Source organism: Parvibaculum lavamentivorans DS-1 (assembly GCF_000017565.1).
Lineage (GTDB): Bacteria > Pseudomonadota > Alphaproteobacteria > Parvibaculales > Parvibaculaceae > Parvibaculum > Parvibaculum lavamentivorans.
In genome coordinates this window covers 622,770-1,528,043 of sequence record NC_009719.1, presented here as the reverse complement: position 1 = coordinate 1,528,043, position 905,274 = coordinate 622,770, and the positions used below count along the sequence as shown (strand labels likewise).

Sequence of the window (905,274 nt, the reverse complement as noted above, 5' to 3'; positions counted from 1 at the left end):
CCGGGGGGATGGGGTTGGCCCGGCTCCCCCAATCTATCCCGGTGGGGCTGGGGGGCTGATGAAACCGGAACGTCGCAAGGAACCGGGCCAGTGAGGCAACGATGCAAAGATGGAGGTCCAGTGTGGCTGGCGAAGGGCTGAAAAAAGGCAATATTGTGGTTTTAGAAAAAAGCTCGATCTCTTCGAAAATGGCGGAAAGACTGGAGATCGTAACAATCTGATGACGCTGGCAGGCACCCTGTGCCATGCTTTCCGTGAGGGCCGGAGTGTGCCGGCTCATATAGAAGGGAGATCGCCGCCGCATGTCCGACAGCGCCGATTACGGTTCCCGCGCCGGTGAGGCTCCCTCCCGCCTCAGCCTCGTTCCCACGGACCGAAAGACCGATACGGCGGCGCAGAAGCGGCAGCGGGAGCCGGAGGTCTTTTTCAATCGCAGCGAACTCGACGCCATTCTCTCCGTCTACGGTCAAAAAGTGGCCGATGGCGAGTGGCGCGACTATGCGATGGGCGGCTTCAAGGATGTCGCGGTTTTCTCGGTATTCAGGCGGACCAGCGAGATGCCGCTTTACCGCATCGAAAAACGGCCGAAGCTCGCGCGCAAGCAGGGCGCCTACAGCATCGTCGCGGCGACGGGGCTGGTGCTGAAGCGCGGCCATGAGTTGCGGCAGGTGCTGAAGATTTTCGAGAAGCGCGCGCTACGGCTCATCGACGCCTGACAGCGAAAAGCCCCGGTGTTTCCACCGGGGCTTTGTTTTCTGGCTTGCCGCAGCCCGTCAGCTGCGCTGGCTGCCCATGAACTGCAGCAGGAACATGAACATGTTGATGAAGTCGAGATAGAGCGAGAGAGCGCCCATCACGGCTTTCTTGCCTGCGGCGGCGACGCTGTCGCCTTCGTAGTACATGCCCTTGATGCGCTGCGTGTCATAGGCGGTGAGGCCCGCGAAGATCAGCACGCCGAGCACCGAGATCGCGAATTGCAGCGCCGAGCTCGCGAGGAAAATGTTCACAACCATCGCGATGATGATGCCGATCAGACCCATGAACAGGAACGAACCCATCCCGGTCAGATCGCGTTTTGTCGTGTAGCCGTAAAGGCTTAGAGAACCGAACGCCGCCGCCGTCACGAAGAAGGTCGTGGTGATGCTCTCGCCCGTGAAGACGAGGAAAATGCTCGAAAGCGAAAGGCCCATCACACCCGCGAAAGCCCAGAAGAGAAGCTGGGTGGCGCTGAGGCTGAGGCGCTGGATGCCGAAGCTGAGCACCATGACGAAAGCGAGCGGCGCCAGCATCACGACCCATTTGAGAGGGCTCGCGTACAGCGTTTCGCCGAGGGATGTGAGGACCGGACCGCCTGCGGTTTCCTGCACGGCGGCCGTATAGGCGAAGTAGGCGACAAGCCCGGTGAGAGCGAGCGCACCCGCCATGTAGTTGTAAACACGGAGCATATAGCTCCGAAGGCCTTCGTCGACCGCCATATTGGCGCGCGCGCCGAGGCGGGACTGATGAAGCCGTTCCTGTTCGTAGTTCGCCATAAATCTGCACCCTCCTGAGTGTGCTTGCACGTATATTGGCCGATGCCTGTGCAATTTCAAGCAAAACCGGACCGGTCACAAATCGTTGAAAAGCCCCGACTGTCATCGAACTGTCACGAAACCGTCACACGGCGCGAAGCCCCTCCCCCGAAAAGAAATAATCCCCGCTTTTCAGTCCGCCCGCAGGACCGAGGCCGAGGGCACGGAGAGCGCCCGCCAGGTGCCGAGGAGCCCCAGCGCGACGGTGACGAGGGTCGCCCCGAGAACCGTGAGGGCGACGGTGCCCGGAAGGAAGCGCCAGGGCATCTCCATGACCATGGTGACGACCACGTAAGCGGCACTTGTCCCCGCCAGGCCCGCGATGAGGGCGGTGGCAAAACCAAGCGCCGCATATTCGCGGACATAGATGCCGAGTATGCGGCCGCGCGTGGCGCCGAGGACCTTGAGGATGACGGCATCGCGGACGCGCGAGCGGAAGCCTGCCGCCATGGCGCCGGCAAGGACGAGAATGCCGGCGGCGAGCGTGACGCCGCCTGTCGCGCGGACGGCCATGGCGAAATTCTCGAGAAGCGAGTTCACCGCCTCCAGCGCCTCGCGGACGCGGACGGAGGTGATGCTTGGAAACTGCGCCGTGACCTCGCGCTCCAGCGCCTCTTCGGCGGCGGGCCCGCCTTCCATGTCGACGGTGGCGAGCACGGTATGGGGCGCCGAGGACAACATGCCCGGCGAGAAGACGAGAACGAAATTGATACCGAGGCTCGACCAGTCGATCTCGCGCGTATTGGCGAGCGTCGCGGATATTTCGCGGCCGAGCACATTGACGGTGATCGTGTCGCCGATATCGACGCCGAAGCCCTGCGCCAGTTCCTCGCTGAAGGAGACGAGCGGCGGGCCCGCATAATCCTCCGCCCACCACGAGCCGCGCACCAGCTTCGACCCGTCAGGCATTTCGGCGGCATAGGTGAGGCCGCGATCGCCGCGCAGCGCCCATTGCGCTTCCGAGGCGACGGTAAGCTGTTCCGAGGGCACGCCGTTCACCGCGGCGATCCGCCCACGAAGCATCGGCACGCGGTTGAAAGCCGTGACGCCTTCCGTGCCTGTCACCAGCGCCTCAAGCCCGTCGACCTGATCCGGCTGGATGTCGACAAAGAAGAAGGCGGGCGCGCGGTCCGGCAGCTCGCCGGAAATTTCGCCGGTGAGATTGCCGTTGATGAGGGAGATGGTGACGAGAAGCGTGAGGCCGAGACCGAGCGACAGCACGACGGCTGGCGTCGGCGCGCCGGGGCGGTGGATATTGGCCAGCGCGAGACGAAGCTCCGCCGAACGCACCCGCGGGCTGCGCGCCGCCAGCGCCATGATGCCGTTCGCCGCGCCCCAGAGAAGTATGAAGACGCCCGCGGCGGCGGCAACGAAATAAAGCGCGAAGAGACGTTCTTCCGCGAGCGCGACCGCGAGCCCGGCAAGCGCCAGAAGCGCGCCCGCCGTCGCCGCGACATAGAAGGGATGCGGGAAGCGGCGCGCCGGCGCGATGAGATCGCGGAAGAGGCTGGTGGCCGGCACTTCGCGCGCACGCGCCAGCGGCCAGATCGCAAAGGCAAGCGCGGTCAGCACGCCATAGGCGGCGGCAAGCAGCAGCGGCCCCCAGTAAAGCCCGAGATCGGCGGGAATGGGGATCATGTCGCCCGCCACCGCCTCGACGATGAAGGGCGCCGCACCGCCAATGACAAGACCGATGAGAATGCCGACAGCGGCAAGCGCCATCACCTGCATGAGATAGAGGCGGAAGATGAGCGGCCCCGGCGCGCCGAGACATTTGAAGGTGGCAATGACGGTGCGCTTGCCGTCGAGATAGGACTTCACCGCATTGGCGACGCCGACGCCGCCGACGACAAGCGCGGTGAGACCGACAAGCGAAAGAAAAAGCGCCACGCGCTCGACGAAGCGGCGCACGCCGGGCGCGCTGTCGCTGCGGTCCTGCACGCGCCAGCCGGCATCCGGGAACCGCTCATTGAGCGTTTCGACCCAGGCGGCGATATCGGCGGGGCTGCGCGCGTTATCCGGCAGGCGCACACGGTAATGATAATTGACGAGGCTGCCCGGCTGCACGAGGCCGGTGGAGGGAAGGGCTTCCTCCGCGATCATCGCGCGGGGGCCGAGCGCGAAACCATCCGACACGCGGTCCGGCTCGCGCGCAATCGCGGCGCGAAGCTCGAACTCGGCATCGCCGATGCGCACGAGATCTCCGGGCTCGACATTGAGCCGCGTCAGGAGGTTCGGTTCGACGATGAGACCGGGGCGGCCGTCGCGGATCGCGAGCGCGTCCGCGACCGGCATTTCCGGCGACAATTCCATCTCGCCGTAAAGGGGATAGACGCCGTCGACGGCCTTCAACTCGACCAGCGTCTGGCTGCGTGCGGCTGCTTCATCGGCGCTGCGCGCCATCGCCCGCATTTCGGCGGAAACGGAAACGCGGTTTCCCTCTTCGATGAAGGCGCGCTCTTCCGGCGTTGCGTGACGATGCATCAGGCGGATCGAGATATCGCCGCCGAGAATCTCCTGGCCGCCTTCGGCGAGACCGCGCGTCAGCGCCGCCGAGACCGAGCCGACGCCCGCAATGGCTGCGACGCCAAGCGCGAGACAGGCGATGAAAACGCGAAAGCCCTTGAGCCCGCCACGCAGCTCACGCCGGGCGAGACGCGCGGCCAGCGCGAATGAGGCTTCACCGGATTTCATGCGCATGCCGCCCATATCGCCTCGCCGTCCCCTGTCCTGCCACTGTCATTGCCGGGCTTGACCCGGCAATCCAGAAGGCGCGGCAGCGCCGTCTCTCTTCGCGAGGATTCGGTGCTTGCCACAGAAGATGCTTTTTCGAAGCGAGACGCCGCCTTGCGGCGGCTTCTGGACCCCCGGGTCAAGCCCGGGGGTGACAAGTGTGGGTAGTAAGGCACGCGCATTCCAATTTTGCCTGCAAACAAACCATCGACCATCACGCCGCCGCTCCCGCTTCAATGCTTTCGACCAGTCCGTCGCGCAGGCGGATGACGCGGTCGCAGCGGGCGGCGAGTTCTTCGTCATGGGTGATGAGGACGAGCGTCGTTCCCTTGCGCGTATGAAGATCGAACATGAGTTCGATGATCTCGTGTCCCGTCGCCTGATCGAGATTGCCGGTCGGCTCGTCCGCCAGAAGGATTTCCGGATCGCCCGCGACCGCGCGCGCCAGCGCCACGCGCTGCTGTTCGCCGCCCGACAATTGACCCGGATAATGTGTGAGCCTGTGGCCGAGGCCGACAAGGCGAAGCTCTTCCTCCGCGCGCGCGAAAGCATCCTGCCGGCCCGCGAACTCAAGCGGGATCGCGACATTCTCGAGCGCCGTCATGGTGGGGATGAGGTGGAAGGACTGGAAGACGATGCCTATATGATTGCGGCGGAAGCGCGCCAGCGCATCCTCGCCAAGGCCTGTGAGATCTTCCCCTGCCGCGACGATGCGGCCCTCGCTTGGACGCTCGAGCCCCGCAAGCACCATGAGAAGGGTGGATTTGCCGGAGCCGGACGGCCCGACGAGACCGGCGGCTTCGCCCGCGCCGATGGCGAGGTCGATGCCGCGGAGGATGTTGACCGGCCCGGCCGCGCTCGGCAGGGTGAGCTTGACGCTGGCAAGTTCGATTATGTTTTGAGGCAAAACGCTCGGGCCTTCGCGAAATGGGGCTGAACGGAAAGAGGCAGGTATATTATGCGATATGGCCTTCCGGCCCCCTTTTGCAAGCTCTTCGCGAGCCTGGCCTTTGTGCTGGTGCTTGTCTCCGCGCCCGTTGCGCAGGCCTCGGAGAAGGCGCCCATCACCATCGTTGCGCTGGGCGATAGCCTGACAGCAGGCTATCTGCTGGGTCCGGACGAAGGTTTTGCCGAAAGGCTGGACCGGGCGCTGAAGGAAGCCGGTCACGAGAATGTGAATGTATCGAACGCAGGCGTTTCCGGCGACACGACATCGGGCGGCCTTGCGCGGCTCGACTGGGCGGTGGGCCCGGAGGCGGATGCGGTGATCGTCGAACTGGGCGCGAACGACGCGCTGCGCGGGCTCGACCCCGCCCTTGCGCGCGACAACCTTGCCGAGATCGTGGCGCGGCTGAAGGAACGCGGCCTGCCCATCCTGCTTGCCGGCATGCTGGCGCCGCCCAATCTCGGCAGCGACTATGGCGCCGAGTTCAACCCGATCTATCCCGAGCTTGCGGAGAAGGAAGACCTGATCCTCTATCCCTTCTTTCTCGACGGCGTGGCCGGCGACCGCAGGCTCAACCTCAGCGACGGCATCCACCCGACGGCGGAAGGCATCGAGATCATCGTGGAGCGGATCATGCCGAAAGTGGAAGAGCTGATCGCGCGGGTGGAGGAGGAGCGGCGCGCGGGGGAGTGAGGGAAGAGCGAGCTTCGATTCAAACCGCTTGTGGCGCTTCCTCTTTTCTCTTTTCGTCATGACCCGGCTTGTCCGGGTCATCCACGTCTTGGCGGCACACACGGAAGAAAGACGTGGATGGCCCGAATAAATCGGGCCATGACGGGTTCTGGTTAAACCGGCGCCACATTGGCTATAAAGCCGGGACGCAATTCGAAAACGGGGGACACTTCATGGAATATCGCGAACTCGGCCGCACCGGCGTCAAGGTGAGCTCGATCTGCCTTGGCACCATGACATGGGGCCAGCAGAACACGGAGGCAGAAGGCCATGAGCAGATGGATTATGCGCTTGGCCAGGGCGTGAATTTTTTCGATACGTCGGAAATGTATGCCGTGCCGCCGAAGCCGGAGACGCAAGGGGCAACCGAGAAGATCATCGGCAGCTGGTTCAAGGCGCGCAAGAACCGCGACAAGGTGATCCTCGCGACGAAAGTGGCGGGGCGGAGCCCGATGAACTGGCTGCGCGATGACGGTGCTGGCACCGAGCAGAGCCCGGCGCAGATCCGCGAGGCGGTGGAGAAGAGCCTGAGACGTCTGCAGACGGATTATATCGATCTTTACCAGCTTCACTGGCCGGACCGGCCGATCAATCTTTTCGGCGGGCTCGGCTACAAGCATATCGAGGGCGCAAGCCACCCTATCGGCGAAATTCTCGAAACGCTGCAGGAGATCGTGAAATCCGGCAAGGTGCGCTTCATCGGCCTTTCGAACGAAACGCCCTGGGGCACCATGACCTTTCTGCATCATGCGAAGACCAAGGGCCTGCCGCGCGTGCAGTCGATCCAGAATGCCTACAACCTGCTGAACCGCACCTTCGAGCTCGGCGGATCGGAAATCGCGCATCGCGACGGCGTCGGCCTTCTCGCCTATTCGCCGCTGGCGCAGGGCTATCTCACCGGCAAATACCAGAATGGCGCGCTGCCCGAAGGATCGCGGAAAGCCCTGTTCAACCGGCTGCAACGCTATGAATCGCCGATGACCGACAAGGCGATAGAGGGCTATCTCGCCGTGGCGAAGAAGCACGGGCTCGACCCCTCGCAGATGGCGAACCAGTTTGCGACGACACGGCCTTTCGTGACCTCGAACATCATCGGCGCGACGACGATGGAGCAATTGAGGCTCGCGGTGACGAGCGTCGATGTGAAGTGGACGGAAGAGCTGGAGAAGGACATCGAGGCGGTGCATCTCTCGCAGCCGAACCCGGCGCCTTGAACGGCGGCTGAGCTGCCGCTGCACGATGATCGTTCTCTTCACCTCCCCCTTGCGGGGAGGTCGGAAAATCCGAAGGATTTTACGGGTGGGGGCAGGAGCCTCGCAGGAACCTCAGGCGCTGCTCTTTTCTTTTTCCCCGCGCCCCCCACCCGAGAAATCCGCGCCGCGAATTTCTCGACCTCCCCGCAAGGGGGAGGTAAGAAGAAACGAGACTTCAGTCCAACAGCGGCCACCTGCGAACGACAACATGATCCGCCTGTTCACAGCACTGGAAATTCCTGACGAGGCGGCGGAGAAGCTCATGCGGCTGCAGCAGGGGCTTGACGGTGCGCGCTGGATCGAGCGGCCGGATTTTCACATCACGCTGCGTTTCATGGGCGATGTGCCGGAGAATGTCGCCGCCGATATTGACGAGGCGCTGGCGGAGATTCCGATGGAGCCTTTCGAGGTGGAGCTGGAAGGCGTCGGCGAATTCGGCGGCAAGCGGCCGCATACGCTCTGGGCGGGCGTGAAAATGTCGGAGCCTCTGCGCGTGCTGCAGGGGCGGCACGAAAGCGCGATGCGGCGCGTGGGCCTCAAGCCCGAAACGCGGAACTACACGCCGCATGTCACCATCGCGCGGCTGTCGCATGTGAGCACCGACGAAGCCTATCGCTTCATCGAGGCGAACAACCTCTTCGCCGCGCCCCGCTTCGAGGTGGAGCAGTTCACTCTCTTCTCCGCGAAGGCGAGCACGGGCGGCGGGCCTTACGTCGTCAAGACGCGCTATCCGGATTTCGGCTGGGTGGAGGAAGAGTAGCGGCTGGTATTGCAACGGCTGTGTGCTCTCTCCCCACCCTCCCCTTGGGGGAGGGTCGAAATATGCGAGCGGCAGCGAAGCAGATTTCGGGGCGGGGTCGCGGCACTGCTGCAATGAACGCGAGCGATTTTATTCTCGGAGAGTCAGCGCCCCCGCCCCAAACGGCTTGCAGCCGTTTGACCCTCCCCCCAGGGGAGGGTGGCAGGAAGAGTTCGGCTTACTCCAGTCCCGCCGCTTCCTCTATCGCGTGCATGTCGTCGTCGGAGAGGCCCATATGGTGGCCGATCTCGTGGATCAGCACATGCGCGATGAGGCCTTCGAGGGGCTCGTCATATTCCGCCCAGTAATCGAGCATGGGGCGGCGATAGAGAAAGACCATGTCCGGCATATGCGCCGGCTCCATCACCGAGCGGTCGACATGGGAGATGCCCTGATAGAGGCCGAGGAGATCGAACGGGCTTTCGAGCTCCATTTCGGCGGCGACTTCATCATCCGGGAAATCCTCGACGCGGATGATGAGCCCTTCGCAGCGCGCGCGGAAGGCTTCCGGCAGGCGCTGGAAAGCCTCGTCCGCCAATCGTTCGAAATCCGCCAGCGAGGGCGCGCGTACGCCGTTCCAGTCCATTTTTTCCTCATGTCTCTTGCGCGCAGACCATAAGCGCGCGAGGCTCGGGCCGCAAATTCATGGAGGCGACGATGAGCGGAAAACTGACCGGTAAAGCACGCGAAAAGGCGCTGGCGGGACTGAAGGGCTGGAGCAAGGTGAAGGGCCGCGACGCCATCGAGAAGACATTCAAGTTCAAGGATTTCAACGAGGCCTTCGGCTTCATGACGCGCGTGGCGCTGGTGGCCGAAAAGATGGACCATCATCCCGAGTGGGCGAATGTCTATAACCGCCTCGATGTCGTGCTGACGACGCATGACGCGGACGGGCTGAGCGACAAGGATGTGACACTCGCGACGCTGATGGACAAATGGGCGGGCAAGGCCGGGAAGACCACGAAGAAATAAGGAAAAAATAGAGCCAAACAAAAAGCCCCGGTGTTTCCACCGGGGCTTCGTTTTTTCCAAATTATTGGAAAAGGGCTTAGCGCGGCGCCATGCGGATCGCGCCGTCGAGGCGGACGGTTTCGCCGTTGAAGTAGCCGTTGCGGATCATTTCGCAGGCGAGCGAGGCGTACTCGTCCGGGTTGCCGAGGCGGGACGGGTAAGGCACCTGGGCGCCGAGCGCCTGGCGAACCTTTTCCGGCGCACCGGCAAGGAGCGGCGTGTCGAAGATGCCGGGCAGGATCGTGTTGACGCGGATGCCTTCGCGGCTGAGATCGCGCGCGATGGGAAGCGTCATGCCGACGACGCCGGCCTTGGAAGCGGAGTAGGCGGCCTGGCCGATCTGGCCGTCCTGCGCGGCGACGGAGCCGGTGTTCACGATCGCGCCGCGATCGCCATCCTCGAGCGGATCGAGCGTCAGCATGCCGGCCGCCGACTTCGCGATGCAGCGGAAGGTGCCGACAAGGTTGATCTGGATGATGAGGTTGAACTTGTCGAGCGGGAAGTGTTCCGGCTTGCCGGTTTCCTTGTTGCGCGACGCGGTCTTGACCGCATTGCCGGTGCCGGCGCAGTTCACGAGGATGCGCTCCTGGCCGATGGCGGCGCGGACCTTCTCGAAGCCCGCATCGACGCTCGCTTCGTCGGTGACGTTCACTTTCGCGAAGACGCCGCCGAGTTCCTTCGCCAGCGCCTCGCCCTTGTCTTCCTGGAGATCGAAAATGCCGATCTTCACGCCCTGCTTGGCGAGCGCGCGCGCCGTCGCCGCGCCGAGGCCGGAGGCGCCGCCGGTGATGATGGCGCTGATGCTGCTGTCGAGTTTCATGCGGTTCGTCCCTTCTCTGCATGGATCCTTGCACGCGGATCCAGCGTTTTCTGCGGATGCGGGACGCCTTCGGGGCCCCGATTGGCGCCGATTTAACAAATTCGGACGGCAAAGCGCGAGCCAAAAATCATTGGCGGACAGGCTATTTGCGTGAGCCGGGGATTTACGTAACGTCCGCCTCGCCTTGCAACAGGGCCGCAAGAGCCCCATCTTGCTTGCGGGATCGACAGGGCGGGCAACGAAGGACGGAACCAGGGCCGATGTCCTCTTCTCACGGAAATCCGGGTGCGGAAAGCGCGGAAACCGAGCTTCGGGACCCGAAATATCAATTGCCCGCCGTGATGGCGCGCAACGAGGAAACCGTGCGCGAGGGCTTCTGGAAGAAGATGACACGCGTCGCCGGAAAAATTCCCTTCGCGGAGGAAGCGGCCGCCGCCTGGTATTGCGCGCGCGACCCCGAAACGCCGACACGCGTGAAGGCGACGCTGCTGGCGGCGCTCGCCTATTTCGTCATGCCTGTCGACCTCATCCCCGATTTCGTCGCCGTGTTCGGCTTCACGGACGATGCGACCGTGCTGATGGCGGCGCTGGGGCTCGTCTCCAGCCACATGAAGCCGCGCCACCGGAAAGCCGCCCGCCAGGCGCTCGGACTGCCGCCCGCCGAAGAAGAGAAGAACTGACGCTGTCCTTCCACGGAGAGCATCATGAAAAGCTTTGCGAGCGACGTCGCCTTCACGCCGACGGTGAAGGCACTGCAGGAAAAGCGCGGCAGCCGCAGCCATTATGAGGACAGGGATTTCCGCGACAGCATCGACGCGGATATCGCTGCCTTCATCGCCGAGCGCAACTCCTTCTATCTTGCGACGGCGAATGCGGAAGGCCAGCCCTATATCCAGCATCGCGGCGGGCCGAAGGGCTTCCTGCGGGTGCTCGACGAGAAGACGCTCGCCTTTGCCGACTACACCGGCAACCACCAGTACATCACCAGCGGCAACCTCGCCGACAATGACCGCGCCTATATTTTCCTGATGGACTACGCGACGCGGGCGCGCGTGAAAATCTGGGGACACGCCTCGGTGAGCGACGACAAGGCGGTGATTGCATCGCTGATGCCCGAGGGCTACCGGGCCCGGCCGCTGCAGGCGATCATCTTCCGCGTCACCGCGCTCCACACCAATTGCGCGAGCCACATCCCGCAGAAATTCGACGCGGAGGACGTCCAGGGCGCGCTTGCGCATCTACAGGCGAAAGTCGACGCCCTGGAAGCCGAACTGGCCGCCTACAAGGCCCAGACGCCCGACGCGTTGGAGCGGTAGCCGAGCGAGGTATAGGCGGCATCGACCAGCGCCTGGCCGCGATCATTGAGCAGGATGCCGGAGCCCATGCGGTTCATGTTGTAGCCGAAGCTCATGGCGCAGGCGGGATCGGCAAAGCCGAGCGAGCCGCCCATGCCGACATGGCCGAAAGCGGCCTCGCCCATGATGCAGCTTGAATTCGGCTCGTTCGGCAGATCGCGGTTGTCCATCGACTTCATGAAACCGAGCGCGAAACGCGACGGGATGAGGAGCGTCGCGTCTTCATGCGTCGCCATTGCGACACGGCCCATGCGGGCGAGCGCGTCCTTGCCGACAAGCTTGCCGCCGCCATTGGCGAGCGGTGCATACATGCCCGCGAGGCCGCGGCCATTCGTGATGCCGTTCGCCGAGCCGATCTCCGCCTCATGGCATTCGCGCGAATTGAAATTCGCATTGCCGCCATTGAGCAGGAAGAGATGCGCCGGGCTCGAAGGATCGGTCATCAGCGCCTGCGTGAATTTCGAATTCGCCGCCGCCGGGTCCGGCTCAGCGAAAATCATCGGCGCGACGCGCGGTTCGATCTCTTCCGGCAGTCCGATCCAGAAATCGAGGCCGAGCGGCTTTGCGATTTCATCGGCGAAGAAGCGGCCGAGGCGCTTGCCCGAAGCGCGGTGAACGAGCTCTCCGACCGTCCAGGCGAAGGTAACGCCGTGATAGCCGTTGCGGACGCCCGGCTTCCAGAAGGGCTCTTCATCCTCGAGCAGTTTCAGCATGTAGTTGTAGTCGTAATAGGCGCCGTCTTTCAGCTTGGTGCGGAGATGCGGCTGACCGGCCGAATGATCGAGCATCATCGAGACGGTGGTATCTTCCTTGCCGTTCTTCGCATATTCCGGCCAGTAATCGCCGACCTTCGCGCCGAGATCGAGCTTGCCCTTGTCGGCCAGCATATGCGCGCAGATGGCGGTCGCACCCTTGGTGCAGGAAAAGACGATGGAGACGGTGTCCTTGTCCCAGGCCTCGCCTTCCGGCGCCTTCTTGCCGCCCCATATGTCGACAATTGTTTTGCCTTCGAGCGTGATCGCGACATTGGCGCCGACTTCGCCGCGCGTTTCGCAATTCTCGATGAAGGCATCGACCACGGGCTTGAACTTCGCGTCGTAGGTGCCCTCGACCTTGCCGGCTTTTGTGTCTCTCGAAAGCGTCTCCGCCATCTGCCGTCTCCCCTTTGCTTTTATTCAGACTTTTATGAAACGTAACATGGCGAAGGCGAACGGTGCCTGCAAATCATGCCTTACCGGCTCGACCGCAAGCCGCCATAGCCCGCTTCGATCAGCGCCGGCTTGATCGCCTCCGCGAGAACCCTGTAGCCCTGCTCATTGAGCGTGAGCCCGTCCCAGCGATACAGGTCGTCGCGAATATTGCCTTTGGCATCAAGCATCTTCGCCGTCACGTCGAGAAAATACATGCCGCGCTGGCCGGCGACGTAATCCGCGATCAGCGCATTGGCGCGCTGCGCGCCGTACCAGCGCTCGTCGCGCGCGGGCGAGGGACGCAGCGAAATGAAATAGATCGGCGCGTCCTCGCCCTCGGCGCGGAGCGAAAGAACTAGCGTGCGGAAATCGTCGAGAACATCTTCCGGCCGCCGCCCGCGCACATCGGCGAGGTCCGCATCGCCCGCCATGATGAGAATGGCGCGCGGCCGGTAGGGCAGAATGATGCGTGAGCGATAGTGATTGATATGCGGGATCTGCGCACCGCCGAAGCCGCGCTGGATGACGGGCACGGGCGCCATGTCTTCCTGCAGCGACGGCCAGAGCCTGAGATCGCGGCCGCCGACAAAGAGCACGGCATCGGAAGGCGGCGGATTGGAAACGTCGCGCCGCTCGAAGGCGGCGATTTCGCCTTCCCAGTATTTCGGATCGCCCGATGCGAGCAGCACATAGATGAGGAAGCCGAAAAGCACCAGAACGGCAAAGCCGAACATCGCGCCCAGCGCCACCAGCCCGCGCCTCATTTATGCGACCCGGAAAAAAAAGATGTCATCCCGGGATTTATTCCCGGGACCCATTGGCCTCTCGATTTGCGGAAGCGTGGATTGGGTCCCGGCAACGAGTGCCGGGATGACATCTTTGGGTTTGGCAAGGCGCTGAACCTCTCCTTGAGCATCGCAACCTGTCTTCGCGTTTACCGCGACGGCACGATGACGATCTTGCCTTTGACCTTGCGGGCAGCCATATCGTTCAGCGCCTGCGCGGCTTCCTCGAATTTGTAAGTGCGCGAGACATGCGGGCGCAGCTTGCCCGCCTTGAACCATGACATCAGCTCCTTCAGGTTTTCCTGATGGCGCTTCGGCTCGCGGCCGGTGAAGGCGCCCCAGAAAACGCCGACGATCTGGCAACCCTTCAGGAGCGCAAGATTGAGCGGGATTTTCGGGATCGGGCCGGCGGCGAAGCCGACCACGAGGAAGCGGCCTTCCCAGTTGGTGGCACGGAGCGCCGGTTCCGAATAGTCGCCGCCGACCGGATCGTAGACGACATCGGCACCATTGCCGCCCGTCAGTTCCTTGATCTTGTCGGTGAGCGCCTTCTGCGCATCCTTGTCGAGCGCGCCTGTCGGATAGAGGAGCGTCTCGTCCGCGCCATGCTCTTTGCAGACGGCGAGCTTTTCTTCCGAGGAGGCGGCCGCGATGACGCGGGCCCCCATCGCCTTGCCGAGCTCGACGGCGGCGAGGCCGACGCCGCCCGCGGCACCGAGCACGAGCAGCGTCTCGCCCGGCTTCAGGTTCGCCCGGTCCTTCAGCGCGTGATGCGATGTGCCATAGGTCATGAGGAAGGCGGACGCCGTCACGTAATCCATTTCGTCGGGGATCGGCGTGACGCGGGCCTGGTCGAGCGCGATCTCTTCCGCGAAGCCGCCCCAGCCGCACGAGCCGATGACGCGGTCGCCGACCTTCACCTTGTCGACACCCTCGCCGACCTTGACCACGATGCCCGACACCTCGCCACCCGGCGAGAAGGGCAGCGGCGGCTTGAACTGGTATTTGTTCTCGATGATGAGGACGTCGGGGAAATTGACCGCTGCGGCATGAACCTCAAGCAGCACTTCGCCCTTCTTTGGCTCGGGCGTCGGCACCTCTTCGATGACGAGGCTCTCGGGGGGCCCGTATTCCTTGCACAGAACAGCTTTCATGATCCTTCTCCCTCATTTGCCGTTATTCGGAAATATCGCTGCCTCTCCCTTAGCACGAGCGCCTGTGTATTCGCCAGATTGACGCAGGTCCGCGCGCTTCTGCCTTGGTTCCGCCACATGAATCGGGGATTTTCCCCGGGAATCCCGCCTGGCCCGCTGGCCGGAAAATGCGGCGCTTTTCCGTGCCGCATCTGGAAATCGCCCTCCGGGACGGTTAAGGTCAGCCGCAGATTCCCCGAGGGTCAGTCCCCCGAACAGCCCTATCCGGAGCATACGAGTTGGAGATCATGCCGAGACGCCCGCTTCACGCCAAAGCCCTCACAACCGCCATTGCCGCGCTGGCCCTTACATTCGGGATTGCCGGCCTTGCCGCGACCGCGAGCGCGCAGGACGCCCCCAAATTGCTCGGCAAATATGACGACTGGTCGGCCTATAGCTACGGCTCGGGCGACCAGCGCATGTGCTATGCGATGTCGACGCCGACAAAGATGCTGCCGGCGGGTGCCAACCGGGGCGATGTCTACTTCATGGTGACGCACCGCCCGGCGCGGAACACCAAGAACGAAATCAGCATGCGCGTCGGCTATGCCTTCAAATCGACCAGCCGGCCCTTTGCGACCATCGGCAATGACCGCTTCCAGATGTTCAATGGCGTGAAGGAAGGCGGCGAGCACCAGTATTGGGCCTGGCTCGAGAACCCCTCGGAAGAGGGCAAGATGGTGCAGGCGCTGAAGGCCGGCAGCTCAATGGAGATCAAAGGCACCTCGGCCCGCGACACGCTGACCACCGACACCTATTCGCTGAGGGGCTCCAGCGCCGCCTTGAAGAAGATCGACGACACCTGCAAATAGGCGTCAAGACCTCCAAAAACCGCCGAAATCCTGCCGATTGGCGAGGATCGCGCACTATATGATATGAGAAGCGGGCTTTGAGCCGCCTTGCCGCAGGGCAAGGGCGGCGAAAGCCGTTTGAGCGACCCGAACGAGACCGGACCATGGCGAGCATCGACATTGCGCATGAGAGGAAGACAGCCGCGACAGCGGGCGCTTCCGCGCGGCCGCATCTTGCCGGGCTGACACGCCCGCTGCTCATGGACGCGCTGAAGGCGTTCGGCCTGCCGGACAACCAGCTTCGCATGCGCGCCGGGCAGATCTGGAACGGGCTTTACAATCGCGGCTTCACCGATTTCGAGCGCATGACGACGCTGTCGAAGGAACTGCGCGGCAAGCTGGCGGACGCCTTCGACATTTCGCGGCTCGAAATCGTGACCGAACAGAAATCTGTGGACGGCACGCGGAAATGGCTGCTGCGGCTGCCGAGCGGCATTCCCGGTGTGCCGGGCCCGGAAGTCGAGACGGTCTATATTCCGGAAGAAGGACGCGGCACGCTTTGCGTCTCCTCGCAGGTCGGCTGCACGCTCACCTGCACCTTCTGCCACACCGGCACGCAGAAGCTGGTGCGCAATCTCACCGCCGGAGAAATCGTCGGGCAGATACTCCTTGCGCGCGACGCGCTGGGCGAATGGCCGGATGGCGGGCGCAATTCCGAAGACCGCCTCATCACCAATATCGTGATGATGGGCATGGGGGAGCCGCTCTACAATTTCGAGAATGTGCGCGACGCGCTGGAAGTCGTTTCCGACGGCGAGGGATTGTCGCTGTCGAAGCGGCGCATCACGCTGTCGACATCGGGTGTTGTGCCGATGATCGAACGCGCGGGCGAGGAAATCGGCTGCATGCTCGCGATCTCGCTTCACGCCGTGGACGACGAGACGCGCAACAGACTGGTGCCGCTCAACAAGAAATATCCGATTGCCGAATTGCTGGAAGCCTGCCGGAATTATCCCGGCGTCTCCAACGCGCGGCGCATCACATTCGAGTATGTGATGCTGAAAGGCGTGAACGATTCGCTGGAAGACGCGAAGGCGCTGGTGCGGCTGTTGAAGCACATTCCGGCGAAGATCAACCTGATCCCCTTCAATCCCTGGCCGGGCTCGCCTTACGAATGTTCCGACTGGGAACAGATCGAGAAATTCGCCGACGTCGTCAATCGCGCCGGCTATGCAAGCCCTGTGCGCACGCCGCGCGGCCGCGACATCATGGCGGCCTGCGGACAATTGAAAAGCGAGACGGTGAAGGCGCGCGCGAGCGAGCGGTTCAAGGGCGAGAAGGCGGCGGCGCAACCGATCGCCTGATGGCGCGTTTCCATCCGCACATCGGGAGAACCCATAAATGAAAGCCGCCATCTATCGCTGGAAGGTCGCGCCCGGAGACGAGGAATACTTCGCGCGGCGCTGGCACGAAATCACCGACGACATCATGCGCGATCATGGCGGCGGCGGCTCGCGGCTGCACCGCGCGGAAAATGGCGACTTCGTCGCCTATGCGCGCTGGCCCTCGAAAGAGGCACGCGACAAGGCCTTCGCCGATTATTCGAAGGACCCGAGCCGCACCATTCCGCAGCGCGAGGGCAAGGCCGAACTCGTCGAGGAAATCTGGCTCGACATCACGGACGATTTGCTGATCCCGGAAGCGGACCTGCCGGATAGGTTTCGCTGATCTATCGCTTCGCCCAGGCGAAGGCTTCTTCCATCCGGTCGTTGCCCCAGAAGAGTTCATCGCCGACGATGAAGGACGGCGCGCCGAAAATGCCCTTGGCGACCGCTTCCTCGTTCTGCGCGCGCAGCTTGTCCTTCGCGGCCTGCTCGTTTGCGGCTTCGACGAGCGAGGCCGCGTCGAGATCGAGGGAGGTGAGGATCGCACTCAGCACCGCCCGGTCGGAAATGTCTTTTCCCTCGGCGAAATTCGCGAGATAGACGCGGCGCGAGAATTCCGGCATCCAGTCCTCATCCGTGCCGAGAACGGCGAGCCGCGCGGCGCGGAGCCCGTTCTGCGGAAAGATCGCCGGCTTTTCGAGCGTGAGCCCTTCCGCCTCGCAGATGCGCGCCATGTCGCGCCACATGTAGCGGCCCTTGGCGGGATAGATGTTGAAGGGGCTGTCGTTCCAGCCCTGCGCGCCGAAAATCGGCCCGAGCAGGAAGGGCCGCCAGACGAGCTCGACCCCGGCCGCCCCGGCCTCGCGCGCGGCGCGCATCGCCGCCGGATAGGAATAGGTGCTCGCGAACTCGTACCAGAACTCGACTTTCATGGGACATCCCCTGCCATTATGCGGCTCGCAGGATGCCGCAAGCGGGCGAGGCTGGCGAGAGCCATTCAAACCCTTTCCACGCAAGCTCTTTTGCAGCTTTTCCGCCGCCGGGGGAGCCACCCTTGCCGCCTTGGCCGAATTCCCTATTATGCGCCGCGAAATCCACCCGGAAGGTGAAACGATGAGCGGCGCGACAAAAGACGTGAAGAAGGTGGTTCTGGCCTATTCGGGCGGGCTCGACACCTCGGTCATCCTGAAATGGCTGCAGGAAACCTATGGCTGCGAGGTGGTGACCTTCACCGCCGATCTGGGCCAGGGCGAGGAGCTGGAGCCGGCGCGCAAGAAGGCCGAGATGCTCGGCGTGAAGGAAATCTACATCGAGGATCTGCGCGAGGAATTCGTGCGCGACTTCGTCTTCCCGATGTTTCGCGCCAATGCCGTCTATGAAGGCGTCTACCTGCTCGGCACATCTATCGCCCGGCCGCTGATCGCCAAGCGCCAGATCGAGATCGCGAGGCAGACCGGCGCCGACGCGGTCTGCCACGGCTCGACCGGCAAGGGCAACGACCAGGTCCGCTTCGAACTCGGCTATGCGGCGCTGAACCCGGAAATCAAGATCATCGCGCCCTGGCGCGAATGGGACCTGACCTCGCGCACGAAGCTCATCGAATTCGCCGAGAAGCACCAGATCCCGATCGCCAAGGACAAGCGCGGCGAGGCGCCCTTCTCGGTCGACGCGAACCTGCTGCACATATCGGCCGAAGGCAAAGTGCTGGAAGACCCGGCAGACGAAGCGCCGGAATATGTCTATAGCCGCAGCGTGCGGCCCGAGGATGCGCCCGACACGCCGACCTATGTCGAGGTCGGCTTCGAGAAGGGCGACGCGGTTTCCATCGACGGCGTGAAGATGAGCCCGGCGACGCTGCTGACGAAGCTCAACGAGCTGGGCGGCGCAAACGGCATCGGCCGCCTCGACCTCGTGGAGAACCGCTTCGTCGGCATGAAATCGCGCGGCGTCTACGAGACGCCGGGCGGCACCGTGCTGCTCGTCGCGCACCGCGCCATGGAGAGCATCACGCTGGACCGCGGCGCCGCGCATCTGAAGGACGAGCTGATGCCGCGCTATGCGGAGCTCATCTATAACGGCTTCTGGTGGAGCCCGGAGCGCGAAATGCTGCAGGCGCTGATCGACAAGAGCCAGGAAATGGTGACAGGCAGCGTGCGCCTCAAGCTCTACAAGGGCATGGCAACCGTTGTCGGCCGCTCCTCGCCTTATTCGCTTTACTCAATGGCGCATGTGACTTTCGAGGAAGATGCCGGCGCCTACGACCAGAAGGACGCGGCAGGCTTCATCCGCCTCAATGCGCTCCGCCTCCGTCTTCTCGCGGCCCGCAACAACAGGACCAAAAAGTAAATGCGTATCGACGCCATTCCGATCGGCAAGAACCCGCCCGACGACATCAACGTGATCGTCGAGGTGCCGCATGGCGGCCATCCGGTAAAATACGAACTCGACAAGGAATCCGGCACGCTCTTCGTCGACCGCTTCATGCATACGGCGATGCAGTATCCCTGCAATTACGGCTTCGTGCCGCACACGCTGTCCGACGATGGCGACCCGGTGGACGTGCTGGTCGTGAGCCGCATTCCGGTGGTGCCCGGCGCCGTCATCCGCTCGCGCCCCATCGGCGTGCTGATGATGCATGATGAGGCGGGACAGGACGAAAAAATTCTCGCCGTGCCGGTCGAGAAGCTCAATCCCTATTACAAGAACGTCCAGAACTACACGGACATGCCGGACATCCTGATCAAACGCATCAGCCACTTCTTCGAGCACTACAAGGATCTCGAAGACGGCAAATGGGTGAAGATCGACGGCTGGAAAGACGCGGATGTTGCGCGCGAACTGATCCTGAAGGCGATCGAGGCGGGGAAGAAGGCTTAAGCCGCCCTCACGGCCGCCGCCAGGGCTCTTCCGCGCCGAGCACGTGACCGGCGATTTCCTGCACCAGCTGTTCGCCGCTATCGGCATTGGCAAGGACGACGACACCTACGCGGCGCGTGGGGTCGATCACCATGAGGCCTTGCGAACCGATATAGGAACTGTTCTGCCAGAGAGTGAGGCCATCCTGGTTTTCACGCGTACCGAAGCCGAGGCCCCAGCCTGAAATCGCGCCCGGCCTTCTCTTTATCTCGATCCGCTCCTCGATCATCCTGTCACGCCATTCTTCGCCGACAATGGCACCATCGAGAAAGCCGGAGATAAAGAGGCCGAGATCGTGCGCGCTGGAGCGGAGCGACAGGGCGGCATTGAAATCGTCGCCGTCGCGCGCGGGTGCCGGAACCTGCCAGGGCATGAAGAACAGGCTGACGGCGAAGACCAGACCGAGAATGAAGGGGCTGACAGGCAGGCGGCGGCCGAGGCCGCGCGAGACGATGCCGTCATGCCGGCCCTGCTCGAAGATGAAGCGCAGATAATGAAGCGCCGCCGCAGCGCCCGCGACCGCGGCAAGCCATGCAACAAAATAGCCGGCACAGAAAAGCAGCGTCCAGCCACCGCGAAACAGATAAAGCGACAGGCAGGGGACAAGAAGCGCAAGAAAAGCCGCCGGCAAAAGATCCAGCGGCTCCAGCTTCAGCCGGCGAAGCCAGAGCCTTGCGACAACCAGAGTGACGAGCCCGAGCACCAGAAAGGTGACGAGCATCGGCACGGCGAAGGCGGCAATCGGCACCCAGAGCGCGTGATGGCCGCGCGCGACAGAACCGACGATTTCCTCGGGCACGACATAACCCGAAGACGACATGCCGAGCGGCCGGAAAATGCGGACGCGCATTAGCCGGTCGAAGGGAAGCCCCTCCACTTGCGCCATGACATGCGCCAGATACATGAAGCCGACGCCGGAATAGGCGAAACGCTCCCCCGGCTCCGACCCGACGGAGCGCGAACCGAGGCGCACAAGATCGTTCAGGCCCGAGGTGTGGTTGAGGACATGGCGAAGCGTGATCTTGCCGCGCGCATCCTCATCGCGGAGCCATTGCGTCTTGAGCGAGCGGGCAAGCGGCACATCGAGAAAAAGCTTCTGCTCGCGCGCGAGCAGCATCGCGCCATAGGCTTCGACCGGCAGACCGAGCGCGCCGACCTCGAACAGCGTGTTCTCGCTGACGGGCTGGTCGCCATCGATATCGGCGACGCCATAGCCTTTTTCAAAGACGATCCTGCCATCCTCGACGACGGCCAGCGCGAGACCCGGCACGTCGAGTTCCTTCATCCTCCTGGCGATGAAATAATCGAGCGCCTCGATCATTTCGCCCCGAGGCCATTCCACCATGCCCGTTTCGACATCGCTTTGCTGCGCCCGTGCGGTGTGCGGCGCGAGCCACACGCCCAGCAAAAGAAGAAGACCCAGCATGAAACCCGATTGACGCAATGGCATCCCCTTGCCTAAGGATAGAACACCACGCCAACAGGAGCGTTGATGTCTGTGTCCGGAGAAAAGCGCGGCCGCTGAGAGGGAATGACCCTTTCGGCCGGGCCGTTTGAAAAGGCGAAGCCTCGCCTGCGCAGCGCGCTTGCCTGCGTGGGCCCTGGCTTTCGCCTCGCCTTGGCTTTTCTCCAGGACTCTATCCATGAATATCTCGAAGTTCGAGCAGCGGACGCTTCATGCGCTCGCGCGCGGCGGCCTCATTCGCGTCGAAAAGGACGACAAGGGAAAAATTCACACCGCAACCTGCGTGACGCGCGAGGGCTGGCTGCTGGCCGATTGCACGGTGGCGACTTTCCGCCGGCTGCGCAAACGCCGCCTGATCGCGTCCAAGGACGGCAGCCCCTATCGCATCACGCGCGAAGGGCTTCACGCCGTGCGGGCACAACTCGACAACAGGTGACGAAGCGGCGGCGAGGCGCATCTACAGCATGTCCTCGCCGTCGATCGGCATGCGCGGGATCTGGAAGTTGAGACGGAGCGCATCTATCCGCTTCACCATTTCCGCGTCCAGCGGCCCGCGCGCTTCGGCATCGAGAATGGCGGTGAGTTCCGCGCGGTTCTTGACGCCGAGCACCAGCGTATCGACGCCGGGCATGGCGAGCGCATAGCGATGCGCGACGATGGCAGGGTCTTCGCCAAGCTCGCGGCAAAGCGCACGAAAGGGCGCGGCCTTCGCGTAATCTTTCGCTTCCGGATCGCCGGGCGGCAGCTCCCGGTCGATGGCGGCAGTGAGCGCCCCCGCCTGCACGGCACGAATGCCCATGACGCCGACATCATTGTTCTTCGCGGTGCGGATGATGTTGCGCGGCTCGGCAGGCTCTTCGTAACGGCGCATGCCGCCGGGCGAATCGAGAAGGTTCGTCACCGCCTGCACGGCATCGGGCTTCGGCTCACTGCGGAGCACATCCATGATGCTGCGCGGCAGGCCGGTGCCTGTGATGCCCCAGGCGCCGATGAGCCCCCTCGCCTTCAGCTTCTCGAAGACCGGAACGACTTCGTCCATGAAAGCGGAGACAGGCACCGCACCATAAGCGGCATAGTCCCTGTCCCGCTCATACTCATAATCGTCCGGGCAGATATTGGAATGGAGGAAGAAGATGTCTGCCTGTTCGCGCTTCATCGTTTCGAGGCTGCGCAGGAGCGACTTTTCAAGCCGGCTTTCGATATCGCCGACATGCCGTCCGCCCACCATGCATTTCGCGGTGACACGGACGCCTTCAGGCCAGCCGCCGCCAAAAGCCTCGCCCGCGACGCTCTCCGCCTCGCCGCGTCCATAGAGCGGCGCGAGATCGATAAGCGTGATGCCGCGTTCGACGGCCAGCCGAAGCGTGGCGATGGCTTCTTCCCGCGTCGTCTCGCCCCAGACGCGGCCGAGCCCGCCGCCACCCAATGTCAGCGCGCTTACCGGCCAGAGATTTCCAAGTTTGCGCGTTTCCATGAGACCTCAAAAATCCTGCGGCAAGGCAATGCCGTTCTGACGGCAGGCGGCGATGACCGTGTTACGAAGCAGGCAGGCCACCGTCATCAGGCCGACGCCGCCCGGCACCGGCGTGATCGCGCCCGCGACTTCCGCCGCCTCGTCGAAAAGGACGTCACCCACAAGGCGCGTCTTGCCCTCGCCTTTTTCCGGCGCGGGCACGCGGTTGATACCGACATCGATGACCACGGCGCCGGGCTTCACCCAGTCGCCCCGCACCATGCCGGGGCGGCCGACCGCGGCGACGAGAATATCCGCCTGCCGCGCAATCGACGGCAGGTCGCGCGAGCGGCTATGCGCGATGGTGACGGTGCAGTTTTCCTTCAGCAGCAATTGCGCGACAGGTTTGCCGACAAGGTTGGAGCGGCCGATGATGACGGCATGCTTGCCGGAGAGATCGCCGCCTGCGCGCTTCGCCATGATGACGCAGCCTTCGGGCGTCGCCGGCACCATGGCGGGAAGACCGCTGGCGAGACGGCCGGCATTGAGCGGATGAAGACCGTCGGCGTCCTTCACCGGATCGATCGCATCGATCACCGCCTGCTGGCTGATGTGATTGGGGACGGGAAACTGCACGAGGAAACCGTGAACGGCGGGATCGGCATTGAGCTCGCGCACCTTGGCGAGAACGTCCGCCTCGCTTGTTTCGGCGGGCAGCTTGAATTCGAAGGAGTTCATGCCCGCTTCCGTGGTCGCGATGCCCTTGTTGCGGACATAGACCTCGCTTGCGGGATCGTTGCCGACGAGAACGACGGCGAGGCCGGGCGTGAGGCTATGGTCTTTTTTCAGGCGTGCGACTTCGACGGCGACGCGGGCGCGCAGCTCCGTCGCGATGATCTTGCCGTCGATGATGGTTGCAGTCATGCGGGCACCTCGGTGTCTGGAAAGGGTGCCCAGGCGAGCGGCGCGATTGCCTCGCGCTCCACGGTGGTTGGCTCCACCCCTTCTCGCCAGTCACGCAAGGCAGCGGCACTATAGTAAAGACCGGCGCGCAAAGACAAGGCCGCGATCCGGTTCATCCTGGCGTCTTTTCGAGATGGGCGAGCCAGTCCCCGAGATCGGCCATCAGCCGCTCCGTGTCGCCCGAGATCGTGACCGATTTTGTGCGGCCGGCCTCGCCCGATGCGACGGCGAACGCGGAACGGGGAAGACGGAGCGCCCTGGCCAGGAGCTTCAGCACCGCATCGTTCGCCTTGCCCTTTTCGGCCACCGCCGAGACGCGGACACGCAGGAAAGGCTCACCCGAGGCATCCGCCGCCAGCCCGTCGATCCTGTCCGCGCCGCCCCGCGGGGTGACGCGCAGGCGGAGCGAGACCCCGCCGGAAACGGGCCGCAGCGGCAAGGAAGGCCTCAGTAGCGGCTGAGACCGAGCCACATGGGCACGTCATAGGTGAGGAGGTTCTGGATGAAGAAAAGCAGCAAAAGCAGGATCACCGGCGAAATGTCGATGCCGCCCAGATTGGGCAGCACGTTGCGGATCGGCCGGAGCACCGGCTCCGTCAGGCGGTTGATCGTATCGACCACCAGATAGACGAAGCGGTTATGCGTATTGATGACGTTGAAGGCGATCAGCCAGCTCAGCACCACGCCGATGATGATGACCCAGATATAGATCGAGATCAGGGAGACGATGAGGTTCAGAAGGGCAATCATGGGGGCTCGCCGGTTGCTGGTTTTGTGACTGGGCGGCTGATGTCCGGACCCGGACCATCCAGATGTAACCGGGCGGGGGGCCGGGTTCAAGGACGGGTTTCCGCCTTACCGCCGGGGCCCGACGCTTCTCTTGACACCTTGGCCGCCGCCGCCTAATAAGCGGCCTCCGGCGCGTTTCACGCGCAGGGCTCCGGGGCCGTAGCTCAGTTGGGAGAGCGCCTCGTTCGCAATGAGGAGGTCAGCGGTTCGATCCCGCTCGGCTCCACCATTTCCGGAGCAAAATCCCCCCGAAACTACCGGTCCGGCGCCTCAGGCTTTCGCAGCCTCCGACGCTTGCTCAGGCGGCAGCCAATGATCGATGAAGCGCGACAGCCACTGGCGGAGCGTTCCGTCATGCTGGTAGCGGGCCATGCGGTGCATATGGTCCGGCTGGGCGCCCGGCAGGTCGAGCCGCTCCCGGGCATAGGTGAGCCAGGCATTCATCATCAGCGAGGTGAGCTCGGGGTGAAACTGGATGCCATAGGCCTTGTCGCCGTAGCGCATGGCCTGGACCGGGAAATCATCGCCCTCCGCGAGCTGGACCGCGCCTGACGGCAGGTCAAAGCCCTCGCGGTGCCACTGATAGACATATTGCGGGTCTTCAAAGAGGTGTCCGCCTTCCGCCGTCGGTCGGATCGGATAATAGCCGACCTCGACCCGGGCATCCTCGCGGCCATAGACGCGGGCGCCGAGATGGCGGGCCATGAGCTGCGCCCCGAGACAGATGCCGAGATAAGGCTTCCCTTCCTTCAGGGGGACGCCGATCCACTCCGTTTCGGCCTTGATGAAGGGGAGGTCGTCATTGGCGCTCATCGGCCCGCCAAAGATCACCGCCGCGTCGTGACCGGCCATGGTGGCGGGGAGAGGGTCTCCCAGCGACGGGCGGCGAATATCGAGCTCGCAGCCCCGGCGGCGAAGCTCCTGCGCCACCCTTCCGGGATTGGATCGCTCCTGATGGAGCACGATGAGAACGCGGCGGGTCATGGCTGCTGACCAATCTGGGGCCTGCCCGGTTCCCGCGCAAGGGCCGGGGCGGCGGAAAGGCCAGCCTGCCATGAAAGCCCTTACATGGCGCTAATGCCGCCGTCGATCTTGATCTCGGAACCGGTGATGAATTTCGATTCGTCGGATGCCAGATAAAGGACGCAATAGGCCACGTCATCCGGATCGCCGACGACGCCGAGCGGCACCTGCTTGGCGAGCTTGCGGACGAGTTCCTCCTTCGACATGCCACGCGCCATGCCGTCAAGGATGGGGGTATCGATGAAGGTCGGATGGATCGAGTTCGAGCGGATGCGGTAGCCGCGCTTGGCGCAATGAAGGGCGACGGATTTCGACAGCAGCCAGACGCCCGCCTTGGCGGCGTTGTAGGCGGCCATGTTGTGGCCGGCGATCAAGCCCGCAATCGAGGACGTGTTGATGATCGAGCCGGGCGCATGCGGCACCATGTAGGGGATTGCATATTTGCAGCCGAGAAAAACGGAATCGACATCGACCGCCTGGACCTTCTTGAAGGTCTCGAAATCGGTGTCCTCGACCGTCGTGCCGCCGCCGATGCCGGCATTGTTGAAGAGGACATTGATGCCGCCCATCGCCTTGTTCGCTTCGGCAAGCGCATCCTTCCAGTGGTCTTCGCGTGTGACATCGAGACCGGCGGCGAAGGCCATGCCCGGATAATTCGCATTGATTTCATCGGCGACGGCTTGCGCGCCTTTTTCGTTGATGTCGGCGAGCGTCACCTTGGCGCCTTCGCGCGCGAGCATGATAGCGGAAGCCTTGCCGAGGCCCTGCGCGCCGCCCGTGACGAACGCCATCTTGCCTTCTACGCGGCCTTTTCTTTCCTTGGTCATCCCAGTCCCTCGTTTTGCAGTGTGAAATATCGCGGCGTCAGAGCATCGCCGTATTGGTCGGCACGCCGAGCAGCAGGCGGCCTGTGAGTTCGTAGGTCGCGTCCGATACCATCATGTGCTGTGTGGCGACATGCACATCGCGGAACTGCCGCTGCAGCGGCGAGCCGCGATAGACCGAGCTGCCGCCGGCGAGCGTGTACATGAGATCGACCGCGCGGGCAGCGGACTGGACAGCATGGGTCGTCGCAAGCCGGATGTCGCGGCGGTGGGCGACGGTGATTTCGCCCTCCTTCACGGCGGCATCCCATGCGGCATCGATCGCTTCCATCAGGAAAGCACGGGCCGAGCGCGTCAGCGCCTCCGCCTGCGACACATCGAGCTGCGCCTTGGCACGGAGAGCCAGCGGTTTCGATGAACCTTGCGGCGTCTTGCCACCCGCAAGATCGACCAGCGTATCTATCGAACCGCGCGCGAGACCGAGCGAGACGGCAGCGATGCCGATGCCGAGCAGACCGAATGTGGGAAAGCAGTAAAGCGGGCGTGGCAGCGGCTTGTCGCTGATGAGGCTGACGGCGCGAGCGGCGGGAACGAAGAGATCCTTCACCTCGAAATCTGTGCTGCCCGTGCCGCAGAGACCCGATACGTCCCAAGTGTCGTGAAGCGTGACATCCGCCGCATCGAACATCATCATGCGGTTTTGCGGTATGCCTTCCGCCGCCATCTCGGGCTTGCCGTCGTCGCCGAGGATCATGGCGCCGCCGGAGATGTAGGAAGCGTTGCGCGAGCCGGAGCCCCATTGCCAGCGGCCGTTGACGCGGTATCCCTCGACACCCTTCTCCACCGCACGTACGGCCTTGCCGCGCGGCGCGAAGACGCCCGCCGTAATCGTCAATGGATCGCCAAAGACGCGTTGCGCCTCTTCCGGCTGGAGAAAACCCGCGACAAGCCCCGACGTCGCGCCGATGAAAACGCACCACGCAGCCGAACCATCGGCGCGGGCGAGCCTCTCTACGACCTTCACGAGATCGCCCGGATGCGCCTCATGGCCGCCATAGGCTTCCGGCACGCAGAGGCGATAAAGCCCCGCTTCCGCGAAACGCTGTGCAATATCCTGCGGCAGGAAACGGTTCTTCTCGATTTCGGCGGCCCGAGCTGCGATTTCTTCCGCGAAGCCCTCTGCCGCCGCGACGAGATCCTTGTCCGGCTTGCGTCCGGTTGTCACGACACTCATTTCCGGTTCTCCCGTTACTGTCCGAGCTTCAGCCTGTTCGCGATATTGTTTTTCTGCATGTTGGACGAGCCTCCGACGATGGGGAGGCTCACCGCATCACGCACATAGCGTTCCATGTCCATCTGGTCGGAGAGGCCATAGGCGCCGGTGACACGCATGCACATCTGCGTGACTTCCGCCGCACCTTCGCAGCAGAAGAGCTTGGCCATCGATGTCTCGACGGAACAGGGACGGCCGCGATCGGCCAGCCAGGCGGCGCTGTAGAGCATGAGACGCATGGCGCGGACGTGCGTCTGCGCCTCCGCAAGCGTGTGACGGATCGCCTGATGACCGGCGATGGCGCGGCCGAACTGCGTACGCTCCTCGGCGTATCGCCACGCATCCGCGAGCGCGGCCTCGGAAAGACCGAGCGCACAGGCGGAAAGTTCAAGTTTCTCGACTTCAAGCGCACGGCCCGCAAGCTGGCTCCAGCCCTTGTTCCACATCGCTTGGCCGCCGAGAATATTGCTCACGGGCACGCGCACATCGTCGAAACTCACATCCTTCGTTTCCACGCCGCGAATGCCGAGATGGCCGAGCGGCGTGATGGAGATGCCGGGAAGCGTCGGCGGGACGAGAACGATGCTGAGATTCTTGTATTTGTCTTCCTTCGGGCCGGTCCGCAGCAGACAGAAGATGTAGTCGGCGATATGAGCGCCGGTGCACCAGCGCTTTGTGCCGTTGATGACGAGTTCGTCGCCCTCGCGCCGCGCGGTCGTTTCGACGGTGGCGAGATCGCCGCCGACATTCGGCTCGGAAAGGCCATAGGCGAAGAGGAGATTGCCGGAAGCGACTTTCGGCAATAATTCCTGCTTCTGTTCTTCCGACACGCTCTCGCCAAGGTTCATTCCCGCATAGCAGACCGCCATGATGTAGGGGCAGGCGACGGCGACGGAGCGTTTCGCGATTTCCTCGATGACCGCCATGGTCGCGTAAATATCGACGCCGGCACCGCCATAGCGCTCGTCGACGGTGAGGCCCATCATGCCCATAGCGCCGAGCTTTTTCATCACATCGGCCGGATAGATATTGCCGCGATCCCACTCCCGCGCCTTCTCGCGCGGCATTTCCGCTTCGGCGAAACGCCGTGTTGCGTCGCGCAACATCCGGACATGTTCCGGTTCATCGAAATTGAGCGGTGCGTCCTCCATGATCGCGTCCATTTGCGTCATCGCCCCGTGAAAGCGGGTGCGCGTTTTTCAAGGAAAGCATTGACCGCTTCCTTGTGGTCCTCGGTCGTGAAGGTGAGCATCTCATAGCCGATCGACGTATCGAGGATCGTATGCGCGAGCTGCTTCAGGCCGACATTGACGGAGACCTTGCTGTATTTGATCGCCTGAATGGCGCCACCCGCGAGCTTCGCCGCGAAGGCATCGACGCGCGCATCGAGCTCGTCATCGGGCACGACATGATTGATAAGACCGATGCGCTCGGCTTCCCTGGCTGGCACCGCATCGCCTGTCATCAGATATTCCTTGGCGCGCGCATAGCCGACAAGCTGCGGCCAGATGATGGCGCCGCCATCGCCCGCGACAATGCCTGCACGGACATGGGGATCGGCGAAGCGGGCGCTTTCGCCAGCGAAAATAACGTCGCACATGAGCGCGATGGTAGCACCGAGGCCGACAGCCGGCCCGCGAACCTTCGCAATAATGGGTTTCTCGAGGTCAAGCAGCGAGAAGACGATGCGCTTTGCTTCCGCCGCATCCGGACCCTTCTCGCCCGCCTCAAAGCTTCGCTTCATCCAGTTGAGGTCGCCACCGGCAGAGAAGGCCGCACCCTCGCCCGTGAGCACGATGATGTCGGAGTCCTTGTCGTCAGCTGCATCCAGGAAGATGCTGGAGAGCTCCCGATGCATATCGCCGTCGACGGCATTCATCAGTTTCGGGTTGCTGAGGGCGAGCGTCAACACGCGTCCCTGGCGGCTCGCTTTAATGCGCGCGTAGCGGCCGAAATCGATGGCTTCTCCCATTATCCCTCGTCTCCCTCATGCAGGCTTGTGAACACGCCTTTGAGGTGATTGTGACCCGGGCGAGGGAGAATGAAAAGCATGGCGTGAGCGATGCGCATGAACGAAAAGGGAGGGATGAAAAGAGAAAGCCCCGGCCGATGGCCAGGGCTTTCCTGTCTAACTTGACGTCTGTGGTTGAAGATCAGCTGTCGCTGTCCACCTGCACGGTGATTTTCGCACCGACGGCTTCGCGGGCTTTCTCCATATCATCCGGCATCAGCTTCGCACCGGGCTCGCCGAAAACGACGATCTGCCCTTCGGGACCATCGGCAACCGCCGCATAACCAAGACGATCGGCCCGCGTCACTTCCACGAAGGACTGGCCATTATTGTCGCTGTAGCCGACATAGCCCTGCAAACCGGCGAGAACAACCTTGCCGCTGCCGAGCTGCACGCCGCCGGCAATCGACTTGTCCGTGCCGGTATCGACCTTCTGCCATGTCTGGCCCTTGTCGTTCGAGCGGAACGCGTTGCCGCGCATGCCGAAGACCATCACCGAGCCATCATTCATTCCGAAGCCGCCCCAGAACGAACCTTCATATTGTGTCTGGATGCGGTTGAACGTGCGGCCCTGATCGGTCGAGTGATAGACGACGCCGAACTCGGCGGCGATGAAGAGGTCGCCATCCTTGTCCGCGAACAGCTTGTTCAAATGATAGTCGTCGAGCAGGCCTTCACCGAGTGTCCGCTCTTCCCATGTCTCGCCGCCATCATTCGTTTCGACGATGAAAGAGAAGGCGCCGAGCGCGAAGCCACGATTCTCGTCTTCGAAATAGACGGCCATGAAGGCCATTTCGGATTCGGTGTCGTTGTAAACCAGGTCCCAGTTTTCGCCACCATCCGTCGTGCGAATAACGGTAGCGTCGTGGCCGACGGCAAAGCCCAGCTTTTCGTTGATGAAGGTGACGCCGGTAAGCGTCGCCTGGGTGGGGACTTTTTCGGCCTGGTGCCACGTCGCTCCGCGATCTTCGGAGAGGACGACATGTCCGAACTCACCGACCGCGACAAGGCGCTCGCCGGCATAGGTTGCGTCGAGCAGCAGCGATTCCGCCGCGAGCGACGAAGGTACCGCGTACTCGGTCTCGGATGCGGCGGCATCTTCCTGCGCGGCGGCCGGCATCAGGCCGGCGGTGCCGAAAGCCAGCGCCACAGCGCAGGCTATGAACGCCGCACGCAGGCGCGGCGTCCCACTCGAGACAATCTTGGAAAAAGACGATGACATTACCTGGGCTCCTGAACTCGGACGTTTCCCGGTCGCCGCAGCCAAGCCTGTACCCGTGGATGTTGGATCATCCGGTACCGCGAGGGCGGCGAGCCTCCTGTTTTTGATATTTTCTTATAGCGACTTTTCGCTCTTATACCGCATTTTTTGCGGCCCGTCTTGAACTCTCGGCATGCCCCTGGGGGGCCGCCAACGGCAGGGTTAAGATGCGCCGGACAGCAGAAGGCCGGGTCCCGGTTTCCCGAGGCCCGGCCCATGCCGTTTTGTAGATTTTTAGCGGACGCCGAGCTGACGGATCGAGTTCGGCGTGTAGCGGTTCTTGTCCAGCTCGTCGGCGAAGTAGTTCACCGGCGGCTCTTCGTTCTGCAGCGCGAGCGCCAGATAGCGGCCTGCCTGCAGATCGTAGACGATTTCGCCCGCGGAACCGCAGAGCGGCACGTTGTAGCGCTGGATCTGGTGCATTTCCTGAACGCGCCAGAGCTGGCCACGGCCGTCATAGAGTTCCACACTGGACATCTGCCAGGCATCTTCCTCGTTGTGATAGACGCGACGCGAGTAGACGTGACGGGTATTGGGACGGAGCGTCGCTTCGAATTCCCAGACGCGGCGGGCTTCGTAGCGCACCTTGTCCTGGTTCAGGTGAAGCGGCTGCAGGTAGTCCTTGTAGGACGAGGCTTCGCCGTCATAGGCGTTGGCCGAGACGAGGCGCGTGTTCTTGCCGAGCACGGTCCAGTCATAGCGGTCAGGCGCGCCATTGTAGCCGTCGAAGGCGTCCGACGTGGACAGACCGTCCGAGTTCGTGCCGGGATTGTCGTAAGCGATATTCGGCGCACGACGGACGCGACGCGTACCGGGGCTGTACTGCCAGGCCTGGCGCGCCTGCACTTGGGCGTTCAGGGCCTCGTACACCAGGATCACGTTACCCGCGGCGCGAGCCGGGGCAATGGTGTTGGCGATGTAGTAGAGCGAGATGTTGTTCAGATCTTCGGCGCGCGAGGCGGAGGGATCCGACCACTGCAGGATGGCTTCGTCCTGCACGATCTGCAGTGTGTAGTCGCCGCCGCGCGTCACAGGCGCCGCCGCGAACTGACGCACGACCTTGAAGGCGCGATAGCGCAGCGTGTGGTTCCAGATCATCTCGAGCGCGTTGTTCGGGATCGGGAACGGCGTGCCGAAAATGGCTTCGCTGACACCGGCACCGCCGCCGACGAGTTCGCCGACGCGCGCGTTGTTCTTCGTGGCTTCGTAGTACTTGTCCGGGAACGCGCAGGTGCGGCGCGTCTCGTAGACGTTCATCTTGTACGAAGGATAGGCCTTGAGCAGCGCCGCATAGCCCGGCGTGATCAGGTTTTCGTACTGGCCCATGTTCTGGCCGGTAACGGTGTATTTGATCGCGTCGCTGGCGAACGGATTGGCCAGCTTGTCGCCCGGCTTGTAGCTGACACCGCTCGGCACGGTGGCAAGGCCGCCGGTCCATGCAGGAATGTCCCCCTCGCCGCCTTTTTCCGACCCCATCGGAGTCAGATCCTGGCCCAGACGATTTACCTGGGCGTCCGGAACCTTGGCGAGCGCGCCGGTTGCGAAGACGCTGATCGCAAGGGCGGACACCAATAAGGTTGTCCTTTTCATATACGTTCCCTCCACTGGATTTCTTATAGGGCTTTCGATGTCAGCATTTCGCGGTTGTAGCTTTGTCGCTGTGCACCGAGGCCGGTTTCCCCGCCTTACTCGAACGGGATGATAGCAAATCGCCCAAGGGGCGCAAATCGCGGCTTGTGTGATTGTGTGTCTTCCGGGTCGCTTTTCAGCCCGTTTTGGCGGCGTTTTCGCCCTGGTTTCATTAAATATTTTTAATGTGGATCGCGGCGGCCGCGGCGGCGGTGCGGCGGCAGGTAATCCGTCTACGGATGATTCAGTCCGCCGGCGCCGGCGTGGGTGCCGTCTGCCGCGGTGCAACATGGCAGGGTGCGCCGCTCTCCCGCCTTCGTCATTGCCGAGCTTGACGTTTGCCCGCCACCCCGCCCCACGCTCGTCTTTGCCGGACTTGATCCGGCACTTGTTGCGCTCTCGTTTGCCCGGACCTGAACCAAAATTCGGTGTCATCCCGGGAGTGTTGCATCAGCTTTGCCGCCCTTCACCACACTCGTCCCCCCGGTCTTTCCCTCAGTCTTGATCCCACCCACAAGTGTCATCCCGGCACTTGTTGCCGGGACCCACTCGCCTATCGGTTCAGTTTGCCGGTGAGATCGTCCCATTCGGGATTGTCGCGCTCGATCTGGCGAACCTTCCAGACGCGCGGCCACTCCTTCATCGTCTTCTCGCGCTGGATCGCATATCGGATGTCGTCGAAGGCTTCCATATAGACCAGCCGATGAACGCGGTACTTCTTTGTGAACTTCGAGCCGATGCCCTCGCGATGCTCGAAGACGCGGCGCGCGATGTCGTTGGTGACGCCAATGTAAAGTGTCCCGTGCTTGCGGCTGGCGAGGATGTAAACGAAATAGCTCACTGGTCCGCCGAGAGGTGGATTGGGTCCCGGCAACAAGTGCCGGGATGACACCGTATATTGGTTTCAGGCTCGGACAAACGAAACCTCAACACCGCCCCGCGCAAAGAAAAAGCCCGGCGATCGAAACCGCCGGGCTCTGTTTTTTACTCACACGATCCGAAGATCAGAACGCGTAGGAGACCGTCGCCGTCACGAAGTCCTTGTCGGAAGCGAAGTTCCTGAACTCGTTACCAAAACTGTTGGTGTACTGGATATTGGCACGCCAAGTATTCTGTAGGTTGGCGTTGAGCCCGATGCTGATCGTCTTCTTGCCTTCGACGAAACCGGGGCCGACCGGACCGGCCGACACGCCATTCACATCATGTGCCCACTGAATGGAGGGCGTGAGCGTCCAGGCCGTTCCGAAAGCATTGTTGTAATCCGCGGTGGCCGCGAGGCGGTAACCCCAGGAACTGGACGTCGCGTAAGCCAGTTTGCAATCCGGAACCGCGGGGTCGAACGCGGCCGCGCCGCAAGCCGCATCGCCGAGGATCAACGCGGTGGCCAGATCGGGGTGCGTATTCGCCGACCGCGGAGCGGCCAGCCTGTTGGTGCTGTCCGAGAGATCGGGAAGATACTGGAAGCCGACATTCGCGTTCAGGATCATCAAGTCCGAACCGATCAGGGACGGAAGGGCCGCCGACGGGTTGAGCGTGCTGATTGTCGCCAGCTGACCCGTTATGACGTCGAACTCGTCATAGCCCCGGATCGCGTCGCCCGGCGCATAGGCGAATCCGGCGTTCTGGCTTCCCTGGCTGAGACAGCCGGCCGGCGATCCCGCGAATTCACAGGCACCGATGGCATCCAGTTCGGCGGAATTGATTTCCACATCGCTGAGTGAAAACGGCATGTCGGGCGTAAACGCCACTTCGCCGGAAAAGGCCGACCCGCCGAAAAGCGGAATCGAGGTATTGAAGCTGGCACCGAAGGTTTGAACGTCTTCGGGATACTGCATCAGGTAATTCTTTGTCATCGCCGTGGCGCCCACGCCCGCCTCCAGGGCCGTCGTCCCGTCGGGAGCAATTACAGTTCCCGCGCAACCCAAAAGGGTCGCTGCCCCGAAGGCACCGCAAAAGGACGCTATGTCAGGAGCCGGTGCGCCGAGAATGCTTGCCGTCGCGGCGCCGAAATCGCCAAGCGAAAACGTGCCGATCGGCACAACCAGGCTCTGCTGCGTGAAATACAGACCGAGATCGGTGCCCGCTCCGAGGTTTTCGGCGTAATGCTTGATCGCCACGCCGAAGGTGCCCGTATCGTCGCCCTCCTCGGACGCACGACGGGGAATCTGGACTTGACCCGGATATTCGTCGCCGAGCATGACGTATGCACCGCCCTCGCAGGCGGAGTCGGAGGTGCTGAAGAAGGTGCCGCAGGCGTCCAGTTCCGTTTTCTGCCACCCGAACTGCCAGAAAGCTTCGACCGTTACGCTGCCCGGCAGCCCGATGGACGCGAACACGGAAGGCGTAGGCATCAGCGCCTCCTTCAGTTCCGAACCGGGCGTGCGAATGGCCGTCACGTCGATCGGCAGAAAGGAATTGATACCACCCTGAATGAAGAGGCTTTCACCCCAGTTCACAACCTGCTTGCCGACACGGACATTCAAGGGCATGCCCGAAACGTCGAAATTCCCGTATACGAAAGCATCGAGAAGGTCGAAGCTTCTTCCGCCGAAATCCCGCGCCTGGTCGCCGCGCGCCGGGTCGGTGATGGGACGGCTGCCGAACCGGTTGTTCCTTGTACCGAGTTCTTCATTCACCCAGTAATCGTAGAACGCCTTGGTGCGGACGAATGCGCCGTAATTCCTCCACTGGAGATCGAAGTCGGTCGTGATCTTGACGCTTGTGGTGTACGGATCCCACTGATCGGTATTGACGTTGCCGTCATCGTCATTGATGCCCATTCCGGCGCCGTTTCCGGCAGAACAGCCTCCGTTCGGCTTCGCAACGTGGGTACAATCCTGTTTGGAGGTCCGGAACCCGGCGCCGACCGAAACCAGATTGTCGATCTGGAGATTGGCTTCCCCGAACTTGAATTCGACGGCATGAGCCGCGCCGGCGGCAAACAGCATCGCTGCGCCAGCCACACTGCCCAAAAACAATTTTTGAACGGTTCTTATTTTCACGGAGCGATCCTCCTCGATCCTCGATGGCTTCACTAACTTGCGGCCTGATCGGGAGGTAAGTCGGATAGCGGTTTTTGGACTGTCCCCCCGGTCAGTCAGCATCCCTCAACGGCTAGCGGACATTTATTGCCGGTTTGAGTCAAGACCGGTGGACGGCGTTGCCGCGCATGTAGGCAACATTGCCCGGCGCTATGGCATTTATGACACAGCGGTAATGTATATCAGCCCAGCCGCGTTAATTTGTTGCGGCGCAAACTGATTATATGCACTGCAGCAAATCAACACGAATCACATTGGCGGAAAAATCAATGCGCGCCGTGACCGGCCGCCTGAACGGGGGCCGTGACATGAACTTCACCGGCCTTCTCGAAGGTAAGCGTCATCGAAACCGACATTCCTTCGCGAAGCGGCTCTTTCAGCCGGATCAGCATGATGTGGAGCCCGCCGGGTGCGAATTTCACCGTCTCGCCCGCCTTCACCGGCAGCTCGGAAAGCTTGCGCATCTTCATCACCATGCCGTCCATCGTCATGGTGTGCATTTCCACTGTTTCGGCGGCATCGGAGCGCACGGCGACAAGTATATCATCTTCATTGCCGGAATTTTCGATAGTGAAATAAGCGGCGCCGCTCGCGGTGACACTCGCCCTCGCCCAAGGATCGCTGACCCGGATGCCGCCGGGAACCTCATCCGCATGGAGGGCCGCAAGAAACGGGGTTTGCAGCACGAGGGCCAGAAGGAAGAGACGAATGACGGCGAACATGGCTTTGACCCTTCACGGCTTGGAAATAATGGCTGCCGGATCCTATCGCGAACCGCCGGTGAGCGCAGCCCGTTCCGCCCCCGATTGGCGGGACATTCCGCCGCGGCGGCTCAGCCCCGCTCGCGCCCCGCATGGCGCCAGCGCGAAACGATCGCCTCGAGGCCCGCGCGGTCGAGGTTCGGCCGGCTCCATGAATGCGAGAAGCCGCTGTTGAGGTTGCGCGGGATACCCTTATCCGCGATATCCGCGAAACGGATCCGCATGGGCATGCCCACCCCCTGCCCCAGAACGATTGCCTCCCGGTCGCCAAGCAGGGGCAGGAAATCCAGAAGATCGAGAGCACCATCATGCGTATTCGCGCGCATCACCTGCTGATCGCGCTCCGTCGATAGCCGCATGGCGATCACGGTGCTGCACTGGGAGAGGATCGTTGTATCGAGTTCCGAAGGGCGCTGCGTGACGAGCGCGAGGGAGAGCCCGTATTTGCGCCCCTCCTTGGCAATGCGCGAAAGCGCGTGGCGTGTCGGCTCGAAACCTTCCCCGGCAGCCGCTGGCGCGTAGCGATGCGCCTCCTCGCAAACGAGAAGCATCGGCAATCCGCCCTTGCTCCAGACCGCAAGGTCAAAGGCAAGACGCGAGATGACGGAAATCACGACGTCGAGAATTTCCGGCGGTACAGTCGAAAGGTCGATGACGGTAATCGGACGGCCATCATTCGGCACACGGAACAAACGGCCGAGAATGTCGGCCATCGTATCCTGTACGGTCAGGCTGCCGAACATGAAGCTGTAGCGCTGGTCGCTCGCGAGCGTTTCGATGCGGCTCTTCAGGCGGCGATAGGGCAGCGTCTTCTGCGTCCGCTCAAGCTTGCCGAGCTGCTCATCGATAAAGGCAAGAACGTCGGACAAGCGGAACGGCGTCGGCGCATCCACCGTCACACCACTCCCATCGCCGGGGCGGCGCGCAAGCTGCCGGTTGCTCGACGCATCGGAATAACGGCGCTTCGCGGCGACGACGGCATCACTAAGAATTTCGACCTCTGCCTCATGATAGGCATCGCCGCTTGTGAGCGCCGCCGACAGCTCCTGAAAATTGAGAAGCCAGAACGGCAGATGAAGATTGCCGGGGTTTATCAACTCCGCGCGCGCACCGAAGGCTGTGGGATATTCATTATGCACGTCGAGCACGACGATATGGGCGTGATTGTGATCATCGAGCACACGCTGCAGGATCGCCGTCAACGCACAGGATTTACCGCAGCCGGTGGTGCCGACAACGATGAAATGCTTCGCCAGAAGATCGTCGATGATAAAGCGCGCGGGCACCGCCGCATCCTGAAATAGCGTACCAACCTCGATCGTCGCCACGTTCGGCTGCGTATAGACGCGCGTCAGGTCATGCCTGTCCGCGAGAAGCACCGGATCGCCAAGCGTCGGCAGATGCGCCACGCCACGGCGGAACGTCAGGCGGTCATCGCGCGGATCGGAAACGACTTCGCCGGCGAGATTGATTTCGATCAGGCGCAGATCCTCGATCCCGTTGCCGCTGGTTGGCGCGGGAGAACTGACGGCAGACACCAGCCCCACGACAGTCGACGCCGCAGTCGGCACCTTGACGAGCTGGCCGATCTCGACGCGCGTTTGCTGAGTTCCCGCAGCCGTCGTCTCGTGTTCGAGTACCGCGATAGCCTGCGATCCGGACACCGACACAATATGCGCGATCCGCTTCGGAGGCGCCGCCGGAAGGCCGCGGCGCTCTATGAAGGGCGGTGCTTCGGGCTCGACGGCGGAAGAGTGCGCCGGGGTGGGAACGGGTTTGGTCATAGGCCCTGATCCTGAACATGCTGCGGCCGCGCCGGCGCGGCTGGGGGCAAGGTGAAGAACACGGTCGTGCCCTTGCCTGGTTCACTGAAAATCTGAAATTCGCCTCCATGAAGGGTCGTAAGCGCCGCCGCTATCGGCAGTCCGAGGCCGGTGCCTTCATGGCCGCGCGCGTAGCTTGCCTGCACCTGACCGAACGGGGTCAGCGCATGAGAAATTTGCTCTTTCGTCATGCCGATACCGGTATCCGCGACCGCGATGGTGACACCACCATCCGGCGTCTGCGTGGCAACCAGCACGATGCGTCCGCCTTCACCGGTAAACTTGTGCGCGTTGGACAGGAGGTTGATGAGCACCTGCTTGATCCGGCGCGCATCGACCGGCACCTCCGGCAGCGACGGGTCGGCCTTGATCTCGAGCACCTGCTTCTTCTCTCGGATGCGAGGTTCGATCAGCACAATGCAGGCATCCACAAGTTCGCGCACGTCATAAGGCTCGGTAGCGAGCGAAAACGTGCCGCTCTCGATTTTCGCAATATCGAGAATGTCGGAGATGATATTGAGGAGGTGGCGGCCGGCGCCTGCAATATGCGTCGCATATTCGCCGGTCTTTTCAGAAGGTTTGCCGCTTGCCGCAATGTGCTGGATGAATTCCGAAAAACCGATAATGGCGTTGAGCGGCGTCCGCAGCTCGTGGCTCATATTCGCAAGGAATTCGGATTTGGTCCGGCTTGCCATGTCGGCTTCGATCTTGGCCGAGCGCAAGGCAACCTCCGACCTCTGGCGAGACATGAGTTCGCCGAGGTTGGTCGAGTAGCCTGCCAGAAGAGATTTCCGGCGGCCCCTGCTGGCTTTGTGACCGAACATGAGAGTGGCATCGCCCGCTAATAGTGTCTTGCGGGAGCATAGGCCGCCGTTCGTTGCGACCGGGTAAACGGCTCGTTAGGGAAACCAGGGGTTTTCCCCGGGGGGAAGCGCGGTGAGTGTTTCAACGTGAGACATTCTTGGGCCCCATGAAGACGGTCGACTTCAGCCTGCAGGCACCTCATGCTTCCCATCGCGAAATCAAAGGCCCGCAAAGACGGGACAAGGGGAGGAAATCATGGAGAAGGGGATATTCGATGACCTGCTGGTCATCGATTGCGCGAGCTTCATTGCCGGGCCTCTACCGGCGCGAGAAAACCGGCAAGGGCGGCGTGGTATCGACTTCGCTTCTCGCCAACGGGCTTTGGTCGAACAGTGTCTGGATGCAGGCGGTTCTTTGCGATGCGGATTTTTCCGTGAGGCTGCGGCGCGGTCAGCGCGGCGCATTGACGGAGCTCTACAAATGCCGCGACGGACGCTGGTTCATGCTTGCCTTGCTGAACTACGCGCGCGAATGGCCGCTGCTCGCGCACTGTATCGGCCGTTCCGAATGGCTGGACGATCCGCGATTCGCAACGCCGGAGGCGCGCAAGGCGAATGGGGCGGAGCTTGTAAAATTGCTGGAAGATATATTCGTCACCGCCGACTGGCAGCATTGGCGAGAATGCTTCGTGAGCGCCGGCATTACCTTCGGTCCGATCGCACAGCCAAGCGATCATCTCGAATGCAGCCAGGTGGCAGCCAACGGACTATTGCCCGAAATTGCCGGCACCAATGGCCTGCGCACAGTCGGCAGCCCCATCTCCATCAAGGGTGAGAAGAAAACCGCGCCGCGCCCGGCGCCGGGCATCGGCGAGCACACACGCAGCATCCTGGCGAGCTGCGGTTTCAGCGAAGAGGAAATCCGCGGCATGATCGCAAGCGGCGCCGCCGCGGGGTAGAACCTGTCAGCCGAGCGCGGTCTCGTTCGTCTCACCGGTGCGGATGCGGATGACCTGCTCCAGCGGCTGCACGAATATCTTGCCGTCGCCGATCTTGCCGGTATTGGCCACCCGCTCGATCTCGCGGACCGCCTTTTCGGCAAGCGCGGCACTCACGGCGACGTCGATACGGACTTTCGGCACTTCGGCGACATTGTATTCGGCGCCCCGATAAATCTCCGTCTGGCCCCGCTGCCGGCCGAAGCCCGAAACCTGCGTAACGGTGATGCCCTCAATGCCGAGCGCGATCAATGCATCGCGCAGCTCCTCGTATTTATGGGGCCGGATAATCGCGGTGATCATGCGCATCGGAAAACTCTTTTCATATTCGAGGCCGTGAAGGACGAGGCGCCGGATGGCTTCCGAACGGGAGGGCAGATCCGCCTGCTCCCGGCGCCAACGATCCACCACATTGTTGAACTCGACCGATGCGACGAGTTGGATTCGCTGATCAAGTTTTTCCATATTCAACCTCGCACACACGACACTCGCCGACGGTCAAGGGCGGCAATTATGCCGAAAAACGCCGGAAAGCTTGAGAATTAGCCCTTTGTAACAGTCAGCTCTTCGCCTGTCCGAAAAATGTTAAGTTACTTATATTGACAAACTCACACATATTACTCATATTGCCTTCAAGACATCAGCGACACAGGAGGCATCCATGACCGATCTCAGCTACAGGGGCGTGGCCCATCACGGCGAAAAGAATGCGGCGAAGAGCCAGGACACCACTCTCAATTACCGCGGCACGCGCTACAACTCCGCGCTTTCCCTCAAGGAAAAGCCGCGCGCCAGCCGCGCAGACTTGCGCTACCGGGGCATTCCGCAGCACGGCTGACGGAAAACTGCCGCTCCTGTCACCGTCTGAGGGTTGCCTTCCCCAAACGAGAACTCAGCGCGCAGGTCCCGGTAAGCAAGAAGGCCGCCCCTTTGTATGAGGGGGCGGCCTTTTCCTTTGAACGTCAGATCACCCGGAAATTCTTGAACTGCCAGGGGTCTTCTTCATCGACATCCTCACTGAACAGCAGGCCGCGATCGAGCAGCGGTGTCCAGTCGCTATAGACGCCCGTCATCGTCCCGAGATAGGGCCGCGCAATTTCCAGAACCCGCTCGAAATCCATTTCTTCCGGTTCCGTCACCCAGCGATCCGGATTCTCGATCGCCCAGATCATGCCTGAGAGCACGGCGACCGTGACCTGAAGGCTCGTCGCATTGTTATGCGGCGCAAGGCGCCGTGCCTCTTCGATTGTGAGTTGCGAACCGTACCAATAAGCGCCCTTGGCATGACCCATCAGCAGAACGCCAAGCTCGTCCATTCCCTCGCTGATTTCATCCATCATTAGCCGCTTTGTTTTCTGTATCTGCCAGTTCTTTCCGGCAAGTTCGTGCAGAGAAAGGACCGCAGCATTGCAGGGATGATAGGCGTAGTGAACGGTGGGCCGGCATTTCACGGCCTCCCCCTCCCTCACCGTCAGATAGTCGGCAAGCGAAATCGATTCGTTATGCGTGATAAGCCAGCCATGATAGGGCCCTTCATTCGGCGTCCAGCTGCGCACGCGCGTGGAAGCGCCGGGACGGGCGAGAAAAATCGCACAGCGCGAGCCGGCGCTGTGCCCATGCCCATCCGCCGGAAAATGCCGTTCATGCGTGCCCCAGCCAAGCTCCGCCGGCTGGCTGCCTTCGCCGACAAACCCATCGACCGACCATGTATTGACGAACTCTCCCGCCGCTTTCGGTATCGGCGAAACCTGCGTATCCCGTTCGGCGATATGAATGACCTTGATGCCGAGACGCAGGGACAGTTGTGCCCATTCCTCGCGGCTTTCAGGCTTTCCCGCCTCGACGCCGGTGTCCTTCGCGATATTGAGCAAGGCCTGCTTCACGAAATGCGAGACAAGACCGGGATTGGCGCCATGTGTGAAAATGGCGGTCGGCCCATCGCTGTATTTGTCCCGAAGCGCCAGTGCGGTTTCGCGAAGCGCGTAATTGGACCGCTGTGAAGGCGAGCGGGAGGGGTCGGTATATTGTCCGCTCCAGGGTTCGATGCAGGTGTCGAGATAAAGCGCACCCTTCGACCGGCAGAACTCCGCCAGCGCAACACTCGACACATCGACCGAGAGATTGATGAGGAAGTCGCCTTCCGAAATCAGCGGATCCAGGGTCGAGAGATAATTTCCCTTGCGGAGCGGCGAAACCGTGAACCGGACACCATACTCTTCCGCCTCGGCACGCCCCGTCTCATCCGCCGTCACGATCGAAATCTGACCGGGCTTCACATCGATATGACGCAACAGAAGCGGCAGGACGCCCTGGCCGATGCTGCCGAAACCGACCATGACGATACGGCCGCCGAAGCTCGTATATTTAAGGTCGAAAGACGCGTCGCTCATCGGTCATGGCCTCGTTGTCGGAAAAGCAGGCGCGCAGGATGGCCCCGTGGACCGGCACAAATCTAGGGCGATATGTCGGAAATGCGAAGGCAGTGCGGGAAAAATGGTGCCGCTTGGGTGACTCGAACACCCGACCCCCTCATTACGAATGAGGTGCTCTACCAACTGAGCTAAAGCGGCGCCGGACCGAGGTAAAACCCGGTCTGCAAGGGCCCTCAGATACCCCGCCCCGCCGCCTTTGGCAACAGGGAGAAAGGAAGGACCGGCGAAACTGTCTTCTATTCCTCCGCCATGACCCCGGCCGCCGCCATTCCGCCGGCGGACGGGGAGGTTTCGGCAAGCGCCCGGCCAAGGAAATCCCGAACCACGGCGGCGCTTTCCTCCGGTACTTCCTCCATTGGCACATGACCGACATTCTCGAAGATCGCGAGCTCCGCCTGCGGTATGCGCGCCTTGAATTCATGCGCGGCGGAGACGGGAATGAGACCATCCTTGTCGCCCCAAAGGACAAGTGTCGGCATTTCGATCCCGCCGAGGCGGGCTGCGAAGGCCTCCTCGTCCCGCCCCGCATAACTGGCGAACCGAATGCGCGTCGCGTCGCGATTGCCTTCATGCAGCGACAGGTCGAAATAGCGCGCCACCATCTCGTCCGTCACCTTTGACTGATCGACGAAGACCTTGCGCACGCCTTCTTCCACCAGCGAGCGTGGCAGCACATATCGCATGACATTGCTGATGACCGGCATGCGCGCAATGCGGAAGGCGAGCGGCACCTCGTCATCGTTGCGCGGCACGGGAACACCCGCCGCGTCGACCAGAATGAGCGCCGAGACCTGGGCGGGATGTTCGAGCGCGTAAAGCGCGGCCACGCCGCCACCCATCGAATTGCCCGCGATCGCAAAACGATCGATCCCGAGTATCTCCGTCAGCTCATGGACGCTCTGCGTCATTCCCTCGCGGGAATAATCGTCCCCGGGGATGCGGCCGGTCAGGCCATGCCCGGGCAGATCCATGCTGACGATACGATAGGTGTCGCCGAGTGAGGCGACCCAGGGCTCCCATGTATGCAGCGATGCATTCGAACCATGAACGAGCAGGAGCGCCGGCCCTTCACGATTGCCTTCGTCGCGAACATGCATGCTGCCGCCGCCGGGAAGCGTGACGAATTGCGACGCGCCTGTCGCATATTTGCCAGCCAGCTCCTCGCGCGAGATATCGAACCGCAGGACCGAAATGACGATCACCGCCAGCGCCAACACGACAAGCGTGAGCGTGCCCGCAAAAAGCCGCTTTACCATTTCCGTTCCCCCTCATGGGCATCATCGGCCAATTCATCAGGACCGGGATCGTCCGGCAGCGGCGGCTGAAAGGCAAGCACCTCACCCGCAGCGGTTGATTTATGCTCTTCGCGCGCGGCTATCGACCGCTCGGCGCTTTGCACTGGAGCGGGCTCAGGCGTGGACTTTGCGGGGGCGGGTTCGACGGCGGCCGTTTCCCGGCCAAGCATGGGCAGGGGCGCGGACCATTCCAGTGCGTCGAACTCGCCCGTGACCGGATTGACCGGCGACCAGCGCGGCGAACGATAGCCGGTGCCGGTCCATTGCGGATCTGCCGGCGCGTGAAGCGCGCGGGTCAGCCAGCTCCGCGATGCTCCGCGGTCGCCAAACTCGCCTTCCTCGATCTCCGCCATAAGCTCGCATATGCACTGCGTCGGCACTTCTTTCGCCTCCGCGCCCGTATAGGGCACCAGCGCCTCACGCGCCGCCGCCCAGTCACGGGCACCGATGGCCCCCCGCGCAACAAGTATCCTGCTTTCGATATGGTCGACATTGCGCGACGCAAGCACGCGGGCGCGCGTGGCGCGGTCATAACCGCTTTCGCCTTCGATCATGTCGAGCCAGACATCGGCAAGGTCGGGATGAGGCGCATCGCTCCAGGCATCCTCGATGAGTTTCATACCCTTTCGCGCCCGGCCGGTCTCACCGCACAGCCGCGCGGCAAGAGCGACCGCCGGCGGAAATTTCGGCTCGAGCGATACAGCCTCAAGCGAAAGCTTTGTCGCTTTCTCCAGTGCCGAAGTCCGGCCCTCGCCCACTTGCCCATATGCAGCCTCGGCAGCCGTCATCGCCCGCGCGGTCAGCAGCACCGCACGACGGCGGCGAGCTTCGTCGCGCGGGATAAGTTTTGCCGAGACGACGCGGTCGAGCGTCTCCAGCGCCGCATCCCAGTCTTCCTCGGCTGCTTCGATTTCGAACACCGCCTGGGCAGCCCATGGCGTCTGCGGCCTCAGATTGAAGGCGCGGCGCGCATGAGCAAGCGCCCCGTCGCGGTCGCCTGCGCGACGGGCCTGAATGAAGAGCCCGCGCAGACCGAGAAATTCCGTTTCCGGCGCGGCGAGCATTTGTTCGAAATAGGCCGTCGCCGCCGCCTCATTGCCTTCAAGCTGCGCCGCTTGTGCGGCGAGCAGCAATGTCAGCGGCGGTGCGTCCAACAGCTTGTGCGCCTGCGCCGCATAACGCTTTGCATCTGCCGCATCGCCGGCGGCAACCGCCACCATGCCGCGTGAGAGCGCAAGAAAACCCTTCTGTTGCCGGCGCTTTTCGAGATAGGCGGAAACGCTCGCCGGTGTCTCGATGAAGCTGACGATGATCCGGTAGGCAAGCAGCACCAGGAAAGCGGCCAGCGCCATCACGCCGACCCCCACCACGAAGCTGGTGCGGATCTCATAGCCGCGCCAATGCATGATGAGGTCGCCGGGATTGTCGGCGAGCCAGATCGCGATGCCGCTCAACACCGCAACGATGAGGAATATGTACAACGCGCGCAACATACCGGCTTCAGCCTTTCGTCTGGGCGAGTTGTCCTGCGACACGTGCGCTGAGATCGCGCACAAGCGCGTCGGCCTGCAACCGGGCCTCGGCATCGGCGATCCATGGCGCGGCGGCTTCGGCGGCAGCTCCCTGCAGCTGCTTTGCTTCGGCAACGGCGCCTGCAAGATCGTTCACCTTGAGACGCTCTTCCATTCGCGCAACGACCGCTTCCGTCGTGTCGCCCGATATCTCGCCCGTCCGGCGGACCGTCACGAGCGATTTCGCGTTGGAGACAAAGCGCGACCAGACACCGTCCTCGCCCGCGCGCCGTTCGGCTTCGAAAATATTTTGCGAGAGAGATGAAAAACGCGCCTCAAGCGCGGCCCGCGTGGGAACGCCCTCCGCCGCCGCCGGCGCCAGCTCCTGCAGCGCCGGTTCTTCCGGGAGAAAAGCCGCGACCGCGTTCAACTCGGCAAGAAAGGGCCCGGGCGTTTCGGCGGCACGTGCGAGATTGGCGAGCGCCAGGCCAAGCGCGGCGCGCGCGGCGGCGTCCGGATCGTCTTTCTTTTCTTCGAGCGCGACGACACGCGTCTCCATTTCCTCGATCTTCGGCGCCAGCGAAGCAAGACGGAGGTCGAGCGCCCTCACCAGCGCGTCGAGACTGCCGATCTGCTCCGCGATGCCGGCGGGCGGCAGCGCGGCCGACATCTCGTCAAGACGCTCCTGCATGCTGCGCGCCGTCGTTCGTGTGTCGTTGAGGGCATTCTTCAATTGCTGCGTTTCGGCGGCGAGGGCTTCCAGCCGTTCCGTGATCGCGGCGGCGCTTTCGGGTGTCTCCGCGGCGGCAGCCGCCCCCTGCTCAACCTTGTCGAGCCGGCCGGTCAGTTCGTCGAGCCGTTCCGTCAGCGAGGAGACGCTGTCTCCGGTACCGCTCTCCAGCGTCTCGAGGCGCGCATCGAAATCGCTTCGCACGACGCCGTCCTGATCGTTCGACAAGATGCCGCTCGCCCAAACGCCCGCAAGCACCACGAGCGCACCGCCAAGCCCTGCTGCGCCAGCCACCAGAATCCCGGCTGCCGCGGACGGCCCGGGCGCATCCGTTCCTTGCGGCATCTCTCCGGCACCGGGGTTCGGGGCTTGCTCCTCGCGGACCTCCTCGGCGGTCGCGTCGATGGTGCGGGGCTCCTTGCGGCGCCTGCCCTTGCGTTCGCTTTTCTCGGCTTCGGGCTTCAGATATTCGCCTTCTGTACCGGTTTCGGCGCCGCTCTGCGCTGTATCTCCGCCTGTCGGCTTGCCAGCATCCTTGTCGTTCGCATCACTCATCGGGAGGCCTTTTCGGGGGTATTCGGCTTCGGAGGGTCACTATAGAGGCTTGAACGCTCAGGGTCAGGGCGAAGTTCAGCGATAAATCAGGCGGAAATGAGCGCAAGCAATGCCGGCTGCTCGGGCCTGGCCGCAATCTTCACACCGCCAAAGGGCAGTTCCCGCAATTCATCGGCGACCGCTCGCGAGAGACAATAGGCCGTGACGCCCGTGAGACAGTCCTTCAGACCCGCCGCCATCACCAGCGACGTGAAAGCCCGTGCCGTTCGGGGAGAATAGAAAAGAACGCCCTCGAGCGTGTGGTCTTCCAGCGCGCGCCGCGCCGTCTCCGGCAACTGTTGCGCCAGCTCCGCCTCGTAAAACACCGCCCGTTCGACCGTGAAACCATGGGCGCCAAGCGCCGAACCCAGATCGCCCGCGACCACGCTGCCCGCGATGTGGAGAAGCGGTCCGGCCTCCGGCTTCAGCTCCGCCACCGCGAGAGCGGCCAGCGCCTCGACATCTCCTCCAGCGGCCTTAACCGAGACAAACCCTTCCCGCCGGAGCGCCGCGGCACTTGAGGGGCCGACAGCCAGGACCGGCAGGCTTTTGAGCTCTCGTGCGATTTCCCGGCGGCCAAGCGCGCGGGCGCCATTTGCCGATGTGACAAGAAGCGCCTGCCAGTCTCCCGCCGGCAGGGTTGCATCGTCGAAAAAGCGGATCGTGAGAAGAGGCGCTTGCACCGCTTCATGGCCGAGCGCCGCCAGAGTTTCGGCAAGCGCTTCGCTGTCGGCTTCCGGTCTGGTGACGAGAAGCTTCACTTGCGTCAGACCGTGTCGAAGAAATGGGGGCCCGCCCTGCCCTTGAGCTCCTCACCCGCATCCTGGCCGAGCAAAACCGCGTCCGCGGCCAGGCCTTCTCGCTCGGTCTCATGGATTTCGGCACCATCCGGCGTCAGGATCATGGTGCGCAGACGCATATGATCGCCGGAGATCTCGGCAAGGGCGGCAATCGGCGTGCGGCAGGAACCATCGAGCACAGCGAGGAAAGCACGCTCCGCCGCGACGCGAAGCCCGGTCTCTGTGTGGTGCAGCTTTTCAAGCAGGTGGGCCGCCTCGTCGTCGGCGGCGCGGCGCTCAATGCCGATAGCGCCCTGGGCAACGGCGGGGAGCAGCTCTTCCGGCGAGAGGGGCGCCGTGACGCATTCAAGCAGGTCCATGCGTGTGAGGCCGGCCATGGCAAGAAGCGTCGCATCGGCAACGCCGTCGGCAAGCTTCTTCAGCCGCGTATCCACATTGCCGCGAAAAGGAACCACGGTGACATCCGGCCGCCGCGCACGCACCTGGGCCGCGCGCCGGAGCGAAGAGGTGCCGACGACCGCCCCTTGCGGAAGGCTCATCAGCGAGTTGGCCTTGGACGACAGGAATGCATCGCGCGGATCGGCCCGTTCCAGCAGGCAATCGATCACCAAACCTTCCGGCAACAGCGTCGGCATGTCCTTCATCGAATGGACCGCGACATCGATCCTTGCATCCGCGAGCTGCTCCTCGATCTCCTCCGTAAAGAGGCCCTTGCCGCCGATCTCCGAGAGCGCCCGGTCCTGGACCCGATCGCCCGCCGTCGAAATCACGACGATCTCCGTCACTTCCTCCACAGGAGCGTGAAGAGCAAGCGCAATCCGGCGGGCGACTTCGTTCGCCTGGATGAGCGCCAATCTGGAGCCTCTTGTGCCGATGCGGTAGCGCCGTTGCATGCGGGGTCTCTAAGGTTGTATGCCAGCAGGGAAATTTGGCGAATCCGGTAACCGTCCCGCCAAGGCTTCTTATAGCCCGTTGGCCGCCTCTGACGAGAGGGGCTCCCGGCTTTTTTGAGTGTTTCGCGTGAACCGACCCCTTACGATTCTCGGGATAGAGACAAGCTGCGACGAGACGGCAGCGGCCGTGGTGCGCCGTCCGGCCGATGGCGGGACCGGCGAAATACTCTCCAATATCGTCTTTTCGCAGATCGAGGCGCATGCGCCTTTCGGCGGTGTTGTGCCGGAAATCGCGGCCCGCGCCCATGTCGAGCATTTGGATGGGTTGATTTCCCGCGCCCTCAAGGAGGCCCGTCTCGATTGGGACGACCTCGACGGGATTGCCGCCACGGCGGGGCCCGGCCTTATCGGCGGCGTGATCGTCGGGCTGATGACGGCGAAGGGCATCGCCGCCGCGCGGGGCCTGCCGCTGATCGCGGTCAATCATCTTGAAGGTCACGCCCTGACGGCGCGGATGACGGATGCGCTGCCTTTTCCCTATCTGCTGCTGCTCGTTTCCGGCGGCCACAGCCAACTTCTCGTGGTGGAAGGCGTTGGCCGCTACCGCCGTCTCGGCACAACGATTGACGATGCGGTGGGCGAAGCCTTCGACAAGGTCGCGAAACTGCTCGGGCTTGGCTATCCCGGAGGACCGGCGCTGGAGCGGGCGGCGCTTGAGGGCGATGCTTCCCGCTTCGCCCTGCCTCGGCCTCTCATCAACCGGCCGGGCTGCGACTTTTCCTTTTCCGGCTTGAAGACCGCCGTAAGGCAGCTCGCGGAAGGCCTGGGCAGACCGGACGACAAGGACAAGGCGGACATTGCGGCATCGTTTCAATGCGCGGTCGCGGACGTACTTGCGAGCCGCACCGAAAATGCGATGGCGGTAGCGAACGAGATGATCCGCCCTGGCCATCGCCGCCTCGTAGTGGCCGGCGGCGTTGCCGCGAACATGATGCTGCGGGAGCGGCTGACAGTCTCGGCTCACGCGTTCGGCTATGAATTTGTTGTACCGCCCCTGAAACTCTGCACGGATAATGGCGCGATGATTGCCTGGGCGGGCGCCGAAAGGCTGGCGCTCGGGCTGACCGATCCGATCGGCACGGGGCCCCGGGCCCGCTGGCCGCTCGATGCCGACGCGACGCCCGCTCGCGGAGCCGGCGTGAAAGCCTGAAAGGAACATGATGAGCCTGCAGCTATTCCTTCTCAATCCGTTGATCCGCTGGCAGGTGAAGCGCCGCTTCCGCAAGAACCCGGACGTTCAATTGCTGCGGCCCATCATGGAGCAGATGGAACCGCGCATGGCGAAATTGCCGGCGGACATCGCGCTAGAGGAGCTCAATCTGGGCGGCGTGCCAGCCGAGAGGCTTTCAGCGCCCGGCAGCCGCGACGATGCGGCATTTCTCTATATTCATGGCGGAGGCTTCGTTGCCGGCTCCCCGCGCACGCATCGCCCGCTCACCCGGCGGCTGGCAACGGATATCGGCGTGCCGGTCTATGCGGTTGATTACCGGCTTGCGCCGGAACATTGCTTCCCGGCCGGCCTTGACGATTGCGTGGCCGCATATCGCGCGCTTCTGGAACGGGGCATTGCCGCCAGATCCATCCTGGCGGGCGGGGATTCCGCGGGCGGAAACCTGACACTGGCGCTGGCGCTGCGTCTCAAAGCCGAGGGTCTGCCGCTTCCTGCCGCGCTGATCTGCCTCTCGCCAGCCACCGACATGACCGGAAGCGGCGCTTCCCGCCACAGCAATGCCGAAGCGGACGCGATGTTTGTGCCTGAGATGATGGACAGCCTGATGCCGGTTTACTGCCCAGGAGTCGAGGAGAGGGATCCATACGTCTCCCCGCTTTTCGGCGATCTCGCCGGTTTCCCGCCGACCCTTTTCCAGGTCGGCGACCGCGAAATGCTGCGGGACGATTCGGTGCGGATGGCGGATGCGATCAAGGCGGCGGGCGGCGAAGCCACGCTCGAAATCTGGCCGAAAGTCTGGCATGTCTGGCAGCTCAATGCCGACATGCTGCCGGAAGCGCGGGAAGCGATCACGCATATCGTGCGCTTCGCCCGCCAGCATCTCGATTGATCTTATCTCCCCATTCAAAAAAGAACCCCGCCGCGAGGGGGATGCGGCGGGGTCAAAGGCCCTCCGGGGAGGGCTCGGGGAACACCGGATCCCGCTTGAGGGGGAGGGAGAGATCCGGCGGAGGAGAACGTCGAACGGAAGCCTTGGCTCAGACGAGGCGCGCGACGCCCGAGGTCTGCACGATCAGAACGAATGTGTAGGCCACGAGCAGCGCCGCAGCGGCTTTGGCAAAGACGCGTTCGGCGATGCGGTTCAAATTCCGGTTCTGCGTCATATCGATCATCCTTCGTCTCGGGCGGCTGCGCCGCTATCGGTCAATAATCGGTAACCTGTCGCTCAGGCCGCGTATTGCGCGGCGATCTGGGTCAGGAAGGCCAGCGTGTAGCCGGCAATGGCGAGGGTGATGACGCGGTTCGTCAGCTTGCTGTTGAGGTAGGTCATGGCTCGTCTCCGTGAGGCTGGTTCAGCGAGAATTTTCCGGTTGCCCGCTGACAGGCTGGATTTAGGAGAGGCCTGAACAAAAAACAATGAACAAAATCAAAAATATTCAATCATCAGAATTTATGTTGCTGCAACGCAACACAAATTACCCTTTCGGCCGCCATTCACCTTTTAAAACAAGGCGTTAAAAGGACATTGCGCCGCGCCAAGACTATTAGCGCAGCGCAATGAAAATAGAGGCTTGTGGATAAGTTTGGAACGATTCAAGCGGTGATGAGGCGCTTTTCCGGATCGCAACATGCGGCGCCGGACTGCAAGCCGGCGACGATGAGCTGGTAGACGCCTTCGAGTTCGCGCTCGAGTTTGACGAGCGGCAGGCGCGTGAAAAGCTGCGGATAGCTGAACTTGAGAGTGGCCGCCTGGATCATCTCGGCCGCGAAATCCGGATCGGTGACCTGGAATTCGCCGGAGAGATTGCCGAGTTCGATGATGCGGCAAAGCACTTCGCGCTCGCGCTTCAGACCTTCATTGTGAAATTCCGGCCGCTCGGCGGTGACGATCTGCGCCATCTCGACGATCTTGGGATCGTCCTCGAGCTTGTGGAAGGTCTCCCGGAGATCCATGAAAAGGAAATCATGCAGCCGCTCCGCGGCGGTGCGCCCCGGCGTGGTGAGAATGCGCGACAGGTCTTCCGCCGTCTGCATCGACGCTTCGCGGCAGATCGCCTCCGCTATGTCGAGCTTGCCCGCGAAATAACGGTAGAGATTGCCGGGCGACATATCGCAATCGACGGCGAGTTCGGCCATCGTTGTTTTCGTGTAGCCGTAATGCATGAAGCGCCGTTTGGCGGCGGCAATGATTTTCTGGTGCGTATCGTCTGGAGCGGTCATACAGATGATTGTAGAGCGGTCGAGTAAATATTCAACGAAACGTTCAATCATTAGCGCCCGCAACACACAAGCGCGAAACGGAGAGGCTGTTGACGCTGGCATATAGGAAAATAGCGGTGGTGGGCGCCGGCGCGTGGGGAACGGCACTGGCGCAGGTGGCGGCGAGCGCGGGACGAGAGGTGGTGCTGTGGGCACGCGAGGACGAACTGGTCCAAAACGTGAACACGGCGCATGAGAACTCTCTTTTCCTGCCCGGCATCGCCCTTCACAAATCGATCCGAGCGACGGGCGACCTCGCCGAGGCGGCCGAGGCGGATGCGCTGCTGATGGTGACGCCGGCGCAGCATATGCGCGGCGTGCTGGAGCAACTGGCGCCCCGGATCGCGGAAGGAAAGCCGGTCGTGCTCTGCGCCAAGGGCGTCGAACAATCGACCCATCTTCTGCTCACGGAGGTTCTCGCGGAAGCGGCGCCACAGGCGGCCGCCGCCGTCCTCTCCGGCCCGAGCTTCGCCGCCGAAGTGGCGCGCGGCCTGCCGACGGCGGTGACGCTTGCCTGCGAGGATGAAACGGTCGCCGAGGCGCTGACCCATGCGATCGGCATCACGACATTCAGGCCATATTATTCCTCCGACCTGATCGGCGCGGAACTTGGCGGCGCGGTGAAGAACGTGCTCGCGATTGCCTGCGGCATCGTGGAAGGAAAGAAGTTCGGCGACAGCGCCCGCGCCGCGCTGACGACGCGCGGCTTTGCCGAACTGACGCGGCTCGGCCTTGCAATGGGCGCGCGCACCGAAACGCTGATGGGCCTTTCGGGTCTCGGCGATCTCATCCTCACCTGCAATTCCCCGAAATCGCGCAACATGTCGCTCGGCATGGCGCTCGGCGAAGGAAAGACGCTTGAAGAAGTGATGGGCGCGCGCAACTCGGTAAGCGAGGGCGTGCATTCCGCGACCGCCGTCGTGGCGCTGGCACGCAAACATGGTATCGAAATGCCGATCGCCGAAGCGGTGGCGAGGATCGTGACCGGCGCCGCGAAAGTGGACGATGCCGTCGCCGCCCTTCTCTCGCGGCCCTTCCGCAGCGAAACCTGAAACAGAAACGGAAACCGGAAATGCTCTTCTGCCTTATCTGCACCGACAAGCCGAACGCCCTCGAACTCAGGCTCGCGAACCGCGACGCGCATCTGAAATACTGGGGCGAAGCGGGTTGCGTGAAAATCGGCGGGCCCTTCACCAATGACGATGCGAGCGTGATGAACGGCTCGATGCTGGTGATCGACGTGGCCGACCGCGCCACCGCCGAGAAACTTGTCGAGAACGATCCCTACAACAAGGCAGGGCTCTTCGCGCAGACGGAAGTTCGCGCGTGGAAATGGCTTCTCGGACCGAAGGAATAGGCGCGATGGCTTATTGGCTTTTCAAGTCCGAACCGTCGACATGGTCGTGGGACGACCAGAAGAAAAAGGGCGCCAAGGGCGAACCCTGGAACGGCGTTCGCAACTACCAGGCGAACAACAACATGAAGGCGATGAAGAAGGGCGATCTCGGCTTCTTTTATCATTCGGTGGATGAGAAGAGCATTGTCGGCATCGTTCGCGTGATCGGCGAGCACCGGCCCGACCCGACAGACGAGAAGGGAAAGTTCGGTCTTGTCGTGATCGAAGCTGTCGAGGACATGCCGAAACCCGTTACGCTTGACGATGTGAAGAAGGAGCCGGCACTTCACGACATGGTGCTGGCGAATAATTCGCGCCTCTCCGTCCAGCCCGTGCGAGACGAGGAATGGAAGCTCGTCTGCAAGATGGGCGGCCTGAAGAAAGCGCCGTGACGCGACCGGCCCCCGGCACACCGCTTTGCCGCCTCGACGATCTGGACACGCCGGGCACGAAGGGACTGACCTTCGGGCAGGGCGCTGGCCGCTTCGAGATGTTCCTTGTACGGACGGATGACGCCCTGCGCGCCTATGTCAATGAATGCCCGCATGCGAACCAGCCGCTCGACAGCCGGCCCGGCCGCTTCCTCACCCAGGACGAGAAGAGCCTGATCTGCGGCGGCCACGCGGCGCTTTTCCGCATCGAGGACGGGCTCTGTACGAACGGCCCTTGCGCCGGAAAAAGCCTTCAACCCGTGCCCGTCGAGGTCGTCGATGGCGTGGTGAGAATGGCCGCAAAGTGAAGCCATATCGGGGACAAGGGCGGCGACTGTCATCGAACCGTCAACGAACCGTCACAATCGGAATGTGAGCGCTTTGGAGGGACGAGCGCGGAGCGAAATGCGGTACACACATCGTCACGCCGCCCGCCGCGAAATGATCTATCCCCGGCCATTATCCCCCGATGGGGAAATCTCCGGGGCCGCACTTGTCCCCGCTGTGGCAAGGAAGACGCGAAAGAAATCCCCGCTGTGGCGGGCAAGAGACGGGCGGGGAAATCTTTCCATGTTTCGTCATGACCCGGCTTGTCCGGGCCATGACGATGAAGGAAAGGCGCAAGCGGCCTCTGGATTGCTTCGTCGGGCTTCGCCCTCCTCGCAATGACGCCGCTGGCACTGGATATTGGACCCGGCCGACTCGCATCGCGGGATGTATGTTTTAAACACCATATAGGGTGTATACAGATTAATTAAGGAGATGCCTCATGGCGAACCGGCACGAAACGCAATCGACCATCGCGGGATGGGGCGAGGAAACATTCGGCCCCGTCAGCAATCCCGTTGCGCTCGCAAGGCGGGCAAGCATCGAGATGGACGAACTCATCGAGGCGCTGGAGAAGGGCGACACCGAAGAAGCCGCGCGCGAGACTGCCGATGTTCTCATTCTTCTCAACCGCCTCGGCACGACGCTCGGCTTCGATCTTCTGGAAGCTGTCGATGCGAAGATGAAGGTGAACCGCGCGCGCCACTGGGTTCCGGCCGGCGACGGAACGGGCAGGCATCGGGACTAGAGCGCCCGCACCTTCTCCCTCAACCACGGCTCCAGTTTCTCGAACCGGAATTCACCGCGCTCGAAAAGGCCGATCATGAAATCGTAGGCGGCGACGGGGTCTTCCTCGAAGAGATATCCGTTGAGCCGCAGGAAGACGTCCGCGACGGCAAAAGCAATGCGCTTGTTGCCGTCGATGAAGGGATGATTGATGGCGAGGCTTTCGAGCAGCGCCGCCGCTTCCGCGATCACGTCTTCGTAGTAGCCCGTTTGCGGACGAAAGAGCGCGGACTCAACCGCTCCCATGTCACGCACGCCATGCGCGCCGCCATAGAGATCGATCAGTTCCTCGTGAATTACGAGAACCTCCGTCAGCGTCAGATAATCGGGCATCGGCGCGCGCTATTTCGCGAGGCGCTTGTAGAGTTCCGCGTTGCGACGAACGCTATCCCGGAAATGGGACATGACTTCGGCGCGCGGGCTTTCGCCAGACTTCCGCTTGAGGTAGTCGCGGAAGGCATCCTCGACCACGGCCTGAAACTGCCGCCCTTCCGCCTTGGCAAGCTCACGCATCTGCTCAAGCAGTTCGGCATCGGCCTGGCTGGCGAATTTCTGGCGAATGGTCATGAGGCAGTTCCTTTCCGAAGCGTCTTGATGTATCAAGAAATAGCTTGATTTGTCAAGAGAATGCCCTCAAGCCCCTTACGCCGCCTCGAATTTCCGGAAATCCTCGATCAGGCCGGCGACCGAGAGGGCGATCAGCTTCTCGCCGTCCTTCGGATCGGCCAGCGAGGGATCGGAGCCGATGCGGCCGTCGGGGAAGGCGGCGCGGTAGCTATCGGCATCCGTGTAGCGGCCCCAGGGCGCGACCTTCGGCGACATCTCAACATGCTTGATCGCCTGGGGTTGGAGAAAATAAGTGACGGCGACTTCGGATGGCGTCGCATGGGCGCCATGCGACGAGCCGTAGCGCTCCTTGCAGAAATCCATGACGGGTTTGAAATCCCACCAGTTCACGCGGCGGCAGCGGACCGGTCCCCGATTGGAGGCATCCTGGGCGAGCGAGGCGTCTGCATAGATTTCGGCGAAGGCCGCCTCGATGGTCGAGACATTGCCGCCATGGCCGTTGAAGAAGTAGATGCGCTCGAAACCGTGCCGCGCGAGCGACGACACCCAGTCATGCAAGGCGGCGATCATGGTGGAAGGGCGGAGCGTCAGCGTGCCGGGGAAACCGAGATGATGCTGCGCGATGCCGACATTGAAGGTGGGGCCGACGAGAAAGTCCGCCTCCGCGCCGGCGCGTGTCGCGATCGCCTCAGGACAGATCGCGTCCGTGCCGATGAGCCCATTTGGCCCGTGCTGCTCCGTCGAGCCGATGGGAATGACGATCCCCTTCGATCTTTTCAGATAAGCCTCGACTTCGGGCCAGCTCGAATGATGCAGCAGCATGGGGGGATCATAGGGGAGACGGGGGAGAATGTGGAATCGGGGGAGATTCGAGGGCCGCGGCAAACCACATCTATTTTGAGCAAGGGCGTCTGCGAAAGGAGTGGCTTACGAAAGGAAGCGGTCTCCCGCACCCTTTCTCCATTCGGAACCCGAGGGAGAACCCCATGACCGTCTATGCGCTGGCGCAGTTCACCATTCACGACCGGGCGCGGTATGAGGCCTATGCGGCGCGTTTCGCCGAGACGATGAAAGGGCGGAAGGGGCGGTTGCTGGCGGCTGAGGAGAACCCGGAAGTGGTGGAAGGGACATGGAAGGGGACGAAACTCGTGCTGATCGAATTCCCTGACGAGGCTTCCTTCCGCGACTGGTCGGAAAGTGCGGAGTACCGCGCGATCTCGGCCGACCGCGAGGCGGCGACGGAGGGCTCGGTGCTGCTGGTGAGGGGATTGGGGTAGCGGGACGCGTCCACTCCCTTACCCTGCTTTGCCACACCCATAGATGTCATCCCGGCGAAGGCCGGGACCCAATCCACGCCGAGTTTTATTTCGCGGAAGAGGGCGGAGTGCTGCGTTGATGCTGCGCGTAGCCGCGCTTGCTGGGGGAACCAATGGGTCCCGGCCTTCGCCGGGATGACACTTCTGGTTTGGGCGATCGCACGGGCATCTGGAACCAAGGAGCATAACGGTTTGCATCGCCTTGCCCGCCCCGGCGCGCTAGACTTCCCCCATGCTCATCCGCCCCGCACGCAGAAACGAGTGGCAGAGGGTCGCCGACGTCTTCATCGCCGCGCGGGCGGGGATGGAGTATCTGCCGCGGCGTCACAGCGACGAAGAGACAAGGGCTTTCATCCGCGGCACGGTGGAAACGGGAAGCGTGTGGGTGGCGGAAGGCGGCGGCTGCGTGGCGGGGTTTGCGGCGCTGGAGCAGACGCGCGACGGCGCATGGCTTCACCATCTCTATGTCCATCCGCGCGAACATAACGCAGGGGCAGGCTCCCTTCTGCTGGCGCGGGTGAAACTTGAACTGCCTGCGGGCTTTTCCCTCTGGACGTTTCAGGCCAATCTCGGCGCCCGGCGCTTCTATGAGCGCCACGGCTGCAGGGAAGTGCGCCGCACCGACGGCGACAACGAAGAAAACCTGCCCGACATATTGTATGAGTGGCGCCCGTAAAGAGGCGCGAGAGACGGCAAGCGGGGAAAGTGCGTTGAGCGAACAGAAGAACAAGCAACTCGAAACCGAGAACAAGGGCCCGCTCAAGGGCGTGCGCATCGTCGATCTCACCGCCGTCGTCTTCGGCGCCTATGCGACGCAGATCCTGGGCGACATGGGCGCCGACGTCATCAAGGTCGAAGCGCCCTCGCCGACCGGCGGCGGCGGACAAGGCGGCGACATCATGCGCTGGCCGGGCCACCTGCCGGAAGGCGCGGCGGCGGACCTCGGCCCGATCTTCATGACCATCAACCGCAACAAACGCTCGGTGCTGCTCGACCTCGGCAAGGCGGAAGGCCGCGAGGCGCTGCTGAAGATCGTCGCGACGGCGGACGTACTCACATCCAACATCCGCTATGCGGCGATGAAGAAGCTGGGCTTGTCGTATGAAGATGTGAAGGCGGTGAAGCCCGACATTATTTTCGTGCATGCGGCGGGCTATGGCTCGGACGGGCCTTATGCCGGATTGCCGGCCTATGACGATCTCATTCAGGCGGGCTCCGGCGCGGCGGACCTTCTCGGCCGCATGGATGGCGACCCGAAGCCGCGCTATATCCCGACCATCATGGCGGACAAGGTGTCCGGATTGTTCATGGTGCAGGCGGTGACGGCGGCGCTCTTCCACAAGGAGCGGACCGGCGAGGGACAATTCGTCGAAGTGCCGATGCTCGAAGCCGTCACCTCCTTCGTGCTTGCCGAACATTTCTACGATCACGTCTATGACCCGCCGACCGGGCAATGGACCTATGGCCGCATCACCAACCCGGACCGCCGCCCCTATCGCACCAAGGACGGGCATATCGGCCTCCTTCCTTATTCCGACAAGCAGTGGGAACAGTTTTTCGAACTGGCGGGGCGGCTCGACGATTACAAGAGCGATCCGCGCTTCAACAATTACAAGGCGCGCACGATCCATATCCGCGACCTCTATGCGATGATCGAGGAGACGACGGAGACGAAGACGACGGAGGAATGGCTGGCGCTCTTGAAGCCTTTGTCGATCCCTGCCGTGAAGATGAACCGGCTGGACGATCTGCAGGACGATCCGCATCTGAAGGCCGTCGATTTCTTCGCCCGCTACGACCATCCGCATGCCGGACCCTATTTCGCGCTGAAGCCGCCGGTGCGCTTCATGGCCTCGCCGTCGAGCATCCGCAGGCATCCGCCGCGCCTCGGCGAGCAGACGGCGGAAGTGCTGCGCGAAGCGGGCATGAGCGAGGCGGAGATCGCGCGGCTCGCGGGCGACGCGGAGAAGGTGTGAGTTCTGTCGCTCTTTTTCCACCCTCCCCCTGTGGGAGGGTCGAAATTTTCGAGCGTCAGCGAGATAAATTTCGGGGCGGGGTCATCGCCCTGACAGACAAACTCGCCGGCGACTGTATTCGTATCTTCTTCGGCGACCCCGCCCCAAACTGCCTTCGGCAGTTTGACTGCCCTTCGCGGAGCTCAGGGCGTTCGGTGCTCGAAAAGGTCCACCGGACCTTTTCGTTTGCTCCGCAAACCGCCCCTCACCCCACAAGGGGAGGGTGGAAGAGAATAAGCGAGGATGAGGCATGCCCCTGACCTATCGCGAGTTCAACAGCTTCTGCGGCTCGCTGCCCGCCACCACTTATGTCGTGCAATGGGGCGGCGCGCATGTCTGGAAGGTGGGCGGCAAAGTCTTCGCGATCGGCGGCTGGGAACGCGGCCATCATCCCGGCATCACCTTCAAGGTCTCCGAGATCGGCTGGGAAATCCTGCGCGAGGCCGAAGGCTGCCGCCCGGCGCCTTATCTCGCCTCGCGCGGCATGAAGTGGATCCAGAGCTACGACACGGGCCTCGGCAAACGGGAGCTGAAACAATATCTGAAAGCCTCGCATGACCTGGTCGCGGCGGGACTGAGCAGGAAGAAGCGCGCGGAGCTTGGGCTCTGAGCGAAGCGGAGATCACGGCGCTGACGGAACGCGGGACGGCGAAGGCGGGACAGGTATCAGACGCGCCAGGAGGCCGGCAGGCGGGCGCCGAACTCCGCCTGGCAGAAATCATAGACCGGCGCGAATTTCTCGCGCGCCAGCGACGCCATTTCGGGCGCGATGGTGGCGGGCTTCGCCGCCGCATTGACCCTGACGTCATAGGCGCCGGGGAGGAATCTCAACCCCAGAAAATCGCAGAGCCGGGTAATTTCCGCATCGTTGAAAAGATCTTCGTAGAAGCCGATGAAGAGCTGCCGCTCGTCCAGGACCGAGCGGATGGTGGCGACGGTGTCGTGATAATAGGAATTTCTGAGATAGGTGTCGTCGTCCAGGAGCCGCAGGAACAGCGCCTGTTCGCTTTCGCCCTTGAGCCTGCCGGCACGCCAATCCATGCGCAGATGGGAAAAATATCTGTCGACGGGATCGCGCAGAAGAAGGACGAGCTTCATGTTTTCGAAGCGGCGGCCGAGATCCTCGAAGGCGGCGCGCGGCAGCAGCGAATATTCAGGCGTTATCTCGCCAAAATGCGTAGCGCCGGCGGGCACGTATTTTTCGAAATAGGCGAAATAGGCTTCATTGCTGTCCGCCATCGCGAGGCGCGCCCTGATATGCTCCAGCCTTTCGCGGCGGCGCGCGCTCGGCCAGATCTGCTGGCGAAACAGGATGCGCTCTTTCCGCTTGAAATATTTCTCGATCGGCGCGCGGCGGCCGGGCAGATATTTCGCCTCCAGATAATGCATTTCCTTCAGCGGCGAGAGAAAGACCTCCGGCCTCGGATTGAGATAGGACTGCAGCCAGGTCGTTCCCGCCTTCTGCGCGCCGACCCCCAGAACGAATGTCTTGCCGTCAAGTGCGCTCATGCCGCGACATGTCTCCGCGCTGAAAATGCATCGATGGGCGCAACCTATCGCGACTTCCACGCGGCGAGAAGCGGAAAGCGCCGTGATGGTGCGATCCTTGCCGCGCCCCGGACTTGGCGGGCATAATGCCGCCAACCAGAAACCGCGTCTTCAAGGGAGGCCTCCATGTCCGATGAAATTTTTCCCGTTCCCGCCGAATGGAAGAAGCGCGCCATCGTGGATGCGGAGAAATACCGCCACATGTATGAGGCAAGCATCAACGACCCGGAAAGCTTCTGGCGGCGCGAGGGACTGCGCATCGACTGGATGAAGCCCTATACGAAGATCAAGGACACGAGCTTCGACCCGCATAATGTCTCGATCAAATGGTTCGAGGACGGGACGCTCAACGCAAGCGTGAACTGCATCGACCGGCACCTCGAACGCCGCGCCGGCCAGGTGGCGATCATCTGGGAAGGCGACGATCCCTCCATCGACCGGAAGATCACCTATCGCGAGCTTCACGACGAGGTCTGCCGCTTCGCCAATGTGCTTAAAGCACGCGGCGTGAAGAAGGGCGACCGCGTCACGATCTACATGCCGATGATCCCGGAAGCGGCCTATGCGATGCTCGCCTGCGCGCGGATCGGCGCGGTGCATTCGGTGGTCTTTGGCGGCTTCTCGCCGGACAGCCTGGCGGGGCGCATTGTGGACTGCGCTTCCAGCTGCGTCATCACGGCGGATGAAGGCGTGCGCGGCGGAAGGAAAATTCCGCTGAAAGCCAATACCGACGAGGCGCTGAAGAAATGCCCCGGCGTCAAAAGCGTGATCGTCGTGAAGCATACCGGCGGCGCCGTCGCCATGGAGAAAGGACGCGACGTCTGGTACGCAGAAGAAGCGGCGAAGGTTTCCGCCACCTGCGCGCCGGAAGAGATGAACGCGGAAGACCCGCTTTTTATTCTGTATACGTCCGGTTCGACCGGAAAGCCAAAAGGCGTGCTGCACACGACCGGCGGCTACATGGTCTATGCGTCGATGACGCATCAATATGTCTTCGACTATCACGACGGCGACATTTACTGGTGCACGGCGGATGTCGGCTGGGTGACGGGCCACAGCTACATCCTCTACGGGCCGCTGGCGAACGGCGCGACGACGCTGATGTTCGAGGGCGTGCCGAACTATCCCGACGCCTCGCGCTGCTGGCAGGTGATCGACAAGCATGAAGTGAATATTTTCTACACCGCGCCGACCGCCCTTCGTGCATTGATGCGCGAAGGCGAGGAGCCGGTGAAGAAGACGAGCCGCAAATCGCTGCGGCTCCTCGGCTCCGTCGGCGAACCGATCAACCCGGAAGCCTGGCTCTGGTATCACCGCGTGGTGGGCGACGGGCGCTGCCCGATCGTCGATACATGGTGGCAGACGGAAACCGGCGGCATATTGATCTCGCCGCTGCCCGGCGCCATCGCGACGAAGCCGGGCTCGGCAACGAAGCCTTTCTTCGGCGTGCAGCCGGTGATCGTGGACGCGGAAGGAAACGTGCAGGAAGGCGCGACGACCGGCAATCTCTGCATCGACGATAGCTGGCCCGGCCAGATGCGCACCGTCTATGGCGATCATCAGCGCTTCGTCGAAACCTATTTCATCCAGTATCCCGGCCGCTACTTCACCGGCGATGGCTGCCGCCGCGACGAGGACGGCTATTACTGGATCACCGGCCGCGTCGACGACGTGCTGAACGTCTCGGGCCATCGCATGGGAACGGCGGAAGTCGAAAGCGCGCTGGTCGCGCATCCGAAAGTCGCGGAAGCCGCCGTGGTCGGCTATCCGCACGACATCAAGGGCCAGGGCATCTATGCCTATGTGACGCTGATCGCGGGCGAGGCGGCGACGGAAGAGTTGCGGAAGGAACTGGTGACCTGGGTGCGGAAAGAGATCGGCCCGATCGCCTCGCCGGACCTCATCCAGTTCGCGCCCGGCCTGCCGAAAACGCGCTCCGGCAAGATCATGCGCCGCATCTTGCGCAAGATCGCCGAGGACGACTTCTCCAATCTCGGCGACACCTCGACACTGGCCGACCCCTCCGTCGTCACCGACCTCGTGGACAACCGGCAGAACAAGGCGGGGTAGGCACGGCAAGGCTCCAATGGAACCCGAAGCTCCCTGCCGGGTTTTTATGACAGACGGTTTTGAATGACGACAGGGAGAAGACAATGCGCGGCATTTTGCTTTGGGCTATCGGCGTTCCAATTCCGATCATTATCCTGATCTATCTTCTCTTCTAGTTCGCGCTCTCTTCGGGCGGCGGTGCGAGCGGCAGCGCGGCGAGGCGGCACCAGCCCGCCCGCGCGCCGCCATCATAGACACGCGCATGGCCCTTCGCGATGAGGGCGGCGGCGACGTCGCCATGAAATGCGCTTTCGATCCGCGCCAGCACGCGGCCGCCATATTTGTCGGTCTCGATGTCGCTGAGACGGACCCGCCCTTGCGTCAGCGACGCCAACGCATCGCGCGCCGCCCGCGCCCTCGCCTTCTCTTCCTCGCATTTGCCCCTGAGCTCCGGCGTGTCGATACCGGCAAGCCGGACATGCGTCTCGACCGTCTGGCCGAGCCAGATGCGGGCGCGCACGACGAGCGAATCCCCGTCGATCACGCGCACCACCTCCGCCTCGACCGGACCGGCAAGGCGCTCGGCGGCAAAGGCGGCGGATGAGGGAAAGGCCGCCGACAGGGCAAAAAGGGAGGCGAGATACGCACGCATGATAAAACCGAAATGGAGGTATTTAATCCGTTTATGGATTATATTCCTATATCCTCGGCCGGGCAATATGAGAATAGCGGTGACTGATCCGAACAGGACCAGTCCTCACCGGCACATCCCCCACCGCGTCATTTCGAAGTGGAAGTGATTGCCGTGGAGGGCGTTGTATTCAGGGCCGAGGACGGTGGAGAAGAGGCCGCAGGCGCCGTCATGGACCTCCGTGAGGAAGCGGCCTTCGGGACTGTCCTTGCCCCAGTCGCGCTCGACCGAGACGCTTTTGCCGTTTGCGAGATCGAAGCCCGCTATGTCGATGGCATTGGCGGCGGCATGGCCGCTGCGGCGGCCCGACACGGCATTGTTCACATTGCGGCAGGCATAGGTGCCGAAATGGCGGACGCGCGTCACCTCCGAACCGAAATGGGCTTCGGCTGCCTTCGCCACGACATGACGCTCCCACATGAGAAGCGCCGCCGTGGCCGGGCAGGTGAGGCGGATGCCACCCCCATAAGAGATCTGCGATTGCTGGAGATAGAGGCCCTGCGGCATGCCGCAGCCTTCCGACGGGGAGGAAATGCTGTCGCGCCGCGCCTTGGCGCCCGACGCCCGGACGACCGACATGCAGATGTCGTATTCGCCCTCGAGGCCCTTGAGCTTGAGCGGCGTGACGATGTTCGGCTCCTCGCGCAGGTCCGGCGGCACGAAGGGATTATAGGCATCGGGAAAATAGATGAAGGCGAACCAGCCGGCGGCGACGAGGCCGCCGACGAAAAGGACGAAGCGGAGAGCGATACCGGCGACGGCGAGCAGGCGGCGGGCGCGGGGCGAAAATCTCTCGTTCAAATGTCTTCCTCGGCCGATGCCCCCCGGGGCCCGCTTCAGAAATCGCTCGTGATGCCCTTCACTTCCCAATCGCCATAGCGCGTGGGCTCATTGCCGCCGCGCCCGGCGATCTCGCGCGGCCGCGCCGGCGCGGCATCGGCCGCCTTGCGGCGCTCTTCCGCCTCCGCAAGCGCGCGGCGGGCAGCGGGCGTCAGCTCTTTTTCAGGCGCGGGAGGCGACGGATTCCCGCCCTCTTCACCGTTTATCATGGGACATCCTGTCCTTATTGAACCCCGTTCCTCTAGAATACATATAAGGCAGGCGCAAATATGTTCCACTTCAGACGCCGCAAAGCGAATAAGAGGTAGCTCGAAAAACCATGAACACCGTCAAAACCGGAATGCTGCTCGCCGCCATGACCGCGCTTTTCATGGGCCTCGGCTTTCTGATCGGCGGTCCCAAGGGCGCCATGATCGCTTTTTTCATCGCCGCCGCGATGAACCTTTTCGCCTACTGGAATTCCGACAAGATGGTGCTGCGCATGTACAAGGCGCGGCAGGTGGACGAGACGACGGCGCCGAACTATGTCGGCATCGTGCGGCAGCTCGCGCAGAATGCCGGCATTCCGATGCCCGCCACCTACATCATCGACAATCCGCAGCCGAACGCCTTTGCCACCGGCCGCGACCCTGAACACGCCGCCGTCGCGGCGACCACCGGCCTCATCAAGATGCTGACGCCGGAGGAACTGGCCGGCGTGATGGCGCATGAGCTTTCGCATATCAAGAACCGCGACACGCTCATCATGACCGTGACGGCGACGATTGCCGGCGCCATTTCCATGCTGGCGAATTTCGCGCTTTTCTTCGGCGGCAACCGCAACAATGCGGGCGGGCTTATCGGCACGCTGGCGCTTGCGATCCTTGCGCCGATGGCAGCCGCCCTGGTGCAGATGGCGATCAGCCGCACGCGCGAATATTCGGCCGATGCGGGCGGCGCGGAAATTTCGGGCAATCCGCTCTGGCTTGCCTCGGCCTTGCAGCGGATCGACGAAGCGGCGCGGCGCGCGCCCAATGAGGCGGCGGAAGCAAACCCCGCCACCGCGCATATGTTCATCATCAATCCGCTGAACGGACGCGGCCGCGACAATCTTTTCTCCACCCACCCCGCGACCGGCAACCGGATCGACGCCCTGCGCCGCATCGCAGAGACGATGGGCAGCCGCTCACGTCCCTGGGGCTGAGAAAGCGGGGCCCTTTCCCGGCGCGCGCGCCTGTGCTCTAAACCGAGCATGAACCGCGCAGACGAAACCGGCCTTGCCGCCCGCCAGGGCGCCGCCTCCATTCTCACAGCCGTGCTGAAAGAGCGCCGCGCCTTCGACGATGCCTTCATCGCCGAAGCCGCAAGCGGGCATCTGCGGAATGCCGAGCCCCGCGACCGCGCCTTTGCCCGCGCCATCACCGCGACGGCGCTCCGCCGCCTCGGCACCATCGACCACATTCTCTCGCTTCTGATCGACAAGGAACTGCCGAAGCGCGCGGGCGCCACCGAGAACATTCTCCGCGCCGGGCTGGCCGAAATCCTGTTTCTGCGCGTCGCCGCCCATGCGGCGGTCGGCATGAACGTGGAGGCGGCGTCGCGCGACGAGAATGCGCGCCACTTCAAGGCACTGGTGAACGCGGTGCTGCGCCGCGCCACGCGCGAAGGCGACGCCATTCTCGATAATCTCGATACGGAACGTCTCGACACGCCGGACTGGCTTTGGCAAAGCTGGAGCGCGGCCTATGGCGAGGAGACCGCGCGCGCGATCGTACGGATGCATTATGCCGACCCGCCGCTCGACATCAGCGTGAAGCGCGCCGAAGAGCGGATGACAATCGCCGAGGCGCTGGGCGCGACGGTCCTGCCGAGCGGTACGCTTCGCCTCGAGGATGCCGGACGCATCGAGGACCTGCCGGGCTTTGACGACGGCGCATGGTGGGTGCAGGACGCCGCCGCCGCGCTGCCCGCGAAGCTGCTCGGCGATGTGACCGGCCGCGAAGTGCTCGACCTCTGCGCGGCACCGGGCGGCAAGACGGCGGAGCTTGCGGCGGCGGGCGCGCATGTGACGGCGCTCGACCGCTCGCGCCCGCGCCTCGACCGGCTGGAACAGAACCTTTCCCGGCTCGGGCTTGAGGCGAAAACCGTGGTGGCGGACGCAACCGCCTACGCGCCGGGACGCACATGGGACCTCATCCTGCTCGACGCGCCCTGCAGCTCCACCGGAACGGCGCGGCGCCACCCCGATGTGCCGCATCTGAAATCGCCCGCCGACCGCGACAAGCTGGCGGCCTTGCAGGCAAGACTGCTCGCCCATGCGGCAACGCTGCTCGCGCCGGGCGGCACGCTCGTCTATTGCACTTGTTCGCTGGAGCCTGAGGAAGGTGTGCGCCAGGTTGAAGCGTTTCTCGCCGCGCATCCGGCTTTCCGCCGCCAGCCTGTCGGAGTGGAGGACGTTGCCGGACTGGGTGAGATCGTCACGGGTGAGGGCGATTTGCGCACGCTGCCCTGCCACCTCGCCGCGCTGGGCGGGCTGGACGGGTTTTATGCCGCGAGGCTGACACGCGCATCCTGATTTTTCATAACCATTGACGGCAATAGCGCGGGAATGCAGGCTGCTGCCTCCACCCGAACAACCACATCATAGAGATCATGAACCCCGAAATTTGCATTGTCTGCGACGGCGAGATTTTCGAGCCGGCCGGCACTCACAGCGGCTATTCGCTTTTTCATTGCCTGCAATGCGGACTGCGTTTCACCCACCCGATACCCGGCGCAGCCGAGATCGCGGCGATCTACACGGAGTACGGCACCAACCGGAGCTACGCGGCCAAGGCGGAACGCAAGATCCGGCGTTCGATGAAACGCATTCGCCGCTACATGAACCGGGGCCCGGGCAAACGCTTCCTCGATGTCGGCTGCAATGTCGGCACGGCGGTGGAGGCGGCGCGGCGGCTTGGGCTCGACGCCCATGGTATCGATATCGGCGACCAGAGCATTGAGATCGCAAGGGAGATGTTTCCCGGCGGACATTTCCACGCGGGGCCGATAGAGAGCCTGCCCCCGGAATGGGGCCAGTTCGATTTCGTTTATTCAGCGGAGGTGATCGAGCATCTGCCGGACGCGAATGCCTATTTCAATGCACTCAGCCTACGGATCAAACCGGGCGGGCTTCTCTTCCTGACGACTCCGGATGCCGGGCACTGGCGCGTACCGTCGGAATTCACCAAGTGGGACCAGGTGTTCCCTCCACACCACCTCCTCTATTTCACAAAAGACGCGATGCGCCGCTTTCTCGATCGCCACGGCCTTGAGGTGGTCAAGTTCGAATGGAAATTGAAGCCCGGTCTGCACGCGATTGCCCGCAGACGGTAACGCTTACCTGCCGGCGCGGCAGACAAGCGCGGAGAGTTCCATCCGCTTACTGCGCTTACCGTGCTAGGTGAGATCGTCACATGTGAATTCCACCTGTGTATTCCGACGCCGCGCCGCGCGGACTGGATGGCTTTTCCCCCGAGCCCCGTGTCGTAAATTGACGTAGCAATTATCGCTGTGCATTCTGCACTCATCGGACAACCGACGAGCCGCCGGGTTGTCCAATGGGGGGAGGAATGGCCGGCACAAGCAACGCCATGATTGCGCCTGCATCCTGCATCGTCTGCGGGACACACGACTTTGCGCCGCTCGGCACCAAGGGCAGATACAATCTTTTTCGCTGCCGCGCCTGCAGACTGGCCTTTGTGCATCCGATGCCCTGCACCTCGGAAATAGCCGCGATCTACGAAAAATATACATTGCACGACAGCTATGAACGCCGCGCGCGCCGCAAGATCATCCGCTCCACGCGGCGTCTGCGCCGATATATGCACCTGTCCCCCGGCAACCGCTTTCTCGACATGGGCTGCAGCATCGGCACCGGCGTCGAAGCGGCAAAGCGCCTCGGTTTCGAGGCGCATGGCATCGACATCGACGAGGACAGCGTCGGCACAGCGCGAAGATTGTTCCCGGACGGACGATATCACGCGGGCACGATCGACAGCCTGCCGGCGGAATGGGGACAATTCGATTTTCTGTTTTCGGTGGAAGTGATCGAGCACCTGCCCGACCCGCATGCCTATTTCGAGGCGCTGGCGCCGCGCGCGCGAAGCGGAGCATTGCTCTATCTGACGACGCCGGACGCAGGCCATTGGCGCGTGCCGAAAGATTTTCCCAGCTGGCACCATGTTTGCCCGCCGCAGCATCTTCTGTTCTTCAACAAGCACGCCATAGGACGGTTTCTCGACCGGCACGGCTTCGATGTCGTGAAGTTCGAATGGAACCTGAAGCCGGGAATGAAGCTTCTCGCGAGAAAACGCTGAGCGAAGCTAGGCCGCTGCGATGCGGGGCGCCTCGGCTTCCGCTATGAAAAAATAATCCGCCGAACCCGCGAAGCCCTCGACCGGCACCATCTTGTAGCCATCGCGCTCACGCACGCGAAAGATTCGGTAGCCGAGAGGCGCGAGGAGATCGAATATCTCACCCGGCGAAGCCCCGACCCGCGTCAGCGTATGCTCCATCACCTCAAGCAGCAGAATGGGCCGGAAGCGGCCAATCGTTCCGAGCGCGCCGCGCAGGAAATTGACCTCCCAGCCCTCGATGTCGACCTTGATGAAGTCGACCTTTTCGAGACCCTCCCGGGCAACGAAATCGTCGAGGGTGATGAGGCCGATCTGCTGGGCAATGGCGACCGGCCGCGTTTCCGCGCCGATATGCGCATTGCCAAAGCCGACCGTACCGCTCTTCTTCATCGGTAGATTGAGCACCTCGCTGCCTTTCTTGTCCGAGAGACCGAAAGGCACCACGCGCACATTGCGGAAACCGCGCCAGCGCAGCACGGGCCGCAGGATCGACAGCGCATAGGCACTCGGCTCGAACGCATAGACAGCGCCCTGCGGCACCAGGCGGCCGAAGAGCTTCGCGAACTGGCCCGAATGCGCCCCGACATCGATGACGACGCCATCCGCCGGCAGTAAGTTGGCGATCTGAACGCCGAATTCGCGGTGATACTGGTAAAAGAAAGCCTTGAAGAAATGGGCAAACCAAGTGAGCCGCTGACGCCCGTTCAGGCGCAAACGCTCCGTCTCGACGGAAGAATTCATGTCCCCACCGGACCGTTGACGGTCCGGACCCCCTCGTTCTTGCACCCCGGGAATCTAGCTGTTAAGCACTGATTCCAGAAGCCCCGATTGCAGGATACAGGCGGGGCCCGGACAAGTCACACCACAAGAGTGTCCAGCCATGAGCGGCATCAAGATCGCACCGTCGATTCTGGCATCGGACTTCGCCCGTCTGGGCGAGGAGGTGCGCGCCATCACGGAAGCGGGCGCCGACTATATCCATGTCGATGTGATGGACGGGCATTTCGTGCCGAACATCACCATCGGCCCCGATGTGGTGAAGGCGATCCGGCCGCATTCCGACAAGGTCTTCGACGTCCATCTGATGATCTCGCCGGTCGACCTCTATATCGACGCCTTCGCGAAGGCGGGCGCGGACATCATCACCTTTCACCCGGAAGCGGGACCCCACCCCCACCGCACCATCCAGGCGATCAAGGCGGCGGGCTGCAAGGCCGGGCTGTCGCTCAATCCGGGCACGCCGCTCGAGCTGCTCTGGCCGCTTCTCGGCGATCTCGACCTCGTGCTCGTCATGTCGGTAAACCCCGGCTTCGGCGGGCAGAGCTTCATCGAAAGCCAGCTTGCCCGTATCGAGATCATCCGTAAACGGATCGACGAGAGCGGACGCGCCGTCGAACTCGAGGTCGATGGCGGCATCAATCTCGACACGGCGCCGCGCGCCATCGCGGCGGGCGCCGATGTGCTCGTTGCCGGCACGGCGACATTCAAGGGCGGACCATCCGCCTATGCAAAGAACATTGCGGCGCTGCGCGGCGGCGCCTGATACCGGGCGGCAAACCACGTGACAGAAGGGCCGTCTTCCATGATCGAGACGCGGACCGGACGGGATGGAAGAGGAGCGGGGCCGCGCACGCGCCCGGCCCCGGGCAACCGCGCCATCGACCTTGCGGGCGCCGCCCTTATCCGCACCCGCGACGCCGCCCTCGCCCGCATCTTCAGCACCTGGGCCTATGGCCAGACGCTGCACGGGCAGATGCCCGACCACATGGTGCTTTATCCGCCGGAACTGCGGCCGGGCCGCGCCTCCGCCGCCGACGCCTTGTTTCAGGGCCGCTGGTTCCTGCCGGGCGGACAAGTGCGCGCGCCGGGCGGCTCCTCGCCCTTTGCCGCCGATCCGCCGAGCGAGAGATGGGCGGAGGAACTGCACGGCTTTTCCTGGCTGCGCCATTTCACCACCGCGCATGAAGCGAACAATGGCGACGCCGCACGCCAATATGCGCAGAAGCTCGTCGCCGACTGGATCGCGACCGAGGGCAACTGGCATCCCGTCGCGTGGCGGCCGCAGGTCATCGGAAGGCGGCTCATCTCATGGGTCGCGAACGGCGCGCTCATCATCGACGGCACCGAACTGGTCTATCGCTCGACGCTCCTGCGCAACATGGCGCGGCAGGCACGCCACCTCGCCCGCGTCGCCGCCATTGCCCCGGCGGGCGAACCGCGCATCACGGCCGCGATGGGTCTTGCCTTTTCCGGCCTCTGCCTGTCGGAAGGCCACAAGCGGCTGACAAAAGGCGTGCAGCTTCTCTGCCGCGAACTCGACCGGCAGATCCTCGCCGATGGCGGGCATGTGAGCCGCAACCCTTCGGCGCAGCTTTCGATCCTTCTCGATCTGCTGTCGCTGCGCGATGCGCTGACCGCGCGCAACATCGAGGTGCCGAAGCCGGTGCGCGACGCCATCGACCGGATGACGCCGATGCTGCGCTTCTTCCGCCATGGCGACGGCAGGCTGGCACTCTTCAACGGCTCGACCGAGGGGCCGGAAGGCGCGGTCGATGCCGCGCTCGACCGCGACGACACGAAGGGGAAACCCTTCGGCTTCGCGCCGCATTCCGGCTATCAGCGCCTCGCCGCGGGAAACGTGAACCTGATCGCCGATACCGGCACCGCGCCGCCCGGCGCCTATAGCCACGAGGCACATGCAGGCTGCCTTTCATTCGAGATGAGCGTCGGCCGCAACCGCATGATCGTGAATTGCGGCGCGACGAAAGTGCTCGGGCCCGACTGGGAGGCGGCGAGCCGCGCCACCGCCGCGCATTCGACTCTGGTGCTGAACGACACCTCCTCGGCGCGGATGCTGAAAGGGAAAATCTCACGCACCCTGCTCGGCCCCCGCGTGATGGAGGGCCCGGTCGAGGTCGAAAGCCGCCGCAACGAGAACGAGGCGGGTGTCTGGCTCGATACCGGCCATGACGGCTATGCGGGGCTTTTCGGCCTTATCCATCGCCGCCGCCTGTTTCTCTCGGCGACCGGCGAGGATCTGCGCGGCGAGGACATGCTGGAAACGGCCCAGGCGCGCCGCCGCCCGAAGCCCTGGAACCCGCTCTACTGGCACAAGGTGCCGGAAGACCCGGACTTCGCCATCCGCTTCCACATCCACCCCGATGCGCGCGTTTCGCTCGCCCATGACCGCAGCAATGTGCTGGTGCTGCTGCCGAACGGCGATGGCTGGCAATTCCGCGCCCGCTCCGGCGGCGGCGAATGCGAAATCGACATCGAGGAAAGCGTCTATCTCGGCTCCGGCGACACGACGCGCCGCGCCGAGCAGATCGTCGTGACGGGCCGCGTCTTCCGCGGCGAGGCGCGCGTCAACTGGGCCTGGCGGCGGCTTTCGACCCGCAATGCCGGGCACCCGAAACGCGAGGACGCGGAAGTGCCCGAACTGCCGGAGCTGGAATTTCCGGCGGGGGAGTGACGTCTAGCCCTTCTTCTCGGGCTTCAGCACCATCTGGCTCTGCGTGACGACGGCGCAGAGGCGGCCGTCGTTTCTGGTGATTTTCGTCTGCCAGACCATCAGCCTTCCGCCCTTGTGGAAGGCCTCGCAGGTGGCGATGGCGGTGTCGCCGAGCGGCACAGGGGCGAGGAAATTGGTCTTGCTCTCGACGGTCGTGGTGGAGGCGCCTTCGGGGAGGTTGAGGACGGTCGCAACCGCCCCCACCGTATCGGCGAAGGACATGATGGCGCCGCCATGCAGGATGTCCGGGATGGTGCAAAGCTCCTTGCGGACGGCGAGCCTCGCCACCACAAGCTCCGGTTTTGCCTCGACAATTTCGATCCCGAGAAGGTTGGCGAAGGGGAGATAGGAGATGTCCATGGGCTTGCTCTTTCCGGCAGGTTGATGAGGATGGGTGAGCCTAGCGGCCCGCCGCCGGTATTTCGATGACCTCTGAGGTAATGGAGGGGGAGCCAATTCATCGACGCCAGCTTGGCGCTTGCCGCCATTTCGTGCTATCGCCCGGCCCATCCCTCCCCTGCCCGCCAGACCGGAACCCGCGCCCCATGACCTCCTCCAAATCCCACCCCGAAGCCGCCGATATCCAGCGCGTCCGCCGCGCCCTCCTCTCCGTCTCCGACAAGACCGGGCTGATCGACTTTGCCCGCGCGCTGCACGGGGCGGGCGTTGAGCTGATCTCGACCGGCGGCACGGCGAAGGCGATCAAGGACGCGGCGCTGCCGGTGAAGGACGTGGCGGACCTGACGGGCTTTCCCGAGATGATGGACGGGCGCGTGAAGACGCTGCACCCGAAGGTACATGGCGGGTTGCTGGCGGTGCGCGACGACGCGGAGCACGCCGCCGCGATGAAGGAACACGGGATCGCGGGCATCGACCTTCTCTGCGTCAATCTCTATCCCTTCGAGGCGACGGTAGCGAAGGGTGCGGCTTACGACGAATGCGTCGAGAATATCGACATTGGCGGCCCGGCCATGATCCGCGCGGCGGCGAAGAACCATGCCTATGTCGGCGTGATCGTGGACGGCGCGGACTATGCCGCCGTGATCGAGGAAATCACCGGCAAGGGCGGCACCTCGCTCGTGCTCAGGAAACGCCTCGCGCAGAAGGCCTATGCGCGGACGGCGGCTTACGACGCGGCGATCTCCAACTGGTTCGCGAATGCCATCGGCGAGACGGCACCCGACTACCGCGCCTTTGGCGGCTCGCTGAAACAGACGCTCCGCTATGGCGAGAACCCGCATCAGGTGGCGAGCTTCTATGTGACGGGCGAGAACCGCCCCGGCGTGTCGAATGCCGAACAGTTGCAGGGCAAGGAGCTTTCCTACAACAACATCAACGACACGGATGCGGCCTTCGAACTGGTCGGCGAATTCGACCCCAAGCTCGCGCCCGCCATCGCGATCATCAAGCACGCGAACCCTTGCGGCGTCGCGACCGGTGCGACGCTGGCCGACGCCTACCGCAAGGCCCTGGCCTGCGACCCTGTTTCGGCCTTTGGCGGCATCATCGCCGCGAACCGGCCGCTTGACGGCGAGACGGCGGAAGAAATCGCGCGCATCTTCACCGAAGTGATCATCGCGCCGGAAGCGGACGAGGACGCACGCCGCATCATCGGCGCGAAGAAGAACCTCCGCCTGCTGATTACCCACGGACTGCCCGACCCCGCCACAGCCGGCCTCTTCTACAAATCGGTCGCGGGCGGGCTGCTCGTCCAGTCGCGCGACAATGGCCGCGTCGACACGCTCGACCTCAAGGTGGTGACGAAGCGCGCGCCGACGGCGCAGGAAATGGAAGACCTCAAATTCGCCTTCCGCGTCTGCAAGCATGTGAAGTCGAACGCGATCATCTATGTGAAGAATGGCGCCACCGTCGGCATCGGCGCGGGCCAGATGAGCCGCGTGGACTCAGCGCGCATCGCGGCACGCAAGGCGCAGGATGCGGCGGAGGCGGCCGGCGAAAAGACGCCCGCCACCATTGGCTCCGTCGTCGCGTCCGACGCCTTCTTCCCCTTCGCCGACGGACTTCTTTCGGCGGCGGAAGCAGGCGCGACGGCTGTCATTCAGCCGGGCGGCTCGGTGCGCGACGACGAGGTGATCGCGGCGGCGGACGAAAAGGGCCTCGCCATGGTGATGACGGGGATGCGCCACTTCCGCCACTGAGCAAGATCAGATCTTCACGATCTCCACCGCGACGCGGCCATGCAGCGCCGTGAAGGCGATGTAGCGGTATTCGACGCCATGCTCGGCGACGAATTCCTGCCACGCCCGAAACTCGTGTTTCTGCCAGTTCGGGTAGTTGAAATACTCGTCGAACTTGATGATCGTGCCGGGGCGGAGCCTGTCCTTCATCAGCGCGAGCACGTCGCGCGTCGATGAATAGATGTCGCAATCCATGTGGAGAAAGCCGACCGGATCGGGATGGGCGGCTTTCCAGACCGGGATCGTGTCGCTGAACCAGCCTTTGTGAAGCTCGACATTCTTCGGGACTTTCGGAAGCGTGCCGCCCCGGTCGAAGGTGCCGGCGGCTTCGGTGTGGCCCGACCAGTCTTCCGGCAGTCCTTCGAAACTGTCGAAGCCGTGAACCGTGCCTTTATGGACGGAGGCGATTTCGGCGATCGAGCCGCCATCGGCGACGCCGAATTCCAGCACCGCGCCCTCCGGCGCATGTTTCACGCAGTATTTCAGCATCTTGGCCGCATCTTCGAAGATGATCGCATCCGCCATATGCGCTTCCGCATAATCCGCCGATTGCGAGCGCGCGCGCATCTGCAATTCATAGAGAATATTGCGGGCGAAATATTTGTAATAGAAGCGGCGGATGAGCCGTTCCGACAGCGACTTTTTGGCCATGTAGCGATATCCCCCGAAAACGGCGCGGCAAGAAGCGATGGATAGCCTTCAGCCCGCGAAAGGGCAACCGGCTCAGTGAACCACGGCGGCCGAACGTTCTTCCTTCACCATGAAAAGACCGGCAAGGCCTATCAATATCAGCGGCACCACGACCATCAATCCATAACGCTGGTTCTGTGTCGCCTCGGTAACGATGCCGATGAGAAGCGGCGCGATCCAGGCCGTCGCCTTTCCGACCAGTGCGAAGAGGCCGAAGAACTCCGTCATCATTTCCCTCGGCGCGATGCGCGCCATCATGGTGCGGCTCGAAGCGATGACCGGGCCGACCATCATGCCGAAAAGGCCGACGGTGAGCAGGAAAAGCTGCTGCGGCAGCGTGGTGAAGGTGCCTGCATCGGCGGCGACCGGGATTTCGATCACATAGAAAATCCGGTCCCTGTCGAAGGAAAGAAGGATGAGGAAGGTGACGATGACACCGACAAGGGCGCGGATCAGCGTCTTCTTCGAGCCGATCTTGAGATCGACCCATCCGCCCACGAAAGCGCCGAAGGCCGCGAAGAGCGTGACCCAGATGCCGTAGACCGCCATCTCCATCGCGCCCCAGCCAAAAAGCGACGCCGCGAGAATGCCGCCAAAGACGAAGATCGCCGTCATGCCGTCATAAAAGAGCATGCGGGCAGCGAGATAGATGCCGACATTGCGGAAATGCTTTACGGATTTCAGCGTCTGCCAGAGACGGAAGAGACCTTCCTTCGCGGCCTGACGGCGGCTGAGGCCGCGCGTCTTCTGGTCCGGCACGAGAAAGAGCAACGGCAGCATGAAGATGAGGAACCAGAGGCCGGAGATCGGCCCGACGATACGGTCCGTCTCATGCGCTTCCTTCGAGAGGCCGAAAAGCGGCTCGTCCGGAATGAATGGCGCGCTGACCTCGCCCGGCAATTGCAGGAAGAGCAGCACGAGAACGAGCGCGACGATGGCCGCGAGCTGGCCGACGCCGATGCCGATGCCGGAGAGCAGACCGATGCGCCGGTCGGAGGCGATGGTCGGCAGCATGGCATTCGCGAAGATGATGGTGAGCTCCATGCCGATCGCCGCGACGACGAGCGCGATGGCAACGGGAAGCAGCGGCTGGCCCGGCACCGCGAACCAGAGACCGAAACAGCCGGCGGCGCAGAAGAGCGTGGAGAAGACGATCCACGGTTTGCGCGGTCCCGCCGCATCCGCCATGGCGCCGAGAAGCGGGCTCATCAGCGCGATGGAAATGCCGGCCGCCGCCTGCACATAGCCCCAATAGGCCTGGCCCTGAATGGGGTTCTCCGCCAGCACCTGCGTGAAGAAAGGCGGAAACAGAAAGATGGTGATGAGCGAGAAATAGGTCTGGTTCGCCCATTCGTAGAGCACCCACGCACCTTGAGCCCAGTTCGACGCCGGCTCCCCGTCCTGCGTGTCGTGCGGCGCCTGAAGTCCGGGCACAATGCCTTCGACGATGGGGCTCAATCGATTGCCTCCGCGCGTTCTTCCTTCACGAACATCATACCGGCAAATCCGATGCCGAGCAGCACGAGAATGGAGGCGAAGCCGAGACGCTGGCTCTGGAAATAATGCGTCGCCACACCGACGAGCAGCGGACCGAGAAAGGCCGTCGCCGTGCCGGAAAGCGCATAGATGCCGAAGAATTCCGACATCTTGGAGACGGGCGCGATGCGCGCGAGCATGGTGCGGCTGTTCGCATAGGCCGCCGTGATGCAGATCGCGATGATGAGGACGACGATCAGATACATGAGTTCAGGCAGTGTGCGGAAGAACGGCAGATCCCAGATCGGCGGCGCGGTGGCGGGATCGTAGGGGAGGAAGAAGAACATTTCCGTCGGCGTCATCGAGATCGCGAACACGAGCCCGATACAGGTGCCGCCGATCGAGACGAGGATGGCGCGCTTTGAACCGAACCTGTCATCGAGCCAGCCGCCGAAAAAGCCGCCCGCGACCGCGAAGACCGACAGCACGATGCCGTAGATCGTGAGCGTCAGCACATCCCAGCCGAAGACGCCCGCCGCATAGACGCCGCCGAAGACGAGCACCGCCGTCTTGCCGTCATTGTAGAACATGCGCGCGCCGAGATAGATCGCGATGTTGCGGTAGTGGCGGAGCTTCTTCACCGTGCCGACGACGGAGCCGATGCCGCGGCGGATGGCGGTGCCGACCGGCACGCCCTCGCCCTTCACATCCGGCGTCCAGAGAAGAAGCGGCAGCGAGAAGAGAAGCATCCAGACGGCGACGATGGGGCCGGCGACGCGGCTGTTTTCATGCGCCGCCGTGTCGATGCCGAAAAGTGGGCTGTCGGGGATGAAGCCCCACGGCACCATGCCCGGCAGCATGAAGGCCCAGAGCATGAAACAGAGAATGAGCAGCGCGCCCGCATTGCCGAGCGCAAGGCCGAGGCCTGAGAGAAAGCCGATCCGCTCATGCGGTGCGACGGCGGGCAGCATCGAATTGTGGAAGACGGCGGAGAATTCGAAGGCGACCGCAATCAGCACGATGAGCGCGGCGATGGTGAGGATGGAAAGTCCCTCGCCGCCGGGCAGCGCCCACCAGAGCATGAAGATCGCCGGCACCATGACCGCGATGAAGAAGGCGATCCAGGGCTTGCGCTTGCCGCCCGTATCCGCGATGGCGCCGAGCACCGGCCCGAGACAGGCGATGAAGAAACCGGCGATGCCGTTGATGTTGCCCCAGATGGCCTGGCCGCGAACCGGATCGCCGACGACGGTGCTCGAGAAATAGGGGGCGAAAATATAGATGGTGATGAGGATGACGTATGGATTGCGGGCCCATTCGAAGATTGCCCAGCTCCACTGGCCGAGCCCGTTTGCCGCATGATCGCCGGTGGCGGAGAGAAGTTGCGCGCTCGCCTGACCCGGCACCTGCACGCGAACCGGCTCGTCACCGGCAGTCTTGTCGACGGCACCCACCATGAAAACTCTCCCCCGCAGCACTCATACGCCCTCTTGAATCGGGGCTGGCGCAGTGGAGCATGAACCGCCGTATCAGGGAAGTATCGGCGCCCTCACGCCGCGATGCCGCAGCACTTCTTGTATTTCTTTCCCGAACCGCAGGAGCAGGGATCGTTGCGGCCGATCTTTTCGACCTGGCGGGGACGCACGCCCATGATGCCGTCGACATACCACCAGCGGCCGTCCTGGCGCTTGAAGGTCGCCGTTTCGTGATGCACACGGTCGGCGCCGTCCTGCCGGTAATGGGCGACGAATTCGACGACGCCCTTGTCTTCGCCCGGACCGCCGCCTTCGGTGTGGCGAACCTCGAGGCCGGTCCATTCGCTGGCGGCGGCCCATTCGGCGGCGCCCTTGCGGTCGAAATCGTCCCGCGTGCCGGGCAGCAGCGTTTCCTCGAGATAGCCGATATTGCCGGTGGCGAAGGCCGAATAGCGCGAGCGCATCAGCGCCTCGGGCAAGGGCGGCAGTTTTGCGCCAGTGAGATAGGGCTCGCAGCAGCTCGCAAAGGCGAGGCCGGAATTGCAGGGACAGGCGGCGGTACCTGAAATCATGAAAACACCTCTCTCATCCCCGGACGGTCACAAAGAAAAAGCCGCCTCTCGGGCGGCTTCGAAAATTGGAGCGGGCGAAGGGATTCGAACCCTCGACCCCAACCTTGGCAAGGTTGTGCTCTACCCCTGAGCTACACCCGCATCCGATGACGGCAGCCGGAGCCCCGTCCTTATGAGGGCCGTGTTATGACCCATCGCCCGGCCCTTTGCAAGGGGGAGATGCGGCGGGAAATGCGAGGGATTTCGCCCGGGCCGGGCTTGCCGGGCGGGCCTCTCCCATGCGAGGAAAGCCGCCATGTCCGACACCCCCTCCTCACCGCCCTTCCATACCGGCGAAGCCTTCCTCGCCTGGCTCGACCGGGCGGGGATCGGCCATCAAACGCGCCATCATGCGCCTCTCCACACCGTGGAGGAGGCCGAGGCCCACCGGGCCTCATGGCCGGACGCCGAGCGCGAAGGCGCCTTCTGCAAGAACCTCTTCCTGAAGGACAAGAAGGGCCGGCTTTTCCTGATCGTGACGTTGGAGGCGCACGAATTGAAGCTCAACCGGCTGTCGAAGCCTGTCGGCGGGGCGCGGCTCTCTTTCGGCAATGCGGACCTCCTCTGGGAGATGCTGGGCGTACGCCCCGGCTCCGTGACGCCTTTCGCGCTGGTGAACGACCGCGAGGGCAAGGTGACGGTGGTGCTCGACGCGCCGATGCTGGAGCATGAGCGGCTGCACTACCATCCGCTGGAAAACACCGCGACGACGGCGATTTCCCGCGAGGACTTCATAAAATTCCTGGCGCTGACCGGCCACGAGCCGCTGATCATCGACCTCGTGGCGGCGGCGGAGGGAGACTAGCGCCGGCCGAGCCGCGACAGCCAGAACACCAGCACCGGCATCAGCAGCAATTCGGCCGCCAGTGAGCCGATAATCTCGTTCTCGAAGACAACGTCCATTTCTGGTGCCGAAAACCGCGCCAGACCGCCGATGAAGATCGCCGCGAAAATAACCGTCAAGGCCTGCCGGTATTTCACCGGATCGGTGACGGCAAAGAGCATGAAGAGGCCAAAGCCCACGAAAAGCCCGCCGAAAAAGCGGATGTGATTGTCGATCAGCAGATATTGGGCCTCATCCGTCACCGCGAGGAAAGGCCGCTCGCCGAGCCAGCTCATGGTCGGAATGCCGCCCAGAGCGACGTTGAGGCCGAGAAAAATCACCAGCGCGCCCGAAAGCGCGAGTACGACCCTGAAAATACCTGCAGACATCGGCGTCCCCCCTGATATTGCCCATGAAGCTCTTATGTGTGGAGCCGCCGGGCGCTTTGCCAGCCGCATCACAAAGATTTTGCCGATTTCTTGCGCGGGCCGGGCGGGCCGGGCTAAACCATTGCTTCCAAAGGAAGCCGCTCCATCTTTATCGGAGCGGCACAGATAAAAGGCCCGGACTGGCATGGAACCGATTATCGGAAACGACGCCGCCCTCGGCGCGGACGACCTCATCGTCGATACGACGACGCAGACCTTTGCGCGCGACGTGATCGAAGCCTCGCGCGATGTGCCCGTTATCGTCGATTTCTGGGCGCCCTGGTGCGGCCCCTGCAAGCAGCTCACCCCCGTGCTGGAAAACGCGGTGCGGGCGGCGCGGGGCGCGGTGAAGCTCGTGAAGATGAACATCGACGACCACCCGGCGGTCGCGCAGCAACTCCGCATCCAGTCGATCCCGGCGGTCTATGCCTTCAGGAACGGCCAGCCGGTGGACGGCTTCATGGGCGCGCTGCCCGAAAGCCAGATCAAGGCTTTCATCGCGCGGCTTGCGGGCGATGTCGGACCCTCGCCTGCCGAGGAACTGATCGAGATCGGCCGCGAAGCGCGCGAGGCGGGCGACCTGTCGCAGGCCGCGCAGGCTTTCGCGCAGGCCGCGCAGGAAGAGCCGGGCAACCCTGCCGCCGTCGCGGGGCTCGCGCGTTGCTACATCGAGGCGGGCGATCTCGACCGCGCGAAGCAGACGCTGGCGCTCGTTCGCCCCGACGCCCGCAACGACCCGGAAATTGCCGCCGCCGAAGCAGCACTTTCGCTGGCGGAGAAGGCGGGCGACCTCGGCGATGTCGGCGAATTGCAGGCGAAGGTCGAGGCCAATCCGAAAGACCACCAGGCACGCTTCGACCTCGCGCTCGCACTCAATGCGCGCGGCGACAAGGAAGGCGCGCTCGACCAGCTTCTCATCAGCATCGAATATGACCGCAACTGGAACGACCAGGCAGCCCGCAAGCAACTCGTCGAGTTTTTCGACGCTTACGGCCCCAAGGACGAAGCGACGCTGAGCGGCAGGCGCCGGCTGTCGTCGATCCTGTTCAGTTGACCGAAAGAGAATTATGACGCTCACGGAGCAATATAGCGACACTGCCGACCTGCCGGGGGTGCTCCCCGTTTTTCCGCTGGCGGGCGCCATATTGCTGCCGCGCGGACAGCTGCCGCTCAATATTTTCGAGGATCGCTACCTGAAGATGGTGGACGACGCCATTCGCGGCGACCGCATCATCGGCATGGTGCAGCCGGACGGCGACGAGGCGATTGCCGCCTCGCAGATAGAGGGCAAGAAGCCGCCGCTCTGCGCGATTGGTTGCGCGGGCCGCATCACCTCCTTCGCGGAGACGGGCGACGGGCGCATTGTCATCACGCTGACGGGCATTGCGCGTTTCCGCATCACGGGCGAGCTGCCCGCCATGACGCCCTACCGGCAATGCGAAGTGAGCTGGGATGAATTCGCCGACGATCTCACGGCGGGTCACGACCAGGACAAGGTGAGCCGCGAACGCCTGCTGGAAATCCTGAAGGAATATCTCGACACGCATGGCCTGCAGGCCGACTGGCGCGCGATCCGTCTTTCCTCGAACGAAACGCTGGTGAACTCGCTCTGCACGATCAGCCCTTATGGGCCGCGCGAGAAACAGGCGCTGCTTGAGGCGAAAACACTCGAGGACCGCAACCAGATGCTGATCGCGCTGACCGAGAAGGCGCTGCGCGAACTCACCCCCGGCGATGCGACCGTGCAATAAGGAAGACCGAACTCATGAGCGAAACACAAGACACGGCCCGCGCACCGAAAATGGAAGTGGACCCGAAGCTTCTCGAAATCCTCGTCTGCCCGGTGACGAAGACCACGCTGCGTTACGACCGCGAGCGGCAGGAACTGATCTCCGAAAAGGCCCGCCTCGCCTTTCCGATCCGCGACGGCATTCCGATCATGCTGACGGACGAGGCACGCTCGCTCGACGATGAGTGACGCGGGCGCCGCGCCCTGGCCGACCGGCATCAAGCTGAAAAAGGCCGAGCGCATTCTCGAAATCGCATTCGATGACGGCGTGAGCTTCGCGCTGCCCGCCGAATTGCTGCGCGTGGAAAGCCCTTCCGCCGAGGTGCAGGGGCATGGCGGCGCGCAGAAGAAGACCGTGCCCGGCAAGGCCAATGTCGCCATCGTGACGCTCGAGCCTGTCGGCAATTACGCGGTGAGGATCGTCTTCGACGATGGCCACGACACCGGCCTCTATACTTGGGAGACGCTCTACCGGCTGGGCCGGGACAGCGAGAAAATCTGGACAGACTACATCACGGCGCTGGAGCGGCAGGGGCTGAGCCGGGACTAAACCGTCTCGTCCTTCAGGAGGCGCGGCAGATCGCCGACGACGCCGCCGGCATGGCGCATGAAGAAGCGCCGGGCGGGGCCGATCTGCTGGACGATGCCGAGTCCCAGATCCCGCGCAAGGCGGACCGGGCCGATATCGTTCGAGAAGAGGCGGTTGAGCCCGTCCATCAGCAGGGAGAGCGCCACATTGTCGAAACGGCGCCAGCGCTGGTAACGCTCCAGCACGTCGAGGGCGCCGATATCGAGGCCGAGCCGCGCCGCATCGACCACGACTTCCGCCGCCGCCGCAACATCGCGAAGCCCGAGATTGAGCCCCTGCCCCGCAATCGGATGAATGCCATGCGCCGCATCGCCGATAAGCGCGAGGCGCGGGCGCACATAATCGCGCGCGAGCTGCAGCGTCAGCGGATAGGACCAGCGCGGACCCGTGGGCGCGCAAGCGCCGAGATAGTCGCCGAAGCGGGCACGCATCTCATCCGCGAAGGCTTCATCGCCAAGGGCGAGGATCGCTTTCGCATCCGCCGTCTTCTCCGTCCAGACAAGCGAGGAACGGTTGCCGACCATGGGCAGGATCGCGAAAGGGCCGCCGGGCAGGAAATATTCCTGCGCCACACCCTCATGCGGCAATTCATGCTCGACGGTGCAGACAATGCCGGTCTGGCCGTAATCCCAGCCGACCGTCCTGATGCCCGCCGCTTCGCGCGTCGGCGAGTTGCGGCCATCGGCGGCGAAGCAGAGACGCGCGGTTACCTCTTCGCCATTGTCGAGCGTGGCGGTGACGCGCGCGCCATATTCGACATGTTTCACGAAGCGCGGCGCGATGAGGCGAATGAGCGGCTCCGCTTCGACCGCTTTCTGCATCGCGATCCGGACATGCCGGTTCTCGATCAGATTGCCGAGCGGCTCGGCGCCGATTTCCTTGTGATCGAAATGGAGGAAGAGCGGCGAGGCACCTTCGCGCACCCGCCCATCCGACACCATGATGTCGTTGATCGGCTGCATCTGACCCTCGAGATGAGCGGTGACACCGAGGCTGTCCAGCATCCGGCAGGAGGCAAGCGCGATGGCCGAGACGCGGCCGTCGAATGCCGCATCCGTGACGGTCGCGGGATCGAGCGCATCGATGACCGTGACCGAAAGCCCGCCCTGCGCGCAGGCGAGGGCAAGCGGCAGGCCGGAAAGGCCCCCGCCGACAATCAGCACATCGCTATCCGGTGCATTGCTCATGAAAGGGAAGATCGGTCGTAAGCCCGCCCAAGGCAAGCGCCGGATGGACGCAGGCGCGCCCTATGCCTAGTCTTCGGCGAAATAAGGAGCGGCAAATGGATTTCGGCAACATGACGGCGCGGGCGCTGGGCGACCTTTTTGAGCGGGGGGAGGCCGATCCGCGCGACGCGACGGAAGATTTTCTCGCCCGCGCGGCGGCGGCGGACCCGGACCATCGCATCTATGTGCGCCTGCTTGAGAAACGCGCCCGGGCCGAGGCGGCCGCGGCGGCGGACCGGGCGAAGCGGGGCCTGCGCCGCCACGCGCTGGACGGTGTGCCGCTTTCATGGAAGGACCTCTTCGACACTGCGGGCGCGGCGACGGCGGCAGGCTCACTGCCGCTGAAAGACCGGGTGCCTGCGCGCGATGCCGAAGTGCTGGCGCGAGCGACCCGGGCGGGCGCCGTCTGCCTCGGCAAGACGACGATGACCGAGATCGCCTTTTCAGGCCTCGGCATCAACCCGAAATTCGGCACGCCGGCCAATGCATGCGACGAGAAGATCGAGCGCGTGCCGGGTGGCTCGTCGGCGGGTGCCGCGGTTTCGGTCGCGCGGGATCTGGCGGCGGGCGCCATCGGCACCGACACTGGCGGCTCGGTGCGCATTCCCGCCGCGTGGAACGGGCTGGTCGGGCTGAAAACGACAAGCGGATCTCTGCCCCTCACCGGCACCGTGCCGCTATCGCCGACATTCGACACGGTAGGGCCGCTCGCAAAGGACGTGGAAGACGCCGCGGCGATGTTCGCCTTGCTTGAAGGGAAACAGGCGCGCGCCATCGAGCCCTTCGATCTCTCCCGCGCGGTTTTCATGCTTCCGGGTGGCATTGGCTGGTCGGAACTGGAAGAGGGCGTCGCCGCCGCGCTTGAAGGTGCGATCCGCCGCCTCGTTCATGCCGGCGCCAGAATAGTCGAACATCCGCTCCCCGAGCTCGACGAGGTGCACAGGCTTGCCTGGGACCCGAAAGGGAGCCGTCTCGTCGCCGATGCCTATGCGCAATGGGGCGAGATGCTCCAAGCCAACGCGAACGACATTTATCAGCCCGTCCGCGACCGCGTGATGGCGGGCGAAAGGCTGATGGCAGGCGACATCATCCGGGCGGATATGGAGCGCGCCGATATTCGCGCGCGCTACCTCGCGGCGACGGCGGGTGCCGATGCAGTGCTGATGCCGACAGTGGCGATTTCACCGCCGCCGATCGCGGCATTGATCGATGGCGGCGAGGCCTATGGCAAGGCGAACCGCATGGCGCTCCGCAACACGACGATGGGAAACCAGCTCGGGCTTTGCGCGATGACGCTTCCTGCCGGCTATGACGGGCAAGGACTGCCGGTTGGTCTGATGCTACAGGCTGCTCCGTTCACGGAGGAAAAGCTGCTCCGTGTCGGTCGTGCCGTGGAAAAGGCTCTGCACTAGAAAAGAAAAGCCCCGGAAATTTCGTTCCGGGGCTTTCTCGATCAAGGCAGCGGATCAGTTCGTCGGCTGTTGCCGCGCCCGGTCCTCAAGCGCCCGCTTCTGCACATAGGAGAGGATCGCATCGACATCCTCTTCCGACAGATGGTCGGCGAAGCTCGCCATTCCATTATCGGAGAGAATACCGCCGCGCACGATATCCTGAATGTGTTCGCGCGTGCTTTCGCCCATGCGGCGCAGATCGGGCGTGACACCCGGCGACACGGCAAGTGCGCCGTGGCAGAGCATGCAGTAGGTCGAATAACCAATCTCGCCCTGACGCACGGTTTCTTCGGAGGCGGTGAGCGGCGGCCATTCCGGGATCGACTGGTCGAGCATCGCAAGCTTCGGGAGCACACCGCCGCCGCCGAGCTTGAACGTGAGCAGGCGGCCCTGATTGCCGTATTTCGCTGCCGCCGATGTGCGCGCATCGCCGGAGACGATGTTGACGCCGCCCCAGCCTGCGAGCACCGCGATGTATTGTTCGCCATCGACCAGATAGGTGACGGGCGGCGCGACGATGCCGGTCTGGATATGCTGCGCCCAGACCTGTTCGCCCGTATCGGCCTTGTAGGCATAGAGATAGCCGTCCGCCGTGCCCTGGAAGACGAGATTGCCCGCCGTCGCCAGCACGCCGCCATTGAGCGGCGCCGGATACTCGGCCTGCCATTCGACTTCGCCTGTCGCCGGATTCCAGGCCTTGAGATAGCCCTTCTCCATCGGCAGTTCCGGCAGCGCGTTGATCGCGTCGATATAGTCGGTCCAGTCGATGCCGGTGTTCCACCAGTTCTCTTTCGGCGTGAACTTCTTCTCGGTCTTCCACTGTTCGCTGAGCGAATAGATGCCGGCAATGTCCTGCGTCGGGATATAGACGAGGCCGGTGCCGGGATGGAAAGCCATGGGGTGCCAGTTATGCGCGCCATTCGCGGAAGGCAGCACGAAGGCCGTGCGGTCGCCATACTCGCCCTCTCCGGTTTCCACCGGACGGCCCGTCTCCAGATCGACATGGCTCGCCCAGGTGACGGTCGAGAACGGGTTCGCCGAGATGAGCTTGCCGGTTTCCCGGTCGAGCACATAGAAGAAGCCGTTTTTCGGCGCCTGCATGATGACCTTGCGGGGCTCGCCGCCGATTTCGATGTCGGCAAGCATCAGGGGCTGTGTCGCCGTGTAGTCCCAATTGTCGCCGGGCGTCGTCTGGTAGTACCACTTCATACGGCCGGTCTTCGCGTCGAGCGCCAGGATCGACGAGATATAGAGATTGTCGCCGCCTCCGGGCGAGCGGATCTCGCGCGTCCAGGGCGAGCCATTGCCGGTGCCGACGAAGAGCGTTCCGGTTTCAGGTTCGTAGACCATGGAATCCCATGCGGTGCCGCCGCCGCCGACCTTCCACCATTCGCCGCCCTTCCATGTCGGAACGGCTGCTTCCAGTTCGGGATGTTCGAGCGGCAGCGAGGGATCGCCCGGCACCGTATAGAAGCGCCAGCGCTCTTCGCCCGTCTCGGTGTCGTAGGCGGTGATGTAGCCGCGCACGCCATATTCGCCGCCGCCATTGCCGATGACGACCATGTCGTCGAAGACGCGCGGCGCGCCGGTGATGGTGTAGGGAGCGCCGGGGATTGTGTTCACTTCCCAGACGACCGAACCGTCCTTCGCGTCGAGCGCGAAAAGACGACCATCGAAACTCGCCACATAGACCCGGCCCTTCCAGACCGCCACGCCGCGATTGACCACGTCGCAACAGCCATAGCGGCCCCATTCGCCGGGTACTTCCGGATCGAAGCGCCAGAGCTCTTCGCCCGATTTCGCATCGACCGCGATTGTGATGCCCCAGATGAGCGACATGTACATGGTGCCGTCGACGACGATCGGCGTCGCCTCGAGGCCGCGCGCCGTGTCGGTGTCGAGAGCCCAGGCGAGCGAGAGCTGGCCGATATTTTCAGGCGTGATCTGGTCGAGCGGCGAGAAACGCTGCTCATCATAGGTGCGGCCATGGGCGAGCCAGTTGCCGGGCTCCTTGTCCGCATTGATGATGCGCTCCGCATCGACCCCGACGGCGCCTTCGATCCTGTCGGCCTCGATGGGCGCCGAAGCTGCGGGCGCTTCGACCGCCGGCGGCGCTTCCGCCACCTGCTCATCCTCGCCACCGCCCACGAATTGCCAGCCGATAAATCCGGCCAGTACCAGCCCCGCCGCTGCATTAACCGCAACGGGCCACATTTTCCCTAGATCCGCCATGGCCTCCCCATCCCCTCATAAGGCGCTCAAGCCGCGCTTTTCTGTTTTGCGGAGCTTTGCTCCGGCTTTTTCAAACATTAGCCGAAGCCCCGAAGGCGGGAAACCCACCCCATACCTCGGCCATCCGCAAATTAGCCCGCCCTCGCTCCATGACTCACACGGGGCATACAGCCTATATTTTGGGCAAAGTTTGAAAACTGCTCATGGAATTGGCGAAAATAGTCGTGTTTGCCGCCGGGATTGGCAGTCTCTGCCCGGATTTTCCCGCAATTTCAGCGAGATAGCGCCGACGGCCCTGCGCGGCACGCTTTTTGAGATGCAACCGCCCAAGCGCCGGGGCGATGCCCGCCGGGGAGACGGACACACGGCGCATCATGGAGAGAAACGGATGACCGACAACTTCAGATTCAAGGCGCTTGTCCGCAGTGGCGCTGCGGGACTTGCGGCCTCCTTTGCGTTGCTTGCAACAGCAGGCAGCGCCTTTGCGCAGGAAGAAGCGCCAACGCTCAATTCCGGCGACACGGCATGGATGCTCACGGCCACCGCGCTGGTGCTGCTGATGACCATACCGGGCCTCGCCTTGTTCTATGGCGGCATGGTCCGCAAGAAGAACGTCGTCGCCATGACGGCGCAGAATTTCGCCATCGCGGCCTTGATGTCCGTGATCTGGATGGTGATCGGCTACTCGCTGGCCTTCCAGGATGGCGGCTCGATGAATGCCTATATCGGCGGCCTCGACCGGCTCTTCCTGAGCGGCATGGGCGTCGACGAGATTTCGGGCACGATCCCCGAAAGCGTCTTCATGACCTTCCAGATGACTTTCGCGATCATCACCCCCGCCCTCATCACCGGCGCCTTCGCCGACCGTATGAAGTTTTCCAGCATGCTGGTCTTCATGGCGCTCTGGCTCGTCTTCATCTACGCGCCGATCTGCCATTGGGTATGGGGCGGCGGCTTCCTCAGCGAAGACGGCGTGCTCGACTTTGCCGGCGGCACCGTGGTGCACATCAATGCCGGTGTCGCGGGCCTCGTCGCCTGCCTCGTGCTCGGCCCGCGCAAGGGCTTCGGCACCGAGAACATGGCTCCGCACAATGTTGTCCTCACCATGGTCGGCGCTTCGCTGCTCTGGGTCGGCTGGTTCGGCTTCAACGCTGGTTCGGAACTCGCAGCCGATGGCCGCGCCGGCATGGCGATGGCGGTCACGCAGATCGCGACGGCCGCCGCCGCGCTCTCCTGGATGTTCATCGAATGGATCGTCCACCGGAAGCCCACGCTGCTCGGTCTTGCCACCGGCGCCGTGGCGGGCCTCGTTGCGATCACCCCCGCTTCGGGCTTCGTCGATCCTTCCGGCGCGCTCTGGATCGGTCTCGCCGCGGGCATCATCTGCTTCATTGCCTCGACAAGCGTAAAGAAGGCGATCGGCTATGACGATGCGCTCGACGTGTTCGGCGTGCATGCCATCGGCGGCATTGTCGGCGCCGTCCTGACAGGCGTGTTCGCGTCTGCCGCGATCACCGGCGCCGACGCGCCGCTCGGCGGCCTTGAGGGCAACTGGGCGCAGGTCGGCATCCAGATTAAGGGCATCGTCGCAACAATCGTCTATTGCGGCCTCGGCACCTTCGTTCTGCTGATGGTGACAAAGCTCTTCTTCGGCCTGCGCGTCACGCCGCAGGAGGAAGTCGAAGGCCTCGACATCAGCCAGCATGGCGAAGTGATCCAGTAGGCTCTTCCATACTCAAAGCCAAAGGGCGCTCTTCGGAGCGCCCTTTTTGTTTACCCGTTCACCGTGCGGCCAGGGTCGCTCCGTGGACTGACCGATCGCGAGGCGGCTGCACAGAAATTGTGCATAGCAAAGCCCGGCAGCGGGCAACCGCTCCGCCGAAGCATTCACACGCACACAACATCTGCTGGAAACGCCGGTAAAACCGCGCTGTTCCGCCACTTCCGGGGCTTCTTTCGCGCGGCACGGTTCTTGATTGTAAGCTGACGCCTGCGCCCGGACGATTGCTTCTTCGCGGATGAAGAAGCGCCGGAACCGGGCGAACAACACGTCGGCGGGGCGAGGCCTATCCGGCGGCAGAAAAGAGGAAACTCAAATGAAGCTCGTTATGGCGATCATCAAGCCATTCAAGCTGGACGAAGTCCGTGAAGCGTTGACCGCAATCGGCGTCCAGGGCCTGACCGTTACCGAAGTGAAGGGCTACGGCCGTCAGAAGGGTCAGACCGAAATCTATCGCGGCGCGGAATACGCGGTGAACTTCCTGCCAAAGCTCAAGATTGAAGTAGTCGTTGCGACCGACCAGACCGACGCCGTGGTGTCCGCGATCAGCGGCGCCGCAAAGACGGGCCAGATCGGCGACGGCAAGATTTTTGTAATTTCCGTCGAGCAGGTGCTGCGTATCCGCACCGGCGAAACGGACGCGGAAGCTCTTTGATCCCTACACGGATCAAGAACCTTCTGTGAAATGGGGAAGGCAACCCTCTAACGAGAGAGGAACGATGACCAACACTGGAAGATATATACGGTTGGCGGGGATGGCGGGACTCGCCACACTGGCCTTGGCGGCTCCTGCATTCGCGCAGGAAGTCGAAGAAGTGGCCGAAGAGGCCTTTACTCTGAGCGCACCGGAAACAGCATATATTTTCAATACATTGCTGTTTCTGATCGGCGGCTTCCTCGTTATGTGGATGGCCGCGGGATTCGCGATGCTGGAAGCCGGCCTCGTTCGTTCCAAGAACGTTGCCATGCAATGCACGAAGAACATTTCGATTTTCTCCGTTGCGACGATCCTCTACTACCTCGTCGGCTACAACCTCATGTATAGCGGCGTTGACGGCGGCTACTTCGGCAGCATCGCGCTCTGGGGCGTCGATGATTCCGGTGGCGTCGCAAGCGACGGAACGGGTTATGCGGCAGCGTCCGACTGGTTCTTCCAGGTCGTGTTCGTTGCCACCGCCGCATCGATCGTGTCGGGCACCCTGGCCGAGCGCATCAAGCTCTGGCCGTTCCTCCTCTTCACCGTGTTCCTGACGGGCTTCATCTATCCGATCCAGGGCTCCTGGCAGTGGGGCGGCGGCTGGCTCAGCGAACTCGGCTTCTCCGATTTCGCCGGTTCGACCATCGTGCACTCCACGGGCGGCTGGGCCGCGCTGATGGGTGCGCTGGTTCTCGGCCCGCGCATTGGCAAGTATGTCAAGGGCGGTGGCGTGAGCCCGATGCCCGGCTCCTCGATGCCGCTTGCAACGCTCGGCACCTTCATCCTGTGGCTCGGCTGGTTCGGCTTCAACGGCGCCTCCCAGCTCGCCATCGGCACGGTTGCCGACGCACAGGCTGTCTCGACCGTCTTCATCAACACGAACATGGCTGCCGCTGGCGGTGTGGTCGCGGCGATGGTCCTGACGCAGCTCCTCTACAAGAAGGTCGACATCACCATGGCGCTGAACGGCGCTCTGGCCGGTCTCGTCTCGATCACAGCTGAGCCGCTTGCTCCGACCCTCGGTTGGGCCCTCGGTATCGGTGCGATCGGTGGCGTGATCGTCGTCCTCACCGTTCCGCTTCTCGACAAGCTCCACATCGACGACGTGGTGGGCGCGATCCCCGTCCATCTCTTCTGCGGCATCTGGGGCACGATGGCGGTTCCGCTGACCAATGGAGACACGAACTTCGCCGCACAGGCGACGGGCGTCATCTCCATCGGCATCTTCGTAGCCGTGACGAGCCTCGTGCTCTGGCTCGCGCTGCGCTTCACGATCGGCATCCGCTGCTCGGAAGAGGAAGAGATGATGGGACTCGACAAGGCCGAGATCGGTGTCGAGGCCTATCCGGAGTTCACGGTTCGCTAACGGCCGTCTCTCCAGGGCGGAGGTTCCTGTTCCCTCGGGGCCTCCGCCCCTCCCACAGCCGCCATCTCCTTGCCACCACTTCGGAGATGGCGGTGATACTGGAGCCCGGAGATTTATCTCCGGGCTCTTTTTTTATCGGCCGCGGATCTCGCCATGCCCGCGTCATTGCATAAAAAATGGGCCTACTGCCTCAATATGGCGGTCAATAGATAGGCAGCGAGTTTCGCGCCAAAATGCCCCTTCGTGAACATTCTTCCATAAGTCATTGATCTGCCATGCCTCGTACATGGGCACGCTCGTGGCATGCCTCTTGATTGGGCAGTACGCTGAAGAATAAGGCCGTCCCTGCGCCAAAGCGGAGAAGGCGGCCACGTCCGATGCCGGCAAGAACTCAAAAATCCGGCACGGGCGACCCCGGTGGCAACGAAAGGGAGATCCCCGATGGATCCGATTGAAAGCGCGGGCGCTGGATTGAGCGCCGGCGGAGACGTGTTTTTTATTCTCATGGGCGCCATTCTTGTCTTCGCCATGCATTCCGGCTTCGCTTTTCTCGAAGTCGGCACCGTGCGTCACAAGAACCAGGTCAATGCGCTTGTAAAAATTCTCGCCGATTTCGCTATCTCGACGATTGCCTATTTCTTCGTCGGCTATGCGGTGGCCTATGGCGTCGATTTCCTCGTCAGCGCCGCCGAACTGAACGGAGCGACCGAAGGCTCGGAATACGGGCCACAAGGCCTTTCGCTGGTGAAGTTCTTCTTCCTCCTCACCTTTGCCGCCGCGATCCCTGCAATCATTTCCGGCGGCATTGCCGAGCGCGCCCGTTTCTGGCCGCAGGCAATGGCGACCGCCATCATTGTCGGCCTCGTCTATCCCTTCTTCGAAGGGCTGGTCTGGAATGACAATTTAGGCATGCAGGACATGCTGGAGGAGACATTCGGCGCTCCTTTCCATGATTTCGCGGGCTCGATCGTCGTTCACGCAGTCGGCGGCTGGCTGGCATTCGGCGCGGTCCTCATGCTCGGCCGCCGCAATGGCCGCTATACGAAAGAAGGCAAGCTTGTCGGCTTTCCCCCCTCCTCGATCCCGTGGCTCGCGCTCGGATCCTGGCTTCTCTGCATGGGCTGGTTCGGTTTCAATGTGATGTCCGCCCAATCGCTCGAAAGCGTTTCGGGCCTTGTCGCGCTGAATTCGCTTCTCGCCATGGCGGGCGGCATCATCGCTTCACTCGTCGTCGGGCGGAACGATCCAGGCTTCATACACAATGGCGCCCTGGCCGGCCTCGTGGCCGTTTGCGCGGGCTCCGACCTCATGCACCCTCTCGGCTCCCTGGTCGTTGGCGCCGTCGCGGGCGCCCTTTTTGTGGTGATGTTCGAAGCCTGCCAGCGCCGCTTCAAGATCGACGACGTGCTGGGCGTCTGGCCGCTTCATGGTCTTTGCGGCCTCTGGGGCGGCATTGCGGCAGGCATCTTCGGCCTGACCGAGCTAGGTGGTCTTGGCGGGGTGAGCTTCCTCAGCCAGCTCGTCGGCTCATTCGCCGGCGTCGTCTATGCCGGCATCGCCGGTTTTGCCGTCTATGGCCTCCTGAAGGCCGTTGTGGGCATCCGGCTGAGCGCCGAGGAAGAGCACCGGGGCGCCGACCTCTCGATCCATCAGATCGGCGCCAACCCGGAGACCGAAGTCTCCCCGGGCCGGTAATAATCAGCCGGAGCGGTCGCGCGGGCCGCTCCGGTTAACGTCCGGTTAAATATTTGCTTCCAATTGTGTGGATAAGGCGCGGGAATTCCACAGCTTTTTCCACTGGCCAAGGCGGGCCGGCCTACTGGACCGCCTGCCCGCTCACAGCTAAGATCGCGCCGCAATTGGAATTAACCCTGATGTTCCCCACAACCCCTTGTGGCGGACCTGCAAAGACCGCGCAAAATCATGACGGCAAGCGCCGCTCTATCCCGCTTTGATGGACTGCCCGGCAGCCCCTTTCCGCGCCTGAACGCGCTGATCGAGGGAATTGAGCCCGGCCGCCCGCCGCTGGTCATGTCTCTCGGCGAACCGCAACACGCGTTTCCTTCCTTCGTGACGGAAGAAATTTCGCGGAATGCCGCGCTTTTCGGGAAATACCCCCCCATCATCGGCACGGCGGCATTTCGCGATGCCGCCGCCGGCTGGCTCGGCCGCCGTTATGGCCTCGAAGCGGCGATCGGAAAGGGGCGCGCGCTCGACCCCAACGAGCAGGTCCTGCCTGTGAACGGTACCAGGGAGGCATTGTTCAGCATCGCCCAGATCGCCACGCCGCCGGAGAAGGCGGGCAGGCAACCGGCAATCCTGATGCCGAACCCGTTTTACCAGTGTTATGCCGCTGCCGCGCTCGCGGCCGGTGCGGAGCCCGTCTATGTCGACGCGACCCGGGAAACGGGCTTCATGCCCGATTTCGCGGCGCTGCCGGAAGAGCTGCTGGCGCGCACCGCGATGATCTATTTTTGCAGCCCCGCCAATCCGCAGGGTTCGGTGGCAAGCCTCGACTATCTGAAGCGCCTGATCCTGCTCGCAAGGCGATACGCCATCACACTCGCGATCGACGAGTGCTACGCCGATATCTATGACCGGGAGCCGCCGGCGGGCGCGCTGCAGGCGGCGATGGCGCTTGCGGAGGAGACAGGCGGCGGCGGCGACCCTTTCGCCAACATCATCGTTTTTCACTCGCTATCCAAACGCTCGAGCCTGCCGGGGCTGCGCTCGGGCTTCTGCGCTGGCGAGCGGGCGCTGATGCAGCGCTTTCGCAATTTCCGGAATATTGCCTGCCCGCAAGTGCCCCTGCCGCTGATGGCGGCTTCCGCCGCCTGCTGGAACGATGATGCACACGCCAGCGCCAACCGCGACCTCTACCGCGCCAAAATCGACGCTGCCGAGCGCGTCTTCGGCAACCGTTTCGGCTTCTATCGCCCGGCCGGTGGCTTCTTTCTCTGGCTCGATGTCGGCGACGGCGAAAAGGCGGCACGCGAGCTATGGGCGAAGGCCGGCGTGAAAGTGTTGCCGGGAGCCTATCTATCGCGCGAAGATTCACCCTACGGACCCGGCGGCAATCCCGGCGCAGCCTATATCCGTGTGGCATTGGTCGACGGACAGGCGGAAACGGAAGAAGCCCTCGCCCGCATGGCGGAGGTTCTGTGATCGGTACGTCGGCGAAGCGAAGCCGCGCCGCAGGCGGAAAGCCCGTGCGCAAACCGCGCGGCACGAAATCGGGAGCCTCTTCCCGAAAGCAGGAGGGCCCGCAGGCCCATCGGAGGATGCAGCGCGTGAGGAGTTGGCTCGTCAATCCGCTTGCCTATCTGCCACCGGCAGTGAACGCCTTCGTCGTGCGGCGCGTCGTGGAGGCAGCTGGCATTGTGCTGGTCGGGCTGGCGAGCTTCGGACTTCTCGCCGTGCTGAGCTGGTCGATCGACGATCCGAGCCTCAACAACGCCACCACACGCCCTCCCGGCAACTGGATGGGCCTTCCCGGCGCTTATGTCGCGGATGTGCTGCTGCAAACACTTGGTATTGCCTGCCTTCTGCTGCTGTTGCCGCCTCTTGTCTGGGGCATCCGCGCTTTTTCGCACCGGCTGTCGAGCTATATCGTGCTCCGCGTGGCTGCCTGGCTCGCGGCGACGCTGGCAGCGGCGACATTTTTCGGTGCGCTGCCCCGCTTTGCTTTCTGGCCGCTGGCGCTTGGTCTTGGCGGCGTGCTGGGCGATGCGCTATCGGCGCTCGGGCTCAGCATCTTCGCACCATTGACCGGCGAGGGCTTCGCTTACACGCTGACGGCGCTCATCGCCGCGCCTGCGGCTTTTTTCCTGGTTCTCTATGCGACCGATACGTCCATCGCCGATCTTCGGATGGCGGCCGAACATCTGCGCAACTGGCGCGCGGCGGACGAAGAGGAGGAAGAAGACCGGCTTTATACCGGCGCGGCGCGCGCACGCCGCCGCGGCGCACCCGCCGACGAGCCCGCCCGGCCCCACAGGCCCGACGTGGAGCCGAGCCGCCTTCGCATCGCGATGTGGGAAGTCGGCGACCGGCTGAGCGATGTGCGCGACCGGCTCCTCCGGCGCGGCGACTACGCACCATTGACCGCCGAGGAAATCGAGGCTGCCCGCCAAGGCAGGCTCGGCGAATTCGGACGGCGCGGCGAAGAAAGCGCGAGCGAACGCCGCGCGCGCCGCCGGGAAGCAAGAGCCGCCCTCACCGCTGAAGAGCGGATCGAACCGACACTGGCCGAAAAGCCGGCACCACGCGTGAGCCGCGGTACCACGAAGCCGGTACGGCCCTCGAACCGCGCGGCACGCGAAGCCCAGCCGAAATTGCCCTTCGAACAGACGGGCGATTATCAGTTGCCCCCCCTCAACTTGCTGACCAAGCCGAAACCTTCGGCCATGCCCGCGAAGCTCACCGACGATGCCTTGCAGCAGAACGCGCGGCTGCTCGAATCCGTACTCGACGATTTCGGCATTCGCGGCGAGATCATTTCGGTGAGCCCGGGACCTGTAGTCACGCTCTATGAACTCGAACCGGCGCCCGGCATCAAGTCTTCGCGCGTGATTTCACTCGCCGACGACATTGCCCGTTCGATGAGCGCCGTGTCGACGCGCGTCGCGGTCGTGCCCGGCCGCAACGCCATCGGCATTGAGCTTCCCAATGCGCGGCGCGAGACGGTTTATCTGCGCGAACTTCTGGAAACGCAGGAATATGAAAATTCGAGCTCGAAGCTGACGCTGGCGCTCGGCAAGAACATCAACGGCGAGCCGGTGCTCGCCGATCTCACGCGCATGCCTCATCTTCTGATCGCGGGCACCACCGGCTCCGGCAAGTCGGTTGGTATCAACACCATGATCCTGTCGTTGCTCTACCGGATGTCGCCGGACCAGTGCAAGCTCATCATGATCGATCCGAAGATGCTGGAGCTCAGCGTCTATGACGGCATTCCTCATCTTCTCGCTCCTGTCGTCACCGAACCGAAAAAGGCCGTGGTGGCGCTCAAATGGGTCGTGAAGGAAATGGAAGACCGCTACCGCAAGATGTCGAAAGTCGGTGTGCGGAACATCGACGGATACAATACGCGCGTATCGGAAGCGAATGCGCGCGGCGAAGTGCTGGTGCGAACGGTGCAGACCGGTTTCGACAAGGAAACGGGAGAGGCGATCTACGAGGAAGAGGAAATGGACCTCTCGCCCATGCCCTTCATCGTCGTCATCGTCGATGAAATGGCCGACCTTATGATGGTGGCCGGCAAGGAGATCGAGGCCGCCGTTCAGCGCCTGGCACAGATGGCGCGCGCTGCCGGCATTCACATCGTGACCGCGACGCAGCGCCCCTCGGTCGACGTCATCACCGGCACCATCAAGGCGAATTTCCCGACCCGCATCTCTTTCCAGGTAACGTCCAAGATCGACAGCCGCACCATTCTCGGCGAGCAGGGCGCCGAACAACTGCTGGGCCAAGGCGACATGCTCTACATGGCCGGCGGCGGCCGCATCCGCCGCGTGCACGGGCCCTTCGTCTCGGACGAGGAAGTGGAGAAGGTGGTGAACTTCCTGAAGCGGCAAGGCGTGCCGGAATATCTCGAAGCGATTACCGCGGAGGAAGAAGAAGGCGGCGACCCATTCGCGTTCGACGGCGGCGCAGGCTCCGGTGACGATCTTTACGACAAGGCGGTCGCCATCGTCGCCCGCGACAAGCGCGCCTCGACGAGCTATATCCAGCGGCGCCTGCAGATCGGCTATAACCGAGCCGCCCGCCTGATCGAGCTTATGGAAGAACAAGGCGTTGTGAGCCCGCCAAACCATCAGGGAAAGCGCGAGGTTCTGGTAGGCGACCACTAGAATCCCCGGTTTCCATTTACCCGTTGCTAACCGAACGCCGTCAAAAGGCCCTGCCGGGCTCCACATTTTGCCACAAAAGGCCGCCATGATTTCCGTCATGAGAGACTTCCAGCAAAACCAGAAATACCGGCAGCTGGCACTATTGGCTGCGGCGGCGATCGGCCTCGCCTTGCTCTTTGGGACTTTTCTCACGGCAAGCGGAAGAGCCAACGCCCAGCCGATCGTAACTTCGCAGACATCGGACACCGGCGCGTCAGAAGCGCAGCGCAGTGCGGAAGATGAAAAGGCGCTTGAACAGGCAAGCGCCTATCTCGGCGCACTCGAAAACCTTCAGGGCAATTTTCTGCAGGTTGGCCCGGACGGTTCGGTTGCGGAGGGCAAATTCTATCTTCGCCGGCCGGGCCGCCTTCGCTTCGAATATGAGCCGCCGGAAAACCTGCTTGTGGTGGCGGACGGTACCTGGGTCGCGGTGAAGGACAGCTCCGCACCCGCGCAGCGCTATCCCATGGCGTCCACGCCGCTCAATCTTCTGCTCGGGAAAAACGTCGATCTGACCGAGAGCGCCCGTGTGCTCAACGTCGAAACACAGCCGGGCGCGCTTCTCATCACGCTTGCCGACCGCAGCGGCGAGGCCCCGGGCAAGATCACGCTTATTTTCGACCAGCCTGCGCTGCAGCTGCGCCAGTGGGTAGTGACCGACGCTCAAGGTCTGCAGACCACCGTAGCCCTGCGCAATGTCCAACAGGGCATTCGCGCCGACAATGCGCTGTTCGTCTTGCGCGACGACCAGCGGCCGGAGATCGGCGGCAGGCGCTGATCCGGCTGCCATAAGTGGCCATTCGCGTCTATTATTCTCAACAGAAGTCTTTTTTGGATGCCGCCGCGCCGCCTGCCGCCTTGACCGGTTATGGGGGCGGCATGGTACTTGTGAAGCTGCATGACACGAAAATCACATCGGCGCCCGATTGTTGGTATCCCCTGCGACGTCAAAATGCTGGGGCCGCACCCCTTTCATGCTGTGGGCGAGAAATACCTCGCCGCCGTTGATGGATGCGCCGATTGTCAGCCGATCCTCCTGCCGGTACCGCGAGAGCCCTTCAAGGAGGCGGCGGACCAGCTCGACGAGATTTTCGCCCTTTGCGACGGCATATTTCTTACCGGTTCCCACTCGAACGTCCATCCCGAGAATTATGGCGGCACGCCCCCGCGCGAGGGTGTGCTCCTCGACCGTCAGCGGGACGCGCTGACGCTGACGCTCATCCGGCACTGCGTCGAACGTGGGGTGCCGCTTTTCGCCGTCTGCCGTGGCTTTCAGGAAATGAACGTCGCCTTCGGCGGCACGCTCCATCAGCACATCCATGAGGAGCCGTCGGAAGCCGGCTTTGCGCCCCGCTTCGATCACCGGGAAAACAAGGATGATCCGCTCGATGTCCAGTATGGGCCCGCGCATGATGTGTTCCTGGAGGCGGGCGGCACTTTCGAAAATCTGCTGGGCACACGGACGATTGAGGTAAACTCCCTGCACGGGCAGGGCGTGGCGCGTCTCGCCGATGCACTGGTGGCGGAAGGCCGCGCCGCCGATGGTACGGTGGAGGCGATGCGGGTGCGTGAGGCGAAGAGTTTCGCTCTCGCTGTGCAATGGCATCCCGAGTGGAAATATTGGGAAAACCCGGTATCGCAGAAGCTGTTCCGGGCTTTTGGAGACGCGGTTCGCGAAGCAGCGGCCGGGAACGCGGAAACGGAAAGAGTGGTGTCCCATGGCGATGGGCAGCGAAGAGAACGAGACGAAAGAGACGGTCAACAACGAGGAAGACCTGATCAAATGGCTTAGGGACCGCCGCATAACCGAAGTGGAATGCATGGTGTCGGATATGGCCGGCATCGCGCGCGGCAAGATTATCCCGACGCGAAAATTCATCGCTGGACTCAGCGATCGCTCGCTGAAACTTCCAGAATCCATCTTCGGTCAGACAGTGACCGGCGACTATGTCGACAGCGATTTTCTCGGCGACATTGAACCGGACATCATTCTCGATCCGGATCCCACCACTGTCCGCGTCGTTCCCTGGTACGACGAACCCACCGCCCAGATCATCTGCGATGCGAATTATCGCGACGGCAAGCCTGTGCCGATTGCACCGCGCAACGTGCTGAAGCGGGTGCTCGCACTTTTTGAGGAGAAGGGCTGGGCACCGGTCGTAGCGCCGGAGATCGAATTTTATCTGGCTGCCAAGAACATTGACCCAGATTACCCGCTCGAGCCACCCGTGGGCGCGAACGGCCGCCAGGAAACCGCGCGGCAGTCCTATGGTATCGACGCTGTGAACGAGTTCGATCCCATCTTCGAGGACATGTACGATTTCTGCGAAGCACAGGATCTCGATATAGATACGCTCATCCACGAATCCGGCGCAGCGCAGGTCGAAATCAATTTCGATCACGGTGCACCGCTCGACATTGCGGATCAGGCATTTCTTTTCAAGCGCACGATGCGGCAGGCGGCCCTCCGCCACGGCATCTATGCCACCTTTATGGCCAAGCCCTATGAGGGCGAACCCGGCAGCGCCATGCACATCCATCAGTCGATCGTAAGCAGCGGCACGGGCGACAACCTCTTCGCGACGAAGCAGGGCAAGGATACAAAGCTTTTCCTCTCCTATATCGCCGGCCTCCAGAAGTATTTGCCTGATGCCATGGCTCTGATCGCACCCAATGTGAACTCGTACCGCCGGATCGTCCGCGACCATGCGGCGCCCATCAACACTCATTGGGGCCATGAGAACCGCACAGTTGGCCTTCGCGTTCCGGAAGCAAAACGGCAGGGCCGCCGGATCGAAAACCGCGTGCCGGGCGCGGATGCGAACCCCTATCTCGCCATCGCGACCTCGCTCGCCTGCGGCTATATCGGCATGGTGAACGATCTGAAGCCGACGAAGGAGATGACCGGCAACGCCTATGACAGCAAGCGCTACGCGCTGCCACGCCACCTGCTCGATGCGCTGGGCAACTTACGGACAGCGACAGAGCTGAAGGAAGTGCTCGGCGCCGATTTCGTCACGCTCTACATGGACGTCAAACTGACCGAACACGAAGCCTATCAGCAGGTGATTTCGGCCTGGGAGCGCGAACATCTGCTGTTGAATGTGTGAGGCGGAGAGGCTGGCCTGGAACCGGCCTCTCACCTATACTTTCTCCATGACCAGCGACGCTTTCACACCGGCCGCCCGGATGCGTCTCGCCAAGCGCGAGCTGCTGATCCTTTGCGCGCGGATCGGTTACAATCCGTAGATCCGCTCCCCGCGAGCCATTACTCGCACTTTCCGCACTCTTTTCAGCAATCGGAACCGGAGCAAAAAACCGTGTCGCAAAACACCGCACTTTCAAATCAGACCAAACGCTGGCAGGAGATGGACGCTGCCCATCACCTCCATCCTTTCACCACACACAAGGATCTCGCCACCAAGGGTGCGCGCGTCATTACCCATGCCGAGGGCGTTTATCTTTATGACAGTGAAGGCAAGCGCATGCTTGACGGCATGGCGGGCCTCTGGTGCGTGCAGGTCGGCTACGGCCGCGAGGAACTGGCGCAGGCCGGCTACAAGGCGCTCAAGGAGCTTTCCTACTACAACAACTTCTTCCAGACGACGAACCAATATGCGGCGGAACTTTCCGACAAGCTGGCGGAAGTCTGCCCGAAAGGGATCGACCGTTTCTTCTTTGCAAATTCAGGCTCCGAAGGAAACGACAGCGCGGTGAAGATCATCCGTTACTACTGGAACCTGATGGGCAAACCGGACAAGAAGACAATCATTGCCCGCAAGAAGTCCTATCACGGCGTAACACTGGCGGCTGCATCTCTCTCCGGCCTGACACATCTTCATCCGCAGGCGGACCTTCCGCTGCCGGGTTTCGTTCATGTCGAATGTCCGGACTGGTTCGCCGAGGGCGGCGACATGACGCCTGAAGAATACGGACTGAAAGCCGCACATAGCCTGGAAGAGAAAATTCTCGAGCTCGGCGCCGATAATGTCGCGGCCTTCGTGGCGGAGCCCGTGCAGGGCGCAGGCGGGCTTATCATTCCGCCAAAGGGTTACTGGGAAGAGATCCAGCGCATCTGCCGCAAATACGACGTGCTGCTCCATATCGACGAGGTGATCTGCGGTTTCGGACGCACCGGCCAGTGGTTCGGTTCCGACACGTTCGGCATCGAGCCCGACATGATCAACATGGCGAAAGGTCTCTCATCCGGCTACCAGCCGCTTGCCGCGGTCGGACTGGGCAAGCGCGTCGGCGACGTTATTTTCAATTCCGACGAAGAATGGTCGCATGGCTTCACCTATTCCGGCCATCCAGTCGCCTGCGCCGTCGCCCTTGCAAACCTCGAAGTAATCCAGAAGGAAAAGCTGGTCGAGAAGGCCGGGGGCGCGACAGGAGCCTACTTTCAGAAAAAGCTCGCCGAACTCGCCGATCATCCCCTTGTGGGAGAAACCCGCGGCGTCGGTCTTCTGGGAGCGATCGAGCTTGTGAAGGACCGTAAGACCCGTGCCAAGTTCGACAGCGCGACAGATGCCGGCACCCGCTGCCGCAATCATTGCTTCTCCAACGGTCTGGTCATGCGGGCTATCGGCGACACAATGGTACTGAGCCCGCCTTTGACGATCACCGAGAGCGAGATGGACAATCTCTTCGGCCTTGCCCGTCACTGCCTCGACCTGACGGCCAGCGAGATCGGGGTGGTTTGAAAGAGGAAATTTTGTCTGGCGGGTTGACGTAGTTTTGCCTCAACTTGATGAACTGCTTAAAAAAAGGCACTCAATCACCTGTATCGATTGGCCCTTTTGTAGCTAGGGCGCGCGGTCGTACACAGTTTTTTGAGCAAACAAACCATATTGAACGGCGGCGATACCGGACCTATCTAGTTGGTCATGAGGGTGGGACATTGAGCTGCCCGGGCGACCTGCCCCCCGCTCGTCCGATGCAGCGTCCACACCCTTTCGGCGCCGGTTTTTCCCCTCCCGGTGCCACGCGCTAGTCGCGCGGTTGCGCCCCGCCTCCCCCCGGCGGGGCGCAACTTTTTCTGCCACAAGATTTCCGGTCGAAATTTTTGCACCTGCGGGCTGAACGACTAAGCTCGCAATCTCACGAATCGCCCGATGACCGCGAGCACCATGTCCCGAAATTTCGATCAAGACGGCAGTGAATATTCGTCCATCTCCGATGCGGATCTGACCGCTCTGGAGGCGGAAATACCGGTCCTTGCGGGGTTGCGAAGCTTTGCCGAGGAAGCGGCCAACATGCCGTGGTTTTCAAAACTGGGCCGCCCGCTGGACCGGGAGGTGCGTGCTCTCGCGCGCTCCTATCTTGACGGGCTCGGCTTTCCGGACGCAGAGCCCGCGCGCCTGCGCGACTGGATAGAAGCGGCCGACGCTGCCATGTCTCTCGACATTGATCCCGCCCACTGGGAAGCGGAAGAGGGTCTGCGTGCAAGCCTCATCGGCGACGCGCTCGAAATACTGAGCGAAGATGCCATGAACATCGCAATGACCCATGTGTCGTCGCTTCTCGCAGATCAGATCGGCATTGCCGTACGCAATGCGGCGGACTTCTGGGAGGTAGAAGACGAGGAACTGCTGAATGCCGCCGCAGGGGCCGCGCTGCAAACCGCACATGGGGCCGCACTCACGCTGATCGTCGGCACGGAAGACGACCATCCTTTCCGTCGCAAGTTTGCGCTCTTTACCCGGGGCCGCTGGCCGGTCGGTGTCGCCGGTTTAACGCTCAACATATTCTGACCCGCCTTATTCGGCACATCCAGCAAGAAACGGACAGAAACGTGGATATCAAGATCGCGACGTGGAATATCAACTCCGTCCGCCTGAGGATCAATCTTGTCGAGCGCCTGATCGCCGAGGAAAGCCCTGATGTGCTGTGCCTGCAGGAAATCAAGTGCATCAACGATGCCTTTCCCCTGAAGGCATTGAAGGCTGCGGGATATGAACACATCGCGGTGCATGGACAGAAGGGATATCATGGTGTCGCGACGCTGAGCCGCATCCCCTTCAAGAAGGTCGACAGCATGAATTTCTGCGAGAAAGGCGATTGCCGCCATCTCGCAACCGACCTCGACATGCCGGGTGGTATGCGGGTCCATAACTTCTATGTGCCGGCCGGCGGCGACGAGCCGGACCCGGAGATCAACCCGAAATTCGCTCACAAGCTGGCATTCGTGCGGGAAATGACGAGGCTCTATGATGGGCACCGCACGAAATCACAAAACCGGATGGTACTGGTCGGCGACCTGAATATTGCGCCGCTTGAACACGACGTCTGGTCGCACAAGCAGCTTCTCAAGGTTGTGAGCCATACGCCCGTGGAAGTCGCGCTTATGAACGAACTGATAGCCTCCCACGACTGGGTGGACGTGATGCGCCGTTTTGTGCCCGATAACGAGAAGCTTTATTCCTGGTGGAGCTACCGCGCGAAGGACTGGCTGGCTGCCGATCGCGGGCGCCGCCTCGACCACATATGGGTGACACCGGCACTTGCCGACACGCCGGTATCTATGACTGTACGCAAGGACGCGAGGGGGTGGGAGCGGGCGTCGGACCATGCGCCGGTAGTCGCGACGCTGAGGCTCTAGCTGGGGGCCAGCCTTCTGGGGGGAAGGACCTCGCCGCCACCCGCTCCTGGGGTTCCTACCGATCAGTCCGTGGTCTTCCGGGATTCGGGGGAATTGGCCGGCGACCATCTCGTTAGGGTAGATGCCCAATATTAGGGTATTGACCCTATTCGCGCAAGGGAGCAGGTTCCGCTATTGAGAGAGCCTTCGGCGCGGAAACGCTACGGCAAGGACCAAGACAAGAACAGAAAGTCGCATGGCAACACCAAAGACCGCAGCGCCCAAAACCAGAGACAGGATACTTGCCACGAGCCTGAAGCTCTTTAATGAGAACGGCTACGACGCCGTGACCACGGCCCGTATCTCCGACGAGGTGGGCATATCGGAAGGCAACCTCTGGTATCACTTCCGCACCAAACGCGACCTCGTGCGCGCCCATCAGCTGGCGCTCTTCATCCTTATCGACAAGCGGCTTTCCATCCAGTCGACGCCCACGACGGTGCTGGACAGCTACGCGCAGTTCAACCGGATGGTGTTCGAGGAGGTCTGGACCTACCAGTATCTCTACCGCGACCAGGCGGAATATGGCCGAACCTCACCGGAACTTGAGGACAGGGTGCATCGCATCTACGACACCACAACGACAATGCTGATCCGTTTTTTCCGCCACATGATTGACGTGGGTCACCTGGATATGCCCGACGACGAGTTGGCGCCGCTCGCGGACAACACCTGGATGGTGATTCGCTATTGGCCCAGCTTTCTGCGCGAAACGCGCCGCGTCGTGAAGCTGGACAAGGCGGCGCTCAATGCCGGCATCCGCCACCATTTCGCGCTCTTCGAAACGCACTTGTCGCCAAAGGCGCGCGCCTATTTCGAAAAGACGGCTTACGCCTGAGGCGCTTCTTCCTGCGGGGCGGGCTTTTTTTTCAGTGTGACAAATGTTGCTGTGGAACTGCCGGTCGCGAGAAGCTTCCCATCCTCGTCGACCAGTTCACCCTCTATGAAGCCGACAGACTTGCCGCGCTTTATGACATGGCCCGTGCCGATGATGCGGCCCGGCCGCGCGGCATTGAGCATCGAGACTTTCAGCTCGAGCGTCGGCGAAATCTGCCCCCATTCGAGATCGAGGCCGACGGCGAGGCTCATAACATCATCGAGCATGGCCGCCACCATGCCGCCCTGGATGCCGCCCCACATGTTGCAGAGCTCGGCACTTGCATTGAATGCCACCTTGACGCGGCGTTTCTCGCGGTCTGCCTCGAGGATCTCCAACCCAAGATAACGGCTTGCAGGGGCCATACGCTTGAACACCGCCTGGATATTCGGCGGCCACTCGCCTTTTGCTTCCGTCCGACTTTCACTCATCTCGCACCCTGCTCTTTTTTACGCCGCGGTCTGCCTTGGAAAACCGGCTCGCCAATACCCGAAGCTCTTCGCTTACCACATCGAGCCTGTCCGCAACACGCGCCGCAACCGATCCCGCCATTTCCGGAAATTCACCAAGAAGACGCTGAAACATATCGCGGCCAATCCGAAGCGTGGAGAGCGAAGTCACCGCGCGGACGCTCGTCCTCCTCAGTTCCGGCCCAAAAAGCGCCGTTTCGCCGATGAGGTCTCCGCTGTCGAGCCGAAGTGCATTTCGCCCCTCACCATCGTCATGCACAAGCATGACGGCCTCTCCCTCGATAATGAGATATGCGCAATCGGCTTCATCTCCGGCGTCGAAAACCCTGGCACCCGGCGCATAGTCCCGGCGCTCGCAGGTGAATGCGACGACCTCCAGACGCACGGTATCGAGACCGGCAAAAAGGTCGAGACGCTGCAACAGGGCGACGGCTGGTTCAAGGCTCATGGACAGAGATTAACCGAAGGAAAGGGCCCTGTCTTCGGTCCATGGTTTGCGCCCTGCCCTGCGGAACGATATGAACAATCCTAACAATCAACCTGCGGAGTCCGGTCAATGTCTTCCCCTTCCCCTCCACCATCCTGGGACTGGCCGAATCCGTTCATCCATGAAGTTCGCGTCGAGCCACATCACATCGATGATTTTCAGCACACGAACAATGTGGTCTATCTGACATGGATGGCGAAGACGGCTTGGGAGCACTCCAAAGTCTTGGGCCTCGATTTCCCAAGCTATGCGCGGCTCAATCGAGGCATGGTCGTCCGGCGGCATGAGCTTGAGTATCTTGCAGCGAGCCACGAGGGACAGCGCGTGCTGATCGGCACCTGGATCACAGCAAATGACGGGAAGCTGAGATTACGTCGTCGTTTTCAGATGATAAACGGCGATACGAACGAAACCTTGCTGCGCGGCCTGACTGACTTCGTCTGCATCAATATCGAGACGGGGCGTGCGACACGCATGCCGCAAGAGTTTGTCGACACCTACCGGCTGACGGCGGATGTCGCTGCGGACCGTCGCGGCTGACTAAGGAACGAGCCTGTAACCGCCCGCTTCCGTTACCAGAATTTCGGCATTTGACGGGTCTTTCTCGATCTTCTGACGAAGCCGGTAAATATGCGTCTCGAGCGTATGGGTCGTGACGCCTGAATTATATCCCCACACCTCCGCCAGCAATACGTCGCGGCCGACCACTTTCGTACCCGCGCGATAAAGATATTTCAGGATGGAGGTTTCTTTCTCTGTGAGCCTGACCTTCTTCTCTTGCGCATCCACCAACACCTTGGCGCTCGGCCTGAAAGAATAGGGTCCCACCTTGAACACCGCGTCTTCGCTCTGCTCGTGGCTTCTCAGATGGGCCCGGATGCGGGCGAGGAGGACGCCGAAACGAAAAGGCTTCGTGACATAATCATTTGCCCCGGCATCGAGCCCCCTTATCGCATCGGAATCCGTATCCGCGCCGGTGAGCATGATGATCGGTACCTTCACCCCTGCCTTCCGCATCAAACGGCAGGCTTCGCGCCCATCCATGTCCGGCAAACCGACATCGAGAAGCACGAGGTCGACATGAGCGGTCCGCGCATGCTCCAGACCTTGAGCTGCTGTCGCAACGCTGGCGCAGGAAAACTCCTCGTGAAGCTGCAGCTGTTCAACCAGCGAGCCTCGCAATACGTCCTCATCGTCCACGAGAAGAATTTTCTTCACAGCACTCATATGACCATCAAAGCGAATAGCCGAACCGCTCGACATGCGGTTGGAGAACGGGAAGGACCGGCCGCATCTGCGCCTCGTAACGCCGCCAGCGCTCGGTGGAACTCGAATAGATCGGCTGCGTCACTTGCGAATATGACGGCGTCCTGATGGTACCGCGGGCGAGCGCATGCGCTGCCGGATCATTGACGGCGCTGTCCCACGGAAGATCGAGAAAGTTCAGCGCCGGCTCAACTTCGCCGCGCAGGTCGGCAACGAGGTTTTCATAGCGCACTTCATGCACATTGAGCGAAAGCGTCTTCCGGTATGTTTCCCACAGATTCATGACGCTGTCATAAAGCGCCGCGGAGCCATCAAGCGTCAGAAAATTCAACATCGACGCATTCGGAACAAAGTCCTGCATGAAGCAGGAAAGCACACAATCAGCAGGATGCCGGAGCGCGAAGATGATTTTCGCCTCGGGGAAAACCCGTGCTATCAAGCCGCTATGCACCAGATCGAGCGGCATCTTGTCGACGATCATCTTCCCTTCAAGGTCTGCGCCTTCCTTGCGGAGCGCATCCCAGTAAACCTTCCTGGCATTTGCTCTTTCCGTCTCCGACATTCCGGCAAGAGAGTGGGGATAGCCTGCGATCGATTTTTTTACCTTGCCTAGAAAAGGCAGCTCTTCGAAAACCTGGACGGCGGGATGAGCGTCGAGGATTTGATCCAGCAGCGTGGTGCCGGAGCGCGGGAACCCCACGAGGAATACCGGCACTGCGGCATGTCCGGGCTCCAGGCCTATCTCGGGCAAAGCCGTCCAGCTTTCGACGAACTGCCCGCTGAAAAGATCGTTCAGCAGGTTCACCTCGTCGATGAATTTCCGCTGATCGACTCGTTTGAGTTCCGGAAGCTCTTTCGTGCGGCTATTCATTTTCGTGAAATAGCCAAAGGCGCTTTCCACGTCGCTTTGTTCATCGCAGAGCTGCGCAAGTTCGGAGTAAATCAGTCGTGCCTCCGAAGCCGACGCATTGGAGAAATCTATTTCCTCAAGACGCCGCCGCAATTCCGTCAGAAGCTCCGCATCATTCTTGCGTTGCCGGCGCCGCGCTTTCGACCATGTACGAAGAGCCGCACCATTCTTGGGATTATCGGTCAGCGCAAGCTCGGACCATTCGACAGCCTTATCCAACTCGCCGATACGCTCATGCGTCGTCGCAATGATCGCCTTGAGCTGCGCAGGCACTTCATCGAGCTTGTCGAGCGCGCGTTGGCAATATGTGAGGACATCGCGAAACCGTCCCGCATCCGTCGCCGCAGAGGCAGCCCGCATATAGGGCCCCGGCTCATCCGGCGAAACTTCCATCAGCCTTTCGAAATCGGCAATGGCTTCCGCATATTGCGAGGTTTCTTGATAGAGCTGGCCTCTGTTGAGAAAAATATCCGCATAAGCGGGATTGAGAGCCTCCGCCCTGCGATAGGAGATGAGCGCCTCCTCGACCTTTCCCTGATCCCGCTGCGCATTCCCGAGATTGACCCAGACATTCACATGGCGCGGCATGAGTGCTGCCGCCGATGCAATGAGCTTCTCCGCATTCTCCGCATCGCCCTTCGCCAACGCCACGAGACCGAGCAGATGAAGCGCATCGGGATTTTTCGGTTCCGCCTTGAGGATAGCCACGGCGGCCGCGCCGGCATGCTCCACGCGCCCCGCCGCGAGATGGGAGCCGCCAAGTTGAAGAGCTCGGAGAATATCCTCTTGCGTCACACGCGGCTGCACCGGAGCTGATCCGGGGCGAAAGCCGCCCCCCGCCGAACCCGGCAGGCCGACCGTAGGCCGGGCAGCACTGGCCGAGGCTGGCAGCCCTACCGTGGGCTTGAACGCTGCGGAGGGCCGGAAACCGGGAGTGCCAGGCCCTTTGGGAGGAGAGTTCTTGGTCATCTGTCATATCCGAATAGTCGGTGGCGTTCGCCCGAGCGGGCGGAGTGTGCCATAGCCGTGCTCTCCGACCAACGCATGAAGTTTCGCCGGAAGTTTCAGAAAAGCGCTCCGAGCGATTACTTCCCCATGGCGGGGATCACCCGGCAAATTTTTCCTGGGCAGGCATCCTGTTCAATTCAAATCCGCCGAAAACCGCTGGATTTTTCCTGGCCCGATGCTTGCTCTTGTCAGGCAATGACTGAAGCCCTCGCAGCAGCACATACATTACAGTTCAAGTCCGGCAAGCAAAACATGGCTTCTGCGGCCTTTGCCGAACTGCGCGCGGCGCGTGCCGAGGGACGAAAGCCGGAAGAGGGAACGCTCCGCTTCGGCGACCTGATCGATACGCTGAACCCGCTACAGCACATTCCCGTCATCTCCGAATTATACAGAAGCGTCACCGGCGACAGTATCAGCCCTCAGGCGCGGGTGGCCGGCGGCACGCTTTATGGCGGTCCTGTCGGCTTGATGGCTTCCATCGCCAGCCTCGCAATCGGCGGCAATGGCGAAGATGGGATGGGCGACCGCATCCTCGCCGGCCTGACGCAGCCGGAGGATGGTCGGTCCACTCCCGCTCAGGCCGAGGAAAGGGTGGCGGCGAAAGTCGCCGCGGAAACAGAGACGGCAGAGATCGGCCGTCAGGCCAATCCCGTCGTCGCTCCGCCTGCGCAGCCGGTTTCAGTCGCGCGCGAGGCTGCCCCCATGCCCCGATTGAGCCCGGAAGCCTTTCAGGCGCTGATCGGCTCTTTCGCCGACCCGGAAACCATGCAGGCTGCAAACAGCGATCTTGCCGCCGCTCTTGACCCGGCGCTTGACGAGGACGGAACCGTCAAATCCTCTATGGGCGACCTGACAGGGGCCATGCAACAGGCGCTCGATAAATACGAGGCGATGAAGTCCGCAAGCGCCACAGCGGGCCGATAAGTTGCCGCTGGCGAAAACGCCTCCTCAATCCTAATCTGCCGCCATCATGATCTCTTCAGCCGATACTTCGACAGGCGGCCCCGCCATTATTCTCGTGACAGCCGCAGCAGATGAAACCGCCGGCATCCTGCAGTTCGGTGCATACCGGTTTCCCTGCGCGCTGGGACGCTCCGGCATCGTGGCAACAAAACGGGAGGGAGACGGCGGCACGCCCACGGGATGTTTTCCCCTTCGCGAACTTCGCTATCGGCAAGACCGGCTTGCGCCGCCGGCAACTGCGTTGCCTCTCATGCCGATATGCCCGGATGACGGCTGGTGCGATGCATCGGGCGACCCCGCCTATAACCGGCCCGTCCGCCTGCCCTATCCGGCCAGCGCCGAAGCAATGTGGCGGACCGACCGCCTGTATGATCTCGTTGTGCCGCTCGGCTACAATGACGACCCCGTCATCCCGGAAGAGGGCAGCGCGATCTTCTTTCATGTGGCAAATGAGAAGGATGGCATTTTGCAGCCAACGGAAGGCTGCGTGGCGCTTCGGCCGGACGACATGCTCGCCGTGCTCGCACATTGCGGGCCCGGCACTTCGATGCGGATCGAGCTGCGCTAGCCGCGCGTGCCGAACAACGCGCTGCCGACGCGGACATGCGTGGCGCCGAGCCGTATGGCCGTTTCAAAATCCGCACTCATGCCCATCGAAAGCTTGGAGAGACCATTTCGCCGTGCAATTTTTTCAAGCAGCGCGAAATGCAGCGCCGGTTCTTCCGTGACGGGAGGAATGCACATCAACCCCTCGATCTCCAGCTTCCAGTCGTTACGGCATCGCTCGAGAAATCGATCCACATCACCCGGCGGTACCCCGGCCTTCTGTGGCTCTTCGCCCGTATTGACCTGCAAGAACAATCGGGGAAGCCTCTTCCCGGCGTCCCGTGCCTTCACCAGCGCTTCGGCCAGCTTCGCCCGGTCAAGCGTATGGAGGACGTCAAAAAGATCGAGTGCGTCATTGAGCTTGTTGCTCTGAAGCGGCCCGATGAGATGTAACTCTATGCCGCTGTAGCGCTCGCGAAGGTGTGGCCACTTGCCCGCCGCTTCCTGAACGCGATTTTCGCCGAAGCACCGCTGCCCGGCATCGAGCAGAGGCGCGATGGCATCCGCCTCGAATGTCTTCGATACCGCTATCAAACTGATCTCTTCCGCCCGGCGGCCGGCATCGCGCGCTGCGGCGGAAATGCGCGCGCGTATGGCCTCAAGGCGAGAGGCAGGCGATACTGTGGCAGGATCGGTATTGGTGCTGGTCATTGGCATCATGTATGTCGCCGCGCTGAAGCAGCGCAAGGTAAAGTCCGGGGAAAGCCGTTGCAAGGCAGTCGAAAAGACCTGGTGCGGGCGGCGCGGCGTCTGTCGCCGGATGCAGACGCGATCACCTTGATCGGCATGACCGATCCTGAGCGCCTGTCCGATCCGCTCGCCGCATTGGCGGCCTTGCCGCGCGGCAGCGCCTTGATCTGGCGGACCTATGACGAGCCGCCCGCTGCCGGAATGCTGCGCCGTCTCGCCGCTCATGCGCGCGCGCGGAAATGCCTGCTGCTTCTGGCCGGGCACCCGCGTACCGCGCGCCGCCTCGGGACGCATGGCCTGCATCTTCCGGAAAGAGCGCTCTCCCGGCGTTTCGAGAACGGATATTTGTTATCGCGCCGCGACTTGCCGCCGTCATTTGTCGTCACCGCCGCCTGTCATTCGGAGAGGGCAATAGTGGCGGCAGCACGAGCGGGCGTGGACGCCGTCCTCATCTCACCGGTTTTCGCGACAGCCAGTCATCCGGGCGGGCAACCTCTCGGTGTCATGCGTTTCGCGCATCTGGCGCGCCTCGCGCGCTCGTTCGGGATGGAGCCCTATGCGCTGGGCGGCATCGCGACGGCAGACAGCATAAGACGCCTTTCGGGCAGCACCGCCGCCGGCGTTGCAGGTATCAGCCTGCTGATGCCTTGACCGGCGCGCCCGTCGGAACGGCATCCCGGTAGTCGTCGGGAATATATCCGAACCGCTCCATCTGCTCGTGATGATCGGCAATGATCCGCCGCACCTGATCAGGCGTCAGCTTCTCGCGCCACTGATCCCGCTTGCCTTCACGGAAGAAGGATTTCGAGACCTTCGGCCGTTCCTTGAAGCCTTCTCGCTCTTCTTGAGCCTTCAGCACCTTGAAGGAAGAAAACTTGATGGCGCGCTCGAGCCGTTCGCTTGAGGGCTTGAGTCCCAGAAAACTGGCGACTGTCTTGAAGCTCTTGCGCGGCTTGTCGAGCATGTCTTCGTATCGCATCACCAAAAGTCCAGGGCGCGGGGTTCGTGTCCATGTTCGCACATTTGTGGACCAAGAGCCGTAATGCTCGGGTACATGAGCGTCGGAGGGATCTGATTGGGCTCCTTCATTCGCAAGAGATACTATCGCCTGATCGAGCGGTATCCCGAAATGCGGTACCATCGAGAGAACGACATCAAGCGGGTTCCTGACGATGTAAATCGCACCGGCGGTCACGTCCATATTGTGAAGCGGCACATTATTGTATTCGCCGAGATAATCATGTGTCTTGACGAAGACGGAGTCCGGAAACACCGTCATGAAATCTCTTTGCACGGCCATTCGGTAGCGCGCGATTTCCTCGCTGCTCAACTCGACTGAAGGTGTTGATGTATAGCGTTGATACCACTTGGACGCCGACGCACCGAGGCAAAAATCGTCGATCTCGTTCAGACTCACCGGCTGCTGACCGTTCCTGAACAAATTGTGCAGGAAGCTGCGCATCCATGTGTTGCCAGATTTTGGATAAGAGGCAAGCCATATCAGCGCACCCATCTCACGACCTTTCAGTCAAGCTTCAGTGACCAATTCGATACTTAGAAAACCTGCTTCCCAAAAAAAGAGAGCGGGCGCAAGGCCCGCTCTCCGACAAATGATCGTCTCAGGAAACGATCTGATCGTGAAAGGATCAGAAAGAAACCGACAGCACCAGACCTGCCGACTTGGATTCCTGCTCGGCGCCGGGGCCGAAGAAGCCAGTTGCGTCGGTGTCGCTCATCTGCAGATCGAGGCCGATATCGACGCCCGAACCGAGGTTATAACCGCCGCCAGCTTGCCAAGTCTTGATGTCGGCGCCACCGATGCCCGAAGTGATTTCGTCTTCGAGATAGGCAACACCCACTGTCCACGGGCCCGTCGCATAGGAAAGACCCACGGTCCAGACTTCTTCTTCTACGCCGAAGGCGCCGGGGAGCGGCGTTGAAACGCCGAAAACACCCAGATCTTCAGACTGATACCAAGCGCCGCCCAGCGTAAAGCCGGCCAGGCCGAGATTGGCGCCAAAACCGATTTCTTCCGGATCGCTTGCACCGCCAGCAGGGGCGTCGCCCGTCACGTAGAAGCCGTCAACACCGAAATCAACCGAACCAAAGGAGCCGGCATAGTTGAGGGCCACTTCGAAAACATCTTCGATTGAAGTGTTGTTCGGGACAAGGCCGAGACCATTCGGGTTCGGTCCGTTGAACGTCGTTTCCGGCGTATAGGAAAGGCCGAGCTGGAAGCCGGCGAAACGCGGCGTGAAATAGGTCACCTTGTTCGCATCGGCAGCCATCAGCGAGAACGTCGAATGACGCAGACCGAAACCATAGTAGGAAGTCAGGCCGTTCAGGATGTTCGGGCTGTCGACGCCGTTGCCGGGAACGAACCACGGCGAGGTGTAGTGCATCTTGAAGGCAGAACCGTCAGTGCCGCCGATTTCGAAACGACCGAAGCCGCCTTCGAGATAGGCGAAGAGTTCGCGGAAGACGGCGTCATTGTTGTTGTAGTTCGTGTTCCAGTCGTCGCCCAGCGACAGCGTCGCGAGGACACCGGCGACCATGCCGTTGTCGAGCGTGCCTTCGGCCTTGATGTCGATGTTGCGCGCGACGAGCTTGACGGCGGTGTCGTTGAAACCAACGCCAAATACATCATCCGCGTCGATGGCGTAGAAGCCGGCCGTGACCGTGCCGCCGACCGTTACGGTCAGCGGATCGCTCGCGAGCGCCGGACCGGCGATCAGGCCAGCCGAGACGAGAGCAGTCGTCCCAAGAAGAATCTTTTTCATGTGTTCCTCGCAGTATCAGCTGTTAGCTGTTCCATTTGCACGTGCCGCCGGAAAGCAAATCCCCCCGTGGCTGCGTCCATCGCCGGGAACCAAAGCTGCCCCCCGAGCGCGTAACCCGATTAATCCGTTGATAACCGCTTTGGGTCAAGCAAACCTGTCTCCATGACAGAGGAATGTCAGCGCATGTTGCGGAAAGGGCACAAACAGCCGAAGGGCGATTAACGGCGGTTCGGTGGGCACCATGAATGAGAAACCTCCCCCTCGCTTCGGATCAATGGCGAAGCGGACTCTTTGCGTTATCCCGTTCGTCAGGGCTATGCGGATGTGGCTTCCGACCCGGTTCAACCATGTGCCTTGGCGGCAACAGTGGGGCTTCCGGTACCGTTTCTTGGCCTCCCGCGAGCTGATAGCGGGAGAGGAAGGCCTGGGCGTGTAATTCGTCGAAGGAGCTTATGCGTCATTGCGGGAGAAGGGGTTCTCTCGGTATAAAGGCGCGCCCGTCAATTCGAGGCGGGTTTGGCTGAATTCACTTGCTCTCCGCGGACGGGACGTGAGACCCGGCGGATAGAGGGGCGCAACGCGAGAGGCTTGCCTTAAATTGATGACCTATCACGCACTGACACGCGCGCAGCACGCCGCCGCGGCGCTTCTCCTTGCCGCCACGCTCGGACTGACAGCCTGCGGCCCCTCGGAATCCAGCTATCCCGGCCGTCCGACCGGCCAGGGCCCCAATAATCCGACCGGGGAACAGCAGCGCGAATCGATTTTCGGCGAGGACGGCCTGACGCTTTTCGGCGGCGGTGGCGACACCGACCAGAGCGGCGGCGCCGGCATCGGCGTCAACAGCTTCCTGTGGCGCGCCTCGCTCGACACAATCTCCTTCATGCCGCTGGCCTCGGCCGATCCCTTCGGCGGCGTCCTGATCACCGACTGGTACCAGGACCCGAAAGCACCGGGCGAACGCTTCAAGGTGACGGTCTATATTCTCGACCGGCGCCTGCGCGCGGACGGTGTGAAAGTCGCGGTCTTCCGCCAGAACCGGACCGGCAATGAATGGGTCGACACGTCGGTGAGCCCCGACACGGCCATCCAGATCGAAAACGCCATTCTGGTCCGCGCCCGCCAGCTCCGCATCAACACGATCGAGGCCCAGGAAACAAAATAAGGCGAACCGCCGGAACGGAAGCCGGAAGCGCGGCATCGCGGGAAGCCGCGCCCGCTTCCGCTATCGCCCGGTTCGCTTGAGAGGCTACCCAGACAACCATGTCCACAAGATACAACGCCCGCGCCGCCGAGCCGAAATGGCAGAAAATCTGGGAAGAGCGCGGCGACTTCCTGATGCGCGACGACGCGGACGGCAAACCCAAATATTATGTTCTTGAAATGTTCCCCTATCCGTCGGGGCGCATCCACATGGGCCATGTCCGCAACTACACGATGGGCGACGTCATCGCGCGCTACAAGAAGGCGCGCGGCTTCAACGTGCTGCACCCGATGGGCTGGGACGCCTTCGGCATGCCGGCCGAAAACGCGGCCATGGAAAAGAACGTCCACCCGAAAGGCTGGACCTACGACAATATCGCCGCGATGCGCGAACAGTTGAAGGCGATCGGCCTCGCCATCGACTGGAGCCGCGAATTCGCAACCTGCGACCCCGAATATTACGGTCACGAGCAGGCGCTTTTCCTCGACATGCTGGAAGCGGGCCTCGTCTCCCGCAAGAAGAGCATGGTGAACTGGGACCCGGTCGACAACACTGTGCTTGCGAACGAGCAGGTGATCGACGGTCGCGGCTGGCGTTCCGGCGCGCTCGTAGAACGGCGCGAACTGACGCAGTGGTTCCTCAAGATTTCCGACTTCGCCGACGAGCTTCTCGAAGGTCTCGACACGCTCGACCGCTGGCCGGAAAAGGTCCGGCTGATGCAGAAGAACTGGATCGGCCGCTCGGAAGGCGCGCGCGTCTTCTTCGAACTCGAAAACGCCCCTGACGGCAACACCAAACTCGAAATCTTCACGACGCGGCCCGACACGCTTTACGGCGCGAGCTTCTGCGCACTCTCGCCTCACCATCCGCTGACGCAATCGCTCGCAAAGGACAATCCCGCGCTCACGGACTTCATCCGCGAATGCGACCGCATCGGCACGTCGGAAGAAGCCATCGAGACTGCCGACAAGATGGGCTTCGACACAGGCCTCAAGGCGCGCCATCCCTTCATCGAGGGAAAGACGCTGCCGGTCTATGTCGCGAATTTCGTGCTGATGGATTACGGCACCGGCGCCATCTTCGCCTGTCCTGCGCATGACCAGCGCGACCTCGACTTCGCGCGCAAATACAATTTGCCGGTGATCCCGGTCGTCGCGCCGAAGGACAAGCAAGGCGCGGAACTTGACGCTTTCGCCTCCGGCCTCGCGGAGACCGGCACCGACGCCTATACCGGCGACGGCGTCGCCATCAATTCGGATTTCCTGAACGGGCTCGACGTGCAGAGCGCGAAACGCGCCGCCATCGACAGGCTCGAAGCAAAGGGCATCGGTGAAGGCACTGTGAACTACCGGCTGCGCGACTGGGGCATTTCGCGCCAGCGCTATTGGGGCTGCCCCATTCCCGTCATTCATTGCGCGTCCTGCGGCACGCTGCCCGTACCGCGCGATCAATTGCCGGTGGTGCTGCCTGACGACGTGAATTTCAGCGAGCCCGGTAACCCGCTCGACCGGCACCCGTCATGGAAGCATGTCGACTGCCCGAAATGCGGCAAACCCGCCTCGCGCGAGACCGACACTTTCGATACCTTTGTCGACAGCTCCTGGTATTTCGTGCGCTTCACCGCGCCGGACGCGCCGACGCCAACCGACAAGGCGCTGGCCGATCACTGGCTTCCGGTCGACCAGTATATCGGCGGCATCGAACACGCGATCCTGCATCTCCTCTATTCACGCTTCTTCACACGCGCGATGAAGGCGACGGGACATGTATCGCTGGACGAGCCTTTCGCGGGCCTCTTCACGCAAGGCATGGTGAACCACGAAACCTATCGCGACGCGGAAGGCCGCTGGGTGCCGCCGGCCGAGGTCGACATCGAAACGGTGAGCGGCAAGCGCGTTGCGAAACGCATCGCCGACGGTGAGCCTGTCATCATCGGCTCCGTCGAGAAGATGTCGAAGTCGAAGAAGAACACGGTCGACCCCGAAGACATCATTGCGAAATACGGCGCCGATACCGCGCGCTGGTTCATGCTCTCCGACAGCCCGCCCGAACGCGACGTGCAATGGACCGACCAGGGCGCGGAGGGTGCATGGCGCTTCACGCAGCGCCTCTGGCGGATGGTGACGGAGAGACAGGAAGACCTCGCGCCGACCGGGACACCGATGCCTACCGCTTTCTCCGAAGACGAACTGACGCTTCGCCGCGCCGCCCATCAGGCGCTCGCGGCCGCGACCGAAGACTTCGAGAACCTGCGTTTCAACCGCGCCGTCGCGCGGGTCTACGAACTGGCGAACGCGGTTTCCGGCTTCACACCCGGAACGCCCGAAGGCGCCTTCGCGAAGCGCGAGGCGCTGGAAATCCTGGTCCAGATCGTCGGCCCCATGATGCCGCATATCGCGGAAGAGTGCTGGGAGGCGCTTGGCCATGGAGAACCGCTGACCGCCGCCGAATGGCCGGTTGCCGACAAGGCGCTTCTCGTGGAAGACTCCGTTACGATTGCCGTGCAGGTGAACGGCAAGCGCCGCGACGAGCTGACCATCGCCCGGGACGCGGACAGGGAAACGGTGGAGCGCGCCGCGCTCGCACTGGAAAAGGTGGGGAAAGCGATCGATGGAAAACCAGTCCGCAAGGTCATCGTCGTGCCGGGCAAGATCGTCAACATCGTTGTTTGACGGATCGCGCGTGCGGCTCGGGGCGCTTCTGCTTGCCCTGCCCTTCATGTCGCTGCCGCTTGGCGGCTGCGGCTTCACGCCGCTTTACGCCGAAAGCCAGTCGGTCGCGGTCGCATCGGATCTCTCGATGCTCGATGTCGCGGCGCCGGAGAACACGTTTGGACGCGAACTGAAATACGGTCTGCTCGACCGCCTTTCGAGCTCCGGCAACCCGCCCGCCAATCCCGCCTATCGTGTCATTCTGTCTCCGAGGTCCTATGAGCAGAACGTTGCCGTGGAACAGGATGCCGAGGTCACGCGAAAGACGCTGGTGGTGGTCGTGAATTTCCGGCTTGTCGATACCGAGACGAACAAGACGGTTTTGAGATCGGTCTCGCGCTCGCGCTCATCCTATAACCGCGTCTCGTCGGAATTCGCGAACATCACCGCCGCCCGGGCGACCGAGAGCCAGCTTGCCGAAGTGATCGCGCAGGACATCAAGCTGCAGCTCAGCATTTATTTCGACCGCCAGGCGCGCGCCGGCGGGTGACGGCAAGCCGGTGAAGATCAGCCCGAGAGAAGCGGACCGTTTTGCCACAAAGCCGGACCCGAAGGTCGTGGCCGTTCTGGCCTATGGCCCGGACGCGGGATTGGTCCGTGAACGGATCAAGATGCTGGCCCGGACCGTGGTGGACGATCTCGCCGACCCTTTCCGCGTCGCCGAGCTTTCCGATACCGACCTGAAGCAGGACCCGGCACGGCTTTCAGACGAGGCGGCCGCAATCGCCATGCTCGGCGGCAGGCGCGTCGTGCGCGTGCGCGGCGCGGCCGACGCGACGGCGAAGATCTTCGAGAGTTTTCTGGAAAACCCGGCAGGCGACGCGCTGGTGCTGGTGGAGGCGGGCGAGCTTGGGCCGCGCTCGTCGCTGCGCCTCCTGTTCGAGGGCGCCGCGAACGCAGCCGCCATTGCCTGTTATGCGGATGATGCCGGCGTGCTGGAAAACGTCATCCGCACGCGGCTTGCAAACGAAGGACTGGTGCCGGAACCCGCGGCGCTTGAATATTTGCGCGATCATCTCGGTTCGGATCGCGGCGTGACGCAGAACGAACTCGAGAAACTCATTCTCTATGCGGGCCCCGGCAAGCAGGGCGAGAAGCGCGCCGTGACGCTGGACGATGCGCGCGCAAGCGTCGGCGACAATGCGGGAACGAGCCTCGACGATGTCATCGACGCGGCAATGGGCGGCGATCTCGACGGGCTCGACGTGGCGCTCGCCCGCGCCCGCGCGGCGGAGACAAATGCCATCGCGATCCTCAACGCGCTGTCGCGCCACCTCATGCAGCTCCATCTCGCGACGGCGCGCATCGAGACGGGGAGCGATGTCGAGGGCGCGATCCGAAGCTTCCGGCCGCCGGTTCACTTCAGCCGTAAAAACGCCGTACAAAGACAAATGAAATTATGGAACCGGAAGCGCCTCGACCGGGCCCTCGCCCTCGCCCTCGAAGCGGAGGGCCAGTGCAAATCGAGCGGCCAGCCGGACGTCGCGATCTGCGGCCAGACGCTGCTCCGGATTGCGCAAGGGGCGCGTGCGGCGAGGCGCTGATGAGGTAGCCTGATACCTCAAAATGCCCGACTGTCACCGAACTGTCATGAAACCGTCATGAGGTGTTTCACGGACATGCGCCCTGCCCTCACGCGGCCTGCTCGTGCGGCCAAGCCACACCCCCGTGCAGTTCTGCAACGACACTCCGGCCACAGCGGGGATTTCTTTTGTCACAGCGCGGCGATGCGGATGGGTGACAGGGGGGATAAGAGGGGAACGTAATTTATCCCCGCTTTCTTACTTCCACCCTCCCCCTGCGGGAGGGTCGAAATTTGCGCAGCGAATTTCGGGGAGGGGTAAGAGGGAGAAAGCGGCGCATAACCGGAAATCCTCCCTTTGCCGAAAACGGAGACCCCCTCCCCAAACGGCTTGCAGCCGTTTGACCCTCCCGCAGGGGGAGGGTGGAGAAAGAAAGCATAAACTATCCGTACCCGGATTAATTCTCCGCTGCCGCCCTGCCCTCAGTTCATTTTCTGGGCGGTGCGGCCGGCGAGGCGGCGGCAGATTTCGTCGAGCTGTTCGAGGGTCTTGTAGGCGATCTTCACCTCGCCGCCCTTGTCGCCCGAGAACGAGATTTCGACATTGAGGCCGAGCTGGTCGGAGATGTTCTTTTCCAGCGCCAGCGTGTCGGCATCCTTCTCGGCCTTGGGCAATGCCTTCGGCTTGGTGGAGGAGGAGGCGCCCGCTTCCGGCTTGCGGGTGAGGGCTTCGGCTTCGCGCGCCGACAGGCCCTTGGCGACGATCTCGCGGGCGAAGCTTTCGGCATCGGCATGGCCGATCAGCGGACGGGCCTGGCCGGCGGAGAGCTTGCCTTCCTCGATCAGCGAGCGGACGCCCTGCGGCAGGGCGAGCAGGCGAAGCGTGTTGGCGACATGGGAACGGCTCTTGCCGATCATCTTGGAGAGCTGTTCCTGCGTGTAATGGAACTGCTGCATCAGGCGCTCGTAACCGGCGGCCTCTTCGACGGCATTGAGATCGGCGCGCTGCACATTTTCGATGATCGCGATTTCGAGCGACTCGGCGTCGGTCAGTTCCTTGACGATCACCGGCACCTGATGGAGCTGCGCTGCCTGCGCGGCGCGCCAGCGGCGCTCGCCCGCCACGATCTCGAAACTGTTTTCGCCGAGCGGCCGGACGACGATCGGCTGCAGGATGCCCTTCTCGCGAATTGAGTTCGCAAGGTCTTCGAGATCCTCCGGCCGGAACGTATGGCGCGGCTGGAACGGATTGGCGCGCAGGAATTCGATCGGCACTTCGCGCACACCGCGCGGCGCCTGCGCCTCGCGATCGCCGAGGGAGAAAGCCGTGTCATCGCCGATCAGCGCCGCCAGACCTCGGCCGAGCCGGCTCGGAGTTTCCTCTACCATTGCCATGACTTCCTTTTTCCTTGTCTCTTCCTTGCCGCTTCCGGCCCCGGATGCCCTGCCCCCGCCAGGCAGCCGGTAGGGCCATCCATCAAGGCCCTACTTTCCGGTATCAATATGAAAGCCGCGGATTTTACTTGACGCACTTGCCATAATCACTACCGGGTATGGCCATAATCCCGAATCATTTCAATCCGTTAACGGACGTTCTTAACCTGTCTTTCGCCGCCTCGCCGAACCGGGCTCAGGCCGCGTTCCGTTTCAGCGCCCGTTCCCGCTGGATCATCTCGGCGGCGAGCTTCATATAGGCCTTGCTGCCCGCGCAGCGATGATCATAGACCAGCGCCGGCTTGCCATAGGACGGCGCTTCCGAAATACGCACATTGCGCGGGATCACCGTCCGGTAGACCTTGTCGCCGAGATAGCCGCGCACATCGGATGCGACCTGATCGGAAAGCTTGTTGCGCTGGTCGAACATGGTGAGCACGATCCCCTGAATTTCCAGGCGCGGATTGAGGCTCGTCTTGACGCGCTCCACCGTGCGCAGCAACTGGCTCAAACCTTCCAGCGCGAAGAACTCGCATTGCAGCGGTACCAGGATCGCATCCGCCGCCGTCATCGCATTGATGGTGAGGAGGTTGAGCGAGGGCGGGCAATCAATCAGCAGATAGGAATAAGGCCGGGGGGTCATTTGCGTTTCGGCTTCGCTCGTCTCGCGCGCCTTGCCATTGCGCGGCATACGGGCCAGCGCATCGCGCAGCCGGTGCGAGCGGCGCGGCACCGAGGCAAGCTCCAGCTCGGCGCCGAGCAGATCCATCGTGGACGGAACAATATCGAGACCGGGGACTTTTGTCGGCACGACCGCATCCTCGATCAGCGCGGAGCCGATCAGCACGTCATAAGCGGAGACCTTGCGCTCGTGACGGCCGATGCCGAGACCCGTGCTGGCATTGCCCTGCGGATCGAGATCGACGATCAGCACACGCTCGCCGACAGCGGCCAGCGCCGTGCCGAGATTGATGGCGGTGGTTGTTTTGCCGACGCCGCCTTTCTGATTGGCGACGACGAGAATTCGCGGACGATCCGTGGACGGAGCAAGTAGTCCCGAGGTAGTGCTGGCGGGGCGCGGCGTCTCATTGCCTGTCGCCGCTGTCAGCGCCTTGCCGATGGGGTCATTATCGGCGGTGGGGTTGTCCATCTGGTCCATGCAGGCCTCGCACCTTCAGCACGGAACCCTCGGGGTCCGACTGGCTGGGGGAAAATTCTGCATCGAATATCCAACTTTCCCGGGCCAAGGTCAATTCGTCCTGCAGCCCCTGCCCCTTCAAAAACAGCCCGATCGTCTCCGGCCCGAACAAGGGGGCCGCCCAGCCGAACAACCGGTCAAGCGGCGCCAGGGCCCGGGCGGAGACCACATCGCCGGCTTCCGCGCCCTGGGCGAAGGCTTCGATCCGGACGGTATGGACCGTGGCGGGCGCTCCCGTGACACGGGCCACCTCGCGCATGAAGACGCATTTCCGCTGGTCGCTCTCCACCAGATGCATCTGGAAACCCGGCCGCTCCCGCAGCAGAATGGCGATCACAAGGCCGGGAAAGCCGCCGCCGCTGCCGAGGTCGATCCAGCGCCGGGCGCTTTCAGGGACGAGGCATACAAGCTGGGCGGAATCGAGCATATGGCGCCGCCAAAGCTCGGGCAGCGAGCCGTTCGAGACCAGATTTATGGATTTCTGCCACTTGCGGAGCAGCGCCTCATAGGAGAGGAGCCGGTCCAGTGTTTCACGTGAAACATTCGTCAGGGCGGAAAAGGATTCCGAATCAACGACTTGGGGGCCACCGGACACTATATGTTGGGTCATACCAGCTATAGGGCCTCAAGCACTGCGCTTTTGTTTCACGTGAATCATTAGGGTCGTGAGGGCTGCCGGTGTAACCCCATCCACCCTCGCCGCCTGCCCTAGCGTGGCCGGCCGAGCCTTGGCGAGCTTCTGCCGGACCTCATGGGAAAGGCCGAGCACCGAGGCATAATCGATCTCAGCCGGTAGCCGCAAACCCTCATCCCTCCGGAACGCCTTGATGTCGGCGTCCTGCCGGTCGAGATAACCGGCATATTGGGCCTCGATACCCATCTGCTCGGCGATATGAGGCTCAAGGGCGGCGAGTTCCGGCCAGACGCCCGCCAATACCCCGGCATCGATATCCGGGTAGGCAAGCAAATCCATGGCCGTGCGGGCCACCCCATCCTGATTGACCTTGAGACCGCGCCTGGCGAGCTCCGTCGGGCTGAGCCTCAGACCATCGCAAAGTACCCGCGCGGCCTCCAGCGCCCTCGCCTTGGCCTCATAGGCCATGACCCGCCTCTCCCCCACCACGCCCGCGCCGATGCCCGCCGCAGTCAACCGCTGGTCGGCATTGTCGGCCCGGAGCGTCAGCCGGTATTCGGCTCGCGAGGTGAACATGCGATAGGGCTCGCTGACGCCGCGCGTGATGAGATCATCCACCATCACACCCATATAGGCCTGCGCCCTGTCGAGGATAAAGGGCTCGGCGCCCCGCTCCGCCAGGGCCGCGTTAAGCCCTGCGATCAGCCCCTGTGCGGCGGCTTCCTCGTAACCCGTGGTGCCGTTGATCTGGCCCGCCAGGTAAAGACCGCCCAGCCGCTTCGTCTCCAAAGTCGGGCGCAGCTCGCGCGGGTCGATATAGTCATACTCGATGGCATAACCGGCGCGGCGCATGACGACATTCTCGAGACCGGGAATGGTCTTGAGGAAGGCAAGCTGCACCTCTTCCGGCAGCGCCGTCGAAATCCCGTTCGGATAGATCGTGTCGTCGTCCAGCCCTTCCGGCTCAAGAAAGATCTGGTGACTGTCGCGCTCCCTGAACCGGACCACCTTGTCCTCGATGGAGGGGCAATAGCGCGGACCGACGCCTTCGATCTGGCCGGAATAGACCGGCGAGACATGAAGATTGTCCTCGATGATCCGGTGACCTTCCGCCGTGGTGCGGGTGATGTGGCAGGGCACCTGCGGCGTCGTGATTTCCGTGGTGAGGAAGGAGAAGGGCACCGGCGGGTCGTCGCCCGGCTGAACCTCCAGCGAGGACCAATCGATACTGTCGCCCGCGAGGCGCGGCGGCGTCCCGGTCTTCAAGCGTCCGAGCTGGAAGCCGAGACCGTAGAGCCGGTCGGACAGGCCGAGCGCAGGGGCTTCCCCCACCCGGCCCGCCGGGATGCGCTGTGTGCCAAGATGAATCACTCCGCGCAGGAAAGTGCCGGTGGTGAGGACCACGCGGCGGGCGCGGAACTGGCGGCCATCTTCCGCGATCACACCGGCGACATGGCCGTCCTCGACGATGAGATCGGAGACGCCGCCCTCAATCACTTCGAGATTGCGGTGGTTGAGGATCGCCTCCTGCATGGCGGCACGATAGAGCTTGCGGTCGGCCTGGGCGCGGGGGCCGCGAACGGCAGGACCCTTGCGCCGGTTGAGCAGGCGGAACTGGATGCCGGCCTGATCGGCGACCCGGCCCATCAGCCCGTCCAGCGCATCGACCTCCCGCACCAGATGACCCTTGCCGAGACCGCCAATGGCCGGGTTGCAGGACATCTCGCCGATGGTCGCCAGCTTGTGCGTGATGAGCGCGGTGCGCGCACCGGCCCGCGCCGCAGCCGAGGCCGCCTCGCAGCCCGCATGGCCGCCACCGATCACGATCACATCGAAGTCGCGCGTCATTGAAAAACCGACTGAAAGAAAAGTGCCTGCGCCCGTAGCAACGGATTCGCGTCAGGTGTTGGGAGAGCAATAGTCGCTGACAGGCTCCACGTCAAAAACTTTGGCGCAATTCTACTTAAGTGTGGATGAGCGCCAGAATGTATTGTTTTAGAAAGGTTTGGGCCATAGCGTTGTCTCTCCGCTTACGGAGGGGCCCATGGACGCCGTCCGGTTCGAACGCCTGAAGGCGCGAGTTGCGAGAGAACTGACGCCCGAGCAGTGCGTCGAGCTCGGGGAGGTGGTCCAGGCCGCCGCCGCATCGCGGCTGGCCGATGTCGCGCTTGCGCGCCGTTCGGCGGCCGTGAGCAGCCGACGCGGATGTCCGCATTGCGGTCATGACGACATCGTGAAACACGGCCGCGATCGCGGAGGCAGGCAGCGATTTCGCTGCCGCCGGAGCGGCTCATCCGGCTGCGGCCAAACCTTCAACGCCCTCACCGGCACCGCCTTCACCCGTATGCGCAAGCCGGAGAAGTGGGCTGCCTACGCCCGCATGATGGCCACCGGCTTCAAGTCGGTCGACGACGTGAAGACGAGCGGGCTTGGCATCTCGCGGCTGACCGCCTGGCGCTGGCGTCATCGCCTCTTGCGCGCCCAGGCGCTGCGGCAGGCCGAACGGGTGGGAGGCGTCATCGAGGCCGATGAAACCTACTTTTTGAGTTCCTACAAGGGACACCGGGGCTGGCAGAACGGGAATCCGCCGGAGAACCGCCCGCCGCGCTACCGCGGAGGCCCGGCCATCAACAGGGGACTCTCCAGCGAGCAAATCCCCGTGCTCACGGCGCTCGACAACGCCGGCGGCATCATCGAGGAAGTGCTGCCAAACCGCGCCGCCATCGCTCCCGCGCTTCAGGGGCGTATCGCGCCGGGCTCCGTTCTCTGCTCCGACGGGCACAAGGCCTATGTCAGCGCAGCGGTGAAAGCGGGCTCGGAACATCGCCGCATCATGACCCCGAAGAAGACGCAGGCAACGAAGGCCGTTGGCGGAAAACCTCGCCGCCCCGGACGGCTCGGGCTCGGTCATGTGAATGCCCATCACGAGCGCACGAAGACCTTCGTCAACCGGCAGGTGCGCGGCGTCTCGACCCGGCATCTTCCGTTCTATCTCGGCTGGCTTCGGGCGCTCCGGAGGCCCGACTTCTCGCCGGAGGCCCTCATCGATGAGGCGTTATCCACACTTAAGTAGAATTGCGCCAAAACTTTATCCACAATCGCGAATGAAGATTCCACCCGCTTGAGGATTCTCGTGCAAGCCATTGAAGGGGAATCGGATTCTTCGCACTCCTCATGTTTCACGTGAAACAGGGGGCCTATTTCCCGATGCAGAAGTCGCGGAAGATGACGTCGAGCAGGTCCTCGACATCGACGCGGCCGGTGATGCGGCCAAGGGCGCGGGCGGCGAGGCGGAGGTCTTCGGCGACGAGCTCGGCGTCGCGCCCCGCCTTGAGCGCGGCCTCGGCGCGGGCAAGCGAAGCGGCGCAATCGGCAAGGCCCTCGCGGTGGCGGGCCCGCGTGATGACGGGATGTTCGCGGGCCTCATAGGCCGAGCCGACACGCGCCGCCAAGGCTGCTTCCAGCGCGTCGATCCCCTGCCCCGTCAGCGCCGAAATACCGATGACGCCATCGGGCACCTCGGCGCCGAGATCGACCTTGTTGAGGACGCGGAGATCATCCGGCCGGGCGAGCGCAAAGCCATTGCCGATGCCGCTGACGCCGGGCGCGACCATGACGATGCGCAGATCCGCCGCCTCGGCCCGGGCCAGCGCGCGGCGCACGCCTTCCTGCTCGATGGCGCCCGCCGCCTCGCGCAGCCCCGCCGTGTCGGCCAGCGTTACCGGCACGCCGCCGATATCGAGCCGGACTTCGAGCACGTCGCGCGTCGTGCCCGCCTCGTCCGAGACGATGGCGGCCTCGCGGCCCGCAAGCCGGTTGAGGAGGCTCGACTTGCCCGCATTGGGCGGTCCGACGATCGCCACCTCGACACCGTCGCGCAACTGCTCGCCGCGGCGGCCGTCGTCGAGATGGGCGGCTATTTCGGTTTCGAGCGCCTCAATGTCGGGGCCGAGCTTTGCAATCAGATCGCCCGGCACTTCCTCGTCGGGAAAGTCGATTTCCGCTTCGGCGTAAGCCAGCGCCCGCATGAGCCGCGCGCGCCAGGCTTCGTAAAGCTGGCCGAGCGCCCCTTCCATCTGGCGGAGTGCCTGGGCGCGCTGTGCTTCCGTCTCGGCGTCGATGAGATCGGCGAGACCCTCGACCTCGGTGAGATCGAGCTTGCCGTTCTCGAAGGCACGGCGTGTGAACTCGCCGGGTTGGGCGGCGCGGAGACCGGGGAGCTGACCGAGCGCGCGGAGCATCGCGGCGATAACGGCGCGGCCGCCATGAATGTGAAGCTCGACCACATCCTCGCCGGTGAAGCTGGCAGGCGCGGGGAAGAAAATCGCGAGGCCGCGATCGAGCGCGGCATGCGTTTCGGGATCGCGGAAGCGGCAAAGCATGGCCTCGCGCGGCGCGCCCGCTTTCCTCCCCGTCAGCGCGCGCAATGCCGCACGCGCATGCGGCCCCGACAGGCGCAGCACGGCAATGCCGGCGCGCCCCGCTGCCGTCGACAGGGCGTAAATCGTTTCCAAACCGAATCAATCCGTTGTTTGTGCGCCTAGGACTCTTTCTTCCCGGCGTCTTTCTTCGCGGCCGGTTTCTTGCCGCCACCCATCGCCGTCTGCGCCATGCCCCAGAGAAGGTTCTGGAACTGCTCGAGCCCCTGCGCGCCGACCGGCATGATCGCCTTCACGATCTGTTCGGGGTCGATATAGGACATGTTCGACGCCATGCGCTTTTCAAGCTCGGCGATGAGCCGCTGCTGCATCGGTTCGAGATCCGGCAAGCCCATCAGCCGCCGCGCTTCGACCGGCGTCAATTCGACATCGATTGTGACTTTCATTGCCCTATCTCTTTCTCGACGGGGCCGATGGATTGCCCCACATTGCCGCAACAAATCCGCTAACACATCATTGATCCAAGTGAACCGTCCGAAAGCCTCCATGTCACGAAATTTCCTCGACGCCGAAACCAGCCCCTATCTGCTCCAGCATGCGGACAATCCCGTTCACTGGCGGCCCTGGGGCGAAGCGGCGCTCGACGCCGCGAAGAAGGAGAAGAAGCCGATCCTCCTCTCGGTCGGCTATGCCGCCTGTCACTGGTGCCATGTGATGGCGCATGAAAGCTTCGAGGATGAAAGCGTCGCGGCGGTGATGAACGAGCATTTCGTGAACATCAAGGTCGACCGCGAGGAGCGGCCCGACATCGATGCGATCTACATGTCGGCGCTGCATCTGCTGGGACAGCAGGGCGGCTGGCCGCTGACCATGTTTCTGACGCCGGAGGGCGAGCCCTTCTGGGGCGGCACCTATTTTCCGAAGGAGCCGAATTACGGACGGCCCGGCTTCGTGCAGGTGCTGGAGGAAGTGGCGCGCATTTTTCGCGAGGAGCCGGCCAAGGTCTACAAGAACCGCACCGCGCTGGTGAAGGCGCTGGAAGAACAATCGGCGACGGCGCGGCCGGGCGAGCCGACGCCGCAAGTGCCGATCGTGGTGGCGGAGAAGCTCCGCGAGATCATGGACCCGGTTCATGGCGGCATTCGCGGCGCGCCGAAATTTCCGCAAGTGCCACTGCTGACGCTGCTCTGGCGCGCGCATCTTCGGACGGGGCGCGAAGATCTTGCCGCGCCGGTCAGCCGGGCTCTCGACCATATGTCGGAAGGCGGCATCTACGATCATCTGGGCGGCGGCTATGCACGCTATTCGGTGGACGAGTTCTGGCTCGCGCCGCATTTCGAAAAGATGCTCTACGACAATGCGCTGCTGATCGACCTGCTGACGCTTGTCTGGCAGGAGACGCGGAAGCCCCTTTACGAGCGCCGCATCCGCGAGACGGTTGAATGGCTGGCGCGCGAGATGGTGACGGAAGGCGGCGGCTTCGCGGCCTCGCTCGATGCCGACAGCGAGGGCGTCGAGGGGAAGTTTTATGTCTGGTCCGAAGCGGAGATCGACAATCTGCTGACGCCCGGCGAGGCCGAGCTTTTCAAGCAGGTCTACAATGTCAGCGGCGAAGGCAATTGGGAGGAGACCAATATCCTCAACCGCCTCGCCCGCGCCGACGCGCCCTTCACGGCTGAAGAGGAAGCAGCCCTTGAGCCGCTGAAGGCGCGGCTTTTCCTCGAACGCGACCTCCGCGTTCATCCGGGTTTCGACGACAAGGTGCTGGCCGACTGGAACGGGCTGATGATCGCGGCGCTCGCCCGTGCCGGCGCCGCTTTCGGCGAGGCGGGCTGGACCGAGATGGCGGCCGCCGCCTTCCGCTTCGTGATGACCGAAATGAGGAAGGACGGGCGGCTCCATCATGCCTGGCGCGCGGGGAAGCTCCAGCACATCGCCATGGCCGACGACCTCGCCAACATGGCGGACGCGGCGCTCGCGCTTTACGAGGCGACGGGCGAGGCGGAATATCTGCAAGCGGCGGAAAGCCTCGCCGCCGAACTCGGCGCCCATTACCGCGACGAGACGAATGGCGGCTATTTCTTTACAGCCGACGATGCGCCCGCGCTGATCGTCCGTAGACGGACGGTTGCCGACGATGCGACCCCGGCCGCCAACGGCACCATGCCCGGCGTGCTGGCGCGCCTCGCGCTGATGACGGGGAAGCAGGATTATCTCGCCCGCGCGGACGAGCTGATCCGCGCCTTTGCCGGCGAGCTGCAGCAGAACATCTTTCCGCTGGGGAGCTACATCGCGAGCCTCGACACGCGGCTGAAGCCGGTCCAGATCGTGCTGATCGGCTCGAAGGCGGAAACGGCGGAACTGGCGCGTGCCGCCTTCGGCACCTCCCTCCCCGCCCGCGTGCTGATGCGGGTGGCGGATGGCAGCGCATTGCCGGAAGGACATCCGGCGCATGGCAAGACGGCCCTCGACGGCAAACCGACGGCGTACGTCTGCGCGGGAGAGACCTGTTCGCTGCCGGTGACGGAAGCGGCGGCGCTTGAGGCGGAGCTGAGGCGCGCGCGCCTATCCGCCTGAACCATCTCAAAGCCTGGCAGCGTTCTTCTTTGCCTGCTCGAGAATTTCGGGAGTGAATGGCAGCGGCTCGGCGGGCTCGTGGTCCGGCGGCGCGAGGTCGAGGCCCCACCAGCCGACATCGCGCCAGGCGCCGAACTTGAAACCGACCTCGGGGTAGACGCCGATCGGCCTGAAGCCCTGAGCCTCGTGCAGTCCGACACTGGCCGCGTTGGGGAGCGTGATCCCGCCATAGGCACGGTGATAGCCCTGCAGCCGCAATGCCGCGAAGAGCACGGCATAAAGCGCGCTGCCGATGCCCTTCCGGTGCGCGCCGCTGTCGAGATAGATGGCCGCATCGACCGACCAGCGATAGGCGGCGCGCTCCCGGTGCGGGCCGGCATAGGCATAGCCAGTCACGCTGCCCCCGGACTCGTGAACGAGCCAGGGCAGGACAGGCTGGTTTTTCCCGATCCGCGCCGCCATCTGCGCCTCGTCCGGCGGCACGGTCTCGAAGGAGATCGCCGTGTCGAGGACATAGGGCGCATAGATGGCTGCGATCGCGGCCGCATCATCGGGCGTCGCGGCGCGAATCCTGTCGAGTGCTGTTGCTTTCCCGGTCATGAGACTCTCCATCGGCAACTCACGATACATCCATTCTCAGCGCACCGCCTTGCCGCGGCCTCGGGGCGTCAGCATTTCCGGCGGCTTCGGCGCTTCGGGCGGACCGAGCCCCGCCTCTTCGCGGATCCAGTTCCGGAACGCCTGCACTTTCGGCTTCTTCAACCCGTCCTTCGGATAGACCAGCCAATAGCCTTCCTCGTCCGGCATCTCGATGTCGAAGAGGCGAATGAGGCGGCCTTCGGCGAGGTCGGCCATGGCGAGCGTGTCATTGGCGAGCGCGACACCCTGCCCGCCCGCCGCCGCCTGCAGCGCCAGGCTCGCCTCGATGAAGAGAGGGCCGCGCAGCGCCCAGCGCGGATGCTTGACGCCCGCCGCTTCGAGCCATTGCTGCCAGTGCTCCATCGTCTCCTCATGGAGGAGCGGATAGGATTTGAGGTCCTCGGGCTTGCGGATCGGTTTTTTCGGATCGAGAAGCGCCGGGCTGCAGACGGGATAGACCGTCGCCTCGAAGAGCTTTTCCGAGACCACGTCCGGCCAGCCGCCAAGCCCGTAGCGGACGCCGATATCGACATCCTCGCGGCTGAAATCGACAAGCTCCGAGGAAGGCAGCAATCGAAGCTCGATCTCAGGGTTCGCGCGGTTGAACTTGCCGAGCCGGAGCACCAGCCAGCGCGCCGCGAAGGAGGGCTCGACCGAAACGGTGAGCGCGGCCGTATCCTTCGCGCCCGCCTGCGACCAGCCTTCCGCGATCTGGTCGAAAGCGGCTGCCAGCACCGGGTAGAGCCGCTCGCCCCGCTCGGTGAGTTCGACCGCCCTGCCCGTCCTGTGAAAAAGACCGGCGCCGAGTTCCTCCTCCAGCGCCCTGATCTGGTGGCTCACCGCCGCATGGGTGACGCTGAGTTCGGCCGCGGCGCGCGAGAAACTGCCATGCCTGGCCGCCGCCTCGAAGGCGCGCAAGGCTTTCAGCGATGGCAGGCGGCGAATAGCCATATGTTAGTTTTTCTAACTTCTGCGGTGCAAAAAGATCGTTTGATAAAGCGGCCCGAAACCCGCATATCACCCTCACGGACCAACTCTCTGCGCCCATTCATACCGAAAACGGGCCAAACAGGAAAGCGGGCGCGTCCAGACCGGAACCGGAAATCGCTTTTGCCGGACGCGCTATCAGGTGAATAAAATGAACATCCTTGCCACTTATGCCACGAGCTACGTCAATGCGTTCGACGTTGCCCTGTCCGCACGCAGCGAACAGACGGTGGGCAAGCGCAGCGAAGCCGCCGCCAATGACCGCGGCTTCCGCAAGCTCTTCTCCTTCGGCGCGCGCAACGAAGCCGCGAAAGCCGCCTGAGGAATATCCGGCGGGGCGGTCGAAAACACCGCCCCTCCCCCTCTTCCCCACAGTTTCGCCTATCCTCCCTCGCATCATCGGATGAGGATCGTTAGAGTCCCGCTCTGACTTTCCCCCGACGATACGAGGAGATGCGACGTGAGTGGCGAGACGATAAATATCAAAGGCGCGGACGGTTCTTTCTCGGGCTATCTCGCAAGGCCCGAAGGTGCCGGCAAGGCGCCCGGCATCGTGGTCATCCAGGAAATTTTCGGCGTCAACAAGGTGATGCGCGACCTCTGCGACTGGCTCGCCGGGGAAGGCTATGTCGCGCTCTGCCCGGACCTCTTCTGGCGCATCGAGCCCGGCATCGACATCACCGACCAGACCGAAGCCGAATGGAAAAAGGCCTTCGACCTCTTCGGCAAGTTCGATGTCGACAAGGGCGTGGGCGACATCGCCGCGACCATCAAGACGCTGCGCCCGATGACCTCCGGCAAGGTCGGCGCCGTCGGCTATTGCCTCGGCGGCCAGCTCGCCTATCTCACCGCCTGCCACACCGATGCCGACGCCTCTGTCGGCTATTACGGCGTCAACATCCAGAACCGCCTTGCCGACGCGAAGGGCATCAAGGCGCCGCTGATGCTGCACATCGCCGGCAAGGACGAATTCGTGCCGAAGGAAGCGCAGGAAGAAGTGGTGAAGGGGCTGCACGACAATCCCCTCGTCACCATCCACCGCTACCCGGACATGGACCACGCCTTCGCCCGTCCCGGCGGCGCCCATTACGACAAGGCGAATGCCGACGAGGCGAACGACCGGACGCTGAAACTCTTCGCGCGGCATCTGGGGTAGGATCGCCGACTCTCTTCCCACCCTCCCCCTGCGGGAGGGTCGAAATTCATGGCGCGCGAGCGGCGTGAATTTCGGGGAGGGGTCGCCGCATGCACGGCAAAGAACAACAGGAGTGGTGATTTCGCGGTCAGCGAGACACCCCTCCCCAAACGGTCTTCGACCGTTTGACCCTCCCACAGGGGGAGGGTGGAAAAAACAGTGTGAGGGTTTGGATTGTCGCTCGATCTCTATCTCGGCTTCATTGCCGCGACGCTGATCCTCTGCGTGATGCCGGGGCCGGTGGTGACCTATCTCGTCGCCTGCGGCATCCGCCAGGGACCGCGCGCCGCCTTGATGGCGCTGGCGGGAACGACGACGGCACTTCTCGTTCACATGGCGCTGGTGCTGGCGGGGCTCGCGCCGCTGCTCGCAGCACTCGGGCCCTGGGCGGATCTGCTGAAGCTTGTCGGCGCGGCCTATCTCGTCTGGCTCGGCATCGCCGCCTGGCGCGCGCCTTACGAGGACCCGGACCTGCCCGCCGAAGCACGGCGCGGCCATGCAAGCCTTGCAACGCTTTACCGGCGCGGCTTTCTCATTTCCGTCAGCAATCCGAAATCGCTCGCCTTCTACGCGGCGTTCTTTCCGCAATTCGTCAGCGCCGATGCCCCGGCGGGCCCGCAGCTCATCATCCTCGCCGTGACCTTCATTACCGTCGGCACGCTCTCGGATGGCAGCTTCGCGCTCGCGGCCGGCAAGCTCGCGCCTTACCTAAAAGGCGAACGCGCACAGATGCTGCGCAACAGGATCACCGGCTCCGTATTGTTTGCGGCAGGCATCGGCCTTGCCCTTACACGGCGCTGAAAAAACAGGGAGAGAAAAATGACGCGCATAAAAGCCATCCGTATCGACAGGAACGGCGGCCCGGAGACCATGTCGCTTAAGGAGGTCGATCTCGGCGCGCCGAAGCCCGGCGAGGTGACGGTGCGGGCGAAGGCGATCGGCGTCAATTTCATCGACACCTATCACCGCTCGGGCCTCTACCCGGTAGGGCTTCCCTCCGGCCTCGGCATGGAAGCGGCGGGCGTGGTCGAAGCGGTCGGCGAGGGCGTGACGCAATTCGCGAAGGGCGACCGCGTCGCCTATGCCTCCGGGCCCGTCGGGGCTTACGCCGAAGCGCATAATGTAGCGGCGGCGAGCGCGGCGAAAATTCCGGACGGCGTCAGCGACGAGGAAGCGGCCTCGATGATGCTGAAGGGTCTGACCGCGCAATTCCTGCTGCGCCAGACCTTCAAGGTCGAGAAGGGCCAGACGATCCTCTGGCATGCGGCAGCGGGCGGCGTCGGCCTCATCGCCTGCCAATGGGCGAAACATCTCGGCGCCACCGTGATCGGCACCACGAGTTCCGACGAAAAGGCGGCGATCGCGCGGGCCAATGGCTGCGATCATGTGATCGACTACACGAAGGAAGATGTCGCCGAGCGGGTGAAGGAAATCACCGGCGGCAAGAAAGTGCCGGTCGTCTATGACGGAGTCGGCAAGGCGACCTTCATCGGCTCGCTCGACAGTCTTGCGCCGCTCGGACTTCTCGTCTCCTTCGGCAATGCATCCGGCCCGGTGACGGATGTGAACCTCGGCATTCTCGCGCAGAAGGGCTCGCTCTATGTGACGCGGCCGACCATGTTTCACTACGCCGCGAAATCGTCGACGGCGTTCCAGGAGATGGCCGACGACCTTTTCGCGGTGGTGAAATCGGGCGCGGTGAAGATCGGCGTCAACCAGCGCTACTCGCTCGCCGAAGCCGCCCGCGCGCATCTCGACCTCGAGGGACGGAAGACGACCGGCGCCAGCGTGCTGATCCCGTGATCAGGGGTTCCTGTCTTTGCGGCGCGGTACGCTTCGCGGCGAAGCGCGGCAGCGGAATTGTCGTCTGTCACTGTTCGATGTGCCGCAAGGCGGCGGGGGGTGCCTTCGGCGCCTTCTTCGTCGCGTTGCGCGATGAAGTGACATGGGAGGGCGCGGAGCATTTGAGCACCTATCGCTCATCGCCCACCCTCGAACGCGCCTTCTGCAGGCAGTGCGGCACGGCAATGACCGGCGCGAACCTCACCGAACCGGACGAAACGATCATCCTTGCGGCGAACGCATTGGCGGATGATGCGCCTCTGCGTGTCATTGCCGTCGAGCACGCCGCCTCAAAAGCGACATGGGCGGGCGATATCGATGAGGCGCCGCATTTCGACGGTCCTTATCCTGGATGGGAAAAACTGAAGCCATGAAAATCCTCCCCCTCGCGCTTCTCTTCGCCCTCGCCTTCGCGGCCGACGCCATGGCGGAACCCTGGAGCGAACGCGAGGTGACGGTGGATGGCGGGCTCGCGCCGCTTCATGGCACGCTGACGCTTCCCGAAGGCGACGGGCCCGTTGACGCGGCGCTGATCCTGCCGGGCTCCGGCCCCACCGACCGCAACGGCAATTTTCCCGAAGGCAACAACAACAGCCTTCGCCTGCTTGCCCGCAGCCTTGGCGACGCCGGCATCGCCTCGCTCCGCATCGACAAGCGCGGCGTCGGCGCGAGCGCGCAGGCCGCACCGAAGGAGGAAGATCTTCGCGCCGAAACCTATGTCGATGACGCGGTGCAATGGCTTGAATTTCTCGACAAGGAACCGCGTATCCGGCGTCTTTATCTGATCGGCCATAGCGAAGGCGCGCTGCTGGCGACGCTCGCCGCGCAGAAAAAACCGGTTGCCGGGCTGGTGCTGATCGCCGCCATCGGACGACCGGCGCCGGATGTCCTCCGCGAACAGGTCGCCACCGGCAATATGGAACCGCAATTGCGGCAGGCCTCCGACACCATTCTCGCCAAGCTCGAACGCGGCGAGACGCATGAAGAAGTGCCGGGCCAGCTCGACGCGCTGTACCGGCCAAGCGTGCAGCCCTATCTGATCTCCTGGTTCAAATACGATCCCGCCGCCGAACTCGCGAAACTGTCGATGCCGGTGCTCCTGATCCGCGGCACGCATGATCTGCAGGTGCGCCAGGCCGATGCCGACGCGCTTGCCGCCGCAAGGCCGGATGCGACGCTCCTCGCCATCGAGGAGATGAACCATGTGCTGAAGATCGCGCCGGCCGACCGCGCGGAGAATATCCGCTTCTATTCCGATCCCGGCGCGCCGCTCGCGCCCGGCCTTGCCGATGCCATAACGGATTTCATCTCGAAGATGACGGCGCCCTAGAGACCGAGCCTGGCCGCATAAGCCGGAATGCGATGCCCGGTATCGAAGAAAAGCGCGCGTCGCCGGCTTCCATATCAGACGCCGAGGCCGAGCGAGGCGGGAGGAACGCCCGATCCCGTATCGATGAAGACGGCGCGGCGCAGTGTCAGGATGCGGTCGAGCACGACATCGACGGCCCACTCGCTGACCAGCTCGCAGGGGATGACCGTACCGATGACGCGCGCCTTGCCATCCGCGTCGGGCGCGATCGGCAGCGTCATGAATTCGCACGGATAGGACATGCCGCGCCTGTCATAGACATCGCGGATCATCAGCAAGCCGCAGGGCTGCGCATGAAGCGCCTGCAGCCGTGCGCGGTCGGTGGCGACCTGCGCGTGTTCGGGTCCGAATATATTATGGCCGGTGAGGTCGAAGCCGCTGCCCTCGACAAGGGCGCTGCCATAGATGCGGAAGACGAGACGCTTCTCGTCCTCCCAGCTCAGATAGCGGATATAGGGAAGAAGCTCGACCAGCGCGCGCAGATCGACATCGGCGACGGAGGGCATCGGCTTGTCGCCGCGCGCCTCGAGCCACCAAGCATAGATTTCACGGCCTGCATTGGAAAGGGCAATGCCGCCGATTTCGGCGGGAACGTGATCGCTCGGATTTTTGAGCCGGGCCTTGACCCGCCCGGCGGCATCGCCCTGCAAAAGCGGCTTCACCCAGGCCGACCGGCCCTCCGCGATCTCGCTTGCGCGCTCGTCCATGCCCCACCCCACTGAACACTCTGCCCCGCATCCCGCAAGCGGCACGGAGCCGATGCACGGAATGCGGGTAGAGAGTAGCAGATTTCAGGCGGCTTGTTTTCAGGTATTCATCGAGTCGAAGAATTCGCCGTTGCTCTTCGTCTGCTTGAGCTTGTCGAGAAGGAATTCGACCGCGTCGACGGTGCCCATCGGGTTGAGGATGCGGCGGAGCACATACATTTTCGAGAGCGTGCCCTTGTCGACCAGCAGCTCTTCCTTGCGGGTGCCGGATTTGAGGATGTCCATCGCCGGGAAGACGCGCTTGTCGGCGATCTTGCGGTCGAGGACGATTTCCGAGTTACCGGTGCCCTTGAATTCTTCGAAGATGACTTCGTCCATGCGGCTGCCGGTATCGATGAGCGCGGTCGCGATGATGGTGAGCGAGCCGCCTTCCTCGATATTGCGCGCGGCGCCGAAGAAACGCTTGGGGCGCTGCAGCGCGTTCGCGTCGACACCGCCGGTCAGCACCTTGCCGGAGGACGGGACGACCGTGTTGTAGGCGCGGCCGAGACGCGTGATCGAGTCGAGCAGGATAACGACGTCGCGTCCGTGTTCGACGAGGCGCTTTGCCTTCTCGATCACCATTTCGGCGACCTGGACGTGGCGCGTCGCCGGCTCGTCGAAGGTGGACGAGATGACCTCGCCCTTCACCGAACGCTGCATGTCGGTCACTTCTTCCGGCCGCTCGTCGATCAGCAGCACGATCAGATAGCATTCCGGGTGGTTGGTCGTGATCGAATGCGCGATGTTCTGGAGGAGAACGGTCTTGCCCGTGCGCGGCGGCGCGACGATCAGCCCGCGCTGGCCCTTGCCGAGCGGCGCGACGATGTCGATGAGCCGCGAGGAGCGGTCCTTCAGCGTCGGATCGGCGACTTCCATCTCGAGCTTCTCGTCGGGATAGAGCGGCGTCAGATTGTCGAAATGGACCTTGTGGCGGGCCTTGTCGGGGCTCTCGAAATTGACCGTCGAGACCTTGAGGAGCGCGAAATACCGCTCGCCATCCTTCGGGCTCCTGATCTCGCCTTCGACCGTGTCGCCGGTACGGAGCGAGAAGCGGCGGATCTGCGAGGGCGAGACGTAAATATCGTCGGGACCCGGCAGGTAGTTGGCTTCGGGAGAGCGCAGGAAGCCGAAGCCGTCCGGCAGCACCTCGACCACGCCTTCGCCGATGATGTCGATATTCTGTTCCGCATACTGCTTCAGGATCGCGAACATCATGTCCTGCGTCCTGAGCGTCGAGGCGTTCTCGACCTCGAGTTCCTCGGCAATCGCCAGAAGTTCGGTCGGCGATTTTGCCTTGAGGTCCTGCAGCTTGATCTGCGTCGTCATTGCCTGTCTTGGTCTTTCTTTGGGGGTTTCCGCCCGGGGCGCTTCTGGAAATGATGCGGCGCTGTCTCTGAGGGGAGGAAATCTTTGGGAGGGATAGGGGTAGAAGGCCGATATGTGAAATCTGTTGGGAAAGCGGGCCTAACGCTTCTTTCCTGCCATCGCACGATCCGGGCTCGGCCCTTCTGCGGGCAATTGCCTTGTGCGCGGTCTTGTCTTGCCGCTGTCACGCCTTGAAAGGCGCTCTCTACGGCCGGGAAAGAACAAGGAAGGCCGCCGGAAGAAACCCGGCTTCAAAACCGATATAAAGCGGTCCGGTTCCAATTTCAACGGAAATTGGCGTTGGCCCCTCAGAACGGTTTCGCGACCGCCAGCAGCACGATGAAGATGACGAGGAGCGGCGGGCCCTCATTGACGATCCGGTAGAAGCGGGCATCCCGCTGGTTCCCGTCGCGCTCGAACTCTTTCCGCCAGCGCGAAAAAAAGCCGTGAAGCGCCGACATGACGAGGATCAGCGCCAGTTTCACATGCATCCAGCCATCGGAGAGAAGGCCCGGATTGAGCACCAGCATCAGGATGCCGAAGAGGAAAGTGGCGATCATGGCCGGGTTGACGATGCCCCGCAGAAGCCGCCTTTCCATGATCTTGAAGGTCTCGGACTTGTCCGAACCCGGCGCCGCCTCGGCGTGATAGACGAAAAGCCGGGGCAGATAGGCCATGCCGGCCATCCAGAAGATCACCGAAATGATGTGAAGCGCCTTGATCCAGACATAGTAGCCGGCCAGAAAATCGAGCATTGCGGGTCCCCTGCTTCCTTAACCAGCCATCTTCAGGCCCGCCCGGGCGGTGCAGACATGGCCGGCGGCCTCTTCCGGGCAGAGGATGGTATCGCTCGCCTGCGCCGCGCGGACAAGCCCGGCCAGCGCCTCGATGAAATGCGGCTCGGTGCCGAGCGCCGGCACCCGGAAATAGCGCGGTACGCCGCTCTCTTTGGCGAGGTGTCCATATTCCTTGTCGAGCTCGACCAGCGTTTCGGAATGTTCCGAGACGAAGGCGATGGGAACGACGATGAGCGATTTGCCCTCGCTGCCCGCCCGGATGATTTCCTTGTCGGTGGCCGGGCCGATCCATTCGAGGGGCCCCACCCGGCTTTGGTAGCAGGTGACCCAGTCGAGACCTTCAATGCCGAGCGCCGCGGCCAGGGCGGCGCAGCTCTGCTCGACCTGGGCTTGATAGGGATCGCCCGCCTCGATCACCTTTTTCGGCAGGCCGTGAGCGGAGAAGAGGATGCGGATGCCGTCCGTCCCGCCTGCCTTGGCAATCACGTCGCGAAGCAGCGCCACATGCGCGGCGATGAAGCCGGGCGCGAGCGGATAGCAGCAGACGGTCTTCACCGGCGCTGAAAGCCCCGCCTTCGCCGCCGCCCGCTCCCAGTCCCTGAAGGAGGATTCGGTCGTCGTGGTCGAGTATTGCGGGTAGAGCGGCAGGAGGATGATCTCATCGGCGCCCCATGCCTTGATGGCGGCGGCCGCTTCATCCGCAAAGGGATGCCAGTAGCGCATGGCGATGAAACTGCGGAACTCGGATTCGCCACCGGCCAAGGCGGCCTCGAGCGCCTGCCCCTGATCGCGTGTCAGCGGAACGATCGGCGAACCGCCGCCAAGCGCCGCATAGATTTCCTTCGCCACCGGCGCACGGCGCTTCGAGACAAGCTTCGCGATCAGCCAGCGAAAAGGCTGCGGCACACGAATGATGGCGGGATCGATGAAGAGATTAAAGAGAAAGGGCTCGACCGCCTCTGGCTTGTCCGGTCCGCCGAGATTGAAGAGCACGACCGCGACCTTCCGGGTCATGCGCGCCATTCCTTCACCAGCGTCACCAGTTCCGCCACATGTTCGGGCGGCGTTTGCGGCACGATGCCATGGCCGAGATTGAAGATGAAGGGACCCTGGCCGAGCGTTTCGAGGATGTGGAGCGCCTGGCGGCGCATCTCCGCCCCGCCCGCAACCAGCAGCAGCGGATCGAGATTGCCCTGCACGCAGCCAAGCGGCTGCAGATGTTCCCGGGCCCAAAGAGCCGAAACGCCGGTATCGAGGCTGAGACCGTTGACGCCCGTCTCGCGGAAATAGCGCGCGGCCATGCCGCCTGCCCCGCGCGGAAAGGCGATGACCGGAATATCGGGAAACCGCTCCTTCAGAGTCTCCCGGATCCGCTTCATCGGCTGGAGCGCGAAACGCTCGAAGGAAAGTTCCGGCAGGCTGCCCGCCCAGGTATCGAAGACCTGCAGCACCTCGGCGCCCGCTTCCACCTGCGCCGAGAGATGCTCGACGGTCGCATCCGTCAGAAGATCGATCAGTTTCTGAAACTCGTCGGGGGCGCGGTAGGCCCATGCCTTGGCGGCGCCTTGATCCGGCGAGCCGCGCCCGCCGACGACATAGGTCGCGACCGTCCATGGCGCGCCGGCAAAACCGATCAGCGTTGTTTCCGGGGGAAGACTCCGCCTGAGCCGCTTCACCACCTCATAGACGGGCTGGAGATGCTCCCTCACGGCTTCGACAGGCTTCAGCGCCGCGAGCCCCGCCACATTCGTGATCGCCTCCAGCACCGGCCCCTCGCCTTCCTTGAAGGCAACCTTCTGGCCGAGCGCATCCGGCACCACGAGAATATCCGAAAACAGGATCGACGCATCGAAGCCGTAACGCCTGATCGGCTGCAGCGTCACTTCCTCCGCGAAGTCCGGCGTATAGCAGAGATCGAGAAAGCTGCCGGCCTCGGCGCGCACCTTCCGGTACTCCGGCAGATAGCGTCCCGCCTGGCGCATCAGCCAGATCGGTACACCCTCCGTCGCCTCGCCCTTCAATGCCCTGAGGAGCTTCTTCCCGGCTGCCTCTTTTCCGGGAGCCATTTTATCGCTCAACCGTTCAATCTCCCGACCGTCTTTCCTGTCCTTCTATCTCAATAGAAGAATCTTATCTGTAGTGGATAGTGAAGGATGGCTGTGAAAGGCGGGGATCAAACCGCGCCGCCATCTTGTCCACAATTCAGTGCCGCCCGCCCGCATCGCCGCCGGCACCCGCTTTCTATGCCACAGCCTGTTGATGATTTCAGCCTGTCAGACTGACGCGGTGTCTACGCAGGCACTTGGCATGTGGATTGTCGGTTCCGTCGAAAATGTTAACTGCGGGGACAACTGCCCATGGCCACGCCGACCCGCCGGTCATACCCGCTTTCCGCAAGCATATCGCGGCTTTTCTCCACCGGGGCACTGAACGGGGGAGCGAAAACGAAGCACGGGTATGACCGGGTAGGGCTTGGCGCAAAACCGCCGCTTACGCCCGTTAATCACAGCTTTCCACAAGCAAAGGCACATCATGCGAAGATGCTGTTATGCCCTGCGGTTTCACGGCGAAAAAGAATTGGCGTGCTCACGGCAGCCCCGATACCTTTGCGGCGCGGCGCAAGGACCGCCCGCGAAACGACAGGCCTCATGAACACCAAGCGCGTCTTTCATCTTCATCTCGTATCGGATGCGACCGGCGAAACGCTGAACATGGTCGCGCGCGCGGCCTGCGCGCAATATGAGGATGCGCGGCCGATCGAGCATGTCTATGCGCTGGTGCGCGGACCGAAGCAGCTTGAGCGCGTGCTGGGGGAAATCGAAAATGCGCCTGGCATCGTGATGTTCACGATGGTGAATGACGAGCTGCGCTCACGGCTGGAAAAACGCTGCGCCGAATTGCAGACGCCCTGCATTTCCGTGCTCGACCCGGCCATGCTGGCGCTCGGCAAATATCTCGGCAAGGAATCCTCCCACAAGCCGGGCTCGCAGCACATCATGGATGCGGAATATTTCGACCGCATCGCCGCGCTCAACTACACGATGGCGCATGATGACGGACAATCGGGCGGCGATCTCGACGATGCCGACATCATTCTGCTCGGCGTCAGCCGCACCTCGAAGACGCCGACCTGCATCTATCTCGCGAACCGGGGCATCAAGGCGGCGAACATCCCGATCGTGCCGAACGCGCCGCTGCCGCCCGATCTTGAAACGGCGCAGAAGCCGCTGATTGTCGGCCTGACGACAAGCCCCGATCGCCTGGTGCAAATCCGCAAGAACCGCCTTCTTTCGCTGCACGAGAATACCGACACCGATTATGTCGCGCCCGACGTCGTCGCCGATGAAATAGCCTTCGCGCGCAAGCTCTTCGCGCGGAACGGCTGGCCGGTGATCGACGTCACCCGCCGCTCCATCGAGGAGACGGCGGCGGCGGTCCTCAACCTCTATAATGAGCGCCAGCGCGCGGTCTGAAAGCGATATGTCACGTCCTCCCTTCATTCTCGCCTCCGCCAGCGCCGTCCGCGCCGAACTTCTCTCTGGCGCCGGTATTTCATTCGAGGCGAAGGATTCGCGCGTCGATGAAGATGCGCTGAAGGAAAGATTCGCCGGCAGCAATTCCGATGACGATACGGACGCCCTGGCACTCGAACTCGCCAGCGCGAAGGCGCTCGCGGTTGCCGCAGCGAATGGCGATGCGCTGGTGCTCGGCGCCGATCAGATCCTCTCCTGCAACGGCAGGAGATATGACAAGCCGAAATCCATGGCGGAAGCGCGCGCCAATCTAAGCGCCTTTCGCGGTCATCCGCATATTCTCCATAGCGGCCTTGCCCTCGCGGCAAAGGGAGAAGTGGTCTGGCGTCACAATGCGCGCGCCACACTGACCATGCGCGATTTCTCCGACGCTTTTCTCGACGCCTATCTCGCGGAGGCCGGCGAGAAGGTGATGAAGAGTGTGGGCTGCTACCAGCTCGAAGGGCCGGGCGTGCAGCTCTTCGAGAAGATCGACGGCGACTATTTCACCATTCTGGGATTGCCGCTGCTGCCGCTGCTCGATGAGCTGCGCAAACGCGGGCTGGTGACGGCATGAAAAAGGTCTGCGTCATCGGCTGGCCTGTCGAGCATTCGCGCTCGCCGCTGATCCATAATTACTGGATCGGGCTCCACGGTATCGAGGGCGCGGTCTATGAACGGCTCGCGGTGCCGCCGGATGCAGCGGCGGAGACGATCCGCAATCTTGGCGGCCTCGGTTTCATCGGCGCCAATGTGACCGTGCCGCACAAGGAGACGGCCTTTGCCGCGCTTGCCCGGCATGATGCCATCGCCAAGCGGCTGAAGGCGGTCAACACAATCGTCACGACGCCGGCGGGGCTTGAGGGACGCAACACCGATGGCTATGGCTTCATCGCCAATCTGAAAGACCGCGCGCCCGGCTGGGACGCGAAGGCGGGACCGGCCGTTCTTCTCGGCGCGGGCGGCGCCGCGCGCGCGATTGCTGCCGCGCTCGAGGATGAAGGCGCGCCGGAAATCAGGATTATCAACCGCACGCCATCCCGCGCCGAGGCGTTGGCCCGCGATCTCGGACTTCGGAACGCGCTTGTCTTCGCGGATGGTGAGGCGAAGACGGCGCTCGACGGCGCCGCGCTTCTGGTCAACACGACGACGCTCGGCATGAAGGGCGAAAGCGATGTCGATCTCGATATCTCGCCGCTTCCCGCCCCGGCCCTCGTCACCGACATTGTCTATACGCCGCTCGAAACCCGATTGCTGCGCCGCGCCCGCGAGGCAGGCTACAAGACCGTCGACGGGCTCGGCATGTTGCTGCATCAGGCGGTGCCGGGCTTCGAGGCCTGGTTCGGTGTGCGGCCGCAGGTGACGCCGGAACTCCGCGCGCTGGTGCTCGCCGACATGGGAATGAAATAAGGGAACCCGCGATGCTTCTTATCGGTCTTACCGGCTCGATCGGCATGGGAAAATCCGAAACCGCGAAAATGTTCCGCGAGCTCGGCGTTCCCGTCTATGACGCGGATGCCGCCGTCCACAAGCTCTACGAAAAGGGCGGCAAGGCGGTGGAACCGCTGCGCGCCGCCTTTCCTTCCGCCATTGTCGATGGTGCCGTCGATCGCAAGCTGTTGTCGCGCGCGGTGCTCGGACTTCCCGACGAGATGAAGAAGCTCGAAGCGATCGTCCATCCGTTGGTCGGCGAAGCGCAGATGGAATTCCTGCGCGAGAACATGGCGGCGGGAAAAGCGATGGCGGTGCTCGATATTCCACTCCTCTATGAAACGGGCGGCGAAACGCGCGTCGATGTTGTGGTTGTGGTGTCGGCACCTTACGATATTCAGAAGACGCGGGTGCTGGCGCGGCCCGACATGGATGAAGCGAAATTCGCCGCCATCCATGCCAAACAGGTTCCCGACGCAGAAAAGCGCAAGCGCGCCGATTTCATCGTCGAAAGCGACAAGGGCCTCGATCATGCCCGCGCGCAGGTGGCCGCCATCGTCGATGCGCTGAAGAACCGCGAAGGCAAGGTGCTGGCGGCGCGCCTGGCAAAAAGCTGAGAGGAAAAACCGGACCGATGGAACAGAGACTGAGCCTCATTACTCTCGGCGTCGCCGATCTCGCGCGGGCGCAGGGGTTTTACGAGACGCTCGGCTGGCGCGCGCTGCCGCAAAGCAACGCCTCCGTTGTCTTTTTCCAGTGCGGCGGCATTGTCTTCGCCCTTTTCGGACGGGCGGACCTTGCCGGGGACGCGAACCTCGCGCCCCATGGCGAGGGCTTTTCCGGCATCGCGCTGGCGCATAATGTCAGAGAGAAAGAACAAGTCGACGCTGTGCTCGCCGAGGCGGAAGCAGCAGGCGGCAAGATCATGAAGCGCGGCCAGGACGCTTTCTGGGGCGGCTATACGGGTTACTTCTCCGACCTCGATGGCCATGTCTGGGAAGTGGCGTGGAATCCGAAGGGCATCATCGGCGCGGACGGTTCGTTCCGTTTCCAGGTGGAGTGAGGGGCGGCGAAGGCATATGCGCGAAATCGTGCTCGATACGGAAACGACCGGCATCAGTCCGAATGACGGCCACAGGCTGGTCGAAATCGGCTGCCTCGAACTTTTCAATCACGTGGTGACGGGAAAATATTTCCACGCCTATATCGATCCCGAACGCGACATGCCGGAAGGCGCGTTCCGCATTCACGGATTGTCGTCGGACTTCCTGCGCGGCAAACCGAAATTCGCGGAAGTGGCGGATGACTTCCTCGCCTTTATCGGCGAGGACCCGCTGGTCATCCACAATGCCGCCTTCGACATGGGCTTCATCAATGCGGAGCTGAAGCGGATCGGCCGTCCCGCCCTGCCCGTCTCACGCGCGACCGACACGCTCGACATCGCGCGGCGCAAATTTCCCGGCGCTCAGAACAGCCTCGACGCGCTCTGCCGCCGCTTCGGCGTCGACAATTCGGGCCGCACCAAGCATGGCGCGCTGCTCGACAGCGAGCTGCTGGCGGAAGTCTATCTGGAATTGATGGGCGGCCGTCAGCCGGGCCTCGTGTTGCAGGCCGATTATGCAGGCATGAAGGGCGAGCGGGTGACACGCGCGCCGCGCGACATCGCCCTGCCACCGCGCCTCACCGAGGCGGAAAAGGCGGCGCATGACGCCTTCGTCGCGACACTGGGCGGCGAACCGCTCTGGACGGCGGCGAAGGCGGACTAACAAGTCAGTTCGGTTTGGCCGCTGCTGCCGCATCGGGCGCCTGCTGGTGGCGCTGATTGTAGAGCCCGACGAAATCGATCGGATCGATCATCAGCGGCGGGAAACCGCCATCCCGCGTCGTATCGGCGAGAATGCGCCGGGCGAACGGGAAAATCTGGCGCGGGCATTCGATGACAAGCACCGCCTCGAGATCCTGCTCCGGCACATTGACGACGCGAAAGAGCCCCGCATAGTCGAGCTCGACAAGGAACATCGCCTTGTCTTTCACCGTCGCCTCGGCGCCGATCTTGAGCGCGACCTCGAAATCGGTGGCGCTCATGCGCTTCACGCCGACATCGACGCGGACATTGATGCTTGGCTGTTCGTCGGCGGGCCCGAGAGATTGCGGCGCGTTGGGGTTCTCGAAGGAGAGGTCTTTCACATATTGGGTAAGGACACGAAGCTGCGGCGCCTCGCCGTTCTGCGCGCCGCCATTGCCGCTCTCGCCATTATTCGTGCCCTGATCCGACATTCCCGCCTCGCCGCCTTCTGATTGACCGAAGGCTGCTGGCTATCATGGAACGCGGGCATGAACAAGAAAGAGCAGATCCGCAGGCGCTTCTAGTGCCGCCATGGTGAATCGGACGGACGGGAAGGCCTGTCACTCTCCTCGCCGATCTCTTCCGCTTCGCCTTCGATGACCGGCCCGCCGCCCTGTGGCGGTTTTGGCCCGGACCCGCCGGACATGCCGCCGGCCCGGAACTGGAAGCTGACGCCTTGGGAGAGGCGTGCTGCGGCATAGCGGCCGGCCGCGCGCCGGAAGGGCGGTATCAGCAGGACGACGCCGACACAATCGGTGAAAAGCCCGGGCGTCACCATGAGCAGCGCCGCAATGAAAAGAAAGACGCCATCCAGCATCTCGGCCACCGGCGGCTCGCCCCGCCGCATCGCGGCTTCTGCCCGCCGCCAGGTCTGAAGCCCCTGCACGCGCAGGAGCGAGGCGCCGAGAAGCGCCGTTCCAAGCACGATGGCAATGGTGGCCGGGACGCCGATAAGACCGCCCACCTGGATGAAAATCGCAATTTCGATGACCGGAATGGCGACGAATATGATGAAGAGGAGAATACCCACGGGTTCCCTTGCAGGACGAAAAAAGCGGCATGACGCCGCGGCAGACCTCTTGCCGCTATTAAAGCCACGGAGACAGCACATAAAATAGGCCGCGCGGCGGCAAAGGCGAGCGCCGGGTCTGGTAGCAAAACGCCGCCCGATGCCCTAGGTTATTGCCGAGAGCATAAACGACAGTAGCGGCAAGCACGCCGCCCGTCACCCCGGATGCCGATATGGTGCCGGGTTTGCCGCTGTTCAGGCGGCCGGGCGTCCGGTTTGAAGGGTTCCTCGAGCGTATGGACGACGGTTTGAATCTTCTGAACATCATTCTGCTCGCGATCGCGGTCGGCGTGTTTCTGAAACTCAGAAGCGTGCTCGGCCGGCGGACGGGGCATGAGCGGCCTCCTTACGATCCCTATTCAGAGAATCCGGCGCCCGGAAACGACAAGGTGGTGACCTTGCCAAAGCGCGGCCGTACCGACGCACCCGCGAGCGGCGCGCGCGACCGCGTGATCGACGCGGCGGGCGATCCCTTCGCCAATGCGGGCGCACGCTTCCGTTGGCGCGGCGTCACCGAGGAAGGATCGCCGCTTGCCGGCGCGCTCGACGCGATTGCCGATGCCGACCGCACCTTCGACACGGAGTCATTCCTTTCCGGAGCGCGGATGGCCTATGAGATGATCGTGACGGCCTTTGCCGCGGGCGACCGGGCGACGTTGAAGCCGTTGCTCAGCGACGATGTCTATGCAAGTTTCGAAGGCGCGATCTCGGCACGCGAGAAGGCCGGGCTGCAGATCGACCAGAGCTTCATCGGCATCGACAAGGCGGCGATCACGGGCGGCTCACTCGACGGTACGCGCGCGCGCCTCACCGTTTCCTTCCGCAGCGAATTGACATCCAGCACCAAGAACAGCGACGGCGTGGTGGTCGAGGGCGATCCCGTCACCGTGCGCGAGATCACCGATGTCTGGACCTTCGAGCGCGACCTGCGAAACCGCGATCCGAACTGGAAGCTGGTCGCGACCGGCGCAGCGGCCTGACGGGCGGTGGCAATGCGGCGTGGCGCCTCTGCCCTCGCTCTTCTTGGCGGGCTTGTTCTTTTTTTCTGCGTATCGGGAACGCCTGACATGAGCGCGCAGGCGAACCCCGTTTCGTCGCCCACGCGAATTTCCTTCTCGCAGCTCGATGGCTGGGGAAAGGACGATCAATCGGCGGCGCTCGATGCCTTTCGCCGATCCTGCGCACGCATCCTGAAACTTTCGCCTTCCGCACCGCTCGACGTGAAGGGCGGCGACCCGCTTTATGGCAAGGCGGGTGACTGGCAGCCGGCATGCCGCGCGGCGACAGGCTCCGTCGGCCCGGGCGCCGGCAATGCGCGCGGCTTCTTCCAGCACTGGTTCGTGCCGGTGAAATTTCCCTCCGAACGCGGCCTTTTCACCGGCTACTACGAACCGGAAATGCGCGGCTCGCTGACGCGAGGCGGGGTCTACCAGACGCCCGTGCTGGCGCCGCCGCCAGGCTTCTCGATGGTCGCCGGAGGCGGCAATTTTCCGACCCGCGCCGAGATCGAGGACGGCGCTCTCGATACCGACAAGCTGGCGCTGCTCTGGCTCGAAAGTCCCATCGACGCTTTCTTCCTGCATGTGCAGGGCTCGGGCCGCGTGCGCCTGCCGAATGACGAGATCGTGCGGCTCAGCTTCGCGGCGAAGACAGGACATGACTACACATCGATCGGAAAGCTGCTCGTCGAACGGGGCGAGATGAAGCTGGAACAAGTGTCGATGCAGACGATCCGCGCCTGGATGGAGAAGCATCCCGCCGAAGGCCGCGCCCTGATGCGGCAGAACAAATCCTATATATTCTTCCGTATACTGCGCGATGTGGACGAGACGCTGGGGCCGCCCGGCGCCGAGCAGGTGAACCTGACGCCGGGACGGAGCCTTGCCGTCGACCGCTCGCATCATCCGCTCGGCACGCTGCTCTGGCTCACGACGACGCATCCGACGGTGGACGGCCAAGGTCTCGTGCCGATGGCCCGCCTCATGGTCGCGCAGGATACCGGCTCCGCGATCAAGGGCCGCCAGCGCGGCGACATCTTTTTCGGTTCCGGACGGGACCCGGGCGAGATCGCCGGCCGCATGAAGGCGGAAGGCGAATTCATCGCGCTGGTGCCCAAAGAGATTGCGCCTTAAGAAGAAGACGGATGAAACGGCGGTGAGCGCGATGGCCGACGAGACCGACAAGAAGGCGCCGCGCCGCAAATCCCGTAGCCGCAGTCTGAGCGATGAGGAGCGGAAGCTCTGGCGTGCGGTCGTGAAGGATGCAAAGCCGCTTGCCCGGAAGCGGAGCATCCATGCCGCCGAAGCGGCGCTGCCGGCGGAAATGCTCTCAAGCGCCGCCACCCCGCCCGCGCCGCAGCCAAAGCGCATGCCGGCATCCGTCGTGCCCCCTCCCTCGCCTGCCCCGCGCCGCGCCCCCGAACCGCCGCCGCTGACCGGCCTTGAGCGGCGGACCAGCCAGCGCCTCGCGCGCGGCCAGATGGAAGTCGAAGCGACACTCGACCTGCATGGCCACAGCCAGGCGGAAGCACATGGCGCGCTGCTCGGCTTTCTTTCGCGGGTGAGAGCGCGCGGGCTGCGTTGCGTTCTCGTCATCACCGGCAAGGGCGCCTCGCCCTATGCCCGCCACACGCTTCACGGCGCGGAATTCTACGAAGTGCCGGAGCGGCAGGGTGTGCTCAGAAGCGCGGTGCCGCGCTGGCTGAACGAGGCCGATTTCCGGGCCCATGTATCGGGCTTTCAGCCCGCGCACCCGAAACATGGCGGCGGCGGCGCTTTCTATATCTGGCTGCGCAAGAAAAGATGACACCCTTCGGCCGCCGCATCAGGGAGCTGCGCCGGGACCGCGGCGTCACCATGAAGGACATGGCGGCGGCGCTGCGCGTGACACCCGCCTATCTCTCGGCGCTGGAGCATGGCAAGCGCGGGCGGCCGAGCTGGCGGCTGGTGCAGGCGATCATCGGCTATTTCAACGTGATCTGGGACGAAGCGGAAGAACTGGAGCGGCTCGCCCGCATTTCCCATCCCCGCATCGTCATCGACACAGCAGGGCTTGCCCCGCAGGCAACGGAGCTTGCGAACCGGCTGGCCGAGGAGATCGCCCATATGGCACCGGCGGAAATCGCCAGCCTTCTTGCGCTTTTGGAGGCGCGGGAACGCCGCGACAAGGGCCGGACGAAAAAATGATTCGCTGCCGGTGAAGCCACCTTCCAATGGGGACTCGCGTCCGGCGAAGGGCGGTTTTGAGGGATTCGCCACGGGAGAGGGCCAGCACCTGCCGAGGATTCGCCTGCGGATTCTTTTCACTCGCCATGGACGCGGGGACCGCCAGCGGCTTCAATGAAGCCCTCTTTCCTTGCCGTCACGGCACAGAAGCAATCATGAGCGACAGCAAGAAGACCAAAGAGAAGAGCGATGCGAATTTCGCGCGCCGGGTGGACTGGAACCTGTTTCAGCTCTTCCACGAGATCGTGCGTGCGGGCGGCATCGGCGTGGCGGCGCGGCGGCTCAACCGGCAGCAGCCAAGCGTCAGCGCCGGGTTGAAGCGGCTGGAGGATCATCTCGGCACGGCGCTTCTGCGGCGCACCGCGCAGGGCGTCGAGTTGCTGCCGGCGGGGCGCGCGCTGTTCGACCTTTGCGAAACCATGATGGGCGCGGTCCGCGCCGCGCCCCATGAGGTGGAAACGGCGGCGGGACTGGTCGAGGGTGCAATCAACATCCGCATGATGTCGTCGGTCGTCTCGCCGGAATTCGACGCGGCACTGGCCGCGCTCCACCGCCATCATCCCGGTGTCGGCATTCATATAGATGTGGCGCCCTGGCGCGAGGTAATCGCGGCGCTGAAATCGGGCGAGGCGGAAGTCGGCATCGCCGTCGATAGCGCGCCCGATCCCGCGCTTCGCTACCAGCCGCTCATCAAGGAAGTGCAGCAGCTCTATTGCCACAAGACGCATGCGCTTTACGGCATGAGCGTGCCGCAGCCTTCCGATCTCGCCGACCAGGCCTTTGTCATGACGGGCGAGGACGAGCCGGAAGACCTGGCGAGTTTCCGCCGCCGCTATGGGCTTGGCCGGCGGACCGGCGGCTTCGCCGAGAACCTGCATGAGGCAAAGCGGCTGATCGAGCTGGGCGTCGGGATCGGCTTCCTGCCGACTTGCGTGGCGGAAACGCTGGACAATCAGGGCGCGCTCTGGCCACTGCTGCCTGAAGACGTATTGCCGACCTATCAGGTCTATCTCGTCACCCGCGACGAGCCTGCCCGCAACACGCCCACCGAGCTGTTCCTCGCGGAAATTACGAGCAGGCTAAGGGAGCGGCCAGCGGAGTCATAGATTACATCTATGAGTGTCATCTGAATTTCCTCTCTAGATGAATGACCTGCCGCAGCGCAGCATGAGGCATTCATAGACGGATTGCCCCATGTCGATCGCTGAACCGCTCTCGAAGACCCCTCTCCCCGAACCCTCCCTCGACACTTTGCCGGGCCTGTGGAGCCGCTCGCTGATCGCCTGGCCGGATGGCCGCCGCGATACGACGACCTGGGTGAACTGGTTTCAGGGACCGGGGCTTTATCTCGACCTTCGCCAGCCGGAAGGCCGGCCGGATTTCTCGAACACCGCCTCCCTCGCAGAGCTCACGCCGGAGGGCATGGACTGGCTGGCGCGGCAGGAAGGCTTCGCGGGCGAACTCGTTCACGAGGATGGCTGGTTCGAATGGCGCCGCGATATCGATTTCCAGCCGCAGGCCGTCTATTCGGATATGGGAAAGCTCTGGATCGAGGGCGAGACCATGATCGAGGAAGGGAAGGACATTCCCTATATCGAGCATTGGCACCGCGAGCCGATCGGCACGACACCCTGCTGGGGTGCGAAACTGCGTGACCGCGACACCGGCCAGAAGGGCGCCATCGTCCGGATGGGCAGTCTTTTCATGTTCGCCCGCGAGCGGCTCTACGACGTGCCGGGCGGGATGTCGCTTCTCGATTGTCTGGCGGGGGCGGAGGACATCGCGGCGGCGCAAAGCTTTCTCGATTGCGAAATTTCGCAAGGTGCGGTGACGAGCGCCGGCTGGATCCTGCAACGCTCGAGCCTGCCCTTCCGTGAGGGAAAACCGCTCTCTCCGATTCTCGGAGGCCAGACACTGCAAACCGCCGATACCGACCGCGATGGAAAACCGGCAGCCCGCTTCTGGGAAATCACCGATCTGCGCGGTACGCCCGCGCTCGACTTTTTGCCGAACGGAGTTCAGTCATGAGTGAGATCGAGACCAAGGGCACCGCCTTTACGCATATTCCCGTCATCGATATTGCGCCGCTCTTTTCAGATGACGAGGCGGCGAAGCGGAAAGTCGCCGCCGAAATGGCCGAGGCCGCGAGCAATGTCGGCTTTCTCTATGTGAAGGGACACGGCATTCCGGCAGAGATGATCGCGACGCTCGAAGCGCGTGCGGCCGAGTTCTTCGCGCTGCCGCTCGACCGGAAGATGGAACGCTATATCGGCAAGTCGCGCGCCCATCGCGGTTATGTGCCGACCGGCGAGGAAGGTTTCTACGACGGCGCCGATCCGAAAAAGACCGACAAGAAGGAAGCCTTCGACCTTTCCGTCGAACTCCCGGAAGACGATCCCGATCACGTCATCGGCTACCGGATGCTGGGGCCGAACCAGTGGCCGGCCGAACTGCCGCAGATGAGCCGCGACGTCTATGCCTATTACGAAGCGGCGATGGCGCTTGGCCACACCATCTTCAGGGGCTTCGCGCTGGCACTCGGGCTTGACGAAAACTATTTTGAAGCCCTGCTGACGAAGCCGCCGTCGCAATTGCGTCTCGTGCATTATCCGGCCGATCCCGCCCGCGTCGCCGATTGGGGTATCAGCGCCCACACCGACTACGAATGCTTCACGATCCTTCATGTGACGGCGCCGGGCCTTGAAGTCATGAACGCCGAAGGACGCTGGATCGACGCGCCGCCCGTGAAAGACGCCTTCGTCATCAATATCGGCGACATGCTGGAAGCCTTGACCAATGGCCGTTTCATCGCGACACCGCACCGCGTCCGCAACGTGCCGGATGAACGCTATTCCTTTCCGCTCTTCTGCGCGCTCGACTACGACACGGTGATCGAGCCACTGCCGCAATTCACCGACGGCGATGCACGCTATCCAAGCTATGTCGCGGGCGGCCACCTCGTCACGCAGACCATGCGGACATTTTCCTACCTGAAGAAGCTCGTCGCTTCGGGCGCGCTTGCGCTTCCCGAAAGCGAAAACCATGCGACGGCCTTTGGCCGCAAGGAACGCGAACCGGCGTGAAGACCGGAGGCGCGTCAGAGGGGACGACCGGAAGAAAAGGTTCAATCGCGACAGGCAGTGAAAGGAAATCTCATGCTGCACCTATCGATCTTCCGGAAAACGGTCATGGCGGTTCTCGCCATGCTTGTTCTTTCTCTCTCTCTCACGGGACAAGCCGCGGCGCAGGAGAAAAAATCCTTCAAGTTGGCCTGGTCTCTCTACACCGGCTACATGCCATGGGCCTATGCCGAGCATGCCGGCATCGTCGACAAATGGGCGGACAAATACGGCATCGAGATCGAGGTCGTACAGATCAACGATTATATCGAGTCCATCAACCAGTATACCGCCGGTGCTTACGATGCCGTCGCGAACACGGTCATGGATTCACTGACCATTCCCGCTGCCGGCGGCGTCGATACCACCGCGATCATCCTTGGCGACTATACCAACGGCAATGACGCGATCTTCATCAAGGGTGAAGGCAAGACGCTGGCCGACATCAAGGGCAAGACGGTGCATCTCGTGCAGTATTCCGTTTCGCACTACATGCTGTCGCTTGCGCTCGCGAAGGCAGGCCTGACCGAAAGCGACATCAAGACGGCGAATATCGCGGATGCGGATTTCGTCGCCGCCTTCTCGACGCCCGAAGTCGAGGTCGTGGTTGCGTGGAACCCGGCAACGAGCCAGATGAACCAGATGCCCGGCATCACCTCGGTCTTCAATTCATCCGAAGTGCCGGGCGAAGTTCAGGACATCGTTGTTGTCAATACGGATGTGCTGAAGGCGAACCCGGATTTCGGCAAGGCGCTCGCCGGCATCTGGTTCGAGACGCTGGCGATCATGAAAAAAGACGATGCCGAGGGCATCGCCGCCCGCACCTATATGGCGCAAGCCTCCGGCACCGACCTCGCCGATTTCGAAAGCCAGATCGCGACGACGTATTTCTACGATGCGGCGGAAGGCGTCGAGGATTTTTCAGGCCCGAAGATGGCGGCCAGTGTCGAAAGCGTCGCCGGCTTCGCCTTCGCGCAAGGCCTGCTCGGACCGGACGCAAAGGATGCCGGTCACATCGGCATCGAGCTTGCGGACGGTACGGTCTTCGGCGACGAGAGCAATGTGAAGCTCCGCATCGATACGAGCTACATGGAGATGGCGTCCAAGGGCGAGATCTAGAAGCGGCATCCCCGCCCGGCCCAGCCGGGCGGGGAGACGCCTAGAGAATGAATTTCGACAGGTCGGTGTTCTTCGACAGGTCGCCGAGATGCTTGCGCACATAGGCGCCGTCGATCGTTACCGTCTCGCCCGCCTTGTCGGTGGCGGCGAAGCTCACCTCGTCGAGAACGCGTTCCATCACCGTATGGAGCCGGCGCGCGCCGATATTCTCGACCGTCGAATTGACGGAGGTGGCAATGTCTGCAATGGCGTCGATCCCGTCATCGGTGAAATCCAGCGTCACGTTTTCCGTGTTCAGAAGCGCGACATATTGCTTGATGAGGCTCGCTTCCGGTTCGGTGAGCACACGGCGCATGTCGTCCTTGCTGAGCGCCTGCAATTCGACGCGGATCGGAAGACGGCCCTGCAGTTCCGGCAACAGATCGGAGGGCTTGGCAATGTGAAACGCGCCTGACGCTATGAAGAGAATGTGATCGGTCTTCACCGCGCCATGCTTGGTCGCGACCGTCGTTCCTTCGATCAGCGGCAGCAGGTCGCGCTGCACGCCTTCGCGGCTGACATCGCCGCCCTGCCGCTCCGCGCGGGCGCAGATCTTGTCAATCTCGTCGAGAAAGACGATGCCATTGTTCTCGACCGAACGGATCGCTTCCTGGGTGAGCTGCTCCTGGTCGAGGAGCTTGTCGCTTTCTTCCGCAACCAGCACGTCATAGCTGTCGCGCACGGCCATGCGCCGCGTCTTCGTTCGGCCGCCAAAGGCCTTGCCCATGATGTCGCTGAGATTGATCATCCCCATCTGCGAACCCGGCATGCCGGGAATGTCGAAGGTCGGCATGCCGCCGCCGCTATCTGCCACCTCGACCTCGATTTCCTTTTCGTCCAGCTCGCCGTCGCGAAGCTTGCGGCGGAAGCTCTCGCGCGTTGCCTCGCTCGCATTGGCGCCGACCAGCGCATCGAGAACGCGGCCTTCGGCGGCGACATGCGCCTTCGCCTGCACATCCTTGCGTTTGCGTTCGCGCGTCATGGCGAGGGCGATTTCCACGAGGTCGCGGATGATTTGTTCCACGTCGCGGCCGACATAGCCGACCTCGGTGAACTTCGTCGCCTCGACTTTCAGGAAGGGCGCTTCGGCAAGCTTCGCGAGGCGGCGTGAAATTTCCGTCTTGCCGACGCCGGTCGGTCCGATCATCAGGATGTTCTTCGGCAGAACTTCGTCGCGCAAGGCATCCGGCAGCTGCTGGCGCCGCCAGCGGTTGCGGAGCGCAATGGCGACGGCGCGCTTGGCGTCGCGCTGTCCGACGATATAGCGATCGAGTTCGGAAACGATCTCACGCGGGGAAAAACTGGTCATGATGGCAGGGGCAACTCCAAAGACGGCACGAAACGAAAGGGCTGGGACTAGGCGTCGAGGCTTTCGACAGTGAGGTTGTTATTGGTGTAGACGCAGATGCTGGCTGCGATGCCCATGGCCTTGCGGGCGATCTCCTCGGCGCTGAGGTCCATGTCGATCAGGGCCCGAGCCGCGGCAAGGGCGTAATTGCCGCCGGAGCCGATACCCACCACGCCGCTTTCGGGCTCCAGTACATCGCCATTGCCGGTAAGGACGAGGGTCGCCTCCTTGTCCGCGACGATCATCAGCGCCTCGAGGCGGCGGAGGAAACGGTCGGTCCGCCAGTCCTTGGCGAGCTCGACGCAGGCGCGGGTGAGCTGCCCGGGATATTGCTCGATCTTCGCCTCGAGCCGCTCGAAGAGGGTCATGGCATCGGCGGTCGCGCCGGCAAAACCCGCGATCACGTCGCCCTTGCCGAGCGGGCGGACCTTGCGGGCATTCCCCTTCATGATCGTGTCGCCCATCGATACCTGGCCATCTCCCGCGATCACGACCTTGCCCCCCTTGCGCACGGTCAGGATCGTTGTGCCGTGCCAGTTGATGGGGTCGTTCGTCATGGAGAATTCCTGCAATGGGAGGGTGAGTTGGCTACCATGTGGCGGCTTCGCGCCACCGGGTCAACCCCGTGGCATCTTGCCTTTGAGAATGATAGTCTTTCTCAAACACGAACTCTTTGCTGGGGGAAGCCGAATGTCCGTTGAACTGAAAACCGAAGACGCACTCCGCACTGTCTATCCGGATCCCGGCCAGACGAGAGGCAAGGTGCTCCCGGCGCTCGAAGAGCATGCGCGGACCTTTATCGGCCTTTCGCCCTTTCTGTGCATCGGCACCTCGCGCCCGGACGGACTGGCCGATGTCTCCCCGCGCGGCGGCGAACAGGGCTTCGTTCATGTGCTGGATGACACGCATCTCGCCATGCCGGACCGGCCCGGCAACAATCTGATCGATACGCTTTCAAACATCGCGCAGTCGCCCTCCGTCGGCCTGCTCTTCTTCGTGCCGGGCTTCGAGGAAATGCTGCGGGTGAACGGCGTGGCGAAAACGACGCTGGACCCGGAGATGATGGAACGCTTCGCGGTGGACGGGAAAAAGCCTCGCTCCGTCATGATTATCGAGGTGCGGGAGGTCTTCTTCCATTGCACTAAGGCGCTGAAACGCTCCGGCCTGTGGGACTCCTCAAAACATGTCCCGCGCGAGAAAATGCCGAGCTTCGGCCAGATCATTCGCGACCAGCTGAAGCTGCTCATCCCTGCGAAGATCATCGATATGGGCCTTAACCAGGATGCGAAGAAGAATCTCTACTGAGGAAAGGCTGGCGGCGAACGTCCCATATCTTGTGGGGTCGGATTTGGGCAAATACCAGCAAAGAAAAAGCCGACAATTTGAATCAATGACTTAGGACTTGCTTCGGATCGTGATTAGGAGCTACTTAAAGTAGTGGATGAGAAGTGCTCTAATATATTGGTTAACGCCCCGTAAGCATTTGTCATTCAATCTGAATCGGTACTTCAAGTAATCAGGCTGGCCTGGCGCCTGCACGCCTGCTAAAAGCGGCCGCGACCAAGCCCGCCCCCGAACCGGAAGCCGGACCTATGCAGACCGATAGCGATACCCGCATCGCCACCGTCGAGCGCAAGACCAAGGAGACCAACGTCTTTGTCTCGCTCGATCTCGACGGTAATGGCGAATATGACGTCGATACCGGGATCGGCTTTCTCGATCACATGCTGGAGCAGCTCTCCCGTCATTCGCTGATCGACCTGAAGGTGCGCGCGCAGGGCGACCTCCACATCGATTTCCACCACACGACCGAGGATACGGGCATCGTCATCGGCGAAGCCGTACGCAAGGCGCTGGGCGACTTCAAGGGCATCCGCCGCTATGCGACGGCCATCATCCCGATGGACGAAACCTGCACCCGCGTCTCGATCGACGTATCGCAGCGCCCCTATCTCATCTGGAAGGTTGGCTTCACAAAGCCGAAGCTCGGCGACATGGACACGGAACTCTTCAAGGAGTGGTTCCAGGCATTTGCGCAGAATGCGGGCATCACGCTGCATATTGAAAACATGTATGGCGACAACAACCATCACATCGTCGAAAGCTGCTTCAAGGGCCTTGCCCGGGCGCTGCGCGATGCGATCGAGATCGACCCGCGCGCGGCGAACCGCATTCCCTCGACCAAGGGCGTGCTGGGAAACTGATTTTCGGGTTCCGGCCTCCCGCGCGGCTGGCCTTTTTGCACCGTCTGTCATAGATAGAGGCCGAACGTCAGGCGTTACGCCCTGACGCGCGGAACCGGTTCCATGCGTATTTACACGGTCCACGAGCTTCAAGGCGCGCCGCTCGACGGCGCAGGGCTGGTGCTGGTCAAGGAGGGCTTCTCCTTTCCGGCCTTCCTGTTCTCATGGGCATGGCTTCTCTGGCAGCGGCTCTGGATCGCTTTCGGCTTCTGGCTCCTTCTGGTCGCCGCCACCTCCTTCATCGTGGAAAGGCTGCTCGGAGCCGAGGCGGCGACAGTCTGCTCGCTCGCCCTGCAACTCCTGCTCGGCTTCGAGGCGAACGATATCCGCCGCTGGACGCTTGAGCGGAAGGGCTATCGCCTCACCGGCATTGTCGGCGGCAGCTCTCTCGAGGAGGCGGAACGGAACTTCTTCGCGAGATGGGACGGCCCGCTGGAGGTTGTGCCTGCGGCGCCATCCGAGCCGGGCCCGGTCTGGCCCCGTCGCGCGCCTCCCGCCGAGACATCGGGCAGCGAACGAATTTTCGGCCTCTTCCCGAAAGCGGGAGGCTGAGCTCATGAAGGTTGCGATTATCGATTATGGTTCGGGCAATCTCCGCTCTGCCGCCAAGGCGTTCGAACGGGCGGCGCGCGACGCCGGCCTGTCCGCCGATGTCATGGTGACGAGCGACCCGGATGCGGTGCGCGGCGCCGACCGCGTGGTGCTGCCGGGCGTCGGCGCCTTCGGCGATTGTGCTGCCGGCCTGCGCGCCGTGCCGGGCATGGCGCATGCGCTGACCGAAGCGGTGCGAAAGGAAGGAAAGCCCTTTTTCGGCATCTGTGTCGGCATGCAATTGATGGCGACGCGCGGCCTCGAACATGGTGTCCATGAGGGGCTCGGCTGGATCGAGGGCGATGTTGTGGAAATGACGCCCGCCGATCCCAACCTCAAAATTCCGCATATGGGTTGGAACACGCTGGCACAGGAACGTCCCCATCCGCTGCTCGACGGTGTCGAAACCGGCGACAAGGGCCTCCATGCCTATTTCGTCCACTCTTATTTTTTCGATGCGGCATCCCCCGATGACATCGTCGCCAACACCGATTACGGCGGCCGCGTTACCGCGATGATCGCGCGCGACAACATGGCGGGCACGCAGTTCCACCCGGAAAAAAGCCAGACCCTCGGTCTTACGCTGATCGGCAATTTCCTGAAGTGGCGTCCCTGAAAGAAAATAGATGATCCTCTTTCCCGCAATCGATTTGAAAGACGGCCAATGCGTCCGTCTCGTACATGGGCTGATGGACCAGGCGACCGTCTTCAATGACGATCCAGCGGCGCAAGCGCGCGCCTTCGAGGAAGCAGGCTTCGAATACATCCATCTTGTCGACCTGAACGGTGCCTTCGAAGGAAAGCCGGTGAACGCCGCCGCCGTCGAAAGCATTCTTGCCGCGATCTCGATCCCCGCCCAGCTCGGCGGCGGCATCCGCGACCTCGCCACCATCGAGATGTGGCTCGAAAAGGGCGTCCGCCGCGTCATCATCGGCACGGCGGCGGTGAAGAACCCCGCTCTGGTGATCGAGGCGTGCCGCAAATTTCCGGGCCGCATCGCCGTCGGCCTCGACGCCAAGGGCGGCCGCGTTGCGACCGAGGGCTGGGCGGATGTCTCCGACCTCACCGTTCTCGACATGGCCGGCCGCTTCGAGGACGCGGGCGTCGCCGCCATCATCTATACCGATATCGACCGCGACGGCGCGCTTCAGGGCCTCAATATCGAGGCAACGGTGTCACTTGCCGACGCCATCTCCATTCCCGTGATCGCGTCGGGTGGGCTTTCATCAATCGAAGATCTGAAAAAGCTCATCGCGGCCAATTGTTCGGGGATAGAAGGCGCGATCTCCGGCCGGGCGCTTTATGACGGCAGGCTCGATCCTTCGGAAGCACTGAAGCTCCTGCGAGGTGTTGCGTGACCTTGAAGGCTCGCCTCATTCCCTGTCTCGACGTGAAGGATGGCCGCGTCGTCAAAGGCGTGAACTTTGTCGATCTGCGCGACGCGGGAGATCCTGTCGAAGCCGCGCGCGCCTATGACGCGGCGGGTGCGGACGAACTCTGTTTCCTCGACATCACGGCGAGCCACGAAGAACGCGCGATCATCTTCGATGTCGTCCGCCGCACGGCGGAGCAGTGCTTCATGCCGCTTACCGTCGGCGGCGGCGTTCGCACCATCGAGGATGTGCGCCAGCTTCTGCTTGCCGGTGCCGACAAGGTCTCGATCATGACGGCCGCCGTCTTCAACCCCGATTTCGTGAAGGCGGCTGCGGAAAAATTCGGCAATCAATGCATCGTGGTCGCCATCGATGCAAAGCAGACCGGCCCCGGCAAATGGGAAATCTTCACCCATGGCGGGCGCAAGCCGACCGGCATCGACGCGGTTGAATATGCCGTTAAGGTCTGCGAGCTGGGCGCGGGCGAAATCCTGCTCACCTCAATGGATCGGGACGGCGCGAAATCCGGCTTCGACATTGCCCTGACCCGCGCGGTGGCCGATGCCGTTCCCGTGCCCGTTATCGCCTCGGGCGGCGTCGGCACGCTCGACCATCTCGTCGAAGGCATTCGCGACGGCCATGCGAGCGCTGTCCTCGCGGCCTCGATTTTCCATTTTGGCGAGTTCACGATCGGCGAAGCCAAGGCGCATATGGCGGAAGCAGGTCTTCCCATCCGCCTCTGAACATCAACCTATAGTGCCAATTTGGTTCTTCGGCACTGCACCTACGGACGAAGCGTCGCAGGAAGCGTTTCTGGCGCAAGCGCAGATTGCGCATTGTCCAATCACTCGGCAGAATGCGGCTGCTTGGGTCCGGCTTTCCCTTCCCCCCGCAAGTGGCGCGAGCGGCGCATTTATGTCCGAACGTGAAATCGAACTGAAGCTTCTTTGCGAGCCCGTCGAGCTTGACCGGATCAGGCAGGCGCCATCATTGCTCAAGCTGAAGCAGGGCCGCGCAACGGGCAAGCATCTCCACTCCGTCTATTTTGATACGAAAAGCCTCGCGCTGGGCGATCACGGTTTTGCGTTGCGCTTGCGCCGCGCCGGTGCGGCCTGTGTGCAGACCTTGAAAACGGAATCCGGCGCCTCAGGCGGCGCTACAGGCGCCCTTGCGAGGGATACGGGCGAGTATGAAGTGCGTCTTCCACGCGGTGCGGAAAAGCCCGATCTCAACAAATTGCCGCAAGCGCTCAAGGCGCGCATCCAGAAGCTTGCGAACGGCGACGCGATCGGCGCGCGCCTCGTCAGCGATATTCGCCGCACCATCCACAATCTCCAGACCGAAAATGGCGATCTGATCGAGATGGCGTTCGACCTCGGCGCCCTGCAGGCGAATGGCGGCGAAGCGCAGGTCAGCGAGATCGAACTGGAACTGAAGGCAGGCAGTCCCGCAAGTCTCTACCGGATCGCGCTCGACCTGAACGAAGTTGCCGATCTGCGCGTCGGCACGAAAAGCAAATCCGAACGCGGCTTTGCATTGTTGCGTCCACGCGCGCCCGTCGCCGTGAAAGCCGAGCCGCTGCTGCTCGATCACAATGCGCCGCTTGAAGATGCCTATGGAGCGGTGCTCCGCCATTGCCTCGTGCACATGACGGCCAACGAAGCCGCCGCCGTCGATGCGCGGCTGCCCGAAGGATTGCACCAGATGCGCGTCGCGCTTCGCCGCGCACGCTCGGCCTTCGAAATTTTCCGCCCCGTCATCGGCGGCGCGCAGGCGGACAAGCTCGCGGCGGAAGCCAAATGGCTTGCGAACGAACTTGGGCCCGCCCGTGATTTCGACGTCTTCGTTACCGAGATTGTTGCGCCGGTGACGCCGCGCGGCGCAGGCTTCAAAAAACTGCAGGCGCTGGCCGAAGAAAAACGGGCCGAGAAATGGGAACGTGCACTTACCGCGTTGCGCTCGCGCCGTTATACGCGCTTCCTGCTTGAATACGGCCTTTTCCTTGCCGAGCAGGATTGGCGCTTGAAACGCAAGGCGCCGGCCTTGGCGCGGATCTTCGCGGCAGAAGCTCTCGACAAGCGCCTCGCCAAGGTTGCAAAGCGCGGTCGCGACTTCGAGAAGCTTGAAGGCGAGGCGCGTCACGACCTGCGCAAACAGTTGAAGAAGCTTCGTTATGGACTGCATTTTTTCTCCTCGCTCTACGATGCTGGCGAGGTGAAGCCTTATCTGAAGCATCTCGGCGAAATGCAGGATGTGTTTGGCGGGCTGAACGACGTCGCGACCGCTCATCTGATCCTCGACGATATGCCGGGCGAAGGTGCGGTGGGGGAAGCGGCCGCTCGCGTGATCGCCTGGCACGGCGAGCGGGCGGAGAAAGCCTGGAAGGGGGCGATCCGTCTCTGGAAGCGCTTCAATGCCGTCGACCCTTTCTGGCGCGTCTGAAGGCCCTTCAAGGCGTCCGGCACCGCAGAAGCCCATGATTTTCCTGCTTATTTCAGGAATTTCGATGTGCATTAAGAAAATCTGAAAAGTTACGCCAATAGCATGTGCCGCGCGGGTGCATGGCTTTTCATCCCCGCTTTTTGCGTGAAAGTTTGAGTATCGATGTCCGAGCGTTTCAAAGCTGCCGCCAAGACGAACGGCGAGGGTTCTGCCGCGTCCGCCCGCAAGGGTGGTGCCGATGATCATGCGATCGTCGGACGCCGTATCAGCCAGGAAGCGCTGAAGCGTCTGAGCGAGCTCCACACGCGCTATCTCAAGGGCATCCCGAACGGCTGGTGCGCGGTGATGAAGGAGTGCGATCTGTCGGGTCTCGATTTTCGCAACCTCAACTTCTCGCATGGTCATTTCATCGGCTGCGACTTCACAGGCTGCGACCTTGAAGACGCGCATTTTTCGGGCGCCAATCTTTTCAGCGCAAATTTCGACCATGCGAATCTCACACGCACCAATTTCTCGCGCGCGGATTTGCGGGGCGCGAATTTCGAAGATGCCGAAATGGCGGATGCACAGCTCGATGGTGCCGACCTGCGGCGTGGCGCGGTGATAAGGCGCGGCGCCTCGGCACCTGTTGGCCGCGAGAATTCGAGCTTTCGCGGTGCACGGATGTACGGCACCAACATGGCCGAATGCAAACTTCTCGACGCCGATTTCGAAGGGGCCTCTATCTCCGGCGCTAGCCTGCAAGGTGCCGATCTGCGGGGTGCGAACTTTGCGGGTGCCGAGCTCAAGGGCGTCGAATTGTCGGGGGCTAATCTCGCCGATGCGGATTTCCGCCGCGCCGTCATGGACGAGGCGACAATCGCGCGCGGCGACATGATGCGGGCGACCAGGCCGAGGCCGGCGCCCAATCCCGAACGCATGGAAAAAATACTGGCGCTTCATCTCGAGTGGATCCAGACCGGCCAGCAAAAAGGCCAGCGCGCCGATTTCACCCGGATGGATCTCTCGCGAAAGGATTTCTCCAGGGCCGTGCTTGCCGGGGCCCATTTCCGTGAGGCCATCCTCGCCGATGCAAATTTCGAAAAGGCGATCCTTGCCGCCGCCGATTTCAGCAATGCGATCCTGTTTCGCGCCAACCTCGCCGGGGCCGATCTCCGGGGCGCCGATCTCAGGGGTGCCGATCTGAAGAATGCCCGGCAGGATGACACCAAGAAGGGCGAGCTGGACGGCACCAGCCTGGCCACCAGGCTCTGAGAACGTTCCCCGCCCCCGCGCTGGCCTACCGCCCCCAAATCTGCTACGGAAGGCCGCCCGAGCCGGACTTCTTCTGGAGCCGGCCCGGTCCCGTCAACCGTCCGGGAGCGCCAGATGGCCGCCGACGCAAGCCAGCTCGATCGACTGTTCGAGGTGATCGCCGCCCGCAAGGGCGCGGACGCCGGCTCTTCCTATACCGCGAAGCTGCTCGCGAAAGGCGTGCCGGCCTGCGCCCAGAAACTGGGTGAAGAAGCGGTCGAAACGGTGATTGCGGCGGTTTCCGGCGATGGCGGCGGCGTGGTCTCCGAAAGCGCCGATCTTCTTTATCACTGGCTGGTGCTCATGGCGGCGTCGAATACCGACCCGGCAGATGTTTACGCCGAGCTTGAACGCCGCGAGGGCCGCTCCGGCCTCACGGAAAAAGCAGCGCGTGGTGAACGGTAATGGGTGACGATGCGCTGACCGCCGATAGCGGCAGGGACGAAACGCAGTCTCTCTCGCCATTCCGCTATTTTACGGCCGCCGAGTGGGGCCGTCTCCGCCAGGACACGCCCCTGCCCCTTTCGCAAGGCGAACTGGAAGAACTGAAAGGTTTCGGCGAGCGGATCTCTCTGGACGAGGTTTCGGAAATTTATCTTCCGCTCTCCCGCCTTCTCAACCTCTATGTGGGCGAGACACAGGAACTTTACCGCGTCACCTCCGACTTTCTCGGCCGCGAGCAGGACAAGGTTCCCTACATTATCGGTGTCGCCGGCTCCGTTGCCGTCGGCAAATCGACCACGGCGCGTATCCTGCGCACGCTGCTCGCGCGCTGGCCGAACCATCCGAAGGTCGATCTCATCACCACCGACGGCTTTCTCTATCCGAACAAGGTGCTCGAAGAGCGCGGGCTGATGCAGCGCAAGGGCTTTCCCGAAAGTTTCGACATCAAGCGCCTGCTGCGTTTCCTGTCGGACGTGAAAGCAGGGTCGCGTCACGTCGAGGCGCCGGTCTATTCCCACTTCACCTACGACATCCTGCCCGGCGAGACGATACCGGTCGACTATCCGGATATTCTTGTCGTGGAAGGGCTCAACGTGCTGCAGCCCTGGAAGCCGGCGGATGGCGACGAACCGCAGCCCTTCGTATCGGATTTCTTCGATTTCTCGATTTATCTCGACGCGGACGAAGCCTCGATCCGGCGCTGGTATATCGAGCGCTTCCTCAGCCTGCGCCGCACATCCTTCAAGGACCCCGCCGCCTATTTCCACCGCTACTCCAAACTGACCGAAGAAGAAGCGGTGGAAACGGCAGACGCGATCTGGACATCGATCAATCTTGCAAACCTTCGCAAGAACATCCTGCCGACGCGCCAGCGCGCCGACCTGATCCTCCGCAAGGGCGACGATCACCGCATCCGGGACGTGCTGCTCAGAAAGCTCTGATCAGGCGAGGCCCTTTTCCTTCGCAAGCTTCGCGAGCGAGACCTGCGGACGCGGGCCGTAATGCGAAATGATTTCCGCCGCCGCCATGGCGCCGAGACGGCCGCATTCGACAGGGCTTTTCCCGCGCGTGAGGCCATAGAGGAAACCGGCGGCGAAGAGATCGCCCGCGCCCGTCGTATCGACGACTTTTGAAACTTTCTCCGCGTCCACGACATGCACTTCGCCATCGGCGACGATGACGGCGCCCGCTTCCGAACGTGTCAGCGCGGCGAACTTGCAATCGGCGCGCACTTTCTGAAGCGCTTCGTCGAAGACATCGGTTTCGTAGAGCGAAAGGATTTCGGCTTCATTGGCGAAAAGAATATCCACTTCATCCTTCGCCAGCCGCCGGAATTCGTCCCGGTAGCGGCCGACGCAGAAACTGTCGGAGAGCGTCAGCGAGACCAGGCGTCCCGCGTCATGGGCAATCTTCGCGGCCTTCAGGAAAGCGTCCTTCGCGCCGGGCTCATCCCAGAGATAGCCTTCCATATAGGTGACGGCTGCGGCGCGGATCGTGTCCGCATCGATGTCATCCGGCTGCAGCTTCTGCGCCGCGCCGAGAAACGTGCTCATGCTTCGCTGCGCGTCCGGCGTTACGATGATGAGGCAGCGCCCGGTCGGAACGCCGCTCGTCGCCTGCGAGGCGGGGAAGACGACGCCGAGCGACTTGATGTCGTGGACGAAGACTTCGCCAAGCTGATCGTTCTTCACCTTGCCGAAAAATGCACCTTTACCGCCGAGCGAGGCAAGCCCTGCGATGGTATTGGCGCAGGAACCGCCCGACATCTCGATCGAGCTCGCCATCCTGGCATAGAGCTCATCGGCGCGTGCCGCGTCGATCAGCGTCATTCCGCCTTTTTCGATGCCGTTTGCAATCAGGAATTTATCGTCCGCATTCGCGATCACATCGACCAGTGCGTTGCCGATGCCCACTCGATTATTGATTGGCAGCATAACGCCTTGAAATATCGTCATTAAAAATATTTCTTACGGCGATATACCGTCAGCTATCCCGGCAAAATGGCTGGCTTTTGAAATTATTGGATTTTTCCGGGATGCCCCGAAAAACCGTACTTTCGGGATCTATCGTCAAGCGAGGAACGCAGGAAACAATCCGACTCGATCCATGCATTCCGCCGATTTCACGATGTAGCTCTATCATCAAAGCGGCTAATTGTCACGCGAGGCCGGAGCGCAAATGGCTCGCGCATCGTCACCAAGTCAGTCGTTTTTCGCGCTGATAGCTTTCCAGCCCCATGTGCTTCGCTTCTTGTCGAAATTGATAACGGCTAGGCCTTCCACCCGATCGCCATCGACGACCCTGGATTCTGCAACGATATCCGGCGGAATAAAGATGCCAGCGGAAGTGAAGCCGAGGCCATTACGGACTTCGACATCGTCGTTGAAAGGCTTCAGCACATCCGTTCCAGGCGATCGGGTGGTAGAGGAAACCGACAGCGTCCGAGTGCGCGCACCTTTCCGGCTATGATAGCGGGTCGCCCGAACCGCGACAGCCTGTCCTATCGTTGCTGAACCGGTAAAGTCGGCCAATGGAAACGTGCCGTCGATTCCCTTAGCCACCACAAAATGGAGGAGCGACTTGGCCCGGTTGATGTGATCGATCACGCCGCATAGTTCCGGCACAACGTCATCGCTGGCGCCGTTCCGTGGCTGAATCCGATGCACCATCGCCTTCCATGGTTCGGCGGTCGACACCTCCATCTGCACCCTGATCGGAGCGCCCGACCGGCAGCCCCGCACGTCCGGGTGCCCCGCAGAGACGCTGATTTCTAAAGGCAGCGGGCTGGCCTTAACGAATATCCGCCGGCGTGTCCGATCCTTCTGCCCTTCCTGCCCCTCGATCACGAATTCGTCGCCGACTAATGCATCGGTCCAAGGGAGATGGGCGAAGAGCAACTCCTCGGCGCGCGACTTGAAGCGATCGTAGAACGAACGGCCCGGGGTAGATGGTGCCGCGGCAAGGAACCAGGCGCTTTCCGCCATCCGCTGGGCGTCGATGGGAATGCGGGTGCCCTCGCGACGTCTATGTTCGATCACCCGTTCCACTTCGGCTCTCGCCTCACCGGGATGATCGGCGGCGACCAGGGCCGCGAACTTGAGACGCAGCTTGCTGACGAACGTATCGTCCTCCGAGCAAGTCAGCGCCTTCGCATAGCACGAAAGGCGCATAACCGGCTCCACCTCGAGGTCGCCGATCAACTCCCAGGTCCAATATTCGCCTGCCTTGCTGCGGGCGAACTCAGTCGCGAGCAGTCGAGCCTCATCTAGCCGTTCGAGGCCGCGCAGCAACTTTACCATGTTCAACTTCAGCCAGACGTTCTCAGGGAACAGCTCCAGCCCGCGCTCAAGGTAGGGCAGGATATAGTTCATCTCCGCTGGAGATCCGCCCTTCACAGCTTCCTTGGATGCGCGTTGCAGCACCGTTTCCGCAAGCGGGGGGAAGGTCTTGCCGTCGTCGAGTCGGGACTCCTCGAAGTCCTCGCGCCGGAACGAATCCAGACCCCACAAGCGTGCGAATGCGGCGAGGCGGAGATGGTCGCCATGGGACAACCGGACCGCCTGCTGCATCATGCAGCTATGTAATAGACCGGACTCCGAGATGCCGAGCTTGAGATAGGTGTTGAGGTGCCGCTTGACGGTATCGATGGCGCTCGGCGCCAAATCCTGCCCCCCAGCCGCTCGGAAGATCGCCTGGGTGGCCCGGTAGAGCTCCCAGCCGAAAGCAGTCTTGTCGTCCTTGGTCAGACCGCCTTTCGCCATGAGTGCCGCAAACGCGCCAACGGCCATGTCGTGCTGGCCATCCTTGCCGAGCTTTCGGGCTGCCATGACGGCACGACGATCATCGTCGACCAATGCCAGCGCCCGCTCTCGGTGTTCGGCGAGAAGCTCATTTCCACTAGGGACCTCAAACTTCGTCAGCAGGCGCAGATAGCCATGCAGCGATGCCTGATCCCGGTCGGCGGCATGCCGCTTCACGAGATCGATCAGACACCAGCCGTAGGCGCCGACCTCCCATTCGTTCGCCTCCGGCGCCGCAACCAGTTCCGTGGCGAGTTTGAACGCTTCATCGAGTTGGCCGCCCTTGCGCAAGGCCGTGACCTGCTGCCCCGGCTTCACGGGATGACCTGCGCGGTGAGTATCTCAAGCACCTCGGGCAACAACGTACCCGCTGGGACGCCCTGCCTTCCCCCGACGTTGATCGGCATGCATTTCGTGAACCGATCTCGTCCGTCGTAGAAGACATCGACGACGGCAGCATCACCGCCACGCGAGAAGGTGTAGCGCTGGCTCCACGCCTGTTCCTTCAATCCCACAATGTGGATTTGGCGTTCCCTGAGAAGAGGCAACAGGCGGTCGTGGAACTGTGCAAGGAAAGGGCGGCTTGGCGATTGCAGGCCCGACGAGCCACCCGTGCCGGCGACTGGCAGTGCCGAGCCAATGGACTGACCGACCAACGGCCGAAGAAGCTCGCCTAGCTGCTCGCTGAAAGCGCCTGCGGGAGGAACAGCCACCGCTGTAACCTTGAACTTGCCATTGTAACTGATGTTAGCGCGGGCGGTGTCGAGGTCACGACGCAGGTAGAAGGCTTCCTGGTACTGGTGATGCGCGACATCGTCGATCTCGATGCCCGTCTCCCCGAGAAGGTCCCGCACGCGCGCCAGAACACCGAGGCGGAATGCCTCCTGGGGCGATATGATTGAGGCGGTGCCTCCCGCCTGCGCAGCTGCCGAGAGCTGCCCATCCGTCGATGTCGTCGATACCTCCGAAGGCGACCACCAGTCAGGTCCGGCGACCTTCAACCTGACTTCGGGCGGGTCGATCATATACAGCTTCCCGCTTGAGCGGGTCATGGCCGTATAGAGCCAACGGAAATACTCGGCCGATCTCGGATTCTGGCCAGACGGGCAATTCACGAACACATGCCCCCATTCGCCACCCTGCGCCTTGTGGCAAGTCACCGCGTAGCCGAACTTTACGCGGAGCGCGTTAAAGTACGGGTCCTGGCGTATGATCTGGCTGAGGCGTTCTCGGTCGTGGCCGCGCTTCAAATCAGGGTGACGCTTGAGGAAGTCCACATAGAGCGCGCGCTGCTGCGCAGCGTCGAGCCCGGCCCCGCTATCGTGAAGATGATCGTCGAGGATTTTCGCGGTCAGAACGGTCTCGGCGCCATCTGGCGACGAAACGGTTATCTGGATGTCGCGGAACACTAACGACACCTCGATGACGTCGACTGCCCCGGTCTCCTCGTTACGGTATCGGAGATTGACGGACCGCCGCTCCACCATGGTTTCCGCATCGACGACATCGACAAACTCACCGTTAGCCAGGAAGCTGCCGTTCACAACGGCGTTGGCGGTGACGATCAGCCGATCACCGGCCGCCACGAAGTCACGTCCGGGGAAAAGTGCATCCCGGATCGCCCGGTTGTAACTGGCCGCTTCGCTGTTAGACCGCGTAATGACAATCGGAATGTTCGCTTCGCCGGTAGAGCGTGCCGCCATATATAACGGGAGAACCTCGTCGGCGCGGAGACGCAGGACATCTTCGTCGAATTCGAAGCTGAGGCTACCAAATGTGCCCTTTGAAAGGCTATCGCGAAGCGGCATGACGTTACGGATAATCCCGCTATCCGCCTTCTGCCGCAGTACTTCCTTCAACTCGTATTCGGCCGCATCCAACCCGAGGTGCTTGTGGAGGTACTCCGTATCAAGCGCTGGGGAGACGGACATCCCCACCGGGGGAAGCTGAGCGGGATCGCCTACGAGGATAATCTTCCGGTCGGTCTCGCCATGCTTGAATCCGACATAGCTAATCAGGTCGTGCAACAGGTATCCGGTTCCCGATCGGAAGAACTCGCTCTCCGAATAGACGTCCGAAAGAAGCGACGCCTCGTCCACGATATAGACCGTATTGGCCTGATCTTGGTTGGCCGCGATCTCCGCATAGAACTTGAACGTCTCCGACCCAACCTCCTGATCCCCCTTCGTATATTCCTTCAGGTCGCTGAAGTTGTAGATTTGGCTATGCACCGTCCGCGCGTCGCGCCCGGTCTTCTCCGAGATAATCTTCGCCGCCCGCCCGGTCGGTGCTGCGAGGCGGAAAGCGCGACCCTGTGCCGAAAGATATTCGGTGATGCCCTTGGCGAGGAAGGTCTTGCCGGTGCCCGCATAGCCCTTGAGCAGGAATACATGCTGCGTCGGACTGGAGAGGAATGTGGAAAGCGCGTCGAGGCAGGCGGCTTGGTCGCTCGACAGACTTTCCGTAAAGGCCTCGTGAAGTGTGATGCTGGTCCGAAGTTGGCGCACCCTCGGATCGACTTCCGCCATCGCGCGGGAGACCTGCTCCCGTATGCGCCGGACGCGCTCCTCGGGAAACTTGAGTATGTTCGATGACTTACCCGGGACCGTCGGCTGCCGCTCGGCAGAAACGTCCTGCGTTTCCACCATGGATGGAACCGAGAGGGGATTGGCGTTCTGCCTCGCTGGAGTCAGCCATTCGATGTCGGGACGCATGAAGCGGCAGAACCAGCACGAAAGAGACCAAGCATCTTCCAAAAGAGCTTCAGCTTGTGCCGGCGTAACCTTCCCGTTGTGTGCGGCATTGTTGCCGACCTTCCGGATAGCGTGAAATTTGGAAAGGAGACGGGCGTCGAGCAGGTCTGCATTCTCCAACAGGACCAACCTGTCGAAATGCGAATGCGCCGGGTCGTACTGAAGTCCCAGTTGCCCAAACAGTTTGACGACCATCGTCTCGGTAAGCCCACGCAGCCGGATGGCCACGAGGTCCGGCTCATGCGGTCCAGCCTGTTCCGCCTTTCTCCCGAGATCATGGAGATCTGGCCAGAACCGCTGAAGGAAATTGAAGCTGTCGGAGTGATCTCCGATCATTTCGCTGCACTCCGAACTACAACGCTCGCCGGAATGTCAGACATACCCATTACCGTCACTACACGCCCCCTCATCGTCGTTTCTTAACTGGCCGCGTTGTTGGCTCGCGCGGCCATCTCGGCGCATCGCGCCATGAGCGCCTCGAACGGTTCTGCGTCATCGAAGAGCAGCCCATCCTCGACCATGCGGATATAGTCGTCCTTCAGCGCTTTCGCGCCATCGCCGACCGGCACAAGCTGCAAGCCGCCGTTGACGGCCATTGCATAGTCGATCGGCGAGCGATCAGCGGCTTTCTCCGCAAAGAACATCGACTTATGACGAACGACCGCGTTCGCCAGTTCGCGATCCGCGAAGGCAGCGTCCGCAAGACCGGCTTCATCGAGCCGGGCGACATCATGCCAGTGCCGGGCGAAGCGGTCCCCACGCAGCCGGTCCTGGTGGCAGAAGACATGGATGGCGGTCGCCTTCTCCCAGAACGTCCGCTCGGCGTGCATGACGCGCGGACGTGCTGTCGGAAATATCAGGCCATCGATCAGGCCGGACGCATCGCAGGCAACATCGCGCAAGCTGGCCGGCTCGCCCGTCGACCGCGCACCGAACTCCAGCATGACACTTGGGGCGACATAGCCCGATCCGGTTGCGGTCGGTTCGTAGTCGATAAAGAGCCGATCACCTTCGACGCGGATCGCCGCAGCCAAACCTTCCGTTGCCAGGGCGTCGGAGATCACCGGCTGCACGACAGCGCCAACCCATTCCGGTAGCCGGCGACGAACCTCGCTGGACCAGCGCTTTTCCTCGCTTCGCGTTTTCGGCAGGCCCTCGCCATTGTCCCCGACCAGGTCGGGCGCGATGGCCCGAATGTCGTAGGTCATATCCACATCCTCCGAAAACCGATGGATGACCTGATAGGCTTTCGACAGCGATGTGCCGCCCTTGAACACCAGATGCTCACCAAGCGGCGCCGTGTAGAGCGTGCTCAACGCCCACACCACCCAGACGTCCTTTTCGAGCAGATGCGCGGGCCGCCCCGAACGATCCGCCGCGACGCCAAGGGCGTCGCGGCGATCCTGAGCCGAGAGGAGCAGGAAGGTTTCAGCCATAGGCCGCCTTCCCGACACTCTGCGCCAACCATGTCGGAAGCTGCGGCGCGGCCGCCACCAATTCGCCAAAGGCGCCGGGCGGCAGCTTTCGCTTCAATGTCCTGAGCGCAGTTTCGGCTTTCTCCGGGCCGAGCCAAGCCAAGGCCCGGACGGCCTCTCCCGCCGGCCGGTTGGCCAGAGCCAGTTGCCAGCGCGGGGCATGGCGCAATTCCACGACCTGCTTGCCGAGATTCATCTTCCGGCTGCGCCCGGAGGTCAGATAGACCGAGCGAACCGGCACCTGCGTCGTCAGGCCAAGGGCGTTTGCGGCCGCCGCACCGTTCGAGACGATGGTCTCGCCACGCTGGCTGGCAAGGGCTTCCACAGCCTGTTCCACCGACGGCGCGCGCGTCCCGAATCGACTGGCGACGGGGCGGAGATAGACACCGCGCCCAGCCCGGATGAGTTGTTCGCGCTCGGCCAGACGCGACAAGGCCTGGTCCACTGCGGCGCGATTGCCGAGATGGAGCAGCCCCTTAGCGGACACAGAAGCGCCCTCGGGCAAACCCGTCATATGCGACAGAATCTGTTCGGTCAGCCGTGTCATCGTCTTTCTCCTGTCAGGAACATACGCAGTTTTCTGACAGTTTTCAAGGAAACACATCCGGGACGGAAAGCTGGGACAAGGGGGAAAGCCTTCCCCTGCGGTCGAGCCAAAGGGTCTCGCCCGACCCCTTCTGCGGGGAGATCCCCGCAACGCCCCCCTAGAGTGAGAGTGCGGACGGGTTTCCCGTGACGGGTCGAGGGCTGGAGAAGAGGTCTCCGGCGCCCGTCGCGGAGAACCGCGATGTTCAGAAAAAACCACAGCGCCCGCGCCGGCTCAGGCCGGGCGAGCCTCTATGACGACATCACCGACAAGATCATCGCCGAGCTTGAGGCGGGCCGTGCTCCCTGGGTCCAGCCATGGGGATCGGCCGCGGCCAAGGCGCCGCTCGCCATGCCCCGCAACGCTGCGACCGGACGGCACTATTCCGGCATCAATGTGCTCATCCTCTGGGGGGCGGTGATCCAGCACGGCTTCCCTGGCCAGAGTTGGCTCACCTTCCGCCAGGCGCTGTCGCTGGGCAGCAATGTCCGCAAGGGTGAGCATGGCACGACCGTCGTCTATGCCGACCGCTTCACGCCGGAGGACGAGAAGCGTCGCGCCCGCGAGACCGGCGAAGACGCCGCCGCGATTCCGTTCCTCAAGCGCTTCACCGTCTTCAACGCCGCGCAATGCGACGGCCTGCCGGACAACATCGCCGCCATCGCTCCACCGCCGCCGCCTGGCCTCATCGAGCCGCGCGTCGAGGCTCTGATCGAAGCGACGGGCATCGATTTCCGCATCGGCGGCGATCGCGCCTTCTATGTGTCGGCGCACGACTATGTGCAGGTGCCGCCGCCGCAAGCCTATTTCGAGCCGATCAACTGGCACCGCACGGCCCTGCACGAACTCGGGCACGCCAGCGGCCATGCCTCCCGGCTCGGCCGCGATCTGACCGGCGGTTTCGGCACGAAGAAATACGCCTTCGAGGAGTTGGTGGCCGAAATCAACGCCGCCTTCTGCTGCGCGTCTCTCGGCATCGCGCCGACCGTCCGCCATGCCGACTATATCGGCGCCTGGCTGGAGGTGCTGCGCGAGGACAATCGCGCCATCGTCCGCGCCGCCTCCCAGGCGAGCAAGGCGGCCGATTGGCTGCTCGGCTTCCTGCCCGACGCCGATCTCGGCCCGGACGACACCATGGCCGGCGACGAACGGCAGGCGGCGTGATCGAATATGAATACCGGAAAGGCGGGAAAGCAGGTCTCCGGCTTCACGCCTTTCCGCTTCTGCGGCGCGGCCCTTCTTAGAGTGAGAGGGCGGCGCTTCGCTTCGTGACGGGTTGGAGGTCGAGAGAGAGTCTCCTGGCCGCCCGTCGCGGAGTAACGAACATGGCGACTGCCATCCAGAAGATCACCCTGTCGTCGGCGCGCGACATCCCCTTCAACAAGCTGGCGCTGAGCCAGTCCAACGTCCGACGCGTCAAGGCCGGGGTCTCGATCGAGGAAATGGCCGAGTCCATCGGCCGGCGCGGCCTCATCCAGAGCCTCCATGTCCGCCCGGTCCTTGATGGTGATGGCGCGGAGACCGGCATGTTCGAGGTGCCGGCCGGCGGCCGCCGCTATCGCGCACTCGAACTGCTCGTGAAGCAGAAGCGTTTGGCCAAGACGGCGACGGTGCCCTGCGTCATCGGCGACGCCAACAGCGACATCCTCGTCGACGAAGTGTCGCTAGTCGAGAACATGGAACGCGCACCACTCCATCCACTCGACCAGTTCCGCGCCTTTCAGGCCATGCGCGACAAGGGCATGACCGAGGAGGCCATCGCCGCCGCCTTCTTCGTCAACGTCACCGTGGTGAAGCAGCGCCTGCGTCTCACCTCCGTTTCGCCGACCCTGCTCGAAACCTATGCCGATGACGGCATGACGCTCGAACAGCTCATGGCCTTCACCGTCAGCCCCGACCATGCCCGTCAGGAGCAGGTCTGGGACGCGATCAAGGATAGCTGGCAGAAGGAGCCCTACCAGATCCGGCGGATGCTGACCGAGACCGCGGTTCGCGCCTCGGACAAGCGGGCCAATTTCGTCGGTGTCGATGCCTACGAGGCCGCAGGCGGCATCGTACTGCGCGATCTCTTCCAGTCCGACGACGGCGGTTGGCTGCAAGACCCCGTCCTGCTCGACCGTATGGTGGCGGAGAAGCTGAAAGCCACCGCCGATCAGATCGCCGAGGAAGGCTGGAAGTGGATCGAGGTCGCGGTGAGCTTCCCCTATGGCCACGACCACGGCCTGCGTGAACTCGCCGGCGTTGCGGTCGATCTGACCGACGAGGAGCGTGCGACCCGCGAAGCGCTGCGCGAGGAATATGACCGGATCGAAGCGGAATATTCCGAGGCCGACGAGCTGCCCGACGCGATCGATCAACGTCTCGGCGAGATCGAGCAGGCCCTGGAGGCCTTCGAGAACCGCCCCGTCAGCTACGATCAGGCCGACATCGCAATCGCCGGCGCCTTCGTCAGCCTCGACGCCGACGGTTCGCTGTCGATCGACCGCGGTTATGTCCGCGCCAAGGATGAGCCCCAGGCCGAGCCCGATGGCGAGGCGTCCGGGGGCGACCAGCCCGATACGCCGGCCGTCCAACGCGCGGTCATCACCATCGGTGGCCAGCCCGCCGAGCCCGAGGACGATGAGGAAGACGGCATCAAGCCGTTGCCCGAGCGTCTCGTGATCGAGTTGACCGCCCATCGCACCCTGGCGCTGCGCAACGCGCTGGCGGAACATCCGCACGTCGCCATGACCATGTTGCTGCACAAGCTTCTGAGCGACACCTTCATCCACACCAACCCGTCCGGTTGCCTCGAGGCCAATGTCCGCCACATCTTCTTCTCGGCCCAGTCCGAGGAATTGAAGGACAGCCCATCGGCGCAGGCGGTCAACGATCGCCACGAACGCTGGGGGGATCACATCCCCGCTGACAATGAGGCGCTCTGGGACTGGCTGACCGATCTCGATGACGGCACGCGCCTGGAACTTCTGGCGCTTTGCGTCAGCTACGGCGTCAATGCGCTATTCGAGCGTCCGAACCCCTATTCCGGCTCGGGCGTCAGCCAGCATGGCCTCGATATGCGTCTGGCGCAGGCCGACCGGCTCGCACGGGCTACGGGCATGGACATGGTGGCCGCAGGCTGGAAGCCCACTGTCGGCAATTATCTCGGCCGCGTGACCAAGCCCCGCATTCTCGAAGCCGTGCGTGAAGGTGCCGGAGAGCGGGCCGCGCAGCTCATCGACCACATGAAGAAGGGCGACATGGCCAAGGAAGCCGAGCGCCTTCTGGCCGACAGCGGCTGGCTGCCCGAGCCGCTGCGCCTCGCGTCCATCGATGGCGATCAGTCTGGTCCCGACGATCAGGCCGATAACGGCGAAGACACCGCCTTGCCGGACTTCCTCACCGAGGACGGCGAGGACGAAGACACCGACGAGGATGAAGTCCAGCACGCCGTCGCCGCCGAATAGCGCGGATCGCGCGGGTCGGCGCCGTTCGTCCCGCGCATCTCACCCCGATCTTCCACACTGCCCGGTCCCACGCTCGACAGCCTGCGCGGCTGTACGCGCGGGCCGGGCAGTCTCGTTTCAGGAGCCTGTCATGGCCGACTATTTCACCCATTTCTCGTGCCTGCTCGATGTCGGCACGCCCGAGAACGCCGCCCGCGCGCTCGACCTCTACAACCGCCTCTCCGAGGCCGGCGCATCGGAAGAACCACCTTCCGAGGGCTTCCTCCTGTCGATCCAGCCCGAGCATGGTGGCACGCAGCTCTGGATGCACGACGACGTCACTGGCGATCCCGAGCGCCTGATCCAGTTCGTGAAGCGCTGCGCCACAGAGTTCGGCCTGAGCGGCCGATGGGGGTTCCAATATGCCAACACCTGCTCGAAGCCCCGGCTCGACGGCTTCGGCGGCGGCGCGCATGTCCTCGATCTCGCCACCGGGGAGACCGTGGACTGGATCTATACCGATGGCTGGCTCGACCAGACCCTCTCCGACGAGGGAGGCCCGCTATGAGCATTCCATCCCATGCCCAGAGCAATTTTCAGACGCTGCTGCGCGCTGCCGGTGACGGCAACCTTGCGCTCATGGAATGCCTCGATGCCGTGACCGGCGATCCGCGTTACGTCATCTGCGCGGTGGGACGAAACGATGGTGATTTCGTCTTCACGCCCTTCGGCCACCTCGCCGACGGCAATCCCTATGACGCCTACCTACCGCCCGACCCCGGCGATCCTGGCGGCTTCATTCATCGGGGCACGCCCGGAGAGGCGTCATGATGGACATCGACGCCATCTTCGCCGCCGATCACGAGCGGCCGCCAGCCGAGCGGTCTCTCCCCTGGCTGGAAACCAGAGACGGGATCACCGTCATCGTGGAGCCCAAGCCCCATTGGGCCAGCGACATGCGGGCCTTCCGGGCCGAAGCTCGCGAATATTGCGCCTATGCCGATTGGACTGCGAACGGCGCGCGCGCTCGGTTCTTCGGGCACATCGACACCAGCGGCGATGACCTAGTCCGCAAGGCGCGCAGGCTCGTCGCCCGCGAGATCACCGACGGACACTGGGCCTGACCTCTCAAAGCGCCTCTGCCGCTCGGCCGAGGCGCTTTTTTCATGTCGGCAGCGACGTGTTGGAGAGTGAGAGGGCCGCCGGGACGGGTTTGAGTCCGTGCGGTCGAGAGAGAGCGCCGTCCGGGCTTCCCGTTCCCGCTCTCCCGAGGTTCTGATCCATGAACATCATGTCCCCCGTAGCCGGTCCGGCTGCGCCCGTTGCCCGCGCGTCCGCCATCATCGCCGCCGCCCATCAGCTTCTCACCCTGCTCGAACGCGGCCAGCGGATGGACAACGCCGATCTCCGCATCGCCATGGAAACGGCCTTCGAGGCTTCCGACACGAGCGGCGCTTGGGACTGGAAGACGGCCTACGAAGCCTGTGAAGGCGCGACCGTCCTGTTCCTGCGCAAATACGGACGTGCGCTTTTCCGTAAAGCCGGCACTCCGGCTGCACGGCTTTCCGCTTTGTCGAAAATCACCGGCCTTCTGCCGACGCACACCCGTCGCTCCGAGGAAGCCCAGGCGCTTCAGCAATTCTCGACGCCGGTCCCGCTCGGCCTCGCCGCTATCGCGGCCGCCGCGATCACAACGCACGACATTGTGCTGGAGCCGTCGGCAGGCACGGGTCTTCTCGCCATCCTCGCCGAGATCAGCGGCGGCTCGCTGCTTCTCAACGAACTGGCGGAAACCCGCGCCGATCTACTTGGCCAGCTCTTTCCCGCCCTTGCCGTCACGCGATGCGACGCCGCCCAGATCGACGACCACCTTCCGGCGTGCGCCGTCCCTTCCGTCATCGTGATGAACCCGCCCTTCTCGGTGATGGAGCACGTCTCCGGCCGGGTCGCCGACGCCGCTGCGCGTCATGTTGCTTCGGCCCTGGCGCGGCTTGCCGATGGTGGGCGTCTGGTGACGATCACCGGCGCAAACTTCGGCCCCGAGCAACCGGCCTGGCGCGACACCTTCGCCCGGCTTCAGGTGCGTGGCCGCGTCGTCTTCACCGCGGCGATCCACGGCTCGGTCTATGCCAAGCATGGCACGAGCATCGAAACGCGGCTGACCGTCATCGACAAGCTGCCGGCCGAAGACCCGGCCACGTTCCCTGCGTCCGCTGGCGTTGCGCCCGACGTCGCCACGCTGCTCGCATGGATCGAAGCGCGGATTCCACCGCGCCTGCCGGTCGCACTGCCCGACATCGCGCCGCCCGTGTCGGGTTCGGCACCCCGCACCGTGCGGGGTTATCTCGCGCGCACCGCCACAGAGCGTCCGGCCGCACGCTCCACCATGGATCCGCAGGGCGTTGAACTCGCCTACGACACGATGGACTGGACGCCGCCGGAAGGCGCCCACCTCACGGATGCGATCTATGAAGAATACGGATTGCAGTCGATCCGTATTGCCAGTTCTCAGGCGCACCCCACCAAGCTCGTGCAGTCGGCGGCCATGGCGAGCGTTGCACCGCCCAAGCCCGCCTATCGGCCGATGCTGCCCGCGAACATCACCGATCTCCTGTCGGACGCCCAGCTCGAAACCGTCATCTATGCCGGCGAAGCCCATTCGGACTTCCTCACCGGCTCCTGGACCGTCGATGCGACCTGCGATCTCGTGCAGGCGGCCAAGCCCGATGCCGAAAACGCCGTGCGCTTCCGGCGCGGCTTTATGCTCGGCGACGGCACCGGAGCCGGCAAAGGCCGTCAATCTGCCGGCATCATCCTCGACAACTGGCTGCGCGGTCGCCGCAAGGCGGTCTGGATCTCCAAATCCGACAAGCTGATCGAGGACGCGCAGCGCGATTGGTCAGCGCTCGGCATGGAGCGCCTGCTGGTCACGCCGCTGTCGCGCTTCGCGCAAGGGCGGCCGATCACGCTGTCGGAAGGCGTCCTGTTTGCAACCTATGCCACGCTACGGTCCGACGACCGTGGTGAGAAGGTTTCCCGCGTCCGGCAGATCGTCGAATGGTTGGGCTCCGATTTCGATGGAGTGATCATTTTCGACGAGAGCCACGCCATGGCCAATGCCGCAGGCGGCAAGGGAGAACGCGGCGACGTTTCCGCCTCACAGCAGGGACGCGCGGGCCTTCGGCTTCAGCACGCCCTGGCCAACGCGCGCGTCGTCTATGTGTCGGCTACCGGCGCGACCACCGTCCACAATCTCGCCTATGCCCAGCGGCTCGGCCTGTGGGGCGGTGAGGATTTCCCCTTCGCCACCCGCGCCGAATTTGTCGAGGCGATCGAGGACGGCGGTGTCGCGGCCATGGAAGTGCTCGCCCGCGATCTGCGTGCACTGGGCCTCTATACCGCCCGATCGCTCTCCTACGATGGCGTCGAATACGAGCTGATCGAGCACGACCTGACCGACGAGCAGCGGCGTATCTACGATGCCTACGCCAGCGCCTTCGCCGTCATCCACAATCATCTCGACGCCGCGATGCAGGCGGCCAACATCACCGGCAACCCAGATAGCGGGGGAGCCACACTGAACCGCCAGGCCAAGTCCGCCGCCCGCTCGGCCTTCGAGTCCGCCAAGCAGCGTTTCTTCGGCCATCTGCTCACGTCGATGAAAACGCCCACGCTGATCCGGTCCATCGAACGCGACCTGGATGATGGCCACGCCGCTGTCGTCCAGATCGTCTCGACCGGCGAAGCGCTGATGGAGCGCCGGCTGGCGGAAGTCCCGACCAAGGAATGGAACGATATTCGTGTCGACATCACACCCCGCGAATATGTTCTGGACTATCTGGCCCATTCCTTTCCGGTCCAACTCTACGAGCCGTTCACGGATGGCGAGGGCAATCTGTCCTCGCGCCCGGTCTATCGCGATGGCCACCCCGTCGAGAGCCGCGAAGCTGTCGCGCGCCGGGACGAGCTGATCGAACGTCTTGCGTCTTTACCACCCGTTCCGGGGGCGCTCGACCAGATCGTACAGCGCTTCGGCACAGATATGGTCTCCGAGGTGACGGGCCGCTCCCGGCGCATCGTCCGCAAGGGGGAACGCTTCGCCGTCGAAAACCGCGCGCCATCCGCCAACCTTGCCGAGACGGCCGCGTTCATGGACGATCTGAAGCGCGTTCTCGTGTTCAGCGACGCCGGCGGCACCGGCCGCAGCTATCACGCAGAACTGTCGGCGAAGAACCGGCGTCTGCGCGTGCATTATCTGCTCGAACCCGGATGGAAGGCCGACGCCGCCATCCAGGGTCTGGGCCGCACCAATCGCACCAACCAGGCGCAGCCGCCGCTGTTCCGCCCGATCGCCACGAACGTCAAAGCCGAGAAACGCTTCCTGTCCACGATCGCGCGCCGGCTCGATACGCTGGGCGCGATCACGCGCGGTCAGCGCCAGACCGGCGGCCAAGGCCTGTTCCGGCCCGAGGACAATCTGGAATCGAGCTACGCCCGCGATGCGCTGCGGCAGCTCTATCTCCTGATCGTGCGCGGCAAGGTCGAGGGTTGCTCGCTGGGTCGCTTCGAGTCCGCGACCGGCCTGAAATTGACCGATGACAACGGCATCAAGGACGAGTTGCCGCCGATCACCACGTTCCTCAACCGCCTGCTGGCGCTGACCATCGAGCTTCAGGGCATCCTCTTCACCGCCTTCGAGCAATTGCTCGACGCCAAGGTGGCCGGAGCCATCGCCAGCGGCGTTTATGATGTCGGGCTGGAAACGCTGACGGCGGAGAGTTTCGTCGTCGCTGAGCGCACGACCATCTACACCCATCCGGCAACGGGCGCACAGACGCGGCTGCTCACGATCACCGAGCGCCGCCGAAACCAGCCAACCACGCTCGATACGGCGCTCGACTGGCTCGACGATCCGCATGCCCGGCTGCTCATCAACGCGCGGTCGGGACGCGCTGCTGTCCAGGTGCCGGCGCCGTCCATCATGCTCGACGACGGCGAGATCGAACGTCGCGTCCGCCTGATCCGGCCGATGGAACAGCACCACGCAAGCCTCGCCATGATGGAAGACAGCTATTGGCAGGAAGCCGCTCGCGACAGCTTTGCAGCGGTCTGGCAACGGGAAGTCGCCGAAGTGCCGGCCTATACCGATGGCGCCATCCACATGGTCAGCGGTTTGCTCCTGCCGGTGTGGAAGCGCCTGCCGAACGAGTCGACGCGCGTCTATCGGCTCCAGACCGACGATGGCGAACGCATCATCGGGCGGCGGGTTTCGTCCGCCTGGGCCCTGAATGCCGCCTCGACGGGAACGGCCAACCTCAGCAGCGATGATGCCTATGCCGCTCTGGTGGATGGTCGCACCATCCTCGACCTGGCCAGCGGACTCCAGCTTCGCCGCGCGCGCGTCATGGGCGCGAACCGGATCGAACTGTCCGGCTTCACCGACACCATGCGGGATCGCCTGCGCGCCTATGGCCTCTTCAGCGAGATCATCTCGTGGAAGCTGCGCTTCTTCGTCCCGGTCGATGCCTCTGGTCCCGCCATCATCGGCAAGCTGCTCGCCACCTATCCGGTCGAGCGGATCAGCGAGCGTGAGGCAGCGTGATGGCTCGGCAGGACGCTTCGGAATTGGAACACCGCCTCGGCCGACAGGCCGAGGCGGTGTGCCGTCACTATCTCTCCAACGGCGACCGGCAGGGCAACTACTGGCAGGTTGGCGATGCTCGCAATGCCGCAGGTCGCTCCATGTTCGTGCGCCTGCGCGACACCCCGAAGGGACCAGCGGGCAAATGGACCGACGCCGCCACCGGCGAACATGGCGACCTTCTCGACATCATCCGGGAATCGCTCGGCCTCATCGACTTCGCAGACGTTGCTCAAGAGGCGCGTACCTTCCTCAGCCTGCCGCATCCCGAACCCGAGCCGGCATCACGCCGTGGACTGGCGCCAGCGCCATCGGGGTCGCCCGAGGCGGCACGCCGTCTCATCGCCATGACGCTGCCGATCACCGGGACCATTGTGCAGACCTACCTGCGCAGACGCGGCATTGCGCTTTTGCACGGAACCGGAAACCTGCGCTTCCACCCCCGCTGCTACTACAAGCCCGACGATGGCCCGACCGAGACCTGGCCCGCCATGATCGCCGCCGTCACCGACCTCGCTGGCAAGATCACCGGCGCGCACCGCACCTGGCTCGCGCCGGACGGCTCCGACAAAGCCCCCATCGACATACCGCGCAAGGCGATGGGCGATCTCCTCGGCAATGCCGTCCGCATCGGTGTGCCCGGCAGCGTGATGGCGGCAGGCGAAGGTATCGAGACCATGCTGTCGCTCCGGCAGGTCCTGCCCGATATGGCGATGGCGCCGGCGCTTTCGGCAGCACATCTGGCCGCCATCCTGTTCCCGGCGACTTTGCGGCGGCTCTATATCGTCCGAGACGACGATCCGGCCGGTGACGGCGCGCGGGACATGCTGATCGAACGGGCGAACGCCGAGGGAATCGAGGCCATCCCATTGTCGCCGGCATTCGGGGACTTCAACGAGGATCTCCGGCGGCTCGGGATCGATGCGCTTCGGGCAGGCGTTCGCGTGCAGCTCGCTCCAGACGACGTCGCACGCTTCATGAACCTGGCCGCTTAGCCGGAAAGGATTGGGGAGCGGCGTACAGCCGCCATGCCCGCAACGATGCGCCAGTGACGGCAAAAGGACCGCGCCTCGGCCTTCGAGAGGGCGATCGGCCATCAGCCGGGCCGGACAAGGCAATGGCTGCGGCCGACGATTTTCCGGCGGCGCATGTCCACCCCACGCGGCAGGCCGCGCGGGGACCCCGAACCGGCGCCTTTCCATCGCGAAACAAAATCGCCGGCCTTCGCCATCCTCCGCTGACGCTTCGGCCCTTCGGCTCACGCTCAGGGTGCAGGTCCGTCCCGCCCGACGGCTTCGTCGCCATGAAGGCCGCGACGGTCGCGGTCCTTGCCGACGGAGCATCCCATGAGCGAACACGACGACTACGAACCACACCACGAGTCATCCCCGACCGACCATCTTATCCAGGACTTGCAGCTCCATGGCTACCGTCCCTCCGAAGACGAGTTGGACCAGCGCCCGCCACCGGAAGACCGCATCATCGAAGGCACCGTCGCCGATATCTTCGACGCCCTGGTCGCCACGATCACCGACACCAGCCTCGACTTCGATCTCCCCGATCTCCTCTGGTCCACCGTCAATATGTTCCACCGCGCCGTGGACCGCATCGAACAGAAGCTCGACGACAACGAGCAGGCGCAAAGGCAGCTTCAGCGCGAACAGGATGGCTCCGAGGTGAAGTCCCTCCAGCTCGAGCGCCTCATAGACATCGGCATGAACCTGATCGACCGCCGCGACGGCATGGAAACCTTCCGCGAAGCCGCCGCTGGCCGCTACCTCGTCGCCACCGGCTCACCCTGGTCGCAACGCACCGGATCACGGGTCAACCATCGCCACCTCACCGCGTCGCTGATCGACAGCCGGGATTTCCTCGCCGCCAGGAGGCGTGCGGATACCGATGTACTCGTACCCGCCGGCCCGAAGATCGCCTTCTCGGGCGGCGACACCGCCGACCACAAGCAGATCTGGGCCAAGCTCGATCAGATCCATACCAAGCACCCCGACATGGTGCTGCTGCATGGCGGCTCGCCGAAAGGCGCCGAAAAGATCGCTTCCCGCTGGGCCGACAGCCGCAAGGTGCCGCAGGTCGCCTTCAAGCCGGACTGGACGAAGCACGCCAAGGCCGCACCGTTCAAACGCAATGACCAGATGCTCAGCATCGTGCCGATCGGGGTCGTGATCTTCCCCGGCACGGGCATTCAGGACAACCTGGCCGACAAGGCCCGCAAGATGGGCATCCCGGTCTATCGGTTCGGCTCGGGCGGCGCGTAAGCGCCGCCGGGACCCGCCGCCTTGAAAAATGATAGCAATTTTTGTATTATGCTATCACCGCCATCAAACTTGCAGGAGGCGCTATCATGCCCGCAGTTACGATCAGGAATCTGTCCGACGCGACGCATCGCGCCCTCAAGGTGCGGGCGGCGCAGCACGGCCGCAGCGCCGAAGCGGAAATGCGCGACATCCTCGAAATGGCTGTCCGCCCCGATACGCGCCTCCGGCTCGGCACGGCGCTCGCGGAACGCAGCCGCCGCCTCGGCTTGACCAATGAGGATGTCGAGGCCCTCGACCAGGCTCGTGACAAGGCGCCCGCCAAGCCGATGAGCTTCGAATGATCCTCCTCGACACCAATGTCGTATCGGAGGCGATGAAGCCCGCTCCCGACGAGGCCGTGCGCGCATGGCTCGACGAGCAGGCGGCGGAAACACTCTTTCTCTCCAGCGTCACCATCGCCGAACTGATGTTCGGCATCGGCGCGCTCCCCGACGGCAAGCGCAAGGAGCGTCTCACCGAAGCCCTGGATGGGGTGATGGAACTGTTCGCAGACCGCGTCCTCCCGTTCGATGTCGATGCTGCGCGCCGCTATGCGGATCTCGCCGTCAAAGCCCGAGCGGCCGGGAAAGGCTTCCCTACTCCCGACGGCTACATCGCGGCGATTGCAGCCGCCAAGGGGTTTGCCGTCGCCACGCGCGACAGCAGCGCATTCGAGGCCGCGAATGTCACGGTGATCGATCCCTGGAAGGCCGGGCGCTGACATCCGGCCACCGGCAGCGCAGGAGAGGTCAGCCGAGCCGGCGGCAACAGTTCTCGCGGCATGCAGACAATCCGGTCTCCTGATCGGACGACCACCCCCGCTTCAAGACGCTGATCCTTGGGTTCAGCCGATGGCCTGACGCCATCAACCCGTAAAGGGTCGGACTACGCATAGCGTGCCGCCGCTCCGGCTTCGCCTACGCGGTGATTGCGGCCACCGGCCGAACTCTTCGGGCGCCTGTCAGCGGGGGATGGACCTCCGCTCAAACAGGAGCCAGGTCGATGTCCTTCCAAACCGCTCACGCCTTCGCCTTCAGCCTCGCTACCACCCTGATGGCGGCCATCGTCATCTATCGCGCCGGAGACGGCACGCTCTCCGTCACCCCGGCCTCGGAATATGATGGCGATGAAAACGCCATCGTCGGCGAAATCGACCCCTTCGCCTCATGAGGCGAACCGGGTCGCGCCGTCGGCGGACGCTTCACGCTTCTGCTCCCCCCGCGGCTCGAATTCTGCTAATCTCGCATGTGCGCCGTGGTGGTGGTGGAGGCGCGTCCGTCTGACATTTGACGAAAGACACCACCATGATCTTCATCGGCATTTTCCTCAGCATCGCCGCCATCGGCTTCCTCTGCTGGCTCCTCTTCACGCTTGCGGTGTTCGCTCTTCCGTTCTTCGCGGGCGTGACTGCCGGCACATGGGCCTATGGCACCGGCGCGGGCTGGCTCGGCGCGATTGTCGTCGGCTTTGTCGCCGCCGGCCTGACCTTCGGCTTCGGCCAATTCCTGCTCGCCACCGTCCGTCCGACCTGGGCACGGCTGCTCATCGCAGCGGCCTTCGTCGCCCCGGCCGTCGTCGCCGGTTTCCATGCCACCCATGGCATCGTGAAACACACCATGCCATCGGAGACATGGCAGACCGTGTTCTCGGTCATCGGAGCGATCGCGGTCGGCATCGTCGCCTTCGCGCGCATCACCGGGATGGCGGCCTCCGGCCCATCTGCCGGGCATGTGTCCCACGCCTAAACCCGCAGCGCCCATCGCGGCGGGATCCAGAAGCACATGCCTTTGTCCCCCACGCCATCTGGTCGCCCAATGGGGAAGCGGCATCGCGAAGCATCGGCTGCGCCCACCTGTCACGGAACGATGGAGCGCGTCGGGGCGGTAACGACATCGGGGCCGGCAGACCCTCAGCGTCGAGGCGTTCCGTCAGAGCTGGCGGAATGGCGAAATGCGCAGCGCAGGCCTGTTCGAGGGAGGTTTACGCCTGTGATCGCCGGTCGGACTTCCCGGGCCAATGCGAAGGTCGCCGCCGTCTCCGCCGTCGATCCGTCCAGCCGCCGCTCCAAAACGGCCTCTTCAATGGCCTGATCTGGCCGAAGGACGGCTTTGCCTCGAGCGCCTAAGCCACAACGGCTGGTCCCGACTTTCTTCCCCTGCCGGCTGCGCCGTCATTCCTCGCGAAACAACAAAGTCGCGCCTGCGCCATCCTCCGCTTTGCTACGGTCGCAAGCGATGTGTCGTCGCTCGCCTCCGTCCGGTCGATCGCCATCGAGGCCGCAATGGTGCGGGCTCGAAACGGAAAACGGAGACTTACAATGGCGACCATCGGCACCTTCAAGAAGACCGGCTCGAACGAATTCGGCGGCGAAATCGTCACCCTCAGCGTCCAGGCCAAAGGCGTGCGCATCGTCCCCGACCTGCGCGCCAGTGGCGAGAACGCCCCCAGCCACCGGGTCCTGGTCGGCCGCGCCGAGATCGGCGCCGCCTGGTCCAAACGCTCCAACGAGGGCCGCGACTATCTGGGCCTCAAGCTCGACGATCCGAGCTTCAACGCTCCGATCTACGCCAACCTCTTCGATGACGAGGACGGCGAAGGTTACTCGCTGATCTGGTCCCGCCCCAACGGCCGCCGCGCAGACTGAGGCGGCGTCACGAGGCCCCGGCCGAAAGGTCGGGGCCGCCTTCCTGCTCAAATCGCACCGAAACGCAGATGCGTGTTCCAAATAGTCGGGTCACACCGAAGGCGCGCTCTTCCAGCTTTACTGCAAAAGCCAGCCCGCAGACCCTTCGCTTCACTGACGACAACGCCTCGATTGCCCGAATCAGCAAATCGGCGCCAGCACAACACGGCCCTTCGGCAACCTCTTTGAGCTGGCAGAAAAGGGCCAATACGACTAAAATAGCCGTAGTTCTGGAACGCGCGCCGGTTGCGATGGGAGGTGATCATGCATGATCACCGCCCGACAATCACGGGCCGCACGCGCGTTGCTGGGTTGGACACAGGAGACGCTCGCTGACAAGGCCCGCCTATCGCTGACCGCGCTCAAGCGCCTCGAATCCGAAAGCGGGCTCGATGTGTACGAGACGACGCGCGATCAGGCACGCAGGGCCTTGGAAGCTGCCGGAATCGTCTTCCTGTCGACCGACCGAGGGCAAGGAGTGCTGCTGGTCGATGATCGCGGAAACAAGCAGAACCGATCTACAGGCTTACGCTGACCTGTGGGCAGCCAGGCTCCTCATCATTCGCACTGCCTCTATTTCGGATCAAACTTGGACAATAGACGGGCACCGAATATTCGCCGAGTCTGCACCATGACCGCACCATTCCAGGACCTCGCGCCATCGGGGCAAGATCTCACCGATTACGACATTTCGCATGCCAAACTATACATGCGCTTGCTGGATGCGGCCGCTGACGGCGCGCATTGGGAGGAAGCCGTGCGGGTGCTGTTCGACCTCGATCCCGCCCGTGAACCCGAACGCTGCCGACGCATCCATGACAGCCATCTCGAACGCGCCCGCTGGATGACCCACACCGGCTATCGGCATCTCCTGCGACCGGCTCACCGCTGAGAGGCTTGCGAACCTGCGTGATGCCCTTTCGACATCACGCAATGCCCTCCTCCGGGCTTCCAACACCCTCATCGCGCCCCGAAAAATCACACGCTCGACTTACGCGCACCACGCGGGAGAGTTGATGCGATGAGGCCCGATACATCGAACTGGCGAGACGACCGCAGCTACGATTTCTTCGATACCCTGCCGATCGAAGGTCTCGCCTGGGAGTGTCTTCGCAGATACCGCCCTTATCAGGACGATTACGCCAGTCTGGTCGATGCTGGCGCCGAGACTCAGCCGCTGCCTGACGACAGGCAGCGGCGCTGGGGGTTGCGATTTCCCCGCAAGACCAGGTCGTTCTGCCCTACAGCAACAGGTGGTGTGGTCGCCGCAGAGCGATCCCGCCGTCCTCTTTCTGACAGCGCGGCCGAACTTTCTGCCGTCCAGCTCAAACAGCCTCGCCGACAGGTTCGCTGCGGGACGTGATGGCCCTGAAGGAGCCTATGCTGGTCTTCCGGAGCACGACCTCCAGCTACTCTTCCTACCCGGCATATCCGCACACGACCAGCTTGCAGCGGTCGTCCCCATCGATGACGACATCCTCGATCGCATTGATGCGCTGACACGCCTCGCGCGCGCCTGGCTCCAACGTCCGCCGTTGCGCGACACGCGCATGACCGCCGAGCAGCGCCGCCGCTTTCGCCTCAAACTTCGTGCTGCTGACGGCCGCATGAACGGCGCGACCTATCGCGACATCGCCATCGCAATCTATGGCGCGGCGCGCATCGATACCGACCCTTGGAAGACCTCGCCGCTACGGGATGCCGTGATCGCCCTCGCCGAAGCCGGATTGGCCCTCATCGATGGCGGCTATCTACACCTGCTTCGGCATCGTCGGCGCACCTAGCCTGCTCCAACAAGAGGGGTGGGGAATTTAGCCATCCCAAGTCCCCCATCCATCCCGCCGGAGGTTCTCCGCCACCGTTGTCGCTGACAGCCGCTGATCGCCAGCGGCCCCCAGCACCCCCACGGAGGCCCGCCCAATGCGACCCGATACCGCCGCGCTCCCGCCACGCTACCTGCGGACCAAGGAAGCCGCTGAATTTCTCAGCCTGTCCGCGCGCACCCTGGAAAAGCATCGCACCTACGGCACTGGTCCGGCCTATCACAAACTCGGCGGGCGCGTCGTCTATTCGGTCGACGATCTGGAGACCTGGGCCGAGCGCGGCGCCGTGACCTCGACGTCCGATCCGCGCGGCTCCGTGCTTCCCGCAAAGCGCCAGACGCTACCGACCGGCCAGATCGCCGGCCGATACGCACGCTGATCGTGGCTGGTCCCTTTCATGGTGGTGCGTCGTCGTGACCCTTCGGAGCGTGGGCAGCTCGACCTGTTTCGCGCGCTTCCCGGCGACTTCGCGCCACGAGACGCGCAGGATCTCATGGCCTATCCCTTCTTCTCCCTCTCGAAATCGCACCGCATAGCGCCGATCGACTTTTCGGCCGGCGGTGTCTCCATCCGGGTAGAGGCCGTTCCCGATCATGGCATGGCCACGATCTGGGACGCCGACATCCTGATCTGGGCCGCCAGCCAGATCGTCGAGGCCCGCGACGCGGGCCTGCGCACCTCGCGTCTGATGGCGGCGACACCCTATGAGATCCTCACCTATGTCGGGCGCGGCACATCCATGCGCGACTATCAGCGCCTCAAGGCCGCGCTCGACCGGCTGCAATCGACCACCATCTCGACGTCGATCCGCCAGCCCGCCGAAGGCCGCCGTCACCGCTTCTCGTGGATAAACGAGTGGCAGGAGCGCACGGATCACCAAGGACGACCCGATGGCATCGAGCTGATCGTCCCCGACTGGTTCTACAAGGCCGTCCTCGATGACGCGCTCATCCTCACCATCGATCCGGCCTATTTCGATCTCACCGGCGGCCTCGATCGCTGGCTCTACCGCATCGTGCGCAAACACGGAGGCCGTCAGCGCGGCGGCTGGCGTTTCGACCTACGCCACCTCCACCTCAAATCCGGCAGCCTGTCGCCGTTCAAGCGCTTCGCCTTCGAACTGCGCGACATCGTGCGACGCCAACCACTGCCCGGCTACCTCCTGTCGCTCGAAGTGGAAATCGGCGGGCGCACGCTGCTGGCTTTCGAGCCACTAGCCGCCTGTGGAAAACCTGTGGACGGCCTCGTGCTATCGGGAACCCGACCTATCGTGCCATCGGGAACCCGAGGCTCGTGCCATCGGGAACCCAAGCCGGCCTTAACGTCTGGAAATCGTGGGCGGATTCGCGCCCTTAACTTAGAGTCTAACCAAGAATCTAACTTTGAAGAGCGCGCGCGCGATGTGGAAAACCTCATCCGCACCGCCGCAGCGAGCCTCCGCGCCGCCGGCAAATCACCGCGCAAGGGTGCTCCAGCCGCTCAGACGGGCCGGAAAGAGAGCGAACCGGCTTCCCCCGATCAGCTTCCGCTCCTCGATCGGCCTGGAGGTGCGCGATGATCGTCGCGTTCCTCAACCAGAAAGGCGGTGTCGGCAAGACGACGCTGGCGCTCAACCTCGCGGGCGAACTCGCTGGGCGCGGTCAGCGCGTCACCCTGATCGATGCGGACCCACAGGGATCGGCCCTCGACTGGTCTGAGCAGCGCAGCCATGAGGGCCTGCCGCGCCGGTTCGGCGTCGTCGGCCTGGCGCGCGACACGCTCCACCGCGAAGCGCCGGCGCTGGCCCGCGATGTCGACCACGTCGTCATCGACGGCCCGCCGCGTGTCGCAGCGCTCATGCGCTCGGCGCTGCTCGCCGCCGACCTCGTGCTGATCCCGGTGCAGCCGTCGCCGCTCGACGGCTGGGCATCGGCCGAGATGCTGGCGCTGCTCCGCGAAGCCCGCGTCTATCGCCCGGAACTGGTCGCCCGCTTCGTGCTCAATCGTTGCGGTGCGCGCACCATCCTGGCCCGCGAGACAGCCGAGACCCTGGCCGATCACGATCCACCGTTGCTCGCCACCACCATCGGCCAACGTATCGCCTTCGCCGCCGCCGCGCAGACCGGCCGCCTGGTCGCCGAACTCGCCGATGCGACATCGGCCGCGCGCGAGATCGCGGCCTTCGCCGATGAACTCCTGCGTCTGCGGATCGACGGGGGCGCACAATGAACGAACGATCCCCCCGTCGCGGCTTCGCCGCACGCCCCTCCGATCCCGACCAATGGATCAAGGCTGCGGACAACGCACCACGCGCCGCTGACGTCGCTGCGTTCACCGCCAGGCTCACCATCGATGTGACGCCCGAACTGCGCGGCCGGATCAAGATCGCCGCCTTCGGGCGCGGCGTCACCGTCGCCGACATGCTGCGCGAGCTGCTCGCGCGTGAATTCCCCTCGACACCAGGAGACACCACATGACCGGCACTGCGGCTCCCCGCATGCGCGGCGGCCCTCTGCCGTCAGCGCTCCCCCATGACACCATTACCCACGTCGAACTGACGTGGGTCGAGAAGAAGATCGAATACTGGATCAGGTTCGGCCGTGAGGCGCATGAACAGATCCTCGACCGCCGCCGGCGTGTCGTCTCCTTCCGTCCGAACACCGTATTCGCGTTCGTGCGATGGGCGGCCAACGACTTCGGCACGATTATCTCGCGCATCGACATCGTACGCGCAGTCGAGCCCGGAGAGCCCTACCAGACGCTGCCTTTCGTCCGGCCGGGCGGTGAAATCCTGCTCAGGATCGACGGATGGCCAAAGGTCGAAGACGTGCTGCGCCACGTCGATGCAATTGAAGCGGTCGGCATCGAGGCGGACGCCGTTTCGCCGGAACACTGGCGTCACGTCCACAACCGGATGGCGGCTGGACATCAGCCGCGCACCTATACGCTCGACCAGCATCGCGCCGTCCTCCTGCGCCGGAGGACGTGGTCGTGACGCGCGCCGGTCTCTTCCTCGTCATGGCTCTCGCGACCACGGGGATCAGCTATCCGGCGCTCACCCCGTTGCCGATCAAGCTCCTGTGGAACGCATCGGCGAGCGCCCCCATCGGCTTCTACACGATCGACGTCGATGGCCCGTTCGACGTCACCGATCTCGTTGCGGTCGATGCGCCCGAGCCGCTCGCGACCTTCATGGCCGAACGCGGCTATCTTCCCAAAGGCGTCCCACTGCTGAAGCGCATTCTCGGCGTTTCCGGGCAGACCGTTTGCCGCTCGAACCTCTCCGTCACGATCGACGGCGTCGACATGGGCGATGCGCTACCGCGTGATCGCGCCGCGCGCGACCTCCCGGTCTGGCAGGGCTGCCGCCGTATCCCGACCGGCGCAGTCTTCCTCATGAACTGGCAGGTCCGCGACAGCCTGGACGGTCGCTATTTCGGCCTGACCTCCACTGACCAGATCATCGGCCGCGCCGTCCCCCTGTGGACAGACGAGGACGGAACGGGCCGCTTCGAATGGCGCGCACCGACGCGATGAACACCTCGCCATCGGCGGGGGCGGCGCCCACCGATGGCTTTCCCAACGCCGCCGCAAAGGAAGTCATCATGCCTCAGATTGGTCAATTCACGCGCCAGGACACGGGCTTCGCCGGCAAGCTGGAGACGTTCACGCTCTTCCGCGATGTCGTCATCGTGCCGGCAGAGCCCTCCGATGCCGAGAATGCGCCGGATTACCGCGTTCACGCCAGCGACGATGGCAAAGCCGAAGCCGGTCCGGAAATCGGCGCGGGCTGGAAACGCACCGGCGAGCGCGCGGGCGAATACGTTGCCGTACTGATCGACGACCCTGCGCTGCCGCAGCCGATCCGCGCCAATCTGTTCTGCGACGATGACGCCGGGAACGCCTGGTCGCTGCACTGGTCGCGCCCGCGCGACCGCGCCGGGAAGGACTGACCGATGTCCGGTCCACGTCCAGCGATAAGCCATCGGGATGCGGGCGGGCGGCATCACGCCGTCCGGCGCATGGCCTTCCTTCTCCTTTCCGGCCTGGCCCTCGCAGCGGGCGCAACGGACGCCGCTCTTGCCCAGTCCGTGTCGGCTGCGCGCACGGTCGCTGGCGATCCACACGCCGCCTTCGTCACCGAAGCCTCGCAGCGCTTCGGCATTCCCGAACACTGGATCGTCGCCGTCAAACGCGCCGAAAGCGCCGGCGATGTGCGCGCCATATCGTCGGCCGGCGCGCTCGGGTTGATGCAGGTCATGCCCGATACCTGGGCCGCGCTTCGCGTTCGCTATGGGCTCGGGCGTGCCCCCTACGACCCGCGCGACAACATCCTCGCAGGCGCTGCCTACCTGCGTGAAATGTTCGACCGCTATCGCACGATCCCCGCAATGCTCGGCGCCTACAATGCGGGGCCTGGCCGCTACGACGAATACGTCCAGACCGGCCGCGCCCTGCCCGCCGAAACGCGGGCCTACATCGCGCTGCTGGCTCCGCAGCTAGGCGCACCATCGCCGTCGAGCGCGCCACCGGTTGCGCCGCCACCGCCGCCGGATTGGCGGGAAGCGCCGCTCTTCGTCGTGCGTTCCGCCGACGATCGTTCGGCGACATCGCCATCGGAAAACGCGCGGTCAAACGACAGCCGCTCCTCCGTCGCGGCGCGCACTCCCGATACCGCCGAAGACTCGAACGCCCCGATCGTGGTCGCTCGCTCTGACGGGGGGACGCCCCGATGAACTGCGGAAGTATCCTTCGCACTCTGTCGCATTCCGGCGTGACATGGAGGGCACAAGGGGGAGAGGCAGGCACAACAACCGCACGATGGCAGGATAAAAGGCCGCACATTGCGCGGCGGTCGGGCGGTTGTTTTTGCAAGAGGTTTTGGCGCGCTCCGCACATTGCCGTGCTCATCGGCAATGTGCGCCTGACGCCCAATTGCCTGTATCAGCGCGATTTTTCGCACATTGCGGCCTTGCGTCATGGCCGATGACCACGAGTTTCGTGTTCGGCCTGGGCGCATCCGGTCAACCCGTGCGCAGTCGGCTCGGCCCTTCATCGCGCAGGCGCTGGCCGCCGCGAAGAAGGCGGGCGGCGGCGTCTCGCGCTCCGGGCGCGTCGTTGCCGCCAATCGCTCGCGCTTCGGCCGAGGCCAGCGCGCCAGCATCCAAGCGAACCGCCTCATCACAGCGCGCACGCGCGGCGCTGTCATCAAGGCCCGCGTCGTGCGGCGCTCCGGCCGCACCGCGCCGCTCGGCACGCATCTCGATTATCTCCGCCGCGACGGCGTGACCCGTGATGGAGAAAAGGCCCGACTGTTCGGGCCGGGAACGGAGGAAGCTGATGGCCGCGCCTTCTCCGGGCGATGCGAAGATGATCGCCATCATTTCCGCTTCATCGTCTCACCGGACGACGCCGTGGAGATGTCGGACCTCAAGTCCTTCACCCGCGATCTTGTCGGCCAGATGGAAAGGGATCTGGACACGCGGCTCGATTGGGTTGCGGTCGATCACTGGAACACCGAGCATCCTCACGTCCATCTAATCGTGCGCGGCGTCCGCGACGACGGCCAGGACCTCGTGATCTCGCGCGACTACATCAAGGAGGGCATGCGCGATCGCGCGCGTGACCTCATCACACAAGAGCTTGGCCCGCGCACGGATCTCGATATTCGCCGCACGCTCGAACGCCAGATCGAGGCGGAGCGCTGGACGCAACTCGATCGGCAGCTTGTCCGCGACGCGGGAAAGACCGGCGTCATCGATGTCGCCCCGCAGGTCGGTCGCCAGCCCGACGCCTACGCCGTCGAGAAGGTCGGCCGCCTGCGCAAACTCGCAGCCCTCGGCCTCGCCAGTGAAGTCGGACCTGGCCAGTGGATGATCGACGATCAGGCTGAGGTGACGCTGCGCCAGCTCGGCGAACGCGGCGACATCATCAAGCGCATGCACCGCGCGCTCACCGAACGCGGTATAGACCGCGGCTCGGGCAACTACGTCCTGGCAGGGGAAAGCCTCGATGTGCCGGTCATCGGCCGTCTGGTCGAGCGCGGCCTCGATGACGAGCTGAAGGGAACGGCCTACGCCGTGGTCGACGGCGTCGATGGTCGGACCCACCACATCCGCTTGCCGCATCTCGATGCGGCGGGGGACAGCGCGCCGGGCTCGATCGTCGAGCTGCGCACCTTCGAAGATGCTCGCGGCGAACGCCGCGTCGCGCTCGCCGTCCGCTCCGATCTCGATCTCAAGCATCAGGTGAACGCCTCGGGCGCGACCTGGCTCGACCGGCAATCCATCGCCCGCGAACCCCTCGCCATGTCGGAGGGCGGCTTCGGCGCCGAGGTGCGGCAGGCGATGCGACAACGGGCGGAGCATCTGGTCCACGAAGGTCTCGCCGAGCAGCAAGGCCGCCGCGTCATCTTCAGCCGCAACCTGATCGAGACGCTTCGGCGCCGTGAGGTCGACGCCGTTGCCGACCGGCTCGCGAAGGAGACAGGCCAGCCGTTCAAAGCGGCCGGCAATGGCGAATATGTCGCCGGCACCTATCGCCAGCGCATGACGCTCGCATCCGGCCGCTTCGCGATGATCGATAACGGCCTCGGCTTCCAGCTCGTGCCTTGGTCGCCGTCCCTCGAAAGCCAGCTCGGCAAACACGTCTCCGGGGTCGCCCGCGGAGACGGCGGTGTCGACTGGAGCTTCGGCCGCAAGCGGGGGCTCGGCCTCTAATCACCTAAGAAGAAAGGACCGCAGCAATGTCCGCGACCAAAATCCTGTGGGGCCAGATCGCCGTCGTCTTCCTCATCGTGCTGCTCACCACCTGGGCGGCGACGCAATATGTCGCATGGAGCCTCGGCTTTCAGGCGCAGCTCGGCACGCCCTGGTTTTCCCTGTTCGGCCTACCGATCTACTATCCGCCAGCGTTCTTCTGGTGGTGGTATTTCTACGACGCCTACGCGCCGGAGGTCTTCGCCAAGGGCGGGATGATCTCGGCGTCGGGCGGCTTCATCGCCATAGCCGTCGCCATCGGCATGTCGGTCTGGCGCGCCCGCGAAGCAAAAAGCGCGGCGACCTACGGCTCCGCCCGCTGGGCGGGAAAGGACGAAGTGAAAGCCGCGGGCCTGCTCAGTCCCGACGGTGTCGTGCTCGGCCGCTATGATCGCGACTATCTCCGTCATGACGGCCCCGAGCATGTGCTTTGCTTCGCCCCGACCCGATCGGGCAAGGGCGTCGGCCTGGTCGTGCCGTCCCTGTTGACCTGGCCGGGCTCGGCCATCGTCCACGACATCAAAGGGGAAAACTGGCAGCTCACCGCCGGTTTCCGCGCCCGGCATGGCCGCGTTCTGCTGTTCGACCCGACCAACCCCAAATCGTCGGCCTACAATCCGCTGCTCGAGGTGCGCCGCGGCGAATGGGAAGTCCGCGACGTTCAGAACATCGCTGACATCCTGGTCGATCCCGAAGGCTCGCTCGAAAAGCGGAACCATTGGGAGAAGACCAGTCATGCCCTGCTGGTCGGCGCCATCCTGCATGTCCTCTACGCCGAAGACGACAAGACATTGGCCGGCGTCGCCGCCTTCCTGTCCGATCCGAAGCGCCCGATCGAGTCGACGCTTGCCGCGATGATGAAGACCAGCCACCTCGGCGAAGCCGGGCCGCATCTCGTCATCGCCAGCGCCGCACGCGAGCTGCTCAACAAATCGGACAACGAACGCTCGGGCGTGCTCTCCACCGCCATGTCGTTTCTCGGCCTCTACCGCGATCCTGTCGTCGCCGAGGTGACGCGGCGCTGCGACTGGCGGATCAGCGACATGGTGGGCGGCAAGCTCCCGACCACACTCTACCTTGTCGTGCCGCCGTCCGACATCAACCGCACCAAGCCGCTGATACGCCTGATCCTCAATCAGGTCGGTCGCCGTCTCACCGAGGATCTGCAAGCAAAGGTCGGGCGGCATCGCCTGCTGCTCATGCTCGACGAGTTTCCCGCCCTCGGCCGCCTCGATTTCTTCGAGTCCGCGCTGGCTTTCATGGCGGGCTACGGCCTCAAGAGCTTTCTGATCGCGCAATCGCTGAACCAGATCGAGAAGGCTTACGGCCCGAACAATTCGATCCTCGACAACTGCCATGTGCGCGTTTCCTTTGCGACGAACGACGAAAGGACCGCGAAGCGGGTCAGCGACGCGCTCGGAACCGCGACCGAGATGAAGGCGATGAAGAATTACGCCGGGCATCGGCTCTCGCCCTGGCTCGGCCATTTGATGGTGTCGCGCTCGGAGACCGCGCGTCAGCTCCTGACACCAGGCGAAATCATGCAGCTCCCGCCGACCGACGAGATCGTCATGGTCGCCGGGACGCCGCCGATCCGGGCGAAGAAGGCGCGCTACTATGAAGATGCCCGCTTCAAGGAACGCATCATGTCACCGCCGGGGCTGGCGCGGCCTGCTGAAGGTCGGCCCGACGATTGGAGCAAGCTGCCGATCCCCGCGCGCCCGGACATGACCGAAAACGCTGCGCCAACGACGAGCGGTGACAACGAAGAGGATTCCACCGAGTCCGAACGTCGGCATCAGCCCGAACTCAACCGGGTGAACCCCATCGAAAAGAAGGCGCCGATCGACAATGAGTTTGAGATCGATTTGCCTGACGACACAGAGGACGCCGCCGCGCGCAACCAGCGGCTGACCCGCGTCATGCGCGGCGTTGCCCGCCAGGTCTCGCTCGATCCCAATGACGGCATGGAGCTGTAGCACCATGACCGGACGCAAGAAGAAGGTGCCGATTTCCGTATATCTCGACCCCGACATCATGGCGACACTATCGGACTATGCAGGCCGACGCGAACAACCGCTCTCCCTGATCGCAGAGGCCGCCATCGCGTCCTTCCTGTCGCCGGACGACGCTGAGCGGCGTGAAGCCGTGGTCGCCAAACGCCTCGATCAGATCGATCGCCGTCTCAACCGCATGGAGCGCGACATCGGGATCTCCGTCGAGACCATGGCCGTATTCATCCGGTTCTGGCTCAACACGACGCCGGCGCTGCCCGAGCCCGCAGCCCAGGCAGCGCGCGCCATGGTCGGGAAGCGCTACGAGGCGTTCATCGCGGCCCTTGGACGGCGCTTGGCCCAGGGACCGAAACTTCGGCAGGAGATCGTTGAAGATGTCGGCGAGTCGCCGTCCAGCCCGACAGAGAGCGATCCATAGGCTTCGGCGCGCGTGGATCAATAGCATCGCCCAACCGCCGTTCTCCTGTATTTGCACGCCACGCTACTACGACGACCGATACTTGTTGAATCAGCCTGATTCACGGCTCTTTTAATCACCCCGATCCGGGGACCCTCTTTTCCAGCCCCGTCAGGAAGCGGGGCAGGAATGACCAATATCAGCCAGAAGCCGGAGGCGTTCGCGCGCGGTGCGCGCATGCTTCGCACCGCGCTCGGCTCGACCATCACCCATTTTCTCGAAGACCCGGCCGTGGTCGAAATCATGCTGAACCCGGACGGCCGTCTCTGGGTAGATCGCCTCTCCGAAGGGCTGGCCGATACGGGTGAGACGCTGTCGCCTGCCGATGGCGAGCGCATCGTGCGGCTGGTCGCTCACCATGTCGGCGTCGAGGTGCATCCGCGCAGCCCGCGAGTCTCCGCCGAGCTTCCTGAGACGGGAGAGCGGTTCGAGGGCTTGCTGCCGCCCGTTGTCGCCGCACCGGCCTTCGCCATCCGCAAGCCCGCCGTAGCGATCTTCACGCTCGACGATTATGTGGCCGCCGGAATCATGTTCGCCGACCAGGCGGCGACGCTACGCGCAGCCGTGATGGCGCGCGCCAATATCCTTGTCGCAGGCGGCACTTCCACCGGCAAAACCACGCTGACCAATGCGCTTCTGGCCGAGGTCGCCAAGACGGCGGATCGCGTCGTCATCATCGAGGATACCCGCGAGCTTCAGTGCGCCGCGCCCAATCTTGTCGCCATGCGGACCAAGGATGGAGTGGCCACGCTCTCGGAGCTGGTTCGCTCTTCGCTACGCCTGCGCCCCGATCGCATTCCCATCGGCGAGGTGCGCGGCTCTGAAGCTCTCGATCTCCTGAAAGCATGGGGAACCGGCCACCCCGGCGGCATCGGCACGATCCACGCCGGGAGCGGCATCGGCGCGCTGCGCCGCCTTGAACAACTCATCCAGGAGGCCGTCGTCACGGTCCCGCGCGCCCTGATCGCCGAGACCATCGATCTTGTTGCCGTCCTCTCCGGCCGCGGCTCCGCGCGCCGGCTCGCCGAACTCGCCCGCGTCGATGGGCTCGGTCCGGACGGCGACTACGCCATCACCCCCGCAACCCTTGACCGTACAGGAGCGCCATCATGATCCGCACCACCATGCGCGTTCGCCGCTATGCCGCGACGGCCGCCGCCTTCATCTACATCAATCTCGTCCTCGTTCCCGCCGCCCATGCCTCCGGCTCGTCCATGCCGTGGGAAGCACCGCTCCAGAAAATTCTCGAATCCATCGAAGGGCCGGTCGCCAAGATCGTCGCCGTCATCATCATCATCGCCACCGGCCTGGCGCTGGCGTTCGGTGACACGTCCGGCGGCTTCCGGAAGCTGATCCAGATCGTCTTCGGTCTCAGCATCGCGTTTGCGGCGTCGAGCTTCTTCCTGTCGTTCTTCTCATTCGGCGGCGGGGCGCTCATCTGATGGCGGCGGCGTTCGAACAACTCGACGCGGTGCCGGGTTTCACCGTCCCGGTTCACCGGGCGCTGACCGAGCACATTCTGCTCGGCGGCGCACCGCGCGCACTCGCCATCCTGAACGGCACGCTGGCCGGAGCCGTGGGCCTTGGCCTGCGCCTCTGGCTCGTCGGTCTGCTGATCTGGGCCATTGGCCATATCGCAGCCGTATGGGCTGCAAAGCGCGATCCCCTCTTCGTCGAGGTCGGTCGCCGTCACCTGCGCATCCCCGCTCATCTGTCCGTCTGAGGAAGCGCATCGCCATGATGAATCTTGCCGAATATCGCCGCACCGCAACCCGCCTCGCTGACTATCTGCCCTGGGCCGCGCTCGTCGCCGAGGGCGTCGTGCTCAACAAGGACGGCAGCTTTCAGCGCACGGCGCGGTTCCGCGGCCCTGATCTGGACTCCGCGGTCGCCGCCGAACTGGTCGCCGTCGCCGGGCGGCTCAACAACGCATTCCGTCGTCTCGGATCGGGTTGGGCCATCTTCGTCGAGGCGCAGCGGCACGAGGCGTCGATCTATCCAGCGGACCTGTTTCCCGACGCCGCCGCAGCGCTTCTCGATGCCGAGCGCAAAGCCGATTTCGAGGAGGCCGGCGCGCATTACGTCTCCGGCTACTATCTCACCATCACCTATCTGCCGCCGGCCGAGGATGCCGCGCGCACCGAAGCCTGGCTCTATGAGGGCCGCGAACGTGCTGGCATCGATCCGAAGGAAATCCTGAACACCTTTGTCGACCGCACCGATCGCGTGCTGGCGCTGCTCGACGGCTTCATGCCGGAATGCCAGTGGCTCGATAGCAGCGAGACGCTGACATATCTCCATTCGACCGTCTCGACCAAACGGCACCGCGTCCGTGTGCCCGAAACGCCGGTCTATCTCGACGCGCTGCTCGCCGACCAACCGCTCACCGGCGGCCTGGAGCCGCGTCTCGGAACCGCGCATCTGCGCGTTCTCACCATTGTCGGTTTCCCGACCGCGACCACGCCCGGCATCCTCGACGATCTCAATCGGCTCGCCTTTCCCTATCGCTGGTCGACGCGCGCCATCCTGCTCGACAAGACCGACGCGACCAAGCTGCTGACCAAAATCCGCCGCCAATGGTTCGCGAAGCGCAAAAGCATCGCCGCGATCCTGAAAGAGGTGCTGACCAACGAGGCGTCCGCGCTGGTCGATACCGACGCCTCGAACAAGGCGGCGGACGCCGATCTCGCCCTCCAGGAACTCGGCGCTGACTACGCCGGCCAATCCTATGTCACCGCGACGATCGCGGTATGGGACAACGATCCCCGAGTTGCCGACGAGAAGCTTCGCCTCGCCGAGAAAGTCATCCAGGGCCGCGACTTCACGGCCATGACTGAAACGATCAATGCCGTCGATGCCTGGCTGGGCTCATTGCCGGGGCATGTTTACGCCAACGTGCGCCAGCCCCCGATTTCGACGCTGAATCTCGCCCACATGATCCCGCTCTCGGCGGTGTGGGCGGGGCCGGAACGGGACGAGCATTTGGGTAGCTCCCCCTTGCTGTTCGGCAAGACCGAAGGCTCGACCCCGTTCCGGTTTTCTCTCCATGTCGGCGACGTCGGTCACACGCTCGTCGTCGGCCCGACCGGCGCCGGCAAATCGGTGCTCCTCGCCATCATGGCCTTGCAGTTCCGGCGCTATGCCGGTGCCCAGGTCTTCGCCTTCGACTTCGGCGGTTCGATCCGCACCGCCGCGCTCGCCATGGGCGGTGATTGGCACGATCTCGGCGGCGATCTCACCGAGGGCGTGGACTCCTCGGTCTCGCTGCAACCGCTCGCGCGCATTCACGACACGCCCGAACGCGCCTGGGCGGCCGACTGGATCGTCGCCATCCTGATCCGCGAGGGCATCGCAATCACCCCCGAGGTGAAGGAGCACCTCTGGTCGGCGCTGACCTCGCTGGCGTCGGCGCCGGTCGAGGAACGCACGATCACCGGCCTCACGGTGTTGCTCCAATCGAACGACCTGAAGCAGGCTCTGCGACCGTATTGCGTGGGCGGCCCCTATGGGCGGCTACTCGACGCCGAGGCCGAACATCTCGGCTCGGCATCGGTGCAGGCGTTCGAGATCGAGGGACTGGTCGGGACTGGCGCGGCACCCGCCGTCCTCGCCTATCTCTTCCATCGCATCGGCGACCGTCTCGACGGCTCGCCGACGCTGCTCATCATCGACGAGGGCTGGCTCGCACTCGATGACGATGCCTTCTCCGGGCAATTGCGCGAATGGCTGAAGACGCTGCGCAAGAAAAACGCCAGCGTCATCTTCGCCACGCAGTCGCTGTCCGACATCGACAACAGCAACATCGCCCCGGCCATCATCGAGAGCTGCCCGACAAGGCTGCTCCTGCCGAACGAACGCGCGATCGAGCCGCAGATCACGGAGATCTATCGGCGCTTCGGTCTCAACGACCGCCAGATCGAAATCCTCGCGCGGGCCACGCCCAAGCGCGACTATTACTGCCAGTCGCGGCGCGGCAATCGCCTGTTCGAGCTGGGCCTCTCCGAAGTCGGTCTCGCGCTCGCCGCCACCTCCTCCAAGACCGACCAGTCCGAGATCGCGCGCACCGTCGCCGAGCATGGCCGCGAGGGCTTTCTCGCCGCCTGGCTGCGCCTGCGCGGCGCCGAGTGGGCCGCAGACCTCATCCCTGACCTCACGAACCTCACCCCCCAGCAGTCCGAGAAGGAGTAATGACCATGAATACGCTTCGTTCACGCCCGCGCGCGATGTCGCTCGCGGCCTTCATCCTGGCGATACCGCTCGCCGCATCGCCGGTGCTGACCGCGCCAGCGCACGCGCAATTCGGCTTCGGCGGTATCGTCTATGACCCTACCAACTACGCCCAGAACGTCCTGACGGCGGCGCGGTCCCTCGAGCAGATCAACAACCAGATCCGCTCGCTTCAAAACGAGGCGCAGAGCCTCATCAACCAAGCCAAGAATCTGGCGAACCTGCCGTACTCGGCGCTCCAGCAGATTCAACAGAACGTCCAACGCACCCAGCAGCTCCTCGGCCAGGCGGAGAACATCTCTTTCGACGTCCAGAACGTCGATCGGATGTTCCAGCAGCAATATGGCAGCGTCTCACTGTCGTCGTCGGACGCCAAGCTCATCACCGACGCTCGCTCGCGCTGGCAGAACACCGTCGGCGGCTTGCAGGACGCCATGCGCATTCAGGCCGGTGTCGTCGGCAATATCGACAGCAATCGCACGCAGATGTCGAACCTCGTCAGCCAGAGTCAAGGCGCGCAGGGTGCGTTGCAGGCGACACAGGCCGGCAATCAGCTTCTCGCGCTGCAATCGCAGCAGCTCTCCGACCTGATCGCGCTGATCTCCGCCAACGGCCGGGCCACGGCGCTGACTGACGCGGAGCGCGCGGCGGCGGCTGATCAGGGCCGGGAGCAGCGCCGCCGCTTCCTCACGCCGGGCGCGGGCTATCAGCCCGGCAACGCGCAGATGTTCGGCAACGGCAACTGAGGTCGCGGCCATGGACGGCAAGATGCTGGCCCGGCTGGGCGCCATCGTTTTCGTATCGTTCGCCATCACGGCGACGGCGATCGAGATGACCCGGAAGGACGCGGCCCCTGAAATGGAGCGCGTCCACGCTGTCGAACCCAAGCGCGATGCGCTCCGCGAAGGGCAGCGCCGGTGCCAGCAGCTTGGCCAGGCAGCGGCGAGCGATACCGACTGCATGCGCATCTGGGCCGAGAGCCGCGATCGCTTCCTCGGCCGCCCCCCGGCGCCTGCCGTCCCGACAACAGAAGGACGGTGAACCATGGGCGGCGCAGGTGTCATCGACAATTTCCTCGGGGTCTTCACCTCCTACATCAACAGCGGGTTCGGACTGCTCGGCGGCGAGGTCGCGTTCATCGCCACAACGCTGATCGTCATCGATGTGACGCTTGCCGCCCTGTTCTGGAGCTGGGGCGCGGAAGACGACATCATCGCCCGGCTGGTGAAAAAGACGCTCTTCGTCGGCGTCTTCGCCTATCTCATCGGCAACTGGAACAACCTCGCCAAGATCGTCTTCGACTCGTTCGCGGGCCTCGGCCTCAAGGCTTCCGGCACCAGCTTCACCGCGCAGGATCTGATGCGACCCGGCAAGGTCGCGCAGACCGGGCTCGACGCCGCGCGCCCCTTGCTCGAATCCATCTCCGACCTGATGGGCTGGATCGCGTTCTTCGAGAACTTCATCCAGATCGCCTGCCTGCTGTTCGCCTGGGCGCTGGTGCTGCTCGCCTTCTTCATCCTCGCGATCCAGCTCTTCGTTACCCTGATCGAATTCAAGTTGACGACGCTGGCGGGCTTCGTCCTCATCCCGTTCGGCCTGTTCGGCAAGACCGCCTTCATGGCCGAGCGCGTGCTGGGCAATGTCGTCTCATCCGGCATCAAGGTGCTGGTGCTCGCCGTCATCATCGGCATCGGCTCAACGCTGTTCAGCCAGTTTACGGCCGGCTTCGGCGGCGCAACGCCCACAATCGACGACGCCATGGCGATTGTTCTTGCCGCGCTATCGCTGCTCGGGCTCGGCATCTTCGGCCCCGGCATTGCTGCCGGTCTGGTCAGCGGCGGACCACAACTCGGCGCCGGTGCGGCGGTTGGCACCGGGCTTGCCGTCGGCGGTGCCGCGCTCGCAGCTGGTGGCGCGGCAGGCCTTGCCATAAAGGGAGGAGCGGCTGCGATGTCCGGCGGTGCTGCTGCCGTGCGGGGCGGTGCGGCAGCGGCAGGCGGAGCCGCCGCGGCCTACAGTGTCGGCTCGCTCGGCCAGTCCGGCGCAGCCGGTGTCGCCTCTGGTCTTGGCGGTGTCGCCCGCGCGGCCGGAGCAGCCGCCGTGTCGCCCCTGAGACGCGCGACGGCGCGCGTCGCCGAAGGCGTCAAGTCCAGCTTCTCCGAAGGTGCGAAGGCAGGCTTCGGCGCAACGGGCGGTTCCTCGACCATGAGCACGATACCCGGCTCAGGCTCCGCAGGCGAAGCCGCCGCCGCAGCGCCCGGCGACGGTCCGCCCGACTGGGCCAAGCGCATGAAGCGCCATCAGTCCCTCAGCCACGGAGCCACCCTCGCAGCGCACGCCGTCAAATCCGGCGACAGCCATGGCGGCGGCTCTTCCGTCAATCTCTCCGAAAGTAACCGCTCATGAGCCTCTTCAAACGACCCGCCGCCCACTATGGGAAATCGCCCGAACCCGAAACACCCTATCAGCGCGCCGCGCAGGTCTGGGACGATCGCATGGGTTCGGCCCGCGTCCAGGCCAGGAACTGGCGCATCATGGCATTCGGCTCACTTTTCCTGTCGGCCGGCTTCGCCGCCGCGCTGGTCTGGCAGTCGGCGCGCGGCACCGTCGTTCCCTGGGTGGTGCAGGTCGATCGGCTCGGTCAGGCGCAGTCCGTAGCACCGGCGTCGGCCGACTACCGGCCGACCGATCCGCAGGTGGCCTGGCATCTTGCCCGCTTCATCGAGCAAGTCAGAAGCATCCCGGCCGATCCGATCATCGTGCGCCAGAACTGGCTGCGCGCCTATGACTGGACCACGGATCGCGGCGCCGGCGCGCTCAACGACTATGCCCGCACCAACGATCCCTTCACCAAGGTCGGCAAACAGCAGATCGCCGTCGAGGTTTCGAGCGTCATCCGCGCATCGGCGGATTCCTTCCGCGTGGCCTGGACCGAGAAACGGTACGAGAATGGCCAGCTCGCGGGCACGGAGCGATGGACCGCGATCCTCACCATCGTCATCCAGACGCCGCGCGACGCCGACCGGCTGCGCGCCAATCCGCTCGGCATCTACATCAACGCTATCAACTGGTCGCGGGAGATGTCCCAATGAGCACATCTCTGCGCATGTCCGGCTCTCCGGCTTTCCGTAAATCCGCTTTGGCGATGATGCTGCTCTCGGCAACGATGCTGGCGGGCTGCGCAACCTTCAAACCACCCACCATCAGCTACGACAATGACGTGCCGCCGCTCCCAGCCGTGCCGACGCCGGTCACGGAACAGCCGCCGCGTCCGCTGCACACGCCTCCCGCCTGGACGGTCGCGCATGGTGGAACCACCGCGAATACACCGAGCGGCCGCGTGGAAAACGCCAATGCTGCGGCGCGTGTCGAACCGCGACGCGAGGGCTATTATAACGCCATCCAGATCTATCCCTGGAGCGAAGGCGCGCTTTACCAAGTCTATGCCGCGCCCGGCCAGATCACCAACATCGCGCTCGAACCGGGCGAAAGTCTGACCGGCGCAGGTCCAATCGCCGCCGGTGACACCGCCCGCTGGATCATCGGTGACACCGAAAGCGGTTCCAGCCTCTCGCGCCGCGTCCACATCCTCGTCAAACCGACCCGCCCCGACATCACCACGAACCTGGTCATCACGACCGACCGCCGCATCTACATGCTCGAGCTGAGGGCGGAGGCGAAACCCTATATGCCGGCCGTTGCCTGGGCTTATCCCGCGCTACCGGCATCGCAACGTGGAACGGTCTCGGCGACGCCTATCATTCCCGCTGCCGGCGCACGTCACTACCGCTACGGCCTCACCGGCGACACGCCGCCCTGGCGGCCGGTCGCCGTCTATGACGACGGCAGGCGTGTGTATGTCGAATTTCCACGCGGCATCGTTCAAGGCGAAATGCCGCCGATCTTCGTCCTCGGCACCGATGGCGAGCCGCAGCTCGTCAACAGCCGCATCCACCAGAACATCCTGATCGTGGACCGCATCTTCGGCGCCGCCGAACTGCGCCTCGGCAGCGGCAAGCAGCAGCAGACCGTCAGGATCGTGCGAACCGATGGGAAACCTGCATCATGAGCGACATTGACCACGACAACGCCGAACGGCTGGACCAATCAACGCCCGCCGTCGATGCATCATCGTCCATGCGCCTGCGGGCAGAACCTCCGCGCGTCACCCGGCTGTCGCGCAAAGTGCTCGCCGGCGTCGCTGCGGTTGCACTCGTCAGCATCGGCGGCTCTCTCATCTACGCGCTCCAGACCCGCGATCCCGGCAAGAGCGCCGACGAACTCTATTCAACCGACAACCGCACCACGGCCGACGGCCTGGCCGGCCTGCCACGCGATTACACCGGCCCGGTCCTCGGCCCGGCGCTGCCTGGAGACCTCGGCCGCCCGATCGTCAGCGCGCAAAATCAGGGGCATCCTGTCGTGCCGCCCGCCATGGCGGCGCCGGGGCCTGATCCCGAGGAGCAACGTCGCCTAGCCGAATTGGAGGCCGCCCGCACCAGCCGCGTGTTTTTCCAGGCCGGTCCGGCCGCAACGTCGGCGACCGCCGGCACGAATGTCCCGGGATTTCCCAGCGTGGGAACCGGCACACAACCTGGTGCCGAGACCGCTCAAGATCGACAACTCGCGTTCCTCAATGCTCCCGTCGACCGCCGTACCATTGCGGCCGACCGCATCATGGCACCAGCATCGCCCTATGTTCTCCAGGCGGGCGCGGTCATCTCCGCCGCCCTCATCACCGGCATCCGCTCCGATCTGCCTGGACAAATCACCGCGCAGGTGACGGAGAACATCTACGATAGTCCGACGGGGCGCATCCTCGTCATCCCACAGGGCACGCGGATCATCGGCCAGTACGACAATAGCGTCCAATACGGGCAGAGCCGCGTGCTTCTCGTCTGGAACAGGCTCATTCTCCCGAACGGCCGGTCCATTGTGCTCGAACGACAACCCGGAGCCGATACCCAGGGCTATGCCGGTCTGGAAGACGGCGTCGATTACCATTGGTGGGATCTCGCCAAAGCGGCGGGGCTCTCGACGCTCCTGTCAGTCGGGTCCGAGCTTGCCATCGATGATCAGGACCGGCTCCTGCGCGCCATCCGCAATGGGGGCCAGGACACGATCAATGATGCCGGTCAGCAGATCGTTCGGCGCCAGCTCAACGTCGCGCCGACACTGACGATCCGGCCCGGCTTCCCTGTCCGCGTGATCGTCACCCGCGATCTCGTCCTCGAACCTTACGGAGGCTGACATGACGAAATTGAAGCTCGGCCCGATCACCGAGGAAAAGCCGGTGAAGGCGACGCTGGAACTGCCCGCATCGCTTCACCGGGATCTCGCGGCATATGCCGAGCTGCTGGGAAGGCAGACCGGCCAGCCTGTGCGCGATCCCGTGAAGCTGATCGTACCGATGCTGGAGCGCTTCATCGCCACCGATCGCGGGTTCGCCAAGGCCCGACGCGCGAAGCCCGCGGGCGATGCCAGTTCATAAATCCACGCCCTGACGACGCGCCATCGTCTTCGCCATGCTGACAAAGCGCCTGAGCGCCGGATTGTCGTTCTTTGGCGACCACACGCCGTTGAAGGGAAGGACCTCACCGATGATCGGCCGATAGCAGATGCCCGGCACATGGGCCGCTGTCGTCGCCTCGCTCGTGACCGTTAGCCCGCTGCCGATCGCGACGAGCGTCAACAGATTGTCGCGCCCAACAAACTGCGCCTGAATCTTCGGGTGATGGCCGAGATCGGCGACCCGCTGAACCAGATAGTCATGGACTTCCTGGCCCGGCGGCACATCGCTGACGATGAAGGTCTCGTGCGCCAGATCATGCCACTTCACCTCCTCCTTGCGGGCAAGGGCGTGTGCTTCCGGCAGCACCACAAAAACACGTTCCGACCAGAGGTAGGTGGTCTCGCATCGGGGCCACTCCAACGTCCCCGTCAGAAAGGCGATGTCCAACCGGAACTGCCGGATCGCGGCGACATGCTCTGCGGGATTGCCATCGGCAACCTCGACATGCACGCCAGGGTGCTCTGCCGCGAAGGTCCGGAGAAGATCTTGCAGGAACCCCGATGCCAGGGACGAGAAGATGCCGACGCGCAATTGACCTTCCGTGCCGCGCCCCACCGCGTCCACGATCTCCGCGCCTTCATTGATGTATCGAAGAACCTTTTGGGCTTTCGACAAAAGCCGCTGTCCGGCAACGGTCAGACATACACCGCCGCTGTGACGGTGAAACAGTGCCGAGCCGAGCCCGTCTTCCAGGTCGCGAATCCGGCGACTGATGGTGGACTCCTGGACGCCCAGCGCGGCGCCCGCCTTGCGGAAGCTCCCATGCTCGGAAGCCGCAACGAAATAACGCAGATGTCGAAAGTTCATACTCCCACCTGGACAATTTCCGGGCAGCCCGGCTTCGCCTCGGGTACACGAAGGCGGACTGGTCCTGATCAGCCATAGGCTGTCACCCAGGGCATGATGAGCGTATCCGGCGCCTCCATGCGCCATTACGCTCGCCTGAGCGGATCAACCGCTATTGGCGATGACGAAAACCATCATCTTATCGCCTTTCTAGCTTGCCGATTCTTGCCAACTTATGCCAGTGTAACACAAAATAACTACCAACAAGCCGGCAATCCCATGATCGAGCAGTCCGATGAAATCCTCACCATCGAGGAAGTCGCCACCTACCTGAAAGCAGGTCGGCGCACGGTCTATCGCCTTGCGGCCAATGGCCAGCTTCCGGCGTTCAAGCTAGGCGGTGTGTGGCGCTTCCGCCGCGCCGAGCTGGAACGATGGATCGCCGCACGCATCGGTGAGCAGGATGAAAAGCCCAAGCCGGACGAGGGGAGGCAATGACCCATGCGTTCGCACTATCGGCAGAGGTGGCCAAGCTCCCTGCGCTTGAACGGCTCATCGAGGAAATCAACGATCTCCAGAGCAAGCTGATCCTGCTCGTCGGCAGCAGCGGCAAAACGCGCCTTCTGCGCGCTTTGGCGCGCCGGTTGAACGCCAAGCCTCTCAATGTCGGCGTGACGCTCGGACGTCGCTTAGCGGTCACGCCCGTCTCTGATCGCGGTTTCTCGACGAACGAACTGCTCCGCGAAATCACTGATGGCGTGAGCGGTGACGCTCCGCTGCTGCTCGACAACCTCGAAGTGCTCTTTGAGCCTAGTCTGAAGGTCAATCCACTCAACGTCATCAAACTGCTGGCGCACTCACGTCCGGTCATCGCGGTATGGCCAGGTGAAATACACAACGATCGGCTGATTTACACCGGCATGGGACATCCCGAGCACCGCGACTACAGCCGCGACGGCGTCGTCGTCTTTGAAACGGCGCAACGTCAATAAGGGGACTCGAAGGTCAGGAATATGAAGTACAAAGATCTTATTCAATTCGAGCAAATCGAGTCGGTCGTTCAACTGCTCGACGCCGACCGTCCCAACGAAGCCAAGAAGCTCGTCTCGACGTTTGTCATCTCCGATGACATGGCCGAGCGCATTGCCAAGCTCATGGTGCCGCAGCTCGGCTTCGACGAATCTGTCGATCACAAGGGTGTGCTCATCGTCGGCAACTACGGCACCGGTAAATCGCACCTGATGTCGGTGCTATCGCTGGTGGCCGAAGACGCCGCCTATGCGCCGATGATCCGACACCCCAAAGTGGTGGATGCGGTCGCGTCCATCGCGGGGCGCTTCAAGGTGCTGCGCATCGAGGTCGGCGGTCTTGAAATGCCGTTGCGCCAGATCATCACCCAGCAGATCGAACGATTCCTCAAGAAACTCGGCGTCGATTTCACGTTCCCAAGCGCTGATCAGGAACTGAACAACAAGGACTCCTTCGAGGAGATGATGGCTGCGTTCGGCGAGAAGTTCCCGGATCAGGGGCTTTTGCTCGTAGTGGACGAGTTCCTCGAATATCTGCAATCGCGTCGCGATCACGAACTGGTGCTCGACCTAGCCATCCTGCGTCAGATCGGCGAAGTCGCCAAGCATTTGAAATTCCGCTTCGTTGCGGGTGTGCAGGAAGCCATCTTCGATAGCGGAAGGTTCCAGCACGTGGCCGACAGCATACGCCGCGTCAATGAACGCTTCACGCAAATCCTGATCGACCGCCAGGACGTGAGCTTCGTCGTATCCGCGCGTCTGCTCAAGAAGTCTGCCGACCAGCAGAATAAAATTCGCGAATATCTGAAGCCATTCGCCAAGTTCTACGGATCGATGAACGAGCGTATGGACGAGTATGTCCGGCTATTTCCGGTCCACCCAGACTATCTCAAGACCTTCGAGCAGATTCACTTCACCGAAAAACGTGGCGCACTCAAGACCATCGAAGCCGCAATGCAGGCCATTCTCGATCAGGATGTACCAACTGATCGGCCACAACTCATCGCCTACGAAAGCTTCTGGAATACGGTCAAGAGCAACCAGGTGCTGCGCGCCGATCCCAACATCAAGGAGGTCTTGCGCGTCTCTGAAGTGCTGGAATCTCGCATCCAGCAGGCATTCACGCGGCCGACCTACAAACCGATGGCGCTGCGCGTCGTCAACGGCCTGGCTGTGCATCGCCTGACCACCGGCGGCGACATCCACATCCCGATTGGTCCTACCGCCGCAGAGCTTCGCGATTCCCTGTGCCTGTTCCAACCTGGTGTCGGGGATATGCCCGGCGAACCGGCCGAGAACCTGCTGTCGATGGTTCAGACCGTGATGCGCGAGGTGCTGAAGACCGTCAACGGCCAGTTCATCTCCAAGGCCGCCGACACCGAGCAGTATTACCTCGATCTCAAAAAAGACGTCGACTACGACGCCCAGATCGATAAGCGCGCCGAAGCATTGTCAGACGACGCTCTGGACCGCGCCTACTATAGCGCCGTCAAGACGTTGATGGAGTGCAGCGACGATCTTCGCTACCCCGGCTTCCAGATCTGGCAATACCAGATCGAATGGCAGGAACACCGCGTCGAACGCCTGGGCTATTTGTTCTTCGGAGGCCCAAACGACCGTCCCACCGCGCAGCCCGAGCGTGATTTCTACATCTACTTCATTCAGCCCTTCGACAAGGGACAGCGCACCTACTCGCAGCAGCCGGATGAAGTGTTCTTTCGCTTGAAAGCGCTTGACGAGGGCTACAGGCGCCATCTGTCCCAATACGCTGCCTCGCTCGACCTGGGCTCCACTGCCAGTGGCGGTGCGAAGGCGGTCTATCAGTCCAAGGCGCAGGACGCCCTGCGCGCCATGAGCAAGTGGCTGCAAGAAAAGCAGCTGACCGCGTTTGAAGTCACCTATCAGGGCAAGGCCAAGACGCTGCAAGACTGGGCCAAAGGTGTCTCACTGCGCGACCGCGCGCGCCTGGGGCCTGAGGAGAGGATCAACTTCCGCGACATTGTGAACATCGTCTCGGGCCTGGTTTTGTCCCAGCACTTCGCCGACATCGCGCCCGAATATCCCAAGTTCCCGGTGCTCGTCACCGAGGCTAACCGCAAATCCCTGATTGCCAGTACGCTGCGCGCGCTGGCGGGCGGCACGCGCACCAAGGACGCTACCGCGGTCCTCGATGCCTTGGAAATGCTCGACGGCGAACGTATCGACCCGGCGAGCTCCCGCTACGCTCAGGAAGTGTTGAACCGTCTCAAGGCCAAGGGCCATGGGCAGGTGCTCAACCGCAACGAACTCGTCGCCGGTGCGACCGATGTGGAGTATTTCTCCCCGGCCAAGCACCGGCTTGAGCCCGATCTGCTGGTCGTTGTGCTGGGCGCACTGGCCTATTCCGGCGACATCGTGCTCGCGATCACCGGCGACAAGATCGACTCCGGCAAGCTCTCCTTGCTGGCAGAACGCTCGCTCGATGAACTCAAGCAGTTCAAGCACATCGAGGCGCCCAAGGAAATCAACCTCGCGGTGCTGCGTGCGCTGTTCGAGTTGCTCGATCTGCCATCTGGCCTGGCCCAGAAGGCCAGCCAAGGCGACACCGAACCGGTCATCGCATTGCAGGAAAAGATCAGCGCCCTGGTGCCGCGTGTGCTCAGGGCGGGCTCCGATCTCCAGCAGGGCAAGCTCGCCTTCTGGGGCCAGAACCTGCTGCGCGAGGAAGAAGCCAAGGATTGGTACGCGCGGCTGGATGCGCTCAAGAAATTTACAGAATCCCTGTCTCCCTACAACACCGTCGGCAAGCTCAAAAACCTGCGCACCACGCAGGAAGACATCGACATCCAGAAGAAAAATCTGGACGTGCTCGCCGGCGTCGAGCGTTTGTTGGAACTGATCGGAGAATTGGGGGGCGCCGCATCCTATCTGTCGCAGGCGGAGATGATCTTGCAGCCCGGCCACGACTGGGTGAAGCAGGCCGAAGCCGCGCGCAAAGCCCTGTTCGATAAGCTGGCGGAGGATCGCACAGCGGAACGCGCCGCCGCCATCCTCGGCGAAGGCCGTCAGACTCTCGCCGGGCTCAAGAAGGATTACGTCACCGCCTATATCGCCAGCCACAGCAAAGCGCGGCTCGGCGTCGCCGAAGAGAAGACACGCAATGCACTGCGCCGCGACGACCGCTTGTTATCGTTGCGCGTGCTGGCAGGCGTCTCGCTGATGCCCACCAGTCAGCTCACCGGCTTCGAGGACGCGCTCAACGGCCTGAAAAGCTGCTCCGCGCTGGACGAGCCGACGCTGCTCAGAACGCCGGTATGCCCCCACTGCCAGTTCCGGCCATCCGCCGAACAACTGGAACTGCTGCCTGCCGCCAGTCGCCTGAACAAGCTGGACGACGATCTGGACCAGTTGCAGGCCAACTGGCAGCAGACATTGCTGGAGAATCTGGAAGACCCGTTCACGCAGGACAGCCTGGGCCTGCTGCCGGCCGCATCGAAGGCTCTGATCGATGCCTTCCTCGCCGCGCGCAAGCTGCCGGAGCCTGTCACCACCGATTTCGCCAACGCCGTGCAGGAAGCACTGTCCGGGCTGGAGAAGATCACGGTCAAAGCAGACGAACTGCGTCAAGCCCTGCTGCAAGGAGGCTCGCCCGCCACGCCGGATGAACTGCGCAAGCGGTTCGACGCGCTCATCAGCGAGCGGGGCAAGGGCAAGGACGCAACCAAACTCCGGTTCGTGATCGAGTGACGCCATGACCAGAGACGACCTCGTCGCCGCGCTCCAATCCATCGAATGGAACGACATCGAATTCAAGGAAGCAGCCTGGGCTGTGCCCAAGGACGCGCTTTCGACTGTCAGCGCCTTCGCCAACACGGAAGGCGGGCACCTGGTGTTCGGCGTCAAGCAGGCCAACGGCACATTTACCGTCACCGGCGTGACCGATGCTGATAAAATACAAAACGACTTTCTGGGCCAAGTTCGAGATTCAAACAAAGTCAGCGTATTTTTGCCCATAGGCGGCACGGTTCACGACTTGGCCGAAGGCACAGTTCTGGCCTTTTATATCCCCGAAGCCGAGCGGCATCAGAAACCGGTCTATCTCGACGGCAATCCGAAAAAAGCTCACATTCGTCGTGGTGGGCGCGATGACACCTGCACAGGCGATGAGTTGCTGCGCTTCATTCGTGATGCGTCGAATATCCGCTACGACGCCGAAACGCTCGATGTGGATATTGGCCGGTGTTTCGACGAAGCCTCTGTGCGTTGGTATCGTGCGCGCTTTGCCGCCAGCAACCCCGGCAAAGACACCGCTGCTGACGACATCACATTCCTGCGGAACTGGGGCTTTCTGGTCGAGCAAGGCGGCGTGCTGCGCCCTAGCCGCGCCGCCATTCTGGTGCTGGGCAGCGGTGAATATGTCCGGCAGGTACTGCCGCGCATGGTCACGGACGTACAACTCTACCGCAATGCCAGCACTGAATATGATTCCACCGTCCGCTGGGCCGACCGCCTCTCGGTGGAGGACAACCTTATCAAGGCTTGGCAGGCCATTGTGGAGTTCTACTACCGCCACAGCGAGCGCCCCTTTGCCGTCGACGCGACCACCATGCGGCGTGACGACGACCCGCCCGACTACATCTCCTTCCGCGAAGCCGCGATCAATCTGCTGATCCATCAGGATTTCGGCGACACCACCCGTGTGCCGGTCATCCGCTTCTTCCGTGACCAGACCGAGTTCTTCAATCCTGGCGACGCCTTTGCCTCACGCGAGCAACTGCTCGATCCGGGCGATAAGGAGGTTCGCAACCCCAGCATCGTCAGCGCCTTCCGCCGCATCGGGCTGTCCGATCAGGGCGGCACCGGCGTGCGCGCCATCTTCGACGGCTGGCGCAAACTGGGCTACCTGCCGCCTGAGATCGAGAACCGCAGGGCCGAAAAAAGCTTCCGCCTGCGCTTGTGCAAGGTAAAGCTCATTACTGAAGCTCAGCTTCTTGCGCAGGCAAGCCTTGGCGCACACCTGTCCGAGCACGAGGCGGCGGTGTTTGCCTTCCTGCTGCGCAGCGGCCAGGTCGATGTAGCGGACATCAAGGCGCTGACTGGTCTTACTGGCGCGCAGGCGCTGGATCTGGCGCAGCGCCTGACTGTGCAAGTGCTGACGGAACCGCTCGGCGAGGCGGCCCACACATGGCGGCTGGTCCCTCACTTGCGCACCCGCTTCGCCGCCGAAACGGCTGAAGATACCACGGATCAACCGACTGGCGCGGAAACGGTGGTGGCAGGCGCTACCGATCAAGTCACCGAACAAGTTGCACAGGAACAGCCCGGACTTGATCGGTCACTTGATCGGTTGACGGAGGTGCAGTGGCATATCGTCGGCTACGCCGATGTCCCGCGCTCGCTGGCCGAACTGATGGCTCACGCCGGCTATCGCCAACGACCGCACTTCGTTGCCACGCATATGGAGCCGCTCCTAGCCGGCGGCGTACTGCGCCCAACTATCCCGGACAAGCCGCGCTCGTCGCGGCAACGCTACGTGCTCACAGAAGCGGGCATCCAACTCAAGCTGCTGCACGAACAGGTCGCGGCCAAGCCGGACGAAGAAAATGGATATTGAAACCTCCGGGGCGATCAGGCTGTTTTTCCCCAACCCGTCGTTGACCCTCGTCTATTTTGAAGCGCTGGCCAATGCGCTGGATGCGGGCGCGACCGACGTGTCGATCGATATCGACGTTCAAGCTTTCGACAAGCCAGACACGTTGAAAATTACCGTTTCGGACAACGGCGATGGCTTCACCGACGAGAATTTTGAGCGGTTCCGGAAACTGCTGCGGCCAAGAGATAAATTCCACAAGGGCATCGGCCGCCTCGTCTTCCTCAACTATTTCGCTCGTGTGGATGTTGATAGCGCTCGCGAAAAATGGCGGAGAACCTTCACCTTCAAGGACGGCTTCGACGGCAATGCGCCGCTGCAGGCCGTTGCAGATCAACAGGAAGCGAAAACTTCGCTGATTTTCAGCGGCTTCGCCAAAGAGCGTGTTAAGTCATACGACGACCTGAAGCCGGATGCACTTAAGCCGCTTCTGATTGAGCAATTTCTGCCAACGCTTGACGCGCGCAAGCGCGAAGGCAAGGCATTCAAGATCTCTATAAATCTGACGACTAACGAAAGTAACGCGCAAAAGGAGTTCTTCCCTCAGGCAGCCGAAATAACACCGGCTGATTTGCCGGCAATGACCAAGATTACCATCCAGGATGATACACTTGATGCCATCTCGACCATTGACATGCACTATCATATTGCCCCCGTATCGGGGAAAGGAAGTTCCCTCGTCGCCTTCAGCATCGACGGCCGAACGATACCGGCAAACCTGATTCCCCCTTCGTCGTTTCCGCCGGGCTATCTCTGCGTCTTTCTCTTCGAGTCCGAACTCTTCCACTCGAATGCGGACAGCTCCCGGCAAAGGCTTGTTCTGCCCGAGGGAACGCCCGAGGCTCATCTTTTTCGCGTTCTGCGCCGCGAACTGGGCAAGGTTTTGGCGGAGAATATCCCGCAGATCACCGAGCGGAATGAAAAAACCAAAGAAACATTTGAAGAGCAATTCCCGCATTTGCTCGGATTTTTTGAGGCCGACACCGTTGGCCTGATCGACCGGGACGATGCGCTGTCGATCGCGCAACAGCGATTTTTCAAAGAACAGAAGGCAATACTTCAGTCCGAAAAACTGAGCGACGCCTCATATGAAAAATCATTGGAGATGTCTTCCCGAACGCTGACCGAATATATCCTGTATCGGGATAAAATCATTCGGCGAATGAAGGAGATGACGGGCGGAAACGCGGAATCCGAAATACACAATCTGATCGTTCCCCGCTTCAAGGAGTATTCGCAAAGCTCCATGCCGTCGGAAGTTTACCAGAACAATGCCTGGTTGCTCGATGACAAGTTCATGGTTTTCAGGACCATTCTGAGCGAGAAGAGCATGGATGCCGTCATCAATGCCATACGCTTGGATGACGAAATCGTAGGAGACACAGGCCGGCCGGATATTGCGATGATCTTCTCGGCAGACCCCAACGACACGACGCCGGTCGATGTCGTTGTAGTTGAGATCAAAAAGAAGACGGATGACGAGAAAGACAATTCCTACGCTGTAAATCAGCTTCTGGACCGCGCCGGCAAGCTCGTTGCGCATTGTCCGAACATTCAGCGCGTTTGGTACTACGCGATTATGAACGTCAACGACACAATGGCCTTTCGCTTAAGGCAACTTAAGTGGACGCCCTTTTTCTCGAAGGGCAGGGTTTATTATCAGGAATTCGAGACGCCACATCCTGATGGCCGCGTCATCCCGACACCGACCTTCGTGGTCTCTTTCGATGCGATCATCGCTGATGCCGAAGGCAGGAACCACACCTTCCTCGAAATCCTGCGGGAAGGCATGAAAAAATACGCTGACGAAAATGGTGACAGCAAATCGTCTGGCGACGAATAAAGAAAAGATGGGCTGATATGAACGACCTACTGCAAAATCATCACAGCGGAACAAGTGGCCCGGTCGAATGCCTCGGCCAGACATTTGCCAGCGACGATGCGCGGCGCGCGCACTTCCTAACGCTGCTGGCCGAGAAGCTGCAAGACCCGACCTTCCGCAAGCAGGAGGGGTTTCCGAAGGGATCGGACGCGGCCATCCTCGCCATGTCCGACCCGCCATACTACACCGCTTGCCCGAACCCGTGGCTGGCGGAGTTCGTAGCGCATTACGGCAAGCCCTACGACCCGGCGGTGAAATACAGCCGCGAGCCGCTGGCGATCGACGTGAGCGTTGGCAAGACCGATGCCATCTATAAAGCGCACAGCTACCACACCAAGGTGCCGCACCTGGCCATCGTGCCGTCGATCCTGCACTACACCCAGCCGGGCGATGTGGTGCTGGACGGTTTTGCCGGTTCGGGCATGACCGGCGTGGCCGCGCAATGGTGCGGCACGGCCCCGGCCAGTTACCGGCACGACTTGGAGCTGACGTGGAAGAAGGAAGGCCGCACTGCCCCCAAATGGGGCGCTCGCCGCGCCGTGCTGAACGATCTTTCGCCTGCCGCTACTTTCATCGCCACCAACAACAATCAACCATTTGATGTCATTGGCTTTGCAAAAGCAGCGGAGACGTTGCTGCATGACGCAGAACGCGAAATCGGCTGGATGTATAAGACAAAGCACACAGACGGCACAGAAGCTCATATTGCATATGTCGTCTGGAGCGAAGTCTTCATCTGCCGATCCTGCTCGGGAGAGACCGTATTCTTCAATGCAGCTTACGATCCAGTAGCAAACAAGGTCCGGGATAAAGTGACATGTTCTCATTGTGGGGCTGAATCCTCCAAAGAGAACATGGATTTGAAATTCGAGTCTTTTATGGATGCGCCGCATAATCGGGTAGATAAACGGCCGGAACGTGTTCCGGTCTTAATCAAGTATTCTATCGGACGATCTTCGTTCACCAAAACTCCAGATCAGAATGATCTGGCAATTCTTGACAAGATCTACAAGCTCAGCATCCCTCAAAATCTGCCGACCGTTGAGCTGCCCGATTGTCAGATGACGCGCGTTGGGCGAATGCGGACGACAAATACGGGCAGCATTCACCATATGTATTTGCCTAGGGCCGGTTACGCTTTGTCCTATCTCTGGGAAAAAGCGAATAACTTGACCGACGGACGTTTGCGTAACGAAATCAAATATTGGCTAGACAGTCAGTTCACCAATTTGTCTATACTTAATAGATACAGGCCAGAAGTTTCCTTCCCATACAATCCTCTCTCTGGTGTTTTTTACGTCCCCTCCTTAATTTCGGAGGCCGATCCATTCACGGCATATAAAAACAAAATAAAGAGATTGACCTCAGCGTTTTCCGTGAGCCGTGCACAGGAAAATATGAGCATGACCTCGTGCGGGAGCACAACGAAATTGCCTCTCAATAACGAGAGCATTGACTATATTTTTACGGACCCACCGTTTGGAGAGAATATCTACTACGCCGACTTAAATATCCTTGTCGAATCTTGGCATCGCGTTCTTACTGATGCGAGCCCCGAGGCGATTGTTGATCGAGTGAGAGAAAAGGGAATCCCTGAGTATCAACATCTCATGCGCGCGTGCTTTTCCGAATACCACCGTGTACTGAAGCCTGGCCGTTGGATGACGGTTGTTTTCTCAAACAGTCGCGCGTCGGTATGGAACGCTATTCAAGTAGCATTACAGCAGGTTGGATTTGTGGTTGCAGAGGTGACCGCCCTCGACAAAGTGCAGGGTAGTTTTCAGCAGGTCACTTCGCCAAATGTCGTGAAGCAGGACTTGGTGATTTCCGCCTACAAGCCCAATGGCGGGCTGGAAGATCGTTTCGTGAAGAGCGGTGCGACGGTAGATTCAGCGTGGGATTTTGTGCAGACCCATCTGCGGCATCTCTCCGTCACGAAGGTTAAAGACGCCGAGCTGGAGTTCATCGTCGAGCGCGACCCGCGCCGCATCTACGACCGGCTGGTGGCCTGGTTCGTGCGCCATGACGCGCCCGTGCCGCTGTCCAGCGACGAGTTTCTTTCCGGCCTTCGCAACCGCTTCCCCGAACGCGACGGCATGGTCTTCCTGCCGGAGCAAGTGACGGAGTACGACAAGAAGCGTGCACAGACCGCGCAGGCGCCGCAGATGGAACTGTTCGTCTCCGACGAGCGCAGCGCTATCGACTGGGTGGCGGACTTCCTGAGAGCCCGGCCGTCCACCTATCAGGACATCCACCCGGAGTTCATCAGGCAACTGGGCGCCGGTTGGAAAAAGCACGAAACTCGACCGGAACTCTCGGCGCTTCTGGAAGCCAACTTCCTGCGCTTCGACGGCGCGGGCGAGGTACCGAGCCAGATTCACCGCTATCTCTCGACCAACTACCACGACCTGCGCGGCCTGGAGAAAATCGATCCGCGCCTCAACGCCCGCGCGCAGGACCGCTGGTATGTGCCCGATCCGAACAAGGCGCAGGACCTGGAGAAGAAGCGCGAAAAGGCGCTGCTCAAGGAGTTCGAGACCTACAAGGCGTTCACCGGCCGCAAGATCAAGGAATCGCGGCTGGAAGTGCTGCGGGCAGGTTTTAACGCGGCGTGGGCGGTAAAGGATTACGCCACCATCCTCGGCATCGCCCACAAGCTGCCGGAAGCAACCCTGCAAGAGGATGAGCGGCTGCTCACCCTCTATGACATGGCGCTGACGCGCACCGAAGACGGGGCGTAATCCGTGACGGGGGGCGGCTTCGACATCGGCGATTGGTGCTGGCACACGCGGCAGGCTACGCCTTGCCGCGTGGTCGAGCGACTGGCGCTATGGGGTGAAGCGGCCTACCGTGTGTGGCTGCCCTCGAAAGACGCCGTGCTCCGCGCACGGGCGACGGAACTGGCGGTGCTTTCCAGCGTGCGGCCCACGGTGGGGCAGATTCTGCACGCCACGGCGGCGGCAAAATTGCAGGACGCGCTCGAAGACAACCTCCTGCTGGCGCCCATCCAATCCAGCGTCATTCCGTTGCCTCACCAGCTCTACGCGCTGAACCGTGCCGTCGGGCAGGACCGCATCCGCTACCTGCTCGCCGACGAAGTGGGTCTGGGCAAGACCATCGAGGCGGGCCTAGTGCTGCGCGAACTGAAACTGCGCGGTCGCGTCAAGCGCATCCTGGTGGTCGCACCCAAAGGCTTGGTGCGGCAATGGCAGGCGGAAATGCGCCAGCATTTCGGCGAGCCGCTCCACTTCGTAGATCCTTCATCGCTTGCGGCCTTGCGGCAATGGCGCGGGGACAGCGCGGAAGACAATGCGTGGCGGATGCACGACCAGGTAATCTGCGCGCTGGATTCGGTGAAGCCGCTGGAATCGCGGCGTGGCTGGAGCCTGGACCAGATCCAGACCTACAACCGCGAACGCTTCGAGGATCTCGTGTCGGCGGCCTGGGATCTGGTCATCATCGACGAAGCACACCGCATGGGCGGCAGCACCGAACAGGTGGCGCGCTACAAGCTGGGCGCAGCGCTGGCGGAAGCCTCGCCCTATTTGTTGCTGCTGTCGGCCACGCCGCACCAGGGCAAGACCGACCAGTTCATGCGCCTCATGCAGTTGCTGGACCGGGACGCCTTCCCCGATGAAGGCAGCGTCAGCCACGAGCGCGTGCAGCCCTTTGTGATCCGCACCGAAAAGCGCGCTGCGATCAATGCCGAAGGCCAGCCGCTGTTCCGACCCCGGCTCACGCGCTTGCACGCGGTCGCCTGGCAGGCTCGGCACGCGGCGCAGCAGCAGTTGTACGAAGCCGTCACCGACTATGTGCGCCATGGCTACAACCAGGCTCTGGCGGCCAAGCAGCGCCATGTCGGCTTTCTGATGATCCTGATGCAGCGACTGGTGACATCCAGCACCGCCGCAATCCGCGCCACGCTGGAAAAGCGCCAGGCGGTGCTGGACACGCCGCAGACCCAAGCGCGCCTGTTCGACACGCTCAGCCCGGACGAATGGGCCGATCTCGACGGCGAAGCGCAGGTAGACCTGGCGCTGCAAGCCAATGGTCTGGAGCTGGAGAAGTCGGAGGTTGAGACGCTACTGGCGCTGGCGCGCTCCACCGAGGCCGCCGGGACGGACGCCAAGGCCGAAAGCCTGCTGGAGCTGATCTACAAGCTGCAACAGGAAGAAGGCGACCCGGCGCTGAAGGTGCTGGTGTTCACCGAGTTTGTGCCCACGCAGGCCATGCTGGCGGACTATCTGGAAAGCCGGGGCTTCACGGTCGCCACGCTCAACGGCGGCATGGACATGGAAGCCCGCACCCGGACTTTGCAGACTTTCGCAGGGGACGCTCGCGTGCTGATTTCCACCGACGCGGGCGGCGAAGGTCTGAACCTTCAATTCTGCCACGTCATCGTCAATTTCGACATGCCGTGGAACCCGATGCGCATTGAGCAGCGCATCGGCCGCGTGGATCGTATCGGTCAGAAGCATGTCGTGCGGGCGTTGAATTTCGTGCTGGAAGACACGGTGGAACACCGTGTCCGGCAGGTACTGGAGGAGAAGCTCGCCGTCATCGCCGAGGAGTTCGGCGTGGACAAGGCCGCGGACGTCATGGACTCGGCGGAAGTGGAGCCGGTGTTCGATGAACTGTTCGTGCAGAGCCTCCAGCATCCCGAAGCCATCGAGCGCGAATGCGACAGCGTGGTCTCCCAGTTGCGGACCACGCTGGCGGAATCGAACCGGAACAGCGATCTGCTGGCCGTGCCGCACGATCTCGATGCGGACCAGGCCCGCAAGTGGCGTGACCACCCGGCTCAATTCTGGCTGGAACGCGCCGTCGTCAACGGGCTGGCAGTACGCGGCGGATCGGCGACCCAAGATGGCAGCCTCTGGCACGTGCGCTGGGCTGATGGTGCCGAGACGCCACAGGCCTGCTTCGACGCTCGCGCGGCAGGCGAAAACCCGGCGGCTGAATGGCTGACGATGGAAGATCCGCGCGCGCGGGCGATCATCGGCGACGTGCCGCGCTTCGTTGCGGGCCAGCCTCTGCCGGTGATCCGGGTGACGGGCCTGCCCGACTCGGTCAACGGTATCTGGTCGCTGTGGGAGATCGGGCTGGCGGCGCCGGGTGCGAACCGCAAGCGCTTCCTGCCAGTCTTCATAAATGACGAAGGCCGCCCCTTTGTGCCTACCGCCAAGCGGGTTTGGGATTTGCTGCTGACGGAAACCGTATCCGTGCAGTCGGTGGCGGACGCGGAGGCTTCGGTGGGCTGGTTCAAGGCATCGTTCGCGGTGGCCGGCGCGCAGGGTGAAGCCCTGTTCGCGGCGCTGGCGGACGAACATCGCGCCCGTATCAAGGAAGAGCGAGATCGCGCCACCTACGCCTTCGACGTTCGCAATCAGGCCATTGGACGCATCGGTCTACCGGCCGTGCGCCAGTTCCGCCGCCGCCGTCTGCAATCCGAGCACGAGGCACGTCTGGCCGCGCTGGACGATATGCAATCCAGCGTGCCGGAGCTGAATGCCGTGGCGATGGTGCGGATTGACGCCGCAGCCGGCAAAACCAGCGAGCGTGCGTCATGAGCCAATGGCATCAGCGCATTCTTGGCTCTTTCACGGCCGATCTTTCCCGGCTGTGGGTGGCCTGCGATCCAGACGGCGTGCTGCTGGACGAGAAGCTGCTGGCCGAACTGCGCGCCCGTGGCTTCGAGGTGATGGGATACGACGATCCGTTCGGATTCCGCGCGGAGTACGAGGAACGGTATCGCGCAGCGTGGGATGGCAACGAGCAGCCGCCATCTCCGGCGCTAATCGTACATCTGCGGCACGACAACGCGAACGATCTGCCGTGGGACATCGTGCATAACGCCCGCCCTGCGGTACGGCTCAATCTTGCCGAATTGTTCCCCAAGCTGGCCTATAGCGCGGTCCGGCAGGTGGAACCGGAACGATTGGAAATCCTGTTCGACGCCCATCAGACCGAGTTGCAGTCGGCGCGCGGTGAAAGCGAGTCGAAGGACTTCATTCTCGAACACGTCTATCAGTTGACGCCGCGATCTATCCGCGCGCCCGTGGACTTCTGGCGCGAAGTGCTGCGACTGCACTTTGCCGGTCGCGCTTTGCCGGAGCCGTTCGCCGAGCATGTGGCGGCCATCCTGCGCGGCAGAGGTTTACTCGTCGGCCACGCGGTTGCGGAGTGGCTGTCATCCAGGAGCGCGCTTCTGCGCGTGGTGCAGGACGCCTGGTATCTCTATCTGGAAAAGCTGAAACTGGAAGGCAGGCGTATGTCCGACCCCGATCCGCCGCCCTTTGGCGTAGGCGAGATCGGCACAGCGATTGAGATTCCCTTCGATCACACCGACGTGCGCACCATCGTAGACTCGTTGTTCCTCGACGGTAGCTTGCATCCGCTGGCGGTATCCGACGTTCCCACCGCCGTGCCTGGCTGGATCAAAGCAGGCATCGTCGAGGATGTTTGGTCGCAATTCGCGCTGGCGGAAAAAGGCATCGAGGCGCTTGCCACAGCGGTGCCGGAAGCGGACGCCCCGCACAAGTTCTGGGGCGACTTCGCAAGACGCTATGGCGAGATGCTGAGCCGGGTTCATGAATTGCCCGGCAAGGATGCCGGTGAAAGGATGGTCGCGATCCGGGAGCGCTTCAAGGCGATCCAGGCGCTGACCGACGAACGGTTGCAGGCGTGGATTGCCGCCGGCCACTACGCCGACCTGATCCTGCAACCGACGATCAAAGGCCCGGTGATGGTGCATCACGTTCCGCGTTTCCTGCGGCAGCGCCGTAGTGCGGGCGAAGCCAAGGTGGCGCTGCTAGTGTTCGACGGGTTGGCCTTCGATCAATGGGTACAGATCAGGGAACACCTGATCGCCAACCAGCAGCCTTTGGCATTCGACGAGAGCACGGCTTTCGCGTGGTTGCCCACGGTGACGTCGGTATCCCGTCAGGCGCTGTTCTCGGGCCTCCGGCCACGCGAGTTTGACGATTCGATAGACCACACCAACAAGGAAGAAGCCTTGTGGAAGGCGTTTTGGCAAAACGAAGGCGGTATTGCGTCCAGCGAGGTGATATACCAGCGCGCACTGCATCAGGTCGAGCAACTGGACGCCCTGGAAGCCGACATTGCGAGCCGCAAGCCCAAAGTCTTGGGGCTGGTAATCGATGAGGTGGATGAACGGCTACACAAAGAGCGCTCCAAGGAAGATGTAGCGCTGTGGATCGGGCGCTGGCTCGGCTCCGGTTTTGTCGAGCGCCTGTTTTCTTTCCTGCTGAGCGAAGGTTTCAGCATCTACGTCACCGCGGATCACGGCAATGTCGATGCTGTCGGCATAGGCCGGCCCAATCAGGGAGTGATCGCGGAAACACGTGGCGAGCGGGTGCGGGTTTATCGTAGCGATCCGTTGCGCGCCGAGTCCGCGATGGCCTACCCGGGCACGGTCGCCTTGGACATCGCCGGGTTGCCAGCGAACTTCAAACCTCTCTTCGCTGGCGGGCGCACTGCCTTCGTTCCGAACGGTGATCAGGTGGTCGTCCACGGCGGCGTGTCGGTCGAGGAACTGGTCGTCCCCTTCGTGAGGGTCTCAGATGTGAATGGAGCTGGGTGAGTTTTGAATGATGACGTTGGCTCCACGAATAGGCTTTGATCGGTTCATCGCCCTCGAATGGGCAACGACCGCGCTGAAAGTTCGCGCCGGTACAGCCAAGCTCGAAGATCTGGAGTCATTGCTGGATGCCGCCGGTTTGGGGGCCGCCGCGCGAACGAAGACACGCACGGTGTTGAAACGCCTGTGGCTGGACCCGCGCGTTGAGTTGGTGGACTTTGCGGATCGCGGTGCGGCGATCTTCAAGGCGCACCCGGATGTGCCCGTCACAGCAATGCACTGGGGCATGGCCGTTGCCACCTATCCCTTCTTCGGCAAGGTTGCCGAACTGATCGGGCGCTTGTCCGCCCTCCAGGGTGATTGCGCGTCAGCCGAAATCCATCGGCGCATGAGCGAAGCCTACGGGGAGCGCGAAGGCACCTACCGAATGACCAATATGGTCATCCAAAGTCAGGCCGGCTGGGGTGCCGTGGAGCGGATTGAAAAGGGCAAACGTGTCCTCCGTCTTGCCCCCGCCGTTGTGGAGAACGACGAACTTACGGTATGGCTGATCGAAGCGGCCGTGCGGAATGCGGGCAGGCCGTTGGCAATTCCAAGTCTGCAATCACTACCCGTGCTTTTCCCGTTCAGCCTGACACGTCCGTTGGCCTACCTCGTGTCCAACAACGACTACATGGCTGTCAGAAGTGATGGGCCGAACAGTCAATATGTCGCCTTGCCCGACAGGATTTGAGGACAGGTCGTTCCAAAATCAGCATGTATCGGTCGTGCTGCGCCTCCGTTTGTCCGATTTGCACGCCACAACACGCCGCAGTTCTACGCCCATCAATTCGAGCTTTTATCAGCGCCATCTATCGCCTTCATTCATCCAAGCAGAACTGATGAAGGATTTTCAGATGGCGCAGCCAGCCCGAGCAATCGCGAAACGTACGATCCGACGGCATGAACTTCGGGAAATCGTACCTCTCGCCGACACAACGATCTATGACATGGAACAGCGCGGCGAATTTCCTCAGCGCTTCTACCTCACCTCCCGCTGCGTGGTTTGGGATCTTGGAGAGGTCGAAGCCTGGCTCGATGACCGGCGCCGGGCTTCACGAGCCAAGGCCGTGAAGCGTGCACCTGTTCCCGACGTACAGCTCCGCAAGACGCGGCCTGTCAGGCATCAAACTCGGGCGTAAGCAGGTCCATCCTCGGCGGATAAAGGGTCGGCGTGTATTTCTGACCAGCGACCCACGCATCCACCAGATTGGACCATTCCTGCATCATATGCCGGCGCTGGTGTTCATATTCGGCCTTGTTGTAGATGCCCCGCGAGGACCGTCCATCCTCATGCGCCAGACACTTCTCGATCCAGTCGCTGTTGAAGCCCACCTCATTCAGCAAGGTTGAGCCGGTTCGCCGGAGATCATGGATCGTAAATGCCTCCAGCGGCAAGCCTTCCTTCTTGGCGCGCTCCACCACGGCCACCGTGATCCGGTTGAACGTCGCCCGCGACATCGGGGCGTCGGCGTCGTAACGTGACGGCAGAACGTATTTCGAGTTTCCCGCGCAGGTTTTGAGAGCGATGAAAATGTCGAGCATCTGCTGCGAGAGATAGACGTTGTGAGCCTTCGAGCGCTTCATCCGCTCCTTCGGGATCGACCAAACCGCGTTCTCGAAATCGACTTCGTCCCACACGGCATCCTGTAATTCGCTCTTTCGCACCATCGATAGCAGGAACAGTTTCATTCCGAGGCGTATCGTCGGCAAAGTCGCGACATGCTCGAGCTGGGTGAGCATGATGCGTATTTCCGAGGGGGATAGCGATCGATCCTTCGGCACGAAGGTTGCGATCGAGGATGGGCCAACCTCGTCGGCTGGGTTGGAAACCTTCTCGCCGTGCAAGATCGCGAAGGCAAAGATCAGCTTCACGATGTCCCGGACATGGACCGCCGTCGCCGGTGCGCCTCTCGCCTTCACCTTCTCGCACATCGCTCGCAGGTCCTCAGGCAGAATCTCGTGCAGGAGCCGGTTCCGGAATGTCGGCAGAATATCGCGCTCGAAGATGGTGCGGCGCATGGCGCGGGTGCTATCGGCCATTCGCGCGTCTTGCAGCCAGCGCTCGCCAAATTCGCCGAAACTCTTGGCTTCCTTGATCCGGCGCTTCTCGCGTCGCTTTTCGAACGCAGGCGAGACGCCGTCCTGAATCATCAGTTTGGCCTCGATCAGCTTCTCGCGGGCGCGCGCAAGCGAAACGCCCGTTGGGCCGTACCTGCCAATAATCACCGTTTCCCGGCGCCCGTTCAAACGGTAGTCGAAGCGGAAGGTCAACGCGCCGGTCGGTGAGACCAACACGTACATCCCGTCACGGTCCGTCACTTTGTACATTTTATCGCGTGGTCTCAAAGCCTTAATGGCAGCGTCCGTGAGCATTCTTCCCTCCGAAACAGGATCGAAAGCGGAGAAAGCCACTGAAAAGTACGTCAGCCGTTTTTGGCCCATCATTTGGAAATTTTTATCTGAATTCCCAATGTGTTATGGCCAAAAAAAGTCCGTCAGCGGCTCTCATGCCCCTGACGGTACTTTCAAAAGATCAATTGAGCAAGTTTGTGAGGACCGCCAAAAAGTCCGTCACCTGTGACGCTTACCCGGCGATAGACGCCGAAACATGTAGAAGAGTTTTTCGTTTTATATCATATACTTAACGGAAATCATGGCGTAGCATTGGATACCCTCGGATGGGCCTGAATCATTCCCACTCGATCGTCCCCGGCGGTTTCGACGTTACGTCGTAAACTACGCGGTTGATGCCTCGGACCTCGTTGATGATGCGCGTGGAAACCTGGCCAAGAAACTCGTGACTAAACGGATAGTAGTCCGCCGTCATGCCGTCGGTCGATGTCACGGCGCGGAGTGCGCAGACGTAGTCATAGGTCCGGCCATCGCCCATCACCCCTACGGTGCGCACGGGCAGCAGCACGGCGAAGGCCTGCCAGATTTCGTCGTAGAGACCGGCCGAACGGATTTCTTCGAGATAGACGGTGTCGGCCTTGCGAAGAATTTCGAGTTTCTCGCGCGTAATCTCGCCAGGAATGCGGATGGCAAGACCTGGCCCGGGAAACGGGTGGCGGCCGACGAAATCGGGCGGCAGGCCGAGTTCGCGACCAAGTTCGCGCACTTCATCCTTGAAGAGTTCGCGCAGCGGTTCCACGAGCTTCATGTTCATGCGTTCGGGCAGACCGCCGACATTGTGGTGACTCTTGATCGTCACCGAGGGGCCGCCGGTGAAGGAGACACTTTCGATCACGTCCGGGTAGAGCGTGCCCTGCGCAAGGAAATCCGCGCCGCCAATATTCCGGGCCTCTTCTTCGAAGACGTCGATGAAGGTGGCACCGATGATCTTGCGCTTCTTCTCCGGATCGCTGACGCCTTCGAGCTTGCCGAGGAACAGGTCGCTCGCATCGCGATGGACAAGCGGGATGTTGTAGTGGTTACGGAAGAGGCTTACGACCTGCTCGGCTTCGCCAGCACGCATCATGCCCGTGTCGACGAAGACGCATTGAAGCTGATCGCCAATTGCTTCATGAAGCAGCACGGCGACGACGGATGAATCAACACCGCCGGAGAGGCCGCAGATTACCCGCCCCTTGCCGACCTGCGCGCGCACCTTGGCGATTTCCGTTTCGCGGAATGCGGCCATGGTCCAGTCGCCGGAGCAGCCGGCAATCTTGTGCGTGAAATTCCAGAGCATGTCGCGGCCACGCGGCGTATGCATCACTTCCGGGTGGAATTGAACGCCATAGAAGCGTCTTGTCTCGTCGGCTATGGCGGCAAAGGGAGCGCCGCGACTGATGGCGACGACCTTGAAGCCTTCCGGGAGCGCGACGACGCGGTCGCCGTGGCTCATCCAGACCGGCTCCGTGTCGCCGACCTTCATCAGCCCCTCGAACAGCGCGCACTCCTCCACGATCTCGATGGAAGCGCGGCCGAATTCCTGATGGTCCGAGCCCTCAACCTTGCCGCCGAGTTCGACACACATCGTCTGCTCGCCATAGCAAATGCCGAGAACGGGAACACCGAGCTCGAATACACGCAGGGAGGCGCGAGGTCCCGTCTCCACCGTGACGCTGGCCGGACCACCGGACAAAATGATCGCTTTCGGCTCGAAGGTGTCGAGCATCTCATCCGCCTTGTTGAAGGGGACGATCTCGCAATAGACACCACTTTCGCGAACGCGCCGCGCAATGAGCTGTGTTACCTGACTTCCAAAATCGACGATAAGAATGCGGTCTTCGGTCATGGCCCGTCTACGGATTTGAGGAGGGTACATCGGATGGGGACGTTGTCCCGGCGCTGAGAGCGCTGGAAAGTTTCTGCGTTTGCGTACAAGCAGGACAGATGACCTGCAGCTTGCGTAGCGCCCCTACCGCCGCAGCTCGATTGCCTTCGGAAATATCGAGCAATGCAAGCTTGCTTAGGGCATCGGGCGCGACCGGATCTATCTCCAGAGCGAGGCGATAGTATTTGCGCGCGAGTTTCGCGTTGCCACGCGCCTCATGGACGTTGCCGAGTTCCGTGATGGCGCGGGTATTGGCAGGGTTCACCACCATCGCCTCCTCAAGAAGACGTTGGGCATCAAGCAAACGCCCTGTGGCCGCGGCTTCGACTCCTCGGGACGCAAGGTTGAGGGAGGCGCGCTCCGAACGTGCATCCACGGCATATGCGTCCAAGGGCACGCACAGCAGTGCGACGGCGAGCAGCCATGCAGGCAGACACGCCAAGCGGAAAAAACCTTGAGGGAAAACGGCCGTCATACGTCCAGGCCCGTGGAGGGGGTGACCTTCGATAGACCATTCCAGCCCGTAACCGTCAAGCCCGATAAGGCGGTGCGTCATGAGCGCGCCTCCCGCCGCAGAATGGCGACAAAAAAACCGTCCGTTCCGGTGGAGGCAGGCGTGAGACGAAGCCAGTTGCCGTGCGGTGCGGGCGGGAGCGGCACATGCTCGGGCCAGTTGGACGCCCATGGCTGGGGCGTAAATGCCGGATGGACGGCGAGAAAAGCTTCGACCTGGGTTTCGTTTTCCGAGGGAAGCAGGGAGCAGGTCACATAGACCAGCCTGCCGCCGGGACGGACTAGGCGGGCACCACGCGTCAACACCTCGGCCTGTGCCGCCCGGTACCCCATGAGCATTTCGGGGCTCAAGCTCCAGCGTGCGCCGGGGCTGCGACGCCACGCGCCGGTGCCGCTGCAGGGCGCATCGACAAGGACGCAATCCGCGTGTGAGGCAAGGCCGGCGAGGTCTTTGTCCGCCATATCCGGCGTGAAAGGGCCGAGCACGCGGGTCTGAAGATTGCGTATGCCGGCGCGGCGAACGCGAGGGGTGAGGCCGGAGAGGCGGCGGGCGTCCGTATCGCAGGCGTAAATCTGACCGTGATTTTTCATCATGGCCGCGAGCGCCAGCGACTTGCCGCCACCGCCAGCACAAAGATCAACCACTTGTTCGCCCGGCGCCGCACCGGCGAGCAGGCAGGCGAGCTGCGAGCCTTCGTCCTGAATCTCGACAATGCCATCACGGAAGGTGGCAAGGCCGAGGACATTGCCCCGCGAGGTGAGCCTGAGCCCCCATGGCGACCAAGGGGTGGCCTCGGCGGAAAGGCCTTCGCCGGTGAGAGCCGCCAGCGCCTTCTCCCGCTTCATTTTCAGCGTGTTGACCCGAAGATCAGTGGGCGCTCGCTCCATAAAAGCGGCCATCTCCCGCTCGAGCCCGTTACCAAAGGCTGCTTCAAATTCGGGATGGAGCCATTCGGGGTAGTTAAATCTGGTCCAGGGGGGAGCACTCTCTCCGGGTAATACCGCCATGGACAGCGCGGTCTGTTCTTCCGGGCTCAGAGGTTCCGGAGCGTGGCGCGCGCCATCGGCCAAAGCCGCGACCTCGTCAACGCCTTGTTCCGCGCCGAGAGTGAGGGCAGCGAAGGCGAGAAGGCGCGCATCATCGCTACCGACGGCAGCGGTCAATTCAGCTCGGCGGCGCAAAACCGTGAAGACAAGATCGCTTACTGCCGCGCGGTCTTTGGACCCTGCATAGCGATTGGAGCGCGCCCATGTGTCGAAGACACGGTCGGCAGGGCGGCCGCTCTTGAAGATGTCACTGAGAACGCTTATCGCGGATTGCAGACGTGCGCCGGGCGTCATGATACGAGACCCGGTCCGGGGGCCGCGGTCAGCTTGCACCGCCGGGATAGTTGGGGGCTTCGCGGGTGATCGTCACATCATGGACATGGCTTTCGCGAAGACTCGCCGAGGAGATGCGAACGAACTCGGTATTCTTCTGGAAATCCTTCACGGTCGCGTTACCGGTATAGCCCATGGCGGCACGGAGGCCGCCTACCAACTGGTGGATGATCGCGGCAACCGGCCCCTTGTAAGGTACTTGCCCTTCAATGCCTTCCGGGACGAGCTTCAGCGAATCCTTCACGTCCTGCTGGAAATACCGGTCTGCGGAGCCGACCGCCATCGCACCGACCGAGCCCATGCCGCGATAGGCCTTGTAGCTACGGCCCTGGAACAGGAAAACTTCTCCGGGGCTTTCTTCGGTGCCCGCAAAGAGCGAGCCGAGCATGGCGCAATCAGCACCGGCCGCTATTGCCTTTGCAAGATCGCCCGAAAATTTGATGCCGCCATCGGCGATGACGGGGGTGCCGGATTTCTGGGCCGCTTCCGCCACATCCATAATGGCGGTGAGCTGGGGTACGCCAACACCGGCAACGATACGCGTGGTGCAGATCGACCCGGGGCCGATGCCGACCTTGATTGCATCGGCGCCTGCGTCGATGAGGGCCTTTGCGGCGTCGGCAGTGGCGACATTCCCCGCGATCACCTGGGTATTGTTCGACAGCTTCTTGATGCGGAGAACGGCCTCGGAGACGCGGTTTGAATGTCCATGCGCGGTATCGACCACTATGACGTCGGCACCGGCTGCGATGAGCGCTTCGGAACGGGCGAAACCTTCGTCGCCAACCGTCGTTGCCGCGGCGACGCGCAGGCGGCCCTGTTCATCTTTCGCTGCATTGGGATGCAGCTGCGCCTTTTCGATATCCTTGACGGTGATAAGACCGACGCAGTGATAGGCTTCATCCACCACCAGCAGTTTTTCGATGCGGTGCTTGTGGAGAAGCCGTTTGGCGTCATCCTGGCTGACTCCGTCCTCCACAGTGACGAGGTTTTCCTTCGTCATCAGATTGCGGACGGGCTCAAGCATATTGGTGGCGAAACGCACGTCGCGATTTGTAAGAATGCCCGCGAGCTTTCCCGACTGCTCGACCACTGGAATACCGGTGATGCCGTGGTGCTCCATCAGGGCGAAGGCATCCGCGAGGGTTGCATCCGGCTCGATGGTGACAGGGTTCACCACCATGCCACTTTCGAACTTCTTCACCTGACGCACATGCTCGGCCTGCACGTCCGCATCCATGTTGCGGTGGAGAACGCCGATGCCCCCGGCCTGCGCCATGGCAATGGCAAGGCGGGCCTCGGTGACCGTGTCCATGGCGGCGGAGATGATGGGGATGCCGAGGCTGATCGTCCTCGTCAGGCGAGTGCGGGTATCGGCTTGGCTGGGCAGGACCGTGGAAGCGGCAGGCAGCAGTAGAACGTCATCGAACGTCAAGGCTTCACGGATCATACTGCCAACCTCCTGGGCCCGGAACGCTGAGCCACTTTATCGTGTGTTGGCGCTGGCTTTTAACACCTATATCGGGGAAAGCAAAGATACATATCGCGCTGCACCCAAACATTCACTCCGCATCATCGAGAGGGCTTTCACTACGCCCCTTAAAGCCTTGGGCCAAAACGTACATCTCCGCCGAATCGGCCCGGCTGGCCTTGGGCTTCACATGGCGGACAGTTTTAAAGTGCTGCTTGAGGAGCACCAAAAGCTCATTCTCCGTTCCACCCCGCAACACCTTGGCGAGAAAGGTGCCTCCCGGGGCCAGGACTTCTGTTGCGAAGTGGGCGGCGATTTCGCACAGCGACATGATCCGCATATGGTCGGTCTGCTTGTGGCCCGTTGTCGGCGCTGCCATGTCGGAGAGGACGACGTCCGCCTCGCCCGCCAGAAGCTCCTTTACCTGGTCATCCGCCCCTTCGGAGAGGAAGTCGAGTTGAAGGATCGTGGCGCCAGGAACCGGGTCCATCTCCAGATAGTCGAGCCCTATGACGCGGCCATGCCGTCCTTCGGCGCCCGCATCGCCGCCTTCCGCCTTTACCCGTGCTACCGCGACCTGGCACCAGCCACCCGGCGCACAGCCAAGATCGACCACTCGGCCGCCGGGCTTCAGGAAGCGGTATTTGTCGTCTATCTCGGCAAGTTTGAAGGCAGCACGGGAGCGATACCCCTCGCGCTTCGCGGCGTGGACATAGGGATCATTCAGCTGCCGCTGCAGCCAGCGGGTAGAGGAGTTGCTGCGTTTGCGCGCCGTTTTCACGCGCACCTTCAGGGCCCGGGCGCCGCCCGTGCCTCCCTTGCCGCTTTTGCCGCCGGTTTTTCCGCTGTTGGTCATGTTCTTCCAATTCACTTAGCGGAGAGCTGCCGGGCCGATGGCAGGCTGGGCTTTGCGCTTTTGCGGCGCCGTCTTCTGCGGCGGCGGCGCCGTGCCGTGTCCGCATCCATCAGCGACATCAGAATGCCTTCGCGAAGGCCCCTGTCTGCGACGCGCAGCCTGTCGGCCGGCCAGGCACGTGCAATCGCCTCAAAGATCGCACATCCAGCGAGCACAAGATCTGCCCGCTCCTGCCCTACGCAAGGATGCGCCGCGCGGCGATCATAATCCATATCGAGCAGCGAACGTGTGACGCGCTGGACATCCAGCGGCGATATCCATATGCCATCGACCTGAGTACGGTCATAGCGGTTCAGTCCAAGATGGACGCCTGCTATCGTCATGACCGTGCCGGATGTGCCGAGAAGATGAAAACCTCTCTCGCTGCCCGACCCCCAGCCGGAAGCTGCTTTTACACGATCAAGAAACGGCTGCAGCCTCTCCGCAACCTCATCGACCATCCGATCATAGACCGCGTTCGGCACCTCGACCCCGCCATGCCGCTCCGCGAGCGTAACAACCCCGCACGGCAGGGAAACCCAGTCGCCTATGGAAGCGCCCGAGGTGTATTTGCCCTTCCTGCCGTTGCTTTCCTCGGTCCCCTCCATCTGGACCCAGATGAGCTCGGTGGACCCCCCGCCTATATCGAAAACGAGAGCCGAGGAGCAAGTCCGGTCAAGCAGCGGCGCACAACCGGCCACGGCGAGGCGGGCCTCATCTTCCGTTGAAACGACCTCGAGCGAGAGGCCTGTCTCTTTCTTGACCCGGTCTATAAAGGCGGCGCCGTTGGACGCCGTGCGGCAAGCGGCGGTGGCGATCGTACGCGCCCGGACCACGCCGCGCCGGGCCATTTTGTCCGCACAGATCTTCAACGCATCGATGGCGCGCAACATGGCGGCATCGCCAAGCGCACCGGTATGCGCAAGACCTTCGCCCAGGCGAACGATGCGGGAGTAGGCGTCCACCACCTTGAAGCCGTCGGGAGAGCGGCGCGCGATCAGGAGGCGGCAATTATTAGTGCCAAGATCGAGCGCGGCATAGAGCGGGTCTGACGAGATGGCGGAATCGGCCGATGTAGAAGACCGTGCCGGCCTCGTGGCTGGCGGCTCGCTCTCGACCTGGGGGGGAGACTGAAGTTTCGACTGCCCCCTGCCCCGGCGTCCGCGCCTGCGACGGCGCTTCGGCTTGTCACCGCCATCGAGCGGAAGCTCGCGCGACTGAGCCACTTCCGGGGCGCCGGAAGACTTGGTCGTGGCGGAAAGGGGACTCTGCAGCCCCTCCGGAGCGGTGTCAGCCCCGCCAGGGCCGGTCACACCGCCGTCACCTTTATGGTGCACGTTTTTTAGACCCGGGCAGCGCAGGAGACTACGTATGCAGACCGCGCTTCCAACCGGATTCCCTATATTTCAGTTGGGATTAGTGTAGCAGCCTCAGCCGTGGGGTAAAGGACGAGGGATCCCGCCCCAAAGCACGCCCAAAGTGTTGACGAACGGGGGGCCTACGACTAGTTTCGCGCGCGCAACCAAATGCGTCGCAGCCCGCAGGAAACTCGTGGAAAACCGGGCCGACTCGGCGCTTGTTGGGGGATCGTCTAATGGTAGGACTGCAGACTCTGACTCTGCCTATCTAGGTTCGAATCCTAGTCCCCCAGCCACTCTTTTTCCGGCCATATAAGGCAAACGCACCTGCCGGGAGCCGTTTCCGGTCCCCGGCGGTGTGGTATCAAGCTTTACCTGCCCCGGAAATGCGTCAGCCGACGTTCAACTCGAGACCCGGCAAGTCGCCTTTGGCGCGCCATTCTTCGAGGATTTTAATAAAGGCGACGGAGCCGCCACCGTAAAATCCATTTCGGATAGCGAGCTCAGAGGGTTTGCCCTCGTTGTTGTAGTAGCCGGGCGTGCATTCTTCGAGAAAGCGCCTGTTGAAGACGGACGCCTTGATGATCGCTTCCACCCATTCCTTTTCCGCGTCCTCGGTCACTTCAACGACGCGGGCCTGGCGGTCGATGCATTCCTTCACAATGTAGGATAGATGCTTCGACTGCTCATTGAGCATGTGCGGGTAGTTGGCGGTGAAGCCCGCCTGCGAGTTGCTGACGATGAAGCAGTTCGGGAAGCCACGGCTGTGCATCCCATGCAGGGTCGAGATGCCATCCTTCCACTTTTCGCTGAGCGACACCCCATCACGGCCGTAGATTTCGAAACCTGCGCGCCGCGTGTAGCTCGTGCCGACCTCAAAGCCGGTCGCATAGATCAGACAATCGACTTCAAATTCCTGCCCATTCGCGACAATCGAATGCTCTGTGATGCGCTCAACGCCCCTGCCCTGCGTATCGATCAGGTGTACATTTGGCCGGTTGAACGTGTCGAGATATTCATCGTGGAAGCAGGGACGCTTACAGAACTGATTGTACCAGGGCTTCAGCGCCTCAGCCTTTGACGAATCTTTCACCACCGTTTCCACGCGCTTGCGGATCGATTCCATTTTCTGGAAGTCAGCAAGTTGAACAATCTCACCCATCTCGGCCGGGGAACGTCCCGCAGCTCCCTTGCGCGCCATGACCAGCAGGTTACCGATGATGTCGGTCCAGCCGTCGTTGACAAGGTCCTCCTCTTGATACCCGCCGGAGACAAGCGTGTTGAAGTTGTCCATCCGGTGTTGCTGCCAGCCAGGCTGCAGCTTCTGTACCCATTCAGGATCGGTCGGACGGTTGTTTCTGACGTCGATAGATGAGGGCGTACGCTGGAAGACGAACAGTTCTTTCGCCCGGGCGCCGAGATGCGGCACGCATTGCACGGCCGTTGCGCCCGTTCCGATGATGGCGACACGCTTGTCCTTCAGACGGTCGAGCCCGCCATTGCAATCACCGCCTGTGTAGCCGTAATCCCAACGGCTCGTGTGGAAAGAATGCCCTTGGAAGGTTTCAACGCCGGGAATGCCGGGGAGCTTTGGGCGATGCAGCGGACCGCTGGCCGTTACCACGAAGCGGGCGCGGATCGCGTCGCCGCGGTTGGTGCGGACAATCCAGCGCGCGGCGGCATCGTTCCAGTGTAGTTCCGTCGCTTCGGTCTGAAAAAGCGCATCGCGATAGAGGTCGAAATGTTCGCCGATGGCGCGGCTGTGGGCGAGAATTTCCGCCGCCTTGGAATATTTCTCGACCGGGATGTAGCCGATTTCTTCGAGAAGCGGGAGATAGATATAGGATTCTATATCGCACGCCGCGCCCGGATAGCGGTTCCAGTACCATGTCCCGCCGAAGTCTCCGCCCTTTTCGATAATGCGAACCTTGTCGACGCCAGCCTCGCGCAAGCGAGCGCCGGCCAGCAGTCCGCCGAAGCCTCCGCCAACCATCACCACGTCGACCTCATCGGAGAGCGCTGCGCGAGCATAGCCCGGTTCGACATAAGGATCTTCGAGGTAGTGCGCGAACTGGCCTTTAATCTCCACATACTGCTCGTTGGCATCCGCGCGCAGACGCTTGTCGCGCTCGGCACGATACTTCGCCTTCAGGGCTGCCGGGTCGAAACCAAGTTCCGCCTTTTCGCTACTCGATTTCCCGTTCATCAGGGCCTCCTCCTGTGATCCCGTGTTTACTCACTCCGCCTTCTTGTGAGCGGATAAGGCGGTTTCGGTACCGCCTGATCTAAAACGATAACGCTGATTTACTATCCGTCAAAGCCTGTGTTGCCGCGGAGTTTTTGACGCAGGGGCGGCTTGGCAATGCCCGCAATGGTTAGGCCGGAATCGAACGGGCTCCATCCTGGCAATGCCACGATGGAGCCCGCAACGCGATCCTTGATCGAGAACCTAGCCGTAGCGATAAGGCGCGCCGGCTTTCTTCATTGTATCCGCGTACTTCTTGAGGATTTCGACGACCTTGGCATTGCGCGGGCTCTTCTGCGCAACCTCGTCCCAGAATTTAAGCGCCTCATTTTCAATCTGCGCCCATTCCGCCTCTGGGATGGTGGTGAGCTCGAGCTTGCCGCCTGTTGTGCGGTAATGCGCCTCGCCCCACCAATACCAATGCTGGCGATAGTAGTGCGAGCTGTCCATGCAGAGCTTGAACAGTGTCTTCAAATGTTCGGGCAGTGCTTCCCACTTTTCCGTATTGGCGATGTAGGAGCCGGCCCATGCGCCGGAGATGTTGTTCGTCAGATAGTATTTCGTGATGTCTGCCCAGCCAACTGTATAGGTTTCGGTCGCGCCGCACCAAGCGACACCGTCGATCTCGTTGGTCTGGATAGCAACTTCGATATCTTCCCAAGGCAGCGTGACCGGAACGACGCCGAAACGCTCCAGAAACTTGCCACCGGTCGGGAATGTAAAGACGCGCAGGCCCTTAAGGTCGGCGACAGACCGGATGGGCTTGGTGGTGACGAAGTTGCAAGGATCCCAGGAGCCTGTGCTGAGCCAGGTTACGCCTTCCACCTCTGCATAGGCCTCTTCCCAGATCTCACGCAGGCCATACCATTCCCAGAGAACAGGAACGTCGAGGCTGTAGCGCGAGGCGAAGGGGAAGTAGGCACCGAACACCGAGACATCGACCGGTGCGGCCATGCTGTCATCGTCACTCTGCGCGGCGTCGATGGTGCCATTCTGCACGGCTCGGAAAAGTTCGCCCTGCGGCACAAGCTGATCGGCCGTGTAGAGTTCGATCACCATTTCGCCATTTGCGGCTTTGTTGAATTCATCGATCGACGGCTTGATGACATGCTCTGCAAGAGAGGCGCCGGCATATGTCTGAAGGCGCCATTTTATCGGTGCCTGCGCACGAACGATATTGGGGGTTGCCAGCGCTCCCGCGCCAACGGCGGCGACGCCTGCCTTTTTCAAAAAATCGCGTTTGTTTATCTTCGGGTGGTCCGTCATATGGAAGGGCTCCTTCTCTGGATGTTTTGGGTCGTATCCAGCCCCAGCCAGACCCGGCCCTTTCGCACGAAGAAAATCCGCTTACTGTTTAAACTCAAATTCCGGGCTGGATTATCGTCCGGAGTACATTTCGGGCAGCCACAAAGCGATCTGCGGAAACACCATTATGATCGCTATCGTGACCAGCATTATGCCAACAAACGGTACGATTGACCGATAGATATCGACAAGCGTTATCTCCGGGGGCGCCATGGCCCGCATGAGGAAAAGATTGTAGCCGAATGGCGGGGTGATATAGGCGACCTGGCAGGTAATCACGTAGAGGACGCCGAACCAGATGGGGCTGAAGCCCATGCTGAGCACCAAGGGGATGTAGAGCGGCGCCACAATGACCAGCATGGCCGTGTCGTCCAAGAACATCCCCAGGATGACAAACGAGACCAGCATCATGATGAGAATTTCCCAGGGCGTGAGATCCCAGGTTTCCAGCATCAACACCCGAATGGCATTCTTTGCACCAAGGCCGTCATAGACAGCGCCAAAGCAGAGCGCGGCAAGAATAATGAACATGAACATGCACGTGATGCTCAATGTCTGACGCATCGTGTCATCCAGCACGCGCCATGTAAGCCGCCGCTTTATGAGAGCAGCAAGAGTGGCCCCCGTCGCCCCGACAGCGGAGCTCTCGACCAGACTTGTAATGCCGGTCAGAAAAAGTCCCATCATGGTAGCGAAAATAACGAAAGGAGCGATGCCTGCACGCAGCAGACGAAACTTTTCCGCCCACGTAATGAGATCGCGTTCTTCTTTTGGCAGCGGCGGACCAAGCTCCGGGTTTCTTCTGCACCGGACATAGATATAGAGCGCGAAAAGAGAAGCCATGAGGAGCCCGGGCAACACGCCCGCGAGCCACAGCTGGAGCACCGGCTGACGCGCAATCATCGCATAGAGGACGAGCACGACGCTTGGCGGAATGAGAATGCCAAGAGAGCTCCCTGCCTGAATAACGCCCGTTACCATCACCTTGTCGTAACCGCGCTTTAGAAGCTCAGGCAATGCGACGCTCGCTCCGATGGCCATTCCCGCAACGCTCAGGCCGTTCATGGCCGAGATCACGACCATGAGACCGACCGTGCCGAGGGCGAGACCGCCTCTGACCGGCCCCATCCAAACATGGAACATGCGGTACAAGTCATTTGCGATGCCCGACTCTGCGAGCATGTAGCCCATGTAGATAAACAGCGGCAGAGTCAGCAACGGATACCAGTTGAGGACCTGGAAGCTGGCATTAAACGGCATCTCCACCGCGCCGTCGCCCCAGAGCAACAGGGCGGCCGCGGCAGCGACAAAGCCGATGGCGCCAAAGACACGCTGGCCCGTGAGCAACATCACCATCAACGAGGAAAACATGAGCAGCGTGATGAGTTCGTAGCTCATGCGATTTCCTCACCTCGGACGCGGGCGAGATCTCTGAAGAAAATAGCTATGGCCTGAAGCAGCATCAGCGCAATGCCTACCGTCATGATGCTCTTGATCGGCCAAAGCAAGGGCGCCCAGGATGTATAGTTCACCTGCTGATATGTGACCGCATACGCGGTACTGGAAATGCCGCCATAGAGCAGAACGCACAGGTAGAAAATCAGAAAGAAGGCGGTGATCGTGTCGGTGAATGCCATTTTCCGTGGCGAGAGACGGCCATAGAGCAGGTCCATCCGCACATGCGAATTGATCTGGAGGGAGTAACCACCGCCGAGCAAGTAATAGGCAGCCAGGAGAAACTGCCCCATCTCCATCGCCCAGCTGATGGGCATGTTGAACATGGTTCGGGAGATGGAGGCGTAAAGCAGGATGCCAATCATCACAAAGATCAGATACATGACGATCCGACCGACTACTCGATTTATGGCGTCCACATAGCGTATGTATGTTCTAGCGGCTTTGGGCAATTTCTCGCTTCCATTCAGATGAGAAATCGAGCGGCGGCGGAACGCGTTGAGGGGCGACCGTGCCAATTACAAAGGCTGCACGGATTAAAGCGGCAAGGCAACTGTCGACGTGGGATCAGATCGCGAACATAAAACGATCTTCAGATTTCAGTGACTTGTTAGACGCGCTTAATGACGTGCGAAGAGGCAGCATGATACATCATGAGGCATGGACGGCGGGGAGAGGCACTTGGAGACGCGCTTTCGGAGCGCAATGCTATAATCGGGAGACGCGCGCGAATGTCAGCTCACCGATTGCACCTGCAAGCATCTGAGCGAGGAATCCTGCCGCCGAGCGGGCGCCAGCAATAGGCGTGATATCGTAGGCCATTCCCATGGCCGCTAATGCAACCCCTACGGCTGCAGCCCCCGCCACTCCGTATATCAATGTGCGCTGAATACCGGCGAAGCGAAATACCAGCGCCGCCGCGGCCATAGCCACAATCAGGCCGAGCCCGATGATCGCGCCGTAAAGCGGGCCCATGCCGCCTATGTCGTGAAGTGTCATGGAGATACGGTCAGAGAGGGGGACCGAAACGCCGATATCCGCCAGCCGCCCCAGAACGAACTGGGTGTGCGCAATCGAGCCGAGGACAGTTGCCACGACCACGGCCAGAACAAAGGCCAGCACTATCTTGCCGAATTGCATCCCCCGCCCCCGCTTCTTTCGGTTGTCTTCTCGCTGTATGATTGCACAGAATACCAGCGGATGGGACGGGGAAACAACCAATGACAAATCCGGCACGGGCGATGACTACAATCGCGGTTACTCTTCTGGCTGCGCTGTGGGCCGCAGGCTCCGCTCCAGTTCACGCACAGGAAGCCGCCGGATCGTATGAAATCGTGCCGATTGCGGAGGGGCTCGATCACCCATGGAGCCTTACATTCATGCCGGATGGTTCCATCCTGGTCGTGGAGCTGTCCGGTAATGTCCGGATCATTCGGGGGGGCGTGCTCTCCCCGGATTCGGTTGCTGGCATCCCGGATGTTTACTTCGAAAGCCAGGGCGGACTTTTCGACCTGCTGCTCGACCCCGAATTCTCCACGAATGGTTTCGTTTACCTCTCCTATGCGCATGGTACGCCCGGCGAGAACAGAACGCGCGTAGCAAGGGCACGCTTTGACGGGGCATCGCTCAGCGACGTCGAGGTTATATTCGACGCTGAACCGGCGAAGAACACACCCGTGCATTACGGCGGTCGTATGCTCTTTCTTCCGGATGGAACGCTGCTCGTGACGGTGGGCGATGGATTCGATTACCGGGAGGACGCGCAGAGACTCGATGTCGATTTCGGCAAGGTCGTCCGAATCAACCGAGACGGCAGCGTGCCGGAAGACAATCCTTTCATCGGCCGCGAAGGGGCTAAGCCGGAGATTTGGACGCTGGGGCATCGCAACGCGCAAGGTATCGTCTACGACAACCTCTCGGGAAGGGTCTATCTCCACGAGCACGGGCCGCAGGGCGGCGATGAGATCAACATCATCGAACCTGGCAAGAATTACGGCTGGCCCGTCATCACTTATGGCCTCGATTATTCGGGTGCGCGCATTTCGCCCTATACGGAATATGAAGGAATGGAACAGCCGCTTCTTCACTGGACGCCCTCGATCGCGCCAGCGGGGTTTACGCTTTATCGTGGCAGCGTGTTTCCCGAATGGGATGGCGACCTGTTTGCCGGTGCGCTTGCGGCCAAGCATCTTCGGCGTGTCGACATGGAGAATGGACAGCCTGTCGGCCAGGAAGAGCTATTCGGCGAGCTCGGCCAGCGCATTCGCGAGGTGCGCACGGGACCGGACGGATATCTCTATCTCGTGACCGACGGCGAAAACGGCAGCGTATTGCGCGTCGCACCCAAAGAATAATCACATGCCCAGACGGCGAAGCGCGCTCGTCGTCAGATAGCGGTCGAAGGCAGACTGGTCATTGACCATCATGGTGTGACCACCCTTGATCCGTTGCACCTGCTCCAGCCGCGTTATCCTGTTGGTCTGGATGTTGTGGGCGTGAACATGCGTCCATGACCAATAGGGATGGGCACCATCCATGACGACAGAGGCGCCGTTCTTGTAGAGCGAAAAAGCGCCATCGAATGACCGGAACACTTCTCCCTTACGATCGAAAGAAACCATCACGAAGGGCAGCATCGTCCGCGCATCGAACCAGACATGCTTCTTGCCGACCGGGGCCCGCGCGAACTTCACCGGCTCAGCCTCGACGACGAGTGCTTCCGGGACCAGTTGAACCTTGGTATCCCAGAAGCTCACGCCGCCGGGGCCGCCATGCGTTGCATGTTCCCAGTTTGGATGGCCGGCCGCCCAACCATCGGATAGCGCGGCAAGCGCGGGGCCTTGATGTACAAGCCGATAGTTACCCCAGGTTAGGAGCGGATCCCCCGCCGCCCAGGCATCGGATAGATACATGGTCGAACCCGCGATGAGCGGCTCGAAACGCTGATTGGCGGGAAAACGGCGGATGCGCTTGAATGCGGGAAGATAGCCGTAAAGCTCGGGGAACTCGTTCTGGTCGTATGGCCATATGTTCAGGAACGATGTGCCCTTGTCCTCATTAGGCGACGTGAAGGCGACGGATTGAAAGCGCAGCTTGTCGCGAAATTCAGGCCAATAAGGTTTGGGGTCGACCACCAGACGGCCGACCGGCGCAAGTTCGGCCCAAACGGATTCATATGTGTAGTCGACCGTACCTCCTGGTGCGAGGTCATATTCCCTGGTCGCATATACGGAGATATCGTGCCGTCCCCAACTGAGCGTGAGGCCAGCGAAGATTTCCAATGCGCTCCGGGGATCGGGGAAAGGATTGCCGCCGATCCATGGTTCTCCATCCGCGGTGACCACGTTACCCGTCGCATCGAACCGAGCCTTGCCCTTGTTGCGCAATGTGGCTTCGATATATTCCCACGGGCTGAGCTGCATTAGATCGGTTGTCGCAGCGACCACCTCCAGGACTCGTCCCATTTCCTTGATCTGACGATAGCGTATCGGATCAAGCAGCTCTTTCACGAGATCGACATTGCCGGCGTCGATACGGCCGCCGGTGGAGATTGCACCCTTTGTGTAGGCTTCGATGGAAAGAAGCTCGTCCGGATAGGCGCGCGACGCATCACCATGAGCTTCGAGCGTTTTCCAGAGCGGCGCCGTGACACCCAAGCCGACTATGCCCGCAGCAAGACGGTGCAAAAAGACGCGCCGCGAATAGTCATGCGTATAGCGCCGAATATGCATCACCTTCTCCGCCTATTTGTGCTGCCTGCCATGTCGCCGACAGCACCCGTCCGGATTGACGGCGCGCTTTTGGGGGATGACCGTCTGGTGCCCAATGTTGAAATGGCTTGACGGTCCGCGCCGGCACTCCGGACGGAGCCTTGTCGACCGGGTCTTTAGAACTGATAGGTAATGCGGAATGTCAGCTCGTCGGCCCAGTCAATCGTGTCCACGATGTCATCATTGCCACCGTCGCTCATGGTGATGTTGGCAAAGACCTCGGCAGTCCATTGTTCGTTAGGCTTCCACTTGAGGCCGGGCTGGACCAAGGCGCCGCCCCTCACGTCGTAAAGAACCGAGAAGTCAGCCCTCCAGATGAGATTCGGAAAAGGCTGCTGCAGCGCGAAGGCAACGGCATTGAAGGAATTTTCGCCTTCAGGCAAACCACTGGTGCGGGCTCCCGTCGCACCCATGCCGCTCAAGTGACGGCCGAACATGTCGCTTTCCGATTTATAGAGATACTGCAGCACCATGAAAGTCGCGGGGAATTCCTGCGAGAAACGGTGGTACTTCTCGAAGACCAGCGACGCGACATACTCGTCTTCTTCGATGAAAGACTGACTGAGATCGGGGCTCGTGAAAATCTTGTCGGGCGTGTAGGTGAATTCGCTCCTGATCACGAGCTGGTCGAAGAAGGATTCGGGTCCGGCATTCACGACGTAGTTTGCGCCGAGACCGAAGATGTTTTCGCGGTGATAGGTGCGCGCTATATGGCCACGAAGCGGGCTGAGCTGGAAAAACAGATCGAGTTCGGAAGCGGCAAGCGTCTGGTTCGGTACAGCGGCAGCCCCTAGAAGAGCGGTGGCAGGGAATTCATTGATCGCCGTGTTGAATCCAGTGAAGCCATTCAGGCGCGCCATGCCGGCATAGGTAAACCATTCCTGTGCGGAATAGACGCCGGTATTGCTTACTTCGAATGGAGTTTGCGCAAGTACGGCGCCGCTGCCCACGAGGCCTGGAATGTCGCGGTTGACGCCAGAAGCTGTCCAGCTGAAGACGCCGTCAGGGTTGCGTCTATTGACAGCGATTGCCTGCAGGGCGACGCCTCCGACTTGGGCTTGTACGCGGCCGCCGACGTTCATCGCACCTTCCGCGTCGTCAAATCCCTCTTGCTGGTGGACCGTGAACTGAGAGGGAATAACGTTGTAGGGCGTGTCGGCATTGGCGAGAATCGACGGGTTGAAGAGCTGCGTAAATGCTTCGACCTCGATGTCGTTCGTCACACGATAGGAACCGCGAATACCGGGCGCAGCGACACGCTCATCGGCAAACTCTTCGGCGACGAGATCGAGCAATAGGTGCCGCCGGAGATCGAGACCGTTAGGAACGTCGAGAACACGGAAGAAAAGGGATTCGCCCCACGCAATCTGCTGGTTGCCGAGCCGGAGCCAGAGCGGTCCCTCGGAATAGTCGAGATAGAGAGCCGGCAAGTCGACCATGTAGTTCCTGCCATTGGCTTCCAGGAAGGTTCCTCGCCCCCCGCTCCAGAGCGGTGTCTCGAAGAACTCCGGATCTCCCTCATTGTCGAAGATGTCCGGCTGAAAATATCCACGCAGCCGGGCGAAGCCGTTCCAGTTCTCATTGAAGTTCGCCTGGAAATCGACCTCGAGGCGCGTCGCCATCAAATTGAATGTGTTGTCCCCGCGCTCTATCGGCCTCGTCGTTGTCGTGACGCCACCGCCCAACAAGGTCGAGTCCTGCGTAACAGCCACGCCGTTATAGATATTACCGCGCTGGTTATACGGATTCTCTTCATCCGTGAGCTTGATTGCCGGCTCTTGTCTGATGAAGCCCTGAACATTGAAGTCAGCAGCGCGGGCGCCTGCCGTAAACGCCACGGTGAGCGCCACGCCTGCCAGAAGTCCCCCTGCGGCCTCGATAAGTTTACGAGACATTTTCTCCCCTCCCTTGGATAACCCGAAACGGGTTGGAACCAACCTCAAGCCGCGACGCGGCTCATTCATCCACCTCAAGAATTCGTCCGCGATGACCGACGAGCACGGGCTTGTCTCTAGATGCTGAGGACGCAACCGCCTGATACCAGCCCGTTTCGATGTCGCTTCGCGTCACGGATTTCCAGTTGCGGCCGCCATCATTACTTGCGTATCCGCCGCGTATGCCGACGGCGAATGCGCGGGCGCCCGATTGCCAAACGCCGAGCAAGGGCGTTCCGGAAAGGCGGCCGCTCTCGCGCCAGCTCGCTCCGCCATCTGCGGTTGCAAGGACAAGCCCTTCCTGCCCCACCGCAAGGCCGAGCCCCTTCTGGTCGATTGAAAAATCGAAAATCGAGGCTTCGCCTCTATGCGCCACCGTCCACGAGGCGCCATCATCCAATGAACGAAGGATCAAGCCGAACTCGCCGGCGACGGTAATGACGCCGTTCTGTATTTGAACCGCATACAGATGAGGCTCAACGTAATCATTGAGAATCGGCATCCAATCGATGGTCGCAGCCGACCATGTCGCACCATTGTCATGTGATACGAGGATCGTGCCGAAGCCTCCCACAACAACAACAAGCCCATTGTGACCAAGCGCGATCGAGAAAAGGCGCGCATCCGTGCCGCTTTCAAGCGGCGACCAGGAGTCCCCATCGAGCCGAAAGATTTGCCCGGACTGCCCGACGGCAAAGCGCTTGCCGCCTTCGGCAATCACTCCAAGCAAGGCAAGGCTGGTATCTGGCCGCACATAATGCGCCCAACTCAAACCACCATCCTCGCTGGCGAGTACCGTTCCGCCACCGCCGACGGCAATACCAAATGAATTGTCGAATGAGATGTCGAACAGCGCGTCATGCGCCGTACCACGATAACGTAGAGACAGGTCGCCCGTTGCAGCATCCGCCACGAGAACAGGCAGAAACAATAGAGCGGCGACTACGACGACAAATCTTTTCAACATGCTCTCCCTCAAAGACACCGGGGCGCCGACCTCCTGCCGGCGCCCGCATTGCCTCTGTTCCTAGGTGCCGAACCGGCGGATAGCCTGTGCCGTCAGATACTTGTCGTAGATGCTCGGCCCGATATTGTACTCGGGGCCAAAACCACCGGTGATCTGCTTCGCCTGCACGAAGCGGCTCATGCGGTTGGTCTGCACGTCATGACTGTGAACATGCGTCCACGACCAGAGCGGGTGCGCTCCGTCCATGTATGCGGCGTCACCGTCCTTGTACTGGCTGAAGGCAGGTTCGAAGGACTTCCATATTTCGCCGCGACGGTCGTAAGTCAGATAGGACACGAACATCATGTTGCGGACGTCGATGTAGACGCGCTTCTTGCTGACCGGCGCACGCGGATAACCGATGGGCTCGGCTTCAACGACGAGAACTTCAGGAACAAGCTCCTTGTAGTCCTCGAAGAAGGTCTGCCCTTGTGGGCCACCGTGAACCTCGCGCTCCCAATTGGGATTCGTCTTGCCGGACCAATTGCCCGAGACGGCGCCAAGATGCGGCTTCGTGCCGATCACCTTGTAGTTGCCCCAAGTGAGCATCGGATCTCCCGCTGCCCATGCGTCGGACAAGAAAATTGTGATGCCGGGCACCAGCGGTTCGAAACGCTGATTGGTCGGGAAATTACGGACGCGTTTGAATGCCGGCAGGTATCCGAGAAGTTCCGGAAATTTCCGCTGGTCATAATGCCAGGTGTTGAGGAAGGCCGTGCCCTTGGCATCTGTCGGCGAGGTAAACCAAACCGCCTGATAGCGGAGCTTGTCCTCAGCACCCGCCTGATAAGGCGAGGGCTTGTTTACAAGGCCGACCGTGTTCTGCTCCGCCCAGATGAAGTCATACTGGTAGGAGAGCGTTCCATTTGGTGAAATATCCCAGTCGCGAACGCCGTAGACGGATTCATCGTGGCGGCCCCAGGACATGGTGAGGTTTGCAAAGGCCTCCTCGCCCGTCTGTGCATTCGGGAAGGGGTTGCCACCGATCCAGGGCTTTCCGTCGTCGGTGACGACATTTCCATTCGCGTCGAATTTCGCACGACCCGCGTTGCGGAGGGTCGCCTCCAGATATTCGTGAGGAAAGAGCTTCGTTACATCGGTCGTGGTTTCGACGATGTTGATGCGCCGCCCCATCTCTTTCACCTGACGATAGGCAATCGGGTCAAGCAGATCCTTCACCACCTCGACATTGTCGGCCGTGATGACATCGCCCGGCTTGACCTGCCCTTTGGTATAGAGCTCGATCGAGAGGAGCTCGTCCGGATAGACCTTGTCTATCGTGCCCGAGCGCGCAATCTCCGGCCAAAGCGGTGCGAGCACACCGGCAGCCGCCACTCCCTTCAGCGACTTTTCAAGAAAAGCACGCCGAGAGAACCCACTGTCGTATTTCCGAATTCGCATTTCCTTCCTCCTCCCAGTAGGACAGGAACCCGCCCGGTTCATGACCGGAGCGGGACCACCTCAACCAGTTCGTTTGCCGGGTGTTTCACCATCTCAGCAGCTTTTGTGCGGAGACTTTCGTCAGAGTGTTCGGCCGCAAGGGCTTCGAGATCGATGCCCTCGCTCACCATCAATTCCTTGGATTCGATAAAGCGGGGCCGGATCAGCCAGACGAGCAGCGGCACCACAATGAGCGCAATGATCATGTTGATAAGCATGACCATGACGAGCAGCAGGCCCATGTCGGCCAGAAACTTCAACGCCGACAGGAAGTACCAGGGCAAAATGCCGATGAGCACGATAGTGGCGGTGAAGAAGATCGCCTTTCCGGTCGTCGTCACCGAAGCGAGGATCGCAGGCCCCATATCCTTGCGCTGCTGGTATTCCTCGTAGATGCGACTGAGCAGATAGATGCCGTAATCGATGCCGACGCCAACGCCGATTGCCGCAATCGGCAATGTATTGACGTCCAGGCCGATGCCCATTTCCGTCATCACGGCGCCGAGCAGCAGGTTCGACAGGTTGACGGGAATAAGAAGCAGGATGCCGGCGACTATGGACCGGTAGGCATAGCTGCAGGTGATCAGGATTACAGCATTCAGCAACCCCAGAATGATCCACTGATAATGGTCGACCGTGTCGTTGATCGATTGCTGCAAGGCAATGGTGCCGCTGCCGAGCCTGATACGGAAATCCTCGTGCTCCGTGCCAACTATTTCGAGCGCAGCGCGCGCCTGGCGCAGTGCTTCATCGACCGTTTCCTGCTTGTTGTCCTTGTACCAGAGGGACACCGTGCCATTTCGCTGTTCGAAATCCGCAACATGCAAGAATGCTTTCGGTCCAGTGCCAACCATGAGCGCACCTGCAGCAGCGCTCACAGCTGCGTCGTCATGATCAAGTGGCGCCCATTTTGGATTACCGCCGCTGAACAAGCGGTTTGCTTCCGGTAGGTAGTCGGTGAACGAAAGAGACGCTTCCGGCGGGTTCGGCTGGCTTTCGAGAAGGTGTTGCAGCCGCTGCATTGTAAGAGCCGTTTCCGCCTTGCGGACGACCCTCTCCATACTGTCCTGCGACTTGGACTCGAAAATGATCTCCAGCGTGTTCAGGCCCGGGAAATGACGATTGATATTTGAAACCGCGACGTTGAACTCGGAATCGTCCCAAAGGAGATTGCTGCCCTCGACAGGATTTCCAACTTTGAGTTCCATTACTTTCACGACGCTGAAAACGGCCAGCGCTATGAGCGCCGCCGCCGTGAATGTAGATGTCCTTCCGATCGACAGGCGGCCAATCAAGCTCAGCAACAGCTTGATGCCGCTGTAGCGGCCATCCTTTTCGTTTCCGCCTACCATGCGCTCGACATTTCGCGGCTTGGGCAGCAGCAGCATCAGAAGCGGCGACAGGAAGACATTCGTCGGGATGAGAATAAAGGCCCAAAATCCGCAGAAGAGCGCGAAGCGTTCCATCGCCGGGATAGGCGCGACGGCAATGATGAACAGCCCCATTGCGTCCGTGGCGATGCCCAACATGCCGGGCGTCATCATGACGCTGAGCGATATCTCGGCTGCGCGGCGTCGGTCCTTAACGTAGTGCAGGATTTCGTAATAGCGTTCAACGAACTGCACGCAATGACTGAATGACCGCGCGACCAGCAGCAGCGGGACGACCATGATGAGCGGCTCGACAGGCAACCCAAGCCAGCCGACAAAGCCGAAGCCCCAGATAGCTGCGATGATGCTTGTTACCAAGGGCGCAACGACACCTACGACATTTCGCATGTAGAAGATGAGTGCAACCAGCAGGGCAATGCCTGTGATGCCGAAAATACCGAGCATCTGCAGTTCATAGAAATAGACCCAGCCCGTCAGAACCGGCTGCCCGGCCATATAGACGTCGTGCTTGTCGTCCCGGGCGTCGTTCACGAGCTTGTCGAGATATTCGAAGGTCTCGCCGTAATCGAGCAGGCGCTCGATGAACGTCGCCGTGACAAGCGTTGCCGTTTCGTCCTCGGACACCATGAATGTGCGGACGTTCGGCGACTTCAGCAGGCGGTTGCGAAACTCCGCGATTTCGGCGGGCGTTCGCGGCGCGTGATCCTCCATCAGGGGGCGCGAGTCGATGCCGTTCGGTGTCGCTTCGGCATAGCGCGCCTTTTCGGTCGCCACCGAAAGTATCTGGTCGTGATCGACGGCGGGCGTCAGATCGATGTCGCGTGTGAGATCCCAGACCTTCTGCAGTGTTTCGGCGTTGTAGATATCGCCGTCCTTCCGCTTGATCATGACGGTGACGGTGAGCGGATTGCCGAAGTTCGGATGATCCTTGTAGGTCTGGACGAAGGGATGGTTGCTTGGCAGCAGGTCGCTGAAAATGGTGCGCAGTTCGACGTTCGGCAACTGAACGGCGAAGAACCCCGTGATCGCCGTCAGAATGAGCAGCGAAAGCCAGCGATAGGTCATCGCGGCCCGGGCAATGCGAGAACTCAGCCTATCCACTCGGTACTCCCCCTCACCGGCTCGCGGCACGGAAGCGAGCAACGCAATGCTTGCCGCCTCGAATTTGTGCCGGGAAACCTCTGTCGTATCCCTCGCCCCTCCAGCCCTTTTTCCCGCTGCATTCGCGATTCCGGGCCGTTTCAACAATGGTGGTTGAGCCTGCGCCACCGCGCCCCGCCCTAAAGGATGGCGATGTGCAACACGTGAAAAGAAGCAAACAAATCAAAGCCTTGAACGACTGTCTGCCGGCTCTTCACGACGGCGTCCGCACCCCTCCGTTTTCCACCTGATGCGAACCTTGGGCGAGGAGGGCAAGGCCCGGAACTACACGAACGGGGTGCACGGAGTTCTCTTTCGGGCCGCAGAGGAAGGGGTGTTGGGCCGCCCGATGGGGTGGGGTTGAAGTCCGTTGCGCTTACTAGGGTTTCGCCAACAAACAATGCGCCAGGCGCGGAAACGGGGGATAAAAATGGCCAATATGGGAGACCTGCTCTGGTCGCCGTCCGAGGGGATGGTGGCCGATGCAAATGTCACCGCCTTCATCGCCTGGCTTAATGCGCGCGGCCATTCCTTTGGCGGCTATGAGGATTTGCGGCGATGGTCCGTGGCCGATATTGCGGCGTTCTGGGAGGCGGTCTGGCAGTTCTTCGGGGTCACGTCGTCGACGCCTTACGAATGCGTGCTGCGCGATGAAAAGATGCCGGGGGCGGAATGGTTTCCGGGGGCGCGGGTGAACTACATCCGGACGCTCCTGTCCAAGGGGAGCGGGAACAAAACCGCGATCCATGCGGCCGGCGAGGAAGGAAAAGCGCGGAAAATCAGCTGGGACGAGCTGAAAACGCAGGTCTTCAAGGTGGCAACGGCGTTGCGCGAGCTCGGTATCGGACCCGGCGACCGCGTGGTTTCCTATATGCCGAACGTGCCGGAAGCGGCGGTTGCGTTCTTCGCGACGGCGAGCATCGGCGCGGTGTGGTCGAGCTGTTCGCCGGATTTCGGGGCGGCGAGCGTGATCGACCGCTTCAGCCAGATCGCTCCGAAACTCCTTTTTGCTACAGACAGTTACCGGTATGGCGGCAAGAATTTCGACCGGCGGGCGGAGGTGCGCGCGATGGTCGACGCCCTGCCCTCGCTGCAGCATGTGGTGCATGTGGCGGGCGCCGATCCGGACTATGGCAGCGAGCCCCTGACGGCCGAAGCGATTGCCTGGGGGAAGCTGATTTCGAGACCGGCGGTGAGCGAAACAAGGTTCGTTTTCGAGGACACGCGCTTCGACCATCCCTTGTGGATCGTCTATTCATCGGGGACGACGGGACTGCCGAAACCGTTTGTCCACGGACATGGCGGTGTGCTTCTGGAAGCACTGAAATTCACGCATTTTCACCTGAATCTGAAGCCGGACTCGTGCATGTTCTACTTCACGACGACGGGCTGGGTGATGTGGAATATCCTCCTGTCAGGGCTTGTCGCGGGGTCTGCGGTGGTGCTTTACGACGGCAATCCGATGACGCCGAAGCCGGACCGGTTGTGGGAACTGGCGGCGGAGACGGGCATGACGCTTTTTGGGGCGAGCCCGACTTTTCTCAATGGACAGATGAAGTTAGGTATCGTTCCCAACAAGATTTACGACCTCGAGCGGATGAAGAGCATCCTGCTTGGCGGCTCGCCGGTGATGCCGGAACACATGGAATGGTGCTTCGAAAACCTGCATCCCGACATGTGGGTGACGTCGCAAAGCGGCGGTACGGATGTCGCTTCCGCCTTTGTGGGCGGGGTGCCGACGCTGCCGGTTCATGCAGGAGAAATCCAGGCGCGGTGCCTCGGCGTCGACGTCCATGCCTTTGACGATAAAGGGGAATCCGTCATCGGGGAGGTTGGCGAGCTGGTGGTCAGCAAACCGATGCCGTCGATGCCGCTGTTCTTCTGGAACGACGAGGGCGGGCACCGTTATCATGATTCCTATTTCGATACGTATACGGATCATTGGCGGCATGGCGACTACTTCAAGGTCAATGAACGGGGCGGCTGTTTCATTCTCGGTCGCTCGGATTCGACGCTGAACCGCTATGGCGTAAGGATCGGCACGGCGGAAATTTACCGGACAATAGAAGGACTTGAGGAGATCGAGGACTCGATCATCGTCAATCTCGACCTGCCCGGCGGAAACTTTTTCATGCCGCTTTTCGTGGTGCTGAAGGACGGCGTGGCGCTCAGCGATGCGGTAAGGGAAAAGATCAACAAATCGCTGCGGGAAAAGTACTCTCCGCGCCATGTGCCTGATCGCATTTATGAAATCGACGCGGTGCCCTATACGCTGACGGGCAAGAAAATGGAGGTGCCGGTGCGCAAGATATTGCTCGGTGTGCCGGTGGACAAGGCGGCGAGCCGCGACGCCATGGCAAACCCTTCTGCCATCGACTATTTTCGCGATTTCGCGGCGACGCAGACCGAGTATTCGACGGCCGCGGACTGACGACTGTCATCGAACTGTCACAGAACCGTCATGAAGTGTTTTTCGGGCCAGGCGGCGGGCGCTGCGGGGGACTTGTACCCGCCGCGGCGGGCGGCAGTTATCCCCGGTTCCGACCGGAAATGACATGGGGACAAGTTCTGACTGGACGCGCAGCACACGCCGCGAGACAGAATCTTCTGCTTTTATTATCCCCGGTGAAAAAAGGCTGCCTCGTAACGCGACGAGGCAGCCGAAGTGTGACGGGCGCACGGAGGGTGCGTGCCCGCGGAGGTCGTCTTTGCGGGTTGATTGTTCCGTATACGGCGGAGATGAGGAATTACACGGATGGGGTGTGAGGGGTGCGCAGATGGAGACGCTCATCATTCTGCGACTTACCCCTCCCCGAAAAATTCCATGAATTTTTCGACCCTCCCTCAGGGGGATGGTGGGAAGAGTTTTTGCCGACGCCGCTTCGCGGCTTCTTGATTGCCGGGTCAAGCCCGGCAATGACGAATAAAGTGAGAGAAAAAAGGCTGCCTCATGAAACCATGAGGCAGCCAAGTCTTCCGGGAGGAGGAGGGATCGCTCCCGAGGATCTTCAGGCAGCCTGACCGCTCAATTGCTTGAGCCTCGCGAGTGCGGTCTCCGGGACCGTGTCCGCCGGCACTTCCATGAATAGCGGATTGTCGCCTGAGGGCGGGTTCGGCGCCCCCTCCAAAAAGACGGCTGGCAGAATTAAACCGGAACCGGCATCGCCCTGCCCCTCGCCTTCGCGGTAGACGCGATCGAAGCCGGGTGCGTCGCCGCCCTCACCCTTCAGGACGAGAATTGAGGGCACTTCGTAGTGGCGGGCGACATTGGTGAGAGGTTCGAAGAAGTCGAGCGCGCGCGGGTCCGTCTCCGTGAAGCGGAAGACGGAGAGCTCGGCGCGGAAGAGCGCGCGGAGGAGATCGGCGAGCGAGAGGGAGAGATCGTCCAGCGTGTCCTCGTCGATATCGCCCGGCTCCAGGAAGAGCGATGCGAGGGCGCCGGGACCGGGAAGCGCGAGGGCGACGGGACGGGAGCCCAATGCGCCTACCGAGGTTTCCATGCCGCGCTTCACATGGGCGCGGAAGCGCGGATCGGCGAGCAGGTTTTCGATGGCGTTTGCATCCAGCGAGGTGCGGTCGATACCTTCGAGACTGCACCAGGCGAGGATGGCCTGCGTCACGTCCACATCGGCAATGGCAAGCGAGAGAAGTTGCGACAATTCGCGGAGGAAGAGGCCGAGCTCATCGGGCGCCGCCCAAGGATCGTCGCCGCCGCGCAGGACGCGGCGGCCGAAGGCATAGCCGTCGATCCAGAGCGGCGGCAGGACAGGCACCGGCTCAGGCCTTCTTGCGAAGCGAGGCGACTTCGGCTTCGAGCTTGTCGATCTTCACCTGCAGCGGATGGGCCATGACGACAGGCGGGTTCACCTGCGCGGCCGGATGCAGCTTGTCCGGCGAGCCGGCATGGACCATCGACTTGTCGTCCCAGCAGCCGAAATAGGGAACCTTGCCGGAGGGCTTGTCCTTGACCCACTCGTTGCAGAAGGCATCGAAGGGCTTGCTCTTCGCGATGCGCTCGCGCCGCGCCGCGTTGCGGGCTTCTTCGGTTGCCTTTTCATCAATGTGCAGCGTCTCCTTGTCGTAGACGACGCGGTAGATGCGCCAGGCGATGTCGGCGGAGATCAAGCCTTCGTCGATGTCGCGGATCACATCGGCGGGCGCGCGCTCCAGAGGATCGCCGAAGCCGCCGCCCGTCCCTTGCGCGATCATGTAGAGCTCACCCCGCTGTGCCAGCGTGTAGCCGAGCGACATGGGATGGGTCGAATATTTCGCATCCGGGAAGGGGCGCTCGTTCAGCAGTTCTTCTATCGAATAGCGGAAGGAGCCGGGATCGTTTTTCAGGATCTCGAAGACATTGACGCCGCTGACACGGGCGAGCGGATAAGTCGGGCAGCCATAGCCGCCGAAGAGGCCCGGCACGTTCGGGAACTTGGCGCCCATCGCCGTCAGCATGAAGCCGAAGGCGTCGCTGTCGCGCATGGCGAGGATCATCTGATAGCCCATGCCGCCGCGCTGGCGGCCGAAGCCCTGATTGTCCTTCATCATCTTCTTGGAGACGATCTGGATGAAGGGCATTTCCTCCTCGATGAATTCCTGCTCACCGAGATCGGACATGGTGGCGAATATGGGCGAAACACCATGTTCGCCATCGCGGTCCGCCAGCGCGCCGCCGCCCATGCCGTTGATGTCGGCGCAGACATTGCCGACCATTTCGCCATGCTGCGTCAGCCCGCCGAAGAGGAAGGTGTTGATCATGTTGAACCAGGGCGCGAGCACCTTGGTGTATTTATTCGGATTGGAATAGAGGAGCTTCATGGCGCAGACCTGGCCGGCGCTCCACGCGGTGAAGACCGACATCATGGACTGCGCGCTCGGCGTGCCAAAGCCGGGCTTCAGGATCGACGGATTGTCGAAGATGAAGTTGACGGGGGCGAGCACGCCCTGATTGCGCGGGATGTCCGGCCAGATGAAGGTGAGGAAGAGCTGCGCGAGCATACCCTTCACGGTCACATCGAGGCTGTTGTTGGCGCGGTTGGTGAACTCCGGGCTTGAGCCGCGATAATCGAAGGTGAGTTCGTCGCCCTTTTTCGTCAGTTCAAGGTTGATCTTGATCTGCACGTTTTCGCGGAGCGTGCCGTCGGTCCACCATGAATGACGGGTGGTGCCGTCCGGCCATTCGAGAAGGCGGCGGCGGACTTCGGCGTCGGTATCTTCCAGATTCATACGGAGCGCGGCGACGACGGCTTCGACACCATATTCGGCGATCGCTTCATGGATGCGCGTTTCGATGCGGCGGCAGACATACATCTTCACTTTCATGTCCGCATATTGGAGCTTCGGCTCGCGCACGGAATTCTGAAGGAAGGTGACGAGGTCGCGTTTCAGCGTGTAATTCTCGGCGACCTTGAAGGGCGACATTTTCAACCCCTCGTCCCAGATCTGCTCGGCGAGCGAGGGCATACCGCCCGGCTCGATGGCGCCGTTCTCGCCTTCATGCACGGTGGCGCCGGCCCAGGCGACGATCTTGCCTTCATGGAAGACGGGCATCATCATGGATTGGTCGGTGTTGTGCGCCTGACCGTAGCGGGCATCGTTGACGATGAAGACGTCGCCTTCGTTGACGCCGACGGTCGCTTCCTTCGTCCAGTACTTGTTGACGAATTTGATCGGGTACTGCACGAGGTTGCAGAAGATGACGACGCCGCCGGAGCTGGCCAGCGAGAGGTCGCCCGATGCCGTGTAGACGGCGGAGACGCAATCGCCCCACTTCGCGCCCGGCGCGGCGCCCATGTTTTCCAGCATCTCGTAGCTCTCGTTGACGCCGGCGAGAAGACGCTCACGGACGATTTCGAGGCGAACGGGATCATTCTCCTTCGCGATGCAGGCGTCCTCGAAATCCGTACGGGCTTCGAGGCCGTGATTGTTCATGATTTCGCTGTCGGGCGAGAGATAGAGGCTCGTCTCGCTCAGGAAGTTTTCGACGGCGGATGAGGCCGCGCCGATGTCCATGTCGTCACCCATTTTGGTTCCTCCAGAGCGGTTGTGGCCGCGTATATTTTCTACTGTTCGTCATGGCCCGCTTCATGCGGGCCATCCACGTCTTTGCACCACGCTCCCAAAGGAAGACGTGGATGGCCCGGACAAGCCGGGCCATGACGGCTTTGAGTTATCGCGTTTGCGCGAGCGGTGTTCGCTGCCCGCGTTCATTGGCGCGAGGCTAATGGGCCCCGGCTTGCGCCGGGGTGACACTTCTATTTTTGGCCGCTCATTGCTTCGCGCTGCCGCCGGCATTTGTCACACCTTCACGAAAAGGGCGGCGCCATAGCGGCCGATGCGGAGGCGCCAGCCGGGCTCGACGAGGTAGGTTGTCGAGGGGGAGATGACGATGGCGGGGGCTTCGATGACGGCGCCGAAGGAGAGATCGGCGAGATCGTAGAAGGCCGTAGTGAGTGGCGCGGACTGGCCGACGAATTGGCAATCGCGCGAGGAGGACGGCGCGGGCGCGGCGGCGAGGTCCGCTTCTTCCGGCAGGACGCCCTTGAACTTCAAGGTCGACATGCTGGAATAAGTCGCGACGCGAAGCGTGTTGACGCGGATGCCGGCTTCGGGCGCCTGACTGCCTTCGCCGTAGCGGCGGCCGTAATCCTTCGAGAAGGTGGTGAGGACTTCCATCAAATCGTCCGCGGATTCGAGCCTGTTCTTCGCGGAGACGACAGCGGTCTGCGCGAGCTGGTTGCCATAGCGCATGTCGAGTTCGAGCCGATGGCGGATCGCATCCGCCGGGACGCCCTGACGGAGCAGGTCTTCGCGGCCTTTTGCTTCCAGCTCCTCGACCAGGGCATTGAAGCGCGGGAAATCGTCGAAGAGGGCGCGCGTATTGGAATCGTAGAGCGAGAGATAAAGCGAACGCTCGTGGAAATGGAGCTGGTCCATATTGCCCGCGCCGATGGCCGAAAAAATGGCGCTGAAGGGCGGGACCATGACGCGGGTGACGCCGAGGACATTGGCGATGCCGCAGGCATGAAGCGCGCCGTTGCCGCCATAGGCGAGCAGCGTGAAATGGCGGGGCTCATAACCGCGCACACGCAATTCCTGCGCGATGCCATTCGCCATGTCGTTATCGACTTTTTCGCGGATGAGTTTCGCGGCCTCGACGGCATCGACGCTCATCGGCTCGCCGACTTCCTTTTCGAGGGCGCGGAGAGCGCGGCGCTCGTTCAGCGGGATGGTGCCGCCGGCATAGCGATCCGCGAGGAGGTAGCCGAGGACGAGATCTGAATCCGTGACTGTCGGGTTGCGGCCGCCGCGATTGTAGCAGGCGGGGCCGGGATCGGAACCGGCGCTTTCCGGGCCGACGACGACGGTGCGGCGGAGGCGATCATAACGCGCGACGGAGCCGCCGCCGGCGCCGAGCGTGACGAGATGGACCATCGGGATGTTGACGAGCCAGCGGCCGATGACGGGATTGAAATCGTAGAACTTCACCCCGCCCTTCACGACGAGGCCGATGTCGAAGGAGGTGCCGCCCATATCCGTGCAGACGACATTGCCGAGATCGGTTTCGGCGGCGAGATGCTCCGAGGCGTTGATGCCGGCGACGGGGCCGGAATGGATGGTCTGTAGCGCGTCGGTCGAATTCAACTGCGCCATGCCGCCGGAATTATGGATGACGAGCATGGGCTTCTGGTAGCCATTGTCGCGGAGATTGAGCTCCAGCGTCGAGAGGCCGTGATACATCGCATTGTGCAGGAAGGCGTCGATGATGGCCGACGAGGTGCGCGCGTATTCGCCCTTACGGCCGCCGACCTGATGCGATAGGATGATGGGCGCGGAGCCGAGGAGATGTTCGGGGAATTCATCGCGGATGATTTCCTCGATCAGCAATTCATGTTCCGGCTGCACGACGGCGTTGACGAGCGAGACAACGAAGGCCTGTACGCCATTGTCCACCAGCTCGCGGACGCGGGCGCGCACATCCTCGGCATCGACCGGCATCAGGATTTCGCCCGTTTCGGCGACGCGCTCGCGGATGCCGACGATCATCTGCACGGGGACGAGAGGCTCGGGGCGCTGCGCCATGGGCAGGTCGCGGCGGAGACGGTCCGGCAGGCCCTCGCCATAGCCGCGGCCGCGGCTCAGGGGCACCATGGCTTCGAAGCCCGCCGTGACGAGAAGACCGACGCGGGGGCCGCGCCGCTCGATCAGCGCGTTGGTGCCGAGCGTCGTCGCATAGCGGACGCTGTCGACTTCGCGCATGACTTCTTCCAGCGAGAGGCCAAGCTGCTCATAGGCGATCTTCAGCGAGGCGTTGAAACCGAGCGCGAGGTTCTGATGCGTGGTGAGCGCCTTTGCCTCGACATAGGCATCGTCCCAGACGAGCGAGCAATCCGTGAATGTTCCGCCGATGTCGACCGATACGCGACGCATGGTGCGATCCTTGTTCTTGTTCAGTGCGAATGCGAATGGGGAGGCGCGACGAAATCCGGCCCGAGGACGGGCGCGGCGAGCGGCTCGCGCTTTGCCCATTGCGCCTTCAGCGCGTCGATATCGAGCTCGATGTCATGCGCGGGGGGATGGCCCGGCGGCAGGTATTCGACTTCGGCGAGGCGACCGCAGGAGGGGCAGCAATATTCGAGGATGCGGCACCAGTCACCATCGGGCGCGAAGGTGAATTCGTAGCGCGCGGGATCGAGGATGGGCGCGTGGATTTCTTCCGGCGCGCGGTCGCGGACCAGGAGACCCTTCTTGTAGTTTTCGCGGGCGGAGCCGAGATCGTGGCCGCAGGCGGCGCATTCCCAGCGCTCCTTGCCGAGATCGATGGTGAGCGCGGCGGTGATGAAGACTTTCATTTTTCTGTTCCTCAGCGCTTCAGGAAAAGGTCGCCATTGCCACTGACGACGAAGCGCCAGCCCTGCCGGACATGCGTGGTGAAGAAGGCTTCCTCGACGAGGCAGGGGCCGTCATGCCAATCGCCGGGGAGGAGTTCCTCGAGGCGGAAGAGCGGCAGGTCGGACGTTCCCTTGCGGATGCCGGAGGGTGTTGCCTTTCGCGTCTCGCTGCTTTCGGTGCCGCCCAGCGCGATCTTGTCGATGGGTTTGGTGACGCGCAGTTCGAGCCAGGTTTCGATGTTGGCGCGGTCGAGCTGGCCGTTCAGTTTGGCGCGGGTGTAGCCGCTGCCGTTCTTCGTCAGCACCGCATAATCGAGGCGGCATTCTTCGAGGTCGAAGCCTTCGGCGAGCATGCCGCGGCGGGCTTGCTCCGCGAGATCGGCCTTGGCGCGGGCGATCGCGCCGTCGCTGTCGCGGACGAGTTCGGCCATATAGCTGTGTTCGATGTCGGAGAAGGCGATGCCGTAGGCGGAGAAGACGGCAGCGAATTTCGGGATGAGGACGGTCTTGAGGCCGGCCATTTCGGCGACACCGCAGGCGGACATGGGCCCCGCGCCGCCAAAGGCGAGGAGCGTGGCGTCCGGGTTTTCGCCCGCCCAGGATTTCAGCGTGGCGGCGATCTTGCCGTGATAGGCGGCGGCCATGGCTTCGGCGGCGTCGGCGAGCGGCAGGCCCAGCGGGTCGCCGACATGGGCCATGATGGCGCGGGCGGCGCGCTCGCGGTCGAGCACCATGCGTCCGCCGAAATAGGAGTGCGGGTCGAGGATGCCGAGGGCGAGGAAGGCATCGGTCATGGTGGCGCTGGTGCCGCCGCGCGCGAAGCAGGCGGGGCCGGGGGCCGAGCCGACGCTTTCGGGGCCGACGAGGATCTCGCCGCCTTCGGCGCGGATGATGGAGCCGCCGCCGGCGCCGATGCTTTCGACAGCGGAGAGCGGGATGGAAACCGGCGCGCCCTCGATGTGGCCGGCATCGGCGACGGCGACTGTGGCGTCGTCGAAGACGGCGATGTCGGTGGTCGTGCCGCCGATGTCGATGGAGACGGCGGCGGGGATGCCGTAATGCTTCAGGAGCACTTCGCCGCCGACGACACCGCCTTGGGGGCCGGAGGAATAGGTCTTGATCGCGACCGTTTTCGCGACGCGGGTGGAGTTGCCGTCGTTGCGGAAGATGAGGAGAGGCTTCCTCGCGCGGTGCTCGCGGAGCTTGTTCTCGGCGTTGTAGAGGAAGGTTTCCATCGCGGGATGGAGGAAGGCGTTGACGACGCTCGTCCAGACACGCTGCTCGACCGTGCCGATGCGCGTCAACTCGGTGGAGAAGAGGAGCGGCACGGCGCCGAGAAGGTGGCGCGGGAAGGCGCGGTAGAGCGCGCGCTTGGCGGCCTTCTCATGCGCGACGGCCTCGGCGCCGGAGAAGGCGATGACGATGCGGCTTGCGCCGGAGGAGACGAGCTTCGAGACGGCCATCACGAGTTCGGATGTGGCGGAGGACGCGGCGGCGGGCGAGACGACGCGGATGCAGTCGCCAACGAAAGCCTCGAAGAGCGCGGGCGCGGCATTCATGGCGCCCGAAAGGAGCGCGTCGTCATCCGTCAACAGGCCGATGCGCGGGCCCTTGCGCTGCACGATGGCGTTGGTGCCCTGCGTGGTCGAATAGCGGATGTAGTCGATGGCGCCGACAAGTTTCGGCAGGTCGACCTCGCCGCTGATTTTTTCGGAGAGTGCTTCGAGACATTTGACGAAGCATTCCGTCAGATCATGCGGCGTGGTGATGGTCTTGGCGTGGATGGTGGACATGCCATCCGTGGCGCAGACATCCGTCAGCGTGCCGCCATTGTCGATGCTTACAAGAAGCCCCACCGCGATATCCTCCCCACTCGTCTTTTCGGCACACAGCGTTGCCGTTTATGAGGAAGAAAGTACCGGCGGCGGATACCCCTCGCCCCACCCGAAAGGATGGAATTTCGGGGGTGAAATCAGTCGATGAGACCGAAGTGGCGGGCGACGGAAACGGCCTGCATGCGATTGCCGATCTGCAGCTTCTCGAAGATGTTGCGGAGGTGCCATTTCACCGTGTTGGTGGAGAGAGAAAGGCGATCTGCGAGGGCCTTGTTGGAGAAGCCGTTGGAGACGAGGCGCAGAATTTCGCGTTCGCGATCGGTGAGTTCCTCGAGGAGGTGCGGCGAGATATCGTCGTTTTCGTCATGCCCTGCATCGGGCATGAGCGCGGGCGCGAATTCGCCGGCTTCGCTGAGCAGGCGGTCGAGATAGGCGGAGACGCTGTCCTTTTGCGGCAGGTCCGGGAACTTCGGCAGGGCGGCGCGCGCTTCATGCAGAAGGCGGAGGGCCTGCGGGCCTTCATCGAGAATGAGACGAATGAACTGATCCGGCGCGCCGACCTGCAAGGCCTCGATCAAGGCGCGGCGGGCGGAATTCACCTGGCCTTCGACATTGAGCGAGATGGCGAGCAGGAGATTGAGCTTGAGGAAGCGGCGCATGCGGCGCTGCGAGCGCGCCTTGCGGGCGGCGGGCTGGAGCAGCGCGCGGGCATCGGCATGACGGCCGGCGAGGATGAGCAGGCGGGCTTCGGTGATCGTCTGCGCTTCGGTCTCACCCGCGAAATAGACGAGATCGTCTTCGCCGTCGTTTTCGCCCTGCCCCATGCTTGCGAAGCGCGTGCGCGCCTTGTCGAGATCGCCGGCCAGCGTCGCCTGGCGGACGAGCTCGGCCTTGGCGTAGATGACGAGGCGGCGAAGGTTGTAGCGGTGTCCGAGATACATCATCCGGTCGAGGACTTCCTCGGCCTCGCGCTCCTCGCCCCTCAGCATGGCGACGCGAGCCATTGTGAGGAAGGCGAGTGCCAGCGGTTCGACAATCGCCTGTTGTTCGAGGAGAAGGAGATGATCGTGGAGAAGCATTTCGGCTTCCGCGATGCAGTTTTTCTCGTAAAGCGTTTCGGCGAGACAAGCAGCGATGACGGAGCCGGCGGTGACGCTGGCGGTGGCGCCTTCGTCATTATGTATTTGTGCCTGCTTCAGGCTTTTCAGCGCCTCTTCATTGCGGCCCTGCGTCGAGAGGACATTGGCGTAGATCCATTCACAGTATGAGAGGCCGAAAAGATTATGCGCCTCGTCGTGAAGGGCGCGGGCCTGCGCCAGGGCTTCGCGCGCTTCCTCGAACTTGCTGTTCAGGTAAAGCCAATAGGCGCGGGCATTGAGCGCGACGGCATATTCGAGGCCGGGGGCATCGGCAAGATGGTCCAGCGCCAGTTGCGCCGTGCGGCCGATCTCCACCACCTGATCCTGCGCGGCGGTGGTGAAGATGCGCGTGTAATGGTGGACGCCCCAGGCCTCTTTCGACGCATTCTCGCGTTCCAGCGCGGCACGGCGGAGAGCGATAATTCGATTTGCCTTGATGAATTCGCGGCGGAAGCCATAAGCGACGATGGCGGCGTTGAGGATGTGTTCGTAGTTCTGGATGACATCGGGGGAGAGGCGGTCCGTGTAGCGGACAATGAGATCGAGCCGCTCCTCGTTGACGAGGCGGCCGATGATCGCGTTCAGGAGTGCTGCGGCAGCTTCCTGATCCGTTGCCTCGATATAGTGAAGGATCGCTTCCTCGGAAAAGCCGTGGGCGGCATACCACTCGGCGATCTTCCGATGGCGCGCGAGAATTTCGGCCTCCGAGAGTTCGCGGCGGAGGCGGGTCAGCAGCACCTGGCGGAAGACGGTGTGAAACCGGAACCAGCGATGATCCATATCGACGGGTGTGAGGAAGAGACCGAGATGTTCTATCTCGCCGAGACTGCCCTCGCCGTCCGGCCGGCCGGAAATCGACTCGAGAAGTTCCGGGCAAATGCGTTCCGGCATGCAGGCATCGAGAAGCGCACGCTGAATGTCACCCGACAGATTTTCAAAGACGTCGGTTGCAAGGAAGTCGATCAGGTCCGGCGTGACGCCGGAAATGGGAAGCGGCTTTGCCCTGCCCGTGCGGCCACGCATGGAAAGACGAATGCATTGAAGGGCGGCGGGCCAGCCATCCGTCGCCACCTGATATTTATCCAGTTCTTCCTCAGAGATGTCCCGGAACTCGCGGAAGAATTCAGTGGTTTCGTTGGCGCGGAAACGCAAGCCCTCGACATTGACGACAACCGCCTGTTCGCGAAGCTGGAGGCGCGGCAGATTTATGGCGGGAATGACGCGCGTGCCGATGCAGAGCTGCACGTTCTGCGGGAGAACGCGGACGAGCTGCGCGATGACGGCTTCCATGCCCGAATGAGCGGCTTGCTCGAAATTGTCGACGACGACAACGATGCCGACATCGGTGCCGCGGACAACGCGAAGGAAATCCTGAATTGAAGCTGACGAGTTGTCCGGGAGGGCAGCTGACGGGCTTTCCTCCTCGATGGCGCCTGCCACCGCCTCGCAGACAAGACGCAGAAAACGGGACGGGTCTGCGTAATGCGCTTCCAGGTGCAGCCATGCGACCCGGCTTCCCTGCGCCTCGCGCCATGCACAATATTGACGGAGGAGCGTGGTCTTGCCGAAGCCGGCGGGCGCCTGCACGACGATGAGACGGACGCCGGTGTGATTTTTCAACCGGTCGAGCTGATGCTTGCGCAAAACGAGATTGTTTGCGCCCGCGGCCGCGCCGCGCCCGAGCTTGTTCGTCGCGGGAAGCAGCGACAGGTTTCCGTCACGCGCGGCCGCGCGAGACGGTTTCGGTTCCAATGCCCCGGCCATTGGCACCCTCCTCCTCCAAGGATGGCGGAAGCCTCGCGGTTTCCGCGCGCCCGCTTCAATGCGGGCTTATTGTCTTCCTTCTTCCGCTCAGGCGCTTTCTTTTCCTATGCGCACCATGAGCTTTCCGTTGTTGCCTCCCGTGTAGAGAAGGCCGAGCGCGTCTCGCGCATTCTTCAGACCGTCGACAATATGCAGACGGTATTTGAGTTTGCCTGTGCGCATCCATTCGACGAGCTTCGCGTTGTATTCCGCGAAATGCTCCGCGTAGTCGAGAATGACGAAGCCCTGAATGGTGAGGCGCTTCATGATGACATTGCGAAACATGTAGGGGCCCGGCACGGGCTCCGACGAATTGTAGGTGGAGATGAGGCCGCAGATGACGACGCGGCCGCCATCGTTCATCAGTGTGAGACCCGCATCGAGCTGCTCGCCGCCGACATTTTCAAAATGAACGTCGATACCGTTCGGCGCTTCGCGCTTCAGCGCATCCAGCACATTTTCCTTGCGGTAGTCGATGGCGGCGTCGAAGCCGAGTTCATCGGTGAGCCAGCGGCATTTGTCTTCGGAGCCCGCGACGCCGACTACGCGGCAGCCATGCAGCTTCGCAATCTGACCGACCAGCGCGCCGACCGCGCCGGCCGCCGCGGTGACGACGACCGTGTCGCCCGGTTTCGGCTTGCCGATTTCGAGGAGGCCGACATAGGCGGTAGGGCCGGCGACAGAGAGAATGCCGAAGGCATCCGCGAGGGGGACGCCCTCAGGCTTCGGGAAGGGAACGTAGCCGACGCCATCGGTGACGAAATAATCGGACCAGGTGCCCAGGCCGGTGACGAGGGAGCCTTGCGGGAAGGCCGGATTGCGGCTTTCGGCCACCTCGCCCAGCACGAAGCCGAGCATGCGGGAGCCGAGCGGCAGCGGGTCCATATAGGTATCCCAATCGCTCATCCAGACGCGGTTTGTTGCATCCAGCGACATATAGAGGGTGCGGACGAGAAGCTCCCCCTGCTTCAGCGCGGGGATGGGATCTTCGCGCAGGACCAGCGTATCCGCCTCGATTACATCCTTGGGCCGTTTGTTGAAATACCAGTGATGGGCGCTAGCCGACACCTGTGCCTCCCCCCGTTTCTGGCCTGGCTGCGCGCGATTTTCACTGCGAAACCAGGCACTTATCGTTTTCAGCACGCTATCCTCCCCAGACGGCGCTTGTTTCGAGGGATGCTGGGGCAGATTTACCCCTCCATACCCACCCGAAAGGGTGGGTAGGCAAGAATGGCATATTTCAGGGGTTTGGGAGAGCGGCAGAACAATGCCGCTCAAGGCATGTTCGGCGCCACTTTCAGCGTCAGCCGGAGCTGGGCCGTTTCCACCATGACACCCGGCGGGAAAGGCGCGAAAGGCTGGCTTCGCTGGAGGGCTTCGGTCGCGGCGCGGTCCAGCGAGGGCACGCCGGTGGAGGAGACGACCACGGCCTGCCGAATGACGCCCGAGCGGTGGACCACAAGGTCAAAGACGATGACGCCGGTCCTGCCGGCGGCCTCCCTCGGATAGACGACATTCGCGACGATGCGCTTTCCCATCGCATTCAGATAGGCATCGCCACCGCCGCCACCGCGCGTGGCCTGTTTTGCGGCGGCGGTGGCCTGCGGATTGCCGGCTCGCACATCGTAGCCAGGCTCGATGGTGCGGGCCCAGCCGGGAATATCCTCGGCGGCCTGTTCCTCGCGCGGCTCGACCGTCGTTTCATCCGGCTGCAGGTCCGGTTCCGTGGCGGCGGGATCGGCGGGCTCCTCCTCGACGGGATCTCCCGGCGGCTCGTCGCTGTCGCCGCCGGAGCGGGTGAAGGTTCTCTGCGCGGAGGGCACTTCCGGCGCCGGTTCCGGCTGCGGCTCAGGTTGGGGCTCCGGCTGGGGCTCTTCCTGCCGAGGCTCCTGCACCAGTTCAACCGAGATCGCCTCCGGCTCCTCGAAGGGCGGCGCGACGGCCGGCGACTGGAGGAGGAAGGGGAGCAGCAGCAGAAGATTGAGGAAAAGGGCAATGGCGAGCGCGATGGCGAACTCGCTCCACGTCTTCGGGCGGGGCGGCGGCGGCGGCGCGACATGGAAGGTCGGCCGGGGCGGCGCCTCCGGGCTTGTGCTCACTATGCCAACAACCATCTTCAGGCCCGGATCCACGCCTTTTCTGCCCGCCGCGCCGCATATCTACCACGAATATGGGGATGAATTCCGGCGAGCATAACCCGGTTGACCGGCGATGACACGGAGGGCCGAGGCGATCACTGAAAGGTTACGGGCAATTCACGGCTCGATGCGGGTGCCTGCCCTGCCCGCTATGAGCGCAGCCGCCTCGGCGAGGCTGCCGATGAAGGCGGGACGGCCTGTCGCCTCCACGAAACCGCGGACGGCTTCGACCTTCGGGCGCATGGAGCCGGAGGCGAAGGAAGCAGGATCGAGATCGCGGGCGGCGATGGATTTGAGAAGGCGCTGACCGGGCTTGCCCCAATTCTCGTAGAGACCATCCACGTCCGTCAGGATCACGAGACAGTCGGCGGCGAGCTCAACAGCGAGCAGGCGGGCGGCGAGGTCCTTGTCGATGACGGCCTCTATGCCTTCAGGCGCGCCAGCGGGGCCGGGACGGACGGGAATGCCGCCGCCGCCAGCGCAGATTACAACGCAGCCACTCTCGACCAGCCTGCGGATGGAGGCGAGTTCGACGATGCGCTGGGGTGCGGGCGATGCGACGACACGGCGCCACGACTTGCCATCCGGCGCGACGGACCAGCCACGCTCGGCGGCGAGCGCCTTCGCCGTCTCCTCATCATAGACCGGGCCGATGGGTTTCGACGGTGCAGCGAAGGCAGGATCGCCGGGATCGACGAGGGTTTGCGTGAGAACCGCCACGATCTCCTTGTCCGGGAGGAAGCGGCGCATCGCCTCTTCTATCACGAAGCCGATCATGCCCTGCGACTCCGCGCCCAGCACATCGAGCGGATATGCCGGCGCGTCCTTGTAGGCGTCCGCCTCGAGCGCGAGAAGGCCGACCTGCGGACCGTTACCATGGACGAGGACCATTTCATGCTCGCGGGCAATGACGGCGAGCGGGGCGGCTGCATCGGCCATGTTACGGCGCTGATTTGCAATGGCCAGCATTTCGCCGCGCTTCAGGAGAGCGTTTCCGCCGATAGCAACGAGGACGCGCATCCGCTCAGCCCTTCATGCTGCGAGGCGCGGGCTGCTGCTGAGTGATGCAATGGATGTTGCCGCCCCCCAACAGGATTTCCCGAGCAGGCACGGCGACGACCTTGCGGCCGGGCAATAGCGCGGCAATCTTGTCGATGGCGGCGCCGTCATGCGGGTCGCCGAAGACGGGCACGGCGACGACGCCGTTGGCGATGTAGAAATTGACATAGGAGGCAGCGAGACGGGCGCCGGGAAGACGGGGTTGCGTACCTTCCACCGCATCGACGCCGCCGCTTTCCTCTTCCGTGATGTAGAGGGGACCCGGCTGGTGGAGCTTGTGAATTTCCAAGCGGCGCCCGCGCGCGTCGGTGGCGGCGGAGAGGCGCTCGAAGGCGTCGTGCGAAACGTCGTATTGCGGGTCGGCCTTGTCGTCGGTCCATGTGAGGGCGACGACGCCGGGACGCACGAAGCAGCAGAGATTGTCCACGTGGCCGTTTGTTTCGTCCTCGACGACACCGAGGCCGAGCCAGACGATTTTCTCAAGATTGAGATAATCGGTGAGGACGGCTTCGATCTCCGCTCGGGAGAGGCCGGGGTTGCGGTTGGGATTGAGAAGGCATTCCTCCGTCGTAAGGAGCGTGCCTTCGCCGTCGACATGGATGGAGCCGCCTTCGAGGATGATGGGCGCGCGGTAGCGGTCCACGCGCTCGATTTCGGCCATTTTGGACGCGACGAGATCGTCCTGATCCCAGGGAAAATAGAGGCCGCCGTCGAGACCGCCCCAGGCGTTGAATATCCAGTCTATGGCGCGGACGCCGCCTTTGCCGTCGACAACGAAGGTGGCGCCGCAATCGCGCATCCATGAATCGTCGTTCGAGATTTCGACGACGCGGATTTGGGGCGGCAGCATCGCACGCGCGTTGGCGAACTGGCGCGGCGAGGCGCCGACCGTGACCGGCTCGCCGCCGGAAATCGCTTCCGCGACGGCGACGAAGGCGTGCTGGGCGGGCTTCGCACCCAGCCGCCAGTTGTCCGGTCGCTCCGGCCAGAGCATCCATGTGCCGGCATGGGGCTCGAACTCGGCGGGCATGCGGAAGCCATCCGCCTTCGGTGTCGTCTCAAGCAACCGAACCATTCGCTTCTCTCCTTCGATACCGTCAGCCTGCAGACGCGGTGACGCGCTTTGCCCGCATGATCATGAGTTCACCGACGATGACCGTTGCCGCGACGCCGATGATGATGGAGGCGGCATATGTCATGTCGAACTCCCCGGGAGTGTAGATGAAGAAGACAATGGCCTGAACGATGAACGCGATGCACAACAAAGCGAAAACGAGGGCCCCGCCCTTTCCGCCGGGCACCCGATAGGGGCGCGGCCGGTGCGCATCGATGCGGCGAAGCTGCAGGAAGGTCAGGAACATGATGAGATAAGGAAGCAGGAAGACGATGGAGGAGAATGCGAAGAGCGTCCAGAAGAGGTCTTCCGCGTCGGCGGCGAGGAGACCGTAGACGACGATGACAACCGAGGTCACAACGCCCGTCACGATGGCAGCGTTGGAAGGCGTTTTATGCTCAGGGTGAAGGCGCGCGAACATCGCCGGCAGGTTGCCGTCGAGAGCGGCCTCGGCGGCCGAGCGGTTGGCACCCATGGTCCATGTGACCATGTTGGCAAGGAAGGTGTAGAGCGCCATGATACCGAGCACGACGACGAATATGCCACCCCCTTCGCCGAGCAACACGCGGAGCGTATCGACGATGCCGCTGACGAGGTTGATCTCGTCGAGCGGGAGAGCGATCAGGATGCCGATGGTGGCGAAGAGATAGAAGGCGGCGATGAGAATACCCGATACGGCGATCGTCACGGGCACGTCGCGGGCGGGGTTTTTCATCTCGGCGCTGGCGCCGGACATCAGCTCAAAGCCCATGAAGTTGTAGACGATGACCGGCAGGAAGGCGAGCGAGGCACCCCAGCTCGGCGCCATGCTGGAGAATGTCAGCTCGTTGGCGACACCGTGATTTGCGGCGTAGAGAAAACCGCCAATGCCGATGACCAGCATGATCGCGGCCTTGAAGACGGCGCCGATATTGGGCACCCATTTGCCGACGTCGAGACGGACGACGTTGATCCAGACGGTGAGCCAGGTGAGCGCAATGGCGATGGCGATCTGCGTCCACAGACCGAGGTCCGGCATGAAGAGGGCGGCGAAGATGCCGGCGAAGAGAATGAAGACCGAGGGCTGCCAGAGCGCGACGTTGATCCACCAGAGCCAGGCTGTACGTCCGCCCCAACGCGGCCCGAAAGCGCGGCGCACCCAGGCATAGATGCCACCCTGGTCCGGATAGGTGCTGCCGAGTTCGGCGGTGATGAGGCCATAGGGCAAGAAGAAGAAGATCATCGTGAATATCCACCAGAAGACAGCTTGCGGGCCGATGGCCGCGGAAGCCGCTAACTGGTCGATAACGAGAATGGCGCAGACAGTGAACAGCGTGAGGTCAAGGCTGCGCATGACCTTCTTGTAGCCACGCGAATTGGCGGCAGATCGATCGGTCATTATTTTTTCTCCCGATAAAGTTGAATTTTTCTACGCGTGGCAAACACCGCTTCACTCCCGGAAAGGTCAGAGAAAATCCGTCAGGAAATCCTCGACCAATCCCTTGTGGCGCGCGAGCAGAGCTTCGGAGGGGCGCTTCAGGCGGGGATAGACGAACCAGACAAGCAACGCCTTCTCGGTGTGCAGCCGGTTTTCGGATTGATCGAGGATGATGGATTGCGTGCCGTCCATGACTTCGTCGGTTGCCTCGACGCCGCGCGAGGCAGGAAGACAGTGCATGAAGCGCGCGGTGGCCGGCGCTTTTGCCATCAATGCCCCATTGACCTGGAATTTCGGCATAAAGGCGGCGCTGCGCTCGGGTATCTCGCTTTCCTGACCGACCCACCACCAGAGATCGGTATAGATGAAATCGGCTTCGGCGACAGCGGCGGCAGGGTCTTCGGTGAAGGAAATTTTCGCGCCCGACTCCGCGCAAGCGTCGCGCACCATGGCACGGTGCGCTTCGGATATCTGATACTTCGCGGGCGCCGCCTGGGTGAAGGAAATCCCCAAGCGGGCGCAGATGAACATGAGCGAAATGCAGACATTTGTCGCGTCGCCGACGAAGGCGAGATTGAAGTCTTCGAGTTTCTTACCTTTCGGCGCATGTTCCGTCATGGTGAAGACGTCGCAGACGACCTGTGTCGGATGATTGAAATCGGTCAGACCGTTGAGGACGGGAACAGTCGCGTATTTCGCGAGATCGAGGACCGTCTGGTGCTTCAGCGTGCGCGCCTCGATGGCGTCGACCATGCGGGAGACCACGCGAGCGGTATCCGCGATCGACTCGCGGGCGCCGAGATGAATTTCGCCGGGACGGAGATAGAGCGCGTGGCCGCCGAGCTTGGTCATGGCGACTTCGAAGGAGACGCGGGTGCGAGTGGACGGTTCCTCGAAAATCATCCCCAGAGAGGCGCCGCTCAACAGTTTCGGACAGGCGCCATCCTTGTCGGCCCGCTTCAGCAGTGCCGTCAGCTCCATCATGCGGAGCAACTCCTCCTTCGAGAAGTCAAGGATTTGAACGAAATGATGCAACATCCGGCGTGTCCCCTCTTTACGGAAATGCAGACGCAGCCGAGTATGTACGGGGAGCCGAAGCCGGGAATTGATCTGCCGCAATGCGGAGTTGAAAATTCGCGGAATCCGGCGATTTTCAGCTGCTAAATCGACGCATGACGGGCGATAGACGCAATTTGTAACGATCCCGGCAAGCAGCCGGGCCAGGCCCGCCGGTTTTGTCAGGAGTAAAAGCATGACGCATATGACGGTCGCCGCCACGCAGATGGCCTGTGGCCATGACCGCGACGAGAATATTGCGCGGGCGGAGACGCTGGTAAGGGCGGCGGCGGAAAAGGGCGCACAGGTGATCCTGCTGCAGGAGCTCTTCGAGACACCTTATTTCTGCAAGGATACGGAGCCGGACCTGATGCATCTGGCGACGCCCATTGCCGACAACCCTGCGGTGCATCATTTCCGGGCCCTCGCCGCGCACTACAAAGCGGTCATTCCGGTGTCGATCTACGAGCGCGCCAACAATGCGCAGTATAATTCACTGGTGATGATCGACAGCGGCGAGATCCTCGGTGTCTACCGGAAATCGCATATCCCGGACGGGCCGGGCTATCGCGAGAAATATTACTTCAGTCCCGGCGATACCGGCTTTTACGTCTGGAACACACGCCATGGCCGCATCGGGGCGGCGATCTGCTGGGATCAATGGTTTCCGGAGACGGCGCGCATCCTGGCGCTGAAGGGCGCGGACGTGATCCTCTACCCCACCGCTATCGGCTCCGAACCGCATGACGAGACGATTCATTCGCGCGACCACTGGCAAAGGACGATGCAGGGACATTCGGCGGCAAACCTCACGCCCGTAGTCGCATCGAACCGCGTCGGGCGGGAGGAAGGCCGCAGCTGCGCCATCACGTTTTACGGCTCGTCCTTCATCACGGATGCATCCGGTGCCAAGGTGGCGGAGGCGGACGAGCGCGAAGAGGCCGTGCTGACGGCGACTTTCGACGTGGAGCAGAATCGGCGGCAGCGCGTCAACTGGGGCGTATTCCGCGACAGACGACCGGAACTTTACACGGATATCCTGACGCTGGACGGGACGCAGCGGCGCTAGCCCGCGAGGGAGATGTCCGCGATGATGGGGAGGTGGTCGGAAATCGGCGCGGCGCCTTCATCCGTCCAGCTTTTCACGATGGCAGCGGCGCCACCGCAATAAATCCGGTCCAGACGAAGAAACGGCCAGGCCGAGGGGAAGGTCTGCTCCATCGTGCGCGAGGGCAGAACCGCCCTGAGGCGGCGGCGGACCCAGCCGAAAGAAAACCAGTCGTTGAAGTCGCCCATCATGATGCAGGGCAATTTTTCCTCGCGGGCAAGATCCACAAGCATCGAGGATTGCAGGCGGCGCTCCCAGATGCTGAGGCCCAGATGCGTGGTGACGAGGCGAAGGGGCCCCCAGGGCGTTTCGATATTTGCGGAGATGGCGCAGCGCGGCTCACGCGAACGAAACGACAAATCGCAGACGCGTGTGCCGGAAAGCGGGAAGCGGCTGATGACGGCATGGCCGTAGTGACCATCCGGGGCGGAGATCGTGCGGCCTTCGGCGGCGTGCTCGCCGAGGGCTTCCTTGAGGATCGACAGCGGCGCGCCGCCATCGAGCCGGCCGCGGGAATCCACCTCCTGAAAGGCGACGATATCCGGATCGTGGCGCTCCACGAGGCGGACGATGCGCGCGAGATCGAAACGGCCGTCGCGGCCGACGCCGCCGTGAATGTTCCAGCTCAGAACGCGAAGAAAGTCTCTCCTCACCTCGAACTCCGCCTTTTCGAGATGAGGCGCTGGAGGCCGAGCGCAAGGGCGATCCATGCCGCGAGCGAGCCGAGGATGATCGCGATATCGAGCAGCGATGGGTCCTGGAGGATCGTGAAGACGCGATCACCAAGGACGGACAGGACCAGGATGCCGGGCGCGAGGCCGAGCAAGGTCCCGACCATGTAGTCGATAATCGGCACGCGCAGAGCCCCCGCCACGAGATTGACCAGCATGAAAGGTGCGACCGGCACGAGGCGTATCGTCATGATGGTGACGACGCCGCGCTTGCCGATGCCGCGGCCGATGCGATTGATGCGGGGGCCGATGAGATTTCGCAGCATGTCGGCACCGAGCGAACGGCCGGCCAGGTATGTGGCGGCGGCGCTTGCGAGGGAGCCTATGCCCGCATAGAGGAGGCCCGGCCAGAGACCGAAGGTCGCGGCCGTGGCGACGATGAGCACGGTGACGGGAAAGGCGATGAAGCCGGTCAACACATATATGGCGACGACAATGACGGGCGCGAAGGAACCAGCGGCGACTCCATCGAAGGAAGAGCGCAGCGTCTGCGGATCGGCGTAATCGGAGAGCGGCGTGTAGCGCCAGAGAAGCACCAGAGCGCCGACAAAGAGAAGGGCGGCAGTCGCTTTCGCCATGGCGGAGAGGCCGCCGCTCTTGTCCGCTTCGCCTGCGAAATCGACGATATCGGCGAAATATTCGCCCGCGCCTATGGGCTGAACCGGGTCAGCCACTGCTTCTATGGCACTGGCCGTTTCACCGGACAGGTCGGTTGCGTCTTCTACCGGATTGAGGCGGCGCGTCTTGCTGCCGCAATTGTCCATGGCGGTGAAAAGAGAGTCTGACTCGCGGAGCGTGGCGACGATGCGCGCGGGGTCGGCACCGCAATGCTCGCCAAGCAGGCGGCCAAGCGCCGCCAAGACGGCTTCGCGGCCATCGCCGCTGTCGGCCTCCACCGCGAGGTCGCATTCGGAATCCATGCCCATCGAGCGATGGCAGAGATTGGCGGAGCCGACACGGAGAATGGCGTCGTCGACGATCATCACCTTGGAATGGACCATGATGGGGACCGCCTCGTCGCCTTCGCCTATAGTGGGATGAAGCAGGCGGACGCGATCCGCGACACCGGCCTCACGCAGGATTTCCATGAAGCGGATGCGTCCCATCAGCATGGTGCGATGCTCCAGCCATGTGTGATGGGTTTCCGGCACGACGAGGAGCGCCTCGAGCGAGGGAAGCTGCCGGAGACGGGCGGCGAGACGGCGGGCGAAATCCGTGCAGGTCAGGAACTGGTTCTCGATATAGATCCAGCGTTGCGCAGCGGCGACCATATCGCCGAAGAGTGCCTGCACTTCACGGACTTCCGGGCGGCCGGAATAAGGAGGTTCGGTGCGGGCGATGCCGACGGAAACATCGCGGAAATGCGAGTCGATGGAGCGGGGCCAGGGGTCGCCGCCGGTGCGCGGGGGATCGAGCTTCTCGGCGGCGGCATGTTCCCAGCGGCGGCGCGCAAGATCGCCCAGTGCCGCGGCTGCGGGCCCATCGACCATCATCTGCACATCGTGGAAGGGGCGATAGGGTTCGTTCGCCGGATCGACGCGGCCGGCATTTCGTGGATCGTGGGCGGAGGTGTCCCAGCGGCGGACCGTGATGTCGAGGCCGCCGCAGAAGGCAAGCTTGTCATCGATCGCGACTATCTTCTGGTGATGCGAGGCGCCGATCGGCACGCGATCGTCGAGGCAGAGGTCGATATTGCCGGGCGTGCTCCAGCGGAAGGCGACGACGGGGAGAAGCTCGCGCTCCATCGCATAAAGGACGGAATAGTCCCAAAGGAGAATCTTTATGGAGAGGTCCGGCTTTTCCTTCGCCAGCGCCTTCAGAAATTCCCCTAAGGTCTCGGGAAGACCATCATCCGCCTTGCCGCTTTCACCCACAAGGCGGGTGCGACTGTCGATATCCCAGCCGACGATGATGAGCGAATGTTCGGCATTGCGCATCGCATGGCGGACGGCGCTATAGTAAGCCGCGCCATCCACAAGGAGGTGCGCCCGCGCGGCTTTCTCCACGCGCCAGACATTGCGCGCGGCCTGAAGCACGGCACTCTTTTCCCGCCCTCCCGCGTCTTCCGTCGCAGGGAAGCCCTGAACCGACATGCGTGATTTTCTCCAGGAATGAGGGTTCTCGCGGGGAAAACGCATCAGACGGGAAAAAGTCTCACCTTTCCGGCGAAAATTCCGGTCAGAGCTTCAAGCCGGTGGGGCCTTCAAAGGAGGCGAGATCGAAATAGTCGCTGAAACGCCAGATCTTGCCATCTCGCAGTTCGAAGACGCCATTCACCGGCAGGTCGACGCTCCTGCCGTCATGAAGGCGGAAATGATCGACACGTTCGGCGAAGACGAGGTTTGGTTCAGCGCAGATGCGGATGATTTCGAGATCGGCATATGCGAAGGCCGCGAGGAAATCCTCGAAGATCTTGCGGATACCGGCGATGCCCTTGATCGGCGCGACCGGAACATTGTGATAGACGGCATCGGGCGCGAAGCAATCCATGATGCCGGGGATGTCGCGCTTCTGCCAGGCGCCGAGAAAATCGGCGACCAGCTTTTTCGAGGCTTCAGCCGTCATCATCGTGGTGGTGTTCATTTTATTTTCCCTCTCTCGTGATTTTTATTGGGCGACATAGCCGCCATCGACGGCGAGCGCGTGGCCGGTGACAAAACTGGCGGCGGGCGAGGCCAGCCAGATGGCGGCCTCTGCGGCCTCCGACGGCACGCCAAGACGGCCCATGGGTTTCAGCGCGAGAAGTGCCTCGCGGAAGCCGGGCATGTCGTCTGCAAGACGATCGACCATCGCGGTTTCGATCATGCCGGGGCAAAGCGCGTTAACGCGGATGCCGGACTTCGCGACGTCTATGGCTACCGATTTCACGAGGCCGACGACGCCGTGCTTGCTGGCGACATAGGCCGCCAGACCACCGGCACCGACGAGACCGGCGACGGAGGCAGTGGCAACGATGGCGCCCTGCCCTTGCGCGATCATGCCGGGCAGGACGGCGGCCATGGTACGCCAGGCGCCGACGACATTCGTGTCCATGACGCGGAGGAATTCTTCTTCCGATGGCTCCCATGGAGTGGCGAGGCGGCCCTCCACGCCTGCATTGGCGAAGGCGACATGGGGACTTGAGCCGAATTCGGATTTTGCGCGGGCGACGAGCGCGTCGAGATCGGATTTGCGGCGGACATCGGTGCGGAGGAAGAAGGCCTTTGCGCCTTTTGAGCGGAGGGAGACTGCAACCTCCTCGCCCGCCTCCGCTATGTCGCCGAGAGCGAGGGAGGCACCTTCGCGCGCGGCCGCCTCCGCAATGGCGCGGCCGATGCCTGCCGAGGCGCCGGTGACGAGGATGATTTTTCCGTCGAACGCTGCGGCCATCAGCCCTGCCCTCCGGCACTGCGGATGAAGCCGTAGTAGTTGTTGGAGGGCGCGGCGCCCGCCGCCACATATTCAGCCTTCACCCTGGACAGGGCGTCGGTTCGCCATGCCGCATCGGGGCCTGCGAGATCTTCGAGGCCATAGAGGCGCGAACCATTGCCGGCGAAGATGGCGCTTTTCACTTCCCCGTCTGCCGCGCCGAGCGCCGCGAAGTTGTGCGCCTTGCGCATGTCTTCGGGGATTTCGATGCGGCGCATGGCTTCGATCTGCCATTGCGGCGAGCCATACCAGACGCTGTCGGTTCCCCAGATGACGTGATCGGCGCCCATGCCGCGGATGATGACGCCCATCAAGGCGGCGGCGAGGCGCGGATGGGTGACGGCGCAACTGCCGAAGGTGGTGCCGAGTTCGGCATAGACATTCGTGACGCCGTATTTCTCCGGGATGTCGGCGAGATCGCTTACCCAGTCGATGCGCCCGGTCCGTTCAAACTGCGCGAGGAGCGGATCCGGCGATGTCATGAGCGGGCGGAAGCCGGAGTGGTAGATGATGAAGTTCAGCTCCGGCCAGTCGCGCGCGGCGGGGCCGACATCGTCCACCATGGCGTGACGCCAATGGGTGATGACATTTTCGTAGTCTTCCGGCAGGAGACCTTTGTGGATGCAGACATTGCGGATGCCTGCTTTCACCATTCGCTCATAGGCCGGATACATCAGCTTCTCGTCATCGAGCCGCCACGGATATTGCGAATTGTCGAAGGGATCGCCGAGCGTGTAGCCCTTCCAGCTGTCGGGCTTCAGGACCTCGATGGCGCGGTCTATCTCATCCAGCCAGCCGGGCTGGCCGGGCGCGATGACCGTGTGGGACAACATGCGGCGCGAGCCCGATGCCTTGTTGACGAAATTGCGCGCGTCGGCGAGGCCGTCATTGTTCATGATGACGTTCGGCCCGTGATCGGCGGGCGCGGCGCTGATGAGGCCAATTTTCGTGTCGCTGTCGAAATAGACTTCCTTCATGAAGTTATCGAACTTGAAATTGTCGAAAGTGATCTTGTCGAGGTCTGCGTTCCACTGCTTCGCGTAGTTGCCGAGATGGAGAATGCCGTCCCAGGCGTAGTCGTCGCGAATGAAATGGAGCTGCATGTCGACGATATATTGATCGGCGAAACGGGCGGCGCGCTCGGCGGCGGCGGCGGGATCGAGCGTTTCGGCATGAGCGACGGAGAAGACGTCGCCGCCGAAGACCTTGTTCATGACCATGAAGGAGGCGGCGAGGCCTGCGCCCGAACGCAGGAAGGCGCGGCGATCCATGCCGAGCCTACCGCCCTGTTCATCGGCGGCAGCAAGAATGCCGCTTTCCACGCGGGCCTGATCCGGCGTCTGCGGCATCGGCATGTATTCGCCGTTCGAGACGATACGCGTCGGGATCGGTGTGCCGGTCGCGTCTTCTTCAGCGGGAGAGACGCGCCGCCTCTGCCTGTCTGTGAGCCACATGGAAATTCCCTCCGGTTCAGTTTTCTTTTTTCAGTGCGCGCGGGCGAAGAGGCTATGCGCGAGGACGCGGGTTGCCAGCCCGGGCGAGAGCAGAGAAGCCGGCGGGCGAAGCAGATGCATGACTTCGAGAAAGCTTTTCGCAGCCCGGCGATCGCTCCATGAGAGCTCGTGGACCTGTTCGAGATACCAGTTGGCGAGCCTCGTCCAGAGTGGCGGATGAGGGGCGACAAGCGGATCGCGGTATTCCTCTGTCGTGGAGATAAGCCAGCAGCGATTGGCAAATTTTGCGTATTCGCGCTGGAAGACGGGGCCGAAGCCAGCAAGGCCCGAATTGCCGTGCTTCGCGCGGCGCTCGAGGCAATCGTCGAGGATGCGCGCGGCTGTGGCGCCTTGCGTCATGCCCTGGGCGTAGATCGGGTTAAACGAACAAGCGGCGTCGCCGATAACAACCAAGCCATCCGGCATGGTGGCAAGGCGGTCATAGTGGCGGCGGAGATTGCCCGGGAAGCGGTGGAGGCCGGCCTGCGTGAGCGGTTCGGCATCGCGGATCGCCTCGTAGATGTCCGGGACGGAAAGGCCGCGTGCGAATTCGAGGAAGCCCTCGTCATCGGCGGGCGGTTGATCGCCGCGCCAGCCAACCAGCGTGACGAGCCAGCGATCGCCCTCTACCGGGATGATGACGCCGATACGGGCATCCGGGTAGCGCGGGTGAACGATGAGGGATTGCCAGTCGCGCGCGCCGCGCGGCATCCGATAGGCGCGAGTGGCGTAGCCGACATCGACGGGCAGTTCCGATATCTCGACAGTGCCGAAGCCGAGGGCGGCGAGGCGCTGTGGCGTTTTCGAGTTGCGGCCCGACGCGTCGACGACGAGATCGGCTGCGATTTCCTCGCCATCCTTCAGCCGGACGCCTGTGACGGAACCGGGCGCCGTGGTGAAGGTGTCGATTTCGGCGCGGTCGCGGATGGTGACGTTGCCGAGTGACTCGACGCGGCGGCGGATCGCCCATTCGAGGAAGCCCTTGCTCTGGCAATGCATGGTGATGCCGCTTTGAAAGCGCGCTTTCCAGCCGCCCGCATAAAACCAGCGGGTGTCGCCCGCCATATCGACGCGGCGGCCGCCGGCGGCAACAAGCTCATCCGTCAGGCCAGGGAAATAATGGCTGATGATTTCCTCACCGCAGCGAAGCAGGAGATGGACATGGCGCGACTGGGGCACGCCCTTGCGCCATTCGGGCTCCTCGGGAAGCGTGTCGCGCTCCAGCACCATGACATGTGCGAAGTGACGAGCGAGCGCCGCCGCCGCGATGAGGCCGGTGGTGCTGGCGCCGATGACAATGGCGCGGCGGGGGGCTGTGCTGCTCTTGCTCGCCACTCGATTTCCTCCAGGTTGATGGCGCGGAGGATCGGCCGGGGCGGCTTCGGGCGGTATTACACGGATGAGGGGGCGGGTGGCCTCTTTAGAGGGAAAAGGCCGGAATTCCGCCGGTTTCCAGCTACTCGATGAGCTGCTGGCGGAGCGAAATGGCAACCGCATGGGCGCGATCGGAGGCGCCCAGTTTTTCATAGAGGCTTTTCAAATGTGCCTTCACCGTATCCTCGGTGATGGAAAGCGTCTGGGCGATCATCTTGTTGCTCTGGCCATCGGCGAGGCATTCAAGCACCTGCAATTCGCGCGAAGTGAGCGTGGCCTTCTGGCCGGAAGTGCGGGCGTCCTGCGCAAGGCGGCGGAGCAGCGGTTTCGTCACCTCGGCCTGCAAATAACCCCCGCCCGCATGTACGGCGCGGACGGCACGAAGCAGGTCTTCCTTCGAGGCGCTTTTCAGCACATAGCCGCTCGCGCCCGCGTTCGTGGTCTCCCAGACATAGGCAGGATTGTCATACATGGTGAAAATGATGATGCCTGTTTTCGGCGCGGCGCGGAGGATTTCGCCTATCGCGGCGAGACCCGTCATGCCCGGCATCTTGAGGTCGAGGATGGCGACATCCGGCTTCAGGTTTGCTATTTCGCCAATGCCGGAACGCGCATCGCCGCTCTGCCCGATGACGGAAATATCTTCCTCCGCCTCCAGCATTTCGACAACCGCCTGGCGCAGGACATGATGATCGTCGATCAGGTAGGTGTAAATTTTTCTCACGACACGCCCCCTCCCGGCACCGTCACGACAAGGATGGCACCCTGCCCCGGCACGCTGCGAACTTCAAGCGTGCCGCCGAGCGCCTCCGCACGCTCGCGCATTGTGAGAAGGCCGAAATGACCGGGACGGACAAGGGCTGGATCGAAGCCTTCGCCATCATCCGAAACCGTGAGGCGCGCGGCGCCTTGCCCGGCCGGCTGGAAAGAAACGGAAACGTGGCGGGCGCGCGCATGCTTCCGGATGTTCAGTAGTGCCTCCTGAAGAATACGAAAGAGCATTGCGTCGGTGGCGGAGCGCCAGCTGCGCAGACCGGGCGCGATGTCGAGCGAAATGGAGAATGAGGAAGATTCTCCTTGCGCCGCAATGAACTCTTCAACGGCGACGCAGAAACCGAGATCATCCAGCACAGTCGGGTGAAGTTCGTTCATCAAGGCGCTCACATCCGTCGACAGGCTATCGACGGCGGCGCTTATCTCGCTGTCATTGGTGCGGTCCGCCCCCTGCCGAAGCGCGAAGAGATGGCCGCTCATACGATCGTGCAGATCGCCCGCTATGAGGCGGCGTTCGTCTTCCTGCGTGCGGATGAGGCGCTGCAGAAGCGCGCGGGCGCGGTCTCGCGCGAAGCTCAAGGCACGGGCACGATCGAGCGCGAGGTCGAGATTTTCCTGTGCCCAGCGCGCGAGAAGGACGCCGAGAGCAGCGGAAAAAGACAGATGGAAGATCGCGATAACGAGGGACGAGAGTTCGGGAGAGGCTCCCGGTGCGACGAGATAGAGGAAGACGGTGAGGCCGCTGTTCAGAACGAGGAGGCCGAGCGTTTCGCGCCAGCCAAAGCGGAAGGCGGCGGCAAGCAGCGTGAAATAGTAGAACGGAAAGAAGGGAGAAGCAGGGCCGCCGGTGACGATGCACATAAGCGTAACGAGGACAGGGTCACCCACCGTGGTGATGCGCGCGCTTGAAAGGATCGAGCCAGCGCCGGCAATGCGCCAATGGGCAAAGGCGGTGTAAGCGAGGCCGCCCGCGTAAACGATCCATGCCCAGCCCGCATCCGTGGCCGCACCACCGCTCCAGAGGATGAAGGCCCAGCCGGCGATACCGAGCCAGCGCAGCCAGACGATTTCGCGCTCAGCCTTTTGCAAATGACCGAGGGAGACCTGCTCAAGCACTGTGTCTGCGGGCTTTTCGCCCGATGCAAGATCGGCGGACATGGCGCAAGTGAGCAATGAACGGGGGAAACCGTCAAGCGGAAGAGCGGATCAGGGCGCGAGGACCGTTCGGAAACCGAGATGCGTGGTGGCGAGGTCGGCTTCTTGCGGCTGGCGCGCGCCGGGCCTGTATCTCAGGCAATAATTCGGCGCGCAGAGCCAGGAACCACCCTTGATGACGCGTGCGCCGGGGACGGTTTCATACTCATCGACCGTCCATTCCCAGAGATTGCCTATCATATCGTAGAGGCCGAGCGCGTTCGGCTCGAAACAACCGACGGGTGCAATGCCGACGAAGCCGTCCTCCGTGTTGTTGGCGACGGGGAAGAGGCCTTGCCAGGTGTTTGCCTCGCGCGGCTGCGCACGGGGCGGCGGCGCGTCCGCTTTCGCTTCGCGGGCGGCCCACTCCCATTGTGCTTCCGTCGGGAGCACCCTTCCCTTCCACGCCGCGTAAGCCTGCGCATCTTCATAGGCGATAGCGGTGACGGGAAAATGGTCGCGTTCCTCTATCGACGTGTCGGGACCGCCGGGGTGGCGCCAATTCGCGCCGGGAATGTATTGCCACCATTGCGAGATGTCGCCGGTGCCGCTCACATCATTCGGCATGACGAAGACGACGGCGCCGGGCTTTTGCATCTCGGGCGGGAGGCCGGGGTGACGAGCGGTGTCGACCGGACGCTCGGCCACCGTGACATAGCCCGTGGCGGCAACGAATTCGGCAAACTCGGCATTGGTGACCTCCGTACGGTCCATCCAAAAGGCTTCGACCGAGACCTCGCGCAGCGGCCCCTCTTCCGGGTAGAGCGTATCGCCCATCATGAAAGTGCCGCCTTCGACGCGGACCATGCCCGGGTGCGGCGTTTCACCGGCGATGGGCGAAAGGCATTGCGACGGCTCCGTCGAAGAAAGCCGTGCCGCTTCCCGGCCGCCACGCAGCCACACGAACGCCGCCGCCAGAACGGCGGCGGCGGCGAGGATAAACAGGGCGGCCAGGAGCCAGCGCTTCATCGCATCCTTCTCAATTTGCCCAGAAGACGAATTCATCTTCCGGCCCGCGCGGCGCACCGCCGAGAGGACGGTCTATCATGATCGGCGCTTCGATGAGCGCCGGCCAGACCGGCGCCGATTGTTCGCCGTCAACTTTTGCGAGCATTTCCATCATCTCGGAGAGCTTTTCCGGTTCGGCGTCCGCCAGATTTTTCTGCTCCGTGGGATCGGCAGCGAGATTGAAGAGCCACTTCTTCTCCGGGCGTTCGGACGTCTGGAGTTTCCAGCCTTCGGAAAGCAGAACCTTGTAATGTCCCGACCGCCAGAAAAGCGTGCGCGAAGGATCGGTGTTGCCCGTCACCTGTGCCGTCAAATCAACGCCATCGATGACGCGATCCGCCGGCGGTGTCGCACCTGCTGCCGCAGCGACGGTGCTGAAGATATCGACATGGGCGACCGGATATTCATAGACGGTGCCGGGTGCTATGCGTGCAGGCCACTTCATGAAGAAGGGAACGTGGATGCCGCCCTCGAAGAAGGAGGCCTTCCAACCGCGATAAGGCTTGTTCAGATCCGGCAGGCCGACATAACCCGCGCCGCCATTGTCGCTGGTAAAAATGATGATCGTGTTTTCTTCGAGACCATTGTCGCGAAGGGCTTGCTTGATCTTGCCGACGCCACGGTCGAGCGCGACGACCATCGCGGCATAGACGCGCTCGGTGTGATTTTCGATATGGGCCAGCGCGTCATAATCCGATTTCAGCGCCTGAAGCGGCGTATGCGGCGCGTTGTAGGCAACATACATGAAGAAAGGGCGATTGCGATTTGCCCCGATCGCCTTGACGGCCTCATTGGTGAGATAGTCCGTCATGTATTCGGAAGGCTCGAACCTGTCACCGCCGTTGAACTGGACCGCGAAAGGCAGATTGGCCCAGAGAAAGCGGTCGATTGGATCGAAATCCTGGATCGAGTTCACGACGTCTGGACTGTTGCGCGGCAGGAACATCGAGGCGCCGGGAATGAACCCGAGAAATTCGTCGAAGCCGCGCTTCTCGGGACGAGATGTATCCGTGCCGCCGAGATGCCACTTGCCGAGCATGACATTGTGATAGCCCTGCTGCTTCAGCATTTCCGCGATGGTGATTTCGCTGGTGGGCAAGCTCATGGCATCGACTTCGGGAACGTCTTTCTCTCGCTCGGTAAAGTATTGCGCGCCGGCATCCTTGTTGAAGGTGGCGATGCCTTTCTGGAAAGCCTTGGGCGCAGGCGTGAACTCGAAGCCGAAGCGCGTGGCATAGCGGCCTGTCATGATCGCAGCACGGGAGGGTGCGCAGGTGGCATTTCCAGAATAACCGTTAGCGAACAAGACACCTTCATGGGCAATGCTGTCGATATGGGGTGTACGGACGGTGCCGCCGCCCATGCCGCCGCCTGCGAAGCTCAAATCGTTGAAGCCGAGGTCGTCCACGAGGATGAAGACGACGTTTGGCGCCCGCTCGGTGGGGGATGCCGTGGCTTCGGCAGGGCCCTGCTCCCAAGTGACTTCCCGGTTGGGCTGCACCGGATCGCGCAATTCCATCAGGAGGCCCGGAATGTAGATCCAGTAGCGGCTGAGCAGCACCGCGCCGACAACGAGCATGACGACGAGCGCGGCGAGAATACTCGCCCCGCGCTTTCCGATTTTCATGGCGCCTCACCCTCCCCGGGGATTTAATGACTTTCATTAATATAGAGAAATGCTTGTTGCCGTGCAAGCGGCAAGCGGGGAGACAACTCGGAACTAAAAAGGGCTCAAACGGCGGGGCGGACGCTTTTGCCGGTGCCGCGGAAACGGCGCTCGCCCTTGAACGAGCTACTTGCGAAAGGGCGCTTGGCGGGCTCCTTGTCCAGGAAATCGCGGATCAGGGGCATGACCTCATCCGGCCGCGAGACCAGGAAGAGATGGCCGCCCGAGACTATTTCCAGGCGCGCATTGGGAATGCAATGGGCGAGAATGCGCGCGTTGACCACCGGCACGATCTGATCGTTCTTGCCGGCGAGGACCAGCGTCGGCTGCTTGATGAAAGGCAGGAAAGGGAGGCTCGTCCAGCCCAACCCCGCCAGCAGCTGATAAAAATAGCCCCGCATGGACGGCGCACGCAGGCGCTTTGAATGATCCGCGCCATCGCCCTCATCGCCATAGAGGGTTTCGAAGTGCTTCATCATGTAGTCGGAGTCCATGTAGCGGCGCGGATGCGCCAGCTTCATCAACGCCTTCGGCTTGCCCGGCACCATGAACATGCCTGCCGATGTGGCGGCGAGCACAAGGTGGCGCACCCGCTTGCTGAACTGGAAGGCGAATTGCTGGGCCATCGCGCCGCCCCAGGAAACGCCGAGAACATCGACCTCGTCGTAACCTAACTCGTCGAGAACGCCGGCCGCCATGCGTGCGAATTGCCACGGACGATAAGGGAAAGCAGCGGCGGGCGAACCACCAACGCCCGGCGCATCGAGCGCGATGATATCCCTATCCGACAATTCATCCGCAAGCGGAGCAATGAGTTCGATATTCGCCCCGATGCCGTTGAAAAACAACAACGGGGTCTGAGCGCCAGTGCCCTCCCAAACCGCAGTACGGAGAAGATGCGAACCCACTCTGATTTCGCGGTATCGGGGTTGTCTTTCACTCATTCCGTGCACTCTTCATTGCACCCTTTTGCGCGGGTGGATTCGACTCACTACATATTCAGCCTAATACATAAGTGCCCGGGGCTGCATCCAAAGGCTTGTATTTGCGATTTCCGAGCTTTTTCGATGCGGGCTGCATCTCGCCGGAACGCTCTCCAAGCCATTTTGCCCAGCGTTCCCACCAGGAACCGTTAACTTCCGAAGCGCCAGCGGCCCATTCATCCGCAGTGGACGGAAGCTTGTCATTAACGAAGTATTTGGCCTTGGGGTTCCCCGGAGGGTTGAGAATTGCTTGGATGTGACCGCTGTTCGACAGTACGAATTCCTTGTTTCCACCGAGCATCTGCGTCGTTCTGTAGCAGGCTTTCCACGGCGTGATGTGATCCGTCACGCCACCAACGATAAACGCATCAATCTCGACCTTTCCGAGATCGATAGGCTCGCCCAGAATTTGTTCCTTACCCGGATTCGCAAAAGGCTGAGTTTCGTAGAGCGACAGATAGTCCGAGTGCAGAGCGGCGGTGAGATTGGTGGAATCATTATTCCAGAACAGAACATCGAAGGCTGGCGGCTTCTGGCCGTGCAGATAATTGTTCACGACATAGTTCCAGATGAGATCGTTCGGCCTCAACCACGCGAAAACGCGTGAGAGATCCGAGCCAGCAAGAACACCTTTCTTGGCCGATCGCTTTCGCGCCATCTCGATACCCCGTTTGGTGACCAGAACACCGACATCGCTGTCCTCCATTCGAGGGTCGAGCACGCAGACCCAGAAGGTGACGGAATTGACGCGCTTGTCGCCCTTTGCGGCGAGGTAGCTCAGAAGCGTTGCGGTTGTTATGCCGCCGGAACAGCCACCCGAGATATTGACCTTGTCGGAACTCGTGATCGCGCAGACGACGCCAATGACGTCGACCAGAGCGGCCACATATTCAGCAAGGCCCCAATCGCGATGCTCAGGCCCAGGATTACGCCAGCTCACCACGAAGACCTGGAAACCCTGGGTGGTGAGGTAGCGCGACATGCTCTTTTCGGGCGTGAGATCGAGCACATAGTACTTGTTGATCTGAGGCGGCACGAAGAGAAGCGGCATCGCGTGCACTTGGCCGGATTGCGGCGTGTATTGCAGCAGCTCCAGCATCTCGGTGCGATAGACGACGGCCCCTTCCGTGGTCGCTATATTTTCGCCGACCTTGAACGGGGACTTGTCGACCTGGCTCGGCATACCATGATTGTTGCGCAGATCGTCGATCGCGTTGCGGAAGCCCTGCACCAGCGAGCTTCCCCCCGTATCGAGCGCAAGCTTCACAGCGGAGGGATTGCCAACGAAAGTGTTGGTGGGCGCAACGGCGTCGATCATGATGTCCGCGACGAGCATGGCGCGGCCATGTTCGACGGGATCGAGATCGAGCGACTTGATGAAGCCGTGCACTTCAGTCTGGAAGGCGAGCCACCCCTGCATGAGGCGGCGATAGACGGGGCTCTTCTGCCAGGCGCTGTCGATGAAACGGCGGTCCTTCGGTTGGGGCGCGAACTTCGCTCCGCCGCCGACGATGTCGACGACATTGCGGCCGAATGAGCCGATATGCTGCATGAAGGTGAAGGGCTGGCGCGCAGCGCCACCCACGATCGACCCTATGGCAGAGAGCACATCCTCACGGCTGATGCCGACAATGGGACTGAGGACATTCGGCGTTTCGGCTGCTTCTTCGCCAAGGCCCGGAACAATATCTTCGCGACGCTTCGCCATGCGCGCCCTCCCCCTCTTGTTTTGACTGCGTCCGGCCTTCCCCTCCCGGAAGGCTGCCGCCCGGACGCGCCTTGTCTTTCACAGACGCAACAGGGGGATATGATGCGCCGGGAGGGGGGACGTCACAAGGGGTTCATTCGAGGCTTTTTCGGCTGAAAACCGGCTCCCGCTTCAGCCGCGGCGCGCGCCGATGTCGAGTTGACCGGCCAAGCCGGCCTCGCGGTGGATCATGATCGCCTGATATTCGGGAGATGAGATCATTGCCTGAAAGGCGGCGCGAGAAGGATACTCTATGAGGGCCACCCGGTCCCACAATTCCTCGCATTCGCCGACCAGAATACCATCCACGACGCCGAACCAGATGAACTTCCCGCCGAGCGCGGAGATGAGCTTCGCCACCTCCATGCCATAGCGCATATAGGCCTCCTCGCCTGAAAGCTCTGCGTCGCGGCCATCCGGATAGGCGGCATGCTCGCGGAATTTCAGGAGATTGACCAGAACGGCGGGACCATCATCCTCGGTGCCTGCACGGGCGAAAAAGGCTTCCTGCTGGCCGGGGGCCGGGCGTATTGCATTTTCGACTTTCATCGTATCGTTCCTCATTCGGCCCATGGAGATTGACGGATTATCCCGGCGCTCATTATATTGGCATTTAACGTGTCATTTTATCGGCGGATGTTCGAGCCGGTCAAGTGGACGCAAAACAATGAGCCAGGCGGATCTCGCATCAAGATTTCGTGACGCGAGAAAAACCGCCGGACAGCGGGGAGAGGACGCGACATCATGCGCCTGTTCGGCACGCAGAGGAGAGGCACATGAACACGCAGATCAGGGAATTCATCGTGAACCGCAACGACCTGGCGCAGTCCAAATGGGTAGAGCGCGAGGCGGAGGTCGAGGACGGTCAGATTTTGGCGGAGATCGAGAAGTTCGCCTTCACCGCCAACAACATCACCTATGCCGTCGCCGGCGACATGCTGAACTACTGGTCGTTCTTTCCCGCGGAAGGCGGCTGGGGGAAAATTCCGGTTTGGGGTTTCGCCAATGTGGTTCAGTCGAAGAACAAGGACGTCGCCGTGGGGGAAAGGCTCTATGGCTATTTTCCGATGGCCACGCATCTCGTTATGCAGCCGGAGAAAGTGACGCCGGGCAGCTTCCTCGATCTCTACAAATCGCGTCGCGAACTGCACCCCGTCTATAACAGCTATACGCGGAGCAATGCGCAGACGGTGCCACATGACGACCTGCAGCCGATACTGCGGCCGCTCTACACGACGTCGTTCCTGATCGACGACTGGCTTGCCGATAACGGATTCTTCGGAGCAAAGCAGGCGCTTGTGCTGAGCGCGTCGTCGAAGACGGGGCTCGGCCTGGCCTTCGGCCTGCACAGGCGCCGGCCCGACGCGCCGAAAACAATCGGCATCACCTCGCGCGGCAATATCGGCTTCGTGAACGGGCTCGGCTTCTACGACCGGACCATCGCCTATGACGATATCGCATCCCTCGATGCGAGCATGCCGACGCTTGTGGTCGATTTCGCGGGCAATGGCGAGGTATTGGCTGCCGTTCACAACCATTTCGGCGACAAGCTTGTGGAGAGCACGCAGGTAGGGCTTTCGCACTGGGACGCGGGGCGGCCGCCAAGCGGATTGCCGGGAGCAACGCCGCGCTTCTTCTTTGCGCCGGACCAGGTGCGCAAGCGCACGAACGACTGGGGCAAGGAAGGTTTCGACACGAAGCTCGACGAAAGCTGGAACGCCTTTGCCGAGCACGCGGATAAATGGCTGACCGTCGAACATGGCAAAGGCGAAGAGGCAATCGCGCACATCTATGCGGAGATGAGAGCGGGACGCATCAACCCGGCTGAAGGACATATTCTGACGTTCTGACAACCAGAAAATATCAAGGGCGGTAGCGACCATGACACTGACGACACCACTTATTCTAAGCGGCGCGCCGGGCTCTCCCTATACGCGCAAGATGATCTCGGTGCTTCGCTACCGTCACATCCCCTACCGATTCCTGCTTTCGGGACATTCCCTGCCCGAGAACCTGCCGAAGCCTAAAGTCGCGCTGCTGCCGACATTTTTCCTGAGCGAGGATGGCGGCCCCTATGAAGCGGCGGTCGACTCCACGCCGCTGATCCGGCGTTTCGAAAAGGCATTTAACGGGCGGCATGTCGTGCCCGCCGACCCGGTGATCGAATTCATCGACTACCTGCTCGAAGATTATGCGGACGAATGGCTGACCAAGGCGATGTTCCATTATCGCTGGCACTACAAAGCGGACATCGAGCGGGCGGCGGCCATTCTGCCGCGGTGGCGAGGCATCACCGCTCCGGAAGACGAAGCCTTGAAGATGGGGGAGCTCTTTGCACAACGGCAGATCTCGCGGCTTTATGTGGTGGGCTCAAACGACACGACGGCGCCTGTCATTGAGTCCAGCTTTCTGCGGTATCTCGACGCCTTGAAGGCGCATCTTGAACAACAGCCGTTCCTGATGGGACAGCGGCCCGGCGGCAGCGACTTCGGCGCCTTCGGCCAATTGACCCAATTGACGCATTTCGATCCGACACCGATGGAGGAAACGCTGAAGCGGGCGCCGCGTGTTTTTGCGTGGGTCGACATTGTGGAGGATCTGTCTGGCCTGGAGCCGACAGAAGACGACTGGATGAAGCGAGGCTCCATACCGGACACCATTCGGGGACTGCTTGCTGAAGTCGGCCGTGTGTACGTGCCGGCGCTCCTCGCCAATGCGGAAGCTCTGATAGCGGGGGCGGAGAAGGTCGAAACGGAGATCGACGGCAAGCCCTGGGTCCAGCAGCCCTTTCCTTATCAGGGAAAGTGCCTGCAATGGCTGAGGGAGAAACATGCCGCTCTTGAGCCCATCGACCGAAAGGCGTTGGACGATGTCTTGTCTGGAACGGGATGCGAGAAGCTCTTCCGAAACTGAGTGAAATCAGCCCTTGCCTGGTTTTCCCTCGACAAGGCTCGAGGTCACGTGCTCGACGACGCGTCGGGCCTGGGCGGGAGACAGCTCCTGGTCCGAGCGGAGACGGCGCCAGAATTCAAAACTGAAGACTGCGTCCAAGGCGTCGAGCAGCATCTTGTCCTTGCGGATGCCGGCGGGGAGCGCGGACCGCATTGCCTTGCGCAACATCTCATTCATGCGCAACCGATCTTCATGCAGGAAGGGCGAACGGTGCAGGTGCACATCCGCCGCCGTCCGAAACGGCATGATCCGCTCGAACAATTTGGCGCGCCGGTCGATCATTTCCGACACGATTTCCGCAGTGGACCCCGAAGGCTGAGGAAGGTTCACCATCGGCATAATTTCAAGAAGCATCGCCTCCGCAATTTCGCGATAGAGGCTTTCCATATCGTCGAAGTGGCGGAAAACGCTGCGAAGTCCAACATCCGCCCGCGCGGCGACCTCCTCGGCCCGCGGCGCGACCGAGCCTTCGCGAATCAGTTCACGCATAGCCTCGACAATGCGGCGGCGGCTGACTTCGCTGCGCAAGCGGCGGCCATCCTGTTTTTGCTTTCCCGGGGGCGGGGTCATCTTGTCCTTCTGGTCAATAAGTGATGTCGGTCTTGGACAGTTCAACTTCAGGCCGAGTAAATGGTTTCGCCACGCTTCAGCGTTTCGAGGATATGAAGATCGCGGAGATCCGATACGTCCATGGTCTCCGGATCCTGCTCCACGATAACAAGATCGGCGAGTTTGCCGATCTCGATAGAGCCTTTGATATCGTCTTCAAAATGCTGATACGCGGCGTCGAGGGTGATGCCACGCAGCGCATCATGCACGCCGATGCGCTGATCTTCACCCAAAACCTGTCCGCTGCGTGTGCGCCGGTTCGTCGCGGACCAGAGCAGCATCCGGCAATCGGATGGGACCACAGGAGAATCGTTGTGAAGCGTGTATCGCATACCGCGATCCACTGTGGAGCGCACGGGACTGATGCGCGAGGCGCGCTCACTACCGAGAACAGAATCCCGGTGCCAATCGCCCCAATAGAACGTATGGGAGACAAAGTACGAAGGCATGACGCCGAGCCGCTGCATCATGTCGAGCTGGTCTTCACGCAGCGTCTGTGCGTGGATCACAGTTGAGCGTCTGTCAGCGGGGCCGTACTTCGCCGTAGCTTTCTCGATGGCGCCAATGAACTGATCTGCCGCAGCATCGCCGTTGCAATGCGCATAGACCTGCCAGCCGCGCGCGAAAGCGTCATCAACCAGCTTCGCCGCAGTTTCGTCGTCGACGATGTGGTAGCCGCGATAATCGGCATCGAAGCCGGGTGGCACCACCTCATAAGGCTTGGTCAGCCACGCCGTCTTTGCCTGCGGGGAGCCGTCGAGCATCAACTTGATGCCGCCGATCTTGAAACCGTTATAGTCTTCCTTCAGCGCGATATTGCCTTTCGCCAGATCTTCGATATGGGTGAAGAAGGGATAGGCGACGATATCTATCTTCAAACGGTCGCGTTCGGCGGCGAGCGTCAGCAGGTCGAAATCGGGGCGGCGCGTTGCACCATCCTGGGCGGTGGTAATCCCCCAGGCGGCATATTGCTCCTGTACGCGATCCAGAAGATCGAGAAGTTCTTCCTTCGATGCTTGAGGCAGGCGCGGCATGGCAAGGGTGATGGCACCCTCCTCGAGAATGCCATTCGGTTCATTCGTGCCCGGCCAACGGCGTATGACGCCGCCGGGAGGGTTCGGCGTATCGGCCGTGATGCCAAGGAGCGACAGCGCGTATGAATTTACCACAGCGACATGGAGAGAGGCATGGTAGGCGAGGATCGGCTGCTCCGTCGAAACTTCATCGAGGTCGGCGCAGGTAATGGCGCGCTTTTCGACAAGGAGAGAGTCGTCGTAGTTCGCACCGAGAAGCCAGCCGCCTCGGCCGCCGCCGGTCTTTTCGCGGTATTTGGCCAACTCGCTTTTGATGTCGGCGATGGAGCGGATGGGACCTGCCGGTTCCGGTGCGAGGTTCTGGAAGCCCATGAGCAATGCCGTCATGGAGACATGGCCGTGGCAGTCGATGAAGCCCGGCAACATGGTCTTGCCCGCTAGATCAACGATGTTTGCGCCAATGCCGGCACGTGCCTTAACCTCGGCTTCGCTGCCGACGGCGACGATACGGCCACCTGTGACGGCAACCGCTTCCGCGAGTGGCTGTGCGCGATTCATGGTCCTTATCGTGCCGCCGCGATAGATAGTCGCGCCAGAGAGACCGGCGCGGATGCGGCGTGTTTCACCAGAAGCGATATGCGGGGCAGCGAAGGCAAGCGCGGCAACACCGGCGGCGGAAGCGTCGGCGCGAGAACCAGTGACCGCAGCCAGTGCGGCAGCGGTGAGCGCCGCGCCCGCGCCGAAGAACCCCCTGCGGCTGAGACCTGGCTGGGGAAGCCTGTAGGCATCCCAGATGTAAGGCGAACAGCAAGGACAACCGCTGCGATGGGATTTTGGATGATCGTACGACATCTGAATTCTTCTCTGTTTCAACGGCCGGTAAAATTCGGCGAACGTTTTTCAAGAAAGGCCGTCACTGCCTCGCGATGGTCTTCGCTCGTCGCCGTCAGCGCGAACTGGTCGGCATCCATGTAGGTGGAAACGGCATTGAGCGCGGTCGCGGCCTGCGTGATACCGCGCTTCGCCATGCGAACGGAAACGGGCGGCAGCGCGGCTACCTTGTCCGCCCAGCGCCGGGCGGCGGCCAGTGCCTCGCCGTCAGCGCAGACTTCGTCGGCGAGGCCCCATGCTTCCGCCTGTTCCGCCGTGACGCGTTCGCCGAAGATCGTAAGCTGTTTGGCGCGGGAGGGGCCAATGAGGTTCACGAGGCGGGGCTGAGTGTGCCAGCTCATGTTCATGCCGAGCGGAATTTCCGGAAGCCTGAAATGTGCGCCTCGCGCAACAATCCTGAAGTCGCAGGCGGCGGCAAGCGCGACGCCACCGCCGATGCAGAAACTCTCGATGGCAGCGATCGTCACCTGGTCGACCGCCTCCCATGCATCGCACATGTCAGGGCCCGCGCGCAGCATCTCGCGGCGTTCGAGCAGAGAGACCGTTGCGCGCTTGGCCATTTCCGGGTCGGTCAGGTCAGCGCCGCCGGTAAAGGCGCGGCCACCTGCCAGCACAATGGCACTGGTCGTGACGTCATCACGGAGCAGGCGGGCCGTGGCACCGAGGTCCCGCAGAAGCTGAACTGACAGCGCATTGACGCGGTCGCCCCTGTCAAAACGGACGACTGCTACGCGGCCCTGCCGTTCGATGGTGATGAAATCGCCGACTTTTTCGACATTCGACATGAACGCCCCCTTTTTGGCCGTTGCAACCTCTGAGGATCGCTTGAGCCAATGATGGCGTCTGACGGGCGAGCTGCCTAGCGCTTTCATAGGTGGACGGGCAAGGAAACGGGCGGCACGAAGACGCACCGCCCGCAAGGCCAAGGGAGATCAGCTCGTCAGCTGTTGACGGTCTTCCAAGCGCCGTCCGGCTGACGGCAGGCGGTGCCATAGGCCTGCTCGGTCCGGCCACCAATCGTGACGATCGTCTGATATTCGCGGCAATACTGGCCCTCATACGGCTCGTAAGTACGCATGGGCGTTACCTCATAGCCATAGCCATAGCCATTGCCCGGATCTGTCCAGTAGACGGATTGGTTGGAGGGAACATATTCCAGCACGTCGCCGACACAGGCCTGATTGTTCGCATCGATTGCATGGCCGAGGACGCCGCCAAGCACCGCGCCAATGACCGCACCGCCAACCAGCGGACCGGCGCCCCTGCCCTGCTCGGCGCCAATAACGCCGCCAAGTACGGCGCCAATAACCGCACCGACCTTGTCGCTGTTGCAAGCCGAGCGGCGATAGCCATAGCCACCATAATTATCGTCATAGCCATAGACGGAATCGTAATAGCCGTAAGGCGCATCGTAGTAGCCCGGCATGGGTTCGATATAGACCGGCTGCGGGATCGTCACGACGTGATAAGAGTTGCGGTATATGACCACAGGACCACGATGGCTCGGACGATGCCCTTTTGCATAGTGGTGGCCATACCAGGGGCGGTCCTTGTAGACAGGCCGATAGGTCTGACGATGGTTCACTTGTTTGTAATGTGAGCCGCGATCCGGCGGGGCCTGATAACGCTGCCGGTCACGTTCATTCTGGTGGACGTGTTGCCGCTGGCGCTGCTGCTCCGCCCGTTGGCGCTGCCGCTGCTGGTGCTCCGCTTGCTGACGTTGGCGCTGCTGTTGCTCGGCTTGTTGACGTTGGCGCTGCTGTTGCTCGGCTTGTTGACGTTGGCGCTGCTGTTGCTCCGCCTGTTGGCGCTGACGCTGGTGTTGCTCGGCTTGCTGACGCTGGCGCTGTTGCTGCTCCGCCTGCTGGCGCTGACGCTGATGTTGCTCGGCTTGCTGACGCTGGCGCTGTTGCTGCTCCGCCTGCTGACGCTGCCGCTGCTGATGCTCGGCTTGCTGACGCTGGCGCTGTTGCTGCTCCGCCTGCTGGCGTTGCCGCTGCTGTTGGTCGGCTTGCTGACGCTGGTGCGGCTGTCGATCGGCGTCCCGGTGCTGAGGCTGAACTCGCCTTTCCTGCGTCTGCCGCTCTCTATGCTCGCGTTGCGGTTCTCTTCCCCAGCGGGCGTCCCGTCCATTATCGCCCGGGGCAGCGAAAGCCGTTGCGCTCGTTCCAAGACACAAGGCAATCGCCGTCGCGACGCCAGTGAGTTTCGTTATATGCCCATGCCGCACCATAAGGTGTCTCCATTCGCTAGACGGAAATCAGATTCCGCCGACGAAGGTCAGCCTCACACCCAGCACCTGAACGGCATCTGAACCATCTGTTAATGAGTAAGGCGCAAATGAGGCGGCCCCCACGGTTGAAATAACCGGTCTTTTCCCCTCAAATCCAAGCGCCAAAGGGGCGAGCAATCAGATGGGAACGGATGTGACACCAAGACTCTCGATGAAATCGGCTTTTGAAACCTTTCTCACAGCTGCCTGCGACCGCCTCGGCTACAGCGCCTCCATAAAGTCCCTGCTCTCTCTCGCCGCCCTCGAAATCAAGGTCGAAATTCCGATCGTGCGGGACAATGGAGAGCTCGCTATTTTCAGTGGCTACCGGGTGCAACACCAAAGCGCACGCGGCCCCTGCAAGGGGGGACTGCGTTATCACCCAGAGGTCGATATCGAGGAGGTGCGTGGGCTGGCGTCCCTTATGACGATGAAAACTGCGCTGGTGAACATTCCTCTTGGTGGCGGCAAGGGCGGTATCGACTGCGACCCGCACAAGCTTTCCCTGCGCGAACTTGAAACGCTGACACGAAAATTCGTGAAGCGCATTCATCGGGAGATCGGGCCGAACAGCGACATTATGGCGCCGGATGTGGGCACAGATGCGCGAGTGATGGGATGGATTCATAGCGAATATTCCGCGATCTACGGTCATTCGCCTGCAGCCGTAACCGGAAAACCGCTGGCACTTGGCGGATCCGTCGGCCGCGAGAAAGCAACCGGTCACGGCATAGGGATCGTCATAAAGGAATATTCCGCGCGTTACGGCACGCCGCTGAAAGGCGCGACCGTCGCCATTCAAGGTTTCGGGAATGTTGGTCTTCATGCGGCTCGCGCGGTGACCGAACTTGGAATGAAGGTCGTCGCAGTATCCGACTCTCGAAGCGCTGTGTACCGGAAAGGGGGCGTCGACATCGATGCCCTTGCCAAGCGAAAGAAGGAGCGCGGTCTTCTCTGCGAAACGAATGATCACGATGCGCTCGATCCAGCCCACTTGCTTGAAACGGAATGCGACTATCTCATTCCCGCCGCGCTGGGCAATGTCATTACGGCCGAAAACGCGCCCCATATCGCGGCGCCGGTGATCGTTGAAGGTGCAAACGGACCCGTCACCGGCGAGGCGGATCGGCTGCTCAAGGAACGTGGCATTGCCATCGTGCCCGACATTCTCGCCAGCGCGGGCGGTGTCATTGTCAGCTACTTCGAATGGGTTCAAAACCTGCAGCGGGAGGTCTGGTCGCTCGAACAAGTCGATGCTCAACTTGCCAATATTTTGGGCAAAGCGGCACGCGACGTATTCGACCATGCCGGGGAGAACAGCCTGGATTTTCGCTCGGCTGCTTTCGACATCGCCGTCAGCCGGGTAAAGGAGGCGCTGGATGCCACCGGGTTTTAGCCGCTGCGGCCAGCAATTTCAGAGCCATATTCTCCTGACATAAGATTTGTGTAACGGTCGGCGTGCTAACCTCGTTGTCGTCTCTCCCCCCAATATCCAGCTGGATTTCTCCCCCAAGATGAACGACCCCAACTTCCTGCACGCGATCATTCTCGGCATTGTCGAGGGCGTATCCGAGTTTCTGCCGATTTCATCGACGGGGCACCTCATCATCGTCGGAGAGCTTCTCGGCTTTTCAAGTGTCCCCGGAAAGGTTTTTGAGGTCGTTATCCAGCTTGGCGCCATTCTCGCAATTTGCGTACTCTATAGTGGCCGCTTGACGCGCGTGCTGCGCGATGCACCGAGGGATGCCGGCGCTCGCAATTTCATTGGTGCTATTTTCGTCGCTCTCATTCCGGCAGGACTTCTCGGCGTCCTCTATCACGACTTCATACTCGAAGTGCTGTTCACGCCCTATGTCGTATGTGCGGCTCTGATTACCGGCGGAATTGCCATTGTGGTGGTCGAACGGCTCCATCTCGAGCCTCGTATTACGTCCGTCGAAGCCTTTTCCATGAGGACGGCATTGAAGATCGGTCTGTTTCAGTGCATAGCGCTGGTCCCCGGCGTATCGAGGTCAGGAGCGACTATTCTAGGCGCGCTTCTTGTGGGTGTTGAAAGGAAGACGGCGGCTGAGTTCTCGTTCTTTCTTGCCATCCCTGTGATGCTGGGAGCTTCCGTGGTGAGCCTGCGGGATACATGGCAACTGATCAGCATGGATGATCTGCACCTCATCGCGGCGGGCTTCATCGCCGCCTTCATATCCGCGCTACTGGTTGTGAAGTGGCTCGTCAGCTTCGTGAGCAGCCACGGTTTCACCGTGTTTGGCTGGTACCGGATTCTTTTCGGCAGCCTGCTACTGATTTATTTTTCCTTAAGCAGTTGAACCGTTTGCAATCGTATCTTACCCGGCGAACGGCGCAGTCCTGCGGAAAAAATCGCAGCTAATCCGCACTTAACCAAGCATTATAGGTTTAAACGCTAGCCTGAACGCTCTACGCCCAAAGTAGTTCTTCGGACGTTCGGTTACACATGGCGGAAGTGAAATATCTGGCCGAAGGTTCGAGCGGGCCTGAGCGGCATGGGAGCGGAGCGCGCACTGCACGGCACGATTCCGTCGATCATGTATCGGCCGAGCTATCGACCGATTATGCACTCGATCCGATAACCTTGCGGTTTCGCCAGGCGGATGTCGAGCATCGGTACAATGTTCAGAATTACGAGCGTCATATCGGGTTGACGCGTCTTTCGATTGCGCTCGGCGCCGTGATTTTCGCGCTGTACGCTGTTTTCGATCCCTACATCATTCCGGAAGTCGCCACCGAGGCGTGGGCAATCCGCATTGGAATTGCCTGTCCGTTATTGCTCGCCATCGTCGCCATTTCCTATCTGCCCGGCTTTTCGTACCGGCATCAGGCCTTGTTGTCGCTGGCAATGGCCATTCCTGCTCTTGCCGTCGTTGCCATGATTGCGATCGCGGCCGCGCCGGGCAATTACCTCTACTACGCCGGCGTTCTCATCATTCTCAGCTATGTGAACTGCCTCTGGCGGCTACGCTACTACTACTCGATCCTGATGTCGGTTCTGGCGTGTGCCGCATATGAATATGCGGTTCTGTTCGTCAATCCCATTCCGACAAACATGCTTATCAACAATAACGTCTTTCTGATTTTCGGCGTGGGTGTCAGCATGTTTGTGAACTACGTGCAGGAGTATCATCTGCGCCGGAGCTTCATCGACAATGAGAAGCTGCGCTCTGAACAACGGCGTTCGGAGCGGCTCCTGAGCCGTTCGGAAGCCGCCAACCGTGCCAAGAACGACTTCCTCGCCATCATGAGCCATGAGTTGCGCACGCCACTCAACGCCATCATCGGCTTTTCCGAAATCATCTCGAACCAGATGTTCGGACCTGTCGGACAGCCTAAATATGTCGATTATGCAGCTGACATCCGGTCGAGCGGTGCCCATCTTCTGAGTATCATCAACGACATCCTCGATATCTCGAAGGCCGAAGCGGGAAAGCTGCAACTGGAAGAAGAGCCGATCGACCCGGTCGAAGCGCTGAACAGCACAATGCGCATGTTCCGCCAACGGGCATCCGAGCTGGGTGTCGAGCTCAGCTTCCGCGTGCGCGACGATATCCCGTGGATCATTGCCGACCCACGTCTGTTCAATCAGGTCGCGATCAACTTGACCTCAAATGCTCTGAAATTCACGCCCGAGAATGGCGAGGTGTCGGTGGAGCTTGGCTTGAATCCCGCCGGAGATATGGTGCTCGCCGTGAGGGACACCGGCATCGGCATCAAGGCAGCGGATACGACACGCATTTTCGAACCATTCGTCCAGGTCGAAGATGCGATGTCCCGGACGCAACAAGGCACCGGCCTCGGACTACCGCTCGTTCGCAAGATCATGAACCTGCATGGCGGTTCGATAGAACTCGAAAGCGTCGTGGACGAAGGCACAATAGCACGCGCCACCTTCCCGAGAAGCCGGTTCGTCGCGGCACAGCCCAACGATATTCAGTGGCAAGCGGGCTAGGCCCGCGTCACGCCGGCTTGTCCACCACCATCAGATAGATGCATTGCGTTGCATCGACCTCGACGGTCACGCTTTCCACATTGAGCCCTTCGACCAGCGCCCGCATATCTTCTTCGGTGCGATAGATAAGGCTCCAATCCGTCACGAATTCCAGCGGCCACTCACAGCTTTCCCGTCCCTTTTTCACATTGGCGAGGATCAGCTTACCGCCGGGCTTTACCTGTGCGTAGAGGTCATGCGTGAGTGCACGTGCCCGGCGCGCCGACAGATAGTCGTAAAGGCCGAGGCTGTAGATCACGTCTTGGGGCGGCAATGCCTGGAAGAGAGCTCCAGCTTTCAGAAGCTGCGCAAATGAGGCCTGAAGACACTGCACTTTCGCGCGGCCCGCATGGCGTATCACCTCCGGGTAAGCATGCTCATAGGCATGGGTCAAGGCGCGATCATCCTGATCGATCAAGGTGAAATTAACCGGGCGCGGCAGGTGGTCGATCTTCAGATAATCGTAGACCTCATAGGCCGATCCACAGCCGAGATTGGCGATATTCAGAGGCGTATCGCCAGGCTGCTCGGCAACGCGCGCGGCGATGAGCTTTTGCGTCATGCGAAGGCGTGTGCCGACGCAGGCCCCTGTTTCGATACCGATACGGTGGAGGAGCTTTTCGTAAGGCGTATTGCCGACGCGCTGCCACTCATAAACGTAGTTCATGATCTGATAATCGCCGGGATAGCCGAGTGGCTTTTCATAGCAGCGCTTCATGACGGCACCCGGCATGAAGTCCGGCGTAAGCACGCGCTCGGCATATCGCTTGTGCCGCGCGAGGATTGCCGGATTGCTCCAGACGGGAGCCAGAATATCGTTTCCGCGATACCAGAGCTCTTTCCATTGCGGAACGATACGATCTTCGCAGGCGATCAGCGCTTCCAGCAGAAGTTTTTCGCGTTCGGCGCCGGTTGCCGTGAGCCGGGCTTCGTAATTTTCAAGGACGGATTTGTATGACCGGAAGGTGTTCACGATCTCGGTGCAGAGCTGCAGAAACTCGGGCAATATGCCCTCGGACGTAGCGAAGGCGGGATCCGCGAGCGCATTGGCGAGCACCAGATTGTCGTGGGTGCTTACGATGTTCGGAATGTCCAGGTAGCCGGAAGTGAACTCCACTCCTACGACGGCCCGAAGCCCTTGCGTCTCGACACGCCTTACACGCCCAGCCCCGCCGAAAAGCCGCGCGTTCCCGACACGGAACTCCAGCGGAATCTCCGAGCCGATCCGCTCATCCCAGCCTTCCAGACGGGAACTCTGGACCGCAATCCCGGTCATGCTCAGGTTTTTGAGCGATGTCTGCTCATTTTCAATGAAAACCGCCGGAATCTCTTCACGGAAGAGCTGTTCCGGCCGGAATCGTTCGGCCCGATAAAACATTCGGCGCCCCTGAGCGCCTGTCAGCTGCTCGTAGGTTCGGATCACTGGCCCCACCCCATTTTACGCACACAACACACAGCCCTAAAGAATCATATGCTTTAACGAATTACAAACACTAACAATTAGTTAACGGGCGATTTTACAAAGATTCCACAACCGTGAATCTATGATAGACGACGCGCAGCCTTCCTTGCCCGGCTGTTTTCCATAATCCTCATCACCGGTGGAAGCATCAACCAGTCGATGAAGAGGTTGGACAAGATGACAAGAGCCGTCATCGCACCGAGCGAACGGTTCACCTCAAAGCCCGAAAATACCAGTGTGCCAAAGCCGACAGCCAGGGAAGCGGTGATGACCAGCATGGCGATGCCCACCGTGGCGAAGACGTGATTAATGGACTCTTCCGGTGAAAGTCCGTCTTTCCGCGCGCGCTGATACATCAACAGAAAATAGATCGTGTCATCCACCACCAGACCGATTGTCATGGCGGTGACGACCGAGGCCGCGAGCCCTATGTCCTGATACAAGAGCCCCCAGAGACCGAAGCCGACAAGCGACGGCAACATGTTCAGCAGGATGCTCAGCGCGCCATAAACAGTACTGCGAAGCGCCACGCCGACGACCACCGCAATCAGCACGACGGATACGAGCGTCGCCAGCATCATGGAGCGGATATTTACCCCGGAGAGATTGGCGAAGAGAACGTTGAGGCCAATGCCCCGTGTTTGCATTTCCGGAGGCGCATTCTCTTTCAGCCATGACGTCGCTCCGTCGTTGAACTCGCGGATCTGCGTTGACGTCATATGGCGCAGGATAACCGTAACCCGGCTCGACGACCGGCTTACGTTAACCTGATCGTTTAGCGACATGCCAAAGGGAAGCGACAGCTCGTAGAGCAGGAAATACTGCGCGATGGTTTCCCTGTCCTCCGGAACCGCCTCGACAGGCTCGCGCCCCGCATTCATCGCCTCATGCACGCGGGCAGTAACGTCGGAGATGGCGGCCACGCTGACGACGCCGGGCTGCTCCCGCAGCCAGGCCTCGAACGCCGCAAGCCGCGCCTGATATGCCGGCTCGAAGACGCCGCCTTCCGTTCCCGCCCCGACGTCGAACTCAACGATGTTGAGGCCAGTCAGCCGTTCCTCGGCAAAATCGGAGTCCTGCCGATATTCGAAACGCTGATCGAAATATCGTGCAAAATCGTCGTCGAGCCGAATGTTGCCCAACCACACCGCGCAGGCGAGGACGATCATGCTGCAAAGAAAAAACAGCTGCTTGTAGTAGCGGTTCACGAAGTGACCGAGCAGGATCATTACCCGCTCGGAGCGCTGCACCGCCGGACGAAGCGGCATCAGCGAAAGAATGGCGGGCAGCCAGGTAAAGGTGAAGAGATACGCGAACAGGATGCCGACAACCACTATGTTACCCTGCTCGCGCAGTGGCGGCGCATCGGCAAGGTTCATCGCAAGGAAGCCGATCATCGTGGTCGCATTGGTAAGCGTTACCGGCCAGAGATTGATCGAGATCGCCTCTGCAATCGCTTCATTGCGCGACAGACCTCTACCAAGAGCGCCCATGGCTGTCGTCACGATACGGACGGCTGCCGCCATATTTACGGTCATGATGATGACAGGACAGGCGACTGTCGCCGTGTTGATCTCGTAGCCGTACCAGCCAGCGGCACCCATCGCGGCGGCACTTGATAGTCCGAGCAGCGATAGAATGCCTATGCTCGGAAGCACCGCGCGCACGAAGGCAAACATCACAAGCGAAGTTACCAGGAGGCTGATGGGGATGAGCACCATCACGTCGTTCATGGCCGCTTCGGAAAAGGTGCCCATCAGCATAACGTTGCCGGTCAGCTTCACCTCTATACCGGGATAATCCGCTTCGAAATCTTTCGCGAGAGCGCGAGCAGCCGCAATGATTTCGCGCACCTCGGCTGACGCTTCGCCCGGCAGGTTGAAATTGACGACGATGCCAGCCGCCTTTCCGTCTTCCGCCATCAGGCGATTGCGGATCAGCGGGTCATCAATCGCTATGCGGCCGATTTCCTGCGCTTCGGCAAGGCTCACATTGGCGGGGTCCGGCACCAGGTCGGCGACGGAGAAACTGTCCGCATCCGACTGGACATGGGGGAAATTTGTAAGCCCGTCGACGCGGGTCGAATGGGGCAGTCGCCATGCGCGCGCAACAAGATCGCCCATGGCGGCGAGCGTGTCAGGCTCCGCTATATCGCGACCTCCGGCCCAGACGACCATGAGCAAATCGTTGTTCTGGCCGTATTTGGCTTCAAAGCCACGCAAGGTCGCGATGTCCTGCCCCGCCGGGTTGAAGAAAACCCGCGTGTCATAGGACAGCTTGAACTGAAAGACGCCGAGGGCCGCCGCAATGCAGACCGCCAGACACAATGCAATGGTCGTGCGGGGAAACCGCAAGGCCGGATTTTTTGACTTACGCATGAAACAGCGCCGCCCCACCCCTATAAATTCGATCCAGCGCGGAGGTAACTTGCGGGATTCCGGTCCGAAATGAAAGCGCGTTTACCGCCCCTTAACCATATGTTTGACGCTCGGAAACCATGAATTAACGCGGGTCATGCCATTAAGGATGTTGGAGTGCTATTCGCGCTGAAGCCCGAAGCACGTTTATGGCGATAGAGGCGAAGTCGCTGCGCTGGAGCGCCGCTTCGTCTGGGGACCAACGGTACCGGACATGAGCAAATCGACGCTCGTCAATCTGGCAACAGTCGGCAGCGATGAACTGCAGGCGATGCCTGTTGCCGTTTTCACCGCGGGTCTCGAACAGATGTCGGCGGAGGCCATCGTCCGTTTCCGCCGTATGCGGAAGCTTAGCGCCCCCCACCGCTCCGCCCTTGAAAAATATCTCGTGGAAAATCCCAGCAAGCGTCCAGGCGGCGCAGCGGGAGCGGACTCTACCGGCGGCCGGGGCGGAAAAGGCGGAGCCGAGGAGGAGAAGGAAGCGCAGAAAAAGAAGCGCGGAGGTGAAGCCGGGTTTGGCATGGAGTTGCTGCTGCGCGTGATTGCCTGGTGGGAAGGCATGGATACCGACGACGTCGCGCGCGCGAAAGGCATCAAGCGCCGCAAGAGGAAAAAGCCCGCGCCCGCGCCACAGCAGAAAGTATCCCCCGCCGCGGCGGCCCGGCCCGCTCCTGAAGAAGAGACGCCTCCCCTTGGCCGCGTGGAGCTGATCCAGAAACTCTGGGGCGAGGGTTTCAGTCTTCCCGGGGGCGCCTCGTTTGCTCTGCGTGTGGCAGCGCCGATCACTCTTTCTTCGAGCGGGCGGTATCTCGATCTGACGCCTGGCCTGGGCGGCGGCATGCGCGCCATTGCGAAGGCCTCGGGAGCGACCATTCTCGGCATTGAGGCGGATGGCGAACTTGCCGCCGCCGCCCAGCTTCTATCGGAACAGGCGGGAATGGGGACGGTGGCGCCAGTGCGAGCGGTCGGTCCGGACGGTCTCGGGCCGGAGGATTTCGAACCCGCCGGAGGCTATGCAGCCATCTTCATGCGCGAAGCGATGTTTGCCGTCGAAGACAAGGAACGGATGCTGGATGAACTGCAACGCGCACTAAGCGATGAAGGATCTCTTGTTCTTACCGACTTTGTTCTTGCCGATGGCATCGGCATCGAAACGGAAGAAGACGAGACGATCTCCGCGTGGCGCGCTGCGGAAGGCCATGTGGCACATCCATGGACGCAAGCCGAGTATCGCGCTGCGCTGGGCGCATCAGGTTACAAATTGGAAAGAATGTCCGATCTGACCTCAGTCTATCTGCCACTTATTCAGACCGGTTGGCGGCAGCTACACGATTGCCTGCAAAACGCCAAACTTCCGCCGGAAAGCGCCACCACGTTGATGCATGAAGGTAGCGTCTGGCTTGCACGGAGCCGGGCCCTGGAACCGGGACCGCTTCGACTCGTTCATATACATGCGGTTCGTGCGCCGCTGCCGAACGGAGACGAGCACACAATCGACGAGGCCGAGTTGGCCGATGGTTGAAATTGACAAGGAAGCGGCCCGCCGCAAGGCAAGGTCGGTAGATTGGCAAATGCCGGAAACAGCGAACCAGAAGATAAGACACATCGAGCCTATACTCGACGCGTCGGGCACGCTGAGGCGCCATGTTCTCAGTGAAATGGAAGCGGCCCGGGCGAACAGCCCTGCAAAGACCACGCTCAAGAGCGTGATCGGCAACAAAGGCTGACGCCTCGCTATTCCACTTCCGAACTGTTTTCCTGCTCGGAGCGGTTTTCTCCCGCGGTGCGCTGTGCATGATGACGGTACCGGGCGATCGCTACCGGGATGGAAACAAGATAGAGCGCACATAGCGCCGTGAACGCAATCCACGGATAGCTCAGGATGACGGCGGCGCTCAGGCCGACAAGCAGCAGGATGGGCAGCACCATGTCTCGGCGGATACGCAGCCCCATGCGCTTGCCCGAGAAAGTGGGCAACTGGCTTACCATGAGGAAAGCTATCGCGAACACGTGAATGGCGATCAGAAGCGGCACTTCCTTCAGCCAGGTTACGCCGATAAAAGACAGATAGAGCGGCAACATCACGAGACCGGCTGCGGCGGGCGCGGGAACGCCGACAAAGAAATTTCCGGCCCACACAGGTTTGTCCGGATCTTCAAGGGCAACGTTGAAGCGCGCGAGGCGGAGCGCACAGCAAACCGCAAAACCGAGAACGGCTATCCAGCCGATACCGCCGATTTCTCCCAAAGACCAGAGATAGAGCACGACGACCGGTGCGACCCCGAAATTCACGAAGTCGGTAAGCGAGTCGAGTTCGGCTCCGAAGCGCGTCGAACCTTGCAACATGCGGGCGATGCGTCCATCCAGCGCATCGAAGACCGAGGCAATGATGATCGCGACGACCGCGGCCTCGAAACGCCCCTCTATTGCAAAGCGAATGGCGGTCAGGCCAGCGCAAAGGGCAAGGATGGTCAAGGCGTTCGGAATGATGGTCCGCACAGGCAATTTCGAAAAATGGCGGGCCCGGCGCGACTTCGCATTGTCGCGCGGCCGGTAACCCGGACCGGGTCGCGGTTCAAACGGCGGAATAGGACCGGCCATCTTCCTCAGCCTTTCATGTAGCTCGCAGGCAAGAGCCTGCGAAGCCATTACACTTGCGGCAAGACGGATATCGAATCCGCCAGCACGGTTTCACCGGCAATCGCCGTCTGCCCGACGGCGACGAGCGGTATGGCGCCGACCGGCAGATAGACATCGAGGCGGCTACCAAAACGAATGATGCCGAAGCGCTCACCCGCCGCGAGGTCATGCCCCTCTCTCACGTCGCAAACGATACGCCGGGCGACAAGCCCCGCGATCTGGACAACCACGATCTGCTCGCCATCGGCCCGCTCGATCAGAAGCGAGTTCCGTTCATTCGCATCGCTGGCCTTATCGAGGTCGGCATTCAGAAACAGGCCCGGTCGGTAGGCGACCCGCTTCACCGTCCCGGCGACAGGCGCGCGGTTCACATGACAGTTGAACACGTTCATGAAGATACTAACGCGCGTGCGGACCATATCGCCCAATCCCAGTTCTTCGGGCGGCGAGGCTTCCGTGATGAGGTTCACGATGCCGTCGGCCGGGCTGACCACCAGGCCTTCGCGCGTGGGGGTAACGCGGTCCGGATCGCGGAAAAAATAAAGGCACCAGAGCGTCAGAATGACGCCGATCCAGCCCAGGGGATTCCAGATCAGGAAAAGGACGATGGTGACCGCGGCGAAGATAATCGCGAAGCGGTGCCCTTCCCTGTGAATAGGCGTCAAAATCGAAGTAAGGCTGTCCATATCGGCTTTCTCGGTTTCATTCGTCGGAGATCGAAGCGCAGAAAGGATTGTAACCCGCCAGGCGGCCGGGGTTAAGCATAACCGGGATCTGCCGTCAGCGGCTCAAGTTCGGCGGCTTTCCCGGGTGCGGTTTCATCATCGGCCGGGCCGGCTTCCTGTATCGTCTCCTCGCCGGCGGCCTCGGCCTCGCGCTGGCGGTTCCACATGGCGGCATAGGCACCGCCGAGCGCCAGCAGGGCATCGTGCCGCCCCCGCTCAATGACCCGCCCTTGCTCGAGAACGAGTATCTCATCGGCGTCCACCACCGTCGAAAGGCGGTGGGCGATAATGAGCGTCGTGCGGTTTTGAGAGATGCCTTTCAGCGCCGCCTGAATTTCCTTTTCAGTATGGGTATCGAGTGCGGAAGTCGCTTCGTCGAGCAGCAGGACGGGCGGGTTCTTCAAAATGGTTCGCGCAATCGCCACGCGTTGTTTCTCGCCGCCGGAGAGCTTCAAGCCGCGCTCGCCAACGCGTGTCTCGTAGCCCCTGGGGAGACGCTCGATGAAGGGACCGATCCGCGCGAGTTCAGCGGCTTTCTCCACCTCCGCGTCGGTCGCACCGGGGCGGCCGTAGCGGATGTTATAGCGGATTGTGTCGTTGAAGAGGACGGTATCCTGCGGGACCATGCCGATGGCGGCACGCAGGGAATCCTGCGTGATCATGCGGATATCCTGCCCGTCGATCCGTACGCTGCCTCCCGAGATGTCGTAGAAGCGGAAGAGAATGCGAGCGATGGTCGACTTGCCGGCGCCGGACGGCCCGACGATCGCGAGTGTGCGGCCGGCAGGCACGCGGAAAGAGACGTCGTCCAGGATGCGGCGGTCCGGATCGTAGAAGAAGGTGACATTCTCGAAGACCAGTTCGCCGCCCTCGACCTTCAGCGGGGGCGCGCCGGGCGCGTCCTCGATCTCGGCCGGTATCTGCAGCAGATCGAACATCGTTTCCATATCGATCAAGGCCTGACGGATTTCACGGTAGACCGTGCCGAGAAGATTGAGCGGCTGATAGAGCTGGATCAGGTAGGCATTGATCATCACGAAGGAGCCGATGGTGAGGACGCCTTCCGCAATCCCCTGTGCCGCCATCAGCATGAGAATCGTCAGACCGCCGCTGAAGATCAGCGTCTGGCCTGTGTTCAGAAGCGACAGCGAGGTGGCGGTCTTGATGGCCGCGCGCTCATAGCCCGTCATCGAATGATCGAAGCGCCTTGTCTCGTGCTCTTCATTGCCGAAATATTTCACGGTTTCATAGTTGAGCAGGCTGTCGACCGCCTTGGTATTCGCCTCGGTATCGAGATCGTTCATTTCGCGCCGGAAACGCGTCCGCCACTCCGTTACCGCGAAAGTGAACGCGATGTAGAGAAGGACCGTCACGCCGGTGACGGCGGCGTAGCGAATGTCGAAGGCATAGGCGAGGATGACGCAGACAAGGCCGAGCTCGATGATCGTCGGAAAGATGTTGAACAGCGAGAAACGCAGCAGGAAATCGACACCCTTGGTGCCGCGTTCGATGACGCGCGAAAGACCGCCGGTCCGCCGTTCCAGGTGGAAACGGAGCGAGAGGGCGTGAAGATGGCGGAAGGTTTCGACAGCGAGTTCGCGGACTGCGTTCTGGCCGACCTTCGCAAAGACGGCATCGCGCAACTGCGCCAGCGCCACCATCAAAATACGGCCTACGCCATAGGCGACGATCAGCATGACGGGCACGAGAACGGCGGCGGCGGCAACCGTTTCCGGCGACAGGCGGTCAACCGCTTCCTTGTAGATGAAAGGCACATAGACGGTGATGCCCTTGGCCGCGACGAGGGCAAGCACGGCAATGACGACGCGCGCGCGCAAATCCGTTCGCCCTTCCGGCCACAGCCGGGGCAACATGGTGGCGAGCGTCCGCCAGTGATTGCGGCGCCGCGGGGGCAGCCCGCCGGTCACCGGATCGGGGCCGCCGCGCGAGGCAATTTTCATTCGTCGTGGCATGAAACGCAGGGTCTCCGGTTTCGCGATTCCGCACAAGGTGCCGATAAGGCAACGCCCCATCCGGCAGCCCGGACGGGGCGTCATTTCCTTACCTTAGATAAGCTCTATCGGCCCGGGGACAATGCGGTCTTTGGGGCTTTAGTGGCTCAAACCGGGAGTTTCGAGGACCTGACCGGGATAGATGAGGTTCGGATCGCGGATCTGGCTCCGGTTGGCCTCGTAGATGACCGTGTAGCTGAAGCCGGAGCCGTAGAGATTGTGGGCGATCGTCCAGAGATTGTTGCCCGGCTGAATGACGACCTTGCCATCGCGGAGGGCGGCGAGGACGGCGGCGGGTTCGCCGCGTTCGAAGGGCACCTCGACGCGGCCGACGACGCGGCCTTCCCCGTCGAGCTGGTCGACGCGGAGCGCATATTGCCCGGGGGCTATTTCGTTTTCGGGACGGATTTCCCAGCGGCCTGAGGCATCGGCGCTGGTTTCACCGACGAGCTCGCCGCCGAGATAGATGCGGACCCCGGCGCCGGCGTCGGCGCGACCGGAAATGATGACGTTGCCTTTTTCGTCGTAGTCCACGGTTTCGAGGACGAGGCTGCCGGCATCGGCGGGAACGCCCGGCCCCTGCAGGACGGTGCTTGCCTTGCCGGGCTCGCTGCGGACGACAAGGGCGGGTTTGCTCGTGTCTTCGGGGACGTTGACGGTGACGACCTGGAGGCTGTCCTTCACGCTGCCATCCGGATTGTTGGCGGTGAGGCGAAGCTCGATAGTGCCCGGTTTCAAAGGCTCTTCGAGGAGCGCGACCCATTCGCCGCGCTCATCCGCCGTGACCTCGGCGACGGTTTCGCCGTTCGCTTTCAACTCGACGCGGGCGCCCGGAAGCGAGCGGCCGGCGGCGAGCGCCGAGCCGTCGCGCTGGACGCGGACGATGTCGAAAGTCGGGATCGCGGGATCGGCTGCTTCTTCGGCCTCGCCTTCATCCGTGGAAGTGTCTGATTGCGTTGCTATTTCGGCGGGTGCGGGCTCCGTGCCGCCACGGAAAAAGAACCAGTAGCCGCCGACGAGAATAATGAGCGCGACCACAAAAGCGCCAACAATCGCCCCGATTTTCATCTCACGTATCCTTCCCCTGCCTCCGTCCCGAAACGGGACAGAGCACGACCAAGCCCTAGCCTATCGCGTAGCTTGCAATTACGGCACCAATGTGAAACTTCGCTGTTCGTACAGCGAGCGGAAAATTTGAAAATGAAACTCTCAAGTCTTTGTGTTTATTGCGGTTCCAGCACCGGAAAGGAACCCGCCTTCATGGAGGCGGGAGACCGGTTCGGACACATCATGGCGCAGTCGAAGGTGAAGCTGGTCTATGGCGGCGGCGGCATCGGGGTGATGGGCGCGGTGGCGCGGGCGGTGCTGGCCGGAGGCGGCCAAGTCACGGGAATCATTCCGAAATTCCTGACGGAAGTGGAAGTCGAATTCAAGGAAGTGACGGAATTGATCGTCACCGAGAGCATGCATGCGCGAAAGCAGCTGATGTTCGAGCGCAGCCAGGGCTTCGTGGCGCTGCCGGGCGGCATCGGCACGGTCGAGGAAACGATCGAGATGCTGACCTGGGCACAGCTCGGGCGGCACAGCTATCCCATTGTGATCGCGAACATAAACGGCTTCTGGGACCCGCTGATCGAACTGCTCGACCACATCATAAAAGCAGGTTTCGCACGCTCCGACATCCGCCGCATCTACTCGGTGGTGGACCGGGTGGAGGACATCATTCCGAGGGTCGAAGCGTCGCTATAAAGGGCGACCGTCACCGAACTGCAATCAAACCGTCACAATCCGTTTTCGCAATTTCTTATCCCCGGTTTTCGAGACCGGCGAGACGCCTCAACTCGCGCTCGCGACGCCACGTATCGGCGCTGAATATCCCCAGGCCGATCCAGATGAGGGCGAAGGTGGCGACCTGGGCGGGGATAAGTGGCTCGCCATAGAGGAAAACGGCGACGAAGAACTGCGTCGTCGGCGCGAGATATTGCATCAGGCCCAATGTGGCGAGGCGGATGCGCTGGGCGCCGAAGGTGAAGAGGAGGAGCGGCACGGCGGTCATCGGACCCGTCAGTACAAGGAACATCCATATGTGCCAGCCGCCATTGCCGAAGCTCGTGCCACCATGGCCGGAGAGCCACCAGAGATAGGCGAGCGCGAGCGGCAGGAGCACGGCGACCTCGACGAAGAGACCTTCGAGCGGCCCTGCCCGCGCGACTTTCCGCAGATAGCCATAGGCCGCGAATGTGATCGCGAGGTAGAGCGAAATCCAGGGCAGCGTGCCGAGCGCGACGGTGAAATAGAGAACGCCGATAAAGGCGAGCGCGACGGCGAAGATTTGCGGCCGCGACAGGCGCTCGCCGAGAAAGGCGACGCCGAGCAGCACGCTCATCAGCGGATTGATGTAATAGCCGAGGCTCGTTTCGAGGATGCGCTGCTCGTTGATCGAATAGATGAAGACGAACCAGTTGGAGCCGATGAGGAACGCGGTGCCGGCAAGCGTGAGCATGGTGCGGCGGTCGCGCAGGAGCACGATCAGTTCCGGGCCGCGCCGCAGAAGAAGAATGATGGCGAGGACGAGGACGACGCTCCACACCGAGCGATGCGCCAGAACCTCGAAGGGCGGCACCTCGACAAGCTGCTTGTAGAAAATGACGGAAACGCCCCAGAGCAGATAGCCGAGCCCCGCCGCCGCGGCGCCGAGGGCGGCTTCGCTGTGGGGAGAGGGTCTGGCTGCGGGTGTCTGCTGCATGATGCAGGTTCCCGTTCTTGAGGTGCCGGAAGGGCGGGCCAGAGCTATAGACCTGTTCGCGGAATTTTGGGAGGCGGGATTTGACCCGCTGCGCTCAATCTCTGGCCGTTTCCGGACGCGTGTTTCGCGGCGCCAGGCGGCGGTACTGCAGGAAGCAAGGCTCAGGGTGACCGGTACCGGACATCAAAGCTCCTCCAAACTCAGACGCAACACAGATTTCCGTTTTGATAATGAAATCGGCACATCATCCTGTGGATGCAGATCGTGGATCAAAGGAAGGTCGGGTTCTAGAGGCAATGAACACCCGGGGTGTTCCGATTTCTAGCAAGGGTCAATGAACACCAACATCGAAAATCAATTGCCGGAGCCCGATGCTTCCGTTGCGCTACATAGGGTAACCGTCTGATGCGTATACTCGGTGCTATTGCAGCCATCCTTGTCCTATCCGTTTTGGCTTTTGTGACTTGGTACAAGCTGACATTTCCAAGCTATACTTTTCACTACCGGCTCACCGTCCAGGTGGAAGTTGACGGGGCAATAAAGGAAGCCTCGGGTGTTATCGGGGTTTGTTGGGAAGACACGCCGGATTTGCCGGATGTACCGACTTTTCAGTTGCGCCCGTTCGGCCAAGCGTTGCTGGTGGACCTCGGAGGCCACGGTGTTCTGTTCGTGCCTCTCGGTGCAAATACAAACTATGAAGGGCTTGACCTGTCGCAGCTTCCTTTCGGTAGAGAACTCCCGCGTTCTCGCGACGTGATCGAGCGTGCTCTCAAGCTCAAAGGGCGATCGCAAGTCGGGCTGTACAATCTTCCCCAGTTCATCTGGCAGCCGCAGCTCAACGATCCGAGTTCGGCCGTGGTTGTAACGGCCGAACAATTTCCAGAAGTTATCTCACCGAATGTCCGTCTCGTTGGAGTCTGGACCGAAATCACCGACGAACCGGTTTCGACCGGTCTGGAGAATGAGGTGTCGTGGATCGGGGAGATGTACGAGCAGAGAAGAAAGCTCGTAACGGGTAACTCCCAAGATCGCCGGTTCCGCTGGAGCATTTACGCCTTGAGGAGAGACGCTCCATGAATAGCGATGCCCTATTGGCTCAGCGGATCATTTGATGAATTCAAAGTGGTTCTCGAGCCCGCAATGACAGAAGTCCGCCCGCACTTCATGGAGCGGGATCGCCCTGCCGCGTGTTTTCCTTGCGCCATGTGGCCGGGGGCGAGCCGAAGCTGCGTTTGAAGGCACGGTTGAAGGCTGCTTCGGATTCGTAGCCGGCGTCGAAGGCGATGCGGGCGACGGAGTCCGGCGTGTCGGAGAGGCGGCGGGCGGCGAGTTGCATGCGCCATTTGCCGAGATAGCGCATGGGCGGGTCGCCGACGAGGGCGGTGAAGCGGGAGGCGAAGGCGGAGCGCGAGAGGCCGACCTCGGCGGCGAGGGCATCCGTCGTCCAGGGACGGTCGAGCCGTCCGTGAAGGAGCGCGAGCGCACGGCCGATGACGGGATCGCGCAGGCCGGCGAGCCAGCCCTTCTCCCCTTCCGGGAGCGAGGCGACATGGCGATGCACCGCTTCCTCGAAAAGAAGTTCGGCAAGGCGGCCGAGCACCACGGCCGAGCGGTCGCCGCCGCCCGCGAGCGCGACGGAGGCGAAGCGGAAGGTGCTTTCGATCCATTGGCCGGTGTGATCTTCCGGGACGTCGAGACGGAGCACGGGCGGGAGGAAGGACAGAAGCGTGTCGCCCGGCGTTTCGTTGCCGAGAAAGCCGCAGACGATGCGCGTCCGCGCGCCACCGCCGCCATGGACGATGCGGGCGAGGCCGCCGTCCGGCGCAGGCAGGACGAGATCGTGGGAATGCGCGGCCGCGATGCCTGGACCGCTTGCCAGAATATGCGGATGGTTTTGCGGGAGGAGCAGGATCTCGCCGCGTCCGGCCTTCAGGTCCGGCTGCCCGTCGAGCTGGAGCAGAAGCTCGCCCTCCTCGACATAATGGTAGGCGATGAGGTTTCGCGGCACATAGCCGAAAGGAGCGCAATCCTCCGGCTCCACGCGCGACACGATGGACCAGGGCGCCGTGAACTCGGCTTCGAGAAAAATACCGCCCGTGAGACGCATCGAGCGAAGAACATCCGATAACGGGTCCATCTGCCCCACCCCAGTGAAATTCGGCGGATCGGTCAAACGATACGGCGTCTCACATATTACCGCCGGGACCGGCCGCGCGTAGATTCCGCCCGAACGCGAAAGAAGCCGCCGGCCGGAACGGACGGGGCGCGATTTCGCACGCCCCCCATATCCGAAGGATTTTATCATGACCAAATACAGAAATCGCCTGCCGCAGACGCAAGGCGGATTGTTTCTCAGCGATGGCGGAATCGAAACCACGCTGATTTTCGAGGATGGATTCGAACTCCCTTATTTCGCCGCCTTCCACCTGCTGCAGGATCAGGCGGGTACGGAGGGTTTGCGCGCCTATTTCCGCCGCCATGCGAAGATTGCGGTGGATGCGCGCACCGGCTTCATTCTCGAAAGCCCGACCTGGCGCGCGAGCCCGGACTGGGGCCAGAAGCTCGGCTATACGCTGGAGGCGCTGGATGCGGCGAACCGCGTGGCGCTGAGGCTGATGCATGAGCTGCGCGCCGAATTCGAGACGCCCTCCTCTCCCATGGTCATCAGCGGCTGTGTGGGCCCGCGCGGCGACGGCTATATCGCCGGCGAGGCGATGAGCCCGGAGGAAGCGGAGGCCTATCACGCGCGGCAAATCCGTCTTTATGCGGAGGAAGGCGCGGATATGGCGACGGCTATCACCATGACGAATGTCAACGAGGCCGTGGGCGTCACGCGCGCGGCGAAGGCGGCGGGGCTGCCTGTTGCAATCTCCTTCACGGTGGAGACGGACGGGACGCTGCCGGCCGGCGACCGGCTGGGCGACGCCATTGCGGCCGTGGACGCGGCGACGGGACGCACCCCCGCCTATTACATGATCAACTGTGCGCACCCGGACCATTTCGACGCCGTGCTGAAAGGCGAATGGGTGAAGCGGATCGGCGGCATTCGCGCCAATGCGTCGCGGTGCAGCCATGCGGAACTCAACGAGGCGGAGGAACTGGACTTCGGCAACCCGCAAGAGCTTGGCCAGCAGTATCGCGATTTGCGGGCGCGGTTTCCGCAGATCAATGTGATGGGCGGATGCTGCGGCACGGACCACCGGCATATCGAGGCGATTTCTTCGGCTTGTCTCGAGACGGCGTAGCAGAGGATTTCTGGATCGGCCATGGGGTGCCCTGTATCCTCTCACCAGGAGGTACATCCATGGCCGATTCATTCCTTCTGCTGCTGACGCTGCCGGCCGCGCTGGGGAGCGGCATTGTGGCGGGGATTTTTTACGGGTTTTCGAGTTTCATCATGAGGGCACTCGGGAAGCTCGCGCCGCATGAGGGGATTGCGGCGATGCAATCCATCAATGTGGTGGTGATCAATCCGGCATTCTTCGCGGCGTTTTTCGGGACGGCGGTGTTGTCGCTGGTGCTGGGCGGCTTTGCGTTTTTCGGCAGCGAGGTTGCGGGGGCGGCGCTGCTTGTGGCAGGCGCCCTGCTCTATCTCGTGGGCTGCATCGGCGTGACCATGGTTTTCAACGTGCCGCTGAACAACAGGCTGGCGCGGGTGAAGCCGGAGAGTGCCGAGGGGGCGGAAGTTTGGCGGCATTATCTCGTTACGTGGACGCGGTGGAGCAGTGTGCGGACGGCGGCTTCGGCGGTGGCGGCGGTGTTTTTTATTGTGGCGATGGTTTGAGCGTCAGCATCGCCGTGGTTTGACGCAAGGCCCATGGGCCCCGGCTTTCGCCGGGGTGACACTTCTATTTTGGGCTCGCGCATGTCTTTCGTTTTGCGCTCACACATCCTGGGTCAGGCGCCCGCCTTTTCCTTGCGGGTATGCGTGGCGGGGACGGGGGCGTTGTCGCGGAGGAGTTTGTAGGTGATCGAATCCGTGAGCGCCTGGAAGGAGGCGTCGACGATGTTGGGCGAGACGCCGACCGTGAACCAGCGTTCTCCCGCGCGGTCCATGCTTTCGATCATGACGCGGGTGACGGCTTCGGTGCCGCTGGTGAGGATACGGACCTTGAAGTCGGCGAGGCTCAGATCCTCGATATAGGGCGAGTATTTGCCAAGGTCCTTTCTCAGCGCCTGGTCGAGCGCATTGACGGGGCCGTTACCCTCGCCCACCGAGATGAATTTCTCGCCATCGACCACGACTTTCACGGTTGCTTCCGAGACGGTGACGAGATCGCCTATCGCGTTGTAGCGGCGCTCGACGAGGACGCGGAAGGATTCGACGTCGAAGAATTCCGGCACGGTGCCGAGGATGCGGCGGGCGAGAAGCTCGAAGGAGGCTTCGGCGCCGTCATAGGAATAGCCAAGGAACTCGCGCTCCTTCACCTCGTCCAGCAGGCGGGAGATGCGGCGGTCCTGCGGGTCCACGGCGATGCCCGCTTCTTCGAGGCGGGCGAGGATGTTCGATTTTCCGGCCTGATCGGAGACGGCGATCCGGCGCTTGTTGCCGACGCTTTCGGGCGGCACATGCTCATAGGTCGTCGGGTCCTTCAGGATCGCGGAGACGTGGATGCCCGCTTTCGACGCGAAGGCGCTTTCGCCGACATAAGGGGCGTAGCGGTTCGGCGCGCGGTTCAGGATTTCGTCGAGCGTGCGCGAGACATGGACGAGGCTTTTCAGGCGCTCATGGGTGACGCCGATTTCGAAACGATCCGCATAGAGAGGTTTGAGCAGCAGCGTCGGGACGATCGAGACGATGTTGGCGTTGCCGCACCGCTCGCCCAGCCCGTTCAACGTGCCTTGCACCTGGCGGACGCCGGCGCGGATGGCGGCCAGCGAATTCGCGACGGCGTTTTCCGTGTCGTTGTGGGCATGGATGCCGAGTTTTTCGCCTGGGACGCCCGAGGCGATGACCTCGCCGACGATGCGCTCCACTTCATCCGGGAGCGTGCCACCATTGGTGTCGCAGAGGACCGCCCAGCGGGCGCCGTTATCGAGCGCGGCGTGGACGCAGGCGAGCGCGTAGTCCCGGTTGAGCTTGTAGCCGTCGAAGAAATGTTCGCAGTCGATCATCGGCTCGCGGCCGCGGGCGGCGACGGCCTTCACGCTTTCGGCGATGCCTTCGAGGTTTTCCTCTTCCGAGATGCCGAGCGCGACGGCGACCTGGAAGGAGGAGCTTTTGGCGACGAGGCAGACGGCATCCGTGTCGGCGTCGAGCGTGGCGGCGAGGCCGGGATCGTTGGAGGCGCTGCGGCCGGCGCGCTTGGTCATGCCGAAGGCGGTGAATTTCGCGTGGGCGAGTTTCGGCCGGTCGCCGAAGAAGGCGGTGTCGGTCGGGTTCGCGCCCGGATAGCCGCCCTCGATGTAGTCGATGCCGAGCTCGTCCAGCAGGGTGGCGATGAGGCGCTTGTCCTCGACGCTGAAATCGACACCGGTCGTCTGCGCGCCGTCGCGCAGCGTGGTGTCGAAGAGGTAGAGGCGTTCTTTATTCTGGGCTTTTATGGACTTGCTCATGGTTCCGTTCCGCATCGAGGGACGCATATACGCCCGCAAAAGGTGACTTCCGCCACCGGCCGGTCCGTTCTTCCCACAATGATTTGCAAGCGTGCTTGTACGGCGGCGGCGGAGCTGTGTCAGCCGCTAATAATGAGACCCGTGATGATCGAGAGAGCCTGGCTCATGCCGGGTTTCCCTTGTCTCGCCGTTAAAACACCCAACCCGATCAACGGGTTAGCCCGCCAAGCCGGGCAGAGGCCCGCTCGCGTCCGATGAGAGGTAGCAGGTTTTTCAGCTCCGGTCCATGCGTGAGACCTGTGAGGGCGAGGCGGAGGGGCATGAAGAGGGCCTTGCCCTTGGCGCCTGTCGCCTGTTTCACGGCATCGGTCCAGAGGGCCCAGGTGCTCTCATCCCAGGGCTCGGGCGGGAGAGCGGCGGCGGCGGCGGCGGCGAAGTCCGGGTTTTCGATGACGGGTTCGACCGGGCCCTCGACCACGCGGGCCCAATCGGCGGCATCGGAGAAGAGGATGAGGTTCGGCTTTATCGCCTCCCAGAAGGCCTCGCCGAGATCGCAGCCCAGCGCCGCGAGGCGGGGCTTCGCCTCTTCATAGGACATGAGGTGGAGGCAGGCGGTGTTGACCTTGGCGAGGTCCGCCGGATCGAAGCGGATGTCGGCGCGGCCGAGGCGCGAAATGTCGAAGCGGGCGGCAAGCTCGTCGAGCGAGAGGCAGGGCTCGACCGCATCCGGCGTGCCGAGGCGGGCGAGGAGAGAGTTCAGCGCCATCGGCTCGAAGCCGGCGTCGCGGAGCGCCCGGAGAGAGAAGCGGGCGGCATCGTCGCGCTTGGAGAGCGGTTTCCCCTCCGGGCCATTCAGCAGCGAGTAATGCGCATAGACCGGCGGCTCGGCGCCGAGGGCGCGGATGATCTGGATCTGCACGCCGGTGTTGGTGATGTGGTCGGAGCCACGGATGACATGGGTGACGGCGAAGTCGATGTCGTCGACGACGCTGGGCAGGGTGTAGAGGAAGCGGCCATCCTCGCGGATGAGCACGGGATCGGACAGCGAGGCGCCGTCGACCTCGACGGCGCCTTGCACGAGATCGTCGAAAGCGGTGTGGACGCGGTCGAGCCGGAAGCGCCAATGGGGCTTGCGGCCTTCGGCTTCGAGCTTCGCGCGGTCTTCATCGGTGAGGGCGAGGGCGGCGCGGTCATAGACCGGCGGCAGGCCGCGCGCCATCTGGCGCTTGCGCTTGCGGTCGAGCTCAGCGGCGGTTTCGTAGGCGGGGTAGAGGCGGCCATCGGCTTTCAGCTTTGCGGCGGCGGCTTCGTAAGCGGCGAGGCGGTCCGACTGGCGGGCGAAGAGGTCGTGGCGCAAGCCAAGCCAGGTGAGATCTTCCTCGATGCCCGCGGCGAATTCCACTGTCGAGCGTTCGTCGTCGGTGTCGTCCATGCGGAGCATGAACTTGCCCGAATTCTTCCGTGCAAAGAGGAAGTTGAACAGCGCGGCACGGGCATTGCCGACATGGAGGCTGCCGGTGGGCGACGGCGCGAAGCGGACGACCGGGGCGCCGCTCACAGGTCCTGGTCCCGGAAGCCGTTGACGATGGGGTAGCGGCGGTCGCGGCCGAAATTTCGCTTCGTTACCTTGACGCCGGGGGCGGCCTGGCGGCGTTTGTATTCGGAGATGTAGAGGAGGTGTTCGATGCGCTTCACGAGGTCGCGATCATGGCCGCGCGCGACGATGTCGGTGACGCTCATTTCCTCCTCGATGAGGCAATGGAGGATATCGTCCATGACTTCGTAGGGGGGCAATGAATCCTCGTCCTTCTGGTCGGGGCGCAATTCGGCGGATGGAGGACGCGTGATGATGCGTTCGGGGATCACCCTGCCCTCCGGGCCGAGGCAGCCCTTGGGCATATGGGTGTTGCGCCAGTTGGACAATTTGAAGACGCGGGACTTGTAGAGATCCTTGATCGGATTGAAGCCGCCATTCATGTCGCCATAGATGGTGGCATAGCCGGCGGAGACTTCGGACTTGTTGCCGGTGGTCAGCAGCATGGAGCCGAACTTGTTCGATATTGCCATGAGGACGACGCCGCGCGTGCGCGACTGGAGGTTTTCCTCGGTCACGCCGGACTGCGTGCCCTCGAACATTTTTTCGAGCGCGGAGGTGAAGCCGGCGACGGGCTCCTCTATCGGCACGACATCGTAGCGGACGCCGAGGAGCTTCGCGCAGGCTTCGGCATCGGTGAGGCTTTCGGACGAGGTGTAGCGATAGGGCAGCATGACGCAGTGGACCTTGTCCGCGCCGAGCGCATCGACCGCTATGGCGGCGACGAGCGCCGAGTCGATGCCGCCCGAGAGGCCGAGGACGACGCCGGGGAAGCGGTTTTTCTTCACATAGTCGCGCAGGCCCTGAACGACGGCGAGATAGAGCGATTCATCGCCCTCCTCCACCAGCGCCTTTTCGCCGGGCGCGCAGACCCAGCCCTTTTCACCGCGCGTCCAATCGGTGCAGGTGATTTTTTCTTCCCAGGCGGGCATCTGGAGCGCGAGGGAGAAATCCGCATTGAGCACGAAGGAGCCGCCGTCGAAGACGAGTTCGTCCTGGCCGCCGAGCTGGTTCACATAGGCGAGCGGCAGGCCGCTTTCGCGGATGCGCGAGAGAGCGAGCTGCAGGCGGGCATCGGGCTTGTTGAATTCGTAAGGCGAGCCGTTGGGGACGAGGAGGAGTTCGGCGCCGGATTCCTCCAGGCATTCGACGACATCCGGGTACCAAATGTCCTCGCAGATGGGCGCGCCGATGCGGACGCCGCGAATGCTGAAGGGGCCGGGCATCGGGCCGGAGGCGAAGACACGGGGCTCGTCGAAGACGGAATAATTCGGCAGGTGAACCTTGTAGCGGCGGCCCTTGATCTCGCCGCGATCCAGATGGAGGACGGCATTGTAGAGCTTGCCCTCCTCGGCCCAGGGTGCGCCGATCAGGACGGCGGGGCCGCCATCCGCCGTCTGGCGGGCGAGATCTTCCACGGCTGCCTTCGCGACGCGCTGGAAGGCGGGCTTCAAGACGAGGTCTTCCGGCGGGTAGCCGGTGAGGAAAAGCTCGGTAAAGACAATGAGCTCCGCGCCCGCGACGGAGGCGGCGCGGCGGGCCTCGACAGCCTTCTGAAGATTGCCCGCTATGTCACCGACGACGGGGTTCAACTGGGCAAGGGCGATGCGGAGCTTGTCTGTCATGGGGAACGCGGAGGCACCTTGGGCAAGGGAAAGAAGGGAGTCGTATATATAGAGCGCCAGTCTCGCGGTTTTAGCTGTTGAGGGCCGCAGTCACAATAGTTCAGGGATGAACCTCCATTGCGGGGTGCGCCGGGGCGCATGGGGAGCTAGGCTCCCCTTCAAATATCAATCCGGGAGGAGAAACCGCCATGACCGTCAACCGACAGATCCTGCTCACCGAGAACCCGAGCGGCAAACTGGCCGAGAGCCACTTCAAGCTTTCCGAGGGAACGGTGCCGACGCCGAAGGACGGCGAATTGCTGGTCAGGACCCGGCTCATCTCGCTCGACGCGGCGAACCGCGCCTGGATGCAGGGCGCGACCTACCGGGCGGCCGTGGACGCCGGCACGGTGATGGCGGGCGGCTCTGTCTCGGAAGTGATGGAAGCGAAGGCGCCGGGCTTTGCCAAGGGCGACCTCGTGTTCGCCGATACGGGCTGGCAGGACTATGCCGCCGTGCCGGCGAAGGGCGCGCAGAAGCTGCCGAAGATGGAGCCGCTATCGCATCTTCTCAGCGTCTATGGCATTGCCGGACTGACCGCCTATTTCGGGCTGCTGGAAGTGGGCAAGCCGAAGGCGGGGGACACGGTGGTCGTATCGGCGGCGGCGGGATCTGTCGGCACGATTGTCGGGCAGATCGCGAAGATCAAGGGATGCACCGTCATCGGCATCGCGGGCGGGGCCGCGAAGTGCAAGATGCTGACCGATGAACTCGGCTTCGATGCGGCCATCGACTACAAGGCGGAGCCTGTGGGCAAGGCGCTCCGCAAGGCGGCGCCGAAGGGCATCGACGTCTATTTCGACAATGTGGGCGGCGATATTCTGGAGGCGGTGCTGTTCGGCATGAACAATTTCGGCCGGATCGCCTGTTGCGGAGCGGTGTCGCAATATGACGGTGCAGCCCCCGCGCATGGTCCGCGCGGCATTCCCGGCCTCGTGGTGGTGAAGCGGCTCACCATGCAGGGTTTCATCGTGATGGACTATGCGGACCGGCATGACGCGGCGCTGAACGAGCTTCAGGGCTGGGTGAATTCGGGCAAGATCAAGGTCAAGGAAGACATCATGACCGGCCTCGAAAACACGCCGAAGGCGCTGGTCGGGCTTCTGGCCGGGGATAATGTCGGAAAACGGATGATAAAGGTCGATTAGGCCGGGTTCCCCGCGATATAGCGCGACGGAATGACGTCTGTTCTTCGTTATTAACCGCGAAGGCACATGAACAGGCGGAACCCGATGGGCTACGAGAACGAGACGATGACAGGCGGCACGGCGGGGGCAAAGCCCCTGCCCCGCCGCGCACTGGACAGCTGGCGCGGACTATCCGCCCCCTTGCGGTGGGGCAGCCTCGGCATTGCCGTCTTCATCATCGTGTGGTTCGGCTATGGGCTCCTTTTCGGCGGCGAGAACATCACCTATCGCACGCAGACGGTAACGCGGGGCGATATCGAACTGACGGTGACGGCGCTCGGCTCGTTGCAGCCGAAGGAATATGTCGATGTCGGCGCGCAGGTTTCCGGTCAGCTCGATATCGTGCATGTGGAAGTCGGCGACCAGGTGAAGAAGGGCGACCTGCTCGCCGAGATCGACGCGCGGGTCTATGCCGCTGAAGTGGCCGGTGCGCGGGCGCGGCTGAGCGACCTGCAATCGCAGCTTGCCGGCGCGGAAGCGGAACTCGTGCTGGCGCGGCGGCAGTTCGGACGCAACAGCGACCTTGCCAAGATCGACGCGGTGAGCCGCGACGACCTCGACACGAGCGAAACACTGGTGCAGACGATAGCGGCCAGGATCGGCTCGCTGAAGGCGCAGATCGAGCAGCAGAAATCGAGCGTGGACGCGGGCGAGACGAGCCTAGGCTATACGAAAATATTTGCACCCATCGACGGCACCGTGACCTCGCAGACGGCGCTGCAGGGCCAGACGCTGAATGCGAACCAGACGGCGCCCGTCGTCATGCAGATTGCCAATCTCGACACCATGACCGTGGAAGCGCAGGTGGCGGAGGCCGATGTCGGCAAGCTCAAGGCGGGGATGCCGGTTTATTTCACGACGCTTGGCACGCCGGACCGGCGCTGGGCATCGACCGTCCGCCAGATATTGCCGACGCCGGAGATCGTCAACGAGGTGGTGCTTTATACCGTGCTTGTCGACATAGAGAACGAGGGCGGCGTGTTGATGAAGGACATGACGGCGCAGGTTTTCTTCGTGCTCGACGAGGCGCGCGACGTGCTGACGGTGCCGGTGGCGGCGGTGACGGAAAGCCGGGGCGGGAAGAAGATCGTGACCGTGAAGACGGATAGTGGCCCGCGTCCGCGCGAAGTCGAGACGGGGCTCGCGAACCGGATCAACACCGAAATAAAGAGCGGCCTTGAAGAAGGCGACACCGTGGTGACGGGAACCGTGGCGGCGGGCGCGGCAGCGAGCGGCGGCAGCGGCGGCCGGCGCCGCGTCGGCTTCTTCTGAGGAGGCCGCCATGCACTCCCCCCATCAGGCAAGCGCGACGCCGCTGATCGAACTGCGGAACGTCACCAAGGTCTACCAGACCGGCGAGACGGAAGTGCGGGCGCTGGACGGCGTGTCGCTGACGCTCCGGCGTGGAGAGTTCGTGGCCATCATGGGGCAATCCGGCTCCGGCAAATCGACGCTGATGAATATTCTCGGCTGCCTCGACCGGCCGAGCGGCGGCAGCTACCGCGTGGCGGGAACGGATGTCGCCGGGCTGACGCCGGACGACCTTGCATCGCTTCGCCGCGACACATTCGGCTTCGTGTTCCAGCGCTACAACCTGCTCACCACGATGACGGCGGCGGAGAATGTCGAGCTGCCGGCGATCTATGCCGGGGCGACGCGGAGCGAACGCTTCGAGCGTGCCAAGGCGCTGCTGACAAGGCTCGGCATGGGCGACCGCGCGGCACACCGGCCTTCGGAACTTTCGGGCGGACAGCAGCAGCGCGTCTCCATTGCGCGGGCGCTGATGAACGGCGCCGACGTCATTCTCGCGGACGAGCCGACCGGCGCGCTCGACACGCAGAGCGGAGCCGATGTGCTGAGCGTGCTGAAAGAACTGAACGCGGAAGGAAGGACGATCATTCTCATCACGCATGACCCGGCGGTGGCCGAACATGCGGACCGCGTCATCCAGATCAGCGACGGGCACATTGTTTCCGATAGCGGGCCGAAGCCGCGGGCGGGCGCCAGCGCGAACGAAGACGCACCGCTCGGCAGCGGGGCGCAGGTGATACAGGCGGAAATCGCCGAGGCCGTGAAGATGGCGTTCCGCTCTCTGCGCGTGAACATCTTCCGCACGGCGCTGACGCTGCTTGGCGTCGTCATCGGCGTGGCGGCGGTCGTCGTCATGCTTGCCATCGGCGATGGCAGCAAGGCGAACATCATGAGCGCCATGCAGAGCATGGGCACCAACCTGCTGCTGGTGCGGCCGGGGGCACCGGGCATCCGCTCCAGCGGCGACATTGCCACGCTCATTCCGGCGGATGCGGAAGCGATTGCCGAGACGGTGCCGAACGTGACGGCGGCCATTCCCGAACGCAGCAGCTCGTCGACCGTGCGCTTCGGCAATATCGACTATCGCACCGAGATCAACGGCACCTGGCCGGAGATGACGGTGGTGCGCGATTGGGCGGTGGGCGAAGGCGGGTTTTTCAGCGAGACCGACCTCAACGGCTATGCGCCGGTGATCGTTCTCGGCGCGACCGTCGTCAACGCGCTCTTCCCGGATGGCGACAGCCCCATCGGCGAATATGTGCTGGTAGGCAACATTCCCTTCGAGGTTGTCGGCGTGATGGAGAGCAAGGGCGCGGCCTCGTTCGGGCGCGACCAGGACGATGTCGCCTTTGTGCCCATCACCACCGGTTTCATGCGGCTCTTCGGGCAGCAATATGCGAATTCGATTTCGGTGAAGGTTGCGGATGCGGCGCGCATCGACGAGACGGAAGAGGCGATCCGCACGCTGCTGCTGGCGCGGCACCGGACGGAAGACTTCCAGATCCGCAACACGGCGTCGATGCTGGAGACGATGGAGGACATGTCCAACACGATGACAATATTGCTCGGCTCGGTGGCGGCGATCTCGCTGCTTGTGGGCGGCATCGGCGTGATGAACATCATGCTTGTCAGCGTGACGGAGCGGACGCGGGAAATCGGCATAAGAATGGCGACGGGCGCGCGGATGAACAACATTCTCATTCAGTTCAATACGGAGGCGCTGGTCGTTTGCGGCGTCGGCGGGCTGATCGGCGTGTTGCTCGGCATCGGCACGGCGCTGATGCTGAGCGGAGCGGGCATGAACATCGCGATCAATGCGATGCCGTCGATACTGGCTTTCACCTGCGCATTTTTTACCGGCCTCGTGTTCGGCTATCTGCCGGCGCGGAAGGCGGCGAGGCTCGACCCTGTGGTCGCGCTGGCTTCGGAATGAGGTTCTTCATGCCAAATCAACTCAGCGCCCCCGCCCGGAAAAATTCAGGGAGAATAGTGCCTGTTGCGCTGGCGCTGATGCTGGGGGCTTGTTCGATGGTGCCGGATTATGCGCGGCCGGAGACGGGGACGCCGGATGCGTGGAGCGGACCGCGCGTGGCGGGAATGGATGTGGCCGCCGATACGCAATGGTGGAATTCGTTCGGCGACCCGGAGCTGACGCTGCTGATGCAGGTGGCGCTGGCGAACAATCTCGACATCGAACAGGCGCTGGCCCGCGTGGAGCAGGCGCGCGGCGCGGCACGCGCGGCGGGCTCTTCGCTGCTGCCGCAGGTTTCCGGCAGCGGCAGCGCCTCGTCGCGCTCCGTCGATGGCGGCTCGATGAGCGACAGTTCGCAGATCGGGCTTTCGGCGAGCTATGCGCTCGACATATGGGGCCGCTACAGGGCGCAGGCGCAGTCGGCGGATCTTTCGCTGGTGGCGAGCGAGTTCGACGGATATTCGGCGGCGCTGATCGTTCAAAGCCAGGTGGCGACGACCTATTTCACGATACTGGCGCTGAAGGACCGGATTGCGATTGCCGAGGAATCGCTGGCGGCGGCGCGGGATACGCTGCGGATCGTCGAGGCGCGCTACAATGCGGGTAGCATTTCGGGGCTCGACCTGGCGCAGCAACGGAACGCCGTGGCGACGATCGAGGCAAGCCTGCCCTCGCTTCGCGCGCAGGAAGCGGCCAACGAGAATGCGCTCGCAATCCTGCTTGCGCGCGTGCCCGGGCGCTTCGCGGTGGAGGGGGAGACGCTCGACAAGATCGCCCTGCCCGCCATTGCCGCGGGCCAGCCATCGGAACTTCTGGAGCGGCGGCCGGACATTCGCAGCGCGGAGGCGAGGCTGCTGGCGGCGAATGCGAATATCGGCGCGGCACGGGCGGCCTTCTTTCCAAGCCTCGATCTTTCGGCATCCGTGACGCGGAGCTTTGCCGGCGGCGTGGCTGAAACGGCGAGCGCACTCGGCGCATCGCTTCTGGCGCCGATCTTTTCCGGCGGATCGCTGGAGGGCAACCTGCAATCGGCCGAAGGGCGGCAGGTGGAACTGGCGGCAAACTACAAGCAGACCGTTCTCACCTCCTTTGCGGAAGTGGAGAATGCACTGGTCAATGCCGATGCCAATGCGCTGCGGGAAGCCTCTCTTGCCGTGGCGGCCGACGAGGCGCGCCGGGCCTATGATCTGGCGCAGGCGCGCTATCGCTCCGGCGCGAGCGACCTGCTCTCCGTGCTCGATGCGCAGCGAAGCTGGCTATCGGCGCGGGACAGCGCGGCGCAAGCGCGGCTCAACCGCTACAGCTCGGCGGTGGACCTTTTCGTGGCGCTGGGCGGCGGCTGGCGGAGCTGACGGTTCACATCCTCACAACCTGTTGTTCAAAGCCGGGCGCGGTCGCGCTTTCGCCGCTGGGCAAAGGCCGCTAGGCTCCCCTCCACGAGAAATTCATTCAGAAACGTGGAGGAAGCGATGTCGAACCTGAGTTCGAAGGAAATCCGGCTGAAGGCGCGGCCCGTGGGCATGCCCAAAGACAGCGATTTCGAAGTGGCGAGCGCCGATGTGTTGCAGCCCGGCGACGGCGAAGTGCTGGTGCGCAACATATGGATGTCGGTGGACCCCTATATGCGCGGGCGCATGATGGACCGCGAAAGCTATGTGCCGCCGTTCCAGATCGGCAAGCCGCTTGAGGGCGGCGCCATCGGCCAGGTCGTCGAGTCGAAGAGCGACAAGCTGAAGGTGGGCACCTATGTGAACCACATGTGGGGCTGGCGCGAATATGCGACGGGCCCGGCGGCGGGCTTTACGCCGGTCGACCCATCGCTCGGACCCATCGAGGCGTTTCTCGGCACGCTCGGCATGCCGGGCATGACGGCATGGGCGGGGCTCTTCAAGGTGGCGAATTTGAAGGATGGCGAGACGGTGTTCGTTTCGGCGGCATCGGGCGCCGTGGGCTCCGTTGTCTGCCAGCTTGCCAAGGCGCATGGCTGCTATGTGGTCGGCTCGGCGGGATCGGACGAGAAGTGCAAGTGGCTCGAAGAGGTCGCGGGCATCGACAAGGCGATCAACTACAAGACCTGCGGCGACCTGACAAAGGCGGTGGCGGATGCATTCCCGAAAGGCATCGACGTCTATTTCGAGAATGTGGGCGGCAAGCACCTCGAAGCCGCGATCAACGCGATGCGGCCCAACGGACGGGCGGCGCTGTGCGGCATGATCGAGCAGTATAACGACACCGAGCCGCGGCCCGGCCCGACGAACCTCATCCAGATCGTCGGCAAGAGCCTGCGCCTGCAGGGCTTCATCGTTTCCAACTATTTCCAGCACATGGGCGAGTTCTTCGCCGAGATGGGCCCGCTGATCCAGAGCGGCAAGATGAAATGGGAAGAGACTGTGGAAGAAGGCATCGAGAATGCGCCGAAGGCTTTTCTCAATCTCTTCAAGGGCGCGAATTTCGGCAAGATGCTGGTGAAGATCGGGCCGGACAAGGCGGTCTGAGCGTTCTTTTCAGCGACGGCATGGTGGCCCGGGTTCACAGCCCGGGCCATAATGATTCAAACGGGAGGAAGAATCATGCCGACAAAAGCGAAACGCTGGGTGCTGGCTTCGCGGCCGGAGGGGAAACCGACGGCGGAGAATTTCCGGCTGGACGATATGACGCTGCCGGATATCGGCGAGCATGAAATTCTCATCCGCACGGAGTTCCATTCGGTCGATCCCGGCATGCGCGGGCGGCTTTCGGGCGACAGCTACACGGCGGCGCTGCCGGTGGGCGAGACCATCGACAGCGCGATGGTGGGCGTGGTCGAGGCGTCGAACAATGAGAAGTTCAAGGTGGGCGACCGGGTGACGGGCGGTTTCGGCTGGGTGACGCATGCGGTGTCGAACGGGCGCGGCGTGCAGGTGCTGGCGCCGGAGATGTTCCACGGGGCGTTGCGGCCGACGGCGGCAATCGGCGTGCTCGGCATTCCGGGGCTGACCTCCTATTTCGGGTTGCTGGAACTCGGGCAGCCGAAGGAAGGCGACACGGTGCTGATTTCATCGGCTGCCGGGCCCGTGGGCGCGACGGCCGGGCAGATCGCGAAGATGAAGGGCTGCAGGGTCGTCGGCATCGCGGGCTCGAAGGAGAAATGCGACTATGTGAAGGGGCTCGGCTTCGACGCCTGCTTCTCCTATCGCGGGGCGGATTTGCGCGCGGCGATCAAGGAACACTGCCCGGACGGCGTCGACATCTATTTCGACAATGTCGGCGCGGAGATGCTGGATGCCGCGATTCTCAACATGAAGGAGCATGGGCGCATCGTCGTTTCGGGCCAGGTGAGCGAATATAACCGGGCGGAGGACGAACTCGTCGGCATTCGCAATGTGACGCGCTTCATCACGCACCGGCTGCGGATGGAGGGGCTGGTGGTGTTCGACTATTTCAAGCGGTTCCGCGAGGCACAAGCCGAGATGGCCGGATGGATCCACGAGGGGAAGCTTCAGTATACGGAAGACGTTTCCGAAGGGATCGAAGGGTCGGCGGCGGCGTTTATCGGGCTGTTCGAGGGGGAGAATCTCGGACGAAGGCTGATCGAGGTAAGCTAAGAAAAAGGCCCGGTATCTCCACCGGGCCTTTTCATTTGGTCCGTGTGCGCTTCTTACCAGGCGCCGAGGGCGGCGACGGGTTCGGCGCGCAGGGCTTCCAGGCGCTCCTTCTTCAGGCCTTCCGCGATGAGGAAGGCGAGTTCCAGCGACTGGCTGGCGTTGAGGCGCGGGTCGCAATGCGTGTGGTAGCGGTCGCCGAGTTGCGTTTCCGAAATCGCCTGCGCGCCGCCGATGCATTCGGTGACGTTCTGGCCGGTCATTTCGAAATGGACGCCGCCGGCATGGGTGCCTTCGGCGCGGTGCACGGCCATGAAGGCCTGTACTTCGGCGAGGATGCGGTCCACGGGCCGCGTCTTGTAGCCGGACGACGCCTTGATGGTGTTGCCGTGCATCGGGTCGCAGGACCAGACCACCTTCTTGCCCTCGCGCTCGATGGCGCGGATGAGCTGCGGCAGGTGCTTCTCGACATTCTCGGCGCCGAAGCGGCAGATGAGCGTCAAGCGGCCCGGCTCGTTCTTCGGATTGAGAATGTCGGTGAGACGCACAAGCTCCTCGGGATCGAGGGAGGGGCCGCATTTCATGCCGATCGGGTTCTTGATGCCACGCATGTATTCGACATGGCCGTGATCGGGCTGGCGCGTGCGGTCGCCGATCCAGAGCATGTGGGCGGAGGTGTCGTACCAATCGCCCGTCGTGCTGTCGATGCGCGTCATCGCCTGTTCGTAGCCGAGCAGCAGGGCCTCGTGGCTGGTGTAGAAATCCGTCGTGTGAAGCTGGGGCTGCGTGGCGCTGTCGATGCCACAGGCGCGCATGAAATCGAGCGCTTCCGTGATGCGGTTCGCCAGTTCCTCGTAGCGCGCACCTTCGGCGCTGTCGGAGACGAAGCCCAGATTCCAGCGATGCACGAAATCGAGATCGGCATAGCCGCCATTCGCGAAGGCGCGAATGAGATTCAGCGTCGAGGCCGATTGCGAATAGGCGCGGAGCAGCCTTTCGGGATCGGGCACGCGCGATTTCTCGTCGAACTCGATACCGTTGATGTTGTCGCCGAGATAGGACGGCAGCGTCACGTCGCCGATGGTTTCGGTGGCGGACGAACGCGGCTTCGCGAACTGGCCGGCGATGCGGCCGACCTTCACGACCGGCGAGGCGGCGGCGAAGGTGAGCACAACCGCCATCTGCAGCAGCACGCGGAAGGTGTCGCGGATATTGTCGGCGGAGAATTCGGCGAAGCTTTCGGCGCAATCACCGCCCTGGAGGAGGAATGCACGGCCCTCGCAGACCTCGGCGAGGTCGGCCTTCAGCTTGCGGGCCTCACCTGCAAAAACGAGCGGCGGATAGGAGCGCAGGCGCGCTTCCACGGCGGCCAGAGCCGCTTCATCCGGGTAGCTCGGGAGATGCTTCGCGGGTTTGGCGCGCCAGCTCTCCGGTTTCCAGGTATCAGCCATCGTCTTCTCTCCGAAACGCAAGAAAGCGCGCGGGCTTCGGGGCTGATGCCCGGCGGCGCCGCACGCTCCTCATATGGAAGGCGGAGTTATAGTCCACAAGGGCTCTAAAGGGAAGACTAAGCCCTTGATCCGGCTGAAGGACGTGGAAAAGCGGTTAATCCGCCGCCTTGACCACCGGGGCCTGCCATCTCTCCTTCATCGTCACCAGTTCTTCCGCCGCGGTGGGGTGGACGGCGATCGTGGCGTCGAACTGGGCCTTGGTGGCGCCCATGGTGACGGCGATGCCGATGGCCTGAATGAGCTCGCCGGAGGCCGGACCCATCAGGTGGACGCCGAGCATTTTGTCCGACTTCGCATCCACGACGAGCTTCATGAAGGTCTTTTCCTGCGAGCCCGAAAGCGTGTTCTTCAGGCCGCGAAAGCCGGTCTTGTAGATGTCGACTTCATCATATTGTTCGCGGGCCTGCGCCTCTGTGAGGCCGACGGTGCCCATTTCCGGCTGGGAGAAGATGGCCGTCGGGATGATCGAGTGATCGACCTTCACATCCTTGCCGCCATAGACCGTGTCGGCGAAGGCGTGGCCTTCGCGGATGGCGACGGGGGTGAGGTTGGCGCGGTCCGTGACGTCGCCGACGGCATAGATGTTGTCGACGCAGGTCTTCGAATAGTCATCGACGATGACCTCACCCGCCATGCCGAGCTGCACACCCGCCTCTTCCAGACCGAGATTTTTCGTGTTCGGGTTTCGGCCCGTTGCATACATGACGGCGCCTGCTTTCAACTCGTCGCCATTAACGAGCTTCACATGAAGTTCGCCGTCTTTCTTTTCGATGGCGGCTATGTCGCTATTCATGCGGAGATCCACGCCCTTCTTCACCATCTCCTCCTGGAGAAGCTCGCGCAGGTCGTTGTCGAAACCGCGCATGAAGAGGGAGCCGCGATAGAGCTGCTGCGTCTTGACGCCCAGGCCGTTGAAGATACCGGCGAACTCGACCGCGATATAGCCGCCGCCGACGACGATGATGCTTTCGGGCAATTCCTCCAGGTGGAATGCCTCGTTGGAGGTGATGGCGTGCTCGATGCCCGGAATGTCCGGCAGGAAGGGGGAGGCGCCGACAGCGATGAGGATTTTATCCGCCGTGACGTCGCGGTTCTCGCCGACGAGGTGCAGGGTATGCGCGTCTTTCAGCGTGGCGCGGCTATTGATGATCTCGACGCCGGCCTTTTCGAGATTGCGGATATAGATGCCGTTCAGGCGATCGATTTCCTTGTCCTTGTTGGCGACCAGCGTCTTCCAGTCGAACGAGGTTTCGCCGACTGTCCAGCCGAAGCCTTTCGCGTCCTCGAAATCTTCAGAGAAGTGGCTTGCATAGACGAAGAGCTTTTTCGGGACGCAGCCGCGAATGACGCAGGTGCCGCCGACGCGATATTCCTCCGCGACCGCGACCTTCGCGCCGTAGTTGGCCGCGATGCGCGCCGCACGCACGCCGCCGGAGCCCGCGCCGATGACGAAGAGGTCGTAGTCGTATTTGGCCATACTTCCGGCTCCGCTTTTCTTATTACGCTTCGATGATATCGGTACCCTTGTCCGTTCCGACAATGGCCATAGCGGCGATACCGATAAACAAACCATTATCGACGACGCCCGGAATGCGGTTCAGCGCCGCGGAGAGGCCGTCCGGGTCCGGGATGGAGCCGAAGGCACAGTCATAGATGAAGTTTTCGCTGTCGGTGAAGAAGGGCTCGCCATATTCGTCGGCGCGGCGGGACATCTTGCCGGTGCATCCATGGGCGCTCGCGACTTCCGCAATCTTGCGGGCCGTCACGGCGCTGCCGAAGGGGATGACCTCGACGGGGAGCGGGAATGAGCCAAGTGTCTTCACGAGCTTCGATGCATCCGCAATGACGATCATGCGGTCGGACGCCGTGGCGACGATCTTCTCGCGCAGCAATGCGCCGCCGCCGCCCTTGATGAGGCGGAGCTTGCCATCGAGCTCGTCGGCGCCATCGACCGTAATATCGAGATGCGGCGTATCGTCGAGATTGGTGAGGGGGATACCGAGGCTGGCGGCGAGTTTGGCCGTGCGCTCCGAGGTTGGCACGCCGACAATATCGAGACCCGCCTTCACCTTTTCGCCCAGCGCGCGGACGAAATGTTCCGCCGTGGAGCCGGTTCCCATGCCCAGTTTCATGCCGGGTTTCACGAACTCAAGCGCGCGGACAGCCGCCGCTTTCTTCTGATCGTCAGCATTCATGCTTCAGAGCCCCGCCATTGCGACATATTTCACTTCGAGGAATTCTTCCATTCCCCATGGACCACCCTCGCGGCCGACGCCCGATTCCTTGAAGCCGCCGAAGGGCGCGAGCTCCGTGGAAATCAATCCTGCATTGACGCCGACGAGGCCGCATTCCAGCGCCTCCGCGACGCGCCAGACGCGGCCGATATCACGCGTATAGAAATAAGAAGCAAGGCCGAAGGGCGTGTCGTTCGCCATTTCGATGGCTTCTTCTTCCGTATCGAAGCGGAAGACGGGCGCGAGGGGCCCGAAGGTTTCTTCCTGCGCGGCCTTCATGCCGCGTTTCATGCCGGCAATGACTGTCGGCTCGAAGAAGGTGCCACCCTTCGCGTGGCGCTTGCCGCCGGTGAGAATTTTCGCACCGCCGGCGACGGCATCCGCGACATGCTCCTCGACTTTCTCGACGGCGGCCATTTCGATCAGAGGTCCTTGCGCGACACCTTCCTCGAAGCCGGAGCCGACTTTCAGCGTCGCCACTTTTTCGGCGAGCTTGCGAACGAATTCATCATAGACGCCCGCCTGGACGAGGAAACGGTTTGTGCAGATGCAGGTCTGGCCGGTGTTGCGGTATTTGGAGGCGACGGCACCTTCGACCGCGGCGTCGATATCCGCATCGTCGAAGACGAGGAAGGGTGCGTTGCCACCGAGTTCGAGCGAAATCTTCTTCACCGTCGACGCCGACTGGCGCATCAGATCCTTGCCGATCTCGGTGGAGCCGGTGAAGGTGACCTTGCGAACCAGCGCGCTTGATGTCAGCTCGCCTCCGATCTCGCCCGCCTTGCCGGTGACGATGCTGAGGAGACCGGCGGGAAGCCCTGCCCGCTCCGCAAGCTCGGCGAGGGCGAAGGCGGAGAGCGGCGTCATGGTGGCTGGCTTTACGACCATCGCGCAGCCAGAGGCGAGAGCGGGGGCCGCTTTCCGCGTGATCATGGCGGCCGGAAAATTCCATGGCGTGATGGCGGCGCAGACGCCGACGGGTTGTTTCAGCACGACGATACGGCGATCGGATGCAGGCGCGGGAACGATGGAGCCGTAAACGCGCTTGGCCTCTTCGGCATAGAACTCGATGAAGGCGGCGGCATAGGCGATTTCGCCTTTCGCCTCGGCGAGCGGCTTGCCCTGCTCCGCCGTGAGGATGGCCGCAAGATCGTCCTGGTTCTGCATCATCAGGTCGAACCAGCGGCGAAGGATTACCGAACGGTCTTTCGCCGGGCGGGCGGCCCAGGCCTTTTGCGCGGTATTGGCAGACTCTATCGCAGCCCTGGTTTCGGCGGCACCGAGGGATGGCACCTGCGCTATGACATCACCTGTCGCCGGATCCTGCACATCTATCTGCCTTGCATCCTCCCCTACCCATTTGCCGCCGATGTAGCAGCGGGTCTTCAGCAATGTCTTGTCCTTGAGGCGCGAAGCGAGCGTCATGGGGGAAATCCTTGGAATGTGGGAGCGCGGCGGGCTTTCTTGCGTTTCAGTGCCTGCACGCGTCATATAGGCTTCAGGGCGGACATGACTATATCCTTGTTAGCATCCCCGGGCGGGTGGCGGAAAGCCCGCAGACAAGACGGAAACGCATGAAGGCGAACGAGCTCTTTTCCGATACCTATGTGGAGGCGCGGGCGCAGTTTCTGGCTGCGGCGGAGGCGGCCGGCGGCCGGCTGCGGCACTATGAAAACCAGCATGCCAAGGGGCCCGGCGAAACCAGACTTTTCACCGATACCGCATGGTTCGGACCGGCAAATGCGGAGACGGTGCTGCTGAATACATGCGGGACGCATGGCGCCGAGGGATATGGCGGCTCGGCGGTGCAGACGGCGTGGATCCGGGAGGGCGGCCCTGCTTCGCTGCCGCAGGGCGTTGCGGTGCTGCTGGTGCATGCGGTGAACCCTTTCGGCTTTGCCTGGGGCCTCAGGGGCACGGAAAACAACGTCGATGTGAACCGCAATTTTCTCGACCATACAAAGCCGCACCCAGAGAATCCGCTTTACGGCGAGCTTCATCCCCTTCTCTGCCCCACCACGCTGGACGACGATGCCGTGCAGAAGATGCTGACAGGCGGCGCACGCTTCATCGAGCGTCACGGACAATGGGCGCTGGAAGATGCGATAAGCCGCGGCCAATATACGCATCCGGACGGCTATCATTTCGGCGGGACGGCGCCTGAGTGGTCGAACCTCACCATGCGGGAAATCGTGGCGCGCGAACTGCCGCGCACGCATCGCGTGGGATTTATCGACTGGCATTCGGGGCCTGCGGGCGACGGAGAACTGATCTATCTCTGTTTCTCCGATCCGAAGGGACCGGGTTTCGCGCGAGCCTCGCACTGGTGGGGTCGCGAGGCGCTCGATCCAAAAACAGTCGATGCCATGTGGGGTTCCAAGCGGCCGACGCGGCGGGGCATCATGTTCTGGGGCATTGAGGAAATGCTTGCCGGGCAGGCGCATTTCAGCGGCGCTGTCGTGGAGTTTCGTTCGGCACAGGTGAAAACCAATGCGGCGAAAGCCATGCGCGTGCCGATGCTCGAGCGCTGGCTGCGCTTTGTCGGCGGCTTCGACGCGCCGGAAGCGCCGGGCTATTTCGAGGAGATCCGCGACGACTATGCGCCGCGCCGGAAATCCTGGCAGGAAAATGTGCTGATGAACGGGCTCGCCTGCTACGACCGCACCATTGCCGGCCTCGGCGACTGGGCGCGCGAAGGGCTGAAAGCAGCCGACTGAGACAGCTCAATCCAGCACGAAATCGTAACGGACTTCCGTGATTTTCGGGTAGCGAGCGAAGCCGACGGGACGACGCGCGACGAGGCGGCCACCCATGCGCTCGTAAAAGGCGCGGGCGCGGGCGTTATCCTCAAGTGCCCAGAGAAACGCCTCGCGGCGGCCGAGGCAGGTTATTTCATCGAAGAGACGAAAAAGAAGTTCGGCACCGAGCCCCATGCCCTGATCGGCACGGCGGGTGTAGAGCGTCGTCACCTCCGCACCGTCGATATGGCCGACGCCGACCGGCTCTCCCGACTGCTCCGCGATCCAGGCGATGCCGTTGCGCAGGCTGTGACGCCACTTGGCGGTTTCCCTGTCGGCATTCAACCCGTCGAGAAGCGGCTGAGGCAGAATGCCGGGATAGGCCTCGCGCCAGCAGGCGACGATGAGCCGGCCGAGCTTCTGCTCGTCCCGCCCGGGCACCGCCATCCGCGTCTGATACCGAGTGAGAACCGACATGAAGAGAGTATGGCCGACAAGCGGCCCTCTTCCGAAGAAGAAAATGGACCTTTCGTTGCCGGCGGCACGGTTCTACGCAGAGCTGCTAACGAAGGAACCATAATCATGAGCGCCAGCGGATTTCCGGCCGTACCGATCGAGAACAGTGCCGTGCGGCTCGAACCGCTGGCGGAAGCGCACCGAGAGGCGCTTGCCGCGGCGGCGGGCGCGGCCGAGATATGGCGCTATATGCCCTATGACGGCGCCGGCGACGGCTTCCACCGCTGGTTCGACTGGTCGCTCTCGCTTAACGAGCAACAAAGCGAGACCATATGGGCGGTGAGAAACCTGGCGGATGGGGCGATTGTCGGCTCGACCCGCTATCTCAACATTGCGGCGAAGGATCTGCGCGCCGAGATCGGCGGCACGTGGTACGCGCCTGCCGTCTGGGGCGGCCGCGTAAACCCCGCCTGCAAGCTGATGCTGCTCGGCCATGGCTTCGAAGAGCTGGGCCTCAACCGCATCGAATTCAAAACCGATGCGAGAAACCTGCGCTCGCAGGCGGCAATCGCGAAGCTCGGCGCGCTCCGGGAAGGTATTTTCCGCCGCCACATGGTGCTGCCAGACGGACATATCCGCGATTCGGTTTATTTCTCGATCATCCGGGAGGAATGGCCGGGCGTGAAGGCGCGTCTCGAGGAGAGGCTTGCCAGCGCATAAGCGGCCGTGCGAGACAGACGCGGGTTCATTTTGCCGGTACCGCCATGTCACCACGCCCTGTCCTGCTTTTCGATCTCGACGGTACGCTCGCCGATACGGCGGCGGATCTCTGCGAGACAATGAATGTCGTCCTGGAGATGCATGGCCGGGGCCGCGTGCCGGAAGCACGGGTGCGGCATCTTGTGGGCGGCGGCGCACGGCTGCTGCTGGACCGGGGCTTCCGCGAGACGGGAGACCCTGCAAGCGAGGAAGAACTCGACCGGAGCTTCGAGGAATTCATCGCCTATTACGGCAAGCACATCGCCGACCACACGAAGCTCTGGCCGGGGGTACGCGATGTGCTCGACAGGCTGGAGGCGCGCGGCGCACTGATGGCCGTCTGCACCAACAAGGTGGAGCATCTGTCGCGGAGCCTTCTGGAGATGCTCGCCATCGACCATTATTTCCCGGTCGTGATCGGCGGCGATACGCTGGCGGTGAAGAAGCCGGACCCGGAACATCTGTTCGAGGCGATCCGGCTGCTCGGCGGCGACAGGGCGCATGCGCTGATGGTAGGCGACAGCGAGACGGATATCGACGCGGCGAAGAACGCCGGGCTGCCTTCGATCTGTGTCAGCTTCGGCTATACGCGCATACCCGTGCCCGAACTCGGCGCGGATGCGGTGATCGATCATTTCGATCAGTTCGATGCGGCGCTGGCGAAGCTGATGCCGGCGCATTTCGGCTAGAGAATTTTCAGCACCTTGTCGCCGTCGACCAGTTCGATATCGGCATATTCGCAGATGCCCTCATGGCGCTGGAAAACGCTGACCGCAATCAGCCAGATCTTCACGATGCGCTGCGGGGGCACGCCGACGGCTTTCATGTAGTCGGCCTTGAGCGGCTGCTCCTCGTGAAGCCAGCGACCGAGATGGGCTGGGTTCGACCGCAGCACCCAATGCGTCTCGACCTGATCCCAATATGGCAGCGGGCAACGAAAAATCGTTCCTTCCGCAAGCGAGGAGGACCACATGTAGGTGAGGTCCTGACCGTTCTCGAACTCGACGGCGATCGACAGATAGTCATGCGTGGGTTGAATATCCTCAGGCAGATCACAAGGAAGCCTGTCCGCCTTCCAGCGCCAGCGCAGCCTTGTATTCTCCGTCAACGGAAAATCCGCCGGGAACTGGAGAATGCCGACATCCCCCGCCGTGTGGCAACATATGCTGTGCGTATCGCCGGATTTTTTCTCGCGGAAGATTTCGCCATTGCCGAGACGCCAGAGGTAGCGCCAACCGGCCGGTGCCGGCACCGGATTGCGCAGGCTTTCCAGAGCGCGCGCCACTAGCCCTTCGTAATCGCCTGCGCGCGACATTGCCTCGAGACCTGAAAGCGCGGGGCCTTTCCAGACAATTACGCAAACGCCGATAGCGCCGGCCACACCGCCGCGGGGGAAGGCGGGGTCGAAACGCCCCTGCTCGTCCAGCCATTCGCCTGGCGGCTTTGCAACAATATGAAGAGGGCCGCCCTCCTCCATCCGGACGGTCGAGGCATTGGACGGGGTTTTCGCGATGGCACCCGCCTCACCCGCGCGGAGCCAGACGCCGATGCGCGCGCCGAAGCCGAGATCAAGCACACGGGATGCCCAGAAGCCGCCTGCCGCGAGAACCGTCACCTCATCGCCCGGCGCGACCTCGATGCCGGCAGCAAGCCAGCTGCCTTCCGGCGTGAGGGAGAGCACGCGCGCCTCCCGGACCGAGGCGGCAACCACCGGATCCGCCAGGAGAGACGCCATGCCGCGCTCGAAAGGCGCACCCGCGGCGGGACCTATACCGCGCGGCCTGAAGGACCGGCCAAGCGAGCGAAGGGTCAGGCGACCCAGCGTGATCAATGTCCTGAAACCGGCTTTTTCCGCCATGCTCGCCCCTCCCCTTCCTCCCGGCCTGCCGCCGCGTTTGCCGGACAGCATACCGCATGAAGAGGGGCGCAAAAGCAGGCCGACTACGGCTTGACTTGGCGAGGGCGCAAAGCCTATAGACGGGCACCTCGGACGGACGGTTAGCTCAGTTGGTAGAGCACTGTGTTCACATCGCAGGGGTCACTGGTTCGAGTCCAGTACCGTCCACCACTGAATTCAGAAGAAAATTCAATGGGTTAGATCTTCGGCGCTCGCAGGTTGCCGTTCGCCGCAACTCTCGTCAGGCGCTTCTCAAAACCCCCTATGCGCAAACGTGTGGCGGCAGAAGCATGAGGCGTTTCATGCTTCCGCCTGTCAGGGTGTCGCGCGTCTGTCACGTCAGCCTAGCTCTTCACAAAAGCCAGCAGGTCGGGATTAAGAGTTTCGGCCTGCGTGGTCAGCATGCCATGCGAAAAGCCGGGGTAAATCTTGAGCGTTCCGTTTTGTACCAGCTTGACGCTGAGAAGGCTGGCGTCCTTGTACGGAACGATCTGATCGTCGTCACCATGCGTAACGAGCACCGGCACCGAGATTGCTTTCAGATCTTCGGTCTGGTCGGTCTCTGAGAAGGCCTTGATGCCGTCATAGTGCGCCTTGGCGCTGCCGTTCATGCCTTGCCGCCACCAATTGCCGATCACACCCTGCGATGCCTTCACGCCTTCGCGATTAAAGCCGTAGAAGGGACCGGACGCGACGTCGAGGTAGAACTGCGCCCGGTTGGCCACCAGTGCAGCACGAAAGCCGTCGAAAACCTCTATCGGTGTCCCACCCGGATTGGCCTCCGTCTTGACCATTAGCGGCGGAACGGCGCTGACCAGCACTGCCTTCGCAACGCGGCCCGCCGGCTGGCCGAACTTCGCCACATAACGGGCGACTTCGCCGCCGCCGGTCGAGTGTCCGATATGAACGACATTCTTCAGATCGAGGTGCTCGACGACGGCGAAAGCATCGGCGGCGTAGTGGTCCATATCGTGGCCTTCGGAGACCTGACTCGAACGCCCGTGACCGCGCCGATCATGAGCAACCACGCGATAGCCATTCTGGACGAAAAAGAGCATCTGTGCGTCCCAGTCGTCGGACGAGAGCGGCCAGCCATGATGAAACATGATTGGCTGCGCATCCTTCGGCCCCCAGTCCTTATAGAAAATATCGACGCCATCCCTGGTGGTTACGTAGCTAGTCATCGGTACATCTCCTGTGAGATTCTGGGTCAATGGCGAGGCCGAGGCGAAGCCCGGGACGGAAGAAATGATGGAAGCCGCTCCTCCCGCTGCGGCCAGCACCAACAGCTGGCGGCGCGAAAGGGCATTCGCGTCCAGCGACGCTGCCCTGGAAAGATCAGGCATCAGGGTTGTTTCTGCGTCTTCTCTCATGAACCGCTCCCCATCTATCGAACGGTGAGCAAGCTAGAAGGCCCCGGGTCACATGTATATTGTACGCTCGTCGGCTTTGTTCATCCGAAGGTATGAGGACTATCGGGGGCCCAACAGATCGGCGAGCCGACGGGCGATCACGTCGCTGTCGGGGGGTTTTTCGAGATAATCCCGGGCGCCGGCAGCCATAACGCGATCCCGTACCGCTTCGCTTGGGAAGGCGGTCATGAAGATGATCGGGAAGGACCGGCCGCTGGAGCTCAGAACAGCCTGCAACCGATCGCCCGTCATATGCGGCATCTGGATGTCCGCTATCATGCAGTCGGGCTCCGGCGATTGCTTGTCGTCGAGGAACTCGCGCGCCGAGGTATAAGCGCGGACCTGGTAGCCGAGCGACCTGACGAGGCTGGTCAGGGATGTGCGGACGCCGCCGTCGTCGTCGACGATCGCGACTGTCGGAATTTTTAACATTATTAACGGTCCTTCGTGCGGTCTGGCACGAAAACAAAGCAGTGCGTTGCCATGATCTCGGTATGGCGGATTGCGGCCCGCCTTGGAATTATACAGAGGTTTGCCCGATGTGCCTCAAGGGCGGGGAAGACCCAGCAGCTCTGCCTGCCGGACGAGATCCGCCAGGGACTTGGCGGCCATCTTGCGCATGACATTTCCACGATGAATCTTCACCGTGATCTCGCTGAGGCCCATCATGCCCGCGACCTGCTTGTTCATCACCGTTGATGCCGGGCAGACGTATATCGAGTACGAGGCAGCCTTCGGTGCCCGGCAGGTCGGCCGCCAGCAACTCCGCGGGCGACGCGAACAACCGTGTCGCGAGCCCCATCGAGCGGAAGAGGCTGTCCAGGGCCTGGCGGACGGGCTGTTCGTCATCGACGACCGCGACGAACGGTCCTTCCGGAGCCGGAGGCACGCTCCTTGCGGAATTTCGGATCATGGCTTCATCTCCTGCTGCATGACGGGAATGGAGAAGCGGAAGGCCGTGCCTTCGTGCAAGACGCTCTCGACCGAGAGGGTGGCGCCATATGTTTCTGCCGTGGTGCGACAGATCGCGAGCCCCATGCCCATGCCGTCCGGTTTTGTTGTGAAGAAGGGTTCGAACAGACGCTCCAGATGTTCCGGAGCGATACCGGGACCGTTGTCCCTGACGAGGACTTCGACCGCCGCCGTTCCGTTCCGCCTCGCATCGACCGCGAGACGGCGGGGCAGCGTCCGGTCGGCCATCGCCTGAGCCGCGTTCACCATCAGATTGACCAGCACCTGCTGGAACTGGACCCGGTCGCCTCGAATCTTCGGAATATCCGGCTCGATGGCCAAGGTGAGGGTAACCTCTGCGCGGGCGAGATCATGTCGGACCAGTGCGGCTGCGTCCTCGACGAGAGATAGGACGTCGATATCCGCGGGACGCGACGGGGCCTTCCTGAGAAACTCCCGGACCCGCTTGACGATCTCACCGGCGCGGCGGCCCTCGGCAACCACCTGCCCGATTGCCATTTCGACTTCCGTCAAATCGGGCGGATCGCGGCGCAGCCACCGCAGGCCGGCTTCGCCGTTGGTGACGACCGCCATCAATGGCTGGTTGACCTCATGTGCGATGGACGCGGTCAGCTCGCCAAGGGTCGCCACGCGTGTGGCATGGGCCAATTCGGCCCGCGCCAGATTAAGCGAATCCTGGGCCTGGTTGCGCTCCGTGACGTCGGTGTGGGTCTCCAGTACGCGGACCATGCGGCCGCGACTGTCGTACTCCGCTGCCCACCGGCTTTCGAGGACGAGCCATGCCCCGGTTCTTGTGCGGTGTTCAAGCGTCCCCTCCCACCGGCCGCTCCCGATCACGCATGTCTCGATGGCATCGCGGTTTTCGGGATATCGCGTCTGGAGCAACTCATCGGCGGAGCGGCCGACCGCCTCGGAGGCCGCCCAGCCATAAGTGGCTTCCGCGGCGTGGTTCCAGAACGTGACGAGACCGGACGGATCTCGCGCGAACATCATGTCGTGCGACAAGTTGAGCAGGCGCGCCTGCGACGACAGCGCACGGGTGGCGGCGAGATTCTGAAGCGTAAGCAGCGTCGCGATGGCGATGGCGCCGATGCTGACACCGGCCCGCAGCGTAGCGGGCCCCAGCGTACCGAGATCGTGGGACAGAAGATAAGCCGCGATGGTCAGTGCAATGCTGAGACTGGCGGCGGCGACGATTTCCTCGACACGTTGCACCCGAGATGCGGTGAGGATAACGAGAACATAGAGAACAGCAACCGCGCCAGCGATAGGTGACAAGTCGACCAGAAAGATGAAAACCGCCATCGCGACGGCGGCAAGGCGGTAGAGCGTGTTCGTCATGAGTGCACCCGTGCCGGGGCGCACAATAACAGACGCAACATCATCGGCCGGCTGCTTTGCGGTTTGCGGGCTGCTCGAAGACATTTCGGCCTGCCACCCCGCCGACCATCGAGGCCGGCCCCTGTTGAAACTTGCCCATCACTTGCCTCGTGCATTAGTGCCTCCCTCCGGCCTGGTCGTTTCGGCTGGCATTGTGGGCACGGGGCGGTGCCAGAAAAGCATACATTGGTATGAGGCCGCGCGCGGCTCTGGAAGCAGCGAAAAATTGTCGGCTCGTCGAAGAACGGGGGCAGGTTGATGGCGAGATACGTTCCAGGTTTACCGCCGAAAATTCTTTAAAATCAGCGTGATAGGACCTATCAGGCACAGACTGCGAAAGGGAGCCCGCGTACAAATCGCGGCAATAACGTTAATTGGTCATGAAAGTCTGGTCCTCTAAACTGTCAGCAATTCCAGCCCGCACCTTGCATGCGGGGGCGGCGATCCGGGCGGTGACGGGCATATGAAGGAAAAGGAACTCAGGCTCGCTCTGGTGTGCTACGGCGGCGTCTCTCTTGCCGTCTATATGCACGGGGTGACGAAGGAAATTCTGAAGCTCGTCCGGGCGTCACGTGTCTATCACCACGACCTCGCCCGCTCGCACCAGGCTTCCGCCACCTATCTCGACGTGGATCACGACGACCGGGAGACGGATACCGAAGAACTCTATTTCGAGTTAATCCAGGCGATCGGCCAGTCACTCGAGCTGCGCGTCTTCGTCGACACGATCGCGGGCGCTTCGGCCGGTGGGATCAACGGCGTATTGCTGGCGCGCGCGCTGGCGCACGACCTGCCGATGGATTCGCACCGAAAAATGTGGCTGGAGCAGGCGGATATCGTGGCGCTGATGGACGAGAAGCACCTCGCCGGAAAGTGGGACAAGCTTTTCATGAAGCCCATTTTCTGGGGGCTGACCGACAAATGGCTTTCGCGCTATGCGCCCGACATCGAGATGCGTCAAAAGCTGCAACTCTTTACGCGCTCGCGATGGTTTCAACCGCCCTTTTCCGGCGCGATCATGAGCGGAATGCTGCTCGATGCCTGCCTCTCCATGGGCGAGGCAGCACCGGCAAATGCGTCACTGCTGCCGACAGGACATCGGCTCGACCTCATCGTCTCAGTGACCGATTTTCACGGCTACAGCCAACATATCCCCCTGCATGATCCCGTTTCAATCCGGGAGCGGGAGCACAGGCATATCCTGAAATTTTCCTACTTCCAGCACCCGAGCGGCGCCATCGACAGCGATTTCGATCGCGAGCATGTACCAGGCCTCGTTTTTGCCGCGCGGGCGACATCGTCATTTCCCGGTGCTTTTCCACCGGCGCGAATAGGAGAGATCGAGAAGGTTCTCAATGACCGCGAACTGGAGTGGTCCACGCGCGAGGAATTTCTGCACGAGAACTTCAAGCCGTTGATCGCGGCAGGCTCCGACCCCGTGAAAGCCTCTTTCATCGATGGCAGCGTTCTCAACAACAAACCTTTCGCCGAGGCCATCACGGCCATTCGCGGGCGGCCCGCTTACCGGGAAGTGGACAGGCGCGTGGTCTATATCGACCCTGATCCGAAGGGCGGTCGCCTGGAAGCTGGCGGTGCAGCACCCGGATTTTTCCATACGATACGCGGTGCGCTCTCCGATATTCCCCGAAACCAGCCGGTGCGCGATGAGCTGGAAGCTCTGCACGATTTTTCAGAGCGCGTGAGGCGCTACCGGCAAATCGTATCCGCAACGCGGCCTCATGTTCGCCAGCGGATCGCACGCCTTTTCGACGGAAAGGCGCTGACAGACCCGACGCCCGAGCTTCTGGCCTCGCTCAGGAACAGTGCCAACGCGCAGGCGGCGCTCGAGGCGGGATATGCGTATGACGCATACATTCAGCTCAAGGTTTCCTCGGTGCTAGACCAGATCACCGGGATCATCGCCGATCTGAGCGAGGCGGTGCATCACCCCAGCGACCGGCTTGCCCTTTCGCGCGCAGTGGAAGCGTGGGCGAAAGAGCGCGAGATTTTTCCTGTGCACTGGTTTACCCACGCGACGCAGGGCATGGAGCCCAGCAAGGAAGACTCCTGGGTGCGCTTCCTGCGCGAGTTCGATGTCGGCTTCCGCGTGAGGCGGCTGCGCTTCGTGGTTCGGCGTCTCAACGAACTCTATGAAGGGATCGGGGCAGGCGAGAACATTTATTACAATCCCGATGCCCTCGACGATTTCAAGGCACAGCTTTACAGAAGCCTCGAACGGCTGCAGTCAGAAACCAGGACGCGGCTGCGCTCGACTGAAACAACGCTTCTGTGCAAGGCGATCTATGATGACGGCGTGGCCGAACCCCACGAAATCGATGGCTTCACGGCGCATGTCGCACCGAGGCTGAACCTTGTCGGCCTCGACCGCGAAGTGGATGAGGCCTTTACGCAGCTCGCCCAGATGCCGCTTCCGGCGGAAGTTCGCGTCGAACTGCTGCAAGCATATGTCGGGTTTCCATTTTTCGATGTGCTGACGCTGCCGCTCAACAAATGGCAGGATCTCGACGATGTGGACACGGTGCAGGTGGACCGCATCAGCCCGGAAGACGCCAAGGCGATCCGCGAGGGCGGCGCACCGGCGACACTGATGGGCCGCGACCTCGGCTACTTCGCCGCCTTTTTCAGCCGCCGCGCCAGAGAGAATGATTATCTATGGGGGCGGCTTCACGCTGCAGACAGGCTGGTCGACATCGTGGCGAGCAGCGCACCCGGGGCCGTGGCGAAATCGGGCATCGACCTGGCGCAATTGAAGGCGAAGCTTTTCCGTTCAATCATAAAGGCGGAACGGCCGCACCTCGCCAATGTGCCCGAGCTCATGGCCGATCTCGAAAGGGAGATCAAAATCCGGTTTGGCGACGAGAAGGCCGACGAAGAAGCGGCGATCTTCCAGAACGCATAAGCTCATCCGCTCACCAGGCGTCCGGATGCAGCCCGCAAGGTTCTATATCGTCAAGGCCCGAGGGCAGAGCTGTCTGCGTACTTCCGATCCAAGCAGCAATGTCCTGCCATACGATTTCGCGTTGCAGGTCGCGCAGCAGCATGTGATAGCCGTCAGGGTAGCACGCTACGTCAACGTCCGTGCCAGCGCGCCTCATGGCGGCAAGTGCTTCACCGACTGGCGGCGCAGGCACGATCTCATCTTTAGCGCCATAGAGAAGAAGCACCGGTACATCCAGATGAGCCGCGGCCGCATAGGCGCTATCCATGAGATCGACGAGCCCATAGATCGTATCGATACGCGTCGCCTTGATGACCAACGGGTCACGCCCAAGGGCACGAAGCATCTCGACATTGTCCGAAGGCATTATCTGGAGCCCGCGCCCCGTTACCTTATACGACGGCACGACACGCGCGGACGCCCAGAGCACGACCTTGTAAAAATCATTCATTGAACGCCAGCCCCAGACTGCCGGGGCCGACAAGATGAGCCCATCCACTTCGGGCGGGTCCGGAAGCGTCATCGTTCGCATTGCTACGGCGCCGCCCATGCTGGTGCCGAGCAGATAGACGGGGAGGTCCGGGTAACGGCTGCGCACCAGCTTCACCGCACTTGCGGCGTCTTCCGCCATGCGCGTATCGCCCGCCCAGAGCCCCTGCCCCGGCGCGCGGCCGAAACCCCGCTGATCGATCGCGTAGACTGAAATGCCCTGGGCCGCGAGCCAAGGCCCCGGGCCCGGATCCGAAAACGAATTTGAATAATCGTTGAAGCCATGAAGGGCGACGACGACCGCGCGCGGCTCCTGCGCCTGAAAGACGAGCAGTGGAAGCGTTGCACCATCGGCCATGACAGCAGTGGTGGAGGCCGCCACAACTTCGAGCCTTGGGTCAAAGACGGGTTCGCCGACTGCCATAAGCCTCGGTGCGCAGGCCGCGGTGCAAAAGACGGCGACGAAAAGACCGGCGAGGAAGCGCATTCCACGCCTCATACCGGGCTTCCAACGCATCGTCTTACTTCACTTTTCAGCACCGGCAGCAGCTCCGTTTCAAACCATGGATGCTTCTTGATCCATGCATTGTTGCGCCACGAAGGATGCGGCAAAGGCAAATGCCGGGGAAGGTATTCCCTCCATGCGGCGACTGTCGCTGTAAGGCTTTCCTTTCGCGCCTTTCCCAGATGCCAGGCTTGCGCATACTGGCCGACGAGCAATGTCAGTTCCAATTGTGGCATCAATTCGAAAAGATCGCGCCGCCAGTGATCCGCGCATTCGCGGCGCGGCGGCAGGTCGCCGCCTTTCGCGTCCAGCCCTGGAAAGCAGAAGCCCATCGGTATAATGGCAATGCGCGAGATGTCGTAGAATTCCTCCGGGGTGACACCCATCCAATCGCGCAGACGATCTCCACTCGGGTCGGTGAAAGGTGTGCCGGAAGCATGGACGCGGGTGCCCGGTGCCTGACCCACGATGCAAAGCCGCGCGGTGGACGACACGCGCAGCACCGGACGCGGCTCGTGGGGCAGCATCCTGCCCCTTGGGCTCTCGATGCACAGGCGGCATGCACGGATATTGGCGGAGAGGGTCTCGAGTTTCGTCATGTCCTTATTGTGCCGCGAGCGCGGCACGAGGCAAGTCAGACAAGCATGGGCATGGATATGAGCAGGATTGCCGTACCATGTGTCAGCGTTGCCGCCCAGATGCCATAACGCAGACGGACGAAGCCACAGGCAATACCTTCGATCGCCGTGAAAGCCAGAATGGGCCAACCCCCATTCGTGACGGTGATGGCCAGATAGGAGTGGCAAGCCGCAAATACGAGGCCGCTCAGCAACGCCGCGCGGACGGGCGTCACGATCTGTTCCAGACGGCCCTGCAGATAGCCACGGAAGAGGACTTCCTCCAGCAAGTTGCCGCCATAGGCGAGGATCACGAGGCCGAGTATGAAACCCGGCGTGAAGTCCCACAGCATGGGCGAGAGGCCGGAGAGGGAGGCAGCGCCGATACCGATGGCGAGGCCGGCACCCAATCCGACCATTCCGCCCTCGATGAGCGTGCCCTTCCGCCAGACGAGAAGTGGGCGCATGTCACGCTCCACCGAGACGAGGAAAATGACGCCGAGGACCGACATAACACCAAGCGTGGCGAGTACCATCGGTTCGTTGAAGAACGAAATTCGAAGGCCTTCAAAGCTCCAGAGGCCCGCCGGCGTCATCGCATCGCGAATGAGGATGAAGATCGCGATATAGAGCGCAGTCCGGAGGCCTGCAGCGGCGCGAGGGAGGAGCGCGAGACAAAGTGCGAAAGCAAGAAGCCCTGGCGCCATGCGCATGTTGTAGGCCCAGAGAATATCAATTCCGTCGAGCATCGCGCGTCTTCCTCATTCGTGCCGTAACGTTGACAGACGAAAAGCTCGCCCGCCAAGATGATGGAAAGAATAGGGAAGGAATGCGGGTCGCCCTACTCGCGTTTGACGGAGGAAAGCAGTGGCTTCGGGATCAACGAAAAAGCGTGTCAGAAAGCCGGTTCAGCGCCGCTCCGAAGCGACTGTCGATACGATCCTCGAGGCGGCTGCTCAGATTTTCCGGACGCACGGAGCGACGGGAGCAACAACGAACCGGATTGCGGAGCGCGCGGGCGTTTCCATCGGATCGCTCTATCAGTATTTTCCAAACAAGGAGTCGTTACTTGTTGCATTGATGGAGCGGCATATAGGCTCGTCGCTCGCCCTGTTGGGCGATGTCCTTCAGGCAAAGGAGGGCGCCACGCCGAAGGAATGCGTTCACGCCGCAGTCAATTGCGTTCTCGATATCCACATGGAAGATCCGGAACTTCACCGCGTTATTTTCGAGGAAGCTCCGAGACCGCCTCATGTTTACAAAAAATTTGAGGAAGGCGAGCGGCTGATGCGCGGCGCGCTGGAGAGAATGCTCGGTACTTTTCCGCGCTCGACATGCCGCGATCCGAAGCGCAGCGCCTATATGTCGCTGGCGATGGTCGAGAGCATGGTGCATCGCTATGTGACCGCGCGGGACAAGCCAATGCTCCCTCAGGCCTTCGCCGCACATCTGACGGAAGTGGTGATGCGCGAGATGGCGCTCAGCTCACCGCCTTCAGCAGGTTCCGCGCGATAATGACCTGCTGAACCTGGCTGGTTCCTTCGTAGATACGGAAAATGCGAACATCACGGTAGAAGCGTTCGATACCGTAGTCGGCAACATAGCCCGCACCACCATGCACCTGCACGGCACGATCGGCGATGCGGCCGACGGCTTCGGAGCAGAAGAGTTTACAGCAGGAACTTTCGGTCGCGACATCCTCGCCCGCGTCGCGGCGGCGGGCAGCATCCAGCACCATGCAGCGGCCGGCATAGGCTTCCATCTTCGAATCCGCAAGCATGGCCTGCACGAGCTGGAGATTGCCAATGGGCGCACCGAACTGCTTGCGCTCCGCGGCATACTTGACCGAATCCTCGACGAGGCGGTCGGCAACGCCAATACAAACGGCCGAGATGTGAAGCCGGCCGCGCTCCAGCACCTGCATGGCGGTCACAAACCCCCTACCCTCCGTGTCGCCGAGCAGGCAATCAGCGGGAATGCGCGCGTCCTCGAAGATCACATCGCAGATATGCGCGCCCTGCTGACCCATTTTCTTTTCGGGCTTGCCGACATGAATTCCGGGAATGTCGCGAGGTACGATGAAGGCAGAGACGCCCTTTGCGCCCGGGGTTTTCGGGTCGGTGCGGGCGAGCAACGTGAAGGCATGAGCCTTGTTCGCATTCGTGATGTAGCGCTTGGTGCCGTTGACTATGTAGTGGTCGCCGTCGCGGATGGCGGTGGCTTTCAGGGAGGCAGCATCGGAGCCTGCCTCCGGCTCCGTCAGGGCGAAACTGACGATGACTTCGCCGCTGGCGATCTTCGGCAGCCAGTATTCCTTTTGGTCCTGACGGCCATGCATGACAATGCCCTGGCTGCCGATACCGACATTGGTGCCGATAACGGAACGGAACGCGGGTGAGGTTCGTCCCAGCTCGAACATGAGGAGGCATTCCTCCTCCATGGTGAGGCCGAGGCCGCCATATTCGACCGGCACGGAAATACCGAAAAGGCCGAGTTCCTTCATCTCCTCGACGATCTCGTCCGGCACCTTGTCGGATTCCGAGACCTTATCCTCGATCGGACGCAGGCGCTCATCGACAAAGCGGCGGACGGAAGAGATGAGTTGTTCGCGTGTTTCAGCGTCGAGGGCCATTTGGTTTCCCGCGTTAAAGTTTCTGGGTCGCGGGAATTTAGGCCAAGCACCAGCACGGGTCAAAAGCGCCGAAAGCGGCGGGCTATTTGCCGGGTAGCGGGCGGGAAACGACGGCACCTAAAATGCGGTCCGTGCAAGAACCGTCAAGCGAGAGCGGCAGGTAGACGGCTTCCACCTCGACGGGACCCTTGGCGACGTATTCCATCGTGCCGCAGACGGCATAAGGGCGCTTTTCCCCCGCGACGAACTTGTAGAAAGCGAAGAGCACCTCATTGAACCGGCCCGTGTGGGACGGGGAATCGAGCACGCGACGGCCACGGAAGTTCGCGCCGTGGGCGTTGACCACTTCACCGCCGAGAAGGCGATAGGTCAGATCGAAGGGCTGCCAATTGACCTGCACCATGAGCAGGTTAGGCATGTACCGGGCGAACCGGACGGGGTCGATTTCGTCGGGGCGCGGCATCGAGCGGCCTTCGCGGATCTCGTTCCAATAGGCCAGCATGTCGCGGCACAGCGGCTCACGCAGCTCCTTGAGACGCCTGAAGGCGATGCCATGGGCATCGGCTTCCGCCATCACATCCGCGCTATCCGGTGTTCGGTAACCTGCTGCGATCTGCATAGTTCGCCTGCCCTGACCTCGCGGCCTGAAGGCCGCTGCCCGATTAGAGAGTGCTCCGATTCCGCTAAGGGAACGTGAATCCGATCTGTACAATTTTATGCAATCAAATTGCCTCCGTCGAATAACAGGCCGCGCCCATAATGTGGCTTATTGCGCCGGATTTATCCGCGAGCGGGAGGTATACGGATTCGAAAGCGCAGAATGCACGATCAATGAAGTTCATTGTGCCGCGTGCCGCCATCGGCTTCCGGCGGCGGTACACCCGGCTGTAGAAATCATGCATGGAAGCACCGTAGCCAGGCTTCAGATCATCTAGAGAGCGCACCTCCACGCCAGTGAAATTCAGACCGTGCGCTTCGACGTTTTCGTCGCCTACGAGGCTGTAGGTGAAGGCCAGCGGGCCCTGGGTCACACGAATCATGAAGATGCGTGGCAAGAGCGCCGGAAAACGCCATGGCTTTATATCGTCCCGGGTGGGCATCTCTCGCCGCCCCCGCACTGCTTCCCAATGGGCCAGAGCCTCCCGTAGCGGTTGCTCCGACAGGTCCTCCAGAGGTACCAGTTCAGCGCTTTCCTCAACGCTATCTCGCCATACAAGAGCATCCATTCCCATCACCCACGCAAGTTGCAGCGCCAGCAGTCTGAAGCAGCAAGGTAACGAAGAGCTTAAATCAGGCTTTCGAGCAGGCAGACTTTGGAACCGCGTGGCTTCCTGCTAGAAATCGCGCCATTGGGTATTTTGCGATATGGGGCGCCATGAATACGAGCTTGAGCAGCAGACTTGCCGGCTATGAAACCTGGAATGGACACGATCCCTTCGAGGATCACGCCGGACCCTTCTTCTTTCGCCGGCATGAAGACGGAAGCATCACCTGTGCCTTCGAAGCGACGCCAACGCATTGCAATGGCGGCGGCTTCCTGCATGGCGGCATGCTTATGACATTCGCGGACTATTCGCTTTTTGCCATCGGAAAGGACGTGCTGGACGGACCATGCGTGACCGTTTCGCTGACGGGCGAGTTCACGGCAGCGGCCGGAGCCGGCGAGTTCGTCGAATCCCGCGGGGAAGTCGTCCGCAACACCGGCAGTATGGTGTTCCTGCGAGGTCAGGTTTTTACGGGGCATGGCGCGGATGAGCGCATCCTCCTGAATTTTTCGGGCATCGTTAAGCGCGTGAAGAAGAGACCGCTCGAAAAGTAGTCGCCGGACCCACATATCCCTCACAGGGAAAATGCAGCACGAGGAAGGTCCGGCCATGGTCACACTGAGCGTTCTCGACCAATCACCGATCCGCAAGGGCGGCACGGCAGCAGAAGCCGTCGCCAATACAATCGATCTGGCGCGGCATGCGGAGCGGCTTGGCTACAGCCGCTACTGGCTGGCTGAACACCACAACACCTCGTCCTTTGCGGGATCGGCGCCGGAAGTTCTGATTGGTTCGGTGGCAGGCGCGACGCGCAGCATTCGGGTGGGTTCGGGCGGCGTGATGTTGCCGCATTACAGCCCGCTGAAAGTGGCTGAATGTTTCCGTATGCTGGAAACGCTCTATCCGGGGCGTATCGACCTCGGCGTCGGGCGCGCGCCAGGCGGCGACATGCGCACCTCGCGTGCGCTGCAGCCGGGCCCTCAGGCCTATGATGTCGGCGTCTTCCCGCAGCAAGTCGAGCTCCTCATCCAGTTTCTCGAAGACGCGCAAGGGCTGGCCGGAGAGGAAGGCGGCTTTCCGGGCGATCATCCCTATACGGGGCTCCATGCGACGCCGCGGGGGCCCGGCATGCCGGACCTGTGGATGCTTGGTTCCGGCGGAGATGGCGCAATCATCGCCGCGCAGTTCGGCATGGCTTATTGTTTTGCACATTTCATCAATCAGGATGCCGGCACGCAGCCGCTGGAACTTTACCGGCGCAATTTTCGGGCCTCCCGCTCTCTCTCCAGCCCCCGCGGCTCACTTGCTGTTTCAGTGACGGTGGCGGAAACCGAGGAAGAAGCGAAGCGGATTTCCGCCTCCCGCAACCTCTGGGTGATGCATCTTCTGCAGAACCGGGCCGCGGCATTTCCTTCCATCGAAGAAGCACTTGATTATCCCTACACGGATGAGGACAAGGTAATGTTACGGGCGATCGAGAAGCGCGGCATTACCGGCACACCGGAACAAGTGCGCGGAAAGTTGCTAGCCATGGGCGAGGCTTTCGGCGTGGATGATTTCGTCATTCTCACCATCACCTACGACCAGAAAGACAGGGTGCGCTCCTACGAACTTCTGGCCGAAGCGATGGGCGCGATCCCTTCCTGATCTGTTGCGGCAATGGCCTGGCCGGATTGCCCCGAGCATAGGGGCTGGGCGGCGATTTCCGCCAGCAACGTCCGGTCATTCGCCTCCGCTCGTGACATATAATGGCTGAAGTGCTGGGTGGAGAAGATGCTCAGCAGAAGGACGGTGACGACCGCTACCGCCCTGCCTGGCCGGATCGGCGGAATCCGTCGGTGGACGGCGAGCGCGCCCAAAGCAGCCATTGCACAACACAGCATGACTTCACCTCCGGCATTAGGCCGAGTGACAGCAAGAGGCGCCGGCGCCCTCATATTCGTCGTGCAGCCGCACCCAACTCATGATGCCATCCTCGTTTCGGCCCTTCGACACCATGTCGAGATAGCCGAATGTGGCGTTGGCCATTTCCGAGCCACGCGCATAGGTCGAATAGGTATGATAGATGCAGCCCGCTTCATCCTTCGCAAAGACGCTCAAGCCGTGCAAGTCTTCCATCTGATAGGTCAGTGGTGCGTAATTATAGACGGCGCTGCCATTTGCGAGCTCTTCCGGAGTAAATGACACGCCGAAATCATAATTGAAGCTGTTGCCGATGGAGGAGACCCACTCGAAACGCCGGCCCATGCGCTTCTTTATCGACGCAATCTGTTCCGGTGCGGCGCGAGAGACTGCGGCGAAGGCAAGGTCGGCATTCTCGAAATGCATCCGGGCGGAGTCCACATGGTCGGCACCCAAAGAGCAACCCGGGCAAATGTGATCCGAGCCGGGAGTCAGCATGAAATGCTGGACAAGCAGCTGGCTTCGCCCTCCGAACAGGTCGGAGAGAGAGACTTTTCCCGTCGGTCCGTCGAATGTGTAGTCCTTCTCAAGCTTGACCCAGGGCAGGTTACGGCGGAGGGCTGCAACTCGATCCCGCGCCCTCGTCACTTCCTTTTCCTGCAACAGAAGCGCCCTGCGCGCCTCGAGCCATTCTTCGCGAGAAGCAACCTTCGGAGCGGTCATTTCACATCTCCTATTTCGTACGGGTGGGGTTGAGATCGACCAGTGTCTTGAAGCCGCCATACATCATGCGTTTTGGATCGAAGGGCATGGCGTTCGGCCCCTCGGACAAGCGCGGGTCCGCCATCACCTTCTTGTTCACCTTGTCGCGATGTGCGCGTGACTTGTAGGTGATCCAGGAGAAGAGAACAGTCTCGCCAGGCTTCAGCTTCATGGCCTTCGGAAAGCTGAGCATGCCGGGAATATTCAGATCGTCGCCAGCGCATTCCTTGAAATCGAGCGCCCCGTGCTCCATCCAAACCTTGCCTGCCTTGCGGGCCATGCGCTTGTAGGCGTCGAGATTCTTCTTCGGAACAGGCAATACGAAGCCATCTACATAAGCCATTGCTGTCTCCTATTTTTTTCTGCCAGGTTTGCGCTTGGGCGGTTCCTTCCGGCGTTTCTTTTTTTCGTTGTCGACTTCCGCATCGAGGAATGCCGCCAGCCGGTCCAGATTGTCGGACCAGAAGCGCCGGTAGCGGTTCAGCCACTCCATCGCTTCCCTCATGGGTTCGGCATTCAGCGAGCAGGAAACGGTTCGCCCTACCTTGCGCTTTTCAACCAGCCCCGCGTCGCTCAGCACATCAAGATGCTTCATTACCGCCGGAAGCGACATCGCAAATGGGCGAGCGAGCTCGCTGACGGACACGCTCTCCTCGCCCTCGAGCCGGGCGAGCAAGGCGCGGCGCGTCGGATCGGCAAGGGCTGCAAATGTGCGGTCGAGAATGGGCTCTTGATACTTAACCATATGGTAAAGTGTGAAGACAGACCGGCCCGTTGTCAAGCTTAGTCAGTCGGCCATCATGCGGCGCAAGGCGGTATGGCGGGCAATGCGCCGCTCGAGAGCGGCGCGAAGCCTCGCCTGGCGCTCCCGGGTGATCGGGTAGCGCAGGATAATCACGATGGAAATGAGCCAGAGCACCAGCGGAACCATGCAATACATGGCGAGCAAGGCGAAGAGCGCTTCGGGCGAATTCTCGCGCGACTGTGCGCTGAAGCCTGCCCAGGCAAGGATCGGCAGCGCGAGGCCGACGCCTACAGCCTCAAATATTTTTCGAACCATGCCGAGAAAAGCAAACATGAAAGCGGCGCGTGGCTCGCCGCTCTTGATCGTGTCCAGATCGACAACGTCCGCCATAATCGAAGGGCCGAGGATAGGCGAAGCGCCAAGCGCGAGGCCCTGAACCACCGTGATGAAGAGGAGGCACCATATGACAGCTTCAGGCGCAACCGGCTTCACCAGATAGATGACGGCGGGAACGAGCGCGAAAACGAACATGGAGACAATTCCGGCGGACGCGATCGCCTTGTGCTTGCCCACGCGGCCTCCGAACCAGACCCAGAAGGGAGAACCGACAACGCCGGCGACGAAGAGCACGAAGATGAGAACGGTGCCTGCCTGTCCAATTTCCGCAACGTGGTCATAGAAGAAGATCACGACGCCGACATTGATCGAGCCTGCGAGCGCACCAAAGATCGAACTCAGCAGAATGATACGGAACGGACCGTTCTTCATGGCAACGCGGAGACCACGACGGAACGGAATGGTCTTGGTCTCATGGATATGGGGCTCCGGCACGGACGTAAAGACGATCAGCGCACAAATCGGCAGCATGATCGCCGTGAGCCAGCCCAGCACGCCGACGGCCGAACGGCTGGCCGCGCCCTCTTCCGCCGGAGAGCCGCTCCAATATGCGCCGATGATGGGCGCCGTAATTGCAATCAGGAGACCGGCCAGCAAAAACATTTCGCGGCTGCCCGTGATGCGGTTTCGCTCACGGTAATCGCCCGAGAGTTCTGCACCCCAGGCACCATAGGGAATCGTGATCAGCGTGTAGCCGAGATAGATCGCGGAAATCCAGATCAGGAGGTAGAGGTTTGAGACTTCGCCCGGCGGCACGAAGAGCATCAGCGCGGAGACAACCATGACGGGAACGCCAACGAGGATCCAGGGCCGCCTGCGCCCGAAACGCGTACGCGTGCGGTCGGAAAGGCGGCCGATCAGCGGATCCGTCACGACATCGGAGATACGCGCCAGCATGAGAATGAAGCCGACGGCGGCGAGATCGAGGCCGAGCGTGCTCGAATAAAAAGGTGGAAGGTAGACGGCAACGGGCAGACCGATGACCGCGAGCGGCACAATGAGCTGACCATAGGCGACAAGCTGCCATGTCGTCAGGCGCGCTTCGCCCTTTTCCTCCGTCATCGTGCCACTCCTCCCAAAGCGCAACTGATAAATCGGCCTTACTATCTCCGTCCCCGGGCCCAATGTCCAGCCGCCGCATTCTCTCCCTTTTCGGTTCAGCCTGCATTCAGGTTCAGAACGCGATTATCGCATCAACCGATGGGTCGAGAGTTCATCGGTGAGTTTCCAGCCGGGACTTTATTCGGGTGCGGATGGGAACGTATTGGCGGCGTCCATTCCGTACCCCGTGGACGCCGCCTTTATTTTTTACGCTGCGGCACTGGGCCTTTGTGAGACCCGCGCGTGCCAGGCCCGCAGGTTGGGCGCATCTTCCGGCATTTTCAGCCCTGCGAAATCCGCGAAATCGACCGTGCAGAGCGCGGTGATGTCTGCGGCGGAGAAATAGTCTCCGGCGAGAAATTCGCGCCCTGCAAGCTCGCGGTCGAGCCAACGGAAAGCGGCAGCGGTAGCTTCGCGATTGGACTCACCGAATTCGTTGAACTGTTTCACGACCTTCGCCGTGTAGGGGTGGGCGTGACGCCAGAAATTGCCGATCGGGCCCATCAGCGCAAATTCGACGCGACGGAGCCACATATCGACCTGCGCCCGTTCCAGAGCGTTACGGCCAAAGAGAGGCTTCTCCGGGTGCGTCTCTTCCAGATAGCGGCAGATGGAGACGCTTTCGGAAATGGTCGTGCCGTCATCCAGTTCAAGTACCGGCGTCTGGCCGAGCGAATTCTTTGCCCGGAAGGCATCCGATTTATGCTCCCGCTTGGCCAGGGCAACTTCCTCCAGCGGCAGGTCGATGCCTTTCTCGGCGGCGAATATGCGAACGCGGCGCGGATTGGGCGCAGGCATGGCAGAGTTGTAGAGCTTCACCTTGTTTCCTCCGGTTGTTATTCAGGTAATGAGGCCGATCACCGCGCCCGTCATGGAGGTTGCGAGAGTGCCGGAGATGAGGGCACGCGGCGCGAGCTCGACGATCTCGGAGCGTCGCGACGGGGCCATGGCGGTGAGGCCGCCGATCATGATGCCGACGCTGGCCGGATTGGCGAAGCCACAGAGCGCGTAGACCATGATGAGGCGCGAGCGCTCGCTCAAGCCCGCGCCGGCCTCTCCCGCGAGTGCGATATAGGCGAGAAGTTCATTCAGGACCGTTTTGATGCCCATGATCTGGCCGGCGGCAGGCGCCTCTGACCATGGCACACCCATAAGCCAGACAAGCGGCGCGAAAACCCAACCGAAGAGACGCTGCAGTGTGAGCGGGGCATCGCCGGCATCAGGCAGCAGCGCGAGCAGAATATTGAGAAGCGCGACGAAGGCGACCATCACCAGAAGCATGGCAATTATGTTGAGCAGCAGATGGAGGCCTTCGAAGGTACCCCGCGTGAGGGCATCCATGCTGTTTTCATAGTCGACCACGGGCACATCGTCACCGACGCCGGTGGGTGTGCGTCCCGTCTCTTCCGGCACCATCAGGCGGGCAATCAGCAGGGCGGCGGGGAGCGAGATGAGCGAGGCCGTGACGATCTGGCCGAGCGATCCGGGCACCACGGGCGCGATGATGCTGGCATAGAGGAAGAGAACGGTGCCAGCGACGGTGGCAAGGCCGACCGTCATGACGGCAAAGAGCTCTGAACGGGAGAGGCGCTCCAGATAGGGCTTTATGAGGAGCGGCGCTTCCACCATCCCGACAAAGACATTGGCAGCGGAGGCAAGACCGACCGCGCCGCCGATGCCCATGGTCTTGCGCAGCAGGACCGCGAAGCCTCGCGTGAGGACCGGCAGGACCCGCCAGTACCAGAGGAGCGCCGAGAGCGCCGACATGAAGAGGACCAGCGGCAAGGCCTGAAAGGCAAGAACGAAGCTGTTTTGCGGATAGACTATTTCGAAGGGCGCGGCGCCGCCGCCGATATAGCCGAAGACGAAGCCGGTGCCCGCGGAGGTCGCCGCCATCAAGGCCTCGACGACACTGTTGAGGCCGACCAGCGCGTCGCGCGCCAAGGGCAGCTTGAGCAGGACCAGCGCCACCCCGATCTGGAGCGCGAGAGCGATGGCGGCATCCACCGCCAGAGAGCGGCGGGAGGCCCGGCGGTTCTCGCTCAGCGCCCAGGCGAGGACGATTATGGCCGCGAGCCCGAGGGCGCTCTGAAGAGACAAAAGGGTCATAAAAGGGAGCTTTCCGGCAGAGATTCGCGGCTTTCGGCGGGTGCCGACATCATAGGGGCCGGGCCGCCGAGTGCAATGGAACCGCCCGGCAGGGCTTCCCTTGACCCTCGCACGGCTCTCATGCACAAAGTCCCCGCAAGTTTCCCATGGGCCACGCCCCTACGCCCCAAAAGCGGACGTTCCGGCGGCCCCCGCCCTACCTGTTCAACTGGAGAAAAGACCCATGAGCATTCGTTTTGACGGCAAGGTCGCCATCGTGACGGGCGCCGGTGGCGGCCTTGGCCGTTCCCATGCGCTGGAACTCGCGCGGCGCGGCGCCAAGGTTGTCGTGAACGACCTCGGCGGCGACCGGACCGGCGCCGGCGGCTCTTCCGATGCGGCCAACAAGGTGGTCGAGGAAATCAAGGCGCTGGGCGGCGAGGCGATCGCCAATGGTTCGTCGGTGACCGACGATCAGGGCGTCGAGAACATGGTCAAGCAGACCATGGACAAGTTCGGCCGCATCGACATTCTCATCAACAATGCCGGCATTCTTCGCGACAAGTCGTTTTCGAAGATGACGATGGAAGACTTCCAGCTCGTGGTCGACGTGCATCTGATGGGCACCGTAAAGCCGACCAAGGCAGTGTGGGAAATCATGAAGAGCCAGAACTACGGCCGCATCATGGTGACAGCCTCCTCCACCGGCCTCTACGGCAATTTCGGCCAGACGAACTACGGCGCGGCGAAGCTTGCCGTTGTCGGCTTCATCAATACGCTGAAGCTTGAAGGCCAGAAGAACAACATTCACTGCAACGCGCTGGCGCCTGTCGCCTATACGCGGATGACCTCCGACCTGATGCCGCCGGAAGCCGAGCAGATGCTGACGCCGGAAAGCGTTTCGCCGGGCGTCATGTTCCTCGTTTCGGAAGACGCACCGACCGGCATGATCCTTTGTGCAGGCGCCGGCGTGTTCGCCGCCGCGCGCATGGAAGAGGCTGAAGGCATTTTCCTCGGGCGCGAAGACCTCACAGCCGAGAAGGTTGCCGAGAATTGGGGAAAGATTTCCGACTTCTCGAACGCTGCGCCTTTCTTCATGGGCGGCGAGCAGACGGGCAAGTTCTTCAAGCTGGCGACGGGCGGCAAGTAAGCCTTTCCGACAGACGGGATGCAAAGGGGAACCTTCCGGGTTCCCCTTTTTCTTTGGCGGCGCCTATAGTGCTGCGATGCTGAACCGGGCCTCCCTTGCTCTTGCGGCGCTTTTTCTTTCGGTTTGGGGCTTTCCTTCGGGTGCCGCAGCCGCGCCGTCATGCGCGATCGACCGGCCGGTGATGTTTGGCGGGCTCGACTGGGATTCCAACGCCTTCCACACCGAACTCGCGCGCCTCATCATCGAGCGCGGCTATGGCTGCGAAACGGATGTGCTGCCGGGCTCGACGCTGCCGCTGGTGACGGGGCTCGGACAAGGCGACATCGACGTGCTGATGGAAATCTGGCGCGACAATGTGACTGAGCCGTGGAACGAGGCGCTGGAAGCCGGGACCGTGGTTTCGCTCGGCACGAATTTTCCGGATGCGGTGCAGGGCTGGTACGTGCCGCGCTATGTGATCGAAGGGGATGCGGCGCGCGGCATCGAGCCGATGGCGCCGGATCTCCGGTCCGTCTCCGACCTCAAGCAGCATGCCGCTCTCTTTCGTGACCCGGAGCAGCCGGGCAAGGGGCGCTTCTACAATTGCATTCTCGGCTGGAGCTGCGAGGAGCAGAGCACACGCAAGCTTGAGGGGTATGGGCTCGACCGCTTCTACACGAACTTCAGGCCCGGAACCGGGGCGGCGCTTGCGGCTGCCATCGCATCCGCCTATGAGCGCGGCGAGCCGGTCGTCGCCTATTACTGGGGACCGACATGGGTTCTCGGCACGTACGATCTCGTGAAGCTCGAAGAGCCCCCATATTCGGAAGAGGCCTGGAACGCCTTCAACGCCGACCCGAAGCGGAACCCGCCCGTCGCCTTTCCAACCGTCGAGGTCATCATCGGCGCCAATGCCCGTTTCGCGGAGAGGGCTCCCGAGATCACGGCCTTCCTGCGCGCATATGAGACGACGGGGCAGATGACGAGCGAGGCGCTCGCCTATATGCAGGCGAACAGCGAGGCGTCGGCGCGGGACGCGGCGTTGCACTTCATCGAGACACGGCCGGACATCTGGCGGCAATGGGTGACGCCCGAGATTGCGGCGCGGGTGACCGGCGAACGGGAAGCGGAAGCGAGGAGCTTTCCCGTTGCTCTCGAATTTCCCGTCGAGGCCTGGGTCAATCGCGCGATGAAGAACTTCGTTGCCGATTACGGCAACGCTTTCCATGCGGCGAGCGGCTGGCTGCTCGCGCTTATCGTGGCGCTGGAGGCCGGGCTCGGTGCCCTGCCCTGGTGGCTCATCATTCTCGCGGTGGCCGGCGCAGCCTGGCATGCCTCGCGCCATTTTGCGTTGCCCGTCATACTGGCGGGATTGCTGTTTCTGATCGGCACTCTCGGTCTCTGGGACCTCGCGATCCAGACTTTGGCCCTGATGCTCGTGTCGGTCTTCTTCGCTGTGCTGATCGGGCTGCCTTCGGGGATTGCGATCGCCGCCAGCGATATTGCTCGACGGATCGTTCTGCCGGTGCTCGACGCGATGCAGACGCTACCAAGCTTCGTCTATCTCATTCCGGCGCTGATGCTGTTCGGGCTCGGCAAGGTGCCTGCGCTCTTTGCAACCGTCATCTATGCAACGCCGCCGCTAATCCGCCTGGTCGATCTGGGTTTGCGGACCGTGGACCGGCAACTGGTGGAAATGGCGGCTGATCTGGGCGCAGACAAGTGGCGGCAGCTCATCGACATCAAATTGCCGCTGGCGCTGCCGAGCATCATGGCGGGCGTCAACCAGACGACGATGATGGCGCTTTCCATGGTCGTCATCGCGTCGATGATCGGGGCGCGCGGGCTCGGCGAGGAAGTGCTGCTCGGCATCCAGCGGCTCGATATCGGGCGCGGGCTGGCGGCGGGCATCGCGATCGTCGCTCTCGCCATCGTGTTCGACCGGATCACGCAGGCTTATGGGCGCGTGAACCGCAAAGACGCGCCGCCGGGGCGCTAGCTCAGGAGGCGAAAACGGGGACGGAATTTCTTCCGCCCCCGATTTCCGGGATATTCATGTCGCGGCGCTCAAAGCCCGAGCACGGCCTTTGCCATGATGTTGCGCTGGACCTCGTTGGAGCCGGCATAGATCGATGCCTTGCGCAGCGAGAAATAATAGGGCGCGACAGTGAAGGCGTTTTTCGGGCCGATGTCCGGCTCGTTGGTCTCGATCATGCCATCCTCGACGAAGGGGATGGTGTAGTGACCGAGCACCTCGACTGCGAGCTGCGACACGGCCTGCTGGATTTCGGTGCCGCGGCACTTCAACAGCGAGGATTCAGGGCCGACATTGCCGCCGGTCGAGAGCGCCGAGAAGATACGCAGTTCCGTGAACTCCATCGCGATGATCTGCGACTCGAGATCGGCGACGCGGGCCTTGAACTCCGGATCGTCGGCCAGCACGCCGCCGTCGACCATCGTCTCCTTCGCCATCTTCCGGGCCTTGTTGAGGCCGCGATAGAGGCCGGCGGAATAAGGATTGCCGCGTTCGAATTCGAGTAGGTACTTGGCGTAGGTCCAGCCCTTGTTCTCTTCGCCGATGCGATTTTCAATCGGCACCTTCACGTCGGTGAAGAAGACCTGGTTCACTTCCTGGTGGGGGCCCGGCGTGCCGTCGAGCAGCACCAGCGGCTCCACCTTCACGCCCGGCGTCTTCATGTCGATCAGAAGGAAGGAAATACCTTCCTGGGGCTTCCCTTCTTTCGAAGTGCGGACGAGGCAGAAAATCCAGTCCGCCCACTGCGCCACCGAGGTCCAAATCTTGGAACCGTTGACGAGGTAGTGGTCGCCCTTGTTCTCGGCCTTGGTCTGCAGCGAGGCGAGGTCGGAACCGGCGCCCGGCTCCGAATAGCCCTGGCACCAGAGGACGTTGGTTTCGAGAATGTCCGGCAGGAAGCGCTTCTTCTGTTCGGGCGTACCGAACTTCATGATAACGGGGGCCACCATGGTCGGGCCGAAGGGAATGGTGTGCGGCACACCGGCGCGGCCCATCTCCACGTCGAAGATGTACTTCTGCGAGGCGGTGAAGCCCGGACCGCCATATTCCGTCGGCCAGTTGGGCGCGAGCCAGCCCTTCTTCGCCAGCGCCTTCTGCCACTTCACATGGTTTTCCTTGTCCATGTAGCCGTGCTTCGAGCGTGCGTGCTTCGCGCGCATCTCGGGCGTGTAGCTCTCTTCGATGAACTGACGAACTTCCTGACGGAAGGCTTCGTCTTCCTTGCTGAATGCGAGATCCATGATGCGCTTTCCCGGTTAGCCGTTCATTCGACCTTGTCGAGGAAGAGAAGGGTCGGCGCGCCGCCAAGAACCGCACCGAGGGCGGGGCCGGCCGCGCGGAAATATTCCGTTTTGCCATGCGCGTCGAGGTCGGCCTGCGAAGCATACTGCTCCATCACGACGAAAGTGGACGGCTCGGACTTCGACTTGAAGAAATCGTACTGGAGGCAGCCCTTCTCGTTCGCCTTCACCTTCGAGCGCAGCTCGCCGAAGACCTTCTCGAATTCGGCTTCCTTGCCGGCCTGCACTTTCAGGGTCGCTACTACGCCGATGACACTCATGTTTCCGCTCCCGTTTGCTGGGCCCCTGGCCCTATTTCTGTTGGCGGGGACTTTAGGGGCAAAGTTCCCCCGCTTCAATGCACAGGCCGCCGCACCCTGTACGCCGTTTGCGGCGGCCCTGTTCAGTTTCGAACGGTGATCAGGCGCCCTTGTAGGAAGGGGGCCTTTTTTCGAAGAAGGCGTCCAAAGCTTCCTTATGATCGCTGGTGTGATGCGCGAGCGCCTGCATGGAGGCCGAAAGCTCCATCACATTATCGAATGACGTCAGCATGCCCTGACGGAGGAGCTGCTTCGTCATGCGAAGGACGTCCGGCGGCTGGTTACAGATCTTCGCCGCGATCTCGTTTGCCCGCTCCATCAGCTGGCCGGCGGGAACCACTTCGGAGACGAGGCCCCAGTCCTTTGCCGTCGCTGCGTCCACCGTGTCTCCCGTATAGAGAAGCTCCGAGGCGCGAGCCATGCCGATAATGCGCGGCAGCAGCCAGGCGCCGCCGTCGCCGGGGATGAGGCCGATCTTGAGGAAGGTGGCGCCGAAGATGGCGCTGTCGGCGGCAATGCGCGTATCGGCGAGGCAGGCGACATCATTGCCGAGACCGATGGCGGGACCGTTCACGGCCGCGATCACCGGGACCTCAATGCCCCAAACGGATTTCACGATGCGATGGATGCCGTTCCTGTAGCGCTCGCGGATATGGACGCCGGGACCGCCGAAACCATCTCCGCCCTCACGCATGGCTTTCACATTGCCACCGGCCGAGAAGGCCTTGCCCGCGCCGGTGAGAATCACGCAGCGCACATCCCGGTCGGCATTGATCCGCGCGGCAGCGTTCGAGAAGTTTTCCGCATCCTCGGGCGCGCCCAGCGGATTGCGGCTCTCGGGCCGGTTGATCGTCAGGGTGACGACCGGGCCGGCTTTTTCAAAAATCAGGGGATCACTCATAAGGTCGAAGCCTCTCTGCTGTGCATTTGCCCTCTGGGGGGCAGATTATTTTCGTGGGCCGGAAAGGCCGCCTCTTCCTCCAAAGAATCTCTTGGGGAAAGGCCAGATTATGCGGTCTTAACCATCTCTCGGAAAACCTTATTAAGACTTTTCGAGGAGGCTCACACAAAGCGAATCCGTTCTGTCCATTGGGAGGAGGAACGGATCATTCCGCGGGCCGGAAGGGCAGTTTATGACGATCAGCGAGTTGCGACAGAGGCGGGATACGCCCGGGCGCATGAGCGCGGACAAGCAGCCGGAGCACAAGCAGCCGGCTCATCAGCTGCGCACGCTCCAGAGCCGGCTGGCGCGGACCCTGCCTTGGCGCGGGAACGGCGAGCCACTCGCGGCGCAGATCCGGCTTGAGCAGCTGCGCATGTTCGTCGACAGCCAAAAATTGCCGGTGCCTTATGCCTTTCCGGCGCTGATGATCCTCTATGCCGCCTGTTTCTATCAATCCATCGCCTGGTACTGGCTGGTGGTCCCTGTCGTGATGCTCTTCGGCGCGAATTGGCTGAACCGCCGGGTTATCGCCAAATTTCTGGTGGCCGCTCCTGAAGGAAACGATATCGCGATCTGGGAGCGGCGCTTCCTGACGGTCGCTCTCTGTTTTTCTATCTCGATTGCTTCGACCGTCTTTTTCTTCTGGGTGCCGGGCGACCCTGTTCAGCAAGCGTTCGTGCTGACGGCACTTCTCGTCACGCTGGCACCCACCGCGCTCATTACCTCCTGCTACAAGCCGGCTTTCTACGCCAGGGTGCTGCCGGTGGTGCTGGCGGCGGGCCTGCGCCTCGTTTCCTATGGAGACGTGCAGCATCTGTCGCTGGCGGCCGTTCTTCTCATCTTCACGGCGCTGCTCGCGCAGCTCACATCCCGCCTGAACGGCATCATACTGCATTCGATAACGCTGCGTGAGGACAAGAACGGGCTGATCGAGCAGCTGTTCAAGGCGAAACGCGAGTCGGACGCGGCGCGCGCCCGCGCCGAAGAGGCGAACCGCGCGAAATCCCATTTCCTCGCCAATATGAGCCATGAGCTCCGCACACCCCTGAATGCGATCATCGGCTTTTCGGAAGTGATGGCGTCCGAGATTTTCGGTAAGCATGGCGTTCCGACCTACAAGGAATATGCGAACGACATCAACCGCTCGGGGCAGCACCTGCTCGGGCTCATCAACGACGTGCTCGACCTGTCGCGCATCGAGGCGGGACGCTTCCAGATTACCGAGGAAGAGGTCGACATCGCTCACCTGGCGGAAGACTGCCGCCGCATTCTGGAAATCCGCGCACAGGCGCAACGCGTTTCGATCACCGAGGATTTCGCGGACGGCCTGCCGATCGTTTACGGCGACGCGAGGGCGCTCCGCCAGACCTGGATCAACCTGTTGACCAATGCGATCAAGTTTTCGCCGCCCGATTCCGAGGTCAAGATGTTCGCGCGCATGGAGGCTTCGGGTGAGATGCGCTTCGGTGTACACGATAACGGGCCGGGCATTGCGGAATCCGAAATCGACAAGGTGCTGCATGCTTTTACCCAAGGCGCCTCCGGCCTCGCCCAGCCGGGCAAGGGCTCGGGCCTCGGCCTTTCCATCGTCAAGGGCCTGCTCGCGGTGCATGGCGGACGTTTCGAACTGAAAAGCCAGCTCGGCGCGGGCACGCAGGCGGAATGCACGCTTCCGCCGCAGCGCCTTCGCAACGTGACCGCTGTTCCGCGCCGCGCCTGAACCTAGTCTGGAGGCAGAGCCCAGAAGCGGGGACAAGCGAGACAAATCGCAAAGAAAAAGGCCGCTCCGGAGAGCGGCCTTGATCGTTTCAACCGTGAACCGCTTATGCGGCTTCGGAGTAGCGCTTCAGCTGGTAATCGACGTTGCCGAACTGCGTGTCGATCATCGTCAGGCGCTTGAAGTAGTGGCCGACATTGAGTTCGTCGGTCATGCCCATGCCGCCATGAAGCTGCACGGCCTGCTGGCCGACGAAGCGGCCGGCCTTGCCGATCTGCACCTTGGCGCCGGCAGCAGCCTTGGTGCGCTCGGCATCGCCTTCGCCGAGCTTGAGGTTGACCATGTAGGTCATGGAGACGGACTGCTCATAGGCCATGAACATGTCGACCATGCGGTGCTGGAGCACCTGGAACTTGCCGATGGGTACGCCGAACTGCTTGCGCGTCTTGCAATATTCGACGGTGGCGGTGTTCAGTTCCTTCATGCAGCCGGTCGCTTCCGCGGAGAGAGCGGCGATCGCCTCGTCGGTGATCTTCTCGATGAGCGGCAGACCCTTGCCTTCCGTGCCGATCAGCGCATCCGCACCGACCTTCACGTTTTCGAAGGTGATTTCCGAGGCGCGGCGGCCATCGACCGTCGGGTAGTCACGGGTGGAAACGCCCGCCGCCGACTTGTCGACGATGAAGACGGAAATGCCGTCGCGGTCGCGCTGGGCGCCGGAGGTGCGCGCGGTCACGATCAGCTTCTGCGCCCAGGGTGCGCCGAGGACCACGGCCTTGTAGCCGTTGATCGTGTAGCCCGAGCCGTCCTTCTTCGCGGTCGTCGTCAGGTCCGCGAGGTTGTAGCGGCCCTGCGGTTCGGCATAGGCGAAGGCCCAGACCGTTTCGCCGCCGATGATGCCGGGGATCAACGCTTCCTGCTGTTCCTTGGAGCCGCCTTCACGCAGGAAGCCGCCGGCGATGACGACCGTTTCGAGATAGGGCTCGACCACGAGGTGGCGGCCGAACTCTTCCATGATGATCATGTTTTCGATGGCGCCGCCGCCAAGACCGCCCAGCTCTTCCGAGAAAGGCGCGGCGAGGAGGCCGAGCTCGGCGAACTGCGCCCACATCTCGGGACGCCAGCCCTCGGCCGTCTTCACGACCTTGCGGCGCGTATCGAAATCATATTTGTCGGCGAGCAGGCTCTGCACGGTATTGCGGAGCAGCGTCTGCTCTTCGGTGAACGAAAAATCCATCTCTGACCTTCCCCTTGGTGTTTCTGCGGCGCGGCGGCTTAGAGGCCGAGCACCATTTTTGCGATGATGTTGTGCTGGATCTCGTTCGACCCGCCATAGATCGACGTCTTGCGCATGTTGAAATAGTCCTGCGAGACGCCCGGCGCGTAATCCGGACCGGGCAGGAATTCGTTGCCCGTGACTTCCATGCGCGGTGCCTGGACGAAAGCGTAGTTGCCGACGGCTTCCATTGTCAGCTCGGTGATGCGCTGCTGGATTTCCGTGCCCTTGATCTTGAGGATCGAGGCTTCCGGGCCGGGGCCGCGGCCCTTGCTTTCGGCAGCCAGCGTGCGCAGCTCGGTGACTTCGAGGGCCGAAAGATCGATCTCGAGTTCAGCGACCTTGCGGGCGAATTCATCCGTCTTCATGAGCGGCTCGCCATCGACCAGTTCCGCATCGGCAATCTTCTTCAAACGTTCGATGGCCTTTTTGGAGCGGGCGACGCCGGCAATGCCGGAGCGTTCGTTGCCGAGCAGGAACTTCGCATAGGTCCAGCCCTTGTTCTCCTCGCCGATCAGGTTTTCGACCGGCACCTTCACGTCTTCGAGGAAGACCTCGTTCACTTCATGCGAGCCGTCCATGGTGATGATGGGGCGCACGGTGATGCCGGGGGTCTTCATGTCGATCAGCAGGAAGGAGATGCCTTCCTGGGCCTTGGCGTTCGGATCGGTGCGGACGAGGCAGAACATCCAGTCGGCGAACTGGGCGAGCGTCGTCCAGGTCTTGCCGCCATTGACGATGTAGTGATCGCCCTCGCGGACGGCCCTGGTGCGAAGGCTGGCGAGGTCGGAACCGGAGCCCGGCTCCGAATAGCCCTGACACCACCAATCGTCGGCGGAGAGGATGCCGGGCAGGAAGCGCTTCTTCTGCTCTTCATTGCCGAAGGTGTAGATGACGGGGCCGACCATCGAGAGGCCGAAGGGCAGCAGCGGCGATGTTTCGGCGCGCGCGTTCTCTTCGTTCCAGATGTAGCGCTGGGTGATCGTCCAGCCGGTGCCGCCATACTCAACCGGCCAATGCGGCACGACCCATCCCTTCTTGTAGAGGATGCGGTGCCACTTGAGGATATCTTCCTTCGACATCTCGCCGCGCGTGCGGCGGCCGCCTTTGAGTTCCTGCGGGTAATTGTTCGCGATGAACTCGCGAACCTCGTCGCGGAAGGCAAGTTCTTCCGGTGAGAAGCTCATATCCATGGGTCGACCTCCGTAAGGGCGGCGCGCGGAAAGTCGTTGCCTGCCGCGCTTCACGCCGTTTTCTGCTGTGCCGGGTCCGGTGCCGCCCATGCGAGGGGTGACCTCGCCGTTCCCGCGTGCCGGGCCTTATTTTGGCGGTGATAATAGTCGCAAAGGACCCTGTTGCAAGCGTGCCGGTTCCTAAGGGGCGAACGGGGCGCTGTTCGGTTTTGAACGGAGAAATAGTGGGGAATCCGTTGCCCCAACCGGTAATCCCGGCAGGTTTCCATTGACGCCGATCCGGCGAATTGAAACCAATATACCCGCCGATACGCCGCATCTGGGGGGGCGGAGCGGGTTTTCGGGGGAGGAACGTCAATGCGCGAGTTTCTGAACGACCTGCTTTCGACGCTTGTCTTTGTAGCTCTCTACCTGACGCTCGGGGATATCTATATTGCGACAGGCTGCGCCATCGCGGCGGGCATCGCACAGGTCGTCTATTTCAGGCTGACCCAGCGCCCGGTTGACGCCATGCTCTGGATGAGTCTGGGCCTCGTCATCGTGTTCGGTAGTGCCACCCTCTACCTCGACGATCCCCGCTTCATGATGGTGAAGCCGAGCATCATTCATTTCGCCATTGCCGCCGTCATGCTCCGGCCGGGCTGGATCGGACGCTACCTGCCCCCGATTGCCAAGGAAAACCTGTCACAGCGGATGATCAGCGGATGGGGCTATGGGTGGTCCGTGCTGATGATCGTGCTTGGCATTTCCAATATTGCGGTCGCCCTGACCGCTTCGCCCGAAGTCTGGGGCTTTTTCGCCAGCGTGGTGCTGGTGGGAGCCAAGCTTGCCATGTTCGGCATTCAATATGTGATCTTCCGGCAAGCGGTGATCCGCCGCCTGGAGGCCAACAGCAGCGTAGCGGCAAGCTGACCGTCAGAGCATATCCCGCGTAGCCATGCCCCGATGCGTGGCAATGGCGGATTTCACGAGACCTATTGCCAGCGCGGCGCCCGCGCCTTCTTCGAGGGCTATTCCGGTGTTCAGGAGCGGCGCCTTGCCGAGAGCGGTGAGGAGACGTTCGTGGGCCGGATCGCCGGAGGTGTGGGCGGCCATGCAGTGATCGAGCGCGGAAGGCGCCATCCGGTGGAGGACGGAAGCCGCCGCGCAGGCGACGAAGCCATCGAGCAGGACGGGGATGCGCTGGTAGCGGGCGGCGAGGATGGCGCCGGCAATGGCGGCGAATTCGCGGCCGCCGACGCGGCGGAGTGCTTCGAGCGGGTCGGCCAGGTGGCCCTCATGCTGCGCGAGGGCGGCGGCGACCGCCTCCCTGCCCCAGCCATCCGCCCAGTCTTCAGGATTGCCGCCGAGGAGCGCGCAGGCGAGCGCCGCCGCGACCATGCGGTTGCCCGCGCCCGCCGCGCCGACGCAGAGGAGGTCCGCACCGCCCGCTATCGCCTCCATGCCGAAGGCCATGGTGGCGGCGCAGGCCGCTTCGGAGAGGGCCGCATCCTCCCGGATGTCGGGCGTGGGAATATCCAGGGCGAGGTCGAAGACCTTGAGGCCCGCATCCGCCTGCAGGGCGATCTGGTTCACGGCGCCGCCGCCGGCCGCATAAAGCTCGACGAGCTTATGGGTGGCGCCGTCGGGCGCGGCATCCGGCGCGTGCTTCGCGAGGTCGTGGGTGGCGGCGAAGATGGCGATGAGGGGGCGGGTTACGGCCGGTTTCGGGAGGGCCTGCCAGGCGGCCATCCATTCCGCGATTTCGGCGAGGCGGCCGAGCGAGCCTGAAGGCGCGGCGAGCGCGGCCGTGCGGGCAGCGGCTTCGGAGCCGGCGCGCTCATCCGCTTGCGGCAGGCCCGCCAGCAGGTTGCGGATGTCGTCGAAAGGCAGGCCGGTGGCGGCGCGGGTCATTGACGTCTCCGGCATGACGTGGGATTCGAGGTGCCCCGCTCTATACTCCGTTGAGCCACAGCCGAGAACCCGGAAAAACAGGGCAATCGGGCGAGCCGATTGCCCTTGTCATGTTTGCCCTCAAACGCCGGGCGCGCCCATCCGGGCGCTTGGCTTACGCGCCATAAGGCGCGGCGGGCAGTCGCCCTTGCCGTTTTCGGCCAGCCGAAAAAGGTTGTCTTCGCTCTGTATTGAAAGGTTTCCATGAGTTACTCAAAGCCGATCAAGAGCCCCTGCCTCAGCGTTTGCGCCGTCGATGGACGCGCGAATGTCTGCACGGGCTGCGGACGGCGGCTGAAGGAGATTGCCGGCTGGAGCGCGATGAGCGACGGGGAACGCGACGCGGTGCTGCGCGAACTCCCTGCCCGCATCGAGGCGCTGGGCGAGAAGGCGCAGGCGCCGGAAGAGGCGCTGGCGAAGATCAAGGCCGCGCTGGGGGCCTGACGCCGCTCAGACCTTCTTCAGAAACTCGGTCTTGAGGACGAGGCCCTTCACCTTATCGGCGTTGCATTCGATCAGACCCGGATCGCCGGTCAGGCGGATGTTCTTGACCACGGTGCCGCGCTTCAGGGTGACGGATGTGCCCTTCACTTTCAGGTCCTTGATGACCTGAACGGAATCGCCGTCGGCGAGCTTGTTGCCGTTGCTGTCTTTTACGTCTGTCATGTTTTCCGGCCTGCGGGGGAGCGAAGCATCCTCTGTAGAGACCGGATGCCGGCGGCGCAACCGCGCTCATCGTCACAGGCCCGGGTGCGGGCAAGCACAAACAGCCCCGCGAGGCGATGCCTCCGGAGTTTTGCTTTCGTCTGCGGCCTTCAGGAAAAGAAGGTTGCGCGGAGCAGCGGCGACGCCGCCTTTGTTTGTTTATATTGGCGGGATGCGTCCTCCTCCGACGCTCCGCGCACGGCGATTCTTGAACCTGCCACCCATAACCCAACGGTGCTCCGGCTTTTATCGGCCGGCCGCTTGCGGATCGTAGTGTCCGCTCCACAATCAGATCCTCCCGGGATGCACGGTACGTTACTCCGCACACCGCAGGACGCCGCTCCCTCTCCACGCTACCGGCCGTCCGGACGCGCCCTTCGCGGAGCGAGATCAATTCAATATGGGGACGGAAAAATGGGTGGGGACAAGTTTATTTTCGCGAGGCTCTTGTTCTTCGGCGTCATGACCCGGACAAGCCGGGCCATGACGTTTTTGGCTAGAGCTTGGGGCCGGACTTCGACGTCAGCCCGCGTCCTCGATGCCGCGGACGCCGAGAGGATCGCGCTTCAGGATGCGGCCTTCGAGGGCGCCGAGCCAGTCGAGGCCTTCGCGGAGCTTCACCACATCGCCGATGACGATGATGGCGGGGGCCTTGAAGCCGGTGCGCGCGACATCTTCCGCCGCTGTGCCGAGCGTTGTCTCGAGGACGGTCTGATCCTTCAGCGTGGCGTTGCGGACGAGAGCTACAGGCTCATCCGCGCGGCGGCCGTTTTCGATCAGCAGGGCCGAGATCGCGCCGAGATGGGAGAGCGCCATATAGAGGACGATGACGGGCGAGCCTTTCGCGATGGACGGCCAGTCGAGATTTTCCGGCACCGCGCCGCCCGCCATGTGGCCGGTGACGAAGGTGACGGCGTGGTTCACATCACGATGCGTGACCGGGATGCCGGCATAGCCGAGGCCGCCGATGCCCGCCGTGACGCCGGGGACGAGGCGGAAGGGAATGCCCGCATCGACCAGCGCCAGCGCCTCTTCGCCGCCGCGGCCGAAGACGAAGGGATCGCCGCCCTTCAAACGCAGCACGCGCTTGCCGGAACGGGCAAGCTCCACAAGCTTCGCGGAAATGTCGCGCTGCTTCGGGCTCGGCTTGCCGCCGCGCTTGCCGGAATATTCGAGCTTTGCGCGGGGGTTCGCAAATTGAAGGACCGTCTCGTCCACCAGCGCGTCATAGACCACGACATCGGCCTGGCGGAGCGCATTGAGCGCGTGCAGGGTCAAGAGGCCGGGATCGCCCGGACCGGCGCCGACGAGCCAGACCCAGCCGGGCTCGAAAACGGGCAGCGCGAGACGCGACGCGGCGTCGCCCGCGATTTCCGGCATGGGCGCGGGGTTGTGGCTCCCCAGCGATATGACCTTCTTGTCCGTCACCGATTTTTCACTATTTCTGAAAGTGAATTGTTATTCAGCGCAAGCTTACCATGTAAATAAGGCGCCGTCGCTCCCCTGCCAAGCGGAGTTACGAATTTATCACTCCAGCGGGATAGACTTCTTATATGAGGCAGAACAACTGGACCTGGGCGGCGCTCCTTCTTCTCGGATTTGTCGCATTGCTGGCCTTTCTGGCAAACCGCTTTCCAGGCGCGCTGGACGGCGAGGATGCGCGGATGCGGCTGGTGCATGCCGTGCTGCTGCTGGCGCTGGTGGGCGGCAGCCTGGTGCTGGGCTGGCGCGAACGGGCGGGCCTGGCGCTGAAGCAGGCGCTGATATGGATCGCCATCGGCCTCGCCCTTGTTATCGGCTATTCCTACAGCGACGTCTTTCAGGAAACCGGCGGGCGCCTGCGATCTGCGCTGGTGCCCTCCTCTCCCGTCATCGTGGAGCCGGGGACGGCCTATATCTCGCGGGATCTGACCGGACATTTTCATGCCGACGCGCTGGTGGAGGGAACCCATGTGCGCTTTCTCGTGGACACCGGCGCGAGCGACGTGGCCTTGAGCGCGGCGGACGCACAGCGGATCGGCATCGACCTTTCGACGCTGAATTATACCGTGCCCTACAGGACGGCAAACGGCGTGATCCATGCCGCAAGGGTGAAGCTCGACGAGGTGAAGGTGGGCGACATCGCGCTTCGCGACGTGACGGCCTCGATCTCGCGCGAGGGGCTCGATACGTCGCTGCTCGGCATGAGCTTTCTCGGCAGACTTTCCGCAGTGGAGGTTCGCGGCGAGCGGCTGGTGCTGCGGGAATAGAGCCGCCATTCTGCCGCCTCATTCTCCGGTTCAATAGCGGGGAGATATTCGACGGATTTCCGCTATAACCGCCGTATGCATTTCCCTGGAGAGACCATGCCGCTGAAGCCCCGCGCCGACCTGAAGCCCAACACGCTCGAATTCGAGAACCTGCCCCTCGTTTCCCCTAACGGGTTTCGCGAATATGACGCGCGGTGGCTGTTCGAGAAGGAAATCAATCTCGTCGGCGTGCAGGCGCTGGGGCTGGGGCTCGGCACGCTGATCCAGGAGATGGGCGTGGCGCCGCGCATTACGGTCGGACATGATTTCCGCTCCTATTCCGCGTCGATCAAGCAGGCACTCATCATCGGGCTGATGAATGCCGGCTGCGAGGTGCATGATATCGGGCTCGCGCTTTCGCCCGTCGCCTATTTCTCGCAATTCGCGCTCGATGTGCCCTGCGTCGCCATGGTGACAGCGAGCCACAACGAGAATGGCTGGACCGGCGTGAAGATGGGCGCGCAGCGGCCACTCACCTTCGGACCCGACGAGATGACGCGGCTGAAGGAGATCGTGCTTTCGGGCGGCGGCAAGGAGCGCGACGGCGGGCGCTATATCCGCGTCGAAGACATGCGGGAACGCTATATCGCCGACCTCACGGACCGGCCGAAGATCAAACGGAAGCTGCGCGTTGTGGCGGCCTGCGGCAACGGCACGGCGGGCGCCTTTGCGCCGAAGGTTCTCGAAGGCATAGGCGTCGAGGTGATCCCGCTCGATTGCGAGCTGGACTATACCTTCCCGCGATATAATCCGAACCCGGAAGACATGGAGATGCTCCATGCGCTGCGCGACAAGGTGCTGGAGACGGGTGCCGATGTGGGCCTCGGTTTCGACGGCGATGGCGACCGCTGCGGCGTGGTGGACGATACGGGCGAGGAAATCTTCGCCGACAAGGTGGGCGTGATGCTCGCGCGCGATCTTTCCTCGCGGCATGCGAATGCGCAGTTCGTGGTCGATGTGAAATCGACGGGGCTCTTCCTCACCGACCCTGTATTGATCGCCAACGGTGCGAAGACGGATTACTGGAAGACGGGACACTCCTATATCAAGCGGCGCGCGCATGAGCTGAATGCTCTCGTCGGCTTCGAGAAGTCGGGCCACTACTTCTTCAATCCGCCGATCGGGCGCGGCTATGATGACGGGCTCGTCTCGGCCATTGCGATTTGCGACATGCTGGACCGGAACCCGGCGAAGAAGATGTCCGAGCTGCGCGAGGACCTGCCGAAGACATGGGGCTCGCCCACCATGTCGCCCTACTGCCCCGACGAGAAAAAATATGAAGTCGTCGAGCGGATGGTGAAGCTCTTTTCCGGCATGGCCGACAAGGGCGAAAAACTTCTCGGCCAGAAAATCCGCGATGTCGTGACGGTGAACGGCGTGCGCGTGACGACGGAAGACGGGACGTGGGGACTTGTCCGCGCATCGTCGAACAAGCCGGGGCTTGTGGTCGTGGTGGAAAGCCCGGCGTCGGAAGCGAACATGCGGGCCATGTTCGCCGAGATCGACGGACATCTTTCCGCGCAGCCGGAAGTGGGCGAGTACGACCAGAAGATCTAGCCGCATCGCATCGACCGGAGATCATCGCCGCTCACAATGAGGTTCAGGCCTCTGCGTGATTTGAACAGGGGCCGCACTTGCCCTTGCCTGCCCTCCCGGTCACTCTCGTCCGAACGATAAAAGCCGGAGGCTCAGGGCAATGGGCGAGACATCAAGCGACGAACTGATCGACGCCGTCGATGCGCTGCTGCCCGCGCTGTTGCAGGCGATGGAGGCGGTGGCGTTTATCGGGCGGCATCTGCATCCGCCGCTGATCGGAAATCTGGTCGAGCAGATGGAGCCCGTCGCGGCGCGGCTGGCGGAAGCACGGGTGGCATTTGATGCGGCGGCATGGCCGGAGCATCTCACCGCCTTTGCCGAACATGTGCGCGAGGCGGCGGACGAGACGGAGAGGACATTCGCCGGGCTGCGGGCGGCGGGGGACGATCCTTCGGCGGCGGGCGACACGATCTTCGGCACCTACCGGGCGATGCGGCACGGGCCGCGCGCGATGGAGGCGCTTTACCCGGTGAGCGCGATGCTGCCGCCGGTGAGCCGGTTCTTTCTCGAAGGCAGTGCGCGAGACGATGACGCGCTGATCGCCGCACTCGCGGAAGGCGCGGGGCGCGAGGGGACAGGCGTACATCATTTCGGCAATGAGAAGGGACAACGCGGCGGCTTCTCGCTTTATGTGCCGGAGACATATGACGCCGCCCGTGCGCATCCGCTCATCGTTGCATGTCATGGCGGGAGCGGACATGGGCGCGGCTTTCTCTGGACCTGGCTTGCTGAAGCCCGCTCGCGCGGGGCGATCCTCATCAGCCCGACATCGCTCGACACGACATGGTCTCTCATGGAGCCGGATCAGGACCGCGCCTCGCTGGCGCGGATGATGGCGCATGTGGGCGAGCGGTGGCATGTGGATGCGGGCCGCATCCTGCTCACCGGCATGAGCGATGGCGGCACTTTCACCTATCTCGCGGGGCTGGCGGGCGGGCTCTTCACGCATCTCGCGCCGGTATCTGCCGCGTGGCATCCGATGCTGCTGACGATGGCGGCGCCGACGCGGCTTTCGCGCCTCCCCGTCTACATCACGCATGGCGCGCTCGACTGGATGTTCGCCGCCGACATGGCGCGGCTCGCCTATTCCGAACTTTCGGCGGCGGGCGCCGACGTCACCTACCAGGAGATCGCCGACCTGTCGCACACTTATCCGCGCGAGGAGAATGCGCGGATCATGGACTGGTTTCTCTCCTAGAGCGGTTTCGCTTTTCTCCGAATCGCGAAACCGCTCCAGGTCTTCAGGTTTGTCGCGTTTCCGACGGCGAACCGGCTTCCACTTCGCCTGGAAACGCTTCTGATCAGCCGAACAGGCGCCAGAACATCTGCAGCGAGGTGAGCGCGAGGAAGAACGCGAAGGCACGGATGAGCGCCTTGGGACTGATCGCATGCGCGAGCGCGGCGCCCCAGGGCGCGGCGAGAACGGAAAGCGGCGCGATGAGCGCCATGCCGATCAGGTTCACATAGCCGAGGCTGAATGGCGGCAGGAGCGGATCGTTCCAGCCCGCCCAGACGAAACCGACGACGGCAGGGACCGCGATCAGCACGCCGAGACCGGACGAGGTGGCCACGGCCTCGCGCGGATTTTTGCCGTAGAGCGTCATGAAGCTGACCGCGAAGGTTCCGCCGCCGATGCCCATCAGCGCGGAGAGAACGCCGATGACACCGGCGACGGAATATTGCGCGGGCTTGCCCGGCAGCTCAGTGCCGAGGCGCCAGCTTTCCTTGCCGAAGGCGAGATTGGCGGCGACGACGAGCGCGATGGTCGCGAAGACGGCCGTCAGCACATCGCCGCTGACATAGGCCGCGATCAGCGTGCCGCAGCCGACGCCGACGAGAATGGGCAGCGCCCAGTTCTTCAGCATGTCCCAATCGACCGCGCCTTTTTTCGCATGCGCGCGAACGGAGCGGATGGAGGTGAGGATGATGGTGCCGAGCGATGTGCCGACGGCGAGATGCATGCGCACCGCCTCGTCGATACCGAGCAGCGTGAACACCTGATAAAGAACGGGCACAATGACGATGCCGCCACCAACGCCGAGAAGACCGGCAAGGACGCCGGCGATTATGCCCGTTGCGAGCAGGCCCCCGGCGAAGGGGGCGAGTTCCATCAGCGTCATCGCTTCGATATTCATGACTCGTTACTTTCGATTGACCCGGCGAAGGGAACGACCGCCGGTGCCGCCCGCTAGCGCGCCACGGCGAGAGGAAGAGCAGTTTCATCCGGATCGCGCACCAGCGCCATCGCCTCGCGGATCACCTCCGCGCCCGCACCGGGACGCGGCGCATTTTCGGAGATATGGCGGCGGAAGGCGCGGGCGCCGGGGCAACCCTGGAAGAGACCCAGTATATGCCGTGTCATCGCATGGAGATGTGTTCCATGCGCCATTTCTTCTTGTACATAAAGCACGAATCCCTCCAGCACCTCATGACGGCTCGGCACATCGTGACCGTCGCCATAGAAGCGGCGGTCGGCCTCGGCGAGAATATAGGGGTGCTGATAGGCGGCGCGGCCGAGCATTACGCCATCGACATGGGCGAGATGCGCTTCGGCTTCGTCGAGCGTTGCGATGCCGCCATTGATGATGATTTCCATATCCGGCATCGCCTGCTTGAGGCGGTAGACCAGCGGATAGTCGAGGGGCGGCACGTCGCGGTTTTCCTTCGGCGATAGACCTTCGAGCCAGGCCTTGCGCGCATGGACGATGAGGGTTTCGCAGCCAGCGCCACGGACGGCCTTCGCCATGGCGGGCAGCGCCTCTTCCGGCTCCTGCTCATCGACGCCGATGCGGCACTTCACCGTGACCGGAACGGAGACCGCGTTTTTCATCGCTTCGACGCAGCGCGCGACCAGGTCCGGCTCGCGCATGAGACAGGCGCCGAAACGGCCAGACTGCACACGGTCGGACGGGCAGCCGACATTGAGGTTGATTTCGTCATAGCCGAAATCAGCCGCGATGCGGGCGCTCTCCGCGAGGTCCGCCGGCTCCGAGCCGCCGAGCTGTACCGCGACCGGATGTTCGGAGAGGTCGAACTTGAGCAAGCGCTCACGAGGCCCATGCAGTATGGCGCCGGTCGTCACCATCTCCGTATATAGAAGTGAGCGGCGCGTGATGAGGCGCAGGAAGTACCGGTCATGCCGGTCCGTCCAGTCCATCATAGGGGCGATCGCGATCTTTTTTACTCGTGTTTTCAACGACTTATGCTATCCTCTCAGGGACTTAAACGTGAACGTGTGCGCTGCGTGTGCACTCAAAAACGCCCAAATTTTCTCTGTTTGTACCTCTCTGTGCACACATAGTGCACATGAAATGACCCGGGATCGATGGCGACCGTCAAAAAGCTTCCCTCCGGCAACTGGCGTGTGCAGGTCCGGCGCAAGGGACGATATATCGCCGAGACCTTCCGCCGACACAAGGAGGCGGAGGCATGGGCCCTCGATATGGAACGCCGCATCGACCAGGGCGAAGTTCCCAGTTCCCGCACGCGAAAAAAACCGACCACATTCGGCGATCTGATCGACCTGCATCTCGCCGCGCTTCAGGAGGTTGGCCGGTCCCCTCGCCGCTCCAAGGCGTTCACGCTGGATGCGCTCAAGGCGAAGCTCGGCAAGGTTCGAATGGCCGACCTCAATCGCGAGCGCCTGATCCGCTTCGGCAAGGAGCGGCTCAAGGAAGGCGCCGGTCCCGTAACCGTCGGCATGGACCTGTCATATATAAAGACCATCATCACGCATGCGGCGGCGGTTCACGGGATCGCCGTCTCGCCCGAAGCGGTCGACCTTGCCCGTACCGCGCTCAAACATCTTGGTGTCGTTGGCCGTAGCCGGTCGCGCGACCGGCGGCCGACAGCAGACGAACTCAAGCGCCTGATTGCGTATTTCGACGCAAACCCTCGCCAGCTCATACCGCTTGCGCGGATTATTCGCTTCGCCGTCGCGACGGCGATGCGGCAGGACGAAATTTGCCGAATCCGTTGGGGCGACATCGACGCAGACACGAGAACCGTCCTCATCCGTGACCGGAAGGATCCCCGCGAGACGGATGGAAACGATCAGAAGGTGCCACTTCTCGCCGCCACGGGCTTCGATGCATGGGCCATTCTTCGGGAGCAAAAAACAGCAGTCGCAAAAGGCGATCGCATCTTCCCGTACAATGCACGCTCGGTTGGCACTGCGTTCCGGCGCGCCTGTCGCGACCTGAAGATAGAGAACCTGCACTTCCACGATTTGCGCCATGAAGGCGCAAGCCGCCTCTTCGAAGCTGGCTTTACCATCGAGCAGGTCGCACTGGTCACGGGGCATCGCGACTGGAAGATGCTGAAGCGCTATACCAACTTGCGGCCCGAACATCTCCACCGCTTCGACACGCCGCGTGCGCCTGCCGCTCCCGGGCCGACCGGAGAACGGAGTCCGTGGGCGGCACTAGCGACGATGGAAGCTGCCTCAAAGAGCACAAATGAGGGGTAGGTTTCAATCGCAGGCTAGATTACGTTGGAGACTATGCCACGTGCGGCCGTTGTTGTCGGCCGCCAGACAGGCAACATAGATGCGCATCTCTCCTTTGTTCCGCATCTTTTGTTTCCCTCCTCTTGGGTCACGGTTTGGCGAAACCCTAAGCCCGCGCGAGGGATCGAAGCCGAACGGCCGAGACCGCCGCAAGGCGGGTTCGGTTCACGAGAGCCCGGCCCAAGGGCGCGCCAGCCACGCGTCGCGACAACCGCGGTTATTTGATCTGATATGCCAATCGCCGTTGAACAAAGGCCGGCCTAGAGCCTTCGAGGATTCGAACGATAACCTCGTTGGTCCTAGGATTCTCAATAGCCCCGGTCTCATACGAAAATTCGTAGTTCGCATGCTTCTTCAGGGTCACATAGAGAATCTGCTCTGCGTCCGCGCCAATCGCCAGGTTGGGATTGTGTGTGACGAGGATCACTTGCCGCGCCTTCTTCGCTTCGCGTATGCACGAGGCCAGCACCAAAAAGATGCTCTCGTTGTCCAGATTGTCCTCCGGCTGATCGATTATCAGCGGAGTCTTCTCCTTGTCGAGGTGCAAATAGAAAACCAGTAGCAATAAACCCTTCTCGCCGGGAGACAGCTGATTTAGATTCTTGTTTCCGAGCCGCAGCTCGTATCTCGCGTCAAAATATTCAAACGAGAAGAGATAGTCGTACAGTTCCTTTATGTCCTTTACCTGCGGCTCGACAGGGGCGCTCCTGATTTCCTGAATTAGATTTTCAGCAAACGCAAACACGCTATCGAAGTCGTCCCACGCCACATCGGCGGCCATGCTCTGAAATTTTGCACTGCCGTCTTCTGATCCGCGAAATTCGCCGCGTACTTTCTGGTTGATGTGCCCCAAGAAATCTTCTTCCAGAGAGTGGCTAGGAACGAAAGACGCGTCGATGGTCACGGCAAACTCAGAGGAGCTGACGATTGCCAGGCGCTCTTCAACGCTTGCCTTGAGAGCTTCATAAAACTGCCTGACTTTCTTCTTGCTCTCGAATACAGACTTGACAATTTTCTTCCGCTCTTCGCGCTTCTGCGTGAGCTGCGCGGGCAGCGCCGTGTCGATATGGGCTATTCTTTTCTCAAGAGCACGGATAGTGCCAGGCTTCGGGTCTTCCTCATCGCCAAGGATATCCCGTTCTTTTTCATCAATTTCCTTATTTGCCTGCAAGAAGCTCTGATACCGCCGTTGCGGCGCAGACAGGGTTTCCCGAAGCGTCTGAATCTTGCTCGCTACAAACGTGTATGCGCCGCGCAGGTCAGGTACGCTCGCAATCTTCTTGAGGTCGATATCATCGGAAAACTCGGTGACGGTCGCAATCTCAAGGGACGCTATCTCTGCGCTAACAGTTCCGATTTTCTCGTTTACTGTCGAGAGGTCGGTTTGGTGGGTGACAATCTCCTCGACATTCAGCCCCAGCTCATCGCATTTGACTTTCAGCGCTTCTTTTTCAACACGCACCCGATCGCCCAGGGAAAGAACCGACTCTTTGAGGGATGTGAGCTTATGAAGCGTTTCCTTCAGATTTGAGAGCCTCTCGACCGAGATTTTTCCGCGCTCGCTCAAATCGCTGAGAAGAGCACTTGTCTCAGCGATCTGAGAGGCAACCTTCTGCTGCTCCTCCGATTCACTTGGAGGTTCGGCAACCGGTTGGGGACGCGAGGCATTGAGAACCCGGCGCTCTTCATTCTTCGCGTTGAGCTGCTGCTCAAGGGCCTTTTTGAAAGCGGGATCAGCTTGCTTTTCGAGTGATACGATCTCGATATTCAGCTCGCGAAGCCGTGTTTTGAAAGCGCTGATATCGCTCTTGCTTTGAGCGGTTTTGAGGTCTTGGAGCTCATCGAAGTTCGACGTTCCCATACGATCGGCTTCATCGACATGGGAGAAAACGACTTCTTCGATTTCCTTGCGGAGTGCCTTGACCTCAATCTCATTGGTGAGGCTCTCAAAGTAATTCTGGGGTAGATATTTCACATACTCGGGCTTGGAGCGATCAACGGAATCGCTGAGTACTTTCTTGGTAGGCGCGCCGCCGCTTTGCCACTGCACCGTCGCCTCAAAGTTCTCTGCATATCCCGGACGACGAAACTTCCGGTTTCGCGGATCGTCAGTGAGAAATGAAAAATGCGTGTCCTGCCGAGACTCCCCCAGCAGTCCAAGAATGTCCGCTATCGCACTCTTTCCGCTGCCCTTATTCCCGACGATTGCAGTCAGCTCAGGATTGAATGGAATAACGACATTCTTGAACCACTTGCCGTTTCGCTCGTCGTAGCCTTGCTTCTGATTCACCCTCAGTTCCGCGATAAAGCGCGTGCCCTCCCGGTCCTGTCGGACCAAAACCGGCGGCCTTTCGCCGATGTATATCCGGCCGGCCGGTTCAAAGAGAGTCTGGCGCAACCCGCTAAAGGTAGGGTCGGCCTTGATCCAGGTAGGCTCGAAATTGGGTTCATCGCCTGAAAGACGTTTCAGGTCGTCCGGCGAATGCACATCGCTTCCCGAGAAAACCGGCTTGGGTTTCGACACAGCGCCGCCTTCATACCGCTCCTTACTGAGAAACCATTCGACATTCTTTGCACTGCCAAAGAACGCGTGGCTGGCCTTATCAAGTTCATCAGATATTGACCGGCTACGCGGTGACTTTGTGTCTACGCTTTTGAGGCCGTCGTTGTTGGCAGCCGTCACAATAATATAGGGCTGATCGTCGCCAAACGTTTCCCGCAGTGCTTCCGCAAGCGTTACAATGCTGACGGTTGCAGAGACGTAATCCTGTTCGGTCAACTCAGAGCAACGGACGGTCGCTCCTGTTCTGCTGGTCTTATGTGTTTTCAAAACCGAGAAGAGGACTTCCAGCTTTTCTTTGGGGCACTTGGAGAGGTCGTTGTCAAATATGACGTGCGTATGGACGTTTTTTCCGGTCTTACTAATTGTTTCAGTAAGCCTGAATTCGACGTTGGGAAAGAACACTTTTGTGCCGTCCGGATAGGCAGCGTGGTATTTCTCGACGAGCAAGAAATAGTTGTCATACGAAAAATAGTCGGTGATCCCGAAAACCTGTACATCCGATTGTTCGAGTGCCTCAAGGTAGGCGCTCCACACGGCATCGGTAGGCTCACCAAAACCGCTAGAAAGCTTCGTTCCGGGCGTGTGCAGATGAAGATCCCAACGCGTCCATATAGAACCTTCTTTTCTATGTTTTTCACTCATCAGGCTCTAATTCCTCATAAATTCATTCGATAAAAGGCATGCTAAAATAAGTACTCAGACACGCCGATGCCCAGCGCATTAACCGCAAGTCTGGCACATTCAATCCGGGTACAGAACTTATTTTTGACTTCCGTTTGAACCTTGCAAGGCACAAACCGTAAACTCGGCGACAGCCGCGTATGGAACGCTCCCATGCCTGTTGCTTCCGGGCCAATTCATAAAGCCTGAAGCAACAATCAACCTCAAAAGGTAGATCGCGAAAAAAGTCTCTTGAAGGGAATCAATAGAGTCCAAGGCGCAATAGCAGTGATGCTCTTGCAGCGACCTGGCTAGATCGGGCTGGCGTCCCAATCTTCACGGGAATGGCGCACCCGCAATATCAGCACGTCGTCGTTTTCTTCGATCAGGTAAATGATGATGTGAACGCCGAGCGGATGACAGCGGACGGGCGGCGTGATTTCCAGGCGCTCTCTGGCGGCTCTTGGATTCGCCGAAAGAAAGTCAAACGCCTGCTCAAGCCGTGCATGATAGGTCTCAGCCTGAGCAGCGCCGAACAGCACTACACCTTGCTGATATACCGTGATGATGTCTTCTTCTGCCTTGCGGGCGAGTCTATATACCATCGCCCGCCACTATGAACGCGTCGCACGTTGCCGTGCTTCGTTCAGAATATCGTCCATAGATTTGTCGCTGACACCGCTTTCAAGCGCTTGCGTCACCAGCACCTGCATATGAGAAATCTTGTCCTGCCGCTCCTGATCGCGGCGGATCAGGTCGCGAACATAGTCGCTCGCATTGCTGTAGCGTCCGGTCTCAGCCTGCGCTTCAACCCAATCCTTCATAGGGTCGGGGAGTGATACATTCATTGTAGCCATGACAGACCTCCTACTAACAATATCATGGCATAAATTGGCAAAGTTTGTCAATTTGTAAATAGATGGCATTGATCTAGATAGTGCAAACCGGAGACGCTAACTCTCCGAATCTGCCAGTAGCCTTTCCAGCGCAGCAATATTCCGAGCCTTCTCAACTCGGCCTTGGACGCTCTTAAAAACGGGATCTTTCCGGCTCGCTTTTTGGAAATTTTCCTTGGTCCGCTTGTCCACGAAGGTGATGTCGGCATAGGGCGCTAGGCATCCCAGATACCTGTCGGTCAATTCGCTGCCTTTACGCTCGGCTGTATCTTGCCGATACGTTCTCAATCCTTCCTGAACGACACAACTCGGCGTGCGCTCCATGGCGCATCGCGCCCTGAGGTCGGCCAGCGGTAGGCCGAGTACCCCCGCAGCTACTTCGAGCTGGCGGCAAAACGTTGCCAAAGCCTCCAAGTCACGCATGGTGGCATCCGGAGGCAGGGCGTCTGGGTCAACCCCGAACAATTGGGCAATTTGATCGACCAAATCTACAGCGCTGTGCTCATCAAGCTGCGCACCTTTCTCAAGCACATCCTGAAAGAAGGACGATGTATGTGCGCGGATATCGCCCATCCGCTTGTCTCCGCGCTCATTGATTTCGCCGACCAGCTTTGTTCGCATCGCATCTAGTACGCGCACGGAGTCGCCGGAGTTTCTTTTCTGTCCAGCCCGAAAGGTACTGAGCTTGACATCGCTCATGTCGAACACATCGGCATGCTGGGTCGCGATAATTTCTCTGTGTCGTTGCGCCCGATAAATCGCTAGTGCGCGCAACTCATCTAGGAAAGGCAAGCAGCCGCCTATGGCGTCCCGCCCGCTGCCGAACAAAAACATTTTCTCTTTAGCGGCATCCCGAACTTGAAGAAGAGACATAGTGGGGGAGCGCAATTGCGCTTCAGCCTCTGCAACCAGAATGTCAAGCACACCACCCAGCCCCAGCGCTCCGCCATGATCGCGAATCCACACAACATGACTAAGGCTTGCAAGAAACTTGATTCTGGCGTCCACCAATGCGTCATCGGCATGCTGAATCAACTCATCAAAGTGGTGGATAGACAGCAGCAGGACATAGCCTTGCTCTAGAAGTCTGGCTTCAAACTTCCTTGTACGGGCTTGCGTCTTTTGAGACCGGCGAAAACCCGCAAGCTCGGAGAAATGACTCGTATCGAGAACCAGCAGGCGCAAAGGCTGGCCCAAAGAACCTGTCTGACCATTATCTTCCCGCTTTCCCGCGTCAGCCTTCACGCTATTCGTCCTCGACGCCCCATGCCGACATGACTTCCTTCAACGGGAAGGGCTTTGGCTTACTCCAATCCGCGAACGGCGCAGCAGTTGTGCTCCATGGTTGCTGCGCCGGAATCTTGACCTGCACACGAGCGGGTACATGTACTGCACTCCCGAAGACTATCGCCTCGCCTGACCCAAGTACGGTTACCTGGTCGAGCAACCGCTGCGCCTGCCGGGGAAGAATGCGCTTGAGGTGATCGATATCATCGGGATTTTGCAGACGATGAGAGAAAAAATTCGCACATTGACTGATTATCGTCGGGCTAATTTCGCTAGGACGCTGGCTCGCAACGACCAAGGACAAACCGAATTTTCGCCCTTCTTTCGCTACACGTTCGAAAGCTTTTCTCGAAAGAACTTGCCCTCTGTCTTCGCCCTGGCGCGACGGGCGGGCATAATTGTGAGCCTCTTCCAGAACAAGAAGCCAAGGATTGCTGTATCTGCTGCCCGCCGGGAGTTTCTCCCTTGCCTCCAGAAGCACTCTGCCGACTACGGCGCAGATAAAAGGCAAGACCTCGTGGGACATCATCGAGAGGTCCAGAACTGTGACCTTAGATGCTCCGGCTTCAAAGCCTAGACTCCTGAACCAGTCTGCGGCTGACTTAATTCCAAGCTGGTCGTAATTGATCAGCGAGGACCACCGACGGTCCGCAAGGCGCGCCTTGAGCCTCATGCGAAGTGTCGTCAGATGCTGTTCGATCTGAGGAGCTTCCTCCTGCGAAGCAGCAGCGGCGAGTGTCGCTGTGTTACCTAGCACTCCGGCTGAAAAGTAGATCGGTGTATCGCCGCTGTGAACCTTTGCTTCTCCGGCATTCTCCGCAGGACGAGCTTCTTCGATCCGAGGAGATAGCGCACGAAGAGCGTTATCTATCACAACCGGGTTGGTCACTGGTGCTCCATAGAAGTTGACATACTCACCCGACTGCTGACGAGCAAGATACTCCCTCATAGCACCATCTAGTTCGGACTTATCAATTCCAGAACCTTCAAGAAAACTGCTAATAGCGAGATATCGATCCCGGGCTATATTCTTAGAAAGACCGCTGAGAGGGTACATCAACTGGATTGCGGCAAGTGCCTCCCCTAAAAAATCGGACTCGGTGCGCCCTCCCTCTGGAGTCCGCCCTTTTAAAAAAGCCCACCATGCTTTCAGTACCGGCTGCTGCGTTTGTTCGGACGCGCTAAGCCATTCGCATGCTTCTTCTGAATTCATGAGCCAGATCGGAACGGACCATTCCTTCCCGTTCACATAAATCCGGTTAGGTTCGCGCGCATAGCCACTTTCCTTTTCAGAAAGAAAGGCGTTGGCATACTCACCGTTGATATCAAGAATGAAGATATGAGGGTCAATTCCCTTTACCGACATTACCTTCTCATTGTCGATAATCCCGCGTAATAGACTAGCAACCGTGTATGACTTACCCGATCCGGTATTGCCGACGATTGCCAGCGGCCTGGAGAACAGGTCGTTAAAAGAGGCTTTGACCTTGTTGTTCTCGTCGCCAGTCTGGTGTCCAACCTCCAGCGCATAGTCAAAGTCACTATCCCCCCAGTCTTGAGGACGATTCCGCGCTGGCGGATCGCCAAATATGCTGTGGAGAAGCTCAGGGCTTGCAACTTCAGCCGGGGTGTCGAGTGTCGGTAGAACCGTAATGCCGGTATCGAATTTCCACTTCTTCGTCGACGTGGGCCCCACAGTCCCCAGCAACTGAATCGAGGCAATTCTTCGCGGCTTGATCAGTTCAAGGGAAAGCTCTTCATCTTGCGTGGGGTCATAGGTCTCTCGCGCCTCCAGATCAGACAGGCTGCCTATCGCGTGCACGCCCGCCCCCAAATCGAAAGTCAAAAATGAGTTGATGGCAACGGCACGGTGCGCACCGTCGAGCGTAGCGCGCGTCGAAGACTTCGTTTCCGGCGAAAGTTCCACCTTGAGGCGAAAGCCACTTACAGACACGACATGCCCAATGACCCGTGTCTGCTCCATCATGCCCCCGACTTCTGATCGTCGGACTCTTGCTTCTTCAGTTGACCTTCGAAAGTCCGCAGCCGCTTGTAGTCCTCCAACCATTTAACATCGGGCATCACATTTCGGGCAAAGTCGGAAAACGTAGCCACCTGATACGAGCACTTGCCTCCCCCGGCCAACCGTTCGGTTAGCACAAAGGCACGCTGTCCCAGACTCTGGTACTTACGAATTTTGGAGATGATGACCGATTCCGGATTTGGCTCAACAACCAGCATCACCAAGGACGGGTTCATCAGAGCCGTCTCGATAATTCGCGTCACGTGATCGTCTCCGAACCCATAGCCCAGAACTATAAAGAAGGTCTGGGGTTGGTTCAGTCGAACATGGAATAGACGAAACAGATGCGCATATGGCATGTCGAGCGTATGCGTAAACTTCTGGCTGGTTGGCAAAATGCCCAATGGCGCAAGAGAAGAAAACTCCGGCTGCGCCAGCAGCTTTGCCTTTCCCGCTGTATCCGCTCCACGATACGCCCGCGCAAAGCTCAGATCGCGATGCCGCGCTCGAACGTCACCGGTGTCATCGACTTCCCAGTGAATAGAACCGTGCAGTTTGTAGAACTGGAGAAATTTGTCGAAGCGCCGAACCCTGCCTTCAGCGACATCACCGGGATAATAGACATCGAGCCCATAGACGGCAGGATCAAACCGCGCACTGGCTCTACCGGTGAAGCCATCGAAATACTGTATTCCCAGTTCCTCCATAGCCTGCTCGAAGAGAGTATCGTAGTTGAGCGTAAAGAGATGCGTCCGCCCCAGTGTCGCATCTCGTGCCACCAGCTTTGCAAGGAACGGGATATGACCGGAGGAGACCGTGGTCGAACCGGCAGATGCAGATAACTCCGTCCGATCCAGTTCGAGGGCGCATTCGGCAAAAATGGCCCGCTGCAAAAGCGCTGTCAGTTTATCTGCTGCTTTGGTGGGTAGGTCGCTGTCATCCTTCCAGCGAACAGATTTGATAGGAGACTTTTCGTCCGAAGTCAGATGCGAGACGTTGAAGACATAGCTAAGCCAGTCCTCGAATCCCCCTCCGCCAAAATCGTTCTTCTTCTTCCAGTCTATGACCGCTTTTGCTTCGGCGGCGAGCTCGCATTTCTCAACCGCATCCAGTACAAGGCATTCGAGATTGTTGTCCGCTGGTCCGGACATGATCCTTCCGCCTGCGCCGACCGAAGTGCCGGCTGCTGTGAGAACGACGACGTTCTCCATCCGCAGCCAATCCGCCAACAACGCCTGAATCCGGCGCGTTCCCTCTTCAACGTTCTTTCCAGCAAGAAGGTCATCCGGTTCGCCCGCGGATGCAGGTGAAATGAGACTGTACGGGCAAGCGTCATCCATCACGCCGCTGCCTCCTCACCACCAACGACGTCAGCCATCTTGATGCGCTCGCGCGCCCAACGCTTGGCGATGGAAAGGCTTTGCTTGTAATCGTCTGCCGCCATTGAGAGGGACTCTGGCGAGGTTGCCGCATCCAGATCGTCGCTGGACCAATCGTCAGCCTCACGCTTGCTTATCGCGTAACAGGTGGCTTTTCCGACACGGAAGGCCATCGAGCGCCGAGAAGCCTGTAGCGCGGCATTTCGTACAAGCTCCGGCTCACCCTCGGCGGCCAATTCAGCAGCAAGTTCGGCGGCCATCCGCTCTGCGACCGGATAAAGGCCATTGATGAAGAGCGTTTGCGCTTCCTTGTAATAGCGCCCAGCACGGCCCTTTATGTTTTTGGAATCGATTTCTTCGGGATCGATCAGCATCTCAATCTGGGGAACACGCTCAAGCGCTTGCGAAGCCTTGGCAAGCTTTGCCCCTTCGGGGGCTTTCCTGATTTTCTTGTTTGTTGCACGCCTTGATGCTCGTGACCGCTGTTCCCCGTCGAGTAGCTCGATATCGTCCAAGGACAAATCCGCTTCGAATGAGGTGGGAACAGACTGGTCTTGTCCTTCGCTTTCCGGTCTTACCGGGAAAGCGCTGGTGGACCTGGATTGAGTTAGCGTCGCAGTCGGAACTTTGAACTCGTCCAGGAGATCTTGAAGGTCGCGCTGGAGATCATCGAGATTCTCGTCCGAACCCGGCGATTCCGCCTTCACGACCTCCTTCACCCAATCCGGCATAAGCTCGCGCACGAAGAGCGAGAAGTCGTCCGCAGTCGCGGGAGAGCGATCCTCCGGCCAAACTACGCCATCGCGATACTGGTTCGGCAAAACCATATCGCTGGGAAGACTGATCTCGACAGTCAGAACTTTAGAGCCGAAGGGAATGCCGAAGTTGGGTGCAACCGCAGACCATCCTTTTTTGGTCTTGAAATCGTATCTCTCCCCTTTGTGGATCAACGCGCAAAATGTTGTCGATGCCGTGGCTGGGTTCGCCCGAGCGCTCAGCGTATGGCTTGAGTTCTCGTGCTTCGGGTCGTGAATGTAGTGAACACGGATTCCGCTGTCAGGGTCTTCAACCCATTCGTGGTTGGGCAGCTTGTCCATAACGGCGCTCAGCGGTTTCAGCGTTCTACTGCGGCCCGTCTCGTCTTTGCCGCCGCCTTTCGTCATTGAGACGTCGATCAGCACCTCGACGCCGGGAGAGAACTCCGCAAAGCGTCGGAAGATTGTCGTGGCGATGTAGCTGCGATCCACCGACTTAACCTTTGCCAAGGGGCTCGGCAACGGTGTCGTGATCCTCACTCTCACCGTAGAGCACCACCTCGGTCCAGTCATAGCTGGCGTCGTGCCCTTCTGCTTCGACGACATCGGTAACGTCATAGACTGTATCGGACTTCCCTCCGGGCAATTCGACGGCATAGCGGACATATGTCTCCTCTTCGTCGTCGTAGCCAATGATGATTTCGTGGACCTCCCCGTCCTTGCAGGACCGGTATCTTATCCCATGGCTCGACATCGTCAGACCCGAGACCTTCGCCCCGATCCCGAAATTCCCATCAAGGGCCATATCTTTGTTGATGGAGGAAGAAAGGTCTGTCGCCAGCTTGAGTTCAGCAGCGCTCATACCGATACCGGTATTCCAGAACGCCAGCTTTCGAACGCCGCCTATATCGACCGGATAGATTTTGATCTTCCGATTACCGGACGCGGCAAGCGCCGCATTCTCATCGGCATTCTTGAAAAACTCGCGCACCAGCGTGCCGGTCGGCGCTTGCTGAATGAGCCGGTTTACCAGGAACTTTCTGTCGCGAATGCTGAGCGGTTCGGCTTTCATGCCGTCTCCCTTTAGCTCTACAGTTTAAATTTATCAGAAGAGCCGCCCACGGACGGCTCAAATTTCCGCTCTGTTTCGCTAACCGCGTCCCTCAGAGCCTTGATGATTTTCTTCACATCAGCGTCGCTGTACTCGTAAGCACGGCGATTGGAGAGGTTGCCGAGCTTACGGATGGCCTCCAGAGCCAACTGGGTTCTGCTCTCGGCAAGCCGAACAAACTTCTCACGCTTTTCACCGTTCTTGGACATTTCCGCCTCACTCAACTCCGCATCTGCATGCTTCACATATAAAAATTCGCATAAAAGGAGTCAATAACTTTCCGAATTTCTTCAAAATATGCGGATATTTTTTGCAAATGAGACATGAAATTCGAAGAGATTTCACCTCATGGATGAGAGCTATTGCAGTGGAAACGAGACGGAAATCGGCTGATATCGCTACCCAAAAAGGCAAACAGGCGCTGCGCTCCAGCACGCATCATGCTGGCCTGCGATCCAACTGCGGCAAAGTTGGTCTGGGGTGTCGGGGGCACGAAGGCCCTGCCGACCGGTGGTGCAGCGGCCGAACGTCTGCGAGTGGATCGAAGCGGCGATACGCCTTCGCTGGCGCGGACCGGCTCAATGCCGGGCAAAGCGCCAATCCGGCCCTTGGCATTTCCAATGCCTAGGGCTCGGCGCGGGGGAATCAAACGGGGCATGCGTAATGCCCTTTTGCAAGGCGTTGATGGTGATTACCAACAAAACACCTTGCGGAACACGCAATCAGACTTTTTCTAGAAGGAAGCCTCAGATTTGCCCCACCGATGACGGGTCACCTGATACTCAGAGGATCTGAATTGAACCGCGCTGATGACATGCACTCGTAGAGACTGAAGATCGACACCGAGTGTCTCTTCGCGGTCGTCATAGTCACCAAAATCATGATTGCCGATATCAGATAGCTGGGGTGACAGGAAATCGAAAGGGTCGTCCGATTCTTTCGATTTCGATGCCTCCTCGTTTGAGGGGATATCTTCGGTAACCCAGTACTCGGGCTCCGGCCCATCTTCATACATGCCGAAAGTCCTGGCGCTGAACTCTGTTCCATCCGGAAACTCAAGCTCCCTGCATCTGGCTGCCTTGTGAAACAGAACGATGTTTAGGCCCGCGCCATCAACTTGCACTGACGGGTACAGAATACCGTCAAGCGGCACTCTTCCTTCTGTTGCCAAGAAATCTGCGACCGCCTGCGTTGCCAGATACTCAGCGTCTTGATCGTCTGGCATTACCGGTCGAGCGATCCGGGTGGTCAACTTACGCAAGAACATCATTCGTCCAAGTCGGTAGGCATACTCAGGATCAAATATACTGCCGGATTCGTGAATCTCTTCCAGCGCAGTCAGGTCCAGTAGCCTTATTGGACGGAGTAACTCGAACTGCGCAATAGCAACTTGGCTTCCCACGGGAGGTCTGACTTCGGCAAGTGCTGTATCGACAGAAGTAGCCCCATAGAATACGGAGATCCCCTTCGCATTCATCCGGCCCGCGCTTGCAAAATGCGATGGCGGTGCGCCCAGCTCCCTATCTGGCCTGATCATCGCTCCCTCGAGCTTACCGTCCGACTGGAAGACACGAGCTCGATACAGATGTGTGCGTTCAGTGTCCGGACGCACGTCCCGCATCGGAGCACGTAACCACGGGCAGCACGCTCGGGCAACTTTCGGGATTCCAGAACACGTTTGCCCCGCGAGCATCTATGCGAGGAGACTCAAATTGAAGTAGTCCCCAAGATTTCGCTCCGTCCGAATCAGCGTTGTGACTCATAAACCGCGCAGATGTATCGGTGGTGATTTTGGGGAGAGAGTTGGACAAATCTGCAGCTTTCCTGAAAGCCGTGTTACGTCTTAGAAACTCCCAAGCAAAGCCATGAGCCGACAAAGTTGCAAGCCACTCGTATTGCTCAGGATATTGCCAATTCATCGCGGTCCCCTGCCACGAATATCCCCGCACGTGGAGTTTCCGGTGCAATGAGCGCCATGCCCATCCTTCCATTCCATCTCGTAGAGGCTTCAGCGTTTTCAGACCCGAGACCGCTGTGGTCGACCTCAGAATCATGGAGGCGAGATAAAAAACCGGAACGCTCCCTATCTCCCGAGGGCGTATTGCGGCCACCGTGGTTTCTCACCAATGCCCGCGGCTGAGGTGCTCTAGTCTTCCGATGGCCCGCGCGCGCGGGGCTCTTCTGCATCGATCTTGCTTATACCGCCCTCTCCCAGCACCTCGTCGTTGTGCTGTCCCAGCCGGGGAGGCATGCCGACCGGCGGTCGCTCACCATCAAACAGCACCGGTACGCCTGGCATGAGCAGGTCACCCAGCGCCGGGTCATGCAACTCCGAAAAGAAGTCGACCGCGTCGAGATGCGGATCTTCAATCAGGTCATCGAGCGATAGCACCGGCGCGGCGGGAACGCCGATCCGTTCGCACGCCGCGAGCCAATGGCCGGTGCTGTACTGCGCGATCAAACCGGCAGCGAGTTCATAAAGTTCGTCAATATTGGTCGTTCGGGCCGACATCGTGACAAAACGCGGATCAGCCGCATGCTCTGCCGCCCCAGCTTCCACGAAGAAAGCATGCCAATGCGCATCAGTGTATGGCAGCATGCAAATAAACCCGTCGCTTGTGCGATAAGGGCGGCGATGACGTGAGAGGACGCGCGGATAGCCCATATTGCCATGCGGGGGCACAAACTGCCGACCGTAAAGATGTTCGAGCAAGTTGAAGCCGACCATGCACTCAAACATTGGCACTTCGACGATCGCACCACGTCCGCTTGTAGCGCGCCCGGTGAGTGCAGCAAGGATCGCCATCGCCGCAACCAAACCGGTTGTCTTGTCGGCGGTGATCGTCGGAAAATACTGAGGCTCGCCCGTTTGCCGCCGCATCAGGTCGGCGCAGCCCGACAGGCCCTGAATAATGTCGTCATAGGCTGGACGCCCGCCATATGGCCCCGCCTCACCAAACCCATGTAGCCCCGCGTAGACCAGTCGCGGATTCCGCTCGATCAGTTTTTCCGGTTCCAGTCCCAACCTCTCCAACTTCTGGGGCCGGATGTTGTGCATGAAGACGTCGGCGCTATTGATCAGGCGTTCGAGTGTTTCGCGGGCTTCAGGCTCCTTCAGGTCGAGTACGACGCTTCGCTTGTTGCGGTTGGCGCTGAGGAACATGGTTGCCATTCCAGCCTCGGTCGAAGGTCCCGTCTGACGTGTCGAGTCACCGTCTGGCGCCTCGATCTTGATCACGTCGGCGCCGAAATCCCCCAACCATTGGCTCGCGAGGGGGCCCATCGCGACCGTCGTGAGATCTATGACCCTAATGCCTTGGAGCGGTAGCATCGGGGCTATTCCACCGCTTCCGGACGTCCCGCGATCATCCGCCGCGAGGTATAACGCAGTACCGGCTTATCAAGCTGATTGAAGATGGTGATCGCCGAGTCGACGACCGCGCGATTGCCTCGGGATGTCGGGCGCACGCCGGTAAACTCGATAGTTGCGTAGATTGTATCGCCGACATGGACCGGCGCTATTGCCTCCTGCGTGCAGCCGAGCATCGCGATGCCGGTTCCGCGGATGAGGGACTGGACGATAAAGCCTTCGATGATCGAATAGGTCAGCGCGCCGGGCACAGGACGTCCGCCCATTGGCCCGACAATCGTCGCATCGAGAAAGCCGCTATCGATCATGCCGGTAAGTGTCACGAAGCTGACAAGATCGGTCTCCGTTATCGTGCGCGTATATGTGCGGAGCGTCGTACCGATGTGCATGTCATGCCAGAACAGGCCCCGCCCGATTTGCGCCTCGCTGTGTCCTTTTGATGATGGTTCGAATGGCATTTAAGGGATCCTAAAGCGCTGCAATCACCGTTTTGAGTTCGGTGAAGCTTTCAATGCCGTCGACTCCATTTTCGCGCCCCCAGCCCGATTGCTTGAAACCGCCGAACGGGAGATTCGGCCCCGCAATCGACCCACTGTTGATTGTGACGGTTCCTGCACGTATCTTCCTGGCAAGCTTGTAAGCAGCGGAAATGTCGCGTGTCCATATGCTGGCGGAAAGGCCGTAAATCGTATCATTGGCCAGCGCTGCCAGTTCATCAAGGTCGTCAACCGCAGTTGCGACCAATACCGGACCGAAGATCTCCTCCTGGGCTACGCGCATCCGCGGTTTCACGTCGCCAATGATCGTTGGCGCGACAAAATAGCCCTGGGCTCCGAAGACAGTGCCGCCGGCAATCACGTTCGCGCCTTCGGCACGCGCGCTATCGATATAGTCGAGAACCCGCTCGCGCTGCTTTTCGGAGACCAAAGGACCCATGGTCGTCGCGGGATCGAGCCCCGGCCCTAGTTTGAATTGGGCTGCAAACTTCACCAATCCGTCGACCACTTCGTCGTATTTCTTTCGCGCGACGTAGAGACGCGACCCGGCAACGCATATCTGTCCACTGTTGTGGAAGATCGAGTTTCCGGCACCTGCAATAGCGCGGTCCATGTCTGCATCGGGAAAGATGATTGTCGGGGACTTGCCGCCCAATTCAAGCGTCAGGCGCTTGAGGTTGCCGCGGGCCGCGCCGATCAGCGATTTCCCGATGGCTGTAGATCCTGTGAAGGATATTTTGTCGACTTCGTCGTGTTCAGCCAGCGCCGCACCGGCCACAGATCCGATCCCGGTGACGATGTTGACCACGCCTGGTGGGACATCTGCCTCGAGGATTACTTCGCCAAGACGAAGCGCCGTCAACGAGGTTTGTTCGGCAGGCTTCAAAACGATCGTGCAACCTGCGGCAAGCGCCGGGCCCAGCTTCGAGACCGCCGACATCAAGGGGAAGTTCCAAGGGGTGATCAAGCCAACGACGCCGACGGGCTCGCGAAGCGTCATCGCCAGGAATTCACCGGGCATATCGACGGCGCGCGTTTCTCCGGCGATTTTTGTGCACCAGCCTGCCCAATAACGAAGGGCTGCGACCGAAGCCGGGACGTCTACCCACTTTGACATCGTGATCGGCTTGCCGTTGTCGAGCGTTTCGAGTTCCGAGAACTCCTCTTTCCGCGCCTCGATGAGGTCGGCAATGCGCCAAAGCATCCTGGCGCGATTGCCCGGCGTCATGGCGACCCAGGGGCCAGCTTCAAATGCCCGCCTGGCCGCACCGACCGCCCGATCGATGTCCTGTTCATTGCCCGCCGGAATTTTAGCGATAAGGCTCCCATCCGCAGGATTGACGACGTCGAGCGTGTCTCCGCTTTGCGAGTCGCTCCAACCACCGTCAATCAGCAATTGAAATGGCCGGCTGAGAGTTTTTCGCGTTGGCTCAGTCAGTTCGATCGATACAGACATTCAAACTCCCCAATCTATTTCGCAAGCATCATGTCGGCGGCCCTCTCGCCGATCATGATCGCCGGCGCGTTGGTATGGCCACCAATCAGGGTCGGCATGACCGACGCATCTGCAATCCGAAGACCATCGATCCCGCGGACCTTGAGTTGGGGGTCGACGACGGCGTCGTCCCCTACCCCCATCTTGCAGGTGCAGGCGGGATGCTGAGTGATGGAGACGTTCTGGCGGATGAAGGCATCCAACGCTGCGTCCGTTTCGAGCGCCGCTCCGGGAAAAGCTTCTGCGCCGACATATTCTGAGAGTGGCGCCTGCCGCACAAAATCACGCGTCCAACGCAACGCATGACGAAGCAAGCGAAGGTCGTTCGGATCCTGGAGGAGATTGAGTTGAATGCGCGGTGGGGCCAAGGGGTCGGCTGACCTCAATCGAACCGAACCCCGGCTTCCTGGGCGGAGGACGACATTGAGTGAGGTGAGCATGTCCGGCTGTGGCTTGCGCCAACCGGGAAACCAGACATGCGCCGCCAAGTTCGTCGACATGAAAACATTTTCCAGATCCGGTCGCTCCAGATCAGGGCGCGATTTGTAATATGCGATGCTATTCAATGGCGCACCTGATGGAGCCCCGCGCCCGGTCAACATCCAGTTCATGACAGAAAATGCCAGCCGGTCGGCACGCAGCTGCCGGCTGAAGCGGAACGGCTTCCTGGCGGAGAACCCCATCGGGACCAATGGGTGCTCCTGGAGACCGGTTCCGACACCCGGAAGATCGACGACGTTTTCTATCCCGACATCGCGCAAATGGTCCGCCGGGCCAATGCCCGACAGCATCAAAAGCTGTGGCGATGCGTATGCGCCGCCAGACAGCACGATTTCCTGAGTGGCGCTGGCTGTAACGGTCTTCCCATTTTTCAAATATTCAACGCCGGTCGCGCGACCTTTCTCGATTACAACGCGCGTGACGTGAGCACCCGTGACGACTTTCAAATTCCGGCGTTTTCTCACGGGATCGAGAAACGCGGTCGACGCGCTGGCGCGGCGCCCGCGACAGGTCGTCTTGTCGGGAAGAGCGAACCCTTCTGGATCGCCTGCCTCGAAGTCGTCTAACACACGGTAGTCGAGAGCCTGAGCCGCCTTCATTATGGCCCGGGCAACTGGTTCGTTGCTTGTGGAGCGCTCCACGCTCAGTGGGCCGCTTCCGCCGTGTGACGGCCCTTCACCGCGCCAATTGCGTTCCGACTTTTTGAAAAACGGCAGGACCTCGTCGAAAGACCAGCCTTGTGCTCCCATCTGCATCCACTGATCGTAGTCTTTCGGGTGGCCGCGTGAGTACATCAGCCCGTTGACCGAAGACGAGCCGCCAAGAACTTTCCCGCGCGGCGTCTGCACGATGCGCTCGGATGCAAAGGGTTCCGGGTCGGTGCTGTACCCCCAGTCAAACTCACTGTCTTTGAGCAACGTAAATACCATTGGCATCTTCAGAAGAAGATTGCCGTCGGGACCTCCCGATTCGAGCAGAAGGACAGTGTTTTCGCTGTGTTCGCTCAATCGTGCGGCGACGACACACCCGGCCGATCCGCCGCCAACGACAATATAGTGATAGGTTACAGGCACGGTTTGTGGCCTCTCTTCCCCACTTTTCCATCGCCCCACTGAATTCGGTAACGGCCTGCACCAAGGAACCGGTTTGCACACTCTCCCTCTCGAATGAGGGAGGTTATGGTATTTTTTTTCATCGCAAATCCGTTCCCAACATGGTCGGCGGGTTCGTGGAGCAAGGAACAGTAGAGGGGCGGAAGCAGCCGAAGAAATTCCAATGTAGCGGGAGGAATGCCCAGCGGGCATAACTCACGCTCTTTCCACCATCACGGTGGCATTGGAAACCTCCCGAGCTTGAGGCGGGCCGTGCAGAAAGAAGCCAGCAATGGCATCTCGCCAAGCCCATTCCTTTTAGGCATGGCACGCGCAATTTTATCCAATCTCAATGCCCCCGGCCTTTTGCTAGTGTCGCCGCAGCGCCACGCCCAACGATGTCCGATTTTCCTTGGCCAAGTGTCGGCCTTCGGAGGCGAACACCAACTTGGAGAACATCCGTGAATGTGACAGACGGCAGTACCTCACCAGTGCCGCTGGGCGATCTCCTCGCCCGCCATTCCGAAAAGGACCCGGCGCGGCCAGCGGTGACATACAATGAAATGACGACGAGCTACGCCGAGCTTGATGCGCGCGCCAATCGCAGAGCCCGCCAGCTGGAGACGATGGGCGTATGCGAGGGTGATGTGGTGACCCTTGCCGTACCAAACAGTCTCGAGTTCTACGAGATCGTGTTTGCGGTCTGGAAGTTGGGCGCAACGCCAAACATTGTGTCTTCGAGATTACCGGTGGCTGAGTTGCGGGCGATCGTCGAAATCGCCGGACCACGACTGATCATCGGCGAGGAGAGTGCGCGGGTAGATGGCTGGAATTTTCTCGCCACCGGCACGAAACCCGGCACTGATCTGTCCCCGGATCCCCTCCCGACAAAAGTAGCTTCGCGCTGGAAAATGCATACGAGTGGAGGATCAACCGGTCGCCCGAAGCTGATCGTGGACAAGCAGTCCGGGTTGTATGACCCTGGAAAGGCTCGTTCCATTCAGCTGGCCGGCGAGACGATGCTCAACCCCGGACCGCTGTACCACAACGCCCCGTTTGTCGGGTCTTTTCAAAGCCTGTTTGCCGGAAATCATGTCGTTGAAATGGGACGATTTGACCCCCTGCGCGCGCTTGAGCTGATCGAGCGCCACAAAATAAACGTCGTGAGCTTCGTGCCTACAATGATGAACAGGATATGGCGACTGCCCGCGGAGCAGCGCGGATCCTTCGATCTCTCGAGCCTTCGGCTCGTAATCCACTTGGCCTCCATATGCCCAGCGTGGCTCAAGCAGGCCTGGATCGACTGGCTTGGCCCCGATCGGATATTCGAAATTTACGGTGGAAGCGAGCTTTTTGGCGGCACGGCCATCACCGGACGTGAGTGGCTCTCCCACAAGGGATCGGTCGGCAAGGTTCGACCTGGAGCGCAGATGCGTATACTGGATGAACAGGGCAAAGAGTGCGCGCCCGGCGAAATTGGCGAGATTTACTTTTTGCCGGATACGGGCCCGAATTCGACGTATGAATATATAGGTGCGCAGGCAAAGACGATGGACGGTTGGCAGACTTACGGCGACCTTGGTCATGTGGATGAGGAGGGCTACCTCTACATCGCCGACCGAAGAACCGATATGATCGTGTCTGGCGGTGCCAACATCTTTCCAGCCGAGGTCGAGGCCGCACTCGACCAACACCCGAACGTGTTGTCCTCAATCGTGATCGGCCTGCCCGACGCTGATCTGGGGCAGCGCGTACATGCTATCGTCCAGATGGGCGAGAACGCTGACGAGCGCAGTGACGCAGACGTCATGCGCGAGTTCCTGTCCGACAAGCTGGTGCGGTACAAGATACCGCGCACCTTCGAATTCACCAGCGAGAACCTGCGTGACGATGCCGGCAAGGCCCGCCGGTCGCAATTGCGGGAGGAACGAATTGCCAGCGCATCATGACCGTGCGCGGAGGCACGCTGACGAAGCGGAAGCGCGAAAAAAGGTGCAAAGATTCCACGTTAATGTGTGGCAGTCTTTCCGAATGCGAAGGACTGCATGATTGATCGACGTCTCGTTTATGTTGTTTCCACTGCACGGTACGGGTCCTTCACCGCCGCTGCGGATCGCGTAGGTGTGACTCAATCAGCGATTACCAAGAGTGTGGCGGACCTGGAGCGGGAGCTCGGCTATTCGATCTTCAATCGAACCGCGCGTGGCGTCCTCTTGACCGAAGAAGGGCGCTCTTTCGTTGAACGAGCATCACGTCTGCTGGACGAAGCGCAAGACCTGCTGCAAGGCGCATCGACAGGATCGGATCCCTATGCTGGTGTGCTCAGAATCGGCGTCTGTCCTTCTTCGCTCGAATGGTTGCTTGTGGAACCGTTGTCGACGTTGATATCACGACATCCAAACATCCGACTGCATATTAGCGGGGGCACTTACGACGGAATCGTGCAACAGCTGCGCGTCGGCGCGATCGATGTGGCTCTCGGATATGAAGCAGCCTTTCAGGAGCATCCCGACTTTCGGCGAGAGCCGATGGCGCCTCTGCAAACCATTTTCTTTGCGCGGAAGGGACATCCTATTCTCGACTGCGATGAGGTGACGAAAGCAGAGATCGCCAAATACGATCTGGTCGTACCCTCAGGCTGGTCACCTTACAACTTTGTCTGGCGCCAAATTTACGAAGATTCGGGCGTCGATTTTCCTGACCGACCACACATTGTCGATTATTTCCCGATCGTCACGAAACTGGTGCGTAATTCCGATGCCATCAGCATTGCCGCGATCCACTATACGCGTACCAGTGTTTTCAAAAGACATTTCGAGCGCGTGCCCGATCTTGACCTGCTGACACCGTCACCGCTCTGTTGCGCAACGCGGCTCCGCTGGAATCCGCGCCCAGCGGTTCGCGCTTTTATCAAGGCCTGCCGCGAACGCCTGCCCTCATCAGAAACAATCCCCCGCACCTAGCTGCTCGAACTCGGATTGAGACAATCCACCGACGCTGAATGTGTCCCAGATCCCCATACACTATTCCTGCTTATATACTACCTGGTATGTTCCTGAACTCGACGTCACGGTCCACACGGATATCGAGCGGTAGTCCCAGAACACGCTCGGCGAGAATGTTCTTCAATATTTCGTCGGTTCCACCCGCTATCCGCATCGCCGAGCCCCAGAAGAAATTGCGCTGGAACCCCCCGATCAGCGATGCTGCATCCATGTTCGCGACAATTCCGTACTGATCGAGCCGGTCGAGTGCTTCCGTCGCAAGTTCCTGCATCTGGCGAGCAGCGATGATCTTCCCGATCGAAGCCTCAGGTCCCGGTGTCTCCCCGCGGCTCAACGCAGTCTGAGTTCGCCGTCGCGTGAGCTGCAACCCTTGGGCGGCGACGTACCAGTCAGTGAATTTCTCACGGAACCCGCCGTCCTTGAGCGCCGAGCCTTTTCCTTCAACGCCAGGCAGGCTCCCGATAAGCTCCATCAACGCCTGCCAACTTGGTCCCGAACCGGTGCCGACCGACAACCGCTCATGCATCAACGTGATGAGTGCAACATTCCAGCCTTTGCCGACCTCTCCGATCCGCTGGCTGTCTTTCAAACGCACGTCGGAGAAATAAACCTCGTTGAAGCCGCTTCCGCCGTCCGCCTGACGGATGGGCCTGACCTCGATGCCCGGGGCTTTCATGTCGACCCAAAACATTGTGAGACCCTTATGCTTTGGCACTTCAGGATCGGTGCGTGCAATCAACAGCCCGAAATCGGCGATATGCGCACCAGACGTCCAGACCTTCTGACCATTGATGATCCAGTCTTCGGATCCCTCGTCCGTCTGCACCGCGCGCGTGCGGCTGGCGGCAAGATCGGAGCCTGCCGACGGTTCGGAAAAGAGCTGGCACCATATCTCCTCGCCCCGCATCGCCGGTTTGGCAAATCGTATCTTATCTGCTTCGTTTCCGGCGATCATGATCGTAGGCACGCACATATCGAGGCCAAGCCGGAAGATAGCGGTCGCAACGTCCAGCTTACTCTCTTCCTCGTGGAAAATGATGCTCTCGGCCGGAGTTCTGCCGGCGCCACCCCATTCTCTCGGCCAAGTGAGGCAGGCATAGCCGGCATCGGCCTTCTTTGCCTGCCATGCTTTTTCCTCCACTATGAACTTGCTGTCCTCATGGCCGTGTGAAGTCCTGGTCCGAGACAACGGCGCATTGGCCGCCAACCATCGGCGCACATCCGAGCGAAATTCCGCTTCCTTCGGGCTGTCGTTGAAGTCCATAGTTTATCTCCGGATCATGCAGCGTTATGGCGCTCGAGCGAGCGCATCAACCGCTCGCGCCAGAAAGGCAGGCCACCAAGCGCGAGCCCGAGCTGGCGAGACCGCCGAAGATGGAGATGACAATCCATCTCCCAAGTGAAACCTATGCCGCCGTGGGTATGCAGGTGTTCCTTGGCTGCGAAATCATATGCCTGAGTGCAAGCAATCCGCGCTGCCGAAGCCGCCTCCGGCAATTCCGCAGCATCGGTGTTGAGCGCCCAAGCACCGTAGTAAGCGCTCGACCGGGCTATCTCGTTCTTGATGTACATATCTGCGAGCTTGTGTTTGATCGCCTGATAGCTGCCAATCGCCCGCCCGAAAGCGTACCGCTCCATCGCATAGCTCCTGGCAGCTTCGAGGCAACGGTCCGCGCCTCCGAGCTGCTCGAAAGCAAACAGCGCTGCCGCTCGATCGAGAATAGCCGCGAGCAGCGTGGCCCCCTCTCCTGCCGCACCAAGCCGTTCGCACGGCGTGTCCTTGAACTGCATGCGCGCCGCGCTGCGGGTGGGGTCGAGCGTTCGGATCGTTTCCCGCGTGATCCCTTCGCCATCCAGGTGCACAATGAAGAGGCCGGGACCTGCCTCGTCCTGAGCCGCCACGATAGCGTAGGTCGCGATATCTCCGTCCGTAACGGGGACCTTGGTGCCGCTGATCTTTCCGGTAACGACGCGAGTATCCATCGCTTCAGGCATGATCGGCCCTTCGCGCTCGTTGGTAGCGAGGCAACCGATGACATCCCCGCTCGCTACACTCGGCAGCAAGGCTTCCCGCTGGGCGTCATTGCCGAAGGTGAGGATCGCTTCGGCGAAGATATATACTGTCGACGCAAAAGGGATCGGCGCAATGACGCGGCCAAGCTCTTCTGCAATTGCACAAAGCTCGATACGGCCAAGGCCTACACCGCCCCACCTTTCGGGTATCGCCGCACCGGTCCACCCCATCTCCGCCACCCTATGCCACAACTCGCGATCGAAAGACGTGCGGTCGTCGTCGAGGATGCGGCGGGTGGTAGCGATCGGACAACGTACCTGGAGGAACTTGCGTGCTTCCTGCTTCAGGTACTTTTGGTCGTCGGAATAATCGAAGTTCATGCTCGATTTCTCCTGATGCCGTCATACGATCGAAATCAGGCGGATGTTCCCGGACCGACGGGTGGGCGGAATATCCATTGAAACGACAGCACTTCTGGGTCTTCAACCAGAATGCCCGTTCGGACTGGCGGGTCGAATGCATTCTCTTGCGCCTGTATTCCCCCCATGAATGGCACACGAAGCTGAATCTCCACCTCAGCACCCAACTCGCTGAAACCGTCCCAATGCCAATGCCAAATTGCCCTGAAAGCGGGTGACGCTTCGCCATGAATGTCGGGAATGGATGGCGCGATTATCTCCCGCCTCACCTCGCGCAGTCCTCTGTAAGGTCGTCGCCAAAGAAGAAGCAGGGGACGGACCGCGTAAGCCTCCGGCCATGCTCGTACTATTCTTGATAGAGGAGCGTTGAGTTGGCGAATGACTTTCTGAAATCCAGTGCTCAAGCATCGCCGATGCCCATCGGCGAACTGCTGGCTTATCATGCGGCCAGGCACTCGGCGCGACCGGCGGTAACATTCAATGGCGTGACCACGAGTTATGCGGAGCTTGACGCGCGCTCCAATCGCAAGGCGCGCCAGCTCGCAGAACGAGGCGTGGGGGCAGGCGATATCGTGACCATGTCCGTGCCGAACAGTCTTGAGTTTTACGAGACTGTGTTTGCGGTCTGGAAGTTGGGCGCCGTACCAAATCTTGTTTCTTCGAAATTGCCGGCCACCGAGTTGCAGGCGATCATCGAACTCGCCAAGCCGCGCCTTGTGATCAGCGAAGAAAGTGCGCGGGTCGAAGGGTGGAATTTTATCGCTGTGGGCATGACTCCAAGCACCGACCTGTCCGCCGATCCGCTTCCGACGAAAATCTCACCTATCTGGAAAATTGGAACAAGCGGCGGATCTACCGGGCGACCAAAACTGATCGTGGACAGGCAAAAGAGCGTCTTTGATCCGAACAAGGCTCCTATGGATCAGAAGCTCGGCGACACGATGCTCAACCCGGGCCCCCTCTACCACAACACGCCGTTTCTGACGTCTACCCAATGCCTTTTCTCCGGTGGGCATGTCGTCGAAATGGGACGGTTCGATCCTTTGCGCGCGCTCGAACTGATCGAACGCTACAAGGTCAACTGGATGAGCCTCGTTCCGACAATGATGAGCCGGATCTGGCGTCTGCCTACCGAGCAACGCGAAGCCTTCGATCTGTCGAGCGTTCGAAGCGTATGGCATATGGCCTCGGTCTGTCCGGTGTGGCTGAAGCAGGCATGGATCGATTGGCTTGGACCAGATCGGATCTTCGAAGTCTATGGCGGTACCGAATTGATGGGCTTCACCATGATCACCGGGCGAGAGTGGCTCTCGCACAAGGGTTCGGTTGGCAAGACCCCCCCTGGCTATCACATGCGCATATTGGACGAAAAGGGCAACGTGTGCGCCCCGGGCGAGGTCGGCGAGATATACTTCCTGCCGCCGAACGGTCCGAATTCGACATATGAGTATATCGGAGCGCAGGTCAAAGCGGTGGATGGTTGGCAGACCTACGGCGACCTTGGTCATGTGGACGAGGAAGGCTACCTCTATATTGCCGACCGTCGGACCGACATGATCGTCTCCGGCGGCGCCAACATCTTTCCAGCCGAGGTGGAAGCTGCTGTAGACCAGCACCCCGATGTGCAGTCCTCTATCGTTATAGGCCTACCCGATGCCGACCTGGGACAGCGCGCACATGCCATCGTGCAGTTGGCGGAAGGTGCTTCCGAAATCATTGATGACGATACTCTGCGGGCGTTTCTGTCCGGGAGGCTGGCGCGATACAAGATCCCTCGCACCTTCGAGTTCACCAGCGAGAACTTGCGTGACGATGCGGGCAAGGCACGCCGATCACAACTGAGGGAAGATCGGGTGACAGATGCCTCGTAGTCCCATCGAAATCCCCAGCTATCTACAGGGTTTGAAATCAGACGGCGTTTCGATGCGTCCGTGTGCCTGATCCGCCCACGCACCCACGCATCGCTGCAAAATTCCATTCCTTTCACACAAACGGTCAACGGAGAGTCAAAGCATGACCGAATATCAGAATATCCTTGTCGATGAACCCATCGAAAAAGTCCGGCGCATCACTCTCAATCGCCCGCAAAAGCGCAATGCCTTGAGCAACGCTTTGCGAAGCGAATTGTTTGCTGCGCTTGAGGCCACCGATCGGGACGACGGCATTTCCGTCGTGATCCTTCGTGGAGCCGGACCTTGCTTCTCTGCAGGCTACGATCTCGCTTCGGATACCCGGCAAGACCAGCCCTTCTACACGGCAGGGGGCCTCGGCAACTGGCCGCGGCATGTCGTTGAAGGTGGTTTTCGGATTTGGGACCTGGCAAAGCCGGTCATCGCCCAGGTCCATGGGCACTGCCTGGCGGGTGGCTCCGAACTCGCTGCCTCTTGCGATCTAGTCTATGTGGCCGAGGACGCAAAGATCGGTTATCCGGCGGTACGATCGATCAGTCCCCCGGACAACCAGTTTTATCCGTGGGTGATGGGTATGCGCAGGGCTATGGAGCTCATGCTTACGGGCGATGCAATGTCAGGATCGGAAGCCGCCGCCTATGGCTTCGCCAATAGGTCCTTTCCGGCTGACATGTTGGAAGCCGGCGTGCTGGATATGGCCGCCCGCGTCGCAAAAATCCCCTCCGACCTTCAGCAGATCAACAAGCGCTCAGTCCATCGGCAGATGGAAGCCATGGGAATGCGCCAAGGGATACGGGCCGGGACGGAGATGCAAGCATTGGCGATGGCGACGGAGACGACAAAGGCTTTCATCGCGCAAGTCCAAGGTCAGGGCCTGAATACTGCGCTGACGAACAGGGACTCGACGTTTGGCGATGGCAGAACGGCTGCAACGCCTACCAAGTAGGTGGCGTGCTGTCGATGATCGCTACCGACGGGTCTGCTGCGGCATCGTAGCGATCCGTCGGAAGCTGTCTTGCTTCCTATGCCAGCCAGTCTTTGCTGCTGCAACTACGACAGTTCGTCTAGACTCACTACGCGCCACTGCACCAAAGTGAATGGCGCCGCGACGTCATTGTGGTGTTCAAAAACGGCTTCGACCTCGACGCCAATTTCTACCGTTTGATGAGGGTCCCCAAGCAGGTTGCCTAGCATGCGGATCCCGCCAGCATGGGGCAGTTCGACGATGACGATGATGTAGGGACCTGCGTCCTTTAATGCTGGATGTATTGGGTGCCAGACGCGGGTCCAGCTGTAGATTACTCCCTTGGGCTCCACCTCGACCCATTCCAGCTCAAAGGATTGGGTGTCGTGAGTAATCCACTGAGGTGGCCATTGGTACACACCGGTCGCTGGATTGCATTGTACCTTCAGTGTTTCGTCTCGCGTGCCCTGCCAGTATGGCGCGTACAGAGCCGCCGGCTCGACCATTGGAATCGGTAACCCCGCGGGAAGATAATAGTTCGTATTCGGAGCGAGGTCTTGGGCCTGCTCGGTTGACGCCGCCGGCGGGCCTTCGGGGACAGAATAGTTCGACATCAGAGCGTGGCCTCCGAACCGTAGAGGATGGTGCTGACCGGCGGAGACATCGGACCGCCGACAGCGAGTGAAACATTGACGTCGGGAACCTGGCTCGTTGACTGGCCCCTGATCTGTCGGACCGCCTCGATCTGCAACCCGAGACCGTGCATGTAGCATTCCGCCAAGTTGCCCCCACTGGTATTCAGGGGCAGTTTGCCCGCAGGCGCGGTCAGGTTTTCAAGCTTCAGGAAGTCCGTAGCCTGTTCCGCTTCGAAGAAGCCGTGCTCCACAAGAGACATCAATACGCCGCCTGTAAAATTCTCATAACACTGAACGACGTCGACATCCTGCGGCCCCACGCGTGCCATCGCATAAAGTCGCCTGGCCGCCTGCTTGAAATGCGAGCTGGCGCAATCGGGCGCCGCAAAGGTGGAAGTTGGCGAACTCGGCACGCGGTAAGACGAGCCAATGGCCGCGCCGAGTACAAAGGCCGGAGTCTGTTTGAGGTCGCGGGCCCGTTCGGCTGAGACGAGGATGATGGCAGCAGCGCCGTCATTCTCCATGCAGCAGTCATAAAGGTGGAACGGCTCGGCGATCCAGCGGGATGCGTCGTACTTCTCTTCCGTCAGCGGGCGTCCGTACATCACGGCGCGTGGATTGGCTTGAGCATGATGGTAGGAAGCCATGGCAATGGCCCGAAGTGCTTCCTGTTCTACATTGTGTTCATGCATGAAACGCATGACTTTTGGAGCAAAAAACTGCGCCGGTGCCATCTGACCATAAGGGAGGGCAAGCGCATATTCAGCGGGAACGGCCGCTATCTGTGGAGCCTGGCCAAAGCGGCCGAATTGCCCTTGGGCGAGGGCCCGGTGAACGATCACGCAATCGGCAAGTCCTCCGACAATTGCCGCTGACGCATTTGCCAGCGCGCCAGCTACGCCGGCGCCACCGCCGCCCCATTGCATATTTGAGAAGCGCAACTCATGGATTCCCAGCGCTGTCGCAAGGGCCATCGGGTCGTTTCGATCGTCACTGAAGGAAGCAAAGCCGTCGATATCGCGTGGGTCGATTCCAGCGTCGGCGCAGGCAGCGAGGATCGCCTTCAGGCACATGACGAACTCTGGTTCCGGCGACTGGCCGTGACGGTAATAGGCCGTCTCGCCCACACCGGCGACTACCACCTTGCCCCGCAGACTGCGATCGCTCATATCTTCATTTCTCCCCGAGGTCAGGCGCCAACTCAAACGCCCGCCCTTCCTCAAGCCACACCAGTCGCTCTTCTTTCAAACGGGATCGACGAACCTTTCCGGCGTCGTCCCTCAGCGGTGCAACACTCAGTTCGTAGGATGCCGGATGCTTGTATTTGGACAGCTTCTCGCCAACATGCGCGACGATAGATGCCAGGTCGAGTTGTCGACCTTCGTGCAACTGGATGATGGCATGAACCCGCTCACCCAGATCTCCGCCCGGTAAACCAATCACGGCCGAGGATGAAACGAGCGGATGCTCGTCCAGCACGGCCTCGACCTCGGCTGGATATATGTTCGCGCCTCCCCGCAGAATTAGATCGGATCTACGATCCGCCAGGAAAAGATAGCCGTCCTCATCGATATGCCCGAGATCGCCGATCGAGTAGCCGCCCGATGCATCCTTTTTTGATTCCGCTCCGATGTATCGGAACTTGCCGCTCGCGGCAGCAGGGAAGTGAACTTCACCGATCTCACCAATTTCTGCTTCCGTACCATCCTCTCGAAGGATGCGTAAGGTTCCAGGAGCGGGCTTGCCGACCGAGCCAGGTTTAGCGAGCCATTCGCGGCCGGTAATGGCGCAGCCTCCGGCTTCGGTTCCACCATAAGCCTCGAAAATCCTGTCGGGACCGAGCCAATCTATCCATGCGCGCTTGATCCATTGCGGACAAGGCGCCCCCATGTGCCAGACGGTTTTGATCGAGGAAATATCGTAGGATGTGCGGATGCTTTCCGGCAGCGCCCATATCCGCTGCATCATCGTCGGCACGACCGCCATGAACTCGATCCGGTGCCGCTCGATCAGTCGCAGGCATTCCTCGGCATCGAAGCGGCTCATGCCGACGACGTGCGAACCTGTCATCAGGCCGAAGCTGGTAAAAAGGAACGGCATGTTGTGGTAGAGCGGTCCGGGGTTGAGCATCGCCCCATCGGTTGGGAGTCCAACGCCAGCATAGGGTGGAGCGGCGGGGTCGATGAACGCCGGCATGCTATCGAGGATAATCTTGGGCCGGCCGCTGGAGCCGCCGCTCGTAACCGCTTTCCAATGTGCGGCGCCGGCGTCTTCCACGGGGGCATCGCTGAACTGGTCCAAGGCGGCGCCGCGAGCAATCCGAGCCCCATTAAAAGCGGCCGATATGTCGCCAATCACCGCCGCCGGCCGCGCAAGCGCGAGAATGTCGCTAGCTTCACGGCCGGGAAGCTTGGACGGCAGGATGCATGGTGTCGCGCCCGCCTTCCAGACAGCCACCACGGCTTCGTGGAACTCGCTGCCATTCGGCAGCATGACTGCGACAAGGTTGTCTTGCTTGACACCCAGCGAGGCGAGCAGGCGAGCTCGCTGGTTTGAGCGTTTGTCGAGTTCGCTCCAGGTCAACGCACCGTCAGGATAGGTGACGGCGGGTGCGGAACCTTTTCGCCGGGCATGCGCCTGAATGATTGACGATATCGAAAGCTTGGACATTTCTACCGGGCCACGTAAACCGCTTGGGGCACCATATATTCAAGTAGGCCCTCCATACCGTTCTCGACACCAAAGCCGCTCTGCTTATGTCCGCCGAAGGGAGTATCGGCGCGCAGATTGAGCATTTGATTCACCCAGACCGTTCCCGTTTCCAGGCGCCGTGCAATCTCAATGGCCTTGTCCGTATCTGCAGACCACACCTGCCCGCCGAGGCCATATTCGCTGGCGTTGGCTCGATCAATCACATCGTCGATGTCGGAGAATTTCAGCATCGGCAAGATTGGGCCGAACGCCTCCTCCTGCACAACGCGGGAATCTTCCGGTGGGTTGTCTACGATGGTGACAGGGACAAAATATCCATCGCTTTCGGGAATAGCTGCGCCGTGGATCAGAGTCAGTCGGTTGGCTTTTGCGTCTTCCAACAATGCAACTACACGATCGTACTGACGCTTGTTCTGGATCGGCCCCAGCACTGTACCCTGCTCGGCACCGTCGCCCACCTTGGTTGTACGGGCAATAGCGACCAGTCGATCCCGCAGCCCGTCATATATGTCTTCGTGCACGTAGAGCCGCTTGGTTGCTACGCATATCTGGGACGTGTTTAGGAAAGCACCGAGAAATATGTTCTGGGCCACAGCATCCAGATCCACGTCGGGAAGTACAATTGCAGCGTCGTTGCCACCCAATTCCAGCGTCACGCGCTTCAGATCCCTGGCTGCGCTTTCCATCACCCGCTTGCCCGTGGCGGTTGAGCCAGTGAAGCTGATCTTGGCGAAGCCGGGGTGGCGGGTCATCATCGGACCAAGCTCATCGCCGCCGCTGATTACGTTGAACACACCGGCGGGAAAAACGTCGGCAAAAAGCTCACCGATCTTCAGAGTGCATAGCGGGGTGAAGGGACTGGGCTTCAGTACCATGGTATTGCCTGCAACCAGCGCAGGAGCGACCTTCCACATGGCGAGGTTGACCGGAAAATTCCACGGCGCAAGGGCACAGATCACGCCGAGCGGCACATAGCGGGTTTCGATGAATTGCTTGTCGCTGTCTTCGGACACGTGCACGGGTGGGGTCATCTCGGCAACCGCCGTCATCCACATTCCCGCGCCCACAATCTCCCGCTTTGCCAGCTCTACGGGCCGACCTTGCTCGCGCGTGAAAAGGCGGGCCATTTCATCGGCATGGGCAACCAGCAGGTCGCCGGCCTTCGCCACCATGGCCTGACGCTCCGCAATCGGCGTGCGCCGCCAGTTTTTGAAGGCGCTGCCGGCGGCGGCCACCGCCGCATCCAGCTGTGCTTTCGAACAGTCGGGAGCGAAAGCGAAGGGCTTGCCAGTCGCGGGATTGACCACATCGATCGTCGCTTCACTCGCCACAGCCGTACCGTCGATGGTCATCACATAGTCATCGTGGAAATTCATGATTCCCGTTTCCTCCGCTTCCGATCCTCATGGACGCGCGTCTGCGGGCGCCGCCAATTTTTTGCCTAGTTTCAGGCCATGGGCACCCAATTACCGCGTGGAATACGCTGAATCTGGTGTCAGTTGGCGATCCCGTCCAATTCCTAGTTCAGCACCGCCATGACAAAAGGGCATGCCGAGTCGGAAAGAAAAGGCGCGGCTTTGAGGCCGCGCCTTTCAGGTGTTGAGGGATGCTGACTTGAGCAAGCCGTGGGGGCAGAGGGAGCTCCCGGCTCGGGCTGCTTGTCGGCTTCTTGTTGAAAGCCCGGAGATTGCTCGATAAGAACTGGCTCCGGGGTCGAGGATCAAAAAGCGTAGGACACACTCATCGAGATGAAGTCGCGGTCCTGCATAACGTTCTGGAAGCGATTGCCGAATGAGTTCGTGTAGCGAACTTCTGCACGCCATACATTCCGCAATTCGCCCGTCACACCAACAGAAACGATTTTCCGATCATTGATAAACCCCGGCCCGATCGTGCCCGCCGAAGTGGCAAGATCATGCTGCCACTGAATGTTCGGAGATAGCTTCCAGGGCGTTCCAAAGGCGTTGTTGTAATCTACCGCTCCAATCAGCCGGTAGCCATGCGAGAACGTATCGGCGTGTACAAGCTGTTGGTTCGGGTTCAAAAGTCCTTGGACGAATGGATTGGGGTGTGAGATGTCTGAACCGCGCCCGCCGCTCAACACCGATAGCCTGTCGTCACTGATGCTGGGCAGGTACTGAAAGCCCCAATTGGCAATGAAGATCGCGAGATCGGCCCCGAAAAACTCTGGAATTGCACTTGAGGGATTCAAGGTCGTGATCGTCGAAAACTGGCCGTTGATCACGTCTTCGCGGAAATAGCCCCTCGAGAAAGCGCCCGGCGTCTGATCGTAAGGAAGTACTGCAACCGGGAGGCCGATGTTGTTCACCCAGCGCCCTGCGAGCAATTCGCCAGCACTGATTTGCATCGGCATGTTCCAGGAATAGAGCACTTCGCCAGCAAGTGCCGTACCTGCAACCGTGGTGGCGAAACTCGTACCCACGAGTTTGATATCCTCGGGATAGGCTGCCCGGTAATTCTGCAGCGGGAGGCCGCAGGTCGGGGCAGGAAAGCAGAGAGCGCCGTCGATAGAGGCAGGAGCGCCATTGGTAAATTCGACATAGGGCAATTTTGAGTGATAGTTCACATAGTACAAGGCAAGCTCGGTACCCTGGTTGAGCCAGTCCGCCCAGTGTCCGAGCTTGACGCCGTACTGTCCTTGCTTGTCAGGTGTGTCGCCGGCCGCGATTGGGATCGTGCCCGCGTTAATGGGGCTAGGCGTATCATTACCAATGTTTAGATAAGCCCCACCAGGTCCCAGGATGTCCGTGCCGGAAAAAAAGGTACCAACAGGATCGAGCTCCGTCTGGCGCCAGTTGAAGGCGTAAAATGCCTCGAAGCTCAAATCGGCGGGAAGCTGAACGTTTACGTAAACGCTTTCTTCGGGCAATAGCGCTTCCTTCAGCTCAGCACCCGGCGTGCGGATGGCGGCGACATCGATGGAATTGAACTGGTTGATGCCTCCCTGGATCGCAAGGCTCTCACCCCAATTGATGACCTGCTTTCCGACCCGCATGGAGGTCGGCATGTTTCCGACATCGAAATCCGCGAAGACAAAAGCGTCGAGAACGTCGAATCCCCGTCCAGCCCTGCGTGAGTCGTCGCCCCGTAGCGCGTCGCTTGTCGGACGGCGTCCATAAGCAGTGCTGCTCTCCCCCGCACGATCGTAGATTATGTGATCATAATAAGCTTTGAAGCGTGTGAAGGCGCCGAAATTTTCCCAGCGCAGTTCGAAGTCCGAAACGATCTTCACCGATGCGTTGGTGATGTCCCACTGCTCGAAATTGATGTTTCCATCATCGGTGTTGGCGCTGGCGTTGTTTCCAGTTCCATCCAAGCACCCGCCCGAGGCCACACGGATATACATGCAGCCTTGCTTCGACGCTCGGACCGTGATTCCGGTCGACGCAATCGAGTCAATCGATAATGTAGCGTCGCCGAATTTGTATTCCACCGCAGAAGCCGGTGCCACCGAAAGTGCGATGGCGATAACTGCCGTGGTCAGAGCCACTATGCCTGATGCGCCCCGGCGACGGCCCTTCTTCACCTCTTTCCCGATACTCACTTTCTTATCCCTCCTCGATTGTGCGTCTCTTGAACCAGCTTCGCTTCCACAACTACTCGTCTGGCATACGCCGGAGACGGCTTTTGTTGACTACGGCTGAACATGAAAAGGGAACTGCCAGCAAGACTCCGACAGCGCTTTGCAAATCAGACGGTCGGGCACCCATGAAGGTCCACATTCGAAGTAGGACGCACAAAGATTGTATTGCCCCGGCTCGCCAAGATGCTCTCCCCCCTGGTCCCCTGATTGCCCCTCCAAAGCAATCAAACCCGACGTGCCGCATGCACAGTTTCATTTCGAGTCGCGCACGCGGTCGCAGGCTTTCTCAGGCCAATCTAGGCAGCAGCTGGCTACCTAAAACAAATTCCTAGTTCGGCGTCGCCATAACAAAAAGGCATGCCGTGCGAGGAGATTTCGGCGATCTGGATGTTCGATGACTTGGTTCACCGTATGAGGCGGCGTCGACATGCCCCACAAATTGCACCAATCGCAATCACGTCAGTCAGGGAGGTTGGCCGGGAGAGGAATAGCTTGGGAAGAAAGGGAATTGGTTCCCCCGCCTTGATGTGGCTAAACCCCTCCACTAAAGGCCGCCCATCCATAGCGCATTGGCGGCGCGAATTCACATGGAGACGCCGTCATGGACTTAATCATCAAGGGTGGCGAGATAGTCGACGGCACCGGCGCACCGAAATTCCGCGGCGATGTGGGCGTGAAGGATGGCAAGATCGTTGCCGTCGGAAAGGTCGAAGGCACCGCCAAATGTACGGTCGACGCCGAGGGCGCCGTCGTCACGCCCGGCTTCGTCGATATCCACACACATTATGATGGCCAGGTCTCGTGGGATGCGATGCTCGCACCGTCTTCGATCAACGGCGTCACCTCTACCGCCATGGGCAATTGCGGCGTCGGCTTCGCCCCCGCGCGGGCCGACAAACATGATTTCCTGATTCGCCTGCTGGAAGGCGTGGAGGACATCCCCGGCACCGCGCTTCATGAGGGCCTCACCTGGGACTGGGAAAGCTTCCCCGACTATCTTGACGCCATCTCGCGCCGAGCCTACGCCATCGACATCGGCGCGCATGTGCCCCACGCACCGCTCCGCACCTATGTAATGGGGGATCGCGGCGGCGACCATACCGCCACGCCGACCGCCGACGAGATCGAGCGTATGCGACAGCTGACCTATGAAGCACTTCAGGCTGGCGCGCTAGGTTTCTCCACCACGCGCACGATGTTTCATCGCACGAAGGACGGCCAAAATGTCGGCACCCTGACAGCATCGGAAGATGAACTTCTCGGTATCACTCGCGCACTTGATCAAGCCGGGAGAGGCGTGATCCAGCTTATCTCCGATGCCTATCTCACCAACGACGATGAATTTGCGGCGCGCGAGCTCTCCCTCATCCGCTCGCTCGCCGCGCAAACAGGTCGCAAGCTTTCCTTCACCGTTCAACAGAACGACGACGCGCCTGACCGTTGGCGTCAGATCTTTCAAGAGATTGTTGGGATGCGTGCCGCCGGCCTGGACGTCAGCGCACAGGTCGCACCACGCCCGATCGGAGCCATCCTCTCTTTCTCCACGTCCATGACCCCTTACATTGCGTGCCCAACCTACATCAAGCTCTCTGCAACGCTCCGAGGCGAGTCGCTTGTCGCGGAGCTCAATAAGCCCGAGGTGAAGGCCCAGATCCTTTCCGAGCACGCTAGAGTCGTGAACCTTACCGGCAACGCCGGAGCAATCACAAAGGGCTACATGCGAATGTTCCGCATGAACGACCCTGTCGATTACGAGCCGAGCGCCGAGAGCTCGCTCCAGGCCGAGGCTGATCGCCTCGGTCGCAACGTTGACGACTATGTGTACGATACGTTTCTGGAAGATGACGGCCAGCGGCTCATCTACCTGCCATTCAACAATTATTCCTACGGTAATCTCGACGATGTGTACGGTATGATGACGGGGCCGCACGCGCTCTACGGGATCTCCGATGGTGGCGCGCATTGCGGCTTCATTTGCGATGCTTCCTTCCCGACGACAACCATCGGGCTTTGGTCGAAAGGCTCGAAGTCGGGCTACCAGATACCGCTTGAGGCGCTGGTGCATGGCTATACCCAGCGCAATGCCCGCCATGTCGGCTGGCACGACCGCGGCGCGATAAAGGTCGGCCAGCTCGCCGATCTCAACGTTATCGATCTAGGCAAACTCTCGCTCAGCCCGCCGGAGATAGTGCGGGACCTGCCCGCCGGCGGAACGCGCCTGCTGCAGACCGCAAAGGGTTATCGCCAGACGATCAAGTCGGGCGTCGTGACTTTCGAGGATGGCAAATGGACCGGCGAAACTCCCGGGAAGCTCGTACGCGGCGAACAGTTCGCATAAACGAGCGTTCCGGGCGGCATACCAATACTTCCGGATTTGTTCGGGTCACGCTTCGCGCGGCATAGCGTCGAGCAGAGCCTTTGTGCGTGCCTCGATCCTGCCGATCACCTCGCGATGAGTATGAACGTAGAGGCGGTTTTTGTAGATTGCTTCGCGAACCATGTCGCCGACCGCATCGGGCGACATGCCGTTCGCAAGGTAGGTCTTCATGGCCTCCGTCTTCGAGAGCTGTTCCGCGGATATCGGCTCTGAGATTGCCGCGCGGGAAGCCAGTGCGCGTTCAATGATGCCGGTCGCCACCGGCCCTGGACACAGTACGGTCACACCTATCCCCTGAGATTCAAGTTCCAAGCCAAGCGCCTCGCTCATCCCGACGACCGCGTATTTGGCTGTCGTGTATAGCGTACTCCCCTCCCGAACGGGCGGAACAAGTCCTGCGCCTGAAGCCGTATTGACGATATGACCGCCGCCCCCACGCTCAATGATCCGGGGCAGGAAGGTCTGCACGCCATTGATTACGCCACCTAGATTGATCCCAATGCCCCAATCCCAAAGCTCATAGGTGAGCCTGCTCGCGCGGGTGCCCCCAGAAACACCCGCGTTGTTGATCAGGATTGATACGGGTCCGAGCTTCGCCTCAGCCTCATCCGCAACGCGCGCGTAACCATCCCGGTCGCGCACGTCCAGTACCGCGGTGAAGACATCCGTTATTGCACACAACTCCATCTCCGCGCGCGCGAGTGCGGCCGCATCGAGATCGACAAGAGCAAGCCTGGCACCTGCTTGCGCAAGCGACCGGGCTATACCTAGTCCAATGCCGTTGGCTCCTCCGGTGATGAATGCTGTGCGATCGGCGATATCAGTCATATGATTTCCATTGGGCAACTGACCGTCAGCTAGTCAGGCATGGCGTCGAGAAGAGCTTTGGTCCGGACCTGGATCAGTTTCGCCGCGCTGCGATCGGTGTGAACGTAGAGCGCATTATCGCGAACCGCCTTGAGTACCATCTCACCCACATCATCGATACTGACGCCTTGATTCAGATATTCAATCGCTTCAGCTATACGTTCGGCGCCCTGCCGTCTCTCTTCATCTGCCAACGGCGTTCCGGTCGTCGGAGCAGCGGCTGCCGATCGTTGGATGATGTCGGTCGCGACTGGACCAGGACACAGCACGCTGACACCAACGCCAGCGGCCGCTAGATCGAGGTTGAGAGCCTCCGACATCCCGACCACACCGAACTTGGCGGTCGTGTACAGCACCCCCGATGTGGTCGCGACAAGCCCCGCGCCCGAAGCCGTATTCACGATATGCCCACCCTCGCCCCGTTCAATCATTCTCGGAAGAAACGTCTGAATACCGTTGATGACGCCGTTGAGGTTGACGCCGATGTACCAGTCCCACGACTCGTAGGTGAGTTTACCGGCTGAAGTACCGCCGGCCACGCCGGCATTATTGAACAGCAGCGACACCGGTCCCAATGAGCGTTCAACCGCCTCTGCTGTCGATGCGTAGGCATCGCGATCGCGGACATCCAGCTGATAGGTCTCGACCGGCGTCATGCCCCGCAACTCCGCCTTAGCGCGCGCGAGTGCGGCAGCATCCACATCTGCCAACGCCAATTTGGCACCTGCACGCGCGAAACTTCGGGCGATGCCCAGTCCAATGCCGTTTGCGCCGCCCGTGATGAATGCGGTGCGCCCCTGCACGTCCGTCATTTAATCCCTCCTGTTCTCAGGGCTCGCGACATCGCATCGGCACAATTGCGGTAGGAGTATCGTGTTCGCGTGTTGCGATTCCCGGAACGCCGTGACAAAGCGCGCTGGCTCCGATTGGCGCATCTCAAACGCTCTTGCGCGCAGCCAATTCGGCAACGATCCCCGCATGGCGCCGCTTGTTGATGCGGTAGAGCAGCACCAACGCGATGCCACCTAACGATAGTAATGCCGCCCCTGGCCCGTGAGCAACCGCCAGCCACGTCACCGTTTCTTCGGAAACAGCGGCTGCGGCGTCGTGCTCAGAGATATCTCGTGGAAAATCGACAACTTGCAGTACCACGCCCGCAATCAAGACACCTATTCCTGTCGCCGTCTTAGTGGCAAACGACCAACCTGCGAAATAGAGGCCTTCGCGCCGTGTGCCGAACTCATATTCGTGTTCGTCCGCAGCGTCGGGGATGATCGATACAAATCCAATAATCGACAACGCCATCGCCACTCCCGCTAGAAACGCCACGACAGCGAGGACACCAAGCAGTGCGCCCCCGGTCAGCGGTAGCAGTCCGAGCATCTTGAAGGGCGCTGGCAATGCGTGGCAGGCCACCATGCCGATCATGCTGGACATAAGCATCGTTCGCTTTTCAATGCGTTTCAAAATCAGTCCGGCGATCGGAGCTCCAAGCACTAATCCAAGCACAGAGGCCATCCCTATCCCCTGGATTTGCGTGGGGTTCAATTGCCAGAAGAAGGTTATAACGTGCAGCCCCAGCGCCTGATACATCCCCGCTTCAATGTTGAACAGCAAGGCTGCGGCAAACAGGATGCGAAAGGTCCGATGGCGGAATACCTCGCTCATTTCACCGAAGAGCCGGAGATGGATCGCTTGGGTTGAGGCCACGACCTCATGTTCCAACTCCCGCGCCGCAAGTGCCTGTCGGATGGAGACAAGCGCGCCTGCCAACAGTATTGCGCTCAGTGTCAACGTTAGCGGCAGGTATGCTGCGCGGTTCGACACGCCGCCTGGCCCGGCAAAAAATACACCGTAGCCGAGCACGATCACGGCCACAGTGCCCATGATGCCGATGCCCCAACGCCATGCCGCAACCGATGAGCGCTCATCATAATCGTCAGTGAGCTCAGCGCCGAGGGCCAGATAGGGTACGGTAAATACTGACAGCGCGATGCGCAAAGACACCGACAACAGCATGAGCCACAGGAATAGTTCGGTTTGCGAGAGCCCTGATGGGAGCGCAAAAATTAGATTAAACGTAAGAAGGATCGGCGCCAATGAGACGACCATGAATGGAACCCGCCGGCCGAAGCGCGAGCGCCAACCGTCGGAAAGAGATCCGATCACTGGGTTTACAACCGCATCGATCACTACTCCAGCACCGATCGCAAGACCTGCGAGCCCGCCCGGCAATCCACAAACGGCCGTCGCATAGAAAAGCACGAAAATGTTGAGCGTGCTTTCGATGATTAGTTCGACAAGTTGTCCCGCACCATAGCTGCTTTTGCGTCCGATCGGCAGGCGGCTGGGGCGCCGGGAATGCGCGGCGAAACTGGTTTCCGGGCCAGACTCGATTAAACCACGCGGAAGCTCCTCTCCAGTCCCACTCAGTTGCATGCTGTTGCCTTGCTCTCGAATGCTTGAGAGTGGTCATCGCCAACGTTAAGAAACGGAGACGGCGCCATCCTTGTTACGAACTCCCCGGTAGTACGCGGATGCCGACCGCGTCGAAGGCCAGAAGCTCTAACCTGCAGATGCAGTTTCACGCGCAGCTAGCGCCTTATTGATGGTCGCGCGCATCGCAGGGGGCATGCTATCGATGTCGATCGGAATCCCATTGGTGAGCATCGCCTGCATATGCCCGATCTGGTGAAGATGAAAAGCAAAGTCCACCGTTGCCTTGCGCCCCATTTGGTCCTGCGCGAAGTTCATTGCTTGCTTCACTAGCTTCATGGTGAAGGGATTCCGGGCGGCGATGGTCTCGGCCAGCTCGAGCGTTCGCGCCGTCAACTGCCCGCGCGGGACGACATGGTTGACCATGCCCCGCCGTTCAGCTTCCTGCGCAGTCATCCAACCGCCGGTCATCAACCATTCCTTCGCCTGACGGACGCTCATCTCGTAGGGATGCTGCCAGAACTCCACGCCAGGAATGCCCATCTCCGCTGCGGTGGCGTCACGAAAGCGCGCTTCCTCCGAGCAGACGATGAGATCACACATCCAGGTCAGTATGATTCCGCCCGAGATCACGGACCCCTGGATTTCCGCGATTACCGGCTTCGGCGCATTGCGCCAGCGTTCGGTGATCTCAAGATAGATTTCCCTCTCGCGACCGTAGGGACCATCCCAGCCCTTGCCACCGTAGTCGCTCCAAAGCCCGGTGACCTGCTCTAGCGAGGGGTTGCGCGGTCCCTCTCCACTGACGTCATGGCCTGAGTTCCAATGATCGCCGGAGGCGGCGAGGATAATCACATTGATCTGTTCGTCGTGACAGGCTCGCTTGAACGCGTCGTCCAGTTCGTACGTCATTGTGATGCCCTGCGCGTTGCGCCGACTGGGCCGGTTCATCACGATCCGCGCCACCTTGGGAGCCGGCATTTCATAGATCACCTGCTCGTATTCGACGCCTTCCGCAGCCATTCCTGCCTCTCCCGCTTTTCACACGCTTCGACGCGCATATCGAAAAAACATACCTCGATTGGTATGGGAGACCTTTCAGCAGCCCAGCCACTGCGTCAAATTCCAACAGAGAACTATGTATGAACTGAGGGAATGTCCGAACCCGCGCGGTGAGCCGGCAGAGTTACCGCTGGATGGAATGACAGACAGCGTTCGCCGCGCTACTGCTGTGCCCCAAGGTTTTTCCGTTTGGCAGGCGCGCCTTCGTTGGTCGCTGTGTGAAGGCTTTAGACAGCCGTGCACTTTCACTTTGCCTATGCACACGCAGAGCACACGGTCCCTTCCAAGTCATTGAGGTAAAAGCCAACTCGCTCAAATCCATCATGAGCGCCACAGCTATACAATTAGCCAAGCCCTTAATTTTCCTTATCTTTTTATTTCGGTCCGTCCAATTTCTCTTTGGACAGACTGGTGAATTTCATACGCAGATTACAGACGTGCGCCACCTTTTCTACGATTTTTGTCGGCACGAGACGTCGCTTTGCAGGCGATTTTGCCTTGCGAGTGCACACGCAGCGCACGACAACTTGAATACAGAAACCGCCCACTGGCAGGGCAGCTGAAACCGTGGCGTGGTCCCTGAAGAGCCCCCCTCTCCCGCTCTCTCATCAATCCGGTGCGCGCAGCCTGTAGCCAATCCCGGTTTCGGTCAGGATATATTCCGGCCGTTCGGGATCGGGTTCGATCTTTTGTCTGAGTTGGCGGACATAGACCCTCAGATATTGGGCGTCAGTCAGTTCGTCCCACAACTCGCCGAGCAAAAATCTGTGCGTCAACACCTTGCCCGCGTGCTGAACGAGAACGCGTAGCAGGTCGTATTCCTTGGGAGACAGCTTCACCTCGTTATCGTTCACTTTGACGATGCGTCGCACGAGGTCGACGGCAAGCGCGTCGACATGAAAGACCGGTCGCTCGCCCTGCATCTGAAGCCGGTGGCGAAGCGCCGCCCTCATTCGTGCAAGCAATTCATCCATGCCGAAAGGCTTCGTCACATAGTCGTCGGCGCCGAGGTCGAGTGCCTCGACTTTGCCGGTCTCGTCGCCACGGCTGGACAGGACGACAATCGGAACGCTCTCGTTGCGGCTTCGGATCGTCCGCAGCAGGTCAAGCCCCTGAATGTCCGGCAGCCCGAGATCGAGGATGATCAAATCCGGATTCTGCGCAAGCATGTCCAGAGCCGTCCTGCCGTTCGGCGCCTCCTGAATTTCATAGCCATGCGCACTCAGGCCCATGCGCAACAGTTTGCGGATCGGCGGTTCGTCGTCGATGACGAGTACGCGATGGGAGGCGGGGCTCATGCGGCGGTATCCAGTTCTGTCGAGTTCACCGGAACCGGCAGCCTGATCGTGAATACGGCTCCGGACCGGTCGATCCGGTTCGCTGCCGCGATCGTTCCGTGCAGAGCTTCGACGAAGCCGCGCGAGATCGCCAGTCCGAGCCCGGTGCCGGCCCTGACCCGGTCGCCCTTCTGGGCGCGAAAGAACTTGTCGAAGATATGTTCCAGATCATCGGACGGAATGCCATCGCCTTCGTCCAGAACCTGCAAGCAGACGGAGCCGCCGTCGCGCCAGCCCTGGATGCGGATCGTCGTGTCCGCCGGTGCGTATTTCGCCGCATTGTCCAGGAGATTGAACAGAACCTGTTCGAACAGAACGGCGTCGAGTTCGAGCATCGGCAGGCCGGGCGCCAGTTCCAGTTCGACGCGGTGCTGCGCCAGAATCCTGCCTGCGCGCCGAAGCGCGCTTCCGACGATCTCACCGAGATCGTGCAGGGCGGTATTCGGAGCGATGGCGCCAGACTCCAGCCGCGTCATGTCGAGAAGATTGGCGATAAACCGGTTGAGCCGTTCCGACTCGTCGACGATCGTTCCGAGGAGATCGGCCCTCTCCGCACCGCTGAGCCTGCCCGACAGATCCCGCAAGGCGCCGGCGGAGCCGAGAATGGCGGCCAGCGGCGTCTTGAGGTCGTGCGAAATCGACGTCAGCAGCGCCGAACGCAAGCGTTCGGTTTCGGCGGCGCGCTCCACCCGGTCCATATCCTCCACAAGGTGTACCCGCTCGATCGCCAGAGCCCCCTGATCGACCAGGGCATCAAGCAACCGGCGCTCGTCGGGGCTGAAAAGTGGGCCCGGCTTGTCACTGTCGATGCCGACGACGCCTATGGCGCCGCGCCCGGTGCGCATGGGCAGGAAGAGGCGCCTGGCGCCCGGAAGCGTGTCCGAGCCGCGACCCGCCGAATGATTGGTCTGCCATGCCCATTTGGCGGCCGCGAGATCGGCTTCGTCCAGCATGTCTTCCGGCGGATAGCCCGCCTTCAACACGAGGGAACCGTTCTCCGGAAGCAGCAATACGACCCGGACCTTCAGCATCAACGCTGTCTGGTAGGCCATAACCCAAAGCACGTCGTCGAGCGTGCCGACACCGGCCAGTTTCCGGCTGAATGCGTGGAGAGACTCGGTCGTCCGTGCCCGCTCCATCGCCGAGAGCGCCTGAATGCGCGCGCGCGGCAACGTTCGAGACGATGATGGCGACGATCGTGAAGAACAGGACGGCGACGATATTCGTCGGATTGGCGATAATGAACGTGTAATGAGGATCCGTGAAAAAGAAATTGAAACAGAGCGCCGAAACAATGCTGGCGTAGAGAGACGGCCACAGGCCGAAGCGTACGGCGATGCCGACAATCCCGGTGAGGAAGACGAGGCCGATATTCTCGACGCCGATCAACGGCCATAGCAACGCCCCCAGAGCGACGGCCAGGAAGATCACCGATGTCGCCGTGACATAGGGCTTGGGATCGAAAGTCTGAAGCCTTTCCGCCGGCTTCACTGTCTTCTTCGGGATCGGGTTCGCTGCAAGCTCCTCGCCCGCGATGACATGCACGCTTATGTTGCCGGCTCGGCCCACAAGATCATGCACGACCGAACCGTGCAGAATTTCGAACCAGCGCGCGCGAGTGGATTTCCCGATGACGATGTGCGTGATGTTGTTGGCCTGGCTGAAGGCAATCACATCGTCGGCGATGCGCCGCTCGCCGCCGGGGACCGTTACGGGTTCACCGCCAAGGGCCTCGGCCAGCCGGAGCGTATCGGCAATCCTATCGCGCTCCTCCTCGCTCAATTGCAGGCTTCGCCCCGTTTCGACATAGAGCGCCGTCCAGGGTGCGCGCAACCGGTCGGCCAGACGCTTGGTGTAGCGCACGAGACCCGCCGAGCGAGGGTCTTCGCTGATGCAGATGAGAACGCGCTCGCCGGCGGCCCACGGCCCGGAGATCGCCTGAGCCTGCATCTGCGTGAGCAACTGCTCGTCCACGCGCTCCGCCGTCCGACGCAGCGCGAGTTCGCGGAGCGCCGTCAGCTTGGCCGGCGCGAAAAAATTCTCCAGCGCGCGCTCGGCCTGCTGCGGAATATAGACCTTTCCTTCCCTGAGCCGTGCAATCAGGTCCTCGGGCGTGAGGTCGACCAGTTCCACGGAGTCGGCCCGGTCGAACACGGAATCGGGAACCGTTTCGCGCACGCGAACCCGCGTGATCTGGGCGACGACGTCGATCAGGCTTTCGATGTGCTGGATGTTGACCGTGGTGTAGACGTCGATGCCGGCGCTCAGAAGTTCCTCGACATCGAGATACCGCTTCGGGTGGCGGCTGCCTGGCGCATTGGTATGGGCAAGCTCGTCGACAAGCGCGATCTGCGGCCGACGCGCGAGGACGGCGTCGATATCCATTTCCTCAAGCCGCTGCCCTTTGTAGTCGACCTGCTTGCGCGGCATGATCTCGAGGCCGTTCAAGAGCGCCTGGGTCTCCTTCCGCCCATGCGTCTCCACGACAGCCACGGCGACGTCGTATCCATCCTTCTTTCGCGCGCGCGCCGTTTCCAGCATCGCATATGTCTTGCCGACGCCAGGCGCGGCGCCGACATAAATCCGGAGCTTGCCCCGCCGGCTTTCCTCCTGCCGGGCCGCTTCAAGCAAGGCCTCGGGCGACGGACGCTTGTCGATGTCACGCCGATCTTCCGCCATCAGCCGTCCGAACCTCTCAGCGCCAACCCCTTGTGCATTCCGTGTGGCCGTCCTCGCCTTTGCTCATCCCGCTGTCTCGACCCGATCGAGCGCGAGGTTGAGTTCTAGCACATTCACCAGCCGGTCCGGCGCCAGGAAGGCGCCCGGCGCGAAGGCATGTTCGTGGATCAGGGCTTCGACGCCTGCCTGCGGCAAGCCCCGGGCCTGCGCGACACGCGCCGCCTGATAGAGTGCCCCCCGCTCGGAGATATGCGGATCGAGCCCCGCGCCCGAAGCTGCCGCGAGTTCGGCCGGCAAGGGGTTTTCCGCGGTAGCGCCATAGCGCGCGACCGTCTCGCGCGCCCGGTCCGCAATATCCGTGCTCGTCGGCGACTTGTTGCTGCCGCCCGCGCCGGCGCCATTGTAGTCCACGGCGGAGGGACGGGGCCAGAAGTAGCGCGGCTCGGTGAAGTTCTGCGCGACCTGACTGCTGCCAATCACCTTTCCGTCCGCGGCGGCGATCAGCGATCCTTGCGCGCTGCCGGGCATCAGAACCTGGCCGACGGCCCAGACCGCCGCGGAATATCCGGCGACGCAAATCAGCATGGTGGCCGCGACGAGGCGGATGCTGGCAATGAAGGATTCCATCTGTCTGTTCTCCGGCCTGTTCTAGTTCATGTACATTAGATGCTCGGCGATCGGCCCCAGCGTGGCTGCGGGGAAGAAGGTCAGAGCGCCGACAACGAGGATCGTGGCGAGCAGCATGCCGCCAAAGGTGCCGTCTTCGACGCCAAGCGTGCCGACCGATTCCGCATTGCGCCGTTTCGCCATCAGCGAGCCGACGATTGCCAATGGCAGGATGATCGGTATGAACCGCGCGAGCAGCATGATGATGCCGGTAGCGATGTTCCAGGGCGCGGTGTTGTCGCCAAGCCCTTCGAAGCCCGATCCGTTGTTGGCGCTCGCGGAGCTGAACTCATAAAGGATCTCGCTGAAGCCGTGCGGGCCCGTATTGTTGAGAGTCTCAAAGCCCCACGGCGTTGCGGCAAAAATGGCGGTGCCACCCAGAATGAAGAGCCCGTGGGCAACCAGCGCGAGGATCGCGAACTTGACCTCGCGCGCCTCCACCCGCCAGCCCAGATATTCAGGGGTACGGCCGACCATCATACCGGCGATGAACACACCGACGATGATGTAGAGGAACATGTTGATCATGCCGACGCCGACGCCACCGAAAGTCGCGTTCAGCCACATGCCGATCATCGGCATCAGTCCCGTCATGGGGTTCAGGCTGTCATGCATGGCACCGACGGAGCCATTGCTGGTGGAGGTGGTGAGTACCGACCAAAGCGGACCGCCGGTTGCGCCGAACCGCAGCTCCTTGCCTTCGAGATTGCCGACCTCCTGTTCGATCGGCAGTCCGGCAAAGGCCTGTGTCGGTGCTGCTTCGAACCAGACCGCACCGGTGATCTTCACGAGAAGCAACGTCAGCATGACGGTGAAGACGATGGCGGCGTGACGGGTGCGTCCGACGATACGGCCGAACATCCACACGCAGGCCATCGGGATGAGGATGATGGCGATCATCTCGATCGCGTTGGTCCAGAAGGTGGGGTTTTCGAGCGGATGCGTGCTGTTCGGTCCGAAGAAGCCGCCACCATTCGTTCCCAGCTGCTTGATCGCGACAAAGGCGGCGACGGGACCGCGCGCTATGGTCTGCTGAATACCTTCCAGCGTTGTCGCCACAACCGCCCCGTCGAATGTCATCGGCAGTCCGCCAATGACCAGCACGCAAGCGAACACGAAGGCGAGCGGTAGCAGGACGAGGAACGACGCGCGCTGCAGGTCGACGAAGAAATTCCCCATCTCGCGGCCGGCCAGCCCGCGCGCGAGTGCCGCCAGCGCCGCGATGCCGGTAGCCGCCGAGACGAACTGAAGCCACATCAGCGCGCCGAGTTGCGACAGGTAGCTCAACGACACTTCACCGGAATAGTGCTGCAAGTTCGTGTTCGAGGTGAACGAAGCCGCCGTGTTGAAGATCAGGCTTCCCTCGATCGCTTCCTTGCCGTCCGGGTTGAGCGGCAGATATTGCTGCAGCGCCAGGATGGCGAAGCTCACTACGAACATGATCGCATTGAAGACGAGCATGGCGGTCAGGTATCTTTTCCAGTCCTGTGACTGACGGGCGACCCCGCCGCCGATGGTTTGAAACATGTGGGTGAACCGGTCCGCGGAGCGGCTGGCCGAGGCGGCCGGGTCCATGGCCCACTTCATGTAGCGGCCGAGCGGCCAGGACAGGAGGGCCGTACCACCGACAATGAACACGACAAAAATGATGGCAGAGGAAAGCATCGGATATAACTCCAGTATCCTGAGGGTCAGGCTCGATCGACGGCGAAGATCATCGCCAGCAGAAGACCGAAAACGGCAAGTCCGAGAATGAAATAGATCGGCACCATGACGGCAGTCCTTTCCGGTCAGACGAGATGCAGGGTGGTCACGATCATGTCGATGAGCTTGATTCCGGCGAAGGGTACGATCAGCCCGCCAAGGCCGTAGATCAGCAGGTTGCGGCGCAACAGCGGGCCGGCGCCGATGGCGCGGTAGGCGACGCCCTTCAATGCCAGCGGAATGAGCCCGATGATGACGACGGCGTTGAAAATGATGGCCGACAGGATCGCACTTTGCGGGCTGGCGAGATTCATGACATTGAGCGCGCCGAGCTGCGGGTAGAAGGCAAGGAACATCGCCGGGATGATCGCGAAATATTTCGCGACGTCATTGGCAATCGAGAAAGTGGTGAGCGAGCCACGGGTCATCAGCAACTGCTTGCCGATCTCGACGATCTCGATCAGCTTGGTCGGATTGGAATCGAGGTCGACCATGTTGCCGGCCTCGCGGGCGGCCTGCGTGCCCGTGTTCATCGCCACCCCGACATCGGCTTGGGCGAGAGCCGGCGCATCGTTGGTGCCGTCGCCGCACATGGCGACGAGCTTGCCCTTGGCCTGTTCTTCCCGGATGAGCTTCAGCTTGTCTTCGGGCGTTGCTTCGGCGAGGAAGTCGTCGACGCCGGCTTCGGCCGCGATCGCCGCCGCCGTCATCGGGTTGTCGCCGGTGATCATGATGGTCCGGATACCCATGCGCCGAAGCTCGGCGAAGCGCTCGCGGATGCCGCCCTTCACAATGTCCTTGAGGTGGACGATGCCGAGAAGGCGCCCATCTCTGGCGACAGCCAGCGGCGTGCCGCCCGATTTTGCGACTGCCTCGGCAATCGCGTTGATCTCATGCACCGCGTCGGCGGCGAGCGCGGGCTGCTGCGGGCGAACGATGCCGGCTGGATTTGCTGTGGTGGGCGATGCATTGAGGTGGTTGAGGATTGCATCGACCGCGCCCTTACGGGTCCAGGAGCCGTCGACTTCGACCCCGCTCATGCGGCTCTGCGCGGTGAAAGGGAAGAAGTTGGCTTTGAGTTCCGCCAGATTGCGACCACGAATGCCGTACGTCTCCTTGGCGAGCACGACGATGGAGCGACCTTCCGGTGTCTCGTCAGCAAGCGAGGCGAGCTGCGCCGCATCGGCAAGTTCCCGCTCGCTGACCCCGCGCAACGGCCTGAATTCCGTCGCCTGCCGATTGCCGAGCGTGATGGTGCCGGTCTTGTCGAGGAGAAGCGTATCGACGTCGCCCGCTGCCTCAACCGCGCGGCCGGACATGGCGAGCACGTTGAACCGGACGAGACGGTCCATGCCCGCGATGCCGATGGCGGACAGCAAGGCGCCGATGGTGGTCGGGATGAGCGTCACGAACAACGCAACCACGACCACGACCGGTACGGAGCCGCCGGCATAGGTAACGAAGGCCGGAATGGTCGCCGTGGCGATGACGAAGATGATGGTCATGCCGGCAAGCAGGACGTTGAGTGCAACTTCGTTCGGCGTCTTGTGCCGCTGCGCGCCCTCGACCAGGGCGATCATGCGATCGAGAAAGGACGACCCCTTCGCCGAGGTGATCCGCACCACGATCCGGTCCGAGATGACCGTGGTGCCACCCGTGACGGCCGACCGGTCGCCGCCGGATTCGCGAATGACGGGAGCGGATTCACCCGTGATCGCCGCTTCGTTGACCGAGGCCATTCCGTCGATCACCTCGCCGTCGCCGGGAATGATGTCACCCGCCTCGACCAGCACCAGATCGCCCGGCTGAAGCAGGTCGGCCGGGAGGCTTTCGTGCAATTCGCGGTTGTCCGGCTGGAGCAGGCGCTTTGCCGTCGTTTCCGTCCTTGTCTGCCTGAGCGTGTCGGCCTGCGCCTTGCCGCGGCCTTCCGCCACGGCCTCGGCAAAGTTCGCGAACAGCACCGTAAACCAGAGCCAGAGGATGATTTGGAAGGTGAAGCCCAGATCCGCTCCGCCAGCGACCAGGTCGCGCAGAAAGAGGACAGTCGTCAGTACCGTGACGACCTCGACCACGAACATGACGGGGTTCTTCACGAGCGTCCGAGGGTCCAGCTTCCGGAAAGCCAAGCCGATCGCGGGGCCTATGATCTTCAAATCGGCAAGCGCCGAAACCGGCATCCTCTTGCGCATGGTCGACGTTTCCATCGGCATAACTCCGTGAAATCAGTTCAAGGATGCGGTTCTAGAAGCGCTCGGGCCGCATGAGCACGTAGAAAAGGTAGAGCAGCAGGCCCGCGGTCACGATGCCGGCAAGCGTGTAGTCGAAAGCCATGAGGTTTTCCTTCCCGGTGACAAGCTCAGCCCACGGAAGACAGACGTAACGCGCGCGGCATTGATGCTAATCGAGCATCCGAGCGGTGCCCCGTCCTTCAGGCGTCAATTACATGCCATGCGGTGGGATAGGATTTCGAGGCGGGAGCGGGCGCGACGTTATAGGAATTCCATAAAGACGCGGTGCGTCATTCACATCATCCGCAGGGGATTACTTATTTTCGGGTCCTGAAGCGGGGATAAAGACGACGACTGTCATCGAAACGTCACTTTAACGTCACAAACTGCTTCGGTGCGTTTTGCGAGGTACTTGTCCCCGCCTCGGTGAGCGCTTCGCCGAGCGGATTTGCGTGCGCATGGAAGTGCCGGTCGAGCACATCCGGCGTCTAGCGCTCTTGCGGGGCGCGCTCCTTCAGCATCTGCATCAAGTCGCGCTTCAGGAGATTGGCATCGACCCTGTATTCGCTCGCCGCTTCATCGATCGTCATGAACGGCGCAATCGGACAAGCCGGACAGTTCATTTTGTAGTTCAGAAAGACCCGCACCGTTTCAGGCCACCGGCGCAGCCATTCGCCGACCGTCACGGTCGAAAGATCGATCTCCGGCATCCCGTTCCTCCTCCGGTATTCGTTGTGAAGGAAGCCTAGCGGCAGAACGCCGCGCGTCATTTGCGCAAGCGCAATTCGCGCTTAATTCTGTTCCGCGATTTCCACGAGCCGATGGGGATGGCGGATGACGAGATGGCTCGACCGGCGCGACTCGATCACGCCTTCATGGTCCCAGGCCGACAGTGTGCGGCTGACCGTGTGCAGCGTCGTCGCCGTCATTTCGGCCAGGTCCTGACGGGACAGCGGAAAAGGGATTTCGATGCCGTCCTCAATGCGACGCCCTGTCTGGTTTGCCAGCCGCAGAAGGGTGGCCGCGATCCGCTGTTCGACGCGCTGAGTGGCGACCTCCTGCAGACGGCGCTGCAACTCCTCGATCCGTCCGCCGACAACGCCGATCGCGTTGCGCGCGATGACAGGGTGAAGGTCCATCAATTCGCCGAAGCGCAGGGCGCTCCAGCTCAGCGCGAGGCTGTCTTCCAGCGCCACCGGCGTTGCGGGAAAGGGCATGCGGCGGAGCACGGCGACAGTGCCGATCATGTCGCCCGCGCCCATATGCCGCAACACGATGTTCTGTCCGTCGGGCGTGACCTGGTCGAGCCTGATGTGCCCCCAGCCCAGCACATAACAATGCGTGGCCTCGTCGCCCTGCTCGAAGAGGTTTTCTCCTTTCGCGACAGTCTGTTCGCGCGCCGCCTCCGCCACGGTGGCGAGGGCGTCCCTGTCCAGCCCGTCGAAAAGGGGGACGGCGCGGATGATCCCGACGCGGCTGGCTGTGTCCATCTTCTTTTCATCTCTTCCCGTGTGAACCGCCGAGACGAATTCGCCGGCAATTGCTTCAGCGCAAATCGGCGCCACCGTCATGACCCTATCTTCAGGACACCAACATCGATCACGCGCGTCAAGGAGACCGCAAAATGAGCCCCTTCAGAAAAGCACTCATCGGCACCGCAAGCAGCATCGCGCTGCTCGCCAGCCTCTCCATCGGCGCCGTTGCCGCCGATCCGGCAGCGGACACCGAGGCCGGGGCGGCCCTCACCTCCATCGCTCTCGACCCCACGACCGTTCCGGCTCCCATCGCCCGCGACCATGCGGCGACGATCAAGCTGGAACTGCAAACCATCGAACGCGAGGCGGAACTCGCGGACGGCACCACCTTCCGCTTCTGGACCTTCAACGGCACGGTGCCCGGCCCCTTCGTGCGGGCACGCGTGGGCGACACAATCGACGTCGCCTTCAGCAATGCCGAAGACAGCACCATGTTCCACTCCGTCGACTTTCACGCGGTGACGGGACCCGGCGGCGGCGCGGTGGCGACGCAGACGGCGCCCGGCGAGCATAGCGGCTTCAGTTTCAAGGCGCTGAACCCCGGCATCTATGTCTATCACTGCGCCACGCCGATGGTGGCCGATCACATCCAGGCCGGCATGTACGGGCTGATCCTGGTCGAGCCGGAAGGCGGCCTGCCGCCTGTCGACCGCGAACTCTATGTCATGCAGGGCGAGGTCTATACCGAGCTTGCCTATGGCGAGAAGGGCGAAGCCTTCACCGATTACGACAAGCTGCTCGACGAGAAGCCGGAATATTACGTCTTCAACGGCGCGGTCGGCGCGCTGGCCGGCGACAACGCGATCAAGGCGAAGACCGGCGAAACGGTCCGCATCTATTTCGGCGTCGGCGGTCCGAACAAGACCTCCAGCTTCCACGTCATCGGCGAGATCATGGACAAGGTCTACACGCATGGCTCGCTGACGAGCCCCGCCTCTCTCGATGTGCAGACGGTAACGGTCGCCCCCGGCGGCGCGACGGTGGCCGAGGTCACCTTCGACGTGCCGGGCCGTTACCTCCTCGTCGATCATGCACTCTCCCGGCTGGAACGCGGCCTTGTCGCCATGATCGAAGTCGAAGGGCCCGCCGATACCGCGATCTTCAATACGGGCGACGCCGAACTCAGCATGGCTGGTCACTGACAGCGCCGCTCACCGGGGGGCTCGCGGACGGGCAGACAGCCTGTCCGCGAGACTCCGCTCAGACAAGGAACATGAAAATGAAAATCGAACCGAAAGTCCTCGCCCTCGCCGCCGCCCTGCTCGGCCTCGCATCCGGTGCCACTCCGGTGTTCGCGGCGGAACATGAGGTCCGGATGCTCAATCGCGGCGAGGCCGGCGCAATGGTCTTCGAGCCTGCCTGGCTGGAAGTCGCGCCCGGCGACACGGTGACCTTCGTGCCGACGGATCGCAGCCACAATGCGGAGAGCATCGCCGCCATGCTCCCGTCCGGCGCCGCGCCCTTCAAGGGCAAGATGAACGAGGCCGTCACGGTGACGTTCAGCGAGGAAGGCGTCTATGGCTACAAGTGCCTGCCGCATTATGCCATGGGCATGGTGGGCATCGTGGTGGTGGGCGATGCAGCCGTCAATCTCGATGCAGCAGCCGAGGTGAAGCATCCCGGCAAGGCGCGCGCGGTCATGGCGGAACTGCTGGAGAAAGCAGCGCCCTGACCGCCCGGATCAGAACAGGAAGCTGCCATGGCCGCCCAGCACCGCGCCCGCAATCGTCAGGAGACTGAGCGTCAGCAGGACGCGGTGAAAGCGGAGCACCAGCGCGAAGGTGCTCTCCGCATCGCGGGCGGCGCGGCGGCGAAACCAGTCGTGAAGGAAAAGCGGCTCGGCGACGAAGAGGACGAAGGTGAAGAGCGCCCATACAAGCAGCATCGCATGCATCCACCAGAAGGCGGGATCCCCGAAGCGGTCCCATGCCTCGAGCCGCCAGGTCATGTAGAAGCCGCTGAGGCCTGCCAGCGTGACGGCGATTTTCGCCTGAAAGGCAAAGCGGCCTTCGATTTCCTCGAACAACGCCGCGCGGCGTTGCGGTTCGGAGAAACGTGCGACGGCTGGTAGGATCACGAGGGTGACGAGCGTCACGCCGCCGATCCAGTGAACCAACGCGAGAACATGGAGAGCACGGGCAATGGCAATATCGTCCAAGGGATGTCTCCGCGGCATGAAATCGTCCGCCAGAATAGGACGCGCAACCCTCGCGCGCACGCGCTGATATGCCGGTGCCGCGTTATGCCTCGGCCGATGCCTGGCCGCTTCTCTCGGCGGGCTTCCGGCCCTTCTTCCTTGCGGCCGGCCTCTGGGCCGCCTTCGCCATGGTGCTGTGGATCCTGATGCTGCGCGGCACCGTCGACCTGCCGACGGCATTTTCGCCCGTCGTCTGGCATTTCCACGAATTACTGTTCGGTTTCGTCACGGCGGCGATTGCGGGCTTTCTGCTCACGGCCATACCGAACTGGACCGGCCGTCTGCCGCTGCAGGGCTGGCCGCTCGGCGGCCTCGTGCTGCTCTGGATCGCAGGGCGCGCGGCCATCGCCTTCTCGGCCGTTCTCGGGCCGGGCCTTGCCGCGGCTGTCGATCTCTCCTTTCTCATCGTCTTCGCCGCCGTGGTCGCGCGCGAGATTCTTGCCGGGCGCAACTGGCGCAACCTTCCGGTGCTCGCCGCACTTGCCGTGCTCATTGCCGCCAATGCGATGATCCATGCGGGGGCCTTCGGGCATTACGAATGGGAGGATGCGGGCAAGCGTCTCGCCATCGCCGTCGTGGTCATGCTGATCACGCTGATCGGCGGCCGCATCATTCCGAGCTTCACGGCGAACTGGCTTCGCCGCCGCAAGGCCGACGAGATGCCGGCGCCTTTCGACCGTTTCGATCTTGCGGCGATGCTGATCGGTCTCGCGGCGCTGCTGATATGGGTGGCGAGCGGACTGAACGCGGTCTCCGGTGCGGGACTGCTTATCGCCTCGGGCGCCCATGCGCTGCGGCTCGCACGCTGGCGGGGCGCGGCGACGCGGGAGGAACCGCTGCTCTGGATCCTTCATATCGGCTATGCCTGGCTGCCGCTGGGACTTGCCCTGCTCGGCCTCGCCGCCTGGCGGCCGGAGCTTGCCACCATCGCCATCCATGCGCTGACGGTCGGCGCCATGGGCACGATGATCCTCGCCGTGATGACGCGGGCGAGCCTCGGCCACAGCAAGCGCGAGCTCACCGCCGGGCGCGGCACGCTGATCTGCTATCTTCTGGTGCTGGTGGCGGCGCTTGCGCGTCTCGCCGCGCCTTTTGCGGACGGCTCCTATGCCGCCGCGCTCGATCTTGCGGGCGGCGCCTGGATCGCGGCCTTCCTTCTCTTCGCCGCGCTCTACCTGCCGCTCTATATCCGTCGCTGAGGCTAGAGGCTGCTGAAGATGCCAGCCGGGTCATGCGCCAGCGCCACCGAGACGATATAGAGGAAGACCGCGAGCGCCGCCGCGAAGGCGCCGATCCGCTGGCCCCTCGTCCGCCCGAAGCGGAAGGCCATCATGCCGAGCGCGATATAGACCACGAGCAACACGACCTTCACGGTCAGCCAGTGATCGATGAAGGGATATTGCTGTACGATCGTCATCAGCATCAGCGCGGCGGTGAGCAGCACCGTGTCGATCGTGTAGGAGAGGAGACGGACCGGCGCCGCCATGGCGAGGCGCTCCCCCGTTCCGCCAGCGCCCGCAAAGAGCGCAAGCCCGCGCATGGCGAAGAGCGAACCGCTCGCGATCACGCTCCAGATATGGACGAGCCGGATCTCGGCATAGAACTCGATCATGCCGCGCTCCGGCCCGCCATTCCTGTTTTTCTCTGCCTCACTCCGCGCCGCCGGCCGGTTCCGCCTTCACCTTCGTGCGCGGCGTTTCCGGCACGGCTTCCTGGCCTTCCGGCTTCGGGAAGAGCCAGAGCCCCGCCACGAAGACCGCAAGCGCCAGCGCGCCGATCGAGAAGATCGTGTCGCCCGGCACCCGCATCCACACGAGCAGGTCCACCAGCGGCTGCTGCATGAACTCGGCCGAACGGGCATAGGCATAGCCATGCTCGAGCGAAGCGAAGAGCTGCAGCACGCCGAGCGGCAGAAGCGTGAGCAGCGCCATCAGCGCGAGGCCGATATTGAGGCACCAGAAGCTCGTCTTGAGCAGTCCCTCATGCCAGGCGAGATTGGGCTTCATGCCGCGCAGGCAGAACAGCACCAGGCCGATGCCGAGCATGCCATAGACGCCGAACAGCGCCGTGTGGCCATGCAGCGGCGTGAGATTGAGGCCTTGCATATAGTAAAGCGACAGCGGCGGGTTGATGAGGAAACCGAAGAGCCCGGCGCCGACGAGATTCCAGAACGAGACGGCAAGGAAGAACATCACCGGCCAGCGATAGCGCCGCATCCACGACGTCGCGCCGCTGAGCCGCCAGGTGTGGTAGGCCTCGAAGCCGATATAGGCGAGCGGCACCACTTCGAGCGCGGAAAAGCTGGCGCCGAGAGCCAGTACCGGCGTCGGCGAACCCGCGAAGTAGAGATGATGCAGCGTGCCGAGCACGCCTCCCGCCATGAAGACGATGGTCGCGAAGAGCACGGCGACCGTCGCGGTGCCGACCTGCAGCAGGCCGAGACGCGTGAACAGGAAGGCGATGACTGCCGTCGCGAAGACCTCGAAGAAGCCCTCGACCCAGAGATGCACCAGCCACCAGCGCCAGTATTCCACCATGGAGAGATGCGTGTGCTCGCCCCACATCAACGCCGCGGCGAAGAAGAGCCCGATGGCGACGGTGGAGAGGAAGAGCAGGCCGACGATCGAGCGCGATTCCGATTTCTGCATCAGCGTCGGCCAGAGCGCGCGCCCGACCAGCACCAGCCAGAGCATCAGACCGATGAACAGGAACCACTGCCAGAAGCGGCCCATATCGGCATATTCCCAGCCCTGATGACCGAACCAGAAATTGTTGTCGAGTCCCAGAATCTGCATCACCGCGAACCACTGGCCGGCAAAGGAGCCGACCACGATCACGAGCAGGCAGACCCACAGCACGTTGACGCCGAGCCGCTGGAAAGGCGGCTCGTAGCCGGAGATTGCCGGTCCGATATAGAGTCCGGTGCCGAGCCAGGCGACCGCGATCCACAGCACCGCAAGCTGCGTGTGCCATGTTCGTGTAATCGAATAGGGCAGTATCTCCGCCATCTCGTAGCCGTAAACGAGCTGGCCCTCGATCTGGTAATGCGCCGTCATCGCGCCGAGCAGGATCTGCACGAGGAAAAGCGCGAGCAGCACCCAGAAATATTTGGCCGTCGCCAGCATGGACGGCGTCGCCTTGAGGCTCCGCATCGGATCGAATTCCGGCATCCGGTAGCTCTCGTCGCGCTCATGCGTGACGGCATAGTGCCACCCGAGCAGCGCGATACCGGCGAGCAGGAAGAGCACGCTGAAGGCCGACCAGAGGAAGGTGCTGGGCGGCGGCCGGTTGTCCACGAGCGGCTCGCTCGGCCAGTTGTTGGTATAGGTGATGGTGTCGTTCGGCCGGTGCGTCACGGTCGCCCATGAGGTCCACCAGAAGAAGGCCGAGAGCACGCGCCGGTGTTCCGCATCCGGCACGGTGCCGTTTTTCATCGCATAGGCTTCGCGAAGTTCGGCCGTCGCCGGATCGTCGCCGAACAGGCTCTCGTAATGGCTGGACACTTCGCGGATCGCCGCCGCCCGCTCCGGGCTCAGCGTGATCGTGCGTGTTTCGGGATCGAAGGTGTTCGCTCTTACCTGACCGCGCAGCCGTCCCTGCAGCGCGGATTTCTGTTCCTCGTTCAGCGAGGCGAAATCATCGGCACCGAAATCCGCCCTTGCCCAGGCATCGAGCATCGCGGTCAGTTCGCGGTGCAGCCAGTCCGCGCTCCAGTCGGGCGCGACATAGCCGCCATGGCCCCAGATCGAGCCGAGTTGCATGCCGCCCATCGATTGCCAGACCTGCCGCCCTTTTTCGATCTCGGCGCGCGAATAGATCAGGCTGCCGTCCGACGCCACCACATTGTCCGGCATGGGCGGCGATTTCTCGTAGATCTGCGTACCGCTCCACAGGAGTACGCTGAACGACACCACAAGCAGGACCCCGAGCAGGGTCCAGAGTCTCTTCGTACTGCTCATGGCCGGCATCTCCTTTTGTTGTGGATCGGCCGTAAACCGGAGAGCGGAACGACATGGGCCCCGCACCCCCAGCTAATGCCGGTTCGTGCCGTTCAATTCGGATTGTCGTTGCTCTACACATCGGCAGGTACGCGGCGGCCTTGCACCGCCACCGGAGATGTGTCGTGGATTCCTGTCACGAGTGCAGGCCACCAGTTCCCTCCGCCCGGACTTTTCATCCGTGGTCTGGACGCTTTATGCGCCTCCCGTCGATGTTACCCATACAGGTGACGATTCGCCAACATATAAGATGCATGTTTGATGCATCTTATATGACAGCCCTTCCTCGCCTTCCACGCCGCGCACACAAGCCCTCCCGATCCTTCGCGGGCCGTCTTACATTTCGCTCACACGACTCTCTCAAGCATCTCCGCGGCCCGCGGAGCTTTGCCGGATTCAGAACAATCATCTTGAGACAGAGATTCGCAATGAAGGTGTCCAAACTGCCGCAGAAGACCCACAAGCCCTGAACATCTTCGTGCTTTCCGCGTGTGCCGTTTGAGGACGGGAATAAGAACGTCTTCGGAGAATTGGATCGAGATCTCACAACTGGAATAGTTGGGGCTACTTCGTGGTCAGACAGACTTTTTCATCTACAACTGCACACGCTGAGCACACGGCGGCGCCTAAGCTGTTGAGATAAAAGGCAACTCGTTCAAATCCATCATGGGGGCGATGGAGATTTTATTTGTCAGTGTATTCAACAGTTTACACGGCCATGGGAAGTGTCAGGAGACCCAGTTTACGCTGTTGTACCCCCCGATGCCCGTGCTGTGCACATAAAAATCCGGATCGGCCGGACCAAGCGTGACTGCCGCCGGCAATGCCATGCCGATTTTCGCGCTCCACGGTGAGCATCTCGATAATCGGTGGAGCGCCGGAAGGCGGCGGACCTCATGATAACGAGATCATGCATCGACGGTCTGTGACCCGATGTCAGCGTTCCTGCAGGGCACGTTCCTTGAGCTTCAGAACTGGCTTCAGGAGATAGCCGAGGATCGTGCGGTCGCCCGTGATGACGCTGACCTGCGAGATCATGCCCGGAATGATGGGAAGTTCCGCCTGACGGTCTTCGAGCGCGGCGTGGTCGACACTGACCGTGACGGGGAAGTAATGAGCACCCTCCTGGGTCATCTGCGTATCGGCGCCGACGCGCTCGACGCGGCCGGGCAACGCGCCATAGACGGAGAAGTCATAGGCGGTGATGCGCACCTTCGCTTCCTGACCGGCATGGATGAAGGCGATGTCGGCTGGTGCCATGCGGGCCTCGATGAAGAGTGTGTCGTCGAGGGGCACGATTTCCATGATGGTACCGCCGGGTTCTATGACGGCGCCCGATGTGAGCGTCGCGACGCGCTTCACGATGCCATTGGCGGGCGCGCGCACGTCGCGGCGGCCGACACGGTCGCGATGGGCAATGAGGCGCTGCGACAGGGCGGCGACTTCGGCATTGGCGCGGCCAAGTTGTTCACGGGCCTCACTGACGAAGGTGGAGCGGCGCTCGGCGATACGCGAGGCAAGCTCCTGCAGTTCGATCTCGGCGGCCCTGATGTCGCCGCGCGCCTTCGACAGTGCTTCGTCGGTTTCAGCGAGCATGCGTTCGAGCTTCAGTTTCTCGACGACGGACATGAGCCCGTCACGGACCTGACGCGAAACGAGACTGTGCTCCGCGGCGAGCGAGCGCCGCTTGTCTTCGAGATGGCCGATCCGCTCCGTCGCTTCCATGATGGTTTCGCGGGCCTGTTCCTCCTGACGCTCGAAAACGGCGACGGCATCGGTAAGGCCTGACATACGGCTTTCATAGAGTGAGGTTTCGGCGGCGATAAGGGCGGCGCTTTCCTCGGCGTCGAGCAGATCCACCGGGAAGGCGAGCGGCGCGCCGGACGCTTCCGCTGAAAGACGCGCGGCGGAGGCCTGCATGGCGCGGAAGGTACTCAGATCCTCGCGGTAGGAGGAGAGAGCGCCTGTATTGTCGATCTGAGCGACGACATCGCCTTCCGAGACGCGATCGCCTTCGCGGACCAGTACCTTGCGAAGAATGCCGCCTTCGAGGTTCTGCACGACCTGAATGTGGCTCGAGGGAACGACCGCGCCCTCGCCGCTCGCGGTGACGTCGATATGGGCGAAGGCGGACCAGAGAAGCAGAAAGAAGAAGAGCCCGGCGACGACGCCGAGCAGCGTGAGCACGGCCTGTTTCGGCCCGCGTACGGGATCGAGGATCGCGGGGGCGGCATTCATGAGGAGGCGGGTGCTCATTCCTTTACTCCTCCGGTAACGAGGTTGAGCGCGCTGCGCGGCTCCTTGCCGGTGAGGGCGGCGAGGACCTTGTCGCGCGGGCCGTCCATCGCGACGCGGCCACGATCCAGCACGACGACGCGCGAGACAAGCGGCAGGAGCGCGGGCTTGTGCGTGACAATGACAGTGGTGAGGCCGGCCCGCTCACGGGCGAGACCGGCGATGACGCGCTGTTCGGTCGTGTTGTCCATGGCCGAAGTCGGCTCATCGAGCAGCAGCACGGGCGGGCGGGCGGCGATGGCGCGGGCGAGCGAGACAGCCTGCCGCTCACCGCCCGAGAGCCGCGCCCCACCCTCGCCCACCTGCGTCTGCAGACCGAGCACGGAACGAGAGAGAAGCTCGTCAAGCCCGGCGGCGCGGATGACCTCCAGCAGACGTTCGTCACCGAGGCCCGGATGGGCGGCGAGGATGTTGTCGCGAATGGTGCCGTGAAAGAGGACGGCTTCCTGACCGGCATAGCCGACGGCCGTGCGGAGCGCGGCGGGGTGTATCTGGCGAACGTCCACGCCATCGAGGAGGACGTGACCGGCATCCGGCGCGTTCAAGTTGAGCGCGAGGCGGAGCGCGGTGCTCTTGCCGGAGCCGACACGGCCGAGAATGGCGACGCTGGTGCCTGCCGCGATGTCGATGCTTATGCCGTCCAATGCGGTGACGGGCGGCACGTCCTCTCCCGGCGAGGGATAAGAGAAACGCACGTCGCGAAAAGAGAGAGCGCCCTTCGCCGCGACCTTCTGGATCTGGCCGGGTGTTTCCTCGACGGGGGCTTGCATGAACTTGTCGAGACCGCCGACCGCTAGTTTCGTCTGCTGCCAGCGCGCCATCAGGTTCGCGATCTGGGCGAAAGGCGAAATGGCGCGGCCGGAGAGAATGACGGCGGCGATGAGCGCGCCCGAGGTGATGTTGCCCGCGCCAACCAGCACCGCGCCGACGACGACCGTAAATATGGTGACGAAGCTCGCGACACCCGCCGTTATCGAGCCCGACAGGCTCGACCATTGCCGCGAGACGATGGCGGTCTCGCCGGTCTGCGCGATCAGGGCTTCCCAGTGGCGGCGCGCCCAGCTTTGCGCATTGATGGCCTTGATGGTGTCGATACCGGCCATGGTTTCGTGAAGGAAGGCGGATTTGTGCGCGGCTTCGCGATGTGCGCGGGCGACGGCGCGGCCTATCGGCTTTTGCAGCAGGAAGCCGGTGGCGACGATGAGAGCGATACCCGCCACGGGCACGAGGACGATCCAGCCGCCGACCCACCAGATGATGGCGAGGAAGAGGAAGACGAAGGGGACGTCGCCGAGACCTACCAGCGTGGCGGAAGTGAAGAAGTCGCGCACGGTCTCGAATTCGCGGACCGTATTGGCGAGCGTGCCCGCGCTTTGCGGACGCGCGGTGCCGCGAAGGGCGAGGAGCTGGCGGAACAGGCGCGCGCCGACTGTCACGTCGAAGCGGCGGCCCGCGACATCGACGAGATAGCCGCGGATCACGCGCATCGCAATGTCCGTCAGGATGACGACCGAAATGCCGATGGCGAGCACAACGAGGCTCGACATGGCATTGTTCGGGATCACGCGGTCATAGACCGCCATGGTGAAGAGCGAGATCGCGATGGCGGCGAGATTGACGAAGAGACCGGCGAGAATGGCGAAGCCGTAGAGCCGCCGGTTTGCGAGGAGCGTTCCCTTGAACCAGTCCTTCTCCGGTTCGACATCAAGGAGAAGGCTGCGCTGGTCGAAATAGAAGGCGGGGCGGAGCTGCCAGACGGCGGCGTCCGCATCCAGTTCATGATCGGGGAGCCAGAAAGCCTCGCCATCGCCCTGAGACGCCATGAAGCCGGAGCCCCGACGGACGAGAAGCGCGACCGCGCCGTCAACCACCGAGACGGCGAGCGCGGGCATCTGTGTGCGCGAAAGCTGCTGGGCGGGAACGCCCGCTTCGGCCGCGAGGATTTCCGCGCGGGACGAGACCTCGGCAACATAAGGCGAAGCAAGACGCCCGCCCTTGAGCGGCAGACCCGCGAGCAGCGCATCCCTTTCCGCACTCTTGCCGAAATAGCGCAGCGCCGCCTCGAGCGCGGGAAGGTAGTCCACCTCCCCTGTCTCCAGTCTCCTGTCCTGTGTTGCGCCCGTCATGAGGTTTCCTCAGACGACCGCTGACAGGGTGCCGGTCTCGCTTGCCGGATCCTGCGCATAGAGTTGGGAAGTGCCGCTATCAAAGTAGGCAAAGTAGCCGCCTTCTTCGCCCTGGCCTCCCGCGCCGCCTGTATCGCCGCCCGGCAGGCCCGAAATCTCACCCGACATGTCAAGCAAGCTTGATGCGTCAAACGTAGAGCCCATGGACATCATGAAGACTTCGTCGCGCCCGGCCACCTCAATCGAAACGGTCGCGGAGCTGCCGCCGGCGAGCGTGTAGGTAAAGCTGTCGGTTGCAGTTTGGCCGTCGGCAAGTGCCTGGATGGAAGCTGCCGCCGTCGGATCGTAGACGATCTCTCCGGTGCCCGCGTCGTAGGTCAGACTTGCGCCCATCGTGCTTGTGGCGGAAACGGAAGAAATGCTCGCACGATCGCCGTCATTCTGCAGGAGGATGCTTCCGGCAAAGGTATAGGCCGCATCCTCATTCACGTCGTCGGCGTAGCTATGGCCGTAGCCGCCAATTTCCGCCATTGCACTGGCGGAGAAGTAAGTGTCGTAGTAGAGGGAATCGTTCCATTGGGCCGAGGAATTCCGGATCAGATAGTCCTCGTCCGCACCAATCCCGTCCGTGACGCTCGGCTGACCGGGCGCCCAGTTGCTATAGGCCCCGGCGACCGCGCTTCCGGAAGAGTCGCCAGACCAGAACGCGGTTCCTGCTTCGGGACCGGTTTGCCACATCCAGTTGCCCTCGGTGGCAACATCGGTAGCGCCCAACCACAGACGGCCGGAATGGATCGTCGTGACGAAGGCATTTTCCTCCGCACTCGTGATCGTGAGAAGATAGCTTTCTCCAGGCAGCGCGGCAGCGGCGCTGCTCTGAGCATCCGCCCAGTAGTTCTCCCCACCAACCAGAGAGTAGGCGTGGCCGTTGCCTTCGAAGACGGTCCATCCGTCGGGCACGGAGCCGATCGTATCGTCCGAGGCCAGAACCGGCGGAACGGTCTGGACGGTGATATCGAGTGCGGCAGAGGCCACGCTTTCGTTCGCCGCGCCATCGACGGCCGTCACGGTGAAGCTGTGCTCGCCATCGGGAAGAGCCTCTGTCACGAAGAGCCAGGTTTCGCCAGTCATCGGCACGGTGCCGAGCAGCACACCGTTGTCGTAGACATTGACGAAGGTCGCCGCCGGACGCGTTCCCGAAAGGGTGATCGTGTTGTCGTCGGTAATGCCGTCACCAACAGTGCCGGTGTCGCTGCCCCAGCTGTCGATGGTGGGCGCGGCCGGAGCCGTGGTATCCACCCAGACAATCTGCGTGTTGGAGAAAGCACTGAGGTTGCCCGCGTCGTCGACCGCACGCGCGGTGATTGAATGATACCCCTCGGGCAGCACGGAAGTGGTGACCGTCCAGTTGCCGCTGCCATCCGCTGTGGTGGTGCCGATCTCGCTGCCTGCGAGATAAACGCGGATGGTCTCGCCTGCGCCCGCCGTACCGGTGAGAGCCGGTGTGGTGTCGGAGGTCTGGTTGTTGGCAATGCCGGTATCGTCAGTGAAGCCGGTGATGACCGGCGCGGCGGGAGCAATATTGTCGAGTTCAATAATGTTCGTGACCGTGCCGGACTCATTGCCAGCGCGGTCGACCGCATAGGCCTCGACCGTGATCTCGCCGCTCTGGAGGCCGGAGATGTTGGCACCGCTGAGAATCCAGGAAGTGCCGTTGACGGTAGCCGTGCCGGTGACCGTGCCTCCGAGTTCATCCGTGAAAGTTATGTGGACGGTATGTCCGCCTATCGAAGTGCCGGAGACGTTGAAATAGTTGTCTTCCGATCCATTCACAACATTGTCAGAGGCTATCGGCGTCGTGATCGTGATCGCCGGGGGCGCGGTGTCGACGACCACATACATGGCGCCGGTCTGGGCGCTCTGATTGCCAGCCTCGTCTTCCGCACGCACCGTCACACTGTGATAGCCGTCGGCAAGCGTTCCGGTCGTGAAGGACCAGGCGCCATTGGCATCGGCGACCGTGGTGCCGACCGAACCGCCATTGATGAACACACGCACCGTCGTACCCACTTCCGCGGTGCCGGTGATAGTGGGCGTGGTGTCGGTCGTCTGCTTGTCGGTGGTGGAAAAGCCTGTGTCGTCGGAGATAGCGGTGATAACGGGTACGGGGGGTGCTGTGTCGTCGATCGTGACCGTAAGGATGCCGGACTCGGCCGATTCATTGCCCGCGTAGTCGTAGCCGATGGCGGTAAACTCGTGTGCGCCCTCGGACAGGGATTCGGTGTAGAAAATCCAGGAGGTGCCATTGACGGTCACCTCACCGACTTCAACGCCGTTATCGTAAATGACGACAGTGCGCGTTCCGGCCTCCGCCGTGCCGGTGACGGAGATGAAGTTGTTGGTCGTGACGCCGTCACCCTGCGTGCCGGAATCGGGAGAGAAGCCGGTGATGACCGGGGCCGCAGGCGCGACCGTATCGATGCCTATGGTGATCGAGTTGGACGGCGCGCTCATGTTGCCCGCGGCATCGACGGCGCGGGCTTCATAGGCAGCATAGCCGTCGGCGATCGGGCCGGTCGTCACCGACCAGTCGCCATTGCCATCCGCCTCCGTCGTCGCGATGAGCCCGCCGCCACGGAAGATGTTGATTGTGACATTCGCGTCGGCTGTGCCTGCGAATGTGAGCGTATTGTCCGAAGTCAGGTTGTCAGAGGACGAGTAGCCGATGTCGTCGGAAAAACCGGCGATGAAGGGGGCGGCCGGTGCGACGGTGTCGACGGTGACGGAGAACGCTGCCGAGTGGCCGCTCGGACCGTAGCCGCCGGGCGCGGTGGCTACGGCGGTGAAATCATGATCGCCTTCCGCAAGCGTGCCCGTCAGAAAGTGCCAATTGCCGGCGCCGTCAGCCGTGACGGTGCCGAGCGAGACGCCGCCGTCGAAGATCTCCACCGAGGCGCCGTTCACGGTCGTTCCATAGAGATCAAGTGTATTGTCTCTTGTAATGCCGTCTCCGGTCACGCCGGTGTCGTTCGAATAGAGCGTGATGGCGGGTGTGGCGGTCGCGGGCACCGGACCGCTGGAGATGGTGAGGTCGAGGGCGGCGGATTCATCGCTCACATTGCCAGCATCGTCGCTGACGCGCGCTGTGAAGCTGTAGCTCGCTTCTGCGAGTTCCTCCGTGGTGAAGGACCAGTTGCCCGACCCGTCCGCCGTCACCGTACCGAGCGAAATGCCGCCTTCGAAGATCTCGACCGTACTGTTGGCAGCGGCCGTGCCCGAAAGTGTCGGCGTCGTATCCGAGGTAGTGCCGTCGCCCATGGGGAGGGTGTCGTCACTGAAGCCCGTGATGACAGGCGCGGCAGGCGGGGTCGTGTCGATGATGACAAGCTGCGTGCCGCTATAGTTGCTTTCGCGACCTGCGGCGTCCGTTGCCTTGACGGTAAAGACATGAACGCCCTCACCAAGTTCGGGCGTTGTGTAGGACCAGTTGCCGCCACCATCCACGACGGCCGTGCCGAGCACGGTGGAGCCATCGCGGATGGTGACGGTTGTGCCCGCTTCGGCCGTGCCGGAAAGCGTCGGTGTCGTGTCGGAGGTGCGGAAATCTCCCGGCGTGCCGGTGTCGTCGCTTATCGAGGCGATGACGGGGACGGGGGGCGGCGTGAGATCGACGGTGAACTCCACCTCGTTGCTCTCACCGCTTTCATTGCCGGCAAAGTCGCGTGCTGCGGCTGTAAATGTGTGCGTACCTTCGAGGAGCGCCGAGGCAAGGAAGGTCCATGAGCCGCCGTTCACCGAGGCGGTGCCGATCTGTTCGCCATCCCGGTAGACGACAATAGTGTTCGTGCCCGGCTCGGCGGTGCCCGATAGATAGGTCCAGTTGAAAGAACTGATGCCGTCATCGGTGGCGGCACCATTATCATTGGTAAAGCCGGTGATGGCGGGCGCGGCAGGCGCTACCGTATCGATGTTGATAGCGTAGTTAGCGGACTGGATGCTCTGATTACCCGCCGCGTCCACCGCGCGGGCATAGAAATAATGGAAACCGTCAGCAACCACGCCGGTCGCCGCCGACCAGTCACCGTTCTCATCGGCCACGCCGGTCGCAACGATGGTCTGGCCGAGATAGACATTCACAGTCTCGCCCGCTCCGGCGGTTCCGGTGAAGAGCAACGTGTTGTCGGAGGTCTGGTAATCCGGATTGCCGGTATCGTCACTATAGCCGGTGATGACAGGGGCGTCCGGGCGCGTCGCGTCGATGGTGACTTCGAACGCCGCGGTCTCGGCGCTGTAGTTGCCTGCGCCGTCTCGCGCGGCGGCGGTGAAGCTGTGGCCGCCGTCCACCAATGTTGCCGTGGTGAAAGACCATGTGCCGCCACCGGTAACCTGCGCCGTGCCAAGCTCGACGCCGCCGTCATAGATGACGATTGTAGACCCTGCGGCACCCGTACCGCTCAGCGTGAGCGTCGTGTCGTTGGTGAGACTGTCGCCCTGGAGGCCACTGTCGCTGGAGAAGGAAACAATCGCCGGGGTTGCGGGCGCTGTGGTGTCGATATTGAGGTAAAGGGCGTTCGACCAGCCGCTGGCATTGCCCGCTGCATCGAAGGCGCGCGCATCATAGGTCGCATAACCTTCGGGCAATTCGCCCGTGGTGATTGTCCAGTTGCCGTCGCCGTCCGCCGTGGCCGATCCGACGACGCTGCCGCCGCGGAATAGCTGGACGGTGGCGTCCGCTTCCGCCGTGCCGGTGAAGGTGAGGGTTGTGTCGGAGGTCGAACCCGTCTGCGTTCCCGTGTCGTCCGAAAAGCCGGAGATGACAGGCGCCGCGGGCACTTCGTTGTCGAGCAGGATTTCGTGCGTGGCCGTATCGGACTGGTTGCCCGCCTGATCGACCGCATAGGCTTCGATGGTGATAGCGCCGTTATCGAGAGCGGAAATATCCGCGCCCGTCAGCGTCCATGAACCATTGCCGGCAACCGAGGCGGTCCCTGAAGCCGTTGCGCCGGAGCCGTCGCGGAAAGTGACGAAGATCTGCTGGCCGCCCGGCGCCGAACCGGAGACGGTGAGCGAACCGTCAGTCAAGGCGCCGACGATGTTGTCGCCGTCGACCGGATCGGAGATCGTGACCAGGGGAGCCGTGGTGTCGACCGTCACGGTGAACTGCTCCGAGTGAGTGCTCACGCTGCTTGAGGGAGCTGTCGCACGTGCACGGAAGATGTGGCTTCCATCCGCCAGTTCCGCTGTCGTGAAGGACCAGTTGCCGGAGCCGTCCGCGATCGTGGTGCCGAGCGAGACACCGCCGCGGAAGACTTCAACAGTGGCGTTCGCGGCGCTTGTACCCTCGATGGTGAGCGTCGCGTCGTTTGTGAGACTATCGCCTTGCGTGCCGCTGTCGCCGGAGAAGCCGGTGATGAGCGGCGCTGGCGTGACAGGGATCGAGACCGTCACGTCAAGGCTGTCGCTCATGGGCGAAACGTTGCCCGCGACGTCGACCGCACGAGCCGTGAAGATGTATTCGCCCTGACTGAGCGTTCCGGTATCGTAGCTCCAGTCGCCGTTTCCATCGGCGGTCACGGTGCCGAGGAACGAGCCCTGGTTGAAGATGCTGATCGTGGCGTTTTCTTCCGACGTGCCGATGATCGTCAGGGTCGTATCGGCGGTCACGCCGTCGCCGACGCCGCCGGTATCGTCCGAGAAGCCGGTTATGACGGGTGCATCGGGATTTTCGGTGTCGATTATGACGGTCAGCGGATCCGTCTGATCGCTTTCGTTGCCGACATAATCTCGCGCGGCGGCAGTGAAGCTGTGGTCACCATCCGCCAGATCGCCGGTGTGGAAGGTCCACGCGCCGGCATTCACGACGACCGTTCCGATTTCGACGCCGTTGTCGTAAATGACGATCCGCATGGCGCCGGCGGGCGCGGTTCCCGTCAGAGTCAGGTTTCCATCCGCCGTGATACCGTCGTCCGGGACGCCCGTGTCGAGCGAATAGCTGTCAAGCGTGGGCGCATCAGGGGCGATGGTGTCGATGTTGATGGCGATCCCGCTCGACACGCCGCTCGCATTGCCGACGTCATCCACAGCGCGTGCGTAGAAAGTCGAAGTACCATCTGCAAGTGCCTCTGTCGTTGCCGTCCAGTTGCCGTCGCCATCGGCGATGCCTGTAGCCACGACCGTCATGCCGACATAAACGTTGACGGTGGCGCCCGCTTCCGCCGTGCCGGTGAAGGTCAGCGTGTTGTCGGCGGTCTGATTGTCGCCGTCGAAGCCGGTATCGTCGGAAAAATCGACGATGACCGGAGCGGCGGGGCCGGTATTGTCGAGCGTTACGGTGGCTGTCGTCGTGCCGGACTGGTTGCCCGCCTGATCGACAGAATAGACTTCGACCGCAATGTTGCCATTCTGGAGGCCGGAGATGTCGACACCAGACAGCGTCCAGTTGCCGCCGCCCGTGACGAGGGCGTAGCCGCCATCCACGGTAGCGCCGCTTTCATCGCGAAAGGTGACATAGACACGCTGCGCGCCCGAAGCTGTGCCGGACACCGAAACCGATCCGTCCTCGGCGGCGTTGACGACGTTGTCGGTCGCGATCGGCGTCGTGATGAGGACGGCATGCGCCGTGGTGTCGATGGTGAGGCCGAGGCTGGCGGAGGGGCTGAGATTGCCGGCTGCGTCTACCGTCCGCACGGTGAGACTGTGACCGCCTTCCACGAGTTCCGGTGTCGTGAAGCTCCAGTTGCCGTCGCCGTCGACCTCGGCGGTGCCGAGCAAGACCGCTCCGTCGCGGATCTGGACGGTGGCGCCGGCTTCCGCCGTGCCCGTGAGCGTTGGCGTGGTGTCGTTGGTGCGGGCGTCACCCGCCGCGCCGCTATCGTCGGTAAAGCCGGTGATGACGGGCGCCGCCGGTGCTGCCGTGTCGTGCCCGATTGTCTCCGTCACCGTGCCTGAGTTGTTGCCCGCCTGATCGACCGCATAGGCTTCTACCGTTATATCGCCATCGGCAAGGGCGGAGATGTCCACGCCCGGCAGCGTCCAGTTGCCCCCGACGACGATGGCCTCTCCTGTGGCGGTGGCGCCATCCTCGTCAGTGAAGGTCACATAGACGCGCTGGCCGCCCGGCGCCGTGCCGGAAAGCGAGACGGAGTTGTCTTCACTTGCATTGACAATACCGTCACCCGAAATCGGCATCGTGATCGTCAGCCCGGGAGGCACGGTGTCCACGGTGACGATGTAGCTACTGGAACTCGTGCTCCTGTTGCCTGCCTCATCGACGGCGACCACGCTGAAATAGTGAGAGCCATCGGCGAGCTCTTCGGTGGTGAAGCTCCATGCGCCCGCGCCATCGGCGATAACAGTGCCGAGCGACGTGACGCCGATGAAAATCTCGACTGTCACACCTGCCGTCGCGGTGCCGGTCAATGTAACCGTGTTGTCGGAAGTCCGGCCGTCGCCCTGGTTGCCGGTGTCCTCCGAGAAGCCGGTGATGAGGGGACTCGCGGGCGCCACGCTGTCATGCGCGATGGCGACCTCGACTGTATCCGACCTGTTGCCTGCCTGATCTTCCGCATAAACCTCAAGGACAATCGCGCCTTCGTCGAGACCGGAAATATCGGCGTTCAGGGTCCAGCTTCCGGCGCCGTCAACGAGCGCGGATCCCGTCGCCGTAGCGCCGCTGCCGTCGGTAAAGGTGAGGTAGACGCGCTGACCGCCCGCCGAAGTGCCGGAGATGACAAAGTACCCGTCCTCGGCGGCATTGACGATTCCGTCGCCGGCAATCGGCGTCGTTACAGTGACCGTGGGGGCGGTCGTGTCGATGCTGAGATTGAGCGGTGCGGAAACCGCGCCCTTGTTACCCGCCTCGTCGGTAGTGCGCGCCGTCAGCGTGTGGGTGCCCTCCGCGAGCGTGCCGGTTGTGAAAGTCCAGTTGCCCGCGCCATCGGCGATGGCGGTGCCGAGCGAGGTCTGTCCGTCGAAAATTTCGACGGTAGTTCCAGCTTCCGCCGTACCTGTGAGCGTCGGCGTCGTGTCATAGGTGAGGTTGTCGCCGGGAAAGCCCGTATTATCGGTGAAGCCGGTGATGACGGGCGCCGTCGGCAAACCGCTGTCGAAAATGACGGTTTCGGTCGTCGTGCCGGATTGGTTGCCCGCGCGGTCGACGGCATAGGCTTCAATTGAAACCTCGCCGTTCTGCAGACCGGAGATATCCGCGTCCGAAAGCGTCCAGTTGCCCAGGCCGTCAACAAAGGCGCTGCCCGTGACGGTTGTGCCCCCGGCGTCGCGGAAGGTGACGAAGACCTGCTGCCCCCCCGCCGCTGTGCCCGAGACGGATAACGAACCGCCTTCAGACGCATTGACGAGGCCGTCGCCCGAAACCGGCGTCGCGATTGAAATGGCGGGCGGCGTTACATCCACCACGACGTCAAAATTTTCGGAGCGTTCGCCAATATTTCCTGCGGCATCGGTTGCGGTTGCCGTGAACTGGTGCCCACCTTCGGAAAGCTCGGCGGTATCGAAACTCCAGTTGCCGACGCCATCGGCGATGGCGGTGCCGAGTACGTGCGGACCGTCGAAGATGGTAACGGTGGTGCCCGCATCCGCCGTACCCGTCAGGGTGAGCGTCGTATCGGAGGTGACGCCATCATCCGCGATGCCGGTGTCTCCGGAGAAGCCCGCAATGACGGGAGCCGATGGGCCGGACGTGTCTATTTCAACGGAGAAGGCCGCAGAAACGTTACCCGTGTTGCCGGCGGCGTCCGTCGCGATTGCAGTGAATTCATGCTGGCCTTCGCCAAGTTCGCCGGTTGCAAAGCTCCACGCACCCGCACCATCGGCGAGCGCGGTGCCAAGTTCCGTATCGCCATCGAAGATGATGATAGCGGCGCCGGCTTCCGCCGTACCTGTCAGGGTGAGAATGGTATCGGAGGTAATGCTGTCGCCTTGCGTTCCAGTATCGTCCGAGAAGCCGGAGATGACCGGCGCGCCGGGTGCTTCGGTATCGACTTCCACGGTAAAGACGGCTGAAGCGCCGCCGGTGTTTCCGGCAAGGTCCGTCGCGGATGCGGTAAAGTCATGCTCGCCGTCTTCGAGTTCGCCGGTTGTGAAACTCCACAAGCCCACCCCATCGGCAATTGCTGTGCCGAGCGATACTGCGCCATCGAAAATTTCGATCGTCGCGCCCGCTTCGGCGGTGCCCGTCAATGTGAGCGTGGTGTCGGAGGTGATGCTGTCGCCGATTGTGCCGGTATCGGCGGCATAACCGGAGATCACCGGCGCTCCGGGCGCCACGGTGTCGACCGTCACCGTCAGAGGCGCGGAGATTTGCCCGGTGCCGCCCGCGTTGGTGGCCGTCGCTGTAAATTCATGGGTGCCATCGCCGAGCGCGGCGGTATCGAAAGTCCAGGTGCCGCCGGGATCCGCGGTTACCGTGCCGAGTTCCGTGTCCCCGTCGAAAAGCGTGACGGTCGCGCCTGCTTCGGCGGTGCCCGATAAAGTGAGCGTGGTGTCGGATGTGACGCCATCGCCGGGCAAGCCGGTATCGTGCGACCAGGACGATATGACCGGCGCAGCAGGCGCTGTCATGGTGCCGCTATCGTTCGAGCTATCGAGAGGCGGCGGAAGGTCGTCACTCCCTTCCCGCAGACCTTGTCCGTATATGCCGGGACCGGACTCCGCGTTCCGCGAGCCTGCATCAGGTGTGTCGAGCCAACCGAAGAGACGGAGAAACGCCCCCGGCAAGGGGCCAACGATCCCGCTTTCGGCGATGGCGGCCGTCTCCGCGAAGAAGTCCGCGCCGAGGCCGGCAATTCTTATGGCTCCGTCCGGGCTCGTGAGGACGAGTTCGCCGCCCTCGACCCGCAGATCGTCCACGCCTTCAAGCGACACGATTTCCACGGTCATGCCGCCCGGCACGGTGAAATTCGAACCTGCCTCGATCGTCACGAGTTCCGATACGCCGTCGGGACCAGTCAGTTGCAGGACGATCTTCATGACTCAATACTCCACTTGAAACAGTGCGAATGCCGGAGAGGCAAACCGAAGTGGGGGGCGCGGCGGAACGGGTTATTCACCTTCCGCCGGAGGCGAGAGCGCCGAGCTCACCCATGGCGGCAACGACGCCATAGGCAGAGCGCAACTTTGCGAAACGTGCTTCGAGTTCGGTGCGAGTGGCCGCACGTTCCTCGTTGAGCACGAAGAACAGATCGAGAAGGTCGCGCTGACCGCCGACGAACTGCGCATCGTAGACGCGGACGAGTTCGCTCGCCGCCACCTGTCGGCGGACAAGGACGGTGTGCGTATCCTTGCTGGAGCGATAGTTTTCAAGCGCCTCGAGGACACCGAGGCGCACTTCGCGGGCGACATCGTGGATGCGGATGGCGGCGGCCTGTTCGCGATAGTTTGCGGCGCTGACATCGTAAAAGTCGCGACCACCGGTCGCGAAGCGATAGGTAAGGCGCAGGCCGACATAATAGTCGTCGTCCGGGCCGGAGACGCCTTCGATGTTGCGGCCGTTGCGCGCCTTGACCTCGGCATCGAGCTGCGGGAAGAGGTCGGCGCGAGCTGCGGCACGCGTACCGTCCGCTGCCTCAGCGCGGGCGCGGGCGGCGGCGAGCGCGGGATGCGCGGCCGTCGCCTCGGCAATAGCGGCGTCCGCCGTCAGGGTTATGACCTCGAGCGGCTCCGACGGCTGTTCGAGCGCGACCGGCTCCTCGCCGATCAGTTCGCGGTAGCGGGTCTCAGCAAGCGCCAGTTCGCGCTCGGCATTGAGAACGAGATAGCGGGCCTCTTCCGTCTGGCTGCTGCCGACCACGGTGAGCGAGCGCAGGCCCGGATCGGCCTCGGCGCGGCGCTCAATACGGCTTGCGATGCTTCGTGCGCGCTCCTCATGGCTTTTCAGGAGCGCGAGACGTTCGCGAAGCTCCAGAACGCCGAGAAAAGCATAGGCGGCGTCCAGCGCAACATCATTGAGCTTTACCTGTGCGGTCAGTTCTTCCGCCTGCGCATCCGACTTGGCGGCAAAGACGCGGGAGGGCGTGCCAAGACCATCGAAAATCGGCTGGGTGAGCGTCAGGGAATATTCTTCCGCCGTCATCGTGCGTTCAAAGGTCGGCCGATCTGTCTTTTCCCGCCGTACGGAGCCGTCGAGCGATATCGTGGGGAAGTAGCCGGAGCGCGCAGCGCCAACCTCCCGCTCCGCCGCTTCGGCTTCGAATTGCGCTGCCTGCGCGCCCGGATGGTCGCGCATCGCGCGCGACATGGCATCCTCGATCGTCAGCGCATCGGCCCCGGAAACTTCGACCAACAGGACGGCAATCAACGCAGCCGCCGCCAAACGGGAGGACCCCGCGCTCCGCCCGAGAGGGCAGCAATCGCCCTTGTTCTTAGCCATCCGACCCCCCAAAAGCCGCAACCCGATCCAATTGGGGTGTATCCAAATGGGAATTGAACCAAAAAACAATGAGTTTTACTTAAAATACTTAATATAACGCCGTTTATTTATCTGATGAATTTCGATATATTCGGATAATGCTCAACATTCATTTTATTAATACTTAGAATTCATGTAAGTGATAAATCCATTTACGATGACCCGATGTAAAAGTGAAACGACAGCCGGTTCATGGAGGACGCGATTCATATAAAGTGCGGCCTCCGAAGCCATCCGACGAACGACCGAGGTGAAGCTGCGTGAATATCCGCGAACTGGATCTGAACCTGTTGCTCGTGTTCAACGCGATCTATACGGAACGAAGCATCAGCAAGGCCGCCGTGAAGCTCGGCATAACGCAACCCGCCGTTAGCAATGCCCTGCGCCGGTTGCGTAACTTCACGGGCGACACGCTATTTTACAAATCCGGCTCCGGCGTCGCCCCCACGCGGGCGGCGGCAACGCTTGCCATTCCCATCGGTCATGCGCTCGACACAGTGGAGAGAGGCCTCTCCTCGGTGCGCAGCTTCGATCCCGCTACCTCCCGGCGCACATTTCGCATCGGCGTGAACGACATTATCCACGACGCTCTCGTGCCCGCTCTCGTCGGCTATACAAGACGGGAAGCGCCAAACCTCATCCTAGAGTTCGTGCAGCAGGTCGGCGACCGTGCCCTTGAAATGCTGAAGGGCGGCGAAATCGACATGGCGCTGCTCCCTAACTTTGCAATCGACGACAGCCTCGTTTCCACAAAGGTGTGGGACGATTCCTTCGCCATTATCGTTGCGCGGAATCATCCGATCGCCAAAAGCAACAGGCTGACGGTCGACGACATCCGGGAGTTGCGCTTTGTTGTCACCACCCATGTACAGAGACTGCGCACCTTCATCGACAGTGCCTTCAGGGCAAATGGGATGGAACGCGTCACGGCCTGCGCGGTCGCCGATACGCACAATATTTATCCCCTCGTCGCCGTTTCCGATCTGGCCGCCTGTGTGGGCCGCTTCCACGCCGACCGCTACAACACGGATGGGAGCCTGGTGATGTTCGATCTGCCGTTCGAACTGCCGAAAATACAGGGACGCATCGCCTGGGCGAAAGAAGCCGATGAAGACGAGGGACATCGCTGGGTGCGTGAGCGCGTTCTTGAAATCCTGCACAGCGCCTTCAAGCTGCACGGAGCCAGAGAGCCATCAAGCGCCCTGTAGTTGCGGCATTCGGGCATCATAGAGAATCAAAGGCGCGGCCGCTGAGATCAAGGATGATCCTGCGGTAGAGCGCGACGGCGCCTGTTCCTCTCCGTTCTTCAGCCAACACTCAATCGATATACTGCTCGTTGCCCACGAAGCCGATGCTGGTTACGCCGATGCGCTGAGCGGCCGCGAGGACTTTCGCCACGTGATCGTATTCGACCATGCGGTTTGGCCGCAGATGGATTTCCGGCTGGGGTACTGCTTCCGCCACGCCTGCGAACTTCGCTTCCAGAGCCGTGATGTCCGACAGCTCCTCTCCGTTCCAGCTCACAAGACCATATTCATCGACACCAAGCTGGACCACCGTCGGCTCCTCCTGCTTCTCAAGCGTTACCGCTTGAGGCATGTCGAGTTTGATCGCATGGGTCTGCAGCGGAATGGTGATGATGAGCATGACGAGCAAAACCAGGAGCACATCGATCAACGGCGTGGTGTTGATCTCCATCATAGGCTCGTCTTCGTCGCCTCCACTTCCGACATTCATCGCCATTACGCTATCTCCTCAATTACCCTGAACCGGCTCGGTGATGAAGCCGACTTTCTGCACGCCCGCCCTCTGAATATCGAGGATGAGCCTTCCCACCGCTTCGAAACGAACGGAAAGATCGCCCCGCACCTGGATCTCGGGTTGCGGTTCCGCATTCGCGACTTCGATCAGCCGCTCCAGCATTTCATCCCGGCTTCCGACCGGCATGGCGTCCCAATAGTATTTTCCGTCCTTGTCGACCGCGAGAGTGATGTTCTCGGGCCGGGTCTGGTTGACCTCGCTGCTTGCCTTCGGCAATTCCACGGGTACCGTCTGGATCGCCACCGGGATGGTAATCAGGAAGATGATGAGCAGCACGAGCATCACGTCGACAAGCGGCGTGGTATTGATCGCGGACATCACCTCGTCTTCGTCGCCTTCGGTCGAAACATTCATCGCCATGTGAGCACCCGTCCTTTCAGAGCCCGCGTCAGGCGACCTTGCCAGAGAGAATGCGGAGATGGACTTCCGTCGCGAAACGGCGGGCATGCGAGACGACGCCCTTGTTGCGGCGGGTGAGCAGATTGTAACCGAGCACAGCAGGCACGGCGACGGCGAGACCGATGGCCGTCATGATAAGGGCTTCACCAACCGGGCCCGCCACCTTGTCGATAGAGGCCTGCCCCGAGACGCCGATCGCAACCAGCGCGTGGTAGATGCCCCAGACCGTGCCGAAGAGACCGACAAACGGGGCGGTGGAGCCGACCGTCGCAAGGAAAGCGAGACCGCCCTGTAGCTTCGCCGCCAGCGTGTCCACCGCGCGGTTGAGTGCAGCCGTCGACCACTCGGAAAGCGTAACCTCGCTGCTCAACCCCTTGTTGAACTGGGCAACGGCCTCTTCACCGTCTTCCGCAATCGCGCGATAGGAGTTGCGCTTCGGCAGCGCTTCGATGCCCGCCCGCAGCGTATCCGTTGGCGCGAAGAGCTTGATCACCCGGTTGAACTGATCAAACAGGCGGCGCTGCTCGAAGAGTTTGGTGATGAGCACGTACCAGGAGCCCATCGACATGATGGCGAGGATGAGAAGCGTTGCCTTGGAGACAAAGTCTCCCTGCTCCCACAGCGCGCTCAGACCATAAGGATTGGTCTCTGCGGCTGTTGGCCCAGGGGATGTTTCCTCTGTTGTATCCGACGGCGCACTCTCCCCGTCTGCAGTTTCTACCTCGGCATTATCCGCCGCGTCTTCCGCCGGTGCTTCATCCGCGAGAGGTGCCGCTTGCTGTTGCTGTGCCTCAACAGGCGTGCCGACGAATGTCAGTCCTGCCGAGAGAACGAAAGCGAGCGCGAAGGCCCCAAAAAGGCGGCTGATCTGAATGGTCCGGGTCTTCATTACTTGGTCCTCTGTACTGACTTGTCTCATTCAAGGTTTTTTGTGTCTCGGGCGTTACCGGTTTTCGCCGCTAGCCGTCGGTCAGCTTGAAGTTCACGGCGAACTTCATCCAATGCCCCACCGGCGCTCCGTCTTTCGTCGCCGGCAGGAAGCGCCAGGTACGCCGCGCATGAACCAGCGCAACCTTGTCGAGGCGCTCGAAGCCGCTCGACTTGTCGATCTTCCCGTCGGTCACGCGGCCGTCTTCCGAAACGTAGAGAAGAAGGATCACGCGGCCTTCCTCGCCCATGCGCCGCGAGGCGGGCGGATAAGGCGGCTGCGTGTTGCCGTGGCTCGGATCGGCGCGAGGCAATATAGGCCTCTGCTCTGCAACGACCGGCTGCGGCTCCGGCTTCGCCGGCTGCACCTGCTGGATGGTTTTCTGCGGGGTGAGCGGCGGGGCCTTCTTCACCACCGGCGGCGGCACATATGCCTCGGGGGGCTTCACGATTTCGGGGGGCGGAGGCGCGGGCGGCGCTTCTTTCGGTGCTTCTGCGATCAACGCGACCTGAAGGGGCTCCTGGACAGCCTCCACGACGTCGCGCGCGAGGCCACTCAGCAGTGCCCACAACAAAAGAAGATGCAGGCCGATGACCGCCGCAAGCCCGACAACGCGGCTCGACGACGGATGTCCTTCACGAAAATCAAGCGTACTCATTATCCAGTCACTTCCAGGCAGTCATTTCGCAAGTCACGTCGGGACCTTCAATGCATGCCTTCAGGTTTGCTCATGCATAAAAGATGCCGATCTCTTCTCCTTCAGACCTCGGCGTTTCCACCGCCGAGCCCGAAAAATCTGCCGCGGAAATAGACAAGCGGCGCCGGGTCGCCTTCGACAGTTGCATTTCGAACGAGACCCACGAGGATCTCGTGGTCACCGCCTGAGAAGCAGTCCTCGAGATCGCATTCAATCGTGGCGCCCGCCCCTGCAAGGACTGGCGCGCCATTCTGTCCGTAGCTGTAGTCGATGCCGTCGAACTTTGCCGCGCCTGCAGCTGTCGCAAAGCAGGCCGCGATGTCGTTCTGCCCATCCGAGAGAATGTTCACGGCGAAAATGCCGGCGCGCTTGATCTGCGCCAGCGTTTCGCTCTTGCGCGCCAGCGAGACAAGAATGAGCGGCGGCGAGAGAGACAGCGCGGAGACGGCGCTGACGGTTGTGCCAACGGGGACGCCGCCCAATACCGTTGTGACGACGGTTACCCCGGTGACGAAGGTTCCGAGCGCTTTTCGGTAGGTCGCGGGATCAACCGATCCTTGTTCTTGTTTTGAAGTCTGGCTCATACTCACTGTCTCACTGTTCTTGCCATCGCTTCAGAATGGATTGTCGCCATAGACCGGCTTGTAAGCGGCCTTGCTCGCTTCTTCCGGCGCGCGGCCGCAGATCGAGAGCGCAGTCAGGGCATAGATCAATGCGCTCTTCGCCATGTCCCCGGGGGTTGGCCGCCAACGGGGCATGCCCGTGGTCACAGCCGGAATGCGATGCATATTGAAGACGTTCTGGTCGCGCCACATGCTCGAATAGACGGGGTTGGCACGCTGCAGCTTCTCGCCGAGCGTGAACTCCGTCGCGTCCGCAACGGCGGCGACGAGCGGCGCGACATCCTGCGCGTCTGCTTCGAAGCCGTGGCGCACGACCATGGGTTCGATGTCGAAGCCTTCGATATCGAACTGCCGCATGAGCGCCGCGAGTTCGTGCTGCACATCCGCTGCCTTCTGACGCGGCGTCAGTCCTGCTTCAAGATAGATCGAGACGACCTCCGTTCCCGTTCCGAAGGAATAAGGGATACCGGCCTTGATGGAATCGATCTGCGTCTTGGGGACCGAAATCCCGCCTGCGCTTTCATAACGATGGCGGTCGGGATAGGTCATGCCCCAATCATGGAGCGCCTCGATGATCGGGCCGAGGCGATAGATCGGATTAGGGTGCTGGAGGGGATCCCCGGGATAATCGAGAATGGGCGTGAATACGCCCTGTCCAAAAATGCGAATACGGAAAACGGCGTAGCCGCAGCCAATCCAGGTGAGGCCGAAATCGCAGCCTTCCGCGGCGATGGCATAGTCCGGCGCAACGCCACCATGATGGAAAAGATAGTGCGCGCCGATATCCTTGCCGAGATAGTCGATGCCCTTCCTGTCCTCGATAGGTTCAGGCCCGATCTCGCCGGGACAAGCCGTGAGATAGAGTTTCCCCGCAAGCGGAATACCCGCCTTGCGCAACGCTTTTGCCGCGATCATGAAGCAACTCATGGGGCCGCGGTCGTTTGCAATCGGGTAGCCGAACAGCTTGCCGTCTTCAAGCCAGCATTCCAGCCATTCACGGTTCGCGAGCGTTTCGGGACGATATTTGGCGTTGTCCAGATCCGGCTCATAGGTCGGGCTCTCGGTATCGAGATGCGCCGTGAATAGAAGGTTCGCGCCTTCGGCGCTCCCTCCATATTCGCCTATGACGTTCTGACGTTCCGGCGTGGCACCGGCTGTGCGCGGGTTGAACCCCTCGCGCTGCATCCAGTCGAAGACATATTGACTAGCGGCCGCTTCGCTTCGCGATGGGCTCGGAATATTGCCGAGCTCAAGCGCAAGCCTGCAGAGTTCGTCTTCGTCGATGGCGGCGGCAATCGCGGCTCGTTCCTCGTCCGTCACTCGATAGGGCGCTTTTGCGTCGATCTTGAGGAGGTCAGCCATGAGCCTTGCTCCATGCGGCTTCGATTTCCGCTGTGCTGCGCAAGATGGCGCAGTTGAGTTCGAGTATGGCAATGGCGGCGCGATGAATATCTTCGCCATAAGCGGCGCAGGCATCGTCAGCGATAATGACGTGGTAGTCGCGATGGAATGCGTCGGACACCGTATTGCCGATGCAGCATTCAGTCGTGAGGCCGCAGACAACGAGCGTATCGACGCCCTTCTCTTCGAGAACCCTGGAAAAGGACGTCGCGTGGAAGGCGCTGTATTTCGGCTTCATCACTACGACGTCGCCCGGTTGGGGCTGGGGTCCGTAGAAGGCCGCACCCGATGTACCCGCACGACAGACATTGCTTTCGGCTTCGGGATCGCCATCGCGGCGGCGCATTCGTTCTGTCCAGACGGGTGAATCCGTTTCGGCGCTGGTTTCGAGGCCGATGAAGATCACCGGCACAGCCGCCTCACGCGCGGCGGCGATGAGCCTTTCCGCATTCGCGATGGCTTCCGGCACGCTGCTCATATCGACGCCGAAGCTCGCCATAAGGCCATCGGGCGCCGCGAAGTCGGCCTGAATGTCGATGATGCAAAGCGCCGTTCGCTTCGGACCGATCCAATCCGCGAGCCCATCCAGACCGGTAGTGACCGGGTCGTTGTTCATCACCGCGTTCATGCGAAATGCGCCTTGAGGCCGGGCAACACTTCCTTGCCGAAGATCGTCAGCCCTTTCACATAGTCGGGATAGATCGTCATGATGCCGTCAAGTTCGCAGCCCTCAATCTGCTCCTTGAGCTTCTCGAGGCATGTTGCGGGCGTGCCGGCGACCGTGTGCGTCATGAAGGTTTCCTTTGCCTTCTCCCCCATCACGCTGGAGCTCCCATCGGCCTCCATGCCGTAGCTGCGCATCATGCCCTGCACGGCGCCCCAATCGAGGCCCTGCTTGTAGTAGCTGACCGTCTCGGCCGCTTCCTCGTCGGTCTCACCGAAGACGATCGTGCTCATGGCAAAGACGCGGATAGTCGTGTCGTACTCAGCGGCAACGCGGCGTGCGAGCCGGCTGATGCGGAGGGTGTCTTCGGCGGTCTTGCCCCCGATGAAACAAGCATCCGTGTTCTGAACGGTAAAACGCAAGCCGCGTTCGGATTGCCCCGCGCAAATAAGATAAGGGCGCGGGCTCGACATGGGTTTCGGTTCGGAGACGCAATCCTTGAATTTAAAAAATTCACCGTCGTGGTCGACGTGGTCCTTTTCCCACATTGTCCTCACGAGTTTCGTCCATTCCTCGGCATAGCGGTAGCGGCCGTCATGGTCGAGATCGGCCGGCCAGGCGCCCATCTGGTCGAACTCGTCCTTGAAGGCACCGGACACGATGTTGAGACCGGCGCGTCCGCCGGAGATATGGTCAAGCGTCGTGATCATCTTTGCGACCACGGCGGGGTTTTGAAGCAGCGTGTGAACGGTTGCAATGATGCGCGCGTTTTTGGTCGCTTCGGCGATCCCCGCCATCATGGTTATGGATTCGAGCGAGGTCCCCCAATGCTCGGTGTCACCACCGAAGCCGCGCCACTTCATCATCGACATGATGAAATCGAGACCGATTTCGTCGGCAATCATCGCCGCTTCCCGATTCTGTTTGTAGGAAGCATCGAGCGGCGGTGTGTTCTTCGAGATGATCCAACCGCCATTGGCGATGGGCAGGAAGACGCCGAATTCTTTCTTGTCGTTCGAAGAAGACATTCTTTTCTTGACCTCGTATTACGCCGGTAAACCAATATTTCCTGCTGCGTCAGGCGCGGACCTCGACGGGTTCGCCCTCGGCCGCGCTTTCCATGTCGCCGGCATGGGCGAGCGCGGCAGCGATCATCACTGCTTCCTCCTCCCGCTCCAGTTCTTCGGAGCTGCGCACCGGCGGCCGCATGAAGAAGACGGCGATCATCACGACCAGCGGCACGAGCGCATACAGAAAGAAGGCCCAGACAAAAGTGCCTGTGACATCGCGGAGGTAACCGCCGAGGAAGGGTCCGAAGGAGGCAAGCGTCGCCGCGACATTCATGAAGGAGAAGAGTTCGAGATAGGCGTTGCGGCCGAAGTAATTCATCAGCAACACGCTCGTTGCGAGAAAGGTCGTGCCGTAGCCGATCCCGATGCCGACCGCGTAGACCATGAGAGCGAGCCATGTCGTCCCGATGCCGAGACCGATCATGCCCACGACCAGGAGCGCCAGCGAGACGATCAACAGGAGTTTGGGATCGACATACTCGCCAATGAAGCCGCTGACAGCGCGGGAGGCTGCATTGAGAAAGGACTCGAAGCTGAGGAGCCCGCCCGCAACCGCCATACCGATACCGATTTCGGTCAGATGGCCTACCGAAAGGCTGTTGACCGTGATCCCGCAGAGCAGGAATGCCACGTATCCTGCCGCAATAATGTAGAACTGCGGCGTGCGCAGCGCCTGCATTGCGGTCCATTTCTGTCGCGTGACATAGACGCCGGAGGCGGACTCATCCACCGCAGCATTCGCAATCACGTCTGCACGACGGTCCTCTGCCTCGCCTTCTCGCAGGAAGGCGGCGGTAATGACTCCGGAAACGGCCATTAAAATGGCGACGATCATCCAGTGCATGCGCCACTCGTCCCAGACACCGACAGCGGCGAAGTAGATCAGCGGACCGGCTATACCGCCGACGCCGCCTATCGTGAAATAGATGCCGAAAGCCATCGACTGCTTTTTGAAGCAGCGGGCGATCATATAAGTGCCGGGAACAGTCGCGACGAAGGAGAAGCCCGTGCCCGCAAGCAACATCGCGATGAAGTATGTCGGGACATCCTGGACGATGTAGAGAAGCAGGAAGCCCGCTACGAGAATAACCGTGCCGAAGAGAACCGTCGCGCGCACGCCGAACTTGCGGATCATATAGGCGGGCGGATAACTCGACAGTCCGCAGGAGACACCGAGAAGCGTGAAACCGAGACCGGCAGCGGTCCAGTCCCAGCCAAGTTCACTTACCATATCGGGGAGCACAACCCCCAACGAAGTAAAGGTGCCGGCCGTCACGAGAAAGAACATGACGCTGAAGGACAGCAAGACGAACCACGGATACACAACTTCTTTCGTGTCGTTCATCTGCTGGCCTCCAGACATCATCTATTCGGGTTACAGGGTCGAAGCTTCGATACTCAGAAGCGGTAGGTCGCCGTCACACGCCATTCGCGTCCCTTGCCGGGCAACACGGCGACGTCGCCGTAGAGGTCCTGAAGGGGCGTGAAATATTCCTCGTCGAAAACGTTGTCGACGTTGAGCGCTATGCGCCAGCTCTTGAGATCGGCATAGGCTGAGGCCTGGACGAGGAAGTAGTCCGGATACCTCACAGGATCGGAGGCAAGGCCCGCTGTCTCGGAGACGTAACGCACGCCCCAGGTGGTGCCGGCATGTCCCCAGCCATACTGATCGGTGGTGTAGGTACCGAAGAGGCTCAGCACTTTTTCGGGGATGCGACGGTCCTCGATCTCCCCGGCGTAGTAGCTGTCGCCGGTGATGGCCGCGATGCCGCTGAAGGAGTATCCCACGAGGCCAGCACCATAATAATCGGCCGGGTTGTAGCCGAAGGTCGCCGGCGTGAAGTAGTAGAAGGCGTCGTAGCTGCCGAGAAACTTCGTCTTCTGGACGTTGCCCGCGAAGGTGAAGCTGAGATTCTCGGTCGCCAGATAACGCAACTCAAGCTCGACGCCCTGGCCTTCCGTTTCGTCGACACCGCCACCGACATTGTCGAGCACAGTGCGATGCTGGCGGTAGGCCGCCAGTGCGCCGGTGAGGACGCCATCGAAGGCTTCGAGCTTGATACCCGCTTCAACGAGATCGCCATCGGAAAGCCAATCACCATTGGCAACGGTGGTCGGCGAGACGTCGCCTGCCTGGCCGAACTCAATGGCCGTTGTTTCCGCATAGGTGATGTAGGGCCGGATGCCATACGGCCCCTTATAGAGAGCCATGGCGCTGTAGGTGAAGGCGCTGTCTGTGTCGGATTGCGGACCAGGGGTGCAGAAGCAGAGCGAGCCCGTGTCTTCGGAGTCGACGCTGTACCAGTCGTAACGGCCGGTGAGCGTGACGAGGAGCTTGTCGGCCACGTCGAAGTCGGCCATGGCGAAGAGGCCGGTATCGTGCCAGGTGGACTTGTTGTTGTAGTCCCAGGTGTAGCCGGAGCCCGGCAAGAAGGGCGAACCGAGGGTGTCGGTCGGCGTGGGCCCGTTTGCGATGTCGCGCCTGTCGAGCGCGATACCGCCATAGTTGAAGGACTCTTTCTTCTGGGCGTCATAATAACGATGGCTGACGCCGACGTTGAAGGCAGCGGTGAGAGGCGAGTCCGGCACCTTGACGTCGAAGTTGTAGCTGACACGACCTTCAACCGTGTAGGAATCGTAGTCGGCCGGGAAGCCATAGCTTACGAAGCGTTCGTTATCGAGCGAGTCGTAGAAGGCCTGAATCTTCAGCTCGGAGCCATCGTCAAACGCCTTGATCAGATCGCCATAGAGCGTGAGCGTCGTGGTATCCGAAAAGTCGAACGGACTGGTGTAGACGTCGCGGCTGCTGAGTTTGGTGGTTCCCACGCCGGTGTCGAGCTGACGATAAACGAGCGGAACATCGCAGCCGCCGAAACATTCCGGCGCGTGGGTAAGACCGCCGGGTGGCAGCTCCCCCCGGTCGATATAGCCGTTGCCATTGGCGTCAATGAGCCCGGAGTTCGTGCCCGTGATGTAGGTGCCATTGTCGATCAGATCCTGTGTGACGCGGTTCCAGCCCGGCGTCTGCACATAGCCTTCGGATTGGTAGTACATGGCACCGCCGCCATAGGTCCAACCGTTCATGGTTTCGAACTGCGCGGTGGTCTGCAGGAGCTGATGCTCGGGCTTGATTCCCCGATAATAGCTTTCCGAGTCCTCGATCTCACCGTAAACGAAGACACCGCCGGCGGTGTTGCCGAAATTCAGCGGGATGCCCGTTTCAAAGCTGCCGTTCTTCTTGTCGTACGAGCCGAGCGTGCCTGTAACCTGGCCCGACACATCGGTCATGTAACCAGCCTCTTCGCTGATCTTCGCCGTCTTGGGTTCCAGATTAAGAAGACCGCCTACCTTGCCAGGGCCGAAGTTCGCCGTGGGTGGCCCGCGAAGAATGTCGATGCGGGAGGTGGCCCCGAGCGGCGTCTGATAGGTGCCCCGGTTTTCGATACGCTTGAAGCCGTGGAAATAGGTTTCCGCAAGAAGACCGCGCACGTTGAGCGCGCCTTCAACGCCGTAGAAGGAGGAGGTGAAGGTGCCGGGTGACACCGCGGCGAGGTCGTCAACCGTCGTGACGCCGTAGGTGCTCAGCGTTTCCTCGCTGACGAAGGTCGCCGATCTCGGCGTTTCCAGCAGCGGCTTTTTCATGCCGAACAGCAGATCGCTTGGCTGCTGCTCCAGTAGACCCGCCTTGTCACGCTCGGAGACGACAGTCATCTCCTTGACCTGAGCGGAAGTTTCAGCCGGCGACGGCTCTATCACCGGGACGTCGTCATCCACCACTTCCTGCGCATGCGTGCCCACAGGCACGATCAGCGCGGCAACCATGACAACCAAGGCCAGGCGCGAGGTGGTATCGAGGTAATGTTGCTTGCTCATACGTAACGCCCCCAATCGCAATACAAAGAAAGAGCAGTTCCTTCGCAGATGCGGTATTGAAAGCAAGCTATGTGCCAGAATTATATCTATATGATTTTATTCATCTTTTTTTAATTTTCACTCAAAAATTCGTGGCGATGTGACAAAATATCAGAATGCATTGCAGCAGAAAAACATGCGTCTGCTTGCGTTCGCGGCAGGTCCGTTGCGACGGGGAAATTTGGTCAAGTATCCGTTCGTCTTTGGCGCGCCCGGTCAAATTAAAGCCGCCTCCGACGGCTGACCTGCCGGCAAACGGCGTTTCAGGGCGCTTCCGTGCATGCGGAAAGCTGCACGGGCACGGGTCGCCCGCCTCTTTGTCATGTCCGGAAAACGGGCAAAAGGCGCAGCCGAACCTACATTGGAGGTGCTCCGGCGCCGGTATCCGCGACATTGCTGAAATCTTGGTCACATGGCTCCACGCTGCGGGCAGATACCAAAAGCACCCAACTCATAGGGCGCGTGCATGCAAGACCTCCACCAGAATGAGGCCGTAGGGTCCGCCAACAATTTGTATTGAATGGCGTGGTGATGACGACCGATTTTGAATTGCGCACCCGGCCGCTGATGCCGGGCTTCGGCGTCGAAATCTTCGACGTTGACTTGAAGACCGCCGGCAGCGATGCGCGCCAGAAAGTCGTCGATCTGTTTCATGCGAACGGTGCGATCCTTCTGCGTAGACAGGACATGGATCCCGACGACCTCATGTCTTTCATCGGCCTGTTCGGCGAGGCGGAAGATCACACCCAGACGCAGTTTACCCTGCCCGGCTACAGCAAAATCTTTCTGCTCTCGAACAAGATCGTCGACGGCAAGCCTATCGGTGCGCATAACGACGGCGTCGGATGGCATACCGACTATTCCTACAAGGAAGAGCCGGTCATGTGCACGATGCTCTATGCCGTCGAGGTGCCGGATGAAGGCAGCGACACGCTCCTCGCCGACCTTTGCGCCGCTTACGATTCACTCCCGCGAGAGCGGCAGGCGCAACTCGATGGGCTCGTGCTTCATCACAGCTATCAGCACCTGATGTCAACGCGGCAGTTCGGGCGCATGGAGCTCAGCGAAGAGATGAAGGCGGCCAATCCGGACGTGTTTCACCCGCTTGTCCGCACGCATCCGGCGGACGGCCGCAAGGCATTGTGGGTCAGCACCGGAACGGTGAAAGGTATCGTCGGCATGCCGGACGATGAGGCCCAGGCGCTCATCGACGAGCTCGTCGAGTTCGTCACCAGCGAGCCCTTCGTTCATCGGCACAAATGGCATGTCGGCGACATACTGATGTGGGACAATCGTTGCACGCTGCACACCGGTACCGTGTTCGACGACACGAAATACATTCGGTTGATGCATCGCCTTTGGGTCAAGGGCGACAAGCCTTTCTGAGGCCATTTCTCAGCAACAATGGAGGTCGCGGCCATGCCGGAAGAATCCCGGAAATGGTGGATCACGGGTGTGAGCAGCGGCCTGGGACAGGCGATTGCCACCGCAGCGCTGGCGCGGGGGGACATGGTTGCCGGCACGGTACGCCGAAAAGCGGACCTCGAAGTCTTCGAAGCGCTGGCACCCGGCCGCGCCCTCGGTTTCCTCCTCGACGTGACGGACAGCGCCGCTGTTCGCAAAACGGCCGCCATCATCGAAGAACGCACGGGCGGTATCGACATCCTCGTCAACAATGCGGGATATGGCCTTATCGGTGCCATCGAGGAAGCGAGCGTAGAGGAAATCCGCGCGCAGTTCGACGTCAATGTCTTTGGCGCCGTCGGCGTCATCCAGGCCGCCCTACCCTTTATGCGCAAGCGAAGAGCCGGACACATTCTCAATGTGACATCCGTAAGCGGTCTCGCGCCGTGGATGGGGACGGGAATTTATGGCGCAACCAAATACGCACTCGAATGTATCGGTCAGACCCTTGCAGAAGAGGTCCGTCCGCTCGGCATCAAGGTCACGAATGTCGCGCCCGGCGGCTTGCGGACGGACTTTGCAACGCGCTCGCTGGCGGTTTGCAAAACGGAAATCGCGGATTATGAGCCAACCGCTCATCTCGCCCGCAACATTCTCTCGAGCCATGGTGGCAACGAGGGAGGCGACCCTGTAAAGGCTGCGCTCGCAGTGCTCAAGGTTGTCGATGCGGAAGAGCCTCCGCTCCATCTCCTGCTCGGCGCCGATGCGCTCCACTATGTCGGGCGAAAGCTCGGCGCCTTTCATGCGGAGATCGCGGACTGGGCGCCCGTTACGCTGTCGATCGGCTACGACGAAAACTAGGAAGATGCCGCGCCGTCAGGCCGGGCGCTGCGTCTCGGCAACGGTCACGCGATAGCCGGACCGCACCTGCGGGAAATAATCCCACACCGCGAGATGCCAGGTGCAGCGATTGTCCCAGAAAGCCACCGATTTCGGCTTCCAGCGAAAACGCACATGGAAGTTCGGATTGGCGCAGTGCTTGTAGAGCATTTCCAGAACGCCATCGCTTTCCGCCTTGCCTAAGCCGACAATTTCAGTCGTGTAGGACGGATTGACGAAGATACCCTTGCGTCCCGTTACCGGATGGGTGCGCACCACCGGATGCGTGTTGCAGGGAAAGCGCTTGTTCGGATCGTTCACGATGGGCCGATAGACATGCTCTCCATCGTGCACTGCATAGAGACCGTCTAGATAGGTCTGCATGCCGGGCGACAATGCCTCGTAGGCCGCATACATGCTCGCGAACATCGTATCGCCGCCCACCTCCGGCACGACCGGCAGGTAGAGAATGCTACCCATCGGCGGAATTTCATTGCAGGTCAGGTCGGAGTGCCAGTTTTCGCCGGCCACGAACTTCGATTTCTCGTCGGCATGAATTGCAACGATTTCCGGATGATCGGCAAGACCCGCAACGCCACTGTGGATCGCAAGCTCGCCGAACGCCCGCCCCAGTTCCTTGTGACGCACATGGTCCAGTTCCTGGTCGCGAAAGAAGATGACCTGATGTTGCATCAGCGCCGTATGCACCTCGTCGATGACCTTATTGGAGAGCGGTTCGGAAAGATCGATACCTTCGATTTCCGCACCGATCCGTGCCGTCATCGGCTTTACCGTCAAGACTTCATAATCCATCGCCTTGGCCCTGCACTGAACTTGCCATCACACGAACGCGATACTCACGCCCACTAAAAAGCTAAACAAAAGCCGTGCCAAAGGCTTGTCCGAGAGCGCCCAAGCACTTGACCGGCCTCTGCTTCACATGCCGAAAGCATAGGTCTTGAGATCAAAGGCTTCGCTTTCGCGCACCTGTCGAAGGGCCTTTGCATATTCGATGAGCATGGCCAGGCTGAAATCGCAGCGGCCCTTGATCGCTTCTTCAGCTTCCGCGTCCATCGCCGGTGTGCCGTTGAGCATTCCTTTTACGCCGCGAATGATGACGTGGTCCGGGATCCAGCAGATTCGGTTGTTCTTGAAGCCCGTCACCCGCAACTCCACAACGGGGTATGTGCCGCCGGAACTCGCAGAAATGCCAACGATAAGGCCCGGTTTATGCGCCAGCTCGCTCGTACAGAGCAGCAACATGTTCTTCAATGCGGGCGGGACCATGCCGTGCCACTCGGGCACGACCACGACGAATCCGTCGCAAAAGGAAAGCTCATCGGAAATCGGTTTCCACGCGTCGTTGAGGGGCGAGGACGCGCCGGAAAAGGCGGATTCATCCCAGAAGGGGAGCGGCGCGAGGCCGAGATCGATTGGATCTCCCGCAACCACATTGCGTTCCTTCAACCGGCCCGCCAGATAGGTTGCAACCTTGAGCGACTGGGAGTTCGGCCGCTGACTCCCCGAGATGACGCTTATTTTCATGAGGTCCTTCACTGTGAGGTGCATTGCGCCACTTCGGCTTCCGCGCAGTGGAAAGGTTAGGCGTGACGGCGGTCGCGGTCTTGTTCCCCGGCGCGCGATTGCTTTTCCCCCGCCCTTCATATCCTGAAGGAAGGCTTCGAATGCTGCTTTTGAAGGCGATTGCGCGCCGGTTTTCTAGGCAGTCGGGGGCTTCTTCCGGCCCATGGACAATAGTTTGGACGCACAGCCGCAAGAGCGGGATCGCGCACTTCCTTAGTATCGCCATCAGATAGTCAGAGGCCCGGAATTTGCGTCTGCCCTTTTCGGGCCCGGCGTACGAGCGGAGTTTTTCCATGTCCAGCAAGATTCTCACCGATGCGTTCTTCGATGGGTTCAGCAGTTCTCTCGGAGATGTCACCGAAGCGGAAACGCTGCCACCCGCCTGCTATACGGACGAGGAATTCTTCGAATTCGAGAAGGAAGCCCTTTTCAATCGCGAATGGCTCTGCGTGGGTCGCGTGGACTGGGTGAAGAACCCGGGTGACTATTTCACCGCCACGCATATCGGCGAGCCCCTTATCGTTTCGCGCACGCGCGAGGGCGAGTTGAAAGCCATGTCGGCCGTCTGCCAGCACCGTGCCATGCTCGTGGCAGAGGGGCGCGGCAACACCAAGGCTTTCGTCTGTCCCTATCACCACTGGACCTATGGCCTCGACGGCCGCCTTGTCGGCGCGCCCGCCATGAGCAAGACCTGCGACTTCGACCGCAACGATGTGGGCCTACCCGAGATCAAGACGGAAGTCTGGGAGGGTTTTGTCTTCGTCAATTTCGATGAGGATGCGCCGCCGCTCACACCGCGCCTCAAGACGGTGAGCGAGGCACTCGCGAATTACGACCTTCCGAATGCCGAAGGCGCTGTTCCGGACGAGCCCCAGAGCTATCCATGGAACTGGAAGGTCATGATGGAGAACAACAATGACGGGTATCATGCCACCCGTCTTCACAAGGGTCCGCTCCATGACTTCATTCCGAGCGAGCTTGCGACCTTCCCGGAGATGCCGGAGGGAAGTGCCGGCTATCTGCGCTTCAACGGCACGCTTCATCCCGATGCCGCATTCAACCCGCTGCAGAAGGCCGTCCTACCCGTCTTCCCGAAGCTGACTGCCGAGGAGCGCCACCGGGCGATGTTCGCGAATATTCCCCCGACACTCTCTCTGGTCGTCACATCCGACATGGTGATCTATCTCATCCTGCATGCGGAATCGGCCGGACGGCATTCCATGACCATTGGCTGGCTTGTTGCGCCGGGCGCCATGTCCGAACCGCTCTTCCAGGAACGCCTCGATATGAACATGCGCAGCGCCATGGAAATCACCGAGCAGGATCTCCATGTAGACAGACTGGTGCAGATCGGCCTCAAATCCCGCTTTTCCGTCCGCGGCCGATATTCTTGGCAGGAGCGCGCGCAGAGCGATCTCAACCATTGGCTTGTCTCGCGCTACCGGCAGGAATGGCAGCGCCGCAAGGCATTCGCGTGACGGGTAGCGGAACGGGATCGGATCAGATGCAGACGAACAAAATCAGGCCGCAGCCCGCAATCTTTTTCGGGCATGGCAGTCCCGGAAACGTGATGGAGGACAACTTCATCACCCGCACCTGGGAGAATCTCGGGCGCGAATTCGGCAAGCCCAAGGGTATCATCTGCATTTCCGCGCATTGGTATACGCGCGGCGTTCGCGTGACGGCGGGCGCCCATCCCGGCACGATCCATGACTTCGGCGGCTTCCCGAAGGCGATGTATGACATGCGTTACCCCGCCCCCGGCAGCCCTGCCCTCGCCGCCGCCATCCGCGAGAGGCTCGCGCCGCTCGATGTCGAGCTCGACGAGGAGCGCGGCTTCGACCACGGCTCGTGGTGCGTGCTCGCGAAGGTCTTTCCGGAGGCCGATGTGCCGCTCGTGCAGGTCGGCATGGATGCTTCGCTCTCGCCCTCCCGGCATTTCGAAATCGGCAAGGCGCTTGGCGCATTCCGCGACGAGGGCTACCTCCTCATGGGTAGCGGCAATATCGTGCATAACCTGCCGGAGATGGACTGGCAGATGCGCGACGGCAGCTATGAATGGGCAGGCCGTTTCGGCGACTATATTCGCGGCAGCATTGCGAGCGACACGCCTGCAAATTTGATCGACTACACGTCTCAAAACCGCGACGCGCTGCTTTCCGTTCCACATCCCGACCACTACCTGCCGCTTCTCTACGTCATGGGCGCGCGGCGCGAAAACGATCCTGTGCGGTTCGAAACCCCGATCGTGGAATACGGCTCTCTCGACATGACAACTGTCGTTGTCGGCGGCTGACGCCTCTGCTTTTCGCCCCATCAAGAGGCAGGTTGCCCAGGCACTCTGCCTCGCCGCCGGGCAATACGGGCTGCGGAGACGCGTCCGGCAACATCTTCTGCGCTCCAAAGCAAGACCGTTTCCGTCCCAGACCCGAAACTGGTGCCATCCGCTCACCGGCGGGCATCTGTATCAAGGCACGAGGAGTTTTCATGGCGTATTCTGTGATCCCGGGATCGAAGGCGGCTTCCCACGCCCATCCCACAGCCCTCCATCTCCTCAGGGCCACGCCGGAGACCTGCCACTGGGGTTATTTCGATCCGTCCCTCGCCCCCGTTCTCACGGTCAATAGCGGCGATCTCGTCCAGGTCGAGGCCGTCACGCATCATGCGGGCGATGCGCCGGACCTGATGATGGACGAGGCGGTGCGCCACATCTACGACACCATCCCCGAGAGCGACCGCAATCCCGGCGTTCACCTGATGACCGGCCCGATCTACGTCAAGGATGCAAAGCCGGGCGACATGCTGGAGGTGCGCTACCTTCGCATGGTCCCGCGTTTCGATTATGGCTCGAACCTCGCCGCGAACTGGGGCCATCTCTACAAGGAATTCGGCGAGAAGGAGCGCGTGACCATCTACAGGCTCGACCGCTCGACGAATCTTGCGGAAGCGCACTACGCCTATGATTACCCCGGCCTCTACGATACGCCGGGCAAGATCACCAGCTGCCCGGAATGCGACCGGCAGACGGCGCTGAACGGCGTACGCGTGCCGGTGCGCCCGCATCTCGGCACGGCGGGCGTCGCACCCGATGTGCCCGGCCGCGTCAGCACTATCCCGCCGGGCGCGCATGGCGGCAACATCGACAATTGGCGCATCGGCGCGGGTGCGACGATGTTCTATCCCGTCGCAGTGGATGGCGGCCTCTTTTCGGTCGGCGATCCACATATCTCGCAAGGCGACGGCGAGATCAGCGGCACGGCCATAGAAGCCTCGCTCGACGTTCTCTTCCAGATCGTGCTCCGCAAGGATTTCGAGTTTCCCTCGCCGCTTCTCGAAACGCCGAACTACTGGATCGTCCATGGCTTCGACGAGGATCTGAACGTCGCCATGCGCAACGCCTCGCTCGACATGCTGAAATTCCTTCATGACGAGCGCGATCTCAGCAAGGACGACGCCTATTCGCTGATGAGCGTTTCCGCGGACTTTACGGTTACCCAGGTGGTGGATGGAAGGCAGGGCGTGCATGTGCGGATGCCGCGCAGCATCTTTGCGCCGGGCCGTAAATAGCTGCAAATCCACTGTTTCCCTGAGGCATGCTTTTTGCGATGCAACATGCATACAAGGCAGCCGACGGGCCGAGTGCAACGATTTCCGGAGAGTTGGACCAGACGGACCCTTCGAGCTGCACATATTTACGGCAGGTTGCGGACTGATTTTTCGGCAGCCTGCGCCTGTTGCGTTGTTGGAGTGTGTGCGGACGCATGGATGCATGGAGATTTTCAACTGAGGCTTATCCGAAACAGGATCGCTACGAAGCCTGGCAGGAGGCGCTCGAACGCCTCGCCCTCAAGCCTACAGGCCATGAGACCGAGGATGGTGCCTATGGGCTGATGTCGGCGGTCGTATCGCAGTCCGGCATCAGCTTCACGCGGCTTATCTCCACACCACAGAGCATCAGCGCCATTCAGGAACTCAACAAGGCCGCCGGCAAGGATGGCGTCTGGGTTGCCTCGCTCCTTGAAGGCCATATCACCTTCCATGACGGCGGCAACGATCTGAAGGCAACGGCCGGCGACATCGTTTATGGAGCGGTCGGTTCGCGTACCACCTTCACGCTCGAAACTTTCTGCCGCGTCGTCATCATCTATATTCCCCGCTCGGCCTTCCGTCCGCGCCTGATGGCGCCGCTGCCGACCAAGGTGATCCATCTTTCCGGCCGTGCGGGCATCGGGCATGTCCTGGCGGGCTTTCTTGCGTCGGTCGCGGAGGCGCTTGAAGACCTGAGCGTCGATCAGCTGCGCCCCATCGAACTCGCCTTGCCGGAATTTCTTATGGCGGGAATCTTCCGTCAGGCCGATACGCGCGCCCTCGGCGGGGCGGCAGGCGTGCGCGCGGCGCTCCTCCATCGCATTTGCCAGACCATCGAATCTCAGCTCGGCGACCCGGAGCTTTCTCTCGCCAATATCGCGGAGGCGCACGGCATCTCACCGCGCTATGTGCAGAAGCTTTTCGAATCCGTCGGCCAAAGCTTTATTCGCTATATCCGCTATCGCCGTCTGGAGCGTTGCCGCTACGATCTCGAAAGTCCGATCCATGGACAGCTTTCGATTTCCGATATCTGCTTTCGCTGGGGCTTCAACGACGCAGCGCATTTCAGCCGCGCGTTCCGCGACCAGTATGGCGTCTCGCCACGCGAGTACCGCAGGGCCGCGCCCGGCAACCAGCAGCAGGGACACCCCTGGGTCACGACGCGCGGACGCCCGAACGAGCGCATCGGCGCGCCCCGCGAGGAGCGCGCCGCATCCGGCGGCGGCGCCGCCGCCGACGAACTCGTGCTCGAGGCACCGCTCATCGAAACCGAAATACCGTCCATTCCCGTTCCCCTCTCCGAGGACGGCGCACGGCATCACTACATTCCGGTCACGGCAAAAACCGTCCACTGGGGTTACTTCAGCCGCTTCCTGCCGCCCGTTCTCGAAATGCGTTCAGGCGATTTCGTCACCATCGAAACACTGACGCAACACGCCTATGACGATTACGAGCGCATGATCGAAAACGATCCCGGCGCGGAAAGCGTCTTCCATTGGACAAGCGAGGGGAAGAATGTCGACCGGCGCGGCGCGGGGCCGATGGATGCTTCCACCTATGGCCGCGGTCCCGGCGAAGGCTTCGGCGTTCACATTTGCACGGGCCCCATCGCCATTCAGGATGCGGCGCCCGGGGATATCGTCGAACTGCGCATTCTCGACATCCACCCCCGGCCGAGCGCGAGCGAACGTTTCGAAGGCCGCTATTTCGGCAGCAACGCCGCAGCATGGTGGGGCTTTCACTACAGCGAACTCCTCACGTCCCCGACACGCGAAGTCATCACGATCTACGAGATCGAGAAGAAGGACGAGGGCGATATCGCACGCGCCGTTTACAACTACCGCTGGACGCCGCAGACCGACCCCTTCGGCATCGTGCATGAGACGATCGACTATCCGGGCGTGCCCGTCGACCATACGACCATCGAGAAAAATTTCGATGTCCTGAAGAATATCGAGATTCCGCTGCGTGCCCATTTCGGCGTCGTCGCTCTCGCGCCCGATCATTGGGGTATCGTCGATTCCGTGCCGCCCGCCTATTTCGGCGGCAATATCGACAATTGGCGGCTCGGTGCGGGGGCGCGCATCTTTCTGCCGGTCTCCGTGCCCGGGGGCCTTCTCTCCGTGGGCGACCCTCATGCCTCGCAGGGCGATTCCGAGCTATGCGGCACGGCAATCGAATGTTCGCTTACCGGTGTCTTCCAGGTTGTCCTGCACAAAAAGAGCGACCATGCGGGCAAGCTGCTCGATCTCGACTATCCGTTGATCGAGACGGAAGAAGAATGGGTTATCACAGGCTTCGCCCATCCGAACTACCTGAAGGAACTCGGCAAGAACGCGCAGAGCGAAGTTTACAAGCAGGCTTCCGTGGACATGGCGATGCGCGATGCCTTCCGGAAGACGCGCCGTTTTCTCATGACCACCAAGGGCCTCACCGAAGACGAGGCAATCTCGCTCATCTCCGTCGCTGTCGATTTCGGCATCACCCAGGTCGTGGACGGCAATTGGGGCGTTCACGCCACCATTCGGAAATCGATGTTCATCGACTGAAGTCCGCGCCAAGCAGTGCGAGCGTCCGAGCATCCAGATTGGCTCCCCTCACCTCGCAAGCCTTCGCCGCGACGCGCGCGGCGAAGGTCATGGCATCCGGGAAGGCCGCTCCGGCCATCTTCGCGAAGAGGAAGCCCGCGTGAAACGCATCGCCCGCGCCGGTCGTATCTATGGCGTTGCAGGGAAACGCGGGAACCCGGTGCGTCGTCCCGCCCGCCACCGCGCCGAATGCCCCTTCCTCGCCGAGGGTAACGACATGCGCCGTGCCGCCGAGAGCTGCAAGCGCCCGGAGCATGTCGTCGGGTCTGTCGGACCCCGCCAGCTCCATCGCCACCGCTCCGGGCACGATGGCCGTATCGGCCAGCGACAGCAGTTCCCGCGTGCCCTCCGTCAATGTTTCGGCATCGGTCAGCGTCGGCACGCCGCGCCGCGCTGCCTCGGCGGCAATCGCAATCGAGGCATCTTCCTCGTGCCCGTCGAAATAGACGCTCGACGTCACGGCCCAGAGCTTCTCCGCGATGCGCCCCGTGAAGCGGGGAAAGCTGTCCGGGGCGGTCTCGACGATGCTTCGCTCGCCTGTCTTTGCGTCCACCATGATGTAGGCGCAGGGGTTCGCCATGCCGGCGGCGGTTTCGACGGCGGCGCAATCGATGCCGCGCTCCTGCAGAAAAGCAAGAACCCGCTCCGCTCCTGCATCGCCCCCGACGACACCCGCATAGGAAACCGCACAGCCGAGCCCTGCCAGCGTCACCGCCGCGTTCACGCATTGGCCCCCGACAAGCACAGCAGGATCGCTTGTGCGCTGCTTGCTGTCCGGCCGCAGGCGCGCGAGCTCGACATTGAAGACGAGATCGAGGCTGTTGCGCCCGACGCACAGAACCCTGCCCTTCATGCGGCGTCTCCCAATAAATGCAAATCGTCACGATCCTAGACCGCAAGGATCCACAGTTCTGCGGCAAAGCCGCTCAATAATTTGTAGGAGACAAGGAAATTCAAGTTTCCGTGCGCGCACTGGCCTGAATTGTCTCGTTACGCCGCGCAGAATGGATGCTCCGCTATCCGTTGCCTTGGGGATTTGATGATGAGTTTTCGACCGACACGCCGCGATGCTCTGAAGGGATTTGCCGCTACCGGCGGTGTCGCCGTCATGGGCACGTCCGGCTGCTCCGAAGAGCCGGAGGTCATCGCGGAATTCCACCATGGCGTTGCGAGCGGCGACCCGGAAGCGACCGCCGTCATCATCTGGACCCGCGTCACCGCTCCGGGCGAGGCGAGCGTTCTCTGGCAAGTGGCAAAGGACGAGGCATTTGCCGAGATCGTGAGCAAGGGCGAGGCCTCCGCGAAGGCCTCCAGCGACTATACGGTGAAGATCGATGTGCGCGGCCTTGAGCCCGGCCAAGGTTATTTCTACCGCTTTCTCTCGGGCAGGGCTGTCTCTCCGGTCGGCCGCACCCGCACTCTCGCCGCAAAGGATGCAACGACGCTCCGTCTCGGTGTCGTCTCCTGCTCGCATTACGGCTTCGGCTTCTACAACGTCTATCGCGAACTCGCGAAGGAGCAGGACCTCGACGCCATCGTCCACCTTGGCGACTACATCTACGAATACGGACCTGATGGTTATGGCGGACCCGAGGCAAAGGAGATTGGCCGCGAGCAGGAGCCACCGCACGAGATCGTGACACTCGACGATTACCGCATGCGTTTTTCCCAGTATCGCCGCGATGCCGACCTTCAGGCCGCGCATGCGGCCGCGCCTTTCATCACCATTTGGGACGACCATGAAACGGCGAATAATTCATGGTCGGGCGGCGCCCAGAACCATCAGCCGGACACCGAAGGCAAGTGGGAGACAAGGCGGGATGCGGCGCTCCGCGCCTATTTCGAATGGATGCCCATGCGCGACCCGAAACCGGGAGAAGCTTTCCATCGTCTCCATCGGACCTACGAGATGGGGACGCTTGCGACACTCCATCTCATTGAGACGAGACTCACCGCCCGCAGCGGCGAGGTGAGCTATGAAGACGACATGGTCTATTTCGAGACCGCCTATGATGTTTCGGACCCGCAAGCGCCGCTCGTCCTGAACGCCGAAGATGCCGCCTTGCTTCCGGCAGGCCGGGCCGAACGCCTGAAAACACCTTGGCGTGAAAGCGACGGCGCCGCGATCACAGATTACAAGCAAGTCCGCGAATGGGCCGATACCGGCCTGCCGGACGGATACGTCTACAAGCCCGACCTCGCGCGCTTTCGCGAGGAAGTTCTGGGAGATCCCGCCCGCGAACTGCTCGGTGAGGCACAATTGGGATGGCTCGCGGGCGAGTTGAAGGCATCGCGCGCGAATGAGGTGCCGTGGCAGATCCTCGGCAACCAGGTCATCATGGCGCGCATGGATGCGCCGGACTTCACGGTGGCCTTCCCACCCGAGGTGATCGAGCCCGCGATACGGGACAACCCCTATACCCGTCAATGGGTGGAGCGCACGAAGCTCCGCCTGCCCATCAATCCCGGCGTATGGGACGGCTATCCTGCCTCGCGTCAGCGCCTGTATGAAACGGTGCGCGAAGCGGAAGCAAGTCTCGTCGTGCTGACGGGCGACTCGCATCAGTTCTGGGCGAACGATCTTCGCGAGACGCCGGGCGGCAGGCGCATCGGCGTCGAATTCGGTACCAGCAGCGTCAGTTCAAAGGGCGGTTACGACTATCTCGCCGCCGACCCGCGCGCCTATGACATCACCGAGGAGACGCTGCTGCGCGATGTGCCCGAGATCGTCTATTGCGAGACGCGTCACAGGGGTTTCATCCTGCTCGAAATTACCGCAGAAGCTGTCGAGGCGGATTACAGGGCCGTTTCGACCGTTCGCTCCCGCGACTACACATCGTCGAGCCTCAAGCGGCTTCGCGTCACCCGCGAAGGGCCGGGCGAGCTTTCGGATCTCGTCCCGGTTTGAGGCCCAGCCTATTCGCGGGTGTAATGCCCGGGGATTTCCGGGTTCTCGCCGCCCTTCCGCCACAGCACGATTTCGTTGCCCCAGGGATCGCGGAAGGCATGGTTCAATCCGTTGAACTCCTTCCAGTAGTGGTCGCGCCAGAGGATTTCCGCGCCGCGCTTTTCGGCATCATCGAGGATCCGCTCCACGCTGTCGTCGGCGCTCACGAGAATCCAGAGCCGCGGCTTGCGCCCCATGCCCGCCACAAAGCGCGGCTCGACGCCATCCGCTTCCGGATGCGGTCGCGCATTCGCCGCGTTGTGAATACCGATATGGAAATTGCCGATCTGGCTTTCGCTGCCGTCGGGGTTCAGCGCATTGCCGCCGGGGACCATGCGATGGAAGACGCCATAGGGACGCGGATCGTTCTCCCAGCCAAAGACATCCGCGTAGAAGGCTGCACAGGCGGCGGGATCGTCGGAAGTGAGGTCGACGAAGATCAGGGTATTAGGATAGGACAAACGAGGCTCCCATTGCTGGATACAACACGGTCCGAGCCTCGCCTGGGCGCCGCTTCGCGTCTTGTCCCGAGGCGCCTCATTGCTGGATAAATGAGTCCATATCAGCCGACGAGCGCGTATTCCGCGAAGTCGGGATGGCGCATTTCCCACCAATATCTGGCGGTAAAGCTCGACCAGTTGTTGGTGACCTTGCCTTCTGCGGTCTTGTACCAGCTTGAGCAGCCCGCCGCCCAGACGGTCTTCTGCATGTCCCGCTGGAGCGTCCGGTTGAAGCTTTCCATGGCTTCCTTGCGAACATCCAGGTAGCGGAGCCTGCTGTTCTGCAGGGCGCCTGCAAGCTGGGCGATGTAGTTCGCCTGGCATTCGATCATGAAGATGATCGAATTATGCCCGAGGTTCGTGTTCGGGCCGTAAAGCATGAAAAAATTGGGAAAACCCGCCACGGCGACACCGCGATGGGCTTCGGCGCCTTCCGCCCAGGCGTCGTTCAGATCGACATTGCCGCGGCCGACGACTTTCATCGGGGCGAGGAAATCCGTCGATTCAAAGCCGGTGGCGAAGATGATGGCGTCGACGGGATGGGCGACGCCATCTTCCGTCACGATGGCATCGGCGGCGATGCGCGAAATATGGCTCGTTTCCACATGCACGTTGTCGCGGGCGAGCGCCGGATACCAGTCATTCGTCAGGAGGATGCGCTTGCAGCCGGCGGGATAGTCCGGTGTCAGCTTCTTGCGGAGGGCGGGATCCTTGATGTGGCTTTCCATTTCCTTCAGGGAGGCTCGCTCGAAGAGCTTGCCGAACCAGCTGCCCTGCACGAAGGCGAGGTAGTTCCGCTCCAGCGTGAGATAGGTGAGGTATCGCTGGAGCTTCACCAGCCACGGAAAAGCGCGGAAAAGCGCCTTTTCCCGCTCGGTATAAGGCCGGTCGGGTTTGGGCACACACCAGTTGGGCGTGCGCCGGAAAATGGTGAGGCGGCCGACTTGCGGCGCGATCTCCGGTACGAACTGGATGGCGCTGGCGCCATTGCCGATGACGCCGACACGCTTGCCCGCAAGGTCCGCGTCGTGGTTCCAGCGCGCGGAGTGGAAGGCTACGCCCTTGAAATCATTGAGGCCTTCGATCTTCGGCATGGCCGGACGGTTGAGCTGGCCGACGCCGGAAATCAGCACATTGGCCTCGAACTCCTCGCCGCTGGCGGCGCGCAGGCGCCAGAGCGCAGCAGCCTCGTCGAAGCGGGCCTCGGTGATTTCGGTGTTGAAGCGGATGCGCGGAAGCAGATCGTATTTGCGGGCAACGCCTTCAAAATATTCGACAATTTCCGGCTGAGGCGCGAACTTCCGGCTCCAGTCCGGCTTCGGCTCGAAGGAGAAGGAATAGAGCATGGAGGGCACATCGCAGCCCGAACCCGGATAGGTGTTGTCCCGCCAGGTGCCGCCGACACTGGCGGCCTTTTCGAAGATCGTGAAATCGCCGATGCCCGCTTCCCGGAGCTTGATCGCCATGCAGAGGCCGGCCGCACCCGCACCGAGAATGGCGACGGCGAGGGGGCGCTTTTTGACCTCCGTGCCTTCCACCAGCGACCTGATCGAGTCTCCCACGCGCCTTCTCCCTGCCTGATTTTCGGGGTGATTTTTGCTTGTTTTTCAAGCGCTTGGCAATGAGAGATGCCGCCGGCCCTTTCAATAAAAATCCCCTGCCTCGCGAAGAGGCAGGGGACGGTGGGGAAGGCCGAACTTCCGAAGAGACGCCTAGAAGCGGTAGCCGACACCGACGCCGACGATCCAGGGATCGATGTCGACATCGGCCGTGATGGCGCCGCCATTCATCGACACGTCGGTGCTGAGGAAAAGCTTCTTCACGTCGACGTTCGCATACCAGTTGTCGTTGAGCGCGTAGTCGGCACCAACCTGTAGCGCATAGCCGAAAGCATTGTCGTAATCGATGCTCGTGACCGGACTGCCGGCTGCGACGTCCTCGTTGTAGAAGATCGTGTAGTTGAGGCCCGCGCCTACATAGGGGCTGAAACGCTCCTTCGGCATGAAGTGGTACTGCAGCGTAAGTGTCGGCGGCAGAAGGCTTACTTCGCCGAGATCGATACCCGCATTGTGGGACACGTCATGCTTGGTCGTCGCCGCGATGAGCTCGAGCGCGATGCTGTCGGTGACGAAGTAGGTGAAGTCGACTTCCGGGACTACGTCGTTGTCGATGCTCACGTTTCCGCCGATGGTCGTCGATGCGTCCTCATCGGGTATGACCGCGATGGCGCGGGCGCGGACCATGAAATCGCCCGCCGACTTGCCTGTGAATTCGGCGTGTGCCGGTGTGACCGAGAAGCCCGCCACCAGCGCAATTGCCGCCACCCCTGCCCTGTAGTTCTTCATCTCTCATTCTCCGTTTCGCTGCGCCGACACGGCGCATCCGCCCCCACTTTCCTCCAATAACCACAAAAATAATCTGGTCATTTGGTCGCACCGGCTGCGCGGAATGTCGCATTCCGTACAAACACTTAGAGGGAAAGGAGGAAGGCGCTAACTGCCCGAGCCGGCCTCGAGAATATGCATATAGGTGCGGACCTGCTGGACGAAATGGACCGCCTGCCCGCCCCGCGCGCGGCCATGTTTCAGACCATCCGTGTACGCAGCATTGTTGAGGAGAGGCAAAACACGGCGGAGATCCGCCCAATTATCGCGATCGCGGCCGAGACGCGTGGCCAGGGCACGGGCGTCGTAGACATGGCCGAGGCCGAGATTCCAAGCGGCGAGCGCGAACCAGGTGCGGTCCGGCTCCTGGACGCTTGGGGGAAGTTTCCTTTTGATATCAGCGAGATAGCGCGTGCCTGCGGCAATGCTCTCGGCCGGGTCGAGACGGTTTTCGACGCCGAGATGCTCCGCTGTCTGACGAGTGAGCATCATGAAACCGCGCACGCCGGTGGGGCTTATGGCATCCGGGTTCCAATGCGATTCCTGATAGGCGATGGCCGCAAGTAGTTGCCAGGAAAGCTTATTTTCGCGCGCGGCGCGCCGGATCAGCTTTTCGTAATCGGGCAGCCGCTCCTCGACAGCGCGATTGAAGGCGCGCAGATCGACATAATCGAAAAGCGGCAGAAAACCTGAAAAACGGCGCTGGAGCGCGGCGACCGCGCCCGACTTTTTAGCTCCCGCGAACCAGGCGCGGAGGTGGTCCTTCAGGTCTTCCGAGCCCGGCGCGAGAAACCAGGCGACGGGCATTTCTCCAGTCAAATCAAAGGCTTGAACGAGTTCCGGGTGGTAGGGATTGTTGACCTTGAAGATGAGACTGTCCGCCGCGACGCAATCGAAATCGCCTGCGGCGGCGCGCGCCAGCAACTCCTCCGTAGACTGATTTAATTCCGTGACGGAGACGGTTTCGATCTTGCCGACGGCGATGGCCAGCGCCTCGGCGGCGGGCGTACCGCGCGAGGCGACGAGGCGCAAGTCCTTGATCCCACTTGGCTTTTTCGGCAACGCCACATCGCGGCGGCAGGCGAGAAGCTGGCGCACCGTCTCATATTCCGGGCCGATGGCGAATGCCGCCTTGCGCGCCTCCGTGACGGCGAGGCCGGCGGCGGCGAGGTGGCCCTTGCGGGCGGCGAGCGCCTCCATAAGCCCTTGTTCCGTATCGTAAATCCGGTATTCGACCTCGACCCCAAGCGACTTTCCGAGGCGCTGCATCATCTCGTATTCGAAGCCGGTGAGGCCATCCGCGCCTTCATACCAGGTGGTGGGCGCAAGCCGCGTCAGCACCACGAGCTTGCCGGAATCCCTAATGGCTTCAATGCCTTGCGGGACCGGCGGGCGATAGACATAGAGATAGATGAAGTGGTTTGCGCCGAAAAGGACGAGGAGGAGCGGCACGATCCACGGAATGCGGCTGCGGGTGGCGGGCAGCCGCATGCGGGCGCGAAGCGCCGCTCCGGCACGCCGCAGCCAAGCCATTGTTCCGTCTATATTTTTCCGCAAGGGGCCCCGCAGGCATGATCGCTTTTGCCGGGCGATCCTAGCACGAGAGCCGCGCCCCCGGCAGCGGCGGGCGGAGGGCGCATCGCGGGCGACTGTCACAATTCAGGATGGCGGATTTCCGCGGTTTTTCGGCGGGCGGGGATGACTGTCATCGAACTGTTATCGAACCGTCATAAAGACGGCTTTCAATCATCTGTGTACGGATTATTGCGATGTTGTCCCCGGTTTTGGCAGGGTGGACAAAGGAGAGACTTTTCCGTGTGGCTCCCCCCTCACCCTTCCCTCTCCCCCCGAAGGAGAGGGAAAAAACTTGTCCCCGGTTTTGGCGGGATGCCAACCTAGCCACCGGGGCGGCGCAACGGGATGAGTGCGATGGACGATCCTTACGAGACGCTTGGTGTGGCGCGGACGGCGAGCGAGGCGGAGATCAAGTCGGCCTTCAAGAAGCTCGCGCGGAAGCTTCACCCCGACCTGCACCCCGGCGACAAGGCGGCCGAGGCGCAGTTCAAATCGGTGTCGGCGGCCTATGACCTCCTCAAGGACAGCGAGAAGCGGCGGCGCTTCGACGCGGGCGAGATCGACGCGGGCGGCGCGGAGCGGCCGCAGGAACGCTACTACCGCGACTTCGCCGATGCGGGCTTTGCCGGCGGGCCGGGCGCGCACGCGGCGGGCGACGGCTTTGCGAGCAACGAGGACCTCAACGACTTCTTCGCGCGCGCCTTCGGCGAGGGCGGCGCTTTCGGCGGCGCGCGGCGGCGCGGCGCCGAGTTCAAGGCGCGGGGACAGGATGTGAGCTATACGCTGCCCGTTTCCTTTCTCGACGCGGCGAAGGGCGCTGTCCGTACACTGACGATGCCGGACGGCAAGACGCTGAACGTGACCATTCCCGAAGGCGCGGAGGACCGGCAGATGCTCAGGCTGAAGGGCCAGGGCATGCCCGGCTTCGGCGGCGGGCCGGCGGGCGACGCCTATGTGGAACTGCATGTGACGCCGCACGCCTTTTTCCGCCGCAAGGACGACAATATCCATGTCGAGATCCCCGTGACGCTGAAAGAGGCGGTGCTCGGCGCGCGCATCGAGGTGCCGACGATCGCGGGGCCCGTCGCCATGACGATCCCGAAGGGATCGAACACGGGTAAGGTTTTGCGGCTGCGCGACAAGGGCGTGAAAAACCGGAAGAGCGGCGTGCGCGGACACCAGATGGTGACGCTGAAAGTCGTTCTGCCCGAGGGCGAGGAACCGGCGCTGGCCGAATTTCTCGAAAGCTGGGAACCGCGCACGCAGCAGGACCCGCGCAAGGAGATGCTGCCATGACCGGGATCGAGGAACTGGTGGAAGGGATCGAGGCGCTGCAGCGGCGCGACCTCGAGGCATGGATCGCCGAAGAGCTTGTGGCGCCGCGCGAGGAAGCGGGCGCGCTCGTCTTTTCGGAGATGGACTGCGCGCGGGTGCGGCTTATCTGCACGCTCCGCTACGAGCTCGAGATCGAGGCGGGGGCGCTTCCCGTCATCCTGTCGCTGCTCGACCAGCTTTACGACACGCGGCAACAGCTCATGGCGCTGACGGCGGCCGTGGCACGGCAGGACGAGGCTGTGCGGGAGGCTGTGATCGAGGCGATGAGGGAGTGAGGGACAAAAATCAGATATTCAATTTCTGTCGGAATGACTACTTCTCCGGTCTGCATTTCTCGATCATTGTTGTTACTAAAGGTTATGAAATCTCTGCTCAGCAAGAGGCTCGTTAGTCTATGGGAGAAGCGAAGCGTCAGAAACAGATTGAAGAGGACGCGAGAGCATATTCTCGGCCGATCAGGTTTCTTCGATCTTCCGGATTCGGAGAATGTATCTGCCGTAATCTTTTCGAATGCAGGAACCATTGCGAAGTTTGACCGGATGGGGGTTACTGCAGGCTTCGGTGCAGATGGATATAGCTACTTCCGTGTAGGCTTTCGATACAACCCCGATCCAAACGCGGTCATGGGCGAAGCATTCCGTGTTGACGTTCGGGAGGAGTCGTATGAAGAGTACTGGACGCAGGAAATCCAGGTCTTTCATAACCCGAACGCCAAGCATCCATTGCCGTTCGAGGCGCTTCTTGGTGCCACACACCACCGCTTCGAGAACGGACACCTCGAGTCTTTAACGCCGACGGGCGCGGTGCTGAGTTCATTCACGCTCCTGCTGGAGCACGTCGGCGATGATCAGGGTGTTCAGAGTTAGAACGACCTATGAGGTTAGACGGCCACCAGCTCGGCGAGCTTAGCCGCGACGTCAGCCATTGGCATTTCTGCAGTGTCCAGGCCGTTTCGCGAGGCGAGCATTGGGCTTACTTCGCGGAGAGCTTCGTACGTTGTGTTATGCACGATGGGAACGAGTTGGTCACGCGCTAGAAGTACTGAAAGCTCCTTGTCAGCTACACCTGCTGCGGGAAGACGCTTCAGCAGCGCCGGGGTCACCAGCACAATCCCTACCCGGGACTTCGCCAAGCCCTTGTCGATAGCGCGGAGGAATGGTTCGCCGAGGCCAATGTCATTCTCGCTGAACCAGACCGAGACATCGCGTGACACGAGCAGATCATACAACTCCTTGGCAACGCCCTGCCGGTCATCCCACGCGTGGCACAGAAATATGTGCCGAAGATCGGGCAGGGACGCTCGCTTCTCGACGGTCTCGCGGATTGGCGTGAGCGCCCTTACTTCCTCGGTCGTGTAAAACTGAGACGAAACGGCGCTCGACCAGCGCGGTTTGGTGGTGCGAGGGGAACTGCTACCGCCACCGCGGCTTCGACCGCCGCCACTGCTCCCTGACGAGAAGTAGGATGGAGTAGAGTAGGACGGGGTAGAGGATTGGCGCGAGTACCCGTAGCTGCTGTAGCCTCGGCCATAGCGGCTACCACATGCTGGGCAATCCGCAGCAGCGGCCGCTGAGCGATGACCTCTCACTGGTGCTGTGCATCTAGCCATGCAATTGAGGATACGCGATTCTCTTGGGTTCCTCTAGCGCGTCGCATTAGGTCAGAAGCGGCCCCGGCCTGCCCCTCTTCGCCGCGTGGCAGTTTGTTGTCGGGCGGATGAAGCGCCGGGCTTGCGGGATGCGCTCCGGATCGCGGTTTCCGAATTGTTTCGCTTTGCTCGCAATGACGGTGTTGGGGGCGGGGGGTCACTGTACGCTGGTGTTTACTGCCCTTCGCTTGCGCTCCGGGCGTTCGAAGCTTGCAAAGGTCCACTGGACCTTTGCATTTGCTGGCGCAAACCGCTTCTCACCCCCCTCACCCTTCCCGCCTTCGGCGGGCCCCTTCCCTCTCCCCGAGGGGAGAGGGAGATAGGGCGGTGCGTTCTGGACTTCGGGTGGGGCCTACCCCTCCCCAAAATTCGCAAAGCGAATTTTGACCCTCCCACATGGGGAGGGTGGGAAGAAGCACCCGCTTGACTCCGGGCGCGACTCGTAACATATAAAGTTACATGAAACGGAACAGCCAATTGTCGGGCGTGTTGCATGTGTTGCTGCATATGGATGCCCATGACGCGCCGATGACTTCCGAGGTGCTTGCGGGGGCGATGCAGACGAATCCGGTGGTCATCCGGCGGATCATGGCGGGGCTTCGGGAGGCGGGGTATGTGCGCTCGGAGAAGGGGCATGGGGGTGGCTGGTCGATCGCCTGCGACCTGAAGGCGGTGACGCTGCGCGACATTCATGAGGCGCTGGGCGGCCCTTCCCTGCTTGCCATCGGCAACCGGACCGAGGCGCCGGGCTGCCTGGTCGAGCAGGCGGTGAATGCGGCGCTGACGCAGGCATTCGACGAGGCGGAGGCGCTGCTGCTCAAGCGGCTGGGCGGGGTGACGCTGGCGGCGCTGGCCAGGGATTTCAAGAAGCGCCTCGCCGCGCGGGGCGGGCCACACGAAATGGAGAAAGCCCATGCAGGCTGAGATGACGAGACAGATGATCGCGAATTTCAACGATCCCGCCGCCGTTGCTCAGTATACGGAGGGTCCGGTGCGCTTTGTGCCCGGCTATACGGAGCTTCACCGGATGACGGCGATCCTGCTTGGCGAGCGGGCGCCCGCGAATGCGCGCGTGCTTGTGCTCGGCGCGGGGGGCGGGATGGAGCTGAAGGCGCTGGCGGAGGCGCATGTCCGCTGGACCTTCGAGGGCGTGGACCCGGCGGGCGAGATGCTGAAGCTTGCGGAGCGGACGCTTGGGAGCCTCGCGCCGCGCGTGGAACTCCGCGAGGGCTATATCGAGGATGCGAGCGAGGGACCGTTCGATGCGGCGGCCTGCCTGCTGACGCTGCATTTTCTCGACCGGGGGACACGCGTGCGGACGGCGGCGGAAATCCGGCGGCGGCTCAAGCCCGGCGCGCCTTTCGTGGCCGCGCATTCGAGCTTTCCGCAGGATGAAGCGTCGCGGCCGCAATGGCTCTCGCGCTATGCGGCCTATGCTGTGGCGGCCGGCGCGGACCCGGAGATGGCCGAGAAGGCGCGCGCGGGCGTGGCGGCGCATCTCGACCTGCTGACGCCGGAAGAGGACGAGGCGGTGCTGCGCGAGGCGGGGTTTTCCGATGTCGCGATGTTCTATGCGGCGTTCACGTGGCGCGGCTGGGTTGCTTATGCGTGAGGGGGAGAGAAGGTTTGATGGCGCTTTGCGCCGAAGAAGCTTGATCCGCGCCTGAATTAAAAACTCAGTGTCATCCCGGCGCAGGCCGGGACCCATTGGTTCCCTCAGCAAGCGCGGCTACGCGTGACCTCGATTGCGGACAAGACTGTTTTCCTTCAGCTTCCCCCACACTCGGCATTGCGAGTGGGTCCCGGCTTTCGCCGGGATGACAACTATTTTTTGGCTGTTTATTTGAACAAACGGCTCACGCAATCGCGCGGAGGCCGACGCGGACGGGTTCGGGATCGACGCCCATTTCGCGTTCGAGGGCGGCGTGTTCGCTTTTCCAGACCTTCATCGCGGCGCGGAGCACCTTGCGGCCCTTGGGGGTGAGCGCGAGCTTGCGGCCGCGCCTGTCCTCCGGGTCTATGGCGACGGAAACGAGGCCATCGCGTTCGAGCGGCTTCAGGTTTGCCGTCAGCGTCGAGCGGTCCATCGCGAGGAACTTCGCGACCGGGCCCATCGAATGCGGCGAGGGTCTGTTCAGCACATTGAGGAGCGAGAACTGGCCGCTGGTGATCCCATGCGGGCGAAGCACCTCGTCGAAGCGGCGGGCGAGCGCGCGGGCGGCGCGCTGCGCATGCAGGCAGAGGCAGTTGTCGCGGATATGGGCGGTGGTTTCGTATGTGTCTTTTTCGATCATGGCTGTCAGCTACATGATTTTTCGATTGATATCAAACTTCCTCCATTCTATTGATATCAAACCAATTGGCAAGACGGGGAAAGGAGCCTTTCATGAGCGCGGCTATAGAAACCGAAGCGCCGAGGACAGCACGCACCGTTTCCCGCGCGGAATGGGAAGAGGCGATGCAGGCGCATCTCGCCAAGGAAAAGAAGCTGATGCGGCTTCAGGACGAACTTGCCGCCGAGCGGCGGCTCCTGCCGCGCGTCGAGGTGACGAAGGATTATTCGTTCGATACGGCGGACGGAAAGGCGACCTTGGCCGATCTCTTTGCCGGCAAGAGCCAATTGTTCATCAAGCATTTCATGCTGAGCCCCGGCCAGACGACGCAATGCGTCGGCTGTTCGCTGGAGGTCGATCATGTGGGAGGACTTATCGAGCATCTCGCCGCGAACGACATTGCCTATACCGTGGTCGCGCGGGCGCCGCTTGCCGAGATCGAGGCGATGAAGAAGCGGATGGGCTGGACCTTTCCCTGGGTGTCGTCGTTCCATTCCGACTTCGGCTACGATTTCGGCGTGTCGTTCCGGCCGGAGGATGTCGAGGCTGGGCGGGCCATGACGCGCGGCGGGATGGCGGTGCCGCCGGGAATGCTCGACATGTCGGGCAATGACGTTTTCGAGAAGGACGAGAGCGGCCGCATCTATCACACCTATACGGTGTCGGGGCGCGGCGGCGAGAATTTCCTCGGCATCTACAGATATATCGACGTGACGCCGAAAGGCCGGCAGGAGCCCCATTACGGCTCGCTTGCCGACTGGGCGCGGCCGCGCCCCCTTTACGGCGAAGGCGGGACGGTGGAAGCGAACGGGCGCTATCACAAGGGCGGCTGCGGCTGCGCCGTCCACGGATGAATTCGACAGAGACGGATACAAGGAGAGAATGATGCGGACGTTGAGTGTGTTGAAGTGGGTGCCGCCTTTCGCGCGCGGCTCCGTGAAGGAGTTCCGCGTGCGCTGGGCGCTGGAGGAAGCGGGACTTCCTTACGAGGAGCGCGTGCTGACGCCGGCGGACCAGGACGCGGCGGACTACCGCGCGTTGCAGCCTTTCGGGCAGGTGCCGGTGCTGGAGGAAGACGGGTTCGAGCTGTTCGAGAGCGGCGCCATCGTGCTTCGCATCGCGGAGAAGAGCGAGGTGCTGCTGCCACGCGACGAGCGCACCCGCGCGAAGGCGATACAATGGATGTTCGCGGCGCAGACATCGGTGCAGCCGTCGATCGACCAGGTGACGGCGCTCGACTTCTTCTACCCCGAGGAAGAATGGGCGAAGCTGCGCCGCCCGGGTGCGGAGGATTTCCTGAAGCGGCGGCTCGGACAGCTGGCCGGACGGCTGGAAGGCCGCGAATGGCTGGAGGACCGCTTCACGGCGGGCGACCTGATGATGGCGACGGTGTTGCGCGATTTGCGCCACCGGGATTTCCTGTCCGGGTTTCCGGCGCTTGCGGGATATGTGAAACGCTGCGAGGCGCGGCCGGCTTTCCAGCGGGCGCTCGCGGACCACATGGCGCTCTACGCGGAAGCGGCGAAGGCCGAAGCGGCGGAGTGAGGGAATGACGATTAAAGAAAAAGGCCGGATTGATGATCCGGCCTTTTTATTCTGTGGGTGGGGCGCCCCCTCACCCTTCCCGCCTTCGGCGGGCCCCTTCCCTCTCCCCGAGGGGAGAGGGTGAGATTTCTTATTTCCCCTTCGGGGCCTGATTGAACGGCAGGTCCTTGTCGACGCGGACGTCCTGCGGCATGCCGAGGACACGTTCGGCGACGATATTGCGGAGGATTTCGTCCGTGCCGCCGGCGATGCGGTAGCCGGCCGCGCCGATCCACTGCTCCGTATAGGCGCCCTCTTCCGGCGAGATCTTGCGGTCGCGGATGACGCCGCCCATGTCCTGCAGGTCCATGCCGAAGGAGCCGAGGTCCTGCATCTTCTTCGCCGCGACGATCTTGGAGATCGACGATTCCGGTCCGGGGGTTTCGCCCTTCGACAAGGCCGTCAGTGTACGGAACCTTGTGAACTTCAGGCCCTGCGCCTGAACATACCAGTCAGCGATGCGCTCGCGGACGCCGCCGTGGCGGATGGCGGGTTCGCCGGCAATGTCGGTTTCACGAGCGAGAGAGATCAGTTCGTCCGTGTCGGCATTGCCCTGGCTGCCGCCGACGGCGAGGCGCTCATTCATGAGCGTCGTCAGGGCGACCTTCCAACCGTCGCCGACCTTGCCGAGACGCTGGCTGTCCTTGACGCGGAGATTGGTGAAGAAGACTTCGTTGAATTCGGCGCCGCCCGACATCTGCTTAATCGGACGCACTTCGACGGCGGGGTCCTTCATGTCGATCCAGAACATGGTGAGGCCCTTGTGCTTCGGCACGTTCGGATCGGTGCGGACGAGGAGGATGCCGTAGTCGCAGAAATGGGCACCGGAGGTCCAGACCTTCTGGCCGTTGATGACCCAGTCGTCGCCATCCTTCTCGGCCTTGGTGCGCAGGCCCGCGACGTCGGAGCCGCCGGCGGGCTCGGAGAAGAGCTGGCACCAGATTTCATCGCCGCGCACGGCGGGACGCACGAAACGCTCTTTCGCCTCGTCCGGGCCCCATGTCATGACGGTGGGGATGCACATGCCGAGGCCGATGGCGAAGATGCCGCCGGGGACGGCGTATTTCGATTCTTCCTGGCTGTAGATGACGTTGTTGATCGTGGTGCCGCCACCGCCGCCCCACTCCTTCGGCCAGGTGATGCAGGCATAGCCGGCATCGGCCTTCTTCGCCTGCCAGGCCTTGGACTGGGCGAGCAGTTCCTGCAGGTCCTTCGGCGGGGCGATGTCCTTCGCGTTTTCCTTGCGGGTGGCGTTTTTATCGAGCCATTCGCGGACTTGCGCGCGGTAGGCGGCTTCTTCCGGTGTGTCGTTGAAATCCATTTTGGTTCTCCCGAATTTGTTTTGGGCGCTGCTACCCCTCCCCAAACCGCCTTTGGCGGTTTGACCCTCCCACAGGGGGAGGGTGGAAGAGGAGCGCGCGTCGATGCTTTTCGTTACGCCGCGTTCTTGGCTTCGAGGCGCGAGACGAGTTTTTCTTTCCACTGGATGGGGGCGCCGACGGCGAGGGCCAGCAGTTTGGCGCGGCGGTAGTGGAACTGGCAGTCGGACTCCCATGTGTAGCCGATGCCGCCATGCGTCTGGACGTTTTCCTGGGCGGCGAAGACATAGGCGTCGGAACCGGCGATGCGCGAGGCGGCGGCGGCTTCCGGCAGTTCGGCGCCTTCGTCGTTCAGCATCATGGCGCCGAAATAGGAATTGGATTTCGCCAGTTCCTTTTTCACATAGATGTCGGCGAGCTTGTGCTTGATCGCCTGGTAGGAGCCGATCTGGCGGCCGAAGGCGTAACGCTCAAGCGAATAGTCGCGTGCCATTTCGAGCGCGGCTTCGGAACCGCCGACCTGTTCAAAGGCGAAGAGAACGGCCGCGCCGTCGAGGATGCGCGAGAGCTGCGACCAGCCTTCGCCTTGCTTGTCGCCGAGAATTTCGGCGGGGGCATCCTTGAAGGTGAGCGTGACGTGCTGGCGCGAGGGGTCGATGGTGCGGACGGGCTCGGAGGAGACGCCGCCGGCCTTCAGGTCCACGATGGCGAGCGAGACGGCCTGCTCACCGGCACCACCAGTGTTGACCGCGACGATGGCGACATGGGCCGCGCCGCCATCGGCGACGGGCTGCTTCACGCCGCTGACCTTGCCGCCCGCGAACTTCACCGCGATGTTGCGCGGATGCGCGGCATGGGTGCCTTCGGAGAGAGCGAGCGCGCCGATGGCTTCACCCGAGGCGAGCTTCGGCAGCCAGGTCTCTTTCTGCTTCTGCGTGCCGAAGAGGCGGAGCGCCTCCGCGGCGAGATAGATGGAGGAGGAGAAAGGAACGGGCGCGGCGGAACGGCCGAGCTCTTCCGCGATCACGCAGAGTTCAAGCGCACCGAGGCCAAGACCGCCGAATTCCTCCGGGATGGCCGTGCCGGTGAGGCCCATCTCGACGAGGCCTTTCCAGACTTCGGCGGCATAGGGCTCTTCCTTTTCAAGCACGCGGCGCGTGACCGTCATGGGGCACTTGTCGGCGAGAAACTTCCGGACGGATTCCTTCAGAAGTTTCTGGTCGTCGGAAAAATCGAAATTCATGGCGTCTCCTCATTATCATTGCCTCGCACGCGGGCGCGCCCACGGCGGCTGTTTGGGCGCATTCTCACTGCAAAGGAGGCTTGTGAAAAGGGCGCAGATTTTACGTTGCGTCCGCTTGGGATGACGCGGCGGGCTGGCGCCGAATCCCGGCTGCGAGGTGAAGTTCCGGGCTGAATTACGAGGCAGCCGGGCTTTTGGATCGCCGCATTCGCCGGAAGACGAGAACGGCAAGAACAATGATGACGGCCCAGCCGGCGAGCAGCGTGAGACCGATGGCCGGAAGCATGCTGTCGATCTGTCTCACATCCACCTGCCCGGCATGCCAATAGACCCATTCGCCGCCGAGCGCCGCGGCGAGGCCCGGATTGCCGGTAGCGAGCACGAGGATGCCGTCTCCCGTTGCCGGGTCGATACGAGCGGTGGTTTCGATGGCGGGGAAGTTCATGCCTTCATGGCCGATGATGAAGCCGCCGCCGGGTGCTTCCGCATAGAGCATGACGCCGAGGCCCCAGATCGGCAGGCCGAATTGCGAGGCATGGGGTGCGCGCATATCGGCGGCAAGACCGGGCGGGAGAGCGGGATCGCCCGCGCCCTCCATTTGCGCTTCGAGGAAGCGGGCGAGATCGGCGGCACTCGCATGGAGCGAGGCGGCGGATGGCGCGGCGAAGTTGCGATAGGCGCAGGGCGCGCCCTCAACATCGAAACAGGGGGCGAGGCCCGCGGCTTCCGCCGCCGCCAGATCGAATGTCGCATGGGACATGCCGAGCGGATCGAAGACCACGCGCTTCATATAGTCAGCGAAGGGCTCGCCCGAGATTTCCTCGATGAGAAGTTCCAGCAGCGCATAGCCGCCGCCCGAATACTGCCACGCGGTGCCGGGCTCCCGGCCGACGCGCGTCCGCCCATCGGCGCCGGACATGGGATCGGCGGCTTCCGTCAACGATGCCTCGAGCGTCTGCACGGGCGTGCCCTTCTCGAAGCCCATATAGCCGAGGCCGTCCGTCAGGCCGGCCGTGTGGGAGAGGAGGCGCCGCGCGGTGACGCCATCCGCGTCATATTCCGTTTCGGGAAGCTGCCAGCGGGTGAGATAGCGCGACACGGGCGCATCGAGATCGAGCCGCCCTTGCTCCGCGAGTTTCAGCACGCCGAGCGCCGTCGCCCATTTGCTGAGGGAGGCGAGCTGGAAAAGCGTGACGCGGGTGACGGGCGCGCCGGCGGAAACATAATGCTCGCCGAAGACCTTGCCCTTTTCGATCAGCACCAGGGCAACGGCGCCCTGCCCCGTCGCGTCCAGCGCGGCAGCCGATGTCGAGAAGAAAGATGCCACATCCTCGCGCGGGCCCGGATCGGCGTGCCACCAGCCCTGGCGGGCGCCGGTGAAGACGAGGATGGCCCAGAGAGCCAGGGCGAGCAGGACGGCGAGAATTAGAAGGGATAATTTGCGCATTGATTATGCTAAGCCGAGAAGTGGCCGACATTCAAGCATCGGCGCGGCTGGCGCTTTCTTCCTGCGGCGTATTCCGCTCCACGGCTTCGAGGTTTTCCTTGATGCGGCGGAGCATGGCGACGAGGGTTTCGTATTCTTCCGCCGTGAAGCCCTTGAGGGCGTCGCCGAACATGCCGAAGGCGGCGTCCCACAATTCGTCGTGAAAGCCGTCGATGGCATCGGTGAGATAGACGCGGCGGACGCGGCGGTCTGCCGGGTCCGGGCGGCGCGTGATGAGGCCCAGTTCCTCCATCCGGTCCAGCAGGCGGCCGAGCGGCGCCTTTTCCATCATCACAAGATCGGCCAGCTCCGTCTGGGTGACGCCATCCTGCTGGCGCAATTCCGCGAAAACCCGGGATTGCGGCATGGTGATGCCGGTGCCCGAGGCGCGCAGGCGGTTTTCCCAGGCGCGCTTGAAGAGCCGGAACACATCGCGGTGAAGCCAGCCGAATTCCCTGTCGGGAACGGCTTTCCTGTTTTTGCCCGCCATCAGGGCCGGTCCTCCCACAGAATCCATCTTCTCTATCGTAACCAAGGATACTATAACTGTGTATACCTTCTGCCGCCAGTCTGGCGGTATGGATTATGTGGGGCATCGATATGTATTTCCGAACCATGCGCCTGCCCGCCCGCGCGGCCGGGCTTTTCATCGCGGGTGCGCTGCTGCTGCCGCTGGCGGGCTGCGGCGAGGAGGAGCAGGCCGAGACCGCGGCGGAAGAAGCGATCGGTGTTTTCGCCAGCATGGTGACACGGCAGGAACTGGCGGAGCCTGTGACCGGCACGGGCACCATCGCCGCGCACAAGACGACGGTGCTGGGGCCGCGCGTCGACGGCATCATCGAGGAGATCATGGTGCGCGTCGGCGACCGCGTGACGGCGGGGCAGCCGCTTTTCCGCACGCGCGACGCCGAATGGAAGCTGAAGGTCGCGGAACTAGAAAATCATGTGCGGCTGGCGAGCGCCGAAGCGCAGAACGCGCAGAAGGGTTTCGCGCGCGCTGAGGAACTGCACGGCAAGGGCTTCGTCTCGAACGGCAAGCTGGACGATGCGCGCGCGGCGCGCGACGCGGCGAATGCGCGGCTCGGCATGGCGAAGGCGCAGCTCGCGACGGCGCAACAGATGCTCGAGGACTGCGTGGTGACGGCGCCCTTCAATGGCGTCATCACCAAGCGCGACGTGGACGAAGGCAAGTTCATGGCGACGCGAATGGGCGGCATGGGCGGCGACGGCGGCGGCGTGCTGCAGATCATGAAGATCGACATCGTGGCGGCGATCGTGAATGTGCCGGAAATCTATCTGTCGAAATTCAAGGTGGGCAGCAAGGGGAAGGTTTTCCTCGACGGCATCGACAAGAGCTACGACTCCTATGTCGCCATCCTCAACGACCGGATCGACCCGGTGACGCGCTCGGTGGAAGTGCGGCTGCCGATCCTCAACAAGGATTATGAAGTGAAGCCCGGCCTGTTTGCGCGGGCGGAAATCTATCCCGAGGCGCGCGAGGTGCTGGCGCTCGACCGCGCGGCGCTGCTGGGCAGCGAAGCCAAGCGGCATGTCTTCGTGGCGGAGAACGGACGGGCGAAACGCATCGACGTGACGGCGCGCCAGATCGATGCGACACGCGTCGAAGTGCTGTCGGGGCTGAAGGAAGGCGACAAGGCGCTTTCGGGCCCGAACGCGGCGCTGCTGATCGACGGCATGGCGGTGCGGATCGAGGGGTCTGACGAGCAGGCGCTTGCCAGCGATGCGGCCGCACAGCCGAACGTGAAATAGAGAGCGGACGGAGAGAGAGCATGTGGATTTCCGACATCTCGATCCGCCGCCCGGTTTTCGCGGTGATGATCATCGCGGCGCTGGTCGTGCTCGGCTGGATATCGCTCGGGCGCGTGGGCGTCGATCTCTTTCCCAAGGTGGAGTTTCCGGTTGTCGCGGTGACGACGGTGCTGGAAGGCGCCTCGCCCGAGGCGATCGAAAGCGACGTGACGGACGCGATCGAGGAGCAGGTCAACACGATCTCGGGCATCGAGACGCTTTCCTCGACGAGCGCGGAGGGGCTCTCCCAGGTCGTCATCCAGTACGACCTCAACGAGAATGTCGACGTGAAGGCGCAGGATGTGCGCGACAAGGTTTCGCTGGCGCGGCCGAACATTCCGCAGGATGCCGAACAATCCATCGTGCAGAAGGTGGACCCGGACGCACAGGCCATCATGTCGATCATGATTGCCGGCGACCTGCCGATCCGCGATCTCACGCAATTCGCCGACAAGGTGGTGAAGGAGCGGCTGCAGCGCATATCGGGCGTCGGCTCCATCGAGCTTGTCGGCGGACGCGACCGCGAGGTGCGCATCTGGCTCGACGCGGTGAAGATGCGCGCCTATGGCGTGGCGGCGGAAGACGTGACCTCGGCGCTGCGCCGCGAACATGCGGAAATTCCGGGCGGACGGCTGGAGACGCCGGGCGGCATGTCGGAATTTTCGGTGAAGACCAAGGGCGAGGTCACGAGCGTTGCCGATTTCCGCAATATTCTCGTCGCCTTCCGGCAGGACGGCGCACCGACGACCATCGGCGACATCGCACGGGTGGAAGACGGGATGGAGGACGAACGCTCCTATGCGGAACTCAACGGCAAGCGCGGCGTGTCGCTCGACCTGCGCAAGCAATCCGGCCGCAACACGGTGGAAGTGGCGCGCGCGGTGCGCGAGGAGCTGAAGGAAATCGAGAAGCTGGCGCCTGCCGGCATCGAGATGAAGACGGCGCGAGACACGGCGGTCTTCATCGAGGGATCGGCGGATGACGTGTTCTTCGACATCCAGCTCGGTATTGTGCTGGTGGTGCTTGTCACCCTCGCCTTCCTGCTTTCGATGCGCGCGACGCTGATCGTCGCCGTCGCCATGCCGACATCGCTCGTCGCGACGTTCTTTGCTTTCTATGTGGCGGATTTCACCATCAACATGATGACGCTGATGGCGCTGTCGCTTGCCGTCGGACTGCTGGTGGACGATGCCATCGTGGTGCTGGAAAGCATCTACCGGAAGCTCGAGGAAGGATTGCCGCCGATGCAGGCGGCATCGGAAGGCACCAAGGAAGTGGGGCTTGCGGTGCTGGCCGCCACCTTCTCGATCTGCGCGGTGTTTGTGCCTATCGCGTTCATGGACGGCGTTGTCGGACGGTTCTTCTTTCAATACGGGCTTGCAATCACCTTTTCGGTGCTGGTGTCGCTTCTCGTGTCGCTGACGCTGACGCCGATGCTGTCGTCGCGGATGCTGAAGCATGGCGAGACGGACCCGGCGAACTACAACCGCGTGGCGCGCTTTTTCGACGATGGCTATAACCGGCTCGATCGCTTTTACGGGCGGGTGCTGGAATGGGCGCTTGGCGCGCGGTGGATGGTGATGGTCGGCGCGGCGCTCACCATCGTTTTCGCAGTGGTGGTGGCGCGGTCGCTGCCGATGGCTTTCGACTCGCGAGCGGACCGGGCGGAATTTCTCGCGACCGTCGAACTGCCGTTCGGCGCGGGGCTGGAAGAGACGCGGGCCGTATCCTCGCGCGTCGCTCATGCGATTTCCGGCGTGCGGCATGTGCATACGGTGTTCTTCACCATCGCTTCCGACCCGCAGAAGAGCGTCAACAAGGCGTTCTTCTATGTCGGACTGACGGCGAAGGCGGAACGCGACGAGAGCTTCATTCCGATCATGGACGCGGCGCGCGTGGCGATGCTCAAGGCGGCGCCGGAGGCAAAGCATATTTCGCTTTCCGACGTGCCGTGGATTTCCGGCGGCGGCTTTTCCGACTATGCGATGCAATATGTGGTGCAGGGGCCGGACCTTGCGGTGTTGGAGGCGAAGGCCAATGAAGTGGTGGCGCGGATGCGCACAAGCCCGCTCTTCGCCGACGCCAAGACGAGCTACGATTCCGGCAAGCCCGAAGTGCAGGTGCATGTGGACCGGCGACGAGCGGCGGACCTCGGCGTGCCTGTGCGCTCGCTCGCGGAAACGATGCGCGCGATGGTGGGCGGCGTGAAGGCAGGGACGTTCGAGGAATTCGGCCAGCGATACGATGTGCGCGTGCGGCTGGAGGATGGGCAGCGCGACGACATATCGAAGCTCACCATGATCCAGGTGCGCTCGGCAAACGGCAACCTGATCGACATTGCCAATGTGGCGCGCTTCGACGTGGCGGCAGGGCCGGCGCAGATCGAGCGGCAGAACCGGGCCCGGCGCATCGCCATAGTCGCGAACAACCCGGAAGGCGCGGCGCTTGGCCCGGCTTCCGAAGAGATCGAGACCTATCTCGAAGATCTGAAACTTCCGCCCGGCTATTCATGGAGCGCGGAGGGCCGCTCGAAGCGGATGAAGGAGACGGGCGCGGCCATCGGCTTTGCGTTCCTGCTGGCGCTGATCGCGCTCTACATGATCCTGGCGAGCCAGTTCAACAGTTTCGCGCAACCGGCGATCATCATGCTGTCGGCGCCGCTTTCCTTTGCGGGGGCGTTCGTGGCGCTGAAAATATCCGGGCAGGAGATGACGATGTTCAGCCAGATCGCGCTTTTGGCGCTGATGGGGCTGGTGATGAAGAACGGCATTCTGCTGGTCGACTACACGAACCATCTGCGCGAAGCGGGCGCGGGGCCGCGCGAGGCGGCACTGAAGGCGGGGCCAGTGCGGCTCCGGCCCGTGCTGATGACGCAGATCGCAACCGTCTTCGGGCTGATCCCGGTGGCGATGTCGAACAGCCAGGGCGCGGAGTTCCGCAACGCCATGGGCATTCTCGTGATCGGCGGGCTCATTTCCTCGACGGTGCTGACGCTCGTCGTCGTGCCGGTCGCCTATACGCTGATGGAGGATGCGCGGGGGAAGGTGGCAGGGATCGGCGGGTCATTCCGGCGGCTCGAGCGACGGTTCGGCATCGGCAAGGCGCCGGGGGCGCCGGCGGAATAAAGAGGGCTTCCCTCCCTCCCCCTGAGGGAGGGCCGAAATTTGCGAAGCGAATTTCGGGGAGGGGTCGCGGCCTTACAAAAAATGAAAGTCCGTTCTTCGTGGCAGATCCCTTACCCCTCCCCAAACCGCTTGCAGCGGTTTGACCCTCCCTCAGGGGAGGGTGGGAAGGAGAGCCGGGGTGGAATTGGACTGAATGTCTTAATCCAACGCTAACCGGCGCTGGGCGATACTGAGAGGAGGATTTCTCTTTTCGGCTGGCCGGAGGTTCATCGTCAGATGGCGAAAGCGCAGTTCCATAAAAACCAGCGGGTCTATGTGCGGCCCGTGGGCACCTGGGCGGTGATCGAGCGGATCGTTCCGCAATGGGTGAAGGATATGGATGAGCCGTTGCGCATCCATTACGACGTGGGGCTTGGCCGGGACTTCGCGGCGAAGGAACTCGAAACCGAGGAAGTGTCGGCCCTTTCCCATCTCGATCCCGAGATGGAGGAATGGCATGTCGTGCGCGTGCCGAACAAGTGGCGCTCGGCGGATGAATGCGCGGGCCATCCCGTGCCCGGCACGCATCCCGTGGTCGTGACCGGGAGCCATGAAGGCGGCGGCTGGCGCGTGCCCGGCGTCGAATATGACATGACGCCGGACCGCGTGGAACTGCAGGCGAAGGTGATCGCGGCGGCGCCGAAGATGATGGTGCTGCTGCAGCGCGTTGCCGATTATGCGCGGACGAATGGCGAGAACCTGCCCGACGAGCTGATGAATGTGGCGGGCGATGCCGACATGCTGCTGACCGGCATCATGGGGCCGCAGGCTTAAGGCTCATTCCAAACCAGATCGTGCCCGAGGGCTTTGACGCGCGCTCGAGCTCGCGGAAGCCATAGGCGCGGTAGAAGGCCTGACCGCGCTCATTGACGGCGGCGACGCCGAGATGGACGCCGGACGAGCCGAGCGCGGCCATGCGCGGGAGCCAGCTATCCATCAATGCACGGCCAAGGCCCCTGCCCTGCAGGCGGGGCAGCAGATTGATATGCAGATGCGAGGGATGGGCGGCGACGATCCGATCCGGCGTCTTGTGAGGATGATGGATCAGGTAGCGGTAGGTCTCGTCCGGGCTCCAGCGCGTGGCGGGCGGCGACGGCTTCGGATAGAGCCCTCGCAGTTTCGGCCACCAGTTTTTCTCCTGCTCATCGGCGAAAGCGTGCGTATCGACGGCGCCGACGATATAGCCGCCGACGCCCTCCGCATCCTCGACCACCAGCGCGCATTCGGGCGCGAGGACGGCATAGGGCGCGGCATAGACATGGCCGATCAACCGCGGGTCTTCATGCAGGGCGGTGGCATCCGTGCCGCCGGCGCCGGTCTTCAGGGCGATGTCGTAGAGGGCGTCGAGATCGGCGGGGCGGACAGGACGGATTTCGGGCATCTATCTTTTCTTCTTTCTTTGCGGCTCCCCCTCACCCTTCCCACCTTCGGTGGGCCCCTTCCCTCTCTCCTGGGGGAGAGGGTGAGAAGGCTTGCGGTAACGCCGTAATTCCGCCATTCCGGTTGCCGATGCTAGAGTGAGATCGCGAACCTTCCCACCCCTGTTTTCCGAGTATTCCCGCATGAGAACCGAAGAGCCCCGCCCCATCCGGCTGAAGGACTATACGCCGCCCGCTTTCGCGATCGACGAGGTGAACCTCGATATCGAACTCGATCCCAAGGCGACGAAAGTTCATTCGCGGCTGTCGATGCGGCGGATGGGCGACGGGCCGCTCAGGCTCGACGGGGAGAAGCTGAAGCTCCTTGAAGTGCGGATCGACGGGGAGAAGCTCGGCGCCAACCGCTACAGCGTGGATGGCGAGCACCTGACGATTTTCGAGGTGCCGGAGGGCGACTTCACGCTGGAGACGGTGACGAGCTGCGCGCCGGTGGAGAACACGGCGCTGACGGGGCTTTATCTTTCGAGCGACATCTACTGCACGCAATGCGAGGCGGAGGGCTTTCGCCGCATTACCTATTATCTCGACCGGCCGGACGTTATGTCTGTATTCCGTACGCGGATCGTAGCGGACGAAAAGAAGGTGCCGGTGCTGCTGTCGAACGGGAACCCGGTGGCGAGCGGCAAGCTGAAGGGCGGCAAGCACTTCGTCGAGTGGCACGACCCTTTCCGCAAACCCGCCTATCTCTTTGCGCTGGTGGCGGGCGATCTCGCCCATGTCGAAGACAAGTTCACCACCATGTCGGGCCGTGAGGTGACGCTCAGGATTTTCGTCGAGAAGGGCAATGAGGACCGCTGCGACTACGCTATGGGCGCGCTGAAGCGGGCGATGAAATGGGACGAGGAAGCCTTCGGGCGCGAATACGACCTCGACATTTTCATGATCGTCGCGGTGAGCGCCTTCAACATGGGGGCGATGGAGAACAAGGGGCTCAACGTCTTCAACGACAAATACATCCTGGCGCTGCCCGACACGGCGACGGATGCCGACTATGCGGCTATCGAGGCGATCATCGCGCATGAATATTTCCACAACTGGACCGGCAACCGCATCACCTGCCGCGACTGGTTTCAGCTTTGTCTGAAGGAGGGCCTCACCGTCTTCCGCGATCAGGAATTCACGGGCGACATGCGCTCGCGGCCGGTGAAACGGATTTCGGATGTGCGGCTCTTGCGCGCGCACCAGTTTCCGGAAGATGGCGGGCCGCTCGCCCATCCCGTGAGACCCGACAGCTATATCGAGATCAACAATTTCTACACGGCGACCGTCTACGAGAAGGGCGCCGAGCTCTGCCGCATGATCCACACCATGGTGGGGCCGAAACGCTTCCGCAAAGGCATGGACCTCTATTTCGAGCGGCATGACGGCGAGGCGGCGACGGTGGAGAATTTCCTCGACGCGCTGTCGGACGGGGCGAAGATCGACCTCACGCAGTTCAAGCGCTGGTATTCGCAATCCGGCACGCCGGAAGTTCTGGCCTCCGGGCGCTACGACGCGGCGCGGAAGACCTACACGCTGAAGATGAGCCAGGTGTGTGCGCCGACGCCGGGGCAACCGATGAAGGAGCCCTATCACATTCCGGTCGCCGTCGGCCTTGTGGGCGCGAACGGGCGGGACATGAAACTGCAGCTCGACGGCGAGGAGAAGCCGGGCGCGACGACGCGCGTGCTGCATCTGACCGAACGGGAAGGCACATGGCGCTTTCGCAATGTGACGGAAAAGCCGGTGCCTTCGCTGCTGCGCGGCTTTACGGCGCCGGTGAAGCTCAACGCACATCTGAAGGAACGCGACCTCGTTTTTCTGATGCGGCATGACAGCGACAGCTTCAACCGATGGGAAGCGGCGCAACGCTATGCAACGGGGCTGCTGCTCTCGATGGTGGAAGCACGGGCAAGCGGCGGCACGGCGCGCAAGGGGACGGGCTTCGGCGAGATGATCCGCGACCTGCTGACCGCGAAAAAGATCGACCCGGATTTCGTGGCGCAGATCATCGCATTGCCGAGCGAGCAGACGCTGGCGCAGATGATCGGCCGGGATGTCGATGTGGACGCCATTCATGGCGCACGCGAGGAACTGCGCGCCTCCATCGCGGCGCAGACGAAGGACGAACTGCTTTCGGCCTATGAGAGGATGAAAGTGGACGGCCCCTATCGCCCCGAGGCGGAGGATGCGGGACGGCGGGCGCTGAGGAATGTCTGCCTCTCCTATCTCGCGGTGGCGCCGGGCAAAGACGGCGCGGCGCTGGCGGCGGCGCAGTTCCGCGAGGCGGACAACATGACGGATTCCATCGCCGCGCTGACGGTGCTGGCAAATATCGAGGGGCCCGAGCGGATTGCGGCGCTCGATGCCTTTTACAAGCGGTGGCAGAAGAACCATCTGGTGATGGACAAGTGGCTGGCGATACAGGCGACCTCTGCCCTGCCCGGCACGCTGGACGAGGTGAAGCGGCTGACGCAGCACCCGGCCTTCACGATGAAGAACCCGAACAAGGTAAGGGCGCTCATCACCAGTTTCGCCTCGATGAACCAGCTTCATTTCCACGACGCCAAGGGGGCGGGCTATGCCTTTGTCGCCGACAAGGTGCTGGAACTCGACAAGCTCAACCCGCAGGTGGCGGCGCGGCTGACCGGCGCCTTCAGAAGCTGGCGGCAATTCGGCCCGAAGCGCCGGAAGCTGATGGTGAAGGAGCTGAAGCGGATTGCTGGGACGGAAGGGTTGTCGCGCGATGTCTATGAGATCGCGACGAAGACGCTGGCTTGAGTTGCCGGTGCCCCGCAAATTTGACGGCGGGGGAAGCGGCAAGGTCCAGCCCCCGCCCCGAAAAATTCTTCGCGTTCCGCTCGAATTTTGTCGACCCGCCCCCCAGGGGCGGGTGAAGAGGGAGAGTGCGTCTCCCATAGCGGGACAGTGGGCTGGCGGGCGTTAACGCGGAATTAACGGTGATTCGGCAGGAGTCGGGTGAGTCCCGTTTGCATCTATTAACGAAAAGTTAACGGCAGCTATAGACAGCAGGACTCGCAGCACGAATCATCACTTGAAGCACGGTGATTCGTGGCCCGATTTACGGCAGGACGCGCGATACCGGATGCTAGAGTAGTCATGAGTGGCCAGCGCCGGACGGATGAACGCATGAGCGACGCGACGACGACACGGCAGGAAACGATGAAGTGGCAGGAAGCGACCGCGCGGCGGCACCGGTCGCTGCCCGCCGGGCTTTTGCCCCGCCTCGTGCTCGGCCTTTCGGGCGTTGCGCTCTTCGCTCTCAATGTGGCGCTCTATTCGGAGGAAGGCGGCTCGCGCACGCTGCTTTTTTCCTCGCTGCTTTCGGGCGGCTATCTCGCGCTTGCCTATATGCTGGTCAGGCTTCGGGAGTCGAAGCTCGAGGCGGAAGCGGCGCTGGTGGAGAACCAGCATCGTTTCGACATGGCGTTTGCGGGCGCGCGCTGCGGCATCTGGGACTGGGATCTCGGCGAGAACCGCATCTACTGGTCGTCGGCCATGTTCGACATGGTGGGGCTGAAGCAGCCTTCCAAGCGGCTGTCGCCGAACGAAATCAAGGCGATGGCGCATCCGGACGATGCCGGCGCCATAGACGAAATCGCCAATGCGGCGTCGCGCCCCTCGCGCTCCTACGACACGGCTTTCCGCCTGCGCCATGCGGATGGAAGCTGGGTGTGGATGCATGCCAAGGGACAGGTCTGGGGCGGCGGGCGCGCGGCGGGCGAAAGGCTCGTCGGCATCACCATCGACATTACCGACCAGAAGATCGCCGAAGAGCGCGTGCACGAAGCGAATGAGCGGCTGCGCGACGCCATCGAAAGCGTGGGCGAAGCCTTTGTGCTGTGGGACGCGGAGGGCAGGCTCGCGACAGCGAACAGCAAGTTCGGCGAGTTCCTCAATCTCGGCGAGGACTACATGCATCCCGGCGCACCGCGCGGCGAGATGATGCAGCGCGCGGGTGTGGGCGACGCCTGGCCGGTGTCGCAGGATGGCGGTGAAGCGGGAGCGGGCGTCCATGAAATCCGGCTGCCGACGGGGCGCTGGCTGCAGATCAGCGAGCGGCGGACGAAGAGCGGCGGGCATGTGAATGTCGGCACCGACATCACGGCCATCAAGGAACAGGAAGCGGCGCTGACCGACAACAAGGTGGCGCTGGAAAAGACGGTGCGCGACCTCGAAACCTCGCGGCGGAAGCTGCAGGAACAGGCGCGGCAGCTTGTGGACCTTGCGGAGAAATACGCCTCCGAGAAGACGCGCGCGGAAGCGGCGAACCGCTCGAAATCGGAATTCCTGGCGAATATGAGCCATGAGCTGCGGACGCCGCTGAACGCCATTATCGGCTTTTCGGAAATCATGGAGTCCGGGCTTTTCGGCGAACTCGGATCGCCGAAATACAAGGAATATGCGGGCGACATCCATGCGAGCGGGACGCATCTCCTCGAACTCATCAACGACATTCTCGACATGTCGAAGATCGAGGCCGGGCGGATGACGCTTGAGACGCAGCCGCTGGAACTTTCCGAAGTGGTGGAGGAATCGCTGCGGCTGGTTTCCGGCCGCGCCGAGGTGGCGAAGGTGCATATCGCCAACGAGATGGGGCCGCTGCCGACCGTCGACGCCGACAAGCGCGCGGTGAAGCAGGTGCTGCTGAACCTGCTCTCAAATGCCGTGAAATTCACGCCGGCGGGCGGCTCTATCCATCTGCGCGGCGAGACGAGCGGACGCTTCGTCACGATCTCGGTCGAGGACACCGGCATCGGCATTCCGGCCAGCGCGCTGCCGAAGATCGGGCGGCCGTTCGAGCAGGTGGAAAGCCAGCATTCCAAATCGCACAAGGGAACCGGGCTTGGCCTGGCGCTGTCGCGCTCGCTCGTGGAGCTTCACGGCGGCGCGCTCGTTCTCGAGAGCACGGAAGGCGTGGGCACAAAGGTCAGCTTTACGCTGCCGCTGACAGCGGAAGCCTGAAGCGTCTCCTATTCGAGGCAGGTTGTTGCGGCCCGCCCCAGCGTCAATTTTCAAAGATACCAGTCGTACTCCAGCGGTGAAATCGCGCGCTGGAATTTGTCGTATTCGAGCATCTTGGTTTCGGCGTAGACGTCGACATAGAGGTCGCCGAAATATTCACGCATCACATCCGAGTTGCGAAACCGCTTCAGGGCGCTTGGCAGGTAGAAGGGAATGGCTTCGTCCATGATTTCGCAGGCATTGCCTTCGGCGGGCTCGCCGGGGTCAATCTCGTTGACGATGCCGTAGTGGATGCCGGCGAGGATGGCGGCGAGCACCAGATAGGGATTGGCATCGGCGCCGGAGACGCGATGCTCGACGCGGCGCGATTCCGGCGAGCCATTGGGCACGCGAAAGGCGACCGAGCGGTTGTTGTAGCCCCAGGTGCGGTTGACCGGCACGAAGAGGTTCGGTCCGAAGCGGCGATATGAATTGAGGTTCGGCGCGAAGAGGGCCATTGCATCTGGCAGGGTTGCCTGCAAGCCGCCGATGGCATGGCGCAGGCGGTCGGAGCCGTCATCCGTGCCGTCGTCGAAAATGTTGCGCCCGTTCTCGTCTTCGACGGAACAATGGACATGAAGGCCGTTGCCCGTCTGATCGACAAAGGGCTTGGCCATGAAGCTCGCGAGGAAATTATGCTTGCGGGCGATGGCGCCAATCAGATGCCGCAGCATGATCGCATGATCTCCGGCCCGGACGACATCATTCTCATGCTTGAGGTTGATCTCGTACTGGCCGGGAGCGAACTCCGCCGTGGCGCCGGAAGCCGGTACACCCTGAGCGGCGGCGGCTTCGTCGATCTCCTTCAGGAGACCCATGAAGCCGTCGAGCTCGGTGATGCCATAGACCTCGTTCGCGGTTTCGCGCAAGCCAGTCGCCGGATTGATCGGCGCCTGCGGCCGGCCCTTGCGGTCGAGGTCCTTGTCGAGGATGTAGAATTCGAATTCGCAAGCGGCTATGGGGCGGAGGCCGATATCGGCGAGCTTCTTGACGACCGCCGAGAGCACATTGCGCGGCTCGAGCATGAGCGGCGTGCCGTCGTCGTTTTCCATCGTCATCAGGACTTGCGCCTGCTTCATGGACGCCCATGGAACGGGAACAATGGAGCCGGAGACGGGATGCGACTGGAGATCCGGATCGCCATCCGAGAAGCCCATGCCGAGGATGTCTTCGTTGACGCCGGTGACATCGAAGAAATAGAGCGACTGCGGCATCTGCACGCCGTCGGTGAAAACCTTCTCTGCCTCCTCGGACGGGAAGCGCTTGCCCCGCACCGTGCCGCACATGTCCACGAAGATCGTGTCGAGATAGTCGATTTCGCCATTCTCGGCGAGGAAGGCGTTGAACTCGCCCAAGGTTGCACGGCCGTGACGGCCCGGTCTTTCCCGATCGCTCATGATATCCCGTTTGCCGGATCCCACACATTTCCCCACAGCGAAGCTCGCGCTCCGCCGCACCAGAAAATGCACCTATAGGTCTGTGAGACGATAGTAACCGAGAGCAGCACGAAGATACCAGCGCCGCAGCGAAGGAAACGGAATGCGGGCCGGAGGTCCGCGAAAAGGCGCGGGAATACTTGAGAAATCGGCATTTCCAGCGATGAGCCGCGCAACCATGCGGCCGCTCCAGGGCGCGGCGGAAACACCATCTCCATGATAGCCGAGGGCGAAATGGACGCTCTCATCATCCGGCAGATGGCCTATCGAGGGCGTGAGGCGGCGGGCCATGCAGACGAAGCCGCGCCAATAATGCGTAACCGGAACATGAGCCCAGCCGGGAAAGACCTCGCGGAGGCGACGCTCCATGAAGCTCCGCATATGGGCGCCGTCTTCCGGCTTGCCTGTGAGATCGCCGCGCGCGCCGAAGAGGAAACGGCGATCCGGCAGCAGGCGATAATAGAAAAGATGGCGACGGGTATTGGCACAGGGGGTTTCGGTCTGCCAGCTCTGCGCGGCAAGTTCATCCGCCGTCAGCGGGCGGGTGACGATTATGTTGGACATGACGGGGATGAGATCACGCGCGATGGGATGAAGCCGGTCGCGCGTGAAGCCGTTGGTGGCGATGACGACGCGGCGGGCGCGGATGATGCCGGAGGAAGTCACGAGGCGGTGCAAGGCCCCTTCCCTCTCCCATGCCCGCACTTCCGAATGTCCGTGAAGCCTGGCGCCGGCGCGGGCAGCTGCTTCGGCAAGGCCGCGCGCAAAGCGAAGCGGGTGGAGACCGAAGCCGACGGGATTGTGCAGAGCGCCGAATTGTTCGGCGGAATCGTAATGGGCTTCGGCAACCTCCTCGCGCGGGAGAAGGCGCGCGGCGATACCGAATGTGCCATTGAGAAGATCGCGTTCATGCGCGAGTTCGGCGAAACGGGACCGCGCGTGCGCAACGTGGAGAGTTCCCTCGCCTTGCGGCTGGATTTCGATGTTTTCATCGCGGGCGAGAGTGCGGACAAGCTCGACGGCTTCGACCTGCGAGGCGATGAAGCGCTTTGCCTCCACCTCGCCGTAGCGTGCGATCAATTGATCGAGCGAGAGGCCGGTGGGCGGAAGCGTGCAGAAGCCGCCATTGCGGCCCGATGCGCCCCAGCCGAGAGGACCAGCTTCGAGAACACGCACATCGGCGGAAAAATCGCGGGCGAGATGATAGGCGGCGGAAAGGCCGGTATAGCCGCCGCCGATGATGGCGACGTCGCAGATTTCATCGCCATTGGGGCCGAGGTCGACGAGAGAGCCAAGAGGTGGCGCATCTTCCTCCCAGAAGCTCGCGACGGGCACCGCAGGGTCGTACATGCCCGAATGATACCAGGTCAATTTCCTGTCCCGTGCTTCTAGTCCGCAGGCGGAGCGCCGAGCCGGTCTGCGCCATCGCGGAAGCGGAACTTCATATGGCGCCTGTTTTCGGATTCGCGCATTGCCTCCGCGACACGGCGGCGCTGTTCCGGTGTCAACTGCGCGAAGCCCGCCATCATGGCGTTTTGCCCTATTGCCGTCATCTCGCGCATGGCGGCGTCCATATCGTCGAAAGCGGCGCGGACGGTGGCTTCATCATAAGGCTCGGCCGCGAGGGCCTCTGAAAGGCGCGACTTCGCATCGCGCATGGAACGCAAATGCGGACGGATGGCGGGGAAATGGCCGATCATGACCTTGCGGATCGCCGCACGATCTCCCTCCGGCAGATCCCTGAAGCTCTCGTGGAAAAGGCCGTGCATGGAGCCGCGCGGGCCGCCGCGATCCGGCGGCCCCATGATGAGGGGCACCGAAATGAGACCGAGAAGAAAGAGATTGACCGCCAGCGAGACGAGAAGAGCGGGCCCGAGCCAGCGGCGCCGCTTTTCGGGAGTGGGCGTATTCATGTCGCTCATTGCATCCAATCCTCCGGCCACACCGTATCGGCGAGAGCAAGCGAGATGAATTCATCGCCCGCCGCCGTGGTGTCGAGAGTAGCCGCTACGGCGGTGTTTGACGTGGTGGGCAGCGAAATATCCGTGACGGAACCAAGCATGATGCCGAGCATGATCGAAGCTGCCAGCGTGCCGGCCGGAAGGGCGGGTGAGCCATAGGGCCAGACCGCATCCACGAGACTACGCAGGAAGCCCCGGGCCGGCGCGGGCGCGGGCGCCTGGGGAAGGGCACGGGGGCGCGCGGCCATGAGGCGCGCGACCAGGGCTTCCGAGGGCGCCTCGGCAGGGGCCATATCGAGCAGCGTGTCGAAGCGGGAGGCGGCGGCGAGCAGCGCACGGGCCTCTGCGGAGGCGGCGAGCAGACCCTCCACGGCGGCACGCTCATCGGCGGGCCAGCGCGACGGGGAGGCGCCATAGGCATCGAGGATGCCTGCCAGCCGCTCCAGTGTGATTTCTTTTTGCATCATCTTCGATCCATCTGAATGAGCGTTTTCAGGTGCTCATGTCCTTTGAACGCAGCAACTCGCCTTTTTCCGTCGCCAGACTGCCACGTAATTGCCGTCTTGCGCGGGAGAGAAGGGATTCCACGGCCTCGACCGTTATCCCGAGGATTTCCGCGGCCTCTATATTGGTGAGGCCCTGATAGTGCGAGAGGACGATGGCGGCCCGCTGACGCTCCGGCAGGGCCTGAAGAGCGGCCTCGACGCGCTCCGCGAGTTCGCTCTGCTCGAGACGGCGATCGGGACCGGGCTCTTCGCTGGCGGGCTCCGGGATGGCGTCGATATCCTCGGTACCGCCGCGATTCTTCCGCAGGCGGTCGAGGCAGAGATTGGTGGCGACGCGGTGGAGCCAGGTGCTGAATTGCGCCCTGCCCGGCTCCCACTTGCCGGCATTGGTCCAGACGCGGAGGAACACCTCTTGCGCCACATCCTCCGCATCGGCCTGGCTGCCGAGCATCCTGCGGCCGAGGGCGGTGATGCGCGGCAAGTGCCGGTTCATAAGCTCGCGGCATGCCGCCTCATCGCCCAAGGCAACGGCGGCTACCAGTTCATCATCCGACGGCTCGTCCAACCAGCTGCATCCCCTTGTGCCGGCGGCTGGCACCGGACTTTGTATCCTGACCGGTCGCACGAAAGGGCGCCGGCTCATGCCGGCACCCTTCGCGCTCCGAAGCATTGCCTTCAGCCTACTCGGCTTTGGGCTTTTCCGCACCCTTGCCGGGCTTGCCATGCCGGAGTTCGCCCTTCTCGACCTTGCCGTCGCTGTTGGCGTCCATCTTCTCGAACATCCTGTCCGCAGCCGCCATCGCTTCAGCTTTTGTGATCTGGCCATCGCCATCCGCGTCGAGACGACCGAAAAAGTCACCACGCTTGCCTTCACGCTTTTCGCTGTAAACGTGCTTGCGATCCTTGCCGGCTGCCTTCATTTCCTCAAGCGTAAGGGCGCCATCGCCATCCTTGTCGGCGGAACCAAACCAGCTTTCGAGGCGGGTGGCGTGACGTTCGCTCGAGCCTTCCTTGCCACGTTCGGTCATGCGCTTCTCAGCGGCGGCCTTCAATTCGTCGAGCGTCACCTTGCCGTCGCCATCGGCATCCGCCGCGGCGAAGCGCTCTTCGGGATTCGCGTGACGCTTCTTCATAACGTCACGGAACTTTTCCTCCGCCGCATCGGCCTCGGCCTTGGTGACGACACCGTCACCATCGGCATCCATCGCGTTGAAGCGCTTCTCGGCGGCGGCGCGGGCCTCGGCCTGTGAAATGTCGCCGCTCTTGTCGGTGTCTACCGTTTCAAACATTCGGGCCGCATGGCCGCCCTTGCCGGGTTCGGCATGTGACATCGCCGGAATGGCGACAGCCAGAGCCAAAGCGGAGGCCGCGCCGAGCAGACCGAGTTTCATTTTGCCAAGTTTCAGCATCTCAATTCCTTTTCCCAGGTTGTTCCGTACCCCGGAGGTGTTCGAGCACCCGGCCGGTCCATTTGCTGCATTTATGGGCGGGGGGAGCCAATGCAGAGGACCGTCCGAGCACCCGTTACATCATCTAACGGGGTGCCGGAGATATTCCGTCGCGGGAGAAGGAAAGTTTTTCAGGGCTGCAGGAGGGCCGGAAGAGAAAGGCGGCGCGGGCGGTTCCATGCGGGTTCCGTCAGAACGCGGGCGGGAAGCATTATTTCGTTCACTGACAGGCCTTCGCGAAATTCCGCGCGAACGGTGAGATCCGGCGCGGCGAGCGCGGCGACGTCGATGGTTGCAAGCGCGATGTTGGCGGCGAGCGCCGGCGAGAAGCCGATGCTGGTGGCCGTGCCGACCTGTCGGGCGTTTGCGTGAATGGCAGCGAAACGCACGGGCTCCAGCCCATCGACGACAAGCGGCACAAGCCGGCGTTGCGACTCCACCAGCACGAGACGGCGGAGCGCCTCGCGGCCATTGAACAGCGGCTTCTCGAAGTCGATCAAGGGTTCGGGCCAGAGGTCGAATGGCGTACGCGCATCGGCGCTGTCAATGGCGGCGAAGGCGGAGAGATAGTCCTTGCCCGCACGGGGAAAGCCCGCCTCGAGCCGCGCCAGCTCGCGCAGGGCGAAGCCCGCAGGAACAAGCCCTCGCGCGGCCGAATGCTCCAGAAGGTGGCGCCATGCATGAGGCGCGTCGTCGGGATCTATCCAGATTTCGTATCCGAGATCGCCATTGGCGCCCGTGCGGCTCAGATAGGCCGGCATGCCGGCAATTTCCGTCCAGCGCGAAGCGGAGGGAAGGATATCCGCTATGTCCACGACACCCGCCTCGGCAAGAATGGCGGCGGCGAGCGGCCCCTGAAGGGAGATGGCGGCGAGCGACGCGCTGACATCCTCGATACGAACGCGGAAACCGGCCGCGCTGTCCAGCAGCCACGCAAGATGGGTTTCTTCCGTGACCAGACGATATTCATCTTCATCGAGGCGGAAGAGCATGCCGTCTCCGAGAACGAAGCCACTACCTTCGCAGAGGACGACATGAAGCGCGCGGTCGATCTCCAGCCTGTCGAGGCTTCGGGTGACGAGACGATCAAGATATGGCCGGGCGTCGCGGCCGGCGATGCGGTATTTCACCAGAGGCGAAATATCCATCATGGCGGCGCCGCCACGGAGGGCACGGTATTCGTCGCCGAGGTCGGTGAGGATGGCCGGTGTCGTATAGCCATTCCATGTCGTCCAGCGGTTCGTGCGGCTTTCGGCGGCGACGGCAAGATGCAGCGGCGTAGTGAGAACGGTGCGTGCGAAAGGCGGTTCTTCGCGCGTGTCTTCAAAGAGGGCGGGATCGATTACCGCCTGCTCGTCATGCGGATCGATTTCAGGCCCAGGCGCCACCGCCTCGCTGTCATCCTCCGGCGGAAGAAGAGTATCCGGGGTCATGCGGGCTCCTCCTCATTTCGCTGCCGGGTCTTTCCGGCGGGCATTTCCTCGATGATCGTTTCAACGGCAAGGAGACCCGGCAGGCCCGTGACGCCACCTCCCGGATGGCTGCCCGCGCCACAAAGATAAAGGCCGGGCACGGATGTGCCGTAGCGCCCGAAGGATGCAGCGGGACGGAAGCCGAAAAGACGATCGAGGCGGATGTCGCCCTGATGCCAGTCGCCGCCGGCAAGGCCATATTTATTTTCGATGTCAGGCGGCGTGAGGATTTCGCCGGCGACCATGATGTCTCCGATACCTGGTGCATAATGCTCGAGCGCGCGAACCACGCGCTGCACAAAGACTTCGCGGCGTGACTGCCAGCCTTGTTCGATTTCATATGGCGTGTAGTGGACGAGAATGGAAACTACATGATGCCCCTGGGGTGCGAGTGTGGCATCGGCGATGCTTGGCACGATGATTTCCATGACCGGATCGGACGCAAAGCCGCCCTGGCGGAAGACGGCACTTGCATGATCGAGCTCTTCGAGCGAGGGCGAAACGATCAGCCGCGCGCCATACAATTCCGGCGCAAGACCTGTGAACTCCGGGCGTCCTTCTAGCGCGAGATTGACCTTTGCCACGGCGCCCCTCGGCACGGGGGAGCGGAGCTGCGTGACGGGACCCGTTTCAAGTCGAGGCGCCCCCAGCAAATCCAGCATGGTGGCGCGCGGACCGGCGGAGGAGACGACGAGCGGCGCGCGAATGGCGGAGCCGTCTTCCAATTCGACTCCCGCGACCGCGCCGTCCTCGATAATGATGCGGGCTACGCGCGCGCCGACACGAATTTCACCGCGCTGGGCGGAGACGGCGGCGGCGAGCGCATCGACGACGGCACCCATGCCACCGACGGGCAGACGCGCGCCCTGCCCCTGCATTCGCATAGCCTCGCGGCAGATCGCACGGAACGCGGTGCCCGGAGCATAAGGCCCCTCGCCGCCACCGAGCGTGGCATCGAAGGCGAGCACGCCTTTCAGAAGCGGCGACTCGAAATCGGCATCGAGAAGATCGCCAATGCTTTCGGGCAGCATGCGCATCAGGCGGCGCATGGTTCTGCCGCCACTCAGTTCGGCACGCCAGACGATGCGGCGAAGCAGCCGCTGCAACGCCTCGGCATCACCGGATTTCGGTGGCCGCTCGGCGAAGAGCGGCGCGAGAAGCGCGGCAAAGGCCTGTAGACGGGCGAGATAGGCGCGATAAGCGGCAGCGTCTTTCGGCAGGCGCGCGGAGAAGGCGGCGAACTCCTTGCGGCTGCGCGGCAGGAGGAGATGCCTTCCATCGCGGTCGAGGGCGATGGTGGGCACATCTCGCGCCGCATAGCGCAGGCCATGTCTGCCGAGTTTCAACTCGCGTTCGATGCGGCGCGGAAATGCTTCGAGCAGGTGGGCCACGGAGGATGCGTGATAGCCGGGCGAGATTTCACCGGTTGTGGCGGCGCCGCCGAGATGATCTCGCGCTTCGACCACCAGCACGCGCCGGTGGGCGCGGCCAAGATATGCCGCGGCAACGAGGCCGTTGTGGCCACCGCCGATCACGATCGCATCGTATTTTTTGCCTCCCCATGCCATGGCTCAACGCCCTCCTTTCCGCCGCTCAAGAAGATGAGCGGCGGCGTTGGCGCCGGCACCCCCCGGGACGAGGGGCCCCGGATGCGCACTTGGCGAGCAAAGATAGAAATTCCCGAGCGGTGTTTCCGCGCTGCCCATACCGGGGAATGGGCGATTCATGAACATCTGATCGAGTGTCGTTTCGCCATAAGCGATGTCGCCGCCGGTGAGGCCGATTTCGCCTTCCAGATCGTTCGGGAGCAGGACCTCGCGGGCCAGGACGAGCTTTTCAATGCCGGGGCTTACTTCGGCAAGGCGCGCAATGACGAGATCGCCTAGTGCATCACGGCGCTCACCGCTCCACGCGCCTTCGTGGAGCGCATCGGGCACGAATTGGACCAGCGCGGAGAGCACCTGCTTGCCGGCGGGCGCAAGCGTCGCGTCATGCAAGGAGGGGATTAACACCTCGACCAGCGGATCGCGCGGCGGAATCCGGTGACGCCAGTCGGAAAAGGTGCGCTCCATCTGCGGAATGTAGCCCGCAAGACGGAAGCCGCCTGCAAGGGAGGGGCAGCCATGCGGCAGCGAAGGGAAATCCGGCAAGCCATCCAGCGCGAGATTGACCTTCGCGGTGACGCCCTTCATGCGGACGCGGCCGACGCGCTCCACCAGACCTTCGGGCAGGTCCCTCCACTGGAAGAGGCTGAGGAAGCTGCGCTTCACATCGAGGCTCGAAAGAATGGCACCCGCGCCGATTTCCTCGCCATTGGCGAGGACGACGCCACGCACCTTCCGGTCTTTCATCAGAATGTCGGTTACCTCCGCCTCCATGCGGACCTGCCCGCCATGGGCGGCGATGACGGCGAGCAGCGCACCTGTAAGCGCGGCGGGGCCGCCATAGGGCAGCAGCGTTTCCGGCGCGCCTCCCATAGCATCGCCCGTTTCCGCGAGCCAGGGGACGACAAGGCGAAAGGCGCCTGTCGGCGTGGACGGGCCGAGCGTGCCGCGCATGAGGGCGGCGGAAGCGAGATGCGCCTTCACGACGGGCGACTCGAAATATGAATCGAGAAACTCCGAAAGGGGAAGCGTCGAGAAGCGGACCATATCCGCAAGGTCTTCCGGGGCGATAGCGGCGATACGGTCGGCGAGATCGAGACGTGCGCGAAGGCCGGCGAAGAAGCCTTTCACGGGTGCGCGAACAGGACCGCCAAGGAGAGGGGCAAGCCCGCGTGCCGCCCGCAACATATCCCGCCGGTACCGCGTCCAGGCGTCGGCGTCGCGGCGCGAGAAGCGCGCGATTTCACGGCGATGGACAACGCCATCGCGATAAGCTGCATGGTAAGCGCCATCTGGGAAGAAGGAGACGCCGCCCTCGGCGCGGACGAAGCGGAGCCCGTGGCGCGGCAGGTCGAGACCGGCGACGATGCGGGCGGGCAAGCCGCCGCTGCCGAGCGTGTAACGCGGCACGCGGAACCCAGGCACGATTTCATATTCGGCGGAGAGCCCCCCTGCGGCGGCAGCGCGATCGAGCACCAGCACATCAAGGCCGCCCCGCGCCAGACTGGCGGCGGCAACAAGCCCGTTGAGCCCTGCTCCGATGACGATCGCATCGTGACGCACCATGCGCCTTACTCCACACACATCCAGATCGCGGCATGACTGCCGGAAATGGGACTTACCCGCAAGAAGCGTATCGAATTGACACGCATCGCGCGCGAGGCACTCGCAGACCGCGCCGGAACGGCGGGCGAGTTAACCAAGAATGTCCGGGCATTGCCTCACTTTGCGCGCGTTCCGGCCGATGACGGTTAACGCGCCGGCATCCCGGCCGACATGGGAGAGGTGCAATTTTTCAGCCAGCGGAAGCTGTCAGGATTCTTTCAAAGGCCTCAAGGACACGGCGCTGACTCTCGATCAATTCGGCTTCGAGGATCGGAAAATCGGGCGCGTCGCCCGCGCGGGCAAGCAGCGACTTGAGCCCAGGCGACGCCTCTGCCGGGTCGAAGACGCCTTCGACGCAGATACGTATGACCTGTGTCAGGTTGTGGTTGAGTTCGACGGCGCGGATGAGCATGTCGGCCATCTCCGCAGGCAAGAGGCCGGCGGCGGCAATGCGCTTGAGCGAGGTGCTGGTGTGCTTTGCGAGGATTTCCGGGTGTTCGTGCCCGTGGATCAACTGGAGATATTGGCAGATGAATTCGATATCGACGAGCCCGCCACGCACATGCTTCATCTCCCACGGGTCCTTGCTGACCCGTTCCTTCGCAATGCGGGCGCGCATGTCCGCGACATCCGCGGCGATTTTCGCCGGGTCTCGCGGCCGTCGCAGCGTTGCGCCGATTGCCTTTTCTATCCGCTCGCGGAGCTCGTCCGGCCCGTAAATAACGCGGGCGCGTGTGAGGGCCATGTGCTCCCACGTCCATGCCTCGCTTTCCTGATAGGCGACAAAGCTTTCAAACGCTGTAGCGATAGGCCCGGCATTGCCGGAAGGACGCAAGCGCATGTCTACTTCATAAAGCTTTCCTTCGGCGGTGGGCGCCGTCAGCGCGTTGATGAGCTGTTGGCAGACACGGGCATAATATTGCGAAGCGGAAACGGAACGCTCTCCATCCGACGCCGCGTCGTTATCCTCTAGGTCGTAGATCATGATGAGATCGAGATCGGAGGAGGCGCTCATTTCCTCACTCCCGAGCTTGCCCATGGCGACAACCGCGAAACGGCCGCCCGGCACATGGCCGTGCTTCTCGGCCACTTTCCGTTCTGCCACGGGCGCGAGCGCGGCGACCAGTTCCGAGGCGAGTGTGGCGTAGGCGGGGCCGGCCTCCTCCGCATCGGCACTGCTGGTCAACACACGGACACCGAGCCGGAAGCGATGTTCGCGCGCCCAGACGCGCGCAAAATCCAGCATGTCCTGATAGTCGGCGGCATGCACCAGCGCGGCAGCGAGGCTTTCATGGAGTTCGTCGCGACCGGGAAGAATTTTGAAGAAGTCCGGATCGACCACAGCTTCGAGGACACGCGGGTTCTGGCTCAGATAATTCGCGAGGCGCGGTGCGGTGCCACAGATGCCGGCCAGCAGATCGAGCAAACTCGGATTGGAATAGAGCATCGAAAAGAGCTGCACGCCCGCAGGCAGGCCTGTCAGGAACTTGTCGAAGCGATCGAACGCCGTATCCGGATTGGAGGTGCGCGACAATGCGCGCAACAAGGCGGGCATGAGACTGGTAAGAAGTTCGCGCGAGCGCGTGGCACGCGTGGCGGGAAAGCGGCCGGTATGCCAGGCACGAATTGCCTCCGACATTTCGGATGCCCGGTGGAAACCGAGCCCGCGCAAGGTTTCCAGTGTGTCGGGGTCATCCTCCGTGCCTGTGAAAACGAGACTGCCCCTCTCCTCGCTCAGGGGCGGCGCGGTTTCAAAGAGTTTTGCATAGTGATCGCGCACGCATTCGAGGCGGCGGACGAGTGCGGCGGCGAATTCGGCACGGTCCTTGAAGCCCATGAAGCACGCGACGTGATCCAGCCCTTCATCACTTGAGGGCAGCGAATGCGTCTGTTCGTCGTCAATCATCTGGAGGCGATGTTCGAGCGTGCGGAGGAAACGGTAAGCCTCTTTCAATTCGGCGGCAGCCTCAGGCGCGATCCACTGCTTGTCGGCCAGTTCATCCAGCATTGCGCAGGTTTGCTTGCCGCGAAGATCATGGTCGCGGCCGCCGGCGATCAATTGCTGGGTCTGGACGAAGAACTCGATCTCGCGAATGCCACCGCGCCCGAGCTTGATGTTGTGACCGGCAACGGCGACGGCACCATGGCCGCCGACCGCATGGATCTGGCGTTTCATCGAATGGATGTCGTCGATGGCAGCGAAGTCGAGGTTTTTCCGCCAGATATAGGGCGTCAGCATTTTCAGGAAGCGCGTGCCTGCTGCCATATCGCCGGCGACAGCGCGGGCCTTGATGAACGCAGCGCGCTCCCAATTCTGGCCGCGACTTTCGTAATAGCTTTCGGCGGCAGGGAGCGACACGGCGACCGGCGTGCCTCCCGGGTCCGGGCGAAGGCGCAGATCGGTGCGGAAGACATAGCCTTCGGCGGTGCGCTCCTGCAGCAGCTTCACGAGATCCTTGGTGAGGCGGACGAAGAAATCGCTGTCGTCGAGCCCCTGCTTCAGCGGCAGCTGGCCTGGCTCGTAAAAGACGACGAGATCAATGTCGCTGGAATAGTTCAGCTCGCCCGCGCCGTATTTTCCCATGCCGAGAATGACAAGACCCGAACCTTCAGCCGAAACGTCATTCGGATCGCGCAACAGCTGACCGCGCGCGGCGGCATTGCGGAGAAGCCACGCAATGGAGGCGCCGACGGCGGCGTCCGCGAAGACGGTGAGTGCCTCGGTCACCTTTTCGAGAGGCCAGGCGCCCGTTACATCGGCGAGGGCAATGAGGAGAGCCGCTTCCGACTTCGCAGTGCGCAGCTCGGCCATGATTTCCGCTTGTGTTTCAGAGGCGGCGGTGCCGGCCACACGCGCCAGCAGATCGTCCAGCGCCACCTCCGGCGCACGGGTGAGCAGGCGCGAAAGCCACTCCGGATGGAGACGAATGATACGGCCAAGGAAGGGTGAGTTGCCGAAGATGGACGCGATCAAACGCCGGACCGGCTTCTCGTCGAGGAGCTTCGTGAGCGTGGGGTCGCCTATCCGCGCGAGCGCGGCGTCGAGATCTTCCATTTCGCGGGAGACCCGGACCTCGTCATAAGGCGCGGGTGCATTCGCCGCCAACTCCCGCAGCGCCCGCGCGCCTTCTTCACTCATCACCCGTTCTCCTCCGTCCAACGCGGCGGCAGGTTAGCCCAGTTCAGCGGCCTGAAACAGGCAAGAAGAGCGTGACCTTGAGGCCCGGATCATTGTGTTGAAGCTCGATGGTGCCGCCATGAAGGCGTGCGACGGCGGCGACGAGGCTGAGGCCGAGCCCGGAGCCGGGCGTATTGCGGCTTGCCTCCAGCCGGACGAAACGCTCAAGCACGTGTTTGCGTTCGCTTTCCGGGATGCCGACGCCGCGGTCCGCGACGGAGAGAAGAACGCCGCGTCCCGGCCGCTGGAGATCGCGCGTCGCGGAGACGACGATGCTGCGGTCTACATCGTGGGATTGAGGCATGCCGTGCTTTATGGCGTTGTCGAGAAGGTTTGCGAGAGCCTGAGAGAGAAGTTCCCGGTTGCCCCAAATCTGCAAGCTGTCGGGCGTTTCGATGGAAATGGAAAGATCATATTCCTCGGCGACAGGCTCGTAGAGATCGGCGGCATCGCGCAACGTCTCGCTCAAATCCACCCATGTCATCGAATCTCGGAGCGAACCCGCTTCGGCCCGCGCAATCATCAACAGTGCATTGAAGGTTCCAAGCAGGTTGTCGGCTTCGGCAATGGTTTTTTCGAGCGCCTGCTTGTAATCATCCGCGGATGCTTCCTGCATCAGCGTGACTTCCAGGCGATTTCGCAGCCGATTGAGCGGGCTCCGGAGGTCGTGGGCGATGTTGTCCGTCACCTGCCGCATGCCAATCATCAGAGCTTCGATCTGGTCCAGCATGGCGTTGAGATTTCGGCCGAGCTGGTCGAGCTCATCGCCTGTGCCTGCGATGGGCAGGCGTTGCGAAAGATCGCCCTCCATGATGTCGCGGCTCGACCTATTGATGTCGTCGACGCGCGCCAGCATGTTACGGCTCATGAAGAGACCGCCGACCAAGCCGAGCGCGACCGTGAGGCCGATCGCCCATATGAGAGCATTGGTGATGAGACTTTCGATCTCGCGCCGCTCCTGCACATCGCGGCCGACGAGGAGGTAGAAGCCTTCCTGCAGAAAGAATGCGCGGGCGCGCGCGGCCTTTATCTCGATACCGTCGAGGGTCTTTCGGTTGTAGTCGAAGTCGAACCAGCCATCCGGGCCAGGTTCCACCTGAGGGCGCGCATCGAGCGTGCCCGCGAGGACGCGGCCTGCGGGATCGAGCACCAGATAGAGGCTCTGGCCGGGATCGCGCGAGCGCTGGATGACTGTGTGGACGAGAAGCGGCAAGCCGCCCTGCCGGTATTGATCGGCGAGCCCGGCAATCTCGACTTCCACTGCCTCGTCGGTCTGCCGGGCGAGGAAGCCGGCGGTATTCCAATAGACATAGGCGAGGAGCGTGATCGCCGAAGCGGCGAACAGAGCCAGATAGATGACCGCGAGCCGGAAGGTCGAGGTCTTGAGAAGTTTAATCAGCGGCACGCAGCGAGTATCCAGCCCCACGGACCGTGTGCAAGAGCGGCTGCTCGAAGTTCTTGTCGATTTTCGCCCTGAGCCGCGAAATATGCACGTCGATCACGTTCGTTTGCGGGTCGAAATGATACTCCCATACGTTCTCGAGCAACATGGTCCGCGTGACGACTTGGCCGGCATGCTTCATCAGATACTCGAGGAGGCGAAATTCGCGCGGCTGGAGGTCGATTTCCGTGCCATCGCGGATGACCTTGCGGGCGAGCAGGTCGATTTCCAGGCTGCCGACCTGCAGCCGTGTGCGGACCTGGTCCGGATTTGCACGGCGGACCAGGACCTCGATACGGGCGAGAAGTTCCGCAAAGGCATAGGGCTTGGTCAGATAGTCATCACCGCCGGCCTTGAGCCCCTTGATCCTGTCATCGACCTCGCCCAGGGCGGAAAGGAAAAGCACCGGGGTGCGGACGCATTCCTCCCGCAGGGTCTCCACGACGCTCAGACCGTCGCGCTTGGGCAACATGCGATCAACGATCATCACGTCGAAAGTGCTGGAGAGGGCGAAGGTCAGCCCCTCTTCTCCATCCGCCGCGTGATCGACGATGTGGCCGCTTTCGCGGAGACCTTTCACGACATAGGCAGCCGCTTCAAGATCGTCTTCGATTACCAGAATGCGCATCGTCACCTTCCTCCGCCGGGGAATGCCCGGGTTCAGGATTTCTCAAGCGTCAGTGCAACGAAACGCTGCTGATTGTCGGTTCGGAGAAGAAGCAGGACCGAGTTCTTGTCGGCCTTTCCTGCTTCCGCGACGCGCGCCACCACATCGGCGGGCTCCGTCACGTCCTTGCCGGATACCTTGACGATAATGTCGCCGGGACGGACGCCCTTTTCGGCAGCATCGCTGGCGGGGTCGACGCTCTGCACCATGACGCCTTCCGGCGAGCGGGTAAGCGCAAGGCCCAGGCTCTCCGTCGTGCCGGCGGCCGGCGCCTCCCCAGTGGGCGAAGCCGCTGCGGCCGCGATCTCCTCGGGGAAGGTGCCAATCTGCGCGGAGATGTTTTTCCGCTTGCCATCGCGCCACAGGACGATCTGCGAGCGCGTATCTGGCTGCAGATCCGCAACCGTGCGGCTGACGGCACGGACGTCTTCCATTTCTTTTCCGTCAACATTGAGAATGACGTCGCCCGTCTGGATGCCGGCTTTCTTCGCGGGGCTGTCTTCCGCAACCTGTGCGACGAGCGCGCCACGGGGCTTGTCCAGGGCGAGCGTGGAGGCGACGTCCTCGTCAACCTGTTGAATGGTGACGCCGAGCCAGCCGCGCGTGACCTTTCCGTCTTCCTTCAGCTGAGCGATGACGTTCTGCGCGATCGAGGACGGAATGGCGAAGCCGATACCGACACTGCCGCCAGTGGGCGAAAAGATGGCCGTGTTGACGCCCACAACATTACCCCGGACGTCGAAGGTCGGACCGCCTGAATTTCCCTTGTTGATCGAAGCATCGATCTGAATGAAATCGTCATAGGGGCCAGCGCCTATTTCACGGCCGCGCGCGGAAACAATGCCGGTGGTGACGGTGCCTCCAAGGCCGAAGGGATTGCCGACCGCGAGCACCCAGTCTCCCACGCGCACATTGTCGGAATTGCCGAACACCACGTAAGGCAGAGGTTCCTTGCTTTCGACTTTCACAAGCGCGAGATCCGTCTTCGGATCCCGGCCGATGAGTTTCGCCTTCATCTCGCTGCCGTCGCTGCGAACGACAGTGATGTCCTTGCCGTCGCCAACGACGTGATTGTTGGTGACCACAAAGCCATCCGCGGAAATCAGAAATCCGGAGCCGAGTGCTGTAGCATGCCGGCGCGGCGGCGCGCCGTCGGGGCCCTGCTGGGGCTGCATGTCACGGAAGAATTTCTCGAAGGGGCTGCCGGGCGGGAACGGAAGATCGGGGACACCGGAGCTACGGGCGGCAACCTCCTCGTCGACACGAATGCTGACCACAGCCGGGTTCACCTTCTCGACGAGGTCGGCGAAGCTCGGGAGATTTTCCAGGGCCGTCGACGCAGGCGCGGCTGAGCGCGTGTCCAGGGGCTCCTGCGCCAAGGCGCCGGACGACCAGGCGCCGAATACGAGTGCGCCCGCCACTGCCAGCGCCAGCGTCCTCTGCCGCCCGATATTGCTTTCATTCCGCATTGCTGCACTCCCGTGTTAACTGCTGCGCCCTTCCAACGCCGCCGCCTTGAGGCGGACGCGAGAGCGGCCATGTTGGAAGAGAGGATCATGTCTTGATCCTTACCAAATCATGTCCGAACTATTACAAGACTGTAAGGCAAAAAGATGACGGATCAGCCGTTCAGTTTTCGCTCATCCATCAGTGCGGCCACGCGGGCGGCTTCCTCGGATGTAAGCGCAGGGTCTGCGCGGCGGCCACGATGCCGGTGGAGTACGAGAAAGACGGTTCCGCCACCGACCAGCAGAACCGAGAGCGGCCCGAGCCAGAGCACCCAGGTAGATGGCTTGAAACGGGGCGTCATCAAGACGAATTCGCCGTAGCGTTCGACAACATAATCGAGCACTTCCGCATTGCTGTCGCCGGCGGCGAGCCGCTGCCGGACCAGCCGGCGCAGGTCCTGGGCAAGTTCGGCGTCGGAATCGTCAATGGACTGGTTCTGGCAGACGAGACAGCGAAGTTCTTTTGACAGGTCGCGGGCGCGGGCTTCAAGCGCAGGATCGGCCAGGCGCTCCCCCGGATCGATCGCCGCATGGGCCGGCGCCGCCAGCGCAAGTACCAGAAACAGGACTGTGACCCAACGGAACATCGGCTCACTCCGCCGGTAATGGTTGCGTACGGGCCTTCGCGGCAACGGGAGCGCCGACGCGGAGGCGCCTGTCGGTCAGCGAGACGACGCCACCGAGCGCCATGATCATGCCGCCTATCCAGATCAGAGGGGCAAACGTATTGCGATAGGCGCGCACCACCCATTTGCCGTCGGCCGCCGGTTCGCCGAGCACGACATAGAGGTCGGAGATGAAATTAGTGTGGATCGCCGCCTCGGTCTTCTCCTGACGTTCCGTCGGGAAGCGGCGTTTCTCAGGCATCAGCGTCGCGACCGGCCGGCCTTCGCGCTCTACCTGCACGATGCCGACCGTGGCGACGAAATTCGGACCATCGCGCATACCGACGCGCTCGAGCGTCAAGGTGTAACCCGATAGTTCCGCGCTTTCGCCAGGGGCGAGCGAGGTGATGAGTTCGGTGCGCCATGCCGTGATACCGACGATGCCTGCAACCGCAATGCCGAGGCCGCCGTGAGCGAGCGCCATTCCCCATGCGGCGCGCGGCAGGCGGCGGGCGCGGGCAAAGCTCTCCGGCAGAGGCGTCGCAAAAAGCTTGGTGCGCCATGCGAGTTCGGACACGGCACCTGCGACGAGCCAGACGGCCAAGGCCATACCGAAGGGCGCAAGCCAGGGACCATCATGCATGACCGCGAAGGACGCCAGGCAGGCGATGAAGGCGAGGCCGGCTGCTGCGAGCAGCCGTTCCGCCGCGCCTCGAATATCGGCACGCTTCCAGCTCAGGAAAGGACCGATGGGTACGAGGCAGAGCAAGGGCACAAAAATCGGTACAAAGGTGAAATTGAAGAAGGGCGGACCGACTGTGATCTTCTGACCGGCAACCGCATCGAGCAGCAGCGGATAGAGCGTGCCGATGAAGACGGAAGCGGTGGCTGCGGCAAGCAACAGATTGTTCATCAGCAGCGCGCCTTCGCGGCTGATCGGCGCAAAGATGCCCCCTGCCTGGAGCAGCGGCGCGCGCCATGCGTAGAGTGCCAGCGACCCGCCGACGAAGAAAATGAGGATACCGAGAATGACCACACCGCGTGCCGGATCGACAGCGAAAGCGTGGACCGAGGTAAGCACGCCGGACCGGACAAGAAAGGTGCCCAGCAGCGACAGGGAGAAGGCAATGATGGCGAGGAGCACAGTCCAGCTTTTCAAAGCGCCGCGCTTTTCAGCGACGATGGCCGAATGGAGAAGCGCGGTGCCTGCAATCCAGGGCATCAAAGATGCGTTTTCAACCGGGTCCCAGAACCAGAAACCGCCCCAGCCGAGCGTGTAATAGGCCCACCATGAACCCATGGCTATGCCGATGGTGAGGGAGAGCCATGCGGCGAGGGTCCAGGGCCGGACCCAGCGCGCCCAGGCTGCATCGACCCGGCCCTCCATCAGCGCGGCGACGGCAAAGGAAAACGTCATCGAAAAGCCGACATAGCCCGCATAGAGCCAGGGTGGGTGAAAAGCCAGCGCGCGATCCTGCAACAAGGGATTGAGCCCCCTGCCCTCGAATGGCGTGGGATCGAGACGGATGAACGGATTGGACGTGAAGACGATGAAGAGAAGAAAGGCGACCGCAATCGATGCCTGCACCGCAAGAACGCGGGAGCGCAGCGTATCAGGCAGGTTCCTTCCGAACACTGCGACCATGGCGCCGAAGAGCGACAGGATAAGCACCCAGAGAACCATGGATCCTTCATGGTTTCCCCATACGCCGCTCACCTTGAAGATCATCGGCTTGGCGGAATGCGAATTGTCGTAGACGAGTTTGATCGAGAAATCGGAAACCACGAAAGCGTATACGAGGACCGCGAAGGCGAAGCCGACAAGGGCAAGCTGCAGAATGGCGGCCGGCTGTGCCACAGCCATCAGCGCTGCATCGCGCCGCTGCGCCCCGATCATCGGCACGACCATCTGCGCCAGCGACACCGCGAGCGCGAGCACCAGCGCGAAATGGCCGAGTTCAGCAATCATGGATAGCTGCCTTGCCCGTAGGTTTCCGAATGGGGGGCTTCCGCGCCTTCGCCCTGCCAATTACCGGTACGCTTCAAAGCATCGGCAACTTCAGGCGGCATATAGTATTCGTCGTGTTTCGCGAGGACGTTGTCCGCGATGAAGGCGCCCGTTCCATCCAGCGCGCCTTCGGTGACGACGCCTTGCCCCTCGCGAAACAGATCCGGCAAGACGCCCCGATAGGTCACGGGGATCGTTTCGGCGAAATCGGTAACGTTGAAGCGGATATAAGCATCGCCGAGCTGTTCCAGCGAACCCTCTTCCACCAGCCCGCCCAGACGGATGCGCTGACCGGGCTCCACGCCTCTCTCGACAACGTCGCTTGGGCTGTAGAAGTAGACGATGCTATCCCGCATCGCATAGAGCACCAGCCCGACGGCCAGAGCCAAAATGCCAAGGCTGACGGCGATAAAGGTGGCACGGCGCTGTTTGCGCGTCATGAATCCCGCTCCCGTGTCTGGCCGCAAGGCGGCCGGGCGCCTGAGATATATCCGGGGGAGACGGGCGGCGAAACCGCTAAATCGTCGCGGGGGAGCGGCGCGGCTTTCTTGCCTTAAATACCCAGCATGATGCGGGTGGCGGGGCCGGCGACCCCATCGGCAATGAGGCCATAATCCTGTTGAAAGGATTTGAGCGCCTTTTCCAGCCCTTCATCAAAGACGCCATCGCAATTGATGGCATAGCCTTCTTTCACCAGCGCCGCTTCCAGCGCGCGCACGTCGTTCCCGGTCATGCGGGGGCTGGTGAGGCGGAGATTGCGGGTGGTGACGTCAGTGGCGGAAGCGGTGACGGGCGGCCGATATCCCAATGCCGGTTCGTCGATACGAATACCGCGCACCGTCATCGGCAAGGCGAGAGACCAGTTTTTCGCGGCGATGAGCGCCTCGAACGCTTCCATGCGATAGATCGTCTTGCGCAGCAATGTATTCGAATGCATGGCGAGCCAGTTTCGCCGCTCCCTGACATAAGCGAGAGACCATGCGCGCTCGCCCGCCTTTGAGGGCTGTCCGGCTTTTGCCAGCGTGCGATCGCGAAGCGAGATCCACGATCCGTGAACGACGCTGTCATAAACGATAGCGAGGGATAGCGCTTCGGTAAGACCCAGCCGGATGGCGGAAGCAGCGGCAGGCGTCCAGTAAACACGGTCGAAGAAAGCATCCTGCGTGTCACGCATGACGGGGTCGGCGCCGGCTTCCTTCAGGAGGTTTCGGAATGTCCAGTCGCTATCGAGGCGGAGGTCGATATCGGCAAGCCGCGGAAGATAGGGCTCGCATGCACGCGCATACGCCGCACCGGGCGCTTCGCAATATGCCTTGATGAGAAGGTGGAGATTGCCGCTGCCGAGCGTCGTCTGGGCGCGGCCATAGGTCAGATGGCCGCTATCGCCGGCAAGGAGCGTAACGCGTGCATAATCGCCGCGCACCGCGCCCGTCTCGAAGATATTGACGATGGCCTTGGCGGCCTCTTTCTGAAGTTCGCTGAGCATGATCCCCACCCCGTATGAGTCGCCAGCGATCCTAGCGCAGACGAAGACGCCGGGGATTACTCAGGGAGAGCGGTTTCGGCGCTTTTCAGCTGCTCAAGCGCGGCAGGATCACCGGCAAAGGTTGCGCGGGCGGTTGCGAGCGCATCGGCCGCCCGCGCGCGCTCTCCCAGCACACCATAAGAGCGGATGAGGCGGAGCCAGCCTTCGAGATTGCGTGGGTCATCCTCCAGCCGGGCGGCGAGCCCCTCGACCATGCCGCGAATCATGGGTTCGTCTTCGGGAGAAATAGCCGGCTTGCCTTCGATTTCGGCAATGCGGATGCGAAGGCCCGCCGCCCAAGCGGCATCGTCTGGCGCGCGCGCGAGCAAAGCCTTCCAGCGGGCAAGCGCAGCGTCCCTTTCTCCGGCATCGAGTTCGGCGACGCCGAGGAAGTATTGCGCGCGCGGGTGAGCCGGATCGAGTTCGACTGCCTTTTCGAAGTCAGCTCGGGCGGCGGAACCGACAGCGTTCTCATTGGCGAACGCTCTTGCTTCTCCCCGCGCAACGAGACGATCCGCCGTCACGCCATCGATCAGCATGGCGCGCGTCCAGGCATTCGCTGCATCGTCGAAACGGCCGAGTTGCAGATAGGCTGGTGCTATCAATTCCCAGCCGCGTACATCATCGGGCTGCTCCTTCAAATGACGCTCGATGCGAACGATGAGACCTTCGAGCGGCAATTCGTCCGCCGGCGTGGCCAAGCGTTCCGCGAAGGGTTGCCCGGGAAGCCCGGGCGAACCCGCGTCGAGATAAATCGCAAGCGCAATCATCGGGATCCCGACGGCCATGGCCAGTGCCGCGCCCTTGCGCCAGCGGGGATCGGCGGCACCGGCCATGCCTCGTTCCACGGCGCGGGCCTCATCTGCCGCAAGGAGACGGCGCGATACTTCGATGCGTGCGGCATCCGCTTCCGTCTCGCCGATCACGCCCCGCTCGAGGTCGCGCGAAATCTCGGCCAGCTGGTCGCGGTAAAGCGCAACCTCGCTCTCGCCCGCCCCTTGGCGCGATGCGGCCGCGCCGGCGCGCAACGGCCGGAGCAGCAGCAGCAGCGCACCTCCGGTCAGCGCTGCGAAAGCAAGAAAAAGCAGGATATTTGCCACGGAAGCACCCTGTGTGGAAATTGAGTGCCCTGTATAGAGGCTTAGACAAGGCCCGGAAAGCGGCGGAGAGACGCAGCCTGCGGCAGACGTTGACGGCGCGGACCTTACGGCTAGTCTGCGCTCCAGCACAATTTGGAGAGGACTACCTCGTGCCGCGCATCATCAAGACAGGGTTTCTGGGTCTCGCAGGCCTCGTTCTGACGGTACTCACCGTAGTTCTGGTGCGTGGAGCGATAGAAGCCCCGGCGCCCGCCGACCCGGCCCCGATGCTCGCGCGCGCCGCGAACTACGATGCGACGATCAAACGCGACACCTGGGGCGTACCTCATATCTTCGGAAAAAGGGATGTCGATGTTGCTTTTGGCTTTGGCTTTGCCCATTCGGAGGACGATTTCGCCACCATTCAGGAAGTGGCGATCGCGACGCGCGGAGAACTAGCTTCGGTGAAGGGAGAAAGAGCGGCGATCACCGACTATCTGGTCAATCTGATGGGCGTGTGGGAAACCGTCGATGCGCGGTATGAAAGCGATCTTTCGCCGGAAGTGCGCCGGGTCATCGAAGCCTATGCCGATGGCGTCAATTACTATGCCGCCCTCCATCCCGAGGAGGCGGCTTCCGGCTTTCTGCCCCTCAACGGAAAGGACGTCGCCGCCGGCTTCATTTTCAAGACGCCCTTTTTCTACGGGCTCGACAAGGTTTTGATGGCGGTGTTCGAGGGCCGTGTCGGCAAGTCGGGCGGGCTGTCCAAGGAAGGCGTGGATGCTTTTCTGCCTACGGATGAACCCCACCCGATCGGCTCCAACGGCGTCGCCGTGAGCCCCGCCCGTTCGGCGGACGGCGCGACGCGGCTTCTCGTCAATTCGCACCAGCCATTCACAGGGCCTGTCGCATGGTACGAAGCGGTGCTCGAAAGCGACGAAGGCTGGCATGTCGCCGGCGGCTTCTTTCCAGGCTCGCCTTTCATGCTGCATGGCCATAATGCCCATCTCGGCTGGGCCAACACCGTAAACGAGCCTGATCTTGTCGATGTATATCAGCTCACACTCAAACCGGACGACGAAGACCAGTACCTGCTGGACGGCGAGTGGTGGGATTTTGAAAAGCGCATGGCGCGTATACGCGTCAAGCTCTGGGGTCCGTTCTGGTGGACGGTCGAACGCGAGGTGCTTCGCTCGGAACATGGACCGGTGTTAAAGACCCCCAATGGGGCCTACGCCGTTCGCTACGCCGGTATCGGAGAAATCCGGCAGGTGGAGCAATATTACGCGCTCGACAAGGCAACGCAGCTCAGCGAATGGATGGAGGCGATGAAGCTTCAGGCATTGCCGAGCATCAATTATCTATATGCGGATCGACAGGGGAACATCGCCTATATCTACAATGCTCAATTTCCCGACAGGAAAGAAGGCGTCGACTGGTCGGAGATTCTGCCGGGCGACGATTCATCGCTCATCTGGCGTGACTATTTGCCGTTCGACGATGTCCCGATGATCGTCAATCCGAATTCAGGCTACGTCTTCAATGCCAACAACACGCCGTTTCGCGCGACCGCAGCAAACGACAATCTGCGGCAGGAAGATTTCTCCGAGGCGCTGGGCATTCAGTCCGACATGACCAACCGCGCAAAACGGCTCGAGGAGACCTACGGCGCCGACACTTCGATCAGTGGAGAGGAATTCCGGCGCTACAAATACGATGTCAGCTACAGCGAAGACTCCCGGATGGCGGAGATCATCGATGAGGTGTTGGCGGCGGATCCGGGCGACGATGTCGACCTCAAGGAAGCGCAAGCGATCCTGCGCGCCTGGGACCGCGTGGCGAATGTCGAGAGCCGCGGCGCAGCGCTCGCCGTTCTGACGGCCGAGCCAGTGGTAACAGCAGGCATCAGTGGGCAGACGCCACCCGCGCCAATGGACACGCTGCGGACGGCAATGAACCGCCTCAAAACCCATTTCGGACGGCTTGATCCCGAATGGGGCGAAGTAAACCGTTTCCGCCGCGGAGCGGTTGACCTGCCGGTCGACGGCGCACCGGACGTACTCCGCGCGATCTACGGCACGCGCGAGGAGGACGGCACCTTGACGGCTCATGGCGGGGATACGTTCATCATGTTCGTCGAATGGGACAAGGCAGGACGGCTGACGTCGGAAAGCACGCACCAGTTCGGCTCGGCCACCCTCGACATCTCCTCACCACATTATGCGGATCAAGCGCCCCTTTTTGTCGGCAAACGGACGAAACCGGTCTTCTTTACCGCCGAGGAGCTGGGGCCGCATATCGCCGAGGAATACCGTCCCGGCAAGCGCGCGGCTGCTGCCAACTGAAATCAGACGATCGCCTGTTTCTGCTCCGCATGTCCGACAACGCGCGATAGCGGCAGATCGACATAAACGGTCGTTCCGACATCGACGGCGCTCTCGATGAAGAGCTTGCCGTCATGAAGCTCCGTCAGATGCTTGGCCAATGGAAGACCGAGGCCCGTGCCTTCATGAGCGCGTGAAAGAGAACCGTCGAGCTGCGTGAACGGCGTCAGCGCCCGCGGAATGTCTTCCGGCGCAATTCCGACGCCTTTGTCCGCAACCGATATGCGAAGCCCTTGAGTGGTCACGTTCGCCTCGACGAGAATCAAACTCCCATCCGGGCTGAACTTCACGGCATTGGACACGAGATTTATCAGCACCTGCTTCAGGGCACGTTCATCCACCAGCACAGCAAGCGGCGGCTGAGGCAACCTGCATTCGATCGCGATGTTCGCCTGCTGCGCGCGGTGGCGCACAATGCGCGTAGCGGCAGCGACGATATGATCGAGATCCGTTTCGTCCTCATGCAGCTTGAAATGACCGGCCTCGATTTTGGAAAGATCGAGAATGTCATTGATCAGGCTGAGCAAGTGAACGCCACTATCATGGATATCCTCGGCGTACTCGCGGTAGCGCGGATTGCCGACGGGACCGAACAGCTCGCGCTCCAACGCCTCGGAAAATCCGATGATGGCATTCAGCGGTGTGCGCAATTCATGGCTCATATTGGCGAGGAATTCAGATTTCGAACGGCTGGCGGCCGTCGCCTGATCGCGCGCCTCTCGCAGCGCCTCGGCTTCCTTGTGACGCACCGTTACGTCCTGTATGCCGATCAGCAGCGCACGGCGGCCGTGAAAGCTCACAACAGCAGCCGATACCAGCGCCCAAATAACCGCGCCATCGCGACGCTTCAGACAGAATTCCACCGGGGCGCCGGCACGGCCGCCGAGAACCAGACGGTCCAGGCGGGCGGGAAGGTCTTCCTCGTCGAAAAACTCGCGAACGTCGAAACCATCGGCTTCCGTTTCGTCGATACCGAAAAGCGCGAGCGCCGCCATGTTTGCCTGCATGACGCGGAAGGTCGACGGGTCCACCAGAGAGATCGGCAAGGGCGCTGCATAGAAGATGCTCTGGAAGCTTTCCTCGGTTGCGCGAACCGCCTGCTCGGCTTCTTGGCGCACTTCAACCTCACGCTTCAGTTGCTCGTAGAGCTCCTGCTGCCGCATCAGAGTGAGAAACCCGGTCCGGCGCAGACGGTTGGCGCTCCGGACCAATTCAGCGCCGATGGCATTCACCACCATGAAGAGAACACCGATCTCCAGGATCGTCAGTAGAGAGACTTCTGTGAGAAAAGGCGTTACCGCGACGAAACCGAGGCTGAGACTCGCGGACAGGGCAAGATTGACCGGCAGACGCGAAGGAACGCCGACATAGAATGCGAAAAGAATGACCACGATGCTGAGCAAAGCCGCGGCGAACTGAACCCCGCCCAGCATGAGCGAGAGCGGCGCGACAATGCAGACGATGGCTTGCGTAACGCCGGCGCATATCATGAACGCGGATCGGTTATCCGGCGTGCGGAACACTTTCAGGGCAAGAAGCGTGCTGCCGAGCGCGGCGAAGCGGGCGACGGTCAACAGGACAAAAGGCCAGCCGAAGCCCATAGCCACCAGGTCGAAGGCGGCCCAGCTGACAAAGACATAGATGGCTATGAGAAGCGCCTTCAGTCTTGAATGTGCTTCGGTCCAACTGGCGCGCAGATAGCCTGCCTCCAGCGCGGGATCGGCGAACTCGCCCGTCCAGCGATAGCTGCACTCCACCTCCGAGGCGGCCTGCACTTCGGGCACAGCCTCTCCTGTCGTGTGTTCCGATCCCGGCACGCCATCCTCTGACTTCTGCGGACGCTCACGCGCTCGCTTCCCCTACCGCCGTAGAGTAGGTGGCAAAGCCTAAATAAAATGCAAAATTTCCTCGGGCGGCCTTCCTCAATCAAGGCACGGCCCCTATCTTTGCGCGCTCTTGTCCGGTGTACGGAAATGAGACAGAGGGAAAAGGAGGAATCTCATGGTCGGGAAGAGCGAAGGGGGAAAAGGTGTTCTGTCGGGCGTGCGGGTCCTCGATTTCGGCCGCTATATCGCCGGGCCTTACTGCGCTGCTCTCTTGGGCGATCTTGGTGCGGAAGTGATCCGCATCGAGAAGCGGGAGGGCAGCGAGGACCGCTTCGTGCAACCGATCGTGCCGGAGGCGGGACCGGGCGAAGGCGGCGAAGGCGCCATGTTCCTGCAGATGAACCGGAACAAGCGAGGCCTCACACTGGACCCCATGACGGAAACAGGGCGCGGCATTGTCCGCCGCCTGGTCGCCACAGCTGATGTGGTCGTCGCCAATCTGCCGCCTTCCACACTGAAGGCGATGGGCCTTGATTATGAGAGTCTGACGGCCGTAAAGCCCGACATCATCCTGACGACAGTGTCCGCCTTCGGGCATGGTGGCCCCTATAGCGAGCGCACCGGCTTTGACGGCGTGGCGCAATCCATGGTCGGCGCCGCTTACCTGACGGGTTATCCCGAAGAGCCGGTCAAAAGCTACGCGCCCTGGGTCGATTTCGGCACCGCCTCCCTCTCGGCTTTCGGCACAATGGCAGCCCTGATGGAGCGGGCACAATCGGGGAAGGGGCAGATAGTCGAGGGATCTCTTCTTTCCACAGCGCTCGCCTATTTCAATTTTCATCTAATCGAACAGGACCTCCGGCAGACGAACCGTGTCGCCATCGGCAACCGCTCCCCTTATGCAGGACCGGCCGACATCGTGCGGACCAAAGATGGATGGATATTGGTCCAGGCGATCGGACAACCTCTTTTCAAGCGATGGGCAAGGCTGATGGGCGAAGATCACTGGCTCAGCGACCCGCGCTTCAAGGACGACCTTGCGCGCGGAGACAACGGCAAGCTGCTGTCCGAACGGACATCGCGCTGGGCCGAAACACGCACCACGGAAGAAGCACTCTCCGAACTGGAGAAAGCGCGCATTCCGGCTGGTCCAGTCTATACGCCGCAACAGGCACTTGATGACCGGCACATCGCCGCCATGGGTTATCTGCATCCGTTGGGATTTCCGGGCATGCCCAAGCCCGCCCCGATCATGGAAGCGCCGATACGCATGTCGCGCACCCCCGGAACGATCCGCGAGCGGGCGCCGGTTCTGGGCGAACATACAGAGACGATATTGGAAGATCTTGGTTATGCGCCCGACGAAATCGCCGCGTTCCGAGCTGAGGGAGTGATCTGAACGGTGACAAAGACGCCAGACGATTTTCCGCGATTTTCGCTCGCTCATCTACCGACGCCGCTCCTCGAGATGAAGCGGCTGCGTCATGCTCTCGAAAAACGTGCGAACCGTGAACTCCCTCGCCTCTTCATCAAGCGTGACGACTGCACGGGCCTGGCAAGCGGCGGCAACAAGACGCGCAAGCTCGAGTTCCTGATCGGCGAAGCCCTGGCAGCAGGCGCGGATACCATCATCACCACCGGTGCGCTGCAATCAAACCATGCGCGCCAGACGGCGGCGGCAGCGGCGGCGGCCGGGCTTTCATGCGTGCTCGTTCTCTTCGACAGCGTACCTTATCGCGGACATGCCTATCGCAGCTCCGGCAACTTGCTGCTTGACCGGCTTCTCGGAGCAGAAGTGCGCATCGAAGAAGCGGATGCCGACGCAGGCGAGGTATTCAGGAAGCTTTTCCGGGAGATCGAAGGACGCGGCGGAAAGCCTTACTTTGTGCCGGTCGGCGGATCGAGCGCCGTTGGCTCTCTTGGCTACGCCGCCGCATATCTGGAGATTGCCGATCAGCTTGAGGTGCTGAGCATTTCCAATGCTGCGCTTGTTCATGCGTCGTCGAGTGGCGGCACGCAGGCGGGACTGATTGCGGGCGCACAAATTCGGCCGAACGGACCGGCGGTCATCGGGATCAATGTCTATCGCGCCGACAACCACAGGATGGCCGAGGATATCCATGCCCTCGCCTGCAAAACGGCGGAGATACTGAATGTGCCGTTGCCGGAGCTTTCGGCGGTGACTCTGGAGGGGGGCTTTCTCGGAGAACGATACGGCATTCCAACCGAAGCCATGAAAGAGGCGGTGGAACTTACCGCACGGACGGAGGGTGTCCTTCTCGATCCCGTCTATACCGGCAAGGGAATGGCGGGATTTCTGGCAAAGGCTGTGGCAGGAGACTACGCAAAGCAGGACGCGGCCGTATTTCTGCATACGGGCGGAATGGCCGGATTATTTGCGTATGAGGGAGAATTCTGAGGCGTCAGGATCGGGTCGCAACCTGGCCGCGGCGGCGGAGTATCTCCGCCTGCTTTTCCTCACCCAGCGCCTCGTGGAAACCGGCTGCGAATTCGAGGAACAGTTCGGCATTGGCGCGCGCGGTGCCGCTCGCCACGCGAATTTCTTCCAGCAACCTGTCTTCGTAGGCTGCCAGGTATGTTTCGACCTGCTGGCGTACACTGCGGCAATGACTTTGCGCGCCCAAGGGCTCGCAAATTGGTGTGACACCTTCGACGAAACGGAGGCAAGCTTCCATGCGTGCCGCACGGCCGCTATCGGGTGCCTTGTGCAAATCCGGCTTCATGGGGCCTCCGCGCCCATATTGCCCCATCTGATGGAACGGCAAGGCACGAACGAGTTCGTTTTCGAAGCGGGACATTTCCTGCGAAACAGCTGCGGAAACACGCGCGCGCGCCGCCAGCAAACGCTGACCCCACTCGCCGTTCCGGCGCAGATCGATTTCGGCAGTGAAGCCGCGGGACAATCGCGCAAACCGGCGCACGTCTTCCAGCAGTATACCCAGGTCCGCATGACCAGGACGGAGAGCATCCGCCTTGCGCGCGATCTTTTCCATCTCTGCAAGAAGGATTTCGCCGAAGATTGCGAGGTCACAGCGGCTGATGACCATGTCGTTTCGCTGATGCGCCACTTTACGGACGAACCGCAATATCTGTGACGGCTCGGCGAGCCGGCTCATTACGGCAAACGGAATATAGAGCGCATCCGCCGGCGAGGTTTCAGCCGTCGTATCATAAAGCTCTTTCACGGATGCAAGCGTTGCGTCGTCCAGATTTTCGATCGTTCTTGGCAACATGGATTGCAGTGCGAGCATCGCCGGCGCGATTGAAAGAACGGCAGCTATTTCACGGGCATCGTCGAAGCCGCTTTCGCCACCGAGCTGTTTTTCCGCTTGTTTGCGCTGCGTGGCATCGCGGCGCGCCTCTTCTATGGCGGACCGAATGGCGGACGCCGCGGAGGCATGCATGACGGAAACGGTCGCCCCCAGCGCCACCGTGTCGCCTGTCAGCGTATGATCGACGATGCGGCGCTTCATGTCGGGTAAGGCGTCCGGCAAAAGATCGTCTTCCAGCCAGTTCCAGACACGCAGAACGGAGGCACGGGAAATGAGGCCCTGGCGGCGTTCGCCGTCTCGCCCGTCAACGAGCAAGTCCTCGAAGGGCTGACAGAACTGACGGAGGGGATCTGGCGAACCCGGCCGCTTGCCGCGAAACGAGGCGAGCAACGGCCGCAATCCGGAAAGGATCATCTCGTAAGGAAGCCCCGTGACCCCTCTAAGCCGCTCGCGCTCTAGACCGGAGGCAAGCTTCACGGCAGTCGGCGGCGGCAGTTGTGCCAGATAGCTGGCGAGCCGCTGTTTGATCGATGCTGGCGGTTCCGTCTTCATCGGCCTCAACCGGTACAACCGGGTCCATACGGCGCGCCCCCATGGACGCCGTCTCGCGCGCGCACCGGCCCTGCCGGTGTGCTTCCTTGCAAGACAAGCTAATGCGCCATGCTTAAAAATTAGTTCCGGGCACGGGAAAACCGAAGAAAACGGCTGAAACCCGGCTACGGCACTGGTTTCCGACCTTAGATTTTCGGTAGGCCGCCGGAAAATTCGATGGTAGCGTTTTTCACCGGATGCCGCGTCCGGCGGCATCCGTTCGTTACTTCTATGCGAGGCATTCAAGACACTATGGCTAGCGGAGTCGTGAAGTGGTTTAACGCCACGAAAGGTTATGGGTTCATCGCGCCGGCGGATGGCGGCAAGGACATCTTCGTCCACATTTCCGCCGTCGAGCGCGCAGGCCAGAAATCCCTGCAAGAAGGCCAGCAGATCCAGTACGAACTGGTCGAGGGGCGAAATGGTCGCTTCTCCGCCGAAAATCTGGTTCTCGGCTAAACGCTACATGCAGCAGCGCGGCATCCACCGCGCCTGAAGAAAATCAGGGCCCTCCACTTCGGTGGGGGGCCTTTTTGCTGCATGCTGTCCGAAATCCTCCCCACTGGCCGAAGCCGCAAAGCACCGCTAGCATGGCAGCATGTTCAATTCGGCTTCGCTTCTTGAGCGCGCGCATGCTCTCGTCTGGGATCAACCCCTCGCCGATCTGCCGATTTGGCAACGCGGCCTCTATGTCGCTGCCCGCATCGGCTGGGCTGTCATACGGGACCTCCTGAGCGGCGCGTTGAGCCTTCGGGCGATGAGCCTTGTCTACACAACGCTTCTGGCCATGGTGCCGGCACTTGCCATCGCATTTGCCATATTTCGCGCCTTTGGCTTCGACAGTTACGTTGAAGCCGTCCTTACGGACTTCCTTTCCCCGCTCGGCGATGAGGGAACGCAGATTACCCTGCAGATGATGGAGTTCGTGAACCGGGTAAACGTCAACATTCTCGGCACCGTCGGCTTCGCATTCCTGCTCTATACGGTGGTTTCGCTGATCAACAAGGTGGAAGCCGCGTTCAACAGTATCTGGCGGGTCGAAGCGAGCCGCTCCCTGGCAAGACAGTTCACCGAGATCGTGAGCATGAGCGTCCTCGGCCCTTTGCTGGTGCTGACCGTGTTCGGCATCATGGCGGGCGCCCTGTCCAATTCCGCCATTGGCGGCCTCGCGGACAACTGGCTGATCAGCTACATCATCGAGCAATCGAGCCGGCTGGTTCCCTACGCCATTGTGATCGCCGCCTTCACCTTCATCTACCGGATGATCCCGAATACGCGGGTGCAGATGGATGCGGCTTTGGTGGGCGGCCTCGTCGCCGGCGTGACCTGGGGTGCCGCCGGGTGGACCTTTGCAACTTTCGTGGTGAAGTCGGCCCAGTACGTTGCAATCTATTCGGCGTTCGCCAGCCTCGTCTTCTTCATGATCTGGCTATACGCCGCCTGGATCATTCTGCTCGGCGGCTGCTCGATCGCCTTCTACTATCAGAACCGCGCCTATCTATCGCCCTATGCCGGGGTCAGCCTGCTTACGCTGCGCCAGTGCGACCGAATGGCGGTACAGGCTTTGCTGCTCGTCCATGACGCCTTTGAACGGGGACAAACGCCCTGGACCGAAGAAGCTCTCGCGCGGCGGCTGCATGTGCCCATGGAGGCGATGGCGGAAATTTCCGGCGCCTTGTGCGAGGCAGGGCTGTTGACCTTCGCGGCCGGCACGCCGAGCAAATTCGTCCCGACACGACCGGCGGACAAGACCTGTGTCGCCGATGTGCTCGCTGCCGTCCGCAAGAAGCGGTTCAGCCGCAGCGTTACAGACGATACTCTCGCTCACGAACCTCGTGTCGAAGCGCTGTTCGAAAAAATGGACGAGCAGCAGGCGAGGCTCGTGGACCCGGTCACAATTGCGTCACTGATGGCGGCGGACGAAGCCGCGCCCGAGGTCGATGCTGGCGCCAAATCGTCCGCAACTCTCATACGTTAACCGTTTGATTCGTCCTTCGGTTGAGCCCAGCACTGCAAATGGGAGCTACAAAACATTGTTCAGCGAAATGCATGGCGAAGCCGGAGCTTCAAAAAAGCCCGGAATTGCAGACACCCGCACCGCTGCATGCAGTATGCGCGGGTTCAGCGCATACATTTTCTTGACGTCGGCGCTCGGGGGATTCACGCTGGAGATCCTTGGTTCAAACAATTGAAAGGAGGTGATCCGATGTCTAACGGTCTTGTGACGCCGTTTGCCATCGCCGAAGTTTCGATCTCATCAGAGGGTCGTGTGGCGAGGCAGTTTAGGTTGGACACTTCCAGAGACCTTTCTGCCTGAGCCTTACCTTAACCGCCGTGACGGCTTTTCCGGCGCGGCGGCTCTGAGAGCGAACAGATGGACGCAAACGGGGCGGTCCCGCAGACAATATAAAGCAGACCGTGTCGCTGCCGTTTCGAACTGGCCGCCGTTTTCCTTCCGGAGAGCGGCGGCCTTTTCACGTCCGAAAACAAGTGGCCTCACCCAATGCTGCTCGGGGCACGAGTTGACACAGGGTGAGGCCGAACGGCTTCACAGCCGTTCATTCGCATTTAGTTGCGTATCTGCCAGCTTCCATCGGGCTGACGGCAGGCGGTGCCATAGGCGCTTTCAGGACGGCCGCCGACATAAACGGTCTGAGAGTATTCGCGGCAATAAGCTCCGGCGGTCTGATAAGAGCGTCCGGGTTCAACATAGCCGTAGTTGCCGCTATCCGGATTGCGCCACTGCGTCGTCTGGCCGGTCTGGAAGGCGCCGTACGACGCGTTCTGGAGATAGGCCTGGTCGGCGCGGTCGAGGCTGCGGCCGATATTGTTGCCGACCAGCGCACCGACGAGAACGCCAGCGCCGGTCGCCCATAGACGGCCAGAGCCGCCGCCAATCTGAGACCCGGCGAGACCGCCCGCGACGGCACCGGCCAGCGTTCCGACATTCTGCTTCGGACCACCGCCGAAGCCTGCGCCGCCGCCATATCCATAGGGACTGCCGGTCTGGCAACCCGCCAGGGCGATCGCAAGAGCGCCTACAATCAGAGTGCTTTTGATCTTCATGACACGTACCCCAAATCCTGTTTGGTTGAACCGATGGTCACGAAGATAAGGGGCGGTCGTTGAGCGAGCTCTGAATGGGCCGTTCATCCAGCGTTCACGTTCGGGCGGCCGACGCCGGCAAATATAGATCCGCCTTCAGGCCGCCTAGGGGCGAGGTTTCAAGCCTCAATTCGCCGCCGTAGAGGTCGGCGATCTCGGTGACAATGGAGAGCCCGAGACCGGAGCCGGGTTTCGTTTCATCGAGCCGGGTACCGCGTTTGAGCGCCATCATGCGCGCGTCCTCCGGCAGGCCCGGGCCGTCATCTTCCACCCGCAGCAGAAGCAGAGGCCGTCCTTTGCGCGTGGTGCCGTCGCTGACGACCGTCAGCCGGACCTTGGTGTTCGCCCATTTGCAGGCATTGTCGAGCAGGTTGCCCGCAACTTCCTCCAGGTCCTGCGCCTCGCCACGAAAGCCTGCGTCCTCGGGACAATCGATCTCGATAGAAATGTCTCTTTCGGCATAGATGCGCTCCAGCGCGCGAACGATCCGCGTCAATACCGGGGCAACCGGTGTATGGGCGCCAAGCACGTTGGCTGATGCCGCCATGCGCGCGCGCGCAAGATGATGATCGATCTGCTCGCGCATTTGCAAAGCCATGCGGCTGACGGTTTCGCCGAAGGGATCGTCGCGGCTTCTCGCTTCATTCGTCAGAACGCTCAGGGGCGTTTTCAACGCGTGGGCCAGATTGCCCACATGGGTGCGTGCCCGCTCCAGTACTTCGCGATTGCCTTCAAGAAGGCCGTTGAGTTCCGCCGCGAGCGGTTCGATTTCGAGCGGGAATTCTCCCTCGAGTTTCGTCGCGCGGCCCGACCGGATCTGCGCGAGTGAGTGGCGTACCCGTTCGAGCGGGCGCAGGCCGAAGCGCACCTGGATTAGCAGCGCGACGAGAAGACCGGCGCCCATCGCCGCCATGGCCACGAAAAGCCAGGTGTTGAATCCTTGAATTTCGACGTCCATTTCGGCGCGGTCCCCCGCTACCGCAAATGATACCGGCACGTCATAGCCCGGCAGCGTCACGCGCCGCTCAACGACGCGCAGAGGCTGGTTCTCGGGACCGATCGTGTCGAAAATCTTGAGACCAATCCGGTTGCGCTCCGTCCGTTCGGCGGGCGTGAGATCAAGCGATTGATCGAACAGCGAACGGGAGCGCAGCGCCGGCCGCGCGGCCACGGGCCAGATCTGCCAATACCAACCGGAATAAGCGAGGTCGAACCGTGTCTCGGACAATGCGCGCGAACGGTCGATGTTGCCGTCTTCACCTATTTCTGTCGTGGCAATGAGGCTGTGCAGAAGCACATTGAGGCGCGCGTCGAAGCTGTTTTCCACCGAATTGCGGAAGATCGTGGAAAGGACAAGGCCGCCGGTCAGAAGCGCGATGGCGCTCCAGAGCGCGGCGCCGGCGATCAGCCGGAATGCGAGGCTGTCAGACCGCATCTTCAGGTGCCGCCAGCCGGTAGCCCAGACCGCGTACGGTTTCGATCACGTCCTTGCCGAGCTTACGGCGGAGCCGTCCGACAAAGACCTCGATTGTATTGGAATCGCGATCGAAATCCTGGTCGTAGAGATGTTCAACGAGTTCCGTTCGCGAAATCACCCGGCCCTGATGGTGCATCATGTAGGAAAGAAGCCGGTATTCGAGGGAGGTGAGCTTTATCGCGCGGCCGTTCACAGTGACGCGGGAGCTGCGTGTATCGACCCGAACGGGGCCGCATTCCAGTTCGCTGGAGGCATGTCCCGTAGCGCGTCTGAGCAAGGCCCGCAGGCGCGCCAGAACTTCCTCCATGAAAAACGGCTTCGCTACGTAATCGTCCGCGCCCGCGTCGAACCCGGCAACCTTGTCGCTCCAGCGGTCGCGTGCTGTGAGGATCAGCACAGGCATGACGCGCCCGTCGCGGCGCCATTTTTCCAGCACCGTTACGCCGTCCATTTCCGGCAGGCCGAGGTCGAGAACGACAGCGTCATAGGGCTCTGTATCACCGAGATAATGCCCCTCCTCGCCGTCCTTCGCGCTGTCCACCACATATCCGGCGTCCTCAAGCGCGCTGACAAGCTGCCGATTGAGATCGGGATCGTCTTCGACAACCAAGAGCCGCATACCCCTCTCCGTCCCTTTCGAACGCCTCTTCTATCTCGCACCCGTGACGCGGCCGGATGCCGCATCCACCGTCACAACGACCACCCGGCTATCTGCCGTCATGATCTTCACGTAGTAGGCATTGCCGCCAAAACTCATATCGAGAAACCGGCCGGGATAGCGCGACAGCGCCGCCTGTTTCGCCTGGCCGGGTGAGATCACCTGTCCCGAGCGGACGGCATCGCGGGCGCTGTCCTGCTCGGAGCGATGCCATTGGGCTTCCTGCAGCAACTCATTTGTCCCCGGTGCTGGAACGAGTGTAGCCGCATGCCCCGGCGATTGCCCGATAAAGAACAGGGCGGCGGCGGCAATCGTCAGGGCGATCCATGTGCGTTTCTGCGTCATGGCTTCTTTCCTAAGTCATCGACGCTGAACCCCGGATGAACGGAGTTTGCCGTCCCCCGTCCGCCGGCCCGCTCAAAACCCGCTGAATGTCGCGAACTCCTCCAGGGGAGCACGGTCCGTCCGCAATTGATTAATGGCAGCGCTCTCATCCATATAGCCCAGTCCCAGTCCACAGAAGAGCATAAGCTCTTCCGGGATGCCGACAAACTCCGAGACAGTCTTGTGCCAGATGGCCCAGGCTTCCTGGGGACATGTGTGCAGGCCATGCTCGCGCGCTGCAAGCATCACCGATTGGATGAACATTCCGAGGTCGGACCACTGGCCGAGCCCCATCTGCCGGTCGATTGCGAAAAATATTCCGACGGGCGCATCGAAGAAGCGGAAATTACGGGCGAACTGCTGGAGCCGCCCCGTCTTGTCCTCACGCGTGACGTTGATCGTCGCATACATGTCCTCGCCGCATTTGAACCGGCGTCCCTTGTAAGGTTCCTTCAGGCCCTTGGGATAGATGTCGTACTCGGTGCCCTCGCCGAACGGTGCCGTCTGCTGCTTCTCGGCAATGATGGCGAGAAACTCCTTCAGCCTCTCCCCGCCGACGACATAGGCATGCCATGGCTGCAGATTGCCGCCCGACGGTGCATACTTCGCCTCTTCGAGAATTTTCCGGACCGTCTCTTCCGGCACCGGCGTGTCTAGAAAGGCCCGGCAGGTGATACGGCTCTTCAAAGCTTCCGAAACTTTCATCTTCGTCTCTTTCTCTAAGTTGAATTATCTGGCAGTTGTGTAAGGCCATAATGCGTCGGCACCGCGCGAAATAGTCTCGCGGCCAAGCCGCTCGGCCCATTCCGCGCCCGCGCCGAATTCCGCCCGCCACGACCAGAGCCGCCGTGTCGCGAAATGAAGCCCGTGTTCATATGTAAAGCCGATAGCCCCATGCACCTGATGAGCAATCGAGGTCGCGATGCTCGATGCATCGTCAGTGCGAATTTTCGCCACCGCGATTTCGAAGGCTGCCTCGCTCCCGCGCTTGTCCAGTTGCGCGCATGCATAATCCGCGGCGATGCCTGAGGCGGCGGCCTGTGTCGACAAAACCGCGAGTTGCTGCTGGATCGCCTGGAACTTGCCGATGGGCTTTCCAAACTGCGTGCGTTCGTTGGCATAGGCGACCGACTGCGAGGAGAGATAGCCGAGCGCGCCCGCCATCTGGCAGGACCTTATCAGCGCCCCATAAAGCATCAGCGCATCGCGCGGCAGCTCCGCCGGCTTGGCTACAGCGGCGGCAGCCTCCAGCGTCACGCGGTCGCGCGGTTCGCGCGCAACATTGATGCCCGGCTCTATCGCCGCCCCCGCCAACGGAACGAGTGCAACCGCATCGCCCAGCACAGCCACGCCGTAGCTCGCACTACGTCCCCACGGGACGCCCTCCGCCCTGCCGGAAAGCGTGCCACCCTGCAGTTTGAAATCGCCATCGAGCAACGTCACCACACCATCGGGAATGCCGATGCCCGCCTCGGCCAGCAGCCAGTTCGCGAGAACCGCTTCGGCGAGCGGCACGGGCGCAACATGTTCACCTGCCGCCTTCAGCACGATGGCCGCGTCCGCCCAGGTAGCACCCGCGCCACCTTGCGCTTCCGGCACGAGGACTCGCGTCAGCCCGTTCGTTTCGATTTCATTCCACAGCGCATCGGGCCACTCGCCCTCCTCCGCCTTCTGAACAAGGTCCTTCGTCACGCGCTCCGAGAGAAGCCCGTTCACGCTGTCGGAGAGGATCGTCTGCAATTCGTTCATCTCATTCTCCTCAGCGAAGTCCAAGCCCGCGGGCGATAATGCCGCGCAGGATTTCGCGTGTGCCGCCGCGCAGCGAGAAGGACGGTACGGTCTGGGTCAGATAGCCGAGCACCTCCTCATAGTCGCTCCCCTCGCCAATCGTCGGCGCCACGCCCAGAAGTTCATGTGCACGTACCGGCATGTCCTGTTCGAAGATCGCGCCAAGATCCTTCACGACCGAAGCCTCAAGCGCCGGGTTCTCGCCCTTCTCCAGCATGCCTGCGACCGAGAGAGACATCTGACGGAGTGTCACGAGATGTGCGACGAGACGGCCGATTTCTCGTGCGCCTGTTTCGCCGCCGCGCTTCTCAAGTTCGCGGATCATTTCGACCATGAGAATGAAGCTCGACAGATAGCGTTCCGGGCCCGACCGCTCGAAGGCGAGTTCCGCCGTCACCTGGCCCCAGCCGCCGCCTTCCGTGCCAACCATCATGTCGTCTGGAACGAAGGCGTCCTGAAAAACGACCTCGTTGAAATGCGCGTTGCCCGCCAGGTCCTTGATCGGCCGGATCGTGATGCCGTCGGTATTTTTGAGGTCGACCAGAAACTGCGTCAGTCCGGCATGCTTGTTCTGCGGGTCGAGATTGGTACGAAAGAGGCCGATCATGTAGTGCGCGGTATGCGCGCCGGAGGTCCACAGTTTGGTGCCGTTGACCTTGTATCCGCCATCGACCTTGTCGGCCCGGGTACGCGTTGCCGCGAGGTCGGACCCCGAATCCGGCTCCGACATGCCGATGCAGAAATAGCATTCGCCCTTCGCCACACGCGGCAGGATTTTCTGTCGTTGCGCTTCCGTGCCGAAGCGCAGCAGCAGCGGGCCGGATTGCCGGTCGCCGATCCAGTGCGCACCCACCGGTGCACCGGCGGCCAGCATTTCCTCCAGCATCACATAGCGGTCGAAGAAGCTCCGCTCATGCCCGCCATATTGCTTCGGCCAGGTCATGCCGATCCAGCCTTTCGCCCCCATCTTGCGGCTGAATTCGGGGTCCGAACCCGACCAGGTTTGCGCCCGTTTCACCAACGGAATGCGCGGCAGTTCCTCCGCCAGAAAGGCGCGAATTTCTTCGCGGAGCCCTTTCGTCTCGCCCGGCAGTTCGCAAAGGTCGAACCGGAATGGCTGCATTCTTGTCTCCCAACTCACTATTCTTGTTTATGTGACCAGCGCCGTTGAGCCGCCGTCGATCCGCATGTTGAGCGCATGGATGGCCCCCGCAAGCGGGCTCGCCACAAAGGCCACGATGTCGGCGATTTCGTCTGGCAGCGGAATATGTCCGGTCAGATTGCCCATGAAGTTCTTCAGAAAATGCGGCTCGACCTCTTCCCAGGTCGTGCCCCAGCCGCGCTCGCGCCCTTGCGAAAGAAAGCGTTCCTCTACTTCCTTTGTGCGGATCAAGCCGGGCGAAACCAGATTGACCGTGATCCCCGTTCCCGCCAGCTCCTTCGCGAGTGAAATGGTCATCGTCGCAAGCGCCCCCTTGGACGCATAATAATGCGGCATGCGCGCGGCGGGCTCCGTGGAGCCGATCGTGCCCAGCATGATGATGCGGCCCCAGCCGCGCTTTTTCATCCCGCCCATCAGCCCGCGTGTCAGCCGCACGGCCGACAGCACATTCTTCTCATAGGCGTCGATCCAGTCGGCCGTTTCCGACTTGGTCCACGAACCGGCTTCCGCCGTCCCGTAATTGTTGATGAGGATGTCGATCTCGCCGGCCGCGCCGATGACGTCCGCCGCGCCGGTGTCCGTCATGATGTCGCCCGCGACAGCATGAGCGGCAAAACCCAGATCGCGGATTTCGGCGGCAACGATTTCAGCCGCGGCAAGATCAAAACCATGGACAAGCGTTTCGGCGCCTTCGCGCGCCAATGCATGCGCAATCGCCCGCCCGGTGCCCCGGTGAGAGCCCGAGACCAGCGCCCGTTTTCCGGTGAGCTTCAAATCCATTCCGCCACTCCGCCACAGGATTTCCGTGGCGATTTTCTAGCAGCATATGGCTCTGCTGTCCGGCAGAGAACGGATGGCAAATGAAGAAGGGAAAGAAGAATGGGAGGGGAGAAGCGGGGAAGATCAGAATTCCGTTGCGGCAAGCGTGACGGGAGCTGCCTCCATGTTCAGATAGGTAGAAGCGCTGAACACATATGGAAAGGTCTTGCCGGCGTAGACACCCACGGAAAAGAGCATCGCGGCGGAGACAATGAGGCCGGTCGCGGCCACCAGTCGGCGACGGGAGCGGCGGTTATAAAAAATCTTCCTCGCCATCGGTATCCCCTGCTTCATTTCAGACGGTCACGATGCCGCAATGACATCATTTTCCGGGCTGGGGTACGCAACAATGGAGATTTTAGACAGCTACTTGCTAATAGAAATCTAACGAAATTGCGGTGTTTTTATCTATTTATTCAATACTGTGCGTATCGCGGCCGGCTGCCGGTAAAGGCGGCCGGCCTTTCAGGCGATACTTCGATCAACGTCGGCGGGCATGGCCAATATTCAGCGCAAGCACATCGACCACTCGAGAGATTGTCGCGACAATATTGTCGTCCTTCTGCGTCGGGGTCACCGCCGCCACGGCTGAGGCCGCACCGACAATGGCGAGTATCGCTTCGAGCCATTCGCCGAGAACAGCCGAAAAGAAGCCGGAAAAGAGAAAGTCCATATCTGTTCCTTTCAGGTGTGATGCCCTCTCCTTTCAGGATCAGGGCGCGTAAAAGAAATTTCCGCCGATCAGCGCGCGCGGCGAGGACTGCCGCGCCCAGCCGGGTAGTTCCGTATGCGGATGGAATTGCGTTGCGCCTCGCGTTGGATCCGGCACCGCGCCGGCCCAGGCACGGCACAGCGCCGCCAGTGAGAGCAGGAAGTCGGCATCCGCGAAGTTCGCCGGCCTTTTGCCGCCATCGAATTGTTCTCTGGCGGCCCGCCGGTTGAGCAGCATCCAGGCAAAAGCGACACGGCTCTCCTCGCTTTCGTCGTCCCCCACCAGTTGGCTGACCTCGTTGGCGATTTCCGCCATTTCGGCAAGAGTCGGGGTGCCGTCGAAGAGATCGCTTGCCCGGCCCATCCCTTATTGTCTCCACGTGCGTCGAGTTGTAGGTTTTTAATCCTATTATCAGAGAACAAAATAGGAACAATGTCAATAAGGGAAGCATCCATGCTGGAATGTTCCCCTCAGGCGGCCGGCCCGGTCAGTTCGAGGCAATGGATGGCAAGACGGAGCTTTCCGCCCGTGAAGGCAGCACCCTGTGCCGTCACCAGAAGCGGCGTCGCGCCGTAATAGGCGCAGGGCATACCGCTCACGCCGATCACCGTGCTGCCGGGTGCGACACCTATGTAATTGCCATATCGCTCGGGGTCGTCCGCGACGCCGAGATGCCATGCGCTGGCGCCGGTCACAGCCTCGATGACGTGGCCCGTAACGCCGAGCACGATGCCTCGGTCCGGGATCATGAAATCGGGCGTCGAGGCTGTGCCCGCCGCCAGCACATGGTCGCCCTCGACAATGCTCATGCGCGTTGTCGCGCCGTGGGCACTGGTGGGTCCACCCGCGCCGCCGACCGTATTCCACGTACCGCCGGACCGGACGAGAAGTTCTCCGGCCTCCTCGTCCCAGGCGCGCCAGCCATCGCCCGGCATGAAAAAGACCCATGCCCCGTCGATGAAGGCCGCAACCTTGCCCGCGCGTCCCTCCCACATATCGGTCGGTGAAGGCGCCACGATATAGCGTGCGCCCTCTTCGGGCGCGTCCGGCGGTGTGGCAAGGCTGCGCGAAACAATGGAGAGCTGCACCAGCGCGTCGAGCCGCCGCAGCGCCTCGTTCACGGTCACATGCTTTTGCGCCTGCGCCGCTTCCAGATATGGCAGGCCGAGATGAGTACTGTCAGACATCGAGGCGAACGCTCCTTCCCGCGCCGCGTCCAAAAGCGCGGCTCAACTGATGGATGGTGATTTCGAGACTGGGAAAATCCGCGCTGCCGAAATCTGCCGTCTGTGCCGTGGCGCTGTAGCTCGCCTGAGGCGCCGATGCGGCAATCACACGCTTCACGGTTTCGCCGTCGCGGATTTCCACCTCATAGGCCTCGACCTCTTCGGCCAGCGGCACGTCGAGCCCGGCCCAGCTGTCGCCACCGCTCCGCGTTCGGCGGGTCCAGCGAATGTCGATCGCTCCCTCCGCGCCGCGATGCGCCCGGATGTGAACAGGGCTCAGCGGGCGCAGGCCAATGCCGTCGAACGCGCGCGTGGTGCTCTCATAGGAGGGATCGTCGAAGGCGAGCGGCGCGGGGCCGTATGCCCATTCGCGCGCCAGCCCGCGTTCGGCATCCGCCATTCCCAGCTCGCTCACCGCACCATCCATAACGACGAAGCGCGCGCCCGCTTCGAGCGGCGACCGCATTGCTCCCTCCGTCCCCGCCTGACCTCGCAGAAGGCCTGCGAGGCGATATGTGTCTTCGGCCACAAGCTCCGCCTCGCAAAACTGGAAGACTTCCCATTCGCCCTCCGGCGTTTCGAGCGCGGCGAGGTTCGCCCCCGCCAGCACGGCGGCCGCCTCCGCGCTTGCCAGCTCGCCGCTCACCAGCCGGACGACAAGGCTGTTCGCCATGTCCCAGCGTCCCGCGGGGCCCGGCATCAGCGCCGTCTGCGTCCGGCCGATTGTGGCGGCATGCCGCACGATACGATCAAGGGCAAAGCCCGCTCCGGCGCTTTTGTAAATGGCAATCCCGCCCGGCCAGGGATCGGCCGCCACGGCAATGCGCGGCGTGTGCGGCGTATCCGTCTCCGCCAGCAGAGGCAGGTCCATAAGGACCGCGAGCGGCGTTCCCCATACCGGCATGTCGTTCGGTGCCGCTCTGCGCGCGGGTGCTGCCGCGCGGCCAAACAGGCTCGCCTCATGCGCGACGGCGGACACCTCCCGCGCGCCCGCATCCGTCACCGCGGTCAGCCGGTAATGCGCCGTGCGTTCCGGCAGCTCCAGCGCCACCATGTCGCCCGGATCGAGAGCGATCAGGCTCGGCGGCAGCGAAAGCGTCGCGCGCTCGCGCTCGCTCCATGCTTTCTGCAGCCAGACATCGGCGATGCCCTGCGCGCTTGCCTGTCCCAGCACCATCGGCAGCGCCGCCGTCGACACGCGCTCGCTCCGCGCCGACAGCCGGCGTGCTTCCACCGCCGCCTGCCGGTATTCCCCATTGCCTTCGATATAGAGAAGCTTCGCGGAGACCGGCAGCTCCGTCTCCTGCCCGCGTGTCAGCCGGTAGCCGGGCGTCGCCGCCTCCTCAGTCACTGCAAGCATCGCCGGTGTCAGCACGGTCGCCGGTGCTTCCCCAAAATGACGCAGGCGGATGGTGCCCTCGCTTTCCGCGGCGTCGAAAAAGCAGGCCAGCATCAGCGGTTCGAGCGCCGCGCGGGGCGACATGATCCTGTCGATGACAAAACCGTCCACCACGCCCGTCAGCGCGCCGGCGTCGAAGGCATCGAAGCCCGCATCATGCATGATCGCACTGGCAAGCGCCGCCAGTGGCGCCGCGCCCATTCGTCCGTTCAGCCAATGGCCGAGCTGCCAGTTCTCGGCGTCCGCCCACAGATCGTACCGCTCGGGAAAGGCCGGAAAAGGACGCGCATCCCAGGTCCAGAAAAAGACGCGCGAGGGATCGACCATCGGCCCACCATAAATCCCGGAAACCGGGTTCGTGCCGGCGCTGTGATCGTCATGCGCCGGATCCCAATAAGACATTTGCGCCTCGATGAAGCGGCGTTGGATGAAATCGTCGCGTGTGCCGTGCGAGAAATGCGGCAGCCCGCTCTCCGACGATTTCGGGTCGGTAAAGACATTCGGCTCGTTCGTGCCCTTGTCGACCGCCGGGCATCCCGTCTCCGTCAGCCATATCGGCTTCGATTGCGGCACCCATGCCGTCGGCGTCGTCTCTTCCACGCCGCCCGGCCGGTCGTAATGCGCATTCGTCCACCACGACTTGATGTCCTTCGCGCGCCACACCCATGGCTTCCCATAGGCGCCGTCGGTGATCGGCGTGCGTATCTGTGCCGCCCGGTCCGCCTCGCTCGCATAATACCAGTCGAACGCCTCGCCGCCCGCGATGCGGCTGCGGAGATAGCCGAGGTCGTAGATCGAGGTCCAGCCGTCCTCGGCATCGCGATGCATGTGGCCGTCGCGCCAGTCGGTCAGCGGCGCGTAATTGTCGATGCCGATGAAGTCGATCTCGGGATCGGCCCAGAGCGGGTCGAGATGGAAGATGAACTCGCCGCCGCCCGCATCGTGCCCGCGATATTCGGACCAGTCGGCGGCATAGGAGATCTTCGTATCCGGCCCGACGATCTCGCGCACATCCGCCGCCAGCGTCTTCAGTGCCGCAACGGCTGGATAGTCGCCCGCCGCATCGCGTATCTGCGTCAGCCCGCGCAACTCCGAACCGATGAGAAATGCTTCGACGCCGCCCGCTGCCGCGCAGAGCGCCGCATAATGCAACACCATGCGGCGGTAGGACCATGCGCCGCCGTCGAAGAAGGCTGCCACCTGCGCCGCTGCCGCGTCCGTCCCGTCGAGGTCGCGGGCGCAGGTGATGCGCCCGCGCCATGGATAGGCGGGCTGCCCCGCCGCTCCGGTCCATGGATCGGTGAGCGTGTTGTCCGGCGCCACGTCCATCATGATGAAGGGATAGAAGACGACATCGAGCCCCCGCGCCCGCAGGTTTTGTAGGGCGCGCGTGACGGATGCGTCGGATGGCGTGCCGCCATAGGCCGGGCTTCCGTCCATCATGCTCACGACGCCCGCCGCGGCGCGCGAGAGGCCGGCGACGCTCCAGCTTCCCGGCGCCGTTATCTTGTGGGCCGTCTCGACCTTCGGCCGCACGCTGCATTCACCGCAGCGCAAATCGTCGCCGAACCATGAGACGACGAGCGAAACGCTCTTCGCGTTCGGCAGCGCCGCTTCCATCTGGTCCATCGCCACGGAAAAGTCTGCCCGGCCGTCCGACGTATGGATGTTGATCGCGCGGCTCGACGTCTCGCTGAATATTTCGCGCGGCGCCGCCGTGTCGTAGACGAACTCGCCCGCGCCGGGGATCACAGTCACCGCGCGCACCAGCCCCTCCACATGGTCGAGCGTGCGGAACACCTCGAAGCTCAGCTGCGGAATGCGGTTGCCGAACGGCGTGACATCCATCTCCTCGAACACGATATAGGCGGTGCCGCGATAGGCGGGCGCCGCGCCTTCCACCGCCTCGATCAGCGGGTCGCATTCCTGCGTCTCGCCGCCCGCATGGAGCCGCCAGGCGACATTCGCGAGCGACAAGGGCTTGCCATCCGCCCAGACGCGGCCGATGCGCGTCACCTCGCCCTCGCAAAGCGCGACGGCAAAGGAGACGCTGTAGCTGTATTCGGTGACGCTTGCCGATGAGCCGCCGCCCTTGCCGCCGCCGGCAGAGCGCCTGCGCGTCCGCTCGCGGTAATTGGTCGCCCAGATCACCTGCCCTGCCAGCCTGGCGCGGCCATAGGCGCGCGGAATTGGTGCTCCCTCGGTCGATGCCATGACGTGGAGATCGTTGAGGCGCGGGCCTTCCGCCGAGGTGCTGCTGCCGAAAAGCTGTGCGTCCGCATAGGAGCCGGCCATCGTGCCGATGGCGCTGCCGATCGCCGCGCCTGAAATCGTCGCGCCGAAAAAGTTGAGGCCCGAGGGCAGCAACGCGCTGCCAAGCGCGGAGCCCGCGCTCGATAGAACGATCGTCGCCATGCGTCAGCCCTCCAGGCCGGGAAAACGGTATGCATAAGCCGCCCTTGCGCGCCACCAGCGGCCGAGCGTGGTTTCGACGACGGCGCGTCCTGACCATGCGTGGATCATGCGGTTGCCGCCGCTCAGGATCGCCACATGTTTCGCCGGTCCGTGCGCGCGCATGCGGAACAGCATGATGTCGCCCGCTTCCACATCGCCGCATGCAATCGCAGTCATGTGCCTTCCCGCCGCCTCGGCCATCGTCTCGCCTCCGGCGCCGCCGGGCGTCTCGGCCCAGTCCGGCGTATAGGCCGGCGGCGCTTCCGGCTCCGTGCCGAATATTTCCCGCCAGACGCCGCGTACCAGCCCCAGACAATCGGTGCCCGCACCTTTCACGCTCGCCTGGTGGCGGTAGGGCGTGCCGATCCAGCCGCGCGCCGCCGCGACAATTTCTTCTCGTGTCGTCATCTCAGCCGCGCTTTCCGCCGTCTGTCCTGCCGCTCGCCCCCGCCAGCACGAAGTCGTTGCCGGGCATATGCGGAAAGCCGCGAAAGTTTTTGCTGTTCGCGAATTTCGCGTGGCATGTGCCAAACTGCTTGTCGCAGCCCGCCGTCACGGTGAAGGTGTCGCCATCCGCTATGCCGCGCGCCATCGCCCGCCAGAGTTCGATGCGGCCTCCCGCGCGATGCGCCTTCACTTCCATCGAGGCGCCTTCATTCGCGCCGCTGGTGAAGCAGAGACGGCCGCGCGTGAAAAATCCGTCCTCGGCATCTTCCAGTCCGCTTGCCGCGATCTCCCGGCTGCCGCTCGCGCTTGTCACGATGCCCGCGCGCTCCCATGCGGCGATGTCGAGGCCGCAGCGCGCATCGCCGAAATCCGCATCGCAGCCATATTGAAAAAGCCGCCCCGTTGGCTGGTTCAGCCGATGCGCAAGCCCGCGCAGTTCGGCGGAGAATCCCGCGCCGCTCCGCGTCACCTCGCCGAGATTGCCCTTCCGCATCAGCACGCGCTGGCCGGTGTCCTGCCAGTTCACGCGCCATATCTCGATCCCGGCATCGTCATAGGCGCCGGCCGCGATGTCGCCCTCGTCGATCCTGGCGGAGCTCAGCGCGCCCGCCACGTCGAGATTGTCGACATTGAGCCCGCCCGAGCTTTCCAGCGCCGTCGCCGTGAAGCCGCCCGCCGCTTCATAGGTGACGCCGCCGAAGGCGAGATCGCGGTCATGATCGGTAAAGCCGAGCACCGTGCCGTCGCCGCGCGCCAGCTTCCAGCACCAGGCAAGCGTCGTCGCGCCGCTCGCCAGGTGTTCCGCGAGGGCCGGAGAAATGGTTTTCATGTGCCTAGACCCTGATCTCGACGACCGGAATATTGGGGACGCTTCCCGCCTCGAAGGCGGCGAGATTGATGTCGAGGAAATCCGTGTCGAAGCGCACAGGCACATCGAACTCGAAGCCCGCCGTCACGCTCTCGCCCGCGCCCGGCGCAACGGCGAAACTCACGATGCCCGTCGAAAGATCGACGCCGAAATCCACACCCTCTTCCATCGCCGCGCCGCCGGCGGCAATGCGCAGGCTTCCGGCAACAGGCTTCGCGATAACGCGCGTATAGCTCGCCTCGCCCGAGGCATAGGTCTTCACAAGCTGAAACGCCGTTCGTTCGCCATCGCCCATGCCGAGCGTCTGGTCCGCCGCGCTCACGCCCGCGCCCGGCGAACCGCTTTTGCAGTCTGCCCGGTCGCGCCAGCGAAAGCCGTGCAGCCGTCCGTGCCGCGCCTCGAAAAAAGCGATCAGCGCATGAATGTCGTCCAGAGCGCGAATGCCGTATCCCGCATTGTAGCGCCGCCTTGACGCCGCCCAGGGAGAGTTGCGTTCCTCATGCCCGGAGCCGAGCGTGACGATCTCCGTCCGCCGCTCCGGTCCGCCCGACGCACCCAGCGCGATTTCCAGCGGAAACCGAATTTCATGAAAAGCCATTTTAAAGATTCCTTGCGCCACGTCCCGCCACGCGCGCGAGCATCGCGGCAATCTGGGATTCCGAACGGCGGAAGCTCTCGGCGTCCGCCGCCGTCACATTGAAGGTGATCTGCATCGGTCCCCCGCCGCCTTCCGCCGCCACGCCGAGCCGCCCGTCCGCGCCGCGCCGCAACGGCAATATCGCTTCCGCGCCCGCTTCGCCCGCCAGCCCCGTGCCGCCGCGCAGCGGAAAGAGCATCGGGCTCGACACCACGCCACCCTTGGCGAAGGGCATCACGCGCCCGTCGGAGAAAGCATTGCCCTTCGCGCTGGCGAACAGGCTCCCCATCGCGCCGGAAATCGCGCTCCCCATCGCATTGCCCGCACTTTCAAGCGCCATGCGCGACAGATCGAGCGCCAGCTTCCGCAACACATCCGAAAGCGACCGCCCCTTCAGCGCAATGCCGTCAAAGGCGCCGGCCACCGCGCTGCCGAAGTCGCGCCCGCCCGCGCCCGCGCGCCGGAAATCCTCGGTCACGGCTTTCATCGTCCGCTGCGTCTCCAGTCCGAAAGCGCGCGTCGCCTCCGCCGCCGCCTCCATCGCGAGAGTGAGGGCTTCGGGATCGTTGTCTTCGGTCATGGGATCCTCAATCGGGAAATCTCGTCATCAATGCGCCAAGCTCGCCGCGCTTCATCGTGCCGTCCGTCCGGTCCGGCCTCGCAGCCCGCGCCGCCGCCGCCAGCTCCGGCAGCGTCATCCGCCAGAAGATGTCCGGTGCAAGCCGCAACGTGCCGAGGCCCAGCGTCATCGCCTCTTCCCAGGGAAAGCGCGCCTCGCTCACGCCGCGCTTCCGCCAAAGGTCGCCGACAGCAGGTCCGCCACAATGGCGATGAAACCGCCCGCACCGTTCTCCGCCGTCATGCGCGCGACATCCGCATCGCTGCGCTCATAGCCCGCGCCGCGCAGTCCCGCGCCGATGATGCGAATGGCATCGCTCGCGGATATGCGCCCGGTCTCGAAGCGGCTTGCCAGCGCCAGCATGTCCTCGCCGCCGAAAGCCTGCTCCAGTTCCGCCAGCGCACCCAGCGTCAGCACCAGCGTCATCCGCTCGCCGTCGAGCACCGCCTCGATTTCGCCTCTGTGACGGTTGGCCATGTCGATCCCTCGATTTCATCCGCGATATGCCGCTGGATTTTCGCGGCGCAAGGCAGCTATTGTTGAAGCGGGGCAACGGCGCTGAGGAGCAGCGCCAAGAAAATCGGGGGCACTGTGAATCTCATTCGCGCAATTGCGATCCTGTTTCTGCTCGGCATCTCGCCGGCATCGGCCAATCAGCGCGAGCCCGCGCCGCCGCCGCAGGACCCGTCGGTCGCCACCATCCGCGGCGATATCGTGAGCGGACTAATGAGTAACAGATGGTCTCGCGTCATGTTTATAGACGGCAGATTCCTTGGCGGAGAGCTCGAAACCTGTGATCGCCACGATCTTGCACCCGGGGCCCATTCGATTGTGGTTGCTCATCGCGATGACTTGTTCCCGTTGCGGGTGGACGCCGAAGCAGGCGATGCCTTCGTCGTCAAATGGGACCAGAACGACAACGTGTACGTAGAAAGCGCGACAACAGGCAAAAAGGTTTTCGCCAAACCTGTGGATCCATACGATCCCGCAAACACCTACACCGAACCATTGGCCGGCAGCGAAACAGCCGTCGTCAAGGCACAGCCAAAGATCGTCGATATTTTCCTCGAAGGCCTCACGGAGGAAGGACGGGTCGAGATCGCCTCCATTGATGGGAAATCTCCTGGCTCTAAGGTTCGGTCAATAAGAGTTCCATCGGGGCCCCGCGCCCTGGCCTTTTATATGAACTTCTATCTAGGGGCCAGCGGCGGAGGCGGCCCTGTGTACGGTTGGGTTCTTGTTCCCTTGCTACTGGACGCAAAGCCAGGCGAGGTCTATGCGCTGAATTACGACCGTCCTAAAAAGGTAATAGGAACACGGACGATTTCTGTCTGGATAGAAAATGAGTCCACCGGCGAGGTCATGACGAACCGGGCGCACGCGATATTCAATATCAATGACCGTTTCGGTGGCTTCTCCTACAACGAAGCATCTTCCTTCCCGAACAAGAAAGGCCAGTTGAAGCGCTCGGCCCCAAAACCAAAGCTCTGGTGCGAACGGGACTGAGCCCGCCTCACGACGCCGCGAAACTGATCTCGCCCGCGCTTTCCAGCGCCAGGTCGAAACTCACTTCGCCGTCATGCTCGCCGGAGAATTCCAGCGCCGTGATCTGGAACGGACCCTGCACCGTGCCGAAATCGGGGATCACGACCTGCCAATTGCGGATCGCGCCGTCGAAAAAAATCTGCCGCACGGCTGCGTCGGACGCCGCATCCTTGAAGATGCCGCGTCCCGTGATCCCCGCCGAGCGCACGCCCGCGCCTTCCAGCAGCTCGCGCCAGCGCCCGGCGGATTCCGCATGGGTCACATCGACAGCCCGCGCATTGAAGGCGAGCGCCCGCGTCCGCAATCCCGCCATAGTGGTGAAGCTCCCCTCGCCGCTCGCGTCGAGCTTGATGAGAAGGTCCTTGCCTTTCTGGGCCGTCATGATTCTTTTTCCTGACTGTCGGTCGTGAGTGTTGACGAGATCAAAAACTCAGTGTCATCCCGGCGAAAGCCGGGACCCATTGGTTCCCTCAGCAGATGTCGAGGAGCACGGGGCTCAATGGCCGTGAACGCCAAAACCATTCGACGGCTGAACAATCTGATTTGCGAGTGGTTCCCGGCTTTCGCCGGGATGACACTTTTGTATTTGGCTATTTACGGCGTATCGAAAATCTCTTCCGTCACCGCGCGAAAGCGGATCGTGCCGCGCCATGTTACGCCGTCGCGCTCGCGCCGCGTCGTTGCATCGAGAAAGCGCAGGTTGATGAGGGCATGTCCCTCGAGCGTCAGCGCGGCGTCGTGCAGCGCCGCATTCGCCGCACCCATGATCGCCTTCGCCTCCGCCCGTCCGCCGCCTCGTGAAAAAACATGCAGCGCCAGCCGGTGTTCCGCGCCGCCCGGCCAGTCGCGCATGTCGTTGTCACCAAGCGCGATATAGGGCAGCGCCGTATCGCCCGGCACATTGTCGTGGATGCGTCCGCCGGCAAGCGCCGTCAGGGCCTCGTCGCCCATGAGCCGCGCATATATCGCCTTCTGCAGCGCCAGGTCCGCATTCATGGCCGTTCCTCCTCGCAATCGAGCACGAGAAAGCGCCGCCGCCCGTCCGCGTCCCGCAGGTTTCGGATGTTGAAGGCGCGGCCCTGCCACAAGGCACGCATTTCAGCCGTGATGCCGGAGCGATAGCGGATCGTCATGCGTACCAGCGCGCGTGCTTCCAGCCGTTCGCCCGCTGGCGTCTCGCCGCCGCCGCGCATCTCGACCTTCGCCCAGATGCTGACGCCGTCATCCCACGTCACCGCCGCGCCGCCCGCGCCGTCGGCTGTGCGGATGGGAGATTGCAGGGTCACGCGTTCGCGGAGGGCGCCGATCACAGATGCAGCCTCCGGTATCGCGCGACGAGCGCCGAAACCGTCAGCGGCAATTGCGCACCGTTGCCCACCGGCTCGCGGTTCTCGAACCAATGCGCCGCGAGCAGCAGCACCGCCTGTTTCAGCGGCGCGGGCACGGCGGAAGACGCGCCATAGCCCGCCGTGAAGTCCACCGCGATGCCTGCCAGCCGCGTTGCCGGCATCGGCCAGGCCTGTCCGCGTTTCGCGGCGATGCGCGGCGGTTCGCCTTTCGCGTCCACCTCGTAGAAGGCCGGGTCGAGCGGCACCATCGCACCGCTCATCGTCGCCACCGTCACCGCGGTCACGGCCTGCACAGGCGCGAGCGGCAGCCGGATCGGTTTCGCCGGCCAGTCGTCGAGCAAGAGCCGCCAGGATTGCGTGACAAAGGCACGGCGCGTTTCCGCTTCCAGTGCGGTCCGCGCCGCGGTGACGAGCGCGCCGAGCAGCGCGTCTTCCTCCGTGCCGTCGATACGCAGATGCGCCCGCGCCTCGGCCAGCGTCACCGGCTCTTCCGCCGGCCCCGTGATGAGCATGAGTGTCATGGATTGTCCTGTGAATGAGATCTTCCCACCCCCAACCTTGAGGGTGGGAAGAATTGCGTCACACCGGCTTCAGATGCGCGTTCCCGAGCAGCGCCAGCGCCGCGACGGGCGTGCCTTCCTCGTGCTCGCCCGTCAGGATGACGGCCACCCGCGTGTAGCGGGCGGGGCCGGCATAGCCGATGCGGTAGTCGCGCTGGTCGTCCGCGATGTCGGCGATGGTGGCGAAGACACCGTCTTCGTCCACCGGCCCGCCCAGCACCTCGCGCGGCTCCGTCACCGCCGCCCAGTTGGAGCCGTCCTCGGAAGCCTCGATCGCGCAGGCGATCGCGGCCTCCTCCGACAGTTCGTCGCCCGCCGTGCCGATGCAGACGATGTGCTCCACCGCCTCGAAGCCCTTGCGGTCCACCGGCGCGCCGTAGCGCGTGGCGGTGGTCTGCGCGGGGTCGAGCGTCTGCACCACCTTCAGTCCATGATGAATGTCGCGCATCGGGATCAGGCCTGGAACTTGAGGAGTTTGATCGCCTCGAAGTTCTGCACGCCGCCGCCCACGCGCTTCGTCGTGTAGAAGAGCACATAGGGCTTGGCGCTGTAGGGATCGCGCAGCACCCGCACGCCGAGCCGGTCGACGATCAGGTAGCCGCGCCGGAAATCGCCGAAGGCAACCGCCGGAGCGCCCGCTTCCATCGAAGGCATGTCCTCCGCTTCCGTCACCGCGTAGTTGAGGAGCGTCGGCGGCTGACCGGCGGCGACGGCCGGCTGCCAGAGATAGTTGCCGTCCGTATCCTTGAACTTGCGGATCGAGGATTGCGTCGAGCGGTTCATGACGAAGCGGCCATTGGCGCGGTAGCCCGCCTTCACCGCATAGACGAGGTCGATCAGCTTGTCGGCCGGGTTCGAGGTCGGAAAGCCGCCCGCGTTCCCCGTCGCGATGAAGCCGAGCTTGCCCCATTCCCAGGCATTCTCCGCCACCATGTCGTAGTCGAGGAAGCCGCGCGGTTTCTTCACGCCGTCGCCGATGACGAAGGCGGCGCCTTCCTGTTCGGCGAAGGCCGTCTGCACTTCTTCCGCCAGCCACTGGTCGATGTTCACCGCCGCGTCGTCGAGCAGCGTCGGCGTCGCCGCCGGCATCGCATAGAGCTCCATCGCCGGAAACTCGATTTCGGCGAGCGACGGCGTTGCCGTCTGCGGCCGCGCTTCCGTTTCGCCGACCCAGCCGGTCTGCATGCCGCCGGCGGCGAAGGGCTTCTTGTAGCTTGCCGAACCGATCTGCCGGATGCCCGCAATGGCGCGGATCGGCGAGACTTCGGAGATGATGCGGTCGATCAGCTTCTCGGTCTCCACCGGCACCAGGTAGCCGCCATCGGGATCGGAGCCGACCGAAAGCGCCTTCGCTTCCAGCCCGCGCAATTCATGCGCCTCGCCCTTGCGGACATAGCGGTCGAAGGCGCGCTTGTGTTCGCGCCCCGCATAGGTCTCGCCCGCGCGGGTGCCGCCGATCTCGGGGCGGGCGGCGGCGAGCGTCAGCTCGTCCATCTTCTTCTTCTGCGTGTCGAGCGCGCGGTTGATGCGGTCGACCTTCTCTTCCGTCAGCACGTCGGCGGTGAGCTTGCGCTCGAGCTCGCCGAGCCGCTCATCATTCGCCGATTTGAAATCCTCGAAGGACGAGAGAAATTCGTCCATCGCTTCCCGCACTTCATGCGCGCTCGCGCTCCGCGTCTCGGCGCTTTTCGTCTCGGGCGCGCGCGGTTCCTTCTTCAGCGACGCGCCGATGCGCGGCACGCCGTCATTCCAATGGGACATGGGTCCACTCCGTTAGCTGTGATGATGGTCAGTTGTTGAAAAGCCGCGCCGCCAGGCGAAGCGCCCGTGCCAGCGCCGCATCGCCGGGCCCGCCCGCGTCCCGCGGGGAGGTCAGCGCCTTGAAGCCCTTGTGGATCACCGTCCGGGCCTCCCTCCGGCTCAGCCCAGCGTCCCGCATGAGCCAGCGTTCGAATTCGCGTGTCGTCGGCCGCGCCCCCTTCACCGCGCGCACCCGCGCCTGCGGCAGCATCGGAAAGGTCACGACGGAAATTTCCCAGAGATCGACCTCGATCAGCCGCCGCGTGCCGCTCGCGCGGTCGCTCTCCGCCTTCACCACGTGATAGCCGATCGACAATCCGTCGACGGCGCCGGCGCGCATCAGCGCCAGCACCTCGCGGGCGCGGGAGACGTCCTGCAGCAATTGCCCGCGCACGAAGAGCCCTTCGGCATCCTCCGCGATCCCGGTCCAGATGCCGATCACTTCATTGGGCTCGTGCTGATAGAGCAGCTTCACGCCCTTCGGCCCGCGCTTCAGAAGCGATTTGCGGAAGGCGCCCGGCATCACCACATCGCGGCCGAGATCCTCCGCCCCGAACAGCGACGCATAGCCCTCGAACGTCCCATCCGGCTTCACCGCCTTCGCCAGAAACCGCGCCGCCTTGCGCTCGCCGCCTCTCATTCCACTCAAAATCTTCCTCCGTTCAAGGATGGTTGCGACGTGGCGCAAGGCCCAACAAAAAAGGCGCCCGCATGGGACGCCTTCACATCAAATACATTCGTCATTGCCGGGCTTGACCCGGCAATCCAGGGCCGCTCGCTCAGCATTTGCCGCCCTGGACCCCCGGGTCGAGCCCGGGGGTGACATGTTATTTTGGGCGGAAGAACTATCTCGCCAGCCGCGCCTCGATCCGCTCCAGCGCCGCACTCGCCGCCTTCGCCCGCTCTTCCAGCCGCGCCGTCCGCTCGACCATCTCGTCGATCCGCACCGCCCGGACCTCCAGCGTCGAGAGCCGCTCGTTCGCCGAGCCGGCCCAGACCAGCGCCGCCGCCGATTGCAGCAGCAGCGTCACGATCACGGCGATGGGCACCCGGCGGTCGAGATGCCAGGCGCGTTCGCCATCTTTTGTGTATGCTGTCATTTCCACCTCACCCGATCCCTTCTCCACCGCGAAAGACGAGACAAGATGACGAGCGACGAATGGATGATCCTCATCATGGGCATGGTGCTGGCCTGCGGGCCCATCCTGCTCATCTGGACCGAAGACAGAACCCGCGCGAAAGGCGGCACCGTCCCCTCCCTCGTCGCGATCAAGGGCTATAAATTCTCGCCGCACAGCGCCTTCAGTCTCGTCATCGCGCTCATGCTGCTTTTCCTCTCCTACCAGATGCGTGGACAGGGCCCGAGCTTCGTCTTCATGATCTTCGGCATGGTCGGCCTCGTCGCCACGGTGCGAAACATCCTCAAGTCGAAGACGCTTTGACCTTGCCATAGCCCACTGCCTCGCGCTTTTCCTCGTCGCTGAGGAAATCGGCCGCGCCCACCCGCGCCCACAGCGCGTCGCGGTCGGCGGCCAGCGCCTCCACCTGGTCGGCGTCATACCAGAGCCTGAGCTTCCCCTCATAGCGGGGTGCCAGCCAATGCGTCAGCGCGCGTGCCGAGCGGCCGACCAGCGGCAGCACGGTGCCGCGCCAGAAGGCCCGGTTCGCCTCGCGGTAATTGGAATAGGTATTGTCGCCCGGAATGCCGAGCAGCATCGGCGGCACGCCGAAAGCGAGCGCGATTTCCCGCGCCGCCGTCCGCTTCGCCTCGATGAAGTCCATATCCTTCGGCGAAAGCCCCATGCTCTGCCAGTCGAGTCCGCCTTCCAGCAGCAGCGGCCGCCCGGCATTGGCCGCGCCCTGATAATTTTCCGCCAGCTCCCGCTTCAGCCGCTCGAACTGATCTTCGGTGAGGTTCGCGCCCGCCTCGCCGCCCTTGTAGACCAGCGCGCCGGAAGGCCGCGCCGCATTGTCGAGCAGCGCCTTGTTCCAGGCGCCGGCCGCATTGTGAATGTCGATGGCATAGGCCGCCGCTTCCAGCGGGCTCAAGCCATAATGATCGTCGGAAGGGTGGAAGAGCCGCATATGCAGCACCGGGCTCCGCTCGCCGCAGGGAATAGTCACGCTCCGTCCGTTCACGGAATATTCGTAAGCCTCCGGCCAGCCCGCCCGCCCCGGCACCGCCTTCATGCGGTCTGGCCTCAGCGCATAAAGCTCGCGCGGGGCCCCGTCCACCTCCACAAGTTCGAGATAGGCATTCCCCGCCACCTGCAGGTAGCTGTACCAGGTCTCGAAAAGCTCCGCCCCCGCCTGCCCCCTGTTCGGGCTTTCGATCAGCCGCAGCAGCGGATGCTCGCTCAGCTCCCGCGCCCCGTCATAAAGCAGCCAGGGCACACTCGCCGCCGCCTCGGCAATCATCCGCACGCAGCGATAGGCAATTGCGTTCCGCTGATAGCCCTCCTCCGCCAGCGGCGCATAATCCCGCGGCGTCCACACGGCCCTCCCCTGCATATGCAACGCAATCACCGGCGCCACGCGCGAGTGCTTCGCCTCACGCGGCCGCACCAGCCGCGCCAGCGACGTCAACGGATTGGGCATCTGTCTTCCCTTTTTGACCATCAACTGAAAATAAAAACTCGGTGTCATCCCGGTTCTTTTTAGCCACCGGACGAGAACAAAAAACTCAGTGTCACCCCGGCGAAAGCCGGGGCCCATGGGCGGACAACACAAATACGGGAGTCAGATGGATCCCGGCTCCCGCCGGGATGACAGTTTTGTTTTATGCCTCGCTGACCTATTGAATCTCCCACCCTCCCCTTGGGGGAGGGTCGAAATTTGAGAGCGAAGCGAAGCAAATTTCGGGGCGGGGTCGCGGCGCCAAATACAACGAACACGCTCGCGCCCGCACCCGCAGGACCTCGGCGACCCCGCCCCAAACCGCCTGCAGCGGTTTGACCCTCCCCCAAGGGGAGGGTGGAAGGAATCGGCGCTTTTGCCACCGGACGAAAATAAAATCTCAGTGTCACCCCGGCGCCTGTCCCGGCGAAAGCCGGGAACACCGGGGCCCATGGGCGGACAACACAAATACGAGAGTCAGATGGATCCCGGCTTCCGCCGGGATGACAGTTTTGTTTTATGCCTCGCTGACCTATTGAATCTCCCACCCTCCCCTTGGGGGAGGGTCGAAATTTGAGAGCGAAGCGAAGCAAATTTCGGGGCGGGGTCGCGGCGCCAAATACAACGAACACGCTCGCGCCCGCACCCGCAGGACCTCGGCGACCCCGCCCCAAACCGCCTGCAGCGGTTTGACCCTCCCCCAAGGGGAGGGTGGAAGGAATCGGCGCTTTTGCCACCGGACGAAAATAAAATCTCAGTGTCACCCCGGCGCCTGTCCCGGCGAAAGCCGGGAACACCGGGGCCCATGGGCGGACAACACAAATACGAGAGTCAGATGGATCCCGGCTTCCGCCGGGATGACAATTTTAGGTTGGCTTGAATGTTGTCCGACAAGCACATCTTCCCACCCCCCCTTGGGGAGGGTGGAAAGAAGAAGCCGCCAACCACCCCCTACAACCTCCGCATCCTCGGCACCCCCGCCTCGCCCCGCAGCATCAGCTCCGTCAACGCCCACACCAACGCATCCAGCCGGTCCGGGCTCTTCCCGCCCGGCACCCAGTCGCACAATTGATCCTCGAGTTTCGCGAAGGCACCCACATGATGCACCAGCCCGCGCTCATATAAAGCCGCGATGGGTTCGGCGCGCACCGCCTTCCCGCGCGTCGCCCGCACCAGTCGGATCGGCGCATCCGGCATTTCCTGCCGCATCACAGATCCGACCATCTCGCCGCCCTGGTTCGATTCCGCGACGATCCTGTCCGCCTCATGCGCGCGGTAACATCCGGCGACGCGCTTCGCCCAGGCGAGCGGCGAGAGGCCGCCCATCGAGCGGTCGTCCAGCACATAGCCATGCCCGTCCGCGCCCAGCGCGGCGCAGACGATGCCGCATTCGTCCGACTTCGCACCGCTCGTCGCCGGCGGGTCGACGCCCACCACCACGCGCACGAACTCCACCGCCCGTTCCACGCGGCCGCGCTCGATCGCTTCGCGTTTCCACAGCGCGTCCGGGTTGTCGTCGATCAGCTCGGCGTCGAGTTCCTGCCGCCCGAGCCGTGTGCCCTCATAGCGCGCGATCACGGCGCGGAAAAATCCATCGGCGAGGTTCGCGCGGTTCGCCGCCGTCGCGGCCCTTGTCGTCACGGTCGTCTTGTCCGCGATCAGCCGCTTCAGCACCGGCACGGGGCGCGGCGTCGTCGTCATCACCTGGCGGGGGTTCTCGCCGAGGCGCAACCCGAATTGCAGCATGTCCCAGGCCGCTTCCGCATAGCGCCACTTCGCCAGCTCGTCGCCCCAGGCCGCGTCGAATTGCGGCCCGCGCAGGCTTTCCGGTTCGCCCGCCGAAAACACGTAAGCCACCGCGCCGTTCGGCCAGAGCAGGCGCTTTCGTGTCACCTCGTATCGCGGCTTCTCGTCCTCCCGCGCAATGGTGCGGAGGCCCGAAGGCCCGTCGATCATCACCTCGCGCGCATCGGCCAGCGTCTCGCCGATCAGCGCAATGCGGCCCGCCCGGCCCGCCGCCACTTCCGCCGCCACCCATTCGGCGCCGGCCCGCGTCTTGCCCGCGCCGCGTCCGCCCAGCACCAGCCAGGTCGTCCAGCCACCTTCCGGCGCAAGCTGGTCTTCCCGCGCCCAGAAGCGCCAATCGTCAGAGAGCAGCCGCACTTCCTTCCGCGTCAGCCCTTTCACGAATTCCGTCCGCATCGGCGGCGGCAAAGAGGCGAGCAAGCCGCTGTTCAAGTTCGGCGCGCAGCCGCTTGTCCTCGGCGAGGCGTCTTGCCTTGTCGGTTGCAGGGTCATGTTTTTTCGCCAGCCTCGCCGCCTGTTCGATTTCGTGGAGCTTGTCGATGGAGCGCACGAGCGAGGAGAGCCGCCGCGCCTGCCGCTCGCCTTCCGCGTCGTCGCGCGTCACCTTGCTCTGCCGCTCGATATCCGCGATCTCGCGGGCGATCAGCCTTGTCAGCCGCGCCGCCAGCGCTTCGGCGTCGTCGGGAAGTTCGGCGGCAAGTGCTACTTCCTGCGCAACCTCGCCGCGCTTCGGCCAGCTTTCGCTCCGCGCGCGACCCAATATCTTGTTGTAGCTGATGCCGTGATCGGCGCCGATCTCGGTGAGCTTGCGCGTCCCGATTTCATATTCGGCGCGGATCGTTTCCCAATCTATGTCGTCATCGGAAAGCGGAAGCGGCGGCTTTTCGGCCGCCACCGCTTTCACGGCCGCCTTTTTCGCTGCCATGTTCCTCACCGCGCAATTCTGGAGATGGATGGAAGGTAGGTATGGAGCGCCGCGCTGACAATTGGGGATATCTTTGAACGTCGTTTCTTTTCCCTCTCCGCCACTCTTTCTTCCCACCCTCCCCTTGAGGGAGGGTCGACAAAATTCGAGCGGAACGCGAAGAATTTTTCGGGGCGGGGTCGCGGCGTCAAATCGAGCAAACACGTTCACGTTTGAACCCGCAGCACCTCGGAGACCCCGCCCCAAACCGCTTGCAGCGGTTTGACCCTCCCTCAAGGGGAGGGTGGAAGAACGAGAGAGGGCGATTGGGTCTGGCTCTCCCTCGCGAGTCGGATAGACTTCGCCCCGCTGCTCCGGGGAACCTCCATGCTCGAACGTCTTGCCACCAGGCTCCGCTTCCGCTTCGTCGCGCGCCAGTCCGCCATCGAGCGGCAGGCGGGGGCCATTCCCTACTCGCTGGTCGACGGCCAGGTCGCGGTGCTGCTCGTCACCTCGCGGCGCACCGGCCGCTGGATCTTTCCAAAAGGCGGATTGATGGAAGGCCTCACCGCGCATGAGACCGCCGCGCAGGAAGCACTGGAAGAAGCAGGCGTCGAGGGAACCGTCGCCGACATACCGCTCGGCTCGTGGCGCACCATCAAACGGCGCGGCGTTCGCGTCACGCCGATCGAGGTCGACATGTTTCCCTTGCTCGTCACGCACCAGCATGAGGAATGGATCGAGAAGGAACAGCGCCGCCGTCATTGGGCAGGCCTGCGCGAAGCCCGCCAACTCCTCCACGACCCCTACCTTGCCGACCTCGCAATGATGCTCAGGGACCGGGTGTAGCAGACAAGAAGCCACGTCCTTCTTCCCACCCTCCCCTGGGGGGAGGGTCGAAATTAGCGAGCGCAGCGAAGCAAATTTCGGGGCGGGGGCGCGGCACGAACTCCAGTGAACCCTCTATCGCTTCATTTGAGATTTCTTCCGAGCCCCCGCCCCAAACCGCTTGCAGCGGTTTGACCCTCCCCCCAGGGGAGGGTGGGAAGAGGAAACCCGAGCAAACCTAGAAGCTCACCACCAGTTTCAATATCCCGTAGATACCAGCCGCCAGTCCGCCTGCCGCGGGCACGGTGATGACCCAGGCGGCCGCGATGCCGAGCACATGGCGGCGGCGGACGAGGCGCCGTCTCTCGCGCTTCAACTGCTTCTTGATGGCGTCTTCCGGTGTCTTGTTCAGCGATGCGGGTTCGTTCGGTCTCGGCTTCGGCCGTTTCTGTCCGTCCGCCTTCAATCCGAGATTGGCGAGCTGCTCGCGAAGGAAGCCAACGCCGAAAATGCCGCCGATGGCGATATGCGTCGAGGAAACCGGCAGGCCGAAAGCCGAGGCGAGAAGAACCGTGATCGCGGCGGCCAGCGCCACGCAATAGGCGCGCGGTGCGTCCATCTTGGTGATCTTGGTGCCAACGGTGCGGATGAGGCGCGGGCCGAACAGCGCCAGCCCAAGCGCGATGCCCATCGCGCCGATCATCAATACCCAGAGCGGCAACGTCACGTCGCCGGATGCGGCCTGCCCCGTTTCCGCCGCCGCGACAATCGCGGCAAGCGGTCCCACGGCATTCGCCACGTCGTTGGCGCCATGCGCAAAAGAGAGAAGCGCCGCCGCGAAGATAAGCGGCAGCGTGAAGAGGCCCGCCACATGCTTGCGCCGGTTTTCAAGCACCGCCGCACGCCGCCGGACCCAGGGCCGCGTCGCGAGCGTGCCGAGAATGAAGAAGGCGACCCCGAGCAGCCAGACCGTGCCGATGGACGGGTTCCAGATGCGCGACAGGCCCTTCAGCGAGAGGTACATCGCGAAGACGCCTACCATCAGTCCGATCATCACCGGCACCCATCGCTTCGCCGCCGCCACGCGGTCCGGCTTGAAAAGCACCTGCCATTTTATGAAGCCAAGCAGCGCCGCCGCAACCACGCCGCCCATGATCGGCGAGATCACCCAGCTTGCTGCGATCGCGCTCATGGTCGGCCATGAGACAACGCCGAAGCCCGCCGCCGCAATGCCGGCGCCGAGCACACCGCCGACGATCGAATGCGTGGTCGAGACGGGGGCGTTGAGGAAGGTCGCAAGGTGAAGCCACATGCCAGCGGCGAGAAACGACGCCATCATCAGCATCACGAAGTCGCGCACATCGAAGTCGCTCGGCGGCACGATGATGCTTTTCGAAATGGTCGAGACGACGTCGCCACCCGCCAGGATCGCACCCGCCGCTTCGCATATGGCGGCAATGACAAGCGCCGCGCCAAGCGGCAGCGCGCGGCTGCCGACCGCCGGTCCCATATTGTTGGCGACATCGTTCGCGCCGATGTTCAGCGCCATGTAGCCCGCGACCACGCCGCCCGCGATCACAAAAAGGCTCAGCGGACCCACGGGCGCGAGGCCGCTCATGAAAAGGAAGACGGCAATGAGGAAAAGGATGGCCAGTCCGGGTGCGGCGATCGAACGCGAAAGGTCGTAGGTCGCCTCTTCGAGGCTTCCGACTTTTTTCAGATCCTTGTCGAGCGCGCTCTTCGGCATGGGTCCTCCGAATCGGCCCGCATGGGCGGCGGACGGTTCGGAGGTGCCTTTATCATTTCGGGCGGTTGCCGCCTACCCTGTGTGACGGTTTTCTGACAGTTTGATGACAGTCAGACCGCCGCGCGCACCGCGAGGTACCCCATCAGCGCCGAGGCGGCGGTGAGGGCCGTGCCCCAGGCCATGTCCACAACCACCATTTTCACGGGCCAGCCCTTCAGCGTCGCCAGGTTCGTCATGTCGTAGGTTCCATAGGCGAAAAGCCCAAGCAACCCGCCATAAACCAGCGCCGTCTTCCAGCTCTGCGCCTGCAGCGCAGGCACCACGGCGAAGAGCACCACGCCGCCGATATAGAAGAGATAGAAGATGCCCGCCGCGAGGAAATCAGGCTTTTCCCTCATCAACGAACCGAGTTCCCGTGCGTAGAAATCCTTCGCCAGCGTCCCAAGCCACAAATAGTCGAGGCTGAAAAACACAAGGGCGGTCGCGACATAGGCGATTGCATAAATCATCGGAGCCTCATCCTGCATGCGGTTTTGCTTCATTACGCAAACCCGCACCGTCCGGATCAGCTCTTATTCCGGCGGCATCAAGGGCCATGAGACGATGCGGCCTTCCAAGTCTTCCATGTCGGCCTCATCCTCGAAGAGAAACCGTCCGTGGACGGACATGCCTGCCAGGCGGACTGCCTCATACTCGCCCGAAACGAGCGGGTGCCACCAGGGCAGGTCCTTTCCTTCCTTCAGCAGCCGATAGGCGCAGGAGGGCGGCATCCAGTCGATATCTTCGAGATTCTTTGGCGTCAGCGTCACGCAATCGGGCACCCGCTCGGAGCGGTTCGCATAGTCGGAGCAGCGGCAGGTCTCGGCGTCGAGAAGCCGGCAGGCGATGTCGGTATATTCAAGTTCGCCCGTATCCTCGTCCTCGAGCTTCACGAGACAGCACTTCGCACAGCCGTCGCAGAGGCTTTCCCACTCCGCCCGTGTCATCTGTTCGAGACGCTTCGCGCGCCAGAATGGTTCTTCAGCATCCGTCATGACGGGAAAGAAGCGCGCGGCGATACATTTGTCAAAGGACATTCACGCAGGCGGCGTCTTTGCCGCTCCTTTGCCGCGATCCTGCCCTAATCAACGCACAAAGCTCGGCCAGTCTCGATTTGACGCGGCAGGGGTTGGCATGGCGCTCGCATGAAAATCCCGGCCCCCTGCATGTCCGCATTGGGATTCAACGAGGCGGTTAACCTTGTCCGAGGACGACGACATCGATCCGCACTATCCGATGCGCGAGCAATTCCGCCGCGCGCGGACTGAGCGCGACATGCCGCCTCCGGATTTCGCCGAGGAAGAGCCGCGGCCAGCCGCGCAACCCTGGCGCTTTCCCCGTCCTGGCATACTCGGGATTGTCTCCTTTTCGGTCACTGCATTCGTGGCCGGGTTCATCGCCCTCGTCTTCATCACCCTTCCCGATCTCCAGCGCTCCATCGCGAAAGAGCAGACCGGCATGTTGTCGGTCACAGTCCTTGACGCAAAGGGCGACGAGGTCGGAAGCCGCGGCCGCCGCACCGCGCCTACCGTGCCGCTGGGCGAAATGCCGCCTTATCTCATCAAGGCTGTTCTCGCGACGGAAGATCGCCGCTTCTACGAACATGGCGGTTTCGACGCCCGAGGCATCGCGCGTGCGATGTGGCGAAACCTGCGCTCCTTCGGCTTTGTCGAGGGCGGTTCGACCATCACGCAACAGGTAGCGAAAAATCTCTATCTCGATAACAGCCGCACCATCTGGCGCAAGGCGCAGGAAGCCCTTATCACGCTTTGGCTCGAGAATAATCTGAGCAAGGAAGAAATTCTCACTCTCTATCTTAATCGCATCTATATGGGCGCCGGCAACTACGGCATGGACGCCGCCGCGCGCTACTACTTCGGCAAATCCGTGCGAGATGTGTCGCTGCCGGAAGCAGCGGTGCTGGCCGGGCTGCCCAAGGCGCCGACACGCTATGCGCCGACGAACGATCTGGCGCAGGCTCGCGCGCGCGCCAACCAGGTTCTTGACCGGCTCGTCTCCTCCGGCAGCCTGACCGCGGAGGAGGTTGCCGGTGCCCGCCAGCATCCCGCCGAAGTGCTTGCACGACGAGAAGGCGAAGGCCGCGAATATTTCGTCGATTGGGTCGCCGAACAGGTTCGCACGCTCTTTCCGGACGCGACCGGCCGCTTTATCGTCCACACGACGCTCGACCCGCGCCGCCAGGCGGCTGCAGAGAAAGCCGTCGAAGAGGCATTGAGCGAGGCGGGCAAGGAACGTCATGTTTCGCAAGGCGCGCTCGTCGCGCTGGCACCGGACGGCGCCGTGCTCGCCATGGTGGGCGGCCGCTCCTATGTCGAAAGCCAGTTCAACCGCGCCGCACAGGCAAAACGTCAGCCCGGCTCCGCCTTCAAACCCATCGTCTATCTGGCCGCGCTCGAAACCGGGTATACGCCGGACAGTCCGGTTACGGACGAACCTGTTTCGATGGGCGGCTGGACGCCGCGCAACGCCTCGACGCGCGACTGGGGCACAGTCAGTCTCGCAACCGCACTTTCGAATTCTATCAACACGATCTCTGTGCAGGTCGGCGACAAAGTCGGCATCGACCGGATCACGGCCTCCGCCCGCCGTCTCGGCATTGAAAGCGCGCTGCCTCGCAATCTCTCCGTGGTGCTCGGCAGTGCCGAAGTCAGCCTTCTGGAGTTGACCTCCGCCTATTCAGCCTTCGGCAACGAGGGCCGCCGCGCGACGCCCTATGGCATCAGCCGCATCGAAGCCGAGAATGGCGACGTGGTTTACCGTCACGAACCGGCCGAAGCACAGGCGATCACCCGCGCCCAGGCGCATGACATGACCTATATGCTGCGTCAGGTAATGACGGAGGGCACAGGTCGCGGGGCCGCGCTGGGCGATCGCCTCGCGGCTGGCAAAACCGGCACCAGCCAGGATTATCGCGACGCCTGGTTTGTGGGCTACACGGGCCGCGAGGTTGCGGGCGTCTGGTTCGGCAATGACGACAACACGCCGACCGGCGGCGCTTCGGGCGGCAACTTCGCCGCCGTCGCATGGCGCAATTACATGGCCGCAGCCGAGGCCGGGCAGCCGCCCGCTCCGCTTCCCGGCGCGGCCCGCAACCGCGAAGCGCCCGTGGTGGCCGCAACCCGCGCGCGCAGCGGCTTTTTTACGGAGCTCTCGGACCTCTTCAACGCCGCGCCGAAGCTCGAAGCCCGCAATGACGAGAGTTGGGGCGGCGGGTTCCGGCGCGGGGGGCAGACGATCGAGCGCGGCAAGCGCTGAGATTTGCGTCGTCACGCGCGATGCGCCATACAGGCGGCGGTAAATCTCAACAGGTTCTCGAAAATTGGCCGCACCGCTTCTCGCTCTTCGGGACATTCGCGTCGCCTTCGCCGATCAGGTCCTGATTGCGGGCGCGAGCTTCGCGCTCACGCCGGGCGACCACCTCTGCCTCGTCGGGCGAAACGGCAGCGGCAAGTCAACGCTCCTGCGTATCGCGGCGGGGCTTGTCGACGCGGATGGGGGCGAGATATTCCGCCAGCCGGGAACCCGGATTGCCTATCTCGAACAGATGCCGGATTTCGGCGGCGCCAAAACCGTCATGGACTATGCGACGGCGGGCGGGGCCGAGGCGCACAAGGCCGCCGCCGCGCTTGACGAATTGAGGCTTTCGCCGAGCGCCGATCCGTCGACGCTCTCCGGCGGCGAGGGCCGCAAGGCGGCGCTTGCCCGCGTACTGGCGGAGGAGCCCGACATTCTCCTTCTCGACGAGCCGACCAACCATCTCGATCTTCCTTCCATCGAATGGCTGGAAGAAAAGCTGTCGCAGTTTCGCGGCGCTTTCGTTCTCATCAGCCATGACAGAGCGTTTCTGCGCAGGCTCGCGGCCGGCTGCCTGTGGTTGGACCGGGGCGCGATCCGCCGCCTCGACAAGGGCTTCGCCGAGTTCGACGCCTGGTCGGAGCAGATCCTCGCCGAGGAAGAGGTCACCGCGCGCAAGCTCGATCGCCTGATCGAGCAGGAAACGCAGTGGTCGCGCGAAGGCATCTCCGCCCGGCGCACGCGCAATCAGGGCCGCCTGCGCCGGCTGCATTCGCTGCGTGCCGAGCGCGCCGGCCAGATCGGACAAACCGGCCGCATCGATCTCGTCGCCGAAAGCGGGCAGGCATCCGGCTCGCTCGTCGTCGAGGCAAAGAACGTCACCAAGATCTGGCCGCAGCCGGATGGCAGCGAGCGCGTCGCCATTCGCGATTTCTCGACGCGGATCATGCGTGGCGACAAGGTCGGACTGATCGGCCCCAATGGCGCGGGCAAGACGACTTTGCTCAAGATTCTCACTGGTACGCTCGCGCCCGATAGCGGCAGCGTGCGGCTCGGCACGAACCTCACGCCCGTCTATGTCGATCAGTCGCGCTCCTCCCTCGATCCCGAGGCGACGCTCTGGCAGACCCTGTGCGAAGGCGGCGGCGACCAGGTGCTGGTGCGCGGCCAGCCGCGCCATGTCGTTTCCTACCTGAAGGATTTTCTGTTCCGCGAGTCGCAGGCGCGCCAGCCGGTGAAGGCGCTGTCCGGCGGCGAACAGTGCCGGCTGCTCCTCGCCCGCGCCCTCGCCAAGCCGTCGAACCTCCTGATCCTCGACGAGCCGACAAATGACCTCGACATGGACACGCTCGACCTCCTGCAGGAGGTGCTCGCGGACTATGACGGCACCGTCCTTCTGGTCAGCCATGACCGCGACTTTCTCGACCGCGTCGTCACTTCCGTTGTCGCGCTCGACGGCGAGGGGAATGCCTCAGAGTATCCCGGCGGTTATTCCGACTATCTGAGGCAGCGCAGGCAAGCTGCTGCGACCGCGACGCGCGGCGCGTCTTCCTCCGCGCCCAAGGCAGAGCGTTCCCGCGCGCCGACCAAACTCTCCTACAAGGAAGTGCGCGCGCTGGAGGAGCTTCAGACGCGGATGCCGGAACTTGCGCGCGAAATCGAGAACGTCGAGAAAAAGCTCGCCGATCCCGATCTTTATGCGCGCGATCCCGAGCTCTTCCACAAGACGATGACACGCCACGACGCGTTGAAGGCGGAGCTTGCCTCCGCGGAAGAGCACTGGCTGGAACTCGAGATGAAGCGTGAGGAATTGTCGGGTGGCTAGCCCGGAAATCCTGCATTTCAGCCGTTAACCACACCCGCATTATGTCTTTGACTGTTACGGAATGAGACGGTTGGATAGGAGCCGTACTGATTCGCACGCGGGGGTGTCGCGGGGCAGAACGAGAAGCCTGAGGCCCGGAACGGGTCTTCTGGGGGGGAATTCTTGAAGCTCGCGCTGAAGCTTTTGGGCATCGCAATTGCCGCGCTTTTTCTGGGCATGGGTTCGGCCCTTCTTGTCGTCCGCGGCGGTCTGGGCGGCGGGATCGAAGTCGGTCCCTGGCAGACGAGCACCATCATCGGCAGCGCCGAAGCAGACCCCTATACGCGCGCGCGCGTTGCGACCGCCGGCCTGCTAGCCCTGAACCGCAGCGAAACGATCTACTTCAATGCTACGCGGGACGACGTGGGCGACCGGCTGCGCGCGACCTGCACCTACAAGATCGTTGGAACCGACCCACCCGCCCGCTGGTGGAGCATCACGCTCTACGCGGGCGATCACTACCTCGTGGCCAATCCGGAAGACCGCTATTCCTATGGCGGCAACAATGTCGCCCGCGAAGATGATGGGAGCTTCATCATCGCGGTGGGACCGGAAAAAACCGGCGGAAACTGGATTCCGACCGGCAATGGCCAAACCGATGACACATTTAGCCTTACGTTGCGGCTCTACAATCCAGAGCCGGCGGCCGCGCGCGACCCATCCGGGGTCGTTCTTCCGCATATTGCCAAGGAGGCATGTACGCGATGAAAACCTGGCCCATGTGGGTCGCAGGCACGATAGCGCTCGCGGCCGTCTTCCATATCCTCACAATCTTCGGATTGCCCTATGGCATCATGGACCGGGCCATGGCCGGCATCGCTTCCCAGGCTGGGGGCGTCAACAAACCCGCATATCCCGACCGTGCGACCGCCGCCTCGCGCGGCATCGTCAGGCCGGGCCCGGACCTTCTCTATACCGCCTGCGCCTATGATGTGAGCAAGCAACCTGTGAAGATCACTTCACCTGTGCCGGACACCTACTGGTCCCTTTCCGCCTTCGCGGCCAATACGGACAATTTCTTCGTCGTCAACGACCGGCAGGTGAAATCCGGCAGGGTCGAAATCGTTCTTGCCGCCGATGAAAATACAAAGACCGAAAAAGGCATTCCTCTCGTCATCACGCCGAGCACCCGGGGCATCATCCTTTTCCGCTCGCTCGTCACCTCCGAGGAAAGTCTCGCCGAAATCGACGCGATGCGGCGCCAGTCGAATTGCGAACCTCTCTGAACCCCTTGAGGCTGTAGCCCTGCGGGGCCGGCGCTGATACCATCGCCCCGTTTTTGCGCGAGGCCGCGCCTTTCGGGGGGACGTTTTCATGAACCGCAATCTCATCCTCGCCTGTGTGGGCGCCGCCGTCGCCGTGGCTATTGCCATCGTGCTCGTGCTTCAGCCGGGCCGCGAGCAGAGCGGCGACCTCACGCGCATCACCTTCGCCACCGACTGGAAGGCGCAGGCGGAACATGGCGGCTTCTATCAGGCGATCGCCAAGGGCTATTACGAAGAGGCGGGCCTCGACGTCACGATCCTGCAAGGCGGGCCGGGCGTGAACGTGCCGCAGCTACTCGCCGCGCATACGGTCGAATTCGGCCTCGGCTCCAACAGTTTCATCCCGCTTAACATGGCCGAGGCTGGCGCGGGCGCGAAGGCCGTCATGGCGTCCTTCCAGAAAGATCCGCAGGTCTTCATCACGCATCCCCGGCCGGACGTGAAATCGCTCGCCGACATGAAAGGCAAGCCCATCATGGTGTCGGATGCGACGGTCAGCGCCTTCTGGCAGTGGCTCAAGTCGAAATACGGCTTCGAGGACAGCCAGATCCGCAAATACACGTTCAACCTCGCCCCCTTCCTGACCGACGAGACGGCAATCCAGCAAGGCTATCTTTCCTCGGAGCCTTTCATGATCCGGCAGCAGGGCGTGGAGCCTCAGGTTTTCCTTCTCTCCGACTATGGATATCCGGGATATGCCGCTTTCATTCTCGCCAGCGACCGCATCATCGCGGAGCGGCCGGAAGTCGTGCAGGCTTTCGTCGATGCCAGCATTCGCGGCTGGGTCGACTATCTCTATGGCGATCCCGGCGCGGCCAACGCGCTTATCAAGCGCGACAATCCTGAAATGACCGATGAGATCATCGCAAACGCCATAAGGCTGATGAAAGAATACGGCATTGCGGACTCCGGCGACGCAACGACGCTCGGCCTCGGCGCGATGACGGAAGAACGCTGGCAGGCATTTTACAGTGCGATGGTCGAAGCTGGCGTCTATCCGGATGATCTCAGCGTCCACAGCGCCTATACACTCGAATTCGTCAATCAGGGCGTCGGCCTCGATCTGAAGAAAGAACTCACGGGCGAATGACGCCTCCGCCTCTCATCGAACTTCGTGGAATCGGCAAGACTTATGGCAGCGGCACGGTCGCGCTGTCGGGTGTCGATGCGCAGGTGCGGGAGGGCGGCTTCGTTTCCCTTGTCGGGCCTTCCGGCTGCGGCAAGAGCACATTGCTCCGCATCGTCGCCGGGTTGATCACGCCGGATACGGGGCATCTCTCCTGGCCTGTATCGGGCGCGCGCCCTGCCGATATCGGTTTCGTCTTTCAGGACCCGACGCTGATGCCCTGGGCGCGCGTCGTCGACAATGTCTGGCTGCCGCTGAAGCTTCGGGGAATGCCGAAGAAGGAGGCCCTGCCCCGCATCATGGATGCGCTGGTGCGTGTCGGCCTCGGCGATTTTGCAAATGCCTTTCCGCGTGAGCTATCCGGCGGCATGAAGATGCGCGTCTCCATCGCCCGCGCCCTCGTCACCGAACCCCCGCTCCTGCTGATGGACGAGCCCTTCGCCGCGCTGGACGAATTCACGCGCGAGAAGCTCGATGACGATTTGCTGGCGCTCTGGGAGAGCCAGCGCTTCACAGCCGTCTTCGTTACGCACAGCATCTATGAATCCGTCTACCTGTCGGAGCGCGTCCTCGTCATGGGCGCGCGGCCGCGCCGCATTCTAGCGGATATCGCCATTGAAGCTCCCTATCCGCGCGGCCGCGCCTTTCGCGAGTCCCACGCTTATGTGGATAGCTGCGCTGCGGTCAGTGCCGCCCTTCGGGAGGGAGCTTTGCAATGAACCGCGACGGCACTCTTCTCGCGCGAAGCCTCCGCATCGTTGTGCCGGTGGCGGTCGGCATTGCCTTTCTTTGCCTCTGGGAAGTGCTGGTGCGGGTCAACGGCATACAGCCCTTCGTGCTGCCCGCGCCGTCGCGCATAGCGGAAAGCCTTGCCGCCAATTTCGGCTCGCTGATGGGATCGCTCTGGGTGACGCTCCGCGTCACCATTGCCGCATTTCTGCTCGCCGCCGTTGGCGGCGTGGGGCTCGCCGTCCTCTTCTCGCAGAGCCGCCACATCGAGATGGCGCTCTTTCCCTATGCCATCGTGCTGCAGGTGACGCCGGTCGTTTCCATTGCGCCGCTCATTCTCATCTGGGTCGGCTATGACAATGTGGAATTCGCGCTGCTGATCCTTGCCTGGATCGTCGCCTTCTTTCCGATCCTCTCCAACACGACGCTGGGGCTTCGCTCGGCAGACCACAACCTGCGCGATCTCTTCCGGCTCTATGGCGCGAGCCGGTGGCAGGTGCTGATGGAGCTTCAGCTTCCTTCCGCCCTTCCCTATATCCTTGCGGGATTGAAGATTTCGGGCGGCCTCGCACTGATCGGCGCCGTCGTCGCTGAATTCGTGGCAGGGTCGGGCGCCGCCACCGGTCTGGCGTGGCGCATTGTGGAAGCGGGCAACCGGCTCGACATCCCGCGCATGTTCGCCGCTCTCTTTCTTCTTTCCACACTCGGTATCTGCATTTTCTTCGGCCTCACGCTTCTCGAGAAGCGGATTCTGCAACGCTGGCACGAAAGCGCCATTCGCCGGGAGCTCTAGGACTTTTTGGCGGAATAGCGCGTATTTTCTATATTAAACAATTTTCTATAGTGGATTATATTGTTTTACACAAGCATTGACGATCTTTCAGAAAAAACCCATGTTAGCGGTCAAATAGGCCGGTTTTTTTAGACCGGACCCTCGCCCCGCTGCCCGCTGCCGGGCTATACGAGGGCAACGCAATATGAAATTCGAGGACAGCGTCTCATGGCCCAGCACACCCGCAAGGGAGCCCAGTTTCAGGCCGTTACCGCCAACCGGTTGAGCGACGGAATCGTTGTCTATCTCACCGGGGAAGGCGGCTGGTCGGAAAGCCTCCAGGATGCGGCCATAGCCGAAGGCAAGGAAGCCGCCGAGGCGCTGCTCGCCCGCACGGAACCCGCCGTTGCGGACAACACAGTCGTCGAGCCCTATCTCTTCGAAGTGGCGAAGGAGGACGGTTTCGTTCGCGCGGCAAGCGTGCGCGAAGTTATCCGCCAGGCAGGGCCGACGGTGCGGCTCGATCTCGGCAAGCAGGCGGAACTGCCGGGCGTCCATCACTAGGCGTGGATGCACGCGAAGAGTTAAAGGCCAGACCATGTATCGTTACGATGAATTCGACCAGCAGCTTGTGAACGAGCGCGTCGCGCAGTTCAGCGGCCAGGTGGCGCGCCGCCTGTCCGGCGAACTCACTGAAGACGAGTTCAAGCAGCTCCGGCTGATGAACGGCGTCTATCTCCAGCTTCATGCCTACATGCTGCGGATCGCGGTGCCTTACGGCACGCTGTCGTCGAAGCAGCTTCGCATGCTCGCGCATATCGGCCGCAAATATGACCGCGGCTACGGTCACTTTACGACACGCCAGAACCTTCAGTTCAACTGGCCGGCGTTGAAAGACGTGCCGGACATCCTGCGCGATCTTGCCTCCGTCGAGATGCACTGCATTCAGACCTCGGGCAATTGCATCCGCAACGTGACGTCGGACCAGTATGCGGGCGCGGCCAAGGAAGAGCTGGAAGATCCCCGCATCGTTTCGGAAATCATCCGTCAGTGGTCGACCTTCCATCCGGAATTCTCGTTCCTCCCGCGCAAGTTCAAGATCGCCGTTTCCGGCACGCCGGACGACCGCGCCGCAATCCGCGTCCATGACATCGGCATCCAGATCGTCAAGAACGGCAAGGATGAGATCGGGTACGAGATTTTCGTCGGTGGCGGTCTCGGCCGCACGCCGATGGTGGGCAAGAAGATCGCGGATTTCGTTCCGAAGGAAGACCTGCTCGCCTATCTCGAAGCGATCCTGCGCGTCTACAACATGTATGGCCGCCGCGACAATATCTACAAGGCGCGCATCAAGATCCTCGTGCATGAGATTGGCGCGGACGAAATGAAGCGGCAGGTCGATGCCGAGTTTGCCGAAATCCGCAAGGCCGGCGCCCTTCATCTGCCGCAGGAAGAAGTTGCGCGGATCGAAGCCTATTTCCGCGCGCCGGATTTCGAGACGCTGCCGGATGAAAGCACCGAACTCAACAAGGCTGTCGTTGCCGATCCTGCCTTCGCCAACTGGGTAAAGTCGAACGTCGCGGCGCACAGAGTGCCGGGCTATGCCATCGTCAACATCTCGCTGAAGCCCATCGGCGGCACGCCGGGCGATTGCTCGTCGGATCAGATGGATGCAGTCGCGGACATTGCGGAGAAGTACAGCTTCGATGAATTGCGCGTCACGCATGAGCAGAACCTGACGCTCGCGCATGTCCGCAAGAAGGATCTCCACGCGGTCTACCAGGCGCTGAAGCCACATGATCTGGCGACGGCGAACATCAATCTCATCACCGACCAGATTGCCTGCCCCGGTCTCGATTATTGCGCGCTGGCCAATGCACGCTCCATCCCGATCGCTCAGCGCATCTCCGAACGTTTTGCCGACATCGAGCGGCAGCACGATATCGGCGAGCTGAAGATCAACACGTCGGGCTGCATCAATGCCTGCGGCCATCACCATGTCGGCCATATCGGCATTCTCGGCGTCGACAAGAAGGGCGTCGAATATTACCAGGTGACGCTGGGCGGCGCGGCGGATGAGAAGACCGCCGTCGGCGACATCGTCGGCCCTGCCTTTACCGAAGAGCAGATCGTCGATGCCATCGAGACGATCGTCACCACCTATCTCGGCACGCGCCAGCCGGGCGAACGGTTCATCGACACCTATCGCCGCGTCGGCATCGACCCGTTCAAGGAGAGCCTCTATGCAACTCATTAGGAACGGGGCGTTCGTCGCGCTTGACTTCCCGACTGTCGCCGACGATGAGGCGCTGCCGGAAGGTCCGGCCATTGTCAGCCTCGAGCGCTGGCAGGCAGAGCGCGAGACGCTGCGCGCTCGCAATACGCCCATCGGCGTCCGCCTGAAAAGCGGTCAGGAGCCGAGCGTCATCGTGGACGACCTCGACAAGCTCGCGGTCGTCGCGCTCGAACTGCCGATCTTCCGCAATGGCCGCGCCTATTCCTATGCGCGGCTGCTGCGCGAACGCTATGGCTACAAGGGCGAAGTGCGCGCGGTGGGCAATGTGCTCCGCGACCAGTTTCATTTCATGGTGCGCTGCGGCTTCGACGCGCTCGAAGTCGCCGACAACATCACCCCGGACATCTGGGCGAAAAATGTCGGCGTCTTTTCCTATTCGTATCAGCCGGCGACGGATGGCCGCGAGCCGGTGCTTTCACTCCGTCAACGCCTGGCGCAGCGCGCCGCATCGCGCGAAGCCGTCTGACGCTTCCTTCCGGCAATCGGCAAAAAGAAAAGCCCGGCCTCTCGAAAAGGGGCCGGGCTCTTGCTTACTGACGCAACTGAACGCTACTGACGAGGAACCTCTTCGCGCGGATTACGCGGCGCGGAGTTTCTCGAACGCCTCGGTGAACTTCGAGGCGTAGGGGCTCACGGCCTCGCGCACGGTCGACACGGTGAGCTCGTTGAGCTCGCGCGCGGCGTCGATGTTGCGCTTCAGCGTGGAGCGGACATATTCATTCTGGAGTTCCACCGCCGTCTTCAGGCTGCCGGACTTCACAACGGCACGGGCGGTTTCGACACCCTCTTCGAAATTCGTGCGCGCGAGCGTCACGATGATGCCGGAGGCTGTTTCGATGGGGTTCTTGGCTTCAAGCTTCGCGGAGGCTTTCGCGGTCGCCGTCTTCGCGGAGGCCTTTACCGAGGCAGCGGCCTTCTTGGCGCGCGGCTTGGCTTTCGTGGTCTTCACCTTCGGGGTCGCTTCAGTCATGTTTTATCTCCTGTATCGCGTGGCCGCTCGCATCGATTGCGGGCTTTTCCCCGCACATACCGGCGCGCCGGATTTGTGCGCTGCACCATGAGATAAATAGCCCCTTCCCCGGCGTCAAGTATTTTTTGTGCGCTGCACCATTTTTCACCCTGAAATGCCGGTGAAACCTTGGAATCTTCTTATGGAAAAAGGACTTAGGTCTGGTTGCGACGCACCGCCGCAGATCAGCTCCGCCAGCGCCGCACCGCTTCCGGCGCCCAGCGTCCAGCCCAGCGTTCCGTGGCCGCTATTGATGAAAATGTTGGCAAAGCCGGGTGTCGCCCCGATCACCGGGCTGCCATCCGGCGTCATCGGCCGCAAGCCGCACCAGAACTCCGCCGCCTCCCGTTCCGGCCCGGCCTGGGGAAACAGGCTCACCAGCGCCGAGAGCACCGCTTCGGCGCGTGGCCGCTCCAGCGTCAGGTCGTAGCCGCCGACCTCGGCCTGCCCCGCTGCCCGCAGCCGGTTGCCGAGACGGCTGATGACGATCTTGCGTTCCTCATCGGTGATGCTCACCTCGGGCGCATTGCCTGCCGGGGCCGGCAGCGTCACCGAATAGCCCTTCAGCGGATAGATATAGGAGCGAAGCCCCAGCGGCTTCAGCAGCGCCGCGCTGCCCGCTCCCGCCGCCACCACCACCGCGTCGCCCTCGACCTCGCCCTCCGCCGTCGTGACGCCGCGCGCCCACCCGCCGTCGGTGAGAATGCTGTCGGCCCGGCTCGTCTTCATGAAGCGCACGCCGAGCCGCTGCGCCGCCGCCGCCAGCGCAACCGAATAGAGATGCGCGTCGCCGCTGCTGTCCGTCCGCGAATAGAGACCACCCGCAATGTCGCCGCGCTGCATCGCCGGGCCGAGCGCCGGTTCGATGTCGATGCATTGCGCGGGCGTCAGCGGTTCCTGCTCGACGCCGAGCCGCGCCATCAGCTTCGTCTCCTCCACCGCGTCGGCAAGCGAATGCCGGTCGCGGAAGATACGGAGAATGCCTTTCTCGCGCTGCTCGAATTCGAGCGCCTCGCCCGCCGCCGCGAACTGCTCCCGGTAAGCGGCGAGCCGCGCCCGCGTCAGCAAGGCAAGCTCGAGATTGTGGGGAATGCGTTCGCGCCGCGCGGAGCTGCGGCAGCGCGCGAGAAATCGCATCAGCCAGAGCCACTGGTCGGGGTCCATTTTCGGCCGCAGGCGAAATGGCGCGTCGTCCCGCCCGAGCCATTTGAGAATGAGGCCGGGAATTTCCGGCCCCGCCCATGGCGCCACTTCACAGGCCGAAAGCTGGCCGCCATTCGCAAAGCTGGTGCCGAGCCCCGCGCCCTCGCGCATGTCGATCAGCGTCACGCCCACGCCGCGCAACGCCAGTTCGTAGGCGGTCGACACCCCGACAATGCCGGCGCCGATGACGATGACTTGCTGGGGAGGCTGCACGGAAAACACCTTGAGGAAAAGCGCCTGGGCGGCGGCGCCTCTAGCCCTATCAAAGCCGCGGCGCTTTGGCGACGGCAAGTTTTCTTGACCCCGCCCCCTCTCCTCGGCTATATGTCACCGTATGGTGACAAAAGCCGCACAGAAAGCCGCCCCGCCCCGGCGCGACCGCGCAAAGACCGAGAAGGCCATTCTCGATGCCGTGGCGCGGCTCATCCTGCGCGAAGGGCTTTCGGGCGTCGGCGTCAACGCGCTCGCGCGCGAGGCCGGAATAGACAAGGTTTTGATCTACCGTTATTTCGGCAATCTCGATGGCGTCTACCGCGCCTATGCCGAGAATGGCGATTTCTGGTGGACGGCGGAGGACATTATCGGCGGCGCCGAAAGGGCGTCGACGCTTGCCGATGCGCTCAAATCCGGCTTCCGCCGTCACGCCGCCGAAATGCGCAGGCGGCCCGTCACCCTTGCGGTCATCGGCGCGGAAACGGCAAACCGCACGCCGCTCGTCGTCGCGCTGGAAGAAGTGCGCGAACGCCGCGCTCTCGAACTCATGGATGCCGTCTTCGCGCGCTACGAAATGCCCGAGCATATCGACCTTCCCGCACTCACCGCCCTTCTGGGCGCCGCCATCGATTATCTGGCCGCGCGCGCCCGCCAGATACGCGTCTATAGCGGCGTCGACATCAAGACCGACAAGGACTGGGAGCGCATTTTCGCAACCATCGACGCCATGGTGGATGGCCTCTTCGCCACCGGAAAACCCGCCCGCAGGAAACAAAAGCCATGAAAAACAAATCGCCTTCGTTCACGCGCCGCCATCTCCTCGAAATCGGCACCGGCGCCACGCTCGTCGCGGCAGCGGGCGTCATCTGGCGCGCGAATGAACGCGGCGTCATCGGAGAGAAAGGCCAGGAACCCTACAAGCCGTGGGAAATCTGGAACGATCCGGCCCATCGCGGCACGCCGCTCGCGCTGGTGGCTGCCGGTGTCCTCGCCTCCAATCCGCACAACACGCAGCCCTGGCTCTTTCGCGTGAGCGATACCCGCATCGACATCCTCGCCGACACGTCGCGCAATCTCGGCACCTTCGATCCATACTTGCGCGAAATGCATGTCGGTCTTGGCTGTGCCGTCGAAAACATGGTGCTCGCCGCCGCGCCGAACGGCTATGCCGTCACCGTCACTCCTCATGCAGGCTCACTCCTCGATATAGGAGGCCGCGACGAACCCGTTCTCGCCGCGACGCTTCACCTCGCACGTGGCGACGCACCGGCCGATCCTCTCTACAGCGCCATTCCGAAGCGGCACACAAACCGCAACCCCTACGACCGCGCACGCGGCTTTCCCGATGCCTTGCTGCACGACTTCGCCGCCATCCCGCACGATGAAAACTTGAAGCTCTATCTCTTTCAGAGTGGTGCGGCTTACGAAACGCTTGGCGCCGCCATCATCGCGGCGACGGACGAAATCGTCGCCGATCATGCGATGATCGAGGACAGCCATCGCTGGTTCCGCGACGGGCCGCAGGAAATGGAACGGGAGCGGAGCGGCCTCGAGCTCGACACAGCCGGTCTCTCGCCCGCGCTCCTCGCCGTCGCGAAAATGCTGCCTGCCCTTCCCGCCGAACAAAGCCACGGCACCTGGGCAGACCAGACGCGCGACACGCATGTGCCGAGCGCGGCGCTTCTCGGCCTCATTGCCGCACGCGACCGCTACGACCGTCCGCAGACGCTCGCGGCGGGGCGTCTCTGGCAGCGCGTTCACCTGGCGGCCGGCGCTGCGGGCCTCGCCATGCACCCGCTCAACCAGCCGGTGGAAATGATCGACCGTGAACGCCAGCTCGGCACGGAGTCAAAGGCGGAGGCGCGCTTCGCGGCAGTCACAGGCGATGAGGCATGGCAGCCGACATTCGTCTTCCGTGGCGGCTACGCAATCCGCGACGCGGCGGTCAGCGCGCGGCGAGGGGCCGAAATGGTGACGGAGACGGTGTGAGCTACGTCTTCTTCTCGGCCGCGATCTCGTCCGGCGCAAGCGGCAGCGTCTCGACATAGATCGACTGGCTCGGCAAGGCGAAGCCTGCGCCGGCGCCCTCGACGATCTGCTTGATGCGGTGCGCCAGCGCCTCCTTCACTTCCAGCCACTCGCCCCAAACCGTCGTCTTCGTGAAGCAGTAAACAAGAATGTCGATCGAGGAAGGACCGAAACTGTCGATACGTACGAAGAGCGGCGCGGAAGGCGGCTGCGCGAAATCCTCCGCCGCGCGCAGATAGGCTTCGATGTCGTCGCGGATCTGACGAAGCTGCTCATGCGTGGTGCGATACTCGACGCCGATCAGCCATGAAATCCGGCGATAGGTCATGGCCGAGAAATTCGTCACCGCATTATCCGACAAATGCTGGTTCGGCACATAGACCGGCGCCTTGTCGAAGCGGCGGACATGTGTCGAGCGGAAGCCGATCTTCTCGACAGTGCCTTCGACGACACCCTCCACCTTGATCCAGTCGCCGATGCCGAAGCGCCGCTCGATCAGAATGGACATGCCGCCGATCAGGTTCTTGAAGAGGTCCTGCGCGCCGAGCGCCACCGCCACGCCGAAAAGCCCGAGGCCGGCGATGATCGGCGCGACCTGGATGCCCCATGTCTGGAGTATCGTCGCACCGGCGATGAGAACGATGGCCGTCTTTGCGCCCGCGATCAGCCATTGGAGAATCTCCGGCGTCAGCAGCGTCTTCAGCCTGTCGAGCGCCATGCTCACCGGCTGCACGGCATTATAGATTGCCCAGAAGATCGCAATGATGATGAGGGTGCGGTTGGCGTTTTCCGCGAAGCGTTCCATGTCGCCTTCGAAATCGAGATATTGCGTGGCGAAAAAGAACCCGAGCGCGAAGAAGAGGAAGCGCAAGGGGCTCCTCACGGCATCGCGCAGATAGTCGTCGAGCTTCGTCTCCGTCCGCTCCACCCAACGATCCATGATCGAGAGAACGAAGCGCGTGAAGATACCGCGCAGCACGAAAAAGATGCCGAAAATGAAAACCGCGACGAGAAGATTGCCGATGCTGTGCCCGAGAAAGCCGGTATCCCAGACGTCGCGTATCAGGAGCCAGTATTCCTCGAAATTTTCAATCACGCCTTCCATCGGTTCTCCGGCGGGCTCCTGTTGTTCGTCGGTTATCGGTTCAGGCAGGGGCCGGCGCGCGCTCACGCGTGGCCGAGAACTTCACCTTGGGCCACTTCTCCAGCGTATAGCCCAGTTCCCAGTTGCTCTTCGCCATGAAGACAGGCGCGCCGTCGCGGTCGGTCGCCATGTTGCCGCGATGTGCTTCCATGAAGCGTTTGAGTTCGGCGGCGTCTTCCGCCACGACCCACCGCGCCGTCTCGTAAGGCGCCGGCTCGAAATGCACCTTGATGTCGTATTCGGCGGCGATGCGCGAGGCGAGAACTTCAAGCTGCAACTGGCCGACAACGCCGACCACCCAGTTCGCGCCGATTTCCGGTTTGAAGACCTGCGTGACGCCCTCTTCGGCAAGGCTCTCCAGCGCACGGCGCATATGCTTCGCCTTCATCGGATCGTCGAGCCGCACGCGGCGGAGGATTTCCGGCGCGAAATTCGGGATGCCGGTAAAGACCAGGTCTTCCGTCTCGGTCAGCGTGTCGCCGACGCGAATGGTGCCGTGGTTCGGAATGCCGATGATGTCGCCTGCAAAGGCATCGTCCAGCAATTCGCGGTCCTGCGCGAAGAAGAGGATCGGATTGTGGACGCCGATGGTCTTGCCGCTGCCGGAAAGCTTCAGCCGCATGCCGCGCTTGAACTTGCCCGAGCAGATGCGCATGAAGGCCACCCGGTCGCGGTGGTTTGCGTCCATGTTCGCCTGCACCTTGAAGACGAAGCCTGAAACCTTCGGCTCCGTGGGCTCCACGATGCGTGTCGCGGCGGGCTGCGCGCGCGGCGGCGGCGCGAAGCGAACGATGGCGTCCAGCAATTCGCGGACGCCGAGCTTCCTGAGCGCGCTGCCGAAATAGACCGGCGTCATGTGGCCCGCGCGGTACTGCTCGATATCGAAGGTCGGGCTGCCCTCCCGCGCGAGTTCCATCTCCTCGCGGAACGTGGCGAGTTCGTCGGCGCCGAGATAATCGGCAATGCGCTCGCCGCTCAGGCTTTCCGGTTCGCTGTCGGGGCCGCCCTTTTCCGTTCCCGGTTTTTCATAGGGAATGAAGCGGTCGTTCTCGGGGTCGAAGATGCCGCGCAGCAATCCGCCCATTCCCGCCGGCCAGATCATCGGCGCGGTGTCGAGCGCGAGCTTCGAGCCGATCTCGTCCATCAGATCGAACGGGCTCACGCCTTCGCGGTCGATCTTGTTGATGAAGGTGATGATCGGCACGTCGCGCAGGCGGCAGACCTCGAACAGCTTCAGCGTCTGCGCCTCGATGCCCTTCGCGGCGTCGATCACCATGATGGCGCTGTCGGCCGCCGTCAGCGTCCGGTAGGTGTCCTCGCTGAAGTCTTCATGGCCCGGCGTGTCGAGCAGGTTGCAGGTGATGCCCTTGTATTCGAAGGTCATCACGGCGGACGTCACCGAGATGCCGCGATCCTGTTCGATCTTCATCCAGTCCGAACGAGCGCGCCGCTTGTCGCCGCGTGCCTTCACCTGGCCGGCAAGGCGGATCGCGCCGCCTTTCAGCAGCAGGTTTTCGGTCAGCGTGGTCTTGCCGGCGTCGGGATGGGAGATGATCGCGAAGGTCCGCCGGTTGCGGACCTCCGTCTCCACCTCCGACCCCGCGCGGGCGGCGGTCTCGGTCGTGCTCAAGTCGCTCTCCTGAAGATTTGCGGCGGACCCTAGCTCAAAGGCCCGCAAATCGCCACCCGCGACAATTGGCGCCGCGCCGCGACAAACTGGCAATTCCGCCGCTATGGGCGCTCATGCGATGGTGAATAATTGCAATTTCATTCCCGGAGAAACCCATCATGGCCAATGCCCGCGACGTCATCATGCCCCATATCGAGGCCGCTTTGGCCGAAGCGGCCGAGAAGAAGCTTTCCCAGGATGCCATGGCGCGCATCATGTTCGAGCAGGCGCTTCGCATCTGGCGCGAATGCCGGACGCCGGAAGACATCCGCACCGAGATCATGGAAGCAGCCGATCATCTCGACCCGGACGAAGATTTCATGTTCATGCGCCCTTAGGTGGCGCGGGATGTTCATGCGCCCTTAGTTCACCGGCTCCAGCAGGAAGTGCCGCCCTGCCCGGTCCTCTATCTCCACGACCCAAAGGTCGGGGTCGAATTTCCGCTGCTTCTCTATATAGGCGTCCGCCTCGGCTTCCGGCCTGGCCTCGCCCGCCGACATCCAGATGAGAGCGCCGTCGCCGTCCCGCGTGGGGCTGTAGACGCGCGCCTTGCCGTCCAGGGTGTTCACCTTGACGAGCACGGTTCCCGAGGTTGCGTCGCCACGGCGCACGACCATCGCCGTCACGCCCTCGACCTCGCAGCGCCGGATCAGGCCCTTGACCCAGATTTCCGCCTTCAGCCTCGGCGCGCTTTCCATGCTCCGTCCCCATTTTTCCGTAATAGCTCCCGGCCTCGATCCGGCCGCTACAGCGTTCATACTTAACGCGTTTCTTGTTTGCGGTATCGGCGGCGCGGCATTAGACTTCGCAATACTTCATTAAGATAGCCGCCGGGCGGAGCAAAAACGGTATTCCGTCTCGCCGGGTATTTGCAAAGGGCTTCGGGGGACGCCATGACGAGGGGTAACAGCGTGGCTTCACTATTCGGCACTTCCTGCCGGAAACTCGTTTTCCCGGTCTCCATCGCAATGTCGCTGGCGGCCTGCACCATCATCGAAGGCGGCACCACCAGCGAAGCGACCAAGGTAGAGCCGGCGGAAATCGCCGCCGCCGCCGAAGCGGTCGCAGCCGCCGACGAGGCGCTGACGACAGCCAGCATCGCCTCGGCCAATTTCCCGCTTCCCATGCCGTCGCCGCGTCCGCGCAATCCCGTGCAGGTCGCGTCGATCGACCCGTCGGCCGGCGTGTCCGCGCTCAGCTCGGCGCCGTCCGTGCACCAGCTTACCGGCGTCTATGCCGATTATGGCTCGGCCGTCGCCTCGGTCGACGAGAACCGCCTCAGGACGCCGTCCGATGTGCGCCGCGCCATGGCCGCGCTTCGCTTCAAGGAACCGGATGCACTGGCTGATGGCTGGTACGTATCCCATGCGATGATCGCCGCGCAGGACCCGGTCTTCGCGCAGGGTGTGCGGTCCGAGGCCCGCAAGCTCGGCAAAAAGACCTTTCTCACGCTTCTGAAGGCGGATGACGATTACGTCCTCCAGATTTCCGGCATGAGCTCCGCCTCGGCCGCCGTCGCGGTTGCGATCCGCAACCAGAACGAACGCATGGCGGCGCTCTCGGCCCGCTTCATCGACACGGCCTATCAGTTCCAGAAGCAGAAATGGGGCATGACGACGCCGCTTCCCGGCACGCAGGAGCCGGAAACGAAAGCCGCCTCCCTCGGCGTCGTCGACAGGGCGCGCGCCGTTCTCGCCGCCATGTCGCCTGTCGGCACGGCTCATGCCTATGCGCCGAGCGTCATGAACCGCATTCTCACGCTCGCCGCCCATCATGTCGTCGACGGTTCCATGGAAACGGCACAGGCGAACCAGCCGCGGAACCCGACCGGGCGCTGCCTCAATTGGGCAAGGCTCAATCTCGACCAGTGTATAGCCGCCGCCCGCTTCCCTTCCGAGGAAGCCTGGTGCACCGGCAAGCATGCGGTGGAAGAAGTGCGCGGCTGCTTCGCCGATGCGCTGCCGCCGATGGCCACGTCCACGAATTAGCGGCACCGTCCTTACCTATCGATCGCGCGCGGGCGGAGTTTCCTCCTCCCGCGCGTTTTCGTATGCGTCACGTTTTGAAAATTTGAATTGAATGCGGCACGCATTTTAGAAAAACCTGCGGCAAATTTTATGCGTATTCGTATCTGTTTTTATTACACTTAAAATACAAATACAGTAATTCTGTAATATCGGAAAAAACTATTTCAAGCTTTCGACAAGCAAAAGGCAAATTGATACTGCATTTTACTGATCGGATTAACTGAACGGCAGCAGCCCGAACCTACTCTCCCCCTCAGTGATGCGTAATTTCTGTCGGGAAAGGGCTATCCCATGTCGTTCATCCTCCGAGCCGCCTTCTGGCTAACCGTTATGGCCTTTCTGTTGCCCGCCGCGGGCTATGAAAGCGCGCCGCAGGCCGCCGGCATGGCGGGCTATGCCAATGCCGCCCTTGTCGAAGGGCAGCCGCCCGCCGACAACGATATCGGCGCAACGGAGGCGCTGACGCTCGCCGCCCGCTCCGCTCAGGACGTCATGGGCTTTTGCGGCCGAAATCCCGACATTTGCGAAAAGAGCCATGCCGTTGTCGGCCATGTCCTCCGGCAGACCGCCTATTACGGCGGGCAGGCCCTCGTCTGGCTCACCGAAAAGGCAAGGGAGCAGCAGCACGACAGCACCCGGCTCGAGGGCCATCAGGCCGCGATCCGGCCCGCAGCTTCTCCCCTTCCCCTGGCAGGCGCCTGACCTCACCCACCAGCGCATCTGTCCCTATCCCCGCGCTTATATGCAACCGCCGGGGCCCTCACGCCCCGCTGCTTCACGGCAGCGGGGCGCTTGTCCTTTAGGGCCCGTGCCGCTATGTCCTGAGCATGAGCATCGACGACCTCATCGACGACTTCGCCTTTCTCGACGAATGGGAAGATCGTTACCGCTACGTGATCGAACTCGGCAAGGAGCTCGAGCCCTTGAGCGAGGCCGAGCATTCGCCGGAAAACAAGGTGCCGGGCTGCGTCAGCCAGGTCTGGCTGGTGAACGAGCTTCGCAAGGATGCGGCCGGGCAGCCCGTGCTTCATTTCCGCGGCGACAGCGATGCCCATATCGTGCGCGGCCTCGTCGCGATCCTGATGCGGCTTTATTCCGACAAGACGCCCGCCGAAATTCTCGACATCGACGCCCGCGCCACCCTGCAAAAGCTCGGCCTCGATGAACATCTGACGCCGCAGCGATCGAACGGCCTCTATTCCATGGTGGCGCGCATTCAGTCGGACGCGCGCGCCGTCGCCGCCACCGCCTGATCACTCGCCTTCGTCATGCCGTAATGCGCCGCCAGCCGGTCGAGCGCGATCTGCAGCACGAGCTTGGCCGAGCGTTTCGGCCAGCCGAAGCTCCGCTCCGCCGCTTCCAGCCCTTCCAGATGGCAACAGACCGCCAGCAGAATATCGGAGAGGCGCGGGCCCACCGCCACCAGCGCCCGGTTCACGCGTTGCCGCGCCGCCAGCGCGTGATCGGCGATTTCGGCGGGATCGCGCGCCCGCTTGCCGCTCGCCGTCACCGCCGACCAGTCCGCCGTCACGCGCGGCGTCAGTTGTCCGACGGTGAAGTCGGCGCGCAGCCGTTCGCCCGCCTCGAATTGGGTTGCGTCGATCAGGTGCTGTCCGTCCGCGCCCTTGCGGTGGCGCAGCCAGGCGAGCGGCGATTCAGCTTCGTTGACCGGCAGCCGCGCCTCGCCGCCGCCCGCATCGCGCAGCACCCTCGTGCCCATCAGCCGGTGCTGCTCCCCGAAAGGGTCCGCCTCTGCCACCAGCCGGCGATAAAAGGCACGGCCTGCCTCGCTTGGCCTCCAGAAACCTTTGTCGTCTCCCGTCCCGGCCGTCACCAGGTCGCGGGCCTCGCAGAGCGACCAGAATGTCTGTTCCGTCTTTATCGCGGGCTTTCCTCCTCGCGGCCCGTAGAGGCCGATGCCGCCATCCGGCAGCGTGCCCGCGCGGGCGCCCGGCTCCAGGAAATGGCGGAAGACGCGCCGCACCTCGCGCTCGAAGGCGCGGTCCCGCCTTGAGGCGCTCACTGCAGCGCCTGCGCTGCGCCGGCGCGGCGCAGCGCGTGTTCCAGCCGGTCCAGCAGCATGTCGAAATTCTCGTCGTCGCGCCGGTCCTCCACCAGCCGGCAGGCATGTGCCGCCGTCGTCCGGTCGCGTCCGAAATGCCGGCCGACCGCCGACAGGCTGAAGCCGTAAAGCACATGCGTCAGATACATCGCCACCTGCCGCGCCTGCGCCACGGGTGCCCTGCGCCGCGTCGGCGAGCGTATTTCGTCCACCGGCACGTTCCAGGCCCGCGCCACCGTTTCCTGCATCAAGGCCACCTGGGCCGCCTGCACCCGGTTGATAGTGCCCGCCACCCAGCCGCTTTCCGCGAAATTTTGCCAATCCATTGCCCGCTCCCACCAAAGAACAAAAAAAGAACGTTCCTTCATCTAACCCCATAAATTGCATATTTCGTATATATCGGGGATAAAGTGATGTAATATTTTCTGGTCCGGAACGGAGGTGCAGCGGAGTGCACACGCGAATTCGCCACTTCAGAAAGCAGCGCGGCTTCACGCAGGGCGAGCTTGCGGCGCAGCTCGCCACCACGGCGGCCACGGTTTCGCGGCTCGAAACCGCCGATATGACAATTTCAATGGATTGGCTTGAGCGGATCGCGAGCGTGCTCGGTGTTTCGGTGCCGGACCTTCTGGATGCGCCATCCCCCGGCCGCGTCGCCTGTCTGGGCGAGGTGAGGCGCGGCGGCGTTCTGCCGCTCGCAGAGTCCTCGGCGCTGCCGGTGTCGCTTGGGTCGGCGGCGCGCGAGCCGCTGGCTTTCAAGGTGATGGAGCAGATGGGCGCCTATAGCGCCGGCGACATTCTGGTCGCGGATCGCCTGTCGCCGGAAAAGGCGGTGGCGGCGCTCGGCCATGATTGCTTCGCGGCCGATGCGGGCGGCTATGGTTTCGGCAGGTTCATTTCATTCGCGGCCGGGCACTGCGTCCTCGTACCGCCGGAGCCGGGCGCGCTCGCCCGCGAATTCCTGCGCCCCGGCTGGATCGCGCCAGTCGTCACACTGGTGCGTCACTTCCCTGCCGTCAGGATGCCACGTTCCGGCAACTGATGGTCACCGAGCCGGTCGCGGCTTCCGCCCCATCGCAATTCATGCCTGGAAAGCACATGGCCGCCGGCGCGCCGCCGAAAAAGAAGGCGATATAGGCATCCCCATTCGGCGCATCGACGACACCGGTAAGCTCATAGGCGCGAGTGTCGCCACCCGACAGTGTAATCACTTCGCCGACCGCGGGTTCGGACAGCGGCACATAGTGCTCGCCGTCGAAAGTCAGGCTGGCAGTTCCGTTCACATCGCCGATCTCGCATTGCGCGTGCAGGTTCGCGGGTCCGTTGCTTGCGCCACTGATCGGGAAGGACGCCGTCTCGCCCTCGGTCAACGTCACCGTGCCGCCTTCCAGCAGCGCACCGGCTGCAAAGGCGGAGCCCACGGGAAGAGCGGCGATCAGCAAACCGCAGAACGCCGCACGCAGGCATGTAGAGATGATCGGCATCGGGGCTCCCTCGCTTCTTGCAGAAACGGCTTTTTTTTCTGAAGACAGTCTGCACCGGCGGCGGATATTTCGGCAAGACGATTGCGCTGCTTCAGGCAATGCGCAAATTCGCCTTTCCGGCAAGCGCATGGGCCTTCTCCGACTGGAGGAAGGCGTCATGGCCGAGCACCATGACAATGCGTCCTTCCGCATCCGCGAGCGGCAAGCGCAACCAGAACTGGAAAACGCCCGGCTGCTTCCATGGTGCGAGCGAGATCACGCCTTGCGCCGGACGGCCGGCGCGAATGACTTCGCGGTATGCCGCCTCCCAGTAATCCGTCTGGTCGCCGAGGTCGAATTCGTCGAGAAACCTGTTTGTGATTTCCACACCGAGATAGTCGCGCAGCCTGGTTCCGGCGAGCCGGACATGCAGCCGCGCCGGCTCGCCATCCACCACATCGAGCAGGCTGAGCGACGGCAAGACCCGCCGCAATTCCGCAGGCTGAATATCGGCGCGGGTCGGATAGCATCCGTCCACCGACTTCGAGCGCCAGTAATCGAACAACTCGCGCTGCTCCGGCACGATCAGTTGCGCTCTGATGGCTTGGTCGGCGGTGGTCAGCGGCTCATCCTCGCGAAGGGCGGCCGCCGCCCAATGCGGGAGCGGTAACGCCGGCTTGAAATCGACGAATCGTCGCTGAAAATTTTGGGCTTGTGTGGGTGTTATTGCAAGGAGAACGGGGACGAAGGGCGGCCGGATTATTTTGCGGTGCGGCGGCGGCCGCCGGCGCCCTGGCCGAGACCCATCTTCTTCGCGAGGCGCGAGCGCGCCTGTGCATAATTCGGTGCCACCATCGGATAGTCGCGGGGTAGTCCCCACTTCTCGCGATATTGTTCCGGGGTCAGATTGTAATGCGTGCGCAGGTGGCGCTTCAGCGACTTGAACTTCTTGCCGTCTTCAAGACAGATCAGATGATCCGGCGTCACGGATTTGCGGATGGACACCGCGGGCTCGAGCTTCTCGGCCGGCGCCGGCGCAATTCCGTTCGCGCCTGCGAGGGCGGCGAAAACCTTGTTGATGAGACCGGGAATTTCGTCAGGAGAAAGGGTGTTATGGCCCACATAGGCCGAAACGATTTCGGCCGTCATGTCGATCAATTCCGCCTTTTCCGCCACAACACGCCTCTTGATAGGAGAGACTCCCCGCCAGCCGGGCTGGCTTCGCGTGGGGTCTACTCTGAAATAGTCGAATAAATATTATGGGGCATTCTATAACGCGACATGCATTTAACAATCAAGTATTCAGTTGCCGCGCCTTTTCCGAGAAAACTACTCGGTCATAAAACAGGCTTTATAGAAGATTTGATCGAAAGTCGAAGAGCCGCACCATATCTCGAACGAACCGGTGAATAGTACCAGTGCCCGAAAATCGGTCCGCCTTTAGCTGAAGCACGGCTCCGCACTCTTCACCCGGCGGGGACGGCCAGCCTTTCCTTCGCCTTCCACCGGCCGGACAAATAGGCGCCGAGGCGGTCTAGCGCCTGCTCTCCTTCCGGCAGCATCTGGTAGAAGGCATGCCATACATGGATCATCCCTTCCCAGACTTCCAGCTCGGCCTCGACGCCGGCTGCCTTCGCCCGCTTCGCGAGGTCGCGTGAATCGTCGAGCAGCACTTCATCCGTTCCCACATGGATGAGCATCGGCGGCAATCCGGTCAGGTCCGCGAAGTTCGGCGATGCGAGCGGGTCGCGCGGGTCGGCACCGTTCAGATAGGCTGCCGCCGTCTCCCTTATGCCTGCCCCCTGGATCATAGGGTCGAGATCGGCACATGAATTGTAGCTTTCCGTCGCGCAGGTAAGGTCCGTCCAGGGGCTTATCAGCACCGCGCTTGCCGGCATCGGCAATCCCGCCTCCCGTGCCGCGAGCAATGTCGCCACCGTCAGGCCGCCGCCCGCCGAATCCCCGCCTATGGAAATCCGCTCCGGCGCATGTCCCTTGTCGAGCAGCCAGCGATAGGCTTTCAGGCCGTCATTCACCGCGGCCGGAAAAGGATGTTCCGGCGCCAGCGCGTAATCGACGCTCAAGACGCGCCCCTTCGATGCAGCGGCGAGGCGGGAGGTCACATGGCGATGCGAAACGGACGAGCCGACGAGATAGCCGCCGCCGTGGAAATAGAGCACCACCGGCCCCTCCTCCGCCCCGGCCGGGATGGCCCATTCGGCACCGAGCCCTCCGAGATCGGCCCGCTCGATGGCAACGCCCTCCGGCACGGGAAACATCTCCGCGTTTCCGTCCATGATCTTGCGGCGCTCGTCCAGCGCCAGCTCGGCGCGTTTCGAGCGTTCGCGCACCAGCTCCTTCAGCCGTTCGATGCTCATGCCGCCACGCTTGTTGGACATTCGTTCCCCCCTATGGTCCGATTCATCTTGTGATTCGCGCCGCGCGATGCCCGCACGGCTTCAATGCTAGCAGGCGGCGAAGGCGGCGCACTCGAAAATCCGGTTTCGGGGTTTTCACCGGGGACTTACGGGTTTGACAGATGCGCGACGACGCCCTTCCAAACGACATCGACTATTCCCGCGCCGCTTATGACGTGCTGCTCGGCCTCGACGCCGCCGCCCGCGCGGCGGTCGGCGAGGTTGCGGCGGATGGCGCCCGTGGCCGTGAAATCGCGCCCGGCATGTTCAGCGCCGAGGCGGTGCCCGGCCTTCGCGTCGTGCTGCGGCGCGCGCCCGGCGCAACCACCATTCTCGCCTTGACGGGCGAGGTCGCCGCGTCGCGGGGCACACGCGGAAGGCAGGCATCATGACGAAAACCAGCCATCAGAAAATTCTCGGCGCCGATGGCGAAGCATTGTTCGTTCTCGTTCCCGCCGCCGATTATGAAAAGCTGCGCCGCGCCGCCGACGACATAGAGGATCTGCGCGCGGCGGGCGCGACGCTCGCGCTCGGTTCGGAAGGTCCGGCGCCCGTCCCCGCCATTGTCGCCCACCGGATTGCGGATGGCGAAAACCCCGTTCGTGTCTGGCGCGAATATCGCGGCATGAAGGCGATCGAGCTCGCGCGCGCCGCCGGCATGAGCGCGCCTTATCTCTCGGAAATCGAAACCGGCAAGAAGGACGGCACCTTCCGCACGATGGCCGGCATCGCGGAAGTGCTCCGCGTTTCGCTGGACGACCTCGCGCCGCCCGCCGACGAGGAAGGCCGCCGCGCGCGTGAGCGCGCCGCACTGATCGACGGTGTCCGTGCCCAGATCCGGAAGCTCGTCGCGCTCGTCACCGGCCCTGTCGATTTCAACACCGCCGCCGTCCGCCGCGCCGTCACCACGCTCGCCGCCGATGCCGTCGCGCTCAAGGCGCAGGATCGCAGCCTCGATGGCTGGCTCGACGATGTGCTGGAAGGCGTGCGCGCGGTGCTCGATCTCGTGGACCGGGCGGAAGGCGACATCATCGGCACGGCGCGTCAGGCGCGGCGCGAGCTTGAAGAGATTGTGTCGGGAGAGAATTTCACGCCGCTCGCCAACGCCGCGCGCATCGAGCCCATGCCGGATCTCGCCGCACCCGATCTCGATTGGCGCGCGCCGAGCGCGGCCGAATAGGCTCAGGCTTCGCCGTATCCCGCCGGAAGCTGCGCCTCGCTGGCAATTGCCGTATCCCAGCAATGCAGCGCGAAATCCGCGCGGTCGGTCGAGATCGTGTCGAAGAGTTCGCCGATGCGTTCGAGATCGGCCTTGGTCGGCAGCCCGCCCCGGCGGACATCGACCGCGGCCACAATCAGTTCCCCGAATTCCTTGCGGTTCATGCCGGTCGCCTTGGCGAAGACCGACAGCGGTTCGCCTGCCTGGTCGTTCAATATCCGGTAGACCGTTTCCGGCCGGATGCGTGTCGCGGTGGCGAGCCCGTCCGTCAGTTCCTCCATCCGGTCGGAAGACGTGCCGCCCAGAATGCGCGCGAGGCGCGGCTTGTCGATCTGCATCGGCCGCCGCACGGCCGAAAGCGCGATGTCGAGGCCGATATCGCCCGACGCGCCCTCATCCAGCAGTTGTTCCATCGCATTGTGGATATGCCGCCTCTCGATCGTGAAGCGGCTGAGGATTTCGAGCCGGAGGGCCGAGGGCACCCACCAGAACATGAGCTGCGCGAGGCGCACGGTCAGTTCCGGCCGCGCCAGCACCAGCGGCTGGAATTCCGGTTCGGCGGCGCTCCGCCGCGTCAGCGTTTCGATGGCGCGGAATGAAAGCTGCGCCGTCTTGTTGCCGAGCAGCCGCGCGACGAGTTCCGTATCGCCCGCTTCGATCAGCACGTCGGCAACGGCGCTTGGCAGGTCCTTGCGCATCGCCAGCAGCTCGCGATGTTCGGGCCCGCCTTCGCGTGCCACATGAATGAGGTCGCCGCCCTTCAGCGGCAGCCCTTCGGAAAGCAGCGGCCGCGCGACTTCCACCGTGTCGAGCGCCAGCGCCATCGCCAGTTCGCGCGGCGCATCCGCCTGCGGCGCCAGCCTCTCGGCGAGCCTTGTGCGGATCGTCTCGTCGAGCCGCGTCACCGTCACCGCCAGCACGCTGTCGAGAATGCTGCGTTCCTGCGGCGAGATCAGCGTCGAGGGCAGCAGCGCGAGGTCGGCCAGGCGGCGCAGCGCCGCCTCCCGGTCGCGCGCGGCCGGTCCGGGTTCGTTCGCCATCCTGTAGCCTTCGAGGGGCATTCCGCCGGTCTTTCGGTTGTCTCACACGGAGATTTTCGCGCCCATCAGACCATCCCCGCCGTTAACGCCGCGTAAAGCATGATGCCGTTTCCGCGGCGATTTGCCGTTGCGGCGGCAGCGCCCTATCCTGCCGCCTTGTTCCGGAGAGCAGGATTTCCGCCATGAACCGACTTTGCCGCCTTTCCCTCGCGCTGGCCTTCCTCGCACTCGCGGGCTGCGGTCTCGGCCGCAGCGAATATGCCGACGAGCCGAACTACAAGGCGGGCTATTCCGACGGGTGCTGGACCGCGACCTCGCGCGTGCCGGGCGATCCCTCCACGATCACGCGCAACGAGGAAGCCTTCAAGGTGGACAAGGCCTACAATGCCGGCTGGAAATCCGGCTACAACGCCTGCCAGATTCGAAGCGACACGAGCGGCAGCATGGGCATGCCGGATTCAAGCAATCGCGGCACCGGCGTCCGCTGATCCCCGCACACCGCCAGACAGGAAAGTTTCATGCGCCTCATCCTCGGACTGATCCTTCTTGCCGTGCTCGCACTCGCCGTCGCGCCGGTCGTCTATTACGGGACGGCGGACCCCTGCCGGATGCTGGCGGCGGACATGGCGCATGAGGCATACGGACCGCTCGCCGAACTCGTCGGCAACGATCCGGACAAGGTGCCCGAAAGCATGGAGCGGTCGATGCGGATGGTGACGAGCCAGATGTCGTCGCGCGACTGTGCGGAGAAGCTCTGGCAGCGCTGGACCGAGACGCGCTAGACGCCGCCTGCCTGCATGTCGAGCGCGACGGGGCGGTCGGCTTCCGCTTCGACGCTTGGGTCGACCTCGACGATCTCGCGCCATACGACGCCCGGAATATCCTCCACCAGCGCCGCGCCGCCGATCGCGGAGGGAAGCTGAAAGCCTGTCTTCACGTCCTCCATCGTCGCGCGCTGCGCCAGCAGGATCGCCGCTGCCGCCGAATAGAGATGCGGCGCCGGCGTTTCGAGCCGCGCCCGGCGGGTGATGCCGTCCGGCGTGCGCGCCTCGCCCCAGATGACCGCCCGGCCGCGCTTCAAATCTTCCGATGTCGGCGAAAGCCTTCCGCGCGCCAGCTTTCGCTCCAGCCGCTTCAGGCCCCAGCCGCGCCTGAAAAACCTGTGCGCCCAGGTGCCGGGCTCCAGCGCGCGTGCCGCCGCTTCCGGCAGCACCTCATAGCTTTCGATCGTCGAATAGCCGCCGCGATGCCGCGCCGCCATCGCTTCGCCGCGCCAGGGCGCGAGCCATGCCGTCTCCGGCCCGTTGTCGAAATCGACCTCGATGGTTTTCTCGCCCGCGCCCGCCGGTACGAATTGTCCGTTCTTCACCGTCTCGCCCGGTTCGCGCAGCGCCGCGACGAGCCGCTTCGCCTCGCCCGCTGTCAGCGCGCTCCGCTTCACCGCCAGCGTCACCGCGCGTGCGCCCGGCAATATATGGGCGAGCCGCGCGCCGACAGCGGCCGCCGCCGCGAAGTCGAAGCCCGCGCCCGCCATCACCATGATTTTCCGCTCGCGCGCTTCGTCGTCGCGCGCCACCAGCGCCGCCACCCGGCCGCGGTCGCCGGCGAGGTCGAGATAATGCGTGCCCGTCGCCATGCAGGCATCGAGAAGTGTGTGGAGATCGTCGTCGCCGAGATCCGCGCAGTTCACCAGCACGGCAATGTCGTCGAGCTGCGTGGCGATGCGGCCGGCCTTGCCGAGCGAGAAGGTGCGCGGTTCGGCCAGCGCCCCGCCCTCGCGCGCAAGAGCGGCGGCGTGCTGGGCGACGGGCGCAATGTTGCGCCCCGCCGCCACATGCGACAGCCCGGCACGCATCGCCGCGCGCGATGTCAGCGCGCCCATGAATCCCTCGACGCCGTAAACCAGGATTCGCGACTTCATCATTGCCCCAAAACGCTTTCCACCCGGACTTCCGAAGCCCCTCGCGATGGTCCATTGTTACGGCGAGGGAGGAATCACTGCAATGCGAAGCTCCAACGGGCGCGTCTTAGCGTTAATTTTCTGCATTATTGCCGCCACGGCCGCGCCGGCGGAAGCCCGTATGCGGATCGAAACCGGGCGCGATCTTCACACCGCCTGCACCGTGCTGGCGGAAAACGCACTCAACCCCCAAAAGCCGACGCCCGCCAAGGCGCACTACTGCCGCCAGTATATCGCCGGCTATTTCGAGTCGCTGCGCCATATCCGTCAGAACGGCACATCCGAAAGCATCTACGGCCCAGGCAATGGCGATCCCTATGCCTGTCTCAATCTCAACGGTCCGCGCAGCTACGACCAGCTCGCTGCCCAGATCGTCCGAACCGGCGACTGGAATCCGCCGCTTCTCGACGGCGAGGCGCTGCTCCTCATCCAGAAAACTTTTTCCGACAATCCCCCATGCTGAGAAGGGTGTAATTTCCGCCGCCCCCACCCTATGTGGGAGCGGCAGCAATTCACCCTTGAAAACTTAACCGTATAGTTTAGTTTCCCCCGCCATGCAGCCAGCCATCAAAGTCGCCAATCTCTCCAAGACATATCCCGGCGGATTTCAGGCGTTGAAGAACGTCGACCTCGAAATCCGTCCCGGTGAAATCTTCGCGCTTCTCGGGCCGAACGGCGCCGGCAAGACGACGCTCATCAGCGTCATCTGCGGCATCGTCAATCCGAGTTCCGGCACCGTCCATGCCGCGGGCCACGACATCATCCGCGAATTCCGCGCCGCGCGGTCCATCATCGGCCTCGTGCCGCAGGAACTCACCGTCGAAGCCTTCGAAAGCGTCATCAGCACGGTCAGCTTCAGCCGCGGGTTGTTCGGCAAGGCGCCGAACCCGGCCCATATTGAAAAAGTGCTGCGCGACCTCTCGCTGTGGGACAAGCGCGACGCGCGCGTCATGGAACTCTCGGGCGGCATGAAGCGCCGCGTGATGATCGCCAAGGCGCTTTCCCACGAGCCGAAAATCCTCTTCCTCGACGAGCCCACCGCCGGCGTCGACGTGGAACTTCGCCGCGACATGTGGGAGATGGTGCGCGCGCTCCGCGCCAGCGGCGTCACCATCATCCTCACCACGCATTACATCGAGGAAGCGGAAGAGATGGCCGACCGCATCGGCGTCATCAGCAAGGGCGAGATCGTGCTGGTCGAGGAAAAGCACACGCTCATGCGCAAGCTCGGCAAGAAGCAGTTGTCGGTGCAGTTGCAGAACGCGCTTTCCGCCGTGCCCGACGCGCTCAGCCCCTATCCGCTCGAACTTGCCGACGAGGGCCAGACCCTCGTCTACACTTTCGACGCGCAAGCCGAACATACCGGCATTCCCGAATTCCTGAAGCGGCTCGGCGAGATCGGCATCGACTTCAAGGATCTCCGGACCAATGAAAGTTCGCTCGAGGAAATCTTCGTCAGCCTTGTGAGGGCGCGGCCATGACACTGAACCTCCACGCCATCCGCGCGATCTATGTTTTCGAAATGGCGCGCACCTTCCGCACACTGCTGCAAAGCATCGTCTCGCCCGTCATCTCGACCTCGCTTTATTTCGTCGTCTTCGGCGCGGCCATCGGCTCGCGCATCCAGGAAGTCGATGGCGTCAGCTACGGCGCCTTCATCATTCCCGGCCTCATCATGCTGTCGCTTCTCACCGAAAGCGTGATGAACGCCTCTTTCGGCATCTACATGCCGAAATATTCCGGCACCATCTACGAAATCCTCTCCGCGCCCATTTCCGGCCTCGAAACGGTGATCGGCTATGTCGGCGCGGCGGCCACGAAATCGATGATGCTCGGCATCCTCATCCTCGTCACGGCGCGCTTCTTCGTCGATTACGAAATCCAGCACCCCTTCTGGATGGCCGCCTTCCTCGTCCTCACGGCGATTTCCTTCAGCATGTTCGGTTTCGTCCTCGGCATCTGGGCCGACAGCTTCGAGCGCCTGCAGGTTGTGCCGATGCTGATCGTGATGCCGCTCACCTTTCTCGGCGGCAGCTTCTACTCGATCACCATGCTGCCGCCCTTCTGGCAGACCGTCACGCTCTTCAATCCGGTCGTCTATCTCGTCTCGGGCTTCCGCTGGAGCTTCTACGGGTCCTCCGATGTCGGCATCGAACTCAGCATCGCCGCCATCCTCGCCTTCCTCGCGCTCTGCTCGGCGGCGATCTGGTGGATCTTCAGGACGGGCTACCGGCTGAAGGTGTGAGGAACGTTCGCACTTTACTCCTAACCTTGACTCCCAACCTTGTCATTGCCGGGCTTGACCCGGCAATCCAGCAGCCGCGCGAGCGGCGTCTTTCTTCGCAAGACTCTTGCGTACAGCGGCAATCTCGTTCCTCGGCCTACATTGTTCGGGGTTGCCCCCTCCTCACCCTCTCCGTCATTGCGAGGAGCGAAGCGACGACGCGATCCAGGGGCCGCTTGCTCCGCACCTGCCGCTCTGGATCGCCGCGGCCGCCTTATGGCGGCCTCGCGATGACGATGCTGGGTACACCCTCACCAGCTCCTCAGTGTCACCCCGGCGCCTGTCCCGGCGAAAGCCGGGAACACCGGGGCCCATGGGCGGCACGTCACTTCTATCCGCCAGCGAATGCGGAAGACCCATTGATTTCCGGCTTTCGCCGGGATGATGTTCGGGAGGGCGGCTGCTTTCACCCGCCTCGCCCATCGCCCATGAAAACTGCACCGCCGGTTTCCTCGTCCGTGCACTTGGCATCACCTTCGCATTGCAAGACTATGCAGAGAGCGCACAACGCAAATGGGGGAAGTGGATGTGGACCGGTTATAAGACCATTTGCGTTCTTGCTATGCTCATTGCCATAGGAGCCGCGTCAGCTCCCTTTGACGCATTTTCCGGGTCTCCTTACACGGATTTCGATACGATATGCACCAAAGATGCGGGTCTTCGAATAAACGAACCCGTGGATGACGTCTCCGGGTACGCCATTTATCCCGGAGAAGGGGAGCCTTCGGTTGAAGAGATCGTTAGCGGTCATGTGTCCGACGCTCCAGCACTAGGCGGCTGCTTCCCATGCATCGAGGAACTGGTCAAAAACGGCTATCAATACGTAGAGGCCTTCTACGTCAGCGCCAAGGATCGACGATTTTCTCCTTTCGTGGAGCACCAAGACTACTTCGTCTCAAAGACCGGTCTCTATCGCTACGAATTGATTGAGAGAGACAGAGGCAACAACGCGTGTGGTCCATTTGATCGCATGCTGCACGAAAGTGAACGGCTTCTGGACGTCAATCCCGCCTTTGTCGATACGACGATGCGCAGGCTTGCTCTCGATTACCGGGCGCACTCATCGCAGATGGAGGGAAAATGCGTGTCTGTCACGAGCATTGACCGATTTTCCGCTCCGTACCGCATTGGCAAGAGCCGGGAGGTCATAGACCGCCCCGACGGCGCGATAATTTATCGCAAACGAACATTCGTCGAGTCTGCAGATGGTACCGTTGTTGCTGAAGGCATATTTTATTCATACTACGAACAGCGGCCCGCGCATCACATCGCGATAGCGGAGCGTCGATGCGGTTCACTTATTCTTCCACCGTTGACGGAGTTGTTGCGTCCACACAGCGCTCACTCAGATAGTTCGGAAGCGCGGTGAAGTAGACACTGACGCACGGTCAAATGGGGAACTCCACTTCGCCCACCTTCCGTGAAAATCCGTGCGGCCGAGTTCCACATCTTCCCCCTCCGGCCAGAGCCGCAAGCGCATGCAAGCCGAGGCCGCGTCCTTGCCATCGGCCTCGACCGAAATCCATGCCACCGGCGCGTCCTTCGTCGCATGCGCGCCCGCGCGCGCCATCGCCGCCGTGATCCGCGCTTGCGTTTCCTTCGGCAGGTATTGCCAGACGATCGTATGCATCAGCAGGCGCACCTCGCCCTTCTTCCCCTCGCCGCCGAAATGCCGCTCGACCCATTCGGCCGCATCCGCCTTCTCCACTTTCGTGCCAGACCGCGCGGCGAATGAGAGCGCCGCCTCGATCCGCGCGAGGCGGGCCGTCTGGTCCGGCCAGATATAGGCGAGTAGCCTTTCCCGGTCTGCCGCGTTTCCTGCGTCGAGCGGGTTGAGGTCGCAGCCTTTCCGCGCGGCCACCTTCAACTTCGCGTCGAGTGGCGGCAGAGCCCCCTCCCAGCGCGCGGCAATCGTCACCGCCGCATCGGGGTCTCCCCAGCGCGCCGTTTCGAGCTCATAGGCATAGGCGTCGAAGCCGAGATTCAATCCGGCGCTCGATCCGATCTCATGAACCGACAAGGGCAGTCCCGTCCGCTTCGCGACGTGAAGCGCGAGCCCGAGGATCGCGCTCGAACGCGCGACCTCGTTCGTCTGCGGCGCGCTGTCGAGAAAACCTTCGAGAAAATCGTCATGCGCGGCCGTCGCCTTTTCGATCGCGCGCGCCAGCGTCTTCTCGTCCGCTTCATGCGGCGGATAGACCGCCGCAAGTTCCGGCGCCCGGCCCGAGCGCGCGAGTGCATTCAGCGCACCCGCCGCGCGCAGCGGCAGCGCATCGCTCTCGGGCTTCCCCTCCCAATCCAGAATACGCTGTCCGAACCGCGTTTCCGCCGTCAGTCCTGCCGCCAGCGCGCGGCAAACACGCGCCGTGAAGGGCGAACCCAGATGCTCGCAAGCCAGCGCCTGGCGCAGGAAGTCGTTACGGATGAGATCGTGGTTGGGCATGAAGACTTCCTTTCCAACTTCCAAATCAAAATTGTCACCCCGGCGAAAGCCGGGGTCCATGAGCGGCGCGTCAAGCTCCCTCGCTGGGTGCCGACAGCTCGATGGATCCCGGCTTTCGCCGGGATGACAACGATGTTTTAGTCTTTATACTGATTACCTAAAGCCGCCGCCTCGTCCTCCGGCCACTCGCCCACATATTTCGACTGCGGACGGATCAGCCGTCCCACCCGCTCCTGCTCCATCACATGCGCCGTCCAGCCCGCGATGCGCGACATAGCGAAGACACTCGTCACCGCCTCGCGCGGAATGCCCAACGCCTCGAGCAGCACGGCCGTGTAATATTCCATGTTGGTGTCGATGCGGTTGCCCGGCTTTGCCTTCCGCAGCGCCGCGAGTGCCGCCACCTCCACGTCGCGTGCAAAGAGTACGCGCTCATTGCCGTTGGTGAGGATCGTGACCGCCTTGTTGAAGACATCCGCCCTCGGGTCGCGTACGCGGTAGACGCGGTGGCCAAAGCCCATCAGCCTTTCGCCCTTCGCGATTTCCCGCGCGAGCCAGGGCTCGATGTTCTCGCGTGTGCCGATATCGTCCAGCATGTCGAGCACGGGACCCGGCGCGCCGCCGTGCAGCGGGCCCTTCAAGGCGCAGAGCGCGCCCACCACCGCCGAAATTGTCCCCGCCCTTGTCGATGCGATCACGCGCGCCGTGAAGGTCGAGGCGTTCATGCCGTGGTCCGCCACCGTCACGAGATAGGCATTCAGGGCTTCGACCTCCGCCGCACTCGCCGCTTCGCCTCTCAGCATGCGGAGGAAATCTTCCGCGTGGCCCGATCTCGCATCCGGCGCCACCGGGGATTTCTTTTCGCGTGCCCGGCAGAGCGCGGCGGTGAAAACCGCCGCCGCGCCGAGCGCCCGGATATGGGCGGGGATATCTTTTGCCGGCCCCTCTGCCGGCTCGTCGCTCAGCATCGACAATCCGGTCCGCAGACCCTCCGTGACGGTTTCATGACAGTTCAATGACAGTAGGCCGGGGACGAGCGCGAAAGCGGCCTCGCGGGCCCGCCCCAGATCGCGCCGGACGGCCTCTTCCGAGGGGGCGTTTTCGAGCCCCGCCGCGTTCCAGAGCGCCGCCGCCGCGCCCTCGAAATCATGAGCCTTTACAAGGTCTTCGACCTCGTAGCCGGCCACGATCAGCCGTCCCGCCTCGCCGTCCACATGGCTCAGCATGGTCTCCGCCGCGACCACATTATCGAGGCCGCTGGAGCTTGCCGTCCGGGGCTCGGTGCTCAGGATCAGTTTCTCCACCATCATCCATTTCCTTCTTGTTGCCTGCTGAAAACCCAATCGAATCAATGGCTTGATCGCGGGTCGCAAGGCTGTCGCCGCGCGTGTCACGGCGGACTGTCACAATTGAAGCTGGGGGAAGGTTGATTGTTGGTCAATCTTGATTAAGATAATCAATATAAAAATGGGAGCCGGAAAATGGCGGAATTGCCGGAAAGCCTCTATCTCACGGCCCGCGAAGCCGCGGCGGAGCTCGGGATTTCGCTCGCCACCCTCTATGCCTATGTCAGCCGCGACATGATCCGCTCCGAGCCCATGCCGGACAGCCGCGCAAAACGCTACCGCGCGGAGGATGTCCGGGCTCTTAAACGGCGGCGTTCCGCGGAAAAACCGGACGCGACGGCAGGGTCCGGCACGCTCAGCTTCGGCCTGCCGGTGCTCGATTCCGCCATCACCCTCATCGCCGATGGCCGCCTCCACTATCGCGGCTCGGACGCCACCGCCCTCGCCAAAAGCTCGAATCTCGAGCAAGTAGCGGCACTTATCTGGGGTTGCCGCGATGTGCAGCCATTCACGAAGGAGGCGGTTCTCGCTCCCAGCGAGCGCCTCAAGGGACTGGCGGCGGAGTTGGCGCGCACCTCGCGCATCGAGCGTTGCCTGTCGCTGCTACCATTAGCGGCGCTTGAGGACGCCACCGTCTACAATATGACGGATCGCGGCCTCGCCACCACCGGCGCCCGCCTGCTCCGCTACGTCGCCGCCGTCATCGCCGGCGAGGCGCCAAGCGACAAACCCGTCCACGAAGTTCTCACCCGTGCGCTCACGCAGGGTGAAAAGCCGGCCTCGGAGCTTATCCGCGCCGCTCTCGTCCTCTCCGCAGATCACGAGCTAAACGCCTCCGCCTTCACCGTCCGTTGCGTCGCGGGGACGGGCGCCACGCTATATGCAGCGGTCCAGGCTGGCATCTGCGCCGCGCAGGGTCCGCGTCACGGCGGCCTGTCGGGCCGCGTCGAGAGCCTCCTTCTCGACATGTCGAACCGTCAGGACGTGGAAGATGCGGTGCTGCAGCGGTTGAAGGACAATGATCCCGTGCCGGGCTTCGGCCATCCCCTCTATCCGGACGGCGATCCGCGCGCGGCGGCCCTTCTTTCCATGGTTGCGGAGAAGTATGGCGACGACGCTAACTTCCTGCGCGCGCAACGGATTTTCCGCGTCATGGAGGAAGCGGGCGGCCTCAAGCCCAACATCGATTTCGCCATCGCCACCGTCGGCGCCGTGCTCCATCTGCCGCGCGGCGCGGGCCTCAGCATCTTCGTCCTCGGCCGCACCGCCGGCTGGATCGGCCACGCGATCGAGCAGTACCGTACCGGCCTGATGATCCGCCCCCGCGCCCGCTACACGGGCGAGGCGCCGCGCTGAGCTTGCGTGCTAACATACGGCAGCAAAACAAAATTCAGAGGAAAGCATGAGCGGCAAGACGGCAATCGTCGCGGGCGCGACGGGACTCATCGGCGGCTTCTTGCTGCGCCACCTGATCGCCGATCCGCGCTATGCCCGCATCGTCGCGCTCACCCGCCGGCCGCTGGACGGCGTCGCATCGCCGAAGCTCGAAAATCTCATCGCGGATTTCGATGCGCTCGAACAATCCATTGCAAACAAGAACTTGGCTGTCGACGACGCCTATTGTGCGCTCGGCACCACCATCAAGATCGCGGGCAGCCAGGCCGCCTTCCGCAAAGTCGACCACGACTACATCCTCGCCTTCGCGCAAGCCGCGAAAGCACTTGGCGCGAAACGCTTTCTGCTCGTCTCGGCCATCGGCGCCGATGCGAAGTCGCAAATCTTCTATTCGCGCGTGAAAGGCGAGACGGAACAGGCGGTTGGCGCACTGGGCTTCGCCGCCCTCCACATCTTCCGTCCCGGCATGTTGATCGGCTCGCGCGCGGAGAAGCGTCCCGTCGAGGAGATCGGCGCCATCGCCGCGCCATTCCTGAATGCGCTGATGCTGGGGCCTGCGCGCCCCTATCGGTCCATCGAAGCGGAGACCGTCGCAAAAGCGATGGTTGCCGCTGCGTCAAACGAAATCCCCGGCCGCCAAATCCACACTTACGATGAAATGGAACGCCTCGCAGGGGTTTAATTTCGCAGCGCTGTGATAGAGTTCCAAAAATGAATGCACTCGGGGAGGAGACCGTAATGGCGGTAAACGGCCAGATTTCAGTGGAGTATGCGCGCTCATGAGCAGCGTGCCCGCCGCCACGCCGGAGACGGAGACCGCCGCGCGCCAGCGCCGCCTGCAGCTTTATCTCGGCGGCCAGGCGAGCTGGTTCATCAGCCTCGGCATTCAGTTCGTGATCTTTCCGTTCCTGGTGACACAGGTTCTGCACGAGCCCGCCGCCCGGGTTGGCATCGCGCAAATGTCGCTGATGGCGCCTTCACTGCTTTTCATGCTGCTCGGCGGCACCGTCGCGGATCACAGCGACGCAAGGCGCATCCTCATTCGCGTGCATCTTTTTGCAACTGTGCCGCCGCTGCTTCTCGCTACGGTTTATCTCACCGGGCACCTGACATACGCGATCCTCATCGTCTATGCGCTTGCAATGGGCACGCTCGCTGCCTTCGCGATACCGGCGCGCGACAGCGCGCTCACCCGCGTCGCCGAAACCAATATCCAGCAGGCGGTGACGCTTGCCATGGGCGTGCAGATGGGATCGCAGCTTGTCGGCATGCTGATCGCCGCCCTTGCCGCGATCACGGGCACACCCGCATTGCTGTTTTTCCAAGCGGCCGTCATGCTGGCGGGCTTCTGGGCGGCGGTGAAACTCGCGCCGCTGCCACCCACCAATCTCGCGGCGACCGTCGGCCGTTTTGCCCAGATCGTGGACGGTCTCAAATCGGCTGCGGGAATACCCATCGTCGCCACCGTTATCGCGCTCAATTTCGCGGTCGGTCTGTTCTATGTCGGCAGCTTTCTTGTCGTCCTGCCGCTGATGATCCGCGACATCTACCAGAGCACTTCGAGCGAGTTCACGCTCAAATTCGCGCTCATCAACATCTGCTTCTGGGGCGGCACGATCGTCGTCAATCTGGCCTTGCTACGCATCGGCCATATCGGTCATCGCGGACGGCTGATGATGGGGTCGCTGGCGAGCGGGCTCATCATTCTCGCACTCTTCCACTTTCACATGCCGTTCTGGCTGGTGTGCCTGCTGGTATTCTGGTGGGGCATGGGTGCGGGAACGACAATGACCATGGGCCGCACCATCGTTCAGATGGCGGCGCCGGAAAGCCACCGCGCGCGCGTGCTTTCGGCCTACCAGCTCGGCTTTTCAGGCGGGGCGCCGCTCGGCGCCTTGATGATGGGGCTGCTTGTCGGGTGGCTCGGCATTTTCGATGCCGTGCTCGTGCCCGCGACGATCATGGTGGGGATACTGGCTCTGCTCTATTTTCTCTCGCCGATCTGGAGCTACAAGGCGGCGGCGGACTGACGCCGAAGCGTCAGTCCGTTGTCATCAGCTCGCCAGACGCTCCGCTTCGCGATCCGGCATGCTGTTCCGGCCCTTTGCGGGATTGGAGAATTCCATCACGCCATCCTCGATCTTGCCAAGCCGAAGGCTGACGATGTCGAGCGCGTAATTCTGGTAGAGCTTCCAAGGCTTCTTCGAACCCTGCTTCGGAAATTTATCGAGCGAACGCTGGACATAGCCCGAAGAGAAGTCGAGCCAGGGCTCTTCCCGAACGGTGGGATCGTTCTGCACCGGCGTCGCCTGGCGCATACCGATTTCATCCATGTGGTTGATCAAACGGCAGACATATTCGCAGGTGAGATCGCATTTCAGCGTCCATGATGCATTCGTATATCCGAATGCGGATGCGAGGTTCGGGACACCGCTATACATCATGCCCTTGTAGTTCATGGTCTTCGAGAATTCGATTTTCTCACCATCGACCGTGACCTCGAGCCCGCCCAGCACCTTCAGATTGAGGCCGGTTGCCGTCACGATGATGTCCGCTTCAAGCTCTTGCCCGGATTTCAGACGAATGCCGGTTTCCGTGAAGCTGTCGATGTGATCCGTAACAACGGACGCCTCACCCTTCTTGATCGACTCGAAAAGATCGCCATTCGGCACCAGGCAGAGGCGCTGGTCCCAAGGGTTGTAGCTCGGCGTGAAATGCTTCTTGATGTCGAAATCCGGACCAAGCTGTTCGCGCACGCCGGACAGGATCATCTTCTTGGCGCGTTCGGGATTCCTGCGGCACATGTTGAAGAACACCATGCCGAGCAGGACGTTCTTCCAACGCGTGATGCCATAGGCGAGTTTCGCCGGCAGGTTGCGGCGCAGCCAGTTGGCGATACCATCCTCTGCCGGCCGCGACACGACATAGGTCGGCGAGCGCTGCAGCATGGTTACATGCGCGGCCTTTTTCGCCATTTCGGGAACAAGCGTCACCGCCGTCGCGCCACTGCCGATCACGACCACGCGCTTTCCCGCATAATCGATGTCTTCAGTCCATTTCTGCGGATGAACGATGCGGCCCTTGAACCTCTCCGCGCCCGCGAAATCGGGCGTATAGCCCGCGTCGTAGTCGTAGTAGCCGCTGCACATGAAAATGAAATTGCAGGTGAAGCGGACCGCTTCCTTCTCGGGCCCGCGCTGTGCTTCGACGGTCCAGACGGCATCTTCGGTCGACCAGGATGCGCTCTTCACGAAATGGCCAAAGCGGATATGACGGTCGATGCCGTTCTCGCGCGCCGTTTCCTTCACGTAGCTGAGAATATTGGGACCGTCCGCGATGGCCTTGGCCTCGGTCCAGGGTTTGAACGAATAGCCAAGCGTGTACATGTCCGAATCCGAGCGGATACCGGGATAGCGGAAGAGATCCCATGTCCCGCCCATGCTCTCGCGGCCCTCGAGAATCACATAGCTTTTGCCGGGGCAGTTTTGCTGAAGGTGGTAAGCGGCACCGACGCCAGAGAGGCCCGCACCGACAATTACCATATCGAAATGTTCAAGGGTCATGGAACCGCTCAACTCCTGCTTTACGTAGGGCCAGACTGGCCTCTTGGCGCTATTCTCTAACCTCTCGCGCCGCAAAATGCACTCCGTATTCTACGCACACGGAAAGCCTGCCGGAGAATGGCAGAAATCTGCCGCAAAAAGAGGCTGCGCCCGGCACTTGACCCTCCGGACGGCGCCGCCCAAGCTTTCCCGCAAGGGAGAGAAGCCATGACAACAACAATGGAAAAGCTCCCCCGCGCGCGCAGCGTTGCGGAGGCAAAGCAGCAACTCACCGAACACGGCCTCACGATCATGGAAGACGTGCTCGACGCAGAAGGCATCGCAAGGGTCCGCGCGGCACTCAAGCGGGGCATCGAAGCGGACAATGCAAACGGCGTTCAGCTTCACGGATTTTCCTTCGATCCCGACACACTCAACACGCGCGTTTTCAATCTCATCGGCAAGGATCAGGTCTTCCGCGATCTCGTGCAGCATCCCGCTGCCGTCGAGCTGGTCCGCTATCTTCTCGACGGTCCTTTTCTCCTGTCGAATTTCTCCGCGAATGTCACGGCGCCCGGTTCCGGGGCGATGGGGATGCATGCCGATCAAGGTTATGTGCCGGCACCCTGGCCATCCTATCCGCTGGCGATCAACGTTGCGTGGGCACTCGATGACTTTACGGTTGAAAACGGCGCGACACGCTTCGTGCCCGGTTCTCATCTGAAAGATCACGGCCCCGGCAAAGCCAGCGAACGCGCGCAAACAGTGCCCATCATCTGCAAGGCCGGCTCCATCTTCGTGATGGACGGTCGCGTCTGGCACCAGACTGGACCGAACACAAGCGGTGGAGACACGCGCGCCGGGCTCTTCGCCTATTACGTCCGTCCTTTTATCAGGCCGCAATGGAACTGGTATCTGACGCTGGCGCCGGAAGTCGTGCGCGGCGCCAGCCCGCTCTTGCGCGAAATGCTCGGCTATGAACGGAACCCGACGGGCGATCTGCAAACGGTGCATTCCGGCACTTGAGATGCCATTTCCCAACGGCACCGGCTCCCGCCTATAATGCGGCAACAGACGCCATTTGTTCTTTCAAGGATTCGGATATGATTCCGCCCGCGCGCGACCATCGGGCCGACCACCGCTGGTATATGGCCGGTTTGTGGGGCTATTTTCTTGCCGGTGGCATTCAGGGCGTTCTGTTTCCCTGGATCATTGCGTTCGTTCTGCATGAGAGCTCGGACCGAGTTGGCATTGCGCAGATGTTCTCCATGCTGCCGATGCTGCTGCTTGGATTATTCGGCGGCGCGGCGGCGGACAGGACGGAATTGCGCGGGCATCTGATGAGACTGCAAATCATCGCCACGCTGCCGCCGCTCGTGCTCGCGGTTCTCATGTACAACGACATCGTTACCTACGAGATCATGATCCTCTACGTGCTGGCGCTGTCGTCGCTCGGCGGCTACATCATGCCGGCACGCGACTCGATGCTGTCGCGCGTTGCGATGCACAGTCTTGGCGGCAACATACAGCGCGCAGTCGCGCTCGCCATGAGCGGGCAGTTTCTCGGACAAGTGGGCGGCTACCTGCTCGGCAGCCCAGCAGAATACATAGGCGCATGGCCGTTGCTCATCCTGCAGAGCGCGCTTCTCGCTTTTGCCGCCTTCACCACGTCGCGCCTTGCGCCCTCTCCACCGTCACCACGCGAAAGCCAGCACCGCGCGCCCTTCCGCGATGTGAAAGAAGGATTGCTTGCCGTTTGGCAGCATGATCGCATCCGCCCGGTGCTGCTGTTGATGTTCTTTTCCGGCATCCTCTTCATGGGCGTCTTCATGGTGCTCTTTCCGCTACTCATTCGCGACGTTTATCACGGCAGTTCGCGCGAGATCGGCTTCGTGTTCATGTCGTTCTTCGGCGGCATCGGCATTTCGTCTTTCCTTCTGTCTCGGCTGCGTCCGATCAGACGGCAGGGGCGCGCAATCATGCTTGCCATGTGCACCGGTTCCTTCGTGATGGTGCTCGTCCATTTCGAACCGCCGATATGGGGCGTCTTCCTGCTGGCACATGGATGGGGACTGGCGGCTGGCATTTCGATGAGCCAGTCGCGGGCGATCGTGCAGGAATGCGCATCGGAGACGATGCGGGCGCGGATGCTGGCGGGGTTCAATCTCGGCACGATGGGCGGCGGACCGATCGGCGCGGTACTCATAGGCTATCTGATCAAGTGGGTCGGGCCGCTCAACGCCGTGCTTGTGCCGTGCGGAGCGATGATCTTTCTCTGGTTTGCGATCTATTCGCTGACTCCGCTATGGAGAATGGAAGCGCCGCGATAGTTTCAATGGCCCAGGCGGAGCATTTGCAACAAGCGTGTATGTTCGGGACGAGAAGCCGCAGCGAAGCCACAGGAGTTTTCCAGCATGAACGAAAATCCGGCGCTTGCTGCTGCCCTCATCGTGACGCTCGGCGCCGCGGCGCAGTGGTTTTCGTGGTGGATGAAACTTCCGGCGATCCTGCTCCTTCTGGTCATCGGACTTCTGATCGGGCCGGGCTTCCAGCTCTTCAGCCCCGATGCGATGTTTGGCGACCTCCTCTTTCCTTTTGTTTCACTTGGCGTGGCCGTCATCCTTTTCGAAGGTAGCCTGACACTCAAGTTCGAGGAGATACGCGGGCACGGCAGGATCGTGACGCGGCTCGTCACCATTGGAGCGGCAACCACAATCGTCGTTGCGGCGCTTGGTGCCTGGGCCCTCGATCTTCTGACCTGGCAGGTGGCCTTGCTGTTCGGCGCACTCGTTTCCGTCACCGGGCCAACCGTCATCATTCCGATTTTGCGTTCGATCGGCCTTACGCGCAATTCCGCCAATATCCTTCGGTGGGAAGGGATCATCATCGATCCGCTCGGCGCGCTGGCGGCGGTGGTCATCTTTCAGTTCATTTCCATCGGGACGGCCGATCCGGGCAATCTCCTTCTTGTGCTGGAAATATTCGCGACGGGCTCCGCGCTCGGAGCTGCCTCAGGCTATGCGTTTGGCTGGCTTCTCCGGCGGCACATGTTGCCTGATTACCTGCACAACGTCATGGCACTTGCGCTTGTGCTGGCCGTCTTTGTGGCGGCAAACGAAATCGCGCATGAGGCCGGTCTGCTCGCCGTCACCGTGATGGGTATCGTTCTCGCCAATATGCGCGACATCGACGTCGAAGACATTCTGGATTTCAAGGAGAGCCTCACCATTCTCCTGACTTCCATACTTTTCATCGTGCTGGCCGCGCGGCTGCCACTCGAAGCATTCACGGCAAACTGGACAGCCGTTGCCATATTGATGGGCATCATTCTTTTCATAGGGCGACCGCTCTCGGTGTTTCTCTCGACTGCAGGAACCAGTCTGCCGTGGCGCGAGCGGGCGATCATTTCGTGGATCGCGCCACGCGGTATCGTTGCGGCGGCGGTTTCCGGCCTGTTCGCAATCCAGATGACGCAAGCCGGGATCGAAGGCGCGCAGACACTCGTGTCTCTCACTTTCACGGTCATCGTAACAACGGTGCTGCTGCAAAGCCTGACCGCGAGGCCGCTCGCGCGGCTTCTCGGCGTTGCCGATCCGGAGCCGCGTGGCGTTCTTGTCGTGGGCGGCAATCCCGTTGCGCTTGCCATTGCGACGAGCCTTCAGAGACTCGATTACGATGTGATCCTCGCCGACACATCATGGGAGCAGACGCGCATGGCGCGCATGGCTGGCATCCGCACTTTCTTTGGCAACGCAGTGTCGGACAATGCGGACCGGCGCCTCGACCTTATCGGCATCGGCCAACTGCTTGCACTTTCGTCGCGGGCGCCCTTCAACACGCTCGTCTGCCTGCGCTATGCACGGGAATTCGGTTCGGGTTCGGTCTTTCGCATTCGCGTTGCCGATCAGGCGGAGAACGTCGCCGCCATCGAGGGACGCCTTCTCTTCAAGGAAGACGCGACGCTCGAACATCTGTCGAAGCTCATCGCAGACGGATACCAGGTCAAGGTGACAAAGCTTACGGACGAATTCGGCTTCAAGGATCTGATGCTGCAGTATGAGGGAGAAGGCATTCCGCTTTACGCGATTTCGCGCGACGGCGTGCTTTATCCGTTTGCAGAAGACCGAACGTTTCGTGCGGGGCCGGGGTGGCAGGTGGCGAGCCTCGTGAAGAGCGAAGCTTCGGAAGGCGAACAGCGCCCGGCATCGGCTGCCGACAAGGCAAAATCTCACCTTCAGAAGGACGCGCCGAAGCGTCTTCCTCAATAAAAATATTGTCCGCATACGGTTTCTGAGGCGAACTCAGAACCGGGGATTATTTATTTTCCGGGGATACGGGCGCCGACTGTCATCAAACTGTCACGAGACCGTCACGAGCGAGAATCCGGCTTGCCAGAGGTTCGACATGGAAACGCCGCCCCAGGGACTTATCCCCGGGGCGGCGCATATGGACGCCGAAAGTTATCCCCTATTCGTATTTGCGTTCTTCCCACCACGGGAAGAAGGAGGGCATATCTTTCGAGACGGTGCAGGGATAAGTCGCGGGACGCTTCTCGAGGAAGGACATGACACCCTCCTTCGCATCGGCGCTCGCGCCGCGCGCATAGATGGCGCGGCTGTCGATCTTGTGGGCTTCCATCGGATGGTCGGCACCGAGCATGCGCCAGAGCATCTGGCGGGTGAGTGCGACGGAAACCTGGGCGGTGTTATCGACGATTTCTCTCGCGAGCTCGCGGGCGGCGGGGAGGAGGTCTTCGGGTTTGTGGAGCGAACGGACGAGGCCGCCCTTCAATGCTTCCTCGGCGCCGAAGACGCGGCCTGAATAGGTCCACTCCAAAGCCTGGCTGATGCCGACGACGCGGGGGAGGAACCAGCTCGAGCAGGCTTCCGGGACGATACCGCGGCGGGCGAAGACGAATCCGAACTTCGCATTCTCGGAGGCGAGGCGGATGTCCATCGGCAACTGCATTGTGACGCCGACGCCGACGGCGGGACCGTTGATGGCGCCGATGACGGGCTTCAGGCTTTCGAAGATGCGCAGCGTGAGCCGGCCACCGCCGTCGCGCACGCTTTCATGGGACCAGTCGATTTCGCCATTGGGTTTGACGGGGGTGCCGGATTTTTCGGGACGGTCCTCGCGCTCGGCATAGTCGAAAGTCTTGGCGCCGGCGGAGAGGTCGGCACCGGCGCAGAAGGCGCGGCCCTCGCCCGTCACGATGATGGCGCGGACGTCGTCATCCGCATCGGCCTTGTCGAAGGCGTCGATCATCTCGAACATCATCTGGCCGGTAAAGGCGTTGAGCTTGTCCGGGCGGTGCAGCGTCAGGGTGAGGATGTTGTCCGCCACCTCGTATTTGATCGTCTCGTAGGCCATGTGCGTTTCGCTCCCTGTTGATAGGCTTTTGCCTGATTTTCATGCGTGGCGGGCGCTGCCGCTGCGTCAACCCTCACGCTGCCGAAGCAAGTTGACGCGAACGTCATATTGCTGTGTCTTTGCGCCCTGACAGCCACGAATTCGCTGGCTCCAGATATAACAATGGACGCGCATAAAAGCGATGTCCGCTTCTTCAGTACCCCCGGGAGACGACGCCAGATGCATCCTTCTATCCACGCGCAGACCATGCCGGACAAGCCTGCCTATATCATGGCGGCGACCGGCGAGACCGTGACCTTCAAAGAGCTGGACGAACGCTCCAACCAGGTGGCGCATCTGTTCCGGGACGCAGGGCTGAAGCCGGGCGACGCCATTGCGATCTTCATGGACAACAATGTCCGCTATTATGAAATCTGCTGGGCGGCGCAGCGCGCGGGGCTCTATTTCACCTGCATCTCGTCGCGGCTGACGGCGGGCGAGATTGCCTATATCGCGGAAGATTGCGGGGCGAAGCTTTTCTTCACATCGACGGCGCTTGCCGCGACGGCGGAAGAACTGGTGAAAGACAACCACCTGCCGAAGGTCGCCCGCAAATTCGTCGTGGGCGGCGCGCTCAACGGCTATGAAAGCTATGAGGCAGCGCGGGACAAATTCCCGAAGACGCGGATCGCCGATGAAACGGCGGGCACCGACATGCTCTATTCGTCCGGCACCACGGGACGGCCGAAAGGCGTCAAGCATCCGCTGACGGGCGGCGCCATCGACGAGGTGAGCGCGCTGGCGGGCCTTGCGATGCTGCTCTATGGCATGGACGAGAAGACGATCTATCTTTCGCCCGCGCCGCTCTATCACGCCGCGCCGCTCCGCTGGTCGATGACGGTGCAGCGCCTCGGCGGCACGGTGGTCGTGATGGAACATTTCGACGCCGAAGACAGCCTGCGCTGCATCGAGAAATACAAGGCGACGCACAGCCAGTGGGTGCCGACGATGTTTGTGCGGATGCTGAAGATGCCGGAAGACGTGCGCAAGAAATACGACGTCTCGTCGATGAAGGTCGCGATCCACGCCGCCGCGCCCTGCCCCATCCCCGTGAAGGAGCAGATGATCGAATGGTGGGGGCCCGTTATCTATGAATATTACGCGGGCTCGGAAGGCAACGGCTTCACGGCGCTGAACTCGGAAGAGTGGCTGGCGCACAAGGGCTCCGTCGGCAAGCCGCTCAACGCCATTGCGCATATTTGCGACGATGAAGGCAATGAACTGCCGGTCGGCGAAGCGGGCACGATCTATTTCGAGAGCGACAGCCAGTTCGAATATCACAACGACCCGAAGAAGACGCAGGAGTCGCGGCATCCGAACCATCCGACATGGTCGACGCTCGGCGATATCGGCAAGGTGGACGAGGAAGGCTATCTCTACCTCACCGACCGCAAGGCCTTCATGATCATTTCGGGCGGCGTGAACATCTATCCGCAGGAAGCAGAGAACATTCTCGTCATGCATCCGAAGGTTGCGGACGTCGCGGTGATCGGCGTGCCGAACGAGGATTTCGGCGAGGAGGTGAAGGCGATCGTGCAGCCGGCCGACTGGTCGGAAGCAGGCCCGGCGCTCGAGGCGGAGCTGATGGAGTTCTGCAAGAAGAACCTGTCGGCGATCAAATGCCCGCGCTCGATCGACTTCCAGGAGGAGCTGCCGCGGCATCCGACGGGCAAGCTCTACAAGCGGCTCATCCGCGACCGCTACTGGGGCAACCGGGACAGCAAGATCGTTTGAGCGCGTTCAGAAGAATGCGGGTGGCCCGGCAATGCCGGGCCATTTTGCTTTTGAGAGGGTGGGAGGTCCGAAATCCCACTCATTGGTTCTGACACCGCCCCTCCCCCCCACCCGGGAAATTCGCGGAGGCCGCGAATTTACCGGCCCTTCGCACAGCTTCGGGCGTTCAGCCCTCTCAAAGGTCCACCGGACCTTTGCGTTTGCGTTCCGCAAACCGGGCCTCACCCCCGCAAGGGGGAGGCGAAGATGAGCGTTATTGTTGCCTCTCCCCGCTCACTCACACCTGATGTGCTATATTGGCACGATTCATTTTTCTGGAGGCTGAGATGACGATGCGCGGATTGGCGATGGCGGGGCTTCTGGCGCTGGGGGCGGTGGCCTTTGGCGGCGCGGCGGCGGCGCAGACCTCCGAAGTGCATATGCAGGGGCATCAGTGCCGGAATCTCGGCAAATCGAACAAGCTCTTCGACAAGAACTACTACATTTACTTCGAGACCAATTCGAGCCGCATCGATCCAAAATACGACAAGGAATTCGCGCGCATCGTGAAGCTCGCCAAGGGGCAGAACGCGCAGCAGATCTGCGTGTTCGGCAAGGCGAGCAAGATCGGCAATCAGCAGGGCAATATCAACCTGTCCAACAAACGCGCGCAGAACGTGGCGGCGGCGCTGGAGGCGCAGGGCTGGCCGCGTTCGAAAATGGTGACGCTGGCGGAGGGCGAGGCCTGGGGCTGGCTGGAGGAGACGCTGACCTGGGATTCGAAGGAAGACCGCCGCGTCCGCATCCGGCTTTCGCGCTAGAAGCTAAACGGCTTGGCGGGCGCAGCCGGGACCGCTAACTTGCGCCGGCAAGGCTCCCACGGGGCCGAATAGACAACACCACCCAACGGGAGAAGCAAATGCGCGTTTTCGATACGGTTGCCGACTATGTCGCGGAAAAAGGCAAGGAGATCGGCGTCAGCGATTGGGTCACGATCGACCAGGATCGCGTGAACCTCTTCGCCGATGCGACGGGCGACCACCAGTGGATCCATATCGACCCCGAGCGCACCAAGAAAGAGCTCGGCATGGGCACGATCGCGCATGGCTACCTCACGCTGTCGCTGCTGCCTTACCTGATGGGCCAGATCAGCGGCGTGAAGAGCGCGACGCGCGGCATCAATTACGGCTCGAACTCGGTGCGCTTCACCAACATGGTGCCGGTGGGCAGCCGCGTGCGCTGCCGCGTGACGCTGAAGGATGCAAGCCCGAAGGCGGGCGGCACGCAGATCATCAATGAAGTGACCATGGAAATCGAAGGCAATGACCGGCCTGCGATGGTGGCCGAGACGATCAGCCTGATTTTCGAATAAGACGCACACTGGGCAGCTCGCATATTTCCCACCCTCCCCTTGAGGGAGGGTGGGAAGATACTCCCGAGATCGCCACGGGTTGCCGGGCGGGCCGGTGCGGCCCATATAGAGTGCAGTGCATTCCATTCCCCCTTCAGGGAGACATCTCATGGCCGATACGAAGCAGAAGCTGGACAAGGCGGATGACGAGTGGCGCTCGAAGCTGACGCCGGAGCAATATGCGGTGACGCGGCAGGCGGGGACCGAGCGGGCCTTTACGGGGCCGTGGGTCAACGAGCATCGCGACGGCACCTACAAGTGCATCTGCTGCGGCGAGGAGCTGTTCCGGTCGGACACGAAATATGAGAGCGGTTCCGGCTGGCCGAGCTTCTATGCTCCGATCCAACCCGGCGCAGTCGAAGAGCATAATGACGACAGCCACAATATGCGGCGGACGGAAGTGGTCTGCGCGAAATGCGATGCGCATCTCGGGCATGTGTTTCCAGACGGACCGCAGCCGACGGGACTGCGTTACTGCATGAACGGCACGGCGCTCGACTTCAAACCCGACGATACGCCGGAGAAGTGATCCGGTCGCTCGCGTCCGGTTGGAAGTACCGTCCCCACCTTTGTCATTGCGAGCGCCAGCGAAGCAATCCAGGAGCGGCAAGCAACGAGTTTGCAGCTCCTGGATTGCTTCGTCGCTTCGCTCCTCGCAATGACGAAACTTTTTATCTCCCTTCAAAACGAAGTTCCGACCAATTGAATACGGACCCCCGATGAAACTCACACCTCCCGCCGTTGCGCCCCTGGCCCCGAAGCGGCCGCAGACGGATGTGCATCACGGCATTTCGCGGACCGACGATTATGCGTGGCTGCGCGACGAGAACTGGCGCGAGGTGATGCGCGATCCGGCGGTTCTCGATACCGACATCCGCGCCTATCTCGACGCCGAGAACGCCTATACGGAAGCGGCGCTCAAACCTGTCGCCGAATTGCGCGAGACACTCTTCAAGGAGATGAAGGGGCGGATCAAGGAGGATGACAGCTCCGTGCCGTCGCCCGACGGCGCTTTTGCCTATTACACGCGCTTTGTCGAAGGGGCGCAGCATCCGCTTTTCTGCCGCAGGCCGCGAGAGGCGGAAGCGGGCGAGGAAATATTGCTTGACGCGAACAAGGAAGCGGAGGGCGAGGCCTATTTCAAGATCGGCGATGTGGACCATGCGCCGACGCACAAGCTGATCGCATGGTCGGCGGACCGCAAGGGCTCGGAATATTTCACGGTGCGGCTGCGCGACGCCGCGACGGGGAAGGACCTCGCCGACGAGGTGCCGGACACTTCGCCCGGCATCGCATGGGACGCGGCGGGCACGAGCTTTCTCTATACGCAGGTGGATGACGAACACCGGCCGCTGAAAGTGTTCCGCCATGTCGTCGGCACGGCGGCGAGCGAAGACACACTCGTCTATGAAGAAGAGGACGAAGGCTTTTTCGTCGGCGTGGGGAAGACGCAGAGCGGCAAGTGGCTCGTCATTTCAAGCCATGACCACCAGACCAGCGAATGCAGGCTGATCCCCGCCGATGCGCCGGAGACTGCGCCGCTGCTCGTTGCGCCGCGCGAGGAGGCTGTCGAATACGATATCGAGCATGACGAACCGCGAGAACGCTTCCTCATTCTCACGAATGCGGACGGGGCGGAGGACTTCAAGATCGTTGAGGCGCCCGAGGCGGCGCCCGGACGCGAGAACTGGCGCGACTTCGTGCCCCACCGGCCGGGGACGCTGGTGCTGCATCATGTGGCCTATCGCGGGCATCATGTGCGGCTCGAACGGCGGGACGGGCTGCCGCGCATTGCGGTGCGGCGGCTTGCGGACGGCGCGGAACATGAGATCGGCTTCGACGAGGAAGCCTATGATCTCAACATGGGCGCGGGCTACGAATACGACACGACGCGGCTGCGCTTTTCCTACAGCTCGATGACGACGCCCGCGGAAGTCTATGATTATGACGTCGAGACGCGGGAGCGGACATTCCGCAAGCGGCAGGAAGTGCCCTCGGGCCACAACCCGGCCGACTACGAGACAAGGCGGATTTTCGCGCGCGCCTCGGACGGCGAGATGGTGCCGATTTCGCTCGTCCACCGAAAGGGGCTGAGCCTCGACGGGAGCGCGCCCTGCCTGCTTTACGGCTATGGCTCTTACGGGATCAGCATTCCGGCATCGTTTTCCACGACCTGCCTTTCGCTGGTCGATCGCGGCTTCGTCTATGCGATCGCGCATATTCGCGGCGGCAAGGAGAAGGGCTATCGCTGGTATACGGACGGGAAGCTCAACAAGAAGCGCAACACCTTCACCGATTTCATCGCGGCGGGCGAGCACCTGGCGAAGGAAGGCTTCACGTCGCGCGGCAACATCGTGGCGCATGGCGGCAGCGCGGGCGGGATGCTGATGGGGGCGGTTTCCAACATGGCGCCCGATCTCTTCAAGGGCATTCTGGCGGAAGTGCCGTTTGTCGATGTGCTGGCGACGATCCTCGATGCGTCGCTGCCGCTGACGCCGCCGGAATGGAACGAATGGGGCAACCCGATCGAGAGCAAGGAAGCCTACGAGTACATGGCTTCCTACAGCCCTTACGACAATGTGAAGCCCCAAGCCTATCCGCATCTCTTCGCGCTTGGCGGGCTCACCGATCCGCGCGTGACCTATTGGGAGCCGGCGAAGTGGGTGGCGAAGCTGCGGGAGCTCAAGACCGGCGATGCGGTGACGCTGCTTCACATCAACATGGAGGCCGGACATGGCGGCGCTTCCGGCCGCTTCGAGCGGCTGAAGGAAGTGGCGCGGGTCTATGCCTTTGCGCTGGCGGTGACGGAACGCGCGTGAGGACTTGCACGGCGGGCCGCGATTCTTTCTGATGTGAGGAATATTCATTTCAGAAAGAGGCGCGGTTCGTGGACAAGTGGATCTGGGGCTATTCCGACAAGTTGAGCGCGCGGCCGGGCGAGACGGTGAGCTTCTTCCTGTCGGCGACGGGCGGCAGGTGCGATGTCGAAATTGCGCGGCTGGGCGCGAAGCGGGAACCCTTGTGGCGCAAGGAGGGCATTGCCGTGGGGCGGCACGCGGCGCCGGAGGAAGCGCATATCCATGGCTGCGGCTGGCCGGAGGCATTCCGGCTTGAGGTGCCGGCCGAGTGGCGCTCCGGCTATTACGATATCCGCTTCACGGGCGCGGACGGGGCGAGTGGGCATCACATGCTTTGCGTGCGGCCGGCGCAGCAGACCGAGAAGGCCGTCATCGTTCTCGCGACCAATACCTATCACGCCTATAATTCCTGGGGCGGGGCCAACACCTATGTCTGGCTCGGCGGGCCCCCGCCCGCGCCTGTTCCCGCCGATCAAGGACGCCATGTCGTGGCGGCGCGGCTTTCGGCGGAGCGGCCTTTCTCGCGCGGCATCATGCAGCCGGCGGCGGAGAAGCACCGGCTGGTGAGCGAGACGCGGCGCGGCTTTCGCGAGCGCGTGCTGCCGGGCGAGGTCGTTCACGAGATCGAGGCGGGCGGCCAGGGATGGGACTGCCCGGCGGGCTTTACCGACAAGTGGGAACATGCCTTCGTTACCTGGGCGGAGGGCGCGGGATATGCGCTCGACTATCTCACCGATTACGACCTTGAAGCGGAGCCGGGCGTGCTGGACGGCTACACGGCGGCGCTTTTCGTGGGGCACAGCGAATATTGGAGCTGGGGGCAGCGAGCGGAAGTGGAACGCTTCGTCGACGAGGGCGGGCGCGCGATCATTCTCTCGGGCAATACCTGCTACTGGCAGTGCCGTTGGGAAGATGGCGGCAAGATCTTCGTTGCGCACAAGGCGCGGGCGGAGGACGAGGACCCGCTGGCGGCGATACCGGAGAAGCGGCATCTCACATCAGGGCTCTGGTCGAGCCCGTGGATCGGCAAGCCGGAGGCGCAACTGACGGGGCTGTCGTTTCTCTTCGGCGGCTATCACCGCTTCGGACTGTGCGTGGCGCGCGGGATCGGCGGCTATACGGTGTGGGACGAGAAGCACTGGGCGCTGGAGGGCGCGGACCTCTATTGGGGCGATGTGTTCGGCGACGATTGCCGGCTGATCGGCTACGAGAATGACGGCTGCGCTCTCACCTTCGGCGAGGACGGATTGCCGAAGCCGGTGGCGCGGCTCGGCGTGCCCGCTCATCTGGAAATCATCGCGACGGCACCTGTGACGCTGGGCGAACCGGAATCGGAATTCGCCGGGCTGGTGCCACCGGAAGCGTGGGGACCGCTGACGCGGGCCTTTGCCGGATATGACGCGCCGGAGAACCGCGCGCGGATGATGCGCGGCCATGCGGTGCTCGCGACGTTCAGGCGCGGCAAGGGCGAGGTGTTCAACTCGGGCACGACCGAATGGGCCTATGGGCTGCAGGCGGGCAATCCCTTCGTCGACAGGATCACGCGGAACGTGCTGGAGCGGTTTCTCAGCCGTTGAGGGGCGTGCAGACGGAACGCGCGCGGATCTCGTCGAGCCTCGGCAGGGCGGCATCGTTCTCGATGACGCGGCGCACGAGTGCGAGGCTTTTCGAGGTCGGCGAAGCGACAGCGGCATATCCCTCCGGCAGGTTCGCGGGCGGCGCTTCACCGGGGCCGGTGAGGACGAGGCCGATCGGCTCGCCCTCGCCCACCCCCTCGCCTTCGCGGTTGTTGCGGACGAAATAATTGTCGGTCGTGGCGGAGTAGAGCGCGAGCGAGGTGTAGGGCGCGGTGGCGGGCACCTCCAGCAGGACGGGCCCCGCCGAGAGATCGAGAATGCAGACCGAATAAGCGAGGTCGGCGCTCGGCCGGACGATGGTGCGGGAGGCGGAGGTGGCGGGAGGCGGCGAGAGGAAGTTGTTCACCGCGCCGGCACCGCCAACGCCCTCGAAGACCCTCGACATCACGACGCGCGGAATGGACCAGACCACGGCGACATGGACGATGGCGGCGACCAACAGCGTGGCGCCGGCGAATACGAGAACGCGCTTCATTGGCAGCTCTCCCTGACGATGGTGGGCAGGGCCGCGGATTGCGGCGCCGAATAGACGGAGGGTTCTGGATTGTAGAGGCGGGCCGTGAGATCGAACGGCTCCCCCGCCCGCAGCGGAATCCAGTTGCCCGCCTGCGGCTCGGCGGAAGCGCGGACGGTGTAACGGCCGGCGGCATCGCGCTTCACCGTTGTCTTCGAGAAGGAATAGATGCCGGGCTCGTTCGGCAGCAGGAAGCCATCAAGCCCATAGGCAGTGATCGCCCACCAATGCGCGGCGAGATCGCCGCCCTCCAGCACATAGATGCAATCGCCCGAGAGCGGCTCACCTGCGCTGTCGGTGGCGGTGCGGTAATACATCGTCTCCTCCTTGTTGAGAGCGAGAAGACCGAAAAGCGCGACGCGGGCGCGGGTATACATGTCCGCATCCGCGCTGCCAGCGGAGAGTGTGGTGGTCCAGGGGCCGGAGCTGAGGGTGATGGCGGGATTGCCGACCCTCAAGCCCACGACCACCGATACGAGACCCAGCAGCAGCCCGGCGGCGAGAATGCCGCCCCAATACAAAACGGGTTTCATATTCACTCCCTCCGTGACGATCTCAGTTTCCGTATGGTGTGCAAACCGAGGATGCGCGCAGCGCGTCGAGCCCCGGCATGGCGGCGTCGCTCTCGATGACGCGGCGGACAAGAGCGAGGCCCTTTTCCGTCGGCGAGCTGACGACGGCGAGACCTTCCGGCAGGTTCGCTGGCGCCTCGTCAGCGGGACCGGTGACGACGACACCAATCATTTCGCCATCCTGAAGTCCGCCATCTTCGCGGTTGTTGCGGACGAAATAATTATCCGTGATCGAGGAATAGAGCGCGAGCGAGGTGTAGGGCGCGCTGGCCGGCACCTCGATGCGAACCGGACCCTGCGACAGGTCGAGAAGGCAGATCGAATAGGCGAGATCCGGACTCGGCCGCACGACGGCACGCGATGCATCGGTCGCGCGGGGCGGATGCGTAAATTCGTTGAGCGCCGCGGTATCGCCGATTTTGGCCATCGCAACCGACATGACGACGCGCGGGACCGCCCAGACGATGGCGAGATGCAAGATGACGGCAAGAACCGCGACAACGGCGAGCCACTGAGGTTTGCGGTTCATCGGCAGGTTTCCTTCGCGATGATGGGAAGAACCGCAGCGGCGGGATCGGCGTAGATCGACGCTTGCGGGTTGTAGAAGCGCGCAGTGAGGTCGAAGCCCTCGCCCGCCTTGACCGGCAACCAGTTCTTCTCCTGCGGATCGGGGGATATGCGGATGACGAAGCTGCCATCCGGTTCGCGCGCCGTTGTCGTCTGCGAGAAGGAGAAGACATTGCGCTCGTTGGGGATCAGAAAGCTGTCGGCATCGTAAGCGGTGATGCTCCACCAATGGGCGGCGAGGTCGCTGCCTTCGAGACGGTAGGTGCAGTTGCCTGACAGGGGCTCGCCCGCGCTGTCGGTTCGGGTCTGGTAGTACATGGTCTCGCGCTTGTCGAGCGCGAGAAGGCCGAACAGAGCGACGCGGGCGCGGGTGTACATATCCGCCTCAACGCTGCCATAGGCGGTGGATGTGGTCCATGCGCCGGAGCGGTAGGTGCCACCATAGTCGTTGACGAACCACCATGCGGTGCCCAGAGCGAGGACGAGCGCCGCCGCCAGGGCGGAGCCCCAATAGATAAGTGTTTTCATTCTTTCTCTCTTGCGTATGACAGCCCTTAGCGCGGACGGTCGCCGATTATGGTGACGCGCTCCATGCGACGGGTGGCCGGCCAGTAATCCGAAGCGGCGTAGTGCTGGCTCGAACGATTGTCCCAGAAGGCGATGGAGTTTTTCTGCCAGCGAAAGCGGCACTGATATTCGGGGATCGCGGCCTGCGCGTAGAGATGCTTCAGGAGCGCATCCGACTCCGCCTTTTCCAAGCCGACGATATGCTGGGTGAAGGCGACGTTCACATAGATGCCCTTGCGGCCGGTTTCCGGATGGGTGCGGACGACCGGATGCTCGACCATCGGATATTTGCGGTTCATTTCCTCGATCTCGGCTTCGCTCTTGCCGCGCGCGCGCATGGCAGCGCGGAAATGCGCGAAATCGTGGATGGCGACGGCACCGTCGATCTTTTCCTTCACTTCTTCGGTGAGGCCGTCATAGGCCGCATACATGTCGGCGAAGAGCGTGTCGCCGCCGACCTCGGGCACTTCGATGGCGCGGAGGACGGAGCCGAGCGAGGGGCATTCGCGCCATGTGACGTCGCTGTGCCATTTGTTCTCGCGGCCCGGGCGGTCGCGGTCATGCGTGATGGCGAGGACTTCGGGATAGCCTTGCTTGTGGGGTGCGAAGGGATGCACTTCGAGTTCGCCGAAGAGGCGCGCGAAGGCGAGGTGCTGATCCGTCGTGATGTCCTGATCGCGGAAGAAGATGACCTTCCAGTCGAGCAGCGCCTGACGCAGCGCGGAAAGCGCGGCGGTGTCGAGCGGTTTTACGAGGTCGATGCCGGTTATCTCGGCGCCGATGAGGGGCGTCAGCGGCGAAAGGGTGAAGGGCGCCGGTTGTGGCGCCTTGGCGGCCTGGCTCATGATCATTCCTCCCGGATCAAGGGACCTCCCGATCCCATTGCCAGGAAGCTTACGGGGCTCCGGCCGCCCGGCGCTTCAACCATGTTTCAAAATTCCGTCAGACGGAATTAGGTGGCAAAACTGGCGCTATATCGCGCCTTTCGTACTTTCGATACCATTCCACCGGTGATGTCGATGGAGCCAGCCATGAAACCGAGACGCGCCATCCTGCTGCTCGCCGCCTTTGCGCTCGCCTCCTTGCCGCTTGCGGGCCCCGGCCGCGCGGAGGAGACGCCTAACATAGCCGCGGCGGCAACGCTGCAATTCGCGCTGACCGACGTGGCCACCGCCTTTACCGGGAAGACGGGCAAGGAGGTGAAGCTTGCCTTCGGTTCATCCGGAAACTTCTTCCGGCAAATTCAGCAAGGCGCGCCTTTCCAGATGTTCCTGTCGGCGGATGAGGGGTTCGTGATGGGGCTAACGGAGAAGGGCCTGACGGCGAACGGCGAAGGCGACATCTATGCGGTCGGCCGTCTCGTCATCATGGCGGGTGAAGGGTCGCCGCTCCTTGCCGACGGCACGCTGGCCGATCTCGGCGCGGCACTGGAAGACGGACGGCTGAAGAAATTCGCCATAGCGAATCCTGAACACGCGCCCTATGGCCGGGCCGCAAAAGAGGCGTTGGACAAAGCGGGATTGTGGGATGCCATCGAGGACAAACTCGTGATCGGCGAAAATATTTCGCAGGCGGCGCAGTTCGCCACATCCGGCAACGCGCAAGGCGGATTGATCGCCTATTCGCTGGCGCTGGCACCCGAGGTGGGCACGCGCGGAACATATGCGCTGGTTCCCGAAGACCGGCATAGGCCGTTGCGCCAGCGCATGGCGCTGTTGAAGGGCGCGGGCGAGACGGCGCATGCCTTTTACGGCTTCATGCAAGGCGAGGAAGCGCGGGCAATCATGCGCCGCTACGGCTATGTTCTTCCCGGCGAGGCCATGTAGGACCGCCGATACGGAAGCCGGGAACAAATGGACTGGGAAGCCTTTGGATTGAGCTTGCGACTGGGCGCGCTGACCGTTGCGTTGCTGATCCCGCTCGCGGTGCTGGGTGGACGCGCCCTTGCCGTTACACGGATAAAGGCGAAGCCCGCCATCGAAGCAATGCTGATGCTGCCGCTGGTGCTGCCGCCGACGGTAGTGGGTTTCTACCTGATGTCGGGCTTCGGCGCGGCAAGCTGGTTCGGACAGGCATTCGAGTGGCTGTTCGGGCAGACGCTGGTCTTCACCTTCGAGGGACTGCTCGTTGCCTCGCTGATCGTCAATATTCCCTTTGCCGCACAACCGATACAGCGCGCCTTCGAGGCGGTGGGACCGGAGCTTCGCGAGGCGGCGGCGAGCTGCGGCATGTCGTGGTGGCGGATGCTGTGGCGGGTGGAGCTGCCGCTCGCCTGGCCCGGCATTCTGACAGGCACGGTGCTGACCTTCGCCCATACGCTCGGTGAATTCGGCGTGGTGCTGATGGTAGGCGGCAGCATTCCCGGCGAGACGCGCACCATCGCCATTGCGATTTATGACCGCGTGCAGGCATTCGACGAGGCGGCGGCGGGACAGATGGCGGCGGTGCTGCTGATGGTGTCGCTCGCCACCATCGCCGCGAGCTATCTGCTGACGCAACGCATCGGACGGCGCCATGGATAAGGGCCTCCGGGTGAGCCTCCGCCAGGAGACGCCCTTCCCGCTCGATGTGTCTTTCGACGTGGCGCCGGGCGAAGCGATGGCGCTGGTCGGGCCTTCGGGCAGCGGCAAGACGACGACGCTGCGCGCCATTGCGGGCTTCCACACAGGCGCGACAGGAAACATCGCCTGCAACGGCGCGACATGGCTCGACAGCGAAGAGAAGATCAACATGCGCCCGCGCGAACGGCGCGCAGGGCTGGTGTTTCAATCCTATGCGCTTTTTCCGCATCTGACGGCACGCCAGAATGTGATGGAGGCGCTGGGCGACCTGCCCAAAGAGGCGCGGCACGAGGCGGCGGCCGGCTATCTCGCGCGCGTGCATCTCGACACCCATGCCGACCGGAGGCCCGCCGAACTGTCTGGCGGCGAACAACAGCGCGTGGCGGTGGCGCGCGCGCTGGCGCGGCGGCCCGACGTGTTGCTGCTCGATGAACCCTTTTCGGCGGTCGACCGCGTGACGCGGCGGAGCCTGCGCCGCGAACTGGCGGAGCTGCGCCGCGATCTGCCCATGCCGGTGGTTCTGGTGACGCATGACCTCGACGATGTGCGGCGGCTTGCCGAACGCATCTGTGTGATGCATCGGGGAAAAATTCTGCAGGCAGGCAGCGTGAAAGAGGTGATGGCCCATCCGGCGAGCGAGGCCGTGGCCGAACTGCTGGACCTTGCCGCGGACGACTGAGCGGATTGTCTGGCTATTCCGTGCCGCGGAATTAGACTATAGGCAGACAGCCTGAAAAGAATCCGATGCCACGTTTGCTCGACAATGCGGCCGGGGTGAACCCCGTCATCCGAAGCCTGATGGTGCTGGAAGCGATGAACGCCACCGGCAAGGCGACGACACTTGCGCAACTGCATGAGGAGACGGGGCTGCCGAAGCCGACGCTGGTGAGGCTGCTCGATACGCTGATCTCCACGGGGCATGTGCGGCGCGTATCGCGGATGGCGGGTTATGCGCTGACCGAGCGCGTTCTCCGGCTTTCCAGCGGCTTCCGGCATGGCGATCTCGTGGTGGAGGCGGCGCGGCCTTTTCTTTCGGCGCTGACGGCGGAACATAAATGGCCGATGGGCCTCGCCACGCTCGACAGGGACGCGATGCTGGTGCGGCTTTCGACGCGGCAGGAAAGCCCGTTTGCGATGGACCCGGACTGGCTGAACCGGCGGCTGGCCATTCTCGTCTCGGCACTGGCGCGCGCCTATATCGCCTTCTGCCCGGAGGAAGAGCGGCGCGTGCTGCTGACGCTGCTGCGCAATTCGAAATCGAAGATGAACGCGCCCGCGCGCGACGAGAGCTACATGGCCGCGATGGTCGAAGGTATTCGCAAGCGCGGCTATGCGAACACGGCGGCGCCGCGCGGCGACCCGGCGATGGGGCTCGCGGTGCCTGTGATGCAGGGCGAGCATGTCGCCGCCTGCATCAACATCCGCTATATCGGCTCGACCATGAGCGAGGCGGAAGCCGTGAAACGCTATCTGCCGGCGCTGCAACGCACGGCGGCGGCGATTGCGGCGAACCTCGAGGAACGGTCTACCGCCTCGTGATCATGACGCCGACCTTGTCGGACCCGACGGCATGGACGCGGAGGCACTGGTTTTCCTCATCGCGGGTGACGGTGCCGCCTTCGACTTCGACGTCATAGCCATTCGGATATTGCAGGTTCGGTACGAAGATTTCCGTCTCGCCCTCGCCTTCCGCCTGATAGATGAAACGGAAGGCGCCGGTCTCGCGCTTGAACTTCATCTTCAAGGGGCGGCCCGCGACGGCGCGGGCATAAGGCCTGACGAAGCCGGCAAGCGCGCGGCCGCCGCTGTTCACATCCGACGGGTCGACGCGCTGGTCGATGCTGTAGATCGAGAGGTCTTCCTGGTTCCAGCCATCGCCCACCGCCTGATCGTTGCGGTTCGACGCGGTGTAGTTCCATTGCGTCGAGTGCATGAGCAACTGGTCGAGCGCGTTGTACATGAGGTCGAGGGCGATGATGTGTTTTTCCCAAGGCGCATCCGTGCGGTCGCCCGCTTTCCACGCCTTGTAGGCGGCGGCATTGTCGAGATCGAAGGGGATGCCGAATTCGCCGAGAAGGGCCGGTGCGCCCGTGCCGCCGTTCAATGCGTGCGAGGCATCCTTCAGGCGGCCGAGCTGGCGCGTGTAGGAGGCTTCGATCGCTTCCGCGCCTTCGGTGGTGCGGCCGGTATAGGGATTGATCTTCACGGGGAAGTCGAACCGCTTGGTCGAGAGCGTGACGATGTCGTACCAGTGGCTGGCATTGACCGTGCGCTCGGGCGTGTCGGGCGGGAAGCCGTGGCCGAGGCCGGCGCCGGGATCGAGCTCGGCGAAGAGCAGCCAGTCATTGTTGACGGCACGCACGCGCTCCGCGACACGGGCGAAGAACGGGCCCATGAAATCCTTTTCCATTTCAAATCTGCGGCCGTTGCGCTCGCGGAAGAATTTTTCATCCATGGCTTCGATCTCGCCGCCATTGATGCGGTAGACGCCTGCGCGCTCGAAGGGGCAATGGCGGCCCTGCTTCCAGATCGAGACGCCATCGCCGTTCACCAGCACGTCGCGCTTCTTCACGACGGCGCGCTGCTCCCAGTCGATATGCATTTCCGGGAGTTCGCGGGCGAGACCGCGCGCGGCGGCGAAACCGTCAAGCGGCGACCAGGCGAGGCCGGGACGCGCGGGCATGGGGTTTTTCTCGCTGGGGCCTGTGTGCCGGTAGCTCAGCCACTGGCCGACATAGCCTGAGCCCGGCTCGTTCAGCGAGTCGAAGCCGATGACGTTGGACAGGTCTTTCACGCGGCGTGCGACGGCTTCCATCGCGCCGAGATAATGCTCCTGAAGGAAATCCTGCGCGGGGCGGCCCTGCACGAGAAAGTCCGGGCAGAAGGTGTTGCCGGCGAAGAAGAGCGTCCACATGATCGCGTTGGCGGGGTATTTGTAATTCTGCGACCAGGTCATGGTCGGGTAGTTTTCTTCCTGGCGGCCGCCTTTCGCGAAGTCGTATTTGTATTGCATGACATGCGCCGCGCCGGCGGCATGGAACTTCGTGAAGTCGAGGCCGACCGCGTCGAAGAGCCAGCCGGGGGCGCCGTCGCCGCCTGTCATGCGGCTCCAGACATCCTGATGGAAATCGACGAAGACATAGAGGCCGTAATCGTCGGCCTTGCGGCAGAGTTCGGCGAAATAGTCGAGATAGGCCTCGTCGTAGCGGCCGGGGCCTTCATGTTCGACCGCTTCCCATGTGGTCAGCAGGCGGAGGCAGTTGAAGCCCCATGCCTTGAGGCGGGAGAAATGTTCATCCGCTTCCGCGAGGGGAAAGGGACGGCCGACGAAGGAGACGGTGCGGTGATCGGAAAAATCGGTCGGGATATTTGTGTGGCCGTTCGGCGCATATGGCACCTTGCAGTCGCCGCCAAGATTGACGCCACGCAGGATGCGCTTGCGGCCATCCGTTCCCTGAAACCACTCGCCTTCAATTCCGAGCCTCGGCAACGCCATTTCCGTCCTCCCCTTTTATCGTTGGGTCGAGGATAGCGGGCATGGGCGCGGCGGGACAGGGCGGATTGCATCTCCGGGCGGCAGCGGGCAGCATTGGCCGGCAACAACGGGACCGAGACATGAACGCGCCGACGAAGGAAAAACTCCCTGCCCTGCCCGCCCAGCCTGCGGGCGTCGCCTGGCCGACCGGGGATTGGCCCGTGGGTGAGCTGCCGGCCGGGGCGGACAAGGCGCGCTTTCAGCGGCTGATGGACCATGCCTTCGCACCGGACGCCCCCGCCGATCTTGGCGAGACGCATGCTGTGGTCGTCATCAAGAGCGGCAAGCTGGTTCATGAGCAGTACTGGACGGGCTTCGGGCCGGATGTGACCTGCCCGTCCTGGTCGAAGGGGAAGAGCATTACGCAGGCCCTTGTGGGCATTCTCGTCAAGGACGGGAAGATGGATATTCACGCGCCCGCCGATGTGCCGGAATGGCAGGAGGCGGGCGACCCGCGCGGGAAGATCACGCTCGACCTGCTGTTGCGGATGTCGAGCGGGCTGGCGTTTCGCGAGGATTATGTGCCGGAACATCCCTCCGATGTGATCGAGATGCTGTGGGGCGCGGGCAAGGACGATGTGGCGCATTTCGCGGCGTCGTTTCCGCTGGAGCATGAGCCGGGGAGCTACTGGTCCTATGCGAGCGGGACGACCAACATCGTCGCGCGGGCGGCGGCGCGGGCGGCGAACGCCTTCGGGCCGGATTTCGAAGCCTTCATGCGCGAACGGCTGTTCGATCCCATCGGCATAAAAAGCGCCAAGCCGAAATTCGATGCGGCGGGGACCTTCATCGGCTCGTCATTCTGCTTCTGCACGCCACGGGACTTCGCGCGCTTCGGCCTTCTCTATCTGCGCGACGGCGTGTGGGAGGGAAAGCGTATCCTGCCGGAAGGCTGGGTGGATTATGCGCGGACGCCGACATGGCAGCAGACGGGCGCCGAGGGTGCTTATGGCGCGCATTGGTGGCTCGACCTTGCCGGGCCAGGGAGCTTTTCGGCCAATGGTTTCGAGGGGCAATACACCGTCATCGTGCCCGAGCTCGACATGGTGGTGGTGCGCCACGGGAAGACGTCGCTTGAAATGAAGCTCAATCCGAAAGCGTGGATTGCCGATATTGTGGATTGTTTCAGGAGCGGCTGAGACGGCGCAACACCGCGAATTACAGAAGCCAAAGGCGGGGCGCTGCGTGTAGACTGCCGCCTGCACTCGAAACAGGGGCACGGCACTTTGGGAAGCATCGTCCGATTTCCCGGCGATCTCGTTACGGAGCATGACCGGCGGCGGCTGACATTGGCGGCCGAGGGATCTCCGTTCGATCTCGACTTCCGAACCAACGGCCAAGGGGTTCTCGCGCCTTACCTCACGCGCTGCGGGCATTTGCGGCCGAGCTTTCGCCTGCGGAAAACGCCGGAAGGCTGGGAAGCCATCGGGCTCGGCGCGGAGGAAGCCGGGGGCGTTGCCGCGCGGGCCCGGAGCGCCGACGAGCTTTTTCGCGCGCTCGCCGCGTCCGAACAGAATTGATCTTCAAAAACACTATCCGGAGGAATTCGTCATGAACATCATACCCCGCGTCGGCAAACCCGAGGATTCCGGTTTCGACCCCGCGCGGCTCGCCAACATCACGAATTATTTCCGGTCCTATGTCGACCGGGAGAAGATTGCGGGCTTTTCCACGCTGGTTTCGCGCGGCGGCGAAATCGCGCATTTCGAAACGGCGGGACATCGCGACCGCGAGCGCGGGCTGCCGATGGAAAAGGACACGATCTTCCGTATCTATTCGATGACGAAGCCGATCACGAGCCTTGCGCTGATGATGCTTTACGAGGAAGGGCACTTCCAGCTCAACCACGCGGTGTCGCGCTATATCCCTTCGTTCAAGAAGCTGCGCGTCTGGGCGAGCGGCACGGCGGAGAAATACGAGACGAAGCCCTGCGAACGGGAAATGACGATCCGCGACCTGCTCACGCATACGTCGGGGCTGACCTATGGCTTCATGTATGAGCATCCGGTGGACCAGCTTTACCGGGATGCCGGCATCGAGGGCGCGAATACGGTCGGCATGACGCTGAAGGAAATGGTCGAGGCCGTTTCCGAGATTCCGCTGCTGTTCTCGCCGGGCGAACACTGGAATTATTCGGTTTCGACGGATGTGTGCGGGCATCTGGTGGAAGTGATGTCGGGGCGGCCGCTCGACGAGTTTCTCACCTCGCGCATCTTCGCGCCGCTCGGCATGGTGGATACGGCGTTCTTCGTACCGAAGGAAAAGCTCGGGCGCTTCGCGACCAATTATTTCAAGAACCCGAAGACGGGCAAGTCCGGCATCATGGATGTCGGCGACGAGACGAGCACCTATGCGCAGCCGCCGAAGTTTCTCTCCGGTGGCGGCGGACTTACCTCGACGATGATGGACTACTGGCGCTTCTGCCAGATGCTGCTGAATGGCGGCGAACTGGACGGAGTGCGCATCTGTTCGCCGAAGACCATCGAGTTCATGACGCTGAACCATCTGCCGCGCGGCAAGGAAATGAAGGAAATGTCGATTTCCGCCTTCAGCGAACTGGCGGCGGAAGGCGCGGGCTTCGGGCTCGGCTTCCAGGTGGTTCTGGATCCGGCGGTGACGCAGGCCATCGGCTCGGCGGGGAATTTTTCGTGGGGCGGCGCTGCTTCCACCTATTTCTGGATCGACCCGGAAGAAGACCTGATCGCCATTCTGATGACGCAGCTCTATCCCTCCTCCACCTATCCGCTAAGGCCGCAGCTTCAACAGCTCGTCTACGGCGCCATCATCGATTGAGGAAGCGGCGCGCCCGCCATCATGCCGCTCTGGATTCCGCTGACAATCGCAGCTGCGTTCCTGCAGAACCTGCGCTCGACGTTGCAGAAGCAACTGACGGGTGAGATGTCGGCGCTCGGTGCTACCTATGTGCGCTTCGCCTATGGGTTGCCGGTGGCGGCACTTTACCTGTGGGGGCTTCTCGCCTTTACGGGCGCCGCGATGCCGGAGGCGAATGCGTCTTTTCTGGCTTATGCGACGGTGGGCGGGCTGGCGCAGATATGGGGGACGGTGCTGCTGGTGGCGCTGTTCGCCTATCGCAATTTCGCGGTGGGCACGACCTATTCCAAGACGGAGACGATCCAGACCGCTCTCTTCGGCATCATCGTGCTGGGCGACCATCTGAGCTTCGGGGCCTTTGCCGCCATCCTTATCAGCCTTGCCGGCGTTCTCGCGATTTCGATCGCGCAGTCGAAGCTGACGTTGGGCACATTCTGGCGGTCGCTCGGCGAGAAACCGACGCTGATGGGGATCGGCTCTGGCGCCTGCTACGGCGTGGCGGCGGTATGCTACCGGGCGGCATCGCTATCGCTGGAGCGGCCGGATTTTCTGGTTTCCGCCGCCTATACGCTCGTGATCGTGCTGCTCATACAAACGGCGGTCATGACGGTATGGCTGCGCCTGCGGCATCCGGCGGAGCTTTCCGCGTCGTTCCGGACGTGGAAAGTGAGCTCGCTTGTCGGTGTGACCGGCGCGCTGGCCTCCATGGGTTGGTTCACGGCAATGACGATACAGAACGCGGCTTATGTGCGGGCGCTCGGGCAGATCGAGCTCGTCTTCACTTTCGCTTCGTCGCATTTCCTGTTCCGGGAAAAGACGAACGCGCTGGAGCTTACCGGCATTGCGCTGGTCATTGGCGGCATTCTGCTGCTGATATTCGCCCGCTAGACAGGTCGCCTGTCAGGACATCGTCTCCCGGAGCCCGGCTGATTGCCGGACCCCGGGAGCGATGGCGGAAGACGGTATAGAGTTCGTTGCCGCGGCTTGGGGGGGCAAGGGGTCGCTGGCAACATTTCCGCTTCCACCGCACAGGCGTGTTCGGGGTACACGCCGGCGCGTCGTCCCCGGGAACCGTGCGGACAGGAAGGCAAAGCCGCATCAGTGCCCGTTCGTCTCGCTTCAGCCTGGAACAGCTGACGGACTTGCCCGGCGGGGGGCTGGGGGGCAGTGGCGCCGAACAAGACCCGATAGAGCGAGACTAGTTCAGAGCAGGCTTCTTTGGAAGGAGATTCGTCCGTAGACGCATGATTCTACCCAACTGTCCCGAGGCGGGACAGATTCCTTAAATAATGCGTCCGGGGACAATTTAATGCGGTACATCACCTGCGACGGTGGTCCGGTGCATGACACGCAGATGACCGTCATAGCCGCCATCGGCAAAATGCAGCGTGCAGCGGTTGTCCCACATGGTGAGCATGTTCTCGCGCCATTTGTGGCGGTAGACGAATTCATCTTTCGTCATGTGGGTGTAAAGGAAACCGAGAATGGCGGCGGATTCCTCATGCGTCATGCTTTCGATGCCGACGGTGTAAACGGGACTGACATAGAGCGCCTTACGGCCGGTGACAGGATGCGTACGCACCAGCGGATGCGGACATGTTTTCTCGGCTTCCTTGCTGACGATGATTTTCATTGTCCGCTGCTCTTTTTCCTGCGCGAAGATGCCCTTGGTGCCGTAGGGAAGCGCGGCGCTGTGAACAGCGGTGAGGCCGGAAAGCACTTTCTTCATCTCATCCGAAAGCGCGTCATAAGCGCGGGTGCAATCGGCATAGAGCGTGTCGCCGCCGACGGGGGGCGTTACCTTTGAGTGCAGGATGGTGGCGGCGGGCGGCTCTTCCTGGAAGCTCCAGTCCGAATGCCAGCCGGCGCCGAAATTCCGCGCCTTCTCGTTCGGCTCGCGGCGCAGTTCGAGAATATGCGGGCGGCCTTCCATGGGTGCGATGAAGGGATCGTGGCCAAAGGGGCCGATCTGGAGGGTGAAGGCTTCAAGCTCGTCATGCGTGAGCGGCTGATCGGGGAACCAGACGACGGCGTGGTCTGCCCATGCCCGATGCACTTCCGCCAGCACATCGGGCGGGAGCGGCTTCGACAGATCGAGGCCGGTGATTTCGGCACCAAAGCCGGATGCGTTCGGCTTCACATGGATGCTGCGCGGTTTCGCGGCGGCTTGCGACATGGTTCCCTCCCCTGCTCCTTTCATGGAGCTTTGACGAGAGATTGCCACATCGGCCCGGCGGGTAAAACCTATTGGAGGGGCGCGCCGGCAATGGTGATGCGGTGCATCAGGCGCCGCTCGCCGTGGTAGTCGTTGACCGCGTAGTGCCAGGTGGCGCGGTTGTCCCAGAAGGCGACCGAGCCGTCGCGCCACTGGAAGCGGCAGGTGAATTCGGGCCGCGCCGCATGGGCGAAGAGATAGTCGAGGAGCGGCTTGCTCTCCAGCCAGCTCCAGCCTTCGAAATGGGTGGTGAAGCCGGGGTTGACGTAGAGCGCCTTACGACCGCTCAGGGGATGCGTGACGACGACGGGGTGGACGGCTTCGCTGACGAGATTTTCACCCTTGAAGCCCTTGCCCTGATCGCTGTTCTTGTAGAAGCCGGCGGCGCCGAAGACATGCGCGTTGGAATGGACGGCGCGCAAGCCCTCCAGCGTTTTCTTCAGGCCCGGCGTCAGCGCGTCCCAGGCGGCATACATGCTGGCGAACATGGTGTCGCCGCCCTCGTCCGGGAGTTCGCGCGCGACGAGCACGGAGCCCATGGCGGGTTCGGCGTCGTAGGAATGATCCGTGTGCCAGCCGCCACCGATATTGACGGTCTGCTCCTTCTCCTTCCGCACCTCGGCGATGAGCGGATTTTGAGTCGGCGTGAAGAACCTGTTGACGACGATGTCGCCCCAGCGGCGTGCGAAGGCGATGTGGTCCTCGGGCGTGAGGTTCTGGTCGCGGAAGAAGACGACGCCGTAGTCGACATAGGCCTGCCGCACGGCCTCCATGTCCGAATTGCTCAGCTTCGCCAGATCGGCGCCGAGCACTTCGGCGCCACAGCCGCCCGTCATTTTCCGAACTTCGATCGCACCCATGATTTCCTCCATGTGAAGCACCGGTTTGCCGGTCATGGGATTGAGGCTAAGCCTGCGTGCGGTATAGATTGTTACGGAAGTAACAATTCAGGCATGGATCATGGAAAAGGCCCCGACTTCCCAACGCGTGGCGGCCATGCTCGGACGGAACTACTGGTTCGCGCGGCGGCCGGCCGAACTGCGGCGCAAACTTGTCGCCCATGCGCAGGTTTCGACGGTGGAAGCGGGACACTGGATCTATGACGCAGGCGACGAGGCGCGCGGTCTCTACGGCGTGCTCAGCGGCTCGGTGACGACCTATGTGGCGCTCGACAATGGCGAAAACGTGCCGATCAATATTTCCGGTCCGAGTTCGATCTTCGGCTATGCGGCACAGGTTCTGGGCGGGCACCGGGTGACGACGGCGGTGGCGCATGAACGCTCGGAGATCATCTTCATTCCGCAGCATGCGCTGGCGGCGATTGCCCGCGACCTGCCGTCGCTCTGGCTCCATTTCGCGGAGCTGGCGACCGAGCAGCTCACATGGGCGATGAAGGTGCTCGCGGAGCGGTCGCGCCTGCCGCCGCCTGCGCAGGTTGCATCGCGGCTGCAGGCCTATGCGGCTGTATGGGACAATGAAGATGGCACCGCCACGCTGCCGATACGCCAGGACGAGCTGGCGGAAATGACCGGGCTGTCGCGGAAGACGGTCAATCTCATATTGAAGGATCTCGAGAGGCGGGGGGTTGTCGCGCTTGGCTACCGGGCGATCGAAATTCGCGATGCGGCGGCGCTGAGGCGGCTGGTGGCGGCCGAGAACGCATGAAAAAGCCCGCACCGTTTCCGGCGCGGGCTTTTGTTTCGTGAGTGGCGGATTATTCCGCAGCCTGCGCCACGGACATGCCGGCCATGCGGTTGAGGCGCGTCTTGATGATGGCTTCGGCTTCCGAAACCATGCGCGTCACCAGTTCCTGGCAGGACGGGATGTCGTAGATCAGGCCCTGCACCATGCCGGCCGACCAGATGCCGTGATCGGGGTCGCCCGCTTCATAGACGACGCGTCCACGAGCACCGGCGACGAGATGCGCAATGTCCTCGATCTTGGCGCCGCCCTTCTTTTCGATGGCGACGACTTCCTGGCTGACGGCGTTTTTCGCGACGCGGGCCGTGTTGTGCAGCGTGCGGAAGATGAGATCGGTCGCCCGCTCGTCATTGGCGACGATCTGCTCCTTCACCTTCTGATGGATGGCGCTTTCCTTGGTGCACATGAAGCGTGTGCCCATGTTGACGCCTTCGGCGCCGAGCGCGAGCGCGGCGACGAGGCCGCGCGCATCGCCGAAGCCGCCAGACGCGATCATCGGGATCTTCACCTTGTCGGCGGCGGCCGGAATGAGGATCAGGCCCGGAATGTCATCCTCGCCCGGATGGCCCGCGCATTCGAAGCCGTCGATCGAGATGGCATCGACGCCCATGCGCTCGGCGGAGAGCGCGTGGCGGACGGCGGTGCATTTGTGAATGACCTTGATGCCGTGTTCCTTGAAGTGATTGACGTGTTCCTGCGGCTTGTAGCCCGCGGTTTCCGCGATCTTCACGCCGGACTCGATGATCGCCTGGCGGTATTCGGCATAGGGCGGCGGCTTCAGCGCCGGCAGGATGGTGAGGTTCACGCCGAAAGGCTTGTCGGTGAGGCCTTTGCACTTGGCGATTTCCTTCACGAGGTCTTCAGGCGTCGGCTGGGTGAGCGCGGTGATGAAGCCGAGCGCGCCCGCATTCGCCACGGCGGCGACGAGTTCGGCGCGGCCGACCCATTGCATGCCGCCCTGGACGATGGGGTGATCGACCCCGAACATTTCCGTGAATCTGGTTTTGAGCACTTTCCCTCTCCCTGATTGAAGCGCACCTAACCGGCGCGCTTCCGCAAATTTCGATATGGGGCAGTTTTAGCAGAAGGTTCGAGGCTTTTGCACGCCGGGAATCGGCGGAAATGGCGGCGAAACGCCTTGCCGCAACGTCCTCCAAGCATTCGCAAGTTCTTGAAATGACGGAAAAAGCGGCGCAGTCTGCCGCGACAAGATCAGACATTGGATTGTTCACGCATGAACAACGACGCCAACTGGGACGCCTATCGCATTTTTCTCGCGGTGGTGGATACGCAAAGCCTGTCCGGCGCGGGCCGGCGGCTCAAGCTCAGCCATGCCACGGTGGGCCGCCATATCGCGACGCTGGAGAAGCGGCTCGGCACGAAGCTCTTCGTGCGGGAGCCGACCGGCTATGCGCTGACGGGCGCCGGCGAGCGCTTGCGCGCGGAAGTGGAGCCGATGTCGCTGGCCGCCGAGCGCGCGCTGCACGCAGCATCGAGCGAGGATGGGCAGGCGCAGGGGCTGGTGCGCGTCGCCATTCCGCACAGCATCGCCTCCTACTGGTTCATGCCCTATCTCGACGAATTCGCGGCGCGGCATCCCGGCATCGAGATCGAGATCGTGAACGAGGTGACGCAGGTATCGGTGAAGCGGCGCGACGCCGACATCGTCATCCGGCCTTACGGGCCGGGGCGCGAGAACGTGGTGGGCCGCAAGATCGGCCGCATCGGCGTCGGTTTCTATGCATCGCGCTCCTATGCGGAACGCTTCGGCCTGCCCTCGAAGCGCGAGGAATGGAAAGAGCATCGGATCATCGGCTTCGGCGGACGGGCAGCGGAGGTGGAACTCGCGGACTGGCTCGCCCATGTGACGCAGGGGGCGCGGGTGGCGCTGCGCTGTTTCTCGGACGCCGATCTCGTGCAGGCGGTCAGGGCCGGTGTCGGCATCTCGACACTCGTCTGCCTGACGGGCGACCATTATGACGACCTCATCCGCATTGCGCCGCAGAAGCTCGCCAATGGCACGGAGATGTGGCTGCTCGCGCATCCCGACCTTCGCGACACCGCGCCCGTGCGCGCCGTCATCGATTTCCTCGGCGAGAAGGCGAAGGTGGATCGCGACCGGCTGGCGGGGCGAAACGTCACCTGAACACATCCGAACATTCCGGCATTCAGCGCTGAACAGGCATAACAGCGTGATCCGGTCCATATTGAGCGCAATGAATTTCCGGAGGACACCGACATGGCACTGCCCGACATTCTGAAAAACAGCCTGGAGATACCCGTCATCGGCTCTCCGCTCTTCATCGTTTCCGGCCCGGAGCTGGTGATCGCGCAGTGCAAGGCGGGCATCGTCGGCTCGTTTCCGGCGCTCAATGCGCGGCCGGCGCATGTGCTGGAAGAGTGGATCACGCGGATCAAGGGCGAGCTTGGCGAATATCAGGCGAAACATCCCGAGAAGAAGGTGGCGCCCTTCGCCGTCAACCAGATCTGCCATGCCTCGAACGACCGGCTGGCACATGACATCGACGTCTGCACGAAGCTCGAAGTGCCGATCATCATCACATCGCTCCGACCGCCGGCCGAGGTGATCGACGCGGCGCATAGCTATGGCGGCAAGGTCTTCCACGACGTCATCAATGTGAAGCATGCGAAGAAGGCGGCGGAACAGGGCGTGGACGGTCTCATCCTCGTTTGTGCCGGCGCGGGCGGACATGCGGGCACGCTGTCGCCCTTCGCGCTGGTGCGCGAGGTGAAGCAGTGGTTCAAGGGAACCGTGATCCTCTCCGGCGCGCTCAGCGACGGCTGGGGCATCGCGGGCGCGCTCGCGATGGGCGCCGACCTTGCCTATATGGGCACGCGCTTCGTCGCCACGGCGGAAGCGAACGCCGAACAGGCGTACAAGGATCATCTCATCCAGTATGCGGCGGACGACATCGTCTACACGAACCTCTTTACCGGCGTGCATGGCAATTACCTCGCGCCCTCCGTTGCCGCGGCGGGTCTCGACCCGAACAACCTGCCGGAAGCCGACAAGTCGAAGATGAATTTCGGCTCGGGCGGCAACATGAAGCAGAAGGCATGGAAGGACATCTGGGGCTCCGGCCAGGGCATCGGCCAGATCACCGACGCGCCGCCCGTCGCCGAACTCATCGACCGGCTGAAGCGCGAATATGTGCAGGCCTGCCGCGAATTCGCTGAGCGGATGCCGGCAGAAGCACTGACGGCTTCAAGGGCGGCGGCGGAATAAGGCTCCGGCTTTCTGGCACAGAACGGCGGCGGAATTTCTTCCGCCGCCGTTTTCTTATTCAAACCAAGTATTGCCCGGCCGTCTCGTGCAGGAAGCTCATGACGTAGAGCGCGAGGGTGGTGAGGACGAAGGCGTTGAACATGCGTTCGATGCGGTTCGTGCGGGTCATCGGATCGTTCCTTCTGTGAGGGAGAGGCTTGCGGGACGGGAGGAGGTGTCCGCCATGTCGATACAGCCGAGGCCGGCAAGCGTCGTGCGGACGGCGATGTCGAGGGGCGTGTGGGGCTCGTGGCCGAGGAAGGCGACGAGTTTCGCATTGTCGAGCTTCACGGGTTTTTTCCAGAGGTAGCGCATCTCGCGCATCTCGCGGAACGTCTCGACGAAGGGCGAGAGAACCGTGAGCGCGAACCAGGGGAGGCGCTTCACGGGGAGGTCCGGCTTGCGGGCAGCGAAGCGGACGGCGTCCGCCATCTCGATGCCTTGCTCAAGCCAATGGCCGCCGAAGTGGAAGACCTCGAAGGGCTTCAGCTCATCCGCGCGCAACAGCAGCCGCGCGACCGTCTCCGCCATGTCCGGCAGATAGGCCCAGTTGTGGCCGACCTTGTGCGGCCCCGGATAGCTGACGGAGCGGAGCGGCTTGCCGGGCGTCACGAGGCCCTGCGCGAACCAGTTGTTGCCGGGATTGCAGCCGCCGAAGAAATCGCCTCCGCGCAGGACCAGCACGGGCACGCCCTCTTCCGAGGCGGCGCGGAGGCGGCGTTCCATCTCGACGCGGAGGGCGCCTTTGCGCGTCTTCGGATTTTGCGGCGAGGTTTCGGCGAGAAGCGGAAAGGCATCCGGCCCGAAATTATAGACGGTGCCGGGGAAGACGATGCGCGCGCCCGCTTCCCTGGCGGCGGCGATCGTGTTGCCGATCATGGGGAGGACGGTGCTGCCCCAGTTGCGGTAGCCGGGCGGGTTCACGGCATGGACGATCACATCGACATTCACGGGGGCGGCGCGGACGTCTCCGGCGCTCATGGCATCGCCCTTCACCCAGTCGATGAAGGGCATGTCGGACAGGGCGCGGGCGGCGGCCTTCGGATTGCGGTGAAGAGCACGGATCTGCCAGCCGTGGCGGTGGAGCGCCAGCGCCGTTTCGCCGCCGAAGCCGCCTGTCGCGCCGAGGATGAGGGCCGTAGAGGTCATTGTCTTTCTCCGGGGTCACCGTTTCGTTGACTGGAGAATGAAATATTCACGTATGAATATGAATTGCCTAAATTCTGCTATCTGATATACATTTTTGTATGAACAACGAACAACCCGGCTGGGAGCTTTACCGGTCCTTCCTTGCGGTCGTGCGGGAGGGGAGCCTTTCGGGGGCTGCGCGGCAGCTTGGCCTGACGCAGCCGACCGTGGGGCGGCATGTGGATGCGCTGGAAGAAGCGCTCGGCGTCGGCCTCTTCACCCGCTCCCAGGGCGGGCTCGCACCGACGGAAGCGGCCCTGTCGCTGGTGCCCCATGCGGAGGCCATGTCGATGGCGGCGGAGGCGCTGCGGCGGGCGGCGTCCGGCGAGGCGGAGGAAGACCGGGGGACGGTCCGCATCACCGCAAGCGAGATGATCGGCACGGAGGTGCTGCCCTCGATCCTCGCCGCCTTTTGCGAGAAACATCCGCGCATCGCCATCGAGCTCGTGCTGTCGAACAGGACGGACGACCTCATCCGGCGCGACGCCGACATTGCCATTCGCATGGTCCGGCCGACGCAAACCTCCCTTGTCGCGAAAAAATGCGGCACGATCGGGCTCGGACTCCACGCCCACAAGAACCTGATCCAGCGCTTCGGCATGCCCCAATCTGTCGAGGATCTTACGCAATATCCAATCATCGGCTTCGACCGGGAATCCTCGATCCGGCGGCTGAAGGACCTCGGCGGCTTTCCGCTCAGCCGCGAGCTGTTTGCCTTCCGCTGCGACAGCGATGTGGGGCAATTTGCGGCGCTCAGGGCCGGGGTCGGCTTCGGCATGTGCCAGTATCCGCTCGCGCTTCGCTATCCCGATCTCGTATCGGTGCTGCCGGGGGCGATCGATTTCGAGCTAGATGTCTGGATCGCCATGCATGAGGATTTGAAGACGAGCCGGCGGATGCGGCTGATGTTCGACCATCTGGCCGAGGAAATGAGCGCCTATGTCCGGCATGGTGCGCGGGAAGCCGCGGAAAAAGCGGCCGCCAAGTAGGCTATCGCCCGCCGCGCCCCACCCTGCTATATCAATCGCGAAGCAGCCTTCCCTTGCGTCCCGAGGACTTTCCCATGAGCAAAGCCGCCGAAGCCAGCCCCGCGAAATCCGGCGAGAAGCCCAATCCGCCGCTCGCCTCCTTCAACTGGCAGGACCCGTTGCTGCTGGACGAACAGCTCACCGAGGAAGAGCGCATGGTGCGCGACAGCGCGCGCGCCTATTGCGAGGAGAAGCTTTTCACGCGGGTGAAGGAAGCGAACCGGCACGAGATTTTCCATCGCGAAATCATGAACGAGATGGGCGCGCAGGGCATGCTCGGGCTGACGCTGCCGGAGAAATACGGTTGCGCCGGGCTCTCCTATGTCTGCTACGGTCTCGCCGCGCGCGAGGTGGAACGCGTCGACAGCGGCTATCGCTCGGCGATGAGCGTGCAATCCTCGCTCGTCATGCATCCGATCTATGCCTATGGCACCGAGGCGCAGCGCGAAAAATATCTGCCGAAGCTCGCGACCGGCGAATGGGTCGGCTGTTTCGGCCTGACCGAGCCCGACCACGGCTCCGATCCGGGCTCCATGCGGACGCGGGCGGCGAAGGTCGATGGCGGCTATGTGCTGAACGGCGCGAAGATGTGGATCACCAATGCGCCGATTTCGGACCTCGCCGTCGTCTGGGCGAAGACGGAAGACGATGTCATCCGCGGCTTTGTGGTCGAGCGCGGTTTCAAGGGTTTCGAGACGCCGAAGATCGAGGGCAAGTTCAGCTTGCGTGCGTCGATTACCGGCGAGATTTCATTGCAGGATGTTTTCGTGCCGGATGAGAACCTGCTGCCGAATGTGCGCGGGCTTGCCGGTCCCTTCGGCTGCCTCAACCGGGCGCGCTACGGCATCGCCTGGGGCGCGATGGGCGCAGCGGAATTCTGCTGGCATGCGGCCAGGCAATATACGCTCGACCGCAAGCAGTTCGGCCGGCCGCTCGCCGCGAACCAGCTTATCCAGAAGAAGCTCGCCGACATGCAGACGGAAATCACGCTCGGGCTGCAGGGTTGCCTGCAACTCGGCCGGATGTTCGACGCCGGGACGGCAGCGCCCGCCTCCATCTCGCTGATGAAGCGCAACAATTGCGGCAAGGCGCTCGACATTGCCCGCGTCGCCCGCGACATGCATGGCGGCAATGGCGTTTCGGACGAGTATCACGTCATCCGCCACGTCATGAACCTTGAAGCGGTGAACACCTATGAGGGTACGCATGACGTTCATGCGCTGATCCTCGGCCGCGAGCAGACAGGCATTCAGGCGTTTTTCTGAGCCGCCTTCAAGGTCAATACCGCGTACCAGGCATAGCCACGATACAAGGGGCGGAACGCGAGTTCCGCCCCGAGCTTTTCGGCAAGGGCGTGCAGCACAGGCCGAAGCTCGGCGCGCGGCCTCACATGAAAGCGGGCGAGCCAAGCCCATAGGAGCGCGCGGAACCAGCGCGGCAGACGTTCCTGCTGGCCGAAATCCACAATGTGGAGGCTGCCGCCCGGTGCGAGATTGCAGATCGCCTGAGCAAGCGTCGCCTGCCAATCCGGGATCATCGACAGCGTATAGGACAAATAGATGCGGTCGAAGCGGCTGATGCCAAAGGCCGCATAGGGGTTGAAGCGCGTCGCGTCTCCCCAGGCGAGGTGAATGGCGGTGGCGTTCGCCCGCGTAGCGGCGCTGCGGGCGCTGGCGAGCATCTCATCCGAAATATCCATGCCGTAAAGTTCGGCCTGTGGGTGCAGCTTCGCCGTCCGCACAAGATTGCGCCCCGTGCCGCAGCCGACTTCGAGCACGGTGCCGCCGGCCGCCGGCGCGAGTTCGGCGATCAGCCGGTCGCGACCGAGAAGGTAGTAGCGGCGTGTCAGGTCGTAAAAGTGGCGCTGGCGCCGGTAGACACGGTCCATGAGCCGGCTGTGATCCTGTTCGCCATGTCCAGCGACACTCACGGGTTCAATCCTTCAACACGTAAAGGTGAAAGCCGCCATAGATCGAGGAGCGGTCTTGCGCGGTGAAGGCGAGCGATTCCTCTTCGCGGTACGCCCAGCGTGCAAGGATCGCATCGTCCACGCGGCCGGGCAGCAGTGTTGGCTCGGCGGCGGTGCGGAAGATGACGCGGGCGCCGGGGCGGGCCGTGCGTGTAATCTGGGACCAGAGGTCGTTGAGCTGTGCGTCCGTCATCCAGTCCTGCGCGTCGAGAAGGACGTAGCGGTCCATGCTCGCTTCGCTTTCTTCCCGCAGATAGTCGGTGAAGGAGGCATTCAGCACGTCGATGCGTCCAGCGCGAGCCTGCAGCACGGAGAAGTTTTCTCGCTTGAGGTAGGGCGGCAAGGGGCCCTTGCCATCCGGCGCATAGGCACGAGCGAAAGCCTGCCAGGCGAAATAATTTTCGCTCAGGGGGAAACCGCAAGTGAGGCGCTCGAGCCGCTCGCGCAGGACGAGGCGCATCTCGCGGCCGCCCGCCAGGGCCTGATACTGGGCGGGCGGAATGCCGAGACCATAAAGTGTCGAAGGCTTGTCCGTCAGCCAGGCGATCGTCTTTCTCTCAAAAAGCGGGGCAAGCTTCTCGTCGAAGAAGCGGCGCTGGGCATCGAGCGTCGGCGCTTCGACAAGTGCGCGGAAGGAGACACCATAGAGCCGCGCCGCGAAATGCGCGGCGCCGATGAAATGACCGAGAAGACCGTGGCGATAAAAGCCCCGCGCGAAGAGCGCGATGCGGCGGCGAAAATGGAAGGGGCGCTTCTCCCAATAGGCGCGTGTCGTGTCATCGAGATTCGGCTTCAGGAAGCGGTCATATGTTTTCAGGTTCTCGCGCGTGTCGGCATTGCCGAAAAAGCGGGAAAACCGGTCATAGCCCGGAAGATGAGCGGCACCGGCGCGCTTCAGCCGCACCAGCGCCACATGGGCCGGATTGAGATCGAGCGCGGTGATGCGGGCGGGTGAAGCGGTCGCATAGGAGAGCGCATTGCAGCCGCCAGACGCGATGGCGACAATCCGCGTGTCGGGCGACATGTCCTGCCCCAAAGCCATGGCGGCGATGTCGACCTCGGGGTCTTCCCAGATTTGCGGATAGACGAGACCGGTGAAAAGCCAGGTGAAGAGACGTTCCGTCAGTCCTTCCTTCGAGGCAGGTTTGTGCCTATGAACGGCGGCGGCGAGACGGCGGTTTATATCGCGCCGGCGGCCGGCGGGAATGACGGCATCGGACGCGGCTTCGGCAGCGGTGTCGGACAAGGGTATGTCTCCATTCGCGGGTTTGAGCGCCGCCCAAGCGGCCTCTCACCTGCTGCTACAGGCTTTGTGTGAACCTCGTGTGACCCGGGCCGACAAGCCTGCTTCCGAATCGGATGGAGAGGCGTATAGTCGTCGGCAAGATCGCTAAAACCCCAGGAAACACCGTCTCCCTGCCCGCCCCGGCGGCTTGCCCGGGATATGAGGCCGGGCGATACCAGCCCAGACCGGCGCGGCCCGTTTCGCGCCCAGCCCCGGATTTTCTCCCGTGGAATCGCGCGCGACCACGTCCCGGCCGGACCGGACAGCCAGCCCGTTGTGGCGGCTGGTGCCGCTTATCCAGCGCCACAAGTGGCGCTTCTGGGGCGGGATGTCGCTTATCAATGCCGGCCGCCTGCTTGAAGCCTTCATGCCGCTCTTCCTGAAGATGGGGATCGACAGGATCGCGGTGGGCGACATGCGCCTGGCGGTGCCGGCCCTCGCCATTCTCGGCCTGATGGTGCTCCGCTACATCGCCTTCAATCTCGGGCGGCGCTATGTGCGCGAGGTCGGCGTCGATGCCGCCTTCGATTTGCGGCAGCGGCTCTACTGGCATCTGGAATTGCAGGGGCCGCGCTTCTTCTCCCGCTATACGACCGGCGACCTGATGGCGCGGGCGATCAACGACATCATGCTCATCCGCCAGCTGATCGGCATGGGGACGAGGCTCCTCTTCGTGCTCGGCTTCTCGGGCATCATCGCCTTTATCTTCATGTTCTATCAGTCGCCCTCGCTGACGCTTCTGCTGCTCCCGGCGCTGCCTGTGTTCGCGGTTATCGGATGGGTGATCGCGAAGAAGATTTTCACGCAGTCGACGCAGGTTCAGGAGGGGTTCTCTTCGCTCTCCGCGCAGGTGCAGGAAAACCTGAACGGTATCCGCACCATCCAGACCCATGCGCAGGAAGCGCGCGAGACCGATCGCTTCGCCGCCAGTTCGGACCATTACGCAAAAAACTACTACAAGCTGATGTCGCTCAATTCCGGCCTCACCTCCGCGATGCTTATGGCCACCGGCTTCACCACGCTGATCGTTGTCGGCTATGGCGGATTGCAGGTTGTGGAGGGCGTCATAACGCTCGGCACCTTCACCGCGTTCATCTTCTATCTCAACATGATGCTAGCGCCGATCAAGGAAGGCGGCGTGATGGTGACGCTGTTTCAGCGCGGCGGATCGGCGGCGGCGCGGATTTTCGAGATTCTGGATCACGAGCCGGAAATTCGCGACGCGCCCGACGCCGCGCCGCTGGACGAAATCGGCGGCGCGATCACGCTCAACCATCTCTCCTATGTGCACCCGGCGGCAAACGGCGAGGGCTGGCCGGCGCTCAACGATGTATCGCTCGAAATCCGCAAGGGGGAGATGATCGCGTTGCTGGGCCGCGTCGGCTCCGGCAAGTCGACGCTGCTCCGGCTCATCGTGCGGCTGCTCGATCCGCCGCCCGGTACGGTCTATCTCGACGGCCGCGACATCCGGATGCTGCCCGTATCGCAGGTGCGGAGCGAGGTGGCCATGGTGCCGCAGGACCCCTTCCTCTTCGCGACGCATATTGCGCAGAACATTTCCTACGACAATCCGGACCGTGCGACGGAGGAAGTGTGGCGCGCGGCGGAAAGCGCCGATCTCGAAGCGACCATCCGCCGCTTTCCTCACCGGCTCGAAACCATGGTGGGGGAGCGCGGCGTGACGCTTTCCGGCGGGCAGAAGCAGCGCGCGAGCCTTGCGCGCGGGCTTGTGCGCGAGACGCCGGTGCTGCTTCTCGATGACTGCTTCTCCTCCGTCGACACGGAAACGGAGGAATTCATCCTCTCACGGCTCAAGACGCTGCGGCAGGGGCGCACCACGCTGATGGTATCGCACCGCGTTTCGACAGCACGGCATGCGGACCGCATCATCGTGCTCGATGAGGGGCGCGTCGCCGAAATCGGCACGCATCATGAGCTAATTGCGAAAGGCGGGCTTTATGCCACGCTTGAGCGCCAGCAGGGCCGCCGCGACGAACTCGTGCAGACGCTGACCGAAACGACGGGAGGCGAGGCATGAGCGACGCGCGGCCGGAAAAGAAAACACGCGACTACACCATCTTCGACGACGAGATGGAGACGCGCGGCTTCGATTTCGGGCTGATCGTCCGGCTCATGCGCTGGATGCGGCCATATCGAAGGCAGGGGCTGATCGCGCTCGTCTTCGTTCTGCTGGCAGCGAGCGCGGCTGTGCTTGCCCCTGTCGTGGTTAGCCGCGTGGTTGTCGACGGCATTCTGCTGCCGACTTCCGACGCCGGTGCGCCGGATTTCGGTCAGAAGGCCCTCAACGCTTTTCTTTCCAGTCTCCTCGACCTTCATCCGATCGTTGCCGCCTGCATTCTCTATGGCGTGTGGACGGTTCTCTGGGCGGCATTCGGACACGGCTTCCGCGTCATGCTGGCGCGCACCGTACTCAATGGATTGCGCGACCTGAGGCGCGACCTCTTCGCGCATCTCGAAACGCGTCCTTCAAGTTTCTATGACCGCGTCGCCGTCGGCCGCGTCATGACGCGCCTTACCAACGACATCGAAACGCTGTTCGAGCTGCTGGCGGGATTTGGCGTGCTGCTTGGTGAATTCGTGCCGTTCTTTGTCGCCGTTTCGATCATGCTGGCACTCAACCCCACGCTGACATTCGAGTTGATGCTGCTGCTGCCGCTCGCCGCGCTTGCTACATGGGCCTTCCGTATCGTCTCGCGGCAGGTCTATCGCGGCATCCGCTCCACCATGTCGCGCCTCAACGAGAACCTGCAGGAAAACCTGTCGGGTATCGAAGTGGTGCAACTATATGGCCGCGAGGAGATCAACTTTCAGCGCTATACCGGCATCAATGAGGAAAACCGCGAACAGGAAAATCTCGCCGTCCGGATCGAAAGCTATTATGGCCCGGCGATGGACAGCATGGCCTTTCTCGCCATGGCGGCCATCATCTGGTTCGGCGGGCAGCATGTGTTCGAAGGCGCGGCGACGCTTGGCAGCGTCATCCTCTTCGCACAATTTGCCGATATGATGTTCCGGCCCATCGTGGCGATGGGTGAACAATGGAACGTCGTCTTTCGCGCCATGGCGAGTTGCGAGCGGATATTCCAGGCTCTCGACTGGGACGAGGCATTGAAGGAGCCGGAAGAGCCGAAGCCGCTGCCGAAAGACCTGAAAGGCCAGGTGACGTTCAACCATCTGACCTTCGGCTACACGCCAGGCACGACGATCCTGAAAGATGTCAGCTTCGACATCAAGCCGGGCGAGCGCATCGCCATCGTAGGACCGACAGGTTCCGGCAAGACGAGCCTCATCCGCCTGCTCTGCCGCTTTTACGATGTGCCGGCAAACTCCATCCTGATCGACGGCATCGACATCATGGATGTGATGCCGTCCGAAATCCGGCAACGGGTCGGCGTCGTGCTGCAGGATTTTCATATTTTCTCCGGCACGGTCTACGACAATATCGCGCTTGGAAACCCTGCGATCACGCGCGAGATGGCCCGCGAGGCGGCGCGGCTCGTGCATGCGGATCCTTTCATCCGCACCTTGCCGCAAGGCTACGACACGATGTTGACGGAGCGCGGGCGCAATCTCAGCCATGGCCAGCGGCAGCTTCTCGCATTTGCGCGCGTGCTGGCGATGAACCCCGAAGTGCTCGTTCTCGACGAAGCAACCGCGAGCATCGATACGGAAACCGAACTCGTCATCCAGGATGCACTTTCCAAAGTCACGCAGGGGCGCACCTCGATCATCATCGCGCATCGACTTCAGACGATTCGTGAAGCAGACCGCATCGTCGTGCTCGCCGGTGGCGAAGTGCGCGAAATCGGCAGCCACGATGAACTGATTGCCATAGGCGGTCTTTACAAAACGCTTTATGAGCTTCAAGTTCAGGACGTGGCCGGCACGAGCAAGAACATCTGATTTTTCGCTTTGCCCCCTTTCTTCCCGCGCACAGCGTTCGCTGCGCTGTGGAAGGCGACATTCAAATAATGGAACTTCGCGGCTTGCCGCGCGTTATTTTCAATGTGCATGCGCGCATGTTTTCCCAACAAGGATTGATAACAGCAGCTTATGTGTGGCTTCAGCGGCGAAATAAGATTCGACGGCGTGCAGGCGGATGCCCGTGCGGTAATGACCATGTGCGACGTCCTCGCACCGAGAGGGCCAGACGGAAGCGGCCTTGCCGCGAGTGGCAATGTGGCAATGGGACACCGCCGGTTGAAGATCATCGATCTCAGCGAACGCGGCAGCCAGCCAATGACGGATCCGGCGCTTGGGCTAACCCTCGTGTTCAATGGCTGCATCTACAATTATCGTGAATTGCGCGAGAAGCTCGAAGCGAAGGGCTACAGCTTTCATTCGGCAAGCGACACGGAAGTCGTGCTGAAGGCATGGCACGCTTGGCGCGCCGATGCGCCCACGCATATGAACGGCATGTTCGCCTTCGCCGTGCACGAACGTGACAGCGGCCGCACCGCGCTGGCGCGCGACAGGCTCGGCATCAAGCCGCTTTATCTCTCCCTCAGCGGCAAACGGCTGCGCTTTGCCTCGACGCTTCCCGCCATATTGGCGGCGGGCGATGTCGACACGTCGATCGATCCGCAAGCACTTCAGGCTTACATGACATGGCACGCCGTCGTGCCGCCACCGCTGACAATGCTGAAAGGCATCCGCAAGCTGCCGCCGGCGACCGTCGCCATATTCGAGGCAGATGGCAGCCGCCGGGATACCGTCTACTGGTCACTCGGCTATGAGCGCTCCCGGGAAGACGCAATGCGCAGTGAAGGCGATTGGGCGGAAATGCTGCACGCATCGCTTATCGCCGCCGTCGACCGGCGAATGATTGCCGACGTACCTGTCGGGGTTCTGCTTTCGGGTGGTGTCGATTCAAGCTTGATTGTCGGCCTTCTTGCCGAGGCCGGTCAGCAATCGCTCAATACATTCTCTATCGGCTTTGAAGCCGCGAATGGAGAGCTCGGCGACGAGTTCAAATATTCCGACATTGTCGCGAAGCACTTCGGTACGGAGCATCACAAGATTTTCGTACCGTCAAGCGAGCTGCTCGATGCGCTCCCCCGCACCATCGGCTCGATGTCGGAGCCCATGGTGTCGTATGACAATGTCGGCTTCTTTCTGCTGTCGCAGGAAGTCGCAAAGCATGTGAAGGTCGTACAGAGCGGCCAGGGCGCCGACGAGGTTTTTGCCGGCTATCACTGGTACCCGAAGCTCGCCAATTCAGACGCGCCGGCAAGCGATTACGCAGCGGCCTTTTTCGACCGCGATTTCGACGAATATCGCCGGACGGTCCAGCCGCAATATCACGACGGACATTTCGTCGAAGAATTCATCGAAGATCAGTTCTCCCGCCTCGGCGCAGAACACGCCGTGGACAAGGCATTGCGCCTCGACACCACCATCATGCTCGCCGACGATCCGGTGAAGCGTGTGGACAACATGACGATGGCTTGGGGACTTGAGGCGCGCGTCCCCTTTCTCGATCATGAACTTGTGGAGCTTGCGGCGCGCATACCCGCTCAGCACAAGCTTGCCGATGGCGGCAAGGGCATTCTGAAGACGGTCGCCCGCAAAGTTATTCCCGCCGACGTGATCGACCGGCCGAAGGGCTACTTTCCGGTTCCCGCGCTCAAATATCTGGATGGGCCCTATCTCGCCATGGTGCGGGATGCGTTGAGCACCGATGCGGCAAAGCAACGGGGGCTCTTCAATCAGGGTTATCTCGAAGAACTGTTCGCCAATCCATCCGAACACATCACACCGCTGCGCGGCTCCAAGCTCTGGCAGATCGGCCTTCTGGAGCTGTGGCTGCAGTCGCATTCGGTCTGATCACATGGCGATGGGCGAGACAAGGAAGACCCCGATGACCAACAGCCGCGATCCGGCTTCGCTCTCCCTGCGGCAGTGGGATGCCGGTGGCACCGGCAGCGAACTGACGCGGGCGAGCGTGGCGCTCGATTGCGGCTGGGGGCGGCTACTCTTCGGGCAAACCTTCAGCGGCCCGCGCGAATTGGCGGAGACATTGCTGGCCGAGAGCGAGGGCAAGCGCGACATCGCCTTTTACGTTCGCGAGCCGCATGTGATGCTGTCGCTGGAGCCGCAAGCTCTTTTCCTCGATCCCTCTCACACCTATCGCCTCGCTCTTGAAGAAGAAGTGGATCGCGATCCACCACTCGGCTTTTCCATTCGGAGCGCTTGGCCGGAGGATCTTCCGGACATCAATCGGGTTTACAGCGGGCGCGGCATGGTGCCGATTGAGAAAGGTTTTCTCGACAAGCTTTCGCCGGACAGTCCGCATCTCGTCCTGGTGGCAGAAGACACCGCCACGCCGGGACATGTTGTCGGCGTGGTCATGGGTGTCGATCATCGTCGCGCATTCGAGGATCCCGAAGCCGGCTCCAGCCTCTGGGCGCTGGCGGTCGACGTTCAGGCCGCGTGGCCCGGCGTCGGCGCGGCACTGACGACGGAACTCGCGGAACTGCTGCGCCGGCAGGGCTGCAGGTTCATGGATTTGTCGGTGATGCACGACAATGGAAGCGCAATCCATCTTTACGAAAAGCTCGGCTTCGAGCGTGTGCCGGTCTTCTGCGTCAAGACGCGCAATGCGATCAACCAATCTCTCTATATCGGCCCGCCGCCAGGGCACGAACTGAACATCTATGCACGGGTCATCATCGACGAAGCGCGGCGTCGCGGTGTGGCTGTGGATGTCGAGGATGAGAAGGCGGGCCTCTTTACCCTTACACTCGGGTCGCGCAGCATTTCCTGCCGCGAGTCGCTCAGCGACCTCACATCCGCCGTCGCCATGAGCCGCTGCGACGACAAGGCGCTGACGCGGCGCCTCTTGCAGCGCACGGGCATCGACGTGCCCGACCAGGTTCTCGCGGGAAGCAGCGAGATCAATCAAGACTTTCTGGAAAAGCACAAGCGCATCGTCGCCAAGCCCGCGCGCGGCGAGCAGGGGCGCGGTGTGTTCGTCGACCTGCGAAGCATGGAAGCCGTCGAGCGTGCTGTGGAAATCGCACGCGAGCAATGCGATCAGGTCATCCTGGAGGAATTCGTCGAGGGCGAGGATTTGCGAATCATCGTTATCGACAGCGCCGTCGTCGCGGCAGCCTTGCGCCGTCCTGCGGAAGTAATCGGAGACGGCCACCACAGCATCTCGACGCTTATCGAGAAGCAGAGCCGCCGTCGGGCCGCCGCAACGGGCGGCGAAGGCTCGATACCGGTCGACGCGGAAACGGAACGCTGCATCGCAGATGCCGGCTACACATGCGACGATATATTGCCCGAGGGCATGCGGCTCGCCGTGCGCAAGACCGCGAACCTTCATACCGGCGGCACCATCCATGATGTCACGCCGCAACTTCATCCGGCGCTTGGCGAGGCGGCGATCCTCGCGGCGCGTACGCTTTCAATGCCTGTCGTCGGGTTCGACTTCATGGTCGAGGCGCCGAACAGACCCTTTTACCGCGTGATCGAAGCGAATGAGCGGCCGGGACTTGCCAATCACGGGCCCGCGCCGACTGTAGAACGCTTCGTCGACTTCCTGTTCCCCGAGACGCGATACGACAAGCCCTGACCGTGACGCAAGCGCGAGGAAGAATGAAGAACCTCAGTATCGATAGCAACTATATGTGCGACGTAATGGAGCGCATGCTGGAAACGCCGAGCCCCTCCGGCATGACCGACATGATCGTCGGGCTCGTCTGCGAAGAGCTGGAGAAATTCGGCATCAACTTCGAGCTTACGAGACGTGGCGCAATCCGCGCGGATCTGGAGGGCGGCCTTCATTCTCCCGACCGCGCCATTATCGGGCATCTCGATACGCTTGGCGCAATGGTCAAGGGCTACCGGGCGAATGGCCGCCTTGAGGTCGTTCCCATCGGTACGTGGTCCGCGCGTTTTGCCGAAGGGGCGCGCTGCACGATTTATGCAGATGGCGGCGCGCGCTATCGCGGCAGCATCCTGCCGCTCAAGGCTTCCGGCCACACGTTCAACGAGGAGATCGACACGCAGCCGGCTTCATGGAGCAACCTGGAGCTGCGTATCGACGCAAGGACGGGGAGCGAAGCCGAGACCCGTGCGCTCGGCATCCATGTCGGCGACACGATCTCGATCGACCCGGAGACGGAGTTCTCCGACACCGGCTTCGTGACCTCGCGGCATCTCGACGACAAGGCGGGTGTGGCTTCCATGCTTGCCGCCGCCAAGGCCGTCACGCAATCGGAGGTGACGCTGCCCATCGACTGTCATCTCCTGTTCACCATCTCCGAGGAAGTGGGCGTCGGCTCATCGCATGTGCTGCATGGCGATGTCGCGGAAATGGTATCTATCGACAACGGCACCGTTGCGCCGGGTCAGTATACAAGCGAGTACGGCGTTACCGTCGCGATGCAGGATTCGTCCGGGCCTTTCGACTGGCATCTGACGAGAAGTCTGCTGGGGCTCTGCGAGCAGCACGACATCGAGCACGCGCGCGATGTGTTTCGCTACTACCGCAGCGATGCGGCGGCGGCGCTTGAAGCAGGGAACGACATTCGCACCGCCCTCCTCTGCTTCGGCCTTGATGCATCGCATGGCTATGAGCGGGTGCATCTCAGTTCGCTGGAAGCGCTCTCCCGCCTGCTCGTGCTCTATATGCAGTCGAAGCCGCTCTTCCGGCGCGACAGGGAAGCGCTTGGCCCCCTCGACGACCTGCCGACCGGCGAGCCGAACTAGCGTCAGGAGCCGAGCGCGAAACCCTCGTAATCGGCGGCGGCCACTTCGGCGAGCTTCTCGCCATAGACGCCGACACCACCCGTATAAGGCATGAAGACGCGCGGCTTGCCTGGAATGTTCGCGCCCATATACCAGGAATTCGCCTGCGGATAGAGCGTCTCGTTTGCCAGTTCGTTGACATGCTCCACCCAGAGATCCTCGGCGTCGGGCCGGGGCTCTATCGACCGGATGTTCCCCGCCGTCAGCTTGCGGATGCAATCGCCGATCCACTCCACATGCTGTTCGATTGAAACGATCATGTTGCTCAACACCGAGGGGCTTCCCGGGCCGGTGATGAAGAAGAGGTTCGGGAAGCCGGCCGATCCGAGGCCGAGATAGGTGCGCGGTCCCGCCGCCCATTTGTCGCGCAGCCTGATGCCGCCCCGGCCCGCTATGTCGATGCTGTTGAGCGCGCCGGTCATGGCGTCGAAGCCGGTCGCGAAGACGATGCAGTCGAGTTCATATTCCTTGCCGCCGCTGACGATCCCCTTCGGCGTGATCCGCTCGATCGGCGCGGCGCGGACATCAACGATGTCGACATGCGGCTCATTGAAGGTTTCCAGATAATGCGTGTCGAGGCAGAGCCGCTTCACGCCCACGGGGTGATCGTCCGGCAGGAGAATGTCGACGATCTTCGGGTCCTTGATGACCTTGCGCATTTCGGCGCGTGCGTAGTCCGCCGCTATGTCGTTTGCCTCATGCGTCGCCATCAGGTCGGCATAGGCGCCGAGAAAGGCGAAGCCGCCTTTGTGCCAGCGGCTGTCGAGTTCGCGGAAGCGGTCTTCCGGCGTCATGTCGGCAGCCAGCGCCTCGTTATATTCGAAGCAGATGATGCCGCCGGCGGTCGTGCGCGCATGGGCACGGTCCTGCAGCAGCGTCTCCTTCGATTTTTCCACCTCTTCCTTCGCCAGCGGGCGGTTACCGGCGGGCAGCGTGAAGTTCGCCGTGCGCTGGAAAACGGTGAGGTGCGATGCCTGTTCGGCGATGAGCGGAATGCTCTGGATGCCCGATGAACCCGTTCCGACGACACCGACGCGCTTGCCCGTGAAGTCGACGCCGTCATGCGGCCAGTCGCCTGTGTGGTACCAGGCACCCTCATATTCGGCGAGCCCTGGAAAGTCGGGCACCCGCGCGGCCGAGAGACAGCCTGTCGCCATGATACAGAAGCGCGCCGAGACGCGGTCGCCGCGATCCGTTTCAGCGGTCCAGAGGCCCGCGCGTTCGTCGTATATCGCAGAGGTCACCCGCGTTTCGAAACGGATGTCCCGGCGCAGGTCCAGCTTGTCGGCGACATAATTCTGGTAGCGCAGAATTTCGGGTTGCGCCGCGTAACGCTCGGTCCATGTCCAGCCGCGCTGGATCTCATCGGAAAAGCCGTATTGGTATTCGAGGCTTTCGACATCGCAGCGCGCGCCCGGATAGCGGTTCCAGTACCAGGTGCCGCCGACGCCGTCACCCGCCTCGAAAACGCGCGCGGTGAGGCCCAGGTCTCGCAGCCGGTGCAGCATGTACATGCCGGCAAACCCCGCGCCGACCACCACCGCGTCGAATTCCTCCCCGCCCGCCTGCGCGGACGCACTCGCTTCACGAGCCATGACGCATCCTCCCGGTTTTTCTTGTTGGGTAATCTTAACCCGGGGCCCGGCGGGCACAAGGAAAGAGGGTGCCGGAGAGAAGGAGGGATTGGCTGGGGCGGGAGGGTTCGAACCTCCGAATGGCGGAATCAAAATCCGCTGCCTTACCACTTGGCTACGCCCCAGCAGGGCTCGGGGCCTTCGGGTGGCCTGCCTCGCGAAATGCGGCGGAAGATACCGGCATAGTTCTCGCCGCGCAACCGGCCCGGCCCCGCCCCGAAGGCGCGCGGAAAGGGCAAAAAGCGCCAGTGTTCGCCCTTGCCCGGCCCCGATTTGAGGGCTATAACGCCGCCTCGAATTGGATACGGAGTGTGGCGCAGTCTGGTAGCGCACCTCGTTCGGGACGAGGGGGTCGGAGGTTCGAATCCTCTCACTCCGACCATTCGAAATTTCCCCGACATAAAAGGCCCTGTCGCCGCGCGCTTGCCGCCGGTTTGACACGCCCCTTTCCCGCCCTATGATGCGCCCGCTCGATGGTTCCACGTGCCGCCCGTCATGGCGGTGCATGGAGGCAAGAGGGAACAGGGTGAGGCATCTTCGCCAATGCCCTGGCTGCCCCCGCAACTGTAAGCGGCGAGGTCGCGTTCCACCTGTGTCACTGGATACCCAAGTCCTTTCGAGGGCGGGCATTCCGGGAAGACGGAACGAGGCCGATGACCCGTGAGCCAGGAGACCTGCCACCGAGTTCGTCATCTGCCGTGGCCGGGGGTCTGCCAGGGGGACGGTGCGCCCTGTGTGCCTCTCGCATTCGGGTCTTCCGTTTTTCTGTCTCTCTCCCTGCACCGGCGCCATGCGGCCGGGGCGGCCGCGCCAGAGAGACAGGACCTAGTTTATGAAAAAGACAGGCTGGGGGGCCTATGCTGCCCTTACCCTTTTGGCGTTCGCGGCGATGCCCGCACATGCCGAAGAGACGACCGAACTGCCGGACCTTCTGATTTCGGCCGGTGTCGAACCCCTTCCCACCCGGGAAGTTGCAAGCTCCTTCACGATCGTTACGGCGGAAGAGATCGAAACCTTCCAGTATCGCGACCTGACCGACGCGCTGCGGTCGGTTCCGGGCCTCCATGTGGCGACGTCCGGCCCCCGCGGCGGGCAGACCTCCGTCTTCACGCGCGGCGCCAATTCCAACCAGACGCTGGTCATGATCAACGGGCTGCCGATCAACGACTCGGCTTCTCCGGGCGGCGCCGCCAATCTCGCCAACATACCGCTCGACAATGTGGATCGCATTGAGGTGGTGCGCGGTCCGCAAAGCGCGCTCTATGGCAGCCAGGCCATCGGCGGCGTCATCAACATCATCACGAAGACGGGTGCCGGCGCACCCGTCACCAGCCTGCGAGTCGAAGGCGGCACGCTCGGAACGCTCAATACACATGCGTCGACGGGCGGAAGTCTCGACGGTGTCGATTACTTCCTCTCCCTCTCGCGTGAAGCGACAAACGGCTCGGATGCGACACCCACCCGGCTGCGCGATGCGCGTGGCGAGGAGAAGGACGGCAATGAAGTCGGCTCCGTCTCCGGCCGCATCGGCGCGAAGCTCAATGAAAACCTGAGCGCTTCGGCTTTCATTCAATACACGAAGTCGGAGACGGACATTGACGATGACGGTTCAGACGCCGGTTTCGTTCAGGTCTATCAGAACTTCGACAGCACCTATGATTCGAACCGTCTCATCATGGCTGGCGACCTTTCCGGCAGCTTCTTCGACAATAAGTGGCGGCCGAAACTCTCCGCCGGCATTACCAACCAGAAATCGTTTCTCGACGACCAGCCCGATCCCGGCGGCTCGATCTATCTGAGCGACGTCGACTACAAAGGTAAGACGGTTACGGTCCGCTTCGACAATGCCTTCGACATTCATCCGCAGCATCTGTTGACGGCGGGCGCGAGCTACACGCGGGACGAATATTCATCGAGCGGTATCCGCGATCTCGGCGGCTTCATCGTTACGCCGGTATCTGACGCCGACACAGACGCGTTCGCGGTTTATGCCAGCGACCACATGACCTTCGGCGAGCGTTTCTTTGCCACCGTCTCCACGCGCTACGACATGCCGGAAGACATGGAGGACCGCTTCACCTTCACGATCGCTCCGGGCTATTACCATCCTGAAACCGACACGCGCCTGACCTTCTCCTACGGCACAGGCTTCAAGACGCCGTCGCTCTATCAGCGTTACGGACAGGAAATTAATGCCTTCTTCGGAACCATCACGCAGTACACCGGAAATCCGGACCTCAAGCCCGAAAAGAGCAAGGCCTGGGAAGTCGGCGTCGAGCAGGGCTTTCTGGAAGGCCGCGGTCTGGCCGGCGTCACCTGGTTCGACAGCGAAGTCGAAGACGCGATTTCCATCGAGTTCGACCTTGTAGGAAATTCGAGCGCGGTCAACGTCGATAAGTTCGATGCGAAGGGCATCGAGACCTTCATCCAGTTCAAGCCCTCGCCTGAAGTCACAGCGCGTATCGACTACACGCTGACGATCTTCAAGGCCGATCCGTTCGTGACCACCATGACCAGGCGGCCTCGCCACCTGATCGGCTTCACCGGCAGTTGGGAGCCGGTCGCGGGCACGGTCCTCTCGACCAATGTGCAATGGGTGGATATCTACCGCGACATTCCGCGCGACTCCTTCGGTTTCTTCCTCGATCCGGGGCCTTATACCGTGGTCAACATCGCCGGTTCGCACAAGCTGACCGACAATGTGACGCTGACGGCACGTGTGAACAACCTGCTCGATACACGCTATGAACCGGTCAACGGTTTGGAAGCAGCCGGTATCGAAGCACTGGCAGGCGTCGTCTTCACGTTCTGACGAACGGCCACAACAAAAGGCGCGGGAGCGAACCTCCCGCGCCTTTTCCTTTTTGTCCTGCCTCACCGTCCCGTGAAATTCGCCACGCGTTTCTCCACGAAATGCGCCACGCCTTCCTTGAAGTCGGCGCTGCCGAAGCTCTTCTGCATTTCGCTGTCGCCCACTTCCAGTGCATCGTTGAAGTTCTGGAACAGCGCCTTCCATATCTGCGCCTTCATCACCGCCATGGAGCGCGGCGATACTGTCTCGGACAGCACCTTCGCGTAGTCCATCACATTCGTCATGAAGGTTTCCTGCGGAAACACCTTGTTGACGAGGCCCATGCGCGCCGCTTCGTCGGCCATCACCTTGCGGCCGGACATCAGCAGGTCGAGCGAATGGGCCGGGCCGACGAGATGCGGCAGCAGCCATGAGATGCCATGTTCCGCAATCAAGCCGCGATTGGCGAAGGCGGTCGTGAATTTCGCCTCGGAGCCTGCGAAGCGCATGTCGGCGTAAAGCGCAAAGACGAGGCCGAGCCCTGCCGCCGGGCCGTTGATCGCGGCGATGATCGGCTTCTTCACCTGCATCAGATAACCGAAGCGGCCGCCATAGTGAGGCGATACGTCCGGCCCCAGACCGCTGCTGAAGTCGAACTTCTCCTCGCGCGCCGCAGTCGCCAGCTCGCGATCCTCCCACGTCTCCGCCTTGATCGACTGCAGCAGGTTCATGTCCGCGCCCGCACAGAAGCCGCGGCCCGCGCCCGTGATGACGATGACGCGCACATCATCGTCGGCGACGGCGGCCGCCATCGCTTTCTTCACGCTCTTTTCCATCGCTCCCGTCCACGCGTTCAGTTTGTCGGGCCGGTTGAGCGTCAGGGTCGCGACGCGGTCCTTCACTTCATATGTCAGGTCTTCATAGCTCATGATTTCCTCCCTCGTTTCCACGTGGCTTTCTTGTCGATGCCGTTTGCGTCAGTATAAGCAGAAGCTTGCACCCTTTGAGAAGTGTCGAAGCAAAACCAGCGGGGAGAACCGAAATGGCCGCCGATTTCCGCGAAATTCTTTTCGAGACGCCCGAGCCTCACATTGCGAAAGTGACGCTCAATCGCCCGGCTCAAATGAACGCCTATTCGACGCTGCTTTGCGCGGAACTCGTCGAGGCGCTCGACATCTATCTCCGCGACGACGATCTCCGATGCCTCATCCTTACAGGCGCCGGGCGCGGCTTCTGCGCCGGTGGCGATATCAGCGGCGCGGACGAGGAGCATGAGGCGCTGATGAAGACGCAGCTTTCGCATGGCCGCGAAATGCGCGACGGCATGCATCGCGTCATCCTCGCCTTCTCGCGCCTCGACAAGCCGACCATCGCCATGGTGAACGGCCCCGCCGTCGCGGGCGGGCTCACGCTTGCTCTCTCCTGCGATATGCGGATTGCCGCCGACACGGCAAAGCTCGGCGATACATCGGGCCGTTTCGGTCTCTTGCCGGATGAGGGCGGCGCCTGGTTCTTTCCCCGCTTCATGGGTCTCGACCTCGCGCTCAAGATGACCATGCTCGCCGAGGTCTACAGTGCGGACGAGGCGGAAGATCTCGGCCTTGTCACCGAGGTCGTTCCCGCCGCCGCGCTCGAGGCCCGTGTGATGGAGCTTGCGCGAGGTCTTGCTGCCCGCGCGCCGCTCGCCGTCCGCCTCGCCAAGTCCATGATGATGCGGGGCCAGACGCTGTCGCTCGAACAGTCGCTGGGCGATGCCGCCCTCTCCGTCATGGTCACGAACCCCAGCGCCGATGTCCGCGAGGGCGTGAAGGCTTTCTTCGACAAGCGGGAACCCAAATTCAAAGGTAAATGACCCCAACTGCGACAAGATGTGCGCGCAATGGTCATAGCCTCCGTCGCGCCGCCCGGTTAGGATCGTCGTCATGGGGACGAATTCGTCATATGGGCTGAACCGGCGGGCGCGCTTTGGCGCCGGGCCTTTGCTCGCCCTTCTGGCGATCTTCCTTCACGTCGCGGCGCCTCTCGCCTTCCAGCTTTCCAGCACGGCCACGCAGGACTTGCTCGAAACCGTCATCTGTTCGGGTGGCGAGGCGAAGACGGTCTATATCGACGCCGAAGGCAATCCCGTCGAGCCCGCTTCGCCCGGCAAGGCGAGCCATGACTGCAAATCCTGCGTCCATCATTGCGCGGCCACGCTCGCATCGCATCTCATGGTCGCCGGTCCGGCCTGGGCGCTTCCCGCGCCTCTCGCGGCCGTCTATTCGGTCGCCTCGGGCGTCTTCGCCTCGACGACCCATCCCCGCGCCCCTCCCGCCTGACGGCACGCTACTTCTTCCCAGTGTCATAACGACGCCTGCAGCGCCTCGCCGCCAGCAGGCGCGAGCCATGCAGTCAGGGCAACATGAAAAATACCTTCTCGCTCCTTCGCGGGGCGGCGCTTGCGGCGCCGTTTCTCGCTTCCCCCGCTTTCGCCCAAACGGCGGAAAGCGGCGCCGTCACCCTCCCGCAGATCGTCATCACCGCCGATGAAGCTAACGAAAACCCTCTGTCGGGTCTCGACCCCGCCGTTCATCCTTCCGGCACGCTCACCGTACCCGGCGTCATCGAGGCGCAGCGGGAGATGTCGCGCATGCCCGGTGCCGTCAGCCTCGTCCCTGCCACGCGCTATGAAGACAGCTACGCCCATAACATCGAAGACGTGATGGACTTCACGCCCGGCGTCTATGCGCGCAAGCGGTTCGGCGCGGAGGTTCGCCTCTCCATTCGCGGCTCCGGCCTCAGCCGCAGTTTCCATATGCGCGGCCTTGAAATCATGCAGGACGGTATTCCGTTCAACCTCGCCGACGGCGCGGCGGACTTCCAGGAAATCGATCCGCTGATCGCGCAGCACATCGAGGTCCACAAGGGCGGCAACGGCCTGCGCTTCGGTTCGTCCACACTCGGCGGCGCGATCAACTTCGTCATGCCGTCCGGCCACACGGCCTCCGCCGAAAATCTCTTCCGCATCGAAGGCGGCAGTCACGGCACCGCGCGCGTCCATATGCAGGCGGCGCGCGTCTACGGCGCCACCGACGTTTTCGCCGCCATGACCGGCAATCTCGTCGAAGGTTTCCGCGACCATGAGCGCGAGGAGAGCATCCGTTTCTCCGGCAATATCGGCCACCGCTTCAATGAGCGCGCCGAGACCCGCTTCTATCTCCTCTCCAACGTCGTCGATCAGGATCTCCCGGGCACGCTGACACTGGCCCAGGCCGAGAACGACCCCGAAATGGCCAATCCGCTGAGCGTCTCACGCAATGAGCAACGCAATGTCCGTTCGCTCCGCTTCGCCAACAAGACCGCGCTCGACCTCGACAATGGCGGCACGCTCGAATTCGGCGGCTATGTCGGCTACAAGCGCCTGTACCACCCCATCTTCCGCGTGCTCGATCAGCGCGGGCCGCTCGCCGGCGCCTTCACGCGCTACAGCGACGAAGGCACGCTTGCCGGGCACCGCAACATCGTCACGGTCGGCGGCGATGTTTCATGGGGCGAGGTCGATGCGAAGCAATACACAAACAATGCCGGGTCGCGCGGCGCGTTGCAGGCGAGCGGCACGCAGGAATCCACCAATCTCCGCCTCTATCTCGAAAACCAGTTCTATGTCGTGCCGACCGTCGCCCTTGTCGGCGGTGCGCAGGCCATCCATTCGCGGCGCAAGTTCACCAACGATCTTGTGCCCGCCCAGAGCGACAGCAGTTCCTACAGCACGGTGAGCCCGCGCGCCGGTGTGTTGTGGGACTTCGCGGAGAACGCGCAGGCCTATACCAATGTCACGCGCAGCTACGAGCCGCCGACCTTCTCGGAACTCGTGCAGGCAACCGTCTTCCAGTTCGTGCCGCTCGATCCGCAGCGCGCCTGGACGGCGGAAATCGGCACGCGCGGCACGTCAGCCACCGCCGCATGGGACGTCGCGCTCTACCGGGCCGAGGTGAAAGGCGAACTCATCTCCTTCACCGTGGTCCCCGGTAGTCCGCCCTTGACCCTCAATGCCGACGAGACGATCCATCAGGGTATCGAAGCGTCGCTCACGCTCGACATCGGCGCCTATGGCGTGAACAAACTGTTGCCGGAGGGGAGCCGCCTTCTGCTCGAACAGGCCTATATGTTCAGCGACTTCAGCTTCGATGGCGATGCGGTCTATGGCGACAACAAGCTCGCCGGCATGCCGCCCCATGTCTATGTCGCCGCACTGCGCTACAAGTCGCCGGCGCCGAACGGTCTCGGCTGGGACATCGCGCCGAAAGTCGAATGGGTGCCGGATGGCGGCTATGTCGATTACGCAAACAATCTCGAAGCGCCGGGCTATGCGACGCTCGGGCTTGAAGGCGGCGTCGACATCGCCAAGGGCGTTCGCCTCTTTCTCGATGCGCGCAATCTGACCGACGAGAACTACATTTCCACCTACAGCACCATCACCGACGCGACAGACCCGGCGGTCTCAACCAACGTCTTCTATCCGGGCGAAGGCCGCAGCTTCTTTGCCGGTCTCAAACTCGCCTTCTAGGGAGAATAACGATGAAACATCTTTCCATTGCTCTCTGCGCCGCCGCGATTTTCGCGGCGGCCGCGCCCGCCTCGGCCCATGTCACGCTCGGTGAGGAGAGCGCGCAGGCGGGGAGCTACTACAAGGCGTCCTTCCGCGTGCCGCATGGCTGCGACGGCTCGGCGACCACCGCCGTCTCGATGCGCATTCCCGAAGGTGTCATCTCCGTGAAGGCGCAGCCGAAGCCCGGCTGGACCGTCGCGACCGAAAAAGCCGCTTACACCCAAACCTATGAAGTGCATGGCAAGCCGGTGTCGGAAGGCGTGGTGAAGGTCACGTGGCAGGGAGGGCCCCTGCCCGACGACCAGTTCGACGAATTCGCCTTCCTCGCGAAGCTCCCCTCCGACCCCGAAGCCATGATGCTCTTCTTCCCGGTCGAGCAGACCTGCGAGAAAGGCTCGATCGCCTGGGACGAATTCGCCGCGCCGGGCGTCGATCCGCACTCGCTCAAGAGGCCCGCTCCCGCCCTCATGCTGATCCATGGCGAGGGCCATGAGCATCATCATTGATGCCTCGCGGCGCCGATCTGCTAGTCTCTCTCCAGCAACGACAGGAGAGCCGGCATGGGAACGACGCTGCCGAAAAAGGGCAAGGACTGGAGCGAATTGAAGACGGAAATGGAAGCCCGCGGCTCCCACGACGTCAAATGGCGCGACGGCAAGACCGCCGTCTATGTCTTCAATGCCGGTCCCGAGGTCGCACAGGTCCAGAAGGAAGCCTATGCGATGTTCATGTCGGAAAACGGCCTCGGGCCGATGGCCTTTCCGAGCCTGAAACAGATGGAGGACGAGGTGGTCTCGATGGGCCTCGGCCTCCTGCACGGGCCGGACGGCTCCGTCGGCAACATCACCTCGGGCGGCACGGATTCGATCACCATGGCGATCAAGACCGCCCGCGATTTCGCGCGCAAGACAAAGGGCGTCACGGGCCAGTGCAACATCGTCGCGCCCTGGTCCGCGCATCCCGCCTTCGACAAGGCGGCGAAGATGATGGAAATCGAAATGCGGCGCGTGCCCTGCGCCGATCTTCTCGCCGATGTCGGTGCGATGGAAAAGAAGATCGATGCCAACACCATCATGCTGGTCGGCTCCGCGCCCTGCTTTCCCTATGGCCTGATCGATCCCATCGAGGCGCTGGGCAAGCTCGCCGAGAAGAAAAACCTCTGGCTCCATGTCGATGCCTGTGTCGGCGGCTATATCGCGCCCTTCGTCCGCATGAATGGCGGCGACATTCCGCCTTTCGATTTCGAGGTGCCCTCCGTCTCCTCCATGTCGGCGGACCTGCACAAATACGGCTATTGCGCCAAGGGTGCCTCCACCGTCCTCTTCCGTTCGGAAGAACTTCGCGCGCATATGATCTTCGACTGCGCGGACTGGCCGGGCGGGCGGATGGTCACGCCGACGCTTGCCGGCACGCGGCCAGGCGGCGCCATCGCGGCGGCGTGGGCCGTCATGAATTTCCTCGGCGAGGAAGGCTATCGCGCAAAGCACAAACAGGTGACGGACGCGCGCGAGGCAATCGAGGCGGGCATCGCGAAGCTCGGCTTCCGCGTGCTCGGCCGTCCGCAGCTCGGCATCGTCTCCTTCACACATGATGAGGAAGACCCCTTCGCTGTCTGGGGCAAGCTTTTCGAGCGCGGCTGGTTCACCAGCCTGACGACCGAGCCGAAGGGGCTCCATCTCATGCTCTCGCCTTTCCACGCGCAGGTGACGGGCACCTACCTCGCCGATCTCGAATGGGCACTTGGCGAAGTGAAAGCCGGCAATGAAGGCAAGAAGCGGGAAGCGCGCTACAGCTGAGACATGAAGAAGCCCGCCGGGGGGAATCGGCGGGCTTCCAACTCATACGCAACATACTTTCGGAACCATGCTCAAGGCATGGCGGCCCGTTCAGTTACCGGTGGCGTCGTCGATTTCCTCACCCGCATCTTCCATCGGGCCGGAATTGTCGAATGCGTTGCCGATGTCTTCGCCGGCTTCATCCAGCGCCTCGCCGGCTTCTTCCGCCGGGCCCTGGTCGTCGCAGGCAGCCAGGCCGCCCATCATGGGCAGAAGAATCGCGAACCCGATGAGTGTCTTGCGCAACATAAAAAGTCTCCATCCTTGGTGACGGGAATCCGGCGCCACCCGGCACCGGTAGAAACGAGGAACTGCAAGAAAACGCGCCGGTTCCATTCGGGTTCCATCGCCGTTACGGAAAATACATATGCGAGGCCGACGCAACGTCAGGCGCCGCCTTCTAGCCCAACAAGGGCAGGCCGCCCGGCCCGATTGGCGGTTTTCCCCGCCCTCGCGGCTGCTACTATTCCCTCAATAACAATGTCTTCCGGGGAGGAGCGGCAATGGGCGCAGCGGCAGTCAGGTCCGGCAAGCGGGTAGCGGAAATATCGGGCCTGGCGGAGCGGGCGGCGCGCGCCGCCAGCGGCTTTGCCAGCCTCGGCATAGGCGCGGGCGATGTCGTCGCGGTCTATCTACGGAACGATTTTCCTTTCTTCGAGGCATCCGCGGCGGCGGGTCTCGTAGGCGCCTATTCGACACCCGTCAACTGGCACAATTCGCCGGACGAGGCGCGCTACATCTTCGAGAATTCGGGCGCCAAGGCGATCGTCATCCATGCCGATCTCTGGCGTGGCATCGAAAAGGCGCTGCCGAAGAACGTCCCCGTTTTCGTCGTCGAGACGCCGGCCGAAATCGTCTCGGCCTATGGTCTCTCCGCCGAAGCCGCGAAGCTCCCGGCCGGCACGCAGGACTGGGGCCAATGGCTCGCGCAGTTCCCGCCGATCACCGCCGGCCCCGCCGAGGCGCCCGGCTCGATGATCTACACATCCGGCACCACCGGCCATCCGAAGGGCGTGCGCCGCGCCGCGCCGACGGCGGAACAGGCCGCCGCCTGGGGCCAGGTCGTCGGCACCGTCATGGGTTTCAGCCCCGAATATGGCGAGCCGCAGAACATGGTCACGGTCGTCACCGGCCCCATGTATCACTCCGCGCCCAATGCCTACGGGCTCTTCGCCTTCCGCGTCGGCGCCAATGTCATCCTGCAGCCCCGCTTCGATCCCGAAGAATTGCTGCAGATGATCGACACCTACAAGGTCACGCATCTCCACATGGTGCCCACCATGTTCGTCCGCCTGCTGAAATTGCCCGATGAGGTAAAGAAAAAATACGACCTGTCGTCGCTGCGCTTCGTCGTTCATGCGGCGGCGCCCTGCCCCGTTCACGTGAAGCAGGCCATGATCGCTTGGTGGGGGCCCGTCATTAATGAATATTACGGCGGCACCGAAACGGGCGCGGTCGTCTTCTGCAACTCCGAACAATATCTCAAGCATCCCGGCACCGTCGGCAAGGCGGTCCAGGGCGCGAAGGTCATGGTGCTCGGCGAGAATGGCGAGGAGCTTGCAGCCGGTGCGACAGGCGAAATCGTCTGCCGCATTCCCGCCATTCCCGACTTCACCTATCACGGCGACGACGAGAAGCGGCGCAAGGCCGAAAAGGCCGGCCTCATCGCACTCGGCGATATCGGCTATCTCGACGAAGACGGCTTTCTCTATCTCTGCGACCGCGCCAAGGACATGGTGATCTCGGGCGGGGTCAACATCTACCCGGCCGAAATCGAGGCCGAGCTTCACAAGATGCCGGGCGTCGGCGATTGCGCGGTTTTCGGCATCCCGGACGAGGAGTTCGGGGAGTCGCTCTGCGCCGTCGTCCAGCAGCAGCCGGGCGCCGGGCTTTCGGAAGCGGACGTCAAAGCCTTTCTCCGAGAGCGGGTGGCCGGCTACAAGGTGCCGAAGCGGGTCGAGTTTCAGAACGATCTGCCGCGCGAGGATTCGGGCAAGATCTTCAAGCGCAAGCTGCGCGAGCCCTATTGGCAGCAGGCGGGCCGCCAGATCTGATCTCGCCCACGCGAATAAAAAGGGCGGTCTTCCGCCCTTTTTTTCATGCCCTGCGTCAAAAAGTCATGCGCTGCCACGAAATATTCACTCACTGACATCTTGTCAGTTTGTGCAATGCAGCATATCTTTGAACCAAGATGCAGACCGCCACTCGAGGCGGCATCCCGAAAGGGGCAATGAGCGGAAACGGCCAGGCCGGACTTGAGTCCACTCTTGTTACCAGAGGTTTGCCCATGACTACCGCCCAGCATCTCGCCTCCCATGTCGCCGCCCAGACCCGTTCTGCCAGCGTCGGGCTTTCGGCCCAGGTGGAACGCCTGTGGACGGCAATCGCGGCCCAGATTCACAAGACCCGCACTGAATTCAGCCCGTCGGACGCCTTCACCGCCGCCGGCTACAGCTTGCTCGGTCTTTATGCGACCGGCTTCGTGGCCTATATCGCCGTTCTCTACTGAGCCGCGAAGGCACGACCGTAACCATCTTCCGGCGCGGCGGTCCGCCGCCGCGCCGCAACCCTCTTTCCATCTCCCATTTTCTTTTTCCGCAGATTATCGGCTCTTGCCCTGCGTAATGGCATACTCATATAATAAGCTAAGCTTATTAGAAGCCGTACATTCTTCCTCTGGGATGGATCGCATGCCTGCCAATCAGAACCCCGAACGCAGCACCGGCTTTCTGTTGCGCGATAATTCGCGTTTCATGAAAACCGCCTTCAACGACAGGGTGAGCGGTCTGACGCAGGCGCAATGGGGCGCTCTCGCCCATCTTTCTCGCCATCAGGGCCTGAACCAGGTGGGGCTCGCCGACCTTCTCGAGGTACAGCCCATCACCGTCGCACGGCTCATCGACAAGCTGGTGGCGCTCGGCGTGGTGGAGCGGCGGCCGGACCCGAACGACCGGCGCGCGCAACAGCTCTTCCTCACGCCCAATGCGCAGCCCCTGCTCGATCAGCTATGGGAAGCGGGCGACGAAATTCTCGATGAGGCCTATGACGGGTTCACAGCCGAGGAGCGCGCCAGCTTCATCGACATGCTGGTGCGGATGCGCGGCAATCTCGCCCGCTTCGCGCAGCATGGCAGCAGCCGCAGCCGCGCGCCCAGCTACCGCAAGGCGGGCTGAGCGCCGCCATTGAGTTTGCGTCCCGAACGGTCCAAGCTGCCGCCAAAACGGGAGGCCCAATGTCGGTTCAAATTCCTTACGTTCGTGAAATCGAGTTCGAATATGGCGGCTGCGACGAGGTATCGCCGCTGATCCGCCGCGTCGTCGCGAACAATCCTTCCGCCTTCACCTACAAGGGTACCGGCACCTATATCATCGGCCATGGCGAGGTCGCGGTGGTCGATCCCGGCCCCCTGCTCAATGCCCATGTCGAGGCGCTGCTCCGTGCGCTCGAAGGCGAGATCGTCAGCCATATCCTCATCACCCACACGCATAGCGATCACTCGCCCGCCGCGAAGCCGCTGAAGGCGCTCACCGGCGCCGAGACCTATGCCTTCGGCCCGCATGGCGCCGGGCAGCAGGGCTCGGACGATGTGCAGGTCGAGGAAGATGGCGACATGGATTTCGTGCCCGATGTCGAAGTCGGCGACGGCGACATCATCGAGGGCGATGGCTGGACGGTCGAATGCGTCTACACGCCCGGCCACACCTCGAACCACATGTGCTTTGCGCTGCAGGAAGAAAAGGCGCTCTTCTCGGGCGATCATGTCATGGGCTGGTCGACCAGCGTGGTGAGCCCGCCCGACGGCAACATGGAACAATACATGGCGTCGTTGAAGCTCCTGCTGGAGCGCGACGATGAAATCTACTGGCCGACGCATGGCCCGGCGATCAAGGATCCGAAGCCTTTCGTGCGTTCCTTCATCGCCCATCGTGAAGACCGCGAGCAGCAAATCCTGAAGCAACTCGCCTCGGGGAAAACGCGCATCGCGGAAATGGTGCCGGTCATGTACGCCGCCGTCGACAAGCGGCTCTACCCCGCCGCCGCCCGCTCCGTCTTCGCCCACATGGAATATCTCGTCGCCCGCGGCATCGTTCAGTCCGAAGGCAAGCCCTCGCTCGGCGGGAACTACCGGCTGGCGTAAGGCGGACGAAGAAAACGGATACTCTTCCTTCCCACCCTCCCCTTGTGGGAGGGGGGAAGAGCGGAGTCAGTCTTGCGCCAGCTTCTGCCTCAACACATGCAGATAAGTCCGTATACGGTTCGCATTCGCGCCGAGGTCGCTTTCGCCGACGCGCGAGACCGAGCGCACATCCACATGGGCGCCCTCTCCGGCTTCCGTGACGCGGATCGCAATATCGTCGCGGAAGTTCATCACCCGCGTCGTCGCCGTCGCCTCGATGGTTCCCGTTTCCGGCGTCGAGGCCAGGATTTCCCAGCCCATGTCGCGCGCCGTTTCGAGCGCGGCCTCGTAGACCTTGCCCGGCTGCCGGTCCACTGTCAGCGTATCGACATCGGGATAGGCCGCGCGCTGTTGCTCCGCGAGGTCGGCGGGCGCAGCCCGGTCAAGCGGGTTCGATGCCTCGCCGCGTGCCGCAATCGTTGCCGCCGAGAAGGCGGGCGGGTTGTCGAGATCGGTCGTGATGTCGTGAATGCGCGGCACTTTCGAGCCGGCGATGATCGCCTGTCCGACAGGCGCGGCGACGAGCAGGCCGAGCACCAGGCCGGCAATCGCCGTCCGCGTGCCGCGCCGGTTTGAAACCAGCGTGCGGACAAGGCCCGCGGCCGAGAGAAGCGCCGCGATGAGGCCGATCAGCGCCGCGAATGCCAGGCCGCGCACGGCGAGGCCGAAATGCACCAGCTCGAACCGGTTGCCGATAATACAAAGCGCCAGAAGGATCAGCGCGAGTATGCCGGTCCTCAAGCCAAACGCGGCAAGCCGCGAACTCTGCTGGTCCATAATGCCCTGCCCTGTGGGTTCGGCGGATTTCAGATCCGCGGGAATGTCATTTGCCCTGCCCGGCGCGCTTGCCTACTCGGCGGCGTTGGCGGTCGGCAGCTTGTAGTCCTTGAACTGTTCGCGCAGCGTCAGCTTCTGGATCTTGCCGGTTGCCGTGTGCGGGATTTCCTTCACGAAGACCACATCGTCCGGCATCCACCATTTGGCGATCTTGCCTTCCATGTAGCTCAGGATTTCTTCCTTGGTCGGGTTTTCGCCTTCCTTCGGCACCACGATCAGCAGCGGGCGTTCGTCCCACTTCGGATGCAGGATGCCGATGACGGCGGCTTCCGTTACTTTCGGATGGCCGACCGCGAGGTTCTCGATTTCGATCGAGGAAATCCATTCGCCGCCGGACTTGATCACGTCCTTGGCGCGGTCGGTGATCTGCATATAGCCCTGCGCGTCGATGGTAGCGACGTCGCCGGTGTCGAACCAGCCATCCTTGTCGAGGATGTTGCCGCCCTCGCCCTTGAGATAGGCGCCGGCGATCGCCGGCCCGCGCACCATCAGGTGGCCGAAGGCCTTGCCGTCGGAGGGCAGCTCGTTGCCGTCATCGTCGGTGATCTTCATTTCGACCGTGTAGATCGCGCGGCCCTGCTTCACCTTCACGTCGATCTGCTTGTCGAGCGGCAGGTCTTCCATGCCGGCCTTCAAGGCGCCGAGCGTGCCCATGGGCGACATTTCCGTCATGCCCCAGGCGTGGAACACCTTCACGTCGTAATTCTTCTCGAAGACCTCGATCATCGAGCGCGGCGCGGCCGAGCCGCCGATCACCACACGGTCGAGCTTCGGCAGTTGCGCGCCGGTCTTCTCCAGATATTGCAGCAGCATCAGCCAGACGGTCGGCACCGCCGCCGTCACCGTCACCTGCTCCTTGTCGAGAAGCTCATAGATGCTCTGGCCGTCCATCTGCGCGCCGGGCATGACGATCTTCGCGCCGACGGCGGGTGCCGCAAAGGCGATGCCCCAGGCGTTGGCATGGAACATCGGCACCACAGGCAGGATCGCGTCGGCGCATTTCATGCCGAGCGCGTCGCCCATATTGGCGGCCATGGAATGGATCACGTTGGAGCGGTGCGAATAGAGCACGCCCTTGGGGTTCCCCGTCGTGCCGGAGGTGTAGCAGAGGCCGCAGGCCGCGTTCTCGTCCACTTCCGCCCATTTGAAGTTGCCGTCTTCAGCTTCCACGATCTCCTCGAAGCAGAGCGCGTTCGGGAGTTTCGTGTCCGGCATATGCGCCTTGTCGGTCATCACGACATAGGCCTTCACCTTGGGCAGCTTGTCGGCGATGCCTTCGAGGATCGGCACGAAGGTCAGGTCGAGGAAGATGATTTTGTCTTCCGCGTGGTTGATGATGTAGACGAGCTGTTCGGCGAAGAGGCGCGGGTTCAGCGTGTGGCAGACCGCGCCCATGCCCATGATGCCGTACCAGGCTTCGAGATGGCGGCTCGTGTTCCACGCCATGGTGGCGACGATGTCGCCTTCCTTCACGCCGAGGCGGCCCAGCGCCTGCGCCACCTTGCGGGCGCGCAGATGGACTTCCTTGTAGGTGGTGCGCGTAATCGGCCCCTCGACCGAGCGCGTCACGATTTCGCGGTCGCCATGAAACCGCGCGGCGTGGTCGATGATCGTCGATACGCGCAGCGGCCAGTCCTGCATCAATCCCTGCATGGGTCGTTTCCCTCTGATCTGACGCCGGGGTTTCCCGGCTTTATCCCCGTTTTGGGGGCAGTCTAGTGACATAATCCGGCCCCGACAACGATTGTCGGGCGGCCTCACCCTCATGTGAAGATCACTCCGTTCTTGCCTATTGAACGGGCAACACCGTCTAATGCCGTCAAAGAAAACCACACTTTCGAGGGGGACCTTCATGACAGAGCTTCATTTCCGCTCCGCGAGCGATCTCGGCCGGATGATCCGCCGCCGCGAGGTGAGTTCGGCCGAACTCACCGACCATTTCATCGCCCGGGTGGAAAAGCTCGATCCGAAGATCAACGCCGTCGTCGCGCGCGATTTCGAGGGCGCGCACAAGGCCGCCGACGCCGCCGACGAGGCGCTGGCGCGGGGCGAGATCCAGGGCCCGCTGCACGGCCTCCCCTTCACCATCAAGGATGCCTATGAAGTCGCGGGCCTCACCTCCACCGGCGGCGCGCCTGTCTGGAAGGATCATGTCCCCGCCACCAGCGCCACCGCCATCGGGCGGCTGCAGCGCGCGGGCGCCATCGTCTTCGGCAAGACGAACGTGCCCTATCTCTCCGGCGACCTGCAGACCTATAACGACATCTACGGCACCACCAACAATCCGTGGGCGCTCGACTGCGGGCCCGGCGGTTCGTCGGGCGGTTCCGCCGCCTCGCTCGCGGCCGGTTTCACGGCGGCCGAATTCGGCTCCGACATCGGCGGCTCGATCCGCACGCCCGCCCATCTCTGCGGCGTCTTCGGCCACAAGCCGACATTCGACATCGTGCCGAAGCGCGGCCATCTCTCGCCGCCGCCCGGCGCGCTTTCCGAAGGCGATCTCTCGGTCGCGGGCCCGCTCGCCCGCAGCGCCGAAGACCTGCAACTCCTGCTCGACATCGCCGCCGGTCCCGACTGGGCGGACGCCATCGGCTGGAAGCTCGACCTGCCGCAAGCCCGCGCGAAGACACCGAAGGAGCTTCGCGTCGCGGTCTGGATCGAGGATGAATTCTGCGACATCGACAAGGAGAGCGCCGAACTTCTCACCAACGCCGCCAACGCACTCGCCGATGCGGGCGCCAATGTCGACTGGCAGGCGCGGCCCGATTTCACGCTGGCCGACATCACCGAGGCCTATCTGATCCTGCTCCATTCGCAGATCGGCGCGGGCATGCCGCAAAGCATCCGCGATCACTGGTCGGAATTGAAGAAGAGCTTCAAGGCGGACGACAAGAGCCACCGCGCGCTGCAGGCCATCGGCGGCACGCTCTCGCTCGCGGAGCGCGCTGTCTGGAAGGAGAAGCAGGCCCAGCTCCGCTGGCGCTGGCATCAGTTCTTCCAGAAATACGATGTCGTCCTCGCGCCCGTTCTGATGCGCCCCGCCTTCGAGCACAATCACGAAACGAACTGGCACAAGCGCGAACTGGACGTGAACGGCGTCATGCGTCCCTATATGGACGTGCTCATCTGGGCCGGCCCGGCCGTCGTCTCCTACCTCCCCGCCTCCGTCGCGCCGGTCGGCATCACAAGCGAAGGCAAGCCCGTCGGCATCCAGATCATCGGCCCGCATCTGGAGGATCGCACGACCATCGCAGTGGCGGGCATGTTCGAGGAGATACTGGGCGGCTTCAAACCGCCGAAGGGGTGGTGAGAACAAACCTCTCTTCCCACCCTCCCCCTGCGGGAGGGTCGAAAGTTGCGAAGCAAGTTTCGGGGAGGGGTAAGCGTGGAACCCATGCGCGTAACGGGAAGTCCTCCCTCTGCCGAAAACGGAGAACCCCTCCCCAAACCGCTTGCAGCGGTTTGACCCTCCCGCAGGGGGAGGGTGGCGGGGAAAGCAATCTCACGCGGCGTCCCTCCCCTTTGACACCTCCCCTTTCCCCTCCCATGATGCCCGCCAAGCCGCACATAACCTGACCCGAGGAGCTCCCCCATGAGCCTGTCCAACGCCGCCGTTCGCGATATCGAGACCGTGATCCATCCCTACACGAATCTCGACACGTTCCGCACCTCAGGTCCCATGATCATCGAGCGCGGCGAGGGCATCTATGTCTATGACAATGGCGGCAACCGCTACATCGAAGGACTGGCCGGCCTCTGGTGCACATCGCTCGGATACAATGAGCAGGAGCTGATCGACGCCGCCACCGAACAGATGAAGCAGATCCCCTTCACCCATGTCTTCGGCGGCAAGAGCCATGAGCGCGCGGCGGAAGCGGCCGAGCGCCTCAAGGCCATCGCGCCGCATGCGGCCTCGAAAGTTCTCTTCTGCGGTTCGGGCTCCGAAGCGAACGACCAGCAGGTGAAGCTCGTCTGGTATTACAACAATGCGCGTGGGCTAACGAAGAAGAAGAAATTCATCTCGCGCCAGCGCGGCTATCACGGCGTCACCGTGGCCTCGGCGTCCCTCACCGGCCTTCCCGGCAATCACCGCGATTTCGACCTGCCGATTTCCGGCATGCTCCACACCGACTGCCCGCATTACTACCGCTATGCGGAGCCCGGCGAAACGGAAGACGAGTTCACGACGCGGCTCGCGAAGAACCTCGAAGAGATGATCATCCGCGAGGACCCGGAAACCGTCGCTGCCTTCATCGCCGAGCCGATCATGGGTGCGGGCGGCGTCGTTATTCCGCCCGCCGGCTATTTCGAGAAGATCCAGGCGGTACTGAAGAAATACGACATCTATTTCATCGCCGATGAAGTCATTTGCGGCTTCGGCCGCACCGGCAACATGTTCGGGTCCGAGACGTTCGGCATGAAGCCGGATTCGATTTCCGTCGCCAAGGCGCTCTCATCCGCCTATTTCCCCATCGCCGCCGTCACGGTCGGCGAGGAGATGTATCAGGCGATGATCGACGAAAGCAAAAAGCTCGGCATGTTCGGCCACGGCTTCACCTATACCGCCCATCCGGTCGGCGCCGCCGTCGCCGCGAAGACGCTGGAGATTTACGAGAAGCGCAACATCGTCGGCCATGTCCGCGCACTGGCGCCGCGCTTCGAGGCGCATGTCCAGCGCCTCGCCGAGCATCCGCTGGTCGGCCATGCCCGCGCCAAGGGCCTCATCGGCGCCATCGAACTCGTCGCCGACAAGAAGACGAAGCGGAGCTTCGATCCCGCTTCCGCCATCGGCGCCGCGGTCGTCGCCGCCGCGCAGCGCCACGGCCTCATCATCCGTCCGCTGGCGGGCGACATCGTCGCCTTCTGCCCGCCCCTCATCATCACGCTCGAACAGATCGAGGAAATGTTCGCCGCCGTTCACAAGGCGCTGGACGAGGTCGAGCACCGGGTGACGAAGGAAGGGTTGAGGGCTGCCTGATGCCGCGCGAAATCCGCTACCAGCTCGTCTTCGAAGGCAAGGCGTCGCCGGATGACGACATGGGCACGCGCATGAATATCGAAGGCGAGGCAATCCTGCAGCCCGGCACGGTCGATGCGGATGTCTCCGCCGGCTCGGCCACCGCGCGGACAGTCGCCCTGGTGGAGAATGACGAATTCGGCGGCTTCAGCGAGACAGGCACCATCATCTTCGGCGGCGGCTCGCTCTCTTATGCGAGCACAGGCGAGGGCCATCTCGGCGAAAGCCCCGATCCGAAGGTCCAGCTCGGCCACGTCACCTTCCGCATCGAAGGCGGCACCGGCATCTTCACCGGCGCCACCGGCTTCATCACCTCCGCCTTCACCGTGAACGAAGACGCCCGCGTCCGCGACAGCCAGAGCGCCGTTATTTTCGTGGCGTAACTCCCCTTCACCCTCTCTTTTTTTCGTCATTGCCGGGCTTGACCCGGCAATCCAGAAGGCGCGGAACGCGCCGTCATTCTTCGAATGACTCTTTCTGCCGCAGGCTTAGTGCCATGCGGCCCCTGGACCCCCGGGTCAAGCCCGGGGGTGACATGAAGGGTATGAGTTAAACGTGCTGCCCGCCATTGATCTGAATCTCGGCCCCGTTCACATAGCTCGACTGATCCGTGCACAGAAAATAAATCGTCCGCGCCACCTCTTCCGGCTTGCCGAGCCTTTGCATCGGAATTTCCGCGACGATCTTTTCCGTCCCCGGCGACAGGATCGCCGTATCGATCTCGCCGGGTGAAATCGCGTTCACCCGTACGCCAAGACGCCCGAACTCCGATGCCATTTCCCGCGTCAGCGAGGCGAGCGCCGCCTTCGATGTCGCATAGGCGGAGCCTGCGAAGGGATGCACGCGCTCGCCCGCAATCGAGGTCACGTTCACGACCGAGCCCTGCGCCGCCTTCAATTCCTCGACAAGCCCGCGCGCAAGCATTACCGGCGCGAAGAAATTCACCTGAAAGACCTGATACCAGGTATCGACGCCGGTATCGAAAACGCCGAGCCGCGAGCCGCCCGGCCCCTTCGGCGAAATCGCAGCATTGTTCACCAGCGCGTCCAGCCGCCCGCCCTGATCCTTCAGCCGCTCGCGCATTTCCGCGATGGCGTTCTCGGTGTTCTTCACATCGGCGAGGTCGACCTGGATATGGTCTTCAGGGCCCGCTTCCCACGGGCAGTCCTCGGGAAAGGGGTGCCGCGAACAGGTAATCACGCGCCAGCCCGCGCTCGAAAAGCGCTTCACCGTCGCATGACCGATCCCCCGGCTCGCGCCGGTCAGGATCAGCGTCTTTCGCTCTGAATTCGGAATTTGTGTCATGGCCGCAATCTAGAGGAAGCCGCGCGCCGCCGCCAGCGCGGGAAGCGCGTTCACCCGGCCCGCCTGCGGCCGGCGCTTGCGGCCTCGAAATGGCGGCTCCGTGCCTCGGCATTGAGACGGGCGGCGGCAAGCGCCGTTTCGATCAAAGCCTCGTCCACCGCCACGTTCCTTTCTCCGCGCAACCATGAGAGGACGTCGTAGAGATGCCATATGTCCGGCGCGCCGCTATGGACGGGTGACGGGAAAACCGTCTTTCCGGGATTTGCTGCGTATTTCTGCATATTTTGCCGTGTGTAGCCGAGAATCTCGGCGATCTCGCTCAGATTGACGAGATCGGGCTTTGCTTCGATCAGTTCCGCCCCCGGCACGGCCTTGCACACTTGTTTGCGGCCCGAGCTCATGGCCTGTTCGGCGCTCGCTGCTTCGCGCGAGAAGCCGAGCGCAATACGGCCGCGCTTGCCGATCCCCGCAACGGCATCGTCGCAGCCTGCTTCGAAAAGCGCATCGACAATGTCATCGGCGCTCCCGGCACTGTCGGGCAGCGAGAAGATCAGCTCGAACTCGTAGAGCTTCATGCGTTTCTCCCTTCACGGGCCAGCGTCGGCCTGCCGGTATTTGCAATGATCGACGAGCCGCCGGATCTGTCTCGCGTGGTTCTCGGGCGAACGCGGCGTACTCCAGATCGAGAACTGGCAGAATTCACCGCAGCGGCAGGTATCGTCGTTCCAGGGACAACGGAGATAACCGAAACAATGCCCCCGGCCCTTGCTGAAGCGCCACCCGGCTTCCTCCGCATATCGAACAGCCTGCTCGATCTCTTTGTGGGGGTGACGTGCGCGGGCCGCCATTTTGCCTCGTGAATGTAGGAGGATAGAGTCTGGTTGTCAAGTGACAACTGACTTCATCGGCGACGCAACGCCTGCTCAGTCTTCTACGACAGCGGGTTGATGTCGATAGAACCTGCTGCCGCCGCCAGCGCCTCGTCCGGCGTGCCCGATGCATCCACAGTCAGCCATTTCATCCGGCCGAGGTCGTAGGCCAGTTGCCGCTTCAGAACCGCCACGCCTGCATCGGAGGGATCGCCGCCCTCTTTCTCCCGTGCGGCCACGCGCGCTTCCAGCACCTCCGCCGGCGCGTCGAGCCAGAGCCCGTCAAACGTCACGCCGGCCTCGCGCGCAAGCCGTTCGCCCTCCACCCTCTCCTGCGGCTTCGCGAATACGGCGTCCACCACAACGCTCATCCCGGCACCGAGCGACAGGCGCGCAAGCCGCATCATCTCCGCATAAACACGCTCGCCCGCGCCTTCCGCATAGGCTTCCTCCGGCAGCCGCTCCAGCGGCGCGACGCCGAAGAGGCGCTTCCGCACCGTGTCGGAGCGGATATGCACCGCGCCCGCCGCGCCGCCGATAAGCGCCGCCAGTGCCTTTGCCAGCGTCGACTTGCCGGTGCCCGAAAGTCCGCCCACCGCGACGAGGCGCGGCGGTCTCGCCTCCAGCAGCCGGTCCGCGAAATCGAGATAGGCGCGTGCGAGCTTCCTCTTCTCTTTCGAGTCCTCACCCGTTGCCTGCACCGCCGTCACCTTGGCGCGCACCACCGCGCGCGTCGCCATGAAGAGCGGCAGCAGCGCAAGCCCCTCGGTGGCCGCGCCGATTTCCGCCTGCGGCACATGGTCGAGATAGACGTTCATTGCGCGATTGGCATAGCCGGCCAGCCGCTCGTCGCTCTCCGCGCGAAAGCCGAGATCCATCAGAAGAAAGGCGAGATCATAGGCCACGTCGATGCGCGCGATGCGGTCGCTGAATTCGATGCAGTCGAAAATGACGGGCCGCCCGTCGATTTCCGTCACATTGCCGAGGTGGAGATCGCCGTGGCTGTGGCGCACGAAGCCGGTGTCGCGCCGCGCATCGAGAAGCGCCCGATGTTCCTCGATCAGTTCCTTGCTGCGCCGGGTGACACGCGCCGCCTGCTCGGCATCGAAAACGGGACCGATGCTCGCCTGCATGTCGGTTTCGCTTCCCGCGACGATCTTCGCGAAATTATCCGCACCGCCGAAATCGCGATGCACCTTCGCGCGTGCATGAAAGGCCGCCACATCCGCCGCCAGCTCTTCCACCAGGTCGAGCGAAAGTTGTCCCCGCTCCGCCTTCGCCGCGAGAAGCCCCTCGCCGCCAAAGCGTTTCATCTCGACCAGCCATTCGACAGGCTCGCCCTTATCCCCGCCCAGACGAAAACCCTCTTCCGTTTCGCGCACGGGGACAAGCGAGAGATAGATTTCCGGCGCGGTGCGGCGGTTGAAGTCGAGTTCGCGTTTGCAGGCTTCGTGCCTGCCTTCAAGCGTCGAGAAATCGAGAAAGGTGAATTTCACCGGCCTCTTCATCTTGTAGGCGCGGGTGCCGGCAAGAAAGACATGCGAGGCATGCGTGTCGATCCGCGTCACCGTCTCGCCGGAAGCGAGGCCATAGGTTTCCGGCATCGCCAGAAATGCAAGCAGGGCGTCGTTTTCCGCGCTATCCGCCAAGAAACAGTCCCGTCATATGCGTTGCAGCCGGGTGAGTTTTTCCATGCCCGCCGGGTCCTGGTGGATGATGACCTCCGCGCCCGGAAAAGCCTTCATCACCGCTTTTTCCACCTCGTCGGATATGCGATGCGCGTCCATCAGCGTGATGTCGCGTTCGAGTTCGAGGTGGAACTGGATGAAACTATGGATGCCGGCGCTCCGCGTCCGCAGGTCGTGCAGGTTCACCACTTCGGGATGTTCGAGCGCGATTGTCTTGATGCGCTCGCGGTCCTCGTCGGACAATTCGCGGTCCATGAGCTGATCGAGCGCATTCATCACGATCTTCGCCGCACTCCAGGCGATGAGGCCCGCGACCAGAAGTCCGAAAACCGGGTCCGCCCAGTGGAGCCCCAGATAACCCGACAGGATCAGCGCCGCGATCACGGAGAGGTTCATCAAAAGGTCGCCGCGGTAATGGATCGAGTCCGCCTCGATGGCGAGCGAGCGGGTCTGCGACACCACATGCCGCTGATAGGCGACGAGGACGAGTGTGAGCGCGATCGCAAAGACCGTCACCGCGATGCCGGATGCGGAATTCTGCACCGGCGCCGGTTCGATGAGGCGCTGCACCGCCTCGAAGGTGATGTAGCCGGCTGAGCCGAAGATGAAAACCGACTGGCCGAGCCCGGCCAGCGCCTCCGCCTTGCCGTGGCCGAAGCGGTGTTCGTCGTCGGCGGGCGTCAGCGACATGCGGACCGCGAAGAGATTGATGAGCGAGGCCGTGCCGTCGAGAATCGAGTCCAGCAGCGTGCCGAGCATCGCCACCGAGCCCGTGAATAAGTAGACGACCGTTTTCATCGCGATCAGCAGGATGGCGACGGCGACCGCCGCATAGGTCGCGCGGCGCATCAGCCGGGCGTTCAGCGCGGCGGAATCGGGGATTACTTTTTTTGCCGCGTCGCTCGCGCTCATTGCTCTCGTCCCCTTGCGGGGCCTTCATGACGGTTCGGTGACGGTTCGATGACAGTCAGGGGAAAAGCTTCTTCGTCCGCCAGGCCTCGGCGGGCTTTTCCCGTTCAAAAACAAGGCGATCATGGAGCCGGAAGGGCCTGTCGCGCCAAAATTCGATATGGCGCGGTACAACGCGGAAACCGGACCAGTGATCCGGCCGCGGCACCCTGCTCACGCCGAATTTCGCAGCAAAAACAGCGACTTGCTTCTCGAGCTCAAAACGACCCGCAAGCGGCCGCGATTGCTTCGATGCCCATGCACCGATCTGGCTGTCCCTCGCGCGCGTGGCAAAATAGGCATCCGCCTCCTCTTTGCTCACCGGGATAACGTCGCCTCTGACGCGCACCTGGCGGCGCAGGCTCTTCCAGTGGAAGCACAGGGCGGCGCGGGAATTCTCCTTTAATTCCAGTCCCTTGGCGCTTTCGAGATTGGTGTAGAAAACGAAGCCGCGCGCATCCGCCTCCTTCAGCAGCACCATCCGCACATCGGGAAAACCGGAAGCATCCGCCGTCGCCAGCGCCATGGCATTCGCGTCTTCCGGTTCCTTCGCGCGGGCAAGCTCCATCCATTCATGGAAGAGCGCAATCGGGTCCTCCGAGGTGAAAATACCGCTCTCGTCGGTGGCCGTGGTGACATCGTTCATGCCGCTGTTCCCGTTCGCATCCGCAAGAAAAAACGGCTGTTTTCTGCCGTTCTGCAAGGAAGAAGCTGCTTCAATCTTGCCATATTCCTCGCTCTATATAGGTACTTCTTATATCGCTTGGGGGCGACGAAAGCACAGGATTGATCGGCATGAAACTCGTTAAAGGAATAGCCATCGGTGCGGTTGCGCTGTCGCTCGCAGCTTGCGACCAGAGCATGTATGGCGGCGGCGGCGGCATCAGCAAACAAAATGTCGGCACCGTCGGCGGCGCGGTCGCGGGCGGTCTGGCGGGTTCGCAGATCGGCGGCGGCTCGGGCCGTCTCTGGGCCACGGGTGCCGGCGTCCTTCTTGGTGCCCTGCTCGGCAGCGAAATCGGCAAATCCCTTGATCGCGCGGACCATGCCTATATGGGCCAGACGACCTATAATGCGCTGGAAACGGGCCGTTCCGGCCAGCCGGTGCAGTGGCGCAATCCGGATTCGGGCCACTACGGCACGGTGACGCCGCAGACCGCCTATCAGCAGGGAAATCTGCAGTGCCGCGAATATTCGCAGACCGTTTATATCGACGGGCGCAGCCAGCAGGCCTACGGTACGGCGTGCCGCCAGCCGGACGGCTCGTGGCAGATTCAGAACTGATCGAGACATCAAAGGGGCGGTCCTAAACTATGTATGTTTGTCGGGCCGCCCCCTTGCCCGCCGCGCTTTTTGCGGCGCTTTTCCTTGCCTTCTTTGCGTTTGATGCCAAGGCCCAGCCCGGCACGACCGTGCAGGACCGGCTCGAAGACGCATCCCCCACTCCGGCTGAAAAAATTGCGCTCTTTGATGAGGGGGTCGCCGCTTACGATTCAGGCGACTACGCGAAAGCCTTTGAAATATGGCTTCCCCTCGCGCAGACCGACGATCTGGCGGCGATGCGCAATGTCGCGCTGCTCCTCCGCCGGGGCGATGGCGTCGCCCGGGATCCGGAACGGGCGCTTTATTTTTACGAGCGGGCGGCGCAAGGCGGGCTCACATCGGCGCAGGTCAACACCGCCTTCATGTATCTCGGCGGCGAAGGCATTCCTCAGGATTACAAAAAAGCGTCCTTCTGGTTTCACACGGCGGCCATCGCCGGTGTGCCGGTGGCGCGGTATAATCTTGGTGTCCTCTACGAACGCGGTCTGGGCGTCGAGGCGGATCAGGCGCGGGCGCTCGCCTGGTACGCGCTGGCGGCACGTGCAGGTCATGAAAAAGCTCTCGACCGGCTGACGCAACTGGTACCGAGCCTGCCCGGCCCCCCACCGCCGGGCGAAACGGAGGCTCCGCTTTCAAAGACCACCCCAGCGCCACCGGCAGCGGAAATCGACCCGTTCGACGGCCAAACGCCTTAACCTATTCGTATGCAGGCTGTTCTAGACTGCCGTTTTCCTCCGGTTAATCTTCGGGAGAACGGGGCGCCGTGCGCGATCCATACGAAATACTCGGTCTCGGTCCGGGGGCAGGCAATGCCGAGATCAAGCTCGCCTACCGCAAGCTCGCCAAGCAGCTTCACCCGGACACTCAGGGTGCGTCTCCGGCACAGCAGGCCCGCTTTCAGGAAGTGACCGCCGCCTATAATCAGCTCAAGGACGAAGCCAGCCGGCGCCGTTTCGAAGCCGAGCGTCGCGCCTCCGCCGCCATGCGCCGCAGACCGGCTTTTGAGGAGGCACACCCCGTATCCGGCTCTCAGGTGCCGCCGGATGATATCTTCTCCGAACTTTTCGAAGGTATACGCAGTGCCGGCAAGCGCGTCTTCCGAGCGCGCGGCGATGATCAGACCTACCGCCTCGCGGTTACATTCCTCGAGGCCGCGAATGGCGCGAAAAAGCGAGTCACGCTCGCCGGCGGGAGAACGCTGGAACTTGCCGTTCCGCCCGGCATCGAAAGCGGGAAACAGATAAGGTTGCGGGGCCAGGGGGGCGAAGGTCATGGCGGCGCGGAAGCGGGCGACGCCCTGGTCACGATCGATGTTGAGGCCCACCCATATTTCCGCCGCGAGGGAAACGACATTCACCTGACTCTGCCGGTCACACTGGCCGAAGCCGTCCTCGGCTCGCGAATAGAGGCGCCAACGGTCGCAGGGCCGGTCAGCCTGTCCGTTCCGGCGGGGTCGAACACTGGAACCCGGCTGCGTCTCAGGGGACGCGGCCTGGCCGGGGAAGGCGGGAAAACGGGCGATCAGTACGTCACATTGTCCGTTACCCTGCCGGATGCCGCAGACGAGGCTTTGCGGGACTTTGCCGCCAATTGGACGGCAGGTCTTAAGTTCAATCCCCGTAACGGCTTTTCCGATTCCTGAACCGACATGAACTGACAATATTCGTGAAGTTCCAAAGCCCGTTCCCGAGGGCTTTTTTGTTAGACGGTTTGGGGCTTTTGTGTAGGATGCGGCTCCATTTTTGGCCCAGAGCAGTTTGACGGGGATACGATGAGCGAAGCCACCACTGGCGCAAGCCCGACGCTGAAGGGCAACCTGATGGCAGGCAAACGCGGCCTCGTTATGGGCGTTGCCAATAACCGTTCCATCGCGTGGGGCATTGCCAAAGCCTGCGCCGATCAGGGCGCGGAGATCGCCTTTACATATCAAGGCGAAGCTTTGCAGAAGCGGGTTATTCCACTTGCCGAGTCCGTCGGCTCAAAGTTGGTGATGCCTTGCGACGTCATGGACGCCGCCAGCATGGACGCCGTCTTCGCTACGCTCGAAAAGGAATGGGGCAAGATCGACTTCTTCGTTCACGCCATTGCCTATTCGAACAAGGCCGAACTCGACGGTCGCTATGTCGATACGACCCTCGACAACTTCACCGCTTCTCTCGCCATCTCCTGCTATTCCTTCGCGGCGCTTTGCCAGCGCGCGGAAAAGCTGATGCCTGATGGCGGCTCGATCCTCACCCTCACCTATTACGGCTCCGAGAAAGTTATCCCGCACTACAACGTCATGGGCGTCGCCAAGGCCGCGCTTGAGGCAAGCGTGCGCTATCTCGCGGTCGATCTTGGACGCAACAATATCCGCGTCAACGCGGTGTCCGCCGGGCCGATCAAGACGCTCGCGGCATCCGGCATCGGCGATTTCCGCTACATCCTCAAGTGGAACGAGCTCAATTCGCCGCTGAAACGCACGGTAACGATCGAAGAGGTCGGAAATTCGGCGCTCTATCTGCTTTCGGACCTTGGCGCGGGCGTGACCGGAGAAGTGCACCATGTCGATGCCGGCTATCACGTCGTCGGCATGAAGGCGGAAGATGCGCCGGATATGAGCATCGTCTGAGAATCTCCTGTATTGTTAGCCTGTTCATCGCGCAAGGACGGCCCTCGCGGGCCACGCTAAGGCCATGTCTCACAATACGTTCGGCCATCTGTTCCGCGTCACGACCTGGGGCGAAAGCCACGGGCCGGCGCTCGGCTGCGTTGTGGACGGTGCGCCGCCGCGGCTGCCTTTGAAGGCCGAAGATATCCAGCAATGGCTCGACCGGCGCAAACCCGGCCAGTCGCGGTTCACCACGCAGCGGCGCGAGCCCGATGCGGTGAAAATTCTCTCGGGCACCTTCGTCGAAGACGGCATAGAGATGACGACGGGCACGCCGATCTCGCTGATGATCGAGAATGTCGATCAGCGGTCGAAGGACTATGGCGATATCGTCGAGAAGTTCAGACCGGGCCATGCCGATCTCACCTATTTCCTGAAATATGGCATTCGCGATTATCGCGGGGGCGGCCGCTCTTCGGCGCGTGAAACGGCGGCCCGCGTGGCTGCCGGCGCGGTGGCGCGGGCGATGTTGCCGGAGATGATGATCCGGGGTGCGCTCGTGCAGATGGGGCCGCACAAGATCGACCGCGCCAACTGGGACTGGAACGAGGTGGGAAACAACCCCTTCTGGTGCCCGGACGCAAAGGCAGCGGCGGAATGGGAAATCTATCTCGATAGCGTCCGGAAAGCCGGTTCGTCCTGCGGTGCCGTCATCGAGATTGTAGCCAGCGGCGTACCCGCCGGTCTCGGCTCACCTATCTACGGAAAGCTCGATGCGGAACTTGCAAGCGCGTTGATGAGCATAAACGCGGTGAAGGGTGTCGAGATCGGAGATGGCTTCGGCGCTGCCGCTCTCTCCGGCGAAGAAAATGCCGACGAGATGCAGTCGGGGCCGCATGGCATTGAGTTCAGCTCCAATCACGCGGGCGGCGTTCTTGGCGGCATTTCCACGGGACAAGATGTCGTCGCGCGCTTTGCCGTGAAACCCACTTCCTCGATCCTCAGCCCTCGCAAAACAGTCACCAAAGGCGGCGACGACACGGAAATCGTCACCAAGGGCCGCCATGACCCATGCGTCGGCATCCGCGCCGTGCCTGTGGGCGAAGCGATGATGGCCTGCGTGCTTGCTGACCAGCTGCTCCGCCATCGGGCGCAGATGGGCGGGAGCGGCCGCAATGAGTGATGCGCCGGACTTTCTGACCGTGCATTACTCCAAGCCGAAAGGCGAAAGCATTGTCTATAGCGCCGTGCTTGCTGCGGGCGCGCTGATTGTCTTCGGTATGGTGCGCGCGCCCATTTTCTCTTCAGTCGGCGCTCTCCTCGCGGTGGGTGTTGCGCTTTACCACTGGCCCTATGTGGCGCGGGACCGGCGCGCACTGGTTGTTTCGCCGGCCGGTGTGACGCTCGATCGTCTCGGGCTCCTGCCCTGGAATGCCATATCGGATGTGGAGATCGTCGATCGTTACGTAAGGATGATCCGCAATGCCGAACTGCGGATAAGTCTTCGCAGACCTCTGAATACAGCGGTCGACAACGCAGCCTCGGTCGGCATCGTTCGCCGCTACATGTATCGCTGCTGGAAAAGTATCGGTCCTCAGGAAATCGCCGTGCGGCTATCCACACTCGATGCGAAGCCGGAAATCATCGAGGCCGCGGTCAGACAGCATATCCACCGCTCCATCTGACCCCGCAGGATCAGCCCTTCCTGAATATCCCCACGAGCTCGATGTGAGGCGACCAGAGAAACTGGTCCACGGGCGTGAGCTCCGATAGTGCATAGCCTCCGTCGAGAAGCGTTCTTGCATCGCGGGCGAATGTCGCCGGATTGCAAGAAACGGCGGCAACGACAGGGACTTCAGAACGAGCGATTTCCTCGGCCTGCGCCGCCGCGCCGGCGCGAGGCGGATCGAAAACCACCGCATCAAAACTATCGAGTTCCGAGCGCAGCAGGGGACGGCGCGCCAGGTCGCGGGTTTCGTGGGTGACGGGCTTCAGACCGAGTGACGGCCCCTGCTCACGGACCGCCCGCGCGAGCGCGGCGAGCGATGCGCTCTCGCCTTCGACGGCATGAACGGTGGCACTACGGGCGAGAGAGGCCGAGAACGTGCCGCAGCCGGCAAAGAGATCGGCGATGCGGACGGACTTACCCACCCCTTGAGCGACAAGCCGGACAAGTGCCGCTTCGCCTTCGCGCGTCGGCTGGAGGAAAGCGCCAGGCGGCGGCAGGACCGCAAGGCCCGACAGGTCAACAAAAGGCGGACGCCGCCCGGCGACTATTTCACCGCCCCATGACAGGCGGGCGATATCGGCAGCGGATGCCCGCGCGGCGAGTTCGAGACGCAGCGGTCCGTCGAGCGGCTTGCCGCCTGTGACGGCGACGTCGAGACCGCTCGCTGTGGAGGTTACCAGAACAGAGGCGCGCGACGTGCGGGAGAGGCCCGGCGCGACGAGACCGGCAAGAGCCGGCAAGGCACGCTCGATCTCCGGCACGACCAGCGGACATTCCGCGATCGGCACAATTGTGTGGCTGGCTTGCGCGTAGTAGCCGATGGCCAAGGTCTTCTTCGTTCGCGTCGCGGCGAAGGTCGCGCGACGGCGGCTGCGAGGCCGGGCGGGGACAAGTGGCGCGATTTCCGCCTCGATGCCCCTTGCGCGCAGGGCGGTGGCGACTTGTGCCCACTTCCAGTCCGCATATCGCGCCGCCTCCATATGCTGAAGCGAGCAGCCGCCACAGAAGGTGAAATGCGGACAGGCGGGCGCGATGCGGTCAGCGGATGCATCGAGCACCCGCCGAAGCTCCGCGCGGCCATCGCCGGCAGGCCGCACGAGCACGCGCTCTTGCGGCAGCACATAGGGCACATAGAGCGGGCCTTGCGGCGTCTGCGCGACGCCATCCGCCTGCGCACCGAGCGTTTCGATCACGATCTCGATTTCAGCGGTCATGGCAGGCCGCAATCAGGAACTCGCGGTTTCCGTCACCGCCCTTTATCGGGCTCTCGACAATGCCTTCCACGCGCCATCCCATCTTTTCCAACCAGCCCGCAATATTGGCACAGACACGCTCATGCAACGCCGGCTCGCGGACAATACCCCCTTTGCCGACATTTTCGGGGCCGACCTCGAACTGCGGCTTGATGAGCGCGATCAGCCGGGCGCCGCGCTCGGCGAGCGCGAGCGCCGGCGGCAGCGCTTTTTCAAGACTGATGAAGCTGAGATCCGCCACGATCAGATCGATCCGGCCGGGGACAATGTCACGCGAGATATCCTTTGCGTTCAGTCCTTCAATCGCGCGGACACGGGTGTCTTGCGCAATTTTTTCCGCGAGCTGGCCGTGCCCGACGTCAATAGCGACGACTGAGGCGACGCCGCGCTCCAGCAGAACTTCCGTGAAACCGCCGGTAGAGGCGCCGAGATCAAGGCAGAGAGAGCCCGACGGATCGATGCCGAAGTGGTCAAGCGCATGAACAAGCTTCAGCGCGCCACGCGAAACATATGGATGTTCGGGGGCAAGCATGGAGATCTCGGCTTCAGGGGCGACGAGATCGGCAGGTTTGGTTGCAATTTCACCGGCCACCCGGACATGCCCGGCCTTGATGGCCGCCTGTGCGCGGGCACGCGTGGATGCAAGACCGCGCTCAAGGAGAGCGATATCCAGACGGCGTTTTTCCTTCACCATCAAGTCAGACGAGTTTCGGCAGCGGCTGCGGCGTCATCTGCCGAAAGTCAGCGATCTGCCGTTCTTGCCCCAGCACGGAGAGAGCGGTCTCCACGATCTGCGCGGCGTTCAGCCCGGCGATGTCGTACATTTTTTCCGGCTTGTCTTGGTCAATGAAAATGTCCGGCAGCGCCATGGGCCGGACTTTCAGGCCACGATCGAGCGCGCCGGAATGGGCGAGGAAATCAAGCACATGGCTGCCGAAGCCGCCGATGGAGCCCTCTTCCACGGTAATCAGCAGCTCATGCTCGCGGGCGAGACGCGCGATCAGGTCTTCGTCCAGCGGCTTTGCGAAGCGCGCATCGACGACTGTTGTCGAAAGACCGAGCGCGCCGAGCTGTTCGGCCGCTTTCAGCGCCTCGGCGAGACGCGTGCCAAGCGAGAGGATCGCCACCTTGGTGCCCTGACGCAAGATGCGGCCCTTGCCGATTTCGAGAGGTGTGCCGATGGCCGGCATTTCGATGCCGACGCCTTCGCCCCGGGGATAACGCAACGAGGAGGGACGGTCGTCGATGGCGACGGCCGTCGCCACCATGTGTTTCAATTCGACCTCGTCCGCCGCCGCCATGACGACGAAGCCCGGCAGGCAGGCAAGATAGGTTACGTCGAACGAACCGGCATGCGTCGGTCCGTCGGCGCCGACGAGCCCAGCGCGGTCGATGGCGAAACGGACGGGGAGACGCTGGATCGCCACGTCATGCACGACCTGGTCGTAGGCGCGCTGCAGGAATGTCGAGTAGATGGTGGCGAAGGGTTTGAAGCCTTCGGTTGCGAGGCCCGCAGCGAAAGTCACGGCATGTTGCTCGGCAATGCCGACATCGAAGGTACGCCCCGGAAAACGCTGCGCAAAAAGATCGAGGCCCGTGCCGCCCGGCATGGCCGCCGTGATGGCGACGATCTTGTCGTCCTCTTCGGCATGCGCGATCAGGCTTTCGGCGAAGACCTTGGTGTAGCTCGGCGCGTTTGCCTGCGCCTTCGCTTGCGTGCCGGTGACAACATCGAATTTTGAAACGCCGTGGTATTTGTCCTCCGCCGCTTCGGCAGGCGCATAACCCTTGCCCTTCTGCGTCACGACGTGAACGAGGATCGGCCCTTCGCCGGCGTCACGCACATTCTTCAGCACGGGCAGCAGATGATCGAAATTATGCCCGTCTATCGGGCCGACATAGTAGAGGCCTAGCTCCTCGAAGAGCGTGCCGCCGGTCGCCATGCCGCGCGCATATTCCTCGGCGCGGCGGGCGCTTTCTTCCAGCCGTTTGGGCAGGAGCTGCGCGAGTTGCTTGGCGAGATGACGCATGGAGCGGTAGGCGCCGCCGGACAGAAGGCGCGCGAGATAGGCGCTCATGGCGCCGACAGGCGGCGCGATCGACATGTCGTTGTCGTTCAGGATGATGATGAGGCGGCTGTTCATCGAGCCGGCGTTGTTCATCGCCTCATAGGCCATGCCCGCCGACATCGCACCATCGCCGATCACGGCCACGACATTGTTGGTGCCGCCCTTGAGGTCGCGGGCGACGGCCATCCCGAGGCCCGAGGATATCGAGGTGGAGGAATGCGCGGCGCCGAACGGATCGTATTCGCTTTCAGCGCGCTTGGTAAAACCCGACAGTCCGTCGCCCTGTCGCAGCGTGCGGATGCGGTCGCGGCGGCCGGTGAGTATCTTGTGGGGATAAGCCTGATGGCCGACATCCCAGATGATGCGGTCTTCCGGCGTGTTGAACACGTAGTGGAGAGCGACCGTCAGTTCGACAACACCAAGCCCCGCACCGAGATGGCCACCCGTCTGCGAGACGGCGTCGACCATCTCCGCGCGCAATTCCTCGGCAAGCTGCCGCAGATCGCCTTCACCAAGCGCGCGCAAATCTGCCGGGACGGTCACCCGGTCAAGCAAAGGGGTCGGGGGTTTGCTGTTCAACACTCACCTCGGCCGTTCAAAGGCCAGATCGGGGGCCGAAAGAAGGCCCGGACTCAGTTGCGGCGCGTTATAACGAAATGCGCGGCATGACGCAAAAGATCGGCTCTTTCATCAAACAAATCAAGGTGTTGGACGGCCTGCTCCGCAAGCATCCCGGCCTGCGCGCGAGCGCGGTCGAGGCCGAGGATCGAAACGAAGGTGGCCTTGCCCGCCGCCGCGTCCTTGCCCGTCGCCTTGCCCATGGCCGCGGCATCACCTTCAGCATCCAGAATGTCGTCCGCGATCTGGTAGGCAAGGCCCATGTCATGGGCATAAGCATGTAGCGCGTGAAGTGCATCGGGCGAGGCGCGGCCGAGAATGGCGCCTGCCTCGCAGCTGAACGAGATCAACGCGCCTGTCTTGAGCTGCTGCAAACGGGTGATCCCGCCCATGTCGAGCTCCCTGCCCTCGCTGGTCAGGTCGATGATCTGGCCGCCGACCATGCCGTGTGCACCGGATGCAATGGCGAGGCGGCGGACAAGCTCGATGCGGACACGGGCACGCTCATGCGTTTCTGGATCGGCGAGAATTTCGAAGGCTAGCGTCAGGAGAGCGTCGCCTGCGAGGACTGCCGTCGCCTCGTCGAACTGGCGGTGAACGGCCGGCAAACCGTGGCGCAGGTCATCATCATCCATGCAGGGAAGGTCGTCATGGACGAGGGAGTAGATATGTACGCATTCGGCGGCGGCTGCGGCACGCAACGCCGCCTCCGAGGCGACGCCGAAAAGCGCGGCGCTCTGCGCAACAAGAAAGGGGCGAAAGCGCTTTCCGCCTCCCAGCGCCGCATAACGCATCGCCTCCGCGATGCGCGCCTCCGGTCCTTCCACGCGCGGCAAAAGGCGGTCGAGCATCTCTTCCACTTTCGCGGCGACCGTGGCCAATCCGGCTTCAAATTGCGCGGCATTTGCGGGGGATGAGGTCATTGACGGCGCGTATCCGTCAGCCGACGTCCAACGGCTCGGTGCCCGAAGGCTCGCCTGAAGCCGACAGGGTGATCTTTTCGACGCGCGCTTCCGCCGCTTTCAGGCGCGTTTCGCAATGGGCTTTCAGCGCGGTGCCGCGTTCATAGAGTTCAATCGACTTCTCAAGCGGCGCCTCGCCGGATTCGAGCTGACCGACGATCTTCTCAAGCTGCGCCAACGCCTCCTCGAAGCTCAGCTTGTCGATATCGTTATGTGCTTCGGCTTTGGCGGCGGACATGGTCTCTCTCCCTTTTGGGGCGGTACTCCGGGCTTTATCAGGCGGCGAGCATCAGCGCCTTCACATGCGCGCGCGAACTCGACGCCAGCGCCTCCAAGTCATACCCCCCCTCAAGCGCGGAGACAACGCGACCGCCGCAGAGACGGTCCGCCGTCTTCACGAGCTCGGCCGTGACCCAGCCATAGTCTTCGTCGGTGAGCCGCAGATTTGCGAGCGGGTCCGAGATATGTGCATCGAAACCCGCCGAAATGAAGATGAAATCCGGGCGAAATTGTTCCAGGGCGGGGATAACCGCATCCGAAATCGCCGCGCGGAACTCGGCCGAGCCGGCGCCAGGCTGCAGGCAACGGTTCAGGATATTGCCCAAGCCAAATTCTCCTGCCCTGCCCGTGCCAGGATAAAGCGGCCATTGATGGGTGGAGGCGTAGAAGAGGTCCGGGTTCGTTTCAAAGGCGGCCTGCGTACCGTTGCCGTGATGCACGTCGAAATCGATGACGGCGACACGCTTGCAGCCATGCGCCTCGCGCGCATGAAGAGCGCCGATGGCAATGTTGTTGAACAGGCAGAAGCCCATTGAAGTTTCGGGTTCCGCGTGGTGCCCCGGCGGGCGAATGGCACAGAAACCGTTGCGGGCCCGGCCCGACATGACCTCGTCGACGGCATAGACGACGGCGCCGGCGGCGCGGAAAGCCGCCTCCGCGGAACCCGGAGACATCGCCGTGTCGGCATCTATGCGGCGGAAACCGCTTTCAGGCACGCAGGATTCGATGCGCTCGATATGGCTCATCGGATGAACGCGCGCGATCTGCTCGTGGCTGGCGCGCGGCGCCTCTGCGCGCTGCAACAGCGCGAAATCCTCGGTCTCGAGCGCGCCGAGCACGGCACGCAACCGCGCCACGCATTCGGGATGGCCCGGCGGGGTTTCGTGTTCGAGACAGGCGGAATGGGTGACGAGAAGCGTGGTCATTGCCTTGGGCCGAGGAATTTCATTACCTGCCAGTCTAGGCGGGATTTAAGCCTGGCGGTACCAGTCGACGCCTTTTTCGTCGCGGCTGAGGGTCGCAAGACCGCGGCCGATCAGGCAATTCAGGTGCGCGAGGCTTTCGCCCGTCGCCATGAAGAAGACTTCGGGGCCGATCTTGCGCTTGAAGAGGGCGGGGAAAACGTCAATGGCACGTTTCGGCGTTTCGAGAAGCGCGTGGAGTTTCGCCAATCCGTCCTCATGGCCGTCGATGAGCTGCGTCAGGCGGGTGTGGAGACCGTAGAAGGGCTCGTTATGCGCGGGGAGGACAAGCAGGTCTTCTGGCAGCGTGGCGCGCAGGCGCTTGCAGCTGTCGATCCAGTCTTCCAGCGGATTTTCGTAAGCTTCCGTCGGATGGACGCTGACATTCGAGGATATCCTCGGCAGCACCTGATCGCCGGAGATGAGGATTTTCGCTTCCTCGCAATAGAGGCAGATGTGCTCGGGCGCGTGGCCGGAGCCGACGACGGCGCGCCATGTCCGGCCGCCGATCTTCAATTCATCGCCCTCGCGCAGACGACGGAAAATATCGGGCATGCGCGATACGCGTTCGCCGAAGCCGCCGAAACGCTTGCGATAGCTCTCGACACCGCGCTCGCTGAAGCCGGCGGCGCGATAGAAATCAAGCGCTTCCTGCGGCGCGTCGCGGCCCGTATCGAGCACCAGCGTCTTGCACATCAGGAAATCGGTGCGCGACATGCGCAGCTCGATGCCCCATTTGCGCGTGAACCAGCCGGCAAGGCCGACGTGATCCGGGTGGAGATGGGTGACGACGAGGCCTGTGATGGGCTTGCCGCGAAGGCCGGTCTTGAAAACCTCGCGCCAGAGCGCCTTCACTTCGTCGGAGGCGACGCCTGTATCCACCACCGTCCAGCCCTCGCCGTCTTCGAGCAGCCAGAGGTTGATGTGATCGAGCTGGAAGGGAAGCGGCATGCGCACCCACCAGATGCCCTTGGCGACCTCCAGCATTTCCGCCGGTTCCGGCACCCTCTTGTCGAGGGGATAGCGGAGATCGGTGCTTTCTATGGTCGCTTGCGAAATATCGGACATGGGGACTCTCGAACAATCGCCCGCGAAAGGCCGCGAGGCGACATATCCGTGATAGGCGCACGGCGGAGAGAGGTCAAACGGCGCAAATGAACGCCAAGGCCGACGCTACGGAACCTTCCGCGCCAATCGCTCGCCGACATAAATCCAGACTGCCAGAAGCAGGCTCGTGCAAATCAGCAGGGGCCAGGGGCCGAAGGCGAGGATAAGCGGCATGACGGCCGCCGTGAACAGGCCGCCGCCGACAATGGGGGCGAAGAAAAGCTGCTTGTAGCCGAAATTCTCCAGCCCTCCGGAGCGGTTTTCAGGATCGGCGATACGGAAGAGCATCAGGCCGCTCACCGTCATCCCCATCGCCTGTCCGAAATGCGGGATGCCTTGCGCGAACCAGTCGGGCCCAAGCATGCGGGGTGCCAGCACCAGCAACGCAAAAATATTCCAGGCGATGCCGCCGACGGCGAGCCAGACGAAGGGGCCGAGATTATCGTTGATCGCGGTCAATGAGAGCGTCGCCAGCGCCGCGACAATCAGAATGTCGAGGGCGGCACCGGAAATCCGGTTCACTAATCCCCGGTCCACAAGGCCCATGCCAATATAGCGGCTGACCACGACCTGCACGGCGACACCGCCGAGCATGGCGAGCGGGAAAAGCGGCAGATAGGCAAGGATCCGCGTGCCGTCGCGGCCCCAGGTGTGTTCCTCAAGAAGGATCAACAGTTGATGCAGGCCCCAACCGATAGCAATAGCGACGGCGAAGAGACCGAGATGCAGCGACATCGGATCGATGGGCTGCGCGGCATCCGTCGTCGCGGGGCGGGCTGCAAGCTGCTCCGTCGTATCGGCGGGTGGATCCGGATGAAGTTCTGGCGTCGGCGAGCGGATGCCTTCTGGATCGACAAGACCGCGCCGGGCCGCCCAGTTGATCAGTACAAGGCCGATCAGCACGGAGCCGACAAGGCCGATGGTTGCGAGGCCAAGAGCGAGATCTGTGCCCGCGGAAAAGCCCACCGCATCGAAGGTCGGGCCGAGGCCAGCGGCCGTGCCGTGACCGCCTTCAAACGAAATCTCGATCAGGGCGCCAGCGACCGGCGGCGTGGCATAGAACGGCGCGAGAACGGCGATGACAAGGCCGATTCCAACGACATACTGGCCCCAAGCGATGGCCTGGCCATAAGCAATGACGGGGCCCGCGCGGTGCCAGATCTGGCGAGGCCCGGGAATGATCTTGCCAAGAAAAAGGCCGGCGAAGACGACATTGATCAACAGCGCGGGCAGCTGCCGCCAGACATCCAGCACATCTTCGGGGACGAGTTCGACGCCGGACATGGCGCCCGCCACTTCCGGTCCCGCGAACATCAGGATGAAGCCCGCAACGACCGAACCGGGGATAAAAAGGCGCGCCAGAACGGCAAGACGCCAGCGCAGATACTTCGAGACGATGAGCATCACCCAGATGATGGCGAGCGCGGAGGATATCGTCGCGAAACTGGTAACCATCAGGCCAGATCATCCGCTGTCAGCGCGAAGAGACTATCCGCGCCCGCCGTAGCCGGAGCGAGCAGGCCGTGAACGGCGGGAAGCACGTTGGCCGCGTAGAATTGCGCGAGGGCGAGGCGCGCCTTTGCCGCGGGATCGCGCAGCGCGCTCTGCGCCAGATAATGGCCGCCGGCCGCCGTTCCGAAGAGGCGGAGATAGGGCGAAGCACCGGCGAGGCAATCGTTCGGCGCGGATTTCAGATTGGCGAGCATGTAGTCCGTCGCCTTGTCGAGCGCGTCAAGCGCACCATCGAGCGCGCCGCCGATTTCGCCGAGGAGCTTGTTGTTGGAGGAACGCGCCTGCTGCGCCGTTTCGCGCATTTCGGCGATGAAATTTTTGACCACGCTGCCATTTCCGAGCGGCAGCTTGCGGCTGACGAGATCTATTGCCTGAATGCCGTTTGTGCCTTCATAGATCGGCAGGATGCGCGCGTCGCGGAGGAATTGCGCGGCGCCGGTTTCCTCGATGAAGCCCATGCCGCCATGAATCTGCACGCCGATGGAAGCGACCTCGACGCCGATATCGGTGGAGAAGGATTTGGCGATGGGTGTCAGCAAATCGGCGCGGGCCTGCGCTTCTTCACGCTTATCCCCGGCATGCGCGCCGTCGATGGCGACGGCCGTTGCGTAGCAGATGGCACGCGAGGCATCGGTGAGCGATTTCATGGTGAGGAGCATACGGCGGATGTCGGGATGCTCGATGATGGGCGCCATTTCGCCGGGTGCGAGGGTGGAGCCGAGCGGGCGACCCTGCTTGCGGTCTTTCGCGTAGGCCAAGGCGTGCTGATATGCGGCTTCGGCGATGGCGACGCCTTGCGTGCCGACGAGGAGGCGGGCGTTGTTCATCATCGTGAACATGCAGGCGAGGCCGCGGTTTTCCTGACCGATCAGCGTACCGATGGCGCCGCCATTTTCGCCATAGGACATGACGCAGGTGGGGCTGCCATGGATGCCGAGTTTTTCTTCAAGTCCAATGCACCAGGCATCGTTGCGGGCGCCGAGGGAGCCGTCTTCGTTGACGAGGAATTTGGGGACGAGGAAAAGCGAAATGCCCTTCGTGCCGGGAGGCGCATCGGGCAGGCGCGCGAGGACGAGATGGACGATGTTTTCGGCCATGTCGTGGTCGCCATAAGTGATGTAGATCTTGGTGCCGCTGATGCGGTAGGTGCCGTCGCCCTGCGGAACGGCCTTTGTTTTCAAGGCGTTGAGATCGGAGCCTGCCTGCGGCTCGGTGAGGTTCATCGTGCCGGTCCACTCGCCCGAGATGAGCCTGGCGAGGTAGATGTTTTTCTGTTCTTCGGTGCCATGCGCCGTCAGCGCTTCGATGGCGCCCTGGCTGAGGATGGGGCAGAGGCCGAAGGAGAGGCAGGCGGCGTTCCACATTTCCTGCATGGCGACGGAGAGCGCGACGGGGAGGCCCTGCCCGCCATATTCCGTCGTCGCCGCGAGGCTGCCCCAGCCGCCTTCGACCCATCTGCGGTACGCCTCCGCAAAGCCGGAAGGCACTGATACCGCTCCGCTTTTCAGCTTCGCGCCCTCGGCGTCGCCCGAGCGGTTGAGCGGCGCGAGGACATCGGCGGCGAGCTTGGCGCCCTCCTCCATGACAGCTTCGACCAGATCGGCAGAGACATCCTCATAGGCGCCCTTGCCCAGCAGATCCGAAAGACCGGCGACCTCGTTCAGCGTGAAAGCCATGTCGCGGACGGGCGGACGATATGTCATGAGGTCTCCTGAGGCGCGGAAAAGCGAGGTGTTTTGGCCTTCTACTGTATTCTCCGCGCGAAGTGTACCGAGCAGAAGAGTGGGATTGATGGCGGAATGCGTGGCGGCGAGCGAGGCGGCGATTGCGCGAGCGGGTGAGCTGATCCGCGAGGGGAAGCTTGTCGCGTTTCCGACGGAGACCGTCTACGGACTTGGCGCGGATGCGAGCGACGAGAAGGCAGTGGCGCGCATTTTCGAGGCCAAGGGAAGGCCACGTTTCAACCCGCTGATCGTTCACGTGGCTGACGCGCAAGTGGCTGAAAAATATGTGGTTTTCAGCGCCGAGGCGGAAGCTCTGGCGCGGCATTTCTGGCCCGGCGGGCTGACGCTGGTGCTGCCGCGGCGGGCGGATGCAAAGCTGTCGCTGCTGGTGAGCGCGGGGCTCGACACGGTGGCGATCCGCGTGCCGGCGCATGAGACGGCGCAGGCGCTGCTGGAGGCCGCAAAACGGCCGATTGCCGCGCCTTCGGCCAATGCATCCGGCAAGGTGAGCCCGACGCAAGCGGGCCATGTGATGGAGTCGCTGGGGCACTCCGACCTGCTGGCGATGGTGCTGGATGGGGGGGCCTGCCGGCTGGGGCTTGAATCCAGCGTAATCGGATTTCCTCAAGGAATTCCGACACTTCTGCGACCCGGCGCGGTGGCGCGGGAGGAGATCGAGGCGGTGCTGGGAGGGCGGCTGGCCGATGCGGATGCAGCGGCCGGAGAGGCCGGACGCGCATCGCCGGGGCAGCTTGAAAGCCATTATGCGCCGGGGGCGCCGTTGCGGCTCGATGCGGCGGAAGCGGGGCCGGACGAGGTGCTGCTCGGCTTCGGGCCCGAGGCGAAAAGCTCAATGAATCTATCGGCTTCCGGGGACCTGACGGAGGCGGCGGCCAACCTTTTCGCGATGCTGCGCGCGCTCGATGCGACGGCGGGCGGCAAGCGGATCGCGGTCTCGCCGATCCCCATGGAGGGGCTCGGCGAGGCGATCAATGACAGGCTGAAAAGAGCAGCGGCGCCAAGGGGTTAGGCGTTGCCCACGAGAAGCGTGGGCACGCCGTTGGTGGCTTTGCGGATCGTGCAGACTTCGGTGCCTTCCTTGCGGCCGACACGGACTTCCGAGATGTCCAGCCCGGCCTTTGCGAGGCGGGCGGCGGCGGCGCCGACATTCTCCGCCTTCCAGGCAAGTCCCCAGAATCGTTCGGTTTTCGGCGCTTTCGACTTGTCGAGAGCCTCCACCACTTCGATGGTGAGGCCGCCTGCACGGAAGAAAAGCTGGCGGACACCCCATTCGGGTTTCGTCTGATCGAGGGCGAGACGGATGCCGAGTTTTTCGCCGAAGAGGGTTTTGCAGGCTTCCGCGTCGGGGGTCATGATGACGACATGGTCGCAGCCGGGGACGGCCTCGGCTTCGGAAACGCCAGCGGAAAGCGGCGCGGGCGGGAGCGCATCTTCAGGGCTAAGGTGTTGAATTCCCAGCATGAACAGGCCACGCACTTCTTCCGCCGGCATGGCGATGGTGCGCCATTTGCGGACAGCGCCTGTGATCTCGTCGCGGCCGGAGCCATCTACGGGGGCGCCGGATTTGAGGCCGCGCGCGTTGAAGGCTTCGGTGGCGGCGGCGGCGTCCTCGACGCCGAGAACGATGCCGTAAAGGCCCTCGCCGACCTCATCCAGACGCTTTTTCAGGGCGTCGGCATTGGCGCCTTCGGCGACGGGGGCGTAGAGCTCCACATAGGTATTTGCGAGGCGGTACAAGACGTTACCGGTGCCGACGCCGGGATGGACGCCCTTCCAGGAGGGCTCGCGGCCGAAGATGGCGGTGTAGTTTTTCTCGGCCTCGCCAAGATCGCGGACCGCGATGATGATGTGGTCGACGCTCGTTACTTCGGTCATTTGTGACGGTCCTTTGCCTGAAATCGCGCGGCACTCTAGAGGCATTCCGGCGGGGCCGCCAGACGGTTGAAAAGGCGAAGGGATTTCGCTTTTTCCGGCGGTTATCCCCGGGGGACTGTCATTGAACTGTCAACAAACCGTCATGAAGGGCTTTTGTTTTCTTCTGTGTACGGATTTGTTTTGAGTTATCCTCGGTGCTCGGGGATAAGTCCGTGGGCGGAGGAAAGAAAAGTTGTCCCCGGTTTTGGTTCGGTGGGTGCGGCTTCCCCCTCACCCTTCCCGCCTGCACGCCTGACGGCGAACAGGTGGGCCCCTTCCCTCTCCCCCAAGGGAGAGGGAGACTAGGTCCGTGGCCCTATGTAAGATTACAGACCAAAACGACAGATGAAAGTATGGAAACCCATGCCGCTCACCGCCGATCATCTTCAGCAACGACTTGACGCACTTGTCCGCGATTGCGGGGTGCCGGGGGCTTCGTTGGCGGTTTGGGCGGATGGAGAGGGCTTTGAGGCGGCGGCGGGGGTTTGCAATCTGGAGACGCGGGTGCCGGTGACGTCCGACACGCTGTTTCAGATCGGCTCCATCACCAAACTCTATACGGCGGCACTGGTTATGCAGCTCGTGGAGGAAGGGAAGCTCGATCTCGAGGCGCCGGTGCGCAAGGTGTTGCCCGAATTCAGGGTGAAGGATGAGGCGGTGGCGGCGCGGGTGACGCTGCGCCAGTTGCTGTCGCATACGAGCGGCATCACCGGGGATTACTTCAAGGATGCGGGGCGCGGCGAGGACCGGGTGGCGCGGTTCGTTTCGATGATGGCGGGGCTCGAGCAGGTGCACCAGCCTGGCGAGATGTTTTCCTATTGCAATACGGGGTTCGTGGCCGCCGGGCGGATGATCGAGGTGGCGAACGGCACGACATGGGACAAGGCGATCCGTACACGGATTGCAAAGATTCTGGACACGCCTGCCTTCTCGACGCTGCCGGAACAGGCGATGCGCTACCAGACGGCGATCGGACATCTCGGAGCGCCCGGCGCGCTGATGGTGACGCCGATTGCCTATCTCGCGGCATCGAACGGGCCGGCGGGAGCGACGCCGATGGCAAAGGCGCGCGACATCGTGACCTTTGCGCGGATGATGATGAACGAAGGCGTGGCGCCGAACGGGAAGCAGGTGCTCACCGCCGAGAGCGTTCATGCGATGCATCTCAGGAACATCATCTGCCCCAAGGGCATGAATATCGACGCGATCGGCCTCGCCAGTTTCATGTGGGACTGGAATGGCAACGGGCATTACGAGGTTTTCGGCCATGACGGCTCGACCATCGGCCAGGCGGCTTGGCTGCGCTATCACCCGGAAAGCGAGACGGCGTTTTGCCTGTTGACCAATGGCGGCAATGGCAAGGCGATGGCGGATGCGCTGATCCGCGAGGTGTTCGCGGCGGAAGCGGGCATTGCGCCGCCCGAACCGGCGAAACCCGATCCGGCGCTTGTGCTCGACGCGGCGCGCTATGCCGGGCGCTATGCGAATTCGATGGAGGAAATCGAGGTGACGCCGGAGGGCGGCAAGCTCGTCGCCATGGTGACGCCCTCGCCCGATTATGCGGTGATGTCGGGCGGGCCGAAGCGCGTGGTGCTGGAGGCGGTGAATACGGAATTGTTTCTCGGCGTGGCGCCAGGGATGACGCTGCCGCAGAGTTGGCATTTTCTCGGGAGAGACGGCGGCGACCGCGCGCTCTACCTGCATCTCGGGGTGAGGGCACATAAGAGGGTGTGAGGTAGAGATTCACGTTTGCCGCTGTATTGGCCTAAAGTAAAAGTGTCATCCCGGCGAAAGCCGGGACCCATTGGTTCCCTCAGCAAGAGCTGTTGCACGCGTCGGCTACTTCCATCACCAGCGATTGGACAACGATACAAGGATTGAGGTGGATTGGGTCCCGGCTTTCGCCGGGATGACATTCGTTTTTTCAGTGAAGTTCCTGCCACAAGTGACGGCATGACACGTCCAGATGAGCTACTTCGTCTACATCCTTGCAAGCCGCAAACACGGAACGCTTTATGTCGGCGTGACCAATGATATTGCACGGCGGATCGATGAGCATCGAACCGGTGTCGCTTCCGGGTTCACGAAGAAATATCGCATTCATCAGCTCGTCTATGCAGAGACACATGACGATGTGAACGAAGCTATCGGACGGGAAAAGGCGATCAAGGAATGGAAACGGGAGTGGAAGGTGCAGTTGATCGAGAAGGCAAATCCCGAATGGGACGATCTCACCGCATCATTGAATCGATAAGCCAATGGGTCCCGGCTTTCGCCGGGATGACACCGAGTTTTATGTTTTCGACATCCAAATGAAGTTCTCTCCCAAATGAAGCCCACACCCGAAATATTGCAGCGCTTGAAGGATGCCGTGGGGCCGAAAGGTTTCGTCGATGGCGAAAGCGACATGGCGCCTTATCTGGCCGAGCGGCGGGAGCTTTATCGGGGGCGGGCGGCGGCGGTGGTTCGGCCGGCGAGCGTGGGGGAAGTTTCGGCGGTGATGCGGATTGCGCATGAGGCGGGGGTTCATGTCGTGCCGCAGGGCGGGAATACGGGGCTGGTCGGCGGGCAGGTGCCGGATGAGAGCGGCGAGGAGATCGTGCTGTCGCTTTCGCGGATGAATGCGGTGCGCGGGATCGACGTTGAGAACAACACGCTGACCGTCGATGCGGGCGTGACGCTGGCCGCCGCGCAGGAAGCGGCGCGGGAAGCGGACAGGCTTTTTCCACTCAGCCTTGCGTCGGAAGGCTCGTGCCAGATCGGCGGCAATCTTTCGACCAATGCGGGCGGCACGCAGGTGCTGCGCTACGGGAATGCGCGCGACCTGGTGCTGGGGCTCGAAGTGGTGATGGCGAATGGCGATGTGTGGGACGGGCTCACCGGGCTTCGCAAGGACAATACGGGCTATGACCTGAAACAGATTTTCCTCGGCTCGGAGGGGACGCTCGGGATCATCACGGGGGCAGTGCTGAAACTTTTTCCGCGGCCGCTTTCGGTCGAGACGGCTTTTGCCGCCGTGCCGGGCGTGGAGGCGGCGGTGAAACTGCTGCGGGTGGCGGACGGGCTTTCGGGCGGGCAGGTTTCGACTTTCGAACTAGTGCCGAGGATCGGCGTCGAATTCGTGACGCGGCATATCGAGGGGGCGAGCGATCCGCTTGCGGATCAATATCCCTGGTATGTGCTGATCGAGATGACGGCGGGGATGGAAGATGCGCGGCTGGCCGAGACGATGGAGGCGGCGCTTGCCGAAGGGCTCGACCAGGGGCTGGTGAGCGATGCGGCACTGGCGCGCTCGGAGACGCAGCGGGCGGATTTCTGGCGGCTGCGCGAAGCCCTGTCCGATGTGCAGCGCGCGGAGGGCGGAAGCATCAAGCACGATGTTTCCGTGCCGGTGTCGAAGATGGCGGATTTCATTGCGCGAGCGAGCGAGGCGGTGAGTGCGCGGCTGCCCGGTGTGAGGGTGGTGGCGTTCGGACATATCGGCGACGGGAATGTGCATTTCAATTTGAGCCAGCCGGTTGGGATGGACCGGGCGGCGTTTCTGGCGCTATGGGGCGAGATGAATGCGATCGTGCATGGCATCGTGCGCGAGATGGGCGGCTCGATCAGCGCGGAGCATGGCGTCGGGCGGCTGAAGCGCGACGAGATCGCGGCGACGAAATCGCCGGTGGAGATGGCGGCGATGCGGGCGCTGAAGCAGGCGCTGGACCCGAAGGGGATTCTCAATCCGGGGAAGGTTTTGTAGGGGGTTTGCTTTCCCCATCTTGCCACAAAAATAATGTCACCCCGGCGAAAGCCGGGGTCCATCTGACCATCGAATTTTGCCGAACGGCCCATGGATCCCGGCTTTCGCCGGGATGACATCTAGCGAAGAGGGACGCCGCTTCGCGGCTACTGGATTGCCGGGTCAAGCCCGGCAATGACAGTATTTTTTAATGTGCGCTCTAATCCGCACTCCGCGCCAGGGCGTTGCCTATCGGCAGGTTCTGGGCGGGGACGATGAGGATTTTGTCGATGCGGGGGCCGTCCATGTCGACGACTTCGAAGCGGTAGCCGTTCCAGGCGAAGTAGTCGCCTTCGCGCGGCAGGCGGCCGAACCAGTTGAACATGACGCCGGCGAGCGTGTTCACTTCGTTGCTTTCATCGCCCGGCAGCTTGTGGAGTTTCAGCAGGCGGCGGATTTCGTCGACCGAGACGACGCCGTCGATGATCCATGAGCCGTCCTCGCGGATGGTGACGGCGGGGTTGCGCTCATTGGCGTGGTCCGACAGGTCGCCGATCATGGCGAAGAAGATTTCCGACATGGTGAGCGTGCCGACGACGTCGCCATATTCGTCGATGATGAAAGCCATGAACATGCTTTCCGACTGGAGCGTGCTCAGGGCCTTCAGGACGCTTGCCGTGCGCGGGATGTAGAGCGGCGGCGACATGCGCGCGAGCAGCTCCTCATTGGTGCGCGGCTGGAGGTGCAGGTCTTCGAGGCGCACCATGCCGATGAAGGGGCCATTGGCGCCGCGCCGCACCGGATAGCGCATGCGCTGGGACTGACGGATGAGGGCGAGGTTTTTCTCCACCGCTTCCTCGGCGTCGAGCCATGTCATCTGGACGCGCGGCGTCATGATTTCGGCGACGCGCGTATCTCCCAGCAGGAAGACGCGGTTCACGATGTCGCGCTCGACGCCCTCGATGGCGCCGGAGGCGGCGCCCTCCTCCACCATGTGCCTGATTTCTTCTTCGGTGACGCGCGGCACCTGCTGGCCGGTGATGCCATAGACGCGCAAGACGGCTTCCGTCGACCAGGAGAGGAAGGTGACGGCGGGGCCGAGGATTTTCGCGAGCGTGCCCATGGGACGGGCGATGCCCGACGCAATCGCCTCCGGGTTCGACAGGGCGATGCGCTTCGGCACCAGCTCGCCGAGGATGAGCGAGAGATAAGTGAGGATGATGACGACGAAGCCGAAGGCCAGTTCCTGCGCGTAAGGACCGATCCAGGGCCAATCCACCATGAAGGAGGAAATGGGGCCGGCGAGCGTCGCGCCGCCGAAGGCGCCGGTGAAGACGCCGACCAGGGTGATGCCGATCTGCACCGAGGAAAGGAAGCGGCCGGGCTCGGCCTGAAGCTGGAGGGCGGCTTCGGGCCCGGCGGGGCTCGCCCCCTCGGTTCGCTTGCGCCGGGTCAACATGGCCTGAAGGCGCTGACGGCGCGAGGACACGACCGCCATCTCCGACATCGAGAAAAACCCGTTCAGCAGGATCAGAACGAGCAGGATGATGATGTTCGAGAGCATGGTGTCCCCGGGGGCTGGAAAAAGATTATAGGGGATGATCCGGCTTTGCGCGACGGGGAAGCCGGAGAGCCGCAATCGGGCTATACTGCCGCGCTTTTCCTCCCCTCCGGAGAAGGCACATGCCCCATATGGATATCGAATCAGGTTCCGCCGCCGTCCGTCCGGCCCGCGACGGGGACGAAGCCGCGCTCGCGGCGCTGTGGGAGGCGTGCGGGCTGACACGACCATGGAACGACCCGATGAAAGACATCGCGTTTGCGCGGGGCGGGCCTGCTTCGGAGGTGCTGGTGCTCGAGCGGGAGGGCCGCATCGCCGCCAGCGCGATGGTGGGCCATGACGGGCATCGGGGCGCGGTCTATTACGTCGCCGCCGATCCGGCGCATCGCGGCGAGGGGCTCGGACGGGCGATCATGGCGGCGGCGGAGGACTGGCTTCGGGCGCGGGGCGTGTGGAAGCTCAATCTGATGGTGCGGCGGGGGAACGAGCAGGCGATGGGGTTCTATGCGGAGCTCGGCTATGCACAGGATGAGGTTGTGGTGATGTCGAAGCGGATGGTGCCGCATGCGTCACGGGGTGACGAGACCTAGAAGAAAGGTGTCATCCCGGCGAAAGCCGGGACCCAATCCAACTCGATTTCTGTTTGATCTTCTCATGGCCCGGTGGCGGAGCGGCGGTGAGGGTCATCTCTCCTGCTGAGGGAACCAATGGGTCCCGGCTTTCGCCGGGATGACATTTATTTTTTGGGCTTTCAGAACAGGCCCATCTGCCGCGTGTCGGGCTCGGGGGCTTTCTTGCGGGCGGGTTTTTCGGATTCGGGGGCGACCAGTTCGGGGGTCTGGAGGGAGGCGTCGTCGTTCGCCACGCGGTTGATCCGTGTGCTGACGGGTATGGCTTCGAGGAGATCATCGGGCGCGGGGCGCAACAGGGCGAGGAGTTCCTTTTCGGTTGCCGCCGGGTCGAGCCAGCGGGGCCAGTCCTTCTCGTCCAGGATGACGGGCATGCGGTGGTGGATGGGGGCGAGGGTCTCGTTTGCTTCCGTCGTCACCACGGCGCAACTATCGAGCTCGCTGCCGCCGGACGGCATCCATGTGTCCCAGATGGCGGCCATGGCGAAGGGCTTGCCGTCGCGCCGGCGGATGAGGAAAGGCTGCTTCGTCCCCTTCCCCACCGTTTTCCATTCATAGAAGCCGTCGGCCGGCATCAACGCGCGGTGGTGGCGGAAGGCGCCGCGAAAGCTCGGCTTTTCGGCGATGGTCTCGGCACGCGCATTGATGAGGAGAGATTGCGGCATTTCCTTCGCCCAGGAGGGGACGAGGCCCCAGCGGACGAGGAGGAAACGGCGGCGGCCGCCCTCGAACAGCACGATGGGCACGGGCTGGGTGGGCGCGATGTTGTAGCGCGGGGGGAAATTCGGCTGATCTACATAGCCGAAAAGGCCGCGCATGGCCTCAGGGGGCGAAGTGATGGTGAAACGTCCGCACATGGCGCGACGTTAAGGCGAGTCGCGGGGAAGGACAAAAGGGGATGTTATGTTGTACCATTGGGCGGACAAGCCGAAGGAGACGACATGGCAGCGCGCGGCGCGGCACAGGCACATACCTCCCACAATCACCGGGCCTGCATCGACGATGCGCTGGCGACGGCGCGGACGCTTTGCGAGCAGCGCGGCGCGCAACTGACGCCCTTGCGCGAAAAGGTGCTGCAGATCGTGTGGAAGAGCCACAAGCCGATGGGCGCCTATGACGTGCTGGACGAGCTGTCGCGGAGCCACAAATCGGCCCGGCCGCCGACCGTCTACCGGGCGCTCGACTTCCTGATGGGCGAAGGGCTGATCCACAAGATCGAATCGCTCAACGCCTATCTCGGTTGCATCGAGGCGGGGGCGCCGCATTCCGGCCAGTTCCTGATCTGCCGCCAATGCGGAGCGACCGAGGAAATCGTCGATCCGCGGCTGGAAACGGCGCTTGAGGCCGTGGCCGGGCGAGCGCGTTTCAAGGCCGAACGGAAGATCGTGGAAATTTCCGGCGTTTGCGTACGCTGCGTCAGCTAGGGAATGGACCTATTTCCGGCAAGACGGATGCGGAAACGCCGGAAAATGATCTAGAATGGCCGCTCCACCCGTTCCCCTTCAACCGGAGCCACCACAACCATGACCCCCCGGACCGTTTTCACGCTTGCGCTCGTGTTCAGCGCAGGGCTCTGCAGTGCGGCCGCCGCTGTGGAACCGCTGACCGGAACGGGCAAATTCGATACGGGCTCGCGCTCCGGCCCGTTCGTCGCGACCGACAAGTCGCTGACGACCCTTGCAGGCGACGGATATGAAATCCGTGGCAATCTCGGCACGGCGCTGATCCTGCAGAAGGGGCCGTCGATCTATTCATGCCAGATCCCGCCCGACCCCGAGGCGCTGGACTTCAAGCCCTATTTCGTCTGCGCGGAACTCCAGGAAGAGGCGCGCGAGGCAATGGCACAGAAAGAGCCCGGAACGACGTCCTTCCCCCGAAAGGGTAATTGACCGGCGCGGGCGCCGCCCGCAAGGCTCGCTGCCGCATCGAGAATTCAAGAACCCGGAACAACAAAATCAGGGAGAAGAAACCATGAGCTATAAACCGTTCGATCTTTCAGGAAAGGTTGCGCTCGTCACCGGCGGCAATGGCGGCATCGGCCTCGGCATGGCGGACGCCATTGCGCAATCTGGCGCGGACATTGCCATCTGGGGCACGAATGAAGACAAGAACAAGCGCGCCGCCGAGCAGCTGCGCGCGCATGGCGTGAAAGTCTATACGCGCAAAGTCGACGTGTCGGACGAGGCCCAGGTCGTGGACGGGATCGGCGCGACGGTGAAGGAACTCGGGCGCATCGACAGCGTCTTCGCGAATGCCGGCGTCGGCTTCGGCGCGCCGTCCTTCATCGGGATGACGACCGAGACCTATCGCAAGACGCTGGCCGTCAATCTCGACGGCGTGTTCTTCACGCTGCGCGAGGCGGCGCGGCACATGGTGGACCGCGCGAAGGCCGGCGATGCGGGCGGCTCTCTCGTCGGCATCGCAAGCCTTGCCGCCATCGAAGGCGCGGCGCGGAACGAAGCCTATGCGGCGACCAAGGGCGGCGTCATCTCCATGATCAAGAGCATCGCGGTCGAACATGCGCGCTACGGGATGCGGGCGAACGCCATCCTGCCGGGCTGGATCGCGACCGACATGACGGCGCAGGCGCAGGCGGCGCCGGCCTTCGCGGAAAAGGTCATCCCGCGCGTGCCGGCCAGGCGCTGGGGCGAGCCGGGCGATTTCGGCGGCGTGGCGGTCTATCTCACGTCGGATGCTTCGTCCTATCATTCGGGCGACACTTTTGTGATCGACGGCGGCTACGCCATTTTCTGACCGGACAGACATGGACAAGCGGGACAGCACCATCGACGAGGACCTCGACCGGCGCCTCATTCTGATGGCGCGCACGGTGGTGGTGCTGTTCCGCCAGTTCGAGCAGATCGCGCGGGAGATGGAAATCACCATCCCGCAATACCGCTTTCTGCTGTTCCTGAAGCGGGGGCCGAAGCGGGCGGGCGAACTGGCCGTCGAAGCGGCGATCCGGAAGCCGACGGCTTCCGGCCTCATCGCGGACATGGAACGTCGCGGGCTCATCCAGCGGACGCCGGACAAGTCGGACGGACGCAGCGTGCATCTGACGCTGACGCGGAAGGGCCTCGCCAAGCATCGCGAATTCGAAACGGCGCTGGCGCGCTATCTGCCGTCGCTGCTCGACGAGGGCAATACGGACGCAATGCTCGATGCGTTCGAGGAGCTTGCCTATATCATCGACGCGAAGCGGGACAATGCGCCGGTGGATGCGGGGGATAGCTGAATCAGCGGTTGGCGCGCCCCCTCACCCTTCCCACCGATGCGCCTGACGGCGCCCCGGCGGGCCCCCTCCCTCTCCCCGAGTGGAGAGGGAGAGCGAGGTGAAGGGCCGTCTCACGGGGAGGAACGTCATGAGTCTCAATCTCAATCCGGTATCGGTTTCGGACTACCGGGAGCTGGCGCGGCGGCGGTTGCCGACGCAGTTGTTCGATTACATCGATGGCGGCTCCTATGCGGAGGCGACGCTGGACGACAATGTGGCGGCGTTCCGGCGGCTGAAGCTTCGCCAGCGGGTGCTGCGCGATGTATCGACCATCGACACATCGGCGGAGATCTTCGGGACGCAATGGAAGATACCGGCGGCGCTGGCGCCTGTGGGCTTTGCGGGCATGTATGCGCGGCGCGGCGAGGTGCAGGCGGCGAAGGCGGCGGAAAAATTCGGCGTGCCGTTCACGCTTTCCACCGTCGGCATCTGCGCGATCGAGGAAGTGGCGAAGGCGACGAGCGTGCCTTTCTGGTTTCAGCTCTATGTCATCAAGGACCGGGGCTATGCCCGCGCGCTGATGCAACGCGCGCATGAGGCGGGATGCCCGGTGCTCGTGTTCACGGTCGACCTCGCCGTGCTCGGCGCGCGCTACCGCGACACACGCAACGGCATGAACACGGCAATGTCGCTCGGCAAGAAGCTGAAGGTGGCGATGGATTTCGCGAAGCGGCCGGGCTGGATCCGCGACGTGGCGCTGGGCGGCAAGCCGCTCGATTTCGGAAATTTGCGCGAGGCGGTGCCGAATGCGCGCGGCTTCGGCGAATTCGGCGCGTGGGTCGCGCAGAACCTCGACCCGGCCATGACGTGGAAAGACCTCGAATGGGTGCGCGCGAACTGGCCGGGTAAAATCATCATCAAGGGAGTGATGGACCGCGAGGATGCGCGGCTCGCGATGGCGGAAGTGGCACCCGAAGGCATTGTCGTTTCCAACCATGGCGGGCGGCAGCTCGACGGGACGCCGGCGACGCTCGACGCGCTGCCCGCGATCCGCGAGGAAGTGGGCGACAGGACGGTGCTTCTGCTCGATGGCGGCATCAGGAGCGGGCTCGACATCGTGAAGGCGAGAGCGAGGGGGGCGGATGCCTGCCTGCTCGGCCGCGCCTGGGCCTTTGCGCTGGCGGCGCAGGGGGAAGCGGGCGTGAAGGCGATGCTCGGCACGATGCGGCAGGAAATGCATGTGGCGCAGGCACTGACGGGATTTACGCGGGCGCGGGATATCGACAGCAGCGCGATTGCGTGAGAAGCGTTAGACAGGGCGCGAGGGGCGGATCATCAGGAGGACGTGATGAGATCTGTTCCATATCTTTCGTTTGCGGCACTTGTTCTTGCCGCGCTCGCGCTTGTTCCGGCGGGGGCGCATTTCTTTGCATTGCCCAACAAGATCGGGCTGACGCAGGAGGATTATTTCACCGCGCAGGGCATTTATCGCGGCTGGAGCCTGTTCGGCGTCGTTCTCATCGGATCGCTTCTAGCCAATCTTGCGCTGGCCGTTGCGCTGCGGCGGCAGCGGATGCCGTGCCTGTTCGCGGCGGCGGGCGCCGTTCTCATGGCGGCGGTGCTGCTTCTCTTCTTCGCGTTCATCTATCCGGCGAACCAGGCGACAGCAAACTGGACGGCGGTGCCTGAGAACTGGGACATGCTGCGCACACAATGGGAATATGGCCATGCGGTGAATGCGGGCCTCACCTTCGCGGCGTTCATCTGCGTCGCGGTGAGCGCGCTCGGGGCGCGGCGGGAGGCGGTGTAGTCAAGTTCGGCGCTTGAGAGAAAACAGATGTCATCGCGGGATTTATTCCCGCGACCCATTGGCTTCAAAACTCGTAGAGGCGTGGATTGGGTCCCGGGGACAAGCCCCGGGATGACACTTATTTTAGGCAAAGAAACTCCGCCGGATCGGAGTCTTGCGAAAAGGCCCCTCACCCTTCCCGCCTTCGGCGGGCCCCTTCCCTCTCCCCAATGGGGAGAGGGGAAGAAGTGCCCTACTCCGCTTTCGTTATGCGGAGGATCTGGCCTTCTTCGTCGTCGGTGAGGAGGTAGAGGGCGCCGTCGGGGCCCTGGCGGACGTCGCGGATGCGGAGGCCGAGGTCCTCGAGGAGGGGTTCTTCGGCCGTTATCTCGTCGCCGTCCAGGGTGAGGCGGCGGAGGCTCGGGATGGCGAGGCCGCCGACGAAGAGGTTGCCTTTCCATTCGGGGATGGCGTCGCCCGTATAGAAGGCCATGCCGGAAGCGCCGATGGAGGGCGTCCACTGATAATGCGGGTCTTCCATGCCGGGCGCGGATTTTTCGCCAGTGCCGACCGGCGTGCCGCTGTAGTTGACGCCGTTGGAGACGACGGGCCAGCCATAATTCTTGCCGGGCTCGGGAATGTTGATCTCGTCGCCGCCGCGCGGCCCATGTTCGTTTTCCCAGAGCGCGCCGGTTTCGGGATTGAGGGCGGCGCCTTGCGGATTGCGGTGGCCGTATGACCAGATTTCCGGGAGCGCGCCTTCCTTGCCCACGAAGGGATTATCTTCGGGCACGCTGCCATCCGGCATGATGCGGACGATCTTGCCGAGATGGGATGAGAGGTCCTGCGCCTGGCCGCGGAATTTTTCCTGCTGGCGCTCACCCAGCGTGACGAAGAGATGACCTTCGCGGTCGAAGACGAGACGCGAGCCGAAATGATTTGTGCTCGCTTCCTTCGACTGCTGGCGGAAGATGACTTCCACATCCTTCAGTTGCGGCGACATGCTTTCGGTGAGATGGCCGCGCGCGACGGCGGTGCCGTTTTTGTTTTTGTCCTCCGGGGTGTCGCCTTTTTCCGAATAGGTCAGGTAGACGAGGCGGTTTTCCTCGAAGTCCGGGTCGAGCGCGACGTCGAGCAATCCGCCCTGGCTGCGAGCGTCGACTTCCGGCACGCCGTAGATCGCCTCGCTTATCTTGCCTTCCGGCGTGACGATGCGGAGGAAACCCGGCCGCTCGGTGACGAGCATGTTGCCGTCCGGCAGAAAGGCGAGACCCCAGGGATGCTTGAGACCGCCTGCCACTGTTTCAACGCGGATGGAGGCTTCCTCCGTGTCGTAAGTCTTGTCCACCGCGAAGGCGGGGACCGCCATACCGGCGGCGAGGCCGGCGGCAACGAACAGGCTCGGAAGGCGGCGCATAATCATCTCCTTTGGGAACCGGGACTGCCTTTCGCGACCTCGCCCTGATGGGCGGAGGTCGGAGACGGCCCCAGAATTTTGCCCGTCTCTTCGGGCATCACGTCGCTTGTGGTCCATGAGATAAAGAACAAGGCATCGAATTCGGTCTGCTGCGAGAAGCCGAAATCGGAGGCGGAGCTGGAGATGAGTTTGCCGGTTTCGGCGTCGTAGCCCGTTGCCGCGAATTTTGCGACGCCCTGACGCCGCGCGCGCTTGAAGAGCGCGATCTCCGGCACGCCGAGGCTGCCCGCCAGCGGGATCGGCACATCCAATTGCGGGATGCCGACGATGAGCGAATTTTCGTCTATCGACAGGGCACCGGAACGAAGCTCCACGATCATGGCGGCCTGCTCGCGCTTTTCAACGAGATGAGCGCCGCGGCGGAGCAGCCGGTCGCGGATGGCGGCGATGGCATATTTGCTGTCCGTGCCCTCGAACCAGGTGGAATCGACGAAGACCTTCGTGCCGGCCGGAATGGCGATCGAGAGGTTTTGCGCGGCCCGGTCGGCGGCGGCGGAAATCATCAATTGCTCGGTCGCGGTGCGCGAAGGGGCGGTTCGCCGCTCGGTGGTGCAGCCGGCGAGAAGGAGGGCCGTCATGGCGGCAAAAGCGAGGGGAATAAAGGGGCGAGAGCCCATGGAGTGCCTGGGAAAAGCTGTCATAACCGGAGCTTCGCCGCAGGAGGGGACGAAAATGTGGCGGCGCGGCGAAATGTGGCGGCTTTCCGCGACTTGGCTCACGCAGGGCTTCTCCTCACTGAACCTTGACAGAAAAGCCCTTCGGGTTTTTAGTTAGGTATCCGAACTACTTTGCGGGGCGCGCGACAGAATGCGCCCGCCTGTTTCAGGGAGCCTTCTCATGACCATCCGTACGCCGCTTTGCGACCTTCTCGGCATCAAATATCCGATCATGCTGGCCGGCATGGGCGGGGTTTCCTATGCGGAACTCGTCGCCGCCGTTTCCAATGCGGGCGGCTTCGGCACGCTTGGCATGGCGGGGCTGCAGCCGGACGAAATCCGCGTACAGATGAAGAAGGTGAAGGACCTGACGGACAAGCCGTTCGGCGTCGACCTTCTGGCGGCGGTGCCGGAATCGCTGGAGCGGACGGCGGACATCATGATCGAGGAAGGCGCGACGGCGTTCATTTCCGGTCTCGGCGTGCCGAACAACATCCTGAAGAAGCTGCATGATGCAGGCATGAAGGTGATGAATGTCTGCGGCACGGTGAAACACGCGGTGGCGGGCGAACAGGCCGGGCTTGACGGTGTGATCGCGCAGGGGACGGAAGGCGGCGGACATACGGGCAAGGTGGCCGGCATGGCGCTGATCCCGCAGATCGTGGACGCGGTGAAGTCGATCCCGGTGATCGCGGCCGGCTCCATCGTGGACGGGCGCGGGCTTGCGGCGGCGCTGGCCTTCGGCGCACAGGGCGTCTGGATGGGTACGCGCTTCATCGCGGCGAAGGAAAGCCATGCGGGCGAGATGTACCGGCAGGTGATCGTGGATGCGAAGGACACGGACACGATCGTGACGCGCTGCTATTCCGGCAAGACGATGCGCGTGTTCAACAATCCCTATGTGCAGGACTGGGAGAGCCGCCCGCAGGACATCCAGCCCTTCCCGCAGCAGGCGATCCTGTCGCATCAGAACAATGTGATGGGCGGCATTGGCGGGCAGATCGAGGGGCTGGAGCGCGACCGCTCCTGCTTCGCGATGGGCCAGGGCGCGGGCGGCATTCACGAGGTGCTGACGGCAGCCGAGATCGTCGAGAAGACGATGGCGGAGGCCGAAGAGGTTCTGGCGCGGCTGAAGCAATACGCCTGACCGAACCGGCCGGCGGCGGGCCCGTTTCCTGCACCGAGTTCCACCGGACCCCGTCTTTCATAGAGACGGAAGGGAATTCGAGGCGGAATGAAACAGGGATTGTCCATATTCGGGACAGAAGGCTTCATGCGCGGGCGGAAGCGGGCGGTTTGCGCGCTGCTGGCCGCGCTGATGCTTGCCGCCGCGCCGATGCCCCCTGCCCGCGCGGCGCTTCCCGGCAGCATGATGCAGCTCGCGGAGGTGCTGGGCGCCGTTCACCATTTGCGGACGCTGTGCGGCACCAATGAAGGGCCGCTGTGGCGGAACAAGATGATCGAGATGATGGGCGTTGCCGATCCCTCCGAAACGGAGCGGCAACAGCTCATCCAGCGCTTCAACGATGCCTATCACCGCTACCGGAACAGCTATCAGACCTGCACATCGACGGCGGCGGGCCAGGCCGACAAGCTGATGCAGGACGGGCAGAGACTGGCGGACGAACTGGCTTCCGGCGGGTATGGCCGCTAGACCGGCGGGCGCCCTCTCATCAATATCCACCGAAGGCTTGTGGTTATCGCCGGGGGCTTGTGTGATTCAACCGATATGGGAGTTGTTAACCTGTCTTTCACGAAACGGGAGACATTCGCCGTGAGTATGTTAAAAAGGCGATGAGTTCCCCGGCGCAACTGCCGGAGAAGAAAGAGCCGAAGAGAGGGACCATGGCAGAAGATTTTCCAGGAGACGCCACGTTCGGTCCGCTCGACGAAGACGGATACGATGTTTCGCCGCTGACGGAATCCGAGCAGCGCCGCGTTGCCTTGCAGAACATTCTCGACGCCTGGGACGAAGCACTGGGCGAAGGCGTGGAAGCCGACGTGCTGGCGACGACGGCGATTTTCGCCGCGCTGTCCGACATGGTCGAAGCCTATGGCGAGGATGCCGTTGCCGAGATGGCGAACGGTCTTGCCGACCGCGTGCGCCAGGGCGAGTTCTCGCTGAACCGCGTGCTGAACTAGGCGTCGCGCGACCGCTTCAGACATTCAAAATGTAAAAGGCTGCCGTCGAGGGAATGAATCCCGGGACGGCAGCCTTTTTATTTTTCGCGCTCTTACAGCATCACTTCGATGAGACGCGGGCCCTTCTGCTTCATGGCGGAGGAGAAGGCTTCGGCGAATTCTTCCGCCGTTTCGACGCGGGTGGACTCGACGCCCATGCCCTGCCCCAGCTGCACCCAGTTCAGTTCCGGGTTGTGGAGATCGAGCATCGAGAGCGCCTTGGGGCCGGGGTTTTCGGCACCGACACGCATCAGCTCGATGTTCAGGATGGCGTAGGAGCGGTTGGCGAAGATGATGTTCGTCACGTCGAGCTTTTCGCGCGCCTGCGTCCAGAGAGATTGCAGCGTGTACATGGCGCCGCCATCGCCGTGGAGGCAGACGACCTTGCGGTCGGGACAAGCGACGGCCGCGCCGGTAGCGAGCGGCAGGCCCTGGCCGATGGCGCCGCCGGTGAGCGAGAGATGGTCGTGCGGCGCGGCGTTTGTCGTCGCGATCATCGAGCCGATGCCGGAGGTGGCGGCTTCGTCCGAGATGATGGCGCCGTCGGGGAGATAATGCGCGATGATCTGCCCGGCGGTGAACTGGTCGAGCGCGCCCTTCGGCAGATCCGGCTTTTGCAGAGGCGCGACATTCGCCGGCTCCTTCGGCGCGGCGATGGCGGAGGCGACGGCTTCGAGCGCGGCGGTGCCATCTTCATGCGGATGGGCGAGATAGATGATGTCGGCGCTTTCGGGCGTGCACCAGCTCGGCTTTCCCGGATAGGCGAAGAAGGAGACGGGCGGCTTCGAGCCGACGAGAATCAACTGCTCGACACTCGCCAGCGTTTCGACCATCTGCTCGGCGAAATAGGGAATGCGCTCGATGACGACGCGGCCTGCGCCGCGCTGGAGGCGGGGCGCGAAGGTGTCGCACATGATGCGCGCGCCTGAGGCGGCGGCGATACGGCCGGCGGCGGCGAGGCCCTGCTCCTTCAATGCCTGGCCTCGCACGAGGATTGCGGTCTTCTTGCCGTTTTTCAGCGCCTTGGCGGCGGCATCGACGGCGGAAGAAGAAACCTCGGCGGGCGCCGTCAGCGGCAGCTTCGGCGCGGGGTGTTCGGCGTCGAGCCAGGCGGTGTCGGCGGGGAGGATGAGCGTTGCGATCTGGCCGGGCGGCTGCATGGCGGCATGGACCGCGCGGGCGCCATCGGCGGCAACGGTTTTCGGACTGGTGGAGGAATGCACCCAGCCGGAGACGGGCCGCGCGAAGCCGACGATGTCGGAGGCGAGCGGCGCGTCGTACTGCGCGTGATAAGTGGCGTGGTCGCCGACGATGTTGACGATGGGCGTCTGCGCGCGGCGGGCGTTGTGGAGATTGGCGAGGCCGTTTGCGAGGCCAGGCCCGAGATGGAGCAGCGTGGCGGCGGGCTTTTCTGCCATGCGGCCATAGCCGTCCGCCATGCCCGTCACGGCGCCTTCGAAGAGGCCGAGGATGGCGCGCATGCCTTCGACCTTGTCGAGCGCGGCGACGAAATGCATTTCCGAAGTGCCGGGGTTGGAGAAGCAGACCTCGACGCCGGAGCCCACCAGCGTCCTTACCAGACTTTCCGCACCGTTCATGTCGCCGCTCTCCCTATAGAATTGTTTTCGGTTTTCCGAGACTAAAGCAAATATATCGCCACGACCCGCGCAAGCACGATCAGGCCGAAGAGACCTATCAAGGCGCCGGAAACGCGGTTCACGATGACCAGCACGCGATCGTTCATGCGATGGCGGAACAGACTGACAAAGCCGGAGACGGACGCCCACCAGAGGATCGAGCCCGCCATGACGGCGAGGACGATAGTGGCGGCATGGCCGTAATCCTCGCCCGCATCGGCCAGACCGGCAAGACCGCCAAAAATGGCGATGAAGCCGAGCATGGTGGCCGGATTGGTGATGGTGAGGACGAAGGTGGCGGCGAAGACGCCCGCCATGGCCCCGGAAATGCTGATCGGGGCCTCGTCACCGAAATGAGGCTGCGCAAACCATGTGCGCAAGCCGAGGCCGATGAGGAAGAAGCCGCCGATGAACTGCAGCACGGTTTCAAAGCGGATGACGAAATCAACAGCCGCGGTCAGGCCGAAGGCGGCGATGGCGGCGAAAATCGCATCGCCCGCCGCGGCCCCGCCGCCCGACAGAAAGCCGTTCAGCCAGCCATAGCGGAGCGTGCGGCGAATGACGATGAGGTTGACCGGGCCGATGGGCGCGGCAACAGCCACGCCGATTGCAACGCCGTTTGCAACCAGTCCGAAATCAATCATGGGCAGGAACGATCGTCATACGACGACAACGTCGTTGCCCGGCGGATCGGCATAAAGTTTCTCCACGAGAGCCGCGCGGCGGCCGAGCGCCACCGACTGATTGATATAGCCCTTGTCGGTGAGCTCGCCCGCATCGACGCTGGGCGGCTCGGCCATGAGCAGCGCACGGACGATGCGGGTGCTTGAGCCGGGATTGCCCTTGTTGTGCATGCGCATGCCTTCGGCGAGACGCTCCAGCACGGCTGGATGACGGATCAGGTCTTCGGCGGCAAGCGAGGGATCGCCCGCGATGTTGCGGCAGGCGGGAATGTTGGGGAAGCCGAGGATGCCGATGAAGGCGCGGTCGAGACCGGCGACCAGCGCGTCGGACAGGACACCGTTCGAGCCAGCGACGACATCGACGCGGAGCTTGCCCGCGCTTACCCATGTGCCGGTGGAGAGCTTGAAGTCTTCGGCCACGCGCCCGTCGAAGACGAGACCTTCGAGCGGGTTTTCCGGATCGAGGAAGCGGGCGCCGTCGCCGAGGCGGTAGAAGCCTTCCTCGTCATAGGCGTCGCGCGTTTTCTCCTCGTTCTTGTAGTAGCCCTTCGTGATGCACTCGCCGCGCACACGAACTTCCATCTTCTGGCCGACGGGGGCGAGCTTCAGTTCGATGCCGGGCAGCGGCAGGCCGAGAAGCCCCATGCGCTCGGTCGGCCAATGGACGTTGCAGATGGTCGGCGCGGTTTCGGTGGCGCCGTACCCGGACGAGAAGACGATGCGCTCGCCCACGGTGCGGATAGCGACCTTCTGGATGCGGTCGTAGAGATCCTGGCTCAGGGCAGCGCCGCCATAGGCAAGGGTGCGGATGCGCGAGAAGAAATTCTTCGCCAGCGCCTCGTCGTTTTCCAGCTCGTCCACCAGCATGGTGTAGGCGGCGGGGACATTGGAATAGGCGGTGGGCGCGATCTCGCGAAGGTTCTGCACCGTCTCCGCGAAGCCGCCGGGGACGGGGCGGCCGCCGTCGATATAGAGCGTGCCGCCGGAGACGAGCAGATTATTCAGGATAGCGTTGCCGCCGAAGCAATGGTTCCAGGGGAGCCAGTTGAGAAGGACGGAGGGCTCCTCGTTTTCTTCTTCCAGCGTCACGCTTTTCGGCATCACCGAATTCACGCACATCATGCGCTGCGTGGTGATGACGGCTTTCGGCATGCCGGTGGAGCCGGAGGTGAAGAGATATTTCGCGACCATGTCGTAGTTCAGGCGCGCGTAGCTTTCCTCCACCGCATCGCCCGGCGCGGTGGCGAGAAGATCGGCGAAGGCGGTGCCGCGCGACCCATCGACGGTGACGAGTTCGACGCCATCGAGATTGAGCGCCGCGAGGCCGCGTTCAAAGGGCGCGGCTTCCTGCATGAAGATGAGCTTCGGTTCGACGAGATCGAAGACGTAGCGGAGCTTGTCGAAATCGGTGCTCATGGTGCTGTAGGAGGGCGAGACCGGCGCGACGGGAACGCCCGCGAGGATCGCGCCATAGGTCATGAGCGCATGTTCGATGGAATTGCCGGAGAGGATCATCACCGGAGAAGACTGATCGAGGCCGCGATCGAGCAGCGCCTGCGCGATGGCGCGGGTCTTGCGGTCTGTTTCGGCATAAGTGAGAAGTTCCCACTCGCCATAGCCTTCTTTTGCAGCTTTCCGCTTGCCGAGCCAGACGCGATCCGGCGCTTCGACCGCCCATTTGCGGATCGGCGCGATGAGATTTTCCGGCGCGCCGCGCAAGGGATGCGGATTGCGCATCACGATCGACCCATCGGCGCGATGCTCGATCTCGAGCCTCGGCTCGACATAGTTCGGGAAACGGAACGGCGGCAGGTTCACTTCAGGTTTTGTCATCTCGAGGCCCGGCTCCGCTTACGCATTCACATCGACAATGGCGCGGCCACGCACATGACCGGCGATGATTTCTTCCGCGAGCTTCGGCACGTCGTCGAGCTTCGCGCGGAAGCTCATGGCGTCGAGCTTCTTCATGTCGAGATCGGTGGCGAGGCGCTTGTAAGCTTCGACGCGCTTTTCCATCGGCGCCATGACGCTGTCGATGCCGGCGAGCGTGACGCCACGCAGGATGAAAGGCGCGACGGAAGCGGGGAGGTCCATGCCCTGCGCAAGACCGCAGGCAGCGACAGCGCCGCCATATTTCGTCATGGCGAGGACGTTTGCCAGCGTGTGGCTGCCGACGGCATCGACGGCGCCTGCCCAGCGTTCCTTGCCGATGGGCTTGCCCGGCGCCGAGAGTTCATTGCGGTCGATGATGTCCGAGGCGCCGAGGGATTTCAGGTAATCGGCTTCCGAGGCGCGGCCGGTGGAGGCGATGACGCGGTAGCCGAGCTTGGAGAGGAGCGCGATGGCGACCGAGCCGACGCCGCCCGCGGCGCCGGTGACCAGCACGTCGCCCTTGTCCGGGGTGACGCCGTTTTTCTCCAGCGCGAGGACGCAGAGCATGGAGGTGTAGCCGGCGGTGCCAATGGCCATGGCGCGCTCATTCGAGATCGCGTCGGGGAGCTTCACCAGCCAGTCGCCCTTCACGCGCGCCTTCTGTGCATAGCCGCCATTATGGCCTTCGCCGACGCCGTAGCCGTTCAGCACGACGCGGTCGCCGGGCTTGAAACCGGCATGGGAAGATTTTTCGACCTTGCCGGAGAAGTCGATACCCGGGATGAGCGGGAAGGAGCGGATGATCGGCGCCTTGCCTGTGAGGGCGAGGCCGTCCTTGTAGTTCACCGTCGAATAATCGACCGCGACCGTGACGTCGCCTTCCATCAGATCGGCTTCGGTGAGGTTCACGAAATCGGCCTTCGGGCCGGCTTCGCCCTTGGAGACACGGATGGCGCGGAACGTATCGGTCATGAGATAGGGCTTCCTGTTTGACGGCTCCGGGTGGCGTTTTTTGTGCCTGTTGTGGCGACAAACGAACCCAAATCCGGCGCGGGGTCAAGCAGCCGAGGGACGGACCTGCGGCGGCGCGGGAGACGGCTGGCACTCACCAAGGGGCGAGAGTGCCAAGCCACTGATTTTATTGAACGAATCGGCTTACCTCAGCGTTTGTCAATATCGACGTGTGTAATTTTGGTGACTACGATTCACTGACACATGTTCTGTTCTGGATTGTTCGGTCTGGAGGCGTTGCGTGAAACAGGTTTCGGAACTGAAGAAGCTGATCGAAGGCTACCGACTGGTGACAGCCGAAATTCTCTACCGGATGCCCGACCATCCGAAGCTGCTGCAGAGCTATCTCTGGCAGGATTACGACCTCGAACCGAAATATCCGGCGCTGAGCAAGTTTCTCGACTTCTGGTCGCGGGAGCTTGAGGGACCGATCCATTCGGTGCGCGTCGGCACGCGGCGGGTGATCCATCCTAGCGAGCTGATCCGGGCGGATTTCGTGGCGACGATTCACTGAGGCTTGCGGAAGCAGCACGAGTCTCGTGAAGGGCGACGCCGCTTGCGCGGCTTCTGGATTGCCGGGTCAAGCCCGGCAATGACAAGCATTCAAGTGGTTTCGCTCAATGACGCGGGAGGTTCTCGACGAAGGTGATCGGTTCGCCGGTCGCTTCGGCGTGGAGTTCGTCTTCCCACATGGCGCGGTGGCCGCGGACGACGGTGCCGATGGGCCAGCCTTTGACCTTCATGCCGTTGTAAGGCGTCCAGCCGCATTTCGAGGCGATCCATTTATCCTCGATGGTGCGCTCCGCCGACATGTCGACGATGGTGAGGTCGGCGTCGTAGCCGACCGCGAGGCGGCCCTTGCGGGACATGCCGAAGATGCGCTGCGGGCCGGCCGATGTCAGGTCCACGAAACGCTGAAGCGAGAGGCGGCCCTCGTTCACGTGATTGAGCATCACCGGCACCAGCGTCTGCACGCCGGGCATGCCGGAGGGCGACTTCGGATAGGTCTGCTCTTTCTCTTCGATGGTGTGCGGCGCATGGTCGGAGCCGAGCACGTCGACGATGCCTGCGGCGAGGCCTTCCCACAGACCGGCGCGATGCTCATGGCCGCGGATGGGCGGGTTCATCTGCGCCAGCGTGCCGAGCGCCTCGTAGCATTCGGGCGCGGCGAGCGTCAGGTGCTGAGGCGTGACTTCGACGGTGGCGATGTCCTTGTTCTGCGCGAGGATCGGCATTTCATCGGCGGTCGAAATGTGCAGCACATGGATGCGCTTGCCGGCTTCGCGCGCGAGACGGAGAACGCGCGTGGTGCAGAGAAGGGCGGCTTCGGCGTCGCGCCAGACATGATGCGTCTCGACATGGCCGAGCAGCGCCAGCTCGCGGCGCTCGCGCAGGCGGAACTCGTCTTCCGAATGGAAAGCGGCACGGCGATTGATCGCCTTCAGCACACGCAGCACGTCCTCGTCCTTTTCAACGAGCAATGTGCCGGTGGAGGAGCCCATGAAGACCTTGATGCCGCAGCAGCCGGGCGTCCGCTCGATATCGGCGAGGATGTCGACATTCTGCGTGGTGGCGCCGCCATAGAAGGCGAAGTCGCAATACATGCGGTGGCGCGCGCGATTGACCTTGTCGGTGATGGCGTCGGGATTTGTCGTCGGCGGCGCGGTGTTCGGCATTTCGAAGACCGACGTGACGCCGCCGAGCGCGGCGGCGCGGCCGCCGGAGGCGAGGTCTTCCTTGTGCTCGTTGCCGGGCTCGCGGAGATGGACCTGGCTGTCGACGACGCCGGGAAGAATGTGCAGGCCTTTCACGTCGACCGTTTCCGCCGCGCTGGCGCGGGAGAGATCGCCGATGGCGGCGATGCGGCCGTCCTTTATCGCGACATCGGCGAGGCCGGTGCCGTCATGATTGACGATGGTGCCGCCGCGGAAGACGAGATCGTAGGTCATGCTCACGAAGGATTTCCTTTTTCCGGGACAGGCACGGCATTCTGGCCGCTCGCGCCTGTTTGTGCCAGCAGGGCGTGGGCTGCGTCGAGGACGGTTTCGACCGCGAGGTCTTCCATATGGGAGCGGCTATGCCAACCCTTCTCGGTGTCTTCCGCCGCCCTCACCTCGCCCAGCGCGCGAGGCACGCGGACGGCGACGGTTTTCGGACCCCAGGGCGCATAGATGGCGTCGTCGCTCGGCCCGAAAAGGCCGATGGTCGGCGCACCGGCGGCGGCGGCGAGATGCATGAGGCCGGAATCATTGCCGACATAGAGCCTTATCCGCTCGAAGAAGGCGGCCGTTTCGTCGATGCCGGCGCCAATGAGGTCGATACGGCGATCCGCCGGCACGGCTTCGAGGACGGGTTCGCACACTTTCCGGTCTGCCGGTCCGCCGGTGACGAGGAGATAGGCGCCTTCCATGGCGCCGCCGGGCGCGAGGAGGCGGCGGGCGAGCTCGGCGAAACGCTCGGCCGGCCACATCTTGCCGACCCAGGCGGCGGCAGGGCCCATGGCGAGGACCTGCACCCCTTCCGGGATGGCGGCGGCGGCGCGGGCACGCATTTCATTGCCCGGCCAGACGCGGGGAGACGGCGGCGGCTCGAAGCCCGCGACCTGCGCATTATGGACAACACGGTGGAGTGTGTGATCGGCCTTGAGGATGTGGCGCTTCCTCGTCCAGAGCGCCCAGGCGGTGGCCGAGCCGCGCAGATCGACCACGGCCTCGAAGCGGCGGAACATCGTGGCCTTGAGGAGCTTGCGCCAGTGACCGGCGCGCTTTTCCTTGCGCATGACGATGATGCGCGTGACGCCGGGGGCGTGGCTGAAGACCGGGACCGCCAGCGGGCCGCAGGCGACCCAGAACTCGGCGCCGGGGTAGCGCTCCATCAGACCGCCCAGGAGGCCCGTCGAGAGGACGGCATCGCCGATGCGATTTGAGGCAATAAAGAGAACGCGCATGTAAAACCTGCTCCCGGGCGGAAGGTTCGCCGCCAGGGGCCTCCCGATCCAAGGCGTTATAGGTGGCGGCGGGGCCGATGCCAAGGTTGGGGGTGCTTGCGGATGGCGCATGCGGGGCCTACATCTGGTGCCTGGAACGAAACGAGGCAGGACATGACAGGGGCGTTGGCCTCGGCGCTTTCGAAGCGCGGGGTTCTGAGGGTCGCGGGCCCGGAGGCGCGGAGCTTCCTGCAGGGGCTGGTCACCAATAATGTCGATCTCGCGACCGGCATGACGGCCATCTATGCCGCCTTGCTGACGCCGCAGGGCAAATTCCTTCTCGACTTCTTCATAGCCGCCGACCCGGCCGACAAGGACGCGGTGCTGCTGGATTGCGACGGCGCGCGGGCGGAGGCGCTGATGAAGCGGCTCACCATGTATAAATTACGCGCCAAGGTGACGATCGAAGACCTGAGCGAGAAGCTGGCGGTGCTGGCGCTGTGGAACGAGGACGGGAGCCCGCTCACCGAAGGGCCGGGCTTTGCGGATCCCCGGCTTCCGGGCATGGGACGGCGGGCGATCCTGGCTTCCGGCGAGGTAGGGAAGGCGATTTCGGCGGCGAAAGCGCGGGAAGCAGGCGAGGATGAGTACCACCGGCTGCGAATAATGCATGGGGTGGGCGATGCCGCGCAGGATTTTGAACCGGACCGGACCTTTCCTCTCGAGGTGAATATAGCCGAGCTTAACGGAATCGACTTCCACAAGGGCTGCTTCGTCGGACAGGAAGTGACGTCGCGGACGAAGCGGCGCGGCAGTGTGCGCAAACGGCTGCTGCCCGCGCATGTGGAAGGCGATATGCCGCCGCATGGCACGCAGGTGAAGGGCGTGGCGCGCGAGGTGGGCACCATCCTTTCGGGCGACGCGGAAACATCGCGGGTGCTGGCGCTGCTTCGGCTGGACCTCATTCGCGGCTCTGTGCTGGAAGCGGGATATGCCGAAATCCGGCCGGAAGTGCCGTCGTGGCTGCATATCGATCTCGATGGCAGCGAAGAGGAAGCGGCCGATGGCGAATAAGGCAATGGCGAGCGAGGCGGGCCGCTGCCCCTGGCCGGGAGAAGACCCGCTTTATCTGGCCTATCACGACGAGGAATGGGGCGTGCCGGAATATGACGACCGGGCGCTTTTCGAGAAGCTGGTGCTGGACGGGTTTCAGGCCGGGCTCTCATGGATCACGATCCTGAGAAAGCGCGAGAGTTTCCGCGAGGCCTTTGACGGTTTCGAACCCGAGCGGATCGTGCGGTACACGCCCGCGCGCGTGGAAAAACTGCTGAAAAACCCCGGCATTATCCGCCATCGCGGGAAGATCGAAGCGACGATAGGCAATGCGCGCGCCTGGCTCGACATCATGGAGAAGGATGGCAGTTTCGCCGACTTCCTGTGGGATTTCACCGACGGCAAGCCGCAGGTGAACAAGTGGAAGCGCATCGGCGATGTGCCGGCGGAAACGCCGATGAGCATTGCGATGTCGAAGGCGCTGAAGGCGCGCGGCTTCAAATTCTGCGGACCGACGATCGTTTATGCGTTCGCGCAGGCGGTCGGCATCGTCAACGACCATCTCGTCACGTGTCCACGGCACGCGACTTGTTCCGCAATGGTTTGAATCCCCAACCAATAATTAAGCGTCGTTATGTCCTGCTGTGTCGGCGGAATCAATGTTCCGCCACATTGTCGGCACATGCGGGCCACGTTGGAACCCTATTCTTCAGCCGTTCCAGTCAGTGGAGGGGAAAATCAAAATGTTCAAACGCCCAAAGGGTGTTTCCGAGTCCGATCCGGCGCCAGCGCCGGAAGCTTCCGGCGCGCGCGCGGCGGAAGCCAATCCGACGCAAACACCGCCAGACATAAATCCCGAAGAGCGCGACCGCGATAATTCCGGTACGCGCGTCATCACCCCATCCTATCAAGCAAGGAAGCCGCCCGTGCGCACTCTTCAATCTACAGCTCCTTCGTCATCCGCTTCCGTCGCACACGCTGCAAACCTGCATGTCGGGCGCGGATTGAAGCTTGAAGGCAAAATCCAGTCCTGCGACTCGCTCGTCATCGAAGGCGACGTGCAGGCGACGATCGAAAGCGGAACGCTGACTATCTCCGAAACCGGCGATGTGCGCGGCGAGGCGACGGTCGACGAGGCCGAAGTGAACGGGAAGTTCGACGGGACGCTGACCGTGAAGAAGTGCCTCACCATCAATTCGTCGGGCCGCGTTACCGGCACGGTGCGTTATGGCGAGCTGAAGGTGGAGCAAGGCGGCCAGGTGAGCGGCGAAATCCGCGCGGCGGAGGACACCAAATCCGACGACAGGCAGGAGACTGCCCGCATTGGCTCGAAGTCCGGCAATGGCGACATCAAGAGCGACGCGACGCGAAGCGACAGCAACGAGAACGGCACACGCACCGCGTCGATGATCTAGCTAGGGTACAAGCCACTCCATCCGCGCCTTATCCGCCTGCCAGCGGATGCGGGCGCGGCGGTGGCCTGTACGGCTGAGAACAAGGATGTCCGCCTCATCGAAGGCGAACTCCAGCAGCGCGAAATTAACGCGGCCGCTTTCGAGCCGCTCGGCCGATGGAATCATTCCTTCGACATCGGCCGGGAGGCCGGAGGCGGGCACCAGGCTTGGGCTGCCCGGGGCGGCCGTAACAAGATAGGCGCGGCGGCTCGAAAGAGGCGCGCCCTGCCACGCGGCTTCAGCTGCCTCATCATCGCCCGAACGGATGACCGCCCGGCCCGAGAGCCTCACCTGCACATCCGAACGCGGATCGTAGAACAGGAGCGATGCCCGCCCGTCCCGCGCGATCTCCGCCACTTTCGTCGAGCGGCTATCTGTAAAAGCGACAAGGCGGCGAGACGCACGATCGAGAGCCCGCAGGAAAATCGTCCTGACGGCCGGCGCGCCACTAGCGGACAGCGTGGCAAAGACAGGTTTACGCAGGGGCGAAGCGGCATCTGCCACTCCCCGGGCCGGCAGGGCAAAGGCCAGCTCGCCCATGTCCGAAAGGGTCAAGGCGCGGAGCGTCTCGCCCTCATAAGGCATCTCGGGCAGGGCACAAGACGCTCCTTCGGCAGCCGCGCCGTCCGCCATTGCAACTCCTTCCGCTCACACGCCGTTCGGCAGTGGAATCCATTCTTCAGCTGTTCTATTTTATAGGAGTGGCTGGGGGAAAGCCGCATCATTCAATCCGGTACAAAAGCAACCATGCTCCGGATGCACGCCGGCAACGAGATCAAGAAGAATCAGGTGAAAAGTGGCTAAAGTCGTCATCAGCGGCACGGGCGTATTCACGCCGCCCTATTCCGTCAGCAATGCTGAACTCGTCGAAACCTTCAATACCTATGTGCGAAAGCACAACGAGGATAATGCCGACGCCATTGCGCGCGGCGAGGCTGAGCCGATGGTCGAGTCGAATGCCGACTTCATCGTGAAGGCATCGGGCATCGAAGCGCGCTATGTCATGAACAAGTCCGGCATCGTGGACCCGGACATCATGGCGCCGCGCCTTCGCCAACGCTCGAACGACGAGCCATCGATCCTCGCGGAAATGTCGGTGGACGCGGCACAGAAGGCGCTGAAACGCGCGAACAAGACCGCGGCGGATATCGACGCGGTACTCGTTGCCTGCTCGAACCTCGAGCGCCCCTACCCCGCCATTGCCGTCGAGGTTCAGGAACTGCTCGGCATCGAGGGGTTCGGCTTCGACATGAATGTCGCCTGTTCCTCCGCGACATTCGCGATCCAGACCGCTTATGACATGTTGCGCTCCGGCTCGGTCGACTGCGTGCTGATCGTCGACCCGGAAATCTGCTCGGGACATCTCAACTTCCGCGACCGCGACAGCCACTTCATTTTCGGCGACGTGTGCACCGCGATCATCATGGAGCGCGAGGAAACCTGCACGGCAAAAGGAGCGTGGGAAATTCTCGGGACGCGCCTGCTCACCAAGTTCTCCAACAATATCCGCAACAATTTCGGCTTCCTCAACCGCGCTACGCCCGAAGGCATCGGCGCGAAGGACAAGCTCTTCGTGCAGGAAGGCCGCAAGGTCTTCAAGGAAGTCGTGCCGATGGTCTCGCAGCTCATTCTCGAGCATATGGCGGATGAAGGCCTAGACCCGAAAGACCTGAAGCGCATGTGGCTGCACCAGGCCAACAAGAACATGAACGACTTCATCGGCCGCAAGGTGCTGGGCCGCGACCCCGAGCCGGGCGAGCAGCCGAACATCCTGCAGGAGTATGCGAACACGAGTTCGGCCGGTTCCATCATCGCCTTCAGCAAATTCAGCGAAGACCTGAAAGAAGGCGATCTGGGACTGATCTGCAGCTTCGGTGCGGGCTATTCCGCGGGCAATGTGCTGGTGAGGAAGCGGGCCTGATTTCCCGCCTCTCTCCCCCGCGGCACCTGCCTACTTCTTCAGCGGCTCAACCGTAACGATGCGGAAGGTGCGCATGTCGCCGTCCTGTTCGGTGACGGAGAGATATTCACCTGCCTTGAACTCGTGACGGTCGAGCTTGAAGAAAGGCTCATCGACATCCGGCGTCGAAGTATCGTAGTCGATTGCCCAGCCGCGGCCGACGTGACGCAGGAGACCTTTCTGGTCGCCCTCGCCCGGCCAAAAGCGGCGCACAACACATTCCTTCGCGTGCTCTTTCCAGCCCTGCGGATCCAGCATCATCTCGCCGTCGAGCGGCACCACCAGATCGTAGCCATGCGCGGGCGAACCATCGGGGAATTCTTCGTTGCGGGCGAGAGTCATATGGACGTGATAGAGGGTCATCGACGTTTCCGTTTCTTTCCGTTGGATATTTCAGTGTGCCATCAGCACGGGGATCGTGGCGTGCGAACGGATATGCTGCGTCGCGCCGCCAATGATGAATTCCCGGAGGCGGCTGTGGCTGTAGCCGCCCATTACGAGAAGATCGGTCTTCGACTTCTCAGCCTGTTCGAGAAGCACCTCGCCATGGGCGCGGGTCTGCGCGTCGACCAGATGCACGTCCGCGATAACGCCATGGAGCGCCAGATAATCCGCAAGGGTGGAACCGGGGCCAGGATCGAGCTCCTTGCCACCGATGCAGAGGATCGTGACCGATTTCGCCCGTTCGAGAAACGGTATCGCCGCTGTCACGGCGCGCGCGGCTTCGGCACTCTCGTCCCAGCCGATGGCGACGGTGCCGCCGACGGGCGACCATGATTTTTTCGGCGCGATGAGAACCGGGCGTCCGGCGCTCATCATGGCTGCTTCAAGCGCCGAGCCGCCTGCCGACCCAGTTGTACCTTCGCCAAAGACAATGAGATCCGAAAGGCGGCTATGGGCGGCCACGACTTCATCGCGGCGGCCGGTCACGTCGAGAAAGCGCGCGGAGGGCAGCTGCGGCTCGGCGCCTTTGGCCGCGACCGGAATGCCCTTGGCGGCAGCCGCCTTTTCCAGCGCCGCACGGACGCGGCCCGAGGCCTGGTCGGCGCCTTCACGCGCGGCCTGCATCAAATCCTCGATCACCTGGCCGGAGACGCCATCTCCGAGGTAAGGCAAGGCCTCACTCGGATCCGGCCGGGCAAACAGGCCGACCAATTGCGCCTCGAAATCGGCGGCGACCGACAAAGCCGTCGCGAGCACTTCATCATCCTCCGGCCGGCCGGCGAGAGGGACGAGAATCTTACGGACGGACATATCAGCCTCCATCTTCCTTGTTTAACGGCGCGCCGCCCGGCGCGCGTTCCGAACCCAGAATAAGAACCGGACATCCCGCAGCCGCGGAAAGGCGAGCGGCATCGTCATCATCGCCGAGCCAGGCCGCATTGACCACGATCAACCCGGCGCCGCTGCCGCGCGCGCCCTCTGCGAGGTCGGCGGGCGACTTTCCCTTGGCCGCGAAACGGCGGAAGGGAGCGCCAATCCGCTGGGCCAGCCTTTCGGCGAAGGCGCTGCAGCTTTCGCCGATGCTTGAGCCTTCATCCACGGAGATGAGAGGGCGGCCCGGCATGACGGCCTGCAGGCGCGGGACCGGCGGCGTATCGGCAAGCGAGGCCCTGACGCCGACGCCGCGCCCGACAAGCAGCACATCCGCATGCGCGTCACGCGTGGCCGCGCGGACAGCACGGCCAACCTCAAGAGAGGTAGCGCCATGCGAGCGCAGAACAAGCGTATCGGAAGCACCGGCGCCGGCGGCAAGCGAAGCGAGCGGACGACCGCGGCGGACGTCGAAGCTCCAATCGACATGCGCTTCGGCGGCGATGCGCGCGAGCATTCGCCGTGCGCTTTCGGCCTGCGCCTTCATGGCGCGAAGCATGCGTTCAGGATCGACGCTCCGCACCTCGCCGGAAAAGGAAATCTCACGGGCAAAGGGAAGATCCGCCATCGTCAACAGGTTCTCATCCTCGACGAAGACGCCCTTCAGCCGCGCATCGACCGAGGCGGCGAGCCGCGCGGCGAGAGACAGCGCCTCGCGCGCGACAAGCGACGTGTCGAGGCCGATGACGACGCGGGCCTGCGGTGCTTCGGCTTCCTGCGGCATTGTGCTTTTGGAAGGTCCCGATGCCGCCATCACGCCCCCTTCCTGCCGGGCGTATTGTCATCCGGCCGCTGGGCGAAGCGTATCTGGTTGTCCGCGAAGGCCGCGAGCCTTTGCTCGGCGCGCGCATAGATGCTGCCGGCGGGGAAATGCCCGTCCGCACCACGAATACCCGCGGGCGCGCTCATCAGCAGCTCGACGCCCTCCTCCACGTGTTCGACGGGATAGATCGCGAACATGCCGCGCTCCACCGCATCCACCACGTCCTGGCGGAGCATGAGATGTTTCACATTGGAAGCCGGGATCAGCACGCCCTGATCGCCGGTAAGACCGCGGCGCATGCAGATATCGAAGAAGCCTTCGATCTTGTCGTTTACACCTCCGATCGCCTGCACTTCGCCGAGCTGATTGACGGAGCCTGTGACGGCAAGGCCTTGCGCGATGGGTGCTTCGGCAAGCGCGGAGATAAGCGCATAGAGCTCCGCGGAAGAGGCGCTGTCGCCGTCTATGCCGCCATAAGACTGCTCGAAGACGACGCTGGCGCTCATGGAGAGCGGGATGGCGGGAAGGAACTGACCCGAGATGTAGCCGGAGAGGATGAGCACGCCCTTGGTGTGTATCGGCCCGCCCAGCGCCACCTCGCGCTCGATGTCGATGACGCGGGCGCTGCCGAGGCCCATGCGGACCCGCGCCGTGATGCGGCTCGGGCGGCCGAAGGAGACGCTGCCCATGGAGAGGACCGAAAGACCGTTCACTTGGCCGACACGCTCGCCCTCGGTGTCGATCATGACGATGTCGCGCGTGATCATCTCGAGGCTGCGCTCGCGCAAACGGTCGGCGCGCGCGATCTGCGCATCCACGGCTTCATCGACGTGATGCGCCGAAATTGCGGTCGCGGCTTCGCTGCGCGCGATATGGTCGGCCTCGCAGAGAAGATCGACGATGGGACGCATGACGGTGGAAAGTTTTTCGGCATCTTCCGCCTGCCGCGACGACCGCTCGATGACGCGGCCGACGCCGGAACGGTCGAGCGGCAACAGTCCTTCATCGCGGCAGGTGCTGGCGAGCAAGCAGGCATAGAGCAGGTCGTTCTCTGGCTCGCGATCGATCTCGTCCTCGAAGTCGGCGGCGACCTTGAAAAGCTCGCCGAAGTCGGGATCGTTGTTACTCAGCACGTAATAGAGATAACGATCGCCGAAAAGGATGATCTTGATGTCGAGCGGGATCGGATCCGGCTCCAGGGTCACGGTGCTGATGAGGCTCATATATTCGCCGGCACTTTCGATTACCACTTTGCGGCGGCGGATGGCGCGCTTCAACGCTTCCCAGGCAAGCGGCTCCCGCAGAAGCTTCAGCGCATCGACAAGGAGATAGCCGCCATTCGCGCGGTGAAGCGAGCCCGGCTTGATGAGTGTGAAATCGGTGACGAGCGCGCCCATTTGCGGCATGTGCTCGACGCGGCCGAGCAGGTTCGCCATCGTGGGATGGTCTTCATAAATGATCGGTGCGCCGCCACCGATATAACCGCCCGCATCGGCAATATCCTGCGCGCGCCATTTGGAGGAGCCGCTCTTGCGGGCTTCATTGCTGTTGTCGACGACGATGTTGACCTCGTAACGGCGGAAGGGGTCGCTCGCGCCAAGGTCGGGACCGCGCCCCTGCATTGCAGCCTGCATGGTGACGATCGCGCGCTGCTGCTCCGGCACCGCATCGCCGCCGCTTGCGAACATGCCGATATTCTCAACGAGATCGCCCATCACCGCCGTGAGCCAGGCGGCGACCGCCGTCATGCCCTCGAAGAGCGCGCGCACTTCGCGCATGGCGCGCTTCACCTCGCGTTCGGCGACTTCGCGGTTGAGCGCGCGAACTCGCTGACGATGTTCCTTTTCCCAACCCGGCACATGCTCGATGATTTCGGCAAGTTCCTTCTGCAACGTTTCGATGACACTTTCGATCCGTTTGCGCTCCTGCTCGGGGAGTTTGTTGAACTCGTCCGGCTTCAACACATTGCCGTCTTGCACAGGCGCGAGCGCAAAGCCGGCGGGTGTGCGCAGCAACGCAATTTCCTGCACCTCGGCCTTGGCGCGCAGCTCCTCGAAGGCGTGTTCCTGCTTTTCCTGATATTCCTCGTCGATGGACTGGCGCCGGTTCTGATATTCCTCGCTCTCGATGATCGAGGGGATGGTGACCTTGAGATCATCGACGAGACGGGCCATGCCCTCTTTCAGCGCGCGGCCGGTACCGGCGCCAAGCTCGAGGGCGACAGGCTTGTGGGGCGTCCTGAAATTGTTGACATAGACCCAGTCGGAGGGCGCGCGCTCCTTGAGCGCGATGCCGGAAAGGAAGCGCAGTACCGCCTCATGCTTGCCGGCGCCGTTCTGCCCCAAAACGAAGATGTTGTAGCCCTGACGGCGAATGCCGGTGCCGAAGCGCAAGGCATCAAGCACGCGCTCCTGGCCGACAAGACCCGCATGCTCGCCCAGCTCCGCCGTGTTCTCGAACGCGAACTGGCTCACGTCGCAGGCGCGATACAGCATCTCCGCGGGAATGGGTTCGACAGCCATGTTCCTCCTGTTTCAGCGGCATGCCGCAGGCGTTTCTTCCCATGACTTTAGGCTGCGCTGCTGTCCGGGGCAAACACTCCGCCCTGCGACGGATCAGCCGGGTGACAAGCTTTCACCCGCCGCCTAAGTTGCGCGTTCAACTTCACATCGGGCAATCCATGGCTCCGTCCGACAAGAAACGCGACAGCACCCCCAAACCCCGCGCCTGGCAACGTATGCTGAGCGGGCGGCGGCTCGACCTGCTCGATCCCTCGCCTCTCGATGTGGAGATCGAGGATATCGCGCATGGACTTGCGCGAGTGGCGCGGTGGAACGGACAGACGAAGGGCGACCATGCCTTCACCGTTGCCGAGCATTGCGTGCTGGTGGACGATATCTGCGTCCGGTTCCGGCCCGGCTGGCCGGTGAAGTGGCGGCTTGCGGCGCTGCTACATGATGCGCCGGAGTATGTGGTGGGCGATATGATCAGCCCGTTCAAGGCGGCGCTCGGGATCGACTACAAGGCGTTCGAGCACCGGCTCGCCGCCGCGATCCATATGCGTTTCGGCCTGCCCGCCGAATTGCCGCAGACTGTTGAGGAGACGATCAAGCGGGCCGACAAGGCATCGGCCTTCTTCGAGGCAACCCAGATCGCCGGATTTTCCGACGCTGAAGCCGCGCAAATTTTTGGCCGCCCGCGCGGGCTTACGCCGATCGCGCTCTCGCCGCTGCCGACGAAGAAAGCTCAGGCGCGCTTTCTGGCGCGGTTCGCCGAACTGACGGAGAGCTGACCTTTACGGCAGGCCTTGTTCTTTCAGCCAGTCCTCCAGCCGGAGATAGGCTTCATGCGTCGCCTGCGCATCGTGGCGGATGAAGCCCGAGGGGCCGCCGGACGGGCCGGTATAGGAATAGTCGAAGGCGTGGGTGGCATTCTTGAAGAGAACGGTTTCAACCCAGCCGTAACGCTCTCCTTCTTCGACGCAAGCCTGCGGATTGATTGCCGGGTGTGCGTCCTTTCCGCCCGAGAAGATCAGCGTCGGTGTCCGATGCGTAGCGTCCACGATGCCGCATGGCGGATACCAGACGACGATACCGGCGACCTCGGCCTGAAGCGGTTCATCGCCCGGAGACGACAGGATGCTGAGCGCCGTCCATCCGCCATGGCTCAATCCATCCACCACAATCCGGCCGTCGAAGCCGTCAAGCGTCGCGATGTGAGAAGTGACGGCCTCGATGTCGGAGATGCGGTTTACCGGATCGAGATAAAGGGCGGTGTCGGCGGCGCCGGGCGTGCACACATTGTCGATCCCGCGCGGGCGCCAGCTATCGAGTATGACGGTAGCGAAACCACGGTCCCTGTAAAACGCCGCCCGCTTTTTCAGCGTAGGCGCTGAAAACCGGGTTATGCCATCGCAACCATGCAGCACGAAGACGACCGGCCAGGTCTTCCGCCCGGCGGGAAGAGACAGTTCCACATCGATCTCCAGCTCGCGCTCGGCTGCGTAGTCGGAAACATCGACGGTGAAATCCCGCGTCTCGGCCCGAACCTCCGTGACCAGGCCGCCCGCCACCGTCAAAGCGGCGAGTGTCATAATTATGCGCTTCATATTCCCCCCACATCCCGCATTCGAGCTTGAGCCTATCTGACAACCTATTTGACCGGGATTGAAAGGATAAAGTGCTGTCAAATCTGGATTTTGGCCTAGCTTTGCACAAATCTGTGCTATCAGGGAAATATGATCGATTCCGGCATAACCCAGCCGATGACGAGCAACAGATGATCTATGTAAGCCCCCTCAGTGCGGTCGAGGATGCGATCCGCGAAGTGCGGCCCTCGCATCTCGTGAGCCTGCTCGACCCCGAAACGATGATCGGTACGCCGGAGGGCATCCTGCCCGACCGGCACCTGCGGATCGGCATCAACGACATCGCGGAAGCGATCGACGATCTCGTGCCGCCGGGCACCGAGCATGTGTCCGCGCTGATCGATTTCGTGCGCGGGTGGGACCAGCGCCAGCCCCTGCTGGTTCACTGTTGGGCCGGGATCAGCCGGTCCACGGCTGCCGCCTTCATCACGCTTTGCGCATTGAACGAAGAACACCCCGAGGACGAACTCGCGCAGCTTGTGCGCAGTTGCGGTTCCCACGCACACCCCAACCGGCTGATGGTCAAGCTGGCGGATGAACTGCTCGCCCGCGAGGGACGCATGTCGGCGGCCGTGGAGGCGCTCGGACCGGGACGCGCCTGTTGGGAAGGCGAACTTTTCGCGATCCCACTGCGCCCCGCTGATGACCTTTCGACAGCCCGCTTCCCGCGAAGCCGCTGAGGACAGAATGACCAAGGCGCGGGCGAAGCCTTCCGTACAATCCAACGCCGAGGCAGCGATGCGCGCGGACAAGTCCGTCGTTATTGGCCTCAACGCTGCCATCGTCACCGTCTCGGACGACGAACCGAAAATTCTCGTCGTGCCGCATAGTGAAACGGATGGCGCGAGCGGCTGGGATGCGCTGCCTTTCGGGCCGTTCAATCCGACGCAGCATCGCACGCTGGAAATCGGCCTGCGCTCATGGGTGCAGGAACAGACGAGCCTCGATCTCGGCTATGTCGAACAACTCTACACGTTCGGCGATCGGGGGCGGCATTCGCTGGAAGTGGAAGCGCCGGGGGAGCATGTGGTTTCGGTCGGCTATCTCGCATTGACGCGGAGCCATGACGAAACGCTGAAAGGCGCGGCGTGGCGAGACTGGTATCAGCACTTCCCATGGGAAGACTGGCGCAACGGAAAGCCGCCTATCATCGACCAGGTGATCGTGCCGCTTCTTCGGGAATGGGCCGGACGGCAAAACGAAGCCTCTTCCGAAGAACTCGCACGCGGCAAGCGGCGCGACCGGATGCGGCTCTGCTTCGGCGTCGACGGCGTGCCGTGGGACGATGAGAAAGCGCTGGAGCGTTACGAACTTCTCTACAGCGCGGGCCTTCTGCTCGAAGCGGCGCGGGACGAACGCCCTAATGCGCAGAAACTTCTCAACGGACAGGCGCCGCAGCTTGGACGGCCTATGCAGTTCGACCATCGGCGCATTCTCGCGACCGCGATGAGCAGGCTGCGTGCAAAAATCAAATACAGGCCCGTTGCCTTCGAGCTGATGCCACCGGCTTTCACGCTTTATGAACTGCAGAAGACCGTGGAGGCGCTTCTGGGCCTTCATGTCCACAAGCAGAACTTCCGGCGGCTGGTCGAAAATGCCGGCCTTGTGGAACGAACAGGGCGCATGTCGACGCGGACGGGCGGGCGGCCCGCCGAGCAATTCCGTTTCCGCCGCGAGGTGCTGAACGAGCGCCCCGCGCCGGGCCTCAGGCTTGCGCCTTCGCGCAGCCGGGCAAATAGCTGATTATCGGGAGCGGCCATGAACGGCATTTCAATCAAGGCAATTCTCATCAGCTCGATCTTCGGCTTCGTGCTGATGCTCGTTCTCATCATGGTGCTGGGCGCGCTCTATCCGCTGCTGTTCAGCGGTGGAACCGCGGCTGATTTCGAGCAGTCGTGGTTCTCGATGCTGGCGCTCGCGGCGCCGGTTGCGGCGGGCTATCTGGCGGCGCGGCTCGCCCCGGCGCAGCCCGTTCTGCATGGCGCCCTGTCGCCCTTCCTCAACGTGGTGTGGGGTCTAATCGCCATGACTTTTCTCGTTCCCGCCACGGCGTTCACGGCTGCCATACTCGTTGCCAATATCGCGCTTGGCGCCCTTGGCGGCTACCTCTATTCAACTACAGGAAAACATTGACCTTTCTGGCCTGTTCCCTTTTGAACAGCCAAGGTGGAAACAGCCGGATATTCCTTGTTGACGCTTGATAATGCTCAAGCGTAGCATATCTATCAATGGAGCCCGGCCCCTTTCTCGGTGCCGGTGTTTTTGATCCCTTATATATACTCACTGTGAGTATATATGGGCAGCGAACAGGGAGGTCATCATGGCCCTCGCAGGTAGCATGCAGCACAAGACGGGCAGCGCAACGCCCGCGGCAGCGCGCAGGTTCAAGCCGCTGGAAATGCCCGAGCTTGAATATACGCCCGGCCTCGCGAAGGAGATGGCGCCGCTTTACGAGAAGGTGAAAAGCGTCATTCCCTCGGTCGAGTGGCCGTTCTTCGCGCCCTATATCCATGCCATCAACCGGCTGAAGAAAGAGCGCGACGCCGTTGTGCTCGCGCATAATTACCAGACGCCGGAAATCTTTCATTGCGTCGCCGACATTGCCGGCGACAGCCTGCAGCTCGCCAAGGAAGCGGCGAAGGTCGATGCCGATGTCATCGTCCAGTGCGGCGTGCACTTCATGGCCGAGACATCGAAGCTGCTCAATCCGCAGAAGACCGTTCTCATTCCCGATGTGAAGGCTGGCTGCTCGCTTGCCGACTCGATCACCGGCGCCGATGTGCGGCTGCTGCGCGAGACTTATCCCGGCGTGCCGGTCGTCACTTATGTGAATACCTCCGCTGACGTGAAGGCGGAAAGCGACATCTGCTGCACCTCATCCAACGCGCTGCAGATCGTCGAGAGCTTCGGCGTCGACCGCGTGCTCTGCATTCCGGACGAGTTCCTGGCGAAGAACATCGCCAAGCAGACGAATGTGAAAATCCTCACCTGGAAGGGTCATTGCGAAGTGCATGAGCGCTTCACGGCGGAGGAACTGCGTGCCTATCGCCGCGACGATCCGAACATCGTCATCATCGCGCATCCCGAATGCCCGCCGGAAGTCGTGGCTGAAGCCGATTTCTCCGGCTCCACCTCCGGCATGATCAACTGGGTGAAGCAAAACCAGCCGAAGCGCGTCGTCATGGTGACGGAATGTTCCATGAGCGACAACGTGGCGGTGGAAAATCCAAATGTCGAGTTCGTGCGGCCCTGCAATCTCTGCCCGCATATGAAGCGGATTTCGCTGAAGAACATTCTCGAAAGCCTCGTCTATATGCGCGAGGAAGTGACCGTTGATCCCGCCGTCGCGGTACGGGCGCGGGCGGCGGTCGAGCGGATGATCAATCTCGGCAACTAGGCCGCGGATCGCACAGGAGACGCCATCATGGCGCAGGGCAACATCGTCGATGCCGGCGACGTTCTGATCGTCGGCGCGGGACTTGCGGGCCTCTTCACGGCATTGAAACTCAGTCCCCGCCCCGTCACCGTTCTCGCGGGCGCGCCCATAGGCGACGGCGCGTCAAGCGCCTGGGCGCAGGGTGGCATCGCGGCGGCCATAGAGCCGGGCGATACGGCCGAAGCCCATGCCGCAGACACGATCGCGGCAGGTGCCGGCACGGTGGACGAGGAAGCCGCGCTTTCCATCGCGCGGGAGGCGGCGCTTCGCATCGAGGATTTGCTGAAGCTCGGTGTCCCCTTCGACCGCGACATAGAGGGCAAGCTCTCGGCGGGGCGGGAGGCTGCGCACAGCCATCGCCGCATCGTCCGCGTGAAGGGCGACCAGGCGGGCAAGGCGATCATGCAGGCGCTTGTTGCCGCCGTGCGCGCCACGCCCTCCATTCGCGTGATGGAAGGATTGTCAGCCTATGAGCTCGCCATAGAAAACGGGCGTGCCGCCGGCGTTTTCGCGCGGCCTGCTCATGCCGCGACCGCGCCGCAACCGCTGTTCATCAAGGCGCGTGCCGTGGTGCTCGCCAGTGGCGGCGTTGGCCAGCTCTTTGCCGTCACGACCAATCCGCCGCAGGCACGCGGCGAAGGCGTTGCCATGGCGGCGCGCGCGGGCGCGCTGATCGCAGACCCGGAATTCGTGCAGTTCCATCCGACCGCTATTGCTTCCACGCGCGATCCGGCGCCCCTGGTCACGGAAGCGCTACGTGGCGAGGGCGCAATCCTGATCGATAATATGGGCCGACGTTTCATGCCTTCTATTCATGCCGACGCCGAACTCGCGCCGCGCGATATCGTGGCGCGCGCGATCTTTCGCGAGATCGAGGCGGGGCGCGGTGCCTTTCTCGATGCACGCGCGGCACTCGGCGAGAAATTTGCGGCAACCTTCCCTACCGTTTATGAGACCTGCATGTCGCTCGGCATCGACCCGGCGCGCCAGCCCATCCCCGTTGCACCGGCCGCGCATTACCACATGGGCGGCATCCATGTGGATGCGCGCGGGCGCAGCAGCATCGAGGGGCTGTGGGCCTGTGGCGAAGTCGCCTCGACCGGCATGCATGGCGCGAACAGGCTCGCGAGCAATTCGCTTCTCGAAGCCATCGTCTTCGGCGCACGCATCGCCACCGACATCGACGGCTGCGTTCCCGGCGCACGCGCGGGCGCGCATGTCGCGCCCCCGGTTCTCGCATCGGCTGCGATACCCGACGCGCCGATGCTGGCGCAGCTACGCCAGATCATGACGGCGCATGTCGGCGTCGAGCGCAACGCGGGCGGTCTTGCATTCGCGCTTGGGGAGATTGCGCGGCTTGAGCGCGCGGCGGGACCGGCGAGCCTTTTCGGCAATATCGCGACGACGGCGAAGCTTGTCACCGCCGCCGCTTATGCGCGCGAGGAAAGCCGCGGCGGCCACTACCGGAGCGACTTCGCCTCGCCACGCGCGCCCTGGCGGCACCGCACGTTCATCACGCTGAAGGAAGCGGCACGGATTGCGGATGCTGCCATCGCCGAAGCCCCCGCGGCCGGCGCGGCAGAGATACAGGCTTGCCTATGACGCTTCAGCTGACGCCCCTGCCCGCCCTCATGATCGAGCCGGCCGTGCGCGCCGCGCTGGCGGAAGATCTCGGCCGCGCGGGCGACATCACCACGCAGGCAACCGTGCCGGCGGAGGCGAAGGCGCGCGTGCTCATCAATGCGCGCCAGCCCGGCCGTGTTGCGGGGCTCGATTGCGCGCGCATGGCTTTCCGCCTAGTGGATCCGTCGCTCAAGGTCGCGGTGGTGAAAGCCGATGGATCGGATGTCGAGCCGGGCGACACCATCGCCGCCATCGAAGGGCCCGCGCGCGGCATTCTCACGGGCGAGCGCGTGGCTTTGAATTTCCTCGGCCATATGTCGGGCATCGCGACCTCGACGCGCGAAATCGCCCGTGCCATCGAAGGCACGAAAGCGCATGTCTGCTGCACGCGCAAGACGACGCCAGGCCTTCGCATATTCGAAAAATACGCCGTGCGCGCCGGCGGCGGCATGAACCACCGCTTCGGCCTCGACGATGCCGTTCTCATCAAGGACAACCACATCGCCATGTCGGGCGGCATCGAAGCGGCGATCTCACGCGCGAAGGCGGCGAGCGGCCACATGGTCAAGATCGAGGTCGAGGTGGACACACTCGACCAGCTCGATCAAGCGCTTGCCGTGGGTGTGGACGCGGTGCTGCTCGACAACATGACGCCGGAGATGCTCACCGAAGCCGTGCGCCGCATCGGCGGACGCGCCGTCGCGGAAGCATCTGGCCGTATCACAGCCGCTACGGCGCCTGCCATCGCCGCCTCGGGCGTCGATCTCATCTCCTGTGGCTGGATTACGCATTCCGCGCCCTGTCTCGATGTCGGCCTCGATTTCGAAAGCCTGACGGCCTCCTGATCGCGCTTCCCCGTGTGGCAAAAGTGGACTACGGTCCACAAAATCCAGAACATAAAAAGCGGGAGACGATCATGGGACAAGCGAACGGGCGGCAGAGTATTTTCATCACGGGCGCGGCTTCCGGTATGGGGCTCGAAACGGCGCGGCTCTTTGCGGGCAAAGGCTGGTTTGTCGGCGGCTATGATGTGAACGGCGAAGGTCTGGCCGCGCTGGAAAAGGAGCTTGGCGCCGAGAACTGCGTCGTCGCGAAGCTCGATGTGACGGACAAGAAGGCGTTCGACGCAGCGGTTGCAAGGTTCGGCGAAGCGACCGGCGGCAAGCTCGACCTGCTCTTCAACAATGCCGGCATCGGCCGCGGCGGGCTCTTCGAGCAGATGCCGTTTGAAGACATTCTGGCCGTCGTGAATGTGAATTTCGTCGGCGTGCTGAACGGCATCTACGCGGCGCTGCCGCTTCTGAAAGCGACGAAGAATTCGCTCTGCTTCACCACATCCTCGTCATCGGCGACCTATGGCATGCCGGGCATTGCCGTCTATTCGGCGACGAAGCACGCGGTGAAGGGCCTCACCGAAGCACTCTCCATCGAGTTCCGCCTCATCGGCGTGCGCGCGGCGGATGTGCTGCCGGGGCTTATCGACACGCCGATCCTGCCGGAAGGCGCGGCCGCAAATGCGCCCAAGGAAGGCATGTTCCGCGCGATACCGCCAGTCGAAGTGGCGAAGGTTGTGTGGGAGGCCTATGGCTCGGACAAGCTGCACTGGTTCGTGCCGCCGGAGCTTGTGGAGCTCGACAAGGCGGCGGGCAATGCGCCCGAGACGACACGTCAGCAGATCGCGATGTCGGGGCCGCTGGCGCCGCTCTTCAAGCAGATGGAAGCAGACGCCGCGAAGGGCTAGGCCGCACCGCAAGCCGCCCGGGGGATCAGGATTTTCCCTCGGAGCCGGCGGGGCGATAGAAGATGTGGCGGCCGATCTTCTTGACCTCGACCATGCCAGAGGCCCAGTAAGGCTGCACATAGTCGGCATGGTAGAACATCGCCGGTGCGAGCGTCGGATCGGCATCCCTGCCCATCGTCACATATTGCGCGGTCCGGCGCGCCTTGGCCCAGGCGCGGCGTTCGTTCGGCACCTTGCTCAGCTTGCCGTCGCAGGTAAACGAGAACTGGCAACCGGTAGAGCGGCTGGCGCCCTGATAGACGACGCCGCAGATGCTGTCGGGATAATTCGCGGAACCGACGCGATTGAGGATCACGCGTGCAACGGCGAGCTGGCCTTCGGTCGATTCGCCCCGCGCCTCGAAATAGATGCCGACGGCGAGGCAGCGGCGCTCTTCTTCCAGCATACGGGCCTTCAGCTGCACCAGGGGCGTATCCACGTCCATGGGGACGCCCGGAGACGGCAGGATGATGCTTGCGTTCTCCACATAGGCGTCCAGCGTCTCGTCGTCGCCCACAAAGGCGCCTGCGAGGTCGCGGCCATGAGACGGCGCATAGGCGACGAGGGGCGCCGTATTGGGCAGAGGTTCGATATGCGGGGTCGGCGTGTTCATGGCGCCCACGACGGTGCTGGTGACCACACCGAGGCACACGAGTGCAGCAGCCGTCTGGGCAGCACCGCCGACAATGTGGCCCAGGTCGAGCCATTGAAACAATTTACGCATCGTTCTCTAAACCGTCTGCTTTGTTGTTCTTGCAGACCCCTTGGTGCGCTCGCCACTTTTGGAGAACCACCCGGCCCTCTCGCGAGAGCCTTCTCAGAGCCTGTCGGACAGCACCGCTATAAACGTGCCAGAGCCCGATGCCGCATCGACACCTGGGCAATCACTTAGTCATTAACAGCGAGGGGGAAGTAACATGGGGATTCCGGCGCAACAATGTCATAATTGCGGCAGTATTAGCGCCAAGGGCTATGTCATTGAACCACAACAGGTTTTACACTGCGACAAATTGTATTCACAGTGATTATGTGTCGTGTGCGCGTGGTTAAATCATTATGCAAAATGCATTTTCACGCGACTCAAACATTAACGAGATTGACTCAATTTAGTCATAATCGTTAATACTCCGTACACGATCTATCCCGATACGGGACATTCCGCTCACGGATAATGCCGGCATCCGTCAGGCGGTGCCGCTGCCTTGCGCCGCACCTGACGCAACGGCAAGAGCCGATTGTGCAGCTGCGAGACGTGCGATCGGCACCCGGTAGGGCGAGCAGGAGACATAGGAGAGGCCCACCTCCTCGCAGAAGGCGATGGATGCCGGGTCGCCGCCATGTTCGCCGCAGATGCCGAGCTTGATGTCGGGCCGTGCCGCCCTGCCCCGCTCCGCTGCAAGACGCACAAGCTCGCCCACACCGTCGATATCGAGCGAAACGAAGGGATCCTGGGTCAGGATTTTCTTGCCCAGATAATCATTCATGAACTGCGCGGCATCGTCGCGGCTGATGCCGAAGGTCGTCTGTGTCAGGTCGTTGGTGCCGAAGGAAAAGAACTCGGCGGAGGCGGCGATTTCACGCGCCATCAGCGCCGCGCGTGGCAGCTCGATCATGGTGCCGACGGAATATTCGAGCTTCTTTCCCTGTTCCTTTTCAACTTCCGCGGCCACCGCCACGACGCGCGCCTTGAGGAAGTCGAGTTCGGTCTTCATGCCGACAAGCGGGATCATGATTTCGGGGATCACCGGGGCGCCCGTTTCCTTTGCCGCGAGAAGCGCGCCCTCGAAAATCGCGCGTGCCTGCATCTCGTAGATCTCGGGATAGGAAATGCCGAGGCGGCAACCGCGATGACCAAGCATCGGGTTCGTCTCCGCGAGTTCCGCGAGGCGCCGCGTCAGCTTGTCGGCCGGAATGCCGGTATCTTCCGACACCTGCGCGATTTCCTCGTCGCCCTTCGGCAGGAATTCATGCAGCGGCGGATCGAGCAGGCGGATCGTCACCGGCAAGCCTTGCATGATCTCGAACAACTGACGGAAATCGTCGCGCTGCATCGGCAGGATTTTCTCAAGCGGCGCGCGGCGTCCCTTCGCGTCATCGGCGAGGATCATCTGGCGCACGGCGACGATGCGGTCCTCGTCGAAGAACATGTGTTCGGTACGGCAGAGGCCGATGCCTTCGGCGCCGAACTTGCGCGCTGTTTCCGCGTCATGCGGCGTTTCGGCGTTGGTGCGCACCTGCATGCGGCGATATTTGTCCGCCCATGTCATCAATGTCGCGAAATCGCCGGAGAGTTCCGGCTGCAACGTCGGTATCTGTCCCTTGAGGACCTGCCCGGTCGAGCCGTCCACCGTAATGATGTCGCCCTTCTTCACGGTGACGCCCGAGGCCGTGAACGTCTCGGTCTTGTAGTCGATGCGGATGGAGCCCGCGCCGGAGACGCAAGGCCGCCCCATGCCGCGCGCGACGACGGCCGCGTGGCTCGTCATGCCGCCGCGCGTCGTCAGGATCGCGACAGCGGAATGCATGCCGTTGATGTCTTCCGGGCTCGTCTCGACGCGCACGAGTACGACGTCCTTGCCCGCCTGCCGCATGGCGGCGGCTTCGTCGGAATTGAAGACGACCGTGCCAGACGCCGCGCCGGGCGAGGCGGGCAGGCCCGTCGCCAATACATCGCGCGGCGCATCGGGGTCGAGCGTCGGATGCAGGAGTTGATCGAGCGAGGCGGGATCGACGCGGCCGATCGCCGTCTTCTCGTCGATCAGCCCTTCGCCCACCATTTCGACGGCGATCTTCAATGCCGCTTTCGCCGTGCGCTTTCCGCTCCGCGTCTGCAGCATCCAGAGCTTGCCTTCCTGCACGGTGAATTCCACGTCCTGCATGTCCGTGTAGTGCTTCTCAAGCCGCTCGAATGTCGCCGCCAGTTCCGCGAATGCGTCCGGCATTGCTTCTTCCATCGAGGGCTTCTTGTCGTTGCCTTCGAGGCGCGCCTTTTTGGTCAGGCTTTGCGGCGTGCGAATGCCTGCCACCACGTCCTCGCCTTGAGCATTGACGAGGAACTCGCCGTAATAGGCCTTCTCGCCGGTCGAGGGATTGCGCGTGAAGGCAACGCCCGTGGCGCTCGTGTCGCCCATATTGCCGAACACCATCGCCTGGATGTTGACGGCGGTGCCCCAGCTTTCGGGAATGTTGTGGAGGCGGCGATAGGTTTCCGCACGGCGGTTGCGCCACGAACCGAATACAGCGCCGATCGCGCCCCAGATCTGCTCGTTCACATCCTGGGGGAAGGGCTTGCCCAGCTCTTCCTGCACGCGCTCCTTGTAGCGCGCGATGACGTTCTTCCAGTCGTCGGCGGAGAGCTCCGTGTCGAGCGAATATTCCTGCTCTTCCTTGAAGTACTCCAGTATCTCCTCGAAATTGTGATGCTCGACGCCGAGCACCACATCCGAATACATCGAGATGAAACGGCGATAGCTGTCATAGGCGAAGCGTTCGTCGCCCGCGCGCTTGCCGAGGCCCGCCGCCGTCTCGTCGTTGAGGCCGAGGTTCAGCACCGTGTCCATCATGCCGGGCATGGAAGCGCGCGCGCCGGAGCGCACGGAAACGAGAAGCGGGTTCGCGGCATCGCCGAAATGCGCGCCGACCGAATTGCCGATATCGGCGAGTGCCTTCTCGACCTGTTCCTTCAGTCCGGCGGGAAAGGCGCGGTCGTTTTCATAAAAGGCGGTGCAGACTTCCGTGGTGATGGTGAAGCCGGGCGGCACCGGCAGGCCAATATTCGACATCTCGGCAAGGTTCGCGCCCTTGCCGCCCAGAAGGTCGCGCAACTTCGCCGCGCCTTCCGCCTTGCCGTCGCCGAAGGAATAAACCCACTTCTTCTCAGCCATCGCACTCGCCTTTGGTTTGGCCGTCACACGAAAGCCCGGCCACAGAGCCAGGGCCTTCACTTCAAACACCTCCCCCTCGCGGGGAGGTCGAGAAATTCGCGGCACGCGAATTTCTCGGGTGGGAGGGCCGGGGCCTAGCCCTCGACCTTCGAAAAATCAGCGACCTCGTGCAAGGCCGCGCGTATCTGTGCCAGAAGCTTCAAACGGTTCGCGCGGAGGGCCGCATCGTCGGCATTCACCGTCACCTTCTCGAAGAAGGCATCGACCGGCGCGCGGAGCTTCGCAAGCGCCGACATGGCGGCGGCGAAGTCTTCCTTTGCGACGGCGGCTTTCGCTTCCTTCGTCGCGGCCTCGATAGCGGCGCCCAGCGCCTTCTCTTCGTCCTGCGCGAAGAGCGAGGCATCCGGCGCGGCATTGAACGCGCCCTCGCCGTCCTTCCTCTCTTCGATGCGAAGAATATTCGTCGCGCGCTTGTAGCCCGCGAGCAGGTTCTTGCCGTCTTCGGTGGCAAGAAATTCCGACAATGCCTCGACGCGCTTCACGATGAGGACGAGATCGTCCTGACCTTCGAGCGCGAAGACGGCATCGACCAGATCGTGCCGCGCGCCACGATCACGAAGATAGATTTTCAGGCGGTCGGCAAAGAAGGAGAGGAGTTGAGATTCAATACTTTCACCAAAAACTCTCCTTCCAGAGCGAATAACTCGAACACTAGCACCTCGGACACTTCTTTCGTGGACAGAGGCATATCCAAGTGATTTCGCGCCCAAATCAAGACCCAGCGTATCACTTTCTTTAGCATCACTCTTGTTCAGAAGTTCAACGCTTACCTGTTCTGTTGAAAGTCGTAATTCGTTTTGCGCAGTCTCAAAGATTTGCACAAGTGAAAGTCTGATTTGACCTTCCATGACAACGCGAATAACCCCTAGAGCCGCGCGGCGAAGCGCGTAAGGGTCCTTGGAGCCGGTGGGCTTTTCATCAATCGCCCAGAATCCAACCAGCGTGTCGATCTTATCCGCGAGAGCAACAACCCTGCCAAGCGGCGTCAAAGGCACAGCATCGGTCGGCCCCAGCGGCGCATAATGTTCGGCAATCGCAGCCGCGATTTCGTCGTCCAATCCATCGTTCCGCGCGTAGTACGCGCCCATGAGGCCCTGCAACTCGGGGAACTCGCCGACCATGCCGGTGGTGAGGTCGGCCTTGGCGAGTTCTCCCGCGATCTGCGCCTTGTCGGGGTCCGCGCCGGGCACGAAGGCCGCCAGTTCGCGCGCGAGCTTGCCGATGCGCATCGCCTTGTCGTGCACCGTGCCGAGCTTGGCGTGGAAGACGACTTCCTGCAGCTTCGGCAGACGGCTCGTCAGCGTGTGCTTCCGGTCCTGATCCCACAGGAAGCGCGCGTCGGCGAAGCGGGCGCGGAGGACGCGCTCGTTGCCGTTGACGATGGCCTTGCCGCCGTCTTCAGCTTCAAGGTTGGCGATCACGACGAAGCGCGGCGCGAGCTTCCCCGTCTTGTCGTGGAGCGCAAAATATTTCTGGTTCGCGCGCATGGTGCTGGTCAGCACTTCCTGCGGCACGGACATGAATTCGTCGTCGATGCGGCCGATCAGCGGCACGGGCCATTCGACAAGGCCCGCCACTTCATGCAGCAGCGCCTCGTCCTCGACCAGCACGAGGCCCTCGGCCTCCGCCAGCGCCTTTGCGCCTGCATGGATGAAATGCGCGCGCTTCGCCGGATCGAGCACGACCTTCGCATCGAGCAGCTTCATCTCGTAGTCGGCAAAATCCGTCACCACGAAAGCATCCGGCGCCATGAAGCGGTGGCCGCGCGTCGTGTTGCCGGATTTGATGCCGTCGACCTCGAAATTCACCACCTTGCCGCCGAGCAGGCAGAGGATCGAATGCAGCGGACGCACCCAGCGCAAGCTGCCCGAGCCCCAGCGCATGGATTTCGGCCAGGGAAAGGCGCGGATGACGGCCGGCACGATCTCGGCGATCAGCGCGGCGGTGTCGCGGCCCTGCTTCTCGGTGACGGCGACATAGAAGGCGCCCTTCTTGTCTTCCTGCACCGTCGCTTCGTCGATGCTTGCGAGGCCGGCCGCGCGCAGGAAGCCGTCGATCGCCTGTTGCGGTGCGCCGACTTTCGGGCCCTTGCGCTCTTCCTTCACATCCGGCGTCTTGTCCGGCAGTCCGTCGATCACCAGCGCCAGCCGCCGTGGCGTCGCGAAGGCACGCGCATTCTTGCCCTCGACACCCGCCGCCTTCAGCGCATCGGTGACGAGACGCACAAGGTCCTCGCCCGCGCGCTTCTGCATGCGGGCCGGGATTTCCTCGGAGAAGAGTTCGAGCAGAAGTTCGCTCATTCCGCGCCCCCCGCCGGCGTTTTCAGCCAGGCTTCGGCGCAGGCTTTCGCCAGCGCGCGGACGCGGCCGATATAGGCCTGCCGTTCGGTGACGGAGATGACGCCGCGCGCATCGAGCAGGTTGAAATTGTGGCTCGCCTTGATGACCTGATCATAGGCCGGCAGCGTCAGCGGTTGCTCGCGGCCGAGCAGCGCCGCGCATTCCTTTTCCGCATCCTCGAAATGGCGGAACAGCATTTCGGTGTTCGCCGCCTCGAAGTTATGTGCGGAATATTCGACCTCCGCCTGATGGAAGACGTCGCCATAGGTGACGCGGTCGGCGCCCGTCGCGCCGTTGAAGTCGAGCTCATAGCCATTGTCGACGCCCTGGATGTACATGGCGAGGCGTTCGAGGCCATAGGTGAGTTCGCCGGAGACGGGCGAGCAGTCGAAGCCGCCCACCTGCTGGAAATAGGTGAACTGCGAGACTTCCATGCCGTCGCACCAGACTTCCCAGCCCAGCCCCCAGGCGCCCAGCGTCGGGCTTTCCCAGTCGTCCTCGACGAAGCGGATGTCGTGGTTCCGCGCATCGACTCCCAGCTCTTCGAGGCTTTCGAGATAAAGCTCCTGAAGATTGTCCGGGTTCGGCTTCAGGATCACCTGAAACTGGTAGTAGTGCTGGAAGCGGTTCGGGTTCTCGCCATAGCGGCCGTCCGTCGGGCGGCGCGAGGGCTGCACATAGGCCGCCTTCCAGGGCTTTGGCCCCAGCGCGCGCAGCGTGGTCGCCGGGTGAAACGTGCCAGCGCCCATCGACATGTCGTAGGGCTGCAGGATGACGCAGCCCTGCCGCGCCCAATAGGCCTGCAGTTTCAGGATCAAAGACTGAAATGAATTGTCGGGCTTCGCCGTCATTTTGGCCTGTCGCGTGTCGCGCCTCTCAGGCTCGGCTCAGCATGCGGGCCGGGCGGCGGGCGCCGCCCCTGAAGGCGCGCGCAAGGTAGCCGCCAGCCCCCTTAGGGTCAAGCAAGCGGATTTGCCGCCAAGCGACGGGAATCACAGGATATTCAGGGCCGCGCTCAGCGGTCGCGGCGGCTGTGCTCCGGCACGTAGATGCCATCGCCGGCATCGCGCAGCGTGCCGAGATCGCGCGGCTCAACCCGGTGGTGGCTCCGCGCACGCGCGAAAGCCTGGCGCTGGCGTTCAGCCGCGCGTGTCAGGGCTTGATAGGCCGCATAGCAGGCCGCGATGAACACGGCTGCAAAGACGATCTTCGTCATGTTTATCGTCCTCTCAACTACCGGAACTCATGCCCCGGAAGTCTCCATTAAAGGCCAAAACGGCTCCAAAGGGAACGCCTCTCGGCTGCGGCGATCAGTCCCTCGCCAATTTGTGATGCGAATCCGGCCCCAAATCCTTCGGACAGGCCGCCGAATCGGCTGGAAGCGATGCCGCCGCCGGGCCGCCACCAGGGCGTGCGCGGCGAAACGAGCCGCAATTTCACATTCTCGCCGAAGAGGCTCCGCATCTTGCTGCGGACGTCGCCCAGCCCGTCGATCAGGCCGCGTTCGACCGCGCCCTGCCCAGCCCAGAACTCGCCGGAGAAGATCGCCGGGTCGTCCGCCTTCAGCCTCTCGCCGCGCGCGCCGCGCACCAGCTTCTTGAAGTTCTCATGGACATCGAGCTGCAGCGCCTCAAGGCGGCGGACATCTTCCTCCCGCTCGGGCTGGAAGGGATCGAGCATCGCCTTGCTCTCGCCGGCCGTATGCACGCGCCGCTCGACGCCGAGTTTCTCGATCAGGCCGGTGAAACCGAAACCCGCCGAGACGACGCCGATGGAACCGACGATGGAGCTTTCATCTGCATAGATCTCGTCCGCTGCGCAGGCGATCATGTAGCCGCCCGAGGCCGCCACATCTTCGGCGAAGGCATAGACCGGTACGCTCTTCTCTTCCGCCAGCGCGCGGATGCGCTTGTAGATCAGCGAGGATTGCACCGGCGAGCCGCCGGGCGAATTGATAAGCAGCGCCACCGCCTTGACGTTCCTCATCGAGAAGGCCGCTTCGAGCGGTGCCGCGACGGCCGCGAGGTTGAGCCCGCCGCGCAGGGGCTGCGAGGGGCCGATGGTGCCTGAAAGCCGCACCACGGCGACAACAGGCTTCGGCTCCCAGTCGGGCGCGACGCGCTTGCGAAGAGGGCTCGGGAGATAGGGCGCGATGATGTTTTTCATAAGACCATAGATAGGAGGCCGCCCGCCGCGCGGCAAGTCGGCTCAGACCGGCTGGTCGAGCAGCAGCGCCTCGCCGCCTCTCAAAAGCGCCTCCGTCCGCTCGGTGAAACGGCCGTCGCGGCCATGCAGCACCAGGCCGGAACGGAGCGTCAGCGGCGCGCGCGAACCGCGTATCCCTCGCATAATGACGCGCGAAGCAGGCTTGCCCGCCGCCGGCCAGAGCGGAAAAATCTCGATGCCGCCGAGATGCCCCGCCATTGCGGAGAGAAGTGCGCCGAGTGCATCGGCCCGATGGATGAAGGTCACGGTGCCTTTGGGCTTTGCCATCACACAGGCAAAGCGCACCCAGTCATCGAGATCGGAGCCAAGCGTAAGATGCGCCTGCGCCTTGCTCGCATCGGGCGGCGCCGGGCTTGTCGCCGGATCATGGAAAGGCGGATTGGCGAAAACATGATGCCAGCCATTCGGCTCAAGCCCCATCGCCGCCAGGTTGCGCACCGGATGGCCGATATCGCCCGTGACGATTGAAACACGCTCCGCCAGACCGTTGCGCGCGATATTCTCCGATGCGAGACGCGCGAGCTCCGGCTGCAGCTCTATGCCCGCCACCTCAAGCCCGCTCACACGCGAGGCAAGGCAGAGGCTCGCAACGCCGACGCCCGCGCCTGCTTCCAGCGCGCGCTCGCCTTCGCGCGCGGGCACGGATGCCGCGAGCAGCACCGCATCGAGCCCGGCGCGATAGCCCTTTTCCGGCTGCAGCATTTTGAGTCTGCCGCCGAGAAATCCGTCATCGGTCGTGCCGTCTTCCGTCGCCGTGCCGCTCATCCGTCCTCGCCTCGCTTTACCTCGTCGAGAATTTTCCGCGCGTCCTCGTAGTCCTCGTCAACCACCATGATACGCTTCGGCAGTATCCCGAGCGACCCTTCCATAAGGCTCATATGCATGTCCATCTGGAAGGGTTCAATGCCGACCTCTCCCAATCTGTGGACCAGATAGGACAAGAGCACGGGGTCATTGGTTCGGATCAATTCCTTCACACGGTTCCCTTCTCCATACCCCACGAACATTAAAGGTGCGGCATATAGACATCGCCCCTCAACAAGGCGTGATTTTGCCCGAGCGGCTGGTTTTTCGCGGTCCTCCCGGCCTTGCCGCATGGGGAGGGTCAACCTATGCTCACTGTGACGGCAGGATAACACAAGCCGTATGTGGAAATTCGGGCCCCGCTTCAGGGGCCCGCGCTCAAATTCAGGAGTGGCGAGTGGGCGTTGTTGTACCCCTTGAGGACGATCGCGGACGCGGACAGAACGCCGTCGCGCAGCTTCAGGCACTGGTCGCAAAGGAGATGCAGGCGGTCAATGAATTCATCCGTGAACGGATGGCTTCGGATGTGCCCATGGTGCCCGAGCTTGCGAGCCATCTCATAAATTCGGGTGGCAAACGGCTTCGGCCGATGCTTACCATCGCGGCTTCGCGGCTCTGCGGCTATAATGGTACGGACCACATCAAGCTCGCCGCCACCGTCGAATTCCTTCATACCGCGACACTCCTTCATGACGATGTCGTGGACGAGAGCGACATGCGGCGCGGCGCGAAGACCGCCCGGATGCTCTGGGGCAACCAGGCAAGCGTCCTTGTCGGCGATTTTCTGTTGGGGCGCGCCTTCAAGCTTATGGTCGAAACGAAATCGCTGCGCGCGCTGGAAATCATCGCCGATGCCGCCTCGGTCATCGCCGAGGGCGAAGTGATGCAGCTTGCCGCCGCCAAGGATACCGGCACGACGGAAGACGCCTATCTCCGCGTCATCCAGGCGAAGACGGCGGCGCTGTTCGCCGCGGCAACGGAGATCGGCGCGGTCATCTCCGAGAAAAACGGCAGCGAGGCAGCGGCGCTTGAATCCTATGGCCGCAATCTCGGTATCGCATTCCAGCTTGTCGACGATGCGCTCGATTATGGCGGCCGCGCGGCTTCCCTCGGCAAGAATGTCGGCGACGATTTCCGCGAGGGCAAGATCACGCTCCCCGTGGTGCTCGCCTTCCGGCGCGGCAACGCGGAGGAGCGCGCCTTCTGGGAGCGCACGCTGCAACAGGGCGACCGGCAGGAGGGCGACCTCGAACATGCCGTCGACCTGATGAACAAGCATGCCGCGCTGGAGGACACGATCCTGCGCGCGAGGCATTACGGCGCCATCGCCAATGACGCGCTTGCGATCTTCCCCGACAGCCCCTATCGCCAGGCGCTGACGGATCTCGTCGATTTCTGCATCAACAGGAATCACTAGCCGCCGGCGGCAGAGACCTCCAGCCACCAGCCGGGATGCGCCGCCTGCAGCACAAGCGCCGCTTCGCGCGCTTCCTCTTCCGCGGCATACAGGCCGAAGCAGGTGGCGCCCGAACCAGACATGCGCGCGAGCAGGCAACCGGCAGTGAGCGCCAGTGCTGAAATCGTCTCGCCGATTTCCGGCGCGAGCGTCAGGGCGGGCGGCTCGAGATCGTTTCCCTCCGCCGCCAGCCAGGCCGCAAGATCGTCGAGCGTGCCCGGCGGCACGGGAGCAGGATCACTCGGCGCGGCAGCGAGCGGCGCCGCCGCCAGTTCGCGGAAAACCGCCGCCGTCGAAAGCGCGATTCCTGCATTCGCGAGCACCAGCCAGAAGCGCGGCAGGTCCGCCAGCGGCATGATCTTCTCGCCCTTCCCCCACATCATCGCGGTGCGCGAGTGGAGACATACCAGCACATCCGCACCGAGGGCCGCAGCGATACGGCTCAACACTTCATCGCCGGGCGCGACGCCCCACAACGCCGTCAGCGCGCGCAGGGCCGCGGCCGCATCCGCCGAACCGCCACCGATGCCGGAGGCGACGGGCAGGTTCTTTTCCAGCGTGAGGTGTGCGCCGCTTTTAATGCCGGTCTCTTCACGCAGCATCCGCGCCGCGCGCAGCACCAGATTGTCCGGCTCGCCCTGAAGCGCGGCGGCAAAGCGCCCCGCCACATCGAGCCGTAATTCATCCGCCTCGCGCGCGGTCAGGCGGTCGCCCGACTGCGCGAAGACGACAAGGCTCTGCAATTCATGATAGCCGTCGGCCCGCTTGCCGAGAACGCGCAGCGTCAGGTTGATTTTCGCTCGCGCCGCTTCCGTCACCGGGCCGGACACCAGGTCAGGAGCCCGCGGGCGCCGGCGCGGTCTTCTCGTTTTCGGCCTTCTCGGCGTTCTCGCCGGCTTCCAGTCCGAAATCGAGTTTCGTGCGCAGAATGTCCTCGCGCTTTTTCTCGGGCTCAAGCGCCAGGGCATGACGCCACTGGAAACGGGCCTCGATCTTGCGGCCCACCTTCCAGAGTGCATCGCCCAGATGTTCGTTGATGGTCGGATCGCCCGGCTGCAGTTCGGCGGCGCGTTCGAGATATTTCACGGCGGTGGCATATTCGCCGAGCCGGTAGCGCGCCCAGCCGAGGCTGTCGACGATGAAGCCGTCATTGGGCCGGCGCTCCACCGCCTTCTCGATCATCGCAAGCGCCTCGTCGAGACGATGATGCTGCTCGATCCATGAATAGCCGAGATAGTTCAGCACCAGCGGGTGGTCGTCCGACAGTTCGAGCGCAAGCGTCAGGTCCGCTTCCGCGCGGTCCCACTGGCCGAGCCGTTCGGCGCAGATGCCGCGCGCGTAGTAAAGCGTCCAGTCGCGCTCATCGGGCTCTCCCGACATCGCGATGGCGCGGTCGTAATGCACGGCGGCTTCCGCATATTTTTCCTTGGCGCGGAGAATATCGCCCATCGCGACATGCGGTTCGATCGCTTCCGGGTCGTCTTTCGCCAGCCGTTCGAGAACGGCGATGGCCTCAGCCTCCTTGTCGAGCCGGTCGAGTGCGAGCGCCGACTGGATGCGCGCGTTCATGTAGAGCGGCGTGCCCTTGCCCACCTCGTCATAGGCGGCGATGGCGTCGGCCCAGCGCGATTGCGCTTCATAGGATCCGGCCAGCAGCGAGCGGGCGATGTCGAAATCGGGGCGCATATAGATGGCGAGGTTGAGGTAAAGCTCCGCGAGATTGCTCGACGTATCGGTCGCAAGCGCGCTGCCGAGGCCGTATAGCGCTTCGGCCACGCCTTCCGGCGCATTCTTCACAAGAGGTGGCAGCGTGCCTTCCGCATTCAGCTTCTTCAGCTCATATTCCGCCAACGGATGATCCGGGGAAAGGCCGATGAAGCCTTCGAGAACGGCGCGCGCATCGTCTGTCCGCCCCTGCCGCGAAAGATAGCTTGCATAGGCCTGCACGACGCGGATGCTGCCGCCGCCGCTCGTCTCCATCGCCGCCTTGTAGGCCTCGCCCGCGCCTTCGGCATCGCCGAGGATTTCGAGCATCAGAGCCTCGTGATAGGCACGGAAAAGCGCAAAGGCAGCCCGCCCCTCGAAGGCAGAAAGCTGTTCAAGCGCGAGCGCCTTGTCGCCTTCGCCGGCCGCCGCCCAGGCGGAGGCCAGAACGCCGACAAGCGCCGTGAAGGGTCCCGGCTCCGCCAGCGCGATTTCCTCGCGCGCCGAGGCATATTTGCCGTTCTTCACATCGGCAAGCGAGAGCGTCAGCCGCGCCATGCGCTGGCCGGGCTCGATGGCCACAAGCCGCCTCGCGAGCGGCACGGCGCGCTCCATGTCGCCGGCCGTCACGGATGCCATGAAGGCCCGTTCGAGAATTATGGGATCGTTCGGCTCGTCCCGCAGCGCCCTGTCATAGAAGGTGGCGGCTTCCCTGTTGTCGTTTACGGAGGCGGCGTGGCGTCCTGCCAGATAGGCGCCATAGGGGCTTTCGGCTTCCTTGCTGAAAAGTCCGCCGGAAAAGCCGCCGGTGCCCGCGCATCCGCTCAGACCCATGCCGAGCAAGGCTGCGAAGCAGACCCCCCTCGTCAAACGCACGATCGGCGTTCCACGGACAAACGCCGTAACGACACACATCATTTAAGGGCCTGGCCTCCGAGCCTCGGACTGAAGCCCGCCGACGCGGCGAGCCTCACCACACTATATAAAACCGGTCCCGGGATATAGTTGCGAGAGGCGGCCGTGGCGCGGATCGCCACGGTTTCAGGCCCATAATCTCACATATTCGGGTAATTCGGGCCGCCGCCGCCTTCCGGCACCGTCCAGTTGATGTTCTGGGCCGGGTCCTTGATGTCGCAGGTTTTGCAGTGGACGCAGTTCTGCGCATTGATCTGGAAGCGCGGATTGGAGCCGTCATCGTCCCGCACCACCTCATAGACCTGTGCCGGGCAATAGCGCTGCGCCGGCTCGTCATACATCGGCAGGTTGTAGGCGATCGGGATTGCCGGGTCCTTCAGCTTCAGATGGACCGGCTGGTCTTCCTCGTGGTTGGTCGCCGAGAGGAAAACGGAAGAGAGCTTGTCGAAGGAGATCTTGCCGTCGGGCTTCGGATAGGCAATCGGCTTGCACTCGCTTGCCTTCTTGATCGACTCGAAATCCGCCTTCTTGTGCCGCAGCGTGAAAGGCAGGCCTATCCCGAGATTGTTCATCCACATGTCGATGCCGCCGAGGCCGATGCCGATGAAGGTGCCGAGCTTCGACCAGAGCGGCTTCACGTTGCGGACGCGCTTCAGGTCCTTGTAGACCGCGCTCTGTTCGTAGGCTTCCGTATAGCTCGTCAGTTCGTCGCCCTGGCGTCCGTCCTTCACCGCCTCGAAGGCCGCGTCGGCGCCCATGATGCCGGTCAGGATCGCGTTATGGCTGCCCTTGATGCGCGGCACGTTGACGAAACCGGCCGAGCAGCCGATCAGCGCGCCGCCGGGGAAGGTGAGCTTCGGCACGGACTGGAAACCGCCTTCGGTGATGGCGCGCGCGCCATAGGCGATGCGCTTGCCGCCGACAAAAGTGTCGACGATCGACGGATGATGCTTGAAGCGCTGGAACTCGTCGAAGGGCGAGAGATAGGGGTTCTTGTAGTTCAGGTGCAGCACGAAGCCGACCGAAACGAGGTTCTCGCCGAAGTGATAGAGGAACGAGCCGCCGCCGGTCGAATTGTCGAGCGGCCAGCCCATCGTGTGCTGCACAAGGCCCTTCTTGTGCTTGGAAGGCTCGACCTCCCACAATTCCTTCAGGCCGATGCCGAATTTCTGCGGCTCGCGCCCTTCGTCCAGCTTGAATTTGCGGATCAGCTCCTTCGACAGCGAACCGCGCACACCTTCGGCGAAGAGCGTGTACTTGCCGCGCAGTTCCATTCCCGGCGTGTAGCTGTCCTTGTGGCTGCCATCCCGCGCCACGCCCATGTCGCCGGTGACGACGCCGCGCACCGCGCCTTCATCGTCGTAAAGCACTTCCGCGCCCGGGAAGCCCGGATAGATTTCGACGCCGAGCCCTTCGGCCTGTTCGGCGAGCCAGCGGCACAGATTGCCGAGGCTGCCGATATAATTGCCGTGATTGTTCATCAGCGGCGGGAACAGGAAATTCGGGATGCGGATGCCGCCGGCCGGGCCGAGATAGATAAAATGGTCGGCCGTCACTTCCGTATCCACCGGGGCGCCCATGTTGCGCCAGTCGGGCAGCAGCGTGTCGAGACCGATCGGGTCCATCACCGCGCCCGACAGGATATGTGCGCCGATTTCGGAGCCCTTTTCGATCACGCAGACCGAAATGTCGAAATCCTCCTCCGCCGCCAGTTGCCGCAGGCGGATCGCCGCCGAAAGGCCCGCCGGGCCGCCGCCGACGATGACGACGTCATATTCCATGTATTCGCGTTCGACTGCCGCCTGGTCGCTCATTATTTCTTCTCCTTATCCGGCGTTTTCGCGCTTACGCGCGCCGCCGGACCGCCGCAAAAAACAGGGCTCCGTTATGGTGCGATTGACCCAATTGGTCAATATATTGAGGCTCATAGCCTTCGAGACGCTAGTTGCGTGTTATTCTCAACAAAGCCGCCCTTCTGGCCTGTGACGTAACAAGTGTAGAAGTGTGCCCCCGACCGTCAAACGTGACGCGCTGCTCGGCCACAAAGGAACCCTGACCGCCGATGAACCGCTCCGGCCCAGACATGACGCCCGAGGAAGCCGCCGCGCTCCTTTCCTTCTATGTGGAGGCGGGCGTCACGGATGCGTTGGGCGATGAGCCGGTCAACCGCTATGCGCTGGCCGACGAGGCGGCGCGGTCTGCTCCCGTTCCCCTCGCACGCGCGCCCGAAGCGCCACGCACCATTCGCGCCGATCCGCGCGGCGAGATGGCGCCGCCGCCTGCCGCCCGCGTCGCCGCGCCCGCCGCCATTCCGCTCGAGGATGCGCAGGCCGCCGAAAGCGCGCAGATCGCCGCCGCCCGCTGCAACACGCTCGAGGAATTGCGGCAGACGCTGGCGGCCTTCGAGGGCTGCCCGCTCCGCTACACCGCCAAGAACCTCGTCTTCGCCGATGGCAACCCGCAAGCTCGTATCATGCTGGTCGGCGAGGCGCCGGGCCGGGACGAGGATTTGCAGGGCCTGCCCTTTGTCGGCCGTTCCGGCCAGTTGCTCGACCGGATGCTCGCCGCCATCGGCCTAGACCGGACCTCCGTCTATATCGCCAACACCCTGCCCTGGCGCCCGCCGGGCAACCGCACGCCCACCCCCGCCGAGCACGCCATCTGCATGCCCTTCATCGAGCGGCATATCGAGCTCATGGCGCCGAAAGTGCTGCTTCTCCTCGGCGGCGTTTCCGCCAAGCAGCTCCTGCGGACGGATACCGGCATCATGCGGCTGCGGGGGCGGTGGACCACGGCGCGGATCGGCGAATGCGATATCCCGGCCCTGCCCACCCTCCATCCGGCCTATCTGCTGCGTCAGCCCGCCCAGAAGCGTCTCGCCTGGCGGGATCTCATGTCCTTCCGCGCGTGGCTGGACGAGACCTCTGCCGATTAACCTTTTTCGTCTTTTTCTGGCACGTCCGGACCTATCCGGCCTTGTGAGCCGGGCTTGCTTGGCTAAGATACCGGCCATGAACCGGGGGGCTCGTCATCCTTCCGCCGCGCAGCCGGCGGACCATCCTTTCACTGTGCTCGTCAGGCGGGCGGCGCTTCTTGCGCTGCCGCTTCTCGGTGCGGCGCTTCTCGCCATGCAGCCGGTCCAGGCCGGTAATCTGGCGGCGCAGACCCCCGCCGCCACGGCCAGCCTCCAGCCGAAGCGCATCTGGAGCCCCGAAATCCTCAGCGGCACCGACCGCGAAACCTATCGCAAGCTCTTCGAGGCGACCGAGCGGGGCCGGTTCGCCGAAGCCGACAAGCTCGCCGCGAAACTCAGCGACCGCCGCCTGATGGGCTATGTCCTTCATGCGAAATACATGGGCGCGCATTACCGGACGAGCTATGCGGAGCTGCGGGACTGGCTTGCCGCCTATAACGACTTGCCCGGCGCGGTCGAAATCCACAAGCTCGCCATGCTGCGGCGGCCCGCCTCCGCCGCCGTGCCGCAGCGGCCGGCGCAGCGCCGCTGGCGCCAGCCGGTGCATGCCGCCTATGCCGTCGATGGCGGCATGATGGAAAACCCGTCGCCGCGCTTCCGCGAGATCGACAATGAAATCCGCCGCATGGTGCGCGACGGCAAGGGCGAGACCGCTCATGCCTATCTCAAGAGCCGCAATATCCAGGCCGCGCTGACAAGCGCCGAATACGACAAGGTGCGCGAGCGCGTCGTCGCTTCCTATTTCCTCGAAGGCGAGGACAACCGCGCTTATCTGCTCGCCAATGAAATCCTCCAGGCTCATGCGCGCGAAGTGCCGCTGGCGGACTGGTATGCGGGGCTCGCCGCCTGGCGCATGGGAAATTACGACAATGCCGGACGGCATTTCGAGCGGCTGGCGCGGGCGAATGTGTCCTATTGGTCGAAGGCGGCAGGCGGTTTCTGGGCGGCGCGGGCCTGGCTCGCCGACGGCCAGCCTGAAAAAGTCGCGCCGCTGCTCGAACTCGCCGCCGATACCGGGCCCACCTTCTACGGCATTCTCGCAACGCGCCAGCTTGGCCGCGACCTCCGCATCGACTGGATCGAGCCGCGCGTCGATGAAGCTTCCTTCCGTGCACTGACGGAAAATCAAGCCGTTGCCCGCGCCGTTGCCCTTGTCCAGATCGGACGGCGGGACATGGCGCGCGAGGAACTGGTGCGCGCCCACGCTCATATCGATCCGTCGCTCGATCAGGCGCTCATCGCGCTCGCCATTGCCTACGATCTTCCGGCGGTGCAGCTTCAGGTCGCGAATGCCGCCCATCTGCCGGCGCGCGGCGCGCGCAACGGACGCATCCCCCTCAATGCGGGCCTCTTTCCGGTGCCGGATTACAAGCCGAGCACGGGATATAAAGTCGACCGCGCGCTGCTGCTGGCCTTCATGCGGCAGGAAAGCAAGTTCCAGCCGGATGCGATGTCTTATGCGGGCGCGCGCGGCCTCATGCAGATCATGCCCGCCACAGCGAGCCACATCACACAGGACCGTTCGCTCGCACAGGCGAACAAGGACAAGCTGCTCGACCCGACTTTCAACGTCACGCTGGGGCAGGAATATCTCGCCGAACTGATGAGCGCGGGCGAGCCTTACGGCAATCTCTTCATGCTCACCACCGCCTATAATGGCGGCCCGGGCAATCTCAGCCGCTGGCTCGCAAGCATGGATTTCAAGGGCGACCCGTTCCTCTTCATCGAGAGCATTCCGGCCGCCGAGACGCGCGGCTACATCGAGCGCGTCGTCACCAATTACTGGATCTACAGCGAGCGCCTCGGCCAGCCCGTCGGCACGCTCGACGCCTCGGCCTCGGGCACCTGGCCGGTCTATGAAAGCGCGGTCGGCAGCATTCGCCGCTAGGCCCTATTCCGGCCAGACCTTCATCGCCATTTCCGCCACCTGCTTCAGCTCCTTCGCCGTCGCGCCGCTTGCGGCCTGCACGGACATGCCGCGCATGATGGTGGAGATGTAGCGGGCGAGCGCGGCGGGGTTGGCGTCCTTGGGCAGGTCGCCTTCCTTCTTCGCGCGTTCGAGACGCTTCTTTATGTCGGTCTCGCTTGCCTTGCGGCGCTCGGCCAGCTCTTCGCGGATGGCGCTGCTTTCCTCGCCGCCCGAAAGCCCGGCCGTCACCAGCAGGCAGCCCTGCGGATGGCCTTCCTCGCATTGAAGCTTGGCGGATTGGCAGAGCAGCCGCTCCACCGCTTCGCGCGCGGTCGGTGCGGCCAGCGCCTCTTCTATATAGCAGCCCTGCATCTCTTCATATCTGTCGAGCGCGCGGCGGAAGAGGCCTTCCTTGTTTCCGAAACAGGCATAGAGGCTCGGCGGGTTGATGCCCATCGCCGCCGTGAGGTCGGACAGCGACGCGCCCTCATATCCCTTCCGCCAGAACACGACGAGCGCCTTGTCGAGCGCCTCGCTCACATCGAAAGCGCGGGGACGTCCCATTGCCATCGTTTTCCTCCAATTCTTTTTTTAGTTCTCAGTACATAAGCATCTTGATAGGTGGCCTTCAACCCCCATATTCGTATCCATCGCTACACAAGTCGTTACAGAAGTCCCCCTCTCCGACCCGCCGGACCGCCCCTCCCCCGGTCTGCCTCCGGCCAAAACAGTCAGTCTTTTCAAGACCTTGAGTATTAAAGGAGTTTCGCCATGAAAAACTTCGCCCCCCACACCCTTCGTGGCCGCCTGCTGGGCGCCGGTATTGCGCTCGCTGCCGTCGCCGGCATTGCGGGCTTCGGCCTCACCGCCGAAAACGAGGAGAGCGCCGCCGCCCCCCAGGCCGTCGCCGTCTCGGTCGCCACCGTCGATGAGCGCGAAGCCGCCGGCTGGGATGAGTTCTCCGGCCGCCTCGAAGCCGTCGAGCGCGTCGAAATCCGCCCCCGCGTCGCCGGCGTCGTCCAGGACGTTCACTTCCGTGAAGGCTCGCTCGTCCGCAAGGGCGACCTCCTCTTCACCATCGACCGCGCGCCCTACGCGGCCGAAGTCCAGCGCGCGGAAGCCCAGCTGGCCTCCGCCCGGTCCAGCTACGCCTTCGCGAAGGTCGATCTCGACCGTGCCCGCCAGCTCGTTAGCAAGGGCACGATCTCCAAGCGCACCCTTGATGAGCGCGTCAACATTTTCGGCGAGGCCGAAGCCGCCCTTCACGGCGCCGAAGCCAATCTCGAGGCAACGCGCCTCAACCTCGAATACACGGAAATCCGCGCGCCGATCTCGGGCCGTGTCGGCAAGGCCGAAATCACGACGGGCAATCTCGTCGCGGCCGGTCCGGGCGCCCCGGTTCTGACCACGCTTGTCTCGGTCAGCCCCATCTATGCCAGCTTCAATGCCGATGAGCGGGTCGTCGCGCGTGCCTTGAACGGTCTCGCCGGTGCCGATGCCCGCACGCAGGTCGGGCAGATCCCGGTCCAGATGGGCACCTCGGCCACGGATGGCACGCCCTTCCGCGGCCATCTCCAGCTCATCGACAACCAGGTCGATGCGCTGAGCGGCACGGTCCGGGTCCGTGCGGTCTTCGACAATGAAGACGGCACCCTGATCCCCGGCCAGTTCGCCCGGCTCCGCATGGGGCAGGCCCAGTCGCGCCCGGTGATCGCCATCACGGAACGCGCCGTCGGAATCGATCAAGACAAGAAGTTCGTGCTCGTGGTCGAAGAAGACAACCACGTCGCCTACCGCGAAGTGACGCTTGGCGAATCCTTCGGCGCCTTGCGGGAAGTGACGCATGGCCTCGCCGCCGGCGAACGCATCGTGGTCAACGGTCTGCAGCGCGTGCGTCCGGGCGATCTCATCGAGCCCCAGTCCGCCTCGATGGAATATCCCGCCCAGGTTGCAGAGGCCGGTAATGGCCGGACGGCGACGCGGTAAGTCGCCTCACTGAAGAAGACCGCTCAGGTTTTGCAGCGGGCGCCGGCGAGCCGGAACCTTGCCGGAGCCCACTGCAAAACATGAGGCCCGAAACCCGAACGCTGCAGCGCCGCAGAGCCTCCAGCGCATCCGCAAACCGGAGCCACAGCCATGAACATCTCCAGGTTCTTCATCGACCGCCCGATCTTTGCAGGTGTGCTGTCGATCATGATCTTCCTCGCGGGTCTGCTCGCCATGCCGAACCTGCCGATCTCCGAATATCCCGAAGTCGTGCCGCCCACCGTCGTGGTCCGCGCGCAATATCCCGGCGCCAATCCCAAGGTGATCGCGGAAACGGTTGCAACGCCGCTTGAGGAATCCATCAATGGCGTCGAGGACATGCTCTACATGTCGAGCCAGGCGACGACCGACGGGTTGATGACGCTCACCGTCACTTTCCGCCTCGGCGCCGATCCCGACAAGGCGCAGCAGCTCGTGCAGAACCGCGTCTCCCAGGCCGAGCCGCGCCTGCCGGAAGAAGTCCGCCGCCTCGGCGTCACCACCATCAAGAGCTCGCCCGACCTCACCATGGTCGTCCACCTGACCTCGCCGAACGACCGCTACGACATGACCTATCTGCGCAACTACGCCGTCCTCAACGTGAAGGACCGGCTGGCGCGGATCGAGGGTGTCGGCGAAGTGGGCCTCTTCGGCTCCGGCGACTATTCCATGCGCATATGGCTCGACCCGCAGAAGATCGCGGAGCGCAATCTTTCCGCCGGCGATGTCGTGCAGGAAATCCGCTCGCAGAACGTGCAGGCGGCGGCCGGCATCATCGGTGGCTCGCCCTCGCTGCCCGGCATCGACCTGCAGCTTTCGGTGAATGCGCAAGGCCGCCTCCAGACGCCGGAGGAATTCGGCGAGATCATCGTCAAGACGGGCGAAAACGGAGAGGTCACGCGGCTTCGCGATATTTCGCGCATCGAGCTTGGCGCCGCGGAATATGCGCTTCGTTCGCTCCTCAACAACAAGAGCGCCGTCGCCATTCCGATCTTTCAGGCGCCCGGCTCAAACGCGATCCGGATTTCCGACAATGTCCGCGAGACGATGGCGGAGCTGAAGGAACACATGCCGGAAGGCGTCGACTACTCGATCGTCTACGATCCGACGCAGTTCGTGCGTGCCTCCATCGAGGCGGTGATCCACACATTGCTCGAAGCGGTGGCGCTCGTCGTCCTCGTCGTCATCCTCTTCCTGCAGACATGGCGTGCCTCGATCATCCCGCTGCTCGCGGTTCCCGTCTCGATCATCGGCACCTTCGCCGTCATGTATCTCTTCGGCTTCTCGATCAATGCCTTGAGCCTCTTCGGCCTCGTGCTCGCCATCGGCATCGTCGTCGATGACGCCATCGTCGTGGTGGAAAATGTCGAGCGCAATATCGAGCGCGGCCTCAAGCCCTTGCAGGCAAGCTATCAGGCCATGCGCGAAGTCTCGGGTCCGATCGTTGCCATCGCGCTCGTCCTCGTCGCGGTCTTCGTGCCGCTGGCCATGATCTCCGGCCTTACCGGCCAGTTCTACCGCCAGTTCGCGCTCACCATCGCGATCTCGACGGTGATCTCGGCAATCAACTCGCTGACGCTGTCGCCCGCGCTCGCGGCGCTTCTGCTCAAGGGCCATGACGCGCCGAAGGATGGGCTGACGCGCTTCATGGATCGCTGGCTCGGCTGGCTCTTCCGCCGCTTCAACGCGCTTTTCTCGCGCGGTTCGGAAGCCTATGGCCGTGGCGTCACCGGCGTCCTTTCGCGCAAGGCCGCTACGATGGGTGTCTATCTCGTGCTCGTCGCGCTCGCGGCGCTGATGTTCCGCGTCGTGCCGGGCGGTTTCGTGCCGGCGCAGGACAAGCAATATCTTGTCGGCTTCGCACAACTGCCCGACGGCGCCACGCTCGACCGCACGGAGGATGTCATTCGCCGCATGGGCGAGATCGCGCTCGAACAGCCGGGCGTCGTCAATGCCATCCAGTTCCCCGGCCTCTCGATCAACGGCTTCACCAACAGTGCCAATGCCGGCATCGTCTTTCTCGGCCTCGACGAGTTCGACAAGCGCAAGGACCCTGCCCTCAGCGGCATCGCCATTGCCGAACAATTGAACGAGAAGTTCGGCGGCATACAGGATGCCTATATCGCCATGTTCCCGCCGCCGCCCGTTCAGGGCCTCGGCACGATCGGCGGCTTCAAGCTGCAGATCGAGGACAGGACAGGGCGCGGCTATGCCGAGCTCGATACCGTGACCAAGGCGTTCCTCGCCGCCGCCGAGAAGGCGCCGGAGCTGACGGGCCTCTTCTCCAGCTATCAGGTGAACGTGCCGCAACTCTATGTCGATCTCGACCGCACACGCGCACGCCAGCTCGGCGTTCCCGTGACCAGCGTCTTCGAGACGATGCAGGTCTATCTCGGCTCGCTCTATGTGAACGACTTCAACGTCTTCGGCCGCACCTATTCGGTGCGCGCTCAGGCCGATGCCGCCTATCGCGCGCGGCCGGAGGATATCGGCAAGCTCCAGGTGCGTTCCAATTCCGGCGAGATGGTGCCGCTCTCCGCCCTTGTCCGCGTGCAGTCGAGCACGGGGCCGGAGCGTGCCTTGCGCTATAACGGCTTCCCCTCGGCGGATGTGAATGGCGGGGCCGCGCCCGGCTATTCGACCGGCGAGGCGCAGGCCGCCGTCGCGCGCATCGCCGCCGAAACGCTGCCCAAGGGTTTCGAATATGAATGGACGGAGCTCACCTATCAGGAAATCCTGGCGGGCAATTCCGCGATCCTCGTCTTCCCGATCGCGATCTTCCTCGTCTTCCTGGTGCTGGCCGCGCAGTATGAAAGCCTGACGCTACCGCTCTCGATCATCATGATCGTGCCGACGGGCCTTCTCGCCGCGATGACCGGCGTCTGGCTTTCGGCGGGCGACAACAACGTCTTCACGCAGATAGGCCTCATCGTCCTTGTCGGTTTGTCGGCGAAGAACGCCATCCTGATCGTCGAATTCGCGCGCGAGCTCGAATTCGCGGGGCGCTCGCCCTATCAGGCGGCGGTCGAGGCGAGCCGCCTTCGCCTGCGGCCGATCCTGATGACGTCGATCGCCTTCATCATGGGCGTGCTGCCGCTCGCCACCTCGACGGGTGCGGGCGCGGAGATGCGCAACGCCATGGGCATCGCCGTACTCTCCGGCATGCTCGGCGTCACGATCTTCGGCATCTTCCTGACGCCCGTCTTCTACGTGCTGCTCCGCCGTCTCACCGGCAACAGGCCGCTCCGCCAGCATGGCGAGGCGCTCGATATCGGTGAGCCCGGCGGCAACGAGGTATCGGGTGGCCACCAGACCGCCTGATCCCTGCCCCCCGCCCCGGCGCGTTCCGGGACTGCCGCCGTTTTCCCTCGGGCGGCGGCTCTCCGCGCCGGGCACCGCCGCCGCGCCGTCTTCATGGCTGATGGCGCGGCGGCAACGGCGGGACTCTTGAAATCTTTTGGTCTATAAGGCGCCTTCCCTTGCGGAAAGCCGCCCCCAACACAGGGCCCCTCCAACAGGCCCCCTCACAGGCGAGTGTCCTCATGCCCGGCATCGATACGTCACGCGACTTCATTGCTCTCAACATCGCGGTCCTCACCGTCTCCGACAGCCGTACACCGGAAACCGACAAATCGGGCGATGTGCTGGCCGAGCGGATCGCGGCGGCGGGACATAATCTCGCGGCGCGCAGCATCGTCTCGGACGACATCGTTCTCATCCGCCGCCTGCTGAAGCAGTGGGTCGCGGACAGCCGGATCGACGTCGTGATCTCGACAGGCGGCACCGGCCTCACCGGCCGCGACGTGACGCCGGAGGCTTTCCAGTCCGTCTATGACAAGGAGATCGAAGGCTTCGCGGCCGTCTTCCACCGCATCAGCTACGACAAGATCGGCACCTCGACCATCCAGTCGCGCGCCACAGCCGGCGTCGCCGACGGCACCTTCCTCTTCGCGCTGCCGGGTTCGCCCGGCGCCTGCAAGGATGGCTGGGACGAAATCCTCGTCCACCAGCTCGACAATCGCTTCCGCCCCTGCAACTTCGCCGAGATCATGCCGCGCCTGACCGAACACAAGCCGCAATAGCAGGCTTTTTGCCGTTGTGCCCTCCTCCTTTGCGCGGCACCCTTTCTTCGGGTAGCGGGAATCACTTCGAGGAGAGGCCAATGTTCAAGGAATTTCGCGAGTTCGCCCTCAAGGGCAATGTGCTCGACATGGCGGTCGGCATCATCATCGGCGCCGCCTTCACCACCATCGTGCAGTCGCTGGTCAACGACATCATCATGCCGCCCGTCGGCGTGCTCATGGGCGGGGTCGACTTCACCGATTATTTCATCGCGCTCACATGGAGCGATGTCGCGCCCGTTTCGGTCGATGCCGCGAAGGAAGCCGGCATTCCGGTCATCGCCTATGGCCGCTTCATCAACGCCGTCATCCAGTTCGCGATCGTCGCCTTCGCGCTCTTCCTCGTCATCCGCCAGATGAACCGCCTCAAGGCGCGCATTGCGAAAGGCGAAGCCCCCGCCCCTGCCGCCCCGCCGCGCCAGGAAGTGCTGCTGGAAGAAATCCGCGACGCGCTACGGGCGAAGGGCTGATAAAGAAAAACGGTGCGACCGGCCGTTGTCACGGCTCGTTCAGATGCGCGGATACGTCCATGCGCTGATGAAGTATCCGCACCACGTCGATGACCCCGCCGTTCCCGATACGAAAGAACAGAAAATGGGAACCGGCGGCGAGCTTCAGATAGCCGGGGCGAATGCCGTCGATCGCGCGGCCCTTCTTTTTCCCGCCCGCCAGCGCCTCGCAGGCATCGCGAATTTGCAGAATGTAGGTCTCAGCCCGTTCCGCGCCCCATTGCTCGACGGAGTAGTTCCATATCTCTTCGAGATCGGCTCGCGCGGCTGGCGAAAAGACATAGGCGCTCATTTCGAGCGCGACGTCTGTTTCTCGCGGATAAAATCATCGAAATCGAACGGCGAGGACGGGCCGCTTTGTTCGCCCGCGATCAGGGCCGCGCGCAGCGCTTCCACCTTCGCTTCATGCTCCTCGAGCAGCCGCAAGGCGGCACGCACGACCTCGCTTGCCGAGCCGTAACGGCCACGCGCCACCCGGCTTTCGACAAAGTCGTTGAAATGATCCCCGAGGGAAATGGACGTATTCTTTGCCATGAGCAGCCTCCGCGTCGATACCAATATATAATATTTATTGGTACTTTCAACTGAATATCGACTTCAGGCCGCGCATTGCGTGTCGTACAGGCCGTCGTTCACCCGCGCTTCCACTTGGCGTAATCCGCGCCCGTGTCGATGTCCGGCAGGCTTTCCAGCATCGCCACGCTCATGCTCTGCCTACGGACATTCTTCACGGTGTCCGCCAGCGCATATTCGCTCGACCAGCGCACGCCCTCGAAAATATCCAGGACACGCGGCCGCCGCTTCAGCCCCACCAGCCAGTAGCCGCCATCCTCCGCCTGGCCGAACACGGCGTCGTGCCGCCCCAGCGCCGCGAAGGCGGCGGCCACTTGGGCCGCGCCGATGCCCGGAATATCCGCACCGACGATTACCACCGGCCCCGGCGGCAGGTCGCGGAAGAGCCGTCCCATGCGGTGGCCGAGATCGCCCTGCCCTTGCGCGATGCGGGGAATGCCCTCCGGCCAGATGCCCTTCTCATGCACCGCCCGGTCGGGCGCCAGCGCCAGCAGGGTCCGCCAGCGCGGATCGTTGCCGACGCGCCGGATCAGCCCCGTGCTCGCCCCGCGAAAAAAACGCAGCGCCTCGACGCCGCCCACGTCCCGCGCCAGCCGCGTCTTCACACGGCCGATCAGCGGCGTCTTCGCCATGATGACAAGTTGCGGATCGAGGGACATGGCCCTCACCCATACATCCGCGCGATCACCCTCGGCGGCACCCGCAGATAATAAAGCGCGAGGCAGAAGAGATTGCGGAAGGAGCGCGCGACGAAGCCTTCTTTCAGGTAGCGCGCCGGGCTCGTCACCGCGAGCGTCCGCATCATGACGAGGCGGCGGCGCGGAATGCGGCGGACGAGATCGACATCCTCCATCAGCGACAGATCGCGGAAGCCGCCCATGCGGTCATAAAGCCTGCGGTTCACCAGCAAGCCCTGGTCGCCATAAGGCAGCCTGAACAAAAAGCAGCGCAGCCCCACCATCCACTCGATGAAGCGCGCCCAGCCGGAGAAGTCGTCCAGCGCGAAGCGGAACGCCGCCGCCATCTCGTGGTCGCGGAAGCGGCCGCTCTCGATCTGCTCGAAAAATTTCTCGACCTCGCTCACCCAGCCGGGCTCCAGCACCGTGTCGGCATGGAGAAAGAGCAGCCAGTTGCCGCGCGCCGCTTTCGCGCCCGCCATGAGCTGCTTGCCCCGGCCGCGCTCGGCCCTGACGAGCTTCGCCCCCGCTGCCTCGACGATCTCCAGCGTCTCGTCGCCGGAGCCGCCATCGACCACGATCACCTCCTGCACCAGCCCGCGCACAGCCGCCGGCACCAGCGGCGCCAGCGTCCGGGTCAGGGTCTCTTCGGCATTCAGTGTGGGAATGATGACGCTCAACATGGCGCGCATCATAACGATCCAAAGGTTTTAGCCAAATGAAGGCGCGACCATTCCCGTGGAGAAAAGCGCCTCTCCCCTCTCTTCACCTGCCACCCTGCCTTTGGGGGAGGGTGGCAGGTGAAGAGAACGAAATGTTCTTGTTATGTTCTCATGCTGCGCTATACTCATTTCCATGACGATGAGTCGCGACATAGCGCCCCCCGGCCGCCCCGTCCGCGCAAATGCCAATTCCCCGGTTGGCGCGCGTGACGTTCAGCGGTCCCGCGGGCTCCCGGACCACAGCCCCTCCCCCCGTGGGGCCGCCCTCGTACCCCCGAGCGTCCGCGAGCCTATTCTGCCCGAGAGCGGCCGCCGCGGCCGGGGCGCGCTTACCAACAAGAGCGGCCGTTACGAGCCGCAGTCCCGCACGGTGCTCGATGATGGCTGGGACACGATCGAGGAGGCGCCGCCGCCCCTCAAGACCCATGTGACGGAAGAGACCGCGCGCCACATCATCACGCGCAATTCCTCGCCCGATATCGGCTTCGACCGGTCGATCAATGCCTATCGCGGCTGCGAGCATGGCTGCGTCTACTGCTTCGCGCGGCCGACCCATGCCTATATGGGCCTCTCCGCCGGGCTCGATTTCGAGAGCAAGCTCTTCGCCAAGCCGAACGCGGCGGACCTTCTCCGCAAGGAACTCGCAAAGCCCGGCTACAAGGTCGCGCCCATCGCCATGGGCACGAATACAGATCCCTACCAGCCGATCGAGCAGCGATACCGCATCACGCGCAGCCTTCTCGAAGTGCTGTCCGAGTTCAATCATCCGGTGACGATCCTCACGAAGTCGGCGCGCATCACGCGCGACCTCGACATCCTCACCTCGCTCGCGAAGCGCAATCTCGTCCGCGTCGCCCTCTCGGTCACGACGCTCGACCCGAGGCTCGCCCGCGCGCTGGAGCCCCGCGCCTCCACGCCCGCGCGCCGCATCGAGGCGATCCGCATTCTCGCGCAAGCCGGCATCCCCACCGGCGCCATGATCGCACCGATCATCCCGGCCTTGAACGACGCCGAGATCGAAAAGCTCCTCACCGGCGTCGCCTATGCCGGCGCTGAAAGCGCCAATTTCGTCATCCTCCGCCTGCCGCTCGAAATCCGCGACCTCTTCGTCGAATGGCTGGAGGAACATGTGCCCGACCGCGCGTCCCGCGTCATGTCCCTCATCCGCCAGATGCGCGGCGGCAAGGATTACGACAGCACATGGGGCGAACGCCAGTCCGGCACCGGCCCCTATGCCTGGCAGATCGCGCGGCGCTTCGAAATCGCCACGAAGAAACTCAACCTCAACAAACGCCCCCTCGAATCCCGAACCCTCGACTGCACGCAGTTCATGGTCCCCGGCAGAGGCAAGCAACTGGACCTGCTTTGAATACGCGGAACTAAAAACAGAGTGTCACCCCGGCGAAAGCCGGGGTCCATGTGCGGAACGGCAAACAGATGAGTTACTTCGTCTACATCCTCACCAATCAGAGAAACGGTACCCTTTATGTCGGCGTGACGAACGACATCGCACGGCGCGCATGGGAGCATCGCGAGGGAACCGGCTCGCAGTTCACCAGAAAATACGGCGTGCATCGTCTCGTCTATGCCGAAACGCATGACGACGCGGAGCAGGCCATCCGAAGGGAAAAGGCGCTCAAGGAATGGAAGCGCGACTGGAAGATCGAACTGATCGAAGGCGCCAATCCGGAGTGGAACGACCTCACCGAAACGCTGAACCGATAAGCCCATGGACCCCGGCTTTCGCCGGGGTGACATTCTGTTTTTGTCGGAAAACAGCAATCAGCACAGAAAATAATCTCTCAGCCCTTTTCCTCCGGGGCGGGGGCAATCAATTGATTGTGCAGCTTCCGGATAGTTTCATTGAGCTGGCGTAGTTCGTCCTCGGACAGACCAATCCGCGCGGCCAGGTTGGCGCTCACGCGGCCGGCTACTTTTCGCAGATCCCTGCCCTTGTCCAGCAGGCCGATCAAAACCTGACGCTCGTCTTCCGGATTGCGGACGCGGGTAACATAGCCGCCGGCTTCGAGCCGCTTCAGCAGCGGGGTCATCGTGCTGGTCTCCAGCCGGAGCTGGGCGGCGAGTTCGCCGACGGGCTGCTTATCCCGCTCCCAGAGAAGGTTGAGCACGAGATACTGCGCATAGGTGATCCCGAGTTCATCCAGCACAACCTTGTGAATGCGCTGGATTTCGAGGTTCGTCCCATAGATCCACAGGCAGAGATGGTCGGTGAGCGGCGGCGGAAAGCCAGGCTCCGGGTCGGATTTGGTCATTTTCTTACTCCTTACTGCAACGCCGGAACGATATTTATCGCGAAATCCTATATCGCGATAAAAATAATTGTTGACGGGAAAAGTGCAAGCCCCTATCTGTTCCTTATCGCGATAACAATTATCGCGGAACATTTAAGGAGCTCAAGATGTTGAAATCCCTTCTTTCTGCGGTCGCTCTGATCTCCCTCGCGGCCTGTCAGGACCCTGCAATCAGTTCCGAAACCTCAACTCAGGGAAATACGCACATGTCCACGATCACAACCAAGGACGGGAACCAGCTCTATTACAAGGATTGGGGCCCCAAAGACGCCCAGCCCATCGTCTTCCATCATGGCTGGCCGCTGACCTCCGACGACTGGGACAACCAGATGCTGTTCTTCCTCTCGGAGGGCTACCGCGTCGTCGCCTTCGACCGCCGCGGCCAGGGCCGCTCGACCCAGACCGATATCGGCCATGACATGGATACGTTTGCATCCGACACGGCCGACCTCGTCGCCGCGCTCGACCTGAAGAACACGGTCCAGATCGGCCATTCCACCGGCGGCGGCGTTGTCGCCCGCTATGTGGCGCAGGCAGAGCCGGGCCGCGTGTCCAAGGCGGTCCTGATCGGCGCGATCACGCCGATCCTCGGTAAAACGGAATCGAACCCCACCGGCATCCCGCTGGAAGTGTTCGACGGCTTCCGCAAGGCGCTGATCGACAACCGGTCGCAATATTATCTCGATCTGCCCTCCGGCCCGTTCTACGGCTTCAACCGGCCGGGCGCGGAAGTCAGCCAGGGTCTGATCCAGAACTGGTGGCGCCAGGGCATGGCCGGCAGCGCGAAGGCGCAGCTCGACACGATCACGGCCTTCTCGGAGACGGATTTCACCGAAGACCTGAAGGCGATCACCGTGCCGGTTCTCGTATTGCATGGCGAGGACGATCAGATCGTGCCGGTCGATGAAACGGCGCGCCGGGCGGTTGCCCTGCTCGCGAAAGGCAGCCTGAAGACCTATCCCGGTCTGCCGCATGGCCTCTTCGCCACCCACCCGGACGTGGTCAACGCCGACCTGCTGGCGTTCATCCGGAACTGAGGCAAGACCTCAGCCGCACCGAAGCCGGGCCGCAGCCATGCGGCCCGGTTTTTCCGTGCCTGGAGAAAGCGGGAGAGAACGACCGGCCTTCCCTCTCCCCTGCGCTTGCGGCACACTCCGCCCCATGCCGCCGCCTGCCAAAAAACCCGCACAGAAAAAGAAGCCTCTGCCGCTTCTGCCCGATTTCCGTTTCGAGATCGAGGAAGGGGCGCCCGCGCGTCTCGTTTGCGGCGTCGATGAGGCGGGGCGCGGGCCGCTTGCCGGGCCGGTCGTTGCCGCCGCCGTCATCATCGACCTCACGCGCTGCCCGGAAGGGCTCAACGATTCCAAGAAGCTCGATGCCGCGCGCCGCGCCGATCTTCTCGCCGAGCTCGCGGACTGCGCCGAAATCGGCGTCGGCATCGCCAGCGTCGAGGAGATCGACGAGATCAACATTCTCCACGCCACCATGCTCGCCATGACGCGCGCCGTCGCGAGCCTCCCCCGCGCGCCGCATATCGCGCTCATCGACGGCAACCGCTGTCCGCCCTCGCTCGCCTGCGCGTCGCGCGCCGTCATCGGCGGCGATGCGCTGGCGCGCTCGATCGCCGCCGCTTCCATCGTCGCCAAGGTCACGCGCGACCGGATGATGGCCGCGCTCGCCGAAACGCATCCGGGCTACGGCTTCGAAAAACACATGGGCTATTCGACGCCGGAGCATTTCGATGCGCTTTCGCGCCTCGGGCCGTGTGCGATCCACCGCCGCTCCTTCGCGCCGGTACGCAAGATGTTGAGTCCCGGCCTCGAAGAGGGACTCGATCTTGTGTCCGGCGAATCTGTTAACCTCTTGATTCAAAAAGCTTATTGACCGCGATTCCGCGCTGACTCATGATCGCCGCCTTGTCATTCTCAAGGGGTAGTTCGAGTGGGGCGCGTCAATTCAAAGGCCGGGCAGTCGGCCGAGATCATCATTCAGGGCGACTGCATCGAGGCGATGAACGCATTGCCGGAAAAATCGGTCGACCTCATCTTCGCGGACCCTCCCTACAATCTGCAGCTCGGTGGCGGCCTCACCCGCCCCGACCAGTCGAAGGTCGATGCGGTCGATGACGACTGGGACAAGTTCGCGAGCTTCCAGGTCTATGACGAGTTCACGCGCAACTGGATGAACGCCGCGCGCCGCGTCCTGAAAGACACCGGCGCGATCTGGGTGATCGGCTCCTATCACAACATCTTCCGCGTCGGCGCGACGCTGCAGGATCTCGGCTTCTGGATGATGAACGATGTCGTCTGGCGGAAGTCGAACCCGATGCCGAATTTCCGCGGCACGCGTTTCACCAACGCGCATGAAACGCTGATCTGGGCAACGAAGAGCGCCGATCAGAAGAAATACACCTTCAATTACGACGCCATGAAGGCGCTGAACGACGATCTCCAGATGCGCTCCGACTGGCTGCTGCCGATCTGCACCGGCGGCGAGCGCCTGAAGGATGGCGATGGCGACAAGGCGCATCCGACGCAGAAGCCGGAAGCCCTGCTGCACCGCGTTCTCCTCGCCACCACCAATGCCGGCGACACCGTGCTCGATCCCTTCTTCGGCACCGGCACCACGGGCGCCGTCGCGAAGAAGCTCGGCCGCAACTTCGTCGGCATCGAGCGCGAGGAGCGTTACATCAAGGTTGCGCGCGAACGCATCCGCCTCATCAAGACCGGCGCGCCGGAAGATCTGAAAGTCACCACCTCGAAGAAAGCCGAAGTCCGCATTCCCTTCGGTACGCTCATCGAGCGCGGCTTGCTCGAACCCGGCGCCGTGCTGACCGACCCCGCCAAGCGTCACGCCGCCCGCGTCCGCGCCGACGGCTCCATCGTCTGCCGCGACGCCACCGGCTCCATCCACAAGATCGGTGCCCATGTGCAAGGATTGGATGCCTGCAACGGCTGGACCTTCTGGCACTTCAAGACCGACGGAAAGCTGAAACCCATCGACATCCTGCGGCAGAAGGTGCGTGCGGAAATGGGGGAAGCGTAAGGCGCCACACGTGCCTTTCCCCTCCAAATAAAATTGTCATCCCGGCGAAAGCCGGGACCCAATCCACCTCGCCCCTTGCCCCGCGCCCGATGCGCTCCAGGTCGACGGCGTCATTTTAAATAGCCCTTGCTGAGGGAACCAATGGGTCCCGGCTTTCGCCGGGATGACATTTGTTTTTATTATTTGTACACGGACAAACCTCACCGCTTCACAAAAAGCGGTCCCGCATCCGGCATCGCATGTGCCGCGACCTTCCGCATCACGGTCGGCAGCGCCTCGCCGGCGACCTCCTCAAGCGGCACCCACATGCCTTCGCGCCCGGGGACAATTTTTTTTCGCGTCGTCGCGGTGAAGACTTCCAGCTCGAGATGAAAATGCGTGAACGTGTGTTCAACCAAACCGGGGACAAGTCGCCATTCCGCTTCCATCGGCGCGTGGTCGAGCACCTCTCCGGCGACACCCCGGCGGCCTCCATTTTCGTCGTGTGACAGTTCGATGACAGTTCGATGACGGTCGCTCTCATCCCAGGGCGTTCCGGGCACTTCCAGCATGCCGCCGAGGAGCCCCTTGTCGGGCCGCCGGCGGAGCCAGACATGCCCCTCCCGCACCAGCCAGAAGCAGGCGCCGCGGCGCGTCGGGCGGGCCTTTTTCGGCGCCCGGGCAGGCAGGAGATTTTGCGTGCCCGCCGCCCGTGCATCGCATAAGTCATTGATCGGACAGCGATTACAGGCGGGAGAGCGCGGCGTGCAGATGGTCGCGCCGAGGTCCATCATGGCCTGCGCGAAGTCGCCTGCCCGCTGCTCCGGCGTCAGGGTGCGGGCCTTCTCCCGGATATCCGGCTTCGCCGCCGGCAGCGGCGTTTCGATCTCGAAAAGCCGCGCCACCACGCGCTCGACATTTCCATCCACCACCGTCGCAGCTCTTCCAAAGGCGATCGCCGCGATTGCCGCCGCCGTATAGGGGCCGATGCCCGGCAGGCTCTCAAGTCCTTCCACCGTATCGGGAAATTTCCCTCCGTACTCGGACGATACTTCCTTCGCACAGGCATGAAGATTGCGCGCCCGGCTGTAATAACCGAGCCCCGCCCATGCCTTCATCACCTCTTCCTGCGGCGCGGCGGCCAGTGCCTCCACATTCGGCCAGCGCTTCAAAAAGCCCGTAAAATAAGGCCCGACCGTCGCCACCGTCGTCTGTTGCAGCATGATTTCGGAAAGCCAGACCGCATAAGGGTCCGCCCGTTCGCCTTTTCGCGCACGCCAGGGCAGCACGCGGGCATGTTTGTCATACCAGGCGAGCAGCGGCGCGGCGGCCGCTTTCCCGCTGATTTCCTTGGCTTTTTTCGCCTTCATGCTCATGCACCAGTCTTCGCTTGGAATGCCCTCATCCGTCAATTCGCATGGATGACGATTTCGAGTCAGAATGCGCGCCGGTTCAGAGGAAACGAGATGAACGGCATCACCGGCAACAGGATTGCGTCGCGCCGCTTCAGCCTGCCGCCCGTCGGCGCGCGGGTGATGCAGGTGGCGCGCGCCGCCTTCGTGAAGCGCGGCTTCCAGGAAGCGCATGTGCTGGCGCATTGGCCGGAGATCGTCGGCGGCGGCCTCGCGGAATTTTCGGCGCCGGAAAAGCTTGTGTTTCCAAGGACTTCCGGTGACGACGCGGGCAAGGGCCGGCGCAGCGGCGCGGTTCTCACCATCCGTGTCGACGGTCCGGTCGCGGTCGAAATCCGTCACCTCGAACCGCAGATCGTCGAGCGCATCAATTCCTATTATGGATACAGCGCCGTCGCGCGGCTGAAACTCGTGCAAGGCCCGCTGCCGGTCAAGGCGCGGCCGCGCTATCGCAAGATCAGGCCGCTGGCGCCGGAGGAGCGCGCGGCGCTTGACCAAGGCCTTGAAAAAATTGAAGAACCGGCGCTCAGAAAGTCGCTGGAAAAGCTTGGCGAGCGGGTCATCGGCGCGCAGCGGCGGCGCTGAGCCGCGCGAGTCCCGATTCTCGGTCCAAGGCAACTGAAAGGTTTGGTTGAGGGCGCTGCCCGCCGCGGCCATAATGCCCCAACATCTGGTAGGAAGAAGCTGTCGTGAATCAAAATAGAGCAATCATTATCGGCTTCGCCGCCGTCGTTCTCATCGCGCTCGCCTATGGGGCCTATCTCTTTTTCGGCTCTTCCAACGGGGCCACGCCGGGCCGCGCGGGTGGCAGCGCCTTCGAGCAGGAACTGCTCGTTGCCGGCCCTCTGGGCGACATGACGCTCGGCGATCCCGACGCGCCGGTCACGGTGATCGACTATGCCTCGCTCACCTGCTCGCATTGCGCGGCTTTCGAGATCAACACGCTGCCGCAGCTCAAGGAAAAATACATCGAGACCGGCAAGGTTCATTACATCCTGCGCGATTTCCCCTTCGATCCCGTCGCCACTGCGGGCTTCATGCTCGCGCATTGCGCGGGGCCGGAGCGCTATTTCGGTTTCGTCGGCGTCCTCTTCCGCCAGCAGGCGCAATGGGCCTTCACGCAGACGCCGATGGAAGACCTGAAGGCGCTGGCGCGGCAGGGCGGGATTTCGGAAGAACGCTTCGACGCCTGCATGAAAGACGAGAAGGTTTTCAATCACGTGAAGGAAGTGGCGACGCGCGGCGCGAAGACATTCGGCGTCCGCTCCACGCCCACATTCTTCATCAATGGCGAAAAGATCGAAGGCGCGCTGCCGTGGCGCGAGTTCGAGCCCCTGATCGAAAAAGCCCTTGCGGGACAGAGGATTTCGGACGTGCCCGCCGATGGCGCGTCCACACCGGCGGCGCCCGCGGAGGAGTAATCCCCGCACGCGCGTCGCGGGGCACGATGCTCCGTTCAAGAAGACCGACACCTCTTAAGGATCGAGACCCACAGTGAAGTTCAATCGCCTCAGGCTTTCAGGTTTCAAATCTTTCGTAGACCCGACCGATCTCATCATCGAGCCGGGGCTGACGGGTATCGTCGGGCCCAATGGCTGCGGCAAGTCGAACCTCCTCGAGGCCATGCGCTGGGTGATGGGCGAGAATTCGTTCAAGAACATGCGCGGCTCGGGCATGGAAGATGTGATCTTCGCCGGCACATCCGGGCGCCCCGCACGCAATCATGCCGAGGTCGTTCTCTATATCGACAATGGGGACCGCTCCGCACCTCCTGCCTATAACGACAGCGAAGTCATCGAAGTGTCGCGCAAGATCGAGCGCGACCAGGGCTCGACCTATCGCATCAATGGCCGCGAAGTCCGCGCCCGCGACGTGCAGTTGCTCTTTGCCGACGCCTCCACCGGCGCGCATTCGCCTGCCCTCGTCCGTCAGGGCCAGATCGCGCAGCTCATTTCATCCAAGCCGATCAACCGCCGCCGCATTCTCGAAGAAGCGGCGGGCATCACCGGCCTCTATACGCGGCGTCATGAGGCGGAGCTTCGCCTGAAAGCGGCGGAAACGAACCTCACTCGCCTCGACGACGTGGTGGCGCAGGTGGAATCGCAGCTCGCAAGCCTCAAGCGTCAGGCGCGCCAGGCCGTGCGTTACCGCAATCTTTCCGGCCAGATCCGCGAGACGGAAGCGATCCTCCTTCACCTCCGCTGGACGCAGGCCGTCGAGACGCTGAAGCACTCGGAAGAGCGCCTCGCGGCGACGGATGTGCGCGTCGCCGAACTCACCCGCGAAGCCGCCGCCGCCGTCACCATGGAAGCGGAAGTGGCTGATCGTCTGCCGCCCTTGCGTGAAAAGGAAGCGGAAGCCGCCGCCCGTCTGCACCGCCTCACAGTGGAGCGCGACAACCTCGACGCGGAAGAAGCCCGCGCCCGCGATCAGGCCGGCCGCCTCACGGCGCGCCTCGAACAAATCGGACAGGATCTCGGCCGCGAGCGCCATCTGATCGAAGATACGCAAGGCGCGATGACACGCCTGGAAACGGAAGCGCAGGAACTTCGCGGCGCCGAAGAAGGCCAGGCGGAAGCGCAAGCCGCCGCCGAAGCCCGCGTCGGCGAAACGCAGACGAAGCTCGAAGCAAGCGAGCGCGAACTCGACCAGCTCAATCAGGAAATCGCCCGCCTCAGCGCGGAACGCACCAGCCTTGTCCGCACCGTCGAAGCGGGCCGTCAGCGCATCGAAAAGCTGGAGCGGCAACTCGCGGAGATCGCGCGCGAACGCGAAACGCTGTCCGACGCGGAAGAGAAAAAGGCGCAGATCGCACTGCAATCCGCAGAGCTTGAAGAAGCCGCAGGCAAGGTGGCCAATGCCGAGCGTGCCGCGCTCGATGCGGAGGAAGCGCGACGGGCCGCACAGGAAGCCGAAAAGGCTTCGCGCGAGCCGATGCAGATTGCCGATCGCGCCGCCGGCGACCTTGCGGCGGAAGCCAAGACGCTCGCCGATCTTCTCGCCGTCGGCGAAAGCGATCTCTGGCCGCCGGTCATCGATGCCGTGTCGGTGGAGCATGGCTATGAAACGGCCCTTGGCGCGGCGCTCGGCGACGATCTCGCGGTGCCGGAAGATGCGGCGGCGCCGATCCACTGGGGATCGCTTCCCGCCTTCGAGACGACACCGGCCCTTCCCGACGGCGCAACGCCGCTTTCCTATTTCGTGAAGGGCCCGAACGCGCTTGCGCGGCGTCTTTCGCAAATCGGCATTGTCGTCTCGGTCGAGGAAGGCAACCGGCTTCAACCGCTGCTGACGCCAGGCCAGCGCCTCGTCACACGCGAAGGTGCGCTGTGGCGTTGGGACGGCTACACGGCAGCCGCCGATGCGCCGACCGCTTCCGCCCGCCGGCTCGAACAGCGCAACCGGCTCATCGATCTCGAAGGCGAACTTGCCGCCGCGCGGGCGACAGCCGCCGAAGCGCGCGCCGCTTTCGACGCCGCCCATGTCGCCGCCGAAAAGGCACTGCAGGAAGAACAGTCGCGCCGCGCGGCTCTCCGTGAGGCGCAGGGCGAGCACAACCGTATCCGCGACACGCTGCAGGCAGCGGAACGTGCGGCATCGGCGCAGCTCTCCCGTCTGGCGGCGCTGGCGGAATCCCATGAACGGCTTTCCGGCGACAATGTAGAGGCCGCACGCGCCCTTGAAGAAGCCGAGATCGCACTACAGAACCTGAAGCCCGACGAGGAGCCGCGTGCCCGCGCAAGCGAGCTGCGCGACCAGGTCGCAAGCCTGCGGCTCGAATTGTCGGAGGCCCGCGCAGCGTATGAAGGATTGCGGCGCGAAGCCGAAGCGCGCACCCGGCGCCTCTCGACCATCGCGGAAGAAAGCAACGCCTGGCAGTTGCGCGCAACCAATGCCGAACGCCAGATCGGGACGCTGGAACAGCGCAAGGCGGAGGCCGAAGCCGAGCTCAAGGCGCTTGAGGGCGTGCCCGCGGAGATCGAACAGAAGCGCCATGTGCTGCTGACGCTGATCGCCGAGGCGGAAACGGGACGTGGCGAAGCTGCGGACGCGCTCGCCGAGGCCGAGAAGCTGCTCTCCGAAACGGCAAAACATGCCAAGGAAGTGCAACACAATCTCGGCGAGACACGCGAAGAGCGCGCCCGCATCGACGGTCTGGTCGATGGCGGCCGCGAGCGCCGCGCCGAAGCAGAAGCCCGCATCCGCGAAGTGCTGGAATGCGAACCGGCCGAAGCGCTCGCCCAGGCCAATCTCGAGGAAGGCGCGGAGATGCCGAACCTCGAACAGATAGACGCAAAGCTCGAACGGCTGAAGCGCGAGCGTGAAAGCCTTGGCGGCGTCAACCTGCGCGCCGAGGAAGAAGCACGCGAACTGACAGAGCAGCTCGAAACCATGACAAGCGAGCGCGAAGATCTCGTCAGCGCCATCGCGAAACTGCGTCAGGGTATCGGCAGTCTCAATCGCGAGGGGCGCGAGCGCATGCTCGAAGCCTTCGAGAAGGTGAACGCCAATTTCTCGCGCCTCTTCACCCACCTTTTCGGCGGTGGCGAAGCGCATCTGAAACTCACCGAATCCGACGATCCGCTGGAAGCCGGCCTCGAAATCTTCGCCCGCCCGCCTGGCAAGCGTCTGCAGGTGATGTCGCTGCTTTCGGGCGGTGAGCAGGCGCTGACGGCCATGTCGCTCATCTTCGCCGTCTTCCTCACCAACCCCTCGCCCATCTGTGTGCTGGACGAAGTGGACGCGCCGCTGGACGATGCCAATGTCGAGCGGTTCTGCGACCTGATGGACGAGATGACGCGTACAACCGACACGCGCTTCCTCATCATCACCCACCACGCCCTCACCATGGCCCGCATGAACCGCCTCTTTGGCGTCACCATGCAGGAGCGCGGCGTCTCGACCCTCGTATCGGTCGATCTTGACGCCGCGGAGGGGCTCCGCGAGGCGTCCTGAGACCCTTTCGGCACCTTCCGGCGCAGTCGAAAAGGCCCCTCGGCGAGGGGCTTTTTCTTGTCGAAAGGAGACTCGCCGGCGCCCTGTGCCGAGGCCGAATGCCGCAGCCGCGAAAAGCCGTCAAAAATACTTGTGGATCAATGACTTAATCAGGCTCCAGCGGTTCTTGACAGGTTATGACCCTGACAGTAGGGTGCGCGCGGCTTCGGTCCGGGGGCGGGCTCGAAAAAGAGCATTTTCTGACGGCGAGGCTTCGCTTTGACACGGAACGAGGAAGCCGGGACTCCCACGGAAGGCGACAGCGCCGCCCAGAAGAGAGAACGCGACCTTCTCGGAAGCCGCATCGCCGCCGCGCGCAACGCGCGGCGCAAGGACGAGGCGACCGGCCCAAGGCGGGCACCGACGGGCAGGCCCTCCGATATGGGTGTGGCCATGCGGCTCTCCTCGGAGCTCGTGGCCGGCGTACTTCTCGGGGCCGGCATCGGCTGGTTCGTAGACTGGTTTTTCGGCACGCTGCCGATCTTCCTGGTGATTTTCACCGGATTGGGAACGGTGGCGGGCGTAAAGAATGTGCTTCGCGCGACGCAGGCAATGAATGCGACCGCGGCGGACACGAAACAAGATCCATCCGGGCTACCGCCCGGCGACGCAACGGCCGGACCTTCATCCGGCGACAAGAACTGAGGCTGAGGCAATACCGTGGCAACAGGCGCCGAACAAACCGGAGGCGGTTTTCCCGTCGATCCCCTGCACCAGTTCGTTGTGCAGCCCCTCATTCCCCTGAACATAGGCGGCCTCGATGCCTCCTTCACCAATGCCAGTCTCTGGATGGTCGTGACGGTTGTGGCGATCGGCCTCTTCATGACACTGGGCATGCGCTCGGGCGCCATGGTGCCGGGCCGAATGCAATCGGTGGTCGAGAGCTTCTACACCTTCATCGCCAACATGGTCCGCGACAATGCCGGCCATGATGCCATGCGGTTCTTCCCGTTCATCTTTTCGCTCTTCATGTTCATCTTCTTCGCGAACATGATCGGGATGTTCCCCTACGCCTTCACCGTGACGAGCCATATCGTCGTGACCTTTGCCCTCGCCATCGTCGTCTTCCTCGGCGTGACGCTGACGGGCTTCGTTCTGCACGGCCCGCGCTTCCTCAAGGTTTTCGTTCCGAGCGGCGTCCCTATGGCCTTGTTGCCACTCGTCGTGGCGATCGAGATCATCTCTTATTTCTCGCGGCCCATCAGCCATTCGGTACGTCTTTTCGCCAACATGCTGGCGGGACACATCATGCTGAAGGTGTTCGCGGGCTTCGTTCTCACCTTCATGACGATGGGCGTCGTCGGCTGGGCCGGCATGATCCTGCCGCTCTTCATGATCGTCGCGCTCACCGCGCTCGAATTTCTCGTGGCCGCCCTTCAGGCCTACGTCTTCACCATTCTGACCTGCATGTATCTTCACGACGCGCTGCATCCGGGTCACTGATCCCGGGTTCGGGGCAAACCACCCCAATAAATGACATGGTTGCGGCTCCATGGCCGTTCCCTAACCTCTAAACGTCCTAATAGGAGCACCTGATTATGGAAGCAGAAGCAGCAAAGTTTATCGGCGCCGGCATCGCCTGCCTCGGCATGGGTGGCGCAGCCATCGGCGTGGGCAACATTTTCGGCAACTACCTCGCCGGCGCCCTCCGCAACCCGTCGGCCGCAGATGGCCAGTTCGCCCGTCTGATCTTCGGCTTCGCCGTGACGGAAGCGCTGGGCATCTTCTCGCTGCTCGTCGCGCTGATCCTGCTCTTCGTCTGATCCTTTTCGGGTCGGTTTGCCGGCTGTTCCCCGAGGGGCAGCCGGCAGCCCGCCTGAACGACCGGAGTCCCCTATGATCGCCGAAGCCATGGCCCAGGAACCAGGTTCCGAGCTCATCTCCGAGACGCAAGTCCCGGATGCCGAGCATGCGGGAGGTTTTCCGCCTTTCGACGCCGCTTCTTTCGAGTCTCAGCTCGTCTGGCTGGTACTGAGCTTCGCCGCTCTCTACCTGCTCATGTCGCGCGTGGCGCTGCCCCGCATCGCCAACGTGCTGGAAGAGCGCCGCGACCGTATCGCCGACGATCTCGACCAGGCTGCCCAGTTCCAGCTGCAGACCGAGGAAGCGATCGGGGCTTACGAAAAGGCCCTTGCCGAAGCCCGGGCCAAGGCACAGGGCATCGCGCAGGAAACGCGCGACAGACTGCAGGAAGAGACCGAGCGTCAACGCCTCGCCATCGAGGCCCGTCTCGCCGAGAAAATTTCGGAAGCGGAAAAGCAGATCGCGGCCACCAAGGACGCGGCTCTGCAGAATGTGCGCGCCGTCGCCGTCGATGTGGCGGACACGATCGTGGCACAACTTCTCGGCGACAGCGACCGCTCGGCGACCGAGCGCGCCGTCGACACAGAACTCAGCTAAGCGAAGGACCGGAAAACCATGTTCGCCACCGCCGAATTCTGGATCCTGGCCTGTCTCGTGGCCTTCTTCGCGATCCTTGGCTATTTCAAAGTGCACCGCACGCTTGCAGCCACGCTCGACAAGCGGGCCGCCGACATTGCGGCCGAGCTCGATGAAGCCCGCCGTCTCCGCGAGGAAGCGCAGCAGCTTCTCGCCTCCTATCAGCGCAAGCAGCGCGAAGCCATGAAGGAAGCCGAAGACATCGTCGCGCAGGCGAAGGTCGAGGCGGAACAGCTGGCGAAGGAAACCCGGGCCAACATGGAAATCCAGGTGGAGCGCCGCACGAAGCTCGCCGAGGACAAGATTGCCCAGGCCGAGACCCAGGCCCTCAACGACGTCCGGGCAACCGCCGCGGAAGTCGCAGTCGGGGCCGCCCGCCGCGTCATCGCCGCCAAGGTCGATGCCGGCAAGGACGCAGAGTTCGTCGAAAAGTCGATCTCCGAACTCACCTCCAAGCTTCACTGAGCCCAAACTCTTCCAAAACCCCGCCCCGCAATTTTTGCCGGGCGGGGTTTTTGTTTGCTTTCAAGGCCGCGCCTCCCGTTGAATGAGGAACAAGGGGAACAAGGAAATGGGAGGCGGGCATGCTTGAGACGTACAGCAAGACAGAGTTCACGGATGAGGGCGTAACGAAGCCCGTCTATGTGCGCGGCTCGGGGCCTGCAGTCATCGTCATCCATGAGGTCCCCGGCATCACGCCGGAGGTGATCCGCTTCGCGGACTGGGTCGTGGCTGCGGGTTTCCGCGTCTACATGCCCGAATTGCTGGGCAAGGCCGGCAAGCCCATTACGCTGCCCTATGCGCTGGGCTCCATCGCGAAGCTCTGTATCAGCCGCGAATTCCATGTTCTGGCCTCCCATCGCTCCAGTCCGGTGACGGGCTGGTTGCGGGCGCTGGCCCGGCACGCTCACGCAGAAGCCGGAGGCAAGGGAGTGGGCGCCATCGGCATGTGCTTCTCGGGCAATTTTGCGCTGTCGATGATGATGGAGCCTGCGCTCATGGCACCCGTACTGTCGCAGCCTTCCATGCCCCTGCCGATCGGGTCGGCGAGAAAGGGGGCACTTCACGTCTCGCCGGAAGAGCTTCAATGCGTGAAGGAGCGATGCGCCAAGGGGGACAAGGTTCTGGGCCTTCGCTTCAAGGGCGACCCGATGTGTCCGCCGGAGAAATTCGAGGCGCTCAGACGCGAACTCGGCGATGCTTTCGAAGGCATCGAGCTCGATGACAAACATGCCAATCCGGCGTCGCCGGCGCCCAAGCCCCACAGCGTTCTGACAGTCGACCTGATCGACCGCGACGGCGAGCCGACGAAGGAAGCAGCAAGGCGCGTCATCGCCTTCTTTCAGGAAAGGCTACTTGGGGCCTAGGCTTCGACAATCGTCAGCTCGGGCCAGCGTTCCTTCCAGCGCGCCGCCTTCTCCGCATAGCGGGCGGCGCTGAAATTCGGCATGCGGTTGGGGCGAATTGTCATGTTCGCGATGTCGCCGAAGCCACAGGGCGCGTAGATATCCAACTCTCCGCACCCGGGCGAGATACCCACCATGCAGGCGGGCGCGAGAAACCTGTCGATGCCCTCCGCCGAGCTGCGAAGCGGCGGATAAGGGGTCCCGAATTTCTCTTCGTACCAGATATGTACGCGCGCCTGATTGCGCAGCTCTACATCGATGCCGTGCGGCAGAAACATCTCGCGGCAGCGCCGGATCGCCGCGTCCTCCGCATCCCAACCGGTATCCGGGTCGAAGTAGAAGACATCGTAATCCTTGATGCCGTGTTCCGGCGGCCGGCCCGTCATGCCGTTCCAGACCGTCTGAAAGAGACTGCCCGACACAAGCCATGCGTCGGGCAGCTTCAATTCAGGAAGGTGCTGGAGAATGGTGCGGTTCTTTTCGTTCGTCAGTGCGAGCGAAAGGAACCGTGCCTCATCCATATTACTCGGCAGCCTGTTTCGGTGCCGGCGGCGCCCAGCGCAGCACGGGTTTTCTCGCTGCTCCCGTCTCGTCCAGGCGCCGGCGCGGCGCCATGTAAGGCGCGCCGGTGAAGCGGTCCTTGTCGTTGGATTTGGCCGCGCGGGCGAGGTCTTTCATCGTGGCGATAAAAAGATCGACCGACTGCTTCGATTCCGTTTCCGTCGGTTCGATCAGCATGGCGCCATGAACGACCAGCGGGAAATACATCGTCATCGGATGGTAGCCCTCGTCGATCATCGCCTTGGCAAAGTCGAGCGTTTCGACGCCTGTTCCCTTCAGGAAACGGTCGTCGAACAGTGCCTCATGCATGCAAGGTCCTTCAAAGGGCGCGGAGAAATCTTCCTTCAGCGATGCGAGCACATAGTTCGCGTTCAACACCGCGTCCTCCGCCACCTGCCGGAGACCGTCCGAACCATGGCTCATCATATAGGCCAGCGCCCGCACGAACATGCCCATCTGCCCATGGAAGGCGACCATGCGGCCGAAGGGGTTTGTGCCGTCCGCCTTCGCGTCTCCCTCGGTCTCGACCAGGCGGAAGCCATCCTTGTCGTGCACGACGTAAGGAAGCGGCGCGAAAGGCGCGAGCGCCTCGGAGAAGACCACGGGGCCCGCACCGGGACCGCCGCCGCCATGCGGCGTCGAGAAGGTCTTGTGGAGATTGATGTGCATCGCATCGACGCCTAGATCGCCCGGCCGCACCCGTCCGACGATCGCGTTGAAATTCGCGCCGTCACAGTAAAAATAGGCGCCCGCTTCATGCACAGCATCGGCGATGTCTATGATATCGCGCTCGAAAAGCCCGCATGTGTTCGGATTGGTGAGCATGATGGCGGCCACATCCGGCCCGAGCTTCGCCTTGAAGGCTTCAAGGTCGACACGGCCTTCCTTTGTCGCGGGAATGGCATCCACCTTGTAGCCGAGCAATGCCGCGGTCGCGGGATTTGTACCATGCGCCGATTCCGGCACCAGCACGCGGCTTCGCGTTTCATCCTCGCCACGCGCGATGAGTGCCGCGCGGATCGCCATCATGCCGCAGAGTTCGCCATGTGCGCCGGCCTTGGGCGACAGCGCGACGGCGGGCATGCCCGTCAACTCCTTCAGCCAATGCGAGAGTTCGTGCATCAGCTCAAGCGCGCCTTGCACGGTTTTCACCGGCTGCAGCGGGTGTACGTCGCCGAGACCCGGCAGCCTTGCCATCTTTTCGTTCAGGCGCGGGTTGTGCTTCATGGTGCAGGAACCGAGCGGGTAGAGCCCCGCATCGATCGAATAATTCTTGGAGGAGAGGCGTACAAAGTGACGTACGACTTCCGGCTCCGACACGCTTGGAAGGCCGATGCGGCCAGCCCGTGCGAAATTGCCGAGACGCGGCGCGAACTCCTCGGGCTCGTCGAGATCGACGCCGCAGGCGCCAGGATTATCGAGCTCGAACAGGATCGGCTCTTCCAGATGCAAAGCGCGGTTGCCCGTGAACGTTTCGCGGGTGCCGCCGCTTCCGGTGCCGGCGAGAGAGGTGGGTCGGCCCTGCTTGTTCATGCCCGACATTTACAGCACCTCCTTCAGCGCGGCTTCATAGGCGGCGCGATCAGCTTCCGTATTGATTTCCGTCGAGGCGACGATCAGCAGATCTTCTACCTCAGCCACGCCGGGCAGCAGGCGGGATGCGGGCAGTCCGCCGATCACACCCTTGTCTACCAGCGCATCCACGACTTCCGCCGCCGGCTTCGGCAGACGCATCGTGAACTCGTTGAAAAAGGCCTGGTTGAGAATTTCCACACCGGGCACTTTCGCCAGGCGCTCTGCAAGTTTCACGGCCGCCGCGTGATTGATGCGCGCCAGGCGCTTGTAGCCTTCCTCGCCGAGCAACGACATGTGGATCGTGAAGGCCAGGCAGCAAAGCCCGGAATTCGTGCAGATGTTCGACGTCGCCTTCTCACGGCGGATATGTTGTTCGCGCGTCGAGAGCGTGAGCACGAAGCCGCGATTGCCATCCGCGTCCACAGTCTCGCCGCAAAGCCGTCCGGGCATCTGCCGCATGTATTTCTCACGCGTCGCAAAGAGACCGACATAAGGCCCGCCGAAATTGAGGCCGTTGCCTATGGATTGGCCTTCGCCGACCACAATGTCGGCGCCCATTTCGCCGGGCGGCGTCACCGCGCCGAGCGACAGGATTTCGGGCACCACCGCAATCAGCAATGCGCCTTTCGCGTGAGCCGCTTCCGCAATCGGGCGCAGATCGTGGAGTTCGCCGAAGAAGCCCGGGGTCTGCACAACGACGCAGCTGATGTCGTCGTGAATATGGGCGAGAATATCTTCCGCCTGCCCCGGCAGCGCGGGAGGCATCACTTCGAGTTCGTAGTCGGCGAAATCGGACAGGTTCTGCACCACCGCCGCATATTGCGGATGCAACGTGCCGGAAAGAACAGCCTTGCGCCGCTTGGTCACGCGATGCGCCATCAGCACGGCTTCGCCGCAGCCGGTCGCGCCGTCATACATGGAGGCGTTCGCCACTTCCATGCCGGTAATCATCGCAACCTGCGTCTGGAACTCGAACAGATATTGCAGCGTGCCCTGCGTGATTTCGGGCTGGTAGGGCGTATAGGAGGTGAGAAATTCAGACCGCTGGATCAGGTGGTCTACCGCCGCAGGCACGTGATGACGATAAGCGCCCGCGCCGACGAAGAATGGCACGGAGGCGGCGGGCGTATTCTTCGCCGCCATGCGCCCGAGCATGCGCTCCACCTCCAGTTCGCCCTGGCGGCGAGGGAGATCGACCAGCCCTTCCCGCCGCGCGCGCTCCGGCACGTCGCGGAAGAGTTCATCGACGCTTTTCGCACCGATCACTCCGAGCATTTCGCGCCGGTCGTTTTCGGTCAGAGGCAGATAACGCATGATCTGAATTTCCTTTTTGTCAGCCTTACTGAAGGCTCTCGACAAATTCACTGTAGGCGGCTTCGTCCATCAGCTTGTCGAGTTCGGAGGGGTCGGCGAGCCGCAGCTTTATGAACCAGCCGTCGCCCATCGCATTTTCATTGACGCCCGCCGGGGTCTTCTCGATGTCGCTATTGACATCGATGACTTCGCCGCTCACCGGCGAATAGACCTCGCTGGCCGCCTTGACGGATTCGACAACCGCCGCCTCGTCCCCGGCTGCGATGTCCTTGCCGACTTCCGGCAGTTCGACGAACACGACGTCACCGAGCTGCTCCTGCGCATAATCCGTGATGCCGATGGTCGCGATGTCGCCATCGACACGCACCCATTCATGTTGATCCGTAAAGCGAATGTCGCTCATGCAAAGTCCCCTGATCCTTGTTGTGTGCCGGTTCTATTTAGCCGGCCGGTAAAAACGTTTTTCGACAAAGGGCATGGGCACGACCTTTGCCGGCCGTCCCTTGCCCCGCACCATAAGCTCGATATCCGTGCCGGATTTTGCGTGCGAAGTCTCGACATATCCCATTGCGATCGGTCCGCCGACACTCGGCCCATAACCGCCGCTCGTGACCACACCGATCTTGCGGCCCGACTTATCGGTGATTTCCGTCCCCTCGCGGGCGGGCGCCTTGCCTTCCGGCAACAGTCCCACGCGCTTCCTCGTCACGCCGTTCGCAACCTGATCGAGAATGATTTTCGCACCGGGGAAGTTCCCCTCTTCGCGGCGGCGCTTCGAAATCGTCCAGGTTAGCGCGCCCTCGACGGGCGTCGTCGTCTCATCGATATCGTGCCCATAAAGGCATAGTCCCGCTTCAAGGCGCAATGAATCGCGTGCGCCAAGGCCTATCGGCTTGACCTCCGGTTCGGCGAGAAGTTTTTTCGTCAGCGCAACCGCCTCGCCGTCCGGCACTGAAATCTCGTAGCCATCCTCGCCGGTATAGCCGGAGCGGCTGACGAGGCAGGGAATGCCCGCCACTGTCATTTCGACCCCGGTCATGAAGTCCTGCGTCGCCGCCCCGGGCGCGAGCCGCGCGAATACGGCGGCGGCTTCGGGTCCCTGCAGCGCGATCAGCGCGCGGTCCTCAAGACGGCGCAGCTCGATGCCCTTGGGCAGGTTGGCGGCGATATGCGCGAAGTCCGCATCCTTGCAGGCGGCGTTGACGACGAGGAAAAGCATGCCGTCCTTCGCCGTCCTGGTCACCATGAGGTCGTCGCGTATGCCGCCCTTGTCGTTCAGCAGCAGCGTATAGCGAATGGCGAGCGGCTCCAGGCCGAGTATGTCGCCCGGCACGAGCGCCTCGATGGCGGCCGATATGCTCGCATGGTCGGGGCCCACAAGGTATGCCTGTCCCATATGCGAAACATCGAACAGTCCCGCCGCCTTGCGCGTGTGCAGATGCTCCGCCAGCACACCGTCCGGATATTGCACCGGCATGTCATAGCCCGCGAAAGGCACCATCTTCGCGCCGAGTTCGACGTGTAACGCGTGTAGCGGCGTCGTCTTCAGGATTTCCGTTTGAACGGCAGGTTCCGACATTGGGCTTCCAGGCTCGTCCCTTTGGACGAAAGCGAATCGAATTGGCCGCTACCCGGCGGATTTCTCCGCTTGTAGCGCCCCACTCTGTCGCTGAACCTGAGAGATTTCGCGGTGAGGGAGAATTTTCCCGCCGCTTACGCCCTTCGGTGAGACCTGGCAAAAAACATGCGCCGGTCTACTTTCCAGAGATTCATCCCCCTGCGGTCCCTGATGCCTGAGAGTTTCCGGGGCGGTTGCTCCTTCGGCGTCGGACCCTCGTATAGGCGGGTACGATCTCTCCCGCAGGGTTCGTCTGTGTAAGCCGATCATATGGGCGGGCCCGCGAGAGTCAATCGCGCCCGCGCCTCAAATTGCGGCTAAAAACCGCGAATCACACGCTTTTTACGGCTATCAGCGGATCGGCGCGTAGGGAACGCGCCGATTGAAGGCGAGCTGTTCACCGGTCAGCTGAAAGCCGATCAGGATTTGATAGATGCGCCCGTCCGCGTCGCCGCCATATGGCAGGACTGTGCCCTCGACCGTTTTCACGAAGCGGACCTGGCGCTGCCCCGGCACGAAGGTAACCGGGACTTCATAGACCTGCTTCTTGTCGAAGGTGCTGAAGCGGCGCGTCACGGCGACAAACGTATTGAACGTCATCTCGCGGGACGTCGCGGCTGGCCCGATCTCGGCCACGCCGTCGAAAGCGATGTCGACGCTGATTGTCGATTCATCGACATTGTAGCTGCATTGGGAGACGACCCGGCCGATTTCCGCCTTGGCGATTACGTCCGTCAGATCGGTGCCCGCGCCGCGCACCAGCGTTACATGATCGGTTTCATTCAGGACGCCGACCGACGGACATGGATATTGCGCCGTGCCGCCAGCCCTCGTGGTATCGCCCATGCCGAACCAGCTGCAGCCGGAAAGGCCAAGCGCAACCAGCGCAAGAAGCGCGGGCGCGGCGCTGCCGCGAATGCGGGAGACGGTGGCTAGCGGGCGGCAGGGTGCGGTCGGAAACGGCATCTTGATCTCACTCGATCTGTTGGCGATGTATGGCGGGATTGTCTGGCGTCGGTCGGCAGGCATATTAACTGGCAGGGACGCTGCGGCGGGCTTTCTTGACTTTCCCCGGCGAGCCCCCTCTATTACCGGCGTGAACGGCCTCTAAAGCCTTGGTTTTTATAAGGTTAGTCAAGGCTGCGGACTGTTCCCGACGGCGCGGAAACTCTATCGGAGTGGTTCCTGACTCACAAGGCGGACGAGATGCCGCCTCCGCCTGCCGGACGGGCCGGCCCCCTCGGGCATTACCCTTGAGCGAGCTTATGAGCGAGACGATTTCAAAGCCCCCCCTGACGCTGCTGCTGGCAAGCCCTCGCGGCTTCTGCGCCGGTGTCGACCGGGCCATCCAGATCGTGGAACTCGCCATAGAAAAATACGGCCCCCCGGTCTATGTCCGCCACGAGATCGTGCATAACCGCTATGTCGTGGAAGAGCTGGAGCGGAAAGGCGCCATCTTCGTGGAGGAGCTCGACGAGGTGCCGTCCGGCGCGAAGGTGATCTTTTCGGCTCATGGCGTGCCAAAGGCGGTTCCGGCGGACGCGCAATCGCGTGAGCTTTTTTACCTCGATGCCACCTGCCCCCTCGTTTCCAAGGTCCATGTGGAGGCCGAGCGGCTGTATTCGCGAGGCCACGAAATCCTGCTGATCGGTCATGCCGGCCATCCGGAAGTGATCGGCACGATGGGTCAGCTGCCCGAGGGATCGGTCAGGTTGATCGAAACGGCCGCCGATGCAGAGGCCTTTCAGCCGCAAGACCCGGAGAAAGTCGCCTTCGTCACGCAGACGACCCTGTCGGTGGACGACACGGCCGCCATTGTTGCCATCCTTCGCCGCCGCTTTCCCGCCATAGCGGGGCCGCGCAAGGAGGACATCTGCTATGCCACGACCAATCGTCAGGAAGCCGTGAAGGCGATAGCGCCGCTGGTCGACGCCATGCTCGTCATCGGGGCGCCAAATTCATCGAACTCCATGCGGCTCGTCGAGGTCGCCGAGCGCGCGGGCTGCCGCTATGCGGCGCTGCTGCAGCGCGCGACCGATATCGACTGGGCGGCGCTCGGCTCCCCCGCCATCGTTGGCCTCACGGCCGGCGCCAGCGCGCCCGAAGTCCTGGTTGAGGAAGTGATCGATGCGTTCCGGCAGCGCTTCGAAGTGACGGTTGAAGAAAGCCCCGTGCGGCGCGAATCGGTACAGTTCAAGCTGCCGCGCGCGCTGGCCGGCTGAGCGGGGGTTTTATGGCCGTCTATACCGAAGTGCCCGACGAGGAGCTCGAAGCCTTCCTCGCCACATACGATATCGGCACCCTGATGTCCTACAAGGGCATAGCCGAGGGCGTCGAAAACTCGAATTTCATGCTGCATACGGATGCCGGCACCTATTTCCTCACGCTTTATGAAAAGCGCGTGGCGGAAAGCGAATTGCCGTTCTTTCTCGGGCTGATGAACCATCTTGTCGATCGCGGCATCAGCTGCCCGACGCCGATCCGCAACCGGAAGGGCGAAATGCTCGGGCGGCTTGCGGAGCGGCCTGCCGCCATAGTCAGTTTTCTTGAGGGGATTTCGGTGCGCCGGCCGCAGCCGCGCCACTGTGTCGAGCTCGGCCGCGCGCTGGCGCAGCTGCATATGGCTGGCGCGGATTTCAAGCTTGCCCGCAAGAACGCACTCAATGTGGATGGCTGGGGACCGCTGTTCGATTCCTGCCGCGACGGCATCGACGCCTATCAGCCCGGCCTCGCTCAGGAACTCGACAAGGAACTCGCGGTGCTGACGCGCGAGTGGCCGCGCGACCTGCCGCATGGCGTCATCCATGCCGATCTTTTCCCGGACAATGTCTTCTTCATAGGAGACCGCCTGTCGGGGCTTATCGATTTCTATTTCGCTTGCAACGATGCCTTCGCTTACGACCTAGCGATCTGCCTCAATGCCTGGTGCTTCGAGGCGGACGGCTCGTTCAACATCACCAAGGCGCGGGCGCTGCTTCAGGCTTACACGCAAGTGCGCCCGCTCGAGCCGGCGGAAATCCATGCGCTGCCGCTGCTCGCGCGCGGTTCGGCGATGCGCTTTCTGCTGACGCGGCTCTACGACCTCATCAATCATCCGCCAGGTGCATTCGTGAAGCCGAAGGATCCGAAAGAATATCTGACGCGGCTCCGCTTCCACCGCGGCGTCGCCTCGCCCGCAGGCTACGGGCTCGACGCATGAGCGGTGAGGATATCGTCGAGATATATACAGACGGCGCCTGCTCGGGAAATCCCGGCCCGGGCGGCTGGGGCGTTTTGATGATCTACAAGGATCGCGAGAAAGAGCTTTGCGGCGGCGAACAGGCCACCACCAATAACCGCATGGAGCTGATGGCCGCCATCCAGGCGCTCGAGGCGTTGAAGCGCGACGCGCATGTCCGCATTCACACGGATTCCAACTATGTGAAAGACGGCATCACCAAGTGGATTCACGGCTGGAAAAAGAACGGCTGGAAGAATGCCGCCAAGCAGCCGGTCAAGAATGCCGAACTCTGGCGGCGACTCGAAGCGGCAATCTCGACGCATCAGGTAAGCTGGCACTGGGTAAAAGGCCATTCCGATCATCCGGAGAACGATCGCGCGGATGCGCTCGCCCGTCAGGGCATGGCGCCCTATTTGCCGTCGAAATAAAAAAGCCTCCCCGTTTCCGGGGAGGCTTTTCTCAACCGGAAAAGATCAGCTCAACTGCTGCAGGATGTTTTCCGCGCCCGACACTTCGGCCTTGCCGCCCGCGGGCTCCTTGTTGAGGCTTTTCACAACGCCGTCATCGACCAGCATGGAATAGCGCGACGAGCGGACGCCCATGCCGAAATTACTGCCGTCGAATTCAAGGCCGAGCGCCTTGGTGAAGTCGCCATTGCCGTCGGCGAGCATCGTCACCTTGCTGTCGGCGCCCTGTTGCTTTCCCCAGGCGCCCATGACGAAAGCGTCGTTGACGGAGAGGCAGACGATTTCGTCCACGCCCTTGCCCTTGATCGTGTCGGCATTCTTGATGAAGCCCGGCAGGTGCTGGTTCGAGCAGGTCGGCGTGAAGGCGCCCGGCAGCGCGAAGACCACGACCTTGCGCCCCTTGAAGAACTCGCCGGTCTTCACCGGCGCGGGGCCTTTGTCGGTCATCTGCATCAGCGTGGCTTCGGGAATCTTGTCTCCGACATTGATGGTCATGCGAGCCTCCTCGGTTGTTTCACTGCGTGCCTCGCGGCCCGTGCGGTTGGCGGCATTAAAGCCTCATTCGCGGGTCGCCGCCAGCCGGAACCTCAGCGCCCGGCCTAGGGCAATGTCTTGCGAAAGGCCATGGCCTCGTCCGGGCCGGAAAATATAAAGACGAGTTCCTCGCCTTCGAGCATGGCGGTCGACAATACTTCCGCCGGCACGCTGTAGAGCACCGTCTCGCCCTCGCGCGTCACCGCCGGCGTATCGAACCAGACGTTTGCCGGTCCGTCGACGATCAACGCAGGCGGAACGCAACCGGTTCCACAGCGGTGAAGGCGCACCTCCAGTGTCGGCGCGGCATCCGGCCGCCAGCCCACGCTCAGCCTGCCGGGATCGGCGGGTGCCACCGGCACGCGGGCGAGCGCCGCGCGCAAACGGGCCGCATCCGCCGTCGGCATAATGCCGCCCTCCGCCGGGCCCGCCGGCAGCATCAGCTCAAGCTCCGCCTCACGCGGCACGCAGATGGTGTCCGAACAGATGCCGTAAAACAGCGAGAGCCGCAGCGTCACCGGCAATGACGGGTCCGCCGGCGTCACGCGCAGCGGCAGCAGAAGCTCGTCCGTGTAGCCGAAGGTGATGTCGCCCGGATCGTCGAAGCGGCGCGGCGCCGGCCAGCGGAGTTCGATATCGGCGACATTTTCCGATTGCGACCAGTCGAAGGTGGGCGCGATGCCCGAATCGCCCGGTTCCCGCCAATAGGTCTTCCAGCCCCTGTCGAGCCCCATGTCGAGCCCGGCCAGCACCGGCCCGCCATCATGCGCCGTCGATGCGGCGACAAGCGCGAGCCGCGTCACCCCGCTTGCCTCCGCCCGTTCCGGCACGGAAAAAAGAAGCAGTGCCGCGCACAACAACAAGAAGAATCCCGGCTTGTATGGGGCAGTTCGCGGCATTTCCGTTCCGTCATCCGATCCCGGCTTGATGCCGCGCATAATCGCGCCACATCCTTTCACGCCACCTTATCATCCGGTGGCGGCCACCCGCTCACAAAAACCTGTGACATCGCAGGCAGGAGGGTGCAGGATTTCATTGATGATGCGATGTGCGCATCATGCGGCGTGGAGGCAGTCATGAGCATGAGCCCTATGTCGGCGGATTTGAGTTACCGCCCCGGAGACGATGGTTTCCTCGAGGGCAAATTGCTGATCGCCATGCCGTCGATAGGCGACAGCCGGTTTGAGCGCACCGTCATTTACATGTGCGTGCACAATCCCGATGGTGCCATGGGCATCGTCGTCAACAAGCCCGCGCAGAACATCACCTTTCCGGACCTGCTGGATCGACTCGCCATTCATGTTCCTCCCGCGCAGTCGCCGGAAAAAATCGGCTGCCCCGTCCTCGCCGGCGGGCCGGTGGAAATGGGGCGCGGCTTCGTTCTTCATACGCAGGATTACTTTTCGGAAGAATCGACCTTGCCGGTCGATGAGAATGTCGGATTGACGGCAAGCGTCGATATTCTGCGCGCCATGGCCGTCGGCTGCGGGCCGAGCCGTGCGCTGCTCGCCCTCGGTTATGCAGGCTGGGCGCCCGGCCAGCTCGATGCCGAGATACAGGCCAATGGCTGGCTCCATTGCGACCCCGATCCCGATATTCTGTTTGGGCGCAATCTCGATGCGAAATATCACGAGGCGCTGGCGAAGCTCGGCATCAACATTTCACTGCTGTCAGGCGAAGCAGGCCACGCCTGAGTTTATCGCTGCCAGTGATGCGCGATGAAGTCGAGGGCTTCGGCCGCGCGCATCGGCTGCCCGAAATAATATCCCTGCCCGTAATCGCAGCCCATATCCGCCAGGTCGCGCGCCTGGCTCTCGCTTTCCGTTCCTTCCGCCACGACCTCCATGCCGAGATCATGCGCCAGCGTCACCATCGAGCGGATGATGAGCGGCGTTTCGCGATCGACAGACATGCCGGCCACGAATGAGCGGTCGACCTTCAGCGTGTCGAAGGGAAAGCGTTGCAGGTAGCTCAGGCTCGAATAGCCGGTGCCGAAATCGTCAAGCGACAGCCCTGCCCCCAGCGCCTTGATGCGCGTCAGCATGCTGGCGGCGAATTCGGGGTTCTCCATCACCAGCGATTCCGTGACTTCCAGCTTCAGCGTTCCGCGCTCGATGTCAATGCGGTTCAGCACGCGCTTCACATCGTCGATCAGGTCGTGGCGCAGAAGCTGCCTGCTCGATACGTTGACGCTCACGGTCAGCGCGCGCTCCATCGGGAAAAGCTTCTGCCAGGTCGCCAGTTCCTCGCTCGCGGCGCGCAGCGCAAAACGGCCGATCTCCGTGATGACGCCAAGCTCTTCCGCCAGTGGCACGAAATTGTCCGGCGCGAGCAACCCCTCTTTCGGGTGGTTCCAGCGGATCAGCGCCTCGAAGCCGCGCACGCCGCCATCGGTGAGCGACATGATCGGCTGGTAGTAAAGCTCCATCTCCCTGCGCTCGATGGCGTGGCGGAGGTCGGTTTCGAGCGTCAGATGATCGTCGGTCTCGGAGCGCATCCCCGGTTCAAAAAGTTCGATCCGCGCCTTGCCCGAGCGTTTGGCGCGGTACATCGCGATTTCGGCTTCGGTAAACAGCTCTTCGGGATGTTCATGCGCGTCCTCGCAGATCGCGACACCGACGGAACATGTCGGATAGACCTCGTGGCCCGCCACCTCGATAGGCTGTCGCAGAAATTCACTCGCCTGCTCGGCGAAGGCGAGCGCGTCCTCGCGTTCGGTCCGCGTCGTCAGCAATACGGCGAAGGCATCGCCGTCGATCCGCGCCACCGTATCGTCCTGCGTGACGAGGGATTCAAGCCGCCGCGCAATCGCTATCAGCAGCGCATCGCCGCCCGAATGGCCGAGACTGTCATTGACCGTTTTGAAGCGGTCGAGATCGATCAGCAGCAGTGCCGCGCGTGGCCGTTCCAGAAGCCCGCGGCGGCGGATGGCCCGGCTCATGCGGTCCATGAAGAGCGCGCGGTTGGGCAATCCGGTCAGGCTGTCATGCACGCTGTCATGCATGAGCCTTTCCTCTGCGTGCTTCTGCGCGGAAATATCGCGCACGGTCCCGATGCAACGCGTCGCATAGTTCTCCGGCCCGGCGACGCAGCTTGCATTGAGCGCCACCCAGCGGAAAACGCCATCCGAGTGCCGCATACGGAAATCGAGCGTGAAGGACACCGTGCCGCGCTCGATATAGGCATTGAGAGCGTTGCGATAGGTTTCCCGGTCGGCGGGATGCATGTGCTCGCGCCATGCGACTTCATTGCCATCCAGCGTTCCCGCATCGAGGCCGAGCATGGCTTCAACGGAAGGCGACACATAGAGCTTGTCCCCCGCGATGTCCCAGTCCCATACGCCCATGCGCGCGCCGGACAGCGCGAAGGCGTGGCGCTGCTCGCTGCGAAGCGTGCCGATATCGGCGCGGCGGCGTCCGCCTTGTGCGTGATAGGCGGCGGCGAATGCAAAAAGCGTCAGCGCGGTGGTGAATATGCCGCCCGCAAAGACGGTTCCCGCGAAAGTGCCGGGCACCCAGCCCGCCGCATGGAAGGCGGAAAAGAAACCCGCAATCGCAAAGAGCGCGGCGCCGGGAATGAGCAATTGCGCCGGGCGCACGCCGCGCAATGCCGCCATCACCACCAGCGGCGCGCCTGCGAGAAGCGCCACGGCAAGGAAGAGGCGCACATAAAGCGCAGCCCCCGACGCGGTGAGGAAGGCGAGCGGAATGCCCGCCAGCACGGCATAGCCGAGCCATCGGGAAACCATGGCGAGCGTTGCCGAGTGGCGTTCGCTTTCGAGGAAGAACCGCTCCAGCATGAAGACGGCGGAGCCGAACAGCGCCAGCGCGATGGTGCGGAAGACGAGATCCCACCATGGCGAGAGCGAAAAGATCATGGCGAGATAGCCGAACTCCCCGAGCAGCACGAGGAAGCCCGCGCCGAGCAGCGCCGCCGTCGCACGCGCAGCCGCCACGCCGGTCAGCACGCCAAGCGCCGCCATGTAGATGGCAAAGGCTGCGACCACGGCCAGCATCCCGCCTTCGATCAGCGAAAGACGGCGCGTGAAAGAAGACCAGGCTTCCGCGTGCCAGAGATAGATGCCGGCGTCGGTTTCCTCTTCGGCGTGAAGCGCCACCGTCATGCTGGTTTCGGGATTGCCGGTGAGGGAGAAAACCGCAAAGCCCGGCCAGGCTTCGGCCGGTGCGGGGATCGGGTCCTCGCCGCCGGCCGTCACCGCGCGGCCGATTTCGATATGCGGCTGCGGCCAGAAGAAACCGAGAAGTCCGTCGCTTCGCCGGTCCGCCACCAGAAGCCGCGTCACCAGGTCTTCGCTCCGGTTGCGCAGCGCCACCGCGCGCCACATGCCCGAAGCATTGCCCTCGCCGTCCGACAGCACGATGGAGCCGTCCTCCATGCTGGCGGCATCGGCATTCTCTTCCCCGTCCATGTCGCGGGCGGGCGCCGTGTCGATGTCGGCGGTGCCGTTTGATGGCGGTTCGATCGTGAGCTTGCGGCCTGCCGCGGCGAAGTTCTCCACATAAGGCGTGAGGTCCACGACGGGACGTTTGTCGTCCATGGCAACGGCGTCGAGCGCGCGCGACATTGTCGGCGCGAGCGTCATCGGCAACGCCAAAACCAGCGCCGCCAGCGCATGCGCCATGCGCGCCTTCATCGGGCCCCCTCGCCGCATCGGAAGAAAACTCCTTGTCCTATTGGCGCGGATCGTCGCGCAGAATGGCGTAGACGACATGATCGCGCCACGCGCCGTTGATGCGGAGATAGCCTCGCGCAATACCTTCTTCGGTGAAGCCGCATTTGCGCAGGACGGCGCGCGAGCGCTCGTTTTCCGGCAGGCAGGCAGCTTGCAGCCTGTGCAATTTCAGCTCCTCGAACACATAGGGGACAAGTGCCCGCACCGCCGCCGTCACATAGCCCCGGCCCGCGAACACTTCCCCCGCCCAATAGCCCAGCGTGCAGCTCTGCTGAACGCCCCGCTGCACCCCCGAAAGCGTGCACCCGCCCAGCAGAACATCATCTTCCTCACGAAAGATGAAAAAGGGGTAGGCATGGTCCTCACGGATTTCGCGCTGATAGCGGCGGATGCGCCGCCGGAAGGCGGTTCTGGTCAGGTCGTCGGCCGGCCAGATCGGCTCCCAGGGGGTCAGGAAGTCCCGGCTGCGGCTTCTGAGGTCCGCCCATGCGCCATGATCCGGCAGCTGCGGCGTGCGCAGATAGACGCCGTGACCGAGAATCAGCGGCGCCATGTCCGGCTTCGACATAGAGCGAAGAAATGCCATGAAACGGGCCGCCCCCTCCGCGACGGGCGGCCTTCATGGCCACCTCCTTGTTCGCGGCGCTAGTGTGTAAATCTTGCCGCGATCCGGTCGTAGGATTCAAGTCCGCCGTCCTTGCCGGCGAGGGGGCCGATGGCGGAAAGCGCGAGGCCGGGGCCGCTCAGGAGCCTTCCCGCATAGCGGCGCACGGCGGCGGCATCCACCGCATCCACCTTCGCCACCAGTTCGTCGATCGGCAGCACACGTCCATGGATCATGTATTGACGCGCGATCTGCTCGGCCCGCGACGAGGAGCTTTCGAGCCCCATCAGCAGGCCCGCCTTGATCTGGGCGCGGGCGCGGGCGGTTTCCTCTTCCGTCGCATCCTCGCCGATGCGGCCCATCTCGCCGGAGAGCACAGGCATCAGCTCGGCCACATGGTCGGGCGCGGTGCCGGCATATAGCCCGAAGACGCCGGTATCGGCGAAGGACCAAGAGAAGGCGAAGACCGAATAGCAGAGGCCGCGCTTCTCGCGCACTTCCTGGAAGAGGCGGGACGACATGCCCCCGCCCAGCACGCCGGAAAAGACCTGCGCGGTGTAGTAATCGGGGTCGCCATAGGTCGGCCCTTCAAAGGCCAGCGCCAGATGCACCTGTTCAAGGTCACGATCCTTGCGGCGCTCGCCGCTGCTGAAGACCGCGCGCTCGGCGCCGTTCGTCACCCGGCGCGGCAGGTCGCCGAAGCGTTCGCGGGCAAGCCGCACAAGCTGCTCATGCTCAAGACCGCCCGCCGCCGCGAGCACCATGCCGGGCGCGAGATAACGCTGCCCCATATAGCCCTGAAGCTCGTCGCGGCTGAAAGCGGATACCGTATCCACCGTGCCGAGGATCGAGCGGCCGAGCGGCTGGCCGGGATAAGCCGCCTCCAACAGGTCGTCGAACACCACATCGTCCGGCGTGTCATGCGCCTGGCCGATCTCGGAAATGATGACGCCGCGCTCGCGCTCTACTTCCTCGGGATCGAAGACCGAGTTCTGCAGGATGTCGGAGAGAATATCGACCGCCAGCGGCAGGTCCTGCCGAAGCACGCGCGCATAATAGGCCGTCGCCTCGTGGGTCGTGTGGGCATTGAGATGGCCGCCCACCGTCTCGATCTCTTCGGCAATGGCCAGCGCCGAGCGGCGTTCGGTTCCCTTGAACGCCATATGTTCGAGCATGTGCGAGACGCCATGCTCGCGCACGCTCTCATGGCGGGCGCCCGTATTCACCCAGACGCCGACGGAGGTCGTCTGCAGATGGGGCATGCTGTCGGTCACGATTGTGAGGCCGTTTTCGAGACGGGTCACTTCAACGGACATGGGCATACTCCTTATTCAAATCACACATACAATTCGCACTGGCCGGCAAATCGGACCGGCCGCCTCACGCGGCGACGGAGCGCGCGCGTTCGCGGATAAAGGTTTCGACCGCGCCGAGATCGTTCGGCAGCGCCGCGAGGCGTTCCTCACGGGTGAAAATATCGGCCATGGCAGGCGGCAGATCCGGGTGGATGCCGGTCGCCGCCTTCACCGCATCGGGAAACTTCGCGGGATGCGCCGTCGCCAGCGTAATCATCGGCACCGAGGGATCGCCCCGCAACCTTGCCGCAGCGGCAAGACCCACAGCCGAATGCGGGTCGAGCAGCTCGCCTGTCGCCGCCAGCGTCTCCTTGATGGTCGCCGAGGTCTCGCTTTCATCGACACGGGCGGCGCCGAATTGGGCGCGGATCGCTTCGAGGCGCAGCGCGTCGATGGTGAAAGCGCCCGATTGCGACAGGCTTTGCATCAGCCGCGTCACGGTCGCGCCATCGCGCCCATAGGCGTCGAAAAGCAGCCGCTCGAAATTGGACGAGACCTGGATGTCCATGCTCGGGCTGATCGTCGGCACGACCTTGTCGACCTCATAGCGGCCGCTCTCCATCGTCCGCGCGAGGATGTCGTTCACATTGGTCGCGACGATCAGCTTCTCGATCGGAAGTCCCATCCGCGCCGCCGCATAGCCGGCGAAAATATCGCCGAAATTCCCCGTCGGCACCGAGAAGGCGACCGGCCGCGCAGGGCCGCCAAGCGCCACGGCAGCGGTGAAAAAATAGACGATCTGGGCCATTACCCGGCCCCAGTTGATCGAATTGACGCCAGCAAGGCTCACTTCGTCGCGGAAGCCATGATCGTTGAACATGGCCTTCACCAGCGCCTGGCAATCGTCGAACGAGCCTTCGATGGCGATGTTGTGGACGTTCGCATCCAGCACCGTCGTCATCTGGCGGCGCTGCACCTCGGAGACGCGGCCCTTCGGGTGCAGGATGAAAATGTCGGTCGTGTCGCGGCCCTTGAAGGCTTCGATGGCGGCCGAGCCCGTATCGCCCGAGGTCGCGCCCACTACCGTCACGCGGCGGCCCTTCGCGGCCAGCACATGGTCGAACAGGCGCGCGAGAATCTGCATCGCCACGTCCTTGAAGGCGAGCGTCGGCCCGTGAAAGAGCTCGAGCAGCCAGTCGTTCGAGCCGAGTTGCCGCAGTGGCACAATCGCCTTGTGGCGGAACGAGGCATAGGCCTCGCCGATCATCCGCTGCAGGTCGTCATCGCCGATCGCCTCGCCGATAAAGGGCCGCATGACGCGGAAGGCGACCTCTTCATAGGGCAGTCCCGCCAGCGCCCTGATCTTGCGTTCGCTGAGTTGCGGCCACTCCACGGGCACATAAAGGCCGCCATCGCGCGCGAGACCCGCGAGCAAAGCATCCTCGAATTCAAGCTCCGGGGCGATGCCCCTTGTGCTGACGTATTTCACCATAATCTCCAGGATGGCCTGCCGGCAGAGAGTGCCGGGCCGGACGGGCGTAACCTAGCCCCGGCGCGGGCCAGAGGCAATCCGAACCGAAAAAAGGGCTGAAAAGCTGGGGTTTAACTCAAGTATCTGGTCTCGATATGGCGCCGGAAGGCCGCCGTGCCAAGGGGCTCTCCTGTCGCAGCCAGGAGTATCTCGTCGGGCGCCAGGCGCGAGCCCTGGCCATGCACCTGCTCCCTCACCCACTCGACGAGCGGCGTGAAATCGCCCCGCGCCAGCCGCTCGCCGAGTTCCGGGCGCGCCCTCTTTGCCGCGGCGAAGAGCTGCGCGGCGGCGAGTGCGCCAAGCGTGTAGGTCGGGAAGTAGCCGAACGAGCCGGACGGCCAGTGAATATCCTGCATGCAGCCCGAGGCATCGTCCGGCGGCACGGTGCCGAGCAGCGTCTTCATGCCCTCGTTCCAGGCGGCGGGCAGGTCCCTCGCGCTGAGCGTTCCCGCCACCATCTGCCGCTCCAGCCGGTAGCGCAGGATGACGTGGAGCGGATAGGTCACCTCGTCGGCATCGACGCGGATGAGGCTCGGGCCCACTTTCCGGTAGTGGCGCAGCAGATTGTCCGGCTCCCATGCCGGGCCCTCGCCGCCGAACGCCTCTTTCAGGCGCGGCGCAAGGAACGAGATGAACTCTTCCGAGCGGCCGGCCTGCATCTCGAAAAGGAGCGACTGGCTTTCATGGATCGTCATGCCGCGCGAGCGGCCCACCGGCTGGCCCCGCCACTCCTCCGGCAATCCGCGCTCGTAGAGCGAATGACCGGTCTCGTGGATGACGGCCATCAGGCTCCGCGTGAAGTCCGCCTCGTCGTAGCGGGTGGTGATGCGGCTGTCCTCCGGCACGCCGCCAGTGAACGGGTGGTGGCTCACATCGAGCCGCCCATGCGCGAAGTCGAAGCCGAGAAAGCCCATCACCTCGCGGCCGAGCCGCTCCTGCCGGTCGACGGGAAAATGCCCCTCGATCGGAAGCGCCGCCTTCTGCTTCTCCATCACCTGCCGCATGATCCCGGGCAGAAAGCCTGCCAGCTCCGCAAACAGCCCGTCGATTTCGGCGGCGCGGCGGCCGGGATCGTAGCCATCCAGCAGCGCGTCATAGGGATCGAGGCCGAAAGCCTCCGCCTTCGCCGCCGCCTGTTCGCGGATCAGCGTGATGAGTTCGTCGAGCGCGGGCGCGAGGCTCGCATAGTCATTCGCGGCACGCGCCTTCCGCCAGAGCATTTCCGTCGCCGATTTCTGGCGCGAGAGCCGCGTCACGAGGTCGGCGGGCGTCGCCGTCGCATGGGCATGGATGCGGCGCATCTCGGCAAGGTTCGCGCGGTCCCAGTGGTCAAGCTCGCTCACGGTCTCGCCCGCACTTTCCAGCAGCTCCGATACTTCCGGCGCCGTCAGCGTCTCATGCGCGATGAGCGAGAGCGCCGCCTGTTGCTCCGCCCGCGCGCGGGCGCCGCCTTCCGGCATCATCGTCGCGCGGTCCCAATGCAGCACGGCCTGCGCGCCCTGCAGCGCGGCGAGCCGGTCGAACCTGTTTTTCAGCGCGCCGTAAGCCGCGGTCGAATTGCTCATGTCTTCGGTCTTCCCAAGCGCCCGTTGGAGCGATGATAAACGAGATAAACGGCCACGAGCACGAGCGCGAGGCCGAACCAGGTCAGCGCATAATCGAGATGGTTGTTCGGCATTTCGATGCGCGTCGCGCCCGCCTGCGGCCACTTGCCCGGAAAGGCAGCCTCTTCCGCCTCGACGAAAAACGGCGCCACCTGCGCCGCACCGAGTGCCGCACCCATCGTTTCCGTGTCGCGCACCATCCAGACATTCTTGTCCGGGTCGTCGGCGCCCGACAGGGCGTTGCGCCGTTGCGGCTGGCGCAGGATGCCGGTGAAGCTCACCTGCCCTTCCGGCAGCGCGTCGCGCAATGCCGGGTCCTTCAGGCCGGCGGGCACGAAGCCGCGGTCGACCAGCACGACCGCGCCCTCGCCGCCTTCGACCTCGAATGCATTGATGACCGCATAGCCGGGCGTGCCGTCCGGGCCTTGCATGAAATAATGCAGCTCGCGCGGGCTCGCGAAGCGCCCCGTCAGCCGCACGCGGCTATATTCCTGCGCCGCCACGTCGAAATCCGCCCAGGCCTGTGGCGGTGGCAGGTCGGCGGGCGCTGCGGTCAGCCGGTTCTCGATGCGCGCGAGCAGGTCTTCCTTCCATTGCAGCCGTTCGAGCTGCCAGAAGCCGAGCGCCAGCAGCACCGGCAGCATCAGCGCGGTGAGGAGCGTCGGCCAGAAGAGCGGGCGGAAAAAGCGGTTGGTCATTCGTCCCGTCCGCCTTCGAGGCGCCCCTCTTCCGCGCGGTGGCGGAATTGCTGCGCGACGAGCCAGCCCTTGAGCGGCCGCAGCAGCCCGACGGTCAGCGCCAGCGTCAGCGGTATCCAGAGCACCGCATGAACCCAGTAGGGCGGCGACCAGGTGAACTCGACCCAGAGCACGAGGCCGACAATGATGAAGCCGGCGATCATCATGATGAAGACGGCCGGTCCGTCGCCCGCATCGGCGAAGCCGTAATCGAGGCCGCATTCCGGGCAGGCGGGCGCGAGCGTCAGGAAGCCGTCGTAAAGCCTGCCCTTGCCGCAACGCGGGCAGCAGGCCCGCAGTCCCGCTTCGATGGAGGATGGCATGCGCTTCGGATTGTCCGTCAATCCCGTCTCCTGAAAAGTCGAAGGGCGGACCGCACATGCGCCCCGCCCTCCACATTACCGGTCGTGCCGAATGGCGGCCGTCAGTGCACCGCGATCGTGGCGCCTGCGGATCCCCAGATGTAGATGGAGAAGAACAGGAAGATCCAGACCACGTCGACGAAATGCCAGTACCAGGCCGCCGCCTCGAAGCCGAAATGCTGCTTCGGGGTGAAGTCGCCCTTCATCGCGCGCAGCAGGCAGACGATCAGGAAGATCGTGCCGACGATCACATGGAAGCCGTGGAAGCCGGTCGCCATGAAGAAAGTCGCGCCATAGATGCTGCCGCCGAACGAAAATGCCGCATGGGCATATTCGTAGGCCTGCACGGCGGTGAAGATGAGGCCGAGCGCCACCGTCAGCGCGAGGCCCTGCACCAGGCCCTTGCGGTCGTCATGCAGCAGCGCGTGATGCGCCCAGGTGACGGTCGTGCCCGACGTCAGCAGGATCAGCGTGTTGATGAGCGGCAGGTGCCACGGATCGAAAACTTCGACGCCCTGGGGCGGCCAGTGGCCGCCGGTGAATTCCGCGCGCGCCGCCTGCACGGTGTCGCCGGGGAAAAGGCTCGCATCGAAGAAGGCCCAGAACCAGGCCACGAAGAACATCACCTCGGAGGCGATGAACAGGATCATGCCGTAGCGCAGGTGAAGCTGCACGACGGGCGTGTGGTCGCCCCTGCGCGCTTCCCGGATCACATCGCGCCACCAGGCGAACATCGTGTAGAACACGATCGCGAAGCCGATCAGCATGACCCATGAGGAAGAGCCGTGCATCCAGTTGACGGCGCCGATGGCGAGCACGAAGGCGCCGATCGATCCGACGACCGGCCATGGGCTCGGGTCTACCAGATGATAGTCGTGATGTTTGGCGTGGGCGTCAGCCATGTCCCCTCTTCTCCGCTTCAGAGCTTTTCCGGCGGGGTTCGGCCCCATGCCCGGAAATGCGACTAACCAAATTCCACTCCGGCATACGCCGGGAAAGATAAACCATCGAAGCAACGAGCCGCGTCAAAGCGGCCGGTTCACGACATTGCCGCCGAGCTTCACAATCGTCACCACGAAGAACAGTACCATCAGGCCGGCTAGCGTCCACGCGATGGCGAGGTTGCGCTGGCGGCGCCGCTTCAACTGTTCTTCCGTCCATTGCGGAGCGGCCACCTTGTGCCGTTCGCTTTCATCCTGTTCGCTCATCCGCGCCTCACAGCGCCAGGGCGAAGGCGGTGCCGCCAAGGCCCAGCATCTTCTCCACCAGCAGCAGCGAAAAGATCAGGAAGAGATAGAGAATCGAATATCCGAAAAGCCGCTTCGCCGCCTTGTCCTGCGCCGCGCCCGGCTCCGTCCGCCAGATGCCGAAAGCCAGCCACAGGAAGCCCGCGCCGAGCGCCGCCGTCGCGCCCATATAGAGCGCGCCCGCGAAGCCGAGAAAGCCCGGCAGCAGCGTTACCGGCACAAGCGCCAGCGAATAAAGCATGATCTGGCGTCGCGTTTCCTTTTCGCCCGAAACCACGGGCAGCATCGGCACGCCGACTTTCTCGTAATCGCCGCTCCGGTAGAGCGCGAGCGCCCAGAAATGCGGCGGCGTCCACATGAAGATGATGAGGAAGAGCACGAAAGGCTCGATGGAGACGGAGCCCGTCACCGCCGCCCAGCCGATCATGGGCGGGAAGGCGCCGGCCGCGCCGCCGATCACGATGTTCTGAGGAGTGCGCCGCTTCAGCCACATCGTATAGACGACGAGATAGAAGAAGATGGTGAAAGCGAGGAGCGCGGCCGCCACCCAGTTCACAAGCACGCCCATGGTCATCACGGCGAAGACCGAAAGGATCGAGCCGAACACCGCGGCCTCACGCGCCGTCACGCGGCCCGCCGGTATCGGGCGGTTCGCGGTCCGCGCCATGCGCGCGTCGATATCGGCGTCATACCACATGTTCAGCGCGCCGGACGCGCCCGCGCCCACGGCAATGCAGAGGAGTGCCGTAAAGGCGATGACCGGGTGGATGCCGCCCGGCGCCACGGCAATGCCGACCAGCGCCGTGAAGATCACCAGCGACATGACACGCGGCTTCAGAAGCTCGAAAAAGTCGCGTGCGCTTCCCATGCCGCCTTCGGGGAAGGCGGCGGTGTCGCGCTGGTTGCTGATCGCTGTATCCGACATGAACTCGTATGCGTCTTTCTTTGTCTTCGGTCGTCAAAGGTACTCCGGCCGGGATGGGCCCGGCCGGAGCGGTCGTCACTTGATCCGCGGCAGTTCCGAGAACTGGTGGAACGGCGGCGGCGAGGAGAGCGTCCACTCGAGGGTGGTCGCGCCTTCGCCCCAGGGGCTGTTACCCGCAGGCACCTTCCTCATGAAGGCCTGCGCGATGCCGAAGAGGAAGACCAGTACGCCGAAGGCGGAGATGTAGGAGCCGATGGACGACACCAGGTTCCAGTAGGCGAAGGCATCCGGATAGTCCGAGTAACGGCGCGGCATGCCCTGCAGTCCGAGGAAATGCTGCGGGAAGAACACCAGGTTCACGCCGATGAAGGTGATCCAGAAGTGCAGCTTGCCGATGAACTCGTTGTACATGTAGCCGAACATCTTCGGGAACCAGTAGTACCAGCCCGCGAAGATCGCGAAGACGGCGCCGAGCGACAGCACGTAGTGGAAATGCGCCACCACGTAATAAGTGTCGTGCAGCGTGCGGTCGACCGCGGCATTCGCCAGCACCACGCCGGTCACGCCGCCGATGGTGAAGAGGAAAATGAAGCCAATCGCCCATAGCATCGGCGTGCGGAACTCGATCGAGCCGCCCCACATCGTCGCGATCCAGGAGAAGATCTTGATGCCCGTCGGCACCGCGATGACCATCGTCGCGGCCACGAAATAGGCCTGCGTGTTGACCGACATGCCGACCGTGTACATGTGGTGCGCCCACACGACGAAGCCGACGACGCCGATCGCGACCATCGCATAGGCCATGCCGAGATAACCGAACACGGGCTTGCGCGCGAAGGTCGAGATGATCTGCGAGATCATGCCGAAGCCGGGCAGGATCAGGATGTACACTTCCGGGTGCCCGAAGAACCAGAACAGATGCTGGAACAGGATCGGGTCGCCGCCGCCTTCGGGCGAGAAGAAGGTCGTGCCGAAGTTGCGGTCCGTCAGCAGCATGGTGATCGCGCCCGCGAGAACCGGCAGCGAAAGCAGCAGCAGGAACACGGTGACGAGGATCGACCAGACGAAGAGCGGCATCTTGTGCAGCGTCATGCCCGGTGCGCGCATGTTGAAGATGGTGGTGATGAAGTTGATCGCGCCGAGGATCGACGAGGCGCCCGCGATGTGGAGCGCGAGGATCGCGAAGTCCATCGCCGGTCCAGGCGTGCCGGAGGTCGAGAGCGGCGGATAGATCGTCCAGCCGCCGGCCGCGCCATTACCGCCCGGCATGCCGGGTACGAACATCGAGATCACGAGAAGGCCGAGCGCCGGCGGAAGCAGCCAGAACGAAATATTGTTCATCCGCGGGAAGGCCATGTCCGGCGCGCCGATCATCAGCGGCACGAACCAGTTGCCGAAACCGCCGATCATCGCAGGCATCACCATGAAGAAGATCATGATGAGGCCGTGCGCCGTTACCAGCACGTTGAAGAGGTTGTGGTCGCCGCCAAGGACGCCGTCGCCGGGATACATCAGCTCCGCGCGCATCAGCACGGAAAGACCGCCACCGAGGATCCCCGCGATGATCGCGAAGATCAGGTACATCGTGCCGATGTCCTTGTGGTTCGTCGAATAGACGTACCGCTTCCAGCCCGTGGGGTGGTCGGCGTGATCGGCGTGCGCGCCCGCAGCTTGCCCTGCCATCTCTCTTAACCCTTCGTTCTTACGATGTTTGCTTCGTCAAAGACTGCGAAGCGCGCTCAGCGCGCATCCGCCGCCGCGGCTTGCGCCAGTTTCAGTTTCTCGCCGGAGCCGGCAGCGGCCTGCTGCTGTTCCGACCATTGCTGGAATTCTTCCCGCGTCACGACAAGCACGTTGATCGGCATGAAGGCGTGGCGCTGGCCGCAAAGTTCGGAGCACTGGCCGTAATACATGCCGGTCTTCTCGGCGCGGAACCATGTTTCATTGAGGCGGCCCGGCACCGCGTCGATCCTGACGCCGAACTGGGGCACCGCGAAGGCGTGGATCACGTCCGCCGCCGTCACGATCACGCGGACCGTGGTGTCGACAGGCACGACCATCGCTTCGTCGGCCGTGAAGAGGCGCGGCTGGCCTTCCTGGAGATCGGCATCCTCGACCATGTTCGAGATGATCGAGATGTCGCCCTGGTCGGGATATTCATAGCCCCAGTACCACTGATAGCCGACGGCCTTCACCGTCATCTCGGCTTCCGGGATCACGACCTGCTTGTAGAGGAGGCGGAAGGAAGGAATGGCAATCGCCACGAGGATCATGACCGGAAGCACCGTCCAGGCGACCTCGAGCAGCGTGTTGTGGGTGGTCTTTGTCGGCGTCGGATTGGCGCGGCGGTTGAACCGGACCATCACGATGGCGAGAAGGACGGTAACAAAGGCGACGATGATGCTGATCGTGATGAGCAGCCAGTCATGCAGCGCGACGATATCGTGCATCACCGGCGTCACCGCCTCGGGGAGGCCGAGGCCGCGATCGACCGGCAGGGCATATGCGGATGAACCGCCGCCGAGATGCCCGAGCCCCAGAGCCAGAGCGAAAAGGCCAAATCCGTTCAGAAACCGCATGCTTATCCCCAGCTAGTCAATTCAACGTCCGGATAAATCCGGTCCAATCCGGGCCGCGCCCGCGAACCATATCGGCGGGCGGCGAAGATGGCCGTCAGAAACCATAAACCGCAGGCCGCCGCAAGTTCCGCCGCAGCTTCTATTGTTGTTTCCGGGCGGCGGCATCCCCAATTATGCGTCTCCGGACAGGGCGCGCGCATATCCGTTGCACGCGGCGCATTGTCCGGGCGGACGACTCGCACCGGCAGTATAGTCACGTCGGCGCCGGAGGCCACAACCAAGGCCGCTCTTTGCGACGTTTTGCCACAATAAACGGGAGAATCCGCCCGCCCTGCCGATCCGGGCCGGGAAGGATGAAATTCCCGTTCCCGCCCTTTCTCGCCGCGCAAAATGTCTTACAGTAATGGTTGGATATTGAAGCGGGCTCCGGGAGCCCGGAACGGTCCCATGAAGGGCAGAATTCGATGCGCGACGAGGCCCTTATCCATTTTCATCTCGGGCGGCGTATCTCCGCCGGCCTGCTGCTGCCGCAAAATGGCGGCGCCGCGCCCGAGCTCATTTCCGAGGCCGCGCCCTGGCTCGACACGCGCGATCCGGGCCGCTGCGTCGTCGGCTTCTGCGCCGCCCATCCCGATCTCGTCGGCGATGTCGTGGGGCCGCCGCCGCCCGGCTGGGAAACCTGGCACTTCGCCGAATGGGACACATGGTTCGGCCGCATCAACGGCGTCTTCCTGGTCGATCTCCGGTCGCTGAAGGTGACGCAATATCCGCTCTATAGCTGCTCGCCGCAGGTCGTGCGCTGCGACCTGTCCGGCCTGCCCCGCCGCCTCGTCCCCATCGAAGAGTGGCTGGAGCGGTAAGGAATACATATATACCCGTCATTGCGAGCCCCGCAGGGGCGGAGCAATCCAGGAGCAACTGGAAAGCCAGGATCATGACCTCTTCTTCCGACGATCTCTTCTTCACCCGCACCGGGCTCGACCGCGACCGCGTCTCGGCGCTTGTCGGCGAGACGCTCTCCGGCGCTGATGATGGCGAGCTCTTCATGGAGTACCGCCAGTCGGAAGTGCTCGGCTTCGACGATGGCCGCCTGAAAACCGCGAGCTTCGACACCAATCAGGGCTTCGGGCTTCGCTGCGTCGCGGGCGAGGCGACGGGATATGCCCATGCCTCCGAACTCTCCGAAGCCGCGTTGAAGCGCGCGAGCGATGCCGTGCAGGCGGTGAAGACGGGTCACACCGGCGTCTCCGCCGAAGGCCCCGCCCGCACCAATACGCATCTTTATTCGGATGAAAATCCTCTCGGCGCGCAGAGCTTCGAGGAGAAGGTGAAGCTGCTGGCCGAGATTGACGCCTATGCCCGGGCGAAGGATCCCCGCATCCAGCAGGTCTCGGCCTCGCTTGCGGGCGAGTGGCAGGCGGTCGAGATCGTCCGCGCCGACGGCTCGTCGCTGCGCGACATCCGCCCCCTTGTCCGTCTCAACGTCGCCATCGTCGCCGGCGAGAATGGCCGCCAGGAGACGGGCTCCTACGGCGTCGGCGGCCGCATGGGCTATGACGTCTTCATCGACCCGCTGAAATGGCAGGCGCAGGTGGACGAGGCGCTACGTCAGGCGCTGGTCAATCTCGAAGCCGTCCCCGCCCCCGCCGGCGAAATGGATGTGGTGCTCGGGCCGGGCTGGCCGGGCATCCTGCTTCACGAAGCCATCGGCCACGGCCTCGAGGGCGATTTCAACCGCAAGAAGACCTCCGCCTTTGCGGGGCTCCTCGGCCAGCGCGTCGCCGCGCCCGGCATCACGGTCGTCGATGACGGCACGCTCGCGGATCGCCGCGGCTCGCTCACCATCGACGACGAGGGCACGCCGACCTCGCGCACCGTCCTCATCGAAGACGGCATCCTGAAGGGCTACATGCAGGACCGCCTCAACGCCCGCCTCATGGGCATGGCGGCGACGGGCAATGGCCGCCGCGAATCCTACGCGCATCAGCCGATGCCGCGCATGACCAACACCTATATGCTGTCCGGCCATCACGATCCGAGCGAGATTCTCGCCTCCGTGAAGAAGGGCCTTTACGCCGTCTCCTTCGGCGGCGGCCAGGTCGACATCACATCCGGCAAGTTCGTCTTTACCTGCACCGAAGCCTACATGATCGAGGACGGCAAGATCGGCGCGCCGGTCAAGGGCGCGACGCTGATCGGCAACGGACCGGACGTCCTCACCCGCGTCTCCATGATCGGCAACGACATGAAGCTCGATCCCGGCATCGGCACTTGCGGCAAGGCAGGACAAGGCGTCCCCGTCGGCGTCGGCCAGCCGACGCTCCGCATCGACGGGCTGACGGTCGGCGGTACGGCGCGGGCGGCATAAGAAAGGCCGCACAACAGCGTGACGCAAGACGGCGAGGGAATTCCGCCATGCCGCAAGTTCGATCGCAGACCGCGCCCGAGGACCGCGCGCTTTATCTCTGGCCGGACGCCGCCCTTTATATCGGCCGCGACGTTGCGCCCGATACGCATCGCCACAGCGCGGCCCAATGCGCCGTCGCGCTTGACGGCACCCTGCTCGTGCGGACGGAAGACGGCTGCGAAATCGAAACCAGGGAAGCCGTGTTCGTCGATGCGAATGTAACCCATTCGATCGCAAGCCCCGGCGGGAATGTCGCCTTCCTTTATCTCGAGCGAACCTTCTTTTCCCAATGGCCCGTCCCGGCGGGCAGCGGACAATCCGTACAAGGCATATATTTCCTGCGCGCCACGCTCGATGCGGCGCTCCGCGCACGGCTCGCGGCGAGCTGGTCGGCGCCGCTCGGCGAGGCGGAGGCTTCCGAAACGAGGGAAGGCATCCTCGCGCTCCTCCTGCCCGCCGGCGCGCGGCGGCCGCCGGTCGATCCCCGCATCCGAAAGATACTCGGCCACATCGCCACGCATACGAGCGACCATCCGAGCGGAGAGCGGCTTGCGGCGCTGGCCGGCCTCTCGCCGGGCCGCTTCCAGCATCTCTTCACCGAGCATGCGGGCATGCCCGTCCGCCGCTATCTTCTGTGGTGCCGCATTCGCCGCGGCATCGAGGCGCTGCATGACGGCGCCAACCTAACGCGCGCGGCGCATGAAGCGGGCTTCTCCGACTCCGCCCATTTCAGCCGGACCTTCAGGGCGATGACCGGCATCCCGCCCTCGGAAGTTTTCGGCCGGAAATCCGGCACCAGCATCATTTTTTGCGGCGGCTAGCGGTCGTCGCCGCTTGCGGCAACGTCTCGGAGTTCCGTTCCTCCCGGCGGCGTCACGAAAAGCAGCGCCACCGGACCCATCCAGTCGAAGCGGTGCCATCGCCCGCGCGGCACGATAGCGGCATCGCCCGCCGTGAGCGTCACGCCATCAGCCGCACCTTCGAGAATGAGCGCGACCTCTCCTTCAAGCACATGGATGAATTCGTCGCCTTCCGGGTGGATTTCCCACTGGTCGGCATGAAGGTCGTCCGGTCCCTCCGCCTTCATGCGGGCAAGCAGCAAGCCGCCCTCCTCTCCCGCTTCCCGCATGGCCGTCAGCGAAAATTCGCGGCGCTTTATCTCCCCGCATGTCTTCAGGTGAAAGAGTTCTCTCTCGGGATTGCCCGTCTCTATAGACGCCCTGTTTCGTTCGTTCATCTCGTCCTCCCGGCCATTGCCCTCGGACCTTAGCGGCAGCCCCACCGCCGCACTTGCACGATCCTGCTACCGCCCCGCCAGGGAGCCGATAGCAGGATCGTTCAAGTGCCGCCCTTCTCTACGCCCTAGCGTGAGGCACTTTCTCGCAACTCCGGGAGCCAGCCATGCCGCCAAGCAGTGCATTTCATACCCTCGCAGCCTATGGGGCGTGGGAGAATGACGGCCTCTACACCATCCTCGAAACGGCGCCCGGCGCTCTCGACGTCGAGGAAGCGCCCATCATGCTCGCCATCCTCAACCATGCCTATGCCGTCAGCCGCATCTTCCAGGCGCATATTCTGGGCGAGACGCATCCCTATCGCTCGGCCAATCCGGATCCGCTGCCTTTCGACGAACTCGCCGCCAATGTCCGCTCCACCGACCACTGGTATGTCGACTACGCCCGCTCGGCAAAAGCGGCCGAACTCGACGAGCGCGTCGATTTCCGTTTCACGAGCGGCGAACCGGGCTGCATGTCGCGCGGCGAGATGGTGCTGCATGTCGTCAATCACGGCACCTATCACCGGGGCAATGTCGGGGTCATCCTGCTGAAAAACGGCATTCCGGTGCCGTCGGGAACAGCCGGCTTGCCCGACTTCCTCTCCCTCACCCGGTCCTTGAAGGCCGTGAGCGCCTGAGCCTCACCACCGGCTCAGGAAGGCCGCGATCTCTGCATCGCTCCGCAGGCGGAACACTTGCGCGTGCGCCGCGTCGCGCGCCAGTGTCTCTTCCATCATCGCGTCATGCGTGCGCTTGAAGTTCCAGATGAAGCGGTAGAACTGGAGATCGAATTTCTCCGGGCAGCCGGGCGCAAGGTCGGCGCGGTTCCGGCCCAACTGTGTCAGCGTCCGGCGAAAGGCGCGCCACAGGCAGATCCGGCGCGGCTGGTCGAGCCAGACGACCATGTCCGCGCGCGGCAGGCGCAGGTCGAAGGTGCGGCTGAAATTGCCGTCGATCACCCATCGCTCTTCCGCCACCGCCGCCGCGACCTTCGGGCGGAACTCGTCATAGGAACTCTCGGTCCAGCCCGGCTTCCAGAACAGCACGTCGAGATGCACTACCGGCAGCCCGAGTTTCTCGCCCAGCTTCCGCGCAAGCGTCGACTTGCCGCCGCCGGAGCAGCCGATGACGAGGATGCGCTGCATCTATTTCCCGAGCCGCGAGAATGACGGATGTTGGGCGGCCTTCCGGTCGAAGGTGAGCGTGGTCGAGCAGCCCGCCGCCGCATTCACTTCCGCGATGAGATAGTCCGCGAAATCCGCCTTGCCGCCCACGAAGGCATCGAGCGCGCGGCGCACCGTTTCGCCGCTCTCCATTTCGACATTCGCGCTTGCAATCAGCCGCGAGACGATTTCCTCGATTACCTTCCGGCTCTGTCCGGCCTTGTTGCGCAAGACCCAGATGGTTTCGGCAAGAACGATATGATTGACGAAGAAGGTATCGCCGCTTTCGAGAATGACCCGCGCGACAAGCTTCGCCTGTTCCGGCGCATTGTCCTCGACGCCGGAATCGTCGAGCAACCAGCGCAGCAGAATATTGGTGTCGAGGCCGATCACCGGGCGCGCCTGCCTCTGGCTTCCTCGATCCAGCTTTCGATCTCGCCCGGCTTCGCCTTCACGCCCTTCACGACACCTCGCAGATCGCCAAGCGAATCCGTTTTCGCTTCCAGGTAGAAGCGTCCGTCCTCGCCTTGCGCAAAAACGACCTTGTCGCCCTCCTGCAGATTAAGGGCGCGGCGCATTTCGGCGGGCAGCGTGATCTGCCCCTTGGATGTGAGCTTGGCGTTGTAGCCCATCGCTGAATTCCTTACCTTGTCTTGAAAAAGTAAGGAATTTGGCGGCCAAAGTCAAGATCAGCCCTTCGAGCTGTGGCAGACCGCCTGCAGCTTGTTGCCCTCCGGGTCGCGCACATAGGCGCCGTAGTAATTCGGATGGTAATGCGGGCGGAGCCCCGGCTCGCCTTCGCTGGTGCCGCCCGCCTTCAGCGCCGCCGCATGGAACGCATCGACGGATTTACGGTCCGGCGCGAGGAAGGCCGCGTGCCAGCCATTGCCGGGATGATGCGGCTCGCCGTTGAAGGGCGTCACGACGAAAACCTTCGGCCCCGTCGCCGTGCCATAGGACAGCGTGCCCGGCACCTTGAAGAACGGCACGATTCCGAGTGTCGCCAGCACCGCGTCATAGAAGGCGGCTGCCTTCTCCGGGTCCTGCGAGCCGATGGTGATGTGACTGAACAAGAGTGCCCTCCCCTGCCAAAGAGTTTTTCCGATCTCTTCCCACCCTCCCCTTGGGGGAGGGTCGAAATTTGGGCCGCGCGAGCGGAACAAATTTCGGGGCGGGGTAAGCGGCGAGGCTCAGCCCCCGCCCCGAAAAATTCTTCGCTATCGCTCGAATTTTGTCGACCCGCCCCCGAGGGGCGGGTGAAGCATGAGCGCCGGATATTTCCCTAAAACGCGAACTCCTCGAACACCGGATCGACCGAGCCGTTCCAGCGTCCATGGTAAAGCTCCAGCAGCTCTTCGGCCGGCGACTTCCCCTTCGCGACGATCGCTTCGACCGCGCTCAGATGGATCGCTTCCGTCCCGCCGACGCCATCGCCATTGCCGCGCGCGTCGAGGCCGGCGCGTGAAATCTCCACCGCGCGGCGCGCCACGTCGAGCAACGTGCCGCCGCGGAACGGCGTGTGAAGCCCGTGCTTCGCCACGCCGTCGCGCAAGCCCTGCCGCTCTTCCGCCGTCCAGTCCTTCACAAGGTCCCAAGCCGCGTCGAGCGACGACTGGTCATACATGAGCCCGACCCAGAAGGCCGGCAGCGCGCAGATGCGCGCCCAGGGCCCGCCATCCGCGCCGCGCATCTCCATGTAGTTCTTGATCCGCGCTTCCGGGAAGATCGTCGTCAGATGGTTGTTCCAGTCGCCCCGCGTCGGCGTCTCGCCGGGAAGCGCCGGCAGCTTTCCGTTCAGAAAGTCGCGGAAGCTCTGCCCCGTCGCGTCGATATATTTGCCGTCGCGATAGACGAAATACATCGGCACATCGAGCGCATAATCCACATAGCGCTCGAAGCCGAAGCCGTCCTCGAAGACGAAGGGGATCATGCCGGAGCGCGCCTTGTCCGTGTCGGTCCAGACGTGGCTGCGATAGGAGAGATAGCCGTTCGGCTTTCCTTCCGTGAACGGAGAATTGGCGAAGATCGCCGTCGCGACCGGCTGCAGCGCTACGCCCACGCGCAGTTTCTTCACCATGTCGGGTTCGGAGGCGAAGTCGAGGTTCACCTGCACCGTGCAGGAGCGGTACATCATGTCGAGGCCCATGGTCCCGACCTTCTTCATGTATTCCGTCATGATCTTGTAGCGGCCCTTGGGCATGACCGGAATTTCGTCGCGCCGCCAGTTGGGCGTGAAGCCCAATCCCAGAAAGCCGATGCCGTGTTCCGCGCCCACTTCCTTCACCTGCGCCAGGTGGTCGTGAAGCTCGGAACAGGTCTGGTGCAGCGTTTCCAGCGCCGCGCCCGACAATTCGAACTGCCCGCCGGGTTCGAGCGAAATATTGCCGCGTTCGCCATTGCCGCTTTCGAGCCCGATGATGTTCTCGCCTTCCATCACCGGCTCCCAGCCGAAGCGCGTCAGCCCTTCCAGCATGGCGCGGATGCCGTGCTCGCCGCCATAGGGGATCGGCGTGCGGTTATGAACGCAGAAGGGAAATTTCTCGTGCTCGGTGCCGATGCGCCAGTCGCTCTTCGGCTTGTTGCCGCGCTCCAGCGCAGCCACGAGATCGCGGCGGTCGGTGATGGGCTCGGGCCCGGCAACGAGAATGCTCATGCGAGCCCCTTTTCCTGAACGGACCTTATTCGTTGCGGGTCGGCAGCCCCTGCCCCCGGTCCGGTCCTCACATGCGCAAAGATGTAGGAGCGGGAGCGGGGCCTGACAAGCGCCAATGTCGGTTCATAAAGGAACAGGCGAGGAGAACGAAAGGACGGGCATACGAAGGCGCCGAGCGCGAAATGGAATCATTCCACCTCGCTCCTTCCCCTCGCACTCAACTTCCCACCCTCTCTTGGGGGGAGGGTGAAGAACTAGCAGGACATCGATCCATCTCCCCCACCCGCCCTTGGGGGGCGGGTCGACAAAATTCGAGCGATAGCGAAGAATTTTTCGGGGCGGGGGCTCTGCCTCGCCGCTTACCCCGCCCCGAAATTTGTTCCGCTGGCGCGGCCCAAATTTCGACCCTCCCCCAAGGGGAGGGTGGGAAAGATAGTGCGGGAAGCAGCCCCTCAAACCACCCGCGCCATCCGCCGTCTCACCGCCGCCAGATAGCGTTCCCGCTTGTTCTGCGTCGAGCCGTCCATCTGGTAGCAGCCGAGCCAGAGCTGGCGGCAGTCCGGCGCACAGAGCGCCCTCATGCCGCGCATCAGCACCCGGCGATGCGGCTCGCCGACGAGCTTCGACCACCACCAGGGCGCGCCGCAGCTCGTCACGGCCGCCAGCAGATGGATATGCGTCAGTCCCGGCTGAATGCGCCCGCCGCCCGGCGGCAGGTGAAAGGCGACGCCCGGCAGCCAGACGCGGTCGAGCCAGCCCTTCAGCATCGCCGGCATGTCGTACCACCAGGTCGGAAAGACGAAGACAATTCCTTCCGCCCATTTCAGATCCTCGGCATAGGAACCGAGCCCTTCAGGCACTTCCCGCTCGTTCTCATAGGCGGCATGTTCTTCCGCCGTGAAGCGCGGATCGAAACCATCCGCATAGAGATCGACTATTCGCGTCTCGTGCCCGGCCTGCTCAAGCCCTTTCACAGCCGCGTCCCGCATCGCCGCGACGAAGCTCTTCTCTACCGGGTGGCAATAAACAACCAGCACGCGCATTCCGTGTCATTCCTTTCAGACATCGCGGATTTTCGAAATCAGGACCCTGACAAAACGCGCCGGGTTCCATCGGGTTCCATCCCGGTTCCGCAGGCGGAAATACGTCGCAAAAACGTTGGCTTCTCACCAGTCCCCCAGCGCAAGCCCCACAACCGCCAGCGCCGCAATTGCCGCCGTGTCGGCCCGCATGATGCGCGGCCCGAGCGAGAGCACCGCCGTATCCTTCCGCCCCCGGAGCATATCGCGTTCCTTCGGCGAGAACCCGCCCTCCGGCCCGATCAATATGGCGAGCGGCGCGCCGCGCCAGCCCTCTTCCGCCAGCCGCGCCAGCGCCTCGCGCGCCGCGCCCGGTTCCTCGCTCTCGTCGCAGAAGAGGATGCGCCGTCCCGGCGCCGCCTCCTCCCACCGCGCGAGCAGGCTGCCGAGCTTTTCCGCTTCCCGCACCTCCGGCACGGCGACGAGGCCGCATTGCTCCGCCGCCTCCACGGCATTCGCCTGCAGCCGCTCATCCTTCAGCCGCGTCACGACGGTGCGCTCCGTGATGACCGGCTGGATCACCGCCGCCCCCATCTCCGTCGCCTTCTGCGCGATGAAATCGAGCCGCGCCTTCTTCACCGGCGCGAAGAGCAGCCAGATATCGGGCAGCGGCTCCTGCACCCTCGTCTGCGCCGTCAGCTCCAGCACGCAATTCTTCTTGTGCGCTTCCGCGATCCGCGCCGCCCATTCCCCGTCCCGCCCGTTGAAAAGCAGCACAGCCGCCCCCTCGCCCATCCGCAGCACATTGACGAGATAATGCGATTGGTCGCGCTCGAGCGTCAGCCTCGCGCCCGCGTTCAACGGCTCTTCTATATAGAGCCGCGCCTTCCCGCTCGCACAGCGGGGGGCGTCGTCGGTGATGTCGGGAGTTGTGTCGGCCATCGCACCCTCTGTCGTCACTCACCTTGTAAGGCGCGCACTACCTTTGCCAAAAACAAAATTGTCATCCCGGCGAAAGCCGGGGCCCATGGGCCTCTCGCCTTGCCACGGCTTCAGATGGATTCCGGCTTTCGCCGGAATGACATTCTCTCATTCAGGTAGCCCGATCCCAATGTCGGCAGTCCGTCGGCGTGGTGCTGCACGAGCCCTACCGGGTCACCATCTTCCGCTCCCACAAAGTTCGCCTCAAGCAACCTCGCAAAGCGGCGCATCCGGAAGCCACTCAATACTCCGTCCTCTGGAATCGGATGAGGCGAAGAACGTACGACAGCAAGACTGGCACCAGAAACAGGAGAATGAGATGAAGAAAGTAGATTAGCCCCAAACCGGCCCTCTCTTTACGAAGATCGCATTCCTGATACGCACAGGAGTTCGGGACACCAAACAGGACATAGACAAAAAGTACGAAGAAGAGGCCCAGCGTTAAGGCAGTGACCTCCGGTTTTGACTTCAGAAATTCGCCATTGTCGGGCAGTCGAAATATGCCCCGCCCGGAAAGCATGAAGCCGAGGCCGAACACGACGATTTCGACAGCACCCAGCAGAAAGGCACGCGCCTGAAAGAGCGCCATCGTCTCGCTGAGTGCCTTATCCGCGCTTGGCTGCCCAAGAATGGTCTCCGTGGTTTCGATGATCCACTCTGCGAAACTCGAATCCAGATCACCATAGAAACCGCGCCCAAGAACGTAGAACCACAGGAAGTAGAGGGAGAGGAGAACGGCGCTGGCCACATTGAGGCGCGCCACGACGCGTCGCTCAGCATCCCATTCTCACTGTTCCTCATCCGTGGGAAACTTCGGACGCGGAACCAACTCGCCAAACCTCCACATGCGCGCCCTCCCCCTCCTTGTCCCTGTCGAAAGCAAATGCTGTTCTTCTTGGGTACTCTAATGTTGCGCCCCTTCCGACTGTAGTCGACAAAACCCCCATGCACCCCCGCAAGACCGCCCGTGTCCTCCTCTTCGATCCGCAGAACCGTCTCCTCCTCGTCCGCATGCATGACCCGGATGTCGGCGATGCCGCGGGCAAGGTGCTGGCCGCGCCCTATTGGGTGACCATCGGCGGGGAAATCGAGCCCGGAGAGGACGTTGCCACAGCGGCAAGGCGGGAGCTCCGGGAGGAGACGGGACTGAGCGGCGTCCGCTTCGGTCCACCCGTCTGGACCACCGAACATTCGCTTTGCATCCACGGCAAAACCCGTCTCCTTCAGGAGACCTTCCTCCCCGCCTGGACCGATGCAACCGATCTCAACCAGAGCGCGTGGACCGAGCTGGAGCGGCAGGTCATTCACGAGATGAAATGGTGGACGCCGGGTGAGCTTCAGGCGACGGAGGAGACCATTTTCCCCACTTCGCTGCCGCAACATATCCCCGCCCTGACAAGGGGAGATATCCCCGCTTTGCCCTTCGCAATCGCACCCTGACGAGCCGGCAAAACACCAGATGACGGTTTCGTGACGGTTGGATGACAGTCGCCTGCATTATGGCATATCCATGCCCTCTCCCGGGGTGCAAACAAGGCTCCGAATCGCTAGTGTCGGCCCGTCGAAACAGCCCCGGAAAATGCTCCCTGGGCGCCTCCTCGCAGCGGATCCGAAGATGACCCAGCAGGCCGAAACCCGCGTCGCCGATGCGCCGCCCGCGAACTGGGTGGACCGCTTCGCGCCTCGTTTCGCGCGTCCCTATATGCGGCTCGCGCGCCTCGACAGGCCCATCGGCACATGGCTGCTGCTGCTCCCTTGCTGGTGGTCTATCGCGCTTGCAGGCGATGCGGGCCCGGACCTCGGCCTCATGCTTATCTTCGCTATCGGCGCAATCGTCATGCGCGGCGCGGGCTGCACATGGAACGACATCGCGGATCGCAACATCGACGCGGCGGTGGAGCGCACGCGGTCGCGTCCCATTCCATCGGGCGCCGTCAGCGTCAAGGCCGCGTGGATTTTTCTTGCCGCGCAATGTCTCGCCGGTCTCGCGGTTCTTCTTTCGCTCAATGCGTTCACCATCGCGCTTGGCCTCGCATCGCTCGCGCTCGTCGCGATCTATCCTTTCATGAAGCGCGTCACGTATTGGCCGCAGATCGTTCTCGGCCTCGCCTTCAATTGGGGCGCGCTGATGGGCTGGGCGGCCGTCACGGGTTCGCTCGCGCTCGCGCCGGCGCTGCTTTATCTCGGCGCGATCTTCTGGACCGTCGGCTATGACACGATCTATGCGCATCAGGACAAGGACGACGATGCGCTGATCGGCGTCAAGTCATCGGCGCTGAAGCTCGGGGCATCCACGCGGAAATGGCTCTGGGTTTTCTATGGTGCGATGATCGCGGCGCTTGTCGCGTCGGGCGCCGCCGCCTCCATCGGCATGTTCTTCTATCTCGGCGTCGCGCTCGCCGCCCTGCAGCTCGTCTGGCAGATCGTGAAGCTCGATGTCGACGATCCGGCGCTCTGCCTTCACCTCTTCCGCTCCAATCGCGATTTCGGCTTCATCGTCTTCGCCGCCATCGTCGCGGGAAAACTCTTCTAGCCGGGTTCCTGCGGCTTCACGTCGGAGAGCTTGTCGACCTTTCTCAGGTCCGGGAAAAGCCACATCCATATGCCGACGACGCCGAGCGTGCCGAGGCCGCCGATCACGACGGCGGGAACGGTTCCGAACCATGCGGCCGTAAGACCGGATTCGAATTCGCCGAGTTCGTTCGAGGCGCCGATGAAGAGCATTTCCACGGCCGTCACGCGGCCGAGCATGGGCTGTGGGGTGGCGAGCGGAATAAGCGTCGAGCGGATGTTGACGCTCACCATGTCGGAGGCGCCCATGATCGCCAGCGCGCCGAGCGTCAGCAGGAAATCTTCCGACAATCCGAACGCGATGGTGGCGACACCGAAAATGGTGACGCAGGCGAACATGATGTGGCCGGTGCGCTTCCTGATCGGCCGCCAGATGATGAGCAGGTTGACGATGATGGCGCCGATGGCGGGCGCGGATCGCATGAGCCCGAGCCCTTCCGGTCCGACATGCAATATATCGCGCGCGAAGATCGGCAGCAGCGCCACCGCGCCGCCGAGCAGCACCGCGAAGAGATCGAGCGAGATTGCGCCGAGCACGATGGGCGTGCGGCGCATATAGGCGATGCCCGCCGTCACGCGCTTCAGCGCGCCGACGGTGGAGCCGGTCGTTCCGACGGGCGGGCGCGTACGGATCGCGAGGAAGGCGGCGGCGACGCAGAGAAAAAGCGCGGCGCAGAGCGCATAGACGAGGACCGGGCCGAAGAGGTAGAGCCCGCCGCCGATTGCCGGTCCGGTGATGACCGCGATCTGGAACGAGGATGAGCTTACCGCCACCGCGCGCGGCAATTGCACCGCCGAGACGAGCAGCGGCACGAAGGAGCGGGAGGCAGGCGCCATGAAGGCGCGCGCGCAACCGAACAGTGCCAGCGCCGCGTAAAAATATGTGACGTCGCCTGAATGCGTCAGTGTGAGGAGGATCAGCCAGCCTGCCGCCGCCGCCTCCATCACCGCGCTCACCGCCACGATGATGCGGCGGTCGATGCGGTCGGCGATGTCGCCTGCCGGCAGGGTCAGCAGCACGATCGGCAGGAATTGCGCGAGGCCGACATAGCCGAGCGCCATCGGGCTCTCCGTGATGTCGTAGACCTGCCAGCCCACCGCCACCGACTGGATCAGCATGGCGAGCGTGCCGAGGAACCTGCCGGAAATGTAGAGCCTGAAGTCGCGCAGCCGGAAAAGCCCGGCGGTCGTGTCCTCGGTCATGCGGTCGGTCGGCGGTGTTGAAGTCATCTTCCGGATTCCGTTTTGCCGCTTTATGCCCCAACCCCTCTCCCTTGTCGCTGCCCATCCGCGCAAGCCCTTTTGTCGCAGGCGCAAATGCTTGAATTTTTGCGCCGCATCGCTAAATATGTTGCATCGCAATATCTCCGGAAGGAGGCAGCTATGTTGAAGAAAATGCTCAGAAAATGGCTTCATGAGGCCGCTCTGGCGGCCGAGGTTTTCACGGGTCAGGCGCATTGGCGCGCGTTCGAGGAGAGGGCGCGCCAGACGGCGCCGAAACAGGCTCAGGCGTCCGCCGCCGATCATGATTTTGTCCCGGTGCTTCGCGCCGCCGATTGATCCGTATACGTCTAAAAAAGCCCCCGGCTTTCGCCTCCCGTGATTACGGGAAAAGCGAAAGCCGGGGTTTTTGTTTGCGAGGCCGCGGGCGCGCACTCTTGACGGACTTGGGTGAACCATGGTTCATTTCATCGATGAACGGAGGTTCATATCTTGGCCTACAGGCAGACTGACAAGGTGGCGGCACGGCTGGCGGACACCCGGCGCAGCATCCTCGATGCAGCGCGGATGCTTGTGGCCGATGGCGGCTTTGCGGCCGTTCAGATGACCGAGATTGCAAAAAGAGCCGGCGTCGCAACAGGCACGCTTTACCGCTATTTCTCCTCCAAGGAAGAACTTTGCCGACAGGTATTTCGCGAAGTGTCCGCGCGGGAGATGGACATGCTCGCGACAATCGCTTCGGGGAACGAACCTGCGCGCGAGAGGCTGGCCGAGGTGCTGCGCACATTCGCCAGCCGCGCCGTTCGGGGCCGGCGCCTGGCCTATGTCCTGCTCGCCGAGCCTGTGGATGTGAACCTTGCCGAGGAGCGCGCCTTCTTCCGTCGCACCCATGCCGAGATCTTCGCCGGCATTCTCGAGGACGGCATTGAGACCGGCGAATTTCCAAAGACCAATGCGCGGATTGCGGCCGCCTGCATCGCAGGCGCCATACCCACGGCGTTGATCGGTCCCCTCGCACCGGAATCGCACGAGCTCGACAGCGCGCCCGAGCGCGTGGTGGAAGAGATCGTCAGTTTCTGCATGGCAGGTGCCGGCGTGACGGCGCCACGAAAATCGAACCAGACGAAAGAACGGAGAGCATCGCTATGAGCGCCGCGAAAGACCTTCTCACGCCAGGACAACTCGCCATTGTGCGCCAGCGCTCGGACATCCGCGGCACATGGGCGGTGGTTCACGCCTGGGGCGTCATCTTCGGCGCCATGGCCGTCTTCGTCGCCTTTCCCAATCCGCTCACCTATATCCTCGCGGTAATGGTCATCGGTGCACGCCAGCTTGGGTTGGCGATCCTCATGCATGACGGCGCGCATGGCATCCTCACGCATAATCCGAAGCTCAACGCGTTTCTGAGCCAGTGGCTCTGCGCTTATCCGATGATGGCGGAGACGGGCACCTATCGCCGCTACCACCTGAAGCATCACGCGAATACGCAGCAGCCCGAAGATCCCGACCTCATCCTGTCGGCGCCCTTTCCGATCACGCGCAAGAGCTTCCGCCGCAAGATGATCCGCGATCTCACCGGCCAGACCGGCTATCAGCAGCGCAAGGCGCAGATATTGAACGCCATCGGGAAAGCGGATTGGCCGCTCGAACAGCGTCTGCGGCACTTCTGGAGCAAGCTCGGCCGGGCGACCGTTGCCCAACTCGCGATCTTTACGGTGCTTGCTGCCGCCGGCCACTGGTATCTCTATTTCGTCCTCTGGCTCGTGCCGTTCCTCACCTGGCAACAGGCGATCACGCGCATCCGCAACATCGCGGAACATGCCATGGTACCGGACGATAACGATCCGTTCCGCCATGCGCGGACGACCAAGGCCAATCTCATCGAACGCGCGCTCATCGCCCCCTACTGGGTGAATTATCACGTCGAGCATCACCTGATGATGTGGGTGCCCTGCTATAACCTTCCCCTCGCGCGCCGCTTCCTGATCGCGAACGGCCATGGCCCCCGCATGGAGACGAAGGAGAACTATGTCGAGGTGATCCGCATGGCGACTTCGCGCCCGGACACGGACGACAAGCCTGGCAGCGTCGTCCACAATGCACGGCGGCAGCGCGTTTCCGGCACCATGGGCGAAGGCTTTGCGGAGAGCCAGGACGCGGCTTGAGCTTTCCGCTGCGTCCGATCCGCCGCCTTTGTCGCGCCTCGCCCGCGTGGTAAGTCTCTCCCAACAAGATTTTAATTCCGGGAGAGAAACATGGCCGAAGCAGCCGGTGCCGAGCAGGAAACCACCGCCATCCGCGAGGCGCATCGCTTCGATCTGAAGCGGCTCGAGGCCTATTGCCGCGACGCCGTCGAAGGCTTCGGCGGCACGCTCGAAGTGCGCCAGTTCGAGGGCGGGCAGTCAAACCCCACATTCCTGCTGACAACAACAGGTGCAGGCGGCGGCAAACGCTATGTGATGCGCAAGAAGCCACCGGGACAGCTTCTCGCCAGTGCCCATCAGGTCGATCGCGAGTATCGGGTGATGAAGGCGCTCGCCGAAACCGATGTTCCGGTTCCGCATATGTATGCGCTTTGCGAGGATGACAGCGTCATCGGCACGTCCTTCTATGTCATGGAATATCTGGAAGGCCGCGTCTTCCGCGAGTCGGTCATGCCCGGGGCGAGCGAGGCGGAGCGCCGCGCCGTTTACGCCAACCTCGCGGAAAATCTCGCGAAGCTTCACAAGGTCGACTACGAGAAGGTAGGCCTCGGCGATTTCGGAAGGCCGGGCAATTATTTCGAGCGCCAGACCGGCCGCTGGATCAAGCAGTATCGCGGCGCGCAGACGGCCGACATTCCGTCGATGGAAAAGCTCATCGACTACCTGCCGGCGCATATTCCCGACGAGCCCTCGGTAACGATCGCACATGGCGATTACCGTCTCGGCAACACGATGTTCCACCCTACCGAGCCGCGCATGATCGCGGTGCTCGACTGGGAGCTTTGCACCATCGGCCATCCGTTTGCCGATGTCGCTTACACCTGCATGTACGATCTTCTGGGCATCGCAGGCGGCGCCACGGAGATCGACCGCAATGAAACGCCGGGCATACCGACGGAGCAGGAGTTCGTCGCCGAGTATTGCCGCCATGCCGGCCGCGACGGCATTCCGAACTGGAATTTCTATCTTGCCTTCTCGATGTTCCGTCTCGCTTCCATCAGTCAGGGTGTCTACAAGCGCGGGCTCGACGGCAATGCGAGTTCGGAGCGCGCGATGACGCTGGGAGATTCCTGCCGCCTGCTCGCGGATCGCGCATGGCAAATCATACAGCGCCCGGACTAATCAGGCTTTGCGCCGAAAATACGGTTAGCGCTCCGTTAACGTCGTATTGACGGGCAATGGAAAGTTAAACAAATGTCCCTAGCATCCTCCCTGTAGCGGCACCTGCCGGTTCGCGAAAGCAGCCGGCGCATCCGTGAGTGGGGAGAATCCATGGGCCGTCCCGCAGACAAGGGACAAGCGGCGAAGCAGTCCGAGACCAGTGCGGGAGAATTCCGCGCGGCATCGGGCGATTTCTATCGCGCCCTCGTCGAAAATGTCGGCGACATCCTCACCATTCTCGATTGCGACGGCGTCATCACCTATCAGAGCCCGGCTGTGCGCAAGGCGATGGGCACGTCGGAAGATCTTCTCGTCGGGCGCCGGATCGCGGATCTCGTTCATCCCGACGACCGTGAGCGCATCGAGCGGCGTATTGCGGAATGTGCGCGCGTCCCCGGCTCGGAAGTCCTGGAACTCGTGCGCCTGCCGCATCTCAACGGAACGTGGCGCCGCCTGGAAACGCGCGGATGCAATCTGATCGGCGACCCCGATGTGGCCGGTATCCTGTGCGTCTCTCGCGACGTAACCGAAACCCATATGCTGGAAAGCAAGCTGCGCGAAGCCGAGCAGCTGGCGCGCTTCGGCCATTGGCGCTGGGTGAAGGGCGAGCCGGCGCCGCAATGGTCGCGCGGCGTGGCCAGGATCCTCGGCCTTGAAGAGGGTCAGCTTCCCGCCGCCGGCGACTGGTACGAACATCTCGTTCACCCGGAAGACCGCGACGAGCTTCTTTCACAATTCATCGACGCCTTCGAGACGCACGAGCCCGTAAATTCCATTACCCGCTTTCGTGCCGGAGACGGGAACTACCGCTACATCAAGACCTATGCCTATGCCGAGGCTGATGCCTATAGCGAGATCGGCGCGCTTGTCGGCCTCGCAGAAGATGTGCATGAGGAGGTCGAGGCCGAACTCGCGCTCAAGGCGAGCGAAGCGAAATACCGGCTGATGACGGAGCAGGCCTCCGACGTCGTGGCGCATTACGACGCGGAATCGAAAGTCATCTTCATCTCACCTGCCGTCGAGCCGATCCTCGGCCGGAAGGCCGAGGAATTCATCGGCAATCCGATTTCGGAAGAGATGATCCACCGGGAAGATTTTCCGCGCGCGCGGGATGCCTTCATCCAGTGCATTACCAGCGGCGAGTCGGTCCATTTCGACTACCGGTTCCTTCACAAGGACGGACACTATGTCTGGCTTGAGTCGACGATGCGCCGGGCGTGCGACACGGATGGCAGGCAGACGGCGGAAGTGATCGGTATCACGCGCGACATCAGCGAGCGCAAGCGGCACGAGATGGAGCTTCTCGATGCGCGTGAGCGCGCAGAAACCGCGAGCCGTACGAAGTCCCGCTTCCTCGCCAATATGAGCCACGAGCTCCGGACACCGCTCAACGCGATCATCGGATTCTCGGAAATTCTGCGTATGCAGATGTTCGGCGCGCTCGGGCATCCGCGATATACCGAATATGCGCAGCTCATCAACGAAAGCGGCGCGCTTCTCCTCGATCTCATAAGCGACATTCTCGACATGTCGAAGATCGAGGCGGGAAAATACGAACTGCATCCCGAAACGGTGGACGCTGCCGCTCTCATCGAATCCTGCGTGCGCCTCGTCCGCGGCCGGGCCGAGGAGAACGGCATTCACCTCGTCAAGAAAATCCAATGCGCGGAGCTTGGCGGCACCCTTGTCGCGGATGAGCGCGCCCTCAAGCAGATCATGCTGAACCTTCTGTCCAACTCGGCGAAATTCACGCCGGCGGGCGGGCGCATTTCGGTTGCGCTTACGGAGACGGAAGAAACGATCTGTTTCGCCGTCGCCGATACGGGGCGCGGCATCCCGGCCGATCAGATCGCGCGGCTCGGCCAACCCTTTGAACAGATCGCGACAGATGCGGCGCTCAGCAAGGAGGGTACAGGCCTCGGCCTTGCCCTGGTGCGCTCTCTTGCCGAGTTGCATGGCGGCAGCATGGCGATCGACAGCGAACTCGGCGTCGGCACAACGGTCACTGTAACGCTTCCGAAGATCCCCTATTGCGCGCTGCCCTCGTCCGCACCGGCCGCGGAGCCGGAGCCCGGTCCCATCGCGGCGACAATCTAGCCGTCAGCTTCCCATCATCCGGCGCAGGGCTGCGTCCAGTTCGGCCACCACTTTCGCGGCGGCGGGATGTTTCTGCACGCCCTTGTAATAGGCCTGCGCCGAAGGAAAATTCTTGAGCGGATCGACTTCACCGAACATCGGGCCTATCTGATCGAAGAAAAACAGGATCGGCACCAGCGTGCAATCCGCAATGGTCAGTGTGTTGCCGACGGCACATTCGGGGCTGCCGATGTAATGATCCAGCCAGCCCATCGCCTTTGTCAGCTCGGCCATTTCGCGGGCAACGACGTTCGGGTCGCGGCCGGCGGGATTGATCTGGGTAAAGAGTTCGCCCATAGGCACCATGACGTAGAGATCGCCGATCCGCGCGAGAAGCCGCATGCGCGCCGCCGCTACGGGGTCGCTCGGCCGCATCGGTATGCCGAGCCCCTTGTCCTCGAAATATTCGAGGATCGTTTCGGACTCCGGCACCGTAATGTCGCCATCGACAAGCAGCGGCACCTTGTGCATCGGCGCAAGGCGGCTGAACTCGGGTTCCAGCTCCGGGTTCGGCATGTCGAGCAGTTCCACGTCCAGATCCTTGGCATAGATCGCCAGGCGGCAGCGCGCGGCAAAGGGCGAAAGCTGCGCGTTGTAGAGTTTCATTCCGGTGGCAATGCTCATGATCTTGTCCGCTGCGTGATTTGTCCGTCGCATGAAAACGGCCGGCCCTGTCGGGACCGGCCGTAACCATGCTCGCTCATCCGAAAGCCCAAAACCGGCGAATGAAACGATCGCTTTTCACGATCATTCCGCCGCGGCGCGGACCTTGTTCATGTGCTTCTTGAACTCAAGCCGCGCAATGGTGCGGTTGTGCACTTCGTCCGGACCGTCGGCCAGGCGCAGCGTGCGAATACCCGAATACATTTTCGCAAGACCGAAATCGGTGGTCACGCCGCCGCCGCCATGAGCCTGGATGGCATCGTCGATGACCTTGAGGGCCATGCGGGGCGCGGCCACCTTGATCATGGCGATCTCGGTGCGGGCGACCTTGTTGCCCACCGTGTCCATCATGTAGGCGGCTTTCAGCGTCAGCAGGCGGCACATCTCGATTTCGGTGCGGGCTTCCGCCACGCGCTGTTCCCACACGGAGTGATCGGCGATCTTCTTGCCGAAAGCTTCGCGCGAGAGCAGGCGCTGACACATCTTTTCGAGCGCGCGTTCCGCAACGCCGATGGTGCGCATGCAGTGATGAATGCGGCCAGGTCCAAGGCGGCCCTGGCTGATTTCGAAACCGCGGCCTTCGCCGAGGAGAAGATTCTCGGCGGGAACGCGGACATTTTCGAGAATGACTTCCGCGTGGCCGTGCGGCGCGTCGTCATAGCCGAACACGGGCAGCATGCGCACGATCTTGACGCCCTTGGCATCGAGCGGCATGAGGATCTGCGACTGCTGGCGATAGGTGTCGGCCTTCGGATCGGTCTTGCCCATCACGATCGCGATCTTGCAGCGCGGATCGCCGACGCCCGAGGACCACCACTTGCGGCCGTTGATGACGTATTCATCACCGTCGCGTTCGATGCGCGTCGCGATGTTGGTGGCGTCGGATGAAGCGACATCCGGCTCGGTCATCAGGAACGCCGAGCGGATTTTGCCCTGAAGCAGCGGCTCCAGATATTCCTTCTTGTGGCGCTCGTTGCCGTAGCGTTCCAACACTTCCATGTTGCCGGTGTCGGGCGCGGAGCAGTTGAAGACTTCCGACGCCCAGCCGACCCGGCCCATGATTTCGCAGGCCGAGGAATATTCAAGATTGCTCAGCCCGCCGCCACGCTCGGATTCCGGCAGGAAGAGATTCCACAGGCCCTCTTCCTGCGCCTTCGGCTTCAGGTCTTCGAGGATCTGCGGCACCTGCCAAGGATTGCCCGCCTCGCGGAAGGCCTTCATCTGGTCGTCATAGGTTTTCTCGTTCGGATAGATGTACTTGTCCATGAACCGCTCGAGACGAGCCAGCAGTTCCTTGACCTTGTCGGTATGTTCGAAATTCATGAGGTCTCCCCTTCGTATTTCTTGTGGGTTGGAGGCTTTGAGCCTCCTTCTCAAATGACGAATGGCGGCACTCTAACGGGTTGGCGCGTGCAAATCACGCGGAAAGCCGCAAAGACCTCTGCGGCCTTTCAGTCTCGCCGCAGCGCGAAAAAGCTCCGTAAAAGCTCCGCCGACCGTCTCTCTCCGATGCCGCCATAGACGTCGGGCCGGTGATGGCAAGTCGGCTGGGTGAAGATGCGGGGCCCGTGATCCACCCCGCCGCCCTTCTCGTCCGCGGCTCCGTAATAAAGCCTGCGGATACGCGCAAAAGAGATCGCCGTCGCACACATGGCGCAGGGCTCCAGCGTCACATAGAGATCGCAGCCGATGAGCCGTTCCGAGCCGATTTCCGCACAGGCCGCCCGGATGGCGAGCAATTCGGCATGGGCGGTCGGGTCCTTCAGCTCCAGTGTCCGGTTGCCGGCCCGGGCGAGGACCCGGCCCTCACCATCCACCACCACGGCCCCCACCGGCACCTCGCCGCGCGCAGCCGCCGCCTCGGCCTCGGCAAAGGCAATATCCATAGGGCGATCTGCGGGTTCGGGGGCGTTCATGGCGGGGACCGTGCCTTCCCTTCTCTCCATCCGTCAAGCACGGCTTCCTGTCCGGCGGGCCGCCTGATAAAGAGAGGCCATGAAACCGAGCCCCCAATCCTCACCAGACACCCCCGCAGGCGACCGCATCGCGAAAGTGATTGCGCGCGCCGGCATTTGCTCGCGCCGCGAGGCCGAGAAGCTTATCGAGGAAGGCCGCGTCACGGTGGATGGCAAGGTGCTGAAAAGCCCCGCCCTCAACGTCACAGGCCGCGAGACCATCATCGTCGACGGCAAGGCCTTGCCCGCGCAGGAGCCGACAAAGCTCTGGCGCTACCACAAGCCGGCCGGCCTCGTCACCACGGCGAAGGACCCGGAAGGCCGGACCACCGTATTCGAGAAGCTGCCGGACGATATTCCGCGCGTCGTCTCGGTGGGCCGGCTCGACATCAATACCGAGGGTCTGCTGCTTCTCACCAATGACGGCGAGCTGGCGCGGCTGCTCGAACTGCCCGCCACGGGCTGGACGCGGCGCTACCGGGTGCGCGCCTGGGGCCGCATCACCCAGGCCGATCTCGACAAGCTCAAAAACGGCATCACTGTCGAAGGCGTGCGCTACGGCCCGATCGAGGCGACGATCGACAAGGTGCAGGGATCGAATGTCTGGCTCACGCTCGGCCTGAAGGAAGGCAAGAACCGCGAGGTGAAGCGCGTCCTCGCCGAACTCGGCTTGAGCGTCAACCGCCTCATCCGCCTTTCCTTCGGTCCGTTCCAGATCGGCGATCTCGAACCGGGCGACATCAAGCAGGTGCCGAACCGGGTGCTGATGGATCAGCTTGGCGCCCATGCCGAACAATTCGCGCCGGCCGAAGTGCGGCCGTCGAAAGGCGCGGCGACCGGCAGCACCGGAAAATGGACTGGCGGTAAACCTGTCGGCAGGAAAGCAGGCGACAAACCGCCTGCAAAGCCGGAGCGGACAAAGCCGGGTGGCACGAAGCCGAAACTGAAAACCTTCCGTGAGAAAAAGGCCGATACGGCCGGCAAGAGAAAGGCTCCGAATGCGGATCGTCGGCGGCGTCCATAGGGGCCGGGCCATCGCGGCGCCGAAAGGCGACATCGTGCGGCCGACAAGCGACCGCACGCGCGAAGCCTTGTTCAACATTCTCGCCCATGCGGACTTTGGCGAGTTCACGCTTGAAGGCGCGCGCGTACTCGATCTCTTCGCGGGAACCGGCGCCCTCGGCCTCGAAGCCCTGTCGCGCGGCGCGAGCTTCGCGCTCTTCGTCGACGATCACGCGGAGAGCCGTGGCGCCATCCGCGAAAATCTCGAACATCTCGGCCTCAACGGAAACGCGAAGCTCTACAAGCGCGACGCGACGAAGCTCGGCCCCCGTCCCGGCAGCGTCGGTCCCGCCTTCACGCTGCTCTTCGCCGACCCGCCCTACGGCAAAGGCCTCGGCGCGGCGGCGCTTCTGTCCGCGCGCGACGGCGACTGGCTCGCGCCCGGCGCACTCTGCGTTCTGGAGGAAACCGCGCTTGCCGATTTCGTCTCGCCGGAAGGTTTCGAGGAACTCGACCGGCGCCGCTACCGCGATACCGAAATCATCTTCATGAAGCTAAGCAACTAATGCCCAGTCTTTTCCGGCGAAGGTCATCTTCTTGGAGTTTCTCAGCTGTTGGGCTGCCCATCGCATTTCATATTGCCACTTGTAAAATAAATCACCTGAAGTCCGGAGCTCCGCTTCGTGGTGCTCCCATATGTGCTTGGCGACAGTGACAATGCTGGCTTTTCCCCCATTTGAACGAACAGCTTCATAAACCCAGTTTCGCAATTCTTCACGACCAGCCATCTCAGCCCTCCTCGTTCAACGGCATTATAGACATTAGCCCATTTCTCAATGGTGGCCACCTATGCACAATACCAACCTCCTTCTTCCCGGTCTCTCCGTCCTCGCCGACCAATATGATGCGCTTCTCTGCGACGTCTGGGGCGTGCTCCACAATGGCCGCGAGGCCTATCCGGGCGTCGCCGAGGCACTGGGAAAATTCCAGGCGAAGGGCGGTCATGTGCTGCTGCTGTCCAATGCGCCGCGCCCGTCCGATGCGCTGCCCATCATGTTCGTGCGCATGGGCATTCCGCATGATGTCTATGACGGCATCCTGACGTCGGGCGATGCAACAAAAATCTATCTCGCTTCGCATGAACGCGGCACGCGCTGCTACTATATCGGTCCCGACCGCGACCTGTCGCTCTTCGACGGCACGGGCGTCTCCAGCGTCGGCGAAGCGGAGGGTGAATTCATTCTCGTCACCGGGCCCTTCGACGACGAGACCGAAGGGCCGGAAGACTACCGCGCGCAATTCACTTCACTCGCCGCGCGCAAGCTGCCGCTCATCTGCGCCAATCCGGACATCATCGTCGAGCGGGGCGACCGACACATCTATTGCGCCGGCGCTCTCGCGCGGCTCTATGAAGAGCTCGGCGGCGAAGTCGTCTATTTCGGCAAGCCGCACGGCCCCGTCTACGAGATCGCCCGCAAACGCCTCGCCGATCTTGCGGGCGGCGCCATTCCCGATGCCCGCGTCCTCGCGGTCGGCGACGGCCCCCTCACCGACATCAAGGGCGCGAACGATGCCGGCATCGACGCCCTTTTCATTACCGGCGGCATCGCGGCGGCCGATTGCGGCCCTTCCGTCGAGGCGCCGGAGGAGGCGCGTGTCGATCTGGTGCTGTCCCGGGCCGGGGTCAGGGCCGTCGGCGCCATGCCCCGGCTGATCTGGTAATAACGCAACGGCAGCCGGTGTCCGGCCCCCCGTACTTGACGCTGGGGAGCCGATCCGCCATGACCTTGGCCGGACCACCACCGGCCGGAGCCCCGATCCCAACCGATGCAGATCATCCGCCACTACGAGCATGTGCCGCCCGGCCTTCGGGGCGCGGTCTATGCGCTTGGCAATTTCGACGGCGTGCATCTCGGCCACCAACAGGTGATCGGCAAGGCGGCGGAAGTCGCGCGTGAACTCGGCGCGCCGCTCGGCGTTCTCGTCTTCGAGCCGCATCCGCAGCAATTCTTCTTTCCCGAGCGTCCGTTCTTCCGCCTGACGCCCTTCCGCGCCAAGGCCCGCCTTCTCGAAGGGCTGGGGGTCGATATTCTCGCCGCGCTTCCCTTCGACGCGCACATGGCGCAGAAGCTCGCGCCCGAATTCGTCCTCGATGTGCTGGTGAACGGCCTCCACGCCGTCCATATCGTCGCCGGCTATGATTTCCGGTTCGGCAAGGGCCGCGGCGGCGATGTCGCGGCGCTGTCCTATATGGGCGAGATGGAAGGCTTCGGCGTCAGCATCGTCGAGGAAGTGCAGGCGGGCGGCGTCACCTATTCGTCGACGCGCATCCGCGAGTTGCTGGCGAAGGGCGATCCGCGCGGCGCGGCCGATCTTCTCGGCCATTGGTGGACAGTGGAAACCCATATCCAGCAGGGCGACCAGCGCGGCCGCACCATCGGCTTCCCAACCGCCAACCTGCCCCTCGGGGACCATGTACAGCCGGCGCTCGGCGTCTATGCGGTGAAGGTCGAAATCGAGGACGGCCCTCACAAGGGCACCTATAACGGCGTCGCGAATTTCGGCAGGCGGCCCACCTTCGACAAGCAGGACGTGCTGCTCGAGGTTCATATTTTCGACTTCGACGGCGATCTCTATGGCGTTCACGCGGCGATTTCCTTCATCGAATATCTCCGACCGGAGCAGAAATTCGATGGTCTGGAGAGCCTGAAGGCGCAAATCGCCAAAGACAGCGAGAAGGCCCGCACCCTGCTGGCCGGCTCATGAGTTCCGCCGCAGCGCCGGTCCGCGACCCTCTGCGCTTCATCCGCGAGAACACCCTCCTCCACGAGCCGCCACTTGTTCCGGAAGTCAGGCTGCATCTCGCTTCCGAAATTGTGCCTATATGGCAAATGACGGAGGAAGAGCTGGAAAAATCCGGCCTTCCTCCCCCTTTCTGGGCTTTTGCCTGGGCGGGCGGGCAGGCTTTATCGCGCTATATTCTCGACAATCCGGCAGTTGTCGGCGGCAAGCGGGTGCTGGATTTCGGTTCGGGCTCCGGCCTGATCGGTATCGCCGCCATGAAAGCCGGTGCAGCTTCGGTTCTTGCGGCGGATATAGACGCCTTTGCCGTTGCGGCAATCCAGTTGAACGCCACTATCAACGACGTAGTCGTCACGGCGACCGCCGAAGACCTGGTGGGCGTTGAGAACCGGGGCTGGGACGTCATTCTGGTGGGAGACATGTGCTATGAGGGCCCGCTTGCGCAGCGCATCGAGGCCTGGCTCCGGCGCCTCGCGGGCGAAGGCGCCGAGGTCCTGATCGGCGACCCGGGCCGCACCTATCTTCCAAAAAGCGGCCTCGAAAAGCTCGTCTCCTATGCGGTAAAAACCACCCGCGAGCTTGAGGATACCGATGTCCGCAACACCAGCGTCTGGCGCGTCCTGCCGCTCTGACTGTTCAATTACAGTCAGTTCAGCCTCCATTCGCGCACATCGTTTTGCGTTGTTTGGCTTTGCCTCAGTCCCTTGCCGGTGCTAATTCCAAAAAAGAACTTATTGCTGCCATTGCAACAGCCGAAGGATCGACCCGATGACCGACCATGTACTCGTCACCGTCGAAGACGGCGTCCAGATCGTCACGATGAACCGTCCTGACAAGAAGAACGCGCTGACGGCTGAAATGTACAAGGTACTGGCCGACGCCATCGAGACGGCGGATGCCGATCCGAAGATCCGCGTCACGCTTTACACCGGCTCCGGCGGCTCCTTCACGGCAGGCAACGACCTTGGAGATTTCGCCAAGGCGGGTACGACCCCGGTGGACGAGCAGCCGAAGGAAAAGCCGCATGTGACGCGCTTTCTTGAAAACCTCGCCAATGCCCAAAAGCCCATCGTGGCGGCGGTGAACGGCCTTGCTGTCGGCGTCGGCGTCACCATGCTGCTTCACTGTGACCTCGTTTATGCGAGCGCCAGCGCAACCTTCCAGATGCCCTTCGTCAATCTCGGCCTGGTGCCCGAGGCCGGCTCGACCTTCCTTCTGCAGCGCCAGATCGGCATTCAGAAGGCGGCTGATCTTTTCCTCACCGGCAAAAAGCTCGATGCGCAAAAGGCGGAGGCTATCGGGCTCGTGGCGGACGTGTTCCCGGATAATGCACTGCCCGGCGAGGCGCTCACCCGTGCCAAAGCCCTGGCGGCAAAAGCGCCGAATGCGGTCCGCGCCACAAAGGCGCTGCTGAAGGATAATGACCGTCCCCGCGTCGGCGAGGCGCGCGAAGCCGAAGCCCGCGTCTTCGGTGCCCAGCTGCGTTCAGATGAAGTCAAAGAGGCCATCAGCGCCTTTTTTGAAAAGCGGGCGCCGGATTTCTCGAAGTTCGGCTAGATCAGTAGGCGAGCGGCCTTGCGCCCATGGCAAGGCGGGGGCCCCAAAGGCGGGACTGGCCGGACTGGCCGAAAGTGAGCGGGCGGCGGGCCGAGAGCGGGTTCGCCCCCGCGTGAGGCTGAGGATCGTTCACCCGGATGGCGCCGAGGCGCCGCTCGGCGGGGTGAAGTCGGCCCTCGCGGTCCTCGACCAGCAGGGGCAGATGCAGAATGCGGCCCCATGAGCGCCAGCGGGAGGCGGCGTCCACGCCGTCCTCGCCCGCATAAACCACCAGGTTGCGGTTTCCATTGCCGCTGTGGCTCAGCTCAACAACAACAAAGAGCTTTGTTGCCATCTTGTCACAAGGCACAACCCTGAGCGCCACCCCATCATAGGCCGAGATAGGCTCGGACCATTCGAAACGGCCGAGTATCGGCGAACTGTCGGCGGCGGTGATGGCCGTATCGTGGATTTCGGCAAAGCGGATGAAGCCGAAAAGGCGCTCGTGAAGTTTGGTTGCCTTCACGGCAATTTTCTGCGGCAGATCATAAGGGTCGGCATCCAGCTCTTCGCCGCGCCATAGTCTCTTCCGTTGCCTTACCCGCTCCGCCGTCACGATCCGCTCCCTCTTCTGCCCGCCCGGATGGGCGAACTGGCGGCAGCTTAGGCATGGAAGGGTTGGCGCCCTGTTAACGGTTGAATTCAATTCGGCACGCAAAATCCCGACGCTCCCGGCTTTGGCGCTTGGGCCGCGAGGCCTCTTTGCGGCATGCTCCAGCCCGCATAAACCGTCGAAAAAGCCAGACGATCCCGGAAAGCCCCCCATGTCCTACGCCTCCCTCCGCGAATTCCTTTCAATGCTCGATGCCAGCGGCGACCTCGCGCGGGTGAAGGAACCTGTTTCGACCGTTCTGGAGATGACCGAGATCCAGACCCGCCTGCTGGCCGAGCAGGGGCCGGCGGTCCTTTTCGAGCAGGCGCAGATGGCCGATGGCCGCCCCTCGCCCATGCCGGTACTGGTGAACCTGTTCGGCACCGTGGAGCGGGTGGCGCGCGGCGTCACCATGGGCGGCATCGAGCGCCGCCATGCGAAGGATCTCCGCGAGGTCGGCGAGGCTCTTGCCTTCCTCCGCCAGCCGGAGCCGCCGGGAGGCTTTCGTGAGGCCATATCCATGCTGCCGCTGCTCCGCACGGTCATGGCGATGAAGCCGAAGACGGTCTCTTCCGCGCCCTGCCAGGAGGTCGTGCTGAAGGGCAGCGACATCAACCTCAACGATCTGCCGATCCAGACCTGCTGGCCGGGCGAGCCCGCACCACTCATCACCTGGCCGCTCGTCGTGACCAAAGGGCCGAAGGGCACGAAGGAAGACGATTTCAACCTCGGCATCTACCGGATGCAGGTGCTCGGCCCGAACAAGACGATCATGCGCTGGCTGGCGCATCGCGGCGGCGCGCAGCATCACGCGCGCTGGAAGAAGGAAAAGCGTGAGCCGCTTCCGGCCGCCTGCGTCATCGGTGCCGATCCCGGCACCATCCTCGCCGCTGTCACGCCCGTTCCCGACACGCTGTCGGAATACCAGTTCGCGGGCCTCCTGCGGGGGCAAAAGGTCGAGCTCGTCGATTGCAAGACAGTGCCGCTGAAGGTGCCGGCCGAGGCCGAAATCGTCATCGAGGGCCATGTCTCGCTCGACGATTACGAAGACGAAGGCCCTTACGGCGACCACACCGGCTATTACAATTCGGTAGAGAAATTCCCCACCTTCACCGTCTCCGCGATCACTATGCGGAAGGACCCGATCTATCTCTCGACCTTCACCGGCCGCCCGCCGGACGAGCCTTCCGTGCTCGGCGAGGCACTGAACGAGGTCTTCATTCCACTGTTGCAGCAGCAGTTCCCGGAGATAACGGATTTCTGGCTGCCGCCCGAAGGCTGCTCCTACCGCATCGCCGTCATTTCGATGAAGAAGGCCTATCCCGGTCACGCCAAGCGCGTGATGATGGGCGCATGGTCCTATCTGCGTCAGTTCATGTATACGAAATGGATCATCGTGGTGGATGACGACATCAACGCGCGCGACTGGAAGGACGTCATGTGGGCGATCAGCACACGGATGGACCCGGTGCGCGACGTGACACTGGTCGAGCACACGCCGATCGACTATCTCGACTTCGCCTCGCCCGAAAGCGGCCTCGGCGGCAAGATCGGCCTCGACGCGACGAACAAATGGCCGCCCGAAACAAAGCGTGAATGGGGCCGCCAGATCCGCATGGACCAGGACGTCATCGACACGGTAACGAACAAATGGTCGAAGCTCGGCCTGCCGGGCACGGGCAAGCCGATCTGGAAGTGAGGGCTCGATATTTGTCTTCTATGCAGAAACTTTCTTTTTCCGCGGAGCAGGACTTCGCTGTCTTTTCGGCGGGCGTGCCGGTTTGTCGGTCAACTCCGACACATGGGAGATAACGACCTCCCCACGCCCCGGAAAGCGGGCCACAAGTTCGAGCTCTCCTCCGAGGGCTTCAACATAGCTGCGGGCGGTCGACAAGAGCAGGTCTGCACGCTGTTCGATACGGGAAACGCCCTCCTGCCCAATATCCAGCTTGCGGGCGATACTGGACTGAGTTTGCTGCATGGCCTTGCGAAGGTCACGCAGGCTCATCTCCTCGGCGATCAGCGAGGCCGCGCGTGCTTCCACGGCTTCGCGCCGGTCCGCAGGCAGCTTTTCCATCATCTCCTTGAGTGACTTGCCCATCAGTTCTTGTTCTTTCCTTTTTTGCCTTTTACCTGTTTTGTCGCCTTGAGATGTTCGTCGAAGCGCCTGTCGGCCTTCGCAATCAGTTGCTTGTAAAAGCGCTTTCCGTTGCCTGCTCCCGATTTATCTCCTGCAACAAGGAGAATGCCTTTCCGTCCGGGATCGAAGGCAAAGGCGACGCGCCAGACCCCGTGATCCGCTTCGAAACGCAGCTCCTTCATATTGGCGTGCTTCGACGCATTCAGCGTATCCACGGCAGGGCGGCCCAATGCAGGGCCAAACTCTTCAAGCATGAGGGCGCGAGCCAAAAGCTCCTCACGTACCGCTAAAGACAGATCTGCAAACTCTGCTTCGAATTCCTCATGGAATTCAACTTGCCACTGCTTCATTTAAATATGCTTTCAAAGGCATATGTTTTCAAGTACATTTTTTACGCCGCGAGTCCCTGATGGAGACGTTATACTCACGCCGCAGATTGAGTATAACGCTCGAAAAGCCACCGGTAGCCTCATGATCCCCGTCACAGACGCGCTGTCCATCGACGATGATGAAATCTCCATCACCTACATTCGCGCAGGCGGGCCGGGCGGGCAGAATGTCAACAAGGTGTCGAGCGCGGCGCAGCTTCGTTTCGACGTCCGCAATTCGCCGTCGCTCAATGGCCGCGCCAAGGAGCGGCTGGAGCGGATCGCGGGGGCGCGTCTCACCAAGGATGGCGTCATCGTCATCACGGCCAATCGCTTCCGCACACAGGAGGCAAACCGCCGCGACGCGGTGGACCGTCTGGTCGAGTTGATCGCCGCCGCCGCGCATCAACCGAAATTCCGTGTGCCGACGAAGCCAAGCCGCGCCGCAAAGCAAAAGCGCGTCGAGGAGAAGGTGAAGCGCGGCACGACGAAGAAACTGCGCAGCCTGCGTCCCAACGACGATTGAAATCAGCCCACCAGCGCCGCCCTCAGCGGCTTTGCCTGCGCCTCGTCGAAGGCGACGAGGATGATCCGCTTCGGAAACTCATGTCTTCCCGCATGATCGCGGCAGGCTGCTACCGCAACCTTTGCGGCCTCGTCCGCCGGATAGCCGAAAATGCCGGTCGATATCGCCGGGAAGACAATCGTCTCCAGCTTCTTTTCCGCGGCCAGCGCCAATGCGTTCCGGTAACAGCCGGCGAGCAGCGCCGCCTCGCCCTCGCCGCCGCCCCGCCAGACCGGCCCCACCGCATGAATGATCCATCGGGCGGGAAGGCCGTAACCGCCCGTTATCCGGGCCTCGCCCGCCGGACAGCCGCCGAGCGCCCGGCATTCCTCCGCCAGTCCCGCTCCGGCGGCACGGAAAATCGCCCCGCAGACGCCGCCGCCCGGCGCCAGCCGCTCATTTGCGGCATTCACGATGGCGTCTGACGTGAGCTTCGTGATGTCGCCTACCCTTATCTCGATGGCGGTTCCTTCGGGTGTCATGGCATTTTTCCCGTGCTAGCGTCTCCCCGTACCAAGCGAATCATGCCCCGGCACGGCCGCCAAGGGCGCCATTTGCCTCAAAAAGCGTGACACATCACCGGAGGAACTCATGACATTCTATTCCGCGTCGCTCGCCATTGTGGGCGTCTATGCCGGCCTCAACATTCTCATCAATCTCTTCCTCGCCTACCGCGTTTCCGCGAACCGCGTGCGGTCCAACGTGATGACCGGCACGGGCAGCGACGAGCCGCTCTATAATGCCAGCCGCGCCCATATCGTGAATGTGGAATACACGCCCATCGCGCTGATCGGCCTTGTGGTCCTTCACCTTCTGGCCGCTTCGATCTATGTCCTTCATATCGTCGGTCTCGCGCTCACCATCGGCCGCATCCTGCACGCCATCGGTGTCTCGCGCACCGGGGCCTCCACGCCGCCGCGCCTTGTCGGCACGCTGCTGACCTGGATTGCGCTGCTCGTCGCCGGCATCGGCTGCCTGTGGTATGCGCTCGTCTGAAACCTCGCTTCATAAAGGCTTTCATTCCATGTCCTCATCCGCCACCGCACACAAGCCCGAAACGGTGCTCGACATTGCAGCCATGCTGGTCGAGCGCGCGCAAAAGGCAGGCGCGGATGCGGCGGAGGCCATGGTACTGGAAGGCACCTCGCTCGGCGTCTCCTGGCGGCTCGGCCGCCTCGAGGATGTCGAGCGGTCGGAGGGACGCGATGTGGGGCTGCGCGTCTTTGTCGGTAAAAGACAGGCGAGCGTTTCCTCGACCGATATTTCGGAAGCCGCGCTCGCCCCGATGATCGAGCGCGTGGTCGCCATGGCCCGCGTCGCGCCGGAAGATCCTTATTGCGGCCTCGCCGATGCCTCGCTCCTCGCGCGCGACTGGCCCGATCTCGATATCGAGGACAAGTCGCCCCAGCCGAGCGCGGAGCAGCTTGCCGCCGTTGCCGCGGAAGCGGAAGAAGCGGCGCTTGCCGTTCCCGGCGTCACCAATTCCAGCGGTGCCGGCGCAAGCTGGGGGCGCTCCGGCGTCGCCCTCGTCACCAGTGGCGGCTTCGCGGGCGCCTATGCCGGCACCTCGTCCTCCTTCTCCTGCTCCGTACTTGCGGGCGAAGGCACGGCGATGGAGCGCGACTACGATTTCTCCTCCAAGCGACATGCGGAGGATCTCGAAAGCCCGAAGGATATCGGCCGCGCTGCGGGCGAAAAGGCGGTGCGCCGCCTCCATCCGCGCAAGGTGAAGTCGCAATCCGTTCCCATCGTCTACGATCCGCGCGTCTCGGGCGGGCTTGTCGGTCATTTCGCGAGCGCGATTTCCGGCTCGTCCATCGCGCGTGGCACGAGCTTTCTCAAGACCTCGATGGGCAAGAAGATATTCGCGGACGGCATTTCCATCGTCGACGATCCGCATATGAAGCGCGGTCATCGCTCCAAGCCCTTCGATGGCGAAGGCGTGAGAAACCACCGCATGCAACTTGTCGAGGACGGCACGCTCACCACTTGGCTGCTCGACACGGCGACGGCGCGTCAGCTCGGGCTCACGACGACGGGTCATGCCGCTCGCGGCACCGGCGGCCCGCCCTCGCCCTCCACGACCAATCTCTATATGGAAGCGGGCTGCCTTTCCGTCTCCGAGCTTATTGCCGACATCAAGCAGGGGCTCTATGTCACCGAGATGATCGGCATGGGCATCAATGGCGTCACGGGCGATTACAGCCGCGGCGCTTCCGGTTTCTGGATCGAGAATGGCGAGATCGCCTATCCGGTGAGCGAGATCACGGTCGCGGGAAACCTCCTCGACATGTTCCTCAACCTCACGCCCGCGGACGATCTCTCCTTCCGCTACACCACCAATGCGCCGACCGTTCGCGTCGAAGGAATGACAGTTGCCGGAACCTGAGGCGCGTACCGCCGATTTCACATTGCTGAAGGATGTCGTGCGGGAAGCGGGTGCGCTTGCCATGCGTTATTACCAGACCGACCTCAGAAAATGGTCGAAGGCGCATGACGATACGCCCGTCACCGAGGCCGACATCGCGGTGAACGATCTTCTCCGCTCGCGGCTCATGGGTGCCCGGCCGGATTACGGCTGGCTGTCGGAGGAGACCGAGGACGATGACTCGCGCCTCTCCCGTCCCTTCGTCTGGGTGGTGGACCCGATCGACGGCACTCGGGCCTTCGCCAAGGGCAAGCCACATTTCGCCATATCGGCCGCGCTTGTCGCCGAGGGGCGCCCCCTGCTCGCCGCGCTCTTCAATCCCGCCACAGGTGAATTCTTCGAGGCGGCGCTTCGCGAGGGCGCGCGGCTCAATGGCGAACCGATCAGGGTCAGCGATTGCCGCGAGATCGAAGGCTGCCGGATGGTCGCCTTCGCGCCGATGTTCAAGCATCCGGCCTGGCCGGACGCATGGCCCGAAATGGACATATCGGACCGCAATTCCGTCGCCTATCGTATCGCACTCGTGGCGAGCGGGCAGGCCGATGCCACGCTAGCGCTCAACGGCAAGAACGACTGGGATCTCGCTGCCGCCGACCTCATCCTCCACGAGGCGGGCGGACGCATGACCACCCATGACGGCACGCAGCTCCTCTACAACCGGCCAACGACGCGCCATCCAAGCCTGCTCGCTGCCGGACCCGCGCTTTACGACGCGCTTTTTGCCAGAGTCGGAGCCGTTAAATTGCGTAGCTAAGCTTCGCACCTGGGGCGAATCGCGTGTTAGGCTTCGTCACGGGCTTCGGCGGTACCATCATTCAACGGAACCCCCTATGGCTAAACAGCTTCTCCACCTCGTATTCGGCGGCGAACTCACCCATCTCGAGGCTCATGAGTTCAAGGATACCGGGGCGCTCGACATTGTCGGCATCTTCCCGAGCTATGCGGAGGCACACCGGGCCTGGAAGGCGGCGGCGCAGCGAACCGTGGACAATGCGCATATGCGCTATTTCATCGTCCATCTGCACCGGCTGATGGACCCCGACCAGGAAGAAGGGACGCATGACCACTGACCGGACACAGGCGCCCGCCACAGGACCGAGCCCGCTCGTCTCCCTTGCCTATCTCTTCGTCTTTCTGGCCGTCGTCTTTCTCGCCGCCGCGGCAGGTGGCGCGATCACGTCCACGAGCGTCGGCACCTGGTATCAGGACCTGGCAAAGCCGGCGCTCACGCCCGCGCGCTGGGTTTTCCCCGTGGCCTGGAATTTCCTCTACTTCCTGATGGCGATTTCGGCCTGGCTGGTCTGGCGGGCGGCGGGCAGCTTCGACAGGGCGGGCTTCGCGCTGTCGCTGTTCGGCATCCAGCTGTCGCTGAACCTCAGCTGGAGCATCGTCTTTTTCGGTCTGATGAGCCCCTCGCTCGGCATCGCCGCCATTATCGCGCTCGATCTCGCGATCATCGGCACCATGCTTGCCTTTTTCGGCATCAGCCGGCTGGCGGCGCTGTTGCTGGTGCCCTATCTCGGATGGACGTTGTTCGCGACTTACCTGACCATCGCCATTGCCGTATTGAACGCTTGATAAAGGCGAAAATGCCAATTAGATGAAGCGTTTACCATTTGCTGCCTTTATGGCGGCACGGGGCGGGCCGTGATATTGTCCGCGCGATCGCGGACGCGCATGCGCGCCGGGCTTAGCCACAGAGACAGGCCATCATGCCGAGCCAGAAGACCGACGCCAGACCCGGCCCCGACAGCCCCGGCAATCGTCCCGATTCCGTGCCCAATCCCCTGTCCGTACGGCCGCCGGAGCTGACGACGCGCGACGTCCTCAGCCGCATGGCGCGCGAATACCTGAAGCCCCATTGGCGGCTCGCGGTTACGGCGCTCCTTGCCAGCGTGGTGGTGGCGGGCGCAACCGGCGTCCTGCCGCTTCTCATCAAGCATGCGCTGGACAATATCGTCGGTTCGGATTCCTGGATGCTGATGCTTGTCGCGGCGGGCGCCATCGGCGCCACGGCGGTACAGGCCATCGCGACCTACATCTCCAAAGTGAACATGAACACGATCGGCCAGCACATCGTGGCGACGATCCAGCAAAGCATGTTCGCCCGCATCGTCCATGCCGACCTCGCCTGGGTCAGCGGCACGCATTCCGGCCGGTTCCTGTCGAGCTTCCTTTACGACGCCACCCGCGTCCGCGACTCCATCACCACCTCCATCATCGATCTCGGCCAGAATTTCCTCACCGTCCTCGCGCTGATCGGCGCCATGTTCTATCTGAACTGGCAGCTCGCGCTCATGGGCACCACCGTCATTCCGGTGATCGCCGTTCTGGTGCGTCAGCTCGGCCGGCGGACGCGCAAGGCCGCCAAGCAGGGCATGGAAGGCTCGGGCAATCTCACCGCCGTCATCTCCGAGGCCCTGAGCGGCATCCGTGTCGTCAAGGCCTACGACCAGGAAGAAACCGAGATCGCGCGCACCACGCGCCGGATCATGGAAGTCCGCCACCATGCGCTGCGCGCCATGAAAAGCCGCGCCATGGCGAGCCCCGTCACCGGCACGCTGTCCGGCATCGGCATCGCCGCCGTCATCTATTTCGGCGGTCGCAGCGTGCAGACCGGCCTCCTCACCATCGGCGATCTCGGCGGCTTTCTCTCCGCCATGATGCTCGCCTATGAGCCGCTGAAGAAGCTCGCCAACACGCAAACGCTGATGCAGGAAGGCGTCGCCGCCGCCATCCGCATCTTCCCCATTCTCGACATCCGTCCCACCATCGCGAGCCCCGAAGGCGCGAAGAAGCTCGAAGTGGCGAACAGCGCGATCCGTTTCGACAACGTGCATTTCCACTATGGAGACGGCACGCCCGCCCTTAACGGCATCGACATCGAAGTGCCGATGGGACATACGGTTGCCCTTGTCGGCCCGTCCGGCTCCGGCAAGAGCACCATCCTGAATCTCGTGCCCCGCTTCTACGATCCGACAACCGGCCGCGTCACCATCGGCGGCCAGGATGTGCGCGAGGTCACGCTCGGCTCGCTCCGCGCCGCAAGCTCGCTCGTCACGCAAGAGCCCTTCCTCTTCGACGACACCATCAAGGCGAACATCGCCTATGGCTCGCCCGATGCGACGGACGCCGAAATCGAGGAAGCGGCGCGCAATGCCGCCGCGCATGAATTCATCGCGGGCCTGCCCCGTGGATACGAAACCACCGTCGGCGAGGCGGGCTTCAAATTGTCCGGCGGCCAGCGCCAGCGCATCGCCATCGCGCGCGCCATGCTGAAAAACGCCTCCATCCTGCTGCTCGACGAGGCCACTTCCGCGCTCGATACGGCATCCGAAATGCAGGTCCAGAGCGCGCTTGCGCGCCTGATGCAGGGGCGGACGACGCTTGTCATCGCGCACCGCCTCTCGACCATCAAGCACGCACACAACATCTACGTCATCGACGACGGGCGCGTTGTCGAACAAGGCAGCCACGAGGAGCTTGTCGCGCAGGGCGGCCTCTATGCGGAGCTTTCCCGCTCGCAATTCATCGAGGAGCCGGTAGCCGGCCGCGCGGCGTCCGACGAGCTGCCCCAGGCTGTCGCGGGAGAATAAGGTCCGATGCCCGCTCGCAAGAAAAAAAGAATAACGAAAAGCGAAACCTTCCAGACCTTCGTCGCCTGGCTGATCGCGCAGTTCATCCGCATCGTGCGCCGCACCGGCCGCTTCGAGGTTCGCCGCGGCGACATCGCGGCCCGCTTCTGGGCCGAGGACAAGCCCTTCATCGCCACGAGCTGGCATGGCCAGAACATGCTGACGCCCTGCTTCTGGCATAACTGGCGCGAGGTGCGCGTTCTCGTCTCCAAGCATGGCGATGGAGAAATCGTCGCCAACATCATGCGCATTCTCGGCGTCGGCACCATTCGCGGCGCCGGCGTGCCGAAGGGCGAGGAACGGGCCCACAAGCAGAAGGGCAAGGGCGGCGCGGGCGCGCTGCGCGCCATGGTGCGTGCGCTGGGCGAAAATATCTCCGTGGCGCTCACGGCCGATCTGCCGCCCGGCCCCGCGCGGCGCGCGGGCGACGGCATCGTCATGCTGGCGCGTCTTTCCGGGCGGCCCATCGTGCCGATCGCGGCGACGACAAGCGCCCGCATCCGGCTCAACAACTGGGACAGCTTCACCATCAACCTTCCCTTCTCCCGGGGAGCGGTCGTCTGGGGCGAACCGATCTATGTGGCGCGCGATGCCGGCCCCGAGGAGATAGAGGCGGCGCGTCTTCTGGTTCAGCAGGGCCTCAACGCCGTTGCGGCGGAAGCCGAGCGCATGGTCGGCCGCGCCCCTTTGCCGAGCGACGAGGGAGCGGTAGCGCATTGAGCCGCCGTTCTCCGATATGAAAGCAAAGCCTCGCTCCGCAGCCCTCGTCGCCTACAAGGCGTTGACGCATGCGCTGGCACCCGCCGTGCCTTACTTTCTCGCGAGGCGCGAGGCGCGCGGCAAGGAAGAGGCGGCGCGCGTTTCCGAGCGTCTCGGCGTTTCCTCGCTTGCCCGGCCAGAAGGTCCGCTTGTCTGGCTGCATGCGGCAAGCATCGGCGAATCCCTTTCCATTCTTCCGTTGACGGAGCGGTTGATCGCCGCCGTTCCCGGCCTTCATGTGCTGGTGACGACAGGCACCGTCACCTCCGCGCGGCTGATGGCGGAGCGGCTGCCCTCCGGTGCGGTCCACCAGTTCGTACCGCTCGATCACCCGGATTACTGCACGCGCTTTCTCGATCACTGGCGGCCCGATCTCGCGGTCTGGGTCGAATCCGAATTCTGGCCCAACCTCATCATCCTCGCGCATGAGCGCGGCGTTCCGCTGGCGCTCGTCAATGCGCGTATCACAAAGCGGTCGTGGCGGAGCTGGAAGCGCGCGCCCGCCTTCATTGCCAATCTGCTGTCGCGCTTCCGCCTGCTGATGGCGCAGGACCGCGCCAGCGCGGAGCGCCTGCGCGATCTCGGTGCGGCGCATGTCGAAGAACCCGGCAACCTCAAGCATGATGCCGCCCCTCTCGAACATGACGCGGCGGCGCTTGCGCATCTGCGCGCGGCAACGGCCGGGCGGCCGCTCTGGCTTGCCAGCAACACCCATGAAGGCGAGGAACGCGCGGCGGCGGAAGCGCATCTCGCCCTCGCGCCCGCGCATCCGGGCCTTCTCACCGTCATCGTGCCGCGCCATCCCGCGCGCGGCGCGGCCATCGCCGCCGAACTTGCCGCGATGGGCCTTGCCGTCGCGCGCCGTTCGTCCGGCGATGACATCGGACCGGATACACAGATTTATCTCGGCGATACGCTGGGCGAGATGGGCCTCTTCTACAATCTTTCCGGCATCGCCTTTATCGGCGGCACGCTCGGCGCGCAGGGCGGCCACAATCCGTTCGAGGCGGCGCGGCTCGATTGCGCGCTCGTCACAGGCCCCAGCGATTTCAATTTCGCGGAAGCCTATGCCGCCTTCGAGAAGGGCGGCGCGATGTTACGCATTGCGGATGGCACCGCCCTCCCCGTCACTATCGGCCGCCTTCTCGACAACGAGACCGAGCGGCAAAGGCTCTGCCGCGCCGCATTCGAAATCGTCAATGCCGATAGCGGCGCAACGGACCGCGCCCTTGCCGCCCTGCTCCGGCTGCTGCCGCAAGGCGCGGAAAGGAGCGGCGATGCGTGAGCCCCGCTTCTGGTATCCCGCCCAGCGCAACAGCGTGCCGCTCGCCGCGCGGCTTCTCGCGCCGCTCGGTTATGTCTACGGGCTTGCCGGGCGCATCCGGCGCGGCAGGGCGGAGCCGCAGCGCGCAGCTGTGCCCGTCATCTGCGTCGGCAATCTGACGGCGGGTGGCGCGGGCAAGACGCCGGTCGCGCTCACGCTTGCCGAAGGGCTGATCGCGAAAGGCGAGAAGGTCCATTTTCTGACGCGCGGATATGGCGGCCGCGAGCAGGGCCCGATCCGTGTGGATCCGCTGCGCCATGCCGCCGCCGATGTCGGCGACGAGCCGCTTCTTCTCGCCGCAGCCGCGCCCACATGGGTGGCGGCAAACCGGTCCGAGGGCGCGGCTGCGGCTGTGCGTGGCGGTGCCGGTCTCATCATCATGGATGACGGCTTCCAGAACCCCGGCCTTGCCAAGGATTTTTCCATTCTCGTCGTCGATGCCGCGAGCGGCGTGGGCAATGGCCGCCTCGTTCCCGCCGGTCCGCTTCGCGAGCGGGTGGACGATGCGCTCTCACGCGCGAACGCCCTCATCCTCACCGGGCGCGGCCATGCGGGAGATGGCATTGCCGCGCGGGCGCGCGCGCGCGGCATTCCCGTTTTTAATTCGATCGTCCGCCCCGCCGTCGCGCCGGATTTCGGTGCCGGGCCCTTCCTCGCCTTTGCGGGCATCGGACGCCCCGAAAAATTCTACCGGACGCTCCGCGAACTCGGCGCCGAGCTCGCCGAGACGATTTCCTTTCCCGATCACCACATGTTCAGCGAGAGCGAGGCGTTGAAGCTCCTCGTTCGTGCGCGCGAGCTTGGCGCGCGGCTCATCACCACCGAGAAAGACGCGGCGCGGCTCAGCCATGCTCCCGTATCGAGCGCGCGGTGGCGTCTCGACGAGGCGGCGCTGCGCCTGCCCGTTCGCGCGCTGATCGGCGATTTCCCTTCCCTGATGGCTCAGATCGACGATGCCGTCTCTCGGGCGCGCCGGCGCTGAAGCTGCTATAAGCCTTGCAACCAGAATAAAGAGACGAGCAGCCGGAAGCGCATGGCCACACAACGCAAAATCGTTCATTTCCTGGAATATGCCGGGCTCAAACTCTCGCTGGCCTTCTTCGGCGCGATGGGCCTCGACCGGGCCTCGGCGGTCGGCGGCTGGCTCGGCCGCACGCTCGGCCCGAAATTCGGCATCACCGGCAGGGCCCGCAAGAACATTGCGCTCGCCATGCCCGAGCTCACGCCGGAAGAGATCGAGCGGATCGTTGTCGGCATGTGGGACAATCTCGGCCGTACCATCGCGGAATACGCGCATCTGGAAAAATTCGCCCTGCCCGAAGAAAGGCATCGCATCGAAATCGTCAATGCGGGCGCGCTGCGCGCGGTGGCGGCATCGGGAAATGGCGGCGTCTTCGTTTCGGGTCATTTCGCGAACTGGGAATTGATGCCGCTGGTGATGCGGCTCGAAAACATGGAGGGCGGCGAGGTTTACCGCCACGCAAACAATCCCTTCGTCAATGACTGGATGGTTTCCATGCGCGAACGCCTGACGGGCGGCGCGGTGCAGATACCGAAAGGCAATCCCGGCGCGCGCATCATCGTGAAACTGATGCGCGAGAACAAGTTCGTCGCCATGCTCACCGACCAGAAAATGAACGATGGCGTCGAGGTGAAATTCTTCGGCCAGCGCGCCATGACGACCGCCGCTCCCGCCGGTCTTGCCATCCGCTACAACGTGCCGGTGGTGCCCGCCTATATCGAGCGGCTCGGCGGCGCGCGTTTCCGCGTCACGGTCTACAATCCGATCACGGCGCGCGAAGGTGTGGAGCCTATCGAGGAAGTGCTTCGCATCACGCAGGAGCTGAATGATTTCCTTGAAGCGCGCATCCGCGAGCATCCCGAGGAATGGCTATGGCTTCATGACAGGTGGACGCCCCAGCGGAAGGTAGGCCCGCGCCGGCAGGCGCAGCTTCAAGCCCAGGCCGAAATCTACAACCGCATTCAGGACTGATCGTCAGTTGCCGCCGTTCGCCGCGATGGCTTCTTCCATCGGCGGCACCAGCCTTTGCGGGTCGAGCCAGGCGCCGCGCCAGTAAAGCCCCCAGTGAAGATGCGGCCCTGTCGCCCGTCCCGTGCCGCCGACGGCGCCGAGCACGTCGCCCTGCGCCACCTGCTGGCCCGCCGTCACGTCGATGCGGCTCATATGCATCATCACGCTGGTCACGCCCTGCCCGTGATCGAGAAAGACGAGCCCGCCCTCGAAATACATTTCCTGCGAGGCGAGCGTCACGATGCCTGCGGCGGGCGCGACGATCGGTGTTCCCGTCGGCGCGGCGACATCGACGCCGTAATGCGGGCGGCGCGGCTCACCATTGTAATAGCGTTGCGAGCCGAAGACGCCGGAGATCGGTCCCGTCGCCGGCCAGATGAAATCCTCGGCAAAGCCGCTGCCCGCCATGCGCTTCTCGCGCGCCGCGTTTTTCAGCGCCGTGCTCCGCGCGATCTGGGCCATGGCTTCGGGCGGGGGCGAAACATATTGCTGAGGTACGCCTTCGACGCGCTGGATCTGCCAGTCGCGCGGCGCGACCTCGATGAGGCGTTCCGCCGTTCCGCCATCCGCATAGGTCACGGTGAGCTTGGCCGTCGCTCCCTGATCGCGGTCGAAGCCGAAGGCGAAGAGGCCGGCCTCGTCGACATCGAGCGCCATGCCGTCAAGCACGGCGCGTGCGCCGGGCGCCGCCTGTCCGACCACGAAGCCGCCCTGCTCCATCCGTCCCTTGAGGTCGAGCGGCGCATCGGCGAAGGCAGGCGCCGCCAGCACAAGCCCGAGCAGCAGCGCGGCAAGCCGCGCCGTCATTCGCGGCTCTTCATTTCGAGTACGCGCTTCAGCGAAGCTTCCGGCGTCGCATAGGCTTCCTGCAGGTCGACATTCCAGTAGCGCAATTCATCCACCGGAATGCGCGCGCCCGTGACCGCGCAAACGACATAAGCGCCCGCGCGCACGACGTGAAATTCGCCGTCACCGTAAACGAGCTCCGCCGGGCCTCCGCCCATTTTATCTATTCTGTTCATTCGCAAATCCTCATCCGCGCAGCATAGCGCGGCCAGCCGCTCCGATCAAAGCAGGCTGCCTTGTCCGCCGCCGGGCTTTTTTGGCGGGGCCTTTCGCGGCGCGACGGTGCCGCCGGGCGCGACCACGGCGTCGAGCCTGTCCTCTGCGAATTCGATTTCGATGCGCGCGCCCGCCGTCTGTCCCGCGCCGGCGCGGATGGGCTTGCCCGTCTCGTCGCGCACCACCGCATAGCCGCGCTTCAGCACGCCATGATAGGAATAGCTCTCCAGCAGCTTCGTGGAGCCATCGAGTGAGCGGGCGAGATCGGCGACGCGTCTTGTCTCCGCCCGCGTCAGCCGTTGCAGCAATTGCGGCAGGCCTTTCCGTTCATTCGCGATCCGCAGCCTTATCGGCCGGTCGGAGAGCCGCCCCTCGACGCGGGAAAGCCGCGCGCGCTTCACTTCCGCCGCCCTTATCAATGCGCGGCCGAGCCGGTCCGCCGCCGTATCGAAGCGTTGGCGGGGCAGCGCCACCAGGTCCTGCAGCTTCGGCAGGCCGCGCGCCAGCCCGCCCAGTTGCGTGCGGTAGCTTTCGATGGCGCGGGCCTCGCAGCGGATGAGCCGCGAGCCCTTGTCCCGCACATCGGCGAGGAGTTCCGCCCGCACCGGCACCGCCATTTCCGCGGCTGCCGTCGGCGTCGGCGCGCGGCGGTCGGAGGCGAAGTCGATCAGCGTCGTGTCCGTCTCGTGGCCGATGGCCGAGATCAGCGGGATCGCGCTTTCCGCCGCCGCCCGCACGACGATTTCCTCGTTGAACGACCAGAGGTCTTCTATCGAGCCGCCGCCCCGCGCGATGATCAGCAAATCCGGCCTCGGTGTCTTCCCGCCCTTCTCCATCGCGTTGAAGCCGCGAATCGCGGCGGCCACTTCCGCCGCACTCGTCTCGCCCTGGACGCGCACCGGCCAGACGATGACATGGCGCGGGAAACGGTCCTGCAGGCGGTGGAGAATGTCGCGGATGACGGCGCCGGTCGGGCTCGTCACCACGCCGATCACCTCGGGGAGAAACGGCAGCGCGCGCTTTCGCTCGGCGGCAAACAATCCTTCGGCGGCGAGCTTCTTCCGCCGTTCCTCCAGCAGGGCCATCAGCGCGCCGACGCCGGCGGGCTCCAGATGGTCGATCACGATCTGGTATTTGGAGCTACCCGGATAGGTCGTCAGCTTCCCCGTCGCGATCACCTCCATGCCCTCTTCGGGCTTGAAGCGGAGCTTGCCGAAATTCCCCTTCCAGATCACGGCGTCCATCCGTGCCTTGTCGTCCTTCAGGCCGAAATAGCAATGGCCGGAGGAATGCGGCCCCCGATATCCCGTAATCTCGCCGCGCACGCGGACATGGCCGAAGGTCTCCTCCACCGTCTTCTTCAGCGCGAAGGAAATCTCGCTGACCGAGAATTCATGGGCGTTGTTGGCGGCGGGGCTTTGTGTGTCCGAAGGGGGCATAAAGGGCTTTCTGGCGGGAGGCGGTAAGGTTTGCCGGATGTGACCCCCATGTTACAAGGGAACCCCTCCGCGCCCCAACCCCTTGGGGGCCCGCGGGGCACCGATCATTCCTAGGGACATGCCAACCCATGAACATTCTCGTCATCGGCTCGGGCGGCCGGGAGCATGCGCTTTGCTGGGCCATCCGCAAGAGCCCGCTCTGCGACGTTCTTTATTGTGCGCCGGGCAATGGCGGCATTGCCGGGGTGGCGGAATGCGTCTCCCTCTCGCCGAATGATTTCGACGCCATTGTCGCCTTCGTCCGCGAGAAAAAAATCGGCTTCGTGGTGGTCGGCCCCGAGGATCCGCTGGTGAACGGGCTGGTGGACCGGCTCGATGCCGAGGGAATCAAGAGCTTCGGTCCCTCCGCCGCCGCCGCCCGCCTCGAAGGCTCCAAGGGCTTCACCAAGGACCTCTGCGCCGAATTCGGCATCCCGACTGCCGCCTATGGCCGCTTCCAGGACGCCGCCGCCGCCAAATCCTTCGTCGCCGCGAAGGGCGCGCCCATCGTCGTCAAGGCGGATGGCCTCGCCGCCGGCAAGGGCGTCACCGTCGCCATGACGGAAGCGGAGGCCGCCGCCGCCATCGACGAAATCTTCTCGGGCCGCTTCGGCAGCGCAGGCGCCGAAGTCGTGGTCGAGGAATTCCTCGAAGGCGAAGAAGCGAGCTTCTTCGCTCTTTGCGACGGCAATTATGTGCTGGCGCTCGCCACCGCGCAGGATCACAAGCGCGTCTTCGACAACGATCAGGGCCCGAATACCGGCGGCATGGGCGCCTATTCGCCCGCTCCCGTCATGACGCCGGAGCTTTCGTCGCGCGCGATGAAGGAGATCGTCGAGCCGACCGTCGCCGCCATGCGCGCGCGCGGCACGCCCTTCAAGGGTGTGCTCTATGCCGGGCTCATGATCACGGCCGAGGGCCCGAAGCTCATCGAATACAATGCCCGCTTCGGCGATCCCGAAACCCAGGTGCTGATGATGCGCCTCGCCTCCGACGTGCTGCCCCTCCTCATCGCCAGCCATGACGGCACGCTCGCCGATGCCGAATGCCACTGGAAGGACGAGGTCGCGCTCACCGTCGTCATGGCGGCGGAGGGCTATCCGGGCGACTACAAGAAGAACACCGAAATAAAAGGTCTCGCCGAAGCCGGCGCCATCGACGGCGTCGAAATCTTCCATGCCGGCACGAAAGCCGAAGACGGAAAGATCTACGCCACAGGCGGCCGCGTGCTGAACGTCACGGCATCCGGCAAAAGCACCGCCGAAGCCCAGGCCCGCGCCTACCGCGCCGTCGCGAAGATCGACTGGCCGCAAGGCTTCTGCCGCCGCGACATCGGCTACCGCGCCATCGAGCGCGAGAAGCAGAACGCGTGAGGAAATGAGGGCAATGAAGAGCGCGCCGCAACATCAACTTCTTCTTTCCACCCTCCCCTTGGGGGAGGGTCAGAAAATTCAAGCGAAGCGCAGAATTTTATGGGGCGGGGTCGCGGCGACAGCTTCGATGAAATGACGATCGGTTGAATAAGCGGATACTCCGCACCCCGCCCCAAACGGCTTTCAGCCGTTTGACCCTCCCCCAAGGGGAGGGTGAGAAGGAAAAAAACCGCACTAAAATACGTACACAGAATAAACGACACGGGGAGAAAGAAAAAATGAGCGATGCAGCCGAAAGCCGGCAGGATCAGTTCTCCGGCACCAAGGACGTTGCCGACAGCCACAAATTCGACGAGAAGCGCCTCGAACAATATATGCAGGCGCATGTCGAAGGCTTTCAGGGCCCGCTCACCGTCAAGCAGTTCAAGGGCGGCCAGTCGAACCCGACCTATCAGCTCGTCACGCCGTCGAAAAAATATGTGCTGCGCCGCAAGCCGCCGGGGAAGCTCCTCCCTTCCGCCCATGCGGTCGACCGCGAATACAAGGTCATCACCGCGCTGCACGGCACCGGCTTTCCCGCGCCGCGCACTTATTGTCTGTGTGAGGATGACAGCGTCATCGGCACCATGTTCTACATCATGGACATGGTCGATGGCCGCGTGCTCTGGGAGCCGCTGCTGCCCGGCCAGGACCCGGAGACACGCTGGAAAATCTACGACTCCCTGAACGAGACGCTGGCGCGGCTTCACATGGTCGATTACGAGGCGATCGGCCTCGCCGATTTCGGCAAGCCGGGCAACTATTTCGCGCGCCAGATCTCGCGCTGGACGAAGCAATATGTTGCCTCCGAAACGGAAACCATTCCGGAGATGAACCGGCTGATGGAGTGGCTGCCCGCCAATGTTCCGCAGGAGGATTCGAACTCCATCGTCCATGGCGACTACCGCCTCGACAATACGGTGCTGCATCCCTCGGAGCCGAAAGTCATCGCCGTGCTCGACTGGGAGCTCTCCACGCTCGGCCATCCGCTCGGCGACTTCACCTACAGCCTCATGCAATGGGTGATGCCCGGCCAGGGCACCGGCGGCGGTACAGGCTCCATCAGGACGGCCGATTTGAAGTCGCTGGGCATCCCTACACTGGACGAATACATCCGCATGTATTGCGAACGGACCAACAGGCCCAATGGTATTGAGAATCTTGATTTTTATTTTTCATATAATTTCTTTCGGCTTGCCGGTATCCTGCAGGGAATCGCGGGGCGGGTAAGGGACGGGACAGCATCCAGCGAACATGCCAAACAGATGGCGGCCAATGTGCGGCCGCTGGCAGAAGAGGCATGGGTCTATGCCCAACGCGCGGGAGCGGAATAACAAGAACAACGCCGAGAGTGAGTGTGCGTATGAGTGATGATGTTTCGTCCTGGAGCCGGCACGGTTTCGAAATCAATACCGACAAGTCGCGGCTTGATCGCGAATCCATTCTGAAAATGCTCGGCGCCACCTATTGGGCGCGCGACGTTTCGCCCGAGAATCTCTGGACAAGTATCGTTAATTCACGCGCCTATGGGCTCTATTCGCCGGATGGCGAGCAGGCCGGTTTCGGCCGCATGGTGACGGACTACACGCGCTTTGCCTGGATGAGCGACGTCTATGTGCTGCCCGTCCATCGCGGCGACGGGCGCGGCAAGTGGATCGTCGAGACAATGGTCAACGACCCCGCCCTCGCCTCCGTCCACCGCATCATGCTCTCGACGACAGACGCCCATTCCCTCTACGAACGCCTCGGCTTCGTCACCATCGGCGACGACGGCGATGCCCGCCAACTGATGCAGTTGAAGCGGTAGGGACGAGCGGCCGGCGCCTCTCTTCCCACCCTCCCCTCGGGGGAGGGTCGACAAAATTCAAGCGCAGCGCAGAATTTTTCGGGGCGGGGGCGCCGCGCTCATCCGGCGAACACGCTATCGTCAGCACACGCTGCACTTCAGCGACCCCGCCCCAAACGGCTTGCAGCCGTTTGACCCTCCCCCAAGGGGAGGGTGGCAGTGGGGAGATGCCCTCAATACAAAAACATCGGCTTGCCCTTCACCTCGGCAATGCGCGGGCGATAGGCCTCCGCATCGTAGAAGGACGCAACGTCGACGCGCTTGCCGCCGCTGGCGCATGTGGATGCCGGCACCGTCGTGTAATTGCCGTCGCGCACCGCCGTCATGAAGCCGGTGCGTCCCGCCGCAATTTCCTGCACCGCCAGCGTGCCGAAGCCCTTCGCCACCATCTGGTCGAGCGCGTCCGGCGCGCCCGCACGCATGAGATAGGCGAGAGACTGCGTGATCGTGTCGACGCCGGTGAGCCGCGTCAGTTCCTCGCCGAGCAGATGGCCGATACCGCCGAGGCGCTTGCGGCCATATTCATCCGCCTGACCATAGGTCTGCGCCTCGCCGCCTTCCATCATCGCGCCTTCCGAAATCACCACCATCGCGTAGCGCGCCGGATTTTCCATCCGGTCGGCCGCCACCAGCGCGGCCAGCTTCTCCGCGTTGAACGGCACTTCGGCTATGATCGCCCGGTCGGCGTCGGCGAGATAACTTGAGATCAGCGCCGTCTCGCCGGAGTTCCGTCCGAAAAGCTCCACCACGGCGATGCGTTCATGGCTTCCCGTCGATGTGCGAAGTGCGCTGATGGCATCGACCGAGCGCGTCACCGCCGTCGAAAAGCCGATGCAGTAATCCGTGCCGAAAACATCATTGTCCATCGTCTTCGGGATCGAGACGATCTTCATGCCTTCGCGGTCGAGCTGCGCGGCATAGTTCAGCGTGCCGTCGCCGCCGATCGTCACCATCACATCGATGCCGAGATGTTCAAAGACGCGCAATATATGCGGCGTCGTGTCGACCGTGCCCTTTTCGCTCGGTTTGAACTTTCCCTTCAGGAAATCGGGGAGCTTTTCCTCCACCATCCATTGCGGGTCGGTGCGCGTCGTATGCAGTATCGTGCCGCCCTTGCGGTCGATGGTCCTGACGGCATCGTTGTTGAGCCGCATCAGGTGCTTCTCGCTCCCTTCCGGGTCGTCGGGATTGTAGCTCATCGGCCCTGCCCAGCCGCGCCGGAAGCCGAGCACTTCCCAGCCAAGTTCAGTCGCGCGCCGCACCACCGCCTTGATGCAGGGATTGAGCCCCGGCACATCGCCGCCGCCGGTCAGGATTCCAAGTCGCATATCGCCGTTTCCTTTACGTCAGTGGCCCGAGGGTCATCTTCATTCTCCACCCTCCCCCCGTGGGAGGGTCGACAAATTCGAGCGAAGCGAAGAATTTTTCGGGGAGGGGGACGTCCCTCCAATATGATGAACACTCCATCGAATTTTCCGCCGCGCTACCGTCCGCGCATACTAACAGCTAGAAATCCCGATCATGAAAACAAGCGAGCGTTACACTATCGCCGTCGCTGGCCTCGGGCGGCGCATCGCCACCGTCATCCGCCATCTCGCCACTGCCGCGCCCCATATCGAGATCGTAGCCCATGCCGATCCCGCACCCATGGGCCTCTCCACGCTGGAGAAGCGGGGCATCGGTGCAGGCACGGCCTATGAGAGCGTCGATGCGATGCTCGCTCATACAAAGCCGGACCTCCTCATGGTCGGCTCGCCCAATCATCTCCACCTCGCTCATATACGCGCCGGGCTTGAGCGCGGCTTGCGCGTTTTCACCGAAAAACCTGTCGTGCGCACGGAGGAAGAAACATGGGCGCTCGCCCGGCTCCTGCGAGAGCATGGGCAATCTTCCGTCATTGTCGGCCTCGTCCTCCGTTCCGCACCGCTCGTCGCCGCCGTCACGCGTCATCTTCACGCCTCGAAACTCGGCCGCCTCGTCAGCTTCGAAGGCAACGAGCATCTCCATCCCGAGCACGGCGCCTTCCTTATGCGCGACTGGCGGCGCCACGAAGCCCATGCCGGTTCGTTCCTGCTCGACAAATGCTGCCACGATTTCGATCTCTACCGCCTCTTCGCCGGCGCGCTGCCCGCTCGCGTCGCGAGCTTCGGCGGCCGCGACATCTTCACGCCCGCCAACGAGGCCCTGGCCGAACGCCGCTACCCGGACGGCACACCCGCCTACGAGATATGGCGCGCGGGCTGGAACGGCGGCAACAACACCTTCCACTCCGACGCCGATACCGCCGACAACCAGGTCGCGCTTGTCGAATATGAAAACAACGTCCGCCTCACCTTCCACGCGAACACCCATGCCGGCCTGCCGCAGCGCCGCTGGTACTTCGCAGGGACAGGCGGCGCGCTCGAAGCCGATCTCGTGACCAACCGCCTCACCTTCCGCGACGCGCTCGGTATCAATCCTCCGGAGACGGAGGAATTCGGCGCCAGCGCCGAAGGCCATTACGGCTCCGACGAGCAAATGGGCCGCGACCTCGCCGCCCACCTCCTCGACGGCAAACCCTTCCCCGTCCAGGTCGAGGACGCCATGGTGGCCGGCCTCACCGTCATCGCCGTCGACCGCGCCATGCGCGAAGGCGGCGTCGTGGATTGCCGGCCGATGTGGGAGAGGCTGGAGAAGGAGTTAAACGCCCGATAAGTCTCCCCACCCTCCCCTTGGGGGAGGGTCAGAAAATTCGAGCGGCACGCGAAGAATTTTATGGGGCGGGGTCGCTGACTCAATCCGGGGATAAGGCTCCCGGGGATAAGAATTCGCGACCTGACCGGGGACAAGTTGCACCGGAGGCGTCCCGCACATTCCCCGGAGACGACGAAGGAGCGAAATTCGGTGCTCAACCACGTACCGGAAACCGCTCTTCCTCATCGCATGACAGTTTCATGACAGTTCGGTGACAGTCGGCCATTTTGAGGTATCCGGATACCCCATCAGGCACTCTTGCCGCGCGCCTCGATGGGCCAGATATCGACCAGCGTGTCGCCCCGGACGACGTGGTAGGCGTCGTATAAATTCACCGTCGGGTCGCAATGCGGCGTCATGGCCGTCAGTACACTGCCGATCGGCAGCGACGCGCCATCCGGTAGAAGAACGCCGCCTTGCTCGTCGCCGAAGAAGAAATAGCCCGCTCCTTCCGGCGCGCCGGAAAGAAGTTTCGGCGACTCGGCATCGGTCGAAAAGGATTTGAAACCGGCATCCGTCGTCGCGAGATTTTTCGTGTTGGCGGAGACGACCGACATCTGCACGAAGAGCGACGTCTCGAAGGGAAAGCTCGCGCCATTGCCGAGCGCGACGTCGTGATACTGCTTGTCCATGAAAACATAGGAGCCGCCCTGCAGCTCGGTCAGCACCTTCGCTTCCGGGTCGATATTGTAGCTGCCGGTGCCGCCCCCCGACACGATATCGCAGGGCAAGCCCTTGGCCTTCAGCGCGTCGCGCTGATCGCCCAGCACCTTCATCGCCGCAAGCGATTTCTCGCGACGCTCGGCGAAGTCGTGAATATGCATCAGGTGTCCGGCATAGGCCTGCAGCCCGCGCAGTTCGAGAAATTCCGCCGCGTCGAGAAGTTCCGCCAGCGCCAGCGCGTCCTCGCCGGGGCGGATGCCTGTGCGGTGGAGGCCAACATCGAGGTCCACCAGAACCTTCAGCACACGTTTCTTTTCCGCCGCCGCTGCCGCCAATGCGCGCGCGTTCACCGGATTGTCGACCACGACCATCAGGTCCGGCATTTTCTCGTTCAGCGCCATCAGCCGCTCGATGCCCTGCACCGTCACGACGGGCGAGGTTATGAGAATGCTCTCGATGCCGCCCGCCGCCATCGCCTCCGCCTCGCCGAGCTTGGCGCAGCACTGGCCGACGGCGCCGGCCGCGATCTGGGCCTTGGCGATGGTCACGCATTTATGCGTCTTCGCATGGGGGCGGATCGAAAGGTTGCTTACCTTGCAGTGCTCCGCCATCCGCGCGACGTTGCGCTCGAAGGCGTCGAGATCGAGCACAAGCGCCGGTGTCGGGATCGCGGCGCGCGAGCCCTTCTTTCCGATCATGGCCTTCGCCGCCTGCAATGCTTCGCTTGTCATGACTTCCCCTTTGCTGCCGCGCGGCACGCATCCTACAGCGGCCCGCGCGATGCACAACAACGCATCGCGTCTTCGTTTTGGTTCATGAAAGCGATGGATTCGGGAGGAGAGACCGTATAATTTTGGCATTTATACTGTCTATTGTTGGGGGATGAAATGGCGACAACGACGCTTTCCGGTTTGATGCTCCTTGCCGCGCTGACGGCGGCGGAACCCGAGGCGGCGATGAGCAAAATGCCCGCTCACGACCAGTATGCGTCGGGCGCGACCTGTTCGCTCAGCGGCGAAACGAGGGCTGGCGCGCGCAAATATTGCTATTACGATTGCGGTGGATCGAGACGGACCATCGTGATCGCGGCAGGACGGCCCTGCGCCTTCACCATCAGACGCTAGGACAAATGTCGGGACAGAGCGGCGCCGCGCAGAAGACGGCAGGATTGGCGGACAAGCGGGAGGTGATCATCTCCTCCGCGCTCGATCTGTTCCGTCACTATGGTTACCGCCGCACTTCGATGGAAGACATCGCGCGCGCCGCCGCCGTCGCCAAGGGCACGCTTTACCTCTACTTCAAAAGCAAGGACGAACTCTTCGAAGCGATCTGCCGGACGCTGGCCGAACAGGTCGCGGAAGGCGTCACGGCGGCGGAAGCGCTCGACCTGCCGCTCGAGCGGAAGCTTGCCGCGCTGATGGAGGCGAAGCTCGGTTTCGTCTATCGCTGGATTCTTTCGAGCCCGCATGCGGCGGAGCTCGTCGACAGCGGCAGCCGCCTGAAGGAAAATGTTTTCGGCGACGTTCACGTTCAGTTCCAGAACGCCGTCCTCCAGCTTGTCCGCGAAGGCACCCAGCGCGGCGAGCTCGATCCCAAGGCCAGCGGCCTCACCCAGGAAGCCGCCGCCGAAACCCTCATCGCCGCCGCCTGCGGCGCCGAAAAGGCACCGGACGAGGAAACCTTCCGCCGCCAGCTCGCCGCCATCATCAAGCTGACCCTGCGCGGCCTGCGCGCCTGAGGCGAATCCTCGCTACAAATTCGTGAAATACGGCGCCTCCCCGCTTGACAGCGTGGCGGACAGCTCCTATCTCTGCCCAGTGCTTTGGCACTCATATTGAGTGAGTGCTAACAGGCTCAAAAAATCCAGAAATATCCGCAACTTAGCGGTTGGGACACAGGAGAAGCCAGAGATGAAATTCCGTCCTCTGCATGACCGCGTCGTAGTGCGCCGGGTCGAGGAAGAATCCAAGACCGCCGGCGGCATCATCATTCCGGACTCGGCGCAGGAAAAGCCCTCGCAGGGCGAAGTCGTCGCGGTGGGCCCCGGCGCCCGTGGCGATGACGGCAAGCTCGTCGCGCTCGACGTCAAGGTCGGCGACCGGGTGATCTTCGGCAAATGGTCGGGCACCGAAGTCAAGATCGACGGCGAAGAGCTGCTGATCATGAAGGAGAGCGACATCATGGGTGTGCTCGAAGGCGCTGCCAGCAAGAAGAAGGCCGCTGCCTGACAAGGCTCGCAACCGGATACCCGGCCGCGGGCTTTTTTATTGCCCCGGCGGCCGTTCGTTCCGTTTCATGAATTCAGAAGGATCAGAAAAACATGGCTAAGGAAGTCAAATTCGGCCGCACAGCCCGCGAGAAGATGCTTCGCGGCGTCGACATTCTCGCCGATGCGGTAAAGGTGACGCTCGGTCCGAAGGGCCGCAATGTGGTCATCGAAAAGTCGTTCGGTTCGCCGCGCACCACGAAAGACGGCGTGACGGTCGCCAAGGAAATCGAGCTTGAAGACAAGTTCGAGAACATGGGCGCCCAGATGGTCAAGGAAGTCGCTTCCAAGACCAACGACACCGCCGGCGACGGCACCACGACGGCGACGGTTCTGACGCAGGCGATCGTTCGCGAAGGCGCGAAGTCGGTTGCCGCCGGCATGAACCCGATGGACCTGAAGCGCGGCATCGAGATTGCCGTCCGCACCGCCGTCGAAGACATCACGAAGCGTTCGAAGAAGGTGAAGTCGAACGACGAAGTCGCCCAGGTCGGCACGATCTCGGCCAATGGCGAAAGCGAAATCGGCGCCATGATCGCCCAGGCGATGAGCCGGGTCGGCAATGAAGGCGTCATCACGGTCGAGGAAGCCAAGTCCCTCGACACCGAACTCGATGTCGTCGAAGGCATGCAGTTCGACCGTGGCTATCTCTCGCCCTACTTCATCACCAATGCCGACAAGATGGTGGTCGAGCTCGACGAGCCGCTCATCCTTCTCCACGAGAAGAAGCTGACCAGCCTGCAGCCGATGCTGCCGGTGCTCGAAGCCGTTGTGCAGTCGGGCCGTCCGCTGCTCATCATCGCGGAAGACATCGAAGGCGAGGCGCTTGCCACGCTCGTGGTCAACAAGCTGCGCGGCGGCCTCAAGGTCGCTGCCGTGAAGGCGCCGGGCTTCGGCGATCGCCGCAAGGCGATGCTCGAAGATCTCGCCGTTCTCTCGGGCGGCCAGGTCATCTCCGAAGACCTCGGCATCAAGCTTGAGTCCGTGACGCTCGACATGCTCGGCAAGGCCAAGCGCGTTTCGATCACGAAGGACGACACCACGATCGTCGACGGCGCCGGCAAGAAGAAGGACATCGAAGCTCGCGTTGCCCAGATCAAGCGGCAGATCGAGGACACGACGTCCGACTACGACAAGGAAAAGCTGCAGGAACGTCTGGCGAAGCTCGCCGGTGGCGTTGCGGTGATCAAGGTCGGCGGTGCGACCGAAGCCGAAGTGAAGGAACGCAAGGACCGTGTCGACGACGCGCTCAATGCGACCCGCGCCGCGGTTGAAGAAGGCATCGTCCCCGGTGGCGGCACGGCCCTTCTCATGGCGAGCAAGGCCGTCGGCAAGCTCGTCGAGGACAATCGCGACATCCAGGCGGGTATCAACATCATCCGCAGGGCCCTCGAAGCGCCGATCCGTCAGATCGTCGAGAATGCCGGCGTCGAAGGTTCGATCGTCGTGCAGAAGGTCCTCGAGTCGAAGCAGGCCAATTTCGGCTTCGACGCGCAGAAGGAAGAGTATTGCGACCTCGTCGCCGCCGGCATCATCGACCCGACCAAGGTCGTGCGCACGGCGCTTCAGGACGCAGCCTCGATCGCCGGCCTCCTCATCACGACGGAAGCCATGATCGCCGACGCTCCGAAGAAGGACAACGGCGCCGCTGCCGGCATGCCTGGCGGCATGGGCGGAATGGGTGGCATGGGCGGCATGGACTTCTAAGTCCAGCTTCCTCACTCCAAAATGCGAAGGGCCGGTGGAAACACCGGCCCTTTTCTTTTGTCACTTTTTCGAGAGGTGACGTCGCGGCACCTGCCTTCCCGCCACTGACGCCGTATCGGCAACCGGCTACACTCACCCCAATCAAAATTCGGGAGGAAGGCCATGGATTTCTCATTCTCCGCAAAGGACGAAGAGTTTCGCATGAAGGTGCGGGACTTTTTCGAGCACGAGTATCCGCGCGAGATCGTGGAGAAGATGGCGAGCGGCGCTTCACCGACCAAGGCCGACTACCAGAAATCGGAGCGAGCCTTTGCTGCGCGTGGCTGGCTTGCCGTCAACTGGCCGAAATCGGCAGGCGGCACGGGCTGGAGCGCGAACGAGAAATACATCTTCGACGAGGAGCTTGAGCGCGCGGGCGCGCTCAATGTCGTGCCGATGGGCCTCCTCTATGTCGGTCCCGTCATCTACACATTCGGCACGGACGAACAGAAGAAGCGCTGGCTGCCCGGCATTCTCGACAGCACGACCTTCTGGGCGCAGGGCTATTCGGAGCCCGGCTCCGGCTCCGACCTGGCCTCGCTGCAGGCGAGCGCCGTTGTAGATGGCGACGACTACATCGTCAACGGCACCAAGATCTGGACCAGCCTCGCTCAGCATGCCGACTGGATTTTCTGCCTGCTGCGCACCAGCCAGGAAGAGAAGAAGCAGGAAGGCATCACCTTCCTGCTGATCGACATGACAACGCCGGGCATCACCGTGCAGCCGATCATCACCATCGACGGCAAGCATTCGCTCAACAGCGTCACCTTCGAAAATGTGCGCGTGCCGCAGGAAAACCGCATCGGCGAAGAGGGCAAGGGCTGGACCTATGCCAACTACCTGCTCGGCCATGAGCGCACCTCCTATGCCCATGTCGCGGGCAAGCGGAAGCAGCTCCGCAACATTCGCGAAGCCGCGCGCGAACGCGGACTGCTGGCCGACCCCGCCTTCATCCGCAAGCTCGGCGAACTCGAAACGCGGCTCGATACGCTTGAAATAACGGTGCTCCGCACGCTCTCCTCAGTGGCGGAAGGCGGCGCGCCGGGCAACGAATCCTCGATCCTGAAAGTGATCGCGACCGAACTCGCACAGGACATCACGGAGCTCGGCGCCGAGACCTACGGCCCCTATGTGCAACCGGCCTTCCCGGATTCCGTCGCCCCCGCATGGACCGGCAACACGGCGCTCCCCGCGGGCGCGGCGCCCGCCGTCGCCGCCTATCTCGGTGCCCGCGCGCAGTCGATTTATGGCGGCTCCAACGAAATCCAGAAGAACATCATCGCCAAGCGGATACTGGGTCTTTGACGAGGGAATTGACTCCCGCCGCTCGCGGGTCTTAACTCCCTTCACTTCCGGTCGCACATATCCTCCGCGCGACTGGCGAAATCAGATGGGTCACCATCGGGGAGCGCGGAGACTGGTCTTTCGAGCCGATCGCCTGGGCAGCACTTCTAAATGCTGGCCGGGCGTTTTTGTTTTCAGGCATCGAAGGAGACCGCCCCATGACGACCTCACAGGAACGAGCCCGGCTCGCCCAATCCGACAATGAAATCTTTCTCGCGCTCAAGGGCGAGGAAGCGCGGCAACGCGCGGGCCTCGAACTCATCCCGTCGGAAAACTACGCCTTCCCCGAAGTGCTGACGCTGCTCGGCTCCGCCTTCACCAATAAATATTCGGAAGGCTATCCCGGGCGGCGCTATTACGGCGGACAGGACTATACAGACCGTATCGAAACGCTGGCCCGCGACAGGGCCAAGGCTCTCTTCCGCGCGGAGCACGCGAATGTGCAGCCGCTGTCCGGCTCGCCGATGAACCAGGCAGTCTATCTCGGCCTGCTCGAGCCCGGCGATACGATCCTTGCGATGGATCTCAGCCATGGCGGTCATCTCACGCATGGCGCGCCGGTCAGCCATATGGGCCGCCTCTTCAATTTCGTGCGCTACAAGACGGACCCCACGAACGGCGCCATCGACTTCGACCACCTCCGTGCCGTCGCACGGGAGACGAAGCCGAGGCTCGTCGTCTGTGGCTACTCTTCTTACCCGCGCGACTACGACTACGCGGATTTCAAACGCGTTGCCGACGAAGTGGGCGCGCTCACCATGGCGGATGTTTCCCATATCGGCGGGCTCATCGCGGCCAACGTCATGCGCAACCCGCTGGATGCGGGCTTCGACGTGATGACGACGACGACGCACAAGTCGCTGCGCGGCCCGCGCGGCGGGCTCATTCTCTGCAAGGCTGAGTTCGCGAGGAAGATCGACGCTTCCGTGTTCCCCGGCCTTCAGGGCGGTCCGCATATGAATCAGGTCGCGGCAGCCGCCGTCACCTTCCGCCTCGCCGCCATGCCCGCGTTCCGCGATTACGCGGAACAGGTCCTCGCCAACGCCAAGGCGCTCGCCGCTGCACTCATGGAACGTCAGGTGAAGCTCGTCACCGGCGGCACCGACAATCACCTCCTCGTCATCGACACGGTCGCGAGTTTCGGCATCGACGGCGCGGTGGCGCAGGAGGCGCTCGACCGCGTCGGCCTCACCACCAACAAACAGGTGATCCCGGACGATCCGAACCCGCCGATGCGCCCGTCCGGCCTTCGTCTCGGCACACCGGCAGCAACGGCGCGCGGCATGGGGCACAAGGAAATGGCGGAGATAGCCGAAATCATCGCCGCCGCGCTCAACGCGAAAGGAGACGCCGCAACGGAGACAGCGCTCGCCGCCCGCACGCACAAGCTCACTTCGCGCTTCCCCGTGGACGGGCTCTAGAGCCGCTCGGCGATCGCCATGGCGGCAGCGGGATTGCGGACCTTGGCGCCGCTGATGACATAGAGAAAGACGTCGCGGCCGGATTTGAGGGGCTTGTGCTTGCTCACGGTCTCGACGTCTTTCGGCGCATCGCCCGCGGCCCATTCCTTCGCACGCGTCGCCCATGCATCGAGCGCCTTCTTCGGATAGCCGAGCTTCTCGTCCTCGCTCGTTCCCATGGCGCGCACATAGACGAAAGACGCAGTGGCATCGCCGATCTGCGGATAATCGGCATCGGCGGCGGTCACCACGGCGACGCCATATTCCCTCGCCAGCGCGATGAAGTCGGGCGACTTGAAACTTTCGTGACGCACTTCGACGGCGTGGCGGAGATCGCGCCCGCCCAGGGTCTTCGGCAGTAGCTTCAGGAACCCCTCGAAATCTTCCGGATCGAATTTCTTCGTCGGCGCGAACTGCCAGTTGATGGGTCCGAGCTTCTCTTTCAGCTCCGTCAGGCCGCTTTCCAGAAACCGTTCAATCGAAGAGCCTGCCTCGGACAGCACGCGGCGGTTGGTCGCGAAGCGCGGGCCCTTCAGTGCGAAGACGAAACCGTCCGGTGTCTCGTCATGCCATTTCCGGAAGCTCTCCGGCTTCTGCGAGCCGTAATAGGTACCGTTGATCTCGATGGTCGAAAGCTTGCTGCTCGCATATTCGAGTTCGCGCTTCTGCGTCAGCCCGTCGGGATAAAACGTGCCGCGCCATGGCTCGAACACCCAGCCGCCGATGCCCACCCGGATTTTCTTCGCCATGCCAATCTCCGCCGCAATAAAGCGACTCTAGATAGGCGCAGGCGAGGCTGCAAGCGGATGTCCCCTTCCCGCTGGCAGGAAGGGGACGCCGTATTCAAGCACCGATGGCGTTTCGCAACTCCCGCGCCGCTTCGACCATCTCGACGAGTGCCGCTTCCGTTTCCGGCCAGCCCCGCGTCTTCAAGCCACAATCCGGATTGACCCATATGCGCTCGCTCGGCAGGCGTTCGGCGGCGAGCCGCAGAAGCGACAGCATTTCGCCGCGCGCGGGGACGCGGGGCGAATGAATGTCGTAAACACCGGGACCGATATCGTTCGGATAGGAAAAGTCGACAAAGGCGTCGAGCAATTCCATGCGCGACCTGGACGTCTCGATGGAAATCACATCGGCGTCGAGATCGGCGATCGCCTCGATGATGTCGTTGAATTCCGAATAGCACATATGGGTATGAATCTGCGTCTCGTCGCGAGCGACGCAGACGGAGAGGCGGAAGCACTCGCATGCCCACCGGAGATAGGTGTCCCATTCGGAGCGATGCAGCGGCAATCCCTCGCGGAGTGCCGGCTCATCGATCTGGATCATGCCGAGGCCCGCCGCTTCGAGGTCGTAGACCTCGTCGCGTATCGCCAGTGCGATCTGGCGGCAAGTCTCGCTGCGCGGCTGGTCGTCGCGCACGAAGGACCATTGCAGGATCGTCACCGGGCCGGTCAACATGCCCTTCACCGGCCTGTCCGTCAGCGACTGGGCGTAGCGCGACCATTCGACCGTCATCGGCTCCGGCCTCGACACATCGCCGAAGATGATCGGCGGCTTCACGCAACGCGAGCCGTAGCTCTGCACCCAGCCGAGCGACGTAAACGCAAAGCCCTCCAGTTTCTCACCGAAATATTCCACCATGTCGGTGCGTTCCGGTTCCCCATGCACCAGCACGTCCAGCCCGATCCTTTCCTGCAGGCGGATTGTCTTTTCGATTTCGGCTTTCATGAAGGCGTCATACTGCGCCTCGTTCCAGTCGCCGCGCCGCAGGCTGGCGCGGGCCTTGCGCACATCCGAGGTTTGCGGGAACGAGCCGATGGTCGTGGTCGGCAGCTTCGGCAGGCCGAAGCGCTTCTGCTGGATAGACTGCCGGTCGGCGAAGGGGCGGCCCCGCCGGTCGGCATGGGGATCGATATCCCGCACCCGCGCGCGGACAGCTGGATTGTGAATACGCGGCGAATTGCGCCGCGCCTCGAACAATGCCGCGTTCTCCGCCAGTTCGGTGGAGATCGAGGTGCGGCCCTCCTTCACGCCCCGCGCCAGCACGGCAAGTTCGCCGAGCTTTTCCTCGGCAAAGGCAAGCCAGCTCTTCAATTCGGGATCGAGCGATTTTTCACCGGCGAGGCTGAAGGGCACGTGCAGCAGCGAGCAGGCCGCCGAAATCATGACGCGCTTGGGCCCGAGCGTCAGCACGGCGCGCTCAGCCAGCGTCAACGCCGCTTCCATGTCCGTCCGCCAGATATTGCGCCCGTCTACGAGCCCGAGCGACAGCAGCTTGTCGCGCGGCAGGGCCGAGAGCGCCGCTTCGTATTGGGAGCGTCCCCGCACCATGTCGAGATGGATACCGGCAACCGGCAGCGCCATTGCCGTTTCGAGCGAGGCTTCCGGCAATGCGCCGAAATAGGTCGCGACCATCAGCTTCAGGGAGGGCGCGGCGGCCGACAGAGCCGAATAGGCCGCTCGGCATTTCGCAAGGTCGCCGCTGCCGAGTTCAAGCACCAGGCAGGGTTCGTCGATCTGCACCCAATCGGCACCGGCTTCGGCGAGACGCTTCAGCACGTTTTCGTATACGGGAAGGAGTCGTCCCATCAGGTCGAGCGGGTCGAAGCCCGCCACCGTCGCCTTGCCAAGTTTCAGGAACGAGAAAGGCCCGACAAGAACCGGCCGCGTGTGAACACCAAGCGCCTTCGCTTCGGCAAATTCATCGATGGCTTTGGTGAAGGCCAGCCGGAAATTCGTCTCCGGAGAAAATTCCGGCACGATGTAGTGGTAGTTGGTGTCGAACCATTTGGTCATCTCCATCGCCGCCACATCGCGCGTGCCGTCCTGTGCGCCGCGCGCCATCGCGAAATAGGTGGCGAGATCGATTTCCGCTCCCGCAGCGAACCGCTCCGGCACCGCACCCGTCATGCAGATCGTGTCGAGTACATGGTCGTAGAGCGTGAAATCGTTCGACGGGATATGGCCGATCCCGTGTTCCTTCTGAAGCCGCCACGAGGCACGGCGCAGTGACTTTGCCGTATCGAGAAGCGGCGCTTCCTCGCCGTCGCGCCAATAGGTTTCAAGCGCGGCCTTCAGCTCGCGATGCGGGCCGACGCGCGGATAGCCGAGAGTGCTGGTCAATGTCATGGACAAATCTCCTGTCGTTGTGCCTGTCACGCAGGCGGAAAATCGGGATGGATGGGTGTCAGATGGCGCGTGGGGGCACGGCAACGGGCCGTCCATTCCCGCCAATCGCCACCATGACGAAGCGGCCGCGCGCGCTCAGCTCGCGTTCGCCGCTCAGCGCCTCCTCCGCGACGAGTTCGACCTCGACGCAGATCGAGCTTCGCCCCGTCATGACGATGCGGGCGGTGACGTCGGCAAAGGCGCCGACTTTCACGGGTGCGCGGAAGTCGATGCGCTCCGAAGCGGCCATGACCACCGTCTGGTGGCAGTGGCGTGTAGCGGCGATGAAGGCAGCCTTCCCCATCATCGCCAGCGCGTTGCCGCCGAACAGAATGTCGCGGTGGTTTGCGGCATCGGGAAAGACGACTTCGACGAAGCTGGTGAGCCCCGGGTGCGGCGGGGGCGCGGCAACGAGCATGGGCAGCGGCTCGTCGTCATGCTTGCCCTGCGCGACCATCGCGATGGTGCCGCCCACGGCTCTTTCCCGCTCACCGGTGAGCAGGTTTTCGGCCAGCAGCTCGACGTCGAACACAACGGACGACCGGCCGGTCTTGCGAACCGTCGCCGTCACCTCCGCCAGTTCTCCCGGCAGGACCGGCCGGCCGAATTCGACGCCGTCGAATCCCGCCGTCACCATTTTCCGCCGTGTCAGGCGCGTCGCGGCGATATAGGCGGCGCGGTCCATCAGCGCGAGCGATGCGCCGCCAAACAGCGTGCCGTGATGGTTCGTCTGTTCGGGAAAGACGAGTTCGGCTAATCGGGTAAAAGGGATGGCGGGCAGGCGCGTGGGTGCGCAAACGGCAAGCAGATCTTCCATGACTGTGTCCTTGCTGGAACCACGGGAAAATCCGTCAGCGGACACGTATGGGAAAATGCAAGCCGCGGCGCATGCCACGGCACGATGAAGAGAGGCCGGACACAATGCCGGCGATCAGATCCTGTCTGCATCCATTCCTCCAGGGGACACCCCGCCCCATCGGTTCGCGTTGACGGGCAATGGCAGGTCTCCTGGCTCGCAGGTCACTGTTCTTTCCCAGCCTTCCCGGCCTCCGAGGTGGAGCGCCAGTGGCGTGGTTGGGCAGAACTCTCTGCTTACAGTTGCGGGGGCAGCCCCGGTATTTAACCGGGTTCCCTTTTCATCCTCCGGCTATTCGCCTTCGGAACCATTGCGGGGCGGATGCTAGGCGAGCTTGCCGCCGGTTGCAACCGGCGTCATTTATCGAAGAGGCTTTCCAGCTCGCGCCGCATGATGAGGCGGTATTCCTCGACAAGGCGGTCGCCTTCTTCCCGGTCGACAGCGATGGCAAGGCGCACCGCCGCGCCGCTGAGCTGCATCAGCAGGAAGGACGCTGCTTGCAGGCGAGCATGTTCGCGCCTCGGCACGAGATGTTTCAACGCGCTGAAAAAGATGCGGCCGTTCTCGCGGCTGTCGGCGATGTCCAGTTCCTGCAGCGTCTTGTCGGATTGCGTCGCCGACCAGATATCGCGCGTCACCGGCTCGGTCAGGAAGAGACCGTAATATCCGGTCATGATCGCATCGACGCGGGCAAGCGCGTCGGCGGCGCTTCCGACACCGTCGAGATTTTGCTTCAGTCCGTCGCGCACGCGCTCCATGACGCGCATGGCGAGCATCCTGAGGATCGCGGGCTTGTCCGGGAAATACTGATAGAGCGAGCCGATGGGCACACCGGCCCGTTCGGCGACTTCCGTCATCCGCACGGCATCGCTGCCCGTTTCCGCGATCAATTCTGTTGCCGCCGTCAGGATGCGTTCGACGCGCTCGCGCGCCCGGGCCTGTGTCGGTTGGCGGCGCGTTGTTGCGAGGATCATGCCGCTTCCTTCGATTTTTCTTGCCAGCGAGAATATGAGGGATTATCACTTATCACAAATGTGAGGATTATTCACTTTATTCTGGGAGCGGGTCATGAGCGAGATCGGACGTGTTTGTGTTGTCGGTGGCGGTCCGGCGGGGCTCAGCCTCGCCCGCACCTTTCTGCGGCACGGTATTCCCTTCGACATTTATGAGCGCCATTCGGATGTCGGCGGCTTGTGGGACCAGAGCAATCCGGGCTCGCCCGTCTACAACTCGGCGCATTTCATCTCGTCGAAAACGCAGTCGCACTATCACGACTTCCCGATGCCGGACGACTATCCGGACTATCCCTCCAACAGGCAGATTCACGGCTACATGCGGCTGTTCGCCGATGCTTATGGCTTGCGCGAGCACATTCGCTTCAACACATCCGTTGAGAAGACGGATTTGCAGCCGGACGGCACCTGGGCCGTCACGCTTTCGACCGGCGAGACCAAGACCTACGGCTCGCTCGTCTGCGCCAACGGCACAAACTGGCATCCCGCGATGCCGGATTATCCCGGCACCTTCACGGGCGAGATGCGTCACGCTGTCACTTTCCGCTCGATGGACGAGTTCCGCGGCAAACGCGTGCTGGTGATCGGCGCCGGCAATTCCGGCTGCGATATCGCCTGCGACGCGGCGAAGGGCGCGGATGCCGCCTTCATCAGCCTCCGGCGCGGCTATCACTTCCTGCCGAAGCACCTCTTCGGCATTCCGGCGGATGTCGTCGCACATGAAGGTCCGCATCTGCCGATGTGGCTGACGCAGCGCATCTTCGGCGTCATCCTGCGCATCCTCAATGGAGATATCACTCGGCTCGGCTTGCAGAAGCCCGACCACCGGCTCTTCGAAACACACCCGATCCTCAACACGCAGCTTCTGCACTATCTCGGCCACGGCGACATCAAGGCGAAGCGGGACGTGGCCCGCTTCGAGGGCAAGGTGGTTCATTTCAAGGACGGCACCTCGGAGGAGATCGACCTCATCATCTGCGCCACGGGCTATACGTGGAAGGTGCCTTATGTCGATCCGGCCCTCTTCTCGTGGAAGGGCAACAAGCCCGATCTCTATATGAACCTTTTCAGCCGCGAGCATCCCTCGCTCTACGCGCTCGGCTTCATGGAAACGAATGGCGGTGCCTACAAGCTCTTCGACGAAATGGCCGACCTCATCGCCCGCACCATCATGGCGCGTACGAAAGGCGATGCCGCACTCGATGAGCTGATCGCCACAGACCGGCCGGATTTGACGGGCGGCATCAAATTCGTCGGCTCGTCCCGCCACGCCACTTATGTCGAGATCGACGCCTACCGCAAACAGATGAAACGCATCCGCAAGCGTTTCGGCTGGCCGAACCTTGCCGATGGCTGTTTCGACGCGCTGCGCGTCTCGCGCGCAAGGGCGGCGGCATGAGCATCTCGCGCAAGGCGCTGATTACGGGCGCAGGCGGCGGCATCGGCTCGGCGATTTCGCGGGCGCTCGATGCTCGCGGCTACAGCCTCATCCTTGTGGACCGTGAAATGGCGCCGCTCGATGCGGTTGCTGCCACTCTCCGCGCCGCGCCTGAAAAGATACTCTGCGATCTTTCCTCGCGGGAGGAGGTGGAGCGGCTCTGCGACCGGCTCGGCAGAGAACACGCCGATCTCGACGTGCTCGTCAACAATGCCGGCATCGTCGTGCCGGGTGCCGTGACCGGCCTCGATCAGGCGGCGCTCGACCTTCATCTCGAAATCAATCTTCGCGCGCCGATCAGGCTCATGCGCGCCGCGGCACCGCTGATGATCGCCCGCCGGCGGGGTGCGATGGTCGCCACCGTCTCCCTCGGCGGCGTCATTTCGCTCAAGGACAGCGCCATCTACTCCGCCTCCAAGTTCGGCCTGCGCGGCTTCCTTTGCGGCTTTCATCAGGAACTTGCGCCGCTCGGCGTGAAAGTCTCCGGCGTCTATCCTGCCGCCGTCGACACGCCCATGCTTCATCACGAGGCGTTGCATGGCGGCTCGGTGCTCAATTTCGTCGACAGGGTGATGACGCCCGAAGATATCGCCGCCGCGACGCTCAAGGCCATCGACACGGGCAGACTCGAAGTCTATTCGCCCTGGAGTGCCAGCCTCATGGCGCGGTTGTTCGGTTCGTTTCCGTGGATGATCCGGCCCATCCTGCCGCTCATGGAGAAGCTCGGCGAACAGGGTCGGCGGAAGTTTCTCGCCCGGAAGGACCTCTCAGCCCAGCAGCATTAAACCGCGCACGATCAACACGGCGCCCAGCACGTAGAGAATGTACCGGCTCCAGTTCTTGAACTGGCCGTCGTTCATGCGGTCGAGCAGCATCTTGCCGAAGGTCGTGCCGAGCATGGCGAGCGGCGCCACCATCACATAGATCCACCAGGGAATATCCGCATCCGGCAGCAGATGCGCGGCGAGCACGCCGAAATAAAGCAGCTTCGTCAGATGCTGCAGCGTCTGCGTCACCGCCTTGGTCGCGACGATCTGGTGGCGCGTCAGCGGGCTCTGCACGAAGAAGATGTCGAGGATGGGTCCGGCGACGCCCGCCGTCAGCGTCAGCGCCGTCACCACGAAGCCACCGCCAATCGCCACCGCGGGCTTCGTCACGTCGAGGCCCCAGCTTTTCGGGATCGAGAAGGCGACGAAGGGGATGGCGCCGAGAACGAGAAAGACCGTCGCCTTGTCCGGGACGAAGCTCACCAGCAGGAAGAGAACAAGTGCGGCGACGCCGCCCGCCATGTTGGTCGCGACGATCGGCCAGACGATGTCCTTGCGGTTGATGATGGCGCGGTAGCCGTTCGACACGGCCTGCGTCACGCCATGCAGCATCATCGCGGCACCGACCGAATAGGCGGCGGTCAGAAAACCCATCAGGATCATGCCACCCGCCATTCCGAAAATGCCGGAAAGCGTCGCCGTCACAAGAACCACAATGGCCGTTGTGAAGGCGAGAGTAGCGGTCATGAAATCAGTTTCCGTTCTTCAGCCGCGCGACAAGCCGCTCGCGCAGCGGGTTCTTCGCCTCGAACACATAATCCGCGCGCACCGCCGTTACGGTGTCGCGGCCTTCCGCATAGAGGAAGGCAACGAGATCGTAGAGCCGGGCCTCCGGGCAATGCGCGATGCGCACGGGTGCGACACCATTGCCGAAGGGCAGCGTCACGCCGAAGCGTTTCTTCAGTTCATCCAGCAGCGCGGCGTCGTCGCCCTCGCCCGCGAAGCGGACTTCGATGACTTTGGCCGCGCGCGCCTGTGCCGAGACGCGGTCGAGAATTTCGCCCGCCGCCTTCAGCGCCGCATCGCTCCATTCAGCACCCAGGCTCGCGACAAGGTTCGCCTGGCTCTTCAGGATCGTGCCGTCGTCGAGGATCTTCAGATTATTCGCCGCCAGCGTCGCGCCGGTGGACGTTATATCGACGATCACTTCCGCCGTGCCCGCCGCCGGTGCGCCTTCGGTCGCGCCGAGGCTTTCGACGATGCGGTAATCCGTCAGGCCGTGCTCGGCGAAGAAGCTCCGCGTCAGGTTGAAATATTTGGTCGCGACGCGCAGCCGCCTTCCGCGCTTCGTGTGGAAGGCGAGCGCCACGTCGTCGAGGTCGGCCATGGTCGCGACATCGATCCAGCTTTGCGGCACGGCAACCACGACATCGGCATGGCCGAAGCCGAGCGGCAGCAGCAGCTCCACGTCGCGTTCGGGCGCGGAGAGCTTCTCGCGGATCAGGTCTTCGCCCGTCACGCCGAGGTGAATGATGCCCTGCTCCAATTGCCCGGCGATTTCGGATGCCGAAAGAAACGCGATCTCGACATTCGCCATGCCGTCGAGCCGGCCGGTATAACCGCGCCCGCCATCCTGCCGGACTTTCAGCCCCGCACGCGCGAAGAAGGCATTGGCATTTTCCTGGAGCCTTCCCTTGGAGGGCAGGCCGATCACGAGTTTGCCGCTCATTTGCCGGCCTCCTTCGCCACGGCCGCGAGCAGCCGCTCGATGCCGACCGCGCAGCCCACCGCGGGCACGGGCGATGCCGCACCGAGCGCCGAGAGGAGATCGTCATACCGTCCGCCGCCGCAGATCATCGCATCGACGCCGAGCGCCGCCACGCGGAACTCGAAAACGAAGCCGGTGTAATAGGCCATGTTGCGGCCGAAGCCGGTGGCGAAATGTGCGCGGGAAAGATCGAGCCCCGCTTTCGCCGTCAGTTCCATGCGCCGCTCGAAGCGCGCAATCGCCGCGTCGATGGAGACGCCTGCCCCGCCCGTCAACGCCTTGATGCGCGCGATGCACTCTTTCGGCGTGCCCGATACGGCGAGGAAACCCGAGATGAGTTCGGCCGCCGCGCGTGGCACGCTGGAGGATGCCAGCTCCGCTTGCTCCAGCAGTCGTTCGGCCACTTCTTCCACCGTCCGGCCGCCGACAGGCGCAATGCCCGCAAGTTTCAGCACATCCTCGATCACATCCTTTGCGCGCTCCTCGTCGAGGCCCGCCAACGCCGAGATCAGCGCCTGCTTGTCGCCCGTCTCGTCGCCTGCATCTCCTGCCGCGAGCCGCGCCAGCAATTCGCGGAAATAATCCGGCCGCCAGAAGTGCCGCTTCAGGCGCGAGCGCCAGCCGGGCGGCAGGTCGAGCGCATCGACCAGCGCATCGAACAGCGCGAGATCGCCGATTTCGATTTCATAATTTTTCAGGCCCGCATCGGCCAGCGCCCGCGCGGCGAGCGAGATCACCTCGGCATCCGCCGCTTCCGCGTCCGCCGCGTCGAGACATTCGAGGCCCGCTTGCGTGAATTCGCGCAGCTTCGCCGACCCCTTCTGCTGGTAGCGGTAAACCGCGCCGACGGAGCAGAGTTTCTTCGGTCCGCCCGCGCCTTCCAGATAGAGGCGGCAGACGGGAATGGTGAGTTCGGGCCTCAAGCACAATTCCTCGCCCGCCGGATCGGCGAAGACATACATGCGGCGGCGGATATCCTCGCCGGACATGTCGAGGAAAATATCGGCGGGCTGCATGACGGGCGCGGAAACGGGCGCATAGCCCGCGCCCTCGAAGCCCGCGCGCACGGCCACCGCCAGCGCCTCGCGGGCGCGGAGGCCTTCTCCGTCCAGTGCTGCCATGGATGTTGACGACATATCGGTTACTTCCCGGCCCGGCCGAACCCTTCGGACGGGGCCTTATCTATCACGGAAATGGTAAATATCGAGCGTGGAGGATGGCGGCTTTTTCAGCCGTGATGGCCCCGGACGCTGCGATGCCGGGCGAGCATCGCCATCACTTCTTCCACGAGGCGGGCGCGGGGCACGGCCACCTGCGCCGGCTGGCCCTCGCGCCAGGCCGCGTTGTCCTCGATTTCCTTCGACATTTCGCTGCCGAGGATGAGGTCTTTCAGCGTCACTTCGCCCTTCATCCGCTCGTCCTCGCCCTCGATGACGGCGATGGGGGCGCCCCGCTTGTCGGCATATTTGAGCTGCGCCTTCATGCCGGAGCCGCCGAGATAAAGCTCGGCGCGGATGCCCGCCGCCCGCAGCTCGGACACCATCGACTGGTAGCCTGCCATGTTCTCCGCATCGAGGGTCAGCACGACGACCGGCGCCAGCACGTCTTCGACGTCGAGCTTGCCGAGAAGTTCGAGCGCTGCCTGCAAGCGGCTCACGCCGATGGAAAAGCCGGTCGCGGGCACCTTCACGCCCTTGAAGCGTTCGACGAGCCCGTCATAGCGCCCGCCCGAACCGACGGAGCCGAAGCGCACGGGATTGCCGCTCTCGTCCTTCACCTCGAAAAGAAGGTCGGATTCGAAAACCGGGCCGGTGTAATAGCCGAGCCCGCGCACGATCCATGAGTTGAATTCGATGCGGTCGAGCCCGTAGCCCGCCGCCGTGAACAGCGCGTCCATTTCGGCCAGCTCGTCGAGGCCTTCGCGGCCGATGGCGCTCTCGCCGACGACATTGCGCCAGCCGTCGAGCACGAGCTTGCGGTCGCTTGCGCCTTCGCCGACGCCGGACTCCACATAGTCGACCACGGCGGTGATCTGCGAGGGCGACAGGCCTGCGCCTTTGGTGAAGTCGCCGGACTCGTCCTTGCGGCCCGGCCCGAGCAGCAGTTCCACGCCCTTGCGGCCCAGCCGGTCATATTTGTCGATGGCGCGCAGCACCGTCATATAGGTCGTGCTGCCCGGCTCGCCGGCAATGCCGATCCGCTCAAGCAACCCGTCCAGAACCTTGCGGTTGTTGGCACGGATGCGATAGCTGCCGCGCGGAATGCCGAGCGCCTCAAGGCAATCGGCGCCCATCATGCACATCTCGGCATCGGCGGCGACGCCGGGTGCCGCCACGGTATCGGCGTCGAATTGCGTGAACTGGCGGAAGCGGCCCGGCCCCGGCTTTTCGTTCCGCCACACCGGCCCCGTCTGGTAGCGGCGAAAGGGCTTCGGCAACGCGTCGTAATTTTCCGCGACATAGCGCGCGAGCGGCGCCGTCAGGTCGTAGCGCAGCGCCAGCCATTGCTCGTCATCGTCCTGAAAGGAAAACACGCCCTCGTTCGGGCGGTCTTCGTCCGGCAGGAACTTGCCGAGCGCATCGGCATATTCGAAGGCGGAGGTTTCCAGCGGGTCGAAGCCGTAGCGTTCATAGACTTCGCGAATGCGCGCAAGCATGCGCTCTTCCGCGCGGACCATGCCGGCGGACATATCGCGAAGCCCCTTCGGCACGCGCGCCTTGGGGCGGAAACTCTTCTGGCTCTTGTTCATGGGCCTTGAATCTCAGGGAAACCGCGCGGGCGCATACCTAGCCCATCGCTCCCCGCCTCACAAGCTCCGGCGCCCCTGCCGCTGGCGGCGAATCACTGAGCGGAATGAATGTACAAAGGAGCCTCGGGCATCCTCTTTTCGGCAACGAAACGGTTTTCAGAATGGGCGCCTGAGGAAAACCGTCGTTTTCCCCAAGCGGGCAGCATTTTCTACTTAACTTATTGAAATAAAAGAAAATTTCCGTAAGGGTCCAATTATGGCTTTTGTGTGTCTAAATTTTGAAACCACAAAATAGCCGATCCCTTTACGTTCTGTTTACCAAATAAGCGGAACGTTAACCCACACGGCGCGGCAAATCGTCTGCGCGCACTAATATGAATCAGGTTGCGGGGCCCTTGGGGGGCGAAAGCAGGTCAGATCTTGGCACGTCCAGGCATCGCAATGAGCAACAGCTCCGGTTTCGCAGGCGGCTTGCATGTATTGCCCCCGCTCGCGGCACATCTCGTCAGCGCGTCCACCGCGCTGCGTGAAGAGCTCGGCAAAGTTGCCGCCTCGGCGGCCGCGGGTCCGATCGATTTCAGTTTCTCCGTTCCCGATGACGGCATCGAGCCGCTGCTCGAGCCCGGCATCGACGCGCTCATTATCGACATCGGCGATGGCGGTCCCGTTGCGCTCGGCTTTCTCCGCCGTGTCATCGCGCTTGGCCCCAATGCGCCGGTCATCGCCATCGGTGCCGACGATGCGGCGCTCCAGGCCGAGGTGATCGGCGCAGGGGCGGAAGACTGCCTTTCCACCGATACGGACGAACCGCGCGCGGTCGGCCTCGCGATCCGCCGCGCCGTCGCCCGGCGCATCATGCGCGAAGACGGTGCAAGCGAGCCTGTGCCCACCCCGCAAGCCGGCCCTCACGTCACGCTCGTCCAGGAAACGCCGGAAGCCATCGTCATTCTCGACAGCCAGGGCACCGTGCGCTTCGCAAACGGTGCGGCGCAGGAACTTCTCGGCCGCGGCAGCGAACTGGTCGGCCAGCCTTTTGGTCTGCCGAGCGAGCCCGGCGAGCACGACATCACGATCCGGCGGCCCGACGGCGATAACCGTTTCGCCGAAATGCGCATCGTCGACACACGCTGGGGCGGCGTTCCCGCGCGCGTCGCGGCGCTCAACGACGTGACCGTCCGGCGCAAGCTCGAAGAGACGATGCAGGCCGTGGAAGCGCGCAGCCAGGAAACCCGCAAGCGCAGCCAGAGCTTCTTCTCCAACGTCAATCACGACCTGCGCACGCCGCTCACGCATATCATCGGCTTCTCGGAAATGATGAAGAATGAGCGCCTCGGGCCCATGGGCACCGACCGCTACAAGGAATATGCGAGCGACATCTATTCGAGCGGCACCATGCTGCTCGACATGATCGAGGATCTGCTCGGCATCGCCGAAGCGGAAATGGACCAGATCGATCTCACGGATGAAATCTGCAATCTCGGCCAGCTCGCCGAGATCGCCGTCGCCAGCCAGCGTCAGAACGCGGCTATCGAGGGCGTCACCATCGAGGTTTCCTGTCCCGAGCGCCTGCCCGGTTTCCGGGGCGATGCGCGTCGTCTCCGTCAGGGCCTCTTCCGTCTTCTCGCGGAAGCCGTGCATACGGCGCATCGCGGTTCCACCATCCGCCTCAGCGTGGCGGAAGAAGATGGCGGCATTGCCGTGACGCTCGACGAAATCAGGACGCATACCGACGCTCTGATGGAGCAGGATGCATTCCCCTATATCGTTGGCACGGACGATCCCTTCGTCAGCGCGGAAGACAGCAGCGCGCCGCGCGAGGAAAGCCTCGCCCTCTCTCTCACCCGCAAGGTGATGGAATTGCATGGCGGCCGGCTCAATATCATGCGCGCGGAACGCGGCCAGCCCGGGCACCGGCCGGAAATCGGCATGAAAATCAGCGTCCATTTTCCGTCGGAACGCGTCATCCGCTGACGGATGGTGTGAGCGAGCGCGAACCACCGGCGCCTTGCGCGGTTTCGCCGCGTGACATTTCGTGGCACTCTTCCCATCCCGGCTGTCCGCACCGGCGAAAAACGCTACTATTCGCGAGTTCGACGCTTTCGTGACGGAGATGTGCCATGCCGCCTCTGGACGCAGAAATTCTCGCCAGGCTTCAATTCGCCTTCACCATCGCTTTCCATATCCTGTTTCCGACGCTGACCATCGGCCTCGGCGGCTTTCTCGTCTTCTTCGAGGCGAAGTTCCTGCGCACGGGCGATGAAGTCTGGTACCGGCTCTATCGCTTCTGGGTGAAGATCTTCGCGCTCAGTTTCGGCATGGGCGTCGTCTCCGGCATCGTGCTTTCCTATCAGCTCGGCACCAACTGGTCGGAATGGTCGCGCATCACGGGCCCCGTGCTCGGACCGTTGATCGGTTTCGAGGTGCTCACCGCTTTTTTCCTGGAAGCGGGCTTTCTCGGCATCATGCTGTTCGGCTGGGACAAGGTGGGGCCCCGTCTCCACTTCCTCGCCACTTGCCTCGTCGCCATCGGCACGGCGATTTCCGCCTTCTGGATTCTTTCCGCCAATAGCTGGATGCAGACGCCGCAGGGCGCCACCTTCATCGACGGCCATTTCGTGGTCGATAGCTGGCTCGCGGTCATCTTCAACCCGTCCTTTCCCTATCGCCTGATGCACATGACAGCGGCGTCCTACCTGACGACAAGCGTCGTCATCGCCGGTGTCTCCGGTTTCTATCTGTTGCGAAACCAGAATGCTGAAATCGCGCGGCCTGCCTTCTCCACCGCTTTCTGGGCGCTGCTCGTGCTCGCGCCGCTGCAGATATTTCTCGGCGATCAGCACGGCCTTAACACGCTCGAACATCAGCCGATGAAGGTTGCGGCGATGGAGGGTAATTGGGAGACGCAGTCTCACGCGCCTTTCCATATCTTCGCGATCCCGGACCAGAAGGCGCAGACCAATCATCTGGAACTTTCCATTCCCTTGGGTTCGAGCCTCATCCTGAAGCATAGTCCGTCGGGCGTCGTGCCGGGGCTCAACGAAGTGCCGATCGAGGACCAGCCGCCTGTCGGCATCGTCTTCTGGTCCTTCCGCGTCATGGTCGGTATCGGCTTCCTGTTTCTCCTGCTCGGCCTATGGGGCGTCTGGTCGCGCTGGCGCGGCACCCTTTTCGAGGACCGCTGGCTCCAGCGCCTAGCCCTTGTCATGACGCCTGCCGGTTTCATCGCCACATTGGCCGGCTGGTTCGTCACGGAGGTCGGCCGCCAGCCCTGGACGGTCTATGGCATGGTCCGGACCGCCGACAGCGTCTCGCCCACCGTCACGGCAGAGGCCGTCGCGACGACGCTCGTCCTCTTCCTCATCGTCTATGGCGGGCTTTTCGGCGCCTATCTCTATTACCTCACGAAGCTTGTCCGCAAAGGCCCCGATCCGCTTTCCGTGGGCGAGGAAGGCGAGAAGCCCGAAGCGATACGCGGCGCGCGGCCCGGCCTCGTCATTCCGGCGGAATAGGAGATCGTCATGGAAACCCTTGCCATCGTTTCTGCCGGCGTCATCGGCTTCGCGATCCTCATGTATGTCGTGCTGGACGGTTTCGATCTCGGCATCGGCATTCTCTTCCCCTTCGCGCCCGATGAAGGCGCGCGCCACGCGATGATCAATTCCGTGGCGCCGGTCTGGGACGGCAACGAGACATGGCTGGTGCTGGGCGGCGGCGGCCTCCTCGTCTTCTTCCCCACCGCCTATTCCATTGTGCTGCCCGCCTTCTACATTCCCGTCATGGCGATGCTCTTTGCCCTGATCTTTCGCGGCGTCACCTTCGAGTTCCGCCACTCCGCGCATACCAGTGTCCATCTCTGGAACCGCTCGTTCTTTTTCGGCTCGCTGATTGCGGCCTTCATGCAGGGCGTGCTGCTCGGTGCGCTGGTGCAGGGCGTCAATGTCGAAGGCGTGCGCTATGCGGGCGGCATGTTCGACTGGCTGACGCCCTTCTCGATCCTCACCGGCATCGGCACCGTTGCGGGCTATGGCCTTCTCGGCGCGACATGGACGATCTACAAGACCGCCGGCAAGGTGCAGGATTGGGCGCGCGGCGCGGCCGTCGTGCTTGGCGGCGGCACACTGATCGCCATGGCCGCGGTGAGCGTGATGACGCCGCTGCTCCGTCCCGCCATCGCGGAGCGCTGGTTCAGCGGGCTCAATCTCCTCTATCTCTCGCCGGTGCCTTTCCTCACCCTCGCCCTCGCAATGGTCCTTTTCTGGTCGATCTTCACAAAGCGCGAGCTGGTACCGTTCCTTTCCTCCGTCGGACTTTTCATCCTCGGATTCTTCGGCATTGCGGTCAGTCTCTATCCGAACATCATCCCGCCATCGGTGACGGTGTGGGATGTCATCGCGCCTGCCTCAAGCGTCATCTTCGCGCTGATAGGCGTCGCGGTGGTGCTGCCTATGGTTCTGATCTACACCGTCTACGCCTATAGCGTCTTCCACGGCAAGGCGAGCGAGCATGGCGGCTATGCCGAGCATGACTGAAGACGGCATGACTGGCGGCGAAAAGAAACCCGGCACCGGCCGCAAGCTTCTCTGGTTCGCGGGGATATGGCTCGCCGGCGTATTGGCGCTCGCCGCATTCGCCTTCGGAACGCGCGCGCTGCTCGGACTCTAGACCGCCTTCACCGGCACGCCGAAGGGCGAGACGCCGCGCACATGGTCTTCAACCGTCAGCCGGTGTTTCAGCGGCGGGAAGGCGCGCTGCGAACAGTCGAGCCTTTCGCAAAGCCTGCAATTGACGCCGATGGGCATGGCGCCTCGCTCGTCGTCGAGATCGTAGCCCTGGCTGTAGACGATCTTGCGTGCATGGGCGATTTCGCAGCCGAGCCCCACCACATACTGGTCGCCGGGTACGCCTATCCCCGAGCCCGCGCGGCTCACCGTCCGCGCGATTGAGAAATAGCGCGTGCCGTCTTCCATCTGCACGACCTGCGTATAGACCTCGCCCGGCACGCGGAAAGCGTCATGCACGTTCCAGCGCGGGCAGGTGCCGCCGAAACGCGCGAAGTGAAAGCCCGCCGCCGAAAAGCGCTTCGAGACATTGCCTGCATTGTCGACGCGGATGAGAAAGAAGGGGATGCCGCGCGCGCCCGGCCGCTGCAGCGTCGTCAGGCGGTGGCAGACCTGCTCGAAGCTCGTGCCGAAGCGCCGACCGAGCAGGCGGATGTCGTAGCGCGTCGCCTCCGCCGTCTTCTGGAATGCCGAATAAGGCATCAGCAGCGCGGCGGCGAAATAATTCGCCAGCGCCACGCGGCAGAGCCGCTGCGCCTCGTCGCTTTCGAGGCCCGAGGCTTCCACGATGTCTTCCATGGTGCGCGATTGCTCGAAATAGCCGAGCTGATAGGCAAGCTGGAACGAGCGTCCCGGCTGGTCCAGCAGTTCCGACAGGAAGATCGTCTGGCGGTGGCGGTCGTAGCGACGCAGTTCATGCGGCATCAAATCGGCGGGCGCGATGCGGGTCGAGACGCCGTGAAGGTCGCGCAGCGCCGTCCGGAGCGCCACATAGGGCTCGTCCGAGCCGATGCCCGCCTTCGCATAGAGCCGCTCCGCCGCGTCGTCCAGTTCGGGAAAGTGGTTGTTGCGGCTGTTGATGAAGTCGCGCACCTCTTCAAGCGGCAGGCCCGGTGCTTCCGTCCCCTCGCTCAAATCGCGGTCGGCAAGGCGCTCCGCCAGCATGGAACCGCTCACCGTGCTCTCCTGATAGGCCCGGTAGAGATTGCTGATCGCATCCGCCGCCGCCGGGCTCGCCGCGGCGATCTCGCGCAAATCCTGTGTCGTCAGCCCCGCATCCCGGAACAGCGGATCGGAAAACACCTCGCGCAGCGTCGTCAGCGCCTGCGCCTCCTCGTCGCCACCCAGCGTCCGCAGCTCCACGTCATAGACATCGGCGAGCTTCAGCAGCACCTGCACCGAGACAGGCCGCTGGTCGCGCTCGATCAGATTGAGATAACTCGCCGAAATGCCGAGATCGGCCGCCATCCGCGCCTGGGTCAGTCCGCGCTCGCGCCGGAGCCGCCTAATGCGCGGGCCCGCAAAGACTTTTTTGTCCGAAGCCATGTCCGCAATCTCCCGGTTTCCGGGCACTTTAATTTACAGGATTTACATATTCAACAGAATCGCACACGAATCTTGTGAAGTTCTTTACTTCAATAATTTCAATGACTTAGTAAATATTGGACAAGCGGGTGTCGAGCCTGTATGACCTCGCGCAAACGAACCCCATGATTCAAGTACGGAGGCGGGCGAGCATGAGCAAGGCAGCAGCCACGACGATCGCGGACGGCGTTGCCGTCAAGGGCGCCCTCAAGCCGGGCTATGAGCGGGTGCTGACGCCGGAGGCGCTGGCCTTCGTCGCGGAGCTTGAGCGCAATTTCGGGGAGCGCCGCCGCGAGTTGCTGGCCGCCCGCGCCGAACGCCAGAAGAAGTTCGATGCCGGCGAGCTGCCCGACTTCCTGCCCGAGACGAAGTCGATCCGCGAGGGCGACTGGAAGGTCGCGCCGATCCCGAAGGATTTGCTCGACCGCCGCGTCGAGATCACCGGCCCGGTCGACAACCGCAAGATGGTCATCAACGCGCTCAATTCCGGCGCGCAGTCCTACATGACCGACTTCGAGGACGCCGCCGCGCCGACCTGGGACAACATGATCGGCGGCCAACTGAACATGATGGCCTATTGGGACAAGGAAATCGGCTTCACCGACGAGACGAACGGCAAGCGTTACGACGTGGTCGCGAAGCCCGCGACGCTGATCGTCCGCCCGCGCGGCTGGCATCTGGAAGAAGCCCATGTCGAGATCGACGGCCAGGCGATGTCCGGCAGCCTGTTCGATTTCGGCCTCTACTTCTTCCACAACGCCAAGCGCCAGATCGCATCCGGCTCCGGCCCTTATTTCTATCTGCCGAAGATGGAGAGCCACAAGGAAGCCCGCCTCTGGAACGACGTCTTCGTCCATGCGCAGAAGAAGCTCGGCATCCCGAACGGCACGATCAAGGTCACCGTCCTGATCGAGACGCTGCCCGCCGCCTTCGAGATGCACGAAATCCTTTATGAGCTGAAGGACCACATTGTCGGCCTCAATTGCGGCCGCTGGGACTACATCTTCAGCTATATCAAGCGGCTCGGCAAAAACCCGAACTTCATCCTGCCGGACCGCGCGCAGGTCGTGATGGGCGATGCCTTCCTCAATGCCTATTCGCTGCTGCTGGTGAAGACCTGCCATGAGCGCGGCGCCTTCGCGATGGGCGGCATGGCCGCGCAGATCCCCGTGAAGGGCGACGAGGCGGCGAACGAAGCCGCCTTCAACAAGGTCCGCGCCGACAAGGAACGCGAAGCCAATAACGGCCATGACGGCACCTGGGTCGCCCATCCCGATCTCGTGAAGGTCGCGATGGAAATCTTCGGCAAGCTCGAAGGCCCGAACCAGCTCGCCCGCCAGCGCCAGGACGTGAATGTCGGCCAGAAGGAATTGCTGCAGCCCCACAAGGGCGAGCGCACCGAGCATGGCATGCGCGAATGCTGCCGCGTCGGTGTGCAGTATATCGAGGCGTGGATCGGCGGCCGTGGTGCCGTGCCGCTCTACAACCTCATGGAAGACGCCGCCACCGCCGAGATCAGCCGCACGCAGATCTGGCAGTGGATCTATCACGGCGCCACGCTTTCCGACGGCCGCAAGGTCACGCCGGAACTCTTCCGCGACGTGCTGGAAGACGAAATGAAAAGCTTGCGCGAAACGCTTGGCGAGACGCGCTGGAATGAAGGTCACTTCGAGCAGGCAATCGGCCTCTTCTCAGAGATGACCACGGCCAGGGAATGCGAGGAGTTCCTGACGCTGCCTGCCTACCGCCTCATTCTCGAAAACGAAACCCGCCCCTGAATCCAACCATCCTGACCCCGCTGAGGACAGCACCATGAGCAAGAAGACCTTTTACGATCTCGTCCCCGGAGCGCCCAAGGGCCGCTTCGACAATGTGAAGCGCAACTACAGCGTCGAAGACGTCGAGAAGCTGCGCGGCTCCTTCCCCATCGAGTACACGCTCGCCACGCGCGGCGCGAACAAGCTCTGGGAACTCCTGCACACGACCGACTATGTGCATTCGCTGGGCGCCCTTTCCGGCAACCAGGCCATGCAGATGGCGCGCGCGGGCCTGAAGGCGATCTATCTCTCGGGCTGGCAGGTTGCCGCCGACGCCAACACCGCCGGCGCGATGTATCCCGACCAGTCGCTCTATCCCGCGAATGCCGGTCCGGAACTCGCGAAGAAGATCAACCGTGCGCTCAAGCGCGCCGACGAGATCGAGCATTCGGAAGGCGGCGCCAAGCGCGACTGGTTCCTGCCGATCGTCGCCGACGCGGAAGCCGGTTTCGGCGGCCCGCTCAACTGCTTCGAAATCATGAAGGCCTATATCGAAGCGGGCGCCGCCGGCGTCCACTACGAAGACCAGCTCGCGTCGGAAAAGAAGTGCGGCCATCTCGGCGGCAAGGTTCTGATCCCGAGCCGCGCCCATGAGCGCAACCTGAACGCCGCGCGCCTCGCCGCCGACGTTTCCGGCACGCCGACGCTCATCATGGCGCGTACCGACGCCGAAAGCGCGAACCTCATCACGTCGGACATCGACGAGCGCGATCACGAGTTCATCGATTTCGAGAAGGGCCGCACCATCGAAGGCTTCTACCGCCTGAAGCCGGGCACGGGCGTCGATCATTGCATCAAGCGCGGCCTCTCCTTCGCGCCTTATGCCGACCTGCTCTGGTGGGAAACTTCCAAGCCGAACCTCGACGATGCGAAGCGTTTCGCCGAGGCCATCCGCAAGGAATATCCGGACCAGCTCCTCGCCTATAACTGCTCGCCCTCCTTCAACTGGGAAGCGAATCTCGACAAGGCGACCATCGCGAAGTTCCAGAAGGAAATCGCGGCGATGGGCTACAAGTACCAGTTCGTCACGCTGGCGGGCTTCCACCAGCTCAACCACGGCATGTTCGAACTCGCGTCGGGCTACCGCGACCGCGGCATGGCCGCCTATTCCGAACTCCAGCAGGCCGAATTCGCCTCGGAGTCGAAGGGCTACACCGCGACCCGCCACCAGCGCGAAGTCGGCACCGGCTATTTCGACATGGTCTCCATCGCGGCGGCCGGTGGCGAAAGCTCCACCACGGCGCTCGGTGACTCGACCGAAGCCGACCAGTTCAAGAAAGCCGGCGCCCACTAAGCCGCTCTTTCTACGGACGAAACGATCAAGCCGCCGGGGCAACCCGGCGGCTTTTTTCTTTGCCACGCCCTCCTCCCCCTGTGGGAGGGTGGAAGAATTGCGGCTCGGAACGGCGCAATTCATGGCTGGTTCCTTGTCTCCCCCGCTGTCATGACCGCCATTATTTCCCGAAATGCCGGTTTTAATAGACAGCTTTCCCGGTCTGCCCTAGGAATCAAGCGTGCCGGAATGGCACGGGGTGGGAAGCGGGGGCTCTCATGGTCTGGAAGGCACGGGTTCGGTTCGTGGCGGCAGGCGTTCTGGCGGCATCGGCGTTCCTTGCGGTCTCGGCCTCGCCCGCTCATGCGGACAAATGGAGCCCCTGGATCGAGGGCGGCGGCTTTCTCTCCAGCGAACGCGACCGAGGCGAAGTCACCGGCTTCGCGCCGCTTCTTCAGAATGAGAACTCCCTCCTCTTCGCCGATGTGAAAGGCAAGCTCTTTTCCGAAAGTGTGAAGGAGGGCAATTTCGCGCTCGGCTATCGTCAGATGACGGAACAAGGCTGGAACCTGGGCGTCTGGGGCGGCTACGACATCCGCGAATCCGAAACCGGCAACACGTTCGGCCAGGCCGCCTTCGGCTTCGAAGCTCTCTCCGTCGATTACGACGCGCGCCTCAACGGCTATGTGCCGACGAGCGATGCGAAAGCAGGCGGCGGCCTCACAACCATCGAACTCTCCGGTTCGCAAATTCTGATGACCGGCGGCCGCGAAGTGCCGCTCTGGGGCATCGAGGGCGAACTCGGCTGGCGCGTACCGCTCGAAAACCTCGGCGCCGATGCCGAGCGCAACGAATTCCGCGTCTATGCGGGCGGCTACCGCTTCGACGACAGCGACCTTTCGAAGCCGGTGCAGGGTCCGCGCGTCCGCGCCGAATGGCGCATCAACGAAATCATTCCCGGCCTCGCGGGCTCGCGCCTCTCCTTCGAGACGAGCTTCCAGCACGACAGCTACCGCGACGACCAGTGGGAAGCCGGCTTCCGCCTGCGCATCCCGCTCTTCGCCGGCGACGCCCCGAAGAACCTCGCGCCCATCGAGCGCCGCATGACGGAAGCGCTCGTCCGCGACACCGACATCGTTACGGCGCCGAGCAAGACGGAAAAAGTCGCCGACGCCCTTACCGGCGTCACCTTCGACCGCGTGGCGCGCGTCGACGGATCGGGCGATCTCGACGCCACGTCGCTTGCGGCAGGTGCCAACAGCCTCATCATCGTCGACGGCGGAAACGGCGACGTCCCCGGCGCATGGATCGAGCCGGATCAGACCGTGGCAGGCGCGGGATCGGTCCTCGGGCTGCGCGGCGTCACTTCGGGCATCCTGGTCAACTATGCGATCCCGGGCGTCACGCCAACGATCGTTTCGCAACTTTGCGGTTGCGACATCCTGTCCCTCGCCGGCAGCAATACGCATGTGACCGGTATGGTCCTGGATGGCGACAGCGGCTTCGCCGACTTCGGTATCTTCCTCGACAGCAACCAGCGCAATCTGCATTTCACAAATCTCGAAATACGCGAAGTGGCGTATGCCGGCATCGGTGGCAACGAAGACAACGAGATATTCGTCGACGGCGTGAACTTCTACGAGGACATCTTCGGCATCTATTTCGAGAACCGGAACAGTATCACCGTCAGAAACTCGGTCATGGACGTGCTCTATGCCGCGGGTATTTACGCAGGCACCGACAACGTCATCTCGATCTCGAACATGGAAATCAGGCGCGTCGACTTTGGCTCGGCGCTCATACTGAATTCCACCAACGATGTCACCATCGCGAACGCGCTGTTCGACGACACGGCCGCATCGGCGGTCTATGTCGGAACGGACAACACCATCGTCGCGAGCGGCCTCACCATTACGGAATCGGGCGGCAGCGGCTTTGAGCTTTTCGATTACAACAATCTCGCCCTCACCGATGTCACCATCGAGGACGTGTTGGACTCCGGCATCGAAGGCGACACCGGAAACACGATCGAGGCTATGGGGCTGACGATCCGGCAGACGGGTTGGAACGGCCTCAATTTCAATATCGGCAACACGGTCAACGTGACCGGCGGTCTCCTGGAAGAGATCGGCAATGACGGCGTTTCGGGTCTGCTGGATAACGACTTCACCCTTTCGGGCTTGACCTTCCGCAACATCGGCCTGAGCGCCTTCTATATCGAGGACGACAACTCCGTGAGCGTTTCCGGCTCGGTCTTCGAAGGCACGGTCGTCGAGGACATCCTCACCGTTGGCGGGTCGGGTAATACGCTCTCCGGCTCCGGCAACGAGAACAATGCCGTTGTGGGCAACAATCTCTGCACCGCCGTGCCGGGCAGCTTCACCGGCACCATCGGCTTCGATGGCGGCCCGGATATTGTCGACGGGTCCTGCCCGTAAGCGGCTCGCCTCACTCCGGGGGCTTCTGCTTCCGGCAGTAAATGTCTTTAGCTTTGTCACCCTCATTCGCGAGGGGGCGGTTCGATTTTCTGCTTTCCATACTGGCCGAAATCGAATCGCACCCAGTACCAGTGAGGAAGACGCATGAGCCGGTTGAGCCGCCTTTTGTTTGCATTGCCATTTTCAGTATCGCTCGCCGCCGCGGCGCCGGCTTTCGCCGAGAGCGCCGCGAAATGGGGGCCGTGGATCGAGGCCGGCGGCTTTCTCTCCACGGAGCGCGATCGCGGCGAAGCCACCGCTTTCATGCCCCTCTTCCAGAGCGGCGAGAGCCTCCTCTTCGCCGATGTGAAGGGCAAACTCTTCAGCGAGGGCGTCACGGAAGGCAATTTCGCGCTCGGCTATCGCCGGATGACGGCGTGGGACGTCAATCTCGGTCTCTGGGGCGGCTACGATATTCGCGAGTCCGTCTCCGGCAACACATTCGATCAGGCGGCGTTCGGCATCGAGGCGCTTGCCGCCGACTACGATTTCCGGCTCAATGGTTTCGTGCCGCTCGCCGATGGCAAGGCGGCGCCGGGCATGGCCCGTGTGGAATTGAGCGGTTCGCAAATCCTCCTCACCGGCGGACGCGAGCTTGTGCTTGGCGGCTTCGAGGGCGAAGTCGGCTGGCGCCTGCCGCTCGAGGCGCTCGGCGCGGATCGCGAGCGTCATGAATTCCGTCTCTATGCGGGCGGCTATCGCTTCGACGACAGCGACCTCGCCAAGCCGGTGCAGGGGCCGAGGCTGCGCGCGGAATGGCGCATTCTGGATGCGGTGCCGGGCCTTGCCGGCTCGCGGCTTTCCTTCGAAAGCAGCTTCCAGCATGACAGCTACCGCCACGACCAATGGGAAGCGGGCTTCCGCCTGCGGATTCCGCTTTATGGCGGCGATGCGGCGAAGACCCTCTCGCCCGTCGAGCGGCGCATGGCCGAACCCATCATCCGCGACACGGATATCGTCACCGCGCCGAGCCGCGCCGAAAAGGTCGCAGATGCGCTGACGGGCACCGTCTTCGAGAATGTCGTGCGCGTGGATTCAACGCAGGATCTCTATGCCGCAACCCATGCCGCCGGTGCGAACAGTCTCGTCCTGCTCGATGGTTCGGCAGGCGCCGTCGCCGCCTCGGGCATCGTCCTAGATGGCGACCGCACGCTGGCGGGCGGCGGATCTCAGCTCGCGCTGCGCGGCGTCGCCTCCGGCATCGCCGTCACCTACACCGTCCCCGGCGCCGCGCCGACATTGCTTGGCGGCGGTTGCGGCTGCGACGACATGCTGCTCCTCCATGGCAGCAACACGCATGTCACCGGTATCGCCTTCGATGGAAATTCCGGTATGGCCAATTCGGGCATCGTGGTCGGCAATAATAAAGGCAACATCCACCTGACGAACCTCTCCCTGTCGGATCTGTCGGGCGGCGGCATCGATCTGGGGATGGGCAACGGGATCGTCATGGACAATGTCCATATGTCGCGGATCGGCTTTGCGGGCGTCATGGCCAATGACCGCAACACTATCGTGATGCGGAACTCGACCATGGATGACGTCATGCTGGCCGGGCTCTATCTCGACACGGATAATTTCCTCCATATGCAGAATGTCGAGATTTCCAACGTCTCGATGACCGGCGCCCTGTTGCTCAATTCCGGCAATGAAGCCGTGATCGAGAATGCCGTCTTCAGCGGCACGGGCGATGCCGCCCTTCTCGCCGTCGATGGAAACATTGTGCGGGCGAGCGGCCTCACCATCCGCGATACGGGCGGGCATGGCATCGACCTCTACGACAACAACACATTCATCCTCGAGGACAGCCTGGTGGAGAATACTTTCGGCTCCTCGCTTTCCGCCATGGCGAACAACGACATCACCGTGACAGGCGCCACTTTCCGCGATGCGGGTTGGGACGCGATCTATCTCCTTGAGGACAACCGCCTCGCCCTGTCGGATACGCTGATCGGGGGAACGATCGGCGGCGACCTCCTCCTCGTGAACGACTTCGGCAATGTTCTTTCCGGCAGCGGCAACGAGAATGCCGCCACGGCCGGGGGCACTCTCTGCACCGCGCCTCCCGGCGGCGTGTCCGGTTCCATCGCCTTCAGCGACGGCAGCGTGATCGAGGACGCCACCTGTCACTGAACGGCAAAAGGGGAGGCTCGCTCGATGGCGCGGGCCTCCCCTCACCCGGAATATTTCCGTTTCCCCTCGAAGACGAGGGGGCGAAGGCCGGTGCGCGCGCTTACTCTTCCTCTGTTCTTTTCCGGCGGAGCTGGGGGGCAGCCGGAGAGGAAAGGGCCGCGAACGGTAGCCGTCGCGGCCCTTTCTTTTGTGCGAAGACCATCCGCCTCAGGCCTCGCGGCGCAGGCCCATGAACTGGAACTCGGCGAAGAGCGCCACCGCCGCGCCTTGCGCGATCACGAAAGCGATGCCGAGCGCCGTCGGCTCGAAGAAGCCGCCCACCAGCACCGCGATGCTGCCGAGCACCCAGAGCGCATTGAGCGCGATCACGGTTTCGACGCCCGGCCGGCTCACCGGCTCCCGCCGTCCGAGCACGACAAGCGCCGCCATCCAGGGCAACAGCGCGACACCGACCCAGAAGAGAAATTGCGCGGGAAAGCCGAGCAGTCCCGAAAGCGGGCCCGCGCCTGCGATCAGCAGCGCGCCCATGGCGCCGCTGACGATGCCGTCCACCAGTACGACATGGCGGAGCGGAAATGCGTTTGCGAGTGCGATAGCCATTGGTTTTCTCCTTTGTTTGCCTCGCGCATGAAGGCGCGGGTTTCTGGAGCCATAGTTGGGGAGGCGGCTGCCCCGGGTCGATTACGCGGGAGGTAATTGTCCGGCGGCGTGGGGCGCAGTAGCTTTCTCCCATGAAAATGCACACTCAACCCGTCGGCGACCTCCTGCGCGAGTGGCGCCAGCGCCGCCGCCTCAGCCAGCTTGCCTTCGCCTGCGACGCGGAGATTTCCGCGCGCCATTTGAGCTTCCTCGAAACCGGCCGCTCGCGCCCAAGCCGCCAGATGCTGCTGCATCTCGCCGATCTTCTGGAAGTGCCGTTCCGCGAGCGCAATTCGCTGCTGCTCGCGGCTGGCTACGCGCCGGTCTATTCGGAAACGCGGCTCGACAGTCCGGATGCCGCCGCCGCGCGTCGCGCGGTCGACCTCGTGCTCGCGTCGCATGAGCCCTTTCCCGCCCTCGCCGTCGACCGGCACTGGCATCTCGTCGCGGCGAACCGCGCCGTTCCGCTCTTCCTTGCGGGCATACCGGAGGAGCTGCTTCAGCCGCCGATCAACGTGCTGCGCCTCAGCCTGCATCCGCAAGGGCTTGGCTCCCGCATCGAAAATCTCGGCGAGTGGCGCGCGCATGTCTTCATGCGGCTTCAACATCAGATCGACCTGACGAATGACGAAGGGCTGATCGCGCTGGTGAAGGAACTTGAAACCTATCCGGGCGGATTGAAGCCGCGCGAAAACCACGAGGCCGAATTCGGCGGGCTCATCGTGCCGCTGAAACTCAAAAGCGATGCCGGCACGCTTTCCTTCTTCACCGCTACCACCGTCTTCGGCACCGCCGTCGACATCACCTTCTCGGAACTCATCATCGAATCCTTCATGCCCGGCGACGCCTTCACCGCCGCCGCCGTGCGCGAGGCGATGGGGGAATAGCCTTTCTCAACCCTCCGCTTCATCTTGTCGTGCAGCGAGAAGCAAGTCCTCATTCGAGAATTCGGTGGCCGGTCGGATCGGAACAAGGCCGTGTTTGAGGTACAGACTTTCCAGGTTGTTCCAATCTTGAAGCACCAGCTCATAGATGCCGCTATAGACAAAATTCTCCGCGGCGAGCTTCATAGCTTCAGCGCGCCCTAGCAAGGCCGCAGCAACCTCCACTTCGAGCCAGTTGATAATGATGTGGAGATATGACGACGCCTCGGTATGCGCACCTTGCGGGAACTGCACCGGCACCGACGGCATCATATGTTTGATGGCTTCAGAGATCGCCTGCCAGCCGGGACGATTGGCATAGGAATACCACGTTACATACCAATGCATCTGTTCGTGGAGATAGGTGCACAGAAGCTGTTCCTCTCCGCGTATCATCGTATTTAGCGTCAGCGTCGGGTGGCTATGCGGAATCTCGCCAGGAGCGATCCGGACACTTCTTGTAAATTCATAGGGTGTGAGGTCAAAGTTTGAGCGCAGTCTGCGCAGGACGTCCCTGACAAGCTCGGCTGATTTTCTTGCCTCCGACAAGTCGATCTCGATGCCGTCCGACATGATGCCTCCCGAGTGATCGAGGTATCCGAAAAGCGGGGACAAGTTTTTTCCTGGACCCTAAATTCACTCCACCCCGCGCATCTTATCCCCGGTTTTCGCGACCCTCGGACGCGCGGAAGCAGCTCATGACGGTTTTATGACGGTTCGATGACAGTGGGGCCAAAAGAGGTATCGGGATACCCCATTTGGCCCCGTCAAAACCGGTTCGGAGACGTCTATTCCGCCGCTGCCGCCCTGCTTCCTACACCTTCCGCACCGGCGCCTTGAGGGACTTCCGTCCTTGTACGGAGGTTATATTCCGCGAAGTCCGGCCGCCGCGTCCGCCACCAGTATTTGAACGTGTAGTTCGCCCAGTTATTCGTGACCTTGCCGCTTTCCGTCTTGTACCAGCTCGTGCAGCCGCTCGCGAAAACGGAGTTTGCATTGTCCGCCTGCACGCTCTCGTTCGATGCGCGCTGCGCTTCCGGTTTCACGTCGAGATAGAGCAGATTGTCGTCCCTGATCTTCTTCACGCATTGCGTGATGTAGTTCGCCTGGCATTCGATCATGAAGATGATCGAGTTGTGGCCGAGATTTGTGTTCGGTCCGTAGAGCATGAAGAAGTTCGGGAAGCCCGCCACTGTCATGCCGTGATGCGCTTCGGCGCCCGTCTTCCAGGCATCTTTCAGATCGCGTCCGGCGATCCCCTTCATCGACATCGGCCCGAGGAAATGCGTCGTGTCGAAGCCGGTGCTGTAGACGATGATGTCGAAGTCGCGCAAGGCGCCGTCCTTCGTCTTGATGCCGGTCGGCGTGATCTCGTCGATGCCGTCGGTCACGACGTCCACATGATCCATGCCCATGGCCGGCCACCAGTCATTCGCGAAGAGAACGCGCTTGCAGCCGGGTTCGTAATCGGGCGTCAGCTTGCGCTTCTTTTCGGGATCGGAGACATAAAGCTCCATCTCGTCGATGCCCATCTGCTTCAGCTTGTCGCCGGATGTGTGGAACGTGCGGAACAGAAGTTCGCCGAACCAGTAGATCTTCCAGCGCTGGATGTTCATCGTCCAGGGCAGCGCCTTGTAAAGCGCCTTTTCCCAGCCATGGAATTCGCGTTGCGGGCGCGGCAGCACCCAGCTTGCGGAGCGTTGGAAAATCGTGACGCTGCCGGCTTCCTTTGCAATCTCGGGCACGAACTGGATCGCGCTCGCGCCGTTGCCGATCACGGCGATGCGCTTGCCCTTCAGATCGACATTGTGGTTCCACTGCGCCGAGTGCCAATGATCGCCGCGAAATGTTTCGCGCCCCTTGATGTCCGGCCAGACCGGGCGATGCAGCTGTCCCGTTCCCGCCGCGACGACATGTGCGGTGAAGCTCTGCTCGCCCGACTTGAGCGTCCAGATGCCAGACTGTTCGTCGAAGCGGGCGTCGTCGATCTCGGTGTTGAAGCGAATGTGTCCGCGCAGTCCGTATTTGTCGACCACGGATTCAAGATAGGCCTTGATGTCGGCGGCGAAGACATACTTCTTCGTCCAGGTCGGTCGCATGTCGAAGGAGAACTGATACATGTGCAGCGGCACGTCGCAGGAGCAACCCGGATAGGTGTTGTCGCGCCATGTCCCGCCGATCTCGCTTGCCTTCTCGTAGATCGTGAAATTGTGAATGCCGGCCTGCTTCAACTTTATCGCGGTGCAGATGCCGGCGACGCCAGCGCCGAGAATTGCAACGTCCGGACCGGACGCCGCCTGCGGGTTTGCCGGCGCATCATATGCTAATGCCATTTGTTCCTCCTGCCGGTTCGGCGGTCCTCCCTGAAGGCCGCCTCCGGGTTTTCCCGATACCGATTGCGAAAGCCTAACGCCTTTTCCAATGTGGCGGAACCGCCTCAAAGGATGGTGACGCGGCCTGCCGAACAGGGGCAGACAAAGCGCCGCCGGGGAGGTAAGAACAGCGCCGTTACCTTAGGGAAAGCACAATGACCAAATCTTCCTCGCCCGCTACCACCGATCTTTCGGATGCCCATCCGGCGCTTGTTCGTCATGCGGCGCCTGTCTTCCGCGACTATGGCGGCAGACTCGCCTTTTCCGGTCCAGTGGCGACACTTCACGCACCCGGCGACAACAGCAAGGTTCGCGAAGCGGTGGAGACGAAAGGCGAAGGCCGCGTACTCGTCGTCGATGGCGAGGGGTTGATGGACTGCGCGCTGTTCGGCGGCAATCTCGGCAAGCTGGCGGAGGAAAATGGCTGGGCCGGCGTGGTCGTCAATGGCTGTGTGCGCGACACGGCCGAACTCGCATTATGCGCCATCGGCGTCAAGGCACTTGCGGCGCATCCGAAGCGGAGCGAAAAACGCGGTCTCGGCGAAAAAGACGTGGTTCTGAATTTCGCCGGCTTGACGATCGCGCCCGGCGAGTGGCTCTACGCGGATGGCGACGGCATCATCGTGTCGGCCGAAAAGATCGGCTGACCTTCACGCCACTCATCTGTCTTCAGATGATCAGCTCCGCGAGCTTCCACACACCGAGCGACGCCAGAGCGACAGAGAAAAGACCGCCCAGATTCACGATCAGCATATCGGCAAAGCCCGGCGCTTCGGCTTCCGCCGGCTGTTGGTCGCGCCGCCGTCCCGCCTTCCTGCTTGCGAAGCTTTCGAGCCAGGTCACGTTCTGCACGTCCCGGTCGATATCAGCCATTCCCGGACCCCGCTTTTTTATTTGGGTCTCACCACCCTGGACCCAATAAGCCTTGCATTCAGCAAACGACCTTCATCGATTCGTGTCAATCGACGTTAGTTGTATGCAGTGCAGCAATTTCTTCGCCGCTTCGCACATTCAGGGAGCCACGCAATCGAGGACGTAGCGCGGCAAGGCGAAGGCGGCCTTGTGAACCTCAGGCGTGTAGTAGCGGGTCGCGAAACCCTCCTCCGCAAACCGCCGTTCGATTTCCTCAAGCGGCAGGGAGGTCAGTGTCGCGTCATCCGTGCCCCATCCCATCGCCATCGGTCCGCCGACATAGGTGGGGATGGTGGCCAGATAGCAGGTCGCCTCTTTGAAGAGGCGGCGGAATTTTTCCATCGTGGCTTTCAGTTCGCTGCCTTGCATGAACGGTACGCCGTTCTGCGTCACGATCACGCCGCCCGGCGTCAGCACGCCGCTCGCCGCGCGATAGAAGCTCTCGCGAAACAAAACTTCGCCCGGCCCGATCGGGTCGGTCGAATCCACGATAATCACATCGTATTTTTCGGTCGTTTCCTCCACGAATTTCGCACCATCCGCGAAGACGAGATCGAGACGCGGATCGTCGAAAGCACCGTCCGAAATTTTCGGGAGCTGCTTTTTGCAGAAGTCGGTCACGGCCGGATCGATTTCGACCATCGTGACCTTATCGACCTTCTTGTGGCGGAGCACTTCGCGCAGGATGCCGCCGTCGCCGCCGCCGATGATGAGCACGCGGCGCACGCGCCCATGCGCCAGGATCGGCACATGGGTCATCATCTCGTGATAGATGAACTCGTCGCGCTCCGTTACCTGCGTGATGCCGTCGAGCGCCATCATCCGTCCGAACAGCGCGTTCTCGAAAATCACGAGATTCTGTTCGGCCGTGTTCTCTTCGTGGAAAACCTTGTCGGCGCGGAAGGCGCAGGTGAAACCCTCTTTTTCATAGAGGGTTTCCACGATCCAGCGGCCTTTCGGGGCCTCGGTCATCAGACCATGCCCCGTCCGCGACGGTGTTCATCGACGCGGATGTCGCTCGGGCTGAAAGCCTCCCGCAGCACTTCGATCGCGTTGTGCGGTTCGGCCTCGCCGCACATGAAGACGTCGAGCGCCGCATAGTCGGCTTCCGGCCAGCTATGGATCGAGATGTGGCTCTCCGACAGCACAGCCACACCCGACACGCCGCCATTCGGCGTGAAGTGATGGAGATGGATGTGCAGCAACGTCGCCTTCGACACTTCGACACAGCGCCGCAGCGCCGCTTCGATATGCGCGAGATCGTCGAGGCGGCTTGCCCCGATCAGATCGATGATGAGGTGCGTACCGGCGAAACGGTCTCCGTCGCGCTCGATGAAGAAGTCCTTGCGTTCATCCGATGACGTGACGGGCGATGCCTTCACTTCATGAGCGGGGTGAACGGGAAACTCGAGTACTTCCGCCTGGGTGCTGCTTGAATCGCGATTCAAGTCGATCCCCAATTGGAAGAGGGCATTGGTATCGGGCATGTGCCTCTCTCCAACCAGTAGATGGACCTGGCTTGCCGGACGGAGACGCAGGTTCAACTGCGCGCGCCGGAGCCAATGGGAATGTTCGTGGATTGAACGCGGATGGTCCTGACGGACCGCTCAGTTTGCCGATTTGCGGGGCTATCGCTCCCGCTTGCGCGGCTTGATCAGGGGCCTCAGCCCCTCGGTCTGGAACCGGACATATGCAATCTCCCTCGAAACCCGGCGGAGGTACCTGAACAATGCCCGACCTCGGGCATGCCGCCGAAATTGTCCAAAGAGACGCGTACGCCGTTACGTAACCTGGATCGGCCAGTGGCACGTGCGATTGCGTTCGGACGCGTGTGTAATGGCCATGCTGGCCCCTGTCAATGAAAACCTAGGATTTCCGCGGAAAAGTGACGTTTCCATAACTGGAGGCCAGAGCTTCTTCCGGACTCACATTGTCCTTTTTATTTGCGAGTCATTCTCATTTGCATCATCATCCACGCTTCCGAATGAGTCCCACTGAAGGAGACGTCATGAAATCCGCCGAAGCCACCCTCGATCTTTTTTCTCGTCCGGCCGGTGGTTACGCGCCAGATCAGCCGCTGGCCGAACTTGGTTTCGCGGAGCAGTTTCTCGTATGGAGCCTGCGGGTGCAGTGGCGCGTCGCGGAAGATGGCGCCGAGAGGTCGGTGCTGCTGCAACGTGCATTCGATGCATTGGAGCTGCCGGGCGGTGCGGCCATGGTGGCCGATCTTGCTTCCGCGCTCACGCGCACCGTGCAGCGTCCGCTCTCCATCCCCTGCCCTCGCTGGCGCGTCCTCACCAGCGACGAAGTCCGTGTGCTGTGTTTCGTAGCAGCCTTGCAGCGCCATGGCGCTTCGCCGAGCGCCGCGCTCGATCCTGCATGGGCAGCCGCGCCTTGCGGCGCCTCACCGATCTGGGGGCCGGCTCAACGGCTCGCACTCGCGCTTTCCGCAGCCGGCCTCGTTCTGGGAACGGCGTGCCATTCCAGCGTTCCCTTTCCGGAAGCCATGCCGCGCCTCCTTCACTGAGAGGTCAGCCGAAGCTTCGCGCCGAGGCGAGCTCTCCCATGCGCGAGGTGATGGCGAAGAACTCCGCTATCGTCTCGTCGATGATTTCCTTTGCCGGCTTTACGGAGGTGATGAGACCCGCCGTTTCGCCCGCGAGGCCGACCGCGGCTTCCATATCGCCGCCGAAATAGAGATCGAGAATGCGAGCGAAGGTGTCCGGCGGCATCAGGCCTTCCTCGTGGATCGCCGCCGTGCGTTCGGTCTTCAGCGCGCGGATGCAGGGCGTCGACTTCTTGTTGAGCACATAGGTGCCCGTCTCCTTTGCATCGACGATCGCCTGCTTGTAGTTCTCGTGTACCGGGCTTTCGGCGCAGCTCACGAAGCGCGTGCCCATCTGGACACCTTCCGCCCCGAGTGCGAAGGCCGCCGCCATGCCCTTGCCGTCGCAAATGCCTCCAGCCGCGATCATCGGTATGTCCGACTTCGCGCGGATCGCCTGCAGCAGGACCAGCGTTCCGACCTCTTCCGGGTTCTTGAAGCCGCCGCCTTCCGTGCCCTCGACTACCAGCCCGTCAATGCCTGCATCCACGCATTTCATCGCCGCATCGACGGTCGGGACCGCGTGATAGACAGTGATGCCCGCATCGTGCAGCGGGGCGATGAACTTCGCGGGGCTGCCGGCCGAAGTCGTCACGAACTTCACGCCCGCGTCGCAGACGAAGCGCAGCATCGCATCGTCGCGCAGGAAGCGGATCGGCAGGTTGACGCCGAAGGGGGCATCCGTCAGCTCCCGCATTTTCAAAATTTCCGCCTTGCAGGCTTCGGTTTCGCCCGACGAGGTTTCGATGATGCCGAGGCCGCCCGCCTTGCAGACGGCGGAGGCAAGCTGCGAGCGGGCGATCCAGCCCATCGGCGCCTGGACAATCGGATACTTCGCGCCCGTATGGGCGAGTACGCGGTTCATGTGGGCTCCTCCAGCCATATTGATTTTTTATTGACCGGAGTAGGCCCCAGCCGGGATTGCCGCGCAAGCCGCGCAAACGAAAAAGGCGCGGAGCATTCCGCTCCGCGCCTTTCTGCATTCCGCTGCCTGGTATGGCTTATCTGAAGTGTCCGTAAGCCTTGAGGACAGCTTCCGACAATTCCTTGTAAGCGCCCTCGACGCCCGTCTTGATGTCGTCAAACGCGCCTTCGCCCTGCTTCGCGAGCTGCGCCATGCGCACCTGCAGCCGGGCCCGGTCGGCCTTGAGCTGCTTCAGTACGCCGACATAGCGCCGCTCGGTCACTTTCAGCGCCTTCTTTGCTTCCTTTTCCGCCTTGTCGACTTCCTTGGAGAGCTTGGCGATCTGCTTTTCCAGATCGCGGCGCACCTTCGTCTTTTCCGGCGTCAGCTTGGGCGCGGGTTTCTTTGCGGCCGGTTTCCTGGCTGCGCCCTTCTTCACAGTGGTCTTCTTCTGCGCCGCGCTCTTTTTTACCGGCGCCTTTTTCGTTGCCGCGTTCTTCATGGGGCCCTTCTGCGCTACCGCTTTCCTGGTGACTGCCTTCTTCGCCTTGGTCTTGGCCGTTCCGGTCTTCGGCGAGATTGCCTTGCCCTCGGGCGGCGTCATTTCGATGCCCGGCGCAAAAGCCGCCCGCCGGGGAGATTTGGTCTTGGTCCGCGAGGCCGAAGTGCGGCCCGCACCCGCTCCACGCCTCCTACGAGTATCCGTCATGATCGAAAGCCTCGCTTTAACATTCCCGTCAGGGTCATCCTCGGCGCAATCCGCGCCGACAAGGGAGAGTGGCGCGATTAACGGAGGGTTTCAAGGGGACCGATGCGCGGAAGCAACGGCAGACGCCTCCCTATTCGCAATTTCGTAAGACCTTCCGTCGTTAACTCGGCCCCGTAGCGCGGCCGGTCGATCGGCCGCTCGATGTCGTGCATCTGGACGTGGGGGCGTTTTGCATGAGTGCGGATTTTCATCGCGCGGGCACAGTATCTCGAATGGACACCGGCAGCGGCCAGCAGGTCGTGATGTTCATTCATGGTATGTGGAGCCGCCCTCCCGTCTGGGACAACTTCCGCAGTTTTTTCGAAGCACGCGGCTACCGCACCGTTACACCTGCACTGCGCCATCGCACGGAACCCGGTGTCGCCCCGCACCCCGATCTCGGCACCACGAGCATCGCCGACTACGCCGCGGACCTCACGGCGGAAATCGAAAAGCTCGGCAGCCCTCCCTTGATCGTCGGGCACTCCATGGGCGGCCTTCTTGCTCAGATACTCGCCGCCCGGAAGCTCGCGCGGGCGGCCGTCTGCCTCGCCTCGGCGCATTGCGCCGGATATGTGACACTCGACCGGGGCCCCATGCGGATCTTCAGCGAACATGTTCTTTCGGGGCGGTTCTGGCGCCGGCCGCAACTGCCCTCGCTGGCGGCGATGCGCTCGGGCGTTCTAAATGGCCTGCCGCCAGCGGAGCAGGACGCGCTTTATGCGACGCTCGTGCCCGAATCCGGGCGGGCTTTCTTTGAAATCGGCTACTGGTTTCTCGACCGCCAGCGCACCACCTGGATAAACCCGGCGGATGTTTCCTGCCCGCTTCTGATGCTTACTGGCGCCGAAGATGCGTTGACGCCTCTTGCCTTCACAAGGCGCGTCGCCGAAGGATATGGAGACCGGGCCGTGTTCGAGGGGTTGCCCGAACGCTCGCACTGGCTACCCGCCGAGCCGGGCTGGGAACGCATCGCGGAGCGCGCCGCAACCTTCTTCGAGAAGGAAGCGCCGATGATGGCCCGCCGCCTCCCCGCCAGCAGGCCCATCGTCACCGGCGATCTCGTTCACGCAGGCTGACCTGCTTCAGGCATCCATCTTCAATTCGCTTTTGGTGCGGTTTTTCGACCAGTGCGACGAGAAGTTACGGAACCGCTCCGGGCGGTCCGTCAGTTGCGCGGTTTCCAGCCACAGGCGCTTCAGGTGCCGCTTGCGGTTCCGCTCGGGCCAGTCCTCATAGGCCGTCCGCGCGTGCAACACGTGGTAGTTGTTCACGAACTGCATGTCGCCGGGTTCCAGGTCCATATAGACATTGAAGGCGGGATCGGCGCACATCGCATCCACCAGATCGAAAGCCTCTCGCGCCTTCGCGCTCAGGCGCGGCGCGTCCGCGTGGCGCTGGCTCGACTCGATATAAGGCCGGATGTAGCGCACGAACAACCGGCCGCCATGTTCGGTGAAGACAGGCACGAAGTAGAAAGGCTGGCCGCCCTCCGGTTGCTCGCCGCGATAATCATAGGGCTGCGGCTCATAAAGCAGCGCCGCGAGGTCGGGGCGCGTCCGTACCAACTCATTGTGGATCGCAACCGCGTTCGCCACCGTCGAGATACCGCCGGACTTCGCCTTGCGAAGACACATCAGGCCGACAAGGTCCGAGCCGTCCGAATGGTAGGGAAAGGCGACGCCGCCGATTTCATTGCCGCGCGAGGTCGGGTCGGCACCCGACTTCCCCTGGTCCGTCACATCGCCAAGCAGATGCCCATGCTTGTTCTGCGGCCAGGGTTTGCCGAGATGCATGCCGATGCCCCAATAGATAAGCGACGCGTCGTCATCGGAATAGCGCTCCACGGGCAGGCCCGCGATGCGGCAGAAGCCGCGGCCGTTGATGAGGTCATCCTCTAGCCGGGCAAGTTTTCCCGCCAGCAGCGGCAGCGGAAAATCCACTTTCGTCACGTCGAGGAGGTCGCTTCCTTTCGCCTTGGCATGTGCGAGCGCGGCATCGATCTCGGCAACATCCGCAGCCGAAAGACGAAGCGTCCATCCCTCCTCGTCGGCGATGTCGGAGGCTCGCCAGTCCGATGCGGTTTCCAGAATGCGCGGTGTCATTGCCACCTCCTATTCGGCCGCGGCCCGCACGGGCGCCTGCTTGTGGCCGCGCACGAGCTTGCCCGGCAGCGCGCCGGTATGCTTGCCCTCTCGGTAGATCACCTCGCCGCTGACGATGGTCGCGACATAGCCTTCCGCTTCCTGCATCAGGCGGCGGGCGCCTGAAGGCAGGTCATAGACCATGTGCGGCGGCAGCAACCGCAGCCGATCGAAGTCGATCAGGTTCACATCCGCCTTCATGCCCGGCGCGATCATTCCGCGGTCGAGCAGGCCCACGGCTTCCGCCGTGTCGCGCGTCTGGCTTTTTACCACGAAGGGAAGATCGAGATGTTCGCCCCGTGTCCGGTCGCGGCACCAATGTGTCAGCATATAGGTCGGCACGCTGACGTCGCAGATCACGCCGACATGCGCGCCGCCATCCGAAAGGCCGAACAGCGTGTTCGGATTGCGCATCATGGTCAGCGCGTTTTCGAGGCTGAACTCGAAATAATTATGCAGCGGGAAGAACAGGAAGTTCCGTCCGCCATTCGCCGTCAATATGTCGTAGACGATTTCGTCAGGGTTTTGCCCCGTCCGCTTCGCCCGCGCGCAGATGCTGTCTTCCGGCGCGGGCTCGTAGTTCGGCGGATCGCCAAGCTCGAACATCTTGTGATAGGCGCCCGCCAGCGAATTCAGGAACGGGTGGCCGGGCTCAAGATCTTCCGAGAGCAGCTTCGCGCGGAACTCCGGATCGGCCATGATCGCGACGCGCTCGTCGAGCGGCTTGTCCGCAATCGCGCGGTAGCTCGGCCGCGTGAGGAAGGGATGCACGGAGCCCTGCAGGCCGAGCATCAGCCCGACGGGGCGGCCCTGCACCTGGGCCTTGATCGGCAAGCCCCTGCCCGCCGCCTTGTCGAGCCGGCCCAGCAATTCCTGCCACTGGTTCGGCATCACGTCGGCCTGCACCAGCGAGAAGCTCAGGGGCCGGCCTGAAATCTCCACCAGCCGTTCGACCAGCGAGAATTCCTGATCGACCTCCCGGAAATCCGACACCCATTGCAGCACGCCTGCACCTGCTTCCTTCAGCCCTTGCGCAATCGCTTCCATTTCCTTGTCGGCGGCGCCGATGGTCGGTGTCAGGTCGCCGTCGCTGGTGCGATGCGCGATGGTGCGCGAGGTCGAAAAGCCGATGGCGCCCGCCTTGATCGCGTCGCGCACGATTTCGCGCATCTCGTCGATCTCGGCATCCGTTGCCGCCTCGCGCTTCGCGCCGCGCTCTCCCATCACGTAAACGCGCACCGCGCCATGCGGCACCTGTATGGCCACGTCGATGTCGCGCTTGCGCGCTTCAACCGCGTCGAGATAGTCGCCGAAGCTTTCCCACTGCCACGACAGGCCTTCGTGAAGCGCCGCGCCCGGAATGTCCTCGACGCCTTCCATGAGACGGATCAGCCGGTCGTGATCCGATTTACGGACCGGCGCGAAACCGACGCCGCAATTGCCCATGACGACCGTCGTCGCACCGTGAATGGAAGACGGTGTCATGCGCTCGTCCCACGTCACCTGACCATCGTAATGCGTGTGGATGTCGACCCAGCCCGGCGTAACGAGCAAGCCCCTCGCGTCGATTTCCTCGCGGCCCTTCGCATCGACCTTGCCGACTTCGACGATGACGCCCCTGTCGATCGCCACATCCGCCACGCGCGGTGCGCCGCCCGAGCCGTCGACAACTGTGCCGCCGCGGATAACGAGATCCACATTGCTCATGATTTCCTCCTCAATGTTCCAGTTTCTTGTTGAGGAGATGATAGCGCGTGGGGGCGGCGATCCGAAAGCCAAAGGAGTCGCGCGAGAAAGGCTCAAATTGAGCCTTTCTCTTGTGACCTCGCCATCAATCCGCGGAGCGGTTGATCGCAGCTTCCTGCGCAAGGCGCGTGTTTCGGCGCTCGATAAGGCCGCGCAGGCGCTTCTGGCGCTCGGAGGTGAGCGGATAGGTCCAGGTGAGCCAGAGCGCGGCGATGAAGAAGACCGAGGGGATCACCGCATAGGCAAAGGTGAGCCACCAGAATTCGTCCGGCCCGTTGACCACGCCGGGTAAAGGATTGAAGCCGAAGAAGGCGACCACATTGAGCGAAATGCCGGTGCCGAAGGCGGTGGCGAGTTTCGTCGTCATGCCCGAAATGGCGAAGAAGGTTCCGGCGCGCTTGCCCTTGGAGCGGGCGGTGTCGACGTCTACCACATCGGCGAGCATGGCGAGCGGCAGGAATTGCAACCCGCCGAAGCAGAGACCCTTGGCAATGAACATGGCCGTGAAAATCTGCGTCTGGCCGGGCACGAGGAAGAAGGCGATGGTGGAAAGGCTGGCCGCCGCCGCCATGCAGATGGCGAAGGCCTTGTGCTTGCCCATCCGTCGGCCGAGCCAGAGCCAGCCCGGAATGGCGAGAAGGCCCGCCGCGAAATAATAGAGATAGAGCATGCCGACGCCGGTGACGCCGATATAGTCGCGCATGAAGAAGAGCGAGAGCGCGTTGCGGAACGCTTCGCCGCCGGTCACGATCAGCACGATGGCGAGCACGCGCACCATCGGCCCGTTTCTGCCGACATGGCGCAAGCCTTCCAGCAGCGGCACCTGGCGCGACACTTTCACATGGGCGGGCTCCGCCACGCGCCAGCAGACAAGGATGACAGTCAGCGGCGTCAGGATGATGATCGTCCAGGCCATAGCGGTCAGCACGGGCCGCGGCGTCGCCGGCCCTTCGATGATGAAGGGCAGCAGCGCCGGGATGAGCGCGGATAGCATCAAGCCCACCAGCACATAGAATTCGCGCGAGGCGGTTATGCGCGAGCGTTCGTGATAATCGGGCGAAAGTTCCGCGCCCCATGCGAAATAGGGGATGTAGACCAGCGTCGAACCGATGAACATGATGCCGAGCCAGGCGAGCAGATAGACGCTGCCGACCGACGAAAAGCCGAAAATATGCGGCATGAAAAGAAAGAGCACGCCGACCATCAGGATCGGCAGGCCAAGCAGCATGAAGGGCTTGCGGCGGCCGATACGCGTATGCGTATGGTCGGAGAAATATCCGATGAGCGGATCGGTGACGACGTCTGTGAGCCGCGCCAGCATGATCATGGTGCCCACCGCCGCGAGCGAAACGCCAAGCTCGCCTGCATAAAAAGGCGGCAGCCAGACTGCGACCGGATAGCCGAACATGGCGATCGGCAGGCCGATCGACCCATGCATATAGATGCTGGATCGCGAAAGCGGTGCGGTCATGCGATAGTCTCTCCCCGGCGGCGCTAACGCCTGTCGCGTTGCGTCTTGTCAGTTTTCTTTTTTCTGGTGGCGCGATTATAGGGACGCCGCCCCGTCGCGCGAGCGAAATCGGCCGCTATCCCAGTGTGGCGACGGAAGGCAGGCGCTGAAGGCGCGCCGGCCGCTGAAACGACCGGCGCTTGCAGGATCAGCGGCTTATTTCAGCGCCTCGAGCATCGCCTGTGTTTCACCGGCATGCGTCTTCGCTGCCTCGTGATCTTCCGTGGCGATGCCGGCTTGCGCTTCTTGCAACGCGGCTTCGAGAGCGGCCCTTGTCTCATCGTCTTCCGCATCGGGAATGGCGCCGTTCCCCAGCGCCTTGCAGGGGTTCATCTCTTTCGGTGCGAAACCTTCGCCTTCCGGTCCCACCAGGCAATTGATCGTGTGATGGAGATGCGTGTGGACGCCGGCCACGTCTCCCGATTGCGCGGCGAGCCCCGCATGCTGCGCTGCGGCTGCAATTTCCTTGTCGAGTTGTGCCGCGAAAGCGGGCGCGGCGAAGAGCATGACAGCGCCGGCCGCCGCCACGAGAATGGATAGCCTGCCTTTGGTGTGCATGATTTCCTCCCTTTTCTCTGTGGATGCCGGAAAAGCCTACACGCTTCCGCCGCGCGATCCGACCCGTTGCGGCCGGTCACGACGTAACGTTTGCGCGAGGATTGCAAACTTATTAGACTCCCGGCCTAGGGTGTTCACCCTAAATCATGATGAGGGCAAGGCGCGCGACGGCGCGCCATAAAAAACAGCCCCTTCGGGAGAGGGAACGACATGAAATTCACATGGTTCAATTTGATGCCTTGGCCCTACCTGCCGGACGATTTCCGGGAGAAGCATCGTTCGGTCTGGGTGGATATCGACTCGCGCCTGTTCGATCCGGCAAAGAGCCACGAAGTCTACAACTCCTACATGGACATGCTCGAATATGCGGGCACGCTCGGCTTCGACGGCATCGGCGTCAACGAGCATCACCAGAATGGCTACGGCATCATGCCATCGCCAAACATCATCGCGGCAGGTCTCGCGCGGCGCACATCGGATGTCGGTCTTGTCGTGCTCGGCAATTCGATCGCGCTCTACAATCCGCCGACGCGCGTCGCGGAAGAATTCGCGATGCTCGACTGCATTTCCGGCGGCCGCCTCGTCGCCGGTTTCCCGGTCGGCACCTCGATGGACACCAACTACTGCTACGGGCAGATACCCGCGCTCACCCGCGAGAAATATCAGGAAGCGCATGATCTCATCCGCCGCGCCTGGTCGGACCCCGATCCTTTCGCGTGGAATGGACGCTACAACAAGCTCCGCCACGTCAACATCTGGCCGCGCCCGATCCAGGACCCGCCGCCGATCCATATTCCCGGCGGCGGTTCGGTGGAGACCTATGATTTCTGCATCGACAATACCTATTCCTATTCCTACCTCTCCTTCTCCGGCTACATCCGCGCCAAGGCGCTGATGCAGGGTTATTGGGACCGCGTCGCCCAGCGCAACGCGCCCGACGAGAGCCCCTACCGCGCCGGCTTCGCGCAGACGATCTGCGTCGCCGATACGGACGAGGAAGCCGAGCGGCTCTACTCGGAGCATGTCAGCTACTTCTACAACCGCTGCCTCCATGTCTATGGCGGCTTCGCGGATGCGCCGGGCTACCGCACCATCAAGACGATCCAGACCGGTGCGCTGTCGCAATATGCGCCGCCCATCGGCGGCTATTCGGAACTCACCTGGAAAGACCTGATCGAGCAGGGCCATGTGATCGCGGGCAGCCCCGAGACGGTTCGCCAGCGCATGGAAGACCTCATCAAGGGTCTCAATGTCGGCAACATCTTCTGCCTTCTCCATGTCGGCAACATGCCGATGGACAAGTGCATGCACTCGACGAAGCTCTTCGCCGAGAAAGTCATGCCGCATCTCCGCGATATGTTCCCGGACTACAAGGACGACAACCGCTTCTGGTGCAAGCCGCTTGCGAAGCGCGCGAAGCCGGGCAGCCTGCCGGCCGATAAGGAAATCGCCGCGATGGTCGGAGGGAAGGACTGATGGAAACGAAAACGATCGAAACCCACCACGTCCCCGTCCGTTACTTTGAGGGCGGAAAGGGCGAACCTCTCGTCTTCCTCCACGGTGCGGGCGGCGTCACCGCCGAAGACCCGTTCCTCGCGAAGCTCGCGGAGAAATATCACGTCTATGCGCCGCTCCTGCCCGGCTATGGCGACTCGCAGGAATGCGGCGAGTTGCGCGAGATGCTCGACATCACGCTCCATACCTGGGACGTGGTGGCCGCACTCGGCCTGAAAGACCCGATCCTTGTCGGCCATTCGATGGGCGGCATGATCGCGGCGGAAATGGCCGCCATCGCGCCGAACGATGTCAGCCGCCTCGGCCTCATCTGCCCCGCCGGGCTCTGGCTCGACGATCATCCGATCCCGGATATTTTTGCGATGCTGCCCTACGAGCTTCCCGCCGTTCTCTTTCACGATGTGGAAGCGGGCACGGCGCTGATGACGGCGGGCGTCGCGCTCGACGATCCGGAATGGCTGAAGGGCTTCCTCGTGCAGAACGCGCGGCAGCTCGGCATGGCGGGCAAGATTCTCTTTCCCGTGCCGGATCGCGGCCTCTCGCAGCGGCTCTACCGCGTCAAGGCGAAGACGGTGCTTGTCTGGGGCGATGGCGACAAGCTCATCGCGCCGGTCTATGCACATAGCTGGAAGAAGGCGATTGCGGGCGCCGAGCTCGTCTCGGTCCCCGAAGCGGGCCATTTGATGACGCTGGAAAAGCCGGAGCATGTCGCCGCGGCCATCGGCAAACTCGGATAGGCACACAAGGAATCGGCGTCCAAAAACAAGAAACAGGCGCGGATAGGAGCGAAGGGCCATTCCCGAAAGGGCGTGGCCCTTCTGCTTTTGCGCTCAGGCCGGCACGCGTTCCCTGGCCGAGAGCCGCGCCAGCGTCGCCGCGATGCTCGCTCCGGCAATGATCAGCGCCATCGGCAGTGCCGTGCCGTCATTGAACGCGCCGACCAGTCCGCCGGAGACGGCCGCCAATGCGAATTGCAGGATGCCGGTCAGCGCGGATGCCGAACCGATATGGCTGTCCGCCCGCGCCATCGCCGCCGCCGTCGCATTCGCGCCGACAAAGCCGAGGCATCCGACCGCGACGAAGATGCAGGCGGCAAGCGGATAGAATGCGCCGGGCATGAAGATGGTGAAACCGAGCAGCGCCACCACGGCGGCGAGATGAACACCCATCGCGATCTTCAGGATGAGGCGGCCCGAAATCCGCCGCAGCAGGAATGCGTTTACCTGCGATGCGAATATGAGGCCCGCCGCATTCGCGCCGAACAGCATGGCATAGCCGGAGGGATCGAGGCCGTGAAGCTCGATGAAGACGAAGGGCGAGCCGGTGATATAGGCGAACATCGCCGCCGAGATGAAAGCGTTGGCGAGCGCGAAACCCATGAAGGGCCGGTCGGCAAAAAGCGCCAGATAAGCGCCGAGTACGGGGCGAAGCCCGCCATGCTGCCGCCGTTCGCGCGGCAGTGTTTCGCCAAGGCCGAAAATAACGGCGGGAACGCAAGCCAGCCCGAAGGCGGCCAGCACCCAGAAGATCATGTGCCAGTCGTGATGCAGGATGATGAAGCCGCCGATCATCGGCGCGAGAATGGGCGCGAGGCCCATCACCAGCATCAGCAGCGAATAGACCTGCGCCGAGCCGCGCTCATCGAAGAGATCGCGCACCATGGCGCGCGAGACGACGATGCCCGCGCAGCCGCCCAGCGCCTGAAACAGCCGCGCGGCGGTGAGGCTTTCGATGTCGGGGGCGAGAGCCGCCCATATCGATGCGCCGACATAAAGGCCGATGCCTATGAGAAGCGGCGGCAGGCGGCCGACACGGTCCGTAATGGGTCCCACGACGCCCTGCCCCACGGACAAGCCGATGAAGAAAACGGCAAGCGTCATCTGCACCGCGCCCGCGGTCGTATTGAAATGCGCGGCGATGGCGGGGAAGGCCGGCAGATACATGTCGATCGAGAGCGGCGCGAAGGCGATCAAGGCACCGAGAATGACGACAAAGCCGATGCGGCTTCCGCGCGGGCTGGATGCATTCATTTTATATCTACTTTCGTCATCCCTCGTCCCGCGCGTTTCATATAGGCGAACGGGCCGCCTTTTACAAAGCGGCCCGTCCCTTGATTAGCCAGCATCGTACGGATCAGATCTTCTTCTCGCCCTGCCAGTAGGCGTCGCGGATATTGCGTCTCAGCACCTTGCCGCTCGGCATGCGCGGCAATTCCTGCATGAAGTCCACCGAGCGCGGGCGCTGATAGCCCGGCAGGTTCGCCGCCGCGAAGTCGAGGAGCTCGCGCGCCATCGCATCGTCCGCGCGATAGCCCTCGTTCAGTTCCACGACGAGCTTCACCTCCTCGCCCCATTCCTCATTGGGTACGCCGACCGCCGCCGCGTCGGCCACTGCCGGATGCTTCAAAATCTCCTGGTCGATTTCGGCGGGATAGATGTTCACGCCGCCGGAGATGATGACTTCGGCGCTGCGCCCGGTGAGAAACAGGAAGCCGTCCTCGTCGATGTAGCCCATGTCGCCCATCGTGTAGAAATCGCCGCGATAGGCGCCCTCGGTTTTTTCCGGCGCCTTGTAATATTCGAAGCGGCCCTGTTCCGGCGCCTTGAAGTAGATCGTGCCGACATCGCGCGGCTTCACCGGCTTGCCGTCCTCGTCATGCACTTCCACGATCACGCCGGGCAGCGGCTTGCCGACGGTGCCCTTCTTCTCCGGCCATTCGTGACTGTCGACGAAAATGCCGCCGCCTTCCGTCGCCGCGTAATATTCGAAGACCACGGGTCCGAACCAGACGATCGAGCCCTCCTTCACATGCGCGGGGCAAGGCGCCGCGCCATGCAGGATCCAGCGCAAGCTGGACGTGTCGTATTTCGCCTTCGTCGCCTCCGGCAGTTGCAGCATCCGGTGCAGCATGGTCGGCACGACATGCGTATGCGTGATGCGGTATTCCTCGACAAGCCGCAGCGTCTCTTCCGCGTCCCATTTGTCCATCAGCACGCAGCCGACGCCGGCATTGATCGGAAAGCTGAGGTTCAGTGCGAGCGGCGCCGCGTGATAAAGCGGGCCCGTCACCAGCGCCATGTCACCGTCGCGAAAAGCCGCCGTCTCCGTCAGCTTCACCAGCAGCGGCGATACAGGCGCCGCCTGGCGCCGGAAGACGCCCTTTGGATGTCCCGTGGTGCCGGAGGTGTACATCATCTGCGTTCCGAGCGCCGGGTCCGCAAGGTCGGCACCGTCCTCGGCCTCCACCGCCGCATCATAGGAGGTAAAGCCCTCGATCTCGCCACCGGCGGCAAGCTTCACGACGAGCCCCGGCGACATGCGCGCCGCTTCCATGGCCGATGCCGGAAAGCGCGCATCGGCGACGAAGGCTTTCGCTTCGCAATTATCGACGATATAGCCGACTTCCGAGCCCTTGAGATGCCAGTTCACCGGCGTCAGGCGAAAGCCGCCGCGCTGGCAGGCCGCCACCGTCTCCACGAATTCCGGACGGTTGGAACAGAGCAGCGCCACCGCGTCGCCCGCCTTCAGCCCCGCTCGCCGCAAAGCGCGAACAAGCTGGTTCGCCCGCGCGTTCAGCTCGCCGAATGTCCGGTTGCCCGCTTCCGACAGGATGGCGGGCTTCTCCGGCGCCTGTGCCGCATGCCATGCCAGCACCATGCCCGCAGCAGCCGCCTCTTCGCGGCTCCACGCGCGCGCTTCCGCTATCGCCATAAGTTCCCTCCCGGTTCCACAGCGCCTTGCTGGCGCCTTTTTTGGATTACAATTTCCATTCGGTGTATTGGACAAGGGGCGGCTCCCCGGCGTCAAGCCGGTTCACGGAGTTCCTGTCCGCGCTTTTTTGGGGATTCGGTAAATGAGAGCTTTGCTGGCTGCTGCGGCCGCCTTTTTCGGCACCGTCGCATTGGGGGCTTCTGCGGCCCACGCTCAGGAGAGCGAAGAGGTCGTGCCGTGGGCGAGCGACGACCGCGCCTTCCTCACGCTTCAGGTCGAAAACGACCTCTTTGCCAACTTCGCAAATTCCGACCGGCACTACACAAACGGACTGCAGGCTGCATGGCTCTCGCGCCCGCAGACGGACCTGCCCTCCTGGCTTACCGATTTTTCGTCGCCTCCCTTTTATTCGCTGCTCTTTCCGACCGGCAATTTCGACAGGAAGAGCCACCGCATCGGCGTCGCGCTCGGCCATGCGATCTTCACGCCCGACGATACCGACGCCACAGCCTATCTGCCGAACGACCGGCCTTATGCCGCCTGGCTGCACATGACCTTCTCGCTGCAAAGCGTCCGGGGAAGCACCATCACCGGCGAGGCGTGGCAGGATCAGTGGAAACTCGATGTCGGCGTGGTCGGCCCTGCCGCGGGCGGCGAGTTCGTGCAGAACGAGTGGCACGGCATCATCGGCGCCGACGATGCCAATGGCTGGGACAACCAGATCCACAATGAGCTCGGCATCAATCTGAGCTTCGAGCGCGCCTGGCGCAGTTCGACCTTCGAGACGCCGGAAATCATCGGCCTTGAAACCGATGTGATCCCCTACACCATCATCTCGCTCGGCAATGTGCAGACCTATGCGGGCTTCGGCGGCACGTTCCGCATCGGGCCCTCATTGCCCAATGATTTCGGGCCCACGCGCATCTATCCCGGTGTTGGCGGCTCGGAATGGTTCGAGCCGGCGGCGTCCGGCTGCAGCTGCTATGTCTTCGCGGGCTTCGAGGGACGCGGCATCGCTCGCGACATTTTCCTCGACGGCAACACCTTCCGCGACAGCCCGAGCATCCAGAAACGTCACTTCGTCTATGACGCAAAGCTCGGTTTCGTCTTCGTCGTCTGGGACACGCGCGTCGCCTTCACGCATGTCTTCCGCAGCCGCGAATATGAGGGACAGGCGAAGCCCGATCAGTTCGGTTCGATCTCGGTGAACTTCGCCCTCTGATCCTCAGCTCGACTTCTTGTGGTCGCGCACTTCCGCCGGGTCGTGTTCCTTGGCGTGAGACGCGGCTTCCTTGCGGGCCGCTTCGAGGTCTTTGCGCTCACCGCCTTCCATCGCGGTGCGCGCCTCCTCGGCCGCCTTGCCGACGCGGCCTTCGTCCACGAATTCCTTCGTGTCCTTGTTATAGGCGCGCGCCGCCGTGCGGTTGCCCTCGCCTTCATTCTGTTGCTTCTTCGGGTCGGCCATGACGTCCTCCACTGAAGTTGGGTGTCAGTCGTTGAAAAACGCGCAAGGCCGCCCCTCTGTTCCGTCCGGTCTCCATAATGCCCATTCTGCTTGTTTTTGAGCGAAAGCCCCGCATGATGGGGCGCTTCCCGAATCCTTCCGCCGGACAAAATTCATGACGCTGCCGCTTATCCAGGCCGACAATATGTTCGGCCTCCTCTTCGCCTTTCTCGGCCTCGCCGCCTTCGGCTTCTGGTCGGAGCGCACGCGGCTCGGCCTGTGGGTTTCCGGCGTCATCCTCACGATCTTCGCGGGCATGCTCCTTGCCAATCTGCGCATCGTGCCCTTCGCCTCGCCGTTTCACGACATGGTCTGGGCCTATGTCGTGCCGCTCGCGATCCCGCTGCTGCTCTTCAAAGCCGACCTGAAGAAAATCCTGCCGGAGAGCGGCAAGATGCTGCTTGCCTTCGTCATCGCCGTCCTCGGCACGGTCGCGGGCGTGCTGGTGGGTTTCGCGGTCATCGACATGGGCCCCGCGGGCCATCTCGTTGCGGGTGCGCTCGGCGCGAGCTGGATCGGCGGCTCGATGAATTTCGCCGCCGTCTCAACCGCGAACGGCCTCGTCGCCGACGGTACGCTCACCGCCGCCACGGCCGCCGCCGACAATGTGATGGCGGCCTTCTTCATCGCCTTCCTGCTCATGCTGCCCGGCCTCGCCTGGCTCCTGCGTCTCATTCCCTCGAAGATCATCGAGCAGGAAATCCATGCCCATGAGCACCCGGAAGAAGAAAAGGAGCCCGTGCTCGACATGGGCGCGCTGGCGCTGCAGCTCTTTCTCGCCGCCGCCTGCTGCTTTGTCGGCTTCGAGACGGCAGCCCTTCTCGGCATCCCGAAATACGGCGTCCTCTTCGTCACGGTGAACGCGCTCCTCATCGCCAACATCTTCCCGAGACAGATGCACAAGCTCGAGGGCGGGTTCACGCTCGGCATGTTCTTCATGTATCTCTTCTTCGGCGTCATTGGCGCTGCCGCCGACATCGTGCTGATGGTCGAGACGGCGATGCCGATCTTCCTCTTCGTCTTCATCATGGCCGCCGTTCACATCGCCATCGTGCTTGCGGGCGCAAAGCTCTTCCGCATCGACCTCGCCGAGGCCCTCGTCATCTCCAACACCGTCGCCGTCGGCCCCGCCACGGCGGCCGCCATGGCCGCCGGCAAACGCTGGCACGGCCTCGTCACGCCCGGCGTCATGTTCGGCGTGCTGGGCTATGCGGTAGCGAATTTCATCGGCGTCGCGCTGACGCAGTGGCTGGGGTAGTAGAGAGACCCTGTCCTTTTATTTTCTTTGTCTTTGCCGGGCTTGACCCGGCAATCTAGAAGCCGCGAAGCGGAGTCAGGAATAACTCTTTTCCTTATCCCTCCATTGGCGCGCCGCGGTCCCTTATCCTGGACCCCCGGGTCAAGCCCGGGGTGACGCATAGAAATAACAAGAAAAGCGGCAAACGCTCCGTCATTTGCTCCCCTCCCCCGATCCCGATAGAACAGCCTCAAAGCCATTCACCGAGGGAGAGCCCAATGTCCGAACCCGTCATCCTTGTCGAAAAGTCCGGCGCCGTTGCCACCGTGACGCTGAACCGTCCGGGCGCGATGAACGCGTTGTCGCGCGACCTGCGCAAGGCAATCGCCGAAACCTTCGAGGAACTTGAAGCCGACGAGAATATCCGTGTTGCGATCCTTACCGGCGCGGGCAAAGCCTTCTGCGCAGGCCTCGACCTGAAGGAACTCGGCGGCGATGCCAGCGCCGTTGGCGGCGGCGGCGTCAACTCGACCATCGGCGACAAGGATCCCGTCACCTCCATCGGCCGCTTCTCGGGCCCGGTCATCGGCGCGATCAACGGCGTCGCCATCACCGGCGGCTTCGAACTCGCGATTGCCTGCGACGTCCTTGTCTGCTCGGAGAATGCGCGCTTTGCCGATACGCATGCCCGTGTCGGCATCCTGCCGGGCTGGGGCCTCAGCCAGAAGCTCAGCCGCGCCATCGGCATCTATCGCGCCAAGGAACTTTCCCTCACCGGCAATTTCCTCTCCGCGCAGCAGGCGGAACAATGGGGCCTCGTCAATCGCGTGGTGACGGCGGAAGAACTCCTTCCCGTCTGCCGCAAGCTCGCCGACGACATGCTCTCGGTCGTGCCGCAATGCCTGCCTGCCTACAAGAAGCTGATCGATGATGGCTTCGCGCAGGATTTCGGTACCGCGCTCAAGACCGAGCGGCAATTCTCCAACGCCGCCAACAAATCCGTCGCGCCGGAGGAAATCGCGGCGCGCCGCGAAGGCATCCAGAACCGCGGCAAGCAGCAGACCTCCTGATCTCTCACGGGCAAGGCGACAGCCAGAGCACGCCCGAAAAGCAGAAGACCGACGCCCCGAAAGCGGCGAAGGCGAGATCGGTGGCGACGCGGTATGAAAAACCCGTCGCCGCCGTCACCCGCCGCCGCATCGCGAGATAAAGCGCAAGCTGGACCGCGAGATAGACAACAAAGAGCGCCACGAGAACAAGCCGGTCCAGGCTCAGCGCGCCGGCAATGCCGATCTCGTTCCAGCCGAGCCGGCAGCCCAGCGCCTGCGTTGCATAAAGATGCACGAAGGCGAGCGCCCAGAGGCCGAAGCCCACAAGCAGCAGTCCCGCATGTCCCGCCCGCTCGGTCGCGCCCGTCATGATGCGCCTCCGCCGGAGCCGAGCATGATGAAGAGATGCACGAAGATGACGGCGACGATGCCCGCGCCCGCCGTATAGAGGTGCCACAATTTTCCGATCCTGAGATCGAGGCTCCGCGCCGCCGA

At 62.7% G+C, this 905,274-nt stretch carries 838 protein-coding genes, 7 tRNA genes, 3 pseudogenes and 5 riboswitches (1 of these 853 cut by a window edge); of the genes and pseudogenes, 404 read left to right on the top strand and 444 right to left on the bottom strand.

The window, feature by feature from the left end:
• The first annotated feature begins 302 nt into the window (after positions 1–302).
• On the top strand, positions 303–716 hold the full coding sequence (locus tag PLAV_RS07085; protein WP_012110292.1) for a DUF2794 domain-containing protein: 414 nt from the start codon (positions 303–305) through the stop codon (positions 714–716).
• A 57-nt stretch (positions 717–773) separates the two neighbouring features.
• Here PLAV_RS07085 and PLAV_RS07080 read toward each other — a convergent pair whose 3' ends face one another.
• From PLAV_RS07080 to PLAV_RS07070, 3 genes are all read right to left on the bottom strand, one after another.
• The gene (locus PLAV_RS07080) at positions 774–1,532 is read right to left on the bottom strand and encodes a Bax inhibitor-1/YccA family protein (protein ID WP_012110291.1); all 759 of its coding nucleotides are present in this window, start codon (positions 1,530–1,532) and stop codon (positions 774–776) included.
• A gap of 171 nt (positions 1,533–1,703) precedes the next feature.
• The gene (locus PLAV_RS07075) at positions 1,704–4,271 is read right to left on the bottom strand and encodes an ABC transporter permease (protein WP_245545240.1); all 2,568 of its coding nucleotides are present in this window, start codon (positions 4,269–4,271) and stop codon (positions 1,704–1,706) included.
• A gap of 247 nt (positions 4,272–4,518) precedes the next feature.
• Positions 4,519–5,211: an ABC transporter ATP-binding protein gene (locus tag PLAV_RS07070; protein ID WP_012110288.1), complete on the bottom strand. Its 693-nt coding sequence runs from the start codon at positions 5,209–5,211 to the stop codon at positions 4,519–4,521.
• A 51-nt stretch (positions 5,212–5,262) separates the two neighbouring features.
• Here PLAV_RS07070 and PLAV_RS07065 point away from each other — a divergent pair, with 51 nt between their 5' ends.
• The 3 genes from PLAV_RS07065 to thpR all read left to right on the top strand — a co-directional run bounded on the left by PLAV_RS07065 (position 5,263) and on the right by thpR (position 7,995).
• Complete coding sequence (locus PLAV_RS07065) at positions 5,263–5,943, top strand: arylesterase (RefSeq protein ID WP_012110287.1); 681 nt, start codon at positions 5,263–5,265, stop codon at positions 5,941–5,943.
• A gap of 212 nt (positions 5,944–6,155) precedes the next feature.
• Positions 6,156–7,196 carry an aldo/keto reductase gene (locus PLAV_RS07060; RefSeq protein WP_012110286.1) on the top strand — a complete coding sequence of 347 codons (1,041 nt, stop codon included), beginning with the start codon at positions 6,156–6,158 and terminating at the stop codon, positions 7,194–7,196.
• Positions 7,197–7,443: 247 nt separating this feature from the next.
• Positions 7,444–7,995: an RNA 2',3'-cyclic phosphodiesterase gene (gene thpR, locus PLAV_RS07055; protein ID WP_012110285.1), complete on the top strand. Its 552-nt coding sequence runs from the start codon at positions 7,444–7,446 to the stop codon at positions 7,993–7,995.
• 217 nt (positions 7,996–8,212) lie between these two features.
• Here the strand turns inward: thpR and PLAV_RS07050 are convergent, their stop codons facing one another.
• Positions 8,213–8,620: a metallopeptidase family protein gene (locus PLAV_RS07050; RefSeq protein ID WP_012110284.1), complete on the bottom strand. Its 408-nt coding sequence runs from the start codon at positions 8,618–8,620 to the stop codon at positions 8,213–8,215.
• A gap of 71 nt (positions 8,621–8,691) precedes the next feature.
• Here PLAV_RS07050 and PLAV_RS07045 point away from each other — a divergent pair, with 71 nt between their 5' ends.
• Positions 8,692–9,006, top strand: a complete 315-nt coding sequence (locus tag PLAV_RS07045) for a 4a-hydroxytetrahydrobiopterin dehydratase (RefSeq protein WP_012110283.1) — start codon at positions 8,692–8,694, stop codon at positions 9,004–9,006.
• Positions 9,007–9,082: 76 nt separating this feature from the next.
• Here the strand turns inward: PLAV_RS07045 and PLAV_RS07040 are convergent, their stop codons facing one another.
• Entirely contained in the window at positions 9,083–9,865 is a 783-nt protein-coding gene (locus PLAV_RS07040) for an SDR family NAD(P)-dependent oxidoreductase (RefSeq protein ID WP_012110282.1), read from the bottom strand.
• A gap of 260 nt (positions 9,866–10,125) precedes the next feature.
• Between PLAV_RS07040 and PLAV_RS07035 the strand changes: the two genes are divergently transcribed.
• Positions 10,126–10,545, top strand: coding sequence for a YkvA family protein (locus PLAV_RS07035; RefSeq protein ID WP_012110281.1), 420 nt, complete (start codon positions 10,126–10,128; stop codon positions 10,543–10,545).
• 24 nt (positions 10,546–10,569) lie between these two features.
• Positions 10,570–11,181, top strand: a complete 612-nt coding sequence (locus PLAV_RS07030; protein WP_012110280.1) for a pyridoxamine 5'-phosphate oxidase family protein — start codon at positions 10,570–10,572, stop codon at positions 11,179–11,181.
• Here PLAV_RS07030 and PLAV_RS07025 read toward each other — a convergent pair.
• From PLAV_RS07025 to PLAV_RS07015, 3 genes are all read right to left on the bottom strand, one after another.
• The gene (locus tag PLAV_RS07025; protein ID WP_012110279.1) at positions 11,145–12,371 is read right to left on the bottom strand and encodes a serine hydrolase domain-containing protein; all 1,227 of its coding nucleotides are present in this window, start codon (positions 12,369–12,371) and stop codon (positions 11,145–11,147) included. The two genes, PLAV_RS07030 and PLAV_RS07025, sit on opposite strands and share 37 nt — an antisense overlap.
• A gap of 80 nt (positions 12,372–12,451) precedes the next feature.
• Positions 12,452–13,174 carry a GDSL-type esterase/lipase family protein gene (locus PLAV_RS07020; protein WP_012110278.1) on the bottom strand — a complete coding sequence of 241 codons (723 nt, stop codon included), beginning with the start codon at positions 13,172–13,174 and terminating at the stop codon, positions 12,452–12,454.
• Between the two features lie 170 nt (positions 13,175–13,344).
• Positions 13,345–14,349 (bottom strand): NADPH:quinone oxidoreductase family protein, encoded by a 1,005-nt coding sequence (locus tag PLAV_RS07015; RefSeq protein ID WP_012110277.1) that lies wholly within the window; start codon positions 14,347–14,349, stop codon positions 13,345–13,347.
• 287 nt (positions 14,350–14,636) lie between these two features.
• On the opposite strand from PLAV_RS07015, the gene PLAV_RS07010 reads away from it, so the two are divergent.
• The 3 genes from PLAV_RS07010 (at position 14,637) to PLAV_RS07000 (ending at position 16,907) form a co-directional block, all read left to right on the top strand.
• Positions 14,637–15,200 carry an invasion associated locus B family protein gene (locus PLAV_RS07010; protein WP_041536453.1) on the top strand — a complete coding sequence of 188 codons (564 nt, stop codon included), beginning with the start codon at positions 14,637–14,639 and terminating at the stop codon, positions 15,198–15,200.
• A 143-nt stretch (positions 15,201–15,343) separates the two neighbouring features.
• A complete protein-coding gene (gene rlmN, locus PLAV_RS07005; protein ID WP_012110275.1) occupies positions 15,344–16,543 on the top strand; it encodes a dual-specificity RNA methyltransferase RlmN in 1,200 nt (399 codons plus the stop codon).
• 37 nt (positions 16,544–16,580) lie between these two features.
• Positions 16,581–16,907, top strand: coding sequence for an antibiotic biosynthesis monooxygenase (locus PLAV_RS07000; RefSeq protein ID WP_012110274.1), 327 nt, complete (start codon positions 16,581–16,583; stop codon positions 16,905–16,907).
• A gap of 1 nt (position 16,908) precedes the next feature.
• Here PLAV_RS07000 and PLAV_RS06995 read toward each other — a convergent pair whose 3' ends face one another.
• Complete coding sequence (locus PLAV_RS06995; protein WP_012110273.1) at positions 16,909–17,496, bottom strand: 2-hydroxychromene-2-carboxylate isomerase; 588 nt, start codon at positions 17,494–17,496, stop codon at positions 16,909–16,911.
• A 181-nt stretch (positions 17,497–17,677) separates the two neighbouring features.
• Between PLAV_RS06995 and PLAV_RS06990 the strand changes: the two genes are divergently transcribed.
• Complete coding sequence (locus tag PLAV_RS06990; protein ID WP_012110272.1) at positions 17,678–18,910, top strand: argininosuccinate synthase; 1,233 nt, start codon at positions 17,678–17,680, stop codon at positions 18,908–18,910.
• On the top strand, positions 18,911–19,441 hold the full coding sequence (gene ppa / locus PLAV_RS06985) for an inorganic diphosphatase (protein ID WP_012110271.1): 531 nt from the start codon (positions 18,911–18,913) through the stop codon (positions 19,439–19,441).
• A gap of 7 nt (positions 19,442–19,448) precedes the next feature.
• Here the strand turns inward: ppa and PLAV_RS06980 are convergent, their stop codons facing one another.
• Positions 19,449–20,930: a serine hydrolase domain-containing protein gene (locus PLAV_RS06980; RefSeq protein ID WP_168713179.1), complete on the bottom strand. Its 1,482-nt coding sequence runs from the start codon at positions 20,928–20,930 to the stop codon at positions 19,449–19,451.
• A gap of 193 nt (positions 20,931–21,123) precedes the next feature.
• On the opposite strand from PLAV_RS06980, the gene PLAV_RS06975 reads away from it, so the two are divergent.
• Positions 21,124–21,381, top strand: coding sequence for a YjhX family toxin (locus PLAV_RS06975; RefSeq protein ID WP_012110269.1), 258 nt, complete (start codon positions 21,124–21,126; stop codon positions 21,379–21,381).
• A gap of 21 nt (positions 21,382–21,402) precedes the next feature.
• Here the strand turns inward: PLAV_RS06975 and PLAV_RS06970 are convergent, their stop codons facing one another.
• From PLAV_RS06970 to PLAV_RS06955, 4 genes are all read right to left on the bottom strand, one after another.
• On the bottom strand, positions 21,403–22,419 hold the full coding sequence (locus tag PLAV_RS06970) for an aldo/keto reductase (protein ID WP_012110268.1): 1,017 nt from the start codon (positions 22,417–22,419) through the stop codon (positions 21,403–21,405).
• Between the two features lie 6 nt (positions 22,420–22,425).
• Entirely contained in the window at positions 22,426–23,322 is an 897-nt protein-coding gene (folD, locus tag PLAV_RS06965) for a bifunctional methylenetetrahydrofolate dehydrogenase/methenyltetrahydrofolate cyclohydrolase FolD (RefSeq protein WP_012110267.1), read from the bottom strand.
• 20 nt (positions 23,323–23,342) lie between these two features.
• Positions 23,343–23,426: riboswitch (ZMP/ZTP riboswitch) on the bottom strand.
• Positions 23,427–23,473: 47 nt separating this feature from the next.
• A complete protein-coding gene (locus PLAV_RS06960) occupies positions 23,474–23,800 on the bottom strand; it encodes a DUF167 family protein (RefSeq protein WP_012110266.1) in 327 nt (108 codons plus the stop codon).
• Positions 23,801–23,808: 8 nt separating this feature from the next.
• Positions 23,809–24,111, bottom strand: coding sequence for a YggT family protein (locus tag PLAV_RS06955; RefSeq protein WP_012110265.1), 303 nt, complete (start codon positions 24,109–24,111; stop codon positions 23,809–23,811).
• Between the two features lie 192 nt (positions 24,112–24,303).
• On the opposite strand from PLAV_RS06955, the gene PLAV_RS06950 reads away from it, so the two are divergent.
• Positions 24,304–24,379: transfer RNA gene (locus tag PLAV_RS06950), tRNA-Ala, on the top strand.
• Between the two features lie 41 nt (positions 24,380–24,420).
• Here the strand turns inward: PLAV_RS06950 and PLAV_RS06945 are convergent.
• The 12 genes from PLAV_RS06945 to PLAV_RS06890 all read right to left on the bottom strand — a co-directional run bounded on the left by PLAV_RS06945 (position 24,421) and on the right by PLAV_RS06890 (position 38,620).
• Positions 24,421–25,206 (bottom strand): glutamine amidotransferase, encoded by a 786-nt coding sequence (locus PLAV_RS06945; protein ID WP_012110264.1) that lies wholly within the window; start codon positions 25,204–25,206, stop codon positions 24,421–24,423.
• A gap of 8 nt (positions 25,207–25,214) precedes the next feature.
• Positions 25,215–26,000 (bottom strand): SDR family oxidoreductase, encoded by a 786-nt coding sequence (locus PLAV_RS06940; RefSeq protein WP_012110263.1) that lies wholly within the window; start codon positions 25,998–26,000, stop codon positions 25,215–25,217.
• A 37-nt stretch (positions 26,001–26,037) separates the two neighbouring features.
• A complete protein-coding gene (locus PLAV_RS06935) occupies positions 26,038–27,231 on the bottom strand; it encodes an acyl-CoA dehydrogenase family protein (RefSeq protein WP_012110262.1) in 1,194 nt (397 codons plus the stop codon).
• Positions 27,232–27,245: 14 nt separating this feature from the next.
• On the bottom strand, positions 27,246–28,433 hold the full coding sequence (locus PLAV_RS06930; protein WP_012110261.1) for an acyl-CoA dehydrogenase family protein: 1,188 nt from the start codon (positions 28,431–28,433) through the stop codon (positions 27,246–27,248).
• Positions 28,434–28,438: 5 nt separating this feature from the next.
• On the bottom strand, positions 28,439–29,242 hold the full coding sequence (locus tag PLAV_RS06925) for an enoyl-CoA hydratase/isomerase family protein (protein ID WP_012110260.1): 804 nt from the start codon (positions 29,240–29,242) through the stop codon (positions 28,439–28,441).
• A gap of 181 nt (positions 29,243–29,423) precedes the next feature.
• Positions 29,424–30,503 carry a WD40/YVTN/BNR-like repeat-containing protein gene (locus PLAV_RS06920; protein ID WP_012110259.1) on the bottom strand — a complete coding sequence of 360 codons (1,080 nt, stop codon included), beginning with the start codon at positions 30,501–30,503 and terminating at the stop codon, positions 29,424–29,426.
• Between the two features lie 273 nt (positions 30,504–30,776).
• Positions 30,777–32,132: a DUF1329 domain-containing protein gene (locus PLAV_RS06915; RefSeq protein WP_012110258.1), complete on the bottom strand. Its 1,356-nt coding sequence runs from the start codon at positions 32,130–32,132 to the stop codon at positions 30,777–30,779.
• A gap of 592 nt (positions 32,133–32,724) precedes the next feature.
• The gene (locus tag PLAV_RS06910) at positions 32,725–33,012 is read right to left on the bottom strand and encodes a GIY-YIG nuclease family protein (RefSeq protein WP_041535889.1); all 288 of its coding nucleotides are present in this window, start codon (positions 33,010–33,012) and stop codon (positions 32,725–32,727) included.
• A 163-nt stretch (positions 33,013–33,175) separates the two neighbouring features.
• A complete protein-coding gene (locus PLAV_RS06905; protein WP_083762517.1) occupies positions 33,176–35,275 on the bottom strand; it encodes a DUF1302 domain-containing protein in 2,100 nt (699 codons plus the stop codon).
• 203 nt (positions 35,276–35,478) lie between these two features.
• On the bottom strand, positions 35,479–35,934 hold the full coding sequence (locus tag PLAV_RS06900) for a copper chaperone PCu(A)C (RefSeq protein WP_012110255.1): 456 nt from the start codon (positions 35,932–35,934) through the stop codon (positions 35,479–35,481).
• A 110-nt stretch (positions 35,935–36,044) separates the two neighbouring features.
• Positions 36,045–37,757, bottom strand: coding sequence for an ATP-binding protein (locus PLAV_RS06895; protein WP_012110254.1), 1,713 nt, complete (start codon positions 37,755–37,757; stop codon positions 36,045–36,047).
• Positions 37,754–38,620, bottom strand: coding sequence for a sensor histidine kinase (locus tag PLAV_RS06890; protein ID WP_012110253.1), 867 nt, complete (start codon positions 38,618–38,620; stop codon positions 37,754–37,756). The genes PLAV_RS06895 and PLAV_RS06890 overlap by 4 nt, the downstream gene beginning before the upstream one ends.
• Before the next feature lie 254 nt (positions 38,621–38,874).
• Here PLAV_RS06890 and PLAV_RS06885 point away from each other — a divergent pair, with 254 nt between their 5' ends.
• Positions 38,875–39,558 (top strand): CoA transferase, encoded by a 684-nt coding sequence (locus PLAV_RS06885; RefSeq protein WP_012110252.1) that lies wholly within the window; start codon positions 38,875–38,877, stop codon positions 39,556–39,558.
• Between the two features lie 6 nt (positions 39,559–39,564).
• Here the strand turns inward: PLAV_RS06885 and PLAV_RS06880 are convergent, their stop codons facing one another.
• On the bottom strand, positions 39,565–39,906 hold the full coding sequence (locus tag PLAV_RS06880) for a P-II family nitrogen regulator (protein ID WP_012110251.1): 342 nt from the start codon (positions 39,904–39,906) through the stop codon (positions 39,565–39,567).
• 352 nt (positions 39,907–40,258) lie between these two features.
• Here PLAV_RS06880 and PLAV_RS19305 point away from each other — a divergent pair, with 352 nt between their 5' ends.
• The gene (locus tag PLAV_RS19305; protein ID WP_012110250.1) at positions 40,259–40,435 is read left to right on the top strand and encodes a DUF4278 domain-containing protein; all 177 of its coding nucleotides are present in this window, start codon (positions 40,259–40,261) and stop codon (positions 40,433–40,435) included.
• Between the two features lie 124 nt (positions 40,436–40,559).
• Here the strand turns inward: PLAV_RS19305 and PLAV_RS06875 are convergent, their stop codons facing one another.
• The 7 genes from PLAV_RS06875 to hemC all read right to left on the bottom strand — a co-directional run bounded on the left by PLAV_RS06875 (position 40,560) and on the right by hemC (position 47,852).
• Positions 40,560–41,987 carry a homospermidine synthase gene (locus PLAV_RS06875; RefSeq protein WP_012110249.1) on the bottom strand — a complete coding sequence of 476 codons (1,428 nt, stop codon included), beginning with the start codon at positions 41,985–41,987 and terminating at the stop codon, positions 40,560–40,562.
• A gap of 104 nt (positions 41,988–42,091) precedes the next feature.
• Positions 42,092–42,167, bottom strand: a tRNA-Thr gene (locus PLAV_RS06870).
• A 98-nt stretch (positions 42,168–42,265) separates the two neighbouring features.
• Entirely contained in the window at positions 42,266–43,285 is a 1,020-nt protein-coding gene (locus tag PLAV_RS06865; protein ID WP_012110247.1) for an alpha/beta fold hydrolase, read from the bottom strand.
• Positions 43,279–44,817 (bottom strand): heme biosynthesis protein HemY, encoded by a 1,539-nt coding sequence (locus tag PLAV_RS06860; protein ID WP_012110246.1) that lies wholly within the window; start codon positions 44,815–44,817, stop codon positions 43,279–43,281. The genes PLAV_RS06865 and PLAV_RS06860 overlap by 7 nt, the downstream gene beginning before the upstream one ends.
• Positions 44,818–44,824: 7 nt before the next feature.
• The gene (locus tag PLAV_RS06855) at positions 44,825–46,120 is read right to left on the bottom strand and encodes a COG4223 family protein (RefSeq protein ID WP_012110245.1); all 1,296 of its coding nucleotides are present in this window, start codon (positions 46,118–46,120) and stop codon (positions 44,825–44,827) included.
• An 86-nt stretch (positions 46,121–46,206) separates the two neighbouring features.
• Positions 46,207–46,920, bottom strand: coding sequence for a uroporphyrinogen-III synthase (locus tag PLAV_RS06850; protein WP_012110244.1), 714 nt, complete (start codon positions 46,918–46,920; stop codon positions 46,207–46,209).
• A 5-nt stretch (positions 46,921–46,925) separates the two neighbouring features.
• Positions 46,926–47,852 carry a hydroxymethylbilane synthase gene (hemC, locus tag PLAV_RS06845; protein WP_012110243.1) on the bottom strand — a complete coding sequence of 309 codons (927 nt, stop codon included), beginning with the start codon at positions 47,850–47,852 and terminating at the stop codon, positions 46,926–46,928.
• Between the two features lie 118 nt (positions 47,853–47,970).
• Here hemC and tsaD point away from each other — a divergent pair, with 118 nt between their 5' ends.
• Together tsaD and PLAV_RS06835 are read left to right on the top strand one after the other, a co-directional pair.
• Positions 47,971–49,062 (top strand): tRNA (adenosine(37)-N6)-threonylcarbamoyltransferase complex transferase subunit TsaD, encoded by a 1,092-nt coding sequence (gene tsaD / locus PLAV_RS06840; protein WP_012110242.1) that lies wholly within the window; start codon positions 47,971–47,973, stop codon positions 49,060–49,062.
• Between the two features lie 7 nt (positions 49,063–49,069).
• A complete protein-coding gene (locus PLAV_RS06835; RefSeq protein WP_041535887.1) occupies positions 49,070–49,972 on the top strand; it encodes an alpha/beta hydrolase in 903 nt (300 codons plus the stop codon).
• A 148-nt stretch (positions 49,973–50,120) separates the two neighbouring features.
• Here PLAV_RS06835 and PLAV_RS19960 read toward each other — a convergent pair whose 3' ends face one another.
• On the bottom strand, positions 50,121–50,255 hold the full coding sequence (locus PLAV_RS19960) for a hypothetical protein (RefSeq protein WP_281032311.1): 135 nt from the start codon (positions 50,253–50,255) through the stop codon (positions 50,121–50,123).
• Positions 50,256–50,676: 421 nt separating this feature from the next.
• Positions 50,677–51,303, bottom strand: coding sequence for a TetR/AcrR family transcriptional regulator (locus tag PLAV_RS06830; protein ID WP_012110238.1), 627 nt, complete (start codon positions 51,301–51,303; stop codon positions 50,677–50,679).
• Between the two features lie 89 nt (positions 51,304–51,392).
• Between PLAV_RS06830 and PLAV_RS06825 the strand changes: the two genes are divergently transcribed.
• From PLAV_RS06825 to PLAV_RS06805, 5 genes are all read left to right on the top strand, one after another.
• Positions 51,393–52,394: an NAD(P)H-dependent glycerol-3-phosphate dehydrogenase gene (locus tag PLAV_RS06825; protein WP_012110237.1), complete on the top strand. Its 1,002-nt coding sequence runs from the start codon at positions 51,393–51,395 to the stop codon at positions 52,392–52,394.
• Positions 52,395–52,414: 20 nt separating this feature from the next.
• Positions 52,415–52,699, top strand: a complete 285-nt coding sequence (locus tag PLAV_RS06820; RefSeq protein ID WP_012110236.1) for a YciI family protein — start codon at positions 52,415–52,417, stop codon at positions 52,697–52,699.
• A 5-nt stretch (positions 52,700–52,704) separates the two neighbouring features.
• Complete coding sequence (locus tag PLAV_RS06815) at positions 52,705–53,130, top strand: EVE domain-containing protein (RefSeq protein WP_012110235.1); 426 nt, start codon at positions 52,705–52,707, stop codon at positions 53,128–53,130.
• A complete protein-coding gene (locus tag PLAV_RS06810) occupies positions 53,127–53,477 on the top strand; it encodes a Rieske (2Fe-2S) protein (protein WP_012110234.1) in 351 nt (116 codons plus the stop codon). Before PLAV_RS06815 ends, PLAV_RS06810 begins: the two co-directional genes overlap by 4 nt.
• 461 nt (positions 53,478–53,938) lie before the next feature.
• Positions 53,939–54,244, top strand: coding sequence for a dATP/dGTP pyrophosphohydrolase domain-containing protein (locus tag PLAV_RS06805; protein WP_012110233.1), 306 nt, complete (start codon positions 53,939–53,941; stop codon positions 54,242–54,244).
• Here PLAV_RS06805 and PLAV_RS06800 read toward each other — a convergent pair.
• The 3 genes from PLAV_RS06800 to PLAV_RS06790 all read right to left on the bottom strand — a co-directional run bounded on the left by PLAV_RS06800 (position 54,241) and on the right by PLAV_RS06790 (position 55,671).
• The gene (locus PLAV_RS06800; RefSeq protein ID WP_012110232.1) at positions 54,241–54,615 is read right to left on the bottom strand and encodes a type II toxin-antitoxin system death-on-curing family toxin; all 375 of its coding nucleotides are present in this window, start codon (positions 54,613–54,615) and stop codon (positions 54,241–54,243) included. The two genes, PLAV_RS06805 and PLAV_RS06800, sit on opposite strands and share 4 nt — an antisense overlap.
• Positions 54,616–54,624: 9 nt before the next feature.
• On the bottom strand, positions 54,625–54,849 hold the full coding sequence (locus PLAV_RS06795) for a hypothetical protein (RefSeq protein WP_041535886.1): 225 nt from the start codon (positions 54,847–54,849) through the stop codon (positions 54,625–54,627).
• Between the two features lie 75 nt (positions 54,850–54,924).
• Complete coding sequence (locus tag PLAV_RS06790) at positions 54,925–55,671, bottom strand: creatininase family protein (RefSeq protein WP_041535885.1); 747 nt, start codon at positions 55,669–55,671, stop codon at positions 54,925–54,927.
• Between the two features lie 164 nt (positions 55,672–55,835).
• On the opposite strand from PLAV_RS06790, the gene PLAV_RS06785 reads away from it, so the two are divergent.
• The 4 genes from PLAV_RS06785 (at position 55,836) to PLAV_RS06770 (ending at position 58,790) form a co-directional block, all read left to right on the top strand.
• Entirely contained in the window at positions 55,836–56,126 is a 291-nt protein-coding gene (locus tag PLAV_RS06785) for a DUF1330 domain-containing protein (protein ID WP_012110230.1), read from the top strand.
• Between the two features lie 271 nt (positions 56,127–56,397).
• Positions 56,398–56,841: a GNAT family N-acetyltransferase gene (locus PLAV_RS06780; RefSeq protein ID WP_012110229.1), complete on the top strand. Its 444-nt coding sequence runs from the start codon at positions 56,398–56,400 to the stop codon at positions 56,839–56,841.
• Positions 56,842–56,875: 34 nt separating this feature from the next.
• Positions 56,876–58,141, top strand: a complete 1,266-nt coding sequence (locus PLAV_RS06775; protein ID WP_012110228.1) for a CaiB/BaiF CoA transferase family protein — start codon at positions 56,876–56,878, stop codon at positions 58,139–58,141.
• Positions 58,142–58,436: 295 nt separating this feature from the next.
• Positions 58,437–58,790 carry an MmcQ/YjbR family DNA-binding protein gene (locus PLAV_RS06770; protein ID WP_041536442.1) on the top strand — a complete coding sequence of 118 codons (354 nt, stop codon included), beginning with the start codon at positions 58,437–58,439 and terminating at the stop codon, positions 58,788–58,790.
• Positions 58,791–58,846: 56 nt separating this feature from the next.
• Here the strand turns inward: PLAV_RS06770 and PLAV_RS06765 are convergent, their stop codons facing one another.
• Entirely contained in the window at positions 58,847–59,689 is an 843-nt protein-coding gene (locus tag PLAV_RS06765; RefSeq protein WP_012110226.1) for a sulfotransferase family protein, read from the bottom strand.
• Between the two features lie 165 nt (positions 59,690–59,854).
• On the opposite strand from PLAV_RS06765, the gene acs reads away from it, so the two are divergent.
• A complete protein-coding gene (gene acs / locus PLAV_RS06760; protein ID WP_012110225.1) occupies positions 59,855–61,798 on the top strand; it encodes an acetate--CoA ligase in 1,944 nt (647 codons plus the stop codon).
• A gap of 151 nt (positions 61,799–61,949) precedes the next feature.
• Here the strand turns inward: acs and PLAV_RS06755 are convergent, their stop codons facing one another.
• The 3 genes from PLAV_RS06755 to PLAV_RS06745 form a co-directional block, all read right to left on the bottom strand.
• Complete coding sequence (locus PLAV_RS06755; RefSeq protein WP_012110224.1) at positions 61,950–62,429, bottom strand: thermonuclease family protein; 480 nt, start codon at positions 62,427–62,429, stop codon at positions 61,950–61,952.
• 105 nt (positions 62,430–62,534) lie between these two features.
• Positions 62,535–63,269, bottom strand: a complete 735-nt coding sequence (locus PLAV_RS06750; protein WP_012110223.1) for an extensin-like domain-containing protein — start codon at positions 63,267–63,269, stop codon at positions 62,535–62,537.
• Positions 63,270–63,304: 35 nt separating this feature from the next.
• Entirely contained in the window at positions 63,305–63,517 is a 213-nt protein-coding gene (locus PLAV_RS06745; RefSeq protein WP_012110222.1) for a DUF1674 domain-containing protein, read from the bottom strand.
• 110 nt (positions 63,518–63,627) lie between these two features.
• On the opposite strand from PLAV_RS06745, the gene htpX reads away from it, so the two are divergent.
• The 4 genes from htpX (at position 63,628) to PLAV_RS06725 (ending at position 67,645) form a co-directional block, all read left to right on the top strand.
• Positions 63,628–64,491, top strand: a complete 864-nt coding sequence (gene htpX, locus PLAV_RS06740) for a zinc metalloprotease HtpX (RefSeq protein WP_012110221.1) — start codon at positions 63,628–63,630, stop codon at positions 64,489–64,491.
• Between the two features lie 48 nt (positions 64,492–64,539).
• A complete protein-coding gene (locus tag PLAV_RS06735; protein ID WP_012110220.1) occupies positions 64,540–65,862 on the top strand; it encodes an RsmB/NOP family class I SAM-dependent RNA methyltransferase in 1,323 nt (440 codons plus the stop codon).
• Positions 65,863–65,939: 77 nt separating this feature from the next.
• On the top strand, positions 65,940–66,662 hold the full coding sequence (locus PLAV_RS06730) for a class I SAM-dependent methyltransferase (RefSeq protein ID WP_012110219.1): 723 nt from the start codon (positions 65,940–65,942) through the stop codon (positions 66,660–66,662).
• A 236-nt stretch (positions 66,663–66,898) separates the two neighbouring features.
• Positions 66,899–67,645, top strand: coding sequence for a class I SAM-dependent methyltransferase (locus PLAV_RS06725; RefSeq protein WP_012110218.1), 747 nt, complete (start codon positions 66,899–66,901; stop codon positions 67,643–67,645).
• A gap of 6 nt (positions 67,646–67,651) precedes the next feature.
• Here the strand turns inward: PLAV_RS06725 and PLAV_RS18800 are convergent, their stop codons facing one another.
• A complete protein-coding gene (locus PLAV_RS18800) occupies positions 67,652–68,425 on the bottom strand; it encodes an FkbM family methyltransferase (protein WP_012110217.1) in 774 nt (257 codons plus the stop codon).
• A 139-nt stretch (positions 68,426–68,564) separates the two neighbouring features.
• Here PLAV_RS18800 and rpe point away from each other — a divergent pair, with 139 nt between their 5' ends.
• Together rpe and PLAV_RS06710 are read left to right on the top strand one after the other, a co-directional pair.
• The gene (gene rpe / locus PLAV_RS06715; RefSeq protein WP_012110216.1) at positions 68,565–69,227 is read left to right on the top strand and encodes a ribulose-phosphate 3-epimerase; all 663 of its coding nucleotides are present in this window, start codon (positions 68,565–68,567) and stop codon (positions 69,225–69,227) included.
• A 39-nt stretch (positions 69,228–69,266) separates the two neighbouring features.
• On the top strand, positions 69,267–71,156 hold the full coding sequence (locus tag PLAV_RS06710) for a heparinase II/III family protein (protein WP_012110215.1): 1,890 nt from the start codon (positions 69,267–69,269) through the stop codon (positions 71,154–71,156).
• Between the two features lie 3 nt (positions 71,157–71,159).
• Here PLAV_RS06710 and PLAV_RS06705 read toward each other — a convergent pair whose 3' ends face one another.
• Positions 71,160–71,555 carry a PaaI family thioesterase gene (locus PLAV_RS06705; protein ID WP_012110214.1) on the bottom strand — a complete coding sequence of 132 codons (396 nt, stop codon included), beginning with the start codon at positions 71,553–71,555 and terminating at the stop codon, positions 71,160–71,162.
• Positions 71,556–71,740: 185 nt separating this feature from the next.
• Here PLAV_RS06705 and purH point away from each other — a divergent pair, with 185 nt between their 5' ends.
• The gene (gene purH / locus PLAV_RS06700; RefSeq protein ID WP_012110213.1) at positions 71,741–73,354 is read left to right on the top strand and encodes a bifunctional phosphoribosylaminoimidazolecarboxamide formyltransferase/IMP cyclohydrolase; all 1,614 of its coding nucleotides are present in this window, start codon (positions 71,741–71,743) and stop codon (positions 73,352–73,354) included.
• A gap of 6 nt (positions 73,355–73,360) precedes the next feature.
• On the opposite strand, the gene PLAV_RS06695 is transcribed toward purH, so the two are convergent.
• The 5 genes from PLAV_RS06695 to PLAV_RS06675 all read right to left on the bottom strand — a co-directional run bounded on the left by PLAV_RS06695 (position 73,361) and on the right by PLAV_RS06675 (position 77,747).
• On the bottom strand, positions 73,361–74,044 hold the full coding sequence (locus tag PLAV_RS06695) for a TylF/MycF/NovP-related O-methyltransferase (RefSeq protein WP_012110212.1): 684 nt from the start codon (positions 74,042–74,044) through the stop codon (positions 73,361–73,363).
• A 72-nt stretch (positions 74,045–74,116) separates the two neighbouring features.
• Entirely contained in the window at positions 74,117–75,541 is a 1,425-nt protein-coding gene (locus PLAV_RS06690; protein ID WP_012110211.1) for an MFS transporter, read from the bottom strand.
• Positions 75,538–77,016, bottom strand: coding sequence for an MFS transporter (locus tag PLAV_RS06685; RefSeq protein ID WP_012110210.1), 1,479 nt, complete (start codon positions 77,014–77,016; stop codon positions 75,538–75,540). The genes PLAV_RS06690 and PLAV_RS06685 overlap by 4 nt, the downstream gene beginning before the upstream one ends.
• A 92-nt stretch (positions 77,017–77,108) precedes the next feature.
• Positions 77,109–77,606, bottom strand: coding sequence for a YchJ family protein (locus PLAV_RS06680; RefSeq protein ID WP_012110209.1), 498 nt, complete (start codon positions 77,604–77,606; stop codon positions 77,109–77,111).
• A 66-nt stretch (positions 77,607–77,672) separates the two neighbouring features.
• Positions 77,673–77,747, bottom strand: a tRNA-Gly gene (locus PLAV_RS06675).
• Positions 77,748–77,901: 154 nt separating this feature from the next.
• Here PLAV_RS06675 and PLAV_RS06670 point away from each other — a divergent pair.
• On the top strand, positions 77,902–78,450 hold the full coding sequence (locus tag PLAV_RS06670) for a prolyl-tRNA synthetase associated domain-containing protein (RefSeq protein WP_012110208.1): 549 nt from the start codon (positions 77,902–77,904) through the stop codon (positions 78,448–78,450).
• On the opposite strand, the gene PLAV_RS19625 is transcribed toward PLAV_RS06670, so the two are convergent.
• Entirely contained in the window at positions 78,447–78,857 is a 411-nt protein-coding gene (locus tag PLAV_RS19625) for a DUF4345 domain-containing protein (RefSeq protein WP_041535884.1), read from the bottom strand. The genes PLAV_RS06670 and PLAV_RS19625 overlap by 4 nt on opposite strands.
• A gap of 184 nt (positions 78,858–79,041) precedes the next feature.
• Between PLAV_RS19625 and trxA the strand changes: the two genes are divergently transcribed.
• Genes trxA through PLAV_RS06645 form a run of 4 tightly spaced genes read left to right on the top strand, consistent with a single transcriptional unit; the run spans position 79,042 to position 81,235 of the window.
• Positions 79,042–79,950 carry a thioredoxin gene (trxA, locus tag PLAV_RS06660; protein WP_012110206.1) on the top strand — a complete coding sequence of 303 codons (909 nt, stop codon included), beginning with the start codon at positions 79,042–79,044 and terminating at the stop codon, positions 79,948–79,950.
• A gap of 13 nt (positions 79,951–79,963) precedes the next feature.
• Positions 79,964–80,647 (top strand): LON peptidase substrate-binding domain-containing protein, encoded by a 684-nt coding sequence (locus tag PLAV_RS06655; protein ID WP_012110205.1) that lies wholly within the window; start codon positions 79,964–79,966, stop codon positions 80,645–80,647.
• A 14-nt stretch (positions 80,648–80,661) separates the two neighbouring features.
• A complete protein-coding gene (locus tag PLAV_RS06650; RefSeq protein WP_012110204.1) occupies positions 80,662–80,874 on the top strand; it encodes a Trm112 family protein in 213 nt (70 codons plus the stop codon).
• A complete protein-coding gene (locus tag PLAV_RS06645; RefSeq protein WP_012110203.1) occupies positions 80,867–81,235 on the top strand; it encodes a gamma-butyrobetaine hydroxylase family protein in 369 nt (122 codons plus the stop codon). Before PLAV_RS06650 ends, PLAV_RS06645 begins: the two co-directional genes overlap by 8 nt.
• Here the strand turns inward: PLAV_RS06645 and PLAV_RS06640 are convergent.
• Positions 81,232–82,461, bottom strand: coding sequence for an FAD-dependent monooxygenase (locus tag PLAV_RS06640; protein WP_012110202.1), 1,230 nt, complete (start codon positions 82,459–82,461; stop codon positions 81,232–81,234). The genes PLAV_RS06645 and PLAV_RS06640 overlap by 4 nt on opposite strands.
• A 95-nt stretch (positions 82,462–82,556) precedes the next feature.
• Between PLAV_RS06640 and PLAV_RS06635 the strand changes: the two genes are divergently transcribed.
• Positions 82,557–83,912 carry an amidase gene (locus tag PLAV_RS06635; RefSeq protein WP_012110201.1) on the top strand — a complete coding sequence of 452 codons (1,356 nt, stop codon included), beginning with the start codon at positions 82,557–82,559 and terminating at the stop codon, positions 83,910–83,912.
• 54 nt (positions 83,913–83,966) lie between these two features.
• On the opposite strand, the gene PLAV_RS06630 is transcribed toward PLAV_RS06635, so the two are convergent.
• A complete protein-coding gene (locus PLAV_RS06630) occupies positions 83,967–86,183 on the bottom strand; it encodes a PQQ-dependent dehydrogenase, methanol/ethanol family (protein WP_012110200.1) in 2,217 nt (738 codons plus the stop codon).
• A 388-nt stretch (positions 86,184–86,571) separates the two neighbouring features.
• On the opposite strand from PLAV_RS06630, the gene PLAV_RS06625 reads away from it, so the two are divergent.
• The 13 genes from PLAV_RS06625 (at position 86,572) to PLAV_RS06565 (ending at position 103,395) form a co-directional block, all read left to right on the top strand.
• Positions 86,572–87,906: an ammonium transporter gene (locus tag PLAV_RS06625; protein WP_012110199.1), complete on the top strand. Its 1,335-nt coding sequence runs from the start codon at positions 86,572–86,574 to the stop codon at positions 87,904–87,906.
• Between the two features lie 373 nt (positions 87,907–88,279).
• Positions 88,280–88,618, top strand: coding sequence for a P-II family nitrogen regulator (locus tag PLAV_RS06620; RefSeq protein ID WP_012110198.1), 339 nt, complete (start codon positions 88,280–88,282; stop codon positions 88,616–88,618).
• A gap of 100 nt (positions 88,619–88,718) precedes the next feature.
• On the top strand, positions 88,719–90,026 hold the full coding sequence (locus PLAV_RS06615; RefSeq protein ID WP_215490380.1) for an ammonium transporter: 1,308 nt from the start codon (positions 88,719–88,721) through the stop codon (positions 90,024–90,026).
• Between the two features lie 441 nt (positions 90,027–90,467).
• The gene (locus tag PLAV_RS06610) at positions 90,468–91,721 is read left to right on the top strand and encodes an ammonium transporter (protein WP_012110196.1); all 1,254 of its coding nucleotides are present in this window, start codon (positions 90,468–90,470) and stop codon (positions 91,719–91,721) included.
• A 228-nt stretch (positions 91,722–91,949) separates the two neighbouring features.
• Entirely contained in the window at positions 91,950–93,191 is a 1,242-nt protein-coding gene (locus PLAV_RS06605; protein ID WP_012110195.1) for an aminotransferase class I/II-fold pyridoxal phosphate-dependent enzyme, read from the top strand.
• 116 nt (positions 93,192–93,307) lie between these two features.
• Entirely contained in the window at positions 93,308–95,878 is a 2,571-nt protein-coding gene (locus PLAV_RS06600) for an FtsK/SpoIIIE family DNA translocase (RefSeq protein ID WP_049767858.1), read from the top strand.
• A gap of 85 nt (positions 95,879–95,963) precedes the next feature.
• The gene (locus tag PLAV_RS06595; RefSeq protein ID WP_012110193.1) at positions 95,964–96,695 is read left to right on the top strand and encodes a LolA family protein; all 732 of its coding nucleotides are present in this window, start codon (positions 95,964–95,966) and stop codon (positions 96,693–96,695) included.
• 120 nt (positions 96,696–96,815) lie between these two features.
• Positions 96,816–97,709 carry a gamma-glutamyl-gamma-aminobutyrate hydrolase family protein gene (locus PLAV_RS19295; RefSeq protein WP_012110192.1) on the top strand — a complete coding sequence of 298 codons (894 nt, stop codon included), beginning with the start codon at positions 96,816–96,818 and terminating at the stop codon, positions 97,707–97,709.
• Entirely contained in the window at positions 97,636–99,027 is a 1,392-nt protein-coding gene (locus PLAV_RS06585) for a glutamine synthetase family protein (RefSeq protein ID WP_012110191.1), read from the top strand. Before PLAV_RS19295 ends, PLAV_RS06585 begins: the two co-directional genes overlap by 74 nt.
• A gap of 210 nt (positions 99,028–99,237) precedes the next feature.
• On the top strand, positions 99,238–100,620 hold the full coding sequence (locus tag PLAV_RS06580; RefSeq protein ID WP_012110190.1) for an aspartate aminotransferase family protein: 1,383 nt from the start codon (positions 99,238–99,240) through the stop codon (positions 100,618–100,620).
• Between the two features lie 411 nt (positions 100,621–101,031).
• Positions 101,032–101,670: a hypothetical protein gene (locus PLAV_RS06575; RefSeq protein ID WP_012110189.1), complete on the top strand. Its 639-nt coding sequence runs from the start codon at positions 101,032–101,034 to the stop codon at positions 101,668–101,670.
• Between the two features lie 41 nt (positions 101,671–101,711).
• Complete coding sequence (locus PLAV_RS06570; RefSeq protein WP_012110188.1) at positions 101,712–102,518, top strand: exodeoxyribonuclease III; 807 nt, start codon at positions 101,712–101,714, stop codon at positions 102,516–102,518.
• A 235-nt stretch (positions 102,519–102,753) separates the two neighbouring features.
• On the top strand, positions 102,754–103,395 hold the full coding sequence (locus PLAV_RS06565; RefSeq protein WP_012110187.1) for a TetR/AcrR family transcriptional regulator: 642 nt from the start codon (positions 102,754–102,756) through the stop codon (positions 103,393–103,395).
• Here PLAV_RS06565 and PLAV_RS06560 read toward each other — a convergent pair.
• Together PLAV_RS06560 and PLAV_RS06555 are read right to left on the bottom strand one after the other, a co-directional pair.
• On the bottom strand, positions 103,386–103,865 hold the full coding sequence (locus tag PLAV_RS06560) for a PaaI family thioesterase (protein WP_012110186.1): 480 nt from the start codon (positions 103,863–103,865) through the stop codon (positions 103,386–103,388). The two genes, PLAV_RS06565 and PLAV_RS06560, sit on opposite strands and share 10 nt — an antisense overlap.
• Positions 103,858–104,352, bottom strand: coding sequence for a cyclic nucleotide-binding domain-containing protein (locus PLAV_RS06555; protein WP_012110185.1), 495 nt, complete (start codon positions 104,350–104,352; stop codon positions 103,858–103,860). Before PLAV_RS06555 ends, PLAV_RS06560 begins: the two co-directional genes overlap by 8 nt.
• Before the next feature lie 108 nt (positions 104,353–104,460).
• On the opposite strand from PLAV_RS06555, the gene PLAV_RS06550 reads away from it, so the two are divergent.
• Complete coding sequence (locus tag PLAV_RS06550; RefSeq protein WP_012110184.1) at positions 104,461–104,931, top strand: acyl-CoA thioesterase; 471 nt, start codon at positions 104,461–104,463, stop codon at positions 104,929–104,931.
• Here the strand turns inward: PLAV_RS06550 and PLAV_RS06545 are convergent, their stop codons facing one another.
• A complete protein-coding gene (locus PLAV_RS06545) occupies positions 104,932–105,618 on the bottom strand; it encodes a response regulator transcription factor (protein ID WP_041535882.1) in 687 nt (228 codons plus the stop codon).
• A 7-nt stretch (positions 105,619–105,625) separates the two neighbouring features.
• A complete protein-coding gene (locus PLAV_RS06540) occupies positions 105,626–107,374 on the bottom strand; it encodes a tetratricopeptide repeat-containing sulfotransferase family protein (RefSeq protein ID WP_041535881.1) in 1,749 nt (582 codons plus the stop codon).
• A 453-nt stretch (positions 107,375–107,827) separates the two neighbouring features.
• On the opposite strand from PLAV_RS06540, the gene PLAV_RS06535 reads away from it, so the two are divergent.
• Together PLAV_RS06535 and PLAV_RS06530 are read left to right on the top strand one after the other, a co-directional pair.
• Entirely contained in the window at positions 107,828–108,499 is a 672-nt protein-coding gene (locus PLAV_RS06535) for a hypothetical protein (protein WP_041535880.1), read from the top strand.
• Positions 108,500–108,545: 46 nt separating this feature from the next.
• Positions 108,546–109,106 (top strand): L,D-transpeptidase family protein, encoded by a 561-nt coding sequence (locus PLAV_RS06530; protein WP_012110180.1) that lies wholly within the window; start codon positions 108,546–108,548, stop codon positions 109,104–109,106.
• Here PLAV_RS06530 and PLAV_RS06525 read toward each other — a convergent pair.
• A complete protein-coding gene (locus PLAV_RS06525) occupies positions 109,103–109,795 on the bottom strand; it encodes a YggS family pyridoxal phosphate-dependent enzyme (protein WP_012110179.1) in 693 nt (230 codons plus the stop codon). The genes PLAV_RS06530 and PLAV_RS06525 overlap by 4 nt on opposite strands.
• Before the next feature lie 57 nt (positions 109,796–109,852).
• Here PLAV_RS06525 and PLAV_RS06520 point away from each other — a divergent pair, with 57 nt between their 5' ends.
• Positions 109,853–110,485, top strand: coding sequence for a thiamine phosphate synthase (locus PLAV_RS06520; protein ID WP_143710179.1), 633 nt, complete (start codon positions 109,853–109,855; stop codon positions 110,483–110,485).
• Here PLAV_RS06520 and PLAV_RS06515 read toward each other — a convergent pair.
• Both PLAV_RS06515 and PLAV_RS06510 read right to left on the bottom strand, forming a co-directional pair.
• A complete protein-coding gene (locus tag PLAV_RS06515) occupies positions 110,466–111,347 on the bottom strand; it encodes a sulfotransferase domain-containing protein (protein WP_012110177.1) in 882 nt (293 codons plus the stop codon). The two genes, PLAV_RS06520 and PLAV_RS06515, sit on opposite strands and share 20 nt — an antisense overlap.
• A 133-nt stretch (positions 111,348–111,480) precedes the next feature.
• A complete protein-coding gene (locus PLAV_RS06510; protein WP_012110176.1) occupies positions 111,481–112,614 on the bottom strand; it encodes a porin in 1,134 nt (377 codons plus the stop codon).
• Between the two features lie 601 nt (positions 112,615–113,215).
• On the opposite strand from PLAV_RS06510, the gene PLAV_RS06505 reads away from it, so the two are divergent.
• From PLAV_RS06505 to holA, 4 genes are all read left to right on the top strand, one after another.
• On the top strand, positions 113,216–113,779 hold the full coding sequence (locus PLAV_RS06505) for a DUF3576 domain-containing protein (protein ID WP_049767730.1): 564 nt from the start codon (positions 113,216–113,218) through the stop codon (positions 113,777–113,779).
• A gap of 98 nt (positions 113,780–113,877) precedes the next feature.
• Complete coding sequence (gene leuS, locus PLAV_RS06500) at positions 113,878–116,490, top strand: leucine--tRNA ligase (RefSeq protein ID WP_012110174.1); 2,613 nt, start codon at positions 113,878–113,880, stop codon at positions 116,488–116,490.
• Positions 116,483–117,019 (top strand): LPS assembly lipoprotein LptE, encoded by a 537-nt coding sequence (lptE, locus tag PLAV_RS18795; protein ID WP_012110173.1) that lies wholly within the window; start codon positions 116,483–116,485, stop codon positions 117,017–117,019. The genes leuS and lptE overlap by 8 nt, the downstream gene beginning before the upstream one ends.
• Before the next feature lie 10 nt (positions 117,020–117,029).
• Positions 117,030–118,073: a DNA polymerase III subunit delta gene (holA, locus tag PLAV_RS06490; protein WP_012110170.1), complete on the top strand. Its 1,044-nt coding sequence runs from the start codon at positions 117,030–117,032 to the stop codon at positions 118,071–118,073.
• Positions 118,074–118,534: 461 nt separating this feature from the next.
• On the opposite strand, the gene PLAV_RS06485 is transcribed toward holA, so the two are convergent.
• From PLAV_RS06485 to mnmG, 4 genes are all read right to left on the bottom strand, one after another.
• Positions 118,535–119,446, bottom strand: a complete 912-nt coding sequence (locus PLAV_RS06485; protein ID WP_012110169.1) for a ParB/RepB/Spo0J family partition protein — start codon at positions 119,444–119,446, stop codon at positions 118,535–118,537.
• A gap of 235 nt (positions 119,447–119,681) precedes the next feature.
• Positions 119,682–120,635 (bottom strand): ParA family protein, encoded by a 954-nt coding sequence (locus PLAV_RS06480; protein WP_012110168.1) that lies wholly within the window; start codon positions 120,633–120,635, stop codon positions 119,682–119,684.
• Positions 120,613–121,293 carry a 16S rRNA (guanine(527)-N(7))-methyltransferase RsmG gene (gene rsmG, locus PLAV_RS06475; protein WP_012110167.1) on the bottom strand — a complete coding sequence of 227 codons (681 nt, stop codon included), beginning with the start codon at positions 121,291–121,293 and terminating at the stop codon, positions 120,613–120,615. The genes PLAV_RS06480 and rsmG overlap by 23 nt, the downstream gene beginning before the upstream one ends.
• Before the next feature lie 15 nt (positions 121,294–121,308).
• Positions 121,309–123,165, bottom strand: a complete 1,857-nt coding sequence (mnmG, locus tag PLAV_RS06470; protein WP_012110166.1) for a tRNA uridine-5-carboxymethylaminomethyl(34) synthesis enzyme MnmG — start codon at positions 123,163–123,165, stop codon at positions 121,309–121,311.
• Positions 123,166–123,361: 196 nt separating this feature from the next.
• On the opposite strand from mnmG, the gene PLAV_RS06465 reads away from it, so the two are divergent.
• Entirely contained in the window at positions 123,362–124,390 is a 1,029-nt protein-coding gene (locus PLAV_RS06465) for an IS1595-like element ISPla1 family transposase (protein WP_012110165.1), read from the top strand.
• A 124-nt stretch (positions 124,391–124,514) separates the two neighbouring features.
• Here the strand turns inward: PLAV_RS06465 and mnmE are convergent, their stop codons facing one another.
• Positions 124,515–125,831 (bottom strand): tRNA uridine-5-carboxymethylaminomethyl(34) synthesis GTPase MnmE, encoded by a 1,317-nt coding sequence (mnmE, locus tag PLAV_RS06460; RefSeq protein WP_012110163.1) that lies wholly within the window; start codon positions 125,829–125,831, stop codon positions 124,515–124,517.
• A 26-nt stretch (positions 125,832–125,857) separates the two neighbouring features.
• Positions 125,858–126,142 carry a DUF6489 family protein gene (locus PLAV_RS06455; protein WP_012110162.1) on the bottom strand — a complete coding sequence of 95 codons (285 nt, stop codon included), beginning with the start codon at positions 126,140–126,142 and terminating at the stop codon, positions 125,858–125,860.
• Positions 126,143–126,242: 100 nt separating this feature from the next.
• On the opposite strand from PLAV_RS06455, the gene PLAV_RS06450 reads away from it, so the two are divergent.
• Positions 126,243–128,273, top strand: a complete 2,031-nt coding sequence (locus tag PLAV_RS06450; protein WP_012110161.1) for a thioredoxin domain-containing protein — start codon at positions 126,243–126,245, stop codon at positions 128,271–128,273.
• Between the two features lie 6 nt (positions 128,274–128,279).
• Here the strand turns inward: PLAV_RS06450 and PLAV_RS06445 are convergent, their stop codons facing one another.
• Entirely contained in the window at positions 128,280–128,873 is a 594-nt protein-coding gene (locus PLAV_RS06445) for an arsinothricin resistance N-acetyltransferase ArsN1 family B (protein WP_012110160.1), read from the bottom strand.
• Positions 128,874–128,909: 36 nt separating this feature from the next.
• Positions 128,910–129,863, bottom strand: coding sequence for a transcriptional regulator GcvA (locus tag PLAV_RS06440; protein ID WP_012110159.1), 954 nt, complete (start codon positions 129,861–129,863; stop codon positions 128,910–128,912).
• Between the two features lie 187 nt (positions 129,864–130,050).
• Between PLAV_RS06440 and PLAV_RS19620 the strand changes: the two genes are divergently transcribed.
• The 6 genes from PLAV_RS19620 (at position 130,051) to PLAV_RS06415 (ending at position 134,266) form a co-directional block, all read left to right on the top strand.
• Entirely contained in the window at positions 130,051–130,221 is a 171-nt protein-coding gene (locus PLAV_RS19620; protein ID WP_012110158.1) for a hypothetical protein, read from the top strand.
• 138 nt (positions 130,222–130,359) lie between these two features.
• Complete coding sequence (locus PLAV_RS06435) at positions 130,360–131,055, top strand: dienelactone hydrolase family protein (protein ID WP_012110157.1); 696 nt, start codon at positions 130,360–130,362, stop codon at positions 131,053–131,055.
• Positions 131,056–131,268: 213 nt separating this feature from the next.
• Complete coding sequence (locus PLAV_RS06430; RefSeq protein ID WP_012110156.1) at positions 131,269–131,895, top strand: LysE family translocator; 627 nt, start codon at positions 131,269–131,271, stop codon at positions 131,893–131,895.
• 18 nt (positions 131,896–131,913) lie between these two features.
• Entirely contained in the window at positions 131,914–132,897 is a 984-nt protein-coding gene (locus PLAV_RS06425) for a quinone oxidoreductase family protein (protein ID WP_012110155.1), read from the top strand.
• Positions 132,894–133,310, top strand: a complete 417-nt coding sequence (locus PLAV_RS18790) for a GFA family protein (RefSeq protein ID WP_012110154.1) — start codon at positions 132,894–132,896, stop codon at positions 133,308–133,310. The genes PLAV_RS06425 and PLAV_RS18790 overlap by 4 nt, the downstream gene beginning before the upstream one ends.
• Positions 133,307–134,266 (top strand): alpha/beta hydrolase, encoded by a 960-nt coding sequence (locus tag PLAV_RS06415; protein ID WP_012110153.1) that lies wholly within the window; start codon positions 133,307–133,309, stop codon positions 134,264–134,266. Before PLAV_RS18790 ends, PLAV_RS06415 begins: the two co-directional genes overlap by 4 nt.
• Before the next feature lie 74 nt (positions 134,267–134,340).
• On the opposite strand, the gene PLAV_RS06410 is transcribed toward PLAV_RS06415, so the two are convergent.
• The 5 genes from PLAV_RS06410 to hemE form a co-directional block, all read right to left on the bottom strand.
• Positions 134,341–135,012 (bottom strand): PAS domain-containing protein, encoded by a 672-nt coding sequence (locus PLAV_RS06410; protein ID WP_012110152.1) that lies wholly within the window; start codon positions 135,010–135,012, stop codon positions 134,341–134,343.
• A gap of 99 nt (positions 135,013–135,111) precedes the next feature.
• Positions 135,112–136,380: a transcription termination factor Rho gene (gene rho, locus PLAV_RS06405; RefSeq protein ID WP_012110151.1), complete on the bottom strand. Its 1,269-nt coding sequence runs from the start codon at positions 136,378–136,380 to the stop codon at positions 135,112–135,114.
• 347 nt (positions 136,381–136,727) lie between these two features.
• Positions 136,728–137,174 carry a protoporphyrinogen oxidase HemJ gene (gene hemJ / locus PLAV_RS06400; RefSeq protein ID WP_012110150.1) on the bottom strand — a complete coding sequence of 149 codons (447 nt, stop codon included), beginning with the start codon at positions 137,172–137,174 and terminating at the stop codon, positions 136,728–136,730.
• Between the two features lie 18 nt (positions 137,175–137,192).
• A complete protein-coding gene (gene hemH / locus PLAV_RS06395) occupies positions 137,193–138,230 on the bottom strand; it encodes a ferrochelatase (RefSeq protein WP_143710178.1) in 1,038 nt (345 codons plus the stop codon).
• Positions 138,227–139,282, bottom strand: a complete 1,056-nt coding sequence (gene hemE, locus PLAV_RS06390; RefSeq protein WP_041535879.1) for a uroporphyrinogen decarboxylase — start codon at positions 139,280–139,282, stop codon at positions 138,227–138,229. Before hemE ends, hemH begins: the two co-directional genes overlap by 4 nt.
• A gap of 582 nt (positions 139,283–139,864) precedes the next feature.
• Between hemE and PLAV_RS06385 the strand changes: the two genes are divergently transcribed.
• From PLAV_RS06385 to dnaQ, 6 genes are read left to right on the top strand one after another with little or no spacing between them, the layout of a single operon-like run.
• Complete coding sequence (locus PLAV_RS06385; RefSeq protein WP_012110145.1) at positions 139,865–140,689, top strand: pyruvate, water dikinase regulatory protein; 825 nt, start codon at positions 139,865–139,867, stop codon at positions 140,687–140,689.
• Positions 140,690–140,696: 7 nt separating this feature from the next.
• On the top strand, positions 140,697–141,305 hold the full coding sequence (locus tag PLAV_RS06380; protein ID WP_041536421.1) for a Maf family nucleotide pyrophosphatase: 609 nt from the start codon (positions 140,697–140,699) through the stop codon (positions 141,303–141,305).
• A complete protein-coding gene (locus tag PLAV_RS06375) occupies positions 141,302–142,138 on the top strand; it encodes a shikimate dehydrogenase (protein WP_012110142.1) in 837 nt (278 codons plus the stop codon). The genes PLAV_RS06380 and PLAV_RS06375 overlap by 4 nt, the downstream gene beginning before the upstream one ends.
• Positions 142,139–142,149: 11 nt before the next feature.
• Positions 142,150–142,776 carry a dephospho-CoA kinase gene (gene coaE / locus PLAV_RS06370; protein WP_012110141.1) on the top strand — a complete coding sequence of 209 codons (627 nt, stop codon included), beginning with the start codon at positions 142,150–142,152 and terminating at the stop codon, positions 142,774–142,776.
• Positions 142,777–142,793: 17 nt separating this feature from the next.
• Entirely contained in the window at positions 142,794–143,222 is a 429-nt protein-coding gene (locus PLAV_RS06365) for a VOC family protein (RefSeq protein WP_012110140.1), read from the top strand.
• A gap of 16 nt (positions 143,223–143,238) precedes the next feature.
• Entirely contained in the window at positions 143,239–143,925 is a 687-nt protein-coding gene (gene dnaQ / locus PLAV_RS06360) for a DNA polymerase III subunit epsilon (RefSeq protein ID WP_012110139.1), read from the top strand.
• Positions 143,926–143,929: 4 nt separating this feature from the next.
• On the opposite strand, the gene secB is transcribed toward dnaQ, so the two are convergent.
• Both secB and PLAV_RS06350 read right to left on the bottom strand, forming a co-directional pair.
• Complete coding sequence (gene secB, locus PLAV_RS06355; RefSeq protein ID WP_012110138.1) at positions 143,930–144,436, bottom strand: protein-export chaperone SecB; 507 nt, start codon at positions 144,434–144,436, stop codon at positions 143,930–143,932.
• Positions 144,437–144,525: 89 nt separating this feature from the next.
• The gene (locus tag PLAV_RS06350; RefSeq protein WP_049767728.1) at positions 144,526–145,035 is read right to left on the bottom strand and encodes an FxsA family protein; all 510 of its coding nucleotides are present in this window, start codon (positions 145,033–145,035) and stop codon (positions 144,526–144,528) included.
• A 275-nt stretch (positions 145,036–145,310) separates the two neighbouring features.
• On the opposite strand from PLAV_RS06350, the gene PLAV_RS06345 reads away from it, so the two are divergent.
• The 8 genes from PLAV_RS06345 (at position 145,311) to PLAV_RS06310 (ending at position 152,536) form a co-directional block, all read left to right on the top strand.
• On the top strand, positions 145,311–146,054 hold the full coding sequence (locus PLAV_RS06345) for a Tim44/TimA family putative adaptor protein (protein WP_012110136.1): 744 nt from the start codon (positions 145,311–145,313) through the stop codon (positions 146,052–146,054).
• Between the two features lie 87 nt (positions 146,055–146,141).
• A complete protein-coding gene (gene mltA, locus PLAV_RS06340) occupies positions 146,142–147,206 on the top strand; it encodes a murein transglycosylase A (protein WP_012110135.1) in 1,065 nt (354 codons plus the stop codon).
• Positions 147,196–147,879, top strand: coding sequence for a Smr/MutS family protein (locus PLAV_RS06335; RefSeq protein ID WP_245545235.1), 684 nt, complete (start codon positions 147,196–147,198; stop codon positions 147,877–147,879). The genes mltA and PLAV_RS06335 overlap by 11 nt, the downstream gene beginning before the upstream one ends.
• Complete coding sequence (locus tag PLAV_RS06330) at positions 147,876–148,259, top strand: helix-turn-helix domain-containing protein (RefSeq protein WP_012110133.1); 384 nt, start codon at positions 147,876–147,878, stop codon at positions 148,257–148,259. Before PLAV_RS06335 ends, PLAV_RS06330 begins: the two co-directional genes overlap by 4 nt.
• Before the next feature lie 194 nt (positions 148,260–148,453).
• Complete coding sequence (locus PLAV_RS06325; protein ID WP_012110132.1) at positions 148,454–149,404, top strand: LysR family transcriptional regulator; 951 nt, start codon at positions 148,454–148,456, stop codon at positions 149,402–149,404.
• An 88-nt stretch (positions 149,405–149,492) separates the two neighbouring features.
• Positions 149,493–150,326, top strand: coding sequence for a hypothetical protein (locus PLAV_RS06320; RefSeq protein ID WP_012110131.1), 834 nt, complete (start codon positions 149,493–149,495; stop codon positions 150,324–150,326).
• Positions 150,323–151,381 (top strand): isopenicillin N synthase family dioxygenase, encoded by a 1,059-nt coding sequence (locus PLAV_RS06315; RefSeq protein ID WP_012110130.1) that lies wholly within the window; start codon positions 150,323–150,325, stop codon positions 151,379–151,381. Before PLAV_RS06320 ends, PLAV_RS06315 begins: the two co-directional genes overlap by 4 nt.
• A 72-nt stretch (positions 151,382–151,453) precedes the next feature.
• The gene (locus tag PLAV_RS06310) at positions 151,454–152,536 is read left to right on the top strand and encodes a putative urea ABC transporter substrate-binding protein (protein ID WP_012110129.1); all 1,083 of its coding nucleotides are present in this window, start codon (positions 151,454–151,456) and stop codon (positions 152,534–152,536) included.
• A 40-nt stretch (positions 152,537–152,576) separates the two neighbouring features.
• Here the strand turns inward: PLAV_RS06310 and hslU are convergent, their stop codons facing one another.
• Both hslU and hslV read right to left on the bottom strand, forming a co-directional pair.
• The gene (gene hslU / locus PLAV_RS06305; protein ID WP_012110128.1) at positions 152,577–153,884 is read right to left on the bottom strand and encodes an ATP-dependent protease ATPase subunit HslU; all 1,308 of its coding nucleotides are present in this window, start codon (positions 153,882–153,884) and stop codon (positions 152,577–152,579) included.
• Positions 153,885–153,931: 47 nt separating this feature from the next.
• The gene (hslV, locus tag PLAV_RS06300; protein ID WP_012110127.1) at positions 153,932–154,480 is read right to left on the bottom strand and encodes an ATP-dependent protease subunit HslV; all 549 of its coding nucleotides are present in this window, start codon (positions 154,478–154,480) and stop codon (positions 153,932–153,934) included.
• A gap of 133 nt (positions 154,481–154,613) precedes the next feature.
• On the opposite strand from hslV, the gene PLAV_RS06295 reads away from it, so the two are divergent.
• The 10 genes from PLAV_RS06295 to coaA all read left to right on the top strand — a co-directional run bounded on the left by PLAV_RS06295 (position 154,614) and on the right by coaA (position 163,250).
• Positions 154,614–155,228, top strand: coding sequence for a pyridoxamine 5'-phosphate oxidase family protein (locus PLAV_RS06295; RefSeq protein WP_012110126.1), 615 nt, complete (start codon positions 154,614–154,616; stop codon positions 155,226–155,228).
• A 287-nt stretch (positions 155,229–155,515) separates the two neighbouring features.
• Positions 155,516–156,127 (top strand): imidazoleglycerol-phosphate dehydratase HisB, encoded by a 612-nt coding sequence (gene hisB / locus PLAV_RS06290; protein ID WP_012110125.1) that lies wholly within the window; start codon positions 155,516–155,518, stop codon positions 156,125–156,127.
• Between the two features lie 102 nt (positions 156,128–156,229).
• Positions 156,230–156,718, top strand: coding sequence for a DUF2628 domain-containing protein (locus tag PLAV_RS06285; RefSeq protein WP_012110124.1), 489 nt, complete (start codon positions 156,230–156,232; stop codon positions 156,716–156,718).
• A 4-nt stretch (positions 156,719–156,722) separates the two neighbouring features.
• Positions 156,723–157,373: an imidazole glycerol phosphate synthase subunit HisH gene (hisH, locus tag PLAV_RS06280; RefSeq protein ID WP_012110123.1), complete on the top strand. Its 651-nt coding sequence runs from the start codon at positions 156,723–156,725 to the stop codon at positions 157,371–157,373.
• 10 nt (positions 157,374–157,383) lie between these two features.
• The gene (gene hisA / locus PLAV_RS06275) at positions 157,384–158,115 is read left to right on the top strand and encodes a 1-(5-phosphoribosyl)-5-[(5-phosphoribosylamino)methylideneamino]imidazole-4-carboxamide isomerase (protein WP_012110122.1); all 732 of its coding nucleotides are present in this window, start codon (positions 157,384–157,386) and stop codon (positions 158,113–158,115) included.
• The gene (gene hisF / locus PLAV_RS06270; RefSeq protein ID WP_012110121.1) at positions 158,112–158,873 is read left to right on the top strand and encodes an imidazole glycerol phosphate synthase subunit HisF; all 762 of its coding nucleotides are present in this window, start codon (positions 158,112–158,114) and stop codon (positions 158,871–158,873) included. Before hisA ends, hisF begins: the two co-directional genes overlap by 4 nt.
• A 172-nt stretch (positions 158,874–159,045) precedes the next feature.
• Positions 159,046–160,572, top strand: coding sequence for a CYTH and CHAD domain-containing protein (locus tag PLAV_RS06265; protein ID WP_012110120.1), 1,527 nt, complete (start codon positions 159,046–159,048; stop codon positions 160,570–160,572).
• Positions 160,573–160,734: 162 nt separating this feature from the next.
• A complete protein-coding gene (locus PLAV_RS18785) occupies positions 160,735–161,826 on the top strand; it encodes a pentapeptide repeat-containing protein (protein ID WP_012110119.1) in 1,092 nt (363 codons plus the stop codon).
• A 114-nt stretch (positions 161,827–161,940) separates the two neighbouring features.
• Complete coding sequence (locus PLAV_RS06255; RefSeq protein ID WP_012110118.1) at positions 161,941–162,270, top strand: phosphoribosyl-ATP diphosphatase; 330 nt, start codon at positions 161,941–161,943, stop codon at positions 162,268–162,270.
• Entirely contained in the window at positions 162,270–163,250 is a 981-nt protein-coding gene (gene coaA, locus PLAV_RS06250; protein ID WP_012110117.1) for a type I pantothenate kinase, read from the top strand. Before PLAV_RS06255 ends, coaA begins: the two co-directional genes overlap by 1 nt.
• On the opposite strand, the gene PLAV_RS06245 is transcribed toward coaA, so the two are convergent.
• From PLAV_RS06245 to PLAV_RS06225, 5 genes are all read right to left on the bottom strand, one after another.
• Positions 163,251–164,264 (bottom strand): adenosine kinase, encoded by a 1,014-nt coding sequence (locus PLAV_RS06245; RefSeq protein ID WP_012110116.1) that lies wholly within the window; start codon positions 164,262–164,264, stop codon positions 163,251–163,253. It lies immediately after the preceding gene.
• 246 nt (positions 164,265–164,510) lie between these two features.
• The gene (locus tag PLAV_RS06240) at positions 164,511–166,427 is read right to left on the bottom strand and encodes a DUF7017 domain-containing protein (protein WP_012110115.1); all 1,917 of its coding nucleotides are present in this window, start codon (positions 166,425–166,427) and stop codon (positions 164,511–164,513) included.
• Positions 166,424–169,198 carry an ATP-dependent DNA helicase gene (locus PLAV_RS06235; RefSeq protein WP_012110114.1) on the bottom strand — a complete coding sequence of 925 codons (2,775 nt, stop codon included), beginning with the start codon at positions 169,196–169,198 and terminating at the stop codon, positions 166,424–166,426. Before PLAV_RS06235 ends, PLAV_RS06240 begins: the two co-directional genes overlap by 4 nt.
• Positions 169,199–169,281: 83 nt before the next feature.
• A complete protein-coding gene (locus tag PLAV_RS06230) occupies positions 169,282–170,298 on the bottom strand; it encodes a nucleotidyl transferase AbiEii/AbiGii toxin family protein (RefSeq protein ID WP_012110113.1) in 1,017 nt (338 codons plus the stop codon).
• On the bottom strand, positions 170,291–170,884 hold the full coding sequence (locus PLAV_RS06225; protein ID WP_012110112.1) for a DUF6088 family protein: 594 nt from the start codon (positions 170,882–170,884) through the stop codon (positions 170,291–170,293). The genes PLAV_RS06230 and PLAV_RS06225 overlap by 8 nt, the downstream gene beginning before the upstream one ends.
• 240 nt (positions 170,885–171,124) lie before the next feature.
• Here PLAV_RS06225 and PLAV_RS06220 point away from each other — a divergent pair, with 240 nt between their 5' ends.
• From PLAV_RS06220 to PLAV_RS06035, 39 genes are all read left to right on the top strand, one after another.
• Complete coding sequence (locus tag PLAV_RS06220) at positions 171,125–172,087, top strand: ArdC family protein (RefSeq protein ID WP_012110111.1); 963 nt, start codon at positions 171,125–171,127, stop codon at positions 172,085–172,087.
• Positions 172,088–172,248: 161 nt separating this feature from the next.
• The gene (locus PLAV_RS06215; protein ID WP_012110110.1) at positions 172,249–174,369 is read left to right on the top strand and encodes a ParB/RepB/Spo0J family partition protein; all 2,121 of its coding nucleotides are present in this window, start codon (positions 172,249–172,251) and stop codon (positions 174,367–174,369) included.
• 130 nt (positions 174,370–174,499) lie between these two features.
• Positions 174,500–174,916, top strand: a complete 417-nt coding sequence (locus PLAV_RS06210) for a hypothetical protein (RefSeq protein ID WP_012110109.1) — start codon at positions 174,500–174,502, stop codon at positions 174,914–174,916.
• The gene (locus PLAV_RS06205; protein ID WP_012110108.1) at positions 174,913–175,179 is read left to right on the top strand and encodes a DUF6117 family protein; all 267 of its coding nucleotides are present in this window, start codon (positions 174,913–174,915) and stop codon (positions 175,177–175,179) included. The genes PLAV_RS06210 and PLAV_RS06205 overlap by 4 nt, the downstream gene beginning before the upstream one ends.
• Positions 175,176–175,472, top strand: a complete 297-nt coding sequence (locus PLAV_RS06200; RefSeq protein WP_012110107.1) for a hypothetical protein — start codon at positions 175,176–175,178, stop codon at positions 175,470–175,472. Before PLAV_RS06205 ends, PLAV_RS06200 begins: the two co-directional genes overlap by 4 nt.
• Positions 175,473–175,630: 158 nt before the next feature.
• On the top strand, positions 175,631–179,950 hold the full coding sequence (locus tag PLAV_RS06195; protein ID WP_012110106.1) for a strawberry notch family protein: 4,320 nt from the start codon (positions 175,631–175,633) through the stop codon (positions 179,948–179,950).
• Complete coding sequence (locus PLAV_RS06190) at positions 179,950–180,984, top strand: DUF7146 domain-containing protein (protein WP_012110105.1); 1,035 nt, start codon at positions 179,950–179,952, stop codon at positions 180,982–180,984. The genes PLAV_RS06195 and PLAV_RS06190 overlap by 1 nt, the downstream gene beginning before the upstream one ends.
• 351 nt (positions 180,985–181,335) lie before the next feature.
• Positions 181,336–182,262 carry a DUF2493 domain-containing protein gene (locus PLAV_RS06185; RefSeq protein WP_012110104.1) on the top strand — a complete coding sequence of 309 codons (927 nt, stop codon included), beginning with the start codon at positions 181,336–181,338 and terminating at the stop codon, positions 182,260–182,262.
• 86 nt (positions 182,263–182,348) lie between these two features.
• A complete protein-coding gene (locus PLAV_RS06180; protein WP_012110103.1) occupies positions 182,349–182,603 on the top strand; it encodes a FitA-like ribbon-helix-helix domain-containing protein in 255 nt (84 codons plus the stop codon).
• The gene (locus tag PLAV_RS06175) at positions 182,600–183,022 is read left to right on the top strand and encodes a type II toxin-antitoxin system VapC family toxin (protein ID WP_012110102.1); all 423 of its coding nucleotides are present in this window, start codon (positions 182,600–182,602) and stop codon (positions 183,020–183,022) included. The genes PLAV_RS06180 and PLAV_RS06175 overlap by 4 nt, the downstream gene beginning before the upstream one ends.
• A gap of 281 nt (positions 183,023–183,303) precedes the next feature.
• On the top strand, positions 183,304–183,471 hold the full coding sequence (locus PLAV_RS19615; protein ID WP_012110101.1) for a hypothetical protein: 168 nt from the start codon (positions 183,304–183,306) through the stop codon (positions 183,469–183,471).
• Between the two features lie 134 nt (positions 183,472–183,605).
• Positions 183,606–184,046 (top strand): hypothetical protein, encoded by a 441-nt coding sequence (locus PLAV_RS06170; protein WP_012110100.1) that lies wholly within the window; start codon positions 183,606–183,608, stop codon positions 184,044–184,046.
• 572 nt (positions 184,047–184,618) lie between these two features.
• Positions 184,619–184,945 carry a DUF736 domain-containing protein gene (locus PLAV_RS06160; RefSeq protein ID WP_041535876.1) on the top strand — a complete coding sequence of 109 codons (327 nt, stop codon included), beginning with the start codon at positions 184,619–184,621 and terminating at the stop codon, positions 184,943–184,945.
• Positions 184,946–185,252: 307 nt separating this feature from the next.
• Complete coding sequence (locus PLAV_RS06155) at positions 185,253–185,519, top strand: helix-turn-helix domain-containing protein (RefSeq protein WP_012110097.1); 267 nt, start codon at positions 185,253–185,255, stop codon at positions 185,517–185,519.
• A 96-nt stretch (positions 185,520–185,615) separates the two neighbouring features.
• The gene (locus PLAV_RS06150; protein WP_012110096.1) at positions 185,616–185,876 is read left to right on the top strand and encodes a DNA -binding domain-containing protein; all 261 of its coding nucleotides are present in this window, start codon (positions 185,616–185,618) and stop codon (positions 185,874–185,876) included.
• A 129-nt stretch (positions 185,877–186,005) separates the two neighbouring features.
• Complete coding sequence (locus PLAV_RS19865) at positions 186,006–186,347, top strand: transcriptional regulator domain-containing protein (RefSeq protein WP_245545180.1); 342 nt, start codon at positions 186,006–186,008, stop codon at positions 186,345–186,347.
• A complete protein-coding gene (locus PLAV_RS06145) occupies positions 186,241–186,768 on the top strand; it encodes a DUF2285 domain-containing protein (protein ID WP_245545181.1) in 528 nt (175 codons plus the stop codon). Before PLAV_RS19865 ends, PLAV_RS06145 begins: the two co-directional genes overlap by 107 nt.
• A gap of 136 nt (positions 186,769–186,904) precedes the next feature.
• Positions 186,905–187,186 carry a helix-turn-helix transcriptional regulator gene (locus PLAV_RS06140; protein ID WP_012110094.1) on the top strand — a complete coding sequence of 94 codons (282 nt, stop codon included), beginning with the start codon at positions 186,905–186,907 and terminating at the stop codon, positions 187,184–187,186.
• Between the two features lie 18 nt (positions 187,187–187,204).
• Entirely contained in the window at positions 187,205–188,365 is a 1,161-nt protein-coding gene (locus PLAV_RS06135; RefSeq protein WP_012110093.1) for a replication initiator protein A, read from the top strand.
• The gene (parA, locus tag PLAV_RS06130; RefSeq protein WP_012110092.1) at positions 188,362–189,015 is read left to right on the top strand and encodes a ParA family partition ATPase; all 654 of its coding nucleotides are present in this window, start codon (positions 188,362–188,364) and stop codon (positions 189,013–189,015) included. The genes PLAV_RS06135 and parA overlap by 4 nt, the downstream gene beginning before the upstream one ends.
• Positions 189,012–189,263 carry a hypothetical protein gene (locus PLAV_RS06125; protein WP_012110091.1) on the top strand — a complete coding sequence of 84 codons (252 nt, stop codon included), beginning with the start codon at positions 189,012–189,014 and terminating at the stop codon, positions 189,261–189,263. Before parA ends, PLAV_RS06125 begins: the two co-directional genes overlap by 4 nt.
• A complete protein-coding gene (locus PLAV_RS06120; RefSeq protein ID WP_012110090.1) occupies positions 189,260–189,781 on the top strand; it encodes a DUF2840 domain-containing protein in 522 nt (173 codons plus the stop codon). Before PLAV_RS06125 ends, PLAV_RS06120 begins: the two co-directional genes overlap by 4 nt.
• The gene (locus PLAV_RS06115) at positions 189,778–190,323 is read left to right on the top strand and encodes a S26 family signal peptidase (protein ID WP_012110089.1); all 546 of its coding nucleotides are present in this window, start codon (positions 189,778–189,780) and stop codon (positions 190,321–190,323) included. The genes PLAV_RS06120 and PLAV_RS06115 overlap by 4 nt, the downstream gene beginning before the upstream one ends.
• Positions 190,324–190,391: 68 nt before the next feature.
• Positions 190,392–190,739, top strand: a complete 348-nt coding sequence (locus tag PLAV_RS06110) for a DUF736 domain-containing protein (RefSeq protein ID WP_041536413.1) — start codon at positions 190,392–190,394, stop codon at positions 190,737–190,739.
• 3 nt (positions 190,740–190,742) lie between these two features.
• Positions 190,743–191,522 carry a lytic transglycosylase domain-containing protein gene (locus tag PLAV_RS06105; RefSeq protein WP_012110087.1) on the top strand — a complete coding sequence of 260 codons (780 nt, stop codon included), beginning with the start codon at positions 190,743–190,745 and terminating at the stop codon, positions 191,520–191,522.
• A gap of 243 nt (positions 191,523–191,765) precedes the next feature.
• Complete coding sequence (locus PLAV_RS06100) at positions 191,766–193,505, top strand: relaxase/mobilization nuclease domain-containing protein (RefSeq protein ID WP_012110086.1); 1,740 nt, start codon at positions 191,766–191,768, stop codon at positions 193,503–193,505.
• Positions 193,506–193,531: 26 nt separating this feature from the next.
• Positions 193,532–195,523 carry a conjugal transfer protein TraG gene (locus PLAV_RS06095; protein ID WP_012110085.1) on the top strand — a complete coding sequence of 664 codons (1,992 nt, stop codon included), beginning with the start codon at positions 193,532–193,534 and terminating at the stop codon, positions 195,521–195,523.
• A gap of 4 nt (positions 195,524–195,527) precedes the next feature.
• Positions 195,528–195,977, top strand: a complete 450-nt coding sequence (locus PLAV_RS06090) for a hypothetical protein (protein ID WP_012110084.1) — start codon at positions 195,528–195,530, stop codon at positions 195,975–195,977.
• Positions 195,978–196,145: 168 nt separating this feature from the next.
• A complete protein-coding gene (gene trbB, locus PLAV_RS06085) occupies positions 196,146–197,129 on the top strand; it encodes a P-type conjugative transfer ATPase TrbB (protein WP_012110083.1) in 984 nt (327 codons plus the stop codon).
• Entirely contained in the window at positions 197,126–197,458 is a 333-nt protein-coding gene (locus tag PLAV_RS06080) for a TrbC/VirB2 family type IV secretion system protein (protein ID WP_012110081.1), read from the top strand. Before trbB ends, PLAV_RS06080 begins: the two co-directional genes overlap by 4 nt.
• A complete protein-coding gene (locus PLAV_RS06075; protein ID WP_012110080.1) occupies positions 197,458–197,739 on the top strand; it encodes a VirB3 family type IV secretion system protein in 282 nt (93 codons plus the stop codon). Before PLAV_RS06080 ends, PLAV_RS06075 begins: the two co-directional genes overlap by 1 nt.
• 14 nt (positions 197,740–197,753) lie before the next feature.
• Complete coding sequence (trbE, locus tag PLAV_RS06070; RefSeq protein WP_012110078.1) at positions 197,754–200,204, top strand: conjugal transfer protein TrbE; 2,451 nt, start codon at positions 197,754–197,756, stop codon at positions 200,202–200,204.
• A gap of 5 nt (positions 200,205–200,209) precedes the next feature.
• Positions 200,210–200,989, top strand: a complete 780-nt coding sequence (trbJ, locus tag PLAV_RS06065; RefSeq protein WP_012110077.1) for a P-type conjugative transfer protein TrbJ — start codon at positions 200,210–200,212, stop codon at positions 200,987–200,989.
• Positions 200,990–200,999: 10 nt separating this feature from the next.
• Positions 201,000–201,284: a putative entry exclusion protein TrbK-alt gene (gene trbK-alt, locus PLAV_RS06060; protein ID WP_012110076.1), complete on the top strand. Its 285-nt coding sequence runs from the start codon at positions 201,000–201,002 to the stop codon at positions 201,282–201,284.
• A gap of 3 nt (positions 201,285–201,287) precedes the next feature.
• Positions 201,288–202,649: a P-type conjugative transfer protein TrbL gene (gene trbL, locus PLAV_RS06055; RefSeq protein ID WP_012110075.1), complete on the top strand. Its 1,362-nt coding sequence runs from the start codon at positions 201,288–201,290 to the stop codon at positions 202,647–202,649.
• Positions 202,646–203,335: a conjugal transfer protein TrbF gene (trbF, locus tag PLAV_RS06050; RefSeq protein WP_012110074.1), complete on the top strand. Its 690-nt coding sequence runs from the start codon at positions 202,646–202,648 to the stop codon at positions 203,333–203,335. Before trbL ends, trbF begins: the two co-directional genes overlap by 4 nt.
• Positions 203,332–204,312 carry a P-type conjugative transfer protein TrbG gene (gene trbG, locus PLAV_RS06045; RefSeq protein WP_012110073.1) on the top strand — a complete coding sequence of 327 codons (981 nt, stop codon included), beginning with the start codon at positions 203,332–203,334 and terminating at the stop codon, positions 204,310–204,312. The genes trbF and trbG overlap by 4 nt, the downstream gene beginning before the upstream one ends.
• A complete protein-coding gene (locus PLAV_RS06040; RefSeq protein ID WP_012110072.1) occupies positions 204,309–205,493 on the top strand; it encodes a TraB/TrbI/VirB10 family type IV secretion system protein in 1,185 nt (394 codons plus the stop codon). The genes trbG and PLAV_RS06040 overlap by 4 nt, the downstream gene beginning before the upstream one ends.
• A gap of 1 nt (position 205,494) precedes the next feature.
• The gene (locus PLAV_RS06035; RefSeq protein WP_012110071.1) at positions 205,495–205,734 is read left to right on the top strand and encodes a DUF2274 domain-containing protein; all 240 of its coding nucleotides are present in this window, start codon (positions 205,495–205,497) and stop codon (positions 205,732–205,734) included.
• On the opposite strand, the gene PLAV_RS06030 is transcribed toward PLAV_RS06035, so the two are convergent.
• Positions 205,729–206,622: a LysR family transcriptional regulator gene (locus PLAV_RS06030; RefSeq protein ID WP_012110070.1), complete on the bottom strand. Its 894-nt coding sequence runs from the start codon at positions 206,620–206,622 to the stop codon at positions 205,729–205,731. The two genes, PLAV_RS06035 and PLAV_RS06030, sit on opposite strands and share 6 nt — an antisense overlap.
• Positions 206,623–206,715: 93 nt before the next feature.
• Between PLAV_RS06030 and PLAV_RS20055 the strand changes: the two genes are divergently transcribed.
• The 10 genes from PLAV_RS20055 (at position 206,716) to PLAV_RS05980 (ending at position 223,921) form a co-directional block, all read left to right on the top strand.
• Positions 206,716–207,099 (top strand): helix-turn-helix domain-containing protein, encoded by a 384-nt coding sequence (locus tag PLAV_RS20055; RefSeq protein ID WP_425357294.1) that lies wholly within the window; start codon positions 206,716–206,718, stop codon positions 207,097–207,099.
• Positions 207,096–207,593 (top strand): BREX-3 system P-loop-containing protein BrxF, encoded by a 498-nt coding sequence (brxF, locus tag PLAV_RS06020; RefSeq protein ID WP_012110068.1) that lies wholly within the window; start codon positions 207,096–207,098, stop codon positions 207,591–207,593. The genes PLAV_RS20055 and brxF overlap by 4 nt, the downstream gene beginning before the upstream one ends.
• 21 nt (positions 207,594–207,614) lie before the next feature.
• Positions 207,615–211,355 (top strand): DUF6079 family protein, encoded by a 3,741-nt coding sequence (locus PLAV_RS06015; protein ID WP_012110066.1) that lies wholly within the window; start codon positions 207,615–207,617, stop codon positions 211,353–211,355.
• A gap of 4 nt (positions 211,356–211,359) precedes the next feature.
• The gene (locus tag PLAV_RS06010) at positions 211,360–213,222 is read left to right on the top strand and encodes an RNA-binding domain-containing protein (protein WP_012110065.1); all 1,863 of its coding nucleotides are present in this window, start codon (positions 211,360–211,362) and stop codon (positions 213,220–213,222) included.
• A complete protein-coding gene (locus tag PLAV_RS06005; RefSeq protein ID WP_012110064.1) occupies positions 213,212–215,101 on the top strand; it encodes an ATP-binding protein in 1,890 nt (629 codons plus the stop codon). Before PLAV_RS06010 ends, PLAV_RS06005 begins: the two co-directional genes overlap by 11 nt.
• A 17-nt stretch (positions 215,102–215,118) precedes the next feature.
• Positions 215,119–217,881 carry a DNA methyltransferase gene (locus PLAV_RS06000; protein ID WP_012110063.1) on the top strand — a complete coding sequence of 921 codons (2,763 nt, stop codon included), beginning with the start codon at positions 215,119–215,121 and terminating at the stop codon, positions 217,879–217,881.
• A gap of 69 nt (positions 217,882–217,950) precedes the next feature.
• Positions 217,951–220,710 (top strand): helicase-related protein, encoded by a 2,760-nt coding sequence (locus PLAV_RS05995; RefSeq protein ID WP_245545183.1) that lies wholly within the window; start codon positions 217,951–217,953, stop codon positions 220,708–220,710.
• Positions 220,707–222,743, top strand: a complete 2,037-nt coding sequence (gene pglZ, locus PLAV_RS05990) for a BREX-3 system phosphatase PglZ (RefSeq protein ID WP_012110061.1) — start codon at positions 220,707–220,709, stop codon at positions 222,741–222,743. Before PLAV_RS05995 ends, pglZ begins: the two co-directional genes overlap by 4 nt.
• 7 nt (positions 222,744–222,750) lie before the next feature.
• Positions 222,751–223,473, top strand: coding sequence for a hypothetical protein (locus PLAV_RS05985; protein WP_012110060.1), 723 nt, complete (start codon positions 222,751–222,753; stop codon positions 223,471–223,473).
• A gap of 163 nt (positions 223,474–223,636) precedes the next feature.
• A complete protein-coding gene (locus PLAV_RS05980) occupies positions 223,637–223,921 on the top strand; it encodes a helix-turn-helix transcriptional regulator (protein ID WP_012110059.1) in 285 nt (94 codons plus the stop codon).
• Here the strand turns inward: PLAV_RS05980 and PLAV_RS05975 are convergent.
• From PLAV_RS05975 to PLAV_RS05945, 7 genes are all read right to left on the bottom strand, one after another.
• The gene (locus PLAV_RS05975; RefSeq protein ID WP_012110058.1) at positions 223,899–225,155 is read right to left on the bottom strand and encodes a tyrosine-type recombinase/integrase; all 1,257 of its coding nucleotides are present in this window, start codon (positions 225,153–225,155) and stop codon (positions 223,899–223,901) included. The two genes, PLAV_RS05980 and PLAV_RS05975, sit on opposite strands and share 23 nt — an antisense overlap.
• A 316-nt stretch (positions 225,156–225,471) precedes the next feature.
• Complete coding sequence (gene guaA / locus PLAV_RS05970) at positions 225,472–227,052, bottom strand: glutamine-hydrolyzing GMP synthase (RefSeq protein WP_012110057.1); 1,581 nt, start codon at positions 227,050–227,052, stop codon at positions 225,472–225,474.
• Complete coding sequence (locus tag PLAV_RS05965; RefSeq protein WP_012110056.1) at positions 227,030–227,617, bottom strand: tetratricopeptide repeat protein; 588 nt, start codon at positions 227,615–227,617, stop codon at positions 227,030–227,032. Before PLAV_RS05965 ends, guaA begins: the two co-directional genes overlap by 23 nt.
• Positions 227,614–228,915 carry an RsmB/NOP family class I SAM-dependent RNA methyltransferase gene (locus tag PLAV_RS05960; protein WP_012110055.1) on the bottom strand — a complete coding sequence of 434 codons (1,302 nt, stop codon included), beginning with the start codon at positions 228,913–228,915 and terminating at the stop codon, positions 227,614–227,616. Before PLAV_RS05960 ends, PLAV_RS05965 begins: the two co-directional genes overlap by 4 nt.
• 28 nt (positions 228,916–228,943) lie before the next feature.
• Positions 228,944–230,404, bottom strand: coding sequence for an IMP dehydrogenase (guaB, locus tag PLAV_RS05955; RefSeq protein ID WP_012110054.1), 1,461 nt, complete (start codon positions 230,402–230,404; stop codon positions 228,944–228,946).
• A 112-nt stretch (positions 230,405–230,516) separates the two neighbouring features.
• Positions 230,517–231,281, bottom strand: coding sequence for an RlmE family RNA methyltransferase (locus PLAV_RS05950; RefSeq protein WP_012110053.1), 765 nt, complete (start codon positions 231,279–231,281; stop codon positions 230,517–230,519).
• A gap of 11 nt (positions 231,282–231,292) precedes the next feature.
• A complete protein-coding gene (locus tag PLAV_RS05945; protein ID WP_012110052.1) occupies positions 231,293–232,633 on the bottom strand; it encodes a Ppx/GppA phosphatase family protein in 1,341 nt (446 codons plus the stop codon).
• 267 nt (positions 232,634–232,900) lie between these two features.
• Here PLAV_RS05945 and PLAV_RS05940 point away from each other — a divergent pair.
• A tRNA-Gln gene (locus PLAV_RS05940) sits at positions 232,901–232,974 on the top strand.
• A 95-nt stretch (positions 232,975–233,069) separates the two neighbouring features.
• On the opposite strand, the gene PLAV_RS05935 is transcribed toward PLAV_RS05940, so the two are convergent.
• The 5 genes from PLAV_RS05935 to PLAV_RS05915 form a co-directional block, all read right to left on the bottom strand.
• A complete protein-coding gene (locus PLAV_RS05935) occupies positions 233,070–234,884 on the bottom strand; it encodes a flavin-containing monooxygenase (RefSeq protein WP_012110051.1) in 1,815 nt (604 codons plus the stop codon).
• A gap of 243 nt (positions 234,885–235,127) precedes the next feature.
• Positions 235,128–236,189 carry a TRAP transporter substrate-binding protein gene (locus PLAV_RS05930; protein ID WP_012110050.1) on the bottom strand — a complete coding sequence of 354 codons (1,062 nt, stop codon included), beginning with the start codon at positions 236,187–236,189 and terminating at the stop codon, positions 235,128–235,130.
• A 111-nt stretch (positions 236,190–236,300) separates the two neighbouring features.
• Complete coding sequence (locus PLAV_RS05925) at positions 236,301–237,626, bottom strand: TRAP transporter large permease (RefSeq protein WP_012110049.1); 1,326 nt, start codon at positions 237,624–237,626, stop codon at positions 236,301–236,303.
• On the bottom strand, positions 237,623–238,135 hold the full coding sequence (locus PLAV_RS05920; RefSeq protein WP_041535873.1) for a TRAP transporter small permease subunit: 513 nt from the start codon (positions 238,133–238,135) through the stop codon (positions 237,623–237,625). Before PLAV_RS05920 ends, PLAV_RS05925 begins: the two co-directional genes overlap by 4 nt.
• A gap of 256 nt (positions 238,136–238,391) precedes the next feature.
• Positions 238,392–238,823: a hypothetical protein gene (locus PLAV_RS05915; RefSeq protein ID WP_012110047.1), complete on the bottom strand. Its 432-nt coding sequence runs from the start codon at positions 238,821–238,823 to the stop codon at positions 238,392–238,394.
• A gap of 80 nt (positions 238,824–238,903) precedes the next feature.
• Here PLAV_RS05915 and PLAV_RS05910 point away from each other — a divergent pair, with 80 nt between their 5' ends.
• Complete coding sequence (locus tag PLAV_RS05910; RefSeq protein WP_012110046.1) at positions 238,904–240,037, top strand: PQQ-dependent sugar dehydrogenase; 1,134 nt, start codon at positions 238,904–238,906, stop codon at positions 240,035–240,037.
• Here the strand turns inward: PLAV_RS05910 and PLAV_RS05905 are convergent, their stop codons facing one another.
• From PLAV_RS05905 to PLAV_RS05885, 5 genes are all read right to left on the bottom strand, one after another.
• The gene (locus tag PLAV_RS05905) at positions 240,038–241,414 is read right to left on the bottom strand and encodes a DUF1329 domain-containing protein (protein ID WP_012110045.1); all 1,377 of its coding nucleotides are present in this window, start codon (positions 241,412–241,414) and stop codon (positions 240,038–240,040) included.
• A 155-nt stretch (positions 241,415–241,569) separates the two neighbouring features.
• Positions 241,570–243,348 carry a DUF1302 family protein gene (locus PLAV_RS05900; RefSeq protein ID WP_012110044.1) on the bottom strand — a complete coding sequence of 593 codons (1,779 nt, stop codon included), beginning with the start codon at positions 243,346–243,348 and terminating at the stop codon, positions 241,570–241,572.
• 61 nt (positions 243,349–243,409) lie between these two features.
• Entirely contained in the window at positions 243,410–244,354 is a 945-nt protein-coding gene (locus PLAV_RS05895; RefSeq protein WP_012110043.1) for a WD40/YVTN/BNR-like repeat-containing protein, read from the bottom strand.
• 60 nt (positions 244,355–244,414) lie between these two features.
• Positions 244,415–245,794, bottom strand: a complete 1,380-nt coding sequence (locus tag PLAV_RS05890; protein ID WP_012110042.1) for a DUF1329 domain-containing protein — start codon at positions 245,792–245,794, stop codon at positions 244,415–244,417.
• Positions 245,795–245,832: 38 nt separating this feature from the next.
• Positions 245,833–248,325: an efflux RND transporter permease subunit gene (locus PLAV_RS05885; protein WP_012110041.1), complete on the bottom strand. Its 2,493-nt coding sequence runs from the start codon at positions 248,323–248,325 to the stop codon at positions 245,833–245,835.
• Positions 248,326–248,794: 469 nt separating this feature from the next.
• Between PLAV_RS05885 and PLAV_RS05880 the strand changes: the two genes are divergently transcribed.
• On the top strand, positions 248,795–250,795 hold the full coding sequence (locus PLAV_RS05880) for an acetoacetate--CoA ligase (RefSeq protein WP_012110040.1): 2,001 nt from the start codon (positions 248,795–248,797) through the stop codon (positions 250,793–250,795).
• 577 nt (positions 250,796–251,372) lie between these two features.
• Here PLAV_RS05880 and PLAV_RS05875 read toward each other — a convergent pair.
• From PLAV_RS05875 to ptcA, 12 genes are all read right to left on the bottom strand, one after another.
• Positions 251,373–252,137: a hypothetical protein gene (locus tag PLAV_RS05875; protein ID WP_012110039.1), complete on the bottom strand. Its 765-nt coding sequence runs from the start codon at positions 252,135–252,137 to the stop codon at positions 251,373–251,375.
• Positions 252,138–252,141: 4 nt separating this feature from the next.
• Positions 252,142–254,385: a hydantoinase B/oxoprolinase family protein gene (locus tag PLAV_RS05870; RefSeq protein ID WP_012110038.1), complete on the bottom strand. Its 2,244-nt coding sequence runs from the start codon at positions 254,383–254,385 to the stop codon at positions 252,142–252,144.
• A gap of 273 nt (positions 254,386–254,658) precedes the next feature.
• Complete coding sequence (locus PLAV_RS05865; protein WP_012110037.1) at positions 254,659–256,791, bottom strand: hydantoinase/oxoprolinase family protein; 2,133 nt, start codon at positions 256,789–256,791, stop codon at positions 254,659–254,661.
• Between the two features lie 20 nt (positions 256,792–256,811).
• The gene (locus PLAV_RS05860) at positions 256,812–257,213 is read right to left on the bottom strand and encodes an acetone carboxylase subunit gamma (RefSeq protein ID WP_012110036.1); all 402 of its coding nucleotides are present in this window, start codon (positions 257,211–257,213) and stop codon (positions 256,812–256,814) included.
• Between the two features lie 11 nt (positions 257,214–257,224).
• A complete protein-coding gene (locus PLAV_RS05855) occupies positions 257,225–259,108 on the bottom strand; it encodes a hydantoinase/oxoprolinase family protein (RefSeq protein WP_012110035.1) in 1,884 nt (627 codons plus the stop codon).
• Between the two features lie 116 nt (positions 259,109–259,224).
• Complete coding sequence (locus tag PLAV_RS05850) at positions 259,225–261,990, bottom strand: winged helix-turn-helix domain-containing protein (protein WP_012110034.1); 2,766 nt, start codon at positions 261,988–261,990, stop codon at positions 259,225–259,227.
• 87 nt (positions 261,991–262,077) lie between these two features.
• Entirely contained in the window at positions 262,078–263,097 is a 1,020-nt protein-coding gene (locus tag PLAV_RS05845; protein WP_143710176.1) for an NADP-dependent oxidoreductase, read from the bottom strand.
• A 206-nt stretch (positions 263,098–263,303) separates the two neighbouring features.
• Positions 263,304–264,128, bottom strand: a complete 825-nt coding sequence (locus tag PLAV_RS05840) for a TonB family protein (protein WP_143710175.1) — start codon at positions 264,126–264,128, stop codon at positions 263,304–263,306.
• Between the two features lie 156 nt (positions 264,129–264,284).
• Positions 264,285–265,187, bottom strand: coding sequence for a carbamate kinase (gene arcC, locus PLAV_RS05835; protein WP_012110031.1), 903 nt, complete (start codon positions 265,185–265,187; stop codon positions 264,285–264,287).
• Between the two features lie 4 nt (positions 265,188–265,191).
• A complete protein-coding gene (gene aguA / locus PLAV_RS05830; RefSeq protein ID WP_012110030.1) occupies positions 265,192–266,301 on the bottom strand; it encodes an agmatine deiminase in 1,110 nt (369 codons plus the stop codon).
• A 22-nt stretch (positions 266,302–266,323) separates the two neighbouring features.
• A complete protein-coding gene (locus PLAV_RS05825) occupies positions 266,324–267,718 on the bottom strand; it encodes an APC family permease (RefSeq protein ID WP_012110029.1) in 1,395 nt (464 codons plus the stop codon).
• 66 nt (positions 267,719–267,784) lie between these two features.
• The gene (ptcA, locus tag PLAV_RS05820; RefSeq protein ID WP_012110028.1) at positions 267,785–268,795 is read right to left on the bottom strand and encodes a putrescine carbamoyltransferase; all 1,011 of its coding nucleotides are present in this window, start codon (positions 268,793–268,795) and stop codon (positions 267,785–267,787) included.
• A gap of 214 nt (positions 268,796–269,009) precedes the next feature.
• On the opposite strand from ptcA, the gene aguB reads away from it, so the two are divergent.
• Positions 269,010–269,882 carry an N-carbamoylputrescine amidase gene (aguB, locus tag PLAV_RS05815; RefSeq protein WP_012110027.1) on the top strand — a complete coding sequence of 291 codons (873 nt, stop codon included), beginning with the start codon at positions 269,010–269,012 and terminating at the stop codon, positions 269,880–269,882.
• Here aguB and PLAV_RS05810 read toward each other — a convergent pair.
• The 13 genes from PLAV_RS05810 to PLAV_RS05750 all read right to left on the bottom strand — a co-directional run bounded on the left by PLAV_RS05810 (position 269,879) and on the right by PLAV_RS05750 (position 284,848).
• The gene (locus tag PLAV_RS05810; protein ID WP_012110026.1) at positions 269,879–270,574 is read right to left on the bottom strand and encodes an endonuclease/exonuclease/phosphatase family protein; all 696 of its coding nucleotides are present in this window, start codon (positions 270,572–270,574) and stop codon (positions 269,879–269,881) included. The genes aguB and PLAV_RS05810 overlap by 4 nt on opposite strands.
• Positions 270,571–272,745 carry a VTT domain-containing protein gene (locus PLAV_RS05805; protein ID WP_012110025.1) on the bottom strand — a complete coding sequence of 725 codons (2,175 nt, stop codon included), beginning with the start codon at positions 272,743–272,745 and terminating at the stop codon, positions 270,571–270,573. The genes PLAV_RS05810 and PLAV_RS05805 overlap by 4 nt, the downstream gene beginning before the upstream one ends.
• A gap of 85 nt (positions 272,746–272,830) precedes the next feature.
• Positions 272,831–273,235 carry a nuclear transport factor 2 family protein gene (locus PLAV_RS05800; protein WP_012110024.1) on the bottom strand — a complete coding sequence of 135 codons (405 nt, stop codon included), beginning with the start codon at positions 273,233–273,235 and terminating at the stop codon, positions 272,831–272,833.
• A 24-nt stretch (positions 273,236–273,259) separates the two neighbouring features.
• Positions 273,260–274,021 (bottom strand): glucose 1-dehydrogenase, encoded by a 762-nt coding sequence (locus tag PLAV_RS05795; protein ID WP_012110023.1) that lies wholly within the window; start codon positions 274,019–274,021, stop codon positions 273,260–273,262.
• Complete coding sequence (locus tag PLAV_RS05790; RefSeq protein ID WP_012110021.1) at positions 274,021–275,514, bottom strand: amidohydrolase family protein; 1,494 nt, start codon at positions 275,512–275,514, stop codon at positions 274,021–274,023. Before PLAV_RS05790 ends, PLAV_RS05795 begins: the two co-directional genes overlap by 1 nt.
• A gap of 30 nt (positions 275,515–275,544) precedes the next feature.
• A complete protein-coding gene (locus PLAV_RS05785) occupies positions 275,545–276,888 on the bottom strand; it encodes an NAD(P)/FAD-dependent oxidoreductase (protein WP_012110019.1) in 1,344 nt (447 codons plus the stop codon).
• Between the two features lie 121 nt (positions 276,889–277,009).
• Complete coding sequence (locus PLAV_RS05780; protein WP_012110018.1) at positions 277,010–277,651, bottom strand: response regulator; 642 nt, start codon at positions 277,649–277,651, stop codon at positions 277,010–277,012.
• Positions 277,648–278,859 carry a sensor histidine kinase gene (locus tag PLAV_RS05775; RefSeq protein WP_012110017.1) on the bottom strand — a complete coding sequence of 404 codons (1,212 nt, stop codon included), beginning with the start codon at positions 278,857–278,859 and terminating at the stop codon, positions 277,648–277,650. Before PLAV_RS05775 ends, PLAV_RS05780 begins: the two co-directional genes overlap by 4 nt.
• A gap of 48 nt (positions 278,860–278,907) precedes the next feature.
• Complete coding sequence (locus PLAV_RS05770; RefSeq protein WP_012110015.1) at positions 278,908–279,864, bottom strand: formylglycine-generating enzyme family protein; 957 nt, start codon at positions 279,862–279,864, stop codon at positions 278,908–278,910.
• A 10-nt stretch (positions 279,865–279,874) separates the two neighbouring features.
• Positions 279,875–281,530 carry a sulfatase-like hydrolase/transferase gene (locus PLAV_RS05765; RefSeq protein ID WP_012110013.1) on the bottom strand — a complete coding sequence of 552 codons (1,656 nt, stop codon included), beginning with the start codon at positions 281,528–281,530 and terminating at the stop codon, positions 279,875–279,877.
• A 104-nt stretch (positions 281,531–281,634) separates the two neighbouring features.
• On the bottom strand, positions 281,635–282,513 hold the full coding sequence (gene phaZ / locus PLAV_RS05760) for a poly(3-hydroxyalkanoate) depolymerase (RefSeq protein WP_041535870.1): 879 nt from the start codon (positions 282,511–282,513) through the stop codon (positions 281,635–281,637).
• Between the two features lie 55 nt (positions 282,514–282,568).
• Positions 282,569–284,260: an alpha/beta fold hydrolase gene (locus PLAV_RS05755; RefSeq protein WP_012110011.1), complete on the bottom strand. Its 1,692-nt coding sequence runs from the start codon at positions 284,258–284,260 to the stop codon at positions 282,569–282,571.
• A gap of 171 nt (positions 284,261–284,431) precedes the next feature.
• Positions 284,432–284,848: a DUF1330 domain-containing protein gene (locus PLAV_RS05750; RefSeq protein WP_012110010.1), complete on the bottom strand. Its 417-nt coding sequence runs from the start codon at positions 284,846–284,848 to the stop codon at positions 284,432–284,434.
• 227 nt (positions 284,849–285,075) lie between these two features.
• Here PLAV_RS05750 and PLAV_RS05745 point away from each other — a divergent pair, with 227 nt between their 5' ends.
• A complete protein-coding gene (locus PLAV_RS05745) occupies positions 285,076–286,149 on the top strand; it encodes a DUF2855 family protein (RefSeq protein WP_012110009.1) in 1,074 nt (357 codons plus the stop codon).
• A 31-nt stretch (positions 286,150–286,180) separates the two neighbouring features.
• Positions 286,181–287,212, top strand: coding sequence for a glutathione S-transferase (locus tag PLAV_RS05740; RefSeq protein WP_012110008.1), 1,032 nt, complete (start codon positions 286,181–286,183; stop codon positions 287,210–287,212).
• A gap of 6 nt (positions 287,213–287,218) precedes the next feature.
• On the opposite strand, the gene PLAV_RS05735 is transcribed toward PLAV_RS05740, so the two are convergent.
• The 4 genes from PLAV_RS05735 to PLAV_RS19955 form a co-directional block, all read right to left on the bottom strand.
• The gene (locus tag PLAV_RS05735; RefSeq protein ID WP_012110007.1) at positions 287,219–287,821 is read right to left on the bottom strand and encodes a TetR/AcrR family transcriptional regulator; all 603 of its coding nucleotides are present in this window, start codon (positions 287,819–287,821) and stop codon (positions 287,219–287,221) included.
• Positions 287,822–287,868: 47 nt separating this feature from the next.
• A complete protein-coding gene (locus tag PLAV_RS05730; RefSeq protein ID WP_012110006.1) occupies positions 287,869–289,746 on the bottom strand; it encodes an amidohydrolase in 1,878 nt (625 codons plus the stop codon).
• A gap of 17 nt (positions 289,747–289,763) precedes the next feature.
• Positions 289,764–290,570 (bottom strand): enoyl-CoA hydratase/isomerase family protein, encoded by an 807-nt coding sequence (locus PLAV_RS05725; RefSeq protein WP_012110005.1) that lies wholly within the window; start codon positions 290,568–290,570, stop codon positions 289,764–289,766.
• A gap of 155 nt (positions 290,571–290,725) precedes the next feature.
• Entirely contained in the window at positions 290,726–291,370 is a 645-nt protein-coding gene (locus PLAV_RS19955) for a glycine zipper 2TM domain-containing protein (RefSeq protein ID WP_202944007.1), read from the bottom strand.
• 72 nt (positions 291,371–291,442) lie between these two features.
• Between PLAV_RS19955 and PLAV_RS18780 the strand changes: the two genes are divergently transcribed.
• From PLAV_RS18780 to PLAV_RS18775, 4 genes are all read left to right on the top strand, one after another.
• Complete coding sequence (locus tag PLAV_RS18780) at positions 291,443–292,099, top strand: hypothetical protein (protein ID WP_143710172.1); 657 nt, start codon at positions 291,443–291,445, stop codon at positions 292,097–292,099.
• Positions 292,100–292,211: 112 nt separating this feature from the next.
• Positions 292,212–293,453 carry a Glu/Leu/Phe/Val family dehydrogenase gene (locus tag PLAV_RS05710; protein ID WP_202944006.1) on the top strand — a complete coding sequence of 414 codons (1,242 nt, stop codon included), beginning with the start codon at positions 292,212–292,214 and terminating at the stop codon, positions 293,451–293,453.
• Positions 293,454–293,571: 118 nt separating this feature from the next.
• On the top strand, positions 293,572–294,378 hold the full coding sequence (locus PLAV_RS05705; RefSeq protein ID WP_012110000.1) for an undecaprenyl-diphosphate phosphatase: 807 nt from the start codon (positions 293,572–293,574) through the stop codon (positions 294,376–294,378).
• Between the two features lie 146 nt (positions 294,379–294,524).
• The gene (locus PLAV_RS18775) at positions 294,525–296,033 is read left to right on the top strand and encodes a sensor histidine kinase (RefSeq protein WP_012109998.1); all 1,509 of its coding nucleotides are present in this window, start codon (positions 294,525–294,527) and stop codon (positions 296,031–296,033) included.
• Positions 296,034–296,040: 7 nt separating this feature from the next.
• Here the strand turns inward: PLAV_RS18775 and PLAV_RS05695 are convergent, their stop codons facing one another.
• Both PLAV_RS05695 and PLAV_RS05690 read right to left on the bottom strand, forming a co-directional pair.
• A complete protein-coding gene (locus PLAV_RS05695) occupies positions 296,041–297,450 on the bottom strand; it encodes a hypothetical protein (protein WP_012109996.1) in 1,410 nt (469 codons plus the stop codon).
• 164 nt (positions 297,451–297,614) lie between these two features.
• Complete coding sequence (locus PLAV_RS05690; protein WP_012109995.1) at positions 297,615–299,912, bottom strand: efflux RND transporter permease subunit; 2,298 nt, start codon at positions 299,910–299,912, stop codon at positions 297,615–297,617.
• A 253-nt stretch (positions 299,913–300,165) separates the two neighbouring features.
• On the opposite strand from PLAV_RS05690, the gene PLAV_RS05685 reads away from it, so the two are divergent.
• Positions 300,166–301,473, top strand: coding sequence for a methyltransferase domain-containing protein (locus PLAV_RS05685; protein ID WP_012109994.1), 1,308 nt, complete (start codon positions 300,166–300,168; stop codon positions 301,471–301,473).
• Positions 301,466–301,678: a hypothetical protein gene (locus PLAV_RS05680; protein ID WP_041535869.1), complete on the top strand. Its 213-nt coding sequence runs from the start codon at positions 301,466–301,468 to the stop codon at positions 301,676–301,678. Before PLAV_RS05685 ends, PLAV_RS05680 begins: the two co-directional genes overlap by 8 nt.
• Before the next feature lie 7 nt (positions 301,679–301,685).
• On the opposite strand, the gene PLAV_RS05675 is transcribed toward PLAV_RS05680, so the two are convergent.
• The 4 genes from PLAV_RS05675 to PLAV_RS05660 all read right to left on the bottom strand — a co-directional run bounded on the left by PLAV_RS05675 (position 301,686) and on the right by PLAV_RS05660 (position 306,396).
• Positions 301,686–302,552: a CDP-alcohol phosphatidyltransferase family protein gene (locus PLAV_RS05675; protein WP_049767854.1), complete on the bottom strand. Its 867-nt coding sequence runs from the start codon at positions 302,550–302,552 to the stop codon at positions 301,686–301,688.
• A gap of 47 nt (positions 302,553–302,599) precedes the next feature.
• Positions 302,600–303,325, bottom strand: a complete 726-nt coding sequence (locus PLAV_RS05670) for a phosphatidylserine decarboxylase (protein ID WP_281032321.1) — start codon at positions 303,323–303,325, stop codon at positions 302,600–302,602.
• Positions 303,326–303,348: 23 nt separating this feature from the next.
• Entirely contained in the window at positions 303,349–305,289 is a 1,941-nt protein-coding gene (locus PLAV_RS05665) for an ABCB family ABC transporter ATP-binding protein/permease (RefSeq protein WP_012109991.1), read from the bottom strand.
• 138 nt (positions 305,290–305,427) lie between these two features.
• Positions 305,428–306,396 carry a LysM peptidoglycan-binding domain-containing protein gene (locus PLAV_RS05660; protein ID WP_012109990.1) on the bottom strand — a complete coding sequence of 323 codons (969 nt, stop codon included), beginning with the start codon at positions 306,394–306,396 and terminating at the stop codon, positions 305,428–305,430.
• 132 nt (positions 306,397–306,528) lie between these two features.
• On the opposite strand from PLAV_RS05660, the gene PLAV_RS05655 reads away from it, so the two are divergent.
• Positions 306,529–307,077: an LOG family protein gene (locus PLAV_RS05655; protein WP_012109989.1), complete on the top strand. Its 549-nt coding sequence runs from the start codon at positions 306,529–306,531 to the stop codon at positions 307,075–307,077.
• A gap of 55 nt (positions 307,078–307,132) precedes the next feature.
• Here PLAV_RS05655 and rarD read toward each other — a convergent pair whose 3' ends face one another.
• Positions 307,133–308,074 carry an EamA family transporter RarD gene (gene rarD, locus PLAV_RS05650; protein ID WP_012109988.1) on the bottom strand — a complete coding sequence of 314 codons (942 nt, stop codon included), beginning with the start codon at positions 308,072–308,074 and terminating at the stop codon, positions 307,133–307,135.
• 405 nt (positions 308,075–308,479) lie between these two features.
• Between rarD and PLAV_RS05645 the strand changes: the two genes are divergently transcribed.
• A complete protein-coding gene (locus tag PLAV_RS05645) occupies positions 308,480–309,151 on the top strand; it encodes a hypothetical protein (RefSeq protein ID WP_012109986.1) in 672 nt (223 codons plus the stop codon).
• An 85-nt stretch (positions 309,152–309,236) separates the two neighbouring features.
• Here PLAV_RS05645 and PLAV_RS05640 read toward each other — a convergent pair whose 3' ends face one another.
• Positions 309,237–310,211 carry an AraC family transcriptional regulator gene (locus PLAV_RS05640; protein WP_012109985.1) on the bottom strand — a complete coding sequence of 325 codons (975 nt, stop codon included), beginning with the start codon at positions 310,209–310,211 and terminating at the stop codon, positions 309,237–309,239.
• A gap of 166 nt (positions 310,212–310,377) precedes the next feature.
• Here PLAV_RS05640 and PLAV_RS05635 point away from each other — a divergent pair, with 166 nt between their 5' ends.
• On the top strand, positions 310,378–311,319 hold the full coding sequence (locus PLAV_RS05635; protein WP_012109984.1) for a homocysteine S-methyltransferase family protein: 942 nt from the start codon (positions 310,378–310,380) through the stop codon (positions 311,317–311,319).
• A gap of 59 nt (positions 311,320–311,378) precedes the next feature.
• Complete coding sequence (locus tag PLAV_RS05630; protein WP_012109983.1) at positions 311,379–311,858, top strand: anthrone oxygenase family protein; 480 nt, start codon at positions 311,379–311,381, stop codon at positions 311,856–311,858.
• A gap of 113 nt (positions 311,859–311,971) precedes the next feature.
• Here PLAV_RS05630 and cimA read toward each other — a convergent pair whose 3' ends face one another.
• From cimA to PLAV_RS05615, 3 genes are all read right to left on the bottom strand, one after another.
• On the bottom strand, positions 311,972–313,630 hold the full coding sequence (gene cimA / locus PLAV_RS05625) for a citramalate synthase (RefSeq protein WP_049767722.1): 1,659 nt from the start codon (positions 313,628–313,630) through the stop codon (positions 311,972–311,974).
• A gap of 208 nt (positions 313,631–313,838) precedes the next feature.
• Positions 313,839–315,188 carry a glutamate--tRNA ligase gene (gene gltX / locus PLAV_RS05620; RefSeq protein WP_012109981.1) on the bottom strand — a complete coding sequence of 450 codons (1,350 nt, stop codon included), beginning with the start codon at positions 315,186–315,188 and terminating at the stop codon, positions 313,839–313,841.
• Entirely contained in the window at positions 315,185–316,849 is a 1,665-nt protein-coding gene (locus PLAV_RS05615) for an NAD+ synthase (RefSeq protein WP_012109980.1), read from the bottom strand. The genes gltX and PLAV_RS05615 overlap by 4 nt, the downstream gene beginning before the upstream one ends.
• A 188-nt stretch (positions 316,850–317,037) precedes the next feature.
• Here PLAV_RS05615 and PLAV_RS05610 point away from each other — a divergent pair, with 188 nt between their 5' ends.
• From PLAV_RS05610 to PLAV_RS05585, 6 genes are all read left to right on the top strand, one after another.
• Positions 317,038–318,036: an NADP-dependent oxidoreductase gene (locus PLAV_RS05610; protein ID WP_012109979.1), complete on the top strand. Its 999-nt coding sequence runs from the start codon at positions 317,038–317,040 to the stop codon at positions 318,034–318,036.
• Between the two features lie 66 nt (positions 318,037–318,102).
• The gene (locus PLAV_RS05605) at positions 318,103–319,347 is read left to right on the top strand and encodes an efflux RND transporter periplasmic adaptor subunit (protein WP_012109978.1); all 1,245 of its coding nucleotides are present in this window, start codon (positions 318,103–318,105) and stop codon (positions 319,345–319,347) included.
• Positions 319,348–319,357: 10 nt separating this feature from the next.
• Complete coding sequence (locus tag PLAV_RS05600; RefSeq protein WP_012109977.1) at positions 319,358–321,319, top strand: MacB family efflux pump subunit; 1,962 nt, start codon at positions 319,358–319,360, stop codon at positions 321,317–321,319.
• 56 nt (positions 321,320–321,375) lie between these two features.
• Entirely contained in the window at positions 321,376–322,710 is a 1,335-nt protein-coding gene (locus PLAV_RS05595; RefSeq protein ID WP_049767721.1) for an efflux transporter outer membrane subunit, read from the top strand.
• Positions 322,711–322,827: 117 nt separating this feature from the next.
• Positions 322,828–323,853, top strand: a complete 1,026-nt coding sequence (locus tag PLAV_RS05590) for an NADP-dependent oxidoreductase (protein ID WP_012109975.1) — start codon at positions 322,828–322,830, stop codon at positions 323,851–323,853.
• Positions 323,854–323,928: 75 nt separating this feature from the next.
• Positions 323,929–324,942: an NADP-dependent oxidoreductase gene (locus PLAV_RS05585; protein WP_012109974.1), complete on the top strand. Its 1,014-nt coding sequence runs from the start codon at positions 323,929–323,931 to the stop codon at positions 324,940–324,942.
• Between the two features lie 53 nt (positions 324,943–324,995).
• Here the strand turns inward: PLAV_RS05585 and PLAV_RS05580 are convergent, their stop codons facing one another.
• From PLAV_RS05580 to PLAV_RS05565, 4 genes are all read right to left on the bottom strand, one after another.
• Positions 324,996–326,390, bottom strand: a complete 1,395-nt coding sequence (locus tag PLAV_RS05580) for a class II 3-deoxy-7-phosphoheptulonate synthase (RefSeq protein ID WP_012109973.1) — start codon at positions 326,388–326,390, stop codon at positions 324,996–324,998.
• 154 nt (positions 326,391–326,544) lie between these two features.
• Positions 326,545–327,927: a glutathione-disulfide reductase gene (gene gor, locus PLAV_RS05575; protein ID WP_012109972.1), complete on the bottom strand. Its 1,383-nt coding sequence runs from the start codon at positions 327,925–327,927 to the stop codon at positions 326,545–326,547.
• 22 nt (positions 327,928–327,949) lie between these two features.
• Entirely contained in the window at positions 327,950–328,645 is a 696-nt protein-coding gene (rpiA, locus tag PLAV_RS05570) for a ribose-5-phosphate isomerase RpiA (protein WP_012109971.1), read from the bottom strand.
• 3 nt (positions 328,646–328,648) lie between these two features.
• Positions 328,649–330,109, bottom strand: coding sequence for an NAD-dependent succinate-semialdehyde dehydrogenase (locus PLAV_RS05565; protein WP_012109970.1), 1,461 nt, complete (start codon positions 330,107–330,109; stop codon positions 328,649–328,651).
• 149 nt (positions 330,110–330,258) lie between these two features.
• On the opposite strand from PLAV_RS05565, the gene PLAV_RS05560 reads away from it, so the two are divergent.
• Complete coding sequence (locus tag PLAV_RS05560) at positions 330,259–331,401, top strand: M14 family metallopeptidase (RefSeq protein WP_049767720.1); 1,143 nt, start codon at positions 330,259–330,261, stop codon at positions 331,399–331,401.
• Between the two features lie 6 nt (positions 331,402–331,407).
• Here the strand turns inward: PLAV_RS05560 and PLAV_RS05555 are convergent, their stop codons facing one another.
• Positions 331,408–331,899, bottom strand: coding sequence for a GNAT family N-acetyltransferase (locus tag PLAV_RS05555; protein WP_012109968.1), 492 nt, complete (start codon positions 331,897–331,899; stop codon positions 331,408–331,410).
• 105 nt (positions 331,900–332,004) lie between these two features.
• Here PLAV_RS05555 and PLAV_RS05550 point away from each other — a divergent pair, with 105 nt between their 5' ends.
• Positions 332,005–332,598, top strand: a complete 594-nt coding sequence (locus PLAV_RS05550; RefSeq protein ID WP_012109967.1) for a GNAT family N-acetyltransferase — start codon at positions 332,005–332,007, stop codon at positions 332,596–332,598.
• Positions 332,599–332,642: 44 nt separating this feature from the next.
• Positions 332,643–333,326 (top strand): HAD family hydrolase, encoded by a 684-nt coding sequence (locus tag PLAV_RS05545; RefSeq protein ID WP_012109966.1) that lies wholly within the window; start codon positions 332,643–332,645, stop codon positions 333,324–333,326.
• On the opposite strand, the gene PLAV_RS05540 is transcribed toward PLAV_RS05545, so the two are convergent.
• The gene (locus PLAV_RS05540; RefSeq protein ID WP_012109965.1) at positions 333,323–334,495 is read right to left on the bottom strand and encodes a DUF3047 domain-containing protein; all 1,173 of its coding nucleotides are present in this window, start codon (positions 334,493–334,495) and stop codon (positions 333,323–333,325) included. The genes PLAV_RS05545 and PLAV_RS05540 overlap by 4 nt on opposite strands.
• A 134-nt stretch (positions 334,496–334,629) precedes the next feature.
• On the opposite strand from PLAV_RS05540, the gene PLAV_RS05535 reads away from it, so the two are divergent.
• Positions 334,630–334,705, top strand: a tRNA-Val gene (locus PLAV_RS05535).
• 173 nt (positions 334,706–334,878) lie between these two features.
• Here the strand turns inward: PLAV_RS05535 and PLAV_RS05530 are convergent.
• The 4 genes and pseudogenes from PLAV_RS05530 to PLAV_RS05520 form a co-directional block, all read right to left on the bottom strand.
• Complete coding sequence (locus PLAV_RS05530) at positions 334,879–335,718, bottom strand: alpha/beta fold hydrolase (protein WP_425357299.1); 840 nt, start codon at positions 335,716–335,718, stop codon at positions 334,879–334,881.
• A gap of 288 nt (positions 335,719–336,006) precedes the next feature.
• A complete protein-coding gene (locus PLAV_RS05525; RefSeq protein WP_012109963.1) occupies positions 336,007–336,378 on the bottom strand; it encodes a response regulator transcription factor in 372 nt (123 codons plus the stop codon).
• Between the two features lie 114 nt (positions 336,379–336,492).
• A pseudogene (locus PLAV_RS19280) lies at positions 336,493–336,859 on the bottom strand (response regulator transcription factor).
• Positions 336,856–338,259, bottom strand: a complete 1,404-nt coding sequence (locus tag PLAV_RS05520) for a sensor histidine kinase (protein WP_041536388.1) — start codon at positions 338,257–338,259, stop codon at positions 336,856–336,858. The pseudogene PLAV_RS19280 and the gene PLAV_RS05520 overlap by 4 nt, the downstream one beginning before the upstream one ends.
• A gap of 502 nt (positions 338,260–338,761) precedes the next feature.
• Here PLAV_RS05520 and PLAV_RS05515 point away from each other — a divergent pair.
• Positions 338,762–341,218, top strand: a complete 2,457-nt coding sequence (locus PLAV_RS05515) for a patatin-like protein (protein WP_012109961.1) — start codon at positions 338,762–338,764, stop codon at positions 341,216–341,218.
• Positions 341,219–341,228: 10 nt separating this feature from the next.
• Here PLAV_RS05515 and PLAV_RS05510 read toward each other — a convergent pair whose 3' ends face one another.
• From PLAV_RS05510 to PLAV_RS05500, 3 genes are read right to left on the bottom strand one after another with little or no spacing between them, the layout of a single operon-like run.
• Complete coding sequence (locus PLAV_RS05510; protein ID WP_168713178.1) at positions 341,229–342,245, bottom strand: alpha/beta hydrolase; 1,017 nt, start codon at positions 342,243–342,245, stop codon at positions 341,229–341,231.
• Positions 342,242–342,850 (bottom strand): uracil-DNA glycosylase family protein, encoded by a 609-nt coding sequence (locus PLAV_RS05505; protein WP_041535867.1) that lies wholly within the window; start codon positions 342,848–342,850, stop codon positions 342,242–342,244. Before PLAV_RS05505 ends, PLAV_RS05510 begins: the two co-directional genes overlap by 4 nt.
• A gap of 35 nt (positions 342,851–342,885) precedes the next feature.
• Positions 342,886–343,617, bottom strand: coding sequence for a CPBP family intramembrane glutamic endopeptidase (locus PLAV_RS05500; RefSeq protein ID WP_012109958.1), 732 nt, complete (start codon positions 343,615–343,617; stop codon positions 342,886–342,888).
• A gap of 118 nt (positions 343,618–343,735) precedes the next feature.
• On the opposite strand from PLAV_RS05500, the gene PLAV_RS05495 reads away from it, so the two are divergent.
• Positions 343,736–344,383 carry a TetR/AcrR family transcriptional regulator gene (locus PLAV_RS05495; RefSeq protein WP_012109957.1) on the top strand — a complete coding sequence of 216 codons (648 nt, stop codon included), beginning with the start codon at positions 343,736–343,738 and terminating at the stop codon, positions 344,381–344,383.
• Here PLAV_RS05495 and PLAV_RS05490 read toward each other — a convergent pair.
• The 3 genes from PLAV_RS05490 to PLAV_RS05480 form a co-directional block, all read right to left on the bottom strand.
• On the bottom strand, positions 344,349–345,500 hold the full coding sequence (locus PLAV_RS05490; protein WP_012109956.1) for an acyl-CoA dehydrogenase family protein: 1,152 nt from the start codon (positions 345,498–345,500) through the stop codon (positions 344,349–344,351). The two genes, PLAV_RS05495 and PLAV_RS05490, sit on opposite strands and share 35 nt — an antisense overlap.
• Before the next feature lie 82 nt (positions 345,501–345,582).
• On the bottom strand, positions 345,583–346,119 hold the full coding sequence (locus PLAV_RS05485; protein WP_012109955.1) for a PAS domain-containing protein: 537 nt from the start codon (positions 346,117–346,119) through the stop codon (positions 345,583–345,585).
• A 103-nt stretch (positions 346,120–346,222) separates the two neighbouring features.
• Entirely contained in the window at positions 346,223–346,726 is a 504-nt protein-coding gene (locus tag PLAV_RS05480) for a PAS domain-containing protein (RefSeq protein WP_012109954.1), read from the bottom strand.
• A 161-nt stretch (positions 346,727–346,887) separates the two neighbouring features.
• On the opposite strand from PLAV_RS05480, the gene PLAV_RS05475 reads away from it, so the two are divergent.
• Both PLAV_RS05475 and PLAV_RS05470 read left to right on the top strand, forming a co-directional pair.
• Positions 346,888–347,319, top strand: coding sequence for a PaaI family thioesterase (locus PLAV_RS05475; RefSeq protein WP_202944005.1), 432 nt, complete (start codon positions 346,888–346,890; stop codon positions 347,317–347,319).
• Between the two features lie 55 nt (positions 347,320–347,374).
• On the top strand, positions 347,375–348,412 hold the full coding sequence (locus tag PLAV_RS05470; protein WP_012109952.1) for an LLM class flavin-dependent oxidoreductase: 1,038 nt from the start codon (positions 347,375–347,377) through the stop codon (positions 348,410–348,412).
• Positions 348,413–348,664: 252 nt separating this feature from the next.
• On the opposite strand, the gene PLAV_RS05460 is transcribed toward PLAV_RS05470, so the two are convergent.
• From PLAV_RS05460 to PLAV_RS05435, 6 genes are all read right to left on the bottom strand, one after another.
• Positions 348,665–349,390, bottom strand: coding sequence for a DUF899 domain-containing protein (locus PLAV_RS05460; protein WP_012109951.1), 726 nt, complete (start codon positions 349,388–349,390; stop codon positions 348,665–348,667).
• A gap of 10 nt (positions 349,391–349,400) precedes the next feature.
• On the bottom strand, positions 349,401–349,772 hold the full coding sequence (locus tag PLAV_RS05455) for a DUF1428 domain-containing protein (protein WP_012109950.1): 372 nt from the start codon (positions 349,770–349,772) through the stop codon (positions 349,401–349,403).
• Between the two features lie 9 nt (positions 349,773–349,781).
• Complete coding sequence (locus PLAV_RS05450; RefSeq protein ID WP_041535864.1) at positions 349,782–350,174, bottom strand: ArsR/SmtB family transcription factor; 393 nt, start codon at positions 350,172–350,174, stop codon at positions 349,782–349,784.
• A 42-nt stretch (positions 350,175–350,216) separates the two neighbouring features.
• Entirely contained in the window at positions 350,217–351,632 is a 1,416-nt protein-coding gene (locus PLAV_RS05445) for an MFS transporter (RefSeq protein WP_012109948.1), read from the bottom strand.
• A gap of 246 nt (positions 351,633–351,878) precedes the next feature.
• Positions 351,879–352,490 carry a glutathione S-transferase family protein gene (locus PLAV_RS05440; protein WP_012109947.1) on the bottom strand — a complete coding sequence of 204 codons (612 nt, stop codon included), beginning with the start codon at positions 352,488–352,490 and terminating at the stop codon, positions 351,879–351,881.
• Positions 352,491–352,511: 21 nt separating this feature from the next.
• Positions 352,512–353,780, bottom strand: coding sequence for a NupC/NupG family nucleoside CNT transporter (locus tag PLAV_RS05435; protein ID WP_012109946.1), 1,269 nt, complete (start codon positions 353,778–353,780; stop codon positions 352,512–352,514).
• Positions 353,781–354,003: 223 nt separating this feature from the next.
• Between PLAV_RS05435 and PLAV_RS05430 the strand changes: the two genes are divergently transcribed.
• The 3 genes and pseudogenes from PLAV_RS05430 (at position 354,004) to PLAV_RS20010 (ending at position 356,887) form a co-directional block, all read left to right on the top strand.
• Positions 354,004–354,909: an SDR family oxidoreductase gene (locus tag PLAV_RS05430; RefSeq protein WP_012109945.1), complete on the top strand. Its 906-nt coding sequence runs from the start codon at positions 354,004–354,006 to the stop codon at positions 354,907–354,909.
• A 76-nt stretch (positions 354,910–354,985) separates the two neighbouring features.
• Positions 354,986–355,933: pseudogene (locus tag PLAV_RS20015) on the top strand (ABC transporter substrate-binding protein); the annotation flags it as partial.
• Positions 355,934–356,077: 144 nt separating this feature from the next.
• Entirely contained in the window at positions 356,078–356,887 is an 810-nt protein-coding gene (locus PLAV_RS20010; protein WP_202944025.1) for an ABC transporter permease subunit, read from the top strand.
• A gap of 68 nt (positions 356,888–356,955) precedes the next feature.
• Here the strand turns inward: PLAV_RS20010 and PLAV_RS05420 are convergent, their stop codons facing one another.
• From PLAV_RS05420 to PLAV_RS05410, 3 genes are all read right to left on the bottom strand, one after another.
• On the bottom strand, positions 356,956–358,164 hold the full coding sequence (locus PLAV_RS05420) for an acyl-CoA dehydrogenase family protein (protein ID WP_012109943.1): 1,209 nt from the start codon (positions 358,162–358,164) through the stop codon (positions 356,956–356,958).
• Between the two features lie 23 nt (positions 358,165–358,187).
• Positions 358,188–358,484 (bottom strand): putative quinol monooxygenase, encoded by a 297-nt coding sequence (locus PLAV_RS05415; protein ID WP_012109942.1) that lies wholly within the window; start codon positions 358,482–358,484, stop codon positions 358,188–358,190.
• Between the two features lie 139 nt (positions 358,485–358,623).
• On the bottom strand, positions 358,624–359,424 hold the full coding sequence (locus PLAV_RS05410; protein ID WP_012109941.1) for a crotonase/enoyl-CoA hydratase family protein: 801 nt from the start codon (positions 359,422–359,424) through the stop codon (positions 358,624–358,626).
• 277 nt (positions 359,425–359,701) lie between these two features.
• Between PLAV_RS05410 and PLAV_RS05405 the strand changes: the two genes are divergently transcribed.
• Complete coding sequence (locus PLAV_RS05405) at positions 359,702–361,186, top strand: sensor histidine kinase (protein ID WP_168713177.1); 1,485 nt, start codon at positions 359,702–359,704, stop codon at positions 361,184–361,186.
• A gap of 103 nt (positions 361,187–361,289) precedes the next feature.
• On the opposite strand, the gene PLAV_RS05400 is transcribed toward PLAV_RS05405, so the two are convergent.
• Both PLAV_RS05400 and PLAV_RS05395 read right to left on the bottom strand, forming a co-directional pair.
• On the bottom strand, positions 361,290–362,420 hold the full coding sequence (locus tag PLAV_RS05400; protein ID WP_012109939.1) for an acyl-CoA dehydrogenase family protein: 1,131 nt from the start codon (positions 362,418–362,420) through the stop codon (positions 361,290–361,292).
• Positions 362,421–362,458: 38 nt separating this feature from the next.
• Positions 362,459–363,652 (bottom strand): acyl-CoA dehydrogenase family protein, encoded by a 1,194-nt coding sequence (locus PLAV_RS05395; RefSeq protein ID WP_012109938.1) that lies wholly within the window; start codon positions 363,650–363,652, stop codon positions 362,459–362,461.
• Between the two features lie 357 nt (positions 363,653–364,009).
• Between PLAV_RS05395 and PLAV_RS05390 the strand changes: the two genes are divergently transcribed.
• Entirely contained in the window at positions 364,010–364,564 is a 555-nt protein-coding gene (locus tag PLAV_RS05390) for an inner membrane-spanning protein YciB (protein WP_012109937.1), read from the top strand.
• A 3-nt stretch (positions 364,565–364,567) separates the two neighbouring features.
• On the opposite strand, the gene PLAV_RS05385 is transcribed toward PLAV_RS05390, so the two are convergent.
• A complete protein-coding gene (locus tag PLAV_RS05385; RefSeq protein ID WP_012109936.1) occupies positions 364,568–365,545 on the bottom strand; it encodes a nicotinate-nucleotide--dimethylbenzimidazole phosphoribosyltransferase in 978 nt (325 codons plus the stop codon).
• 243 nt (positions 365,546–365,788) lie between these two features.
• On the opposite strand from PLAV_RS05385, the gene PLAV_RS05380 reads away from it, so the two are divergent.
• Positions 365,789–366,028: a DUF1289 domain-containing protein gene (locus PLAV_RS05380; RefSeq protein ID WP_012109935.1), complete on the top strand. Its 240-nt coding sequence runs from the start codon at positions 365,789–365,791 to the stop codon at positions 366,026–366,028.
• 6 nt (positions 366,029–366,034) lie between these two features.
• Here PLAV_RS05380 and PLAV_RS05375 read toward each other — a convergent pair whose 3' ends face one another.
• Together PLAV_RS05375 and cobA are read right to left on the bottom strand one after the other, a co-directional pair.
• Positions 366,035–366,250, bottom strand: coding sequence for an alkylphosphonate utilization protein (locus PLAV_RS05375; protein ID WP_012109934.1), 216 nt, complete (start codon positions 366,248–366,250; stop codon positions 366,035–366,037).
• A 561-nt stretch (positions 366,251–366,811) separates the two neighbouring features.
• Positions 366,812–367,669, bottom strand: coding sequence for a uroporphyrinogen-III C-methyltransferase (cobA, locus tag PLAV_RS05370; protein ID WP_041536383.1), 858 nt, complete (start codon positions 367,667–367,669; stop codon positions 366,812–366,814).
• Between the two features lie 173 nt (positions 367,670–367,842).
• Between cobA and PLAV_RS05365 the strand changes: the two genes are divergently transcribed.
• The 3 genes from PLAV_RS05365 (at position 367,843) to PLAV_RS05355 (ending at position 371,371) form a co-directional block, all read left to right on the top strand.
• The gene (locus PLAV_RS05365) at positions 367,843–368,538 is read left to right on the top strand and encodes a retropepsin-like aspartic protease family protein (RefSeq protein ID WP_012109932.1); all 696 of its coding nucleotides are present in this window, start codon (positions 367,843–367,845) and stop codon (positions 368,536–368,538) included.
• A gap of 96 nt (positions 368,539–368,634) precedes the next feature.
• The gene (locus tag PLAV_RS05360) at positions 368,635–370,134 is read left to right on the top strand and encodes a phosphomannomutase/phosphoglucomutase (RefSeq protein ID WP_012109931.1); all 1,500 of its coding nucleotides are present in this window, start codon (positions 368,635–368,637) and stop codon (positions 370,132–370,134) included.
• Positions 370,135–370,273: 139 nt separating this feature from the next.
• Positions 370,274–371,371 carry a carboxylesterase family protein gene (locus PLAV_RS05355; protein ID WP_012109930.1) on the top strand — a complete coding sequence of 366 codons (1,098 nt, stop codon included), beginning with the start codon at positions 370,274–370,276 and terminating at the stop codon, positions 371,369–371,371.
• 103 nt (positions 371,372–371,474) lie between these two features.
• Here the strand turns inward: PLAV_RS05355 and PLAV_RS05350 are convergent, their stop codons facing one another.
• Together PLAV_RS05350 and dusA are read right to left on the bottom strand one after the other, a co-directional pair.
• Entirely contained in the window at positions 371,475–372,308 is an 834-nt protein-coding gene (locus tag PLAV_RS05350; RefSeq protein WP_012109929.1) for a sulfite exporter TauE/SafE family protein, read from the bottom strand.
• Positions 372,309–372,361: 53 nt separating this feature from the next.
• Entirely contained in the window at positions 372,362–373,333 is a 972-nt protein-coding gene (gene dusA, locus PLAV_RS05345; protein WP_041535863.1) for a tRNA dihydrouridine(20/20a) synthase DusA, read from the bottom strand.
• Positions 373,334–373,498: 165 nt separating this feature from the next.
• Between dusA and PLAV_RS05340 the strand changes: the two genes are divergently transcribed.
• Positions 373,499–374,641 (top strand): integrase, encoded by a 1,143-nt coding sequence (locus PLAV_RS05340; protein WP_012109927.1) that lies wholly within the window; start codon positions 373,499–373,501, stop codon positions 374,639–374,641.
• A 256-nt stretch (positions 374,642–374,897) separates the two neighbouring features.
• Here PLAV_RS05340 and PLAV_RS05335 read toward each other — a convergent pair whose 3' ends face one another.
• The 15 genes from PLAV_RS05335 to PLAV_RS05260 form a co-directional block, all read right to left on the bottom strand.
• Positions 374,898–377,885 carry a TrlF family AAA-like ATPase gene (locus tag PLAV_RS05335; RefSeq protein WP_012109926.1) on the bottom strand — a complete coding sequence of 996 codons (2,988 nt, stop codon included), beginning with the start codon at positions 377,883–377,885 and terminating at the stop codon, positions 374,898–374,900.
• Between the two features lie 329 nt (positions 377,886–378,214).
• Positions 378,215–378,508 (bottom strand): type II toxin-antitoxin system RelE/ParE family toxin, encoded by a 294-nt coding sequence (locus tag PLAV_RS05330; RefSeq protein WP_041535862.1) that lies wholly within the window; start codon positions 378,506–378,508, stop codon positions 378,215–378,217.
• A gap of 9 nt (positions 378,509–378,517) precedes the next feature.
• Positions 378,518–378,760, bottom strand: coding sequence for a type II toxin-antitoxin system ParD family antitoxin (locus PLAV_RS05325; protein WP_012109924.1), 243 nt, complete (start codon positions 378,758–378,760; stop codon positions 378,518–378,520).
• A 96-nt stretch (positions 378,761–378,856) separates the two neighbouring features.
• Entirely contained in the window at positions 378,857–380,044 is a 1,188-nt protein-coding gene (locus PLAV_RS18770; protein WP_012109923.1) for a hypothetical protein, read from the bottom strand.
• A 1-nt stretch (position 380,045) separates the two neighbouring features.
• Positions 380,046–382,073 carry an ATP-binding protein gene (locus PLAV_RS05305; RefSeq protein WP_245545222.1) on the bottom strand — a complete coding sequence of 676 codons (2,028 nt, stop codon included), beginning with the start codon at positions 382,071–382,073 and terminating at the stop codon, positions 380,046–380,048.
• On the bottom strand, positions 382,070–383,449 hold the full coding sequence (locus tag PLAV_RS05300) for an SIR2 family protein (protein ID WP_012109921.1): 1,380 nt from the start codon (positions 383,447–383,449) through the stop codon (positions 382,070–382,072). The genes PLAV_RS05305 and PLAV_RS05300 overlap by 4 nt, the downstream gene beginning before the upstream one ends.
• Positions 383,449–384,735 (bottom strand): hypothetical protein, encoded by a 1,287-nt coding sequence (locus PLAV_RS05295; RefSeq protein WP_012109920.1) that lies wholly within the window; start codon positions 384,733–384,735, stop codon positions 383,449–383,451. Before PLAV_RS05295 ends, PLAV_RS05300 begins: the two co-directional genes overlap by 1 nt.
• A gap of 4 nt (positions 384,736–384,739) precedes the next feature.
• Positions 384,740–385,315: a hypothetical protein gene (locus PLAV_RS19765; RefSeq protein WP_012109919.1), complete on the bottom strand. Its 576-nt coding sequence runs from the start codon at positions 385,313–385,315 to the stop codon at positions 384,740–384,742.
• Between the two features lie 17 nt (positions 385,316–385,332).
• Positions 385,333–385,563: a hypothetical protein gene (locus PLAV_RS05285; protein WP_012109918.1), complete on the bottom strand. Its 231-nt coding sequence runs from the start codon at positions 385,561–385,563 to the stop codon at positions 385,333–385,335.
• A gap of 524 nt (positions 385,564–386,087) precedes the next feature.
• On the bottom strand, positions 386,088–386,891 hold the full coding sequence (locus PLAV_RS05280) for an RES domain-containing protein (protein ID WP_049767719.1): 804 nt from the start codon (positions 386,889–386,891) through the stop codon (positions 386,088–386,090).
• 58 nt (positions 386,892–386,949) lie between these two features.
• The gene (locus tag PLAV_RS20050) at positions 386,950–387,273 is read right to left on the bottom strand and encodes a transcriptional regulator domain-containing protein (protein ID WP_425357296.1); all 324 of its coding nucleotides are present in this window, start codon (positions 387,271–387,273) and stop codon (positions 386,950–386,952) included.
• A gap of 227 nt (positions 387,274–387,500) precedes the next feature.
• Positions 387,501–388,685 carry a CaiB/BaiF CoA transferase family protein gene (locus PLAV_RS05275; protein WP_012109916.1) on the bottom strand — a complete coding sequence of 395 codons (1,185 nt, stop codon included), beginning with the start codon at positions 388,683–388,685 and terminating at the stop codon, positions 387,501–387,503.
• 5 nt (positions 388,686–388,690) lie between these two features.
• A complete protein-coding gene (locus PLAV_RS05270) occupies positions 388,691–389,182 on the bottom strand; it encodes a MaoC family dehydratase (protein ID WP_012109915.1) in 492 nt (163 codons plus the stop codon).
• A gap of 10 nt (positions 389,183–389,192) precedes the next feature.
• A complete protein-coding gene (locus PLAV_RS05265) occupies positions 389,193–390,677 on the bottom strand; it encodes an aldehyde dehydrogenase family protein (protein WP_012109914.1) in 1,485 nt (494 codons plus the stop codon).
• A gap of 14 nt (positions 390,678–390,691) precedes the next feature.
• Positions 390,692–392,290: a GMC family oxidoreductase gene (locus PLAV_RS05260; RefSeq protein WP_041535857.1), complete on the bottom strand. Its 1,599-nt coding sequence runs from the start codon at positions 392,288–392,290 to the stop codon at positions 390,692–390,694.
• Positions 392,291–392,769: 479 nt separating this feature from the next.
• On the opposite strand from PLAV_RS05260, the gene PLAV_RS05255 reads away from it, so the two are divergent.
• Together PLAV_RS05255 and PLAV_RS05250 are read left to right on the top strand one after the other, a co-directional pair.
• A complete protein-coding gene (locus tag PLAV_RS05255; RefSeq protein WP_012109912.1) occupies positions 392,770–394,257 on the top strand; it encodes an AMP-binding protein in 1,488 nt (495 codons plus the stop codon).
• Between the two features lie 96 nt (positions 394,258–394,353).
• Positions 394,354–395,271 (top strand): LysR family transcriptional regulator, encoded by a 918-nt coding sequence (locus PLAV_RS05250; RefSeq protein ID WP_012109911.1) that lies wholly within the window; start codon positions 394,354–394,356, stop codon positions 395,269–395,271.
• 70 nt (positions 395,272–395,341) lie between these two features.
• On the opposite strand, the gene PLAV_RS05245 is transcribed toward PLAV_RS05250, so the two are convergent.
• Positions 395,342–396,577, bottom strand: a complete 1,236-nt coding sequence (locus PLAV_RS05245; RefSeq protein ID WP_012109910.1) for an acyl-CoA dehydrogenase family protein — start codon at positions 396,575–396,577, stop codon at positions 395,342–395,344.
• Between the two features lie 14 nt (positions 396,578–396,591).
• Positions 396,592–397,707, bottom strand: coding sequence for an acyl-CoA dehydrogenase family protein (locus PLAV_RS05240; RefSeq protein WP_012109909.1), 1,116 nt, complete (start codon positions 397,705–397,707; stop codon positions 396,592–396,594).
• Between the two features lie 410 nt (positions 397,708–398,117).
• Here PLAV_RS05240 and PLAV_RS05235 point away from each other — a divergent pair, with 410 nt between their 5' ends.
• Positions 398,118–399,617 (top strand): AMP-binding protein, encoded by a 1,500-nt coding sequence (locus tag PLAV_RS05235; RefSeq protein ID WP_012109907.1) that lies wholly within the window; start codon positions 398,118–398,120, stop codon positions 399,615–399,617.
• Between the two features lie 142 nt (positions 399,618–399,759).
• Positions 399,760–400,602 (top strand): enoyl-CoA hydratase-related protein, encoded by an 843-nt coding sequence (locus PLAV_RS05230; protein ID WP_012109906.1) that lies wholly within the window; start codon positions 399,760–399,762, stop codon positions 400,600–400,602.
• 104 nt (positions 400,603–400,706) lie between these two features.
• Here PLAV_RS05230 and PLAV_RS05225 read toward each other — a convergent pair whose 3' ends face one another.
• The 5 genes from PLAV_RS05225 to PLAV_RS05205 all read right to left on the bottom strand — a co-directional run bounded on the left by PLAV_RS05225 (position 400,707) and on the right by PLAV_RS05205 (position 407,532).
• Positions 400,707–401,234 carry a Zn-ribbon domain-containing OB-fold protein gene (locus PLAV_RS05225; RefSeq protein ID WP_012109905.1) on the bottom strand — a complete coding sequence of 176 codons (528 nt, stop codon included), beginning with the start codon at positions 401,232–401,234 and terminating at the stop codon, positions 400,707–400,709.
• Positions 401,234–402,424 carry a thiolase C-terminal domain-containing protein gene (locus tag PLAV_RS05220; protein WP_012109904.1) on the bottom strand — a complete coding sequence of 397 codons (1,191 nt, stop codon included), beginning with the start codon at positions 402,422–402,424 and terminating at the stop codon, positions 401,234–401,236. Before PLAV_RS05220 ends, PLAV_RS05225 begins: the two co-directional genes overlap by 1 nt.
• A gap of 4 nt (positions 402,425–402,428) precedes the next feature.
• Complete coding sequence (locus PLAV_RS05215; RefSeq protein WP_012109903.1) at positions 402,429–403,925, bottom strand: AMP-binding protein; 1,497 nt, start codon at positions 403,923–403,925, stop codon at positions 402,429–402,431.
• Positions 403,926–403,927: 2 nt separating this feature from the next.
• Positions 403,928–405,343: an aldehyde dehydrogenase family protein gene (locus tag PLAV_RS05210; protein ID WP_012109902.1), complete on the bottom strand. Its 1,416-nt coding sequence runs from the start codon at positions 405,341–405,343 to the stop codon at positions 403,928–403,930.
• Between the two features lie 344 nt (positions 405,344–405,687).
• Positions 405,688–407,532, bottom strand: coding sequence for a DUF1302 domain-containing protein (locus tag PLAV_RS05205; protein ID WP_245545221.1), 1,845 nt, complete (start codon positions 407,530–407,532; stop codon positions 405,688–405,690).
• Between the two features lie 640 nt (positions 407,533–408,172).
• Here PLAV_RS05205 and PLAV_RS05200 point away from each other — a divergent pair.
• Entirely contained in the window at positions 408,173–409,909 is a 1,737-nt protein-coding gene (locus PLAV_RS05200) for an N-acyl-D-amino-acid deacylase family protein (RefSeq protein ID WP_012109900.1), read from the top strand.
• Between the two features lie 45 nt (positions 409,910–409,954).
• Here the strand turns inward: PLAV_RS05200 and PLAV_RS05195 are convergent, their stop codons facing one another.
• The 12 genes and pseudogenes from PLAV_RS05195 to PLAV_RS05140 all read right to left on the bottom strand — a co-directional run bounded on the left by PLAV_RS05195 (position 409,955) and on the right by PLAV_RS05140 (position 424,498).
• A complete protein-coding gene (locus PLAV_RS05195; protein WP_012109899.1) occupies positions 409,955–410,776 on the bottom strand; it encodes an SDR family oxidoreductase in 822 nt (273 codons plus the stop codon).
• A 29-nt stretch (positions 410,777–410,805) separates the two neighbouring features.
• Positions 410,806–411,627: an SDR family oxidoreductase gene (locus PLAV_RS05190; protein ID WP_012109898.1), complete on the bottom strand. Its 822-nt coding sequence runs from the start codon at positions 411,625–411,627 to the stop codon at positions 410,806–410,808.
• Positions 411,628–411,751: 124 nt separating this feature from the next.
• A complete protein-coding gene (locus PLAV_RS05185; RefSeq protein ID WP_012109897.1) occupies positions 411,752–413,254 on the bottom strand; it encodes an MFS transporter in 1,503 nt (500 codons plus the stop codon).
• A 126-nt stretch (positions 413,255–413,380) separates the two neighbouring features.
• Positions 413,381–414,274 carry an enoyl-CoA hydratase gene (locus PLAV_RS05180; protein ID WP_012109896.1) on the bottom strand — a complete coding sequence of 298 codons (894 nt, stop codon included), beginning with the start codon at positions 414,272–414,274 and terminating at the stop codon, positions 413,381–413,383.
• Positions 414,275–414,921: 647 nt separating this feature from the next.
• The gene (locus PLAV_RS05175) at positions 414,922–415,611 is read right to left on the bottom strand and encodes a response regulator transcription factor (RefSeq protein WP_012109895.1); all 690 of its coding nucleotides are present in this window, start codon (positions 415,609–415,611) and stop codon (positions 414,922–414,924) included.
• Positions 415,608–418,329, bottom strand: a pseudogene (locus PLAV_RS05170) (DUF4118 domain-containing protein). The gene PLAV_RS05175 and the pseudogene PLAV_RS05170 overlap by 4 nt, the downstream one beginning before the upstream one ends.
• A gap of 63 nt (positions 418,330–418,392) precedes the next feature.
• Entirely contained in the window at positions 418,393–418,956 is a 564-nt protein-coding gene (locus PLAV_RS05165) for a potassium-transporting ATPase subunit C (RefSeq protein ID WP_012109894.1), read from the bottom strand.
• A gap of 21 nt (positions 418,957–418,977) precedes the next feature.
• Positions 418,978–420,660, bottom strand: a complete 1,683-nt coding sequence (gene kdpA, locus PLAV_RS05160; RefSeq protein ID WP_012109893.1) for a potassium-transporting ATPase subunit KdpA — start codon at positions 420,658–420,660, stop codon at positions 418,978–418,980.
• A 125-nt stretch (positions 420,661–420,785) separates the two neighbouring features.
• Positions 420,786–422,903, bottom strand: a complete 2,118-nt coding sequence (gene kdpB, locus PLAV_RS05155; RefSeq protein ID WP_012109892.1) for a potassium-transporting ATPase subunit KdpB — start codon at positions 422,901–422,903, stop codon at positions 420,786–420,788.
• Between the two features lie 37 nt (positions 422,904–422,940).
• The gene (gene kdpF, locus PLAV_RS05150; protein WP_012109891.1) at positions 422,941–423,030 is read right to left on the bottom strand and encodes a K(+)-transporting ATPase subunit F; all 90 of its coding nucleotides are present in this window, start codon (positions 423,028–423,030) and stop codon (positions 422,941–422,943) included.
• Positions 423,031–423,415: 385 nt separating this feature from the next.
• Positions 423,416–423,637: a DUF1858 domain-containing protein gene (locus PLAV_RS05145; protein ID WP_012109890.1), complete on the bottom strand. Its 222-nt coding sequence runs from the start codon at positions 423,635–423,637 to the stop codon at positions 423,416–423,418.
• An 81-nt stretch (positions 423,638–423,718) separates the two neighbouring features.
• Positions 423,719–424,498, bottom strand: coding sequence for a Crp/Fnr family transcriptional regulator (locus tag PLAV_RS05140; protein ID WP_202944003.1), 780 nt, complete (start codon positions 424,496–424,498; stop codon positions 423,719–423,721).
• Positions 424,499–424,551: 53 nt separating this feature from the next.
• On the opposite strand from PLAV_RS05140, the gene nirK reads away from it, so the two are divergent.
• Together nirK and PLAV_RS05130 are read left to right on the top strand one after the other, a co-directional pair.
• Positions 424,552–425,604 carry a copper-containing nitrite reductase gene (gene nirK, locus PLAV_RS05135; RefSeq protein WP_012109888.1) on the top strand — a complete coding sequence of 351 codons (1,053 nt, stop codon included), beginning with the start codon at positions 424,552–424,554 and terminating at the stop codon, positions 425,602–425,604.
• Positions 425,605–425,681: 77 nt separating this feature from the next.
• Positions 425,682–426,134, top strand: coding sequence for a pseudoazurin (locus PLAV_RS05130; protein WP_012109887.1), 453 nt, complete (start codon positions 425,682–425,684; stop codon positions 426,132–426,134).
• A 9-nt stretch (positions 426,135–426,143) separates the two neighbouring features.
• Here the strand turns inward: PLAV_RS05130 and PLAV_RS05125 are convergent, their stop codons facing one another.
• Positions 426,144–426,620 (bottom strand): membrane protein, encoded by a 477-nt coding sequence (locus PLAV_RS05125; RefSeq protein ID WP_012109886.1) that lies wholly within the window; start codon positions 426,618–426,620, stop codon positions 426,144–426,146.
• Positions 426,621–426,688: 68 nt separating this feature from the next.
• Between PLAV_RS05125 and PLAV_RS05120 the strand changes: the two genes are divergently transcribed.
• Positions 426,689–427,858, top strand: a complete 1,170-nt coding sequence (locus tag PLAV_RS05120) for an NnrS family protein (protein ID WP_012109885.1) — start codon at positions 426,689–426,691, stop codon at positions 427,856–427,858.
• Between the two features lie 2 nt (positions 427,859–427,860).
• On the opposite strand, the gene PLAV_RS05115 is transcribed toward PLAV_RS05120, so the two are convergent.
• From PLAV_RS05115 to PLAV_RS05090, 6 genes are all read right to left on the bottom strand, one after another.
• Entirely contained in the window at positions 427,861–428,271 is a 411-nt protein-coding gene (locus PLAV_RS05115) for a SirB2 family protein (protein WP_012109884.1), read from the bottom strand.
• A 37-nt stretch (positions 428,272–428,308) separates the two neighbouring features.
• Complete coding sequence (locus PLAV_RS05110) at positions 428,309–430,618, bottom strand: nitric-oxide reductase large subunit (protein WP_012109883.1); 2,310 nt, start codon at positions 430,616–430,618, stop codon at positions 428,309–428,311.
• A 975-nt stretch (positions 430,619–431,593) separates the two neighbouring features.
• Positions 431,594–432,913: an HlyD family type I secretion periplasmic adaptor subunit gene (locus PLAV_RS05105; RefSeq protein WP_012109882.1), complete on the bottom strand. Its 1,320-nt coding sequence runs from the start codon at positions 432,911–432,913 to the stop codon at positions 431,594–431,596.
• On the bottom strand, positions 432,910–435,078 hold the full coding sequence (locus PLAV_RS05100) for a type I secretion system permease/ATPase (RefSeq protein WP_012109881.1): 2,169 nt from the start codon (positions 435,076–435,078) through the stop codon (positions 432,910–432,912). The genes PLAV_RS05105 and PLAV_RS05100 overlap by 4 nt, the downstream gene beginning before the upstream one ends.
• Positions 435,079–435,087: 9 nt before the next feature.
• Entirely contained in the window at positions 435,088–445,065 is a 9,978-nt protein-coding gene (locus PLAV_RS05095) for an Ig-like domain-containing protein (protein WP_012109880.1), read from the bottom strand.
• A gap of 76 nt (positions 445,066–445,141) precedes the next feature.
• A complete protein-coding gene (locus PLAV_RS05090) occupies positions 445,142–446,464 on the bottom strand; it encodes a TolC family protein (protein ID WP_012109879.1) in 1,323 nt (440 codons plus the stop codon).
• Positions 446,465–446,763: 299 nt separating this feature from the next.
• Here PLAV_RS05090 and PLAV_RS05085 point away from each other — a divergent pair, with 299 nt between their 5' ends.
• On the top strand, positions 446,764–447,711 hold the full coding sequence (locus tag PLAV_RS05085) for a LysR family transcriptional regulator (RefSeq protein WP_012109878.1): 948 nt from the start codon (positions 446,764–446,766) through the stop codon (positions 447,709–447,711).
• Between the two features lie 109 nt (positions 447,712–447,820).
• Here PLAV_RS05085 and PLAV_RS05080 read toward each other — a convergent pair whose 3' ends face one another.
• The 10 genes from PLAV_RS05080 to PLAV_RS05035 all read right to left on the bottom strand — a co-directional run bounded on the left by PLAV_RS05080 (position 447,821) and on the right by PLAV_RS05035 (position 457,979).
• On the bottom strand, positions 447,821–448,246 hold the full coding sequence (locus tag PLAV_RS05080) for an ExbD/TolR family protein (RefSeq protein WP_012109877.1): 426 nt from the start codon (positions 448,244–448,246) through the stop codon (positions 447,821–447,823).
• Positions 448,247–448,258: 12 nt separating this feature from the next.
• Positions 448,259–448,684, bottom strand: a complete 426-nt coding sequence (locus PLAV_RS05075; protein WP_012109876.1) for an ExbD/TolR family protein — start codon at positions 448,682–448,684, stop codon at positions 448,259–448,261.
• Positions 448,685–448,712: 28 nt separating this feature from the next.
• A complete protein-coding gene (locus PLAV_RS05070; protein WP_012109875.1) occupies positions 448,713–449,612 on the bottom strand; it encodes a MotA/TolQ/ExbB proton channel family protein in 900 nt (299 codons plus the stop codon).
• A 70-nt stretch (positions 449,613–449,682) separates the two neighbouring features.
• Positions 449,683–450,309: an energy transducer TonB gene (locus tag PLAV_RS05065; RefSeq protein ID WP_012109874.1), complete on the bottom strand. Its 627-nt coding sequence runs from the start codon at positions 450,307–450,309 to the stop codon at positions 449,683–449,685.
• 101 nt (positions 450,310–450,410) lie between these two features.
• The gene (locus PLAV_RS05060; protein WP_012109873.1) at positions 450,411–450,932 is read right to left on the bottom strand and encodes a flavin reductase family protein; all 522 of its coding nucleotides are present in this window, start codon (positions 450,930–450,932) and stop codon (positions 450,411–450,413) included.
• Positions 450,933–450,962: 30 nt separating this feature from the next.
• On the bottom strand, positions 450,963–452,333 hold the full coding sequence (locus PLAV_RS05055) for a zinc-binding metallopeptidase family protein (RefSeq protein ID WP_012109872.1): 1,371 nt from the start codon (positions 452,331–452,333) through the stop codon (positions 450,963–450,965).
• A complete protein-coding gene (locus PLAV_RS05050) occupies positions 452,326–453,000 on the bottom strand; it encodes a cysteine hydrolase family protein (protein ID WP_012109871.1) in 675 nt (224 codons plus the stop codon). Before PLAV_RS05050 ends, PLAV_RS05055 begins: the two co-directional genes overlap by 8 nt.
• Positions 452,997–454,064, bottom strand: a complete 1,068-nt coding sequence (locus tag PLAV_RS05045) for an LLM class flavin-dependent oxidoreductase (protein ID WP_012109870.1) — start codon at positions 454,062–454,064, stop codon at positions 452,997–452,999. Before PLAV_RS05045 ends, PLAV_RS05050 begins: the two co-directional genes overlap by 4 nt.
• Before the next feature lie 49 nt (positions 454,065–454,113).
• Positions 454,114–455,451 carry an MFS transporter gene (locus PLAV_RS05040; protein WP_012109869.1) on the bottom strand — a complete coding sequence of 446 codons (1,338 nt, stop codon included), beginning with the start codon at positions 455,449–455,451 and terminating at the stop codon, positions 454,114–454,116.
• A gap of 53 nt (positions 455,452–455,504) precedes the next feature.
• Positions 455,505–457,979, bottom strand: coding sequence for a TonB-dependent siderophore receptor (locus PLAV_RS05035; RefSeq protein ID WP_012109868.1), 2,475 nt, complete (start codon positions 457,977–457,979; stop codon positions 455,505–455,507).
• 570 nt (positions 457,980–458,549) lie between these two features.
• Here PLAV_RS05035 and PLAV_RS05030 point away from each other — a divergent pair.
• The gene (locus PLAV_RS05030; RefSeq protein WP_012109867.1) at positions 458,550–459,404 is read left to right on the top strand and encodes a TauD/TfdA dioxygenase family protein; all 855 of its coding nucleotides are present in this window, start codon (positions 458,550–458,552) and stop codon (positions 459,402–459,404) included.
• Positions 459,405–459,437: 33 nt separating this feature from the next.
• Complete coding sequence (locus tag PLAV_RS05025) at positions 459,438–460,283, top strand: oxidoreductase (protein WP_012109866.1); 846 nt, start codon at positions 459,438–459,440, stop codon at positions 460,281–460,283.
• Positions 460,284–460,298: 15 nt separating this feature from the next.
• On the opposite strand, the gene PLAV_RS05020 is transcribed toward PLAV_RS05025, so the two are convergent.
• Both PLAV_RS05020 and PLAV_RS05015 read right to left on the bottom strand, forming a co-directional pair.
• The gene (locus PLAV_RS05020) at positions 460,299–461,114 is read right to left on the bottom strand and encodes a TauD/TfdA dioxygenase family protein (RefSeq protein ID WP_012109865.1); all 816 of its coding nucleotides are present in this window, start codon (positions 461,112–461,114) and stop codon (positions 460,299–460,301) included.
• Positions 461,115–461,237: 123 nt separating this feature from the next.
• A complete protein-coding gene (locus PLAV_RS05015; RefSeq protein WP_012109864.1) occupies positions 461,238–461,846 on the bottom strand; it encodes an NADPH-dependent FMN reductase in 609 nt (202 codons plus the stop codon).
• A gap of 332 nt (positions 461,847–462,178) precedes the next feature.
• Between PLAV_RS05015 and PLAV_RS05010 the strand changes: the two genes are divergently transcribed.
• The 4 genes from PLAV_RS05010 (at position 462,179) to PLAV_RS04995 (ending at position 468,022) form a co-directional block, all read left to right on the top strand.
• Positions 462,179–463,363: an aromatic ring-hydroxylating oxygenase subunit alpha gene (locus PLAV_RS05010; protein WP_012109863.1), complete on the top strand. Its 1,185-nt coding sequence runs from the start codon at positions 462,179–462,181 to the stop codon at positions 463,361–463,363.
• A gap of 26 nt (positions 463,364–463,389) precedes the next feature.
• Positions 463,390–464,181 (top strand): 4,5-DOPA-extradiol-dioxygenase, encoded by a 792-nt coding sequence (gene ygiD / locus PLAV_RS05005; RefSeq protein ID WP_012109862.1) that lies wholly within the window; start codon positions 463,390–463,392, stop codon positions 464,179–464,181.
• A 191-nt stretch (positions 464,182–464,372) separates the two neighbouring features.
• Positions 464,373–465,452, top strand: coding sequence for an acetamidase/formamidase family protein (locus tag PLAV_RS05000; protein ID WP_012109861.1), 1,080 nt, complete (start codon positions 464,373–464,375; stop codon positions 465,450–465,452).
• Between the two features lie 194 nt (positions 465,453–465,646).
• Positions 465,647–468,022 (top strand): acetamidase/formamidase family protein, encoded by a 2,376-nt coding sequence (locus PLAV_RS04995; RefSeq protein WP_012109860.1) that lies wholly within the window; start codon positions 465,647–465,649, stop codon positions 468,020–468,022.
• On the opposite strand, the gene PLAV_RS04990 is transcribed toward PLAV_RS04995, so the two are convergent.
• On the bottom strand, positions 468,012–468,914 hold the full coding sequence (locus tag PLAV_RS04990) for a carbohydrate kinase family protein (protein WP_012109859.1): 903 nt from the start codon (positions 468,912–468,914) through the stop codon (positions 468,012–468,014). The genes PLAV_RS04995 and PLAV_RS04990 overlap by 11 nt on opposite strands.
• Positions 468,915–469,100: 186 nt before the next feature.
• On the opposite strand from PLAV_RS04990, the gene PLAV_RS18765 reads away from it, so the two are divergent.
• Entirely contained in the window at positions 469,101–470,969 is a 1,869-nt protein-coding gene (locus PLAV_RS18765) for an alkaline phosphatase D family protein (protein WP_012109858.1), read from the top strand.
• 8 nt (positions 470,970–470,977) lie between these two features.
• Here PLAV_RS18765 and PLAV_RS04980 read toward each other — a convergent pair whose 3' ends face one another.
• The 4 genes from PLAV_RS04980 to mltF form a co-directional block, all read right to left on the bottom strand.
• Positions 470,978–471,469 (bottom strand): VOC family protein, encoded by a 492-nt coding sequence (locus PLAV_RS04980; protein WP_012109857.1) that lies wholly within the window; start codon positions 471,467–471,469, stop codon positions 470,978–470,980.
• A gap of 101 nt (positions 471,470–471,570) precedes the next feature.
• The gene (locus PLAV_RS04975; RefSeq protein ID WP_012109856.1) at positions 471,571–473,070 is read right to left on the bottom strand and encodes a flavin-containing monooxygenase; all 1,500 of its coding nucleotides are present in this window, start codon (positions 473,068–473,070) and stop codon (positions 471,571–471,573) included.
• A 150-nt stretch (positions 473,071–473,220) separates the two neighbouring features.
• The gene (locus tag PLAV_RS04970) at positions 473,221–473,853 is read right to left on the bottom strand and encodes an OmpW/AlkL family protein (protein WP_012109855.1); all 633 of its coding nucleotides are present in this window, start codon (positions 473,851–473,853) and stop codon (positions 473,221–473,223) included.
• Between the two features lie 147 nt (positions 473,854–474,000).
• Positions 474,001–475,425 carry a membrane-bound lytic murein transglycosylase MltF gene (mltF, locus tag PLAV_RS04965; RefSeq protein WP_049767716.1) on the bottom strand — a complete coding sequence of 475 codons (1,425 nt, stop codon included), beginning with the start codon at positions 475,423–475,425 and terminating at the stop codon, positions 474,001–474,003.
• Between the two features lie 396 nt (positions 475,426–475,821).
• On the opposite strand from mltF, the gene PLAV_RS04960 reads away from it, so the two are divergent.
• The 3 genes from PLAV_RS04960 to PLAV_RS04950 all read left to right on the top strand — a co-directional run bounded on the left by PLAV_RS04960 (position 475,822) and on the right by PLAV_RS04950 (position 477,668).
• On the top strand, positions 475,822–476,763 hold the full coding sequence (locus tag PLAV_RS04960; RefSeq protein ID WP_041536361.1) for a DnaJ C-terminal domain-containing protein: 942 nt from the start codon (positions 475,822–475,824) through the stop codon (positions 476,761–476,763).
• Positions 476,760–477,077 (top strand): chaperone modulator CbpM, encoded by a 318-nt coding sequence (locus PLAV_RS04955; protein WP_012109852.1) that lies wholly within the window; start codon positions 476,760–476,762, stop codon positions 477,075–477,077. Before PLAV_RS04960 ends, PLAV_RS04955 begins: the two co-directional genes overlap by 4 nt.
• Positions 477,078–477,224: 147 nt before the next feature.
• Positions 477,225–477,668, top strand: a complete 444-nt coding sequence (locus PLAV_RS04950) for a hypothetical protein (protein ID WP_143710168.1) — start codon at positions 477,225–477,227, stop codon at positions 477,666–477,668.
• 14 nt (positions 477,669–477,682) lie between these two features.
• On the opposite strand, the gene PLAV_RS04945 is transcribed toward PLAV_RS04950, so the two are convergent.
• Complete coding sequence (locus PLAV_RS04945; RefSeq protein WP_012109850.1) at positions 477,683–478,411, bottom strand: toll/interleukin-1 receptor domain-containing protein; 729 nt, start codon at positions 478,409–478,411, stop codon at positions 477,683–477,685.
• A gap of 498 nt (positions 478,412–478,909) precedes the next feature.
• Here PLAV_RS04945 and PLAV_RS04940 point away from each other — a divergent pair, with 498 nt between their 5' ends.
• Together PLAV_RS04940 and PLAV_RS04935 are read left to right on the top strand one after the other, a co-directional pair.
• The gene (locus PLAV_RS04940; protein ID WP_012109849.1) at positions 478,910–479,374 is read left to right on the top strand and encodes an Rrf2 family transcriptional regulator; all 465 of its coding nucleotides are present in this window, start codon (positions 478,910–478,912) and stop codon (positions 479,372–479,374) included.
• Positions 479,364–480,062: a class I SAM-dependent methyltransferase gene (locus PLAV_RS04935; RefSeq protein ID WP_012109848.1), complete on the top strand. Its 699-nt coding sequence runs from the start codon at positions 479,364–479,366 to the stop codon at positions 480,060–480,062. Before PLAV_RS04940 ends, PLAV_RS04935 begins: the two co-directional genes overlap by 11 nt.
• A 244-nt stretch (positions 480,063–480,306) precedes the next feature.
• Here the strand turns inward: PLAV_RS04935 and PLAV_RS04930 are convergent, their stop codons facing one another.
• Positions 480,307–480,744, bottom strand: a complete 438-nt coding sequence (locus PLAV_RS04930) for a MarR family winged helix-turn-helix transcriptional regulator (protein ID WP_012109847.1) — start codon at positions 480,742–480,744, stop codon at positions 480,307–480,309.
• A gap of 92 nt (positions 480,745–480,836) precedes the next feature.
• Here PLAV_RS04930 and PLAV_RS04925 point away from each other — a divergent pair, with 92 nt between their 5' ends.
• A complete protein-coding gene (locus PLAV_RS04925) occupies positions 480,837–481,637 on the top strand; it encodes a DUF899 domain-containing protein (RefSeq protein WP_012109846.1) in 801 nt (266 codons plus the stop codon).
• Between the two features lie 31 nt (positions 481,638–481,668).
• Positions 481,669–482,328 carry a glutathione S-transferase family protein gene (locus PLAV_RS04920; RefSeq protein WP_012109845.1) on the top strand — a complete coding sequence of 220 codons (660 nt, stop codon included), beginning with the start codon at positions 481,669–481,671 and terminating at the stop codon, positions 482,326–482,328.
• A 130-nt stretch (positions 482,329–482,458) separates the two neighbouring features.
• On the opposite strand, the gene PLAV_RS04915 is transcribed toward PLAV_RS04920, so the two are convergent.
• The 4 genes from PLAV_RS04915 to PLAV_RS04900 all read right to left on the bottom strand — a co-directional run bounded on the left by PLAV_RS04915 (position 482,459) and on the right by PLAV_RS04900 (position 486,905).
• Positions 482,459–483,688 carry an acyl-CoA dehydrogenase family protein gene (locus tag PLAV_RS04915; protein WP_012109844.1) on the bottom strand — a complete coding sequence of 410 codons (1,230 nt, stop codon included), beginning with the start codon at positions 483,686–483,688 and terminating at the stop codon, positions 482,459–482,461.
• A gap of 113 nt (positions 483,689–483,801) precedes the next feature.
• Positions 483,802–484,929 (bottom strand): acyl-CoA dehydrogenase family protein, encoded by a 1,128-nt coding sequence (locus PLAV_RS04910; RefSeq protein ID WP_012109843.1) that lies wholly within the window; start codon positions 484,927–484,929, stop codon positions 483,802–483,804.
• Between the two features lie 175 nt (positions 484,930–485,104).
• A complete protein-coding gene (locus PLAV_RS04905) occupies positions 485,105–486,376 on the bottom strand; it encodes a serine hydrolase domain-containing protein (RefSeq protein ID WP_012109842.1) in 1,272 nt (423 codons plus the stop codon).
• Between the two features lie 31 nt (positions 486,377–486,407).
• Positions 486,408–486,905: a MarR family winged helix-turn-helix transcriptional regulator gene (locus tag PLAV_RS04900; RefSeq protein WP_012109841.1), complete on the bottom strand. Its 498-nt coding sequence runs from the start codon at positions 486,903–486,905 to the stop codon at positions 486,408–486,410.
• A 110-nt stretch (positions 486,906–487,015) separates the two neighbouring features.
• Between PLAV_RS04900 and PLAV_RS04895 the strand changes: the two genes are divergently transcribed.
• From PLAV_RS04895 to PLAV_RS04885, 3 genes are all read left to right on the top strand, one after another.
• Complete coding sequence (locus tag PLAV_RS04895; RefSeq protein ID WP_012109840.1) at positions 487,016–488,185, top strand: efflux RND transporter periplasmic adaptor subunit; 1,170 nt, start codon at positions 487,016–487,018, stop codon at positions 488,183–488,185.
• Between the two features lie 20 nt (positions 488,186–488,205).
• Positions 488,206–491,349 carry an efflux RND transporter permease subunit gene (locus PLAV_RS04890; RefSeq protein WP_012109839.1) on the top strand — a complete coding sequence of 1,048 codons (3,144 nt, stop codon included), beginning with the start codon at positions 488,206–488,208 and terminating at the stop codon, positions 491,347–491,349.
• Positions 491,350–491,625: 276 nt separating this feature from the next.
• Positions 491,626–492,162 (top strand): hypothetical protein, encoded by a 537-nt coding sequence (locus PLAV_RS04885; RefSeq protein ID WP_012109838.1) that lies wholly within the window; start codon positions 491,626–491,628, stop codon positions 492,160–492,162.
• Here the strand turns inward: PLAV_RS04885 and PLAV_RS04880 are convergent.
• Positions 492,143–492,769: a GNAT family N-acetyltransferase gene (locus tag PLAV_RS04880; protein WP_012109836.1), complete on the bottom strand. Its 627-nt coding sequence runs from the start codon at positions 492,767–492,769 to the stop codon at positions 492,143–492,145. The two genes, PLAV_RS04885 and PLAV_RS04880, sit on opposite strands and share 20 nt — an antisense overlap.
• Before the next feature lie 181 nt (positions 492,770–492,950).
• Here PLAV_RS04880 and pepN point away from each other — a divergent pair, with 181 nt between their 5' ends.
• Together pepN and PLAV_RS04870 are read left to right on the top strand one after the other, a co-directional pair.
• Positions 492,951–495,587 carry an aminopeptidase N gene (gene pepN, locus PLAV_RS04875; protein ID WP_012109835.1) on the top strand — a complete coding sequence of 879 codons (2,637 nt, stop codon included), beginning with the start codon at positions 492,951–492,953 and terminating at the stop codon, positions 495,585–495,587.
• 339 nt (positions 495,588–495,926) lie between these two features.
• The gene (locus tag PLAV_RS04870; protein ID WP_049767715.1) at positions 495,927–497,792 is read left to right on the top strand and encodes a PAS domain-containing sensor histidine kinase; all 1,866 of its coding nucleotides are present in this window, start codon (positions 495,927–495,929) and stop codon (positions 497,790–497,792) included.
• A gap of 50 nt (positions 497,793–497,842) precedes the next feature.
• On the opposite strand, the gene PLAV_RS04865 is transcribed toward PLAV_RS04870, so the two are convergent.
• The 18 genes from PLAV_RS04865 to ccmI form a co-directional block, all read right to left on the bottom strand.
• Positions 497,843–499,228 (bottom strand): glutamine synthetase family protein, encoded by a 1,386-nt coding sequence (locus tag PLAV_RS04865; protein WP_012109833.1) that lies wholly within the window; start codon positions 499,226–499,228, stop codon positions 497,843–497,845.
• Positions 499,229–499,300: 72 nt separating this feature from the next.
• Positions 499,301–500,638: an NAD(P)/FAD-dependent oxidoreductase gene (locus PLAV_RS04860; protein ID WP_012109832.1), complete on the bottom strand. Its 1,338-nt coding sequence runs from the start codon at positions 500,636–500,638 to the stop codon at positions 499,301–499,303.
• Positions 500,639–500,655: 17 nt separating this feature from the next.
• On the bottom strand, positions 500,656–501,189 hold the full coding sequence (locus PLAV_RS04855; RefSeq protein WP_012109831.1) for a periplasmic heavy metal sensor: 534 nt from the start codon (positions 501,187–501,189) through the stop codon (positions 500,656–500,658).
• Positions 501,186–501,695: a hypothetical protein gene (locus PLAV_RS18760; RefSeq protein ID WP_012109830.1), complete on the bottom strand. Its 510-nt coding sequence runs from the start codon at positions 501,693–501,695 to the stop codon at positions 501,186–501,188. The genes PLAV_RS04855 and PLAV_RS18760 overlap by 4 nt, the downstream gene beginning before the upstream one ends.
• Positions 501,696–501,720: 25 nt before the next feature.
• Positions 501,721–502,299, bottom strand: a complete 579-nt coding sequence (locus PLAV_RS04845) for an RNA polymerase sigma factor (protein WP_041536355.1) — start codon at positions 502,297–502,299, stop codon at positions 501,721–501,723.
• A 115-nt stretch (positions 502,300–502,414) separates the two neighbouring features.
• Complete coding sequence (locus PLAV_RS18755; RefSeq protein WP_012109827.1) at positions 502,415–503,143, bottom strand: EF-hand domain-containing protein; 729 nt, start codon at positions 503,141–503,143, stop codon at positions 502,415–502,417.
• A gap of 170 nt (positions 503,144–503,313) precedes the next feature.
• On the bottom strand, positions 503,314–504,615 hold the full coding sequence (locus PLAV_RS04835; RefSeq protein ID WP_012109826.1) for an aminomethyl transferase family protein: 1,302 nt from the start codon (positions 504,613–504,615) through the stop codon (positions 503,314–503,316).
• Positions 504,612–506,222: a phytoene desaturase family protein gene (locus PLAV_RS04830; protein ID WP_012109825.1), complete on the bottom strand. Its 1,611-nt coding sequence runs from the start codon at positions 506,220–506,222 to the stop codon at positions 504,612–504,614. The genes PLAV_RS04835 and PLAV_RS04830 overlap by 4 nt, the downstream gene beginning before the upstream one ends.
• A gap of 3 nt (positions 506,223–506,225) precedes the next feature.
• Entirely contained in the window at positions 506,226–507,824 is a 1,599-nt protein-coding gene (locus tag PLAV_RS04825) for a phytoene desaturase family protein (protein WP_012109824.1), read from the bottom strand.
• A 229-nt stretch (positions 507,825–508,053) separates the two neighbouring features.
• A complete protein-coding gene (locus tag PLAV_RS04820) occupies positions 508,054–511,002 on the bottom strand; it encodes a bifunctional [glutamine synthetase] adenylyltransferase/[glutamine synthetase]-adenylyl-L-tyrosine phosphorylase (protein ID WP_012109823.1) in 2,949 nt (982 codons plus the stop codon).
• Between the two features lie 43 nt (positions 511,003–511,045).
• Positions 511,046–512,446, bottom strand: a complete 1,401-nt coding sequence (locus PLAV_RS04815; protein WP_012109822.1) for a sensor histidine kinase — start codon at positions 512,444–512,446, stop codon at positions 511,046–511,048.
• Complete coding sequence (locus PLAV_RS04810) at positions 512,433–513,110, bottom strand: response regulator transcription factor (protein WP_012109821.1); 678 nt, start codon at positions 513,108–513,110, stop codon at positions 512,433–512,435. Before PLAV_RS04810 ends, PLAV_RS04815 begins: the two co-directional genes overlap by 14 nt.
• Before the next feature lie 32 nt (positions 513,111–513,142).
• Positions 513,143–514,618 (bottom strand): DegQ family serine endoprotease, encoded by a 1,476-nt coding sequence (locus PLAV_RS04805; protein WP_012109820.1) that lies wholly within the window; start codon positions 514,616–514,618, stop codon positions 513,143–513,145.
• 152 nt (positions 514,619–514,770) lie between these two features.
• Positions 514,771–515,244, bottom strand: a complete 474-nt coding sequence (locus tag PLAV_RS04800; RefSeq protein ID WP_012109819.1) for a cytochrome c-type biogenesis protein — start codon at positions 515,242–515,244, stop codon at positions 514,771–514,773.
• A gap of 4 nt (positions 515,245–515,248) precedes the next feature.
• Positions 515,249–517,231 (bottom strand): heme lyase CcmF/NrfE family subunit, encoded by a 1,983-nt coding sequence (locus PLAV_RS04795; RefSeq protein ID WP_012109818.1) that lies wholly within the window; start codon positions 517,229–517,231, stop codon positions 515,249–515,251.
• Entirely contained in the window at positions 517,228–517,710 is a 483-nt protein-coding gene (gene ccmE / locus PLAV_RS04790; protein WP_012109817.1) for a cytochrome c maturation protein CcmE, read from the bottom strand. The genes PLAV_RS04795 and ccmE overlap by 4 nt, the downstream gene beginning before the upstream one ends.
• Before the next feature lie 113 nt (positions 517,711–517,823).
• On the bottom strand, positions 517,824–518,756 hold the full coding sequence (locus PLAV_RS04785) for a chitosanase (protein ID WP_012109816.1): 933 nt from the start codon (positions 518,754–518,756) through the stop codon (positions 517,824–517,826).
• Between the two features lie 56 nt (positions 518,757–518,812).
• Positions 518,813–519,895, bottom strand: coding sequence for a c-type cytochrome biogenesis protein CcmI (gene ccmI, locus PLAV_RS04780; protein ID WP_012109815.1), 1,083 nt, complete (start codon positions 519,893–519,895; stop codon positions 518,813–518,815).
• Positions 519,896–520,044: 149 nt separating this feature from the next.
• On the opposite strand from ccmI, the gene PLAV_RS04775 reads away from it, so the two are divergent.
• Positions 520,045–522,219 (top strand): acylase, encoded by a 2,175-nt coding sequence (locus PLAV_RS04775; RefSeq protein ID WP_012109814.1) that lies wholly within the window; start codon positions 520,045–520,047, stop codon positions 522,217–522,219.
• A 2-nt stretch (positions 522,220–522,221) separates the two neighbouring features.
• On the opposite strand, the gene PLAV_RS18750 is transcribed toward PLAV_RS04775, so the two are convergent.
• On the bottom strand, positions 522,222–524,042 hold the full coding sequence (locus tag PLAV_RS18750; RefSeq protein ID WP_049767714.1) for a PAS domain-containing sensor histidine kinase: 1,821 nt from the start codon (positions 524,040–524,042) through the stop codon (positions 522,222–522,224).
• 217 nt (positions 524,043–524,259) lie between these two features.
• Here PLAV_RS18750 and PLAV_RS04765 point away from each other — a divergent pair, with 217 nt between their 5' ends.
• Together PLAV_RS04765 and PLAV_RS04760 are read left to right on the top strand one after the other, a co-directional pair.
• Positions 524,260–525,483 (top strand): CaiB/BaiF CoA transferase family protein, encoded by a 1,224-nt coding sequence (locus tag PLAV_RS04765; protein ID WP_012109812.1) that lies wholly within the window; start codon positions 524,260–524,262, stop codon positions 525,481–525,483.
• Positions 525,484–525,486: 3 nt separating this feature from the next.
• Entirely contained in the window at positions 525,487–526,503 is a 1,017-nt protein-coding gene (locus PLAV_RS04760) for a D-cysteine desulfhydrase family protein (protein ID WP_012109811.1), read from the top strand.
• Between the two features lie 4 nt (positions 526,504–526,507).
• Here PLAV_RS04760 and PLAV_RS04755 read toward each other — a convergent pair whose 3' ends face one another.
• On the bottom strand, positions 526,508–527,929 hold the full coding sequence (locus PLAV_RS04755) for a hypothetical protein (protein WP_012109810.1): 1,422 nt from the start codon (positions 527,927–527,929) through the stop codon (positions 526,508–526,510).
• A 291-nt stretch (positions 527,930–528,220) separates the two neighbouring features.
• Here PLAV_RS04755 and PLAV_RS04750 point away from each other — a divergent pair, with 291 nt between their 5' ends.
• Positions 528,221–528,427 (top strand): cold-shock protein, encoded by a 207-nt coding sequence (locus PLAV_RS04750; protein ID WP_012109809.1) that lies wholly within the window; start codon positions 528,221–528,223, stop codon positions 528,425–528,427.
• A 139-nt stretch (positions 528,428–528,566) separates the two neighbouring features.
• Positions 528,567–529,946 (top strand): YihY/virulence factor BrkB family protein, encoded by a 1,380-nt coding sequence (locus tag PLAV_RS04745; RefSeq protein ID WP_012109808.1) that lies wholly within the window; start codon positions 528,567–528,569, stop codon positions 529,944–529,946.
• A 590-nt stretch (positions 529,947–530,536) separates the two neighbouring features.
• On the opposite strand, the gene PLAV_RS04740 is transcribed toward PLAV_RS04745, so the two are convergent.
• The 19 genes from PLAV_RS04740 to PLAV_RS04650 all read right to left on the bottom strand — a co-directional run bounded on the left by PLAV_RS04740 (position 530,537) and on the right by PLAV_RS04650 (position 546,200).
• Positions 530,537–531,034, bottom strand: coding sequence for an RT0821/Lpp0805 family surface protein (locus tag PLAV_RS04740; protein WP_012109807.1), 498 nt, complete (start codon positions 531,032–531,034; stop codon positions 530,537–530,539).
• Positions 531,035–531,128: 94 nt separating this feature from the next.
• Positions 531,129–532,508 carry an ATP-binding protein gene (locus tag PLAV_RS04735; protein WP_012109806.1) on the bottom strand — a complete coding sequence of 460 codons (1,380 nt, stop codon included), beginning with the start codon at positions 532,506–532,508 and terminating at the stop codon, positions 531,129–531,131.
• A complete protein-coding gene (locus PLAV_RS04730) occupies positions 532,498–533,169 on the bottom strand; it encodes a response regulator (protein ID WP_012109805.1) in 672 nt (223 codons plus the stop codon). The genes PLAV_RS04735 and PLAV_RS04730 overlap by 11 nt, the downstream gene beginning before the upstream one ends.
• A 30-nt stretch (positions 533,170–533,199) precedes the next feature.
• Positions 533,200–533,553 carry a PepSY domain-containing protein gene (locus PLAV_RS04725; RefSeq protein ID WP_012109804.1) on the bottom strand — a complete coding sequence of 118 codons (354 nt, stop codon included), beginning with the start codon at positions 533,551–533,553 and terminating at the stop codon, positions 533,200–533,202.
• 72 nt (positions 533,554–533,625) lie between these two features.
• Positions 533,626–534,297: a nitroreductase gene (locus PLAV_RS04720; protein ID WP_012109803.1), complete on the bottom strand. Its 672-nt coding sequence runs from the start codon at positions 534,295–534,297 to the stop codon at positions 533,626–533,628.
• A gap of 24 nt (positions 534,298–534,321) precedes the next feature.
• On the bottom strand, positions 534,322–535,341 hold the full coding sequence (locus PLAV_RS04715; protein WP_012109802.1) for an acyl-CoA dehydrogenase family protein: 1,020 nt from the start codon (positions 535,339–535,341) through the stop codon (positions 534,322–534,324).
• 10 nt (positions 535,342–535,351) lie between these two features.
• Entirely contained in the window at positions 535,352–536,503 is a 1,152-nt protein-coding gene (locus PLAV_RS04710; protein ID WP_012109801.1) for an acyl-CoA dehydrogenase family protein, read from the bottom strand.
• A gap of 27 nt (positions 536,504–536,530) precedes the next feature.
• A complete protein-coding gene (locus tag PLAV_RS04705) occupies positions 536,531–537,322 on the bottom strand; it encodes an SDR family NAD(P)-dependent oxidoreductase (protein WP_012109800.1) in 792 nt (263 codons plus the stop codon).
• A 123-nt stretch (positions 537,323–537,445) separates the two neighbouring features.
• On the bottom strand, positions 537,446–537,637 hold the full coding sequence (locus tag PLAV_RS04700; RefSeq protein ID WP_143710166.1) for a hypothetical protein: 192 nt from the start codon (positions 537,635–537,637) through the stop codon (positions 537,446–537,448).
• A 205-nt stretch (positions 537,638–537,842) separates the two neighbouring features.
• A complete protein-coding gene (locus PLAV_RS04695) occupies positions 537,843–538,034 on the bottom strand; it encodes a hypothetical protein (RefSeq protein WP_041535850.1) in 192 nt (63 codons plus the stop codon).
• A 39-nt stretch (positions 538,035–538,073) separates the two neighbouring features.
• Positions 538,074–538,436: a hypothetical protein gene (locus PLAV_RS04690; protein ID WP_012109798.1), complete on the bottom strand. Its 363-nt coding sequence runs from the start codon at positions 538,434–538,436 to the stop codon at positions 538,074–538,076.
• A 107-nt stretch (positions 538,437–538,543) separates the two neighbouring features.
• Positions 538,544–539,260, bottom strand: coding sequence for a DUF2793 domain-containing protein (locus PLAV_RS04685; RefSeq protein ID WP_012109797.1), 717 nt, complete (start codon positions 539,258–539,260; stop codon positions 538,544–538,546).
• Positions 539,253–543,113 (bottom strand): baseplate multidomain protein megatron, encoded by a 3,861-nt coding sequence (locus tag PLAV_RS04680; protein WP_012109796.1) that lies wholly within the window; start codon positions 543,111–543,113, stop codon positions 539,253–539,255. Before PLAV_RS04680 ends, PLAV_RS04685 begins: the two co-directional genes overlap by 8 nt.
• A gap of 3 nt (positions 543,114–543,116) precedes the next feature.
• Positions 543,117–543,560, bottom strand: coding sequence for an NlpC/P60 family protein (locus tag PLAV_RS04675; RefSeq protein WP_012109795.1), 444 nt, complete (start codon positions 543,558–543,560; stop codon positions 543,117–543,119).
• A gap of 1 nt (position 543,561) precedes the next feature.
• Positions 543,562–544,428: a DUF2163 domain-containing protein gene (locus tag PLAV_RS04670; RefSeq protein ID WP_012109794.1), complete on the bottom strand. Its 867-nt coding sequence runs from the start codon at positions 544,426–544,428 to the stop codon at positions 543,562–543,564.
• Positions 544,429–544,432: 4 nt separating this feature from the next.
• Positions 544,433–545,065 (bottom strand): DUF2460 domain-containing protein, encoded by a 633-nt coding sequence (locus PLAV_RS04665; RefSeq protein WP_012109793.1) that lies wholly within the window; start codon positions 545,063–545,065, stop codon positions 544,433–544,435.
• 1 nt (position 545,066) lies between these two features.
• A complete protein-coding gene (locus tag PLAV_RS04660; RefSeq protein ID WP_012109792.1) occupies positions 545,067–545,684 on the bottom strand; it encodes a phage tail tape measure protein in 618 nt (205 codons plus the stop codon).
• 7 nt (positions 545,685–545,691) lie between these two features.
• Entirely contained in the window at positions 545,692–545,886 is a 195-nt protein-coding gene (locus tag PLAV_RS04655) for a phage tail assembly chaperone (protein ID WP_012109791.1), read from the bottom strand.
• Positions 545,883–546,200: a gene transfer agent family protein gene (locus tag PLAV_RS04650; RefSeq protein ID WP_012109790.1), complete on the bottom strand. Its 318-nt coding sequence runs from the start codon at positions 546,198–546,200 to the stop codon at positions 545,883–545,885. Before PLAV_RS04650 ends, PLAV_RS04655 begins: the two co-directional genes overlap by 4 nt.
• A 114-nt stretch (positions 546,201–546,314) precedes the next feature.
• On the opposite strand from PLAV_RS04650, the gene PLAV_RS04645 reads away from it, so the two are divergent.
• Positions 546,315–547,229 (top strand): hypothetical protein, encoded by a 915-nt coding sequence (locus PLAV_RS04645; protein WP_012109789.1) that lies wholly within the window; start codon positions 546,315–546,317, stop codon positions 547,227–547,229.
• Between the two features lie 7 nt (positions 547,230–547,236).
• Here the strand turns inward: PLAV_RS04645 and PLAV_RS04640 are convergent, their stop codons facing one another.
• The 8 genes from PLAV_RS04640 to PLAV_RS04605 all read right to left on the bottom strand — a co-directional run bounded on the left by PLAV_RS04640 (position 547,237) and on the right by PLAV_RS04605 (position 552,077).
• Positions 547,237–547,650, bottom strand: a complete 414-nt coding sequence (locus PLAV_RS04640) for a phage major tail protein, TP901-1 family (protein WP_012109788.1) — start codon at positions 547,648–547,650, stop codon at positions 547,237–547,239.
• 212 nt (positions 547,651–547,862) lie between these two features.
• Positions 547,863–548,264, bottom strand: coding sequence for a DUF3168 domain-containing protein (locus tag PLAV_RS04635; protein WP_012109787.1), 402 nt, complete (start codon positions 548,262–548,264; stop codon positions 547,863–547,865).
• Positions 548,261–548,578 carry a phage head closure protein gene (locus tag PLAV_RS04630; RefSeq protein WP_012109786.1) on the bottom strand — a complete coding sequence of 106 codons (318 nt, stop codon included), beginning with the start codon at positions 548,576–548,578 and terminating at the stop codon, positions 548,261–548,263. Before PLAV_RS04630 ends, PLAV_RS04635 begins: the two co-directional genes overlap by 4 nt.
• On the bottom strand, positions 548,575–549,138 hold the full coding sequence (locus PLAV_RS04625) for a head-tail connector protein (RefSeq protein WP_012109785.1): 564 nt from the start codon (positions 549,136–549,138) through the stop codon (positions 548,575–548,577). The genes PLAV_RS04630 and PLAV_RS04625 overlap by 4 nt, the downstream gene beginning before the upstream one ends.
• A 58-nt stretch (positions 549,139–549,196) precedes the next feature.
• A complete protein-coding gene (locus PLAV_RS04620; protein ID WP_012109784.1) occupies positions 549,197–549,625 on the bottom strand; it encodes a hypothetical protein in 429 nt (142 codons plus the stop codon).
• 5 nt (positions 549,626–549,630) lie between these two features.
• Positions 549,631–550,938: a phage major capsid protein gene (locus PLAV_RS04615; protein ID WP_012109783.1), complete on the bottom strand. Its 1,308-nt coding sequence runs from the start codon at positions 550,936–550,938 to the stop codon at positions 549,631–549,633.
• Positions 550,939–550,966: 28 nt separating this feature from the next.
• On the bottom strand, positions 550,967–551,617 hold the full coding sequence (locus PLAV_RS04610) for an HK97 family phage prohead protease (RefSeq protein ID WP_049767713.1): 651 nt from the start codon (positions 551,615–551,617) through the stop codon (positions 550,967–550,969).
• Positions 551,618–551,822: 205 nt separating this feature from the next.
• The gene (locus PLAV_RS04605) at positions 551,823–552,077 is read right to left on the bottom strand and encodes a hypothetical protein (protein ID WP_041535849.1); all 255 of its coding nucleotides are present in this window, start codon (positions 552,075–552,077) and stop codon (positions 551,823–551,825) included.
• Positions 552,078–552,122: 45 nt separating this feature from the next.
• Here PLAV_RS04605 and PLAV_RS04600 point away from each other — a divergent pair, with 45 nt between their 5' ends.
• Positions 552,123–552,419, top strand: coding sequence for a hypothetical protein (locus tag PLAV_RS04600; protein WP_041535848.1), 297 nt, complete (start codon positions 552,123–552,125; stop codon positions 552,417–552,419).
• Here PLAV_RS04600 and PLAV_RS04595 read toward each other — a convergent pair.
• The 3 genes from PLAV_RS04595 to PLAV_RS19485 all read right to left on the bottom strand — a co-directional run bounded on the left by PLAV_RS04595 (position 552,400) and on the right by PLAV_RS19485 (position 556,324).
• Positions 552,400–553,575: a phage portal protein gene (locus PLAV_RS04595; protein WP_012109780.1), complete on the bottom strand. Its 1,176-nt coding sequence runs from the start codon at positions 553,573–553,575 to the stop codon at positions 552,400–552,402. The genes PLAV_RS04600 and PLAV_RS04595 overlap by 20 nt on opposite strands.
• 969 nt (positions 553,576–554,544) lie before the next feature.
• Positions 554,545–555,795 (bottom strand): DNA-packaging protein, encoded by a 1,251-nt coding sequence (locus PLAV_RS04590; protein ID WP_041535847.1) that lies wholly within the window; start codon positions 555,793–555,795, stop codon positions 554,545–554,547.
• On the bottom strand, positions 555,740–556,324 hold the full coding sequence (locus PLAV_RS19485; protein WP_041535846.1) for a hypothetical protein: 585 nt from the start codon (positions 556,322–556,324) through the stop codon (positions 555,740–555,742). Before PLAV_RS19485 ends, PLAV_RS04590 begins: the two co-directional genes overlap by 56 nt.
• 366 nt (positions 556,325–556,690) lie before the next feature.
• Here PLAV_RS19485 and PLAV_RS04580 point away from each other — a divergent pair, with 366 nt between their 5' ends.
• On the top strand, positions 556,691–557,152 hold the full coding sequence (locus tag PLAV_RS04580) for an NUDIX hydrolase (RefSeq protein WP_012109777.1): 462 nt from the start codon (positions 556,691–556,693) through the stop codon (positions 557,150–557,152).
• A gap of 217 nt (positions 557,153–557,369) precedes the next feature.
• Here PLAV_RS04580 and PLAV_RS04575 read toward each other — a convergent pair whose 3' ends face one another.
• The 3 genes from PLAV_RS04575 to PLAV_RS04565 form a co-directional block, all read right to left on the bottom strand.
• Positions 557,370–558,878, bottom strand: a complete 1,509-nt coding sequence (locus PLAV_RS04575; protein ID WP_012109776.1) for an inorganic phosphate transporter — start codon at positions 558,876–558,878, stop codon at positions 557,370–557,372.
• A 110-nt stretch (positions 558,879–558,988) separates the two neighbouring features.
• Positions 558,989–559,387, bottom strand: a complete 399-nt coding sequence (locus PLAV_RS04570) for a DUF2177 family protein (protein WP_041536344.1) — start codon at positions 559,385–559,387, stop codon at positions 558,989–558,991.
• A 63-nt stretch (positions 559,388–559,450) separates the two neighbouring features.
• A complete protein-coding gene (locus tag PLAV_RS04565; RefSeq protein WP_012109774.1) occupies positions 559,451–559,912 on the bottom strand; it encodes a YcgN family cysteine cluster protein in 462 nt (153 codons plus the stop codon).
• A gap of 205 nt (positions 559,913–560,117) precedes the next feature.
• Here PLAV_RS04565 and PLAV_RS04560 point away from each other — a divergent pair, with 205 nt between their 5' ends.
• The 10 genes from PLAV_RS04560 to PLAV_RS04515 all read left to right on the top strand — a co-directional run bounded on the left by PLAV_RS04560 (position 560,118) and on the right by PLAV_RS04515 (position 570,750).
• Positions 560,118–562,193: a transglycosylase domain-containing protein gene (locus tag PLAV_RS04560; RefSeq protein WP_012109773.1), complete on the top strand. Its 2,076-nt coding sequence runs from the start codon at positions 560,118–560,120 to the stop codon at positions 562,191–562,193.
• 64 nt (positions 562,194–562,257) lie between these two features.
• Complete coding sequence (locus tag PLAV_RS04555; protein WP_012109772.1) at positions 562,258–564,057, top strand: ABC-F family ATP-binding cassette domain-containing protein; 1,800 nt, start codon at positions 562,258–562,260, stop codon at positions 564,055–564,057.
• Between the two features lie 162 nt (positions 564,058–564,219).
• The gene (locus PLAV_RS04550) at positions 564,220–564,804 is read left to right on the top strand and encodes a DUF1214 domain-containing protein (protein ID WP_012109771.1); all 585 of its coding nucleotides are present in this window, start codon (positions 564,220–564,222) and stop codon (positions 564,802–564,804) included.
• Positions 564,801–565,322: a DUF1254 domain-containing protein gene (locus tag PLAV_RS04545; RefSeq protein WP_012109770.1), complete on the top strand. Its 522-nt coding sequence runs from the start codon at positions 564,801–564,803 to the stop codon at positions 565,320–565,322. The genes PLAV_RS04550 and PLAV_RS04545 overlap by 4 nt, the downstream gene beginning before the upstream one ends.
• 88 nt (positions 565,323–565,410) lie before the next feature.
• Positions 565,411–566,451, top strand: coding sequence for an ABC transporter substrate-binding protein (locus PLAV_RS04540; RefSeq protein WP_012109768.1), 1,041 nt, complete (start codon positions 565,411–565,413; stop codon positions 566,449–566,451).
• Positions 566,448–567,206 (top strand): ABC transporter ATP-binding protein, encoded by a 759-nt coding sequence (locus PLAV_RS04535; RefSeq protein WP_012109767.1) that lies wholly within the window; start codon positions 566,448–566,450, stop codon positions 567,204–567,206. The genes PLAV_RS04540 and PLAV_RS04535 overlap by 4 nt, the downstream gene beginning before the upstream one ends.
• The gene (locus PLAV_RS04530) at positions 567,203–568,009 is read left to right on the top strand and encodes an ABC transporter permease (protein WP_012109766.1); all 807 of its coding nucleotides are present in this window, start codon (positions 567,203–567,205) and stop codon (positions 568,007–568,009) included. The genes PLAV_RS04535 and PLAV_RS04530 overlap by 4 nt, the downstream gene beginning before the upstream one ends.
• Positions 568,010–568,216: 207 nt before the next feature.
• On the top strand, positions 568,217–568,552 hold the full coding sequence (locus PLAV_RS04525; protein ID WP_012109765.1) for a DUF2849 domain-containing protein: 336 nt from the start codon (positions 568,217–568,219) through the stop codon (positions 568,550–568,552).
• A 34-nt stretch (positions 568,553–568,586) separates the two neighbouring features.
• Positions 568,587–570,245: a nitrite/sulfite reductase gene (locus PLAV_RS04520; RefSeq protein WP_012109764.1), complete on the top strand. Its 1,659-nt coding sequence runs from the start codon at positions 568,587–568,589 to the stop codon at positions 570,243–570,245.
• Positions 570,232–570,750: a DUF934 domain-containing protein gene (locus tag PLAV_RS04515; protein ID WP_012109763.1), complete on the top strand. Its 519-nt coding sequence runs from the start codon at positions 570,232–570,234 to the stop codon at positions 570,748–570,750. Before PLAV_RS04520 ends, PLAV_RS04515 begins: the two co-directional genes overlap by 14 nt.
• A gap of 111 nt (positions 570,751–570,861) precedes the next feature.
• Here PLAV_RS04515 and PLAV_RS04510 read toward each other — a convergent pair whose 3' ends face one another.
• The gene (locus PLAV_RS04510) at positions 570,862–571,254 is read right to left on the bottom strand and encodes a phasin family protein (protein ID WP_012109762.1); all 393 of its coding nucleotides are present in this window, start codon (positions 571,252–571,254) and stop codon (positions 570,862–570,864) included.
• A gap of 144 nt (positions 571,255–571,398) precedes the next feature.
• Positions 571,399–572,709: a D-amino acid dehydrogenase gene (locus PLAV_RS04505; RefSeq protein WP_041536340.1), complete on the bottom strand. Its 1,311-nt coding sequence runs from the start codon at positions 572,707–572,709 to the stop codon at positions 571,399–571,401.
• A 121-nt stretch (positions 572,710–572,830) separates the two neighbouring features.
• Here PLAV_RS04505 and PLAV_RS04500 point away from each other — a divergent pair, with 121 nt between their 5' ends.
• Complete coding sequence (locus PLAV_RS04500; RefSeq protein ID WP_012109760.1) at positions 572,831–573,493, top strand: TetR/AcrR family transcriptional regulator; 663 nt, start codon at positions 572,831–572,833, stop codon at positions 573,491–573,493.
• Positions 573,490–574,698: a nitroreductase family protein gene (locus PLAV_RS04495; RefSeq protein WP_012109759.1), complete on the top strand. Its 1,209-nt coding sequence runs from the start codon at positions 573,490–573,492 to the stop codon at positions 574,696–574,698. The genes PLAV_RS04500 and PLAV_RS04495 overlap by 4 nt, the downstream gene beginning before the upstream one ends.
• 1 nt (position 574,699) lies before the next feature.
• Here PLAV_RS04495 and PLAV_RS04490 read toward each other — a convergent pair whose 3' ends face one another.
• A complete protein-coding gene (locus PLAV_RS04490; protein ID WP_012109757.1) occupies positions 574,700–575,842 on the bottom strand; it encodes a mechanosensitive ion channel family protein in 1,143 nt (380 codons plus the stop codon).
• A 40-nt stretch (positions 575,843–575,882) separates the two neighbouring features.
• The gene (locus PLAV_RS04485; protein WP_215490378.1) at positions 575,883–577,511 is read right to left on the bottom strand and encodes a peptide chain release factor 3; all 1,629 of its coding nucleotides are present in this window, start codon (positions 577,509–577,511) and stop codon (positions 575,883–575,885) included.
• A gap of 158 nt (positions 577,512–577,669) precedes the next feature.
• Between PLAV_RS04485 and PLAV_RS04480 the strand changes: the two genes are divergently transcribed.
• Complete coding sequence (locus PLAV_RS04480; protein ID WP_012109754.1) at positions 577,670–577,888, top strand: hypothetical protein; 219 nt, start codon at positions 577,670–577,672, stop codon at positions 577,886–577,888.
• 24 nt (positions 577,889–577,912) lie between these two features.
• Here PLAV_RS04480 and PLAV_RS04475 read toward each other — a convergent pair whose 3' ends face one another.
• On the bottom strand, positions 577,913–578,248 hold the full coding sequence (locus PLAV_RS04475; protein WP_012109753.1) for a DUF1491 family protein: 336 nt from the start codon (positions 578,246–578,248) through the stop codon (positions 577,913–577,915).
• A gap of 195 nt (positions 578,249–578,443) precedes the next feature.
• Here PLAV_RS04475 and PLAV_RS04470 point away from each other — a divergent pair, with 195 nt between their 5' ends.
• The 3 genes from PLAV_RS04470 to PLAV_RS04460 all read left to right on the top strand — a co-directional run bounded on the left by PLAV_RS04470 (position 578,444) and on the right by PLAV_RS04460 (position 580,830).
• Positions 578,444–579,538, top strand: a complete 1,095-nt coding sequence (locus tag PLAV_RS04470) for a hypothetical protein (RefSeq protein ID WP_012109752.1) — start codon at positions 578,444–578,446, stop codon at positions 579,536–579,538.
• A gap of 330 nt (positions 579,539–579,868) precedes the next feature.
• Positions 579,869–580,279 carry a DUF5330 domain-containing protein gene (locus tag PLAV_RS04465; protein WP_012109751.1) on the top strand — a complete coding sequence of 137 codons (411 nt, stop codon included), beginning with the start codon at positions 579,869–579,871 and terminating at the stop codon, positions 580,277–580,279.
• 125 nt (positions 580,280–580,404) lie between these two features.
• Positions 580,405–580,830 (top strand): SufE family protein, encoded by a 426-nt coding sequence (locus tag PLAV_RS04460; protein ID WP_012109750.1) that lies wholly within the window; start codon positions 580,405–580,407, stop codon positions 580,828–580,830.
• On the opposite strand, the gene PLAV_RS04455 is transcribed toward PLAV_RS04460, so the two are convergent.
• Together PLAV_RS04455 and PLAV_RS04450 are read right to left on the bottom strand one after the other, a co-directional pair.
• Positions 580,794–581,600 (bottom strand): DUF6456 domain-containing protein, encoded by an 807-nt coding sequence (locus tag PLAV_RS04455; protein ID WP_012109749.1) that lies wholly within the window; start codon positions 581,598–581,600, stop codon positions 580,794–580,796. The genes PLAV_RS04460 and PLAV_RS04455 overlap by 37 nt on opposite strands.
• Positions 581,597–581,965, bottom strand: a complete 369-nt coding sequence (locus tag PLAV_RS04450; RefSeq protein ID WP_083762498.1) for a helix-turn-helix domain-containing protein — start codon at positions 581,963–581,965, stop codon at positions 581,597–581,599. Before PLAV_RS04450 ends, PLAV_RS04455 begins: the two co-directional genes overlap by 4 nt.
• Positions 581,966–582,090: 125 nt before the next feature.
• Here PLAV_RS04450 and PLAV_RS18745 point away from each other — a divergent pair, with 125 nt between their 5' ends.
• Positions 582,091–582,681, top strand: a complete 591-nt coding sequence (locus PLAV_RS18745; RefSeq protein ID WP_012109747.1) for a helix-turn-helix domain-containing protein — start codon at positions 582,091–582,093, stop codon at positions 582,679–582,681.
• Here PLAV_RS18745 and PLAV_RS04440 read toward each other — a convergent pair.
• The 4 genes from PLAV_RS04440 to PLAV_RS04425 form a co-directional block, all read right to left on the bottom strand.
• A complete protein-coding gene (locus PLAV_RS04440; protein ID WP_012109746.1) occupies positions 582,656–583,123 on the bottom strand; it encodes a hypothetical protein in 468 nt (155 codons plus the stop codon). The two genes, PLAV_RS18745 and PLAV_RS04440, sit on opposite strands and share 26 nt — an antisense overlap.
• A gap of 91 nt (positions 583,124–583,214) precedes the next feature.
• Positions 583,215–583,685, bottom strand: coding sequence for a PAS domain-containing protein (locus PLAV_RS19605; RefSeq protein ID WP_168713175.1), 471 nt, complete (start codon positions 583,683–583,685; stop codon positions 583,215–583,217).
• 176 nt (positions 583,686–583,861) lie between these two features.
• Positions 583,862–584,251 carry a Ros/MucR family transcriptional regulator gene (locus PLAV_RS04430; protein WP_143710278.1) on the bottom strand — a complete coding sequence of 130 codons (390 nt, stop codon included), beginning with the start codon at positions 584,249–584,251 and terminating at the stop codon, positions 583,862–583,864.
• A 317-nt stretch (positions 584,252–584,568) separates the two neighbouring features.
• Positions 584,569–585,501 carry an alpha/beta hydrolase gene (locus PLAV_RS04425; protein ID WP_012109743.1) on the bottom strand — a complete coding sequence of 311 codons (933 nt, stop codon included), beginning with the start codon at positions 585,499–585,501 and terminating at the stop codon, positions 584,569–584,571.
• Between the two features lie 140 nt (positions 585,502–585,641).
• Between PLAV_RS04425 and PLAV_RS04420 the strand changes: the two genes are divergently transcribed.
• Entirely contained in the window at positions 585,642–585,911 is a 270-nt protein-coding gene (locus PLAV_RS04420) for a hypothetical protein (protein ID WP_012109742.1), read from the top strand.
• A complete protein-coding gene (locus tag PLAV_RS20005) occupies positions 585,908–586,699 on the top strand; it encodes a helix-turn-helix domain-containing protein (RefSeq protein ID WP_012109741.1) in 792 nt (263 codons plus the stop codon). The genes PLAV_RS04420 and PLAV_RS20005 overlap by 4 nt, the downstream gene beginning before the upstream one ends.
• Before the next feature lie 2 nt (positions 586,700–586,701).
• Here the strand turns inward: PLAV_RS20005 and PLAV_RS04410 are convergent, their stop codons facing one another.
• Positions 586,702–587,778, bottom strand: a complete 1,077-nt coding sequence (locus tag PLAV_RS04410) for a DUF2336 domain-containing protein (protein ID WP_168713174.1) — start codon at positions 587,776–587,778, stop codon at positions 586,702–586,704.
• 182 nt (positions 587,779–587,960) lie between these two features.
• On the opposite strand from PLAV_RS04410, the gene PLAV_RS04405 reads away from it, so the two are divergent.
• Both PLAV_RS04405 and PLAV_RS04400 read left to right on the top strand, forming a co-directional pair.
• Positions 587,961–588,266: a hypothetical protein gene (locus tag PLAV_RS04405; RefSeq protein WP_012109739.1), complete on the top strand. Its 306-nt coding sequence runs from the start codon at positions 587,961–587,963 to the stop codon at positions 588,264–588,266.
• 30 nt (positions 588,267–588,296) lie between these two features.
• Entirely contained in the window at positions 588,297–588,560 is a 264-nt protein-coding gene (locus PLAV_RS04400) for a hypothetical protein (protein WP_012109738.1), read from the top strand.
• Here PLAV_RS04400 and PLAV_RS04395 read toward each other — a convergent pair.
• Positions 588,557–589,702 (bottom strand): saccharopine dehydrogenase family protein, encoded by a 1,146-nt coding sequence (locus PLAV_RS04395; RefSeq protein ID WP_041535844.1) that lies wholly within the window; start codon positions 589,700–589,702, stop codon positions 588,557–588,559. The genes PLAV_RS04400 and PLAV_RS04395 overlap by 4 nt on opposite strands.
• A 157-nt stretch (positions 589,703–589,859) precedes the next feature.
• Here PLAV_RS04395 and PLAV_RS04390 point away from each other — a divergent pair, with 157 nt between their 5' ends.
• From PLAV_RS04390 to PLAV_RS04375, 4 genes are all read left to right on the top strand, one after another.
• Positions 589,860–590,201 (top strand): Rap1a family protein, encoded by a 342-nt coding sequence (locus tag PLAV_RS04390; protein WP_041535843.1) that lies wholly within the window; start codon positions 589,860–589,862, stop codon positions 590,199–590,201.
• Positions 590,202–590,292: 91 nt separating this feature from the next.
• The gene (locus PLAV_RS04385; RefSeq protein ID WP_012109735.1) at positions 590,293–591,219 is read left to right on the top strand and encodes an ABC transporter ATP-binding protein; all 927 of its coding nucleotides are present in this window, start codon (positions 590,293–590,295) and stop codon (positions 591,217–591,219) included.
• Positions 591,220–591,221: 2 nt separating this feature from the next.
• Positions 591,222–591,983, top strand: coding sequence for an ABC transporter permease (locus PLAV_RS04380; protein ID WP_041536331.1), 762 nt, complete (start codon positions 591,222–591,224; stop codon positions 591,981–591,983).
• A 565-nt stretch (positions 591,984–592,548) separates the two neighbouring features.
• Positions 592,549–593,391, top strand: coding sequence for a hypothetical protein (locus PLAV_RS04375; RefSeq protein ID WP_041535842.1), 843 nt, complete (start codon positions 592,549–592,551; stop codon positions 593,389–593,391).
• Here the strand turns inward: PLAV_RS04375 and PLAV_RS04370 are convergent.
• Positions 593,368–594,465: a DUF2332 domain-containing protein gene (locus PLAV_RS04370; protein WP_041536330.1), complete on the bottom strand. Its 1,098-nt coding sequence runs from the start codon at positions 594,463–594,465 to the stop codon at positions 593,368–593,370. The two genes, PLAV_RS04375 and PLAV_RS04370, sit on opposite strands and share 24 nt — an antisense overlap.
• A 137-nt stretch (positions 594,466–594,602) precedes the next feature.
• Complete coding sequence (locus PLAV_RS04365) at positions 594,603–595,775, bottom strand: citrate synthase/methylcitrate synthase (protein WP_012109730.1); 1,173 nt, start codon at positions 595,773–595,775, stop codon at positions 594,603–594,605.
• A gap of 171 nt (positions 595,776–595,946) precedes the next feature.
• Between PLAV_RS04365 and PLAV_RS04360 the strand changes: the two genes are divergently transcribed.
• The 3 genes from PLAV_RS04360 (at position 595,947) to PLAV_RS04350 (ending at position 599,236) form a co-directional block, all read left to right on the top strand.
• Positions 595,947–597,167: a citrate synthase family protein gene (locus tag PLAV_RS04360; RefSeq protein WP_012109729.1), complete on the top strand. Its 1,221-nt coding sequence runs from the start codon at positions 595,947–595,949 to the stop codon at positions 597,165–597,167.
• A gap of 46 nt (positions 597,168–597,213) precedes the next feature.
• Positions 597,214–597,888, top strand: a complete 675-nt coding sequence (locus PLAV_RS04355; protein ID WP_012109728.1) for an oxidoreductase — start codon at positions 597,214–597,216, stop codon at positions 597,886–597,888.
• Between the two features lie 97 nt (positions 597,889–597,985).
• A complete protein-coding gene (locus PLAV_RS04350) occupies positions 597,986–599,236 on the top strand; it encodes an MFS transporter (RefSeq protein WP_012109727.1) in 1,251 nt (416 codons plus the stop codon).
• 24 nt (positions 599,237–599,260) lie between these two features.
• Here PLAV_RS04350 and PLAV_RS04345 read toward each other — a convergent pair whose 3' ends face one another.
• The gene (locus PLAV_RS04345; protein WP_049767710.1) at positions 599,261–600,769 is read right to left on the bottom strand and encodes a flavin-containing monooxygenase; all 1,509 of its coding nucleotides are present in this window, start codon (positions 600,767–600,769) and stop codon (positions 599,261–599,263) included.
• A gap of 207 nt (positions 600,770–600,976) precedes the next feature.
• Between PLAV_RS04345 and PLAV_RS04340 the strand changes: the two genes are divergently transcribed.
• From PLAV_RS04340 to PLAV_RS04330, 3 genes are all read left to right on the top strand, one after another.
• On the top strand, positions 600,977–601,774 hold the full coding sequence (locus tag PLAV_RS04340; RefSeq protein ID WP_012109725.1) for a phytanoyl-CoA dioxygenase family protein: 798 nt from the start codon (positions 600,977–600,979) through the stop codon (positions 601,772–601,774).
• A gap of 77 nt (positions 601,775–601,851) precedes the next feature.
• On the top strand, positions 601,852–603,078 hold the full coding sequence (locus tag PLAV_RS04335) for an MFS transporter (protein ID WP_041535841.1): 1,227 nt from the start codon (positions 601,852–601,854) through the stop codon (positions 603,076–603,078).
• A gap of 84 nt (positions 603,079–603,162) precedes the next feature.
• Positions 603,163–605,016 carry a cation:proton antiporter gene (locus tag PLAV_RS04330; protein ID WP_012109723.1) on the top strand — a complete coding sequence of 618 codons (1,854 nt, stop codon included), beginning with the start codon at positions 603,163–603,165 and terminating at the stop codon, positions 605,014–605,016.
• A 199-nt stretch (positions 605,017–605,215) separates the two neighbouring features.
• Here PLAV_RS04330 and PLAV_RS04325 read toward each other — a convergent pair whose 3' ends face one another.
• Entirely contained in the window at positions 605,216–606,121 is a 906-nt protein-coding gene (locus tag PLAV_RS04325; protein WP_012109722.1) for a crotonase/enoyl-CoA hydratase family protein, read from the bottom strand.
• Positions 606,122–606,340: 219 nt separating this feature from the next.
• On the opposite strand from PLAV_RS04325, the gene PLAV_RS04320 reads away from it, so the two are divergent.
• The 6 genes from PLAV_RS04320 to PLAV_RS04295 all read left to right on the top strand — a co-directional run bounded on the left by PLAV_RS04320 (position 606,341) and on the right by PLAV_RS04295 (position 613,719).
• Entirely contained in the window at positions 606,341–607,894 is a 1,554-nt protein-coding gene (locus tag PLAV_RS04320; RefSeq protein ID WP_012109721.1) for an AMP-binding protein, read from the top strand.
• A gap of 326 nt (positions 607,895–608,220) precedes the next feature.
• A complete protein-coding gene (locus PLAV_RS18740) occupies positions 608,221–608,694 on the top strand; it encodes an OmpA family protein (RefSeq protein ID WP_012109720.1) in 474 nt (157 codons plus the stop codon).
• A gap of 98 nt (positions 608,695–608,792) precedes the next feature.
• Entirely contained in the window at positions 608,793–609,245 is a 453-nt protein-coding gene (locus PLAV_RS04310; protein ID WP_012109719.1) for a MaoC family dehydratase, read from the top strand.
• Positions 609,246–609,393: 148 nt separating this feature from the next.
• Positions 609,394–609,813, top strand: coding sequence for a peptide-methionine (R)-S-oxide reductase MsrB (msrB, locus tag PLAV_RS04305; RefSeq protein WP_012109718.1), 420 nt, complete (start codon positions 609,394–609,396; stop codon positions 609,811–609,813).
• A gap of 190 nt (positions 609,814–610,003) precedes the next feature.
• Positions 610,004–612,103: a S9 family peptidase gene (locus PLAV_RS04300; protein WP_012109717.1), complete on the top strand. Its 2,100-nt coding sequence runs from the start codon at positions 610,004–610,006 to the stop codon at positions 612,101–612,103.
• Between the two features lie 68 nt (positions 612,104–612,171).
• Positions 612,172–613,719 (top strand): N,N-dimethylformamidase beta subunit family domain-containing protein, encoded by a 1,548-nt coding sequence (locus PLAV_RS04295; protein WP_012109716.1) that lies wholly within the window; start codon positions 612,172–612,174, stop codon positions 613,717–613,719.
• On the opposite strand, the gene PLAV_RS04290 is transcribed toward PLAV_RS04295, so the two are convergent.
• The 5 genes from PLAV_RS04290 to PLAV_RS04270 are packed head-to-tail and all read right to left on the bottom strand — an operon-like array spanning position 613,709 to position 616,844.
• Positions 613,709–614,254, bottom strand: a complete 546-nt coding sequence (locus tag PLAV_RS04290) for a DUF1254 domain-containing protein (RefSeq protein WP_012109715.1) — start codon at positions 614,252–614,254, stop codon at positions 613,709–613,711. The two genes, PLAV_RS04295 and PLAV_RS04290, sit on opposite strands and share 11 nt — an antisense overlap.
• The gene (locus PLAV_RS04285; RefSeq protein ID WP_012109714.1) at positions 614,251–614,826 is read right to left on the bottom strand and encodes a DUF1214 domain-containing protein; all 576 of its coding nucleotides are present in this window, start codon (positions 614,824–614,826) and stop codon (positions 614,251–614,253) included. Before PLAV_RS04285 ends, PLAV_RS04290 begins: the two co-directional genes overlap by 4 nt.
• A gap of 22 nt (positions 614,827–614,848) precedes the next feature.
• Positions 614,849–615,394, bottom strand: a complete 546-nt coding sequence (locus PLAV_RS04280; RefSeq protein ID WP_012109713.1) for a DUF1254 domain-containing protein — start codon at positions 615,392–615,394, stop codon at positions 614,849–614,851.
• On the bottom strand, positions 615,391–615,960 hold the full coding sequence (locus tag PLAV_RS04275; RefSeq protein ID WP_012109712.1) for a DUF1214 domain-containing protein: 570 nt from the start codon (positions 615,958–615,960) through the stop codon (positions 615,391–615,393). Before PLAV_RS04275 ends, PLAV_RS04280 begins: the two co-directional genes overlap by 4 nt.
• 26 nt (positions 615,961–615,986) lie before the next feature.
• A complete protein-coding gene (locus PLAV_RS04270; protein WP_012109711.1) occupies positions 615,987–616,844 on the bottom strand; it encodes a TauD/TfdA dioxygenase family protein in 858 nt (285 codons plus the stop codon).
• A gap of 186 nt (positions 616,845–617,030) precedes the next feature.
• Between PLAV_RS04270 and modA the strand changes: the two genes are divergently transcribed.
• The 4 genes from modA to PLAV_RS04250 all read left to right on the top strand — a co-directional run bounded on the left by modA (position 617,031) and on the right by PLAV_RS04250 (position 620,099).
• Positions 617,031–617,825, top strand: a complete 795-nt coding sequence (modA, locus tag PLAV_RS04265) for a molybdate ABC transporter substrate-binding protein (protein WP_012109710.1) — start codon at positions 617,031–617,033, stop codon at positions 617,823–617,825.
• 48 nt (positions 617,826–617,873) lie between these two features.
• Positions 617,874–618,521, top strand: a complete 648-nt coding sequence (modB, locus tag PLAV_RS04260; RefSeq protein WP_245545219.1) for a molybdate ABC transporter permease subunit — start codon at positions 617,874–617,876, stop codon at positions 618,519–618,521.
• Complete coding sequence (locus tag PLAV_RS04255; RefSeq protein WP_012109708.1) at positions 618,514–619,239, top strand: ABC transporter ATP-binding protein; 726 nt, start codon at positions 618,514–618,516, stop codon at positions 619,237–619,239. The genes modB and PLAV_RS04255 overlap by 8 nt, the downstream gene beginning before the upstream one ends.
• Positions 619,240–619,304: 65 nt before the next feature.
• The gene (locus tag PLAV_RS04250) at positions 619,305–620,099 is read left to right on the top strand and encodes a DNA-binding transcriptional regulator (RefSeq protein WP_012109707.1); all 795 of its coding nucleotides are present in this window, start codon (positions 619,305–619,307) and stop codon (positions 620,097–620,099) included.
• Here the strand turns inward: PLAV_RS04250 and PLAV_RS04245 are convergent.
• Entirely contained in the window at positions 620,086–622,056 is a 1,971-nt protein-coding gene (locus PLAV_RS04245; protein WP_012109706.1) for a glycoside hydrolase family 5 protein, read from the bottom strand. The genes PLAV_RS04250 and PLAV_RS04245 overlap by 14 nt on opposite strands.
• 119 nt (positions 622,057–622,175) lie before the next feature.
• On the opposite strand from PLAV_RS04245, the gene PLAV_RS04240 reads away from it, so the two are divergent.
• The 4 genes from PLAV_RS04240 (at position 622,176) to PLAV_RS04225 (ending at position 625,815) form a co-directional block, all read left to right on the top strand.
• Complete coding sequence (locus tag PLAV_RS04240) at positions 622,176–623,234, top strand: serine hydrolase domain-containing protein (RefSeq protein ID WP_202944002.1); 1,059 nt, start codon at positions 622,176–622,178, stop codon at positions 623,232–623,234.
• Between the two features lie 87 nt (positions 623,235–623,321).
• On the top strand, positions 623,322–623,615 hold the full coding sequence (locus PLAV_RS04235; protein WP_041535840.1) for a hypothetical protein: 294 nt from the start codon (positions 623,322–623,324) through the stop codon (positions 623,613–623,615).
• A 31-nt stretch (positions 623,616–623,646) separates the two neighbouring features.
• The gene (locus PLAV_RS04230; protein ID WP_041535839.1) at positions 623,647–624,888 is read left to right on the top strand and encodes a serine hydrolase domain-containing protein; all 1,242 of its coding nucleotides are present in this window, start codon (positions 623,647–623,649) and stop codon (positions 624,886–624,888) included.
• 21 nt (positions 624,889–624,909) lie between these two features.
• Positions 624,910–625,815, top strand: a complete 906-nt coding sequence (locus PLAV_RS04225) for a DMT family transporter (RefSeq protein WP_012109703.1) — start codon at positions 624,910–624,912, stop codon at positions 625,813–625,815.
• Positions 625,816–626,233: 418 nt separating this feature from the next.
• On the opposite strand, the gene PLAV_RS04220 is transcribed toward PLAV_RS04225, so the two are convergent.
• Entirely contained in the window at positions 626,234–627,103 is an 870-nt protein-coding gene (locus tag PLAV_RS04220) for a TauD/TfdA dioxygenase family protein (RefSeq protein WP_012109702.1), read from the bottom strand.
• A 68-nt stretch (positions 627,104–627,171) separates the two neighbouring features.
• A complete protein-coding gene (locus PLAV_RS04215; RefSeq protein ID WP_012109701.1) occupies positions 627,172–628,002 on the bottom strand; it encodes a TauD/TfdA dioxygenase family protein in 831 nt (276 codons plus the stop codon).
• Between the two features lie 100 nt (positions 628,003–628,102).
• On the opposite strand from PLAV_RS04215, the gene PLAV_RS04210 reads away from it, so the two are divergent.
• Entirely contained in the window at positions 628,103–628,807 is a 705-nt protein-coding gene (locus PLAV_RS04210) for a Crp/Fnr family transcriptional regulator (protein WP_012109700.1), read from the top strand.
• 49 nt (positions 628,808–628,856) lie between these two features.
• Here PLAV_RS04210 and PLAV_RS04205 read toward each other — a convergent pair whose 3' ends face one another.
• Entirely contained in the window at positions 628,857–629,855 is a 999-nt protein-coding gene (locus tag PLAV_RS04205) for an NAD(P)H-dependent flavin oxidoreductase (RefSeq protein ID WP_012109699.1), read from the bottom strand.
• 222 nt (positions 629,856–630,077) lie between these two features.
• Between PLAV_RS04205 and PLAV_RS04200 the strand changes: the two genes are divergently transcribed.
• Positions 630,078–630,989 (top strand): LysR family transcriptional regulator, encoded by a 912-nt coding sequence (locus tag PLAV_RS04200; protein ID WP_012109698.1) that lies wholly within the window; start codon positions 630,078–630,080, stop codon positions 630,987–630,989.
• A gap of 93 nt (positions 630,990–631,082) precedes the next feature.
• Entirely contained in the window at positions 631,083–632,090 is a 1,008-nt protein-coding gene (locus PLAV_RS04195) for an NAD(P)H-dependent flavin oxidoreductase (RefSeq protein ID WP_012109697.1), read from the top strand.
• 165 nt (positions 632,091–632,255) lie between these two features.
• Here PLAV_RS04195 and PLAV_RS04190 read toward each other — a convergent pair whose 3' ends face one another.
• On the bottom strand, positions 632,256–633,278 hold the full coding sequence (locus PLAV_RS04190) for an NAD-dependent epimerase/dehydratase family protein (RefSeq protein WP_012109696.1): 1,023 nt from the start codon (positions 633,276–633,278) through the stop codon (positions 632,256–632,258).
• Positions 633,279–633,376: 98 nt separating this feature from the next.
• Between PLAV_RS04190 and PLAV_RS04185 the strand changes: the two genes are divergently transcribed.
• Positions 633,377–634,306 carry a LysR family transcriptional regulator gene (locus PLAV_RS04185; RefSeq protein WP_012109695.1) on the top strand — a complete coding sequence of 310 codons (930 nt, stop codon included), beginning with the start codon at positions 633,377–633,379 and terminating at the stop codon, positions 634,304–634,306.
• 74 nt (positions 634,307–634,380) lie between these two features.
• A complete protein-coding gene (locus tag PLAV_RS04180; protein WP_012109694.1) occupies positions 634,381–635,610 on the top strand; it encodes an acyl-CoA dehydrogenase in 1,230 nt (409 codons plus the stop codon).
• On the opposite strand, the gene PLAV_RS04175 is transcribed toward PLAV_RS04180, so the two are convergent.
• Positions 635,595–636,275: a class I SAM-dependent methyltransferase gene (locus tag PLAV_RS04175; protein WP_012109693.1), complete on the bottom strand. Its 681-nt coding sequence runs from the start codon at positions 636,273–636,275 to the stop codon at positions 635,595–635,597. The genes PLAV_RS04180 and PLAV_RS04175 overlap by 16 nt on opposite strands.
• A 4-nt stretch (positions 636,276–636,279) precedes the next feature.
• Positions 636,280–637,560 (bottom strand): BtaA family protein, encoded by a 1,281-nt coding sequence (locus PLAV_RS04170; protein WP_012109692.1) that lies wholly within the window; start codon positions 637,558–637,560, stop codon positions 636,280–636,282.
• Positions 637,561–637,825: 265 nt separating this feature from the next.
• On the opposite strand from PLAV_RS04170, the gene PLAV_RS04165 reads away from it, so the two are divergent.
• The 5 genes from PLAV_RS04165 (at position 637,826) to PLAV_RS04145 (ending at position 646,338) form a co-directional block, all read left to right on the top strand.
• Entirely contained in the window at positions 637,826–639,637 is a 1,812-nt protein-coding gene (locus PLAV_RS04165; RefSeq protein ID WP_143710164.1) for an ABC transporter ATP-binding protein, read from the top strand.
• The gene (locus PLAV_RS04160; RefSeq protein WP_012109690.1) at positions 639,634–641,523 is read left to right on the top strand and encodes an ABC transporter ATP-binding protein; all 1,890 of its coding nucleotides are present in this window, start codon (positions 639,634–639,636) and stop codon (positions 641,521–641,523) included. The genes PLAV_RS04165 and PLAV_RS04160 overlap by 4 nt, the downstream gene beginning before the upstream one ends.
• Positions 641,524–641,673: 150 nt before the next feature.
• Entirely contained in the window at positions 641,674–643,446 is a 1,773-nt protein-coding gene (locus tag PLAV_RS04155) for an N-acetylglutaminylglutamine amidotransferase (RefSeq protein WP_012109689.1), read from the top strand.
• Positions 643,447–643,480: 34 nt separating this feature from the next.
• Positions 643,481–645,199, top strand: a complete 1,719-nt coding sequence (gene ngg, locus PLAV_RS04150) for an N-acetylglutaminylglutamine synthetase (RefSeq protein WP_012109688.1) — start codon at positions 643,481–643,483, stop codon at positions 645,197–645,199.
• Positions 645,200–645,222: 23 nt separating this feature from the next.
• Positions 645,223–646,338, top strand: coding sequence for an osmoprotectant NAGGN system M42 family peptidase (locus PLAV_RS04145; RefSeq protein WP_012109687.1), 1,116 nt, complete (start codon positions 645,223–645,225; stop codon positions 646,336–646,338).
• A gap of 2 nt (positions 646,339–646,340) precedes the next feature.
• Here the strand turns inward: PLAV_RS04145 and PLAV_RS04140 are convergent, their stop codons facing one another.
• Both PLAV_RS04140 and PLAV_RS04135 read right to left on the bottom strand, forming a co-directional pair.
• Positions 646,341–647,972 (bottom strand): flavin-containing monooxygenase, encoded by a 1,632-nt coding sequence (locus PLAV_RS04140; RefSeq protein WP_012109686.1) that lies wholly within the window; start codon positions 647,970–647,972, stop codon positions 646,341–646,343.
• Positions 647,973–648,061: 89 nt separating this feature from the next.
• Positions 648,062–648,136 (bottom strand) — tRNA-Gln (locus PLAV_RS04135).
• Positions 648,137–648,316: 180 nt separating this feature from the next.
• Here PLAV_RS04135 and PLAV_RS04130 point away from each other — a divergent pair.
• Positions 648,317–648,393 (top strand) — tRNA-Pro (locus tag PLAV_RS04130).
• Positions 648,394–648,468: 75 nt separating this feature from the next.
• Positions 648,469–648,707, top strand: a riboswitch (cobalamin riboswitch).
• Positions 648,708–648,843: 136 nt separating this feature from the next.
• Positions 648,844–650,823, top strand: a complete 1,980-nt coding sequence (locus tag PLAV_RS04125; RefSeq protein ID WP_012109685.1) for a TonB-dependent receptor plug domain-containing protein — start codon at positions 648,844–648,846, stop codon at positions 650,821–650,823.
• 62 nt (positions 650,824–650,885) lie between these two features.
• On the opposite strand, the gene PLAV_RS04120 is transcribed toward PLAV_RS04125, so the two are convergent.
• Positions 650,886–651,731 (bottom strand): enoyl-CoA hydratase, encoded by an 846-nt coding sequence (locus PLAV_RS04120; RefSeq protein ID WP_012109684.1) that lies wholly within the window; start codon positions 651,729–651,731, stop codon positions 650,886–650,888.
• Between the two features lie 113 nt (positions 651,732–651,844).
• On the opposite strand from PLAV_RS04120, the gene PLAV_RS04115 reads away from it, so the two are divergent.
• From PLAV_RS04115 to PLAV_RS04095, 5 genes are all read left to right on the top strand, one after another.
• The gene (locus PLAV_RS04115) at positions 651,845–652,654 is read left to right on the top strand and encodes an enoyl-CoA hydratase/isomerase family protein (RefSeq protein ID WP_012109683.1); all 810 of its coding nucleotides are present in this window, start codon (positions 651,845–651,847) and stop codon (positions 652,652–652,654) included.
• Positions 652,655–652,724: 70 nt separating this feature from the next.
• Entirely contained in the window at positions 652,725–653,120 is a 396-nt protein-coding gene (locus PLAV_RS04110) for a DUF2946 family protein (RefSeq protein ID WP_012109682.1), read from the top strand.
• An 83-nt stretch (positions 653,121–653,203) separates the two neighbouring features.
• On the top strand, positions 653,204–655,348 hold the full coding sequence (locus tag PLAV_RS04105; RefSeq protein WP_012109681.1) for a TonB-dependent receptor family protein: 2,145 nt from the start codon (positions 653,204–653,206) through the stop codon (positions 655,346–655,348).
• 11 nt (positions 655,349–655,359) lie between these two features.
• Positions 655,360–655,896: a YcnI family protein gene (locus tag PLAV_RS04100; protein ID WP_012109680.1), complete on the top strand. Its 537-nt coding sequence runs from the start codon at positions 655,360–655,362 to the stop codon at positions 655,894–655,896.
• Between the two features lie 54 nt (positions 655,897–655,950).
• Positions 655,951–657,186, top strand: coding sequence for a pyridoxal phosphate-dependent decarboxylase family protein (locus tag PLAV_RS04095; RefSeq protein ID WP_012109679.1), 1,236 nt, complete (start codon positions 655,951–655,953; stop codon positions 657,184–657,186).
• A gap of 90 nt (positions 657,187–657,276) precedes the next feature.
• Here the strand turns inward: PLAV_RS04095 and PLAV_RS04090 are convergent, their stop codons facing one another.
• Positions 657,277–657,474 carry a hypothetical protein gene (locus PLAV_RS04090; RefSeq protein ID WP_012109678.1) on the bottom strand — a complete coding sequence of 66 codons (198 nt, stop codon included), beginning with the start codon at positions 657,472–657,474 and terminating at the stop codon, positions 657,277–657,279.
• Positions 657,475–657,728: 254 nt separating this feature from the next.
• On the opposite strand from PLAV_RS04090, the gene PLAV_RS04085 reads away from it, so the two are divergent.
• The 4 genes from PLAV_RS04085 to PLAV_RS04070 all read left to right on the top strand — a co-directional run bounded on the left by PLAV_RS04085 (position 657,729) and on the right by PLAV_RS04070 (position 661,363).
• Positions 657,729–659,279 carry an acyl-CoA synthetase gene (locus PLAV_RS04085; protein ID WP_012109677.1) on the top strand — a complete coding sequence of 517 codons (1,551 nt, stop codon included), beginning with the start codon at positions 657,729–657,731 and terminating at the stop codon, positions 659,277–659,279.
• 233 nt (positions 659,280–659,512) lie between these two features.
• Positions 659,513–659,734: a hypothetical protein gene (locus PLAV_RS19600; RefSeq protein ID WP_041535835.1), complete on the top strand. Its 222-nt coding sequence runs from the start codon at positions 659,513–659,515 to the stop codon at positions 659,732–659,734.
• Positions 659,735–659,915: 181 nt separating this feature from the next.
• The gene (locus tag PLAV_RS19595; protein WP_012109675.1) at positions 659,916–660,398 is read left to right on the top strand and encodes a MarR family winged helix-turn-helix transcriptional regulator; all 483 of its coding nucleotides are present in this window, start codon (positions 659,916–659,918) and stop codon (positions 660,396–660,398) included.
• 59 nt (positions 660,399–660,457) lie between these two features.
• A complete protein-coding gene (locus PLAV_RS04070) occupies positions 660,458–661,363 on the top strand; it encodes an MBL fold metallo-hydrolase (protein ID WP_012109674.1) in 906 nt (301 codons plus the stop codon).
• Positions 661,364–661,429: 66 nt separating this feature from the next.
• Here the strand turns inward: PLAV_RS04070 and PLAV_RS04065 are convergent, their stop codons facing one another.
• Together PLAV_RS04065 and PLAV_RS04060 are read right to left on the bottom strand one after the other, a co-directional pair.
• Positions 661,430–662,179 carry a DUF1499 domain-containing protein gene (locus PLAV_RS04065; protein WP_012109673.1) on the bottom strand — a complete coding sequence of 250 codons (750 nt, stop codon included), beginning with the start codon at positions 662,177–662,179 and terminating at the stop codon, positions 661,430–661,432.
• Between the two features lie 72 nt (positions 662,180–662,251).
• On the bottom strand, positions 662,252–663,892 hold the full coding sequence (locus PLAV_RS04060; RefSeq protein ID WP_012109672.1) for a 3-(methylthio)propionyl-CoA ligase: 1,641 nt from the start codon (positions 663,890–663,892) through the stop codon (positions 662,252–662,254).
• A 199-nt stretch (positions 663,893–664,091) separates the two neighbouring features.
• On the opposite strand from PLAV_RS04060, the gene PLAV_RS04055 reads away from it, so the two are divergent.
• From PLAV_RS04055 to PLAV_RS04045, 3 genes are all read left to right on the top strand, one after another.
• Entirely contained in the window at positions 664,092–665,549 is a 1,458-nt protein-coding gene (locus PLAV_RS04055) for an amidase (protein ID WP_012109671.1), read from the top strand.
• Between the two features lie 282 nt (positions 665,550–665,831).
• A complete protein-coding gene (locus tag PLAV_RS04050) occupies positions 665,832–667,217 on the top strand; it encodes an aminotransferase (protein WP_012109670.1) in 1,386 nt (461 codons plus the stop codon).
• Positions 667,217–667,639 (top strand): hypothetical protein, encoded by a 423-nt coding sequence (locus PLAV_RS04045; protein ID WP_012109669.1) that lies wholly within the window; start codon positions 667,217–667,219, stop codon positions 667,637–667,639. The genes PLAV_RS04050 and PLAV_RS04045 overlap by 1 nt, the downstream gene beginning before the upstream one ends.
• Positions 667,640–667,805: 166 nt before the next feature.
• On the opposite strand, the gene PLAV_RS04040 is transcribed toward PLAV_RS04045, so the two are convergent.
• The 6 genes from PLAV_RS04040 to pdxH all read right to left on the bottom strand — a co-directional run bounded on the left by PLAV_RS04040 (position 667,806) and on the right by pdxH (position 672,712).
• Positions 667,806–668,561, bottom strand: coding sequence for an SDR family NAD(P)-dependent oxidoreductase (locus PLAV_RS04040; protein WP_012109668.1), 756 nt, complete (start codon positions 668,559–668,561; stop codon positions 667,806–667,808).
• Positions 668,562–668,611: 50 nt separating this feature from the next.
• Positions 668,612–669,136, bottom strand: coding sequence for a hypothetical protein (locus PLAV_RS04035; protein WP_012109667.1), 525 nt, complete (start codon positions 669,134–669,136; stop codon positions 668,612–668,614).
• A gap of 12 nt (positions 669,137–669,148) precedes the next feature.
• Entirely contained in the window at positions 669,149–669,409 is a 261-nt protein-coding gene (locus tag PLAV_RS19255; protein ID WP_012109666.1) for a hypothetical protein, read from the bottom strand.
• Positions 669,410–669,492: 83 nt separating this feature from the next.
• The gene (locus PLAV_RS04030; RefSeq protein ID WP_012109665.1) at positions 669,493–671,079 is read right to left on the bottom strand and encodes a bifunctional aminoglycoside phosphotransferase/ATP-binding protein; all 1,587 of its coding nucleotides are present in this window, start codon (positions 671,077–671,079) and stop codon (positions 669,493–669,495) included.
• A gap of 12 nt (positions 671,080–671,091) precedes the next feature.
• Entirely contained in the window at positions 671,092–672,030 is a 939-nt protein-coding gene (locus PLAV_RS04025) for a cation diffusion facilitator family transporter (protein WP_012109664.1), read from the bottom strand.
• Positions 672,031–672,085: 55 nt separating this feature from the next.
• Entirely contained in the window at positions 672,086–672,712 is a 627-nt protein-coding gene (gene pdxH, locus PLAV_RS04020; RefSeq protein ID WP_012109663.1) for a pyridoxamine 5'-phosphate oxidase, read from the bottom strand.
• Between the two features lie 149 nt (positions 672,713–672,861).
• Here pdxH and PLAV_RS04015 point away from each other — a divergent pair, with 149 nt between their 5' ends.
• The 6 genes from PLAV_RS04015 (at position 672,862) to PLAV_RS03990 (ending at position 677,664) form a co-directional block, all read left to right on the top strand.
• Positions 672,862–673,350, top strand: a complete 489-nt coding sequence (locus tag PLAV_RS04015; RefSeq protein WP_012109662.1) for an RT0821/Lpp0805 family surface protein — start codon at positions 672,862–672,864, stop codon at positions 673,348–673,350.
• A gap of 29 nt (positions 673,351–673,379) precedes the next feature.
• Positions 673,380–674,084, top strand: coding sequence for a tetratricopeptide repeat protein (locus tag PLAV_RS18735; RefSeq protein WP_012109661.1), 705 nt, complete (start codon positions 673,380–673,382; stop codon positions 674,082–674,084).
• A 68-nt stretch (positions 674,085–674,152) separates the two neighbouring features.
• Entirely contained in the window at positions 674,153–675,031 is an 879-nt protein-coding gene (locus PLAV_RS04005) for a DnaJ C-terminal domain-containing protein (RefSeq protein ID WP_012109660.1), read from the top strand.
• A 129-nt stretch (positions 675,032–675,160) separates the two neighbouring features.
• Positions 675,161–676,000, top strand: a complete 840-nt coding sequence (gene fabI / locus PLAV_RS04000) for an enoyl-ACP reductase FabI (RefSeq protein ID WP_012109659.1) — start codon at positions 675,161–675,163, stop codon at positions 675,998–676,000.
• 64 nt (positions 676,001–676,064) lie between these two features.
• Positions 676,065–677,162, top strand: coding sequence for a chorismate synthase (gene aroC, locus PLAV_RS03995; RefSeq protein ID WP_012109658.1), 1,098 nt, complete (start codon positions 676,065–676,067; stop codon positions 677,160–677,162).
• The gene (locus tag PLAV_RS03990) at positions 677,155–677,664 is read left to right on the top strand and encodes a hypothetical protein (protein ID WP_012109657.1); all 510 of its coding nucleotides are present in this window, start codon (positions 677,155–677,157) and stop codon (positions 677,662–677,664) included. The genes aroC and PLAV_RS03990 overlap by 8 nt, the downstream gene beginning before the upstream one ends.
• Positions 677,665–677,674: 10 nt before the next feature.
• Here PLAV_RS03990 and PLAV_RS03985 read toward each other — a convergent pair whose 3' ends face one another.
• From PLAV_RS03985 to PLAV_RS03945, 9 genes are all read right to left on the bottom strand, one after another.
• Entirely contained in the window at positions 677,675–678,922 is a 1,248-nt protein-coding gene (locus PLAV_RS03985; protein ID WP_012109656.1) for a class I SAM-dependent RNA methyltransferase, read from the bottom strand.
• Positions 678,912–679,655 (bottom strand): TlyA family RNA methyltransferase, encoded by a 744-nt coding sequence (locus PLAV_RS03980; protein WP_012109655.1) that lies wholly within the window; start codon positions 679,653–679,655, stop codon positions 678,912–678,914. Before PLAV_RS03980 ends, PLAV_RS03985 begins: the two co-directional genes overlap by 11 nt.
• 4 nt (positions 679,656–679,659) lie before the next feature.
• Positions 679,660–681,609: a 1-deoxy-D-xylulose-5-phosphate synthase gene (dxs, locus tag PLAV_RS03975; protein ID WP_049767705.1), complete on the bottom strand. Its 1,950-nt coding sequence runs from the start codon at positions 681,607–681,609 to the stop codon at positions 679,660–679,662.
• Positions 681,610–681,662: 53 nt separating this feature from the next.
• Positions 681,663–682,571, bottom strand: coding sequence for a polyprenyl synthetase family protein (locus PLAV_RS03970; protein ID WP_012109653.1), 909 nt, complete (start codon positions 682,569–682,571; stop codon positions 681,663–681,665).
• Between the two features lie 16 nt (positions 682,572–682,587).
• Positions 682,588–682,848: an exodeoxyribonuclease VII small subunit gene (locus PLAV_RS03965; protein WP_012109652.1), complete on the bottom strand. Its 261-nt coding sequence runs from the start codon at positions 682,846–682,848 to the stop codon at positions 682,588–682,590.
• A gap of 37 nt (positions 682,849–682,885) precedes the next feature.
• A complete protein-coding gene (locus PLAV_RS03960; RefSeq protein WP_012109651.1) occupies positions 682,886–683,815 on the bottom strand; it encodes a histone deacetylase family protein in 930 nt (309 codons plus the stop codon).
• Between the two features lie 45 nt (positions 683,816–683,860).
• Positions 683,861–684,919, bottom strand: coding sequence for an MBL fold metallo-hydrolase (locus PLAV_RS03955; RefSeq protein ID WP_012109650.1), 1,059 nt, complete (start codon positions 684,917–684,919; stop codon positions 683,861–683,863).
• Between the two features lie 105 nt (positions 684,920–685,024).
• Complete coding sequence (locus PLAV_RS03950; RefSeq protein ID WP_012109649.1) at positions 685,025–686,413, bottom strand: sodium/glutamate symporter; 1,389 nt, start codon at positions 686,411–686,413, stop codon at positions 685,025–685,027.
• Positions 686,413–688,173, bottom strand: coding sequence for an acyl-CoA dehydrogenase (locus PLAV_RS03945; RefSeq protein WP_012109648.1), 1,761 nt, complete (start codon positions 688,171–688,173; stop codon positions 686,413–686,415). The genes PLAV_RS03950 and PLAV_RS03945 overlap by 1 nt, the downstream gene beginning before the upstream one ends.
• Positions 688,174–688,261: 88 nt before the next feature.
• On the opposite strand from PLAV_RS03945, the gene PLAV_RS03940 reads away from it, so the two are divergent.
• A complete protein-coding gene (locus tag PLAV_RS03940; protein ID WP_012109647.1) occupies positions 688,262–689,224 on the top strand; it encodes an L-threonylcarbamoyladenylate synthase in 963 nt (320 codons plus the stop codon).
• On the opposite strand, the gene PLAV_RS03935 is transcribed toward PLAV_RS03940, so the two are convergent.
• A complete protein-coding gene (locus tag PLAV_RS03935) occupies positions 689,221–690,090 on the bottom strand; it encodes a VOC family protein (RefSeq protein WP_012109646.1) in 870 nt (289 codons plus the stop codon). The genes PLAV_RS03940 and PLAV_RS03935 overlap by 4 nt on opposite strands.
• A 384-nt stretch (positions 690,091–690,474) precedes the next feature.
• On the opposite strand from PLAV_RS03935, the gene PLAV_RS03930 reads away from it, so the two are divergent.
• From PLAV_RS03930 to PLAV_RS03920, 3 genes are all read left to right on the top strand, one after another.
• Positions 690,475–691,863 carry a serine hydrolase gene (locus PLAV_RS03930; RefSeq protein WP_083762492.1) on the top strand — a complete coding sequence of 463 codons (1,389 nt, stop codon included), beginning with the start codon at positions 690,475–690,477 and terminating at the stop codon, positions 691,861–691,863.
• Between the two features lie 232 nt (positions 691,864–692,095).
• Positions 692,096–692,383 carry a GIY-YIG nuclease family protein gene (locus PLAV_RS03925; protein ID WP_012109644.1) on the top strand — a complete coding sequence of 96 codons (288 nt, stop codon included), beginning with the start codon at positions 692,096–692,098 and terminating at the stop codon, positions 692,381–692,383.
• A gap of 75 nt (positions 692,384–692,458) precedes the next feature.
• On the top strand, positions 692,459–693,874 hold the full coding sequence (locus tag PLAV_RS03920) for an FAD-binding oxidoreductase (protein WP_012109643.1): 1,416 nt from the start codon (positions 692,459–692,461) through the stop codon (positions 693,872–693,874).
• A 199-nt stretch (positions 693,875–694,073) separates the two neighbouring features.
• Here PLAV_RS03920 and PLAV_RS03915 read toward each other — a convergent pair whose 3' ends face one another.
• Positions 694,074–695,417 carry a hemolysin family protein gene (locus PLAV_RS03915; RefSeq protein ID WP_012109642.1) on the bottom strand — a complete coding sequence of 448 codons (1,344 nt, stop codon included), beginning with the start codon at positions 695,415–695,417 and terminating at the stop codon, positions 694,074–694,076.
• Positions 695,418–695,536: 119 nt separating this feature from the next.
• Here PLAV_RS03915 and PLAV_RS03910 point away from each other — a divergent pair, with 119 nt between their 5' ends.
• The gene (locus tag PLAV_RS03910; RefSeq protein WP_012109641.1) at positions 695,537–696,004 is read left to right on the top strand and encodes a GNAT family acetyltransferase; all 468 of its coding nucleotides are present in this window, start codon (positions 695,537–695,539) and stop codon (positions 696,002–696,004) included.
• 161 nt (positions 696,005–696,165) lie between these two features.
• Here the strand turns inward: PLAV_RS03910 and PLAV_RS03905 are convergent, their stop codons facing one another.
• Complete coding sequence (locus tag PLAV_RS03905; RefSeq protein WP_012109640.1) at positions 696,166–696,900, bottom strand: SOS response-associated peptidase; 735 nt, start codon at positions 696,898–696,900, stop codon at positions 696,166–696,168.
• An 84-nt stretch (positions 696,901–696,984) separates the two neighbouring features.
• Here PLAV_RS03905 and PLAV_RS03900 point away from each other — a divergent pair, with 84 nt between their 5' ends.
• From PLAV_RS03900 to PLAV_RS03875, 6 genes are all read left to right on the top strand, one after another.
• Positions 696,985–697,467: a Fur family transcriptional regulator gene (locus PLAV_RS03900; RefSeq protein ID WP_012109639.1), complete on the top strand. Its 483-nt coding sequence runs from the start codon at positions 696,985–696,987 to the stop codon at positions 697,465–697,467.
• 99 nt (positions 697,468–697,566) lie between these two features.
• A complete protein-coding gene (locus tag PLAV_RS03895; RefSeq protein WP_011995679.1) occupies positions 697,567–697,932 on the top strand; it encodes a hypothetical protein in 366 nt (121 codons plus the stop codon).
• 82 nt (positions 697,933–698,014) lie between these two features.
• Positions 698,015–698,797 (top strand): SDR family NAD(P)-dependent oxidoreductase, encoded by a 783-nt coding sequence (locus tag PLAV_RS03890; RefSeq protein WP_011995678.1) that lies wholly within the window; start codon positions 698,015–698,017, stop codon positions 698,795–698,797.
• Positions 698,798–698,807: 10 nt separating this feature from the next.
• The gene (locus PLAV_RS18730; RefSeq protein ID WP_011995677.1) at positions 698,808–699,278 is read left to right on the top strand and encodes a MarR family winged helix-turn-helix transcriptional regulator; all 471 of its coding nucleotides are present in this window, start codon (positions 698,808–698,810) and stop codon (positions 699,276–699,278) included.
• 127 nt (positions 699,279–699,405) lie between these two features.
• Positions 699,406–700,560, top strand: coding sequence for an L-lactate dehydrogenase (locus PLAV_RS03880; RefSeq protein ID WP_041535833.1), 1,155 nt, complete (start codon positions 699,406–699,408; stop codon positions 700,558–700,560).
• A 45-nt stretch (positions 700,561–700,605) separates the two neighbouring features.
• Positions 700,606–701,067: an anthrone oxygenase family protein gene (locus PLAV_RS03875; protein WP_011995675.1), complete on the top strand. Its 462-nt coding sequence runs from the start codon at positions 700,606–700,608 to the stop codon at positions 701,065–701,067.
• A gap of 232 nt (positions 701,068–701,299) precedes the next feature.
• On the opposite strand, the gene PLAV_RS03865 is transcribed toward PLAV_RS03875, so the two are convergent.
• The gene (locus tag PLAV_RS03865; RefSeq protein ID WP_011995674.1) at positions 701,300–702,463 is read right to left on the bottom strand and encodes a PQQ-dependent sugar dehydrogenase; all 1,164 of its coding nucleotides are present in this window, start codon (positions 702,461–702,463) and stop codon (positions 701,300–701,302) included.
• A 2-nt stretch (positions 702,464–702,465) separates the two neighbouring features.
• Complete coding sequence (locus PLAV_RS03860) at positions 702,466–703,242, bottom strand: DUF6655 family protein (protein ID WP_011995673.1); 777 nt, start codon at positions 703,240–703,242, stop codon at positions 702,466–702,468.
• A gap of 118 nt (positions 703,243–703,360) precedes the next feature.
• On the opposite strand from PLAV_RS03860, the gene PLAV_RS03855 reads away from it, so the two are divergent.
• From PLAV_RS03855 to PLAV_RS03845, 3 genes are all read left to right on the top strand, one after another.
• Positions 703,361–704,326 carry an NAD(P)H-dependent flavin oxidoreductase gene (locus tag PLAV_RS03855; RefSeq protein ID WP_041535831.1) on the top strand — a complete coding sequence of 322 codons (966 nt, stop codon included), beginning with the start codon at positions 703,361–703,363 and terminating at the stop codon, positions 704,324–704,326.
• An 87-nt stretch (positions 704,327–704,413) separates the two neighbouring features.
• Positions 704,414–704,833 carry a TIGR02301 family protein gene (locus PLAV_RS03850; RefSeq protein WP_049767703.1) on the top strand — a complete coding sequence of 140 codons (420 nt, stop codon included), beginning with the start codon at positions 704,414–704,416 and terminating at the stop codon, positions 704,831–704,833.
• A gap of 191 nt (positions 704,834–705,024) precedes the next feature.
• Positions 705,025–705,321, top strand: a complete 297-nt coding sequence (locus tag PLAV_RS03845) for a hypothetical protein (RefSeq protein ID WP_011995670.1) — start codon at positions 705,025–705,027, stop codon at positions 705,319–705,321.
• A 92-nt stretch (positions 705,322–705,413) separates the two neighbouring features.
• Here PLAV_RS03845 and PLAV_RS03840 read toward each other — a convergent pair whose 3' ends face one another.
• Genes PLAV_RS03840 through acuI form a run of 4 tightly spaced genes read right to left on the bottom strand, consistent with a single transcriptional unit; the run spans position 705,414 to position 710,524 of the window.
• Positions 705,414–706,958: an acetolactate synthase large subunit gene (locus tag PLAV_RS03840; protein WP_011995669.1), complete on the bottom strand. Its 1,545-nt coding sequence runs from the start codon at positions 706,956–706,958 to the stop codon at positions 705,414–705,416.
• 41 nt (positions 706,959–706,999) lie between these two features.
• A complete protein-coding gene (locus PLAV_RS03835) occupies positions 707,000–707,641 on the bottom strand; it encodes a LysE family translocator (RefSeq protein WP_011995668.1) in 642 nt (213 codons plus the stop codon).
• A gap of 15 nt (positions 707,642–707,656) precedes the next feature.
• Entirely contained in the window at positions 707,657–709,513 is a 1,857-nt protein-coding gene (locus PLAV_RS03830) for an AMP-binding protein (RefSeq protein ID WP_011995667.1), read from the bottom strand.
• A gap of 18 nt (positions 709,514–709,531) precedes the next feature.
• Complete coding sequence (acuI, locus tag PLAV_RS03825; protein WP_011995666.1) at positions 709,532–710,524, bottom strand: acrylyl-CoA reductase (NADPH); 993 nt, start codon at positions 710,522–710,524, stop codon at positions 709,532–709,534.
• A 280-nt stretch (positions 710,525–710,804) separates the two neighbouring features.
• Between acuI and PLAV_RS03820 the strand changes: the two genes are divergently transcribed.
• A complete protein-coding gene (locus PLAV_RS03820; RefSeq protein ID WP_011995665.1) occupies positions 710,805–711,077 on the top strand; it encodes an usg protein in 273 nt (90 codons plus the stop codon).
• Between the two features lie 103 nt (positions 711,078–711,180).
• Here the strand turns inward: PLAV_RS03820 and PLAV_RS03815 are convergent, their stop codons facing one another.
• Positions 711,181–712,518: a dihydroorotase gene (locus tag PLAV_RS03815; protein WP_011995664.1), complete on the bottom strand. Its 1,338-nt coding sequence runs from the start codon at positions 712,516–712,518 to the stop codon at positions 711,181–711,183.
• Positions 712,515–713,510, bottom strand: coding sequence for a glycosyltransferase family 9 protein (locus tag PLAV_RS03810; RefSeq protein ID WP_011995663.1), 996 nt, complete (start codon positions 713,508–713,510; stop codon positions 712,515–712,517). The genes PLAV_RS03815 and PLAV_RS03810 overlap by 4 nt, the downstream gene beginning before the upstream one ends.
• A gap of 153 nt (positions 713,511–713,663) precedes the next feature.
• Between PLAV_RS03810 and ygfZ the strand changes: the two genes are divergently transcribed.
• The 3 genes from ygfZ to PLAV_RS03795 all read left to right on the top strand — a co-directional run bounded on the left by ygfZ (position 713,664) and on the right by PLAV_RS03795 (position 715,957).
• On the top strand, positions 713,664–714,563 hold the full coding sequence (ygfZ, locus tag PLAV_RS03805) for a CAF17-like 4Fe-4S cluster assembly/insertion protein YgfZ (RefSeq protein WP_168713173.1): 900 nt from the start codon (positions 713,664–713,666) through the stop codon (positions 714,561–714,563).
• A complete protein-coding gene (locus tag PLAV_RS03800; RefSeq protein WP_011995661.1) occupies positions 714,553–715,149 on the top strand; it encodes a DNA-3-methyladenine glycosylase I in 597 nt (198 codons plus the stop codon). Before ygfZ ends, PLAV_RS03800 begins: the two co-directional genes overlap by 11 nt.
• A 136-nt stretch (positions 715,150–715,285) precedes the next feature.
• Positions 715,286–715,957, top strand: coding sequence for a bactofilin family protein (locus PLAV_RS03795; protein WP_011995660.1), 672 nt, complete (start codon positions 715,286–715,288; stop codon positions 715,955–715,957).
• Here the strand turns inward: PLAV_RS03795 and PLAV_RS18725 are convergent, their stop codons facing one another.
• Complete coding sequence (locus tag PLAV_RS18725) at positions 715,958–716,629, bottom strand: pyridoxamine 5'-phosphate oxidase family protein (RefSeq protein WP_011995659.1); 672 nt, start codon at positions 716,627–716,629, stop codon at positions 715,958–715,960.
• A 163-nt stretch (positions 716,630–716,792) separates the two neighbouring features.
• Here PLAV_RS18725 and PLAV_RS03785 point away from each other — a divergent pair, with 163 nt between their 5' ends.
• Complete coding sequence (locus PLAV_RS03785) at positions 716,793–717,917, top strand: beta-ketoacyl-ACP synthase III (protein ID WP_011995658.1); 1,125 nt, start codon at positions 716,793–716,795, stop codon at positions 717,915–717,917.
• A gap of 30 nt (positions 717,918–717,947) precedes the next feature.
• Here PLAV_RS03785 and PLAV_RS03780 read toward each other — a convergent pair whose 3' ends face one another.
• The 4 genes from PLAV_RS03780 to PLAV_RS03765 are packed head-to-tail and all read right to left on the bottom strand — an operon-like array spanning position 717,948 to position 722,615.
• Entirely contained in the window at positions 717,948–718,319 is a 372-nt protein-coding gene (locus PLAV_RS03780; RefSeq protein WP_011995657.1) for a hypothetical protein, read from the bottom strand.
• 30 nt (positions 718,320–718,349) lie between these two features.
• On the bottom strand, positions 718,350–719,210 hold the full coding sequence (locus tag PLAV_RS03775; protein ID WP_011995656.1) for a universal stress protein: 861 nt from the start codon (positions 719,208–719,210) through the stop codon (positions 718,350–718,352).
• Position 719,211: 1 nt separating this feature from the next.
• Entirely contained in the window at positions 719,212–720,087 is an 876-nt protein-coding gene (locus PLAV_RS18720; protein WP_143710161.1) for a hypothetical protein, read from the bottom strand.
• The gene (locus PLAV_RS03765; RefSeq protein WP_011995654.1) at positions 720,084–722,615 is read right to left on the bottom strand and encodes a Lon protease family protein; all 2,532 of its coding nucleotides are present in this window, start codon (positions 722,613–722,615) and stop codon (positions 720,084–720,086) included. The genes PLAV_RS18720 and PLAV_RS03765 overlap by 4 nt, the downstream gene beginning before the upstream one ends.
• A gap of 158 nt (positions 722,616–722,773) precedes the next feature.
• On the opposite strand from PLAV_RS03765, the gene PLAV_RS03760 reads away from it, so the two are divergent.
• On the top strand, positions 722,774–723,385 hold the full coding sequence (locus tag PLAV_RS03760) for an HD domain-containing protein (protein WP_011995653.1): 612 nt from the start codon (positions 722,774–722,776) through the stop codon (positions 723,383–723,385).
• A gap of 3 nt (positions 723,386–723,388) precedes the next feature.
• Here the strand turns inward: PLAV_RS03760 and PLAV_RS03755 are convergent, their stop codons facing one another.
• On the bottom strand, positions 723,389–724,201 hold the full coding sequence (locus PLAV_RS03755; RefSeq protein WP_011995652.1) for a dienelactone hydrolase family protein: 813 nt from the start codon (positions 724,199–724,201) through the stop codon (positions 723,389–723,391).
• Positions 724,202–724,371: 170 nt separating this feature from the next.
• Here PLAV_RS03755 and PLAV_RS03750 point away from each other — a divergent pair, with 170 nt between their 5' ends.
• From PLAV_RS03750 to PLAV_RS03720, 7 genes are all read left to right on the top strand, one after another.
• Complete coding sequence (locus PLAV_RS03750) at positions 724,372–724,920, top strand: tyrosine phosphatase family protein (protein WP_011995651.1); 549 nt, start codon at positions 724,372–724,374, stop codon at positions 724,918–724,920.
• 7 nt (positions 724,921–724,927) lie between these two features.
• Entirely contained in the window at positions 724,928–725,983 is a 1,056-nt protein-coding gene (locus tag PLAV_RS03745; protein ID WP_011995650.1) for an NUDIX hydrolase, read from the top strand.
• A 15-nt stretch (positions 725,984–725,998) separates the two neighbouring features.
• A complete protein-coding gene (locus tag PLAV_RS03740) occupies positions 725,999–726,373 on the top strand; it encodes a hypothetical protein (protein WP_011995649.1) in 375 nt (124 codons plus the stop codon).
• A 187-nt stretch (positions 726,374–726,560) separates the two neighbouring features.
• Positions 726,561–727,637 carry a quinolinate synthase NadA gene (nadA, locus tag PLAV_RS03735; protein ID WP_011995648.1) on the top strand — a complete coding sequence of 359 codons (1,077 nt, stop codon included), beginning with the start codon at positions 726,561–726,563 and terminating at the stop codon, positions 727,635–727,637.
• Positions 727,638–727,664: 27 nt separating this feature from the next.
• A complete protein-coding gene (locus tag PLAV_RS03730) occupies positions 727,665–729,278 on the top strand; it encodes an L-aspartate oxidase (protein ID WP_011995647.1) in 1,614 nt (537 codons plus the stop codon).
• The gene (gene nadC / locus PLAV_RS03725) at positions 729,275–730,144 is read left to right on the top strand and encodes a carboxylating nicotinate-nucleotide diphosphorylase (protein ID WP_011995646.1); all 870 of its coding nucleotides are present in this window, start codon (positions 729,275–729,277) and stop codon (positions 730,142–730,144) included. Before PLAV_RS03730 ends, nadC begins: the two co-directional genes overlap by 4 nt.
• 71 nt (positions 730,145–730,215) lie before the next feature.
• A complete protein-coding gene (locus PLAV_RS03720) occupies positions 730,216–731,040 on the top strand; it encodes an SDR family oxidoreductase (protein ID WP_011995645.1) in 825 nt (274 codons plus the stop codon).
• Between the two features lie 25 nt (positions 731,041–731,065).
• Here the strand turns inward: PLAV_RS03720 and PLAV_RS03715 are convergent, their stop codons facing one another.
• The 8 genes from PLAV_RS03715 to PLAV_RS03680 all read right to left on the bottom strand — a co-directional run bounded on the left by PLAV_RS03715 (position 731,066) and on the right by PLAV_RS03680 (position 740,565).
• Complete coding sequence (locus PLAV_RS03715) at positions 731,066–731,803, bottom strand: cell wall hydrolase (protein ID WP_011995644.1); 738 nt, start codon at positions 731,801–731,803, stop codon at positions 731,066–731,068.
• A gap of 460 nt (positions 731,804–732,263) precedes the next feature.
• Positions 732,264–734,963 (bottom strand): pyruvate, phosphate dikinase, encoded by a 2,700-nt coding sequence (gene ppdK / locus PLAV_RS03710; protein ID WP_049767699.1) that lies wholly within the window; start codon positions 734,961–734,963, stop codon positions 732,264–732,266.
• A gap of 134 nt (positions 734,964–735,097) precedes the next feature.
• Complete coding sequence (glyS, locus tag PLAV_RS03705; protein WP_011995642.1) at positions 735,098–737,323, bottom strand: glycine--tRNA ligase subunit beta; 2,226 nt, start codon at positions 737,321–737,323, stop codon at positions 735,098–735,100.
• Entirely contained in the window at positions 737,320–738,213 is an 894-nt protein-coding gene (locus PLAV_RS03700; protein ID WP_011995641.1) for a glycine--tRNA ligase subunit alpha, read from the bottom strand. Before PLAV_RS03700 ends, glyS begins: the two co-directional genes overlap by 4 nt.
• 164 nt (positions 738,214–738,377) lie before the next feature.
• Positions 738,378–738,578 carry a hypothetical protein gene (locus tag PLAV_RS03695; RefSeq protein ID WP_011995640.1) on the bottom strand — a complete coding sequence of 67 codons (201 nt, stop codon included), beginning with the start codon at positions 738,576–738,578 and terminating at the stop codon, positions 738,378–738,380.
• A 47-nt stretch (positions 738,579–738,625) separates the two neighbouring features.
• Entirely contained in the window at positions 738,626–739,528 is a 903-nt protein-coding gene (locus PLAV_RS03690; RefSeq protein WP_011995639.1) for a S49 family peptidase, read from the bottom strand.
• 42 nt (positions 739,529–739,570) lie between these two features.
• A complete protein-coding gene (locus PLAV_RS03685; protein WP_011995638.1) occupies positions 739,571–740,353 on the bottom strand; it encodes a tRNA1(Val) (adenine(37)-N6)-methyltransferase in 783 nt (260 codons plus the stop codon).
• Complete coding sequence (locus tag PLAV_RS03680; RefSeq protein ID WP_011995637.1) at positions 740,350–740,565, bottom strand: putative signal transducing protein; 216 nt, start codon at positions 740,563–740,565, stop codon at positions 740,350–740,352. The genes PLAV_RS03685 and PLAV_RS03680 overlap by 4 nt, the downstream gene beginning before the upstream one ends.
• Before the next feature lie 224 nt (positions 740,566–740,789).
• Here PLAV_RS03680 and PLAV_RS03675 point away from each other — a divergent pair, with 224 nt between their 5' ends.
• The gene (locus PLAV_RS03675; RefSeq protein WP_011995636.1) at positions 740,790–741,809 is read left to right on the top strand and encodes a polyprenyl synthetase family protein; all 1,020 of its coding nucleotides are present in this window, start codon (positions 740,790–740,792) and stop codon (positions 741,807–741,809) included.
• Here PLAV_RS03675 and PLAV_RS03670 read toward each other — a convergent pair.
• The 3 genes from PLAV_RS03670 to PLAV_RS03660 all read right to left on the bottom strand — a co-directional run bounded on the left by PLAV_RS03670 (position 741,806) and on the right by PLAV_RS03660 (position 746,281).
• Positions 741,806–742,678, bottom strand: coding sequence for a 4-(cytidine 5'-diphospho)-2-C-methyl-D-erythritol kinase (locus tag PLAV_RS03670; protein ID WP_011995635.1), 873 nt, complete (start codon positions 742,676–742,678; stop codon positions 741,806–741,808). The two genes, PLAV_RS03675 and PLAV_RS03670, sit on opposite strands and share 4 nt — an antisense overlap.
• A gap of 4 nt (positions 742,679–742,682) precedes the next feature.
• Positions 742,683–744,428 (bottom strand): tetratricopeptide repeat protein, encoded by a 1,746-nt coding sequence (locus PLAV_RS03665; protein WP_168713172.1) that lies wholly within the window; start codon positions 744,426–744,428, stop codon positions 742,683–742,685.
• 179 nt (positions 744,429–744,607) lie between these two features.
• The gene (locus PLAV_RS03660) at positions 744,608–746,281 is read right to left on the bottom strand and encodes an electron transfer flavoprotein-ubiquinone oxidoreductase (protein WP_011995633.1); all 1,674 of its coding nucleotides are present in this window, start codon (positions 746,279–746,281) and stop codon (positions 744,608–744,610) included.
• A gap of 248 nt (positions 746,282–746,529) precedes the next feature.
• On the opposite strand from PLAV_RS03660, the gene PLAV_RS03655 reads away from it, so the two are divergent.
• Together PLAV_RS03655 and PLAV_RS03650 are read left to right on the top strand one after the other, a co-directional pair.
• Positions 746,530–747,402: a uracil-DNA glycosylase gene (locus PLAV_RS03655; RefSeq protein ID WP_011995632.1), complete on the top strand. Its 873-nt coding sequence runs from the start codon at positions 746,530–746,532 to the stop codon at positions 747,400–747,402.
• A gap of 76 nt (positions 747,403–747,478) precedes the next feature.
• Entirely contained in the window at positions 747,479–749,329 is a 1,851-nt protein-coding gene (locus tag PLAV_RS03650; protein ID WP_011995631.1) for a lytic transglycosylase domain-containing protein, read from the top strand.
• Positions 749,330–749,332: 3 nt separating this feature from the next.
• Here PLAV_RS03650 and PLAV_RS03645 read toward each other — a convergent pair whose 3' ends face one another.
• Complete coding sequence (locus PLAV_RS03645; protein ID WP_011995630.1) at positions 749,333–749,920, bottom strand: TetR/AcrR family transcriptional regulator; 588 nt, start codon at positions 749,918–749,920, stop codon at positions 749,333–749,335.
• Between the two features lie 201 nt (positions 749,921–750,121).
• On the opposite strand from PLAV_RS03645, the gene PLAV_RS03640 reads away from it, so the two are divergent.
• The 4 genes from PLAV_RS03640 to mscL all read left to right on the top strand — a co-directional run bounded on the left by PLAV_RS03640 (position 750,122) and on the right by mscL (position 755,966).
• A complete protein-coding gene (locus PLAV_RS03640; protein WP_011995629.1) occupies positions 750,122–751,336 on the top strand; it encodes an efflux RND transporter periplasmic adaptor subunit in 1,215 nt (404 codons plus the stop codon).
• 150 nt (positions 751,337–751,486) lie between these two features.
• Complete coding sequence (locus tag PLAV_RS03635; protein ID WP_011995628.1) at positions 751,487–754,696, top strand: efflux RND transporter permease subunit; 3,210 nt, start codon at positions 751,487–751,489, stop codon at positions 754,694–754,696.
• 221 nt (positions 754,697–754,917) lie between these two features.
• Positions 754,918–755,457, top strand: a complete 540-nt coding sequence (moaB, locus tag PLAV_RS03630) for a molybdenum cofactor biosynthesis protein B (protein ID WP_011995627.1) — start codon at positions 754,918–754,920, stop codon at positions 755,455–755,457.
• An 80-nt stretch (positions 755,458–755,537) separates the two neighbouring features.
• Positions 755,538–755,966 (top strand): large conductance mechanosensitive channel protein MscL, encoded by a 429-nt coding sequence (mscL, locus tag PLAV_RS03625; protein ID WP_011995626.1) that lies wholly within the window; start codon positions 755,538–755,540, stop codon positions 755,964–755,966.
• Positions 755,967–755,994: 28 nt separating this feature from the next.
• Here the strand turns inward: mscL and PLAV_RS03620 are convergent, their stop codons facing one another.
• From PLAV_RS03620 to PLAV_RS03605, 4 genes are all read right to left on the bottom strand, one after another.
• The gene (locus tag PLAV_RS03620) at positions 755,995–756,297 is read right to left on the bottom strand and encodes a type II toxin-antitoxin system RelE/ParE family toxin (RefSeq protein ID WP_011995625.1); all 303 of its coding nucleotides are present in this window, start codon (positions 756,295–756,297) and stop codon (positions 755,995–755,997) included.
• Positions 756,294–756,539, bottom strand: coding sequence for a type II toxin-antitoxin system ParD family antitoxin (locus tag PLAV_RS03615; RefSeq protein WP_041535829.1), 246 nt, complete (start codon positions 756,537–756,539; stop codon positions 756,294–756,296). The genes PLAV_RS03620 and PLAV_RS03615 overlap by 4 nt, the downstream gene beginning before the upstream one ends.
• A 98-nt stretch (positions 756,540–756,637) precedes the next feature.
• Positions 756,638–757,237: a TIGR04282 family arsenosugar biosynthesis glycosyltransferase gene (locus PLAV_RS03610; protein WP_011995623.1), complete on the bottom strand. Its 600-nt coding sequence runs from the start codon at positions 757,235–757,237 to the stop codon at positions 756,638–756,640.
• Positions 757,238–757,242: 5 nt separating this feature from the next.
• On the bottom strand, positions 757,243–757,938 hold the full coding sequence (locus PLAV_RS03605; protein ID WP_041536300.1) for a TIGR04283 family arsenosugar biosynthesis glycosyltransferase: 696 nt from the start codon (positions 757,936–757,938) through the stop codon (positions 757,243–757,245).
• Between the two features lie 142 nt (positions 757,939–758,080).
• Between PLAV_RS03605 and PLAV_RS03600 the strand changes: the two genes are divergently transcribed.
• On the top strand, positions 758,081–759,346 hold the full coding sequence (locus PLAV_RS03600; RefSeq protein WP_011995621.1) for a PA0069 family radical SAM protein: 1,266 nt from the start codon (positions 758,081–758,083) through the stop codon (positions 759,344–759,346).
• Positions 759,347–759,414: 68 nt separating this feature from the next.
• Positions 759,415–759,702 carry a GIY-YIG nuclease family protein gene (locus tag PLAV_RS03595; protein WP_041535828.1) on the top strand — a complete coding sequence of 96 codons (288 nt, stop codon included), beginning with the start codon at positions 759,415–759,417 and terminating at the stop codon, positions 759,700–759,702.
• Between the two features lie 77 nt (positions 759,703–759,779).
• On the opposite strand, the gene PLAV_RS03590 is transcribed toward PLAV_RS03595, so the two are convergent.
• Positions 759,780–760,250 (bottom strand): MarR family winged helix-turn-helix transcriptional regulator, encoded by a 471-nt coding sequence (locus PLAV_RS03590; RefSeq protein WP_011995619.1) that lies wholly within the window; start codon positions 760,248–760,250, stop codon positions 759,780–759,782.
• 245 nt (positions 760,251–760,495) lie between these two features.
• Between PLAV_RS03590 and PLAV_RS03585 the strand changes: the two genes are divergently transcribed.
• The 3 genes from PLAV_RS03585 (at position 760,496) to PLAV_RS03575 (ending at position 763,334) form a co-directional block, all read left to right on the top strand.
• Entirely contained in the window at positions 760,496–761,326 is an 831-nt protein-coding gene (locus PLAV_RS03585) for an alpha/beta fold hydrolase (RefSeq protein WP_011995618.1), read from the top strand.
• Between the two features lie 124 nt (positions 761,327–761,450).
• Complete coding sequence (locus PLAV_RS03580) at positions 761,451–762,173, top strand: ribonuclease HII (protein WP_083762487.1); 723 nt, start codon at positions 761,451–761,453, stop codon at positions 762,171–762,173.
• 57 nt (positions 762,174–762,230) lie between these two features.
• Positions 762,231–763,334 (top strand): site-specific DNA-methyltransferase, encoded by a 1,104-nt coding sequence (locus tag PLAV_RS03575; protein WP_011995616.1) that lies wholly within the window; start codon positions 762,231–762,233, stop codon positions 763,332–763,334.
• Between the two features lie 200 nt (positions 763,335–763,534).
• Here PLAV_RS03575 and mutY read toward each other — a convergent pair whose 3' ends face one another.
• The gene (gene mutY / locus PLAV_RS03570) at positions 763,535–764,689 is read right to left on the bottom strand and encodes an A/G-specific adenine glycosylase (RefSeq protein ID WP_143710160.1); all 1,155 of its coding nucleotides are present in this window, start codon (positions 764,687–764,689) and stop codon (positions 763,535–763,537) included.
• Between the two features lie 90 nt (positions 764,690–764,779).
• Here mutY and PLAV_RS03565 point away from each other — a divergent pair, with 90 nt between their 5' ends.
• From PLAV_RS03565 to PLAV_RS03525, 9 genes are all read left to right on the top strand, one after another.
• Complete coding sequence (locus PLAV_RS03565) at positions 764,780–765,310, top strand: DUF721 domain-containing protein (RefSeq protein ID WP_049767697.1); 531 nt, start codon at positions 764,780–764,782, stop codon at positions 765,308–765,310.
• Between the two features lie 104 nt (positions 765,311–765,414).
• The gene (locus PLAV_RS03560) at positions 765,415–766,146 is read left to right on the top strand and encodes a thioredoxin domain-containing protein (protein WP_011995614.1); all 732 of its coding nucleotides are present in this window, start codon (positions 765,415–765,417) and stop codon (positions 766,144–766,146) included.
• A 73-nt stretch (positions 766,147–766,219) separates the two neighbouring features.
• Positions 766,220–769,681, top strand: a complete 3,462-nt coding sequence (locus PLAV_RS03555) for a chromosome segregation SMC family protein (RefSeq protein WP_011995613.1) — start codon at positions 766,220–766,222, stop codon at positions 769,679–769,681.
• 258 nt (positions 769,682–769,939) lie between these two features.
• Positions 769,940–770,365: an AtpZ/AtpI family protein gene (locus tag PLAV_RS19845; RefSeq protein ID WP_011995612.1), complete on the top strand. Its 426-nt coding sequence runs from the start codon at positions 769,940–769,942 to the stop codon at positions 770,363–770,365.
• Between the two features lie 15 nt (positions 770,366–770,380).
• Positions 770,381–771,163: a F0F1 ATP synthase subunit A gene (locus PLAV_RS03545; protein ID WP_011995611.1), complete on the top strand. Its 783-nt coding sequence runs from the start codon at positions 770,381–770,383 to the stop codon at positions 771,161–771,163.
• 95 nt (positions 771,164–771,258) lie between these two features.
• Entirely contained in the window at positions 771,259–771,483 is a 225-nt protein-coding gene (locus PLAV_RS03540; protein WP_011995610.1) for a F0F1 ATP synthase subunit C, read from the top strand.
• Positions 771,484–771,556: 73 nt separating this feature from the next.
• Positions 771,557–772,120, top strand: coding sequence for a F0F1 ATP synthase subunit B (locus PLAV_RS03535; protein ID WP_011995609.1), 564 nt, complete (start codon positions 771,557–771,559; stop codon positions 772,118–772,120).
• Positions 772,121–772,138: 18 nt separating this feature from the next.
• Positions 772,139–772,624, top strand: a complete 486-nt coding sequence (locus tag PLAV_RS03530) for a F0F1 ATP synthase subunit B family protein (RefSeq protein ID WP_011995608.1) — start codon at positions 772,139–772,141, stop codon at positions 772,622–772,624.
• 119 nt (positions 772,625–772,743) lie between these two features.
• Entirely contained in the window at positions 772,744–773,526 is a 783-nt protein-coding gene (locus PLAV_RS03525) for a dienelactone hydrolase family protein (RefSeq protein WP_011995607.1), read from the top strand.
• Here PLAV_RS03525 and PLAV_RS03520 read toward each other — a convergent pair.
• From PLAV_RS03520 to PLAV_RS03495, 6 genes are all read right to left on the bottom strand, one after another.
• Positions 773,523–774,086, bottom strand: a complete 564-nt coding sequence (locus tag PLAV_RS03520) for a nucleotidyltransferase family protein (protein ID WP_011995606.1) — start codon at positions 774,084–774,086, stop codon at positions 773,523–773,525. The two genes, PLAV_RS03525 and PLAV_RS03520, sit on opposite strands and share 4 nt — an antisense overlap.
• Position 774,087: 1 nt before the next feature.
• Positions 774,088–775,659 carry an aminomethyl-transferring glycine dehydrogenase subunit GcvPB gene (gene gcvPB / locus PLAV_RS03515; protein WP_049767843.1) on the bottom strand — a complete coding sequence of 524 codons (1,572 nt, stop codon included), beginning with the start codon at positions 775,657–775,659 and terminating at the stop codon, positions 774,088–774,090.
• Positions 775,660–775,668: 9 nt separating this feature from the next.
• Entirely contained in the window at positions 775,669–777,015 is a 1,347-nt protein-coding gene (gcvPA, locus tag PLAV_RS03510) for an aminomethyl-transferring glycine dehydrogenase subunit GcvPA (protein ID WP_011995604.1), read from the bottom strand.
• 25 nt (positions 777,016–777,040) lie between these two features.
• Positions 777,041–777,418, bottom strand: coding sequence for a glycine cleavage system protein GcvH (gene gcvH, locus PLAV_RS03505; protein ID WP_011995603.1), 378 nt, complete (start codon positions 777,416–777,418; stop codon positions 777,041–777,043).
• A gap of 33 nt (positions 777,419–777,451) precedes the next feature.
• Positions 777,452–778,594 (bottom strand): glycine cleavage system aminomethyltransferase GcvT, encoded by a 1,143-nt coding sequence (gcvT, locus tag PLAV_RS03500; RefSeq protein WP_011995602.1) that lies wholly within the window; start codon positions 778,592–778,594, stop codon positions 777,452–777,454.
• Between the two features lie 191 nt (positions 778,595–778,785).
• Positions 778,786–778,886, bottom strand: a riboswitch (glycine riboswitch).
• A 98-nt stretch (positions 778,887–778,984) separates the two neighbouring features.
• On the bottom strand, positions 778,985–779,599 hold the full coding sequence (locus PLAV_RS03495; protein ID WP_011995601.1) for a hypothetical protein: 615 nt from the start codon (positions 779,597–779,599) through the stop codon (positions 778,985–778,987).
• A gap of 299 nt (positions 779,600–779,898) precedes the next feature.
• Here PLAV_RS03495 and ispH point away from each other — a divergent pair, with 299 nt between their 5' ends.
• From ispH to rnhA, 3 genes are read left to right on the top strand one after another with little or no spacing between them, the layout of a single operon-like run.
• The gene (gene ispH / locus PLAV_RS03490; protein ID WP_011995600.1) at positions 779,899–780,855 is read left to right on the top strand and encodes a 4-hydroxy-3-methylbut-2-enyl diphosphate reductase; all 957 of its coding nucleotides are present in this window, start codon (positions 779,899–779,901) and stop codon (positions 780,853–780,855) included.
• Positions 780,856–780,866: 11 nt separating this feature from the next.
• The gene (gene thrB, locus PLAV_RS03485) at positions 780,867–781,832 is read left to right on the top strand and encodes a homoserine kinase (protein ID WP_011995599.1); all 966 of its coding nucleotides are present in this window, start codon (positions 780,867–780,869) and stop codon (positions 781,830–781,832) included.
• On the top strand, positions 781,829–782,281 hold the full coding sequence (gene rnhA, locus PLAV_RS03480; RefSeq protein ID WP_011995598.1) for a ribonuclease HI: 453 nt from the start codon (positions 781,829–781,831) through the stop codon (positions 782,279–782,281). Before thrB ends, rnhA begins: the two co-directional genes overlap by 4 nt.
• A gap of 45 nt (positions 782,282–782,326) precedes the next feature.
• Here the strand turns inward: rnhA and PLAV_RS03475 are convergent, their stop codons facing one another.
• A complete protein-coding gene (locus PLAV_RS03475; protein WP_011995597.1) occupies positions 782,327–782,815 on the bottom strand; it encodes a peroxiredoxin in 489 nt (162 codons plus the stop codon).
• Positions 782,816–782,919: 104 nt separating this feature from the next.
• Positions 782,920–783,657 (bottom strand): protein-disulfide reductase DsbD domain-containing protein, encoded by a 738-nt coding sequence (locus tag PLAV_RS18715; RefSeq protein ID WP_168713171.1) that lies wholly within the window; start codon positions 783,655–783,657, stop codon positions 782,920–782,922.
• A gap of 273 nt (positions 783,658–783,930) precedes the next feature.
• Here PLAV_RS18715 and PLAV_RS03465 point away from each other — a divergent pair, with 273 nt between their 5' ends.
• The gene (locus PLAV_RS03465; protein WP_011995595.1) at positions 783,931–784,548 is read left to right on the top strand and encodes a YqgE/AlgH family protein; all 618 of its coding nucleotides are present in this window, start codon (positions 783,931–783,933) and stop codon (positions 784,546–784,548) included.
• A 2-nt stretch (positions 784,549–784,550) separates the two neighbouring features.
• On the opposite strand, the gene PLAV_RS03460 is transcribed toward PLAV_RS03465, so the two are convergent.
• From PLAV_RS03460 to coxB, 12 genes are all read right to left on the bottom strand, one after another.
• Positions 784,551–787,508, bottom strand: coding sequence for a putative bifunctional diguanylate cyclase/phosphodiesterase (locus tag PLAV_RS03460; RefSeq protein WP_049767696.1), 2,958 nt, complete (start codon positions 787,506–787,508; stop codon positions 784,551–784,553).
• Positions 787,509–787,545: 37 nt separating this feature from the next.
• A complete protein-coding gene (locus PLAV_RS03455; RefSeq protein WP_011995593.1) occupies positions 787,546–788,133 on the bottom strand; it encodes a GNAT family N-acetyltransferase in 588 nt (195 codons plus the stop codon).
• Between the two features lie 59 nt (positions 788,134–788,192).
• The gene (locus PLAV_RS03450; RefSeq protein WP_011995592.1) at positions 788,193–789,467 is read right to left on the bottom strand and encodes a M16 family metallopeptidase; all 1,275 of its coding nucleotides are present in this window, start codon (positions 789,465–789,467) and stop codon (positions 788,193–788,195) included.
• 64 nt (positions 789,468–789,531) lie between these two features.
• A complete protein-coding gene (gene thrC, locus PLAV_RS03445; protein ID WP_011995591.1) occupies positions 789,532–790,935 on the bottom strand; it encodes a threonine synthase in 1,404 nt (467 codons plus the stop codon).
• A gap of 113 nt (positions 790,936–791,048) precedes the next feature.
• Complete coding sequence (locus tag PLAV_RS03440) at positions 791,049–792,542, bottom strand: carboxypeptidase M32 (protein ID WP_011995590.1); 1,494 nt, start codon at positions 792,540–792,542, stop codon at positions 791,049–791,051.
• Positions 792,539–793,279 carry an SURF1 family protein gene (locus PLAV_RS03435; RefSeq protein ID WP_011995589.1) on the bottom strand — a complete coding sequence of 247 codons (741 nt, stop codon included), beginning with the start codon at positions 793,277–793,279 and terminating at the stop codon, positions 792,539–792,541. Before PLAV_RS03435 ends, PLAV_RS03440 begins: the two co-directional genes overlap by 4 nt.
• A complete protein-coding gene (locus PLAV_RS03430; protein ID WP_041536286.1) occupies positions 793,276–793,641 on the bottom strand; it encodes a DUF983 domain-containing protein in 366 nt (121 codons plus the stop codon). Before PLAV_RS03430 ends, PLAV_RS03435 begins: the two co-directional genes overlap by 4 nt.
• A gap of 101 nt (positions 793,642–793,742) precedes the next feature.
• Positions 793,743–794,582 carry a cytochrome c oxidase subunit 3 gene (locus PLAV_RS03425; protein WP_011995587.1) on the bottom strand — a complete coding sequence of 280 codons (840 nt, stop codon included), beginning with the start codon at positions 794,580–794,582 and terminating at the stop codon, positions 793,743–793,745.
• 123 nt (positions 794,583–794,705) lie between these two features.
• The gene (locus PLAV_RS03420) at positions 794,706–794,888 is read right to left on the bottom strand and encodes a hypothetical protein (protein ID WP_011995586.1); all 183 of its coding nucleotides are present in this window, start codon (positions 794,886–794,888) and stop codon (positions 794,706–794,708) included.
• A gap of 7 nt (positions 794,889–794,895) precedes the next feature.
• Positions 794,896–795,852 (bottom strand): heme o synthase, encoded by a 957-nt coding sequence (locus PLAV_RS03415; protein WP_011995585.1) that lies wholly within the window; start codon positions 795,850–795,852, stop codon positions 794,896–794,898.
• A 75-nt stretch (positions 795,853–795,927) separates the two neighbouring features.
• A complete protein-coding gene (ctaD, locus tag PLAV_RS03410) occupies positions 795,928–797,535 on the bottom strand; it encodes a cytochrome c oxidase subunit I (protein ID WP_011995584.1) in 1,608 nt (535 codons plus the stop codon).
• A 56-nt stretch (positions 797,536–797,591) separates the two neighbouring features.
• Positions 797,592–798,431: a cytochrome c oxidase subunit II gene (gene coxB, locus PLAV_RS03405; protein WP_011995583.1), complete on the bottom strand. Its 840-nt coding sequence runs from the start codon at positions 798,429–798,431 to the stop codon at positions 797,592–797,594.
• 464 nt (positions 798,432–798,895) lie between these two features.
• On the opposite strand from coxB, the gene PLAV_RS03400 reads away from it, so the two are divergent.
• The 3 genes from PLAV_RS03400 (at position 798,896) to PLAV_RS18710 (ending at position 801,659) form a co-directional block, all read left to right on the top strand.
• Positions 798,896–799,291, top strand: a complete 396-nt coding sequence (locus PLAV_RS03400; protein ID WP_011995581.1) for a hypothetical protein — start codon at positions 798,896–798,898, stop codon at positions 799,289–799,291.
• 74 nt (positions 799,292–799,365) lie between these two features.
• Positions 799,366–800,799 (top strand): metalloprotease TldD, encoded by a 1,434-nt coding sequence (tldD, locus tag PLAV_RS03395; RefSeq protein WP_011995580.1) that lies wholly within the window; start codon positions 799,366–799,368, stop codon positions 800,797–800,799.
• Between the two features lie 47 nt (positions 800,800–800,846).
• A complete protein-coding gene (locus PLAV_RS18710; RefSeq protein WP_011995579.1) occupies positions 800,847–801,659 on the top strand; it encodes an AraC family transcriptional regulator in 813 nt (270 codons plus the stop codon).
• Here the strand turns inward: PLAV_RS18710 and PLAV_RS18705 are convergent.
• A complete protein-coding gene (locus tag PLAV_RS18705) occupies positions 801,656–802,075 on the bottom strand; it encodes a cupin domain-containing protein (RefSeq protein WP_011995578.1) in 420 nt (139 codons plus the stop codon). The genes PLAV_RS18710 and PLAV_RS18705 overlap by 4 nt on opposite strands.
• Positions 802,076–802,239: 164 nt before the next feature.
• Here PLAV_RS18705 and PLAV_RS03380 point away from each other — a divergent pair, with 164 nt between their 5' ends.
• Positions 802,240–802,752: a DinB family protein gene (locus PLAV_RS03380; RefSeq protein WP_011995577.1), complete on the top strand. Its 513-nt coding sequence runs from the start codon at positions 802,240–802,242 to the stop codon at positions 802,750–802,752.
• A 3-nt stretch (positions 802,753–802,755) separates the two neighbouring features.
• Here PLAV_RS03380 and PLAV_RS03375 read toward each other — a convergent pair whose 3' ends face one another.
• The 8 genes from PLAV_RS03375 to PLAV_RS03340 form a co-directional block, all read right to left on the bottom strand.
• Positions 802,756–803,259 carry a P-loop NTPase family protein gene (locus PLAV_RS03375; RefSeq protein ID WP_011995576.1) on the bottom strand — a complete coding sequence of 168 codons (504 nt, stop codon included), beginning with the start codon at positions 803,257–803,259 and terminating at the stop codon, positions 802,756–802,758.
• Positions 803,260–803,670, bottom strand: a complete 411-nt coding sequence (locus tag PLAV_RS03370; RefSeq protein ID WP_011995575.1) for a type II toxin-antitoxin system VapC family toxin — start codon at positions 803,668–803,670, stop codon at positions 803,260–803,262.
• Positions 803,667–803,909 carry an AbrB/MazE/SpoVT family DNA-binding domain-containing protein gene (locus tag PLAV_RS03365; RefSeq protein ID WP_011995574.1) on the bottom strand — a complete coding sequence of 81 codons (243 nt, stop codon included), beginning with the start codon at positions 803,907–803,909 and terminating at the stop codon, positions 803,667–803,669. Before PLAV_RS03365 ends, PLAV_RS03370 begins: the two co-directional genes overlap by 4 nt.
• Positions 803,910–803,966: 57 nt before the next feature.
• Entirely contained in the window at positions 803,967–804,350 is a 384-nt protein-coding gene (locus tag PLAV_RS03360) for a VOC family protein (RefSeq protein WP_011995573.1), read from the bottom strand.
• 209 nt (positions 804,351–804,559) lie between these two features.
• Positions 804,560–805,930, bottom strand: a complete 1,371-nt coding sequence (locus PLAV_RS03355; protein ID WP_011995572.1) for a glutamate--cysteine ligase — start codon at positions 805,928–805,930, stop codon at positions 804,560–804,562.
• A 452-nt stretch (positions 805,931–806,382) separates the two neighbouring features.
• Complete coding sequence (locus PLAV_RS03350; RefSeq protein WP_011995571.1) at positions 806,383–806,973, bottom strand: NAD(P)H-dependent oxidoreductase; 591 nt, start codon at positions 806,971–806,973, stop codon at positions 806,383–806,385.
• 123 nt (positions 806,974–807,096) lie between these two features.
• The gene (locus PLAV_RS03345) at positions 807,097–807,891 is read right to left on the bottom strand and encodes a 16S rRNA (uracil(1498)-N(3))-methyltransferase (protein ID WP_011995570.1); all 795 of its coding nucleotides are present in this window, start codon (positions 807,889–807,891) and stop codon (positions 807,097–807,099) included.
• Positions 807,892–808,171: 280 nt separating this feature from the next.
• Positions 808,172–808,693 (bottom strand): hypothetical protein, encoded by a 522-nt coding sequence (locus tag PLAV_RS03340; protein ID WP_011995569.1) that lies wholly within the window; start codon positions 808,691–808,693, stop codon positions 808,172–808,174.
• A 182-nt stretch (positions 808,694–808,875) separates the two neighbouring features.
• Between PLAV_RS03340 and PLAV_RS03335 the strand changes: the two genes are divergently transcribed.
• Positions 808,876–809,370: an NUDIX hydrolase gene (locus tag PLAV_RS03335; RefSeq protein WP_011995568.1), complete on the top strand. Its 495-nt coding sequence runs from the start codon at positions 808,876–808,878 to the stop codon at positions 809,368–809,370.
• A 175-nt stretch (positions 809,371–809,545) separates the two neighbouring features.
• On the top strand, positions 809,546–810,463 hold the full coding sequence (ubiA, locus tag PLAV_RS03330) for a 4-hydroxybenzoate octaprenyltransferase (protein ID WP_041536280.1): 918 nt from the start codon (positions 809,546–809,548) through the stop codon (positions 810,461–810,463).
• On the opposite strand, the gene PLAV_RS03325 is transcribed toward ubiA, so the two are convergent.
• Positions 810,460–811,731, bottom strand: coding sequence for an MFS transporter (locus PLAV_RS03325; RefSeq protein WP_011995566.1), 1,272 nt, complete (start codon positions 811,729–811,731; stop codon positions 810,460–810,462). The two genes, ubiA and PLAV_RS03325, sit on opposite strands and share 4 nt — an antisense overlap.
• Positions 811,732–811,884: 153 nt before the next feature.
• Here PLAV_RS03325 and PLAV_RS19590 point away from each other — a divergent pair, with 153 nt between their 5' ends.
• The 5 genes from PLAV_RS19590 to PLAV_RS18700 all read left to right on the top strand — a co-directional run bounded on the left by PLAV_RS19590 (position 811,885) and on the right by PLAV_RS18700 (position 817,184).
• A complete protein-coding gene (locus tag PLAV_RS19590) occupies positions 811,885–812,061 on the top strand; it encodes a hypothetical protein (RefSeq protein ID WP_168713170.1) in 177 nt (58 codons plus the stop codon).
• Between the two features lie 153 nt (positions 812,062–812,214).
• A complete protein-coding gene (locus tag PLAV_RS03315) occupies positions 812,215–812,871 on the top strand; it encodes a TetR/AcrR family transcriptional regulator (RefSeq protein ID WP_011995565.1) in 657 nt (218 codons plus the stop codon).
• On the top strand, positions 812,868–813,887 hold the full coding sequence (locus PLAV_RS03310; RefSeq protein WP_011995564.1) for a fatty acid desaturase family protein: 1,020 nt from the start codon (positions 812,868–812,870) through the stop codon (positions 813,885–813,887). The genes PLAV_RS03315 and PLAV_RS03310 overlap by 4 nt, the downstream gene beginning before the upstream one ends.
• Positions 813,888–813,977: 90 nt before the next feature.
• Entirely contained in the window at positions 813,978–815,048 is a 1,071-nt protein-coding gene (locus PLAV_RS03305) for a phosphotransferase (protein ID WP_011995563.1), read from the top strand.
• 150 nt (positions 815,049–815,198) lie between these two features.
• On the top strand, positions 815,199–817,184 hold the full coding sequence (locus PLAV_RS18700) for a PAS domain S-box protein (protein ID WP_011995562.1): 1,986 nt from the start codon (positions 815,199–815,201) through the stop codon (positions 817,182–817,184).
• 3 nt (positions 817,185–817,187) lie between these two features.
• On the opposite strand, the gene PLAV_RS03295 is transcribed toward PLAV_RS18700, so the two are convergent.
• From PLAV_RS03295 to PLAV_RS03285, 3 genes are all read right to left on the bottom strand, one after another.
• Entirely contained in the window at positions 817,188–817,847 is a 660-nt protein-coding gene (locus PLAV_RS03295) for a glutathione S-transferase family protein (protein WP_041535825.1), read from the bottom strand.
• A gap of 123 nt (positions 817,848–817,970) precedes the next feature.
• Positions 817,971–819,209 (bottom strand): acyl-CoA dehydrogenase family protein, encoded by a 1,239-nt coding sequence (locus PLAV_RS03290; RefSeq protein WP_011995560.1) that lies wholly within the window; start codon positions 819,207–819,209, stop codon positions 817,971–817,973.
• Between the two features lie 128 nt (positions 819,210–819,337).
• Entirely contained in the window at positions 819,338–819,802 is a 465-nt protein-coding gene (locus PLAV_RS03285; protein ID WP_041535824.1) for a nucleoside deaminase, read from the bottom strand.
• Positions 819,803–819,881: 79 nt separating this feature from the next.
• On the opposite strand from PLAV_RS03285, the gene PLAV_RS03280 reads away from it, so the two are divergent.
• Positions 819,882–820,865: a pseudouridine synthase gene (locus tag PLAV_RS03280; RefSeq protein WP_011995558.1), complete on the top strand. Its 984-nt coding sequence runs from the start codon at positions 819,882–819,884 to the stop codon at positions 820,863–820,865.
• On the top strand, positions 820,840–821,409 hold the full coding sequence (gene rsmD, locus PLAV_RS03275) for a 16S rRNA (guanine(966)-N(2))-methyltransferase RsmD (protein ID WP_011995557.1): 570 nt from the start codon (positions 820,840–820,842) through the stop codon (positions 821,407–821,409). The genes PLAV_RS03280 and rsmD overlap by 26 nt, the downstream gene beginning before the upstream one ends.
• Here rsmD and PLAV_RS19245 read toward each other — a convergent pair.
• Positions 821,398–821,631 (bottom strand): hypothetical protein, encoded by a 234-nt coding sequence (locus PLAV_RS19245; RefSeq protein WP_083762481.1) that lies wholly within the window; start codon positions 821,629–821,631, stop codon positions 821,398–821,400. The genes rsmD and PLAV_RS19245 overlap by 12 nt on opposite strands.
• Before the next feature lie 61 nt (positions 821,632–821,692).
• Between PLAV_RS19245 and PLAV_RS03270 the strand changes: the two genes are divergently transcribed.
• The 4 genes from PLAV_RS03270 to PLAV_RS03255 all read left to right on the top strand — a co-directional run bounded on the left by PLAV_RS03270 (position 821,693) and on the right by PLAV_RS03255 (position 825,202).
• The gene (locus PLAV_RS03270; RefSeq protein WP_011995556.1) at positions 821,693–822,565 is read left to right on the top strand and encodes a TIGR01459 family HAD-type hydrolase; all 873 of its coding nucleotides are present in this window, start codon (positions 821,693–821,695) and stop codon (positions 822,563–822,565) included.
• A 105-nt stretch (positions 822,566–822,670) separates the two neighbouring features.
• Positions 822,671–823,609 (top strand): bifunctional riboflavin kinase/FAD synthetase, encoded by a 939-nt coding sequence (locus tag PLAV_RS03265; RefSeq protein ID WP_011995555.1) that lies wholly within the window; start codon positions 822,671–822,673, stop codon positions 823,607–823,609.
• Complete coding sequence (locus PLAV_RS03260) at positions 823,606–824,277, top strand: class I SAM-dependent methyltransferase (RefSeq protein WP_011995554.1); 672 nt, start codon at positions 823,606–823,608, stop codon at positions 824,275–824,277. Before PLAV_RS03265 ends, PLAV_RS03260 begins: the two co-directional genes overlap by 4 nt.
• A gap of 136 nt (positions 824,278–824,413) precedes the next feature.
• Positions 824,414–825,202 (top strand): enoyl-CoA hydratase, encoded by a 789-nt coding sequence (locus tag PLAV_RS03255; RefSeq protein WP_011995553.1) that lies wholly within the window; start codon positions 824,414–824,416, stop codon positions 825,200–825,202.
• Position 825,203: 1 nt separating this feature from the next.
• Here PLAV_RS03255 and PLAV_RS03250 read toward each other — a convergent pair whose 3' ends face one another.
• Complete coding sequence (locus PLAV_RS03250) at positions 825,204–825,797, bottom strand: DUF6101 family protein (protein WP_041535823.1); 594 nt, start codon at positions 825,795–825,797, stop codon at positions 825,204–825,206.
• 208 nt (positions 825,798–826,005) lie between these two features.
• Here PLAV_RS03250 and PLAV_RS03245 point away from each other — a divergent pair, with 208 nt between their 5' ends.
• Positions 826,006–827,532 (top strand): UbiD family decarboxylase, encoded by a 1,527-nt coding sequence (locus PLAV_RS03245; protein ID WP_011995551.1) that lies wholly within the window; start codon positions 826,006–826,008, stop codon positions 827,530–827,532.
• Positions 827,533–827,550: 18 nt separating this feature from the next.
• On the opposite strand, the gene PLAV_RS03240 is transcribed toward PLAV_RS03245, so the two are convergent.
• Together PLAV_RS03240 and PLAV_RS03235 are read right to left on the bottom strand one after the other, a co-directional pair.
• Positions 827,551–827,934, bottom strand: coding sequence for a helix-turn-helix domain-containing protein (locus PLAV_RS03240; protein WP_011995550.1), 384 nt, complete (start codon positions 827,932–827,934; stop codon positions 827,551–827,553).
• Positions 827,934–828,323 (bottom strand): type II toxin-antitoxin system RelE/ParE family toxin, encoded by a 390-nt coding sequence (locus tag PLAV_RS03235; RefSeq protein ID WP_011995549.1) that lies wholly within the window; start codon positions 828,321–828,323, stop codon positions 827,934–827,936. Before PLAV_RS03235 ends, PLAV_RS03240 begins: the two co-directional genes overlap by 1 nt.
• A 121-nt stretch (positions 828,324–828,444) precedes the next feature.
• On the opposite strand from PLAV_RS03235, the gene arfB reads away from it, so the two are divergent.
• Positions 828,445–828,867: an alternative ribosome rescue aminoacyl-tRNA hydrolase ArfB gene (arfB, locus tag PLAV_RS03230; protein ID WP_011995548.1), complete on the top strand. Its 423-nt coding sequence runs from the start codon at positions 828,445–828,447 to the stop codon at positions 828,865–828,867.
• 2 nt (positions 828,868–828,869) lie between these two features.
• Here arfB and PLAV_RS03225 read toward each other — a convergent pair whose 3' ends face one another.
• On the bottom strand, positions 828,870–829,388 hold the full coding sequence (locus PLAV_RS03225) for a macro domain-containing protein (RefSeq protein ID WP_011995547.1): 519 nt from the start codon (positions 829,386–829,388) through the stop codon (positions 828,870–828,872).
• A 109-nt stretch (positions 829,389–829,497) separates the two neighbouring features.
• On the opposite strand from PLAV_RS03225, the gene PLAV_RS03220 reads away from it, so the two are divergent.
• The 10 genes from PLAV_RS03220 to PLAV_RS03175 all read left to right on the top strand — a co-directional run bounded on the left by PLAV_RS03220 (position 829,498) and on the right by PLAV_RS03175 (position 839,045).
• Positions 829,498–829,902 carry an MAPEG family protein gene (locus PLAV_RS03220; RefSeq protein WP_011995546.1) on the top strand — a complete coding sequence of 135 codons (405 nt, stop codon included), beginning with the start codon at positions 829,498–829,500 and terminating at the stop codon, positions 829,900–829,902.
• Positions 829,889–831,295: a TldD/PmbA family protein gene (locus PLAV_RS03215; RefSeq protein ID WP_011995545.1), complete on the top strand. Its 1,407-nt coding sequence runs from the start codon at positions 829,889–829,891 to the stop codon at positions 831,293–831,295. The genes PLAV_RS03220 and PLAV_RS03215 overlap by 14 nt, the downstream gene beginning before the upstream one ends.
• Entirely contained in the window at positions 831,282–832,088 is an 807-nt protein-coding gene (locus PLAV_RS03210; protein ID WP_011995544.1) for a 3'(2'),5'-bisphosphate nucleotidase CysQ, read from the top strand. Before PLAV_RS03215 ends, PLAV_RS03210 begins: the two co-directional genes overlap by 14 nt.
• 76 nt (positions 832,089–832,164) lie before the next feature.
• Positions 832,165–832,404: a DUF4170 domain-containing protein gene (locus tag PLAV_RS03205; protein ID WP_011995543.1), complete on the top strand. Its 240-nt coding sequence runs from the start codon at positions 832,165–832,167 to the stop codon at positions 832,402–832,404.
• On the top strand, positions 832,394–832,912 hold the full coding sequence (locus PLAV_RS03200; protein WP_011995542.1) for a TspO/MBR family protein: 519 nt from the start codon (positions 832,394–832,396) through the stop codon (positions 832,910–832,912). The genes PLAV_RS03205 and PLAV_RS03200 overlap by 11 nt, the downstream gene beginning before the upstream one ends.
• A gap of 134 nt (positions 832,913–833,046) precedes the next feature.
• Positions 833,047–834,930, top strand: a complete 1,884-nt coding sequence (locus PLAV_RS03195; protein WP_011995541.1) for an ABC transporter ATP-binding protein — start codon at positions 833,047–833,049, stop codon at positions 834,928–834,930.
• 6 nt (positions 834,931–834,936) lie between these two features.
• Positions 834,937–835,689, top strand: a complete 753-nt coding sequence (locus PLAV_RS03190) for a lysophospholipid acyltransferase family protein (protein WP_011995540.1) — start codon at positions 834,937–834,939, stop codon at positions 835,687–835,689.
• Between the two features lie 16 nt (positions 835,690–835,705).
• On the top strand, positions 835,706–837,013 hold the full coding sequence (locus tag PLAV_RS03185) for a 3-deoxy-D-manno-octulosonic acid transferase (RefSeq protein ID WP_011995539.1): 1,308 nt from the start codon (positions 835,706–835,708) through the stop codon (positions 837,011–837,013).
• Positions 837,006–838,034 (top strand): tetraacyldisaccharide 4'-kinase, encoded by a 1,029-nt coding sequence (lpxK, locus tag PLAV_RS03180; protein WP_011995538.1) that lies wholly within the window; start codon positions 837,006–837,008, stop codon positions 838,032–838,034. Before PLAV_RS03185 ends, lpxK begins: the two co-directional genes overlap by 8 nt.
• A 51-nt stretch (positions 838,035–838,085) precedes the next feature.
• Positions 838,086–839,045, top strand: a complete 960-nt coding sequence (locus tag PLAV_RS03175) for a lysophospholipid acyltransferase family protein (RefSeq protein ID WP_011995537.1) — start codon at positions 838,086–838,088, stop codon at positions 839,043–839,045.
• Positions 839,046–839,048: 3 nt separating this feature from the next.
• On the opposite strand, the gene PLAV_RS03170 is transcribed toward PLAV_RS03175, so the two are convergent.
• From PLAV_RS03170 to xseA, 3 genes are read right to left on the bottom strand one after another with little or no spacing between them, the layout of a single operon-like run.
• Complete coding sequence (locus tag PLAV_RS03170; protein WP_011995536.1) at positions 839,049–839,891, bottom strand: M23 family metallopeptidase; 843 nt, start codon at positions 839,889–839,891, stop codon at positions 839,049–839,051.
• On the bottom strand, positions 839,888–840,106 hold the full coding sequence (locus tag PLAV_RS03165; protein WP_011995535.1) for a DUF2093 domain-containing protein: 219 nt from the start codon (positions 840,104–840,106) through the stop codon (positions 839,888–839,890). The genes PLAV_RS03170 and PLAV_RS03165 overlap by 4 nt, the downstream gene beginning before the upstream one ends.
• Positions 840,107–840,151: 45 nt before the next feature.
• Entirely contained in the window at positions 840,152–841,585 is a 1,434-nt protein-coding gene (xseA, locus tag PLAV_RS03160) for an exodeoxyribonuclease VII large subunit (protein WP_011995534.1), read from the bottom strand.
• 128 nt (positions 841,586–841,713) lie between these two features.
• Here xseA and purD point away from each other — a divergent pair, with 128 nt between their 5' ends.
• The 3 genes from purD to PLAV_RS03145 all read left to right on the top strand — a co-directional run bounded on the left by purD (position 841,714) and on the right by PLAV_RS03145 (position 844,843).
• A complete protein-coding gene (purD, locus tag PLAV_RS03155; protein ID WP_011995533.1) occupies positions 841,714–842,997 on the top strand; it encodes a phosphoribosylamine--glycine ligase in 1,284 nt (427 codons plus the stop codon).
• 278 nt (positions 842,998–843,275) lie between these two features.
• Positions 843,276–844,370 carry a phosphotransferase family protein gene (locus tag PLAV_RS03150; protein WP_011995532.1) on the top strand — a complete coding sequence of 365 codons (1,095 nt, stop codon included), beginning with the start codon at positions 843,276–843,278 and terminating at the stop codon, positions 844,368–844,370.
• A 29-nt stretch (positions 844,371–844,399) separates the two neighbouring features.
• Positions 844,400–844,843, top strand: a complete 444-nt coding sequence (locus PLAV_RS03145; RefSeq protein WP_011995531.1) for a GNAT family N-acetyltransferase — start codon at positions 844,400–844,402, stop codon at positions 844,841–844,843.
• 212 nt (positions 844,844–845,055) lie between these two features.
• On the opposite strand, the gene PLAV_RS03140 is transcribed toward PLAV_RS03145, so the two are convergent.
• Complete coding sequence (locus PLAV_RS03140) at positions 845,056–846,210, bottom strand: 6-phosphofructokinase (protein WP_011995530.1); 1,155 nt, start codon at positions 846,208–846,210, stop codon at positions 845,056–845,058.
• A gap of 193 nt (positions 846,211–846,403) precedes the next feature.
• Here PLAV_RS03140 and PLAV_RS03135 point away from each other — a divergent pair, with 193 nt between their 5' ends.
• Positions 846,404–847,576 (top strand): Gfo/Idh/MocA family protein, encoded by a 1,173-nt coding sequence (locus PLAV_RS03135; RefSeq protein WP_011995529.1) that lies wholly within the window; start codon positions 846,404–846,406, stop codon positions 847,574–847,576.
• A gap of 287 nt (positions 847,577–847,863) precedes the next feature.
• Here PLAV_RS03135 and PLAV_RS03130 read toward each other — a convergent pair whose 3' ends face one another.
• Positions 847,864–849,009, bottom strand: a complete 1,146-nt coding sequence (locus PLAV_RS03130; RefSeq protein ID WP_011995528.1) for a DSD1 family PLP-dependent enzyme — start codon at positions 849,007–849,009, stop codon at positions 847,864–847,866.
• 156 nt (positions 849,010–849,165) lie between these two features.
• Here PLAV_RS03130 and PLAV_RS03125 point away from each other — a divergent pair, with 156 nt between their 5' ends.
• The 6 genes from PLAV_RS03125 (at position 849,166) to PLAV_RS03100 (ending at position 855,055) form a co-directional block, all read left to right on the top strand.
• On the top strand, positions 849,166–849,402 hold the full coding sequence (locus PLAV_RS03125) for a hypothetical protein (RefSeq protein ID WP_143710159.1): 237 nt from the start codon (positions 849,166–849,168) through the stop codon (positions 849,400–849,402).
• Positions 849,403–849,407: 5 nt separating this feature from the next.
• On the top strand, positions 849,408–850,016 hold the full coding sequence (locus tag PLAV_RS03120) for a TetR/AcrR family transcriptional regulator (protein WP_011995526.1): 609 nt from the start codon (positions 849,408–849,410) through the stop codon (positions 850,014–850,016).
• Positions 850,017–850,188: 172 nt separating this feature from the next.
• Positions 850,189–850,506 (top strand): co-chaperone GroES, encoded by a 318-nt coding sequence (gene groES, locus PLAV_RS03115; RefSeq protein ID WP_011995525.1) that lies wholly within the window; start codon positions 850,189–850,191, stop codon positions 850,504–850,506.
• 92 nt (positions 850,507–850,598) lie between these two features.
• Entirely contained in the window at positions 850,599–852,251 is a 1,653-nt protein-coding gene (gene groL / locus PLAV_RS03110; protein WP_011995524.1) for a chaperonin GroEL, read from the top strand.
• Positions 852,252–852,413: 162 nt separating this feature from the next.
• Positions 852,414–853,595: an acyl-CoA dehydrogenase family protein gene (locus tag PLAV_RS03105; protein WP_011995523.1), complete on the top strand. Its 1,182-nt coding sequence runs from the start codon at positions 852,414–852,416 to the stop codon at positions 853,593–853,595.
• 58 nt (positions 853,596–853,653) lie between these two features.
• Positions 853,654–853,741: riboswitch (ZMP/ZTP riboswitch) on the top strand.
• Between the two features lie 51 nt (positions 853,742–853,792).
• Positions 853,793–855,055, top strand: coding sequence for a serine hydroxymethyltransferase (locus PLAV_RS03100; RefSeq protein ID WP_011995522.1), 1,263 nt, complete (start codon positions 853,793–853,795; stop codon positions 855,053–855,055).
• Here PLAV_RS03100 and PLAV_RS03095 read toward each other — a convergent pair.
• The 4 genes from PLAV_RS03095 to PLAV_RS03080 all read right to left on the bottom strand — a co-directional run bounded on the left by PLAV_RS03095 (position 855,052) and on the right by PLAV_RS03080 (position 860,098).
• Positions 855,052–855,843, bottom strand: coding sequence for a DUF72 domain-containing protein (locus PLAV_RS03095; protein ID WP_011995521.1), 792 nt, complete (start codon positions 855,841–855,843; stop codon positions 855,052–855,054). The genes PLAV_RS03100 and PLAV_RS03095 overlap by 4 nt on opposite strands.
• Before the next feature lie 94 nt (positions 855,844–855,937).
• Entirely contained in the window at positions 855,938–858,229 is a 2,292-nt protein-coding gene (gene metE / locus PLAV_RS03090; RefSeq protein WP_011995520.1) for a 5-methyltetrahydropteroyltriglutamate--homocysteine S-methyltransferase, read from the bottom strand.
• Positions 858,230–858,287: 58 nt separating this feature from the next.
• Positions 858,288–859,085, bottom strand: coding sequence for an acyl-CoA thioesterase (locus PLAV_RS19840; protein WP_011995519.1), 798 nt, complete (start codon positions 859,083–859,085; stop codon positions 858,288–858,290).
• 164 nt (positions 859,086–859,249) lie between these two features.
• Positions 859,250–859,451, bottom strand: a riboswitch (cobalamin riboswitch).
• A gap of 29 nt (positions 859,452–859,480) precedes the next feature.
• The gene (locus PLAV_RS03080; RefSeq protein ID WP_011995518.1) at positions 859,481–860,098 is read right to left on the bottom strand and encodes a TetR/AcrR family transcriptional regulator; all 618 of its coding nucleotides are present in this window, start codon (positions 860,096–860,098) and stop codon (positions 859,481–859,483) included.
• Between the two features lie 94 nt (positions 860,099–860,192).
• Here PLAV_RS03080 and PLAV_RS03075 point away from each other — a divergent pair, with 94 nt between their 5' ends.
• Both PLAV_RS03075 and PLAV_RS03070 read left to right on the top strand, forming a co-directional pair.
• Positions 860,193–861,536: a flavin-containing monooxygenase gene (locus PLAV_RS03075; protein ID WP_011995517.1), complete on the top strand. Its 1,344-nt coding sequence runs from the start codon at positions 860,193–860,195 to the stop codon at positions 861,534–861,536.
• On the top strand, positions 861,533–862,360 hold the full coding sequence (locus tag PLAV_RS03070; RefSeq protein WP_011995516.1) for an SDR family NAD(P)-dependent oxidoreductase: 828 nt from the start codon (positions 861,533–861,535) through the stop codon (positions 862,358–862,360). Before PLAV_RS03075 ends, PLAV_RS03070 begins: the two co-directional genes overlap by 4 nt.
• On the opposite strand, the gene PLAV_RS03065 is transcribed toward PLAV_RS03070, so the two are convergent.
• The 4 genes from PLAV_RS03065 to hisS form a co-directional block, all read right to left on the bottom strand.
• Positions 862,343–863,089 carry a TSUP family transporter gene (locus PLAV_RS03065; RefSeq protein WP_011995515.1) on the bottom strand — a complete coding sequence of 249 codons (747 nt, stop codon included), beginning with the start codon at positions 863,087–863,089 and terminating at the stop codon, positions 862,343–862,345. The two genes, PLAV_RS03070 and PLAV_RS03065, sit on opposite strands and share 18 nt — an antisense overlap.
• Before the next feature lie 4 nt (positions 863,090–863,093).
• Positions 863,094–864,071 carry an ATP phosphoribosyltransferase gene (gene hisG, locus PLAV_RS03060; protein WP_011995514.1) on the bottom strand — a complete coding sequence of 326 codons (978 nt, stop codon included), beginning with the start codon at positions 864,069–864,071 and terminating at the stop codon, positions 863,094–863,096.
• The gene (locus PLAV_RS03055) at positions 864,068–865,246 is read right to left on the bottom strand and encodes an ATP phosphoribosyltransferase regulatory subunit (protein ID WP_011995513.1); all 1,179 of its coding nucleotides are present in this window, start codon (positions 865,244–865,246) and stop codon (positions 864,068–864,070) included. The genes hisG and PLAV_RS03055 overlap by 4 nt, the downstream gene beginning before the upstream one ends.
• Positions 865,247–865,338: 92 nt before the next feature.
• A complete protein-coding gene (gene hisS / locus PLAV_RS03050; protein ID WP_011995512.1) occupies positions 865,339–866,859 on the bottom strand; it encodes a histidine--tRNA ligase in 1,521 nt (506 codons plus the stop codon).
• A 441-nt stretch (positions 866,860–867,300) separates the two neighbouring features.
• On the opposite strand from hisS, the gene PLAV_RS03045 reads away from it, so the two are divergent.
• The 4 genes from PLAV_RS03045 (at position 867,301) to PLAV_RS19240 (ending at position 871,521) form a co-directional block, all read left to right on the top strand.
• Complete coding sequence (locus PLAV_RS03045; protein ID WP_011995511.1) at positions 867,301–868,830, top strand: sensor histidine kinase; 1,530 nt, start codon at positions 867,301–867,303, stop codon at positions 868,828–868,830.
• A 146-nt stretch (positions 868,831–868,976) separates the two neighbouring features.
• Entirely contained in the window at positions 868,977–870,368 is a 1,392-nt protein-coding gene (locus PLAV_RS03040) for a cytochrome ubiquinol oxidase subunit I (protein ID WP_011995510.1), read from the top strand.
• A gap of 9 nt (positions 870,369–870,377) precedes the next feature.
• Positions 870,378–871,388 (top strand): cytochrome d ubiquinol oxidase subunit II, encoded by a 1,011-nt coding sequence (cydB, locus tag PLAV_RS03035; protein WP_011995509.1) that lies wholly within the window; start codon positions 870,378–870,380, stop codon positions 871,386–871,388.
• Positions 871,372–871,521, top strand: a complete 150-nt coding sequence (locus PLAV_RS19240; RefSeq protein WP_245545205.1) for a DUF2474 family protein — start codon at positions 871,372–871,374, stop codon at positions 871,519–871,521. The genes cydB and PLAV_RS19240 overlap by 17 nt, the downstream gene beginning before the upstream one ends.
• Here PLAV_RS19240 and PLAV_RS03030 read toward each other — a convergent pair.
• Entirely contained in the window at positions 871,518–872,963 is a 1,446-nt protein-coding gene (locus tag PLAV_RS03030) for a helix-turn-helix domain-containing protein (protein ID WP_011995508.1), read from the bottom strand. The two genes, PLAV_RS19240 and PLAV_RS03030, sit on opposite strands and share 4 nt — an antisense overlap.
• Before the next feature lie 191 nt (positions 872,964–873,154).
• Here PLAV_RS03030 and aceB point away from each other — a divergent pair, with 191 nt between their 5' ends.
• The 4 genes from aceB to PLAV_RS03010 all read left to right on the top strand — a co-directional run bounded on the left by aceB (position 873,155) and on the right by PLAV_RS03010 (position 880,702).
• Positions 873,155–874,780, top strand: coding sequence for a malate synthase A (aceB, locus tag PLAV_RS03025; RefSeq protein WP_011995507.1), 1,626 nt, complete (start codon positions 873,155–873,157; stop codon positions 874,778–874,780).
• A 34-nt stretch (positions 874,781–874,814) separates the two neighbouring features.
• Entirely contained in the window at positions 874,815–876,113 is a 1,299-nt protein-coding gene (gene aceA / locus PLAV_RS03020; RefSeq protein WP_011995506.1) for an isocitrate lyase, read from the top strand.
• Between the two features lie 257 nt (positions 876,114–876,370).
• Positions 876,371–878,530, top strand: a complete 2,160-nt coding sequence (locus PLAV_RS03015; protein WP_011995505.1) for a right-handed parallel beta-helix repeat-containing protein — start codon at positions 876,371–876,373, stop codon at positions 878,528–878,530.
• Between the two features lie 144 nt (positions 878,531–878,674).
• A complete protein-coding gene (locus PLAV_RS03010; protein WP_011995504.1) occupies positions 878,675–880,702 on the top strand; it encodes a right-handed parallel beta-helix repeat-containing protein in 2,028 nt (675 codons plus the stop codon).
• A gap of 207 nt (positions 880,703–880,909) precedes the next feature.
• On the opposite strand, the gene PLAV_RS03005 is transcribed toward PLAV_RS03010, so the two are convergent.
• Entirely contained in the window at positions 880,910–881,302 is a 393-nt protein-coding gene (locus tag PLAV_RS03005; RefSeq protein WP_011995503.1) for a hypothetical protein, read from the bottom strand.
• Between the two features lie 131 nt (positions 881,303–881,433).
• Between PLAV_RS03005 and PLAV_RS03000 the strand changes: the two genes are divergently transcribed.
• A complete protein-coding gene (locus PLAV_RS03000; protein ID WP_011995502.1) occupies positions 881,434–882,228 on the top strand; it encodes a helix-turn-helix domain-containing protein in 795 nt (264 codons plus the stop codon).
• 6 nt (positions 882,229–882,234) lie between these two features.
• On the opposite strand, the gene PLAV_RS02995 is transcribed toward PLAV_RS03000, so the two are convergent.
• Both PLAV_RS02995 and PLAV_RS02990 read right to left on the bottom strand, forming a co-directional pair.
• Positions 882,235–882,837 carry a hypothetical protein gene (locus PLAV_RS02995; protein ID WP_011995501.1) on the bottom strand — a complete coding sequence of 201 codons (603 nt, stop codon included), beginning with the start codon at positions 882,835–882,837 and terminating at the stop codon, positions 882,235–882,237.
• A gap of 215 nt (positions 882,838–883,052) precedes the next feature.
• Entirely contained in the window at positions 883,053–884,597 is a 1,545-nt protein-coding gene (locus PLAV_RS02990) for a flavin-containing monooxygenase (RefSeq protein ID WP_011995500.1), read from the bottom strand.
• 194 nt (positions 884,598–884,791) lie between these two features.
• Here PLAV_RS02990 and rraA point away from each other — a divergent pair, with 194 nt between their 5' ends.
• On the top strand, positions 884,792–885,283 hold the full coding sequence (rraA, locus tag PLAV_RS02985) for a ribonuclease E activity regulator RraA (protein ID WP_011995499.1): 492 nt from the start codon (positions 884,792–884,794) through the stop codon (positions 885,281–885,283).
• 22 nt (positions 885,284–885,305) lie between these two features.
• Here rraA and PLAV_RS02980 read toward each other — a convergent pair whose 3' ends face one another.
• From PLAV_RS02980 to speD, 3 genes are all read right to left on the bottom strand, one after another.
• Entirely contained in the window at positions 885,306–885,509 is a 204-nt protein-coding gene (locus PLAV_RS02980) for a hypothetical protein (RefSeq protein ID WP_011995498.1), read from the bottom strand.
• Between the two features lie 138 nt (positions 885,510–885,647).
• On the bottom strand, positions 885,648–886,520 hold the full coding sequence (speE, locus tag PLAV_RS02975) for a polyamine aminopropyltransferase (protein ID WP_011995497.1): 873 nt from the start codon (positions 886,518–886,520) through the stop codon (positions 885,648–885,650).
• Positions 886,520–887,035: an adenosylmethionine decarboxylase gene (speD, locus tag PLAV_RS02970; protein WP_011995496.1), complete on the bottom strand. Its 516-nt coding sequence runs from the start codon at positions 887,033–887,035 to the stop codon at positions 886,520–886,522. Before speD ends, speE begins: the two co-directional genes overlap by 1 nt.
• A 521-nt stretch (positions 887,036–887,556) precedes the next feature.
• Between speD and PLAV_RS18695 the strand changes: the two genes are divergently transcribed.
• Positions 887,557–888,075, top strand: a complete 519-nt coding sequence (locus tag PLAV_RS18695) for a hypothetical protein (protein ID WP_049767692.1) — start codon at positions 887,557–887,559, stop codon at positions 888,073–888,075.
• A gap of 4 nt (positions 888,076–888,079) precedes the next feature.
• On the opposite strand, the gene PLAV_RS02960 is transcribed toward PLAV_RS18695, so the two are convergent.
• Both PLAV_RS02960 and PLAV_RS18690 read right to left on the bottom strand, forming a co-directional pair.
• On the bottom strand, positions 888,080–889,018 hold the full coding sequence (locus tag PLAV_RS02960) for an NAD(P)H-dependent flavin oxidoreductase (protein WP_011995494.1): 939 nt from the start codon (positions 889,016–889,018) through the stop codon (positions 888,080–888,082).
• A gap of 136 nt (positions 889,019–889,154) precedes the next feature.
• Entirely contained in the window at positions 889,155–889,661 is a 507-nt protein-coding gene (locus tag PLAV_RS18690) for a sll1863 family stress response protein (RefSeq protein ID WP_049767691.1), read from the bottom strand.
• Between the two features lie 338 nt (positions 889,662–889,999).
• Between PLAV_RS18690 and PLAV_RS02950 the strand changes: the two genes are divergently transcribed.
• Entirely contained in the window at positions 890,000–890,884 is an 885-nt protein-coding gene (locus tag PLAV_RS02950; protein ID WP_011995492.1) for an alpha/beta hydrolase, read from the top strand.
• A 6-nt stretch (positions 890,885–890,890) separates the two neighbouring features.
• On the opposite strand, the gene PLAV_RS02945 is transcribed toward PLAV_RS02950, so the two are convergent.
• The 4 genes from PLAV_RS02945 to PLAV_RS02930 all read right to left on the bottom strand — a co-directional run bounded on the left by PLAV_RS02945 (position 890,891) and on the right by PLAV_RS02930 (position 895,763).
• Positions 890,891–891,910, bottom strand: coding sequence for a TauD/TfdA family dioxygenase (locus PLAV_RS02945; RefSeq protein ID WP_011995491.1), 1,020 nt, complete (start codon positions 891,908–891,910; stop codon positions 890,891–890,893).
• Between the two features lie 9 nt (positions 891,911–891,919).
• Positions 891,920–893,656 (bottom strand): N-acyl-D-amino-acid deacylase family protein, encoded by a 1,737-nt coding sequence (locus tag PLAV_RS02940; protein WP_011995490.1) that lies wholly within the window; start codon positions 893,654–893,656, stop codon positions 891,920–891,922.
• 124 nt (positions 893,657–893,780) lie between these two features.
• Entirely contained in the window at positions 893,781–895,166 is a 1,386-nt protein-coding gene (locus PLAV_RS02935; protein WP_011995489.1) for an MFS transporter, read from the bottom strand.
• 195 nt (positions 895,167–895,361) lie between these two features.
• Positions 895,362–895,763 carry a hypothetical protein gene (locus PLAV_RS02930; RefSeq protein ID WP_011995488.1) on the bottom strand — a complete coding sequence of 134 codons (402 nt, stop codon included), beginning with the start codon at positions 895,761–895,763 and terminating at the stop codon, positions 895,362–895,364.
• 210 nt (positions 895,764–895,973) lie between these two features.
• Between PLAV_RS02930 and PLAV_RS02925 the strand changes: the two genes are divergently transcribed.
• Entirely contained in the window at positions 895,974–897,239 is a 1,266-nt protein-coding gene (locus PLAV_RS02925; RefSeq protein ID WP_011995487.1) for an LLM class flavin-dependent oxidoreductase, read from the top strand.
• Positions 897,239–898,015: an alpha/beta fold hydrolase gene (locus PLAV_RS02920; RefSeq protein ID WP_011995486.1), complete on the top strand. Its 777-nt coding sequence runs from the start codon at positions 897,239–897,241 to the stop codon at positions 898,013–898,015. Before PLAV_RS02925 ends, PLAV_RS02920 begins: the two co-directional genes overlap by 1 nt.
• A gap of 93 nt (positions 898,016–898,108) precedes the next feature.
• On the opposite strand, the gene PLAV_RS02915 is transcribed toward PLAV_RS02920, so the two are convergent.
• The gene (locus PLAV_RS02915; protein ID WP_011995485.1) at positions 898,109–899,308 is read right to left on the bottom strand and encodes a multidrug effflux MFS transporter; all 1,200 of its coding nucleotides are present in this window, start codon (positions 899,306–899,308) and stop codon (positions 898,109–898,111) included.
• A gap of 103 nt (positions 899,309–899,411) precedes the next feature.
• Positions 899,412–900,989 (bottom strand): AMP-binding protein, encoded by a 1,578-nt coding sequence (locus PLAV_RS02910; protein ID WP_011995484.1) that lies wholly within the window; start codon positions 900,987–900,989, stop codon positions 899,412–899,414.
• A 142-nt stretch (positions 900,990–901,131) separates the two neighbouring features.
• Between PLAV_RS02910 and PLAV_RS02905 the strand changes: the two genes are divergently transcribed.
• Positions 901,132–902,211: a lipid A deacylase LpxR family protein gene (locus PLAV_RS02905; RefSeq protein ID WP_011995483.1), complete on the top strand. Its 1,080-nt coding sequence runs from the start codon at positions 901,132–901,134 to the stop codon at positions 902,209–902,211.
• Between the two features lie 3 nt (positions 902,212–902,214).
• Here the strand turns inward: PLAV_RS02905 and PLAV_RS02900 are convergent, their stop codons facing one another.
• Positions 902,215–902,454: a hypothetical protein gene (locus PLAV_RS02900; protein ID WP_011995482.1), complete on the bottom strand. Its 240-nt coding sequence runs from the start codon at positions 902,452–902,454 to the stop codon at positions 902,215–902,217.
• A gap of 154 nt (positions 902,455–902,608) precedes the next feature.
• On the opposite strand from PLAV_RS02900, the gene PLAV_RS02895 reads away from it, so the two are divergent.
• Both PLAV_RS02895 and PLAV_RS02890 read left to right on the top strand, forming a co-directional pair.
• Positions 902,609–903,751: a DUF819 family protein gene (locus PLAV_RS02895; protein ID WP_011995481.1), complete on the top strand. Its 1,143-nt coding sequence runs from the start codon at positions 902,609–902,611 to the stop codon at positions 903,749–903,751.
• A gap of 257 nt (positions 903,752–904,008) precedes the next feature.
• Entirely contained in the window at positions 904,009–904,800 is a 792-nt protein-coding gene (locus tag PLAV_RS02890; RefSeq protein ID WP_011995480.1) for an enoyl-CoA hydratase, read from the top strand.
• Between the two features lie 4 nt (positions 904,801–904,804).
• Here PLAV_RS02890 and PLAV_RS02885 read toward each other — a convergent pair whose 3' ends face one another.
• Together PLAV_RS02885 and ctaD (PLAV_RS02880) are read right to left on the bottom strand one after the other, a co-directional pair.
• Positions 904,805–905,149, bottom strand: a complete 345-nt coding sequence (locus tag PLAV_RS02885; RefSeq protein WP_011995479.1) for a hypothetical protein — start codon at positions 905,147–905,149, stop codon at positions 904,805–904,807.
• Positions 905,146–905,274 carry the end of a cytochrome c oxidase subunit I gene (gene ctaD / locus PLAV_RS02880; RefSeq protein WP_011995478.1) on the bottom strand. 2,394 nt of this gene lie beyond the right edge of the window, so only the last 129 of its 2,523 coding nucleotides appear in the window; its start codon lies off the right edge, out of view; its stop codon occupies positions 905,146–905,148. The genes PLAV_RS02885 and ctaD (PLAV_RS02880) overlap by 4 nt, the downstream gene beginning before the upstream one ends.

What these genes read in the sequence shown, in the direction of transcription:
- PLAV_RS05660 (WP_012109990.1), bottom strand. Translation starts at nt 306,396, where the DNA reads ATGAAAATCGGGGCGATTGTTGGCGCTTTTGTGGTCGCGCTCATTATT.
- PLAV_RS03145 (WP_011995531.1), top strand. Translation starts at nt 844,400, where the DNA reads ATGAGTGATGATGTTTCGTCCTGGAGCCGGCACGGTTTCGAAATCAAT.
- PLAV_RS04680 (WP_012109796.1), bottom strand. Translation starts at nt 543,113, where the DNA reads ATGGCGACGATCGTTCTATCGAGCGCGGGCTCCGCGCTTGGCAGCGCG.
- PLAV_RS19595 (WP_012109675.1), top strand. Translation starts at nt 659,916, where the DNA reads ATGCCTGCCAATCAGAACCCCGAACGCAGCACCGGCTTTCTGTTGCGC.
- PLAV_RS18755 (WP_012109827.1), bottom strand. Translation starts at nt 503,143, where the DNA reads ATGCTGAAACTTGGCAAAATGAAACTCGGTCTGCTCGGCGCGGCCTCC.
- PLAV_RS03030 (WP_011995508.1), bottom strand. Translation starts at nt 872,963, where the DNA reads ATGGCTTCGGACAAAAAAGTCTTTGCGGGCCCGCGCATTAGGCGGCTC.
- PLAV_RS04720 (WP_012109803.1), bottom strand. Translation starts at nt 534,297, where the DNA reads ATGAAAGTTTCGGAAGCTTTGAAGAGCCGTATCACCTGCCGGGCCTTT.
- PLAV_RS04200 (WP_012109698.1), top strand. Translation starts at nt 630,078, where the DNA reads ATGAACAACGACGCCAACTGGGACGCCTATCGCATTTTTCTCGCGGTG.
- PLAV_RS05115 (WP_012109884.1), bottom strand. Translation starts at nt 428,271, where the DNA reads ATGATCGAGTTCTATGCCGAGATCCGGCTCGTCCATATCTGGAGCGTG.
- PLAV_RS05690 (WP_012109995.1), bottom strand. Translation starts at nt 299,912, where the DNA reads ATGCGTAAGTCAAAAAATCCGGCCTTGCGGTTTCCCCGCACGACCATT.
- PLAV_RS04995 (WP_012109860.1), top strand. Translation starts at nt 465,647, where the DNA reads ATGGATGCATGGAGATTTTCAACTGAGGCTTATCCGAAACAGGATCGC.
- PLAV_RS04060 (WP_012109672.1), bottom strand. Translation starts at nt 663,892, where the DNA reads ATGCAGGGATTGATGCAGGACTGGCCGCTGCGCGTATCGACGATCATC.
- PLAV_RS04110 (WP_012109682.1), top strand. Translation starts at nt 652,725, where the DNA reads ATGGGGACGAATTCGTCATATGGGCTGAACCGGCGGGCGCGCTTTGGC.
- PLAV_RS05500 (WP_012109958.1), bottom strand. Translation starts at nt 343,617, where the DNA reads ATGCTCGACGGAATTGATATTCTCTGGGCCTACAACATGCGCATGGCG.
- ctaD (WP_011995584.1), bottom strand. Translation starts at nt 797,535, where the DNA reads ATGGCAGGGCAAGCTGCGGGCGCGCACGCCGATCACGCCGACCACCCC.
- PLAV_RS03650 (WP_011995631.1), top strand. Translation starts at nt 747,479, where the DNA reads ATGAACCGGGGGGCTCGTCATCCTTCCGCCGCGCAGCCGGCGGACCAT.
- PLAV_RS03375 (WP_011995576.1), bottom strand. Translation starts at nt 803,259, where the DNA reads ATGCAGCGCATCCTCGTCATCGGCTGCTCCGGCGGCGGCAAGTCGACG.
- PLAV_RS06630 (WP_012110200.1), bottom strand. Translation starts at nt 86,183, where the DNA reads ATGGCGGATCTAGGGAAAATGTGGCCCGTTGCGGTTAATGCAGCGGCG.
- PLAV_RS05555 (WP_012109968.1), bottom strand. Translation starts at nt 331,899, where the DNA reads ATGTCGGTTCTCACTCGGTATCAGACGCGGATGGCGGTGCCCGGGCGG.
- PLAV_RS06295 (WP_012110126.1), top strand. Translation starts at nt 154,614, where the DNA reads ATGTCCGTTGAACTGAAAACCGAAGACGCACTCCGCACTGTCTATCCG.
- PLAV_RS03990 (WP_012109657.1), top strand. Translation starts at nt 677,155, where the DNA reads ATGAGTGATGCGCCGGACTTTCTGACCGTGCATTACTCCAAGCCGAAA.
- PLAV_RS03225 (WP_011995547.1), bottom strand. Translation starts at nt 829,388, where the DNA reads ATGACACCCGAAGGAACCGCCATCGAGATAAGGGTAGGCGACATCACG.
- PLAV_RS06705 (WP_012110214.1), bottom strand. Translation starts at nt 71,555, where the DNA reads ATGGACATCTCCTATCTCCCCTTCGCCAACCTTCTCGGGATCGAAATT.
- PLAV_RS05735 (WP_012110007.1), bottom strand. Translation starts at nt 287,821, where the DNA reads ATGACCCCGCCCCCGGGAAAGCAAAAACAGGATGGCCGCCGCTTGCGC.
- PLAV_RS02885 (WP_011995479.1), bottom strand. Translation starts at nt 905,149, where the DNA reads ATGACGGGCGCGACCGAGCGGGCGGGACATGCGGGACTGCTGCTTGTG.
- PLAV_RS04145 (WP_012109687.1), top strand. Translation starts at nt 645,223, where the DNA reads ATGAAGAACCTCAGTATCGATAGCAACTATATGTGCGACGTAATGGAG.
- PLAV_RS06555 (WP_012110185.1), bottom strand. Translation starts at nt 104,352, where the DNA reads ATGAGCCTTGAACCAGCCGTCGCCCTGTTGCAGCGTCTCGACCTTTTT.
- PLAV_RS19590 (WP_168713170.1), top strand. Translation starts at nt 811,885, where the DNA reads ATGTTGAAGAAAATGCTCAGAAAATGGCTTCATGAGGCCGCTCTGGCG.
- PLAV_RS06220 (WP_012110111.1), top strand. Translation starts at nt 171,125, where the DNA reads ATGTTCAGAAAAAACCACAGCGCCCGCGCCGGCTCAGGCCGGGCGAGC.
- PLAV_RS05490 (WP_012109956.1), bottom strand. Translation starts at nt 345,500, where the DNA reads ATGGCCCTCGACGCTGAAACACGCGAACAACTCATCTCTTCCGTCCGC.
- PLAV_RS03745 (WP_011995650.1), top strand. Translation starts at nt 724,928, where the DNA reads ATGACCAAGGCGCGGGCGAAGCCTTCCGTACAATCCAACGCCGAGGCA.
- PLAV_RS04055 (WP_012109671.1), top strand. Translation starts at nt 664,092, where the DNA reads ATGACAGAGCTTCATTTCCGCTCCGCGAGCGATCTCGGCCGGATGATC.
- PLAV_RS06615 (WP_215490380.1), top strand. Translation starts at nt 88,719, where the DNA reads ATGGCGGGACTCGCCACACTGGCCTTGGCGGCTCCTGCATTCGCGCAG.
- PLAV_RS03595 (WP_041535828.1), top strand. Translation starts at nt 759,415, where the DNA reads ATGAGTTACTTCGTCTACATCCTCACCAATCAGAGAAACGGTACCCTT.
- PLAV_RS03590 (WP_011995619.1), bottom strand. Translation starts at nt 760,250, where the DNA reads ATGACCAAATCCGACCCGGAGCCTGGCTTTCCGCCGCCGCTCACCGAC.
- PLAV_RS06000 (WP_012110063.1), top strand. Translation starts at nt 215,119, where the DNA reads ATGAACGACCTACTGCAAAATCATCACAGCGGAACAAGTGGCCCGGTC.
- PLAV_RS06695 (WP_012110212.1), bottom strand. Translation starts at nt 74,044, where the DNA reads ATGGCCAAAAAGTCGCTGTCGGAACGGCTCATCCGCCGCTTCTATTAC.
- PLAV_RS04090 (WP_012109678.1), bottom strand. Translation starts at nt 657,474, where the DNA reads ATGTTGCGCAAGACACTCATCGGGTTCGCGATTCTTCTGCCCATGATG.
- PLAV_RS04895 (WP_012109840.1), top strand. Translation starts at nt 487,016, where the DNA reads ATGTATTTCCGAACCATGCGCCTGCCCGCCCGCGCGGCCGGGCTTTTC.
- PLAV_RS03345 (WP_011995570.1), bottom strand. Translation starts at nt 807,891, where the DNA reads ATGGCCGACACAACTCCCGACATCACCGACGACGCCCCCCGCTGTGCG.
- PLAV_RS04215 (WP_012109701.1), bottom strand. Translation starts at nt 628,002, where the DNA reads ATGGGTGCGATCGAAGTTCGGAAAATGACGGGCGGCTGTGGCGCCGAA.
- PLAV_RS05335 (WP_012109926.1), bottom strand. Translation starts at nt 377,885, where the DNA reads ATGAGTGAAAAACATAGAAAAGAAGGTTCTATATGGACGCGTTGGGAT.
- PLAV_RS03450 (WP_011995592.1), bottom strand. Translation starts at nt 789,467, where the DNA reads ATGTCCGTTGAAGTGACCCGTCTCGAAAACGGCCTCACAATCGTGACC.
- PLAV_RS04905 (WP_012109842.1), bottom strand. Translation starts at nt 486,376, where the DNA reads ATGCGCAAATTATCCCTTCTAATTCTCGCCGTCCTGCTCGCCCTGGCT.
- PLAV_RS04675 (WP_012109795.1), bottom strand. Translation starts at nt 543,560, where the DNA reads ATGACGACACGAGAAGAAATTGTCGCGGCGGCGCGCGGCTGGATCGGC.
- PLAV_RS04450 (WP_083762498.1), bottom strand. Translation starts at nt 581,965, where the DNA reads ATGGATTGGCAAAATTTCGCGGAAAGCGGCTGGGTGGCGGGCACTATC.
- PLAV_RS04490 (WP_012109757.1), bottom strand. Translation starts at nt 575,842, where the DNA reads ATGGAAGGCGTGATTGAAAATTTCGAGGAATACTGGCTCCTGATACGC.
- PLAV_RS05635 (WP_012109984.1), top strand. Translation starts at nt 310,378, where the DNA reads ATGACCAAATACAGAAATCGCCTGCCGCAGACGCAAGGCGGATTGTTT.
- PLAV_RS04640 (WP_012109788.1), bottom strand. Translation starts at nt 547,650, where the DNA reads ATGACGGCCCAGAAAGGCAAGGACCTTCTCATCAAGCTCGACGCGAGC.
- PLAV_RS04855 (WP_012109831.1), bottom strand. Translation starts at nt 501,189, where the DNA reads ATGAGCGACATGAATACGCCCACTCCCGAAAAGCGGCGCCGCTGGCTC.
- PLAV_RS05615 (WP_012109980.1), bottom strand. Translation starts at nt 316,849, where the DNA reads ATGACAGACAAGCTCCGCATCGCCCTTGCCCAGTTGAACCCCGTCGTC.
- PLAV_RS04690 (WP_012109798.1), bottom strand. Translation starts at nt 538,436, where the DNA reads ATGGGCCGGGCAAGCGATCTCTTCGACGGCACCCCGACTCTTGCCGAA.
- PLAV_RS05400 (WP_012109939.1), bottom strand. Translation starts at nt 362,420, where the DNA reads ATGGATTTTTCGTTCACCGAAGAGCAGACGCTGCTCCGCAATACCGTG.
- PLAV_RS03930 (WP_083762492.1), top strand. Translation starts at nt 690,475, where the DNA reads ATGAAAGTATGGAAACCCATGCCGCTCACCGCCGATCATCTTCAGCAA.
- PLAV_RS04405 (WP_012109739.1), top strand. Translation starts at nt 587,961, where the DNA reads ATGAACCGACTTTGCCGCCTTTCCCTCGCGCTGGCCTTCCTCGCACTC.
- PLAV_RS06940 (WP_012110263.1), bottom strand. Translation starts at nt 26,000, where the DNA reads ATGACCAAGGAAAGAAAAGGCCGCGTAGAAGGCAAGATGGCGTTCGTC.
- PLAV_RS03945 (WP_012109648.1), bottom strand. Translation starts at nt 688,173, where the DNA reads ATGACATATCGTCCGCCCGTCCGCGACATGGCTTTCACGCTGAACGAG.
- PLAV_RS04665 (WP_012109793.1), bottom strand. Translation starts at nt 545,065, where the DNA reads ATGGCTTTTCATGAAATTCGGTTTCCGCTGGAAATCGCGCTGGGTGCG.
- PLAV_RS03350 (WP_011995571.1), bottom strand. Translation starts at nt 806,973, where the DNA reads ATGCGCGTGCTGGTTGTTTATTGCCACCCGGTAGAGAAGAGCTTCGTC.
- PLAV_RS06575 (WP_012110189.1), top strand. Translation starts at nt 101,032, where the DNA reads ATGACCGCGAGCACCATGTCCCGAAATTTCGATCAAGACGGCAGTGAA.
- PLAV_RS20050 (WP_425357296.1), bottom strand. Translation starts at nt 387,273, where the DNA reads ATGAATTGGCAATATCCTGAGCAATACGAGTGGCTTGCAACTTTGTCG.
- PLAV_RS05080 (WP_012109877.1), bottom strand. Translation starts at nt 448,246, where the DNA reads ATGGCGATGAATGTCGGAAGTGGAGGCGACGAAGACGAGCCTATGATG.
- PLAV_RS05930 (WP_012110050.1), bottom strand. Translation starts at nt 236,189, where the DNA reads ATGACGGACCACCCGAAGATAAACAAACGCGATTTTTTGAAAAAGGCA.
- PLAV_RS04510 (WP_012109762.1), bottom strand. Translation starts at nt 571,254, where the DNA reads ATGACTGAAGCGACCCCGAAGGTGAAGACCACGAAAGCCAAGCCGCGC.
- hisB (WP_012110125.1), top strand. Translation starts at nt 155,516, where the DNA reads ATGCAGACCGATAGCGATACCCGCATCGCCACCGTCGAGCGCAAGACC.
- PLAV_RS04605 (WP_041535849.1), bottom strand. Translation starts at nt 552,077, where the DNA reads ATGACAGCATACACAAAAGATGGCGAACGCGCCTGGCATCTCGACCGC.
- PLAV_RS05110 (WP_012109883.1), bottom strand. Translation starts at nt 430,618, where the DNA reads ATGAGCAGTACGAAGAGACTCTGGACCCTGCTCGGGGTCCTGCTTGTG.
- PLAV_RS05455 (WP_012109950.1), bottom strand. Translation starts at nt 349,772, where the DNA reads ATGGCTTATGTAGATGGCTTCGTATTGCCTGTTCCGAAGAAGAATCTC.
- PLAV_RS05775 (WP_012110017.1), bottom strand. Translation starts at nt 278,859, where the DNA reads ATGTCCGCCGATCTTGCATCGGGCGAAAAGCCCGCAGACACAGTGCTT.
- PLAV_RS05895 (WP_012110043.1), bottom strand. Translation starts at nt 244,354, where the DNA reads ATGTTGAAAAGATTTGTCGTCGTAGTCGCCGCTCTATTGTTTCTGCCT.
- gcvT (WP_011995602.1), bottom strand. Translation starts at nt 778,594, where the DNA reads ATGTCGGAACCTGCCGTTCAAACGGAAATCCTGAAGACGACGCCGCTA.
- PLAV_RS05360 (WP_012109931.1), top strand. Translation starts at nt 368,635, where the DNA reads ATGCCGCTGAAGCCCCGCGCCGACCTGAAGCCCAACACGCTCGAATTC.
- PLAV_RS05915 (WP_012110047.1), bottom strand. Translation starts at nt 238,823, where the DNA reads ATGCAATTCGGCAAGATAGTGCTGGCCTTTGTTCTGGCCGTGGTCGTG.
- PLAV_RS06175 (WP_012110102.1), top strand. Translation starts at nt 182,600, where the DNA reads ATGATCCTCCTCGACACCAATGTCGTATCGGAGGCGATGAAGCCCGCT.
- PLAV_RS03120 (WP_011995526.1), top strand. Translation starts at nt 849,408, where the DNA reads ATGTCGGGACAGAGCGGCGCCGCGCAGAAGACGGCAGGATTGGCGGAC.
- coaA (WP_012110117.1), top strand. Translation starts at nt 162,270, where the DNA reads ATGGGTGACGATGCGCTGACCGCCGATAGCGGCAGGGACGAAACGCAG.
- PLAV_RS03800 (WP_011995661.1), top strand. Translation starts at nt 714,553, where the DNA reads ATGGCGAATAAGGCAATGGCGAGCGAGGCGGGCCGCTGCCCCTGGCCG.
- PLAV_RS03465 (WP_011995595.1), top strand. Translation starts at nt 783,931, where the DNA reads ATGAGCATGAGCCCTATGTCGGCGGATTTGAGTTACCGCCCCGGAGAC.
- PLAV_RS03430 (WP_041536286.1), bottom strand. Translation starts at nt 793,641, where the DNA reads ATGCCATCCTCCATCGAAGCGGGACTGCGGGCCTGCTGCCCGCGTTGC.
- PLAV_RS19305 (WP_012110250.1), top strand. Translation starts at nt 40,259, where the DNA reads ATGACCGATCTCAGCTACAGGGGCGTGGCCCATCACGGCGAAAAGAAT.
- PLAV_RS04345 (WP_049767710.1), bottom strand. Translation starts at nt 600,769, where the DNA reads ATGACCCTTGAACATTTCGATATGGTAATTGTCGGTGCGGGCCTCTCT.
- PLAV_RS05380 (WP_012109935.1), top strand. Translation starts at nt 365,789, where the DNA reads ATGAGTTACTCAAAGCCGATCAAGAGCCCCTGCCTCAGCGTTTGCGCC.
- PLAV_RS05740 (WP_012110008.1), top strand. Translation starts at nt 286,181, where the DNA reads ATGACACTGACGACACCACTTATTCTAAGCGGCGCGCCGGGCTCTCCC.
- PLAV_RS03365 (WP_011995574.1), bottom strand. Translation starts at nt 803,909, where the DNA reads ATGGGCTACAACGCCAAGCTCACATCCAAGGGGCAGATCACGCTGCCC.
- dnaQ (WP_012110139.1), top strand. Translation starts at nt 143,239, where the DNA reads ATGCGCGAAATCGTGCTCGATACGGAAACGACCGGCATCAGTCCGAAT.
- PLAV_RS03045 (WP_011995511.1), top strand. Translation starts at nt 867,301, where the DNA reads ATGAGCAACAGCTCCGGTTTCGCAGGCGGCTTGCATGTATTGCCCCCG.
- PLAV_RS03245 (WP_011995551.1), top strand. Translation starts at nt 826,006, where the DNA reads ATGTCCTACGCCTCCCTCCGCGAATTCCTTTCAATGCTCGATGCCAGC.
- hemH (WP_143710178.1), bottom strand. Translation starts at nt 138,230, where the DNA reads ATGACCCGGAAGGTCGCGGTCGTGCTCTTCAATCTCGGCGGACCGGAC.
- PLAV_RS03015 (WP_011995505.1), top strand. Translation starts at nt 876,371, where the DNA reads ATGGTCTGGAAGGCACGGGTTCGGTTCGTGGCGGCAGGCGTTCTGGCG.
- PLAV_RS03005 (WP_011995503.1), bottom strand. Translation starts at nt 881,302, where the DNA reads ATGGCTATCGCACTCGCAAACGCATTTCCGCTCCGCCATGTCGTACTG.
- PLAV_RS05430 (WP_012109945.1), top strand. Translation starts at nt 354,004, where the DNA reads ATGAGCATTCGTTTTGACGGCAAGGTCGCCATCGTGACGGGCGCCGGT.
- PLAV_RS03070 (WP_011995516.1), top strand. Translation starts at nt 861,533, where the DNA reads ATGAGCATCTCGCGCAAGGCGCTGATTACGGGCGCAGGCGGCGGCATC.
- PLAV_RS02905 (WP_011995483.1), top strand. Translation starts at nt 901,132, where the DNA reads ATGAGAGCTTTGCTGGCTGCTGCGGCCGCCTTTTTCGGCACCGTCGCA.
- PLAV_RS04800 (WP_012109819.1), bottom strand. Translation starts at nt 515,244, where the DNA reads ATGTTCCGTTGGGTCACAGTCCTGTTTCTGGTACTTGCGCTGGCGGCG.
- PLAV_RS05980 (WP_012110059.1), top strand. Translation starts at nt 223,637, where the DNA reads ATGGCGCAGCCAGCCCGAGCAATCGCGAAACGTACGATCCGACGGCAT.
- PLAV_RS03435 (WP_011995589.1), bottom strand. Translation starts at nt 793,279, where the DNA reads ATGACCAACCGCTTTTTCCGCCCGCTCTTCTGGCCGACGCTCCTCACC.
- PLAV_RS04745 (WP_012109808.1), top strand. Translation starts at nt 528,567, where the DNA reads ATGTTCAATTCGGCTTCGCTTCTTGAGCGCGCGCATGCTCTCGTCTGG.
- PLAV_RS03080 (WP_011995518.1), bottom strand. Translation starts at nt 860,098, where the DNA reads ATGATCCTCGCAACAACGCGCCGCCAACCGACACAGGCCCGGGCGCGC.
- PLAV_RS03530 (WP_011995608.1), top strand. Translation starts at nt 772,139, where the DNA reads ATGTTCGCCACCGCCGAATTCTGGATCCTGGCCTGTCTCGTGGCCTTC.
- PLAV_RS04040 (WP_012109668.1), bottom strand. Translation starts at nt 668,561, where the DNA reads ATGACACAAATTCCGAATTCAGAGCGAAAGACGCTGATCCTGACCGGC.
- lpxK (WP_011995538.1), top strand. Translation starts at nt 837,006, where the DNA reads ATGCGTGAGCCCCGCTTCTGGTATCCCGCCCAGCGCAACAGCGTGCCG.
- PLAV_RS05275 (WP_012109916.1), bottom strand. Translation starts at nt 388,685, where the DNA reads ATGCTACCGCTCCAAGGCATTAGGGTCATAGATCTCACGACGGTCGCG.
- PLAV_RS06185 (WP_012110104.1), top strand. Translation starts at nt 181,336, where the DNA reads ATGAGCGAACACGACGACTACGAACCACACCACGAGTCATCCCCGACC.
- PLAV_RS02915 (WP_011995485.1), bottom strand. Translation starts at nt 899,308, where the DNA reads ATGAATGCATCCAGCCCGCGCGGAAGCCGCATCGGCTTTGTCGTCATT.
- PLAV_RS04280 (WP_012109713.1), bottom strand. Translation starts at nt 615,394, where the DNA reads ATGAACCGCAAACCTCAGTGGCTCGCCGTTGTCGCGGTTCTTGCCGTC.
- PLAV_RS06680 (WP_012110209.1), bottom strand. Translation starts at nt 77,606, where the DNA reads ATGATTTCAGGTACCGCCGCCTGTCCCTGCAATTCCGGCCTCGCCTTT.
- PLAV_RS06480 (WP_012110168.1), bottom strand. Translation starts at nt 120,635, where the DNA reads ATGGACAACCCCACCGCCGATAATGACCCCATCGGCAAGGCGCTGACA.
- PLAV_RS18740 (WP_012109720.1), top strand. Translation starts at nt 608,221, where the DNA reads ATGACGATGCGCGGATTGGCGATGGCGGGGCTTCTGGCGCTGGGGGCG.
- hisS (WP_011995512.1), bottom strand. Translation starts at nt 866,859, where the DNA reads ATGAACAAGAGCCAGAAGAGTTTCCGCCCCAAGGCGCGCGTGCCGAAG.
- PLAV_RS07025 (WP_012110279.1), bottom strand. Translation starts at nt 12,371, where the DNA reads ATGGCGGAGACGCTTTCGAGAGACACAAAAGCCGGCAAGGTCGAGGGC.
- PLAV_RS07035 (WP_012110281.1), top strand. Translation starts at nt 10,126, where the DNA reads ATGTCCTCTTCTCACGGAAATCCGGGTGCGGAAAGCGCGGAAACCGAG.
- PLAV_RS18705 (WP_011995578.1), bottom strand. Translation starts at nt 802,075, where the DNA reads ATGAACGAACGAAACAGGGCGTCTATAGAGACGGGCAATCCCGAGAGA.
- PLAV_RS06465 (WP_012110165.1), top strand. Translation starts at nt 123,362, where the DNA reads ATGGACGCCGTCCGGTTCGAACGCCTGAAGGCGCGAGTTGCGAGAGAA.
- PLAV_RS06320 (WP_012110131.1), top strand. Translation starts at nt 149,493, where the DNA reads ATGTCGATCGCTGAACCGCTCTCGAAGACCCCTCTCCCCGAACCCTCC.
- cydB (WP_011995509.1), top strand. Translation starts at nt 870,378, where the DNA reads ATGGAAACCCTTGCCATCGTTTCTGCCGGCGTCATCGGCTTCGCGATC.
- PLAV_RS04570 (WP_041536344.1), bottom strand. Translation starts at nt 559,387, where the DNA reads ATGATTTATGCAATCGCCTATGTCGCGACCGCCCTTGTGTTTTTCAGC.
- PLAV_RS07065 (WP_012110287.1), top strand. Translation starts at nt 5,263, where the DNA reads ATGCGATATGGCCTTCCGGCCCCCTTTTGCAAGCTCTTCGCGAGCCTG.
- PLAV_RS04540 (WP_012109768.1), top strand. Translation starts at nt 565,411, where the DNA reads ATGAACCGCAATCTCATCCTCGCCTGTGTGGGCGCCGCCGTCGCCGTG.
- PLAV_RS05675 (WP_049767854.1), bottom strand. Translation starts at nt 302,552, where the DNA reads ATGGCCGGTCCTATTCCGCCGTTTGAACCGCGACCCGGTCCGGGTTAC.
- PLAV_RS04940 (WP_012109849.1), top strand. Translation starts at nt 478,910, where the DNA reads ATGAAACGGAACAGCCAATTGTCGGGCGTGTTGCATGTGTTGCTGCAT.
- PLAV_RS06170 (WP_012110100.1), top strand. Translation starts at nt 183,606, where the DNA reads ATGATCTTCATCGGCATTTTCCTCAGCATCGCCGCCATCGGCTTCCTC.
- PLAV_RS05890 (WP_012110042.1), bottom strand. Translation starts at nt 245,794, where the DNA reads ATGCGAATTCGGAAATACGACAGTGGGTTCTCTCGGCGTGCTTTTCTT.
- PLAV_RS06545 (WP_041535882.1), bottom strand. Translation starts at nt 105,618, where the DNA reads ATGAGTGCTGTGAAGAAAATTCTTCTCGTGGACGATGAGGACGTATTG.
- PLAV_RS05095 (WP_012109880.1), bottom strand. Translation starts at nt 445,065, where the DNA reads ATGAAGATCGTCCTGCAACTGACTGGTCCCGACGGCGTATCGGAACTC.
- PLAV_RS05215 (WP_012109903.1), bottom strand. Translation starts at nt 403,925, where the DNA reads ATGTCCAAGCTTTCGATATCGTCAATCATTCAGGCGCATGCCCGGCGA.
- PLAV_RS04355 (WP_012109728.1), top strand. Translation starts at nt 597,214, where the DNA reads ATGAGCGGCAAGACGGCAATCGTCGCGGGCGCGACGGGACTCATCGGC.
- PLAV_RS06890 (WP_012110253.1), bottom strand. Translation starts at nt 38,620, where the DNA reads ATGTTCGGTCACAAAGCCAGCAGGGGCCGCCGGAAATCTCTTCTGGCA.
- aguB (WP_012110027.1), top strand. Translation starts at nt 269,010, where the DNA reads ATGACGCATATGACGGTCGCCGCCACGCAGATGGCCTGTGGCCATGAC.
- PLAV_RS04065 (WP_012109673.1), bottom strand. Translation starts at nt 662,179, where the DNA reads ATGGACCAGCAGAGTTCGCGGCTTGCCGCGTTTGGCTTGAGGACCGGC.
- PLAV_RS03925 (WP_012109644.1), top strand. Translation starts at nt 692,096, where the DNA reads ATGAGCTACTTCGTCTACATCCTTGCAAGCCGCAAACACGGAACGCTT.
- hemC (WP_012110243.1), bottom strand. Translation starts at nt 47,852, where the DNA reads ATGCAACGGCGCTACCGCATCGGCACAAGAGGCTCCAGATTGGCGCTC.
- PLAV_RS05415 (WP_012109942.1), bottom strand. Translation starts at nt 358,484, where the DNA reads ATGAGTGTCATCGGCGTAGTAGCGACCCTGAAAGTGCAGGCCGGCAAG.
- PLAV_RS03905 (WP_012109640.1), bottom strand. Translation starts at nt 696,900, where the DNA reads ATGTGCGGACGTTTCACCATCACTTCGCCCCCTGAGGCCATGCGCGGC.
- PLAV_RS05045 (WP_012109870.1), bottom strand. Translation starts at nt 454,064, where the DNA reads ATGTCTTCTTCGAACGACAAGAAAGAATTCGGCGTCTTCCTGCCCATC.
- PLAV_RS04275 (WP_012109712.1), bottom strand. Translation starts at nt 615,960, where the DNA reads ATGAAAACACTTATCTATTGGGGCTCCGCCCTGGCGGCGGCGCTCGTC.
- PLAV_RS05610 (WP_012109979.1), top strand. Translation starts at nt 317,038, where the DNA reads ATGACCGTCAACCGACAGATCCTGCTCACCGAGAACCCGAGCGGCAAA.
- PLAV_RS07080 (WP_012110291.1), bottom strand. Translation starts at nt 1,532, where the DNA reads ATGGCGAACTACGAACAGGAACGGCTTCATCAGTCCCGCCTCGGCGCG.
- aceB (WP_011995507.1), top strand. Translation starts at nt 873,155, where the DNA reads ATGAGCAAGGCAGCAGCCACGACGATCGCGGACGGCGTTGCCGTCAAG.
- PLAV_RS04520 (WP_012109764.1), top strand. Translation starts at nt 568,587, where the DNA reads ATGTATCGTTACGATGAATTCGACCAGCAGCTTGTGAACGAGCGCGTC.
- PLAV_RS19245 (WP_083762481.1), bottom strand. Translation starts at nt 821,631, where the DNA reads ATGGCTGGTCGTGAAGAATTGCGAAACTGGGTTTATGAAGCTGTTCGT.
- PLAV_RS06930 (WP_012110261.1), bottom strand. Translation starts at nt 28,433, where the DNA reads ATGGACGCGATCATGGAGGACGCACCGCTCAATTTCGATGAACCGGAA.
- PLAV_RS04460 (WP_012109750.1), top strand. Translation starts at nt 580,405, where the DNA reads ATGAGCATCGACGACCTCATCGACGACTTCGCCTTTCTCGACGAATGG.
- PLAV_RS06230 (WP_012110113.1), bottom strand. Translation starts at nt 170,298, where the DNA reads ATGGCTGAAACCTTCCTGCTCCTCTCGGCTCAGGATCGCCGCGACGCC.
- PLAV_RS04095 (WP_012109679.1), top strand. Translation starts at nt 655,951, where the DNA reads ATGGGAACGACGCTGCCGAAAAAGGGCAAGGACTGGAGCGAATTGAAG.
- PLAV_RS03605 (WP_041536300.1), bottom strand. Translation starts at nt 757,938, where the DNA reads ATGTTGAGCGTCATCATTCCCACACTGAATGCCGAAGAGACCCTGACC.
- PLAV_RS03600 (WP_011995621.1), top strand. Translation starts at nt 758,081, where the DNA reads ATGTTCTCATGCTGCGCTATACTCATTTCCATGACGATGAGTCGCGAC.
- PLAV_RS06820 (WP_012110236.1), top strand. Translation starts at nt 52,415, where the DNA reads ATGCTCTTCTGCCTTATCTGCACCGACAAGCCGAACGCCCTCGAACTC.
- PLAV_RS04525 (WP_012109765.1), top strand. Translation starts at nt 568,217, where the DNA reads ATGGCCCAGCACACCCGCAAGGGAGCCCAGTTTCAGGCCGTTACCGCC.
- PLAV_RS03620 (WP_011995625.1), bottom strand. Translation starts at nt 756,297, where the DNA reads ATGAGCGCCTATGTCTTTTCGCCAGCCGCGCGAGCCGATCTCGAAGAG.
- ccmE (WP_012109817.1), bottom strand. Translation starts at nt 517,710, where the DNA reads ATGACGCGCAAACAGCGCCGTGCCACCTTTATCGCCGTCAGCCTTGGC.
- PLAV_RS03920 (WP_012109643.1), top strand. Translation starts at nt 692,459, where the DNA reads ATGAAGCCCACACCCGAAATATTGCAGCGCTTGAAGGATGCCGTGGGG.
- PLAV_RS04830 (WP_012109825.1), bottom strand. Translation starts at nt 506,222, where the DNA reads ATGGCATGGGGAGGCAAAAAATACGATGCGATCGTGATCGGCGGTGGC.
- PLAV_RS05420 (WP_012109943.1), bottom strand. Translation starts at nt 358,164, where the DNA reads ATGGATCTCGCATTCAGCAAGGAAGACGAAGCCTTCCGTCAGGAAGTT.
- PLAV_RS07000 (WP_012110274.1), top strand. Translation starts at nt 16,581, where the DNA reads ATGAAAGCCGCCATCTATCGCTGGAAGGTCGCGCCCGGAGACGAGGAA.
- PLAV_RS20010 (WP_202944025.1), top strand. Translation starts at nt 356,078, where the DNA reads ATGAAGAACTTCGTTGCCGATTACGGCAACGCTTTCCATGCGGCGAGC.
- PLAV_RS05250 (WP_012109911.1), top strand. Translation starts at nt 394,354, where the DNA reads ATGATTGATCGACGTCTCGTTTATGTTGTTTCCACTGCACGGTACGGG.
- PLAV_RS06135 (WP_012110093.1), top strand. Translation starts at nt 187,205, where the DNA reads ATGGTGGTGCGTCGTCGTGACCCTTCGGAGCGTGGGCAGCTCGACCTG.
- groES (WP_011995525.1), top strand. Translation starts at nt 850,189, where the DNA reads ATGAAATTCCGTCCTCTGCATGACCGCGTCGTAGTGCGCCGGGTCGAG.
- PLAV_RS05510 (WP_168713178.1), bottom strand. Translation starts at nt 342,245, where the DNA reads ATGAGGCGTGGAATGCGCTTCCTCGCCGGTCTTTTCGTCGCCGTCTTT.
- PLAV_RS04835 (WP_012109826.1), bottom strand. Translation starts at nt 504,615, where the DNA reads ATGACCCCGGATACTCTTCTTCCGCCGGAGGATGACAGCGAGGCGGTG.
- PLAV_RS19865 (WP_245545180.1), top strand. Translation starts at nt 186,006, where the DNA reads ATGAGGCCCGATACATCGAACTGGCGAGACGACCGCAGCTACGATTTC.
- PLAV_RS05020 (WP_012109865.1), bottom strand. Translation starts at nt 461,114, where the DNA reads ATGGATTATGAAGTCTTGACGGTAAAGCCGATGACGGCACGGATCGGT.
- pdxH (WP_012109663.1), bottom strand. Translation starts at nt 672,712, where the DNA reads ATGAACGATGTCACCACGGCCACCGACGAGAGCGGTATTTTCACCTCG.
- PLAV_RS05805 (WP_012110025.1), bottom strand. Translation starts at nt 272,745, where the DNA reads ATGTCGGTTCAGGGCTTCCCTGCGACGGAAGACGCGGGAGGGCGGGAA.
- ispH (WP_011995600.1), top strand. Translation starts at nt 779,899, where the DNA reads ATGAGCGAGACGATTTCAAAGCCCCCCCTGACGCTGCTGCTGGCAAGC.
- PLAV_RS06855 (WP_012110245.1), bottom strand. Translation starts at nt 46,120, where the DNA reads ATGAGTGATGCGAACGACAAGGATGCTGGCAAGCCGACAGGCGGAGAT.
- PLAV_RS04125 (WP_012109685.1), top strand. Translation starts at nt 648,844, where the DNA reads ATGAAAAAGACAGGCTGGGGGGCCTATGCTGCCCTTACCCTTTTGGCG.
- PLAV_RS04590 (WP_041535847.1), bottom strand. Translation starts at nt 555,795, where the DNA reads ATGCGGACGGAATTCGTGAAAGGGCTGACGCGGAAGGAAGTGCGGCTG.
- PLAV_RS03310 (WP_011995564.1), top strand. Translation starts at nt 812,868, where the DNA reads ATGAGCGCCGCGAAAGACCTTCTCACGCCAGGACAACTCGCCATTGTG.
- PLAV_RS06155 (WP_012110097.1), top strand. Translation starts at nt 185,253, where the DNA reads ATGATCACCGCCCGACAATCACGGGCCGCACGCGCGTTGCTGGGTTGG.
- PLAV_RS05100 (WP_012109881.1), bottom strand. Translation starts at nt 435,078, where the DNA reads ATGACGGGCGCAACACAGGACAGGAGACTGGAGACAGGGGAGGTGGAC.
- PLAV_RS05200 (WP_012109900.1), top strand. Translation starts at nt 408,173, where the DNA reads ATGGACTTAATCATCAAGGGTGGCGAGATAGTCGACGGCACCGGCGCA.
- folD (WP_012110267.1), bottom strand. Translation starts at nt 23,322, where the DNA reads ATGACTGCAACCATCATCGACGGCAAGATCATCGCGACGGAGCTGCGC.
- PLAV_RS05545 (WP_012109966.1), top strand. Translation starts at nt 332,643, where the DNA reads ATGTCACCACGCCCTGTCCTGCTTTTCGATCTCGACGGTACGCTCGCC.
- kdpA (WP_012109893.1), bottom strand. Translation starts at nt 420,660, where the DNA reads ATGCTTTCCTCTGCCATCATTTTTGTCGTGTTCATTGTCGGTGGTACG.
- PLAV_RS06610 (WP_012110196.1), top strand. Translation starts at nt 90,468, where the DNA reads ATGGATCCGATTGAAAGCGCGGGCGCTGGATTGAGCGCCGGCGGAGAC.
- PLAV_RS03040 (WP_011995510.1), top strand. Translation starts at nt 868,977, where the DNA reads ATGCCGCCTCTGGACGCAGAAATTCTCGCCAGGCTTCAATTCGCCTTC.
- PLAV_RS06975 (WP_012110269.1), top strand. Translation starts at nt 21,124, where the DNA reads ATGAATATCTCGAAGTTCGAGCAGCGGACGCTTCATGCGCTCGCGCGC.
- PLAV_RS04045 (WP_012109669.1), top strand. Translation starts at nt 667,217, where the DNA reads ATGCCGCGCGAAATCCGCTACCAGCTCGTCTTCGAAGGCAAGGCGTCG.
- ppa (WP_012110271.1), top strand. Translation starts at nt 18,911, where the DNA reads ATGCGTATCGACGCCATTCCGATCGGCAAGAACCCGCCCGACGACATC.
- PLAV_RS04955 (WP_012109852.1), top strand. Translation starts at nt 476,760, where the DNA reads ATGACCGGGATCGAGGAACTGGTGGAAGGGATCGAGGCGCTGCAGCGG.
- PLAV_RS18735 (WP_012109661.1), top strand. Translation starts at nt 673,380, where the DNA reads ATGTATGTTTGTCGGGCCGCCCCCTTGCCCGCCGCGCTTTTTGCGGCG.
- PLAV_RS05180 (WP_012109896.1), bottom strand. Translation starts at nt 414,274, where the DNA reads ATGGCTGCGGAAGGCGTCGAATACGAGCAGGTGATCTATGAAATGCCG.
- ubiA (WP_041536280.1), top strand. Translation starts at nt 809,546, where the DNA reads ATGACCCAGCAGGCCGAAACCCGCGTCGCCGATGCGCCGCCCGCGAAC.
- PLAV_RS05445 (WP_012109948.1), bottom strand. Translation starts at nt 351,632, where the DNA reads ATGACGGAGGAAAAGGGCGAAGCGCGCCTGACGACATGGCAGCTTGTC.
- PLAV_RS06385 (WP_012110145.1), top strand. Translation starts at nt 139,865, where the DNA reads ATGAACACCAAGCGCGTCTTTCATCTTCATCTCGTATCGGATGCGACC.
- PLAV_RS05175 (WP_012109895.1), bottom strand. Translation starts at nt 415,611, where the DNA reads ATGAGCCCCGCCTCCCATCGCGTACTCGTCATCGACGACGAACCGCCG.
- PLAV_RS18700 (WP_011995562.1), top strand. Translation starts at nt 815,199, where the DNA reads ATGGGCCGTCCCGCAGACAAGGGACAAGCGGCGAAGCAGTCCGAGACC.
- PLAV_RS05185 (WP_012109897.1), bottom strand. Translation starts at nt 413,254, where the DNA reads ATGCAACTGAGTGGGACTGGAGAGGAGCTTCCGCGTGGTTTAATCGAG.
- PLAV_RS04795 (WP_012109818.1), bottom strand. Translation starts at nt 517,231, where the DNA reads ATGATTGCTGAACTCGGCCATTTCGCGCTGGTGCTCGCGCTCGCGGTG.
- PLAV_RS05585 (WP_012109974.1), top strand. Translation starts at nt 323,929, where the DNA reads ATGCCGACAAAAGCGAAACGCTGGGTGCTGGCTTCGCGGCCGGAGGGG.
- PLAV_RS06795 (WP_041535886.1), bottom strand. Translation starts at nt 54,849, where the DNA reads ATGACCATTCGCCAGAAATTCGCCAGCCAGGCCGATGCCGAACTGCTT.
- PLAV_RS06445 (WP_012110160.1), bottom strand. Translation starts at nt 128,873, where the DNA reads ATGACCGGGAAAGCAACAGCACTCGACAGGATTCGCGCCGCGACGCCC.
- PLAV_RS03420 (WP_011995586.1), bottom strand. Translation starts at nt 794,888, where the DNA reads ATGAGCGAACAGGATGAAAGCGAACGGCACAAGGTGGCCGCTCCGCAA.
- PLAV_RS06440 (WP_012110159.1), bottom strand. Translation starts at nt 129,863, where the DNA reads ATGGCTATTCGCCGCCTGCCATCGCTGAAAGCCTTGCGCGCCTTCGAG.
- PLAV_RS03165 (WP_011995535.1), bottom strand. Translation starts at nt 840,106, where the DNA reads ATGAACAGAATAGATAAAATGGGCGGAGGCCCGGCGGAGCTCGTTTAC.
- glyS (WP_011995642.1), bottom strand. Translation starts at nt 737,323, where the DNA reads ATGAGCGAACTTCTGCTCGAACTCTTCTCCGAGGAAATCCCGGCCCGC.
- PLAV_RS06040 (WP_012110072.1), top strand. Translation starts at nt 204,309, where the DNA reads ATGAGCGACATTGACCACGACAACGCCGAACGGCTGGACCAATCAACG.
- PLAV_RS04300 (WP_012109717.1), top strand. Translation starts at nt 610,004, where the DNA reads ATGAAACTCACACCTCCCGCCGTTGCGCCCCTGGCCCCGAAGCGGCCG.
- PLAV_RS05800 (WP_012110024.1), bottom strand. Translation starts at nt 273,235, where the DNA reads ATGAACACCACCACGATGATGACGGCTGAAGCCTCGAAAAAGCTGGTC.
- PLAV_RS06830 (WP_012110238.1), bottom strand. Translation starts at nt 51,303, where the DNA reads ATGACCGCTCCAGACGATACGCACCAGAAAATCATTGCCGCCGCCAAA.
- PLAV_RS04930 (WP_012109847.1), bottom strand. Translation starts at nt 480,744, where the DNA reads ATGATCGAAAAAGACACATACGAAACCACCGCCCATATCCGCGACAAC.
- PLAV_RS05590 (WP_012109975.1), top strand. Translation starts at nt 322,828, where the DNA reads ATGTCGAACCTGAGTTCGAAGGAAATCCGGCTGAAGGCGCGGCCCGTG.
- PLAV_RS05210 (WP_012109902.1), bottom strand. Translation starts at nt 405,343, where the DNA reads ATGAATTTCCACGATGACTATGTGATGACCATCGACGGTACGGCTGTG.
- PLAV_RS04120 (WP_012109684.1), bottom strand. Translation starts at nt 651,731, where the DNA reads ATGAGCTATGAAGACCTGACATATGAAGTGAAGGACCGCGTCGCGACC.
- PLAV_RS03175 (WP_011995537.1), top strand. Translation starts at nt 838,086, where the DNA reads ATGGCCACACAACGCAAAATCGTTCATTTCCTGGAATATGCCGGGCTC.
- gcvH (WP_011995603.1), bottom strand. Translation starts at nt 777,418, where the DNA reads ATGAGCGACATTCGCTTTACGGATCAACATGAATGGGTGCGTGTCGAT.
- PLAV_RS05190 (WP_012109898.1), bottom strand. Translation starts at nt 411,627, where the DNA reads ATGACGGACGTGCAGGGGCGCACCGCATTCATCACGGGCGGCGCAAAC.
- PLAV_RS03460 (WP_049767696.1), bottom strand. Translation starts at nt 787,508, where the DNA reads ATGAAGGCGCGCATGGCGCATGCGCTGGCGGCGCTGGTTTTGGCGTTG.
- guaA (WP_012110057.1), bottom strand. Translation starts at nt 227,052, where the DNA reads ATGTACCCTCCTCAAATCCGTAGACGGGCCATGACCGAAGACCGCATT.
- PLAV_RS05450 (WP_041535864.1), bottom strand. Translation starts at nt 350,174, where the DNA reads ATGGTTAAGTATCAAGAGCCCATTCTCGACCGCACATTTGCAGCCCTT.
- PLAV_RS04285 (WP_012109714.1), bottom strand. Translation starts at nt 614,826, where the DNA reads ATGAAACCCGTTTTGTATTGGGGCGGCATTCTCGCCGCCGGGCTGCTG.
- PLAV_RS03170 (WP_011995536.1), bottom strand. Translation starts at nt 839,891, where the DNA reads ATGACGGCGCGGCTTGCCGCGCTGCTGCTCGGGCTTGTGCTGGCGGCG.
- PLAV_RS06255 (WP_012110118.1), top strand. Translation starts at nt 161,941, where the DNA reads ATGGCCGCCGACGCAAGCCAGCTCGATCGACTGTTCGAGGTGATCGCC.
- trbL (WP_012110075.1), top strand. Translation starts at nt 201,288, where the DNA reads ATGGGCGGCGCAGGTGTCATCGACAATTTCCTCGGGGTCTTCACCTCC.
- secB (WP_012110138.1), bottom strand. Translation starts at nt 144,436, where the DNA reads ATGTCGGATCAGGGCACGAATAATGGCGAGAGCGGCAATGGCGGCGCG.
- PLAV_RS06620 (WP_012110198.1), top strand. Translation starts at nt 88,280, where the DNA reads ATGAAGCTCGTTATGGCGATCATCAAGCCATTCAAGCTGGACGAAGTC.
- aceA (WP_011995506.1), top strand. Translation starts at nt 874,815, where the DNA reads ATGAGCAAGAAGACCTTTTACGATCTCGTCCCCGGAGCGCCCAAGGGC.
- PLAV_RS05655 (WP_012109989.1), top strand. Translation starts at nt 306,529, where the DNA reads ATGAAACTCTCAAGTCTTTGTGTTTATTGCGGTTCCAGCACCGGAAAG.
- PLAV_RS05405 (WP_168713177.1), top strand. Translation starts at nt 359,702, where the DNA reads ATGAGCGCGGACAAGCAGCCGGAGCACAAGCAGCCGGCTCATCAGCTG.
- phaZ (WP_041535870.1), bottom strand. Translation starts at nt 282,513, where the DNA reads ATGAGTGAAAGACAACCCCGATACCGCGAAATCAGAGTGGGTTCGCAT.
- PLAV_RS05000 (WP_012109861.1), top strand. Translation starts at nt 464,373, where the DNA reads ATGGCGTATTCTGTGATCCCGGGATCGAAGGCGGCTTCCCACGCCCAT.
- PLAV_RS05925 (WP_012110049.1), bottom strand. Translation starts at nt 237,626, where the DNA reads ATGAGCTACGAACTCATCACGCTGCTCATGTTTTCCTCGTTGATGGTG.
- PLAV_RS19620 (WP_012110158.1), top strand. Translation starts at nt 130,051, where the DNA reads ATGAACATCCTTGCCACTTATGCCACGAGCTACGTCAATGCGTTCGAC.
- PLAV_RS05300 (WP_012109921.1), bottom strand. Translation starts at nt 383,449, where the DNA reads ATGGATGACGCTTGCCCGTACAGTCTCATTTCACCTGCATCCGCGGGC.
- PLAV_RS04695 (WP_041535850.1), bottom strand. Translation starts at nt 538,034, where the DNA reads ATGGACTTTCTCTTTTCCGGCTTCTTTTCGGCTGTTCTCGGCGAATGG.
- PLAV_RS05905 (WP_012110045.1), bottom strand. Translation starts at nt 241,414, where the DNA reads ATGCATATTCGGCGCTATACGCATGACTATTCGCGGCGCGTCTTTTTG.
- PLAV_RS06710 (WP_012110215.1), top strand. Translation starts at nt 69,267, where the DNA reads ATGATCGAGACGCGGACCGGACGGGATGGAAGAGGAGCGGGGCCGCGC.
- PLAV_RS04195 (WP_012109697.1), top strand. Translation starts at nt 631,083, where the DNA reads ATGGCACTGCCCGACATTCTGAAAAACAGCCTGGAGATACCCGTCATC.
- PLAV_RS06525 (WP_012110179.1), bottom strand. Translation starts at nt 109,795, where the DNA reads ATGACCAGCACCAATACCGATCCTGCCACAGTATCGCCTGCCTCTCGC.
- PLAV_RS06885 (WP_012110252.1), top strand. Translation starts at nt 38,875, where the DNA reads ATGACCTGCTGGTCATCGATTGCGCGAGCTTCATTGCCGGGCCTCTAC.
- PLAV_RS06935 (WP_012110262.1), bottom strand. Translation starts at nt 27,231, where the DNA reads ATGAGTGTCGTGACAACCGGACGCAAGCCGGACAAGGATCTCGTCGCG.
- PLAV_RS06195 (WP_012110106.1), top strand. Translation starts at nt 175,631, where the DNA reads ATGAACATCATGTCCCCCGTAGCCGGTCCGGCTGCGCCCGTTGCCCGC.
- PLAV_RS03125 (WP_143710159.1), top strand. Translation starts at nt 849,166, where the DNA reads ATGGCGACAACGACGCTTTCCGGTTTGATGCTCCTTGCCGCGCTGACG.
- PLAV_RS03495 (WP_011995601.1), bottom strand. Translation starts at nt 779,599, where the DNA reads ATGCCGTTTCCGACCGCACCCTGCCGCCCGCTAGCCACCGTCTCCCGC.
- PLAV_RS05975 (WP_012110058.1), bottom strand. Translation starts at nt 225,155, where the DNA reads ATGCTCACGGACGCTGCCATTAAGGCTTTGAGACCACGCGATAAAATG.
- PLAV_RS03750 (WP_011995651.1), top strand. Translation starts at nt 724,372, where the DNA reads ATGATCTATGTAAGCCCCCTCAGTGCGGTCGAGGATGCGATCCGCGAA.
- PLAV_RS07010 (WP_041536453.1), top strand. Translation starts at nt 14,637, where the DNA reads ATGCCGAGACGCCCGCTTCACGCCAAAGCCCTCACAACCGCCATTGCC.
- PLAV_RS06150 (WP_012110096.1), top strand. Translation starts at nt 185,616, where the DNA reads ATGACCGCACCATTCCAGGACCTCGCGCCATCGGGGCAAGATCTCACC.
- rraA (WP_011995499.1), top strand. Translation starts at nt 884,792, where the DNA reads ATGACCAAATCTTCCTCGCCCGCTACCACCGATCTTTCGGATGCCCAT.
- PLAV_RS03475 (WP_011995597.1), bottom strand. Translation starts at nt 782,815, where the DNA reads ATGACCATCAATGTCGGAGACAAGATTCCCGAAGCCACGCTGATGCAG.
- PLAV_RS03775 (WP_011995656.1), bottom strand. Translation starts at nt 719,210, where the DNA reads ATGTCCGTCCGTAAGATTCTCGTCCCTCTCGCCGGCCGGCCGGAGGAT.
- trbG (WP_012110073.1), top strand. Translation starts at nt 203,332, where the DNA reads ATGAGCACATCTCTGCGCATGTCCGGCTCTCCGGCTTTCCGTAAATCC.
- rpe (WP_012110216.1), top strand. Translation starts at nt 68,565, where the DNA reads ATGAGCGGCATCAAGATCGCACCGTCGATTCTGGCATCGGACTTCGCC.
- PLAV_RS06005 (WP_012110064.1), top strand. Translation starts at nt 213,212, where the DNA reads ATGGATATTGAAACCTCCGGGGCGATCAGGCTGTTTTTCCCCAACCCG.
- PLAV_RS20005 (WP_012109741.1), top strand. Translation starts at nt 585,908, where the DNA reads ATGACGAAAACCAGCCATCAGAAAATTCTCGGCGCCGATGGCGAAGCA.
- PLAV_RS05600 (WP_012109977.1), top strand. Translation starts at nt 319,358, where the DNA reads ATGCACTCCCCCCATCAGGCAAGCGCGACGCCGCTGATCGAACTGCGG.
- PLAV_RS03910 (WP_012109641.1), top strand. Translation starts at nt 695,537, where the DNA reads ATGCCCCATATGGATATCGAATCAGGTTCCGCCGCCGTCCGTCCGGCC.
- PLAV_RS03540 (WP_011995610.1), top strand. Translation starts at nt 771,259, where the DNA reads ATGGAAGCAGAAGCAGCAAAGTTTATCGGCGCCGGCATCGCCTGCCTC.
- PLAV_RS04625 (WP_012109785.1), bottom strand. Translation starts at nt 549,138, where the DNA reads ATGACACTCATGCTCATCACGGGGCCGGCGGAAGAGCCGGTGACGCTG.
- PLAV_RS05965 (WP_012110056.1), bottom strand. Translation starts at nt 227,617, where the DNA reads ATGACGCACCGCCTTATCGGGCTTGACGGTTACGGGCTGGAATGGTCT.
- PLAV_RS05035 (WP_012109868.1), bottom strand. Translation starts at nt 457,979, where the DNA reads ATGAGCAAGCAACATTACCTCGATACCACCTCGCGCCTGGCCTTGGTT.
- PLAV_RS04410 (WP_168713174.1), bottom strand. Translation starts at nt 587,778, where the DNA reads ATGGCGAACGAACCCGGACCGGCCGCGCGCGACCGGGAGGCGGCGCTG.
- gcvPB (WP_049767843.1), bottom strand. Translation starts at nt 775,659, where the DNA reads ATGAACAAGCAGGGCCGACCCACCTCTCTCGCCGGCACCGGAAGCGGC.
- PLAV_RS05140 (WP_202944003.1), bottom strand. Translation starts at nt 424,498, where the DNA reads ATGACGGTGGCGCCGATTTGCGCTGAAGCAATTGCCGGCGAATTCGTC.
- PLAV_RS06800 (WP_012110232.1), bottom strand. Translation starts at nt 54,615, where the DNA reads ATGCCCGATTATCTGACGCTGACGGAGGTTCTCGTAATTCACGAGGAA.
- PLAV_RS18710 (WP_011995579.1), top strand. Translation starts at nt 800,847, where the DNA reads ATGCCGCAAGTTCGATCGCAGACCGCGCCCGAGGACCGCGCGCTTTAT.
- hisA (WP_012110122.1), top strand. Translation starts at nt 157,384, where the DNA reads ATGATCCTCTTTCCCGCAATCGATTTGAAAGACGGCCAATGCGTCCGT.
- PLAV_RS03940 (WP_012109647.1), top strand. Translation starts at nt 688,262, where the DNA reads ATGGCGGAATGCGTGGCGGCGAGCGAGGCGGCGATTGCGCGAGCGGGT.
- PLAV_RS18800 (WP_012110217.1), bottom strand. Translation starts at nt 68,425, where the DNA reads ATGAATTCTTCCGTCGAGACGGAGCGTTTGCGCCTGAACGGGCGTCAG.
- PLAV_RS06990 (WP_012110272.1), top strand. Translation starts at nt 17,678, where the DNA reads ATGAGCGGCGCGACAAAAGACGTGAAGAAGGTGGTTCTGGCCTATTCG.
- PLAV_RS06755 (WP_012110224.1), bottom strand. Translation starts at nt 62,429, where the DNA reads ATGCGTGCGTATCTCGCCTCCCTTTTTGCCCTGTCGGCGGCCTTTCCC.
- PLAV_RS04700 (WP_143710166.1), bottom strand. Translation starts at nt 537,637, where the DNA reads ATGGCGAGGAAGATTTTTTATAACCGCCGCTCCCGTCGCCGACTGGTG.
- PLAV_RS03610 (WP_011995623.1), bottom strand. Translation starts at nt 757,237, where the DNA reads ATGTCCCTCGATCCGCAACTTGTCATCATGGCGAAGACGCCGCTGATC.
- PLAV_RS04470 (WP_012109752.1), top strand. Translation starts at nt 578,444, where the DNA reads ATGACGAGGGGTAACAGCGTGGCTTCACTATTCGGCACTTCCTGCCGG.
- PLAV_RS05685 (WP_012109994.1), top strand. Translation starts at nt 300,166, where the DNA reads ATGAGCAAATCGACGCTCGTCAATCTGGCAACAGTCGGCAGCGATGAA.
- PLAV_RS06945 (WP_012110264.1), bottom strand. Translation starts at nt 25,206, where the DNA reads ATGGCAGGCTGGCCTTTCCGCCGCCCCGGCCCTTGCGCGGGAACCGGG.
- PLAV_RS05055 (WP_012109872.1), bottom strand. Translation starts at nt 452,333, where the DNA reads ATGGCTGACCTCCTCAAGATCGACGCAAAAGCGCCCTATCGAGTGACG.
- PLAV_RS04670 (WP_012109794.1), bottom strand. Translation starts at nt 544,428, where the DNA reads ATGAAAACCATTTCTCCGGCCCTCGCGGAACACCTGGCGAGCGGCGCG.
- hisH (WP_012110123.1), top strand. Translation starts at nt 156,723, where the DNA reads ATGAAGGTTGCGATTATCGATTATGGTTCGGGCAATCTCCGCTCTGCC.
- acs (WP_012110225.1), top strand. Translation starts at nt 59,855, where the DNA reads ATGTCCGATGAAATTTTTCCCGTTCCCGCCGAATGGAAGAAGCGCGCC.
- PLAV_RS06210 (WP_012110109.1), top strand. Translation starts at nt 174,500, where the DNA reads ATGGCCGACTATTTCACCCATTTCTCGTGCCTGCTCGATGTCGGCACG.
- PLAV_RS04420 (WP_012109742.1), top strand. Translation starts at nt 585,642, where the DNA reads ATGCGCGACGACGCCCTTCCAAACGACATCGACTATTCCCGCGCCGCT.
- PLAV_RS02935 (WP_011995489.1), bottom strand. Translation starts at nt 895,166, where the DNA reads ATGACCGCACCGCTTTCGCGATCCAGCATCTATATGCATGGGTCGATC.
- PLAV_RS04050 (WP_012109670.1), top strand. Translation starts at nt 665,832, where the DNA reads ATGAGCCTGTCCAACGCCGCCGTTCGCGATATCGAGACCGTGATCCAT.
- PLAV_RS03960 (WP_012109651.1), bottom strand. Translation starts at nt 683,815, where the DNA reads ATGACCACGCTTCTCGTCACCCATTCCGCCTGTCTCGAACACGAAACC.
- PLAV_RS03685 (WP_011995638.1), bottom strand. Translation starts at nt 740,353, where the DNA reads ATGAGCGGCACGGCGACGGAAGACGGCACGACCGATGACGGATTTCTC.
- moaB (WP_011995627.1), top strand. Translation starts at nt 754,918, where the DNA reads ATGCCCGGCATCGATACGTCACGCGACTTCATTGCTCTCAACATCGCG.
- PLAV_RS03865 (WP_011995674.1), bottom strand. Translation starts at nt 702,463, where the DNA reads ATGCGCCGCCTTCCGAGCCTGTTCGTTGCCGCCGGCCTCGCCGCCGGT.
- PLAV_RS05745 (WP_012110009.1), top strand. Translation starts at nt 285,076, where the DNA reads ATGAACACGCAGATCAGGGAATTCATCGTGAACCGCAACGACCTGGCG.
- PLAV_RS20055 (WP_425357294.1), top strand. Translation starts at nt 206,716, where the DNA reads ATGATGAGCGTATCCGGCGCCTCCATGCGCCATTACGCTCGCCTGAGC.
- PLAV_RS03265 (WP_011995555.1), top strand. Translation starts at nt 822,671, where the DNA reads ATGCAGATCATCCGCCACTACGAGCATGTGCCGCCCGGCCTTCGGGGC.
- PLAV_RS04735 (WP_012109806.1), bottom strand. Translation starts at nt 532,508, where the DNA reads ATGCGGTCTGACAGCCTCGCATTCCGGCTGATCGCCGGCGCCGCGCTC.
- ygfZ (WP_168713173.1), top strand. Translation starts at nt 713,664, where the DNA reads ATGACAGGGGCGTTGGCCTCGGCGCTTTCGAAGCGCGGGGTTCTGAGG.
- PLAV_RS03010 (WP_011995504.1), top strand. Translation starts at nt 878,675, where the DNA reads ATGAGCCGGTTGAGCCGCCTTTTGTTTGCATTGCCATTTTCAGTATCG.
- PLAV_RS05680 (WP_041535869.1), top strand. Translation starts at nt 301,466, where the DNA reads ATGGTTGAAATTGACAAGGAAGCGGCCCGCCGCAAGGCAAGGTCGGTA.
- rarD (WP_012109988.1), bottom strand. Translation starts at nt 308,074, where the DNA reads ATGCAGCAGACACCCGCAGCCAGACCCTCTCCCCACAGCGAAGCCGCC.
- PLAV_RS05050 (WP_012109871.1), bottom strand. Translation starts at nt 453,000, where the DNA reads ATGAACGCGGTGATGAACAACGACCCGGTCACTACCGGTCTGGATGGG.
- PLAV_RS04890 (WP_012109839.1), top strand. Translation starts at nt 488,206, where the DNA reads ATGTGGATTTCCGACATCTCGATCCGCCGCCCGGTTTTCGCGGTGATG.
- PLAV_RS05525 (WP_012109963.1), bottom strand. Translation starts at nt 336,378, where the DNA reads ATGTTAAAAATTCCGACAGTCGCGATCGTCGACGACGACGGCGGCGTC.
- modA (WP_012109710.1), top strand. Translation starts at nt 617,031, where the DNA reads ATGAAACCGAGACGCGCCATCCTGCTGCTCGCCGCCTTTGCGCTCGCC.
- PLAV_RS04425 (WP_012109743.1), bottom strand. Translation starts at nt 585,501, where the DNA reads ATGTCCAACAAGCGTGGCGGCATGAGCATCGAACGGCTGAAGGAGCTG.
- PLAV_RS06780 (WP_012110229.1), top strand. Translation starts at nt 56,398, where the DNA reads ATGCTCATCCGCCCCGCACGCAGAAACGAGTGGCAGAGGGTCGCCGAC.
- PLAV_RS06835 (WP_041535887.1), top strand. Translation starts at nt 49,070, where the DNA reads ATGATGAGCCTGCAGCTATTCCTTCTCAATCCGTTGATCCGCTGGCAG.
- PLAV_RS03720 (WP_011995645.1), top strand. Translation starts at nt 730,216, where the DNA reads ATGGGACAAGCGAACGGGCGGCAGAGTATTTTCATCACGGGCGCGGCT.
- trbF (WP_012110074.1), top strand. Translation starts at nt 202,646, where the DNA reads ATGAGCCTCTTCAAACGACCCGCCGCCCACTATGGGAAATCGCCCGAA.
- acuI (WP_011995666.1), bottom strand. Translation starts at nt 710,524, where the DNA reads ATGACCGATACGTTCCGCGCCATCCGTGTCTCCAAGGGCGAAGCCGGC.
- PLAV_RS06510 (WP_012110176.1), bottom strand. Translation starts at nt 112,614, where the DNA reads ATGAAAAAGATTCTTCTTGGGACGACTGCTCTCGTCTCGGCTGGCCTG.
- PLAV_RS05470 (WP_012109952.1), top strand. Translation starts at nt 347,375, where the DNA reads ATGGTCACACTGAGCGTTCTCGACCAATCACCGATCCGCAAGGGCGGC.
- PLAV_RS06425 (WP_012110155.1), top strand. Translation starts at nt 131,914, where the DNA reads ATGACGCGCATAAAAGCCATCCGTATCGACAGGAACGGCGGCCCGGAG.
- PLAV_RS04785 (WP_012109816.1), bottom strand. Translation starts at nt 518,756, where the DNA reads ATGCTCAGCGAACTTCAGAAAGAGGCCGCCAAGGCCATCGTCAATATC.
- PLAV_RS03105 (WP_011995523.1), top strand. Translation starts at nt 852,414, where the DNA reads ATGGATTTCTCATTCTCCGCAAAGGACGAAGAGTTTCGCATGAAGGTG.
- PLAV_RS06785 (WP_012110230.1), top strand. Translation starts at nt 55,836, where the DNA reads ATGACCGTCTATGCGCTGGCGCAGTTCACCATTCACGACCGGGCGCGG.
- PLAV_RS06730 (WP_012110219.1), top strand. Translation starts at nt 65,940, where the DNA reads ATGAACCCCGAAATTTGCATTGTCTGCGACGGCGAGATTTTCGAGCCG.
- PLAV_RS04290 (WP_012109715.1), bottom strand. Translation starts at nt 614,254, where the DNA reads ATGAAGCGCGTTCTCGTATTCGCCGGCGCCACGCTGTTGGTCGCCGCC.
- trbB (WP_012110083.1), top strand. Translation starts at nt 196,146, where the DNA reads ATGACCAATATCAGCCAGAAGCCGGAGGCGTTCGCGCGCGGTGCGCGC.
- PLAV_RS04920 (WP_012109845.1), top strand. Translation starts at nt 481,669, where the DNA reads ATGCGGACGTTGAGTGTGTTGAAGTGGGTGCCGCCTTTCGCGCGCGGC.
- PLAV_RS02930 (WP_011995488.1), bottom strand. Translation starts at nt 895,763, where the DNA reads ATGCACACCAAAGGCAGGCTATCCATTCTCGTGGCGGCGGCCGGCGCT.
- PLAV_RS03830 (WP_011995667.1), bottom strand. Translation starts at nt 709,513, where the DNA reads ATGACAAAACCTGAAGTGAACCTGCCGCCGTTCCGTTTCCCGAACTAT.
- PLAV_RS03195 (WP_011995541.1), top strand. Translation starts at nt 833,047, where the DNA reads ATGCCGAGCCAGAAGACCGACGCCAGACCCGGCCCCGACAGCCCCGGC.
- PLAV_RS04250 (WP_012109707.1), top strand. Translation starts at nt 619,305, where the DNA reads ATGCCACGTTTGCTCGACAATGCGGCCGGGGTGAACCCCGTCATCCGA.
- ygiD (WP_012109862.1), top strand. Translation starts at nt 463,390, where the DNA reads ATGCAGACGAACAAAATCAGGCCGCAGCCCGCAATCTTTTTCGGGCAT.
- PLAV_RS06140 (WP_012110094.1), top strand. Translation starts at nt 186,905, where the DNA reads ATGCGACCCGATACCGCCGCGCTCCCGCCACGCTACCTGCGGACCAAG.
- PLAV_RS04340 (WP_012109725.1), top strand. Translation starts at nt 600,977, where the DNA reads ATGACAACAACAATGGAAAAGCTCCCCCGCGCGCGCAGCGTTGCGGAG.
- PLAV_RS03700 (WP_011995641.1), bottom strand. Translation starts at nt 738,213, where the DNA reads ATGACGGCGAAGCCCGACAATTCATTTCAGTCTTTGATCCTGAAACTG.
- PLAV_RS02945 (WP_011995491.1), bottom strand. Translation starts at nt 891,910, where the DNA reads ATGACACCGCGCATTCTGGAAACCGCATCGGACTGGCGAGCCTCCGAC.
- aguA (WP_012110030.1), bottom strand. Translation starts at nt 266,301, where the DNA reads ATGGTTCGGTTGCTTGAGACGACACCGAAGGCGGATGGCTTCCGCATG.
- PLAV_RS04325 (WP_012109722.1), bottom strand. Translation starts at nt 606,121, where the DNA reads ATGGCCTACGAGACGATCAAATACGAGGTGGCGGACAACATCCTCACC.
- PLAV_RS06450 (WP_012110161.1), top strand. Translation starts at nt 126,243, where the DNA reads ATGTCACGAAATTTCCTCGACGCCGAAACCAGCCCCTATCTGCTCCAG.
- PLAV_RS03290 (WP_011995560.1), bottom strand. Translation starts at nt 819,209, where the DNA reads ATGAATTTCGAACATACCGACAAGGTCAAGGAACTGCTGGCTCGTCTC.
- PLAV_RS19960 (WP_281032311.1), bottom strand. Translation starts at nt 50,255, where the DNA reads ATGATCGATATGACGCAGAACCGGAATTTGAACCGCATCGCCGAACGC.
- msrB (WP_012109718.1), top strand. Translation starts at nt 609,394, where the DNA reads ATGGCCGATACGAAGCAGAAGCTGGACAAGGCGGATGACGAGTGGCGC.
- PLAV_RS05040 (WP_012109869.1), bottom strand. Translation starts at nt 455,451, where the DNA reads ATGAACGACACGAAAGAAGTTGTGTATCCGTGGTTCGTCTTGCTGTCC.
- PLAV_RS03695 (WP_011995640.1), bottom strand. Translation starts at nt 738,578, where the DNA reads ATGACGAAGATCGTCTTTGCAGCCGTGTTCATCGCGGCCTGCTATGCG.
- hemJ (WP_012110150.1), bottom strand. Translation starts at nt 137,174, where the DNA reads ATGCTCGATTTTCTGGCCGGCTACTATGTCTGGATCAAGGCGCTTCAC.
- PLAV_RS05665 (WP_012109991.1), bottom strand. Translation starts at nt 305,289, where the DNA reads ATGCCACGACGAATGAAAATTGCCTCGCGCGGCGGCCCCGATCCGGTG.
- rsmG (WP_012110167.1), bottom strand. Translation starts at nt 121,293, where the DNA reads ATGACCCAACATATAGTGTCCGGTGGCCCCCAAGTCGTTGATTCGGAA.
- PLAV_RS07040 (WP_012110282.1), bottom strand. Translation starts at nt 9,865, where the DNA reads ATGAAACTCGACAGCAGCATCAGCGCCATCATCACCGGCGGCGCCTCC.
- PLAV_RS02950 (WP_011995492.1), top strand. Translation starts at nt 890,000, where the DNA reads ATGAGTGCGGATTTTCATCGCGCGGGCACAGTATCTCGAATGGACACC.
- PLAV_RS05395 (WP_012109938.1), bottom strand. Translation starts at nt 363,652, where the DNA reads ATGGATATGAGCTTCTCACCGGAAGAACTTGCCTTCCGCGACGAGGTT.
- PLAV_RS19765 (WP_012109919.1), bottom strand. Translation starts at nt 385,315, where the DNA reads ATGAAAGCCGAACCGCTCAGCATTCGCGACAGAAAGTTCCTGGTAAAC.
- PLAV_RS03200 (WP_011995542.1), top strand. Translation starts at nt 832,394, where the DNA reads ATGACCACTGACCGGACACAGGCGCCCGCCACAGGACCGAGCCCGCTC.
- PLAV_RS04650 (WP_012109790.1), bottom strand. Translation starts at nt 546,200, where the DNA reads ATGGCCAACCGTCACAGAGGCGAAATCGAGGCGGTGCTCGACGGCGAG.
- PLAV_RS19240 (WP_245545205.1), top strand. Translation starts at nt 871,372, where the DNA reads ATGCCGAGCATGACTGAAGACGGCATGACTGGCGGCGAAAAGAAACCC.
- PLAV_RS05985 (WP_012110060.1), top strand. Translation starts at nt 222,751, where the DNA reads ATGATGACGTTGGCTCCACGAATAGGCTTTGATCGGTTCATCGCCCTC.
- PLAV_RS06995 (WP_012110273.1), bottom strand. Translation starts at nt 17,496, where the DNA reads ATGAAAGTCGAGTTCTGGTACGAGTTCGCGAGCACCTATTCCTATCCG.
- hslV (WP_012110127.1), bottom strand. Translation starts at nt 154,480, where the DNA reads ATGACGAACGACCCCATCAACTGGCACGGCACAACGATCCTGACCGTG.
- PLAV_RS05725 (WP_012110005.1), bottom strand. Translation starts at nt 290,570, where the DNA reads ATGTCGAATGTCGAAAAAGTCGGCGATTTCATCACCATCGAACGGCAG.
- PLAV_RS04220 (WP_012109702.1), bottom strand. Translation starts at nt 627,103, where the DNA reads ATGTCGCAAGCCGCCGCGAAACCGCGCAGCATCCATGTGAAGCCGAAC.
- PLAV_RS04270 (WP_012109711.1), bottom strand. Translation starts at nt 616,844, where the DNA reads ATGAGCCAGGCCGCCAAGGCGCCACAACCGGCGCCCTTCACCCTTTCG.
- nadC (WP_011995646.1), top strand. Translation starts at nt 729,275, where the DNA reads ATGACGCTTCAGCTGACGCCCCTGCCCGCCCTCATGATCGAGCCGGCC.
- PLAV_RS03215 (WP_011995545.1), top strand. Translation starts at nt 829,889, where the DNA reads ATGCGCTCGTCTGAAACCTCGCTTCATAAAGGCTTTCATTCCATGTCC.
- PLAV_RS05065 (WP_012109874.1), bottom strand. Translation starts at nt 450,309, where the DNA reads ATGAGTACGCTTGATTTTCGTGAAGGACATCCGTCGTCGAGCCGCGTT.
- PLAV_RS03655 (WP_011995632.1), top strand. Translation starts at nt 746,530, where the DNA reads ATGAACCGCTCCGGCCCAGACATGACGCCCGAGGAAGCCGCCGCGCTC.
- PLAV_RS05695 (WP_012109996.1), bottom strand. Translation starts at nt 297,450, where the DNA reads ATGTTTTATCGGGCCGAACGATTCCGGCCGGAACAGCTCTTCCGTGAA.
- PLAV_RS02900 (WP_011995482.1), bottom strand. Translation starts at nt 902,454, where the DNA reads ATGGCCGACCCGAAGAAGCAACAGAATGAAGGCGAGGGCAACCGCACG.
- purD (WP_011995533.1), top strand. Translation starts at nt 841,714, where the DNA reads ATGAACATTCTCGTCATCGGCTCGGGCGGCCGGGAGCATGCGCTTTGC.
- pepN (WP_012109835.1), top strand. Translation starts at nt 492,951, where the DNA reads ATGAGAACCGAAGAGCCCCGCCCCATCCGGCTGAAGGACTATACGCCG.
- PLAV_RS03140 (WP_011995530.1), bottom strand. Translation starts at nt 846,210, where the DNA reads ATGCGACTTGGAATCCTGACCGGCGGCGGCGATGTGCCGGGGCTCAAT.
- hisG (WP_011995514.1), bottom strand. Translation starts at nt 864,071, where the DNA reads ATGAGCGGCAAACTCGTGATCGGCCTGCCCTCCAAGGGAAGGCTCCAG.
- PLAV_RS06180 (WP_012110103.1), top strand. Translation starts at nt 182,349, where the DNA reads ATGCCCGCAGTTACGATCAGGAATCTGTCCGACGCGACGCATCGCGCC.
- trxA (WP_012110206.1), top strand. Translation starts at nt 79,042, where the DNA reads ATGGAACCGATTATCGGAAACGACGCCGCCCTCGGCGCGGACGACCTC.
- PLAV_RS06110 (WP_041536413.1), top strand. Translation starts at nt 190,392, where the DNA reads ATGCCTCAGATTGGTCAATTCACGCGCCAGGACACGGGCTTCGCCGGC.
- PLAV_RS05165 (WP_012109894.1), bottom strand. Translation starts at nt 418,956, where the DNA reads ATGGAATCCTTCATTGCCAGCATCCGCCTCGTCGCGGCCACCATGCTG.
- PLAV_RS06875 (WP_012110249.1), bottom strand. Translation starts at nt 41,987, where the DNA reads ATGAGCGACGCGTCTTTCGACCTTAAATATACGAGCTTCGGCGGCCGT.
- xseA (WP_011995534.1), bottom strand. Translation starts at nt 841,585, where the DNA reads ATGCCCCCTTCGGACACACAAAGCCCCGCCGCCAACAACGCCCATGAA.
- PLAV_RS19600 (WP_041535835.1), top strand. Translation starts at nt 659,513, where the DNA reads ATGACTACCGCCCAGCATCTCGCCTCCCATGTCGCCGCCCAGACCCGT.
- PLAV_RS04620 (WP_012109784.1), bottom strand. Translation starts at nt 549,625, where the DNA reads ATGCGCGACATTCATCATGGACTGAAGGTGGTGCAGACGCTCGACCCC.
- PLAV_RS07085 (WP_012110292.1), top strand. Translation starts at nt 303, where the DNA reads ATGTCCGACAGCGCCGATTACGGTTCCCGCGCCGGTGAGGCTCCCTCC.
- PLAV_RS06605 (WP_012110195.1), top strand. Translation starts at nt 91,950, where the DNA reads ATGACGGCAAGCGCCGCTCTATCCCGCTTTGATGGACTGCCCGGCAGC.
- cobA (WP_041536383.1), bottom strand. Translation starts at nt 367,669, where the DNA reads ATGCCGGAAATCGCGGGCGACGCCGCGTCGCGTCTCGCGCTGCCCGTT.
- PLAV_RS07060 (WP_012110286.1), top strand. Translation starts at nt 6,156, where the DNA reads ATGGAATATCGCGAACTCGGCCGCACCGGCGTCAAGGTGAGCTCGATC.
- PLAV_RS04750 (WP_012109809.1), top strand. Translation starts at nt 528,221, where the DNA reads ATGGCTAGCGGAGTCGTGAAGTGGTTTAACGCCACGAAAGGTTATGGG.
- PLAV_RS03000 (WP_011995502.1), top strand. Translation starts at nt 881,434, where the DNA reads ATGAAAATGCACACTCAACCCGTCGGCGACCTCCTGCGCGAGTGGCGC.
- PLAV_RS05220 (WP_012109904.1), bottom strand. Translation starts at nt 402,424, where the DNA reads ATGAGCGATCGCAGTCTGCGGGGCAAGGTGGTAGTCGCCGGTGTGGGC.
- PLAV_RS06200 (WP_012110107.1), top strand. Translation starts at nt 175,176, where the DNA reads ATGATGGACATCGACGCCATCTTCGCCGCCGATCACGAGCGGCCGCCA.
- PLAV_RS05880 (WP_012110040.1), top strand. Translation starts at nt 248,795, where the DNA reads ATGGCCAATATGGGAGACCTGCTCTGGTCGCCGTCCGAGGGGATGGTG.
- PLAV_RS05550 (WP_012109967.1), top strand. Translation starts at nt 332,005, where the DNA reads ATGAGCGCCAGCGGATTTCCGGCCGTACCGATCGAGAACAGTGCCGTG.
- PLAV_RS05560 (WP_049767720.1), top strand. Translation starts at nt 330,259, where the DNA reads ATGAAGGCGAACGAGCTCTTTTCCGATACCTATGTGGAGGCGCGGGCG.
- PLAV_RS06455 (WP_012110162.1), bottom strand. Translation starts at nt 126,142, where the DNA reads ATGAAAGTCACAATCGATGTCGAATTGACGCCGGTCGAAGCGCGGCGG.
- PLAV_RS03970 (WP_012109653.1), bottom strand. Translation starts at nt 682,571, where the DNA reads ATGACCTCATCCCCCGCAAATGCCGCGCAATTTGAAGCCGGATTGGCC.
- PLAV_RS05230 (WP_012109906.1), top strand. Translation starts at nt 399,760, where the DNA reads ATGACCGAATATCAGAATATCCTTGTCGATGAACCCATCGAAAAAGTC.
- PLAV_RS04730 (WP_012109805.1), bottom strand. Translation starts at nt 533,169, where the DNA reads ATGCGGCTCTTGGTTGTCGAAGACGATCCCGATCTCAATCGGCAGCTT.
- PLAV_RS05485 (WP_012109955.1), bottom strand. Translation starts at nt 346,119, where the DNA reads ATGCAGATCGCAGCAGGTTACCGAACACCGGATAGCGCGGATGTGATG.
- PLAV_RS06365 (WP_012110140.1), top strand. Translation starts at nt 142,794, where the DNA reads ATGGAACAGAGACTGAGCCTCATTACTCTCGGCGTCGCCGATCTCGCG.
- PLAV_RS03615 (WP_041535829.1), bottom strand. Translation starts at nt 756,539, where the DNA reads ATGGCAAAGAATACGTCCATTTCCCTCGGGGATCATTTCAACGACTTT.
- PLAV_RS06650 (WP_012110204.1), top strand. Translation starts at nt 80,662, where the DNA reads ATGAGCGAAACACAAGACACGGCCCGCGCACCGAAAATGGAAGTGGAC.
- PLAV_RS03810 (WP_011995663.1), bottom strand. Translation starts at nt 713,510, where the DNA reads ATGCGCGTTCTCTTTATTGCCTCAAATCGCATCGGCGATGCCGTCCTC.
- PLAV_RS06670 (WP_012110208.1), top strand. Translation starts at nt 77,902, where the DNA reads ATGTCCGACACCCCCTCCTCACCGCCCTTCCATACCGGCGAAGCCTTC.
- PLAV_RS04495 (WP_012109759.1), top strand. Translation starts at nt 573,490, where the DNA reads ATGAAAAACAAATCGCCTTCGTTCACGCGCCGCCATCTCCTCGAAATC.
- PLAV_RS18765 (WP_012109858.1), top strand. Translation starts at nt 469,101, where the DNA reads ATGATGAGTTTTCGACCGACACGCCGCGATGCTCTGAAGGGATTTGCC.
- PLAV_RS06205 (WP_012110108.1), top strand. Translation starts at nt 174,913, where the DNA reads ATGAGCATTCCATCCCATGCCCAGAGCAATTTTCAGACGCTGCTGCGC.
- fabI (WP_012109659.1), top strand. Translation starts at nt 675,161, where the DNA reads ATGAGCGAAGCCACCACTGGCGCAAGCCCGACGCTGAAGGGCAACCTG.
- PLAV_RS03980 (WP_012109655.1), bottom strand. Translation starts at nt 679,655, where the DNA reads ATGGTGAAGGAAAAACGCCGTCTGGATATCGCTCTCCTTGAGCGCGGT.
- PLAV_RS18775 (WP_012109998.1), top strand. Translation starts at nt 294,525, where the DNA reads ATGGCGGAAGTGAAATATCTGGCCGAAGGTTCGAGCGGGCCTGAGCGG.
- pglZ (WP_012110061.1), top strand. Translation starts at nt 220,707, where the DNA reads ATGAGCCAATGGCATCAGCGCATTCTTGGCTCTTTCACGGCCGATCTT.
- PLAV_RS06035 (WP_012110071.1), top strand. Translation starts at nt 205,495, where the DNA reads ATGACGAAATTGAAGCTCGGCCCGATCACCGAGGAAAAGCCGGTGAAG.
- kdpF (WP_012109891.1), bottom strand. Translation starts at nt 423,030, where the DNA reads ATGGCTTTCGACTACACGCTTGCCGGCATCGTGACCGCGGGCCTGCTG.
- PLAV_RS05910 (WP_012110046.1), top strand. Translation starts at nt 238,904, where the DNA reads ATGACAAATCCGGCACGGGCGATGACTACAATCGCGGTTACTCTTCTG.
- PLAV_RS04160 (WP_012109690.1), top strand. Translation starts at nt 639,634, where the DNA reads ATGAGCGACGCGCGGCCGGAAAAGAAAACACGCGACTACACCATCTTC.
- PLAV_RS05865 (WP_012110037.1), bottom strand. Translation starts at nt 256,791, where the DNA reads ATGCGTCGCGTATCGGTCGACATCGGCGGAACATTCACGGATTGCTCG.
- PLAV_RS05580 (WP_012109973.1), bottom strand. Translation starts at nt 326,390, where the DNA reads ATGGCTGATACCTGGAAACCGGAGAGCTGGCGCGCCAAACCCGCGAAG.
- PLAV_RS04480 (WP_012109754.1), top strand. Translation starts at nt 577,670, where the DNA reads ATGGCCAATGCCCGCGACGTCATCATGCCCCATATCGAGGCCGCTTTG.
- PLAV_RS04810 (WP_012109821.1), bottom strand. Translation starts at nt 513,110, where the DNA reads ATGCGCATTCTGGTAATCGAAGACGATCTTGAAGCGGCTGCCTATGTC.
- PLAV_RS03440 (WP_011995590.1), bottom strand. Translation starts at nt 792,542, where the DNA reads ATGAGCAATTCGACCGCGGCTTACGGCGCGCTGAAAAACAGGTTCGAC.
- PLAV_RS05075 (WP_012109876.1), bottom strand. Translation starts at nt 448,684, where the DNA reads ATGGCGATGAATGTTTCGACCGAAGGCGACGAAGACGAGGTGATGTCC.
- PLAV_RS05305 (WP_245545222.1), bottom strand. Translation starts at nt 382,073, where the DNA reads ATGATGGAGCAGACACGGGTCATTGGGCATGTCGTGTCTGTAAGTGGC.
- PLAV_RS05530 (WP_425357299.1), bottom strand. Translation starts at nt 335,718, where the DNA reads ATGACTAGCTACGTAACCACCAGGGATGGCGTCGATATTTTCTATAAG.
- cimA (WP_049767722.1), bottom strand. Translation starts at nt 313,630, where the DNA reads ATGAGCAAGTCCATAAAAGCCCAGAATAAAGAACGCCTCTACCTCTTC.
- PLAV_RS05340 (WP_012109927.1), top strand. Translation starts at nt 373,499, where the DNA reads ATGGCGACCGTCAAAAAGCTTCCCTCCGGCAACTGGCGTGTGCAGGTC.
- PLAV_RS04610 (WP_049767713.1), bottom strand. Translation starts at nt 551,617, where the DNA reads ATGAGAGGCGGCGAGCGCAAGGCGGCGCGGTTTCTGGCGAAGGCGGTG.
- PLAV_RS06925 (WP_012110260.1), bottom strand. Translation starts at nt 29,242, where the DNA reads ATGGGAGAAGCCATCGATTTCGGCCGCTACGCGCGCATTAAAGCGAGC.
- PLAV_RS02960 (WP_011995494.1), bottom strand. Translation starts at nt 889,018, where the DNA reads ATGAACCGCGTACTCGCCCATACGGGCGCGAAGTATCCGATTGTCCAG.
- leuS (WP_012110174.1), top strand. Translation starts at nt 113,878, where the DNA reads ATGTCCACAAGATACAACGCCCGCGCCGCCGAGCCGAAATGGCAGAAA.
- PLAV_RS07050 (WP_012110284.1), bottom strand. Translation starts at nt 8,620, where the DNA reads ATGGACTGGAACGGCGTACGCGCGCCCTCGCTGGCGGATTTCGAACGA.
- PLAV_RS04100 (WP_012109680.1), top strand. Translation starts at nt 655,360, where the DNA reads ATGAAACATCTTTCCATTGCTCTCTGCGCCGCCGCGATTTTCGCGGCG.
- trbK-alt (WP_012110076.1), top strand. Translation starts at nt 201,000, where the DNA reads ATGGACGGCAAGATGCTGGCCCGGCTGGGCGCCATCGTTTTCGTATCG.
- PLAV_RS04915 (WP_012109844.1), bottom strand. Translation starts at nt 483,688, where the DNA reads ATGGATTTCAACGACACACCGGAAGAAGCCGCCTACCGCGCGCAAGTC.
- PLAV_RS05090 (WP_012109879.1), bottom strand. Translation starts at nt 446,464, where the DNA reads ATGGCTAAGAACAAGGGCGATTGCTGCCCTCTCGGGCGGAGCGCGGGG.
- PLAV_RS06980 (WP_168713179.1), bottom strand. Translation starts at nt 20,930, where the DNA reads ATGCCATTGCGTCAATCGGGTTTCATGCTGGGTCTTCTTCTTTTGCTG.
- PLAV_RS04545 (WP_012109770.1), top strand. Translation starts at nt 564,801, where the DNA reads ATGAAAACCTGGCCCATGTGGGTCGCAGGCACGATAGCGCTCGCGGCC.
- PLAV_RS04500 (WP_012109760.1), top strand. Translation starts at nt 572,831, where the DNA reads ATGGTGACAAAAGCCGCACAGAAAGCCGCCCCGCCCCGGCGCGACCGC.
- PLAV_RS05540 (WP_012109965.1), bottom strand. Translation starts at nt 334,495, where the DNA reads ATGGCGGAAAAAGCCGGTTTCAGGACATTGATCACGCTGGGTCGCCTG.
- PLAV_RS05860 (WP_012110036.1), bottom strand. Translation starts at nt 257,213, where the DNA reads ATGAAAGTCTTCATCACCGCCGCGCTCACCATCGATCTCGGCAAGGAG.
- tldD (WP_011995580.1), top strand. Translation starts at nt 799,366, where the DNA reads ATGACCTCTTCTTCCGACGATCTCTTCTTCACCCGCACCGGGCTCGAC.
- PLAV_RS03730 (WP_011995647.1), top strand. Translation starts at nt 727,665, where the DNA reads ATGGCGCAGGGCAACATCGTCGATGCCGGCGACGTTCTGATCGTCGGC.
- PLAV_RS03185 (WP_011995539.1), top strand. Translation starts at nt 835,706, where the DNA reads ATGAAAGCAAAGCCTCGCTCCGCAGCCCTCGTCGCCTACAAGGCGTTG.
- PLAV_RS03425 (WP_011995587.1), bottom strand. Translation starts at nt 794,582, where the DNA reads ATGGCTGACGCCCACGCCAAACATCACGACTATCATCTGGTAGACCCG.
- PLAV_RS06125 (WP_012110091.1), top strand. Translation starts at nt 189,012, where the DNA reads ATGAACGAACGATCCCCCCGTCGCGGCTTCGCCGCACGCCCCTCCGAT.
- PLAV_RS05795 (WP_012110023.1), bottom strand. Translation starts at nt 274,021, where the DNA reads ATGGCCGCAGCGTTCGACGGAAAAATCATCCTCGTCACCGGCGCCTCG.
- PLAV_RS03580 (WP_083762487.1), top strand. Translation starts at nt 761,451, where the DNA reads ATGCCGCCGCCTGCCAAAAAACCCGCACAGAAAAAGAAGCCTCTGCCG.
- PLAV_RS05225 (WP_012109905.1), bottom strand. Translation starts at nt 401,234, where the DNA reads ATGTCGAACTATTCTGTCCCCGAAGGCCCGCCGGCGGCGTCAACCGAG.
- PLAV_RS04945 (WP_012109850.1), bottom strand. Translation starts at nt 478,411, where the DNA reads ATGGCTAGATGCACAGCACCAGTGAGAGGTCATCGCTCAGCGGCCGCT.
- hslU (WP_012110128.1), bottom strand. Translation starts at nt 153,884, where the DNA reads ATGACCAGTTTTTCCCCGCGTGAGATCGTTTCCGAACTCGATCGCTAT.
- PLAV_RS05060 (WP_012109873.1), bottom strand. Translation starts at nt 450,932, where the DNA reads ATGAGCCAGACTTCAAAACAAGAACAAGGATCGGTTGATCCCGCGACC.
- PLAV_RS05705 (WP_012110000.1), top strand. Translation starts at nt 293,572, where the DNA reads ATGAACGACCCCAACTTCCTGCACGCGATCATTCTCGGCATTGTCGAG.
- PLAV_RS19615 (WP_012110101.1), top strand. Translation starts at nt 183,304, where the DNA reads ATGTCCTTCCAAACCGCTCACGCCTTCGCCTTCAGCCTCGCTACCACC.
- PLAV_RS03950 (WP_012109649.1), bottom strand. Translation starts at nt 686,413, where the DNA reads ATGGTTACCAGTTTCGCGACGATATCCTCCGCGCTCGCCATCATCTGG.
- brxF (WP_012110068.1), top strand. Translation starts at nt 207,096, where the DNA reads ATGACCCATGCGTTCGCACTATCGGCAGAGGTGGCCAAGCTCCCTGCG.
- mscL (WP_011995626.1), top strand. Translation starts at nt 755,538, where the DNA reads ATGTTCAAGGAATTTCGCGAGTTCGCCCTCAAGGGCAATGTGCTCGAC.
- PLAV_RS03240 (WP_011995550.1), bottom strand. Translation starts at nt 827,934, where the DNA reads ATGGGCAAGTCACTCAAGGAGATGATGGAAAAGCTGCCTGCGGACCGG.
- dusA (WP_041535863.1), bottom strand. Translation starts at nt 373,333, where the DNA reads ATGATGGACTGGACGGACCGGCATGACCGGTACTTCCTGCGCCTCATC.
- arcC (WP_012110031.1), bottom strand. Translation starts at nt 265,187, where the DNA reads ATGCGCGTCCTCGTTGCTATCGGCGGAAACGCTCTCCTGAAGCGCGGC.
- ngg (WP_012109688.1), top strand. Translation starts at nt 643,481, where the DNA reads ATGACCAACAGCCGCGATCCGGCTTCGCTCTCCCTGCGGCAGTGGGAT.
- PLAV_RS05105 (WP_012109882.1), bottom strand. Translation starts at nt 432,913, where the DNA reads ATGAGCACCCGCCTCCTCATGAATGCCGCCCCCGCGATCCTCGATCCC.
- PLAV_RS04910 (WP_012109843.1), bottom strand. Translation starts at nt 484,929, where the DNA reads ATGAATTTCGATTTTTCCGACGACCAGAAACTTCTGAAGGAATCCGTC.
- PLAV_RS06235 (WP_012110114.1), bottom strand. Translation starts at nt 169,198, where the DNA reads ATGATCGGAGATCACTCCGACAGCTTCAATTTCCTTCAGCGGTTCTGG.
- PLAV_RS04015 (WP_012109662.1), top strand. Translation starts at nt 672,862, where the DNA reads ATGAAACTCGTTAAAGGAATAGCCATCGGTGCGGTTGCGCTGTCGCTC.
- PLAV_RS04885 (WP_012109838.1), top strand. Translation starts at nt 491,626, where the DNA reads ATGGCGAAAGCGCAGTTCCATAAAAACCAGCGGGTCTATGTGCGGCCC.
- PLAV_RS06865 (WP_012110247.1), bottom strand. Translation starts at nt 43,285, where the DNA reads ATGGTAAAGCGGCTTTTTGCGGGCACGCTCACGCTTGTCGTGTTGGCG.
- PLAV_RS06120 (WP_012110090.1), top strand. Translation starts at nt 189,260, where the DNA reads ATGACCGGCACTGCGGCTCCCCGCATGCGCGGCGGCCCTCTGCCGTCA.
- PLAV_RS03455 (WP_011995593.1), bottom strand. Translation starts at nt 788,133, where the DNA reads ATGGCATTTCTTCGCTCTATGTCGAAGCCGGACATGGCGCCGCTGATT.
- PLAV_RS04820 (WP_012109823.1), bottom strand. Translation starts at nt 511,002, where the DNA reads ATGAGTGAAGAAGGCGCGCGGGCGCTGCGGGAGTTGGCGGCGAATGCA.
- PLAV_RS06805 (WP_012110233.1), top strand. Translation starts at nt 53,939, where the DNA reads ATGGCGAACCGGCACGAAACGCAATCGACCATCGCGGGATGGGGCGAG.
- PLAV_RS04085 (WP_012109677.1), top strand. Translation starts at nt 657,729, where the DNA reads ATGGGCGCAGCGGCAGTCAGGTCCGGCAAGCGGGTAGCGGAAATATCG.
- PLAV_RS07075 (WP_245545240.1), bottom strand. Translation starts at nt 4,271, where the DNA reads ATGCGCATGAAATCCGGTGAAGCCTCATTCGCGCTGGCCGCGCGTCTC.
- PLAV_RS05365 (WP_012109932.1), top strand. Translation starts at nt 367,843, where the DNA reads ATGAGGCAGAACAACTGGACCTGGGCGGCGCTCCTTCTTCTCGGATTT.
- PLAV_RS04360 (WP_012109729.1), top strand. Translation starts at nt 595,947, where the DNA reads ATGGCGGAATTGCCGGAAAGCCTCTATCTCACGGCCCGCGAAGCCGCG.
- PLAV_RS04335 (WP_041535841.1), top strand. Translation starts at nt 601,852, where the DNA reads ATGATTCCGCCCGCGCGCGACCATCGGGCCGACCACCGCTGGTATATG.
- PLAV_RS05120 (WP_012109885.1), top strand. Translation starts at nt 426,689, where the DNA reads ATGCCGGTGCCGCGTTATGCCTCGGCCGATGCCTGGCCGCTTCTCTCG.
- PLAV_RS03075 (WP_011995517.1), top strand. Translation starts at nt 860,193, where the DNA reads ATGAGCGAGATCGGACGTGTTTGTGTTGTCGGTGGCGGTCCGGCGGGG.
- PLAV_RS06550 (WP_012110184.1), top strand. Translation starts at nt 104,461, where the DNA reads ATGTCTTCCCCTTCCCCTCCACCATCCTGGGACTGGCCGAATCCGTTC.
- PLAV_RS06375 (WP_012110142.1), top strand. Translation starts at nt 141,302, where the DNA reads ATGAAAAAGGTCTGCGTCATCGGCTGGCCTGTCGAGCATTCGCGCTCG.
- PLAV_RS05515 (WP_012109961.1), top strand. Translation starts at nt 338,762, where the DNA reads ATGAAGGAAAAGGAACTCAGGCTCGCTCTGGTGTGCTACGGCGGCGTC.
- PLAV_RS03535 (WP_011995609.1), top strand. Translation starts at nt 771,557, where the DNA reads ATGATCGCCGAAGCCATGGCCCAGGAACCAGGTTCCGAGCTCATCTCC.
- parA (WP_012110092.1), top strand. Translation starts at nt 188,362, where the DNA reads ATGATCGTCGCGTTCCTCAACCAGAAAGGCGGTGTCGGCAAGACGACG.
- rsmD (WP_011995557.1), top strand. Translation starts at nt 820,840, where the DNA reads ATGCGGATCGTCGGCGGCGTCCATAGGGGCCGGGCCATCGCGGCGCCG.
- PLAV_RS04155 (WP_012109689.1), top strand. Translation starts at nt 641,674, where the DNA reads ATGTGTGGCTTCAGCGGCGAAATAAGATTCGACGGCGTGCAGGCGGAT.
- PLAV_RS04575 (WP_012109776.1), bottom strand. Translation starts at nt 558,878, where the DNA reads ATGCCGAAGAGCGCGCTCGACAAGGATCTGAAAAAAGTCGGAAGCCTC.
- PLAV_RS04900 (WP_012109841.1), bottom strand. Translation starts at nt 486,905, where the DNA reads ATGGCGGGCAAAAACAGGAAAGCCGTTCCCGACAGGGAATTCGGCTGG.
- PLAV_RS06880 (WP_012110251.1), bottom strand. Translation starts at nt 39,906, where the DNA reads ATGCGCATGATCACCGCGATTATCCGGCCCCATAAATACGAGGAGCTG.
- rpiA (WP_012109971.1), bottom strand. Translation starts at nt 328,645, where the DNA reads ATGAATGCTGACGATCAGAAGAAAGCGGCGGCTGTCCGCGCGCTTGAG.
- PLAV_RS04430 (WP_143710278.1), bottom strand. Translation starts at nt 584,251, where the DNA reads ATGACGGCCGAAATCGTTTCGGCCTATGTGGGCCATAACACCCTTTCT.
- PLAV_RS04180 (WP_012109694.1), top strand. Translation starts at nt 634,381, where the DNA reads ATGAGCAAAGCCGCCGAAGCCAGCCCCGCGAAATCCGGCGAGAAGCCC.
- PLAV_RS05285 (WP_012109918.1), bottom strand. Translation starts at nt 385,563, where the DNA reads ATGTCCAAGAACGGTGAAAAGCGTGAGAAGTTTGTTCGGCTTGCCGAG.
- PLAV_RS03055 (WP_011995513.1), bottom strand. Translation starts at nt 865,246, where the DNA reads ATGTCGTCAACATCCATGGCAGCACTGGACGGAGAAGGCCTCCGCGCC.
- PLAV_RS03880 (WP_041535833.1), top strand. Translation starts at nt 699,406, where the DNA reads ATGAGTCTCAATCTCAATCCGGTATCGGTTTCGGACTACCGGGAGCTG.
- PLAV_RS06600 (WP_049767858.1), top strand. Translation starts at nt 93,308, where the DNA reads ATGCAGCGCGTGAGGAGTTGGCTCGTCAATCCGCTTGCCTATCTGCCA.
- PLAV_RS19485 (WP_041535846.1), bottom strand. Translation starts at nt 556,324, where the DNA reads ATGGCAGCGAAAAAGGCGGCCGTGAAAGCGGTGGCGGCCGAAAAGCCG.
- arfB (WP_011995548.1), top strand. Translation starts at nt 828,445, where the DNA reads ATGATCCCCGTCACAGACGCGCTGTCCATCGACGATGATGAAATCTCC.
- aroC (WP_012109658.1), top strand. Translation starts at nt 676,065, where the DNA reads ATGTCTCACAATACGTTCGGCCATCTGTTCCGCGTCACGACCTGGGGC.
- PLAV_RS04530 (WP_012109766.1), top strand. Translation starts at nt 567,203, where the DNA reads ATGAACCGCGACGGCACTCTTCTCGCGCGAAGCCTCCGCATCGTTGTG.
- PLAV_RS03565 (WP_049767697.1), top strand. Translation starts at nt 764,780, where the DNA reads ATGAACGGCATCACCGGCAACAGGATTGCGTCGCGCCGCTTCAGCCTG.
- PLAV_RS04115 (WP_012109683.1), top strand. Translation starts at nt 651,845, where the DNA reads ATGGCCGCCGATTTCCGCGAAATTCTTTTCGAGACGCCCGAGCCTCAC.
- rnhA (WP_011995598.1), top strand. Translation starts at nt 781,829, where the DNA reads ATGAGCGGTGAGGATATCGTCGAGATATATACAGACGGCGCCTGCTCG.
- PLAV_RS04185 (WP_012109695.1), top strand. Translation starts at nt 633,377, where the DNA reads ATGAACAACGAACAACCCGGCTGGGAGCTTTACCGGTCCTTCCTTGCG.
- PLAV_RS05350 (WP_012109929.1), bottom strand. Translation starts at nt 372,308, where the DNA reads ATGAATATCGAAGCGATGACGCTGATGGAACTCGCCCCCTTCGCCGGG.
- PLAV_RS04825 (WP_012109824.1), bottom strand. Translation starts at nt 507,824, where the DNA reads ATGGTGCGTCACGATGCGATCGTCATCGGAGCAGGGCTCAACGGGCTT.
- PLAV_RS06325 (WP_012110132.1), top strand. Translation starts at nt 148,454, where the DNA reads ATGAGCGACAGCAAGAAGACCAAAGAGAAGAGCGATGCGAATTTCGCG.
- PLAV_RS04395 (WP_041535844.1), bottom strand. Translation starts at nt 589,702, where the DNA reads ATGATGAAGTCGCGAATCCTGGTTTACGGCGTCGAGGGATTCATGGGC.
- PLAV_RS05870 (WP_012110038.1), bottom strand. Translation starts at nt 254,385, where the DNA reads ATGGGTGACGACATGGACATCGGCGCGGCCTCATCCGCCGTCGAAAAC.
- PLAV_RS06595 (WP_012110193.1), top strand. Translation starts at nt 95,964, where the DNA reads ATGATTTCCGTCATGAGAGACTTCCAGCAAAACCAGAAATACCGGCAG.
- PLAV_RS06030 (WP_012110070.1), bottom strand. Translation starts at nt 206,622, where the DNA reads ATGAACTTTCGACATCTGCGTTATTTCGTTGCGGCTTCCGAGCATGGG.
- PLAV_RS06560 (WP_012110186.1), bottom strand. Translation starts at nt 103,865, where the DNA reads ATGAGTGAAAGTCGGACGGAAGCAAAAGGCGAGTGGCCGCCGAATATC.
- PLAV_RS03795 (WP_011995660.1), top strand. Translation starts at nt 715,286, where the DNA reads ATGTTCAAACGCCCAAAGGGTGTTTCCGAGTCCGATCCGGCGCCAGCG.
- PLAV_RS04565 (WP_012109774.1), bottom strand. Translation starts at nt 559,912, where the DNA reads ATGACGGATGCTGAAGAACCATTCTGGCGCGCGAAGCGTCTCGAACAG.
- PLAV_RS04740 (WP_012109807.1), bottom strand. Translation starts at nt 531,034, where the DNA reads ATGAAGATCAAAAGCACTCTGATTGTAGGCGCTCTTGCGATCGCCCTG.
- PLAV_RS05330 (WP_041535862.1), bottom strand. Translation starts at nt 378,508, where the DNA reads ATGGTATATAGACTCGCCCGCAAGGCAGAAGAAGACATCATCACGGTA.
- PLAV_RS05355 (WP_012109930.1), top strand. Translation starts at nt 370,274, where the DNA reads ATGGGCGAGACATCAAGCGACGAACTGATCGACGCCGTCGATGCGCTG.
- PLAV_RS03955 (WP_012109650.1), bottom strand. Translation starts at nt 684,919, where the DNA reads ATGTCCGATATTTCGCAAGCGACCATAGAAAGCACCGATCTCCGCTAT.
- PLAV_RS04725 (WP_012109804.1), bottom strand. Translation starts at nt 533,553, where the DNA reads ATGACGCAGAAACGCACATGGATCGCCCTGACGATTGCCGCCGCCGCC.
- guaB (WP_012110054.1), bottom strand. Translation starts at nt 230,404, where the DNA reads ATGATCCGTGAAGCCTTGACGTTCGATGACGTTCTACTGCTGCCTGCC.
- PLAV_RS07030 (WP_012110280.1), top strand. Translation starts at nt 10,570, where the DNA reads ATGAAAAGCTTTGCGAGCGACGTCGCCTTCACGCCGACGGTGAAGGCA.
- PLAV_RS06790 (WP_041535885.1), bottom strand. Translation starts at nt 55,671, where the DNA reads ATGCTGCTGCATCATTCGAGCTGGCCCGAAGTCGAGGCTTATCTGAAA.
- PLAV_RS06685 (WP_012110210.1), bottom strand. Translation starts at nt 77,016, where the DNA reads ATGGTGGGTGCCGTCGACAAGACTGCCGGTGACGAGCCGGTTCGCGTG.
- PLAV_RS19255 (WP_012109666.1), bottom strand. Translation starts at nt 669,409, where the DNA reads ATGGCGGCCCGCGCACGTCACCCCCACAAAGAGATCGAGCAGGCTGTT.
- gcvPA (WP_011995604.1), bottom strand. Translation starts at nt 777,015, where the DNA reads ATGCGTTATCTGCCTCTGACCGAAAACGACCGGCGCGAAATGCTCGGA.
- PLAV_RS05755 (WP_012110011.1), bottom strand. Translation starts at nt 284,260, where the DNA reads ATGGCGAAGCGTCGCGAAGATATTGTTCCGGGCCTTGGCGAAGAAGCA.
- PLAV_RS04635 (WP_012109787.1), bottom strand. Translation starts at nt 548,264, where the DNA reads ATGAATGCGGACCTGGCGCTGCAGAAGGCGATATATGCGCGGCTCATG.
- PLAV_RS05030 (WP_012109867.1), top strand. Translation starts at nt 458,550, where the DNA reads ATGACGACCGATTTTGAATTGCGCACCCGGCCGCTGATGCCGGGCTTC.
- PLAV_RS04370 (WP_041536330.1), bottom strand. Translation starts at nt 594,465, where the DNA reads ATGCCCAACCACGATCTCATCCGTAACGACTTCCTGCGCCAGGCGCTG.
- PLAV_RS04440 (WP_012109746.1), bottom strand. Translation starts at nt 583,123, where the DNA reads ATGCCGATCATCTCTACATGCCTGCGTGCGGCGTTCTGCGGTTTGCTG.
- PLAV_RS04035 (WP_012109667.1), bottom strand. Translation starts at nt 669,136, where the DNA reads ATGAAGCTCTACGAGTTCGAGCTGATCTTCTCGCTGCCCGACAGTGCC.
- PLAV_RS06095 (WP_012110085.1), top strand. Translation starts at nt 193,532, where the DNA reads ATGTCCGCGACCAAAATCCTGTGGGGCCAGATCGCCGTCGTCTTCCTC.
- PLAV_RS04230 (WP_041535839.1), top strand. Translation starts at nt 623,647, where the DNA reads ATGAACATCATACCCCGCGTCGGCAAACCCGAGGATTCCGGTTTCGAC.
- PLAV_RS05850 (WP_012110034.1), bottom strand. Translation starts at nt 261,990, where the DNA reads ATGGCCGGGGCATTGGAACCGAAACCGTCTCGCGCGGCCGCGCGTGAC.
- speE (WP_011995497.1), bottom strand. Translation starts at nt 886,520, where the DNA reads ATGACCGAGGCCCCGAAAGGCCGCTGGATCGTGGAAACCCTCTATGAA.
- PLAV_RS06895 (WP_012110254.1), bottom strand. Translation starts at nt 37,757, where the DNA reads ATGACCAAACCCGTTCCCACCCCGGCGCACTCTTCCGCCGTCGAGCCC.
- PLAV_RS06285 (WP_012110124.1), top strand. Translation starts at nt 156,230, where the DNA reads ATGCGTATTTACACGGTCCACGAGCTTCAAGGCGCGCCGCTCGACGGC.
- PLAV_RS03220 (WP_011995546.1), top strand. Translation starts at nt 829,498, where the DNA reads ATGACATTCTATTCCGCGTCGCTCGCCATTGTGGGCGTCTATGCCGGC.
- PLAV_RS06075 (WP_012110080.1), top strand. Translation starts at nt 197,458, where the DNA reads ATGGCGGCGGCGTTCGAACAACTCGACGCGGTGCCGGGTTTCACCGTC.
- PLAV_RS06735 (WP_012110220.1), top strand. Translation starts at nt 64,540, where the DNA reads ATGAACCGCGCAGACGAAACCGGCCTTGCCGCCCGCCAGGGCGCCGCC.
- PLAV_RS04375 (WP_041535842.1), top strand. Translation starts at nt 592,549, where the DNA reads ATGTGGACCGGTTATAAGACCATTTGCGTTCTTGCTATGCTCATTGCC.
- PLAV_RS03065 (WP_011995515.1), bottom strand. Translation starts at nt 863,089, where the DNA reads ATGACCGCTACTCTCGCCTTCACAACGGCCATTGTGGTTCTTGTGACG.
- PLAV_RS05265 (WP_012109914.1), bottom strand. Translation starts at nt 390,677, where the DNA reads ATGTCTGTATCGATCGAACTGACTGAGCCAACGCGAAAAACTCTCAGC.
- PLAV_RS06535 (WP_041535880.1), top strand. Translation starts at nt 107,828, where the DNA reads ATGGCTTCTGCGGCCTTTGCCGAACTGCGCGCGGCGCGTGCCGAGGGA.
- PLAV_RS02940 (WP_011995490.1), bottom strand. Translation starts at nt 893,656, where the DNA reads ATGAGCAATGTGGATCTCGTTATCCGCGGCGGCACAGTTGTCGACGGC.
- PLAV_RS04390 (WP_041535843.1), top strand. Translation starts at nt 589,860, where the DNA reads ATGCGGATCGAAACCGGGCGCGATCTTCACACCGCCTGCACCGTGCTG.
- PLAV_RS05025 (WP_012109866.1), top strand. Translation starts at nt 459,438, where the DNA reads ATGCCGGAAGAATCCCGGAAATGGTGGATCACGGGTGTGAGCAGCGGC.
- PLAV_RS02910 (WP_011995484.1), bottom strand. Translation starts at nt 900,989, where the DNA reads ATGGCGATAGCGGAAGCGCGCGCGTGGAGCCGCGAAGAGGCGGCTGCT.
- PLAV_RS04385 (WP_012109735.1), top strand. Translation starts at nt 590,293, where the DNA reads ATGCAGCCAGCCATCAAAGTCGCCAATCTCTCCAAGACATATCCCGGC.
- PLAV_RS04935 (WP_012109848.1), top strand. Translation starts at nt 479,364, where the DNA reads ATGCAGGCTGAGATGACGAGACAGATGATCGCGAATTTCAACGATCCC.
- PLAV_RS05960 (WP_012110055.1), bottom strand. Translation starts at nt 228,915, where the DNA reads ATGACGCCCGGCGCACGTCTGCAATCCGCGATAAGCGTTCTCAGTGAC.
- PLAV_RS05790 (WP_012110021.1), bottom strand. Translation starts at nt 275,514, where the DNA reads ATGTGGCTCACAGACAGGCAGAGGCGGCGCGTCTCTCCCGCTGAAGAA.
- PLAV_RS06225 (WP_012110112.1), bottom strand. Translation starts at nt 170,884, where the DNA reads ATGACACGGCTGACCGAACAGATTCTGTCGCATATGACGGGTTTGCCC.
- PLAV_RS03660 (WP_011995633.1), bottom strand. Translation starts at nt 746,281, where the DNA reads ATGAGCGACCAGGCGGCAGTCGAACGCGAATACATGGAATATGACGTC.
- trbE (WP_012110078.1), top strand. Translation starts at nt 197,754, where the DNA reads ATGATGAATCTTGCCGAATATCGCCGCACCGCAACCCGCCTCGCTGAC.
- PLAV_RS02995 (WP_011995501.1), bottom strand. Translation starts at nt 882,837, where the DNA reads ATGTCGGACGGCATCGAGATCGACTTGTCGGAGGCAAGAAAATCAGCC.
- PLAV_RS04615 (WP_012109783.1), bottom strand. Translation starts at nt 550,938, where the DNA reads ATGTCCCATTGGAATGACGGCGTGCCGCGCATCGGCGCGTCGCTGAAG.
- PLAV_RS03325 (WP_011995566.1), bottom strand. Translation starts at nt 811,731, where the DNA reads ATGACTTCAACACCGCCGACCGACCGCATGACCGAGGACACGACCGCC.
- gor (WP_012109972.1), bottom strand. Translation starts at nt 327,927, where the DNA reads ATGGCCAAATACGACTACGACCTCTTCGTCATCGGCGCGGGCTCCGGC.
- PLAV_RS03305 (WP_011995563.1), top strand. Translation starts at nt 813,978, where the DNA reads ATGGCCGAAGCAGCCGGTGCCGAGCAGGAAACCACCGCCATCCGCGAG.
- PLAV_RS04595 (WP_012109780.1), bottom strand. Translation starts at nt 553,575, where the DNA reads ATGCCCAATCCGTTGACGTCGCTGGCGCGGCTGGTGCGGCCGCGTGAG.
- trbJ (WP_012110077.1), top strand. Translation starts at nt 200,210, where the DNA reads ATGAATACGCTTCGTTCACGCCCGCGCGCGATGTCGCTCGCGGCCTTC.
- PLAV_RS04705 (WP_012109800.1), bottom strand. Translation starts at nt 537,322, where the DNA reads ATGGATTTGAAGCTCACCGGAAAACGGGCGCTGGTCTCGGGCTCTCAC.
- PLAV_RS03285 (WP_041535824.1), bottom strand. Translation starts at nt 819,802, where the DNA reads ATGAACGCCCCCGAACCCGCAGATCGCCCTATGGATATTGCCTTTGCC.
- PLAV_RS06635 (WP_012110201.1), top strand. Translation starts at nt 82,557, where the DNA reads ATGGATTTCGGCAACATGACGGCGCGGGCGCTGGGCGACCTTTTTGAG.
- PLAV_RS04070 (WP_012109674.1), top strand. Translation starts at nt 660,458, where the DNA reads ATGTCGGTTCAAATTCCTTACGTTCGTGAAATCGAGTTCGAATATGGC.
- PLAV_RS03295 (WP_041535825.1), bottom strand. Translation starts at nt 817,847, where the DNA reads ATGAGCATTGCCACCGGAATGAAACTCTACAACGCGCAGCTTTCGCCC.
- PLAV_RS04580 (WP_012109777.1), top strand. Translation starts at nt 556,691, where the DNA reads ATGCTCGAACGTCTTGCCACCAGGCTCCGCTTCCGCTTCGTCGCGCGC.
- PLAV_RS03235 (WP_011995549.1), bottom strand. Translation starts at nt 828,323, where the DNA reads ATGAAGCAGTGGCAAGTTGAATTCCATGAGGAATTCGAAGCAGAGTTT.
- PLAV_RS06410 (WP_012110152.1), bottom strand. Translation starts at nt 135,012, where the DNA reads ATGGACGAGCGCGCAAGCGAGATCGCGGAGGGCCGGTCGGCCTGGGTG.
- PLAV_RS05270 (WP_012109915.1), bottom strand. Translation starts at nt 389,182, where the DNA reads ATGCCATTCGAACCATCATCAAAAGGACACAGCGAGGCGCAAATCGGG.
- PLAV_RS04105 (WP_012109681.1), top strand. Translation starts at nt 653,204, where the DNA reads ATGAAAAATACCTTCTCGCTCCTTCGCGGGGCGGCGCTTGCGGCGCCG.
- PLAV_RS06010 (WP_012110065.1), top strand. Translation starts at nt 211,360, where the DNA reads ATGACCAGAGACGACCTCGTCGCCGCGCTCCAATCCATCGAATGGAAC.
- PLAV_RS03890 (WP_011995678.1), top strand. Translation starts at nt 698,015, where the DNA reads ATGAGCTATAAACCGTTCGATCTTTCAGGAAAGGTTGCGCTCGTCACC.
- PLAV_RS06080 (WP_012110081.1), top strand. Translation starts at nt 197,126, where the DNA reads ATGATCCGCACCACCATGCGCGTTCGCCGCTATGCCGCGACGGCCGCC.
- nadA (WP_011995648.1), top strand. Translation starts at nt 726,561, where the DNA reads ATGGCCCTCGCAGGTAGCATGCAGCACAAGACGGGCAGCGCAACGCCC.
- PLAV_RS06905 (WP_083762517.1), bottom strand. Translation starts at nt 35,275, where the DNA reads ATGCTGACTGACCGGGGGGACAGTCCAAAAACCGCTATCCGACTTACC.
- PLAV_RS06310 (WP_012110129.1), top strand. Translation starts at nt 151,454, where the DNA reads ATGCTGCACCTATCGATCTTCCGGAAAACGGTCATGGCGGTTCTCGCC.
- PLAV_RS03190 (WP_011995540.1), top strand. Translation starts at nt 834,937, where the DNA reads ATGCCCGCTCGCAAGAAAAAAAGAATAACGAAAAGCGAAACCTTCCAG.
- PLAV_RS03525 (WP_011995607.1), top strand. Translation starts at nt 772,744, where the DNA reads ATGCTTGAGACGTACAGCAAGACAGAGTTCACGGATGAGGGCGTAACG.
- PLAV_RS04225 (WP_012109703.1), top strand. Translation starts at nt 624,910, where the DNA reads ATGCCGCTCTGGATTCCGCTGACAATCGCAGCTGCGTTCCTGCAGAAC.
- coxB (WP_011995583.1), bottom strand. Translation starts at nt 798,431, where the DNA reads ATGCGGTTTCTGAACGGATTTGGCCTTTTCGCTCTGGCTCTGGGGCTC.
- PLAV_RS18730 (WP_011995677.1), top strand. Translation starts at nt 698,808, where the DNA reads ATGGACAAGCGGGACAGCACCATCGACGAGGACCTCGACCGGCGCCTC.
- PLAV_RS04710 (WP_012109801.1), bottom strand. Translation starts at nt 536,503, where the DNA reads ATGCAGCCATTCCGGTTCGACCTTTGCGAACTGCCGGGCGAGACGAAA.
- hemE (WP_041535879.1), bottom strand. Translation starts at nt 139,282, where the DNA reads ATGGCTCCCGGAAAAGAGGCAGCCGGGAAGAAGCTCCTCAGGGCATTG.
- ppdK (WP_049767699.1), bottom strand. Translation starts at nt 734,963, where the DNA reads ATGGCTGAGAAGAAGTGGGTTTATTCCTTCGGCGACGGCAAGGCGGAA.
- mnmG (WP_012110166.1), bottom strand. Translation starts at nt 123,165, where the DNA reads ATGACGCGCGACTTCGATGTGATCGTGATCGGTGGCGGCCATGCGGGC.
- PLAV_RS04765 (WP_012109812.1), top strand. Translation starts at nt 524,260, where the DNA reads ATGGTCGGGAAGAGCGAAGGGGGAAAAGGTGTTCTGTCGGGCGTGCGG.
- PLAV_RS05195 (WP_012109899.1), bottom strand. Translation starts at nt 410,776, where the DNA reads ATGACTGATATCGCCGATCGCACAGCATTCATCACCGGAGGAGCCAAC.
- PLAV_RS04880 (WP_012109836.1), bottom strand. Translation starts at nt 492,769, where the DNA reads ATGCCCGAAATCCGTCCTGTCCGCCCCGCCGATCTCGACGCCCTCTAC.
- PLAV_RS05770 (WP_012110015.1), bottom strand. Translation starts at nt 279,864, where the DNA reads ATGAAGCGCTGGCTCCTGGCCGCCCTGTTTATCCTCGCCGCCGCCGCC.
- PLAV_RS04805 (WP_012109820.1), bottom strand. Translation starts at nt 514,618, where the DNA reads ATGCGGAATGAAAGCAATATCGGGCGGCAGAGGACGCTGGCGCTGGCA.
- PLAV_RS04245 (WP_012109706.1), bottom strand. Translation starts at nt 622,056, where the DNA reads ATGGCGTTGCCGAGGCTCGGAATTGAAGGCGAGTGGTTTCAGGGAACG.
- mltA (WP_012110135.1), top strand. Translation starts at nt 146,142, where the DNA reads ATGAGCGCGCAGGCGAACCCCGTTTCGTCGCCCACGCGAATTTCCTTC.
- PLAV_RS05280 (WP_049767719.1), bottom strand. Translation starts at nt 386,891, where the DNA reads ATGATCAGGCCAGATAGGGAGCTGGGCGCACCGCCATCGCATTTTGCA.
- nirK (WP_012109888.1), top strand. Translation starts at nt 424,552, where the DNA reads ATGAGCCCCTTCAGAAAAGCACTCATCGGCACCGCAAGCAGCATCGCG.
- PLAV_RS02895 (WP_011995481.1), top strand. Translation starts at nt 902,609, where the DNA reads ATGACGCTGCCGCTTATCCAGGCCGACAATATGTTCGGCCTCCTCTTC.
- PLAV_RS07015 (WP_012110277.1), bottom strand. Translation starts at nt 14,349, where the DNA reads ATGAAAGCTGTTCTGTGCAAGGAATACGGGCCCCCCGAGAGCCTCGTC.
- PLAV_RS03845 (WP_011995670.1), top strand. Translation starts at nt 705,025, where the DNA reads ATGGCAGAAGATTTTCCAGGAGACGCCACGTTCGGTCCGCTCGACGAA.
- PLAV_RS03760 (WP_011995653.1), top strand. Translation starts at nt 722,774, where the DNA reads ATGGCTCCGTCCGACAAGAAACGCGACAGCACCCCCAAACCCCGCGCC.
- PLAV_RS04535 (WP_012109767.1), top strand. Translation starts at nt 566,448, where the DNA reads ATGACGCCTCCGCCTCTCATCGAACTTCGTGGAATCGGCAAGACTTAT.
- PLAV_RS05640 (WP_012109985.1), bottom strand. Translation starts at nt 310,211, where the DNA reads ATGGACCCGTTATCGGATGTTCTTCGCTCGATGCGTCTCACGGGCGGT.
- coaE (WP_012110141.1), top strand. Translation starts at nt 142,150, where the DNA reads ATGCTTCTTATCGGTCTTACCGGCTCGATCGGCATGGGAAAATCCGAA.
- PLAV_RS06655 (WP_012110205.1), top strand. Translation starts at nt 79,964, where the DNA reads ATGACGCTCACGGAGCAATATAGCGACACTGCCGACCTGCCGGGGGTG.
- PLAV_RS04365 (WP_012109730.1), bottom strand. Translation starts at nt 595,775, where the DNA reads ATGATGGTGGAGAAACTGATCCTGAGCACCGAGCCCCGGACGGCAAGC.
- PLAV_RS03635 (WP_011995628.1), top strand. Translation starts at nt 751,487, where the DNA reads ATGAACATCTCCAGGTTCTTCATCGACCGCCCGATCTTTGCAGGTGTG.
- PLAV_RS03965 (WP_012109652.1), bottom strand. Translation starts at nt 682,848, where the DNA reads ATGTCCGCCGCCAAAGCCGAAGCACATAACGATATCGACAAGCTGAGC.
- PLAV_RS05385 (WP_012109936.1), bottom strand. Translation starts at nt 365,545, where the DNA reads ATGACCCGCGCCGCCACCGGCCTGCCTTTCGACGACATCCGCAACCTG.
- PLAV_RS04350 (WP_012109727.1), top strand. Translation starts at nt 597,986, where the DNA reads ATGAGCAGCGTGCCCGCCGCCACGCCGGAGACGGAGACCGCCGCGCGC.
- PLAV_RS06105 (WP_012110087.1), top strand. Translation starts at nt 190,743, where the DNA reads ATGTCCGGTCCACGTCCAGCGATAAGCCATCGGGATGCGGGCGGGCGG.
- PLAV_RS03915 (WP_012109642.1), bottom strand. Translation starts at nt 695,417, where the DNA reads ATGCTCTCGAACATCATCATCCTGCTCGTTCTGATCCTGCTGAACGGG.
- mutY (WP_143710160.1), bottom strand. Translation starts at nt 764,689, where the DNA reads ATGAGCATGAAGGCGAAAAAAGCCAAGGAAATCAGCGGGAAAGCGGCC.
- PLAV_RS04240 (WP_202944002.1), top strand. Translation starts at nt 622,176, where the DNA reads ATGAACGCGCCGACGAAGGAAAAACTCCCTGCCCTGCCCGCCCAGCCT.
- PLAV_RS04330 (WP_012109723.1), top strand. Translation starts at nt 603,163, where the DNA reads ATGAACGAAAATCCGGCGCTTGCTGCTGCCCTCATCGTGACGCTCGGC.
- PLAV_RS06585 (WP_012110191.1), top strand. Translation starts at nt 97,636, where the DNA reads ATGGCGATGGGCAGCGAAGAGAACGAGACGAAAGAGACGGTCAACAAC.
- PLAV_RS06380 (WP_041536421.1), top strand. Translation starts at nt 140,697, where the DNA reads ATGTCACGTCCTCCCTTCATTCTCGCCTCCGCCAGCGCCGTCCGCGCC.
- PLAV_RS03690 (WP_011995639.1), bottom strand. Translation starts at nt 739,528, where the DNA reads ATGAAAAACATCATCGCGCCCTATCTCCCGAGCCCTCTTCGCAAGCGC.
- speD (WP_011995496.1), bottom strand. Translation starts at nt 887,035, where the DNA reads ATGCCCGATACCAATGCCCTCTTCCAATTGGGGATCGACTTGAATCGC.
- PLAV_RS18690 (WP_049767691.1), bottom strand. Translation starts at nt 889,661, where the DNA reads ATGACGCCGCCCGAGGGCAAGGCAATCTCGCCGAAGACCGGAACGGCC.
- PLAV_RS05390 (WP_012109937.1), top strand. Translation starts at nt 364,010, where the DNA reads ATGCGCGAGTTTCTGAACGACCTGCTTTCGACGCTTGTCTTTGTAGCT.
- PLAV_RS05950 (WP_012110053.1), bottom strand. Translation starts at nt 231,281, where the DNA reads ATGACCAACAGCGGAAAAACCGGCGGCAAAAGCGGCAAGGGAGGCACG.
- PLAV_RS05825 (WP_012110029.1), bottom strand. Translation starts at nt 267,718, where the DNA reads ATGACCGATCGATCTGCCGCCAATTCGCGTGGCTACAAGAAGGTCATG.
- PLAV_RS04925 (WP_012109846.1), top strand. Translation starts at nt 480,837, where the DNA reads ATGAGCGCGGCTATAGAAACCGAAGCGCCGAGGACAGCACGCACCGTT.
- PLAV_RS06625 (WP_012110199.1), top strand. Translation starts at nt 86,572, where the DNA reads ATGACCGACAACTTCAGATTCAAGGCGCTTGTCCGCAGTGGCGCTGCG.
- PLAV_RS02925 (WP_011995487.1), top strand. Translation starts at nt 895,974, where the DNA reads ATGAAATTCACATGGTTCAATTTGATGCCTTGGCCCTACCTGCCGGAC.
- PLAV_RS04865 (WP_012109833.1), bottom strand. Translation starts at nt 499,228, where the DNA reads ATGAGCGATCGGGAAAGACCGGGCCGTCACGGCCGTGCAACCTTGGGC.
- kdpB (WP_012109892.1), bottom strand. Translation starts at nt 422,903, where the DNA reads ATGGAAACGTCGACCATGCGCAAGAGGATGCCGGTTTCGGCGCTTGCC.
- PLAV_RS04025 (WP_012109664.1), bottom strand. Translation starts at nt 672,030, where the DNA reads ATGAGCGCGAGCGACGCGGCAAAAAAAGTAATCCCCGATTCCGCCGCG.
- PLAV_RS03520 (WP_011995606.1), bottom strand. Translation starts at nt 774,086, where the DNA reads ATGGATGAGGCACGGTTCCTTTCGCTCGCACTGACGAACGAAAAGAAC.
- PLAV_RS18785 (WP_012110119.1), top strand. Translation starts at nt 160,735, where the DNA reads ATGTCCGAGCGTTTCAAAGCTGCCGCCAAGACGAACGGCGAGGGTTCT.
- PLAV_RS03100 (WP_011995522.1), top strand. Translation starts at nt 853,793, where the DNA reads ATGACGACCTCACAGGAACGAGCCCGGCTCGCCCAATCCGACAATGAA.
- PLAV_RS06160 (WP_041535876.1), top strand. Translation starts at nt 184,619, where the DNA reads ATGGCGACCATCGGCACCTTCAAGAAGACCGGCTCGAACGAATTCGGC.
- PLAV_RS03260 (WP_011995554.1), top strand. Translation starts at nt 823,606, where the DNA reads ATGAGTTCCGCCGCAGCGCCGGTCCGCGACCCTCTGCGCTTCATCCGC.
- PLAV_RS03335 (WP_011995568.1), top strand. Translation starts at nt 808,876, where the DNA reads ATGCACCCCCGCAAGACCGCCCGTGTCCTCCTCTTCGATCCGCAGAAC.
- PLAV_RS04685 (WP_012109797.1), bottom strand. Translation starts at nt 539,260, where the DNA reads ATGTCTGACAGTACTCATCTCGGCCTGCCATATCTGGAAGCGGCGCAG.
- PLAV_RS04870 (WP_049767715.1), top strand. Translation starts at nt 495,927, where the DNA reads ATGAGTGGCCAGCGCCGGACGGATGAACGCATGAGCGACGCGACGACG.
- PLAV_RS04310 (WP_012109719.1), top strand. Translation starts at nt 608,793, where the DNA reads ATGCGCGTTTTCGATACGGTTGCCGACTATGTCGCGGAAAAAGGCAAG.
- PLAV_RS06215 (WP_012110110.1), top strand. Translation starts at nt 172,249, where the DNA reads ATGGCGACTGCCATCCAGAAGATCACCCTGTCGTCGGCGCGCGACATC.
- PLAV_RS02980 (WP_011995498.1), bottom strand. Translation starts at nt 885,509, where the DNA reads ATGGCTGATATCGACCGGGACGTGCAGAACGTGACCTGGCTCGAAAGC.
- PLAV_RS18725 (WP_011995659.1), bottom strand. Translation starts at nt 716,629, where the DNA reads ATGGCGGACGGCGCGGCTGCCGAAGGAGCGTCTTGTGCCCTGCCCGAG.
- PLAV_RS04475 (WP_012109753.1), bottom strand. Translation starts at nt 578,248, where the DNA reads ATGGAAAGCGCGCCGAGGCTGAAGGCGGAAATCTGGGTCAAGGGCCTG.
- groL (WP_011995524.1), top strand. Translation starts at nt 850,599, where the DNA reads ATGGCTAAGGAAGTCAAATTCGGCCGCACAGCCCGCGAGAAGATGCTT.
- PLAV_RS03895 (WP_011995679.1), top strand. Translation starts at nt 697,567, where the DNA reads ATGACCCCCCGGACCGTTTTCACGCTTGCGCTCGTGTTCAGCGCAGGG.
- PLAV_RS04715 (WP_012109802.1), bottom strand. Translation starts at nt 535,341, where the DNA reads ATGAACGAATTGCAGACGATCCTCTCCGACAGCGTGAACGGGCTTCTC.
- PLAV_RS03875 (WP_011995675.1), top strand. Translation starts at nt 700,606, where the DNA reads ATGAGATCTGTTCCATATCTTTCGTTTGCGGCACTTGTTCTTGCCGCG.
- PLAV_RS04600 (WP_041535848.1), top strand. Translation starts at nt 552,123, where the DNA reads ATGACGAGCGACGAATGGATGATCCTCATCATGGGCATGGTGCTGGCC.
- PLAV_RS04400 (WP_012109738.1), top strand. Translation starts at nt 588,297, where the DNA reads ATGCGCCTCATCCTCGGACTGATCCTTCTTGCCGTGCTCGCACTCGCC.
- PLAV_RS06955 (WP_012110265.1), bottom strand. Translation starts at nt 24,111, where the DNA reads ATGATTGCCCTTCTGAACCTCATCGTCTCCCTGATCTCGATCTATATC.
- PLAV_RS03780 (WP_011995657.1), bottom strand. Translation starts at nt 718,319, where the DNA reads ATGACCCTCTATCACGTCCATATGACTCTCGCCCGCAACGAAGAATTC.
- PLAV_RS03835 (WP_011995668.1), bottom strand. Translation starts at nt 707,641, where the DNA reads ATGATTGATTTCGGACTGGTTGCAAACGGCGTTGCAATCGGCGTGGCT.
- PLAV_RS03280 (WP_011995558.1), top strand. Translation starts at nt 819,882, where the DNA reads ATGAAACCGAGCCCCCAATCCTCACCAGACACCCCCGCAGGCGACCGC.
- PLAV_RS04210 (WP_012109700.1), top strand. Translation starts at nt 628,103, where the DNA reads ATGGAAAAGGCCCCGACTTCCCAACGCGTGGCGGCCATGCTCGGACGG.
- PLAV_RS18695 (WP_049767692.1), top strand. Translation starts at nt 887,557, where the DNA reads ATGAAATCCGCCGAAGCCACCCTCGATCTTTTTTCTCGTCCGGCCGGT.
- ptcA (WP_012110028.1), bottom strand. Translation starts at nt 268,795, where the DNA reads ATGTTGCATCATTTCGTTCAAATCCTTGACTTCTCGAAGGAGGAGTTG.
- PLAV_RS05565 (WP_012109970.1), bottom strand. Translation starts at nt 330,109, where the DNA reads ATGACGCTCGCTTCGCGCCTCAAGGACAAGACATTGCTGAAGACCCGC.
- metE (WP_011995520.1), bottom strand. Translation starts at nt 858,229, where the DNA reads ATGACATTGACCAGCACTCTCGGCTATCCGCGCGTCGGCCCGCATCGC.
- PLAV_RS06330 (WP_012110133.1), top strand. Translation starts at nt 147,876, where the DNA reads ATGACACCCTTCGGCCGCCGCATCAGGGAGCTGCGCCGGGACCGCGGC.
- PLAV_RS06725 (WP_012110218.1), top strand. Translation starts at nt 66,899, where the DNA reads ATGGCCGGCACAAGCAACGCCATGATTGCGCCTGCATCCTGCATCGTC.
- PLAV_RS05070 (WP_012109875.1), bottom strand. Translation starts at nt 449,612, where the DNA reads ATGAAGACCCGGACCATTCAGATCAGCCGCCTTTTTGGGGCCTTCGCG.
- PLAV_RS03645 (WP_011995630.1), bottom strand. Translation starts at nt 749,920, where the DNA reads ATGGCAATGGGACGTCCCCGCGCTTTCGATGTGAGCGAGGCGCTCGAC.
- PLAV_RS03415 (WP_011995585.1), bottom strand. Translation starts at nt 795,852, where the DNA reads ATGTCGGATACAGCGATCAGCAACCAGCGCGACACCGCCGCCTTCCCC.
- PLAV_RS03850 (WP_049767703.1), top strand. Translation starts at nt 704,414, where the DNA reads ATGAAACAGGGATTGTCCATATTCGGGACAGAAGGCTTCATGCGCGGG.
- PLAV_RS05325 (WP_012109924.1), bottom strand. Translation starts at nt 378,760, where the DNA reads ATGGCTACAATGAATGTATCACTCCCCGACCCTATGAAGGATTGGGTT.
- PLAV_RS03765 (WP_011995654.1), bottom strand. Translation starts at nt 722,615, where the DNA reads ATGGCTGTCGAACCCATTCCCGCGGAGATGCTGTATCGCGCCTGCGAC.
- PLAV_RS06860 (WP_012110246.1), bottom strand. Translation starts at nt 44,817, where the DNA reads ATGTTGCGCGCGTTGTACATATTCCTCATCGTTGCGGTGTTGAGCGGC.
- PLAV_RS02920 (WP_011995486.1), top strand. Translation starts at nt 897,239, where the DNA reads ATGGAAACGAAAACGATCGAAACCCACCACGTCCCCGTCCGTTACTTT.
- PLAV_RS04255 (WP_012109708.1), top strand. Translation starts at nt 618,514, where the DNA reads ATGGATAAGGGCCTCCGGGTGAGCCTCCGCCAGGAGACGCCCTTCCCG.
- PLAV_RS03640 (WP_011995629.1), top strand. Translation starts at nt 750,122, where the DNA reads ATGAAAAACTTCGCCCCCCACACCCTTCGTGGCCGCCTGCTGGGCGCC.
- PLAV_RS03400 (WP_011995581.1), top strand. Translation starts at nt 798,896, where the DNA reads ATGCGCGACGAGGCCCTTATCCATTTTCATCTCGGGCGGCGTATCTCC.
- PLAV_RS03255 (WP_011995553.1), top strand. Translation starts at nt 824,414, where the DNA reads ATGACCGACCATGTACTCGTCACCGTCGAAGACGGCGTCCAGATCGTC.
- PLAV_RS07045 (WP_012110283.1), top strand. Translation starts at nt 8,692, where the DNA reads ATGAGCGGAAAACTGACCGGTAAAGCACGCGAAAAGGCGCTGGCGGGA.
- PLAV_RS03755 (WP_011995652.1), bottom strand. Translation starts at nt 724,201, where the DNA reads ATGAAGCGCATAATTATGACACTCGCCGCTTTGACGGTGGCGGGCGGC.
- PLAV_RS05145 (WP_012109890.1), bottom strand. Translation starts at nt 423,637, where the DNA reads ATGCCGGAGATCGATCTTTCGACCGTGACGGTCGGCGAATGGCTGCGC.
- PLAV_RS06515 (WP_012110177.1), bottom strand. Translation starts at nt 111,347, where the DNA reads ATGGGTGCGCTGATATGGCTTGCCTCTTATCCAAAATCTGGCAACACA.
- PLAV_RS03935 (WP_012109646.1), bottom strand. Translation starts at nt 690,090, where the DNA reads ATGACCGAAGTAACGAGCGTCGACCACATCATCATCGCGGTCCGCGAT.
- PLAV_RS07020 (WP_012110278.1), bottom strand. Translation starts at nt 13,174, where the DNA reads ATGAGGCGCGGGCTGGTGGCGCTGGGCGCGATGTTCGGCTTTGCCGTT.
- PLAV_RS03715 (WP_011995644.1), bottom strand. Translation starts at nt 731,803, where the DNA reads ATGCGTAAATTGTTTCAATGGCTCGACCTGGGCCACATTGTCGGCGGT.
- PLAV_RS05645 (WP_012109986.1), top strand. Translation starts at nt 308,480, where the DNA reads ATGCGTATACTCGGTGCTATTGCAGCCATCCTTGTCCTATCCGTTTTG.
- PLAV_RS06485 (WP_012110169.1), bottom strand. Translation starts at nt 119,446, where the DNA reads ATGGCAATGGTAGAGGAAACTCCGAGCCGGCTCGGCCGAGGTCTGGCG.
- PLAV_RS06565 (WP_012110187.1), top strand. Translation starts at nt 102,754, where the DNA reads ATGGCAACACCAAAGACCGCAGCGCCCAAAACCAGAGACAGGATACTT.
- PLAV_RS04755 (WP_012109810.1), bottom strand. Translation starts at nt 527,929, where the DNA reads ATGAAGACGGAACCGCCAGCATCGATCAAACAGCGGCTCGCCAGCTAT.
- PLAV_RS05730 (WP_012110006.1), bottom strand. Translation starts at nt 289,746, where the DNA reads ATGTCGTACGATCATCCAAAATCCCATCGCAGCGGTTGTCCTTGCTGT.
- PLAV_RS04990 (WP_012109859.1), bottom strand. Translation starts at nt 468,914, where the DNA reads ATGAAGGGCAGGGTTCTGTGCGTCGGGCGCAACAGCCTCGATCTCGTC.
- PLAV_RS05935 (WP_012110051.1), bottom strand. Translation starts at nt 234,884, where the DNA reads ATGAACGGGAAATCGAGTAGCGAAAAGGCGGAACTTGGTTTCGACCCG.
- thrB (WP_011995599.1), top strand. Translation starts at nt 780,867, where the DNA reads ATGGCCGTCTATACCGAAGTGCCCGACGAGGAGCTCGAAGCCTTCCTC.
- PLAV_RS05015 (WP_012109864.1), bottom strand. Translation starts at nt 461,846, where the DNA reads ATGAAAATAAGCGTCATCTCGGGGAGTCAGCGGCCGAACTCCCAGTCG.
- PLAV_RS03130 (WP_011995528.1), bottom strand. Translation starts at nt 849,009, where the DNA reads ATGACAAGCGAAGCATTGCAGGCGGCGAAGGCCATGATCGGAAAGAAG.
- PLAV_RS06915 (WP_012110258.1), bottom strand. Translation starts at nt 32,132, where the DNA reads ATGAAAAGGACAACCTTATTGGTGTCCGCCCTTGCGATCAGCGTCTTC.
- PLAV_RS06920 (WP_012110259.1), bottom strand. Translation starts at nt 30,503, where the DNA reads ATGTCATCGTCTTTTTCCAAGATTGTCTCGAGTGGGACGCCGCGCCTG.
- rho (WP_012110151.1), bottom strand. Translation starts at nt 136,380, where the DNA reads ATGACGACGCAGATCAAGCTGCAGGACCTCAAGGCAAAATCGCCGACC.
- PLAV_RS06505 (WP_049767730.1), top strand. Translation starts at nt 113,216, where the DNA reads ATGACCTATCACGCACTGACACGCGCGCAGCACGCCGCCGCGGCGCTT.
- PLAV_RS06265 (WP_012110120.1), top strand. Translation starts at nt 159,046, where the DNA reads ATGTCCGAACGTGAAATCGAACTGAAGCTTCTTTGCGAGCCCGTCGAG.
- PLAV_RS04960 (WP_041536361.1), top strand. Translation starts at nt 475,822, where the DNA reads ATGGACGATCCTTACGAGACGCTTGGTGTGGCGCGGACGGCGAGCGAG.
- PLAV_RS04970 (WP_012109855.1), bottom strand. Translation starts at nt 473,853, where the DNA reads ATGAAGAACTACAGGGCAGGGGTGGCGGCAATTGCGCTGGTGGCGGGC.
- PLAV_RS06815 (WP_012110235.1), top strand. Translation starts at nt 52,705, where the DNA reads ATGGCTTATTGGCTTTTCAAGTCCGAACCGTCGACATGGTCGTGGGAC.
- PLAV_RS04140 (WP_012109686.1), bottom strand. Translation starts at nt 647,972, where the DNA reads ATGGCTCGTGAAGCGAGTGCGTCCGCGCAGGCGGGCGGGGAGGAATTC.
- PLAV_RS03900 (WP_012109639.1), top strand. Translation starts at nt 696,985, where the DNA reads ATGGCAGCGCGCGGCGCGGCACAGGCACATACCTCCCACAATCACCGG.
- PLAV_RS05375 (WP_012109934.1), bottom strand. Translation starts at nt 366,250, where the DNA reads ATGACAGACGTAAAAGACAGCAACGGCAACAAGCTCGCCGACGGCGAT.
- PLAV_RS05410 (WP_012109941.1), bottom strand. Translation starts at nt 359,424, where the DNA reads ATGAGTGATCCCCTGATTTTTGAAAAAGCCGGCCCGGTCGTCACCCTG.
- PLAV_RS06640 (WP_012110202.1), bottom strand. Translation starts at nt 82,461, where the DNA reads ATGAGCAATGCACCGGATAGCGATGTGCTGATTGTCGGCGGGGGCCTT.
- PLAV_RS06530 (WP_012110180.1), top strand. Translation starts at nt 108,546, where the DNA reads ATGATCTCTTCAGCCGATACTTCGACAGGCGGCCCCGCCATTATTCTC.
- PLAV_RS03150 (WP_011995532.1), top strand. Translation starts at nt 843,276, where the DNA reads ATGAGCGATGCAGCCGAAAGCCGGCAGGATCAGTTCTCCGGCACCAAG.
- PLAV_RS05765 (WP_012110013.1), bottom strand. Translation starts at nt 281,530, where the DNA reads ATGAAAATCGGAAAGCGCGGGGCGAGTATTCTCGCCGCGCTCGTCGTC.
- PLAV_RS06745 (WP_012110222.1), bottom strand. Translation starts at nt 63,517, where the DNA reads ATGATAAACGGTGAAGAGGGCGGGAATCCGTCGCCTCCCGCGCCTGAA.
- thpR (WP_012110285.1), top strand. Translation starts at nt 7,444, where the DNA reads ATGATCCGCCTGTTCACAGCACTGGAAATTCCTGACGAGGCGGCGGAG.
- PLAV_RS04190 (WP_012109696.1), bottom strand. Translation starts at nt 633,278, where the DNA reads ATGACCTCTACGGCCCTCATCCTCGGCGCGACAGGCGGCTTCGGCGGC.
- PLAV_RS03205 (WP_011995543.1), top strand. Translation starts at nt 832,165, where the DNA reads ATGGCTAAACAGCTTCTCCACCTCGTATTCGGCGGCGAACTCACCCAT.
- PLAV_RS06970 (WP_012110268.1), bottom strand. Translation starts at nt 22,419, where the DNA reads ATGGAAACGCGCAAACTTGGAAATCTCTGGCCGGTAAGCGCGCTGACA.
- mltF (WP_049767716.1), bottom strand. Translation starts at nt 475,425, where the DNA reads ATGGCTTGGCTGCGGCGTGCCGGAGCGGCGCTTCGCGCCCGCATGCGG.
- PLAV_RS06015 (WP_012110066.1), top strand. Translation starts at nt 207,615, where the DNA reads ATGAAGTACAAAGATCTTATTCAATTCGAGCAAATCGAGTCGGTCGTT.
- PLAV_RS05505 (WP_041535867.1), bottom strand. Translation starts at nt 342,850, where the DNA reads ATGACGAAACTCGAGACCCTCTCCGCCAATATCCGTGCATGCCGCCTG.
- PLAV_RS05605 (WP_012109978.1), top strand. Translation starts at nt 318,103, where the DNA reads ATGAACAGGCGGAACCCGATGGGCTACGAGAACGAGACGATGACAGGC.
- PLAV_RS06100 (WP_012110086.1), top strand. Translation starts at nt 191,766, where the DNA reads ATGGCCGATGACCACGAGTTTCGTGTTCGGCCTGGGCGCATCCGGTCA.
- PLAV_RS05130 (WP_012109887.1), top strand. Translation starts at nt 425,682, where the DNA reads ATGAAAATCGAACCGAAAGTCCTCGCCCTCGCCGCCGCCCTGCTCGGC.
- PLAV_RS06315 (WP_012110130.1), top strand. Translation starts at nt 150,323, where the DNA reads ATGAGTGAGATCGAGACCAAGGGCACCGCCTTTACGCATATTCCCGTC.
- PLAV_RS18760 (WP_012109830.1), bottom strand. Translation starts at nt 501,695, where the DNA reads ATGATGCAAAAAGAAATCACACTGGAGCGGCTGGCAGGCATCCTCGAT.
- PLAV_RS06090 (WP_012110084.1), top strand. Translation starts at nt 195,528, where the DNA reads ATGACCGGACGCAAGAAGAAGGTGCCGATTTCCGTATATCTCGACCCC.
- PLAV_RS06900 (WP_012110255.1), bottom strand. Translation starts at nt 35,934, where the DNA reads ATGTTCGCCGTCATTCGTCTCTTCCTTCTGGCCCTCGTGCTGCAAACC.
- PLAV_RS03855 (WP_041535831.1), top strand. Translation starts at nt 703,361, where the DNA reads ATGACCATCCGTACGCCGCTTTGCGACCTTCTCGGCATCAAATATCCG.
- PLAV_RS03840 (WP_011995669.1), bottom strand. Translation starts at nt 706,958, where the DNA reads ATGAACGGTGCGGAAAGTCTGGTAAGGACGCTGGTGGGCTCCGGCGTC.
- PLAV_RS05245 (WP_012109910.1), bottom strand. Translation starts at nt 396,577, where the DNA reads ATGGACTTCAACGACAGCCCGAAGGAAGCGGAATTTCGCTCGGATGTG.
- PLAV_RS06345 (WP_012110136.1), top strand. Translation starts at nt 145,311, where the DNA reads ATGGACGACGGTTTGAATCTTCTGAACATCATTCTGCTCGCGATCGCG.
- PLAV_RS05480 (WP_012109954.1), bottom strand. Translation starts at nt 346,726, where the DNA reads ATGGATGCTCTTGTATGGCGAGATAGCGTTGAGGAAAGCGCTGAACTG.
- PLAV_RS05900 (WP_012110044.1), bottom strand. Translation starts at nt 243,348, where the DNA reads ATGTCTCGTAAACTTATCGAGGCCGCAGGGGGACTTCTGGCAGGCGTG.
- PLAV_RS06765 (WP_012110226.1), bottom strand. Translation starts at nt 59,689, where the DNA reads ATGAGCGCACTTGACGGCAAGACATTCGTTCTGGGGGTCGGCGCGCAG.
- PLAV_RS05460 (WP_012109951.1), bottom strand. Translation starts at nt 349,390, where the DNA reads ATGACCGCTCCGAAGGTTGCTTCTCGCGAAGAATGGCTCGAGGCGCGC.
- PLAV_RS02890 (WP_011995480.1), top strand. Translation starts at nt 904,009, where the DNA reads ATGTCCGAACCCGTCATCCTTGTCGAAAAGTCCGGCGCCGTTGCCACC.
- PLAV_RS03985 (WP_012109656.1), bottom strand. Translation starts at nt 678,922, where the DNA reads ATGACCGCTGAAATCGAGATCGTGATCGAAACGCTCGGTGCGCAGGCG.
- purH (WP_012110213.1), top strand. Translation starts at nt 71,741, where the DNA reads ATGACCTCCTCCAAATCCCACCCCGAAGCCGCCGATATCCAGCGCGTC.
- PLAV_RS03585 (WP_011995618.1), top strand. Translation starts at nt 760,496, where the DNA reads ATGTCCACGATCACAACCAAGGACGGGAACCAGCTCTATTACAAGGAT.
- PLAV_RS02990 (WP_011995500.1), bottom strand. Translation starts at nt 884,597, where the DNA reads ATGGCATTAGCATATGATGCGCCGGCAAACCCGCAGGCGGCGTCCGGT.
- PLAV_RS03355 (WP_011995572.1), bottom strand. Translation starts at nt 805,930, where the DNA reads ATGAGCATTCTCGTTGCCGGGCCCGAGCCCATCACCGACCGCCGCGAT.
- PLAV_RS05240 (WP_012109909.1), bottom strand. Translation starts at nt 397,707, where the DNA reads ATGAACTTCGATTATTCCGACGACCAAAAGTACCTGAAGCAGGAAGCA.
- PLAV_RS04660 (WP_012109792.1), bottom strand. Translation starts at nt 545,684, where the DNA reads ATGACCGAAGACAACGATCCCGAAGCCCTCACTCTCGCGATGGAGGCG.
- PLAV_RS19840 (WP_011995519.1), bottom strand. Translation starts at nt 859,085, where the DNA reads ATGGAAGATCTGCTTGCCGTTTGCGCACCCACGCGCCTGCCCGCCATC.
- htpX (WP_012110221.1), top strand. Translation starts at nt 63,628, where the DNA reads ATGAACACCGTCAAAACCGGAATGCTGCTCGCCGCCATGACCGCGCTT.
- PLAV_RS04465 (WP_012109751.1), top strand. Translation starts at nt 579,869, where the DNA reads ATGTCGTTCATCCTCCGAGCCGCCTTCTGGCTAACCGTTATGGCCTTT.
- PLAV_RS06245 (WP_012110116.1), bottom strand. Translation starts at nt 164,264, where the DNA reads ATGACGATATTTCAAGGCGTTATGCTGCCAATCAATAATCGAGTGGGC.
- PLAV_RS06645 (WP_012110203.1), top strand. Translation starts at nt 80,867, where the DNA reads ATGAGTGACGCGGGCGCCGCGCCCTGGCCGACCGGCATCAAGCTGAAA.
- PLAV_RS05010 (WP_012109863.1), top strand. Translation starts at nt 462,179, where the DNA reads ATGTCCAGCAAGATTCTCACCGATGCGTTCTTCGATGGGTTCAGCAGT.
- PLAV_RS04320 (WP_012109721.1), top strand. Translation starts at nt 606,341, where the DNA reads ATGCATCCTTCTATCCACGCGCAGACCATGCCGGACAAGCCTGCCTAT.
- PLAV_RS03135 (WP_011995529.1), top strand. Translation starts at nt 846,404, where the DNA reads ATGAAAACAAGCGAGCGTTACACTATCGCCGTCGCTGGCCTCGGGCGG.
- PLAV_RS19625 (WP_041535884.1), bottom strand. Translation starts at nt 78,857, where the DNA reads ATGTCTGCAGGTATTTTCAGGGTCGTACTCGCGCTTTCGGGCGCGCTG.
- rlmN (WP_012110275.1), top strand. Translation starts at nt 15,344, where the DNA reads ATGGCGAGCATCGACATTGCGCATGAGAGGAAGACAGCCGCGACAGCG.
- PLAV_RS04515 (WP_012109763.1), top strand. Translation starts at nt 570,232, where the DNA reads ATGCAACTCATTAGGAACGGGGCGTTCGTCGCGCTTGACTTCCCGACT.
- PLAV_RS03095 (WP_011995521.1), bottom strand. Translation starts at nt 855,843, where the DNA reads ATGGCGAAGAAAATCCGGGTGGGCATCGGCGGCTGGGTGTTCGAGCCA.
- PLAV_RS19295 (WP_012110192.1), top strand. Translation starts at nt 96,816, where the DNA reads ATGACACGAAAATCACATCGGCGCCCGATTGTTGGTATCCCCTGCGAC.
- PLAV_RS05630 (WP_012109983.1), top strand. Translation starts at nt 311,379, where the DNA reads ATGGCCGATTCATTCCTTCTGCTGCTGACGCTGCCGGCCGCGCTGGGG.
- PLAV_RS03380 (WP_011995577.1), top strand. Translation starts at nt 802,240, where the DNA reads ATGCCGCCAAGCAGTGCATTTCATACCCTCGCAGCCTATGGGGCGTGG.
- PLAV_RS03740 (WP_011995649.1), top strand. Translation starts at nt 725,999, where the DNA reads ATGAACGGCATTTCAATCAAGGCAATTCTCATCAGCTCGATCTTCGGC.
- PLAV_RS06190 (WP_012110105.1), top strand. Translation starts at nt 179,950, where the DNA reads ATGGCTCGGCAGGACGCTTCGGAATTGGAACACCGCCTCGGCCGACAG.
- PLAV_RS06415 (WP_012110153.1), top strand. Translation starts at nt 133,307, where the DNA reads ATGAAAATCCTCCCCCTCGCGCTTCTCTTCGCCCTCGCCTTCGCGGCC.
- PLAV_RS05520 (WP_041536388.1), bottom strand. Translation starts at nt 338,259, where the DNA reads ATGACGAACACGCTCTACCGCCTTGCCGCCGTCGCGATGGCGGTTTTC.
- PLAV_RS05750 (WP_012110010.1), bottom strand. Translation starts at nt 284,848, where the DNA reads ATGAAAGTCGAAAATGCAATACGCCCGGCCCCCGGCCAGCAGGAAGCC.
- PLAV_RS05435 (WP_012109946.1), bottom strand. Translation starts at nt 353,780, where the DNA reads ATGACCCTTTTGTCTCTTCAGAGCGCCCTCGGGCTCGCGGCCATAATC.
- PLAV_RS03270 (WP_011995556.1), top strand. Translation starts at nt 821,693, where the DNA reads ATGCACAATACCAACCTCCTTCTTCCCGGTCTCTCCGTCCTCGCCGAC.